Source organism: Streptomyces sp. CA-181903 (genome assembly GCF_050937075.1).
Classification (GTDB): Bacteria; Actinomycetota; Actinomycetes; order Streptomycetales; family Streptomycetaceae; genus Streptomyces.
Window position 1 is genome coordinate 6,582,209 of the sequence record NZ_JBNJLY010000001.1, and the last position, 875,742, is coordinate 7,457,950.

Consider the following 875,742-nt stretch of genomic DNA (forward strand, 5'->3'; position numbering starts at 1 on the left):
GTGGTACGTGCACGTCAGGTGGCAGCCGTCGACCTCACCGCCGGACAGCCTCAGCTGCCGGTGCGCGCAGCGGTCCTCCAGCGCGTGCAGGCTGCCGTCCGTCCCGCGGTAGACCACGATCGGGTGGCCCCAGAACCGGGTGGCCAGGGTCCGGCCGCGGGGCAGTTCGCCCTCGTACGCGACGGCGTACCAGTAGTCGGGGTCCATGCCGGCCGCCCGCACCCTGGCGCGCTTGCCGCGGGCCTCGGCGAACGACGGGGGCCCGCACGGCACCGGACGGGCGGGCGCGCCGCGCCGGGCGTCGCCGGTCACGACGGCCCCGCGGAGCGCTTGCGGTACCGGACGGTGCAGGGAGCCGCCGGGGCGGGGACGAAGGTCGAGTAGTCGGGGGCGTGGACGTCCTGGGCGGGCCACAGGTCCAGCTCGCGCAGCAGGACGCTCCACACCGTCTTGACCTGGAGGTAGGCGAAGGCGAGCCCGATGCAGCGGTGCCTGCCCCCGCCGAAGCCGATGAGGGCGTGGGGACGACGGTGCTCGGCGCGCCCTTCCGCGTAGCGGGAGGGGTCGAAGCGGTCGGGGTCGCGGAACACCTCGGGCATGCGGTGCGCCACCGCCGGGGAGATCATCACCAGTGACCCGGCCGGTACGCGGCGGCCCTGGATCACCGTGTCGCGCAGGGCCTTGCGCATGAGGAGGATCAGGGGCGGGTGCAGGCGCTCGGCTTCGCGTACGCACTGCTCCAGGAGCTCGGCACGGCGCAGGATCCGGGTGTCGAGCGGGCTGCCCGGCGGCCACAGCCCCGCCTGTTCGGCGCGCAGCAGCGGCACGTACTCGGGGTGGCGCGTGAGCAGGACGCCGGTCCAGGCGGCGAGGACGGCGCTCGTGTGCTGGCCTGCGAAGATCAGACCGGTGAGGATGCCCGTCACGATGCGGTCGGGCAGCGGCCGGCCGTCCTCCGTGCGGGCCGAGAGCAGCACGGCGAGCAGGTCCCCCTCGGGCGGGGACGCGGCGGGCCCGGCCTCCGGGCGCCGCGCGCGGCGTTCCGCGATGACCTCCCCCATGGCCCCGGTGATGGCCTCGCGGGCGCGGTCGCGGCGGCGGAAGGCGGGGAGGGGGACCCTGGGGCTGAGCATGCCGGCGAGCCGAATGCCGCTCTCCAACTCGTGGTACAGCCGGGGCAGTTCCGGGCCCATGCGGCGGTGGAACTCCTCGCCGACGAGGCAGCGCGTGGCGATGGCCACCGTCGTCCGGTTCAGCTCGTCGAGCAGGTCGAGTTCGCCCTCCGGCGGCAGGCCGGCCAGCCGTGTCCGTACCTCCGCCTCCATGACGCGGGCGTACGCGTCGAGGTTGCGGGAGCCGAGGGCCGCCCGGACGGGGGCGATCTGCGCGTCCATCTCCTCCGGCGACGCGGCGTCGTACCCGATGCCGCGGCCGAAGACCGGTGCCATGAAGCGGTACGCCTCACGCGCGCTCAGGACCGACTCGTCGGCCTCGAACACCTCGGCGTGCGCCTCGGGCCCGCAGACGAAGACCACGTCCTGGCCCAGCAGCGGGAAGGCGAAGGCGTCGCCGACCCGCTCCCGTGCCGCGCGCAGCAGGGCGACGGGATCGCGGCGGAACGCCGGCAGCGGCCCCAGCCACGGCAGGTGACGGCCCGGCAGGCGGGGCACGGGGACGCCGCTCCGGCTGCCCGTCCCGGAGGTCCCGGCCGTCATCGCGGCCCCGGCTCCGCGACCCGGCCGGGCCGCCCGGCGTACGGCCTCGCCCCGCGCCGCTCCACGAGCCCGCGGTCCACGAAGCAGCGGTACGCCTGCTCGACGGCGGTGGCGATGCCGGTGGGCCGGTACCCCAGGACCTCCCGGGCGAGGGAGCAGTCCGCCCGCCGCTCCGAGCGCAGGAAGCGGACGGCGGCGGGGGTGAAACGCGCCTCCCGGTGCGGCGCCAGCACCGCCCGCGGCCCCTCGGCGAGCCGGGCCAGCGCCTCCATGAGGGGCGCGGGCAGCCGCAGGGGCGGCTTGCGGCGCCCGGTGACCCGCGCGTAGAGGTCCATCATCTGGTCGACCGTGCGGAACCCGGTGGACAGCAGGTACTTGTGCCCCGGCACACCGCGCTCCATGGCCAGCAGATGGCCCTGGACGATGTCCTGTGCGGAGACGAACTCGAAACCGCCGGGGAGGCAGGCGCGCAGCCGTCCGTGCGCGAAGTCGAGCAGCGCGCGCCCCATCCGGGACGGGACGTAGTCGTGCGGGCCGACGATCGCCGTCGACACCGCGACCACCACCTCCAGCCCCTGGGCCGCCGCCTTGCAGCACTCGTGCTCGACCAGCACCTTGCTGCGCGTGTACGGGGTGTGGGCGCCGAAAGGGTAGTGCAGGTCGCGCTCGGTGGCGGGCCGGCCCGGCTCCCAGCCCGTGGCGCTGAACGAACCGGTCACCACGATCCGTCGCACGCCGCACCGCCGTGCCGCGTCCAGGACGTTGCGCGTGCCCAGCACGTTCACCGCGTGGACGCCGCGGTGCCCGCGAGCCGTCGTCGAGACGCGCGCGGCGCAGTGGTGGACGCTCTCGCAGCCGTCGACGGCGGCCGCGACCGCCGCCGGGTCGCGCACGTCGCCGACCACCCGGCGGACGGGGAGCCCGGCCAGCGCTTCGACGACCGTCTCCCGGGGGCGTACGAGCGCCCTCACCTCGTGCCCGTCGGCGAGCAGACGCCGCACCAGGTTCGCCCCGAGATGGCCACTCGCGCCGGTCACAAGAATCACGGATCTCCCCCCGCCGATTTCTCACCGATTGCAGGGCCGCCGAAAAGGACATGGCGGCGGGCAGTGCGCGCGGGTGATGCAAGGGAAAGCTGCCCGGTTCACCGGAGGGAAACCTCGCGCGTCGGGTCGCGCGGAAACCCGGACGCGGCGCGCGGAATCACCTGCGCTCCCCTCCCGGCCCGGTCCCGGACGGCCGGAGCCGGGCGGCGACCAGCGGCGGCCAACGACGGCCAACGGTACGGAAAAGCGGGAAGGCGACCCATACTGTAGGACCATCGGATTTCCGGCTCCATGGCGAGTCCCCGTTTTTCCTCCCTCCCCGGATTGCCGATCAGAATCCGCAGGCAGAATTCCTCGTAGCCGCTCGACTCCCCGCGGATCCGAAAGGGATGACGGCCCATGGCGACGCCCGGCACCGTCACCGGCGGCCCGGCGGCTTTTCCGCCGGCGCCCGGCGCGCACCGCGCCTACGAGGCCGCCCGCGCGCGCCTGCTCGCCCTCCAGGGGCAGGACGGCGCGTGGGAGGGCGAGATGGAGTGGAGCACCGTGATCCTCTCCCAGTACGTCATCGTCCTGCACATCCTGGAACGCCCGCCGGACGAGACGGAACGGCGGTCGATCCTCCGGTGCTACCGCACGACCCGTACGCCTGACGGGGGTTGGGGCATGCACCCGCAGGCGCCGCCCTCGGCGTACGCCACGACGCTCGCCTACGTGGCCCTCCGCCTGCTCGGCACGGAACCCGACGATCCGCTCGCCGCCGCCGCACGGCAGTGGCTCCACGGGCAGCCGGGCGGCGTCCGCGCCGTCCCCCGGTGGGGGTTCTTCTGGCTCGCGCTCCTCGGCCTGGCGCCCTACCGGCACGTGGCGCCGATGCCGCCGGAGATGATGCTCCTCCCCAGGTGGGCGCCCCTGCACCCCGAACGGCTGCTGGGCTGGACCAGAATGCTCTACCAGGCCATGTCCTACCTGTACGGAGCGAGATTCCGCGCCGAACCGGGCCCGCTCACCCACGCGTTGCGCCGCGAGCTGTTCGCCGGCCCGGGGGCCGTGGGCGGCGGCCCGGCGGCGCCCGCCGGCCGGAGCCCGGACGTCCACGTCACCGGCGGCCGCGCGCTGCGCGTGGCGCAGCGGTGCCTGCGCGGGTGGGAGCGGGTGCACGGCCGCCGGCTGCGCCGCCTCGCGCTGGAGCGCTGTCACCGTGCCGTCGTCGACGAGCAGCACGCCTCGCCGCACCACGGCCTGTCCTCGGTGAACGCCCTGGTGGAGTGCCTGGTGCTGTTCGCGAGGGACCGGCACCACCCGTTGCTGGACGACGCCGTCGCCCGGCTGCGCTACTGGTGCTGGGAGGACGACGACCGCGGTCTGCGCGTGTGCGGGGACCGGTCCACCGTGTGGGACACCTCCTTCGCCGTGCAAGCGCTTTCGGCGGGGGACGCGCACCGGGCGGCGGACCCGGCCGTCGGCCGGGCCCACGCCTTCCTGCGCGCGGCGCAGATCACCACGTACACCGGACGCGTACCACCCCTGCGCACCGTCCGCCACGGCTGGGCGTTCTCCGACGGCCACAGCGGCTGGCCCGTCGGCGACTGCACGGCCGAGGCCGTGCACGCCCTGCTGCGGGCGGAGGAGGCCAACGGCCCCGGCGGCCGCGGGATTCCGGCGGCCGACCGCCTCGACCGGCACGCCCTGCACGGCGCGCTGGACGCCATGCTGGACCGGCAGAACCCCGACGGCGGCTTCGGCACCCTCGACCGCAGGCGCACCGGGACGTGGCCGGAGGCGCTCAACCCGACGGAGATGTTCGCCGGTTGCATGGTCGACACGTCCTCCGTCGAATGCACCGGATCGGTCCTCACGGCACTGAGCCGCATGCGGCCGCTGCTGGCACCGGAGGCCCGGCGCCGTGCCGGAAGGGCGACGGCACGGGGCGTCGCCTACCTCCGCGCCCGCCAGCACCCCGACGGGTCCTTCAGCGGAACCTGGGGCATCAACCGCACCTACGCCGCCTTCCACGCCGCCCGCGGGCTGCGCGCCGCGGGCGTCCCGGCCGACGACCCGGTGCCGGCCGCGCTGGGCCGGTGGCTGGCGGAGACCCGCCTCCCGGACGGCGGTTGGGGCGAGGACTGGCGGAGCTGCCTCGAAGACCGCTACCTCCCGCTGGAGCGCGGCCTGCCCGAGATGACCGCCTGGGCGGTCCTCGCCGGCCTCGACACGCTCGGCCCCCGGCACCCGGCCGTCGAGGACGGCGTCCGCTGGCTGTGCGCCCACCAGCGGGCGGACGGCTCCTGGCCCGGCGGCCACGTCAACGGCGTCTTCTTCGCCACGATGATGCTCGTCTACCGCCTCTACCCGGTGTACTTCCCGGCCCTGGCCCTCGGCCGCTACCTGCGGGCCGTCGGGCCACCCGCCTCCGCCGGCCCGGTCGCGCCCGCGGGGGTCGCGGACCCCGGAGGGGCGGCATGACCACCCGACTGCCCTCCCACCGCGTGCCGGAGGCGTTCCGCGATCCGGACGTCTTCGACCCCGACCTCCCGGGCCGCGTGGAGCACTGTTCCTCGCCCTGTGCCCCGATCGGTTTCGGCGGAGGCCGGCACCCCTGCCCGGGGCCGGCCTCCGCCCAGCAGAGGATCAAGGGCATCCGGAGCGTCCTCCGGCGCGCCTTCGACCTCGGACTCGCCTCCCCGCGGATCCGCGAGGACCGCGCCACCGTGACGCACCCGCCCCGGCAGCCCCGCGCCGTCCGCCACCGCCGCGGGAAACGCTGAGCGCCGATGAGGCCGCCACCCGACGTCGCCGTCATCGGCGCGGGCCCGGCCGGCTGTGTCGCGGCGCTCGCGCACGCCCGCGCCGGCCACCGCGTCCTGCTCCTGGAGGCGTCGCACCGGCCGCCCACCCGGCTGGCCGGCGAGTGGCTCCACCCGGGCGGCGTCGCGGTGCTGCGCGGACTCGGGGCCGTGGCGCCCACGTTCCCGTTCCTCCCCGCCCTGGGCTTCGTCCTGCACCCGGAGGACGGCAGCCCGCCGATCGCGCTGGCCTGCCCGCGCGGCGACCGGGCCGCCACCGTACGGCACCGCGAACTCGTCGCCGCCCTCCGGGCCGCCGCCGCGGACCATCCCGCCGTCACCCTCGCCCTCGGCGCGCGCGTCACCTCCGTCCGGCACTCCACCGTCACCTACACACGGGACGGCGGCCCCGAACGGCAGGCCCGCGTATGGCGCGTGGTCGGCGGCGACGGGCAGTCCTCCGTCGTACGGCGTACGCTCCGCCCCGCCGCGCCGGCCACGACCGTCTCCCGCACGGCCGGCGTGCTGCTGCGCGGCCTCGCGCTCCCCGCGGAGGGGTACGGTCACGTCTTCGTGGGCGGCCCCGGCCCCGTCCTGGCCTACCGGCTGGACGACGACACCGTCCGGGTGACCGTCGACGTCCCCCTGCCGCGCCCGCGCGCCGCGGACCTTCCGGACACCGTGCGGCGCCGCTACGTCCCGTTCCTCCCCGCCGCCCTGGCCGGGCCGCTGTGCGCGGCCCTGGAGGGCAACGGCGTGCAGTGGGCCGCCAACCGGGTGCGGCCGCGCGCCTTCCACGGCCGGGGGCCCTACGGCCTGGTCGGCGACGCGGTCGGCACCTGCCACCCGCTCACCGCCTCGGGGCTGACGATCGGCCTGCGCGACGCCGAGTGCCTGGCCCGCGCCGAGGACGTCGCCGCCCACGGCCGGCGCCGCCGGGCCGCCGTCCGGGCCCACGAACACCTCGCCGTCGCCCTGCACCGGATGTTCTGCGGCCGCGACCGGCCCACCACCGGCCTGCGCCGCGGCATGTACGCCGTCATGCGTGCCGACGCCGCCGAACGCGAGCGCATGATGCGACTGTTGTGCGCCGAGGACCTGGGTCCCCTTCCGCTGGCGGGCGCCGTCCTGCACGTCGCCGGGCACGCGCTGCGGGACGAGTTCCCGGCGCGCCGGTGCCGTACGACGCCGTGGCGCGCGTCCGTGCGGATGTGCGGGGACTACCTCGGCTGGCTGCGCTGGATGTGCCGCCCCCGGGGAGCGGGCCGGGCGGGTGAGGGAACGGCGGTCCGCGGGCGTCAGTAGACGAAGGGGAACATCCGGAACGGCGCGCGGCGGCAGTACTCGTCCCACAGCGGCCCGTACTTGGCGCGGCAGCGGCGGTCGTCGCGGTGCGCCCGGTGGACGAAGAGGACCAGCAGGAAGAGGGGGAGCAGGTACGGCAGGACGGACGCCGTGCCGCACAGCAGGGTCCAGGCGAGGTACACCAGCAGCTCGCCGGTGTAGTTGAGCTTCCTGCCGATGCCCCAGAACCCCGAGACCAGGAGCCTGCCGTCCAGCGTCTCCGCCGGGCGGCCCCAGACGGTGACCGTTCCGCCGCTCCTGAAGCGGTGCTTCTGGCCGTTCGCCCCGCGGAAGAGCCAGAAGCCGAAGACGAACACCGCGCAGCACACCGCGCCCTGCCACGGGGGAAGGGGGGTCCGGACGTCGACGAGCACGCGTCCGGCGATGCCGTAGAAGAACGGCACGAGCACGTAGTCGCCCCACACCAGCCCCCACCCGAAGCGCTCGGCGACGAGGTCCCAGGTGTGGATCATGCCGCCCTCGAACTGGAAGTAGTTGGCCAGGTAGACGAAGAAGAAGATCTGGTAGAGCAGCATCCGGCCGCTCAACGATCCCTGCTCCGCCACCTGGGCCGCGGCGGCCGAAGCGTTGAAAACGAAGAGCCCGATGAGGGAAGGCCGGTAGGAGAAGAACTTCAGGTCGACACCCGCCCATTCGGGGTTGAGCTCGACGCCGCGGAAGTAGTCCGCGACACCGCGCCGCCACCCGGACGCGCGGGACGCCTCCGGCGCGCGGCGCCGGCCGGAGCGGAACAGCAGGAAGGCCAGCGCGAAGGCGAACACATTGGCGACGACGAGGAGTTCGGCCCAGTGCCGGTGCGGCCAGACGAGCACGCGCGGTGCCAGGAATCGGCAACTCACAACGGCGCACACGCTCAGCGTGAAAAGCCGGCCACCATTGAGACGATAGGTCCGCCGCTCACCCGTGCCGTCCGTCACCGCTGCCGGTACCGACCGCCCGGGAATCCACCGGGAACCCGCGAACAGGACCAGGACGAAGGCCGGCAAGGCGAGAGCGGCCATGGACGCGACTCTTTTCTGTGGTGGGCCACGGACTACCCGGCGGGGGTGCGGGAAAACCGCCACCGCGGGCCGTTCCACCGAAAGCGGTACGTTCCGACTCGACTCACCGGTTTTCGGGTAGCCCATGGGCGCGGCTCAGGGGGGATGCGTCCGTGTGGCGACGGCAGGGTGTCCAGGGGAGAACGACGGCCCGGAGGGGCCGCCGCCTTCTCTGGGCGGCCGTCCGGTGGCGGCCCTGGCTCACCGCCCGCCTGACACTGCTCGTCTGCGTCATCGGCACCGTGGCCCTGGGCCTGTTCGGCGTGGGCGGCCTGGACCGGCTCACCAACTTCGACGCGGAGCCGTCCGGTTCCCCGGCCGTCCGGGACGCCGTGGCGCTCCGGGAGCGCTACGGCTTCTCCACACCCGACCTGGTGCTCCTGCTGCGCGCCACGTCGGACGTCCGCTCGCCGGAGGCAGCGGCGGCGGGCCGCGCGGTGGAGGAGGACCTCCGGCGGTCACCGGGCGTCGGGACCGTCACCTCGTATCAAGGCGCCGCCGATCCCGCCCTGGTCTCCCGGGACGGGCACTCCGCGCTCGTCACCGCCGACCTGGCCGGCGACGCGTCGCGCCGGGCCGAGACCGCGGAACGGACCGTCGCCGCCCTCGGCGGACACCGCGGGCCGGTGACGATCACGCCCACCGGAACGGCGTGGACCACCGCCGAGACCCTGGAGGACAACCGGGCCGACCTGCTCAGGGCCGAGCTGGTCTCCGCGCCGGCCTGCGCCCTCGTCCTCCTCCTCGTCTTCCGCTCCCTCGTCGCGGCGCTGCTGCCGGTCGTCGGCGCGCTGACCGCCACAGCGGGCTCCCTGGCCTTCCTGCGGATACTGGCCTCCTTCACGGCCGTCTCCGCGTACGCCTCGAACATCGCCGCGGCCCTGGGCCTCGGCCTGGCCGTGGACTACGGGATCCTGGTCGTCTTCCGCTTCCGCGAGGAGACGGCGGCCGGCGCGACCGCGCGGGAGGCCGTCGACCGCTGCGTCCGCAGGGCGGGCCGCGCGGTGGTCGCCTCGGCGGCCATCGTGCTGGCGTCCGTCTCCGCGCTGCTGGTCTTCCCCTTCGTGTTCCTGCGCTCGGCCGCCTGGGCCGCCATGGCGGTGGTGGTGTTCTCGGCGGCCGCTGCCGTGATCACCGTCCCGGCCCTGCTGGCCCTCCTCGGGACGCGCCTCGACCGGTTCGACCCGTTCGCCCGCCTCCGCGGCCCCGCCGCCCCCGACGGGGGAAGCCCGGCCTGGCACCGCGTGGCCGTGGCCGTCACCCGGCGGCCCGCCGTGGCGGCCCTCGCCGCCACCGGCGTACTCGCCGTGCTGTCCCTGCCCGCGTGGCACGTCGCCCTCGGGCCGGCCACCGTCGACAATCTTCCGCGCGACAGCCGGGCCCGCACGGCCGCCGTGCTCATCCGCCGGGACTTCCCCTCGGCACCGGACCGGGAACTGGCCGTCGGGCTGCCGAAGGGCACGCCCCGCACGGAGGCGGAGGCCCGCGCCCGCGCCGTGTCGGCGCTGCCGCAGACGGCCGCCGTCCGCGACCTCACCGGCCGGTACCGCGGGCCGGTGCTGACCGTCACGTCGCGCTTCCCCTCCGGCACCGGGGAATCGGCGTCGCTCGTACGGCGGTTGCGCGCCCTGCCCGCCCACGGACACGTCCTGGTCGCCGGGGAGGCGGCCGAGGCGGTGGACTCCCGGGCGGCCGTCCACCGGGCCCTGCCCGGGTGCTGCGCCCTGGCGGCGGCCGCGACGTTCGCGCTCCTGGCGCTGTTCACCCGCAGCCTGCTGGTGCCGCTCAAGGCCGTGGCCGTGGCGGTCGCGAGCCTGGGCGCCACCCTGGGCTGCCTGGTGTACGTGTTCCAGGACGGGCACCTGCGGAACGTCCTGGGCGGCTTCCACGCCCCCGGGTACCTCTTCGACAACACGACCGTCTTCCTCCTGGCGACCGCCTACGCGCTGTCGGTGGACTACGAGGTGTTCATCGTCGCCCGCGTCAGGGAGGAGTTCCTGGTCTCCGGGGACAACACCGCGGCCGTCGTCACCGGGATGCGGCGGACGGGCCGGCTGGTCACGGCGGCCTCCCTCGTCTTCGCCCTCGCCATGGCGGGCCCCGCCGCCTCCGGCGTCACCTCGCTCAAGATGACCGGAACGGGACTGGCGCTGGCGGTCCTCGTGGACGCCGTGGTGGTGCGGGGGGTGCTGGTGCCCGGCCTGATGACGCTGGCCGGCAGGGCCAACTGGTGGCTGCCGGGCGCGCGGAGACGGCGCTGAGCCGACCGAACGCGCGGGGGGACGAGCCCGTACGCCCCCCCAGTCCACGACAGGATGGCCGGAACCCACCGTCGGGGTGATTGAAAGGCCCCTCCGGCCGCCGGGACCATGGAGGGTGACCGGTGAGGACGGGCGGCGGGAGCCCGGGGAGCCGGGCGGGAGGCAAGGTCCGTGGCACTGCGTATCCATTTCGGCAGCGACGACGTCGTCCGCACCCGGCTGGCGCAGACGCCCGACCCGATGTGGGAGGTGCTGCTGAGCCTGCACATGCTCCAGACCACCGACGGGCCGCTGGTGTTCGACCGGTGGCGCCGCGAGGTCCGGGGCCGGCTCGACCCGGGCGCCCGCCGCCTGCTGGCGCTGGCCCCGCCGCGCGGCTACTCGCCCGACTTCCTCACGCCGGCGGCCGGCGGCGGCGGCCTCGACCTGGGCGTCAGCGCCCTGATGTCCACCCCGCGCGGCCGGCTCCGCGACGACCTCACCCAGTTCGCCGTCTCCCAGGGGCACACCGCGTCCTGGATGCGCGGACTCGCCGAGGGTGACCTCGACGCGCTCAAGGGCCTCGGCGAGGCCGTCCGCTCGTACTACCGGGTGGCCCTCGCACCCCACTGGTCCCGCGTACGTGCGGAGGTCACTGCCGACATCGCCGCCCGCCGCCGGATGACGCGCACCGTCGCCGACCTGCCGTCCGGCGCCTTCGACCACCTGCTGCGCACCCTCCACCCCACCCTGGAGTGGTCCCCGCCGGTCCTGATCATGCACGGCCCGCACGTCGAGGGAGACCTGCACCTCGACGGACGCGGGCTGCTCCTGCTCCCGTCCTTCTTCTGCTGGCGCAAACCCACCGTGCTGCGCAACCACGACCTGCCGCCCGTCGTCGTCTACCCGATCGAGCACAGCCCGTCCCAACTCCTCACCGGACGCGAGGCGTCCGGGCGCGGACAGGCGCTCGTCGCCCTGCTCGGGCGGACCCGGGCGACCCTGCTGGAGGCCGTCGCCGACGGCGGCACCACCACCGAACTGGCCCGCACCGCCGACATCGCCGCCGCCACCGCCAGCCACCACGTGTCCGTCCTCCGCGAGGCGGGCCTGCTGGTCACCCGCCGGGTGGGCGGCGCCGCCCACCACACCCTGACCCCGCTCGGCGCCCAGCTCCTCAACGGCCGCCGGGTGGCGTGACGTCGCCTGAACTTCGTACGACGTTGGTGTGCCCATGGCGACCGGCTGACCTGGCGGTTTAGACCCCCTTCGAATGCGGTGGCCGGTCCGTCCGCCCTGCCGGAAACTGGTCACCAGGGGGATGCGGGGGAGAGACGGGGGACCCGACGTGACAGGACGTGAGCCGTTCGACACCGGAGGGGCGTGCGCACGATGAGTGGGACACGCACCGACGGTCCGCGGGTGCCGACGGGGGTGAGCGCGGGAGTCGTCGTGTACGACCGCGACTCGGGCACCTGCGCCGAACGGCTCGACCCGGACGCGCGGTTCCGGTCGGCGTCAGTGGTGAAGCTGCTGATCGCGCTCGACCATCTGTGGGACCGCGGCCCGGCCGACGCCCTGCCGCCGGAGGACCGCTCCCGGCTGGACGCGATGCTCGCGCGCAGCGACGACGACGCGGCCGGCCACTTCTGGGAGCGGAACGGGGGAACCGGCGTGATCACACGCATGGTCTCCCGTCTCGGACTCACGCACACCGCCGGACCACCGGCCGGATACCCCGGCCACTGGGGATATTCGGCCATCACGGCGGCCGACACCGTCCGCGTCTACCGCTACCTGCTGGACGCGGCGCCGCCGCCCGTCCGCACGGCCGTGCTGGGGCCGTTGCGGCGGGCGACCCGGCTCGGCGCCGACGGATTCGACCAGTCCTTCGGCATACCGACGGCCTTCCCCCGCCCGTGGGCCGTGAAGCAGGGCTGGTCCGGCTACCCGCCGGCCGACCCGGGACGAGGCGAGGTCGAGGGGGTGGACCTCGGCCGTCCCGCCCTGCACACCACGGGGCTGGTGGGCCCGGACGACCGCTGGATCGTCGCCGTCCTCACCCTGCACCCGGCCGGCACGCCCTCCGCGGCGGCGGGGGAGACGGTGACGGGGATCGTGCGGTCGCTGGGGGTGCGCTGAGCGGCTCCCACCGGCCGGCGCCTGCTCCGCCACGACGCGAACCCGCCACCGCGCCCGGCCACCCCGGTCGGCCCCCGCGCGACGGCGGCCGGCCGGGGGCCACTCCTCTCGCTTCAGCTCTGTTCCTCGCGACGGTCACCACCCGAGTGCTGGCATCTCGCCGCCAGGTTCCGAGCGAGTCCGTGCTCAGGACTGCCCCACAGCTCCGAGTCCACGGGAAATCCCGCCGCCTCGATCAGGGCGGTGGTGCGTCCGAGGACCTCCGGGGTGTAGCGGCCGACGTCCGGGTGTTCCGGTGCGTGGTGGACGAACGTTCCCAACTCCGCGCAGAGATCGCGGTAGGCGCGGGTATGGAGGATCAGCGCGTGCCAGCCTTCGTCCACGATCCGGGACGGCACGATGGACCGTTCGGGGAACCGCGCCGCCGTGACGACGAACTTGAGGGCCTCGTCCACGATGCGACCGCACGTCTTGTGCGAGATATCCGGGTTGTTGTCCGCGACAGTGGCGCGAACGCTGTGGAACGCGGCGCCGAGAAGGGTCCGGACGTCGGGTACCGATTCCGCTCCGGAAAGGGGCGTGGGAAACGCGGGTGGGGTCATGATGCTCCTCTTCGACTGCGCGAGAGTGCGGTTTCGGGCGAGGGAACGGTGCCGGCCGTCTCGCTCGCCAAGGGGTTGCGTTCAGGCGGGGAGTCGGTGCCGAAAGCGCATGACGCCCTGAACGATGGTCACCGGACCATGTGGTTCCGGTCCGAAATCAGGGGGTTCGACCGCCGGGCCGAGTGCCGTGTAGTCCTCGATACGACGGACCCCGCAGCCGTCGCAGGTCAGCACACCCCCGTTGGTCGTCCAACCGTCCGCCGGGTGCCGGCACGGGACCCTCATGGGCGGGGTGGTGCGCCGCGGTTCGCCGTGTGCGGGGTCCGTGCGTCGCTGTCGGGCATGGGGCTCCTGTCGGTCGGCGACTGTGCGACAACCACCGTCCGGCACCGTGCCGTTGCAGCCCAGGGACAGCGTGGGCGAGCCGGCGAGCCCGCTGGGACGCGGTGTCCTACTCGGCCTCGGGGCTATCCCTCGACCTGCAAACGGATGGCCAGGTCCCTGATCGGGGAACCGCGCCGGAGCTCGCGTTCCCGCAGTTCGGCGACGAGGTGCCGGGCCGTGGCGTGGTACCGCATCCACTCGGGCGCCGTGCGCTCGGCGGCGAGCAGGGCCCTCGTCGCCGCGGCGTCCTGGCGCATCTCGGCGTGGGCCAGGGCACGGTCCACACAGTGCCGGGCGAGCCAGGTCGGCGGGAGGCCGGACAGATGGGGGATGCGTTGCGCGTGCCGGAGGGCTGTGTCCGGTTTTCCCAGGTCGACGTAGGCGTTCACCGTCGCCACTCCGGCATTCGTCGGCCCGAAGGGCGTGGCGTAGTCGAGCCGGTCCCTCCCGATCCGGGCGGCAGCGGCGGCGGCCAGGGAGAGCAAGTCCTCGGCGGTGTCGGCACGTTCACCCCGGATCGCGGCGCTGGCGCCGCGCAGCAGCAGGATTCCCCACAGGGAAAGGTCCACGGGCTCCGATCGGAACCCGGGCTCGATACGTTCCGCCGTCCGCACGGCCACCTGCTCGGCGTCCGCCACGCGCCCCTGCTTGGAGAAGATCCAGGACAGCGTGGAGATGCCGATGATCTCCAGCCGGGGGTCGTCGGACTGCCGTGCGGCAGCCATGGACCGCTCAAGTGCCGTATAGGCGGCGTCCTCCTTGCCGAATGCCGTCAGTGTCGTGGCGGCGACCTGGTACGCCTCGGCGAGCACGGCGTAGGAGGCCGCGCGGTCCTCCCCGGTGTACGCGCGGACGGCGGCACGCGCGTCCGCCAGTAGCGTCGGCAACAGTGCCGTGATCTTCGTGAGCTCGCCCAGGCGCCGGATCCGTTCGGTGCTTCGGATACCGTCCTTGAGCTGGTTCACTGTCGGCGGCTCCGCGTCCTCGGAGTCGCTGCCGAGCCCCGGGAACTCCTGCACTGGAGTCACTGATTGGCGGAGGGCCAGGAGGCTGGCGGGCTCGGACCCGTCGGAGGGCTCCAGGACTGTCGGCGCGCCCAGGAGGGCGGAGGTCTCGACGTCCAGCGCCCGCGCGAGTTTGTGGAGCGTGGCCATGCGGGCTGTCAGCCGCTGGTTCTGCTCCAGTTTCCGTACTGTGTCCGCACTGAGCAACGCGGCTTCCGCGAGGGCTTCCTGAGTCAGCCCCCGCCTTGCCCGCAGCTCCCGCAGCCGGTCACCGAGTGTCGTCGTCATGCTCCAACCCGTCCGAAGAGCGGCGCTTCAACGACCACTACGGTACGCCGACGGCGGGGCCCATACCGACGCGTGCCGGTCCCTCCGGGACCCGCCGTCGCGGGAACGCCGGTCCGGCGAACCGGCACTGTCGCACACTGAGAAGTGCGCGCGCATTCTCACCACACACGGCAAGGGAGGGGAGAGTGAGGGAAAAAGCCGATCTGTACTCCACGGACATCTCAACGCTCCGCTGGCAGAAGAGCAGCCTCACCATGGACAATGAGCCTTTTCAGAGCGGCCACCAATCCGGTGACGGCTGCGCTGTCGGTGTGAGGGCATGACGAACGAGGCCCCCCGGCGGTTGAGAGGGATGTCTGAAGTCGCAACTGTTCCGCCAGGGAGCTTCATTGGTCACCTATCCTGCCGCACTGGACCTGCCGCACGCCCTCGTCGAGTGGGTCACCATGCTCAGCGTCACCTGGGAGGGTGACCGCCGGTGCAAGCTCCGGCCCTCGCAACAGGCGATCCTCGCGCTGGTCTATCTGCGCAAGCACGACACCCTCGCGCAGATCGCTGCCCAACACGGACTTGGTGAGCATCCGGCTCTGGATCCCAACCGTCACGCTTCCGCTCTGGCTGGTACTGGCCGTCACGCTGCTGGTCGGCGGCGCCATCGGCTGGCTGGTCGCCCGCTGGCGGGCGAAGGGGGAGCCCCCGTCGTCAGCGACGGAAGTCCGCCCGGTGCTCCTGCAGGAAGGCGTGCAGTGTACGGGGCGGGCGGCCCAAGAGGTCCGCGACCGTGCCGGTGGGACGTTCGGGGCGGGCCTTGGCCAGTTGCTGGATCTCGGTCACGTGGTCGGCGAGCCAGTCGGGCATCCCGGCGTGGCGGACCAGGCTCTCGCGCAGCTCCTGCGCGGGCAGGTCGATGTACCGGACCCGAGTACCGGTCAGCGCGGTCAGGCGGTTTGCGAGTTCGGGGTGGCTAACGGCTTCGGGGCCGGTCAGGGTGTATGTGCCGCCGGCGAGCTCGGCCCTGGTCAGCGCCGCGGCGGCGACGTCGCCGACGTCGCGGCAGTCGACGTAGTTGCAGGGCGCGTCACCCATGGCGCCGAGGAACGCGGACCGGGCCACCGCGGCCGGGGCCAGGCGCAGCAGGTTCTGCATGAAGGCGTAGGGCCGCAGGACCGTGTGGGCGGGGCCGGCGGCGCGCAGGTGCTCCTCGACGGCGTGGTGCCCGCGGGAGACGGCGACGGGCGAGTCGGGTTCGGCGGCCGGGGCGGAGATCTTGACGATGTGGCCGATGCCGGTGGCTGCGGCGATGTCGACGGCCCGGGTTTCGAGTTCGACCTGCGCGGGGCCGTTGGCCATCGCGAGGAAGAGCTGGGTGGCCCCCTCGAAGGCGGCGTGCAGCGACCCGGGGTCGGTGGCGTCGGCGTACCGGACCTCGACGAGCGGGTCGCAGGCGCCGTCGCGTATCTGCTGCGGGGTGCGGGTCAGCGCGCGGGCGGGCACGCCGAGCGTGCGCAGGCTCTGGAGCAGTGCCCTGCCGGTGGCTCCGGTGGCTCCCATGACGGTGATCATTGTGCGTCCTTTCCTCGGGTGTCGGTGGGGTGTCGGTCCAGGTCAGACGCGTCAACGGCCGATGGCGGCCCGCCAGCGCAGGGTGACGATGGTGGTGGCGAGGGCGGCGGAGATCGGCAGGTCCAGGCGGAGCCGGTCCAGCCACTTCCCCGTCGGAACGGCGGTGTGGGCGGGCAGCCAGCCCGCGGCGAACCAGCCCAGCAGGGCGGCCGCGGCGGTCGTTGCGGCGGCCAGCAGCCCCGTCAGCACCGGGCGCGGCAGGGTGGTGGTCCAGCGCCGCGGGCGCCCGCCGTGCCGCAGCCAGGCACCGAGTAGGTACGCCACCACGGCGGAGGTGCCGGCGATGGAGGTGAGCGCCGCCAGGACCAGTCCGCTCTGGCCAGTGGCGAATCCGGCCGCACCGGCCATCAGTGCCGGGGCGGCGTAGGCGGTCAGGACTTCGCGCCACAGCGTGAACGGACGGGCGTCCGCACGGCCGGGGAGAACGGCTTCCTTCGCTGACGTCATGTGGGCTTCTCTCTCGACCGGGGGCGGGGATACGAACTCACCTGGGCTAAGCTAATTAGGCAGCTAACTACTGGGCCGGAAAACAGGCCCCGCCGAGATGCGGAGCCAGGACGGATGCGGGCCGGGCTACTCGCCGGTCAGGGCGGAACTGCCCCGCGCCACGCGCGCGAGCAGATCCAGGAAGACCGCGCGCTCCTCGACACTGAGGCCGCCCACCATCTCCTCCAGCCGCCCGAAGTGCTCGGGCGCCATCTCGCGCAGGCGCTGCGCACCACGGGCGGTGAGCACGACCACCGCGCCGCGCCCGTCCTCGGCGGACGCACGGCGGGCGACCAGACCGTCCCGCTCCAGGCCGTCCACCAGGCCGGTGACCGTGGCCCGGGAGACATCGAGGTCGGCCGCCAGCCGGGACGGGGACTTCTCCCCGCCGCAGTCCTCCAGATCGGCGAGCAATCGGTAACGCCCGGTCGACAGGCCGAACCGGGAGAAGTGCGCCTCGGCCGCCCGGCCGACCCGCGCACCGGCGGAGATCAACCGCACCGCGACCAGTACCGCCTGCGGATCGACGTCGAGACCGTAACGCCCGACCTGCTGCCTGGCCTGCTCCAGCGTGGGCGCCTCGCGATCCATCCCGCCATTCGTCATGCAACTAATATGGCGGCTAACTACCTGAACCGTCAAGGCGCCGCAGTAGGCAGCGGCGGGGCGCCTGTTCAGAGCGGCCACCAATCCGGTGACGGCTGCGCTGCCGGTGTGAGGGCATGACGAACGAGGCCCCCCGGCGGTTGAGAGAGATGTCTGAAGTCGCAACTGTTCCGCCAGGGAGCCCCATTGGTCACCTATCCTGCCGCACTGGACCTGCCGCACGCCCTCGTCGAGTGGGTCACCATGCTCAGCGTCACCTGGGAGAGTGACCGCCGGTGCAAGCTCTAGCCCTCGCAACAGGCGATCCTCGAGCTGGTCTATCTGCGCAAGCACGACACCCTCGTGCAGATCGCTGCCGGCTTCCGGATCAGCCCGGCACCGCCCATGCCTACGTCCACGCGGTCACCGACCTTCTCGCCCGGAAAGCACCCGGCCTGACCCGCGCCCTTCGCGAAGCCGACCCCGAGTGCGTCCTGGTCGACGGCACACTCGCCGAGTGCGATCGCGTCGGCGACGGCCGTGCCGACTACTCGGGAAGCACCGCCGTCACGGAGCGAACCTCCAGGTCATCACCAGTCCGGCAGGAAAACTCCTGTGGGTCTCTCGCGCGCTGCCAGGGCGCACCCACGACCTGACCGCGGCCCGGACCCACCGCATCGTGAAGACCTGCGTCAGACTCCGCGTTCCCGCCCTGGCCGACCTGGCCTACACCGGCGCCGGCGGAACGTTCGCCGTCCCCGTCAGACGCAAGCTGGCAAGGACCTCACCGCTGGCCAGAGGTCGCTGAACCGCGCCCACGCCCGGTTCCGGTACCCCGTCGAACGAGGAGTGGCGACACTCAAGCGATGGCGAACCTTCCGCCACGCCCGCTGCAGCCCGATCTGGCTTACCAGCTGCCAAAGCTGTCCTCAGACCGCGGTCGAAGCGCCCGGCCGGCCGGGTCGGCGTGCGGCGGTCGGCGCGGCTGTGGGTGGGTGAAACCGTCCGGCACTTCCGCCCGGACGGCTGCCCGGTTCCCGCTCAGCTCTTGCGTTCGCCCAGGACGCAGAATTCGTTGCCCTCCGGGTCGAGGAGGGTCACCCAATGCTGATGGTCCTGCGCGGTGTCGGCGCGCCGGGCGCCGAGGGAGAGGAGCCGGGTGACCTCGGCTTCCTGGTCGTCGGGGCGGAAGTCGGGGTGGAGCCGGTTCTTCGACGCCTTGCCCTCGGGGACGGGTACGAAGAGCAGCCCCGGCATCCGGTCCGGCTCGGGCCGGATCTCGATGATCTCGTCGGACTCGTCGACCACTACCCAGCCGAGAGCCTCGGCCCACCAGCGCCCGAGGACGATGGGGTCGGTGGAGTCGACGATGATCTGTTCCCATTCCAGTGCCATGGGCGCGAGCATAAACAGGGGCGGCCGGCTGCCAGGGCTGGGGGACTGCCGGTGACCGCCGGTCCGGTGTGCGGGTCGTGTCCCGCGGAGCGGTGAGTAGTGCGATGGGGTACCGGCACGTCGCGAGAAGTGATCGCTGCTGCACCGGTTCGGCCGCGATCACCTCGACGTCGTGGACCCGCCTGTCGTCGGCGCCGATTCCGATCGCCGAACGCTTCGGCGCGCCCGTCGGACTGCGCGAGGCCGGACTCGTCCGTCACCCGGGCCGGCCTGTCCGGCGATCCGCCCCCGACGTCTCGCCGAGGCCGGAGCACCGCGCCGGTGGGCTGCGGCGGTGACTTGAGGATTCCGTCATCGGTGCGGCATGGGTACGCCTGCGGAACGGAGTCTGGCCTCGGTGAGCGCGGTCAGCCGGGCCGCGATCGGTGCCTGGTCCTCGCGGTGGTTGTTGATCAGCTTGTACTGGGCCGAAGCCTTGGACCATGCCTGACGGCTGGCGTGGTCCCCCAGCAGCGCGGGGTTGGCGAGGTAGCGGTCGGCCATGGCGGTCGCGAGTTCTTCGATCCGCGCGTCGTCCGGTTCCCAGGTCTCGGCTTCCTGGCCGAGCTTGGTCAGGGCGACGTACTCGGGGTCGTCCAGCCCGTGTTCGAGCTGGGTCAGGAAGCCGTCGAAGCCCTCCGGCACCAGCGCCCGGGCCAGGACCAGGGCCTCGCGTTGCGCGGCCACGTAGTCGGGGCCGAAGCCGAGGCCGGGCATCCGGTCCAGGATCGCGCAGGCGCGGTCGGGCAGCAGGGCCCGGTCGCCGTCGGCGAGCCGGCGCAGGGTGTCGCGGCGGGCGGCCAGCTCGTCGATGCGTTCGGTGAGCTGCCGCTCGACGTCGGCGAGCGCGGCGCCGAACCCCACGGCGTCGGCGTCGAGCATGGGCCCGATGTCGGCCAGCGGCACACCCGCGGCGGCCAACGTCCGTACCTGCACCAGCCGCAGCAGCTCGCCGGATCCGTACCGCCGATAGCCGGAGCCGTCACGTTCCGGCTCCTCGACCAGGCCGAGCTTGTGGTAGTGCCGCACCGTCTTCACCGTGACGCCGACGAACGCCGCCGCCTGCCCGATCGTGACTCCGTGTCTCATCGGCCCAGCTTGCCGCAGAACACCTCGTCGACGAAACGCTGCTGGGCGGTGCCGAATGCCGGCGCTATCGACAGGTCGGCGTCGTCCACCCAGGTCAGCCCGGCGGTCAGGGTCTTGCCGCCGTCGCGGGAGCTGTACATGAGCGCCGCCGAGCCCATGGTGGCGCCGTTGTGGTGGAAGACGGTGCCGTCCTCCGTTTCCTGTGCGAACACCCCCAGGCCGTAGCCGACGGTCGCCTCCGGCGTGCGCATCTCGGCCAGCAGCCCGGCCGGCAGCAGCCTGCCGGCCATCAGCGCGGAGAAGTACGTGTGCAGGTCCCGGGTGGTCGAGATCATGTCACCGCCGGCCCCGACCCAGGACGGGTTCTGCCGGGTGACGTCGACCGTCCGCTCCTGCCCGGCGTCCTCGTAGCGGTAGTACCCGTGGTTGTGCGGCTCGGGGATCTCCGGCGAGGCGCCCGGCGCCACGGTGTCGGTCATTCCCAGCGGTCCCAGGATCAGCCGCCGCAACTCCTCGGCGAACGAACGGCCGGTGACCTTCTCGACGACCAGCCGGGCCAGCACGTAGTTGGTGTTCGCGTAGCTCCAGCCCGTACCCGGCGCGAACCGTGCCGGCTTGGACAATGCGAGCCGTACCAGCTCTTCGGGCAGGTAGGTCTTGAACCGGTTGTCCACCCACTTCTTGCCCTGCCAGGGGACCCCCAGCACGATCGTCCCGTCCTCGTAGAGCTCACCGGTGTGATTGAAGATGCCGCTGGTGTGCTGGAGCAGCATCCGCACAGTGATCCGCCGGTCGAGACCGAACTCGGGCAGGTAGTCGTCGGCCGGGGAATCCAGGCCGATCCTGCCCTCGGCCACCAGCAGGAGCACCGAGGTGGCGACGAAGTTCTTGGTGCTGCTGCCGATGCGGAAGTGCCCGTTCGTCAGCGGCTCGGCGCTCCGCCCCAGCTCACGCACACCGGCGCTGCCGACCCACTCGCCCTGCTCGTCGTTCACCCGGAGCTGGACCCCGAGGAAACCGGACTCCGCCAGCTCCTCGATCGCCTTCTGCAACTCCGGACGGTCCTGCCCCTGAACGGAAAGGCTGGTGGACATGTCGCTCCTTCACATCGCTGGTGCCCGGCTCGGCGCCGTGCCGCTGCGATGAGCCTCCACCCTGCCCCGAGGTCAACCTCAACTGTGTGCCGGCCCACACGTGCGCCGCCGGCTGCCGGCAGGGGGGGCGGCGCGTGGCCGCCGGTGTCACCGGGGGAACGGGCGGTGCTCCGGTTCCGGCCCCGCGCCCTCTCATCGGAGTGGGGGCGCGAGGCCGTCATCGACTGGCTCGCTCACACGACGTTGATGGTCGTGGACGGTGACGTGCGGCCGCCGATGGAGAATTCCGCGCTGGTGGGGCCCAAGGGGGAGTCGTCGGACGCGCTCACGCCCACCCAGAGGACCGACAGCGAACCGGCGTCGGGGATCGTCAGGTCGACGTCGGAGAAGGTCAGCGTCCGCCCGTCGCCGGAGAGGACGCCCGGGTATACGAGGCTGGTGTCCGCGACCGGATCCCAGACGGTCAACTGGTGGTCGGGGGCGGCCGCTGTCCCGAAGCGGAGGCCGACCGGAAGGGACACGGTGACGCTCTGCGGAGGGATGTCGTGGGTCCCCTTGTTGCGTACCTCCACACCGGGATAAACCACTGGCCCGCCGCGTTGCGCGGTCGCGGGGGTGGCGCCCGGGGACACGGTGAAGCCGGGCTTGACGACGATCGGTGTGGAGGGGGAAGGCTCGCCTCCCACGGTGAAAGTGAGGTCGGTGGAGCCGAGTGGGGCGTCGTGGCCGGCGCTCACGGCGACCCACATCGTCGTCGACCCGGGCAGTTCCAGGTCCACGTCCGTGAAGACGAGCGTCCTGCCATCGGCCAGGAGGGTTCCCGTGTAAGGGGTCAGCTGCCCGGCGGTGTTCTGAACGGTGAGCTGCTGGTCGGGGAGCGTCCGCGTGCCGTAGAAAAGGTCGCGTCCGGTGGGCAGGGCCACGGTGACGGGTACCGTTTTGAACGCCACATCGGATTCAACCCGTACCCCGGGTATCCGGTGTCCCCGCCCTGGAGCAGTTCCACGTCGGGTGGGCCACCGGGCGCCACCGTGAACTCGTTCCATTGCAGCACCACTTGTCCGGCGTTGCCCGCATCGCCGACGGGCGACTGGTACAGGGGGTCGGCCTTGCCCGCGGCGTTTTGCCCCGAGCCCCCGTACGTCACGCCTCCCGCCACACCCGGCCCGGAGGCGAAACCGGAACCCCCGCCCCCGCCACCGCCACCACCGCCCTTGGTACTTCCGCCTCCGCCGCCCCCGGCGTAGCCGGCGCCTCCGCCCCCGCCACGGCCCCAGGCGCCTCCGCCTCCGCCACCGCCGAGGCCCGGGACCGGAACCACACCGCCCTGCCCGTCGTAGCCATTGCCGCCGGCGGCACCGAGGTTTCCGCCTGTGCCGCCGTCGAGACCGGTGCCTCCGATCCCGCCGGTTCCTCCTGTCGCTTGGTTTCCGCCGTGTCCTCCGTTCGAGAAGGACCCGCCGCCTGCGTGGCCCCAGAACCCGGACGGGCCACCGCCTGCCCCGCCGGAGCCACTTGAGTTGCAGCCGCTTCCACCGCCGCCCGCGACGAGGAGTGGCTAGGCCAGCCGGGCGCTCCACAGGCCGCTCAGCCCTCCGCCGGCCGCTCCCAAGTTGTTGTGCCCGCCACCGCCGAAGCTGGTGCTGCCCACCACTACCGTCAGGACTTCCCCCGGAACCACAGCCACGTCGCCTGCCGCGTACCCTCCTCCACCCCCAGGCGAAGACTTGGTAGAGCCACCGCTGCCCCACAAGCGGGCATTGATCGCGGTGACTCCGGCGGGCACGGTGAAATACTGGAGGGCATTGTTGGCTTCGAACCGCATGCATCGCTGATATCCGGGTGTGGGCGTGCATGTTTTCTGCGCACTCTGGGGCACGGCGTACCGCCCTTTCGCTTCCGGTCGGCAGGATCGGCCGGAGTTCGCGCATGGCTCCGCCGCGCGGTCGGCAGCGAGTCAGCGGCGGATGATTCGACTCCGGCCCGTGACCATTGAGCCCGGAAACGCGCACACAGAGCTAGTAGTTGAGGGCTGAAACCACCTTTATGTGCCCTGCTGAGGCATCGCAAGAACGAATGGGTCGCAGGTGCTCGCGCCCGCGCCGCTCGGATCCGGTGCGTGAACCGGGACGTGCGGGAGCGAGGCCTGCTGAGGTATGCGACGTGGCGGGGTTAATGAGCGCCGAATAGGCCCTGATGGAGGGCGAGTTCGTCGAGCAGTCCGGCGAGCTCCGTGGGGGCCTCCAGGTGCGCCATGTGGCCCTGGCCGGGAAGCACGTGCACGTCGGCGTCGGGGACGCGCTTCCGCACGTCGTCGAAGGCCGTCCCGTAGGGGGCCGTTCCGTGGTTGTGCTCGCCGACTATCAGGTCGGTCCGAGCCGTCCGCCGTCCCCATGCGTCCGGTGGGAGCTCGGTGTTCAGCGCGGCGAGTTCGGCGTATGCCGGTTCGCTCAGGCGGCGCAGGGTCGCCCAGGTCTCGCGGTCCGCCCGCAGGGACTCGATGCGCGCCGTGTCGAGGCCGGCGATCCGACGGTTGACCGTCTCGGCGACGGCGTCCCAGTCCGCCGCCTCTGTGGCGGTCTTCAGTTCCGGCAGGAGGTGGCTGCCGAACGGCCGTATCACGGGCTCGTAGGCGATCACCTGCGGCAGCGGGCGTTCTCCGGCGGCCACCAGGGCGATCAGGCCGCCGTAGCTCCAGCCGAACAGTGCGCGCGTGCGCGGGAATTCGTCGAGGACCGCGCCGAGGTCCTCGGTCTCCGTCCGCAGTGAGTAGGAGTCGGTCAGCGGGCCCGAAGGGGTGCGGCCGCGGCGGTTGACGACCGTCACCGACGGCCAGGCGCCGACGGCGGATGCGACGTGGCGCCACGCGTGCGCGTCGCTGAACGCGCCCGGGACGACGACGAGGCCCGGGGCGTACGGCTCGCCGTACACGTCGACCGTCACCCAACTCGCTCCGCCGCCGACCGGCAGGTTTTTCTGGATCGTTTGCTCCATAAGTCGATTATGGAGCAAACGATCTACAATGCAAGGGTGTCTTCAGCGACCCGTGGCCGACCACGATCCTTCGACCGTGACCTCGCGATCCTGGAAGCCGCCCGCCTCTTCTGGCGCTGCGGCTACTCCGGGACGTCCACCCGCGCCCTCACCGCGGCGCTCGGTCTCTCCACCTCCAGCCTCTACGCGGCGTTCGGCAGCAAGGCCGGGCTGTTCGAGGAGGCGGTGCGGACGTACGCCGAGCGGTACCGGGAGATCTACCGGCGGGCCGTCGAGGAACGGGACCTCCGGGTCGTCGTCGAACGCGTCCTCGTCGACTCCGTCCACGAGTTCACCCAGCCCGAAGACGCCCACCCGGGCTGCCTGCTCAGCAGCGCGGCGATGACCGACAGTACGAGCACCCTCGACACCAGCGCCTACTACACCGAGCTGCACGCCTGGAACGAACAGGCCCTTCGCGTGCGCGTCGAGCAGGCCGTCCGGGACGGTGAGATCGCCGCCGCGACCGACGCGGCGGCCCTCGCCGGCCTCGTCCAGTCCGTCGTGCACGGCCTGTCGGTGCGCGCCCGCCTCGGTGCGGACCGCGAGGATCTGCTGGCCACGGCGGGGCTGGCCCGGAAGGTGATCTGCGCGCCGCTCGCATCGCTCGGGCGCTGATGCGCGGGGGGCGACGACGTCACGCCGAGCCGTTGTCGCACCAAGTCGGGCGTCGCATCGAGCCGGTGCCACCCAAGCTCGTCGCCCCAAGCCCGATGCCACATCAAGCCGATGCCGCACCACATCCGACGCCACCTCCTCAAGCCGGTGTCACGTCAAGCCGCCGTAAACGCCGACCGGCGTCATCTCACGTGGCCGTCCTTCCAACTCGCCGTCACACCAAGCGATGCCCGCCGTCGACATGCAGCACCGTCCCGGTGACGAACCCGTTGCGCAGCACCGACAGGAACGCCTGGGCGATGTCGTCGGTCGTACCGATCCGCCGGGCCGGGAGGCGTTCCGCCAGGTCGGCGAAGGCGGTCCGCTTGTCCATGCCGAGCTGATCCCATACGGGTGTGTCGACCCAGCCGGGCGACACCACGTTCACCCGCACAGGGGCCAGTTCCACCGCGAGGCCGGACGCGAGTGAGGCGAGCGCGCCGTTGGCCGCGGCCACGATCGTGTTTGAACCGTTGGGCCGGTAGGCGTTGATGCCCGATGTGTAGGTGAGGGAGCCGGTGACCCGCCCGGCCGCGTACTTGCCGACGAGCCAGGCGCCGAGCAGCTTGACGTCGAGGACGTTGCGGGCGGCCGAGGCGGTGATGTCGGCGCTCCGGCCGTACGCCCCCGTCACGTCCGCCGCCGTGACCACCACGTGCTCCACGGGCCCCACCCGGTCGAAGAGTTCGGCCACGTCGTCCTCCCTTCCGATGTCAGCCCGTACCGTGCGGATCCGCCCGGCGGCGGCCGGTTCGAGTGTGGCGCGGGCCGCCGCGAGCCGGTCGGCGGACCGGCCGGCGATGGTCACGTCCAGGTGCTCGGCGAGCAGGGTGCGGGCGAGGGCCAGGCCCATTCCGGAGCCGCCTCCGATGATCAGTGCGTCAGTCATGGCCCCGAGCCTGCGCCGCCGTCCGGGGCGCGGGAAGGCCGGGCGGATCCCGGGGACCGGACCCTGGGTGCCGGGTGCCGGTCTCCCGGCCCTGGGTGTCGGATCCTGGGCGTCGGGTTCTGGGCTCCTGGCCCTGGGTGTCGGATCCTGGGTGCCGGGTTCCGGACTCCTGGCCCTGGGTGCCGGATCCTGGGTGTGACACGGCCACCCGGAAGATCGCCCTCCGGTGGCAGACTCGGCGGGATGAACGCGATGGGGGAATTCCTGCGGATCCGGCGCGGGCGGATCGGCCCGGCCGACGTCGGCTTGCCCACCGGCCCGGGCGCCCGGCGCGCCCCCGGCCTGCGCCGGGAGGAACTGGCCGCCCTGGCCGGGGTGAGCGCCGACTACTACGCCCGTATCGAACAGGGCAGGGAGACGGCGCCCAGCGACGCCGTCCTGGACGCGCTCGCCCGGGTGCTGCGGCTCACCGACGACGAGCACGCCCACCTGTTCGCCCTCGCCGACCGGGCCGCCGGACGGTCGCCGCGCCGCCGGCCCGCCGCCGAGCGATCGGTCGGTCACGGGCTGCGGCTCCTGCTGGAATCGGTGCGGCCGAGCCCGGCGTACGTACTGGACGAGACCAACGACGTACTGGCCGCCAACCCGGAGGGGTACGCCCTGATGCCCGGCCTCGACGACCGGCCGCCGGGCCGGCGGAACACCGTCCGGTACACGTTCCTGCACCCGGCCGCGCGCACGCTCTTCGCCGACTGGCCGCGGGTGGCCCGCAACTGCGTCGCCCACCTGCGTACCGTCGAGCCGTCCGCCCCGGCGGCCACCGCCGCCCTGGTCGCCGAACTCGCCTCCGCCGACGCGGAGTTCGCCGCCCTGTGGGACCGGCACGAAGTGCTGGTCAAACGCGGTGGCGTCACGGACTTCGACCATCCGGTGATCGGCCGTGTCACCCTCGCCAACGAGGTCCTCACCACCGCCCACCCGGGCCATCGCCTCCTCCTCTACCAGGCCGCCCCGGGCACACCCGAACGCGACGCGCTGGTCCTGCTGGCCATGGCGGTGGAGGGGTCGAAAGGGGCGGAAGGGGCGAAAGGGTTGGAAGGATCGGAAGGGATGGAGGGGGCGGAGGGGACGGCCACGCGCCGGGCGGACGGCCGCGCGTAAGACGCGCCGGGCCGGGGCAGCGCCTGGAATGCTCGGAGGGAGACGACGAGGAGCGTGTGTCCGGATGAGCCATGACAGCGTGAGCCATGACAGCGTGAGCGCCACCCTGACCGTCGCCGCGCCCGCCGCGACGGTGTTCGCCGTCCTGGCCGACCCGACGGCGCACGCCGCGATCGACGGCACCGGCTGGGTGCGGGAAGCGGTCGACCGGGGGCCGCTGACCGAGGTGGGGCAGGTCTTCCGGATGGACATGTACCACCCCGACCACCCGGACGGCGGCTACCGCGTGGTCAACAAGGTCCATGTGTACGATCCGCCGCGCGCCATCGGCTGGCTGACCGGGCAGGACGAGGGCGGTGGGCGGCTGGAGTTCGGCGGGTGGTTCTGGCGGTACGACCTGGTGCCGTCGGAGCCGTCCTCGACCGGGGTCACGCTCACCTACGACTGGTCGGCGGTGCCCCGGTCCATCCGGGAGTACCTGCGTTTCCCGCCGTTCGGCCCGGAGCACCTTCCCGCATCGCTGCGGCACCTGGCCGGGATCCTCGGCGGCGAACGGCCCGGGTCCGGGCCCGCCTAGGGTCCGTTGTGGAAGTGCTGGTCACAGCCGTTCGTTGAGGACTGCGACCGGCACGTCAGCCGAAGCAAGGCCCGGTGGGCGGCGGCAGACGAGGGGCGGCGGGGCGTGTTCCCCGCCGCCGTCTCGTCGGGTGGGGCTAGCCGGCCGCCGCGGCCGGTGTCCGGGGAGCCCGGATCAGGGCGGAGAGCGGGTTGCCCTGCTTCTTGGTGGCCGCCGGCGGGGCCGCGCCGCTGCCTTTCATCCCGGGTCGCGATGCGATCACGCAGTTGGATTTGCCGGATTCGGCGTCGCCGTTGACGGCGGTGACACAGAATTCGTAGTTCCAGACGCCGGGGACCAGGTAGGCGATGCCCCGGCTGGTCTCGTTGGTGACGTACTCGTCGGCCTTGGACGGGCTGCCGTCGTTGACGTTGCGGACCCAGACGCGGTAGCCGGCGGCCTGGGCGGACCCGGACCAGGTCAACTGCACGGTGGTGGCGTCGGTGGAGGTGACCGCCAAGCCGCTGGGGGCCGGTGGTGTCCCGGCGCCGACGGTGACGGAACGGGCGACGCCCGGCATTCCGCCCCCGGCCGCGTTCCACGTGGCCACCGCGACGAGGTAGTGGTGGCCCGGCTTCAACCCGTCGACGTGCGCCGAATTCCCCTTGATGCCGACGCTGTTGACGAACGCTCCGGGGGTGTCCCTGTCCCAGGTGATGACCTCGTACCGGTCGATCGTGTCGGTGTTCGGGCCGGTCGACGCGTCCCAGGACACGTCCACGCCGGTGGCGGTGGCGTGGGTGACGATCCCCTTGGGCGCCGCGGCGGTCTTCGGATGCGCGGTGGCGGTGAACGTCTCGGACCACCCGGACTTCCCGTCGCCGGCGTTGTCGGTGCGGACCTGGTATTCCCACTCCCAGCCGTCGAGGGTCCAGGTGGTGTCGAAGCGGGCCGCTCTGACCGGCGTCTCGGTCCAGGTGCCGGATCCCTTGATCCGGTGCCGGACGGTGTAACCGCGGGCGCCGTAGACCGGTTTCCATTCCAGGGTGATTCCGCTCGGTCCGGAGTCGATCCAGATCGTGCCCGGCGCGAGCGTCGGCCGGTCCGGGATGTGCGCGGGGATGTCGATGAGCTCGCTGCCGAGACCGTAGCTGTTGTGCAGGGTGCGCACGAATGCCTGGGCGATCTGGTACTCGCCTATGGCGTTGGGGTGCAGCCCGTCGTAGCCGACGGGACAGCTGCTCCTGTCGCAGCTGTAGTTGCCGGCCCAGTCGACCAGGGCGACGGGGGACTTGTCGGTGCTCCACTTCGGGATGGCGTCCGCGAGCATACCGTTGTACTTCGTGGTGTTGACGGGCAGGTCGTCCCGGCCGCCGATGAACGTCCGCTGCGGAACGTTGGCCAGGGCGAACTTGAGGTCCGGCTTGACGGCGCGGGCCCGGTCGACCAGCGCCCGCATGCTGTCCAAAGTGCCTTCCGGGCCACTGACGAACCAGCCCATGTCGTTGAACCCGAGCCCCACCAGCAGCAGGTCGGGCTGGTACTTCGCCACCTGTTCGGCGATCAGTTTCTGGTCCTGCGCGGCCTGCCGGCCCCAGACCGCGAAGTGGTCGGTGTCGAAGTCCGGCGCGACCCCTGCGGCGTACCCGCCCGAGGTGACGGGAGCGCTCTCAGCCGGTTGCGCGGCCTGCCCCTGCAGTGGCGGCACGGGAGGGGACTTGGGGGACTCCTGCGGCCGAGTTCCCTCGTACGGGCCGACGAAATCGACGTCGATGCGCTCCTTCTTGAACCATTCCCACAGGCGGTAGCGCCAGGTCCAGTCACCTTCGTAGCCCTGAGACATCGAATCGCCCACCACCATGACCTTCAGCGGCACCTTGGACTGGCCGACACCGCGGGAAAGCCTCTGCAGGGTCTCGAACAGCTTCGGCCCCATACCGTGGAGGCTGTCGGCCATGAATCCGAGGACATTGCCCATGTTCCCCAGCTTCGTCGCGAAGCCGCGCAAGCTCGTCTGGGCATCCGCTATCAGGGAGGAGGTGCCCGCGGCAGCCCATTTCAGCAACTGACCGCCGAGACCGCCGCCGACGGCGCCCCACATCGCGACGGCCAGCGCCTCCTTCCACACCTCGGCGTCGCCCAGCGAACGGTCGTCGTAGTAGGCGTTCATCAGCTCACCGACGAGTGAGCCCATCGCCCCGCTGACCGCTCCGCATATCGGGCCCGCCGCCGGAGCCCCCACGTTGAACACGAGCAGGCACACGGCTCCGGAGACGATGGTGACGCCGAGGGCGACACCACTGGCTATCCACTTCTGCCAGTAGTTCGCCGTGGTGCCGACCTTGTCCTTGGCGACCACGAACACGAGGCTGTCCCCGACGGAGACCACGCGCCCGTCGAGATCGGCGGTGCTGCTCCAGTCCTTCGGGGGTAGATCCCCACGCTGTGCTGCTGGAGCCGCTTGGCCACCGACTCGCCCACGGTCATGCCCGCGTCCTGGTCGGCACGTATCGAGCCGGCCCAGCTCGACTTGACCTGGTCCAACTGATCCTGACGCTCGGGGGAAACGTGGAAATCGAGGGCGATGATCAAGTCGTCATCGCTCTTCCCCAACGTCCCGAGCGTCCCGGCGTCACGGGCGCAGCCCATACGGAGCGACACGGGCGCGTTCTGCTCGACGGTGAAGGACGTGGCGTGCGCGCCGCACGCCACACCAGGTCCCTTGGTGGGTCCCTGCGCCATGGCGGGTCCCGCGGACCCGACCATCAGCAACGCCATCGTCACGGCGAACGTGACGAGGAAATCGCCGCGCAGGCGTCTGTGCCGTCCGCGCCCGCCGGGACGTGTTCTCACTGTTCCTAAACCGCGCATGCCGCCCATCACTCCTCGACTCACTCGCTCGACGGCGAAGAATCCCCGGACGGACGTGAAGTCACCTGGCCGGGGCGGTGTTTCGGGCACTCCGCCCGTCTGAGGGGTGAAGAGCACCAATCGGGCGATCATGACGTACCCGCAGAGTGCCTACAAGGGGTGAATAGCCAGCTTGTCCTTCAGTTTGTCATTCATCCGGTTCGACGCGGTTTCCTGCCGACTCTTGGTGAGCGGGACTGCTGTCCGTGGTGAGCGGGACGACTGAACGCCCCGCCGGTGGTGAATACTCCGCCCACGCCGTGCCGGGCGGCCGGGCGCGGCAATTCTTCGAGCCCGGCGGCCTGCCTTGACCGGTCCGGGCAGGCCGCCGGGCCGTTATCCGCCTGCTGAGTCGGCCCGTCAGACGACCTTCTTCTCCTCGGTGACCATCACGGCCACCGAGTTTATGTCGATGAAGCGTGCCTCATCGGGGTTGACCAGCGTCCGGTAGTTGTCGGAGGCGAAGAAGGCGTCGTGGTCCTCCCAGTCGTCGAACCAGATCTCCGTCAGGCCGTCGTAGGCCCGGGGCGGGTAGCTCGCGGCGGGGACCGGGTGGGACACGGTGTACCCGCGCACGTAGCGCTCCGCCTCCGGGATGGAGGTGAACGGGGCGCGTGCCGGTCCCGATGGTGCTCGACGAAGCGCTCGTACGACATGCCCTCGGCGCGGTTGATCATGAAGATGAGCTTCAGCATGGAGTTAACCTAGGAGCTCACATCAATGTCAGGGGCAAGTGAGCCGGCGGAATCGAGGGGTTCGGCATGCGGATCGGTGAACTGTCCGCCCGGACGGGAGCCAGCCGCCGGTCGCTGCGCTACTACGAGGAGCAGGGCCTGCTCGTCAGCTCCCGCTCGCCCAGCGGACAGCGCCACTACGGGGACGAGCACGTTCAGCGGGTGCGCCTCGTGCAGGCGTTCCTGGCGGCGGGCATGTCCAGCGGAACCATCGCCGAGATGGTGCCCTGTATGTCCGAGCCGAACGAGGACAGGGCGCGGCAGGCGCTGGAAATCATGGGCCGCGAACGGGCCCGGCTGACCGAGGCCATGGACGGCCTCGCCGCCGCGAGGGCCGCGCTGGACCGCCTCATCAAGGACAACCACGCGTACCTGGCACGGTCGGCGGACGGCCATCCGTGAAGTCGAGCAACGATCGTCGCCCTCAAGGGCTTTCGGGCCGTGGCTACCCGCTTTGACGGGCGCGCGTACGTCTTTCACGGCACCGTGACCGTGGCCGCCGTGTGTCTGTGGCTCCGCTCGTGCCTCGCCGGAGGGTTCCTAGAGCTTGTCGACGGTCTGGCTGCCCACGGTCAGCGCGTTCTCACCCGTGTTGTTCACGACGCTCAGGGTGTCCTCGACGAGGTTGTTCGCGGTGGCCACCACTCCGCCCGGCGCGCCGGTGCCATCGTCGGCCGCGTGGCACGGGGCCGCCAGGGCGCCCAGGAGCACGGTCGTTCCGAGGGCGGTAAGGACGGTACGGCGCATGTGATCCCTTTCCAGGCAGGGTAGTTGGGGCAGTTCTCCGCAGTGCTGCCCCGCCGGTCGCGGGGCCATGCGGAGCATCACCCGAACGGGGACCGGGCTGGCCGAACCCCGTGCCGGAACCGTGTGGGCACCCCGCTCTGCCCCGGGCCCGGCCGCCCGACCGTCGCCGCCGGGGCGAGCCGGCCCGCCACCGCCGTGAACTGGGACGTGGGGGGGCTTCCGCCCCGGCCCGACTGCTTGGGCATCGACGAGAAGCTCACCCTCTACGCCGCGGAGTGGGGGAGGCCGCCGACAGCTGAGGGAATTTCCTTGCCATAGGGGAACGGGGAAGCAGGGAAGCAGTCCATGGATTTTCTTGATCCATCACCCCTGAAGGGTAAAGTGATTTCCAAAGATCATTCCCGGGGGAGAGTCATCCGACCTCTTCTTTTCCCTTTCGTTGATCACTCGGTTCCCCGGAGCCCGACGCGTGTCCGCACTCCCCTCCGTCGGCGCCGTACGCCGGGCCCCACGCGCCCCTGACGGGCCGGAGCGGGCGAGGAGTTGGCCGGTTCTCGCCCCTGTCGCGTGTCCGGTTCGATGGCGAACGTGCTGCTCGCGGTCGACTCGCGCAACGAATTAATGATCCTTTTCCGGTTGCCGGAATCGCGTATGCGGAAAATCCGCCAAAGTCAAAGTAGGGTCATGGACCGTGGTGAAACCACGGGGTACGCTGATGCGCGCCGGGCTGACGGGATTCCTGAACTGCGGGGGGCTTAGGTGGCATCCGAGTTACGGGTCAGTATTATCGGTATCGGTTCCCGGGGTTGCGGCATTCTGGAGCGGATCGTCACCCTGGTCCGGAATTCCGGTGCGCTGCCGAGACCGCTGCGGGTGGACGTCATCGACCCCGCGCCCCGGGCCAGGGGCTGCACGCCACCGACCAGCCGGACTACCTCCTCCTCAACACCCTCTGCGGCGAGATATCCATGTTCCCCGGGCCCGAGTCCGTCGGGGAGCACACCGGCGAGGACGGTCCCGGGCTCCTCGCCTGGGTCACGGAACGCGGGCTGCGGCTGGGCGAGGACGGCCGGACGGTCGGGCGGAGCGGGCGTGCCATCGCGCCGGACGACTTCCTGCCCCGGCGGGTCCTCGGCGAGTACCTCCAGTGGTTCTTCGAGCGGATCCGCGGGCGCGTTCCCGAGGGGATGACCCTGCGGGTCCACCGGGCGGCCGCCGTGGACCTGGAGTCCGACCCGGCGTCCGGCGTGCGGATCACCCTGGCCGACGGCACGGTGCTCGGCGCGGACTACGCCTTCCTCACCCTCGGCCACGTGGGCACCCGGCGTGAGCCCGCCGCCCGGGAGATCGCCGACCCGTACCCGTTGCCGGAGCGGGTCGCGGTCGTGGAGCCGGGGCAGACGGTGGCCGTCGGCGGATTCGGGCTCTCCGCGATGGACGTGGTCGCGGCGCTGACCGTCGGCCGCGGTGGGCGCTTCACACGGGACGGGAGCACCGTCCGCTACCTGCCCGGCGGTGACGAGCCCCGGGTACTGCTCTACTCCCGGTCCGGGATGCCGTTCCGGGTCCGGCCCGAACGCGCCAGGCTCGACAACCCGTTCCGGCCCCTCGCCCTCACCCGGGACGCCGTGGCGTCGCTCCGGGCGTCCGGCCCGCTGGACTTCGACGCGCAGCTCATGCCGCTCCTGCTGAGCGAGATGCGCATCGCCCACCACCGGTGCCGCGCGCTCGTGGACGACGGGCCCGCCGCCGAGGAGCGGACGGCGAGGGAACTCGCCGGCGCCGCCCGCGACGGCACGCTCGCGGCCACGCTCGACCGGCTGGACGCGGCGCACGGCCGCTTCGACCCCCTGGCCCTGTGGGACCCGTCGCCCGGCATGGACCTGCGGGACAGCGCGTCCTACCGGCGGTGGCTGACCGCGGCGGTGCGCGACGACCTCGCCGAGGCGGCGAAGGGCGTGACCGGCAGCCCGGTCAAGGCGGCCCTGGAAGCCGTCCGCGAGGTCCGTGACATCCTCCGCGACGCCGTCAACTTCCGTGGCCTGAACGGCCCGTCGCTCGACGCCTTCATGGGGCGCACGGTGCCGCTGATGAACCGGGCGGTGGTCGGCCCCCAGAAGGAACGGTACGCCGAACTCCTCGCGCTGGCCGACGCCGGCATCGTCCGTTTCCCCTTCGGGCCCGCCCCGCGCGTCACCGCGGAGGACGAGGGCGGCGTCCGCCGCTGGAGCATCGCCTCCACCCGGCTGGCGGTCCCGCACCGCGAACACGCGGACTGGCTGTGCGCCGGCAACGCCCCCTGGCCCGGGCTGTCCTCCTCGGCGAGTCCGCTGGTGCGCTCGCTGCTCGGGCGCGGCCTGCTCACCCCCACCTGCCCGGCGGCCACCACGTGGGCGCCGCCGACGTGGACGCGTCCCTCCACCCCGTCGGAGCCGACGGGACGAGCGACCGGCGGCTCTGGCTGATCGGCCCGCTCTGCGAAGGCGCCACGTTCTACAACCACCTGATCCCGACGCCGGGATACTCCCGGGCCTTCGTCGACGCCCACCGCTGCGTGACGGAGATGTTCGAGCACCACGCCCGGGAACGCCGAGCGGAGCCGGCCGCACGGCCGGTGCCGAAGGAGACGTCCTGCCTGTGACGCCCTGCTTGTGACGCCCTGCCTGTGACCCCTTGCCCGTGCGTCCCGCCCGTGACGCCCCGCTGGTGACGTCCTGTCCGTGACGCCCTGCTTGTGAAGCCCGCCCGTGACGCCCCGCCCGTGACGCCCCGCCTGTGAAGCTGGAGAAGCCCGTGACATCGGTGAACCCTGTGAAGCCCATGACGAACGAAGAAGCGGACACCGCACCGGACGAAGTGGCCAAGGGCCAGTGGAACGACGCCTACCGGCTCGACGGACACGCCAACCTCTGGGGCGACCCGCCCGTCCCGTACGTGGTGAACGCCGCCAAGCTCTTCGCCGACCACTCCGCCTTCGTCGTCCTCGACCTGCCCTGCGGGGACGGCCGCAACCTCCCGCCGCTGGCCCAGGCCGCCACCGTCGTGCTCGGCGGCGACACCTCGCGCAACGCCATGGACATCGCCCGCACGGTGGTGGCCAAGGCCAAGGCCGACAACGTGGTCTTCCACGAGACCGACGTCTTCGCCACCGGGCTGCCCGACGACTCCCTCGACGGGATCTTCTGCTGGGACCTCCTCGGCCACCTCACCGAGCCGGAGAAGGCGCTCCGGGAGCTGTACCGGGTCTGCCGCCCCGGCGGCCACATCGTCGCCAACATGTGGACGATGGAGGACTGCCAGGTCGCCGACCCCGGCATGGTGAAGACCGGCCCCAAGGAGTACCTGGACCACGCCGGCTTCTACTGCAAGTTCTACGACCGCCCCGACCTGGACGCCTACCTCGCCGCCTGCGGACTGGCCGACGAGGTGCGCGACGTCGAACTCCTCCGCTGGACGGAGCCCCCGCACGCCGGGTACCGGCCCTACTTCCACGAGCACGAGAGCCTCGCCTTCACCCTCCGCAAGAAGGGCCGGTAGACCGTTGGCCGCGCCGCTGAGCGGAAGGATCTCCTCCGGCCCCCACGCGCTGCTCCACGAGGAGGTGCTCGCCCCGCAGTTCGCCTTCGAGGCGGAGTACCTCCTGCCGTGGTACGCGGCGATCGAGAAGGTCCTCGCCGTCGAGTACCGCCGGATGGGGCTGGTCACCGCCGACCAGGCCCGGCGGATCGGCGAGGCGCTGCACGGCATCACCCCCGCCGCGCTCACCGCCGACCCCGAGCACAACATGTCGGACATCGCGTTCGCGATCGAGCGTCATGTGGAGTCCCGCCTGGACTCCCCGGTCCCCGCCTGGCACGTCGACCGCAGCCGCAACGACCTCCAGGCCTGCGCCCAGCTCATGTACGCGCGCCGCCAACTGGAGTTGACGGGACGGGCGCTGCTCGACTTCGGCCGGACCGTGCACCGCACCGCGTCCCGGCACGCCGCCACTCCGATGCCCGGCTACACCCACGGCCAGGCGGCGCAGATCATCACCGTCGGCTACTACCTCGCGGCGCTCTCCGACGAGGTGACCGACGCCGTCCACCGCCTGCTGGCCACCTACGACGACATCGACCGGTGCCCCTGGGTGCCGGGGCGATGGCCGGGCAGGAACTGGAGTGGGACCGCGACGCCGCCGCCCGGCTGCTCGGCTTCCCCCGGCCGCGCGCGCACGCGCTCACGGCGGTGGCCTCACGCGGCTGGGCCCTGAAGATCACCGGCGAGCTGTCGCTGTTCGGCACGGTGCTCAGCCGGTTCACCACCGACCTGATCACCTGGGGCGGCAGCGAGTACGGCTTCATCGACCTGCCCGACGCCTACGCGGGCATCTCGTCGGCGATGCCGCAGAAGAAGAACTTCCCGCTGCTGGAACGGATCCGCGGCCGGACCGCCCACCTGACGGCGTTCCACCTCGACGCCCTGGCCGGACAGCGCAACACCGCCTACGCGAACTCCGTCGAGGTCTCCAAGGAGGCGGGCACCCATGTGCTGTCCGCGTTCCTGGCCGCGCGCTCCACCCTGGCGCTGGCCGGCGCCGTCCTGGAGAACGTGGAGTTCCGCACCGACCGGATGGCCGCCGCCTGCGCCCGCGAGTTCTTCGGCGGCTTCACCCTCGCCAACCGGCTGACCCTGGACGAGGGCCTCCCGTGGCGGACGGCCCAAGTGATCGCCGGCGCCTACGTCCTGGCCGCCCTGGAAGAGGGTGCGGCCCCCCAGGACGTCCGCCCCGACCTGTTGCGCCGTGCCGCCGAGCGGCACGGCCACCCGCTCACGGCACCCGAGAAGGCGCTCGCCGGCGCCTTCGACGTCGAGGGCGGCGTCCAGCGGAAACTCTCCGCGGGCTCGACCCGGCCCTCTGAGGTCCGCGCGCTGCTCGCCGCGCAGGCCGAGCGCATGGACGAGGCCGCGGCGGCCTGGGAGGCGCGCGGCAGGCGGGTGCGCGAGGCCCTCGCGGAGACGGACCACCTGCTGGGCATCGGTTGAACAGCGGGCAGACGCACGGGAGGGCACGGCTGTGGCCGAGGACACCGGATTCGGAGCCGCCAACGGAACCTTCGGGGAACTCCTCCAGGGAATGCTGCCGGACGCCCGGCACTTCCTGGTGACCTTCCCCCTCGACCTCTGGTCCACCGCCACCTTCCGGCTGACCGACGGGGACACCGTGACGGTGTCCCCGGCCGGGAAGTCGAAGTCGCGGCTGCTGGCCACCCGGATGCTCCGCGCCCACGGCCACTCCGGCGGGGGCGTGCTGCGGCTGGACGGCGGTCCGCCCGAGGGCAAGGGCCTCGCCAGTTCCTCGGCGGACCTGGTCGCCACCGCCCGCGCCGTGGCGGACGCCCTGGACGTCCCGCTGGACGAGGAGGCGACAGAAACGTTTCTGCGCGACATCGAACCGTCCGACGGCGTCATGTACGCCGGCATCGTCAGCTACTACCACCGCGAAGTGCGGCTCAAGGAGCGGCTGGGCACCCTGCCGCCGCTGACCATCGTGGCCCACGACACCGGAGGCATGGTGGACACCGTCCGCTACAACCACGCCGCCCGCGCGCCCGGCCACCGCGCCCGCCGCGAGTACGCCACCCTGCTCGGCACCCTCTCCGACGCCGTCCGCGGCGGCGACCTCGCCGCGGTGGGACGAGTCGCCACCCGCAGCGCCGAACTCCACCTGGGCCAGGACCCGGACCTCCGCTTCACCCGGATGCGCGCCGTCTGCCGGGAGGTCGGCGGACTCGGCCTGGTGATCGCGCACAGCGGTACCTACCTCGGGATCCTGCTCGGCGAACACCGCGACGACGACCCGGAACGGATCGAGCGGGTCCGCGCCCGGTGCGCCGACCTGCCCGGCGCCGTCTCCGTCTTCCGCTCACTGGGCGCGGACGCCTGCGCCGACTCCCCTTCCGCCATCCACCACGCAGGCCCCGTCGGAGGCGACTATGCTCTTTGAAAGCGTCACAGCGGCGATAGGACACACTCCGCTGGTCCGTGTCCCCCTCGGGGCGGCGGACGGCGTGGAGGTGCATCTCAAGCTGGAATTCCAGAACTTGTACGGAATGAAGGACCGCGTGGCCCGCAACATCATCACGGAGGCGCGCAGACGCGGCACCCTCGCCGAGGGCGCCCCCATCATCGAGAGCTCCTCCGGCACCATGGCGCTCGGAGTCGCCCTGGTCGGCACCTCGTTGGGACACCACGTCCACATCGTCACCGACCCCCGCATCGACCGCGTCACCCTGGCCAAACTCCGCGCGCTCGGCTGCGACGTGCACATCGTGCCGGCCATGACCTCCGGCGGCTGGCAGAGCGCCCGCCTGGAACTCCTGCACCGACTGCGGGCCGAACTCCCCGGCGCCTTCTGGCCCGACCAGTACGAGAACCCCGACAACCCCGCCGCGTACCGGACGCTCGCCGCCGAACTGACCGCGGACCTCGGCGCCTTCGACATCCTCGTCGGCTCGGTGGGCAGCGGCGGCTCCCTCTGCGGCACGGCCCGCGCCCTCAAGGAGACCCTGCCCAACCTGACCGTCATCGGCGTGGACAGCGTCGGCAGCGTCCTCTTCGGCCAGCCCGACCGCCCCGGACGCCGGCAGAGCGGACTGGGCAACAGCCTCCTGCCGGGCAACCTCGACCGCCGTGTCATCGACGAGGTGCACTGGCTCAACGACCGCGAGGCCCTCGCCGCCACCCGTGAACTCGCCCGCGAACAGCAGCTCTTCGCCGGCAACACCTCCGGGTCCGTGTACCAGATCGTCAAGCACGTCGCCGCCGCGGCCCGCCCGGGCACCCGCATCGTGGGCATCCTCCCGGACCGCGGCGACCGCTACGTCGACACCATCTACGACGACGACTACTGGGCCGCCCAGGAACTCGACGCGCTGCCCCGCTCGTCCGCGCCCGTCACCATCGCGCCGCGCGCCGGAGACGTCGCCGAGAGCTGGTCGCGCGCCGCCGACATCGAGCGGTCGGAGGACGGGCAGCGCCTGCTCTTCGTCGAGTCCAACACCACCGGGACCGGCATGCTCGCCCTCGACCTCACCCGGGAGTTCGGGCTGCGCCCCGTCCTGCTCACCCACGACCCCGACCGCTACCGGGGCTGGCGGAGACCGGCGCCGAGATCGTCACCTGCGACACCAACACCGAGGCGGAGCTGCGACGGGCGATCCTGGGCGCGTACCGCCGTGAGCAGATCGCCGGCATTACCACCACCAGCGACTTCTACCTCTCCACCACCGCCCGGCTCGCCGCCTGGCTGGGACTGCCCGGCAGCCCGGTCGAGGCCGTGGAGCGCTGCCGCGACAAGTCCCGCACCCGGGAGTGCCTGGCCGGATCGGGCGTCCGACAGCCCCGGTTCGCCGTCGTGACGGCCGGCGAGGACGACGCGGAGACGGACGCCCGCACCGCCGCCGCGGTGGCCCGCACCGGCCTGCCCTGCGTCGTCAAGCCCGTCGACGACAGCGGCTCCCACCACGTCATGCTCTGCGCCACCTCCGAGGAGGCCGCCGCCCAGGTCCGGCTGGTCCTGGCCGAGGAGACGAACGTCCGGGGCCAGCGCACGGCCGGCGCCGCGCTGGTCGAAGAGCACCTGACCGGGCCCGAGTTCAGCGTCGAGACGGTCAACCACCGCGGCCGGACGCACGTCCTCGGCATCGTGGAGAAACACCTCACCGCGGCGCCGTACTTCGTCGAGCACCGCCACGTCTTCCCCGCCCCGCTGTCCGCCGGCACCGCGGACCGGATCGTCGACACGGTCCGGCGCTCGCTGGACGCCGTCGGCCTCAGCGACGGTGCCGCGCACACCGAGGTCCGGCTCACCCCCGACGGGCCCGCCGTGATCGAGATCAACGGCCGCCCGGCCGGCGGCATGATCCCCGAACTCGTCCGTCTGACGACCGGAGTTCGGATGCAGGAACAGCAGTTGCGGATCGCGCTGGGCCGCGCGCCGCTGCCGATGCCGGCCCCTGGCGGCTTCGCGGCCATCCAGTTCCTCCTCGCCGGCCGGACCGGGACCCTCTCCCGGGTGGACGGCGTGGAGGCGGCGCGGGCCGTCGAGGGCGTCCGGCAGGTGACGGTGACGGCCGTTCCGGGGCAGCTAGTGCAACCCGCGCGCGACGCATATCATCGGCTCGGCTACGTGATCGCCTGCGGCGGGTCCGCCGAGGAGGCCACCGTCGCCTGCGCCAAGGCGCACGCGGAACTGAACGTCATGATCGAGGAACCCTCGTGACAGGCGGGTCTCACGGCCGAGGACGCCCCGTCGCCGAGGACGAGAGCTCAGGGCGGGACGAGAACACGTGATGAACCGGCCCGGAACCAAGGCCAAGGCCAGCCCCGCCATCGACGGCGGTGACGCCGACTGGCCCCGGCAGAAGGCGGCGCTGCTGCGCGACTCGGTCGGGGTCGGAGTGGCCGTCGGGGCCCTGGGCCTCTCCTTCGGCGCCCTCGCCGTGCTGGCCGGCTTCAGCGTCGCCCAGAGCTGTGTGCTGTCCCTGCTGATGTTCTCCGGGGCGTCGCAGTTCGCCGTCATCGGCGTCCTGGGCGCCGGGGGCAGCCCCTTCGCCGGCGCCGCCACCGCCGGGCTCCTCGGCGTCCGCAACAGCCTGTACGGACTGGCGCTCTCCCGGGTGCTCCGGGTCCGCGGGGCGCGCCGGGCGCTCGCCGCCCATCTGGTGCTCGACGAGAGTTCGGGCATGGCCATGGGGCGGCCGACCGAGCGCGCGTCCCGGCTGGCGTTCTGGGCCACCGGCACGGCGGTCTTCGTCTTCTGGAATGCGGCCACGTTCGCCGGGGCCGTCGGGGCGGAGGCGCTGCCCGACCCGGCCGCCCTGGGGCTGGACGTGGCCTCGCCCGCGGCCTTCACCGCCCTCTTGATGCCCCGGCTGCGGGGGCCGCGGCTGTGGGTGCTGGCCGGGGCGGCCGCCGTGACGGCGCTCGCGACGACCCTCGTCCTGCCCGCCGGGGTGCCCGTGCTGGTCGCGGGCTTCGTCGCGTGTTCGGCCGGTCTGCTGACGCGCCGCCGGCGCGGCGGCGGGGACGTTCCCGGGGACGCGGGCGACGACGCGGTCCGGCACGCGGCGCAGGAGCGGAGCGGGACGCCCGAGAAGGTCGAGGCGGCCGGGACGGTCGAGACCGTCGAGGCGGTCAAGGCGGTCGGGGAACGGGACGCGGAACGGGACGTGGAACGCGGGACGGCCCGGAAGCGGGACGCGGAGAGGCACGGGGACACCTGATGTGGACGGCGATCATCCTGGGCACGGCCAGCGTGTACCTGCTCAAACTCGCCGGGCTCTGCGTGCCGGCCTCGCTGCTGGAGAAGCGGCAGGTCCAAACGGTGTCCGCGCTGCTCCCCGTCGCCCTGCTCGCCGCGCTGGTCGCGGTCCAGACCTTCACCACCGGCCACCGGCTGGTCCTGGACGCCCGGGCCCTCGGCTTCGGCGTGGCCCTGGTCGCCGCCCTGCTGCGGGCGCCCTTCCTGCTGGTGGTCGCGCTGGGCGCGGCGAGCGCGGCCCTGGCCCGCCTGTGGTGGTGAGCGGGCGGCCCGCGCGGCGTAACCAAGCCGGGGTGCCCCTCGGTATGCAGCACACGCGATCCACCGCACGCACTGAGGAGAGGAGAGGGGGGCGGGCCCGGCCGGGCTCCGCGCCCAACCGCTGATGGGAATCGGACATCACGGCCGTACACACCGCCTGGACTGGGAAGACCCCACGCTCCGGGAATGGGACTGCACCGTCCTCTGGTCGGATCCCGCCGACCCGGAGGCCGGCATCGTCCTCGACCGCTCCGCGTTCTACCCCGGGGGAGGGGGCCAGCCACCGGACCACGGGATCCTGATCTGGCTGGGCGTCCGGACGCGCATCGTCGGGACGCGCAAGGGCGACGAACACTATCTGCTGCCCGCTCCGGGTGACCCGGTGCCGCCCGCGGGCACCAAGGTCAGCGGCGCGATCGACGACGCGCGCAGGTCCGCGCTGATGCGCACCCACTCCGGGCTGCACGTGCTGTGCGGGACGGTCTTCCGGGACTTCGGGGCCCTGGTGACGGGCGGCAACATGGAGCCGGGGGAGGCCCGTATGGACTTCAACCTCCCCGAGGTGCCGCCCGGTTTCAAACAGAGCCTGGAGGACGCGGTCAACGCCGAGATCGAGGCCGACCGCCGGATCGTCGTGCGGATCCTGCCCAAGGAGGAGGCCCAGTCGATCCCGGACCTCGTCCGCACCCAGTTCAAGGCCCCGCCGGACCTGCCCGAAGTCCGGGTGGTCGACGTGGTCGGTCTGGATGTGCAGGCCGACGGCGGCACCCATGTGGCCTCCACCCGACAGGTCGGCCGGGTGACCGTCACCAAGGTGGAGAGCAAGGGCCGGCAGAACCGCAGGGTAAGGATCCGGCTCGATTCCTGACGGTGGCGAGGGTTTTCGGGCCTGGGGGCCCCGGCGGCCCGGCGCGGCATCACGCGAGCGGTGGGCCGCGATCGCCCCCGGTTCGCCCGGCCGTGTCGCGGCCGTCGGCTACGACCGCGAGAGGCCCGACCGGTCCTTGAGTACCGTGGTGGCTGCTGCTTGAGCCGATGCGCCCAGCGACGCATCTACCGAGAGGCCGACGCCATGCCCACCGCCAGGTTCTTCTTCGACGCCGGATCAGGGGTGGCCCTGTGGGCGGCCTCGGAGGACCAGGGGGAGTGGGGGTACGCGATCGAGGTGGACCGGCTGCCGGTCAGCCGCGACCTCCGCGACGTCCTGAACGGGCTGATAGCCCGCTACGACACGTCGTTGAATTGGAACTACCCTCCGGATCCCGGGCCGTGGCGCGAAGCGGAGTGCCAGGACTTCAACGAGGCTGTGAGCCGGGCGCTTGACCGGCTCCGCGCCGAACTGGGCCCGGAGTGGCGCGTCTTCGACGAGTTCTACCCACTTCACGAGGACCCGGACCTCGACCGCTACCTGGCCGACCCGGCCGGATTCGTCCGCGCCTGACGTCGCCGGACGCGTTCGTCACCCGCTGCGCCGCCGGCGTCGTACGCCGGCGGCCCCGGTGTCAGGCGGCGGCCGGCGTCACGCACCGCGCCCCGAAGCAGCGTCCCTCGCCCGCCTGCCCGTCCACCCCCGCCCGTTCGCCCGCCCGGTGGCCGCTTCCCGACCCCTCGGTGCGCCCATCCGGTCGTCCGTGGTTGGCAGGCATCCCGCGGGTGCGCATACTCGTAGGGCCCTGCCCGACGGCGCGACCGGTGACCCGTAGGCGGCCCGTCCGTCGGCACCTTCGGTGGAGAGGGAGTCGGTCGGCGTGACGGAGGAGACGCTCCTCGTCCTGGGCTGCACCGCCCTGACGCCTTGGGCCCGCGACCAGTTGCGGCGGCTGTGCGAGCAGGCCCGGCGTCGCGGGCTCGCCCTGATCGGCGCCGACACGCCGGGCAACCTGCGGACGGCAGCGCCGGACGAGCTTGCCCGCTATGACACGGTGCTGCCGCTGGAGGTCCACGACGCCGACGCCTGCCGGGCCTGGGCAGCCGGCCGGCCCGCCGTGTCCGCGGTGGTCACGATCCGGGAACTGTCCGTCCTCCCCGCCGCGGTGATCGCCCGGGAGCTGGGCGTGGCGGGCAACGATCCCGAGGCCGTGCGCCGGGTCCGCAACAAGGACCTGTGCCGGGAGCGGCTGCGCGCGGCGGGCTTCGCCCAGCCCCGTACCGCGCTCTGCGCGGACCGCGCCGACGCCGAGCGGTTCCTGCGGGCGAACCCTCCCGGCCCGTGGATCGTCAAGCCGCGCGACGGCCTGGCCGGCATCGGCGTGTCCCGGATCGACCGGCCGGAGCAACTGCCGGAGGCGATGCGGAAGTTCGGGGCGCCGCCGGCGGCCATGGGGGCGCTGCCCGTGGCCGCCGGCTTCCTCGTCGAGACGTTCGTCGAGGGGGCCGAGTACTCCGCCGAGGGCGTCCTCGTCGGCGGCGTCCCCCGCGTCCTCGCCCTCACCCGCAAGGGGACGGGGGAGGGGTTCGTGGAAACCAGTCAGCGGGTGCCCGCGGGGCTGGACGCGGCGACGGCCGGGGAGGCGGCCGACGCGGTGGCCCGCGCGCTCACGGCCGCCGGAGTCACCCGGGGATCTTCCACGTCGAGTTCTGGGTGACCCCGGACGGCGTCGTCCTGGGCGAGCTGCACGACCGCGGCGGCGGCGACTACATCCACGCGCTGGTCGAACACACCCGCCCCGGGCTGGAGTTGTACGGCACCCTCCTCGACGACCTGCTCGGCCGCGCCCCGGCGCCCATACCCGCCGCGTCGGGCGCGGCCCGCGCCGAGTTCCCGCTCGCGCCGCCCGGACGGCTGCGCGCCGTCCACGGCTGGGACGAGGTCCGCCGGCACCCGGCCGTGCTGGCGGCCCACCTCCACGTCGCGCCCGGCGATGTCGTCGGGCCCGCCCGGGACTCGTACTCCCGGCCCGCGGTCTTCGTCGCCGCCGCCCCGGACGCGGACGCCCTCGACGCCCTGGTGGCCGGGCTGGCGGCGCGCATCACCTTCGACACCGAGCCAGGCGGCACCGCCGTGTGAGAGGCACCGCCGTGTGAGAGGCAGTGATGGACCCTCTGCTGAGCAACCTGCTCTACGACCACCCGGAGCTGTACGAGGAGATGTACCCGGGGACGGAGAAGGACATCCCCCGGTTCTGCGCACGGCTGTTCGCCGCGCACGCCCCCGGCGGCATCAGGACGCTGCTCGACGCCGGCTGCGGCACCGGCCGGCACGTCGAGTTCTTCACCGAGGCGGGGGTGGACTGCGTCGGCTTCGACTGCCAGGAAGGCATGCTCGCCTTCGCCCGCGAGCGCCGGCCCGGCCCCGACTACCGCGTCGGCGACATGCGGAGCCTGCGCCTGGGCCGCACCTTCGACGCCGTCACCTGCTTCGGGTGGGCGCTGTCCAACCTGCACGCCAACGCGGACGTGTCCGGCGCGGTGGAGACCTTCGCCGTCCACTGCCGGCCCGGCGCCCTGCTGTTCATCCATGTGCCCAACCCGCTCGCCGACCCCGAGGACGCCGCGTTCCAGCGCCACTTCACCCTCGCCGCGCCCTCGTTCACCGCCACCGCCGAGGCCACGTACACCCTCGACCGCCGTCGGCAGCTCCTCACCCGCAGGCGGCTGTGGCGCGTCCCCGGGCGGGCGCCGCTGACGGACCACGTGCGCTTCCGGCTGCTGTATCCGATGGAGTTGGAGCACCACCTGTCCGAGCACGGGTTCCGGGTGCTCGGCATGTACGACGACACGGATGCCCCGGGGGCCGTGGGCGCCTCGGACCCCACGGACACCTCCGGTGCCGTAGAGGCTGCGGAGACCGGGGAGACCGCGGAGGTTCCGGGCGCCCCGGACGGCGATCTGTCCGGGCCCGCCCTGTACGTCCTGGCCCGCTTCACGGGCGCCTGATGCCCGCCCACGACCGGAAGCCGTCCTTCTCCCGCCCGCCCTCAACCGGAAGCCATCCTTCTCCCGTCCGCCCCGACTGCCGCATCGGTTTTCGGGGAATCCGGTGTCGGCGAACCACACGGCCTTGACGGATCAGGGGGGTACTGCGCTTTCAAGGGTTCCGGGAGGCGCGTTCGAGTGAACTTGGGGCGCGCGTGACGGAAGTTTTGCGCCCTTGCGCCCCCTGCGGGTCAGTGATCCCCGCCCGTGACCGTGGCACACGCCGGTATGAATTGTTGACGTGCCCCGAGCAAGTCGCACAACGGGGGAAACGGGAAGGGTGGGACGGGATCCGTGATTCGAGTTCTCCTGGTGCACGACACGTCGCTGCTGCGCACCGCCCTCATGGAACTGATCGGAAGAGAGCCGGAGTTCGAGGTGCATGCCGCGCCGTGGCGCCGGGCGGTCCTCACCGCGCGGACGGTGCGGCCGCGCGTCTGCGTCGTCGACATGGACAGCCCCCACGCGGCCGGACCGGGCCTGCGCGAGCTGTCCGGCGGATGCGCCGAGGGGAGCGCGCGCCCCGCCCTGCTGGCGCTGGCCACCGCGGAGCGGCCGGGGCCGCTGCGCCGGGCGTACGAGGAGGGCGCCTTGGGGTACCTGAGCAAAAACGCTTCACCGGACCGGCTGGTCGAGGGCATCCGGCACGTCGCCAAAGGCGAACGCTACATCGACGAGTCCCTCGGCTTCGGCTTCCTGGAGGCGTCCGAGATCCCGCTCACCCGCCGTGAGCTGACCGTCCTCTCACTCGCCGCCGAGGGCGCCGGTGTCGGGGAGATCGCCCGCAGCCTGCACCTGTCGCACGGCACCGTGCGCAACTACATGTGCGCCATCACCCGGAAGACCGGCGCGCGCAACCGGGTCGATGCCATAAGAGTCGCCCAGGGGGCCGGCTGGGTCTGACGGGCCCCCGGCCGCCGCCTCCGCCATCAGGCCGCGGTACAGCGGGGACGCGCGGAGCAGCTCCGCGTGGTCCCCGCACACCGTGTGCGGCCCGTCCATCACCAGCACCCGGTCCGCGCGGAGCGCCGACGCGGCCCGGTGGGCGACGACGACCAGGGTGCCGCCCGGCCGCCGGGCGAACGCGTCCTCGGCGCGGGCCTCGGCGGCCGGGTCCAGGTGGCAGGTCGCCTCGTCCAGCAGCGCCAGGGGCGCCGGCGACAGGTACGCCCGCGCGAGCGCGATCCACTGCCGCTCGCCCGCGGAGAGCCCGGCGGGCGCCACGACCGCCCCCAACCCGCCCAGCCGCTCGGCCAGTCCGGCCATGCCGACGGCTCGGACCGCCGCCCACAGCTCGTCCTCGGGCACCGGATCCGGCCGGAAATAGCCGAGGTTCTCGGCCAAAGTCCCCGAGAACACATACGCCTCCTGCGGAATCAGCACCCGCCCGGCCCGCGCCGCCGCGTCCCGCGCGGGCAGCCCCCCGACGGTGACCTCACCGCGGACGGGCACCAGCAGCCCGGCCGCCAGCCCGGTCAGCGTCGACTTTCCGATCCCGCTCGGCCCCACGACGGCGAGCCGGGCCCCCGGCGGGACGCTCAGGTCCAGCGCGTGGACGACGGGGGCGGCGTGGGGGCCGTAGGCGAAGGTGACGCCGCGCAGTTCGAGGGCGGGGGAGGCGGTGGCGGACGGCGTCCGGGGCGCGGGTCGGGCGGGGCGGTCGGGCGGGTGCGGCGCGTCCGGCGCCGGCGCGGGCGGCGTGGCCGCCGTGGTGCCGTCGGCCCGCGGGAGGCGGGCCGGGGTGCGCTGGGCCGTCTCCGCCTCCGCCGTCAGCCTCCCTGCCGGCGGCCGTTCCACGACGCCGTCCCCCGCATCCGCCCCCGTCCCCGCCGTCAACCGCCGTATGACCACCGCGAGTCGCGCCCCGCTCGCGCCCAGGCCGTGCACGAGTTCCTGGACCGCCGGGAGGAGGGACTGCGTCACATAGGCCAGCGCGCCGACGAAGGCGCCGGGGGTGGTGCCGTGGTCCAGGAGCCAGGGGGCCAGGACCAGGAGCAGGATCACCGGGAGGCGGCCCGCGAGGGTCAGGGCGGCGACGCGGACGAGGGACCAGCGGGCCAGGGCGCGGGCCGCGTCGCGTTCGGCGTCGACGAGGGCGCCGGTCGCGGCGGCGACGCGCCGCTCCGCGCCGCCCGCCGTGATGTCGCGCAGCCCGCGCGCCACTTCGTCGAGGGAGCGTGCGAGTGCCTCGTCCGCCACCAGCACGGCTTCCTGGCGGCGGGCCAGAACCCGTAGCGTCACCAGGAACAGCAGCAGCCCCAGCAGCAGCGGCGGCACCACGGCCAGTAGCAGGGCGGGCGCCAGGGCGCACAGCCCGGCCAGTGCGCCGCCGGCCGTGAAGACGAAGGAGCGGGAGACCATCACGAGCCCCGCGAACGTGTCGCGGGCGATCTCCACCTGGTGGGTGAGGCGGGAGACCGCCGCGCCGTCGCCGTCCACGAGGGCCCGGCCGACCACCCGCCGGACGAGGCCGTCGCGCAGCGGTTCCACCAGGTCGGCGGTGGCGCGGTAGGTGCGCCCGGTGCCGTACGCGCCGGCGAGGACGGCGAGCGCGGCCAGGCCGAGCCAGCCGAGGCCGGTGGCCGCCCGGCCGGCGAGGAACCCCCGGTCCAGGGCCCGGGCCAGCGCGTAGCCCAGGGCGAAGGTGTGCCCCGCCTCCAGCACCGACCAGCCGGCGAGCCGGGCCAGGGCGCCCCGCCGGGCGGCGAGGAACCGCAGTCCCTGCCGGGCGGTCGACGGCGTACGGCCGGGCTCAGGCACCGAACACCGCCCGGTACTCGGGCAGCCGCCACAGCTCCGTATGCGGCCCGGCGGCCCGCACCCGGCCGTCGTCGAGCCAGACGACGCGGTCCGCGCGGGCGGCCGTCGACGCGCGGTGGGCGACGATCAGCCGGGTGCGGGCGGCGACGTCGTGCAGCAGCGCACGGCCGACCTCGCGTTCGGTGGGGGAGTCCAGGCTGGACGTGGCGTCGTCGAGCACGAGGACGCGCTCCGCGTGGGCGAACGCCCGAGCCAGGCCAAGGCGTTGGGCCTCGCCGCCGGACAGGGGCGCCGCCGCGCACGGCGTCGCGTACCCCTCCGGCAGCCGGCGGACGAAGCCGTCCGCGCAGGCCGCGCGCGCGGCGGCGGTCACCGCCGGGTGCCCCGGGTCGGCCGCGCCGAAGGCGATCGTGCCGCCGATCGTGCCGCCGAGGAGGGCGGGCCGTTCGAAGGCGTAGCCGACGGAGTGCCGCAGCGCGTCGTGGCTCAGCTCCGGCAACGGGACGCCGTCCAGCGCGACCGTTCCCGCGTCCGGGTCGGCGAGCCGCCCGGCGAGCGCGGCCAGCACCGACTTGCCGGTGCCGGACCGGCCGACGACGGCCACCGAGGTGCCGCCCGGAACGGTGAGGTCGACGTCGCGCAGGACGGTCCGGCCGCCGCGTACGGCGGTGACGCCGCGCAGTTCGAGGGTGCCGTCGCCGGGCGGCGCCGGCCGGGTCCCGTACGCCGGGGCGGGGACGGCGAGCACTTCGGCCAGCCGGCCTGCGGCGGCCCGGGCGCGTACCAGACCGCTCAACTGCCCGACCAGCATGCCCACTCCGGTGGCCAGCACCGCGTACCGGGAGGCGGCCAGGACGTCGCCGACGCTGATCCGCCCCTGGGACAGCCGCAGGCCGGCGACGGCGAGGACGGCGATCTGGAGCAGCGGTACGAGGGTGACGGCGCGCGCGGCGGCCCGGCCCTGGACGCGCCAGACCCGGTGCCCCTGCCGCGACAGGCCGCTCAACGGCCGCAGGATCCGGGCGCGTTCGCGGTCGGCCGTGCCCGCGGCGGCGATGGTCCTCGCTCCGGTCAGCGCCTCGGCCAGCCGCCCCGCGATGTCGCCCTGGAGCCGTTGGTAGCGGGCGGCGCAGTCGGTGGAGGCGCGGGCGAACGCGCGGAGGAGGAGGACGAGCAGGGGCGCGCCCGCGAGGAACGCGACGGCGAGCCAGGGGTCGATGAGGGCGAGCGCGACGACGCCGCCCAGCGGGCCGGCCACCGACGCGACGGTGGCGGCGAGGGTGCCCGGCGCGGCGCCGGCGTCCGCCGTGTTCCCGACGAGGCGGGTGACCAGGTCGCCGGGCGGGGCGTCGGCGGTGGCGCGCGGGCCGGCGGCCAGCATGTGCCGGAGCAGTCGGTGGCGCAGCCAGGCGGTGGAGCGGGCGGTGGTGGTGCCGGTGAGGAGGTCGGCTACGGCGTCGAGGGCGGCGGGGACCGCGAGCAGTGCGGCGCACAGTGCCACCCAGCGGGTGGCTGCGCCGTCGCGGGCCAGCAGGAGGTCCACGGCGTGGCCGAGGGTCGCGGGGAGGAGGAGGGCTGTGCCGGCCGAGGTGAGGCTGAGTGCGGTCAGGGCGGTGGCTCGGGTCGCGCTGTGGCGTGTGGTGGTCAGGAGGAGTCGGTCGCCGGGCGTCATGGGGTCACCGCCTTGGGGTCGAGGTGGGGTGGGTGTGCCCCGGCCCCGCCCTTTCACCGTTTCCTGGGGCTGCGCCCCGGACCCCCTTTTCGCGGCTTCGCCGCTTGTCCTCAAACGCCGGACGGGCTGGTTTTCCAGCCCGTTGGGGGTGCCCCCTCTGGGGGAGTTTGAGGACAACCGCGCGGAGCGCGGTTTCGGGGTGCGGGGGCTTGCCCCCGCAAGAAACGGTGAAAGGGCGGGGCCGGGGCAATCCCACCGCTTACGGCCGGACCCCGGCCGGCCCCCGCGGGGGAGAGCCGGCCAGGGCCTCAAACCAGACGTCGCGTCACAGACAGAGGAGCACGCTCGCGGTGCTGACGCAGGAGAGCAGGCTCGCGGTGCTCGCGCCGCCGCCGCCGTGCAGCTCGTCGGACTCCAGGCTCTGCAGGTCGAGAAGCGCCATGATGGTTTCCTTTCTCGGGGACTGTCGGTGCTGTGCTACGGCCCCGCCGAACGGCGGTGCCGGGTTCAGGGGCCCGCGAGTGGCGCGGGCGGGAGGGGCGGGAGGAACGGCAGGCGGGCCGGGCGGTCGCCGGCCGCGGCGGCCAGGGCCAGCAGGCAGCCGGCCGTTCCGGTGGCGAGGTCCATGGAGAGCCGCATCATCTGGTGGCCGGGGAAGGCGAGTTCGCCCCGGTAGCCCATGGCGTACCAGTCGAGGGCGTCGACCTGCGCGGCCAGCTGCCCCGGGGTGGCGCCGGGGGCGGTGGTGCGGGCGAGGTGCAGGACCATGCCCGCGCGGCCCTGGAACAGGCCCGGCTGGGCGTAGAAGCGGGCCCGGGCCGCGGCCAGGATGCCGTCGCGGGCGGCGGACAGGGCCGGATCGGGTTCCCCGCCGGCCGCCGCGAGGAAGTCGTCGAGGACCATTCCGATGCCCACGCTGCCCTCTCCCACGTACGGCATGGTCCGCCAGCCCTCGTCGACCTCCAGCGTCCCGTTGCCGGTGGTGACGCAGCGGGCCAGGTCCGCGCGGAGTGCCCGGCCGGCCAGCTCCAGCAGGTCGGGGGCGCCCGTCCGGTCGTACAGCCGGAGGAAGAGGAGGGCGGATCCGGTCGCGCCGCGCAGCAGCCCGGCGCGGCGGCCGGACGCCGGTCCGGCGGGGTCACCGGACCCTCCGGAGCCGTCGGAGTCGGCGGCCAGGCGGTCGGCGAGGATCTGGGCGGCCCGCAGGGCGTGGTCGCGCAGGGTGGAGTCGCCGGTGGAGCCGGCGAGGTGGTCGAGGAGGAGCCCGAGGCCGGACAGGCCGCCGTTCAGATCGGCCGAGAGCTGTGGCCAGTTCTCGCGCAGGATCGCCTCGGTGAGGTCGAGGGCGCGTCCGGTGTGGCCGAGCCGGTCGAGGACGAACGCGGCTCCGGCGACGCCGTCGTAGAGGCCGAGCGGGGTGCCGGGCGGCAGCGGGTCGGTGTGGTCGAGCAGCCACTGCTCGCCCGCCTCGTAGCGGGGCGCGCCCGCTTCCTCCAGGGCGTACAGCACTCCGGCCGCGCCGTGCGCCAGGCCGAGCCCGCCGCCGTCGCCGAACTGGGCGATGTCGCCCGGGAAGAGGCGGTCGTCGCGTTCGGGCGTGGCGGAGGCGAGGAGGGCGCGGACCATGGAGTCGCGGCTCGCCGGCCAGTCGCCGGGCCGGGGCGGCCGGGCGGCCGGGCGCGTCCCGGGGCCGGACCCGGGTACGGTCCCCGCCTCGCGGGTGATCTCGGCGACCGCCTCGTCCAGGAACTCCCGGGGGACGCCCGGGAATTGCGCGGCGATCACCTCGGCGAGGTGCGCGGCGTGCTCCCGGTCGATGACGAAGAGGGTGGTGATCGGCAGGAACAGGGCCAGCCGCAGACAGGCCAGCGCGTACCGGTCCACGTCCCGGCCCCGGCGGTCCGGCGGGGCGAAGAAGCCGGGGTGGGCGACGACCTGCCGGCCGTGCTCGCTCGCCGGTGCGGCGGCCTCGAAGTCGATGAGGGTGACCGACCGTTCGTCGGGCGCCACCATGATGTTGAACATGTGCAGGTCGTTGAAGACCAGCCCGCGCGAATGGAGCGCCTCGACGGCCTCCTCCACCGCCCGGTGGATCCGCAGCGCCCACGCGGTGTACGCGGCGACGGCGGCCGGGTCGGGCTCGGCGGCGAGCAGCGGATGGCGTTCGGCGAAGAAGGAGTTGAGCGGTCTGCCCTCGACGAAGTCCATCACCAGGAAGCTGTGCTCGCCGAGCGTGAACCAGTCGCGCAGCCCGGGCGCGGCGTCGAGTCCCGCGAGGCGTTCCAGCGCGTCGCGTTCGCGCTCCAGCCGGGCGACGGCGTCCGCCCCGTCGTTGGCGAGCCCGGCGTGCGGCCGGCCCTCCTTGAGGACGACCTTCCGCCCGTCGCGGGTGTCGGTGCCGCGGTAGACGCCGCCGCCGTTGGAGAAGTGCAGCGCCTTCTCGATGCGGTAGGGCAGGTCGGCCACCGTGGTCGCGTTGCGGGCCGCCAGGTGCGGTTCGAGGAACGCGGGGAGGGTCACCCAGGACGGCACCCGGAACGCCGGGTCCCGCGGGTCAGGGACGAGCCGGCCGGTGCCGTCCTCGATCGCCGGGACGAGCGTGCCGCGCTCGTCGACGCAGAAGCGGCGGGCGAAGGCGCCGTACCGGACGTAGAGCGGGCCCGCGTTCCAGCGGAGGTCGGTGAGGATGTACGGTCCGGGCCGGCCGCCGAGGAGCGCGTCCAGTTCCTCCAGCGTCGTGCGCAACTGCTCCTCGTCCGCCGGGTAGACGGTGACGAACTTGCCGCTGTGGTCGCGGCCCGCGTACTTGGTGTTGCGCAGGTGCAGCAGGTGCGGCCCGGGCACGAACTTGAACGGGATGCCCCGGGGTACGCAGTAGTCCCAGACGTCGGCCGCCGTCTTGTCCGCCGTGCCGGCGGTCGAGGAGACGTGGATCTTCCAGCCCTGGAGCGGCTGCCCGGGGAGCGGCCCGCCGTCCGGGCCCGCCGGGAAGAGGTTCAGCCAGTCGCCGCTGCGGGCGGTGGCCCAGCCGTCCGGCACCGGCCGCCGGGCGGTCTCGAACAGCCCGTCCTCCGTGCTGGTGCCGGCGAGGGTGGGCAGACGGTCCGGGGTCTCGTAGAAGTGCCGGTCGGCCAGGCTGTAGACCTCGTACCGCTTGTCCATGCGATCCCCCTCGGCACCTCGGCTGCGATGCGTCGAGATTTCCACGCCGGGGGGAGCGGGACCAGTCACACGTGTCACCAACGGGCCGTGCGAAACGCATGGTGGAGGATGTCATTCCAGGGGTCCGCCCCCGGGGGACACCCGGGGTTCACTCCAGGGCCACCGTCACGGTCTTGGGCCGCTGGTACTCGGCGAGCGCCAGCACGCTCAGATCGGTGCCCTGACCGGACTGCCGCCGCCCGCCGTGCGGGAGTTCGGCCGTCTGCTCCAGGTGGCAGTTGACCCACACCTCGCCCGCGTCCAGCGCGCCCGCCAGCCGCAGGACGGCGGGCACGGCCGAGCCCCACACGCTCGCGGCGAGCGCGTGCGGCATGCCGTTTGCGGCCCGGACCAGCGCCTCCTCCGCCTCCGCGTCCGGTACGGCCTGGACGGTGAGCACCGGACCGAACACCTCCTCGCACACGGCCGGATCGTCGTCCGGCAGGTCCGCGAGGAGCGTCGCCGGCCGCCAGTAGCCGTCCCGCTCGTCCTCGGCGGGCGCGACGGGCGCCACGTGCCGGACGCCGGCCCGGCTCGCCGCCAGCAGCCCGTCGAACCGCTTGAGCTGCTCGGGGTTGTTCAGCGGCCCGAAGTCCGCTCCCGCCCGCCGGGCGGCCAGCACGCCGGCCAGCCCGGTCACCGTCCGCTCGTAGCACGAGCGCGGGGTGAGCACCCGGGCCGGGGCGGCGCAGGACTGGCCCGCGTTGTACACACAGGCGGCGGCGAGCCGCTCCCAGGTGTACTCGGGGGCGTCCGGCAGCACCAACGCCGGGCAGTTTCCGCCCAGTTCGAGGCTCACCCGGCGCACCCCCGCGCGGGCCGCCACGTCCAGCCCGCCCGCCCGGCTGCCGGTGAACGCGACGGCGTCGACGCCCTCGTGGCCCACGAGCCGCCGGCCGGTCTCCCGGCCGCCGGGCAGCGCGGTCAGTACGCCGGGGCCCAGCTCCTCGTGCGCGTGCCGGGCGGCCAGCACGGCGCTGTCCGGCGTCGTCTCCGCCGGCTTGACGACGACCGTGTTGCCCGCCGCCAGTGCCGGGGCGAACCGCCAGACCGCCATCAGCAGCGGGTAGTTCCACGGCACCACCGCCGCGACCACGCCCAGCGGCTCCCAGCGGACCCAGCTCTCCCTGCCCGGCAGCCGGTGGCCTCCGGACGGGGCGAGGTCCGTGCGGGCCGCGCCGGCGTAGAAGCGGATGAGGTCGGCGCACTGCGCCACTTCGGCGGCGGCGTCGGCGAACGGCTTGCCGGTGCCCGCTCGTTCGGCCGCCGCGTACTCGCCGGCCGTGTCCTCCAGCGTGGCCGCGAAGCGCAGGAGGCGGCGGGCTCGCTCGCGGGCCGTCAGGCCGGACCAGGCGGGGAGGGCTCGGCGGGCAGCGGCCACGGCGGTGTCGGGGGACTCGGCCGTGCCCGGGCCGCCGGACGCGGCCGGGTGGGGGCGGGGGTGGCCGGTGCGGGGGTCGGTGAGCACTCGGGTCTCCTTGTCTGTGCGGGCCGGGGCTGCCGCAGGGACCGTTGGAGTTGCCCCCGGCCCGCCCTTTCACCGTTTCTGCGGGGGCTGCGCCCCCGCACCCCCGAAACCGCGCTCCGCGCGGTTGTCCTCAGACGCCGGACGGGCTGACGGGCGCTGCCCTCAAACGCCGGACGGGCCGGCGGGACACCCCGCCACGATCGCGTCGGTGATCGCCGTCCACAGGTCGGCCCGCGCGTGCAGTGCCGAACGCACCGCTTCCGCGCACCGCTTCCACTTCCCGGCGTCGTCCCCGCACACGTCCACGAGCATGTGCATCGCCATCGGCGTGTGTTCGTCCGCGTCGACCTCGATGTGCCGCTCCAGGTAGTCCCGGAACAGGGCCAGCCGGCCGTCCGCGTCCTCGATGCGTACCACCTGCTCGAACATCTCCGGGATGAGGTCCTCGCGGCCGAACGCGAAGACCGCCGCCTGGCAGTGCACGGGAGCCGTCTCCAGCACCGTCCAGGTGGCCTCGACGAACCGAGCCGACGGCTCCGGCACCCGGGCCGTGCGCAGTGCCTCGGACACGGGCGTGCCGGACCGCAGCTCCCGGACGAACGCGTCGACGGGCCCGGTGTCCGCCCCCACGTCGTCCATCGCGGCCCGGTAGAGCTCGAAGTGGCTGATGAAACCGTCGTCGTAGGCGTCGCTCTCCTCCACGAGCGTGATCTCGTTGACGAGCCGACGGCTGGCCACCGGGCCGCGCGGCACCCAGGGCACCTCCACACAGGTCAACTGCCGTTGCAGACTGGTGAGGAGGGACATGAAGTCCCAGACGGCGAACACGTGGTGCTCCATGAAAATCCGCGCCGCCTCCGGGGTGGTGACGCTGTGGTACATCGGGTGGGTGAGGACGCCCTTGCGGGCGGGTTCGATCTCCGCCCTGAGCGCGGTCAGTCCCGGGTGGGTGACCTGGGTGTGGTAACGAGAGGTGGCCATGACGGCTCCTGGGGGCCGGGAGAAGTATCGGGTGGACCGGTCAGCGCCGGGTCGGGTCCGGGACCGCGCAGTCGTGGCAGGGACAGTGCGGGCACCCCACGTCGTGCAGGTACGCCGGCAACTGGGATTTAATGTCGCAGATGAGACAGTGCAGGTTGCCGATCTCGCTCAGCACCTCCTCGTAGACCACGACCTCCATCCGCCGCTCGGACTCCACCGGCATGTGCGGGGCGCCGATGGCCAGCAGGACGTGGTCGGAGATCGCGCCGACGGCGTGTGACACGGCCCCCTCGACCAGGTAGATCTGGCCCGCCTCGGTGGGGTGAACGCGTCCGTTGTAGGTGATCGTGCCGAGACCGCCCAGGACCACCAGGACGTGGTGGCCGGGGTGGGTGTGCGGCGGGAAACCGGCCCCGGCCGGCAGCCGGATGACGTCCGCCCCGATCGCGCCGTTGCTCACCAGCCCGACACCGGTGGCGTCCGCGCCGTGCATGTGCACCGGCCGCTCGCCGTGCGGGACGTGCAGCGAGGTGGCCGCGTCGCCGATCCGGGCGTTGGCCCAGCGGATGATGGACAGGTCGTCGGCATCGGATCGCGCCGTCATCACGCCTCCGCCCGCTCGGTGAAGTAGTCGGCGTTGACGGCCGTGAAGTGCACCCACTCCTCCGGCAGTTCCTCCTCGCGGAATATCGCGTCCACCGGACAGACGGTGGCGCACAGGTCGCAGTCGACGCAGCGGGCGGGGTCGATGTAGAACTGCGGCGCCTCCGCCTCCGCGCCCTCGATGCAGTCGACGGGACAGACGTCCACACAGGCGCCGTCCTTGACGTCGATACACGGCTCGGTGATCACGTATGTCATGTGCTTCCCTCCTCCGGATCCGCCGTGCCGTCCGCCGGTACGGGCCGGACGGCCAGGTCGGCGCAGTGCGGACCGCGCACCCGGTGGCCGGTGCGCAGGTCGAAGGTGGCCCCGTGCCAGGGGCACTCCAGGAACGTGCCGGTCACCAGCGCGGCCGCGAGCGGCGCGCCGCGGTGCGGGCAGCGCGCCGGGACGCGGACCGTCCGGTCGCCCAGCCGCACCACGCAGCCCTCGCCGCCGGGCAGCGCCTCGACCACCGCCCCGGGCGCCTCGGCCCGGGTTGCCGACGCCTCGCCCATCACCCGTTCCGCCCTCACAGGTCGAGGTCCTTGACCTTGTCGGTCCACTTGTCGTCGAAGCTGAGGCCCCTGCGGTACGCCGCGTCGGCCAGCCCCTTCGCCCACTGCGTGTAGCGGTGGCCGAGCACCATGTCCCGCGGCCGGAACCGGTTCTCCCGGCTGTACGCCGAACGGTTCAGCCGGACGTCCGCCAGCCCGTTCCAGTCGCGGTCGCGGTACCGGACGGTGATGGGGAGCCGGCAGGCCAGCCGGATGCCCGCCGCGGCGTGCCCGCCGTGGAACGCGTCCTCCGCGACGGCGATGTCCGGCAGGTTGAACCCCTGCGGGGCGAACCGCATGACCGGCGCGTAGTTCTGCGCCTTCTTCACCGCGTTGTAGCGCATCCGCTGGGCGATCACGTTGTACATCAGCAGCCGGCCGTTGGCGATGCCGAACTCCTCCGGGCGGAAGCCGGTGCGGAAGCCCGTGTAGCAGAACAGGTCCGTGAACTCCATCGTCCACGGCTCGTCCAGCTTCCGGCCCACCGGAACCGTGAACACCGCCAGGTCCACCGGCAGGTCCTCGGCGTCCGCCGCCCAGTGCGCCACCGCCTGCAGCGCCCGCGTCGGCGAACTCCCCGCCTCCAGCACCCGTTCCAGGAAGACGTCCCACTCCTCGGCCGAGCCCGTGCGGCCGGTGAACTCCGCGCCCGTCTCGGCGTACAGCCGCTCCGGCAGCCCGTCGGGGACGCGCGCGCTGCGCCGGTACACGGACAGCGGCAGCAGGAACTCGCGGCGCTCCCAGTTGCTCCCGTCGAAGTGCAGGCACCGCTCGTACCGCTCCTCGACGCGGGCGCGCAGGCCGCCCAGCCCGCGGGCCGCCGCCAGGACGTCGGGGGCGGTCGCCTCCGGCGGCTCGGCCTCGCCCAGCAGCCGGGCGTAGCCGCGGGACTTGCGCAGCAGGAACAGGGAGAGGGAGGCGAACGACAGCAGCGACTGGTTGAGCTCCTGGAGCACGAACCCGGCCTCCTGCCAGCAGCGCAGCAGCGTCGCCAGCACCAGCCGCGTACCGCTCCACTCGGCCGGCGGGAGGGCGCGGCAGGCGGCGATCTCGGCGGCGACGGCCCGGTTGTCGAGTTCCGTCTCGCCTGCGTGCAGCCGGACCCGCTCGACGGAGGTGATCCGCCGTTCGAAGCCGGCCAGCAGCTCCTCCCGCTCCTCCGCGGGCAGGGCCTCCCAGTCCCGGCGGGCCCGCTCCGGCAGGCCGTCCAGGGCGGGGGCGGGCCGAGCCACAGGGCGGCCCGCCCGCCCGCCGGTACGGGACCGAGCTCCGGGTCGGCGGTGACCACCCGGCGGCCCAGCGTCCGCCCGGCCGCCGCGGCCGCCCGTACGTCGTCCACCGCGAGCAGCGGCGCGTCCAGCCGGACGGCCGCCGTGAGGGCCCGCAGCCCGCCCGTCTCGTCCGCCGTGACGACGACCGTCTCCCCGGGGAGCCCGGTCGCGACGCCGGCCCGCGCGAGGGCGTCGGGGAGGGCGCCGTGCAGCGGGGCGAGCCAACCCGTCATCAGCTCCAGCGCCTCGTCCACGGCGGCGCCGCGCCCCAGGGCCAGGCAGAACAGGTGCCACCAGACCAGCGACGCCCGCGCGTACGGCACCTTGAAGTGGTACCAGAGCCGCTGGAAACGCGAGAATTCCGCGGCCGGAATTCCGTGCGCGGCGAGATCGAGCGGCCGCCCGGCCCCGGACCGGTCGCCGACGATTTTCTCCAGGACGGCCGCGTCCACGACGCGCGCGGCCACCAGGCCGGCCACCACGACGAGATCGCCGTCGTCGCCCAGCATGTCCAGGCGTTCGGCCAGATCCATTTCGATTTCCGCCAGCACGGACAGGTCCGCGCCGGTGAAATCCGGGTGGGAGAGCAGGGGATCCGGTGCCATACGGGCGCCTCCAGAGCGGGAATCCACGGAGCGGACGGCATTGCGGGAGGGCGTTGCGGAGAGAGGCACGGCAGTCGGCCGTTCCGCCGCGTCCGGAGGTTTTCCGGAAAGCGCGGGAACGGCCGGTGTGAAGGCCGCTGCGAGAGGCGCGCGCCTTCGGGAAGCATGACGCCGATGACGTTAGGGAGGGCCGTTCCGGCTGTCAATCGGCCTGGTCTGGCCGGAAGGCGTTCCCCGCCATGGGACGGCTGGGACGGGCCGTCACCAGCGCCGCGCGGTGGACGGAGAAAACCTTCGCCCGGCCCTTGCGGAACCCATTGCGGAGTGACCCCTGAAATGCGCGCACACGGTCTCACGAAGAGTGATTGCATGGTGAATATGCAAATGGCATGGGAGTGCTGCGGCGTTCGGCGGCCAGTCCGCCGGGTGCCTTTTCCCGACCCTGGCCGAAATAATGTCGGCCGTGCCCGGCGGTGGTTCGCGCGCCGCCCGCCGGTACGACACCCGTCCGGCCACCCTTCCCGAACCACGGCGAACCGCTACGCTTCGTCAGGAATCCCTGCAATCCGATCAGTCGACCGATCCGTCGTCAGAGGAAGTGAGCCGGTCGTATGGCAGATGTGACGCTCCTCGTCATGGGAAACACCGGAATGCCGGCCTGGGGCCAGGACCAGATCCGGCGGCTGAGCGAACAGGCCCGGCGGCGCGGCGTCACCCTGGTGGGCGCCGACACCCCCGAGAACCTGCGGTCCGCGACCGCCCGGGACCTCGACCACGTCGACGAGGTGGTCGCCCTCGACGTCCACCACCCCGAGGCGTGCCGGGCCTGGGCCGCCACCCGCCCGCCCATCGACGCGGTGCTGACCGTCCGCGAACTGTCCGTGCTGCCGACCGCCGTCATCGCCCGGGAACTCGGCCTCGCGGGCAACGACCCCGACGCGGTGCGGTGCGTCCGCACCAAGGACCTGTGCCGGCAGCGGCTCCGCGAGGCGGGGTTCCCGCAGCCCCGCACCGCCGTCTGCGCCGGCGTCGCCGAAGCGGAGCGCTTCCTGGAGGAGACCGGCCCCGGCCCCTGGGTCGTCAAACCGCGCGACGGCCTCGCCAGCATCGGTGTGTCGCTCATCGACGGCCCGGAGCAACTGCCGGAGGCGGTAAGGAAGTTCCGGCTCCCGTCGGAGGCCATGAGTCCGCTGCCGGCCTCCCCCTACTTCCTCGTCGAGACCTTCGTCGCCGGCGACGAGTACTCGGCCGAGGGCATCGTGCTCGGCGGCGAGCCGCAGGTGCTCGCCCTCACCCGGAAGGCCGTCACCGACGGCTTCATCTCCACCAGCCAGCAGCAGCCCGCCGGCCTCGACGAGGCGACGGACCGGCTCGCCCGCGACGCGGTGGCCCGCGGCCTCAAGGCCGTAGGCATCACCCGCGGCGTCTTCCACATCGAGCTGTGGGTGACGGCCACCGGCGTCGTCCTCGGCGAGTTCCACTGCCGCGGCGGCGGCGACTTCATCCACGCCCTCGTCGAACACACCCGCCCCGGCCTGGAGCTCTACGGCACCCTCGTCGACGACCTGCTCGGCCGGACGCCCCCGCCGCTGCCCGAACCGGGCCGGGCCGCCCGCGTCGACTTCCTCTTCGCCCCGCCCGGCCGGCTCCGCGCCGTACGCGGCTGGGACGAACTCGCCGCACACCCCGCCGTCCTCGCCGCCGACCTCCGGGTCCGCCCCGGCGACGTCATCCCCCCGGAGAAGGACTCCTTCACCCGCTCCGGGGTCTTCGTCACCGGCGCCGACACGCCTGCCGAACGGGACGAGATCGCGACGGGGCTGGCCGGACGGGTCGTCTTCGACACGGAGGCGGATGCGGAGGGGGCACTGGCGCTGGCGACGGACGGGTGAACGGCACCTGGGAGCTGGGCTGTTGACGCGGAGGCGCCGACCCGTCGCGCTGGTCCGGCTGTCGCCGTCGTGCGGGTGGTTCCCGCCGGGGCGGCGCCCCTGCCGAGGGATGGGTCGTCAACGCCCGGGCGGGCCTCCGGTCCGGGGCAAGTCGCCACCGGCGGTGGGATGGTGGCCCGCCGTCTGGGCGGTCGTTCCCGCCGGGGCAAGCAGTTTGCGGCGTGAGGGCGGTGGCCCCGCCGCGTGGGCGGTCGTTCCCGCCGGGGCAAGCAGCCCCCGGCGTGAAGGCGGTGACCCCGCCGTGCGGGTGGCCCTTCCCGCCGTGCGGGTGGTCGTCCTCACTGGGACGGCCCCCGCGCGCCCGTTCGCCGCCGCCCTCCGGCGGCCGAGGCGTCAGGCCAGGCGCCGGACCGGCTCGCCCGCCAGGAAGGCGGTGATGTCCTCCACGGCCTGGGTGAAGTACGCCGTGTAGTTGCGCCCCGTGACGTAGCCCAGGTGCGGGGTGGCCAGCAGGCGGGGGAGGGTGCGGAAGGGGTGGTCGGCGGGGAGGGGCTCCTCGTCGAAGACGTCGACTCCCGCCCCGGCGATCCGGCCGTCGCGCAGCGCGCGGGCCAGCGCGTCCTGGTCCACGATGGCCGCCCGCGAGGTGTTGACGAGGTAGGCCGTCGGCCGCATCAGCCGGAGCTCCGCCTCGCCGACCAGCCCGCGGGTCCGCTCGCCCAGCACCAGGTGGACGGAGACGAAGTCGCTCTCCGAGAAGAGCTCCTCCCTGCCGACCCGGACGGCGTCCGCGGCGGCGGCCCGCTCGTCGGTGAGGTTGGGGCTCCAGGCCGCCACCTCCATGCCGAACGCCCGCCCGATCCGCGCCATCCGGCCACCGGTCTTGCCGAGCCCCAGCAGCCCCAGCCGCCGTCCGTGCAGGTCCGCCCCGACGGTGCTCTGCCAGGGGCCGCCGTCGCGCAGTGCCGCGTTCTCCGCGACCAGGCCGCGGGCCAGCCCCAGGAGCAGCGCCCAGGTCAGCTCGACGGGCGGCTCGGGGTTGCTGTCCGTCCCGCAGACGGTGACGCCGTGCCGGGCCGCCGCGTCGAGGTCGACGGACGCGTTCCGCATGCCGGAGGTGATCAGCAGCCGCAGCTTCGGCAGCCGGGCGAACAACTCGGCGGGGAACGGGGTGCGTTCCCGCATGATGACGACGATCTCGCTGTCGGCCAGCTCCTCCGCCAGCCGGTCGTGTCCCGCCACGTGCTCGCGCAGGACCCGTACGTCGACGGCGTCGCCGAGGGCCGACCAGTCGGCCATGGAGAGGGCGACGCCCTGGTAGTCGTCGAGCACGGTGCAGCGGAGCGTCATCATGTCGTCCTTCGGAGCGGTGAACGGCTGAAACGGCCGGTATTCGCCGACACTCTGCCAGGGGGCTGCGCGGCGCCCGTCGGGGCCCCTCCCGTACGGGCCGTGTTCAGGCCCCGGTCGGCCACGGTCCGGCAGGGCGCGCGGCGAACCGCCGCCGGTGTACGCGGCGGTGGCGGCGCGCGGCCGCTCCGCCTCGGCCGCCCGGTGGGCGCGCGTCCCGAAGCGGCGCGGGCTCCGGCCGCGCGGCGCGGCAGCGCACCTCGGGCTCCGGCGTCGCCTCCTCCAGCCGGACCGACAGCCGCTCCGGGCGTCGCCGGAGCCCTAGCCAACCCCCGTAGGGCTCCCTATCATTCGAACGCTCCTCGTCCCAGCGGGCCGTGAAGATTGTCATGGGCATGCCTTGTCGCGCTCGTGACCTGCCCTTCTCCCGGTCCGGCACGTCATTCCGCCGGAGGCCGGAAACCGGAGGCCACGGGCCGCGGCGTCCGCGGAATGGTCCCCCCGTCCCCTCGGGCCGCCCGCGCCGCCCGAAGGCAACCGATTGGAGCACCATGCCCGCAGGTCTGGTCACCGCCGGCGCGCTCGCCGCGCTGTTCGCCTCGGCGTTCGGCACCCAGCAGCCCTCGGTCATCACCAACCCGCCGCCGGACAAGATCGTCATCGAGATCGCGACGGTCAACGGCTCGGGCTGTCCGGCCGGTACGGCCGCCATCGCGGTGTCGCCCGACAACACCGCCTTCACCGTCACGTACAGCGACTACCTGGCCCAGGTCGGCCTGGGCTCCAAGCCGACCGACTTCCGCAAGAACTGCCAGCTCAACCTGATCGTGCACGTACCGCAGGGCTTCACCTACGCCATCGCCAGCGCCGACTACCGCGGCTACGCCAAGCTGGAGCCCGGGGCGACCGGCACCGAGAAGGCGTCGTACTACTTCCAGGGCTCCTCGCAGACGACGCCCAGCTCCCACACCTTCAGAGGCGCCTACGGCGACAACTGGCAGGCCACCGACTCCGTTCCGGTGGGCTCACTGGTGTGGGCGCCCTGCGGCGAGCGGCGCAACTTCAACATCAACACGGAACTCCGCGTCAACGCCGGCACGTCCGACCCCTCCAAGACCAACAGCTTCATGACCATGGACTCGACGGACGGCAGCATCAACACGATCTACCACCTGGCGTGGAAGGAGTGCCCGAGCAGGTAGCGGAAACGGCGGCCGGGACGGGGGCGCGCGGACGGAGGCCGCGCCCCGCCCGGCCCCGGCCGCCACCGCCCCGCTCGCCCGGCCGGCCGTGGGGAGTGCGGACCACACCCCGTGTTTACCATGACTTTAGGTACCGTTAAGCGCCCGTCACCTGCGAACATAGCGCTCCGCAGGCCCATCGTGACCCAGAGGGTATAGACCTCTGGCGGAAATCACGCCAGTGTGGGCAAGACCACCGCGAAGCCCGCGGCCCCCCACGGTCCCGCCTTCGCGTCCCCCCTCGATCGCACAGAGCCTCATGTCTGCTTCCAGCCGTGACACCCTGAGCCCCGCGTCCCCGGCGGACGCCTTCCCGGGCACCCCGGACGCGGTCGTCCCCCGCCGGCCGGCCCGTGGCGCGGCCCCTGGGGCCCCTGCGCCCCGGGAGCACCGTCCGGCGCCGCCGACCCGCGCCCCCGGGCCGCCGTCCCGTACCGTCCGGCCCACGCGATCTCACTCCCCGCCTCCCCCCGTTCCGTCGCCGCCGCCCGCGCCTTCTCCCGGCGCCTGCTGGCCGAATGGGGACTGGACGCGCTCACGGACGACGCCGCCCTCCTGCTCTCCGAACTGGTCACCAACGCGATCGTGCACGTCCCCGAGGGCACCGGCGACGTCGAGCTGTCCCTCTCCCGCACCCCCGGCCACCTGGTCGCCCGCGTCACCGACCGCGGCGGCGCCCTGCCGCGCTGCTCGCTCGCCGCGAAGGACAGCGAGAACGGGCGCGGCATGTGGCTCGTCGAGCAGATCGCCGACCGATGGGGGCACCACACCTCCCCGGCGGGCAAGACCGTGTGGTTCGCCCTGCCGCTCCCGGACGGCCCCCGCGCCCCCGGCGGCCCGTCCGCCGTCCCCGCCCCGGCGGGCCCGGCCGACGTCTGACCCTCCCGTCCACGCCCGGCTGCGCGCCGCGCGGGATCCGAGGGACGATGGAGAGCGCGGCGCGGCGGACGGCGGCGCGAGCGGCGGGACCGGGCCCGGCGCGGCTCCCGTGGGAACCGGCGCGGCCGGGCACCGGCCCCCGGGGCCGCCCCCACCGCGCGCGGGCGCAAGGAGGACCTCGCATGGGCACCACCGACGGATTCCGGACCGGCCCCGGCCGGACCCGGCCCGCCTGGGACGAGGCGGGCGGCCTCCTCGACGTGCTCAGCGTGGCCGCCGTGGTCCTCGACCGCGAGGGCCGGATCATCCTGTGGAGCCCGCAGGCGCAGGAGCTGTTCGGCTGGACCCCGGCCGAGGCGCTCGGCCAGTACGCCGCCCGGCTGCTGGTCGCCGAGGAGGACCTGGCCGTCGTCCTCGACCTGTTCGACCGGGTGATGGGCGAGGGCGAGAGCTGGGCCGGCGTCTTCCCCGTCCGGCACAAGGACGGCGGCCCCCGCCTGGTCGAGCTGCGCAACGTCCGGCTGGAGGGCCGGCACGGCGCCATGTACGCCCTCGGCATCGCCACGGACCGGGAGGTGCTGCGCGACCTCGAACGCGATCTGGCGCTCTCGCTGCGCCTGGTGGCCCAGTCCCCGATCGGCCTCGCCGTCCTCGACACCGAGCTGCGCTACGTGATGGTCAACCCCGCCCTGGAGCGCATCCACGGCTTCTCCGCCGAGGAGCACCTCGGGCGCCGGATCGGCGAGGTGCTGCCGTTCGTCGACATCGAGGAGAGCGAGGCCACCATGCGCCGGGTGCTGGCCACCGGCGAGCCGGAGCTGGACCGGTTCGTGGCGGGCGGCATCGGCGGGGGCGAGGACGACCGGGCCCGGCTGGTCTCCTACTACCGGCTGGAGGACGCGGGCGGGCACATCCTCGGCGTCGCCGCGTCCGTCGTGGACGTCACCGACCGCTACCGGGCCGACCTGGCCGCCGCCGAGGCCCGGCGCCGGCTCGCCCTGATCGCCGACGCCTCCGTCCTCATCGGCACCACCCTCGACCTCGACCAGACCGCCCACGAGCTGGCCGGGGTCGTCGTCCCGGCGTTGGCCGACGTCGCCGCCGTGGACGTGCTCGACGCCGCCCTGGAGGGCAACCGCGCGCCCGCGGGCCGGGCGACCGCGATCCGGGCGCTGGCCGTCGCCTCGGCCGGCACGGCGGGCGCCGTCGACGCGGCCCGGGCCGCCGACCCGACCGGCGAACTCGCCCACTACCCGGCCGACCGGCTGGTCGCCGAGTGCGTGGCCACCGGCCGGCCGGTCCACCTGCCCCGCGTCGGCACCCGCGACCTGCCGCGCATCGCCCGCGACCGGACCGCCGCGGCCGTCCTGGCCCGGGCCGGCCTCCACTCGTACATCGCCGTGCCGCTGATCGCCCGCGGCGAGGTGCTCGGCGCCCTGGACCTCAAGCGCACCGACAACCCCGTCCCGTTCACCGAGGACGACGTGGTGCTGGCGGGCGAGCTGGCCGCCCGCGCCGCCGTCTGCATCGACAACGCCCGCTGGTACCAGCGGGAGCGCGCCGCCGTGCTCAGCCTCCAGCGCACCCTGCTGCCGCAGCGCCCGCCCAGCCCGCCGGGCCTGGAGGTCGCGTACCGCTACCAGCCGGCCGGCACGGCGGGGCAGGTGGGCGGCGACTGGTTCGACGTCGTCCCGCAGGACGGCGGCAAGAGTGCCCTGGTCGTCGGGGACGTCATGGGCAGCGGCATCACGGCGGCCGCCGCCATGGGCCAGCTGCGCACCGCCGCCCGGACCCTCTCCGGCCTCGCCCTCGACCCGGCCCAGGTGCTCCGGCACCTGGACCGCGCCGCCACCGGTCTGGACCAGCAGATCGCCACCTGCGTCTACGCCGTGTACGACCCCGAGGGCGGCCGGTGCTGCGTGGCCAACGCCGGGCACCTCCCGCCCGTCCTGCTGCGGGACGGCGGCCCGCCCGTCCTGCTCGACCTGCCCACCGGCGCCCCGCTCGGCGTGGGCGGCGTGCCCTTCGAGAGCGTGGCCGTGGACCTCGCCCCCGGCGACCGGCTCGTCCTGTACACGGACGGCCTGGTGGAGACCCGCGACGAGGCCCTGGACGTCCGCCTCGCCGAGCTCGTCCGCGTCCTCGACGGGCCCAGGACCGGCCTGGAGGAGACCTGCGACCTGCTGCTGTCGGTGTTCCGGCGGGGGAGCGACGACGATGTGGCGCTGCTGATCGCGGAGGTCGGGGGCTGAGCGGACGCCGTCCGGCGGGAGGTCAGCCGGACCCGCCGGCGTTCTCCCCGGCGGGCAGGTCCCGTAAGGCGCACCGGGCCCGCGTGGCGGTGTCGAGGATGTCGTTCAGCAGGCGGGACAGCTGGTCCACGCGCACCGGCGGGGCCTCCGACCCGGGCCCGCCGCCCGCGAGTTCGCTGTTGACCTGCCGGAAGACCTGCTCGTCGAGGAAGTAGGCGGGCCGCGGGATGCCCAGGCTGTCGCTCACCTTGAGCAGGGTCTCCAGGGTGAGGTTGGAGCCGTCCGCCGACTCGGCCTGGGAGAGCGTCCGTTTGGAGACCCCGGCGCGTTCCGCCAGCCCGGCGAGGGTGAACGGGCCGTCGGGGTGGTGGTGGCGCACGTACCGCAGGCGCCGGGCGACGTCCGCCTTGGCGGCGGTGATCCGCGCCTCCAGGGACGGGCGTTCCCCGCCCGCCGCGGGCGCTGCCCCCTGCTGCATCGTCCACCCTCTCGCGCACGCTCCGACCCGAGGACTCTAACCGGACGGGGAGCGGCCCAGCCATGGAAGTACCCCGCGGGCGAAGCTGCGTTCTGTTGACGATTGCCGGATTTGTCGAGAGTGGAGACGGAGGTAAGACGGATATGGACCGACTTTGGGCGCAATACATTGCGACTTGGGGCAGCAAGTTGCCATGGCCGGATGCGGATGACTAACGTCCGCGATGACACGGACGGCGACCGCTCAAAGCCACGGGGGTGCTTTGAGGGCGGACGCCGTCCGTGTCGCTCACTCGTCCCTCAGATACGGCACCGTCCAGCCCTCGGCGTCGTACTCGGACAGGCACCGGTCCACGAAGCCGCACAGCTCGTCCCGGAGCCCGGTGCGGTCCGCGAACCGGTAGGTCTCGAACCGCGTGACCTCCGGATTGGCCGCGTGCAGGCTCTCGTACAGCTCGTGCCTGCTCGCGAACTCGCTGCCCACGCCGTCCCACACCAGCTTCATCAGCTTGGCGCGCTCCTCGGCGCCGCCCCCGTCCGCGCCCCGCAAGTAGACGTCCAGGAACGGCCGCAGACCGGGGGCGCGGAAGTCGGCGGGGTGCGACACCGTGCCGATGAGGGGGCCGGCGACCAGCCGCTGGATGAGCTGCCGGACCGTCCGGTACGCCGTCGGGGCCAGCACCCGGTAGGCGAGGCAGGGCGCCAGCGGAGGGTGGACGCGGCCGCGCGCCCACGGCTCGGACCGCTCGGTCATGGCCGTCACCAGCGCGTGCACCGTGTGCCGCCACGCCAGCGCCTCGCCCACCCCCGACTGCACGCCCGGGTGGACGTCGCTGCCGTTGCTGCGGACGGCCTTCAGCAGCAGCCCGCACAGGAAGTCCAGCTTCACCGACATCCGGACGGCGCTGTGGAACAGGAACCGCGGCAGGAACCCGCTCCCGTGCGCGAACGCCCCGGCCCGCTCGACGTCGCGGTGGATCAGCACGTTCGACCAGGGCACCACCGCGCGGTCGAAGACCAGCAGGGCGTCGTTCTCGTCGAACCGGCTGGACAGCGGATGGTCGAACGGGCTGTCCGACCGGCCGTCCCGGAGCTCGTACCCCGCCCGGCAGACGACCTTGAGGCCCGGGGTGTGCAGTGGCGCGACGAACGACACCGCGTGCGCCGGGTCGTCCGGCCGCGGACCGGTGTGGCTCACGAACGCGTACTGGGTCAGGGCCGCTCCGGTGGCGACCCCCTTCGCCCCGCTCACCACGATCCCGTCGTCCGTCTCCGCCACCACCCGGACGCGGATCCCCGCGCCCGCCCCGTCCGCCGCGTGCCGGCTCACGGAAGGGTCGACGAGGGCGTGGCTGAGGAACAGCACCCGGTTCTGCGCCCGCGCGTACCAGGCGGAGGCGTTGGCCGCGAACGGGCCGTAGAAGCCCGGGTCGGCGCCCAGCGTGGCCATGAACGACGCCTTGTAGTCCGGCGTCCGCCCCATCCAGCCGTACGTCATCCGCTGCCACACCGCGATGGCGTCCCGCGCGGCCCGCAGGTCCGCGATCCCGCGCGGCGCCCGGAAGAACGGGTGGGTGACCGTGCCGCCCGCGTCGCTCTCCGTGGTGAGGACACCCCGCAGCGCCGGGTCGTGGAGGGCGTCGTAGAGCCGGGCGAGCGTCCGTGCGCTGTTGCGGAACGCCGGGTGGGCGGTGACGTCCGCGACGCGCTCCCCGTAGATCCACACCTCGCGGCCGTCCCGCAGGCTCTCCAGGTACTCCGCCCCGGTGGGCGGCCGTTCGACCGCGTGGCGGTCCTCGGGGCGCGGTGGGGCGGGGGAGCCGACGTGCTGGTCGGGCATGGGCGGTGCCTCCTGCCGGTTGTCTGCCGGTCGTTGTCGTGCCCGCGTCTCCGGGCCTCCGCGTACCCGGGTTCCGTCGCCCCCGAGCCCCGAACGGGCGTGCGGCGCCCGGCGGGAGGGCACCGGACGGCGGTGCCCCGGTCGTCCGCGCGGTCCCGGCCGCGCCCCGCTCAGCCCGCCATCGCGCTGACACCCCCGTCGACGACGACGTCCGCGCCGTTGACGTACGCCGCCGCGTCCGACGCCAGGAACGCCGCCAGCGCGGCCACCTCCTCCGGCCGGCCCACCCGCCCGGCCGGGATCCGCCGCAGCAGACCGGGCACCCCGCCGCCCGGGTCGTCGATGTGCGGGGCCGTCGCACGGGTCCGGATCAGCCCGGGGCTGATGGAGTTGACCCGGATCCCGTGCGCCGCGCCCGCGCCGCACAGGTGCCGGGTCAGCGCGAGCACACCCCCTTCGCCGCGCCGTGCGCCGCCTGCTCGACGAACAGGGCGCCGCGCGAACCGGAGATCGACGCGATGTTGAGGACGACCCCGCCGCCCCGCGCGACCAGATGCGGCCACGCGGCCCGGGTGCACAGGTAGACGAGGTCGAGCTCGTTGCGGACGGTGTGCTCCCAGTCGTCCGGGCCCAACTGGTCGAACGGCGCGTTCCGCAGCGACGACGCGTTGTTGCACAGGACGTCGAACGGGCCGAAGGCGTCGAGGGCGAAGCCGATCCACGCCTCGGCGCCCTCCCGCGTCGACAGGTCGACCGGCGCGAGCGACACCATCTCCCCGCCCGCCTCCTTCACCAGCCGGACGGTCTCGTCCGCCCGCCGGGGATCGCGCCCGCACCCGACGACGCGGGCGCCCTCCCGGGCGAACTCCACGGCCGCCGCCCGGCCGATCCCCGAACTGGTCCCGCTGATCAGGACGGTCTTGTCGTCAAGCCGGCCCATGGCGACGTCCTCCGTTCGCTCGGCGCTCCGGAAGCCGGCGCCGCGGACCGCCCGCGGACACCGGAGAGGAAGGCGGCGGTCCGCTCGGGGGTGGCGATGCTGTGCCACATGGCCGGCGGATCGTCGAAGTTGGCGGCGAAGGCCGCGGCCACCGCCGGATCCGCGGCCGCCGCCCGGAACAGCTCCAGCAGCTGCGGGGTGGGCGGCCGCACGAACGCGGCGGTCCACTGCGCCACGCTCTCCGCGTACGGCCGCATCCGCTCCTCGGCGGCCCGGCAGAACGCCTCGTCGAACGGCGGCCCGGCGGCCACCTCCTCGGCGAACTCCAGGGCGCAGTGCGAGGCCAGGTTGGCGCCCTGCGCGGTGATGGGGTCGTTGACGCACCAGGCGTCCCCGAGCGCGAACGCCCAGGTGCCGTCGGCCAGCGCCCGCCACGCCCGGCGCACCACCGGCACCACCCCGCCCTGGACGAGGTCGCCCGGCCCGTTCAGCCGGAACTCCCGCTCGTCGATCCGCTCGCGCAGCTCGGGCACATGGCGGCGGAGCGCGTCGAGCACGGCGGCGTGGAAGCGGGCCGGGTCCTCGGCGTACGGGGTGCGGCAGACGGGTTCGAGCGGGCCGCCGGGGATGGCCTCCAGACCGAGGACGTCGACGCGGCCGTCCGCGCACACGAACGGCATCCGCAGCACCTCGCCCACCCCGGGCACGGTATGGAACTCGATGCTCCGGGGGACGGCCTCCGCGACGCCCCGGTACAGCCCGCCGCACAGCACTCGCTGCGGGGCGTCGAACGGGGAGCGCCGGGGATCCCGGGGGAACAGCTCGCCGGCCGCCCGGCCGCCCGCGACGACGACCAGGTCGTGGCCGTCGGCGAGCCCGCGGACGGTCCGCGCGGTGAGCTCGGTGACGACGTGCCGGCCGCCCCGCGCCACGTACTCCTCGACCAGCGCGGGCAGGTAGAGCCGGAAGTCGACCATGCTGTAGGCGGGATGGGGGTCGGCGCGGAAGGACAGCGGCTCCGGGCCGTGGACGGTGACCGTCCGGGTCTCGGCGAGGGTATCCGGCGCGGTCCAGAAGTCGACGCCCAGCAGGGCCTCGCGGCGGCGGGTGCTCCCCGAACGGGCCACGAAGTTCAGCGCCCGGCCGCGCCGTACGTCCTCCGGGGACCGCGCCCCGAACAGCGTCGCGTCGACGCCCAGTTGGCGCAGCCGCAGGGCGAGGTGGAGGCCGGCGACGCCGTCCCCGGCGATGGCGATCCTCATGGGCCCACCGCCCGCCGGGCGGCCGGACCCCGGAGCTTGCCGGTGGCGCCGCGGTCGATGCGGTCCACGATGGTGATCCGCCCGACGGTGACGCCGAGTTCGCGCAGCACCTCCGTCGTCCGCCGGGGGACCAGGCACGGTTCGCCGGGGGCGGCGACGAGCAGTTCGACGTGCTCGCCGCGGAGCGGGTCGGCGACGGGCACGCAGGCGAGGTCGGCGCAGGACAGCGCGGCGCGCAGCCGCTCCTCCAGCACGTCGAGGTCGATCCGGCGGCCGTTGACCTTGATCAGCCGGGCGCGGCGGCCGTGGAACCGGAAGGTGCGGCCGTCCAGCCGCCGGACGTGGTCGTCGGTGGTCCACCGGGGCAGCGGCCGCCCGTCGGGGCCGAGGGCGAGCCGGGGGCCCGCGACGGTGAGCCGGCCGGCGGGCCCGGGGGCGAAGCGGACGTCGTCCATCAGCGTCCAGGGCTCCGGCGCCCGCGACGCCGGCGCGCGGAGCGACGGGCCGGTCCGCTGCCGGTGGGCGATGGCACCGGTCTCCGTCGACCCGAACACCTCGACCAGCCGCGTCCGCCCGGGGCCGTTCGCCGCGGCGAACTCCCCGGCCGTCACCGGCAGCGTCGCCGTGCTGTGCAGGACGGTGACGTGCTCGCGGCGGCCCAGCACCGACGGGTCGCGGAGCAGGACGGGGAAGGCCCACGGGATGGCGACCACCAGCCACCGGCCCGCGTCCAGGGCGGGGACCGGCAGCCCGTACCGGGGCCAGTAGCAGACCGGGACGCCGAGCGCGGCGGGCAGCAGCACCGTGGCGACCAGGCCGTAGAGGTGGGTCGGGGGAGCGAAGGACAGCACCGCCCGGGGGCGGTCGGCCCGGACCAGCCCGGCCAGCAGGTGCGCCTCCGTCCACAGCTGCCATCTGCTGTGCCGCCAGCGGACGGCGGGGCCCGTGCTGCCGGAGGTGCACACCTCGACGAGGTCCGGCACCACCTCCGCCACCAGCCGCGCGGCCGCCCCCGCCCCCAGCCCGTCCCAGCGGACGACCGACGGGCCCGGCGGCCGCTCCGGGGCGGCCAGCACCTCGGTGAGGAACTCGCGCGGCGACGGCTCCGGATACGCCTCCATCACCGCTCCCCACCGGCCGGGCCGACCGCCGCGGCCGCGTACGTGCCACCCCAGGAGACGGCGGTCACCAGGGCGCGGCGCGGGCCGTCCGCCCGTGCGTCCGAGAGGAACGCGCGGGCGCCGGGCAGCGGATCGGGCGGCTCCGTCGCGTACGGCAGCCGGCCGCCATCGCAGCCGTCGAGCGCGGCGACGAGGGACAGCAGCGGGCCGGCCGCCTGGCAGTGCCCGACCGCCCCCGCGAGGGCGGTCAGCCGGGTGCCGGACGGCTTCAGACAGGCGGCGACGGCGGCGAGTTCGGCCTCGTCCAGGGCCGGTACGCCGTGGGCGCACCCGTAGACGTCCACGTCCTCCGTGCCGCGCGCGCGGGCCCGGTGCGGGGCGGAGCCGTGCAGGGCGGTGTCCAGTGCCCGGGACCAGCTCTCGGCGCACAGTGGCGCGTCGGCCGCCCGGCCGGGACCCGACGTCACCGCGTGCCCGAGCAGCGCGCCGAGCGCGTCCGCACCCCGGGCCCGGGCGTGGCCGGCCGCCTCCAGCACCACGGCCGCCGCCGCCGGCGCGAGCGGACCGGGGGCCGGCGTCCGCGCGTACGGCCGGGACGGGCCGGGGCCGCGCAGCCCGTAGGCGCCGAACGCCCGCGCGAGCGTGTCGGTGACCTCGTCGGCCGCCACGACGACGACGGCGTCGGCCTGGCCCGCGCGGATCAGGTCGGCCGCGTGGCCCAGGGCGACCAGCCCCGAGGCGTCACCGGTCGAGACGGCCGCGAGCGGGCCGCCGAGGCCCAGCTCCAGGGTGGCGTAGCCGGCCGTCACGCTGGTGACGATGTTCGGCGCGTGCACGGCGCTCACGTACTCCGGGCCCTCGCGGCGGACGGTCTCGTTGAGCCGCTCCACGGTCCCGATCGGCCCGGCGGCGGTCGCCAGGACGACGCCGACCCGCGCGCCGTCCCGCAGCCCCGCCTCGTCCCAGGCCATGCGCGCGGCGGCCACCGTCAGCGCGCCCAGGGCGTCGACCCGCGACCGGTGGCCCGGGGCGAGGTAGCCGGCCGGGTCCTCCGGTACGAAGGGCGCGCCGTCCGGGGCGGGGCCGCGCAGGGCGGCGAGGAACGCGCGCCGCCCCAGGCCCAGCGGGGAGACGACCCCGGCGCCGGTGAACACCAGGTCCGCGTCGGGCGGTCGCGGGTTCTCACCGCCGTCCCGGGCCAGGACGAGCGAGCAGCAGGCGCCGCCGAACGCGATCGAGTTGGAGAGCGCGACCCGGATGCCGGCCCGTCGCGCGGTGCGGGGTACGACGTCCCAGGCGGGTGCCGGGCTCGTGCCCGCGTCCGTGTCCGCGCCCGCGCCCGCGTCGGCGTTGGCGTTGGCGGTCGGCGGGAGGAGCCCGTCCCGCAGCGCCAGCGTGGTCAGCACCGCCTCGACGGCACCGCAGGCCCCCAGCGTGTGCCCGACCTGCGGCTTGGAACTGCTCATCGGCGGCGGGTGCGGCCCGGTGAACACCGCCCGCATCGCGGCGAGTTCGGCCGTGTCGTTGGCCGGCGTCCCGGTGCCGTGACCGTTGACGTACCCGACCGCGTCCGGGCCGAGACCCGCCCGGCCCAGGGCGCCGAGCATCGCGTTCCGCAGCCCGGCGCCGTCCGGCGGCGGCGCGGTGATGTGGTGGGCGTCGCTGGTCAGCCCGTACCCGCGCAGGTAGGCGAGGACGGGCACCCCGCGCGCCCGCGCCGACCCCTCCGACTCCAGCACCAGGAACGCCACCGCCTCCCCGAGGCTCAGGCCGCCGCTGCGGGCGTAGGGCGCGCAGGGCGCGGAGTCGATCGACTTCCAGCTGGCGAACGTGGCGACGGTGGTGACGTTCAGCGCCTCGTACCCGCCCGCGAGCATGACCGTGGCCCGCCCGGCGGCGACGGCGTCGTACGCGTACCCGACGGCGTTGGCGCCGGCGACGCACCCGGTGGCGAAGACCGCCTTGGGCCCCCGGGCGCCGACGGCCGCGCCGAGGTCGTCGGCGCAGGTGTGCGCCGGGTGCGGGGCGGGACCGGTGGCCGCCCGGTAGCGCTTCCAGAGCTCCTCGGAGCCGGCGTTGGTCCCGAGGGCGAGGCCGGTCTCGTAGGGGTCGAGGGCATCGGGGCCGAGCGCGGCGTGCCGCAGGGCGCCGAGGCCGGCCCGGCGGATGAGGAGGGCGGCGTCGGTGGGGCCGGTGTGTTCCGGGAGGCGTGCCGCCACCACGTCCGCCAGGTCCGAGCAGCGCACGAGAGCCGAGTCGCCGGCGCACACGGCCCGCCAGACCTCGTCCGTCCCGACGCCCAGTCCGGTGGCCAGGTACACCCCGGTGACGGCGACGCGCGGCGGTGCGGCGGGGCTCATACGGCACCGCCCCCCGGCGTCCGCCGCGCCTCCGCCGGGGCACGCGCGGTCGCGGGGCTGCCGGCGGGCCCGTCGGCGGGCTCCGTGACCAGGGCCACGATGGCGCGGATGGTCCGCAGCCGATCCGGCTCGACGGGCCGGGGCGGGAGGCCGAGTGTCCGCTCCACCCGGGTGAGCACCTCCAGTTGGGCCAGGCTGTCGTAGATCGCGTCCGGCAGTTCGTCCAGCGGGCGGTCGGGGGGCCACTCGGCCGCCGACGCGCCGAGGACGGCCCCGACCGCGGCGCGGACGACGGGTTCGGCGGCGCGTGGTGCGGCGTCGCGCGGTGCGGTCGGGCGCGGTTCAGCGGACATGGGACCTCCCCAGCTGTGCGGGCGGCCCGTCGGCCGCCTCGGCGTCGGGTGCCGTGAGCGGCGCGGTGAGCCGCCCGGACCGGATCAGGCCGACGAGCCCGGCGAGATCGGTGTCGAGCCGCCGGTCCCGGTCGACGAACGGGCTCACCGTGCGCACCAGGTCGCGGGCGGCCCGCGTGGCGGGGGCCATCCGTTCGCAGCCCCGCAGGTCCACCGCCTGGCACAGCGCGGCCAGGGCGATCGCGGCGATGTTCTCGACCAGTTCGACGGTCCGCCGGGCGTCGCGGGCGGCGATGGAGGCCATGCTCACCTTGTCCTGGTTGTGGGACTCGGTCGAGCGGGAGAACGCCGTCGCCGGGGCGCTGTTCTTCAGCGCTTCCGCGGCCAGGGAGGAGCAGGCGATCTGCGCGGCCTTGAAGCCGTGGTGGACGCCGGCGTCGGCGTCGGTGTCGTCCGTCGGGCGGACCAGGTTCGCGGTCAGGCCCTGGTTGCTCTTCTCGTCGACCACCAGCGCCACCTGCCGGTCCAGCAGGTCGCCGACACTGGCGACGGCCAGCTTGAGGGCGTCCATCGCCTGCCCGACGTGACCGCCGTAGAAGTTGCCGCCGTGGTGGACCTCCCCGGCCACCGGGTCGAACAGGGGGTTGTCGTTAGTGGAGTTGATCTCGGTGTCGAGCCAGTCGGTGACCCAGTCCAGCGTGTCGTTGAGCACCCCCGTCACATGCGGCGCACAGCGTACGGAGTAACGATCCTGCAGTCCGGTGCGCAGTCTCTGGTAACCGGCGCCGTCGAGCCGGGGGTTGGCACCGACCCGCTCCTGGTGCTCGACGGTCAGCTTGGAGCCCGCCAGCAGGCGGCGGATCCGCGCCGCGCTGGCCAGCTGCCCCGGATGCGGCTTGTGCGTGTGCAGGAACGGTTCGAACGGGCCGCTGCTGGCCTGGACGGCCTCCGCCGTCAACGCCGTGCACAGGTCCGCGACGACGGCCAGCTCGCGCGCCGCCCGGACGGCCGCGACCGCGTAACCGCTCATGAACGACGTGCCGTTGATCAGCGCCAGCCCCTCCTTCGGCGCCAGCTCCACCGGCGTGAGACCGGCCCGGCGCAGCGCCGCCGCGGCGGACCGGGGCTCGCCCCGGTGCAGCACCCGGCCGTTGCCGGTCAGCATGTCGGCCAGGTACGCCAGCGGGACGAGGTCACCGCTCGCCCCCACCGAACCGCGCTCGGGGATCAGCGGCAGGATGTCCTCGCGCAGGCAGTCCGCCAGCAGCTCCACCAGCGCGACCCGCACCCCGGAGTAGCCGCGGGCCAGGCAGTTGGCCCGGATCAGCATGGTCGCCCGGGTCACGTCGGGCGGCGCCGGGTCGCCGCTCCCGGCCAAGTGGCCGGAGATGAGGTTGCGTTGGAGGGCGGCGGCCTTCGCCGGCCCGATGTGCCGCCCGCAGCTGTCGCCGAAGCCCGTGGTCACCCCGTACACGGGCTGTCCGGAGGCGACGAGCCCGTCCTTGACCCGCTGGGCGGCGGTCATCCGCGCCCCGGCGGCGGGGTCGAGGCGGATCTCCCGCCCCTCGGGGCGCCGTGCGAAGTCCGCGACCTCGTCGGCGCGCAGTGCGTCGGATCCCAATACCAGGGCCGCGCCGGTCGTTCCGGTCCGCGGCGGATTCTGTGTAGGCGTCAACGGCATTACGGCGACCCCCTTGATCCTGGTTTCCTTTCGGATCGTAGGCGGATCCCGCCGCCGCGGGTCAGGGGCCGGGAACAAGGAGAACCCGAACGTGGCATCCGTACGCCAATACGATGACGGATTCCCGCCGGAATCGCGGCGCCATTCGACCGGAATACCGCGCGCCCTGTGATAAGTAATTCCGGAATTCATGGGATGACCGCCGATCGCGCACCGGCCGCCGGCCGCATCGCGCACCGCCGGTGTCCCGCGCCCCCGCCGGACGGCCCCACCGCACCCCGCGGCCGGCCCGTACCGCCGGACGACCCGAGGGAGCACGGCAGATGTCACAGGGTCCCCCCGCCCCCTTGGGGCCGCTCCGGTCCGCCCGGCGGCACGTCCTCGGTCTCGGCGCGGCGCTGGGCGGGGTCTTCGTCCTCCGCGACGCGGGGGTCACGGGGTCCGGCCACCACCCGCGAACGCCCTCTCCGGCCACCCTCACCGTGCGCACCGGCGACACCGTCCTCCTCACCCGGACCACCCGCCTCCGTCGCCTCACCATCGAACCCGACGGCGTCCTCACCGCCCCCGAGGGCGGGGACCTGACCCTCACCGTCGACGGGGTCGAGACCGGTACCGTCCTCACGGCCGACGACCGGACCCGGATCGCCCCGGGGACGTACCGCGGGGACGTGGCCGTCACTCTGACCGAGCGGTGCACCGTCCGCCACCACGGCCTCACGTTCCCCTTCCGGCAGGCGCTGTACGTCGGTGCCGACGGCCCGGACCCCGCCCGTTCGGTGTCCGCCGCGCGGCGCGGCGGCCGGACCGGCCGGTCGGCGGCCGAGGGCCTGACCGTCGTCTCCACCGGCGAGGTCTTCAACGCCGTCCACGTCACCGGCGGTTCGTACCTGCTGCGCGCCCCGCGCGTCGACCTCACCGGCGACGGCCGTTGCGACTTCGTCGGCTACGGCGCCGCCCTCACGGCCACCGGCCCCGGAACCCGCCTGGTGGTGGACGGAGCCCGGATCACCTGCCACGGCGTGGCGCGCGCCGCGCTGGTCGCCACCGGCGGCGCCACGGTCGTCGTGAAGGACTCCGGGCTGCGCACGCGCGACGGCACGCTGCCCGACGGCTACCGGCCCACCGTCGACCCCCGCCACATGAGAGCCGCACCCTGGCTCCTCGGCATCACCGGCAACGCCCGTACCACCAACCTCAGCGGCACGGGTACCACCGTCGCCTACCTCGCCTCCGCCCTCACCTCGGAAGGCTGGGGCGTGCTGTCCTCCGAGGCCGGCAGCGCGGGCTGCCGACTCGCGGCGGTCAACAGCCGGGTGACGGCGACCCGCAGCGGCTACGGGTCCTACGTCTGCGGCGTCTCCCAGCACCTCCTGGGCTGCGACCTGGACGTCGCCGACTACGCCGCCATCATCCGCGACGGCTCCCTGCACTACGGCGACAGCACCCGGGAAGCGGTACGGAAACTGGCCGCCGACTGGCGACTGGGCCTGACGGAGCGGGAGTTGGCCACCCACGTCCCGCGCGTCACCACCATCCGCTCGCGCCGCTTCGGCGTGCTGTGGCACGGCCCCGCCCGCCTCCGCATCGACGGCGGCACCGTGCTCCACACCGCCGGCCCGGTACTCCTCGGCAAGGGGCAGCCCGCGCGGATCACCGTCGACGGCTCCCGTGGCGCGCGCCTGCGGTCCGCCGACGGCGTCCTGATGCAGCTCATGGACGACGACGACCCGGGCCCGCACGGCCCCGACGCGTCGCTGGAGATCGCCGACCGCGTGTACCGCGACCCGTCCGGCCCGCCGGTCCGCGCCGAGGGCTTCGACACCGCCGCCCCACATCCCACCGACGTCACGGCCGAGTTCACCGACGCCGACCTGACCGGCGACCTCCTCAACGGCACGCGCGGCGGAACCCGGCGGCTCCCCGGCCTCAACCTGCACCTCACCCTCACCCGTACCCGGCTCACGGGCGTCGTCTCCGCCACCACCGCCCGGCACCGGACCGCGGCCGTCGACGCGCCCCACCTCCGGGAACTGGGCGTCGTCACCAACACGGCGGCTCCGGTGGTCAACAACGGAGTGGTCCTCACCCTCGGCCCGGGCAGCCGGTGGACCCCCACGGGCACCTGCCACCTGTCGGCCCTCCGCCTGGACCGCACGGCCCGGCTGGCCGCGCCGCCCGGCGGGAGGCTGGAGGTCAGCGTGGACGGCCGCGCGGTCGTCCCGGCGCCCGGCGGCGGCTGGACCGGCGCCGTCGCCGTCCGCGTCCGTCCGGCCGGGCCGCGCCGCGAGGCCGACGGCCGGCGGAGCGGAACCGGCGGCTCACAACCGGCGCCGCACCCGCAGCGGCCCCCCGGCACTCCATGACCGTACGACGGACCCCCGCTCGGTGGCGCGCACCGTGGCCACCTCCGTGATGTCGAGCCGCAGCAGCTCCGGCCCGGGGCCGGGCGGGAGGGCCGCGCGGGCCCGCAGCGCCCGCAGGAAGCCGGCCGCGACCGCCGGATCGGTGACGGCCACCGCCCGCCCGCTGATCTTGGCGTCGTCCGCCGACACTCCGGCCGTCCCGGCCGGGTTGTGCCGGCCGCACCGGCGCTCGCTGGTGGCGCTGTGCAGGGCACAGCGCGGATCGTGGCGCAGATCGGCGGACTTGACCGAGCCCGGCATGACGAAGAGCCAGAGGTCAGCGGCGTGGAAGACCGGCTCCACGCCGCTGATCCGGGGCGCGCCGTCCCGCCGCAGGGTGGCGAGCAGGGCGTGCCGGTCGGCGTCGAAGGCGGCCTTCACGGTTGCCGCGAACGCCGGTTCGGCGGCGGTGAAGGCGCTCCACGCGACCATCAGTCCGCTCTCCTCAGGGACGGAACGGCCCGGTCCGCGCGGCTCCGCCCTGCGCCGGCACCTCGTCGGCCGGAGCGCCACCGATCCGGTGGAACCGGCCCAGGTAGCTGAGCAGCGGACGCGCCGACGGCTTGACCTTGCTCGCGGTCACCCATCCGATCGTGAGGAGATGGTCGCCGTTCGGCACCTGCCCCTCCGTACGGCACTCGAACACGCAGGCGGCGTCGGCCAGGATCGGATGGCCCCCGTTCGGCGCGGGGTGCCAGCCGATCCCGCGGAACTCGTCGCCCGTACCGAAGCGTTCGGACGAGGCGAACCAGCGGGCGACCGCCGCCTGGTGCTCCTGGAGCAGGTTGACGACGAACCCGCCCGAGTCGGCGATCGCGCCGGTGAGCCGGCTGCCCCGGCGCAGGCACACCGACAGCAGCTCGGGATCCATCGAAACGGAAGTGACCGATCCGGCGGTCATCCCGGCCGGCCCGGCCCGCGTGAGCACCGTCAGCACCGCGACAGCCGTCGGCAGGTGCCGCATCGCCGCCCGGAAATCCCGCTCCGCCAGTCCGGTACCCGCCGTGTGTTCCATCGTCCCCGTCCCTACTCCGGCCCGCGCGGGTGTGGCCCCGGGCGGGCGGGTCAACAGGCGAACAGCACACGTCGACCATACGCCAGGACGTTACGACGATTATCGCCGTCGGAGGGAATCCCTTCCAACGAGGTATAGGGACACGGGAAATCGGTCGGACGATCCGGTTATGAGGTCTGCGGACCATGGGATTTAGCGTGACTTCACCCGCTCGGAAGGGCGGCTCGTTTACGCTGGAAAGCGGCGGCGAATTCCGCGCCGACCGCTCACTCCGTGTTTTCTCTTCGCCATGCGGACCGGCTTTCTGTCGAGTCTTCGGTCGGTCCGGGTCCTCGGTCGATCCGGATCATCGGCCGGTCCGGATCGTCGGTTCATCCGGTACGCCGGTACGCCGGTCCGTGCGCATCGTCGGCCCGTTCGGACCGTCGGCCCGTACGGATCGTCGGTCCGCGAGGACGGCGCACAGCGTCCGGCCCGTGTGTCCGGCCGGACCGTCCGGTCCGCGTACGCCCGCCCGCGCCCCCGGGAGAGACCACCGCCATGCCACCCCCGCACCGCACCACTTCCGCGCCGCGCCGCCGCTGGTGGATCCTGGGCGTCCTGAGCACGGCCCAGCTGCTGGTGGTCCTCGACGGCACCGTCATGAACATCGCGCTGCCCTCGGCCCAGGCCGACCTGGGCTTCTCCGACGGCGGCCGGCAGTGGATCGTCACCGCCTACGCGCTCGCCTTCGGCAGTCTCCTGCTGCTCGGCGGCCGGGTCGCCGACCTGTTCGGCCGGCGGGCCGCCTTCCTCGCCGGACTGGCCGGCTTCGCCGGAACCTCCGCCCTCGCGGGCGTGGCCGGCGGCTTCGGCGTCCTCGTCGCGGCCCGCGCCGGACAGGGCCTCTCCAGCGCCCTGCTGGCCCCCGCCGCCCTCTCGCTCGTCAACATCACCTTTACCGACCCGGGGAGCGCGCGACGGCGTTCGGCGTCTGGGGCGCGGCGGCGGGCGCGGGCGGCGCGGTGGGCATGCCGCTCGGCGGCGTCCTCACGCAGTACCTGGGCTGGCGCTCGGCCATGTACGCCAACACCGTCGTCGCCGGCCTGGCCCTGGCCGCCGGGGCGCTGCTCCTCGACCGCGCCCGGCACCCCCGCACCTCCCGGCTCGACGTCCCCGGCACCCTGCTCGTCGGAACCGGCCTGTTCTGCCTGGTCTACGGCTTCGCAGCGGCCGGGAACCACCCGTGGTCCGCCGTCGCCACCTGGGGGTTCCTCGCCGCCGCCGGCGCCCTGCTCACCGCCTTCGCCTGGTGGCAGACCCGGGCGCGGCACCCGCTGCTGCCGCCGCGCGTCGTCCTCGACCGCGACCGGGCCGCCTCCCTGATCGCCCTCCTCCAGACCAGTTCGGCGGTCTTCGGCATCTTCCTCTTCGGCACCTACTACCTCCAGCGCTCCCTGGGGTACGGCCCGGCGACGACCGGGCTCGCCTACCTCCCGATGATCGCCGCGCTCATCGCGACGTCGCCCCTGGCCACCCGCGTCCTCCTGCCGCGCCTCGGGCCCCGGACGGTGATCGCGGCCGGCGCGGCCCTGGCCGCCTCCGGCCTGCTCCTGCTGGGCACCCTCGGCCCCGACAGCCCGTATCCCGCCGCCGTCCTCCCGGCGCTCGTCCTCGCCGGCGCCGGACTCGGCACGATCATCACGGGCACCACCAGCCTGGCCACCCTGGGGGTGGCGCCGGCCGATTCGGGAGTGGCCTCGGCGACGGTCAACGCCATGCAGTACGTGGGCGGTTCGATCGGCGTCGCCCTGCTCACCACCGTCTCCACGGCCACCGCCGCCGCCCGCCTTGCCGGGCGCGCCGCCCCGGACGCGGCCGCCCGCGCCCAGGCGGAACTGGCCGGTTACCACGCCGCCTTCCGCTGCCTGGCCGCCGCCTTCGCCGTCTGCCTCCTCGTCGCCGTCCCGCTCTACCGCCGCTCACCGGCGACCCGGCGCACGGACGCGGCGACGGAACGGGCGGGGTGATCACAACGGGCGGGTCGACGGGACGGGCGCGCCGAAGGGAGGGGCCGGCGGAACGGGCGCGACGGGGGCACCGCCTACGCGGGCGGCCAGGGCCGTCCGACGCTCCCGGCCGCCCGTCCCCGCGCAGGGGGCAGGATCGTCCCGCCCACCCCCGGACGTCCGCCCCTCCCGCGCAAGCGATCAGCCCGTCCGGCCCGCCCCCGGCCGTCGGTCCCGCGAAGGTGATCAACCCCGGTCCGGCCCTTCCCCGCCGTCCGCCCGCAGGAGATCAGGCCGGGACGCGCACCCGATCGCCGCGTCCGCCGCCCCCGACGGCCACGATCAGCCGCCGCGGGCCGTCACCCCGCCCCGCCGCACGCGGCCGGAGCCGGAGGATGCGGGAGACGCCGAGTGCCTGGACGACGAACACCGACGAGAAGGCGATCCGGTAGTCGTCGCCGGTGGCGTCCAGCAGGAGGCCGATGGCCAGCAGTGTCGTGATCGAGGCGATGAAACCGCCCATGTTGACGATGCCCGAGGCGGTGCCCTGCCGCTCCGGCGGGTTCGCGGGGCGGGCGCAGTCGAAGCCGATCACCGACGCCGGGCCGCACGCGCCGAGCACCAGGCACAGCGCCGTCAGCAGCCACATCGGCGCGTGCGCCCCCGGCCAGCCGAGCACGGCCGCCCACACCAGGGCGGTCGTGGCCACCGTGCCGAGCGCCAGCGCGGTACGGGCCGCGGGACGGCGGGAGATCACCTGCCCGTACACCGGTCCGACCGCCATGGCGGACACCGCGGACAGGGCGAGCAGCCCGCCGGCCGCCTCCCGGGTCAGGCCCTGCGCCTGGACGAGGAAGGGGAGCCCCCACAACAGCATGAAGACCGTCGCCGGGAACTGGGCCGTGAAGTGCACCCACATGCCCAGCCGGGTGCCCGGCTCCCGCCAAGCGGCGGCGATCTGCCGCCGGATGTACTCCACACCCGCGGCCGGCGCGGGCGGCGGTGTGTGCCCCTCCGGGTGGTCCTTGAGGAACAGCAGGGTCAGGACGAGCACCAGGGCGCCGGCCACCGAGCTGCCCGCGAACGTCGCGGTCCAGCCGAGGCCGTGCAGCGCCCGGGGGATGACGAGCGTGGAGACGAGGCTGCCGACCGTTCCGATCAGGGCCGCCACCTGCGAGATCACCGGCGCCCGGTGGGCGGGGAACCAGCGCGAGCCCAGCCGCAGCACGCTGATGAACGTCATGGCGTCCCCGCAGCCGAGCAGCGCGCGCGACACCAGCGCGGTGCCGTAGGTGGGGCTCAGCGCGAAGCCGAGCTGGCCGGCGGTGAACAGCAGGGCGCCGAGGGCGAGGACCCGCCTGGTGCCGAGCCGGTCGATCATCAGCCCGACGGGGATCTGCATCCCCGCGTAGATCAGCAGCTGGAGGATCGAGAACGTCGAGAGGGCGGACGCGTTGATGTGGAAGCGGTCCGCGGCGTCGAGCCCCGCGACCCCGAGGCTGGTCCGGAAGACGATCGCGACGAGGTACACGCCCACGCCGACGCCCCACACCAGCATGGCCCGCCGCCCGCCCGGGGGCGCCTCCGGCAGGGACGGGGACGGGGAAGGGGAGAGGGAGGGGGACCGGAAGCGGGCAGGGGTGGGCAGGGCGAGGGCTGAGGCGGGGGCATCCGTACAGCTTAAGTGCGCCAATAAGAGGAAAAGTCCGTTTTGGGCGGTGAATTCGCTCACGTGGCGACGGTCACGCGCCCCTCCGGTTCGCGTCCGCGCGTGATGGGTTTGGGCGGTTAACGTCAAATAGCGACAAAAACGCGTGGCGGGACCCCCGGGCAGGGCAGACTGTTGCGGGGGCTCGGAGCCGTGGACCCGTCGTCGGGGCTCCGGAGCATGTGGGCTCGCGCGCTGAGGGCGGTGCGCCGGCGAGCAGGGGGACGGATGACGCAGTCGATTCCGCGGTGGCCGCACGCCGCGGGCAAGAACGCTTCGGCCAAGCAAGCTTCGGCCAAGGAGGCTTCGCCTGGCGGCGCTTCGGCCGACGACGCCTCGGCCAAGGAGGCTTCGGCCGACGACGCTCCGACCGAGGGCGCTTCGGTCGAGGGCGCTTCGGCCGGACGCGCCTCGACCCGGGGCCCGGCCGGCCGCCGCGACCGTACCGTGGTGGTGATCGGCGCTGGGCCGTACGGCCTGTCGGTCGCGGCGCACCTCCGTGAACGCGGCCTCCCTGTACGGGTGTTCGGCGAGGTGATGGGCAGCTGGCGGCACGCGATGGCGACCGGCATGTACCTGAAATCCACGCCCGCGGCCACCGATCTGTCGACGCCCCGGGCGGACGGCCGGCTGGCCGACTTCCGGCGCGAGCGCCGGGAACCGGAGCTGACCGAACTCACCCCCATCCCCTGCGAGGTCTTCGTCGCCTACGGGATGTGGTTCGCCGCGCGCTTCGTCGACGACGTCGACCCGCGGCGGGTGACGTCCGTCGAGCGCGACCCGGGCGGCTTCACCGTCCGGCTCGACGACGGGGAGCCGCTGCCGGCCTCGGCGGTGGTCGTCGCCACCGGCCTGGGGGCGCTGGCCCATGTCCCGTACGAGCTGCGGCCGTTGGCGCCGCAGGGCCCGGGCCCCGACGCGCTGCTGTCCCACACCAGCCACCACACCGACCTCTCCCGGTACGCCGGGATGCGGGTCGCCGTGGTCGGCGGCGGGCAGTCGGCGCTGGAGAGCGCCGCGCTGCTGTACGAAGCCGGTGCCCGGCCGTCCGTCCTGGTCCGCGCCCCACGGGTGCGGTGGGGCGACACCCCGGTCCTCGAACGGCCGCTCCTCGACCGGCTCGCCCGGCCGGCCTCGCCGCTCGGCACCGGCTGGGTCCTGGCCGGACTGTGCGCCGCGCCCCAGGCGGTCGGCCGACTTCCCTCACCCGCACGCCTGTTGATCCACCGCCGCGCCCTGGGCCCCTCGGGCGGCTGGTGGCTGCGCGACCGCGTCGAGGGCGTCGTCCCCGTCCACACCGGATGCCGCGTCGAGCGCGCCGACCCCGAGGGGGAGCGGGCGCGCATGACGCTGACGGGCCCGGGAGACGCCCCCCGCGAGTTCGTCGCCGACCATGTGCTGGCCGCCACCGGCTACCGCGTCGACCTCGCCGCCCTCTCCTTCCTGCCCCCGCCCCTGCGGCAGGCGGTGGCCCGCGTGCCGGGCTCGGGGGCCCCGCGCCTGACCGGAGCCTTCCGGTCGTCCGTCCCCGGCCTGTACTTCACCGGCGCCCTCGCCGCGCCCACGTTCGGACCGATGCTCCGCTTCGTCGCCGGCACCGAGTTCGCCGCCCAGCGCATCACCCGCCACCTCGCCCGGCACGCACCCCGCCCCTGACCGCGGACGCCCGCTCACGCCACGCCCGTGAGCGGGACGTCAGTCCCTCGGATCCGGCGACCGCAGCCGTACGCCGACCACACACGTGTCGTCGTCGGTGTCCGAACTGCTGTGGGTGAGCAGCCGGTCCAGCCGCTGCTCCAGGGTGGCGCCGCCCCGAGTGGCGGTCGCCACCAGCTGCTCCAGGCTGTCCTCCAGGGAGCGGTCCTTCCGCTCGATCAGACCGTCCGTGTACAGCAGCAGCACATCGTCCTGCTGGAGCTGGATCTCGCCCTCCTCGTACTCCGTCTCCCCGATGGCGCCGAGCAGTATCCCCCGCACCAGCGGGACCGTCTCCGCACGCCCGCCGCGGATCAGCACCGGCGGCAGATGGCCCGCGCGGGCCCACCGCAGCACCCGGGTCTCCGTGTCGTACAGCGCGCAGATGGCCGTGGCGGTCACCTGGTCGGTGAGGTGGTGGGCGACGAGGTTGAGCCAGCCCAGCAGCTGGGCCGGGCCGGCGCCGGTGGTCGCCAGGCCGCGCAGCGCGTTGCGCAGCGCCACCATGCCCGTGGCCGCCTCGATGCCGTGCCCGGCCACGTCCCCCACCGACAGCAACACCCGCTTCGACGGCAGCACGATCGCGTCGTACCAGTCGCCGCCGACGAGGCTGTCGTCCTCGGCCGGACGGTAGCGCACCGCGATGTCCAGGTCCGGGGCGTCGATCGGGCCGTGCGCGGGCGGCATGATGGCCTGCTGGAGCTGCCGGGCCAGCCGGTTGCGCTCCGCCGTCCGCTGCTCGCTGTACGCCAGTTGGTCGCGGGTGGCCGCCAGCGCCACCTCCGTCCAGTGCTGCGCCGAGATGTCCTGGAACGCGCCGCGCACCGCGACCAGCCGCCCGTCGGCGTCGAGAACCGGCTCGGCGACGACGCGGATGTGCCGCGTGATGCCGTCCGGCCGCTGCAGCCGGAAGGCCGTGGACGCGGGCCTGCGGTGGTGCAAGAGGGTCCGCAGGAACCGGCCGATGGCCGCCGTATCGTCCGGATGGGCCAGGCTGGCCAACTGCTCCAGCGGGACCGTGGGCGCGGCCGCGGGCAGCCCGTGCAGCGAGAACAGCTGCTCGCTCCAGATGATCCGCCCGGTGGTGAGGTCCTCCTCGAACCCGCCGATCCGGCCCAGCCGCTGGGCGTGCCGCAGCAGATGGGCGAGGCGGGCCGTCTCCCCGGCCAGCCGCCAGATCAGCAGCACCTCCCGGCCGTGCCGGCTGATGCTGACGTCCGCCGTGGTGGGCACCGGCACCTGCCCGACGATCGCCGTGAACGGCATGCCCTCGGCGCGGAACGGCTCACCCGTGGCGTGGACGTGCTCCACCTTGGCGAACAGCCCGTTCTCCTCCGCCGCCAGCGGATACGCCTCCAGCAGCAGGGCGCCGGCGACCGCGCCGCGCGGCCGGCCGCCCGGATCGGTGAACCGCGGATTGGCGTGCCGGATCCGGAAGTCGACCAGGCGGCCCCGCTCGTCCGACTCGGCGCGCAGCACCAGCGCCGGGTCGTACAGGCTGTCGGCCAGCTCGACGAGTCCGGGGCCCGGATCGGCCGGCGCCGGCTCGGGACGGGCGGCGGGCAGCGTCTCCAGGGTGTGCGCGACGAGCTCGGCGAGCGCGTCGAACTGCCGCCGCACGGCGGGCATGCGCTGCGTCGGCGCGCCCGGCCAGCAGATCTCCAGCACGCCGAGGATCCGCCCCTGCGTCTCCACCGGCACCACGACCCGGCCGCCGGCCGGCAGCAGCCGGTGGGCCACGGACGGCAGCCCGGTGGCGGACAGGTCGTCGAACCACAGCTGTTCGCGGGCGGCCAGCGCCCGGCGGGCGGGCGTGGCCACCCCCGGCGGTACGTAGTGCCAGCGCACGGCCTCGTCCGCCGGTATGCCCGCGTACCCGGCCAGGCGCAGGGAACCGCCGGAGCCGGACGCCCAGATGGCGACGGCGGCGGCGCCGAGCGGCGACAGGGCGTGCTCCAGCAGCGCGCGGGCGACGGCCTGGGTGTCCCCGGCGGCGAGCGCGCCGCTCTCGGCGGTCCGCAGCCGCACGCTGACCGATGACCCGTCGGCCGCCGGGTCCTCGGCCGCGTCGCGCACCCGGGCGAGGAAGTCCCGCGCCGCGTCGGAGAGCCGGTCCCGCGCCGCCTGGTTGACGATGTCGGCGGCGAGCTCCAGCGGGGGACGCCGGCGGCCTCGGCCAGCTCGTCCAACTGCCGGGCGGCCTGCACCGGACTCAGCCGCAGCCGTTCCATCAGCACGCCCTTGGCCATCTCCAGCAGCGCCCGCCCGTCCGCGGCGGCGTGCGCGCGCAGCACCTCCTCGCGCAGCCGCGCCACGGTGGCGGCGAGCCGGCCGAGACCGGAGGCGGGCGGATCGTCGCCCTCGCCGGACGCGCCCCGGCCACCGGGTCCGCCCGCGGGCGCGCCGGGGAGGCCGGGAGCGGCCGGGCCGTCACCGGCGACCGGAGGGCCGTCCGCGCCGGAGCGCGGCGCCGGTACCGGGCCGGCCGGAGCGACGCCCACGGGTGGCGAGGGGACGCCTCCCGAGAAGCCGGCCGACGAGCCGCCGGCCGGGTGACCGCTGCCCACGGAACCGCCGTCCGCATGACCGTCGTCCGACGAGGCGGCACCCGCCGAGCCGCCGTACGCCGAGCCGGCGTCGGGGGAACCGCTGTCCAAGGAGGCGTCCCGCCGTCCCTCTTCCACTTACGACGCTCCTCGGTGACGGCACGGGCGGTGGACGGCGGACGCCGGACCGGCGGTCACGGTGCCAGCCTGCGGCGGATGCGACCGATCAGGTCGTCGGCGTCGACCGGTTTCGTGACGTAGTCGCTCGCCCCCGACGCCATGGTCTTCTCCTCGTCGCCCGGCATCGCCTTGGCCGTCACCGCGATGATCGGCAGGTCGGCGTACGCGGGCATGGCCCGGATGGCCGCCGTGGCCGTGTACCCGTCCATCTCCGGCATCATCACGTCCATCAGCACGATGTCGACCTCGGGATGCCCGGTGAGCGTCTCGATGCCGGCCCGCCCGTTCTCGGCGTGCAGCACGGTCATCCCCTGGAGTTCGAGCATGCCGGTGAGCGCGTAGAGGTTGCGGGCGTCGTCGTCGACGACCAGGGCCGTGCGCCCGGTCAGCACCGGATCCCGCCCCGGCGCTCTCGTGGGGGCCGGGCGCGCCTCCCGGGCCGCGGGCAGCGCCGGCGGGACGTCGCCGGGCCGGTCCGCCGACAGGTGCAGCGTGATCCGCTGCCGCAGCTCGTCGAGGCTGGAGAGCAGGTCGAGCGGCCGGCCGGCGAACCGCTCCCGGATCTCCCGCTCGCGCGGGGTGCCGACGCTCCGGCTGTTGTGGGCCAGTACGGGCATGGTGCGCAGCGCCGGGTCGGCGCCCATGGCCTCGACGAAGCGCAGCACCTCGTCGTCGGGCATGTCGAGGTCGAGGACGACGCAGTGGCAGACCTCGGTGGCCAGCACGGTCGCCGCCTCCTGCGCGCCGACGGCGCTGATGATGTCGACCGTGTCCGGCGCCGTCGCGCCGGGGGTGGGGGTGAGGCCGGCGCGGGCGCTCTCGGCGACCATCGACAGCAGCCCGCGCGGCTGCTGTTCGATGACGAGCAGGCGCCGCTGCCGCGGTACGGCCGGCGCGGACCGCCGGTCGGCCTCGGTGCCCTCGGCCTGGAGCCGAGGCTCGGCCTCGGGGGAGGAGGGCGTCTGCTCGTGGAAGTCCGGCCGGGCGACCGGCAGGTAGAGGGTGAACGTGCTGCCCTCGCCCAGTGCGCTGTGGGCGGTGATCGACCCGCCGAGCAGATAAGCGATCTCCCGGCTGATCGACAGGCCGAGCCCCGTCCCGCCGTACTTGCGGCTGGTGGTGCCGTCCGCCTGCTGGAACGCGCCGAAAATGGCCTCCAGTTGGTGCTCGGCGATGCCGATGCCGGTGTCCCGCACCCGGAAGGCGAGCGCCGCGCCGTGCCGCTGAACGGCGGGCGGCAGCTCGGCGCCGGTGACCGGCTCGATGCTCAGCTCGACGTGCCCGGTCTCGGTGAACTTCACCGCGTTGGACAGCAGGTTGCGCAGCACCTGGCGGAGGCGCGAGTCGTCGGTGAGCAGGGCGACGGGCACGCCCGGCTCGGTCACCACGTCGAAGCCGAGCCCCTTCTGGCCGGTCATCGGCCGGAACGTCGACTCCACGTAGGCGAGCAGCCGGTCCAGCGGCACCCACTCGGGGGAGATGTCCATCTTCCCCGCCTCGACCTTCGACAGGTCGAGGATGTCGTTGATGAGCTGGAGCAGGTCGGAGCCGGCCGAGTGGATGATCTCCGCGTACTCGACCTGCTTGCCCGTGAGGTTGCCGCTCGGGTTCTGGGACAGCAACTGCGCCAGGATCAGCAGGCTGTTGAGCGGGGTGCGCAGCTCGTGGCTCATGTTGGCCAGGAACTCCGACTTGTACTTGGAGGCCAGCGCGAGCTCCTGCGCGCGGGTCTCCAGCTCCTGGCGGGCCTGTTCGATCTCCAGGTTCTTCGTCTCGATGTCGCGGTTCTGCCGGGCGAGCAGCGCCGCCTTCTCCTCCAGTTCGGCGTTGGAGCGCCGCAGCTCCTCCTGGCCGACCTGGAGCTCCTCGGAGCGGGTCTGCAACTCCGCGGTCAGCCGCTGCGACTCGTCCAGCAGCTCATCCGTACGAGCGTTGGCGATGATGGTGTTGACGTTGACGCCGATGGTCTCGCGCAGCTGCTCCAGGAAGTCCCGCTGCACGGGCGTGAAGCGGTGGACGGAGGCCAGCTCGATCACGCCGAGCACCTGGTCCTCGACCACGATCGGCAGGACCACCAGGTGCGAGGGCTCGATGAACCCGAACCCGGAGGACACGGTGACCGACGCGGCGGGCAGGTCGTCCACCGCGATCGTCCGGCGCCCGGCGGCCGCCTGCCCGACGAGCGACTGCCCGAACGAGAAGCGCGGCGCCTCGGCCCCGTCGCCGCCCTCGGGACGCCCGTACGAGCCGATCATGCGCAGCGACGGGCCGTCCTCCGCCTCCTCGGCGAGGTAGAAGCCGCCGTACTGGGCGCCGACGAGCGGGGTCAGCTCCTCCATGATCAGCCGGGCGACGAGGGCGAGGTCGCGGTGGCCCTGCATCATCCCGGAGGTGCGGGCCAGGTTGGACTTCAGCCAGTCCTGCTCCTGGTTGGCTCGGGTGGTCTCGCGCAGGGAGCGGACCATCGCGTTGATGTTGTCCTTCAGGTCGGCGACCTCGCCGGATGCCTCGACGGTGATCGACCGGGTCAGGTCGCCCTCCGCGACGGCGCTGGTGACCTCGGCGATCGCCCGCACCTGCCGGGTGAGGTTCCCGGCCAGCTCGTTGACGTTCTCCGTGAGCCGCTTCCAGGTGCCCGAGACGCCCTCGACCTCGGCCTGCCCGCCGAGCCGGCCCTCGCTGCCGACCTCGCGGGCGACGCGGGTGACCTCGGCGGCGAACGACGAGAGCTGGTCGACCATCGTGTTGATGGTGGTCTTCAGTTCGAGGATCTCGCCGCGGGCGTCCACGTCGATCTTGCGGGTCAGGTCGCCGTTGGCGACGGCCGTGGTGACCTGCGCGATGTTGCGGACCTGCCCGGTGAGGTTGTTCGCCATCGAGTTGACGTTGTCGGTCAGGTCCTTCCAGGTGCCCGCGACGTTGGGCACCCGCGCCTGGCCGCCGAGCATCCCCTCGGTGCCGACCTCGCGGGCCACCCGGGTGACCTCGTCGGCGAAGGCGGACAGCGTGTCGACCATCCGGTTGATCACGTCGGCGAGCGCGGCGACCTCGCCCTTCGCCTCCACGGTGATCTTCTGCGACAGGTCGCCGCGCGCCACCGCCGCCGCCACCTGGGCGATCGAGCGGACCTGCCCGGTGAGGTTGGACGCCATCACGTTGACGTTGTCGGTCAGGTCCTTCCACGTGCCCGAGACCCCGCGCACGGTCGCCTGGCCGCCGAGGTTCCCCTCGGTGCCCACCTCGCGGGCGACGCGGGTCACCTCGTCGGCGAACGAGGAGAGCTGGTCGACCATCGTGTTGATGGTCTCCTTCAGCTCCTGGATCTCGCCGCGCGCCCCGACGTTGATCTTCTGTGAGAGGTCGCCCTTGGCCACCGCCGTGGTGACCTGCGCGATCGACCGCACCTGCGCCGTGAGGTTGTCGGCCATCACGTTGACCGACTCGGTCAGGTTCTTCCAGGTCCCCGAGATGCCCTCGACGTCGGCCTGACCTCCGAGCCGCCCCTCGGTGCCGACCTCGCGGGCGACGCGGGTGACCTCGTCGGCGAAGGCGGACAGCTGGTCGACCATGGCGTTGATGGTGTTCTTGAGGGCGAGGATCTCGCCACGCGCGTCCACCGTGATCTTCTGCGACAGATCACCCTTGGCCACGGCCGTCGTGACCTGGGCGATGTTGCGGACCTGGGCGGTGAGGTTGCCGGCCATGAAGTTGACCGAGTCGGTCAGGTCCCGCCACACCCCGCCCACACCGGGCACCTGCGCCTGACCGCCGAGCCGTCCCTCGCTGCCGACCTCGCGGGCGACGCGGGTCACCTCGTCGGCGAAGGCGGACAGCTGGTCGACCATCGTGTTGACGGTGTTCTTCAGCTCCAGGATCTCGCCCTGCGCCGCCACGTCGATCTTCTGCGACAGGTCGCCCTTGGCCACCGCGGTGGCCACCTGCGCGATGTCGCGGACCTGCGTGGTGAGGTTGCCCGCCATCGCGTTCACCGAGTCGGTGAGGTCCTTCCAGGTGCCGGAGACCCCCGGCACCCGCGCCTGGCCGCCGAGCCGGCCCTCACTGCCCACCTCGCGGGCGACCCGGGTCACCTCGGAGGTGAACTGGGAGAGCTGGTCCGTCATGCCGTTGAAGACGGTCGCTATTTCGCCGAGCAGCCCGTCGGCGTCCTCCGGCAGCCGGATGCCGAAGTCGCCGTCGCGCACGGCCGTCAGCCCGGCCAGCAGCTGCCGCAGCTCCGCCTCGCCCACGTCGGGACCCTCGCCGTCGCCCTGCCTGCAGCCCGGTACCGCGGTCGCCGCCGCGCCGGCCGTGGACTCGCCCATCTCGCCTCTCCCACCCGCCGACGCGGCAAGGGGCGGCACACGGGACATGGTCTCCCGTGCCGCCCGTTGTCCGCCGTTCACCCGTCGCCCGGCTCGTCGATCCGCTTCATCACTCCGTACAGCGGCTGTACGGCCGTGGGGAAGGATACTCGGACCGCGTCAAGCGTGGTCGGTCCGCGGCTCTTCCTGTGGATGACCCGGCGGTTCCGCCTGTGGACGAGCGGGGCCCCGCTACCGCCGCCCCCCGGACGGAGCGGCGCCGAGGACCGCCCGCACCAGGCGCGCGCCCCACGTGCCGCGAGGCGGCGGGCCCACCGGAACGGCGGGTGCGCCCCGGTCCGCGCGCACCCGCCCGCCGAGATCCCGCAGCACGTCCGGCGGGCACCCGGCCCGCAGCCGGGGGAACAGCCGCTGCTCCTCCTCCAGGACGTGCAGGCTCACCTGCTCGACCAGGGCCACCAGCGAACGGGTGAACAGCGGGTCCTCCGGGCCCCGGCCCGCCACCTCCCGCAGGATGCCGTCGATCCGGCCGTGGTCCGCGAGCTCCCGCTCCACCCACGCCGAGCCGCCGGGCACGTACCGGCGCACCGCGGGGTGGAGGTGCCGCGCCTCGGCCTTCGCGTGCCGCGCGAGCCGTGCGGTGACGTCGTCGGCGAGGCCCTTGCGCTCGGGGCTGCCGGGCGCCGCCGCCCGGATGCCGTCGAACAGCGCGTCGATCGCCCGGTGTTCGGCCGTCAGTTCGCCGATGAGGTCGGGACGTTCCGGCACCTTGCTCCCTCCGGAGGGCGGATGATCCGCCGTTCTCCTTCCCGGCCGCGGGCCCGCCCGATCGGACGGCGCGCCCCAAGGGCCCACTTGGGCCAGCGCACCCGGCCGCGCACCGGCTTGCGGCATACGGAGGGCCCTGCCCCGCCCGGCCGTGTCGCCCGCCGCGTTCGGGCGGCCGGCCGTCCATGCTCCGGGTACCCGGGCGGACGAACGAGGAGCGGCGTGTGCTGGTGCGGAAGCGGAAGGCGAGGATCGAGGCACGGGCGCGCGAGGCGGCCGTCCTGGGCTACACGGCACTCGACCGCCGGGCCCCGGTCTCGGAGGCAGGCCGGCAGCTGCTGCGCAAGGCGTTCCCGGACCACTGGTCCTTCCTCCTCGGAGAGCTCGCGCTGTACTCCTTCGTGGTCCTGGTGCTCACGGGCAGCTACCTGACGCTGTTCTTCAGCCCGAGCATGACCGAAGGCGTGTACGACGGCTCGTACGGCCCGCTGCGCGGCCTCCGGGTGTCCGACGCCTACGCCTCGACGCTGCACATCAGCTTCGACGTGCGCGGCGGCCTGCTGATCCGCCAGATGCACCACTGGGCGGCCCTGGTCTTCGTCGCCGCCCTCGGGACGCACCTGCTGCGCGTCTTCTTCACCGGCGCGTTCCGCCGCCCCCGGGAGCTCAACTGGGTCGTCGGCGTCACCCTGTTCCTGCTGGCCCTGCTGGAGGGCTTCTGCGGGTACTCGCTGCCGGACGACCTGCTGTCGGGGACCGGGATGCGGACCGCGTACACGATCGTGACCTCGATCCCCGTCGCCGGGACCTACCTCGGCTTCCTCCTGTGGGGCGGCTCCTACCCCGGGCACTCGATCATCCACCGGCTGTACGCCGTGCACGTCTACTTCGTCCCGCTGGCCCTGATGGCGCTGGTCGGGCTGCACCTGGTGATGGTGGTCTACCTCAAGCACACCCAGTGGGCCGGGCGCGGCAGGACCAACCGGAACGTCGTCGGGCAGCCGATGGTGCCGCAGTTCGCCACCAAGTCCGCCGGGCTGTGCCTGATGGTGTCCGGGGTGCTCGCCGTGCTCGGCGGCGTCGCCCAGATCAACCCGGTGTGGGACTTCGGCCCCTACCGCACGGACCAGGTCTCGACCGACGCCCAGCCGGACTGGTACGTCGGCTTCCTGGAGGGCGCGCTGCGGCTGATGCCGCCGTGGGAGAACGCGGTGGCCGGGCACACGATCATGTGGAACGTCCTCGTCCCGGCCGTGCTGCTGCCCGCCCTGCTGTTCCTCGTGCTCTACCTGTACCCCTTCTTCGAACGGTGGATCACCGGCGACCTGAGGGAACACCACGTGTGCGACCGGCCCCGCGACCGCCCGGTGCGGACCGCCCTGGGCGTGGCCGCCCTCGTCTGCTACGCGGTGCTGCTGGCCGCGGGCGGCAACGACGTGACCGCGTCCGTCTTCCGGGTCTCGGTGGAGACCCTGACCTGGATCTTCCGGGTGGCGCTGGTGGCCGGCCCGGTGCTCGCCTTCATGGTGACCAAGCGGGTCTGCCTGGCGCTGCAGGCCCACGACCGGCTGCTGCTGGAGGAGGGCGAGGAGTCCGGCATCGTCGGCCAGAGCGCGTCCGGCGGCCTCACCGAGCGGCACCGGCCGCTCGACGCCGCGCACCGCTACGAGCTGCTGGTACGGGACGTGCCGCTGCCGTCGGCCCGCCCGGGGGAGGGGGCACCCCGGCGGGAGCGGCTGCGGGCGGCGCTGAGCGCCTGGTTCTACCGGGACCGGGTCGACATGCCGGCGACGGACGAACAGCGCCTGCAGATCACCGGGCGGACCGCGGGGCCCCTGCCGGAGTCGGAGGAGTGACCCCGGCGCTGTTCACACCTCCACGTCGGTGAACTGGAACACCATCCCGAACACGCCCGCCAGCATCACCCCGCAGCCGATGAGGAACAGCCACAGCCCGAAGACGACCCCCACGCCCATCAGCGCCATGCCGACGGCCGTGACCGGCGGGTAGGCGCTGTGCGGCGGGAAGAAGTCGAGGGTGCCGGCCCGCTCCCGCACCTCCGCCCCGGGCACGTCCTCCGGACGCCGGCCCTTGCGCCGGTAGTTCATCGCGCAGAAGAACGCGATGACACCCGACATCACCAGGGCCACGGTCAGCGCGGCGGTACCCGCGGGCTCCCGCGCCCACCAGGTGTAGAGGGCGTCGGTGAAGAGGAAGAACACCGCGACACCCGCGAAGAGGATCGCCTCGGACTTCATCAGCGCTGCTCTCCCAGCGGATCGGGGGTCGGTTCCACGGCCTCGCCCGCCCCGCGGCGGAGCTCGCGCGCCTCCGGGTGGTGCAGGTCGAAGGCGGGCGAGTCGGAGCGGATGCGGGGCAGCGCGTCGAAGTTGTGGCGCGGCGGCGGACAGGAGGTCGCCCACTCCAGGGACCGGCCGTACCCCCAGGGATCGTCGGTCTCCACCCGCTCCCCGTACCGGGCCGTCTTCCAGACGTTGTAGAGGAACGGCAGCGTCGACCCGCCCAGCAGGAACGCGCCGATGGACGAGACGGTGTTGAGCGTGGTGAAGCCGTCGGCGGCCAGGTAGTCGGCGTAGCGGCGGGGCATGCCCGCCTCGCCCAGCCAGTGCTGCACCAGGAACGTGAGCTGGAAGCCGACGAACAGGGTCCAGAAGTGCACCTTCCCCAGCCGCTCGTCCAGCATCCGGCCCGTCAACTTGGGCCACCAGAAGTAGAAACCGCCGAACATGGCGAAGACGATCGTCCCGAACAGGACGTAGTGCAGATGGGCGACGACGAAGTACGAGTCGGTGAGGTGGAAGTCGAGCGGCGGCGAGGCCACCATCACCCCGCTCAGCCCGCCCAGCAGGAAGGTGACGAGGAAGCCGATCGCCCACACCATCGGCGTCTCGAAGGAGATGCTGCCGCGCCACATGGTGCCGATCCAGTTGAAGAACTTGATGCCCGTCGGCACCGCGATCAGGAACGACATCAGCGAGAAGAACGGCAGCAGGACCGCGCCCGTGGCGAACATGTGGTGCGCCCACACGACGGCCGAGAGCATCGTGATGGAGATCGTCGCGCCGACCATCCCGACGTAGCCGAAGACGGGCTTCCGGCTGAACACCGGGATGATCTCGGTCACCACGCCGAAGAACGGCAGGGCGACGATGTAGACCTCCGGATGGCCGAAGAACCAGAACAGGTGCTGCCACAGCAGCGAACCGCCGGTGGCCGGGTCGTAGACGCGCGCCCCGAACTTCCGGTCCGCCTCCAGGGCGAGCAGTGCCGCCGTCAGCACGGGGAACGCCAGCAGCACCAGGATGGAGGTGAAGAGGACGTTCCAGGTGAAGATCGGCATCCGGAACATCGTCAGCCCCGGCGCCCGCAGGCAGACGATCGTGGCGATGAAGTTGACGGCCCCCAGGGTCGTGCTCAGCCCCGACAGCACCAGCCCCATGGCCCACAGGTCGCCGCCCGCCCCGGGGGAGTGGACCGCACGGCTCAGCGGCGTGTACGCGAACCAGCCGAAGGACGCCGCCCCGCCCGGCACCACCAGCCCGGACACCACGATGAGCCCGCCGAACAGGAACAGCCAGTACGTCAGGGCGTTGAGCCGGGGGAACGCCACGTCCGGGGCGCCGATCTGCAGCGGCATGACGGCGTTGGCGAAACCCGTGAACGTCGGCGTCGCGAAGAGCAGCATCATGACGGTGCCGTGGATCGTGAACAGCTGGTTGTACTGCGTGGTGCTGACGATCTGCAGCCCCGGGCGCGCCAGCTCCGCGCGCATCAGCATGGCCAGCACCCCGCCCAGCAGGAAGAAGCCGAACGAGGTGACCAGATACATGTTGCCGATCGTCTTGTGATCGGTCGTGGTCACGTAGTCCCTGACGCGTCCTCCGGTCCGGACGCGGGGGTTCTCGGAGACCGGCACCGGCCGGCCGAACCGCTGATCGTCCACGTGCGTCATGTGGCCTCCGGGACACGGGGGAAATACGCGAGCCGGGCGGAAACCGGCGCCTGCGGTGTAGCCGGGGCGAACGCGTCCGAAACCTCGTCGGTGGCATCCGGCGCTCCCCACCGCCCGACGGCCCGCCCCGGTTTGCGCCACCCGCCCGGCGGTTAGGCAATCACCGGCGCTCCGTGCGGCGCCGCACGGCCCGGCGGGCCACCGCGGCCCCACGGGCGGGGGAGTACGACGGCCGAGAGCGACGATGACCGCAACCACACCAGAGAACACCCCCGACGGGGGGAACCTCGCACCCCAGCCGCTGCGCCAGTACGCGCTGCTGGCCGACGGCGAGCGCGGCGTCATCGTGGGACCCCGCGGCGAGTACGCCTGGATGTGCGCCCCCCGCTGGGACTCGGACGCGGTCTTCTCCACCCTCGTCGGCGGCACGGGCGTCTACCTGGTCACCCCCGTGGGGCGGTGCGTGTGGGGCGGCTACTACGAGGAGGGGACACTCATCTGGCGCAGCCGCTGGGTCACCGACGACGGCATCCTCGAGTGCCGGGAGGCCCTCGCCTTCCCCGGCGACCCCCACCACGCCGTCCTCCTCCGGCGGATCATGCCCTGCCGGCACCCCGCCCGGCTGACCGTCGCCCTCGAACCGTGCGCCGCCTTCGGCCGGTACCCGCTGCGGGGCTTCTCCCGCCGGGCCCCCGGTGTCTGGGCCGGACACGCCGGCGACCTCTCGGTGCGCTGGTCCGGCCGCTTCCCCGACCCGCGGCCGGCCGACGCCGGGGGACGGCGGCTGGTCTCGGAGCCGACGGTGGAGGCCGGGGAGTGCCTCGACCTCGTCCTGGAGATCGGCGACCGGCCGCTGCCCGACCGGCCACCGGACCCCGACACCCTGTGGCGGGCCACCGAGGACGCCTGGCACGCCGCCGTCCCGCCGCTCGACGGCACCGTCGCCCGCACCGACGCCCGCCGCGCCTACACCGTCCTGCGCGGACTGACCGGCTCGTCCGGCGGCATGGTGGCATCGGCCACCACCAGCCTCCCCGAACGCGCCGAGGAAGGCCGCAACTACGACTACCGGTACGTGTGGATCCGCGACCAGTGCTACGCCGGACAGGCCGTCGCCGCCGCCGGGGACACGGCCCTGCTCGACGACGCCGTCCGCTTCGTCACCGCCCGCCTGCACGACGACGGCCCCCGCATGGCCCCCGCCTACACCATGGACGGGCACGTCATCCCCGACGAACGCGAACTCGACCTGCCCGGCTACCCCGGCGGCTTCGACCGCGTAGGCAACAAGGTCAGCGGACAGTTCCAGCTCGACGCCTTCGGCGAGGCCCTGCTCCTGCTGGGCACCGCCGCACGGCACGACCGGCTGGACGCCGACGGCTGGCGGGCCGCCGAGATCGCCGCCGACACCATCGCCCGCCGCGGCCACGAACCGGACGCCGGCGTATGGGAATTGCGCCCCCGCCGCTGGGCGCACAGCCGGCTGTCCTGCGCGGCCGGCCTGCGGTGCGCCGCCGGCGTCGCCCCCGGCAGGCAAGCCGCCGCGTGGAGCGCCCTCGCCGACCGCCTGGTGGCGGACACCGCCGCCCACTGCCTCCACCCGTCCGGCCGCTGGCAGCGCTCGCCCGAGGACCCCGGCCTGGACGGCGCCCTGCTGCTGCCGCCACTGCGCGGCGCCGTCCCCGCCGACGACCCGCGCACCCGCGCCACGCTCCGCGCCTACGTCGCCGAACTCACCGAGGACCACTACGCCTACCGCTTCCGCCACGGCGAGCAGCCGTTGGAGAAGGCCGAAGGAGCCTTCCTCCTCTGCGGTTTCATCACCGCCCTGGCCGAACACCAGCAGGGCCGCGAGGTGTCCGCCTTCCGCTGGTTCGAACGCAACCGCGCCGCCTGCGGCCCCGCCGGCCTCTACTCGGAGGAGTACGACGTCGCCCAGCACCAGCTGCGGGGCAACCTGCCGCAGGCGTTCGTCCACGCGCTGATGCTGGAGTGCGCGGCGCGGCTGGCGGGGCCTTGGGCGGACGGCTGACAGCTGGAAAGTGACGAGCGTCACGCGCTGTTCGGGGCCGGGTGGGGGCAAATGGCGTATGCGCCGGGGGTGATGGGGCTGCTAACCAGGGGGAAGGGGCGTGTCACTTCCTGCCTGGGGGCCAGGAAGTGTGCTGAAGCAATTTGCTATTTTTTGCATGTGCATGTGCAGCCGAGGACTGGTAAGCGGGGAAAAATTCACCCTGACGAGTGAATTCGGTTGCGGGGTGCGCGTTGTCCGGAGGGCCGGGCGACTCTTCCCAGGTTTGCACCGCCCCCTTCTTTGATCGCTTTGGCTCATATGTCGGTCGGCTGATGCGCAGCGGGTTGATCGAGTTCGCACAGTACCGATCAATCCCTGTAGGCGGCTTGACGAAGGGAAGTTGGCGTCCACCGTCTTTTTCCCGCGATTTTTTTGCATGAGCAGGTCGCTGGCCGTCCGAGTGGCCGCGATCGTGAATGTCCGCCGCTAAGCTGATGTCGCGGCGGTGACAGCACCTGCCAAAAAGTATGAGGCGACTGCGGGGTGATAGCCCGCAGCCGCCGAACATGAACCAACGTCCCCTGCTTGAAAGGTCGATTGGACATGCCTGAATGCCGACAGCGCGAAGAGGCGCCCTCGACGTCCGACTCCATTATGCCCGCCCCGAGTGCGGGGGGAACGTGCCCGCGGGCAGGTGAAATAAGGGTGCCCGTCAGGCGGCTGATCCTTCCGGTCTTGGTCGTGGCGGCCTTCCTGGCCGGCTGCCTCCCCCTTGAGAGCGTCTTTCACCTGCTGGGGAACGCCTCGACTCACGCCCGTGAGTTGGTGGTCGTCCTCCGCTGGGGGCGCCACTGAGTGAGCGCGGTGGGCGGCGGAGTGCCGCCGCCCACCATCACTCGTATTGCTGACGCGATCCACCCGCGTCCCTGTCGGCCCCCCGATCGGGGTCTGTCACGCACTGCCAAGCCGCCCTACGATGGGCGGCTTCTTGTCGTGGCCGGACCGCAACCGAAGGGGGCAACGTGGTCCGCAGAGAGAAAGAGCCAATTTCCGACATCGACCCAAACGTACCGAGCGTGGCTCGCATGTACGACTGGTTATTAGGAGGAATCGAAAACTACCAATCGGATCGCGCAGCCTGCTCCGAACTACTCAAAATCGCACCAAGCTCCCGCGAAATCGCCCTCCACAACCGGGCCTTCCTCCGCCGCGTCGTCGGCATCCTGGTCCGTGAGTACGGAGTCGAGCAGTTCCTCGACCACGGATCGGGTCTCCCCACCCAGGACAACGTGCACCAGGTGGCCCAGCGGATCGACCCCGACTGCCGCGTCGTCTACGTCGACAACGACCCGATCGTCCTGGCCCACGGCCGCACCACGCTGGACGAGAACCGCAACACGGCGGTCGTCTCCGCCGATATGCGGGAGACGGACGAGATCTTCGAGCATCAGGCCGTCCGCGACCTCATCAAGCCCGGCCGCCGCACAGCGGCGCTCTTCGTCTCCGTTCTGCACTGCCTGCCCGACACCGATGACGCACGGGATCCCCGTGCGGTCGTCCGCCGCACCGCGGAACGTCTGAGGGAACTCGGGCCCGGCAACCTCATGGTGATCTGCCAGCTCGTCAGCGATGATCCCGCCATCCGCCGCCAGGTCACCGAGCTCATGGCGCGCAGCACCGGCGACAGGTGGGGCAGGGTGCGGGAAAAGGACGAAGTCCGCGCCTACTTCGACGGCCTCGACGTCCTGGAGCCGGGGTTGGTCGACGTCATCGACTGGCGGGCCGACCCGGCGGCACCACTCCCGGCCAAACGCCCCGAGGAATGGGTCGAGTGGGGCGGAGTGGCGCGCCTTCGCGACTAGCGCTGCCTAGCCGAACTCGGCGATCGCCTTCTCCAGAAGGCGTTCGCTCTCCTTCCGGCCGGCGGCGCAGCTGCTCAGCCGGTTCAGGACGTGCCGGTACTGGTCGATCTCCCTCGGGCGGGTCAGATACTGGGCGCTGTTGAGGTGCTCCAGGTAGACCAGCTCGGGGGGCCGCCGTCGTCGAAGTAGAGATGGGTGACCGATGACAACGGCACGGCGTCGGCACCCTTCAGGAACGGGATCACCCGGATGTTGACGCCGCCCTGCCGGCCGATGTCGACCAGGTACTGGAGCTGTTCCCGCATCACTTCGGGGCTGCCCACGAGCCGGCGCAGAACCGCTTCCTCCAGCAGCGCGACCACCCTGGGGCGACCCGCGCTGAACGCCGCCCGTCGGCTTTGGCGAAACCGCACCCGGCGCTCGATGGCCTCCTCGCTCGCTCCGTGCAGAGCGGCACTGATCAGCACCCGGGTGTAGGCCGGCGTCTGGAGGAGGCCGGGGACGACGTGGGTCTCGTATGTGTAGATCTTCTCCGCCTGGCCTTCCAGGCTGATGAGCCGGCGCAGAAAGGCGGGGGTGACATCCGTGTACTGCTGCCACCACTCCTCGCTGCGCGTCTGCCGCAGCAACTCCTCGATCATGTGCAGCCGTTCCGCCGGTACCCGGTAGAAATGGACGAGGTCCCAGACGTCCCGTTCCTTCGGCGGGCTCTCGCCGCGCTCCAGCCGGCTGACCTTGGAGACCGACCCCCGGATCACCGGCGCGACGTCCTTCAGGCCCAGACCGCGTTCCTGGCGCATCCTGCGGAGTTCGTCGCCGAGGAGGCGGGTGGAGCCCGACCGCTTCTGGTCGCCTCGCCGGCCGGTGACGGGACCGGTGAGGGAAACAGCCTGCTCTGGCTGAGGCTTGGGAACGGCAGACATCCACTCTCCCCTGCGCGACCGACACGTGCCGGACCCAGCATGGAGGTTGGATGCCCGCCGTTCTACCTATGGCCTACGGTTTCGGCCTCAGTCGACCAGGCCGTCGAACTCGCAGCGCTTGGCGCCCCGGAGGAAGGCGACCATTTCCTCCCGGGTGTAGACGAGGGCCGCCCCGTCGGGGAAGCGGGAGTTGCGCACCGCCACCTCCCCGCCCGGCAGTTGGGCCAGCTCCACGCAGTTGCCCTCGCCGATGCTGTCGCTGCTCTTGACCCACTGCGCGTCCGCGAAGGCGCTCGCCGGCGTGCCGTTGCTGAAGATCATGTGAATGACCTCTCCCTTGCGCTTCTGACCTGCGGGTTTACTTTGGACAAGATCACCATTTCCCATATGCAATTGCATGGGAAGGGGTGATGAGAATGCTAGGCAGTGCGGAGCGCCCAGTGGTGTCCCCCGAAAGTGTGTGGTTGAAAAACGCGTGACAAGTGCTGTGCCGCCGTTCGTCTGGGCTGCCTGATGGGGCCACCGGGCAGCCGGGTGCCACCGTCACCGGCACACGCCACAGCACGCCTTTTCGGGTGAATCCGGCTGGGGAATTCTTTGCCGCCCGCGTCCCACGGCAACGTCTGAGATGCGCTCGTGCGGCACCATGAGACGCGCTTCACGCCGCCGTTCCCGCTGGAGGACACCAGGCGTACACGATGGCCTGCGACGACATGATCGTCTTCGCCTTCCGGGGCACCGAACCGGCGCAGATCAAGGACTGGCTTTCCGACGCCACCACCCGCCCTGGCCCGGCCCGGCGAAGACCGGCTACGTCCACTACGGCTTCGCCGAGGCGCTGGAGTCCGTCTACCCGGACGTGCGTCAACAACAACGACATCGTGCCGCAGCTGCCACCCGAGCCGGCGTACACCCACGTCGAGACCCTGCGGTACATCGACGCCGACGGCAGGGTCCGCGAGTCCATGTCGTTCTTCGGCGGCCTCGCCGACAGGGCGAAGGGCCTGACCGCGGACGCCTTCGCCCCGGCGAGCGACGGCATCCGCGACCACTCGATCCACCGGTACATCGCCGCGCTGGAGAAGAACCTGCGCTGACCCCTGGCGACCAGGGACATCCGTCCCGGGAAACCGGGGACGCGACGCCCTGGGAGCCGCCGCCGGATCCGGCCAGGGTGGGAGGGTGACAGTTCCTCCACAGGCCGGGACGACCCTACGGCCTCCCTCCGAGCGGGTCAGCCGTCGCGCGCCCTTGTTCTGGACGGTCCGGGCGGGCGCCGGCTGGGCCGCCCTCCTCGTCGCCGAGACGGTCCTTCTCTTCGGCACGCCCCTGCACCACACAGCCCCCGGCCGACCGGTATGGCCGGCGGTCACGGTGACGATCGCCGCCGCGCACCTGGTGGTGATGCCGCGGTGGCGCCACCGCGTCCACCGCTGGGAGGCGGCGCCGCTCGCCGTCTACGCGCAGAACGGGTGGTTCCACCAGGAACGGCGGATCGTCCCGGTCTCCCGCATCCAGACCGTGGACGTCCGCCGCGGCCCGCTGCACTCGCTGTTCGGCCTGGCCGACGTCACCGTCACCACGGCCTCCGCCCGCGGCCCGGTCCACCTCCACGCGCTGGACCACGAGGTCGCGGACCGCCTCGTCGAGGACCTCTCCCGCCGGATCCGCGAGACCACGGGGGATGCCACATGAGCCCGTCGGCCCTGAGCGAGCCCCGGACCGGGCGACAGGCCGACGACGGGCAGGACCCGGGGGATTGGCGGCGGCTGAGCCCGCGCATGCTCCTGGTGCACCCGCTCCGCGAGGCCGTCCGGCTGCTGCCGCCCCTGGCGGTGGTCGTGCTCCTCGGCCGCAACCCACCCCAACTGTGGGGCCTGATCGGCCTGGTGGCCGCCGTCGGCGTCGGTGCGGCCCGCTGGCTCGCCACGTCCTACCGGCTGACGGACGACCAAGTCCTGCTCCGCCGCGGCCTGCTGCGGCGCGAGCTGCTGACCGTCCCGCGCGACCGCGTCCGCTCGGTGGACGCCGTCTCCGGGCCGTACCAGCGGATCCTCGGCCTGCGGCGGCTGGTCGTCGGCACCGGCCGGTCCGGACGGCACGGGGACGAACTGGTCCTGGACGCGCTCGACGCGACGGTGGCCGAGCGGCTGCGCGACGAGCTGCTGCGCCGGGCGCCGGCCGGGCCTTCGGCGGTCCCCGCGCGCCGGCTTCCGGCGCGGAACGGGGTGATCGCCGCGTTCCGGCCCGGCTGGATACGTTTCGGCGCCGTCACCCTGATGGGTCCGGCCGGCGCCGGCGTGCTGCTGATGTCGTTCACCACCTTCCTCAACGAGGAGAAACTCGGCCCTGACCGGATCCCCGGGCTGAGCGCGCTCGGCCGCCGCCTCGGCGACCTCCCGGCCGGTCTCTCGGCGGCCGTGATCGTCACCCTGGCGCTGCTCGCGGCGTCCGCGCTGTCCGCCGTCCGCTACGCCTTCTCCTTCCGGAACTTCCGGCTCACCCGCGCCGCCGACGGCACCCTCCGGACACGTCACGGGCTCACCACCGTGCGCTCGGTCACCCTGGAGGAACGCCGGATCGGCGGGGTGGAGATCAGCGAGACCCTGCCGCTGCGGCTGCTCGGCGGCGCGCGCTGCACGGCCGTCACCACCGGCCCGCGGGCCGGGCGGACCGGTGGGCCCGGCGGCGCCCTGCTGCTGCCGCCCGCGCCGCTGGCCGAGGCCCGCCGGGTCGCGGCGGCGGTGTCGGGCGTGCCCTCGGCCGTGGACTGCCCGCTGACGGCGCACGGCCCCCGTGCCGCGCGCCGTCTGCTCCGCCGCGCGCGGGCCGGCGCGGCGGCCGTCGTCATCCTCGTCTGGACGGCGACCGCGTGGACCGACGGGCCCTGGTGGACGGAACTGCCCCACGGGAGCCGGGCGGCCGTGCTGCTCCTGCCGCCGGCGGCCGAACTGCTGGCCCGGGACCGCTACCGCAACCTCGGGCACGCACGACATGCCGGCCGGCTGGTCATCGGGCGGGGTTCACTGGTACGCCGCCGCCAGGTGCTGCGCGAGGACGCGGTGACCGGCTGGATCTTCCACGCCTCCTTCTTCCAGCGGCGAGCCGGCCTGACCACGCTCACCGCGGCGACCGCCGCCGGGCGGCAGTACTACAACCTGCCGGACGTCCCGGTGGAGGCGGCGGTCGCCCTGGCGGACGCGGCCGGGCCGGAGTGGCTGGAACCCTTCCTGGTGCCCGGCTCCCCGGCGTACCGCCCGTAGCGTCACAGCCAGCCGCGCTCACGCGCGTGGTGCGCCGCCTCGAAGCGGTTGGCGCAGCCGGTCTTGCCGATGGCGGCGGACAAATAGTTGCGCACGGTCTTCTCGGAGAGGTGTACGCGCTTCGCGACGGCCGCGACCGGCGATCCGTCGAGGGCGGCGGCGAGGACCTCCCGTTCCCGGGGGGTGAGCGGGCTGGGCGCGGTGCGCAGGGCGCCGGCGGCGAGGGCCGGCTCGAGCACGGTCTCGCCGGCCATCACCCGCCGGACCGCCACCGCGAGTTCCTCCGCCGGCCGGTTCTTGCCGATGAAGCCGCTCGCCCCCGCCGCCATGGCACGTCGCACATGGCCCGGGCGGTCGAACACCGTGAAGATCAGCACCTTGGTCCCGGGCAGCTCGGCCAGCAGCGCCTCCATCGCGTCCAACCCGCTGCACCCGGGCATCTCGATATCCAGCAGACACACGTCCGGGCGGACGCGCAGCGCGGTGGGCAGCACCTCGGCGCCGTCGCCCACCTCGCCGGCCACCTCGATGTCGGGCTCCAGCCCGAGCAGCGTCGCGAGGGCGGTACGCACCATCTCCTGGTCCTCGGCCAGCAGCAGGCGGATCATCGCGCGCCCTCCAGGGGGACGGTCGCCCGCACCCGGAAGCCGCCGCCCGGCGCGGCGCCCGCGTGCAGCCGGCCGCCCAGTGCCGTCACCCGTTCCGTGAGCCCGGTCAGCCCGTTGCCGGCGCGAGTCGGACGGCCGCGCCCCGGGCCGTCGTCGCTCACGTCCAGCACCGCCCGGCGGTCCGTGACCCGCAGCGTGACCGTGCAACGGTCCGCGCCGGCGTGCTTGACCACATTGCTGAGCGACTCGCGGACGACCCAGCCCAGGACCGTCTCGACCTCCTCGGGCAGCTCGGCCGCCTCGGCGTCGAAGGCGAGCGTCACCCCCGCGTCGGCGAGCGTCGGCCGCGCCTCCTCGACCACTGTGGACATGTGCAGCCGCCGGTAGCCGCCGACGGCCTCGCGCACCCGCTCCAGCGCCTGCCGCCCCAGATCCTCGATCTTCCGGAGCTCCGCCTCCACGTCGGTCTCGCCGGCGCGGTACAGCCGACGGGTCACCTCGGTGTGCAGGATGAGCCGGAGCAGGCTGTGGCCCAGCATGTCGTGCGCGTCCCGGGCGAACCGCAGCCGCTCCTCGGCCACCGCGGAACGGGCCAACTCGCGCCGGGTGCGCCGCAGTTCGGCGTTCAGGTCCAGGATCCGCCGGTACGTCGCCATGGCCAAGCCGACCCCCGCGGTCAGCACCACGGTGGGAACGGAGCCGGCGGGGTCGACCCGGCCGGCCACGGCGTACGCCAGACCGACCGTGCCCGCCAGGGCCGGCACGCACAGCCTCGGCGGCACCGCGACGGCCACGCTCGACGCCAGGTAGGGCAGCAGCAGGGTCCACTCCCGGCCCAGCCACAGCGGCAGGACCAGGGCCGCCGCCACGAGCGGCAGCAGCAGCCACGAACGGAACCCCGCCCCGAACCGGGCCGTCCGGTACGACCACCCGACGGCCACCTGGACCGCCCCGAACAGCGCCAGCGCGGCCGCGGCCGCGAGCAGCCGTCCCGGCCGGTCGGCCGCCCCGGACGGCGGCGTCAGCAGCCCGAGCAGCGGCAGCAGCCCGACCGCGGCCCCGACCAGCGCCGCCTTGGACCCCACCGCCTCCCCGACGGCCCCCACTCCGCCCACCCGAACAGCGAACGCCCTGCTCATGACCCCCTCACCTCGTCCGGACAACCGGCGTGACCTTACCCGCCCGGCTTCTCCACCCCGCTTTCCGGGGGCGCGCGGGCCGATGCGGGACGGACGACGCGGGCCGGTGCGGGAGACGGCGGTGCGGGCCGTCCCCTGCACCGCCGGTGGGGGCCTGTGCGCGGGCCGAGGCGGGTGTCAGAGGGCGAAGAGGCGACGGGCCCGGGGCGTCTGGAGTGCGTCTGGAACGGGAACGCGGTAGTCCCTTTGACGGCCGGTCAATCCGGGGACCCGGGACCGGGAGCCCGGACCCGGCCGGCCAGGCGGTGGCCTGTTACGCGCGCCGATCAGGCCCGGCCGGTCGACCTCACCACCGGTGCCCCTGCTCGGTGCCGACGACCCGCCGGGCGAGGGCCGGCGGGTCGTCGCCGTGGAGTCCGTCGACCGGTTCGTCGACGCAGGCCGGCGGCAGGCCGGCAGTAGGCCGAGGTCAGGGCCGGTCCGGGACGGGCCGGGCCCGCGGAGGCCCCGGAGGGGGCGTCAGACTCCGGTCAGGGCGTACGTACCCGTACCGTCCTGCCTGCCGCTGGAGTACTGGCGGATCAACTCCCCGTCCGCATAGCGGTCGTGACCCAACATGGAGCCGGTGTACTTGTTCTGCACACCGATCCTCGAGCTGCCGGGTACGTCGCGGTAGATGTAGAACCGCTGGAGGTCGTCCTCCCCGCAGGTGGCCGTCGTCAGGTACGCCTGCTCCTGGTTGGCGATGTCCGCCGGGATGGTCGCGCACCCGCCGTTGCCCCAGTTCCACAGGGACGCCTCGATGATCCCGTTGCGCTCCGTCACGTTGCACAGCCGCCAGTTGTCCAGGTGGGCGCTGGTCCAGTTCGATTCGCGCAGGCGGATGCCGTCGTTGGCCAGGAGCGGTGCGCTCCAGTTCAGGGGCTTGCCGGGGACGTCGATCCGGTAGACGGCGGATTGGCAGTTCAGGGCGGCCCGCGTGGCGGGGGCCGGGCTCCTGGTGGCCTTCACGCTCTTCCGGGCCTTGGCGGTGTGCTCCGCCTTGGCAGCCGTCTCCGCCTCGGCGGCCTTCTCGGCTTCGCGCCTGGCCTCGTCGGCCTTCGCCGAGGGGACCGGCCCGGCCGGGTGCTTCGCGGTGGCGGTGGCGGAGCCGCAGTCGAGGAGGGCCTGCGCCTTGCGCATGATGCTGTTGGCGGGAACCTTGTCCTCGCAGCGCACCGCGCCTTCTTCGAGGGTCGTGTAGGTGGTGTAGCTGCCGCTGTCGGGACCTTCGGCCCACTTGAGGCCGTAGGCGCCGCCGCCCAGGTCCACCCGGTTGCAGTTGAGGCTGCCGTACTGGCCTGTGACCTTCTTCGTGCCCTCGTAGAGGCCGTAGTAGCCGGGGCGGCGGAAGTCCCAGGAGATCGTCTTGGACTGGCTGCTGGTGGTGGAGGAGGACATCTGCACGTTGAGGCCCAGGGTTCCGCCCACCTGGCCGAGCACGCCGATCTGGAAGCTGCCCTGGATGTTGGCGGAGAGGCCGACCTGGACCGTGACCACGGTCTGTGTGCTGGTCTCGACCGTCTGGGAGCCCGTCGACCCTTCGGTGACGTACCAGCCTTTGAAGTGGGTGATGGTCGGCTGGACTTGGGCGCTCTTGATGAACGGGTACCGCTTGCCGAGGTCGGCGGAGGTACAGGCGTCACCGACCTTCGGCTGGTCGGCGGTGGTGGCGGGCTTCGGGTGCCCTGCCGCGGTGGCGGGGCCGGCCGTGATCTGGAGGGCGGCGAGCGCCGAGGTGGCGGCCACGGCAAGGACGGCCAGCCTTCTGGCCCGGCGACCGGAGGATCTCAGATGATTCACGATGCCCTTTCCCTGGCCGGGTGACCTGCGTCCCCAGGCCGGAGCCCTGCCAGTGATGTGGTGGGGGAGCGGTGATCGAGCGAGCCGAACGTAGCATCGGCGGCGGCGGGTTGATGACGACGGAATCGGCCGGTCCGGGGTGGGACGCCTGGCCCGTCATGGGCTGTTCGGCGGCTTTTCCCCGCCCTGGCGCGGCGGAACTCCCCGGTGCGTGGCGACGATCGGCCGCCGTCATCGTGCGGACGCGCCGCCCGGGCAGATCCGCTGCCGCCCTTTCCCAGTGCACCGACTGCCGGAACGGTCCCCGGCGTCCGCCGGCGCGGCCGACCGCCGTCGAGCGGTCGCGGCGTCTGGCCGACTTGGGCCTTCCCAAACCGTGTTGGGTCGGCGCTCCGTGACGCCCTGGGTACGCACTGCCGTCCGAACCCGTCCGTGGACGACGGGGACACGCCGTCGCCGGGCAGGCGCCGCGCGGGGGATCCGGCGAAGGCGGTGCCTGCCTTCCGGCGACTCCGTTCGAGCCGGAAGCGGGCATTTCGATTGAGGAGATCATGTCAAGAACGGGTGAGTGAGCCCCCGCCCGCGCTATCACTGGTGCCGCACCTCGTGTCAGGAACACCGCCCTCCCGAGGAGAGGCAGGCCCTCCATGGCCTCGTCCGGTCGGCACGGAGCGATCTCTCGTGACCACGCTCGGAGGCGTTCTCCGGACCGGGCGCGGGTGCGAGTACCAGGGCCGCCTGCCGTCGTTCCGGCGGACCGGACGCGTAGCCGCCCGGTGTGACCGCCTCACCCGCCTCACCCACCGGGCCCTGAGCCATCCCGCGGTTGAGGTCCGACCCCGCCCGACGGCACCCGCGGCCGCATGAGGCCCGAGCCCACCCGGGGACGGGCACGGGACGCCACCAACCGGAAGACAGGAAGAGGGGACGAGCATGTCCATACCTGGTTTACGCCGCCATCAGGGAGGGCCGGGCCGGAAGCCCAACCGGCTGCGCCGTGCCCTGTCCAGTGCGACGGTGGCCGCGACGGTGGCGGCCGTCGCCTTCGGCGGCACAGCGACGGCCGCCACCCCGCCCGCACCGGCCGCCGACCGCTCGGGCGCCGTCACGAAGGGCCCGGCGGAACGTACCATCACGACCCCCATGACCACGGTGCGGGTGACCGGCCTGGTCAACGGGACCCCGGACCGCGCGGGCAAGGTCACCGTGCGGCTGGCCGACGGGAAGACCCTCGCCATCCCGGCGGCCACCAAGGACCTCGTGCTGCGGCGCGCCGCCCAGCAGGCCAAGGCCCCCCTCAAGGAGGGCGGCGAGAGACCGTGCGGCGTCTCCTGGGTCAGGCTCAAGGAGAAGGCCAACCACCATCCGGTCGCCATGGAGACCGGGTTCGACCTGAACTCGCCGGCCACCGGCTACGAGTGGCTCGTCACCACCACGGGGCCGAACGACTACACACAGAAGTACAGCCGGCACGGCAACCTCGCCTTGCGCGAGAGCTGGCAGGGCGGTGACGAGAGCGAGAAGGACCAGGCCGACGGCTTGTACTCGGCCGCCGTCGACCCGGAGGTGTCGTACGTCCGGCTCCTGTCCGGCGAGTTGTGCCACGAGATGGGAGCGCACACCACCAAGCGCCTCTCCGGGCCGAAGGCCGCGTGCCTGAAGATCTCGACGGCCAACTCCGGTGCCGGCTGGATCCTGAACAGCACCCAACCGGTCCCGCACCGCAACCGGACGGACCCGAGCAGCCCGGCCGGCACCCGGGCGACCGGGGCGCAGGCTTGCCTGCGGCGCCCGCTCGGCACGGGCAGCCCGGCTTCGGGGGACATCACCGGCTGGCAGGACGCGCAGCAGTTCGTCGCCACACACCCGCCCGCGGCCTCGATCGCCCGGTGCCACCTGATCGCCAACATCCTCGGCGGGAAGGGGCAGATCCTGGACGGCGGACAGGCCAACCTCGTCCCCTGCTGGCAGGTGGGGATGAACACCGGAACGCCCAGCATGCGGACCTACGAGAAGCAGGTGCAGGACCAGGTCGCGGACCCCGGCATGGGGTCGGATGACGCGGTCTTCTACCAGGTGACGCCCCTCTACCAGGACGGCGCCAGCACCATCCCCACGGGGGTCGTCATGAGCGCCAAGGTCCAGCGCGCGAACGGAACGGAGAGTTTGATGTTCACCACCAGCGTCCCCAACACCCAGGCCACCAGCGGACTCAACCTCGGAAACTGATCGGATCCGCTGCTCCGGCCGGATTCCGACCTCACGATCCGACTCGACGCGCACCCCAGGGAGCCGGAATGACCGGAACGAGCCGAACCACCCCGCCGCGACCGGTCGACGTCACGGCCGTCCTTCCTCACCTGGCTCCGCTGGCGCGCACGGCGACCCGGCTGCACCCACGACCCGGGTCGCCTTCACCACACGACAGCTCGGTCGGCGGGCCGCCGCTGTGGCCCGCCGGCGAACCGTGGCCGCACTGCGCCGGCCCACACGTGCCGGACGGGAACCCGGCCACATCGCCGCAGGACGTGCGGCTGGGCCGGCGCGTCCGAGCGGCGGCGGAGAGCAGAGCGCCGGGCCACCCTCGCTTCACGCCCGAGGAGACGGCGATCCTCGAACGGTTCCGCGCCGGCCACCCATGGCCCGAGGGCCCGGTCGCCATGCTGCCCGTGGCCCAACTGTACGTACGTGACGTCCCCGCCCTGCGCCCGCCCGGGCGGGCCGACCTGCTCCAGGTGCTGTGGTGCCCGTTCGACCACCCGCCGGAACCCAAGCCCAGGACCGCGCTGTTCTGGCGGACGGCCGCCACCGTCACCGACGTCCTCACCACACCTCCGGAGCCGGCCGTGGTCCAGCTGGACGGCTACGTGCCGCGACTGTGCCTGCTCGACCCAGAGCAGGTCACCGAATACCCCGACCTCATGGAACTGGACGGGGAGTCGCGGGCACGGCTGGGGAACTGGAGCACGTGGCAGGAGGGCGCCGCTCCGGACAGTCATTACGAGCCCGCCCCGGAGGAGTTCTACCGGAACGAGCTGTCCGTCGCTCCCGGCTGGAAGGCCGGCGGCTGGACGCGCTGGGGACTCACCGACCCCGTCCCCCGCGTCTGCCCCGCCTGCGGCGTCGGGATGGCTCCACTGCTGACCATGGCCTCGACCGAATGGGACGACGGCACCCGCGGCTGGAGCCCGCACGAGGAGCCGGCCCACTCCACACCGCCCACCGCCCGCCCGCACACCGCGACCCCGACCATGGTCCAACTCGCGGGAGGCTACGACCTGCAGCTCTACGCCTGCCCGGCAGCACCGGACCACCCGCATATCGACCTGATCCAATGAGGACCGCCGCACCCCCGGCCGTCGCTGGTCGCGCTCTCGCGGGAGGGTCGCGAAGCCCGGTTCGCCCTGCCAGGGCGGACGTTCGCCGCCGTCGGCCGACGGCCGTACCGCCCTGGGTGCCGTCGGGTGGGACGTGGCCGGCTCAGGTGGACCGGGCCGGCCAGGGCACGCGGCTGCGGCAGGAGCGCGCAGCGGTGGTCATCCTGGCCCGTGACGATGAACCTGGTCCCCCTCGCGACCGCCACATGCGGCGGACCGAGTGCGCATGCGACTCGTTGTAAAGTAGTGAAACAGCCCTTGACCTGCGAAAACGCAGGCAGGGAGCCTAGCTCAGGGAGTACCTCCATGTACCGCACCATGATGAAGTCCAAGATCCACCGCGCCACCGTCACCCAGGCCGACCTGCATTACGTGGGATCCGTGACCGTGGACGCCGATCTGATGGACGCCGCCGATCTGCTGCCCGGGGAGAAGGTGGACATCGTCGATATCGACAACGGTGCGCGGCTGTCCACCTATGTGATCGAGGGGCCGCGTGGGTCGGGTGTGATCGGGATCAACGGGGCCGCGGCCCGGCTGGTCAGTCCCGGGGATCTGGTGATCCTCATCGCCTACGGGGTGATGGAGGACGCCGAGGCCAAGGCGTTCGAGCCGCGGGTGGTGTTCGTGGACGAGCGGAACGCCGTGGTGGACCTCGGGGCCGACCCGGCGGCGGTGCCGGAGGGGGCGGGGCTGGTGCGCGGGGACCGGGTCGCGGGCGCCTAGCGGGCGCCCGGGAGGGAAACGCCGGCCGCCTCCGTCAGGGCCCGTATGGACAACCGGCCCTGGGCGCGCACCCGTTCGTCGTCCGACGGGCGGCAGCGGCCGGTCGACGGGTCGAATTCGGCCATGATCACGCCCGCGTGGTCCGCCGCGGGCTCGTCCAGCCGGGCCGGCCAGCCGCGGCCGGTGAGCGCGGCCAGCGCCTCGCGGGAGTGTTCCGGCCCCATCAGGGTGTCCTCGGTCCCGTGCACCAGCCGGACGGGCACCGGGGCGGCCGGCCGTCCGGCAGTGGAGTCGGCAAGGTCGGCCAGCGGCGGCGTCCCGGTCGTCCGCGCCGGCAGGTCGTAGCGCGACGCCAGGCCCACGACGGCCGCCGGGCGCCAGCCGTCGACGGCGTCCGGGCGGAGCGCGACGCCGAGGGCCGCCGAGGCCCCCGCGGACCAGCCCGCCAGCACGATCCGGTCCGGATCGCCGCCGTACGCCGCCGCGTTCGCCCGGCACCAGGCCAGCGAGCCGAGCAGCGCGGTCCGTCCGGCGTCGGGCGCGTCGGCCCGCCAGTCCGGTACGGCCACGACCGCGCCCCGCGCGGCGACCTCCCGCGCGAGGGGAGCGAGCACCCCCCGGTCGTCGGGGCTCGTACCGTGCCACAGCAGCACCACCGGCAGCCCCGCGCCCGGCCCTTCGGGGCGGTGGACGTCGACGTCCTTGCCCTGCGGTGTCCGGGCGGCGTGCGACTGCGGCGCGGGGAACGGGGACATGGCGGCCTTTCCGGAGAAGGGTGCGGCTGGCGTGATTCCTGTGACGCTCGCGGACGTTACCAGCCGGTTCGCGGACCGGGGCGGGCTCCCGGGCGCCCATGCCGCCGCCCGCACTTGGAGCCCGCACCCCCTGCCCGCACCCCACGCCCGTACCGCAGGCCCACCCCGCCACCCCGCGACCGCCACCGCCATCCCGCCACCGCGGCCTCGCTGTCCGTGACCGGGTGGCTGCGTCGAGTCGCGCATCCCGGAGGGCCGGGTCATGCTGAAACCGCCGGCAGCACTCCGTGGCGTACGAGCGAGGGCGGTGACCATGACTGAGACAGCTCTCCGACGGCGTACGCGCCAGAGCCCCGCGACGGCCGGGCTGTTCGCACGGCTCGCGGCACTGCCCGACGGGCCCGAGCGGACCCGGCTGCGGCAGGAACTGATCGCCGCGTGGCTCCCCATGGCCGAGCGCATCAGCCTGCGCTACCGGTCCAGCGGAGAGAGCCCGGCCGATCTGCGGCAGGTGGCGGCGCTGGCGCTGGTCCGCGCCGTCGACCGGTTCGACCCGGACCGGGGCTTCGCCTTCGAGTCCTTCGCCGTCCCCACCATCAACGGCGAGCTCAAGCGGCACGTACGCGACCACGTGTGGTCGCTGCACATCCCCCGGCGCGACCAGGAGCTGCGGGCCGCGGTCCGCGCCGCGCGGTCGCGGCTGGAGCAGAAGGGCGCCGGGACGCGCGTCACCGAGGCCGCCCTGGCCGAGGAGGCCGGGCTCACCGAGGCCGAGGTCCGGCGCGGCATCGACGCGGACGGGGTGCACCACACCCTCTCCCTGGACCACCCCATCGACGGCGCGGGAGAACTGCCGCTGGCCGACACCCTGGGCCGGGTGGACCGCGCGCTGGACCTGGTCGTCGACAGGCAGTCGCTCAGGCCGCTGCTCGACGCGCTCCCCGAACGCGAGAAGTCGGTCCTGTACTGGCACTTCTTCGGCAACCTCACCCAGCAGCAGATCGGTGCCCGACTGGGCGTGTCGCAGATGCAGATCTCGCGGATCCTCAGCCGCACCTGCGCCCACCTGCGGCGGCAACTGCTGGCGCCCGTCTGATCCGGGCGGTCCCGGGGCACACGTACGTCATCGAACGGTATTCGACGCCTTCAACGGCACTCAACGGCATTGAACGAGGTTCACCACCATGACGTCACAGCACACGCACCTGACCCCCGACCTGCCGCCCGTCGTCGAGGTGCCGGACCTCCCCGGCGCGTCGGGCCCGCGCCCGTCCGGCGCGTCCCGGCGGCGCGGGGAGCGGGGTGACACGGGGGACGACGGGGGGAGTGCCGCTTCCCGGCCGTCCCGGCCCGCCGAGCGGGACCGGGAACGGAGCGGGAACGAGCGTGGCGCCCATCACGAGGGTGATGGGCGCCACGGGTGCGCGGGAGAGGGTTCCGGCGGCTGACTGTGACCCGCCCCCGCGCGGTATGCGGTCCGGTGTACCGCAGTCCGGGGGGAAATCAGTCGGCGACGCAGGTGTTGCCGAAGGTGGGGTTCAGCAGGGCGATGATGTCGATCGAGTTCCCGCACAGGTTGATCGGCAGGTGGATCGGCACCTGGATGGTGTTGCCGGAGATCACGCCGGGGGAACCCACGGCCGCCCCATTGGCGTTGGAGTCGGCTACTGCGACGCCCGAGGCGCCGGAGACGACGGCGCCGGCGGCGGCGGTCATGAGGACTGCCTTGGCGATACGCGACATGGCTGAAGCCTTTCTAAGGGGTGTTGAGCGTCAATTGTGACCGGGGTTTCCAGTGGGGATGCACCAAAATGGGCCACTGAAGCCTCAATTAACCCATTGAGGGCAATAAGTCAGATGTAATGCACGGAAATTGAGGGGGCGCCCGATACGTGGGAACATGGCGGGCCGTCGTGGACGGCCCGCCTTCGCGTGCGCCCTCCGGCGCGCAGGTCCGGCGTGGTGGCGCCTTGCGTTCGCCGGGGCGGGTTTGGTAATGGAGCCGGGCTTCCGTACAGTTTCCCGGAAGCCTCAATCGAACGTATGGACTGGAAACAACAGCGGCTATGACGGTCACAGAAGAGAGCCGCGGCGACGCCCGGGGCACCGCCGAAGGGGCGGGCATCGCCCCCGAGCGCCTGGCGATCTGCCTGGACGTGCTCAAGGAGCTCGACGAGCTGCCGATCGACCACCCGGACGCGATCACCGTCCGCCGGGCCACCTCGGGCATCTACCGCACGGTCAAGCAGCGCCGCCGCCAGGAGCGCCGGGCCGCCAAGACCGCCCACGACCGCCAGGTCACCGAGGCCACGGCCACCGGCTCCGCCGACCGCATCGACGACGAGACGCAGGGCCTCCTGCCCAGCTCCACCGCCCTCGGCGAGATAGCGGGCATCCTGGAGCGCCCCCGCTCCTGCTACACCTGCAAGACCCGCTACGTCGAGGTCGACGCGTTCTACCACCAGCTCTGCCGCCCCTGCGCCGCCGAGAACCGCGCCCGGCGGGACGCCCGGACCGACCTCACCGGCCGCCGTGCGCTGCTCACCGGCGGACGCGCCAAGATCGGCATGTACATCGCGCTGCGGCTGCTGCGCGACGGCGCGCACACCACCATCACCACCCGGTTCCCGAACGACGCCATCCGCCGCTTCAAGGCGATGCCGGACAGCGACGAGTGGATCCACCGGCTGAAGATCGTCGGCATCGACCTCCGCGACCCCGCGCAGGTCGTGGCGCTCGCCGACAGCGTGGCCGCCGAGGGCCCGCTCGACATCCTGATCAACAACGCGGCCCAGACCGTACGCCGGTCGCCGCGCGCCTACAGCGAGCTGGTCGCCGCCGAGTCGGCGCCGCTCCCCGCCGGCGCCCTGCCGGCGGCCGAGGTGATCGGCGCGTTCGGCAGCGGCGCCGTGGACGCCGTCGCCGCCCTCCCCACCGGGAACGGCGAGGGCCTGACCGCCCAGGACGTCACCGACCTGGCCCTGGTGTCCGGCTCCGCCTCGCTCGCCCGCATCGAGGCCGGCACGGCGATCGACGCCGGCGGACTGGTCCCGGACCTGGACTCCACCAACAGCTGGATCCAGACCGTCTCCGAGGTCGACCCCGTGGAGCTGCTGGAAGTCCAGCTCTGCAACTCCACCGCGCCGTTCATCCTCATCAGCCGGCTGCGCCCGGCGATGGCCGCCTCCACGGCCCGCCGGAAGTACGTCGTCAACGTCTCCGCCATGGAGGGCGTCTTCAGCCGCGGCTACAAGGGCGCCGGCCACCCGCACACCAACATGGCCAAGGCCGCGCTCAACATGCTCACCCGCACCAGCGCCGACGAGATGCTGGAGACCGACGGCATCCTGATGACCGCCGTCGACACGGGCTGGATCACGGACGAGCGCCCGCACCCCGACAAGGTGCGGCTGGCCGAGGCGGGCTTCCACGCCCCGCTCGACCTGATCGACGGCGCCGCCCGCGTCTACGACCCGATCGTGCGCGGCGAGGAGGGGGAGGACCTGTACGGGTGCTTCCTCAAGGACTACCGGCGCGCCGACTGGTAGGCCGGGCCGGGACGCAGGGAGTGGACGGACGGGCCGGTGCGCGGGGAGCGCTCGGCCCGTCCGGCGTTCGCGGGGTGAAGTGCTCCCGCCCCGCACCACCCCCGCCCCACAGCGCCGCGCACGACAGCGCGCCCCAGCCCACCGACACCGCCACCGCGCCGGCCCGGCGCGCGGGTCCCGGCAGGGAGCGGCCCAGGAGCACCGCGTCGCCGAAGTCCGCGGCAATCCGCAGCAGCGTCGCCGTGCGCAGGGCCGCGCCCTGCGGCGCGAGGAGCATGGCCAGTCCGCAGGCCGCGTCGCGCCAGGCCAGCGGGGCCAGCGAGACGCGGACGGCGGCCGTGTCGGGGAGGCCCGAGGGGGCGCCGAGGAGCCGTGGGCGGCGGGTCACCGCCAGGCCGTAGACGGCGGTCGTCGCGCCGATCGCGCGCAGCAGTCCGGTCCGCATGCCGCCAGTCTTCCCCGGCGGCCGCCGTCCGGCACCCGGGCGCGGCGGATCAGGCGGCGCGGGCGGTCCTGGCGACGGGGTGCAGGGTCGCGTACTCCAGGGGCGCCGACGGGTCGATGGAGACGTCCAGCGGGGCGGGCTCGGCGCCCGCGCGGACCAGCAGGTCGCCGACGGCCGCGATCATCGCGCCGTTGTCGGTGCACAGCCGCAGCGGCGGGACGCGCAGGCGCACGCCCGCCGCGGCGCAGCGCTCCTCGGCCAGGGCGCGCACCCGGGAGTTGGCGGCCACGCCGCCGACCACCACCAGCGTGCCGACGCCGTGTTCGACGCAGGCGGCGACGGCCTTGCGGGTGAGGACGTCGGCGATGGCCTCCTGGAGGGAGGCGGCGCCGTCCGCGACGGGCAGCGGCCGGCCGGCCGCGCGGTGCCGCTCGGCCCAGCGGGCGGCGGCGGTCTTCAGGCCGGAGAACGAGAACGCCCACGGGTCGTCGCGGGGCCCGGTCATCGGGCGGGGGAAGGCGACGGCGCGCGGGTCGCCGTCCCGGGCCGCCCGGTCCACGGCGGGACCGCCCGGGTAGGGCAGGCCGAAGACGCGCGCGACCTTGTCGAAGCACTCGCCGGCCGCGTCGTCGAGGGTGTCGCCCAGGTGGACGATCGGGTCCCGGGCCAGGTCCCGGACCAGCAGCAGCGAGGTGTGGCCGCCGGAGACGATCAGCACCACGCACGGGTCCGGCAGCGGCCCGTGCTCCAGGGTGTCGGCCGCGACGTGCCCGGCCAGGTGGTGGACCCCGTACAGCGGGACGCCCAGCGAGTAGGCCAGTCCCTTCGCCGCGGCCACGCCGACCTGCAGCGCCCCGGACAGTCCGGGCCCGGTCGTCACCGCGACCGCCCCGATGTCCGCCATCGTGAGGCCGGCGTCGGCCAGCGCCTCGCGGACCACCGGCGTGGCGGAGTGCACATGGGCGCGGGCGGCGATCTCCGGGACCACGCCGCCGTACCGGGCGTGCTCGTCCATGCTGGACGCCACCGCGTGCCCCAGTAGCTGCCCGTCCCGGACCAGGCCGGCGCCGGTCTCGTCGCAGGACGATTCGATGCCCAGCACCACCGGTGAACGTCCCACGCTTCTTCCTCCTGCCGACTGATGGGTAGTTGCACATCGTACGCAAGAGGGGCGGCCGGGTGCGCTGCCGGCGGGTGCCGTCCGCGTAACCCCCGTTCCGTATGGGGACGTTCGGTCAAAAGGGAGGCCGGCGGTGTGCCGTGGGGCTACCTTGCACTTCCGTAGCGGACGCACGGCGAGGGGACACGCGCATGGGCATCGGGAGCGGGAACGGCGGCGGGCGGGACGGGGAGTGGCTGGACCTGGCCGACGCGATAGCGCTGCTGCGGCGGCAGGTCGCCGAGGCGCGGGCGAGGGTTGCCGAGGGCGAGGAGGTGCGCTTCGGGCTGGGGGAGATCACCCTGGAGCTCGGCCTGGAGCTGACCCGCACGCGGGGCGCGGACGGCGGGCTGCGGTTCGCCGTCGCGGAGCTCGGCGGCCGGACGGAGAGCGCCCGGAAGGCGACGCACACCGTCACCGTACGGCTCGCGCCGCAGTCCGCCGCCGGTGAGCCGCTGCTCGTCAGCGGCCGGGAGTAGGCGCCCGTGGAACCGGACCGGCGGGTGCAGATCCGCCTGTACGACGCGGGACACGCCGCACCGCGCTTCGGCTCCGGCTACCTCGTCGGCCCGCGCCTCGCGCTGACCGCGGCGCACGTCCTGGGCGACGACGGGTCCGGGCCGGTCCCCGGCGGGGTGACGGTCTGCCGGCCGGACGCCGGGACCGGGCAGTACACCGGCCGGGTGCGCTGGTACCGCAGGGCGGGCGACATCGACGCCGCGCTGGTCGAGGTGGACGAGGGGCAGGGCTGGACCCCGCCCGCGTCGCTCGCCGACATCACCCGCCGGCCGCCGCAGCGCTGGGGCCGGCTCATCGGCACCCGCCGGCACGAGGTCTCCGTGGTCGGCTTCCCGCACATGCAGAAGGACCCGGTGACCGGGGACCGCGACGACCGGCAGGTGGACGGCGCCGTCCACCCCGGCACCGGGTCCCTGACCGGGCACTACGAGGTGAGCAGCCAGGACCCGGTCGTGCTGTCGTCCGGCAGCCCCTGGGCGGGACTCTCCGGAGCCGCCGTGATCGCCGAGGACGACTTCGTCCTCGGCGTCGTCGAGGCGGACCGCCGGGCGACCGGCGGCATCCTGCTGCGGGCCACGCGGACGACCGAGCTCCTGGCGGACGACGACTTCCGGCGGCTGGTCGAGAAGCACTCCGAATGGGAGCCGGTCCTGGAGCCGGTCGAGCCGCACCGACTGCTCGCGCCGGTGGCCCGCGAACGGGTCGCGGACTCGCCCGCCACGCTGCTGCGGGCGGACGCCGAGACCGTGCGCTTCCGGGGACGGGACGGGGAACTGCGGGACCTGCGGGACTGGTGCCGCACCGACCCCCGGCCCTTCTCGGTACGCGTGCTCACCGGGGAGGGCGGCCAGGGCAAGACCCGCCTCGCCCGCCGGCTGGCCGACGCACTCCGCGCCGACGGCTGGATCGCGGGGCACCTGCGGACGCCGCTGGCCGACGACGAGGTGACGCGGACGGAACTGCGCACCCTCGACACCGCGCTCCCGCTGCTCCTCGTCGTCGACTACGCGGACACGCGCCCCCAGCAGGTCCGCCGTCTCGTCGAGCACCTGCGCACCACCCGCCACCGGGCGCGGGTCCTGCTCCTCGCCCGCGCCGACGGCGGCTGGCGCCGCGACGGCCTCGCGGAACCGTACGCGGACGAGCTCCTCGCCCGCGCCGAGGTGACCGCGCTCGCCCCGCTGGCCCCCGCCGACGGACCGCCCGAGGAGCGCGCGGCGGTGTTCACCGACGCCGTCACCGACTTCGCCGACGCCTTGGACGCGCTCCCCGGCATCCCCGGCAGGCCGCCGGCCGGCTGGGCCCCGCTCGCCGCCACCCTGGCGCCGCCGCCCGGCTTCGCCCACGACGAGGACGCCTCCGTGCTCGGCGTGCAGATGACCGCGCTGACGACGCTGCTGCAACACGGGACCGCGCCGGTCCCGGCCGCGGCCGGGGGCTCCGGCGATCCGGCGGCCGTGCTCCTCCACCACGAGCAGCGGTACTGGGGGCGGCGGGCCCTCCGACTCGACGGGCTCGCGGACTCGACCCCGAAGGCCGCGGTGGCCGTCGCCACCCTGTGCGGCGCGGCCGACCGGGAGGAGGCGGTGGCCGCCCTCCGCGACGGCCTCGGTGTCCCCGCCCACCGGGCGGGCGACGTCGCCGCCTGGGTCCGCTCCCTCTACCCGCCCGGCCCCGGTCGCTACTGGGGTGCCCTCGAACCCGACCGCGTGGGCGAACTCCACGTCTGCGCCCTCCTCTTCGACGACGCCGACCCCCTCCCGGTGCCCGCCCTGCTCGCCGAAGGCTCACCCGGCCAGCAGTCCCGGCTCCTCACCGTGCTCGTCCGCGCCGCCACCGCCCAAGGGGAGACGGGCCGGCCCGAGTGGACCCGGCACATCGAGCGGGAACTCCTGGCGGCGCTGGACCGGGCCATCCCCCACTACACGGCGCTGATGACGCTCGACCTGGTCCTTCCCCACGACGGCAAGGGACTGGGAGCCCTGGCCCTGCGGATCTCCGAGGAACGGGTGACGGCGGCCGAACGCCGGCTGAAGGAGGACGGTTCGGCCCACGCCCTGGTGACCTACGCGGTGGCGCTGGAGCACCTCGGCGGCCGGCTCGGCCTTGAGGAGCGGCACGCGGAGGCGGTCCGCCTGCAGGAACGGGCCGTGGGGTTGCTGCGCGAGGCGGCCGAGCGGGAGGACACGTACCACTACCGCTCCCTGTACGCCGGCGCGCTCCCCGGCCTCCACGACGCCCTGCGGGCGGTGGGCCGCGACGACGCGGCGCGCGCGGTGCTGGACGAGGCGACGGCCGCCGCGGAGCGGCTCGCGGACGCGGCCGGCGACGCCCCCGATGACCGGGAGGACGCCGCCTGGCGGCTGTACTACCTACAGCCCCGGTTGTGGGACGCCGGCCACCGCGAGGCGGCGATCCGGGTGCTGAGCCGGCAGGTGGACCTCCGCCGCCGGGCCGGGAAACCGCCGGGGGACGACATCCTCCTGGCCAACTCCCTCCAGACGCTCGGCGTCCACCTGATGACCTGCGGGCGGCTCCAGGAGGCCCTGGACGTCACCGAGGAGTCCGTCGAGCACATGCGCCACCTGGCCCGCGCCAATCCGGCCGGCTTCGAACCCTGGCTGATCTCCGCCCTGATGAACCAGAGCAGCCTCCTCGGGGCGACGGGCCGCACGGCCGAGGCCGTCGAGCCGCTGCGGCAGGCGGTCGCCATGGCCCGGCACCGGGTGCGCATCGGTCTCGCCGACCCGTCCGAGGAACACCGCGCCGCCGTCCTCGGGACCCGACTGGGCATCCTGCAGAGGGAAGCGGGGCAGGTGGCGGAAGGGGTGGAGAGCCTCGTCGCCGCGCGGAACCTCTGGCGGCGGCTGGCCGCCGCCGACCCCGAGGAGCACGGGCCCGGCCACGCCCGCTCCCAACTCCGCCTCGGGCAGCTCCTCGTCGAGGCGGGACGGACCGAGGAGGCGGTGGAGGCCACCGGGGAGGCGGTCGTCCGCTGGCACACCCTGCGCCGGGACCACCCCGGCGCCCACGGCCCCGAGCTCGCCGCCGTGCTGACCGTTCACGCCTCGCTCCGATGGCTGGCGGGCGACCTCGACGGCGCGCTGGAGGCGACGGGAGAGGCGGTGGAGATCTACCGGGGGCTCACGGGCGTCCTACCGGACGTGGTGGACCGGCTGCACCCCGTCCTGGAACTCCAGGCGCAGGTGCTCCTCCAGCATGGCCGGGACCGGGAGGCGGAGGCGGTGGTGCGCTGGCTGGAGGCGCATCCCGCCGGGGGTGGGGGCGGGGCGTTCTGACGGGGCCGGGGTGGTCGCCGTGATCCGGTGGCTCGGGGGCGTCCCGCTCGGCGGTGCGGGGGATGGGGGATGTTCCGACGCGGCCGGAGAGCCCGTCGGAAGCCGGTGCGGAGGGCGTCGTGGGGCCGGGGTCGGGGACGGGCCGGGGGCGGACGTGGTGGTGCGGTGGCTCAGAGGGTGTCCCGCCGCCGGTGTGGACGGCGGGGGTGGGGCGTCCCGACCCGGCCGGGACGGGCGCCGCCGGACGGGCGCGCTGCCACCGCCGACAGCGCCGCCACGGCCGCGACACAGCCGCCGAGCGTCATCAGCGCGGCCGGGGACGTGCGGTCCAGCACCCCGCCCCCGGCGAACGCCCCCAACGAGAACGTCGCCTGGAACGCCGCGGTGAACAGGACCGACGCGGCCTCCGGGGCGTCCGGCGCCGCCCGGACGAACAGCGCCTGCGAGGCCACCGGCACCGCGCCGTACGCCACGCCCCACACGGCCAGCAGGACCAGCGCCCCGGCCGGGCCGCCGCCCAGCACCGGCAGCAGCAGTGTCGCGGCCGCGAGCAGGCCGGCCGCCGCCCCGAAGACGTACCGCGGGTGCCGGGTGGCCCGGGCGCCGCCGAGGAAGTTGCCGAGGACGCCCGCGGCGCCGTACGCCAGCAGGAACGCGGTGACCGGCCCGTCGCCCAGGCCGGTCACCTGCTCCAGGAACGGGGTCACGTAGGTGTACGTCCCGAAGTGGGCGAGGACGACGAGGAACGTCAGGAGCGCCGCCGCGCGGGTGCCGGGGCGCCGCAGCACCTCCCCGAGGACGGCCGGGCGCGTCGCCACGAGCGGCGGGAGCGGCGGGACGGTCAGGAGCAGCGCGGCCAGGACACCGGCCGCCAGGACGGCCAGGGCGACGAAGGCCGTCCGCCACCCGGCGAGGTCCCCGGTCAGGGTGCCGGCCGGCACCCCCAGGACGGACCCGAGCGGGACCGCCAAGAAGATCACCGCGGTGGCCCGGCCGGCCGCCGCCGGCGGCACCAGCCGCTCGGCCAGCCCGGCCCCGACCGACCAGAAACCGCCGATCGTCACCCCCACCAGGATCCGCGAGACGAGGAGCAGCGGAAGCCCGGGTGCCGCGGCGGCGACCACGTCGGCCAGCGTCAGCACGAGCATGAGCACGCAGAGCACCAGCCGCCGGTCGGCGCCGGCCGTGGCCACGGTGACCAGGGGAGCGGACACCGCCGCCAGCAGGCCCGGGACCGCCATCGTCAGCCCGGCCGCCCCGTCCGAGACGGTGAAGTCCGCGCCGATCGAGGTCAGCAGGCCGATCGGCAGGATCTCGGTGGTGACGATCGCGAAGAGGCCCAGCGTCACGGCGAAGACGGCGGGCCAACCGGCCGCCGGCGGCCGGACGGCCTCGGCCGGGCCGCCGGGCCGCGTGGAGGGGAGTGCGGGCATGGAAGTACCGTCCTGTGCGGGGAGGTTGGGTTCGGTGATTCGGTGATTCGGGATTGGGTGATTGGGTGATCACTCCAGCAGTCCGCCCGGGGGCGTGGCTGGCGGATCCGCGACGCGGACGTCGTCGGCGTACGGTGATGTCGCGATTCCGCGAACGGGGCGGCCGGCGGAGGAGGGTGGCGAGACGCCGTTCCCTTGACCCGCGACCGCGGACGCGGACGCGACGGCGAGGGTGTGCCGCAGGCCGCTTCATGCGGCGGATCACGCGTGCCGGGCGTCCGGGGGCCGCCGCACCGCCGAACGGGAGGGGGCCGAGGTGTCGATGCCGACGGCGGAGCGGTCGACGGCCCCGCCGTCGGCCGGGGGAGGCGCGTCCGCGGCTTCGCCGGGAGGACGGCGCCCGATGCCGCGGTCGCGAGTTCGCCGGCCGGCTGGAAGCGGCCGAGGCCGCCGGCCTGGTGCACCGGCGAGACGGCGTCTGGGCCGTGAGGGTCGGGCCCCGGGCTGGCGGCCGCTGTGTGCGGCGGGCCGCACGTGGCGAGCCGTGCCCGCGTGCGCGGCGTCCGCCCAGCCGCCTGCCCCGCGGCGCGGACGGTGCGCCCAGGTGCCGGGTGTACCGGAGTCCTCGCAGGTCAGTAGAGTTCCGGTACCGCCCGTCCGTCGACCGCCCGAGGTGTCCGTCCGTGCCCGCCGCGCCCGCTGTGCCGTCCGTGCCCCCAGGGGCTGCCGAGCCCCGCATCCCCGTCACCGTCGTGGGGATCGGCGCCGACGGCTGGGACGGGCTCGCGCCCGGGCCCGGGAGGCGCTGCGGGCCGCCGAGGTGATCGTGGGCGGGGCTCGGCAGCTCGGGCTGGTGCCGCGGGAGTGCCCGGGGGAGCGGGTGGCGTGGCCGTCGCCGCTGCGGCCCGCCGTGCCGCGGCTGCTCGCGGAGCACGCCGGGCGCCGGGTGGCCGTCCTGGCCAGCGGCGACCCCATGTTCTTCGGCATCGGCAGGACCCTCGCCGACGAGCTGGGCCCCGGGCTGCTGCGGGTGCTGCCGCACCCGTCCTCCGCCTCGTACGCCTGCGCCCGGCTGGGCTGGCCGCTGGACGGCACCGAGGTGCTCAGCCTCGTCGGCCGGCCGCTCGACGCGCTCGCCGCCGCCCTCCAGCCGGGCCGCCGGCTGCTGCTGCTGAGCGCCGGTGCCGGCACCCCGGCCGAGGTCGCCGCGCTGCTCCGCGAACGCGGCTTCGGGCCGAGCGCGATGACGGTCCTGGAGCAGCTCGGCGGCGACCGTGAGGCCCGCCGCGAGGGCACGGCGGACGCGTGGGAGCACCCGGCCGGCGACCCGCTGAACGTCGTCGCCGTCGTCTGCCGCCCCGCGCCCGACACCCTCCGGCTGCCGCTCGTCCCCGGCCTGCCGGACGAAGCCTTCGACCACGACGGGCAGTTGACGAAGCGTCATGTCCGCGCCGCGACCCTCGCCGCCCTCGGGCCCGCCCCCGGCGAACTGCTCTGGGACATCGGCGGGGGCTCCGGCTCCATCGGCATCGAGTGGATGCGCGCCCACCGCTCCTGCCGTGCGGTCACCGTCGAGCGCGACCCCGTCCGGGCCGGGCGCATCGCCCGCAACGCCGCCGCCCTGGGCGTCCCGGGCCTGCGCGTCGTCTCCGGCGCCGCGCCGGCCGCGCTCGACGGACTGCCCGTCCCCGACGCCGTGTTCGTCGGCGGCGGACTCACCGCTCCCGGCCTGCTCGACGCCTGCTGGGCGGCGCTGCCCGAGGGCGGGCGACTGGTCGCCAACACCGTCACCCTGGAGTCCGAGGCGCTGCTCGCCGACCGCTACCGGCGGTTCGGCGGCGAGCTGGTCCGGCTGGCCGTGGCGCACGCCGTGCCCGTCGGGGGTTTCACCGGGTGGCGGCAGGCGATGCCGGTGACGCAGTGGTCGGTCGTGAAGCGCGCCGCGGGGGCGCCGGGGGCCGGCCGGCAGGCGGCGGCCGTACCGGCGCAGCACCCCGCTCGGGCGGCGGAGGAAGCCGCGGCGGCGTCAGCAGCCGCAGGAGCCGTCAAGCCGCAGCAGCGGCAGGAGCCGTGAAGCCGCAGCAGTGGCAGGAGCCGTGAAGCCGCAGCAGCGGCAGAAGCCGTGAAGTCGCAGCGGCCGTGAAGCCGTGAAGCCGTAGAAGGAGCCCACCCTCATGACCGTCCACTTCATCGGCGCAGGCCCCGGCGCCGCCGACCTCATCACGGTGCGCGGCGCCCGCGTCCTCGCCCGGTGCGGCGTCTGCCTCTACGCCGGGAGCCTCGTCCCCCGCGAACTCCTCGCCGACTGCCCGCCCGGGGCCCGGCTCGTCGACACCGCCAAGCTGGACCTGGACGAGATCACCGCCGAGTTCGTCCGCGCCCACGAGGCCGGCCAGGACGTCGCCCGGCTGCACTCCGGCGACCCGTCCGTCTTCAGCGCCGTCGCCGAGCAGATGCGCCGGCTGGACGCGCACGGCATCCCGTACGAGATCGTGCCCGGCGTCCCCGCCTTCGCCGCCGCCGCGGCCTCCCTCGGCCGCGAACTGACCGTCCCGACCGTCGGCCAGACCGTCGTGCTCACCCGTGTCGCCGAGCGGGCCACGCCCATGCCGCCCGGCGAGGACCTGGCCACCCTCGGCCGCAGCGGCGCGCTCCTCGTGCTGCACCTCGCCGCCCGGCACGCGGACCGCGTGGTCGCCGAACTGCTGCCGCACTACGGCCCGGACTGCCCCGCCGCCGTCGTCGCCATGGCCAGCCGGCCCGACGAGATCGTGCTGCGCGGCCCGCTGGCAGGCATCGCCGACCAGGTCAGGGAGGCGGGCGTGGTCCGCACGGCGGTCATCCTGGTCGGTCGGACGCTCGGGGCCGAGCAGTTCCCCGACAGCCACCTGTACTCGACGGAGCGGTGCCGCGACACGGCGGGACGCTCGGTGTTCTAAGCCGCCGCGTTCTAAGCCGCGGCCTCCGCCCGCAGGTCGGCCGCCTCGTGGCCGCCCTTCGCGGCGAGCTGCTCGGCGAGGTCCACGAGCGCTCGGGCGCCCGCCAGCTCCTCGCCCACCCGGGCCTCGCCCGGGTCGGCCGGGTGCCGGGCCGCCTTGCCGCGCGCCCGCACCTCGGTGCCGTCCCGCAGCCGCAGCAGGGCGGCGGCCCGGACGTGCCGTTCGTCCTCGTCGAACTCGACTTCCACATGCCAGCCCGCGACGTGCTGCACCGTCCTCACCTCCGCACTCGGCACCGGGCCCGCGATGGGAAGGGGTCCCGCCGGCGGGCCCTCGTCCCACCCAGGCTACGGCGGGCCCCGGACCGCCGCACCCGCGCGGCCGCGCCGTTGACCCTCACACCGTGTCAGCCGCTTTCCTGAGGGACGTCATGTTCAACATCGGAGATTTCGCCCGGTACGGACGCGTGTCCGTCCGCATGCTGCGCCACTACGACGCGACGGGGCTGCTGCGCCCCGCCCGCGTCGACGCCGTCACCGGCTACCGCTACTACGAGGCGGGCCAACTCGCCCGTCTCAACCGCGTCATCGCCCTCAAGGAGCTGGGGTTCACCCTCCAGCAGGTGCGGACGATCGTGGACGAGGAGGTCGGCACGGAGGAACTGCGCGGCATGCTGCGGCTGCGCCGCGCCGAACTGGAGGCCGCCGCCACCGCGGCGGCGGCCCGGCTGGTGCGGGTCGAGGCGAGACTCCGCGGTCTGGAGAGCGAGGGAATCATGAGTACCTACGATGTGGTGATCAAGAGCGTCCCGGCGGTACGGGTGGCCGAGCTGAGCGCCGTCGCGGCCGGCTACGCGCCCGAGGAGATCGGCCCGGTCGTCAGCCCGCTGTTCGCCGAGCTGTGCCGGCGGCTGGACGAGGCCGGGGTGACCCCGGCGGGCCCGGCCGTCGCCTACTACGAGGACGACCCCGCCGGTTCCGGCGGCATCCTCGCCCACGCGGCCTTCCCGGTCGCTTCCGGGGTCACGGCCGCGGGTTTCGCGGTCGTCGACCTCCCCGGCATCGAGACGGCCGCGACCGTCGTCCACCACGGCTCCATGGACGACGTCCTCCCGACGGCCCAGGCCCTCGCCCGCTGGATCGACGCCAACGGGTACCGGTCGGCGGGGTACGCGCGGGAACTGTATCTGGAGTGCCCGGAGGACCGTTCCGGCTGGGTGACGGAGCTTCAGGAGCCGTTGGCCCAGGGCTGAGCGACGGTCTCAGGAAACACGGCTCCGGGCGCGGCCGCCGCTCATCGGCGGCGGCCGTCGGTGCAGGCTCGGCCCGGGGCGGGATCACCCCCGCCCCGGCCCCCTGGGCTCCGCCCGCCCCACGATCGTCCCCGCGCGGTCGATGCACAGGACGTCGACGGCGACGGGCGCGCCGCGCAGGACGGTCAGGGCCTCGTCGCGGGCCGTCGACGCGACGAGGTCGCCGAGGGGGACGCCGCGTGCGGCGCAGCGTTGGAGGGCGTCCAGGCCGGTGTTGGCGGAGGCGACCTGGGCCGCCAGGGTCTCGTCGGCGCCGGCTTGGCGGGCGAGGTCGGCCAGGAAGCCCTTGTCCACCTGGGAGCGGGACGAGTGCAGGTCCAGGTGGCCGGCGGCCAGTTTGGAGAGCTTGGCGAAGCCGCCCGCGATGGTCAGCCGGTCCACCGGGTGCCGGCGGATGTACTTGAGCACCGCGCCCGCGAAGTCGCCCATGTCGAGCAGCGCGTCCTCGGGCAGCCCGTGCACGGCCACCGCGACCTTCTCGGACGTCGAGCCCGTACAGCCGGCCACGTGCCGGCGGCCCGCCGCGCGGGCCACGTCGACGCCGCGGCGGATGCTGTCGATCCAGGCGGAGCAGGAGTAGGGGACGACGACGCCGGTGGTGCCGAGGATGGACAGGCCGCCGAGGATGCCCAGCCGGGGGTTCCAGGTGGAGCGGGCGATCTCCTCGCCGTGGTCGACCGAGACCTCGATCTCCACGTCGCCCGTCCCGCCGTGCCGGGCCGCGACCTCCGCCACGTGCTCGGTCATCAGCCGGCGCGGCACCGGGTTGATCGCCGGTTCTCCCACCGGCAGCGGCAGTCCCGGCCGGGTGACCGTGCCCACGCCGGGCCCCGCCCGGAAGACGACCCCGGAGCCGGGCGGCAGGAGCCGTACGGTGGCGCGGACCAGGGCGCCGTGGGTGACGTCCGGGTCGTCCCCCGCGTCCTTGACGATCGCGGCCATCGCGTGCCCGGCGGCCAGGTCTTCGGCCGCCAGCGCGAAGGCCGGTGTCTGCCCCTTGGGCAGGGTGATCGTCACCGGGTCGGGGAAGTCCCCGGTGAGCAGGGCGGTGTACGCGGCGGTGGTGGCGGCCGTCGCGCAGGCACCCGTTGTCCAGCCGTGCCGCAGCCCGGTGTGCGCGAGCTGTGCGGCGCGGCCGCCCTTGGCCGTCTCGCCGGGGGGCCCGGCCGCCGTGGTGTCGGTCATGCCGGCCACCCGCCGTAGGCTGGGCTTTTCCGTCCCGGCAGGGGGGCGGCAGCGCGAACGGAAAGGCGGCGGGTGAGCGTGAGCGCCGAGCGCCACATCCTGATCCTGGGCGGCACGACGGAGGCCCGCCGGCTCGCCGCCGAGCTGGCCGGCGAGCCGGCCCTGCGGGTCACCAGCTCGCTCGCCGGCCGCGTCGCCGCGCCGCGGCTGCCCGCGGGGCAGGTGCGGATCGGCGGTTTCGGCGGCCCGGAGGGGCTGGCCCGGTGGCTGCGCGAGCAGCACGTCGACGTGCTCATCGACGCCACGCATCCTTTCGCCGACACGATCAGTTCCAACGCGGCGAAGGCCGCCGCGGAGGTGCAGGTTCCGCTGCTGGCCGTCCGCCGGCCCGGCTGGACGGCGGGCCCGGGGGACGACTGGCGTCCGGTCGGGTCGCTGGCCGAAGCGGCGGAGGCGCTGCCCGGCCTGGGGAACCGGGTCTTCCTGACCACGGGCAGGATGGGTCTCGCCGCCTTCGCGCACCTAGAGAATATGTGGTTCCTCGTGCGCTCGGTCGACGCCCCCTCGCCCCCCATGCCGCCCCGGACCGAGATCCTGCTGGCCCGCGGGCCCTTCACGGTCGACGGCGAGCGCGAACTGCTGCGCCGGCACCGCGTCGACGTCCTGGTGACCAAGGACAGCGGCGCCACGGCCACGGCCGCCAAACTGGCCGCCGCCCGCGAGGCCGGGATCCCCGTCGTCGTGGTCCGGCGCCCGCCGCTCCCCGCGGGCGTCCCGGCGGTCGCCGCCCCGGAGGAGGCGGTGGCGTGGCTGCGGCGGACGGTGCCGGTCTGACGCGGGTACGCCGCTGAACGGGACGGGCGGGCGGGCGGACGGGGGTGCGGTGGGGCGTGGCGGGGTGGCAGTGAGCGGTTCTCTCCCTCAACGAGCCGTCCCTGTGCGTGAGTTGAGTGAGTGCGGTGATGCGTGGTGCCGCTGTTGCGCCCCGGGCGCGCGGACCCCGTCGCCCCCGTCGCCCCCCGCCCGCGTTCAACTGCGCATCCCGCGCCCCCGTCCCGGTGCGGCAGGCTGTGCGCGCATAGCGTTCCGAGTACGTCCCGCAAGCGCTCCGGGGCCGGCCCCCAGGGCCCGGCCCAGGGAGTGTCGCGACGGTGCCCACGGATCTCGCCGAATTCCACCGCTGGTTCGAGGAACGCCGCGCCGCGCACGCCTACCGCGTCACCCGGGTGCCCCTCGCGAAGCTCGACGGCTGGAACGCGGACCCGGAGACCGGCGACCTCGTCCACCGCAGCGGCCGCTTCTTCGGCGTGCACGGCCTGGACGTCCGGGTGCCCGGGCGCGCGGTGGAGGAGTGGCGGCAGCCCGTCATCAGCCAGCCGGAACACGGCGTTCTCGGCATCCTCGTCCGGGACTTCGACGGCGTCCCGCACTGCCTGCTCCAGGCGAAGATGGAGCCCGGCAACGTCAACGCCCTCCAACTGTCGCCCACCGTGCAGGCCACCCGCAGCAACTACACCCGGGTCCACCGGGGCCGAGCGGTGCCGTACCTCGACCTGTTCACCACCCTGGGCCGCGGCCGGCCGCTCGCGGACGCGCTGCAGAGCGAGCAGGGCGCCTGGTTCCTCGCCAAGCGCAACCGCAACATCGTCGTCCGGACCGTCCGGACCGACGAGGACATACCGGTCCTCGACGACTTCCGCTGGCTGAGCATGGACGAGATCGGCCGGCTGCTCGCGGTGGACGACCTCGTCAACATGGACACCCGGACCGTCCTCTCGCACCTCGCCGGCAGCGCCGGGCCCGCCGCCACCCGCTTCCACGGCCGCCCGCTGCACTCCCTCCCCGAACTGCTCAACTGGCTCACCCACCACAGGACGGCCGAACCGACCGTCCGCCGCCGCATACCGCTGCGCGAGACCACCGGCTGGCAGGTGACCGACGACGAGGTGCGCCACGTGGAGGGCCGCTACTTCCGGATCATCGGCGTCGACGTCCGGGCGGGCAGCCGGGAGGTGAGCGCGTGGTCGCAGCCACTGCTCGCCCCTGCGGCCAGGGCGTCGTCGCCTTCCTGGTGCGCGACATCGGCGGGACCCCGCACGTCCTGGTACGGGCCCGGGCGGAGGCCGGCACCCTGGACACCGCCGAGATCGGCCCCACCGTGCAGTGCGTCCCCGCCAACTACGCCCACCTGCCGGCCGACCGGCACCCGCGCCACCTCGGCACCGTGCTGGCCGCCGCCTCGGGGCCGGCGCCCGGCCGCGTCCTGTTCGACGTGGTGCAGTCCGAGGAGGGCGGCCGTTTCCACCACGCGCGCAACCGCTATCTGGCCGTCCGCGTCGACGACGACGTCCCGCTCGACCAAGGCGACGGCTTCCGCTGGGCGACCTGCGGGCAGCTCGCCGCGCTCAACCAGTACGGGGGCCTCCTCAACGTGGAGGCCCGCACGCTGCTCGCCTGCATGGGGTTCATCCCGTAGGAAGTGGACGGCTGGCCTTCCGAAACGCTTACCACCTGTTTATCGTCCGGCTGGCCCCTTGAGGGAGGACGGTGTCACACAACGAAACCCGGTATCGTCGTCGCTCATCTCCGCTGCGGCGTCGTTGAAGGCCGCGGGGGCCGCCCGACCGAAGGGACTGGTGAACGCGCTCCCCTTGAGCTCGTGACGTCCTGGTGCCGAACTCGTGGCGCACCACTCCCACACGTTGCCGCAGAGGTCGTAGACCCCGAAGGGACTGGCCCCGCTGCGGTATCGGCTTACGGGGGTTGTGCGCAGGATGTTGGAGTCGCGCACGTTGCACTTCGCGGCGGTGGCGTTGTCTCCCCAGGGGTAAGCCCGTCCCTCCGTGCCGCGTGCGGCTTTCTCCCACTGCTCGCTGGTGGGTAATGACTTGCCTGCCCACTCCGCGTACGCCGCCGCGTCGTGCCATGTGACCCAGACGACGGGGTGGTCGAATTGAGGCTCTGGGTAACCTTTATCGGCATTCCAGTGCTTGGGGCGGCGGTATCCGGTCGCTTCTACAAAGCGAGCGTAGTCGGCGTTCGTCGTCGGGAAGACGTCGATATGGAAGTCGGGCAGCCAAGTGGGGGAGCGCAACTCACCTGCCAGATAGATGCCTTCCGGTACTAGGACCATGAGTTTGCCGTCGACAGGGTGACGGCGATACTGGAGGGGGTCGGGTGACAGCAGCTTCTCGGTACGTGGGTCTCCACTCACGGCGGCCTGCTCGGTCATGAGTAAGGCGAACCGCTCTTGGGCCTCGGGTCCGGAGCGGCTGAGCAAGGTATCGAGTGCTGCCTGGTTCGATGGACGAGGGGCGATTCTCTCACCTCTCGACTCCCACAGGGACACCATTCTGTCGCTCACGCCGATTGCGACAGCGAATTCCCGGACCGTCAGCCGCTTCGCAAGGCGAAGCAGCCGTGTTTCCTTACCGGTCCAACGCATGACCCCCATAGACGCTTTCCCCTACACCGTCTCGCCGGGAAGGGCGAAGTACGCCTCGCGAAGTGCGGCCAAGGTGGCATGCTCTGTGGGCAGCTTGGTTTCATTGATGGCGCTGATCGTGCGGACACCGATCGACGTGTTCGTTGCGAATGCCGCCTGCATGCCGCGGGCCGCGTCGAGGGTTACGGGTGCGACGGTGTGCTCGTGGATCTGTTGGAGTAGGGCCATGGTGACGCCGGGCAATACGTCGGCCCGGGGCCAGACGATGGTTCCCGCCTCGTCGATAAAGGCCACGTTCCAGGTCCCGCCTTCTGAGACGTTGTCGTCCGGACCGACGAACAGCGCGTCGTCGAAGCCGGCGACCTGAGCAGCACGGCGAGCCCGAAGGGTGCCGAACAAGCCGCAGTGCTTCACCGCCGGCGTGTCACGGACGTACGGCACGGACTTGACGCGCAGCGGCGGCAGGGACGTTGAGCTGCCGGCGGGCCGACGCGTGACGAGGACCCTGGGGTTCTTCGCGTCGAGAGGGTGCCCGAGATCGGTGTCAGGGTCGAAGATCGTCACCCGCACGACGAAGGAGCCTTCGGTTCCCTCCACGGCGCGGCGGACATAGCTCCGGATCTCTTCCGGGTCGAGGTCGGTGTCGAAGACGGCTCGGCAGTCCCGGACCAGCCGTTCAAGGTGCATGCCCAGCCCCCGAATGCGCTGCTCATCGACCCGCATCGAGGTGAAGTGACCGAAGTTCGTGAGGGCGAGGACCTTCAGGGCGTCGAGGTCGGCCGACTGGCCGTTCAGCTCCATCATGCTGGGCATTCTCGCGCATCACACGTTCACGCCGCCCCTCGAACTAGCGTGTGGCGGTTGGTAACTTCAGCAGCATTTCCTTCCTTCGGGCGTCTCGCCGCCGTTGGCTATGCACAGCCGCTACCCAATGTTGTCGAGAGGCCGGAATGACCACTGAGTGGAGAGACGCCCTGCGCGGGCGGCCCAACGGCGAGGAATCCCACACGTACGCACGGGACGACGTGGGCTACCGGACTCTCGGCGGCGCGACCCTGGACGTTGGGGAGCACCTGCCCGACCCGCCGACGGGGCGTACGAACCACGGCATCGGAATCGGCGTGCTCGCTCATCGGCGGCGAAGCCCGGCAACTCAGGACGGAAGGAGAGGGCGGGAGCCACGTGTGTCCCTCACACACGCACAGGCTCCTGCCGAAGGCGGTCGGCAACCGCGGCAGCGGTGCGGCCGTGACGAGGAGGAGGGTTCTATGGCGCAACGCTCCGGAAGTGTCTTACGACGCCGGTACGACGGGTGGTTCGCTCGGAAACCGCAGACCGTTGTGGTCCAGCCGACGAGCTTCTGCAACATGGGCTGCTCCTACTGCTATCTGCGGGATCGGGGCCTGAGGAACGACATGCTGCCCGAGACGGCCGCGGCCTTGGCACAGTCCCTTGCCGACCTCGCCGGAATCGGTCATCCGCTGGGTCTCGTCTGGCACGGCGGTGAGCCCCTGACCCTCGGGACGGCGAAGCTCTCCACCTTGCTCGCTCCCTTTGAAGACCTGCGCCTGGACGGCCGCCTTCACCACTACATGCAGACGAACGCCACCCTGGTCTCGCCCGCTTGGTGTGACCTGCTGCAGGAGTTCGAGTTCCGAGTGGGCGTGAGCATCGATGGCCCGGCTGCCCTGAACACCCAACGCGTCGACCTCCGGGGCAGGCCGGCCTTCGAACGGATCATGCGTGGGATCGATCGGCTTCGGGAGCGTGACATCCCGTTCTCGGTGATCGCGGTGGTCGGCCGGGAGGGCATCAACCACCCGGAGGAACTGCTGGACTTCCTCGCCACATTGGGCTGCCACTCCATCGGCTTCAACATCGAAGAGGCCGAGGGCGTCAACACCGAGCGCACCCCACCCACCCGTGATCAGGCCGTGGAGTTCTGGCGGCGCGTGCTGTCATGGTCACGCAGTCAGAGCGGCCCGGTGGTACGGGAGCTGGAGCGGATCTCCGAATACCTCAGCCTGTCCCGGAGCGGGCGGAAGAGCGACTGGGACAGCCGTCTCCTCGACCCCATTCCCACCGTGACCTGGGACGGCAACGTCGTGTTGCTATCACCGGAACTGGCGGACACCAGCGACCCCGCCTATGGCGACTTCCTCGCCGGAAACGTACGGGAGAAGGCCATCGCGGACATGCTCAGGGAAGCCGCCCACCTGCGCTACGTCCGCGAATTCCTGACCGGCCTGGAGCGCTGCCAGGCCGAATGCGAGTTCTTCGACTTCTGCCGGGGAGCCCAGGCCGGCAACCGCTACTTCGAGAACGGCAGCCTGGACACCACCGAGACGAACTACTGCCGCGTCTCCCGGCAAGCCCTGGTCATGGCCCTGTCCACCACCGCGAAAAAGGAGCAGACCGCATGACGCTACTGGAACAGCTCGCGGCCACCGACGCCCCCGTGGTGCGCGAGCTGGTCGCCGCGTACGACCGACCGCAGAGCGGACCGATCCACGCCAAGTTCGACAACCGCCCCACCTGGGACAACTGGGCGAAGGAGCCGCCGGTGACCTTCGACAACCAGCCGACCTGGGACAACTGGAACAAGAAGAAGTAGACCCATCCCCGGTGGCACGCCCGCGGACGTGCGGGCATGCCACCGCCCGCACCCAGAAGGAAGAGCGCATGGAACCGCGCAAGGTGCGCCGCGTCAGCGTGAGCCTGCCCGCCCTCGACGAACCGGGCCTGTACCTGTCGAACGTCCAGTCCCTCGAAAGCGGCCGGGGCCGAGTCGCCGAATTCCAGTACGCCGACATCGACCTCCGCGAACTGGACCTCGCCGACACCCACCTCCTAGACGGCCGAATCCAGCGCATGAGGACCCAGCGCGCCAAACTCCACGAGGTGCGCGTCGACTCCGTGCAGTTCACGGACTGCGACCTCTCCGCCCTGAAATGGTCCGACAGCAAACTCAGCCGGGTCACCTTCAGCAACTGCAAGCTGATGGGAGCGCTCCTCGAAGAGGTAACCCTGGACAACGTCCTCTTCGAGAACTGCAAGTTCGACTACGCCACCCTCGACCGCGTCCGCGCCACCGGCCCGGTGATCTTCGCCAAGTGCACCCTGCGGGAGACCACCCTCCGGGCGTGTGACCTCACCTCGGTCGCCTTCGCATCGTGCGACCTGCGGCTCACCGAGGTCGAAGGCGGCAAGTACCGCGACTGCGACCTGCGCGGCAACGACCTGAGCACGCTACGCGGGGCAGCAGCGCTCAAGAAAATCATCATCGACCGTGCCCAGGTCGCCCAACTGGCCGAGGCCCTGGCGACCGAGCTGGAGATCACGTACGGCGATGACCTCGACGACGAATGACTGCCGTACGGGACGAGAGGGCGAGCTATGGCAGCGAGCTCGGCATTCGACTGGCGCGGACGTCTCCGGGAGCTGTGCTAGATCGTTTCTCTCCGGTTGAGCCGCGGTGAGGCGTCCCTGCACGGCCCACCCCTCACGCATGGCCGGGAATAGGGCGGGGTGGCCGACTCTTCCACTGCGCCGCCGCAAGCAGTGGTGGGAGAAGCGGTACATCAAGGACTACAGGGAGGCCCTGACATCAGCCAGACCCGCATGGCGCTCGACTCCGACGCCAAGGGCAACATGGACATCAAGATCTTTGACGTGACGAGCCCCTGCCGACAGGGGCGGATTGGGTACCGAGGCGGGGGCGGCGGCCAACCGCCGCCCCTACCGACAGGTCACCGCTCCGGATACCGCCGCGGTGTCCAGACGACGTCCGTCCCCTCGCCGGGGCCGCGCCGCACCGCCCGTGTCTGCGTCGAGCCGACGATCAGCAGGGTGCGCATGTCGACCTCCTCGGGGACGAGTTCCCCGAGCCGGACCACGCGGACGCTCTCCTCCGGGCCGCCGACGTCCCGCCCGAGCACCACCGGGGTGTCCGGCGAGCGGTGCTCCAGCAGCAGGTCGCGGGCCTTGCCGACCTGCCAGACGCGGCTGCGGGAACCGGGGTTGTACAGGGCGAGCACCAGGTCGGCCGCGGCGGCGGCGCGCAGCCGCTCCGCGATGACCTCCCACGGCTTGAGCCGGTCGGAGAGCGACACCACCGCGTAGTCGTGCCCGAGCGGCGCGCCCGCCCGGGCCGCCGCCGCGTGCGCGGCCGTCATGCCCGGCACGATCCGCACCGGGATGTCCCGGTACGGGCCCTCCGACGCGACCTCCAGGACGGCGCTGGCCATCGCGAAGACGCCCGGGTCACCCGAGGAGACGACGGCCACCCGGCGCCCCTGCCGGGCCAGGTCCAGGGCGAACTCGGCGCGCTCCGACTCCACCTTGTTGTCGGACGCGTGCCGGCGCTGCCCGGGGCGGACGGGCACCCGGTCCACGTAGGTGGTGTAACCGACGAGGTCCTGGGCGGCGGCCAGTTCGCCGCGCGCCTCCGGCGTCAGCCACCGCGGCCCGGCCGGGCCGAGGCCGACGACGACGACCTCGCCGGCCTCCCCGGCCTCGCCGATGTCCGCCGCCGCGGGCTCCTCCGCCGCCGCGGGCTCCTCCGCCGCGGCGGGGCCGGTGGCGACGGCCACCCGGCTGGGCAGCACGGCCACGGAGAAGTACGGGACGGACTCCGGGTCCACCTCCGCCACCCGCCCGGTGCGCTCGCCGGCCATCGTGGCCCGCTCCACGTACCGGGCCTCCGGCAGCCGGCCGGAGCGCTCCAGCGCGCCCCGCACGGCCGGGAAGGTGCGCCCGAGCTTCATCACCACGGCGGAGTCGGTCGACGCGAGCCGCGCGGCGAGCTCCTCCTCGGGCAGCGTGCCCGGCAGGACGGTCAGCACCTCCTCGCCCTCGACCAGCGGCTCGCCGAGCCGGGCCGCGGCGGCGCTGACGGACGTGACGCCGGGGACGACCTCGGTCGGGTAGCGGTGGGACAGCCGCTTGTGCATGTGCATGTAGGAGCTGTAGAAGAGCGGGTCGCCCTCCGCGAGCACCGCCACCGAGCGCCCGGCGTCCAGGTGCGCGGCCAGCCGTGCCGCGGCCTCCTCGTAGAACTCCTCCATCGCGCCCTTGTAGCCGCCCGGGTGGTCCGTGGTCTCCGTGGTGACCGGGTAGACCAGCGGCTCCTCGATGTGGTCGGCGCGCAGGTGCCGTTCGGCGATGGAACGCGCGATGCTTCGGCCGTGGCGGGCGCTGTGGTACGCGACGACGTCGGCCGCGGCGATGCACTCCACCGCCCGCAGGGTCATCAGCGACGGGTCGCCGGGGCCCAGCCCCACCCCGTAGAGGCGGCCGGTGGCCGGGGACTGCTGCTCGCTCACTCTTCCTCGCTCGCCATCGCGTTGATCGCGGCGGCGGCCATGGCGCTGCCGCCGCGCCGCCCGCGCACCACCAGGTACTCCAGCCCCAGCGCGTTCTCCGCCAGGGCGTCCTTCGACTCGGCCGCGCCGATGAACCCGACGGGTATGCCGAGCACCGCCGCCGGGCGCGGCGCGCCCTCGGCCACCATCTCCAGCAGCCGGAACAGCGCGGTGGGCGCGTTGCCGACGGCCACCACGGCCCCGTCCAGCCGGTCCCGCCACAACTCCAGGGCGGCGGCGCTGCGCGTCGTGCCCATCCGGGCGGCGAGCCCGGGCACGGCCGGGTCGGTGAGGGTGCACAGCACCTCGTTGCCGGCCGGCAGCCGCTTGCGGGTGACGCCGCTGGCGACCATGTTGGCGTCGCAGAGGATCGGCGCGCCCGCGAGCAGCGCCTTGCGCGCCGCGGTCACGACGTCCGGGGAGTACGCGAGGTCGCGCACCAGGTCCGTCATCCCACAGGCGTGGATCATGCGGACCGCCACCCGGGACACGTCCGGCGGCAGACCGCCGAGGTCCGCCTCGGCGCGGATGGTGGCGAAGGACTGGCGGTAGATGGACGCGCCGTCCTTGTCGTAGTCGAACACTGTGCTGCCTCTGCCTCGCTCGCTGGGCTTGCTGGCCGCGCTCACGCGCGGGTTGCGCTCACGCGCTGGTCGCGTTCACGCGCTCGGGGGACCGGCCGGCCGGGTCCGGGGGTGCGCCGGGCGGTAGGTGCCCCCGGGGGCGCGGCGGCGTGGCCGTCCTCGTCGTCATGGTCGGTACATCCATACGGTCGGTACATCTATACATCGGCCGTGCTCCGGCGGTACGCGGCCCCCGTCCTTCGTCCGCCGGACCGTCACATCGTCCCGTCGCCGTCCGGACCGGAGCGGGCGGCGGCCACCGCACCGGGCAGGCCGGACGTGGCGACGGCGACGGAGTGAACGCCGCCCTCCGCCTCCGCGCCCCCGGTCCGTACCGCCACCCGGTAGCCGTCGTCGACCGCCAGGACGTCGACCCACCGCCCGCCGGGATGTCCGCAGCGCCGCTCGCACCCCGACCAGTAGACCGGCAGGCCACCGGTGCCGCCAGGGCGCGTGCCGGTGAGTGCGGCGGTCGCGTCGGCGCGCACGTCGGCGCGCGACTTGGCGCACCCCGGGCGCCCGGCGCAGGCGCCCGCGCCGTACCAGGGGGAGGCGGCGGAGACCACCAGGCCCGCGTCCGCGAGCCCGGCGAGCCGGGCGGCGGCCGCGTCCGCGTCGGCGAGGCCGGGGACGACGACGCCCCGCCAGGGCGTCACCCGCAGTTCACCGTCGCCGGCTTCGGCGGCGGCGATCAGCAGCCGCCACTGACCGGCGGTCAGCCGGCCCAGGGGAGCGGCGACGGAGAGGGCGGTACGGCCGTGGGGTCCGGACACCGGTCCCGGTGCCGGCGCGGCGGAACGGGTCGCGGGAACGGCGGTGGGGACGGCGGTCACTCCGGCGTGGGCGAGGACGGCCGCCAGGGCGGTGACGTCCGGGCGTCGTCCGGCGGGGAGTTCCGTCACCCGCCATGCGGTGCCGTCGCGTCCGGCTTCGGTGCCGGTGAGGAAGTGCCGGGCCGCGAGCACCGCCGCCCGCGGCGCGTCGGCGGCCGGGACGCGCAGGCCCGGGCCCTCGGCGGCGTAACAGAGCACGGCCGTCCGCCCGTCCGGCTCTGCGATCAATGTCACATCGGGGATGAGCGCGGCGATGTCACCGCGGCCGTCGTCGAGGCCGAAGAGGAAACGGCCCGAGAGGGCGGTCACTTCGTCGTCCGCGCAGAGCAGGACGTCCAGTTCGCGGGACCAGGCGCCGACGTCCGCGTGCCCGGTGCCGTCCAGGCCGTGCAGGGGGGACGCGGCGATGTTCCGTACGCGCTCGTGGCGGTCGGAGGGGAGGAGGCCGGCGGCGCGGAGCCGGTCGCCGAGCTCGCCTCCGGAGCCGGCGGGCAGGGCGCGGAGCTGGATGTTGCCGCGGGAGGTGATGCCGAGGTTGCCGTCGCCCAACTCCTCGGCCAGTGCGGCGAGTTCCGCCGCCTGACGGATCGTCAGCAGCCCGGCCGGGAGGCGGACGCGGGCCAGTGCGCCGTCGTCGGCGGCGTGCAGGCGGAGGGCGCCGGGGCACGCGTCGCCGCGGGCGCGGGTCCGGTCGCGGCCGGGGGTGTGGGGGTGACGGGCATGGCGGCGAGCATACCGACGGGGTCGGGGGGTGGGTTTGCCCCGGTCCCGCCCCTTCGCCGATTCCTGGGGGCAAGCCCCCAGACCCCCTTTGTCCTCAAACGCCGGACGGGCTGACTAATCAGCCCGTCCGGCGTTTGAGGACAACCGCGCGGAGCGCGGTTTCGGGGGTGCGGGGCGCAGCCCCCCGCAGAAACGGTGAAAGGGAGGGACCGGGGCGAAACTCCCCCCTCGGCCCCGAAGCCGCAGGTCGCTACTATGGCTGATCGGCGGAGCCATCCGCCGGACGCCAGCGACGGCGCCAGGGGAGGAAGCCGGTGGAACTCCGGCACGGTCCCGCCACTGTGAGCACGGCAGCAACACCACGCACCACGCGGCCGAGCGAGTCAGGAACTCCCGCCGTCCTCCAACCGCCCGGGGCGCGGACCCCGAGGAAGGCCAGCCGCAGCATGCGCATGTTCCGGTCCCGCGCACCCCGGGCGACCCTCGACGTACTCGGGAGCGCCGCGTGATCCTTCTTCTGTCGACCTCCGACACCGACCTGCTCAGCGCCCGCGCTGCCGCCGCCCAGGGCAGCCCGGTCCCGTACCGGCTCGCCAACCCCGCCCGGCTCGCCCTCGACGAGCTGCCGGAGCTGCTGGACGGCGTCGACCTCGTCGTCGTGCGGCTCCTCGGTGGCGTCCGCGCCTGGCAGGAAGGGCTCGACCGGCTCCTGGCGGCGGAGAAGCCCGTCGTCGTCCTCACCGGCGAACAGGCCCCCGACGCGCAGCTGATGGAGCACTCCACCGTGCCCATCGGCATCGCCGCCGAGGCGCACGCCTACCTCGCCCACGGCGGGCCCGCCAACCTCGAACAGCTCGCGCGCTTCCTCTCCGACACCGTGCTGCTCACCGGCCACGGCTTCGAGCCCCCGGCCGCCGCCCCCACCTGGGGCCCGCTGGAGCGCACGCCCAAGCCCGGAGCGAGCGGCCCGACGGTCGCCGTGCTCTACTACCGCGCCCACCACATGAGCGGCAACACCGCCTTCGTGGAGGCCCTCTGCGGCGCGATCGAGGACGCCGGGGGCCGCGCGCTGCCGCTGTTCGTCGCCTCGCTGCGCGCCCCCGAGCCCGAGCTCGTCGAGGCGCTGGGCGCGGCCGACGCCGTCGTCACCACCGTCCTCGCGGCCGGCGGCACCAAGCCCGCCGCCGCGTCCGCCGGCGGCGACGACGAGTCGTGGGACGCCGGCGCGCTGGCCGCCCTCGACGTGCCCGTCCTCCAGGCGCTCTGCCTGACCGGGCCGCGCAGCGCCTGGGAGGAGAACGACGAGGGGCTCTCGCCGCTGGACGCCGCCACCCAGGTCGCCGTCCCGGAGTTCGACGGCCGCATCATCACCGTCCCGTTCTCCTTCAAGGAGGTGGACGAGGACGGTCTCCCGGCATACGTCGCCGACCTGGAGCGCGCCGCCCGCGTCGCCGGGATCGCCGTCAAGCACGCCCGGCTGCGGCACGTCCCCGCCGCCGAGAAGCGGATCGCGCTCGTCCTCTCCGCGTACCCCACCAAGCACTCCCGCATCGGCAACGCCGTCGGCCTCGACACCCCCGCCAGCGCCGTCGCCCTGCTGCGCCGGCTCCGCGAGGAGGGCTACGACTTCGGCGACGAGCCCGTGCCCGGGCTGGAGTCCGGCGACGGCGACGAGCTGATCTACGCCCTCATCGAGGCCGGCGGCCACGACCAGGAGTGGCTCACCGAGGAGCAGCTCGCCCGCAACCCCGTCCGCATCCCGGCCGCCGACTACAAGCGCTGGTACGACCGACTCCCGGCCGAGCTGCGCGAAGCCGTCGAGGAGCACTGGGGTCCCGCCCCCGGCGAGATGTTCCTGGACCGCAGCCGCAACCCCGAGGGCGACATCGTCCTCGCCGCCCTGCGCCGCGGCAACCTGCTGATCCTCATCCAGCCGCCGCGCGGCTTCGGCGAGAACCCCATCGCCATCTACCACGACCCCGACCTGCCGCCGTCGCACCACTACCTCGCCGCCTACCGATGGATCGCCGCCGCCCGCGAGGACGGCGGCTTCGGCGCGGACGCCATGGTCCACCTCGGCAAGCACGGCAACCTGGAGTGGCTGCCCGGCAAGAACGCCGGCCTGTCCGCCGCCTGCGGCCCCGACGCGGCCCTCGGCGACCTCCCGCTCGTCTACCCCTTCCTCGTCAACGACCCGGGCGAGGGCACCCAGGCCAAGCGCCGCGCCCACGCCACGCTCGTCGACCACCTCGTGCCGCCGATGGCCCGCGCCGAGTCGTACGGCGACATCACACGCCTGGAGCAGCTCCTCGACGAGTACGCGCAGATCTCCGCCATGGACCCGGCCAAGCTCCCGGCGATCCGCGCCCAGATCTGGACCCTCATCCAGGCCGCCAAGCTCGACCACGACCTCGGCCTGGAGGACCGGCCCGACGACGACGGGTTCGACGACTTCCTGCTGCACGTCGACGGCTGGCTGTGCGAGGTCAAGGACGCCCAGATCCGCGACGGCCTGCACGTCCTCGGCGGTGCCCCCACCGGCCCCGAGCGCGTCAACCTCGTCCTGTCCATCCTGCGCGCCCGGCAGATCTGGGGCGGCACCTCCGCCCTGCCCGGCCTCCGCGAGGCCCTCGGCCTGGACGAGTCCGCCGCCACCCGCACCACCGCCGACGAGGCCGAGGCGCGCGCCCGCGCCCTCGTCGAGGCCATGGAGGACGCGGACTGGGACCCCGAGGCCGTGGCCGGCGTCTGCGCCGGACTGCCCGAGGGGCAGCGCGACGGCGTCGCCGCCGTCCTCGCCTTCGCCGCCCGCGAGGTCGTCCCCCGCCTCGCCGGCACCACCGACGAGCTCGACCACGCGGTGCACGCCCTCGCCGGCGGCTTCGTCCCGGCCGGCCCGTCCGGCTCGCCGCTCCGCGGCCTCGTCAACGTCCTCCCGACCGGCCGCAACTTCTACTCGGTCGACCCCAAGGCCGTCCCCAGCCGGCTCGCCTGGGAGACGGGCCAGGCCCTGGCCGACTCCCTCCTGGAGCGCTACCGCGCCGACAACGGCGAGTGGCCCACGTCCGTCGGCCTCTCCCTGTGGGGCACGAGCGCGATGCGCACGGCGGGCGACGACGTCGCGGAGGCGCTGGCGCTGCTGGGCGTCCGGCCGGTGTGGGACGAGGCGTCCAGGCGAGTAACGGGACTCGAACCCGTGACCCTTGAGGAGCTGGGCCGGCCGCGCATCGACGTCACCCTGCGCATCAGCGGCTTCTTCCGCGACGCCTTCCCGCACGTCATCGGCCTGATGGACGACGCGGTACGGCTCGTGGCGTCCCTCGACGAGCCCGCCGAGCTCAACTTCGTCCGCGCCCATGCCCAGGCCGACCTGGCCGAGCACGGCGACGAACGCCGCGCCACCACCCGTATCTTCGGCTCCCGCCCCGGCACCTACGGCGCCGGCCTGCTCCAGCTCATCGACAGCCGCGACTGGCGCACGGACGCCGACCTCGCCGAGGTCTACACCGTGTGGGGCGGCTACGCCTACGGCCGCGGCCTGGAGGGCCGGCCGGCCCGCGCGGACATGGAGAGCGCCTACAAGCGGATCGCCGTCGCCGCGAAGAACACCGACACCCGCGAGCACGACATCGCCGACTCGGACGACTACTTCCAGTACCACGGCGGCATGGTGGCCACGGTGAAGGCGCTGCGGGGCAAGGCGCCGGAGGCGTACATCGGCGACTCCACGCGGCCGGAGACCATCCGCACCCGCACCCTCGTCGAGGAGACCTCGCGCGTCTTCCGCGCCCGGGTCGTCAACCCCCGCTGGATCGAGGCGATGCGCCGCCACGGCTACAAGGGCGCCTTCGAACTCGCCGCCACCGTCGACTACCTGTTCGGCTACGACGCCACCACCGGGGTCGTCCCCGACTGGATGTACGACAAGCTCACCCAGGCGTACGTCCTCGACCCCGAGAACCGCGCCTTCCTCCAGGAGGCCAACCCCTGGGCGCTGCACGGCATCGCCGAGCGGCTGCTGGAGGCCGAGAGCCGCGGCATGTGGGCCAAGCCCGACGCCGAGACGCTGGCCGCCCTGCGCCAGGTGTTCCTGGAGACGGAAGGCGAGCTGGAGGGCGGCGCGGACGAGGAGTAGTCCCGACGTCCGCGAAGGTCGCCGGGGTGAACGGTCGCCCCGGGACCTTCGCGGACGGGCTCCCTCATCTCGCGCCCCTGTGACGTCCGTTACATCTAAAGTCCTGTCATGGACGGAAAGAGGGAGCGGCACGACCCGGCGCTGGGCATCACCTTCACCCGGCTGGCCGGCGAGCCGTTATGGAAGCGGCTGCTCGACGAGGGGCGGACGCGCCGGCACCGGGCCGGCGAGACCCTGCTGCGCCAGGGCGACACGGGTACGCACGTGCTCGCCCTGGTCGAAGGGGTGGTCAAGGTGAGCCGGGTGGAACGGGACGGCCGGATACGGGTGTTGGCGTTCCGGGGCGCCGGCGACGTGGTCGGCGAGGCCGCGGTGCTGGAGGAGAGCGAACGGCGGCTGGCGTCCGTGTCGGCCATAGGGGACGTCACGGTCGTCGTGGTGGAAGGCCGGCGGTTCCGGTGCTTCGTCGAGCGGCACGATCTGTCGCCGGTCCTCACCCGGCACGCCCTGACCCGGCTGCGGCAGTCCGACCGCGCCCGCGGGGGCTGCTGTTCGCGGGAGCGGGTCGCCCAGGCGCTGCTCGCCCTGGCCGAGGCGGCGTACGGCGGACGGACCGGCCCCGGCACGTACTTGTCGGTCACCCGCGCCGAACTGGCCCAGTACCTCGGGGTGTCCCGCAACACCGTCAGCGCGGCCCTGCGCGGGATCGGCGACCGGGTGGTCGGCGCCGAGCGCGGCGGTGTCGTCGTCCACGACCTCGACGCCCTGCGGGCCGCGGCCGCCGTGACGGAAGGGCCGTACGCGGACGCGTGACGCTCGTCACGTTTCCTGTGCACTCATGGTGCACACCGAACGACGCGACTCCAGAAGGATCCGAGGCGAGCCCGGCACCCCTGTTCGGGGGGAACGGGGTGCCGGGTGCCACCCCAGCGGATCGTTCCGCACCGCCTCACCACCGAGGAGTCGCCCCTATGTCCGTCACGGACGCCCGCGCCACCGGCCCCGCCCCTGGAGCGTCAGCCGCGACCTGCCGCCCTACCGGGGAATCCTCGCCGTGGACGCGAAGGACTTCACCGGCCGGCCCGCCGCCGAGCACGCCTCCCTCACCACCGTCATCCCGCAGCTCCTCGGCCAGGCGTTCGTCCGCTCCGGCCTCGAACAGCTCTGGCTGGAGCGGAAGTTCGCCAACAACACCGGCGACGGCTTCGCGATGGGCTTCGACCCCGTGGCCCTGCCCAGGGTCATCCACCCCTTCCTGCACGAACTCCAGGAAGTCCTCACCGACTACAACATCCACGCCACCGCGACCGGCCGCGTCCGGCTCCGGGCCAGCCTCCACGTCGGACCGCTGCCCGACTCCGGCGCCCCCGGCGACGGCAACGGCACCCCGCGCAACGACACCCACCGGCTGCTCGACTCCCGGCCCGTCCGCGCCATCCTCGCGGCGTCCAGCGAGAGCATCACCCAGGTCGCCGCGATCCTCTCGCAGCGCGTCTTCGAGGACGCGGTCCTCTCCGGCTACACCCGCCGCCACCCGGACCAGTTCATCGAGGTGCCGGCCACCGTCGCCGGCAAGAACTTCCAGCAGCTCGCCTGGCTGTACGTGCCCGCGCCCTCCGGCAACCTCTACGACCGGCGGATCCTCGGCGAACGGCCGGAGGAAGGGGAGGAGCCGGCCGCGGCACCCCCGAACCGGGACCGGGACCGGGACCGGGCCGCGCCCGCGCCCGCGCCCGCCGCACCCCGCGACACCACCACCATCCACAGCCAGGGCAACCGCGGCTTCCTCAACAACGGCTCGGTACAAGGCGGTCAGCACGCCACCTTCGGCGCCGACCCGCGGGACGACGCACGGGGAGCGGGCCGGTGAGCGCGCCCCTCCTCGCCGACGAGTCGGAGGCTCCCGCCCCCGACGCGGCACCGCCGGAAGGCGGTCCCGCCCCCGCTCCCGATCCCGGCCCCGACCTCGGCGAACAGGCGGCCGAGGAGTTCGGCCGCCGCTTCCAGGTCGTCAACATCTGGGACAACCGCGGCTTCCTGAACATCTCCGACCTGGTCCGCGGCGGCCAGCACTACGACACCGCCGGCGACGGCGAGCCGGCCGCCCCGCGCGGCGACGGCGTCGAGCCGCGCGAGGGCGACATCCCCGCCGAGCGGACCGCCCTCGCCCTGGAGGGCTTCGCCGAACCCGCCTGGTTCCCGGACGCCCTCGCCCGGCTGCGCGCCGACCGCCTCCTCTTCCTCGCCGGACAGGACGGCACCGGCCGCCGCACCGCCGCCCTCAACCTCCTCCACCGGCAGACGGGTTGCTTCGCGCTCCGGGCCCTCGACTCCGACACCGACCTCACCACCTGGACCCCCGGCACCGCCCCGGCCCGCGGCTACCTCGCCGACGGACTCCTCGAACCGCGGCTCACCGCGCTCGACACCATCGCCCTGGACGGACTCCGCGCCCGCCTCGAACGGGCCGACGCCCGCATGGTCGTCGTCACCCCCTGCGCCCCGGCCGTCCTGGCGCACCTCGGCGACACCCTGCACACCCCGCCGGTCCGGGCCCTGCCGCCGGAGCCGCGCGCCGTCCTCGACGCCCGGCTGGCCGCCGTCCTCGGCGGGCCGGCCGACGTCGCCCCCGCGCTGGCCGCCCTGCCGCCCGGGCTGCTCGACGAGACCCTGCAACCCGGCCTGCGCCCCGCCCAGGTCGTCGAGATCGCCGCCGAGATCGTCCGGGTGGTCCGGCGGGGCGCGGACCCGGAGAGCGTCCGCGAGCACCTGAGCTTCCACGCGGCCGACCGGGCACCCCGGTTGCTCGACGCGCTGCGCGACAGCCCCGAGGACCTCGCCCTGCTGCTGGCCGCCGGCGTCTTCGAGCACTTCGACCAGACGCTGGTCGAGGAGGAGGCCGGGCGCCTGCTGCGGATCGCCGACGGGCGGCTCGGCGGCACCGTCCCCGACGCCGGCGAGGAGGCGCCGCGAGCCGTCTTCCGCCGGTCCCGCACCGAACGGCTGGAGGCGATCGGCGCGTACGTGGCCCCCGCCGAGGTGCACACCACCTCCGCCTACAGCTACCTCACCCGGCCCGTGGCGTTCACCCGGCACCTCCAGGGCCGCGCGGTCCTGGAACACGTCTGGCGCGAACACCCCGAAGCGGCCGAGCTGTTGGTGGAGTGGCTCGGCACCACGCCGTCGGAGCACGGGCGCGGCGACCGCGCCGGGTTCGTCCTCGGCCGGTGCGCCCAGTGGAGCTCCGGCCGCCGCGCGCTCGGCCCGGTCGAGGAACTGGCCGCGTCCTCCCGGCCCGCCGACTGGCGGCTGGCCGCCCGCGCCCTGGGCGCCGCCTCCACCGACCCCGTGCTCGCCACCGCCGTCAAGGCCCGGCTGCGCGGCTGGAGCCGGCAGGCGTCGGTCTCCCGGCGCTGCACCGTCGCGCTCGCCTGCGCCACCGAGTTCGGGCTGGCCCGGCCCGGGACCGCGCTCACCCTGCTGCGGACCGTCTGCGACGGGCCGCGCGACGGGACGGGCGCCGTCGCCTCGGCCGTCCGCCGGGCGCTGCTCTCGCTGTTCGCCGAACCGGCGGGCCGGGCCGCCCTGCTCGACGGGCTCGTGCCCTGGTGCCGCGCCGGCGACGCCACCCGGCAGGCCGCCTGCACCGCCACCGCCCACCTGCTGCGCGCCGCCGCCGCGGCCCGCGAACCCGCCGAGTGGTGGACCCGGCACCTGCTCGGCACCCGGGACGGCAGCCGCCCCGGCGAGGACCCGCCCGGCCTGGAACTGATCCGGTGCGCGCTCGCCGAGCCCGACACCTTCCCCGCCGTGCGCGCCGCGCTCCTGGAGTGGCAGCGCCGCGCGGCCGACGACCCCCGCCGCGCCCCCTTCGTCGAACACCTCGCCGACCGGCTGGGCGCCGCGCCGCGCGGCGGCGCGCTGCGGCTGCTCAGCGCGTTCGAGGCGGCCCGGCCGGCCCCCGGCGGCCGGCGCGCGGCCGAGGCCCTGGCCGCCTGGCGCCGGGCACTCTAGCCGCCCGATCCCGTACGACTCCGGAACACCAGCAGGAGAGAGACCGGCATGACCCTCACCCCGTACCCGGCCGCCGTGACGGACGTCCCGCCGTGGCGCCGGGGGACCCGCAGCCCCCTGCAGGAGCTCCTCCGCTTCCGCCTCGCACAGCCCGGGCAGCAGGCCCTGGTGCTGCTGGACGGCGAGGGCGGGACCGTCTGCGAGCCCGGCGGCCGCGGCTCGTTCGTCCGCGCCGCGTTCGGCGGCTACCGCGAGACGTACCTCGTCGACACCGCGCCCCGCACCGGCACCTGGGCGCTGCCGCCGGGCTGCGCGCCCGCGGCCCTCCAGGTCGCCTGGTGGGTCGCCGACCCGGCCCGCGCGGTCCTCGGCGGCGGCCCGCCGGAAGGCTGCTGGGCGGCCGTCGTCGGCCATTTGGACCGTCGCTTCCAGGCCCTGGCCGCCCGCGCCGAGACCGCCGTCGAGCAGGCGTCGGCCCAGCACCTCCTCGAACTGCTCGCCCAGCCGCAGCCGGTGGACGCCACCGGGCTGGCCTGCTGCCTCGCCGCCGCCCAGCCGGCGGCCGAGCCCCCGCGCCCGGCGGACAAGGGCGCGCCACCGCTGCTGTGGTCGCCGCAGCGCCGCGAGGAGTACGAGTTCTACCTCCAGGCCGTCCGCACCGGCCCCGACGCGCTGGCCGCGCTGTGGCTGCTGCACCGCCCGGAGGACGTGCGGCAGGTGCTGGAGTGGGTGACCGCGCACCCGCCGTCCGGCGACCGGCCCGGCGCGGACGGACGGGACGTCACCCTCGCGCTCCTCGACGGCCTCTCCGCCGAGGAGCGCGAGCAGCTCGCCAAGGCCGTCACCGAGCGCGTGCACGCCATGGCCGCCCCGGAGCCGCCGCCGTGGCAGCCCGGCGCGTGAACCGGTTGTCGGTGCCGGGCCGTAAGGTGAGGGCCTTCGACAGCGCATCCAGAGAAAGCGTGAGTGGCACCGAATGAAGCTCAAGCACGGCATCGCCATGACCGCCGTCGGCATGGCGGCGGTCCTGGGACTGTCCGCCTGCGGCAGCGACGGCAAGGACGACAAGGGGGACAAGAAGCCCGCCGGTTCCGCGCCCGCCAAGGCCGCCGAGTCCGCGCCCGCCAAGGACACGGCGTCCGGCAACGGCGTGGAGAAGCTGTCCGGCAAGGAGATATCCGACAAGGCCAAGAAGGAGCTCCAGGGCGCCACCGCGGTCCGCTTCAAGATGACGGGGACGGAGGACGGCGAGCGGATGGACGTCGACCTCGCCCTGGACAAGCAGGGCAACTGCGCGGGCACGGTCAAGACGGCCGGCACCGGCACCATCGAGGTCATCAAGCTCGGCGACCGGGTGTGGATGAAGGCCGACGAGAAGCTGTGGCGGACGAAGGCCAACCCGCAGGCGGCCGAGCTGTTCAAGGGCCGCTACGTCACCGGACCCACCAGCGAGCCCAGCCTCGGAGGCATGACCAAGGGGTGCGAGCTGACGGCGCTGCAGGCCAAGGTCGGCCAGGACGACGACGGCTCGGAGACGATCACCAAGGGAGCGCCGACCACCGTGGACGGGCAGCAGGCCGTCCCGATCAGCGCCAAGGGCACCACCATCAGCGTCGCCACCACCGGCCGCCCTTACCCGCTGAGGATCGAGGACTCCAAGGACAAGAGCGCCGTGACGCTGACGGACTGGAACAAGCCGGTCCCGGCGAAGGCGCCGCCGGCCGACCAGACCATCGACATCACCAAGCTGAAGAACCCCGGACAGCAGGGGCTGTGACCGCCGCCGGCTTAACCCGGCCCCGCCCCCGGCGGGACGGACCGAGGGCACCGGGACGCGCTCCCGGTGCCCTCCACGCGCTCCCTGACGCCCCCGCGGTGCTCCCCGCTCCCGCAACTCCCGTTTTGAGTCGGCCGCCTGTGGGTCACTAGGATCTTCGGATGATCATCACAAGACGGCTGGCGGCGGGCGCCTGCGCTCTGCTCGCCGCACTGGCCGGAGGTGTCGTGCCGGCGCAGGCCGCCGACGGGCCCTCCAAGGATTCCCCGAAGGTCGAGCTCGTACTCGACGTCAGCGGTTCGATGCGGGCCCGCGACATCGACGGCCAGTCCCGGATGGCCGCCGCCCAGCAGGCGTTCAACGAGGTCATCGACGCCACTCCGGAGAGCGTGCGGCTCGGCATCCGTACGCTGGGCGCCCACTACCCCGGGGACGACAAGGCGATCGGCTGCAAGGACAGCAAGCAGGAGTACCCCGTCGGCCGGCTGGACCGGACCGAGGCCAAGGCGGCCGTCGCCACCCTGCGCCCCACCGGCTGGACGCCCATCGGCTACGCCCTGCGCGGCGCCGACCAGGACCTCGGCGAGGACGGCGGCACCCGCCGCATCGTCCTCATCACCGATGGCGAGGACTCCTGCGGCCAGCCCGACCCGTGTGACGTGGCGCGCGAACTCGCCGCCAAGGGCACGCACTTGACCATCGACACGCTCGGCCTGGCGCACGACGACAAGACCCGCGAGCAGCTCACCTGCATCGCCGAGGCCACCGGCGGCACGTACACCACCGTGCGGCACACCAACGAGCTCTCGGGCCGCATCAAGCAGCTCGTCCGCCGCTCCGAGACACCCGCCGACGACACGCCCAAGCCCACGAAGGGCGCGGACGCCTGCTCCGCGGCGCCCGAGATCGGCGCCGGCGTGTGGACCGACCGCGAGACCTTCGGCGAGCACCGCTGGTACAAGGTCAAGGTCAAGCCCGGCCAGGAACTGCGCGCCGCCGCGAGCGTCGGCGCCGACCGGCCCGTCGACCGCGACTACGGCATCCTCGTCAGAGCCGTCGGCGACGGCGGCCAGGAGCTCGTCCGCGGCTCCGACGCCGGCAACGGGCGCACCGACGTGATGTCCTCCGGCCTGCGCTACCCCGTGAGCAAGGGCAAGAAGTCCGACAAGGACGCCGAGGGGCGCACGGTCTGCCTGGAGGTCTCGCACTCCTTCTCCGCCCCGGCCTCCGTCAAGCGCGACCCCGGCCTGCCCGTCGAGCTCGCCGTCGATCTGGTGAAATCCCCGGACAAGCCCTCCGACATGGCCGCCTTCGGCCTCGGGCGCGGCTGGGTGCTGCTCGTCGTCCTCGTCGTCACCGGCCTGGTCGCCGGTCTGCTGTGGGGCTGGCTGGCCCGCTGGCGCGTCGCGATCTGGAGAGCCAACTGATGCGTATCGCACGGACCCTGACCGCCGGGCTGCTCGCGGCCGGCGCGCTGTTCACCGTCTCCGGCGCGGCGGCGGCCGACGCCCCCGCCGGGACCAAGGGCCAGAACGGCGACCCGACCGAGGCGGGTACGTCGTTCCGTACCGCCACGGCCGTCAAGCAGGACCAGAAGGCCACCGCCAACGGTACGACCGGTGACTACCTCTACTGGCAGTTCCCGGCCGGAGCCGGACAGCGGCCGACCGCCAAGGCGACGGTCAAGCTGCCTGAGGCGAGCGCCCGGCACGGCGCCGCCACCTGGCAGCTGGACGTCTTCGACGGCCTGCGACGCCGCCAGGCGTGCGCCGAGGGCGAGCAGACGAAGCGGGTGTCCCAGCAGGACGCCACCGTCACCCTCAGCTGCACCCTGCGCGCCGTCCGCCCGTACGCCGAGCGCTGGTCGAACGACCCGCTGCCCGGCGCGTACTACATCCGCCTCACCGTCGCCGACGGGCCCGACCAGGACATGGGCCTGCCCGTGCACGCCGAGGTCGAGGCGACCGCCGAGGACGCCGGCGGCAAGTACGCCGAGGGCGGCGGGCTCGGCGCGCCGCTGCACGCCGGTGCCGTCGCGGAGCCGGAGGACGGCTGGAACGGCAGCTGGTGGTCGGACCGCTGGCTGTGGACCGTCGGCGGCGCCGTGCTCGGCGCGCTCGCGGCCATCGGCGGCTACACGCTGACGCGGCACCCGCGCCGCGCCTGACCCGCGCGCCGTGCACGTGAAGAGGCCCCCGGGGATCCGTCCCCGGGGGCCTCTCCGCGTCCTCAGCCCGCCGGCGGTTCGCCGTGCACCGCGTCGACGTACAGGTCGAGCAGGTCCTCGGTGAAGTAGGAGCTGTAGGAGATGTCCGGGGTGTCACCACCCGTGTGGTAGCCGCCGATCACGCCGATCAGCGTGTACCCGCCCGCCGCGCCGCGGATCAGGAACGGCCCGCCCGAGGTGCCGCCGACGTACCCGGCGCAGGCGATCTCCAGGAAGTCGCCGGGGGCCTTGGGGTCCGTACTCGTGTAACGGCGGGTGCCGGAGCGGCAGTCGAGGGGCTTGGGGTACTTGGCGTCGCTGTTGCCCGGGTAGCCGATCAGCCGGACGTCGGAGTGCCGGTAACCGGGGTGGAAGGCGAGGTCGAAGCCGCCCGTCACGCGCTCCACCGGGGTGCCGTCCGCGCGGTCGCCCAGCCGGACGACGGTGTAGTCCCAGCGGGCGCCGCCGTCCGTCCCCAGGTCGTAGTAGCGCTGGTCGATGTAGATCGCCTCGACCGGGAAGACGCCGTGCGGCTTGAGCCCGTCGTGGTACTGCGGCACGAACGACAGCCGCCGCTTGGGGTCCGGCCGGCGCAGGCAGTGCGCCGCGCTCACCACCAGGTTGCGGTACGGGCTGCGGACCACCGTCCCGCCGCAGAACCGGCCCTGGCCCTGGCCGTCGGTCCAGAAGAAGGTGCCCACCTGGGGCAGTCCGTCGAAGGGGTGGCTCGGGGGGACGGGCGCCCTGCGGGCGTCGGGGGCTTCGGGGGTGCCGGGAGCGGTCGCCGCGCGGCGCGCGGCCTCGGCGGGGAGAGCGGAGGCCATCCGGTCGACGGTCCAGTAGGCGTCGGCCGCGGCGGCCAGGGCGCGTTGTCCGGGGTCGGCGGCGGCGCGGCCGCCGGGGGAGAGGGCCGTGAGGCCGAGGAGGAGTGCTGCGAGAGCGGTTGCGGCGAGGGGTCTGCGCATGGGCGGGTTCCTCTCCGGTGCGCGGGGGCACATACGAGGTGAGCGTGTCATCCTCCACCCGGCGGGAGGGGTGTGGCGAGGGGCGGACGCGACAGGATTCACCAGGACGCCGGAGCGGGCTCCCTTGGGCTCCGTCGCCCGAACGCGCCTTTCTGACCTGCCATCAACCGGCGGTTAAGTCCGTCACCCGCTCGTAATCCGGAACGGACTAGTGCTTCGCGTCCGCGCGTGACAGGATGCCCATCGCGACCCCACAGGGCTTAACCGGCCGTGAGGCGGCCGTGCGAAACCAGGCACCTGGAACGGGGGGGACACATGGCGGTCAGGGGGGACAGAGCGGCAGGAGACACGGGCAGCCCACTGGCGGGGCGGCTCAACTACCTGTTCGCCAACATGCACCCGCCGGGTGCGCCGTACACCAACGCCCATGTCGCGGAGGAGATCAGCCGCGGCACGGAGGAGTACGGCGGGGTCACGCTCACCGAGCAGTACCTGTCGATGCTGCGCAACGGGAAGCGCGCCAACCCCAGCCCGGACGTGCTGCGGGCGCTGGCGAAGTTCTTCGCCGTGCCGGTCGGCTACCTGATGGGCGACCTGTCCGCGCCGCAGACCGCCCGGGTGGAGGAGGAGGTCCGCTTCCTCGTCGCCATGCGGGACCAGCGGGTACGGGCCATCGCCCTGCGCTCGGTGGGCCTGCCGCCCGAGGTCCAGGACAGCCTGACCACCATCATCTCCCAGTTCCGGCAGCAGATGAACCTGCCGTCGGACCCGCCGGGGGCGGGGGTGAGGAGCGCCCGTGACCGTGGTGGCGGACGACCGGCTCTTCACCCACTGGCGGCGTACCGAGGACGAGGACGGTGCAGTCATGCGGGTGGGGCGGATTCGCCGGAGGTGCAAGCAGCTCATCGCCGAGCTGGCGCTGCCGGCCTCCACCGATCTCCGCGGCCTGTGCGACGTCGTCGCCCGCCGCGTGGGACGGCCGATCCATCTGGTGCCGATGAGCCTCGACGGCGTCGTCTCCGGCATGACCGCCACCACCGACGACGGCTACTGGGTCGTCTACGAGCTCAAGACCTCGCCCTGGCACCAGGTCCACATCGTGCTGCACGAGATCGGGCACCTGCTGCTCGGCCACGACCAGGACCCGACCGTCACCGAGGACGCCCTCAAGGTGTGGACGCCGTCCGTCGACGTCGCCACCGCCATGCGCCGGATGGGGCTCACCATGGGCCTGGCCCGGCACCACTGCTACGACAACCTCACCGAGCGCGAGACCGAGGTCCTCGGCACCCTCCTCATGGAGAAGGTCGTACCGCCCCCGCCCGGCCAGGAACAGCCGCTGGAGGGCCCGGCCGCCGAACTCGCCGCCTCCCTCGGCCCCGCGCTCCAGCACGTGCGCCGGGCCCGGGACGACGGCGGCGGGGGAGCGGACGGAGGCGGTGCCGGTGTTTGACGCCCTCTACCTCACCTTCTCCGCCGTCACCTGGGTCATCGTCGCCTACAAGGCCCGCGCCTGGTTCCGCGACCGCGGCAACACCGACCTGGGCCTGACCGCGCTGATGACCGCCGGCGTGCCCGTCGTCTTCCTGTTCTCCGCGCCGAGCGTCTACCGCGCCTTCGACCGGCTCACCGGCGTCGCCAACCTGGCGATGGTCTTCCTCTACTCGGCCGTCGTGCTGTTCGCTTCCGGCGCCACCGTGCTGCTGCTCCGCTGGACCAGCCGCGGCGACGCCTCGGCGCACGCCCGCGCGGTGGCCCGGTCCCGGTTCGCGGTGGCCGCGGTGGCGACGGCCTGGACGGCGGCGATCGTCTGCTTCGCCGTCGGCCGCCCGGACGCCGTCGAGCACCCCCGCGACTTCAGCACCGCCTACGCCGACGCCCCCGGCGTGGTCGCCTTCCTGGCGCTGTACCTGGCCATCTTCGGCACCAGCCTCGCCGGACTCGGCGTCCTGTGCCCCCGCTACGCCGCCACCCTCGGCCCGTCCTGGCTGTCCAAGGGGCTGCGGACGCTCGCCGCGGGCTGCTGGCTGGGACTGCTCTACTGCGCCTGCAAGCTCGTCGGGTTCGTCCTCACCTGGGCCGGCCTCGACGTGTACTGGCTGTCCAACGGCGTGGCCCCGATGAGCGCCTCCGTGGCGGCCCTGCTCGTCCTCCTCGGCTTCTCGCTGCCCGCCGTCGGCCCCCGCGCCACCGCCTGGCGCCGGCTGCGCCGCCTCCACCCGCTCTGGGAGGAGGTCACCGCGCACGTCCCCGAGGTGACCATCGGCACCTCCCGCTGGGCGTCCCGCTGGCCGCTGGCCGACCTGGAGTGGCGGGCCAACCGGCAGATGGCCGAGATCCGCGACATCCAGCGCGGCGTCCGCCGCCATGTCGAGCCCGCCGCCCTGGAGATCGCCCACCGCAGGGCGGACGCCGCCGCGCTGGACGAGCGCCGGCTCGCCGCCGTGGTGGAGGCCGCGGCCTTCCGCCGGGGCCTGGCCAACCAGGCGACCGGCCACGTCCCGGTCCCGCACGCCGACAGCGTGGTGGTGACCGTCAGTTCCGACCCGGCGGCCGAGCACGAGCACCTGGCGCTCGTCGCCGACGTCTTCCACGACCAGCTGGTCGACGCCGTGCTCAAGGAGTTACGGGAGACCAGCGCGGAGCGCCGTCCCCACTGAGGACGCGCGACCCACAGACGTGGCGGCCATGGACGGGGGTCACGGCCGCCCGCGGCGCGGGCCGGCGCCGGTGCCCGTTACTCACGGGACCGATGCCGGCCCGCGCCGAACTCCTGCCCGGGACAAGGGTGAAACGTCCGGGCCGGGGCGTTCCCCTCCCGTCCGCCCGCCTAGGGTCGGAGCCATGCGACCCATCGACACACGCCCCCTCATCGACGATCCGCACGGCACCCTCGCCGCCCTCCGGGAGGCCGGCCCGGTCCACCGCGTCCAGGGCGCGGACGGGAACCCCGCCTGGCTGGTGACCCGTTACGAGGACGTCCGCCGGGCGCTCGCCGACCCGAGGCTCTCCCTCGACAAGCGCAACGCCAAGCCCGGCAACTACGCCGGCCTCGCCCTGCCCCCGGCCCTCGACGCCAACCTGCTCAACATGGATCCGCCGGACCACACCCGCGTCCGCCGCCTGGTGGTCAAGGCGTTCACCCCCGGCCGGGTGGAGAAGCTGCGCGAACCGGTGCGCCGCCGCGCCGACGGGCTGCTCGACGCCGTCGAACCGGCGGGCGCCGCCGACCTGCTGGCCGCCTACGCCGGCCCGCTGCCCATCATGGTCATGTGCGACCTGCTGGGCATCCCGCAGGAGCGGAGGCTGGACTTCCGGGCCTGGACGGACGCCCTGATCACCCCCGACCCGGCCCGCCCGGAGGCGGCCCGCGAGGCGGTCGGCAGCATGATCCGCTTCTTCGCCGGTCTGCTCGCCGCCAAGCGCGCCGAGCCCGCCGACGACCTGCTGTCCGACCTGATCGCCGTCCGCGACGGCAGCGACCGGCTCTCCGAGGACGAACTGACCTCGCTCGCCTTCCTCCTCCTGTTCGCCGGCTACGAGAACACCGTCCACCTGATCGCCAACTCGGTGCTGGCCCTGCTGGACCACCCCGAGGAGCTCCGTGCCCTGCGAAAGAATCCGGACGGACTCGCGGCGGCCGTGGAGGAGCTGAACCGGTGGGACGGCCCCGGCCCCCTGGCCATCCGCCGCTTCCCGCTGGAGGACGTCGAGATCGGCGGCATCACCGTCCCGGCCGGCGAAACCGTCCTCCTCTCCCTGGCCTCCGCCAACCGCGACCCCGCCCGCTTCCCCGATCCCGACCGCCTTGACCTGCGGCGCAACACCACCGGTTCGCTGGCCCTGGGCCACGGCATCCACTACTGCCTGGGCGCCGCGCTCGGCCGCATGGAGACCGAGACCGCCCTGGCGGCCCTGCTCGACCGCTTCGAAAAACTGGAACTCGCCGTTCCGAGGGAGGAACTGAAGTGGCGTCCGTCCATCCGCGCACGTGGCCTGATTTCGCTCCCCGTGCGCTGGTCGGCCACAAGGCGAACACGTTTTTGATGCATAACCCATCCTTGATGAGGTAGAACTGTCTTCGAGCCCGCCCGGTGTGCATCCCCCGTCGCACCGGGCGGGCCTTCGCGTGCCCGGGGCCGGGCGCACGACGAACCGGCCCGTCGCGGTGACGGGCCGGCAGGGTGGGGAGGCGCTCCGCGGGACGCCGGAGCGCCGGATCCGCCGCGGTCGGCGGCCGCTCAGCCGCTGCCCGGTGGGAACTTCAGCAGGGCCACCGCCGCCAGCATCTGGATGCTCACCGCCGCGACCGCCTTGTGGGTCGGGAGGTGGTGCTGACCGCGGATCAGGAGGGTGGCCAGGGCGCAGCCGAAGACGGCGGAGGCCGCGGCGGTGGCGCGGACGGGGATCGAGGCGCTCGGGAGGCAGGAGTCCAGGGCCAGCCGGGGGAGGTCGGTGGTCCAGAAGACGAGGACGAACAGGCTCGCCGTCGGCCCGGGCCGGCCGTTGCCGCCGAGCCGGCGGGCGATGGCGTGGGTGACGAGGCCCAGAAGCACGCTGGCGAGCAGGATGACGCCCGAGCCGATGGCCATGGCCTCCAGGGCGAGCGCGGGGCTCACGTCCCACTGGGCCCAGAACGAGTCCTTGGCCATGGTCCCCAGCGCCCCGCAGAGCAGGCACAGGAACATGGCGGCGCCCCAGACGCTCCGGTCCCGGGCCTCGTCGAGCACTTCGACGGGCCGGTACCAGAGCCCGAATATGAGCCGGTGCCAGAGCAGCTTGCGCCGTCCGGAGTCCGGGGGGCGGGGGGACGTCGTGGTGGTCAGGGGCATGGGGGCGATTCTCTCACCGCCCTGGGAGGTGATCCCGGGGCGGGCGCGGCGGGCCGGCCGGGCGCCGGGCTCCGACGGGGCGTCAGGTGAGCGTCGGGCGGGCGTCAGGCGGGCGTGGGCTCCACCGGACCGGTGCCGGAGTCCGGTTCCGGAGCGGCGTCCGCGTCCGCGTCCCCTCCGGCGGCCGGCAGGTACTCCTCGCTGATCTCCCGCGGCCCGAACGGCCACACCCGCTCCATCCGCGCCCACAGCAGGAAGGCCACGCAACCCGCGGCGAACCAGGCGAGCGACCACTCGATGGGGTGCCGTCCGGGCGAATTGCGGTCCGCGTAGCCGTAGATGACGAGCCACCCGACCAGCGCCACGAGGCTCGGCAGCGGATAGAGCCACATCCGGTACGGGCGCGGCAGCGTCGGCTGGCGTCGGCGGAGGACGGTCACGGCCGCGATCTGGCCCAGCGCCTGGACGAGCACCATCACCGTCGTCAGCAGCTGGATCAGCGTCGCCAGGTCCGTGTGACGGCCGATCAGGAACCCGACGCAGCCGATCGCCCCCATGCTCAGCAGGCCGAGGACGGGGAAGCGGTGGCGCGGGTGCAGGGTGCCGAACGCGCGGAAGAACACCTTCTCCCGGGCCGCGTTGTAGGGGATCCGGGAGGCGCCCAGGAGGCCGGTGAAGACCGACGCCACGGCGGTGATCAGGACGAGCACGGTGACGGTGTCGGCGGCCCCCGCCCCCAGGTGCGTTCCAGCACGGCGGAGGCCACGGAGGACGAGGCGACGTTGTCCGCGTCGAGCATGTCCCGCCAGTCCACGACGCCCAGGGTGCCGATCTGGAGCAGCAGATAGATGCCCATGATGCCGAGGATGGAGTAGATGATGGAGCGTGGGATGGTGCGTCCGGGGTCCTTGATCTCGGCGCCCATGTAGGCGGTCGTCCAGTAACCGCCGTAGTCGTAGATGCCGATGGTCAGGCCCGCCGCGAAGCCGATCCAGAAGTGATTGCTCGTCAGCTCGAAGGCGTGCGACGGGTAGGTGAACGCCCGGTCCGGGCTGAAGTGGGTGAACGCGGCGGTGATCACCAGCAGCACGGCCGCGATCATCACGCCCCAGAGCACCGTGGTGATCCGGGCCATGTTCTCCACCCGCCCCCACAGCAGCGCCACGACGGCCACGATGAGCGCGAGGCCCGTCAGGTCCCCCTGCGTCGGGGTCATGCCCGGCCAGAGGTACCCCAGGTACTGCACGAAGCCCATCACGCCGCTCGCCATCGCCAGCGGCACGTAGAGCATGGCGGTCCAGACGAACAGGAACGGCATGAGCCGGCCCGTCCGGTACTGGAACGCCTGCCGCAGGTAGACGTAACTGCCGCCCGCGCCCGGCAGGGACGCGCCGAGTTCGGCCCACACCAGGCCGTCCGCGAGGGCGAGCAGCGCCCCCGCGAGGAAGCCGACGACGGCCTGCGGGCCGCCGAAGGCCGCGACCATCAGCGGAATGGTGACGAACGGGCCGATCCCGCACATCTGGCTCATGTTGATGGCGGTGGCCTGGAACGGCCCGACGCGGCGGACGAATCCGCCCTGCCCGTCCGGCGTGCCGGCTCTCTCTCCCGTTCCGTCCGCCATGGCGGCCACCCTTCCCGTCGGCGCGATACCTGCACTCGTACACCGGCCCGCCCGGCCCGTCCATCACCCCGGACGGGGCGTGCCGGACCGGGACGCGGCCACCGCCCGAACAGCGCACGGGAGTTGGGACCCACGGGCCGGACGGGATGCTGGGTGACTCTCGCCGGGCGCTCCGCGCCGAGTCAAGACCCGGGGCGTACGGGACCGGAGCGCGGCACGGGACGGAAGCCGGTGGCGCGACCGGAGCGCCCCCTGAGGCAGGACATGACAATCGCCACTCTCGGTGCGTCCGCACTGGCAGGGGCGTTACAGTGACCCGGCCGTGGTGTTCGGGAAGACCGGTGCAGGATGCTCCCAGGGGGATCCGATTCCGGAGCGGCCCTCGCCACTGTGATCGGGGAGTGACCGTCCCGTTCCGCGCGGCCCACCGGGCGCGTGGAGCCACTGGCCGCAGCCGGCTGCCGGGAAGGCGGGGACGGACGCGAACGAACCCGTAAGCCAGGAGACCGGCCACGGCATCTCAGTGAACCGATCCACGAGGTGCTGGAGCGTGAACCCCCGATGACCCTGCCCACCGACGCGTCCACCGGTGCGCCCCCCGAGGCGGCCGCCGGACCGTCCGCCGCCTTCCGCTGGCGCCGCGAGGACACGATGCGGACCGCCGGCCTGCTCGCCGTCATAGCCGCCCTGCACGTCGTCGCCTTCGGCGTGCTCTTCCTGCTCGTCGTCCCGAACGACTACCACGTGGGCTCCAAGGTGTACGGCGTCGGCCTCGGCGTCACCGCCTACACCCTCGGCATGCGGCACGCCTTCGACGCCGACCACATCGCCGCCATCGACAACACCACCCGCAAGCTGATGGCCGACGGCAAGCGCCCGGTGTCCGTCGGCTTCTGGTTCGCCCTCGGCCACTCCAGCGTGGTCGTCGTCATGGCCGCGCTGGTCGCCGGCGGCACGCACATGGCGAGCACGCTGATGGACGAGGACTCGTCCACCCACCAGACCCTCGGCATCGTCGGCACGTCCGTCTCCGGCGGCTTCCTCTACCTCATCGCCGCCCTCAACCTCGTCGCCCTCGCCGGCATCCTGCGCATCTTCCGCGCCATGCGCGAGGGCCGCTACGACGAGGCCGAACTGGAGAAGCAGCTCGACTCGCGCGGCTTCATGAACCGCGTCCTCGGCCGGTTCACCCGCTCCATCAGCCGCCCCGGGCAGATGTACCCGCTGGGCTTCCTCTTCGGCCTGGGCTTCGACACCGCCACCGAGGTCACCCTGATGGTGATGGCCGGCAGCGGCGCCGCCGCCGGACTGCCCTGGTACGCGATCCTCTGCCTGCCGCTGCTGTTCGCCGCCGGCATGAGCCTCTTCGACACGCTCGACGGCACGTTCATGAACTTCGCCTACCAGTGGGCGTTCTCCAACCCGGTCCGCAAGGTCTACTACAACCTCACCATCACCGGCCTGTCGATCGCCGTCGCCTTCCTCATCGGCACCATCGAACTGGTCGGCGTGCTGCACGAGAAGCTGGACCTGGACGACGGGGTCACCGGCTGGATCGCCGGGCTCAACCTCGACAACGTCGGCTTCGTCATCGTCGGCCTGTTCGTGGTGGTCTGGGCCGCGGCCCTGGCGTACTGGCGCCTCGCCAAGGTCGAGCAGCGCTGGGCCGCGCGCGGCGCGACGGCCCCGGCGGCGGAGGGCTGACGCGGGGCCGGGAGCCGATGCATGGCGGGCGGGCCGGCGTCCTGCCCGGGCGGGCGCGGCCCGCCCGCCCGCCGCACGCCGGCCCACCGTCCCCGCCTGGCCGGGCTCTCCCGGGCCGGGACGGAAGGACACCACCGGGGCTACCGTGAGGACGGCGGCAGCCGCCCTTCGGCCGGGAGGACGACAGCGACCGCCCTTCCGTCAGGAGGCCCATGGACCGCGAGAAGATCACCCTCACCGGGGTCCCGGAAACCCTCCTCGCCACCCTCTACGCCCGCGCCCTCGACAGCCGCTCCCGCCACTCCCTCCTGCACGACCGGACGGCCCTCGACACCGTCCGGCGCCTCGACTACGACTTCCGAGGCATGGGCATGACCTCCGTGAACGCGGCCGGCGTCGCCCTGCGCGCCCACTGCCTGGACGGCTGGACGGCCGACTACCTCGCCCGGCGCCCCCGGGCCACCGTGCTCCACCTGGCCTGCGGGCTCGACACCCGGGCGCACCGCCTCGCCCGGTTCCCGGAGACCCGCTGGATCGACGCCGACCTCCCCGAGGTCATCGCCCTCCGCGACCGCGTCCTCCCGGCCCCCGGCGGCGACTACCGCACCGTCGCGACCTCGGTGACCGCCGACGGCTGGCTGGAGGAACTCCCCGCCGACCGGCCCGTGGTGGCGGTCTTCGAGGGGCTCTCCATGTACCTGCGGCCGGACGAGGGCGAGCGCCTCATCCGGCGGATCACCGCCCACTTCCCGGGCGGACAACTCCTGTTCGACTGTTTCAACGGCCTGGGCATCCGCATCCAGGGGCTGGTGCCCTGCCTCCGCAAGACCGGCGCGCGGGTGCACTGGGGCATCGACGACCCCCGCGCCCTGGAACGCCTGCACCCCGGCCTGACCTGCCTCGACGCCATCCGCGGCTGTGACCTCCCCGACGTCCGCCGGATCGCGCCGCTCGCCCGCCTGGAGGCGCGTCTGACGAGCCGTGTCCCCAGGCTGCGGGACGTCTTGCGGATGACGCGGTTCGAGTTCCCGGAGACGGCGGGCTGACCGCCGGCCCGCCTGCCCGGCCGTGGGCTCCGCCTCCTACGCCTCCGCCGCCCCGATGTGCCGGCGGTAGGAAGCACTCAGCTCACCCACGTTCACCGACGCGTGCACCACCCCCTCCGCCCCTGCCGTGTGCTCCCGTACCAGTGCCAGCACGGCCTCGCTCAGCGCGGCCTTCGCCTCCTCCGTCCGTCCGGGCAGCACCGCCACCTCGACGTGCACCAGCGACTGCCCCGCGAGCCCGTCCGCCACCACGACCTCCGCGCAGCGGCGGAACCGCGTCTTGCAGTTGGTCACGGCGGTGTCCAGGACCCGGGCGGTCAGCGGGTGGAGGGCCAGGGCGAAGGCACGCGGGTCGAAGGCGTCGCCCAGGGACTCGGAGTAGTCGACGGCGAAGTGCGGCATGGGAGGCTCCCGGTGTTCAAGATGCGCAAGCGGATACGGCCGAACGAGTGATCATCCTCTCGTACGCCCCGCCCGCCCCGACTTGCCCGTCCCGTCGCCCCCGTCACACTGGAACCATGCCCGAACTGCCGGAAGTCGAGGCGCTCGCGGCCTTCCTGGGCGAGCGGCTGGTCGGCCGTACGGTCGAGAAGGTGCTGCCGGTCGCGGTGAGCGTGCTCAAGACGTACGACCCGCCGCTCACCGCCCTGGCGGGCCGGCCGGTGGCCGGGGTCGGCCGGCACGGGAAGTTCCTGGACATCGCCACCGAGGGCGGCCCCCACCTCGTCCTCCACCTCGCCCGGGCCGGCTGGCTGCGCTGGCAGGACGCCCTGCCGGCCGCCCCGCCGCGCCCCGGCAAGGGGCCGCTGGCCCTGCGCGTCCGGCTGGCCGGCGGCGCCGGCTTCGACGTGACCGAGGCGGGCACCCAGAAGCGCCTGGCCGCCTACTGCGTGCGGGACCCGTCCGACGTGCCGGGGATCGCCCGGCTCGGGCCCGACCCGCTGGCCGACGCGTTCACGCTCGACGCGTTCACCCGCCTCCTGCACGGCGAACGCCGGCAGGTCAAGGGCTTCCTTCGCGACCAGAGCGTGATCGCCGGCATCGGCAACGCCTACTCCGACGAGATCCTGCACACGGCCCGGATGTCCCCGTTCAAGCCGACGTCGGGCATGGCGGACGACGAGGCCGCCGCCCTCTACGAGGCGCTGCGGACCACCCTCCGGGACGCCGTCGAGCGCTCGCGCGGGCAGGCGGCGGCAGGGCTGAAGGGCGAGAAGAAGAGCGGCCTGCGGGTGCACGGCCGCACCGGCGAGCCCTGCCCGGTCTGCGGCGACACCATCCGCGAGGTGTCGTTCAGCGACTCGTCCCTCCAGTACTGCCCCACCTGCCAGACGGGCGGGAAGCCGCTCGCCGACCGGCGGCTGTCCCGGCTGCTGAAGTAGCGGTCAGTCCCGGGGCACCCCGCGCGCGTCCGCGTGCGCCAGCTCCGAGTGCCGGTACGAGTAGGAGAAGTACACCGCGAGCCCGATCACGAACCACACCGCGAACCGCACCCACGTCTGCCAGGCCAGATAGGTGATCAGCCAGATCGAGGCGGCCACCCCGACGCCCGGCACCACCGGCACGCCCGGGCAGCGGAAGCCGCGGGGCAGTTCCGGCCGCTTGTGGCGGAGGACGATCACGGCGGTGCAGACCACCGCGAAGGCCAGCAGGATGCCGATGTTGGTGAGTTCCGCGGCCTCCCCGATCGGCACGAACCCCGCGATGAGCGCCGAGGCGACGCCCACGATCCAGGTGACCCGGGTCGGCACGTGCCGCGTCGGGTGGGTGTGCGCGAACCACTTGGGCAGCAGCCCGTCGCGGCTCATCGCGAACCACACCCGGGTCACCCCCAGCATGAACGTGAACATCACCGTGAGGATGCCGATGATCGCCCCGACCGCGACGACGTCCGCGATGCCGCCCAGCCCCACCGACTTGAAGGCGGTGGCGAAGCCGCTCTCCTTGTCGATGTCCTTGTAGTTCTGCATCCCCGTCAGCACCAGGCACGCCAGCACGTACAGCACCATCGAGATGCCCAGCGAGTACATGATCGCCCGGGGCATGTGCCGCTGCGCGTCCTTGGACTCCTCGGCGGCCGTGGACATCGCGTCGTAACCGAACACGGCGAAGAACACCGTGGCGGCCCCGGTGAACGCGCCGCTCACCCCGAACGGGAAGAAGGGGTGGTAATTGCCGCTCTTCACATGGAAGAAGCCGACGATCACCACCAGCAGCACCACCACGATCTTCAGTCCCACGACGATCGTCTCGAAGCGGGCCGCGCTCTTGATGCCCAGGGTGAGCAGATAGGCGATCAGCAGGCAGAGCACGGCGGCGAACAGGTCCACCCGGTGGCCGTCCCCGGTACCGGGCGCGCCCAGCATCCAGTGGGGGAGGTTCGCCCCCGACTCCGTCACCAGGAAATTGACGTAGCCGGAGATGCCGATGGCGACGACCGAGACGATGGCCGTGTACTCCAGCAACAGGTCCCAGCCGATGAACCAGCCGCCGATCTCACCGAGCACCGCGTAACCGTAGGTGTAGGCGGACCCGGCCCGCGGGATGAGGCCCGCGAACTCCGCGTACGAGAACGCCGCCGCCGCGCTCGCCACGCCCGCGATGAGGAACGAGACGAGCACCGCGGGCCCGGCCGTGCCGTTGGCGATCGTGCCGGCGAGGCTGAAGATGCCGGCGCCGATGATGCCGCCGACGCCGATGGCCGTGAGCTGCCACAGGCCGAGGGTGCGGGACAGGTGCTCGCCGTGCGCCTCCGCCGTCTCCGCCTCTTCGATGGTCTCGATGGGTTTGCGGCGCAGCATGCCGTGCCCGGCCCGGAGCCCTGCCATGTCGTGTCCTCTCGTCGCCCTGTCCTCGTGTCGGCGGGACGCTGACGGCGGCTCATGATGGTGCACCGGCAGCGGCGACGGAAGCCGCCGCTCCGGCTCCGTCCGGTCTTCAGCCGATCTGTCTCAGCCGATCCGTCTGCTGCGCTTTCGCTCTCGTCGTATCGGTCCTCAGCCGGTCAGCCGTCTGCTGCGGATCCGTCCTCGACGGGTTCGTGGTGGACGGATCCGCCCTCAGCCGAACCACCGGCCGCCGATGGCGGGCACCGCCGCCGACCGCCCGGTGCCCCAGCGGCCCGGCTTCGGTCCGACGGTCAGCTCCAGGCGCTCCCCGCGCCGGAGCGCCGCCGTCGTCAAATACGTCCGGTCGAAGGCGGTGCCGTCCAGCCGGGCGGTCTGGATGTAGCGGTCGGTGGCGGAGGTGCCGGGCGCGGTCACGGTGAACCGGCCCTGCGGGTACCAGCGGCGGTCCAGCCGCAGTTCGACGCGGTCGAAGACCGGGGTGCTCAGCCCCCACACGTCCGTCCCGGGCCGCACCGGGTAGACGCCGATGGCCGAGAGGACCATCCAGGACGACATCGTGCCCAGGTCGTCGTTGCCGGTCATGCCGTCGGGAGCGTCCGTGAACAGGGTCAGCGCGGCGTGCACGACGTCCGTGGTCTTCCAGGGCCGGCCGGTGGCGAGGTAGGTGTAGGGGGCGAGGAGGTCGGGCTCGTTCTGCGGGTTGTACTTGTCGGCGTTGTAGTAGTCGTACGGGCCGTGCACCCACACCTCGCGGGCGGTGCGGGCCGGGTCGGCGAGCAGCTTGTCGTAGGCGAAGAAGGAGTCCAGCCGCTTCTCCGCCGCCTCCCGGCCGCCGATCAGCTCGATCATCCCGGGCAGGTCCTGGGGGACCAGCCACTGGTACTGCCAGGCGGTGCCCTCGTGGAAGCCGGGGCTCTTCGCCGGGTCCGCGGAGCCCGTGAACGCGCCCTTGGCGTCGCGCGGCCGGAAGAAGCCCGTCGCCGGGTCCAGCAGTTTCCGGTAGTTGCGCGAGCGGTCCGCGTACCGCCGGGCGTCGTCGTGGTGGCCGAGCGCCTCCGCCATCTCCGACAGCACACCGTCGGCCAGCGCGTACTCCAGGGTGGCGGAGGCGCCCTGCTGGAAGTCGGAGTCACCGGGCTTGTGCCGGGACAGCTCGGGCGCCAGCGGAACGTAACCGTCCGTGAGGTAGCGCGGGTTGGCCTCCCGGCCCATGTACGGGGAGTCGGCGGGCGGCACCCCGTCCGCGTTCCGCTTCAGCGCCCGGTACGCCTCCTCCTCGTGCCCCGCGAGCAGCCCCTGGCGGTAGGCGTTGGTGAGGTACGGGGTGACGGGGTCACCGGTCATGATGTTGGTCTCCACCGGCCCGTACCCCCACTTGGGCAGCCACCCGCCCTCGGCGTCGATCCGCAGCACGGACAGTGCCATGTCGCGGGCCTCGGCCGGTGCCAGCAGGGACAGGAGCTGCGCCTGGGTGCGGTAGGTGTCCCACAGCGACCAGTTCTGGTAGTACGTGAACCCCTTGGCCTCGTGCGGTTTGCCGTCCCAGCCCAGGTAGCGGCCGTCGGTGTCGCTGCCGGTGTTGGGGGAGAGGAGCGACCGGTAGAGCGCCGAGTAGAAGGTGCGGCGCAGCGTCCGGTTCCCGCCCTGGACGGCGACGTCGCCCAGCCGCTTCTCCCACGCGGCGCGCGCCGCCTCCGCCGTCCGGTCGAAGCCCGCCTCCTCGGCGGCCAGGTTGCGCCCGGCGCCGTCCGCGTCCACGTAGCTGACGGCGGTCGTCGCCTCGACCCGCTGCTCCTTGGCGGTGTCGAAGCGCACCCAGGCCCCGTTCCGCCCGGTCCCGGAGGACGCCCGGGAACCGCTGGTCACCCGCTCGCCCTCCCAGGTGCCGTAGGCGGTGAACGGCCGGTCGAAGCGGGTCAGGGTGTGGACGGTGTACGGCCGGGTGTCCTGGCAGAAGCCCCGCCCGGTGACCGTCGCCCGCACGGTGCGGTCGTCGACGATCTCCACCTTGGTGGAGACGCCCCGGTGCAGCGACTGACCCGCGTTGATGAGGACGTTGGCCTTGCCGGTGGCGGGAAAGGTGAAGCGCTGACGCCCGGTGTGCGTGGTGGCGGTGAGCTCGGCGGTGACGCCCGAGCCGAACTTGACGCGGTAGTAGCCGGGCCGGGCGGTCTCGTCGGCGTGCGAGAACGCGACGGCGTACTTGGCGTTGTCGGTTTCGGTCACCTCCCCCGTGGTCGGCAGGACGGGCAGGTCCCCGCCGATCCGGCAGCCGACCCCGGAGAGGTGGACGGCCGAGAAGCCGCGGATGCGCGTGTCCTTGTAGCTGTAGCCCATGGCGTGGCCGGTGTCGGGGGAGAGCTGCACCATGCCGAACGGGACGGCGGCACCGGGGAAGGTGTTGCCCTCGTTCTTGGTGCCGATGAAGGGGTTGACGAGGTCGGTGAGGCGCTCGGGGGTGGGGTCTTGGGCGGTGGGAGCGTTGGTGGAAGCAGCGGGGGCGGCGGGGGCCGGTGGTGCGTCGGCGGAAACGGCGGGCGCCGGTGGCGCGTCGGCGGGGGCTGGTGGCGTATCGGTGGAGGTGGTGGAGGCCGGTGGCGCGTCAGCCGAGACGGCGGGCGCCGGTGGAGTGTCGGCGGGGGCCGGTGGCGCGAGAGCGGCCGTACCGCCCAGGGCCGCCGCCAGGGCGAGGAGGGCGACCTTGGTGCGCAGCCGCGGATGTCCGGTCCGTCTCCGTCTCATCGTCCACGTCCCTCGCGTGCCGGCGGCAGGGTGTCGGCGCGCTCCCGGCGCCCACGCATCACTCTCAGGGGAGGCTCGCCGCCGAGGGGCGGTGAGTCAAGGATGCGCCGCGTGGTGGGCGTGGTGTTCCGGCCGCCCGGCGGGCGACACCGCGACGGGCGGTGACCGGCGGGCGTGGGGGAGGCGCGGGACACGCGAACTGCCGGTGTACGGCGGGGAATGCCGGTGCCTTGGGAGGTGGGGCCGGTGTACAGTACGGGCGTTCGTATCGAACGATTGACGGAGCGTCGGCTCCGCGCGGAGACGATGTCCTCCGCACGGGAACGGCGTCCTCGTCCGATGACAACCGAATGAGTGGCGCACTCGGGGAAAGCCGGTGGAAGACCGGCGCTGACCTGCAACCGTGAGCGGAGCCCGGCCGGGCGGCGATTTTCGAAGGCCGGCGGACCCGCGAGCCGGACCGCCCGGTGCGCCGCGGAACCGCTTCCCACTGTCACGGTCTGCAGCGTGGAGCCCTGAGCCCTCGATCCTCCGGCTTCCGGCCCGGGTCCGGTCTCGTCCGGACCACCGGCGGAGCGCCGCGCGGGCCCGGGGGCCCGGGCGCGGGCCACCAACGAAGGGCGTTTGATGGCCGGTCGGATACGCGCGTCGGTGGCCGCTCTGGCGCTCGCCGCCGCCTCCGTTGCCTCCGGGCTCGCCACCGCGGGCGACGCCGCCGCCGTGGACACCGGCCGCGGCCGGCCCGGCTTCTGCCCCGATGGCAACGGGGTCACCGTCGTCGTCGACTTCCAGGGACTCGGCGGCAGCACGATCGTCCGGTGCGCGCCCGGCGGCCAGTTCACCGGCCTGACCGCCCTGAAGAACGCCGGATTCCGGATCGCCGGGACCCTGCGGTGGGGCGAGGGCTTCGTCTGCCGCATCGAGAACAAGCCCGAGCCGCGCCAGGAGTCCTGCGCGGACACGCCCCCGGCCAGCGCGTACTGGTCCTACTGGCACGCGCCGAACGACGGCCGCTGGACGTACAGCCAGTGGGGCGTCGCCAACCGCACGCCGCCCGCGGGGAGTTTCGAGGGCTGGTCGTTCTCGCTGGACAAGGACGCGGGCGGAGCGCCCGCACCCCGGGTGGCGCCCCGGCGCCCGGGAACGCCCGTACCGCCGCAAGGGGAGCCCCAGCAGCCTCAGCAGCAACCGCAACCCCAGCCGGGCGGTGGTGACCCGGGACGCCCGGCGGCCGGTGGGGGAGGCGGCGCTTCGAGTAACGGCGGTACGGGTGGGCGGCCCGCCGGAAATGGTGGTTCCGCCGGAAGCGGCGGTTCCGGCGGAAGTGGCAGTTCTGCAGGCGTTGGCGGGGCGGCGGGTGGGAGCAGCGGCCCCAGCGACCGCCGGAACCAGAGCCGGGAGCAGGCCCCCGGCCGTCCGTCCTCACCCGGAAGCGGTTCCACCGGCTCGGCGGGCTCCGCACCGTCCGGCCCGGCCACGCCCGGCACGACCGACGAGCGCACGCCGGGCCCTCAGGACACGCCCACCCAGGCCGCCGACTGGACCGGCGGCGAGGATGCCGGCAAGCGCGCGTCCGCCGACAGCCCGCGGACCGTCGCGCACGGCTCGGACGCAGGCGGCGGGGTGCCCGTCGGCACGATCCTGGTGGCCGCCGCGGCGGCCGGACTCGCCGGTTCCGCGTCCGTCACCGCCTGGCGCCGCAAGCGGGCCGCACGAGGTGACAGCGCACCGTGATGTCCGTACGCCCGCACGGCGTCCGCCGCGCTCCGCTGGTCCTGCCACGCGCCCTGCACCCGGGCGCGTGGTGGCTGTGGGCCCTGGGCCTGGCCACCGCCGCCGGACGCACCTCCAACCCGCTGCTGCTGGTGCTCCTCGTCGCGGCGGCGGGCTGCGTCGTCGTCCGCCGGCGCGGGGACAACCCGTGGGCGCTCGCCTTCCCCATGTACCTGACCCTCGGCGCGTTCATCGTGGTCTCGCGCGTCGTCTTCCGCGTGGTCTTCGGCGGCGGCCAGGGAGAGCACGTCCTGTTCACCCTGCCGGAGGTGCCGCTGCCGCAGTGGGCCGCCGGGATCCGGCTGTTCGGCCCGGTGGCCGCCGAACAGGTGCTGGGCGGCGTCTACGACGGGCTCCGGCTGGCCGCCATGGTCATCTGCGTCGGTGCCGCCAACGCCCTCGCCAACCCGAAACGGATGCTCAAGGCGCTGCCAGGCGCCCTGTACGAGATCGGCACGGCCGTGGTCGTGGCCCTGACCGTGGCGCCCCAACTCGTCGAGAGCGTGCAGCGCGTCCGCCGCGCCCGGGCCCTGCGGGGCGGTCGGCAGCGCGGTCTGCGCGCCCTGCGCGGCATCGTTATCCCGGTCCTTGAAGACGCCCTCAACCGCTCCCTGGCCCTGGCCGCCGCCATGGCCTCCCACGGTTATGGCAACACCGGCCGGGCGAGCCGCTCCGCACCGGGGGCGCGCCGGCTGACCGGGGCCCTCGTCATCACCGGACTCCTCGGCGTCTGCGCGGGGCTCTACGGCGTTCTCGGCTCCGACACCCCGGGCCGGCTGGGCGCGCCGCTGCTGCTCGGCGGACTGGCGGTCGCCGTCCTGGGCTTCGTACTCGGCGGGCTGCGGGCGGGGCGCAGCCGCTACCGGCCCGATCGCTGGCGGACCGCCGAATTCCTCGTCGCCGGCTCCGGCATCGCCACCGGCGCCCTGCTGTACCTGGCCTCCCGCGCGGACGCGACCGACCTCTACCCGTCGCTCTCCCCGCTCACCTGGCCCGAGGCGGGCCCGCTGCCCGTCGCCGCGATCCTCGTCGGCGCCCTCCCGGCATGGCTGGCACCGGCGGCGCCGAGCGCCGTCCCGCGTGAACCGGGGCCGGAGTCCGCTCCGGTGCCGGGCGCCGGCGAGCGGACGAGCGGCCCGGATGCGTCCGAGGGCCGGAGGGTGGCCGAGGGTGAGGAGGCGGAGGGAACAGCGCTCGGCCGGGGCCGGACCGCGGGGGAACCCGTCAGGCGTGAGACGTCGGACGTGAGGAACCGTGCCGGCCGGCCGAACGTCGCGAACCCCCGCCGGGGGCCTGCCGCAGATGCCGCGCTCGGTGCGGCGCACCAGGACGACCGGTCGGCGACCGCAGGCGTTTCCGGCGCAGACCTCCGTGTGACGACTGTTCACGAGGCGGACACGGGGAAGACCACCACCGGGAAGACCGTCGCCGGGATGATCACCACCGACAAGGCGTCGGACGCGCACGAGGCCACCGGCCCGCATCACACGTTCGCCGGGCGAGCCGTCCCCGGCAGCGGGCCGGCCGAGCGGGAGGCCCTCGCGTGATCACCTTCGACGACGTCACCGTCACCTACGCCGGGGCCGACCGGCCCACGCTGCGCGAGGTCCGACTGCACCTGCCCGAAGGGGAGCTCTGCCTGGTCACCGGCCGTACGGGCGCCGGCAAGTCCACCCTCCTCGGCGCCGTCAACGGCCTCGTCCCGCACTTCACCGGCGGGCACCTGAGCGGTGCGGTGACCGTCGCGGGCGTCTCCACACGGGAAGCGCCGCCGCAGGAGCTCGCGCACCTCGTCGGCGTCGTCGGCCAGGACCCGCTCGCCGGGTTCGTCACCGACACCGTCGAGGAGGAACTCGCCTACGGCATGGAACAGTTGGGCACCCCGGCCGACGTCATGCGCAAACGCGTCGAGGAGACCCTCGACCTGCTCGGCATCGCCCCGCTGCGCCACCGGGCCCTCCGCACGCTCTCGGGCGGCCAGCAGCAACGGGTCGCCATCGGTTCCGTCCTCACCCGGCACCCGCGCGTCCTCGTCCTCGACGAGCCGACGTCGGCACTCGATCCCACCGCGGCGGAGGAGGCCCTGGCCGCGATCACCCGGCTCGTCCACGACCTCGGCACCACCGTGCTGATCGCCGAGCACCGGCTGGAGCGCGTCCTGCAGTACGCCGACCGGGTCGTCCACCTGCCCGGCGACGGCCGGGTGACCGTCGGCACCCCGGCCGAGGCCGTCCGCGACGCCGACGTGGCCCCACCGGTGGTCCGCCTCGGCCGTCTCGCCGGCTGGGACCCGTTGCCCCTGTCCGTCCGCGACGCCCGCCGCCTGGCCGGGCCGCTGCGGGAGCGCCTGGCCGGGCGGACGCCGGGGGCGGGCGAGCCGAGGGGCGCCGGGGAAGACGACGAAGCGCGGGGGACCGCCCTCGAGGCCCGGGACGTCGTCGTCGGCTACGGGTCCGTGCAGGCGGTCAGAGGGATGTCCCTGGACCTGGCGGCCGGCGAGGTCGTCGCGCTGATGGGCCGCAACGGATCGGGCAAGTCCTCGCTGCTGTGGGCCCTGCAGGGGTCCGGCCCCCGCCGCTCCGGCCGGGTCGGGGTGGACGGTACGGACCCGGGCCGCGTCCCGGCGCGGAAGGCACGCCGCCTGGTCGGGCTGGTGCCGCAGACGGCGAGCGACCTGCTGTACCTGGAGAGCGTGGACGCGGAATGCGCCCAGGCCGACAAGGAGTCCGGCGCCGCCCCGGGCACCGCGCGCGCCCTCCTCGACGACCTGGCCCCCGGCGTCCCCGGCGCCCGGCACCCCCGCGACCTGTCCGAGGGACAGCGGCTCGCCCTCGTCCTCGCCGTCCAACTCGCCGCCGCGCCGCGCGTGGTGCTGCTGGACGAGCCGACGCGGGGGCTCGACCTGCCCGCGAAGGAACGTTTCACGGCTCTGGTGCGGCGCCTCGCCGGCGAGGGCCGCGCGGTGGTCGTCGCCACGCACGACGTCGAGTTCGCGGCCCGTGCGGCGGACCGTGTCGTGATCACGGCCGAGGGCGGGATCGTCGCCGACGGGCCGACGGCCGACGTGATCGTCGCCTCCCCGGCGTTCGCGCCGCAGGTGGCCAAGGTGCTGGCGCCACAGGCGTGGTTGACGGTCAATCAGGTGGCGGAGGCTCTGGCGCCCGCCGGACGGCCGCCGGTGGCGGGGGTGGGGGCATGAACGGGGAGGACGTGTTCCACGAGGCGGCCGGTACGGGTGCGTTCGCCGGTGGGAGCGGCGGCCGGGACACTCGGCGCGGGGAGTCCGGCCGGTCCGGAGAGCGTCGGGTCGGCCCCCATGCCCGGACGCCAGAACGCCGGAGGCCGGCCGGCGCCGAGCCGTACGGAGGGATGGTCTCCGCAGGCACGGGAGACACGGGAGACGGCACGACAGCCACCGTACCCGTGGCAGGTGGCATTCCAGCCGGTGCGTGGGCCGCGGACGGCACCACCGTGGGCACGGACGCGCGGGGCGGCGGAACCGCACCGGCGACCGCCGAGCCGTCCGCCGCCACCGGCGGGCCGGTGCCGACCGGCCCGCCAGGCTCCGCGCGAAAGGACATCGCGGACGACGGACCCGTCCGTCCTGCCGCGCCAGGACGGCGGCCTGCCGCCGTCGCGATGGCCGGGCGGGACTCGGTTGCCGTCGACCCGGACACGACCGGCGGCCCGCGTGCCGCCGCCCGTCCCGCCCGCCGCGTACCCGTCATCCGCATCCGGTTCCGCAGCGGCCTCGTCCTGGCCCTGGCGAGCCTCGCCGGACTCGCCATGTTCTTCTGGCCGTTGTTCGGCTCGGCGGAACCGCGCACCGGCGGCATGGCACACACCGTCGACGCACCGCTGATCTTCGTCATCGCGATGCCGGTGCTGCTCGCCGTCGTCCTGGCGGAAATGGCCTCCGGGGGCATCGACACCAAGGCGCTCGCGATGCTCGGCGTCCTGTCGGCGGTCAACGCGGGGCTGCGCCCGCTGGGCGCGGGGACGGCGGGCATCGAGACGGTGTTCTTCCTGCTCGTGCTCGCCGGGCGGGTCTTCGGACCCGGCTTCGGCTTCGTCCTCGGCGCCACGTCGCTCTTCGCGTCGGCGCTGCTCACCGCGGGCGTCGGGCCATGGCTGCCGTTCCAGATGATCGCCTCCGCTTGGATCGGACTCGGCGCCGGGCTGCTGCCCAAGCGGGTCACCGGACGGGCGGAGATCGCGATGCTCGTCGGGTACGGGATCGTCGTCGCCTACGGGTTCGGCTTCCTCATGAACATGTGGTTCTGGCCGTTCACCGCCGGGCCCGACACCCAGCTGTCGTTCCAGCCGGGCGCCCCGCTCCTGGACAACCTGCACCGCTTCGCGGCCTTCACGCTCGTCACGTCCACCTTCGGCTGGGACACCGGCCGAGCCGTCACCAACACCGTCGCCATCCTGCTCACCGGTCCCGCCGTCCTCACCGTGCTGCGCCGCGCGGCCCGCCGGGCGGCGTTCGACGCACCGGTCACTTTCGCTCCGGCGTCCCGCCGATGAATTCCCGAGGAGAGAACCGCATGACACAGTCCGTACGTTCGGGCAGAGGCACCGCCCTGCCGCTGGCGCTGGTCGGAGCGGCGTTGCTGTCCGCCGGTACGGCGGGGCTCGCTTTCGCCGGCGAGGCGCCGGCAGAGGGGCAGAAGGGGGCTCAGGCGCCCCTGCCCGTCGCGGCCGAGGCCGCCGCCGCCTGGGCGGCACAGCAGTTGGACGCGCGCTCCAACGCCCAGTGGGACCACGGCTTGACCGCCGACATCGTCATGGGGCTGGCCTCCACCGGTACGGCTGGACAGATGGCAGAGCGGGCGACCGTCTTTCTGGAAGAAACTGCCGGGCAGTACATCCACGTCGCGGGCAAGGACAAGGTGAACGCCGGGGGAACGGCCAAGCTGGCGCTGGTCGCGGAGATCATGCACCGTAACGTCAAGGACTTCGGTGGGTACGACCTGCCGGCCCTGCTGCAGGGTTCCCTGCGGAACGGCCGGTTCAAAGGCCATGACGGCGACTATTCCAACCAATTCACCCAGTCCCTGGGCGTTATCGCCTTGCAGCGCGCCGGTGGCGCGCCCAAGGAGGCAGTCGACGTCATCGCGGCCAGCAAGTGCGAGAAGGGCGGCTTTCCACTCGCTCTCAAGAACAAGCCTGATCCCAAGGCTTGCACCCCGCACACGGATGCCACGGGCATGGCAGTGCAGGCTCTGCTGGCGGCGGGGCGGACGGCCGAGGCCGAAGAGGGCCTGAAGTGGCTCGTCGAGAAGCAGCAGTTGTCCAACGGCGGATTCGCCGACCCCAGCCTGACGCCGGGCAGGCCGAAGGAGGAGTGGGAAGCCAACGCCAACTCCACCGCGCTGGCCGTACAGGCGCTGGTGGCCGGAAGGCGCACCACCGAGGCCGACCGGGGCATCGACTGGCTGCGCAGTGTCCAGGTGGCCTGTGAAGCCAAGAACCCCGACGACCGCGGAGCGGTCGGGTGGAAGCAACGCGTCGTCGACGGGAGCACCCTGCGCGCCACCGCCCAGGCCATCCCCGCACTGGCGCGGCAGCCCCTGGCCAACATCAACGGCGGGCACATGAAGGCCGACACGGTCCCGATGACCTGCGCAGGAGACACCGGCGACACCGGTGCCAACGGTGGACACACGAAGTCGCCCAGCCCCTCCCGGTCCACCACGACGGGCAACAGCCCGTCCCCCGAGCCGTCGACCGCCGCTCCGACCGGGACGGCCACCGCCACGGCCACGCCCACGGCGACCGTGACGTCCACGTCGGACACCACGACCGGAGGCGGCTCCGGCGGTACCGGCGGGTCCTCGTCCGACACCGGCGCGTCGTCCGGTACCGGCACAAGCAGCGGCAGCGGCACCGGCGCCGGAACCGACAACGCCAGCGGCAGCCTCGCGCGCACCGGTGCCGGCAAGGCGTTCCCCGTGGCCATCGGCGCGGGCGCGCTGCTGCTGGCCGGGTCGGCCGCCGTCGTCGTGTCGCGGCGCCGCCGCCGGGACGACGCGGTCTGAGCGCAGGCAGTCCTTCCCCACCACCATCACGAAGATCGCGAAAGGTCCGTTCCATGCTCGCTCCGCTCACCCGCAGGACCCTCGTCGCCGCGGCCGCCCTCGGCCTGGCACTCGCCGCGCCCGCCACCAGCGCGACGGCCGCCACCTCCAAGGCCGCCGCCCCGGCGCCCATCACCGTCAACCTCACGGTGAAGGGCTCCAGCGGTGTCCTCTTCAGCGGTGACATCAAGACCACCGGCCACGACGTCACCACCGCCACCGGCGGCACCCACAAGTGCGACGGCACCAACAACAAGGCGAACCCGACCCCGGGCGCCACGCCCACCGCCGCCCTCGACGACGCCTCCAAGAAGAAGGGCTTCACCTGGGACGGCACTTGGTACGCGTCGTTCGACGACTACTTCGTCAACCGCATAGCCAAGGACACCGGGAACGACGAGTACTACTGGAACATCGCCGTCAACGGCACCTCGACCAGCGTCGGCGGCTGCCAGTACAAGCTCAAGCAGGGTGACAAGGTGGCCTTCACCTGGACCGCCCTCTGATCCGCCGGTAATCCGTCCCGATCCGCACCCCCTGAGGACCGTACGCCCTATGCACCTCACCGAACTCGCCTCCGTAGGCCCCTTCTTCGCGCTCCGTACGGATGACGACGAGCTCGGCGGTCCCGGGCCCGGCGGCTACCTGCCGTTGGGGGAGGAGGCCGTGCGGCTGCGGGTGGAGACGGTGGGGCGGCGGTTGGGGACGGGGGAGGGGCGGGTCGCGGCGTCCGTGGCGTTCCAGGGGATCGCCGGGCGGCTGCTGTCGGTGGCGCTTGGTGCCGCCGTGCTCCTCGGGCGGGTGCCGGACCTCGGCGGTGACGGGCTCCGGTGGCACCCGCTGCTGACGGCGCCCGACGACCTGTGGCTGCCGGACGTGCCGTTCCTGCCGTCCGGCACGGATCCGGTGGCCGGGATCGTCGCCACCGTCGTCGAGGGGCGTCTCGCGCCGTTGCACGATCTGTTCCGGGACGTCGTCCCCGTCTCTTCGCGGGTGCTCCGGGGCAACGTGGCTTCGGCGCTCGGCGGGGCCCTGCGGGTGCTGCATGCCTGGTGTGTGGAGCGGGGGCGGGACGAGGAGGCCGCGCGGGCGGTCGGTTACGCCGAGGCGCTGCTGGAACATCCGCTGCCGGCGGGCACCGGCCGGCTGACCGCCACGGCCGCCGGGCCGGAGTTCGTCCGCTCCACCTGCTGCCTGTACTACCGCGTGCCCTCCGGCGGCATGTGCGGCGACTGCGTCCTGCGTCACCCGCCCCGGGCCGCCGCCGGGCCCGCCCTCAGCTGACGCCCCGGGCCCCCGTCAGTCACGAGCGGCCCCGGCGCGGGCGCGCGGCTTGGCGCGTACGTGCATCCGCTCGCCCTGCCGCCCGAAGATGCTGAGCATCTCGACCGGCCCCTCCCCGGTGGTCCCGAACCAGTGCGGCAGCCGGGTGTCGAACTCGGCCGCCTCGCCCGGGCCGAGGACCAGGTCGTGGTCGGCCAGCACCAGGCGCAGCCGGCCCGAGAGGACGTAGAGCCACTCGTACCCCTCGTGCGTGCAGAGCTCCGGCGTCTTCCTGCTCGCGGGCAGGACGGACTTGAAGGTCTGGAGGGGGCCCGGCTGTCGCGTGAGGGGGACGACGACCTGCCCGTTCGCGCGCCGGGGCGTCATCCGGACGCGGGGGTCGCCGACCTCCGGCGCGCCGACCAGCTCGTCCAGCGGCACCTGGTGCGCCTGCGCGATGGGCAGCAGCAGTTCCAGGCTGGGCCGGCGCCGGCCGGACTCCAGGCGCGACAGGGTGCTCTTGGAGATGCCGGTGGCCTCCGACAGCGCCGACAGGGTCACCCCGCGCTCGGTGCGCAGGCGCTTGAGGCGCGGGCCGACCTCGGACAGGGCGCGGGCGATGGCTGGTGAGTGGTCCACGCCCTCATTGCTACTCGGTCGTCCCGGGAATGGCAACAGGTGTTGCCATAGGCGGAAGCCTGATCATGACGGCGGTCTCGGCTACTTCCCGTTCTTTCCGCAGAGCGCCGTGCCGAGGAAGCGGAAGGCGTCGGCGCCCGCCTTGTCGTTCTTGGTGATGTCCGGGTCGCTGCCGAGGGCGAGCGTCACCTGCCGCCGGCCGTCCGCCGTACCGAAGCTGAAGGTGGCGTACCCCGGCACGCTGCCCGTGTGGCCGAGCATGAGGGCGCCGTCCGCGCAGATGCCGGTGTTGCCCTCCAGGCCCAGCCCGTAGAACCGGCCCTTGCGGTCCCCGCCGTCCGGGGTCAGCGTGCGCATCTCCTTGTTCAGCCCGGCGGGCAGCAGCCGGCCGTCACCGAGGGCGCGGTAGAAGGTGTTGAGGTCGTGGGCGTCGGAGACGATGTTGCCCGGGCCCCGGAAGACGTCCGCGTCGTACTCGGTGATGTCGGTGTACGGCGCGGTCGGCCGGGGGAACCGCTCGTAGCCGTGCAGGTGGTGGCCGGCCAGCCGCGTGCCGGACGGGACGTAGGTGTTCTTCAGGTGCAGCGGCCGGACGACGCGCCGGTCGATCTCCTGGCCGAGCGAGTGGCCGGTGAGGCGTTCGACCAGCAGTCCCAGCACCACGTAATTGGTGTTGGAGTACTCCCACCTGCCCTTTTCGCCGGGCTCGAAGGGGGACTTCTCGGTGAGGGCCAGCGCGATCAGCTCGCGCGGGGTCCAGTGGCGGGTCCGCAGCGCGCCGAGGTCGCCCCCGATGCTCTTGAGCAGGGCGTTGGTGTAGTCGGGCAGGCCGCTGGTGTGGTGGAGGAGCTGGCGTACGGTGATCTGCTTGCCGTGGCGCCCGGCCGGGATGACGCCCGGCAGGCTCCGGTCCACCGGGTCGTCCAGGCCGACGCGCTTCTCGGCCACCAGCTGCAGCACCACCGTGGCGACCAGGCTCTTGGTGACGCTGCCGGCGCGGAACCGGTCGTCGGCGGACGGCTGTCGTCCGGTGCGGAGGTCCTCCACCCCGGCCGTGCCCCGCCAGACGCCGTGCTCGTCGCGGACCTCGGCGACCGCTCCGGGTATGCCGTCGGCCACCACCGCCCGCAGCGCCCGCCGGAGTTCGGCCCGGTCGGTGCCGCCGTGCCCGCCCGTCGCGGCCGGGGCGGCGAGCGCGGGCGCCGTCGAGGCCAGCAGGGCGGTGGCGAGGAGGGCGGTGAGGGTGCCGGTGCGGCGGCGGTGCTGGACGGTCATGGAGGCGCCGGGCCTTTCGGAGGGTGCGGGCGGTGGCCACCACGGAACCGGCGGCCACCGCTGGGATGCGCGTCTGTGCGCGATCACCAAGCTTGGCGCCTGCCCCCGCCTTCTTGATCATGCCCGGGGAGGACGCCGTCCCCCAGGGACCCCTAGGGGACCCCTAGGAGGGCCCTAGGAGGACTCGCTCCCAAACAGCCCGTCCAGGTGCCGGTCGACGGCGGCGAGCGCCGCCTCGGGTGTGACCACGCGCAGTTCGAGGAGGGTGGTGAACCCGGTGAGGGCGAGGAGCAGGTCCGTCTCGACCGCCGGATCGCGGTCGGGGGCGATGTGGCCGTCGGCGATGGCCTGGCGCACCAGCCGTTCCACCACCTCCCGCCCTTGGAGGAGGCCGCCGCGCGCCCGCGCGTGGACGCCCTCGTCGTGCAGCGCCTCCAGGACGTAGGCGGCGCTCATCCGGCTGTTCGCGCGGGCGTCGGGGTGCAGGGGGAGGGTCTCGGTGAGCATCACCCGGAGGACGTCGCGGGGGTGCGGGGGGTCGCCCAGTTCCGCCAGGCGGCGGCCGACGCGCAGCGCGGTCTGCTCGGACGCGAAGTCCATGGCGAACGAGAGCATCGCCTCCCGCGAGGCGAAGTAGTGCTGGAGCGATCCGTGGGAGAGTCCCGCCTCGCGCGCGACCTCGCGGAGGGTCGCCTGGGCGACGCCCTGCCGCTCCACCACCCGCCAGAGGGCCCGGGCGATCGTCTCGCGGCGTTCGCGGTGGTCCACCTGCTTCGGCATGTCGGCTGTCTCCCGGTTCTCGTTTTCTTACGGTTGACATAATACAACTGGCCGATAACGCTGGGAAGCACGGTGCGGCAAGCGATCGAAGGGGAGGCGTCATGACGGATCAGCCGAAGGTGCGTACGGCGGAGGGCCTGTTGGAGGGCCGGTGGCGGCAGGGATTCGCGGAGTTCCGTGGTGTGTCCTACGCCGAACCGCCGGTGGGGGCGCTCCGGTTCGCCGCGCCGGTCCCGGTGCGCGGATGGGAAGGGACGCGGCGGGCGGTCGAGTTCGGCCCGGCGGCGCCGCAGTCCGGCCCGGCCCGGACCCGGAACGGCGGCGGTACGGACTGGCTGACGCTCAACGTCAGCACCCCCGACCCGGGCGCGGCGGGACTGCCGGTGCTGGTGTGGATCCCCGGCGGGGGGTATCTGACGGCGGACGCGAGCGACCCCATGTACGACCCGGCCGCCTTGGTCGCGGAGGGGATGGTGGTGGTGGGCGTCGACTATCGGGTGGGTGCCGAGGGTTTCGCGCTGCTGGACGGCGTCCCGGCCAACCGCGGGTTCCTCGACCAGATCGCCGCACTGCGCTGGGTCCGGCGGAACATAGCCGCCTTCGGCGGGGACCCCGGGCGGGTCACCGTCGCCGGCCAGTCCGCGGGCGCCGGGTCGGTCGCCGCCCTGCTGACGACGGAACGGGCACGGGGCCTGTTCCGGCGGGCCATCGCCCACTCGGTGCCCGGCGTCCACTGCACCCGCGCGCTCGCCGGGCGCGTCACGCGGGCGCTCGCGGACCGGCTCGGCAAGGCGCCCACCGCCGCCGCCCTCGCCACCGTCGAACCGTGGCGCCTGGCCGAGGAGCTCACCGCGCTCGGCGCCGAACTCCCCGGGCCGTACGGGGAGTGGGGACGGCTCGCCCGCCTCGGGGTGGCCATGGGCCCCGTCGTCGACGGTGACGTGCTCCCCGAGTCCCCCTGGGCGGCGCTCGCCGGAGGCCGCGCGCCCGGTGTCGAGCTGCTCGTCGGCCACACTCGCGACGAGTTCCGCCTCTTCAGCGTCATGAGCGGACGGGCGGGCACCTTCACGGACGAGGAGGCGCGGACCGCCCTGGACCTGTTCGCCCCACGTCCGGGCGGAGCCGACGCCTACCGCGCCGCCCTCCCCGGCGCCACCCCGGAGGAACTGCTGGAGACGGTCTACTCGGACGCCCTCTTCCGGATGCCGTCCCTCTGCCTGGCCCGGGCGAACGAGGCGGCCGGCGGCACCTCGTTCCTCTTCGAACTGGCGCTCACGGCAACGGCCTTCGGCGCCTGCCACAGCCTCGACGTCCCCCTGGCGTTCGGCACCCTGGACAGCCCGAACGGCGTCGGGCTCCTCGGCGAGCACCCCACCGCCGCCGCCCGCGCGGTGTCGCACGAACTCGTACACGCCTGGACGGGTTTCGTCACCTCCGGCGACCCCGGCTGGCCGGCCGCCCCCCCCGACGCGTGGACGACCCGCGTCCTGGACGCCGATTCCCGGACGCTTCCCTATCCCGAGGAGGCGTCGGCCCGCATCTGGGAGCGGCACCGGCCCACGCCCTTCGACCTCGGCGAGTGACCCGGACGCGGAACACCGCCCGTCGTCGCCTGTGACAGGCTGTGTCGATCACGTACCGACAACACCTCACCCCTGGAGGACGGATGGACAGCCTGCGGACGATCCACGACGTACCGGTTTGGATGTGCGCCGCCGACGGCGCGGCGGTCGGCACCGAGGCCGACGTCCTGGACCTCATAGGAGACGCCGGCTATCACGGCGCCCAGTGGGTCGCCCTCCCCGTCGAGCGGCTGGACGAGGCGTTCTTCCGGCTCCGTACGCGCTTCGCGGGCGACGTGGTGCAGAAGTTCGCGAACTACCGGCTCGGCCTCGCCGTCGTCGGCGACATCTCCCGGTATACGGCGGAAAGTTCCGCCCTGCGCGACTTCGTCCGCGAGTGCGACCGCGGTCGGCAGACGTGGTTCCCCGCCGACCTCGGGGAGTTCGAGGAGCGGCTGAAGGACTGACGGGGGCGGGAGGGGGACGGTCGAGAAATGCCCGGCCTGGAGGCGTTCGGCCGGGGGAGGCGCCCGGGCGGGGGCGGCGTCCACGCCGGAGGGCGCGCGGTGCACGCCGGAGCGCACGCCACCGGAGCGCACGCACCGCGCCGTTCCGCCCAGGGTGAAGTCCCGTCCGCTCCACCTCAGCCGTCACTACAGTCACATCCCATGACGTCGATCACAACTCGCACGGTGGATTATCCCGCTGACGGCTTGACCATGATCGGACACTTGGCACTCCCCGCGGGAACAGGCCGCCGGCCCGCGGTCCTGCTCGGGCCGGAAGGGACGGGCCTGGACGACGTCCAGCGCCGCCGGGCCGACGCCCTCGCCGAGCTGGGGTACGTGGCCCTGGCCTTCGACCTGCACGGCGGGCACTGGTTCACCGACCCCCAGGAGATGCTGGCGCGCATCACCCCGCTGCTCGCCGACCCCGACCGGATGCGCGAGATCGGCCACGCCGCACTCGACGTGCTGCTCGCCGAACCGCGGACCGACCCGGACCGGATCGCCGCCATCGGCTACGGGACCGGAGGCGCGATCGGTCTGGAACTCGGTCGCGCCGGCGTCGACTTCCGGGTGATCGGAACGATCAACGCGGTGACCACGGGCCGGCCGGGCGAGGCGGCGCGCATCCGCTGCCCCGTGTGGGCCGGGGTCGGATCGGAGGACCCGATCATGCCCGCCGCGCAACGGGACGCCTTCGCCGCCGAGATGCAGGCCGCGGGCGTCGACTGGCGCCTGGTGGTCTACGGCGGCGCCCTCCACGCCTTCCACCACCCGATCGACCGGTCCGACCAGACCCTGCTCCCCGGCGTCGGCCACCACCCGCTGCACGCACAGCGGGCCTGGCGCGACCTCGTCGGCCTGCTCGACGAGTGCCTGCCCGTGACGGAATGACGCGACGGACCGACGTGACGGGATGACGTACGGACGGGACGGCGCCGGACGAAACGAGCGGAAGCGCCGCCCGCCCACCGACGCCCCGGCCCGCCCGCGCGACCCTCGGACGGACGCGGGCCCGCGCGGCCCCGGCGTGGTCGGCCGGCTAGTCGCCGTCCTCCAGGCGGAAGCCGACCTTCAGCCCCACCTGGTAGTGGCCGACGCCGCCGCCCTCCGCGAAGTGGCCCCTGACCTGCACCACTTCGAACCAGTCGAGGTTGCGTAGCGTCTGGGACGCGCGGGCCAGGCCGTTGCGGATGGCCTGGTCCACCCCCTCGGGGGACGAGCCGACGATCTCGGTCACGCGGTACGTGTGGTTCGTCATGGGTGGCGGTCCTCCCGGCGGGGCGCGTGCTGCTGACCCCACCACCGTCCGCCACACCGCGTCCTCGCGCGAGGCGGGCGCCGCCGTTGGCGTGGTCGGGGGCCCGGCGGGCGGTGTGGTGGTGGCCGGTGGGTCACATCCGGTGGAGGTGCGCCGTCCGCTGCCGCGTGCCGGGCGGGCACGGCCGGCGGGGCGGGGCCGCGGCGCAGGAATTCCGGTGCGGCCGTGGTCGTGGCCGACGTCCGTCATCCCGAGGAGGGGCGGTCCGTACGGGGGCTCGGACGTGGTGGCATTGCTCCCCGGGCGGTGCCGGCCGTGCCGGAGGGGCGCCTACGGCACCACCGTCACCGGCCACCGTCCCGCCTTCACCAGACGGACCGCGACAGAGCCCACGATGCGGTGGCCCGCCTGTTCCGACGCGCCGACGACGACCGCGTCGGCCTTGAGGTCGTCGGCCGCCTGCACCAGGCCCGAGTACGGGTCGCCGCGGAAGGTGTGGAACTCCCAGCGCATGGCGTACGGGTAGAGCCCGCGCAGCCGCTCCGTGGTGGCCCGGATCTCCGCGAGCAGTTCCTCGGCGACCTCCTCCGTCACTTCGGCCACCGGAGCCCCGAACGCCGCGCCGCCCACCAGGACGGGCTGCACGTAGACGATGGCGAGCAGCGCGTTCTGCCGACGGGCCAGCCCGGCGGCGTAGGCGGCGGCGCGCCAGGAGGACTCGGAGCCGTCCACCCCGACGACGATGACTTTGGGGCCGTCGGTGCCGCGTTCGAAGCTTCCGGGGAGGCTTTCGTGTTCGGGGGTGGGCTGCTCTTGGTTCACGGGTTCAGGTTACCCGGGGTGGGTTTGTGCCCCGGCCCCTCCCCCAGAGGGGGCACCCCCATTCACCGTTTCTTGCGGGGGCGTGCCCCCGCCCCCCGGACGGGCCGGCTGTCCAGCCCGTCCGGGGGGTGAGGACGAGCGGCGAAGCCGCGACAAGGGGGTCTGGGGGCTTGCCCCCAGGAATCGGCGGAGGTGGGGGCACCCCCCTCTGGGGGAGGGTCCGGGGCACAGCCCGCCGCAGGCGCTCCTACGGCACCGCCAGCGACAGCGCGAACCGCCCCGCCTCGTCCGTCCACCACCGCCGCAACTCCAGCCCGGCGGCAGCCAGTTCCGACCGCACCCCCTCCCGCCGGAACTTCGCCGAGATCTCCGTGCGCAACTCCTCGCCGGCGGCGAAGTGCACCGCCAGGTCCAGGGCCGGGATCTTGGCCAGGACGGCCCGCCGGGCCCGCAGCCGCATCTCGATCCACTCGTGCCGGGCGTCCCACAGGGCGACGTGCGCGAAGTCGGCGGGGTCGAAGTCGGCGCCCAGCTCCCGGTTGACGACCGCGAGGACGTTCTTGTTGAAGGCCGCCGTCACGCCCCGCGAGTCGTCGTACGCGGCGACCAGCACCCCCTCGTCCTTGACCAGGTCCGTGCCGAGCAGCAGGGCGTCGCCCGGGGCCATGCCGGCCCGCAGGCCGGCCAGGAACTCGGCCCGTTCCGCGGGCAGCAGGTTGCCGATGGTGCCGCCGAGGAACGCGAGCAGCCGCGGCCCGGGGGTGTCCGGCAGGGTCAGGCCGTACTGGAAGTCGGCGACGAGGGCGTGCACCCGCAGTCCGGGGTGTTCGTCGAGCAGCGTCGCGGCGGCCCCGGACAGCGCGCTCTCGCTGACGTCCACCGGCACGTAGTGGTCGAGCAGGGGCAGCGCCCGGATGAGGTGACGGGTCTTCTCCGAGGAGCCGGAGCCGAGTTCGACGAGCGTCCGGGCGCCGGTGGCGGCGGCGATGGCGGCCGCCCGGGTGCGCAGGATCTCGCGCTCGGCACGCGTCGGGTAGTACTCGGGCAGCAGCGTGATCTCGTCGAAGAGCGCGCTGCCCCGCGCGTCGTAGAACCACTTCGGCGGGAGCTCCTTGGGCGACCGGGTCAGCCCCTCGGCGACGTCGGCGCGCAGGGCGGCGGCGGTCGCGTCGGACGGGAGGGTGCGGGAGAGGACGAACTGGCTCACGGGCAGGGCTCCTTGCGCGTGCGGCGGGGCAGGGGGAAGGAAGGCGAAGCTCGACTGGGCTCGGTACGAGAGGTGTTGCGGGGATGTCTCGGTAGGAAAGGTGCTACAGGGATGTGAGGGCGACCCGGGTGCGGTCCGCCGACAGCAGCGTGCCGTCGGGCACCTCGGTCCAGCGCGGATCGTCGTCGTACGGCTCCGACGCCACCGCGATCCGCTCGCCGGGACCGGCCAGGTACCACAGGGAGTCCCCGTACGCGGTGGCCGTGACCGAAGCGCCGTCGGTGAGCAGCAGGTTCAGCCGGGAGCCGGGCGCGGCCTCCGCCAGGGCGGTGACGGCGCCCGCGAGCGCCCGGCCCGGCGGATCGCCCTCGTCCAGCAGCCGGTGCGCCACCAGCGCCCAGACGAACGCCGAGTCGCAGCGCGCCTCCAGCCGCAGCAGGGCCGCGGCGGGCAGCAGCGGGACGAGGGGCGCGGTCGAGCCGGGCCAGCCGGTGAGGGCGCCGTTGTGGCTGAACAGCCACGGGCCCGCGGCGAAGGGGGCCGCGGCGGCCTCGCCGTCGGCGCTCGGCCCGGTCGCGTCCCGCACCGCCGCCAGCAGCGCCCGGGCGCGTACCACCCGGACCAGGTCGGCGAAGGACGGGTCCGCCCACACCGGCCCGGCCCGCCGGTAGCGGGCGGGCCGCGGGTCGTCGTCCGCGTACCAGCCGATGCCGAACCCGTCCGCGTTCACCGTCCCGTACCGCTGCCGGCGCGGCGCCCACGACTGCCGGACGAGGGAGTGCGGCGGGTCGGCGACGGACGCGCCGAGCGGGGCCCCGGGGCCCAGGACGGCCAGGTGCCGGCACATCAGCACGGCTCCGGGTCGCGGGCCGTGCGGAAGCCGGCGAGGATCTGCCGGCGCACCGGCAGGTCCCAGTTGCGGAACGTGCCCCGGCAGGCGACCGGGTCCACCCCGAACGAGCCGCCGCGCAGCACCTTGTACGCGCTGCCGAAGAAGACCTCCGAGTACTCGCGGTACGGGAACGCCCGGAAGCCCGGGTACGGCAGGAAGTCGCTCGCCGTCCACTCCCACACGTCGCCGATCAGCTGCCGGACGCCCAGCGGCGACGCGCCGCGCGGGTAGGCGCCTACGGGGGCGGGGCGCAGATGGCGCTGGCCGAGGTTGGCGTGCTCGGGCGTGGGGTCCTCGTCGCCCCACGGGTAGCGGCGGGAGCGGCCGGACGCCGGGTCGTACCGGGCGGCCTTCTCCCACTCGGCCTCGGTGGGCAGCCGCCGCCCGGCCCAGGCCGCGTACGCGGCGGCCTCGTACCAGCTCACGTGCAGCACCGGCTCGTCCGGCGGCACCGGCTCCACCACGCCGAAGCGGCGCCGCAGCCAGCCGCCCGGCACCCCGCCGTCGCGCCGCCAGAACAGCGGCGCCGTCAGCTGGTGCCGCCGCACCCGCGCCCAGCCCTCGGGGTGCCACCAGCGGGGGTCGCGGTAGCCGCCGTCCTCGACGAAGTGCCCGTACGCCCGGTTGCTCACCGGCAGGGTGTCGATGAAGAACGGCGCCAGCACCCGCTCGTGCGCGGGCCGCTCGTTGTCCAGCGCCCAGGGCTCGGTCGAGGTGCCCATGGTGAACGGACCGCCCTCGACGAGGACTTCGACGGGCAGCCCGTCCGTGTCCGGGGCGGCGGGCGGCGGCTCCGGCGCGGTGAGCGCGGCCGGGCCGGCCCGCAGCTGATGGGTGATCAGCATGGTCTCGTCGTGCTGCTGCTCGTGCTGCGCGATCATCCCGAAGGCGAACGCCGCCCGGACCAGGGGACCGCCGCCCTCGACCGGCGCCCGGTCGAGGACGTCCAGCGCCCGGCCGCGGACGTCCGCCACATAGCGGCGGGCCTCGTCCGGGGACAGCAGCGGGAGCGAGGGGCGTTCGGCGCGCGGATGCTCGAACGCGTCGTATACGGAGTCCAGTTCCGGCCGCAGCGCCGCGTGCCCGCCCACGGCACGCAGCAGCCACAGCTCCTCCTGGTTGCCGATGTGCGCCAGGTCCCACACCAGCGGTGACATCAACGGCGAGTGCTGCGCGCTGAGTTCGGGGTCCGGTACGCAGCCCGTGAGCGCCGCCGTGCGCTCACGGGCCGCCAGCAGGACGTCCACGGCGCGCCGCCGGAGCGCGCCGGGGTCCGTACCGTCGTGCTCTCGCGCATGGGCCGCGCCCTCCCGTCCGGGGGCGGTCACGGCCCGTACTCCGCGCCCTCGGCCCGGTCCGCGACCAGGTCCAGCAGGTCGTCGGCGGGACAGCGGCCCCGGTCCACGTACCGGGCGGTGAACTCGTCCACCGCCTCCAGGACCCGGGGCGAGGCCCCGAGCCGGGGGAGCGCCTCGCGCGCCGCCGCGAAACAGCCCGCCGCCGCGGCGTGCAGCTCCGGATCGGACAGGCCGTGCCGGGCGGCCCGGCGCCACAGCGGGTTGCGCGGGGTGGGCTCCCCGCCCGCCGCGTCGGCCAGCGGCTTCACCGCGCGGTACGCGGTCTCGGCGGCCGTCGGGTCGTCGAACAGCGCCGCCGTCACCGCGAGCGGCACCAGCCAGCCGTCCTCGCCCGGCTGCGCGTCGATCATGCGCATCTCCAGGTGGCCGCGCGGCCGGACGGGCGGGAACAGCGTGGTCAGGTGGTAGAGCACATCGCCCGCGGTGACCGGCCGCGGCTCGCCCGTGCGCAGCCACTCCCGCAGTGGCAGGCCCTGTACGGGCTGCCACGGTCCTTCCTCGCGCCGGATGAACATCACCTCCGCGTCCAGCGCGTACTCGGCCCAGGCCGCCCGCGGCTCCAGGTGCTCGGCGGGGGCGAGGGTGCGGCCCGGGTCCATCCGGGCGTAGGTCGCCTGGCGGGTGGAACGCCAGCCGGTGGGCCGCCCCAGGTGCAGCGGCGAGTTGGCGAACGCGGCGGCCAGCACCGCGCCCAGCAGGTGCGCGTACCGCCAGCGGCGGTCGAACCCGAGCGGGCCCGGGCCGTCGTGGCCGGCGTCGACACAGACCTGGACGGACGCCGTCCGGCACATGACCGTGCGGCCGGCCCCGTTCCAGCGGTCGTAGTAGACCTCCATCGCGCTGTAGCGGCGGGTCTCCACCACCCGGTCCGGATGGGTCCAGGGTTCCTTGCCGTAGCCGGCGAGGAAGAGCCCGATGTCCTTCAACTCGGCCCGGGCCAGGTCGAGATCGGCTGCCACCTCGTCCACGCAGGCGGTGAGGGAGGCGGCGGGCTGCGAGCTGAACTCGATCTGGCCGCCGGGCTCGATGGTGAGCAGCGAGCGCAGCGGAAGCTTGCGGAGCCGGTCGGCGGCGGCGTTCAGCCGGGCCGCTTCGACCGGGCGGGTCGGTTCGCGCAGGTCGTGGACGAGCCATTCCAGCTCGACGCCGAGGAGGCGGGGCGGGCCGGTCTTGAAGCAGATGCCGCGGACCAGTGCCGCCGCCTCGTCCATGTCGACCGTCCGGGTCGCGCCTTCGCCGTAGGCGATGCTCTCGTCGGTCACTCCGGGTGCCCTCCTGTCGGTCAGCCCCCTTGCCCTGTACCCCCAAACGGAGGGCGAAACGCGCGGGCCGGCGCCGGGAACCGGTCATGCCTGGAGGCCGTGCGGAGAGCCGCCCGGGAAAGGCGTAGACCATTGGGGCGGGGGCGACGGGCCCGCGCCGACCCGTCGACCATGGCCCGCGGGCCGCCGCCGCCCTCGTGTCGTGGGAGCGGGTACGCGGCCGGGCGCTGGGACGTCGCGGACGCGGACGCCGCGCCGCCCCCGCCCGGCGTCGTCGCGGACGGCGGGGGCGGGGGCGGCGGTGGAGGTGTGAGCGACAGCCTGCGGAATCTGGCCGGAACCGAGCGGCCCGCCCGGCCCGCCCGTCAGACGGCGAACAGATTGGTGAGCGCGTCGGTGGCGTCGCCGACGTCGTGTCCGAAGGGGGAGTCGAAGTCCCAGATGAGGAAGAGGAGGAAGGCGATCAGCGCGCTGTAGAGCCCGGCGAGGAGCAGTTCGCGTGGCGACCGCCGGATCTGCAGGGTGTAGATCAGGCCCACGGCCACCAGCGCCCCGCCGATCAGACCGAACCACACCACCCCCGGCATGGTGTCCCCGGCACTCAGCGCCCGGGCGTTGCGCGCCGCGTCCGCCGCCCCGGCCTGGTCCAGCAGCGGCTGGTACGACTGCGTCTCCCGGTCGTTCCTCGGCTCGTAGGAGGTGATGTCCGTCCGGACCTTGTCGAGCAGCTCTTTCCCCTTGTCGGTGAGCTGCCCGTCGTCCAGCATGCCCGGCCACTCCTTGTGGACGACGTACCGCACGTAGGTGTCCACGTCCGCCCGCACCTGGTCACGGGCCGCCGGCGCGAACGCCTGCACCCGCTCCTGGATCTCGTGCAGCGCCTGCGCCTCGGCCTGCACCGTCGCCTGCGCGGAGTTCCGCGCCTCCCAGACGCCGGCGATGGCCAGGCCGAGGACGATGGCGTAGACCACACCGATCATCATGGTCATGTACTCGATGACGTCGGGCGTCTCGGAGGGGTCCTCGTTGGCGATCCGCCGCCCGCGCAGCAGGACCACGGACACGACGACCACGATCACCGCGATCATCGCGAGGACCAGCACCACCCACTCGTCCACGGCATCCTCCGGATTCGCCCACAACGGCGCGAGGGCGCGCGCCATGGAGATACTGCGGCGTGTGTCACCCGTTCAGCCGGGATGCGGGGCGGTTTCCTCCGATGGGATGAGGACGTTCGAGGAGGCGAAGCGGATGTTCGGACGGGCCGGTCGGGGCCGGTCGGGCGGCGGCCGCCGGAGCGGCGGCGGGCGCTCCCCGGGCTTCCGCCGGGCCCGCCGTGACGGCCGAACCGTGGTGGGGAGGGGGGTGGGGCTCGCGGGTGCGCGGGCTTTACCCCGCGTCCTTGCCCGCCGCCCGTTCCAGCACGCCGTCCAGGTCCGATCCCGGTGGGAGGGTGCCGAAGGCGCCGCCCCAGTCGCCGGCCAGGCGGGAGGCGCAGAAGGTGTCGGCCATGGCGGGGGTGGAGTGGCGGACGAGGAGGCTGCCCTGGAGGACGAGGGTGAGCTGTTCGGCGAGGCGGCGGGCGGTGAGTTGGGCGTGGTGGGGGTCGTCGAGGGTGGTGAGGAGGGTGCGCAGGCGGGTGGTGGCGGCGTCGAGGCGGGGGTCCGCGCCGGCGGCCGCGTCGACCTCGGCGAAGTAGGCGTCCAGTGCCCCGCGTTCGCGGGTGAGCGCGCGGAGGACGTCCAGGGCGGCGACGTTGCCGGAGCCCTCCCAGATGGAGAGGAGCGGCGCCTCGCGGTAGAGGCGGGGCATGCCCGACTCCTCGACGTAGCCGTTGCCGCCCAGGCACTCCAGCGCCTCCGCCGCGTGTGCGCTGCCGCGTTTGCACACCCAGTACTTGCCGGCCGCCAGCGCGAGCCGCCGCAGGGCGCGTTCCGCCGTGTCCCCGGCTTCCGACCGGTCCAGGGCCGCCGCCAGGCGCATCGCCAGGGCCGTGGCCGCCTCCGACTCGACGGCGAGGTCCGCGAGGACGTTGCGCATCAGCGGCTGGTCGATCAGCTCGGCGCCGAAGGCGCGGCGGTACGTGGTGTGGTGCAGGGCCTGCCGCAGTCCGGCGCGCATGCCGGCGGCCGAGCCGATGACGCAGTCGAGGCGGGTCATGTTGACCATCTCGACGATCGTGCGCACCCCGCGTCCCGGCTCGCCCACCGGCCAGGCGACGGCCTGCTCGTACTCGATCTCGGACGAGGCGTTGGAGCGGTTGCCGAGCTTGTCCTTCAGCCGTTGCAGCCGCATCGCGTTGCGGGTGCCGTCGGGCAGGACGCGCGGCATGAGGAAGCAGGTCAGGCCCTGCTCGGTCTGGGCCAGGACCAGGAAGACGTCGCTCATCGGGGCGGAGGTGAACCACTTGTGCCCGGTGATCAGGTAGGTGCCGTCGCCCGCCGGGACGGCCGTGGTGGTGTTGGCCCGGACGTCCGAGCCGCCCTGCTTCTCCGTCATCGACATGCCGGCGATCAGGCCGCGCTTGCCCAGCGGCGGCCGCAGCCCGTAGTCGTACACCGGCGACGCCAGCAGCGGTTCGTAGGCGGCGGCGAGGTCGGGCTGGGCGCGGAGGGCGGGGACGGCGGCGTTGGTCATGGAGATCGGACAGCCGTGGCCGGGCTCGGCCTGCGCCCAGACGTAGAACTTGGCGGCGCGGATCAGGTGTGCCCCCGGCCGGCCGTCCGCCCAGGGCGCCGCGTGCTGGCCGCTCTCCACGGCCGCCGCCATGAGGTGGTGCCAGGCCGGGTGGAAGTCGACCTCGTCCACCCGGTGGCCGTAGCGGTCGTGGGTGCGCAGCACCGGCGGGTACGCCTCGGCCTGCCGTGCCCACTCCCGCACCTCCTCCGAGCCGGCCCGCGCCCCCAGGGCCCTGACCTCCTCCTCGCCCCGGCCGCCGCCGTCCCGGCGGAGGGCCTCCAGCAGCGCGGGGTCGTCGGCGGTGGTGAAGCCGGTCAGGGGCGGGGCCTGGTTGAGGACCTCGTGCGTGCTCATGGCGACCTCCGGATCGCTGATGATCGTGCATGTCGAGGGGCGTTGGTGGGCCGGGCTTGATGGCGTACGGACAATCGGCTGGTCATTATCCCGCCCCGGGCCGTCACGGTGGGGCCTCTCCGTGAAGAAAGTGGGGCGTGAGATGCCACAGGGGCTTGAGGGGCGAATATGAGCAATCGGTGACAGTTCCCCGGACGGGGTCCCATCCGGCGCGTTGGTGTGATGATCGGATCGATACTGTCCTTATGTCACGCGTGCTTCTGATCGAGGACGACCGAGCGGTACGGGAGGGGGTCACCCTCACCCTGCGCCGCCGCGGCCACGAGGTCGAGGCCGCGGCGACCGGTGAGGCCGGCCTCGCCGCGCTCGGCGCCTTCCGGCCGGACCTCGTCCTCCTCGACCTGATGCTCCCCGACGTCAGCGGCTTCGAGGTGTGCCGCCGGATCCGCGCCACCCAGCAGCTCCCGATCATCATGCTCACCGCCCGCGGCGACGACATCGACGTCGTCCTCGGCCTGGAGGCGGGCGCCGACGACTACATCGTCAAGCCGGCCCGCGGCGAGGTCCTGGAGGCCCGCATCCGCGCGGTCCTCCGCCGCGCCGCCCCCGCCGACGGTGGCGGCCCCGAGGCCGCCGCCCGGCCCGCCGAGGTCCACGGCGACCTGGTCGTCGACCGCGCCGGCCTGGTCGTCACCAAGCACGGCAAGGACCTCGCGCTCGCCCCCTCCGAGATGAAGCTGCTGCTCCACCTCTCCGCCACCCCCGGCCGCGTCCACAGTCGCCAACAGCTCCTGGAGCACGTCTGGGAGCACAGCTACCACGGTGACGCCCGGCTGGTGGACGCCTGTGTGATGCGGCTGCGCACGAAGATCGAGGACTCGACGCGCTCGCCCCGCTACATCCAGACCGTGCGCGGGTTCGGCTACCGGTTCGGCCCGTTGTGAGACGCTTCGGCGCGCGCCGCCCGGCCGATACGCGCCGCCCCGCCGGTTGGCACCGTCCCGCCGCCGGTTGGCGTCGCTCCGACGGGGCGCGCAAGCCCGCCCTGCGCACCCTCGCACGCGGCCTGCGCGCCCGGCTCGTGGTCGCGTTCCTGCTCGTCGCCGCGTTGAGCGCGCTGGCCACCGCGGCGCTCACCTTCCGCGAGGCGCGCACCGCGATCCTCCAGCGCACCCAGGACACCGCCGTCGACGCCCTGCGCGGCCAGGTCAACTCCCAGGCCCCGGACCTGCGTTACCCGCCCGACACGGCAGGTCTCGCCAAGTTCGCGGCGAACCTCAACCGGGCCGGCGAGGCGGCCCAGCACTGGGTCGTGCACGCCCGTTACGGCGACGGGCCCATGGTCCCGTCCCTCCGCCCCGGCGAGGACGCCGCCATCGGCACCGGCCTGCGCCAGAAGGTGCAGGCCGGGATCCCGGCCGTGCAGCGCGTCGAGACCGACGGCCGCCCCTGGCTCGTCATCGGCCTCCCCGTCACCTTCAGCAACGACCAGCGGAAACCGTCCGGCGTGGAGGTCTTCGCCCGGGTCCCGCTGCGGGAGGACGAGGCCAACGTCCAGGCGCTCGTCGACGCCGCCCAGAGCGGTGCGCTGCCCGCCGTCGCCCTCGCCGTGGTGCCCGCCCTGATCGCCGCCGGCGGCGTCCTCCGGCCCGTACGCGAACTGCGCCGCGGCGCCCAGCGGATCACCGAAGGCGCGCTCGACACCCGCCTGAAGGTCACCGGCCGCGACGAACTCGCCGAACTCTCCCGGACGTTCAACGGCATGGCCGCCGCCCTGGAGGAGAACGTCGCCGAACTCCGCCGCATGGAGGCCAACGCACGCCGCTTCGCCGCCGACGTCTCGCACGAGCTCCGCACCCCGCTCGCCGCCATGACGGCCGTCGTCGACGTCCTGGACGAGGACGCCGCCACCCTGGATCCGGACACCGCCCACGCCGTCCGGCTGATCAGCGAGGAGACCGGCAAACTCGCCCGCATGGTCGAGGACCTGATGGAGATCTCCCGCTTCGACGCGGGCGCCGCCGCCCTCCACCTCGACGAGGTCGACGTCGCCGAGACCGTCCGCAAGACCCTCCAGGCCCGCAACTGGCAGGACGAGGTGGCCGCCGACCTCCCGGACGGCGTCCGCGCCCGGCTCGACACCCGGCGCATCGACGTCGTGGTGGCCAACCTCGTCGGCAACGCCCTGCGGCACGGCGGCGCGCCCGTCCACGTGACGGTCCGCGCGACGGAAGGCGACGACGCGGCCGGGCGGCTGCTCATCGAGGTCGCCGACCAGGGACCGGGCATCGACCCCGAGGTGCTGCCGCACGTCTTCGACCGCTTCTACAAGGCCGACGCCGCCCGGGTCCGCTCCGAGGGCAGCGGCCTCGGCCTCGCCATCACGCTGGAGAACGTCCGGCTGCACCACGGAACCATCCGGGCCGCCAACCGGCCCGGCGGAGGCGCGGTGTTCACCGTCGACCTCCCCTGCGCACAGGAGGTGACGAGGAGTGAGGGCACGACGCGCGTCGGCCGCGGTGCTCCTGCTGGGCACGCTCGCCGGCTGCGGCATCGAGCCGACGGAGGTCATCGAGTTCGGCCAGCCCGCCACCGGCGTCCAGCAGCCGGGCGTGCCCGGCTGGCACGCCCGGCTGTACTTCGCCGTGGTGACCGGCGTCATCGGCACCCCGCGCCCGGCGGACGGGCCGGTGACCGCGGAGGACGCGGTACGGCTGATGCTGAAGGGACCCAACGAGGCGGAACGCACGCGCGGCTTCTACAGCGACATCGGCATCCGGCCCGAAGCGGGCGTGCGCGTCACGGCGGAGTCCGGCCGGGTCGAGATCGTGCTGCCGCTCGACGTCAGCCGCATCACGCGGACCGCCCGCACCCAGCTGGTCTGCACCGCCGCCCACAACCAGGTGCCCGGCGGGCTGCCGTGGAACCGGGTGAAGGTGACGCTGTCCGGCGGCGGGAAGCGGCTGGACGGGCTGGAGTGCGATCGCATCTAGTGCCGGTGCCGGTGCCGGTGCCGGTGCCGGTGCGGGCCCGGGCGCTGGGCCGACTTGGCTCGGGTCGGGTCGGGCGCTGGGTGGCGCGGGCGGCGACGGGCAGGGGCGGGCAGGGGCGGGCAGGGGCGGGGCCAGTTCGGTGCCCGGGGCTCAGGGCCGGACGAGGCTCTGGACTCAGGTCCGGCTGAGATTCGGGGTCGGACGAGACCCTGGGCGGCGGAGGCTCGGGTCCGGCGGTGGCTCGGGTCCGGCGGTGGCTCGGGTCCGGACGAGGCTCGGGTCCGTACGAGACTCGGGTCCGGACGAGGCTCAGGGCCGGGGGAGCGTCTGGGACGTCCCGCCGGGTACGACGACGACGGTCTTCGGAGCGTCGCCGTCCGCCGGCCGGCCGTGCGGGGACCCGGCGGCCGGGCCGGTGCCCGCGTCGGCCTCCGCCGTCAGGCCCGCCGCCGCGCTGCGGCCGACCGCCTCGGCGGTGACCGCGGCGGTCAGAGTGCCCGCGAAGCCGAAGACCGTGACGGCGACCAGCGCCGTAATCCTGTTCCTGTGCAGCTGGGGCAGCGCCATGGCGTCGTACCCTCCCTGTGCTCTCGTGTCGTGCTCTGGCGTGTCGTGTTCTGGTCTGTCACCAGGAGAGACGCGCCGGGTGGTGCGGGGGATCCCGCTGTTACGGATTCATCACGAGCCCGACACCGCGCGGTCGCCGGGCGGACGGTGATCGTCCGCCCGGCGACCGCGCGGTGTCGGCCGGGGCGCGCCCTCACTCGGCGGCGCGGAAGCTCCGGAGCCGCAGGCTGTTGCCGACGACGAAGACCGAGGAGAAGGCCATCGCCGCGCCCGCGATCATCGGGTTGAGCAGTCCGGCCGCGGCCAGCGGGAGCGCGGCCACGTTGTAGGCGAAGGCCCAGAACAGGTTGGACCGGATCGTGCCCAGCGTCCGCCGCGAGAGCCGGATCGCGTCCGCCGCGGCCCGCAGGTCGCCCCGGACGAGGGTGAGGTCGCCGGCCTCGATGGCCGCGTCGGTGCCCGTGCCCATCGCCAGCCCGAGGTCCGCCTGCGCCAGCGCCGCCGCGTCGTTGACGCCGTCGCCGACCATGGCCACCGACCGGCCCTCGGCCTGCAGCCGCTTCACCACGGCCACCTTGTCCTCGGGCAGCACCTCGGCGATCACCTCGTCGATGCCCACCTCGGCGGCCACGGCCTCGGCCACCGCCGTGTTGTCGCCGGTCAGCAGGATCGGGGTCAGGCCCAGCCCCCGCAGCCGCCGCACGGCCTCCGCGCTGGTGTCCTTCACCGCGTCGGCCACCTCCAGGACCCCGCGCGGCGCGCCGTCCCAGGCCACCAGGACCGCCGTCCGGCCGGCCGCCTCGGCGGCGTCCCGCGCGGCCGCCAGCTCCTCCGGCAGGCTCATCGCCCACTCCACCAGCAGCTTCTCCCGGCCGACGAGCACCGCGTGCCCGTCCACGACCCCCTGCACCCCGAGCCCGGGGACGTTGGCGAAGTCCTCCGGCACCGGCAGCGTGCCCACCCGCTCGGCCGCGCCCGCCGCCACGGCCCGCGCGATCGGGTGTTCCGAGGCGTGCTCCAGCGCTCCGGCCAGCCGCAGCACCTCGTCCTCCGCCGTGCCCGCCGCCGCGGTGACGGCCAGCAGGGTCATCCGGCCGGTGGTGACGGTGCCCGTCTTGTCCAGCACGATCGTGTCCACGCCCCGCGTGGTCTCCAGCACCTCCGGGCCCTTGATCAGGATGCCCAGCTGGGCGCCGCGTCCGGTGCCGACCATCAGCGCGGTCGGGGTGGCCAGCCCGAGGGCGCACGGGCAGGCGATGATCAGGACGGCCACGGCGGCGGTGAACGCGGCCGTCAGCCCGGCGCCGCTCAGCAGCCAGAAGGCGAGCGTGCCAAGGGCCAGCGCGATGACGACGGGGACGAAGACGGCGGAGATCCGGTCCGCGAGCCGCTGCGCCGCGGCCTTGCCGTTCTGGGCGTCCTCCACCAGCCGGGCCATCCGCGCGAGTTGGGTGTCGGCGCCGACCCGGGTGGCCTCGACCACCAGCCGGCCGCCCGCGTTGATCGTGGCGCCGGTGACCGCGTCGCCCACGCCCACCTCGACCGGCACCGACTCGCCGGTCAGCATCGACGCGTCCACGGCCGAACCGCCCTCGACGACCGTGCCGTCCGTCGCGATCTTCTCCCCGGGGCGGACGACGAAGCGGTCGCCCACGGCCAGCTCCTCGGTGCGGATCAGCACCTCGCGGCCGTTCCGGAGGACGGTCACCTCCTTGGCGCCCAGCTCCAGCAGCGCCCGGAGCGCGGCGCCCGCCCGGCGCTTGGACCGGGCCTCGAAGTAGCGGCCGGCCAGGATGAAGGCGGTGACGCCCGCCGCCGCCTCCAGGTAGATGTTCTCGGCGCCGTCGCCCCGCGCGATCGTCAGCTCGAAGGAGTGCGTCATGCCGGGCATGCCCGCGTGCCCGAGGAACAGCGCCCACAGCGACCACAGGAACGCCGCCGACGTGCCGAGTGAGATCAGCGTGTCCATGGTGGCCGCGCCGTGCCGGGCGTTGGTGAACGCGGCCCGGTGGAACGGCCAGGCCGCGTAGGTGACGACCGGCGCGGTCAGCGTCAGGCACAGCCACTGCCAGTACTCGAACTGCAGGGCCGGGACCATCGACAGCACCACCACCGGCACCGCCAGCACCACGGCGGTGATCAGCCGCTCGCGGAGCGGGCGGAGCTCGTCGTCGGCCGCCCTCTCGCCCCCCTCGTCCTCGTCCCGCCGGTCGGCGGAGCGGGCGGGGGCGGGCGGCCGCGCCGTGTACCCCGTCGCCTCGACCGTGGCGACCAGGTCGGCCACCGTGACGCCGGCGTCATAGGTGACCTGCGCCTTCTCGGTGGCGTAGTTGACGGTGGCCACCACCCCGTCCATGCGGTTGAGCTTCTTCTCGACGCGGGCCGCGCACGACGCGCACGTCATGCCGCCGATGGCGAGTTCGACGCGGTCCGTACCGGGGGTGCCGGCGGTCCCGGTGGTGGTGCTGGGCATCGCTGCTGCTCCTGTGTCTGGAGGTGTGTCCGGGCCTCGCGGGCGGGGCGGGCCCCGGCGGGGGCGGGGCGGAGGGGTCAGACGCGGCCGACGAGCTCGTACCCGGCGTCGTCCACGGCCCCGGCGACCGCCGCGTCGTCCGGCTCGCCGTCCGTGGTGACGGTGACCCGCCCGGCGGCCACGTCGACCGTCACGCCCCGCACGGCGCCGAGGGTACCGACCGCCTTGGCGACGGCGGACTCGCAGTGACCGCAGCTCATGCCGGTGACGGCGTAGGTGGTGGTGACGGTGGGGGTGGTGGTGCTGGACGTCGACATGCGGTGCCTCCTGGGATGCGGCTCGGTCTCTGCGGGGATCTTATACCCCTGGGGGGTATCCCTCGAACGTCTCTATGTATACCCCAGGGTGTATGAGCGGCCAAGGGGTCGGGTCGCGGAAATTTTTACCCCTGGGGGGTATGTGTCACCCGGTGACGTCCGGCGGTGCGCGGTATGACCGGCGGGCCTTGCGGGCGGTGTGATCGACCCGGCGGGATCCAGGGGCGCGGGGCCGCGAGGCGGGCGCGTCCGACGTCCGGTATCCACTGCTGCGGGGGCCGTGCGGCACCTGGCCGTCCGCGACGTGCTGACGCGCACGCCGTACGTCTGAGCGCGGGCCCGGCCTGTGCCGCCACCTTGGCCGCCCGCGCCCGGCCCCCCGGCCCTCGGCGTCGACCACCAGCCGACGCCGCACGCCGCGTCCCGGTCTGCCTCTGGACGGTGGCCACGGCCGTGGCCTACGGCTGTACGGCCACCCGGCGCACGGCCGCCCTCGGCGGCCACCCGGCGCACGGTCACCCGGCGCACGGCCTCCAGGCGTACGGCCGGTGCGCCGACCGGGGGCCGTCCTCGCCGGGGGCGCTCACCACCCCGCGACCCCCACCACCTCCCGGGCGATCTCCCGCACCTGCCGCCCGTCCGTGGCCACCCGCACCGTGCCGGCCGGTGTCTCGGCGTCCAGGCGCCGGGCGGCCGCGTGGCTGCGGCGGATGTGGGCGGTGAGCTGGGTGCCGGATTCGCGGCGGGCCAGGCGGGCGGCCGCGGTCTCGTCCGACGCCGTGAGGAGGACGCGGACGAGACGGAGTGAACCGCCGCCCAGGGCGCGGCGGAACAGGCCGCCCTCCAGCACGCTCACCGTGTTGGTGTAGATCAGCCGACGCTGGCCGAGCGCCGCGAAGTTCGCCCATACCGCCGCCAGGTTCCGCTCGGTGACGGCCGTCCGGTGCGGGTCGTCCGGCGGGGCCGGGTACACATGGCCCAGATAGTCGCCGTCCAGGACGCAGTGGGGGACACCCGCCTCCTCCAACAGCACGGAGACCTCCCACCCCACCGTCGACTTGCCGACGCCGGAGCGCCCTCCGATCAGCAGTGCCTCGTAGTCCGTCATGACGTGATCGTGACGTCGCGGGCCGGCCCGCCGCACATGGATTTTCCGTCGGTGCGTCCGCTCAGCGCGCCGCCGGGTCCGGCATCGGCAGGCCGATCGGGTTCGGGAAGCGGAGCGTCTCCGCGCACGCGCGGGACAGGGGGTGAGGGCGTCCGTCAACTCCCGGAGTTCCATGGGTTCGACGGTCCGCCACGGGCGGGACGCCGCCCGGTCCGTCGCCGCCTCGACGGACGCGTACAGCAGGCGGCCCTCGTCGCTGGCGGTGCCGTCCGGGGCGAGGAGGCCGCGGGCGGCGAGGCGGTGTGCGGCAGCGTCCCACTCCTCGTCCGTCCAGCCGCGGTACGGCTGGAGTTCGGAGCGCGGGATGTCGAGCCCGGCCCGCAGCACGAGGGACTCGCAGCCGTCCAGGCCCGCCGCGACCAGTGCCGCCACATGGCCGTCGCCGCGGTGCTCGCGCAGCAGGGTCGCCGCGTGCCACAGCCGGTCGAGGGGGTCGACGGGGAAGCCGAGCGCCATGTTGGCGGCGCTGAGCACCCGTCCGCCGCAGTCCAGTTCGCGGACGCGGTCCGCGAGGAGGCCGGCGGCTCTGCCCACCTCCTCGTCGCGGCCGGCGAGCAGCCGGCGCAGCGCGTTCCGGGCGCCCGCGCGCCGCAGTTCGAGGGCGCGGCCGGGGGAGACGATCTCCCAGACGGACGGCAGCGCGCCGGCGACCTTGACCGGGGCGAAGCCGAAGAAGGAAGCCGCCACGGGCTCGGGGCCCACCGGGCCGAAGGGGGCGGCACGGCCCGCGAAGTAGCCGCGCCACCAGCCGTGCAGCCCCGCCTCCTCGTAGGCCGCCCGTGCCTCGGGGGTGAAGTAGGTGACGGCGTGCACCGGTTCGGCCAGCCGCCAGAGGGCGCGGGCCACGGTCTCCGGCGGGGTGGCTGCTGCTTCGTCCATGGGGAACCTCCGTACGAAGGGGGAAACTCACGCGGGCGCGGCCGGCCTGGCACAACGCCCGGCCGGGCCCGTCGCCAGGAGCCTCTACCCCGATCGGTCCGCCAGGAGACCACGTCCGTCAGGAGATCACATGCGTCAAGAGGTCACGTCCGCGTCGGGGGACAAGACGCCGCGCCCGCGTCGGGGGATCGCCTGCGTCAAGACACCGCGCCCGTCAGGCGATCACATCCGCCGGGGAGACGCGATTCGTCGCAAAACCGCGTCCGCCAGGACACCGCGTGCGTCAGGAGACCGAGCCCGTCAGGAGACCACGTCCTTCGCCCGGAAGTGCCGGAACGCCAGCGCGAACAGCACCAGCGCGTACGCCACCGACACCGCCGTCCCCTTGATCATGCCGCCCCACTCGGCGTGCGGCTGGAGGGCGTCCGCCCAGGCGTACTGCCAGTGCGCGGGCAGCAGGTCGCGCCAGTGGCCGAGCGCGGTCACCGCGTCGAGGACGTTGCCGAGCACGGTCAGGCCCATCGCCCCGCCGACCGCGCCGAGCGGCGCGTCCGTCACCGTCGACAGCCAGAACGCCAGTCCCGCCGTGACCAGTTGGCTGACGAAGACGTAGAGGACGACGGCCGCCAGCCGGGCCACCGCCGTGTCCGCCGGGAGCGTCCCGCCGGTGGGGATCCGCAGCGGCCCCCAGCCGTACGCGGCCGAGCCCGCCGCCAGCGCCACCAGCGGCAGCAGCAGGATCGCCGCCGCACTGAACCCCAGCGCCACCGCCAGCTTGCTCACCAGCAGCCGCGTCCGGGGCACGGGCGCCGCCAGCAGGTAGCGCAGCGACGACCAGCCCGCCTCCGACGCCACCGTGTCGCCGCAGAACAGCGCCACCGGTACCACCAGCAGGAACCCGGCCGAGACGAAGAGCGCCGTGGCCGCGAAGTTCACCCCGGAGGCGGTGGCGGTGTCCATCAGCGTCACCCGACCGTCCCGGCCGCCCGGCCGCCCGCCGATCGCGAACGCCGCGATCAGGACGAACGGCAGGACCGCCAGCACGCCCCCGACCACCAGCGTGCGCCGCCGCCGCAACTGCCGCGCCGCCTCGACCCGCAGGGGCAGGGTGCGCCCCGCGCGGTAGCCGGGCGCGGTCGCCGGGGGCGTGCTCGTGCCTGCGGTCATGCCTGGCCTCCGATCAGGGTCAGGAACGCGTCCTCCAGCCGCCGGTGCGGGCCCACACCCGTCACCGGAACCTCCAGCCGGACCAGTTCCACCAGCAGTTCCGGGGTGCTCGCGCCGTCGAGGCGGACCAGCAGCCCGCTCTCCGCGCGGACGGCCGACGCCACGCCGGGCAGCGCGCCGACCTTCTCGGCGACGGCCTCGGTCACCTCGCCGTCCACCCCCACCAGCAGCGTCTCGCCCGAGCCGGTGATCTCCGCGACCGGGCCCGCCGTCACCAGCCGGCCCCGGTCCATGACCACGAGGTGGGTGCAGCTCTGCTCGACCTCGGCCAGCAGATGGCTGGACACGATCACCGTGCGCCCGGCCGCCGCGTACCGGATCATCACCTCGCGCATCTCGCGGATCTGCGGCGGGTCGAGGCCGTTCGTCGGCTCGTCCAGGATCAGCAGGTCGGGCAGGCCCAGCATGGCCTGGGCGATGGCCAGCCGCTGCCGCATGCCCTGCGAGTACGTGCGGACGGCCCGGTCCAGCGCGGAGCCCAGCCCGGCGATCTCCAGGGCCTCCTGGACGTGCGCGTCCTCGGCCGGGCGGCCGGTGGCCCGCCAGTACAGGTCCAGGTTGGCCCGGCCGGACAGGTGCGGCAGGAAGCCCGCGCCCTCCACGAACGCCCCGACCCGCGACAGCACGGGCGCGCCGGGCCGGATCGCGTGCCCGAAGACGCGCACCTGGCCGCCGTCCGGCCGGATCAGGCCCATCAGCATCCGCAGCGTCGTGGTCTTGCCCGCGCCGTTCGGCCCGAGCAGGCCGAGCACCTGGCCGCGCTCCACCCGGAACGACAGGTCGCGGACGGCGTACCGGTCCGCCGACTTGGCGTACCGCTTGCTCAGCCCGTCGATGACCAGCGGGACGTCCGCGAGCGCGGGGTCCGGCGCGGGGACGGGACCGCGTCGCCGGCCCGTCAGCAGCAGCGCGACGGCGACCACCAGCCCGCCGGCCGGCAGCCCCCACGTCCACCAGGGCAGCGCGGCCGAACCGGTGCGGACGCCGGGCGCGGTGGGCACGCTCAGCTCGCGGTCCGCGAGGGAGACGGTGTACGCGGCCGGGGCCGTCGGCGAGGCGTAGCCGAGGTCCGTCGAGGAGAGGACCAGCCGCATCCGGTGCCCGGCCTCGAAGACGTGGTCGACGGCGGGCAGCCGCACCTCCACCGTCCGGCCGCCCTTGGCGTCCGTCACCCGCAGCGGCGTCACCAGCTGGCCGGGCAGCTGCTGCCGCCCGTCCGGGCCCACGTCGTACACCTTCGCGAACAGCACGGCCTCGCCGCTGTCCGACGCCACCCGGACCCGCGCGACCGGTGTGCCGGTGGCGCGCACGCTCTCGGTGAGCTTCGGGGAGTCGAAACGGGCGTACTGGCCCGGGAAGTCGAGGGACACCCCGACGCCCAGGCCGGAGAGGCGGGAGAGCCCGCCGAGCCCCGGCACGGCGGACACCGCGGGCGGCGAACCGCCCGCCGGGTTGCCGAAGCGCTGCTCGCGGCCGGTCAGCGGCACCGGCCGGGGGTCGTCGCGCAGGCCGGGGTAGCGGTCGGCGGTCGCGCCGCGCAGCCGCGCGGTGCCGTCGGTGGTGTCCAGGCCGCCGGTCCGGCTGATCCTGAACGCCGGGCCGGTGCCGGTGCTTTCGTCTTCCTTCAGGTAGCGGTCGAACCAGGCGCGGGTCCGGCCGGCGACGCGGTCCTCCTCGTCGGAACCGCCGGTGTCATGGCCGCCCGCGATCCAGTCGACGGCCACGGGCGCGCCGTTGCGGGCCAGGGCCTCGGCGGCCCGGTCCGACTCCGTGAGCGGGAAGAGGGAGTCGCTCTGGCCCTGGACCAGCAGCGTGGGCACCTTGACGGCGCGGGCCACGGCCGACGGGCTGCGGCGCTCCAGCAGCGCGCGGGCGTCCACGTCCGGCCGCCCGGCGACGGCGACCCGCTCGTACATCGCGCACAGCTCCGGCTCGAACCGGCCGCAGCCGCCGCCCGAGCCCTTCGCGCCGGAGGCGGTGGAGGTGGAACCGGTGGTGAAGAAGACGCCCGCCCAGAGCTTCTTGAACACGTCGTTCGGGAAGAGGGCGCTGTTCAGGTCCCAGTAGGTGATCTGCGGGGCGATCGCGTCGACGCGCTTGTCGTGCCCGGCCGCCAGGAGGGCGACGGCGCCGCCGTACGAGGCGCCCGCGATCCCGACCCGCGGGTCGCCCGCGCGGTCGAGCCGCACCTCGGGGCGCTTGGCCAGCCAGTCGATCAGGCGGCTGACGTCGGCGACCTCGCGGTCCGGGTCGTTGAGGCCGATCCGGCCGGTGGAGTCGCCGAAGCCGCGGGCGGACCAGGTGAGGACCGCGTAGCCGTCGCGGGCCAGCTTCTCGGCCTGGCCGCGTACGTCGTCCTTGTCGCCGCCGAAGCCGTGCGCCAGGAGGACGGCGGGTCTGCGGCCGTCGCCGCCCGCGGTGAAGAACGACGTGTCGATGCGGACCGACGCCTCGGCGCCGCCGGTTCCGGACTCCGGCATCGTCAGGAAGCGGTCCTCGCGGTGCACCGGGGGGTCGCCGCCGGTGGCCTCCGCCGCTGTCCAGGTGCCGGCGCCGACGAGGACGCCGAACGCGGCCAGGGCGGCGGCCAGGCGGCCTCGCCGGGGGCGGGGCAAACGCAGCTTCATGTCGCGAATGGTATGCGGCGCGCTGCGCGGGCCGGGCGGACGGGGTGAGCCCCGGCCCCGCCCTTTCTCCCCCAGCTACCGCTGGGAGGTGCCCCAGTTTCTCGCGGGGGCAAGCCCCCACACCCCCGAAACCGCGCTCCGCGCGGTTGTCCTCAGACGCCGGACGGGCTGAGTGGAAACCCCGTGTACGTCACGCCGCCCCTCTGTTAGCGTGACCGGCATGCAGCGCGCCAACCAGCACTCCACGACGACGCCGGATCCGTCCCGGCGCGCTGACAGCTGACATTGTCCGAAGCCCCGGGGCGAGTGCCCCGGGGCTTCGTGCTGCCGCGGTCACTCGCCTCACCACTCCTGAGGAGACCGCCGTGCACGATCACCGCCGACTCGGCCGCGAGCTGGACCTGTTCGACACCGACCCGCTGATGGGCGCGGGACTTCCGTACTGGCTGCCCGACGGCGCCGCCGTGCGGCACGCGCTGGAGGAGTACATCCGGGAGGTCGAACGCCGGGCCGGGTACCGGCACGTGTACTCGCCCGTGCTCGGGAAACGGGAGCTCTACGAGATCTCCGGGCACTGGGCGCACTACGACGACGACATGTTCCCGCCGATGGACCTCGGCGGCGAACAGGTCGTGCTGCGGCCCAGCATGTGCCCGCACCACGCGCTCATCTACCGCTCACGCTCCCACAGCTACCGCGAACTGCCGCTGCGCGTCGCCGAGCTGGGCGGCATGTACCGTTCCGAACTGTCGGGCGTCCTCGGCGGACTGACCCGGGTGCGGTCGATCCAGCTCAACGACGGACACATCTTCTGCACCCTCGACCAGGCGGCCGAAGAGGCCGCCGGCGCGCTGGAGTTGATCCGCCGGGCGTACGAGGCGCTGGGCATCGTCCCCGCCCGCTACCGGCTGTCCCTGCCCGGGCCGGGCGGCAAGTACGTGGCCGCGCCGGAGCTGTGGGAGCGGTCCGTCGCCCTGCTCACCGACGTCCTCGACCGGTCCGGGCTGCCGTACGAGGCGGCCGAGGGGGAAGCCGCGTTCTACGGGCCGAAGATCGACGTGCAGATCGCGGACGCGGCCGGCCGTGAGGCGACCCTGTCCACCGTCCAGATCGACTTCCACCAGCCCGAACGGTTCGACCTGCACTACATCGGCGCGGACGGCGCCCGGCACCGCCCGGTGATGGTCCACCGCGCGGTCATCGGCAGCGTCGAGCGGGCGGTGGCCCACCTCATCGAGGTGCACGGCGGCGCCTTCCCCGCCTGGCTGGCGCCCGTCCAGCTCGTTCTCCTCCCCGTCTCCGAGGCGGAGCTGCCCGCCGCCGAGGCGCTCGTCCGGCGCTGTCTCGGACTCGGCCTCCGCGCCGAGGCCGCCGCGCCGGACCGCGGCACCCTCGGCGCCCGGATCCGGGAGGCCCGGCTCGTCCCGTACCAGGCCGTCCTGGGCCCCCGGGAGGCGGCCGCCGGGCAGCTCGCCGTCCGGCTGCGCGACGGCCGCAGGCTCGCGCCGCTGCCCGCCGACGCGTTCCTGTCCCGGGTCCGGGGCCTGGTCGAGGCGTACCGCACCGACCTGTGGGACGAGCCGGCGCACGTGTGACGGTCAGGGGGCGTACGGGTGCAGGGCCCCGGCCGTACGGACGCGTGCCCGGAGACGGTCGTCGCGGGGGATGCGGACGGCGGCGCGCACGCGCCGATCATGCCGGACGCCGTGCCGGCACCCGCCGCGCGGGGGAGCGGTGTTCCGCCGCGCGGCGGAGGGGGTCGGCCCCGGGGACGAGGTGCCGCCCGTGCCGGCGGCGGCAGAGTGGTGTCCGGCCGGGGGAGACCCCGGCGGACCGTCTCACCACCCGTCTCACCGCCCGTCAGGAGAACCCGTATGCCCCGCGCCCGCCGCCCCCTCACCGTCGTCGCCACCGCCCTCGCCGGCGTCGCGGCGCTGGCCCTCACCACCGGTGCCGCGAGCCCGGCCACGGCCGACGGCTCCGGCCGGAGCGCCGCCGCCCGGACCGCCGACGAGCCGTCGCTCACCGGCACCGGCAAGCTCGCGCGGAAGCCCGGCGACGACGTCCACTTCACCATCGACGCCCATGGCTTCCTCGACAAGGCGCACGGCACCTTCCAGGTGAGCCACCGCTACGGCCCGAAGTGGAGCGCCGCCTTCAAGGGCCGTATCGACTGCCTCGTCACCGGCGGCCCGGTCGCCGTCGCCACGGGCGTCGTCACCGAGTCGCACGTCACCGACGCGCCCGGCATGCCGAAGATCGGCGACCTCAAGGGCAAGCGGTTCGGCTTCACCGTCCTCGACCAGGGTCGCAAGGACCGGCTCGGCTACAGCTGGGCCCTGGACGGGCTGCCGCGGAACAGCGTGCCGAAGTGCTTGGGCAGCGCGCCCTTCGAGACGTTGGAGAAGGGCAACTACAAGGTGCACCACTGGATGCCCCCGCGCTGACCCCCGGCCGGGGCGATCCCGACGCGCTCGCGCTCGCGCCCGCGCGCCGGTGCACCGGGCACGCGCCGGTGCACCGGCACGGGAGCCGCGCCCCGGCCCCGCCCGGTTTTCCCGCCGGGGGCAAGCCCCCGCGCCCCCGCGGCACGCGTCCTCAAGCGCCGGACGGGCTGGTGCGGCGTGCCCGTAGCGTCACGATCTCGAACGGCCGCAGTGTCAGCCGGACCGTTCCGTCCGTCGGCTCCACCGCCTCCAGCGGGCGTTCCAGCAGGTCGCAGCGGTGTACGGAAGCCGTCGGGAAGGAGAACGCGAGGCCCGCCCCGGCCCGGCCGCCCAGGGACTCGTAGACGCGGACCACGACGTCGCCGCTCCCGTCGTCCGCCAGCTTCACCGCCGACACCACCACCGCCTCGTTGTCCACGTGCACCAGGGACGGTGTCCCCCGGTCGCCCGGGACCCGGCGTTCCGGGATGGCGACGCGGTGGCCCTCGCACACGGCGTCGTCGATGCGGGCGCCCGGCACCAGGGCATAGCGGAAGCGGTGGGTGCCCTGGTCGGTGCGGGGGTCGGGGAAGCGCGGGGCGCGCAGGAGGGACAGGCGGAGGGTGGTGGTCGTTCCGGGGACGGACGTTTCCGGGGCGCGGGTGGTGCGCGTCACGTCGTAGCCGTACGTCGAGTCGTTCACCAGCGCGACGCCCCAGCCGTGCTCCTCCACGTGGACGAAGCGGTGGGCGCACGCCTCGAACTTGGCCGCGTCCCAGCTGGTGTTGGTGTGTGCCGGACGGTAGAGGTGACCGAACTGGGTCTCGGCGGCGACCCGGTCCGCGTGCACGTCCAGCGGGAAGGCGGCCTTGAGGAACTTCTCCGTCTCGTGCCAGTCGACCTCCGTGGTGAAGTCGACCCGCCGCAGCCCGTCCGGCAGCGAGATGCGCTGCTCGACCCGGGACGCGCCGAACGCGCGGACCACCCGCACCGCGCCCCCGTCCGTGAGCTCCATCGACTCCACGTCCGTGAGGTCGGTGACGGTGTTCCGGTAGAACCGGTCGACGTCCCAGGCGTCCCACATGTTCGGGAAGTCCTGGTGGAGCTGGAGGAGGTTGGCCGCCGCGTCCGGGGGACCGTCTCCCGGCCGGTCTCCTTGTCGACGACGGAGACGACGAGGCCGCGGGCGTCGACCTCCACCCTCAGCAGGCCGTTCTCCAGGACGTACCCGCTGCCCTCGCGTGCCATGGCCGTCGCCGGTACCGGGCGCGGCAGTTCGTCCGCCGGCCTGGCGGACCGGGCCGCGACGCAGGCGCGGCCGTGCGGCGCGGCGTTGAAGACGACCGTGCCGCCCGCCGAGGCGCCCCCGGCGAGCGCCGTCAGCGCGTCCGCGACCAGCGACTCCAGCTCGGCGGCGACCGCCGCGTAGGTGGCCGCGGCCTCCCGGTGCACCCAGGCGATCGACGTGCCGGGCAGGATGTCGTGGAACTGGTGCAGCAGCACGGTCTTCCAGAGCCGGTCCAACCGCTCGTACGGGTACGGGAAGCCGGTGCGCACGGCCGCCGTCGCCGACCACAGCTCCGCCTCGTACAGCAGCCGCTCGGCCCGGCGGTTGCCCTGCTTGGTGCGGGCCTGGCTGGTGAGCGTGGCCCGGTGCAGCTCCAGGTACAGTTCGCCGGCCCACACCGGCGCGTCCGCCGCGTACTCGGCGTGCGCCTTCTCGAAGAACGCCGACGGCCGTTCGAACACCACCCGCGCCGATCCCTCCAGGTCCGCGAGCCGCCGGGACCGCGCCAGCATCTCGCGCGTGGTGCCGCCGCCCCCGTCGCCCCAGCCGGTCGGGGCGAGGGAGCGGGTGGCGCCGCCCTTCTCCCGGAAGTTGCGGACGGCGTGCGCCAGTTCCTCGCCGGAGAGCTGCGCGTTGTAGGTGTCGATGGGCGGGAAGTGGGTGAAGACGCGGGTGCCGTCCAAGCCCTCCCACCAGAACGTGTGGTGGGGAAACTTGTTGGTCTTGCTCCAGGAGATCTTCTGCGTCAGGAACCACTTCGACCCCGACAGCCGCACGAGTTGCGGGAGTGCGGCCGAGTAGCCGAACGAGTCCGGCAGCCACACCTCCTCCGTCTCGATCCCGAACTCCTCCAGGAAGAACCGCTTCCCGTGCGTGAACTGCCGGGCCAGCGCCTCCGACCCCGGCATGTTGGTGTCCGACTCCACCCACATCCCGCCGACCGGCACGAACCGCCCGTCCGCCACCGCCTTCTTCACCCGCGCCCAGACCTCCGGCCGGTGCTCCTTGATCCAGGCGAACTGCTGCGCCTGCGACATCGCGTAGACGAAGTCCGGCTCCTCGTCCAGCAGCGCCGTCATGTTGGACGTGGTCCGGGCCACCTTGCGCACCGTCTCGCGCAGCGGCCACAGCCACGCGGAGTCGATGTGGGCGTGTCCGACGGCGCTGAGCCGGTGCGCCGACGCCTGCGCAGGCGCGGCCAGGACGTCGGCGAGCAGTTCGCGGGCGCGGGCGGCCGTGCCGCCGACGTCCTGGAGGTCCACGGCGTCCAGCGCACGTTCCACCGCCCGCAGCACCTCCCAGCGGCGCGGCGACTCCTCGGGCAGGCCGGTCATCAGCCCGTCCAGCACCTCCAGGTCGTGCACCAGCTCCCACACGGCGGCGTCGAACACGGCCAGGTCCATGCGGCCCAGCCGGTAGTGGGGGCGGCGGTCGGCCGTCGCGAGGTCGCCGAGCTCGGTCGGGCGGAACGGCTCGTAGTCGAGGATCACCGGGTTGGCGGCGGCCTCGATGTGCAGCCGCACCTCCTCGCCCCCGGCCGCCGGGGCGCCGATCCGCACCCACTGGTTGCGCGGGTTGAGGCCCTTCACCGGCGAGCCGTCCGCCCGGTAGACCAGTCCCTCGCACTGGAATCCGGTCAGGTTCGGGTCGAACCCCAGGTCCAGCAGGGCCTCCACGGTCCGCCCCGCCCACGCGGCGGGCACCGTGCCCGTCACCGTGAACCAGCTCGTCCCCCAGGCCGGACCCCAGGCGTCCCCCGGCCCGATGGGCTCGCGCGGCGCCGCCAGGCCCTCCGCGACGGGCACGGGCTCGCCGGGCGCGTGCCACACGCCGACGGTCAGCGGCACCGACTCGGGGTACACGGCCGGGCGGATGCGCTCCTCCAGCACCCGCCGCAGGCGGTCTTCGGTGGTCGTGCGGTCGTTGTGCATCGAGTGTCCTTACCGATCGGGTTACCGGGGGTTCGTTGCCGAGGCTTCGTTACCGGGAGTTCGGGTCCCGCCAGCGGAACCGGATGACGGCGGGGGCCGAGGAGGCGTACAACTCGTCCACCGCGCGCACCTCCACGCGCGTGACCGCCTCACCGGCCGTACGGCGCAGGTCCGGAACGTAGGAGGCATGCCCACAGGTGCCGCCGAGGAAGCGGAGGCCGCCGCCCGGCAGGCACTGGCGCAGTTCGTAATGGCGGACCGGGCCGGGGGACGGGCGCCAGGCCAGGCGGAGGGCCGCGGTGCCGTCGGGCCGGACCGCCGCCGCCGTGACCTTCGGCCGGCCCGGCCGGGCGGGCGGCCTCGGGACGCCGTCCCGTACGGCCAGCCGGCCCAGCCGCCAGCGCACCGGCCCGCCGCCCGGCGCGGTGAGGCGCACGCCCAGGGTGCGGAGCGTGCCCCGGGCGCGGCCCCGCAGCAGCGCGCCCGCGCGGACGGTCACCGTGGTCCACGCCGGGCCGGCCCGCCCGGCGGCCAGGACGCCGGTGCGTCCGTCCCCCGCGTCCGCGACGAACTCCACCCGCACCGGCGCGCTCCCCGCGTCCGCGCGGTACGTCAGCTCGACGACCGTGGACGGTGTCAGCGGCAGCCGGGCCGCGTACAGCTCCACCGTCGCGGGCTCCGGCAGCGGACCGGCGACCAGCAGGCTGCCGCCGCCGTGCCAGGCGTCGGCGAAGTCGTAGCCCACCGAAGGCGCCGGGTCCGGGCCGGCGATCACCCGGCGGCGGCCGGGCAGCCGGTCCTGGAGGCCCAGGTGGTGCCAGGGACCGGACGGGACGGGCCGCCCCCGCTCGTACCAGCCGAGCCCGTGGCCGGTGTTGAACACGGTCGCGAACGGGAGGGCGGTGAGCGTCGAGCGGTCGGCGACGGACGCGGCGGGGGCACGCCAGGTGCCGGTGGTGCCGCCCGTGCCGGACCAGAAGCGGTCGTCGCGGGCGTGGAAGGCGGCGGGGGAACGGTCGGCCGCCTGCTTCCAGGTCCACTCGGGGCGGTACAGGCCCAGCGAGGTGACGTGCGGGCGGTCGGGCGGGAGGACGGCGTCCCAGTCGACGGGCGTGTCCCAGCCGCGCGCCTCCACGTCGACGCCGGCCCACAGCGCGTACCGGTCCCGGCCCATGGCCTCGGCCCGCTCCCCGGACGACCGCAGGCCCGCGCGCGTCCAGCCGAAGTTGACGAACATCGTGCCGGCCGCGCGGAAGAAGGCGTCGTTGCGGTCGTTCAGCTCGTTCTGCCACGCGACGTCACCGGAGATCGCCAGCGCGTCGTACCAGGTGACGCGCAGCCCGTCGCCCCGGCGGCGGAGGTGGGCGACGAAGTCGCGCATGTCCGCGCCCAGCCGCGCGTCGCCGCCCTCCGTCTCGGCGTTGAGGAACCAGCCGTCGAAGCGGTGCGCGCGGGCCACCGCGATCAGCCGGTCGGCCAGCGGGAAGCCACCGTCCGGCCCCCGGCGCAGCAGCTCCCGCGTCCACTCCAGCCGGCCGCCGAAGGCCGCCGGGGGCAGGAACACCGTGCCCAGGACGGGCACGCCGTGCCGGTGGGCGGCGTCCACGACGGGCGCGGTGGGCGCGAGGATCAGGCCCTCGCCCGAGGAGCCGCCCCAGAACACCAGCTCGTCGAGGTGGGCCCAGTGGGTGAACGCGTAGTGGTCGGCGGTCGGCCCGCCCTGGGCGGGGTGCCCGGAAGTGGGGGCGAAGGAGACCAGGGCGCTGATCTTCGCCTGTCCGGTGCGGGCGCCGTCGTGGGGTGGGGGAGTGAAACGCGGGGCGAGCGGGACGGAAGCGCGGTTGAAGGGGAGGTCGGGGTCGTCCTCGGGTCTCCACCGGGCGAGGCTCCGCCACACGACGCCGGGCGGGGGCGCTCCGGGAGGCGGGGTGTCGGGGAACCAGTAGGCGGCGTAGGGCTGGAGGTCCGGGGGGCCGTCCGGGGCGGGAGTACGGGCGGCCGGCGCGGCGGGCGGCGCGCCGGGGGAGCGGACCGGCGCGCCGGGGTAGCGGACCGGCGCGGCTGCCGCCGCCGACGGCAGCGCGGGCGGCAGGACGACGGCTGCCGCGAGCCCGGCGGCGAGGACGTTCCGGCGGGCGGGCCGGCCGGGAACCGACCGGTGGGCAGGCCCGTCGGGAGCGGATCGGCGGGTGGAACCGCCGGGGTCGGAACCGGGGGAGCGGATCGGTGGGTGGAACCGCCGGGGTCGGAACGGTCGGGACCGGATCGGTGGGTGGAACCCCCGTGCTCGGAACCGTCAGGGCCGGCTCGGCGGGGGGAACCTCCGTGGTCGGAACCGCCGGGAACGGATCGGTGGGTGGGTCCGTGCATGATGCGCCTCCGAGGGGATATGCGGAGGGACAGCCCCGGCCCCGGGGATCGCGCCCTCCTCGTTCGGCTCCGGGGCCCGTGGGCGGACCGGGCCCGCGGCGGTGTCCGGCGGTGGTCAGGGGAGCCGGTCGACGGCGACCGTCTCCTCGACGCCCCGGCCCGCCAAGTGGCCCGGTTCACCTATCCGCTGGGCGAGCACCACGGCCGGCCTGACCCCGTCCGCGGCGTTCCGCATCCACGCCTCGAAGAAGGCGCCGCCCGGCGCGCACAGCGGCCGCAGCGGGGCGCTCTCCACGTCGCCCGCGTCCAGGATCAGCGCCGTACGCCGGGGCGCGGGTTCGCCGTACGCGCCCGCCGCGTACTCCCGTACGACCCGGGCCAGCGCCTCGCCCGCCGGTTTGAGCCGGCGGTCGTTGGTGAACAGCCCGAGGTCGTACTCCAGCGCCGGGAAGTCGGCCAGGGCCCGGTCCACGTCGTGCGAGCACCACCAGGTGACGCCCCACAGCCCGGGGCAGTCCAGCGCGTTGCGGACCGTGGTGCGGGTGAACTCGGCCGCCCGCGTGGCCGGTACGTGCGGCGCGGGCGCCCCGACCTCCTGCAGCCAGACCGGGCGCGCCGGATCGTCGGCCCACGCCTTGGACAGCTCGATCAGGTACGCGGCGTGCAGCCCGGTCGCCGCGCCGTCCGGGCCGTGCCGCTGGGCGGTGCCGTTGAACACCCAGGAGTGCACGGCGGTCATGGCGCCGATCCGGGCCGCGTGCGCGGGCGTGAACGGGTGCGTGCCGTCGTACCAGGCGGCGTCGTACGCGGCGTGCAGATGTGTCCGGCCAGGCGCGGCCCGTTCGCACGCCTCGGTCATCCGGCGCAGCCAGTGGCCGGCCTCGGCGGTGGTGACCCGGTCCGGGTCGGGGTGCGGGTCGCCGGCGAACTGGTTGGTCTCGTTGCCGACCGTCATGCCGAGGAAGTTGGCCCGCCCGGCGAGCGCCCCCGCCAGCTCGGCGAGGTAGCGGGCCTGGGCGTCCACGACGTCCGGATCGGTGAACAGGTTGCGGCGGTGCCAGGTGGTCACCCACGACGGCAGGAAGTCGAAGCTCGACAGGTGTCCCTGCAGCCCGTCCACGGCGACGTCGAGCCCGCGCTCCCCGGCCGCGTCCACCAGCCGGACCAGCTGCTCGACGGCGCGCGGCCGGATCAGCGTCCGGTTGGGCTGGAACAGCGGCCAGAGCGGGAAGACGCGGACGTGGTCCAGGCCGAGGGACGCGACGCAGTCCAGGTCGGCGCGGACGTCGTCGAGGTCGAAGTCCAGCCAGTGGTGGAACCAGCCGGGGCTCGGGGTGTAGCTGACGCCGAAACGCACGCTCATGGAGCTCCTCTCCGGATCGGATGCGGCCTTCTCCAGGGCGTTCAGCCCTTGACGGCGCCCTCGCCGGTCCCGCGGAAGAAGTACCGCTGGAGGCAGGCGAACAGCACCACGAGCGGGGCCACCGCGATGACGGTCCCGGCGGCGACGAGCCGGGGGTCCTGCTGGAAGGTGCCGTGCAGGAAGTTCAGGCCGACGGTCAGGGTGTAGCGGTCGGAGTCCGAGAGGACGATCAGCGGCCAGAGGAAGTCGTCCCAGGCGCCCATGAACGCGAAGATCGCGACGACGGCCAGGGTGCCGCGCACCGACGGCAGCGCGATGCGGGTGAACCGCTGCCAGGTGTTCGCGCCGTCGACGACGGCCGCCTCCTCGATCTCGCGCGGGATGCCGGCGAACGCGTTCCGCATCAGCAGCACGTTCAGCGCGCCGACGGCCCCGGGCAGCACCACGGCAGTGAGGGTGTTGTTGAGGTGCAGGTCGCGCATCATGGTGAACTGCGCGATGACCAGGGATTCCGCCGGAACCAGCAGCGCCGCGACGAAGGCCAGGCCCGCGATCCCGCGGCCCCGGAAGCGGAGCCGGGCCAGCGCGTAGCCCGCCGTCGACGCCCCCACCAGGTTGGTGAGCACACTGGCCACCGCCACCGTCAGCGAGTTCAGGGCGTAGTCCCAGACGGGGACGATGTCGGCGACCTCGGCGTAGTTGTGCGCGGTCGGGTGCTCGGGCAGGAAGCGCGGCGGCGAGGTGTAGACGTCCTCGGTGGTGCTCTTGAACGAGGTGGACAGCTGCCAGAGGAACGGGCCGACGGTCAGCGCCAGCACCGCGAGCAGCAGCACGTAGCGGAACACCTTCTCCGCCCACGACGTCCTGGTCACCGGCGCTCCCCGCGGTCCGCCGCGTCGCCGCCCCGCCCGGCGCGCAGCACCAGCAGCATCAGCAGCAGCGCGATCACGAAGACGACGAGGGAGAGGGTCGAGGCGTAGCCCACTCGACCGTCGAGCCCGGTGCCCGTCCGCTGCACCAGCATGACGAGCGTGGTGTCCTCCCCGGCCGGCCCGCCGGTGGGCCCCGCCAGCAGGAACACCTCGGAGAAGACCTTGAACGCGGACACCGACGACAGGGCGCCGACCAGCACCATCGTGGAGCGGACGGCCGGCACGGTGACGCTGGCGAAGCGGCGCAGCGGGCCGGCGCCGTCGACCGCCGCGGCCTCGTGCAGCTCGCGCGGGACGTTGGCCAGCGCGGCGAGGTAGATGACCATGTAGTAGCCGAGGCCCTTCCACACGGTCAGCGCCATCGCGCTGAACAGCAGCAGCCAGGAGTCGCCGAGGAACGACACCGGCCCGGCGCCCAGGACCTTGAGGATGCCGTTGACCAGCCCCCGGTCGTCCAGCATCCAGGACCAGATCAGCGCCACCGCCACCACCGAGGCCACCACCGGGGTGTAGAACGCGGAGCGGAAGAAGCCCATCCCCGGCAGCCGCTTGTGCACCAGCAGCGCCAGCAGCAGCGGCAGCAGCACGGTGAACGGGACGACGAGGACGACGTACAGCGCGCTGTTCCGCAGGGCCACCCGGAACTGCTCGTCGTGCAGCATGTCCCGGAAGTTCCGCAGCCCGACCCAGTGCCCCGGGACGAGCGTCCGGGCGTCGGTGAACGCGTCGCGGACGGTCGTCAGGAACGGGAACAGGCTGAACGCGGCGAGGACGCCGAGGCCGGGCAGCAGGAGCAGCCAGGGGGTGGCGGGGTGGTGGAGGCGGACGCCTCTGCGGGCCACGCCTCTGCGTGTCATGTCTCCGCGGGCCATGGCCGGATCACTTCCGCCGCAGCAGCCGGTCGCTCTGCGCCACCGCGTCGTCGAGCGCCTCCTTCGGCGACTTCTTTCCCTGGAGGGCCTTGGCGACCTCGTTCCGCAGAACCGTCTTCATTTCGTCGCTCATCACCACGGGCGTGTAATTCACGGCGCCTTTCAGCGCTTTCGCGGAGGCGACCCGCACCCGGCCCTCGTCCGTTCCGTCGTCCTTCGTCCAGTACGGGTCGTCCAGCGAGCCCTTCGTGCTCGGGAAGACGACCACCCGGTGCGCGAACGCCTCCTGGTTCCGCCGGTCGGTCACGAAATGGGCGAAGGCGATGGCCGCGGCCTTGTGCCTGCTGTTCCGGTTGACCGCGAGCCCCATGACGTACATGTTCGGCTTCCCGGTGTTGTTCGGGGCGTCGGTGATGCCGAGATTCCGGTACAGGCTCGGCGCGTTCTTCCGGAAGTTCGCCAAGTCGTTGGCGCCGCCCGGATTCATGGCGACCTTCTGCTCCAGGAATTTCCGGCCCGCCTGTTCCGGGGTGCTCGTCAGCGCCTGCGGGTCGAGCCCGCCGTCGTCGTGCAGCCGCTTGTAGCGGGTCAGCAGCTCGACGCCCTTGGGCTCGTTGTACGTGAACCGGCCGGCGTCGTCGTCCATCAGCCGCACGCCGTACCGGCCGAAGTCCTCGATCGCCGGGGTGCCCGCCAGGGTGGCCGTGCGGCCGCCCGACCGGCGGGACATCTCCGCGGCCGCGGTGAACAGTTCGTCGTAGGTCCGCGGTGGTTTCTCCGGGTCCAGGCCGGCTTCCCGGAAGAGGGACTTGTTGTAGAAGAGCGGGCCGGTGGTGAGGTACCAGGGGAACGCGTAGGACCCGTCCAGCCCCGGCAACGTGTTCCCCCGCCACGCCTCCGCGGTGTACTCGTCCCGGAACTTCGCGGCCACCGGCTCCTTGTCGAGATTCAGCAGAACGCCCGCCTTGGCCAGCGGATAGGAGAGGTCGGGGGAGACGTTCACGACATCGGGCAGGGTGCCGGCGGCGGCGTCCGCGCCGAGTTTGTCCGCGTAGTGCTCGGCGGGCTGGTCCAGCCATCTCACCGTGACATCGGGATGCTGTTTCTCGAATTCCTTGGCCAGGGACTCGAAGTAGTCCTTGTAACCGGCCCGGAGGTTCCAGGTCTGGAACGAGATCCGGCCCTCGATCCGCCCGTCCGCCGCCGAACCGCCGCCCCCTCCGTCATCCGAGCCGCAGGCGCTCAGCGCCAGTGCGAGGGCGAGCAGCGGAACGGCCGGCCGGACGGTTCTCCGGACGACTCCACGGGACGGGTGCATGGCCGGGCTCCTTCGGTCGGGCCGGAAGGTGGCGGTCCAAAAGGTGCACCCGGAAAGGGAGTCACGTCAATACTTCCGTCAACGACTAATGCGCTTTAGTGTGTTGGGGCCCGGGCCGGTGCCGGGCCCGCTCCGGACGCCCGAGGAGACCCCATGCGCCGCCTGCCGGCCCGCCGCCCGACCATCCGCGACATCGCCCGCCGCGCCGGGGTCTCCGAGAGCGCGGTGTCCTTCGCGCTCAACGGCCGCCCGGGCGTCTCGGAGGGCACCCGCGAGCGCGTCCGGCGCGTCGCCGAGCAGCTGGGCTGGCAGCCCAGCACGGCCGCCCGCGCGCTGTCCGGCGAGGGCTCCGCCACCGTCGGCCTCGTCCTCGCCCGGCCCGCCCGGACCCTCGGCGTCGAGTCGTTCTTCCTCCGGCTCGTCTCCGGCGTCCAGGAGGCCCTCGCCGTGCGCGGGCTCGGCCTGCTCTTCCAGGTGGTCGAGGACGTGACCGCCGAGTGCGCGGTGCACCGCCGCTGGTGGGCCGAACACCGCGTCGACGGCCTCCTCGTCGTCGACCCGCGCGCCGACGACCCCCGGCCCGCCCTGCTCGCCGGCCTCGGCCTGCCCACCGTGGTGATCGGCGCGATGGACGACCCCGCCTGGGAGCCGGCCCCGGACGGCGCGCTCTCCAACCTCTGGGCCGACGACGCCGAGGCCATGGACTCCGTCGTCGCCCGGCTGGACGCCCTCGGCCACCGCCGCGTCGCCCACGTCGCGGGCCTCGGGGAACTCGCCCACACCCGGCGCCGCGCCGCCGCCCTGCGCCGGGCCGCCGAGCGCCACGGCCTGCACGTCACCTCCGTGACCACGGACTACTCCGACGTCCAGGGCGCCGAGGCCACCCACCGGCTGCTCGCCGCCCCCGAGCCGCCCACCGCCGTCGTCTACGACAACGACGTGATGGCCGTCGCCGGCCTCGCCGCCGCCGCCCGCCGCGGCCTGGCCGTCCCCTCCGACCTCTCGATCGTCGCCTGGGACGACTCCGTCCTCTGCCGCAGCACCCACCCGCCGCTCACCGCCCTCGCCCGCGACACCACCGCCTTCGGCCGGCGCGCCGCCGAGGAACTCATCGCCCTCCTCGACGGCGGCCCGGCCCGCCGCACCCGGGACGCCACGCCCCGGCTGGTGGAACGGGGCTCGACGGGACGCGCCGGGGGCCGGCGGCCCGCGCCGTCCGGCACCGCCCTCCCACCTCGAGCATGACCACCCCGCGCCGTGCGATTTAATTGCGAGGTATTCGCAACAGCAATCGAGAAGTGAACTGGGGTGGAGGGCATGACGGCCCGGTCCATACGGGTGACGGCCGCCATGGTCGCGGCGGGCATGCTGGCCACGGGCGCCGCCGCCTGCGGCAAGCCCGGCGGCGGGAAGGGCTCCGGCGGGGTCAGGGACTCGCTCGTCGTCGGCCTCGCGAACGAACCGGAGACCCTCAGCCCCCTGCTCGGCTACGGCAAGGACGGCAACTCCAAGATCTTCGACGGCCTGCTGCGCCGCGACGCGGACATGAAGCTCCGCCCCGCCCTCGCCGCGTCCCTCCCGAAGATCACCGACGACGGCCGCACCTACACCTTCCCGCTCCGGCACGGCGTGAAGTTCAGCGACGGCAAGCCCTTCACCGCCGAGGACGTCGTCTTCACCTACCGGACGATCCTCGACGAGAAGACCAACAACGCCGACAAGGGCGAGCTCGCCGCCGTCGACAAGGTCACCGCCCGCGGCGACGACACCGTCGTCTTCTCCCTCAAGTACCCCTACGCCCCCTTCGCCGAGCGCACCGTCCTGCCGATCGTCCCCGAGCACGCGGCCAAGGGGCAGGACGTCAACACCGGCCCGTTCAACACCAAGCCCATCGGCACCGGACCGTACGTCCTCACCGGCTGGAGCAAGGGCGAGAAGCTGACCTTCAAGGCCAACCCCGACTACTGGGGCGGCGAGCCGAAGGTCAAGAAGCTCACCATGGCCATCATCAAGGACGACGACGTCCGGGCCACCCGGCTGCGCAGCGGCGACCTCGACGGCGCCATCCTGCCGCCCAACCTCGTCAAGGGCTTCAAGGGCGACGACTCCAAGACGACGATCACCGCGAAGACCACCGACTTCCGCGCCGTGACCCTGCCCACCGCCAACAAGGTCACCGGCGACACCGCCGTCCGCCGCGCCCTCGACCTCGCCGTCGACCGCGACGCCATGGTCAGGAGCCTGCTGGAGGGCGCCGGCCGGGCCGGCTACGGGCCCGTCCCCACGAACAGCGAGTGGTTCGCCAAGGGCACCGAGCGCCCGTACGACCCGGAGAAGGCGAAGAAGCTGCTGGACGACGCGGGCTGGAAGCCCGGCGGCGACGGCGTCCGGGAGAAGGACGGCGAGCGCGCCGAGTTCACCCTCTGGTTCCCCGCCGGCGACAAGCTCCGCCAGGAGCACGCCCTCGCCTTCGCCTCCGACGCCAAGAAGATCGGCATCCGGGCCAAGGTGCAGAGCGGCACCTGGGAGGTCATCCAGCCGCGCATGAAGGACGACGCGGTCCTCGCCGGCGGCGGCAACCCGGCCGACCCCGACTTCGACCTCTACAACCTCCTGCACTCCTCCCTCGCCCTCGACGGCTTCAACAACATGGCCGCCTACAAGAACCTTGAGGTCGACAAGGCCCTGGAGGAGGGCCGCCGCGGCGGCGACAAGACCGCCCGCAAGGCCGCGTACGACAAGATCCAGCACGCCCTCGCCGACGACCCCGGCTACGTCTTCCTCACCCACGTCGACCACCTCTACGTGGTGAAGAACGACTGGAAGGACCTCACCACCCAGGTCGAGCCGCACGACCACGGCCTCGGCGCCGGCCCCTGGTGGAACGTCGAGGACTGGCAGCCCAAGCGGTGAGCACCCGCAGCACCCGCGGGACGGCCCTGCCCTGGGGGCCGATGGCCCGCATGGCGGGACGGCGGCTGCTCGCCGCCGTCCCCGTCCTGCTCGTCGTGACCTTCGCCGTCTTCGCCGTCGCCGCCGCCTCCCCGTTCGACCCCGCCCGGGCCTACGCGGGCGGCGGCGGCCCCGGCACCGGCCAGGACGTCCTCGACCAGCTCCGGCACAACCTCGGCGCCGACCGCCCGTTCGCCGCCCGCTGGTGGGACTGGCTGACCTCCGCCCTCACCGGCGACCTCGGCGTCTCCACCACCCTGCGGCAGCCCGTCGCCCAAGCCATCGGCGAACGCATCGGCTGGTCCGTGCTGCTCTGCGGCACCGCCTTCGCCGCCGCCGTCCTCGCCGGCACCGCCCTCGGCGTGCTCGCCGCCCGGCGCCGCGGCGGCCTCCTCGACCGGGCCGTCACCTCCCTGGCGTACGTCCTGGAGGCGGCACCTCCGTTCTGGCTCGGCCTGCTGGCCGTCTGGTTCTTCGCCCTCAAGACCGGCGCGCTGCCCGCCGGCGGCCTCACCGACACCGGCAGCGACACCGTCACCGCCGGCCAGGTCGCCTCCCACCTGGTGCTGCCCGCGGCCGTCCTCGCCGTCACCCAGCTCCCGTGGTTCGTGCTGTACGTCCGGCAGGGCGTCGGCGACGCGCTCGACGAGGACCCCGTACGCGGCGCCCGCGCCCGCGGCCTCTCCGAACGCACCGTCCTGCTGGGCCACGCCCTCCGCTCCGGACTGCTGCCGGTCCTCACCCTGATCGGCTCCCGCGTCCCCGAACTGATCACCGGAGCCCTGCTCGTGGAGACCGTCTTCAGCTGGCCGGGCATCGCCTCCGCCACCGTCGACGCGGCGACCGGCGTCGACTTCCCGCTGCTCGCCGCGCTCACCGTGCTGGCCACGGCGGCCGTGCTGATCGGCAACCTGCTGTCCGACGTGCTGTACGGGCTGGCCGACCCGAGGGTGGGTTTCGATGGCTGACACCGCCGTACGCCTCGGGTGGCGCCTCCCCAAGGGCGCGGTGAGCGCCGCGCTCGTCGCCGCCACGGTCCTGACCGTCGTCCTCGTCCCCCTCTTCGTCCCCCTGGACGAGCAGGCCGTCGACCTCGGCTCCAAGCTCCGGGCGCCCAGCGCCGCCCACCCCTTCGGCACCGACGAGGTCGGCCGCGACCTGCTGCTGCGTTCCGTCTACGGCCTACGGGTCTCGCTCCTCGTCGGCGCGGTCGCCGCGCTCGTCGCCACCGTCGTGGGCACGGCGGTGGGCGCCCTGGCCGGGGCGCTCGGCGGCTGGGCCGACCGCGTCGTCATGCGCGTCGTCGACCTCTTCTCCTCCGTGCCGCACCTGCTGCTCGGCATCTTCGTGGTGGCCATGTTCCGCCCCGGCGTCGGCCCGGTCATCGCGTCCATCGCCGTCACCCACTGGCTGTCCACCGCCCGCATCGTCCGCGCCGAGGTGCTGTCGCTGCGCTCCCGCCCGTTCGTCGACGCGGCCGTCTCCGGCGGCTCGTCACGGCTGCGGATCGCCGTACGGCACCTGCTGCCGGGCGTCCTGCCGCAGGCCGGGCTGGCCGCCGTGCTGATGATCCCGCACGCGATCTGGCACGAGTCGGCCCTGTCGTTCCTGGGCCTGGGCCTGCCCACCCACCAGGCCAGCCTGGGCAACATGGTGCAGGCGGCGCGGGGGTCGCTGCTGGCCGGCGACTGGTGGCCGACGCTCTTCCCCGGCCTGTTCATCATCGTCCCCACCCTGGCCGTCGCGGGCCTGGCGGCCGCCTGGCGCGAACGCCTCTCGCCTCGGCGGCGATCGGAGCTGACGCTGTGATGGTCCCCACCCCGCCCCGACCCGATTCCCGCGGGGGAGAACCCCCGCGCGCGCCCCGGACGACCGGGGCGCCGCCCCCCGCCCCCGCAACCGCGCTCCGCGCGGTCGGCCTCAAACGCCGACCGGGCTGAGCCGGCCGACCCGGCGCCCGGGGCCGAGCCGATCGACCAGCGCGGGCGGGCCATGCCGGCCCGGCCGGTGCCTGAGGCCGAGCGACAGACGCACGAGCGGGGCATATCAGCCCGGCCGGCGTTTGAGGCCGAGCGGCGCAGCCGCGACGAGGCGGGGGTGCGCGGGGGCGGAGCCCCTGCGGAGGGCCGGAGCGTGGTTTCGCGGGAAACCCCCTTCCTGGAGTCAGCCCGGCCGGCGCTTGAGGCCGAGCGGCGGACCCGCGACGAAGCGGGGGCACGCGGGGGCGCAGCCCTTGCGGGAAACGGGAAGGGGAGGGACCGGGGCACAGCTCCGCAGGACACCACCCCCCTCCTGGAGGTCCAGAACCTATCCGTCCGCTTCCGCATGCGCGGCGCCCGCGAAATCGCCGCCGTCACCGACGCCACCTTCCGCCTCCACCGAGGCGAATGCCTCGCCCTCATCGGCGAGAGCGGCTGCGGCAAGTCCGTCCTCGCCTCCGCCCTCCTCGGCCTGCTGCCGGGCAACGCCCGCACGGAAGGCCACGCCTGGCTGAGCGGCGGACGTGCGGGTGACGAGCGGCTCGGCGGTGGCCGGGCAGGCGAAGAACGGCCCGACGGCGGCCGGGCCGACCGCGGCGGCGACCGCCTGGACCTCCTCGCCGCCGACGAGCGTACGCTCGCCCGCACCGTCAGAGGCCGCCGCATCGGCCTCGTCCCCCAGAGCCCCGCCGCCCACCTCACCCCCGTCCGCACCGTCCGCTCCCAGCTCCGCGAGACCCTCCGCGAGCTGACCGGCCGGCGTGACGGCGAGGAGGCCGCCGCCGCACGCGCCGCGTTCCCCGCCGACCACCTCGACCGGCACCCGCACCAGCTCTCCGGTGGCCTGGCCCAGCGCGCCGCCACCGCCCTCGCCCTCGTCGGCGACGCCCCGCTGCTGCTCGCCGACGAGCCGACGACCGGACTCGACCGCGCGCTCGTGGACCGCACGGTGGACGAACTGCGCGCCCAGGTGGACCGGGGCCACACGCTCCTGATGATCACGCACGACCTGGCGGCGGCCGAGCGGATCGCCGACCGCGTCGCCGTGATGTACGCCGGCCGCATCGTCGAACTCGCCGACGCCGAAGCCTTCTTCGGTGATCCCGGCCCCCGGCACCCCTACGCCCGCGGCCTGCTCGACGCCCTGCCCGAACGGGCCTTCACTCCCATCCCCGGCATGCCCCCGGAACTCGGCGACCTCCCCGCCGGCTGCGCCTTCGCCCCCCGCTGCCCCCGCGCCGCGGACGCCTGCGCCGCCGTCCCGCCGCTCACGGACGGCGTCGCCTGCCACCACCCGAGGAGCGACCGTGCTTGAACTGCGCGGCATCACCGCCGGCTACGAGCCGCGCCGGCCCGTCGTCCGTGACGCCTCCCTCACCGTGGCCGCGGGCGAGGCGGTCGGGCTGCTCGGCCCCAGCGGCTGCGGCAAGTCCACGCTGGCGCGGGTCGCGGCGCTGCTGCACCGCCCCGACGCCGGCACGGTGGTCCTGGACGGCGAACCCGCGCGCGGCTGGCGGCACCGTGCGCCCCGCGAGCAGCGCACCGCGTTCGGCGTGGTCTTCCAGCAGCCGAGGATGTCCGCCGACCCCCGGCTGCGGCTCCACGACCTGATCGCCGAACCGCTCCGGGCGACCGGCCGCTGCGCGGAGGCCCCCGGCCGCGTCCGCGAACTCGCCGCCGCCACCGGCCTCACCGCCGACCTGCTCACCCGCCGCCCGCACGAGGTCAGCGACGGCCAGCTGCAACGCGCCTGCCTGGCCCGCGCCCTGGTGCTCCGGCCGCGCTGGCTGGTCTGCGACGAGATGACGGCGATGCTCGACGCCTCGACGACGGCCGCCCTGGTCGCCGTCGTCGAGGACTACCGCAGGGAGACGGGCGCCGGCCTGCTGGCCGTGGGCCACGACCCGGTCCTCCTCGACCGCTGGTGCGACCGGACGGTCCGCTGGCAGGAGGTGGCGACCGTGCCGCCCGACGACCGCCCGGGCCGGGAGGCGACCGAGGCCGGGAGGCCGTCGCCGGCGGTCTCGGCCCGCCCCGCGGAAGCGGCCGCGCCTCCGGGCGCGCGAACGGGCGACGGCTCCCGAACCCCGGCGTCCGCCCCTGACTGACGGCTGTGTTCGGTCCCCGGGGACGAGCCCGGGTGGCCGTCGCCCGTGCTGCCGACCCGGCCGCCGGAAGCCGGCCCCCCGGGTGCGACGATGGCCGACGGCTCCCGTCCCCACGTGCGTCTCCGGCCGACGGCCGCCCCGCTCCGCCTCCCTACCACCGAGGACCCCATGACCGCCTCCGCGAGGAAACGCCCCCGCCGCACCGGCACCGCCGCCCCCGCGGCGGACCGTTGCACCGTCACCGTCTGCCGAGGCTGCTGCTGCGGCACCCCCAAGGTGCCCGGCGTGGACCACGCGGCCCAACTGCGCGCGCTGCGCGAGGCGCTGGACGGTACGGCCGCCGTGCGCGTCACCGACTGTCTGGACGCCTGCGAACAGGCCAACGTCATCGTCGTCCAGCCGTCCCGGGCCGGCCGCGAGGCCGGTGGGCGGCCCGTCTGGCTGGGGCTGTGCAACGATCCGGACGTCCCCGCCGACATCGCGGCCTGGACGGAGGCCGGCGGGCCCGGGCTCGCCGACCCGCCGGGCGTCCTCGACCTCTACGTCTTCACACCGTCCCGGCGCGTCCGCGAGAACGTCAAGGACTGACCGCCGAACGGGCGGGCGCGCTCACCGATGCCGCACCAGCGGGAACGGCAGCGTCTCCCGGATCGACAGCCCCGTCAGGAACATCACCAGCCGGTCCACCCCGATCCCCAGCCCGCCCGTCGGCGGCATCGCGTACTCCAGGGCGCGCAGGAAGTCCTCGTCCAGTTCCATCGCCTCCGGGTCGCCGCCCGCCGCCAGCAGCGACTGGGCGGTCAGCCGGTTCCGCTGCTCGACCGGGTCCGTCAACTCCGAGTAGGCCGTGCCCAGTTCGGTGCCGAACGCGACCAGGTCCCAGCGCTCGGCGAGGCGCGGGTCCGCGCGGTGCGGGCGGGTGAGGGGGGAGACGTCGGTGGGGAAGTCCTTGTAGAACACCGGCAGCGTGGTCCGCTCCTCGACCAGCCGCTCGTACATCTCCAGGACGACGTCCCCGCGCCCCTGCTCCGGCCGGTGCGGCACCCCCGCCGCGTCGCAGTGCCGCCGCAGCTCCGCCTCCGGGGTGTCCGCGGACACCTCCTCGCCGAGCGCCTCCGAGATCGCGCCGTACACCGTCCGCACCGGCCACACCCCGGAGATGTCGTGCTCGACGGTCTTCCCCGACTCCTCCGTGCGCACCGCCACCGCCGTGCCGTGCGCCGCGACCGCCGCCTCCTGGATCAACTCCCGCGTCAGGTGCAGCATCACGTCGTAGTCGGCGAACGCCTGGTACGCCTCCAGCATGGTGAACTCGGGATTGTGCTTGTAGGAGACGCCCTCGTTGCGGAAGGTGCGGCCCAGCTCGAAGACCTTCTCCAGGCCGCCCACGCACAGCCGCTTCAGATACAGCTCGGGGGCGATACGGAGGTACAGGTCAAGGTCGTAGGCGTTGATGTGGGTGGTGAACGGGCGGGCGTTCGCGCCGCCGTGCACCTGCTGGAGCATGGGCGTCTCCACCTCCAGGTAGCCCCGTTCCAGCAGCCCAGAGCGCAGCGCCTGCACGGCCGCGCTGCGCGCCCGTACCGTGCGCCGGGCGTCCGGCGAGACGGCGAGGTCCACGTACCGCATCCGCACCCGCGCCTCGGGGTCGCTGAGGCCGCGCCGCTTGTCGGGCAGCGGGCGCAGGCACTTGGCGATCAGCCGGGCCCGGGTGACGAAGAGGGTGAGCTCGCCGCGGTCGGTGGTGCCGATCTCGCCCTCCGCCTCGATGTGGTCGCCGAGGTCGAGCCGGGTGAAGCGGCGCAGCAGCTCGGGACCCGAGCCGTCCCGGGTGACGGTCAGCTGGAGGTCGCCCGACCAGTCGCGGAGCACGGCGAAGGCGATCCCGCCGTGGTTGCGCAGCAGCAGCACGCGGCCCGCCACGGCCGCCCGCTCCCCGGTGCGCGCGCCGGGCGCGAGCCCCGCGTGCGCCGCGTGGACGGCGGCGGCCGTGTGCGTCCGGTGGGCGTCCGGCGGGTACGGGTCGACGCCCTCCCGGCGGAGCCGCTCCAGCTTGCGGCGGCGCACCCGCACCTGCTCGGGCAGCCGCTCCAGCTCGTCCCGGACCAGGTCGCCCCCGGCCTCCGGGCCGAGGCCCAGCTCCGACAGCGGCGGCAGGCCGGCCGTCGACGCCGGGCTGGCCATGCCGCGCGCCCGTCCCCGGCCCCACAGCTGCCCCAGGCTGGGCACCGAGACGAAGCCCTCGGCGATGCCCGAGGCCAGCCCGATGCGGGCGAGGGCGCCGGCGTCCGCGTAGCAGAGGAAGCGCGGATGCCACTCGGGGTTGTACTTGACGTTCGACCGGTAGAGCGCTTCGAGCTGCCACCACTTGGAGAAGATCAGCAGCAGCCTGCGCCACAGCCGCAGTACCGGTCCCGCGCCGATCCGGGCGCCCTCCTCGAACGCCGAGCGGAACACGGCGAAGTTGAGGGAGATCCGCTTGATCCCGAACCGGCCGGCCTGTGCGCACAGCCGCGCCACCATGAACTCCATGACGCCGTTGGGCGCCGCCCGGTCGCGCCGCATCACGTCGAGGGAGACCCCGTCCCGCCCCCAGGGCACGAAGGACAGCAGGGCGATCATCCGGCCCTCGCTGTCGAACGCCTCGACCAGCAGGCAGTCCCCGTCCGCCGGGTCGCCCAGCCGCCCGAGCGCCATCGAGAAGCCGCGCTCGGTCTCGGTGTCCCGCCAGGCGTCCGCACGTCGGATGACCTCGCGCATCTCCTCGTCGGAGAGCGCGGCGTGCCGCCGCACGCGGACGGACGCGCCGGTGCGCTCCACCCGGTTGACGGCCTGCCGGGTCACCCGCATCTCCCGGCCCTCCAGGTCGAACGAGGCCACCTGGAGGATCGCCTCGTCACCGAGCTGGAGCGCGCCCAGCCCCGAGCGGGCGTACGCGCGGGCACCCTCCTCCCCGGCGCCCATCACCGCCGGCTGCCACCCGTACCGTCCGGCCAGCTCCAGCCAGGCGTCGATGGCCGGCGTCCACGCCTCCGGGTCGCCCAGCGGGTCGCCGGAGGCCAGGCAGACGCCCGCCTCCACCCGGTAGGTGACGGCGGCCTTGCCGCTGGGGGAGAAGACCACGGCCTTGTCCCGGCGCGTCGCGAAGTAGCCGAGCGAGTCCCGGCCGCCGTAGCGGGCGAGCAGGGCGCGGATGCGCGGCTCCTCGTCGCCGTGCAGCGCGGCCTCCAGACGCTGCGAGCGGAACAGCGTCGTCGTCGCGTTGAGCAGCGCCAGCGCGCCGAACAGGCCGAGCAGGAAGTACACCGGGTGCGGCGGGTGTCCGGTGAAGTGCCGGTTGCTGACCAGTCCGCCGCACACCTTGTTGGCCACGAACAGCAGCCGGTTCCCGCCGCCGCGCTCCAGCGACCCGGGGAACAGCTCCACCAGCCCCCAGCCCACCAGCGTGCCCACCACGAGACCGGCCACCAGCACCAGCAGGGCCCGGACGAACGCGCCCCGCCGCACCTGCGCGTAGAACTCGCGGCGCGCCAGGAAGAGCAGGGCCATCGCTGCCAGCGACAGGACCAGCGACGGGATCGTGTCCCAGTAGCCGACGGCGAGCAGCAGCACGTCCGCCAGCACCAGCAGCGTCAGGTAGGCGAGGACGAACCAGAGCGCGGGCCGCTTGCGGGCGGCCGTCGCGGTGGCGAGCAGCAGCAGGAAGACCGCGTACGCCAGGTTGGGCGCCGTGGGGACGGTGAGGGTGTCGAGGGCGTTCGTCAGCGGGTGCGCCGCGCGCCGCAGCGGGGGGATCAGCGAGGTGAGCGCGCAGAACACGCCGAGCAGGCCGAAGAAGAGGGCGAAGCCGCCCGGCACCCGGCGCAGCGGGCGGCCGGGTGCCGGTCCGGCTTCCTCCGCGCCCTCGGCGTCGCGCGCCGGCCCCTGCTCCACCGCGGTGCGCCCGCGCTCCCGGACTGTGCGGCTCATTCCGTCAGCCTAGGCAGGCCCGGAGCCCCACGCCCGTCGAACACCCCGGGAACGTAGGCACGGGACGTCACCCGTCCCGCGGCGTGGCTCGGCCCGTCCACTGACCCGATCGGGAGTTTGTCACCCGAAGGGAGGACATGTGCCATGCCGGGGCACCTGGCGCGATACGCGAGACTTGCGGACGACCGAAGCTCCGCCGAGGAGGCAACCATGGCCGTTTCCATCTCCGTGATCCTGCTTCTCGTGATTCTGGCCGTGGTGTTCCTGCGCAACGGGGGCCTGCGGGCGTCCCACGCGCTGGTGTGCGTCCTGCTCGGGTTCATGCTGGCCAGTACCAGCATCGCCCCGACCATCTCGCACGGCATCACCGCGACCGCCGACCTGGTCGCCAGCGTGCGGCCCTGACCCCAGGGCGGGGCGTCGTCGCATCGGCGGTGCACCGCGGTACCGAGGCGCCGTCCCGTGCGGACGGCGCCTCACCGCTGCCCGGGGGTCCTATCGGACGAAGATCCCGATCCCGTTCGGCACCGCCCGCTCCGTCCCGCCCGACGGGTGGTTGCGCACCGCCGCGCGCCCCCCGGAGCCCCGGGTGACCAGCGTGCTCGACCCGCCGCCGTCCAGGTTGAACGCGTCGACCGCGCCCAGCTTCCGCAGGGCGGCCGCCAGTTCGGCCAGGGTCAGCCCGGCGCGGTACTCGGCCCGGCCGTCCAGGGCCAGCAGATAGAGGCGCCGGCCGTGATCGGCCACCCCCGCCGCGGTGCGCACCGCGGCCCTCGTGGCGTCCAGCCCGCCGAGCGCGCGGCCGTCCCGCAGGATCGGGAAGCCGCCCAGCGCGAAGCGCACCGGCCCGGACTCCCGGGAGCGCAGTCGGTTCGACACCTCCACCCGGTCGCCGACCTCCAGCCGGCCCAGGTCGCGGGCCCCGCCGTCCCGGCCCAGCAGCACCACGGACCCCCGGGGATCGCGCCCTTGCCGGGCTTGTGGGAGACCGCCGCCACCCGGCCGTTCCGGACCGTGACCTCCAGCGTCGTCCGGCTGCACGGCGCGCCGCGGTCGGTGTCGGTGCCGCAGGTGGCGCGCAGCCGGGACGCCGTGCCCCAGTCCGGGGTGTACGCCCCGACGCCGCCGACCGGCAGCGCGTACTGGTTGAAGCCGCTCAGCTCCAGCTCGTCGCCCCCCGACCGGACCACGCCCTCGAACCGCAACCGGTCCAGGCGCGCCACCCGGTCGCCGCCCACGGCGAGGACGTCCTCGGTGGCGACCCCGCGCGGCATCGCCGGGCCGAAGCGCTGGCCGTCCGGCACCGCGGACTTCAGCGCCCGGCCGCCGGCCACGGCCGGGCCCACCGGGGCGCCGGTCGCGTCGACCCCGGGGTGCTGCTCCTCCGCGATGTTGAAGAAGTCACCGTTCACCCCGCCGACGGCACCCCGCCGGTCCGCCAGCCGGGAGACGCTCTCCCGCGCCCCGACCACCCCCGGGTAGAGCAGATCGACGGAGACCCGCTTCTCCCGCAGGTCCACGGTCAGCAGGTGGCCGTGCGCGGGCCCGTGACCGCCCCTCAGCGAGAACTCCCGGTAGCCCACCCCGGGCGCCACCGCGGCCGGAGCGCCCAGCGACAGCGCGCCCGGCGCGCCGCTCCCGACGTCCGGCCCGGCCCACGCGGTGGCCCCGCCGGCCCCCGCCACCAGGGACACCCACGCCACCAGCCCCGTCAGCACCGCGCGCACGCGGCATCCGCGTCTCATCACCGTCACCCCTGAAGACCCGTCGACTGCACCACACCACAAGGGGCCCTATCCCTGCCCCGGAAGAACGGCGGCGAAAGCACCGGCGTCGATCCCGGCAACTCTCGGCACGTCCCTGCCGAACAGCCTTTCGGGCCCCGATACTTCACTGACAGCAACACGCGCAGCACAGGCGTATCCCGCGCACGGTCCGCGTGCGCGTCCCCCGAACACCCGCTCCCCTGGAGGGACCGTGACCCCGTCCGTCTCCGGCCGCCCCGGACCGTCGCGCCACACCCGCCGCGCCGTCGTCGTCACCCTGGGCGCCGCCCTCGCGGGCACCGTCGCCCCGCCCGCCCTCGCCGGCACCGCGCGCGGCAGACACACCCCGCCGCCCCTGCGCCGCGCGCACGCCCACAACGACTACGAGCACCCGCACCCGCTCACCGACGCCCTCTCCCACGGCTTCGGCAGCGTCGAGGCGGACATCTGGCTCGTCGGCGACAAGCTCCTCGTCGCCCACGACCCCGCCGGCCTCGACCCGCGGCGCACCCTCGCCGCGCTCTACCTCGACCCGCTGCTGCGCCGCGTCCGGGCCAACGGCGGCCGGGTGTACCGGGGTTACGACAGCTCCCTGCAACTGCTGATCGACGTCAAGTCCGCGGGCGACGCCACGTACCGCGCCCTGTCGCGGGAACTGCGCCGCTACCGCGAGATGCTCACCGGCTGCGCGGACGGCCGGGTCAGGACCGGCGCGGTGACGGCCGTGGTCTCCGGCGACCGCGCGGCCCGCGGGCCGATGGAGGCGGAACGGGTGCGGTACGCCTTCTACGACGGGCGGTTGACGGACCTCGGTACCGCGGCGCCCGCCTCGTTCCTCCCGCTCGTCAGCGACAACTGGGGGCAGAACTTCCGCTGGCAGGGCGTGGGGCCGATGCCCGCCGGGGAACGGGCGGCGCTGCGGCGGATCGTCCGACGGGCGCACGCCGAGCACCGGCGGGTGCGGTTCTGGGCGACACCCGACCTGCCGGGACCGGCGCGGGAGGCGGTGTGGCGGGAGCTGCTGGCGGCCGGCGTCGACCACCTCAACACGGACGATCTGGCGGGTCTTGAGGCGTTCCTCCGCGCAGCTCGCTGAGCACGTGGCGGAACGCGTCCTCCGGGACCCGGGGCAGCAGCAGGGCCACGGCGTGGAGGAGCTTGCCAAGCAGGAACGTGGTGTCGGGCGTGGTCCGCACCAGCTCGCGGACCGCGTCCGGGTCCTCCCGCCACACCGATTCCAGCAGCAAGGCGACATCGGGCGCGGCCTCCTCGTCCGTCCGGACCCAGCCGAGCTCGTCCGGCGACCGTCCGGCGAGGTGCCGCAGCACCCGGTCGGCGACGCCGGGCCGGTACACCTTGCGGACCGCCTCGTTGGCGATCCAGACGAGGGCCGCGACGAGGTACCGGGCCTCGTCCGCCGCCATGTCTCCGGGCAGGCCGTCGTCGAAGGCGCGCTGGTTGCCGTGCCGGAAGGCCAGCAGGAGGCAGGCGGCCCGCGCCTTCGCCGCGGTGACATTCTGGTGCATATCGACCGTCACTCGGAAAATCGTACGGTCGGATCGTCGGTACGGTGGGCTCCGCCACGCGGGCCTGTGCCGGGCGCCGCATGACGGAATGTCATGCTCCCGCGCGGACCGTGTGACGGTCCTGTCGGCCCCGGGTGGCGGTGGCGCCCGGGGGAGGACGCTGGACGCATGGCCACCCCGCCCCAGCCGCCCCGCGACCGCCCGCCCGGCCCGCCTCCCGGCGCGTTCGGCCCCGCACCCCCGGGTTGGCCGCCGCCACCGCCGCCGGACGGGGGCGAAGGCGGCGGTCGGCGCCGGCGGTGGCTCGTCATCGGCGCGCTCGTCGTGCTGCTGGCGTGCGGCGTCGGACTCGCCGTCGCCCTGGTCGCGAAGGACGACCGCGGCCGCCCCGCACCGGACACCACGCCGACGGCCCGCGCCTCCGCGACCCCCTCGTTGCCCCGAGACCTTCCGACGGCCCTCCCCAGCGGGCTGCCCACCAGCCTCCCGTCCGGTCTCCTGCCCTCGGGGTTCCCCACGGAACTCCCCTCCGCATTCCCCACGGCCTTCCCGACCCGGCTCCCCCGGCTCCCGACCGCGTTCCCGACGGCCCTGCCGTCCGGTCTGCCCGGCGGGGTGTCGGCGGTGGGAGCACGGTGAGCGGGGCGGAACGGCGGGCGGGGGCAGGGGCCGGCGCGTAGGGGATCATCCGCGGGGCGGGCGGGTGCTCCTGCCGCCTCCGGCCTTCAAGGGCGCGGTGCCCGCAGGGTCACCAGATCCGTCAGCTCCGCGTCGGTCAGTTCGGTCAGCGGCGTCATCCCGCCGTCCCCCGCCGTCAGGACGGCGTCGGCCAGGGCCTGCTTGCGGCGCAGGAGTTCCGCGACACGGTCCTCGACGGTGCCCTCGGTGACCAGCCGGTGCACGTGCACGCGACGGGTCTGGCCGATGCGGTGGGCGCGGTCGGTGGCCTGGGCCTCCACGGCGGGGTTCCACCAGCGGTCGAAGTGCACGACGTGCTCGGCACGGGTGAGGTTCAGGCCCGTGCCCGCGGCTCGCAACGACAGCAGAAGAACCGGAAGTTCACCGCTCTGGAAGCGCCGGACCAGCTCTTCCCGGCCGGCCACGGGAGTGCCGCCGTGCAGCAGGCGCGCGGGCACACCGCGGTCGGCGAGGTGTCGTTCCAGGAGGCGGGCCATCCGTACGTACTGGGTGAAGACGAGCACACCGGCACCGTCGGCGAGGGCGGTGTCGAGCAGCCCGTCCAGCAGCTCCAGCTTGCCCGAGCGGCCCGCGAGACGCGGTGCCGTGTCCTCCTTGAGGAACTGCGCCGGATGGTTGCAGATCTGCTTCAGGCTCGTCAGCAGCCTGACGACCAGTCCGCGCCGCCGTGGGCCGTCCGCCTCGGTGATCTCGGTGAGCCGTTCGCGCACCACCGCCTCGTACAGCCCGGCCTGTTCGGCCGTGAGCGCGGCGACGCGGTCGGTCTCCGCCTTGGGCGGGAGCTCGGGAGCGATGCCCGGGTCGGACTTGCGGCGGCGCAGCAGGAACGGGCGGATCAGCGCGGCGAGGCGCCGGGCCGCGTCCGGGTCGGTGCCGGACTCGACGGCCCGGGCGTGGCGCCGGCGGAACGCGTCCAGCGGGCCGAGGAGGCCGGGCGTCGTCCAGTCGAGGATGGCCCAGAGCTCGGTGAGGTCGTTCTCCACGGGGGTGCCGGTGAGCGCGACGCGGGTCTGCCCGGGGATGGCGCGCAGCCGACGGGCGGTGGCGGAGTGCGGGTTCTTGACGTGCTGGGCCTCGTCGGCGACGACCAGGCCCCACCCGGCGCCCTCGAGGTCGGCGGCGGCCCGCCGCATCGTGCCGTACGTCGTGAGGACGAACTCGTCGGCCGACAGCCCGGCCAGGGAGCGGGACGTGCCGTGGAAGCGGCGGACGGGGACGCCGGGGGCGAAACGTTCGATCTCCCGCTGCCAGTTGCCCAGGACGGAGGCGGGGCAGACGACGAGTGTCGGGCCCGCCGCCCCGGGCCGGGCGCGGCGGCGCAGGTGCAGGGCGATGAGGGTGACGGTCTTGCCCAGCCCCATGTCGTCGGCCAGGCAGCAGCCGAGCCCGAGCGAGGTCATGCGGTCCAGCCAGGCCAGGCCGTGGAGTTGGTGGTCGCGCAGGGTGGCGGCGAGACCGGCCGGGTGGGGTACCGGCTCCGGGGCGGCGCCGGGGTCCGCGATCAGGTCCCGGAGGGCCGCCAGCCGGCCGACCGGGCGGACCTCCACCGTCTCGTCGGGGCCCTCCCCGGTCGCGGCCCGGCCGGTGAGGGCGATGCCCAGGGCCTCGACCGGGGCGACCGCGCGGGGGCGCCGCGCGCGGGCGCGGCGGACGGCGGCCGGGTCGACCAGCACCCACCTGTCCCGCAGCCGCACCACCGGGCGGCGCGCCTCGGCGAGCCGGTCGAGGTCGGCGCGGCTCAGCTCCACGCCGCCGAGGGCGTGGCGCCAGCGGAACTCCAGCAGGGCGCCGGACGGGAAGGCGGGCGGGCCGGCCGGGCGCCGGTCCGGGCGCGCCGGCTCGCCGTCGCCCTCCGGCGGGCCGACGACGGCGTGCGCGGTGAGGGTGCGGACGAGCTCGCGCGGCCAGTGCACCTCGACGCCGGCGGCGTCCAGCGCCGCGCCGGCGGGACCGAGCAGCTCGACGGTCTCCGCGTCGGTCAGGTCGAGGGCGTCGGGGGCGGCGGCCGGCAGCAGCGGCTTCAGGGCGGGCCAGGCACGGGCGGCGCGGCGCAGGGCGAGCCGGGCGCCGGCCCGGGCGCCCGGGCCGCGGAGGGACGCGGCCGGGGAGGCGCCGGACCACACGTCGGCGGCGTCGGCGACCAGCGCCGGGTCGGCGAGGTCGTGCACCTGGAGGACGGCCCGGACGCGCGGGCCGGAGTCGCGGTCGCCGGTCGCCGTCAGGCCGTGGGCCTCGACACGGAGGGAGAGCCGGACGGCCGTGGCGGCGGCTTCCGGTGCGGGTTCCGGTACGGGATCCGGCCCCGGATTCGGGCTCGACGGGCCGGTGGCCGGCCGGTGACGAGGTGGGGGTACGGCGCCGGGGGAGCGGGGCAGGCCGTCGGCGACGGCGTCGAGGAAGGCGAGGACCAGCCGCTCCGGTTCGGGCGCGGGGAGCGGGCTCGCGCCGGGCGGCATGGTGCCGGCCAGGTCGCGGACGCGCCGGAGGTCCTCGGGGGCGAGGGGCACGGTGTCGCCCGGCCCCGGGAACAGGCGCCCGCGCGCGGCCAGTTGCAGACCGAGGACGGCGGCCGTGCCCCAGAAGGCGGTGGTCCCGCCGGCGCCGGCCGCGCGGGCGCGGGTGAGGGCGGGCAGGGCGGCGCGCACGGGCAGGACCAGGGCGCTCACCTCCGCCGGGGCCGCGCCGGAGCCGACTGCGATCGCTTCCACGGGCCCGCGCACGTCGGGAGTCGTCCCGTCCGGCCGCCAGAAGGCCACGCGGCCCGCGCCGGGCGGCTCGGCCGGCAGGAAGACGGCGGAGCAGCGGGCGAGCAGGGCGGCCTCGGCGGCGGTCGGGGTGGGCGGCGGGGTCACGGAGCGGTGCGTTCCTCGGGGCTGGGCGCGCGGCGCGGCGGTGGTGCGGACGGGGGCCGCCGAGGGTACAGGGCGCGCGGCGGGGGCCGTCGGGGAGGGCGCCGGCCGAACGCTCCGGGAGCGCGGCCGGATCCTCGCTCCGAGAGCTCACCGTTTGGGGAGCACCGCTGGTTCACCGCTGCGGTGGCGCGGCCGGATCCCCGCTCCGGGAGCACACTGGAGGCGGGAACCGGGCGCGGACGCCGGGCGTTGTCCGGGCGGCGTGGAAACCGGTCGGAGCGCGGAGTCGGAGCGCGCATCGCAGCACGTATCGGAGCACGTATCGGAGCGCGAGGAGGCACGGAGATGAGCGGCAGGGCGAAGGTCGCCGCCGGTGGCGTGGCGGTGGGAGCGCTCCTCCTGCTGGTGCTGCCCTTCTGGCCGGCGGTGCTGGTGATGGTGGGCGTGCCCGTCGGCGCGTACCTCCTGCTCGACCCCGCGCAGCGCAAGCGGCTGCGCCGGGTGTCGCGGAAGGAACTGGGGCGTTAGCCGGGGGCCGTCCGGCGGGTTCGGGTGGATCGGCGAGCCGTGTCCGGCGGATGCGGATCGCGAGCGGAAGGCCGCCCACGCATCAAGGCATCGGGCGTATCCGGCTGATCCCGGCATGGTGGCGAGCGGGCCTGCCTGACGCGCGTCGGAAGCCCACGGCGATCCGCCGGACAGGTGCTGGAGCCCGGCCGATCCGGTGGCTCGCGGGCCGCCTGCCAGGGCGCGGGCGTTCACGCGCGTCTCGGCGGGCGGTGACAGGCCCCGTCAGCCGGGCTGCTGCCGGCGTACATCGCTGTCCTGCCGCAGCCGGTCCGTGTGCCGGGTGACCGCGTCCACGCGCGCGGCGAGATCGGGGTGGTCCGCGCGCAGATGCGGATGGGTGTCGGCCAGGGGGCCGACGAGGTGGGCCGCGTCGTCCTGGGCGAGGGCGCGGGACAGGTGGCCGATGGGGGTGGCGGCCTCGGCGGGGAGGCCGGGCAGGGACGTGATCTGGCCGGCGAGCCGCCGCAGGTCGGCCGCGTTGTCACGGGCCCAGGCGGTGACGGTGCGCTCGGCCGCGCGGCGGTCGCGGGTGGCCTTCACCCGCTCCTCGCCGGTGGCCCCCGTGACGTCGGGGCGGAGCCGCAGGTAGCGGCGCTCGGCCGCCTGGCGGCTGGTCACGCCCAGCGGACGGGCGAGCTCGGCCCAGCTGGCGCCCGCCTCCCGGGCCGCCTCGATGAGGCCGGGCTCCCATTCGGCGAGCTGGTGGCGCACCTCGCGCAGCAGCAGGAGCGTGGCCAGGGCCTGTTCGACACGGGTCGGCCCGGTGCTCGGGTCGACCCCGCCCCCGTCCTCCCGCGCCGCCGTCCCGGCGCCGCGCACGGCCCGGTCGATGGTGCTGAGAGCCGCGGCGGCGGCCAGGAGCGAGGCCGGCCCGGGGGCCGGGGACGCTTCGGGGCGGTCGGCTGGTTCGGACACTGGGTCTCCCTCCCGGATGTCACCCTCGTGATGACATCTCGGTTGTCATCGTTCCGACGACATGCTACAACAGGAACAGGTGAAGCGCATTGGCAAGTGCCAGGACCAGTGGAGGTGTTTCCCGATGTTGATGCGCACCGACCCGTTCCGCGAGCTCGACCGGCTCACCCAGCAGCTCCTGGGGACGACCGGTACGTGGTCGAGGCCGTCCCCGATGCCGATGGACGCCTACCGCGAGGGCGACGAGTACGTGATCGCGCTGGACCTGCCCGGCGTCTCCACGGACGCCATCGACATCGACGTCGAGCGGAACATGCTGACCGTCAAGGCCGAACGCCGGCCGGCCGTGAAGGCGGACTCCGTGCAGATGGAGCTTTCCGAACGGCCGCTGGGCGTCTTCTCCCGCCAGCTGATGCTGGCCGACACCCTCGACACCGAGCACATCAAGGCCGACTACGAGGCGGGTGTGCTGACCCTGCGCATCCCGATCGCCGAGCGCGCCAAGCCCCGCAAGATCACCATCTCCGGCGGGGAGCAGCCCAAGCAGATCAGCGGCTGAACGCCGATCAGCGGCTGACCGGAAGCACCGCGTACAGCGCGCGGCGGGCGGGGCCCGACCCGCCCGCCGCCGGGCGCACACCCGAGGAGGCGGCGGTGACGCACATGAGGAACGACGCGTTCCTGGAAGCGGTCCGGGAACGGGGCGCGTACGCGTCGCGGCAGGAGGCGGACCGGGCGGCCCGGGTCGTCCTCGCGCTGCTCGGCGCGCACCTCGTGGGGGAGGAACGGAACCGGCTGGCCGCGCGGCTGCCCGAGACCTACTCCCTGATCCTCCTCAACCCGCTGCCCGCCGCGGAACCGCTCAGCGCGGAGCGGTTCGTCCGCGCGGCGGCGGCCTGGATCGAGGGAGCGACGGAGGAGACGGCCCTGTGGGACACCGGCGCCGTGCTCAGCGTGGTGGCCGAGGCCGTCGACAGGGATCTGATGCGCCGTGTCCTGCTCCAGCTCCCGCCGGGATACGACCTCCTCTTCGGCCGCCCCGGCGAGGCGTGACCGCCCCACCGCCCCGGCCGGCGCCGCGCCCGGGAGCCCCGATCGTGAACAGGGCCGTGAGCAAGACCGTGAACAGGACCGCGGACAGGCCCGCGAACAGGAAGGAATCGGAACGCATGACCTGGCACGACCTCGTGCGGCGGATACGCGCCGCGGGCCGGTACACCACCGACGGGGAGGCGGAGGACGTCCTGCGGGCCGTCCTGGCCGTCCTGGGCGGACACGTCACCGGTGAGGAACGCTGCGAACTCGCGGCGCTCCTGCCTCCCGAGGCCGGCGCGGTCCTGGCGGGCAGCATCCCGCTCACCCAGCCGCTGACCGCCTCCGAGTTCGTCGAGGCCGTCGCCGCCGCCCTGGACACCGCCCCGCCGTCCGCCCGGTGGGCCACCGGCACCGTCCTCACCGAGCTCGCCGGAACGGCCGGGGAGGAGCTCACCGGCCGGATCCTGGCCCAACTGCCCCGGGGCTACGCCCTCCTCTTCGGCCGCATCGAACTGGCGCCCGCGGCCTGAGCGTCGTCCGGACGGCGCGCCCGCGTCGGCGTCACCCGCGCGACGCCGGCGTGAACACCGGAGCGAGGGCCGCCTCCAGCAGCGTCCGCGGCCGTCCGGACCCGTCGGCCGGCACCGTCCACAGGTCGGAGCCGTAGTCACCGGGCAGCGAGTACACGAGGGTGTGCCCGTCCTGCCAGACGGCCTGATCGTCGATGTTCCGCCGTTCCGCCGTCGCGGTCTCCCGCAGGGTGCCCAGATCGAGTACGTACAGCCGCCAGGGGGCGTCGGACGACGCCCCCGCGACGCGCTTCTTGTAGGCGACGCGGGTGCCGTCGGGGGAGAGCGACGGGCACTCCACGTTGGTGTGCAGCGAGCGCAGGGTCCTCGCCGAGCGGTCGCCGCGGACGAGGTGGGTCCGGCCGCCGGTGGCGACCGTGGCGTAGAAGTGGTCGTCGTCGGCGAAGGTGACGCCCCAGACGTTGAGGTCGGCGGCCCTGTGCTCCTTGCCGTCCAGGAAGAAGCGGTACGTCTCCAGGCTGCGGTCCAGGCTTCCCGACCGGAGGTCGAGCATGGACGTGCGGGTGGAGAAGGAACTGCCCGCGTACGAGTCGCCGCTGACGAAGACCGTCCACGCCGCGACCCGACCACCGGGCGCCACCCGGGTCCGGCTCGGGATGCCCGCCAGGGCGTACCGCCGGACCTCCCGCAGGCGCGCGTCCAGCACGACGGCGCGGTAGCTGTCCCGGAGCGCCCCGTGCACCGCCTGGAGGCAGACGCCGGTGCCCGCGTCGGAGTGGAACCGCAGGCACCGCACGCCCGAGGCGGTGCGCGGACCGGACGGGTCCGCCTCGGCCACCGAGGTGAGTTCGTCCCGGTGCGGCCCCCACGCCATATTGCGGAAGACCGCGCGGCCCGGCGTCCCGAGGACCACCTCGCCGGAGCGCACCTCGGGGCCGCCGGCCTGGACGCGGTCCTTCTCCGCCGCGCGGTCCGCCGCGTGCAGGGTCGCCCCGAGGGCCACACCGCCCAGGACGAGGACCGCGACGAGCAGCACGATGATCCGGTGCGCGCGTCTCAACGGGCCACCTCGCTCTCCCCGTGGATGCCCTCCGGCGTCGCGGGACGCAGCAGACGCGCGCTGGCCAGCGCCGAGACGGCCAGTCCGACGGCCGCCAGCCCCAGCGCCGTACGGTCGCCCCAGGCCGTCCAGGCCGCGCCGAACGCGATCGAGCAGACGAACCGGGTCCCCGCCTGGCCGGTCTGCACCACGGCCAGACCGCTGCCGCGCACCGCCTCGGGCACCGCGTCGGCCGTCGCCGCCGCGAGGACGCCGTCCGTGGCCGCGTAGAAGGAGCCGTGCAGCAGGAGCACCGCCCCGGCGAGCGTGGGGGAGTCCCCGAGGGGCGCGACGAGGAGCACGTACGCCCCCAGCAGCGCCAGATGGCCGCAGACGAAGCACAGCCGGCGGCCGAACCGGTCGGCCAGGACGCCGACCGGCACCGCCAGCAGCAGGAAGGCCGCCGCCGTGCCCAGCGGCAGCAGCGGGAACCAGGACTCCGACAGGTCCAGGCGGCGTTGCAGCGTCAGGTAGAGGAACGAGTCGCTGACCGTCGTCAGCCCCAACAGCGCCGCGCACACGGCCAGTCGGCGGACCGCGGGCCGGCGCAGCAGCGCGCGCACCGGCGTGCGGGGCGCGTTCTGCGCCGTACGGCCGGCGGCTTGCTCCGGCGTACCGGAGCGCCCGGGGACGAACAGCAGCAGGACGAGCACCCCGAGCGCCGCCGTGCACCCGCTCACGGTGAACACCGCGTCGTAACCACCGGCGGCGACGCGGAGGATGAGGAACGCGGCCACCGGGCCGAGCAGGGCGCCGGCGGTGTCCATCGCCCGGTGCGTCCCGAACGCACGCCCCCGCTCGGCCGGTTCGCAGGCCAGCGAGATCATGGCGTCGCGCGGCGCCGTGCGCAGCCCCTTGCCCGTACGGTCGGCGGCCAGGACCGCGCCGATCAGCGGCACGGTGTGCACGGCGAGCAGCAGCGGCTTGCAGAGCGCCGACAGGCCGTAGCCGGCGGCGGCCACGGCCTTGGGCCCCGCGCCGCGGTCGGCGAGCCCGCCGCCGAGGAGCCGGACGAGGGCGCTGACCCCGTTGTAGACGCCGTCCAGGAGGCCGAAGCCGAGCGGGGAGAGGCCCAGTCCGGCCACGAGATAGAGCGGCAGGACGGCGGTGACCATCTCCGAGGACACGTCGGTGACCAGGCTGACGGTCCCCAGGACGAGCACCGTGCCGGGGACGGCGGCGTACCGCCGGCCGGACCGTCGGGTCCGGCCGGCGGGCGCGGTGGGCGCCGGGGACGTACGGCTGTCCGCGAGGTACACGGTCAGCTGTTCCAGACGCCGGTGATGTCCTTGCCGCGCGCCGCGTTGCCGGCGTGCGCGGTGCCGTACATGTCCTCGATCGTGCGCAGCACGTCGTAGTGGTTGTACGTGGTCGAGGAGGTGGCGCCGGACTTGACCGGCTGGCCGTAGAGGACGGTCGGGATCCGGTTGCCGCTCAGCCGGTTGTCCTCGTCGAAGGTGACCAGCAGCAGGCTGTTGTGGGTCTTCGCCCAGTCCGCGTAGCCCTGGAGGTTCTTCTTGAGCCAGGTGTCACCGGTGGACACCGAGCAGTCGTGCATGTCGCTGCACATGTTCGGGACCACGAAGGACACCGTCGGCAGCTTGGAGTAGTCCTTGGGGAAGGCGTCGAAGGTGTGCGCGGTGTCGGTCGGCACATTGCCGAAGCCGAACCACGGGTTGTGCTTCTGCCGGTACCGGCCGCTGGAGCAGGTGGTGGAGCCCTCGGCGGGCAGGGACTCGTTGTAACTGGCCCAGGATCCGCCCTTGTCGGCGAGTTCGGTGGCCAGGTTGGGCGTGTCGCTGAAGCCGACGTCCACACAGCTGTCGTCGGTGACGCCCTGGGTGTCCCCGGAGAAGAGGGCGTAGTAGTTGGGCTGGCTGGGGTGGGTCTCGGCGTAGGAGGCGGTGAGGCTGGCGCCGCCCGCCGCCAGGGAGTTGAGGTAGGGGGCGGAGGAGGAGCCGATGACCTGGTCGTACGCGTGGTTCTCGAACACCACGACCACGACGTGGTCCGGTGTGGGCACCGCCGTCGTGGGCGACGCCGAGGAGGTGGCCGACCAGAGGCCGAGGGAGCCGGCGGCCAGCCCGAGGGCGGCGGCGAGCGCGCCGAGGTGACGTCTGCGGGGGAGTGGGGAGAGGGGCACGGGGGCCTCCGGGGTGGGGGTGAGGGGCGCTGTGATGCCGACGCGCGCGGGATGGGGTGCGGGGTGCGTCGGCAGCGTAGAGCCCGGCCGTGGCATGTACACGTCTTCCGGCTGACGCTCCGGGGAACGGTCGCCGGGGCGGGGGTGGACGGCCTGCGGGCTGCCGGGGATGCCGAGCCGAGGCCGCCCAAGGCCGTCGTGAACGGACGGAAGCCGACTGAGCCGTTCGGAGGACGACCGATCCGTTCGGAAGTCGACTGAGTCGTTCGGAAATCGACTGAGCCGTTCGGAAATCGCCGGGCCTTGAGCGTCGGGGTCAGGCGGCCGGAAGGCCGAGCAGGCTCCGCGCCACGTGCTGCGGCGACGTGCCGCGCTCCCGCGCGAGCGCGACGAGGGCGCGGCAGGCCAGCTCGTTCACCCCGAAGCTGAGCGCCTCGGGGGAGACCCAGCGCGCGGCCTCGGCGCTCCGGTCGGGATCGTTCTCGGCACAGGCCGCGATGTAGACGGCCGCGGCCTCGAACAGGTTGTGCTGCCGCTCCGGCGGGCGCGGCGGAGACGCGCCCCCGTCCTGTCCTGCCGGCCGTAAGTGCCTGCGAAGCCTTTCGAGCACGCGGATCACCTGCCCCCATGAGCGGCTCTTCCTGCGGTTGTGCAAGTGTGCCCGGTTCACGGGGTGTTGAACCCGTGGGCAGGGGAGGAGGGGCCGTGCAGACGGAGGGTGAGGGCCTTTCGTCGCCCTTGCCCTCTGCCCCCGGGGCATAAGACGGATGCGAGATAGGTCGAAACGATCTATTCTCTCGGTCGTCACCGCCGAGCGGTGGCCACGGGACGACGGCGAGGGAAGTGTGACGGGCATGACGATGCGGGAGACGGAGTTCACCTCCGGCGGGGCGCGGATCCGGTGGACCGAGGCACGGGGGGACGGCGCGCCACTGGTGTACGTCCACGGACTCGGTGCCGCCTCCGCTGTCCATCACGCCCATATCGCCGCGCATCCGGCCCTCGGCGGCCGCCGTTCCCTCTTCGTCGACCTGCCCGGGCACGGGACGAGTGACCGGCCCGCCGACTTCGGTTACACCCTGGAGGAGCACGCCGACGCGCTCGGTGCCGTCCTGGACGCGGCGGGGGCCGGAGGTGCCGAACTCGTCGCCCACAGCATGGGCGGAGCGGTCGCCGTCGTCCTCGCCCACCGCCGGCCCGGCCTGGTCTCGCGCCTCGTTCTCGCCGAGGCCAACCTCGACCCGAACCCGCCCGCGGCCGCGGGGAGCAGCGGCATCGCGCGCTACAGCGAGGAGACGTTTGTGCGGGGCGGCGGTTTCGAGGAGACGCTGGGCCGGGTCGGGGGCGCGTGGGCGGCGACGATGCGCTTGACCGACCCGACGGCACTGCACCGCAGCGCCACCTGGCTGGTCCGCGGCACGCGGCCGACGATGCGGGCGATGCTGACCGGTCTGCGTATCCCGCGGATGTATCTGCAGGGCGAGTTGAGCGGCGAACTCGCGGGGCGGGAGGGGCTGGAGGAAGCCGGTGTGGTGGTTCGGACCGTTCCGGAAGCCGGTCACATGATGATGTTCGACAACCCGGACGCCTTCGTGGCGGCGGTCGCCGGGGTTCCCGAGACCGGATGGGGGGAGGGCGGGGGCCGGCCCGAGGCCGGACGCGAGGAGGGTGCGGGCCGGTCCCAGATGCTCGCGGGCGGTCGCTGAACGCCGCTCCGGCCGAACGTGCGCGGCCTCCGGCCGTCAAGGTCCGCCCCGCATCGCGTGCTTGCCGACCGCCGACGGGTGAGCGAGGCTTGCACGACACTGCCGGGGAACGCGGAGCGGGAGGCGGCGCATGGGGCTCGGCAAAGGGTTCGGCAAGGAGTTCGAAGCGATACTCGACGACCTGACGCGGCGGGCCGAGGGCGTACGGCATGCCCTCGTGCTGTCCAACGACGGCCTGGTGACGGGCGCCAGCGAAGGGCTGACCAGGGAGGACGCCGAACATCTGGCCGCCGTCGCCTCGGGGTTGCACAGCCTGGCCCAGGGTACGGGCCGGCAGTTCCGGGCGGGCCGGGTACGGCAGACGATGATCGAGTTCGATGGCGGCGTCCTCTTCGTGACGGCCGCCGGGGACGAGAACTGCCTGTGTGTGCTGGGGAGCGGTACGGCGGACGTCGGGAGCATCGCCTACGAGATGACCGTGCTGGCCGACCGGGTGGCGGCGTGGGCCGCCGGGTCGGGCGGGGCGGTTGAGGGGGCCGGTGTGGCTGAGGGGGCCGGTGTGGGGACCGGTCCGGAGTCGGGTGTGGGACCCGGTCCGGAGCCGGGCATGGGGACTGGGCCGGAGCCTGGTGTGGGGTCCGATCCGGACGGTCCGTGGCGGGGCCCTGGGGAGTGTCACGGTCGGCAGGGGTGACGGGGGAGTGCCGGCCGGGAGTGAGCGTGCGGGGGCGAACCGGCCCGCCGCGTGCGGAGTGAGCCGGCCGTCGTGAGAGCGCGATGCCGTGACGGGAGCGACGCCTGAGGCGTTGTCAGACCCCTCCTCTACAGTCGTCACTGAGAGTAGTCGACGAGTGGCGGGAGAGTGTCATGGCGGATCGGTGCATGTCCGGGAGCGCGGCGGAGGGCGGCGTCCCCTTCGGGCGCGCGGCGCGGGAACTGGGTTTGAAGATCGGGGAATTGGACCTCGCCGTGCAGGTGGGGGAGGTGCGGACGGTCATGTCCGGGCCGGAGGGGCCGCGGCGGATCCGCGGAGAGGACATCGAGCGGCACCGGTCGGCCGAAGGGTTCCCCGACGCCCTCTGGTCCCGGCTGCGGACGGTCGGCACGGCGGAGGGCGCCGAGCTCGCGGGCATCGCTCCGGCGCGCTTCACCCGGCTGGCCCGGGGCGGCCTCCTCGTCCCCGCGCGGTTCTGGATCAACCGCTACGGGGCGGTCGTCTGGCGGTACCTCGCGTCGGATGTCGTCGAGTTCGCCGAACGCCGGCCGGACCTGCTGACCGGCAGACTCCCGGCCGACCTCCGCGCGGCGGCGGACGACGGCGGAGACCGACGGGGCGTGCGCTGGCGCGGTCTGCGCGTGGAACAGCTGACGACCCAGGCCGGGGACCCCTGGCAGCGGGCGGCCGCCGCCGCGGCCGTCCTCTCTCCCGTCCAACTGGTTCCCGCCGTCCCCGACCCGGCCGAACGCGCCTGGATCAGCGCCCTCCGCCCGGCGCTGACCTCCGTGCGCCCGTCGGCGCCCGCCGGGCGCGCGGCGGTGGAGGGGCTGGTGTTCGCCGACGGACCCGACGAGGTCGCGCACTACCAGGCGCGCGTGCGGGCGGCCCTGACCGTCGAGGCGCGGGGATACCGAGCGCTGCCGGAGTCGGTGGACATCGGGTCGGTAGGCGCTGGGGTGGTAGGTGCTGGGCCGGAGAGCGTCGCGGGTGACGGGGTGGTGACGGCCGTCGGTGGCGGGGGCCGCCCGCTCGTGCCGTCACCGGATGTGTCCCGGGGCGCTGAAGCCTCGGACGGGGTAACCGCGGGTGAGGAGAGCCTGGTCGGGGTAACCGCGGGCGGGGAAAGCCCGGTTGGGGTAACCGCAGGCGGAGAAAGCCCGGGTGGGGAAGCAGCCGGCGCCGCCTCGGGCGATCGGACGCCACCGTCCGTGCGCCCCTCGGCCGGCGAGCCGGGCGTGGTCGAAGGGCGACGGGCGGCCGAGCCCTTGGCAGCCGAGCCCCCGGCGTCCCAACTCCCGGCATGCGAACTCCCGGCGGCCGACGCCGCGGCGTCGCATCCGCCACCGTCGAGCGACTCCCACGTCCCCTGCTCGGGAAGCGACGCCCTGGGCGCCGACGTCCCCGCTCAGCCGACTGCCCCCGGTGGCACGCACTCCGTATGGCGGGTCCTCGACCGGCTCCTCGCGCGGAGCGGACGGCCGGGGACGGCAGGCCGCCGGGAGCGTTCCGCCGGGTGGCTGCGGACCGTGCCGGGACGCGCCGGGCGACGGAGCGCCGGCCGGCCGGCCCGGCGGCATCCCGCGGACGCGGGCGCGCGGAGGCGGTCTCCGTCGGAACGGATCAGCGGACGACCTTGATGCCGAAAGGGGTGCCGAAGCCGAGGGCGAAGCCGATGGCCGAGTGCATGTGGGCGTACATCTCCATGCCGCGGGCGGAGACCAGCGGGCCCAGGTCGAGGACGTCCGTCCAGCCGTAGGCCCTCAGCAGGTCGGTGACGGCCGCCTTGGCGTCGGCGTGGTCCCCCGCGATGAACATGGTGTGGTCGCCCCCGCCGACGGCCTCGGGGTCGACGACGGTGTCCTGCTCCTGCGTGACGAACGCCTTGACGACCTTCGTCCGCGGCAGCGCGCGCTGGATCCGCTCGGCGAGGCTGTCGGTGTGGCACGGGTCGAGCTTCGGCATCGTGCCCCAGGGCGTGGGCCAGGGGTGGTCGACGTCGGGGTTGTAGACGTACGGGACGGCGTAGTCGGCGAGCGTCTTGCCCGCCAGTTGCTCCTCGGCCGCGGACAGGGCGGCGACGGCGTTGCGGCCGTCGATGCCGTTGACGACCAGCTCGGGGGCCCGCTCCGCGGCGTCGGCGAACGTGTGCAGTTCGACGCCCGGGTGGTCGGCGAGCCAGGTGCCGAACGGCGGGGCGCCCATCATGTCGGGTTCGGTGCGGGCGAGCGTGGCCTCCGGGTCGCGCGTGCCGACGTGCACCTCGTGCCCGAGTCCGGCGAGCCGCGCGATATGGGCCCGCGCGCCGCCACCGGTACCGAGAACAGCGATCTTCATGGGGGAATCCTCCCGTTTTGTTCCTTCGGGTGGTTCCCACGGTAGGAAGGAAGTAGGACAGTGGGTGTCCTTTGCGGCAAGCAGAGTGAAGATCATCGCAAGCGGCGCGACCGCCCGCCCCCCCGCTCCCGTATGCCGGCGCTGCCCGGATCCGGCCCGCTACAGGGCCGAATCCGGACAGCGGCGGGGGCAGGTGTCAGAGCTGGCCCACGTCCATGACGCGGATCACCGCACGGCCCTCCTCGTCCGACGCCGCCAGGTCCACCTCGGCCGAGATGCCCCAGTCGTGGTCGCCGTTCGGGTCGGCGAAGGTCTGGCGGACGCGCCAGAGACCGTCCTCCGGCTTCTCCTCGATGCGCAGCAGCTTGGGGCCGCGCGCGTCGGGGCCCGTGCCCAGCTCCTCGTACTCGTCCCAGTAGGCGTCCATCGCGGCGCCCCACCGCTCCTCGTCCCAGCCGGACTCGGCGTCCATCTCGCCGAGTTCGCCGACCCGGTCGAGCGCGGCCAGCTCGACGCGGCGGAACAGCGCGTTGCGGACCAGCACCCGGAAGGCCCGGGCGTTCGCCGTGACCGGCTTGACCTGGTCGGCGCGCTCCTGCGCCTCCTCGGCCGTCTCCACCTCCGGGTTCGCGAGCTGCTCCCACTCGTCCAGCAGGCTGGAGTCGACCTGCCGCACCATCTCGCCCAGCCAGGCGATCAGGTCCTCGAAGTCGTCCGACTTCAGGTCGTCCGGCACGGTGTGGTCCAGCGCCTTGTACGCGCTCGCCAGGTAACGCAGCACGATGCCCTCGGTGCGCGCCAGGTCGTAGTGGGAGGTGAACTCCGTGAAGGTCATCGCCCGCTCGTACATGTCGCGGATGACGGACTTCGGCGACAGCGGGTGGTCGCCCACCCACGGGTGGCTCTTGCGGTAGACGTCGTAGGCGTGCGTCAGCAGTTCCTCCAGCGGCTTGGGGTAGCCGACGTCCATCAGCCGCTCCATCCGCTCCTCGTACTCGACGCCCTCGGCCTTCATCTCCGCGACCGCCTCGCCGCGCGCCTTGTTCTGCTGCGCGGCGAGGATCTGCCGCGGGTCGTCCAGCGTCGACTCCACGACCGACACCATGTCCAGCGCGTAGGACGGCGACTCCGGGTCCAGCAGCTCGAACGAGGCCAGGGCGAAGGTGGACAGCGGCTGGTTGAGGGCGAAGTCCGACTGGAGGTCCACCGTCAGCCGGACGACGCGGCCCTCGGCGTCGGGCTCGTCGAGCCGCTCGACCACACCGCCGTCCAGCAGCGAGCGGTAGATGGCGATGGCCCGGCGGATGTGCCGCAGCTGGTTCCTCCGCGGCTCGTGGTTGTCCTCCAGGAGCCGGCGCATCGCCTCGAAGGCGTTGCCCGGCCGGGCGATGACCGCCAGCAGCATCGCGTGGGTGACCCGGAACCGGGAGGTGAGCTGCTCGGGCTCGGAGGCGATGAGCTTCTCGAAGGTGTTCTCGGTCCAGCCGACGAAGCCCTCCGGCGCCTTCTTGCGGACCACCTTGCGGCGCTTCTTGGGGTCGTCGCCCGCCTTCGCCAGCGCCTTCTCGTTCTCGATGACGTGGTCCGGGGCCTGGGCCACGACAAAGCCCGCGGTATCGAAGCCGGCCCGCCCGGCGCGGCCCGCGATCTGGTGGAACTCCCGAGCCCGCAGCGTGCGCACCCGCTGCCCGTCGTACTTGGTGAGGGCGGTGAACAGCACCGTGCGGATGGGCACGTTGACGCCCACGCCCAGGGTGTCCGTACCGCAGATCACCTTCAGCAGCCCGGCCTGCGCCAGCCGCTCCACCAGCCGCCGGTACTTCGGCAGCATGCCCGCGTGGTGCACCCCGATGCCGTGCTTGACGAACCGGGAAAGGTTCCGGCCGAACTTGGTAGTGAACCGGAAGTTGCCGATCAGCTTGGCGATCTCGTCCTTCTCCTCGCGCGAGCACATGTTGATGCTCATCAGCGCCTGCGCCCGTTCGACGGCCGCCGCCTGCGTGAAGTGGACGATGTAGACCGGCGCCTGCCGGGTCTGGAGGAGCTCGGTCAGCGTCTCCGTCAGCGGCGTCGTGCGGTACTCGTACGACAGGGGGACGGGCCGGGTCGCCGAGCGCACCACCGCGGTGGGCCGGCCGGTGCGGCGGGTCAGGTCCTCCTCGAACCGGGAGACGTCACCCAGCGTCGCCGACATCAGGACGAACTGGGCCTGGGGGAGCTCGAGCAGCGGGATCTGCCACGCCCAGCCGCGGTCGGGCTCCGCGTAGAAGTGGAACTCGTCCATCACGACCTGGCCGATGTCGGCGTCCTTGCCGTCCCGCAGGGCGATGGAGGCCAGCACCTCGGCCGTGCAGCAGATCACCGGGGCGTCGGCGTTGACCGAGGCGTCACCGGTGAGCATGCCGACGTTCTCGGTGCCGAAGATCTTGCAGAGGTCGAAGAACTTCTCCGACACCAGCGCCTTGATCGGCGCGGTGTAGAAGGTCACCTGATCATTGGCGAGCGCCGTGAAGTGGGCCCCGGCCGCCACCAGGCTCTTCCCCGAGCCGGTCGGTGTGGAGAGGATCACGTTCGCCCCGGAGACCACCTCGATCAGCGCCTCCTCCTGGGCGGGGTACAGCGTGATGCCCCGCTCCTGGGCCCAGGTCGAGAAGGCCTCGAAGAGGGCATCGGGGTCGGCATGGCTCGGCATCTGATCGATAAGGGTCACACCCCCATACTGCCTGGCCCCGCCCGGATCCGGGAACCGGCCGGTCGAACGATGATCATCCGGGCATTACGCTGAGTCGCCGACACGGCGTCAGGAAGAGAAAGGCGCCGGTGGTGAAGGGGCGGAAAGAACATGATGGGACCGGCGCACTCGCTCTCCGGGGCCGCGGCCTGGCTGGGGGTGGGAGCCGCCGCCGCGGGCGCCGGACATCCGATGCCCTGGCCGGTGCTCACCGTCGGCGCCCTGATCTGCGCCGGAGCCGCCCTCGCCCCGGACCTCGATCACAAGTCGGCGACGATATCGCGCTCCTTCGGCCCGATATCGCGGACCCTCTGCGGCGTCATCGACGCCCTCTCCCACAGCGTCTACAAGGCCACCCGCGGCAAGGGCGACCCACGGCGCAACGGAGGCCACCGCACCCTCACCCACACCGCGGTCTGGGCGCTGCTCATCGGCGCCGGCACCTCCCTGCTGGCCGTGGAAGGCGGCCGCTGGGCCGTGCTCGGCATCCTCTTCGTCCACCTGGTGCTGGCCGTCGAAGGACTGCTCTGGCGGATGGCCCGGACCTCCAGCGATGTCCTGGTCTGGCTGCTCGGCGCCACCAGCGCCTGGATCCTGGCCGGGGTGCTCGACCGGCCCGGCCACGGATCCGACTGGCTGTTCGCCGACCACCCCTACCTGTGGCTCGGCCTGCCCATCGTGCTCGGTGCCCTCGTGCACGACATCGGGGACGCCCTGACCGTCTCCGGCTGCCCGATCCTCTGGCCGCTCCCCATCGCCCGCAAGCGCTGGTACCCGGTCGGACCGCCGAAGTCGATGCGGTTCCGGGCCGGCAGCCGGGTGGAGGTCAAGGTGCTGATGCCGCTGTTCATGGTGGCCGGCGGGATAGGGGGAATCGGCGCGCTGGACCTGCTCTGAGCCTCCGGAGGGGCGGCCCTCGAGCCGCCCCCCGGCACCGCGCAAGGAGCTTGACGCCCCGTCGGACGGTCCCCCTACGGTGGCCGCATGCCTGCCACCTCGCCGATCCCCTCGCTGCTGTACTACGCGAACTCCTACGGCCTGTTGAAGGAAGTCGCCACCCGGCTGCGCCTGACCACCGGCCCCGCGACGCGCTCCCCGAGGGATTGTGGGAGAAGAACCGCGCGGTACGCCGGCATGCCCGGGAGGCGGCCGAGGACGAGAAACGCACCGAGCGGCGCCGCGCGTCATTCGAGGGACTGCTGCACGACCCCGACCAGCAGTGGGCCCGCGCGACCTCCGGCTTCCGCCCCGGCTCCCTGTCCGGTTTCTTCGCCCACGCCGACCTGCCGCCCTTCCTGGCGGCCTGGCGCGACGGCGAGGCCGCCTGGCCCTTCGCCGGTGCCCCCTTCCCCCGCGACTTCCTCCTCTCCTCCCACCCGCTGCTGCGGCTGCGCGCCCTCCTGCCCGACTGGCCCGAACCGGGCTACGGACGCGACCGCGTCCACCTGGACGCCGAGGAGCAGACGGCGGCCGGACTGCTGCTGGCCCGCGCCGACCGGTACGACCTGCTCGGGCAGGTCGTGGCCGCGGGCGACCGCGCACTCCTCGACAAGGTCCGCCCCGCCTTCGAGACGTCCCTGCGCGAGCGGAGCCCACGGGCGCTGCGCACGGCCCTGGCCGCCGAACGGCGCCGCCGCGACCGCCTCTTCCGCAGTTTCGCCGCGGAGGCGGACCCGGAGCCCGACGAGCGGTGGATCGCGGTCGACTGGGACGCCGTACGGCAGGCCGTGGACGCCGACGGCCCGCTCCTGCGCGAGCGTGCCCCCGAGATCGTGGCCCACCCCGAGTGCCCGATGGAGCTGCGCGTCCTGGTGGCCACCCGGGGAGCGGACCAGTTCGTGTGGTCCCGGCTCCTGTCCGACCGCCCCACGGGCCTGCACCTGCTGCGCACCCTGCCGATGCGGCCGGACCGCTCCCTGGCGGTGCCCTTCTCGTACACGGGCGAGGCCGGCGTCGGCGTCGACGACCTCCTCGATCTCGCGCACCCCGCCGACCTGCTGCTGCGGGACGCTGCGGGGCTGCCCGGGATCGCCCGGTGGCACCCGATGAAGTGCGTGATCACGGAGCACGACGAGCGGGGGCCGAGGCGGCTGCTCCGGGGCATCACGGAGGCGGCCGACCGCCGGCTCGGCGACGACCCCGGCGCCTGGACCATCGGCTGCCGCCTCGTGGCGGGCCGCCGCTTCACCGGCTCGGTGAACGAATTGTTCGAAAGGGCGACGGCGGGCCGGCCCCGCCCGGGGACCGGCCGCGACGACGGCCGCCTGTCGACGGCGGGAGGCGCCTGACACCGGACGGCCACCGGCCACCGGGCGGCTCACCACCGGCGCGCGGACCTCGCGGCCGGTGGGAGCGCGCCGCCCGGCGGCGACGCCCACCGCCGCGCCCTCGCCGCGATCAACGGGCCGGTGCCCGCCTGACGACGGCCCGGCGCGGGGTCGTGCCTACCGCTGCCAGGACCGCCACAGCGCCGCGTACGTCCCGTCCGCCGCCACCAGTTCGTCGTGGCTGCCCAGTTCGCTGATCCGGCCGTCCTCCGCGACCGCGATCACGTCGGCGTCGTGGGCCGTGTGCAGCCGGTGGGCGATGGCCACGACCGTCCGGCCGTCCAGCACCCTGGACAGGGAGCTCTCCAGCCGCCGGGCCGCCCGCGGGTCCAGCAGGGACGTCGCCTCGTCCAGCACCAGGGTGTGCGGGTCGGCCAGGACCAGCCGCGCCAGCGCGATCTGCTGGGCCTGGGCCGGGGTGAGGGCGAGGCCGCCCGAGCCCACCTCGGTGTCCAGCCCGTTCTCCAGCGCCCGCGACCACTCCTCGGCGTCCACCACCTTCAGCGCCGCCCACAGCTCCTCGTCGCCGGCGCCGGACCGGGCCAGCAGCAGGTTGTCCCGCAGCGAGCCGACGAAGACGTGGTGCTCCTGGTTGACCAGCGCCACATGCCGCCGCACCCGCTCGGTCGGCATCCGGGACAGTTCCGCGCCGCCCAAGGTCACGGTGCCGGAGCCGGGTGCGTAGATCCCCGCCAGCAGCCGGCCCAGCGTCGACTTGCCCGCGCCGGACGGACCGACCAGCGCCACCCGCGTACCGGGCGGCACGGCCAAGGACACGTCGTGCAGCACGTCGTTCCCCGGTGCGTAGCCGAAGCGGACGCTGTCCGCCCGCACCTCCCGGCCCTCGGGCCGGACCGCCTCGTCGCCCCCGGCGGGTTCGATCTCGCGGACGCCCACCAGCCGGGCCAGCGACACCTGGGCGACCTGGAGTTCGTCGTACCAGCGCAGCACGATGCCGACCGGCTCGTTCAGCATCTGGGCGAACAGCGCGCCGGTCGTCAACTGGCCCACGGAGATCCACCCCTGGAGGACGAAGACTCCGCCGAGGAGCAGCACCGAGCCCGCCACCAGCGCGTGCGTCATGTTGACCACGGGGTAGAGCACCGTGCGCAGCCAGAGCGTGTAGCGCTCCCAGCGCGTCCACTCGAGAACCCGCCGGTCCGAGAGCGCCACCCGGCGCGCACCCAGCCGGTGCGCCTCGATCGTGTGCCCCGCGTCCACCGTCTCGGCCAGCGACGCGGCCACCGCGGCGTAACCCGCCGCCTCCGACCGGTAGGCGCGCGGGGCGCGCGGGAAGTACCAGCGGCAGCCGGCGATGAGCAGGGGCAGCGCCACCAGCACGGCCAGGGCCAGCGGCGGTGCCGTCACCGTCAGCGCGCCCAGCAGCAGCGCGCCCCACACGACCCCGATGGCCAGCTCGGGGACCGCCTCCCGCATGGCGTTCGCCAGGCGGTCGACGTCGGTGGTGATCCGGGACAGCAGGTCGCCGGTACCCGCGCGTTCGAGGACGCCGGGCGGCAGCCGTACCGAGCGGACGAGGAAGTCCTCGCGCAGGTCGGCGAGCATCTCCTCGCCGAGCATCGCGCCGCGCACCCGGGTCATGCGGGTGAACAGCGTCTGCACGGCCAGGGCCACCGCGAACAGGGAGATCACCGGACCCAGCCGGACGGCCGCGTCCTCCGACAGGTCCTCGACGAGGCCGCCGAGCAGGTACGGGCCCACCATCGAGGCCGTCACCGCGACGGAGTTGACCGCCACCAGCAGGACCAGGGCCCGCCGGTGCCGGCGCGCCAGCTCCCGTACGCAGCGGCGGACGGTCGCCGGCCCGCCGACCGGCAGGGTGGTCGCCGACTCCGGCGCCGCCGGGTCGTAGGAGGGCGGTGCCACACCGATCATGCCGAGTCCCCGATCCGTCCGTTCGCCGACGTGCTCACCGCTTCCGTGGGCACGGTGTCCGGGCCGCCGTCCGTCTCGCGGGTGACCGCGGCGCGGTAGGTCCGGTGGGTGCGCAGGAGTTCGTCGTCCCGTCCCTCGGCCACCACCCGTCCGTCCAGCACCATCACCACGCGGTCCGCGCGGTCGAGCAGCAGCGGACTGGAGGTGAACACCACCGTCGTGCGCCCCTCGCGCAGGGCGCGCACGCCCTCGCCGACTAGGGCCTCGGTGTACGCGTCCACGGCCGACGTCGGCTCGTCCAGCACCAGCACCTCCGGGTCGGCCACCAGTGACCGGGCGAGCGCCAGCCGCTGCCGCTGGCCGCCCGACAACGACCTTCCCCGCTCGGTGATATGGGCGCCCATGGCCCCTGCCGTCGGATCGGCCGAGGAGCGCTCCAACGAGTCCAGGACGTCGTCACAGCGCGCCGCCGCCAAGGCGGCCTCGGGCGCCACCCGCCCCGACGACGGCACGTCCAGCAGCTCCGCGAGGGTGCCGGAGAGCAGCACCGGATCCTTGTCCTGCACGAGCACCGCCTCCCGTGCGGCCGCCAACGGCACCTCGTCCAGGGCCGCTCCGCCGAGCAGCACCGACGGCGTCCCCGCCGCGGCCCTGGGCGCGTGGCCGCCGAGCCGCTCGGCGAGCAGGCCGGCGGCGTCCGGGTCGCCGCACACCACCGCCGTCAACTCCCCGCCCCGCGCCCGCAGTCCCGTCACCGGGTCGTGGAGGTCACCGCCGAGCGCGCGTCCGGCGTCCGCGCCGGCCGGCTCCGCCGTGCGCCGCAGCGCCAGCAGCCGGGCCGCCCGCTCGGCCGAGGGCCGGGAGAAGGAGTAGGCCATGGCCGCCTCCTCGAACTGCCGCAGCGGGAAGAGGAGGAACGTGACCACGCCGTACACGGTCACCAGCTCGCCGACTCCGACCCGGCCGTCGCGGACCAGCCCCACCCCGATCCACACCACCGCGATCATCAGCAGTCCCGGAAGCAACACCTGAACCGCCGCGATCAGCGCCCACATCCGCGCGCTGCGCACGGCGGCCCCCCGCACCTCCTGCGACGCCCGGCGGTACCGGGCGAGGAACAGCTCCTCGCCGCCGATGCCGCGCAGCACCCGCAGCCCCGCCACGGTGTCCGACGCCAGCTCCGTGGCGTGGCCCGCCAACTCCCGCTGCTCGTCCGCCCGGCGCGTCGCCGGCGGCAGCAACGGCAGGATGGCCAGCACCAGCAGCGGCACCCCGACCGCCACCACCGTGCCGAGGACCGGCTGGTAGAGCACCAGGCCCGCGCAGACGGCGAGCGTGGTGACCGCCGCCGAGAGGAACCGCGACTCGGTCTCCACGAACCAGCCGATGTGCTCCACGTCCGCCGTCGAGACCGTGACGATCTCACCCGCGGCGACACGCCGCGTCAGCGCGGAGCCCAGCTCGGCCGCCTTCCGGGCCAGCAACTGCTGCAAACGGGCGGCCGCGGTGATCCAGTTGACGGCGGACACCCGGTGGAGCATGGTTTCGCCGAGCGCCGTGAACACGCCCAGCAGCAGCATCAGGCCGCCCGCCACCGCCAGCCGGGACCCCGAGCGGTCGACCGCGGCCTGCACCGCCATGCCCAGGGGCAACGGGAACAGGGCCACGGCGGCCATGTGCAGCACGCCCCACCCCAGAGCCGCCGACTGCCCGCCCAACTGGCGGCGGCTCAGCCACAACAGAAGGCGGGGGCCGGACCGGGCGTCCGGCACTCCGGGGTCGGCATAGGGAAGATCGCGAATACGCATGACATCCCAAGGGAGCGAAGGGGGAGGGAAGAAGGGGATCCGTGACAGCGTCGCCCTCCCGGAGCGCCGAATTCAACCGAATTTCCGGCACCAGGTGCCCGGGCCCCCACGTTCCGCGAGCATCAGGCCAAAGCGCTACTGGTGCGGCGCGCGACAACGCGCTTCACTCCTGCCGCATGAGACGACTGTTGCGCGCACTGTGCGCCGGGGCCGCCGCCCTGGCCCTCGGTGCCGGCCCCGCCCTGGCCGCGGGCTCGCCGGAACCGCCCACCGAGTTCGGCACCGACTGGCACGACCCCGTCACCGCCGCGCCCCCGGTGTCCGTACCCGACACCACCTCCTGCACCGTCACCCTCGCGGACACCGAATTCCGCGACTACACGCCCTACAAGAGCACCTATACGCCCCCCAAGAACTGCGGAACCCGCTGGAACAAGGTCGTCCTGCGCCTCGACGGCTCGGTCGCCGGACGCCAGTACGACCGCCTCGGCTACCTGCGCGTCGGCGGCGTCGAGGTGCTGCGCACCTCCACCCCGAGCCGTCCCCGAAAGGGATAGCGTGGAAGGTCGAGAAGGACGTCACGCGGTACGCCGCCACCCTGCGCTCGTCGCAGCCCGTCGAGATGCTCATCGGCAACCTCGTCAACGAGACGTACACCGGCGTCATCAAGGTCAAGGCGACGCTGACGTTCTACGCGGCCGACGGCCGCGCTCGCCCGGCCGCCGGCCCCGACCGGGTGCTCACGCTGGACGGCGCCCACGAGGCGGGCACGGCGTACGAGGGCACGGTGACCACGCCCCGCAACAGCGAACGGATCGTCGCCGAGGTCTACGCGACCGGATCCGGCGGCGGCTGCGAGGAGTTCTGGTACCTCACGGTGCCGGACACGGCGCCCTACTCCTGCAAGGCCGGCGACGGCCCGTACCGCGAGGTGCGGGTGTCCGTCGACGGCAGGCTCGCGGGCATCGCCGCACCCCACCCGACCATCTGGACCGGCGGATGGTCCAACCCCTTCCTCTGGTACGTGATCCCGGCCCCGCGCGCCTTCGACGTGCGCCCGCTGGAGTACGACCTCACCCCGTTCGCCGGACTGCTGAACGACGGCCGGCCGCACCGGATCACCGTCTCCGTCGCCGGTGTCCCCGCCGGGCAGAGCGGCTGGAGCACCCCCACCAACATCCTCGTCTGGCAGGACGCCAAGGCGTCCCGCGTCACCGGCGCGCTCACCGCGCACACCGAGGGCACGCCGAAAAACTCCACGGCGTACACACCCGGCGCGACCCACCGGTTCACCGCGGAGGGCGGCCACTCGCTGACCGTCTCCGGCTACCTCGACACCTCGCACGGCAGGGTGGCGACCACCGTGCGCCGCACGGTCGCCGCCTCCTCCGCGCACCACTGGACCGAGGGCGAGGCGACGGACGGGCTGCGCGCGCGGTGGACCGACGACGAGACGGTCACCGTACGCGGCCGCGGCCCCGCCGCGACCACCCGCACCCAGCGCGCGTACACCCTGGACGGCGAGATCACCGGAGCCGCCGGGCCGCGCCTGCGGACGGTGCTGACGACGGGCGACCGCGCGGAGACCGTCACCCTGCGCGGCGGAGTACGGACCGGCTGGTCGCGGCTGGACGACACGTACACCGGCGACGCCGCGTACAACCAGAACGTGCCGCGCGATCAGCGGCACGCGACCGGCGTCTCGCGCGAGCGCTACCGCCTGACCGGACCCGGCCTCTGCCATGACCGGACGATCGCCACCGCCCAGGGCACGCTCACCGAGGACCGGGACCGCTGCTGACGCGGGTCAGCGCGGCGGACGGCGGGGAATCTGCCCCCGCATGAGCTCGCCCAGCAGGCCGCCGAGCAGATCACGCTGCTCGGCGGTCAGCGGGGACAGGATCTCCTCCACCGCCGCGCGCCGCGCCTCGCGCATCGCGCGCAGGGTCTCGCGGCCCTGCTCGGTGAGCTCGATCCTTATCACCCGGCGGTTGGAGGGATCGGGGACGCGGCGCACCGCTCCGTTCGCCTCCAGGGCGTCGACGAGGGTGGTGACCGCCCGGGGCACCACCTCCAGCCGCTCGGCCAGGTCGGCCATGCGCGGCGGCTCCTCGCAGTGCGCGACGGACCGCAGCAGACGGGACTGGGCGGGCGTGATGCCGACCGGGTCCAGATAGCGCTTCTGGGCGCGGTTGAGCCTTCGGGTCAGCCGCAGGAGCTGCTCGGGGAGCTGTCCGGACGTGTCGGGGACGGTCATCGGGCCAGATTATCAAGAGCAAGTGCATTGTGAGTATAGGTAACAGTGAGCTATGCTCTCTACGAGGATCGGCGACCGCCCTCACCGGATCGCCACGCGTCGAAGGAGCCCATTGCGTCCCCACGAACCCGAATGGAACCCACCGCCCCCCGACCCCGAACAGCCCGCCCAAGTCCGGCGTATCCTGCGCCTGTTCCGTCCCTATCGCGGCCGCCTCGCCTTCGTGGGGCTGCTCGTCGCCGCGTCCTCCCTGGTCACCGTGGCCTCGCCTTTTCTGCTGCGGGAGATCCTGGACGTCGCCATCCCGCGGGGCCGCACCGGACTGCTCACCCTGCTCGCCCTCGGCATGATCGCGGCCGCGGTCGTCACCAGCGTCTTCGGTGTGCTCCAGACCCTGGTGTCCACCACGGTGGGCCAGCGGGTCATGCACGACCTGCGGACGGCCGTCTACGCCCGGCTGCAGAGCATGCCCCTCGCCTTCTTCACCCGGACCCGCAGCGGTGAGGTGCAGTCGCGGATCGCCAACGACATCGGCGGCATGCAGGCCACGGTGACCTCCACCGCCACCTCGCTGGTCTCCAACCTCACCAGCGTGGTCGCCTCGGTCGCCGCCATGCTGGCCCTCGACTGGCGGCTGACCGTCGTCTCGCTGCTCCTGCTCCCCGTATTCGTATGGATCAGCCACCGCGTCGGCCGGGAGCGCAAGAAGGTCACCTCGCAGCGGCAGAAGCAGATGGCCGCCATGGCCGCCATGGTCACCGAGTCGCTCTCCGTCAGCGGCATCCTCCTGGGCCGGACCATGGGCCGGGCCGACTCGCTCACCGCCGCCTTCGGCAAGGAGTCGGAACGGCTGGTCGACCTGGAGGTCCGGGCCAACATGGCGGGCCGGTGGCGGATGTCCACCATCGGCATCGTCATGGCGGCCATGCCCGCCCTCCTCTACTGGGCGGCCGGCATATCCCTCGAAACCGGCGGCCCCGCCCTGTCGATCGGCACGCTCGTGGCCTTCGTCTCCCTCCAGCAGGGCCTGCTGCGCCCGACCGTCTCGCTGCTGTCCACGGGCGTCCAGGTCCAGACCTCGCTCGCCCTCTTCCAGCGCATCTTCGAGTACCTCGACCTCCCGGTGGAGATCACCGAACCCGAGCACCCGGTACGCCTGGAGAAGATCCGCGGGGAGGTCCGCTTCGAGGACGTCGACTTCTCCTACGACGGGCCGGGCGCCGCGCGGTCCACCCTCACCGGCATCGACCTCGTCGTCCCCGCGGGCGGCAGCCTGGCCGTCGTCGGCCCGACCGGCTCCGGCAAGAGCACCCTCGGCCATCTGGTGCCCCGGCTCTACGACGTCACCGGCGGCCGGGTGCTCATCGACGGAGTGGACGTCCGCGACCTCGACTTCGACACCCTCAGCCGCGCCGTGGGCATCGTCTCCCAGGAGACGTACCTGTTCCACGCCTCCGTCGCCGACAACCTGCGGTTCGCCAAGCCGGACGCCGACGACGACGAGATCCGCGCCGCCGCCGAGGCCGCCCAGATCCACGACCACATCGCCTCCCTGCCCGACGGCTACGACACCCTCGTCGGCGAACGCGGCCACCGCTTCTCCGGCGGCGAGCAGCAGCGGCTGGCCATCGCCCGCACCATCCTGCGCGACCCTCCCGTCCTCATCCTGGACGAGGCCACGTCCGCCCTGGACACCCGCACCGAACAGGCCGTGCAGAAGGCCATCGACGCGCTGTCAGAAGGCCGTACCACCATCACCATCGCCCACCGCCTCTCCACCGTCCGCGACGCGGACCAGATCGTGGTCCTGGACGGCGGGCGCATAGCCGAGCGGGGGACGCACCGCGAACTCCTCGCCGCCGACGGCCGGTACGCGGCGCTGGTGCGCGGCGACGCCCGCCTCGCGGTGCCGGTCTGAGCGAGCCGGTCCGAACGTACGGCCCGAGTGGCCCGAGTGGCCCGAGTGGCACGGGCGGTCCGGGCGGCCGGGTCGAGTGGTCGTCCACGAACTCCTCGATGCTGCCCTCGGGTCCGAGCGCAGCCCGTGGAGCCGGTGTCGGTCGATCGTCCATATCCATAGACTATGAATATAAAATTGCTATGCTTCGAGCATGAGTCGTCCACACACCGCTCCTGGTGCGTCCGCCGCCATCGGGGCAGCCCTCTACGGCCTGGCCACCAGGGCCGCGAGGCGCCTGCCCCGGGACATGAGCCTGACGTCCGCCGCCACCCTGGCCACCCTGGAGCGGACCGGCCCGCGGCGCATCACCGATCTGGCCGCGGTCGAGGGCGTCACCCAGCCCGCGATGACCGCCCTGGTCCGGGTGATGGAGGAGTCCGGCCTCGTCGAGCGGCGGGGTGACGCGTCCGACAAGCGGGTCACGCTGGTGTGCCTGACCGAGGCCGGCGCCTCCTACGTCCGGACGCGGCGCCAGGCCGGCGTCCAGGCGTTCGAGCGGTTGATCGGCGAGCTCACCGGCGACGAGGTCGAGTCGCTGCTGGCGGCCCTTCCGGCGCTGAAGCATCTGGCGGAGCTCGAAAGCCAGGACCGCGAAGGGCCGAAGCGGTGACCGGGCAGCCGGCCGGCGGGGGCGCGGTGAAGGCGTCGCCGGTGGCGCGTTCCGAGGCGCGGCTGCTGGTCCCCGCCCTGATGTTCATCGCTCTGGTCGTGGCGGCCGTCGGCAGCCTCGGGACGCCGCTCATCACCAGCGTGGCGACCTCGTTCCACGTCTCGCTCGGCAGCGCGCAGTGGACGCTGACCGTCGCGCTGCTCAGCGGCGCGGTCGCCACGCCGGTCCTGGGCCGGCTCGGAGCCGGCCCGCACCGGCGGGCCACGATCCTCGTCACGCTGGCGGTCGCCGTCGCCGGCAGCGCGCTCACCGTGCTGCCGCTGCCGTTCGCGTGGCTGCTGGCCGGCAGGGCGGCCCAGGGCGTCGGGCTCGGGCTGACGGCGCTGATGATGGGCGTGGCCCGGGACCACCTCCCCGAGGAGCGCGGCGCGGCCGTGATCGCCCTGATTTCGGTGGTCTCGATCATCGGGGCCGGCGTCGGCTACCCGCTGGCCGCACTGCTCGCCGAGCTCGGCGGGGTACGCGCCGCCTACGGCCTCGGCCTGGCCGTCACGGCCGCCGCCCTCCTGACCGCCTGGCGCTCCATACCCGCGACCCCCGAAGGCCGTTCCGCCCACGTGGACGTGGCAGGCGCGGTCGTCCTGGCCGCCGCGCTGCTCCTGGTGCTGTTCCTCGCCGGCGAACGGAATCTGTGGATCCGGCACCTCGCCGTGGCGGCGGGCCTCGCCGTCGCCGCGGTGGTGCTGCTCTGTGTCTGGGTCGTCATCGAGCTGCGCGGCACGACGCCCCTGGTCGATGTGCGGGCGGTGCGGCACCCGGCGGTCGCCGGGGCGAATCTCGCCATGTTCGCCGGCGGGATCGGCATGTACCTTCTGCTCACGCTCATCACCCGGTACGCGCAGACGCCGCACGGCGCCGGCTACGGCTTCGGGCTGACGACCTTCGTCGCCGGGCTGGTCCTCATCCCGTTCTCGGCGCTGGGGTTCGCCGCGGGCAAGCTCACGCCGCGGGTCCGGACGCGGATCGCCGACCCCCTGCTCCTGGCCGGCAGCGCCGTCGTGGTCGGCGGCGGGTTCGCCCTCTTCGCGGCGGCCCGGTCGAACCTGGCCGAACTGTTCGCGGCGATGGGCGTGCTCGGCTTCGGCGTCGGCGGCTTTTCGGCCGCGATGCCCGGCGTCATCCTGGCCGTCACCCCCAAGAGCGAGACGTCGAGCGCCATGAGCCTCAACTACGTCGTCCGCAGCGTCGGATACTCCCTGGGCAGCGCCATCGGCGGCCTGATACTCGCCGCGGGCACCGGCCCCGGCCGCCTCTTCCCCGACGACGGCGCCTACACCACCGCGGCCCTGGCCGGCGTCGGCGTCATGGCGATCACGACGCTGACGAGCCTCGCTCTCGCCCGCCGCCGCCCGTCCGAGACCAACCCGTAAGCCGGATGCACTCATCCCCACACCGGAGGTTCCATGCCCAAGGGCTACTGGGTCAGCGTCTACCGCAGCGTTTCAGACCCTGAGAGGCTGGCTGCCTACGACAGGCTGGCCGGTCCGGCCGTCCGGGCCGGGGGCGGGCGGCTCCTCGCCCGTGACGGCCGGGTCGCGGCCTACGACGCCGGAATCGCCGGGCGCACCATCCTGATCGAGTTCGACAGCTTCGAGCAGGCCGTCGCGGCCCGCGAGAGCGCGGCCTACCAGGAGGCGCTGGCCGCCCTCGCCGACGGCGTCGAACGCGACTTCCGCATCGTCGAAGGCATCGACTGACCGAGGTCCGGTCGGATTTCCGCTGAAAGACCCGGTCGGGGATTCCGAGGACGGGCAGCCGACGAACGTGGCGTGGCGTCGGGCTCGTGGGCGGCCCCGCCCGCCGACGTCCCACGAAGCCCCGGACGCGCCGTCAGAGCGCGGACAGGTCCACCGCCTCGGCCATCACCCGGTACCCCGCGTCGTCCGGGTGCTTGCGGTCGCCCGAGTCGTAGGCGGGCGACAGGACTTCCGGATCCTCGGCCGAGGCCAGGACGGCGGCGAAGTCCGCCACCGCGTCGAACGCGCCCGAGGTGCGGATCCACTCGTTGACGGCCACTCGCTTCGCCTCCGCCCGGGCTGTGTGGTACTCGGAGCCCTTGAAGGGAAGGATGGTTCCACCGATCACTTTCAGACCGCGGTCACGCGCCCGCCCGATCAACTCCCGGTACCCGGCGATCAGCTCCCCGGCCGACACCTCGACCGACGGCTTGTACATCGGCAGGTCGACCTCGCTGAAACCGATGTCGTTGAGGCCGGCGTGCACGATGACCGCGCGCACTCCGGGCTTGTCGAGCACGTCCCGCTCCAGCCGCGCGGAAGGCCGCTCGCCGAACCACGGGGAGCCGTGGAGCAACAGGTTGCCGCCGATCCCGGAGTTGAGGACGGCCCACGGCAGGCCCGCCGCCGCCAGCCGCTCGGCGAGGGCGTCCGGATAGCGCCCGTTCGCGCCCACGGAGGAGCCGAAGCCGTCCGTGATCGAGTCGCCCAGGGCCACCACCGCGCCCTCGGCGGCGCCCTCCCCGGCCAGTTCGATGTCGGACAGCAGGTACCAGGAGTGCGTGACCTCGTCGAATCCGGCGCCGGAGGCGTCCTGCGCGCGGTCGCCGGTGGCCCGGTAGCTGTCGGCCCACGCCTGTGAGTGGAAGGTCACGGCCCCCGTCGGCCCGTCGAAGTACAGCGTCAGCGCCAGTGAGTCGAAGGCCGTCACCCGCAGTTCCACCGGATCGCTCACCACCTCCCCACCCGCCGGTATCCGCACGGCCGGCGCGCCGCCGAAGGTGAGGGGCCGCCGCGACTCCGGCCGGACCGCGGCCCCGCCCGCGCTCAGCGCCAGGACCGCCCCGTCGACGGTGAGCGGCCCGGTGCCGTAGCGGTGGGACAGCCGGACGCGGACCGACGTACCCCCGCCCGTCACCCGGACCACCTGGCGTACGGACTGCCGGTCGAACCCCGACTCGGACCAGTTCTCCCCGAAGCCGGCGCTCGGCCGCTGCACCGCCGCCGACCACCCGGCCGCCCAAGCGGTCCGCGCGTCACCGCCGGCGGCCGCCGCCGTCCCCGGGTGCTCCGCTTCCCGAACCGTCATGACCTTCCTCCTCGTTCGCATGATCTCCGCTGACGAGGAAGAGCCTGCCGTTCCGGCGGCGGACCACCCAGCCCCCGCCGCTTCGTACGCGGGCCGTGCGTACCACCGCCAGGGTCACCCTCGCGGTGGCCCCCCGGCAGGGCCGTGGTCCCCGGCGACCAGCACGACGTCCAGTACGCGCGGCCCGTGGACGCCCTCCACCCGGTCCAGCTCGATGTCGCTCGTCGCCGACGGGCCCGAGATCCACGTCAACGGCCGCAGCGGATCGAGCCGTTCGAGGGCCTGCGGGACGGAGTCCACGAGCTGGTCCGCCGTCCGCACCACGCACACATGATGGTCGGGGACCAGCGTGACGCGCCGCCGCCCCTGACCGGGGCCCCCGTCGAGGACGACCGTCCCGGTCTCCGCGATCGCCAGCGCGCACCCCGTGACGACGCTGTCCACGGCGTCCAGCTCACGGACCGTCAGCCCGGGGGAGTCGACGACCACCTCCACGTCCGCCCCGGCCAGCCAGCCCTCCGGCGGCCCGGCCGGGACGACCACCCGGCGGGCGCCCCGGTCGGCCAGCACCTCCCGGAGCAGGGCCGGCAGCCCGTCCGCGCCGGTGCGGTGCACCGTGGCGCGGTAGTCGGCCAGATGCGCGGCCAGCAGCGCCGCCGACTCGGCGGGCGTCCGCCGGCCGTGGACCCGCAGGTAGTCACGGGGGACGGGATGGTCGCGCGGCCGCTCGTACGCCGGGACGTCGGCGAGGGCGCGCCGCACCCGCCCGAGGATCCGCGCCCGGCTCGCGTCACCGTTCATGAGGCGCCTCCGCTCGGGGTCTCCTGTGTTCGCGTCCGCGCCCACCAGTCGCGGAACGACTCCTCGGGGATCTCGGGCAGGGCCCGGCCGTCCGTCCACGCCCGGCCCGGACCCGGCAGCCGCCGCGGCGCGAACCGGGCCGCCCGGCCCACCAGCCGCCGGCCGCGGCGGAGCAGCTCGGGCCGGTCCAGGGCCCAGGCCGCGCCCGCCACCACCCGCCGTTCCAGGGCGTGCCGCCGGGCCGGACGCACCACCGCCCGCGTGCCCCGGACGGTCGCCTCGCCGCCCTCGGCCACCCGTTCCCGCAGGTGGACCAGGACCTCCGGGATGTCGATCGCCACCGGACACACCTCGTAGCAGGCGCCGCACAGGGAGGACGCGAAGGGCAGCGACTCCTCCAGCGGGGAGGCGGTGCCGCGCAGTTGCGGGGCGAGGATCGCCCCGATGGGGCCGGAGTAGGGGGAGCCGTAGGCGTGTCCGCCGGCCCGCTCGTACACCGGGCAGACGTTGAGGCAGGCCGAGCAGCGGATGCAGCGCAGCGCCTGGCGGCCGACGGTGTCGGCGAGCGTGTCGGTCCGGCCGTTGTCGAGCAGCACCAGGTGGAAGGCGCGCGGCCCGTCGCCGTCCGTGGTGCCCGTCCACATCGACGTGTAGGGGTTCATCCGCTCGGCGGTGGAGGAGCGGGGGAGCAGCTGGAGGTAGATCTCCAGGTCCCGCCAGGTGGGCACCACCTTCTCGATGCCCACGACGGAGATCAGCGTCTCCGGCAGGGTCAGGCACATCCGCCCGTTGCCCTCGGACTCGACGACCACCATCGTCCCGGTCTCCGCGACCATGAAGTTGGCGCCGCTCACGGCGACCTTCGCGCGCAGGAACTTCTCCCGCAGGTGCAGCCGGGCCGCCTCGGCGAGATCGGCCGGACGGTCCGTCAGCCCCTCGGGCGCCGGCCGCCCCCAGTCGGCCATCCGCTTCCGGAAGATCTCCCGGATCTCGCCCCGGCTCCGGTGGATGGCCGGGACGAGGAGGTGGGACGGCAGGTCGTCCCCCAACTGCACGATGAGTTCCGCGAGATCGGTTTCGTACGCCCGGACGCCGGCCGCCGCGAGGGCCTCGTTGAGGCCGATCTCCTGCGTGACCATGGACTTGACCTTGACGACCTCCCGTTCGCCGGTGGCCCGTACGAGCTCGGTGACGATCCGGTTCGCCTCCGCCGCGTCGGCCGCCCAGTGCACCGTCCCGCCGGCGGCGGTGACGCGCTCCTCCAGGCGTACGAGGTAGTGGTCGAGGTGGCGGAGGGTGCGGTCCTTGACGGCCGCGGCGGCGGCGCGCAGCTGCCGCCAGTCGTCGAGTTCGGCCACGGCCGCCGCGCGCCGGGCCCTGATGGTGCCGGTGGCGTGCCGCAGGTTGGCGCGCAGCCGCGAGTCCCGGGTGGAGACGGCGGCGGCGCGGGGGAAGGAGGGCATGCCGAGGGGGACGGGGCGGGTCATCGGTCGGTTCCTTCCGGTCCGGGCTCCGGCGACGGGGGTCCGGGCCTCGGGGACGACGCCCCCGGCTCCGTCGAGGCCAGGATCTCCGCGATGTGCACCGGCCGTACCCCCGCTCCCCGCCGGGTGAGGATGCCCCCGATGTGCGCCAGGCACGAGTTGTCCGCCGCGCAGAGGGCCCGCGCGCCCGTCGCGACGACGGCGCGGGCCTTGTCGGTGCCCATCGCGACCGAGACGGCGGCGTTCTTGACCGCGAACGTCCCGCCGAAGCCGCAGCACTCCTCCGCGCCCGCCAACTCCCGCAGCTCCAGCCCCTTCACCCGTTCCAGCAGCCGCCGCGGCCGGTCGCCCAGGCCGAGCGCGCGCAGTCCGTGACAGGTGGGGTGGTAGGTGACGGTGTGGGGGTAGTAGGCACCGACGTCCGTCACCCCCAGGACGTCCACCAGGTACTCCGTCAGTTCGTAGGTACGGGGCACGGCCTCGGTCACCGCCGCCGCCAGCCCGTCGTCCCGTCCCTCGGCCGCCGCCCGGGCCGCGATCCGCGGGTACTGCTCCCGGACCATGGTCGCGCAGGAGGCGGACGGCGTGACGATGTGGTCGTACCCGCGGAAGGCGGCCGCGTAGCGGCGGACCAGCGGTTCCGTCGCCCGCCGGTAGCCGGTGTTGAAGAACGGCTGGCCGCAGCAGCTCTGCTCCATCGGGAAGTCGACGCGCACCCCCAGCCGCTCCAGCAGCGTGACCACGGCCCGCCCGGTGTCCGGATAGACCATGTCGTTGACGCAGGTCAGGAAGAGGCCGACCACCGGCGCTCCCGGCTCTCCGGGGGAATCCGGCGAGCGGCCAGGAGCGCGAGAACCACGGGAGCGTCGCAGCATGAGACGCATGCTACGGACCGGACCGCGAAACGGGCACGGCCCGCGGCACCTTTCCGCTCCGACGGGCCGGGCCGCCGGTGACGGAGGAGGCACCGCCTCAGCCCACCGCGGCGACCATCCGCGCGGACACCCCGTCCGCCCCGGCGAGCAGCTCCCGTACCTCCCGTACCGCGCTCCGCCCCGCCCGGTTGGCGCCGATGGTGCTCGCCGACGGCCCGTACCCGACGAGGTGGACGCGCGGGTCGCGGACCACCCGCGTCCCGTCGACGCGGATGCCGCCGCCGGGCTCCCGCAGCCGCAGCGGCGCCAGGTGGTCGAGCGCGGCCCGGAACCCGGTGGCCCACAGGATGACGTCGGCGGAAACGGTCCTGCCGTCCGCCCAGGCGACGCCGTCGGGGGTGACGCGGTCGAACATCGGCAGCCGGTCGAGGACGCCCGCCTCCCTCGCCCGTTCCATGGCGGCCGTCATCGGCAGCCCGGTGACCGACACCACGCTGCGCGGCGGCAGCCCCCGGCGGACGCGCTCCTCCACCAGCGCGACGGCGTCGCGGCCGCGTGCCTCGTCGAACGGCCCCTCCCGGAACAGCGGCGGGCGCCGCGTGACCCACGTCGTGGCGGACGCCACCTCGGCGATCTCCAGCAGGTGCTGGACGGCGGACGTGCCGCCCCCGACGACCACCACCCGCAGGCCCGCGAACGCGTCGGGGCCCGGGTAGCGGGCGGTGTGCAACTGGCGGCCCTCGAACAGCTCCTGGCCGGGGTAGCGCGGCAGGAACGGCCGCTTCCAGGTGCCGGTCGCGTTGATCAGCGCCCGCGCCGACCACACCCCCTCCGACGTCTCGACGAGCAGCCGCCCGGCGCCGCCGTCGCGTACGGCGCGCACGGTGACGGGCCGCCGCACCCGCAGCCCGAACTCCGCCTCGTACGCCGCGAAGTAGCCGCCGATCACCTCGGACGACGGCCGGGCGTCGTCCGCGCCCGTCAACGGCATTCCCGGCAGCGCGTGCATCCCGTGGACCTTGCCGTACGTCAGCGTGGGCCACCGGTGCTGCCAGGCGCCCCCGGGCCGCGGCGCGTGGTCCAGCACGACGAAGTCCCGGTCCGGCTCGTGGCCGGCGCGTCGCAGGTGGTAGGCGGCGGAGAGGCCCGCCTGCCCGGCGCCCACGACCACGACGTCCACCGTCCGCACCACCGCCATGTCGTTCATGCTTCTACCAACGGGCCGGCCGGCGGATCTCTTCCCCGCGGGGCGTCAGGGCCGGGCGGCCAGCGCCGCCAGATAGTCGTCCAGCAGCTCGGTCTGGCGCTCGGGCGGGAACGCCACCGGGTCGAACAGGGCCTGCACCACCAGACCGAGCGCGAACCCCTGGGCGCCGGCCGCGATCCGGTCCGGGTCCCCCGGAGGGAGCTCACCGAGCTCCTGGGCCGCCGCGACGAGCTCGCTCAGCCGGTCGCGGCCGCGCGCGTACCGCTCCGCGTGGCCCTCGCGCAGCGCGGGGTCGGCGAGCGCGGTGTCCCAGGAGGACACCCAGATGCGGTTGCTGTCCGTGGCGGCCGGGGTCAGCGGCAGGATGTCGAGCAGCGCGGCCCGCACGGCGGGCAGGCCGCGCGGTGCCACGCGCCGCGGCCGGGCGGCGCTCCGCCGGTCGAGCAGGTCGAGGGCGTGTGCCAGCAGGTCCCGCTTGGCGGGGAAGTAGTGGGTGAGCAGGCCGGTGGTGGCGCCCAGCTCGGCGGCGACCGCGCGCAGGGTCAGCCCGTCGAAGCCGTGGGCGGCCAGTACCCGCCAGACAGCCTCCGAGACGTCGCGGCGCCGGGCTTCGTGATCACCCTTGGTTCGTGGCATGCTGCCACCGTACATAACCGTAACGCTTGTTGTGTGAATGGGGTCACCATGTTCTCCCTCCCGCTGCGGGACGACGCCCTCCTCCGCCCGCTGGAGATATGGCACGCCGAGGAGTTCGCCTCCCACCTGGACCGGGCCCGCGAGCACATCCGGCCGTGGGTCGGGCCCGCCTTCGTCACCGACGACCTCGACGGCGCCCGCGCCACCCTGCGCCGCTACGCCGAACGCCGGGCCGCGGACCAGGCCGGCCTCTTCGGCATCTGGCGGGACGGCACCCTGGTCGGCGGCGTGATGTTCGTCGACTTCAACACGGCCCTGGGCTCCTGCGAGATCGGCTGCTGGCTGGAGCCGGCGGGCGAGGGCCACGGCCTGATCACCGCGGCCTGCACCACGCTGTTGGACTGGGCCCTCACCACCCGCGGCCTGCACCGCGCGGAGTGGCGCTGCCGCGCCGACAACGCCCGCAGCTCCGCTGTGGCCGAGCGGCTCGGCATGACCCTGGAGGGTGTCCAGCGCGAGTACTGGCCCTACGACGGCGTCCGCTACGACAAGCAGTACTGGGCGATCCTCGCGCCTGAATGGCGGGCCCGCCGCGCGTGACCGCACGACACGGCGTACGGCGGCGGCCCGGCTTGCCGATCTCCGCCCGGTGCGGGTAAGGGGTGGGTCATGACCGATACCTTCACCACCCGCACGGTGGACATCACGACCGGCTCGACCGAGACCGTCTACGACCTCACGGACCACTGCGCCCGCTTCCTGCGGGAGGCCGCGGCCGGGCGGGACGGGCTGCTGAACGTCTTCACGCCACACGCCACCGCCGGCCTCGCGGTGATCGAGACGGGTTCGGGCAGCGACGACGACCTGCTGGCCGCGCTCCGCGACCTGCTGCCGAAGGACGACCGCTGGGGGCACCGGCACGGCAGCCCCGGGCACGGCCGCGACCACGTCCTGCCCGCCTTCGTCCCGCCGCACGCCACGCTGCCGGTGGTGGGCGGGGAACTGGAGCTGGGGACGTGGCAGAGCATCGTCCTCGTCGACACGAATGTCGACAATCCGCACCGCAAGGTGCGGCTCTCGTTCCTCGGCTGAACCGGCTGACCCTGTCGGCCCGGCTGAACCAGTCGAACCGGTCGAACCGGCTGGATCGGCTGAGCTGTCGGAATCGACCGAATCGGACAGAGCCGAAACGCTGACCCCAGGGCCCCGGCCCCGGGCCCGCGGCCGGGGCGGCTCGCGGTGGCGGCCCGCCGTGGACCGCCGTGCGCGAACCGGCCGGCCGGGGGCGGTGGCTCAGTCCTGCTGGGCCAGGCTGGGCAGCTGACGCAGCTTCACCTTCGAGGTCGTGTCGAACGACCAGTCCAGCATCTTCACGGCGTCGGGGTAGCGGTTGGTCGGGTCGTTGAGGATCACGCCCACGACCGTCCGGCTGCCGCGCTGCGCGGCGAACACCAGGCACGGACCGGCGGCCGTGCCGGTGCCGGTCTTGATGCCGATGGCGCCCTTATAGGACCCCAGCAGCTTGTTGGTGTTGTACCAGGTGTACGTGCGGTTGACGTTCACCGCCTTCTGGCGGGTGCTGGCCGCCTTGACGACCGTGGTGAACGTGCTGTTGCCCATCGCGTGCCGGGCGAGCTTGGCGATGTCGCGCGGCGTGGAGTGGTTCGTCCCCGCCTGCGATATGCCGTCGAACGAGTCGTACTTGGTGTTCTTCATGCCGAGCGCCGCGGCCTTCTTGTTCATCTGGGTGATGAACGACTTGGTGCGCGCGGCCTCGGTCTTGCCGGTGCCGAAGTTGTCGGCGAGCGCGTACGCCGCGTCGCACCCGGAGGGCAGCATCAGGCCGTAGAGGAGCTGTCGGACCGTCAGCTTGTCACCGGCGCGCAGGTCGGCGGTGCTGGCGCCGTTCTTCACGACGTAGTCCCGGTACGACTTCTTTATGGTGATCTGCTTGTTCAGGTTGACGCCCCGGGTGTCCAGGACCACCGCGGCTGTCATGATCTTGGTGGTGCTGGCCATCTGGCGCGGGGTGTCGGCATCCTTGGCCCACAGCTGCTTGTTGGGGCCGCTGTCGAGCAGGAACGCGCCCTTGGCGGCGATGCCCGCCGGGCCGGTCGCCGCCTCGGCCGTGGCCGCGGGTACGGCGACCGCGAACGCGGCGGTCGACGCGGTGACCGCGGCTCCCCACCGACGGGCCCGTCTTCCCCCAGATTGCTGCATATTACGTCTCATTCCTCACGAGTTGTCCCGGTTATCTCATGGCCGGGTGGAACCACCAGATCCTCCCACCCTTCCACGGCACGGACGAAACCCGGGCGACACATGCGCGGTGGACGGCCTGACGGACGCGGGAAGCGGTGCCCCCGGCGGGACATGAGGGACGGTCAGACGGCCGGGGACGGCGCGGGCCTCATGCTCCTCCGTCGGCCACCGGAGCGGTGGAACGGCTCCGGGAGCGGCCCTTGTCCTTCCGCCGGACGTCCTGCTCCACGGCGCGCAGCAACCCCGTCATCCGGTAGGGGACGCGTTCCCGCAGCGCCATCTCGGTGCGGGTGCGCACCACGCCGGGGAACTGCACCAGCCGCTGGATGACGTCCTCGAGATGAGCGGCGTCCCGGGCGACGACCCGCGCCATCAGATCGCCGCCGCCGGTGATGGAGAACGCCTCTATGATCTCCGGCACCTCCGCCAGCGCGTCCGACACCGGATCGAGGTGGCCCTGGGTGACCTCGATGTGCACGAAGGCCAGGACGGGATGGCCGAGCGCGGCGGGGGAGAGCCGGGGGCCGGTCCCCGTGATCACGCCGTCCCGCTCCAGCCGGTCGAGGCGGGCCTGGAGGGTGCCGCGCGCGATGCCCAGCAGGCGCGCGTACTCCCGCGCACTGGTCCGCGGCTGCTCCAGCAGGAGGCGCAGGATCCTGGTGTCCAGGGCGTCTACAGCCATCGGCTGACACTCCCTCGTACTCGGGTGCCGGGCCGTCACTGTACCAATGGCCCAGTCGGCGCCGGTGGGCCGCCCGTCGGACGGGTACGCGGAGCGGTCACTCGGCCCGGTGGGACGCGCCCGACGACGTCCCCGCGGCGGGCGGGCACCCCACCGGGACGCGGTGGGCGGGTACCCCACCGGGACGCCGGGGGCGGGCGCCAGACCGCGACGCGGTGGGCGTCCGTAGACGCCGCGTCCGCTTCCCCCTCGGGCGGCCCGGCACCGGGGACCGCCGGGCTCAGCCCTCCGGCAGCGGTGACCGCGGGCTGCTCAGGACGGGACCGGCGAGGTTCGCGACCGCCCGCTCCAGGTCGTGCAGATGGGCCAGGGCCCGCTCCGCGCCCGGATGGTGCTGCGGAGCCGCGAGGCCCAGCTCGGCGGCCGACGCCGGCGCCTCCGTCGCGGGCAGCAGGGCGCGCAGGGCCGCCTCGACGCGCTGGCAGGCGGCGGTCAGCCGGGCGTCGTGCGAGGCGTCCGGATCGGCGGCCACCTCGGCCAGGCCGCGGGCCAGCCGCACGCAGTCGTCCAGATGAGCCGTCACCTGCCGGGCGCGCTCCTTGCGCGCCCGCAGCGGGCTGAGCGGATGCAGCAGCGGGGCGAGCGAGACCCGCACCCGGGCGAGGAGGAGCTCCAGCTCGGCGACGGACGGCGCCGGATCGGCGGACGCCTCCCCGGCCAGCCGCCGCGCCGACTCGGCGGTGCAGTGCCGGACGGCCAGCATCGCCCGGCGGATCCAGGCGTCGGTGGCGGCGTGCGTCGTGACGGGCAGCACCAGCGCGACCGCGAGGGCCGAGGCCGCCGCGCCCACGAGCGTCTGCTCGAAGCGCAGGAGCAGCAGCCCCGGGTGCAGCACGCCCAGCAGCCCGTACAGCAGGGACGCCATGACGGTCACGAAGAACATCATCCAGCTGTAGGAGGGGGCGGCGGTGTAGAAGATGCCGAAGACGCAGAGCGCGACGAGGACGGCGGTCGGGGCGGGCGCGCCGTGCAGCGGCACCGCGACGACCAGGCCGACCGCGATGCCCGCCACCGTGCCCACCACGCGGCGGAAGCCCCGGACCAGCGTCTCCCCGCGCGAGGCGGTGTTCACGAAGATCCACCACGCGGTGCCGACGGCCCAGTACCAGCGCTGGTCCGAGACCAGGTGGCCGACGCCCAGGGCCAGGGCGCACGCGAACGTGTTCTGGAACGCCTGCCGGGTCGTCGGACGCTCCAGTCCGCGCGCCGCGAAGGGCGCGGGCGCGAGCACCGGCGGCAGCCGCCGCTCCCAGCACCACAGCCCGAACCGGACCAGCGACGACGCGGCGAGAGCCAGCGCCATGGCCGTGTACAGCTCCGGCAGCCCGTCCGGGACGGCGTGCAGGAACTGCGCCATGAAGAACATCATGAAGCCGAAGATGCCCAGGGACTGACCCCGGGCGCCCCAGCGCCGCGCGTACACCCCGGCGAAGACGACGCCGAGGAACGCCGCGTCCCGCGCCAGGGGAAGGCCGTGCAGCACCGTCGCGAGCGCCAGCACCGGGACGCCCACGGCCGGCAGCGACGCCGTCGTGACCGCCTGGTCACGGACCCGGGCGTCGGTGACGGTGAAGAGGGCCAGCAGCGCGGTGAGGCCACCGGCGATCGTGGCGCCCATCGAACCGGTTACCAGGTGCGAGACCGCCACCGCGAGCCCCACGCCCAGGACGGCCCGTGCCGCGTTCCGCAGCCGGACACGGCCCGGATCCGGAGCCGCGAACATCTTCTTCAGCTTCACCGACCCTCTTCCGATCGCGCGCACAAAAGAGGCGCCGCGGAATCCCGCAGCGCCATTGACGGGTTCATCAAAACATCCGGAGGCCAGATGGCTCAAGAGAAGTCCGAAAAGATGAGCCAATGGATCGCATTTACCACGCGGTAACCCGCGGTGAGCAGGGCCAACGGACCAGCCGGGCGCCGCCCCGGCCCGGACGGCACCGGGCATTGTCAGTGCCGGCCTGTAGCGTCTGGACCATCGACGTGACGGGGACGTGAAGGGGAGGGACGCGATGGCGGCCAGCGGACGGCGCGAACGGCGCGCCTACATCGGCTCGTTCACCAAGGCGGGGGGCCGCGGGATCACCGTGGCGCGGGTGGACGCCGGGACCGGCGCGCTGACCCCCGTCCACTCCACCGTCGTCGCGGCAGACCCCTCGTTCCTGGCCCTCTCGGACGACGGAAACGTGCTGTACGCGGTGGGGGAGACGGAACCGGGCACGGCCACGGCGTTCTCGCTCGCCGACCCGGACCGGCCGGTACCGCTCGGCCCCGCCGTGCCCGTCGAAGGCGACGCGCCCACCCACCTCGCGCTCGCCGGGTCCTGGCTGTGCACCGCCAACTACGGCTCCGGAAGCGTCAGCGCCCTGCCCGTCGCCGGGGACGGCACCCTCGGCAAGCCCCCGGTGGTCCTGCGGCACCGGGGCGCCGGTCCCGTGACCGCACGGCAGGAGGGCCCGCACGCCCACGCCGTGGCGCCCGACCCCACGGGCCGCTGGCTGCTCGCCGCGGACCTCGGCACCGATTCCGTGTACGTCTCCGCGCTCGACCCCGGCACGGGCGAGCCGGTTCCCCACGGCGAGACGCGCCTCCGGCCCGGCAGCGGTCCCCGGACGCTCGTCTTCCACCCGGACGGCCGCCGGGTGTACGTCCTCAACGAGCTCGACGCGACGGTGACCGTCTGCCGCTGGGACGCCGCCTCGGGTGTGCTGGAGCCGCTGGAGACGGCGCCCGTGGTGACCGCCGGGGCGGTCGACCCCACCTACCCCTCGACGCCCGTGCTCTCACCCGACGGCCGGTTCCTGTGGGCGGCCAACCGCGGCGACGACACCCTCGCCACCCTCACCCTCGAACCCTCCGGGGACGCGCCCCGGCTGCGCTCCACCGTGAGCTGCGGCGGGCACTGGCCGCGCCACCTCGCCGCGCACACGGACGGGGGGCTGCTGTACGCGGCGAACGAGCGGTCGGGCGACGTCACCTGGTTCACGGTCGACCCCGGCACGGGCATACCCGTCCGGGCCGGGTCGGTCGCGGCACCGGCCGCCTCGTGCGTGGTCTTCCGCTGAGCCCCGCGGTACCTCGGGGGCCGCGCGGGCGGGGCGCCCGGGCGTGAAACGCGGGAAGGGCCTCGTCAAGAGGCCCTTCCCGGCGGTCACTCGGTCGTGCGGTGCTGCGGCCGTGCGCTGGTCCTCAGCGCATCGGCACGGGCTGCGCGGCGATGCCCAGCAGCTCCGTGTACTTGGCGAGGACGAGCTTGCCGACCGCCGGGTAGGCGCCCAGCGGCTCCGCCGCCGCGCAGCCCGCCTCCTTCGCGGCCATGGAGGGCAGCGCCTCGTCGGCCTCCGGTCCGATCAGGCACGGCGCGAGGGCCAGGTTGCGCGAGCCGGAGGAGCGGAGCTCGTCGGCGGCGCGGGCGACGGCGCCCTCCTCGTCCAGACCGGCGGCCAGTACCGGCACGGCCAGGCGCGCCGACAGGAGCATGCCGGTGATGCCGGCCGCCTGCACGGCCTCGGGGCCGCCGACCGTGGCCAGGACGATCCCGTCGGCCGCGGTTGCGACGGTGAACAGCCGGGCGCGGTCGGCACGGGCCAGGCCCGCCTCCGAGAGGCGCACGTGCAGGGCCTCGGCGAGCAGCGGGTGCGGGCCGAGCGTGTCCGTCAGCTCGAAGGCCGAGCCGCTGCTGACGACCGACTGGCGTATGCGGCGCAGCACGGCCGTGTCCGGGCCCGCCAGCAGCGGCACCACGACGGCGGCGGGCCCGCGGGCCCAGGCGGCGGCCTCCTCGTCCGAGGCGCCCTGCGCTTCGCTCGTGCGAGCGGTGTGCTGGGCGGCGGCGTAGCCGAGGACGGAGTCCAGGGCGGGGAACCCTCCGGCGTCGCCCTCGGCGTCCACGTAGCCGATGCGCGCGTCGAGACCGGGCAGCTCGGAACGGGCGATGCTCAGGGTCTCCTCGGCCAGTCGGCGCGCGGCCGGGCCGGGGGCGCCGGGCACCGCGAGCACGAGCGGGGGCGCGGCCGCCGGCGCGGTCACGGGCTCCGGCCTCCGGTGCCGTCCGGGCTGGCGGGGTCGGGGCATTCGTACAGGCAGGCCGGACGTGGGCCCTGTGGGGGAGCTCATGGCGCCGCATGTTATCCGGTCGGGAACGGCCCTGTTTGGGCGGGGGGCGTTTGAACCGCCTCTGTCCTGATTTATTCGGTGGCTGATCGGATCACCCGAAGGTGTGTCCGGGTGACGCGGCGGACGGCGCGCCGGACGCGACGTCCAGCAGCGATCCGTCCACGGGCAGCAGCGGACGGTCCGTCACCAGGGCGGCGGCGATACGGGACGCGCCGTCCAGGGGCGATCCCGCCGCGGCCACCTGACGGACAGCCGGAAGTTGCTTTCGCAACTCCTGACGAAGCGGCAGCAGGAGCGGGGGGCCGATTTCCGCCAGCCCCCCGGTGAGCGCCACGACGGGGGCGCGCCGCCATGGCTCGTCCGCCCGTTGGCGGCGGCTTTCCGGGGCGGGGGAGACGTCCGCCTCGGCCGCCTCGACTTCCGTCTCCGCCGTCCCTGCTTCCCCGGGGTCCGCACGCCCGTCCCCGTCCCAGCCCCCGTCCTCGTACGCCGGGGGGCAGGCCGCGGCCGCGGCCTCGGCGATGTGCCGGGCCGCCGTCCGCAGGATGTCCGCCGCCACCGGGCAGGCCGCCGCGCACCGGCCGACCTCCGGGGCGAAGGAGGCCAGCACGGCCGCCCGGTCGGGCCGGGGGTGGAGCATCCCCGGCAGGTCCGGCGCCGGACCGAACACGGCCTTCAGCCGGCCGAGCAGCGCCGCCGACCCGCCGGCCCGCCCGTCGTAGGCCCGGAGCGCCGCCTCCAGCCCGGCCCGGCCGATCCAGGCGCCGCCCCCGCAGTCGCCCAGCAGGTGTCCCCAGCCGTCGGAGCGCCGCCAGCCGCCGCCGGGGGTGAGCCCGGTGCCGAGCGCGACCAGCCCCGTCCCGGCGGCGACGACCACCCCCGGACGCCGGCCGAGGGCCCCGGCGTACGCCGTCACGGAGTCGGAGGCCAGCGCGAGCCGCCGTACCCCGAGTTCGGCGCGGAGCGCACCCGGCAGGACGGCCCGCAGGTCGGTGCCGAGCGTCACCATGCCCGCCGCGCCCACACAGCCGGCCGCGAAGCGTTCGGCGCCGGCCCGGCAGAGCAACTCCCGGGCGGGCGGCAGGATCCGGTCGAGCAGGACGCGCGCGTCGATCCCCCGGTCGCCGACGGGCACCGGCTCGGGGGAGGACCAGGTGAGCACCGGCCCGTCGCCGTGGGCGGGGGAAACGGCGATCCGGACGCCCGAGCCCCCGGAGTCGACCGCCAGCACAGGGACGGTGCCCCGCACCGGGCGCCGGTGCGACGTCAGTTCCATGGCGCCGCGCGGACGATCGCGTCAACCGTCATGCCCGGCACCCTACTCCCGGGAAGCGCCCCCCGGTCAGGCCCCCGGCTCCCGGCCGGCGCCCCTGGCCAGGTTCGAGGGCCGCGCACGGGGCCCGGCGCGGGGGAGCGCACCAGGTCAGGGCAGCCGCCAGTCCACCGGCGCCGAACCCTGCCCGGCCAGCAGGTCGTTGGCCCTGCTGAAGGGCCGCGAACCGAAGAAGCCCCGGTCCGCCGACATGGGCGACGGATGCGCCGACTCCACGCACGGTACGCCGCCCAGCAGCGGGCGCAGATTGCGCGCGTCCCGCCCCCAGAGGATCGCCACCAGCGGCCGGCCACGCGCGACCAGCGCGCGGATCGCCTGTTCCGTGACCTCCTCCCAGCCCTTGCCCCGGTGGGCGGCGGGCTTCCGCGGCGCGGTCGTCAGGGCCCTGTTGAGCAGCAGGACGCCCTGTCGCGTCCACGGCGTCAGATCGCCGTTGGACGGCCTGGGCAGCCCGAGGTCCTGGTGGAGCTCGCGGTATATGTTCTCCAGGCTGCCGGGCAGCGGACGCACGTCGGGCGCGACGGAGAAGCTGAGGCCGACGGCGTGGCCGGGGGTCGGGTACGGGTCCTGGCCGACGATGAGGACCCGAACGTCGTCGAAGGGCTGCTGGAAGGCGCGCAACACGTTCGCGCCGGACGGCAGATAGGTGCGGCCGGCCGCGATCTCGGCGCGCAGGAAGTCGCCCATCGCGGCGATTCGGCCGGCCACCGGTTCCAGTGCCTTGGCCCAGCCGGGTTCGACGATCTCGTGCAAGGGACGTGCAGCCACGGCCGCGACCCCTCCCTGTCCATGGAGTTGCGAGTGGAACGGAGTGCTACGCGACGGGCCCGGGCGCGGCCGGAGTGCGGAGCACGGTCCGGTCCGCCGTCGGGTCCCGCGTAGGGGAGCGATCGTACGCGAGCGGCGGCGGCCGCCCGCACCCCAGGGTGGCCGGGGGAGTACCTCCAGTGACGGTCGGGGGTCTGGAGGCGGTGACGGTCAGGCGACGCAGATGAGCCTGAAGAGGGTGAGCAGGCATGGGGGTCGGCCCGGTCCGGACGGGGCGGTGGCGGGGCGGGCGTGTGCGTGCAGTCCGTCGAGACCGGGCACGCCGGTGGCCCGTACGGGTGTGGCGAGCAGGGCGGCGGTCGCGGCGAGCCCGAGGAGGACGGCGGTGGCGCGGCGCATGAACGGCCCTTTCGCGGAGGGCGGTCGCGGGTACGCCGAAGGTTCCCGGGCCGCTCGTCGCCATGCCCGTCTTCACCCGTACGGGGCGGAGGGGAACGCGCGTCCGACGGCGGGTGGCGGGTGCCGTCGGAGCGGTTCAGCCGGCGGGCTTCCGCACCGGCTCGGCGCCGGTCTCCGCGAGGAAGTCGAGGAGCGCGCGGGCGAGCTTCTCGGGCTGGTCCTCGGGGATCAGGGTGGACGAGTCCTCGATTTCGACCAGCCGTCCTCGCGGGTAGAGCTCCGCCAGCCGCGGGCCGTGTTCGCGTGGCATCAGCCGGTCCTCGGTGGCCCAGACGACCAGCACCGGCCGGTCGAACGTGCGGAGCCGCTCGCTCCAGCGGAGGAGGGTGGCGCGGTCGGGCGCCGAGGTGGCGAACTTGGCGAAGTCCCGGCGGATCGCCCTGCTCCGGGACGCGGGCCCGAACCACTCGGCGACGAGGTCCGGCGGGAGCCCGCGCCGGCTCATCCCGCCGTACCCCCTGGGATGGTCGCGGAGGGCCGGGACGCTCATCAGCCGGGTCAGCAGCCGGACGCCTCCCGGGAGGCGGCAGACCGTCGACAGCGCCTTGGCCGGCCCCGGCGGGAAGTTGTCGAACGCCTCGCAGGCCACCAGCACCATGCGTGCCAAGCGGTCCGCCCGCCCCTCGGAGACCATGAACTGGGCGCCGCCCCAGTCGTTGACCACCAGCGTCACGTCGTCCAGGCCCAGCCGTTCCATGAACTCGTCCAGGAGCCGGGCGATTCCGGTGTGCGACAGGTCGGCGTCCGGGCGCATCGGTCTGCGGTGCCCCCCGAGGGGCAGCGTGGGAAGGACGCAGCGGTAGCCGTCCAGCAGCGGTACCACCTTGCGCCACTGCTTGCCGTTCATCGGCAGCCCGTGCGTGAACACCAGCACCGGCCCCTCACCGCCGGTGTCCTCGTAGTCGATCGTCCCGGACGAGAGTTCGATCTCCAACGTCCCACCCCCACAAGGTGATTGGCCTTCAGTCAGTCAAGCACATGCCGCCGGTGGGGTGTCGGCCGGCCGCCGGCACCACCGTGCGCCGCCGCCAACAGGCCCTCCCAGTCCGGGATCTTCACCGTGCCCCGGCCCAAGTCCCGGCCGAGGGCGGTCTCCGCGGCCTCGATGTCCAGCCAGCCGGGCCACTCCACCGGTTCGGCACCCGCCGCGCGCAGCGCCGCGCGCGGATCGTCGACGGCCCTCCTGGCCGCGAGTAGCGCGGGGGCGTCGGCGAGCAGGGAGGCCACGGTCTCCTTGGCGCACGGGCGGTTGGTGCCGATCACACCGGTCGGGCCGCGCTTGATCCAGCCCGCGACGTACTCCCCGGGCGACGGGACGCCATCCCGCAGCACGCGGCCCGCCTCGTGCGGCACGGTGCCGTTCCCGTCGTCGAACGGCAGCCCGCCGACCGGCACTCCTCGGTACCCCACCGACCGCAACACCAACTGCGCCTCGACGTCCTCGAACTCGCCCGTCCCCGCCACCCCGCCGGAGCCGTCGGGGGCGGTGCGCTCGAAGCGCACCGCGCGGACGGCGTCGTCGCCGAGGAGGGCGACGGGCCGCAGGAAGAAGCGCAGGTGGATGCGGCGGCCGTGGGCGGGGGCCGGCTGCCTCGACCACTCCCGCAGCACCTCCACGTTGCGGCGGCCCGCCGCCGGCAGCCCGGACGGGTCCTCCCACGCCGGGTCGAGCGCCGCCTCGTCGGCCCGTACCAGCGTCCGCACCCCGTCCAGCCCGCCGAGCTCCCGCAGCTCCTTGGTGGTGAACTTGGCCTGCGCCGGGCCGCGTCGGCCCACCATGTGGACGTCCGTCACCCGGCTCGCGGCCAGCGCCGCCAGGGCGGCGTGCGGCACGTCGGTCGCCCGGAACTCGTCCGCTCCCCGGGCCAGCACCCGGGCCACGTCGACGGCCACATTGCCGACCCCGATGACCACGGCGGACCGGGCGGGCAGCGAGAACCCGTCCGGCGGCGCGTCCGGATGGGCGCTGTACCAGGAGACGAACTCGGTGGCCGACCAGCTCCCCGGCAGGTCCTCGCCGGGGATCCCCAGCCGGCGGGCTGACGCGGCCCCCACGCAGTAGACCACCGCGTGGTACAGCTCGCGCAGCCGTCGCGGCGGGATCTCGCCCGGGCCCTCGCCCGCCCGGACGTTGCCGAGGAAGGAGATCCGCGGATGCTCCAGGGCCGTGCGGAGGGTGCGCTGCAGCGACTTGATCTTCTCGTGGTCCGGGGCGACCCCGTACCGCACCAGCCCGTACGGACAGGGCAGCCGGTCCAGCACGTCGACCGTCACCCCGGGCACGGCCTCCTGCTGCACCAGGGTCTGGGCGGTGAAGACCCCGCTCGGCCCGGAACCGACGACTGCGACGCGAAGCACGGAGGTTCTCCTTCCGGCGGCTGCGTCCAGCATCCCACCGGGGGCCGCGCGCGGCAGCCCCTTGAGCGCCGCCCGGGCACTGCTCGACGCTCCGGGCACGGGGCACGCGCCGCTTGCGCTTCAGGAAGCCGGTCACGCGCCGCTCGCGCGTGCGGGTGCCGTCACGCACCGGTACCGGTCCGGGCGCGCCGGTCATGCGCCGGTTGCGGTACAGGTGCGCCGGTCGTGCGCCGGATGCGATCCGGGTGCGCCGGTCATGCGCCCGGCGTGCGTGGGAAGCCGTCACCCCCCCGGGCGTACGTGGGGAGCCGCCACCCCGGGCGTACGCGGGAAGCCGTCGCCCCCCGGGCGTACGTGGGAAGTCGTCCCCCCGGTCGTGCGTGGCGTGACGGTCACACGCCGGGCGGGGGCGGCTGCGCGCCGGGTGGGCGGCCGAGTCGCCAGTCCAGCCCGTACCGCTGGAACAGCTCCGACCTGAGCCGCTCCACCGGCATCGGCACCCCCGGCAGCAGGATCGCCACCACCGCGCCCATCATCAGGGCCCGCAGCAGCCGGTAATCGGTCTCCGGGTCGGTGGACCCGTACCGCTCGACGGTGTCGCGGAGCAGGGCCGCGAGCCGCTGCTGCTCCGGGCACTGGATGAAGCCCTCCGCCTGGAGGATGCCCGCCATGTGCGTACGCATCAGCCGCGGCCGGTCCCGGGCCAGGCCCAGGACCGCGTCGATGGCGCGCGCCAGCCGCTCCCGCCCGTCCGGGCTCACCGGCTCGCGCTCCAGGGCCGCCGCGAGCTCCATGTGCATCAGCCGGTGCACCGCCGACTGCAGCAACTGCCGTTTACCGGGGAAGTAATACGAGACGAGCCCCCGCGCGGCGCCGGCCCGGCAGGCGATGTCCGCGAGGGTCGTCGCCTCGTAGCCGCGTTCGTCTATCAGCTCGACGGTTGCCTGGAGGAGCCGCTCGCGAGACCTGCGGCGCAACTCCTCATTGACCGACGCACTGCGGGGCGACATGCTGTAACTCCTGCGTTGACTGGCTCCGAGCCAATATACTCAGGAGCATACCGGTCCGTTCGCCCGCTGAGCAGGGAGAACCCGGTATGACCGCTGATTCGGGCGACGCGGGGGATCGTCCGAATCAGCGGCTCCCGCACGCCTCGCCGCGCTCTCGCGCGGGGCCCGGGGGCGAGCGGTACGGGCGACGGGCGGGCCGCCGCCCGCGAGCCCGCCGCGCCGGCGCGGTCGGGCGAGCGCCGGGCCACCAGACGGCTTGTCCGGCGCGTATCCGGCGTCGGCGGTGTCCGGAGCGGGGCTTCAGACCGCGGGACGCGCCAGCCGGCCGAGCAGCTTCACGGCGTCGTCGTGCGGCACCGACTGGAAGAAGCGTGCGTCGACGTCCTCGACGGCGGCGATCGCGCGGGGCGCCAGGTCGGCGCCCGCGCTGGTGACACGCAGCCGTTTGGCACGGGTGTCGGCGGGGTCGACCTCGCGCGTGACCAGCCCCTTGGCCTCCAGGGCGCGCAGGACCTGGGAGGTCATCTTGACGTCCGTGCCGGCCTGGCGGGCGAGGGTCAGCTGGTTGGGATGTTCGCCCTGCGTGTTCAGCCACCAGGTGCAGGCCAGCAGGACGAACTGGACGTGGGTCAGATCCAGGGGGCCGAGCGCGGCGGTGATGGCGCGTTGCCAGCGCAGCGTGGCGTGCCAGAGCAGGAAACCGGGGCTGTCGCCGGGGCCGAGGGTCATGCGTCCTGCGCCAGCTTGACCAGGGCGGTCATGGTTTGCGGCCAGTCCGCGGTGACGGCCGGACCGATCCGCGGGCCGAGGTCGTCGGCTCCGGTGCCGGTGATCTCCATCCGGTAGGTCACCCGCGTGCGGTCCCGCTCGCCGGGGGTCAGCCGGTGGATGGTGCGCAGGAGCAGCCCGTCGAACCGGGCTTCGTCCACGAACAGTTCGTTGACGGTCGCCTCGGCGACGAGCAGGTGCACCGGATCGTCCCCGGCCGGGGTCATCACGATCTCGGAGCCCGCCTCGAACGGGCCGTCGATCCGGATGCGCGCGATGTCGGCGTTCCAGTCCGCCCAGTGCTCGACGTCGGCCCACAGGCCCCAAATCGCCTCCGGCGCCGCATTGGTCTCAACGCTGTGCTCATACGTCCACATGGAAATGGCCTCCCGACCGAGAAGATTATCTGCGAAGAGATTATCTCTACGGAGACTATCTCCGCTACCCCCTCTTTCGGTCCGGTGCCAACCGGCCGGTCGTCAAGCCGACGGATCGGAGGGCGCCGAACCGGAAGCCGCTGCGGCGTGGGGCGGAACGTCGGACGGCGGTCGGCCGGGACCGGACCGCGCCCGGTTCGACGACGACCGGTTCGACGACGACCGGTCGGGGGACGGCCGGTGGCCGGCCGACGCCCGGTGGCCGACCGGCGGCCGTACGGGCGGGGTGCCGTCCGCCGCCCGTACGGCGACGGCCACGCCGCCGCCCCCGCCGATCACGCGCGGCGCGAGCGCGGCGGCGAGGGTCGCGGCCGCCGAGGTGCCGAGCACCGTCGCCCAGGCCACCGGGCCCAGCGGGGAGCAGCCGAAGAAGTGGCTGACGCCCGGGGTCTGCACCACGCCGACCAGGGCCAGCGCGGACAGTCCGGCGGTCGTCAGGACGAGCGGACTGCGCCAGTCCGTCGTCAGGGTCTGGCCGAGCTGGGTCAGGACGAGGGCGGAGAGGCCCATGGTGCTCGCGCGTCCGGCCCGGCCGGTGGCGCGCCCGCACTGCCACGCCGCGGCGGCGCCGAGCGCGGTGGCCGTGCCCCGGACGGCCAGGGCGCGCGCCAACTCGCGGCCCAGCGGCGCGGGCACCGGGCCCGCCGCCAACTCGTCGTCCTCCGCCGCACTGGTACGGGCGACGGCGATGGCCAGCGCGGGCAGCATGTCGGTGAGCAGGTTGACCAGCAGGAACTGCCGGGTGCCCAGAGGCGCCCGGCCCGACACGGCGGTGCCGAGCACGGTGAACGCGACCTCGCCCGCGTTGCCCCCGACCAGCACGGCGACCGCGTCCCGGACGCTCCGCCAGAGCGCCCGGCCCTCCAGCAGGGCGGCGACGATGAGGCGCGGGTCGGGCTCGGCGAGGACGAGGTCCGCGGCGGCCCGGGCGGACGTGGACCCGTGCGCGGACAGCCCGATGCCCACGTCGGCGAGCCGGATGGCGGCGGCGTCGTTGATCCCGTCCCCGGTCATGGCGACCACACGGCCGGCGGAACGGAGGGCGTGCACGATGCCGGCCTTCTGCTCGGGTGAGACACGTGCGAACACGGTGGCCCCGGCGACGCGGGCCGTGCGCTCGGGCTCGGGGAGGGCATCGAGCTGGGGGCCGGTGACCACCTCCGCGGCGGACACGCCGAGTTCACGGGCCACGGCGGCGGCCGTGGCCGGGTGGTCGCCGGTGATCATGACGACGCGGGTACCGGCCTCCGTGAGCCGCCGGACGGCCTCGGCGGCGCCGGGGCGAGAGGTGTCGGCGAGCGCCAGAAAACCGAGCAGTGTCAGATCCCGGACGAGTTCCGGGAGTTCGGGCCCGCTACGGCCGTCACCGGCGCGGTCGAGTCCCGCCTCGTCGCCCGGGCCGCCGGCGGCCGGCGTGGCGTCGGCGCGTCGGGCTTCGCTGCTCACGACGGCGGTGGCGGGCCGGCTCGCGGAAGCCGCGGCGACGACGGCGGGCCGGGCCTCGCCACCTGGGCCGGCGGTGGGCCGAACCTTGGCACCCGTACCGGCGGTGGCGGGCCGGCCGTCGCGGTGCGCGACGGCCGGCCGGCACTGGCGGACTCCGTCACCGTCGGCGCCCCCGTTGTCGGTGGTGGCGGAGGCAGGCCGGCCCTCCTCGCCCGCGGCGGCGACGCCGGGTCGGACCTCGCCCTCCGCGCTCCCACCGGCATGCCGGTCCTCGTCCCCCGCGCCGCCGGTGCCACGTCGGTCCCCCGCGCCGACACTGCCACGCCGGCACCCCGGATCCGTAGTGGCGGCCCAAGGTGCCGTCGGCACAGCGGCGGGGCGAGCCCCGTCACCCGCCCCGGCTGACGGAGTCCGGCCCCCCGCACCCCCGGCGGTACCCGTCGGCCGGGACTCCACGACCGCGAGTACCCGCAGGCCGTCGCGGGCCAGTCTCTGGACCAAATCGTGGGCGGCCCGCAGCCGTTCCGGGTCGAGGGGAGCCGTGGCGCCGTCGCCGGTCGTCACCGTCGTGCAGCGGGCGAGCACCGTCTCCGGGGCTCCCTTGACGGCGAGGAGGGGGGTGCCGGCGTCCGTGCCGAGGGAGGCGGAGTAGCCGCGGGCGGTTTCGAAGGGGAGTTCGGCCGTCAGGTGCCAGGCGGGGTCCGCGGTGCCGTGTGCGGCGGCGGCTTCCAGGACGGCTCGGTCGGTGGCGTGGGGCGGTGGGCGGTCGGGTACGGGCGGTGGGCAGGCGCGGGCCGCCGTCCGCAGGAGGCGGCGGGCGGCCGGGCTGCCGAGGGGCGGCGGGTCCTGGCCCGGGACGGCCACGCGGGTGACGGACAGCCGGCCGCGGGTGAGGGTGCCGGTCTTGTCGAAGCACACCGTGTCCACGCGCCCCAGCGCCTCCAGGGCCCGCGCCGAGCGGGTGAGGACGCCGTGCCGCGACAGCCGTCGGGCGGCGGCCGACTGGGCGACGGTCGCGACGAGCGGCAGTCCTTCCGGCACGGCCGCCACCGCGATGGCGACGCCGGAGGCGACCGCCTGCCGCAGCGGCACCCCGCGCACCAGCCCCAGGAGCGTCACCGCGCCGCCGCCGACGCCCACGGCGGGCAGCGCGGCCCGGGTCAGGGCCGCCAGGTGGGCCTCGATGCCGGGGGCGGCGGTGGCCTCGCCGACGAGGTCGGCGGCCCGGCCCGCCTCCGTCTGGGCGCCGGTGGCCGTCACCACCGCGTACCCGGAACCGGCCAGCACCGTGCAGCCCTGGTAGACCATGCAGGACCGGTCGGCGAGGTCGGCCCCGGGGGTGGCCCGGGTGTCCTTGGGGACGGGCGCGGACTCGCCGGTGAGCGGGGACTCGTCGAGTTCGAGCCGGTCGGCGGCCAGCAGCCGGGCGTCGGCGGGGACGACGTCGGTGGGGCCCAGCACGACGACGTCCCCGGCGCGCAGTTCGTCGGCCTGGACCGTCCGGACGGGTGCCGCGGCCATCGACGAGAGGAGCCCGTCCGGCGCCGTGCCCGGCGCGCCGGGGGACCAGGACAACCGGCGGGCGGTGGGGCGTTCGGCGAGCAGCAGCCCGCTCAGCGCCCGTTCGGCGCGCAGCCGCTGCACCCCGCTGATCAGGGCGTTGCCGGTCATCACCCCGCCGACGAGCGCGGAGTCGACGGTGGAGCCGACGGCGACGGAGGCGGCGGCGCCGAGGGTGAGGACGGGGGTCAGCGGGTCGCGGAGCTCCTCCCGGACGGCGCCCAGCAGCCGGCGTGGCCCCCGGACGGCGGCCGCGAGCGGTGCGGGACGCCGGGCGGGACGCGGCGGCGACGGCCGTTCGAGTGGGGTCCGCCGTCCGGGACCGGCGGACGCGCGCAGCAGGGACAGCGTCTCCCAGGGCCCGAGCGCGTGCCAGGTCCCCCGGACGCGGCCGGGCGGCAGCGGACGCGCGGCCACCCGGCGGGCGGCCAGCATCCCGCCCGCCATGGCCAGCAGGGCGGCGCCGTGCACCGGCGAGGTGGCGAGCCCGGCCCGCCCGCTCCGCGCCCCGCCCGTGGCGATCAGCGCGCCGAGCAGCGACCCGCCGAGGGAGAGCCGGGCGGAGGCGGCGCTGACCTCGCGGGCCGGTTCCAGTGCCGCCAGGGTGCGCCAGACCAGCGCCGTCCCGGGGCCGCAGACGAGGTCGGCGGACCAGCACGGCCGGCCCGGGGCGCCAGGGCGCGGCGGCACCGTGACGGCCACGTCGGCGGCGGCCAGGGCCCGGTCCCCGGCCGCGTCGCCTTGGGCGACGAGCAGCACCACCTCCCCGTCGCGCTGGAGCCGCCGCACCTCCTCGCACAGTGAGACCCCGGCGGGGACCGTGCGGTGGGCGCGTGGCAACAGCTCGGCGGCGCTGGCGTGTTCGGTGATCAGCACCCGGCGGGTGGGGCCGCGGGCGACCGCGAGGAGGGCGTCGGCCAAGGGGTCCAGCGCGCAGCCGACCAGGATCCGGCCCGCCCGCGTCCCGTCCGGGCCCCACAGGTCCAGGGCCAGGCCCCCGGCGGCGTCCGGCCGTCCCAGCGGGGCGTCGCGGGCGCGTGCCAGCCGCCAGTCGCTGGCCGTCCAGGGGCCGGGCCCGCACAGCTCGCCGACGGCGAACCGGGCCAGGACGCGGTGGGCGGCGCTCCACAGGGCCGCCTCGTCGAGTCGCCCGGTGGCGGCCGCCGACAGCAGCCGGGGCCGTGGCGCGCACAGGACCGGCGCGTCGATCAGCACCGTCGTGACCCGGTCGAGGCGGCGCAGCGCGCCGGGGTCCAGGGGCAGCGCGCCCGCCCGGGCCAGGTCCCGGCCCAGCCGGGCGGCGAACGCCTCGCGGCCCGCCTCGGCGGCCTTGGGCGCGGTGGCCACGACCGTGCGGGCGGCCCGCTCCGGGTCGCGGGTCCAGGCGAGCAGCCCGCCCGCGCCGGACAGGGCGGTCAGCGCGGTGCGCCGGCCGCAGGACTCGACCGGGCCCTCCGGCAGCGGCACCGGCCGGTCGGTACGTTCGGGGGCCCGCCGCGGCAGATCCCCGCCACCGCCCACCAGTTCGGGCTCCCGCAGGGCCCAGACGTCGTGCCGGGCCCGGATCTCGGCGAGCTGCCAGACGCGGTGCACCAGGTCCAGGGCGAGCGGGCCGGCCCCTCGGGTCAGCGCGTGCGCCGCCGCGTTGGAGGCGGCGAACAGGACGTCGGCGTGCTCGTGGCCGAGCCGGTCCTCCAGGAGGCGGCGCAGCCGCGGCTGGGTCTCGGCCAGCACGACGGGCAGCCGCAGAGCGGGCGGCAGGGCCGGGAGCGGCGACAGCCGGCGGGCGGTCGCGCACACCAGCCCCACGCAGTCCGCGGCGAGCGCCACCTTCGCCAGCGTCGCGGGCACGGTGTCGAACGGCGGACGGGGGGCGTCGGCGTCGAACGCCCCGGCGGCGAGGTGCTCGTCTTCGAGCCGTTCCACCAGGTCCAGCACGTCCGCCGGGTCGACGCGGTCCTCGTCGGCGTCGATCACCAGGTGCCCCAGGACGGCGTTGACCTCGGCCCAGTTCACCCCCTCCAGGCGGTGCAGCGCCTCGCAGAGGGCGGCGGCGAGGCGGTCGTGCCGCTCCCCGCCGCTCAGACCCCGCACCTCCAGGTGCGTCCGGCCGCCGCTGGTCCACATCCGGCGGCGGGTACGGTCCCGGCCGCCCTCCGCGAGCGCGGCGCCGGCTTCGGCGAGGCCGGAGGTCACGGCGGTGGTCAGGGAGGAGAGCGCTGCACCGGCCGTCCGCCGCCCCCAGCCGAGGGCGCCGGCCGCGGTGTCCCACGCCCGGACCGGGCCTTCCCGCAGGGCCGCGCCGACGAGGGCGGGCACCAGCGCGCTCCACGACCCCACCGGCACCTCCCGTACGTCGGACCGCACTTCACGGGGCCGCGCCCGCCGGCCGGGGACGGGAGGCGCGCACACCGAAAATGAACATAATGGGAAAAGTGCATGAATGCCGGTATTCCCGGCAGGGCCATTGGAGGGACGTCCGTGAGCCACCACACCAAGCACGCCCACAAGCACTCCACCCGGCAGCGGCACGCCGCGGAACACCGCGGGGCCGCCGACGAGCGGCAGTCGGACCACCGCCCCGAGGACGGCACGGAGGAACGCGGGCCCACCGCGGGCGTCGTCCACCGGGACGGCGGGCGGACGGTCACCGTCACCATCCCGGTCGACACCCTCGCAGGGGCCGCCGTCGAGGCCGTCAAACTTCCCATCACCGCGGCGCAGCGGATCCTCCCCGCCAAGGGCGGGCTGCCCCTCTACCTCGGCGTCGGCGCCCTGGGCGTGGCGGGCGTCCTGGACTGGCCGGTGGCCGCCGGGATCGGCATCGGCTACGCGGTCCTCCGCAAGGGCGGCGACCTCAAGCCGCCGCCGCGCCGGGCCGTCAACGGCGGCTGACCGGCCCCCGGTCGGCATGCCGCCCGGCGGCCCGGGTACTCGGGTGGTCCACGCAGAGCGTCGCGGAAGGGGCAGCAGATGAGCGACACCACACCGTCGCAGGCCGAGGGGGAGCGGGACGACGAGCCCGCGGAGCAGGTGCACCCCGACACGCCGCACACCACGCCGTCCCAGGCGGAGGGCGAACGGGATGACGACGACGAGGAGCCCCAGGGCCGCTGACGGACGGATCCGCCGGCCCGTCGGACGGGAACGTCAGGAAGGCCGCTGCCCGCCCGCCGCGAGCGCACGGCCCCGGCGACGCCAGGCCACCAGCACCGCCGCCAGGCCGGTGATCGCGATGAACGCCACGGCGGCGACGAACGCGGGGGACCCGGGTGACGCGGCGTGGCTGCCCGCGATGACGTACGCCGTGGTGCTCGGCGCGCTGCCCAGCGCGGTCGCCAGCAGGAACGGCCCCCAGCCGACGCGCGAGACCGCCGCACAATAGTTGGCGGCGGCGAATGGAACCCCCGGGAAGAGGCGCACCGCCAGCATCGAGCGGAAGCCGTGCCGGCTGAGCTGCCGGTCGGCCGACCGCAGCCAGCGGGCGCGCAGCAGCGGGCGCAGCGCGCGCTGCCCGAGCAGCCGCGCGAGACCGAACGAGGCCGCCGAGCCGAGCACCGTCCCCAGCAGCGCCGCCACCGCGCCGGTCTGGGTGCCGAAGAGGGTGCCGGCCGCGACGCTCAGCACCGGCCGGGGGACGAACGCCGCCGTGCACAGCCCGTACGCACCCGCGAACAGGACGAACGCCAGACCGTACGGCATCCCCGGCGGGAGGCCCTCACTCAGCAGCCGTTCGGGGTGGCAGGCCAGCACGGTGACCACCGAGCCGACGACGATCAGCACCAGCAGGGTCAGGTGGGACCAGGGGGAGGCGAGGGCACGCACGAGGCGCCGCTCGGCGGGGCCGGGGACGGGCGCGGCAGATTCGTGCACCGAAGGAGCGTAACCGACACGGCCGCACCCGCGGTGTGATCGGCGGATGAAGTGAGGGGCGCGTCGGAGCGCGGGTCCGCCGGAACCGGGGGCGGGGGCAGGCCCGGGTCAGGCTTCGGCGGGCTGGTGGGGGCCTGCCCCGGGCGGGTCGGTGGGATCGGTGGGTTTGGCAATCGGGTGTCGGTGGGCGGGGCGGGCGATCGACACCGACGGGTCGGCGGGTCGGCGGGCCGTCGGGTGCCGGATCGGAGGTGCCGCGGGGGACGTCAGACACTGGGTGGCCCGGTGGCCCGGTGGCCCGGTGGCGCGTGGCGCGGTGGCCCAGTGGCCCAGTGGCCGGTGGGGTGTCAGGTGCCGGAGTGGGTGTTCAGGTGCCCCCGCGGGTCGCCGCCGGGCCGCGGGCCAGGCCCGTGTAGTGCTCGGCGAAGTCCGTCGCGGCGGCGCGGGAGCCGACCAGGTGCCGCAGCCGGGCCCGGCGCAGCCGCGCCTCCATCGCGTCCTCGCCCGGATGCGGGTGGAACAGCCGGGTCAGCCGGGCCGAGAACTCCTGGGCCTGCCAGACGTGGGCCAGACAGGTCCGCGTGTACCCGTCCAGCGGCTCCCGGTCGCCCCGGCCGTACCAGGCGGCCAGCGCCCGGGCGAGGACGGCGGCGTCCGCCACCGCCAGGTTGAGGCCCTTGGCGGCGGTCGGCGGGACGATGTGGGCGGCGTCGCCGGCGAGGAAGAGCCGCCCGTACTGCATCGGTTCGGCGACGAAGCCGCGCATGGACGTGATCCCGTGGCGGCTGAGCGGCCCCTCGTGCAGCGGCTCGCCGGCCGGGCAGAGCCGGGTGCGCAGCTCGGTCCGGATCCGGTCGTCGGGCCAGCGGGACAGGTCCTCGTCGGGCGCCACCTGGAGGTAGAGCCGGCTGACCGTGGGGGAGCGCATGCTGTGCAGGGCGAAGCCCCGGTCGTGGACGGCGTAGATCAGCTCCTTCCCGGCCGGTGGCGCGGCGGACAGGACGCCCAGCCACGCGAACGGGTACGTCCGCTCGTAGCGGACCAGGTGCCCGGCGGGGAGGCTGCGGCGGGTGACGCCGTGGAAGCCGTCGCAGCCGGCGATGAAGTCGGCGCGGACGACGGTGGGTTCGCCGTCGAGGGTGCACCGCAAGGTGGCGGCGTCGCCGGTGAGGTCGCCCGGCACGATGTCGTCCACTCCGAAGTACGGGGGCGCGCCCGCCTCCGTACGGGCGCGGATCAGATCCTTCACCACCTCCTGCTGCCCGTACATCGTCACCGTCCGGCCGCACAGCTCCGCGGTGGACAGCCGGTGCCGCTCCCCGTCGAAGCGGAGCTCGAACCCCTCGTGCACCTGGCCCTCGCGGTCCATCCGCCGTCCCACGCCGGTGTCGCGCAGGAGGTCCGCCGTCCCCTGCTCCAGCAGTCCGGCCCGCACCCGACCCTCGACGTACCGGCGGTCGCGCCGTTCCAGGACGACCGAGCGCACGCCGTCGAGGTGCAGCAGATGGGCCAGGACGAGGCCGGCCGGGCCCGCGCCGACGATCGCGACCGGGGTGCGCAGCGTGCGCGTCACGTTTCCCTCCCTCTCCTCCGGTGGCGGCCCGTCAGCCGGTGACGGCGGGGCGGCGGCCGGGGAACGCGGCGCCCAGCAGCCGCAGCAGCGGGGTGGCCTTGACGGCGGTCTCCTCGAACTCGGCGATGGGGTCCGACAGTGCCACGATCGCCCCGCCGACGCCGTACGTCACCCGGCCGGGGGCGGCGACGGCCGTGCGGATGACGATGCTCAGGTCGGCGGCGCCGGACAAGGACAAATAGCCGACGGCGCCGGAGTACACGCCGCGCGGCCCGGCCTCCAGTTCGTCGATGAGACGCATGGTGCGGATCTTCGGCGCGCCGGTCATCGAGCCGCCGGGGAACGCGGCCCGGACGCAGTCCACCGCCGAACGGCCGGGGCGCAGCCGGGCCCGGACGGTGGAGACCAGCTGGTGGACGGTGGCGTAGGTCTCGACGGCGAACAGCTCGGGCACGTGGACCGAGCCGACCTCCGCGCACCGGCCGAGGTCGTTGCGGACCAGGTCGACGATCATCAGGTTCTCCGCGCGGTCCTTCTCGCTGGTGCGCAGGTCCTCGCGGAGCAGCGCGTCCTCGGCGACGGTGCCGCCGCGCGGGCGGGTGCCCTTGATGGGCTTGGACTCCATCAGCCCGTTCGCGGAGACCCGGAGGAAGCGCTCCGGGGAGGTGCTGAGCACCGAGAGGGAGTCCAGGAGCAGCAGCGCGCCGAACGGCGCGGGGCTGGTGCGGCGCAGGAAGCGGTAGGCGTCCCAGGGGACGAGGGTGCCTTCGGCGCGCATCATGTTTGTCAGGCACACCTCGTACGTCTCGCCGCGGCCGATCGCGTCCTGGCAGGTGTCGATGGCGGCGAGGTAGGCGTCGCGGTCGTGCCGCAGCCGTGGCGCGGAGAGGCGGCGCTGCGGCGCGGGGGCGGGGTCGGGGCGGCGGCCGGCGAGCCGGGCCAGTTCGGCCCGGGTGCGGTCCAGCCAGGCGCGGGCCGGGCGTTCGTCGCCGGGCGCGGCGAGGGCGAGGAGGTGGGTGGTCGAGGTCAGGTGGTCGAAGACCACGGCCCGGTCCGCGTAGATCATGACCGCGTCGGGTTCGGGGGAGCGGTGGACGCGGTCTCCGCCGCACTCGGCCTTGAGCTCGTACCCCAGGTAGCCGACCCAGCCCAGTGTGAACTCGAACGGCAGCTCGGGCACGTCGACTTGGCGGGCGGCCAGGTCGCGGTCCAGCCAGTCGAAGAACGGGCCGCCGACGATCTCCGTCCCGTTGGCGGAGGTGACGGTCACCGTGCCGTGCCAGACGTCGGCCGAGACCACACGGGCCAGCGGCCCCTCGGCGTCACCCATGGCGGAGAACCGGCCGAGGGAGGCGTCCGTGGCGCTGCTGTCCAGCCAGAACGCGTGCCGGGAGGGACGGAAGAGGCGGTCGAAGACCACCTCGTCGGGGACGCGGGTCGGTATTCGCTCGGCGAGCACGCGCCAGCGGGGGCTGCCGGCGGCCGGGCCGGGGGTGTGTGCGGCGGGGGACGGCGGCGGGGTGATGGGGGTGGTGAGCGGGGTGGTGCCCGAGGGGACGCCTGGGGCGGCGCCTGGGGTGGCTCCCGCCGTGGTGGGCGGGGTGGTGAGTGTGCTTCGGGGCGCCGGGTGTGGGCGGCCTGCGCGCCGGTGCCAGTCCGCGGTCAGGTCGCGGAAGTTGCGCAGCAGCCGGTGGCCGTGCTCCGTGCACACCGACTCCGGGTGGAACTGCACGCCCCACAGCGGCCGGTCCCGGTGGCGTACGCCCATCAGCACGCCGTCCGGCGTCGCCGCTAGGGCCTCCAGCTCCGGCGGGAGGTCGGTGACGGCCAGGGAGTGGTAGCGGACGGCGCCGAAGGGGGACGGCAGCCCGGCGAACACGTCCGTCCCGGAGTGCAGGACGGGCGACACCCGGCCGTGGCGGACCTCCGGGGCCCGGCGGACGGTGGACCCGGCCAGGTGGCAGATCCCCTGGTGGCCGAGGCAGACGCCGAGGAGGGGCAGCCCGCCGTGCTCGATGATCTCCCCGCACATGCCGAAGTCGCCGGGGAGTTCGGGAGTTCCCGGGCCCGGGGAGATCACCACGTTGTCGAAATCCCGCAGTTCGCCGGCCGTCGGGCAGGGATCGTCATTGCGGAGCACCACCGGCTCCGTGCCGTTCACTTCGGCCAGGTAGTGGAAGAGGTTGTAGGTGAACGAGTCGTAGTTGTCGACGAGTAGCGTACGCACCGTTGTTTCCCCCGTATTCCGGCGGGCCGCGGCGTGCGCCCTCCGGTGAAAAGCGCGGCGTGCGGCCCGGCGCCTCGCGCTCCACGGATTCCCGCGGTATTCCCCGGCATTCGCGCTTTCCGGGGGCCCGGCGGTTTCCGTGGCGGCGAAATGAGTGCGCGGGCCGCTGCCGCGATGGTGATCGCGCGTGGAAAGTGTGCAGGTTCAGCGCTCCGCGGCGCGCGGCGCGAACGGGCCGGGGCGGCGCGGCCGGCCGCCGGCCCGGGCCGCGGCCCGGACATCCCTCATGGCAGTCCCCCCGTGGGCCGCTGCTCGGGCGGGCTCCGCACCACGCGCCCTCGGATGCTCAGCGGCCTGTCAAATGACAGGATGTGGGTGCCAATGACCCCATGTCAAGGGCGTTCAGAACGCCCTATCCGTATTTCTTTTCGAAAAGAAGCCGACCGTGAAGTCGATCAATTCAGGGGGTGCACCGTGCCGGTGGCGAAGGGCGCGCGTCCGGGTAAGGCGTGCGCAGTCGAACAGCCTTGACGCCGCGTGGGCGTTCCTGCTCTGCTGAAGAAGGCCGGCTCGCGCGAACCGGCTTTTGTGGCACATTCTGACGCCACATCAGACGAACGGGGGAGCGCCGCCGATGGAGGCCGGAATCAATTTCTTCCCGGATGTACACCACCGCGACAAGGCGGCGGACCGGTATTTCGCCGAGTGCCTGGAGCTGGTGGAGCTCGCGGACGGGCTCGGATACCACCACATACGCATCGTGGAGCACTACTTCCACCAGTACGGCGGCTACTCGCCCAACCCGATCGTGTTCCTCGCCGCCGCCGCGGCCCGGAGCCGTAACCTGAGGCTGATCACCGGCGCGGTGCTGCCGGCGTTCAACCACCCACTGAAACTGGCCGGGGAGATCGGAATGCTCGACGCCATCTCCGGAGGACGGCTGGAGGTGGGCTTCGCCCGGGCGTTCCTCCCGCACGAGTTCCAGCGGTTCGGGGTGGACATGGACACCAGCCGGGCCCGCTTCGACGAGGGCGTGGACGCGGTACGGCGGCTGCTGACCGAGGAGGACACCGCCTTCGACGGCCGCTTCCACTCCTTCCCGTCCACCACCTCCCTCCCCAGGCCGACCCAGCGGCCGCACCCGCCGCTCTGGGTGGCCGCCCTCTCCAGCGAACAGAGCTTCCGGCGGGCCGGCGAACTCGGCTGCGGCGTCATGGCCAACCCGCTGGCCGCCGACACCCTGCGGAAGTACCTGGAGATCTACCGCGCGGCGTGGCAGGCCGCCGGACACCCGGGGCGCGGCCGGGTGATGCTCGCCTTCCACATGCACTGTGCCCCCGACCGGCGGACCGCCGAGGCCCGCGCCGAAGGGCCCGTCAACGCCTATCTGCGCAGCCTGACGGCCGCCGCCTCGGACTGGACCAGCGGGGCGTCGAGCACCGACTACCCCGGCTACCGGCAGATGATCGAGAAGCTGGCGGCCGACGACTTCCACTCCGTCCGCGCCCGCTCGGCGGCCCTCGTGGGCACGCCGGACGACGTCGTGGACCGGCTGTGGGAGGTCCACGACCGCTGCGGCGGCTTCGAAGTGGCCAGCCTCCAGGTCAACTTCTCCACCCTGGACCCGGCCCTCGCCGCGGAGTCGGTCGCCCTGTTCGGCGAGCGGGCGCTGCCCCGGCTCCGGGCGGAGCGCGGGCCCGGCCCGCGGGCGGCGTGACGGCCGAGCGCCCTTCCCCGGGCGCGTCCCCCGCCACGCCTTCTCCCGCCACGCCTTCCCCTGCCATGCCTTCCTCGGTCGCGTCCCCCTCCACGTCTTCCCCAGCCAAGTCGCCCCGGTCACCCCTTCCACCACCTCCCCGGTCAGCGACTACCGGAACTCGCTGCGCCGCAGCCGCGAGAGCCGCGACCGCCGCGACCGGCCGGCCGAGTTCCCGCTCGCGGGCCGCGACTGGACGCTGCTCCACGACGTCTTCCCGCCCGTCTACTCGCCGTCCACCGGCACGTTCCTCGACCTCCTCGCCCTCCTCGGCCCCCGGGGCTTCCCGCGCGGCGGATCGCTGCTGGAGATCGGCTGCGGCGCCGGGGTGATCGCCGTCAGCGCCGCCCTCGCCGGCTGCGCGCACGTGGTCGCCACGGACGTCAACCCGCACGCCGTACGCAACACCGCGCTCAACGCGGCCCGGCACGGGGTGGCCGGCCGGGTGCGGTGCCGGGAGAGCGACATGTTCACCGCGCTCGCCCCGGACGAGACCTTCGACCTCGTCTTCTGGCACGCGAACTTCGTCCTCGCCCCCGAGGACCTGCCCCGGCCGAGCCTCCACGACCTCGCCTACGTCGACCCCGGCTACCGGGCCCACCGGGCGTTCCTGAACGAGGCCCCGGACCGGATCCGCCCCGGCGGCAGCGCGCTCCTGGGGTTCGGCAGCAGGGGCGACGCGGAGGCGCTGCGCCGGCTGGCAGGCGAGGCGGGCGTCACGCTGACGAGCGTGGCCGCGCGGGAGGTACGCGAGGGGGACGACGTGGTGGAGTACCGGCTGCTGCGGCTGGACCGGGGCGGCCCGGCGGCGGGGGAGCGGCCGGGTGAACGGACCGGTGCCGGAGCCGCGCGCCGGCAGGAGCGCGGTGCTCGCGGTGTGCGTCCTGCTGGTCGGGGAGTTCCTGGCCATCTTCGACGTCTCCGTCGTCAACGTGCTGCTGCCCGTGATCCAGCGGGAGTTGGGCGCGGGCGACGCGGAGACCTACCTGGTCGTCGCCTGCTACGGACTGGCGTACGCCGGCCTGCTGGTGACCGGCGGGCGGCTGGGCGACCGGTACGGGATCCGGCCGCTCTTCCTCATCGGTACGGGCCTGTTCGGCGTCGCCTCCGTCGCCTGCGGACTGGCCCCCTCGATCGGGGTGCTGGTCGCGGCGCGGGCGGCCCAGGGCGCCGGCGCGGCGCTGCTGTTCCCCCAGGTCCTCGCCGGCATCCAGACCGTCCTGCCGCCCGCCCGCCGGGGCACGGCGGTGGGGGCGTTCGGCGCGGTCCTGGGCGCGGGCTCCACGCTCGGCCAGCTCGGCGGCGGGGTGCTGACCCGGCTCGACCTCGCCGGGAGCGGCTGGCGGTCGGCGTTCCTGGTCAACGTGCCGGTCTGCGCGGCCGTGCTGGTCGCCGGCCGCGCGCTCCTGCCCGGTCACCGGCCGCGGGCCGGCACCGGACCGCCGGACCTGCCGGGGGCCGCGCTGCTGGCCGTCACCGTGGCGGCGGCGGTGCTCCCCTGGTCGCTGCCGGGGAGCGGGCCGGGCCGTACCGTCCCCGCGCTCCTGGTGGTGGCCGTCGCGGGCACCGCCTTCGTCCGCTGGGAGCGCCGCCTCACCCGCGCGGGCGGCGCCCCGCTGCTGCACACCGCGCTGTTCCGGAGGTGGACGTTCGGCGTGGGGCTGGTGCTGTGCCTGGTGTTCTTCGGTACGCAGGTGCCGTTCTACGTGGTGCTGTCGCAGACGGCCCAGGACGGCGCCGGGCTGAGCCCCCTGGCGTCGGCCGGGCTCTACGCGGGCCTGGGCACGGCGTTCCTCGCGGCCTCGGTCGCCGCGGGCCGGGCGGACCCGCGCCGCGCGGTCGTGCTGACCACCTGCGGCCCGGCCCTGATGGCCGTCGGCTACCTGGGCCTGTCCACCCTGCGGGCCGACCAGCTCCACCCCGCCGGCGTACCGGCCACGGTGTTCCTGGTCCTCAACGGCCTGGGCGCGGGCGCCGTGGCGCCCACCCTGATCCGCTTCGTCCTCACCGGCGTCGACGCCCCCCTCTCCGGCGTCGCCTCCGGGCTCCTCGCCACCGCCCAGCAGATCGCCAACTCCGTGGGCGTGATGGTCGCCGGCGCCCTCTTCCGCGCCACCCGCGGCCCCGACGTCCTCTCCGGCTTCCACGGCGCGCTCTGGTACTTCACGGCGCTGGCGGCCGTGACGGTGGCGCTGGCCGTCGTGGTGGCGCGGGGGCAGGAGGGGGAACGGGCGCGACGCGAGGCGGTGGAGACGGCGGAGGCCGTGGGGGCGGTGGGGCCGCCGGAGCGGTGAGGGGGCCCGGAGCCGTGTGGGGTGTCGCGGGGTGGGGGCCGTGACGTCGGCGGGGGGCCGGGCGCGGGGGCCGGGCGCCGGGCGTCGGGCGTCGGACCTCGGACGTCGGACGTCGGACGTCGGACGTCGAGTGTCGGCGAAGTCGTGGGTCCGTGGCGATGCCGTGGCGTCCATGCCATGGCGCAGGGCTGCGGGCATGGGGGTCGGTGGGTGTCCGGGGTGGTGGCGCCGCACGCGCACGCGCACGCCCACGGGTGTCGGGGACGACGGGCACCGGTGCGTCACCGCCGCGCCCGCGCCGTGTGGCCGCCGCAAGCCGGGCCGGTGGGACGGCACGGCGGAGGGAACCAGGCCGCCGGAGCCTGGAACGGTGACGGGACGCGGCCAGTGGCGTGACGTGGGCGGGCCCCCGGTTCCGTAACGCTACGGAACTCGTGCCGTGACGGCGGCCGTTCCCGGTCGGTGGCGGGGGAGCAGCCGCACCCCGTCTCGTACCGCCGGACGCACGGGCCGCCGACGCGGAACAGGCCGTCGAGGCGGAGCGGTTGCACCGCCGGTCCCGTGCGGCTCGTGAGATCCGGGCGGCGAACCGGCGTGGACGCCGGACCCGGCCGGCATCCGGCGGGGCGACGGTGGTGGCGTCCCGTGCCGACGACCCAGCCGTCGCGGAGCCCGCCCCAGCACGGACGGTCCGCCGGGCCGGTGCGGCAGGGGCGACCCGGCCCGGCGGCCCTCCACCACGCGCGCCTGCTGCCGGGCGGGACCGCGGGAAAACCATTCGACGCCCCACACGGCGTGAGCGAGCATCAGAAGCATGCTCCGGCCCGCCCCTTGCGCGAAGACACCCGCCCCTGCGGGCGCGCTCGGGGCCGACCGGTCCGGCGGCCCGCTGCCCGCGCTCGGAACCGACCAGTCCGGTGACCCGGTGCCCGCGCCCGTGCCCTCCGGCATGCCCATGCCTCCCGGCGCGCCCGTCGGCACTCCCGTCCCGACGCGACGCTGACCCTTCCCGGATCGTCCCCGGCGGCCCCGTACGGGGAGGGTCGGCCAGGCCGCGGGGCCCACGACGATCCAGTCCGGCGCAGCACCGGAGAACCGGAGTCCGCACCATGTCCCAGCAGGCGTCCACCCGTACCAAGCCGCACCTCAACATCGGCACCATCGGCCACCTCGGCCACGGCAAGACCACCCTCGCCTCGGCCATCACCAAGGTGCTCGCGGGCCGCGGCACCGGGACGTTCGTCCCGGTCGCCGGACTCGACCGCGCGCCGGAGGGACCGGCGCGCGGCGGCACCGTACGCGCCGCGCACCTGGAGTACGAGACCGACTTCCGGCACTACGCCCACACGGACCTGCCCGGCCACGCCGGACGCGTCACCCGGGTGGTCGCCGGACTGGCCCGGCTGGACGGGGCCGTCCTGGTCGTCTCGGCCCTCGACGGCGTCGAGCCGCAGACCGTCGAACACGTCCTGCTGGCACGGCGGATGGGCGTCGCCCACCTCGTCGTGGCGCTCAGCAAGACCGACGCCGCCCAGCCGGAACTGACCGAACTCGTCGAACTCCGGGTCCGCGAGCTGCTCTCCGCGCACGGCTACCCGGCGGAGCTCACGCCGGTCGTCCGGGTCTCCGCCCTCGGCGCCCTGGCCGGCGACCCGCGCGCGACCGCCGGCGTCGAGGCGCTGCTCGACGCCGTCGACACCTGTCTCCCCGATCCGCCACGCTGCGACGACGCGCCCTTCCTGCTGCCGGTGGACCGGATGCTGATCCTGCGCGGGGTCGGCGCCGCCGTCACCGGCACCGTCGAACGCGGCAGCGTACGCGTCCGGGACCTGGTGGAGGTGCCGGAGGCACTGGAACCCACGGTCGTGACCGGTCTGGAGACCTTCGGCCGCCCGCTGGAGACCGCCCGGGCGGGCGACCGGGTCGCCCTGCTGCTCCGAGGGGCGCAGGGGCACGAAGTCCGGCGCGGGGACGTGGTGGTCGCGCCGGGCAGTGTCACCGTCCACCGGCGCTTCACGGCGCGCCTGCGGGTGCTCAGTCAGACGGAAGGCGGTCGCCGCACCGCCCTCACCACCGGCTGCCGGGCCACGTTCCACTTCCGCACGGCGGCCCTGACCGGCCGGCTCGACCTCGGCCCGCGCGGCCTCGCCCGCCCGGGCGAGACGGCCGGCCTGACCGCCGTCCTCGACCGCCGGACCCCGCTCGAACCGGGACTCGCCTTCGCCCTCCGCGAGGGCGGACGCACCGTCGGCACGGGCACGGTGACCGCCGTGGAGGAGTGACCGCCCCCGTCCGAGCGCGGTCTGGACCGGGCAGCCCCCGGCGCTCGGCACAATGGGCGCGTGGACGAACAGATACCCGTGACCCGCGTCGTGGCCGGCGGCGCCGCCAAGCTGCTGCCCGACGTCGACCGCGAGCGCGCCTGGCTGCTGACGGTCGACGGCGCGCCCCAGTCGTACGTCGACCTCGGGGACCCCGAGCACCTGGAGTTCGAGTACGCGCGGCGGATCGGGCACGTCCTCGACACCGCCGCGGAGCCGGGCCGCCCGCTCGACGTACTGCACCTCGGCGGCGGCGCCCTCACCCTGCCGCGCTACACCGCGGCCACCCGGCCCGGCTCCCGGCAGCTGGTGGTGGAGGCCGACCGCGGGATCGTCGAGCTCGTCGCCGAACACCTGCCGCTGCCGGCCGGCTCGGGGGTCACCGTCCGCGCCGAGGACGCGCGGGCGGTTCTGGAGGAGGCCCCGGACGCCTCGGCGGACGTGATCGTCGCCGACGTCTTCGGCGGCTCGCGGGTGCCCGCGCACCTCACCTCCGTCGAGTACGCCCGCGCGGCCGCCCGGGTGCTCCGCCCCGGCGGCCGGTACGCGGCCAACCTGGCCGACGGGGCGCCGTTCGACTTCCTGCGCTCCCAGGTCGCGACGTTCGCGGCGGTCTTTCCCCGGCTGTGCCTGATCGCGGAGGCGTCGGTGCTGCGGGGCCGCCGGTTCGGCAACGCGATCCTCGTCGCCTCCGCCGCGGAACTGCCGCTGGACGCGCTGGCCCGGCGCGCCGCCGCGGACGCCTTCCCGGCGCGGGTCACCCACGGGGACGCCCTGCTCCGCTTCGCGGCGGGGGCGGCCCCGGTGGGCGACCGGGACGCGGTCGGCTCGCCGGAGCCGCCGGGCGGGGCGTTCGGGATCGGGTGACGCGGCCGGTCCGCCGGGGGCCTCGGGGCGCGTCAGGAGGCGGTCGGCAGCGGGCGCAGCGAGCTCATGATCTTCTTGACGTCGTCGTCCGGCAGCTCGTCCTTGACGCCCTTGGCGGCGTAGAGCACCCAGGTGACCAGGTCGTTCTCCTTGTTCTTGAACGTCAGGGTGAACGCCTTGCCGTCCGTCGCGCAGGCGTCGGACTTCGCGACCCCGGTCACCGTGGCCGACGAGGTGTAGCCGCTGACGCCGTGGTCACTGGTGAAGGGCTTGGCCTTGGTGCCCTCGAAACGGCCGGTCTTCTTCTGGTCGAAGGCGGCCCACACCCAGCTCAGCGCCTCGGTCTCGGCGGCGTCGGCCTCGCTCTTCGCACCCTGCGCGCCCTTGGTCCCGGCGCCGCCCAGGCTGTTGTCGGGCTTGCACACCCCGGACTTGTAGCTGGCGACGGAGCTCATGCTGATCACGGACTTGCCCTTGTCGTCCAGGAAGCCGGACGACATCCCGGGCTCGACCTTCCAGTCCGGCGGGACGTCGAAGACCGCCAGCCGCTTGGTGCTGACGACCGGCTTCCAGCCGCTGATCACCGGCTTGACCCCGTCGTCGTCCCCGCGGCCGCCGCCCGATGGGTCCGGGGCCGACGAGCCGCCGGGGGACGCGCTCGGCGAACCGGAGGCGGACGCGGGCGCCGAGGCCGGCGGCTTGGGGTCGTCCTGCGCGGAGGTCTTCTCGCCGTCGTCCTTCAGGACGACGAAGCCGGTGACCGCCGCGGCCGCCACCACGGCCAGGGCCGCCGCGACGGCGATGACGGTGGTGCGCCGGCTGCCTCCGCCTCCGCCTCCGCCCGAGGGCGGCATCGGGGGGCCGGGCGGGGTCTGGGGAGGCTGAGGCGCCTGAAAACTCTGAGGTGTTTGAGGGTTCTGAGGATTCTGAAGGGTCTGAGGAGTCTGCCACTGCGGCCCGCCGGGCTGCCCGGCTCCGGATCCCGCGCCGACCGGCTGGGCGTAGGGGTTGTGCTGCGGGGAGCCCGGCCCCGGCTGCTGGTACGGGTTGGGCTGCTGGTACCCCGGTTGCTGGTACGGGTTCGGCTGCTGCGGGTTCTGCTCGCCCCCGTTGGCGGGCTGCTGTCCTGGCCACATGGCCGACAACGATAAGGGGCCGGGGGGACCGGTATGGCCGTCGGCCCTTTCCGCCCACCGCTACCGACTGGTAACTTCGCCGCATGTCTGACACGACCCAGCCCTCGATCGGCGATCTGCTCTCGGCCACCGTCCCCATGGTCCGCACCCTCAACCTCGTCTACGAGGTGACGACCCCCGAGCGCGCGGTGCTGCGCCTGCCGGACCAGCCGGAGTACCGGAACCACGTGGGCGGTCCGCACGCCGGCGCCATGTTCACCCTGGCCGAGTCGGCGAGCGGGGCGATCGTCCTGGCGGCCTTCGGCGACCACCTGTCGCGGATGACGCCGCTGCCCGTCCGGGCCGAGGTCGCCTACAAGAAGATCGCCAGGGGCGAGGTCACCGCCACCGCCGTGCTCGGCCGGCCCGCTGACGAGGTGCTCGCCGAACTGGACGCCGGCGGGCGCCCCGAGTTCCCGGTGCGGATCACCCTCACCCGTGAGGAAGACGGGGCCGAGACGGGCGAGATGTCCGTGGTGTGGACGCTGCGCCCCAACGCGTAGCCGGTGACCCCGGAGGCGGCCGAGGGGCCGCCTCCGCGGGGCGCGTGAGGCCCCTCGGACGCCTGCGCCTGTGTGACGGGAGGGATGTGGCCGGCCGGCGGTAGGTGCCTGGCCGGCCGCGTGCGTCTCCCGGGGCCGAAGCGGTTGTTCGACGGAGGCGAGGCGTCCGGCGGCGGAAGCGAGGCGGCCGGCGATGGAGGCGAGACGATCGCCGCTTGCCCACCCGCGTACCAGTGCGAACGCTTCAGGTCGACCAGTGATCGACGGCGCAGTGGCCGGAAAGGGAATGGCGCTGTGTGCCCGGCCGCGTACACGCTGTGCACGGTAAGCGAGCCCTTCCAGCAAAGGAGCGAGCCCGTGGCGGATGCCGAGCTGAACTTTCTCGGACTGGCCAATACCGCGGTGCGCCTGGTGCGGGAGAAGTTCCCGGAGGCGGAACTCCTCGAGGGTGACGGTGTCTCACCCGACGGACCCACCGACGACGTGCGCAAGGTGAACCAATGGCGCTTCGTCTTCCGGGCCGAGGAAGGCACCGTCATCATCAAGTCCCGCACCTGGGGCGAGTTCGACCAACCCGAGCTCATCCCGCAGCCGTGGCTTCAGGACCGGGTGATCCCCTGGCCCGTCCCGATGGACATCACGGCGGCGGACAAGAAGCTCAAGGAGTCGGGGTACACCGGCCGGTACCGCACGGTGACGCTGCGCTGGCCCCTGTTCCCGGGGATGAACCAGCCTTACTACATCTTCGGGACCGAACTGGGCCACTACTTCGTCGGCGTCTACGACGGCAAGGTCAAGCACACCGCGCTGTGATCCGGCGGCGACACCCGTTCCGGGCGGCGGGCACCCACGCGGTGCCCGCCGCCTGTCGCGTTCGGCCGGTGCGGGGCCTTCGAGGGTGTGGCGAGGGGCCCGGAGGCCCGTCACCGGGATATCCAAGCGGAACAAACCGAACAAACGGCCGTCCCCCTCAACCATTCGGCCCCGAGGCGAGTCCTTGACTCCAGTAGGCTTCCGGCGTGCGCCGTCTCGGCGCACGCCGGGAACAGGTCGTCAACCGGGGAGGAACCGGCGTTGCACATCCAGGAGTGGCTCGAATCCGTACCGGCGGTCGCCGTCTACCTGCTGGTGGGCGGGGTCATCGGGCTGGAGAGCCTGGGCATCCCGCTCCCCGGCGAGATCGTCCTCGTGAGCGCCACGCTGATGGCCGCCACCCAGGACCACATCAACCCCTACATCCTCGGGGCCTGCGCCGTCGCCGGCGCCATCGTCGGCGACTCGATCGGCTACCTGATCGGCCGCAAGGGCGGCAAGCCGCTGCTGGACTGGCTCGGCCGCAAGTTCCCCAAGCACTTCGGCCCGCACCACGTCGCCACCGCCGAGCGCTCCTTCCACAAGTGGGGCATGTGGGCCGTCTTCGTCGGCCGCTTCATCGCCCTGCTGCGCATCTTCGCCGGCCCGCTCGCGGGCGTGCTGAAGATGCCGTACTGGAAGTTCCTCATCGCCAACGTCCTCGGCGGCGTCGTCTGGGCCGGCGGCACGGTCGCCCTCATCTACACGGTGGGCAAGGCGGCCGAGGAGTGGATCGGCAAGTTCTCCTGGGTGGGCCTGCTGGCCGCCGTGCTCTTCGGCGTGGGCTCCTTCGTCGTGATGCGGATCAAGGCCAAGAAGGCCAACGCCGAGAGCGAGGCGGCCGAGGCCGCCGAGCGGCCGGAGGCGGTCCCGGCGGGCGACTGACCGCCCCCGTCACTCCTGTGATCTTCACCCCATCCGGCCCCGACGCCTCCGCGCGTCGGGGCCGTCGGTCTACCGTGCCGGAAACGAGGGCGACTCCCTGGCGGGGGGCTCCCCGACGAGAGACTCCCCGACGAGGGCGACTCTCCGACGAAGGCCAAGAGGAGCGGACCATGACGACCGAACGGGCGCTGATCACCGGCGTGGGCGGCAAGGAACCGACGGTCGACCCGGCGGCGTTCACGGCCCCACGTCCGTCGTCCTCGGCGACGTCACCCTCGCCCCCGGCTCCGGCGTCTGGTACCACGCCGTCCTGCGCGCCGACTGCGGCCCCATCACCCTGGGCGCCGACAGCAACATCCAGGACAACTGCACCGTCCACGTGGACCCCGGCTTCCCCGTCGCCATCGGCGAGCGCGTGACCGTCGGCCACAACGCCGTTCTGCACGGCTGCACCGTCGAGGACGACGTCCTCATCGGCATGGGCGCCACCGTCCTCAACGGCGCCCACATCGGCGCCGGCTCCCTCGTCGCCGCCCAGGCCCTCGTCCCCCAGGGCATGCGCGTCCCCCGGGCTCCCTGGTGGCCGGAGTCCCGGCGAAGGTCCGGCGCGAACTGACCACCGAGGAACGCGAACACGTCCGCGTCAACGCCGCCCTCTACGTGGAACTGGCCAAGACCCACCGCGAGGCACTGGGCGGCTGACGGTTCCGGCGGGAGCCGTCGGGATTCGCTCCGGTGCGTCGCGTCCACCTACGGGCTGAAGCGTCGTGTTATCGTCCCAACCGACTTCTCACCGTTGGGCATTCCGCCTCGCCGATCAGCTTCCCCGGGTCCCGATGGCACGGGGAAGGTGGAGGTCGCTCATCACACCCTGAAAAAGGGTGCTCTGTGATGGTGGCGACGTGCGTGAGCCCTTCCGGTTTCCGAGGCCCCGGGAATCCGCCGGGACCCCTCGTTCCGGCTTGAGCACTGGACATGCGTCAACGGTTCCGTCCGCGTGCTACCAGCAGAGCCGGTTCCTCAGGGAGGTTTCCGGAGTGCCGGAAATCGAATCCGTCCGCCATCCGGCCACGCGGCGTCCGTGGCTGGTACTCGCGATCATGTGCATCGGCTTCTTCATGTCGTTGCTCGACGGTTCCATCGTCAATGTCGCCATTCCGACGTTGATTCGCGGCATGGGCGCTTCCTACGACCAGGTGCTGTGGGTCATCGACGGCTACATGCTCGTCTTCTCGGTACTGCTGATCAGCACCGGGCGGCTGGGGGACATCTTCGGATACCGCCGGCTGTACGTAGCGGGCGTCATCGCCTTCACCGCCGCCTCGGCGCTGTGCGGACTGGCCGATTCGCCGGTCGGGTTGCTGACCGCCCGGGCGTTGCAGGGGCTCGGTGGGGCGCTGCTGTTCCCGCAGGTCATCTCGTCGATTCTGACCGTCTTCCCGCCACGTCTGCGGGGTAGAGCGTTCGGCCTGTTCGGCGCGATCGTCGGTCTCGCTCCGATCGCCGGCCCAGTCGTCGGCGGTTTCCTCCTCACCCGCCTCAGCTGGCGCTGGATCTTCTTCGTCAACATCCCGATCGGGATCGTCACCGCCGTACTGGCACTGGCCTTTGTGCCGCCGATGCGATCGGGCAGCACCCACCGGCTCGACCTGGTCGGCGTCGTCCTGGCCACCGCCGGGCTGGGCGGCATCGTGTTCGGCCTGATCGAGGGAGAGCGCTACCGCTGGGGCGGCATCGCCGGGCCCATCAGCGTCACCTCGCTCATCGTCTCTGGCGTCGTACTGCTGGCGGTGTTCATGGTCTGGCAGTACCGGCAGCGGGGCGAGCCCCTGATGCCGCCGGCTCTGTTCCGCGTGCGCAACTTCGTGGTCGGCAACGGGGTCGGGTTCGTCTTCCAGCTCGGCATGATCGGCATCATGTTCGTGGTGACGCTGTACCTGCAGATGGCACGTGGGTACACGGCGCTGGAAACGGGCCTGGTCGTCCTGCCGAACGCCGTGCTCACGGCGGTCGGTTCCGCGTACGCCGGGCGGCTGTCGGACCGGTTCGGCGGCAAGTACGTCCTTGTGGCCGGGCTGACGCTGCTGGCCGCGGGCCTGCTGGTGCTCGTCGGCATGGCCGATCCCGCCGGCAGCGCATGGAACCTGCTGCCGGGTCTGGTCATCATCGGGATCGCCGGCGGCGCCACGTTCGCACCGCTGCAGCAGGCCACCATGGACGGGATGGATCCGCGGCTGGCCGGGGCGGCCTCCGGCGTCTCCGGCACCACCCGGCAGATCGGCGGCGTCCTGGGCACCGCCGTCCTGGGCGCCCTGCTGTCGGCACGGCTCTCCTCGACCCTCCGCGGCGCGGCCGGGAAGCACGCCGGTCGGCTACCGGAGAATCTGCGCGCCCGATTCATCGGCGACAGCGTCGCGTCCGCGAGACACTACGGTCCCCCTGCGCCGCCCAGCGGCCTGGACCCGGCCACGGCCGGGCTGTACGAGCGCGTCACCGCCGACACGTTCGCCGTTGGTTTCGCCGGCGCGATGCAGACGGTCCTCGTGGCGTGTGCCCTGGGCCTGGTGGCCGCCGCGGCATTGTGCTTCCTGTTCAGTCCTCACCGGAAGCCGGCGGCCGAGCGGGCCCGGGACAAGCGAGCCGAAACCACACCGCAGGACTGAGCCCGCGGCCGGCCGCCGCCGTTGGGGGCAAGATCACAGGGTGGAGGCCGGTCGGTGTGGGGTGGGCTGAGTACGGTGGGCGGGTGCCGAAGTATCGAAACACGTTCTCGTCCGGCGCCGCTTCGGCCTTCGGGGCCTGGCGGCGCCGTGCCGTCTCGCGGGCGGTCCACCGGGGCTGGCGCTGGGTGCAGGACCGCGGCGCGGTGACGGCCGAGCGCCCGGGGCCGTACCGCTTCGGGCGGATCGGGGCGCACACGCGCCTCGCGTTCCCCTTGGGCACCGTGTTCGGGGAGCGGTGGATCGAGATCGGGGACCACTGCATCGTCGGCGAACAGGTCACGCTGACTGTCGGCATGGTGCCCGGCATGGACCTCGGGCCTGATCCGCTGCTGCGGCTGGGCAACGGGGTGGTGCTCGGCCGGGGCAGCCATGTGATCGCCTCGTGCGAGGTGACGATCGGGGACGACGTCTTCTGCGGCCCGTACGTCTATGTGACGAGTGACAACCACTCGTACGAGGACCCCACGCAGCCCATAGGCCGGCAGTGGCCGCGCAGCGCGCCCGTCGTGATCGGTTCCGGCAGCTGGCTGGGCGCGGGGGCGGTGATCCTGCCCGGGGCACGGCTCGGGCGGAACGTCGTGGTGGCGGCCGGGGCGGTGGTCCGGGGCGAGGTCCCGGACCACGCGGTGGTCGCCGGCGTGCCGGCCAAGGTCGTCCGGCGGTGGGACGAGGAACGGGGCTGGACGCCGCCGTTGCGGCCGGCGTCGGAGCCAGTGACGGGGCCGGTGACGGAGCCGGTTCCGGTGCCGGAACGGGAGACGCCGGAGGCGTGAGGGCGTGAGGCGTCCTCCGGCGCGGGCCTCGGGGCCCTCGGCCCACCAAGGCGGCGTCTTCGGGCCCCCAAGCCTGCATCCTCGGTCCACCTGAGCGTCCTCCCCGGCCGCCTCTGAGCGACATGCTCGGCTGCCTCGCCGACTGGGCGCCCTCGACCGGCGCCCTTGCCGCCCCCGAGCGGCGCCCTCAGCCCGTCGCGAGCAGCACTGTTCCGACCAGCGCCAGCCCCGCGCCCGACGCCTGCACCGAGCGCAGTCGCTCGTTCAGCACGCCGCGCGCGGTCAGCGCCGTCACCACCGGGTAGAGCGACGCGAGGACGGCCGCGACGGTGACCGGGCCGCTGTGGGCGGCCAGGTTGTAGGTGCCGTTGGCGGCCACGTCTGCCAGTCCGACGAAGGCCAGTGCGGGCAGGGCGGGGAGGAGGGCGTTCCGGCCGCCTTCCGGCAGCACCGCGCCACCGCGCCGGGCGGAGACGAGCAGGGTGCCGCCGCCGACGAGCACGTTGCACAGCCGCTGTACGAACAGCGCCAGGAACAGGCCGGTCAGGGTGTGGGACGCCTCGGCGATCAGGGCCATCACCGTGCCGAAGCCGAACGCCGCGACGAGCGTCAGCAGCAGGGTCTGCCGTCGCACCGCGCCGCCGCCCGGCCCGCTCGCGAGGACCACGCCGGCCACCGCGACCACGATGCCCGCGACCTGGAGCACCCCGGGCCGCTCGCCGGCCGCCAGGCCGACGCCGAGCGGTACGAGGACGCCGCCGAGCGCGGCGACCGGCGCGACGACGCCCATCGGGCCCTGCGCCAGCGCCCGGTAGAAGAAGAGCATCGCCACCGGGCCGATCACGCCCGCGGCCACCGCGAACCACAGTCGCGGGCCGGCCTCCGACCAGCCGCCGGTGGCGACGACGATCGTGCCCAGCGCGGTCAGGGCCAATATCTGCGAGACCACGACCACCGTCAGAGCCGGGATACGGCGGGTCAGGAGGCCGCCGCCGAAGTCGGCCAGCCCCCACAGGAGGCTGGTGGCCAGGGCGAAGATCGGTGTCATGGGGTGAACCTCGCAGTGCAGTACAGTGAATGACGCGAACGGGCACACTGTAGTTCACTGCACTGAACCGCGTCATCGAAGATATTGGATGGAACGTGACGGACCTCGACCAGCTCACGCAGTCGCTCGCCCGGAACCTCAAGCACTGGCGCGCCGAGCGGAACTTCACGCTCGACGCCCTCGCCGCCCGCTCCGGCGTGAGCCGCGGAATGATCATCCAGATCGAACAGGCGCGGACCAACCCCAGCGTCGGCACCACCGTCAAGCTCGCCGACGCCCTCGGCATCAGCATCACCACGCTCCTCGACTACGAACACGGGCCGCGCGTCCGGCTCGTCCCGGAGGGCGAGGCCGTGCAGATGTGGTCCACCGGGGCCGGCAGCCACACGTCCCTGCTGATCGGCGCCGAGGGCCCCGGGCCGCTGGAGCTGTGGGACTGGCGGGTCGAGCCCGGCGACGAGAGCGCCTCCGACCCGCACCCCGCCGGCACCGTCGAACTGCTCCGCGTGACGGCCGGGGTGCTCACGCTCGTCGTCGACGGGGAGGAGCACACCGTTCCCGCCGGAACGGCGGCGGCGTTCGAGGCCGACGTCCGGCACACGTACCGCAACGACGGGACGGAGCCCGTCACGATGACGATGGTGGTCGCGGTGCCGCCGGTGGCCCGGAACGACGCGCACCGCGACCCCGACCGCCATACCGGCGGCGGCTGTTAACGTGCCCGCATGATCGCTCAACGGACACCCATGGAAGCGTTCGACGACGTCCGGCCCGCGTCGGAGCGGATGGACCTGCTGGTGCCGCCCGTCGCCGCCGCCCTCCGCGCCTGGCCCGGGCCCGGCACCGCCGACCAGGTGCTGCACGTGGACACGGCGCCCGAAGTCGCCGACACGGCCGTGCTGGTGGAGCACTACGGGCCCTGGCTGCTGGAGCAGTCCGCCAACTGCGTCGTCGTCGCGGCGAAACGCGGCGGGGAGACCAACTTCGCCGCCTGCGTCGTCCTCGGGCACACGCGCGTGGACGTCAACGGCACCGTCCGGCGGCATCTCGGGGCGCGCAAGGCGTCCTTCGCGCCCATGGACGCCGCCCTGGAGGCCACGGGGATGGAGTACGGCGGCATCACGCCGATCGGACTGCCCGCCGACTGGCCGCTGTTGATCGACGCGGCGGTCGTCGCCGGCCCGTACGTCCTCGTCGGCAGCGGAAGCCGCCGCGGCAAGCTCATCGTCCCCGGCGCGGCCCTCGCCGGCCTCCCGGGCGCGACGGTACTGGACGGACTGGCGGCGCCGGCCGGCTGATCCGCTCTCAGCGACCGGAAGGGGGGAGGAGCGGGCGCGAGACGTCGAGGGAGAGCGCCGTCGAGTGCTCGGCGAACCCCAGGGACCGGTACAGCCGTTCGGCGTCCGCCGTCGCGTGCAGGTCCACCCGCGTGACGCCCTGCGCGGCGAACCAGCCGAGCAGTGCCTCCGTCGTCGCCCGCCCGAATCCGCGCCCCCGGTACCGGTCGTCCGTGCAGACCGAGAAGACGAACCCGAACCGCCCGGTGGGATGCCCGGGCGCCGGCAGCCGCTGCTCGACCGTCCCGACCGCACACGCGGCGAGGTGCGACGCGCCGCGTGTGCCGCCGGCCGGATCCCCGTCCACGACGAACGCCCCCAGCCGCGGCGACGGGCTCGCCAACTGCTCCCGCACGATCCCCTCGGCGGTGGCCTCCCACGCGCCGGGGGAGTCCCGCCCGTCCATGGCGGCGAACATCAGGCGGCGCAGCCGCACTATCTCGGCCGCGTCCTCGGGACGGGCGGCGCGTGTCGTCCGGATCATGAAACGACGTTAGCGGAGACCGCCGCCGGCGGAGAGCCGGGGGATCTCGATCGCCGGAGGGCGGTGGGTTAACTCCCTAGGTGCCCTCTGGCGTGCGAAGACGTCGCGCACGGCAGAGGCTGAGAAACATGAGACGCGAAGACTCGGGGGCTCTCAAGGCCCTGGGCTTCTCCGAGGAAGAACTGGCCGCCCTGGGGTTGGACCGCCCTGCTGAGGGTGCTCCGGCCGACCTCGTCGACGTATACATCCGCCGTTCCAAGAAGCGGGAAGATCTGGCCACGCTCCGGGCCCACCTGCGGGACGTGGTGCGCTGGGCCCGGTCCGAAGGGCTGGGCATTCGGCATGTGTGGTTCGAGCAGCGCAGCGCGAGCAAGGCGCATGTCCGCCGGGACGAGTTCGAGAAGGCCAAGGAAGCGGTTCTGGCGGGCCTCTCCAAAACGCTCGCCGTGTGGAAGACGGACCGGCTCGACCGGCGGGGCATGGGCGCGGTCGGCTCCCTCCTGGACGAGCTGGAGAAACGGCGCGCCCGCCTTGTCTCGGTGATCGAGTCATTGGACTCCAGCAAGGGAGGGCGCATGATCTTCGCGTTCCTCTCCGAGAGGGCCCGGGACGAAGCGAAGGACATCGCGCTGCGTGTCCAGACAGGGCTGGACGAGCATCGCATCATCGGGCGTGCTCCGGGCGGCAGGCCCCCTTACGGCGTGATGCACGTTGGAGACGGCAAGGTCGGCCCGAATCCGGACGAGTACCCGACCGCCCGGCGGATCGCCGAGGCGCTGTTGCGGGGCGAGGCGAGTACGAGGATCGCCCATGTTCTGACCGCAGACGGGGCGACCACCCGTACAGGTCGGCACTGGTCCGCGAACGCGATCTCCCGCATGGCCCAGTCACCGCTGTGGGCGGGCCTGGTGCCACACCGCGAACGGCACACGGACGAGTACGGCAACCCGATCGACAAGTGGGGCTGGAAGGCGGACCCGTTGATCGGAGCCGACGGGCATCCCGTCCACTGCGGCACTGGCGTGGTCTCCCTCGGCGAGTGGTACGCGATCCGCGCGCAGTTCGCGTCACGGACAGTGCGAGGCATCAAGGGAAGCCATGGAGCCAAGCAGCCCGGCAAGATGCTGACCGGCATCATGCTGTGCCCGCACTGCAAGGTGGGCCTGGTCTCGGGCGGCGAGTCGTACCGTTGTCGGACGCGCATGGAAGGCGGAGCGGCGGCCTGCGCCGGGGTACGCACAAAGGCCGGCCGAGTGGACGAGGCGGTATCCGGAATCTGGGTGGCCCGGGTGTCGGCCATGGAACACGACGACCCGGTCCTGCACGAGATCGCCCGTCGATGGCTGGAATACCAGGATCCGGAGCTGGACGCGCGGCGGCGAGAGGTCTCCGCCGCTCTGGACGACGCCGAGCGGCGGTCGTCGGAACTGGACGATGCGTACTACGTGCACGGGCGCATGAAGCCCGCACGATACGAGCAACTGTCGGCGGCCCTCAACGACCAGATCAGCGCCATGCGCGCCGAGCTGGCAGAACTGCACCGCCAGACGGATCTCGGTCCGCTGCTGGACGGCGAACTGCTGGCCGAGATGTTCGACGGCGCGACTCTCGTCGACAAGCGCATGTTGCTGCGATGCGCACTCAACCGCGTGACGCTCAAGCCCTCGAAGGGGCAGGGGGACAAGACACCGATCCGCGATCGGCTGATCTTCGATTGGGTCGAGACGCCGACTCAGGGGCTCCCTGTGGCCGCCTGAGACGGCGGCCGAACGCGCTGCCGCTGATTCCCGCTCGTGTACCCCACCCGAACTTAATCAGTACAGAAGGCCCCGCCTTTAGTCCGCGCCCTCTCTTCTTGGGCGGAATGAGACAAGGCGGGGTTTTTCTTTGGTCGGGCGACTGCCTTCTGACATATCGAGAGGAACCCTGCATGTACGACCCCGTCAAGGCTCGCGCACGACGGATCAAGCTGGGGCTGACCGTTCCGCAGCTCGCTGATCGAATGGGCGTCGACAGTGCTCGTGTCTACCGTTGGGAGAACGGCGAGCGTCTCCCTTCTCTCACATCGTTCGTGGGCCTGGCGCACGCCCTCCGCATCCCCTTCGAATCCCTTCTGCGTTACGCGGACGACGAGAGCCGCCCCGCTTTGATTACTGCCGAGATTCGCCGGGCCGAGCTGCCTGGGGAGCGCGAAACGATCAGGTTCCGTAGGGATGCTGCGATCGAGATCGTGACTGATCGAGTCCGCGCCCGCACGACGAACAACCACTGAAAGAGCTTAACTAGTTGAGCATGACTGACGGCGGCAACAAGATTGCCGTCACCGATAAGATCGCTGCCGTTGCGCTGGCGGGACTCCGTGCGGAAATCATCCTCCCCGTTCTGGTGTATCGCGATGTCGAACGCGATTTTGTAGCCGGTGTGGGTCACACCGTAAATGTGCGCAAGCCGTCGAAGTTCACGGCCAGCAACAAGGCCCGGGGCGTTGACCTGGTGCCGGAGAACCTGGATGAGAAGGTAGTTCCGGTGAAGATCGACACCCATGCGACGCACGGCGTGAACGTCGACACCCAGGACTCCACTCTCAACATCGAGTCCTACATGGCCCAGGTCACCATCCCGCAGGCCCAGGCCATCGCGGACTCCGTGGAAGAACGGGTCGCCCGTGAGCTGAACACCGTCATCAACGCGGACGGCAAGACCACGCTGGACGCCGAGGGCAAGGTGATCCCTGCGGCGGTGGAACATAAGGCCAAGACCTCGTTCCGCGACACCCTCGTCAAGGTCGACGAAATCATGAACGGACGGGACATCCCCCTTGAGGGACGATACCTCGTGGTCAACCCCAAGCTCCGTGCCGAGCTGCTGATGACCGATCTGTTCGTCAAGGCGAGCGAGTCCGGTGACCCGAATGTCGTCCGCAGCGCTCGGCGCTCGGACGCGGACGCCCGTGTCGTGCAGAACTTCATGGGCAAGTTCCTCGGTTTCTCCGTGTTCCTCTCCAACAAGATCGAGGGTGCGGTTGCCTTCACCCGCGAAGCCTTCGCCCTTGCTGTGTCGGCCCCTAACCCTTCGTCCGCGGCCGGTTCGTCCGCGCGCTGGTCTGAGAAGGGCTACGCGATGCGTCTCGCGACCGACTGGAGCGGCAAGTCCCTGGCCGAGCTGCACACTGCGGACACTCTGGCCGGCGCGTGCATCCTTGATGGCCAGCGCGCCGTAGGTATCAAGCTCACGGCCTGAGATGCAGAAATTCGAAGAGTTGCCTGACCTCCGGGGCTGCATGGCTGACGCGGTCGCAGAACACCTTGACCCGGGAGGCGTCGATCCAGCGCGCCGGTGTTGGGCTGAGGCTGTTGTGTTCGACGACTGGTCGCCGACCCGGGAAGCGATGTTTCATCAAGAGCCGGTCGGATTCAGCCCTGATGCCCTCGCCGCCACTATCCGGAGGCGGGAGGGCCTCCCTCTCGTGGGAACTACGATGACGCGCCCGTAGTGAGTAGAGCCAGCCCATGCCTTCGGGGTGGTCTCGCTGCGTTTTGACGCAGAAGCAGACTGTGAGCTCGATGGCAGCTCGCGACTGTCCGATGACGTACGGTGTCAGAAGACAGCGAGAAATGTGCTGCACGTACCTTCTTTTCTTATGTGCGCATAAGGGAAGAAGGGAAATCCAGCAGTTTTTCTGCTGCCATCGCTTCTGGCGCTGAGCCAAGGGCAGCGTAGAAGACGGAGCGACGCCCCGTAGCGCGGCCCTGCGCCCCGCCCCGCCTGGCGCGGTCCCGTGGTAAATCTCCTCCCGCGGTCGACCCCGGGCGGGGCACTGCACTCTCCGCCGTCTCGTTTGAGCAGCTCAGTAGGCTGTCTGCCGCCCCGGCACACACGGTGTGGCGGGTGCCGGGGCGGGCGAGGGTCAGCTGAAGATGACCGAGCGGAACTTGAGACGGTCGCCCAGGATTTTGCCCGGGTTCATGACGTAGAAGACGTCGCCGCTGCAGTCGAAGTCGAGGAACACCGTCGCCGTCGCGTTGGTGAGGTTCTTGGGTGAGTGCGCGGGGTCCTCTTCGGTCGCGCCGGGAGCGTCGTAGCACCGCCCGGACACGGGGTTGAGCACCGCGCCGGGGAGGCCGACTCCGGGGCCGTACGTGTATTCGAACGTCCCGGTGGCGGCGTCGGCGGACGTGGGCATGGTGACGAGGAGCGCGAGGGCGCCGAGAGCGGCCGCGATGCTGTGACGAAGTCTCATGGGAGTCCCTTCGTTCAGGGGGTGTTGTTCGGTGGTTAAACACCCCGGACAGATACCGTGCCCCAGTGGCGTGAACCTGACTATGTCGGTGTCTTCGTACACGGTGGTGACCAGGGGCGCGCGGAAGCATCGTCACGCACGTGGGGCGCGTTTACGCGCTCGGCTATTTGAGTCCACTCACCGCTAAAGGTGGTCAGTATCCCCACAGTGGCCTCTCGCAACCAGCCGCACTTGTATGAATAGATGAAAATTAGATGGGCTATTACTGTCCTTGGGGGATAATTGAGCGGCAACTGGTCCACTAGCACCCGCCGTGCCCACCTCCCGCGCCACTGGCCTCGCATCCGCGCCGCCGTCCTGCGGCGGGACGCACACCTGTGCCGGTGGGTTCGCTACGACACGGGTCTCCCGTGCTTCGAGGAGGCCACCGAGGTGGACCATCGTTTCGACCCACACGACCACCGGCCCGAGGCACTGTGGTCGCTGTGCCACTGGCATCACGCCCGTAAGACGGCGCAGGAAGCGGCAGTCGGCCGGAGGCGGGCCCGCGAGGCCCGAGAGGTGTCCCGCGGCCGCAGGCCCCACCCTGGGGCGCTGTGAGTCCCCCTCTGCCCGCGCGGCAACACCCCGGGTGGTTCCCGACCAGATCCCCGTCCGCACCCCTGGGGCGGATCGGAGGATGGCCCGCGCGGAGCGCGTGGCCGGTGGGCGTGGAGGGCAGGACCGGTGCTGTCGCTGTGCTGTTCGTCGTGCTGTCAAACCTGCGCGGCGTGCGGTCAGCCAGGGGTACTGCTGGACCTGGTGCCCGCTGAGGCGTGCCCTCGGTGGACGGGGCCGAGGTGCTGCCGCTCCTCGTGCTGCGGCTCACCGCGTTCGCTGCTGCTTCAACATCGTTGATCACTTCTCGCGCGTGAACTGTGATGAGTCGATGTCGAGTCGTCGCGATCGTGGCTGACCCAGGGGGGTGGCTCCCCGATCATGATTCTCCCTGACCGGGGCGTGACAGCAGCTCGGTTTCTGTGCGATCCGAAGACCCCCTTCTTTTGTCGCCTCGACCCTTGCCGCTACTGGGTAACCTGCACTTTTGCCTCGTACTGGACACGGTCTCTCGCGCACTCCCGACGAGGCACCCTTGACGCCAGTCTGCCTGAGGGTGAAAGTCGCGGAAGGTTGTAGAACTCGCCGCTCATGGGAGGCAATCATGGGGCTACGGTTCATCTCGAAGGATCCTGAGACGGATGGGGCGAACTGTCCCACGGTGTGGGTGGACGAGGAGACCCGGCAACTCGTGTTCCAAGGCCGGGAGGCCGACGAGAAGACGCGGGACGAGTGCCTGAAGTCCGGCCCCATCCCTGATTACGAGGCGGTCATCCGGGTGCCGTTCAGCATGGTGGCCGCGATTCGGGAGGCATGTGATGTGGCGGAGCGCGCCGCCGTTCGATGAGTTGCTGGCCGGCTGCAAGCGGTCAGCGGTTCACCTTGAGATGCGGGACTTCTACGACGACCCTGACGAGGCCCCGCGCGTCGCGGCGTGGAGGGCCGGTCACCGGCACGACCCGGAGGACCGCGCGTCCTGGTGGCGGCCTTGGCTCGACATGGTGTCGGCTGCCGTGGACAGAGGCGTCGTGATCCGTCGTGCCCGGGTCGTCTCGGAGCCGGTGAGCGAGTACACGAAGTACCTATACGACGGCACCTTCACCAACGTCGCGGCCGGGGAGTCGATCCGTTGGCTCCCTCGCCGGAAGGCGTCGGACCTCGCGCTGCCGGGTAACGACTTCTGGGTCTTCGACGAGCGGTTGGTCCGCTTCGGATACTTCTCGGGCGAGGGCGTCTATCTCGACGACGAGGTGACCGACGAACCGAACGTCGCGAAGCTCTGCACGGACGCCTTCGAAGCCGTGTGGGAGAGGGCGACACCCCACGAGGACTACCGGATCTGACGACCCCAGCGCACATGCCCGTTTCTCCCTCTTCAAGCGTCGAGGCCGCACGCAAAGCCGTCGCCGACCGTCTGCGCGAGATCCGCCGGGATGCCGGGCTGTACGCCAAGGACGTCGCGGAGCGGACGGGGTGGTACGCGTCCAAGGTCTCGCGCCTTGAGAACGCGACCACCCCGCCCAGTGACGAAGACATCCGCGCCTGGTGCCGGGCCTGTGGCGCGGAGGATCAAGCCGCGGACATCATCGCCGCATCACGTAACGCGGACAACGCCTACGTCGAATGGCGGCGCTTGCAGCGCACCGGGCTGCGCAGGCTCCAGGAGTCCTACGTCCCGCTCTTCGAGCGCACCCAGGTGTTCCGGATCTACTGTTCCAACGTCGTCCCCGGACTGCTTCAGACGGAGGCGTACGCCCGCGCGCTGCTGTCGTCCATCACCGAGTTCCGCGAGACACCGGACGACGTCTCCGAAGCCGTGGCCGCCCGTCTGGCGCGCTCCCACGTGATACGCGAGGGGAATCACCGCTTCGCGCTTCTCGTCGAGGAGGCGGTGCTGCGGCACCGCGTGGGCGACGCAGCGACGATGGCCGGGCAACTCGGCTACCTGCTGTCCGTGATGGCGTTCCCGTCCGTCTCGCTGGGAGTGATTCCCTTCTCCGCCGAGCGGCGGATGTGGATGATCGAGACGTTCAGCGTGTACGACGAGGAGCAGGCCCAAGTCGAACTCCTGACGGCTCAGGTGAATGTCACCGCTCCCTCTGAGGTGCGCCAGTACCTGAAGGCGTTCGGGGAGTACGCCCGGCTCGCCGTCCACGGGGCGGAAGCACGGTCGCTGATCACTGCCGCGATTGACGCGTTGGGATGATCGGCATGGAATTTCGTAGAACTTCGTTGAGGCCGAGCTCCCGCCGCATCTAGCGTCGCTCCACGAACAGGGCGACGCGTAAGCGGCGACGAGGGGTCGGCATGGTCACGCAGCACAGCAAGAGAGTCTCGGTGAACCGGCGGCAGACGCGGGAAGAGCGGGCCGCCGAGGCGTTCGCCTCCTTGCGGTCCGCTCTCGACCGGGCGGGGATTGTGATTCCGTCCCTCCGCCGAGACGCCGCCATGCCCGAGCTGACCCACCTCGGCAGGGTGAACCCGGAGACCGCGGAGCGCTTGGCCGCCGTGATCCTCGCCGGATGCGAAGCGCCCGTAGGCGGAGTGGTTCGGTGAGCGCGCCTGAAGTGGGCTCGCTCGTCCTGGACATCAAGCGGGACCGAGTGGGCACGGTCATGGGACAACTCGCCGGGCGGATCTTCCTGAGACCGCCGCGTGGTGGCAGGGAATGGGAAGCGGCCCCGAGCGACGTTCGGCCCGCCGGCACCTTGGAGGAGTTGCGGGCGAAGACGCAGGAGCTGAACAAGCACCGGCGGTGGCTGCCGTGAGGACGAGAACGACGTACCGTCATGTGGTCCACAAGATCATCGAGCACCCTGACACCGACGTGACCCACGGGGCCGAGTGCCTGCATTGCGGCTGGTCCGCCACATCGTCCACTGACTCCAAGGTCGTCGACGTGGCGTGCATGGAGCACACAGGCCGCAGCAACCACAAAGGCTTCCGCCGCATCCGGACCAGTTTCGAGATGGTCGTGCGCGCGGAGTGAAGCCCCGCCCCGGACGTGGCCGAGAGCGGTTACGCCCGGGGCGGGTCGGCAAGTGCAGCAACCTTCCCGAGCAGGAGGAGACCGCACTATGAGCACAGCAGTCCGGACGCGAACCCGTGATCCGCGCCTCATCCTCAACCAGGTGGGGGAGCGCGTGCCCCGACTCGTCACGGACGTCGGTGTGCCCGACCTGTGGGAACGAGAGGTACGGCTCCTGCTTCGCGACAGCGTCGCCGTTCGCAGTCTGGCGGAACGCATCCTCGGCCAGGGCGTCGCCTATCTGATCACCGCCATGGAAAACCCCGGCACCGACATGGGCGTCGGCTACACCGTGGACATCGGCGTTCACCAGCTCATCCTCGACACCCCGCTGTACTTCGCCCTGTGCGAGGAGTACAACGGCGGCGTCTACAAGCACCACGCTCCCCTGATCGAGCGCCGCCGCGACGGCACCGTCATGCGCACGGCCGAAATCATCCGACGCAACGGCTTCGCCGTCGACGAGGAACTGTGGTCGGTGGACGCCTCCGACTGCTCTCCGTGCGACGACAAGGTTCCCGACAGTCACTGATCCGGTACTAGAGTGCCTGCCCCTGCCCTCGCTCTCCGGAGGGCAGGGGCAATGGCGCATCAACTCCCACCACAGAGGAAGCCAGTTGCCCGCACGACACGACATCGACGCAGAGCGCGAGCTGTGGGACACCTACGCTCGTAGCACCAAGGGGGACGTGTCCGACTCCGAGCCCGTTTTTCGCTGGACGCAATACACCGATCACGGACCGGGTCCCGAACTGCTTGGTGGTCCGGAATCCGTCCTGGAGATCGGATGCGGCACGGGGCGCGCCCTGGCCTACCTCGCCCAGCAGGGCGTTAAGGCGACCGGCGTCGATCTCTCGCCGGTCATGGTCGCGCAGACTACGGAACGCTGGGGACCGCTGGGAGCGCGGTTCGTCTGCGCCGAGGTACTGGAGCATCTGAGCACGAGTACGGAGACCTATGACGCCGTCTACTCGATCTTCGGAGCCGTCTGGTTCACCGACCCGGCCAAGCTGTTCCCGCTGATCGCCGAGCGGCTGAATCCCGGGGCGTACTCGTCTTCTCCCAGCCGCCGGCCATCCCGGGCGCCTACGGCCCTCAGGGGATGTACAAGGGCGGGTTCGCCGGGAAGGCCATGTACACCTACCGGTACAGCTACACGCCCCGGAAGTGGCAGAACCTCGCGCTGAACGCGGGCTTCGCGGAGGTCGAAGCAAAGATCATCGAGGCCCCTAAGCCCGGCCACATCGGCACGCTGATCGTGCGCGCAGTGGCGGAGTGAGCGTCGTCATCCCGCCCTGGCGCTCACCTGCCATAGCGCGCGGGCGGGGCATGTCGTGCTCAACAGCCCGGAGGCCCGCGCCTCCGGGCGTCGGGCTAGCGATAACCTAGGGACTTAAGTTCAATCGCCGGGCACCGGTCCATGACCATGTCGAGCCCGGCTGCGCGCGTCCGCTCGTACGCCTCCTCGTCGACGACGCCGAGCTGGAACCAGACCGCCTTGGCGCCGACCGCCACGGCCTCGTCCGCGACGGCGCCCGCGAGCTCCGACCGTACGAACACGTCCACGACGTCCACGGGGAACGGCACGTCGGCCAGCGACGCGTACCCCTGCTCTCCGCCCACGGCCTCCCCCTTGGGGTGCACGGGCACCACCCGCTTGCCGTACCGCCGCAGCACTTCGGCTACGCCGTAGGCGGCGCGCTGCTTGTTGTTCGAGAGGCCGACCACCGCCCAGGTGTCGCCGGTCTCTTGGAGGATCTTCTTGATGGTGCCGGGTTCCGCGTACATGTCCGGACAACGGTGGGTGGAAGGCGAGCATTCCCGGGAGCGCCGAGTGGGGCGGGAGCCGCGTCTCGTGTGCGAGCCGGCGGTCGGTCATCCGCTCCGCCAGTGTGTTCCCATCAGTCACACTCAACACCCGCGTCGCAGGGGCCCGTTGGTATGCGGTGTCTACCGCAGAGCAGGACGCGCTCCACGGAGCGGTGGTTTCGCCAGTCCCGTGGGGCACTCCCGGCCCTTGCGCTTCACGTCCGCTCGCCGGAGCGGTCGGCGGGGGGCTCGTATAGCCTGTTTCGGCAGGCCGGAGCAGTCGGCCGGGGAAGGGCAGGATGCAGGACGCTTACCGAACCGTGGCCCGTGAAGGTGTGCACGAGATCGAGATCAGCAAGTCGCGCTTCATCTGCGCGCTCGGGCCCGCCGCCACGGAGGAGGAGGCGCAGGCGTTCGTCGCGCGCGTCCGCAAGGAGCATCCGACGGCGCGGCACAACTGCTTCGCGTACGTCCTCGGGGCCGACGGGTCGGTGCAGAAGGCCAGTGACGACGGGGAGCCCGGGGGCACGGCCGGTGTGCCGATGCTGCAGATGCTGGTGCGCCGGGAGATGCGGTACGTCGTCGCGGTCGTCACGCGGTACTTCGGCGGGATCAAGCTCGGGGCGGGCGGGCTGATCCGCGCCTACGGGGGAGTGGTCGGCGAGGCGCTCGACGCGCTGGGGACGGTGACGCGCAGGCGGTATCGGCTCGCCACCGTCACCGTCGACCACCAGCGCGCCGGCAAGCTGGAGAACGAGCTGCGGGCGTCCGGGCGCACGGTGCGCGAGGTGTCGTACGGGGCCGGCGTGACGATCGGGATCGGGCTGCCGGACTCCGAGGTGGACGCCTTCCGGGCCTGGCTCGCCGACGCCACGGCCGGGACGGCGGTGCTGGAGCTCGGCGAGGAGGCGTACGGGGAGGCGTAGCCGTCCTCGGGGCGGGCCGCTTACGCCCGCCGTCCCCGGCTCGTCACGTCGGCCTTAACTGATCGTTTCAGAATGCCGGCCGAAACCGCCGGAGGTGGATCGCTTCCCAGGAGTTTGGGCAGGCAGGGTCTCCACCGCCCAACAACCCCTCGGTCACGCTGGACGTAGGATGTGTGCCATGGATTCGCACGTGCTTGTCGTTGCCGATGTGTCATGCAGTCCGGAGAATGCTGTTGAGTTTGGCCAAATCCTCCACGAGTTCGCCGCTGCCTGTCGCGAGGAACCGGGCTGTCTCTCCTACGAGGTGTTTCGTTCCGAGGACTCACCCGAGCGGTACGTGAGCATCGAGAAGTACGTTGACAGTGCTGCCTTTGCAGCTCACCGCGACTCTGACCACTTCCGCGAGATTGGCCTCGCCCGGCTGATGTCGCTGGCAACTGCGCGCGACGTGCGGCTGTATGGCCAGCCGAGTGAGATTGCGCCTGCGGCAGGTTAGCCGTGTCCGACTCGCCGATCGCTTCACAAGGCCGTTCGGAGTCGTCGGAGGCAGATGATGCTGCAGGCGAGCTGAAGCAGGGCAAGGTGGAGGTTGGCGCGTATCTCGTAGCGGATCCGCAGGCGCTTGAACTGGTGGAGCCAGGCGAAGGTCCGCTCGACCACCCAGCGGGTCTTGCCGAGTCCGGAGCCGTGGGCAACGCCGCGACGGGCGATCCTCGGGGTGATGCCGCGGCGGCGGAGGCGGCGGTACTTGTCGTAGTCGTAACCGCGGTCAGCGAACAGCCGACGTGGCCGTCGGCGGGGCCTCCCGCGCAGGCCCCGGACCGGTGGGATCGCGTTCAGCAGCGGCAGCAACTGCGTGACGTCGTGTCGGTTCCCGCCGGTCAATGTGACGGCGAGCGGAGTGCCGTGCCGATCAACGATCAGGTGGTGCTTGCTGCCCGTCCTGCCCCGGTCGACCGGCGAAGGTCCGGTGTGCGCCCCCCTTGAGCGCCCAGACGTGCGAGCCGTCGATCGCCGCCTCGCCCATCTCCAGCAGCCCCACCGCCCGCAGTTCGGCGAGCAGCACCTCGTGCAAGCGCGGCCACACGCCGGCCTCGGTCCAGTCCCGCAGTCGCCGCCAGGCCGTGATCCCGCTGCACCCGGTCCGTTCCGCAGGCATGTCCCACCAGCTCACGCCCTTGCGTAGCACGTACACGATGCCGCGCAGCGCGGCCCGGTCGTCGGCGGGCAGCCGTCCCGGATGGCGATAACGCCTCGGAGGGCGAGACGGCAGCAGCGGCGCCACCCTCGCCCACAGATCGTCCGACACAAGATCATCAGGCACGGACAGGACTCTGCTGCCCCGACACCTCAACTGCCAGGCTTTCGAACCGAACTCATTTTGAAACGATCAGTAAGGCCGTCGCCGCGCCCACGCCCGTTCGTCACGTCAGAGCAGCCGCCGCGCCCACCCCCGCCGTGCCGGCCGCCGCGCACACGAGGGACCAGCGCACACAGACATGTTTGCGCCAGGCGATCCGGCTCATGACGACCAGCTCGCGGCTGAGCGCGGGCAGCGGATCCGCCTCCCGGAGGCGGTACTCCAGCGCGCCGGGCTCCCAGTCGCGCAGGTGGCCGAAGTAGACGAAGCGCTCCTCCGCCGGGCCCGGTACGTCCGCCCGCAGGCTCGGGGCGACCGCGAGGACCGCGCAGGCCAGGCCCACGACGAGGGCCGCGACCCCCGCCCACAGCAGCACCGCCGCCAACCCTCGCGCGTGTCCGAAACCCCGGCCCGCGCCCGCCGCCAGCCCCAGCAGGACCGCCGACTGCACGGTGAGGGCGAACGACGCCTTCGCGTCCGCCTTGCCCGTCCAGTCGGACAGCGCGGCGTGCAGTCTCCAGGCGGTGTCCTGGGGGATTCCGGCACGGGCACCTCGCTCCTCTCGGCGACCCGACGATCGTCCCCGGCATTGGACGTTCCACGGGAGCCCCACGGGAAGCTGACCGAAAGGCCGCGCAGACCGGCGGCTTTTCGCCTGTGCGACCCCTGGCGCCGCGACCACTGGCGCCGGCCGGCGCGGTGACGTCCGGGGGAGCGGTGAGGGATGCGGAGTGCGAGCGGCCGGCGGCCGTCAGGCAGTCGGAGCAGCCGTGAGAGCCGTGAGAGCCGGGGCAGCCGTGGGAGCCGAAACTGTTCGGACCGGCCAAGCCGTTCGGCCCCCCTGCGGCGCCCGCTCGCCGGGGAGTGTGTTCCTGACCGCCAGGTCAGCGGGTGCCCGGCCCCGCTCCAGGAGATCACCGTCCCCCGGAGCCGCCGCCGGATGCGAGACTGTGGGGCGGCCCGGGCCCCCGGGGCGGCTGCGCCGGACGGCGGCTGCCCGCGCCGTCGGGGCCCGAGTGAGGAACAGGGAGCCGAGGAGAGCATGGGGACGGGAGCCGACGCGTGAGACTGCTGCATACGTCCGACTGGCATCTGGGCCGCTTCTTCCACCGGGTCGGCCTCCTCGACGCCCAGCGCGCGTTCCTCGCGCACCTCGTCGACACCGTGCGCGAGCACGCCGTGGACGTGGTGCTGGTCGCCGGCGACGTCTACGACCGGGCCGTGCCGCCGCTCTCCGCCGTCGAGCTGTTCGACGAGGCACTGCACCGGCTCGCCGACACCGGCGTGCCGGTCGTCATGATCTCCGGCAACCACGACTCCGCCCGCCGGCTCGGTGTCGGCGCCGGGCTCCTCGGCCGGGCCGGCGTCCACCTCCGCACCGACCCCGCCGGCTGCGGCACCCCCGTCGTCCTCGCCGACGCCCACGGTGACGTCGCCTTCTACGGCCTGCCCTACCTCGAACCCGCGCTCGTCCGCACCGTCCTCGACGCCCGGGGCGCCGGGCACGCCGCCGTGCTGGAGGCGGCGATGGACCGGGTGCGCGCCGACCTCGCCGGCCGGCCGCCCGGGACGCGGTCCGTCGTCCTCGCGCACGCCTTCGTCGCGGGCGGCGCCGCCAGCGACAGTGAACGCGACATCACCGTCGGCGGGGTCGCCGCCGTACCGCCCGAGATCTTCCACGGCGTGGACTACGCGGCGCTCGGCCACCTCCACGGCTGCCAGACGATCACCGACCGCGTCCGCTACTCCGGCTCGCCGCTCGCCTACTCCTTCTCCGAGGCGACCCACCGCAAGACCATGTGGCTGATCGACCTCGCCGCCGACGGCACGGTGACCGGCGAGCGGATCGACTGCCCGGTGCCCCGCCCGCTCGCCCGGATCCGCGGCCGGCTGGACGAGCTGCTCGACGACCCCGCCCTCGACCGGCACGAGGACGCCTGGGTCGAGGCCACCCTCACCGACCCCGTCCGCCCCAAGGACCCCATGGCCCGGCTGGCCGCCCGCTTCCCGCACGTCCTCAGCCTTGTCCTGGACCCCGATCGCGCCCCCGAGGACCCCCTCGCCTCCTACGCCCGCCGGCTGCGCGGCCGGACCGATCGGCAGATCGCCGAGGACTTCGTCGCCCACGTCCGGGGCGAGGGCCCCGACGCCGCCGAGCGCGCCCTGCTGACCGACGCCCTCGACACCGTCCGGGTCGCCGCCGCCGAGGGGGAGCGATGAGCCCGCGCGGCCCCGAGCCCGTGATCGCCGGGCGGTACGCCGCTGCCGGCGCCCGCGCAGCCGTCCCCGGCGCCCGCACCATCGTCCCCGGCGCCCGCGCCGCCTCCTGCCACCGCGCCGCCCCCGGCCACCGCGCCGCTGCCGGGCACTTCACCGCCGGCCACCGCGCCGCTGCCGGCCACCCCGCTCCGGGCGACCCCACCCCGCCGACCACCCCGCCGCCGAGGGGAAGCGATGAGACTGCACCGCCTGGAGATCACCGCGTTCGGCCCCTTCGCCGACACCCAGCGCGTCGACTTCGACGACCTCTCCGCCGCCGGGCTGTTCCTGCTGCACGGCCCCACCGGCGCCGGCAAGACGTCCGTCCTCGACGCCGTCTGCTACGCGCTCTACAACGGCGTCCCCGGCGCCCGCCAGAGCAGCGGCCCCGGGTTGCGCAGCGATCACGCCGCGCCGGACACCCTCACCGAGGTCGTCCTCGAACTCACCGTCGGCGGACGCCGGTTGGAGCTCACCCGGCGGCCCGAGCAGCCGCGCCCCAAGAAGCGGGGCAGCGGCTACACCCGGGAGAAGGCGTACAGCGCCCTGCGCGAACTGCGCGACGGGCAGTGGCACGGCCTCAGCCGCTCCCACCAGGAGATCGGCGAGGAGATCAAACAGCTCCTCGGGCTGGACAGGGAGCAGTTCTGCCAGGTCGTCCTGCTCCCGCAGGGCGACTTCGCCCGCTTCCTGCGCGCCGACGACACCGCCCGCGCCGGGCTGCTGGGCCGGCTCTTCGACACCGGCCGGTTCGGCGCCGCCGAGAGGCACCTCGCCGAGCTGCGCAAGGCCGCCGAGACCCGGGTGCGCACCGGCGACGAGCGGCTGCTCGCGCTCGGCCACCGGATGCGGCAGGCCGCCGACGACCCGTCGCTGCCCGAGGTCGGCACCCCTTCGCCCGCCACTGCCACCGCGGCCCCGGCCCGCGTCCGGGCCGGTGTCCCCGCGCCCCGGCCCGCCGAGCCGCCGCTCGCCGCCGGTGCCCCGGGCTCGCCGCCGCCGTCCTGGAGTGGGCGGCCCTCGCCCGTACCACCGCCCGCGAGCGCCGGGCCGTCGCCGCGTCCGCCGTCCGGGCCGCCGAGGACCTCCACGCGCGCGCGGCAGGGCGCGCCGCCGAGGTCCGCGAACGGGCGCGGCTCCAGCGGCGGTTCGCCGAGGCGCGCCGCCGCGCCGACGAGCTGGCGGAGCGGCGTCCCGAACGCGACGCGCTCCGCGACCGGTTGGACCGGGCCCGTGAGGCGGCCGCCGTCGCCCCCGCGCTGGAGCTCCGCGCCGAGGCCGAGCGCCGGCACCGCGCGGCGGCCGAAGCCGAGCGCCGCGCCCGCGCCCGGCTGCCCGAGGAGCACCGGGAGGCAGGCGCCGACCGGCTCGCCGCCCTCGACCACGCCCACCGCGAGGAGCTCGGCTCGCTCACCGCGGCCCGCCGCGCCGAGGCCCGTGCCGCCGAGGTCGCCGCCGAGATCGCCGCCCTCGAACGGCAGGCCCGCGCCGACGAGGAGGCCCTCACCGACGACGCCGACTGGCTGGCCGGCTGGCCCGTTCTGCGCGAGCGGCACCAGCGCCGCCTCGACGCCGCCCACGAGGCCACCGCCCGGGCCGAACAGCTCGGCGCGCGCGTCGCCCCCGCCGAGGAGCGCCTCGCCGCCGCCCGCCGCCGCGACGAACTGTCCCTCCGGGCAGCGGCGGCGGAACAGGCGGAGGCCGACGCCCGCGACGAGGCCGCCCGCGCCCGCGAGCACTGGCTCGACACCAAGGAACGCCGGCTGCGCGGCATCGCCGCCGAACTGGCCGCAGGACTCGTCCCCGGCGACCCCTGCACCGTCTGCGGCGCCACCGCGCACCCCGCCCCCGCCCGCGCCGCCGACGGCCACGTGGACCGCGCCGCCGAGCAGACCGCCGAGGCCGCCTACCGGCGCGCCGAGGCCGCCCGCGAGGAGGCCGTCCGCCGGCACGGCCCGCTCCGCGAGGCCCTGGCCGCGGCCCGCGCCGCCGCCGGCGAGGCGGCCACCGCCGAGCTCGCCGCCCTCGCCGACGCCGCCCGGCGCGCGTACGCCGAGGCGCGGACGGCCGCCGCCGACGCGCCCGCCGCCCGGGGCGCCCTCGCCGAGGCCGAGCACGAGTACGAGCGACGTCGGGACGCCCAGCAGCAGGCCCGGCTGCGGATCGCCGCCCGCACCTCCCACCGCGACGACTTGGAACGCGAACTGGTGTCCCTCCAGGAGGAGTTGACGCGGGCGCGCGGCGGCGAGGAGTCCGTCGCGCGGCGCGCCGCGGCACTGGAGGAGCGGGCCGGGCTGTTCGCCGCCGCCGCCGGGGCCGCCCGCGCCGCCGAGGACGCGGCGACCGCCCTCAAGGCCGCCGACGACCGGCTCGCCGACGCGGCGTACCGCGCCGGCTTCGCCACCCCGCCCAGGCGGCCGACGCCCTCCTCGGCGCCGCCGAACTCCGTGCGGCACAGGACCGGTTGGACGCCTGGCGGCAGGAGGAGGCCGCCGTCGCGGCGGCCCTGGCCGACGAGGAGACGGTCGCCGCCGCCGGCCTCCAGCCCGCCGACCCGGAAGCCGCGGACGCAGAACTCGCCTCCGCCGTAAGCCGGTTGCGGGCCGCCTCCGACCGCGACGCCGAGGCCCGGCGCCGCTGCGACGCCCTCGACCGGCTCTCCGCCGAGGCCGCGAACGACGTCCGGCGGCTCGCCCCGCTGCGCGAGGAGTACCATCGCGTCGCCGGCCTCGCCGCGCTCGCCGCCGGCACCTCCGCCGACAACGAGCTGAAGATGAGCCTGGAGTCGTACGTCCTCGCCGCCCGGCTGGAGCAGGTCGCCGCCGCCGCGACCGTACGGCTCCGGCGGATGTCCGCCGGCCGCTACACGCTCGTCCACTCCGACGCCCGCGGCACCGGACGCGGCCGGTCCGGCCTGGGGCTGCACGTCGTCGACGCCTGGACGGGCAACGAGCGCGACACCGCCACCCTGTCCGGCGGCGAGACCTTCTTCGCCTCGCTCGCCCTGGCCCTCGGCCTCGCGGACGTCGTCACGGAGGAGGCGGGCGGCACCCGCCTGGACACCCTCTTCATCGACGAGGGCTTCGGCAGCCTGGACGAGCAGACCCTCGACGAGGTCCTCGACGTCCTCGACTCGCTCCGCGAACGCGACCGCGCGGTGGGCATCGTCAGCCACGTCGCCGACCTGCGGCAGCGCGTCCCGGCGCAGCTCCAGGTCGTCAAGGACCGCTCGGGTTCGGCGATACGGCACCGGACGGCCCGTCGGGACGGGGCCGCTCCTGCCGCGGTTCATCGGGCCGGGGGGCCTCCGGCCGGCTGAACGCCCGGCGCTCCAGCGGCGACGAGTACACCACGCTCGTCGTCACCGACCCCAGCGCCCCGATCCGTCCGGCCACCTCCTCCAGGTGCCGCATGGACCGGGCGGCGACCTTGATGACGAAGCAGTCGTCCCCGGTGACGTGGTGCGCCTCCAGCGCCTCGGGGGTGGTGTCGAGGAGGTCGTGGAACGGCTTGTAGTTCCCGTTCGGATAGCGCAGCCGCACGAACGCGAGCACCGGCATCCCCAGCCGCTCGGGCCGGACGACGGCCGTGTACCCCTCGATCACCCCCGCCTCCTCCAGCCGCCGGACGCGCTCGGTCACCGCGCTGGAGGACATGTTCACGATCCGCGCCAGCTCGGCGTATCCGACGCGTCCGTTCCGCTGGAGGGCGTCGAGTATGCGCCAGTCGGTGGCGTCCGGGGAATGATCGGTCATGGGCGGTGTCTAGCAGGGGAATGCCCGGTCGATCAAGGTTTTCGTCGGGAATCACAGGGTGCGCCGGGCCGCTCCCGGCCGATGCGGCAAACCCCCGGCCCCACGGGCCGAACGCCGGGGATTCCCCGGCAGAACGGCCGGTGAGCCGGGGCAACGCTGTTCACCGCCGGGCCGGGCCGCCGTAGATTTCCGGCCATGACAGTGACGAACGCTTCCGTCTCCCGCGTCCTCTCCGTACCACCGGCCCAACCCGCCGCGGCCGCCGCCCACTTCGCCGCCCGCCTCGCCTTCCACACCGACGTCGCCGACGTGCACGCCGCGCTCGCCGCCGGCGCCGCGGACTTCACCGTCGTCGACCCGCGCTCCACGGCGGCGTGGGACCAGGGGCACGTACCCGGAGCCGTCCACCTGCCGACGGCCCAAATACCCCTACGGGCTGCCGAGTTGATCGATCCGGCGCGTCCCGTCGTCGTGTACTGCTGGGGGCCCGGCTGCGACGGTGCCGCCCGGGCGGCGCTCGCCCTGGCGACGCTCGGGTACCGGGTCAAGGAGATGCTCGGCGGCATCGAGTACTGGATCCGCGAGGGCTACGAGGTCGGGACCCGGGAGGGGACGCGCCGGTCGGCGCCGGACCCGCTGACCGCGCCGGTGGACGGCGCGGACTGCGGCTGCTGACGGCGGGCCCGGCGGGCGTCGCCTCCCGGCCGGTCGCCGCTTCAGCGCGGGCCGTTGACCTCGCGGTCGACGTCCAGGGTGAGCCGGAGGGCGTCGAGCACGCTGTCGGGGGCGATCCGGTTCTCGGCCTCGCCGCGGAGGACGTCCAGGACGTGGCCGATCATCGCGGTGTACTGGTCGGCGGGCGGCAGCGGCAGCTCGCGGGCGCCGTCGGCGGTGCAGGCGGTCACCGTGCCGGTCGGCTTGCCGTCGAAGCCCATCGTGGAGGCCGCGTCCAGTACGCCGCCTTCGAAGGTGGCGGTGTAGCCGCCGCGGGCGCCCCAGGGCTTCGGCATCAGTGAGGAGACCGAGGAGCGGGCGATGGCGCCGTCGAAGGCGAACGTGGCCTCGACGGCGGCGGAGTCCCCGTCGCGCGCGACCGTGGTGACCGTGACGTCCCTCGGCAGGCCGAGGGTGCGGGTGATCAGGTCCATGTCGCTGTGCATGGCCTCCAAGGGCAGTACCTTCAGCCCGAGCGAGGCGCCCGGCCACAGGTGGGCGGTGAGGTTCCACAGGGTCAGCTGTTCCAGCCGCCCGTAGGTGCCCTGGTCCACGGCGTCCAGGAGGACCTGGTTGGCGGGGATGAATCGCTCGAACATATCGACGAACACATGTCGGTCGCCACGCGCGGCGGCCTCCGTGACGCGCCGGGCGGCGGCGAGGTCACCGGCCAGCGGCAGCTCGACCAGCACGTGCTTGCCCGCCTCCAGGGCCCGCAGCGCGAACGGCGCGTGCAGGCCGATGGGCAGGCAGATGTCGACCAGGTCGAACGAGTCGTCCTCGAACGCGGCCTCCACGTCGGTGCCGGAGGCGAAGCCGAACCGGCCGGCCGCCTTCGCGGTCTTGTCCGGGTCGCGGCCGAACATCACCACCTCGACGTCGTCACGGGCGGCGTAGACGGCGGCGTGCGCCTGTCCGAATCCGGTTCCCAGCAGTGCGATCTTCACGTCTTTCTCCTTTTGCGTGGTCGAACGTCGTCGGGCGGCGGCCTTGCGGCCTGCGGTGCCCGGCCCCGGGGAGCGGCGGTCAGCCGGCCGACGGCCCGGCGGGCCGGGAGAGCAGGCCGAAGCGGTTGCCGCGCGGGTCGACGAGGCGGGAGCGGACCAGGCCGCCGGGGAGGGGCCGCGGCCCCTGCTCGACCCGGGCACCGGCCCGCTGCGCGGCGGCACAGGTGGCGGCCACGTCGGTGACCAGGAAGCACGGCATGGCGTAGTCGACGGTTTCGCCCGCGTTGTCGCCACCGAGGTCCAGCAGGCCGCCGGACGGCCATGCGGCGCCGGGACCGAAGACGGCCGAGTACGGCGTACCGCCGGCCGTCTCGGCCTCTTCGAACCGCCAGCTGAAGGCGGCGCCGTAGAAGCCGGTGGTGCCCTCCGGGTCGGTGGTGCCGATCTCGAAGCCGGCCATCGACCCGGGCCGCGGCACGGCCGCGGCCTGTCGCATGTGCTCCTCGGTGCCGGCGATCCGCTCGGCGAACCGCTGTGAGGTCGACTGCGAGAACAGGGAGAACAGATTGCCGCGCGGATCCTTCAGGCGGGCGAAGACCGTCACGTCCCCCACCCGCGTGGCCGGAACCACGACCGTCGCACCCAGCCCGGTCAGCCTGTCGACGTCGGCGTGGACGTCGGCGGACAGGATGGACAGGTTGACGGCCTCCTCGCCGATGCCGCCCTGCTGGACCGCGCCCATCGGCCACGGCGCGCCGGGTGCGAGGACGCGGGTGTAGGTGCGGCCGTCGACGGAGGAGTCCGGGTCGACCTCGAAGGTCCAGCCGAGCAGCGGGCCGTAGAAGCCGGTGACGGCCTGCGGATCGGCGGTGCCGATCTCGAACCAGACCACCTGGCCGGGAGACATGAAAGACATCAGGGTCATCTCCTGCGTGAACGAATCGATCTGCGCGGGGGCGGGGCCGGGCCGAGCCCGGATCATGGCCGCTCCGGTCGTACGGACCGGCAGGCGGCGCCCTGGCCACCCCCGCGGAATGGACGACTCCACGCTAGGAGCCTTTTAGGACACCTCCTGTCCTCGAACGACGGCAGTCTGGGGACATGACGACCGACCTGCCCGCCCGCATGCTCCGCCTGCTGTCCCTGCTGCAGACCCGCCGCGAATGGTCCGGCGCCGAACTCGCCGGACGCCTCGGCGTGACCACCCGCACGATCCGCCGCGACATCGACCGGCTGCGCGAGCTCGGCTATCCCGTCGAGGGCACCACCGGCCACGCCGGCGGCTACCGGCTGGCCTCCGGCACCGCCATGCCCCCGCTGATCCTCGACGACGACGAAGCGATCGCGATCGCCGTCGCCCTGCGCACCGCCGCGGGCCATCTGACCGGCATGGAGGAGACCTCCCTGCGCGCGCTCGCCAAGCTCGAACAGGTCCTCCCGGTCCGGCTGCGCACCCAGGTCGCGGCCCTGCACCAGGCGACCGCCACCATCGGCTGGGAGCGGCGCGGGCCCCGCGTCGACCCGGCCACGCTCTCCGCGCTCGCCGCCGCCTGCCGCGACCACGAGACCGTCGCCTTCGACTACACCACCCGGCACGGCACCACCGCCTCACGCCGCGTGGAACCCCACCACCTGGTGGCCTCCTCCGGCCTGTGGTACCTCCTGGCCCGCGACACCGAGCGCGACGACTGGCGCGTCTTCCGTCTCGACCGCGTCACCGACCCCACCCCCACCCGGCGCCGCTTCGTCCCCGGCGCGGTCCCCGGCCAGGACCCGGCCGCCTACGTCGCACGGAAGATCGCCACCGCCCCCGTCCGCCACCGCGCCCTCGTCACCGTCCACGCGCCCGCCGACACCGTCCGCCGCCGCACCGGCGCCCTGGCCGATCGCGTCCGCCCCCTCGACGACACCACCTGTGCCGTCGACTGCTCCGGTGACTCCCTTTCCCGCATCGCCCAGACCCTTGCCGCCGTGGACGCGGACTACACGCTCGACGCGGATCCCGAGGTCACCGACCACCTGCACCGGACCGCCGAGCGCACCCGACGGGCCCTGCACACCGCCGTCCGGACCGGCGGCGGCCCGCCCAAGGCCCCGGCGGATCACGGTCCCCACGGGTGACCGCGAAGGAGCGGGCGCCGTCGGCCCAGGCACTGCCGGGTGCTCAGAGAGCGTCTTCTCGCTCCCGCGAGACAGGGAGCGACCGTCCGTGGCTCCCCGCGAGGGCCGCGAGCAGCGGACCGGGATCGCAGCCGCCCGGCAGATCGCTCACCTGGCCGTCGCCTCCACCACCCGCCACACCCCGTCTTCCCGGAGCGCCATGTCCGTGGTGACGAACCGGCAGCCGAGCGCGGCGGCGCACGGCGCCACGGTGTCGAGTGCGGGGCCGGGAGCCGGTCCGGGGTGTCCGGGTGGGCGGTCGTCAGGGCCGGGCGGCCGTCCACCCCACACCCGGGCCTCGCCCGCCGCCGTGAAGCGCTCGAAGGACCGGAGGACGACACCGCCCGCCAGGAACTCCCCCTGGAGCTCGGCGAATCGGCCCACGACCGCCGCCGGCCGGTCCGTGCCGGCGAGGCCGGGGACGTAACACGCCTCGTCCCACTCGTGTTTGCGCGACTTCACGTAGTCCTTGACCACCAACAGCGGGTCGCGGCAGACGAGGAGCAGCGGAGTCATGCCCGGAACCCCTACGCAGGGCCCGGGCCGGCCTCCCGGCCGTCAGAGCGCCGACAGCTCGTCCACCAGGTCGTCCAGGCCCAGCGAGCCCTGCGACAGCGCCGCCATGTGCCACGCCTTCGCGTCGAACGCGTCGCCGTGCCGCTTCCGCGCCGCCTCGCGGCCCAGCAGCCAGGCGCGCTCGCCGAGCTTGTAGCCGATGGCCTGGCCCGGCATGCCCAGGTAGCGGACGAGTTCGCTCTCCACGAAGTCCGCCGGGCGGCTGCTGTGCAGGCCGAAGAACTCCTGGGCCAGCTCCGGCGTCCAGCGCTCGCCGGGGTGGTACGGGGAGTCGGCCGGGATCTCCAGCTCCAGGTGCATGCCGATGTCGACGATGACGCGGGCGGCGCGCATCATCTGGGCGTCCAGGTAGCCCAGCCGCCGCTCCGCGTCGGTGAGGAAGCCCAGTTCGTCCATCAGCCGCTCCGCGTACAGCGCCCAGCCCTCGGCGTTGGCGCTGACCTGGCCCAGGGTCACCTGGTAGCGGGAGAGGCGGTCGGCCACGTGCGTCCACTGGGCGAGCTGGAGGTGGTGGCCCGGCACGCCCTCGTGGTACCAGGTGGACACCAGGTCGTACACCGGGAAGCGGGTCAGGCCCATGGTAGGCAGCCAGGTCCGGCCGGGGCGGGAGAAGTCCTCCGACGGGGCCGTGTAGTACGGGGCCGCCGCGCCGCCGGGCGGGGCGATCCGCGACTCGACGCGCTTGACCCGCTCGGCCAGGTCGAAGTGGGTGCCGTCCAGCGCCTCGATGGCCTCGTCCATCAGGCCCTGGAGCCACTCCCTGACCTCCTCGACGCCCTCGATGTGGGTGCCGTGCTCGTCGAGGTGGGCCAGCGCCTCCCAGGGCGTCCGCGCGCCCGGCAGGATCTTCTCGGCCTCGGTCCGCATCTCCGCCAGCAGGCGGTGGAATTCGGACCAGCCGTAGGCGTACGCCTCCTCCAGGTCCAGGTCGGTGCCGTTCCAGTAGCGCGACCACCGGGCGTAGCGCTCGCGGCCCACCACGTCCGGGGCGCCCTCGACGGCGGGGGCGTAGACGTCCCGCAGCCAGTCGCGGATCCCGGCGAGGGCGCCCGTGGCGGCCTCCGCCGCGCCGTCCAGCTCCGCCCGCAGCTCCTCGGGGCCGGGTGCCGTGAAGTCGCCGAACCAGCCCTTGCCGTCCGTGCCGATCCACTCGGCCAGCTGCTCCAGCACCGTGGCCACCTGCCGCGGACCGCCCGGCAGCCCGCGCTTCAACCCCTCGGCCAGGGACGCCCGGTAGCCCTCCAGCGCGGCCGGCACGGTCCACAGCCGGGCGGCGACCGCCGACCAGTCCTCGGCGCTGTCCACCGGCATCAGCGTGAAGACCTCGCGCACCGAGTGCAGCGGCGAGTGGATGTTGCTGACGGCGCGCAGCGGTTCACCCGCGTCGTGCACCGCGAGTTCGGCCGTCAGCCGCTCGCGCAGCAGCCGGGCGCAGCGCCGCTCGGCGTCGTCGTCCGCGCCGGGCAGCCGCTCGGCCTCCGCCAGCCGGGCCAGCGTCTCCCGCGCCAGAGCGGCCACCGCCTCCTGCCCCTCGGGCGAGAAGTCGGGCAGCCGGCGGGCGCTGGACGCCACGCCGAGGTAGGTACCGGTGATCGGGTCGAGCTCGATGTACGCGTCGACGTAGGCGTCGGCGACCTGGCGGGGCAGCTGGGTGCTGGTGGTGTTCGGCATGCGCCCATCCTCGTACGGCGGGGGCCGCCGCGTCACGCCGGATTCGCCGTCACCGGGACGCGCGGCCGTCGACCGGCTTTGACGGCCGTCCGGCGGCCAGGCGCGGGACGGCGGCCGGCGTGACGCGGGCGGTGATCACCAGCGTGCCCTCCTCGACCTGGTAGTCCAGCGGCAGGCCCAGCCCGCGCATCGCCGCCACCATGCCGGTGTTGGACGCCCGGGTGACCGCGTAGACGCTCTCGCAGCCCGCCTCGGCCGCCATCACCACCAGCCGGCGCAGCAGTTCGGCGCCGACACCGCGCCGCTGCCAGGCGTCCTCGACGAGCAGCGCCACCTCGGTCTCCTCGCCGTCCCACAGCAGATGGCCGAGCGCGACCAGCCGGCCGGACGGCGCGTACGCGGCGAGCGTCCGGCCGAACCGCGGGCCGAGCAGGTGGCCGAGGTAGCGGTCGGCGGCGGCGACGTCCCGGACCGGACCGTGGTAGCGCAGCGCGAGCGTCGCGGGGGAGCAGCGCTCGTGCATCGCCTTGGCCGCCGCCAGGTCGCCGGTGTCCGCCCGGCGGACCGTCACCTCGTCCCCGGCGGGCAGCGTCAGCACGTCGTCGCGGCGCGGGAACCGCGGGCCCAGCCGCGCGTCCAGCTCGACGAGCGCCCGGGCGCGGGCGAACTCCGCCGGGGTGAACGGGAGATGGGGACGCTCGATGGTGATCGTGCCGCCGGAGGGGTCGCGCAGCCGCAGCACGGTCTCCCGCCACTCGCCTTCGGCCGGGACCTCCGCCGCGCCCGCGGGCGCCGAGCGGATCGCGCACCGGCCGAGCAGCCGGCGCAGCGCGAGCGGCAGTTCGGCGGAGTCCAGGGCGGTGCGGGTGGCGAGGTCCAGCACCCGGGTGGGGGCGTCCACCAGGTCGTGGGCGTCCGCCCGCTCCAGCCAGGTCGCGCGGCCCCCGCCCGCCTCGGCGGCCCGGGTCAGCGCGTCGGCCGTGAGCCCGCCCGGCGCGCGCAGCAGCAGCTCGTCGACCGTCCCCTCGGCCAGCGGGTGCGTCTGGAGGGCGAGGATGTCGACGCCCCGGCCGGCCAGGGCCAGGCAGAGGGCCGCCAGGCTGCCCGGCTCGTCGCGGACGGTCGTGCGCATCCGCCACAGCACGCTGCCGACGGCCTCTTCGGGGAGGCGGGGGGCGGGTGCCTCGGACCGAGCCCGGCGCCGCCGGTGCCACCAGGTGTGGAACCCGGCCGTGGCCAGCAGCGCGGCGGCCGACCCGGCCAGCAGGACCGGCCCGTCGGGACCGTGCACCACGGTGTCGGCCACGCAGTCGGCGGCGGCCACGGCGGTGAACAGGGCGGCGAGCTCCGCCAGGTCACGCCGCCAGTGGTGCGCGCGGCCGGGGGCGCCCGTGGGGGTCGCGTCGGTGTCGGTCATGGTGTCCACCCTGACGAAGCGGTGTTGCCCGATCACGAACACCTCGTGTCCTCCCGGTAAAAGACACCCGCGGCACGTTACGGACGGGGTCGCTCCATCGGCCCCCGGCGGCCGCTCCGACCTGCGGTGACGGCGCCCGCCCGGGGGCCGTCCCGGGTCGGCGGCCGGGCGCCGCGACGTGGATACTGGCGGGCATGCGCGTTGACATCGACATCGAAACCGCCGGCCGGGCCGCCGTCTACCGGCTCCTCACCTCCGTGGTCGTGCCCCGGCCGATCGCCTGGGTGTCCACGGTCGCCGAGGACGGGACGACGGCCAACCTCGCCCCGCACTCGTTCTTCACCATCGCCTGCGTGGAGCCGCCGATCGTGCAGTTCACCTCGGTGGGCCGCAAGGACACCCTGCGCAACGTCGAGGCGACCGGTGAGTTCGTCGTCAACCTGGCCCCCGAGGGGCTCGAACGGCAGATCAACGAGACCGGCGCCGACTTCCCGCCCGGCGTCGACGAGTTCGACGCCGTCGGCCTCGCCAAGGAGCCCTCGCTGGCAGTGAAGGCACCCCGGGTCGCGGACTCGCCCGTCGCCCTCGAATGCCGGCTGCACGGCACGCTGCGCCTCGGCGACTCCACGATCGTCCTCGGCCGGGTCGTCCACGCCGCGGTCGGCGCGTCCTTCCTGGACGGCGAGCACCCGGAGATCAGCCGGATGCGCCCGCTCAGCCGCCTCGGGAGGGACGAGTGGGGGACGGTCGGCGGGGTCCGCTCCACCCCGCGCGTCGCCTACGCGGACTGGAAGCCGGCGACCTGAACCGACACGGGCCCGGGGAGCCGCCCATGCCGTGAGGCGCGCCCGGGCCCACGCGCCCGGGCCCACGCGTCCGGGCCGGGGCGTGCGCCCGGGGCGCACGCCCCGGCCCGCTACCCTCCCGACACCAGGTCCCGCAGCGCGTCCTCCACCCCCCGGTGGAAGGTCGGATACGCGTAGATCATGTGCCGCAGCGTCTCCACCGGCACCTCCGCCCGGACCGCCACGGCCACCCCGTACAGCATCTCGCCACCCGCCGGGCCGGCCGTCGTGGCCCCGACCAGGACGCCGCGGTCCGCGTCCTCGACCAGCTTGATCAGGCCCTGGTTGCCCGCCTTGTGGATCCAGCCGCGCGCCGAGGACGGCACCCGGGCCAGGCCGGTGCGCACCCGGAGCCCGCGTTCGCGGGCCTGACGCTCCGTCAGCCCGACGGCGCCGATCTCCGGGTCGGTGAAGGTGACGCGCGGCAGCGCCCGGTAGTCGGCCCCGGGCCCCGGTTCGCCCAGCAGCTCGCGGGCGACGATCTCCGCCTCGTACATGGCCACGTGCGTGAACGCGCCGTGGCCGGTCACGTCGCCCGCCGCCCACAGCCCGTCCGCGGCCCGCATCCGGCCGTCCGTGGGCACCGAGCGGGCCTCCGGGTCCAGGCCGACGGTCTCCAGCCCGAGGTCCCGCAGGTCCGCCCGGCGGCCGGTCGCCACCAGCAGCCGGTCGGCCGTCAACTCCTCGCCGCCGTCCAGGACCAGGGTGAACGCGGTGCCGTCGTGGCGGCCCGCGGCCGCCCTGGCGCCCGTCCGGACGGTCAGCCCCTCGGCCGCCAGCACCTCGGCGAGCAGGACGGCGGCCTCCGGCTCCTCCGCCGGGACGAGGGTGTCCGTCGCCTCCACCACGGTGACGCGGGTCCCGAACCGGGCGTAGACCTGGGCGAGTTCGACGCCGATCGAGCCACCGCCCAGCACCAGCAGCGACCCCGGGGGCTCGGTGGCCGCGATGGCGTCCCGGTTCGTCCAGTACGGGACGGCGTCCAGCCCGGGCACCGGCGGGATCTGCGGCTTCGTCCCGGTGGCGAGCACCACCCCGCGCGCGGCCTCGAAGACGCCGCCCTCCGGACCGTCCACGGTCACGGTCCGGGGGCCGGTGAGCCGGCCCCGGCCGCGCGCCAGCCGGCCGCCCTTGCCGCGGAACCGGTCGGCGGCCACCTGGTCGTCCCAGTCGTCGGTGGCCTCGTCGCGGATCCGCGCCGCGACCGGCGACCAGTCCGGCTCCACCCGCGCCGCGCCCGCCATCCCGGGGATCCGGCGGGCCTCGGCCAGCAGTCCGCCGGCCCGGATCATCATCTTGCTGGGCACACAGCCCCAGTACGGGCACTCGCCGCCGACGAGTTCCGCCTCCACCCCCACCACCCGCAGACCGGCCTCCGCCAGCCGCCCCGCGACGTGCTCGCCGCCCGGGCCCATTCCGATGACGACGACGTCCACCTGCTCGGCCATGCCACCGCGCTCCGCTCCGTTGTGGGCTTCCCCGGACCGTTCACCCTGCCAGCACCGGGGGCCGCCGGTCACGGCCGACGCGCGCCCGGGGACGAGCCGGCAGACGGTGGGCGCTTGTCCGGTTCTGCCCTTGGGGGTTTTGTGAAGGACGTGCAGAATTCCCCACCGTACCGCCATGCGTCTCGCGTCACGTCGGTTCACGCCTGTGAGGAGAAGTCATGCGTTCGGTGAAAACGGTGCTCGCCCTCGGTGCCGCGGCCCTCGCCGCGGCCGGTGCGCTCACGACCCCCGCCGCGGCGGCCCCGCCCGCCCCCGACTCCAACGGCAAGGCCATGACCTGGACCCTGCTCGCCGACGGGCCCGGCGGCACGGTCCAGGTCGGCGGCGGCCCCCTGAGCAACCCCTACCAGGGCGACACCGCCACGACCACGGCACTGCCGCTGCTCTGCCTCAAGGTCGACGGCCGCCCCGTCCCCGCGGGCATCACCCCCGGCTTCTACGCCGGCTGGGCGCGCGGCGCGGTCGCGGCCACCGCCCCGATCCGCGGCAACCGCCTGACCGGCCGCGCCGTCGCCGACGGCGTCTGCGCCAACAACTTCGGGGCCGGCTGGCGGATGGCCGAGTTCCACGACGGCAGATACGGGACCAACCTGGAGAGCTCGGGCGGCTGGAGCTTCTGGGCCGAAGGCGACGTGCCCGCCGGCACCCGTTTCTGGACGGCGATCAACGACCAGCCGGCCAACCCCTGGAACTGACCGGCCCGAGGACGGCCGCGCCCGCCCCGGGACGCCGAACGCGACGGACCACCTTCCCCTCGCGCCTCTTCCTCACACCGGTGACTGTCACCCCGCCGGGTTCAGCGCGCGGTGTCCAGGATCACCCGGGCGACCAGGGCCGGATCGTCGTTCATCGGAACGTGCCCGCAGCCCGGCAGCCGGACCAGCCGCGCGCCGGGGATCACCTGCGCGGCGCGGATCCCCTGCCGGCGCGGCAGCACCCGGTCGCGGGTGCCCCAGGCGATGGTGACCGGCAGGTCCGGCAGTTCGTGCGCGAACAGCACCGAGCGCCCGGCGGCGAGCGTGGCCTCGAAGCCCACGGCGTCCCGCAGCGCGACGGCCTCCGCGACCACCGCGTCGACCGGGCGCCGGCCGGGGCGGGCGTAGACCAGACTGACCAGCGCGGCCCGGCCGGCGGGGGTGGCGGCCAGCCGGGTCAGCCGCTCGGGCGGCAGCCGGCGGGCGCCGTTGCGCAGTCCGCGGAGGACGGTGAAGGCGTACCGGCGCTCGGACTCCGTCCAGAACCCCGCGGGGGAGAGGGCGGTGACGGTCCGTACGAGTTTCTCGTGGCCCAGTTGCAGGGCGATCAGTCCGCCCAGGGAGTTGCCGGCCACGTGCGGCCGGTCCAGGCCGAGTTCCTCGAAGAACGCGCGGAGGACCGCGGCCGTGCCCGGCAGGTCGTACGGCACGGCCGTCGGCAGGGCGGGGGAGCGGCCGAAGCCGGGCAGGTCCACGGCGACGACGTCGTGGTCCGCGGCGAGTATCTCGAACACCGGCTCCCACGCCTGGAGATGGTGGCCGATGCCGTGCAGCAGGACGAGCGGGTCGCCTTCGCCGGCCCGGCGGTAGACCACCTCGGCCGGGTGCGGCCCGGAGGGGGTGTCGAGGGAGAACGTCGCGGTCTGCAAGGTGTCACCCATGAGTCGGCTCCTGGTGATCCTCGGGGGTCTTGTAGACAGGATGTCAGCAATGGTTACCGCCGGGTAGACCTGTGACGTGACCCTTTGTCCGAGGCTCCCGGGGCTCGCCCGGCCCGGCGCTCGCGGCTCCCGGCGCGCGCCTCCGCGCGCCGCTCACTCCGCTTCTTCCGTGGCGCCGGCGACGGTTGGTGACCGTGCTCCCGGGCGCGAGGGGGCGGGCGCTCGCCGACGGTCACCGAGGGTGCCGAAAGGTCCGTACCACCTCAAGGGGTGCCGCGCATTGGTCTTGACCAAGTGCGCACACCGTCCTATGGTCACAGGCATACTGCAACAACCTTTAATAAAGAAGCGCGCGAAAAGCCTTTGCGGAGGATGAGGGTGGGGACGACGCAGCTGGAGACGGCGCCCGAGCCGAAGTACTGGCACCTGAAAACGGTGTTGAGCGACGCGCTCGACTCGGAGTTCGCGGTGGGGGAGATCCTGCCCAACGAGCGTGAACTCGCCGCCCGTTTCGGGGTCGCGCGCGCCACGCTCCGCCAGGCGCTCGAACAACTGGAGCTGGAAGGACGCCTCCAGCGCCGCCGGGGCGTCGGCACCACGGTGGCCCCGCCGCGCGTGGGCGTCGCCGTCGCCGACGCCGAACACGCCTGGCCCGGCACCACCGAGGACGACTGGCAGCCCGTGGACAGCGCCGAGGCCGTGCCGCCCGCCGCCGTCGCGCTGCTCCTCGGCACCGGACGCGACGACGTCGCCCACACCGTCCGCCGCACCCGCAGCAGCCACGGCCGGCCCGTCGCCACCGAACTGCTCTACGTGCCCGCGTCCGGCCTCCCCGGCCTCGACATCCCCGAGACCGCCCCCGGCCCGGCCCGCGCCCGCGCCGTCCTCCGGGCGCTGCACCGGCTCCCGTTGGAGGGGCAGGACCGTGCGGTGGAGCTGGGTTCCGCCCGAGCGGACGACGCGAAGCAGCTCGACCGGCTGCCCGGGGCGCCTGTCCTCCTCGTCACCACCCGGTACTTCGCGGAGGGCCGCACGGCGGCGGTGGCGGTCGCCACTTACCGGGCTGATACGTGCCGGCTCACGTTCGGGGACGGTGACCCGGTGGGGCTGCTGGCGAGCTGACTGCCGATGCTCGGTTGGGTGCCCCAGACCCGCCCTTTCGCCGTTTCTTGCGGGGGCTGCGCCCCAGACCCCCTTGTCCTCAATCGCCGGACGGGCTGAAATCAGCCCGTCCGGCGATTGAGGACAGCGCCCGCAGGGCGCTTCGGGGGTGCGGGGGCTTGCCCCGCAAGAAACGGCGAAAGGGCGGGACCGGGGCACCTCACCCCGCCGTAACCGGCCGCTCCACCGCGAAAAGCTCGCCCTCCACATGGTCCAGCGCCAGCCGAAGCGCCCCCGTCGCCACCGCCGAGTCGCCCAGCAGCGACATCGCCACCCGTGGCGGCCGCAGGCAGTAACGGGCCAGTTCGGTGCGGAGGGGGTCCAGGATGCCGCCGATGCCCGCGGCCCAGCCGCCCACCACCACCAGCTCCGGGTCGAGGGCCAGCACCAGCGCGGCCACGTCGTGGACCAGGCGGCGCAGATAGCGGTCCACGGCGGCCCGGGCCCGTTCGTCGCCCTCTCTGGCCAGGGCGAACACCCGGACCACCTGGGCCTCGTCCAGCGGGTGGAGCGGTTCGTCCGTCGGTGACAGGACCTCCTCCGGCGTCGCCTCGCGGCCCAGCAGGTGCAGGGCGCCGATCTCGCCGGCCGCGCCCCCGAAACCGCGGTGCAGCCGCCCGCCGATCAGCGAGCCGGCGCCGGGGCTCAGACCCGCCAGGACGAAGACGACGTCGTCGATGCCGCGCGCCGCGCCCTTCCAGTGCTCGGCGACGGCCGCGGCGTTGGCGTCGTTCTCGACGAGGACCGGGCAGCGGAACGACCGCCGCAGCCGCTCCCCGAGCGGCAGTCCCGTCCACTCCGGCAGCGCCGTGCCCAGCCGGACCGTTCCGTCGGCCTCCACGATGCCCGGGCTGGCCACGCCCACCGCCCGGAGCGCGCCGCGCGGCACGTCCGCGCGGCGCAGCAGGTCGGCGACGGTCGTCCGGACGCGGTCCAGCCGTTCGTCCGCCGACGCGGTCTCCGTCACCTCGGCCGCCGCCGAGCCGGTCACCCGGCCGCTCAGGTCGGAGAGCAGCGCCGCCACCCGGTGCGGCCCGATCTCCACGCCGAGCAGGTGCCCGGCCTCCGCCCGGAAGCGGAACCGCCGCGCGGGCCGCCCCTGGCGGCGCGCCGCGCCCTCCTCGGCGAGCGCCTCCGCGACCAGCCCGGAGTCGATCAGCCCCTCGACCACGCCCTCGACGGTCGGCCGGGACAGCCCGGTGGCCTTGACCAGGTCGGTGAGGGTGGGGGGCGAGGACGGCGCGGCGGCCCGGAGCGCGTGCAGGACCACGGCCGAATTGATCCGCCGCAGCAGGGACGGGTCCCCACCGGTGAGCCGCCCCAACGTCGCCGCCTCCCTGCCCTCGAGTCTTCCGCGTCCGCGCCTTTTGCGTCCTCTTTGCCGCCACCGGATCGTAGCCGGTGCGCCCGGGGGCGGCGAGGGCCGGTGCGCCCGGCCGTGCTCCACCCGAGCAGCTTTGACGGCGGTTCACGGTGGCGTGCGCCCGGCGGCCCCGGACCGCGCCCGCACAGTGGAGGCACCTCGGGACCTCGGCGTCCCCAGGACCAGCGACCGGGCACAGGAGGACAAGCGCGTGAGCGATGTGCTGCGAGAGAAGTACGAACACCGGTTCCACGAGCTCGACGTGGACGGCGACGGGTTCGTCAGCCAGGACGACGTCCGGGGCCGGGCCCGGCAGCTGGCCGACGCGCTCGGCGTCCCGGCGCACGACCCGCTGACCCGGGCCGCCGAGGACGCGGCCGACGTCTACTGGAAGGGCGTCGTCTCGCACACGCCCGACGGCGGCGCCCGCCGGGTGGACCTCCCGGCGTTCGTCGCCGCGCTGGAGGCCGCGCGGGAGGACGGGACGCTGCGCTCGATGGTGAAACCGACGGTCCGCGCGCACCTGGCCGTCGCCGACCAGGACGGCGACGGCGTCGTCGACACCGCGGAGTTCGTCGCCGCCCAGCAGGCGCTGGGCATTCCCGAGGACCGGGCGCTCGCCGCGTTCACCGCGCTGGACGCGGACGGCGACGGGCGGCTGACCCTGGCCGAGTGGGAGAACGCCGTCTGGGACTTCTACACGGGTACGGACCCCGACGGCCCCGGGGCCCGGGTCCTCGGGCACACCTGAGACCCGGTCAGGGGCTCTCGTCGAAGGCCGCCTCCCGCAGCCGTCCGAACTCCTCCGCCATCGTCGCGAGCGACCAGTGGGCGTTGAGGCCGCTGGGGTTGGGCAGCGCCCAGATGCGAGTGGTGCCTATGGTGCGGTCCTGTGGGCCTATCCGGGCCTTCTTGTCGCCGAAGGCCGTCCGGTAGGCCGTCACCCCGGCGACCGCCAGCCAGCGCGGCCGCAGCCGCTCGACCTTCTCGACGAGCAGCCGGCCGCCCTCGCGGAACTCCTCGTCGCCGATCTCGTCCGCCCGGGCCGTGGCCCGCGCCACGACATTGGTGATGCCCAGCCCGTACTGCGGCAGCAGGTGCTGCTCGGACGGGTGGAGCCGGCGCGGGGTGAAGCCGGAGGCGTAGAGCACCGGCCAGAACCGGTTGCCCGGCCGGGCGAAGTGGTGGCCGGTGGCGGCGGACATCAGCCCGGGGTTGATGCCGCAGAACAGCACGTGGAGGCCGTCCGCGACCACGTCGGGGACGAGGCGGTCGCGGGCGGCTTCGAGTTCCTCAGGAGTGGGTCGGGCCATGCGTCACAGGATGGCACCCGGCGCGTACGCGGCGGCCTCCGGGCGGGCCTTGACGATCTCCTCGACGCGGGCGGCCACGGAGGCGACCTGGTCGGCGGCGGCGCCGGAGAAGGAGAGCTTGTCCGCCATCAGCGCGTCCAGCGCGGCCCGGTCCAGCGGGATCCGCTCGTCGGCCGCCAGCTTGTCCAGCAGCTCGTTGCGCTCGGCGCCCCGCTCGCGCATGGCCAGCGCGGAGGCGACGGCGTGCTCCTTGATGGCCTCGTGCGCGACCTCGCGCCCGACACCGGCCCGGACCGCGCCCATCAGCACCTTGGTGGTGGCCAGGAACGGCAGGTAGCGGTCCAGCTCGCGGGCGACGACGGCCGGGAAGGCGCCGAACTCGTCGAGGACGGTGAGGAAGGTCTCCAGCAGGCCGTCCAGCGCGAAGAACGCGTCCGGCAGCGCGACGCGGCGCACGACCGAGCAGGAGACGTCGCCCTCGTTCCACTGGTCGCCCGCCAGCTCGCCGGTCATCGAGGCGTAGCCGCGCAGGATGACCATCAGGCCGTTGACGCGCTCGCAGGAGCGGGTGTTCATCTTGTGCGGCATGGCGGACGAGCCGACCTGGCCGGGCTTGAAGCCCTCGGTGACCAGCTCGTGCCCGGCCATCAGCCGGACCGTCTTGGCGAGCGAGGACGGCGCGGCGGCCAGCTGCACCAGCGCGGTGACCACGTCGTAGTCCAGCGACCGCGGGTAGACCTGGCCGACGGAGGTGAGGGCGTGCCCGAAGCCCAGGTGGGCGGCGATCCGCCGCTCCAGCTCGGCCAGCTTGCCCGCGTCGCCGCCGAGCAGGTCCAGCATGTCCTGCGCGGTGCCGACCGGGCCCTTGATCCCGCGCAGCGGGTAGCGGGCCAGCAGCTCCTCGACCCGGCCGTACGCGACGAGCAGCTCGTCGGCGGTGGTCGCGAAGCGCTTGCCGAGGGTGGTGGCCTGGGCGGCGACGTTGTGCGAGCGGCCCGCCATGACCAGCTCGGCGTGGTCGGCGGCCAGCTTCGCCAGCCGGGCCAGGACGGCGACCGTGCGGTCGCGCACCAGCTCCAGCGAGAGCCGGATCTGCAACTGCTCGACGTTCTCGGTGAGGTCGCGCGAGGTCATGCCCTTGTGGACGTGCTCGTGGCCGGCGAGGGCGTTGAACTCCTCGATGCGGGCCTTGACGTCGTGCCGGGTGACCTTCTCGCGCTCGGCGATCGACGCGAGGTCGACCTGCTCCAGAACCCGCTCGTAGTCGGCGAGCGCGGCGTCCGGCACCTCGATCCCCAGGTCCTTCTGGGCGCGGAGCACGGCCAGCCACAGCCGGCGCTCCAGGGTCACCTTGTACTCGGGGGACCACAGGACGGCGAGCTCGGCGGAGGCGTAGCGGCCGGCCAGCACGTTGGGGATGCGGGGCTTGGAAGATGCGGGAGCAGTCACGTGACCGAAGTCTACTGGCGGAACGCGCCAAGCCGTACGGCGGCCCGGATGGTGCGTTCCTACGAGGACCGGCCGGGACCGGCGGTTCCGTCCGCCCAGCGCCGCCAGCCGGTGACGCAGCCCGGCGGCTCGGCCGCCGGCGTCACGAAGTACGCCTCCCCGAGCGCGGTGCTGAAGTGCGCGCCCGCCCGGCCGTCGCCCGAGGACCGCCCGGTGAGCCGGCGGCCTATCCACGGGCCCAGGTGCTCACGGGCGAAGCGGAGGTCGGAGCTCCGTCGGGTGGCCCAGCCGGGGCGGACGGCCGGCGGCAGGGGGCGCCGCCAGTCGGACTCCGCGGGCAGGCCGAGCGCCTGCCAGACCGCCTCGGCGACCCGGCGGTGCCCCTCGGCGTTCAGATGCAGCCGGTCCTCGGCCCACAGCCGGGAGTCGCCCAGCACCTCGGCGCCGAACAGGTCGACGACGAGGGCGCCGTGCCGCCCGGCGAGCTCGTCGATGAAGCCGAACAGCCGCTCCATCCGGGGGCGGAACCGCTCCAGGACCGGGCCGCGCCGGCCCGGGCTGCGCATCAGGACCAGCTGCCGGCAGCCCGGGGCCAGCCGTTCCACGGCCTCGGCCAGACGGTCGCAGACCAGGCCGACGTCGCACTTGGGCCGCAGCACGTCGTTGAGCCCGCCGACCAGCGTCACCAGGTCGGCGCCCAGCGCCGCGGCGGGCGCCGCCTGCTCGTCGGCGATCTGCCCGATGAGCTTGCCGCGCACCGCCAGGTTCGCGTACCGGAAGCCGGGGGTCCGGGCGGCGAGGCGGGTGGCGAGCAGGTCGGCCCAGCCGCGGTAGGAGCCGTCCGGCAGCAGGTCGGACATGCCCTCGGTGAAGGAGTCGCCGACCGCGACGAAGCTGGTGAACACGGGCGCCTCGGCCTGCTGGGCCGGCGGGGCGTTCTCGGGGTTCCCGGTGGGGGAGGCATTCATCCGCATGGCGCGGCGATCCTACTCCCGTCCCTTCCCGTGCCCCTTCGGCCCCTCCCGCCCCACCGTCCCGCCTGGTTTACCCCTTCCGTCCGACGAGTCTCACACCTTCCGTCCGACGAGCTGCCGGAGGACGTCCTCCAGCGTGACCATCCCGGCCAGCCGGTCGTCGGCGCCGAGCACCGCCGCGAGGTGGGCGCCGGTGCCGCTCATCGCGGTGATGACGTCGTCCAGCGGGGTGTCGGCCCGCACCTGCGCGATGGTGCGTATCCGGCGCAGCGGGAACGGGACGTCGCGCGGCGTCGCGTCCAGGGCGTCCTTGACGTGCAGATAGCCCAGGATCCGGCCGCGGTCGTCGATCACCGGGAAGCGGGAGTAGCCCGACCGGGCGGACAGCGCCTCCAACTGCTCGGGGGTGACGCCGAAGCGGGCCGCGACCACCCTCTCGACGGGCAGCACCACATCGGCCACCGGACGTTTGCCCAGCTGCAGGGCGTCCCGCAGCCGTGCCGTCGACCGCTCGTCCAGCAGCCCCGCGGCGCTGGCGTCCGCCACCATGCGGGCCAGCTGGTCGTCCGAGAAGACCGCCGCCACCTCGTCCTTCGGCTCCACCCGCAGCAGCTTCAGGGCGCCGTTGGCGAGCTGGTTGATGGCGAACACCACCGGGCGCAGCCCGCGCGAGAGGGTCACCAGCGGCGGGCCGAGGAACAGGGCGGTGCGCACCGGCTCGGCGAGCGCGATGTTCTTGGGCACCATCTCGCCGAAGAGCATGTGCAGATAGGTCGACACGGCCAGGGCGATGGCGAACGACACCGCGTGGATGCCCCCGGGCGGCAGTCCCGCCGCGTGGAGCACGGGCTCCAGCAGGGTGGCGATGGCCGGTTCGGCCACCACACCGAGCACCAGGGTGCAGAGCGTGATGCCGAGCTGCGCCGCCGCCATCAGGGCCGAGATGTGCTCCAGGCCCCACAGGACCCGGCGGGCCCGCCGGTCGCCCTGGTCGGCGTACGGCTCGACCTGGCTGCGGCGCACGGAGATCAGCGCGAACTCGGCGCCGACGAAGAAGGCGTTGGCGACCAGCGTCGCCAGTCCGATCAGCAGTTGCACGGCGGTCATCGGCCGGCCTCCCCGAGGCCGTCCGCGCCGTCACCGTCACCGTCGGCGTCGGGGCCGCGGTCGGGGGCCGTGAGCCGGACGCGGGCGGCGCGCCGGCCCGACGCGTCCGTCACCTCGATCCGCCAGCCGGCCACCTCCAGGGTGTCCCCGGCGGCCGGGATCCGGCCGAGGTCGGTGGCGATCAGGCCGGCCAGCGTCTCGTACGGGCCCTCGGGCACCCGCAGGCCGATGGCGTCGAGCTGGTCGGTGCGGGTGGCGCCGTCGGCGTCGTACCGCTGCCGGCCCTCGGGGCCGGTGCCGACGGGGGCCAGGTCGGGCCGTTCGACGGGGTCGTGCTCGTCGCGGACCTCGCCCACGACCTCCTCGACGATGTCCTCCAGCGTCACCACCCCGGCCGTACCGCCGTATTCGTCGATGACGACGGCCATGCTGCGCTTGGCCGAGAGCCGGTCCAGCAGCCGGTCGACGGTCAGCGACGCGGGGACGAGCAGCGGCTCGCGGAGCAGGGTGGTCACCGGGCGCAGGTGGCGCTGGTCGGCGGGGACGGCGAGGACGTCCTTGATGTGGGCGACGCCGACGACGGAGTCGAGGCTGCCCCGGTAGACGGGGAAGCGGGACAGGCCGGTCGCGCGGGTGGCGTTGGCCACGTCCTCGACGGTGGCCCGCTCGTCCAGCGCGGTGACCTGCACGCGGGGTGTCATCACGTTCTCCGCGGACAGCTCCGCGAGGTTGAGGGTGCGGACGAACAGCTCGGCGGTGTCCGGCTCCAGCGCGCCCTCGCGGGCCGAGTGCCGGGCCAGGGCGGCCAGTTCGCGGGGGCCGCGCGCGGTGGCCAGCTCCTCGGCGGGCTCCACGCCCATCCGGTGCAGGACGCGGTTGGCGGAGTTGTTGAGATGCCGGATCAGCGGCCGGAAGAAGGTGGAGAAGGCGCGCTGCGGCCCGGCCACGGTCCGGGCCACGGGCAGCGGGCGGGAGATCGCCCAGTTCTTGGGGATCAGCTCGCCGACGACCATCAGCACCACGGTCGACAGCACGGTCCCGAGCGCCAGCGCCACCGACGACGCCACCGCCCGGGACAGCCCGAGGGCCTGCACCGGGCCGGTCAGCAGGGTGGCCAGGGACGGCTTGGAGAGCATGCCGATGACCAGGCCGGTGACGGTGATGCCGAGCTGGGCGCCGGAGAGCTGGAAGGTGAGGCCGCGGACGGCCCGCAGCGCGCCCTGCGCGCGCCGGTCGCCGGCCTCCGCGGACCGCTCCAGCTCGCCGCGCTCCACGGTGGTGAGCGAGAATTCGGCGGCGACGAAGAGGGCGCACGCGAGCGTCAGCACCAGGGTGAGCACCAGCAGGAGCACTTCGGTCATCGGGTCACCTCCGTCCCATGATCGGGCACGGGCGGGAGGGGCGCGCGATGTCGGACGCCGGGACTGCTGGGAGGTTCGCCCATGGGAGGACGCTCACACCTTTCGTTCGCACAGGAGGTCGGTTCTCGGGACTCACAGGGAGACGGATGCCCCGGGAACCGTGATCACCCATGGTAAAGGAAAGATAAAGCGGCCGTGGGGCGGGTCAGCCCAGCCGGGGCGGCGTCCACCTGGCGTGGCGCAGGACCGCCTGGACCGCCATGCCGGACGGGGCCAGCCGGAACGCCGTGTTCCGGAGGGCGATCGCGAGTGGCCGGTCCAACTGCGGGCCCATCCGCCCGGCCTGCCGGGCCGCGCGGGCGACCGCCTGGCTCCGGGGGCGCCGCTCCGCGTCGTAACGGGCCAGCCCCGACGCGATCGACGGCTCGGCGGCCAGCGCGGCGGCCAGGGTGACCGCGTCCTCCAGCGCCTGGCAGGCGCCCTGGCCCAGGAACGGGGTCATCGCGTGGGCGGCGTCGCCGAGGACGGCCACGCGGCCGGCGACGAACGAGGGCAGCGGGGTCACGAGCTCGTGGATGTCGTGGTGCAGGACGTCCTCCGGGCGAGTGGCCGCCAGCAGCTCCGGGATCGGGGCGTGCCAGCCGCCGAAGCGGCGGCGGAGCGCGGCCAGGGGATCGGCCGGGCGGAGCCCGAGCGGCGCGTTGAGGACCGCGTGCCACTCGGCGCGGCCGTCGGCGAACGCGAGGTGCCCGAACTCCGCGCCCCGCCCCCAGGTCAGTTCGAAGTCGGTACGCAGGTCCACCGGGCGCTCGGTGATCGCCCGCAGCACCGTCGAGCCGCTGTACACGGGGCCCGGGTGGGAGGGGAACAGCGCGCGGCGCAGCCGGCTGCCGACGCCGTCGGCGGCCACGACGACGTCCGCCGTACGGACCTCGTCACCCCACCGGACCCGGGCGCCGGACGGGGCCGTGTGGTCGGTGTGGTCCACCTCCGTCACCTCCGCCCCGGTCACCAGCGCCCCCGGCGGGAGCGCGGCGCGCAGGATCCCGTGCAGCGTGGACCGGGGGATGCCGACGATCGGCGTGCCCAGTTCCCGCTCCAGGGCCGCGCCGTCCATCCGGGCCAGCCAGCGGCCGTCGGGGGTGCGCGTCCCGCCCGTGTACTGGAAGCGGGACGCGGCGCGGAGCGCCTCCCCGACGCCGAGTTCGTCCAGGGCGCGGACGCCGTTGGCCCCCAGGGAGATGCCCGCGCCCGCGTCACCGAGGACGGGGGCGCGTTCGACGACCGTCACGTCCCAGCCGATCCGGCGCAGTCCCAGGGCGGCCGCCAGCCCCCCGATGCCCCCGCCGACGATCACCGCGCTGCTGCCCATGCCAGGCCCCTTCCCACGTCGCGCTCACACCGGATCTTCTACATCTGTAGAAAATCCTTGTGGCGGGATCATAGGCCAGAACCTCACCTGCGGTAGAAAGGGGGGTGTGGCCACCGAACGACGCACCCTCATCGCCGACGCGGCCCTCGACGTCCTGGCCGACGAGGGCATGCGCGGCCTCACCCACCGCGCCGTCGACCGGGCGGCGGACCTGCCGCCCGGCACCACCTCCGCGTACTTCCGCACCCGCCGGTCCCTGCTGGACGCCCTCGTCCGGCGGCTCGTCGACGTCGACCAGACCGAGCTGCGGACGCTCGGCGCCGCCCTGCCGGTACCCCGGAACGCCGACGAACTGACCGCCGGCCTGGCCGCGTTCACCGAACTCCGCCTCACCGGCCCCGGCCGCCGGCGCACCCTGGCCCGCTACGCCTGCGCCGTCGAAAGCGTGCGCGACCCCGCACTGCGGGAGGTCCTCGTACCGCGGGAGAACCCGGCCCGGGACGCCGTCCGGGACTTCCTGGCGGCCCACGGCGTCCCGGACCCCGAGGAACGCACCGTCACCCTGCTCGCCTGCGTCGACGGCCTGGTCTTCGACCGCCTGGTGGCGGGCGGCGAGGTGCCGCGCGCACACGTCAGGGGGCTGGTGGAGACGGCGCTGCGCGGCTCCGGCGGCGGCTGACGGCCGCTCAGTCCGGGCGGACCGCGACCCCCGTGACGCACGGGGACGACGGCAGCCGCAAGCCCGTCTCGGGCACCCGCACCCGCCGCCAGGAGCGGACGGCGAACCCGGCCGCGGCGAGGGCGCGCAGCGGATCCCGGCTCGTCCGGCAGCCGCCGAACAGCCGGGGCCAGAACGTACGGTCGGCCACCCGCTGGACGGCGGCGAACGTCCGCTCCTCCGCGCGTCCGTGCTCGAAGAAGCGGACCTCGGCACCCGGGCGCAGCACCCGCCGCAGCTCACCGAGCGCCCTTGGCACGTCCCGCACCGAGCACAGCACCAGGCACACCACGGCCGCGTCGAACGCCTCACTCTTCACCGGCAGCGCCTCCGCCGTCGCCGGGACGACGTCCACCGGCACCCCGGCCCGCACCGCCGCCTCCACCGCCGCCCGCCGCAACCGCTGCTCCGGCTCGACCGCCACCACCTCGGACACGCCGTCCGGATAGTAGGGAAAGTTCAGCCCCGGCCCGGCCCCGATCTCGATCACCCGCCCGGCCAGCCCGTCCGCCAACTCCCGCCGGTACCCGGCCATTCCGCTCCGCGCTTCCAGCGCGGGGGCGGTGCGCGCGTAGAAACGGGCGAAGAGGGGGTGGTGGACGGGGCCGGGGTCACGCGGTGGCCTGGAACGGCTGTGAAGCGGCGGCATGGCACACCCCTTTCCGGGGACGTCGGCTACCGCGATTGTTCCCCGTGCGGGGGTGGTGAGCCCCGGCCCCTCCCTTTCACCGTTTCCTGGGGCTGTGCCCCAGCCCCCCTTTTCGCGGCTGCGCGCGCTGCGGGGGTGCGGGGGCTTGCCCCCGCAAGAAACTGGGGGCACCTCCCAGCGGTAGCTGGGGGAGAAAGGGAGGGACCGGGGCCACCTCACCCCAGCGCCGCCGGCGACCACGTCCCGGAAAGCTCCGGCCCCAGCCAACCCCCCGCGCCCGCGCGGAAGTCGGCCGGCGGCAGGGCGCCCACCCCGGCGGGCAGGGCGCCCACCAGAGGGGCGCCCGCCGACTCCGGGAAGTCGGACAGATTGCACCGCATCGCCAGATCCGGCTCCGCCGGCCAGCTGCCGATGACGACGCCCGCGCAGGTCAGGCCGCGCGAGCGCAGCGCCTCCGCCGTCAGCGCGGTGACGTTCAGCGTGCCGAGGCCCGCCGCCGCCACCACCAGGACGGGGGCCCGGAGCAGCCGGGCCGCGTCGGCGAGGGTGCCGGCCTCGTCGTCCAGGCGGACGAGCAGGCCGCCCGCGCCCTCGACGAGGACCATGTCGTGGTCGGCGGCGAGCTTTTCCGCCGCCGTGGCGACGTCCTGCGGGCGGACGGGCGGCAGGCCGGCGCGGCGGGCCGCCGTCGCGGGGGCCAACGGCTCGGGGTAGCGCGCCAGTTCCAGGCCGGTGACCGGGCCGGCGAGGCGGCGGACCTCCGCCACGTCCCCCGGTTCGCCGGCCGAGACGCCCGTCTGGGCGGGCTTGAGGACGGCCACCGAGCGGCCCTCCGCCAGCGCGACCGCGGCGATGGCCGCCGTCGTCATGGTCTTGCCCAGCTCGGTGCCCGTGCCCGAGACGATCAGTATCGTCATGCCCGCTTCCCTTCAACCGCGGCCGCCGTCGCCGCCGCGCGTACCGCCCGGCAGACGCGTGCCAGGTCCTCGTCGTCGGTGACGAACGGCGGCATCGTGTAGACGAGGTCGCCGAACGGCCGCAGCCAGACGCCCTCGCGCACTGCCGCCTCCGTCGCCGCCGCCATCCCCGCCGCGTCGAGCGGCGCGTCCAGCTGGACGACGCCGATGGCGCCCAGGACGCGGACGTCCCGTACCCCCGGCACCTCGGCGGCCTCGGCCAGGCCGTTCCGCAGGCCGGTCTCGATGCGTTTGACCTCCGCCTGCCAGTCCTGGCCCAGCAGCAGGTCCACCGACGCGCAGGCGACGGCCGCCGCCAGCGGGTTGCCCATGAACGTGGGGCCGTGCGCGAGCACCGGCACCTCGCCCCGCGAGATCCCGTCGGCCACCCGCGGGGTGCACAGCGCCGCCGCCATCGTCAGGTAGCCGCCCGTCAGCGCCTTGCCGAGGCAGAGGACGTCGGGGGTGACGCCCGCGTGGTCCGCCGCGAACAGCGCGCCCGTGCGGCCGAAACCGGTGGCGATCTCGTCGAAGACCAGCAGCACGTCGTGCTCGTCGCAGAGCCGGCGCAGCAGCCGCAGGTAGCCGGGGGAGTGGAAGCGCATCCCGCCCGCGTTCTGCACGACCGGCTCGACGATCACCGCGGCCACCTCGTGCGCGTGCCGTTCCACCAGCTCCCGCAGGTGCGCCTCGTACGCCGGGTCGGGTTCGGCGTCGAAGCCGGGTGGCGGCGCGTCCGCGAACACCTGCTCCGGCAGCACGCCGGACCAGAGGCTGTGCATCCCGCCGTCCGGGTCGCAGACGGACATCGGCGTCCAGGTGTCGCCGTGGTAGCCGCCGCGCCAGGTGAGCAGCCGCCGCTTCTCCGGCCGGCCGGACGAACGCCAGTACTGGAGGCACATCTTGACGGCCACCTCGACCGACACCGAACCGGAGTCGGCGAGGAAGACGTGCTCCAGGCCCTCCGGGGTGATCTCCACCAGCCGGGCGGCCAGCCGGACGGCAGGCTCGTGGGTGAGCCCGCCGAACATCACATGGCTCATCCGGTCCAACTGCGCCCGGGCCGCCTCGTTGAGCACCGGGTGGTTGTAGCCGTGCAGCGCCGACCACCAGGACGACATGCCGTCCACCAGCTCGGACGCGCCGTGCGCCGGCTCCGCCAGCCGCAGCCGGACGCCCGACGCCGACGCGACGACCAGCGGCTCGCGGCGGCCGGGCATCGGGGCGTACGGGTGCCAGACGTGCTGCCGGTCCAGTTCCAGGAGGCGGCGCGGGGTGAGGGGTTCCCCCGGGGGTGGAGGAGCGGGTCAGGCATTGGGCGGCAGGTCCGTTCCGGCGCCCCGGCGGCGTACCGCGACCAGGTCCGTACGGGCCGCGCCCGGCTCGTCGGCCGCGGGCCCGGCCGACTCGGCGGCCTCCGCGGCCCCGGTGGCCCCCCGTCCCCGCACGGCCCGCACGTCCCGCCTCCGCACCCCTCCGAGCGCGCCCGGTGCGCGGGCAGCGTCGTCGTGTCCATGCCCTCCACCTCGAAGCCCGCGTCCGCGATCATGTCGAGGTCGGCCTTGCCCTCCTGGCCCTCACTCGTCAGGTAGTCGCCCAGGAAGATGGAGTTGACCAGGTGCAGGGCGAGCGGCTGGAGGCTGCGCAGGTGGATCTCGCGGCCGCCGGCCAGCCGCACCTCCGCGTCCGGGTGGACGAAACGCACCATCGCCAGGATGCGCAGCGCCCGCTGCGGCGTGAGGTTCCACTGCTCGGCCAGCGGGGTGCCCTCGAACGGGATGAGGAAGTTGACCGGCACCGAGTCGACGTCCATCGCGCGCAGCGCGAACACGACGTCCACCAGGTCCCCGTCGCTCTCGCCCATGCCCGCGATCAGCCCCGAGCAGGCCGACAGACCGGCGCCCTGCGCCAGCCGCACGGTCTCCTCGCGGTCCGCGTAGGTGTGGGTGGTGGTGATGTCGCCGTACGTGGCCTCGGAGGTGTTGAGGTTGTGGTTGTAGGCGTCGACGCCCGCCGCGCGGAGCCGCTCCGCCTGGCCCTCGGAGAGCAGTCCGAGGCAGGCGCACACCTCGACCCGCTCGTTCTCCTCCTTGATCGCCTCGATGGTCCGGGAGACCCGGTCGATGTCCCGGTCCGTCGGGCCGCGCCCGCTGGCCACCAGGCAGACGCGCTTGGCGCCGCCCGCCACGCCGGCCGACGCCGCCTTCGACGCCTCCTCGGGCTTCAGCCAGGTGTACTTGAGGATCCCGGCCTCCGAGCCCAGCCGCTGGGAGCAGTACGAGCAGTCCTCGGGGCACAGCCCGGACTTCAGGTTGACGAGGTAGTTGAGCTTCACCCGCCTCCCGAACCACTTCCGGCGCACCCGGCCCGCTCCGGCCACCACGTCCAGCAACTCGTCGTCGGAGGTCGCCAGCACGGCCAGCGCCTCGTCCCGGGTCGGCGACTCGCGCCGCAGCCCCTTCTCCACCAAGGTGTCGATCAGGTCCATGGCCAATGATCCTGTCCCACCGGAGCGCTCCCGGCCAAGGTAGGGATCTCACAACACCGCGTGTCCAAGCTGGGTGGATCACGACATGCTGATCATGCGCGGGAAAGGCTAGTTTGAGGGTCGGCCGTACTGGGCCCGGGTCATGGACTCCGCGGGGATTTATGTGAATCCCACAGATTCCCACGGAATCCCCGAGAGTCCCACAGACGGCCCCGGACCGGCGCGGTGCGCACACCCGTAGCAGACACCCCACTCAGGGACCGCACAGGAGCCGGGACGGCCGATGCCCCACGACAGCGCCCACAGCCTCGACAGCGTCTTCGACTGGATCGACGAGCAGCACCGGGCGCGCCGCGACGCCGGCCTCGTCCGCACCCTGCGCCCCCGGCCCGCCCACCCCACGGGCGACACCTCCACCACCGACCTCGCCGGCAACGACTACCTGGGCCTGTGCCGCCACCCGCGCGTCACCCGGGCCGCCGCCGCGGCGGCCCACCGCTGGGGCGCCGGCGCCACCGGCTCCCGCCTGGTCAGCGGCAGCACCGAGCTGCACGCCGAACTCGAAAGCGAACTGGCCCGGTTCTGCGGCTTCGAGGCCGCCCTCGTCCTCTCCTCCGGCTACGCCGCCAACCTGGCCGCCGTCACCGCCCTCGCCGCGCCCCCGGATCCGGCGGGCACCCCGTCGCTGCTGGTCTCCGACGAGGGCAACCACGCCTCGCTGATCGACGGCTGCCGGCTCGCCCGCGCCCGGAAGGCCGTCGTCCGGCACGCCGACCCGGCCGCCGTCCGCAAGGCCCTGACCGCCCACCAGGGCCGCGCCCTCGTCGTCACCGACTCCGTGTTCTCCGTGGACGGCGACGCCGCCCCGCTCGCCGGCCTCGCACGGGTGTGCCGGGAGTACGGCGCGGGGCTGCTGGTGGACGACGCGCACGGGCTCGGCGTCCTGGGGGAGGGGGGCCGCGGCGCGCCGTACGCCGCCGGGCTGGCCGGGGCCGCGGACGTGGTGGCCACCGTCACCCTCTCCAAGTCGCTGGGCGCCCAGGGCGGCGCGGTGCTCGGCCCCGCGCGCGTCATCACCCACCTCGTCAACACCGCCCGCACCTTCGTCTTCGACACCGGCCTCGCGCCCGCCGCCGCCGGGGCGGCCCTGGCGGCCCTGGACGTCCTGCGCCGGGAACCGGACCGGGTGGCCCGGGTCCGCGCGGTGGCCGGCGGGCTGCACCGGCGGCTGACGGACGCCGGGTTCACCGCCGTACGCCCCGACGCGGCCGTCGTCTCGGTCCGCGCCCCCTCGCCGGAGGCGGCCGTACGCTGGCAGGCCGCCTGCCGGGCGGAGGGGCTCGCGGTGGGCTGCTTCCGCCCGCCGTCCGTGCCGGACGGCGTCTCCCGGCTGCGGCTGACCGCCCGCGCCGACCTCTCGGACCGCGAGGTCGAACGGGCGGTCGCGACGATCGTCCGGACCGCCCCGGCAGCGGCTCGCGGACTCCGGCCGGAACGGGGTCTCCAGCGGGGTCTCCAACGGGGTCTCCAACAGGGTCTCTAACGGGAGCGGCAGGGGAGGGACGGGCCGGGGCGCGCCCCGCCCGCCGGCGCGCGCAGCAGTGTGACGAACGGCCTCCAGGCGGCCGGCCCCACCACCACCCACGGGCCCGCCGGCCGCTTGGAGTCGCGTACGGCGAGGCCGCCGCCGGCCAAGACGGCGGCCTCGACGCAGTTGTTCATCCCGGTGCTGTGGCTGCTGCGCCGCCACTCGGCCGCACACTCGGCCGCACGCGGAACCGGACGAGAAGGTACGTACCGCTGTGGTGCGGACATGGCGCCTCCCTGCGCGTCCTCGTGTGGTCGGGCATCCCCGTGGGGTCCGGGGCGGATCATCGCGTGCGGTCGTGGCCCGCCGCGACCCGGGCGATGTACTCCAGGGACTCTTCGTGCGAAAGGGCGTGCGCCCGGAGCGTGGTGAACGCGGCGCCGTACGCCCTGAGGTCTTCTTTCCGCTCCAGATAGAGGCTACTCGTCAAATGGTCGAGAACCACCACGTCCAGATCGGCGATGCGCGGAAAGGAGAAGATGACGAAAGGCCCGGTGATACCGATGTGGTTGCCCCGGGTGAACGGGAGCACGTGCAGCCGCACATGAGGCAGGCGTCCCGTGTCCAGCAGATGCCCCAACTGCCCCGCCATCACCTCGCGTCCGCCCACCTCGTGCCGCAGCACCGCCTCGTCCAGGATCGCGCACAGCTCCAGCGGCCGGGGCCGGCGCAGCACCGACTGCCGTGCCATGCGCACCCGGACGAGCTCCTCGACCTGCCGCTCGGGCGGGTCGCCCAGCGCGGCACGGGTCACTGCCCGGGCATACGCCGGGGTCTGGAGCAGGCCGGGCACCACCGTGGTCTCCAGGGTGCGCGAGCGCGACGCCTCCGACTCCAGACTGATGAAGTCCAGGTAGGCGGAGGGGAGCAGATCGCGGTACGCGTACCACCAGCCGCGCCGTGATCCGGACCCGCCGTCGTCCGGGCCGGTGGAGTCCGCGCCGCACAAGGCGCCGAGCAGGGCGCGGAGTTCGGGGTCGGACACCCGGTAGGCGTCCAGCAGCCGGGTGACGTCGGCGGGCTTGGCGCCGCTGCTGCCGGTCTCGATCCGGCTCACCTTCGATTGGTGCCAGCCGACCGCGTCCGCGGCCTGCCGGCTGGTCATCCCGGTCAGTTCGCGCTGGCGGCGCAGTTCGGCGCCGAGCTTGCGACGGCGTACCGCCGGTCCGTACCGCAACGGCCGTCCCTCCCCTCGTGCGTCGTACAGGCGGGCGTGCCGTACGTCCTCGCGTGCGCGTGCCGCCTCTGGGGCCGGCCCGTGTCCCTGAGTCGGGCCGTACCCTGCGTCGGCCCGTACCCCTGAGTCCGTACGTACCTCTGAGCCCTTACGTACCTCTGAGCCCGTGCGTACCCCTGAGGCAACGCGTACCTCTGAGTCAATAGACCATCGATCCACTCACATGCGGTCTGCCGTCGCAGAGTTCACCGCTTCGAGCGACAGATATATGCACATCTCGGTGGATCGCACCCATCACGGGCGTTATCAGTGGCACTCTGACGTGAAGGGCCGCCCGTGGGCCTCTCCCGACCGGTCCTGTCATCCCCGCGTGCCCGCACGCACCGCTCCGGGAACCCGCCTCGGCGGGACCGGACGGAACCGGATGGAACCCGGCGGAAAGGGCCAGTGACATGGCAGATCTCCAGGAAGCGTCCGTCACTCTGCCGAGCGCCCCCGCCTCGGTGTCCACGGCCCGCCGCTATGTCGCGTCCGTCCTGGCGGGGTGGGGTCTGCCGGACGGTACGGAGGCCGCCGAGACGGTACGGCTGATCGTCTCCGAACTGGCCACCAACGCCGTGCAGCACACCCGCGGCCAGTCCCCACCTTCACCGTGGATGTGCTGCTCGAACGGGACGAGGAGCTGCATATCGGGGTCACCGACAGCCATCCCCGTCACCCCCGCCGGCTGCCGGCCGCGGTCCAGCAGGACAACGGGCGGGGGTTGGTGATCGTCCGCTGGCTCGCCGCCGAGCGCGGCGGCCGGTTCTGTGTCACGCCGACCGCCGAGGGCGGCAAGACGGTGTGGATCCGCCTTCCGTGGACCGTGCCGGTGCGGTGACGGCGAGGGTCCCTCGCCCGGCCGACGGCATCAGGTCGCTTGGCACGGTTCGCTCGGCTCGGTTCGCTGGGTGGTCGGGCTCGGCGGGCTCGGACCGTTCGGCTCACGCCGCTCCGCTCTGCTCGCGCCGATCGTTCACGCCGGCCGGCTCGGATCGTCCGGCTCAGGTCACCCGGCCGTACCAGACGTTGTTCGTCCAGATCCGCTCCAGGCGGACGACGGAACCGGTCTTGGGGGCGTGCCACATCTTGCCGCCCCCGGCGTATATGCCGACGTGGTAGACGCCCCGCCCGGAGTGGAAGAACACCAGATCGCCCTCTTCACGGGCGGAGCGGGGGATGTGGTGGGTGCGGTTGTACTGGGCCGCGGCGGTGCGGGGCAGCTGCTTGCCGGCCCGCTTGAAGGAGTAGAGAGTCAGCCCCGAGCAGTCGAAGCGGTACGGGCCCGTGGCGCCCCACTGGTAGGGCGAGCCCTGCTTGGATGCGGCGATCTGCAGTGCCCTGACCGAGACGGATGCCGCCTCCGCCTTGGTGGTGCCGCCCGGCGTCAGCACCGTGACGCCGACGGCGGCGAGGGTCAGGGCCGATGCGGCCTTGGCTTTGGACAGCCTTGCGGGACGTTTGTGCGCGCCCATGCGCATACCCTTCGTCAGCCGCCTGTGAAGGATTGCCTGTCGGGTTCGGGCAGGCGAAGAATGCCCGGCCGCCTGGGCGGCTTCACCCCAAGGGGCGGCTCCGTGGGGCCGCCCCGCCGTGCTCGGGTCCTCCATCCCTGCCGATGCACTCCTCGTCGACCCGCCCCGGCGGCGGCAGGGTTCGGCGTCCGCCGGGACCGCCCCGCCGTGTGGCGGGGGCTTGTCGTCCCGAGGATCTTGACGCAGTCGCGGTCGGCTTTCCGAGCGGAACCCCGGTTATGTGAGCCTCGTCACCTGTGGGCAATTCAGGTGGACGCAGGGCGGTTTGACCCTCATGGGAAGGCCGTGCTGAGGCCGCCACCTGCGCCGGTTACGGATCACCCGAGCGCGGAGTGCGCGCGCCGCTGAGAGTGATCACCGCAGCACGTCTACGATCGCGTCCGCTGTCTGGAGGAATCCTGTTGAAAAGCGTTTCCGCTTCTCAACTCGCGGATGGCGGCGGCAACATCACCCGGCGCGCACGGCGCTCTCCGTCGAGGGCGCGCAACGCACGTGTCATTGTCCCCGTGTACACCTCCCGTTCACCCCGTTCGAACATGACCGTGAGGGCGTCCCGCAGCCCGGTGCTCGCGACCACCAGAGCCTGCGCGGCTCGTAGCCCTCCGTACGTGCCCTGTACCCGCGCGGGATTGATCCTGCCGAGGAGATCCAGTACTTCGAGGTACCGGTCCACCACCTCGCCCTCGGCGCGGGTCAGGGCGGGCAGCGGCGGCCAGTCGGGCCACATGCCGCGCGCCCCGTCCGTCCCGTCGGCTCCCTCTTCCATCCCCGTCACCGCCCGGCCGCCGGCTGCGTGGGCCAGGCGGCGCGGTTCTCGACGACCCGGTCGGCCAGGCCGTAGGCCACCGCCGCCGGGGCGTCGAAGACGGTGTCCCGGTCGGTGTCGGCCAGGATCCGCTCCACATCCCGCCCGGTGTAGCGGGCCAGCAACTCCGCCTGCGCGGACCGCCGGCGCAGCAACTCCTCTGCGTGGATCACCAGGTCGGAGGGGGTGCCCCGGACCGGCTCCGGCAGGGACGGCGGCCCGATGAGCACCCGGGCGTGCGGCAGCACCGCCCGCTTGCCCCGGGTGCCGGCGGCGAGCAGCAGGGCGGCGGCCGGACCGGCCTGGCCCAGGCACACGGTCTCGATGTCGCAGGCGATGTAGCGCAGGGTGTCGTGCACGGCGCACAGCGCGGCGAAGGAGCCGCCGGGGGAGTTGATGTAGAGCGCGACGTCCCGGTCGGGCGCCGCGTGCTCCAGATGCATCAACTGGGCGATCACGTCCGTGGCGGCGGTGTCGTCGATCTCCGTCCCCACCATGACGATCCGTTCCGACAGGAGCTTGGAGTAGGGGTCGAGGGTGCGGCGGCCGTCGGTGGTGCGCTCGGTGAACTCCGGCAGGACGTAGCGGGACGTGTACGGGATCGCGGACGCGTACGGAATCACGGCTGGCCTCCAGGTGCGGCGGATGCGGACGTGCTGCGGGCGGACGACCCGCCGGACGTGATCGCGGAGCCGTCTGTAAAAAATGTACAGGACGTACGTGTCGATGGAATGGGACCGGACCTAGTGATCGCATCAAAACGGAAGTGCGAGAGTGAGGCATCGTTCGGCCCACGTGCCGTACCCGGTGATGCGCAGGGTCTCGACGCCGGGCAGGTCGGCATGCGGTATCTCGCCTTCGCCAGGCTCATCGTGGTCGGTGTATGCCGCGCGGATCCGGTAGTCGAGTTCCGCCGAGCCCGGATCCAAGTGGAAGGTGACGTTGCACTGTCCGCAGGGCGTGTGTCGAAGTGATTCACGTGAACTGATGGTTTGGGGCGTCTATCTCCGATTTCGATCACTGTGCGGGTAGGGCTGGGACGGCGACGCCGACCGGAGGGTGAACCGGCTGCCGGAAGGCGAGGCAATCTCGTGCGGACCGCGGGTAGTTCGCGCATGCGTCCGGCGACGCGGATCAACACTCTGCGAGGCGACAGTGAGGAGACATGGATGCCGGTCACCAGGGTGTCCAGTAGTACTCGCCGTGGCTGGGACGTCAGCCTGCGAGGAGGCCGAAGACGGCCTGCTGGTGGACGGCGTACACCGTGGAAATGCGGCGAGGTGAGCGCGTTCGTCGATGCCGTGCAGCCCCTCGTAGGGCACGCCGAACCCGGCCGTGGCCGCGGTGCCTTCCCCGGCGAGGAGGCTGCCGATGTTCGGCGGCCCACGCGGTCTTCGTCCGCACGGTGAGCCCTACCGCGGCGGCGGCGCCGAGGAGGGCGGCGGCGGGCCGACCACCTTCGCCCTCTGCGACTCGGCCGGCCTGCCTCGTCGTACGCGGACAGCACGGCCCCGATCCGCTCCCGCAGCCGCGCAGGGCCGCCCAGCGGCGGTGGGTTTCGGGCCGGCTGAGCAGTCTCGGCTTCCCGTTTCGTCGGCGAAAGACGGATGCTCAGCGGCGGGCGTGGATACGCTTCTCTTATGGGTAGCCAGCCACAACTGGACTCTGCGGCCCACCTGTTCGAACTGGTGTCATGGTGAGCGGAGGGGATCCCACCGGCGCCGCGGCCGGCTCTCCTGTGCGCGTGTCCGTCGTCTCCGGCCGCCGGGCGGTCACCGCCTTCCTGCGTTTTCCCTACGACGTCTACCGGGACAACGCGTGCTGGGTGCCACCGTTGGAATGGGAACGCCGGCGCTTCCTCAGCCCGCGGACCAACCCGTTCTTCCGTTACGGGCAGGTGCGGCTCTTCCTCGCCCACCGCGGGCCACGCATCACCGGGCGCATAGCCGCGGTGCGCAACCCGCGGTACGAGAGGTTCCATCGGTCCCGGCACGGATTCTTTGGTCTCTTCGAGTGCGCCGACGACCCGGAATCGGCGCGGGCCCTGGTCGGCGCGGTGACCGAGTGGCTCAGGACGTTCGGCTTGGACACCGTGTTCGGCCCGGTGAACTTTTCCCTCAACGACGAGTGCGGAATGCTGCTGTCGGGGTTCGACAGCCCGCCGGCCGTCATGATGCCGTACAACCCCCCGTATTACCCCCGGCTGATGTCTTCCTGCGGTTTCACCAAGGCCAAGGACCTGTGGGCATGGCGGTTCGAAGGTGATGCCGTACCACCGGAGTTCCTGGACGCCCGGAGCGAAGAGACGTCGGTCTCGGAGAACGTCGTCGTCCGCACGGTGGACCTGCGAGTGCTCCACCGTGAACTGCCCGTCATCGCGGACGTCTACAACGCCGCGTGGCAGGAGAACTGGGGCATGGTTCCTCTGACGGCCGAGGAACTCGATTTCCAAGCGGCACAGTTGAAGCACGTGGCGCGCTCGGAACTCATTCTCGTCGCCGAGGTCGGGGGCATCCCGGCCGGTTTCCTGCTGGCGGTGCCCAACGTCAATGAGGCCCTGGCGGCGGCCGGCGGCCGGCTGACCGTGAACGGCGTACCCGTCGGACTCGTCCGTCTCCTCCGCGCCGCGCGGCACATCCAGGGCGTCCGCGTCATCGGCTTCGGAGTGCGGCCGGAATACCGGCGGCTGGGCCTGGACGCCGCGCTTCTGCTGCGCTTCTGGCGCACCGCTTCCGGCATGGGCTACCGATGGGCAGAGTGTTCCTGGACGCTGGAGGACAACGCCCGCGTGAACCAGCTCTGTTCCGCCCTGGGGGGCGAGCGGTACAAGACCTACCGGATCTATCAGCGCCCGCTGACCGCCGGGCCTCCGGGGCCGGTGCGGGAAGGGCGGTGGTGATGCGTCTGACCGTCACCGGAGCCAACGGCTTCATCGGAACGCGCCTGGTGGCCCGGGCGGCGGCCCGGGGGGACGCGGTGACCGCGGTGGTGCGCTCCTCCGCGCGTTTTCCCGGGCCGGTTCCCCCGGGGTCCATGTGCGCACGGTGGACTGGCCCAGTGGGGCGGGGCTGGCCCGGGCCGTGGCGGGGGCGGACTGCGTCGTCCACGTGGCCGGTGCGACGGCCGCCCGGGACGACCAGGGCTACCTCGACGGCAATGCCGGAGTGACGGAACGGCTGGTGGGCGCCGTGACGGCGCTTCCGGTGCCGCCCCGGCTGGTGTACTGCTCGTCGTTGGCGGCCGCCGGGCCCTCCGAGCCCGGGCGGCCGCGTCGGGAGGACGAACCGCCTCGGCCCGTCTCGCGCTACGGCCGGGCCAAGCTCGCTGCGGAGGCCGCCGTACGCGCCTATGGCGAGCGGCGCTTCGCCGTCATCCTCCGTCCGCCGGCCGTCTACGGCCCGGGGGACCGGGAGCTGGTGCCGCGGCTGCTCGCCATGGTCCGCCGGGGAGTGGTGCTGACGACGGAGCCGGGGCTGCGGGAGTGCTCCCTGCTGCACGTCGACGATCTGGTGGACGCCCTGCTGAGCGCCGCCGTCCGGGGCGAGCGGGTGTGCGGCTCCGACCGTGACGGCGACCGCGCGCGAGGGGTGTACCACGTCTCGGACGGCCGGGTGTACTCGTGGCGGGACGTCGGTGACGCTATGGCGCGGGTTCTCGGCCGGCCGGCTCCGAAGGTGCTGGCCGTGCCCTGGCCCGTGGTGTTCGCCGCGGCATGGGGGAGTGAAACGTGGCACCGTGCGCGCGGTGGCGTCTCGGTGCTGAACCGGGACAAGGCCGCGGAACTGCGTTGCGCGGCGTGGACCTGCTCGCCCCGCGCCGCCGAGCGTGACCTCGGTTTCTCCGCCCGGTTCCCGCTGGCCGAGGGACTGGCCCACGCGATCGGGCGGACCGGCTGAGAGGGCCGCGCCCGTGCGGGCGCCGGTCAGGGAGCGGTGGTCCCGGCCGGTGGCCTCCTCCCGCGGCGCCGACGCCATGGCGGGGTGGGGAGCCACCAGTTGGCGCGGCCCGCCAGGCACATGAGCGAGGGCACCAGCACCCCGCGCACCACGGTCGCGTCGGCCAGTACGGCCAGGGCGAGCCCCACGCCGACCACCTTGAGCAGCACCAGGCCCGAGGTCGCCAGCGCCGCCATGACCAGCGCGAACACCAGAGCCGCGGTGGTGAACACCCCGGCGGTGTGTTCGAGTCCCAGGGCCACCGCCTGCCGGGTGTCGTGCGTGCGGCGGTGTTCTTCGACGATGCGGGAGAGCAGGAAGATCTCGTAGTCCATGGAGAGGCCGAACGCGATGCAGAACATCAGGCTGGGGATCACGGCGTCGGTGATCCCGGTGGCGGTGAACTCGCCCACCAGCCACCGCAGGTGACCTTGCTGGAAGACGAAGACGATGGCGCCGAACATGACCGCCAGACTCAGGGAGTTGAGCACGAGGGCCTTGAGCGGGATGAGGACGCTGCGGGTGAGGAGCAGCAGGACCAGGAAGATGGTCGTTCCCATCATCGCCAGTACCAGGGGCAGCCGTTGGTTGATCGCCTGTGTGGTGTCGGCCAGCCGGGCGCCGGATCCGGCGATCTCCGCCGGTACGGGAGCCGGGAGGCGACGGAGGCGTTCCGCCAGTCGGCTGCCGTCCTCGGACAGGGGCTCCACGGAGGGGACGACGGCCATCCAGGTGCCGTGGGGCGAGACGAACGAGGCCGGGCGCAGCCCTGGAGGCGGTGCGGCCGGGTGGCCGTGGCGGTAGGAGCCGGTGGCGGCGTCCACGCGTCGTACGCCGGGCAGTCGTGACGCCCGCCGGGCGTAGTCGGCCAGCGGCGCGGGCGCCGTCTTCGCGTCGAAGCCGCGCAGGAGGACGGCGGCGGGCAGCCGTTCGGCGGGGTCGAAGTCCTGCCGCAGGCGGGCCGAGGCCTGTCCGACGGGGGAGGACGGGGGAAGGATGCGGTCGTCGTACTGGCCGAACCGCACGTCGAGGAAGGGGACGGCCAGCAGCGCGAGGACGGCTAGGACGGGCAGGGCCGTGGCGACCGGTCGCCGCATGACGACGCGGGCCAGGCGGTGCCACAGCCGGCCGCCCGGCGGGCGGTGGCCGGCAGGGTGCCGGCGCAGGCGGCGCAGGGGGTCCCAGCGGTCGATCCGGTCCCCCAGGGCGGCGAGTGCGGCGGGCAGCAGGAGGAGGGTGGCGCCCGCCGCCAGCAGCGTGACGAGGATGCCCCCGTAGGCCAGGGACCGGAGCATGGGCAGGGGGACGAGGAGCAGGGCGGCCAGGGAGAGGCAGACGGTGAGGGAGGACACCGCGACCGTGTGCCCGGCGGTGGCCAGGGCCGTTCCGATCGCCCGCTGGGCCGAGCCGCCGGCCGCTCTCTCTTCGCGGTAGCGGGAGACCAGCAGCAGGCTGTAGTCGACGGCCAGGGCGAAGCCCAGAGCCGTGGTGATGTTCAACGCGAAGAGCGAGACGTGCGTCAGCGACGTCAGCAGCCGCAGTCCGGCCATGGCGCCCACCACCGCCGTGGCACCGACGAGCAGGGGCAGCAGCGCGGCGGTGAGGCTGCGGAAGGCGAGGAGGAGCACGGCGAAGGCCAAGGGCGCCGCCACGAGTTCGGCGGTCCGCAGGTCGCGGTCGCCCAGCCGCTCGGTCTCCGCCACGACGGCGCTCTCTCCGGAGGCCGCGATCCGCAGGGGCCCCCGCCGTCCCGTCACCGCGCGTACCGCGCGGGCGCCGGCGGCGCGCACGGTGGGCTCGTCGCCGTCGAAGCGCACCAGCACGACTGCGGAGCGGCCGTGCACGGACCGCAGCTGTGCCCCGTCCGGCGTCCACGGGGAGGAGACGTAGGCTACGTGACGGGCCTTCTTCAGCTCGTCCACCAGGGCCGTGCCGTACGCGGCGACCGAGGGGCTGTCGACCGGCGCGTCCGCCGTGACGAGCAGCGCCAGTTGTTCCGCGTTCCGGCCGAAGTCCGCGGCCAGATCCCGCTCGGCGCGGGCCGCCGGCCCGTCGGACGGGAACCAGCCGCCGTGGGACAGGCGATGGCTCACCCCGGAACCCAGAACGGCGCACGCCGCGACGAACAGCACCGCGGCGACCGCGATCCACGAGCCGTGAGCGGCGCTCCGGCAGGCCCACCACTGCCCGGCTCGCTCCCGTGGTCCGGCAGCCCGCGGCTCCGAAGCCATCCCCACCCCCGGCCCCCGTCATGGCGACTTCCTTCCTTGACTGCACCCAGGAAGGCCAAATAAACCCGAAAAACGGTATTTCACTCCTACGGGTACTACGGCAGATGTTCCCTTTTCATCCCGGAGCGGGTTTCGGAACATGGCCACGGTGAAGGTGTCCGGGGCGCCTCCCCGGGTGGTGACAGACCTGCGTACTGCCGATCCGCCCAGGAGGGGCCGATGGACCGTCACATGCCGTATGGCGTCGCCGTCGTCGGTTTCGCGTGCCGCCTGCCCGGCGGCATCGACTCTCCCGATGCCCTGTGGTCGGCCCTGCGCACCGGTCGGCAGGTGATCGCCGAAGCTCCCGCCGACCGTTTCGACGCCGCGTCGTTCCACGACCCCGACGTCGGCAGGCCCGGCAGGAGTTACACCTTCGCCGGCGGTTTCCTCACGGACGTCGCGGGCTTCGACGCGGACTTCTTCGGCATCTCGCCGCGGGAGGCGAGCCGGATGGATCCTCAGCAGCGGCTGCTGCTGGAGACCGCCGTCGAGGCACTGGAGGACGCGGGCATCCCCCTCGGCGGGGTGGCCGGCACCGACACGGCGGTCTTCACCGGTACGGTGGGCACGGCCTACGGCGAACTGCAGGACCGCGACCCGGAGTCGATCACCGCCTACACCATGGCGGGCAGGTCGCCGGGGAACACCGCCAACCGCGTCTCCCACGTCCTCGACCTCCACGGGCCCAGCATGGCGGTGGACACCGCCTGCTCCTCCTCGTTGGTCGCCGTGCACCAGGCGTGCCAGGCCCTGCGGACGGGCACCAGCCCGCTCGCCCTGGCCGGCGCCTTCAACTTCCTGCTCGGTCCGCACCCTTACATCGGCTTCTCCAAGGCGTCGATGCTCTCGCCCACGGGCCGGTGCCACACGTTCTCCGCCGATGCCGACGGCTATGTACGGGCCGAGGGCGGCGCCATGGTGGTGCTGAAACCGCTCGACCAGGCCCTGCGGGACCACGACCGCGTCCACGGCGTCATCCTGGCCAGCGCCGTCAACGCCGACGGATGGACCAACGGGCTGTCCCTGCCCAACCCACGGGCTCAGGCCGCCCTGCTCCGGCAGGCGTACGACCGCGCGGGCGTGGACCCTGACGACGTCGTCTACCTGGAGGCCCACGGTACGGGCACCCCGGCCGGTGACCCCGCCGAGTGCGCGGCGATCGGGGAGGCCCTCGGCCGCCTGCGCCAGGACGGCAATCCGCTGCCCATCGGTTCGGTGAAGACGAACCTCGGTCACCTGGAGCCGGCCTCCGGACTCGCGGGGCTCTGCAAGGCCCTCCTCGTCCTGCGCGAGCGCGTCATCCCGCCCGACCTCCCCACCGGACCCCCTCATCCGGCCATCGACTTCGACCGCTGGGGGCTTCTCCACGTCCGTACGCCTCAACCGCTTCCGGAGCGGGGCCGGGCCGTCATCGGGGTGAACTCCTTCGGCTTCGGCGGCGCCAACGCCCACGTCGTCCTCGCCGACCCCCCGCCGCCACCGCCCCGTGAGACGCCCCCGAACGGCCGGCCGCTGCCGGTCGTCGTCACGGCCAAGACCGCCACCGCCCTCGCCGAAGCCGCCCGGCGGATGAGCGATCTGCTGACCGGCCGACCCGGTCACCGCTTCCACGACATCGCCTACACCGCGTGCCGCCGCCGCACCCCGCACCCGTACCGGGCGGCGGTCCTCGCCGAGTCCCCCGCCCGGGCGGCCGAGCGCCTGGCGGCCCTCGCCGAGGGCACCCGCGCACCGAGGGGCGCCACGGGCAAGGCGGTGGCCGACGGCCGGGTCGTCTTCGCGTTCTCCGGCAACGGCTCGGTCTGGGCCGGCATGGGGGCGGACCTGCTGCGTGAGGACCAGGTCTTCCAGCGCGCGGTGGCGGAGTGCGACGCGCTGTTGTCGCCCCACCTCGGCTGGTCGGTGCGGGAGCGGCTCGGCGCGCCTGCCACGGCGGCCGAGCTGAGGCGGACGGAGATCGCGCAACCGCTGCTGTTCACTGTCCAGATCGCGGCGACGGCCGCGCTACGGCACCGCGGGGTCGTGCCGGCGGCGGTCCTCGGCCACAGCGTGGGCGAGGTCGCGGCGGCCCATACGGCCGGAATCCTCGATCTGCCGGCGGCGGCCCGGCTGATCGCCGCCCGCAGTCGCATCCAGGCGCCCACCGCCGACAGCGGCGGCATGGCGGCGGTGGGTCTGCCGGAGCCGCGGGCCAGGGAGGAACTGGCCCGCTACGACGGGCTCTTGGAGCTTGCCGCCGTCAATAGTGAGCACGATGTCACCGTTTCCGGCGACGGGAAGGCCCTGGGCGACCTCGAACGCGTGCTGACCGCCCGGCACACCCCCGTCACCCGGCTGCCGCTGGCCTACGCCTTCCACAGCCGCCGCATGGACCCCTTGGAGGCGCCCCTGGTGGCCGCTCTCGACGGACTGGGGACCAACCCCGCCTCCGTGGCAATGATCTCCACCGTCACCGGCCGGCCCGTCGGACCCGACGACCGGCTGGATGCGCACTACTGGTGGCACAACATCCGCCGGCCGGTCCTGTGGGACCAGGCCGTCCGCGTGCTGAGCGACCAGGGACACGACATTTTCCTTGAAGTCGGTCCCCACCCCGTGCTGTGCGGCTACCTCCGACGCATCACCGCCTCCTCCGGCCGCCCCTCGGCTGTCGTTCCCACCCTGGCGCGGGACGCCGACGGTCCGGCCGCCCTCGACACCGCCGTGTGCGCCCTCCTCGCCCACGGCGCGGAACACGACTGGTCGACGCACTTCCCCCACCCCGGGAACGTCGTCAGCCTCCCGGCCTATCCCTGGCAGCGCGAGCGCCACTGGAACGGCGCCCCCGAGTGGTGGACGCCCGCCAAGTCCCGCGGCCACGGCAGCGGCCGCGCGGAACACCCGCTCCTCGGCACGCGGATCTCGGCGGCCGAAGCGCGCTGGGAAACCACCGTGGACCCGTCCGTGCTCTCCTGGCTCGACGACCATCAGGTCGACGGCATCACGGTACTGCCGGGGACGGCCTACGTGGAGATGGCCCGTGCCGCCGGCCGACGCGCCCTGGGAGCAGCCGCCGAAGTGCACGACCTGGAGATCGTGCACGCCCTCACCCTGCCCACAGCGACTTCCGGCCCGAGCCTGCTGACGACGGTCGACGACGAGGACGGCCTCGTCCGCGTCACCAGCCGCGGCCCCGCGGATCAGAGCGCGCGGGTACACGCAAGGGGCCGCGCCAGGCGGCTGCTGGCCCCGCCGCCGGCCCCGCTGGACATCGACGCCGTGCGCGCGCGCACCCGCCACACCATCGACGGTCCCACGCTGTACGAGCACGCCGCCCGCCATCGGCTCACCTACGGACCGGCGTTCCGGGTGATCGAGGAAGCCCATGTGGGCGACGGCGAGGTGCTCGCCGCCTACCACCACCCGCACCCGGACACCGGCTACGAGACCCACCCGGCCCTTCTGGACGGCGCCCTCCAGGCGGGCATGGCCCTACTGCCCCTGGACACGACCACGGGGACCCGGCTGCCCGCTCTGATCGAGAACGTGCGCGCCTGGCACACCCCGCCGCCGCGCGGGTACGTCCACGTCCGCGCCCGCGTGCTCGTCACACGCGACGCCTGCTGGGACTTCACCGTCACCGGACCCGACGGCCGCGTAGCCGTCGAGGCGCGCGGGGTCTGGCTCCGCCGCTACGGCGGCGACCAGTCCGCGGCACACCATCCCTGCACCACCGTTCTCCGTGCGGCCCCGCACGAGGGCGCGCCGCCGCCACCCGGCCGCCCACCGCATCCCCGGCACCTGCTCACGGCGGCCGAAGCGGACCTCGCGCGGATCGGCATGCGGTGGCGCGATCACCCGTTCCAGGCGTCCCGGAGGGCCTTCCTCACCCTCTCCGCCCACTTCACCGCAGCGGCGGTCCGCGAGCTGCTCCCGGACGCCACGGCGTTCTCGGCCGCCGACCTCCTCGCCGCGGGAGTGCGCCCGCAGTACACCCGGCTGCTGGACGTCCTCCTGGACACGGCGGTGGACCGCGGCGTCCTGGCACGGTCGCAGGACGACCGTTACCGGCCGGCCGCCTCTCCCGACCCCGCGCGCTGGGCACAGGCCATCGCCCGTGACCACCCCGGCGAAACGACGATCCTCACGCTGTACGTCACCTGCGGTCAGGCCCTCGGCGACGTCTTGCGCGGTCGGCGCGCCGCACCCGAGATCCTCTTCGACGAACGCCAGCGTCACCTCGTCGACCAGTTCTACGACATCTATCCGGTCATGCGGTCCCACGCGGAACCCGTCCGGTGCCTCGTCGGGGCACTGGCACGCGCGTGGCCGGAGGGGCGCCCGCTGCGTGTTCTCGAAGTCGGCGCCGGCAGCGGCAGCCTCAGTTCCATGCTGCTGCCGCACCTGCCGCCGGAACGGGCCGTCTACACCTTCACCGACGTCTCCACGTCGTTCTTTCCCCGGGCCCGACAACGGCTTTCCGCCTACGACTTCGTCGACTACCGGCGTCTGGACATGGAGACGGATCCGCTGGAGCAGGGCTTCGACGGGGCGAGCTACGACCTCGTCACGGCTTCGGCATCGCTCCACGTCACCTCCGACGTACGCCGGACGCTGCGCCATCTGGCCCGGCTCCTCACCGATGACGGCATCCTGCTCGCCCTGGAGCCGACCGACACGGCGTTCCTCGCCCCGTGCTTCGGCCTCCTGGAAAGTTTCTGGGGCTACACCGATACCGACACACGCGTGTCCTCCCCCTGCTGGACCGCCGGCGGTGGACGGAACTCCTGAACGCCGAGGGATACCGCGCCGTCCCCGCCGTCAACCTGGTCGGACAGGAGGGACTCCACAACGCCGGGGCCCTGCTGCTGGCCCGCCGTACCGCCCGCACCGCTCACTCCGCCCCCTGGCGGCCTCCCGCTCCGGCCGCCGGGCAGGCCCACCGGTGGATCGTCGCCGCCGGCTGCCGGGACGACGACCGGGCCACCGCCCTGGCCGAGAGCCTTGGCGCGGCGGGCTACGCCGATGTGACCACCACGGCCCCGCTCGACGACGCCGACCAGTGGACGCTCACGTTGCCCGGCGGCGGTCACTGCGACATCGTTCTCCTGCTCGGGAGCCGGCACACCGAGAACGGACGGCGACCCCGGCCGACATCGTGGACGACGCGGTGAACCACGCGGCGGTCCTGCGCGCCGTGGCGACGGCCTCGCAGCGGCTGCCCGCCGCCGTCTCGTGCACCCTGTGGCTGGTCGCCCGTCCCAGCGGAGCCCTGCCCGGCGGCAGCGGCGCATTGTCCCTCGCCGACGCCTCGACTTGGGGGACCGCCCGCACGCTGGCGAACGAGAACCCTCGGCTGCGCGTCCGGCGTCTCGCGCTCGAACGCTCCCCGGACCCCGTGGCGGATGCCCGGCGGCTCGTCGGTGAACTGCTCGCCCCAGGTGCGGACGACGAGGTGCTGCTGGCGGCGGACGGCCGCTTCGTCCCCCGTGTCCTGCCCGGACGACACATCGTCCCGCAGCCGCCGGACACCGCGGACCGCGCCTACCGCCTGCGACTGACGGATCCGGGCTCCGCTTACCGGCTTTCCTGGATCCGGAGCTCCGTTCCCGAACCGGGGCACGGCCAGGTGCTCATCGAGGTCCGGGCCGTCGCGCTCAACTACGCGGACGTCATGGCGGCCACCGGCATGATGCCCGTCGGCGCCACCTTGGACAGTGCGGGCGAGTCGGCCCTGGGCATGGACTGTGCCGGGGTGATCGCCGCGGTGGGGGCCGATGTCGAGGGGTTCGCCCCCGGCGACCGCGTCGTCGCCCTCGCGAGCGGCGCGTTCGCCTCCCATGTGGCCGTCGACGCGGGCGCCGTTGCCGCCATGCCGCCCGGCATGAGCTTCACCGGCGCCGCGACCCTTCCCATCGTCTTCGGCACCGTCACCCACGCCCTGGGCACTCTGGCTCGCCTCGGCCCCGGCGAGAGCGTTCTGATCCACGCGGGAGCGGGCGGGGTCGGGCTCGCCGCCCTGCGGTACGCCCGCTCGTGCGGGGCCGAGGTCCTCGCCACCGCGGGCTCCCCCGCCAAACGGGACCTCCTGCGCTCACTGGGAGTCGAGCACGTCCTCGACTCCCGCTCCCTCGACTTCGCCGACCAGGTCATGCGGTTGACCCGGGGGCGGGGCGTGGACGTCGTGCTGAACTCCCTGGCGGGTGAGGCCGCTACGCGCAGCATGGAACTCCTGCGCCCGTACGGCCGGTTCGTCGAACTCGGCAAGAGGGACATCCACGCCAACCGCCGCATGCTCCTGCGGCCGTTCCGGGCGAACCTGAGCTACTTCGCCGTGGACATTCACGCCATGGCCCTCCAACGGGACTCGGCAGCCCGGCTCACGGGACGACTGAACGAGCAGTTGCGTACCGGCCAGTGCCGGCCGCTGCCCTACCTCGCCCACTCGGCACACCAGGTGGACGAGGCATTCAGGAGCCTGCACCGTTCCCAGCACATCGGCAAGATCGTGGTTTCCCTCGAAGAGCAGCCCGCCGTCGTACCGGCGCCCACCCCCTTCGTCCCGGACCCCCGTGCCACCTACCTGATCACCGGTGGGCTGAGCGGACTCGGCGCCACCACGGCCCGGTGGCTCGCCCGGCGCGGAGCCCGCCACCTCACGCTGGTCTCCCGGCGCGGGCCGGCGGCCCCCGAGGCGGACAAGCTGGTGGACGAACTCCGTCAGGAGGGCGCGGAAGCTGTCGTTCACGCGGCGGACGCGACGCACGAGGACGCCGTCGCGGAAGTCCTCACCGATATCGATCGCCGAGGCCGACGGCTCGGCGGCGTGATCCACGCGGCCATGGTCCTGGACGACGCGCCGCTGACGGCGCTCGACGACGACCGCTTCCGCGCGGTGCTGGCCCCCAAAGCACAAGCCGGACTCCTCCTCGACCGGCTCACGCGAGGCCGCGACCTCGACATCTTCGTCGTCTACTCCTCGTTGTCGGCCCTGGTGGGCCATCTCGGCCAGTCCGCCTACGTGGGCGGCAACCTGCTCCTGGAAGCACTGGTACGGGAGCGGCGCCGTGACGGACTGCCCGCCCTGGCTGTCGCCTGGCCCGCCCTCACCGACACCGGATACGTCGCCCGCAACGACCTCGTCGCCACGATGGAACGCCTCGGCATGGGAACGCTGACCTCGGACCAAGCCATGATCACGCTCGACCACCTGCTCGCCCACGGCTGTGACGTGGCCGTGCTCGTCGACGACTTCGGGTTCCACGGTCCCGTACGGGACTTCCCCACGATGGTCACCCCCCGCATGGCCGCACTCGTCTCCGGCGACGCCAAGGCGGACGGTCCGCACGGCACGGAGCTGCGCGACATTCTGGCCGAGCCCGACACCGCCAAGGCCGCCCGGCTCGCCGAAACCCTGCTGACCGGACTCGTGGCCGAAGTCCTCCAGACCACCCCCGACCGGATCAACCGGAACTCCCCACTGGATCACATGGGGCTGGACTCGCTCATGGGTACCGAACTCACCGCGGCGATCCGCCGCCGCCTCCGCTGCGACCTTCCGCTGCTGGAGGTGGTCAACAGCCGGAGCATCGCCGACCTCGCCCAGCGGGTCGTCCGACGCGTCAAGCCGGACACCCGATGAGGGGACCGGCGCCCGGGCGGGCGGTCAGCATCCAGGGACAGACGCGGCCGCGATGTCACCGAGCGTCCGGCCGAACACCCGCAGCGCCTGGTCGACGTCCTCGTCCGGGTGCGCGGCGGAGCAACTCAGCCGGAGCCGCGGCGCCCCCGCAGGCGGGATGATCGGGTTGGTGTAGACGCCGCCGTCCAGGAGCGCACGCCACGCGGTGAACACCTGCCGCTCGTCGCTCAGGCGCACCGGCACGATCGGCGAGCACCCGTCGCCGGCGTGATACCCCATGCCGGTGAGCCCCCGGGCCAGCCGCCGGGCCTGGGCGATCGCCCGTTCACCGCGCCAGGGTTCGGCACGGGCGATCCGCAGGGCCGTGAGCGCGGCCGCCGCGTCGGCGGGCGTCTGGGCCGCGCTGAAGATCTGCGCCCTGGCGTGATGCCGAATGTACTCGATCACCTCGGTGTCCCCCAGTACCGCGCCCCCCACGGAGGCGAGAGACTTGCTGAACGTCACGGTGATCAGACCCACGTCCGCGCCGGCCTCCTGATCGGCGCAGGTGCCCCGCCCGCCGGGTCCGAGAACGCCGAAACCGTGCGCGTCGTCGACCAGCACGGCGGCCCCGTGACAGCGGGCCGCGGACACGATCTCCGCAAGCGCGGCGACATCCCCTTCCATGCTGTACACGCCGTCGACGACGACCAGGAGGTCGCCGCTCTGGAGGGAGCGTTCGTCCTGAAGGGTGCGTGCGAGGTCCTGCGGGTCGTTGTGCCGGAACGACCGGAACCGCGCCCCTGACAGCCGGGCGCCGTCGAGCAGGGAAGCGTGCACGTACTCGTCGACGATCACGGCGTCACGGGGGCCGCACATGCTGCTCAGCGCGCCGACGTTGGCCTGGTAACCGGTAGGGAAGACGACGGCGGCCGGCTTGCCCACGAAGGCGGCCACCTCGCGCTCCAGAGCGGCGTGCAGAGGCAGGCTATGGAGCATCCTGCTGCCCGTCAGAGACGCGCCGAACTCCCGAAGGGCTACGGCCGCGGCCTCCACGACCCGCGGATCGCGGGCCAGGCCCAGGTAGTTGTTGCCCCCCAGCATGATCCGGGGCTCCCCCTCGACAAGGACCTGCTCGCCGACATAACCCTCCACGGTGACGGCGTAGGGGTAAAGTTCCGAGTGCCGGAGGTCTCTCAGTGCCGCGGCGTACGTCCGACACTTGTCGTACAGACCCATCGGCTCTCCCCACCTCAAGCCATGCGCTGACGTCTCCGGTCATGGCTACCCAATGGCACTGGTGGCCATGGCCGGGGGAAGCCGACGATTCGGTGGGTGCAGAATGGCCTTCCACTGACGGGGCTTGTGGGAAACCTTGTCGAAAACCCAGTGGCTGGGGGGCCGAGCCGGCTGCTCAAACCCGCAGAACGAGCGGTACGCCGCTGTCGGCCGCCCCCGCGCCGGGCTGTCACCAGCACCAGCCCTGGCGGCGGACCCCCCTGCGCGGTGCACCTGTTCGCAGATCTCCGGCCGCACGCCACCGCAGGCCGATTCCCCTCCCGCCGAGTGGCGCCCTGGCGTTCCGCGCTGCGAGCCCTCCGCGCCTGATGGCTCCTCGTCCGAGATCGAGTGGTGCACACCTTCCACCCCGGTGACGAGCCGTCGGGCGCAGACGCCGGTCCGCGGGAGGGATCGGAAGCCCGGTGATCGGTGCGCGCCGCCCGTCGTTCCCTCGACCCGGCGCCGAGCGCGCCCGGCTACCGGTACGTGGCAGCGCGGTCGGGAGCGTCGCGAGGTAGTCGAGGGTGTGGCGCGGGGCCGGGGGTGGTGACTGCTGTCCCGTGAGGGAGCGGCACCGCACGGACAGGTGGTGATCGCCCGGTTCAGCGCGTCTCCGACATGCGTCCGCCTGCCCGCCCCCTGCTGACGCGCGGCGGCACCTTCCGCTTTCCTCTCCTCAGCGGCGTAGGCATCCGCACGGATTTCCTTCTCTCGGCGGGAGGGGACAGCCCGGCGGCCGTCTGTCCCGCTGTTCCCCTGCCCCTCTCTCCTCGCGTGACGTCACAACGGTCCGCCATCGCTCCTTTCGTGGGCTCGCTGCACCCCCGAATCCTGCCGGGATTCGTCAAGTTGAACCTGTGAACCGCGATTAGCCCATGTGGGGTAAAGCGGACGAGCGTATGGATATCACCTTTCGGGCATGGAATGCCCACGGGCGTATCCCATTGCTGCCGGGAGGGCGCAAGTGGCGGAGAACGACGCACGGTTTTCCCTGTCCGACAACGCAATCGCCGTCGTGGGCGCCGCTTGCCGGCTGCCGGGCGGTGTCGACGGGCCGGCCGGTCTGTGGGACGCGCTGATCGAGGGGCGGGATCTGATCAGTCCGCTGCCGCCGGAAGGGCGCTTCGACCCGCGGCGGTTGTGGGATCCGGACCCCGAACGGCTCGGCCGGAGCTACACGTTCGCCGGCGGTTACCTCACGGACATCGCGGGATTCGACCCGGCGTACTTCCGGATCTCGCCCAGTGAGGCGAAGCGGATGGACCCGCAGCAGCGGCTGCTGCTGGAGCTGACCGCGGAAGCCTTCGACGACGCGGCCGTCGACCCGGCCGTGCTCGCCGGCTCCGACACGGCGGTGTTCGTCGGGGTGTCGGACATGTCCTACGGCAGCATGCAGATGACGCATCCGGAGCAGATCAGCGGGCACACGATGAGCGGCAGCGCGCTGTCGCTCACCGCCAACCGCGTCTCCCTCGTCTTCGACCTGCGGGGCCCGAGCATGGCGGTGGACACCGCCTGTTCCTCGTCGCTGGTGGCGGTGCACCAGGCGTGCGAGACCCTGCGGTCCGGATGCTGCCGGGCGGCGCTCGCGGGCGGGGTGAACGTGCTCGTCAACCCGCTGGCGTTCGTGGGGTTCTCGCGGGCGACCATGCTCTCGCCGAAGGGCCGGTGCGCGTCGTTCTCCGCGGGGCGGACGGCTACGTGCGCTCCGAGGGCGGGGGGATGGTGCTGCTCAAGCGGCTGTCCGACGCCCTGGCGGACGGGGACCGAGTGCACGCGGTGATCGCCGCCAGCGGTGTCAACAGCGACGGCGGGACGGCGGGGCTCGCGGCGCCCAGCGTGGAGATGCAGCGGCGTCTGCTGGAGGAGGTGTACGGGCGGGCCGGCATCGACGCGGACGCGCTGTGGTACTTCGAGGCCCATGGCACGGGCACGCCGCTCGGTGACCCGGCGGAGTGCGAGGCGGTGGGCCGGGCACTGGGCATGCGGCGCACCCGAGGGCCCCTGCCGATCGGATCGGTGAAGTCCAACCTCGGCCACAGCGAGCCGGCGTCCGGAGTGACGGGCCTGATCAAGAGCATGCTGGTGCTGCGACACGGCCGGATCCCGGCCTCGCTGCACGCCACGCCGGCCAACCCCGACATCGACTTCGAGGAGCTCAACCTCACCTGCGTCACCGAGCCGCGCCCCGTGGACGGCCGGTCGCCCGGTTTTGTCGGGGTCAACAGCTTCGGCTTCGGCGGCGCGAACGCCCACGTCGTCCTGGCTCCACCGCCCGTACGCACCGACGACCCCGAACGCACGGGCAACCCCGATCCCACCCGGAATGGTGAACGCCCGTACGGCCCCCTGCCGTTGGTGGTCTCCGCGCGGACGCGGCAGGCTGTGGGCGCGGCGGCCGCGGCCATGGCCGAGCGGCTGGGCCGGGCGGCGGACGACGAGTTCTACGACCTGTGCTGGACGGCCACCCGACGACGCGGCCGACACCCGCACCGCCTCGCCGTCCTCGCCGACACCCGCGAAGAAGCCGCCCGCCGGCTGGCCGCCGAGAGCGTGCTCGACGACGCGGTCGAGGCCGGTGACGGGGGCGGGGTGGTCTTCGTCTTCTGCGGCAACGGCAGCCAGTGGGACGGCATGGCGGCCGACCTGATGGCGGCCGAGCCCGCGTTCCGGAAAGGCGTCGAAGAGGCGGACTCCCACCTGCGGCCCCTGCTCGGCTGGTCCGTCGCCGAACTCCTCACCCGCTCCCGTCCCGCCGAGGGCGAGCCGGTGGTACGGCCGATGGCCGACACTCTCTACGCCCAGCCCGCACTCTTCGCCCTCCAGGCCGGACTGGTCACGCTGCTGGACTCCTACGGGGTTCGTCCGGGGGCCGTGGTCGGTCACAGTGTGGGGGAGCTGGCCGCCGCCTACGTCTGCGGGGCGCTGGACGGCGCTTCGGCCGCCCGGGCGGTCGTCGAGCGCAGCCGTGTGCAGGCCGCGACGGCCGGCAGCGGCCGGATGGCGGTCGCCGCCCTGAGCCCCGACGAGGCGCGGGAGGCCATCGCCCCCTATGACGGCCTGGTGGAGATCGCCGCCGTCAACAGCGCCCGTGACGTCACCCTCTCCGGAGACGCGGCCGCGCTGGCCGTGCTGGGCAGCGTGCTGGCCACGCGGGAGGTGGCCTTCCGCGAACTGCCGGGCCCCTACGCCTTCCACACCGCCGCCATGGACGGCGTCGAACAACAGCTGCGCACCGCCCTGCGGGACCTCAAGCCCGGAACACCGCACCTCCCCATGTACTCCACCGTCACCGGGAAGAAGGTGGAATCGGGAGAGCTCGACGCCGACTACTGGTGGCGCAACATGCGCCGCACCGTCCGCTTCGCACAGGCCGTTCGCGAACTGGCACCGATCGGCGTGGCGGCAGCCGTCGAGATCGGCCCGCGGCCCACCCTGCGCGGCGCGCTGACCCGCCTCGCGGCCGAGCAGCCGCGGCCCGGCTTCACCACGGTGGCCGCCATGGACGAGGACACTCCCGGCTCCGAGGCCGTGCGCCGGGCCGCGGCCCGCGTCCTGGCCTGCGCCACCCGCGACACCGCCCCGGACAAGCTGCTGCCCGCCCCCGGACGGATCACGGACCTGCCCGCCTACCCCTGGCAGCACGAGCCGCACTGGCACGGAACACCCGGGGACTGGACCCGCGTCAGCGGCGACGGTGTGCTCGTCCACCCGCTCCTCGGCGAACGCCTGCCGTCCATGGAACCCGCCTGGTACGCCACCGTCGAGCGCACGCGCACCGCGTGGCTGGGCGACCACAACGTCGGGGGTGCCGTCATCATGCCGGCCACCGGCTACGTGGAGATGGCGCTGGCCGCCGGCCGGGAACTCTACGGCGGACCGACCGAGCTCGACGGCATCGACATCCCCCGCGGGCTGCCCCTGCCGTGGGACGCCACCATGGACGTACGCCTGCAGACCACTCTCTCCGACGAGGACGGCATCTGGCGCATCGCCAGCCGCACCGGCGAGGACGGCCCCTGGCGCCCGCACGCCCGCGGCCGCGCCCGCCGCCTGGCCACCCCCACACCACCACCCGGAATCGACCCGGCGGCACTGCGCGCCCGCACGTCCGACACCTGGGACGCCGACCGGCTCTACACCCTCCTGAGCAAGGGCGAACTCCGCTACGGCCCCGCCTTCCGTCTCCTCCGCGAGATCCACGTGGGAGACGGCGAAGTCCTCGCCTCCTACGCCTGCACACCACCCGATGACGGCTACGGCGGCTACCTGGCGTACCCGCCCCTGTTCGACGCCGCCTGGCACGCCTGCGCACCCCTACTGGCCGATCTGCGGACGGGCTACCTGCCGGCGGCGATCGGCCGGGTCCGGATCTGGGGCGAACTCCCCGCCACCGGATGGACCCATGTGCGCCAACGGGCATGCACACCCCGCGAAGTGGCCTTCGACATCACGATCACCGACGGTAAGGGCTCCGTGGTGGCGGCCATGGACGACTGCCGGGCGCGCGCCATGCCGGCCAACGCGGCCGACGACGCCGTCCAGTACGCCACGGTCCTGAGGGCGGCCCCCCTGCCCGGCTCCACCACCGGGCCCGCGCCCGCGCCCGGCCCGGATGCCGTCCTGGCCTCGGCGCGGGAGGAGATCGAGGCTGTTCGAGCGGACTGGTCCGATGCCCGCTACGCTCGCCTGTTCGACGGTTACGAGCGGGCGATGGTGGAGAGGGCCGTCGAGAATCTGAGGACAGTGCTTCCGGGGCAGGACGTATTCACGCTCGAAGAGGTGCACCGGGCGGGTGTGCTGCCGCGCCACGAGCGCTACCTGCGCACCCTGTTCGAATTGGCGGTGCGTCGCGGATGGGCCGTCGAGGAGGCGGACGGCTGGCGCTTCCGCCCGTCTCGTACCGAGACGCCCGCCATCGGCACCGAGCTGGTCGAACACCCGGACCAGCTCTCGCTGAGCGTGCTCAGCGCCCGCCTGGCGCCCTACTCGCTCGAAGTGCTCCGAGGGACGCGTGACCACCGCGAGCTGCTGTTCGAGGGTGTCGACCTGCTGCAACAGTTCTACGACCTCCTCCCGCTGAACAAACTGCACAACCGCCTCGCCCGTGCCCTGCTCCGGCAGGTGGTCGCGGCATGGCCCGAGGACCGGCCGCTGCGCATCCTGGAGGTGGGGGCCGGCACCGGAGGGCTCACCTCATGGCTCCTGCCCGTGCTGCCCGCGGAACGGACCCACTACGTCTACACCGACGTCTCCCCGGTGTACTTCCCCTCCGCCCAATCCCGCTTCGCGGATTACGACTTCGTCGAGTACCGCACCCTCGACCTCGACGCCGACCCGCTCGCCCAGGGCTACCCGCCGGAGAGCTTCGACCTCGTCGTCGCCGCCTACTCCCTGCACGCGGCCAAGGACCTGGCCGCCGGCCTGCGGCGCATCGCGTCCCTGCTGACGGAGAACGGCCTCCTGCTCGCCACCGAGGTCCACGACCCGGTCCCCCTGGCCGTGATCTTCGGTCCGCTGGAGGAGTTCTGGTCGCCCGAGGACGAACACCTGCGCCCGCGCTCGCTGCTGCTCCCCCGAGAGCAGTGGCCGCCCCTCCTTCGAGACAGCGGATTCGACGACGTCGTGCGCACCGGTGCCACCGGCCCGCCCGCCCGGGAGCAGGTCTCCGTCCTGCTGGCCCGCCGAACCGACGACCTTCCCGCCCGCCCTCACGCCGAAGAGCCGCACCTACCCGCACAGACGGCACCTTCCTCCGAGACCGCCCCGACCCCCATGGACACGCCGCTGTCCTGGCTGCTGATCACCGAGGACGATTCGGAGCGGGAACTGCACCAGGCCCTCGCCCGCCGCCTCACCGCCGCGGGATGCCCGGAGGCACGCATTCTGAGGGCAGCCGGCGTCAGGGACGGCGAGACGCCTCCGCCGCTCGCCGGCGCGGGCGACCTGGGGATCGTGTACCTGCTCAGCGCCGCGCAGGACCGGGAACACGGCGAAACGCCCGAGGACACCGTGGAATTGGCCGTCACCAGGGTGTCCACCCTGCGCGCCCTCGCCCGGGCCTGTGCCGACGGGGCCCTGCCGGGGCTGCGCCGCCTGGTGCTCGTCAGCCATCCCACCGGCGCTCTGCCCGCCCCCGAGCGCCCGTGCGTGCCCGGCCAGGCCGCCGTCTGGGGAGCCGCGCGGGTCCTCGCCAACGAACTGCCCTCGGTGCCCGTCGTCCGCGTGTCACTGGAGCGGGGCGAGGGTGAGAGCGACGACGCCGACGCCCGTCGGCTGGTGGCCGAGCTGCTGCCCGAACTCCACCCCTCCGTGGGCGCCGACGGCGCCGGCCGGTCCGGGGGCCCCGACGACTCCGAGAGCTCCGGCAGCACGGACATCTCCGACGGCAAGGACGGCAAGAGCGAGGACGAGGTCCTCCTCACCCGCGCCGGCCGCTTCGTCCCCCGCGTGATCCACGCGCCCCACCCCACCCGGCCCAGTACCCACGTGGCCAACCACCGGTTGGCGGTGGACCGCGTCGGCCTGGGCTACCGGCTCGCCTGGGACGAGGCGCCCCTCCCTCAACCGGGCCCCGGCGAAGTGACCGTCGCCGTCCGGGCGGCCGCCCTCAACTACCGCGATGTCATGGTCGTCACCGGCCTGCTCCCCCGATCGCCGAGGAGGGGCTGGTCTCCGAGGACTACCTCTGCATGGAAGGCGCGGGCGTGGTCACCGCCGTCGGCCCGCGCGTCACCGATCTCGCCGTCGGGGACCGCGTCTACGGACTCATGCACTCCGGTGCCGCCTACACCTGCGTCCCGGCGGACGTCCTCCGGCCGATTCCCGAGCCCATGACGTTCGCCGAGGCCGCCACCCTGCCCGTCGCGTTCTTCACCGTCCACCACAGCCTGGAGACGCTGGCCCAGCTGCGGCCGGGGGAAACCCTTCTCGTCCACGGCGGCGCCGGTGGCGTCGGCCTGGCCGCCCTGCAGTACGCGCGGCACATCGGCGCGAGTGTGATCGCCACCGCCGGCACGCCCGTCAAACGCGACCTGCTGACCCAGCTCGGCGCCGCGCACGCCCTGGACTCCCGCGACCTGCGCTTCGCCGACCAGGTCCGGGAACTCACCGGCGGCCGGGGCGTGGACGTGGTCCTCAACTCCCTGGCCGGCGAGGCGATGGCCCGCGGCATGGAGGTCCTCGCCCCCGGCGGGCACTTCGTCGAGCTCGGCAAACGCGACGTGTACGCCAACAGCCGCATGCTCCTCCGGCCGCTGGCCCACAACGCCTCCCTGCACGTCGTCGACCTCGCCCGCCTGCTCCTCACCGCCACCCAAGGTGAACTGCTGGAGCTGACGAGCGTCCCCGAACGCGTACGCGAGGGGATCTACCGCCCGCTGCTCCACCAGGCTTTCCCCGCCGCACGCATCCAAGAGGCGTTCCGCCTGCTCCAGCACTCCCAGCACATCGGCAAGGTCGTCGTCACCTTCGACGACCCCGTTCCCGTCCGCACCTCCCCCACGCCACCACCGCCCGACCCCCACGGCAGCTATTTGATCGTGGGCGGGCTCAGCGGCCTCGGCGCGCGCACCGCCCTGCACCTCGCCCGCCGCGGCGCCCGCCACCTGGCCCTGGTCGGCCGCCGGGGCGCGGACAGCCCCGAAGCCCCCGGCCTCCTCGCCCGGCTCGACGCCCTCGGCGCCACCGTGGACGTGCACGCCGTGGACGTCACCGACGCGGCGGCCATGCGTGAGGTCGCCCGGCGGACCGACACCCGCGAGCATCCGCTCCGCGGGATCGTCCACTCCGTCCTGCACCTGGAGGACGACGTCCTGACCGGCCTGGACGACGAACGCCTCCGTGCCGTCCTCGCACCGAAGATGGCCGGCGCCCTGATCCTGAGCGGCTTCGCCCGGGAGAGGGACGTCGCCCTGACCGTGTACTCCTCGCTGAACGCCTGGATCGGCAACGTCCGCCAGGCCAACTACGCGGCCGCCAACCTCTTCACCGAAGCCCTCGTCCGCCAACGCCGCCACGAGGGGCGAGCGGGCCTGGCCGCCGCCTGGGGACCCATCGGGGAGACCGGCTACGTGGCCCGCGCGGGGCTGGCCGAACTGCTGGACAAGAGTGGGATGGCTCCGCTCACCCCGGACGACGCCTGCGCCGCCCTGGACCGCTTCCACGCCCAGGCCCTGGACGTCACCTGCTACGCCCGCTGCGACTGGTCGGCCCTGGCGTTCCTGGGACCCACCGTGACCGGCCCCCGCTTCTCACCCGTCGTCCCACCGCCGGTCGCCGGAACCGGCTACCGCCTCGAGGAATTCATCGCCCATCTCAAGGAAGTGCCCCTCCAAGAGGCCCAGGCCCTGCTCGAGGAGAGCTTCGCGTCCGTCGTCGCCGAGATCCTCCAGATGCCCGCCGAACAGATCGACCCGACGGTCCCTCTGAAGGAGTACGGCATGGACTCCCTGATGGCCCTGGAAGTCATGGCCAAGCTACGCCGGAGCTTCCAGTACGAAGCCCCCGTCATGGAAGTCCTCCACAGCGACGGCTCCCTCCGCGGCATCGCCGAAATCATGCTCCCCAAAATCCTGGCAGGCCACTACTCGACCGAGATCGCCGGAAAGAGCACCGCACCTCCCGCCTGAGCCAGGCGCAGAACCGGCGCGGTGAAGGCCCGGCCGAGCGCGCACGGGAACGGGGCGTCCGGACCTTCGGCTGTCAAGGACCGAACCAGGGCGAACGCCTCCCGCTCGGCGCGCTCCGGGCCCTCGAACCCTGCGCCCCCGGCCGGCCCCGCCCCCCATGCCACCGGTTCCGACGGGTGCCGCATCCCATGGAACCGGGGCCGGAGAGGGGGGCCGCCCACCGCCCACAGCCCGGCAGTCCGAGCCCGACGGGTTCGGGCAGGAGGGCTCCGCCGACGGCAGCCGTTCGTCCAGCAGGGGCTGGTCCAGCTTCCCCGATCCGCTGCTGAACGAGAGTCCCTGACCTGCATTCGCTGTCGCCACCGACCGCGGCGGACCAGGTGGACATTGCATAGGCTGGGTTCATGGCCTACGAGATTCCTGTGACGCAAGCCCGAGCCGAGCTGGCGGAGCTGATCAACCGCGTCGTCTACGGCGGCGAGCGGGTCGTCGTGACGCGCCACGGGAAGCCCCTGGTCGCCCTGGTCTCCGCCGCCGACCTGGAGCGACTCGAACGGCTTGAGGCGGAGGCGGGGGAGCGGGCCGAGGACGAGCCGGTGATCAGCACCGTCTCGACGGTGCGGCACCTTCCGTCCGCTCCCGGCGAACCCGGCCGCTTCGGCATCGCGGCCGAGTACCGCGACCCGGGGAACGACTCCCGGCGCTGATGCGCGGCCCGGCGCCCCGGAGGCGGCTGCCCTCGGATCAGCCGAAGACCGCGCCGGCGAGCAGCACGTGCACGAGGGTGCCGCTGAGGACGGACAGCGGGATGTTCCGTCGCCAGAGGTGCAGCGTCAGGGTGAAGGCCAGGGCCGCCGCGGTCGGCCAGGCGCGGTCGGGGACATGCGGGTCGAAGTCCCGCTGGGTGTGGACGGCGAGGACGACCATCACCCCGGCCGGCAACGCCTTCTTGAGGTAGACGGCCAGCGGGCTCGACCGCAGTGGGGCCAGGGCCGCGAAGGGCAGCGCGCGCAGCGCCCAGGTGGCGGCGACGGCGGTGGCGACCGCGGCGATCAGGTAACCGGTGTCAGGCACAGGGCCGTTGCCTCCGTACCCAGTGGTAGCGGGCCAGCAGTCCGGCAGTGAACAGGGAGAACCCGGCGAGCAGCAACTGTCCGGGAAACACGAACCGCGCCACGAGAGCGCAGGCGAGGGCGAGCAGCGGGGTGGGAACGTCGCGGTGGGCGCGGAAGGCGTCGATGGCCAGGACGGTGAAGAGGGCGGTCACCGCGAAGTCCAGGCCCTTGATCCCGTCGGGTATCACCGGGCCGAGCAGGGTGCCGGCCGTCGCCCCGCCGGCCCAGTAGCAGTGGCGGTCCCGGCACGTCCGTTCGCCATGGCGACGCAAAGCGGTGGTTAACACGGTGGAAAAGCTTGCGCAGTAAGTTGCAATCACCGGCCCCCGGGCGGGTCCGCGCCCGTCGGCACCGTGCTGAACTGGGGTAACGTCCCGCTGCGTTCGGACGACAGTGAGGTGGGACCTGTGCGACTGACCCCGCACGAGCAGGAGCGGCTGCTGATCCATGTGGCCGCCGACGTCGCAGAGAAGCGTCGGGCCCGCGGACTGCTCCTCAACCACCCAGAAGCCGTCGCCCTCATCACCGCGCACGTCCTGGAGGGCGCCCGCGACGGCCGGACGGTGGCCGAACTCATGGCGTCCGGGAGGAAGGTGCTCACCCGCGACGAGGTCATGCCCGGCATCCCCGAGATGATCCCCGACGTCCAGGTCGAGGCCACCTTCCCGGACGGGACCAAGCTCGTCACCGTCCACGAGCCCATAGCCTGACGAGGGGGAACCCATGACCGTCGACGCCCTGATACCGGGTCAGGTCTTCCATGCGGACGAACCCGTCCGCCTCAACGAGGGCCTGCACCGCACCCGGATCACCGTGCTCAACGCCGCCGACCGGCCCGTTCAGGTGGGCTCGCACTACCATTTCGCCGAGGCCAACCCGGGCCTGGACTTCGACCGGGCCGCCGCCCACGGCAAGCGGCTCGACATCCCGGCCGGGACCGCCGTCCGCTTCGAACCGGGCATCCCGGTGGAGGTGGACCTCGTCCCGCTGGCCGGCAAGCGGATCGTCCCGGGGCTGCGGGGGGCCTGCGGGGGCCAGCTCGATGGCTGATGTGAACTTCCCCGGGCCGCCCCGGCTCGACCGGGCCGCGTACGCCGCCCTCTACGGTCCCACCACCGGGGACCGCATCCGCCTCGCCGACACCAGCCTCCTGATCGAGGTGGAGGAGGACCGCTGCGGCGGGCCCGGGCGGGCGGGCGACGAGGCGGTGTTCGGCGGCGGCAAGGTCATCCGCGAGTCGATGGGCCAGTCCCGGGCCACCCGGGCCGAGGGCGCCCCCGACACCGTCATCACCGGAGCGGTGGTCCTCGACCACTGGGGCGTCGTCAAGGCCGACGTGGGCATCCGCGACGGACGGATCACCGGCGTCGGCAAGGCGGGCAACCCCGACACCATGGACGGCGTCCACCCCGACCTGGTGATCGGCCCCGAGACCGAGATCATCTCCGGCAACGGGCGCATCCTCACCGCCGGAGCCGTCGACGCCCACGTCCACTTCATCTGCCCGCAGGCCGCCGAGACCGCCCTCGCCACCGGGATCACCACCCTCGTCGGCGGCGGCACCGGACCGGCGGAGGGCAGCAAGGCCACCACCGTCACCCCCGGCGCCTGGCACCTCGCCCGGATGTTCGAGGCGATGGAGGCGTACCCCGTCAACGTCGGGCTGCTCGGCAAGGGCAACACCGTCTCGTACGACGCCATGCGCGCCCAACTGCGCGCCGGAGCCGTCGGATTCAAGATCCACGAGGACTGGGGGGCGACACCCGCCGTCATCGACGCCTGCCTCTCCGTCTGCGCGGAGAGCGGCGCCCAGCTCGCCATCCACACCGACACCCTCAACGAGGCCGGGTTCGTCGGCGACACCCTCGCCGCCATCGCCGGGCGCTCCATCCACGCCTACCACACGGAGGGCGCGGGCGGCGGGCACGCGCCGGACATCATCACCGTCGTCTCCGAACCCAACGTCCTGCCCAGCTCCACCAACCCCACCCGACCGCACACCGTCAACACCGTCGAGGAACACCTCGACATGCTGATGGTCTGCCACCACCTCAACCCCGCCGTCCCCGAGGACCTGGCCTTCGCCGAGTCCCGCATCCGCCCCGGCACCATCGCCGCCGAGGACGTCCTCCACGACCTCGGCGCCATCTCCATCGTCTCCTCCGACTCCCAGGCCATGGGCCGCATCGGGGAGACCGTGCTGCGCACCTGGCAGACGGCGCACGTGATGAAGGCCCGGCGCGGACCGCTGCCCGGCGACGGACCGGCCGACAACCGGCGGGCCCGCCGCTACGTCGCCAAGTACACGATCAACCCGGCCGTGGCGCAGGGGCTCGACCACGAGATCGGCTCGGTCGAGGAGGGCAAACTCGCCGACCTGGTGCTGTGGGAACCGGCGTTCTTCGGCGTCCGGCCGCTGCTCGTCCTCAAGGGCGGGCAGATCGCCTGGGCGCAGATGGGCGACGCCAACGCCTCCATCCCGACGCCGCAACCGGTGCTGCCCCGGCCGATGTTCGGGGCGGTGGGCCGCGCCCCCGCCGCCACCTCCCTCAACTTCGTCACCCAGTGGGCCCTCGACGACGGCCTCCCCGAACGCCTCGGCCTCGGCAAGCGCTTCGTGCCCATCCGCGACACCCGGGGCGTCACCAAGGCCGACATGCGCGAGAACGACGCCCGGCCGCACGTCGAGGTCGACCCGGACACCTTCACCGTCACCATCGACGGCGATCCTGTGGAACCGAGCCCGGTGGCGGAACTGCCCATGGCCCAGCGCTACTTCCTCTTCTGATGACGGCCGTCGACAGCGCTGCCCTAGCCCCCCTGCTCGTCCTCGCCGACGGGCGGTTCCCCGCCGGCGGCCACGCACACTCCGGCGGCGCGGAGGCGGCCGTCGCGGCGGGCCGCATCCGGGACGCGGCCGACCTGGAGGAGTTCTGCCGCGGGCGGCTGCACACCGCCGGGCTGACCGCCGCCGCGCTCGCCGCGGCGGCCGCCGCCGGCGCGGACCCGCTCGGACTCGACGACGCCGCCGACGCGCGGACGCCGTCCCCCGCCCTGCGCGCCGCCGCCCGCCGCCTCGGCCGGCAACTCATGCGCGCCGCACGGGCGGCCTGGCCCTCACCGGACCTCGACGCCCTCGCCGCGGCCCGGCCACGCGGCGCCCACCAGCCCGTCGTCCTCGGCCTCACCGCCCGCTCGGCCGGCCTCGGCCCGGCGGCCGCGGCGTACGCCGCCTGCTACGAGGCGATCGGCGGGCCCGCCACGGCTGTTGTCCGGCTCCTCGGTCTCGATCCGTTCGACGCTACGGGGGTGCTGGCGCGGCTGGCGCCGGAGCTGGACGCGGTGGCGGCGGGGGCCGCGGAGGCAGGGGTGCGTTGCGTTTCGGAGGGGACGGATGTGTTGCCGGCTGCTTCGGCGCCGCTGCTGGATGTGATGGCGGAGGTGCATGCGGGGTGGCCGGTGCGGCTGTTCGCTTCGTAGGGGGGTGTGCCCCGGTCCCGCCCTTTCGCCGTTTCCTGGGGCTGCGCCCCAGACCCCGCTTGTCGCGGCTTCGCCGCTCGTCCTCAAGCGCCGGACGGGCTGGATAGTGCGGCCCGGGCGCGCACTTCAGCCCGTCCGGCGTTTGAGGACGAACGCGGCGCAGCCGCGTTGCCGGGGTGCGGGCCCTCCCGCAAGAAACGGCGAAGGGGCGGGACCGGGGCACCCCCAAAAAAGACCGCAACCACCCACTAAGGGAGACCCGAACATGCACCTCGACCACCCGAACACCCCTACCCCCACCGCCACACCTACTCAGCCACCCCAGCCCTCCGCGCGAACGGCCAGCGCCGAGCGCTCCGCATCGGCCTCGGCGGCCCCGTAGGCACCGGCAAAACCGCCACCGTAGCCGCCCTCTGCCGAGCCCTCCGCGACGAGTTCTCGATCGCGGTCGTCACCAACGACATCTACACCCGCGAGGACGCCGAGTTCCTCCTCCGCAACGCCGTCCTGCCGCCGGAGCGCATCACGGCCGTGGAGACGGGCGCCTGCCCCCACACCGCGATCCGGGACGACATCTCGGCCAACCTCGAAGCGATCGAGGACCTCGAAGACACCGTCGGCCCCCTCGACCTGGTCCTCGTCGAGTCGGGCGGCGACAATCTCACCGCCACCTTCTCCAAGGGCCTCGTCGACGCCCAGATCTTCGTGATCGACGTGGCGGGCGGCGACGACATCCCCCGCAAGGGCGGCCCGGGCATCACCGGCGCGGACCTGCTGGTCGTCAACAAGACGGACCTCGCGCCGTACGTCGGCGTCGACCTCGACGGCATGGCGCGCGACGCCAAGGCCCAACGCGGCGACCTGCCCGTGGCGTTCACGTCGCTCGCCGCCGAGGGCGGCGTCGCGCCCGTACGGGACTGGGTGCGCGAGCGGCTCGCGGCATGGCGCCAGGCATGACCACCGCCCAACTCACCGAGCCGCGCGAGCCGGCGGCGCCGCCGCGGGAGCCGGCCGCCGCCGTCCGGGCCGCCGCCCGCCTCGTCGCGGCCCCGGACGGCCGCGGCGGCACGGCGCTCCCCGTCCTGTCCGGCGAGGCGCCGTTCGCGCTCCGCAGGACCGGGCTCCGTGGCCCGGTGGCGCACGTCACGCTGGTCGGCGCGATGAGCGCGCCGCTCGGCGGCGACCGGCTGACGCTGGCCGCGGCCGTCGAGCCCGGCGCCGCGCTCCGCTTCACCACCACGGCCGCCACCCTCGCCCTGCCCGGCCGGACCGGCGCCCCGGCCGCGTACGATATCCGGATCATCGTCGGGGACGGCGCGACGCTGCACTGGCTCCCCGAGCCGCTGATCTCCGCCGCGGGCAGCGACCTGCGCACCACCACCCGTATCGAACTCGCCCCCACCGCCCGGCTGTTGTTCCGCGAGGAACAGGTGCTCGGCCGCGCGGGCGAGCCGGCCGGGCGGCTCACCGCCCGGCTCACCGTCCACCGGGCCGGCCGTCCGCTCTACGACCAGGAGCTGGCCTACGGGCCGGGGGCGCCCGGCTGGGACGGCGGCGCCGTCCTCGGCGGCCACCGGGCCGTGGGGCAGCTCCTGGCCGTCGATCCGGCCTTCGGCGACAATCCGCCCGTGCCGCCGCCGCACACGGCCGAGGGAGCCGTGTCCGCCGCCATGCCGCTCGCCGGCCCCGCCGTCGTGGTGAGCGCCGTGGCGTCCGACGCCCTCCGGCTGCGCACGCTGCTGCGCACGGCGGAAAGGGCGCTGACGCACGAGGGGGACGAAGGACGCCTCAGGAGGCATCCGGCATGACGTCATCCTTACGGATTAGTAAAGATTCACCCGAACAACCTGTCCATCTTGGTACTGGAGACGGAATCATCCCTGGTGCAGCTCTGTGATCATCGCCGTCCCGATCCGAGGGCGGCGTTCCCAGCAGGGGGATTCCCACGTGAGACCTAAAGCGATACTCGGCGCGGCCACCGGCACCGTGATGACCGGCGCCCTCGTCGCGGGCTTCCTGGCCGCTCCGTCGGCCAGTGCCACCGAGCGCGTGCCCGGCGGCGCCGCCGAGGCCAAGGGCGTGCAGGCCGCCGCCGCGAAGGCGGCGAAGACGGGCGTCAAGTGGCAGGACTGTCCCGCCACCTGGGGCCTGGAGAAGCCCATCCAGTGCGGTTGGGTGACCGTCCCGCTCGACTACGCCAAGCCGAACGGCCCGACGATCAAGATCGCGGTGGACCGCGTCCACTCCACCGGCACCGCCAAGGAGCGCCAGGGCTCGCTGGTCTACAACCCGGGCGGCCCGGGCGGCTCCGGCCTGAAGTTCCCGCGCAAGGTCACGACGAAGAACCCCATCTACACCAAGGTCGCCAAGGCCTACGACTTCGTCGGCTTCGACCCGCGCGGTGTGGGCAAGTCCGCCCCGATCTCCTGCGTCGACCCCAAGCAGTTCGTCGCCGCCCCGAAGGCCGACCCGGTGCCGGGCAGCGAGGCGGACAAGCTGGCGCAGCGCAAGCTCGCCAAGCAGTACGCGGACGGCTGCGCCAAGCGCAGCGGCAAGATGCTGCCGTACATGACGACGATGAACACCGCCCGCGACCTCGACGTCGTGCGCGCCGCCCTGGGCGAGAAGAAGCTCAACTACCTGGGCGTCTCCTACGGCACCTACCTCGGCGCCGTCTACGGCACGCTGTTCCCGGGCCACGTCCGCCGCATGATCGTGGACAGCGTCGTCAACCCGGCCACCAGCAACATCTGGTACGACGCCAACCTCGAGCAGGACGTCGCCTTCGAGAGCCGCTTCAAGGACTGGGAGCAGTGGGTCGCCAAGTACGACTCCGTCTTCCACATCGGCAACAGCCAGGCCAAGGTGCACGCCCAGTGGCTGAAGCTGCGCGCCGAGGCGAAGAAGAAGCCGATCGGCGGTGTCGTCGGCCCGGCCGAGCTCATCAACTTCTTCCAGAGCGCCGCGTACTACGACTCCTCCTGGATTCCGGTCGCCGACGCCTGGGCCAAGTACCGCTCCGGTGACACCAAGGCCCTCGTCGAGGCCGCCGGCCCCGACCTGGCCGGTGCCGTCTCCGCCGAGAACGGCAACGCCGTCTACACGGCCGTCGAGTGCGCCGACGCCAAGTGGCCCACCAGCTGGAAGAAGTGGGACCGCGACAACACCCGCATCCACCGTCAGGCCCCCTTCATGACCTGGGCCAACGCCTGGATGAACCTCCCCTGCGCCACCTGGAAGGGCCCGCAGGGCACGCCCCTCGAGGTCAAGACCTACAAGGGCCTGCCGCAGACCCTCATCGTGCAGTCCACCCGCGACGCCGCAACCCCCTACGCCGGCGCGGTCGAGCTGCACAAGCGCTTCCAGGGCTCCCGCCTGATCACCGAGAAGGGCGCCGGCTCGCACGGCGTCACCGGCCTCGTCAACCCCTGCATCAACAACCGGGTCGACACCTACCTGCTCACCGGCAAGGTCGACGCCAAGGACGTCACGTGCACCCCGCACGCCGTCCCGGTGCCGAAGGCCGCCAAGTAACAGGCCGACGGGCACACCACCACCGCCGCACCCCGGGCCGGACCACGGCCCGGGGTGCGGTCTTTTCCGAGCCCGCGGAAAGCGGGCGGGAAGCAGACAGGAACAGGCACCCATGACAGCCTCCATGCCGGCCCCCGTGACAACAACAGCCACAGTCGTCGCACTGGCGTCGTACCCGGTCAAGGGCTGCGCCGGGACCGCGCTCGGGCAGGCGGTCCTGACGCCCGCGGGGCTCGCCCACGACCGGGCGTTCATGGTCGTCGACGACGAGGGGGTGTTCCGCAGCCAGCGCAAGGACCCGCTCCTCGCCACGATCCGGCCCGCAGTCGGCGCCGACGGCGCGCTGCTCACCCTGCGGGCGCCCGGCGCCGGCGAGGTCGTCGTCGAGGTGGACACCACCGGGCCCCGGCGCGGCGTCGAGATGTTCGGCCTGCCTTACCGGGCCGTCGACCAGGGGCCGGAGGCCGCCGCCTGGCTGAGCGAGGTGCTCGGCGCGCCCAGCAGGCTGGTACGGGTGCCGCCGGAGCACGACCGCGTCACCGACGGGCTCACCCCCGGCACCTCCGGCTGGGCCGACAGCTCGGCCGTCCACCTGCTGTCCCGCTCCAGCCTCGCCCTGCTCGACGCGAAACTGGCCGAACGCGGCGCGGAGCCGCTCCCCGTGAACCGCTTCCGCCCCAACGTCCTCGTCGACGGCTGGGACGAGCCGCACACCGAGGACCGGCTGCGCCGCTTCGCCATCGGCGACGCCGAACTGGCCTACGCCAAGCTCGCCGTGCGCTGCGCGGTCACCATGGTCGCCCAGGAGAGCGGGACGAAGGCCGGCCCGGAACCCCTGCGCACCCTCGCCTCCTACCGGCGGGCCGCGGCGGGCGGCGTCGTGTTCGGCGCCAAGTTCTCCGTCCTGCGGCCCGGCAAGCTGTCCGTCGGCGACGAGCTGAGCGTCGGGGAGTGGGGCGAGCCGGAGGGGTGAGGGCCGGGGGGTGAGGGCCGGGGGTGAGGGCCCGTACCCGCCTTACGCGGTCCGGCAGGTGCATCCCGCGCCCGCGCAGGACGACGGGACCAGGGCGCAGCGGGCCACCGCTGCCGTCCGCGCGATGATCGCGCTGTCGCCCGTCTCCGTGCTGCCGAGACGCGTCGTGTAGACCGCGACGACCAGCGGGGCGCGGCCGGGCGGCCGGACGACGGCGATGTCGTTGGCGGCCCCCCGCTCGCCCGTTCCGGTCTTGTCCCCGACCCGCCAGCCGGCCGGCATGGCCTTGCGGATGCGTTCGCCTCCGGTCCGGCACCCCTCCAGCCAGCGGTTCAGCTGCTCCCGGTCGGGCGCCGCGAGGGCCGTGCCCACGGTGAGGGCGTACACGTCACGGGCCATGGCCGCGGGCGTCGTGGAGTCCCGGGGTCACCGGGGAGGTTGGTGTTGAGCGTGGGTTCGGTGCGGTCCAGCCGCGTACGGCCGTCACCGAGCGTCCGGGCGAACGCGCCGATCGCCCGCGGGCCGCCCAACTGCTCCAACAGCAGGTTGCCCGCCGTGTTGTCGCTCACGGCGATGGCCGCGTCGCAGAGTTCGCGTACGGTCATGAAACCCCTGGACAGGTTGTCCTTCGTCACCGGGGAACCGTCGATGACCTCGGAGTAGTGCACGGGCCGGTCCAGGAGCCCCGGGTCGTCCCGGCGCGCCTTGTCCAGGATCGCGGCGGCGGCCAGGAACTTGAACGTCGAGCAGAGCGCGAAGCGTTCGTGCGCCCGGTACGTCACCGACCGGCCGGATCCGGTGTCGAACGCCGCCAGGCCGATACGGCCGTGGTACGCCTCCTCCATGCCGCGCAGCCGTTCCGCCACCTCGCTGTCGGCGGCGTGCGCGGCCGGCCCGGGGCTGTCGGCGGCGTGCGCGGCCGGGCCGGGCAGGGCGGCCGCCAGCGGTACGGCGGCCGTCGCGGTCAGCAGTCCTCTGCGGGATATCCCTGTTCGCATGGTCGGCAGACTAGCCGCGCGCCCCGAACACGGCGGAGAACGCGGCGCGTGTCGGCGAGTCCGCCCTCCGGTCCAGCACCGCGAAGACCACGCGCCCGAAGTGCCCGGCGAACCGGCCCGTACCGGTGAGGTGGGCGGCGAACGCGGCGGCCACGTGCGCCGGTTCGTTGCGGAAGACGCCGCATCCCCAGGCGCCGAGCACCAGTTGCCCGTACCCGTGCGCCGCCGCCACCTCCAGCACCCGCCCGGCGCGCGAGACCAGCGCGGCGGGGATCCGGACGGCCAGGTCCGGCGTCCGCTGCGTGATCACGCCCGCGTTGGGGGCCGGAGAGGTCAGGAAGCCCACGCGGAACGGGGTTTCGAGCAGTGCGGCCCGGTCGTCGCGGAAGACCGGCACGCCGGGGGAGTGGATGACCCGGTCGCTGTAGAACGGGCTGGGGTCGGCCCGGTGTTCCGCGTAGAACCCGGGCACCTCGCGCAGGCAGGTGTACAGCGCGGAGGCGCGGCACACCGCCTCCTCCTGCGCCTGCGCGCCGTTGAGGTAACCGCCGCCCGGATTGCGGGCGGAGGCGAAGTTCAGCACCGCGACCTCGCCGGCGGCCCCGTCCGCCGCCAGCCGGCGGGCCGCCGCCAGGCTGTCCTCCCCGGTCACCTCGAAGACCGTGGCCGCCCCGGCGGCGTCCCGTTCGGGGACGGCCACCGGCCCCGGCCCGTACAACCGCGTCCCCGCACGGGCCGCCGCGACCGCGCCGGCGATGTCCACCACCCGCCCGCCGGGCGCCGTGTACCGCCCCTCGGCGACGATCCGTTCCGTCTCCTGCGCGATCGCGCGCAGTCGTGCGCTCATATGTCACTCCTTGTCACGCCGGTGACCCTAGGTGCGTGCGGGTCCGGGTGACCACGGGTTTTCCGACCTTCAGGACCAGACGGGGCGTCAGCCACCGACCGCGGTGGCCGACGATCACCGGACCGAAATCCCGGTGCGCGCTCGCCTGCCCCTTGGTACCGTCGCGGGCATGTGCTTCCCCGCCGTCCAGAGCTGGTTCGCCAGGCCCCGCAGCGCCGCCTAGCGGCAAGCTGCGACCAGCGCGTCACGTCAGCTTCGCCGCACCCCGGTTCCCCGCCGGTGCGGTGCTTCACGCTGCCCGGCTCCGACGTCGATGACGAGTACTGCGGAGCACATCCCATGAACGATCAACACCACGACCACGACACCAGCGACCTGCGCGAACTCCTGCCCGCCGCCGAGCCGACACTGACGGCCGCCCCGGCCGAACTCGTGCGCTGGGTGGCCGCGAACGCCGCCCGGCCGGCGCCGCTCGGCCCGGACGCGGACCCGGACGGCCCGCTCGGCGACCTGGAGCCGCTTCGCGAACTCGTCGGCGACGCCCGCGTCGTCGCCCTGGGCGAGAACTCGCACCAGATCCGGGAGTTCGCCCTCCAGCGCCACCGCATCCTGCGGTTCCTCGTCGAGGAACTCGGCTTCACCGCCCACGCGATGGAGTACGGCGCGGCCGAGGGCCGCGCCGTGGACGCCTGGGTCCAGGGCGGCCCCGGCGGCCTCGACGATCTCCTGGCCCCCGGCGGCACGGCGTCCGGCGTCCACCGCCTGGGACTCCCGGCCGAGGTCAGGGACACCCTCCGGTGGCAGCGCCGGCACAACGCCGGGGCCGCGCGGCCGGTTCGCTTCCTCGGCTGCGACATCCCCATGGCGGGCGGCTCGCTCGCGCCCGTCCTCGACCCCGTCGCCGCGTATCTCGCCGACGCCGACCCCGGCGCGCTGCGCTTCCTGGACGCCGCGCGGGAGATCGCGGAACCCCTCGCCGGCGGGACGGTGATGGTGCCCGCCTACGCCCGCCTCGCCCTGGACACGGCGCGGCAGGACCGCCTCACCACCGCCCTCTCCCGGCTGCTCGGCCGCTTCACCGATCTGCGGGAGCTCTACTCCGAGCACTCCGGCCGCGCGGCGTACGAGACCGCGCTGTCGGACGTCCGCGCGGCGGTCGCCACCGACCGGGCCCAGCGGGCGATGGCCGAGGCGCTCGCGGGCGAGCCCGACCTCGCCGGGTTCGCCGCCCGGGAACGGTATCTGGCCGACGCCCTGCTGGAGTTCCTGGACCGGTCCGAGCCCGGCACGCGCGTCGTCCTCGTCGGGCACAACGCCCACATCCAGCGCTCCGCCGACGGGATCGGCGGTCCGACGGCGGTGACCACCATGGGTCACCTCCTCGCCCGGGCCCTCGGCTCGGACTACGTGCCGATCGCCCTGACCGGCAACGGCGGCGAGACGGTCGAGAACGTGCCCGACCGTGACCACCCGGCCGGTATGCGCTGGGGCCGGGCCGCCGTCCCGGACGCCGTCCCGGACAGTGTCGAGGCGCTGTTCGCCGACGTCCGGGACCGGCCCGCGCTGGTGGACGCGCGGGCGCTGCGCGCGTACGCCCGCCGCCGCGGGCTGCCCGAGCCGGTCCGCACCCGGCTGGACACCGCCTTCCTGGAGACGCCCGTGCTGGAGGCGTTCGACGGGATTCTCTGCGTGCCGGACACCACCCTCAGCGCCGATCTCCTGGAGTGACCGGCAGTCGATCCCGCTTTGCCCCGAAAGAGGGGTGAAAGTGGCGATCCGGGCGGTGGGTGTGCGAGCATCCGGGCCCCACGCTCCTCGGAAGGCACAGCGATGTCCGCCATCAGACCCCTCGCCGCCGCGGCGGCCGTCGTCGCGCTCGCACTGTCGGCCGCCCCGGCGTCCGCCGGCGAACCCGGCCCCGAGCGGGGCGAGTTGCTCCTCACCCTCTCCGGCGCCGACCACACCTGGATCCGCGGTGTCCGGCTGACCTGCCCGGACGCCGGCGGCCGGCATCCGCACGCGGCCGAGGCGTGCGCGCGCCTCGCCGAGGCGCACGGCCGGCCGAACGCCCTCCGGCGCGAGGACCGGCCGTGCGGTGCCGAGCGGGAGCCCGTCACCGCGACGGCCGACGGCCGCTGGGGAACGGCCGACCTGCACTGGAAGGGCACCTACTCCGGCCCGTGCGCCCTCGACGCGGCGACCGGGCCGGTGTTCCGCTTCTGAGCGGCGGGGGCGCGGCCTGCCGCCGGTACCCTCCGGCCGTCCCGGCTCCCGCCGCCGGCCGGCGGTTCCTCGCGTCCCCCGCGCGGCCGCCGGCCGGCGGCCCTTCACGTCTTCCGCGCCACCGCCGGCCGGCGGCCCTTCACGTCTTCCGCGCCACCGCCGGCCGGCGGTCCCTCACGTCCCCCGCCACCGCCGACCGGCGGTATCTCACGTCCCCCGCGCCACCAGCGCCCCTATCGTCGTCAGCCCCAGCACGACCCAGGCGAACCAGAGCCAGCCGTTGCCCCCCAACGTCACCGTGTAAGCGGTCACGGCCACCAGGCCGCCCACGGTGAGCCAAGCCATCGTCTTCGTCGATCCGGGCACCCCGCACCTCCTCACGGCGGCCCCGCGCACATATGAGGCGCACATATGCGCGAGCCGCGGCCGGAGACCATCGTCTCCGGCCGCGGCCGTCAATGCCACAGCGCTGAAGGTGCTCGTCGCCCAGCGGTGCCCGAGCCGGTGGGTCAGCGCCCGAGCCGGTTCATCTGCCGCGCGCCTGGAGCGAGGCGAGGTACGCGTTGTAGTCCGCCAGCTCCTTGTCGCCGTCCCGGTCCGCCTGCCGGTCGCTGCGGCGGGCCTGCCGCTGCTCGGAGCGGTACCACTGGAAGGCCAGCGCCAAGAGCACCACCACCGACGGGATCTCGCTGAAGGCCCAGGCGATGCCGCCGCCCGCGTGCTGGTCGTCGAGGGCGTCGATGCCCAGCGAGGCCATCGGGTGCTTGTACGTCCCGATCATGGGTTCGGACGACATCATCAGCGCGATGCCGAAGAACGCGTGGAACGGCATGCCCGCGAACAGCTCCAGCATCCGCATCACATAGCCCGGCCGGTGCGGGCCCGGGTCCACGCCCATGATCGGCCAGAAGAACACCAGGCCGACCGCCAGGAAGTGGATCATCATGGCGATGTGGCCGGTCCGGCTCTCCATGAGGAAGTCGAAGAGCGGGGTGAAGTAGAGGCCGTAGAGGCTCGCGATGAACATGGGGATCGTGAACGCCGGGTGCGTGATGATCCGCATATAGCGGCTGTGCAGCAGCATCACGAGCCACTCGCGCGGGCCCTTGCGTCCCCGGCCCGCCGGCGGCAGCGCGCGCAGGGTGAGGGACACGGGCGCGCCCAGCAGGATCAGGATGGGGGAGAGCATGCTGATCACCATGTGCTGGACCATGTGCACGCTGAACATGACCATGCCGTAGTCGTTCAGCTTGGTGCACATCACCAGCGCCACCGAGAGGACGCCGAGGGTGAACCACACGGTCCGGTTCACCGGCCACTTGTCGCCCCGGCGCCACAGCCGCACGACGGCATAGCCGTACAGGGCCAGGCCGACGGCGCAGGCGGTGGTGAAGAACGGATCACCGCTCCACTCCAGACCCCGTCCGAGGGTGAACGGTGGCATGTCCATCATGTCCATGCCGTGCCCGCTGTGATCCATCCGCTCTCTCCCGATTAGGACCGATGCGCCGGATCCAGAGTAGAGGCGGCCCCCGTGTGACCTGCGCCCGGGGGCGCCGGTCGGACGCGGCGGTCAGAGGACGGAGTCGACCTCGCCGTACCGGTCCTCCGGCACGGTCTTCAGCGACTCCACCGCCTCCGCCAGCGGCACCAGCGCGATCTCCGTGCCCCGCAGCGCGGTCATCATCCCGAAGTCGCCGCGGTGCGCGGCCTCGACCGCGTGCCAGCCGAAGCGGGTGGCGAGGACGCGGTCGTACGCGGTCGGGGTGCCCCCGCGCTGGACGTGGCCGAGGATCACCGGCCGGGCCTCCTTGCCGAGCCGCCGCTCCAGCTCGACGGCGAGCTGCCGGGCCACCCCGGCGAACCGCTCGTGCCCGTAGACGTCCGTGCCGCCGGTCTCGAACGGCATCGAGCCCTCGCGCGGCTTGGCGCCCTCCGCGACCACCACGATCGCGAACCGCTTGCCGGCCTCGAAGCGCTTGCCGACCAGCGCGGTGAGCTCGTCGATGTCGAAGGGCCGCTCCGGGACCACGATCGCGTGGGCGCCGGCGGCCATGCCCGAGTGCAGGGCAATCCAGCCGGTGTGCCGGCCCATCACCTCGACGATCAGTACCCGCTGGTGCGACTCGGCGGTCGTCTTCAGCCGGTCCAGGGCCTCCGTGGCGACGCCCACGGCCGTGTCGAAGCCAAAGGTCACATCGGTGACCGCGATGTCGTTGTCGATCGTCTTGGGCACCCCGACGATCGGGATCCCGCCGTCCGACAGCAGCCGGGCCGCCTTGAGCGTGCCCTCGCCGCCGATCGGGATCACCGCGTCCAGACCCAGCGCCGCGACGTGCTCCTTCGCCCGCTCCACGCCGTCCCGCAACTGCTCGGGGCGGACCCGGGAGGAGCCGAGGATCGTGCCGCCGGAGGCCAGGATGCCGGCCACCGCGTCCAGGTCGAGCGGCCGGTGGTCGCCTTCCAGCAGACCGCGCCAGCCGTCGTGGAAGCCGATCACCTCGTCGCCGTGGTCGGCGACCGCGCGGTGCACGACGGAACGTATGACGGCGTTGAGACCGGGGCAGTCGCCGCCGGAGGTGAGCACACCGATGCGCATGGTGGAAACCTTTGTGACAGGGCCGACGACCGGACCCCGTCGTCCGGTGGAATCCCCGTCACCCTACCCAGGGCGGATGACGGGGAACACCGGCGTCCGTCATCCAGACGGCCGGACGGTTACGCGGGCTGCGTCGCCGCCGCGATCCGCTCGTTGCGCAGCGCGTCGTACCAGCGGTCGTCCACCGGCGGCAGCGCGTTGACGTCCAGCGCCAGCTTCAGCAGCAGATCCGCGATGTGCGGGTTCCGCGCCATGACCGGGCCGTGCATGTACGTACCGAAGACCGTCTCGTTGAACGCGCCCTCGGTGCCGTCGCCCGTGCCGTTGCCGTTGCCGAAGCGGACCCGGGCGAACGGGCGCGCGGACGGGCCGAGGTGGGTGACGCCCTGGTGGTTCTCGAAGCCGGTCAGCGGCGGCAGGCCGAGCTGCGGGTCGATGTCGCCGAGCACGTCGCCGACGCAGCGCTCGCCCTCGCCGCGGGTGCTGTAGACGTCCAGCAGGCCGAGGCCCTGCTCGCGCTGGCCCAGGTCGTTGATGAACTCGTGGCCCAGGATCTGGTAGCCGGCGCAGACCGAGAAGACGATCGCGCCGTTGGCGACCGCCCGGTTGAGGCCGCCGTCGCGGCGCAGCCGCTCGGCCGCCAGCCGCTGCGGCCGGTCCTCGCCGCCGCCGATCAGGTAGATGTCGCCCGAGGTGGGGATCTGCTGGTCGGAACGGACGTCCAGGCGCTGGACGTCCAGCCGGCGCTGGTGGGCGCGGCGCTCCAGGACCAGGACGTTGCCCTGGTCCCCGTAGGTGCTGAGCAGGTCGGGGTAGACCCACACCACACGCAGACTGTTCTGGCTCATGCTCATGGTCCTTTGCGGGTCAGTTGCCGACGCGGCGGCGGAGGTCCTGGAACGCGGTGTAGTTGGCGATGACCTCGATCCGGCCGGGCGGGGCCGACTGCACGGCCTCGTCCACGTTCTCGCAGACCCGGAAGTCCAGGCCGGCGACCTCCAGACGCACCGCCAGGTCGAGCTTGCGGTCGCCGACCACGAAGATCGGGTGCCCCGCGAGCCGCGTGTAGTCCACGTCCCACAGCCACGAGGTGTCCGTACCGTCCGCGCCGCGCGCGTTCACCGACAGCAGCACCGGCGCCGGCGGGCCGTCGATCAGCGAGAACGTCTCCAGCCAGCCGGCCGGGTTCTTCGCCAGCAGCAGCCGCAGCTCGCGGTTCATGAACGTCACCACGTCGTACCGGCCGGCCACCGCCTGCACCTGGTACATCCGCTCCAGCGCCACCTGCGGCGGCACCCCGAAGGTCGCGGCCACGGCGGCGGAGGTGGTGGCGTTCGCCTTGTTGGCCCGGCCCGGCAGCTGGAGGTGGATCGGCCACGCCGAACCGTGCGGGTCCAGCACGTAGTCACCCGACAGCGCCCAGCTCGGCGTCGGCCGGCGGAAGCCGCACTCGCCGCAGAACCAGTCGTCGCCCGGGCGCTGCATCACACCGCCGCAGGACGGGCAGGACCAGGCGTCGTCCTTCCACTCCTGGCCGGCCGCCACCCACACCACGTTCGGTGAGGACGACGCGGCCCACACGATCAGCGGGTCGTCGGCGTTGGCGATGATCACCGCCTTGGAGCCGGCCAGGCCCTCCCGCCACTTCTCGGCCAGCATGCGGGTCTCCGCGGCGCGGTCGAGCTGGTCGCGGGAGAGGTTGAGCAGCGCTATGGCCTTGGGCGAGACGTCCCGGGCGACCATCGCCAGGTACTTCTCGTCCACCTCGATCACGCCGAAGCGCGCGTCCGAGCCGCCGGCGAGGGCGGAGGTGATGCCCGCGGGCATGTTGGCGCCCAGCGCGTTCGACACCACCGGGCCGCTGGCCCGCAGCGCCTCGGCGATCAGCCGGGTCGTGGTCGTCTTGCCGTTCGTGGCCGAGACGAGGACCACGTCGAGGTGGGTCGCCAGCCGGGCGAGCAGGTCAGGGTCGAGCTTGAGCGCGACCTTGCCGCCGATCACCGATCCGCTGCCGCGCCCCGCGGCCCGCGACACCGCCGCCGCGGCCTTGCCCGCTGTCACGGCCAGCTTGGCGCGTGCGGACAGCGGCCCCGAGTTGCCTGCCATCGTCCTAGATCCTCCTTGTTCGGCGCCGTCGCCTGTTCCCTGGTCCGCCGGTGGAACGCCCCCTCCGCGCCGAATCGTCAGCCAGGAGGCTTCGGTCGGGGATCAGCCTATCGAGATCCGCCCGTGGGCCCGAAACCGTCGTCCGCGGGCCCGTAGGCTGGACCCATGCGAAGACGTGCCATTCCAGGAAGTTCCGGACGCGTGCGGCCCGTGCGGCTGCTCGGCGACCCGGTGCTCGCCGCCCCCTGCACCGAGGTCGAGGACTTCACGGCGCCCGTCGAGGCCGACGGGGAGCGCATTGACCTGGCCGGACTCGTGGAGTCGCTGTTCGCGACGATGTACGCCTTCGACGGCGTCGGCCTCGCCGCCAACCAGATCGGCGTCCCGCTGCGCGTCTTCGTCTACGACTGCCCCGACGACGAGGACGTCCGTCACCTCGGCCACCTCGTCAACCCCCGCCTGGTGTCGACCGGCGGGGTGGAGGTGCGCGGCCCCGAGGGCTGCCTGTCGCTGCCCGGCCTCGAGGCGCCGACGCCGCGCGCCGACGAGGCGGTGGTCGAGGGCTTCACCCTCGACGGCGCCCGGGTACGGGTGACGGGCACCGGTTTCTTCGCCCGCTGCCTCCAGCACGAGTGCGCCCACCTCGACGGCGGCCTCTACCTCGACCACCTCACCGGCTCCGCCCACCGCCGCACCCTCCGCGCCGCACGCCGGGCGCCTTGGGCGGGGACGGGGGTGCGGGCGGTGCCGTAGGCAGGCGGACGCAGGGGTGTCCGGGGCGGGGTGCGAGCGCGCGGGCGGTCCCGGGCGCCGCTTCGTGGCGGTGGGCGCGGGTTGTACGCGGCCCGCGCGGGTGCGCCCGGTAGTCATGTGGCGGCGGCCCGTCCCGTCCGCCGGGCCCCTGCGACCGGACCGGCCGTGGGGGCCATGAGGAACCGGCCCACGAGGAGCCGGCCCGGGGGATCAGAAGCCCGGGCCGTCCGCCCGGTCGCCCGCCGTGGCCAGCCGGCCCCACAGGAGGTCGGCGAGGTGGCTGACCAGGCGCTCGCGGGGGAAGGGGCGCTCGCGGAGCCACCAGTCGCCGGCCGCGTGCATCATGCCGACGATGCCGTGCCCCCAGGCGCGCGCGAGTTCGGTCCCCTCCGGACCCAGCTCCACGCGCTCGGCTATCACCACGGCCAGCTCCTCGCCCATCCGCCGCAGAAGGGGCGCGGAGTGCCGGCCCACGTCGAAGCCGCGGTCCGAGGGGCCGGCGTCCTCGGCCGGGTGCATCAGGAACCGGTAGACCTGCGGCCGCGCCTCTATGGCGGCGAGGTAGGTGTCGAGGGTCGACTCCACGCGCCGCCGCCGCTCGGCCGGCGCGTCGAGCGCGGCCCGCAGCCCCTCCAGCAGCGCCTCGGTGTGCCGGGCCGCGAGCGCCCGGTAGAGGCCGCCCTTGTCGCCGAAATGCCGGTAGAGGATCGGTTTGGTGATCCCCGCCTCGGCCGCGATGGCGTTCATCGACGCCCCCGGCCCGTCCCTGAGCACCACCCGGTCCGCGGCCTCCAGCAGTTCCCTGCGCCGCCGTTCCGTCGTGCGCTGCTGGTCTTCCCGCTGACTGGTCGTCATGGCTGTGCCTCCCGCCCCCGTGTCTTCTCACATGCCTGCGCAACGTAACACCCGCGGCACCCAGCGGATCCGGGGGGAGAGGGGAGTTGACAGGTCCTACTGACCGGTAACAGACTCCTGTTACCGCAGGTAAGCAACGCTCGGGAGGGGCCATGGCGGGTTTCGGACTGGAACTCGACGACGAACAGAAGGCCGTACGCGACTGGGTCCACGGCTTCGCCGCCGACGTGATGCGGCCCGCCGCCGCCGAGTGGGACGAACGCGAGGAGTTCCCCTGGCCCGTCGTCCAGGAAGCGGCGAAAATCGGCCTGTATTCGCTCGACTTCTACGCGAAGCAGTTCTTCGACCCCACCGGCCTCGGCATCCCCGTGGCCATCGAGGAGCTCTTCTGGGGCGACGCCGGCCTGGGCCTCGCCATCACCGGCACCGGCCTGGCGGCCGTCGGCGTCCTGACCAACGGCACCGACGAGCAGATCGGCACCTGGATCCCGCAGATGTACGGCGACCCGGACGACGTGAAGGTCGCCGCCTTCTGCTCCTCCGAACCCGACGCCGGCTCCGACGTCTCCGCGATGCGCACCCGCGCCGTCTACGACGAGGCCAAGGACGAGTGGGTGCTCAACGGCACCAAGACCTGGGCGACCAACGGCGGCATCGCCAACGTCCACGTCGTCGTCGCCGTCGTCGAACCCGGCCTGGGCGCCCGCGGCCACGCCTCCTTCATCATCCCGCCGGGCACCGAAGGGCTGTCCCAAGGGCAGAAGTTCAAGAAGCACGGCATCCGCGCGTCGCACACCGCCGAGGTCGTCCTCGACGGCGTCCGCGTCCCCGGCCACTGCCTGCTCGGCGGCAAGGAGAAGCTCGACGAACGCCTGGCGCGGGCCCGCGAGGGCAAGAAAAAGGGCGGCCCGCGCGGCGGCAACGCGGCGATGGCCACCTTCGAGGCGTCCCGGCCCGCCGTGGCCGCCCAGGCCGTCGGCATCGCCCGCGCCGCCTACGAGGTCGCCCTCGACTACGCCACCACGCGCGTCCAGTTCGGCCGCCCCATCATCGACAACCAGGGCGTCGCCTTCCAGCTCGCCGACATGCGCACCCGCATAGACGCCGCCCGCCTCCTCGTCTGGCGCGCCTCGGCGATGGCCGCCACCGGCAAGCCGTTCACCTCGGCCGAGGGCTCCATGAGCAAGCTCTACGCCGGCGAGACCGCCAAGACCGTCACCGCCCAGGCGATGCAGATCCTCGGCGGCAACGGTTACACCCGCGAGTACCCCGTGGAGCGCATGCACCGGGACGCCGCCATCTACACGATCTTCGAGGGCACCAGCGAGATCCAGCGGTTGGTGATCGCCCGGGCGGTCTCCGGGGTGCAGGTGCGCTGAGGCGCGGGCCGCGCCGACGCGTGGATGGAGGGGACGTGCCGGTGCGCCGGGCGCGCTGAGGTGTCGTCTGCGCTTGTGCGTTGACGTGCCGGGCGCGCACCGGCAGGGCGCGCGCCCCCGCATCTCAGGGCACGCCGCACCCGTACCCCTGGCGACCGGTCATGTGCCGGGCCACCCGGACCACTGCGTCGTGCCACACTTGCGGCACCGGCTGGCGCCGCTCCACAGGACCCACTCGTGGTCGCACTCGTCACTCATCCCGCTCTCCCCTTCTCCTGAAGTCTCCCGAGGTGACCGCGAACCCCACGCCACCCACCAGTACCACCAGCCTGCACCAGCACGGCCCCGGTCGTGGCCGGGCGGGATCGCCCTCACCCGCCCTCACCCGCCGTATGCCCTCACCCGCACTGACTCCCCGCAGGCCGTGGGGGTTTACCGCCGGCGCGGGAACTCCGTCGCGTCCCGGGACACGGGGGAGGGGCTACGGGCACAGATGCGCGAGGAACCCGTCCGCCACGGGGTACGGGCGCTCCTCCGGCAGCAGCCGCTCGGCGCCCTTCAGATCACCCTCGCGCACCCGCGCGTGCACGGCGCGGGCCAGCGGCGTGACGTCCGTGATGCCCACCGTCCACTCGTCCGCGTACCGGCGGGCCGCCTCGCCGGACAGCCCGAGCTGCAGCGACCGGTAAGGCAGCGGCCGCAGCCGCGGATCCCGCTCCGGATCCCACTGCACCCGCGCCGGCGCCCGGCGCAACTCCCGGCGCCAGGCGCCCCGATCCTCGTGCACACCCGGGTCGTAGTGCGACAGGCACGCGTTCCGCAGCGCCCACTCGAACCCCTCCCGGTCGATCTCCACGGCCAGCACCGTCCGCTGCCCCTCCTTGGTGCCCCAGCCGCAGCGGTACATCATCCAGAGGAAGGACGGCTTGATCCAGTCAAGCGGCGTTCACCGTCTTGTTCCCAAGGTTCACGGGAACGAGCGTACGCAGCGATGGACGGTACCGCGACGGAGTTCCTACCCGTCCAGGGGCCCTCGGCTGTCTCCCTTTGTTCTGCTGCCCCTCGTGGTGGGTACGGTCGAGGATGCCCGGCGCGTGTGCGTGTCGGCGGCGCGTGCCTCGACCTGCCTTCCGTCGGTGCGCAAGAAGGCGGTCGTGGCGCGCCGGCTGCCCGGGCTCTGACTCCGCCGGCCGGGCTCGATCTGCCGTCGGCGCTACCCAACCACCACGACCATGACCGCGCCGGCGGCCGGCCGCGCCTCTATGGACGCCGGGCTGTGGGGGACGACAGCTGACGCCCACGCCCGCCCGGACGCGGGCTGATGCCGACTCCGCAAACCCTCCATCGCGCGCTCAGCGGCGCCCGGCGCCGGTTCGCCTGGCTCATGGTGTCGCGCTGACCATGATTCCTCGCCTTGCATGGAAGCGCTCGAATACGTGCATGGGCAGCGAGGCGGAGTCCGCGTTGTGGGAGTAGCCCGACGGATTATGGAACCGCACCGTCCCGCCATGGACCTCGTGAACCAACACGAGATGCCCTCCCTGCCTCGGTCTGTAGGTGCTTGGGTCACGAATCTCAGGCGATACCGAAGCGATCAGGGCTTGCCCGGGGCGCACCGCTCGGGCGGATTCCCGGATCGGCGTGTTCTCGACCAGTCGGCATTCGAATCCGAATTGTGAGCCGACCCAGGCCATGAACGGCCTGTAGATCAGTCCCCGGACCTCGCCTTGGGGCCCCACCACGTAGCAGCCCCGGTCGAGGGACAGCGAAAGGAGTTCACGCATCGGCAGTCGGATGTCCGTCCAGCCGAGGAGCAGGGACTGCAGGCACGCCAAGCCGCAGACTTTGCGGGACCAGAAGAGGTAATCCTCGCGCGAGTGATATCCATCGGAGGCCCAGGCGTGCATCTGCGATGGATCGGCGCTTCTCAGGAAGACGTCGAGCCCGGATGAGGCGGCACGCCGCATGACGACTTCGTCGTTCCGGTCCAGGCTTCCCCATTGGGAGACATAAGGGAGGATCGCATCATGCGATGGGAAAGTCGAAATAGACATCTGGATAAGGCTCGCTTCTCAGCGTGTAGTGCCACCACTCACAGGCGTAGCGAGCAAAACCGCATTTCTCCATGATGGAGCAAAGGTGCTCGCGGTTTTTCGCTTCGGTGGGCGTTATTCCTCTTGCCCCATGATGCGAGATCGGGTCCATGAGGTCGTAGCCGCCGCCCATGCGGGCGTTTTCCCCAGTGGCGAGGCTGTAGAGCGTCAGGTCGACGGTACTGCCGCGACTGTGGCCTGACTTGGCGGCCACGTATCCCTTGTCGAAGAGCTCGGTTCTGTCGATATTGGGGTAGTGGCGCTGTTTTGTCCGGCCGTCCTCCGGTTGTTCTGACCAGCGCCGGAAGCAGTCGACGGCGCGTTGCGGACGGTAACCGTCCCAGACGAGCAGGCCGAAGCCGAGGGACGCGGCTTCTTCTTCTGCGCGTCCCAGGGCCGTACACAAAGATTTTGTGCCGACTATTCGATTTGCCAGATATCCGTCTACGGGCTTTCCGGTGAAGTTGTCCGGGGTGGCGTACTTGGCATCCCACCGGATTCCGGGCACCAACTCGTCCAGGTACGCGAAATCCTCGTTCATCGCTTTTTTCGGTGCAGTGTCGTGGACGCCAGCAGGTCGATCACATCGGAAAGTGGCAGGCCCGCGGCGGCCATCATGCGGGGGTAGCGACTGTAGGAGGTCATGCCGGGAAGGGTGTTGACTTCGTTGAGCACCACCCGGCCGTCGTCCCGGAGAAACATGTCCACGCGGGCGAGCCCCTGGCAGCCCAGCGCACGGTAGACGGTCTTGGCGCTCTCCTGGACGAGCCGGCGCGATTCTTCGGAGATGTCGGCGGGCACGATGAACGCCGAGTTCTCCGAACCGGTCTCGGGTGAGACCTCCTGGTGAATCCTGAAAAACCCGTGTGAGAGGGCTACGCGGTCCACCTCGCCCGTGATTGGGGCGGATGGATCTCCCAGGATCGCGCAACCGACCTCGCTCCCGGCCACGGCCTCTTCGATCAGGACCTTCGAGTCGTACTGACGTGCGGCCTCCAGGGCACTCGGCAAGTCCTCTTCTCCGGCAACTTGGCTGACACCGAAAGATGAGCCCGAACGGGCCGGCTTCACGAAGACGGGATAGGGAAGCCGACCGGCGTCGACCTTCTCGTCCGCCGCGACCACCCAGAAATTCGGCGTGGCGATTCCCGCGCTCCTGGCGATGGCGTAGGTCAGGGATTTGTCCATGCACACGGCGGAGCTCTGGATGTCGCAGCCGGCATAGGGGATGCCAGAGAGCTCCAACAGCCCCTGGATCGCACCGTCTTCGCCGAGCGTGCCGTGCAGAACGGGCAGCACGAGGTCCAGACGGATCACATCGAATCGTCCCTGTTCCAGGATGAGCAGTCCGTGGACGCTTCGGTCGGGTGACAGGATGGCCGGGCGGGCGCCGCCGTTCTCCCAGTTTGTGCCAGGAGAGTCGCAGAGTTGCCAGGCGCCGGACTGGGTGATGCCGATCCAATACGGTTCATATGTACCGGCATCGAGGTTCTTCGCGACCTCCCGGGCGGACTTGACGGAGACGAAGTGTTCTTCGGAAGAGCCCCCGAAGATGACTCCGATCTTCAACCTGCCCATGTTTTCCCGCTTTCGAAGTCGAGGCAGTTGACGAGAGTGTTTCTGACGGTGTCGCTCAGCGCATGGTCGGTGTAATAGGCCGTGTGCGGGCTGATGAACACATTCGGCAGGTCCTGGAGTCGCAACAGCGAGCGGTTCCCGATGGGCTTGTTACGGCGGTCGGTGTAGAAAATTCCCTCCTCGCCGTCGAGGACATCGAGCGCCGCGCCGCCCAATCTGCCGCTTTCCAATGCCGATAGAAGGGCTTCCGTATCAATGAGCGGCCCGCGTGCGGTGTTGACGATGAACGCGCCGTGCTTCATCCGCTCGATACGCCGACGATCGACGAGGTGGCGGGTGCCTGCGGTGAGTGGGGTGTGGAGCGTGACAATGTCGCTGCGCTGAAGCAGCTCGTCGATCGGCGTGTGATCGGCGACGGTGTCGGGGCGACTGTCGTAGGTCAGCACGCGGCAGCCGAAGCCCCGTAGCCGGTCGATGACCGCTGTGCCGATACGCCCCGTGCCGATCACTCCGACAGTCAGGTCGCGCAGCTCTTTGCCGCGTATCTCACTCAGCCGGTAGTCATGGGCATCGGTGCGGCGAACGGTGGCCTTCGCGTGGCGCACGGCCACCAGCATGAGCATCAGCGTGTAGTCGGCAACGCTGTCGGGAGAGTACGTCACGTTTCCGACGGAGATACCGACGCTCATCGCGTGGTTCACGTCGATGTGGTTGCATCCGATGCTTCGTGTGGAGAGATACTCCACACCGGCCCGGCTCAGTGCGGTGAGCGTGGCACGGGTGACGTGCGTCCTGTGGCTGACGCTGATGCATCGGTTCCCGGCTGCCAGGTCGATAGTGGCTTCGGATACCGCTTCCTTCGTGATGGTTGGCGCCACGCCAAAGCGAGGTGCCATTTCTCGGAAGAGCAGGGCCTCATCCTGCTCGCATCCGTAGAACGTGATTCCCGTTGTCGAGACGGTCCGCGAGGATGACACCGGTGCTCGGGTGCGGCGCACCTCTGCTCGTGTAGGTCCGCTGGAACTCATGTCTTCCAGTCAAGAGAGCGTGATGTTGCCGACGCGTATGCGTTTTTTGATATGGCGACGATATGTCGGCCACTGCGAGCGCGTGACGATGCTTGTCTTGAGGCCGGCGCCGGCCTGCAACATATCGTCGGCATATCAAAAACCGCGTACGCTCCGGCAACATCACGCTCTCTTGACTGGAGGGCATGAGTACCCGCGAGCCGGCTTCTGCCCTCCTCCACCTCACCAACCCGCCTCCGCTCGCCGTCCTGGCGAGCGGCCGCGTCTCGATGTGTTTCGCTAATCCTTGCGCGGTCTTGGCGTGATCCCGCTCAGCCTCGGTGAGATCGCCGCGGTGGTCGGCGGGAGGGTCAAGGGCGACGACGCCGTGACGGTGACCGCGCCGGCCGTGCTCGACGGCCGGCAGGCCGAGCCGGGCGGCCTCTTCGTCGCAGTGGTCGGCGAACACGTCGACGGCCACGACTACGCCGTCCAGGCCGGCGGGGCCGGTGCGGTGGCTGTGCTCGGCTCCCGGCCCACGGCACTGCCGACCGTCGTTGTCGAGGACGCCGAAGCCGCGTTGCAGGCACTCGCAGCCCACGTCGTGGCACGGCTGCGCGACGGGCTGACCGTGGTCGGGGTGACCGGATCCCGCGGCAAGACCAGCACCAAAGACCTGCTGGCGGCCGTGCTGTCGAGCGCCGCGCCGACGATCGCCACGACCGGCTCGCTCAACAACGAGCTCGGCGTGCCGCTCACCATGCTGCGTGCCGGCGCGGCCACCCGCTTCCTCGTCCTCGAGATGGGAGTGCGCCGCATCGGCGATATCGCCAAACTCACCAACTTGGTCGCGCCCGACGTCGGGGTTGTCCTCAACGTCGGCCAGGCCCACCTCGGCTGTCTCGGGTCTCGCGAGGCGATCGCCCAGGCCAAGGGAGAGCTGGTGCGGGGTCTGGCGTCCGGCGGCACCGCGGTCTTGGGCGCCGACGATCCCCGGGTGATCGCGATGCGCTCGCTCACCGACGGCCCGGTGCTGACCTTCGGCCGGGCGGAACACGCCGACGTACGCGTACTCGACGTGGTGCCGGACCGGCTCGCCCGGCCGTCCTTCACCCTGCGGACCGCCGGCGGATGGGCTCCGGTGAGGCTGCCGCTCGTCGGCACGCACCAGTCGCTCAACGCGGCGGCTGCCACGGCGGTGGGGCTGGCGGCCGGCATCTCCCTCGAAGCGGCGGCAGCGGCGTTGCCCGCGGTCTCGCTGTCGAAGTGGCGCTTGGAGCTGCGTGACCTCGCCTGCGGCGCAACGCTGCTCGATGACTCCTTCAACGCCGACCCCGACTCGACCCGCGCCGCCCTGGACGCGTTGGAGGCGATCCAGGGCAGGCGGCGCATCGCCGTCCTCGGCGAGATGCTCGAACTCGGCGACGGAAGCGAGGTCGCCCACCGCGCCATCGGGGGGTACGCCGCATGCCGGGCCGACGTGGTGGTCGCGGTCGGCGTCCGGCCGCTGGCCGACGGCGCCGGAGAGCGGGCGGTGGCGCTGACCGACAACGTCGCGGCCGTTGAGTGGCTGCGCGGTCGGCTCTCGGCCGGCGATGTGGTGCTCCTCAAGGCCTCCCGCGGGGCGCGCCTTGACGAGGTCGCCGCCGCGCTCATGTCCGGATCCCCCGATGTGCTGGCGGATCGACCAAGGAACGACAGGTAGGAGCGGCTGTGGCTTATCGGGTACGGGTCATCACGGCGAGCGATCACGCCGCGTTCAACGCGGCCCAGCCTGCGGTGAGTTTCCTGCAGACCCCGGCCTGGGCGTCAGTGAAGAGCGAGTGGGAGTCGCAGTCGCTGGGCTGGATCGACGACCGCGATCGACTTGTCGGCGCGGGCCTGGTCCTGTATCGGCGGCTGCCCGGGTTCAAGAGGTCGCTGGCGTACCTGCCCGAAGGGCCGGTGATCGACTGGGCCTCGGATGATCTGGCCTGCTGGCTCGGCCCGTTGGCGGAGCACCTCAAGCGCTCTGGCGCCTTCGCCATACGCATCGGGACGACGGCGGTGGCCCGTACCTGGAGTGCTGAGACGATCAAGGCCGCGATCGCCGACCCGAAGATCACCAGGCTCAGCGACGTGCCGCCGGACACCGTCCACGACGCCGCCGCTCGGGCACGCATCCAGCTGCGGGATCTGGGCTGGCGTCCGCCGAAGGAAGAGGAAGGATTCTCCGCCGGGCAGCCGCGCTGGGTTTTCCAGGTCCCGCTGGCCGGCAAGGACGAAGACCAGCTTTTGAAGGGGATGAGCCAGCTCTGGCGGCGCAACATCAAGAAGGCCGGAAAGGCGGGCGTCGTCGTGACCCAGGGCGGTGTCGAGGACCTGCCCGACTTCTACCGGGTCTACCTCGAGACCGCGAAACGTGATCACTTCATCCCGCGGCCGTTCAGCTACTTCCCGACCATGTTCGAGGCCCTGCTTGCCGAGGACAAGGACCGGATCCGGCTCTACCTCGCCCACCACGAAGGCGACCTCGTCGCCGCCACCATCTGGATCCGGGTCGGCGCACACGCCTGGTACAGCTACGGCGCCTCCACCACGGCCAAACGGGAGGTACGCGGGTCGAACGCCGTGCAGTGGAAGATGACCACTGACGCTCTGGCTGCCGGATGCACGGTCTACAACCTGCGAGGCATCACCAACACCGTGGACAAGGATTCCCCGCACCTGGGCCTGATCCAGTTCAAGGTCGGCACCGGTGGCGAAGCCGTGGAGTATCTCGGCGAATGGGACCTGCCGCTGAGTCGCCTGCTCTACAAGGCATTCGACGTCTATATGTCCCGTCGAGGCTGAGGCAGCCCGCCGATGGCGCGACTCGGTGCGGGCCTTCGCGGGAGAACTGCCCCCAGCGATAAGACCGCCCACCGACCGGGCCCGCCCGGCCCGGGCCCCGGTCGAACGCGGCGCCGCCCGCTTGGCGTCCTGGCGGGCGCTTCGCAGGCCCTGTGGCAGTCGCACCGCATGACGCCATCGCCACAGCCGTCCTCACTGCGAAGCGGCACCACCGAAGAAGCTCATCGAGGGTCGCCTGGGAGACCCTGACGTTGGTCAACCTGATCGTCGTCTGTTCGGGTGTGCGCCGGCGCGGCGGGCAGTCGCACCGTGACGTGCAGGCCGCCGGCAGGGCGGGGGGCGAGGGTGAGGGCTCCGTCGTGTGCCTGGGCGATGCTTTTGACGATGGCCAAGCCGAGGCCGACACCTGCGTGGCCCGTGTGCAAGCGTTCGGTGCCGCGCCGGAACGGCTCGGTGAGTGTCGAGACCAGCTGAGGGGTGAGCCTCTCGCCGGTGTTCTCGATGGAGAGCACGACACTGTGGGGGTGGACGCTGGTATTCATCCACACCATGCCCTGGTCAGGCAGGTTGTGGCCGATCGCGTTGTGCAGAAGGTTCGTGGTCATCTGCAACAGGAGCGCCTGTGAGCCGATGGTGATGCTCGTCTCGCCGGAGGTTTCGATGGTGACGCCGTGCCTTTCCGCCAAAGGCAGGAGCGTTTCCGTGGCTTCTTCCGCCATGAGGGACAAGTCGATGTGTTCTCTGGCGAAGGACCGCTGGTTGGCGCGGCTGAGCAGGAGCAATGCCTCAGTGAGGTCGATGGCCCGGGTGTTGACCACTCTCAGGCGCTCGACAAGCTCGCAGATGTCGCGGTCCGGGTCGTTGCGGGCCACGTCGAGAAGCGCCTGCGTGACCGCCAGCGGAGTGCGCAGTTCATGAGAGGCATTGGCCGCGAATCGCTGTTGTTCGGCGACGTGGGCTTCGAACTGCCCGAGCATCACGTCGAAGGAGTCGGCGAGTTCGCGGAACTCATCGTGGCGGCCCGGCAGGCGTATCCGGTAGGAAAGCGTTCCGTTCGCCACCCTGCGGGTGGCGTCCGTGATGTGAATCAGCGGGGTGAGCATCCGGCCGGCCAGAACCCACCCGCCCAGGAGGCCGAACACCAGCAAGAACGCCAGCACCAGGATCCCCGCCGGGACGAAGACGACCGGGCCGAAATTGCTCGGGTCGAAGACGCGCACGAAGTCGGACCGATCGGGAACGTGAAGACTGTTCGACCTTCCCCGCAGAAGGAACACCCACACGGCGGCAAGCAGCAAGACGCCCGCCACCAGGAGGAACCCGGCGTAGCTGAGGGTGAGCTTGAGGCGGACGCTCAGCCCCTGACGCCTATCCACGGGCGGTCCGGCCATCGGCGTCCGCCCCTGTGCCGATGCGGTAACCGACCCCGGGCACGGTGGCGATCAGCCAGGGCTCGCCGAGGCGTTTACGCAGGGCCGAGACCGTGATGCGCACGGCGTTGGTGAACGGATCCGCGTTCTCATCCCACGCTCGCTCCAGCAACTCCTCTGCACTGACGACACCGCCTTCGGCGGCGACCAGGACTTCGAGCACAGCGAACTGTTTCCTGGTGAGCGCGATGTAGCGGCCCTCGCGGTAGACCTCGCGGCGGAAGGGATCCACACGTAGAGCTGCGATCTCTCGCACAGGTGGCCTGTTGTGGGCGCGCCTGCGGTCGAGTGCTCTGAGCCTGAGCACGAGTTCTCGCATTTCGAAGGGCTTGGTGAGGTAGTCGTCGGCGCCGAGCTCGAACCCGGTGGCCTTGTCGTCGAGCCGGTCGGCAGCGGTCAGCATGAGGATCGGCATGCCGCTGCCGGAGGCGACGATGTGCTTGGCGATCTCGTCACCGGTAGGTCCGGGGATGTCCCGGTCGAGGACGGCGATGGCGTAGGCGTTGGTGCTCAGCAGTTCCAGAGCGGTGTCACCGTCACCGGCGATGTCGGCCGCGATCGCTTCCAGGCGCAGCCCATCGCGGATGGCCTCTGCCATGTAGGGCTCGTCCTCAACGACCAACACGCGCATAGCCTCATGCTACGAAGCGGTGCCATATCGTCGGCGTATCAAAAACCGGACACGGTTCGACAACACCATGACTCCTCGACGGGAAGCGTGAACGAATCACATTCCATCCCCACCAAGCTCTCCTACCGGTTGTTTGCCGTACTCGCGGTGGTCCCCGCCGTGCTCCCGCTCCCCGTGCGTTCGTCCGCCATCCCCGCCGCGTCCGCGAACTGGCCTGGGCGCTGGGGATCCGGCCTCCGAAGACGACGGCGGTTCGACGACGCACGCCCGGGCGACCGCCGCACGCTGTGCCTCGCCGACCGACACCTCCCCGGGCCACCGGCAGCCCCGTTGGGCCAGGCCGACCTCACCGAGCATCTCCCGTGCCCGGACCCGCGGCGCGGCCTTAGCGTCGACCGGGCGCGACAGTCAAGCGGAATGGGGAAATCAAGGACTGTCCCGGTGCAACTCACTTACCTCTCCGGCAACTTCTGTTTGCATGCGTCCGGGGCCCCGACGTTCGTTCCCATTCGGTGGGCTCCGGAGAGGTGAGGTCTGTTCATGTCGATTCAGCACCATCAGTACCAACCGTCCCGGCGTCGGGTGCTCGGTGGCGGGCTCGCGCTGGGGGCGGTGGTTCTTGGCGGGGAGGCTTTGGGCGGGGGTCTCGGGCCGTCGCCGCCGCGGAGGCCGGGGAGGCGGCGCGGGACGGGGCGTTCGTTCCCGCCGTCGTCGTCGGGACCGGGTACGGGGCCGCCGTCACCGCGTTACGGCTCGCCGAGGCGGGGGAGCGGGTGCTGATGCTGGAGATGGGGCGGGCGTGGGACCGGCCGGGGGCGGACGGGCGGGTGTTCTGCGGGATGCTCGACCCGGACCGGCGGTCCAGCTGGTTCCGGACCCGGACCGCCGCGCCGCTCGGCTCGTTCCTCTGGCTCGACGTCGTCGACCGGAAGGTCGAGCCGTACGCCGGCGTGCTGGACCGGGTCGACTTCGGGTCCATGGCCGTCTACGCGGGCCGCGGCGTCGGCGGCGGCTCGCTGGTCAACGGGGGGATGGCCGTGGCGCCCCGTCGGGACTACCTGCGGCGGGTGCTTCCGAAGGTGGACGCGGGGGAGATGTACCGCCGCTACTTTCCGCGCGCCCGCGCCATGCTCCGCGTCAACGGCGTCGACCGGACCTGGTTCGAGGGGACGGAGTGGTACCGGTACTCGCGTGTGGCGCGTGAGCAGGCGGCGCGGGCCGGGCTGCGATCGGTGTTCCTCGACAACGTCTATGACTTCGGGCATATGCGGAGGGAAGCGGACGGTACGGCACCGCGTTCCGCGCTCGCCGGGGAGCTGATCTACGGAAACAACCACGGCCGGATGTCCCTCGACAAGACCTATCTGGCCGCCGCCCTGCGCACCGGGCGGGTCACCATCGCCACACTGCACCGTGCCAGGTCCATCCGCCCTCGCCGGACCGGGGGTTACGTCCTGACCGTCGAGCGGTCGGACGAGGCCGGGCGCCGGATCGCCGTCAAGGAGATCGGCTGCCGGCGGCTGTTCCTCGGGGCCGGGAGCCTCGGGACCACCGAACTGCTGCTGCGCGCCCGGGAGACCGGCGCGCTGCCCGACCTCGGCCCCGAGATCGGCCGCGGCTGGGGGCCCAACGGGAACGTGATGGCCGCGCGCGCCAACCACGGCGGCGATCCCACCGGTTGCCACCAGTCCACCGTTCCCGCCCTCGGCCTCGACGCCTGGGACGACCCGCGGCACCCGGTCTTCGCCGAGATCACCCCGGTGCCGGCCGGCACCGAGACCTGGATCAGCCTCTACATCGCGATCACCCGCAACCCCGAACGCGGCACGTTCGTCTACGACCGCGCCACGGACCGGATGGGCCTGCGGTGGACCCGGGACCAGAACCGGCCCGCCGTCGACGCCGCCCGCTCCTTCTTCGACCGCGTCAACCGCGCCAACCGCACCGACTACCGCTACGACCTCTTCGGCCCCCGCGCCAAGGCGTTCGCCGACGACTTCACCTACCACCCCCTCGGCGGCTGCGTGCTCGGCCGCGCCACCGACCCGTACGGCCGGGTCCCCGGACACCCCGGCCTCTACGTCACCGACGGCGCGCTGATCCCGGGCTCGCTCGGCGTCAACCCGTTCCTCACCATCACCGCGCTGGCGGAGCGGAACATCGAACGGATCGTCCGCCAGGACGTCCGGCCCACGGCGGGCCGCCGAACGTGACGCCCGCCGCATCACGTGTGCGGCGCCGCCTTCCGGGGCACGTCTGACCTGGCCCTACCCGGCCGGCCGGTGGGGGACCCGGACCTGTCATCGTGGTCTCCACCGGTCCGCGGCACCGCCCGGCAGCAGCCCTGGAAGGAAGACCCGTCCCGTGAACGACGTCCGTGGCATCACCGAGGAGAACACCCAGTGGATACGCAGGTTCGCGCCGCGCCCGGACGCTGACGTCCGGCTGGTCTGCCTGCCGCACGCCGGCGGCTCGGCGAGCTTCTACTACCCGATGGCGCGGGCCGTGCCCGACTTCGCCGACGTCCTCTGCGTCCAGTACCCGGGCCGCCAGGACCGCCGGGACGAGCCGCTCGTCGACAACATCCCCGACCTCGCGGACCGGGTCTTCTCGGTGCTGCTGCCCTGGGCCGACCGACCGCTGGCCTTCTTCGGGCACAGCATGGGCGCCTCCCTCGCCTTCGAGGTCGCCCGGCGGTTCGAGCGGGAGAAGGGCGTCGTCGCGTCCGCCCTGTTCGCGTCCGCCCGCCGCGCCCCGTCGATCCACCGGGAGGAGACCGTCCACCTCCGGGACGACGACGGGATCCTCGCCGAGACGCGCCGGCTCAGCGGCACCGACGCCCAGGTGCTGGCGGACGACGAGCTCGTCCGCATGATCCTGCCGGTGCTGCGGTCGGACTACCGCGCCGCCGAGACCTACCGCTACGAGCCGGGGCTGCCGCTGCGCTGCCCCGTGGTCGCGCTGACCGGCGACGCCGACCCCAAGGTGTCCGTGGACGACGCGGCGGCCTGGGCCGGCCACACCGAGTCCTCCTTCGACCTGCGCGTCTTCACCGGCGGCCACTTCTATCTGACGGAGCATCAGGACGCGGTGGTGCGCGAGATCGCGGAACGGCTGCGGCCCGCCGCCTGAACCGCGGCGAAGCACGAGGGCGCGCCACGTCGAATCGCGCCCAAACGCGAGGGCCGCGTCCTACCGCGAGGGCCGCGTGCTACCGCGAGGGCCGCGCCGCCCGTCCCCGTCCCCGGGACCGGCGGCGCGGCCCTCGCACCGAAAACGCCCCTACACCGACCAGACCGGCTACACCGGCTACACCGGCTACACCGACGTGCCGCCCTGCGACCGCCCGTCCTGCCCGGTCCAGGCCGTGAACGGGTACTTGCCCGACGTCTGCGTCCGGGTGCTGCTCAGCTTGCCGTCCATGCCCAGCACCACGACGGTCGTCCGGCCCCGCGCGTCCTGGGCGGTGCCCGGCGTGGCGCGGTACGTCACGCCGCCGCCCTGCCAGGGGCCGGGGCGCCCCGAGCCCTTCGACAGCCGCACCCGGCCCCGGGAGTCCCGGGCGGCGAGGACCACGTTCCGGCCGTCCTGGGCCAGCGCCACCCGGCCGTAACCGCCGATGGGCGGCAGGTCGGCGGTCATCCGCCAGGGGCCGTTCGCCGGGCGCTCGGCGACCATGACCCGCGCGGTGGAGGGCTGCCGGGTGACCAGCCGCATGCCGCCGCCCGAGAAGGCGGCCAGCGACAGCGGGCCGCTCGCGGTGGGCAGCCGGGTCGCCCCGGTCGGCTGCGGCGGCTCGCCCTCGTTCTCGGACATCCAGTGGTGGACGGTCTTGCTGTCGGCGGCGACCACATGGATCCGGCCCTTGTCGTCCAGGGCGGCGTCCAGCCCGTCGAGGACCACCGGCGGCTGGTCCCCGTCCGTCTCCAGGTGCTCCCAGTCCGTCCAGTCCGTGCCGTGCGGGCCGGTGCGGTACATCAGGCCGCCGGACCAGTCGCGGACGAAGAGGAAGACCTTGCCGTCCTTGGCGGCGACGGTCACCGGGTAGCCGACCTCCATCGACCGCTCCGGGTCGGCCTCGGGCGAGCCGAGGGACTCCCAGTCGCCGAAGGACGGGACGGCCCCGGGGCGGGGCTTGCCGTTCTGCCGGGCGGTGACGATCTCCCGGTGGTGGGGGGTGCCGCGGGTCGGCAGGACCGTGCGGACGGAGAACAGCTGGAGCGTGCCGTCCGCGTGCCGCAGGACCTCCACCTGCCCCTCCAGCATCGACCCGCCGATCTTGGCGGGACCGGACCAGGCGCCGGTCCCGGGCTTGGTCTCGGTCCAGCAGTGCACGGCGCCGTCGAGGAGGGCGAAGGCGGCGAGCCGGCCGTCGGGCAGCGGCTGCACCCAGCGCTGGGTGCCCGGCGCCCGGTAGCGGAGGTTGTTGGACCAGCGGACGTCCTTGGAGCGGGCGCCGACCTTGCGGTCGCCGCAGCCGGCGGGGTCACCGCAGTCCTTGCCGTCGGCCCAGCCGTAGATGTCGAGGAGCTTCACCTTGTGCCGGGTGGTCGCCGCGTCGAGGTTGGACGGCAGGAGGGAGACCTCGTAGCCGACGTAGTTCTCGACCGCCGTGGGACGGCTGTGCCGGCGTCCCCAGTACTCGGCCAGCGCCGCCTGGGCGAAATGAGCGGAGGTGGTGTGGTCCTGGTGGTCGTAGTGGGATATGCCCTCCAGCTCGTGCGCCACCCCCGGGAACTGCTGCTGGATCGCCCGGTGCGTGGGGTTGGGGTCCAGGGTGCGGACGACCGTCGGCCGGTACCGGTCCAGCACCGCCACCAGCGAGTCGACGACGTGCTTGCGCTCGTACAGGTACGTGCGCTTGACCGGGCTGTGCGCCGGGACGAGCGTCGTCAGCTTCGGCGTGACCCCCAGCCACAGTCCGCGCAGGCTCTCCTTGCGCGGCACCCGGATGAACCGGGCCTCCACCAGCTCCAGGAAGATCAGTTGGACCTGGGGGGCGGCCTTCAGCGTGTGCAGCTCCGCCAGGAAGCCGGGGATCAGCTGCGTCGTCTCCACCCGCCAGGGGCTGAGCCAGTCGCCGGTGGCCATCTGGGCGGTCGCCTCGCGCAGGCCGTTGATGCGCGCGCGGACGAACTCCGGCCGCTTCATGGGCAGCTTCGGGTACCCGGGCGTCTGCGAAAGGGCGTTGCGGCCGTCCGACTCACCGCCGGTGAGGCACACGGTGACGGTGGGGGCGCCGCTCCGGATGGACTGCTCCAGCTCCGGGTTCATGAAGTACAGCGAGTCGTCGGGGTGCGCGATGATGTGGACGAACGACTCGGTCGTCACCACCTTCGCCGGCTGCACGGGGAACTCGTCCTCGTGCCCGCTGCCCTGCGCCGAACCGGGGGCCAGCCACTGCCAGGCCCCGACCGTGCCCGTTCCGACGACCAGACCCGCACCACCGACCTGGAGGACCCGGCGGCGGGACAGTCGTGATATTCGCCCCGGCACAGGGGTCTCCCATCTCCTGCGCCCAAAGCGCGGTTGAGCAAACGCGGACATGTCGGACAAAGTCGAATCAACCCCCCTTAGTTGACCGTAAGATCTTACGACTCATGGGGCGCGGTTTTCCGACTGTCGTGTAACAGCCGTGCTTCGGCGAACCATAGATTGCGATGCAATCGTGCGTCGTGAGTGCCGTGAGCACGGGGAATGGCTGTGAGACGGCTGAAAAGCCGTGGGGTCGGTGGGCTGTCAGCGCGGCTCGCGGTCGTGCAGGATCCTCTGAAAGAGGTAGTGGTCACGCCAGGCGCCGTCGATGCGCAGATAGTTCCGGGCGGTGCCGATCCGCTCGAAACCGCACTTCGCCAGGACGCGCTGGGAGGCGGTGTTGGCGATCACCGTGCCCGCTTCCACCCGGTGCATCCCGAGTTCGTCCGCCGCCGTCCGGCACACGGCCGTCACCGCGGCGGTGGCCAGCCCCCGGCCGGCCCGCCGGGCGGCGACCCAGTAACCGAGCGAGCCGCTCTGGAAGGCGCCCCGCACGATATTGCTCAGGTTGACGATGCCGACGATGCCCTCCCGCTCGTCATCGAGCACCCAGGGCACCATCCGCCCCTCCCGCCGCAGCTCCGTCAGCTCGCCCAGCCGGGCCGTCTGGCCCTCGGCGGTGAAGAACTCCGGGGCCCGGTGCGGCTCCCAGGGGCGCAGGTGGTCGCGGTTCTCGGAGTAGGCCCGGGCCAGACCGCCCGCGTCGTCGAGGGTCGCGAGGCGGAGGACGACGCCGGGCGCGACGGTGCGGGGTTCGATGATCATCCCCGTAGCGTAGGGCGGTCCGGCGCGGGACGGCGAACGGGCGTCCGCCGCGCCGCGTACAGTCCGCCGCCGCTCCCGCCGCTCCCGCCGCTTCGTGCCGCTAACGGTTCGCCCCCCACCCCTCCGTGCCGCCGAACGGTCCGCCCCCGCCGCTCCCTGCCGCGCACCGTGCGCCACCCCCTACCCCGGTATCACTCCCGAGTTGGCCCCGGAGTGTGACGTCCGCCTGGATGCCGCCTCCTTACCTTCTCCTCGCACCGCACGGAACGAGGGAGAACGCACCGATATGCACCGTTTCAAGCGCACCCTGGCCGCCGTCGCGCTCACGACGACCGTGGTCGCGGGAACGGCGGGCTGGGCCGCCGCCCACCGGGAGGCCGCGGTCACCGGACCGCCGCCCGGCACCGCCGCCTGGCGCACGGACCACTCCCTCCACCGCGCCCTGCCCGACCCGGCCACCGCCTCGCCCGCCGAGGTGGCCCGCTTCTTCGCCGCCCTTCCCGAGGACGCCCGGCAGCGGCTCGCGGACCGTCACCCCATGGTCGTCGGCAACCTGGACGGCGCCCCGCCGGCCCTGCGGTACGCGGCCAACCGCCGCGCCCTCGCCGCCGAGCGTGCCGACCGGCTCCGGCAGGCGGCCGACACCTCCCTCCCGGAGTACGAGCGCGCGGACGCCCGCGCCCTCGCCGACCGCTACCGGGAACTCCTCGCCCCCGGGCGGTGGATCCTCGCCTTCGACCCGCGCGGCCGCGGCCAGCTCGCCGAGGTGTACGGCGACCTGGCCGCCGCCCGGCGGACGGCCGTCGTCGTCCCCGGCTCCGACATCGACCTGTCCTCCTTCGACCGGCGCGCCGACCCCTACGGCACCCCGGCCGGCATGGCCAGGTCCCTGCACGCCGAACTGGCCCGGCAGGCCCCCGGCACCCCCACCGCCGTCATCGCCTGGGCCGGCTACACCACCCCCGTCGGCATCGGCCCCGACGCCGCCACCGGCCGGCTCGCCGAAGCCGGCGCGCCCCGGCTCGACCGCTTCCTCGCCGGACTGGCCGCCGCCGGGGCCGCCGCGCCCGCCGTCTTCTGCCACAGCTACGGCTCGGTGGTCTGCGGCCTCGCCGCCCACGCCATCGGCCGCGGCGACGCGACCGACCTCGTCGTCCTCGGCAGCCCGGGCGTCCGCGCCGGCTCCGCCGCCGGCCTGCGCACCACCGTCCGGGTCTGGGCCGTCCGCCGCAACGCCGACGACTGGATCGGCAACGTCCCCAACGTCGAGCTGTTCGGCCTCGGTCACGGCACCGACCCCACGTCCGCGGCCTTCGGCGCCCGTCCCGTCTCCTCGACCGGCGCCCACGGCCACACCGGCTACTTCGCGCCCGGCACGGAGTCACTGCGCCACTGCGCCGAGATCACGCTGGGCGCCTACGACGCGGTCCGCTGAAAGACAGCGGGAACAACTGCCAACAGTTCTTCGCAAAAACCTCTTCGCGAAGAACTGTTGGCGGTCTAGAGTGCCGACTCATGGCAGCTGAAGACGAACTCGCCAGCGCAGCAACGGGGTTGGTGCCCGACCCCGAGACGGACGCGGTCCTGGACGCCAAGGGCCTGCGCGCGCTCGCCCACCCCCTCCGCGTCCGGCTGGTCGGCCTGCTGCGCACCCACGGGCCGTCCACCGCCACCCGCCTCGCCCAGGACCTGGGCGTCGGATCGGGTGTCACCAGCTACCACCTCCGTCAGCTCGCCGCCGCCGGGTTCGTGGCCGAGGACGGCGAGCGCGGCAACGCGCGGGAACGCTGGTGGCGTGCGGCGCACGAGAGGACGTGGCTCCGCGACAAGAGCCTCTACGACACGGAGCCGGAGGCCGCGGCCGCGTTCCGCGGCTCCCTCGCCGGCATGCACGCGCTGCACACCCAAGTCGCCCTCGGCCGGGCGCCGTCCATGCCCCGGCCCTGGCGCGACGTGCTGGAGACGAGCGACTGGCTGCTGCGGCTCACGCCCGGGGAAGCCGCCGAACTGTCGGCGGAACTGCGGGCCGTGCTGGCCCGCTACCGCCGCTTCACGCCGGCCGTGGAAGGCGGGGAAGGCACGGAGAGCACGGATGGCGCCGCGCCCGCGGGCGCCGAGCAGGTGAAGGTCGTCCTGCACATCCTGCCCGACCCCCGGCAGGACACCGGGCCGGGGACGACGGGGGCGGGGCGGTCGTGACGGGCGTCCCCGCGGCCCGTATACGACGGGGCACGGGCCGTCGCCGGCCGGAGCGCGCCGGCGGTGTGCGCCCCTTCGTCGGGGTGCTGGCGTCCACGGCCGTCGCCCTCACCGCCACCCGGGTCTCCGCCATCGCCCTGCCCTGGTTCGTGCTGGTCACCACCGGCAGCGCCACCCGCACCGGGCTCGTCGCCTGCTGTGAACTGGCCCCTTACGTCGTGGTGAAGGCGCTCACCGGACCGCTCGTGGACCGCGTCGGCCCCCGCGTCGTCTGCTGGACGGCCGACTCCCTGAGCGCGACCGCCGCCGCCCTGATCCCGCTCTGCCACGCCCTCGGGGCGCTGCGGTTCTGGCTGCTGCTCGTCCTCGTCGCCATGATCGGCGCCGTCCGCGGGCCGGGGGACCTGGCGCGGGACGTCATGGTCCCCGAGGCCGCCGACCGCGGCGGGCTCCGGCTGGAACGGGCCACCGGACTCGCGGGCGTCGTCGAACAGCTCGCCGCGACCGTCGGACCCGCGGCCGGCGGCGCCCTCGTGGCCCTGACCGGCCCGCTGCCGGCGCTGCTCGCCACCGCCGCCTGCTTCGCCCTGGGGTCGGTGATCATCGCGCTGGTGCTGCCGCCCGGCATGGGACGCCCGGTCGGGTCCGGGAGCGCCGACGCGCCGACGGAACCCGGCGGTTACGGGCAGCGGCTGCGCGAGGGGTTCGCCTTCCTGCGCGGCGATCCCCTCCTCCTGGCCGTCTGCGGCGTCGTCGGCGTCGGCAACTTCCTCGGCGCCGCCTTCGCGCAGGTCCTCGTCCCCGTCTGGGCCCGCGAGTCAGGGTTCGGACCGGCCGCCATCGGACTCGTCAACGGCCTGTTCGGCGTCACCGCCGTCCTCGGCGGCCTCACCGCGGCGGCCGTCGCCCACCGGCTCCGCCGCCGCCTGGTCTTCTTCACCGGTTACCTGCTCAGCGACACCCCCCGCTACCTCGTCCTCGCCCTCGACGCGCCGCTGTGGCTGGTGGCCGTCGTCTTCGCGACCGGCGGCCTCGGCGCGGGCTTCCTCAACCCCATCCTGAGCGCCGTCTCGTACGAGCGCGTCCCCCGCCACCTCATCGGCCGGGTCCGCGCGCTGAGCGCCGCCCTCGCCTGGGCGGGCATCCCCTTCGGCGGCCTGGCGGCCGGCGCCCTGATCGCCGCCGCCGGCCTGACCCCGACGCTGCTGGCGGCGGGGGCCACCCACGTCACCGCGGTGGTCACGGGCGGTGCGCGACGGGAGTGGAAGGAGATGGGGAGAGGGACTCCACCGGAAGGGCCGCCGCTCGGCCGGCCGGGACCCGTACGCCGGGGACGGCGCCGGACGCGGGGACCGGCAGGCCGATGACCTCGCCGGTGCCGCCCTCGGCCCGCCCCGGCGCACGGCCCGGCACCCTGGCCGGGGCCGCCGCAGATCGGTCCCGGCGCAGCCGCGTGCGGGGTCACGCCGCCGAGCGCGGCGGTCAGGTGGCCGCCGCGACGAGCGCCGAACCGGGAGACGCCGCCCGCCTCATGCCTGCGCCTCCTGAAACCCCGTCGACGTCCCTAGTGTCTGTGGCGACCGTCGTGACTGTAAGGGTGGTGCGTTTCCGTCGCGGTACCTGCGTCCGGCCCCGTGAGAAGATCCCCGCGCCCGGTGGCGCACGTCCACGCGGGTCCCCGTACGTCTCGTACGTCCTCGTACATCCTCGACGGAAGGTGACGATGTTCGCGATATCCCTGGGCGCCGACGGCGCCGAGCTCGGGCCGCTCGAACCGTGGCAGGCCGAGGAGTTCCTGGCCCACATCGACCGGGGGCGGGAGTTCATCGGCCGGCACAACGGGCTGCCCGACGCCGTCACGGACCTGGAGTCCAGCAGGGCGTTCCTGCGGACGTACGCGGAACGGGCCGCCGCCGACGAGGGGCGCATCCTCGGCATCCGGACGGAGGGCGGCCGGCTCGTCGGCGCCGTCATATTCCGCGCCTTCGACGTACGGCAGGGCACCGCGGAGGCCGGATGCTGGCTCGAACCGGCCGCGGTGGGCCGGGGGTTGGTGACCCGCGCCGTGCGCGCCCTCATCGACTGGGCCGTCGAGGAGCGCGGCATCCACCGCGTGGAGTGGTGGGTCTCGGCCGGCAACGCGCCGAGCATCGCCGTGGCCCGGCGGCTCGGGATGGCGCGGGAGGCCGTGCTGCGGCAGAGCTTCGCCTACCGGGGGAGCGGCACGACGAGGAGATCTGGTCGGTGCTGGCGCCGGAGTGGCGGGCGGCCAAGGAGGCGTCCCGGGCGGAGGGCTGAGGCGGGGCCGCCCACCGCCGCCCGTTTTCGTCGGCCCGCCTTCGCCCTGTGCCGGCGCGCGACCACCCTGCGCCCGCCTGCCTCCGCCGTTTGTCTTTATCAGCCCGCCTCTGCCGCCCCCGCCGGTCCCGCCGCGAAGATGCGCTCCAGGTGGTAGTCGATCGTGCGCCGCACGTCGGCCACGCTCCGGCGCCCGTGCAGGACGTCGATGGCCAGCCCGACGACACCGGAGACCAACAGGTCCGCCTCGCGCCGGGGATCGACCGGCGGCGGGCCCGCGGAACCGGCGGGGAGCCGGGCGAGGAGCGAGGCGACCAGGTCCTCCAGGGGCTGGGCGTCGTGCAGGAAGACCTCGGCGAGCGCCGGGTCGGTGAGGCTGCGCGCGTAATACGCGGCGTGGACGCGCAGGGCGACGCGGCGCCACTCGTCCAGCGGCAGGAACTCGTCGAGGACGGCCCGCAGCACCGCCCGCGGGTCGGATGGCCGGCGCAGGGCCCGGACCCGGGCGTCGGCCTGCCGCGCGCTCTCCTCGTGCAGCATGCGCAGCGCGGCCACGAGCAGGTCGTGCTTGCTGTCGAAGTGGTACTGGACGACGCGCAGGGACACCCCGGCCTCCGCGGCGATCTCCCGCATGCTCGCCGCGTGCAGCCCGCGCTCGGCGGCGACGCGCCACACCGCCTCGGCGATCTGCCGCCGCCGCCCGGACGGAACGGCCGGCGGCGGGGCCTCCGGCGCGGGCGGGGGTGGATCCTTCCGGCGCCGGTAGGCCCGGGCCTGGCAGCCCCGCGAACAGTAGACGGGCGGCCGGCCCCGGCCGGCCGGCGCCAGCGGGGCGCGGCACACGCGGCAGACGGAGACCCGCTTTTCGTCACGCATACCTTCAGAGTAGCCGCGAGAAAGTGTGATGTTACGCGGGAACGGCCTGTGGAATCCGCTCTTTTTCGTTCTGAGTGTGGTTACGCTCGTAACGTCCCTGTGGAAGAAACGCGACACGGCAGGAGCGACGATGGACGAGGCCGGGTACCGACTGGGCATGGTGGTGGCGTTCACCCTCGGCTTCTGGGAAGGGGTGATCGCGATCGTCTACCGCGCGTTCACCGACAAGGAGGCCGGGGTGATGACCGCGGTCAACTACCTTCCGAGCCCGTGGTGTTACGTGGCCGGCGCGGTGGTCGTCGTGGCCGCCGCCGTCATCGTCGAAGCACTCGACCGGGGCCGCAAGCGGCTGCCGGTGCGGCAGGACTCCCCGGGCGGCTGACCCGGCGGCAAGGGTCGGGGGCGCTGTCCGGGCCGTCCGGGTGGCGTCCGGGTGGCGTCCCGTCCCACGCGTCGGCCGGGCGGGAGACGCCACCCGTAGCCCCCGGGGGTCAGCGCAGGCGCCGGACGCGCAGCACGTGGTCCACGCGGAACCCCGCCTCGCCGTCCGGCCCGGTCGCCTCCGTCCGCAGCGACTCCCGGACCTCGACGCGCCAGTCCGGCGACGGCAGACCCATCGCCGCGAGGAGTTCATCCGCGGTGGGGAAGCGGACGTCCGCATGGGCCTGCCGCTTCCAGGACGGGCTCTGGGCATGCCCCACGAAGAGGAGGACGCCGCCGGGCGCCACCGCCGCCGCGGCGGACCGGATGATCCGCTCGACCGGCAACTCCAGCGGGGAGTGCAGGAACTGGAGGGAGACGAGACCGTAACCGCTCTCGGGGCTGGCGGGGCTCCCGGGGCTCCCGGGTCTCGAGGGCTCCGGGCGCGCTCGGGGAACGACTCGCCCAGGTCGTGCCGTCGCCAGTCGATCCGGTCCGCGACCCCCGCCTCGGCGGCGTGCGCGGCGCCCCGCGCCAGCGCGGTCGCCGAGACGTCGACGGCGGTGACCTCCCAGCCCCGCGCGGCGAGCCAGATCGCGTCGGCCCCCTCGCCGCATCCGAGGTCCAGGGCGGTGCCCGGCGCGAGCCCGGCCGCCTCCCGGACCAGCAGCGGGTTGGGCCGCCCGCTCCACACACGGTCGTCGCGCGCGTAGAACTCCTCCCAGAAGACCTCGGGGGCGGGCTTCGGCCGGGTGTCCGTCATGCGGGGCTTCCTCACTCTGCACTCTGCTCGCCGCGTCACCGCGGTGCCGGCGCCTCGGTGGCGCCCGTGTGCCGCCACGTTCGGCACCGCCCGCCCGCCGCGCAAACCTTGTTGCGGAAACGGCAAACCCCCCGGATCTCTCCGTGCGCCACGGCGGCCCTCCACCCACGCCGCGTTCCGCCCCCGGCCGCCGCGTCACGCCCTGCGAACAGGCTCCCGGCCCCAGGGACCGGCCCGCCGTCGCCCCCTCCCCAACGATGACGTGCGGGCAGGCCCCGGCGCCCAGGGGCCGGGGCCGACGCACCGCATTGCGAGGGCGGCGACATCGGCCGCGGCCACCTGCCGGGCAGCGGCGACGCCTGGTAACTTCTGGGAAGTTGATCATCCGCATCGCGTTCGAGCACCGTTCACGCGTGCGGATGTCGACCGTTCAGTTCCCTACGGATCCCGACTCCCCAGTCCGAAGGACGCAGCCTTGCTCCGCCGTTTACACCGCCTCACCCGCCGCGCGACGGTCTCCGCCGTCCTCCTCGCCCTCCTGCCGGCAGCTCCGGCGCTCGCCGCCGGTGACGCGCCCGGCGCCCCGCACCTCGACGCCGTCGAGCGGACCCTGCGCCAGGTGTCCCCCGGCCTGGAGGGCGACGTCTGGCAGCGCACCGAGGGCAACAAGCTCGACGCCTCCGCCGCCGACCCCTCCGACTGGCTGCTGCAGACCCCCGGCTGCTGGGGTGACGCCGGCTGCGCGGAGCGCCCCGGCACCAAGCGGCTGCTCGCCAAGATGACCGAGAACATCTCCCGGGCGCGGCGCACGGTCGACATCTCCACCCTCGCGCCGTTCCCCGACGGCGCCTTCCAGGACGCCATCGCGGCCGGCCTCAAGGCGTCGGTGGCCGCGGGGAACAAGCCCCGCGTCCGCGTCCTCGTCGGCGCCGCGCCCCTGTACCACATCAACGTACGGCCCTCGGCCTACCTGGACGACCTCCGCGCGCGGCTCGGCACCGCGGCCGACGCCGTCACGCTGAACGTGGCCTCGATGACCACCTCCAAGACCGCCTTCTCCTGGAACCACTCCAAACTCCTGGTCGTGGACGGCGAGTCGGCGATCACCGGCGGCATCAACGACTGGAAGAACGACTACGTCGACACCACCCACCCGGTCACCGACGTCGACCTGGCGCTGACCGGCCCCGCGGCTTCCACCGCCGGCCGCTACCTGGACACCCTGTGGGGCTGGACCTGCGGCAACAAGGGCAATGTCGCCAGTGTCTGGTACGCCGCCTCCGCCGGCGCGTCCTGCATGGCCGACCTGGAGAAGGAGGCCAACCCGCGGCCCGCGGGCCCCACCGGCAACGTCCCGGTGATCGCCGTGGGCGGCCTGGGCGTCGGCATCAAGGACCGGGACGCCTCCTCCGCCTACCGGCCCGAGCTGCCGTCCGCCTCCGACACCAAGTGCGTCGTCGGCCTGCACGACAACACCAACGCCGACCGCGACTACGACACGGTCAACCCGGAGGAGAGCGCCCTGCGCGCGCTGGTGGGCAGCGCGGAGAAGCACGTCGAGATCTCCCAGCAGGACCTCAACGCCACCTGCCCGCCCATCGCCAAGTACGACATCCGGCTCTACGACGCCCTCGCGAAGAAGATCGCGTCCGGTGTGAAGGTCCGCATCGTCGTCAGCGACCCCGCCAACCGCGGCACCATCGGCAGCGGCGGCTACTCGCAGATCAAGTCCCTGACGGAGATCAGCGACGTCCTCCGCAACCGGCTCACCCTCGTCACCGGCGGCCAGGACCAGGCGAAGAACGCCCTGTGTTCCAACGTCCAGCTCGCGAGCTTCCGGAGCGCGAAGAGCGCCAAGTGGGCCGACGGGCACGCCTACCCGCTGCACCACAAGCTGGTGTCCGTGGACGGCTCGGCGTTCTACATCGGGTCGAAGAACCTCTACCCCTCCTGGCTCCAGGACTTCGGCTACATCGTCGAGGACCGGACGGCCGCCGGGCAGCTCGACGAGAAGCTGCTGGCGCCCGAGTGGGAGTACGCGCGGGACACCGCGACCGTCGACTACCAGCGCGGCGTCTGCTCGCTCTGACGCCCGAGCCGTGAACGACGAGGGGCCCCGGTCTCGTACCGGGGCCCCTCGTCGTGCAACTCACCCGGCAGGAACGCCAGTTCGGTACGCGAACGGCGGGCCGTACCCACCCCTCACCCGTTCGTGGCGCGATTTCCCGTCGCACGCGGCGGAGTGCGACCATGCGCTCCTCCCGAACCGAATCAGTGAGCAATCCTGGAGTTTTCATGCCACGACATGGGGGAAGCGCGGCCCGCCGCCGGGCAGCGGTGCCGGCCGTCGCCCTCTCGGCCGGTGCGATCCTGGCCGTCGCACTCCCGACCGCGTCCCACGCCGCCGACGGCCCGACGGGCATCGGCGCCAAGGGCGCGTTCCTGCTCGACAGCGGTGCCGGAAAGGCGCTGTGGGGCAAGTCGGCCGACGTCCGGCGGCCGATCGCCAGCACCACCAAGATCATGACGGCGGTGGTGGCCCTCGACGGGCACCCCGCCGACCTCGACAAGCAGGTCACCGTCAAGCAGTCCTACCGCGACTACGTCACCCACCACGGAGCCAGCACCGCCGACCTGCGGACCGGCGACAAGCTGACCGTGCGGCAGCTCCTCTACGCCCTGATGCTGCCCTCCGGCTGCGACGCCGCCTACGCCCTGGCGGACACCCTCGGCAGCGGGCCCGACGAGGCCGCGCGGACCAGGTCGTTCGTCGCCGCGATGAACGCCAAGGCCACCGCGCTGGGCCTGCGGAACACGAAGTTCGACTCGTTCGACGGGATCACCGCGGGCGGCGGCTACTCCACCCCCCGCGACCTCGCCGCACTCGCCCGGCACGCCCTCCGGAACAGCACGTTCACCACGGTCACCAAGGCGGTCAGCACCCAGCAGAAGGCACTCAACGTCAACCGCCGGTACACCTGGTACAACACCAACAAGCTGCTCGGCTCGTACGAGGGCGTGTTCGGCGTCAAGACCGGCTCCACCCGGGCGTCGGGCCCCTGCCTGGTCTTCTCGGCCCGGCGGGACGGCCGGACGGTCGTCGGGGTCGTCCTCGACGACCCGGCGAGCCGCTACCCGGACGCCGCGAAGATGCTGGACTACGCGTACCACACGCACACCCCGCTGACGCTGCGCCGGCTCCCCCCGGCGGCGCACGAGGACTGAGCGCGCCCGGAACGGCGAGCGGGCCGGCGTCCCCCCTCGGGGACGCCGGCCCGCTTCTCAGTACTCCCCGCCGGTGCGTGGCGCGGGCAGCGGGGCCCGCGCCACCCCGGCGCGGCCCCGCACCCCGAGGTGTTCCACCGGATGGCAGTAGTCCAGACCGGTCAGCGGCTCCCCGCCGAAGAAGCGGAGCAGCAGGTCGACGATCTCGGAGGGACGCTCCAGGTGGACGAGGTGGTCCGCGTCCTTGAGCGCGGTGAACCGGGCGTCGGCGCACCGGGCGGACACCTCGCGGCTGAGCGCCGGCGTGGTCAGCGGGTCGTGCTCGCCCGTCGTCACCAGCACCGGGATCTCCACCGCCGGGCCGCCGGGCAGCTCGGCGTGGTCCAGCAACCGCCGCGAGTTCTCCCGGTACTTGTCCACTCCCTCGGTGGTCAGCTTGTTCAGGGCCTGGGTGAGGCAGCGGATCACGACCGGCCGGCGCGCGACCGTGATCCGGGGGTCCCGGCAGACCATGGTGCCGATGACCTGGTCCACGAACTCGGCGTGACTGCCCCGCTCCAGCATCCGGATGGTGAGCTCCACCTTGGCCCGTACGTGGTCCGTCAGCTGGGCCATCGTGCCGACCAGGGCCAGCCGCTCGGCCCGCCCCGGGTTCCGGCGCACCCATTCGTGGGCCACCGCGCTCCCGTAGGAGGCGCCGACGACGTTGACCGGATAGGGGGCGATCCTCGAGAGGAACAGGTCGAGGGCGCCGGCGAGGAAGTCGATCCCGTGATGGGCCGGGAGGCGGTCGGAGGTGCCCCAGCCCGGCAGGTCCACGGTGATGACGCTGGCGGACTCCAGGAGCATCCGCTCCAGCCTCCCCCAGCCGCCCTGGTGCTGGAAGGCGCCGCCGACCAGGACGATGGGCGCGATCCTCGGCTCCGGGTGGTGGACGATCCGGCCGCTGTACCCGAAACCGCCGTATGTAAGCGGAATGACCTCTTCCGAGAGTGCGGTAGGCGTCATCAGAGCCGGTCTCCGTTTCACGATCGTCGCCGCGCGGTGGGGGAGCGTTCCCGCGGTCCGCGCGGCCGGGATCTCGTGGGGTGCCATCACCAGTGGAATGGGTGCCTTCACCAGAGGAACGAGAGCCGATGGGAGGACGTTACTCCTGACGGGCGTCCCGTGGCCGGTGCGACCCGGCCGGTCACCGGCCCAGCGCGAGGATCTCCTCGCGCAGCAGGGCGGCGAGCCGGTCGGCGAGCGCGCGCCGGCCATGATCGGTGATCACGGCGAGCGTCGCGCCCGTCGTGTCCCGCGTCATGGTCAGCGCCAGCGGGTGCCCCGGGCTCAGCGGCGGCAGCAGCGACAGCCCGGTCAGCCGGGCCGCGCCCAGCGCCAGCGGCCCGGTGCGCTCCGCCAGGCTGCTGCACAGCACCGAGGCGTACAGCGGGGAGTCCACGTAGCGGCCCAGCGCGTCGGTGACGGGCCCGTGCCGCCGGGACGACGCCGCCACCGCGAGCGCCTGCGCCCGGGCCCGTTCCCGCGTCGCCGCCCGCCGGGTGAAGCCGTCCACCACGGCCAGCCGCTGCCCCGGACCGCCGCCCGCCGGCAGCGGGACGCGGACCGTCGCGTAGTGGTTGCCGAGCACCGCCGCCTCCCCGACCGGACGCACGTCCACGGGCACCATCGCGCAGACACCCGGCAGGAACGGCAGCCGCCCGGTCGCCTCCGCCGTCCGCAGCGCCCCGGCCGCGCCCGCCAGGAACACGGCGTTGGCGGACGCGCGCCCCGACGGCAGCGCGTCCCGGGCCGCGTCCAGCTCGGCGCCGGTCACGCGGCGCCAGGCGACCGCCCGGCGGGCGTCCACCGGACCGTGGAACGGCAGCGGCCGCGCCCGGGGCAGCAGGTCGGACAGGGCGTGCAGCGGCCGCCGTCGCGGCGCCGGGAGGATCGCACGGGCCTGTCCGGGGACGGCCGGCGGGCCGTCGAGCAGGTCCCGGACGAGCGCCAGCAGCGACCGGCCGTCGAGCAGCGCGTGATGCGCGCGGAGCAGCAGCGCGAACCCGTCCTCGCCGGCTCCGCCCGGCAGCAGGTGCAGCCGCCACGGCGGCCGCTCCGGGCCGAGCGGCCGGGCCAGCAGCCGGGCGACGTGCTCCTCCGGCGGCCCGTCCGGCGCGACGATGACGTGCCGGACGGGGTCCGGCCACGCCCCGGACGTCCACCTCGGCCACTCCGGACGCTCCGCGCCACCGACGACGAGCCGCAGCCGGCCATACCCCGACCAGCGCTTCTCGACGAGCGACCGCAGGCCGTCCGGTTCGGGCGCGGGCCCCGTGAAGCGGGCGAGCAGCGCCACGGTCATGCAGACGGCGCCGCTGCTCTGGTGCCGGTGCAGCCAGGCGTCGAGCGGGGGCATCGGGGTGCCCGCCGCGGCCTCCCGCCCTCTCACGGCGCCATCGCCGCCACCGCCCGCGCCACCGCGCCCGCGCCGTCCTCCCGGGCCAGCCGCTCCGCCAGCTCCGACGCCCGCGCGGCGAACCGGGGTTCGCGGGTCGCGCGGGAGAGCGCGTCGGCCAGCCGCCCGGCCGTCAAGGTGGACGGCGGCAGCGCCCCCGGGCTCACGCCCAGGCGCACCAGGCGCGACGCCCACCAGGGCTGGTCGGTCAGGTGCGGCACCGGGACGGCCGGCACCCCGGCCCGCAGCCCGGCCGCCGTCGTCCCGGCCCCGGCGTGGTGCACCACGGCGGCCGTCCGGGGGAGCAGCCAGCCGTGCGGCAGCGGCCCGACCGTGATCACGTCGTCGTCGGTCACCGAGAGCCCGGCCCAGCCCGCCTGCACGATGCCGCGCAGCCCGGCCCGGCGCAGCGCGCGGGCCGTGACGTCCCCGAGCCGCTCCGGATCGCCGGGCATCATGCTGCCGAACCCGACGAACACCGGCGGCGGCCCGGCCGCCAGGAAGTCCGTGACCAGGGACGGGGGTTGCCAGGACGGGCACTCGTGCGGCCACCAGTAGCCGGCCACCCGCAGCCCCGGACGCCAGTCCGGCGGCCGGGGGACGACCGTGCGGCTGTATCCGTGCCAGATCGGCCAGCGGCTCTTCTCCCGTTCCCTGCGCAGCAGATGGACGCTCCGGCAGGACAGGCCGAGCCGCGCGTGCAGCCGCCGGTTGGCCGCGGCGTAGAGCGCGTCGGTCACGGCGTTGACGGCCCGCGCCCGCAGCCGGTTGGCGTACCCGGGCGGCTGCCAGGGGAGGACGCAGGGCGGGAACGCCGAGGTGGGGGCGTCGGGTTGGAGGAACACGCCCATGCTGCGCACCTTGTGGTAGCGGGCCACCACCCGGCCGATGGGCGCGGCGAGGGTGGACAGCAGGACGAGGTCGGCCTTGGGGTCGACGGCCGTGAGCATCCCGTCCACCAGCCGTACGGCGGCCCGTTCCGTGGCGCGCGCGAGGTCGTGCAGGGCGCGCGGCGAACGGCGGGCGTCCTGGAAGGTGTTGTGCGCGGCGAGCAGTCCTTCGAACGGGTCCGGCTCCAGGGGCCGTGTCCGCAGCCCGCAACAGGTCACGGCGCCCGCGAATTTCGCGTGGGTGACGAGCTCCACCTCGTGTCCCTCGGCGACGAGCCGGTGCCCGAGGCCGGTGTACGGGACGACGGACCCCGTCGTGCCCGCGGTGATGATGTCGATGCGCAATGTTCCGGCCTTCCCTGCTCCCGGGCTTCCCCGGCCGCCGGGACGGTCCGGCGTGTCACGAGGCGTGTGCCTGCCGGAACAACGACGCGGCCCCCGGGCGGATACGGCACGGGTGCCACCCTGGGCGCAGATGTGCGGTTTCCGTGCGCCGGGGCGGCGGGCCGACGTCCGTCCGCGTCCGCGGACCCGGCACGCCATGGACGGGGCGCCGCGGGCCGCGGGCCCGCCCGCGTCACCCCCGCCGGCCGCACACCTCTCGGCCGCCCAGCACTCCGTCGAGCAGCCGGGACAGCGCCCAGGCGAAGTCGGCGCGGGGGTCGTCGCCTTGGTGGTGTGCTGGGCTGGTGTGGCCGATGGGGTGGGAGTTGAGGAGGTGGCCGAGGAGGAGGTTCCAGAGGGCACGGTAGGCGCGGGCGGCCTCGTCCGGCGGGAGCCCCGCCTCGGCGAGGGCGGCGAGGGCACCTTCGGCGAACGGCGCGGCCGCGTCGACGGTCCGCTCCCCGTCGGCGATGATCCGGGCGGCCCAGGGGTGCCGGGCCAGATGGCCGTGGGCCGCCAGCCAGTGCTCCCGGAGGCGCTCGCGGGGGCCACCGGTGCCCGTACCGCGCGGCAGCCGGACGGCCACGTCCTCGGCCAGCAGGGACAGCAGCTGGCCCCGGTCGGTGATGTGCCGGTAAAGAGACGCCTGGCCGGTGCCGAGACGCCGGGCGACCTGACGCACCGTCAGGGCGCCGAGGCCGTCCTCGTCGGCGATGCGGCGCGCGGTGGCGACGATCAGAGCCCGGGAGAGCGGACGCCGGCGGCCGGGGACTGGTGATGTCACACCGTCACCTTACACAGCGGAGCGTGATGACCCCGGGGGTCCGGAACCGCTCGCGGGCGTTGCCGAGCCCGGTCCCACCTGGCGCGAACGGCGTTCGCGCACGCCCCTTTCCCTCTCTTGAGGTCTCCGCGGTCACCTCGCGGCGGCAGCCGGGACGCTCAGCGCGCGGGCGGAGAGCCCGCCCTCCCCAGCCCGTACACCCGCCGCGCGTTCCCCGCGCCCACCAGTTCCGCGACCCGCGCGGCGTCCGTCGCCGACCAGGCTCCGTCGCCGACCCAGGTGGCCAGCAGCCGGTCCAGGCCGCGCCGGAAGAGGGCGGCGCCCACCACGTACAGCTCCGGGAGGCCGTACGCGTCGGTCGAGAACATCAGCTTGCCGAAGGGCGCCAGCTCCAGGGCCTCCGCCAGTACCGCCTCGGCCCGTGCCCCGCTGTACGACAGGGCAAGACCGATGTCGGCGTACACGTGCGGGAAGGCGTGGGCCAGGTAGGCGGCGCCGCGGTGGTACGGGTAGCAGTGCAGCAGCACCAGCGCCGAGCCGGTGGGGCGGACCGCGCGGGCGAAGTCGGTGAGCAGCGCCGGGTCGCAGCGGTGCAGCCGCAGGTCGGGGTCGCCGAAGCCGGTGTGCAGCTGGATCGGCAGGCCCGTCTCGGCCGCGGACCACAGCAGGTGGCGCAGCAGCACCGGGTCGGTCAGCCGGTCGCCCGGGGTCCGGTGGGCCAGCCACCGGTCGGCCGCCAGCCGTACCTCCGTCCGGCCGGGCGGGTTGGGCTCGAAGTCCAGTCCGTAGCGGTACGCGGCCACCGACTTGAAGGCGACGGCCCGTTCGGCGGCCGTCTCCACCGCGTCCGCGAGACGGGCGAGGAAGCGCGCCGGGCCGTCCGCCGTGTCGGCGACGCGCTCGGCCAGCCGCTCCAGCCGGACCACCTCGTGCCAGGCGGCCCCGCCCATCCGGCCCAGCTCCTGGGGGGACGTCAGGTCGCCGGGGATGCCGGTGTCCACCAGGTAGTCGGTGATGCCGGTGGCGCCGAGCAGCCGCCGTGCCGTCTCGGCCGGGCCCAGCTCGCGGCGGCGCTCCAGGTACTCGGCGGGCATGCAGTGCGGGTCGAGGCCGAGCAGCGGCGGGCACCAGCGGCGGACGGCGTAGCCGAGCTGGCTGTCGAAGAAGCTGGTGCCGGGTGCGGCGGGGGCGTCCGACTCGCTGAGGAAGGAGGCGAACGCGTCCGGGCCGAGGTCGGACCGGGCCACGCCGTGGCAGTGGTGGTCGACCAGGGCGGGCAGGGCGGGGGACGGGACGGCCGTGCTCACCTCAGTACCGCCCCTTCGTCGCGTCGGCGAGCTCCTCCGCCGTCGCCCCTCCGTACCGCTCGATCTCGCCGCGCCGGACGGCGGCGACCGCCGAGAAGAGGGGGTCGCCGAGCGCCTCGCGGAGCACTTCGGAGCGGGTGAAGCGGTCCAGGGCGGCGGGCGGCGAGTCCGGCAGCCGCCGGTGCCCGTCGCCGTGTGCGGGGTCGCCGGCGACGGGCGGCGGGAGCTCCGCGCCGGTCTCGATCCCGGCCAGCCCGGCGGCGAGCACCGCGCCGGTCACCAGATACGGGTTGGCGGTGCCGTCGAAGCACTTCACCTCGGCGTTGGCCTGGTCCTCGGCGTCCGGCGGCCCGGGGATGAACCGGAGGGCGGCCTCCCGGTTCTCCGGCCCCCAGCAGGCGTACGCCCCGGCCCACCGCGAAGGGCGCAGCCGCAGGTGGCTGGCGGGGGAGGGGGCGCCGAGGGCCAGCAGGGCGGGGAGCTCGCGGAGCACGCCGGCGAGGAACGCGGCGCACTCCGCCGTCATCCCGCAGGGGCCGTCGCCGCCCCGGCACAGGTTCCGCTCCCCGCGCAGCAGGCTCAGGTGCAGATGGGCGCCGTTGCCGACGGTGTCCGGGGCGACGACGGGCCCGAACAGGGCGTCGAGGCCGTGCGCGTGGGAGACCGCGCGGACCGTCTCCCGGACGAGCACGGCCAGATCGGCCGCGCCGACCGGGTCGGCGGGGGCCACCGACACCTCGAACTGGCCGGGCGTGTACTCCGGATGGAGTTGCAGTACCTCCACGCGCTGGGCGGTGAGGGCGTCGAGCACGTCCCCGAGGTAGCCGGACAGCTCGACCAGCCGGGCCATGCCGTAGGCCGGCCCCGCGCCGGGCGGCGGCCCGCCCGGCCCGGACCCGTCGCGGCGGGCGACCACCCACTCGGTCTCGAACCCCATCCGCGGCCGCAGCCCCCGTTCGGCCGCCCGCGCGGCCATCCGGCGGGCGAACCGCCGCTGGCAGCCGGTGTACGGGCGCCCGTCCTGCTCGAACCGGTCGGCGGGCGCCCAGGCCCAGCCGCGCTGGGCGGCCAGCACGGTCAGCCGGCCGAGGTCGGGGAAGAGGCGCAGGTCGCCGTCGGGACCGCCGGTGTACGGGCTGGTGACGCTGGAGTCGTCGGTGAGGTAGACGTCGAAGACCGGCGACATCCCGACGCCCCACCGCGCCGCGTGCGCGAGCCGGGCGGTGGGGACGGCCTTGACGCGGGTGATGCCGGCGTTGTCCACCCAGGTGAGCGCGACGGCCCGCACCCCGAGCGCGGTGAGCTGCGCGGCCTCCTGCCGGGCGGCCGACTCCGCGCGTTCCCGTTCCGGCCTCTGCATGCTGGGCTCCTCCGCCGGGGTGCTCAAAGGGGGACAGGGACGACGGCATCCGGTGAGGGCCCGCCGCCTGGATCCTCGGCCGGATTCTTCCGTATTTCACCTCGGCGGGGGGCCGTTCGGGGGAAGCGGCCGCGGTGTGGCGGCCGGTCCGCCACCCGGCGCTCGACCTGCGCACCGGCCTCGGTCGGCAAGGGGCAGCGGGCGTCGTCCACGGTCGGTATCGGACGTCGCCGGTGCGGCGGCCGATCGGAACCGGTCATCACGTCCGGCCGCCCCCAGCCGCCCCGGCCGTGCAGGAAAGCCGCATGCCGAGAATCGATCGGACCGGACGAGCGCCGCCGCTTCGTCACCGAGGCCGTGCTCCGCCTCGTCGCCCGCGGCGGGCCGGAGAGCGCGTCGCTGTGCGACGTGGCCGCGCTGGTCGTCGGATCGTCCGGCACTGCTTCGCGTGCGCGCCGTCCTCCGTCGGCGTCTCTCGACTCGCCGCGCGCCGCCCGGACCTGAGGCCGCGACGGCTGCCGCGCCCGGGCGCGGTCCGGACGGCGGACCCATCGGTTGCGGGAGCGGATACCTGCCCTGAGGCTGGAGCCAAGATCACCGATCCAGCTCGGGTGCTCGTCCCGGAGCGGTGCCTCTCCGCGCCCACCGGCACCGGGCGTGAGGTGCCGGACCGGCCGCCCGCCGCCGGTCCGCACCGTTGAGGAGTCAGCATGTCGGAAATCCGTGGCGTCCTCCGGCGCGGCCGCGGACGCCACCGGCGCCGCAAACGGGTGCCGTTGAAGACGGCCGCCGCCGCGGCCGTACTGGTGGCCGGCTCGGCCTTCGCGATGAACGCGGTGGACGACCGCCCGGAGTGCGAGCCCCAGGCCCGGCCGGGCGGCGCGCACGACGACCACCGGCACGGCACGGCCATGGGCACCTGCGGCACCCGTCCCACCGCCGCCCACGACCACCGGCCCGAGGGCCACGGCGCCCCCGAGGGCGCCGGCCACCCCCGGCCGGTGGCCGGCAGGCACCGGCCCTGGTCCCCGAGCCGGCCGCCGGCTACGACCGGGAGCGCTGCGGCAACACCTCCGGCCGGGTGCTGCTCTCCCTGGACGACTGGGCCTACAGCGACCCCGAACGCGCCACCCGCATCGGTGCCCAGCTCCAGGCCCAGGGCGTCCGCGCCGCGTTCTTCCTCATCAACAAGTACGCCTCCCAATACCCGCAGATCACCGCGACGCTCCGGCAGCAGGGCCACTGGGTCGGCAGCCACACCTGGTCCCACCGCCAGCTCACCCGGCTGACGGACCAGGAGCTCCAGGACGAGCTGCGCAACGGACTGCCCGGCAACTTCCTGCGCCCGCCCTACGGCGACGTCGGCCCGCGCGAGACGGAGGTCGCCGCGAGCATCGGGCAGCGCGTGTGCAACTGGACGATCGACACCCTCGACTGGCAGCAGACCGACGGCGCCTTCCGCGACGCCGAGGCGATCCGGACCGCCGTCCGCGAGGCCACCCCGAGGAGAAGAACAACGGGGTGATCCTCGGCCACCTCTTCAGCAACTTCCCCGACGCCCTCTCCGGCATCATCACCGACCTGCGTGAACAGGGCTACCAGATGTGCCGCAACACCGGCCCGACCACCGACCAGGTCCCGTACCCCCTCCAGTGCTGACCCCTCCACCACCCGCCCCGGCCGTCACACGGACGGTCGCACGGACGACAGCAGGAGGCCGCGCAACGGTCCCTTGCGCGCCCGCGCCACCCAGGGCGCGCCCCGCGCGGCCGACACGGTGAGCGGCGCGGCCAGGACGACGCCGAGCAGCGCGCCCGCCGCCACGTCGTGCGGATAGTGGGCGCCCACCCAGACCCGGGAGGCGGCCATCATCACGGCGGCCGGGACGGCGCCCGCCGCCAGCACCCGGTCCACCACCCAGAGCGCCGCCGCCGCGGCGAAGGCGACGGCCGCGTGGTTGCTGGGGAACGACCAGTCGCCCGGCGGGGGACACGCCTCCAGCGTGAACCGCCCGGGCAGCGACCGGCACGGCCGGTCCTCCCGCACCAGCTCCTTGAGCGCCACGTTCACGCCGTACGCCAGGGCCACGATCAGCGGCACGGCCAGCGCCCGCGCCATCACCGGGGCGTCCGCCCGGCGCGCCCGCCACCAGGCGGCCGTCATCAGCGCGGCGAACGCGGTGAGCCCGAGCGCCGACCAGGCGGACGCGGTGTCGTTGAGCAGCCAGGGAGCGTCCCGCGCCGCCCGGGTGACCTCCGTGTAGAGGCCGCCGTCCAGGCCCGATCCGTCGAAGGCCAGCGGAGTGGCCGTCATGTCCCCTCCCTCGTGTCCCTCATGGCCGCCGCCGTGCCCGTCCGCCGCTCCTACCCACGCCCGCCGCGCGTACCGGCCCCCGCCCGGCGGCGGGCGCGCAGCAGTTCCACGGCGAACGGCAGCAGCGAGAGCGCCACCACCGCCGCGACCAGCGGCAGCAGATACCGGTCGACGTCCGGGACGACGGACCCCAGGGCGTACCCCGCCAGCACCAGCCCGGCCGTCCACACCAGCCCGCCGGCCACCTGCCACACCAGGAAGACGCGCCCCGACACCGCCAGCGCCCCGGCCAGCGGGTTGAGCACCGTCCGCACCACGGGCACGAACCGGGCGAGCACCACCGCGCGGGCGTGCCCGTACCGGCCGAGCAGCTCCTCGGCCCGCGCCGCGCCGTCCAGCAGCCGCCGGTTGCGCGAGCGGGCGAGCAGCGTCCGGCCGCCGCGCCGCCCGATCAGATAGCCGCACTGCGCGCCGGCCAGCGCCCCGGCCGCCGCGCACACCAGCACCTCGGCGAGGTCCAGGCGCGGCCCGCCGTGCGCGCCGGGCCGGCACAGCAGGCCGGCGGTGAAGAGCAGGGAGTCCCCGGGCAGGAAGAAGCCGATGAGCAGACCGGTCTCGGCGAACAGGACGACCGCCACCCCCACCGCACCGAAGGAGGTCAGCAGCGAGGAGGCGTCGAGGAGGTCGACGGCGAGGGCGGCGGGCGGAGCGGGCGCGAACGACACGGCTGAGCGGCCTCCGGCGGTCGAGGGCGGTGGCCCGCCCGTCGCGACGGTACGGGCCGGACGTCTACACGGCGGTGGACGGTCTACGCGACTGTAGACGATCCGGGGCGGCCGACGGGCGCCTTGACCGACTCCATACGGGGCCCGGCCGCGTCCGCGCGCGGGGGCGCGCACCACCCGGCCGGGGCGCCTTCCGGACCCGTCCGGGTGACGCGCGCCCCCGCCGGGGGAACGGCTCGGGGCCCGCCGGCCGTCCGGCGGGCCCCGCGTACCGGACGGCGTGTCAGCCGAGCGTGATGTCGTCCGCGAGGACGGCCCCCTGCCCGAACCAGCCGTGCACATAGACCGTCACCCGGCCGGTGGAGTCGGTCGTGAAGGGCACGGACAGCCGGGTCCAGTCACCGCCGGACGCCCAGCGGCTCGCGTTCGCCCCGCCCGAGACGCCGAGGAACGCGTAGTCCCCCCGCACCCAGCCGGTGAGCGTGTACGAGGTGGCGGGGGAGAGGGTGAGGGTCTGCCGGCACTCGCCGGTCCCGCCGCTCGTCGGCACGGTCCGCAGCGCGTAAGTGCCGCCGTGCACCGGGCTCTTGACCACCGACGCGCCGTCGTCGCACGTCCACGGCCCGATGGAGCCGGACTCGAAGTCGCCGTTGACCACCCGGCCGGGCGTGCCGGAGCCGGTGACGGTCAGGGTGAACGACGCCGAGTGGCTCCCCGACGGCGCGGTGCCGGTGACGGTCACCGGGTACGCGCCGGGCGCCGCGTCCTTGGCGACGGTGAACGTGAGCCGCGCCGACTCGCCCGCGGTCACCGACGCCGGGCTGAACTCCGCGGTCACCCCCTTCGGCAGACCGCTCGCCGAGAGCCGCACGGTCTGTGCCGGACCGGACACCGCGCGCGTGGCGACGGTCGCCGTGGCGGTGCCGCCCGGCGGCGCGGAGGCCGCGCCGGGGGAGACGGACAGGGAGAAGTCCTGCTGCGTGGAGCCGCCGCCGGTGAAGGGCGCGAAGGTGTGGGTGAAGTACCAGGTGTCCTGGGCGATCCCCGAGCAGGTGTCGGACCCCTTGGTGCCGGGGCAGCCGCCGTTGTCGCGCTGGAGGGCCCAGAACGAGAGGGTGTTGATGCCCTTGCCGACGGCCCAGTCGTAGACCTTGACCGCGTCCTGGGTGGTGAAGGTCTCGGCGGGCCCGTAGTCGTCGATGCCCGGCATCTCGGTGACGCCGACCATCGCCCACCGCTGCGCGTCGCTCCTGTCCGGGTAGAGCTGGGCGAGTTGGCCGTGCAGGCCCTCGGCGGCGGTGATGGTGTCGGCGGCCATGTCGTGCTGCGCGCCGTCGTAGTAGTCGAACGTCATGATGTTGACGACGTCCACCCGGGCGCCGTTGTCGACGGCGTTGCGCAGGACGGCGAGCCCGCTGTCCGCCAGGCCGTGGGTGGTGGTCGGCAGGGTGTAGGCGAACTGCACGGTGCGCCCGTTGGCGGCGGCCCAGTCCTGGACCTTCTTGATCGCCTTGTTGCGGCGGTCGATCCCGGCGGTGTTGGTCAGCGAGTTGTCCTCGATGTCCAGGTCGAGCCGGGTGACGTCGTAGGTGGTGATGACCTTCTCGAACGCCTCGGCTATCCGGTCGACGTCGGTGCAGCTGTCGGCGAGTTCGGTGCCGCCGTTGTCGGCCGCGTACCCGCCGAAGGACGGGATGACGTCCCGCCCCGGGCGCGGATGGCCGCGATGTCGGAGCCGAGGACGGAGGTATCCACCGGCTTGCCGGTGTCGCCGTTCCAGTAGGGGGTGCAGGAGCCCTTGGCCTCGGTCTGGAGGAAGGCCAGGGTGAGGTGCTTCGCGCCCGACTTCTCGGCGAGCGCTGCCGGGCTGTCGGAGCCGTAGGTCTCGAAGTAGGGCGCGAAGACCCGTGGGGGTAAGGGGGTGGCCGCGGTGGCGGCGGTACCGGCGGTCGCCGTGCCGGCGCCGCCGAGGGCGAGTCCCGCGCCGGCCCATGCGGTGGCCAGCGCGGCCACCACGGCGCGGACGGACAAGCGTCGTCTCAACGGATGCTCCCGGTGACTGAGGTGTTCACGAGGTGGGGGCGGTTGCGCGCTGAACATCGTTGGACTGGACCAGAGTTGCGTCAAGGGGCCAGGAACCGGCAATTCCCGACGGCCCGGAGAGGGGAATCCCCGTCCGGGCCGGAAATCCGCGAGGCCCCGGCAGGCGGGTGAGGAAAGCCGTCACCGCCGAGCGGACGTGAAAAAAGAATCCCCCGATTCCGGCACGGATGCCGGAACCGGGGGATTCCCCTGGAACCGCGGTGCTACGTCAGCCGTTGGCGGAGCCGTTGCCCGACAGGATCGGCAGATCGTCGAGGATGTGCGACAGCGGGTCGTCACCGTCGTTGATCGTCGAGTTGTCGGTGCACTGCTGCTCCTGCTCCGACGAGAGGATCGGGATGTCCTGCAGGCCGACGTTGACCAGAGCGACGATGTTCTGGATGTTGGCCCGGCCGAGGCCGATGCAGAGCTTGTTGAGCGAGCCCTGGACCAGGCTCATCTGCGGGCTTTCCTTGCCGCCGGTCTTGGTGTTGCCGTAGCCGGTCTTGGCGCCGTTCCCGTTGACGGCGTCCTGCTCGTCGCCGGCCCATGCCATCGCGGGAGTGGCCATGGCGCCGATTGCGGAAGCCGTCACCGCGGCCGTGGCGATTGCCTTCTTGAGCACGTCTATGCCTTTCGATCGAAGAGGTTTTTTCCCGCTGGGAAGCGAACTGAGTAACTGTGACCGTTTTGGGAAGTTCCGGGATTTCACTCATTCGCCCCATCGCCGCTCGTCGGGGCAGGTGCGCGGAGCCGCCGCGGCCTTCCGGCCCGTCTCGCCGCGGTGGTCGCCGGTGGGGGACGGTCACCGGGGGTGCCTGTGAGTGACGCTGTCCGGACGCTGTGCGTCCGGCTGGTAGCGTGCGGTGCGCGGCGGGGTCTCCCGGCCGTCGGCCCGCCCGGACGGCGCCCCCACGCGACGCGCCGGGCGGGCCTGCCGCGGCTCGCTCCGGCCTCCTCCCGCTCCCGTCCCGGCCGCCTGTCGGCTGGCGGATGGTCTCCGGCCGGCCCTTGTCCGGCGCGGCCTTCACCCAGGTCAATGGGTGTGACGAGGGGGACACCGACAATCGCTCGGCGGTCGTATACGCTCTTTCGTGTGAATCTGCTTGTAAAGCGACGCCACGTGGACTTCCTGCGCGTCACGAGCATGTCCTGTCGCCTCTCCGGCTGACCCGCGCCTGCCGCCGCCCGTCCTTTCCGACCGGGCCGGGGCGCTCCCCGCGCTGACCCCGCGCGCTCTCCCGCGCTCCTTCTCAGCGTTTTTCCGCGCTGTTTCCCAGCGCTTTCGCACCGCTCGCACTTCGCACCGGGCACCCACCCGTTCCGACTCCGCGCGCCCCGCTCCGCCCTGCCCGTATCCGGGCGGCGGTGCGGGACGCGCGGGGAGCACGGGTGTACCCGGGCCCTCACGCTGTGGACATCTCATGAACGACAAGCTCCCCGTCATCGACCTCTCCGCCGCCTCCGGCACCCCCGAGGACCGCGCCCGCCTCCACGAGGCGCTGCACGCCGCCGCCCGGGACGTCGGCTTCCTCCACCTGACGGGCCACGGCATCACCGACGACGAGACCGCCGCCCTGATGCGCACCATGCGCGCCTTCTTCGCCCTGCCGGAAGCCGACCGGCTCGCCATCAGCAACCTCAACTCCCCCCACTTCCGCGGCTACACGCGCATCGGCGACGAGCGCACCGGCGGCAGCCGCGACTGGCGGGACCAGCTCGACATCGGGGCCGAACGCGAGCCCCACGCGCCCGCCGTCGACGAGCCCGGCTACTGGTGGCTGGACGGCCCCAACCAGTGGCCCGCCGCCCTCCCCGAGCTGCGCACCGCCGCCCTGCACTGGATCGACCGCCTCAGCTCCGTGGCCGAGCGGCTGCTCCACGAACTCCTCGCCTCCATCGGCGCCCCGGCCGACTTCTACGACGACGCCTTCGCCGACCGCCCCCACCTGCACCTCAAGCTCGTCCGCTACCCCGGCAGCGCCCCCGACGGCTCCGGTCAGGGCGTCGGCGCGCACAAGGACTACGGCTTCCTGACCCTGCTCCTCCAGGACGAGGTCGGCGGCCTCCAAGTGGAGGGCCCCGACGGGCGGTTCATCGACGTCCCCCCGCTGCCGGGCGCCTTCGTCGTCAACCTCGGCGAGCTCCTCGAAGTGGCCACCAACGGCTACCTCAAGGCCACCAACCACCGCGTCGTCAGCCCGCCCGGCGCCCGCGAGCGCTACTCCGTCCCCTTCTTCTACAACCCGCGGCTGGACGCCCGTATCGAGCCCGTCCCCTTCCCGCACGCGCACCGCGCCCCCGGCGTGACCCAGGACGCGGCGAACCCGCTGTTCGCCGAGTACGGCCGCAACGAGATCAAGGGCTGGCTGCGGGCCCACCCGGGCGTGGCCCGGCGCCACCACCCCGACCTGCTGGCCGCCCCCGTGGGGTGACCTGGATCACTCCACGGCCCTGTCCCGTTTCCCCCGGGGATTTATATGGTGAGCGGGCGGAATCACCCGGGGTCCCCAAGGCCCCGGGGGCCTTGGGGTGGGGATCATGAATGTCTCGGGGACGCTGGGGACGGGGATCGGCTGGCGGCCGGAGATCGCGGACGACATCGCGGCGCTGCCGGGCGTCGACTGGGTCGAGGTGGTGGCCGAAAACCTGTGCCCCGGCCGCCTGCCCGAGCCGCTGCGCCGGCTGCGCGCCCGCGGTCTGCCCGTCGTGCCGCACGGCGTCTCGCTCGGGCTGGGCGGCGCCGAGCGGCCCGACCTCGCCCGGCTCGCCGCCCTCGCCGACCTCGCGGAGGCCCTCGGCTCCCCGCTGGTCAGCGAGCACATCGCCTTCGTGCGGTCCGGCGGCAGGCTGCTGCCGTCCCACCGCCTGGAGGCCGGGCACCTGCTGCCCGTCCCGCGGACCCGGGACGCCCTCGACGTCCTCTGCGCCAACGTCCGGCTGGCCCAGGAGGCTCTGCCGGTACCGCTCGCGCTGGAGAACATCGCCGGCTACCTGGCCTGGCCCGACGAGGACTTCACCGAAGGCGCGTTCCTCGCCGAACTCGTCGAACGGACCGGCGTACGGCTCCTCGTCGACGTCGCCAACCTGCACACCAACCACGTCAACCGCGGCGAGGACCCGTCCCGCGCGCTCGACGAGCTCCCGGTGGAGGCCATCGCCTACGTCCACGTGGCCGGCGGCCACGAGCACGACGGCGTGTGGCACGACACCCACGCCCATCCCGTCGGCCCGCCCGTCCTCGACGTCCTCGCCGACCTGTGCTCCCGCGTCACCCCGCCCGGTGTCCTGCTGGAACGGGACGACGACTTCCCCTCGGCGGACGGGCTGGCCGCCGAACTCGACGCCGTCCGCGCCGTGACCGCCCGGACGTACGGCCCGGCCGGCCGTGTCGGCTGACCTCGACGCCGCCCGCCGGCGGCTCGCCCGCGCCCAGCACGGCCTGCTCTCCGCCCTCGTCGAGGACACCCCGCCGCCGGCCGGCTTCGACCCGGCCCGGCTGGCGGTGCAGCGCGACGTGCTGCTGACCAAGCGGCTCCGCGTCGTCGCCAAGGTCGCCCCGGAACTCGCCGGCATCCTCGGCGACCGGTACCGGCCGCTGTTCCTCGCCTACGCCGCCGGCCGGCCCATGGAGCACGGCTACCGGCGCGACGCCCGGGACTTCGCCCGCCACCTGCTGCGCACCGCCGCGGTCTCCGGCGAGCCGGCCCGGCGGCTGACGGAGTGGACTGCCGCGCCGGAGGAGACCACCCGGCCCGGCCCGCTCCGCCGCCTCGCGGCGGCCCTGTCCGCCCGGCCCGCGACGCGCCGACCGAAAGGCAGCGACCGATGATCCTTCTGCTTGTGCTGACCGTGCTGACCGTCGTCGCGCCCACGGTCTGGGTGCTGCGGCTGTGGTACCTGGGCCAGGGCGACGTGCTGCCCGGGGCCGGGCTCGACCGGCTCGACCTCGCCTATCTGACCGGCGGCGCGGGCCGCGTCGCGGACACCGTGATCACCGCGATGCACCAGGACGGGCGCGTCACCGTGGACGGCGGCCGGGTCACGGTCGTCAGCCCCGCCTCGCGCGACGCCCTGGAACGCGCGCTGCTGCGCCACTGCGGCAACGACTGGGCCCGTTCGCTGCGGAAGCTCCGCCGCGACCTGCGCGAGGACCCGGCCGTAGGGGACCTGCACCGCTCGCTGGTCCAACGGGGGGTGCTGCTGCGGCCGGACGTCCAGCGCTGGTGGCCCCGGGCCTCGTGGATCCAGCCGCTCGGGCTGCTGCTGACGGGCGTCGTCGCCCTGGTGACGTTCCGGCCCGCCTCGATCGCGGCCCTCGCCCTGGTCGGGTGCGGCATCACGGTGCGGCTGCTGTGTCGGCGGCGGAAGACGCTGATGCCCTTCACCTCGGAGGGCCGCCTGGCGGCGCGGGAGCGGATCGGCGCGGCCCCCTGGAACGAGCCCGACCCGGCCCGCCACCCGGAGGGCGCCGCGGGCGTGGTCGCGGTGGGCGGCACGGGCGCGCTGCCCGACGGCCGGCTGCGCCGGGAGTTCGAACGCGTCGCCGCACAGGGGCCGGCGCCCTCCCGGCGGTCGCGGAACGGCCGGAGCCACCGGAGCCCCTCGGACGCCGGCACCGCCGCGTCCTCGTCGTCCTCGTCGTCCTCCTCGTGGTCCTGTGGCGCGGTGCTCGTCGTCGGTGCCTCCTGCGGCGGCGGCACCACGCGCGACTCCGGTAGCTCGGCCGGGCACACCGGCGGTCTGCTCTGCTCGTCCTGTTCCGGCTGTTCCTCGTCCGACTCCTCATCGGGGTCGAGCTGTTCCTCGGGATCGAGCTGTTCGTCGAGCAGCTGCTCGTCGTCGAGTTGCAGCAGCAGCAGCAGCTGCTCCTGAAGGCCGGGAGGCGACGGGGCGGCGGCCGCCGTCACAGCACCCGGTACTCCTCGTCGCGGACGTCCGTGACGAGCATGTGCCCGGGGGCGTGGGTGATCGCGAAGGGCGGCGCGGAGGCCGCCAGGGCGGCCTGCGGGGTGACGCCGCAGGCCCAGAAGACGGGCACGTCCCCCTCCCGGGCGGCGCACGGGTCGCCGAAGTCCGGCCGGGCCAGGTCCGCGATGCCGAGTTCCGCCGGGTCGCCGGCGTGCACGGGCGCGCCGTGCACGGCGGGCATCAGCGCGGTCAGCCGGTGCGCGGTCGCGACCAGGCCGGCGGGGATCGGGCGCATGGACACCACGAGCGGCCCGCGGAGCCGGCCCGCCGGGCGGCACTGACGGTTCGTCACGTACATGGAGACGTTGCGGCCCTGCTCCACGTGGCGCAGCGGTACGCCCGCCGTGCGCAGGGCGCCCTCGAAGGTGAAGCTGCACCCGATGAGGAACGCGACGAGGTCGTCCCGCCAGACGTCGCCGACGTCGGTGGGCTCGGCCACCGGCCGCCCGTCGCGCCAGACGCGGTACTTGGGCAGGTCGGTCCGCAGGTCGGCGCCCGGGGCGAGCGGGGTGGTGACGCCGCCCGGCTCGGTGACGTCGAGGACCGGGCAGGGCCGCGGGTTGCGCTGGGCGAAGAGGAGCATGTCGTACGCCCAGTCGGCCGGAACGGCGATCAGGTTGGCCTGGGTGTGGCCGTCCGCCCAGCCCGCGGTGGGCTCGGCGCGGCCGGAGCGGAACGCGGCCCGGGCGGCGGCGGGGGTGGTGGCGTGCGGGGGTGTGCGCATGGACACCTCGCCGGTGTGAAAGGGGCGGTGGTGTCAGACGACGATAGGGATTGTTGAACAACGGGGCAAGGGGTCGTGCCCGCGCGGGAGTTGGGCTACCGATGGATCATCTGCGTCGCCTGTTCGTCCACTCCGGCCGCCGCCGGGGCCGGGTCCGGCCGGCGGGCCGCATCGCTGATTTTGAGAAGGAGGCCGACGAGCACCCAGGTGGCGACCTGGGACGAGCCGCCCGAGGCGAGGAACGGCAGGGCCTTGCCGGTCAGCGGGATCAGGCCGGTGACCCCGCCGGCGACCACGAACACCTGGAGCGCGAGGGCCCCTGACAGCCCGGTGGCGAGCAGGGTGCCGAACGCGTCGCGCGCGCCCAGGGCCGTACGGAAGCCGCGCTCGACGAGGAGGGCGTAGAGCAGCAGGACGGCCATCAGGCCGGCCAGGCCCAGCTCCTCGCCGACGGTGGTGAGGATGAAGTCGCTGCGGCCGGCGAAGCCGATGAGGTCGGAGTGGCCGCTGCCGAGCCCGGTGCCCAGGACGCCGCCGCTGCCGAAACTGAAGAGCGCCTGGGCGGACTGGTCGGAGACGATGCCCGGCGGCCGGGGCGTGTCCCAGTAGGACATCGGGTGCAGCCAGGCGGAGACGCGGCCCTTCACGTGCGGTTCGAGGCTGCCGACCACCGCGGCGCCCACGGCGAACATCAGCAGGCCCGACACCACCCAGCCGCCGCGCTCGGTGGCCGCGTACAGCATGATCACGAACAGTCCGAAGAAGATGAGCGACGTGCCCAGGTCCCGTTCGAAGATGAGGACCAGCAGGCTCAGCAGCCACACGGCGGCGATCGGCCCGAACTGGCGTCCCCGCGGCAGCGGGAAGCCCAGGACGCGGCGGCCGGTCAGGGCCAGGGCGTCCTTGTACTGGGTCAGGTAGCCGGCGAAGAAGACGGCGATGCCGATCTTGACGAACTCGCCCGGCTGGAAGGAGAGGGCGCCCAGCCGGATCCAGCGTTTGGCGCCGTAGGCGTCCGCCCCGAAGAACGCCGGGGCCATCAGCAGCACCAGGGCGCCGAACACCATCACGTACGTGTACCGCCGCAGGTGGCGGTGGTCCTTGAGCAGCGCGGGCACGGCCAGGCAGACGGCCAGTCCGATGACGCTCCACAGCCGCTGGTTCCCCTCGCTCGGGGTGGCGTGGAACCGGATGGCGTACGAGAGGTCGAGGCGCTGCAGCAGGACCAGTCCCAGCCCGCTCAGGGCCACGGCCAGCGGCAGGATCAACGGGTCGGCGTACGGCGCGAACCGGCGGACCATCAGGTGCCCGGCGCCCGCGGCGGCCGACAGCCCGGCCGCGTACTCGAACAGGTCGTCCGGCAGCCGGTCCGCCGTGGCCAGCCCCACGCAGGCGTGGCCGAACAGGGTGAGCAGCACCGCGAAGCCCAGCATCAGCAGTTCCGCCCGGCGCGCCGGTGGCGCCTCCGGCCTCGCCCGCCTCGTGGTCCTTCCGCCTACCCCGCCCATGCGTCCCTCGGTTTCCGTGTGACCGTCGTCGCGGGACGCGGCGGTGCCGCGCCCTCCGGAGAAGAGTCCGTAGGCGGCCGAAGGGTTGCCGGGCGGGCGGCGGGAGATTTCGGTGTCCGTCATGTCACGGGTGGCTGAAGGGGCGGCCATTTACGGCCGTTGTGCGCGGGGGCCGGGGACGTGCCGGTGGTCCGTGCCGGTGGCCGTTGCCCGGCCGGGCGGCGGCCGTGACCTCTGGGAGGGTGGGCGGCGGCCCGGGGCGGGGGTGCCGTTCCGGGGTGCGGGACGGCCGGGGGAGGCGTCGCGGGGTGACCGGTTTCCCGTGTGTCCCAAGGGAGTCGGCGGGTGCCGTCCCTTGTAGACGGACGGGCGCGGTTCGATACTCGGCTCACGTTTGGCATGGACGCGACGATCGGCTTCCCCGTGCGGGTGGCATAACGTCGCAGCCGGCCCTTCGCCTACCTCCGGGCCCACCGCACCACGGCGGGCACACCCCCCTCACAGGAGGTCCAGTTGACTACACGACGCACACGCGCGCGCCACGCCGCCCTGGCCGCGGCCGCGGCGGCGGTCATGACGGCGACCGCCCTCGGCGCCCAGGGCGCGGGCGCGGCCCCCGCGCCGGACCCCGCTCCGCTGACCGACACCCAGGCCGGCGGGCTCGCCCACCGGATCACCCACGACCTAGGCGACCGGACCGCCGGCGCCTACTACGACGCCGCGGCCCGGAAACTGGTCGTCAACGTCGTCGACGCCAAGACCGCCGCCGCCGTGCGGGCGGCGGGCGCCGAACCACGCATGGTCGCCCGGTCGGCCGCACGGCTCGCCGCGGCGAGAAAAACCCTGGACGCCCAGGCCCGGATCCCCGGCACCGCCTGGGCGGTCGACCCGCGCACCAACCGGATCGTCGTCAAGGCCGACAGCACCGTGCGCGGCGAGCGGCTCGCCCGGCTCCACAAGGCCGTCGCCTCCCTCGGCGACGCCGCGACCCTCCGGCGGGTGCCGGGCGCCTTCCGGCCGACCCTCGCCGGCGGCGACGCCATCTGGGCCCCGAGCGCCCGCTGCTCCCTCGGCTTCAACGTCACCAAGAACGGGCAGGCGTACTTCCTCACCGCCGGGCACTGCGGCAACATCTCGTCCACCTGGTCCGACCGGCAGAGCGGCGCCGCCATCGGCAGGACGGTGACGTCCGTCTTCCCCGGCCACGACTACGCCCTCGTCAGATACACGGCGAACATCGACCACCCCAGCGCCGTCGACCTCTACGACGGCGGACAGCAGCCCATCTCCGGCGCCGCGGAGGCCGCCGTGGGCCAGTCGGTGCAGCGCAGCGGCAGCACCACCGGGGTGTACGGCGGCCAGGTCACCGGGCTCGACGCCACCGTCAACTACCAGGAGGGCTCCGTCACCGGAATGATCGACACCACCGTCTGCGCCGAGCCGGGCGACAGCGGTGGCGCCCTGTTCTCCGACTCGTCCGCCGTCGGCATCACCTCCGGCGGCAGCGGCGACTGCTCGTCCGGAGGCGAGACGTTCTTCCAGCCCGTCACCGACGCGCTGAGCGCCCTCGGCGCCCAGCTGCCCTGACGGGTACGGGACGGCCCCGGGCGCGCCCTTCCTGCGCCCGGGGCCGTGCTCGCGGTGCGTCCGGCGTCAGATGGTGGCCGTGTCGATGACGAACCGGAAGCGGACGTCGCCGGCCAGCACCCGCTCGTACGCCTCGTTGACCCGCGCGGCCTCGATCACCTCGACCTCGGCGGCGATGCCGTGCTCGGCGCAGAAGTCCAGCGTCTCCTGCGTCTCGGGGATGCCGCCGATCATCGAGCCGGCGAGCGACTTGCGGTGGGTGATCAGGGCGAACGCCGAGAGGGCCAGCGGCTTCTCCGGACCGCCGAGCTGGACCATGGTGCCGCCCGGGCGCAGCAGGCCCAGGTAGGCGTCCAGGTCCAGGTCGGCCGAGACGGTGTTGACGATCAGGTCGAAGGTGCCGGCCAGCTCCTCGAAGGTGGCCGGGTCGGAGGTGGCGCGGTAGTGGTCGGCGCCGAGCCGCAGGCCGTCCTCCTTCTTGCGCAGCGACTGGCTGAGGACGGTGACCTCGGCGCCCATCGCGTCCGCGATCCGCACCCCGAGGTGGCCGAGGCCGCCCAGGCCGACGATCGCGACCTTCTTGCCGGGGCCGGCCTGCCAGTGGGCGAGCGGGGAGTACAGCGTCACACCCGCGCAGAGCAGCGGGGCGGCGGCGTCCAGCGGGATGGCGTCCGGGATCCGGAGGACGTACTCCTCGTCCACGACGACGTGGGTCGAGTAGCCGCCCTGCGTCTGCTCGCCGTCCCGGCCGGTGGCGGCGTAGGTGCCGATCATGCCCGACTCGCCCGTGCAGTACTGCTGGAGTCCGGCCCGGCAGTTGTCGCAGGTGCGGCAGGAGTCCACGAAGCAGCCCACGCCGACCCGGTCGCCGACGGCGTACCGGGTGACCTCGGCGCCGACCGCGGCGACCTCGCCGGCGATCTCGTGGCCGGGGACGATCGGGTAGACGCGGTCGCCCCAGTCGCCCTGGACGGTGTGGATGTCGGAATGGCAGATGCCCGCGTACTTGATGTCGATGAGGATGTCGTGCGCCCCCAGGGCGCGTCGGGTGATGGTGGTCTTCCGCAGCGGGGCCTTCGGGGCCGGGGCGGCGTACGCGGCGACGGTCATGCTGTTCATGCCCCCGATCATGCGAGCCCGCGCGGCGCCCAGCCAGAACCCCGTTCAACGTAGGCTCGCGGTGCCTACCACTGACAGGACCACCCTCGCGGCGCGGGCCGTTCCGCGTGCTGGGGGACACTGGGGGGATGGACCAGCGCACAGAGCTCAGCGAGTTCCTCCGCTCCCGCCGCGCCCGGCTGCGGCCGGAGGACGTGGGGCTGACGCCCTTCGGCGGGCGGCGGCGGGTGCCGGGGCTGCGGCGCGAGGAACTGGCCCAGGTCGCGGGGGTCAGCGTCGCCTACTACACCCGGCTCGAACAGGGCCGGGGACAGAACGTGTCGACGTCGGTGCTGGACGCCATCGCCGACGCGCTCCGGCTGGACACGGCCGAACGGCACCACCTGCACAAACTCGCCCGCCCCGAGAACCGCCCGCGCCGCCCCGCCGACCGGCCGCAGCGCGTCCGGCCCGCCGTGCGGCACCTGCTGGACTCCATGGAGAACGTGCCCGCGCACGTGCTCGGCCGCCGACTGGACATCCTCGCCTGGAACCGGATGAACACCGCGCTGCTGGGCGACTTCGGCGCCCTGCCCCCGCAGCGGCGCAACATGGCCTGGATGGTCTTCCTCGACCCGGCGACCAGGGACCTCTACGCGGACTGGAACGGCAAGGCGTCCGACATCGTCGCGCTGCTGCGGTCGCACGCCGGCTGCTACCCCGACGACCCCGCCCTCGCCTCGCTGATCGGCGAGCTGTCCATGAAGAGCCCCGAGTTCCGGAAGCTGTGGGCCGCGCACGACGTCCGCGACAAGTGCTTCGGGATCAAGGAGCTGCGCCACCCCGTCGTCGGCCCGCTGACCCTCGCCTGCGAGACGCTGGTGCTGCCCGTGGACCAGGACCAGCGGGTGGTGACGTACCACGCGGAGCCGGGCTCGGCGTCCGCCGAGTCGCTGCGGCTGCTGGCGAGCTGGACCCTGGAGGCGGCCGGCGGCGGTGGGACGGCGGCACCCGCCGAGGGGAGCGACGCGGTGGCGGGCGAGCGCTGAACGGAGTGGGGTGGGCGTTGAGCGGTGTGTGGCGGTGCCGGCCGGTGTGTGGTGGGAGTTGAGCGGTGTGTGGCGGGTGCCGGCCGGTGTGCGGTAGGCGCCGGCCGGTGCGTGGCGGGTCCCGGTCCGTCAGCCGGCCCACTTGCCGGAGGTGAAGACCAGGGTGAGCACGGTCGCCAGGGGGCCGCCACCGTCAGGTAGGCGGCGCGGACCCACGGCCGCCGCACGCTCGCCACGGCCAGGGCGACCCAGAGCGGCCACCACAGCAGGGTGGCCCGGGGGACCGACATGTACCAGTACGAGGTGCCCAGCGCCCACAGACTCAGTCCGATGTACACCGCCTCCGGCCACTGCCGCCGCCACAGCAACAGGGCCAGCAGCAGCACCCCGACCACCATGGCGAGCAGCTCCGCCTGGAACATCGCGGCATAGGCGGTGGGGTTGGTGTGCGAGAAGGCGCCGTCCCAGGTGTGCTGCCACGCCTCCCACGGCGTGTGGAACTGCCGGTACCAGCCGCGCTCCTGCGCGTGCTTCCAGGCCATCCAGTCGCCGGTACGCGCCCGGAGGTACCAGCCGTAGACCAGGGCGGGCAGCACGGGGAGCGCGAGCCAGCCGGCCGAGCGCCACCGCCGGTGCCCCCGTCCGGACTCCCGCGCGGCGAGCAGGAACCGGACGACGAGCGCCGCCGCCAGGAACAGACCGCTGATCCGTACCGTCGTGGCCAGGGCACCCAGGACGGCGGCGAGCGCCCAGCGGTTCCGCTCGGCGGCCAGCCAGGCCGGCAGGGCGAAGGCGAGGAACAGGGCCTCCGTGTAGCCGACGGCCAGGAACACCGCGCACGGCGACACCAGCAGGAACAGCGCGGCCCGCGGCCCCGCCCGCTCCCCGGCCTCCGCCGGGAGGCGCAGCCGCGCGATGCGGGCGAGCGCCACGGCGGCCACCGCGCCGGCCGCGAAGGAGACCAGCAGCCCGGCCAGCGGCCAGCTCGGCACCACCGTGTGCACGGCCCGCAGGACCATCGGCAGGCCGGGGAAGAACGCCTCCCGGTTGTCCGGGTGGGCGGAGCCGGGTGCGCCGGGTTCGGCGAAGTAGCCGTGCTCCGCGATCCGCCGGAAGAAGTCCCAGTCCCAGCGCGCCCACAGCGACAGGAACGAGGGCGCCTGCCGGGCCTCGGGGTCCGGGGCGAACAGCCACGCGCCGCAGTACCCGGTGATCAGGACGGCGACCCTGGTGAGCGCGTAGAACCCGAGCACGGCCCGGTCGGCGGCGTCGAGCCGGCCGAGCCGCGGCAACCGGCCGGCGCCGGCCGGAAGCCCGCGGAGGCGGCCCGGGCCGCGCCCCCCGGGAGGCCCTTCCGCCGCCTCCTCCTCCACTGGGCACCGCGTTCCGGGCGGTGCCTTGGGTATCGGTATCCGGGCCATGCTGGGGCGCCTCCTGGCGAGCGGGATCGAGCAAACGGAACGCCACAGCACATCACAGACGCCACACCCCTCCCAAGCCGCAGCCCGGCCGACTACCCCGCCCCGGCCTCCCGCAGCACCCCCAGCCCGTCCAGCAGCAGGGCCAGCCCGAACTCGAAACGGCTGTCCATGTCAGGACCGGTGAGCTCCCCGGCCAGCGCGACGAGATGCGGATACCGCTCAGCGGACAAGGCGGCCAGCCGCTCCCGCGCCTCTTCGACGGCCTCGGCGGGCGACGCCCCGCGCTCCTCGACGGCCGACATGGGGACGGCCTCGTGCAGCGTCCTGGGCCTGTCGCCCACCGAGAAGGGCTGGACCATGGCGGCCTGCACGCCGTCCACCGCCGCCTCGGTCGCCGCCGGGCGGCTGGACGATAGCGGACGGGTCGTCAACACTGCCAGCCGCCGGGCTGCACCTCGCCGCGTTCGTTTCCGCCGGGGTGCCGGCCGGGGTCGCGGTGGTCGTCTTGGTGGTGATGCGGGGGCCTCGGGGTGACATCGGGGGTGAGCGGCCGGGGCGCTGGTGCGCCGGTCCTGACGGCCCGCTAGTGTTCCCCGAACGGAAGCCGGAACCACACGCGTTCACCCCTTCTCGGGCCGCGGGAGAGAACGAGTGGGTCCGGACGCGGCGGAGGGAGCCCCCAGCGGGGGTACGCCCTCTCCCCAACCGGAATCGTGCAGAGGTGGACACAACCCGAATGCGGGGACAGTTGATGACAGAGAGAGTCGCACAGCGGCGGTCGTCGGGCGTGCGGAAGGCGGCCGGGAAGGCGGCGGTGGTGCTGGCGGCCGGGGTCGTGGTCGCGGGCACCGCGTGGCCGGCCGCGGCAGCTTCGCCGGCGCGGACCGCGTCGGCGAAACCCGACTGCGGCGGTTTCCGCGCGTCCGCCGCGCCGGCGGCGCCCGCCGCCGACCAGGCCCAGACGCCGGAGGTGCCGCCGACCCTGGCGGGCAAGGGCGCGCTCTCCTACTCCGTCGCCTCCGCCCAGGCCCCCATCGGCCTGTGGTCCAAGGCCGGGCTGACCCTGCGCACCCCCGTCGCGAAGGGCACCGCCCGCCTCGACGTCAGCAGCCGCGGGTTCAGCACCGACTCGGTGACGGTCCAGCGCTACGAGCCCGCCAAGCACGCCTGGGTGGACCTCGACACCCGCTCCGGCGGCGGCAGCTGGCCGCACCACGGCACGTTCACCTTCCCGGTCTCCGCCCCCAAGGCGAGCGCCAAGCACCCGTACGCCGTGGCCCTGCGGTTCCAGGACCTCGACAGCCCGGGCACCCTCACCGTCAACGCGTCCGTCGCCGACGGCCGGGGCCACACCTACCGGGCGCCGGCCCGCACGGTGACCGCCACCCGGCCGCAGGTCTCCGTCGCCGGCTGGACGAACGGCACCGCCAAGCTGACGCGCGGCGGCGCGGCGCAGCCCTTCACCATCACCGTGCGCAACACCACCAACCGCGCCTACCCGGCGCTGAACGTCAACTACTTCGCCTACGGCGCCGGCAAGCGGCACGCGCTGACCCCGAAGGACCTGGTCCTCCAGCAGTACCGGCCGGGCCACGGCTGGGAGAAGGTCGCCCTGACGGCCGGCGGCTGCGACCCGGGCATGGGCGCCGCGCTGCTCCCGAACCGGACCACCCTCGCCCCCGGCGCCAAGGCCGTCTACCGGCTGCGGCTGGCCGTGGCCGGGTCCGCGCCCAAGGACGTGGTCACGGCGGACAGCGGGTTCTCGGTGAGCAACGGCGACCAGTCGTTCGCGAACAAGCGGCTGCCCTTCGCGATCCGCGCCGGCAAGTAGCGCGCGCGACGGCGGCAGGGCGGAGCCGCCCGGGGTTTCCCGGGCGGCTCCGCCGGTTTTCGGCGGGCAAAAGGTAGCGTTCGAGACGTCATATCCGAAATGTCCGAACCTCGGGAACCGGTCATGCTCAAGGGATTCAAGAACTTCGTCATGCGCGGCGACATCGTCGTCGTCGCGGTCGGCCTGATCATCGCGCTGGCGCTGAGCACCCTCATCAAGGCGTTCACGGACTTCGTGATCAACCCGATCATCGCCAGCCTGCAGGGCGGCCGCTCGCTCGGCCTCGGCTGGCAGCTCGGCCGGGCCGGGAACAAGGCCACCTACCTCGACCTCGGCGCCTTCATCTCCGCGGCCATCTACTTCCTCATCTTCATGGCCGTCGTCTACTTCTTCATCGTCCTCCCGTACCGGCACGTCCAGGCCCGCCGCGGCGCCGTCGTCTTCGACGAGCCGGGACCCCTGCGGACCTGCCCGTCCTGTCTCTCCGAGGACCTCCCGGCGGCCGCCACCCGGTGCCGCCACTGCTGCGCAGACCTCCCCGCGACGGGCGGACGGGCACACCCCTGAGACCGTCCGGGCGACACGGGGGAGAGGCGGCGCACGGGGCGTGGAACGTCCGGGGCTCCCATTCCCCCGACCGCCCGGAAATGGCGGACCCGTCATTTCCGGACGACGGACGCGGGAATTCCGTGCGGAAGTCCCCGATTTCCGCACGGCGCGGATTCCCGCGGCCGGAGCGGCCCCCGGCCCGCCCCCAGCCCCTGTTCGGGAGCCGTGCCCCGGGCGCCGCGCCCCGCCGATCGGCCGAGCGGAATTCCCGGAAACCGGCGGTCGCCGCGCACGGACGCTTAACCGCCGCGGCACGCGGGAACAATCAGTCCGGCCTCGATTCGTGCGGATCGCGAGAACCGCCGAACCGCACCGAGCAACGGGATGAATCCGTATGGACACGAACGCCGCACCGGACGCTCCCGGCCCGCCGCCGGAGGACGCGGCCGACCTGGGGCGGTGGGCGCTGGCCCAGTTCCCCATCGGGATCGCCGTCTACGACCGGGACAACCGGCTGGTGACCGCCAACGACGAGATGATCCGGCTGAGCGGCCTGGACCGCGACGGCCTCACCGGCCGCCGCCTCGACGAGCTGCTCCCCGGGGCGCCCTTCGAGGAGTTCGCCCGCATCGGCGACGAGGTTCTCCGCACCGGCCGGGCGGTCCGCGCCGACAACTACTTCGTGTCCCCGGGCGACGGCCGGGAGCGCGCCTGGGCCAGCTTCTTCACGCCCATCAAGGACGCCGACGGCCGCACCCGCGGGCTCTCCCTCGCCGCCCTGGACGTCACCGCCGAGTACCGCGCCCGGCAGCGGCTCGCCCTCGTCAACGACGCCGGCGCCCGGATCGGCACCACGCTGGACATGGACCGCACCGCCGCCGAGCTCGCCGAGTCCACCGTCGGCCGGTTCGCCGACTTCGTCGCGGTCGACCTGCTCCCCGACGGCGCCGGCGCGGACGCGGGGCGGCCCGGCACCGGCGAGAGCGTGGAGCTGCGCCGCACCGCCCGGCGCTGGGCCGTCCCCGAGGACCCGTCCGGCCCCGACCCCTTCCCCTCCTCCAGCGGCACCTACCGCTGTCCGCCGCACTCGGCGCCCGCACTCGCCCTCGCCACCGGCAAACCCGCCCGCCACCGCGGCGACGAACCGGCGGTCCGCTTCTGGACCGGGGGCACGCCCGCGCTGCCGCCCGCCGTGCGCGCCCGCGGCGTCGGCTCCCTCCTCGTCGTACCGCTCGCCGCGCACGACACCGTCTCCGGGCTCGCCCTGTTCGTCCGGCACCCGGACACCGAGCCGTTCGACGACCACGACCTGCTGCTCGCCGAGGAGATCACCGCCCGCGCCGCCGTGTGCGTCGAGAACGCCCGGCGGTACGCGCGCGAACGCGCCGTCGCCCTGACACTCCAGCGCAGCCTGCTGCCCGCGCGGCTGCCCGGTCACGCGGCCGTCGAGGTCACCTCCCGGTACCTGCCCGCCACCGCGCAGACCGGCATCGGCGGCGACTGGTACGACGTGATCCCGCTCTCCGGGGCCCGGGTCGCGCTCGTCGTCGGCGACGTCGTCGGCCACGGCCTCCAGGCGTCCGCCACCATGGGCCGGCTCCGCGCGGCCGTCCGCACGCTGGCCGACATCGACCTGCCGCCCGACGAGCTCCTGACCCACCTCGACGACCTCGTCGTCCAGCTCGCCCAGGACCGCGCGGCACAGGCGCGGGACGGCGACGCCGGCGACGAGGCGGGGGAGACGGACGCGTCGTGCCTCTACGCGGTGTACGACCCGGTCTCCCGCCGGCTCGTCGCCGCGAGCGCCGACCACCCGCCGCCCGTCCTGGTGACCCCGACGGCACCGCCCGCTTCCTGGAACTGCCTCCCGGGCCGGCGCTGGGCGTCGGCGGGCTGCCGTTCGAGTCGCTGGAGGTGGAGGTGCCGGAGGGCAGTCTGCTCGCGCTGTACACCGACGGGCTGGTGGAGGGGTGGGGAGCCGGTTCCGGTTCCGTGACCGGCCTCGGTTCGGGAACCGGCAGCGGTTCCGCTTCCGGCTCCGCGCCCGGTTCCGGTTCCGACGCGGAGGGGAGCCGGCTGCTGCGGCGGACCCTGGCCCGGCCCGTCACCGCCGGGCTGGAACGCGTCTGCGACGACGTCCTCGCCGCCCTCCTCCCGGAGCGTCCCGCCGACGACGTCGCCCTGCTGCTCGCCCGCACCAGGGCGCTGGAAGCCGACCGGGTGAGCACCTGGGAGCTGACGGACCACCCCGCGTCGGTGGCCGACGCCCGCAAGCGCGTGGCCGGCCAACTCGCCGCGTGGGGGCTGGAGGACCTCGCCTTCACCACGGAGCTCGTCGTCAGCGAACTGGTCACCAACGCCATCCGGCACGCCGCCCCGCCCATCCGGCTCCGCCTGATCCGGGACGGCGCGCTGATCTGCGAGGTGTCCGACGGCAGCAGCACGTCGCCGCGGATGCGCCGGGCCCGGGCCTTCGACGAGGGCGGCCGGGGGCTGCTGCTGGTCGCCCAGCTCTGCCGGCGGTGGGGCACCCGGTTCACGGCCGGCGGCAAGACGATCTGGGCGGAGCAGCCGCTGTCGGCGGCTGCCTGACGGGCCGGTCCGGGCGGCGCCGTCCGGTTCCGGTGGGACGGGGGTGGGGCGAGGGACCGCGCCCCGGGCGGTGAGGCGCGGCCGTGCCCGCCGTGCCCTCTCACCCGCTCTCGGGCGAACGGACCGGTCAGTGCCGGACCACGCGGTAACTGAGCGCCGGGTACGGGAAGTTCCCCAGTGCAGGCTGCCGAGCGCGTCGTAGAGGTCGCTCGGATGCCCGGGCCGCCCGGTGCGGCAGTCGCGGTCGAAGTAGACCTGGATGTCGGCGGTGGTCAAGTTGACGGCCGACAGCGCCGGTTCGGCGAGGTTCCGGCACGTCGGATCCGTGATGTCGACCGGTGCCCGTCCGCCGGTCAGGTCGGTCCCGGAGGCGAAGTACGCCACCGGGGCGTGCGGCAGGTCGACCGCGGCCGCCGGCTGTGCGAGGCCCGCGCCCAGCAGCGCGGCACCGGAGAGGGCGGCGGCGCCACCGGTCAGCAGTCTCTTCCGGAACGTGGTCATGGGTGCACTCCGTTTCGGGCAGGTCCCGGCGCCGTCACGACTCGGTGGAACGGTCCACCCGCGGCGGGACGCCAATGTTCATTGCATCTTCAATAGTCCGGCCGGGAGCGTCAACCGGCATCCGGCCGACGGCCGTTCGACGCGCGTGATCCGGCCAGAATGGACCCGCGCGCCCGGCACTCGCCGAGGCCGCGGCGACCCGCCGGCCCGCGGCGGGCGAGGAGGGAGAGCACGTGCCGACGTACGAGACCCGGCAGCGCCCCGCGGCGGTCCCGCCCGGACGGCGGACCGTGGTGGCCGCCGCCCTGCTGGCCGCCGTCGTCGGACCGGCGGCGCGGGCCGCGGCGGCGGTCCCCGGCCGGCCGAAGGCGGACCCGGTGCCGCTCCGGCTGCCCGCGCCCACCGGCCCGCACGCGATCGGTACGGCCGCGCTGCACCTGACCGACACCGCCCGGCCGGACCCGTGGCGACCCGGCAAGGCGCGCGAGTTGATGGTGAGCTTCTGGTACCCGGCCGTCGCCGGCCCGGGCGGCGCGGAGCCGGCGCCGCACATGGAACCCGCGGCGGCCGTCCACTTCGGTGGGGAGGACGGCATGGCCGCCCTCAACTACCATGTGCCACCCGGCAGTACGGACTGGCGGGAGACGCGGAGCCACGCCCGCCCCGGCGCCCGGGTGCTGCCCGGCGGACCCCGGCCGGTGGTGCTCTGGTCGTCCGGGATCGGCGATCCGCGCACCTGGGGCACCGGCCTCGTCGAGGAACTGGCCTCGCGCGGCTACGTCGTCGTCACCGTCGACCACACCTACGAGGCGTCCGAGGTCCTGTTCCCGGACGGGACGCTCGCGGCGTCCGTCCTCCCCGCGCTGATGAAGGACAAGCCGGACTTCGCGGCCCTCACCCGGCAGTGCATGAAGGTCAGGCTGGGCGACGTCACGTTCGTACTGGACCGGCTGCACGCGCTCCGGCACGGCGGCCGTACGGCGGTGGGGCACGCGCTGCCGCGCGGGCTGGCCGAGGCCCTGGACCTGTCGCGCACCGGCATGGCCGGGCACTCCGGGGGCGGTTTCACGGCGGCCCAGGCCATGTGCCACGACACGCGGCTCGTCACCGGGATCAACCTCGACGGCCAGATGCACTTCCCGACCAAGGCCGACGGCACGGGCGTCGAGCTGGGCGAGGTGGCGGAGAAGGGACTCGGCCGTCCGTTCCTGCTGATCGGTTCGGCCGCGGACGTGGCCGACAACCGGCCGTCGTGGGACGCGCTCGTCCGGCACAGCCGGGGCCACGTCCGGCGGCTGATCGTCCACGACACCGCCCACGGCGCGTTCACCGACGCCGCCGCGCTGCTGCCGCGGCTGGCCGAACGGGGCACCGTCTCCCGGGAGACGGTGACGGGCGTCCTCGGGGCGCTGCCGGCGGACCGGTCGGTCGCGATCACCCGGGGGCTCGTCACCGCCTTCCTCGACCGGCGGCTGCGCGACCGGGACACCCGGCCGGGGGACGTGCCGACGGGATGGTTCCCGGAGGTGGAGCGGGCAGGATGAGCACGCGGGCCCCCGGCCGGTCCGGCCGGGGGCCCGCGGTCCTCGTCAGTGCTGGGCGGACGGGGTGTTGGCCTCGGTCACGTTGACCGCGGCCCAGGCGCGGTCGACGGCCTGGTACTCGGCGCTGCCGGCGCCGTGGATGTCCGCGGCGGCCTGGAGGGTGGCCTTGCGAGCATCGTGGAAGTCGGACGTCGAGACCATGTACCGGGTGAGCGCCCGGTAGAAGATCTGCTCCGCCTTGTCCCGGCCGATGCCCGTCACCGACCGGCCGTCGTAGGTGGGGGAGTCGTAGGAGAACTTCCCGATCGTCTTCTTGCCGCTGCCCTCGGCGAGCAGGTAGAAGGCGTGCGAGGAGACGCCCGAACCGGCGTGCACCTCACGGTCGTAGGAGTCGGCGTCCCAGTAGTCGACCGTGCCCTCCAGCTTGTCCAGCGAGGGCTTGTCGAGGCGGCGCAGGAACTGCTGGTCCAGGCCGAGCTTCTCGCCGAGCAGGTAGTTCGGGGGGTTGGCCGCGTTGTTGGTGCGGAACTCCATGCCGGTGCCGAAGATGTCCGCGAACGACTCGTTGAGCGAGCCGGCCTCGCCGAACTGGTTGCCCTGCGCGTCCACCCGGGTCGGCTGGAAGTCGGCCGTGGCCGAGATGACGCCGTGGGTGAGCTCGTGGCCGGTGACGTCCAGGGCCACCAGGGGCTGCTTGAACGTTTCGCCGTCGCCGTCGCCGTAGAGCATGCACCAGCAGTCGGGGGACCAGAAGGCGTTGCCCACCTTGTTGCCGAAGTGCACCAGGGCGCGCGGGCCGACGCCGTCGTTCTTGATGCCGTTGCGGCCGAACGTGCCCTTGTAGTAGTCGAAGGTGCTGGTGACGCCGAACTGGGCGTCCACGGCGGCGGTGGTGGGGTCGGAGGCGGTGCCGTTGCCCCAGCGGTTGGTGCTGTTGGTGAACGCCTTGCCCTGGGTGAAGGTCTCGAGCTCCTGGCCGCCCGCGGTCCGGGTCTCGGCGCTGCCGCGGCTGAGGTCCTTGAGCGTGAAGGTGCTGCGTGCGGTCTGCGTGGTGATCAGCGGGACGGTGCCGACGAAGATCGAGGCGCCGTTGCCGTTCGCCTGCGCGGGGTAGGTGGCCGCGGCGCCGGAACCGGCGGTCCGCGGCGTGGCCGCCGCGCCGAGGCGCGGGGCGGCGGTGCGGCCCTTGGCGCGCAGGGTGTCCTTGAGCTTGGGGGAGATGAACGCGTCGGTGAGCGGGGTGGTGGCGAGGACCTTCCCCGAGACGGCGTCCACGGTCACCGCGCGCAGGGCGCCCTTCTCGGCCGCGTGCCCGCCGGTGACGGTCACCCGGTAGGCGAGGACGGACGTGCCGCCGGTGGCGTCCACCACCAGCTCGGTCCGGCCCGCCGTGCCCTTGACCGCCTCGGCGGCCTTCGCGGCTGCCTGACGCTCCGTCAGTTCCGGCTTGACGGACTTCAGGGCCACCTGATGCCGCGCGGCCCGGGTCGCGCCCGCGTAGCGGCCCTTGGCGTCGAGGTGGACGACGAGGTCGCCGCCGACCACCGGAACGCCCTTGTAGGCGCGCTCGAACCGGACGTGGCGCTTGCCCTCCGGGTCGACCAGGGAGTCCTTGACGGTCAGCGTCTCCTGCGGGCCGACGCCGGTGTCCTTGGCGTGGGCGACGGCGGCGGAGCGGGCCGCCCGCAGCACGTCGGCGCCGGCCACCTGTGAGGCCGCGGAGCCGGGTCTCGCCGTGGCCGCGGTGTTCGTCGTGGTCGCCGTGCTCCGTGCCATGCCCGTCGCCGGGGCGGCGACGGCGCCTCCGGCCATGGCCGCTGCCGCGGCCACCGCGACGGCGACAGTCAGTATTCGGCCGGGAGTTGTGGGGGATGTACGCACTGTTCAGCGCCCTTTGCGTCATGACGGTCCGGGGTGGCCGGGCCGCTGGCGGGGGGCGGTGCTGTCACTCGTGCACCGCGGAACCCTGTGGTCCCGGGCAGACTGTGCAGCGCTTGGCATGCTCATGAGAAGACTGTTTACACGGTGTTCACATCAATTGATCAACATTTGACATGAGATCAACGGAGGGTGAACAGCGGGCAACAGGGCGTCCGTTCGAACTGCAAGACCGGTCAAAGGGGCGACGGGTTGCGCGAGTTCGGCGGCCGCTCAGCATGTGGGACGGTCGGTGACGCGGTGCGTGTCCGTGGTGACGCGAGGGGCTTGGTGTGCCCGTTCTCGGTATGACCGTTGCGGTGCGGGCTCATTGGGGCGCGCTTGTTGTGATGCGCCTGTTTTGGGATGCGCTTGCTTCGTCGTGCGTCGGTCGTGACGCGCCGGCCACCATGTGTTCGTCACGCTGCGCCGACCGCCGTCGGACGCCGGACACGCGCCCGCCGTCATGCGCCGGCCGTCACGCGCGCCGACTGCCGCACGCCCGCCGTCAAGCGCGGTGCGGCCAGTCGCCACCGGGGACGCGGACGCCTTCCGCGCGCAGGCGGCGGGCGATACGCTCGCCGGCCAGGTACACCCACGCGCGTACGGTCGCGCCCCGCTCGGTGCGCACCTCGCGTACCACCCGGTCGTAGAGGCTGCCGGGGTCCCCCGGGCGGTGGCCCTCCAGTTCGTCGAGGGCGGCGAGCACGGCCGCGTGGCCGGCCGGGGCGAGCGTCATCAGCTCGCCGCGGACCTCACCGGCCGGCGCGGTCACCGCGAACGGATAGCCCGGCCCCTCGTACAGCACCGCCCCCGCCAGCCGGGCCGGGACCTCGTCGGCCGTCCGGCCGCGCAGGAACGCGGCGTAGTTGACGCCGCCGCGGCGCAGCGTGCCGTAGACGAAGACCGGCAGCGGCGCCTCGCCCCCCGCCATCCCCACCTCCTTTTCCGGTCGCGTCTCCCCTGCCGCGCGCCCGGTCAGCCTAACCGGCTATCCGGCACCGCCCCGCGGCCGCCGGACGCGGGCGAGCGCCTCGGCGAGTGCCCCCGCCCCTGCCCCCGCGACCAGGCCCCACAGCGCTCCCCAGCCCAGCAGCAGCGGCAGCCGGGGGTGCAGCCGGACCTCCCCGCCGAAGGCGTCGAGGTCGCCCATGCCGAACAGCGACAGCCCGTAACGCGCCGAGATCCGGGTCAGCAGGCCGACGGCCACCAGGGCCACGGCCAGGGTGGGGGCCAGCCGGAGGGCCTGCCGCCACCACGGCGCGGGGAAGCGGCGGGCCATCAGGAACGCGGCCGCCGCCAGCGCGAGGGCCGCCACCAGGGCCAGGATCCACGCCCGGTCGTCGTACCGGCCCAGCGAGGCCAGGTCCACCGTCGCCGTGCCGCCGCCCGGCTCGCGCAGTACCGCGGCGAGCGCGTACGGCACCGGCAGCCCGATCGCGTCGGGCACGTTTCCCTCCCAGGCGCCGCCGAGGCCCGTGCCGAGTGCGAGCCAGGAGAGGTTGGGCAGCCCCAGCAGCAGGGTGGCGGCGGTCTCCGCCGGGTGCCCCCGGGTGCACAGCGTCACCAGGCCCACCACCAGCCCCAGGACGACGTAGCCCAGCAGCAGCCCCAGCACCGCCCGGACCGGCGGGCGGGCCGCGTCCTGGAGGCGGCGCAGCGGGGGAGGGAGCGGGGTGCGGCGCGCGGCGAGGGCGATGATCACGTACAGCACCAGCAGCCACAGCAGCCCCCGGCCCAGGGTGGCCGCCACGTCCGCGCGGAACCCCACCTCCGGCCGTACGTCCAGCGCGTCCCCGATCTCGTCCAGCAGTCCGCCGCCCAGCCCGATCCGGAAGGTGTGGCGTGCGGTCAGCGCCGGGACCAGCAGCGCCGGGATCCAGAGCACCGCCACCCGGGCCGCGCGGGCCGCCAGTTCCCGGCCGTCCGGCGGCGGACCGTGGCGCACCGGACCCAGCGGCCGCAGCAGACCCGCCGCCAGGGCGAGCGCCCCGGCCAGCGACACCGACAGCGGAACCACCGTGAGGGTGGCACCCGTACGGCCGAAGAACCCGGCGCCGCCGGTCAGTTCCACCGTCCCGCCCACGGCGGCCACCACGGTCGCCGCCAGCACGGCCGGGAACGCGCCGGACGGCAGGCCGCCGGCCCCGGCCGCCCACAGGCCCAGGGCGGCGGTGGCGACCATGGCGGCCACGGCGGCGGCCACCGCGCCGAACGCCTCCGCCCACGCCCGGACGGCCTCTCCGGAACGGGACCCCGACACCTGACCCACGCGTGCTCCTGCCTCGGACGGACGGCGGCTGACCTCCCCATATGGCTCGAACCGTACGCCCCGGAACCGATTGCCACCCCTCTGCGGGGGCACTCGGGGGAAGCGGACGTCCCGTTTGCGGTGAGCGAGGTCCCGGTACACACAATGAAGATCTGGGGTGGCGCGAAGATGACCGACGGCACTGACAGCAGTTGCCTCGACCACGGGAGGCAGGCCCTGTACGAACGGCCCTCCTCCGGCCCACGACGGACCGCGCTCGCGCCCGCCGGGTCCCGGCCCGCCCCGCCACCCGCACCGCCGAGGCACCGCCTCTTCACCCGTACGGTCGTGGCCCCCGCCCTGCTGCTCACGGCGGCCGTCGTCTACAACGACTGGCTGCTGGAGTTCCCGCTGCCCACCGGACTCGACCCGCGGCACTCCTACGTCAGCGAGCTCTACGCCGCCGACCAGCGCTTCCACCTCCTCTTCGGCGCCGCGGAACTCCTCGCCGCCGCCTTGGTCGTGGCCGGCGCGCTGCTCGCCAGGGACCGCCGGGCGGGGCCGGTGGCCGAGGCCGGCTGGTGGTGCCTGGTCGCCTTCGGGATCTGCTCGGTGGCCGACGTGATCGTCCCGATGCGCTGCGCCCCCTCGGTGGAGGCCGGCTGCGAGGCCGTCAACCCCTGGCACACCGCCACCAGTGCCCTGGTGCACGCGGCCCTCTTCGGCTCGATGTTCCTGTTCACCGTCGCCGCGGCCCGGGCCCGGTGGCCCGTCCTGTCCCGCTGGACGCCCTGGCTCCCGGCCGCCGCCCTCGCCACGGCCGTCTCCACGGTGGGCGCCCTCTTCGGCCACCCGGGCTGGCACGGCGTCCCCCAACGGGCGCACCTGGTCCTCGTCGGCGTGTGGTTCGTCCTGCTGGCGGCGGAACTGCGGGGGCCGGTGGGGGAGCGGGGCGGGGCACCCGGGCCGCGCGTCGGGGACGCCGTGCCGAAGACACCACGGCGCCGGTAGACCCCGGACCGCGCCGCGCCCGTCCCCTCCCACCGGCTCCGGCCCCGCGTGCCCCGGACCTCGCCCGGGACGCTCGTCACCGGACCTGCCGTGGTGCTGTCCGTCCGATGGACCCCGGCGCTTCCCGGCTGAGTGACGTGGTCTTTTGAGACGCGGTGGCCGAAGAGCGGTCTCGTCCTTGAGATGCCCGCCGACTATGTTGGCAGCGCGGTGACGCGCTCCGGCATGTGCGTGCGGCAACGTCGTGATCTCCCGCGCCGTCGGCGGCTGTCGGGCGGCAGGGGTGCCGTCCCGCGGGCGGGCTCCGCCGTGCCGCGCCGACGGCTGGCGGCCGGGCCCCGCTGCTCCCGTCCCGTTCGGCTCTTCTCCGTGCGGAGGATCCCGATGCGTACACCAGCACGCGCGCGACGGCGGCGGTCCGAGCCGTCGGGTGACGACGAACGCGTACTCGAGGAGCTCGGCTACACGCAGCAACTGCACCGGCGCGTGGGCGCCTTCGGGAACTTCGCCGCTTCCCTGTCGACCATCTCGATCATGTCCGGGACGCTGCTGCTCCTCGGCTACGGACTGAACAGCGGTGGTCCCGCGGTGGTGGTGTGGGGGTGGCTCGCCGTGGGGCCGCCGGTGCTGTGCCTGGCGGCGGCGCTCGCGGAGATCACCTCGCGGTACCCCACCAGCGGCGGGCTGTACTACATGGCCCGCCGGCTCGGCGGCGAGCGGTGGAGCTGGTACACCGGCTGGCTCAACCTGCTGGGGCTGCTCGGCGGGATCGCCGCCCAGGACTACGGCATCGCGACCTTCGCCGACGCCTGGGCGAACCTGCAGTTCGGGTACGTGCCGACGCCGCGATCCTCGCTGGCCCTGTGCGCGGTGATCCTCGCGCTGCACGCCGTCCTGAACCTCTTCGGCGCCCGGCTGATGAACGTCCTGGCGTCGCTCAGCGCGTGGTGGCACCTCGCCGGGGCCGTCGTCATCGTCGGCGCCCTGGCGCTCGTCCCCTCCCACCACCAGCCGGCCGGCTTCGTGTTCTCCGGGTTCACGAACAACACCGGCTGGTCCAGCCCCGTGTACGTGGTCCTGCTGGGCATGCTGCTGCCGTGCTTCGCGCTGGCCGGATACGACACCTCGGCGCATCTGAGCGAGGAGACCGGCGGCGCCTCCGTGGCCGCGGCGCGCGGGATCGTCCGGTCGGTGGCGGTGTCCTGGATCGCCGGCGGTGTGCTGCTGGTCGCCCTGCTGTTCGCCGTCCAGGACTACGCCGGGACGCTGGGCGGCGAGACCGGGGTGCCGGTGGCGCAGATCCTCCTGGACGCGCTGGGCGTGGCGACGGCGAAGGCGCTGCTGCTGGTGATCATCGGTGCGCAGTTCCTGTGCGGCTACACGGTGACCGCCTCCGCCAGCCGCATGATCTACGCCTTCGCCCGGGACGGCGCCCTGCCCGGCTCGGCGCGCTGGCGGAAGGTCAGCCGCCGGACGGCGGTCCCGGTCGCCGCCGTCGGGCTCGCGGTCGCCGTCGCCTTCGTCCTGGCCCTGCCGTCCCTGTACTCCGCCACGGCGTTCTCGGCGGTGACCGCCATCTCCGTCGTGGGCTTCACCCCGGCCTACGCCATCCCGGTGCTGCTGCGCCTGCGCCACCGGGACCGGTTCACCCGGGGGCCCTGGCACCTGGGCCGGTGGAGCCGGCCGGTCGGCTGGGTGGGCGTGTCCTGGGCGGCCGGGGTGACGGTGCTGTTCCTGCTGCCGCAGTCCCGCCCGGTCACCGTCCAGACCTTCAACTACACGCCCGTCGCCCTGCTGGTGGCCCTCGCCCTGGCCGCCCTGTGGTGGCGCTTCGGACGCCGCGCCTACGGAGTGCCGGACTCCGGCGCGGCGGACGCACACGACCGGATCGAAGAGGCCGAGAACACCGTCTGACGCGACAGGGAGGCACCATGACCGTTCCCGCGGAGTCCGCCGAATCGGTACGGCAACTCACCACCGCCTGGCGGACCCTGGTGCTCGACCGTGAGGCGGACGCGGACGTGCGCGACCTCCCGGGCATCGCCGTCCGCTGGGCCGACAGCCGGTTCGGGTTCTGGAACTGCGTCACCCTGACCGAGCCGGAAGCGGGAGCGGAAAGCGTCGGGCACCGGCTGGACCAGGCGGCGGACATCATGCGGGCGAAGAAGCACCCGGGGTTCCTGTGGCTCTTCGAGGACCTCCTCGACGACGAGGCCCGCTCCGCGCTGGAGGCGGCCGCCGATCGGGCCGGCCTCCGATTCGCCTTCCCCGGTACGGGCATGGCCGCCGACCTGCCCCGGCTCCCCGAACCGGCCCACGCGGACCTGACGTTCACCCGCGTACGCACCGAGGAGCATCTGCGGGCCTACGCCGACCTCCAATCGCGTGCCTATGGACTGCCGTTGGAAGAGTGCCGCGACGGTCTGGCCGGATCCGCGCTGTGGAAGAACGGGATCCACGCCTACCTGGCCGTGCGGGGCGGCGAGGCGGTGGCCTGTGCCGCCACCCTCGCGGCGCGGGGCCGCCTGCACGTCGTGTTCGTCGCCACCGATCCGCGGTGGCAGCGCAAGGGATACGGCGAGGCGGTCACGCGCAAGGCGCTGCACGAGGGCGCGCGGGCCACCGGACTGACCCGCGCCACCCTGCACGCCACCGCCGCCGGAGCCCCCGTGTACCCGCGCATCGGGTTCGAGCCGAACACACCGATCCGTTTCTACGGCCTGCAAGGTACGGCCTGAAGGGTACGGTCTGAAGGTGCGCCGCACTATGGAACGGCCTGAACGACGCGGCTTGAAGAAGCGTCCTGAAAGGCCGATCCGGCCGGGTGAGACTCGGCTCACAGTCCGGGGGATGTCACGACCCGGGGGCCCGTGCCCCTCTCAGGAGTGAGCACCACGGAAGGGCGCCCCGGGAGCGGTGCCCGCCCGAGACCGCACGGTCCCTGCCGACGTGACGGATCCGCCTTCGATCCCGGTCGGCGGCGGCCGTGCGGCCCCGCCCGTCGCCCGTGCGCCGGGAATTCCCCCGTCACCCGGTGCGGTGCGACGGGCGGGGTGCTCCGCGTTTCTTTCACTTCATTTCCCATTCGGCGGACGAAGGGAATGAACCGTGGAAGTGTGAAGGGACCGCGGAGGGATGTGGAGGGATCAGTTTTCCTCGCCAGGGGAAGGGGTGGGGCCGATCGCCACGGCGTTCATGATTTCCGTGAGGTCGTAGAGAGCGCGGCGGGTGCTTCCATAGCGCGTGATCTTTCCCCGGCTCGACCATTTGCGAATGGTCGCGGGGAGACCCCGGCGGCGAGGGCCGCGAGTTCGGTGGTGACGAGCCGGGGCTCCCCGCCGGCGTGCCCGGCGAGGGCGGGACTCATGCGACGCCCTCGGTGGAGCGGCCGAGGCCCCGCTCCCGCCGGAGGTTCCGCATCAGCGCCAGCCACTGGTGCGGCAGCCAGGTGTGCCCCGCGGCGCACCGCACCTGGCCCACACTCTTCGTCCCGGACACCGGGGCGGGCGAGAGCGGCTGCGCGCAGCCCGGGTGGACGCAGCTGCCGAGGTTCGCGGCCAGGGACGGCTTGACGTAGGCCGAACGCCGGGCGGTCTCGGCGGCGTCGAGCAGTTCCTCGACGAAGTCGCCGGCCGCGGCGTGGCACAGCAGCCAGTCCAGGTGGACGAGGAGGAACGCGGCCAGTTCGGCGGGGCGCCGCCGTGGCGCGCCCACCCCGCGCTCGTCCGCGACCAGCGCCGCCCAGGACGACAGGGTGCCCAGGATCCGCGACCGGGTCGCCATCGCGCCCTCGTCGAGCGGCGGCCCGGAGTGGCGCCGGGCGCCGCCGACCGGACGGAGCGGCGGCCCCTGCCGGCGGGGGAGCAGGGCGGCCTCGCAGTCGGCGTAGATGTCCGGCAGTTCGCCGAGGCAGGACCGCATCGCGCGGCCGCACGCGGCGCACGGCCGGGGCCCGGGGTCCGGTGTGCCGGGGCGGCGGCGCGGGAGGCCGGTGTGCCGTCCCGTGCTGCATCGCGAGGAGCGCGACCCGGAAGGGCGCGGCCTTGACGCGGGTGATTCCGCGGAACTCGATTCCGGTGAACTCATTTCCTTCTCCCGAGGCTCGTGGTGAGGTGCCGGCGTGGAAGCGCGCACCGGGAGCGCCGTGTCCAGGAGTGGGGTGGGATCCCTGGAACGGAGGGGTGGCGGCATCGGTGAACGGGCTCGGGACCGCGTCCCGGACCGTTCGCGGAACGGCCGCGGCGGATTCCGGTTCCGTCGGTCCGCCGACTGGTGGGTCCCGCGTTCCGGAAAACCCCGGCCGGGAAAGGTAATGAGCGTACGACGTGCCGTGCCAGATTTCCGATCATGAAATCTGGAACCCCCGTTTCTGGCCCCCGTGGCATCGCGCCCGGGTGACCGGGCGGAACGGTTCCCCTCATTCCGGCCCTGGGGCGGACGGGGTGCGTTCCATGCGATGCAGGGTCGGACCCTACAAGCCCGCGAGGGTGTTGTCTACATGTATTCGGGCGGAAAAGCGGATTCCGAGCGGTGCCCGCCGGGCGGGTGCCGGAAGTGGTCCGGCCGGGCTCCGGAAGGGAAATAGCAGAGGCCGTTCCGCCGCCCGGAGAAGGGAATCACGCGGAATCACGGCCGAGTAATTCCCGGCTGAGCTGCGGGGTTTGACACCGGCTCGGCCGCGCTGTCACGCTATGGGGCAGCGGCAGATCTGTGTCCGCTTCCGGGGCACGGGAGACGTCTCCTCCCGTGCGTCCCCTCCCTCTTCTCTCCCGCAGGGCCGGCCGCGGCCTGCCGGCGCGACCGCGCCGCCCCCGGCCCCGCCCTTCCGTTCGCCAACTCCCCTGCCGCGGCCGGGTCCGTCCGCCGTGCCGCGCCCGGGGCGAGGAGACAGCATGGATGTTCCGGTGATCGTCGTCGGGGCCGGCCCCACCGGGTTGTTCCTGGCCGCCGAACTGCGCCTCGGCGGCGTCGACGTCCTCGTCCTCGACCGACTCGACCGGCCCACCGGCCAGTCCCGCGGGCTCGGCTTCACCGCCCGCGCGACCGAACTCTTCGACCAGCGCGGCCTGTTGTCCCGCTTCGGTGCCGTGGAGACCGACACCCGAGGGCACTTCGGCGGCATACCGCTCGACTACGGCGTCCTCGACGGCGGCCACTTCGGCGCCCGCGGGATCCCCCAGGCGCGCACCGAGGCCGTCCTCGCCGACCGGGCCGCGGAGCTCGGCGCGGAGATCCGGCGCGGCTGGACGGCCGTCGGGCTCGTCAACGGACCCGACGGGGCCGAGGTCGAGGCCGAGACGCCCGCCGGGCGGCGCCGGCTGCGCTGCCGCTTCCTCGTCGGATGCGACGGCGGGCACAGCTTCGTGCGCGGCGCGGCCGGGATCGCCTTCCCCGGCAGCGCCGCCACCCGCGAGATGTTCCTCGCCGACGTGGCCGGTGCCGACGGCGGGGGCATCCGGCCGCGGCCCATCGGCGAACGGCTGCCCGGCGGCATGGTGATGTCCGCCCCGCTCGCCGACGGCGTGGACCGCGTCATCGTCTGCGAGCGCGGCACCCCGCCCCGGCGCGGCGACCGGCCGGTAACGTTCGGCGAAGTGGCCTCGGCCTGGCGGAGATTGACCGGCGAGGACATCGGCGGCCGCACCGCGCACTGGGTCAGCTCCTTCGGCGACGCCACCCACCAGGCCGCCGCGTACCGGAAGGACTCGGTGCTGCTGGCCGGCGACGCCGCCCACACCCATCTGCCCGCCGGCGGCCAGGGGCTCAGCGTCGGCGTCCAAGACGCCGCCAACCTCGGCTGGAAGCTCGCCGCGACCCTCCACGGCTGGGCGCCGCCCGGCCTGCTCGACACGTACCACGCCGAGCGGCACCCCGTCGGCGCCCGGCTGCTGGCCAACACCCGGGCCCAGGGCCTGCTGTACCTCGGCGGGGAGGAGGTGCTGCCGCTGCGCGCGGTGTTCGCGGAGCTGATGGAACTCCCGGACGCCGGGCGCCACTTGGCCGGCCGGGTCAGCGGGCTCGACATCCGCTACGAGACCGGCCCCGGCGGGCACCCGCTCCTCGGCCGGCGGCTGCCCCCGGCGGACCTCACCGGCGAGGACGGCCCCACCACCACCTTCGAACAGCTCCACGCCGGCCGCGGGGTCCTCCTCGACCTCGCCGCCGACCCGGACGTCCGGCGCGCGGCCCGGCCCTGGGCGGACCGGGTGCGCGTCGTCACCGCGGCCCCGCGCGAGGCACCCGGCGGCCCGCTCGACGGGACCGCCGCGCTGCTCGTCCGGCCCGACGGGTACGTCGCCTGGGCCGCGCCCGGCGACCCGCCTGACACGCCGTCCGCCACCCTGCCCGCCGCCCTGCGGCGCTGGTTCGGCCCGGCCGCCCGCTGAGCCCGCACCACCCCGCACCGGAGATCCTTCCGACAACGGAGGCACCATGCACAGCACCCTCATCGTGGCCCGGATGGACCCGGCCTCGCTCGGCGAAGTGTCCCGGATCTTCCGGGAATTCGACGCGACGGAGCTGCCGGACGCCATGGGCACCCGGCGCCGCCAGCTCTTCCACTACCGGGGGCTCTACTTCCACCTCCAGGACTTCGACGCCGACCACGGCGGCGCCGCCATCGAGCGGGCGCGCGAGCACCCGCTCTTCGTCAAGGTCAGCGAGGACCTCAAGCCGTACATCACGGCCTACGACCCGGCCACCTGGCGCTCGCCCGCCGACGCCATGGCCACCCGCTTCTACCACTGGGGCGGCACGCAGGGGAGCGACAGGTGAACGGCCCGGCGGCACGGCGCGGCACCCGCGGGGGGCGCCGCGCCGTCATCACCGGGATCGGGGTCGTGGCGCCCGGCGCCGTCGGCACCAAGGAGTACTGGAACCTGCTGAGCGCCGGCCGGACCGCCACCCGCGGCATCACCCTCTTCGATCCCGCCGGCTTCCGCTCCCGGGTGGCGGCCGAGGTCGACTTCCGCCCCGAGGACCACGGGCTCGGCCCCCAGGACGTCCGCCGGATGGACCGGGCCGTGCAGTTCGCGGTCACCGCCGCGGCCGAGGCCCTGGCCGACGCCGGCCTGGCCCCCGGCGAGGCGGACCCGCACCGCACCGGCGTGACCATCGGCAGCGGCGTGGGCGCGACCATGGCGCTCGACCGCGAGTACCGCGTCGTCAGCGACGGCGGCCGGCTGGAGGCCGTCGACCACACCTACGCCGTCCCACACCTCTACGACTACTTCGTCCCCAGCTCCTTCGCCGCCGAGGTGGCCTGGTCGGTGGGGGCCGAGGGCCCGACGACGGTCGTCTCCACCGGCTGCACCTCCGGGCTCGACTCGGTGGGGTACGCCACCGGCCTGATCCGGGAGGGCGCCGCCGACGTCATGGTCGCCGGGGCCGCCGCCGCGCCCATCTCGCCGATCACCGTCGCCTGCTTCGACGCGATCCGCGCCACCACGGCCCGCAACGACGACCCGGAGCACGCCTCCCGGCCGTTCGACCGCACCCGCGACGGCTTCGTGCTCGGCGAGGGCGCGGCGATCTTCGTCGTCGAGGAGTACGAGCGGGCGCGCCGCAGAGGCGCCGTCCCGCGCGCCGAGATCGCCGGGTTCGCCACCCGCAGCAACGCCTACCACATGACCGGACTCCGCGCCGACGGCCGGGAGATGGCCGAGGCCATCACCCGCGCCCTCGACGAGGCGCGGATCGCCCCGGAGGCCGTCGACTACGTCAACGCGCACGGCTCCGGCACCCGCCAGAACGACCGGCACGAGACGGCCGCGTTCAAACGCGCTCTGGGCGCGCACGCGTACCGGACGCCGGTCAGCTCGGTGAAGTCGATGATCGGCCACTCGCTGGGGGCGATCGGCTCCCTGGAGATCGCCGCGTCCGTCCTCGCCATCGCGCACGACGTCGTCCCGCCCACCGCCAACCTCCATGAGGCCGACCCGGAGTGCGACCTCGACTACGTACCCCTGGAGGCGCGCGAGCACCGGACCGACACCGTGCTCACCGTCGGCAGCGGCTTCGGCGGCTTCCAGAGCGCCATGGTCCTGCGGAGCGCCGCATGACCGCCGCCGTCGTCACCGGGGTCGCCGTCGCCGCCCCCAACGGGCTCGGCACGGAGGCGTATTGGCGTGCGACACGGGCCGGTACCGGGGGCATCCGCGCGATCCGCAAGTTCGACACCTCCGGCTATCCGGTGACGCTCGCCGGCGAGGTACCGGACTTCCGCCCGGAGGACCATCTGCCGAGCCGCCTCCTGCCGCAAACCGACCACATGACCCGGCTGGCGCTCGTCGCCGCCGACCAGGCGCTCGCCGACGCCGGCGTCGACCCCGCCGCGCGGGACCCCTTCACCATGGGCGTGGTGACGGCCGGCTCCTCCGGCGGCTTCGAGTTCGGCGAACGCGAGCTGCGCAACCTGTGGAGCAAGGGCGGCCAGTACGTCAGCGCCTACCAGTCGTTCGCCTGGTTCTACGCCGTCAACACCGGCCAGATCTCCATCCGCAACGGCATGCGCGGCCCGTGCGGCGTCGTCGTCTCCGACCAGGCCGGCGGGCTCGACGCGCTCGCGCAGGCCCGGCGGCTGATCCGCGGCGGCACCCCGCTGGTGGTCTCCGGCGGCGTCGACGGATCGATCTGCTCCTGGGGGCTGGTCGCCCAGATGGCCGGCGGCCGGCTGTCCACCGCCACCGACCCGGACCGCGCCTACCTGCCCTTCGACGCCGCCGCGGCCGGGCACGTGCCCGGCGAGGGCGGGGCCCTCCTCGTCCTGGAGGACGCCGCGTCCGCCCGCGACCGCGGCGCCCGGACCTACGGCGAGATCGCCGGGTACGCCGCCACCTTCGACCCGAAACCCGGCACCGGCCGCGAACCCGGCCTGCGCCGCGCCATCCTGCTGGCCCTGGACGACGCGGGCTGCACCGTCGCCGACGTCGACCTCGTGTTCGCCGACGCGGCGGCCGTACCGGAGCTGGACCGGATCGAGGCGGACGCCCTCGCGGCCGTGTTCGGCCCCGGCGGCGTACCGGTCACCGCGCCCAAGACCATGACCGGGCGGCTGCTCTCCGGCGCCGGCCCCTCGACGTCGTCACCGCGCTGCTCGCGCTCGCGGACGGCCTCGTCCCGCCCACCGTCAACGTCACCCCGCTGCCCGGGTACGGCCTCGACCTCGTCGTCGGCGCGCCGCGGCCCGCGCGGCCGGAGACGGCACTTGTCCTCGCCCGGGGACACGGTGGCTTCAACTCCGCCCTGGTCGTCCGGCGCGCGGGGGCGTAACGGACGGCCGCGACACACAGCACCGCGGACGCAACGGAGGAACGCATGACCACGCACGAGCACGCCCGGTTCACCCTGAACGACCTGAAACGGATCCTGCGCGAGGCGGCCGGCGAACAGGAGGGCACCGGCCTCGCCGGCGACATCCGCGCCTTCACCTTCGAGCAGCTCGGCTACGACTCGCTCGCCCGGCTGGAGGCCGGCGGCCGCATCGAGCGCGCCTACGAGGTCGCCCTCGACGAGGAGTGCCTCAACGACACCACGACCCTCGGCGAACTGCTCGCCACCGTCAACCGGCGGATCGACGAGGCGCGGCCCGCCCCCACCGGTACGGCCCGCCCGTGAACACCGGCCACTCCCACGACCCTTCGAGGAGCACCATGGCACAGGACAGGCGCGTCGCCCTCGTCACCGGGGCCACCTCCGGCATCGGCCTGGCGGTGGCCCGCCGGCTGGCGGCGCGGGACCACCGCGTGTTCGTCTGCGCCCGCTCGGCCGACGCCGTGCGCACCACGGCCGAGAAGCTGCGGGCCGAGGGCCTGGACGTCGACGGCACCGCGTGCGACGTCCGCTCGGCCGACGACGTCCGGGCCTGGGTCGGGGCCGCCGTCGACCGGTACGGGACGGTGGACGTCCTCGTCAACAACGCCGGACGCAGCGGCGGCGGCATCACCGCCGACATCGACGACGACCTCTGGCAGGACGTCATCGACACCAACCTCACCAGCGTCTTCCGCGTCACCCGCGAGGTGCTGAACCGGTCCGGGATGCGGGACCGCGGCTGGGGCCGGATCGTCAACATCGCCTCCACCGCCGGGAAGCAGGGCGTGGTGCTCGGCGCGCCCTACTCGGCGTCCAAGCACGGGGTCGTCGGCTTCACCAAGGCCCTCGGCAACGAACTCGCGCCCACCGGCATCACCGTCAACGCCGTCTGCCCCGGCTACGTCGAGACCCCGATGGCCCAGCGCGTCCGGCAGGGCTACGCGGCCGCGTACGGCACCACCGAGGACGCCGTCCTGGAGCGGTTCACTGCCAAGATCCCGCTCGGCCGCTACTCCACCCCGGAGGAGGTCGCCGGCCTCGTCGGCTACCTGGCCTCCGACACCGCCGCCTCCATCACCGCACAGGCCCTCAACGTCTGCGGCGGCCTCGGCAACTTCTGAGCCCGCCCGGCCCTTCCGGAAGGAGACACCGATGACGGAGCCGGAGACCCGCGAGGCGGAGCACGGCATCACCGTGGCGGCACCCGCCGCCGACGTCTACGCGCTGCTCGCGAACGTGGAGAACTGGCCGCTGCTGTTCCCGCCCACCGTGCACGCCGAACGGACCGAACGCGTCGGCGCGTCGGAGCGGATCCGCATCTGGGCCACCGCCAACGGCACGGCCAAGACCTGGACCTCCCTGCGCCTGCTCGACCCCGTACGGCGGCGGATCGAGTTCCGCCAGGAGGTGCCGGCGCCGCCCGTGGCGGCCATGGGCGGCACCTGGCTGGCCGACCCGCTGTCGCCCGCCACCACCCGCGTCACCCTGCGCCACCACTACCGGGCCGCGGACGGCGACCCGGACGGCCTCGCCTGGATCGAGGCGGCCGTCGACCGCAACAGCCGGGCCGAACTGGCGGCCCTCAAGGCCCACGCCGAGTCCGCCACCGGGACGCCGGACGGGCGCGTCCTGGACTTCGAGGACACCGTCCGGATCGACGGCGAGGCCAAGGACGTCTACGAGTTCCTGGACCGCGCCGACCGGTGGGCGGAACGCCTCCCACACGTCGCCGCCGCCACCGTGGCGGAGGACACCCCCGGACTCCAGCGGCTCCGCATGGACACCCGCGCCCCGGACGGCACCACGCACACCACCGAGTCGGTGCGGGTCTGCTTCCCGCACCACCTCATCGTCTACAAACAGACCACGCTGCCCGCCCTGATGAGCCTGCACACCGGCCGCTGGCGGCTGGTGCGGGACGCGGACGGCACCCTCGCCACCTCGCGGCACACCGTCGTCCTCGCCACGGAGAACATCCCCCGCGTCCTGGGGGACGACGCCGGCGTCCCGGAGGCCGCGGCGTACGTCAGGGAGGCCCTGAGCGCCAACAGCAGGGCCACCCTGGGCCGCGCCAAGGAGTACGCGGAAGGCCGGCGGTGACGTGGACGTCCGAAAGACCGATGTCCTCGTCGTGGGCGCCGGGCCGGTCGGCCTGGCGCTCGCCGTCGAACTGCGCCTGGGCGGCGCCCGCGTCACCGTCCTGGAACGGCTGCCCGCGCCGGCCGGGGAGTCCCGGGCCTCCACCCTGCACGCCCGCACCATGGAACTCCTGGACCAACGCGGCCTGTTGCAACCCCTGGGCACCCCGCCGCACCAGCCCACCGGCCACTACGCGGGGCTGCCGCTCGACCTGAGCGGCCAGCCCTCGCCGTACGCCGGCCAGTGGAAAGTGCCGCAGACGCGCCTGGAGGCCCTGCTCGCCGAACGGGCCACCGCCCTCGGCGCCGACCTGCGGCGCGGCCACGAGGTGCGCGGACTGCGCGAGGCGGGCGACCGCGTCGAGGCCGAGGCGGTGGCCGGCGGACGGACGGTCCGGTGGACGGCCGCGTACGCCGTCGGCTGCGACGGCGAGCGGAGCACCGTGGCCGGCCTGGCCGGCTTCCGCTTCACCGGCCGTGAGGCCGGGCGCGAACTGCTGCGCTGCGACCTCACCGGCGTCACCGTCCCCGACCGCCGCTTCGAGCGGCTGCCCGGCGGGTTCGCCGTCGCCGCCACCCGCGACGGCGTCACCCGGATCATGGTCCACGAACACGGCCGCGCGCCCGCCGCCCGGCCCGGCGCGCCGGAGTTCGCCGAAGTCGCCGCCGCCTGGCGGCGGGTGACCGGCGAGGACGTCACGGGCGGCACCCCGCTCTGGGTGAACGCCTTCGGCGACGCCTCCCTCCAGGCCGACCAGTACCGGCGCGGCCGGATCCTGCTGGCGGGCGACGCCGCCCACCGGCAGCTCCCGGTCGGCGGGCAGGCCCTCAACCTCGGCCTCCAGGACGCCGCCAACCTCGGCTGGAAACTGGCCGCCGCGATCCGCGGGCACGCCCCCGCCGGGCTCCTGGACACCTACCACGACGAGCGCCACCCCGTGGGCCGTACGGCGCTCGACCACATCGCCGCCCAGGCGCTGCTGCTCCTCGGCGGCCCCGAGGTGGACGCCGTCCGCGAGATCCTCGCCGAACTCCTCGGCCACCGCGCCGTCCGCGACCGGCTGGCCGCCCGGGCCGGCGGCCTCGACGTCCGGTACGGGCCCGACGTCCGGTACGGATCCGATGTCCGGTACGGATCCGGTGCCCGCTGTGGCCCCGACGACGGCCACCCGCTCACCGGTACCCGGCTCACCCCCGCCGACCTGACCCGCGCCACCGGCACCCCGGAGGCCGCGGCCCTGTTGCGGCGCGCCCGGGGCGTCCTCCTCGACCTCTCCGGCGACCCGCGCCGAAGGGAGGAGCTGGCGGCCCTGACGGGCGGCCGGGTGGGGCTCGTCACCGGGGGGACCTCCGTCGGCGCGGAGACCGTACTGCTGCGCCCGGACGGCCATGTGGCCTGGGCGGGGGACCGGACGGCGGACCCGCGCCCGGCGCTGGAGCGGTGGTTCGGCGGGGCCGCGAGCGCGGCGATGGGCGGCGGACCGGCGGCGTCCCCGAGCCCGACCGCCACCGGAAGCTCGGCCGCCGCTCAAAGCCCGGGCACCGTCGGAAGCCCGACCGCCGCTCAAAGTCCGGCCACCGCCCCAAGCCCGGCCACCGCGGAACCGAACAGCCACCACGACAAGAGAGGCGGGCCCATGCCCAGCAAGCTCAAGGAACCCGGCCGGCCGGCACCCTCCGGCCCGCCGCAGCCGTGCGACGTCCTGATCCTCGGGTCCGGCCTCGCGGGCACGGTCAGCGCGGCGATCCTCGCCCGCCAGGGTGCCCGGGTGGTGCTGGTCGACGCGGCCCAGCACCCCCGGTTCGCCATCGGCGAGTCGATGACGCCGCAGCTGGTCGAGTGGCTGCACATCCTGAAGTCCCGCTTCGACGTGCCCGAACTGGGCCACCTGCTGGACACCCGGGCGGTGCACCGGCACATCGGCCCGCGGCACGGCCGCAAGCAGAGCTTCGGGTTCATCCGGCACGAGCCGGGAGCGGAGCCGGACCCGGAGGAGGCGACGATGTTCGTCATCCCCCGGATCCTCACCCAGGCCAGCCACCTCTACCGGCAGGACACCGACCAGCACTTCTTCAACATCGCCGCCCGCTACGGCTGCGTCACCCGGCAGAACTGGCGCGCCCGGGACCTGGACTTCGACGACGACGGGGTCACCGTCATCGGCCAGAACGGCGAGGTGTTCCGCGCCCGGTACCTCATCGACGCCAGCGGCTTCCGCTCGCCCCTCGCGGAGAAGTTCGACCTCCGCGAGGACCCCTGCCGGTTCAAGCACCACTCGCGGTCCCTCTTCACCCACTACATCGGCGTCAAGCCGTTCGACGACGTCTCCCACCACCCGCGCAGCCTGCGCCCGCCGGCGCCTTGGCACGCCGGCACGCTGCACCACATGATCGAGCGCGGCTGGTTCTGGATCATTCCCTTCGACAACGTCAAGGGTTCGCGCAATCCGCTGTGCAGCGTGGGTCTCACCATCGACCCCCGGCGCTACCCCAAGCCCAGGGACCTGACGCCAGAGCAGGAGTTCGACTCCTTCCTGGACCGCTACCCGGCGGTCCGGCGCCAGTTCGCGGGCGCCCGGCGGGTGCGCGAGTGGGTGTCGACCGAGCGGCTGCAGTACTCGTCGAAGCGGTCGATCGGCCACCGCTGGTGTCTGATGTCGCACGCGGCCGGCTTCATCGACCCGCTGTTCTCCCGCGGCCTGTCCAACACCTTCGAGGTCGTCTACTCGCTCTGCACCCGCATCGTCGCCGCCCTGGGCGATGACGACTGGTCGGAGGAGCGCTTCGGCTACGTCGAGGAGCTGGAGCGCGGGCTGCTGCGGCGCAACGACGAACTGGTCAACAGCTCCTTCATCGCCTTCGAGCACTTCCGCCTCTGGAACGCGGTCTTCCGGGTGTGGGCCGGCTGGCTCACCCCGGGCGCGATGCGGCTGTACGACGCCCGCGCCCGCTACGAGGCCGACGGCGACGAGCGGCACCTGACCCGTCTGGAGACGGTCGACCATCCCGGACTGTGGTGGCCCGAGCCGGAGTTCAAGAACGTCCTCGAACTCACCGCCGAGGTCTGCGAGAAGTACGAGTCCGGGACCATGACCGGCGACGAGGCCGCCGACACCGTCTTCGCCGCGCTCCACCGGAGCGAGGGCCTCAACCCGGTGTTCGGCTTCAAGGACGACGAGTCCACCCGCTTCGTCTACCCGAGCACGGCGACGGTGGCCCGCTTCGTCCACTGGGCCGCCCGCACCTGCACCGACACAGAACTGCGCACCGTCAGCCGCTCGTTGGCCGCCGGCGCCGCGCGCTCCCTGCTCAAGGGCAGGAAGCCGCTGTAGCGCCGGGGAGAGGAAGCAGCCCCATGCCCGTGAACATTTCCGAAAGCACTCCCGACCACCTGCCCGGAACCATGCCCGAGAGAGCGCCCGGGAAGCTCGCGCCCTGGTCGCGCGGCACGGCGCGGATCGAGGGCGCCAACATCTTCGTCCGGTCGTTCACCCGCCTGAACGTCCACCTCTACTCCAAGCCGCAGTCGAAGACCGCGAAACGGATCAACCGGGCGTTCCTCATCCTCAACATCCGCCTCTACCGGGCGTCCCAGGGCCGGGTCCTCGGCCGCTTCGGCCGCCTCGACGCCATGCTGATCACCACCACCGGCCGCCGGACGGGCCGGTCGCGCACCACCCCGGTGGGCTACGTCTACGACCGCGGCCGTTACTACGTCTGCGCCGCGCCCGGCCACTTCGACATCCCGGGCGGGCCCCAAGCCAGTCAGCCGGCCTGGTACCTCAACCTGCGGTCCGGTCCCCGGGCGACGGCCGACATCGGTCCGGAGCGGGTGGCGGTGACCGCGCGGTTCCTGGAGGGGGAGGAGCGGGACCGGATGTGGGACCGCTTCGTCGCGGTCTTCCCCTTCATCGCGGAGTTCCAGAAGCGGGTGCGGCACCGGCTGCCCGTCGTGGAACTGACCCCGGACGACCTCGCGCCCCAGCCGCTGTGACCACCGAGAAGGGAAGAACCCCGTGCGACTCCAGGACCAGGACCCCACCACCCCGTTCCCCGTCCAGCTCAAGGCGCGGACCGGGCCGATCACGCTGGTCAACACCTTCGTCGTGCCGGAGGAGCACGCGGAGCGGTTCGAACGGACGTGGCGCGAGGACGCCGGCTTCATGAAGGCGCAGCCCGGGTTCATCTCCACCCAGCTGCACCGGGGCACCTGCGGCAGCCGGCTGTGGCTGAACATCGCCGTCTGGGAATCGACCGAGGCACTCCACGCGGCCTTCTCCCGACCGGAGTTCCAGCGGGCGAAGTCCGCGTACCCGGACGGAATCACCGCCTCCCCGCACATCTACACCAAGGTCGCCGTCGAAGGGATCTGCGTGTCCTGACACGATGGCTGTGCTCCGGGCCGTCCGCTGGCTACCGTCGTCAACTCCCGCGCTCCACCGGGGAGTCGGCGGGACCAACGGAGGAGATGGGACATGGCGGTCCAGAGGGCGGCACTGGTCACCGGAAGCTCGCGCGGCATCGGCCGGGCGGTGGCCGAACGGCTGGCCGCCGACGGCGCCGGCGTGATCGTCAACTACCGCGCCGACGAGGAGGCCGCCGCGCGGACCGTCGACGGCATCGAGCGGAACGGGGGCCGGGCCGTCGCGGTCCGGGCGGACGCCACCGAGGCCGCGGGGGTCCGCGCGCTGTTCGAGGCCGCCGAACGGCACTTCGGCGGCCTCGACGTCTTCGTCGGCAACGTCGGCGTCAGCCGCTTCGGCCCGCTGGCCCGGGCCACCGAAGAGGACTTCGACCTGCACTTCACCGTCAACACGCGGGCGACGTTCCTGGGGTTGCGCGAGGCGGCCAACCGGCTGCGGGACGGCGGCCGGATCGTCGTGGTCTCCACCGGCATCACCCGCACCCACCGCCCGGGCGCGGGCGTCTACGCCGCGAGCAAGGCGGCGTGCGAGGCCATGACGCTGGTCCTCGCCGAGGAGCTCGGCCGCCGGGGGATCACGGCCAACTGCGTGCTGCCGGGCCTGACCCGGGACACCGGCGCCCCGCTGCCCCCCGAGGTGGCGGAGGAGAACGTGGCGCGGACCCCGCTGGGGCGGCTGGGGGAGCCCGCCGACGTCGCGGACGTCGTCGGGTTCCTGGCCTCCGACGCGGCCCGCTGGGTGACCGGGCAGGTGATCGGGGCGGGCGGCGGCCGGTTCTGACCGGCGCGTCCGCCGCGGCCCGCCCGGGATGTCACACCCGCGCCCCCCTCACCACTCCTGGGATCGAACGACCACATCTCATGTTGAAGGGGAAGGCTTGTGTTCCGGAAGTGGAAAGGCAATCCGTGGGCGATCCTGACGGTCCTGTGCCTCGGGTTCTTCATGACCCTGCTCGACCTCACCATCGTCAACGTCGCGATCCCGGACATCACCGATGACCTGGACACGTCCCTCGACGTGATGCTGTGGATCCTCAACGCCTACACGCTGGTGCTCGCCACGCTGATCATCACCGCGGGGCGCCTGGGCGACCTGCGCGGCAAGGGGAACCTGTTCCTCGCGGGCGTGGCCCTGTTCACCGCCGCCAGCCTCGCCTGCGGCCTGTCCCAGGACGCGGCGCAGCTCATCGCCTTCCGCGCGGTCCAGGGCGCGGGCGCGGCCCTGCTCATCCCGCAGACCCTGTCGATCATCGCCGAGGTCTTCCCCCGGGAGAAGCGCGGCAAGGCGCTCGGCATCTGGGGGACGGTCGCCGGTGTCTCCGGCGCCGCCGGGCCGGGGCTGGGCGGGGTGATGGTCACCCACCTCGACTGGCGGTGGGTCTTCTACATCAACCTGCCCATCGGTGTGTTCGTGCTGCTCATGGGTGCCTCGGTGATGCCGAAGGCCGGGCGCGTGGTGCGGCACCCCTTCGACCTGCCGGGCGTCGTCCTCGCCTCCGCCGCCCTGTTCGGCCTCACCTACGGCCTCACCGAGGGCGAACGGTACGACTGGAACGGCTGGATCTGGAGCCTGCTCGCCGCCTCCGCCGTTCTCCTGCTGGCCTTCCTCGGCTACGAGCGGGGCCGCCAGGACGCGGAACCGCTGCTGCCGTTCTCCCTCTTCCGCGACCGCAACTTCTCCGTCGTCAACTTCATCGGCGTCGCCGTCTCGTTCGGCGTCATCGCGATCCTGCTGCCCACCACCATCTACCTCCAGTCCGTCCTGGGCTACAGCGCCCAGAAGACCGGCCTGGTCATCATCCCGCTGGCCCTCGGCTCCATGATCACCGCAGGACCGGCCGGCATCCTGTCGGAGAAGTTCGGCGGGAAGTACGTCCTGACGGCCGGGCTCACCCTGTTCGGCGCCGGGGTCACCTGGATCCTGCTCGCCGCCGACCCGGACGGCGGCTGGGGGCCGATCGCCGGCGCCCAGTTCCTCGCCGGGCTCGGCGCGGGCTGCACCTTCGCCCCCATGGGCTCCGAGGTCGTCCGCAACGTCCCCGCGCACCTCACGGGCGCCGCGTCCGGCGTCAACAACGCGCTGCGGCAGGTCGGTTCGGCCCTGGCGGCGACCGTCGTCGGCGCCGTCCTCCAGGCCCAGCTCGTCACCGCCCTCCGCGACCAGGCCGCCCGGCACGCGGCCGAACTGCCCGAGCAGTACCGCGACGGCTTCGTCCGGAGCTTCGCCAAGGCCGGCGAACAGGGCCTGAACGTGGGCACCCAGCAGACCACGCAGGTGCCGTCCGGCGTCCCCGACGACGTCGCCCACCGCATCGGCGAGCTCTCCGGCAAGGTCTTCGGCAACGGCTTCGTCGACGCCCTGCACCCCACGCTCTGGGTCTCGGCCGGCGTCCTGTTCCTCGGCGCCCTGACCTGCCTCCTGCTCAAGGGCGGACCCGCGCCCGCCGGCAGCGCGCACGGCCTGCCCGCGGACGAGGAGGAGACCCCCGGCCCGCAGAGCGCGGTCGTCCACGGCTGACCGGCACCACCGCGACCGGCGACACACCGAGAGGACCCTGATCCGATGATCGGCCGAAGAGCGGTGCTGGGCGCCGCGACCGCCGTCCCCGCGGCCCTCGCGCTGCCCGCCGCCCGGGCGGGTGCCCGCGACACCACCCCCTGGGAGCGCCTCCGCCGCCTGCTGCGCGGCGACCTCGTGCTCCCCGGCGACGCGGGCTACGCCACGGCCCGGCAACTGGACCTCGCCCAGTTCGACGGCATCGCCCCGCGAGCCGTCGCCTACTGCGCCGGGCCCGAGGACGCGGCGCTGTGCCTCGCGTTCACCCAGGACCACCGGCTGCCGCTCGCCGTGCGCAGCGGCGGGCACAGCGCCGGCGGCTACTCCACGACCACGGGACTCGTCCTCGACGTGTCCCGGCTGAACCGAATCGCCCTCGACGGCCGCACCGTCACCCTGGGGGCCGGCGCGCAGAACGTCGACGTCCTCACCGCGCTGGCCCCGCACGGGCTCGCGGTCGTCGGCGGCGCCTGCCCGACCGTGGCGGCCGGCGGCTTCCTCCAGGGCGGCGGCCTCGGCTTCCTCACCCCGCGCCTCGGCATGGCCTGCGACGCCCTGGAGTCCGCCGAGCTCGTCCTCGCCGACGGGCGGACCGTCACGGCCTCGGCGGCCGAACACCCCGACCTGTACTGGGCGCTGCGCGGCGGCGGGGGCGGCAACTTCGGCGTCGTCACCTCCTTCACCGTCCGGCCGTCCGCCCTGTCCCAGGTGTCCACGGCCCGCCTCGGCTACGCGTACGGGGACGCGCTCGACATGCTCGACGGGTACGCGCGCTGGCTCGCCGACGCGCCCCGCGACATCGGCGGCGCCGCGGTCGTCGGCCTCGCCGACGCGGCGCCCGGCACCCCGCCCGTCCCCTGGATCCTCCTGGTGTCGACCGGAGGGCCCGCGCGACTGGCCGCGGAGACGGACCGGTTGGCGTCGCTCACCGGCGCGCCCGCCTCCCGCGACCTCGCCACGCTGCCGTACCGGGACCTGATGCTGGGCGTCTACGGCTGCGCCGCCGGGCCCGTCGAGCAGTGCCACCGGACCGGCACCTCACCGCAGGGCCGGCTGCCCAGGACCGCCTACGCGGTGGAGCGCAGCCGGCTGTTCCGCGACCCGATGCCGCGCGACGGCTGGGCCCGGCTGCTGGCCCTGTTCGAGACCGGGCGGGCGGCCGGGCAGAGCCACCAGTTGCAGGTGCTGCCGCTCGGCGGGGCGGTCGGGGACCTGGGCCGCGGCGACACCGCGTTCGTCCACCGCGACAGCCGGTTCACCGTCAACGTCCAGGCGTTCGCGAGCCGGGGGCCCGTCACCCGGGAGCAGGAGGACGGCATGCGCCGGTGGGCCGACGCCGGCTTCTCCGTCCTCGACCCGCACTCCGCGCGGGAGACGTACCAGAACTTCGTCGACCCCGCGCTGCGCGACTGGCGGCGGTCCTACTACGCGGAGAACCTGCCGCGGCTCGTACGTGTCAAGCGGGGCTACGACCCGCACCGGGTCTTCACGTTCGCCCAGGGCATCGCCTGAGACCCGTCCGGGGCATCGCCTGAGACCCGTCCGGGACTCGCCTGAGATCCAGCCCGGGGCATGGCCTGACCCGCCCCGGGCACCGCCTGAAAGGGGACCGTCATGACGGAGCAGCCGGACGAATGGGCGCCGCGGGAGAAAGTCGTCCGCCGGGAGGACGTGGAGCCGATCACCTGGGGCGGCGCGGAGTCCGCGCGGATCCTGCTGGGCGCCCGGGACACCGGGGGGCTCTACTCGTACTACGAGGTCTCCGTACCGCCCGGGCAGAGCTCGGTGTACCACCTGCACCACCACATGGACGAGTGCTTCCACGTCGTGGAGGGCACGTTCGAGATCACGGTCGGCGACCGGGTCCACCGGGCGCCGGCCGGGACCGTGGTGTTCGGCCCCCGCGGGGTGGCGCACGCCTTCCGCAACACCGGCGCGGACACGGGCCGGATGCTGTGCACCGCGACGCCCGGGGGCATCGAGGCGTTCTTCGAGGACCTGCGGGACCTCGTGGCCTCCTACCCGCCGCCGCGGTGGGCCAACATGCGGCAGCTCGCCGCCGTGCACGGGATCGTCGCCCACGCGCCCGAGGGCGCCCCGCTCGCCGACGACGTCCTCTGACCCTTCCCCGTCCGCACCACCTGTGAGGAGTTCCCATGCCACCTCCGGAGAACCCGGCGATCACCCGTACGGATCCGGTCGACGCGCGGATGCTGCGGACCGTCTGCGGCCTCTTCGTCACGGGCGTCACCGTGATCACCAGCGGCCGGGACGGCACCGCCGGCGGCACCACCGTCAATTCCTTCACCTCCGTCTCCCTCGACCCGCCGCTCGTGCTGTTCTGCCTGCACAAGCGGTCGCGGCTGCGGCCCGTGGTCGAGGAGAGCGGGGCGTACGTCGTCAACTTCCTCGCGGGCCGGCACGCATCGCTGGCCCGCTCCTTCGCGTCCCGCGACGCCGCGGTGATCCGGAGCGTGTCCAGCCACCCGTCCGTCACCGGGGTGCCCGTGCTGAGCGAGGCGCCGGCCTTCCTCTCCTGCGAGCTGGCCGACACCTTCGACGGCGGGGACCATGCCATCTTCCTCGGCCGGGTCGTCCAGCTGGGCGTGGACCGCGAGAACCAGGACCCGCTCGTTTTCTTCCGCGGCACGCTGGGCGCGCTGGAGGAGGAGGCCGCGGGGCTGCACCCGATCTTCGACGGATGACGGGCTCCGACGGACGACGGCCCGCCTTCGCGCGCATCACGAACCCCACAGGAAAAGGAGCTCCCATGGCCCCCACGACGTCCGCCCCCACCGCCCGGCGGCGGCTCGCCCGGTTCAACCGCGCCCTCGCCAACCGCGTGGTCGCGCCCGTCCTGACCCGGCTGCCGGGCTTCGGCACCGTCCTGCACCGGGGCCGGAAGTCGGGGCGCCCCTACGGCACCCCGGTCAAGGTCTTCCGCGCCGGGGACGCGTACGTCATCTCCCTGCCGTACGGGCCGCGTTCGGACTGGGTCAGGAACGTGCTCGCCGCCGGCGGGTGCGAGCTGGTCACCCGGGGCCACCGGGTGCGCCTCACCGAACCCCGGCTGTACCAGGACCGGGTCCAGGCCGGGATCCCGGCCCCGATCCGCGCCGTGCTGAAGCGGCTCGGCTGCCACGACTTCGTCGAGCTGCGCCCCGCGTCCGGGCGGCGCCGGCCCCGGGGGTGATTCCGGCGGCGCCGACCCGGGAGGTCAGTCCGCCCGGCCGCCCTCCGCCTCCGGCTCGGTCCCGTCCCCGTCCTCGGCGCGCGGGATCCGGGTCAGCTTGTCGGGGTTGGTGACGGCGTAGATGCCGCGCACCTGGTCGCCCCGGGTGTTGAGGTCGAGGACGAGGACGACGTAGGGGGAGTCCTCGGAGAACACCACGGCCGCGGGGTCGCCGTTGACCGCCCGGTAGCGGACGTCCAGTTCGCCGGGGCGGCGGCCGGCGTAACCGGCGAGGAGCCGGACGACCTTGTCGCGCCCGGTGACCGGTCGCAGTCCCGCGGCCCGCACCTTGCCCCCGCCGTCCGTCCACATGGTGACGTCCGGCGCCAGGATCTCCATCAGGTCCGAGAGGTCCTCGCCGAGCGCCGCCGCCAGGAACCGCTCGGTGACCTGCCGCTGCACCCGCGGATCGGCCTGGAAGCGGGGCCGCCGGGCGTGCACGTGCTCCCGCGCCCGGTGCGCCAGCTGCCGGACGGCCGCCGGCGAGCGGTCCAGGATGGCCGCGATCTCGGTGTGGGCGTACCCGAACACCTCGTGCAGCACGAAGACGGCCCGCTCCAGCGGGCTGAGCGTCTCCAGGATCACCAGCAGCGCCATGGACACGGACTCGGTCCGCAGCGCCCGGTCGGCGGCGTCCGCGGTCTCCGTCGTCTCCGGCGCGTGGGTGAGCAGCGGCTCCGGCAGCCACGAACCGACGTACGTCTCCCGGCGGTCGGTGAGCGTCGCCTGCCGGGCCAGCGCCTGGTTCACCGCGATGCGCACCAGGTAGGCGCGGGGGTTGTCGATCGGCTCGGCGTCCTGCCGGCGGCTGCGCCGCTCCCACGCCAGCCAGGTCTCCTGGAGGACGTCCTCGGTGTCGGAGACGCTGCCGAGCATGTTGTAGACGATCGAGAACAGCAGTTCCCGGTAGCCGACGAAGACCTCCGTGGTCTCGTCGTCCGCCGGGGCGCCGAAACCGGCGGCCCCGGACGTCGGCCTGTCGGACATGCGCGGACCTCCCGTGTGACGCGTTCACCGACTGGGATGCCGTCCGCCGCCCCGGGTGTGACACCGATCCGCGCGATTCCGCGAAATGTGGCGTGTGTCACAACCGTGCGCGGCCGTGTCACATCCGGCCGCGCCCGAAGCCTCCTCCCCATGACGGCCCCCTCCGGACCCCATGAAGAACGCGCTACGAAAGGCACACCACACCATGGCAGTTGAGCGGAAGACGCCGCTGGACTTCACCAACATGTACGCGACGCACGACGCGTTCCGGCGCGACCTCGACCGGCTCGTCACGGCGGTGGGGGAGGGGCGGACCGGCTCCGCCGGTGTGCGCGCGGGCTGGGAGAACTTCAAGAAGCAGCTCCACATCCACCACACCGTCGAGGACGCCGAACTGTGGCCCCGCGTCAAACGCGCGGTCGCCGGACGACCCAAGGACCTCGCCCTGATGGCCGAGATGGAGGCCGAGCACGCCGAACTGGACCCGCGGCTCGACGCGGTGGACGACGCGCTGGCCCGCGGCCGCGCGGAGGGGCTCGCCGAGCTCGTCGGCACCCTCTCCACCGTCCTCCGCGACCATATGGAGCACGAGGAGAAGAGCGCCCTGCCCCTCATCCAGGAGGTGCTGACGGCGAAGGACTGGGACGCCTTCCGCGGCGGCATGGCCCGCGCCCAGGGGCCGCGCGGCGCGGCCGTCTACGTCCCCTGGGTCTGCGACGGCGCGCCGGACGAGGAGCGGGACCGGTTCCTGGCCGGCATGCCCGCCCCCGTGCGGATGCTCAACCGTGCCTTCTGGGAGGCCGGTTACCGCAAGAAGGGCTTCTGGAAGGGCTGAGCGGTCCGGCGGGCGGTGGCGGCCGGTTCCCCCCGCCGCCACCGCGTCCCCCTCTGGTCCGCTGGAAGCCGACGGCGTACCGTGCGGCGGAAGGGAGGCGGGCACCCCCGTGGTCCGTCCCCCGCCCGTACCCGATCGGGTACGACGCCGGCCCGCCCCCAGCATGGGGCGGGAGCGGCGCGGCGGTATTGGACGGATGCGCACTTCCGGGGCGCCCGTCGTCCACGAGGTCTGGGGGGATGGCGCTGAGCACACGGCGGTACGCGCAGCCGTGGGGCAGGATCCTGGTCGCCTCGCGGCGGCCGCACCCCGCCCTCCGCGGCACGGTGGTCGAATACCGGGCCTTCACCATCGACCCGGCGCGGCGGCTGGCCTGGCTGGAGACGCCGATGGCGCTGCCCGCCATCTACCTGAGCATCGGGGAGACCGGCCGGCGGTACGACCCGCCGGGGTGCCCGACCGCCGTCTACGCCGCCCGGACCAGCGCGCTCCGGTTCGTCCCGCCCGGACCGTGGGAGGGCGCCCAGGTCATGCTGACGCTCGACGGCGCCACCCGGCTCCTCGGGCCGCGCTTATGGGAGTTCGCCGACGTGCTCCCGGACGCCCGGGACGTGCTCGGCCGGCGCCTGCGCGACGTCCCCGAACGGCTCGCCCTCGCCACCTCCTGGGACGCCCGGTTCGCCGTCCTCGACGAGGTGTTCCTCGGCCTCGACGCGTCGTACGAGGGCCGGGTGCCCGCCCCGCTGGCCTGGGCGTGGGAGCGGCTGCTGCACGACGGCGACGGCACCCGGATCGCCGACCTCGCCCGGGAGACGGGCTGGAGCCGGCGCCGGCTCCAGCAGGCGTTCCAGCGCCACGTGGGCGTCGCGCCCCGGGACGTCGCCTCGATGACGCGCTTCCGCCGCACCCTCGAAACGCTGGCCCGGGCGCCGGCCGGACTGCCGCACGCCGCCCTCGCCGCGCACTGCGGCTACTACGACCAGTCGCACCTGATCCGGGAGTTCAAGGCCGTCACCGGCCTCACCCCCGGCGCCCTGCGCGGCGCGCCCATCCTGGTGCACCCGGCCGTCGGCGGCGCCGCGTACCGGCACGCCTCGGTCGTCGTCGGCGATCCCGAGGGGCCGCCGGCCTCCGGCGGAGCGGCCGCGCGGGTCCCGGACGCTCCCGGGGCCCCCGCGGCCCCGCCGCCCGCCGGCCTGCCGCGCTAGGCCGCGCAGGCGGTGCGTCGGGCCCGTTCGCGCGGTCGAGGCCGTGTCGCACGCGGTCTACGTGTCGGCGGCCTTGCCGGACAGCGGCCGCCCGGCCCCCGCGCCGCCGGACGTGCGCTGCGCGGGCGGGCGCGGACGCCCGCGGTCCCGCCGGTCGATGAGCGACAGCAGCGGTCCGGTCATGGCCGTGGTCGCCAGGGCCATGACGACCATCAGCGAGTACAACGGCCCGTCCAGCAGCCCCAGTTCCATCCCCACGCCGAGGATGACGAGCTCGGTCAGCCCCCGGGTGTTCATCAGGGCGGCCAGGCTCGCCGCCGGACCGCCGGCCAGCCCCTGCGACCGGGCCCCGGCGTAGGTGCCGCAGAACTTGCCGCCTATCGCCACGGCCAGGATGGCCAGAAGCTCGACGGCCCCCCGCGCCCCGACGCCCCGCAGATCGACCTTGAGGCCGGCCACCACGAAGTAGACCGGCAGCAGCAGGGCGGTCAACTGCTCGGTGCGGACCGCCAGTTCCTCCCGTACGCGGTCGCTGCCCTCGCGGGGCAGCGCGGCGCCGAACAGGAACGCCCCGAAGATGTAGTGCATGCCCATAGCCTCGGTCGCCGCGGACGACAGGAGCGCTCCGGTCACGGCGACGGCGAACGCGCGGGAGGTCGGCGCGCCGTCCGGCCCGGCGGGACCGAGCGCCCGGCGCAGCACGGGCCGCAGCAGCACCAGGGCCGCGACGAACGGCAGCAGCAGCACCGCCCGCCAGTGCCCCTGCCCGCCCGGTCCGCCGACGGCCGCCTGCACGGCTGCCAGCGCCGACCAGGCGACGACGTCCACGACGGCAGCCGTCGTCAGGGCCAGCCCGCCGGCCTCGGTCCGGGCCAGCCCGCGGTCGGTGAGGATCCGCGCCAGCACCGGGAAGGCCGTCACCGACACCGAGAGGCCCACGAACACCACGAACGCGGCCCGCTGGTCGGTGGGATGACCCCGCAGCAGGTAGAAGGCGAGCCCTAACCCCAGGACGAAGGGCACCAGCGTCGACCCGAGCGCGGCACCGGCCGTGACCCGGGTGCGCCCGCGCAGGACCCGGTGCTCCAGCTCCAGCCCGACGGTGAACATGAACAGCGCGACGCCGATGTTCGCGAGCGCCGACAGGAACGGCCGTACGTCCGCGGGAAACAGCCGTGCGGCCGGGGCCGCGCCCAGCAGGCTCGGCCCGAGGAGCACCCCGGCGAGGATCTCGCCGACGACGGGCGGCTGACCGACCCGCGCGGCGACGGCGCCCAGGGCGCGGGCCAGGACGAAGATCAGGGCGAGATCGAGGAATAGCCATTGGATGTTCTGACTCGTCATGCACGTTCCCCCGTAGTGATTCCGTGCGGTGAGTGGCTCGCGGGTCAGGCTACCGGCAGCGGGTGGCGCCGAGAATGCCTGTCGCACGACAACGGGGAAATTCCGGGGTGGCGGGGGAGGGGGAATTCCGGGTGGCATCGGGGTTTTGGTTCGATGGCGCCCAGAATGGACGGTTCCCGGGTGGCGGGCGTCGGCACGGCCGCGGAAAAGTGAAATACCGCCGGAATGCGGACGGCGTGAACAGGCTCGGAGTGACCGCCTCGGCAAAGGACCGAGCGAGGAAACGGAATTCGCCGGGCAATACCCTCGCGGGGGATAGTGGAATGAGTCGGCACACTACTCCCGACGCGGCCCCCCGCAAGGCCGGTCGCCGTCTCCGACGAAAAAGGGAAGACCCCGCTCCCCCTTGTTTCCCGGCCGGTAACGGAGGCGTCGGCGGTACTCCGGCCACCGCGCCGGGGGCGCGGTGCGGTGCCTACGCTGGACGGGAGCGGAAGGGAGGTTTCCGCCGCCCCCGCCCGGACAGGCGTACCGGCCAAGCGATCACTCGACAGGGGAGGCCCGATGACCAAGAACCCCCAGCAGAGTGCCCTGCGACGCAGCGGCAAGGGCGCCACCAGCCAGGACTCCGCCGCCGCCAAGGCGGATGTCGACCGCAAGGTGGGCCCCGGCGGCCCGGAGCGGGCCCACGGCACCGACAAGGGCGCCAAGGGCGGCGGCCGCGGCGGCGGCGTCCCGCCCGGCCAGCGGCCCGACCATCCCTGAGCCCCCGACACCGAAGCCCCCACCGGAACCGGAGGAAGGAACGCCACGGTCATGCAGCGGCAGAGCGACAAGCACAGCCCCAAGAAGGACGACCAGCTCAAGAAGGAACTGCGGGCCCAGACCCGCACCGGCCGCCCCACCCGCTCGGAGGAGTGGCGCGAGCCCGAGGCCCTGACCCGCGACGAGGAGACCGCCCCGGAGCGGCGCCCCGGCCGCGACACCTGACCCCCACCCGAACCGTGGCGGCCGGGCCCGGGGAACCCTCCCCGCCCGGCCGCCGCACGCCCGCGCCACCGGCCGCCCACCCGGAACGGCCCCTCACCCGGACGGCGTGCAGCGCGCGCGACGCGCCGCGGGCCGGGGTCCGATGAGGGCATGCCGCACCCGGGACCCCCGCCGCCCCTCGCCCCGACCCCCGTCCGCCCGCCCTCCGGCGCGCCGCCGAGGCTGTGGGCGCGCTGCCTCGGCGGCGGACTGGCCCTGTGGGTGCTGGCCGTCCTCGTCACCTGCGCCACCCAGAACACCAACCTGCTCCCCACCCTGATCCTCCTCGGCAGCTTCCTCGTCCCCGGCTGCTTCGCGTTGTGGGCCTGCGAGCGGTACGGGCGTGAGCTCGGGACCGGACTGCTGCTCGGCTGCTTCGTCGTGGGCGGGGTCCTCGGCGTCCTCGGTGCCTCCGTCCTGGAGTACTACCTGCTGTACCCCTCCGTCCCCCTCTTCCTCGGCGTCGGCCTGATCGAGGAGGCCGTCAAGGGGCTGGCGCTGGTCCTGCTCGTACGGCGGCACCGCGCGGTCCGGGGGACGCGGGCGGGCCTGGTGCTCGGCGCGGCGGTCGGCTTCGGCTTCGCCGCCTTCGAAAGCTCCGGTTACGCGTTCAACGCCCTGTTCACCGTGCGCGGCACCATCTCCCTGCGCGGCCTGGTCGAGACGGAGGTGCTGCGCGGGCTCCTCGCACCGTTCGGGCACGGCCTCTGGACGGCGATCCTGGGCGGCGCGCTGCTCGGCGCCCGCCGCGCCGACGGGCGGTTCCGCCTCACCGGCGGAGTCGTGGCGACCTACCTGGGGGTCGCGGTGCTGCACGCGCTGTGGGACGCGGTCAACGGGATCGCCGTCTGGCTCGTCTACCGGCTCACGGCCACCGGCGCCGAGCGCGCCCTCTTCGAGTTCGGCTACCTGCCGCGCCCCACCGACCGGCAGAAGCACCTCTACACCCTGTTCTCCGACGGCGGCCTGCTGCTGGTGGCGCTCGCCGGGGTGGCCTGGCTGCTGTCCCGGACCCGCGCGGCCCGCCGCGCCCCCTGAGCCGCCCCCTCGAACATTCGCCTTTCGGCGACGTGACCGGCGACTTTCGGCGAACGCGCCGGGCGCGCGCCCCCGCCTAGGCTCTCGGCATGCGTGTGATCAGCAAGGCCCGTGACGTATGGGCGAGGTTCGTCGGACCGGGGCAGTGGACGTGGCGGCGGGTGGTGGGGGAGTCCTTGCTGGCCGCCCTCATGGCGCTGCTCGCGGGCGCCCTGGAGTACGACACCGGGCAGGGCTGGCTCCTCACCGTCCTCTTCGCGGTCGTCACGGCCGCGCTCTCGCTGGCCCGGCGGGTCCTGCCCGCCACGTCCCTGATCGGCGTCGCCGCCCTCACCGGGGCGAACGAGGCCGGGCTGCTGCCGCTGCTCGCCGTGGTCGCCTGGTCCGCCGGCCGCAGGATCGAAGGGGCCCTCCGGGCGCTCGCCGTCTGGGCGGCCGCCCTCGCCGCGTTCGAGTCGCTCGTGCTGTGGGACCAGTCGCCGCTGTCGCTGGTCGGCCTCTTCCTCATCCTGCTGTTCCTGTTCACCACCCTCGTCCCCGGCCTGGCCGGCCGCTACTCGTCCCAGCGGCGCGCCCTGCTCGACACCCTCCGGGAACGCAACGCCCAACTGCTGCGCGAGCGGCGGATGGTCGTGGGACAGGCGCGGATGCGGGAGCGCCAGCGCATCGCCCAGGACATGCACGACAGCCTCGGCCACCAACTGGCCCTCATCGCCGTCCAGACCGGCGCCCTGGAGGTCTCCCACGGACTGAGCGACCAGCAGCGCGAGGCCGTCGGCGTACTGCGCCAGGCGTCCGTCGCCGCCATGCACGAACTCCGGGCCGTCGTCGGCGTCCTCAAGGACGGCACGCCCGAGGACGAGCGCCCCGGCGGCGTGGCCGGCATCGACGGACTGGTGGAGGCCGCCGAGGCCGCGGGGACCCCGGTGCGGCTGGTCCGGTCCGGGGATCCCCGCCCGCTGGGCGCCGCGGCCGACCACGCGGCCTACCGGGTCGTCCAGGAGGGGCTGACCAACGCGTTCAAGCACGCCCCGGGCGCCGAGCTCACCGTCGGACTGCACTACGAAGCCGACTCGCTGGTGGCCGAGGTCGTCAACGGGCCCCCGCCCGAGGGCGCCGCCCGCCGGCCCGCCGCCGTCAGCGGCGGACAGGGCCTCACCGGCCTCCGCGAACGCGCCCGGCTCGCCGGCGGCATGGTGTACGCCGGACCTCTGGAGGACGGCGGCTTCCGGCTCGCCGGACTGCTCCCGTACCATCCGGCCCCCGACGGCGCCGGAACCGAGGCGTCCGACGACGCCTGGCCGCCGGCCGATGACCTCGCGGGGGACGGCCTGCCCGGCGCCCCCTGGGCCGACCCGCGCGAGGAGCTCAAGACCCTCGTCGGGATGCGCCGCAGCAGGGGCTGCCTGGCCGGCTGCGGCGTCGGCCTGCTGGTCCTGCTCGGCCTCGGCGTGCTGGTCGCCGTCGGCGTCGTGGCCCTCCTCGAGGCACTGGACAAGTCGCAGGTCGAGCCGGGTACCTACCGGGACATCAGGGTGGGCAGCTCCGAGACCGAGGTCCGCGACCGGCTGCCCTCCGGACGGTCCTTCCTGACCTCCGGCCTGGACGGCAAGGGCCCCGCCGCGCCCGCCGGCGCCCGGTGCCTGTCGCTGCTGTCCACCGACTCCCCGAAGGACATGGACAAGGACCGTGTGTACCGCTTCTGCTTCCGGGACGGGAGACTGATCGAAAAGCGCGAGTTCGTCGTCAGAAACGACTAGTGAGCGTGCATGTGGTGACCCTCCGACCGACCTGCTGGAGACTTGCGTGATCCGCGTCCTCATCGCCGACGACGAGCCGCTCATCCGGGCCGGCATCAGGATGATCCTCACCTCGGCCGACGACATCGAGGTCGTGGCCGAGGCGCCCGACGGCAGGGAGGCCGTCGAACTGGCCCGCCGGCACCGGGTGGACGTCGCGCTGGTCGACATCCAGATGCCCGTCATGGACGGCCTCACCGCCCTGGCCGAACTGGGCCGGACCGCGCCGGAGGTCCGGGTCCTCGTCCTCACCACGTTCGGCCAGCGTGAGAACGTGCTGCGGGCACTGCGCGACGGCGGGGCCGGCTTCCTGCTGAAGGACTCGGCCCCCGGCGAGCTCATCGGCGCCGTCCGCGCCGCCGCCGCGGGCAACGCCTACCTGTCACCCGCCGCCACCCGGCACGTCGTCGACTCGTTCGCGTCCGCCCCGGCCGAGGAGCGCGGCGAGGAGGCCAGGGCCCGCGTCGCGGCCCTCGGCGAACGCGAACGCGCGGTGCTCGCCCTGCTCGGCGAGGGACTGTCCAACGCGGACGCGGGCCGGCGGCTCCACATGAGCGAGGCCACGGTCAAGACCTACGTGAGCAGGATCCTGGCCAAACTGGGGTGCGGCAACCGGGTGCAGGCGGCCCTCATCGCGCGCGACGCCGGCCTGGGACGGTAGGTCGGCCGCTCCAGGGCCGGGCGCGGCCCGCTCACGCCACTCCGCTCGGCCGGAACTGCACGCTGATCCGGGGCCCGACCGCCCGGGCGGTCTTCGGTATCGCGTGGTCCCAGGTGCGCTGGCAGCTGCCGCCCATCACCAGCAGGTCGCCGTGGCCCAGCGCCCGCCGGACGCGGGCCGGGCCGCCGCCGCGCGGCCGGAGCAGCAGCGGGCGCGGCGCGCCCAGGGACAGGATCGCCACCATCGTGTCCTCCGCCGAGCCGCGGCCGTGGCGGTCGCCGTGCCAGGCGACGCTGTCCCGGCCGTCCCGGTAGAGGCACAGGCCGAGCGTCCGGAACGGCTCCCGCAGCTCGGCCGCGTAGTGCGCGTCCAGCGCGTTCCGGGCCGCCGCCAGGGCGGGGTGCGGCGGCTCGTCGCCCTCGCCGAAATAGGCGAGCAGCCGGGGGACGGCCACCTCGGCGTCGTACATGTGCCGCCGCTCGGCGCGCCACGGCGCGCCGGTCAGCAGCGCCTCGAACAGCGGGTCGGAGCCGCTCAGCCAGCCGGGGAGCACGTCGATCCAGGCCCCGGACCCCAGCTCCGTACGGCACGCCTCGGCGAGCGGACGTCCGAGGCGGATCTCGTCCGCCGTGTCGAAGAGCGAGCCCTGGAGGGCGACGGCGGGTACGGAAGGTGCGGCCATCCCTCCACCGTACGTCGCGAAGTCGACATATCGCTTTTTCCGGGGTCAGTGGTGAGTGAAGCGGACATACCGCATACGTGAGGGCGCGCAAAGTGGCTCGAATTCGCCGCCTTGCAAAGGATCTCTTTACCTATACTTCACTCGCCCATGATCATTCCGACGTCACTCCCACCGGGGTGACGGGACGGCGAGGATGTGCAATGCCGAAGCTCTCACTCCGGATACGTGGCAAGGCCCTCGGGTTCACCGCCGCACTGGCGGTCGGGGCCGCCGCCCTGACGGGACCCGCGACCGCCCAGCCCGTCACCGAGACCAAGGGGTCGCACCAGCAGACGCAGCAGGCCCTGAACGCCCTCCAGGCCGCCGGGATGCCGGGCGTCGCGGCCGGGACCCTGGGCCCGGAGGGGGAGTGGTTCGGCTCCGCCGGCTACGCCGACACCTCCACCCAGCGCAAGCGCACCGCCCAGGACCACATCCGCGCCGGCAGTATCACCAAGACCTTCGTCACCACCGTCATCCTCCAGCTGGAGGCCGAGGGCAAGCTGCGCCTCGACGACTCCGTCGAGCGCTGGCTCCCGGGCCTCCTCCAGGGCAACGGCTACGACGGCAACAAGATCACCATCCGGCAGCTCCTCAACCACACCAGCGGCGTCCACGACATGGTCGAGACCCCGGAGTGGCGCGCGTACATGAACGGCCCCGGCTTCCTCGAGCACCGCTACGAGTACCGCTCGCCCGAGCAGATCGTCGCCATGGGCCTCAAGTACCCGCCCTACTGGGCGCCGGGCGGCGGCTGGCACTACTCCAACACCGGCTTCGTCATCGCCGGCATGATCATCGAGAAGGCCACCGGCAACCCCTGGGCCCGCGAGGCCGAGCGGCGCATCGTCAAGCCCCTGGGGCTGCGCGAGACGACGTTCCCCGGCACCGACCCGAAGATGCCCGCCCCGCACGCCGTCGGCTACTCCAAGCTCTACGCCGAGAAGCCCGGCCCGGAGGTCTACGACGCCACCGAGTACAACCCGGCATGGTCCGGCGCCACCGGCGAGGTCATCAGCACCACCGGCGACCTCAACCGCTTCTACAGCGCCCTGCTGCGCGGAAAGCTCTTCCCCAAGAAGCAGCTCGACGCCATGCTCACCACCGTCAAGACCGGACAGCCCTTCGAGTACGGCCTCGGCATGATCGTCCGTTCGCTGTCCTGCGGTGTGAAGGTGTACGGCCACGACGGCATCGTCTGGGGATCGCTCACCAGCACCGCCGTCACCCGGGACGGCAAGCACGCGCTCACCTTCCAGCTGAACGGCGACTGGCTGGAGGACGGCAAGCCGTACGACGACATGTTCCCGGCCGAGTTCTGCGCCAAGAACTGAGCCCGTGCCCAGGGGGACGAGAGTTACGCGGGGTCCCGCCGGTCGCCCGCCAGCAGCAGCTGGGGCACCTGCGTGAACCGCCACCCCGTCCCCTCCCGGGTGAACACCCACACCAGGTCGTAGCGGTCCCCGGGCCACTCGCGCGGCGGGGCCGGACGCACCCGGCCCAGGCCCGCGACGATCCGCGTGATCCGGCGGTGCTCCCACGACACCAGCGTCGCGCCGTGCCGCGCGGCGAGCTCCCTCGCCAGCGCGGCCTCCTGGCCCTGCCCGTACGAACCGTCGACCGGCTTCCCCAGCCGGGCCGCGAGCGGCGCCACCGTCTCGGCCGGACGCAGCCCCTTGCCGGAGCCGTGCGCGTCCGCCGCGTAGACGGCGTCCGGGCGGCGCAGCCCCGGCCGGACCGGCGCACCGCCCTCCGGGGCGAACAACGGGACCAGCGCGCCGGCCCGCTGCCAGCCGCGCACCAGCAGGGCGTGCGCGTTCCGCACCCCGTCCTCCGTGACACCGAACGGCGGCTTCCCGCCGCCGTCGCCTTCGTCCGGCTTCTCCGCATGGCGGATGATCATGACGGTGTCGGCGCCGGCCGCCGTCCGGGGCGCCGCCTCCGGGGCGGGCGCCGCGTCGCCCCCGCCGCACGCGGCCACCACCGCGGTACAGACCACCACCGCGACACAGACCGCTACCGCGGCGCAGACCGTCGCTGCTGGCCGCCGGCGGCCGGCCCACCGTAATCCGTGCTCGGACATGCGCCCCTTATACCCGGCCGGGGGACGGCCGGGCCAGAGTGCGGCGCCCGCCCGGCACCGGGGACGTCACACCGCGCGCCCCAGCCGTGCCAGCAGCCGCGTCCAGTCGTCCGCGCCGGGCGGCGCCGGGACCGGGGCGCCGAACAGGCCGGTCGGCGACATGTCGTCCCCGTACGAACCGAACACCTGCCCGGCCGCCGCCACCAACGGCTCCGGCGGGCGCTCCGCCGCGCCGATGGCCCGCGACAGGTCCCAGGAGTGCACGACGGCGTCCGCCGTCATCTCCGCGCAGTAGTCCTCCACGGACGTCTCCCCGTACGACAGCCGCACCGTGCGCTGGAGCGCACCCCGGGCGCCGAACGCCGCGACGGCGGCCTCGGCCGCCGCGTCCCAGACGGCCGACGGATCGTCCCCGAGGACGTCGCCGTCCAGCTCGTCGCTGACGTCCTCGGCCGAAGCGCCGTCCAACAGGCGCGGCACCCACAGCTGTTCAGCCGTGAGGTGGTTCACCAGGTCGCGCACCGTCCACTCCGAGCACGGCGTCGGCGCGTCCCACTGGCGCGGCCGGACGGCGTGTACCCGCTCACCGAACAGGGCCAGCGCCTCCCGGTGCCGGGCCCGCAGCGTGCTCCGTGAGTCCTTGGTCATGCCTCCATGCTCGGCGCGGCCGCCGCGCACCGCGAGCGCGGCGGGGCGCCGGCCACGCCGGCCGGTGTTTGCGCGGGGGCGGGCCCCCGCGCCCCTGAAGCGCCCTGCGGGCGCTGTCCTCAAGCGCCGGACGGGCTGGTCGGCCTGCCGGGCCGTCCGGGTTTCGTCATCGGTGCTCGGTGTTTCGCCGGCCGGCCCCGGCGTGCGCCCGCTCGCGGCCGGCCGCGGGCTGTTCCTGCGCCGGGCGGGCGGGCCGGTGCTTCTGCGGGGCTTCCGCGCCCCTGAAGCGCCCTGCGGGCGCTGTCCTCAAGCGCCGGACGGGCTGATTGGCCTGCCCGGGCCGCCCGGGGTCCGTCATCGGCGCGGTCCTTCGCCGGCTGCCTCGCCGTGCCTCGTTTGTCGTCGGCCGCGGGCCGCCTGGTCCCGTCGGACGCCCGCGCGAGCCACCGGTCGTCGCCGGTCCGCCGGGCGGCCGGGCCCGTCGGCCCGCGCCGCTCGGGGGTCAGCAGGCCGTGCGGCGCGGCACCTCTCCAGCGGCCCCGGCGGCCCCCGGCCGCCCCCGCGTCGGCCGAACGGACCAGTCGCCGTTCGCGGCCCTTGCCCGGTGGTGCGAGGGTGGCGAGAGGGCGGCGTGGGGGTGAGGAGGTGGGTGGTGATGGAACTTCCGCTGGTCGTGGGCGTCGACGGGTCCGCCGGCAGTCTGCGGGCCCTCGACTGGGCCGTGGACGAGGCGGCCCGGCACGACGCGCGGCTGCACGTCGTCTACGCCTCGCTGTGGGAGCGCTACGAAGGGCGCCTCCCGCCCCCGGACGGGCCCTCCGACGAGACCCGGGCCGAGGAGACCGTCGCCCCCGCCGCCGCGCGGCACGCGCGGGAACGCGACCCGTCCGTGCGCGTCCACGCCGAGACCGTGCCCGAGGAGGCCGTGAACGCCCTCGTCGAGGCGAGCCGGCACGCCGCCGCGGTGATCACCGGCCCGTCCGGCCGGGGCACCTTCACCGGCGTGCTGCTCGGCTCGGTCAGCCTCTCGGTGGCGGCCCGCGCCCACTGCCCGGTGATCGCCGTCCGCGGCTCGGAGGACGGTCTGCGCGGCTCCCGCGGCCGGGTGCTGGTCGGCGTCGGCGACAGCGCGGAGGCGCCCGCCGCCGTCCGCTTCGCGTTCCGGGAGGCCGCCGCCCGCGGCTGCGAGCTGTACGCCGTCCGGTCCTGGCGGCTTCCCGCCCGGCAGTCGGTGCTGCACTACCCGCTGCCCAGCGACGAGACCCTCGGCCAGGAGGAGCGGGCCGGCCGCGAGCTGCACGAGGCGCTGCGCGCCGCCGAGGCCGAGTACCCGGGGGTGACCGTGCGCGCGGTCACCGTCGAGGGCCCGGCGCACCGGACCCTCATCGCCGCCTCGGACGAGGCCGACCTGCTGGTGGTCGGTGCCGTCCGCCGGCAGCACGGGGGCGGCCTCCAGCTCGGCCGGGTCAGCCACACCGCCCTGCACCGGGCGGACTGCCCGGTCGCCGTGGTCCCGGCCGACTGACGCCCAGGCGGCCTCGGCGGACTGACGTCCGCGCGGCCGCGGTGGACCGACCGCCGCGCAGCGCCGGCGGACCGACGTTGCGCGGCCCCCCGGCGGACTGATCTCCGCGCAGCCGCGGTGGACCGACCGCCACGCAGCTCCGGCGGACCGACCTCGCGCAGCCCCCGGCGGACCGACCCCCGCGCAGCCCCGGTGGATCGACCGCCGCGCAGCCCCGATGGACCGACCTCGCGCAGCCCCCGGCGGACCGACTCCCGCGCGGCCCCCGGCCTCAGTCCGTCGGGCCCCAGTCCAGCCGGAGGATCGCCAGGTCGTCGGCGTGCCGTTCGGCGTTCAGGGCGCGGACGGTCCGGATGAGCCGGTCGAGCTGGCGGTCCGGCGGCTCCTGCGACGGCACCCGGTTCACCAGGTCGACGAGGCCCTCCGCGCCCAGCCGGTGCGACCCCGGGCCGTCGTGGCCCTCGATCAGCCCGTCCGTGTACAGCGTCAGCGCCCCGGACCGCGGCACCGCGAGCCGGGTGGCCGGCCAGTGGCACAGGCCCGGCGCTATGCCCAGGGCCACCCCGTGCTCCGCCGTGACCGGCCGGGTCGTCCCCTCCGCCGTGAGCAGCGGCTCGTGGTGCCCGGCCAGGTGCAGGACGGCGGTGGACTCCCGCAGGTCCAGGGTGAGGAGCGAGCAGGTGGCGAACATCTCGTGCCGGGTGCGCTCGGCCACCAGCATGCGTTCCAGCAGGTCCAGCAGCCGCTCGCCGCGGTGTCCGGCCAGGGTCAGGGCCCGCCAGGTGATGCGCAGGGCGACGCCCAGCGCGGCCTCGTCCGGGCCGTGCCCGCTCACGTCGCCGATGAGGGCGTGCACGACGTGGTCGTCGGTCTGGACGACGTCGAGGAAGTCCCCGGCCAGCAGGGCGCTCTCCCGGCCCGGCAAGTAGCGGGTGGTGGCGGTCACGGCGGGGGACTCCAGCAGCGGCGTCGGCAGCAGGCCGCGCTCCAGCCGGGTGTTCTCCTGCGCCCGCAGCTGGGTGGCCTGGAGCTCCGCCTTGGCCCGCTCGGCCTGCTTGCGGTGCACCGCGTAGTGCACGGCGCGCTGCAGCAGCTCCGGTTCGACCTGCCCCTTGACGAGGTAGTCCTGGGCGCCGGCGGTGACCGCCCGCACCCCGGCCTGCGACTCGGCCAGGCCGGTGAGCACGATGACCGCCACGTGCGGGTCGGCCTGCTGGACCGCGGAGACCGCGGCCGTGCCGGAGGCGTCCGGCAGGTGCAGGTCCAGCAGGACGCAGTGGGCGCCGTCCGCGACCAGCTCCGTGCGCGCCTCGGCCAGCGTCTTGCGCCAGATCAGGGTGTGGTCCAGCCCGGTGTCGGCCAGCAGCTCCTCCACCAGGAGGGCGTCCCCCGCGTCGTCCTCGACGAGCAGGACGCGGTAGTGCGGCGGGGCGGCGGACTCGGGACCGGGGAGCGCGCCGCCGGTCAGCCGCTCCGGGGCGTCGGACGTCTGCGCGGTCACGAGGCGGGCCGTCCGGTCCCGGCGGGCACCGCCGCCCCGGCCTCGTCCGCGTCCTGCGGCTCCGTGGCCGGCAGGGTGAAGACGACGCGGGCGCCGCCCTCCTGCTCCGGATCGACGGCGATCGTGCCCCCGTGGAACTCGACGATCTTGCGGCACATCGCCAGGCCGATACCGGTCCCCGGGTACGCCTCCCGGGTGTGCAGCCGCTGGAAGAGGGCGAACACCTTCTCCGTGTACTCCGGTCCGATCCCGATGCCGTTGTCGGTGACGGCGAACCGCCAGGCGTCGCCGTCCCGCTCGGCCGACACGTGGATGGCCGGGCGGCGGTCCGGGGAGCGGAACTTCACCGCGTTCGAGACCAGGTTCTGCCACAGCATGCCCAGCTGCGTCCGGTCGCCGACCACCGTGGGCAGCGGGTCGTGGGTGATCACCGCACCCGACTCCTCGACCGGCACGCTCAGCGCGTCCAGCGTCGTCTCCAGAACGGCCTCCAGGTCCACGGTGTCATGGTCGTTGTGCACCCGGCCGACGCGCGAGAAGGCCAGCAGGTCGTTGATGAGCACCTGCATGCGGTTGGCGCCGTCCACCGCGAAGGCGATGTACTGGTGCGCCCGCTCGTCCAGGCCGTCGCCGTACCGGCGTTGCAGCAGCTGGCAGAAGCTCGCCACCTTGCGCAGCGGCTCCTGGAGGTCGTGCGAGGCCACGTAGGCGAACTGCTCCAGCTCGGCGTTGGAGCGGCGCAGTTCGGCGGCCTGTTCGTCGAGCTGTGTGCGGGCCTTCTCGGTGAACTCCAGCTGGCCCACCATCCGCCGCCGCATCGCCTCCACGTCGCCGCTCAGCCGGCGCAGGTCGGCCGGGCCGGTGGCCGCGATGGAGTGCCCGAAGTGGCCCTGGGCCACCAGCCGGGCGTCCGAACCGAGCCGCTCCAGCGGGCCGGTGACTCCGCGTCGCAGCCCCTCGAAGATCAGGACGGCCACCAGGACGATCACCGCGGCGATGGCCGCGAAGACGCCGTTGCGCAGCCGGCGGGTGTCGGCGAGGTCGTCGCCGGTGTCGGCCCGTTCCTCGGCCAGGTGCCGCTGCTGCTCCTGGAGGGAGACGCGGACGGCGTCGAAGGGGCTCTTGCCGCCGCGGGCCTGTTCGAGGACCCGTGCGGCCTCGGGGCCCGGGGCCGCCGCGACCGGCCGGGCGACTTGGGCCTGCCACGCCTCGGCCCGGTCCAGCACCCGGTCCAGGTCCTCCCGGGCCGCCGGCTCGTCGCCGACCAGCCGGCGCAGCCGTGCGGTGGCCGCCTTCTCGTCGGCCAAACCCTGGGTGTACGGCTCCAGGAAGTCCCGCCGGCCCGTGAGGCCGTAACCCCGTACGCCCGTCTCCTGGTTCACCAGCGCGTTCTCCAGGCGCACGGCCTCGACCAGCGCCGGGGAGCGGACGTCCACCAGGTGGTCACTGATCGACGCCGTCCGGACCAGTGCCCAGGTCCCCACGGCGCCGAGCACCGTGAGCACCACCAGCGTCGAGCTCACACCGACGCGCAGCCACCGCCGCGTCGTCCAGCCCGGCCGGCCGGCCGGTGCCGGCGTACCGCCGGACCCGCCGTCGCCGGTGGGTCTCTCCGCCGGGGATTCCGGGGAACCGCCCTGTTGAGGAGCAGTTTCGACCGCCACGTTGTCCGCCTTCCGTCTCCGTTCCCCCGGGCTGCTTCCCCGGCACCTGGGCAGTCACACCGTATCGGTACGTGACAACAGTAGTTGTCGGGAGGGTGGTGCAGGACCTAGGGTGAGCGCCATGCCCGGCACCCACTTCTCCCCGCGCCTCGCCGAAAGCGAGATCTCCGCGATGGTGGAAGGAGCGCTCGCGGGCCTGGCCCACCGCCTGGCCCACCGGTCGTTCCGTCTGCTGCCCGCCGCCGACGGGCCCGCGGACCCCGACGGTGCCCGGGCGGAGGCCCTGGCCTACCTCCACATGCTGGTCCACCTGCAACGGGCGGTGCAGCGCCTCACGGACCGTGCGGCCGAGGAGGCCGCGCGCACCGGGGCCGGCTACCCCCAGATCGGGCGGGCCTGCGAGATGAGCCGTCAGGGGGCCCGCAACCGCTGGCCCGGCATCGTGCACGGCACCACCCACCAACCCCCGAAGCACACCGAGCGGAGCCGATGATGATGGCCGCCCCCGCGCGCCCCTACGACGTCCTTCTGGTGGAGGACGATCCGGCGGACGCGATGCTCATCAAGGAGGCGCTCCTCGAACACGGAGCCGCCCGCAACCTCACCCAGGTCCAGGACGGCATCGCCGCGCTGGACCACCTGCGCGACCCCGAGCGGCCCCGGCCGGACCTGATCGTGCTCGACCTGAACATGCCGCGGATGAACGGCCGGGAGCTGCTGGCCGTCCTCAAGGGGGACGAGGAGCTGCGCACCATCCCGGTCGTCGTCCTGACCACGTCCGCCGCCCCGGACGACGTGACCGACGCCTACCGGCGGTACGCGAACGCGTACGTCACCAAGCCCGTCAACCTCGACGACTTCACCCGCGCGGTGCGCAGCATCGACGCCTTCTACCTGGACACGGCCACCAAACTGCCGCGGCGGTAAGGCCGTTCCGGGCGGTGGCACCCTCCGGGCTCCCGGAGCCGGTGCCGCCGCTCCGCCGTTTCCGGGGGCGGGAACCGGAGGCGGCGCGGGGCGGCCGCGGCCGCCCGTACGCGCGCGGGCCGGGGCCGTCCGCGCGTACGCGGACCGCCCGTTCGTCCGCGCGCAGGTGGACCGCCGGTTCGCCCCCGCGTACGCGGATCCGGATCGTCCGCACACATACGGACCGGGATCGTCCGCACGATTCCCGCACAAATATCGTTTTTCCCAGGAACCGCTGCGGCGCCCAGCTCATCTGTACAGGTGAGGCGGGGGGTTGTCGTACTTTTTGGCTTTCTCGGACCGGCAGCGGAGCCGGGCCCGCCGCGGTCCCGCTGTCTTGGAGGTTTTCACGTGCACGTCGGGAAGGGCCGTCGCCCCGTCCTGCTGATATCCGCCCTCATGGGCTCGTTGGCGCTGTCCGCCTGTTCCGGGGGGTCCGGCGGTGGCTCCTCGGACGACGCGGGTCCCGCGGCCAAGGTGACCGTGAGCCCGGCGGCCGGCACCAAGGAGGTCAAGCTCGGCTCGCCGATCTCGGTCAAGGCCGACGGCGGCAAGCTGACCTCGGTGGAGGTGAAGGACGACAAGGGGGAGAACGTCGAGGGGAAGCTGTCCGGTGACGGCGTCACCTGGCAGTCGGCCGGCAAGGTCAAGCCGCAGACCACCTACACGGTGAAGACCGTGGCGGAGTCGGCCAAGGGCAAGAAGTCCGACGCGACCGCGACCTTCAGCACCCAGCAGGCGCCGAAGGTCAACAAGCTGACCAATACCCCGCAGAACGGGCAGACCGTCGGCACGGGCATGCCGGTCTCGATCCTCTTCGACCACAAGGTGGACAAGGACAAGCGGGCCGAGATCGAGAAGAACTTCAAGGTCACCTCCACCCCGCAGGTGGAGGGCGCCTGGGGTTGGGTGACCGACTACTCCGGCCAGGACCGCCTCGACTGGCGGCCCAAGACGTACTGGCCCAGCGGCACCAAGGTCAACGTCAAGGGCGCGCTCGCCGGCATCGACAGCGGTGAGGGCGGCTGGTTCGCCCGCGACTACGCCTACGGCTTCACCATAGGGGCCGACCACAAGGCCGTCATCGACGTCCCCGGCCACACGCTGACCATGTACGAGAACGGCAAGCCGGTCGGCAGCGTCAAGGGCTCCGCGGGCTCCCCGGAGGCCCCGACCCGCGGCGGCATCCACACGGTCCGCAGCAAGAACGCGGACGAGACCATGGACTCGTCCACCATCGGCTACGGCAACCAGTGGATGCTGGACGCCAAGTGGGTCACCCACATGACCGCCTCCGGCACCTTCCTGCACTCGGCGCCCTGGAACAACCAGATCGGCGTGGTCAACAACAGCCACGGCTGCTTCGGCATGACCACCGAGGACGCCAAGCGGACCTACGACTTCCTGCCCATCGGCTCCACCGTGGAGGTCAAGGGCACCACCAACACCGAGAAGACCGACGTGGGCAACGGCCTGGAGGTCTGGCAGGAGACGTGGGAGCAGTGGCAGAAGCGCAGCGCGCTGAAGGGCTGACGCGCTCCGCGCGCACGGCGCGTTGAGGAACCGGCGCGGCGACGCGCTCCGGTCCGCGTCCGACGGGGCGGCCGGGAGGGAGACCTCCGGGCCGCCCCGCCGGCGTTCCGGGACCGTCCGCTGTGGGCCGCCGACGGCCCCCCGCCTCAAGGAATTTGACCCAGCACCCCGCCCTCCCGCAGGGCGTGGACCGCGCGCGGCGACAGCGGGCGGAGCGCCTCACGCAGGGTGTAGCCGTCGCGGTAGCGGTCGATGGCGTCGGCGACCCGCAAGGAGACGTACGAGCAGGTGCCCGTCCGGAGGTTGACGGCCAGGGCGCGGTCGGCGCGGGCGCTGCGCCGGCCGACGACGACGTCGGGGTCCAGGCCGCGTACGGAGTCCGGGTGCGGCCCCGGGGGCGGGAGGTAGGCGCCGGCGACGCGGCCGGGGGCGAGCCGGCCGGCCCGGGCCAGCGGACGGCCGAGCGTCGCGGCGAGGGCGGTCAGTTCCTCGGCGGACGGGAGGACCGGATCGAGCACGGGACGCCGCCGGGCCAGGTCGGGACCGGCGTCCCCCGGCGTCACCGGCGTCGAGGCCCAGAACGGATCGGACCAGTCGGCCGGCCAGTCGAAACGGCGGAGTCCGATCACCCGGTCCACGATGTCCTCCAGCCGGACCAGCGCCTCCTCCGCCGCCCCGGGCGGGATTCCGGGCGCGCCCAGCCAGAGTTCGGCGACGACGGTCGCGCCCCGGTCGCGGGCCGCGCCGACGGCGGAGGCCAGCCGGTCCCAGGACAGCTCGGTGCCGCCGCGGCCCACCGCGCGGTCGGCGGCGGCGCAGACGCCGATGACGGCGAGCCGGGGAGGCCGGGCACGACCGGGGCGGCCGGCTGTTCCGGTCGCGCCCGGCACCACCCCGCCCACCAACTCCCGCAGCCCCACCCGGCCCGCCCAGAGGCCGGGCGGCACCGGGTCGGCCGCGCGCTCGCGCCAGCGCAGGCCGTCGTCGGGAGCCGGACCGAACGGGTCCGCGAGCTCCCAGGCCATCCCCCGGGGCGCGGGCGTCAACCGGGCGCCGGCGAACGGCGGCAGATGCCCGAGCGCCGGGGCGTGGGCGGTCGCCCAGCGGCCCGTGAGCTCCAGCCGCCGCGCGCGGGGGAGTAGCGCCCGGGCGAGGGTCACGGCGGCGGGCACCTGCTGCTCGCGTTCGACGACCAGCCGTACGACGGTCCCGCGCGGCACGTCCGCGCACGCCCCCGCCAGGGCGCCGTCGTACGGGGCCGGGGCCGCCGCGACGCGCAGGACGTCGGCGGCGGACTCCAGGCTGCCGTCGGCCGGTTCGAGGTCGTCGAGGCAAAGCCGCACGCCGTGCCCCGGCTCGTGGAGCGCGCCCAGCACCGCGCCGAGCCCGCGCAGCCGGTGCAGCCTGGGCCGGGAGGCGTCGCCCAGGGCGCGGGTGCCGGCCGTCGCCATGAGCCGGTCACCGGGCGACCGCGACCGGGTGCGCAGCGCGCCGCGCGCCGCCTGGCGGGTCAACTCCGCGACGAAGCGGCGTCCGACGTCGACGACCGTGGCGCCGTCGGGGACTTCGGCGAGCCGCAGGGTGGGGTCGGCGCCGGGCGGCACGATGAGGATCATGCTTCTCCCGCTGTCGCGTGTGGTGGGCTGCCGTGAACTGCCGTGGTCCAGCTTCGAATTGACGCGACTTACACCAGACAGCTCCACCATATCAGGGTGAAGTGGGACGTTGGCCCCTGTCCCGACCTTTCCCCGTTTCTCGCGGAGTCAGGCCGGAACCGGCCTGCCCGGCGTTCGAGGGCAAGCGCGCGGAGCGCGGTCCCAGGGGGTCAGGTTGCCCCGGGAATCGGCGAAGGGGCGGGAGAGGGGCGCCTTCGAGACCCCGTCGACCGCCTGCCGGCGGACGCCGCGAACGCCGGAGGGGGCGCGGAACGGCACCGGCCGTCCCGCGCCCCCTCCCCGTACCCGCTCCTGGCGTCAGCCGCCCAGCGGCAGCAGGTACTCGACGGCCCGCCGGTCCGTCGGGACGAAGCCGACGGCGGTCAGCGCCGCGCCGAGGATGTCGTCGTCGGGCGCCGCGTACGCCTCGGCCGCGCCGACGGCCGGGTGCGCCTCGCGCAGCCGGCGCACCACCGCCGCGACCAGGGCCGTCAGCTCGTCGGGGACGTGCTCCTCCTCCCGGTCGTGGACCAGGATCGCGGTGTCGTCCTCGATCTCCACGTCGAACAGCGCGTCCTCCAGGCCGAGCCGGAAGACCGCGTCCTCGCCCGCCGGCCGCTCCTCCACCGGCCCGGCCGCGCCGGCCTCGGTGCGGGCGGCGGACAGCTCCAGCCGCCACCAGCGGTAGACGTCGCCGTCCTCGGTGGCGCCGAGCTCCTCCGAGACGGAGGGCGGCATCTCGTCGGACTCGGCGATCCAGCGCAGCGCGGTGCCGCCCGCCGCGCCGACCAGCGCGGCCGCCTCGCGCAGCATGGGGACGAGCGCCTCGAAGGCCCCTTCGGGCACGGCGGCGAAGCGGAGGGCCGGGTCGTCGGCCCCCAGGTCGAGGACGACGACCGAACCGATGACCTCGCCGTCCTCGCGCGCCAGGACGACCGCCGTGGTGCGCTCGTCCGCCCAGTGGCCGGCGGGTCCGGTGGCGTCGGTGCGCTCGCGGCAAACCTCAAGAGAAACAGACATACCCTGATCATCCCCTATTCCGGCGCGGAGGGGGCAGCCCACGCCACGCGCGTTACGATCATGGCTTTCACCGGGCGGCTTCATCGGCATCTTCAGCGGCGTCCTCACCGGCGCGCACGGGGGCAGGCAGGCATGGAAGGCACGTACCGCATCCGCAACGTCCACAGCGGCCTGCTGCTGCGCGTCGCCGGCGGGAGGGCGGGCGGCGGCGCCCCCGTCGTACAGGGCGCCGGTGACGGCACGCCCGCCGAACTCTGGCGCGTCTCGCCCGTGCACGAGGGCAGCGGCCTGCACCACGTGGTGAACGCCGGCAGCGGCAAGCGGCTGGACGTGGCCAACGCGTCGGTCGAGAACGGCGCCGCCGTCCAGCAGTGGAAGGCCAACGGCTACGGCGCCCAGGAGTGGCTGCTGGAGGAACTGGTCGAGGAGCCGGGGACCGTCGTCCTCGTCGCCCACATCAGCGGCCTCCTGCTGGAGGTCGCCGACGCGGCCACCGACGAGGGGGCGCGCGTACGGCAGTGGGAGGACCGCGACAGCCCCGCCCAGTGGTGGCGCCTGGAGGCCGCCGCCGGCTGACTCCGGCCCGGGGCCGTTCACCGGGGCGCCCGGGAGGCCGGAGTCCCGGCCCCGCTACTCCGCGGCCTCCGCCGCCACGATGTCCAGCAGCCCGGGGAACCGCCGCTCGATGTCGGCCCGGCGCAGCCGGGCCATCCTGCTGTTGCCCCGGTCCACCTGCCGGACCAGACCCGCTTCGCGCAGCGCGCGGAAGTGGTGGGTGACGGTCGCCTTCGAGACCGGCAGCGCGAACGAACTGCACGTCCGCGCCGTCCCCTCGGGCGCCCGCGCCAGCTCGCGCACCACCCGGCGGCGCAGCGGGTCGGCGAGCGCGGCGAGCACCGCGCCGAGTTCGATCTCCTCGACGGCAGGGTGGCCTTCGTCGTCGGGCACCGTGTGTCTCCCTCCCGGCCGGGTCCCGTAGGTATGGCTTGCATCGTACCTAACGTGTCGTCTAGCGTGCCAGGCCATAGGTACGAGATCAGTCGTACCTACCGTTCCCGTCACCCGAGGAGACAAGCCCATGTCCCAGCCGTTCACGCTCGTCGGCATCGCCCGCCCCAAGCCCGAACGGGCCGCGGAGCTCAAGGAGTTGCTGCTGTCCTTCGTCGAACCCACCCGGCGGGAACCGGGATGCCTGGAGTACCACTTCCACGAGGACCGCGACGAGCCGGGCGTCTTCGTCTTCTACGAGGCGTGGCGCTCCCGCGCCGACCTCGACGCCCACCTGGCGCTGCCGCACATCCGGGACTTCCAGGAGCGCCGCATGGACTACCTGGCCTCCGACCTGGAGGTCCGCTTCCTCGCCATGCACAGCCCCTACCGCCCGGACGCCGCGGCCGCCTGACGCCCCGCCCGGTGGTCAGACCCCGGCCCGGGCGCCGAACCCCGCGATCAGCGCCTCCACGGCGCAGGCGAACCGCTCCGCGTCGTCGGTGCCCGCACCCGTCCGGGCGGCCTCGCCGGTCAGCGGGTACCGGTCGGGGTCCAGGGCGGCGAGGACCGCGGTCGAGCCCGGGCCGTCGGGGGGCGCTACCTGGCCCATGACGTCATCGACCACAACAAGATCATCGCGGGGGAGCCGGACGAGCCGGGCGCGGCCTTCGAGGGGATCCGGCGGCAGCTCGCCGCGTTCGGGGAGTTCGCCGTCCGGACGGACGGGCTCGTCGCCGAGGGCGGCACAGTCGTGGCCCGGCTCACCGTCAGCGGCCGGCACACCGGCGAGCACCCCCGCATGCCCCGCCCGACCGGACGGACCTTCGAGGTGGAGCAGATCTGGGTGTTCACGGTGGCGGACGGCCGGATCACCGAGATCCGCGCCGTCAGCGACCGGCTGGGCATGTTCCTCCAGCTCGGCTGGGACTGGCCGGAGGCGGCCTGACCCGCTGCCGGAGCCTCAGCCGACCGGCGTCTCCCGCGCCCGGTCGACGTCGGGGCTCCGGTACCACCGCTCCGGAATGCTCGCCAGCCGCGAGCCGTGCACCCGCGGCCCCAGCCCGTACAGCTGCTGGAAGCTCATCACCAGCGGGCGCCAGGCGTCGGGGTCCACGTGGTCGTCCGTGCCCGGCAGCCGGATCCCGTCGTGGACGAACACCCGCCGCACCCGCACCTCGAACGCCACGATCGAGCCGCGCTGCCGCTCGTCGTCCTCGCCGATCGGATGCACCGCCTCCAGCACCGCCTCCATGGCGACCGGACACTCCGCCACCCGCGGCGCGGCCACCGTCTCGGACGGTACGGGGGTGAGCCCGGCCCTGCCGAACTTGTCCGGGACGTACCGGTATCCGCGCTCCGCCTTGCGCGGCGGCACCGGGTTCCGCCCGGTGGTGAGCGCGAGCCGGTCCACGTGGGCGGCGAGGGCGTCGGACGGCAGGTTGAGGACGCACTCCCGGGTGCGTGTCAGGTTCAGGCTGGTCTGCGCCCGGGCGGACAGCCCGAGCACGGCCCGCCAGCCGAGCCAGAACACCGACGACATGGGGGCGAGGTTGGGCGTGCCGTCCTCGTTCTCGGTCGAGAGCAGCACCACCGGGGTGCCGAAGTAGAGGATGTTCGGTTCGATGCGCGTGTGCGTGGGGTCGATCGTGGTCACGGACGCAAGCCTGGTCCGGGCGGGCGGCGTTGTCCGGCGGGGATCGGACGCCGTGTTCGCCGGCGGCGGGACCGGCGGCTCACGGCAGGACGGTGAACACGGCGTACCGCGCCGGCTCCGGCCCCGGGCAGCGGAAACGCGACCGGCCCCAGAGCCGGAAACGCAGGCAGTCGCCCGCCCGCAGGACGTGCGCGCCACCGGCCGCCGCCACCTCCACCACCCCTCCAGGACCCACACGTGCTGCTCCACCCCGGGCGCCCGCGGCGCCTCGCACACCACCTCCGCCCCCGGCCGCAGGATGTTCTCGGCGATCTCGCCGCGCAGCCCGGGCCCCGGCGGCGAGACCGACCGCCGTACCGCACCGGCCTCGTCGTCGCGCCGCACCGTCTGCCGTCCCGCCCGCACCGGCCGCGGCGGACCGTCCTCCACCTCGGCGAGCACCTGGGCCGCCGTCCGCCCGAACGCCGCGCACACCCGCGCCAGTTGGACGGCGGTCGGACTGATCTCGGCCCGTTCCAGCCGCGACAGCGTCGAACGGCTGACACCCGACCGGCGCGCGAGCTCGTCCAGCGGCCAGTCGCGCTCCGCCCGGAGCGCCGCCAGCCGGTGCGCCAGCCGTAGCCGTGCCTCCTGATCGTCTCTCATCCCCGGGACCGTATCCCAGTACCGGGAGACACCTCCCGGCGAGGCCGACGGACGTGGCAGCGTGGGCCCTTCGGCACGGGAGGATCACCATGGACCACGATGAACTCACCCGGCGCTTCTCCGCGCTGACCACCGCGCACGTCGCCGACGCCTGCGTACGCGCCGCACTCCCGGTGCGCGCCGCGCCGCCGGACGTCCGCCCCCTCGCCCCCGGCAGCCGCCTGGCCGGCCGGGCGTGCCCGGCGCGGCACGTCGGCAGCGTGGACGTCTTCCTGGAGGCGTACGGCGCGGCGGCCCCCGGCGACGTGCTCGTCGTCGACAACGACGGGCGGCTCGACGAGGCGTGCGTCGGCGACCTCGCCGTCCTGGAGGCCCGGCAGGCCGGGCTGAGCGGCGTGGTGGTCTGGGGCCTGCACCGCGACACGGCGGACCTGCGGGCCATCGGCCTGCCCGTCTTCAGCCTGGGCGCCACCCCGCCCGGACCCCGCCGCCTCGACCCCCGGCCCCGGAGGCACTGCGCTCCGCCGTCGTGGGGGAGTGGACGGTGGACCGGACGGACCTCGTCCTCGGCGACGACGACGGCGTCCTCTTCGTCCCCGCCGCCCGCGTCGACGAACTCCTCACCCTCGCCGCCACGATCCGCGACACCGAGCGCGACCAGTCCGAACGGATGCGCTCCGGCGTCTCGTTGCGCGAACAGGTCCGCTTCGACACGTACCTCGCCCGACGGCGGGAGAACCCCGGGCTGACCTTCCGCGACCACTTGCGGACGGTGGGCGGGGCCATCGAGGAGTGAGGCGCGGGCCGGTCGCACGGGGGTGGGCCGGGGCTCGCGCGCCGGCCCGCGGCACGCGGTCAGGGCAGCGTCGGGAGGCAGCCCGGCGGCGTACGGGACGGGCCCGCCTGCTCGAAGGCGTACGCGCAGCCGAGCACCAGCGCGTCCTCGCCCCGCGCCCCGACGAACGAGACGCCCAGCGGCAGCACCCCGCGCCCGTACCCGGCCGGCACGGTGACGTGCGGGTTCCCGGCCACCGCGGCGTCCCGGGTGACGGCGGCGAACGGGCCGTCCCCCGTCGTCCCGGCCAGGAGCGGCGCCGGGCCGGCGGTGGGGGTGACGAGCACGTCCAGCCGGTGCCGGACCAGCGTGCCGTCGAGCGCCCGCCGCGCCAGCCGGACCGCGTCGGCCCGGTGCCGCCGGTAGACCGGATCGCGGAGATCGCCGCCGGTCCGCTCCGCCCGTTCGAGGACGTCCTGGCCGAAAAGGGCCAACTCCGTCGCGGCGTGCCGGACGTTGTACGCGATGACGCCGGCCAGGTCCTTCGGGTGCGACCCGGGTGTGGCGGCGAGCCAGGCGCCGACGTCGTGCTTGAACTCCGTCAACAGGGCGGGTTCCAGGTGCCGTTCCGCCTCCTCGTCCGTGTCCGGCAGGTCCAGGCCCTCCACGATGACGGCGCCCAGGCCGCGGATCCGCTCGACGGCGTCGTCGAACACCCGCTCCGTCCACGGGTCGAGGCCCTCCGGGCGCCGTACGCCGACGCGCCGGCCGCGCAGCGCGCCGCGGTCGAGCACCGCGCCGGGGCCGGCGGGCAGGGCGCCGGCGGCGCGGGCGGTGACCGGGTCGGCGGGGTCGGGGCCGTGGATCGCCCACAACACCAGCGCCGCGTCGGCGACCGTACGGGCGAGGGGCCCGGCGGTGTCCTGGCGGGAGGAGAGCGGCACGATGCCGCCCCGGCTCACCAGCCCGCGCGTGGGCTTGAACCCGACCGTGGAGGTGACGCTCGCCGGCAGGACGATCGAACCGTCGGTCTCGGTGCCGATCGCCGCCACGGCCAGCCCGGCCGCCACGGCCACCGCCGAACCGCTGGACGACCCCGAGGGGCTGCGGTCGAGCACGTACGGGTTGCGCGTCTGGCCCCCGGTCGCGCTCCAGCCCGCCACGGAGTGCTCGGACCGGAAGTCGGCCCACTCCGTCATGTTCGCCTTCCCCAGCACCACGGCCCCCGCCGCCCGCAACCGCCGCACCAGGAACGCGTCCTCGGCGGGCCGCGCCCCCGACAGGGCCGCCGCACCGGCGGTGGTCGGCTGCCGGTCCGCGGTGCCGACGCTGTCCTTGAGGAGGACCGGGATCCCCTCCAGCGGCCCGCGCGCCCCGCCGGCGCGGCGGAGCGCGTCACTCCGGCGCGAGAGGGCCACGGCATCGGGATTGACGGTCGTCACCGCGCCCAGCAGCGGGTTCAGCCGCTCGATCCGTTCGAGGAGGGCGAGGGTGAGGCGCTCGGAGGTCAACGCGCCCTCTGCCATGTCCTGTTGCAGACCGGCGATCGTGCAGCGGTCAGGGTCGAGGGCGGGATCCGGGCCGACGGGCGCGCTCGCTCCCACCGCCGAGCCGGGTATCGATGCTCCTCCGGACGGGCACACGTGATTCTCCTCCACGCCGCGGTCCACGATTCCGTGACTCCGGCCGGACCGGCGCGGACCTCACCCGGCCCACGGCCTTCCCCTCGACCCGCGCCTGGCCGCGGCGGGTCCGCGCCGACCTTACGCGCCGCCGTGCCGACCCGCGCACCCACCCCGTCATGTCCGCCGGGCCTGCCGGGCAGGCCCGGAACCTCGACCCGTCGGACACACCTTGGGCCTCAGCAGCCCTTGATCGCGACCGAATACGTGCCCTAGGAAGCGAGCCCCAGCGCCCTGTTCTCCACCTGCAGCCGTACGGCCAGCAGCACCGCGTTGGCGGTGGTGAAGAGGAGAGCGGTCAGCCAGGCGTTGTAGACCAGGGGCAGGGCCAGGCCCTCGGTCACGACGATGACGTAGTTCGGGTGCCGGAGCCAGCGGTAGGGGCCGCGGGTCTCCAGGGGCATGCCCGGGACGACGATCACGCGCGTGTTCCAGCGTGGGCCGAGCGACCGCACGCACCACCACCGGGCCACCTGGACCAGGGAGGTGGCGGCCAGGGCCGGCCAGCCGACCGCCGGTACGAACTGCCGGTGGGCCGCCCCGACCTCGACCAGGATGCCGACGAGCAGGCCGGCGTGGAGGGCGACCATGGCCGGATAGTGCCGGCGGCCGTACTCCACCCCGCCGTTGGCGGCGGCCCAGCGCGCGTGCCGCTGCGCCACGAGGAGTTCGAGGCCGCGCTCCACAGCGATCAAGGCGATGAGCGCCAGCAACCCGGCGGGGAGCTGGCCCGAGCCCAGGACCGTCACGATGCCATTCCTTTCGATTCTTTCGATTCCTTGCGTCGGGAGGGGGCGGGGCGGTCGCGGTTCACCAGCGGACCAGGGCGAGTTCGATGGCGAACCCCGGACCCATGGCCGCGACGAGCCCCGGCGTACCGGGCCGTGGAGGTGTCCGCATCGTCGTGTGCAGGACGTCCAGGACGGAGACGGAGGAGAGGTTGCCCCGTTCCGAGAGGGACCGGCGCGTGGGCTCCAGAGCCGCGGGCGGCAGGTCGAAGGACCTCTCCACGGCGGTGAGGACCTTGGGGCCGCCACCGTGGACGATCCAGCTCCCGACCTGGCCCGGCAGCAGATCGTAGGCGCCGAGGAAGTCATGGACGGCCTTGGGCAGATGCTCCTCGGTGAGCGTGGGCACCTCGGGGGCGAGCAGGATCCTGAAGCCGTGGGATCCGATGTCCCAGCCGAGCACTTCCTCGCTGTCGGGGACCAGCCGGCTGCGGGAATCCACGAGCTGGGGGCCCGCCGCCGCGGCTTCGGCGCCCCGGTGTCCGCCGACGGCCACGACCGCGGCCGCGCCGTCCCCGAAGAGGCTGCCGGCGACGATGTTCGCCATCGAGGTGTCCTGCATCTGATACGCCAGCGAGCACAGTTCCACCGCCAGGAGGACGGCCACATGGTCCGGGTGGGCCCGGAGGTAGTCGTTCAGCCGGGCGAGTCCGGCGGCCCCTCCCGCGCAGCCGTACCCGAACAGGGGGATGCGTGTGACGTCCGGCCGCAGGCCCACCCGGTGGGCCAGGCGGGCCTCCAGCGAAGGCACGGCGAGGCCCGTCACGGTGGTGCTGATCACCGCGTCGACCTCGCCCGGCGCCACTCCCGCCGCCCGCAGGGCCCCGGTGAGCGCGCGTTCCCCGAGCTCCAGGGCGGCGTCGTGCCACAAGCGGTTGTTCTCGGTGAAGTCGTCGAGCTCGATGAGCCGCTCCAGCGGGAGGGCGAAGTGCCGTGTGGCCACCCCGGCGTTGGCCTGGATCTTGCGCAGCATCAGGATCCCCGTCTGGGATTCCATCAGTGTGGTGCGCGCCAGGGCGGCCATGATGTCCTCCTGGCGGTACCGATGGGGTGGTACGGCCGTCTCGATCGCGGTCACCCGGGGCAAGGGTTCGTCCGGCCCCCAGGCGAAGCCCTCCGTGAACCGACTCATTGACTCAGCCTTCTCCTTCCTTCGCGTGTGCGGTCATCCCGCGTACGGCCGTCCGCCGTGTGATCCGACTGCCGTGTGGTGTCCACCAGTTGGCCGGTCCCAGGGCCGCCATGACGGCGGGGACCAGGACACCGCGTACCAGTACGGCGTCCACGAGGGCACCGAGGGCGATACCGATGCCGATGAGCTTGAGGAGGGCGACATCGGACATGCCCATGGCGGCGGTCGAGACCGCGACGGCCGCGGCTGCCGAGGTCATCAGCCGGCCGGTGCGCGCGATGCCGTCGACGATCGAGCCGCGGTTGTCGTGGCTGCGTTCGTACTCCTCGCGGATGCGGCCGAGCAGGAAGACCTCGTAGTCCACCGACAGGGCGAGCGTGATGAAGAGGACGAACAGCAACGTGGAGGCGTCCAGCGCGCCCGGTGCGGTGAAATCGCCGAGCACGGCACGGCCGTGGCCGTCCTGGAAGAGGAGGACCATCGCCCCCAGACCGGCCCCGAGGCTGACGGCCGCCACGGCCACGGCCTTGAGGGGGGCGACGGGGGAGCGGGTGAACAGCCCGAGGAGCACCATGAGTCCCACCGCCAGGAGCAGCCCGCACGTCGGCAGGGCGCCGCGCACCGCGGTCGAGCTGTCCGCGATCTCCGCGGCCCGTCCGCCGACCGCCACGGCTCCCGGCGCGGGTTCCTCCCGCACCCTCCGCACCAGCGTCTCCGCCTCGGAGGTGCCGGGTGGCGCGGCGGAGGCGACCAACAGCACGGCGGCCTCCTCCCTTCCTGCCGCGGCGGACCGGACGGTGCGTTCCACGCGTACGCCCGCCACGCCCGGAAGACCGTTGAGGCGTGCGGCGTAGGCCGGCGCGGCGTCCCGCGTCCGGGGGCCGGTCACCACCACGGACAGGACGCGCTCGGGCGGGACGGCGAACTCGTGGCCCACGCGGGCGGCGGCGGAGGCCGCCGACGCGGACGGGGGCAGGGTGCGTTCGTCCACGAGGCCCAGCCTGGCGTGGGTGAACGGGACCGCCATCAGGACCAGGGCGAGGACCGCGAGGCCGCCGGCGAGGAGAGGCCGCGCGGTGACCGCCCGTGTCGTCCTCCGCCAGAAGCGGCTGTCGTCCCCGGTGTCCGTACGCCGCCACCGTGCCAGCGGATCCCACGCCTCGACGCGCGGGCCGAGCAGCCGAAGGCAAGACGGCAGCACCAACAGGGCGACGAGCGCGGACAGCACGGTGACGACCATGCCCGCCAGGGAGAGTCCGCGCAGCAGGGGAACGGGAACCACCATGGCGGTGGCCAGACAGGTGGTGACGGCGGCCGCGGAGAAGGCGACCGAACGGCCGCTGGAGCGGAGAGCGGCGGTCAGCGCCGTTTCCCGGTCCATGCCCCGTGCCATCTCCTCGCGTACCCGGGCCAGCAGGAAGAGGCTGTAGTCGACGGCCATGCCGAGCCCGACGGCGGAGGCGGCGCTCACCGCGACCCGTGACACATCGGTCCATTGGGCCAGCACACCGAGGACCGGAAGCGTGCAGCCGACGGCCGTCACGGCCACGAGGACCGGCAGCAAGGCGGCGACGACCGATCCATAGGCGAGGACCAGGAGGAGGAAGAGCACCGGCGCCGCGATCAACTCGGCGCGGCGCAGGTCGTGTTCGATCGTCTCGTCGATCTCCCGGTTGGTCCAGACCTCGCCGCTCGGCTCCACGCGGGCCCCCGAAGCGGCGGACCGTGCGGCGGCCACGACGCCGGGGGCCGCGGTCTTGCGTTCCTTGTCCGTCCCTCTCAGCCGCACGCCGATGAGCAGGGACCGGCCGTCCTTCGACCGCAGCCAGGTGTCGCCGGTCGTCCGGGCGGACCACACCGCCCGTACGGCCGGATGCCGGGAGAGGGTCTTCACCACGGCCCCGGCGTCTTCCCCGACCGTCCCCGTCCCGCCTCCCTCGCCGGGCCGGTCCACGGTGAGCAGCAGATCGGGCGAGGGCACGCCCAGCCGCTCGGCCTGCCGCCCGGCTCGCCCGGCCTCGGTTCCCGTGGCGACCGCGCCGCCTGTGCCCAGCGCCGAAAGCGCGACCGGGGCCAGTGCCCAGGCGCACACCGCGGCGAGCACGGCGCACACCACCACGAGCCACGCCCGCCGCCGTACCGCTTCCACCCGTGTATCCCTCCCGCCCGCTGGGCCGTACCGTCGTCGGATCCGTACCGTCGTGGGACCCGTACCGTCGTCGGATCCGCTCAGGGAGCCGTGAAGAGCAGGACCGCGTTCTGGCCGCCGAATCCGAAGGAGCAGCTGATTCCGGCCTCCGCGGCCGTCGCGCGAGGGTGCCCGGCCACGATGTCGAGCTTGTGGTCCCCCTCCTGGTGCGCGAAGTTCGCCACCGGCGGGACGGCTCCGTGCCGCAGCGCGAGGACCGTGTAGGCCGCCTGGACCGCCCCGGCCGCCCCGAGGGTGTGGCCGATGACGCCTTTGGACGCGGTCACCGGTGGTGCGTCGGCTCCGAAGACACGCGTCAGGGCCGCCGCCTCGGAGGCGTCACTGAGGACGGTGGCGGTGCCGTGCGCGTTGACCAGCCCGATGTCCCGGGGGCCGCACCCCGCGTCCGCCAAGGCGGCGGAAATGGCCCGGGCCGCCCCTTCCCCTCCGGGGTGGGGGGCCACGGGATGGTACGCGTCGGATCCGGCGCCGTAGCCGCGCAGCAGGGCGAGGACCCGTGCCCGGCGGGCGCGCGCGGTGGCGGGCCGCTCCAGGACGAGAACGGCGGCGCCCTCGCCCAGGACCATTCCGTCCCGTTCGGCGTCGAACGGACGACAGGCGAGAGCCGGCTGCTCGCGCCGCCGGGAGAGGGCCCGCATCCGGGTGAAGCACGTCGTCGCCATGCGGGAGCGGGCCGACTCGCTGCCGCCCGCGAGGACGATATCGCAGGTCCCCGAGCGCAGCAGGTCGCGTGCGACCCCGATGGCGGTCGCGCCTGAGGCGCAGGCACTGGAGGTGGTGAAGTTGGGGCCGCGGACACCGAGATCGATCGCGACCTCGCTCGCGGCCATGTTGGGCACGCTGCGCGGCAGGGCGAGCGGCGAGACACGCTCCGGCTTTCCGGCGCCGAGACGGCAGAACTCCTCGACATAGGAACTCAGGCTGTTCGACCCGACGCCGAGGATCACTCCGATCCGCTCTCCCCGCCAGGACGACGGATCGAGCCCGGCGTCGGCGACGGCCCGGCGCGCGGCGATCAGGGCGAACTGGATGAAACGGTCCGTTCGGCGGGCACGGGGCCGGCCGAGCTCCCCGTCGACGTCCAGGTCGCGGACCCGACAGGAGAAGTCGACGGGAAGGCCCGCCAGTTCGGGGTCGGTCGCGGCGAGCGAACGGCCCCGGCACAGGGCCTCCCAGTTCGCCGACGCCGTGTGCCCCGCGGGGGTCACCAGGCCGAGGCCGGTGACGGCTACCTCAGACCGCACGCGCGTTCCGGAAGGCGCGAGCCGCTTCGGCGAGGGTCGAGGAGGGAGCGAGGTCCAGTGCGTCCTCGGGCAGCACGACGGCGAACTTCTCCTCCGCGGCGACCACGAGTTCCATCAGTGACAGCGAATCCATGCCGAGGCTTTCGAACGTCATCCCGGCGGAGAGGTCCTCGGGATGCGCGTGCACGCCCAGGTGGTCGGTCAGCAGGGCCAGCAGGTTCTCGGGGAGCTCCGACCGCTCCGACCGCTCCGCCTGGTCCGACCGCTCCGCCTGGTCCGGTGACTGTGTCATGCCGGGATCTCCTGTTCTTCCGTTGCCGGGCCGGACGCCCTGCATGCGTTGAGGCGGACGTAGATGTCACGCGCGCGGGATGCCTGCGCCTGGAGCTGTTCCAGCTGTCGGCCGATGTCCTCCTGCGCCTTCCGCCCGGCCGGCCCCAGCCCGGTCACGGTCATCACCCCGAGCGCCCGCACCAGCGGCTGGAGCACGTACTCGAGATGGACGTCCAGGTTGAAGATGCCCGCCGCGGCCACGCGCGCGGCGCGCGCCCGGAAGCCGGGGATCTCGGTGCCGGGCATCCGGAAGTCGCGGATCACGTCGGCGAGGGCGACGAGGGCGTCGTCGGGGAACGCCCGGATCGCGTCCTCGTACAGGCCCCGGTAGAAGAGCATGTGCAGGTTCTCGTCGGCCGAGATCCTGGCCATGAGCGCCTCACCGACGGGGTCCCCGCACGCCGCGCCGGTGTTGCGGTGCGCCTGCCGGGTCGCCAGTTCCTGCACCGTGACGTAGGCCAGGAGGTGCAGCGGAGTCGGCAGGTCGTTGCGGTATCCGTTGCCCACGTGCCGCATCCGCAGGTCTTCGAGGGCGACCGGGTCAACACCCCGCCGGGCGTGGAGGTAGGCGCGCAGGACGGACGAGTGTCTGTCCTCTTCCGCCGTCCACCGGTGGACCCACGTGCCCCAGGCACCGTCACGGCCGAGCCGTGAGGCGATCTCGAAGTGGTAGCTGGGCAGGTTGTCCTCGGTCAGCAGATTGATGACCAGGGCGTCCTGGACCGCGTGCGGCAGCGCCGACTGCCCCGGATCCCAGCCCGAGCCTTCCAGCGGCCCGTCGAAGTCCCTCGCCGCACTCCACGGCACGTACTGGTGGGGCAACCAGTCACGTGCAACCGCCAGATGCTGATTCAGCAGCCGCTCGACAGATGGTTCCAACTCCCGCAGGACGCTTTCCGCCGTGCCAGGGGACACCCTTCACCTCTGCTGCCTCGATCGATCGCGTACACCTACTGGTTGAACGCACCTCCGCGAGAGAGGCCACGGTGATCCACGCGATCGAGGGAAGATGATTGGCTTGTCTGACAGTTGGGGAGCGGTGAGGTAGTCCGGAGGGCCGATGGCCTCCGCGCGAGGGAGTCGGCACTGTGCCACGAAACCTGGCTTGCCCCGGGGCACATTTGACTGGCCGTCAGGCAGGCTGGCGACCTCGTCCGGCCTCTCGGTGGGCGCGCCGCGCGCGGACAGGCCGGCCGGCCCCGGCGGCCCCCGCGCCCACTTTCCGTGAGGGCAACCGACGTTCATTCAGGAGCCCTGGCCGGGTTCGAACAGTGGCGCACCACGGTATGGGGTTCGGAGGCGGTCCGTTCGCTGGGCGCCCGGTTCCTTCCGGTCCCGGCCGAGCAAGACCTGCGGGTCGACGCCGGCCAGGTGCGGGCGTTCAGGCGTGAGTGCGCCGTCCTGCGGGAGAACCCGGAGGAGGTCCTCGCCGGTCTCCGGCCCCCGAGGACGGTCGACGAACTCAGGGGCCGACTCTCCGCCAGGCCGGCGCACATCGAGGACGCCGCCCGGCGGGCGGAAGGGGTGGGCGGCGGCGTCCTCATCCGGTGACGCGCGCCCGCGTCCCGTCCTCGGCCACGGGCCCCGGGGCCCCGCCCCTACCTCTCCTCACCCGCCGGCGGCAGTTCGTCCACCGTCGGGTACGACGGCTGCGCCCCCGGCTTCGTCACCGCCGCCGCGCCGACCCGTACCGCGAACCGGACCGCGTCCACCAGCGGCGCGCCGGCGGCCAGCCGGGCGGCCAGGGCGCCGGTGAAGGCGTCGCCGGCGCCCGTCGTGTCCACCGGGCGGACGGGGACGCCCGGGACGGTCACCGGGTCGGCGGCATCGGCGTCCAGCGCCAGGGCGCCGGCGCCGCCCAGGGTGACGACGACGGAACGGGCGCCCCGGTCGCGCAGGGCCCGGGCCCATCCGGCCGGGTCGTCCTGGTCCGGAACCCCGGAAAGGTGCCGGGCCTCATGCTCGTTGACGACCAGCGGATCGGCCGCCGCGAGCAGGTCGCGGTCGAGCTCCGGCGGCACGGGGGAGGGGTTGAGGACGACCCGCGTCCCGGTGCGGACCGCCAGGGCGGCGGCGGCCCGGACGGTCTCCGCCGGGATCTCCCACTGGAGCGAGACCACCGACGCGGCGGCGACGAGCGGCCGGGCCACCGCCACGTCGGCCGGCGAGAGCCGGGAGTTGGCGCCGGGGGAGACGATGATGGTGTTGTCGCCGTCCGGGCCGACGACGATCATCGCCGTGCCCGTCCTGGTCTCCGGGAGGACGCGCACGTGCGCGGTGTCGGCGCCGGCCGCCCGCTGGGCGTCCAGCAGCAGTTCGCCGTACGCGTCGTCGCCGATCGCCGCCAGCAGGGCCGTCCGGGCGCCGAGACGGGCGGCCGCCGCGGCCTGGTTGGCGCCCTTGCCGCCGGCCGACTCCACCAGGTCCGTGCCGAGCACGGTCTCGCCGGGGCCCGGACGGCGGTCCACCCGGACCGTCAGGTCGGCGTTGGCCGAACCGATCACCAGGACGTCGTACGCCCGGTCGTCACCGTCGCCGTGGCCGTTGGCGTCGCTGTCGTTCCTCATCACGTCTCCGGTTTCCGATCCTTCGTGTTCTCTTGTGCCGGCACGCCCGGGGCGGGTGCCGGACGCCTCCATGATCACGCGTTTCCTCGCGGGGCGGCCGGCCCGTGGCATGACTGCCCCTTCCCACCGCGCGCGGCCTCAGCCGCCGAACTCCGCCGCGTTCTTCCGCGTCACCGGCACCACCGGCACCTTCATCGTGCCCGGCAGCCGCTCGCCCCGCGCCGCGCGCAGCGCCCGGTCCACCGCCTGCCGGCCCAGCAGCTCGGGCTGCTGGGCGACGGTCGCCGTCAGGACGCCGTCGCGCACGGCCGCGATCCCGTCGGGCGTGCCGTCGAACCCGACGACCTTCACCTTCCCGCCCGCCGCCGAGCCCAGCGCCTTGGCCGCGCCGAGCGCCATCTCGTCGTTGGCGGCGAAGACGCCGGTCACTCCCCGGTGCGCCTGGAGGAGGTTGGTCATGACGTCCATGCCCTTCGCGCGGTCGAAGTCGGCGGGTTGCCGGGCGACGACCTCGATGCCCGGGAACGCCCGGATGCCCTCCTCGAACCCCTTCCCGCGCTCGCGGGCGGCGGAGGTGCCGGGCTGCCCCTCCAGGACGACGACCCGGCCCCGGCCGCCCAGCGCCGCGGCCAGCGACCGCGCCGCCTGCCGGCCGCCCTCGACGTTGTCGGAGGCGATCGTGGTGGCCAGCCGGCCGCCGTTCACCCCGCGGTCGATGGAGACCACCGGGACGTCGGCCCGGTTGGCGACGCCCACGGCGGGCACGGCGGCGTCGGAGTCCACCGGGTTGATGATGGCGGCCTTGACGTTCTGGCTGGTGAACGTCTCGATCTGGTTGATCTGCTGGGTCGGGTCGTTCTGCGCGTCCGTGATGTTGATCTTCAGTCCGCGGGCCTTCGCCTCCGCCTGGGCACCCTTCTTGATGCCGACGAAGAACGGATTGTTCAGGGTCGACAGCGCCAGGCCGAGATCGGTGTTCCCGCCCCGGTCGCAGCCGGTGGTGCCCAGGCCCAGTGCCGTCAGCAGCAGGACGGCCGCCGCTCCCCGCCCCCGCCGCCTCACCGTGCGCTCCGCCGGCGCAGCGTGTCCAGCAGCACGGCCACCGCGATGACCAGGCCCGTGGCCACCTGCTGCCAGAACGCGGACACACTCAGCAGGTTGAGGCCGTTCCGCAGCACCGCCAGGATCAGGGCGCCGATCAGCGTCCCGGACGCCTTGCCCGAGCCGCCCGACAGGCTCGCGCCGCCGATCACGACGGCGGCGATGGCGTCGAGCTCGTACCCCGTCGCCGCCTGCGGCTGCGCGGATGTCAGCCGGGCGGCCAGCACGATCCCGGCGACCGCCGCGAACAGGCCGGACAGCGCGTAGACGACGAGCTTGCGGCGCTTGACGCCGATGCCCGACAGCCGTGCCGCCTCCTCGTTGCCGCCGATCGCGAACATCGCCCGGCCCGTGTACGTCCGCGCCAGCACCAGCGCCGCCAGCAGCCCCATCGCCGCCATGACCAGCACCGGGACCGGAAGCCAACCGGCGCGCGTGTCCCCGAGGTGGTTCACCGCGGACGGGAAGGCGATCGGCGAACCGCCCGATATCACCAGCGACAGCCCGCGGGCGACCGACAGCATCGCCAGCGTCGCGATGAACGCCGGCAGCCGCCCGTACGCCACCAGCGCGCCCGACACCAGACCCGCCGCGACGCCGACGGCCAGGCCCAGCAGCAGCGCCACCGGCACGGGGAGCCCCTTCGAGGTGGCCGCCCAGGCGGTCACCGTCGCGGACAGCGCCGCCACCGAGCCGACCGACAGGTCGATGCCCGCCGACACGATCACGAACGTCACGCCGAAGGCGAGGATCGCCGTCACCGACGCCTGCACGCCCACGTTGAGCAGGTTCCGCCCGTGCAGGAAGTCCCGGGACAGCACCGCCATCACCGCCACCAGGGCGACCAGCCCGCCCAACGGGCCGTTGCGCAGCACCGCCCTGGTGAACCACTCCGCCGGGGCCGCCCCCGGCGCCCGTACCGCCTCAGCCGACATCGGAGCCCTCCATCGCGCTCTCGTTCCCTGTTCCCACGCCGGTTCCCGGGCCGGTCTCCGAGCCGGATGCCGTGCCCGTTCCCCCGCCGTCCGCGTGCCGGACGGCCAGCTCCATCACCGCGTCCTGCGCCGCCGGCCCCTGGTCGCCGCCCGGCACCTCGCCGGCCACCCGGCCCCGCGCCATCACCAGCACCCGGTCGCTCATCCCGAGCACCTCGGGCAGGTCACTGGAGATCATCAGCACCCCGCAGCCCGCCGCCGTCAGCTCGTTGACGAGCCGGTAGATCTCCACCTTCGCGCCGACGTCGACGCCGCGCGTCGGCTCGTCCAGGATCAGCAGCCGCACCCCGGCCAGCAGCCACTTGCCGATGACGATCTTCTGCTGGTTGCCGCCGGACAGCGTCCGCGCCGACTGCTCCAGCCCGCTCATCCGCACCTTCAGCCGGCCGGCCATGTCCGCCGCCTCCCGGCGCTGCGCCCGCCGGTCCACGAACCCGGCCCGGGTGTCCCGGTCCAGCCGGGCCAGCGTCAGGTTGTCGTGCAGCGGCGCGTCCAGCAGCAGGCCCTGCGCCTTGCGGTCCTCGGGGACGAGGCCGACGCCCGCCCGCATAGCGGCCCGCACGTCGCCCGGGCGCAGCACCCGGCCGTCCACCTCCACCGACCCCGCCGTGTACCGGTCGACGCCGAACACCGCCCGCGCCACCTCCGTGCGGCCCGCGCCCACCAGCCCGGCCAGGCCGACGACCTCCCCGGCGCGCACCTCGACGTCCACGTCCTCGAAGCCCGGCGCGCCGTCCGCGCCCCGCCGGGTGAGCCCGCGGACGCGCAGCAGGGGCGCGCCGGGCGGGGTGCGGCGGCGCGGGTACTGCTCGGTGATGTCCCGGCCGACCATCAGCCGGATCAGCTCGTCCTCCGGCGTGGACGCCGGCACCTCCGCGACGCTCCGGCCGTCCCGGAGGACGGTCACCCGGTCGCCGAGGGCCGCGATCTCCTCCAGGTGGTGGGTGATGAACACGACGCCGACGCCGCTGTCGCGCAGTTCGCGGACGATGCCGAAGAGGGTCGCCACCTCCTCGGAGGTGAGCACCGCGGTCGGCTCGTCCATGATCAGCACCCGGGCGTCCAGGCTGAGCGCCTTGGCGATCTCCACCATCTGGAGCGCGGCGATGCCCAGCCCGGCGACGGGCGCGGTCGGCGGGACGCGCAGCCGCACCCGGTCGAGGAGGCGGGCGGCACGCTCGTTCATCGTCCGCCGGTCCACCAGGCCGAGGCGGGTGCGCGGCTGCCGGCCCAGGAAGACGTTCTCGGCGACGGTCAGGCCGGGGACCAGGTTGAACTCCTGGTGGATGGTGGCGATCCCGAGCCGCTCGGCCTCCTGCGCCGAACGGATCGCCACCTCGCGGCCGTCGACGAGGACGCGGCCGGCGTCGGGGCGGTGGGCACCGGCGAGCATCTTGATCAGCGTGCTCTTGCCGGCCCCGTTCTCCCCGAGCAGGACGTGCACCTCGCCGGCGAGGAGCCGCAGGTCCACACCGTCCAGCGCCTTCACACCGGGGAACGCCTTGGTCACCCCCTCCACGCGGAGCAACTCCGTGCGCCTGAGCGGTACTTCGCGGCTGTCCCGCACTTCGTGGCCGTTCCGTGCCTCGTGGCCGTCCCGCGCTTCGTGGCCGTTCCGCGCGTCGTCGTTGACGCCGGTCATACGCCTCTCCTCGTCGTTCGGTGGGGGTGTCGCGTCCTCGTCGTTGGGTGGGAACGGCGCACTCGGTCGTTGGGTGGGAATGGCGCACTCGGACGGCAGTGCGCGGTCGGAGCGCGCCGTCGGTCACGCCGGTTCGCCGCAGGAACGGCGCACCACCAGCCGGGCCGGCAGCAGCACCGACTCGGCTGGGCGGCCCTCGACGCGCTCCAGCAGGCTGTGCACCGCCGCCCGTCCGAGCTCCCGCGTCGGCTGGGCGACGGCCGTCAGCGGCGGGTCGGTGTGCGCGAACCAGGCCACGTCGTCGAACGACACCAGCGCCACGTCGTCCGGGATCCGCAGCCCGCGCGCCCGGACCTCGTCCAGCGCGCCGAGCGCCATCAGGTTGTCGGCGGCCAGCACGGCGTCCGGCGGCTCCGGCAGGTCGAGCAGGTCCCGCATCACGCGGCGGCCCCCGGCCGGCGTCATGTCCGGCGATCCGACGGCGCGTTCCGGCGGCAGCGCGACGCCGTGCGCGGCGAGCGCCGCACGGAAGCACTCCAGCCGCTCGTCCCCGACGGGCGTACCGGCCGGCGCGACGATCACGGCGGGGCGACGACGCCCCAACGCGGCGAGGTGCGCGGCGAGTTCGGTGAGCGCGGCCCGCCCCTCGGCGCGGACGCAGGGCGCCGCCACGCCGGGCACCGACCGGTCCAGCAGGACGAGCGGCGTGTCGGAGGCGACGATCTCGCGCAGCACCTCCGAACCGGTGCCGGCGGAGCTGACCATCAGCCCGTCGATACGGCGGTCGAGGAGGGTGCGGAGCTGGTCGTCCTGCTGTTCCGGGCTCTCCCCGGCGTTGCCGATGATCAGGCTGTAGCCGAGCCGGCGGGCCTCCTGCTCGACGGCGTCGGCCAGTTCGGTGAAGAAGGGGTTCCGCAGGTCGCTGATGACCAGCCCCAACGTCCTCGTCCGCGCCGTCCGCAGCGCCCGCGCCACCACGTTGGGCCGGTACCCGAGCTCGGCGACGGCGGCGAGGACGCGGTCCCGGGTCGCGGCCACGGGGGACCGGCCGTTGAGCACCCGCGACACGGTGGCCACGGACACACCGGCCCGGCCGGCCACGTCCTTGATGGTCGCCATGGGCGGGGCCTCCGTCGTGTAATCGTTTTCGTGGGGTGGGTGAGCTCAGGTAATCGATTACATGAGGGTCGCGTCAAGGCGGCGGGGGAGTGGGCCGGGTCACATCGGGGCGGGGCGGGTCGGGCGCGGGGGGACGCACAAGCCCCATGCCGATCTCAGGGCTCATCCCCTCTGCTCACCCACGCACGACATCCGTCTCGTGCCGGTGATGACTGGTGCACGATCCGGCCGGATCGTGTCGACGCGGGGTACGGGCGGTGATCGTCAACAGTAGAGCTGTTGACAGGGCGAGCGCGCCTGCCGCGACGAGTTGCCCCCGGTAGTCGACGGCCGCGACCATGGCCGTGCCCGCGAGGAGGGCGAGACCGGTCGGGGCGAAGACCAGCGTGTTCGCCGTGGCCGCCACCCGGCCGAGGAGTTCATCCGGCGTTTTCTTCTGCACTGTGGTCAGTGCGCTGATGAGCGGCCAGGGCAGGCCCAGGCCGATGAGCAGGCTGCCGCCCAGGACGACGGGGACGAGAGTGGTGAGCCGGGCCAGGGCGCCGATGGCGAAAAGGGCGATCCCGATGGCAGACAGGGCGCGTGCCGGAACGCGGCGCAGAAGCGCGCCGGCCGCCAGGCCGCTGACGATCGATCCCAGCCCCTGGACGGAGTTGAGGACGCCGGCGAATGCCGCGGGCTGATGCAGTCCGGTGTCGATGAGGGCGTATGTGGCCGTGTTGCTGAGGCTGGATGCCGCCATGGCGCAGCCGGCCGCGAGAACCAGGGAGCGCAGCATCGGATGCCCCCGCAGGAAGCGGACCCCTGCCGCGGCGTCGGCGGTCCAGTTCCGCCGTGGCCGGTGGGCGGGCTTGGGTTCACGCACGTGGATCAAGCTGAATGCTGCGGCGCCCAGGAGGAAGGACAGTGCGTCGAGCAGAGCGACGGCGGGCCCGCCGAGAACGGTGAAAAGGGCCGCGCCGATCAGGGGAGCGAGGAGTTTGCTGCTCTCGATCGCGGTGCGGACCAGGCCGTTGAAGTCTCCGCGTAGTTCACCGGGAACGGCTGATGCGACCAGCGCCGTCTCGGCGGCGTCCATGAGCACGGTTCCCGTGCCCACCATGGTCAGCACGGTGAAGAGCAACCAGATGTCTTGCGAGGAGCGCACGGCGAGCGGTGCCGTCATCACCACGGCCAGGACAAGGTTCGTGGTGATCAAGAGGGTGCGGCGGCGCATTCGGTCTGCCAGGGTGCCGATGAACGGTCCGGCCAGGGCCGGTGCCCAGGAGCAGAAGGTCACAAGGGCGGCGAGGCTGCTGGAACCGGTGAGTTCCTTCACCCAGACCCCGGCGGCCAGGAGCATGGCCGAGTCCCCGAAGCCGGAGATGATCACTCCCGTCAGGTAGAGACGGGCATTGCGTTCTCGCAGCACCGTGAACAGGCCCGCGGACATAGCCAGCCCCCTCGTCAAGCCCCGTCGGACTTCGGCACACTACCCCCAACGATTTCGTTGGGGGTAGTGGTCGTCGTAACCGCATGCGCTTTACTGGCTGGTGTGACCGACGCAGACCCCGTCTTGGACGCAGACCCCGTCCTGAGAGCACTCGCCCATCCCGTGCGGTTGCGGATGCTCACGCTCATGTGGCCCGGACCGATGTCCGCCGCCGAGCTCTCCCGCGAACTGGGCATCTCCCACGCCCTGGCCAGTCGGCATCTCCGGAACCTGGACGCAGTCGGGCTGGTCGAACTGGCCGAGGAACGCACCCGCCGCGGAGGCCGGGAACGCCGCTACCGCACCGTCCACGGATCACCGCTGTCCGACCGGAACGACGGGGCCCACTTGCTGGGAACGGCCTTGGCGCGCGCACTCAAGGAGCGCTCCGCGCGCCGACATCCGGAAGGCAGGGGGTGACGGTCGACGCGGAACTGTGGATGGAGCCGAAGGCATGGGAACAGGCCCGGCAGAAGCTCGCCGACATCGCGATGGAACTGCATGATGCCGCCCGCCCGCCGCGCGCGCCCGGAACGGCGCCCGTGAGCGTGACCCTGATGGCCTTCCCCATGCAGGAGACACCGTAGCCAACCGGGTGTCGCCCGATGGCCTTTTGACGAGGCCGCGGAGCCGGACAGACGGCGGCGGTGGTGGCGGTGGCCGGGGCGCCGGGGGCCATAGCCGCCTCCGCCGGGGCGCAGCCACCGGCCGCGTCTCTCCGCCACCCACGCGGCGCGCACGCCGAGGCCGTGGCGGACCAGGGCTTCTTCGTAGCCGGTCCGCATGCGCACCGCACGGCCCGGCTGCCGGCAGGCTGGGCGACAGGCCACCCGGCTCGTCTCCGGACCGAGTCGGCCCGACGAGACCGATGCCGTCACCGCGGGCCAACCTCACCGTTGGCGAAGAAGGAGGGCGGGGACATGGCGACATGGGGGCCGATCGTCGAATCGACTGTGGGAACGGGGGACCGCAAGCACGCCGAGGCGCGCGTGTCGGCGCAGGTGAGGGGGGAGCGGGCGGACGCGCTGGCGCGGCTGGAGAAGATTGCCCGGGAGTACCGGCCGGATCACCCACTCAGCCACAAGCGCCGGCGCCTTTTCCGTAATGCCGACGGCTTCCTGCTGGTCATCGACGGTTCGTGGCAGTCCCATGCCACTCGGTTCACGGTCGCGGAACTGCTGGAGGACAGCGCCGCCCCGGCGGAGCCGACCACCCCGGAGCCCGAGCCGGAAGCGAAGACCCGACCCGGGCTCGCGCCGGACGAGCCCGCCGTGGACGCGGATGGCGTACCGGTACGGCCGGCCTGGCTGCGGCGGAAGGGCCCGGCCTGACAGCCGGGGCGCGTCGGCGGGTCGCGGTGCTACGCCCTCGGGCAGCGGACCGACGCACCGCAGATGTCACTCACTGAGCATCGACTCCTGTTCAATAGCGGCATCTTGGGCTTTCGGCCGCGGTTCCCGAGCCCGGAGAAGCTGTGCGCCGGGAAACCTGCGACGAATAGGGGGCGCTGCCCCATTCCGACTTCTCCTGTGTCATCCCAAGGCTCAACTCCGCCCGGATTTACGCCCGGCCGGGCCGCTACAGCTTCCGCGCCTCGAACCCGGCCGACCGGCGGTTCGCGGCCACTGCGCGACTCAGGGGCGGTGGTCTCGGCGAAGACGAGGGCGCGGATTCGATGGGGCCCGTTTTTCCGGACCCTGGGACGCGCTGATCCGGGTGAAGCCCGCCCCCACCGTTTGTGGAACCGGCCCACGCTGCTCGGCGTCCTTTCACGAACCGCAAGATCGACTTCACTGAAGGATGCGCCCATGCCCGGTATGGCTGCTCGCTACCTCTATCTCACTCGCCACGCCGAGGCGTCGTCGGACGAGAGCCAACTGACGGATGCGGGCCGCCACCAGGCCGCCTTGCTGGGAGAGCGGCTCCGTGGGGTTCCGCTGGCAACAATCCACCACGGGCCTCTGGCCCGTGCTGAACAGACCGCCCGGCTGGTCGGTGAACGGCTCGGCGACATTCCTCGCCGTCGTTCCGAAAGGGCCGGCGACTACCTCCCCTACCTGCCGACTCGCGAAGAGCTGCCCCCGGAGGCGCCCGACGCCTGGCTCAGGTTCCTGGACCGGTTCACGGCTGAGGAACGCGAGCAGGGCCCCGGGCTCGCGGCGGCGGCGCTCGCGGAATTCACCGGACCTGTCGTCGGCGACGGACCGCGCCACGAGCTTGTGGTCACCCACAACTTCCTTGCGGGCTGGCTCGTTCGAGCCGCCTTCGACGCGCCCAAGTGGCGATGGCTGGGCGTCAATCACGCCCACGCCGCTCTGACCGTCATCCGCTACATACCCGACGGCCCCCCAGCGGTCCTCCTCTTCAACGACACCGGCCACCTCCCCGCCGAGCTCCGATGGACCGGATTCCCGCCGGAGCTCCACGTCTGAGGTCCGTGGGTGCATCGGTGCCGCCGCCCCGGACGCGATCAGATACGCCAGTGGCGGATCCGCTCAGCGCAGGTGAACACGTCTGCTTGGCCGACTTGAACAACGGCGTGGGCGAGGCCGATGAAGCCGCCGTAGGGCGAGAGTCCGAGCCACTGCGCAAGGAGCATGGACCGCTCGATCAGCTCGCTCTCCCGGCGGTGCACCCGCGCGACGTCGTCGCCGCGTCCTCGGCGAACGTGGCGCGCATCCGGGTCCGCAGCGGCCGGAGTTCCTCCGGCACTGCCGCGTAAGCATCCGTGACCTCCGCTTCGCCTCCACCTCCACGAGGACGCGGGCAGGCTGGTGGCGAACGATGTGCTCGGCGATGGCCGCCCGGCGCTCGTATCCGGCGGACACGCGGCGGCAGTCGGCGATCGGTGTCCCGTACGGGCGATCGCCGCGGGCGTCGTCGGCGTGGGCGCCGGCCATATTCGTTCGACGGACCCACCGCGCGCCGAGCACGGTGCGGGCGGCACGCTCGTCCTCGTCAGGACGGTCTCGAAGGAACACCACCAAGTCCGCGGTCATCGTCGCACTCCCTTCCCATGACGTGACGACGGCCGCTGCGGCCATGCGGCACTCGCCCGGCCGACGGAGCACTCCCACAAGTGCCCGGCGATCACCGTAGGTTCGGTTCCGGTCGCTTTCGCCGCCTTGCCGAGGTCTTCGCCGTGCTGGTCAGCGGCGCCACCGGCGCCATCTGGGCGGGGGCGACGGGATGGCCACCTGCTGGGTGGTCAGGTACCAAGGGCCCCCGTGGATGACCAGGAAGCCGGGGCGGGGCAGCCGCAGGGTACGGCGCCCTTCGCCCGAGCCGGACACTGCACCGTCCCCGGGAGTGTTCACGGGCCATGTGGGTGAGCGGCAACCGCAGCCGTACCAGGGTTGCAGGCACTGGCATACGTAGTCGACGCTCCAGTAGGCATCAGTCTGGATCTGGACGATGGCCAACGCCGGGCCGCCGTTGTAGCGGAGCACCTCGTCACCGTGGCCGCGGTGTTCGGTGGCAAGCACCGTCGCGGCCGACAACGGGAGGACCCGAGTCGACCAACGGTGGTTGCGGCGGCTGTTGTCGGTGGTGACGCGCAGGTGGGTGACGTCCGCGGGCAGGTAATAACGGCCGCGGTACTCACCGGAGGTCCAGATCAGGGACTGGCCGGTGCGGACCAGTTCCTCGGTGCGCGTCACGGTCTTCAATTCGAAGTTGCCGCCGCCGGTCACATCGACCTCGACCAGGGCAGGACGGCCGGGCTCAGGGCGGTCGATGAGCACCTCCGTTCTCCCGCCGCCGGAACCGGTCGCCACATGGCGTTCGCCGGTGCCGGTGAGCACTCGCGGACGGCCGGGGACGGGGGCCGGCGGGAGAGCGTCGATCGGGACCGGCCGGCCCTCGCGTCGGGCGTCGAGACGGATCACGGCGGCGCGGCCATCGCGCAGGGCGGTCAGCGCATCGGATTCCGTGCGCGCCGCACTGGCCCGGCCGTAGGCCTCCAGCGCCGCCTGGTACTCCTTCAGGACAACCGCGGAGACGTCCGTATCATCGGCTTCGATCTCCAGAGCGGCCACCTCCTCCCCGAAGGCGGTCACCGACTCCTGCACCGCGACGGGCGGTCGCACCGCGCCGGTCCGGCGACGGCGCAGTACCGGGCCCAGCCCGCCCAGCCCCAGGCCGAGCAGAAAGCTCACCACATAACCGGTCACGCCCGGCATCCTCGCACAGGAGTCCACCGCTCAACTGCCCCTCCGGCCGCTCCCCTCACCGCCCCGACACACCCCCGGTCACGGCCCCCGCGGCCGGGCAGCACGCCGCGCAGTGGCCTTGCCGCCTCTGCTCGGCCCTGTGGCGTGCACTCCGGGCACGTACGGATCGTCCTGCTCGGCATCGAACGCGGTAGCCAGGTCTCCATGCCGCAGGCACACAAGCGCCCGCAGAGGTCACGCCGCCGCGCGTTCCGCCGGTGCTGTCGGCAGCTGCCTCTGCGAGCCGTGGTGCGCGAGCCCAGCCCCGACGCGGCCCGGTACCCGGTGCACGAGCGGGACACCGCTGTCAGGCAGTTGATGCTGCGCGCCACGGATGACGACCCATATCGGCTCGTCGTGCATGTGACGGCCTGGAGGGAGGCTTCGGGCGTTCTGGGCGGGTGCCGCGGGACAGGGGAGTGATCCGGCCACGGATGGCGTGAGCCAGGCCACGGGAATCTTATGTTCCGGGATCGTGTCCTCTGCCCGACTTGCCGGCTTCCCGCGTTGGCGATCTCCATTACGCTCCGCGTCGTCGACCACCGTGGGTAACCGGCGGGGGTCGGCTTTCCTGTCCCTCGGAGGCCACGGATCCCCCACGAAGGGGCCCGGACCGGAAGTTGGAGAAACACATGCGCCGACGCATAGCCGCGCTCGCCGTGAGCGCCCTCATGGCCGGTGGCACGGTCGCCATGACCCTGCCCGCCCAGACGGCCACCGCGGCCACCATCACCTGCCACCCCGCGCAGATGCGGCAGCAGATCGCCCAGCTGAAGCAGAAGGCGGCCGAGCAGAAGCGCCGCGGACAGCGCGAGGCCGCCCGGCACACCCTGGCCCAGGCGGACGCCCTGTCGAAGAAGCTCCACTGGTGCATGAAGGCGGACGAGGACGCGTCCAAGCCCTTCCCGCGCTAGGGACGCCGGCCGGAAGGACTCGGGGCCCGGCCGGGGCGCGCGTGGAAATGCGCGCGCCGGGCCGGGCCCGTGTGCGGTCCCGGCCGGTCCGGTAGCGCCGGGTGAACGCGCCGTTCGCTTCCCGACGCACGCCCCCCGACGCACCGTGCGCCGGGCGCGGCGCCGCTCCCGTGCTGCGGAAACCCCGAAGCGCCGACGCCGCCCGGGTCTGACCGGGGGCCCGACGGGGTAGCGCACCGGTCGGCCGGGTATCGCGGCCGGGTACCGCGACCGGTCGACGGCCGGTGACGTGCGGGGCGGAACCGCGCTCCGCGATCGGTGAGGCGGGTCTCCCGCCGGGGAAGAGGGAGGAACATGATCTCCGCATCCGCAGTGGCCGCTGCCGCCGCCCTCCTGGCGGTGGTACCCGCCGCCGGCCTCGGCTCCGATCCCGCCAACGGCTACGGCCCCGGGCGCGACGCCGTCACCGTCGCCGAGACCTTCCGTACGCGATCGGGCGGCGCCGCCGTCACCTACGCGCCCGACGCCGTGCCCGGGGGCGCGCGGGTCCGGGTGGCGGAGCGTCCGGCGCACGGCGGGGGCACCCGGTTCGTCCTGCGCCTCCAGGGGTTGCCCGCCGGGCGGACGTTCGGGGCCCATGTGCACCGCCAGGCGTGCGGGCCGAAGCCCGACGACGCGGGGCCGCACTACCAGAACGTCAAGGATCCGGTGCAGCCCTCGGTCGATCCCGCCTACGCCAACCCCCGCAACGAGGTCTGGCTCGACGTCACCACCGACGCCCACGGCGCCGCCCGCGCCGAGACGGCCGTCGCCTGGCGGGTCCGCCCGGGTGAGGCCCGTTCGGTGGTCCTCCACGAACACGCCACCGACACCCGCGCCGGCCACGCCGGGACGGCGGGGGCGCGGCTGGCCTGCGTCACGGTGCCGTTCGGGGCGAAGGGCTGAGCCTTGCCGCCGACGGTTCCCGGGCGCCGGGCGCGGCGCGGTCCGGAGCCGGCCCGGCCGGACGGCGGAAATGCCGGACGGGCCCCGGACCGCGTGTCACGCCGCGTGCCGGCGATGCCGGCCGACGCGCTCCCCGGGGGCGCCGGACGAGCCGGGCGCCTCGGAGGGGAGGTCCCGCACGACGCTGAGGTGACGTTTCGCGGGCGCGAGACGGGGCGTACCCGCATCGGGCGCACCCGCGTCGGGCGTTCGCGCCTCACCCAGCATCCGATCCTCGTATCCCGAGAGGGCGAAGATGAGGCCGAGGAGCAGGGGAGGGATGAGCAGGGCGGTGAAAACCACGGGGGACTCCTTCCCGGAAGGCCGTCCCTGCCCGTGTTGCCGTCCTCGGCGGTCGGAAACCCCACACCGCCCGTCCCGCGCACACACCGATTCCCCTGAACGAGGTAGCGCAGGACATAGGCAATGACCGGTATCGCCCGAACGGCTGAACCACTTCTGGTCATCCACTCCAACGACGGCCCCCGGTCATCCACCCGGACGACGCCCGCCGGTCGGCCCACGGCCGCCGACGCGCCGCCACACCGTCCGCTCGGACCAGCCGCGCGTCCGGTGGGTTCCGGTGGGTTCCGGTGCGTTCCGGAGAGTAGGGACAACCCCCCTCGCCACACACCGGCCGACCCGATGGCACCCCTCCCGCCCGCCTCCCTAAGGTCGTTGCCCACCTCCCTTCCCCTCACCACCTGGAGCACCATGCGCGGCCTCCCCCTGCTCGCCGCCGGCCTCGGCCTGACCGGCCTCCTCGGCGGCGCGATACCCGTCAGCACCGCCATACCCACCACACCGGACACACCCGCCACACCCGCAGCGGCCCGGCCCGCGGCTGCCCCACCTCCACTCGCCTGGCACCCCTGTCCGCCGGAACGGAAAGACCTGGCCGCCGCCGGAGCGGAGTGCGCCTCGCTCCCCGTCCCCCTCGACCACGCCGACCCCGGCGGCCGGACGATCCGGATCGCGCTCTCCCGGGTGAGGGCCAAGGACCCGGCGCACCGGCGGGGCGTCCTGCTGTCCAACCCCGGCGGCCCCGGCGGAACGGGCCTGGCCACCACCCTGGAACTGCGGAAGACCCTGAAGGGCGTGGCCGACCGCTACGACCTGATCGGCTTCGACCCCCGGTTCCTCGGCGACAGCACCCCGCTCCACTGCGCCCCGGCCGGTCCCGCCGGTCCGCCCCGGCCCGTCACCTCGCCCCGCGCCGACTTCGAGGACGGCCTGCGGCGCTCCCGGTCGACCGCAGAACGCTGCGCCCGCCCCACGGGCAACACCGCGCTGCTCCCGTACGCCTCCACCCGAGACGTCGCCCGCGACATGGACGCGATCCGCGCCGCGCTCGGCGAGCCGGAACTGTCGTACTACGGCGTCTCCTACGGCGCCGACCTGGGCGCCGTCTACACCCAGTTGTTCCCGCGCCGGGTGGACCGCCTCGTCATCGACTCCTCCAGCGATCCCGGCGCCACCCAGTACGAGCTGTTCCGCCGCTCGGGCGAGCCGCTGGAACGCGGGCTCGACGAATGGGCCGCCGGGACCGCCCAGCACGCGGACACCTACCGGCTCGGCCGCACCGGCCCCGAGGTGCGCGCCACCGTGGAGCGGCTGCTCGACGGCGCCGAGCGGCGGCCCGTGCCCGTCGGCCGCGCCCGGCTCGGCGCGCCCCTGCTGCGCCTGATCCTGCGGCAGTTCGTCCAGCACCAGGAGAACGACCCGGTGCTCGCCCGTACCGTCCGCACCCTCGTCGACGCGGCGGCGGGACGGCCGGTCGAGCCCGGCCCGGAACTCGCCGGACTGCTCGCCTTCCTCGAAACACCGGAAGCGCGGGACGGGTTGAACGGCGGCGCCCTCTTCATGTGCGGCGACGGGGGCTGGCCCGCGGGCGGCTGGCCCGCCGACCCGGAGGCGTACTGGCGGAACATCGTCCGCGGCCGGGCCGCCCAGCCCGTCTTCGGCCCGCTGGTCAACGACATGACGGCCCCCTGCGCCTTCTGGAAGACCCGCCCCCGGGAGCCCGGCACCCGGATCGCCAACGACGTGCCCGTCCTGATGCTCCAGGCCCGCCGGGACGGCAACGTCCCCTACGACGGCGCCCTCGCGCTGCACCGCAGGCTCACCGGCTCGCGTCTGGTGACGGCGGACATCCGGTCCCACGGCGTCTACGGGCGCGGCGCGGAGGGCCGGACGGCCGTCCCCTGCGCCGACCGGATCGTCAACGCCTATCTGGACGGAGGGCAGCTCCCGGCGGCGGACGTCACCTGCCCGGTCCCCGCGCCGCTCCGCTGACGGGCCGGATCAGGACGCCGACAGCGACCCCGCCACCTCGCCCAGCGCCTCCAGCACCGGACGGATCAGCGGATGCCGTTCCGCGCCCCGGCGGACGGCGGCGAAGACGCGGCGGGTCGGCGTGACGCCCTCGACGGGACGCACCACGACATCTTTGAGGTTCATGCCCGACAGCGCGGAGCGGGGCACGAGAGCCACCCCGGCGCCCGCCCCGGCGAGTGCCGCGACCGCCCGGAAGTCGTCCGAGGAGTGCGCCAACCGCGGCTGGAAACCGGCCAGTTCACAGGCGAGGACCGTCATGTCGTGGCACGGGTTGCCGGGGTAGGGGGCGATCCAGTCGCTGTCGGCGAGCTCGTCGAGACGGACGTGCGGCTCGCCGGCCAGCGGATGGGAGGTGTGCAGCACCGCGTCGAACGGCTCGGCGTAGAGCGGGACGCGGACCAGCCGCAGGTCGTCCTCGCGCGGCGCGCCCCGGTACTCGACGGCCAGGGCGACGTCCGCGACCCCGTCCATGACCAGCGGCAGGCTCTCGTCGCCCTCGGCGTCTCGGACCCGGAGCCGGATGCCGGGGTGGCGCCCGGAGAGGAGGGCGATCACCGGCGCCAGCACCTCCGCGATGCCGGTGGCGAAGGCGGCCACCGTGAGCTCGCCCGCCGTACCGTCGGCGTAGGCGGCGAGCTCGGCCTCGGCCCGTTCGAGCTGGGCCACCACCCGGTGGGCGTGGCCGAGCAGGATCTCCCCCGCGGGAGTGAGCCGCACGCCCCGGCCGCTGCGGGTCAGCAGCACGTGGCCGGTCTCCTGCTCCAGGGCGGCGAGCTGCTGGGAGACGGCGGACGGGGTGAGGTACAGCGCCGCGGCCGCGGCGGTCACCGTACGGTGGTCCGCCACGGCCCGCAGGACGCGCAGTCGCCGGGGTCGATCACCCGGCCAATTTTGCCAGGGTCCGGCCGGTCCCCGAGCCCGGCCGGACATCGGGACGGGTCAGCCCTTGAGCGCCGCCCGCGCGTCGACGAACGCGGCCACGGCCCGCTCGACGTCGGCGGTCGAGTGCGCGGCCGACAGCTGCACGCGGATCCGGGCGGCGCCCATCGGGACCACCGGGTACGAGAAGCCGATCACGTACACGCCGCGCTCCAGCAACAGTTCGGCCATCCGGCCCGCCTGGGCCGCGTCGCCGATCATCACCGGGGCGATCGCGTGGTCGCCGGGCAGGATCTCGAAGCCCTCCTCCGTCATCCGGCGGCGGAACAGCGCCGTGTTGGCGTTCAGCTGGTCCCGCAGGTCGCCGGCGGACTCCAGCAGGTCGAGGACCTTGAGGGAGGCGGCGGCGATGACCGGGGCGAGGGAGTTCGAGAACAGGTACGGGCGCGAACGCTGCCGCAGCAGCGCCACGATCTCGGCGCGGGCCGCGACGTAGCCGCCGGACGCGCCGCCGAGGGCCTTGCCGAGGGTGCCGGTGATGATGTCCACCCGGTCCATGACGCCGTGCAGCTCGGGCGTGCCGCGGCCGCCGGAACCGACGAAGCCGACGGCGTGCGAGTCGTCCACCATGACCATGGCGTCGTAGCGGTCGGCCAGGTCGCAGATCTCGCGGAGCGGGGCGACGTAGCCGTCCATGGAGAACACGCCGTCGGTGACGATCAGACGGCGGCGGGCGTCCCGCGTGTCCTGGAGCTGCTTCTCCAGGTCGGCCAGGTCGCGGTTGGCGTAGCGGTGGCGGCGGGCCTTGGAGAGGCGGATGCCGTCGATGATGCTGGCGTGGTTGAGGGCGTCGGAGATGACGGCGTCCTCGGGGCCGAGCAGCGTCTCGAAGACGCCGCCGTTGGCGTCGAAGCAGGAGGAGTAGAGGATCGTGTCCTCCTGGCCGAGGAACGCCGACAGGCGTGCCTCCAGCTCCTTGTGGACGTCCTGCGTGCCGCAGATGAAGCGGACCGACGCCATGCCGTAGCCCCAGCGGTCGAGGGCGTCCTTGGCGGCGGCGACGACCTCGGGGTGGTCGGCGAGGCCCAGGTAGTTGTTGGCGCAGAAGTTGAGGACGTCGCCCGGGGCGCCGCCGGCGGTGACGCTGACGGAGGCGCTCTGCGGCGTGCCGATCACACGCTCCGGCTTGAAGAGGCCGGCTTCGCGGATCTCTTCGAGCGTGGCGCGGAGGTCGTCGCGGACGGAGTCGAACATCGGGGACAGGCTCCTTGAAGGGTTGGGGCGAGGCGGGACGGAGGGCGCCGGAGGTGGTCAGGCGGTCCAGTCGAGGATGATCTTGCCACTGCGTGCGGTGGCGGCCTCGTCGAAGGCCGCGTCGAAGTCCCGGTACCCGTACCGGCCGGTGATCACCGGGCTGAGGTCCAGACCGGCCTCCAGCAGCACGGTCATCGCGTACCACGTCTCGAACATCTCACGGCCGTAGATGCCCTTGATGGTGATCATGGACGTGACGAGCTTCGCCCAGTCGACGGGGAACTCCTGCGCGGGCAGGCCCAGCATGGCGATCCGGCCGCCGTGCGTCATGTTGGCGATCATGTCCTGGAGCGCCTCGGGCCGGCCGGACATCTCCAGGCCGACGTCGAAGCCCTCGCGCAGGCCCAGCGTGCGCTGCGCGTCGGCGATCGAGGATTCGGCCACGTTGCAGGCCAGGGTGGCACCGGCCTTGCGGGCCAGGTCCAGGCGCGGCTCGCTGACGTCGGTGATCACCACGTTGCGGGCGCCGGCGTGCTTCGCCACGGCCGCGGCCATGATGCCGATCGGGCCCGCGCCCGTGATCAGGACGTCCTCGCCGACCAGCGGGAAGGACAGCGCGGTGTGCACGGCGTTGCCGAACGGGTCGAAGATCGCGGCGACGTCCAGGTCGACCTCGGTCCGGTGCACCCAGACGTTGGAGGCCGGCAGCGCGACGTACTCGGCGAAGGCACCGTCCCGGCCGACGCCGAGGCCGACCGTGCTGCGGCACAGGTGGCGGCGGCCGGCCAGGCAGTTGCGGCACTTGCCGCAGACGAGGTGGCCCTCGCCGCTCACCCGGTCGCCGACCGCGATGTCCCGGACGCCCGCGCCGACCTCGGCCACCTCGCCGACGAACTCGTGCCCGAGCACCAGCGGCGTCTTGACGGCACCCTGGGCCCACCCGTCCCAGGAGCGGATGTGCAGGTCCGTCCCGCAGATGCCGGTGCGCAGCACCCGGATCAGGACGTCACCGGCACCGATCTCCGGCTCGGGAACGTCCATGAGCCACAGACCCGGCTCGGCCTTGTGCTTGACGAGTGCCTTCATGGACGGTGGCTCCTAGGGGGGTCGGCACCGGGCCGGCGGCGGCCGTGGTGGTTCTGTGCGCACCGATGGGTTCGCGCGCACCAATGTGCCCAGTGATGCCCCTGGCGTCCATCGAGGATTTCTTAAGCGGGCCAACAGAAGAACTACATGCCGGGGCCGTACGGGCCGCCACCCCCGGCCGTTCCGCCCCCGGAAGCCCCCGCTCACCTCCCGGTCGCCCGGACGTCACCCACGAGCGCTTCGCTGTGCCGCGACGCACCCCACGTCGCGCTCAGCCCCCACCAGCTCAGGAGACCCCGTGCAGCTCCCCGGCCCCACCCGTGCGGCGACCACCCTCGCCGCCGCCCTGCTGACCGCCGCCGCCCTCGCGCACCCGGCGGGCGCCGTCGGCACGGCCGCGCCCGACCCTGCCGTGCCGGGGCTGAAGGTGCTCACCTACAACACCTTCCTCATGAGCACGAACCTCTACCCGAACTGGGGACAGCGGCACCGGGCCGAGGCGATCCCCGCCGCGGGCTTCTTCCAGGGACAGGACGTCGTCGTCCTCCAGGAGGCGTTCGACAACGACGCCTCCGACGCGCTCAAGGCCCGCGCCGCCGACCGCTACCCGTACCAGACGCCCGTCGTCGGCCGCTCCAAGGACGGCTGGGACGCCACCGGCGGCGCCTACTCGGCGCTCACCCCGAGGACGGCGGGGTGACCGTGCTCAGCAAGTGGCCCATCGTCCGCAAGGAACAGGTCGTCTACAAGGACGCCTGCGGCTCCGACAAGTGGTCCAACAAGGGCTTCGCGTACGTCGTCCTGAACGTCGGCGGCACCCGGGTGCACGTCGTCGGCACCCACACGCAGTCCACGGACGGCGGCTGCGCGGCGGGGGAGGCCGCGGCGGACCGCGCCCGGCAGTTCCGGCAGATCGACGCCTTCCTCGACGCCAAGCACATCCCGGCGAGCGAGCAGGTCATCGTCGCCGGAGACCTCAACGTCGACTCCCGCAGCGCCGAGTTCACCTCCCTGCTCGCCGACGCGGACCTCGACCCGGCGGAGGCGCGCACCGGCCACCCGTACTCCTTCGACACCCGCGAGAACTCCATCGCCGCGTACCGGTACCCCAACGACGCCCGGGAGGACCTGGACCACGTCCTGCACCGCAAGGGCCACGCCCGGCCCGCCGGGTGGACGAACACGGTGGTCCAGGAGCGGTCCGCGCCCTGGACCGTGTCGAGCTGGGGCAAGGAGTACACCTACACCGACCTCTCCGACCACTACCCGGTCGTCGCCGGCGGGCGCTGAGCCCCGGAGGGCACGGCCGCCGCGTCCCGGAAGGCGGGCGGGCAGGCGCTGTTGACGGCGGAGCGGCGGCTCTGTGAGGGTTGCGGATCACGTGCGGGCGGCGAGCGGCCGCGGTGATCCGGCCCGGCGCAGGAGGTGCCATGAGCAGTGCCGAGAGCAGTGACGAAAGAAGTCCCGTGAACGGAGCCGGGAAGAGGGTGGACGGCGGCCCCCGGCGGCCCTATGACGTCGTCCTCTTCGGCGCGACCGGCTTCGTCGGCGAACTCACCGCCGCGTACCTCCTGGCCCACGCGCCACAAGGCTGCCGCCTGGCCCTGGCCGGGCGGAACCGGGCGAAGCTGGAACGGCTGCGGGAGCGGCTGGCCGACGGGTCCGGCTCCGCGCCCGCCCTGCTCACCGCCGCCGCCGACGACCCGGCCGCGCTGCGCGCCCTCGCCGAGTCCGCCCACGTCGTCGCCACCGCCGTGGGCCCGTACGTCCACCACGGCGAGGCGCTGGTCGCCGCGTGCGCGGCGGCGGGCACCGACTACCTGGACCTCACCGGCGAGGCCGAGTTCGTCGACTCCATGTACCTGCGGCACGACGCGCGGGCCCGCGAGACGGGCGCGCGGATCGTGCACAGCTGCGGCTTCGACTCGGTCCCGTACGACCTCGGCGTGTACTACACCGTCCGCCACCTGCCGGAGGGCGTACCGCTGCGCGTCGACGGCTTCGTCCGGGCCCGGGGCGCGTTCTCCGGCGGCACGCTGGCCTCCTCCCTGACCGTCGCGGGACGCGGCCGGCAGACGCTGGCCGCCGCGCGGGAGCGGCGGCGGTACGAGCCGCGGCCCGCGTCCGGCCGCCGGGTCAGGGTGCCGCTGGGCGGGCCGCGGTTCAGCCGGGAGACGGGCGCCTGGGCGCTGCCGCTGCCGACCATCGACCCCCAGGTCGTACGGCGTTCGGCCGCCGCGCTGGAGCGGTACGGGCCCGACTTCCGCTACCGGCACTACGCGGCGGTGCGGACGCTGCCGGTCGCGCTGGCCGCCCCGGTGGGGATCGCCGGCTTCGTCGCCGCCGCCCAAGTCCCGGCGTTCCGGGGCTGGGTGGCGGACCGCTACCCGGCCGGGCGGGGGCCGGACGCCGAGCGGCGGGCCCGGAGCTGGTTCCGGGTCCGGTTCGTCGGCGAGGGCGGCGGGCGCCGGGTGCTGACCGAGGTCGCGGGCGGCGACCCGGGGTACGGGGAGACCGCCGTGATGTTCGCTGAGGCGGCGCTGTGCCTCGCGCACGACGAACTCCCCGCGACCGCAGGGCAGGTGACGACCGCCGTGGCGATGGGCGACGCCCTGACGGAGCGGCTCACCGCCGCGGGGATCCGCTTCCGCGTCGCGGCGGCCGACTGAACCGCCGCGCGGCCGTGGCCGGCGGGGCCGACGGCGGCGCCGGGGTACGCGACCGTGCCGGCGCACCGGCGCCTGCTTCCGGGCGCCGCCTGCTTCTGGCTGGTGCCCGCTTCTGGCAGCCGCCCGCTTCCAGCCGGCGGCGATGCCCGGCCCGGGGAGCTGGGCGGCACCCGGCCCCGCGCACGCCCGGCACCCGGCCCCGCGCACGCCCGGCACCCGGCCCCGCACACGTCCGGCACCCGGCCCCCGGGGCGTCCGTCCCCCGACGGCGCCCGGCCCCCGACGGCGCCCGGCCCCCGGAACGCGGCCGCGTCGACGCCGCCTCCCGGCTCATGCCGTACCCCGTGAACACCCGCACGACCGGAGGGAAGACAGCATGCGCATGCGCTCGACCATGGTGGTGGCCGGCCTGCTGGCCGCGCTGACGGCCGGAGGGACCGGGGCGGCCACGGCCGCGCCCGGCACGCTCGCCGGCGCGGCCTCGCCGTCCTGCGGGCAGCGGGCCCGCGTCGAGGTGTTCCGCGAGGGCGGCGTCCCGCTGCTCGACTGGCGGGAGAACCTCGAATTCGACGGCCGGGGCACCCTCTGGGTCTCGAACCTGACCAAGCACCGGGTCGAGGGGTACGCCCCCGACGGCACCCCGCGCGGCGGCTTCCGGCTGGCCGGGCCGGGCGGCATCCGGCGCGGCCCGGACGGCATGATGTATGTCAACTACGGGGTGAACCCGCTGACTCCGCGCGGCGGAGTCGTCCGCTTCGACCCGGCCGCCGCCGAGCCGAGACCACAGCGGGTGGTGGAGGGGATATACGGCATCAACGGGCTCGCCGTCGACTCCGCCGGCAATCTCTACCTCAGCCGCGAACTGTCCACCGGGATCCTCAAGATACGCCCGGACGGCACCCGGGACGAGGCGTGGACCAAGGCGGCGTCCGTCTTCGGCAGCAACGGTCTGGACATCGTCGGGGACCAGCTCTACGTCAGCGTCCTCACCGACCCGACGTCCAGGATCGTACGCGTACCGCTCGACGACCCCGGCCGGTACACCACGGTCGCCCGGCTCACCCCCAATCCCCTGCACGACAAGTTCCTGGACGACCTGACGCACTTCCGCGGCGATCTGGTGGTGGCGGGCTTCCGCAGCGGTGAACTGATCCGCGTCGACCCGGCCACCGGCCGGTCCTGCGTCCTGGCGACCGGCCTGCGCATGCCCACCAGCGTCCGCGCCGCCCAGGGCTTCGGCGGCCTCGACCCCGAGCACCACCTGTTCGCCGTCGAGGCGTCCGGCCGCATCGTCAAGGTGACCGTGGACTGACGCGCATGGGTGCGAACCGGCGCGGACGGCCCGGAAACCAGGACGGGGACCGGAGGGCCGCCCGGACACCGGGCGGCCCCCGCCGCCGTCAGGCCCCGGCCACCAGCTCCTCCAGCCGGCCCACGACCTCCGCCGGGGCCGGCATCGACCGGATCTCCTCGCGGACCTCCGCCGCGGCCGCCCGCAGGCCCTCGTCCGCCAGCACCGACTCCAGCAGCTCCGGCCCGATCTCCTCCGGCCGTACCGCCCGGCCCACCCCGCGGTCGGCGACGAGCCGGGCGACGGCCGGCCGGCCCAGGCCCTTGAAGACCGGCATGATCTGCGGCAGGCCGTGGGCCATCGCACCGAGCGCGGTGCCCGGTCCCGCGTGGTGGACGACCGCCGAACAGCGGGCCAGCAGCGCGCTGTACGGCACCCAGTCGAAGGCGTGCACATTGTCCGGGAGCGCGCCGAACGGCTCCAGGTCGACGCGCGGCAGGACGACCACGAACTCGGCGTCCGTCTTGGGTGCCGTCGCCAGGATCCGCTCCATGACCTGCGCCGCCTCCCCGGGCACCGGCCCGCTGCCCAGCGAGACGGCGATCCGCGGCCTCTCGGGCACCCGGTTGAGGAGGTCGAACAGCGGCTTCGGCAGCGGGCCGCTGCCGTTGTAGGGCACGTACCGCAGCGGCCACGCGCCCGGCTCGGTGGGCACGACGCTCGGCGGGGTGATGTCGACGACGGCCCGGACCTCGGGGAGGTCCACCCCGTGCTCCTCGAACAGGTCGGCGTGCAGCTCGCGCATCAGCTCGGCGGACGGGTTGAGGAAGCCGAAGCCGTGCTGTACCGCGGGCACCCCCAGCCTGGCCGCCGCCACCATGCCGGGTGTCAGCAGCGGGGAGTGCACCACCACGTCCGGCCGCCACTCCTCGGCCGTCCGGATCACCGCGGCGGTCATCTCCGGCTGGAGCCGCAGCGCCGCCGCGACCGCGCCGCCGACCACCTCCAGGTAGCCGGCGCCGTCCGCCTCCTGGAGCAGCTTCCCGGCCACCTCGGGGTGGCGCTGGGCGAGCAGGCCGACCATCTTCTCCAGGGACAGGCCGGGCGCGACGTCCACGGTGCGCGCGCCCGCCTCGCCCAGGGCCAGGCCGGGACCGCAGGAGGCGACCAGGACCTCGTGACCGGCCGTCTGGAGCGCCCAGGAGAGCGCCACCAGCGGATAGGTGTGGCCGGTGCCCGGGGTGGTCGTGATCAGTACGCGCATTGCCGTGGGTTCTCCGTTCGCGAGGGGACTTGCGGCGGGTGGGACGTGTGGTGTCGCTCAGCGGAGTGCCGCGGCCGGGTGCTCGGGGCGCAGCCCGATCGCCATCGCACGGGCCGGGCCGCCCTGGAGCGGGGGCAGCCGCCGCAGGACGCGCAGCACCCGGGGGGTGGTGGACTTCCCCTGCCCGTTGATCCACGGTTCCAGGAAGCCGGTCTGCAGGGCCCGTTGGATGCGCTGGGTGACCACCGTCGGCGGCATGCGGCGGCGCTGGACCTGTTCCAGGTGCTCGGTCCCCAGCGTCCCGTCGCGCAGCGGCCGCGCCAGGATGTTCGCGGCGGCGACGGCGTCCTGGACGGCGAGGTTGATGCCGACGCCCATGATGGGCGACATGGTGTGCGCCGCGTCCCCGATGCACAGCAGCCCCGGCCGCCACCACCGTTGCAGCCGGTCGATCTGTACGTCGAGCACCTTGACGTCGTCCCAGGTGCGCACCTCGTGCACCCGGTCGGCGAGGAACGGCTTGAGCGTGGCCAGCGACTCCCGGAACGCCTCCAGGCCCTCGGCGCGCAACTGCTCGTAGCCGCCCTTGCGGACGGCGAGGGCGGCCTGCCAGTGGCCCTGCCGCTCGATGCGGACCAGCAGTTTGCCGTCGGCGGAAAGCCGGCCGACCATGCCGCCCGGGTCCTCGTCGCGCTTGGACAGCCGGAACCACAGGATGTCCATGCCCGAGCCGAACGCCCGGTGCCGCAGCCCGGACGCGGCGCGGACCGCCGAGCGCCGGCCGTCGGCGGCGACCGTGAGGTCCGCGTGCAGCTCGTGCTCCCGCCCCTGGGCGTCGCGGTAGCGGACGCCGGTGACCCGGTTGCCGGACCGCAGGATCCCGGTGACCTCGCTCTCGCGCAGCAGCCGGAAGTTGGGGAACCGGTCGGCCTCCTCCACGAGGAAGTCGAGGAAGTCCCACTGCGGCAGGAAGGTGATGTAGGGGAACTCGCCCGGCAGCCTGCGGAAGTCGGCCAGGGTGTAGGCGCCGTCGTCGGTGACGACCTGGAGGCGGTGGATCCGGTGGTGGGGGAGCTTGCGGAAGCGGTCCCCCAAACCGAGTTCGCCCATGAGGCGGTGGGTGGAGGCGTGCACCGTGTCACCCCGGAAGTCACGCAGGAAGTCGGCGTGCTTCTCCAGTACCACGGTCTCCACACCGGCCCTGGCGAGCAGCATGCCGAGCATCATTCCGGCGGGTCCCGCACCGGCGATGGCACACGTCGTACGACTCATCCCCTGCCCTTCCTCGGTCGGTCGTGTCATGCCGTCGTGCCCCGGCCCACCGGGAGACGGCCGGTTCACCATGTGACGGGCAGCGCCTCCGGCGCCCGCGCGATCAGTCCCGGTTTCCACGGGACCTGCTCCGGCGGCACGGCCAGCCGGAGGGTGGGGAACCGGCTGGTGATCCCCTCCAGCGCCACCTTGAGCTCGGCGCGGGCCAGGCTGGCGCCGAGGCAGTAGTGCTGCCCGTGGCCGAAGCCGAGGTGCGGGTTGTGCTCCCGGTCGAAGCGGATGGTGTCCGGGTCCTCGAAGACGCGCTCGTCCCGGTCTCCGGCGGCCCGCTGGAAGATCACGGTGTCGCCCTTGCGGATCGGCACCCCGCCGATCTCCACGTCCTCGGCGGCACGGCGCGGGAAACTGCCCACCGAGCGCAGCGGGATGACGCGCAGCATCTCCTCGATCGCCGGGTCCAGCAGCGACCGGTCCGCGCAGAGCCGCTCGTAGAGCTCGCGCTGGGCGAGCAGCAGGAAGGAGACGTTGGAGATCATGCTGAGGGACGTCTCGTGGCCGGCCATGAGGATGCCGATGCCCGTCCGCACCGCCTCGACCTCGGACAGCCTGCCGTCGTCCAGCGCTTCTATGAGCACGGATATGAGGTCGTCGGAACGGCTGTCCCGGCGCTGCTTGATCAGCCGGCGCAGGAACGCCTCCAGGCCGTCGCGGGCCTCGTCTATCTCCTCCTTGGTGTGCGCGGAGGTGGCCACGAAGACGTCGGAGAACCTGCGGAACTGCGCCCGGTCCTCGTACGGGACGCCGAACAGCTCGACGATCATCCGGACGGGGAGCGGGATCGCCAGCCGCTGTACGAGGTCGCCGGGCGGGCCGGCCGCCTCCATGGCGTCCAGCTCGCTGGTGACGAGGTCGCGCATGCGGTCGGCGAGCTGCGACACGATGCGCGGCCGGAAGGCGTGCGCGACGACCTTGCGGATCCGGCCGTGGTCCGGCGGGTCCATGCTGAGCAGGTTGCCCGGGCGCAGCGGCAGGGGCGTCACCCGCGCGGTGTCGGGGGCCGTCGCCGCGAACGAGCTGAAGCGGGTGTCGGCGAGGAACTGTTTGATCTCGTGGTAGCCGGTGACGAGCCAGGCGTCACCGCCGTAGGGCAGCCGCACCTTGGCGACCGGCTCGTTGCGGCACAGTTCCAGGTAGCGGGGGTGCAGGTCGAGACGGACCACCGGGCCGAAGGGGTAGGCCGGTGGCCCGGACGTGTCTGTGGCAGACATGGGCGCCACCTTCTGCGAGTCGTCCGGCGCACGGAGGATCCGTCGCACGGTGATGGAGAACCGGGCGGTCCTTGCTCGGCCGCTGGCGGCCCGCGAGGTCCGACGTCGCCCTGTGATGTTCCGGCGACCGGTGTCGAGAGGACGGGAGAGAGAGCTGAGCTGAAAGCCGAGAGCACTGAAGAGGACCGCACGGGACGGTGAACGGAACCTCTGCGGGCGAAGCCGGTCGTGACGGCGGTGGCGCCTGGCGTCCGTCGGCCCGATCCGGCCTGGGAATCCTCCCACAACGGCTCCTCGGGGAAGGCGTGTTCGACACCCGGCCCGCCGACCGGTGTGACGAACGGGGCCGGACGGGCGTGAGGGGCCAGCGAAGACCGGTGGGGCAGGGGTGTCGCGCCGGGGCGGCGGCGGACGGCGGGCGGGGCCGCCGGGACGGCGAACGGACGCGGTGCGGCGCACGCGCACCGGGACGGCCGGACGGGCGGGTGCGGTGCACCGGCGCGGCGACGGACGGGGTGCGGGGCTTCCGACATGCCGAACGCCCGCGTGACCGGACGGCGTTGAAGCCATCCGGTCACGCGGGCGCGTGGTGTCCTGGGCAGGGCGCCGGGCGGCGCCCTCGGCGGGCGGAGAAGGGCGGTGCCCGGCCGGCGAGAGGGAGGGGAGAGTCCGCCCGTGGTCGGGTCAGGCCCGCGGCCGGGACCGTCCCCCGGCCGGCTCGGCAGCCTGGCCGGCCTCCCCGGCCTGCGCCTCCCGTTCCACCTGCTCGGCGAAGCGGGCCCACACGTCGGCGCACTCCCGTGCCAGCTGGGTGATCCCGTCCGCGCAGTGCGGCGGGATGGTGGCGGCGAGCTTCGCCCACACCGTGGCGTCGAGGTCGTGCACGGCGAAGCCGCGCAGCAGGAAGCGGCCGGACTGGGAGAGCCGCAGCGCCGGGTCCTTGCGGAGCCGGTCCAGCCGGTCACGCGCGTCCCGCAGGGACGGCGCCTCGGCGATGCGGGTCTCCGGACGCGGCTCGGACCGCGGCTCACGGGCGCGTTCGACGGCGGCGCCGGAGCCCTGGGGCACCGGGTCCATGCCGAGGAGCAGGCGCTTCTTCACGTCGTGCGCGGTGCCGAGCGAGATCCCGGCGAGCCGGGCGATCTCGCGCAGACTCGCCTCGGGGCGCTGCCGTATCACCTCGACCGCGCGCAGCCGGCCGCTGGCGACGCTCGCCACGTCCGCGCGGCGGCGCTTGCCGTCCAGTCCGATCCGGGTGTTCAAGTGGGCAACGTCGACGCTTGAACGCCGTACCCGCGAGACGGTCCTGGGCGACAGGGCGGTGACGGACGCGACGTACCGGTCCGAGAGCGCCGGGCTCTCCCGGAGGATCCGGGCGGCGGCGGCCAGCCGGTCGTCATGGCTGAGCGGTTTGCCGTGGGTGATGTTCAAGCTCACCGCGGTGGCGAACACGTTCCGCTCGGGCATGTCCAGCAGGTAGGCGCTGATGGTGCGGTCGCCCCGGACGCGGGCGGCGGCGAGCCGGTGCATCCCGTCGATCACCCGCCCGGTGGGCCGGTGCACGACGATCGGCGGAAGCTCGTCCTCAAGCGCGACCAGCGTGTCGATGTACGCCCGGTCCAGGCCGTTGGTGCGCGGCGAGTCGGCGGACAGTAAGGAGTCGACCGGCACGTCGGCGCGCGTCGTCGCACTCAGGACCGGTGTCAGAAAAGGCATGGAGCCGCCATCGTCACTCATCAGATCCCCCGCGTTCCCCCGCATGACTGATGGTGCTGCGTCTTTACGCTAACCATGCGCTTCCGATCCAGGCAAGAGGTTAACGGAGGGTATAACCGGCTGCCGGGCGGAAGATCGAACTCCCTTGTCGGGCAGCAGACTTGGAAGCGGAACCGGTATAAGGGGATCCGGTCTTCTGCCGCGGTTTTCCGCCGGTGGACGCGCGGGGACGAAGGTACGCTTCCGTCGCGCCGCCGGCCGGAAACGGAAGCGCCCCACCGGCCCCGCACGGCGTCCCGCCGCTCCGGCGGCCGGCGCCGGGAGCCATCGGCGGAGTCCAACGCTCCAGCTCGGGCCGCCCGTTCAGGTCGCGCACACGCATGGACGGAGCCGCCGGCGCCGCGTACCGTCAGGGCGTCGATTCCGAGCCAGGCGCGGAACAACGGGGCGGTGCGCGGCCCGTTCGGCGATCGACGGCCTCCTACGGTCCCGCCCCCGATGCGCGCGCCCTGCCGCGCTGCCACCGGGCGGACGGCCCCCACCGGGCCCCCGAGCCGCCTTCCTCCACCCTCCGGTCCCTCGGACATTCGGCACCCACCTGTTCAGTGAGCGAACCCACCTGTTCAGCGAACGAAAGGTCAGCACCGTGCGGGAGTACTACGACGTCGTGATCATGGGTGGCGGGCCGGCCGGCTCCACCCTCGGTGCCCTGCTCGCCCAGCGCAGCGACCTGCGGACGGCGATCTTCGACAAGGAAGTGTTCCCGCGCGAGCACATCGGCGAGTCGTTCGCCCACCCCGTGGTCCCCGCGCTCCAGGAGAGCGGGGCCCTCGCCAAGGTCCTCGCCAGCCCGTGCTGGGTGAAGAAGTACGGCGGCGTGTACGCCTGGGACCCGGACCGGCCGAGCGTCGCCCTCTTCGACCGGGCGCTGTTCGAGAAGGACGGCGTGCTGCGCTGGACGATGCACGTCAACCGGGCCGAGTTCGACCACATCCTGCTGGACCACGCCGCCGACGTGGGCGTCGACGTCTTCCAGGGCACCGCCGTCACCGCCTACGAACCCGACGCGAACGGCGGGGTGGTCCGCCTCGCCGACGGAACGTCGGTCCGCGCCGGGTACTTCGTCGACGCCTCGGGACGCCAGAGCAGCGTCTCCGCCGCCCGCAACAAGCGCGGCTGGCTCTCGAACTTCAAGAACATCGCCATCTGGCAGCACTTCACCGGCGGCGGGCACACCCAGAACCTGCCCGCCGACTGGAACGTGTTCACCTCGGACAACTTCTCGCCCATCGGCTGCTTCGCCTTCCGGGACGGGTGGTGCTGGTACATCCCCGTACCGAAGATCATCGACGGCCGGCGCGTCCTCACCCACTCCGTCGGCATCGTCACCAACCCGGCCGTCCTCAAGGAGCCCGGCCGCGACTACACCGACCAGGCGACGTTCCTCGCCGCCGTGCGCGAGGTCCCGTACCTCAAGGACCTCATCACCGACGTCGTCCCGGTCGCGGACGGCATGATCACCGCCACCAACTACTCGCGCGTCGCGGAGGAGTTCGGCGACTACGACGAGCGGCACCTGCTCGTCGGCGACGCGGCCTTCTTCGTCGACCCCCTCTTCTCCTCCGGCGTCGCGGTCGCCCTCACCCAGGCCCAGGCCGCCGCGCTGCTGCTGCTGAAGACCACCGACGGCAGCCTGGCCGAGGACGACCGGCGGCAGCTCTGGCGCGACTACAACGACAAGTGGCACGGCACCGCCGAGACGTTCGCCCTGATGATCGACCAGTGGTACCACGCCATCGCCAAGAACAACCCGGACAGCGTCTACTGGAACACCCGGGGCACCGGCGCCGACCTCGGCATCCGCGAGCAGACCTTCGACGCCCTGCTCAACACGGCGTTCCAGCCCGCCCTGCTGGACGTCATGACGCACAACAGCCGCCGGGTGGAAGACCTGGACGCGGCGGGCCCCTACCTGTCCGCCACCGCCCTGGCCGAACCGGCCGGACTCACCCCCGACGCCGTCCTCACCCTGGCCCCCACCACCGCCCTCCGCGACAGCGTCACCATGCTGGTCCCGGGCTTCAAGGCCACCAACCCGCCCGCCAACGTCCAGCTCCCGCCCGCCGTCCTGGACGGCATGGCGGAGTACTGGCGCAACCCGCTGACCCACCACGCCGCGGTACCGGCGCCGCTGCGCGACACCGTGCCCTGCAAACGCATCCACTCCACCGACGACCCGCACGGCCCGTCCATCGACGCGGACGCCCGCCGGGACGGCGTGGACGAACTGTGGGAACTGCTGAGCGCCGGCCCGGTGAAGTACGGCGAGATCGCCGGGCGCCTCACGCCCGCGCAGATCCGGCTGGTGAAGCGGATGTGCGTGGGCGGCTTCCTCACCGTCGCCCCCGCCGCCTGACGGGCGGCCGCCCCTCCCGCGTCCGGTCGCCGCCCGGCCCGCACCGGCTCAGCCGCCCCTGACCCGCGCCGCCGTGATCATCGGCAGCCGGTGCGGGCTCAGGACGAGGCGGGGCGCCGGGCGGACCCGGCGGCCGTCGGCCGGGCGCAGCTCCCAGTCCGCGACGACGGTCGCCAGCGCCAGGGCCGCCTCGGTGAGGGCGAAGACGTCGCCGATGCACTTGCGGGGCCCGCTGCCGAACGGCAGGAACGCCGTGCGCGGGGGAGCGGGGGCGCCCGGCGCGGCGAGCCAGCGGTCCGGGTCGAAGCGCTCGGGGTCGGGGAACAGGTCCGGCCGCCGGTGGAGGAGGTAGGCGCTGTAGATCACGGTCGTACCGGAGGGAAGGACGTGCCCGCCGATGCTGGTGTCGCCGGTGGTGGTACGGGTGAGCAGCCAGGCCGGCGGGTACAGCCGCAGCGCCTCGTTGACCACCGCCGCCGTGAGCCGCAGGTCCGGCAGGTGGGCGAGGGTCGCGGCGGGGGCGGTGCCCAGCACCGCGTCCACCTCCGCGCGGAGCCGGCGGGCCACCTCGGGGTGGCCGCCCAGCAGGTGCAGGGACCAGGCCAGGGCGCTGCCGCTGGTCTCGGTGCCGGCGGCGAAGAAGGTGACGAGCTGGTCGGTGATCTCGGACTCGGACAGCGCCCGGCCGTCCGGCCCGTCCCGGCCGGCGGCCAGCAGCAGGGACAGCAGGTCGTCGTCGCCGTCCGGGCCGGTACGACCGCCGGAGGCCCCGTCCGAGGCGCCGGGGTGACCGGCGACCACCCGCCCGATCGCCGCCCGCAGCCGGGAACGCGCCCGCTCATAGCGGCGGTTGCCCGGCATCGGCAGCCGGTCGGCCGCCCGGACGAGGGCACGCCGCGGGATGCCCGCCACCACGGTGGTGAAGTCGTCCAGGAGCGGCGCGAGCCGCGCGTCGTCCGCCTCCGCGCCGAACATCGCCGAAACGGTGATCCGCGCGCTGAGCGCGAGCATCTCGTCGGCGGCGTCGATCGTCCCGCCGTCGCGCCACGCCCCGGTCGTCACCCGCGCCTGCCGGGACATCACCTCGGCGTACGCCGCCATCCGGGCGGAGTGGAACGCCGGTTGCAGCAGCCGCCGCTGCGCGCGGTGGTCCCGGTGCGGGCAGCTCGCCAGCCCGTTCCCGGTCACCTCCCGGATCCGTTCGTAGAGCGGGCCGCCCTTGTCGAAGGTTTGGTCGTCCCGCAGCACCCGGCGGGTCAGTTCGGGATCGCAGACCACCACCGCCCGGAGCGGACCGACCCGGACCTGGACCAGGTCGCCGCGGCCGGGCAGCGCGTCGAGGAAGGCGAGGGGGTCGCGGACGAGGGGCAGGGCGTGGCCGAGGAGCGGCAGCGCCCCCGGGGCGACACCGTAAGTGCAGCGAGCGTTCACGAGCGCTCCGAGGGTTCGTACCGACGTGGGCGGCGGTCCGGCGCGGTGGCGTGACGGCCGGAGCGGCCGTCGGGCACGGGCTGAACCCCGCGTTCCGGGCCGCCGAGGTTCCCCGTGCCCGGGGCGGACCGCCACAATCCCCGGCGTTCGGGGAGCACGGGGGTGAAAGGCGGACGAACGCCCGTGAAGGGCTCCCTGCCGCGCGCCTGGGCTCGGCCGGTGACCGGCGCCGGAGCACAGGGGGCGGCGCGCGGCCGCCCCTCCGCGCCGTGCGCGCGGCGTGCTAACGCTCCCAGTGCTCCGGCCGGTCCAGCCCCTCGGGCAGCCGGGTCCGCGCGTCGCCCTTGGCCGCGTTCACCTGGAGCTGGGTGAGGAAGAAGGCGCCCGTCAGATCCGCCCCCGCGAGGTTCGCGTCGCGCAAATCGGCGCCGATCAGATCGGCCGAGCGGAGGTCGGCCCCCGAGAGGTCGGCGGCGATCAGGTACGCGCCGCGCAGGTTCGCCGCCCGCAGGTCCGCGCCCCGGAGGCGGGCGCCCATCAGATCGGCACCGCGCCGGTTCTTCCCCTTGCCGCTCCCCTCCCGGCCGCGCACCAGCTCGCTCGCGCGCAGCAGCAGGACGTTCACCTCCTGCCGGAGCGCGGGGACGTCCAGCCCGAGGAGCACCCCGGCGTGCGACCGGGTCAGCGCCTCGACCTCGCCGAGCATCCGGCGGGCGTCACGGTGGACCGGCCGGGCCTTCGGCAGCGCCAGTACCTCGGCCAGGTACCGCAGCAGCTCGTGCAACTGCCGCATCACCGGGAACACGTCGAACATCGCCTTGGCCGTCTCCGGCGCCTCCCGCCAGCTGGTCCCGCCGAAGGTGACCCGCGAGACCTTCTGCCCGGCGCCGAAGCAGTCGTACACCGTGCACCCGGAGAAACCTTTCTCCCTGAGCGTGGTGTGCGTGCCGCAGCGGAAGTCCTCCCGCAGGTTCGGGCACGGCTTCCCGGCCTCTTTGTCCATCGCGAAGTCGGCCGACACCGCGAACGGCAGAGCCACGCAGCAGAGCGCGAAACAGCTGCCGCAGTCGGCCCGCAGGTCCAGGGGGTCGATGTCGGGGACGTCGCGTATGTCGGGCACGGTGCGCGCGGTTCCTCTGGGCGTGGCCACGGCGGAGCGGCGACTCCTGCCGGGCGGGGGCGGGGTTCCGGGCCGGACCGGCGGGCACGGCGCGGGATGACCCGCCCAGTCTAGGCCGCCCCGCGGCCCGGGCCGCCGTCCCGGCCCTGGTCAGCCGCGCCGCCGCCCCTCGTCCAGGAAACGCCTCAGCTTCTGCGGCGGCCATGTGTTGACGACGTCGTCGGCGGTGAGCCAGCCGCGCCGGGCCGTCCCGACCCCGAACCGCAGGTACGGCAGGTGCGTCACCGAGTGCGCGTCCGTGTTCACCGCGAACTTCACGCCGTGCCGGCGCGCCCGCAGGATGTCCTCGTCGCAGAGGTCCAGCCGCTCCGGATGAGAGTTGATCTCCAGGGCGGTGCCGGTGCGGGCACAGGCCCTGAAGACCTCGTCGAAGTCCGCGTCGATGCCCGACCGCTTGCCGATCCGCCGGGTGGTGGGGTGGCCGAGGACGGAGACGTGGGGGTTCTCGCAGGCCCGGACCAGCCGGCGGGTCAGTTCCTCGCGGGTCTGGTGGAAGTGGGAGTGCACGGACGCCACGCACAGGTCGAAGCCGGCGAGGAAGTCGTCCGGCCAGTCCAGCTCGCCGTCCGGACCGATGTTCAGCTCGGTGCCGTGCAGGAGGCGCATCTTCCGGTGCTTCCCGTCCAGCGCCCGCACCCGCTCCCGCTGGGCCAGGATCTTCTCGTCCGTCATCCGCTGCATGTACAGGTTCGGGGCGTGATCGGTGACGGCGTAGTACGCGTAGCCGCGCTCCGCCGCCGCGGCCACCATGTCCTCCAGGGACGAGACGCCGTCCGTGAGGTCGGTGTGGGTGTGGAGGTCGCCGCGCACGTCGTCCTCGGTGATCAGGTCCGGGAGGTCGCCCCGCAGCGCGGCGGCGATCTCGCCGCGGTCCTCGCGCAGGGCCGGCGGGATCCACGGCAGCCCGAGCCGGGCGTAGACCTCCTCCTCCGTGCGCGAGGCGACCTTCCGGCCGGTCCTGACGCGGAACAGGCCGTACTCGGAGAGCTTCAGCTCCTTGCGGACGGCGATCTCGCGGATCCGGATGTTGTGCGCCTTGGAGCCGGTGAAGTAGAGCAGGCCCGCGCCCCACGCGTCCGGCGGCAGGACGCGGAGGTCCACCTGAAGCCCCGTCGACGTGCGGATCGAGGTCTTCTTCCGGCCGCCGGCGATGACCTCCGCGGTGTCCGGGAGGGCGCGGAACGCCTCCATGAACGGCTCTGGGTCGTCGGCCGCGACCAGGACGTCGATGTCGCCGATGGTCTCCCGCATGCGCCGCAGCGACCCCGCGTACGCGCAGTCGGCGCAGCCGGGGACGCGCGACAGCTCGGCGACGACCTTCTCCGCCGCCTCCAGGGCCGCCGAGAGCAGGATCCGCCCGCCGGCCTTCTGCATGAGTTCGATGCCGTGCAGGATGTTCCGCTCGGTCTTCTCCCCGAACCCCTTGAGGTCGCGCAGCCGTTCCGCGCGGACGGCGTCGAGCAGTTCCGCGACGGAGGAGACGCGGAGCTCCTCGTAGAGGGCGAGCGCCTTCTTGGGCCCGAGGGTGGGGATGGTGAGCAGCTCCCGCACCCCCGCCGGGACGGACGCGCGGGTCTCCTCGAAGGCCGCGACCCGCCCGGTCCTCAGATACTCCACGACCTTCTCGGCGATCGACTTCCCGACGTTGGGGATGTCGCGCAGCGCCTTGACGTCCATGCCCGAGACGTCGTCCGGGAACCCGCCGACCGCGCGGGCCGCCTTCTCGTAGGCGCGCGCCTTGAACGCGTCGCCGCCGGTGATGGCGACGAGGTCGGCGTACTCCTGGAGCAGCGCCTCGACCTCTTCGTTGGGCCGGGCCATGGGTTCAGCGTGCCACCGGGCCGCGCCGCCCGCACGTCTCGGCGGCGCGGCCCGGCCGGGGCCCGTTGTCAGACCCCGGTGCGACACTGCGAACGTGAGATGGGCACTGGTGGGCGCCGCGGGCGCGGGGGACGAGAGCGTACGGCTGTGCCCGGTCGACGTCGACGGACGGGCGGCCGGGCCCGCCGTCGTGGAGCGCAGCCTGGCCGACGCCGTCCGGGCCCGGCCGGACGCGACGCGGTGGATCTGGCGGTCGACGGCGGAGCTGTACGGGCGGGCGGCTGCGGCCGGGGTGCGCGTCGAGCGGTGCTACGACGTGGAGGCGGCGGAGGCGCTGCTCATGGGGTACGCGGAGGGCCAGTCCGGGCAGCCGCGGTCGCTGGCCGCCGCGTGGGCGCGGCTGCGCGGGCTGCCCGTCCCCGCCGACCCGCCCGCCCGCGCGCCGGACGGCCAGCCGTCGCTGTTCGAGCCGGGCCCGGTCCCGCTGCCGCCGGGCACCGATCCGCTGGACGCCCTCCTCGCCGTCCACGCGGACCAGCAGGCCCGGGTGAAGGACACCGAACACCCCGGGCGGACGCGGCTGCTGATCGCGGCCGAGTCGGCGGGCACCCTCGTCGCCGCCGAGATGTCCCGCGCGGGGGTGCCCTGGCGCGCCGACGTCCACCGGGCGCTGCTGACGGAGCTGCTGGGGGAGCGGTACCCGGGCGGGCAGGAGACCCGGCGGCTGGCCGAGCTCGCGGACGAGGTGTCGCGCGCGTTCGGCGGCGTCCGGGTCCGGCCCGACCTGCCCGCCGACATCGTCCGCGCCTTCGCCCGCGAGGGCGTCGCCCTCTCCTCGACCCGCGCCTGGGAGCTGCGCGGCATCGACCACCCGGCCGTCAGGCCGCTGCTGGAGTACAAGAAGCTCTACCGGCTGCACACCGCGCACGGCTGGCAGTGGCTCCAGACGTGGGTCCGCGACGGCCGGTTCCGCCCCGAGTACGTGCCGGGCGGCACGGTGACCGGCCGGTGGACGACCAACGGGGGCGGCGCCCTGCAGATCCCCAAGGTGATCCGGCGGGCCGTGGTCGCCGACCCCGGCCGGCGCCTCGTCGTCGCCGACGCCGACCAGATCGAACCCCGGGTGCTGGCCGCCGTCTCCCGCGACCCCGGGCTGATGGAGGTCGCGGGAACCGGCCGCGACCTCTACGCCGACCTGGCCGAGCGGGCGTTCTCCGGCGACCGGGACCGGGCCAAGCTCGCCATGCTGGGCGCCGTCTACGGGCAGACCTCGGGGGACGGCCTCAAACACCTGGCGGACCTGCGCCGCCGCTTCCCCCGGGCCGTGGCCCACGTCGACGACGCGGCACGGGCGGGGGAGGACGGACGGCTGGTGCGGACGTGGCTCGGGCGCACCTGCCCGCCCGCCTCGACCGCCGTGCCCGACGAGCCGGGCCTGCCGCAGGACGAGCCGGCCGGGTCCTCCGGCGCGGCGCGCGCCCGCGGCCGGTTCACGCGGAACTTCGTCGTCCAGGGCAGCGCGGCCGACTGGGCCCTGATCGTGCTCGCCCTGGTCCGGCAGGCACTGGCCGGGTTCCGGGCCGAGCTGGTCTTCTTCCAGCACGACGAGCTGATCGTGCACTGCCCGGAGGAGGAGGCCGCGGGGGTGGCGGACGTCATCCGGTGGGCCGGGGACGAGGCGGGGCGCCTCGCGTTCGGGGAGACGCCCACCCGCTTCCCGTTCACGGTCGCCGTGGCGGAGTGCTATGCGGACGCCAAGGACTGACGGGGGCCGGCGGGGGTGGCAGGGGCTGACGGGCGGGCGCCGGCTCGGGGCTCGCGGCCCGGGTGTCGTCGGCTGGGGTTCGCGGTTCCGGACTGCGCCGTCCGTGTGCGCGGCTCCCGCCCCCCGGCCGGATCCCCGCCGCCCCCGGGCAGTCCCCGCCCCCCGGGGGCGGTCAGCGCCCCCTGCGGCGGTATTCGCGCAGCAGCACCGCCGACGCGCCCGGCAGCGGCGGCCGGACGGGCCGGCGCAGCACCGCCGGCCCGGCGGCCAGGGCGGCGTCGGCGGTCAGCGTCTCCAGGGCGATCACCGCCCGGGTGAAGGCGCGGTGCCCGGGCGGGGTGAAGGCCACCAGCCGCCGGGCCGCGAGCAGGTCGCGGCGGGCCTGGAGGAGCTGGTCGCGCAGCAGGTCGCGGACGCCGGGCGCGTCCCGGCCGCGTGCCAGCGCGGCCCGGGTGACGCCGTACCGCGCCAGCGCCTCCTCGGAGAGGCCGAGCCGGCCGTCCCGCAGGTCCTCGGACAGGTCGTTGACGAAGTCGAGGCGCTGGCTGCCGTCGATGTAGGCGCGGCAGACCTCGCCGGAGGCGTCCGCGTCGGCCTCCGGCGCGAGCAGCAGCCCGGCGATCGTCATGAACGCGGGGAGCGCGTAGACGTCGACGTACTTCTGGTAGTCGGCCTCGGTGGCGAACCCGGTGGTGTCCCGCTCCAGGGGCGCGCCGGCGAGGAAGTCCTCGACGTGGCCGCGCAGTCGGGGATGCGCGGCGACCGTGCGCAGCAGCGGCGCGAGGACGGGGTGGCCGTCCGCGGCCTTCTCCCCGGCCAGCCCGGCCCGGACCCGGGCCTCCCAGTCGGGCCAGGCGCCGGCCGCGCGGGGCCCCGGTCGAGGAGGTTGTCGGTGTGGTGCATGAACGCCGTGGTGGCGATGGCGTGCGGGACGAGCGCGGGCGGCAGCAGCAGCCGTACCGCCAAGTAGGCGTGTCTGCGGTAGCCGGCGACCACGGCGCGCTGCCGAGTGTAGGCGGCGCGCAGCCGGGGGTCGTCGATGTCGGCGGCGGTCAGCGCCCGCTCCCACGAGCGGCCGCCGGGGGCCCACGCCTGCATGCCTGTCCGTCTCCCTGTACGTGGTGACCACCGGCCGGATGGGGTGATCGTCGTGACCGTCCGGGCGAGCCTACCGGCCCGGCCGGGACCGCCTCACCGGTAGCAGGCGATCAGCCGGGCCAGGTGGCGGCCGGCCGTGTGCAGGGGTTCCTCGCTGCGCGACACCTGGGCGGCCAGCTCCGCGCCCTCCAGGGTGCTGATCACCGTGTGCGCGAGGTCGCGGGCGTCGTCCTCGGGAAGTCCCGCGGCGGTCAGCTTGGCGTGGACGAGCCCGCGCCAGCGGGCGAACGCCTCGGCGGCCGCCCGCTGGATGTCGGGGGCGCGGCCCACCGTGCCCAGCGCGGTGGCGGTGACCGGGCAGCCGTCCGTCCAGTCGGACGCGCGCAGGATCTCCGCGAGCGTGCCGGTGCAGGCGACGAGCGCGTCGCCCGGGTCCTCCGCGCTCTCCAGCGCGCCGCGCAGGATGTCGGCGAACTCCTCGTCGCCGTGGCGGATCGCCGCGACCGCCAACTCCTGCTTGCCGCCCGGGAAGAAGTGGTAGAGGGAGCCGAGCGTGGCCTCCGCCTCCTGGGAGATCTGTTTGATCCCGGTGCCGTCGTACCCCTGGCGCTGCATCAGCCGGGAGGCCGCGCGGACGATCCGTTCGCGGGTGTCGAGGACGGCGCCCGCACCGGCGCTCTTCCCTGTGGTCGTCTTCATCCTCGCAGCCTACCTGGGTAGAGCGTTCGCCCTAGCGGACGGAGCGATCCCCGGGAGGCGTGCCGCGGCGATCGCCCGCCGACCCCCGTCCCGGCCCGCCGGCCCGCTCCTACGCGGGCCCCACGGTCAGGTGGTGGTCGACGCTCACCACACCGTCCACGCTGCCGCACAGCCGGACGAGGACCGGGACCAGGCCCTCGTCCCGTACCGAACCGCTCAGCCGCACCTGCCCGTTGGTCACCTCGACGCCGATGCCGGACGGCGGCTCGTGCAGGGTGCGGACCAGCACGTCCTCGATGATCTCCTGCCGGATGGCGCGGTCGTCGCGCAGGAAGACCCGCAGCAGGTCGCTCCGGCTCACCAGGCCCACCAGCCGGCCCTCGGCGTCCACCACCGGCAGCCGCTTGACGTGCCGTTCCTCCATCGTCCGGGCCGCCTCCACGACGCTCCAGTCCGGGCGGGCGCACACCGCCGGACTGGTCATCAGGCCCTCGGCCGTCGTCGCCTCGTGCTTGGCGCGCACCGCCGCCGGGAGCGACGGGTCCACCCGCCGGGCCGCCTTCGCCAGCAGGTCGGCCTCCGAGACCACTCCCACCGGGCGGTCCTCCGCGTCCACCACCGGAACCGCCGTGATGTCGTGCTCGTGCAGCACGTGCACGATCTCCGTGAACAGAGTGCCGCGCTGCACCCGTACCACCGAGTGCGTCATCAGATCGCCGACGGTTCTGTGCTGCAACATGTCCCAGTCCCTTTCCGGTACGCACCCGGCGGCGGCCGGGCGCGCGGCCGGGTCGACCGCCGGGAACGCCTCCAGCCTCGCACACGCGCCGGAGCACCGGAGCGGCACCTCCCGCCGTCACACCGGCGGGTGAGTACGGGGTCCGACGGTGACCCGCCACCGGGCCGGTCCGGGCTTCCGGGCGCGGGCCGCGTCCGGGGGGCGGGCGGGGAGGGGATCGCCCCCGGCCCCGCCCTTCCACCCCCGTTCCCGGGGCTCGCCCCGGACCCGGGCCCTCCTCAGCCGCCGGACGGGCTCTCGCGGGTCGCGTACGCGAGGATGTTCTCCGCCTCGGCCCGCCGCGCCGGGGCCACGCCCTCCGACGCGTCGCCGTACTCCGCGAGCACCGCCCGCGCCCGGACGGCGGCGGCCGCGTCCCGGCCCAGGTCGAGCTCCAGCCAGGCGGCCGCCAGTTCGGCGGCCGTCCGCGGATCGCGCAGCGCGGGACCGGATTCCGTGTAGACGGCCACCGCCCGCTCGAGGTGCGTCAGCCCCTCCTCGTACGCCTCCCGGGCCGCGTCCCCCTCGTCCCCGTCCTCGTCGTCCCCCGGCGCGCCCTCGCAGCAGCGGACGATCAGCTCGCCGGTCTGCCGGTGGGTGCCCGCGAGCTCGCCGCGCAGCAACTGCCGCGCCTCGTCGTCCCCGGCCGCCGCCAGCGCGGCCACGCACTCGCGCCCGGCCTCGGCCATCAGCTCGCGGGCGCGGGCCGGACCGTCGTCCTCCCGGCGCGCGGCGAGCCACGCGCGGGCGCGCAGCACCCGCACGTACGCCTCCGGCCGGTCCAGGTCGCGCCACAGCGCCTCGGCCCGCCGGTAGGCCCGCTCGGCCTCGTCGTCCCGGCCCGCGCGGTCCAGGCAGTCGGCGGCCATGTTGGCGAGGACGGCGTGGTCCCACTGCTCCTCCCAGTGCTGGGCGACCGAGGCGGCGCGCAGGAACTGTCCGGCCGCCTCGCGGTGGTCGCCCAGCGCGGCCAGGCACTCGCCGAGCCACCAGCGCGCCTGCACCACCTGGCCCTCGCCGTGGCCCTCTTCGAGGTCCGGGAGCGCCGTCTCCAGGACGGCCGCGGCCTCGTCCGCGCGGCCCAGCCGGTGCAGCGCGCCGCCGAGGGTGAGCCGGGCCCAGGCGCCGAGGGTCGCGCTCTCGCCCGCCTGGTCCGCCCGGTGCGCCGCCTCCAGGGCGTGTTCCACCGCCGGCTCGTGGCGGCCGGTGGCGGTGAGGGCCTCGGACAGCAGGACGTGCACCTGCGCCGCATGCGCCTCCTCCATCGTCCCGGCGCCGTGCTCCAGAGCGGAACGCGCCGCCCCGACCGCCGTCTCCGGATCACCGCAGGCCATCGCGGCCCGGGCCAGGCCGACCCGCGCCTCCGGCGCGTACCAGGTCAGGCCGGCCTCGTCCGTCAGCTCCACCGCGCGGCCGAACCAGCCGGCCGCCCGGGCCGGATCGCCCGCCCCCAGGGCCAGTTCGCCCCGCAGGTGGAGGACGTCGGCCAGCCGGCCGGACACCATCCGGCCCGCCGCGCGGTGCTCCTCGCCGAAAGCGGCCGCCTCGTCGAGCGCGGCCTCCAGGGCGGCCACGGCCTCGCCGGCGTCCTCCGGGCCGCCGTCGAGGCCGTCGCGGAGGACGCGGCACCGGTAGAGCAGGGCCGTGACCACCGAACGGGGCTCCGCCCGGCCCCCCGCGTGCAGCCCGCGCAGCAGCGCGCACTCGGCGTCGACCGCCGCCACGGCCTCCGCCGCGCGCCCGGCGAACGACAGCGCCAGCGCCGCCCGCGCCCGGGCGAGGGCGGCCTGGGCGGGGTGCCCGGCGTCCTCGTACAGCAGGGCGGCCGAGCGGAAGCCCTCGACGCACTTCTCCGGCTCCGCGACCGGCTCCATCGCCTCGTGGTCGGCGAGTTCGGCGCGGCCGAGCGGGTCGAGCTCGTCCTCGCGGCCGTGCGCGGCCCGCGCGAACGCCTCCCACGCGGCCCGGACGCCGGGCGCCGGGTCCTCCGTCAGCCGGCGGGCCGTGGCCAGCAGCTCCCGGACGTCCTCCGGGGACGCCGGGACCGGCGGCGCGGCGGGCGCGGGCCGGGGGACGGTCAGCCGCTCGGCCCGTACGCCCAGCGGCAGCCGCCCGGCCAGCGGCGCGGCGTCCATCCGCGCGCGGACGCGGTCGCCGGCGACCGTACTGCCGTTGCGCCGGTCGAACCGGCCGGCCAGCTCAAGGGCCTCCGCGCGGGCGTGCGCGGACAGCTCGGCGGCCGTCCACTCCCGCCCGGCCGGGCCGGGCACCCGCCGCTCGCCGAGACCCGACTCCGTCAGCCGGCGGGCGAGCAGCGCGACGGGCGCGAGGAAGTCGAGCAGGGACAGCGGGTCCCCGGAGGGGGCGAAGTGGCCCGTGTGCTCGGCGAGGATCTCCAGGGCCCGCGCCTCGTTGCCGGTGAGCGCGCAGAACTCGATGTGGTCGCCGACGGTGGCCCGCATCGACTCCATGTCCCGGATCATCCGGTAGCCGCGCAGGTGGTGGGCGCGGGCCTCGTCGGTCCGGCCCAGCCGCACCAGCGGAAGCAGCGAGGCGGCGAGGACCACGTGCGGCTCGTGCGCGCACGTGTGCTCGCCGGTCAGGACCGGGCGCCAGGTCTCCAGGGCCTCCTCCGGCCGTCCCAGCCGGTTCAGCCAGTCGCCCTGAACGTGGAGTTCGCAGGCGTGGCAGTCGCTCATCCGGTCCCGGTCGGCGGCGAGCCAGGCGGCGAAGGCCCGTTCGGCCCGCGCGGTGTCACCGGTCTCCCACGCGATGCGGAACTCGCTCTGCCGGACGGCCCGTTCGCTGTGGCCCGCGACCCGGTAGCGGTGCTCCATCTCCGCGTGCCACTTCTCCACCGACGCCAGCGGGATGTCCGGCTGGTCCAGCATCCCGCCGGCCACCCACTTGAACATCCAGTGCAGCCGGTGCTCGGCGTACTGGTCGAAGTCCTCCGGTCGCTCGTCCCACATGCGCAGCACGCGGGCGAAGGGGACGAACATCTTCTCGGACTCGGAGCTGAAGTTGTAGGCGGACAGCACGTTGAACAGGGTGTCGAGCAGCAGCCCGGTGTCGCCGGCCTGCCCGGCCTCGTCCACCAGCCGCTCGGCGACGGCGTTGCGCGCCGGGCCCTCCGGCTCGTTCATGTTGTCCTGGAGCGCCTGGCGGAGGGCGGAGACGGTGCGGTTCACCGGCCCTCCTCCGACTGCTCGGACGGCGCGGTGGGGTGGGCCGCCCACTCCAGGAGGCCCAGGAAGGCACGGTTCAGCAGCGCCGAGTCGGCCGGCCGCAGCGGGCGCTGGGCCATCAGCAGGGCCTGGCCGTAGAGCGCCTCGGCGGCGGTGCCCGCCAGGTCGCGGTCGCGGTCGGCGAGCGCGCCGACGCGCCGGACCAGGGGGCTGAGGTGGTTGAGGACGAGCCGGGCGCGCGGGGCCTCGTCCCGCAGCGACCCCAGGATGGACGACCACAGGTCGTCGGCCTTCGACTCCTCCTCGGCACGCGCCCGTTCGTGCCGGGCCGCGCGGTCGTCCAGGTGCAGCGCGGGCACGGTGACCGGCAGGAAGGACCGGAGCACCACGTCGCACCCGAGCGCGTCCAGCCGCGCCCGCGCCGCCGCCAGGAAGTCGGCCAGCGCCAGCTCGTCGCCCGGCTCCACGTGGTCCAGGTGCGCGGTGACCGTCTCCGCGTCCAGCTCGGCGACCGTGGTGCCCGGACGCACCCGCGGCAGCATCTCCACCAGCTCGCCGTCGAAGGTGTAGCCGCCGTTGACCACACCGACGCCCTGGGCCGCGGCGATCGGCGCGACCTGCCGGAACTCCTCGACGGTACGCGTGAAATGGACCGTCCGGTGCCGCTGCGCGAACTCCTCCAGCGACAACTGCCCGTCACTGGTCTCGAACGGCAGCCACGGCAGCATCGTGCGCAACATGTCCGCGTCGTGCCGCGCCAGCGACTTGACGCCCACGTGATGGACGGACAGGAACTGCCGCAGCCGCTCCTGGTCGCCCGCCGCCAGCTCGGCGAGCCAGTCGCGGATCCGCTCCCCGAGGGCCTCCCGGACCGCCGCCAGCCGGTCGTCGTCGTACAGGCTCTCGCGCGACGCGGTGGGCCGCAGGCTGTCGGTGTCCACGACGCAGCGGACGAAGAACGCCCACTCCGGCAGGAGTTCGTCGGCGCGGTCGGTGAGCAGCATGCCCTTCAGGTGCACGCGGTGCCCGCCGCGCCGCCCCGGGCTGACCGCCTGCGGCAGCACGTACGCGACACCGCGCACCCCGGCCACCGGCACGTCGAGGTCGATGGCGTCCAACGGCGAGAAGCCGAACAGCTCGTGGCAGTGCCGGGCGAGCGCCGCCCGCCGGGCGGACGGGCTCGGGTGCGCCCGCTCCCAGACGGGCGGCCGGTCGGTCACCGGGGTGTCGCCCACCCGCACGTCGTGGGGGAGGAGCGAACCGAAGTCCCGGGCGAGGGCGAGCACCCGCTCCTCGGCGAGCCAGTCCTCCGAACCGCGGCGCGCGGCCAGGTACACCGTCGTGCCCGGCTCGGGGCGCGCGTCGTCGGCGAGCGTACGGACGGTGTACGAACCGTCGTCGCGCGCCGTCCACTCGACGGGCGGCGCGCCGGGCGTCCGGGCGGAACGGCTGACGACCCGGATCTCCTCGGCGACGACGAAACAGGCGAGCAGCCCGATGCCGAACTGGCCGAGGAATTCCGAGCGCGCCGACTCCAGTCCGTCGCGCTTGGAGCTGCGGCCTATGGTGGCCAGCAGATCGTGGACGTCGGCCTCCGTCAGGCCGATGCCGCTGTCCTCCACCCGCAGCCGGCCCCCGTCGGCGAACAGGCGCACCGTGGCGGGCGCCGTCGGCTCCTCCGCGCGGCGCGCCGTGATGGCGTCCACGGCGTTCTGCAGCAGTTCGCGGAGGTACACCTTGGGGCTGGAGTACAGGTGGTGGGACAGCAGGTCCACCAGGCCGCGCAGGTCGACCTGGAAAGTGTGCGGTATCTGGTCGTCAGTCATCGTCGCAGCAGCGTACTGGGTGGGTCGGACACCCGGCCGGGCATTATCCGTCGCCGCCCGGGGGCAGAAGGGGCGGGGACTCAGCGGTACTCGGCGAACCGGGGCCGCAGCCCCGCCCCGACGAGGAGCACCGCGCCGCCCAGCACGCCCGCCGGCACCGCGGGCCAGCCGGTCAGCCGGTCGCGGGCGGACGCCGTCCGTTCCGTGAGGACGTCCAAGTGGCGCGCGGACAGGGCGTCGAGCGAGCCCGCGAACTCCCAGAAGTCGAACGGGATCCGCCCGCGCCCGAGTTCGGTGAGCGTCAGCACGGCCGCGTCCGTCCGCCCGGTGGCGTGCTCCTCCCGCATCCGGCGGTCGTCGTCGCGGAACCGCGCGTACCGGTCGAGGACGGCCCGGTGGGCGGCGCGCCCGGGGGCATAGGTGTAACCGTCCGGCGCGAGGAGGGAGTCGAGGCGCGCGGTCAGGCCCTCGAACCTGCTCACGGCGGCGGATCCGGGGCGGGTGTCGTACACGAACCAGCGGCCCTCGGTGGCCGCCGCCTCGGCGGCGACCGCCCGGGCCTCGGCCAGCCGGGCCCACGGGCGCAGACCGTCCCGCGCCGCGCCCCGGACGCCGTCCGCCGCCGACAGGAACGCCCCGGTGCCCAGGACGGTGACGACGGCGGCGGCGACCGTCGCGGCGCACAGCGCCGGGTTGAACACCCGCCGGTAGCGGCGGGCCAGCCGCCACTGGCACCAGCCGAGGACGGCCAGGGCGGCGGCGCCCGTTCCGGCCGTGGCCCACGCGGCGGTCACGGCCGCGTCGTGCGCGCGGTCCGCCAGCCCGTCCGCCCGCCGCGCGTACCCGGACGCCAGGGCGTCCGCCGCGGGCAGCAGTTCGCGGTGCATCACCTCGCCCGCGTCGACGGACAGGGTGACGGCACCGGCGGGCGGCCGGCCGGCGGGCCGGTCCGGCGCCGTCTCGTCGACGGCGGACGACCGCGCGGTCAGCTCGTCGTACCGGCCCAGGCCGTCCAGCAGCGCCCGCACCCGGACGCTCTGGGCCGGGTCCCCGCCCAGCCGCCGCAACAGATCGCTGACCTCGGCGCGCCGCTGCCGGGCGGTGAGCAGGGCCAGGACGCGGTTGCCGACCTGGAAGTCGTCCGCCGACCGGCCCGCGGGCAGGACGGCGGGCCGGTCGGCGGAGTGCCCGGGCACCAGCGCGTTCGCGTGCTGCGCGTCGAGGTCGGCCAGGGCGAAGCGCAGCCCGGCCGCCGTCGCCGCCCGCTCGGTGACGGTCTCCCGCAGCCGGTCCGTGTCGGCCCGCACCACGACGGCACCGGCCACGGCCGCCGTGCACAGCGCCGCCAGGGCGGCCACCATCAGCAGCGCCTGCGCCCCCAGCCGGCGCACCGGCGCGGCCGGACCGCGCCGCCGCCGTGGCCGGGCCCCCGTCCCGCCGCCCCCGGTGGCCGGGGGCGCCGGCGGCGGACCCTCCGGCTCCGGCACGGCCCCGGCCGCGACGGCCGGCGCCGGGGCGGCCGGGGCCGGAGCGACCTGCTGGATCGTCATACGACGACGCTACGGACGGGCCGGAACCGCCGGATGACGGGCGGGGGAACGGGCGACGGCCGGGCGGTTGCGGCGCGGGGGGCCGGCGTCCGGGCCGCTCATGGGACCGGACGCCGGTGCGGTCAGCGGCGGGCGGCGCGGGCCGCGGGCGCCTCGGCGTGGATCAGCGACCTGACCATCCGGCAGGTCGCGTTCGACGGCGGGCGCACGCCGATCCGGTCGGCGACCCGGCGTATCCTGCGGTTGCTCGCCTGCTCCGGCCGGTAGGCGCCGCTGTGGAGCAGCGCTATGGCGAGGCGCATGGCCTTCAGCCGGCGGTTGTGGGACTCGTACCACTCACGCGGATGCCCGGCGGGCAGCCGCTTCCTCGGCAACGTCGCGAGGGTGCACGGGTCGGTGAGCGGTGCTGCTGCTGCGGCCATCGGCGTCCTCCTGACGAAGGGGTCGGGCGACCTCTTCACTACCCCTCCATTCTACTGCCGGGCACTGACAATCGCCCCAGCTCAGGCGGGATTTGACGGGGTGAGGGCGGTACCCTGTGCGGCATGGAGATCTGGATCAACCCCGCCTGCTCGAAGTGCCGCTCGGCCGTCAAGCTGCTCGACGAGGAAGGCGCCGAGTACACCGTCCGCCGCTACCTGGACGACGTCCCCGACGAGAGTGAGATCCGCGCCGTGCTCGACCGGCTCGGACTGGAGCCGTGGGACATCACCCGCACCGGGGAGGACGAGGCCAAGGAGCTCGGCCTGAAGGACTGGCCGCGCGACGCCGCCGCGCGCGACCGCTGGATCGGCGCCCTCGCCGGGCACCCCAAGCTGATCCAGCGGCCCATCATCACGGCGGACGACGGCACCGCCGTGGTGGGCCGGACCGACGAGGCGGTACGGGAGGCGCTGTCCCGGTCGGCCGGCTGACGGCCGGAGCCCGCCGCTCCGTATCTCTCCCCCGGTCAACGGGGTGTCAGCGACGGGCGGGCGTTGAGGACGGCGGGATCGCCCCCGCTCGCCCGCCGGTAGACGTCCGTGATGCGGGCGAAGTGCTCCCCGCTCCGCCCGCCGTCGTCCGGAACCACGCGCCCCGCCTCGTTCATGGCCCGGTTGGCGCGGACCACGGCGGCCGTCGCCTCCCGCCGCTCGTCCGCGTAACGCGCCAGCGCGGCCGGCACGTCGTCGCTCCCCGCCAGCGCGTGGGCGAGCACCCGGGCGTCCACGACGGCCTGGGACGCGCCGTTGGCCCCCACCGGGTACATCGGGTGCGCGGCGTCGCCGAGCAGGGTGACCCGGCCCCGCCCCCAGGACGGCAGCGGCTCCCGGTCGACCATCGGGTACTCCAGGATCCGCTCGGCTCCGGTCAGCAGGCCCGGGACGTCCAGGAAGCCGAGTGACCAGTGCGCGTAGTGGGGGAGGAGGTCGGCGAGCCGGCCCGGGCGGTTCCAGCCCGCCTCCTCGCCGAGGGGCCCCGGCGGCGCCTCCCGGACCAGACAGACCCAGTTGATCCGGTCGCGCCCGATCGGATAGGCGATGAACTCGGCGTCCCCGTCCCGGACCAGGACCGCCGACCGCCCGGTGAGGAAGGGCTTCCCCTCCGTCACCCCGCGCCACATCCGCACCCCCGACCACAACAGGGGCCCGCCGTCCGGGTGCAGCAGGCCGCGGACGGCCGAGTGCAGCCCGTCCGCCCCGACCAGCGCCCCGGCCTCCACGGTCCGCTGCCCGCCGGTCGCCCGGTCGAGGAGCCGGACCCGGACGGCCGGCCCGGTGTCGGTGAAACCGGCCAGCCGCGTCCCCGTGCGGACGGCGTCCGGGCCCAGCCGGTCGCGGACCGCGGCGAGCAGCATCAGCTGCAGCTCGCCGCGGTGGACCGAGTACTGCGGCCAGCGGTAGCCCTGGGCGACGCCACGCGGTTCGGAGAACAGGACCGTGCCGTCACGGTCGCAGTACACGTTCTCGGCGGTCGGCACGCCGATGGCGGCGAGGCCGTCGCCGAGCCCCAGCTCGGTGAGTTCGCGGACGGCGTGCGGCAGGAGGTTGACGCCCACGCCGAGCGGGCGGATGTCCCGGACGCTCTCCACGACGGTCGCTTCGATCCCCGCGGCATGCAGGCTGAGGGCGGTGGTCAGGCCGCCGATGCCCGCCCCGGCGACGAGCACGCTCACCGGCCGGCCTTCGACTCGGGCCGGTCGATGATCCGCAGCCAGGTGCCGTCGGGCTCGCGCCGGACGACCTGCACCCTGCCACCCGTGTCGTCGGCGGACCGGGTCGACGTGAGGGCGAGGTCGGCCCCGTAACGGACCGTCGGCAGCGGCGGTTCGAGCGTGAACGGCAGCTCCGCGTGGAGCAGGAGCCGCTCGCAGACGGCGCGGATCGCCTCCCGGCCGACCGTCGCGCTGCCGGGCGGGAAGGCGAGGACGGCGTCGGGCGCGTAGAGCGCGGCCATCCCCTCGGCGTCGCGGGCGTTGGCACGCTCGACGAACAGGCGGGTCAAGTCCTCGGGAGTGGTGGCGCCTTCACGGACGTCGATCATGGTGGTGCTCCTTCGGTGCGGTGTCGCTGCCTTCTGGTAACCAGCCTCCTCCGGGGCGCATCAGAAGTCCAAGACATGGAAAGTCTGACTGCTAGCATCGCTGGTTATGGAACTTCGCCAGCTCGAGTACTTCGTGACGGTGGTGGAGGAACGGAACTTCACCCGGGCCGCCGAGCGGGTGCGCGTCGCCCAGCCCGGGGTCAGCGCGCAGATCCGCAAGCTGGAACGGGAGCTCGGGCACGAGTTGCTGGACCGCTCGGGGCGGTCCGTGACACTCACCGAGGTCGGCGCGGCCTTCCTGCCGCACGCGCGCGCCGCCCTCGCCGCCGTCGAGCGGGCCCGGCTCGTCGTCGACGAGATGGCCGGACTGCTCCGGGGGCGCGTCGCCGTCGGCACCGTCACCTCGCACAACGCCGACCTGCCCGGACTGCTCGCCGGCTTCCACCAGGAGCACCCGGCGGTCGAGATCACCCTCGCCGAGGACACCACGGACCACCTGGTCGACGGCCTCCGCGGCGGGCGCTTCGACGCGGCGATCATCAGCGTCGGGCGAGAGGGCCCGGCCGGTGTCTCCCTGCACGTGCTGGAGGACCAGGCGATCGTCGCCGCGGTCGCCCCCGGCCATGAACTCGCCGTCCACCCGGTCGTCTCCCTCGACACCCTGCGTGACCGGCCGCTGATCAGCCTGCCGCGCGGCACCGGCCTCCGCGCCCGGCTCGACGAGGCGTGCGCCGCGGCCGGATTCCGGCCGCGCATCGCCCTGGAGGCCGGTGATCCCGGCACCCTCGCCGAACTCGCCGCGCACGGGCTCGGGGCGGCGATCCTGCCGGGGGAGTACGCGGCTTCCCGCGCGCCGGAGCTGGTCTCCGTGGCCATCGACCCGCCGGCCTTGCGTGGCCGGCTGGCCTTCGCCTGGCGCACGGATGGTCCGACCGGTCCGGCGGGGCGGGCGTTCATCGCGCGGGCGCGGCGGGTGCTCGCGGGGCCGGGCCGGTGAGGGTGCCCCGGTCCCTCCCTTTCACCGTTTCTTCCAGGGCTGCGCCCCGGCCCCCGGCATCGCGGCTTCGCCGCGAGGTCCTCAAACGCCGGACTAGTTGGTTGTCGCGCCCGGACGCGGAATTCAGCCCGTCCGGCGCTTGAGGACAACCGCGCGGAGCGCGGTTTCGGGGTCTGGGGCGTCAGCCCCAGGAAACCGGGGGCACCTCCCAGCGTAGCCGGGGGAGAAAGGGAGGGACCGGGGCCCCCTCACAACCCCGACCGCTCCGGCCATATCTCCACCACCCGCCGCGCCGCCTCCCCGAGGCCACTCGTGTCCAGCGCGGCCGCGGTCTCCGCTATACCCTCGTCCGGCCACTCCAGCGTCAACGTCAAGGGCCCGTCGTCCGGCACCTCGGACAGCAGGAGCCGCACCGGCCGGTGGAACGCCCCGCCGGGATCCGTGCCGTACTCCCGGAGCGTGAGGGGGCGTTCACCGCTCTCGTCGAGCGTGGTCACGCGGCGGCCGTCCGCCAGACGCAGGCTCACCCGCAACGCCCCCGCGCCGGGCCGGGCGTACCAGGCGTCCCCGTAGACCTCGTCCGTCCGCCGGCGCCGCCAGAAGATCTGCAGACACAGCGTCACCTCCTCGGGCCACACCTCCCAGCCCGTGAACACCACCCGCACCCGAGGCCCCTCGGCCACCTGAGCGACCCGGGGGAGGACCGTCGGCAGGTACCGGTCGGCCGGTGGCCCGTCGTCCCCGTGGCCCGACCCCGCCGGCCCCAGGTCGACGAACTCCGGACGGTCCGGCTCATGTTCGGCCGGCACGGCCCGGCCGTCGAAGAATCCCATGGCTGTCCTCCCCGCACCCGCCCTCACGGGTACTCCCACGAACGATCGTGACAGAGGGGTCTGACAATCCCCCTCGGGCCTCCGGGCTTCCGGGCTTCCGGGCGTCTGAGCGTCCGGGCGTCTGGGCGTCCGGGCGAACGGCGTCCGGGCGGACGGCCGCGCCGGATTCTGTCTCTCCGATCACGATCCGAGCCGGATATCGGAGCCGGATGAGGAGTGCGGCGGCGGTGACGGTGCCGAGGAGGACGCATCCGCGCTTGACGTAGCGGGCGGCGACGGCCCTGAACCGCTTGAGCTTGTGGACTGCCCGTTCGACGGTGTCGCGCTTCTTGTAGCGGGCTTTGTCGAAGCCCGGGGCCGTCCGCCATGTGATCCCCGGCGACGGCGGCCGACCGCCTGCTCGGTCTGCTCCGTTCCTCGCCCCGCACCCAGCCACGTGCCGAGCGGCAGCGGCACCCGCTCGGCCCGGCGATGCCGGCGCTTCGTATGATCGCAGTGCGGGGTACCGGAAGTTGACCAGCTTCGGAGGCGAACGGCCATGTCGGAACAGCGTGTTGTCCTGGTGACGGGCGGGGGAACGGGAATCGGGGCCGCCACCGCCCGGCTGCTGCGCACCGCCGGGCACCAGGTCGTGATCTCCGGGCGGCGGCCCGAGCCGCTGCACCGGGTGGCCGAGGAGACCGGAGCGCTGGCACACCCTTCCGACGCCGCCGACCCCGAGGCCGTGCGCGAGCTCGTCGAGAAGACGGTGACGGCCTACGGGAGACTCGACGGTGTGGTGCTCAACGCCGGAATCGGGCGGCCCGGCGCGGTCGGCGACATCGCGGTGGAGGACTGGGAAGAGCTGATACGGACCAACCTCACCGGCCCGTTCCTGCTGCTGCGTGCCGCGCTGCCGCATCTGCTGGCGGCCCGCGGGGCGGTGGTCGCGGTCGCCTCGGTCGCCGCGCTCCGCAACAGCGTCGCCAACGCCGGCTACGCGACGTCCAAGGCGGGTCTGCTCCACCTCTGCCGCTCCCTCGCCGTCGACTACGGGCCGCAGGGGCTGCGGGCCAACGCGGTGTGCCCGGGCTGGGTGCGCACGGAGATGGCCGACCGGCGGATGGCGCGGTTCGCGGCGGAGGCGGGGCTGGCGGGCGGCGCCGAGGCGGGGTACGAGGAGGCGACCCGGCTGTCTCCCGCCATGCGGCCGGGTGAGCCGGAGGAGGTCGCCGAGGCGATCGGCTGGCTGTTGTCGCCCGCCGCGTCCTACGTCAATGGAGCCGTCCTGACCGTCGACGGCGGGGTGACCACCTCCAGCGTCAGCGGTGTCGCCTTCGACTACCGGATCGAGGCGCGCACCCCGGGCCTGTGACGGACTCCGGGCAGGCCCGTTCCACAGGGCCGGCGGGCCGGCCCTCCTCGCGCCGACGCCGGAACGCGACGGCCGCCACATGCTCGCGCGTCGTCCGGTCCAGTAGCACCACCGAGGCCGCCTCCGGCACCGGACCCCCGCCGGGCCCGCCGGCGCCGGGCGCCGCGAGCGCGTCCAGCAACCGCCGCAGCCCGCGCCGGTGCCGGTCGAAGACGCGGGGGCGGGTCCACCGGCCGCGTGCCTCCTGGCCCGCCAGGGCGTCGGCCGCCGTCACGTCCAGGAGCACCAGGTGCAGTTCGCGGCCCCGGCGCCCGGCCTCCCGGGCGAGCAGCCGCCGCGGCCACGCCCGGCTGCCGCAGTCGTGCACCAGCAGCGGCCCGCCCGCCCGGACCGCGTTCCACAGCCGGCGGGCGTGCACCAGGCGCGCCCACGGCCGGTACACCGCGTACGGCAGCCACGCCGGCATCACCGCCGCGCAGTCCTCGTGCGCGTCCCTCGGGTCGACCACCGGCGCGGCCCCCGACCAGCGGCGGATCAGGGTGCTCTTGCCGCCGCCGGGCAGCCCCGACACGACCAGCACGGCGTCGGCGGGGTACACCAGCAGCGCGGGGGCCCGTTCGCGTCCCCGCAGGTCCACCAAACCCCTCGGACGCGGCGCCGGTTCCGGCCGTCCGGCCGACGCCTCCCGTACGGCGGTCGCGGCCGGCCTGCGTATGTCGTCCACTGCTCCCACGGTCCCTTCGGTCACGAGCCCTGTCGCCCGGCGCGGTCACCGCCGGAGTCCCGCACAAGACGCCGGGGGAGCGCGGAGGGTTGAGTGCCGCGCCCGCGGGGCCCGGCGCCCCGGTCCGGACGTGACCCGCGCCGCGGACGGGTCGTTGGCCGACTGTGATCGACGACATGCCCCGGGGCGGCCCCGGCGCCGCGTGGTGGGACCGGCTGTACGAGACCGACCGCCCCGAGTACCTCGACCGCGCCGACGCGGAGGGCCGGCGCCGCCGGGTGCTGCGCGGACTGGCCCGGCTGGAGCGGCTCACCCTCGCCCACCGGACGTTCGGCGCCCTCGTCCTGGACGGGCTCGGGGACGTGCCCCGGCCGCGCGTCCTCGAACTCGGCGCCGGGGACGGCGGACTCGCCCGCTGGGTCCTCGACCGGCACCCGGCCGCCCGGGCCACCGTCAGCGACGTCGCCCCGGACCTCGTCGAGGCGCTGCGGGCGGGACCGCTCGGCCGCCACGCGCGGGCCACCGTCGAACGGCTCGACGCCACCGCGATCGACGCGCCCGACGGCTCCTACGACCTCGCCGTGTTCAGCCAGTCCCTGCACCACCTGCCGCCCCGGGCCGCCGCGGACGTGCTGCGCGAGGGCACCCGCGTCGCCCGGCGGCTCCTGATCATCGACCTGTGGCGCCACCCCGCGTGTCTGGCGGCCGTCCCTCCGGCCTTCCTCTGCGGCGGCCCCGCCCAGGCGCACGACGCCGTCGTCAGCCTGCGCAAGGCGTACAGCCCGGCGGCGCTGCGGCACTTGGCGGACGCCTGCGGCGCGCCCGTCGCCCTGCGCACGCGGTTCCTGCCGCCCCTCCACCTGGCGGCCGTCGCCACCAGGCGGGCGTGAGGCGCGCGCCGCTTCACGGCCGTCCCCGGTCTCCCTCGGCCGCTTCCGCATGGCGGAAGACCTTGTCGAGCAACGTGTGCAGCCGTTCCCGCTCCTGCCCGGTCAGCGGGGCGAGGAGCTCGTCCTGCGCGGCGAGCACCTCGTCCGTGAGCCGGGCGAGTTCCCGGGCGCCCGCGGGGTTGAGGGCGACGGTCAGGCGGCGGCGGTCGCGGGGGTCGCGGGTGCGCTCGACGTGGCCGAGGGCGGCCAGGTCGTCCACCACCTTCGTCATGTCGCTGGGGTCGATCGACAGGCGCCCGGCGAGCTCCCGTTGGGCGTGCGGGCCGAAGTCGGCGAGGGCGGCGAGCACGGCCATGTGCCACATCCGCAGGTCGCGGCCGGCCAGCCGGGCCGCGACCCGGCCGCGGGCGTTCTTGCCGACGCGGGAGAGGAGGTAGGGCGTCAGGGCGGTGAGGGTGGGGGGCGTCTCGGGCACGCGAGTATTGTAGGTGTCCACCCATCATTGGTCAGAACCCACGATCCAGGGGGCGTCATGGATGCACTGCATCCCCGGCTGCTCGTCGGCCGGTTCGCCGAGACCTTCCGCTTCTACGCCGCCGTCCTCCCCGAACTCACCGGCGCCCACCTGGTCCACGGTACGGAGGAGGGGCCCTATGCCCACTGGGACCTGGCCGGCGAGGGCGTCCTGATGCTGCTCGACCGCAGGGCCATGGACGACATCACCGGGGCGCCGGCGGAGGCGGAACCGGCCCCCGCCGACCGGACGGTACTCGTCAGCCGGGTGCCGGACGTCGACGCCGGGTACGCCCTCTGCCTGCGGCACGGCGCCACGGCGGTCGCGGCGCCCGCCGGGCGGCCGGAGTGGGGGCCGACCCTGCGCACGGCCCACGTCCGCGACCCCGAGGGCAACCTCGTCGAGTTGCAGTCCTACGACGGCTGACGGCCGCCAACGACGTTACTTCCGGATCTCCACGCACTTCGTGCCGAGCGGCTTCAGTTTGCCCCCGGTCTGCTCCCAGCCCTCGGCGCAGATCTTCGTGTGGTCCGGCACGCCCCGGCCCCAGGCCACCGTGTACCGCAGCCCCTCGTGCCAATGCTGCGACGCGCTCTTGTTGTCGACGCCGCCGCCGTACAGCCGGTAGTGGCCGAAGAACTTCGCGCCGGGGGCCGGAGTGACCGTCGCCCGTGCCACGTAGAGACCGCTCCGCTCGACCACCAGGCAGGTCTGTCCGACACAGTCGCCACCGCCCGCCGAGGCCGGTGGCGCCACGGCGGCGCAGAGTGCCAGGGTCCCCACCGCGGCCATGGCCGTGCGTACGGCCCACCGCGTTTTCGCAACGACGCGCTTCATCCGTCCCGTTCCTTCCCGTCGGCCCGGTGCCTCACCGGCGCCCGCCCACGCTCGCCGTTCCGGGCGGCCGCGCGCAATCGAACTCCGCCGGATTCACCCGCACGACGGGTGGTTCAGGGCGCCGGGACGCGGGAGAGGAGGCAGCGTGTCGTGGTGCCTCCGGGCCCGGTGTGGGTACGGACGAGGTCGCTGAGGGTGTGGACGAGCAGCAGCCCCCGGCCGCCGGGCCGGTCCGGCGCGGGTGGCAGGCGGCCGGCCAGCGGATCGCCGACGTGCCCGCGGTCCTGCACCTCCCACACCACGTGACCGCCCTCGGCCCAGATCCGCACCGTCCCCGTCCCGCCGCCGTGCACCACGCTGTTGGTGGTCAGCTCGGCGACGGCCAGTGCCAGGTCGTCCCGGCGCTCGGGCGCCAGCCCCAGCGCCACCGCACGCTCCACCACGGCGTGCCGCGCCTCCGGCAGCAGCTCGTCGTCGAAGTCGAAGGAGAGGACGGACCCGGCACGCGGCGGCGGCAGCGGCTGGTTGTAGGCGGCGATGATGTGGTCCGGCGCGTACGAGCCGCTGGGGCCGTTGCGGTCGCCGTCGATGATCACCGGGTGGGTCGCGTACGCGTCGGCCACCGCCCGCGGATCCAGCCGCGCCGTGTCGTAGGGGCAGACTATGGTGACCCTGCGGCCCGCGAACGCGTGGTTGATCAGGGCCTCGTGCTGGACGCACGCCGGGTACTCCGTGGCGGAGCGGCTCGCCCAGATCGGCTCGCCGACGATGCGGACGTGCCGGTCCGGATGGGCGTCGGCGAAGGCCCGCAGCACTCGCGGAATGATCCGCCCCGGATTGCGGCCCGCCTCCTCCATGTCGACGAACCGGACGCCGGACCCGTCCGCGCCCAGCGCGTCCCGCAGCAGCTCCAGCCGGGCGCGGGGCACGGCGATCGCCACCGGGTCGCCGTGGGCCAGTCCCTCGCGGACGAACGCCGTGAGCGCGGCGACGTATTCTCCCCCGTCCCGGTAGAACAACGCCGGGTGGACGAACGGCCCGGCCGGGGCCGTCGTGTCGGTCACAGCGTCACCTCGATCACTGGCGGGTCGGGACCGTACGCCCGTCGCGGGTCCGCTCACCGTCCCCGCGGGACGCGCGGGGGCACACGGTGGACCCGGAACGCCCCGCCCCGCCGGGAGCTCCGCCACCGTACTAGGAAGAGGTACCCACACGGCGCCTTCCCGTCCCCCGGCGGAGCTCACGCCTGTCCCCTTCGCTCGTTCCACCCCACACTCCGTACTCCTGCCGGGTCTCCAAAGCCCAACGCAGACATTCTTCCCTCACCGGGCAGCGGGCACAGACCGATTTGGCCCCTTCGGTCTGCGCCAGCGCGGAAACCCCCGTGCCGATGGGAAAGAACAGGTCGGGATCCTCGTCCGTGCAGGCGGCGTACTGTCGCCAGTCCACGTCGGTACCTCCGTTCCGGCCGTTCCGGGATCGTCCCTCTCCCCACGCCTCGCCCGGAAGTCCGGAAATAACCCTGGAAGAAGTCCTTCCGAAGTGCTTCCGCGCGCACGACGGCGCCCCTCGGCGGCCGGAGGGCCGTGAGGGGCGATGTCGTGCGGGGTGGGACCGGCCGCCGGAGGGCGGTGGTCACTGCTGGGCGAGCATCTTCTTGCGCAGCCGGGCGAGCGTACGGCTGAGCAGCCGGGAGACGTGCATCTGGGAGATGCCGAGCTCGGCGCCGATCTGCGACTGGGTCATCTCCTGCCCGAAGCGCAGCTCCAGCATCAGCCGTTCCCGCTCGTCCAGTTCCGCCAGCAGCGGCTTGAGGACGTGCAGCGCCTCGACCTTCTCCAGGTTCTCGTCCACGGTGCCGATCCGCTCCGACCACGAGCGCGAGGAGTCGTGGCCCCGCGGCCCGGGCTCGGCGGGGGTGTCGATGGAGTGGGCGGAGTAGCCGTTACTGGCGACCTGGGCCTCGATGACCTCGTCCTCGGAGAGGTCGAGCACCTCGGCCAGCTCCTTGACCGTCGGGGAGCGGCCGAGCCGGCTGGAGAGTTCCTCCGTCGCCTTGACGAGCTCCACCCGCAGCTCCTGGAGCCGGCGGGGGACGTGGACGGCCCAACTGGTGTCACGGAAGAAGCGCTTGATCTCGCCGGTGATGTAGGGGATGGCGAGGGTGGTGAACTCGACCTCCCGGGTCAGATCGAACCGGTCGATCGCCTTGATCAGACCGATCGTGCCCACCTGGACGATGTCCTCCATCTGGTCGGCGCGGCCGCGGAAGCGGCCGGCGACGTAACGCACCAGGGAGAGGTTCATCTCGATGAGGGTGTTCCGGACGTACTGGTACTCGTGCGTACCCTCCTCCAGGACCGCCAGCCGGTCCAGGAAGAGCCTGTTCAGAGCCCGGGCGTCGCGCGGGTCGATGCCTCCCGCGTCCTCCACCTGTGGCAGATCCACACCGAGAGGCCCACCCACCGCAGTGCTGCTCCGCTCGGCCTCGACCGTCTGCGTCACGCTCGTGCTGGTCACGTGCGCCCTCCTTCAACTGTGCTTGACAGTTCGGCTCCTGCCCCGGGTTTGCCGGGACATGCATGCAGGCAGGGCGATTTTCGGCCGGACTTCCGAAAGAATCCGGCCGGACAGCATCGGGGCCCGGCGGGGATCAGGTCCCGCCGGGCCCTGAGGACGGGGCCGTGATGGCTGTGATGTCAGCGGGTCACCATCGGTACCAGCGGCTGCGGCCGCCACCGGAGTCGACGGAGCGCACCAGGAAGCCGAGCAGCCAGATGACGAGCACCGCCACCGCGACCCACCACAGAATCTTCACGGCGAATCCGGCACCGAAAAGGATCAGAGCGAGGAGCAGGACGAGGAGAAGGGGAACCATGTAAATCAACCTCCGACGTGTCGTCTTCCCGATGCTTTCGCTTTTATCCTGGCTTCCTTTCTTCATGCCAGGCCGATACAGATTCGAGACCGAACCCGCCCGGCGCGCGTACGACTCGGGTGCGCCGGTGACCGATGGGTTTACGGGGAGCCGGTCCGGGCACCCGACCGGATGAAATCGGCACGGACCGCCATCGACACCGAGGAGATTTCGAGATGAGCGCTCAGGAAAAGGCCAAGGCCAAGGCGGAGCAGGCCAAGGGCAAGCTCAAGGAGCAGGCCGGCCGGGCCGTCGGCAACGAGAGCAAGGAGGCCGAGGGCCGGGCCGACCAGGCCAAGGGCGACCTGCGGGGCGCCAAGGAGAAGGCGAAGGACGCGTTCCGCGACTGACGTCCTTCCGGCAGGTACCCCGAGGGGGCCGCGGTCCTCGGACCGCGGCCCCCTCGCCGTGCCATAACGCGGAACGCGGAACGCTCCGGGATCCGGGATTCCGGATCCCGGAGCGTTCGCGGGCTCACACCCGGCCGCGCCACCGGCCCGTCTCCAGGCCGCGCGACTCGATGAACGTCTTGAACCGCTCCAGATCGCCCTTGGCCTGCCGACGGATGAACCCGAGCTTGTCGCCCACGGTGTCCACCAGGCCCTCCGGCGTATGGTCGAACTGGAGCATCACCTTGGTGCGGGCCGCGTCCAGCCGGTGGAACGTGACCACGCCGGCCTGCCGGACGTCACCGTCGACCGTGGTCCACGCGACCCTTTCGTCCGGGATCTGCTCGGTGATCACCGCGTCGAACTCGCGCCGGACGCCGTCCGTCTTGGTCACCCAGTGCGTCAGCGTCGGCGAACGCTGCTCGATCCGCTCCACGCCCTCCATGAATTGCGGGAACTCCTCGAACTGCGTCCACTGGTTGTACGCGGTGGTGACCGGAACGGCCACCTCGACGGATTCCTCGATCTGCGACATGGTGCCTCCTTGCGCGCTGCGTACGCGCTGCATGTGAGAGGAAAGGCGGACACCTGGCGGATGCCCGGGAATCCGGTGGGCAGACGTTCCCTTTCGGCTGATACGGAGGAACACATTCGTCGCCGGAGAACCACAGGTCCCGGTGACGAGGCCGGAAACACCCCCATTGCCTGCGCCCTTTTCCGCGCCGGTACGCGCCCCGCAGAATGGGCGCCCGGGCGTCACCGGAAGGAACGCGCGGAAACCATGACGAAGGGGGCGCGAGCGGATGAACACCCCCGGCAGGGACCATCCGGGTTTCGTCACCCTCTCGGCCCGGCTGACCGGACGGGACGAGGACGAACTGCGGGCGACCGGGCTCGTCCGGCTGTACCACGACGCCACCCTGGAGCGGGTCGGCCGGGAGGCCGTCGGGCGGTTCCTCGACGACCTCGACGCGGCCGCCGGCGACCCCGACGCCCTGGTGGACCCGGAGTCGCGCGACATCGCCCGGGCCATCGTGCACCTGTGGCGGACGGGCGTCTGGCCGCCCTGACCCGGGGTGGGGGAGCGGCCGGACGCCCGGACGGGGACTCAGCGGGTGGCGATGGCCGGGTCGCTCACCCCGGAGGCGCCCGTCTCCACGTGCCCGGCGAAGCGTCTCAGGAAGGTGCCGTCCTCGTGCGACACCACCGACACGTCGTACCACCGCTTGCCCGCCCGGGTCCGCACCGTGTGCCGCACGGTGGCGCCCGGCCGGACGGTGACGGTCTCGGCCGGGCCGCCGTAGGCGTCGGTGACGGTCAGGTGACAGTCGGCCGTGCCCTGCTGGGTCAGCGTGAGGTCGAGGTCGCCGGTGGCCGCGTTGTGACGGGCGGTGATCTCGGGGCCCGCGATGCCGCCGGGGCCTCTGAAGCTCCGGAGGAAGCCGTTCGGGCCGTGCACCGTGAGGTCGTAGACACCCTTGGAGTAGGCCGTGTTCCAGGTGTCGGCGATCTTCTTTCCGGCCTCCGTGGTGTACGTCCACGGGCCGTCCGTGCGGTTGGGCGAGGTGACGAGGAACTGGGCGCCCGCCGCCTCGCCGCCGTCGAACGTCAGGGTGAACCGGCCGGTCGTCGGCGCCGCCGTCCCGTCGGTGAACGGCGCGTAGGGCAGTGGCCGGGTGGGGCGGGAACCCGGCTCCTGGCGGGGGAGGGTACCGGTCGCGGGCGGCTTGGGGACGTAGTCGGGGTGGCGCAGCCGGTCCGGGGGCCGGTAGCCGTCCGTGGACGGCAGCGCGGCGGCCCCGGTGCTCGCCCGGCTGAAGTCGAAGGCCGAGGTGAGGTCGCCGCAGACCGCCCGCCGCCACGGCGAGATGTTGGGCTCGCGCACCCCGAAGCGGCTCTCCATGAACCGGATGACCGAGGTGTGGTCGAAGACCTCGGAGCACACGAAGCCGCCGGTGCTCCACGGCGAGACGACCAGCATCGGGACGCGCTGCCCCAGCCCGTACGGCCCGGCCGTCCTGCCGATGCTCCCCTTGTAGAGGTCGGGGCCCGGGTCGACGGTGGACAGGCCCTGGGCGGCGGACGCGGGCGGGAACGGCGGGACGACGTGGTCGAAGAAGCCGTCGTTCTCGTCGTAGGTGATGAACAGCGCGGTGCGGCTCCACACCTCCGGGTCGGCGGTGAGCGCGTCGAGCACCTGCGCGATGTACCAGGCGCCGTAGTTCGCGGGCCAGTTGGGGTGCTCGCTGTACGCCTCCGGCGCGGCGATCCAGGAGATCTGCGGCAGCCTGCCGGCCTTCACGTCCGTCTTGAGGACGTCGAAGAGGCCGTCGCCCTTGCGGGCGTCGGTCCCGGTGCGGGCCTTCTCGTACAGCGGATCGCCCGGCTTGGCGTTGCGGTACGCGTTGAAGTAGAGGAGTGAGTTGTCCCCGTAGTTGCCGCGGTAGGCGTCACCGGTCCAGCCCCACTTGCCCTTGGCGTCCAGGCCGTCGCCGACGTCCTGGTAGACCTTCCACGAGACCCCGGCCTTCTCCAGCCGCTCGGGGTAGGTGGTCCAGCCGTACCCCGCCTCCTCGTTCCCGAGGACCGGACCGCCGCCCTTGCCGTCGTTGCCGGTGTACCCGCTCCACAGGTAGTAGCGGTTGGGGTCGGTGGACCCGATGAACGAGCAGTGGTACGCGTCGCAGAGGGTGAACGCGTCGGCGAGGGCGTAGTGGAACGGTATGTCCTCGCGGGTGAGGTACGCCATGGTGGTCGCCGTCTTGGCCGGCACCCACTGGTCGTAGCGGCCCTTGTTGAACGCCCGCTGCCCGCCCGCCCAGTCGTGGTTGAGGTCCTGGAGGAACTGCATGCCCAGGTGGTCGGCCTCGGGACGGAACGGCAGGATGTCGCGCTTGCCGTCCGACTGGTGCCAGACGGACTTCCCGCTGGGCAGGGTCACGGGCCGCGGGTCACCGAAGCCGCGGACACCCCGCAGGGACCCGAAGTAGTGATCGAAGGAACGGTTCTCCTGCATCAGGACGACGATGTGCTCGACATCCCGGATGCTGCCGGTGCTCCGCCGGGCCGGAATGGCGGCGGCGCGGGCGATGCTGCCGGACAGCGCGGTGAACGCGGCGGTGCCGCCGGACAACTGCAGGAACCGCCGGCGGTCGATCTCTCCCATGGGCAAGGTGACCTCTGAGGGTGTGTGGGGGAAGGGGGACGAAGCGCTCCAAGGACAGCGAGGCGGGTGGACGGGGCGATGGCGACACTGTGACGCCGGGGAGTACGGGAGGGGAACAGGGTGTCGCGCCAACCCGGGGCAGCGGGAGGTCTCGGGGCTCCGGGAGGTCCTGAAACCCCGGGAGGTTTCGGGACTCCGCGAGGTCCCGGGGCCGGGGGGAACCCGGAGTCTTGGAAGATCCCGGTACCTCGGGAGTTCCAGGAACCCCAGGAGACCCCGGAGCCTCCGGCCCCCGGAGCGTTCCGGTCAGCCGACGTCCAGGATGTGCCGCTGCCCCTGCCGCCAGCGTTCCCGGTCCAGCGCCCGGGCCGCGGCGAACTCCGGCGCCTCGTACCCCCGGAAGGTCCGTACCTCCGAGCGGTCGCCCCCGCCCGTACCGCCCGCCGCGGCGAGGATCGCCCCGGCGGCCCGGCGGCCGGCCTCGTTCGCCGTCTCCATCGAGGCGAAGTCGATGTTGCTGTACGTCCGGACGTGATCGGCGGCCAGGAACAGGTTCCCTACGGCGGTGGTCGCCTCGGGCCGCAGGTCCCAGGAGCCGGCGGTGTTCATCAGGAACGGATCGTCGTCGCGCAGGCCGCCGCTCCCGTCCTCGGTGATCGCCTCGTCCAGGTACCAGGTCTCCAGCAGGGCGTCGTCCAGCGGCGCGTGGTCGGCGAGGTGCGCCTTCATCTGCGCCCACACCTCGCGGGCGACCTCGGCCCGGGTGCAGCGCCGGGCGGGCTTGCCGTAGAGGATGCCCGGCGTCTCCCACTCGGAGATCACCACGGACAGCGACTCCCGCACCCGCCCGTCGCCCCAGGTCCGGGCGAAGGGCGCCGACCACACCCGGGACTGGGCGATGGACGCCAGCTTCCAGGGGGAGTCGACGTGGACGACGTGGCCCCGGATGCCGGGGGCCTGTTCGCGGAGGTAGTACTGGATGCCGCTGCACCAGGTGTGCCGCAGCCCGTCCATGGCCGCCAGCCGGGGGTCGGCCGACCGGAGGGCGGGGTTCCAGAGGCGGACGGCCCGGTCGGCGGGGAGGGCGACCACGAACCAGTCGGCGTCGATCCGTTCCGTCGCGCCGTGCACGGTCCGGGCCGTGGCCGAGGCGATCCGGCCGTCGCGCAGGTCGAGCCGCTCCACGGAGCGGCCGAAGGCGAACCGCACACCGAGCGAACGGAGGTGGGCCGCCCAGGGGTCGAGCCACGCCTCGCTGGTCGGCGCGTCGAAGACGCGGTCGAACGGGCCGCCGGCGTCACTGCCGCGGCCCTCCAGGTCGTAGAGGATGGACTCCATGCCCTGGCCGCAGGTCCGGGTGCTGGCGACGGGCGCCCGGAGCGCCTGCAGCAGCTGGACGCCGCCGCCCAGGTACTTCTGGTAGTCCTCGGACATCCCGTCCGCCCGGATGAAGTCCCACCAGCGCACGTACTCCCACTGTCCGAACCGGCGTTCCGTACAGCTGGTCAGGAGCATCACCGCCTGTTTGGCGAAGAACAGCGCCTCCCACGGCGGCAGGCGCACGCCTTCCTGGAGGAGGCCGGCGAGCGAGGTGATCAGCAGGTTCGTGTCGGAGAGCGAGGAGGGGACCCACCGGTCGACGGGCACGGGGATGTCCGGCCGCCCCGGGACGCGGGCGAACTCCACCCACCGCACGGGGGTGAGACGCGAGTGGACGCTCCGGCCGCCGGGCAATGGGATGCGGCGGAGGGTGTCGGGAAGGTTGTGGTAGAAGCCGAACACCCCGCGGTGGCCGTGCTCGCCGGGCAGGTCCCGGCGGCCCCCGGTGCCGGTGTGCGGGACGTACAGGGAGCGGGCCTTGCCACCGGGGACCCCGCGGCGCTCGTACACCGTCACCGTGAAACCGCGCTCCGCGAGCTCGTGCGCGACGGTGAGGCCGCCGACCCCGGCACCGATCACGGCGACGCGGCGGCCGTCGGCCGACCGCGCCGTCCGCCGGGACGCGGACCGCGCGGTGCCCGGCGCCAGGCCGGACGCGGCACCGGCCGCCGCTCCGAGGAGCACGGCGCGGCGGCGGGGGACCGCGGACGGTCCGGTGGCAGCGGGCAGTTCGGGCATGGAGCGCACCCCTTCCTCCGGAGCCCGGGCCGGAGGGACCCGGGTGCTCACGGCGGACGCTACGGGCCGGGCGCGCGCGGGGTGCGGAAAACGCCGCCGGGTCCGCCGAACGGGTTGTGGCACCTCTCGTGGCTGCCGCCGCCCCACCCGTCGGTACGACCATGGGATCATCGGCCGATGAGGAAGCGGGAGCGGGAGTGCGAGCTCTGCGGGCGGCTCGGCCGGAGGCGCCGGCGGAGGTGCCGGGGGTGCCGGACCGGGGGGTTCGAGGCGGGGGACGCCGTGGCCGACATCGCCGAGGCGGCGGTGGAGGTGGGGGCGTTGCGGGCGGCGGCGCGTGGGGTGAGCGCCCTGCTGAGGGCGTTCGACGTGTGACGCGGGCGGGCCGCTCGCCGGTGCGGTGGTCTTGCGGGGGCGAGCGGCCCGTCCGTCACCGGCGTCCCAGCAGCGATCCCAGGGGGCCGAGGTCCAGGTCGAGTTCCTCGGGGTCCAGGCCGTACTGCCGGCAGAGGCCGTCCATGCGGTCGGCGAGCAGCATCAGGGTCATGCCGATCCGCTCCTCCTGCTCCTCGGTGAGATCGCCCTGGTCGACGCGGCGCAGGGCCTGACGCTCCATCAGTTCCCGGAGGAGTTCGAGGATGGTCAGGATGATTTTCATCAGGTCGCGTTCGACCGTGTCCTGGTCCAGCTCCACGCGGCGGTTCGCGGCTGCGCTCATGTCTCCGTCCCTCCCTCCAGCGCTCGTTCGCCGGCCTCGGCCGGGTCAGGCCGGTCCTCCCAGGGCGAGGGCACACGGGCGTCCACGGAGCTGATCAGGGCCCGCAGGTCGATCCGGACGAGGTCGACGTCCGCGATCCGCAGGGTGAGGTCGCCGGTGAGCACCACCCCGCCGGCGAGCAGCCGGTCGAGGAGGTCCACCAGGGACAGCCGCTCCGCCGGGAGCCCGTCGGCGTTCACGGGGCGTCCGGTACGCAGGGGTCGTGGGTGACGAAGGAGTAGGGGGCCCACGGTCCCGTCAGCCGGACCCGGAATCCGTCGGGGGCCCGGTCCGTCAGCCCGGACACCGTCCTCGTGAACTCCTCCGCGCGGTCCCGGGGGACCAGGTAGGCGGCGTTGAGGAGGTTGCGGCCCGGGTGCGCGGCGAGGGGGGAGTTCTGCGGCGGGTACAGCCGGACCGCCTCGGCCAGGGCGGCGAGCGTCTCGTGGACCGCCTCCGCCTCCCGGGCCTCCTGCCGCGCTCCCGCCTCGGCGGCCCGGCGCTCGGCACCGCGCCGTCGCAGGTAGTCGCGGCCGGACGGGGGCCGGCCGGCTTCGGCGGTGCCTCGGCCGGCGCCGAGGTGGCGTAGACCGTGACGCCCCACTCCACGCGGCCCTCCAGCCGGTCGAGCGCGGTACCGAACGCCTCCCGGCCCGCCGTCAGCATCCGCCGCAGCCCGGCCTCGTCGTGGTAGACGGTCGCCAGGCGCAGCGGCAGTGCGCAGGGGAAGAGGGAGACGGCGGCGTCGACCACCCGCTGGTGGCCGCGGGCCACCCGCTCCAGCCACGCGAGGTCCTCCAGCCGCTCGCGCAGCGCGTCCTCCTCGAACTCGGCCGCGGGCACCCGGCCCACCAGGGCCGCGAACCCTTCGTGACACACCTCGCGCACCGGCTCGCCGGCCACGCCCGTCACCGTGTCCGGCACGTCGTGGTCCGCGCCGGTGTCCCGGGCGACCGCGTAGGCGTACAGCAGCTCGCCCCCGGCCGCCGGCTTCTCCTCGGTCGCCAACTCCCCTGCCGGCACCGGCTTCCCTTCGGTCACCGCTCCTCACCTCCCGTTCCGTCCGCCGCCCCGCCGTCCGCCGGTCGGTCCCGGACGGCCTCCGCCTCCCGGTCCGGCAGGGCCGGCCGTTCCTCCTCCAGCGCGGCGAGGCGCGCCCGCAACCGCTCGTTCTCCTCGCGCAGTTCGCGGGAGCGCGCGCCCGAGGACAGCGAGGGGTCGCTCTCCCACCAGTCGATGCCCATTTCCTTCGCCCGGTCGACCGAGGCGACCACCAGACGGAGTTTGATCGTCAGCAGTTCGATGTCGAGCAGATTGATGCGGATGTCGCCCGCGATCACCACGCCCTTGTCGAGCACCCGCTCCAGGATGTCGGCGAGGTTGGCCCCCGAACCCTCCGCGGGGGAGCGGGCGTCGGGCAGTCGGCTCGGGAAACTCATGGATCTCGGGGCTCCTCTGCGTCGTCGTCGGCCCTGCGGGTCGTGCGCTGTGCGCCGTCGTCCGCTCCGCGCCGTCGGCGTGGCGGGGCGTCGTCCGGACGGCCCGCGCCGGAGGGTCAGCCCGGCGGCGCGGGCGAGCGCCGCCGGGCCTCCTCCAGTCGGTCCAGCAGGGCGTCCTCCAGCCGGTCGAACTCTTCCTCGTCCAGCTGCCCGGCCTCCAACTCCTGTTCCAGCGAGCGGAGTTCGCCCTGAATGACGGCCGGGTCGTAGTACAGCCGCTCGGCCTCGGCGAGGACGCGGCGGAGGACCCAGCCGACGAACATCACGAGTCGACGAAGCTGTACGGCGGCAGCGGGCCGTTCACCTTCAGGTCCAGCTGGGGGTGGGCCCGGCGCAGCCGGTCGGCGGTGGTCAGCAGCCGCTCGGCGGACGACTCCGGCACCAGGAGCGAGAGGTTGAGGAACCAGCCGCCGCTCTCCGGCCCCGGCCGGCACCCCTCGGCCAGCGGCTCCAGCGTGTCGCGCACCAGGTCGGCGTCCCACGCCTCCCGGGAGCGGACCGCCTCGGCCACCTGCTCCCCGAACCGCAGCCGGTCCTCGTACGTGCCGCCGCCGGCCTTCCGGTTGGCTTCGGCGAGGGCCCGCAGCTCGGCGTTCTCGGCGAGGACGAGGTGCAGCACCACGTCCTCGTGGTGCACAACCTTGACGTTGTACTCGACGCGGCCGGTCAGCTGCTCCAGCTTCGACCGGTAGTGCTCGGCGTGCTCCGTCAGTACCCGGTGCACGTCGTCGTCGCTCTCGCAGACGCTGCCGAACCGCATGGGCAGGACGGAGGACTTGCGGCCGGCCTCGGACAGGACCTGCTGGTGGGCCAGCAGGTCGCGGCGCTTGGGCCGCAGTTCCTCGGGACAGTCGCTGACCACCGCCGCCAGCCCGGCTTCCGTCACCAGGCGCACGGGGCGCGGTGGCTGGCCGATGCCGGTGAGTCCTTCGGGCAGTTGCGCGCGCTCACCGCTGGTGATGCCGTAGACGTAGGTGCTCACTCGCTCTCCTCCTTCTTGCTCCGCGAGGAGCTCCGGCGGGTCCCGCTCGACTCGCCTTCCCCGCGCGCCTGCTGGAAGGCGTCGGTGATGGACTGGGCGGCGCCGGAGAGCACGCCCTTGCTCTTGCCGCGGGCGCCGCTCTCGGTGACCTCGCCCACCAGGTCCGGCAGCCCGGCGCTCCGGTGCGGGCCGGCCTCCAGGTCGAGGCGGTTACAGGCTTCGGCGAACCGCAGGTACGTGTCCACGCTGGCGACGACGACACGTACGTCGATCTTCAGGATCTCGATGCCGACCAGGGAGACGCGGACGAACGCGTCGATGACCAGGCCGCGGTCGAGTACGAGCTCCAGGACGTCGTACAGACCGCTGGTGCCACCGGCACCCCCGGACTGCTGCGCCGGGACAACACTCATGTCGGGAACTTCCTCTCGTGGCCGACGGGCCGGCGGCTGCGGGCGGTCCCGCGCGCCGGCGGACGGCGTCCGTCGGGAGTGGGTACGGCGGTGTCCGTCGTGGACGGCGTCCGTCGCGGACCGCTTCCCTCGCGGACGTTGTCCGTCGTGGACGGTTTCCCTCGGGGACGCTGTCCGTTGCGGACGTTTCCAGCGCGGACGGTGTGCGTCAGGAATCGGTCCTGCCGCGTTCGTAGCGCCGCGCGCGGCGGTAACCGGTGAGGTTGCCCTCGGGGTCGAGGGTCACCAGGTAGAGCCCCATCACGCTCATCGTCTCGGGGACGCGGGGGATCTCCTCCACCTCGATCTCCACCGTCCAGCCGTCGGGGGTCCGTTCGAAGCCGGACACTCCCTCGGGCCGCAGCCCCGCCAGTTCGGTGAGCTGCTCGCGGGCCGCCCGCAGGATCCGGGTCACCGGCACGGCGCCGGAACCGCCGTCTTCTTTGTGGTCTTGCCTGTCGTCTTTCCTGGCGTCTGTGGTGGCTTTGTTGTCTTTCTCGTCTTTGTCGTCTTTGCCGTCGGACTGGGACTTGGCTGTCATGTGGGGGCCTCTGGGTCGTCTTCAAGGACCTCGTCAGTGCGCGTACCGCGTGAAGCCATGGCCAAACCCCCTTGGGTGTGCCGGTCGTTGTCCGGTCGTTGTACGGCCGTCGTCCGTTCGGGGGCGACGGGACGGAAGCGGGTCGTAGTCCGTCCGCCCTCGGCCGCAGGCCGTAGTCGTGAGGGTCCCGGGACGGAAGAGACGGAAGTGACGCGTGTGTGACAGTGTCGCCATGACACACACCTGGCCCGAACATCTGGCCGTGGGCGCCGTGCGGTTCGCCCGGCCCACGGCCCGCTACGACGACGTGCTGGCCTTCTACGCGGACGACCTCGGCCTCCCGGTCCTCGCCCGGTGGCGCGACCACGACGGCTACGACGGCGTCGTCCTCGGACTGCCCGGCACCCCCGTGCACATGGAGATCACCCAGCACGGCACACCGCCCCGCATCCCCGCGCCGCACCCGGAGAACCAGCTGGTGCTGTACCTGCGCGGCCCCGAGGCCCGGGACGCGGCCGTGCGCCGGCTGGAGGAACGGGGCCACCGGCCGGTGGCGCCGGCCAACCCGTACTGGGACCGGCACGGCGCGGTGCTGTTCGAGGACCCGGACGGGTGGCTGGTCGTGCTGGCGCCCTGGGTGTTCGGCAGCGACCCGCAGCCCGGCGACGCGCGGACGGACGGCGCCTGACGGCCGGGAACCCTGCTCAGGCCCCGGTGATGCCTGCGGACCCCGCCGGATCCGGAACCCCGGCCGCCGGGCGGTTGCCGATGCCCCGGTAGCGCAACGGCAGCCGGGCCAACTGCCAGGGCCGCAGGCAGTTCTTGCCGTCCACCACGACCCGCGGGCGGGCGAGCCGCGCCCCGAGGTCCGTCCAGTCGGCCTCGACGACCTCCGGCCACTCGGTCAGGATGACGGCGGCGTGCGCGTCCCGGACGGCCGTCCGCAGGTCCGCGACGGGCTCCGCGCCGGGGAAGAGGGCCGCCAGCCCGTCCCGGCCGAGCGCCGGGTCCCAGACCCGCACCCGCGCGGTTTCCCTGATCAACGCGGGGACCAGCGACAGGCTGGGCGCCGCCCGCATGTCGTCGCTCCACGGCTCGTAGCGGGCGCCGAGCACGGCGATCACCGACCGGCGGAAGTCCTGGCCCAGTTCACGGCGGAGGATCTCGCGGACGACGCCGGGCTGGGTGGCGTTCACCTCGATGACCGCGTTCAGCAGCGGGGTGCGCACACCCAGCCCGTCGGCCCAACGGGCCAGCGCCAGCGTGTCCTTGGGCAGGCAGGAGTCGCCGAAGCCCAGCCCCGGCTGGAGGAACGCGTGCCCGATGCGCGGGTCGTAGCCCACCGCCTGCATCACGTCGTCCACGTCGAAGCCCGGCGCGGAGCACAGCCGCGCGATCTCGTTGGCGAAGCTGATCTTCGCGGCGAGGAAGGTGTTGCTCGCGTACTTGGCCATCTCCGCGCTGGCCGGGGTGGTCACCACCCAGGGGCAGATGACCCCGTCGTACAGGCTGCGGAGCAGCGGGAGCACGCGGCGCGACCAGACGCCGACGACCAGCCGCGAGGGCGCCGTCCAGTCCTCCATGGCACTGCCCTGGTTGAGGAACTCGGGATTGCTGGCGAAGCGGTCCCGCAGGTCCGGCCGGGCCGCGAGCAGCCGGTCGCTGGTGCCCGGCGGCACCGTCGACTTCAGCACCACGCACGTCGGCGGGGACAGCGCGGCCGCCTCGTCGACGGCGGCGGTCACCTGCCGGAGATCGGCCGTCCCGTCCGGCGCGGGCGGCGTGCCCACCGTGATCAGCACGGCGTCGAACGGCTGCTCGGCGTGGGCCGGCGACAGCGCGCCGGCGAAGGAGAGCCGGCCGGAGGCGAGCGCGAGGGAGAGCTGGTCCTGCAACCCCGGCTCGACGACCGGCGCCCGGCCCAGCGACAGGGCCTCCAGCCGGCCCCGGTCCTGCTCGATCCCGGTGACGAGATGCCCGGCCTGGGCGAGCGCCACCGCCCCGGTCACCCCGACGTACCCCTGTCCCACGACGGCTATGCGCATGACGACTCCCCGGTGCCGGATGGTGGTGGTGCCCCCGAAGAGCTGGGCGGCACGACGCCGCCCCGCCGCTCCAGCGTGCGGGCTCCGGCGGCCGGGGGCGAACGGATGTGGCGAACGGGTGACAAGGGGCGGGCGCCGGCCGCCTTCCTTGGGGCCGGGCCGGCCTTCGCGGGCCCGGCCCCCGGGCGCGGTCGCCTCGCGGGCTCAGCCGGTGCGTGCGACGGCGATCAGGGCCACGTCGTCGTCCAGCGCCCCGCCCGCGTGTACCAGCAGATCCGCGTGGACGCGGTCCACCAGCCGTCGCGGATCGCCCTCCCGCCAGGCCGCCACCCGCTCGGCGAGCGGGTAGAAGCGGCCCTCGGCGTCCCGCGCCTCCACCGCGCCGTCGGTGTAGAGCAGGAGCACGTCGCCGGGGCCGTACCCGAAGGACTCGGCCGCGTAGTCGTCCTCCGACACGTCCCCGCCCAGGCCCAGCGGGAGCGCCGGGTCCCGGACGGTCAGCGGGACGGCCCGGCCCCCGCGCAGCAGCAGCGGCGGCGGATGGCCGCAGCTGATGACCCGGACGACGGGTTCGGCGTCGGGGATCTCCAGGATCGCGGCGGTCACGAAGGTCTCGGACGCGGTCCCGCCGTCCGCCGGCTCCACGGTGTCCCAGTAGACGGTGTTCTGCAGGTGGGCGACGAGCCGGGGGAGCGGCGGGTCGCGGTGCGCGACGGCACGGAAGGCGCCGAGCAGCAGGGCGGCGTCCCCGACCGCGTCCAGCCCCTTGCCCCGTACGTCCCCGATCAGCACCCGCGTCCCCTCCCGGCTGCGGACGGCGGCGTACAGATCCCCGCCGATCTTCGCCTCGGCGGCGGCCGCCCCGTACACCGCGGCCATCCGCAGCGGCCCGCTGCGCGCCGGCAGCGGCCGGAGCAGTACCGACTGGGCGACGTCGGCCACCAGCCGGACCTGCGCCAGCTCCCGTTCGTGCCGCTCGTGCGCGTACCGGAAGACCACCACGACGGCGGAGATCAGCAGCAGGCCGATGATCTGCGCCTCGTGGTTGAAGGTCGTCAGCCCGCCGTGGAAGATCCCGATCACCACCTGCGCGGCGACGGCCAGGGCCCCGACCGCGCCGGTGACCAGCGGCCCGGCGAAGGCGGCCGTGATCGCCGGGGCGACCACCAGCAGCGGGCCGAGGTGGACGTCCGGACCGGACAGCAGGTCCATCACCACGATGACGGCGATGAGCCCCAGCGGCACGGCCAGCAGTGTGTGCCGGCGGTGCCGGGCCGGCCCGGCACCGGACGGTCCGTGCGAGCGGCGCATGTCTCCTGCTTACACTCCCCGGCGCCCGGGCGCCCGCCGTGCGGGGGCGTACGGTGCCGGGCCCCGCCCGAGGGCGGGGGGAAACGGATGCCGCCGCGCCGTCCCGCCTCACTATCGTGCACGCATGAGCGTCCTGACCTTCGACCGCCACCGCGCCGAAATCACCGGGCAGGCCAGGCGGTTGCTCTCCCACGTCGAGGGGGTCCCGCCGGCGGCGCCCGTCCCGTCGTGCCCCGGCTGGACCCTCGCCCACCTCCTCCGGCATGTCACCGGCGCCCTGACCTGGGCCGGGACGGTCGTCGTGAGCCGGGCGACGGAGCCCGTACCCCACGACATCGTCGACGACGTCGAGCCCCGCCCCGGAGACGACCGGTCCACGCTGACCACCGGGCTCTCCCGGGCCGCCGAGCGGCTGGCGGAGGCACTGGGCGAGGCGGGCCCCGACACGGCCGTGTGGTCCCCGGGCCCCCTCGCGACCACGGGCTTCTGGGCCCGCCGGATGGCCCACGAGACGGCCGTGCACCGGGCGGACGCGGCCTTGGCGGCCGGCGTCCGCTACACCCTCGACGACGCGGTGGCCCTCGACGCGCTGGACGAGTGGACCGGTTTCGCGGCGCTCCCGGAGGCGTACGGGCCCCGGTCCGGCGCCCCGGACCTGCTCGGCCCCGGCCGGACCCTCCGCTTCGAGGTCACCGGCACGGCGGCGGACCCGCTGGGGGAGTGGCTGATCGACCTCACCGGCGACGCCCCCGTCCGGCGCCGCGCCGCGGAACGGGCCGCGGCCACCGTGCGCGGCACGCCGGGCGACCTCCTGCTGGCCGTCTACCGCCGGCCCGTCCCGGAGGGAGCCGTCGAAGTCGTCGGCGACGCGGCCCTGCTTGACCTGTGGCGCACCCGCGCCGGATTCTGGCTGGAGGAATGAGCACAGTGCCGCTGTGCGGAAGGATCCCGTCCGTCCGGGACGTCCTGGTGACGGGCGGGGCCGGCGGCGACTTCGGCCGGCTGACGGGCCGTCCGGTGGAGGAGCGCGTCCGGTACGGGGCGTGAGCCACGGTGCGGACGGGCGTTCCTCGACGCGGCGGAGCCGCGGAGGCGGCGGGTGGCGCCCGACGGGATGAGCAGGCCGACCGATGGGCTCTCGTATTATTCGCACATGCGATTGATACGTTCCACCGCTTTGCTCCTCGGCGTCGGCGCACTGCTGTCCACCGCCGCGTGCTCCTCGTCCTCCGGGGACGGGAAGGGCGACGGCGCGCCGGCCGAACTGGCCGCCGCGGACCTGCAGAACCGCTGGTGGGACTGGACGGAGGCGGACCCGCAGGGCGCCAACCCGATCGACGACCGGGACGGGCGGCTCTGCGGCAAGAACCAGGCGACCGACGTCTGGTTCCTGGCGGGCACCCACGGCGGCCCGGCCAAGCGCTCCTGCCGAGTGCCCACGGACGTCCCGATCGCGTTCCCGCTTGTGAACCAGATCGCTTCCAAGAGCGGTTGCGACGCCTTCCTGGCCACCGCGAAGGGCACCGCCACCCTCGACGGCAAGGCCCTGGAACCGGAGCGCCTCACGGGCACCCCGGTGAAGGGGAGGGGCCCCGGCTCCCTCTCCTGCGGCCTCTGGATCCGGACCGGACCCCTGTCGCCCGGCACCCACACCCTCCACTTCGAGGGCTCCGCGGGCTCCTTCTCCACTGCCGTCGACTACCGCCTGGAGGCCGCGGCCCGCTGACGAACGGTCGGACCGTCCTACGGTCGCCCGGGCCGTCACTCCACGAGCGAGGCGCGCAGCCGGTCGACGGCCCGCAGGATCTCGTCGCGGTTCTTCCCCGCTTGATCCAGGCGGGCAGCCGGCCGATGTACGTCATCTTCCGGTGGTGCTCGTACCACGGGGGCCGCTCGCGCAGCGTCGCGCCCACGAACCGCCGGAGCAGGTCGAGCTGTTCGAGGTTGTACGCCCACAGCGGGCCGTGCCGGGTCTCCGTCCGCAGCCACAGGGGCAGCCGGAAGTACGGGTCCGTGGTCTCGCACCACCGGTAGACGGTCTCGCCTTCATACCGGCGTGCCAGACCGCAGGCACGGCAGACCAGTCGCCGCTCCGGCAGCCCGGGGGACCGCGACGCGCGGGGCTCCGCGTCGTCGGGGAGCTCCGGGGCCGGGATGACGCGGGCGCCCCTGTCGCACCGGGGGCAGCGCACGAGGACCAGGCAGGCGAACCCGTACTTGGTGGACTGAGGGTCCCGGAACCGGGGCGGCGGGAGCGGCGGAGACATGCGCTCAGTATCGGGGGCGGGCGCCCCGGGTCCCGGCTCGGGCCCCTGGCCCGGGAGTGCCCGGCGGTGCTGAGGGCCGGCTCCCGGCCGGCGCCGCGGAGGCCGGCCCGTGGCCCATCCGTCCGGCCCGGACGCGCCCCGGTTCAGCCGCCGGCCGCCACCAGCCCCGGCAGATCCTCCAGCACCTCCGCGATCCGCCGTGCCGGCAGCCCGCCGCCCTGGGCCAGGTCCGGGGAGCCGCCGCCGCGCCCGGCGAGGAGGCGCTTGACGAGGTCGGAGGCCGAGTGACCCGCGTCCCGGGCGGCGCGGTTGACGGCCACGACGACGATCCCGCCGCCGCCCGCCGTACCGCCGACCGCGACCACGGCGGGCCGGTTCGCGGCCAGCCGGTCCCGGACGGCGACGGCCAGGGACCGGGCCGCGTCCGCGCCGCCGTCGGCGGTGGCCGTCACCACGGCCGTCCCCTCGACGTCCACGGTGGTGCCCGCCAGCCCGGCGGCGCGGGCGGCCGTCGCCTCGTCGCGCAGCCGCTGGTTCTCCCGCTCGGTGGCCTTCATCCGGTCCAGCAACGCGGCGATCCGCTCCGGCAGTTCGGCGCGCGGCGCCTGGAGCTGCTCGGCGATCCGGCCCACCAGATCCCGCTCCCGGGCCAGGTGGTCGAACGCCTCGATGCCCACCGCCGCCTCCAGCCGGCGCATGCCCGCGCCGACCGAGGACTCCGAGGTCAGCGAGAGGACGCCGACCTGCGCCGACCGCTCCACATGCGTACCGCCGCACAGCTCCCGCGACCACGCCCCGCCGATCTCGACGACGCGCACCCGCTCCCCGTACGTCTCGTCGAACAGGGCGAGCGCGCCCAGCTCCTTGGCCTCCGGCAGGGTCATCCAGCGGACGTCCACGGGCAGATCGCGGCGGAGCGCCCGGTTGGCGGCCTCCTCGACGTCCCCGCGCACGGCGGGGCCGAGCGCGCCGCGCCACGGGAAGTCCAGCCGCAGGTAGCCGGGGCGGTTGTACGAACCGGACTGCAGCGCCGTCGGGCCCAAGACCTGCCGCAGCGCGGCGTGCAGCACATGGGTGCCCGAGTGGGCCTGACGGGCGCCGAGCCGCCACTCGGGGTCCACCGCCGCGCGCACGGCCTCGCCCGGCGTCAACTCACCGGCGGTGACCCGCACTTGGTGCACCACCAGCCCCGGCAGGGGCCGCTGTACGTCGAGGACGTCGGCCTCCACCGACGCCCCGGACAGCCGGCCCGCGTCGCTGTCCTGGCCGCCGGACTCGGCGTAGAACGGCGTCCGGTCCAGGACGGCGGTCACCACGTCACCGGTGCGCGCCACCGGCACCGGGCCGGACGGGCCGAGGAGGGCGAGGACGCGCGCGTCGGTCTCCAGGGTCTCCCACGCCCGCCAGTCCGTCGGCCCGTGCTCGGCCAGGACCGCACGCAGCGCGGCCGTGTCGGCGGCACCGGACTTGCGGGCCCGGGCGTCGGCGCGGGCCCGTTCCCGCTGGGCGTTCATCAGTGCGGTGAAGCCCTCGCGGTCGACCTCCACACCCTGCTCGGCGGCCATCTCCAGCGTCAGGTCGATCGGGAACCCGTAGGTGTCGTGCAGCAGGAACGCCTGACGGCCCGGCAGCGACCGGCCGCCCGCCGCCTTCACCTCGGCGACCGCCGTGTCCAGGACGGTCGTCCCCTGCTTGAGGGTGTCCCGGAAGGTGTCCTCCTCGCCGTACGCCTGGTCCGCGATGCGCGCGAACCCGTCGGCCACCTCGGGATAGCCGACGGCCATGAGGTCCCGGGCCACCGGCAGGAGCTCCGGCAGCGCCCGGTCCTGGTGGCCGAGCTGCCGCATGGAGCGGACCGCGCGGCGCAGGATCCGGCGCAGTACGTAGCCGCGGCCCTCGTTGCCGGGCGCCGTGCCGTCGGCGAGCAGCATCAGCGCCGTGCGGACGTGGTCGGCGACGACGCGCAGCCGGACGTCCGCCTCGGCGTCGGCGCCGTAGCGGACGCCCGCCAGCTCGGCGGCGCGGTCCAGGACCGGGCGGGTCTCGTCCGTCTCGTAGAGGTTGTCGACGCCCTGGAGCAGGGTCGCCATGCGCTCCAGACCCATGCCGGTGTCGATGTTGCGGCGGGGCAGCTCGCCGACGATCGGGTAACCGGACTTGCCGGGGCCCTCGCCCCGCTCGTACTGCATGAAGACGAGGTTCCAGAACTCCATGTACCGGTCCTCGTCCACCGCCGGGCCGCCCTCGGGGCCCAGCGCCGGACCCCGGTCGTAATACAGCTCGGAGCAGGGCCCGCAGGGGCCGGGGACGCCCATGGACCAGAAGTTGTCCTCGTCGCCCCGGGCCACGATCCGCTCGTCGGGCAGGCCCGCCACCCGGCGCCAGATGCCCCGCGCCTCGCCGTCCGAGTGGTGCACCGTCACCCAGATCCGCGCCGGGTCGAGACCGAAGCCGCCGTCCGCGACGGGCGCGGTCGACAGCTCCCAGGCGAAGCCGATGGCCTCCTCCTTGAAGTAGTCGCCGAAGGAGAAGTTCCCGTTCATCTGGAAGAAGGAGCCGTGCCGGGTGGTGCGGCCCACCTCCTCGATGTCGAGTGTGCGCACACACTTCTGCACGCTCGTCGCCCGCTGCCAGGGGGCGGGCGATTCACCGGTCAGATACGGCTTGAAGGGCACCATGCCCGCGTTGACGAAGAGGAGCGTCGGGTCGGGGGTGGGGAGCGGGGCGCTCGGGACGACGGTGTGGCCGCGCGCGGCGAAGAAGTCCAGGAAACGGGTACGGATGTCGGCGGTACGCACGGTCTCGCTCACGGGTCCCTTCGTCGTGCCGGCCTCGGCGGAGCTGCGGTGATCTTGCTGTTCGTTCATCGTAGGTGCACATGATGTGCATCAGGGGGACGCGGACCGGTCTTCCGGGACCGTTCCGGGTCCACCCCTGACGAAGGTCATGGGTCCACCCCGACCTTCGGGCCGGGTGCCCGCCGCCCGGGCTCCCTAACGTCCGGCGGTATGGAACGCACCACACGACACCACCGCCCCGGCGGCACCGCCCGGCCATTCGGCGCCCTCGCCGTCCTGGCCGCCGCGGCCGGGGCCCTGACCTGGGCCGCGCCCGGCGGACCCGGACCGGACGGCCGGACCGAGGTCACCGGCGGGCCCTCCGCCTCCCTCTACCGGTCCGTCGCCGGCGCGGCGGGGGACGCGCCCGGAGCGGTGGGCACCCTGCTCTCCCTCGCCACCGAAGGAACCCTGGTCGTCCTGGGACTGCTCCTGCTGTGGACGGGCTGGACCGCCCTGCGCCGCCGCGACGTCCCGGCGCTCGCCGCCGTCCTGCTCGCCGGCGCGGCCACGGTCGCCGCCTACGCGGTCAGCGAGCTGCTGAAGGAGGCCGTCGACGAGGAGCGCCCGTGCCGGGCCCTGCGCGGCGTCGGCACCGTCGACGCCTGCCCGCCGCCCGGCGACTGGTCCTTCCCCAGCAACCACTCCACGCTCGCCGCGGCACTGGCCGTGGGCGTCGCCGCGGCCCGGCCGCGGCTCGCCGCCGTGGCGCTGCCGGTGGGCGCCCTCGCCGCCGCGCTGCGGGTGGCCGTCGGTGCGCACTATCCGCACGACGTCCTGGCGGGAGCGGTACTGGGCGCGGCGGTCGCGGCCGCGGCCCACCTCGCGCTGCGGCCCCTCGCCGTCCGGCTGCTCTGCCGGCCGGGGGTGCCGGGGTCGCGGTTGTGGCTGCCCGTCCCGGCGCCCGAACAGCCGGATGGGGAACGGGACTTCTCCGGGTTCCGGACGCGGCATCCCGACGGAGGACCCGGAGGGCCGCGCTTCACCGGCTCCGGGCCGCGTCATCCCGTCCCGAGGACGCGGCACACCGGCCCGGAACCGGAGCGTCCGGGCGCCGGACCACAGGGCTCCGGCTCCGGGCCGGGATTCCGTGACCCCGAGCCGCGGCGCACCGGCTCAGACCCGGGATCCCCCCAGCCCGCCCCGCGACTCCCCGTCCACGACGCTCATCCCCGCCTCATGGGCGACGACGGCCGCGGCCGCCCGGTTGTCCACCCCCAGCCGGGCCAGGATGGAGCTGACATGCGCCTTGACGGTGCCTTCCACCACGCGCAGCCGCCGGGCGATCTGCCCGTTGGACAGCCCGGCACCCAGGTGGGCCAGCACGTCCCGTTCCCGGGCGGTCAGGGCGGCCACCCGTTCCCGGGCGGCGGCGCGCCGGCCGGCGGCGGCCCCGGCGCCGCCGCCGGCGAGATGGGCGACCACCCGGGCGGCCACCTTCGGTGACAGATAGGCGGCGCCCTCGGCCACCGCGCGCACCCCCGCGATCAGTTCCTCGGGCGGACCGGACTTGACCAGGAAGCCGGTGGCGCCGCCGGACAGCGCCCGCAGGATGTAGTCGTCCTCGCCGAACGTCGTCAGCATCACGACCCCGGTGCCGGGCACGGCCTCGCGGATCAGGGCGGCCGCCTCGATGCCGCCCGTGCCGGGCATCCGGATGTCGAGGACGGCCACGTCGGGGCGGTGCCGGCGGACCAGCTCCACCGCCTCGCGCCCGTCCGCCGCCTCGGCGACGACGTCGAGCCCGGGGTCGGTGGAGAGGACGGCCCGGACTCCGTAACGGATCATCGGTTCGTCATCGGCGATCAGTACACGGATGGTTTCGTTCATCCCGCGCTCACCCCCGGAGCACCGCGAAGGTCGCCAGCCGGCCGTCGCGGAAGCAGAGTTGGTACGAGTCGCCCGAGGCGTCCACGAAACGGTCGGCCGTCACCGCGTAGTACTCGCACTCGATCCCCGGTCCCTTGGGCTCGGCCGCCCGTGGCCGGTAGGGCAGCTGACGCTTCGGCAGCAGCGCCGCCACATCGGAACGATTCTGTCCCACGCGCAACGCCGCGTAGGCGCCGGGGTCGAGCACCGAGTCCGTGACCGTCAGCGAGCTCCACGCCGTCAGGCCGCCGCCCAGCACGACCAGGGCCAGCACCGGCACGGTGACCGCGGCGGCCAGGGTGCGGCCCGCCCGGCGGCGGGCCCGCCGGTGCTCCGGAGGCAGCGGGGCCGGCGCCGGAGGCTCCGCCGCCGGCTGCGGCGGCGCCGCGTGCGGCAGCCGGGCCGACACGGAGAATCCGCCCGCGCCGTCCGGGCCGTGGCGGAGTTCGCCACCCGTCAGCCGGACCCGCTCGTCCAGCCCGATGAGCCCCCGGCCCCCGGCGGAAAGTCCCTCCGGGGCCGCCGCCGGCGCGGTGTTCCGCACCGACACCACCGTCTCGCCCGGCCCGTGCGTCACCCGCACCTCCGCCGCCGCGCCCGGCGCGTGCTTCACCACGTTCGTCAGCGCCTCCTGGACGACCCGGTGTGCCGCCCGCACGACCGGGCCCGGCACTGCGTCCTCCCGCCCCTCGACCCGTGCGGTCACCGCGAGCCCCGAGGCGGCGGCGTTCGCCACCAGCCGCTCGACGCCGTAGTCCGCGGGCCCGGTGGGGGCCGGGTCCGCGTCCTCCCGCAGGATGCCGATGACCTCGCCCAGCCGCTCCACGGCGGCCGCCGCCCGGGCCCGGACGTCCTCGGCCGCCGTCCGGTGCGCCTCCGCCAGGCCGGGCGGCAGCTTCAGCGCCCCCGCCGACAGGGCGACGAGACTGAGGTCGTGGCCCAGCGCGTCGTGCATGTCCTGCGCGATCCGGGCCCGTTCCCGCAGCCGGGCCTGCTCGGCGACCAGCCGCCGCTCGCGCGCCAGTTGCTCCGCCCGCGACCAGCCCGCCCGGGCCAGCTCCTGATACTGGCGCCACACACGCCCCGCGAACCACGGCAGCAGCGCCGCTCCCACCACCAGCGTGACGAACACGCTCCCCAGCGGGAACAGGGCCGGTACCGCCAGCACCGCCACGGCCCCCGCCGCCACCAGCCCGCCGAGCGCGGCGGCCATCGGCCACGTCCGCCCCGAACGGTGCCCCGCCAGAAAGGCGCCTACCGCGCCCGGCAGCGCCCACCACAAGGAGTCGACCCCCATCCCGGCCGCCAGCACGGCGGCCGGAGCGAGCACCGTTCCCGGGTCGCGGAGCAGCGGGGGCTTGTCGATCGTCGTCGTTCCGTACACCCGACGCACCGTACGCGGCGCGTGGAGCACGCCGGAACTGCCGAAAGTCGCATGGACAGGCGCGCTTGGGGAGGCTGTGGGGGTGGACAGGGCGGGGGCGGGCCGGCCGCGCCGTCGGGCCCGGAGCCGGCGAGTGGCGCCCTCACTCCGCCGGGTACCGCGTCGGCAGCGGCAAGGGGACCACCCGTCAGGGCGTCAGGACCAGTCGTCCGCGCAGCCCGCCCTCGGCCAGCCGGTGATGGGCCCGCGCCGCCTCGGCGAGCGGGAGGACGCCGGCGACGCGGGGGGTGAGCCGGCCGGTGTCGGCGAGGGCGGACAGCCGGGCGAGGCCGGTGGCGTCGGCCGCGACCCACAGCTCGGTGACGGTGATGCCGCGCAGCGGGGTCGGCGCCGCGCCGCCGACGACGGACACGAAGGCGCCGCGGTTGCGGACCGCCCCCAGGGCGGCCATGCCGAGCACGGCGGCGTCGAGGACGGCGTCCGCGCCGCCGGGGACGAGGTCGCGGACCGCCTCCGCCGGGTCGGCCGAGCGCGGGACGAACCACTCGGCGCCCACCGAGCGGACGAACGCCTCGTCCTCCTCCCCGGCGGAGGCCACCACGCGCAGCCCGCGCCCGGCCGCCAGTTCCACGGCGTAGCCGCCCACCGCGCCGGCCGCCCCGGTGACCAGCAGGGTGGCCCCCGCCGCCAGACCGAGGGCGTCCAGGGCCTGGTCGGCCGTCAGGCCGTTCAGCGGCAGGGTGGCCGCCTCGGCGGCCGAGAGGCGGGCGGGGGCCGGCGCGACGGCGGCCGCGTCCAGGACGACCTGGTCGGCGTAGGTGCCGAGCGGGAGGTCGAGCCGGTCCCGCAGGCCGATCACCCGGTCGCCCGGAGCGAACTCCGTGACGTCCGGGCCGACTTCGTCCACGCGCCCGGCGACGTCCCATCCGATGCCGGTGACCTCTCGCGGTGCCACCAGCCCCGCCGCCGCCAGGGTCCCGGCGCGGGTCAGCGCGTCCACCGGGTTGACCGCGGCGGCCTCGACCCGCACCCGCACCTGCCTGGCACCCGGCCGCGGCACCGGCACCTCGACCAGCTCCAGGGCCTCCGGTCCACCCGCCGTCCGTACGACGATCGCCCGCATCCTCGAACACCTTCCGTTCCGTTCTCGCGTTCGACTGAACGGTCACGACCCTAGGGAGAGTTACTCTCTCTGAGGAAGAAGGCACTTCACAGTGGCCACCGCACCCGAAGGAGAGCCATGGGGACCACGACCAAGACCACGGACGCGGCCGCCGATGCGCGGGCCGCGTACGACGCCTACCTGGCCGAGTGCCCAGCCCGGCAGCTGCTGGACCGCATCGGGGACAAGTGGGTCAGCCTGGTCGTCAACGCGCTCGCCGAAGGCCCGCAGCGCTACTCCGACCTCGCCCGCCGCCTGGTGAGCGTCAGTCAGAAGATGCTGACGCAGACCCTGCGGAACCTCGAACGGGACGGCCTGCTCACCCGGACGGTCACCCCGGCGGTGCCGGTCCGGGTCGACTACGCCCTGACGCCGCTCGGCGAGACCCTGGTGCCGCTGATGCGGGCCATCAAAGCGTGGGCCGAGAGCAACATGGACGACGTCCTGGCGGCGCGCGCCCGTTTCGACGGGACGGCGGACTGACGCGGGGGCACGCCGGCCGGGATCGGGACCGGCGGGGCCGTCCGCTTCGCGGCCGTGCGGGGAGAGGGGCGGACGGCCGGGCGGGTCACCCCTCCCCGGCCGCCGCCTCCAGCTTCGCCACGTCGATCTTCGTCATCTCCAGCATCGCCCGCATCACCCGGCTCGCCCGCTCGGCGTCCGCATCGCTCAGCAGGTCGGTCAGCCGGCGCGGAATGATCTGCCAGGAGAGGCCGTAACGGTCCTTCAGCCAGCCGCACGGCCCTTCCTCGCCACCCTCGGCCAGCTTGGCCCACAGCTCGTCGACCTCCTCCTGCGAGGTGCAGTCGACGTAGAGGGAGACGGCCTCGTTGAAGGTGAAGCGCGGGCCGCCGTTCAGGGCGATGAACTGCTGTCCGGCCAGTTCGAAGGTCACCGTCATCACCGAACCGGGCTCCCCGGGTCCCGCCTCGCCGTAGCGCTGGACGTGCACGATCCGGGAGTCGTCGAAGACGGACGTGTAGTGCGCGGCCGCCTCCTCCGCCTGGTCGTCGAACCACAGGAACGACGTGATCTTCTGCATGGCGCTCTCCTGACCGCTTCGCGAACACGGTGTTCTCCGGGCACATCGGTCATGGCCCGGCGCTACTCTGCCGTGCGCCCCAGGGCGCCCACAATGCGTACGTCACCCGAACGGCCGCGCGGCCCGGCCTGACGGTGCGTCAGGGAACCTGCCGAAGCGCGTTGGTGGCGCAGTGCACCTCGCCGCCGCCGAGGTGCGCCCAGGAGAAGTCCTCCACCCAGTGCACCCGTACGCCCTGAGCGCGCAGCCGCCGTTCGGCCTCGTCCCGGAACAGGTCCCGGCCGCCGACCCGGGGGCCGTGCGGGGCCGGCGGGGCGAAGTCCCGCGCGGTGAGGGAGAGTCCGTTGGCCAGGGCAGGGGAGAAGGCGAGGTGGCGGCGCGCCCCGCCGCCCGCGTCCTCCTTGGCGTACAGCACGGGCAGCGGCACCAGTTCGTCCCGGCGCAGCCCGGTGGCGCGCAGCAGCACCGACAGCTGTCCGTCGATCCGCCGCGCGGCGTCCGCGTTGTCGCCGGTCCGCCGCTCGTGGTCGAGCACCTGGTCGACGGTCGGCTTGCTCCGGGCGTCCGTGCCGGCGAACAGCCGCTGTCCGCCCTCCCCGGCGCGGTGCGCGCGGCGCAGCAGGTCCAGCGCCAGCCGGGGGTCGGAGTAGGCGAGCGTCCAGCCGCGCGCGTTGTCGGACCGGACGACGTGGACGGTCTCGTCGACGTGGCCGACCAGCAGCCAGGACGTGTCGAGGGTCAGCGGCTCCTGTGCCCCCTGGGACCGCAGCATGGTCACGAACGACGGGTCGGGGTGGCGCTCGGGGGTGCTGCCGTAGAGGATCCGGCCCTGCGGATGGCCGGGGTATGGCGGCAGGGACTCGATGTTGCCGGTGAAGTTCAGCAGCTCGTCCACGCCCGCGTCGCGCCGGGTGGTGTACTGCTGGACGATTCCCACGCCGGGCCCGCGCAGGTCGCGGTAGAGCAGCCGGCCGGCCCGGCGGAGGCTCGCGGCGCGGCCGTCGGGGGACGTCCAGTGGTTGGGGGAGCGCAGCAGGATCCGCATGGTCCTGCGGCCCTCGGGGGTTCGTTTGGTGACGTAGCCGGGCTCGGCGACGTCCTGCCGCCACACGTCCCGCCACCACTCGGCGGTCCCGGGCTGGAAGTTCAGGGCGCCGGCGGGCAGGCCCGAGTCCCGGGCGGCCTTGCGGAGCGAGCCGGCGAAGGCGTCCCAGCCGCCCGGGCGCCGGCTGGAGACCGGCACCTCGGCGGGCTGACCGGTGCCGGGCCCGGGGGCGGCGGCGAAGACGTGCCGGGCCGGCTGGAGGTCGTGCTGAAGGAGGACGGGCACCACGCGCAGCCGGACCGTCGTGTCGCGGGTGGCGCCCCGGTCGGTGACCGACAGGGTGACGTCGACGCGGCCGTCCCAGCGGGCCCGGTCCCGGACGACGTCGCGGCCCTCGACGGCCAGCCGGACGCCGCGCCGCAGCTCGTCGGCCCGGAGCGGGCCGCCGGCGCCCAGCGAGACGTACCGTCCGCCGCGCTCGACGAAGATCCGGGCGTAGCGGGCCTGCGCGGCCGGGACGGACACCCGGGCGCGCGCCCCGGCGCCCGCGGCCGTCGGCGGCACCCGCAGCGGGGTGAGGTCCTCCAGGTCGGCCGCGCCGTTCACGACCTCGTCGGCGGCGTCGTTGCAGCCGGCGAGGCGCTCGTCGACGGCCACGTCCAGCCGGTCCAGGTCGCCGGGGCGCAGGGTGCAGCGGCGGGCGTCGTCGTCGAGGTTCGGCAGCAGCTCGGTGCCCTCGGGCGCCAGCAGCCGGGGCGGGGCGGCGGCGGGCGCGGCCTGGGCGCCGGCGGCGGGGACGAGGGCGGCGAGCACCGCCGCGCAGGCCAGCGGGGAGACGAGGGACACCCTCGTGACGGGTCGGTGTGTCATGGACGACACTCTTCCGGCGAGGGATCGGCCCGGCATCGTCCGGCGGGGCGATCGGCCGCTGCATCCTTCGGACCGCTCCCGGCAGGAATCCGTCCTCTTCCCGGAGGAGGCCGGGAAAACGACGGCGGAAGCGCCTTACCGCCGGAAACGTTGCGCAGTGTAGTCGAACGTCTCTCGCGCCCTGCTCGTGACCTGCGATCTTGCTGTTCGCGGGTTACTTAGCGTGAGTTTTCAAAAATGTCAATTCTCCGCAAACTCTTGACGGCACCTTCACGCGCCTCACACCATTCCCGCATGGACTCGTCAGACATCCAGGAGATCGCCACGGCGTACCCGCGCCGGCAGCACGGCGTCCTCCGACATCGCCCCGCGGGGCGACGGCACCCCTCGGGGCGCTGACGTCCGACGTCCGGCGGGAGGAGTCCACCCCCACTTCCGTATGTCCCGGACTCCCTGCATCCCATCCCGCTCACACCTTCCGCATCACCAGGACCGGCGTCGCCAGCCGGAGCCCGGGCGGTGTCCCCTGCCGGGACGCCCTCCGGTCCTGCCCCCACGAACGAAGGCGAAGACATACATGAGCGACCGCACTCTCACTGCGGCCGGCACGCCCACCGGTGTGTCCGCCCCGGTCACGACGTCCGCGCACGTGGACGCCGGTGACGCGGGCTACAGCAAGGACCTCAAGTCCCGCCACATCAACATGATCGCGATCGGCGGGGCCATCGGCACCGGCCTCTTCCTGGGCGCCGGCGGCCGGCTCGCGAACGCGGGACCCTCCCTGTTCATCGCGTACGCGATCTGCGGCGTCTTCGCCTTCTTCGTCGTCCGGGCCCTCGGCGAGCTCGTCCTCTACCGCCCGTCCTCCGGTGCGTTCGTCTCGTACGCCCGCGAGTTCATGGGGGAGAAGGGCGCCTTCGCCGCCGGCTGGCTGTACTTCCTCAACTGGGCCACCACCGGCATCGCCGACATCACGGCCGTCGCCACGTACACCCATTACTGGCACCTGTTCAGCGACATCCCGCAGTGGGTGCTCGCGCTGATCGCCCTCGCGGTCGTCCTCACCGTGAACCTCATCTCCGTGAAGTACTTCGGCGAGATGGAGTTCTGGTTCGCGATCATCAAGGTCGGCGCCCTCGTCGTCTTCATGGCCATCGGCATCTTCCTGCTCGCCAGTCAGCACGAGGTCGGCGGGCACACGCCCGGCCTGTCCAACATGCTCGGCCACGGCGGCCTCTTCCCGTCCGGCCTGATGCCAATGCTGCTGGTCATCCAGGGCGTCGTCTTCGCCTACGCCTCGGTCGAACTGTGCGGCGTCGCCGCGGGCGAGACCAAGAACCCCGAGAAGATCATGCCCAAGGCGATCAACTCGATCATGTGGCGTGTCGGCCTGTTCTACGTCGGCTCGGTCGTGCTCCTCACGCTGCTGCTGCCGTACAACGCCTTCACCGGCGGCGAGAGCCCGTTCGTCACCGTGCTGTCCAAGATCGGCGTGCCGTACGCGGCCGGCGTGATGAACCTGGTGGTCCTCACCGCCGCGCTGTCCAGCCTCAACTCCGGCCTCTACTCCACCGGCCGCATCCTCCGCTCGATGGCCATGTCGGGCTCCGCCCCGAAGTTCACCGGCCGCATGAACAAGGGGCAGGTCCCCTACGGCGGCATCCTGCTCACCGCGTTCTTCTGCGTCCTCGGCGTCGGACTGAACTTCGTCGTCCCGGACAACGCCTTCGAGATCGTGCTGAACTTCGCCGCGATCGGCATCATCGGCACCTGGGGCATGATCATGCTCTGCTCGCTGCTGTTCTGGCGGCGCGCCAAGGCGGGCCTGGTCTCCCGCCCCGCCTACCGGCTGCCCTGGGCGCCCTACACCCAGATCGTCACGCTGGTCTTCCTGGCCGGTGTCCTGGGCCTGATGGCGGCCGACAAGGGCGCCAGCCGCGACACCATCTTCTGCCTGCCGCTGATCGCGGCGGCCCTGGTCGGCGGCTGGTTCCTGGTCCGCGGCCGGGTCGCCCGGACCAAGCGCGAGGCGGAGCTCCGCGAGGCGGCGACGCCGAAGGCGTAGCGCCGACGGAACGACACCACCGGGCCGCGTCCCCTTCCGGGGCGCGGCCCGGTCGCGTTCCCGGCCGCGCACGGTGGCGGGACGTCGACGGGGAGCGGCGGTGGCTGTGAGCCCGCGCATAGGGCCCCGGTCACATACGGGTTTCTTTAGTGCTGTGCGTTCCCGAATTCCCGGGGATTCGGCGGTACTTCGTGGGTGCGTGAACGATGCGGGGGAGTAGGTCACAGTGCTTGTCGGGGTTTTCGAGCGCCGCTAAGAATGGTGGGACCGCACGGCGCCGTCCGACCGAGAACGGCGCTTTTCTTTGCGCCGGTCCAGGCCCGTCGCGGTTTCCCGATCCGAAAGGTTCACCTCTCCATGCGTTCCACTCACTCCGGCTATACCCGTCTGACCAAGGCCCACAAGTTCTCCGCCGCGGCTCTGACCGCCGCCGGTGCCGCCGCCGTGGCGTTCGGTGCCGCCTCGCACGCGGTGGCGGCCCCGGCGCCGGTCAAGCCGGTCGCGATGAACATGGAGGCTTTCGGTCAGGCGCAGGCCGCCGAGCGGGCGGACGCCGCCGACAAGGCGGCCGAGCAGGCCCGGACCGAGGCTGCCGCGGCCAAGCGCGCCGCCACGGGCAAGGCCGATGCCAAGGTCAAGGCTGACGCCAAGGCCAAGGCGGATGCCGACGCCAAGGCGAAGGCTGAGGCCAAGGCGAAGGCCGAGGCGGACAAGGAGCGGGCCGGGAAGCAGGCCGCGAACCGTTCCACCACCCGCGAGCCGGTCCAGAAGCCGGCCGCCGCGGCGCCGAAGGCGTACGGGGACAATCTGGAGGGCTGGATCTCCCAGGCCCTGGACATCATGAAGGCCAAGGGCATCCCGGCCTCCTACGACGGCGTCAAGCGCAACATCATGCGCGAGTCGACCGGTAACCCGCATGCGATCAACGACTGGGACGTCAACGCCGTCAACGGTGTGCCGTCGAAGGGTCTGCTGCAGATCATCGACCCCACGTTCAAGGCGTACCACGTCGAGGGCACGTCCTGGGACATCTACGACCCGGTCGCCAACATCGTCGCGTCCTGCAACTACGCGGCCGACAAGTACGGCTCGATGGACAACGTGAACTCCGCCTACTGACGGAGAGCGCGAAACAAAACGCCGGAGGGCGGCGGCACCGGAAACCGGATACCGCCGCCCTCCGGCGTTCTCCCGCTCACCCCGGCCGCGTCAGGTCCGGCCGCAGCCGGTGCCAGATGGGGTGGCGCAGGTGCCCGGCCGGGGTCCAGCCGGTGAGGGTGATCTCGGCGACCAGCCGCGGCTCCACCCAGTGGACGCCGGTCGCGTCCACCGGCCCCGCGAACGGCGAACTGTCCCGGGCCATCGCGTCCAGGTAGCGGGTCAGGTCGCGGCGCTCCTGTCCGGAGAGGCCCGAGCCGACGGAACCGACGTACCGCAGGCCGGACGGCTCCTCCACGCCGGCCAGTACGGCCCCGGGCAGCCCCGAGAGCACGCCCCGGCCCTCGGTCCAGCCGCCGATGACCACGTCGAGCGTGAGCAGGTGCTTCACCTTCCGCCAGTCGGGTGACCGCACCCCCGGCAGGTAGAGGGAGGCCAGCCGCTTGGCGATGACGCCCTCGTAGCCGTGCCGCAGCGTGGCGTCCCAGGCCCGCCGCGCGTGCCCCTCCAGGTGGGTGGGGACGGACCAGCTGCGGCCGGTCAGGCCCATGCCGTAGAGGATGGCGCGGCGCTCCCCGTAGGTGGCTCCGAGCAGGGAGCGGCCGCTCAGGTGCATGACGTCGAAGATCATGAGGTGGACGGGGTACTCCATCGCCAGGTGCGCCGCGCGGCGCGGGTTGGCGATGCCCATCCGGCGCTGGAGCAGCCCGAAGTCCGGCCGGCCCCGCTCGTCCAGCGCCACCAGTTCCCCGTCGAGCACCGCGGACCGGCCCTGGAGCTGCGCCCCCAGTTCGAGCAGCTCCGGGTAGGTGGCCGTGACGTCGTTCCCGGCCCGGCTCATCAGCCGGACGGTCCCGTCGCCCGAGGTGCTGACCACGCAGCGCACCCCGTCCCACTTCACCTCGAATCCCCAGCCCGCGTCCTCGCCGTCGGCCGGCAGCGGGCCGGGCACGGTCAGCATGGGCCGGATCTCGGGGAGCCGGGCGACGGGCAGTGCCATATCTCCGATGATCAGGGCAATGGCGGCTTTTCGCAGGCCATTCACCCGTGCGGGGCAGCGGCCGCGCGCCCGTCGCCGTCAGGCCGGGGCCCCGGTGTCCGAGGGGCCCGATAACCTCACACGGTCAGTGACGCACTGTGTCCGCGCCGTGGGCGTGCCGGAGAAGGATGAGGTCGTACGAGGTGCTGTGCTCCATATGTCAGAGAACGCCGGCCGTGGGAGCGACCGGGTGCTGCTCCGCCTGCGCGGTCCCCGGTGCCCCGCCGCCCGGCGGGCCGGGGTACGGCGGCGGGCCTGACGCCGCGCCGGGGCCCGGCCCGCTCCGCGCCGGGCCGCCGCCGCCCCCGTACCCCGGGCCCCGGCCCGGCCCTCTCCCGCGCCTCGCGTCCCCGGTCGGGCTCGGCCGGGCGGTCGCCGCGCTGCTGGTGCTCGTCGTCCTGACCGACGTGTTCGCGCTCTTCGCCGAGACCACGATGTACGGGGTGGCGGACAAGGCGATCGACGGGGGCGTCGGCGCGCTCTCCCGACACGAGGCCGACCGGGCCGACAGCCTCCAGTTCGTCTCCGGGATCGTGCAGACGGTCGCGCTGCTGGCCTGCGCCGTCCTGTTCCTCGTCTGGTTCCACCGAGTGCGCTCCAACGCGGAGGTCTTCCGGTCCGACGGGCACCGCCTGCGCCGCGGCTGGAGCATCTGGGGCTGGATGGTGCCGGTGGTCAACCTGTGGTTCCCGAAGCAGATCGCCGACGACGTCTGGGCCGCGAGTCTGCCGTACCGGCCCGACGGCTCGCCGGTCCACGCCCCGCGCACGGTCGTGAACTGGTGGTGGGGCCTCTGGATCGCCACCCTCCTCCTGGGGCGCGGGAGCGGCCGGATGTACGACCGTGCCGAGACCTTCGAGGAGATCCGCCTCGCCACCGGTGTGCTGATGGTCGCCGACGTCGTCGACATCGCGGCGGCCGTCCTCGCGCTCCTCTTCGTCCGCCGGCTCACCGCACTCCAGGACGCGAAGGCCCACCAAGGGCCCGTCCCCCCGGTCGCCGTCACCGTGTGACGCGCCCGCCGGACGTGCGGGGCCCCGCGCCTGCCCACACGCGGGACCGCCGGGGCGCGTCAGGGCGGGAGGGCACCCCGCCCCCGCCGACGTCACACCCACCGGCCCCCGCCCGCCACCTCCGGCAACCCCGGCGACCGGGCAGCGCCCCCGTCCGACCTGGGGAAAACCCCACCACCCGAGCCCGGCTGTCTCCATGGCCCGCCCGCGTCCCCGTTCCATAGCGTCGAAGGCGCACACAGCACCGGCGGAGAAAGGGACACCATGGCGTTGCGCCGCGACCGCACACCCACCCAGGAGCCCCGGGGCACGGCCCCGGCGGTCGAGCTACGGGCCGTGCGGCGCCGGTACGGGCGGGGTGAGGGGGCCGTCGAGGCGCTGCGCGGGGTGGACCTCGCCCTGCCCGGCGGGAGCTTCACCGCGGTGATGGGGCCCTCCGGCTCCGGCAAGAGCACCTTTCTGCAGTGCGCCGCGGGGCTGGACCGGCCCAGCTCCGGCGAGGTGCTGCTCGGCGGTGAGGCGATCACCGGGCTGAGCGAGGACCGGCTGACGAAGCTGCGGCGCAGCCGCGTCGGCTTCGTCTTCCAGTCGTTCAACCTGCTGCCCTCGCTCAGCGTGGAGCAGAACGTCCTCCTCCCGCAGCGCCTGGCCGGCGAGCGCCAGGACCGCCGGCGCGCCCAGGAGCTGCTGGCCGAGGTGGGCCTGGACCGGCACGGCCGGCGCCGCCCCGGGCAGCTCTCCGGCGGCCAGCAGCAGCGGGTCGCCATCGCGCGAGCCCTGATCACCCGGCCCGAGGTGGTGTTCGCCGACGAACCGACCGGCGCCCTCGACACCCGGTCCGCCCACGAGGTCCTGGGCCTGCTCCGGCGGGCGGTCGACGCGCTCGGCGCCACGGTCGTCATGGTCACCCACGACCCGGTGGCCGCCGCCCACGCCGACCGGGTGCTCTTCCTCGCCGACGGCCTGCTCGCCGGCGAGCTGACCCGCCCGGACCCGCAGGCGGTCGCCGACCGCATGCTCGCCCTGACCGCCGCCGCCGACCGGCGCCCGGTCCGGACGGCGGCCCCGCTCCCGACGGCGACGGTGTGAGCCGCATGCCGAACGGACTCGCGCGGGCCTCCGTCCGCTTCAGGCCCGCGTCCTTCGCGGGCAGCCTCGTCGCGCTGCTGTTCGCCTCGGCGATCATCACCGCCTGCGGGGTGCTCCTCCAGACGGGCGTCACCGCCCACGTCGTACCCCAGCGCTACGCCCACACCCCGGTCGTCGTCACCGCCGACCCCTACGTCCGCATCACCACCGGCCACGGCGACGACCGGTCGACCAGCGAGTCCGCGCTGCCCGGCCGCGGCCGGGTGCCCGCGGCACTCGCCGCGCGGATCGCGGCCCGGCCGGGCGTGGCCGCCGCCGTCCCCGAGCAGGCGTTCCCGGTACGGGCCGGGGGCGCGGCGCTCGCCGACCTCACCGGACGGCCCTACGGAAGCGCCGGCGTCGCCCTCGTCCCCGGCGCCGGCCCGCTGTCCGACGGCCGCGCGCCGCGCTCCGGCGAGGTGGTCCTGGACGCCGCCTCGGCGCGCGCCGCCCGCCTGGCGACCGGCGACCGGGTCACGCTGACCGGCCCCGGCGGCACGGCGGCGTACCGGATTGCCGGCCTGGCCCGGGCGGGCGCGGGCCGGGCGACCGCCTGGTTCGCGGACGCCACCGCCGACCGGCTCTCCGGCCACCCCGGCGCCGTGGACGCCATCGCCGTACGGCCCCGGCCGGGCACCGCCACGCCCGACCTCGCCCGCCAGGTCCGGCAGGCCGTCGGCGACGGGCCCAAGGTGCTGACCGGCGACGCGCGCGGCGCGGCCGAGGAGCCCGGGCTGACCGACGCCCGGGAGCTGTTCACCGGCATCGGCGGCTCCTTCGGCGGCATCGCGGCCTTCACCGCCGTCTTCGTCGTCATCGGCACCGTGGCTCTCGCCACGGGACAGCGCGCCCGCGAGTTCGCCCTGCTGCGCGCGATCGGCGCCACCCCGCGGCAGATCCGCCGCACCATCGCCACCGAGGCCGTCATCATCGCGCCGGTCGCCGGGGCCCTGGGCATCCTGCCCGGACTCGCCCTCGCCCACTGGTGGTTCGGCGAACTCGACGAGCGCGGAGCCGTCCCCGACGGCGTGCGCCTGGACGTCGGCTTCATACCGATGACGGTCGCGGTCGGCGCCACCCTGCTGTCCGCGCTCGTCGCCGGGTACGCGGCCGCCCGCCGCTCCGCCCGGCTGCGGCCGAGCCAGGCCCTCGGCGAGGCGTCCGCCGAACGCGTCCGGCCCGGCTGGGTCCGCACCCCGCTCGGCCTGGCCGCCCTCGTCGGCGGCGCGTTCCTCGCCGGACTCGCCGCCGACCAGAACGGCGAGTCCGCGGCCAACACCGCCCTCGGCGTCGTCATGTGCTTCCTGCTGGCCATCGCCCTGCTCGGCCCGCTGGTGGCCCGGCTCTGCGCCACCCTGCTCGGACTGCCCCTGCGCGCCCGCGCCGCGGGCGCCGCCGGATCGCTGGCGGCCGACAACTCCCGCGCCCAGGCCCACCGCCTCGCCTCCGCGATCACCCCCATCGTGATGGTCACCGCCTTCTGCGGAACCCTCCTCTTCCTCCAGGGCACCATCCGGCACGTCGCCGACCGGAACGTCCGCGACGGCGTCGTGGCCGACCGCGTCCTCACCACCACCGGCCCCGGCCTGCCCGCCGCCACCGCCGAGCGCGCCGCCCGCGTCCCCGGCGTCGCCACCGCCGTCGGCGTCCTGCGCACCGGGACCCTCCACAAGGTCGGGGACGGGCTGTCGTCCTCGACCGCACTCGGCGTCTCCGGCGACCCGGCCCGGCTCTCCGCCGTCCTCGACCTCGGCGTCCGGACCGGCTCCCTGGCCGGGCTCGGCACCTCGCCCGACACGGTCGCGGTCGCCACCACCCTGGCCGACAGCCTGCACGTCAAACCCGGTGACCGGGTCCCGCTCTGGCTCGCCGACGGCACCCGGGTCCGCCCTCGGCTCGTCGCCACCTACGAGCGGGGGCTCGGCCTCGGCGAGGTGCTGCTGCCCCGGGCCGCCGTCGCCGCCCACGCGGCCACCGCCCTCGACAGCCACGTCCTGGTCAAGGAGGCCCCCGGCGCGGACCGGGCGGCCGTCGCCCGGCGGCTCGCCGAACTGGGCCCGTCCGGGACCACCGTCACCGACGCGGCCGGTTTCGCGGCCGCGGCCGACCGCGACCAGGAGCTCAACGCCTGGGCCAACACCGTGATGGCGGCCGTGCTCGGCGGCTTCGCGGCCGTCGCCGCCGCCAACACCCTGGTCATGACCGTCCTCGACCGCCGCCGCGAGGTCGCCCTGCTCCGCCTGACCGGCACCACCCGCCGCCAGGTACGCGACATGATGCGCTGGGAGGCCCTGCTGGTGGCCGCCAGCGGCCTGGGCCTGGGCGCCGCCATCGTGTGGATCACCTTGGTCCCCATCGCCCGAGGCGTCACCGGCTCCGCCCCGTACGTCTCACCCGTCACCGTCCTCACCCTGACGGCCGGCGCCACCCTCCTCACCGTCACCGCCACCGCCCTCCCCACCCGCGCCCTCCTGCGCCGGGGGCCGCTGGCGACGGGGGCGGAACGGGGCTGAGGCGGGCGGGCCGTGGCGGCGGACCCCACCGTCGCCGGAGTCGGGCAGGCCCCGCCCCCGACGGCCCGCCCCCGACGCCCCGGCGCCTGTGGACCCGTTAGGGTGATCAGGGAATTCGGGGGCGGGAAATGGACACCGGCAGAGACGCACACCAGGTACGCCAGGGCGGGAGCGGCGCTCGGCCCGCCGCCGGGCAGGCGAGGGAGGACGCGGGCGCGCCGGCCCCGGACACGTCCGCGCGGAAGCGTCCGCTCACGCCCGGCACACTGCTCGCCGCACTGTCGGTGCCGGTCATGACCGTTCTCGGGGTGGCCAGTGCCCTGCACTCGGAGGACATTGAAAACGACTGGTCCTATCGGCAGCAGAGCGCGTGCCGGCACATGCCGTTCCCGGCGACGGAGTACCTCGCCGCCTGGGGCGGGGTGGCCCTCGGCGTGACAGCGGTGGTCGTCGGCGCCCTGACGGTGACGCGGCTCCGCCGACGGCGCGGCACCCGGCTCGGGGACCGGTGGCCGGCGCTGCTGGTCTCCGTCGGAGTGCAGCTCTTCATGTGGCTCCACGTGTTGGCGATTCCGGTGGAGTCGATCACCCTCTACGAGACGTACTCGCACGCCGGAACGCCGGTGGTCCTGGGCGACTGCGCATAACCTCCCGCCGGTACGGACCGCCGCCGATGCTGAACGGCATGGCAGAACATCGGATCATCGCTCTGCCGAGCCTCGTCCTCTGCCTGGGCACGGCCGCCGCCACGCCCCCGCCACGCCATGTGCCATGCCATGACGCGCCCGGCGCCCACCCGCACTCCCTCGCGCCCGGGAACGCAACGACTCCCCACCCACGGGTGGTTTGAAGGCATCCGGCCCGACGCGCGCCGCCCCGCGCGCAAGACTGGCCGGAGGACGACCCGATGATCCGATCGGGATCCGGGCGGACCGTGGGCAAGGGGGACGAGATGGCCGTCGGCACCGTGCTGTTCGCGCTCGACCAGGACCCGCGGGAGCAGGGCGCGCGAGGCGAGCAGCTCCGCAGGATCCGCGCCGCGCTGGAAACCGACGGGCTGGAGGTGCGCTGGGCCGGCACCGCGGCCGACGCCCGCGCCGTGCTGCGCACCGAGGCGGGCCTCGCCGCCGCCGTGGTGGCCTGGGACCTGGACGCGGGCGGCCACGGCGGGGACGAGCCGGGCGGCGCGTCCGTCCTCCGCGGCGTCGGACGGCGGTTCAAGGACCTGCCCGTCTTCCTCGTCCTCACGGACGAGGCCGACGAGGACCTCGACCGGCTCCCGCTGTGGGTCGCGGAGAACGTCGTCGGCTACGTCTGGCCGCTGGAGGACACCCCCGGGTTCATCGCCGGCCGGATCTCCGGCGCCGCCCGCGCCTACCGGGAGGCGGTACTTCCGCCCTTCTTCAAGGCATTGCGCCGCTTCGACGACGCGCACGAGTACTCCTGGCACACCCCGGCGCACGCCGGCGGCGTCGCCTTCCTCAAGTCACCGGTCGGACGCGCCTTCTTCGACCACTACGGGGAACGGCTGCTCCGCAGCGACCTCTCCATCTCCGTCGAGGAACTCGGCTCCCTCTTCGAGCACACGGGCCCCATCGGCGACGCCGAACGCAACGCCGCCCGCGTCTTCGGCGCCGACCGCACCTACTTCGTCCTGCACGGCAACTCCACGGCCGACCGCATGGTCGGCCACTTCTGCGTCTCCCGCGACGAGATCGCCCTCGTCGACCGCAACTGCCACAAGTCCGTCCTCCACGGACTCGTCCTCTCCGGCGCCCGCCCCGTCTACCTCGTCCCCACCCGCAACGGCTACGGACTCGCCGGCCCGGTGCCCCCGGCCGAGACCGCGGCGGACGCGGTGGCCGCCCGCGTCGCCCGCAACCCGCTGGCCGCCGACGCCGCGCACCCCCGCCCCGAGTACGCCGTCATCACCAACTCCACCTATGACGGCCTCTGTTACGACGTCGTCCGGGTCGCCCGGCAACTCGCGCCCAGCACACCCCGCGTCCACTTCGACGAGGCGTGGTTCGCCTACGCCCGCTTCCACCCGCTCTACGCCGGCCGCTACGCCATGTCCGTCGACGCCGACACGTTCCCCGGGCCCGACCGCCCCACGGTCTTCTCCACCCAGTCCACGCACAAACTCCTCGCCGCGCTGTCGCAGAGCGCGATGGTCCACGTCAGGGACGCGCCCCGGGCCCCCGTGGACCACGAGCTGTTCAACGAGGCGTTCATGATGCACGGCACCACCTCGCCCCTCTACCCGGCGCTCGCCTCCCTCGACGTCGCCGCCGGGATGATGGACGGCCCCCAGGGCCGCTGGCTCATCGACGAGGGGATCACCGAGGCCGTCCGGTTCCGGCAGGCCGTCGTCCGCACCGGACGGCGCATCACCGCCGCGGGCGACCGGCCCGACTGGTTCTTCGGCGTCTGGCAGCCCGACACCGTCACCGACCCGAGCACCGGAGCGCGCCACGACTTCGCCGACGCCCCGCCCGACCTGCTCCGCACCGACCCCTCCTGCTGGGAGCTCGAACCCGGCGCCGACTGGCACGGCTTCCCCGGCCTCACCAAGGGCCACTGCATGCTGGACCCCGTCAAGGTCACCCTGACCTGCCCCGGCATCGACGCCACCGGCCGCTGGGCCGACACCGGCATCCCCGCCCGCGTCCTGACCGCCTACCTCGCCACCCGGGGCATCGTCGTCGAGAAGACCGACAGCTACACCACCCTCGTCCTGTTCTCCATGGGCATCACCAAGGGCAAATGGGGCACGCTCCTCGACGCCCTGATGGACTTCAAGGCGCTGTACGACGCCGACGCACCCCTCGACCGTGTCCTGCCCGGCGTCGTCGACCGCCACCCCCGCCGCTACGCCGGCACCACCCTCTCCGAGCTGTGCCGGTCCATGCACGGGCACCTACGCGACACCGACCTCGTCACCCTGCTGGACACGGCCTTCCAGGAACTCCCCGAGCCCGTCGCGCCACCGCAGCACTGCTACCAGCGGCTGATCCGCGGCGGCACGGAACGCGTACGCCTCGCCGACGCCGCGGGCCGCGTCGCGGCCGCCATGGTCACCGTCACCCCGCCCGGCATCCCCGTCCTGATGCCCGGCGAGTCGACCGGCGCCCCCGACGGCCCGCTGCTGCGCTACCTGCGCGCCCTGGAGTCCTTCGACCGGGCCTTCCCCGGCTTCCGGAGCGAGACCCACGGCGTCACGGTGGACGACGAGACGGGCGACTACGGCATCGCCTGCCTGCGGGTCGACGAGCGGGCCGACGAGGAGGACCGGAACCAGGCGTCGGCGCCCGGCCGGCCGGTCACCAGGTGACGGGGAGCTCCTCGACGCCGTAGACCGTCGAGCCCCGACGGAAGCGGAGGGCGGTCCCGGGGACGGCGCGCCGCATGTCGGCGAAGGCGGCGGCCAGGGGCCGCGGGGACGCCTGGCGGTACGGTCGGCGTATGGATCTCGTAGCCCATTTCCGCCGCGAGACGCGGGCGTTCGAGGACGCCGTCCGGCGCGCGGCCCGCGCCGGGGACGCGCCGCCGGTCCCCTCCTGCCCCGGCTGGACGGTCACCGACCTGACCGGGCATCTGGGCTGGGTGCAGCGGTTCGTGGCCCGGATCGTCCGCGACCGCCTCCACGACGCTCCCGAACGCGTGGACACCACCTTCCTCGATCTGCCGGCCGACCGCGCCGGCTGGCCCGACCCCGCCCACCCGCCGACCCACGGGCCGGTACCGGCCTCCCTCGTCGACTGGTTCGCGGACGGCGCCGCCGCGCTCGCGTCCCTCTTCGCCGAACGGGACCCCGCCGACCCCGTGTGGACCTGGTCGGCGGACCGCACCACCGGCTTCTGGCTGTGGGCGCAGACCTTCGAAGCGGCCGTGCACCGCTGGGACGCGGAGAGCGCCCTCGGCGCGCCGGGGCCGTTCGACGCGGAGCTCGCGGCGGGCGGTGTCGGGTGGTTCCTCGGCACGGTCGTCCCGGCCTGGCGGGCCGGCGGCCGGGCGGTGCCCGGCGCCGGCGAGAGGTTCGCCTTCCGGCGCACCGACGGCGAGGGCCACTGGACCGTCCACTTCGACGGCGACACCGTCCGCTACGCGCCGGGCCCCGGCCCCGGCGACGTCGAACTGTCCGGCAGCGCTTCGGATCTGACCCTCTTCCTCTGGCGCCGCGTTCCCGCGGAGCGCCTGGCGGGGGTGGAGGGGACCGGGGTGTCCTGGAGCGGTGGGCCGCGCTGGTGCCGACGGTCTGACGGTCGTGGGGGCTCCTCCTCAGAGGGGCACCCCATGTGGACGAAGACCGCGGGCCCGTCGAACACCGGCAACCTCCTCGCCGGGGAAGGCATCGCGGTCCACCGTCGGCTTCGGGGTGCGCTACGAAGAGCTGCGCGGCATCGACGAACGCGCCCGCCTCGCCGAGCGCGCCCGTAAGAAGCGAGCCCGCCGCAAGAAGAACGCCGACCACGGCCGCAAGACCTGCACCTGACCTCAGGCGGCCCCCAGCCGAACCGGCCGACGAGCGCGTACCACGAGGCGGGCGGCGTACCGCCGTTCCGAAGCGGTGGCGGCGGCCCCGGCTGACGCCCGGTCGTCACGGGCCCGGCGCGGGCTCCGTGACGGCCGGGCGGGGTGTCATATCAGGCGGTGCGCCCGGAGATCGGTCACGTACTTGGTGATCAGGTCCGGTGACAGGCGGGGGATGTCGTTCTCGTCGTCGAGGGTCGCGGCCCGGACCGCCGCGCGGAACCGGTCCGCCGGGAGGGCGGAGCCGGCGAGCGGCTGTGCCGGCTCGGCGAAGGCGTGCAGCAGCGGGAGGAGCGAATGCCGCTTCAGGCGGTCGGGCAGGCCGCGCAGGGCGGTCTCGAAGCGTTCGGTCCACTCGGTGTGGTCCTGGACGCGTGTCAGGGGATGTCCGGCTGCCGTCAGCCAGTCCACGACCGTGTCGAGTGAGATGCCGTCCTCGTGTGGGTTGACCACGTTGTAGGTCCGGTGGCCCGCTCGCGCGTCGTCGCCGAGCGCGGTGACGGCCCGCGCGGTGAAGTCCACCGGGAGCGCGTCGAAGTGCGCACGGCGGGTGCCGGTGCCCCGGGCGTAGAAGCTGCCGGGTGCGATGCCCGTCGCGAGCAGGCTCAGCACGAGGCGGGTGAAGACGTCCGGGAGGTTGAGCTGACCGCGGTAGCGCGGGTGCGCGAGGATCAGGTTCGAGCGGAAGACGGCGACCGGCAGGCCGAAGGCCTCGTGGGCCTCGCGCAGCAGCACCTCGCCCGCCCATTTGCCGGCCGCGTAGCCGTCGGCGTAGTCACCGCCGAGGTCGCGTGCCGGGCAGGCGGCGCGGATGTCCGCCGACTCGTCGGCGGCCGCCGCGTTCCCGGAGACGACGGCGACCGTCGACAGGTAGGTGAACTGCTTGATCCGGGAGGTGGCCGCGAGCCTGATCAGTTCGGCCGTGCCCAGCACGTTCGGGCCGAACAACTGGCCGTAGGGCAGGACATGGTTGACCAGTGCCGCCGGGTGGACGATCAGGTCCACGGTGTCGGCCAGCCACTGCCAGGTCCGCTCGTCGAGTCCGAGACGCGGCTCCCCGATGTCGCCGGCGACCACCCGGAGATGCCGGGCGGCGAACTCACGGTAGCGCTCCAGGAGTTCCGGGTCGCCGCTGTCGAAGGCCGCGTCGAGCCGCGCCCGGGCCTCCTCGGCGGAGGAGCCGCGGACCACGCAGACCAGCAGGCCGCCGCGCTGCGCCGCGCGTTCCAGCCACTCGAGGCACAGGAATCGGCCCAGGTAGCCGTTGGCGCCGGTCAGCAGGACGGTCCGGGCCTCGGGCAGCGGGCCGGCCGGCCGTCGCCTCGCGGCCTGCTCGACGGTCCGCGTGCCGAGGAACGCGTCCAGCCGCAGCTGGGCCGCGTCGAGTCGCGTCGCGTCCGGGCCGTGCACGCTGTCGGCGGTGGGACGGCGGTGTTCCGCCGCGAGCGCCCGCTCGATGTGATCGGCCACCCGCCGCAGCGAGCCGACCGGGCTGATGATCACGTCGACGGGGACGTCCACGTGAAAGATGTCCTTCATCAGCCGGGAGAACGACAGTGCCGTGAGGCTGTCACCGCCGAGGTCGAGGAAGCGCGTGGCAGGCTCCACGGTCGCATCCTCGTCCCACCCGAGAAGCGCCCGCGCGGCGCGGAGCACGGTCGCCGTCACCGGCCGGCCGGCGGGGGACCGGCGCAGCGCCCTGACCTCTTCGGCCTCACGGTCGGCCAACTCGGCGTACAGCGCTTCCAGACGCTCGCCGTAACGCTTCGTCAGCGCCGGCCGCAACGGCTTGCGCATCCCGGAGAGCAGCCCGTTCCCCTGGGTGAACGGCTCGGTCTCGACGAGGAGATCCCGTGGGATCTCGTAGGACTGGAGCCCCGCCTCGGCGGCGAGCTTGCGCAGGGACTCCCGCAGGACCGGCCGGAGGCGCCGGGCGTCTCCGTCGACGCGGTCCAGGGCCTCCCGCGTCGGCACGACGACCGCGAGCAGGTAGGCGCGGGCGCCGCTGCCGTACAGGAAGATCTGCCGGACGGCCGGACTGCCGGTGAAGAGCGCCTCCAGGCGGGAGACGGCGACGAACTCGCCCTGTGACAGCTTGAGGACGCTGGAGCGGCGTTCGACGTACCTGAGTTCGTCGGGGCCGACGCGGGCCATGATGTCGCCCGTGCGGTAGAAGCCGTCCTCGTCGAAGGCCTCGGCGGTGGCGTCCGGACGCCGGAAGTACCCGGGGACGAGCCGGTCGGACCTGATCAGCAGTTCGCCCCTGGGGTGCGGCACGTCGGTGCCGAGGTACCCCAGCTCGGGTACGTCGGCCAGCTTGTGGGCGGTCACCGGCGGGCGCTGTACCCGGCCGTCGAGGGAGACGACCCCGCCTTCCGTCGACCCGTAGCCGTCGAGCAGCCTGACGTGGAAGCAGTCCTCGACGAACGCCGTCGTCTCGGCGCTCGGCGGGGCCGAGGCGCTGACGGCCCACAGCAGGCGGCCGCCCATGACCTTCTCCCGCAGCTCCTCTCGCAGCTCCTCCCGCACGTGCTCGGCCGCGTCGCCGGCCGTCCCGGTCCGGCGGGACAGCTCCGCCCGGTAGTGCCGGAAGAGCATGTCGGAGATGCGGGGAACCATGACGAACTCGGTGGGGCGGACCAGGGAGAGGTCCTCGAAGAGCGTTGACAGGTCGCCGGAGGCCGCGAAACAGGCGAGTCCGCCTTTGGCGAGCGTCCCGAACAGCACGCCCCTTCCCATCATGTGGCTCAGCGGCAGATAGGTGAGCACGATGGCCGGCCGCACCGGCTGCCCGGGTACGAAGTCGATCCACAACTGGCGGGCCACACGCTCGGTGTACATGGCCCCCTTGGGAGTGCCGGTACTTCCCGAGGTGTAGATCAGCGCGCTCAGCGCGTCGGCCGCCGACCCGTCGGGAACCCGGGGGAGCGCCGGCAGTGCCCTTCCCCGCTCGACGACCGACGCCAGCGTGTCCAGGGCCGCTCCCCGGCCCCGCGCCGCGAGCCGGGCGCGCGCGGACTCCAGCTTCTCCTGGTGGGCGGTGACCTCGGGCCGGTGGCCGACGACGACGATCCTGCCCAGCCAGGGGGCGTTCGCCGCGAGTTCGAGCGCGACGTCCAGCTGGTCGACGTCCGCCACGAGAAGGCGCGGCCCGGTCTGCTCGACGACGGGGGCCAGGTGTGCCGCCGGTGCGCCCGACTGCAAGGGGACGGATACCGCGCCGGAGCGGACGCAGGCCAGGTCCGCCACGGTGTACTCGGCACTCGGGGGCCCGAGGAGGGCGACGAAGTCGCCGGGGGACAGGGGGTGTTCGGGGTGGTGCCGCCACTCGGAGGCCACCGCGTCCACCCGTTCCCGGAGTTCGCCGTAGGTGAGCGTGTCGAACCGCCGCAGGAGGCGCAGCGTGGTCCGGCCGGTCTCCGGGTCGGTGACCGGCTCGGTGGCACGCTCGCCCAGGGCGGGGCGGTCGGCGTACGCCTCCATCACGGTGGTCATCAGCTCGGCGAGCGGCAGGCCGGGGCGCCGGACCGCCTCGGTGACGGAATCCAGGGGCGCGGTGACACGGAACTGGGCGTCAGTCGCGTATAAGCGGGCGCTTCGGCCCTCGGTACGTGCGTCGAGTTCGTCGGCTGGGAGGCGGGGTCGGGACACGAGTGGTCTCCTTCGGGGCCGGAGCGGCCTGTTCGGGCGGGCGGTGTCGCCGTTCGGGCGGGGTGACCGGATCAGTGGGAGGGCCGACGTGGACGACGGTCCCGGCCCATGCCGTCGGTGGCCGGCTTCTCGGTGGTCTCGTGGTCGTGGGTGAGCCGGACGATCGCGGCCGCGGCCGCGCGGGCGCCGCCCGCGTCCCGGGCCTCGATCGCGTCGACGAGCCGCCGGTGCAGGCCCGCGTGCTCCTCGGCGTGGGCGGCGTCCCAGGACAGGCCCCCCAGGTGCGAGCTGAGGGCCGTGCCGAGGTGGTCGTACATCTCGATCAGCAGGTCGTTGCCGCTCGCCCGGACGACGGACCGGTGGAAGAGCGCGTCGACGCCCGTGGCCGCGGACGCGTCCGCGCCGGCGGCGGCCGCTTCGCCGTCGGCCAGCAGCTCTCGCAACCGCCGCACCTGCTCCTCGCTGCGGCGCAGGGCCGCGGCACCCGCGGCGTACTCCTCCAGAACGGTCCGCAGCTCCAGCACGTCGTCCCGCTTCGCGGAGCCCGCCCGCCGCACCATGACCGACTGGAGCTCGCTGGACGAGCGGACGTAGGTGCCGTCACCGGCCCTGGGCTCCAGCAGGCCGAGGTGCACGAGGGCACCGATCGCCTCCCGCAACGTGCTGCGTCCGACCCCGAGCTCCTCGATGAGGGCCTGCTCCGGCGGGATCCGCGTCCCGACCGGCCAGCCCCCCGCCTGGATGTGCGAGCGGAGGCTCTCCACGAGCTGGGCGGACAGGCTGGCCGTCCGCCGCGGTGCGCTGATGCGTTTCATGGAGGGACCATATCCAAACATCAGACGTTTGAACATCGTCTCTTCGGTGGGCGTTCCCGCCGCGGCGCAGCCGTTCGGGGAAGGTGTACAGCAGGTACGCGGCGCGGTGCAGACCGACCGCCGTCTTGCCGCTTCCGGGGGCGCCCTGGACGCAGACCGAGCCGGCGAGGCCGCCGCGGACCAAGTCGTCCTGTTCCGGCTGGATGGTCGCCGCGATGTCGCGCATCGGTCCGAGCCGGGGCCGTTCGATCTCCGCGGTGAGCAGGCCGGCCGCGGCGGCCGTCGCGGTGGCCCGCGCGGGGTCCAGGTGTTCGTCCTCCAGCGCGGTCAGGCCGTCGGGGGCGCCGTCGCCGCCGGGCGCCCAGCCGAACCGGCGGCGGACGGCGACGCCTTGGGGGTCGCGGGCGCTCGCCTGGTAGTAGACGCGGGCGACCGGCGCCCGCCAGTCGATCACCAGGGGCGGCGCGGCCGGGTGGACCGAGACGCGGCGCCGGCCGACGTGGTACCGCTGCCCCCGGTGGTCGCCGGCGGCGGGCCCGTCCTCGAAGTCGAGCCGTCCGAAGAACGGCGGGCCGTCGGGTTCCTCCGCCAGCCGGCGGGCGCGGGTCCGCAGGTACCGGCCGAGCGCCTCCGCGCTCGCGCCGTCGCCCGAGACGTCCTCGCCCTCGGTGACCTGCTCCCCGGCGTCGGTCGCCTGGCGGCGCGCGGCCTCGCGGCACGCCGCCGCGTACTCCCGCTCCTCGGCGAGCGCGGCACCTGGGCCGCCGGTGGCCGGCCGGCGTTCCTCGGACTCCTGGATGTGGGGCGGCATGGTGGGCGCTTCCTCTCCACGGTGGAAGGTGACGCGCCCAGGATAAGTTAACTTGGTTAAGAATGTGTCTGGGTTTTTATTTGGGGCCCGGGGCGGGCTCGTCCACCATGAGCGCCGCGCGTGGCGTCGGCGCGCCCTGGGGGCCGTACCCCAGGCGGAAGAGGAACTGCGGGCAGCTCGGCTCACCGCTGAGGGCCCGGCGGAGGTCGGGCCACTCCAGGGCCTGGTGCAGCGGGCAGGTGCGCAGGCCGCGGGCGGTGGCCAGCAGCAGCGCGCGCTGCAGCGCCTGGCCGGCCCGCAGCCAGTCCGCCGGGCGGTCCCGGCCCGTAACCACCAGGGCCAGCTGCGTGTGGCGTTCGAAGGGCACCGCCGGGGCCCGCCGGGCGCGGCCCGCCGCGGTGAAGTCGCGCACCGGCATCCGGCCCGTCGCGTCCACCGGCCCCAACGCGGCGGCCGGGATCCCGTAGGGGAAGGCCCCGGCGTGCACCCAGGCGCGGCTCTCCCGGACCCGCGTCGAGTCCCGGCGGTTGCGCCGCTCCGCCTCGGCGGTCAGGGCCAGCATCCGGCGGGTGGCGACGACGCCGGGCAGGTACAGCCGGGCGCCCTCGCTCAGCACGGCCGACGCCAGCTCGTTCAGCGTCCGGCCGGGGACCGGCCGTCCCGTGAACGGCGCCCGGCTCGTACGGCGCAGGGCGATGGCCTCGTAGAGGTCCGGCTGCCGGGAGGGGTCCGGCGGGAGGCCGGTGAGGTCCACGACGGCCGCCAGCCCCGGGTCCCCGGTGTCGGGCAGCAGCCGCACCCGCGGCCGGCGGCCCAAGTGCCCCGCCGCCACCCGTAGGTTGAACAGGGCCGCGCCGATGGACAGCAGCCGCGCCCGCCCCGTCGGGTCGGCGGCCGGCAGCCACCGGTCCGCGGCCGAACGCACCTCCAGCCGGAACGCGCCCGGGACCGGACGGAACTCCCACGGCTGGGAGTTGTGGATCGACGGGGCCGCCGCGGCCGCCGTCAGCAGCGTCTCCAGGTCGGTGGTGCCGAGTCGCGCCGCGCCCATCGCCATCAGTCCCTCCGCAGATCAAGGGTGGTTCCGCCGCCCACGCTGCGCGGCCCGGCGGCGGCCCGCCAGGGGCCGACGGGCCCCGCCGGACGGGAAATCCGGCCCCTGTTCCGTCCCCGCCGCCGGCTCCCGTACGGTCGTATGAACCGGCCGGTATCCTGGCCGCGCCGCGTCCGGGGAGGTCCCGGCCGCCGCAGCCGCCCGGCCCGCGCGCCCCGCGCGCCGGAGCCGGGGGAACGGGGAGACGTGGACGAGGTGTTCGAGGAGCAGCGGTCCCTGCTGCTGGGGATCGCCTACCGGATGCTGGGCAGCATGTGGGACGCCGAGGACGTGGTCCAGGAGGCGTACCTGCGCTGGGCCCGCACCGGCCGGGAGACCGTCCGCGACCCGCGCGCCTTCCTCGCGACGGTCGTCTCCCGCCTCGCCCTGGACCAGCTCCGCTCCGCCCGCGTCACCCGCGAGGCGTACCGGGGTGAGTGGCTGCCCGAGCCCGTCGCCACGGACGCGGCCGGGCCGTTGGACACGGCCGAACTGCGCGACAGCCTCTCCTACGCCACCCTCCACATGATGGAACGGCTCACTCCGCCGGAGCGCGCGGTGTTCGTGCTGCGCGACGCGTTCGAGATGCCGTACGAGCAGATCGCCGAGGTCGTCGGCGCCTCCGCGGCGACCTGCCGGCAGATCCACCGGCGCGCCCTCGGCCACCTCACGGCCGCCCGGCCCAGGCCGCGGCCGTCGCGCGAGGAGCACGAGCGGCTGCTCACCCGGTTCCTGGAGGCGGCGGCCGGCGGCGACCTGGCCGGGTTGAAGGACCTGCTGAGCGCCGACGTGACGGTATGGAGCGACGGCGGCGGCAAGGTCAGCGCGGCGCTGCGGCCGGTCCTCGGCCGGGACAAGGCGGCGGCGTTCGTGCTGGGGCTGGCGACCAAGTACGAGATCACCGCCCAGCGGTTCATCGAGGTCAACGGCGAGCCCGCGCTCCGGCTCACCGCGCGCGGCAGCGACCAGGTCGTCCTGATCGACGTGCGCGACGGCCGGATCCACGCCGTCTTCGCCGTACTGAATCCGGACAAGCTCCGACACGCGGAGTGAGGGGTGGAACGGGCGTCAGGCGGCGTTCGTGTCGTTTGTCCCCGGTGGCTCGTTGGCACGGCATGAACAACCGCATCATGTCGCGCATCGCCGCCGGGTCGCTGCTCCTCCTTTCCGGCGGCCTCGCCACCGCGACCACCACCGCGTACGCCGCCGAAGGCCCGACGGCCGCCCCCGCTCCCGCCGCCTCGGGCGTCACCCAGCGGCTCTCCCACCTCGCCGCCACCGGTGACGCCACGGCGGGGCGGGCCGCATCCTGGGTGGAGGACACCGTGCCGGAGGAGGTGAGCGGCCGGGTGTCCCTCAAGACACCGCTGTCCCGCGACTGAGGGACCGTACGCCGTGGGAGGCGCCGCATGCCCGAGGGCGACACCGTCTGGCGGACCGCGCGGCGCCTCCACCGCGCTCTGGCGGGCACCACGCTGACCCGCAGCGACCTGCGCGTCCCCGCCCTGGCGACGGCCGACCTCGCCGGCCGGGACGTCGTCGAGGCGGTGTCGCGGGGCAAGCACCTGCTCCTGCGGGTGGACGGTGGACTCACCCTCCACTCGCACCTCGGCATGGAGGGCTCCTGGCGCGTCCACGCCGCCGGCGAACGCCGGCCCGGCGGTCCCGAGCACCGGATCCGCGCCGTCCTCGCCAACGACCGCCACGTCGCGGTCGGTTACCGCCTCCCCGTACTCGAACTCCTGCGCACCGGCGACGAGTCCACCGTCGTCGGCCACCTCGGGCCGGACCTCCTCGGCCCGGACTGGGACGCGGCGGAGGCGCTCCGCCGTCTGCTCGCCGACCCGGAACGGGCCGTCGGCGAAGCGCTGCTCGACCAGCGCAACCTCGCCGGCGTCGGCAACGTCTACAAGTCCGAGATCTGCTTCATGCTGCGGATCTCGCCGTGGCTGCCCATGGAACGGGTGCCGTCGCCGGCCCGGCTGCCGGCCCTGGCCCGGAAGCTCCTCGACGTCAACAAGGACCGCTCCGCCCGGATCACCACCGCCGACCCCCACCCCGACCGCCGGCTCTGGGTCTACGGCCGGGCCGGCCGCCCCTGCCGCCGCTGCGGCGGGCCGGTCCGCCTCGCGGACCAGGGCGAGCCCGGCAGGGAACGGCCGACGTACTGGTGCCCGCGCTGTCAGGGCGGGGCGGAGGGCGCGTGAATCAGGCGGTTCAGGTGAGTTCGTCCGCGAGCAGGTCCATGAGCAGGGCGTCCTGCCAGGCCCCCGAGCGGTGGTCGCGCTGGTAGGCGCGCAGGATTCCGACCGGCCGGAAACCGAGCCTGGTGTAGCAGCGGACGGCGGCCGTGTTGGCGGCCAGCGGGTCGATGGTGAGCCGGTGGTGTCCGCGCTCGCCGATCAGCCACCGGGCGAGCGTGCGGAGGGCGTCGGTGCCGAGGCCCTCGCCGTGGTGAGCCGTCGTCAGGAAGATGTCCATGCCGGCGCTCCGGAACTCCGGATCGGTCTCCTCGTCGTACCGGATCGCCCCGACGACCTCGCCTCCGGGGGTGCCGAGGGTGACGGCGAGCATGTCCGTGTAGTCATCCGGCGGCGACCACCAGCGTGCGACGGCCGGCTCCCGGACGATCCTGTCGAGGATCACGGCGTCCCCGTTCCCGGCGGGTCGCAGCACGACCCTCTCCCCGCGCAGCTCCATGGGCGCCATTGTCGGCGGCGACGGGCGGGTCCGGGAAATGGATTACCGGGTCACATTATGGACTTGGTCAGTTGAGTTCCCTGGTAACGTGCGTGCTAGGGTGGCCGCATGGACGGATCGACGGGCCTGCGGGAGCGCAAGAAGCAGCGGACGCGGGCGGCCATCTCCGACACGGCGATCAGACTGTTCCTCCGGCACGGCTTCGACGGGGTCTCGGTGGCGGACATCGCGGCGGAGGCCGAGGTCTCCAAGCCGACGCTGTTCCGGTACTTCCCGACCAAGGAGGACCTGGTCGTCCACCGGTTCGCCGACCACCAGACCGAGGCGGCCGACATCGTCCGCGGCCGCGGCCCCGGCACCTCCGTTCTGGACGCCCTGCACCGCGACTTCCGCGCCCGCCTGGACGCCCGCGACCCCATCACCGGCCTCAACGACGCCGCGGAGGTCCTCGCCTTCCACGGCCTCATCCGCTCGACGCCGACCCTGGTGGCCCGGATGGGCGAGTACCTGGCCCGCGAGGAGGAGGCCCTGGCGGAGGCCCTCCGCGAGACGCTGGACACCGAACGGCCGGAGATCACCGCCCGGTTGCTGGCCGGCCAGCTGGTCGCCACCCGGCGCACCCTCGCCCTGGCCAACTGGGAACGCATCGTCACGGGCCGCTCGGCCGACGAGGTCCACCCCGAGGCCGTCGCCGACGCCGACCACGCCTTTTCCCTGCTGCGCGACGGCTTCCGCGAGAGCTGACGCGCGCCGCCACCCGCCCCGCGGGAAAACCGCTTGCCCCGCGCCCGCCGGCCGACAACCATGACCCGCATGCCGGGTTGACGCTGGAGACGACACCACCGCACCCCTCGGCCGCGCGCCCCGCCGGCCCTTCCGCTCCCACGTGCCCCCAGCCCGTACGGAACGGAAGGAACGACCATGGAGATCAGGCGGATCCACGAAGACGAAGGCGGCGCGGTCGGCGCGCTGTGGGACAGGATGTGCCGGGAGACCGAGGGCGGCGGCCCGCTCGCCGCGCCCGCCCGCCGGAACCTGGCCCGCATGCTGGCGGTGTCCGCGTGGCACCGCGACGCCTTCTGCCTGGTGGCGGTGGAGGACGGCCGGATCGCCGGCTTCGTGAACGGCCGTATCGACGCCGGAGACGGGCTGCTCCCCGGCATCGTCGGCGAGATCGACGCGCTGTACGTCATGCCCGGGCAGCGTGACCGCGGTGTCGAACGAGCCCTCGCGGAGGCCGCGGTCGACCTGCTCCGGGCCCGGGACGCCGGAACCGTCCGCTTCCTGTCGCCCGTCGGCGACCGTGCCGGGCAGCGGCTCTGGCGGGAGCTGGGCTTCGAGCCCGACCTGGTGTGCCTGAGCCGCCACCTGTGACGCCCCGCCACGGCGGGGCGCCCGCCCGGCCGGGGCCGCCCCGCGCGTCGGGCATATGATCGACGGCCGGTCCGGGCCGTCCGCCCGGGTCGACGCCGTCGGAAGAGGAGACATGCGCAAGACAGTCATGGCCGTCGTCACGGTCGCGACCGCCGCACTGCTGGCCGGTTGCGGTGGTGGGGGCAAGAGCGACGACAAGGGCGACAAGGGCGCGTCCGCGTCACAGGGGGCGAAGGCCGAGCCCCAGGAGGGCGCCGACAAGGGGGCGTCCCACCAGGTGACCCTGGAGGTGCGGGGCAAGGGCACGACGCAGATCTACTACAACCTCGACGGCAATGGCGCGCAGCAGGTGACCCTGCCCTGGAAGAGGACCGCCACCATCGCGCCGGAGGGCGCGGAGCGCAAGGTCGGCCGGCTGGTGAGCGTGGTCCCCGGATCGTCGCAGGCCGAGAACGGGATGCTGCGCGCCGCGTCGTGCACCATCCTCGTCGACGGGAAGAAGGTCGCGGACAACCAGGACGGCAAGAGCAACAAGCCGTGTGAGTACAAGCTGAAGTAGGCGACCCGTCGCCACCGGCTCACCCGCCACCGGCTCACCCGCCGCCCGCGAACGCCCGGAAGCGGAATCTTCCCTTTCCGGCGCTGACCTGGGCCTCGTCGAAGCCCGCCGCCCTGAGCCGGGACGCCAGCGTGTCCGGTGGCACCGGGACGCAGGTGTCGCCCCGGTGCAGGAGACGGAAGACGGTTCCGTCCAGCGCGTCGCAGCCCGCGAAGACACCGCCCGGCCGCAGCACCCGGCGGGCCTCCGCGAACAGCCGGTCCTGCCGTTCGGGCGAAGGCACGTGGTGGAGCATCGTGAAGCAGGTGACCGCGTGGAACCGACCGTCCGGCAGGGGCAGTTCGGCGCCGTCCGCGTGGACGACGTCGACCCGTCCGCCGTAGCGGCGGCGCAGCCGCCCGACGGCGGACGGATCGACCTCGGCGAGCGTCAGGCGGTCCACCCGGTGCAGCAGCCCGTCCGTCGTGACGCCGTACCCCGGGCCGATCTCCAGGGCGTCGGAACCGAGCGGCACACCGTTCAGCGCCCAGGGCAGCAGCCGTTCCTCGACGGTCCGGGCCCAGCGCCGGGACCGGCAGTAGAAGCGGTGGTAGCGGTTCATCGCCATACGGCGAGGCTAGGACGCGCCGCGGGCGCCGCCTACGGGGCGGGGCGCGCCCCCGGTCCGAACCCGCCACCGCCACGGCCCGGTTCGCCCCGGATCATCCGCCGTGCGCCGGCGTCCGACGACGTCGGCGGGCGGGGAAAACCGGCCGGAGTCCGGCCGTCAGGAGCAGCTCGCGTCCGCGCACAGCCGCCACGGCCCCCAGGCCAGGAAGGGTTCCCGCTCGGTGACCGTCCAGAAGCGGTCGCGGTTCCACTCCCGGGCGACCAGCCGCAGCCGGCCGTCGGGAAGCTGGGTGACGGACGAGGGCGCGCTCAGCCCCACGCTGCTCTCCGGCACCGGGCCCGTGGCACGCACCCCGCCCCACCGGTCGTCGGCGGTCGCGTACTGGCTGCGCACCTCCATGGCCGCGCCGGTGGACCGGCTCGCGGCGAAGGCGTGCAGCCGGCCGTCACGGTCCTTGAAGAGGGTCAGACCGCCGTGGTACGGAGGCGGTGCCAGCTCGAAGCTCTCCGCCGGGGGCCATGCGTCGTCAGGCGTGCGCAGCACGGTGTGGCAGAAGCCGCCGTAGGAGGCGAAGAACACCTCCAGCCCGCCGGCGGAGTTCTCCACCGCGTCCACCTCGTACAGCTTGGGCCCGACGGGCGTCGCGCTCACCCGCTCCCAGTCGCCGTACGCGCCGCCCGGCTCGTCCTGCGACCGGTGCCAGACGAAGGGCAGTCCGCCCATCGTCGAGGTGTCGTAGAACTGCTGGAACTGCTCGGTCCTGCCGTCGGCGCGGACGGCCGACACCAGTGACCCGGCGACGGGCCGGTCGGGCCGGCCGAGGGCCGTGGTGTCCGTGCCGCACGCCTGCGCCACGGTCCCGGCGTTCGCGGGCGACGCCGCGGCGACGCCGCCCGCGAACGCGGGCAGCAGCGCCAGGACGCCGCACAGCAGGGCGCGGACCAAGCGGCCACGCGGGGCCGTTCTTCGGTGCATGTCGGAACCTCCGGTCGTGGAAAGGGACTTCAGGAGACCACGTCCCGCGGCGGCTTGCCCTCGAAGTGCTCCAGAACGTTCTGCACGGCGGCGAGCGCGATGCGCACCAGCGTCTCCCGGGTGACGCCCGCGACGTGCGGGGAGAGGACCACGTTGGGGGCGCGCAGCAGCCGCAGCGACGCCGGGGGAGGCTCGGGCTCGAAGACGTCCAGCCCGGCGCCGGCCAGCGTGCCCGCCTCCAGCGCGTCGGCGAGCGCCTCCTGGTCGATCAGGGCGCCGCGGGCCGTGTTCACCACGAACGCCGTGGGCTTGAGCAGGGCCAGCCGCCCGGCGTCCAGCAGGTGCCGGGTGGCGTCGGTGAGCGGCGCGTGCAGCGTGACGTAGTCGGAGGTGCGGAGCAACTCGTCCAGGTCGACGCGGCGGGCACCGAGCCGGGCCTCGGTCTCCGGCGGGGCCGCCTCCGGCCCGCTGTAGACGATCCGCATGTCGAACGCGGCCGCCCGGCGGGCCACTTCGGTGCCGATCGTGCCGAGTCCCACGATGCCCAGCGTCTTGCCGGACAGCTCGGTGACGGACGACTGGAGGCGCGGCAGCGCCCAGTCCCCCTCGGCGAGCGCGGTGTGCGCCGGGACCAACTGCTTGGCGAGGGCCAGCATCAGGGCGAAGGTCTGCTCGGCCACGTTCTGCCGCTCCGCCGTGCTGGAACCGATGGTGCAGACCGGGATCGAGCGCGCCCGGGCCGCCTCCAGGTCCACGTAGTCGTAGCCGTGGCTGGCGCACTGGACGAGCTCCAGGGCGGGCGCGGCGGCGAAGTGCGCGGCCGTCACCGGCCCCAGACCGGTGATGACGACGTGCGCCTCGCGCAGCGCGGCCGGGTCCTCGTCGGCCGCCTCCACGACGGTCACCCGCGCCCGGCCCGGGAACAGGCCGGCGAGCGCGGCGCCGGCCGCCCGCCCGCCGACGTGCGGGGAGACCACGGCCAGGACGTTCCTCAGCTCGCTCACAGCGCCTCCCGCACCAGATCGGCCGGGCCCGGCGAGGCCGGACCCGCGTGCCCGGACAGGGCCAGGGTCAGGTCCAACTCGGCGAGCAGGCACCGGATGACGTGGTCCACGCCGGCCTGCCCGTCCAGGGCCAGCCCGTACACGTACGGCCGGCCCAGCAGCACCGCCCGCGCCCCCAGCGCGAGCGCCTTGAACACGTCGTCGCCCGTGCGCACCCCGCTGTCGAACAGCACGGTCAGCCGGTCGCCGGCCGCCGCCACCACGCCGGGCAGCGCGTCGGCGGCGGCCACCGCGCCCGCCACCTGCCGGCCGCCGTGATTGGAGACCACGACGCCGTCCACGCCCGCGTCGGCGGCGGCCCGCGCGTCGTCCGGGTGCAGCACGCCCTTGAGGACGATCGGGCCGTCCCAGTGCTCCCGCAGGAACGCCAGGTCGGGCCAGGTCTTCCCGGCGTCGGAGAACATCCCGAGGAAGTGCCGGACCGCCGCCTCGCGGTCCTCCTCCACCGGCTTGGCCAGCCCGGCCCGGAACGCCGGGTCGCTGAAGTAGTTGGCGGTGCCCACCCCGTGCAGGAACGGCAGGTACGCCTGGTCCAGGTCGCGGGGGCGCCAGGACAGCAGCGGGGTGTCGAGGGTGACGAACAGGGCCGTGTAGCCCGCCGCCCGGGCCCGGGCCAGGAAACTCCGGGCCACCTCGCGGTCCTTCGGCCAGTACAGCTGGAACCACCGCTCGGCGTCGCCCATCGCCTCGGCGACCCGCTCCATCGGCGTGCTGGACGCCGACGACAGGATGTACGGGACGCCGCGCGCGGCGGCGGCGCGGGCCGCGGCCGGCTCCGCGTCCGGATGCGCGATCGACAGGATGCCGACCGGCGCCAGCGCCAGTGGCACCGGCAGCCGGCGGCCGAACAGCTCGACGGAAAGGTCGCGTTCGGCCACGTCCCGCAGCATCCGCGGCACGATCCGCCACCGGTCGAGGGCGGCGCGGTTGGCGCGGGCGGTGCTCCCGCTGCCCGCGGCGCCGATCACGTACCCCGCCGGGCCGGCGCCGAGCCGCCGTTCGACCAGCTCCTCCAGCCGGCTCGGGTCGGCCGGCAGCCGGGGCACCGCCCCCGACAGGCCGTTCAGGTAGATCTCGTACTGGTAGTCCGCCCAGCGCGGCGTGGTCGCCATGGGTCCGTCCCGCCTCCCGTCCGTGGAACCGCTGCGTTCCGGCAGCGATCCTCACGGCGGCGACGTGCCCCGTCCACGGTGGTGCGCACGGGGTGAGTACTGCGACCATCACGGGGTGACGAACGAACGCGAGCGGATCCGCCGGGAGCTGGTCGCCGACCCCCGCGTCGTCGAGGCCGTCGTCGACGCGGTGCACGAACGGGTCCCCGCCTACGCGGACCTGGACGACGGGCGCCGCGGGGAGGTCCGGGCCATAGCCGCCTGGGCGCTGGAGCGCTTCCTGCACCTGTGGACCGTCGACGGCGACATCGGCCCCGCCGACCTGCGCCGCTTCCGCGGCATCGCGGCCGCCCGGGCCGCCGACGGCCGCCCGCTGCCGGCCGTGCTGCGGGCCTACCGGGTCGCCGCCACCGTGCTGGTGGACGAGATCGCGGCCCGCGCCGCCCCCTCCGCCGCCGCCGACGCGTTCGCCCTCACCCGGCGGCTCCTCACCACCCTCGACACCCTGTGCGAGGTGATGGCCGGTTCCTACACCGCCACCAGCGAACGGCTCGCGGGCGACCGCGCGCAGGCGCTGCGCCTGCTGCTGGACGACCTGATCGCCGGCCGGCACGCGTCCGTCGGCGCGGTGACCGACCGGGCCGCCCGCCTCGGCGTCGAACTGCCGTACCCCTACTGCCTGCTGGTCGTCGTGCCGCGCGAGGACGAGGACCCGGCCGACCCGGCGGAGCTGCTCGCCGTGCTCACCGGCCCGGCCGCCGGCACCCCATTGGCCACCGCGCAGGGCTCCCGAACCGTGCTGCTGCTCCCCGCGGACGCCGCCCCGGCGGCCCCGGGGTGCTGCGGGAACGCGGTCTGCGCGGCTGCGCGATCACCGGCGAGGGCCTGGACCGCATCGCCGTCGCCCACCGCCTCGCCGCCGGCGCCCTCGCCACCGCGCCGGAGCACGCCCACCGTTCCGGGCGGATCCTCACCGACGCCGACGCGCACGTGCTGGCGCTGCTCGCCGGGCACCCGGCCACGGACGCGGAGCACATCGGCCGCCTGGTCCTCGGCCCGCTCGCCCGGCCCGCCCAGCGGCACCTGCTGGAGGCGCTGACCGCGTACCTCGACACGGGCTCCGCCACCGCCGCCGCCCGCGGCCTGCGGCTGCACCCGCAGTCCCTGCGCTACCGGCTGCGCCGGATCCGCGAACTGACCGGCCGCGACCCGCGCGATCCCTGGCAGCGGCTCACCCTCGACATCGCGCGGACGGTGGCGGGCCCGCCGCCCGGGTAGGGGCGACGGGCCCGGGGGAGGGGCGTTCCGGGTCAGCAGCCCTTGAGGACCGCCGCCAGCTTGTTCTTCTCGGCGCTGTCCACCGTCAGCTTGTAGTCGTGCTTGACGGTGACCCACATGCGCACGTACGTACAGGCGTAGTCGGCGCGCGGGGGCATCCACTTCGCCGGATCCTTGTCGCCCTTCGCCTGGTTGACGCGGTCGGTCACGGCGATGAGCTGGGGGCGCGTCAGGTCGTTGGCGAACTTCTGCCGGTCGGCCTTGGTCCACGTGTTCGCCCCGGAGCGCCACGCCTCGGCGAGCGGGACGACGTGGTCGATGTCGACGTCGGAGGCGTCGTGCCAGGTGGCGCCGTCGTAGGGGAGTACCAGGTGCCCTCGACGGCGGCGCAGCGGTCGTCCTGCTCGACGTCCTGGCCGTCGCGCTGGAGGACGACCTCGCGGGTGTTGCACTCCCCGTGCTGGGTGATCCAGTGCGGGAACTGGGCCCGGCTGTAACCGTCGAGGGTGCCCTCGGGGCGGACGGTCAGCGCGTCCACGTAGGAACGCGCGGTGGCGGCGTCCACCGGGGCGGGCGGCGCGGCCTGGGCGCTCGGCCCGTTGAGGACGATCGCGCCGGCCAGGGCGGCGAGGCCGGCGGTGACGGATATTCGACGCGCGTAGAGACGCATGCGGGACGCTCCCGGGAGGTGGGTGGAGGGGAAACGCGGATCAGGCTGGTGGCACGGGGTGTCCGGGGGGTGAGTGCCGGGCAACACAATGGCGGCGTGCGCATGTCAAAACAAGTGTTCTGAAAGTGATCTGACTCTCGAAAACCGGGTGCGTCAGGAGCCGGACGGGTGCGAAGGCAAACCGAAGGCCCGCACGCGGTGGTGTGCGTGCGGGCCTGGCCTCAGCGCCCGGCCGGGGTCAAGCGGCCGTGACGGGGCGTCAGGGAGTGCCGGTCGGGGCGCCCGTGTCCGGGGTCGCGGCCGTGAGCGGGGTGGCGATGTCCTCCAGCGAACGGCGTTCGGCGGGCAGGGCGAGGAAGCCCGCCACCACGCCCGCGACCGTCATCAGCGCCGCGCCGATCTGAAACGCCAGCACGGTGTCGCCGACCACCCCGGAGCCGGTCAGCTTGGCGAACAGCAGCGGGCCGGTGATGCCGCCGGCGGCCGTGCCGACCGCGTAGAAGAACGCGATGGCCAGCGCGCGCGTCTCCATCGGGAAGATCTCGCTCACCGTCAGGTAGGCGCTGCTGGCCCCCGCCGAGGCGAAGAACAGCACCACGCACCAGCACGCCGTCATCGTGGCCGCCGTCAGCGAACCCCGGCCGAACAGCCAGGCGGTGCCGAACAGCAGCAGACCGCTCAGCACATAGGTGCCCGTGATCATCGGCCGCCGGCCGACGGTGTCGAAGAGGCGCCCCAGCAGCAGCGGGCCGAGGAAATTCACAAAGGCGATGACCGCGAAGTAATAGCCCGTGTGACCGGAGGGCACCGAGAAGAAGTCGGTGAGGATCGAGCCGAAGCCGAACGTGATCGCGTTGTAGAGGAACGCCTGGCCGATGAAGAGGGCCAGGCCCAGCGCGGACCTGCGGGGATAGTCACGGAAGACAGTCCGCGCGATGGTCAGGAAGCCGACGCTGCCGCGCCGGTGGATGGTGATCTTCCGGTCGACCGGCTCGCAGGGGCGGCCCGTGTCGGCGGCGACCTGTCGCTCGATGGAGCCGACCAGTTCCTCCGCCTCCTCGCCGCGGCCGTGGATGAACAGCCAGCGGGGCGACTCGGGGACGTTCCGCCGGACCAGCAGGATCACCAGGCCCAGGACCACGCCGAGACCGAAGGTGAGCCGCCAGCCGAGCCAGGCCGGGAAGAGAGCGGTGTCGAGCATGAGGACCGAAAGCAGCGACCCGCCCACGGCGCCGATCCAGAAGCTGCCGTTGATGATGAGGTCGACGCGCCCCCGGTAGGGGGCCGGTATCAGCTCGTCCACCGCGGAGTTGATGGCCGCGTACTCACCGCCGATGCCGCAGCCGGTGAGGAAGCGGAAGAGGAAGAACCACCAGGAGTGGAAGGACAGTCCGGTCATCGCGGTCGCGGCCAGGTACACCGCGAGCGTCAGCATGAAGAGTTTTTTGCGGCCCAGCCGGTCGGTCAGCCAGCCGAAGAAAAGGGCGCCCACACAGGCGCCCGCCACGTACAGCGCGGCGGCGAGGCCGGTCACCTGGGCGGAGGAGATGTCGAGGCCGCTGCCGTGCTCGGACAGCCGGGAGGCGATGTTGCCGACGACGGTCACCTCAAGGCCGTCGAGTATCCACACCGTGCCGAGGCCGATGACCACCATCCAGTGCCACCGCGACCACGGCAGCCGGTCCAGCCGTGCCGGGACGGACGTGGTCACCGTCCCCGAGTCACCCCCCGCGCCGTCGGAACGTTGTTCGACCGTTGCCATGACGCACCTCCCGGACAGCTCGGCCGGAAGCCCCGCGCTCCCGGCCGGACGTCCCGGCGTCTGCCCCGGTGGTCGGCGGCACACCCGGTGACCTGGGTCGCGTGAGGCTCACGGGACGCGCGCGGCGAGCGCCGCGCGAGCGGGTGAGGCAAGGAACGTGCGTGGTGTTGTCAGGGGCCGGCCCGGGGGCACGACGCGTGCCCCGGACCCCGGTCCTAACGGAGCCGGTCCTTCCAGTTTCCCTCGGATCCGGCCGCCGGCCCACCCGGGCGCGGGGGAGCGGCGTACGACGGGGGCCCGCCGGGGTCAGCGGACGGCCAGGTCCCCGTCCGGCACGTCACCGAGGTCACCGGACGGTCCCTCCGGCACCTCTGCCGGGGTCAGCGGACGGCCAGGTCCCCGTCCGGCACGTCACCGAGGTCACCGGACGGTCCCCTCCGGCACCTCTGCCGAGGTCACCGGACGAGCAGGTCCCCGTCCGGCACGTCCGCCACCGCGACCACGGCACGCGGCTGCCCCAGCCCCCGGGCCACGGCCCGCGCCACGCCCTCGGCGTCGGGGCCCGAGGGCACCGGGACCCGCTCGTCCGGGCCGTACGCCTCGACGGCCTTGGTCAGATAGCCCGGGTGCCAGGCGCCGAGCGCCCCCTTGACCTCCACGGACCGCACCGGCCGGTGGCCGATCCGGGCCCGTAGGGCGGGCAGGATCGCGTCCGAGCGCAGCTCGCCGGGCACCTGGAACAGACTGGCGTGGGCGCCCACCAGGCCGCCGCCCGCGAGCCGCACGGTCACCGTCAGACAGCTGGTGACGCTCGGGTACAGCAGCGGTGTGCCGGGGGCGGCCTCGCGCACCTGGCCCTCGGTGATCCGGACGGCCTCCCCGGGCACGGCGCGCACGGCCGCGGTCGGCGCCCCCGCGCCCGGCCGGGCCTCGGCGGCGGTCGCGGTCGCGGCCGGCAGGGCCAGGACGAGGAGGGCGGCGGTCACGGCGGCGGGTGCGAGGCGCACGGGGGTCCTTTCACGGGTACGGAGGGAACATCGAGCACAATAGTTCGAGTGCGGGTGCCGCCGGGCCCGTACCCCGGGCATGAGCGAGAGAGCACAGCGCATGGGCATCACGGTCGAATACGTTGCGTACCAGGACGACACGGATGTCGACGTCCGCCTGTACGGGGAGCTCTACGCCGGGCTGCCGATGCCCGTCCCCGACCTGGGTCGCGATGCCGCCGACCGCCCGGCGTGGGCCGTCGTCGCCCGCCGCCCCGACGGTCGCCTGCTGGGCTGGGCCGAGGTCCACCCGCCGGCCGCCGGGGGCGACGCCGCCGACGTCCAGTGGCTGCTGGTCTCCCGGGAGCGCGAACGCCTCACCACCGGCGTCCACGGCCGGCGCGCCGCCACCGCCGAGGAGCGGGAGACGGCCGGCCGGCTGCTGCGCGGCGCGGCCCGCAGGGCGGCGGCCGGCGGGCTCACGGCCCTGGAGTGGACCGGCACGGACGGGGACGGCGTCGCGGCGGAGCTGGGCGCCGAAGCGAAGGAGGAGCCGGGCGGCCGCTGGACGACCCCCGCCCCCCTGGCCGACTGGCAACGGCCCCCCGGACTCCCGCAGGTGACGGTCCGTCAGGTCACCGTCCCGGCCGCCGCCGGCCTGCTCGCGGAGCACGCCCGCCTCTACTCCGAGGTCACCGGACGCCCCTACACCCCGCGCGACGCCGCCGAGGTGCTGCGCGACCTCCCGCCGCTCCCGCACCTCACCCTGGACCTCCTCACCCCCGCCGGCCGCACGGCCGCCCAGGCCACCGCCGTGATCGCCGGCACGGAGGCGCTGGTCGACATCGTCTTCCGGGGCGCCGCGGCCGACGGCCCCTCCGTCGCCTGCCTGATCGCGGAACTCGTCGCCCGGCTCCGCCGCGACCATCCGCGAACCGCCCTGCTGGAGGTCCAGGAGCACGGCGACCCGGTCACCGCCGAGGCCCTGGCCGCGGCGGGCCTGCGGCCGGCCGAGCGGTGGTACCGCTACCGGCTGGAGCTCTGAGCCGGCCGCTCGGCGTCGGCCGCCCGCTCCGCCGGGCGGGTGCAGCCCGTTCGACGCGCCCGCCGGGCGCTTGCCAGCGTCCACCGCACTCCGGAGCATGCGGCGCATGGCAGAGTGCGAAGTTTGCGGCAACGACTACGACATGGCGTTCTTCGTCGAGACCCAGGACGGCTCCCGGCACGCCTTCGACTCCTTCTCCTGCGCCATCCACCGCATGGCCCCGATCTGCGAGCACTGCCGCGTCCGGGTCATCGGGCACGGCGTGGAGGCCGACGGGCAGTGGTACTGCTGCGCCCACTGCGCGCGGGAGGCCGGGAAGGCGGGCATCGTGGACCGGGTGTGAACCGTCGGCGGGGGCGGGACGGCGCCGCCGGCCGCCCCCGCCGCCGGTCAGCGGGAAGCCCCCCAGGGGACGGCGGGCAGGAACGCGGACGGCTCAGGCACCGGAAGGTAACGGAAGTTCCGCTCCAGATCCTCCTGGCGGTACCTCCGGCACCCGCGGTGCCAGTTGAGGATCCCCGCCAGCCAGTTCTCCAGCTCCTTCACATACCCCTCCAGCGCCTCCCGCGCCTCCGGCCCCAGCCCGGCGTCCGCGTACAGCACCGGCAGCTCGTGCGTGGCCACGTGCCGGAACTGGTTCATCCGGCCGCGCATCAGATCGTCGACGATGGCGAGGGCCGCCCGCCGGTCGCAGCCGAAGAACGTCTGCACCACCAGGACGGCGTTGTGCACCTCGCCCTCGTACTCGATCTCCTTCTGGTACGAGAACACGTCGTTGAGCAGCGTCGCGTAGTCGATCGCCGCGTTCTCCAGGGAGCGGACCGTGCCACTGCGGTAGACGTCGTCCGGCACGGCGCGCCCGTGCCCGACGCGGCACAGCGCGATGGTGAGGTCGGAGCCGAAGGTGGCGCGGCGCATCTCGATGTAGTCGACGGGCTCGGGGACGCGGTGCTCGGCCTGGTTCTGCAGCTCCCACAGCCAGCTCTCGCACATCACTTCGACGGCGTCCCGCAGTTGGGAGCGGCCCGCGGCGTCCATCGACCCGGCGGTGCGCCCCCAGAGGTCGGCGAGGCCGCGCTCCAGGGCGGTCAGCGGTACGGGCGCACCCGCCAGGTCAAGGGGCATCAGGGCGAGGAGACGGGCGTGGGTCAGCTTGGCGCCGGTCATGTCGCGGGGGCGGCCGTAGACCACGGGATAGTAGTCGTCGCCGTAGGTGCCCCAGGTCAGCCACTGCGAGGCCAGGTCGAGCTCCTCGGGGGTGGCGTCCGGGTGGAGGCCCGCGGCGCACAGCGGAAAGTCGTACCCGTACAGCTTGCGTTCGTCCCAGATGTACGACGCGGGCACCCCCGGCTGCGGGGCGAGCATGCCCATCTCCCGGGCCCACTCGACGGCGTTCGGCCGGGCGCGGTCCAGGTGCGGGCTCAGCCGTAGGGTGCACGGCACGTCGAAGTCCGGCAGTTCGGACGGGCCGACGTGCTGGTGGGGGACGTGGGTGAGGGAGCGGAGGCGCCGGGTGCCCGTCGCCGCGAACAGGTGCTTGAGGTCGAGGCCGGACGTACCGGGACCGGTCGGCCCGGGCAGCCCGTTCGGGGCCGCCTCCTGGTTCATGTAACGACTGGAGCGCATGTGCCACTCATGACCGCCGGACTGCCAGTCCTGGAGGCCCTTGGCGTAGGCGAGCACCGCCCGGCAGCCGTCGGGGCCGAGCGCGTAATCGGCGAAGAGCTGCGGCAGTTCGGTGACGACCGTGTGCTCGAACTGCTGCATCCGCGATGTCAGCAGGTCGTTGACGGACTCGGCGGCCTCCTGCGTCCCGCAGCCGAGGAACGTCTCCAACACCAGGACGCCGTTGGAGAGTTCGCCTTCGTCTTCGACCTCGCGCTGGTACGAGAACAGGTCGTTGCGCAGGTGCACCGCGTCGGCGAACGTGTCCGACAGCACCCGCATCGGGCGGGTGCCGGCCACCGACGCCGGCACCTCGGCGCCGGCCGCGTACTCCACCAGCCCGGCCGACCAGGGCGCGCCGCCCACCTTGCGGCGCATCTCGATGTACTCGACGGGGTTGGCGATCCGCCCCTCGTTGATGTTGGACAGCTCCCAGAGCGACTCGTCGAGCAGGTTCCGGGTGCTCTCCGCGAACCGGGCACGCCAGTCGGCGGACATGTGCGGGACCGTGCGCGCCCACAGGTCCGCCAGGCCCGCCTCCACCGGATGCGTCGGCTCCGGCACGGCGGCGGCCGGGTCCATGGGCATGAACGCCGGGAGCCGGTCCAGGTAGGCGCGGCCGCCCTCGCGGTCCTGCGTCCGCTTGAACAGTTCAAGGAAGTGGTCGTCGAAGAAGAACACCCACACGTACCAGTCGGTGACCAGCGACAGCGCCGGGCTGTCGCAGTCGGGGTGCGTGTAGGCGCAGAGCAGGGCGTAGTCGTGCGCGTCGAGGTCCGCCTGGTCCCACACGCCCGACCCCTCCAGCATGCCCATCCCGCGGGCCCACTCCCGTGCGTGGGCGCGTGCCTCCTCCAGGTGGGGGTTGAGCCGGGCGGGGTGGTTCAGGTAGAAGGCGGGCAGGGTGAAGGGCTGGGTCACTGCGAGACTCCTCGTCCGGTCCGCGCCGTGGCGGCGGCCGGCACGTTCCTGTTGCCGACGGGCCGGGCGGCCGTCGGCGGCTCCTCGGCCGTGGCGGCGGCCGGACCGGCGGCGGGCGGCCCGGCGCGGCGCGGCGGCGGCACGTCACCGGGCGGGGCCCGGGGGCTCCCGCCGGCCCCGGACCCCCGTCGGGGCCGGGACCGGGGCCGGGTCGGTCAGCGCCACCGGCCGATCTCGACGTTCTCCAGCACCCCGAGCGCGTCCGGCACCAGCACGGCCGCCGAGTAGTACGCCGTCACCAGGTACGACATGACCGCCTGCTCGTTGATGCCCATGAACCGCACCGACAGGCTCGGCTCGATCTCGTCCGGGATGCCGGCCTGCCGCAGCCCGATGACGCCCTGCTCGGCCTCGCCGGTACGCATGCAGATGATCGACGTCGTCCGCGCCTCGGTGACCGGGATCTTGTTGCAAGGGAAGATCGGCACCCCGCGCCAGGTCGGGATGCGGTGGCCGCCCATGTCGATCGTCTCGGGCACCAGCCCGCGCTTGTTGAACTCCCGCCCGATCGCCGCGATGGCCCGCGGGTGCGCCAGGAACAGCTTCGAACCCCGGCGGCGGCTGAGCAGTTCGTCCAGGTCGTCCGGGCTGGGGACGCCGTCGTGCGGCTGGAGCCGCTGGTCGTACTCGCAGTTGTTGAGGAGGCCGAACTCCCGGTTGTTGATGAGCTCGTGCTCCTGGCGCTCCTTGAGCGCCTCGACGGTCAGCCGGAGCTGCTGCTCCATCTGGTTCATCGGGTGGTTGTACAGGTCGGCGACGCGGGTGTGGACGCGCAGGACGGTCTGCGCCACGCTCAGCTCGTACTCGCGGGGGTGCTCCTCGTAGTCGACGAACGTCGCCGGGATGTCGGCCTCGCCGCGGTGGCCGGCGCGGAGTTCGATCTCCTTCTCGCCGTACTTGTTGGTCCGCTGGGCCGGCAGCGAGCGCACCCGCTCCACGTGCCCGCGGAGCGACTCCGAGCGCTCCACCGCCTGGTCGAAGGCCAGCTTCGGCAGCACCAGGACCGTACAGGCCGTCGCGGCGCGGGCCGTGTACTCCCAGGTGCCGTCCGAGGCGAGCAGGGCGTCCCCGCCGAAGTGATCGCCGTCCGCGAGCACGCCGAGCACCGCGTCGTCCCCGTACGGGCCCTCGCCGACCTTCTCCACGCGGCCGTGCGCGAGCAGCACGACCCCGTCGATGGGCTGGCCCTTCGTCGCCAGGATGTCGCCCGGCCCGTACTCGCGCTGCTCGCAGCGGCGGGCGAGCTCGTTGAGCACCTCGGCGTCCTCGTACCCGTGCAGCGCCGCCAGCTCGCCGAGTTCGGCGGGGATGACCTCGACGCGGTCTCCCGTCTTGATGAACGTGACCCGGCCGTCGCCGACCGTGTAGGCGAGCCGCCGGTTCACCCGGTAGGTACCGCCCTGGATGTGGCTCCACGGCAGCATCTTCAGGAGCCACCGGGAGGTGATCTCCTGCATCTGGGGTTCGGACTTGGTGGTCGTCGCCAGATTCCGCGCCGCGGCCGTTCCGAGGCTCTGCTGCGGACGGTCTTCTTCGGTGCGGTTCTCTTCGGCTACGGACATGTGCGTGCCTTCCCGGGTTGCCTGGCGGTGTGCGATGTCGGCATGGGTGTGCCTCGGGAAGACTTACCAACGCGGAGCGTGGTCGTATCCTCACACAAGTGAGTGAGATTACGGTGAGGGTTTCGAGGGGGGTGTTCGAGGTTACGGTGTGTGGTCGGGGAGTTGGGCCCCGGTCCCGCCCCTTCGCCGCTTCCCGGGGGCAAGTCCCCGGACCCCCTTTTCGCGGCTTCGCCGCTCGTCCTCAAGCGCCGGACAGGCTGACAAGTCAGCCTGTCCGGCGCTTGAGGACAACCGCGCGGAGCGCGGTTTCGGGGGCCCGGGGGCCGGCCCCCGGGAATCGGCGAAGGGGTGGGACTGGGGCGCCCTCCACGCGTCAGCCCCGCAGCATTGCGCCGAGTACCTCCCGCCAGCCCTCTCCGGCCCGCGGCACGAGCAACTCCGCCAACGCCTCCGCGCGATACCGGTGCCGGTGACGCAGCCCGGGTGCGGACGTGTCCGCGGGAACGACGGGCCCCGAGGTGCCCAGGAGCCGGACGAGCTCCTCGGCGAACGAGGCCCAGGCCACATGCCCGCCGATCGCGTTGACGACCCCGTCCACAGGCCGCTCGACACAGTGCGTCAACACCCGTGCCAGGGCAGCCGCGTGGATCCACGGTGCCCCCGCCCAGGAATCACCCGAGGGAGGGACGGCCCCGGCGGCCGGCAGGACGACCGGGCCGCCCGCCCGTGCCGCCTGGTAGAGATCACCGGTCGCACCCCAGCGCAACTGGTCGCGCAACCGCGGATGATCGCCCCAGACGATGGGCGCCCGCACCACGCTCGCCCCGCCCCCGGCACCGGCCGCCTCCAGCAGCAGGCGTTCGCAGTCCAGCTTGCCCCGCCCGTACGCGCTCACCGGCTCCTCGGAGGGCGCGCCCTCCGGAACCTCCGCCACCGACGGCGAGCCGTAGGCGTCGACGCTGCTGACGAAGACGAACGGTCCGGGACGCCGCTCCGCGAGGAGTGCCCGCATCGCGGCCACGTCCACCTCGGGGGAGGTGAAGGTGCAGGCGGAGTGGATGACGGCGTCCACCCCGCGTACGGCGGCGCGGAGGCTGTCCGGGTCGGTCAGGTCGCCCTCGGCGATCTCGACGTCGGGACCGTCCGGCACCAGATGCGTGGACTCGGGCCGGACGAGCGCCCGCACCGGGCGCCCCCGCGCGGCGAGTTCGCGCAGGACGAACGCGCCCACGCCGCCCGTGCCGCCGGTGACCAGGACCGTACCGGCCCGGGCGGACGTACGCCGCCCGGCGGCCGGGCGGGCCGCCGCGCGCCGGGCCGTCCGCTCGTCGAGCAGCGCGGCGAGCGCCCGCGGCGTGCGGTGCTCCAGCACGTCGAGGCCGGTGAGCGGCGCGTGGAAGCGCTCCCGCAGCCGTTCGGCGACCCGTACCGCGAGCAGCGAGTGGCCGCCGAGCAGGAAGAAGTCGCCGTCGGGGCCCGGCCGTTCGCCGAGCAGGTCGGCGAAGACCGCCTCGACCTCGGGCGTCGGACCGGGCAGGTGCTCCGCCGACGGCGCCGGCGCGTCCTCCGGCACGGCCTGGGGGGCGGTGGCCGGCCGGCGCAGCGCGGCGTTCCCGGCCGCCGCCACGCCCGTCAGCAGGCCCGCGAAGCCGTCCAGCAGGGCCCGCGCGGCCCCGCCGTCCAGCCGCCGGGCGTCGTACTGCACCACGCACCGGGCGGGACGCCCGTCCACGGCCTCCTCCAGGAAGAAGCCGAGGCCGAACTTGGCCGTGCCCAGCGGGACGTCGACCGGGGTGCACTCCGCGTCCGGCAACCGCAGTCCGACGGGTCCGGACACGACGTCCGCCGTGACACCGACCAGGGCGCCGCCGTCCGTGTCCCGGGCGGACGGGTCCAGCCGCCGCACGATTGTGTCGAACGGCACGTGCCGGTACCGCTGCGCCCGCAGCAGCTCGTCCCGGACCCGGTCCAGCAGGCCGGCGAAGTCCTCGGTGCCGGAGAGGTCGGGGCGGACGGGGAGGGTGTTGACGCAGAGGCCGACCAGGTTCCGGTCGGCGGCCCGGTCGCGGTGGCCGCTCGCGCAGCCGACGACCAGGTCCTCCCGGCCGGTCGCCTCCAGCAGAGCGCCGAAGGCGGCCGCGAGGACGACGGTGAACAGCGTGGCCCGGTGCGCGCGGCCGGCCTCGCGCAGGCCCTCGACGCTGCCGGTCGGGAGGAGGGCGGTGAGGAGGCGCCCCTCGCCGCGGGAGCCCCCGGTGGCGGCGGTGCCGTCCGCCGGACCCGGCAGCGCGGGCGGGCGGGCCCCCGCGAGCCGCCGGGTCCAGTAGGCGGTGCCCTCCTCGTCCTCCGGCGCCGACCGCTCCCGCCGCGCGAAGTCGGTGTAGCGCGGCGCCGGGTCCTCGGGACCGTCCGGGCGGCCCTCCACGACCGCCCGGTACCGGTCGCCGAGCTCCCGCGCGACGATCTCCAACCCGCCGCCGTCCACCGCGATGTGATGCAGCGTCAGAAGGACGGTGTGGTCGTCCGGCGCGTGCCGGAGCAGCAGGGCCCGGAGGACCGGGCCCTCGGCGAGGTCGAACGGGCGCTCCGCCTCCGCCCGCAGCAGCGGACCGGCCGCGTCGGCGGCGGCCTCCACCACCGGCACCGGTACCGGCGCGGGCGGCAGCACCTCCTGGTACGGCTCGCCGCCGGCCTGCCGGTAGCGGGTACGCAGCACCTCGTGCCGGCGCACCAGCCAGTCCAGCGCCCGGCCGAACGCCTCGCGGTCGAAGGGGCCGCGGACGCGGGTGGCGAAGGGCACGTTGTACAGCGCGCCCGTGTGCCCCAGGCGCTCCATCAGCCACATGCGGTGCTGGGCGTGCGAGAGGGGGGCCGGGCCGGCGTCCTCCCGCGCGGGGGCGGGAGCCGTACGGGCGCCCGCGGCGCGGCGGCGGGCCCTGCGCAGCAGTTCCTCCTGCCGCGCGACGTCCTGGGCGGCGGTCATCGGCCGGCCTCCGTCTCGTCCGGGCCGAACGCGGCGGCCAGTTCCCGCTCCACCAGCTCGGCCTGGCCCGCCACCGTGGGGGCGGCGAAGAACGCGGCGAGCGACAGCTCCACGCCCAGGTCCTCGCGGAGGTCGTCCACGATGCCCAGCGCGAGCAGCGAGTGGCCGCCCAGCGCCAGGAAGTCGGCGTCCGGGTCGGTGACCTCGCGGTCCAGGGCACGGGCCCAGGCCGCCGCCACCGCCTGCTGGAGCGGCGTGAGTTCACGGGCCGGAGTGCCGGACGTGTGCGGCGCGGCCAGGGGCAGGCCGGCGAGCGCCGCCCGGTCGACCTTGCCGTTGGCCGTCACCGGCAGCCGGTCCGTCAGCGACCAGGCCGACGGCAGCATGTGTGCGGGCAGCAGCCCGGTCAGGTGCTCGCGGAGCGCCGCCGGCGACGGACGCGCACCCTCCGCGGGGACGACGAAGGCGGCGAGCCGCGCGTCCACCGTGCCCGCGCCGTCGGACGCGTCCGGCCGCAGGACCGTCACCGCCGCGTCCGCGACCCCGGCGTGCGAGCGCAGCGCGTGCTCGATCTCGCCCGGCTCGATGCGGTAGCCGCGCACCTTCACCTGGTCGTCCAGCCGCCCGTGGAACTCCAGTGTGCCGTCGGGGCGGGCCGAGACCAGGTCGCCGGTGCGGTAGAGCCGGCCGTGCGCGGAATCCTCGACGAACGCGTCGGCGGTGCGTTCCGGCTGCCCCAGGTAGCCCAGGGCCAGCCGGGAGCCGCCGATCCACAGCTCGCCCCGGCCACCGGCGGGCACCGGCGCGCCGTGCTCGTCCCGGACGTGCGCCGTCGCACCGGCGATCGGCCGGCCGATGGGCGGCGGATCCTCGCCGTCCGCCGGGAGCACCCGGTGGGCGGTGGCGAAGCTGGTGGCCTCGGTGGGCCCGTAGCCGTTGACCAGTTCCAGCCAGGGGTGGCGGCGCAGCACGGCGTGGGCGAGCCGGCCGGACAGCGCCTCGCCGCCGACGATCACGCTCCGGAGCACGCCGAAGACCGCCGAGCCGCGGGCCGCGAGGTGGTGGAAGAGGGCCGTGGTGAACAGGGCCACCGTGGCCCCGAGCCGCTCCACGTCCCGGGCCAGGTTCTCCAGCGACTCCCGGTCCGCGGTGGACACCACGGCCGCGGCGCCGTTGGCCAGCGCCGTCCACAGCTCGAACGGCGAGGCGTCGAAGGCGAGCGGGGAGTGGAAGAGGACCCGGTCGCGCGGGGTGACCGTGAGGAACTCCGGCTCCGTCACCAGCTCCGCCACGGCCCGGTGCGGGATCGCGACCGCCTTGGGCCGGCCCGTCGAGCCGGAGGTGAACATGGTGTACGCGACGGCGTCCGCGTCGTACGCGCACGGCTCCGGCAGCTCCCGTTCCCCGAGCGGCGCGCCCTCGTCGGACGTACCGCCCGCCGCCGAGACGGCCAGCGCGCGGCCGGCCGGCACCCCGGCCGCCTCCAGCAGGTCCTTGCCGCCCACCGTGAGGACCACCCCGGCGTCCTCCAGCATGGCGGCGATCCGGGCGCGCGGGTACGCCGCGTCCAGTGGCACGTAGTGGCCGCCCGCCCACCAGACGGCGAGCTGGGCCACGACGACGCCGGTCGAGTGCGGCAGCAGGACGCCGACCGCGTCCCCCGGCCGACACCCCGGGCCCGCAGCACGCCCGCCAACCGACGGGCGGCGTCGGTCAGTTCGGCGTAGGTGAGGGTGTCGCCGGCGTCCCGCACGGCGAGGGCGTCGGGGGTGGCGGCGGCGTGGGCGAGCACGCGCCCGAGGACGCCGGCGGGGCGGGACGCCGTCTCGAACGGGGAACTCGCGGCTCCGGCCGGGCGGTCCGCTCCCTCGGCCGGGAAGCCCGCGGCTCCGGCCGGGTGGTTCGTCGCTCCGGCCTGGCGGTTCGCCGTTTGAGCCGGGCGGCCCGCGGCGACCGCCGTACCGTCGGCCGCGGACGCGGCCACCGGCCCCCGCCGCGCGTCCAGCAGCGCGGCCAGTGCCCGCAGGTCCGGCTGGCGCAGGACCTCCGGTGCGCGCAGGCGGACGCCGGAGTGCTCCTCCAGGGCGGTCAGCAGACGGGCGGCGGACAGGGAATCGCCGCCGGAGCCGAGGAAGTTGGCGTCCGCGCCGAGGTCGGGACGGCCCAGCAGCTCCCGGCACAGGCCGACGACCAGGTCTTCAGTGGAAGGGTTCGCCTTCCCACCCGGGTCGTCCGCCGCCGGTTCCGTGCCCGGAGCCGCCGGTGCGGCCACCGGCCCCCGTCGCGCGTCCAGCAGCGCGGCCAGTGCCCGCAGGTCCGGCTGGCGCAGGACCTCCGGTGCGCGCAGGCGGACGCCGGAGTGCTCCTCCAGGGCCGTCAGCAGTCGGGCCGCCGACAACGAATCGCCGCCGGAGCCGAGGAAGTTGGCGTCCGCGCCGAGGTCGGGACGGCCCAGCAGCTCCCGGCACAGGCCGACGACCAGGTCCTCGGTGGGGGGCGACGCCTGAGCGGCCGTGGCTCCCTCGGGCCGGTCGGCGAGCGGGGCCGTGGTCTCGGTGGTCCGGGCGGCCCGCGGCGCCGCGGCGTCCTCGCGCCGTCCGGCGAGCAGCGCCTCGCGGTCCACCTTGCCGTTCGCGTCCACCGGGAAGGCGTCCACGAGGCGGACCACCGCCGGCACCGCCTGCTCCGGCAGCCAGCCGCGTACCGCGGCCAGCAGTTCGTCCGTCAAGGGAGCCGCCACGCCGGGCGCCGGCCGGACGAACGCGACGAGCCGGACGCCGCCCCCGGCGGCGGTGTCCGCCGCGACGACCGTGCGCAGCACGCGCGGGTCCCGCTCGAACGCGGCCTCGACCTCGGCCGGTTCGACGCGTACACCGCGCACCTTCAGCTGGGCGTCCAGCCGGCCCAGGAACTCCAGCACGCCGTCCCGGCGCATCCGCACCCGGTCGCCGGTGCGGTACACCCGGTCGGTGCCCGTCACCCCGGCGGGCGGCGGGACGAAGCGCCGGGTGGTCAGTTCGGGGTCCAGGTAGCCGATCGCGAGACCGTCGCCGCCGACCCGCAGTTCGCCCGGTTCGCCGTGCGGCACCAGCCGCCCGTCGGCGTCGGTCACGCAGGCGACGACGCCGGGCAGCGGCGTGCCGATGGGCGGCGGCGTGGACGCGTCGGCGCCGTTCAGGGCGTGGGCCGTCACCAGGACGGTCGCCTCGGCCGGGCCGTAGTTGTTGTCCACGCGCGCGGTGACGTCCGGGCCGGGGACGCGGCGCAGCCGGTCGCCGCCGGTGCTCAGGTGGCGCAGCGGCAGGTCGCGCGGCCAGGGGCGTTCGAGGACGAGCTCGGCCAGCGGGGTGGGCAGGATCGACACCGTCACGCCGGCGCGGCGCCACCAGTCGGTGAGCGCCTGCGGGTCCCAGCGGACGTCGTCGGGCGCGACGCTCAGCGCGGCCCCGGACGTCAGGCCCGCCCACAGCTCCATCAGGTGCGGGTCGAAGGCCACGCCGATCAGCAGGTTGTGCCGGTCGCCCGGCCCGCAGCCGGTGCGTTCGGTGTACCAGTCCAGCCGGGCGGCCAGCGCCGCGGAGCTCACCGCGACGGCCTTCGGCACGCCGGTGGTGCCGGAGGTGAGGACGGCGTACAGGGTGCCCTCCGGCGCGCCGCGCCGGTTCCCCGCCGAGGTGGCGGGGAACGCCGCGACGGGCTCCCCGGTGACGTTGGCCCCGGCCGCCGGGAGCGGCAGGGGGAGGACGCCGGTCGCCCGGGCGGCCTCCGGGAGCGCGTCGGCGGAGCCGATCAGGCAGGTCACCCGGAGGACGTCCGCGACGGCCGCGAGGCGCCGCTCGCCGGGGCGCGGCCCCAGCGGCAGGTAGACGGCGCCGAGCCGGGCCAGCGCGACGGCGGTCGCGGCCAGGGCGGCGGAGCGGTCCAGGCAGACGCCGACCAGGTCGCCGGGCCGCACCCGGTCGCGCAGCGCGTCGGCGGTGCGGTCGGCCAAGGCGTCGAGTTCGGCGTAGGTCCAGGTCAGGTCGCCGTCCTCGACGGCGGGGGCGGACGGGTCGCGCAGGACCCGGTCCGCGAAGCGGGCCAGGACGTCGTCCGGCCCGCGCTCGGCGCGCTCGGCGCCGTACGCGACAGATGCAGTGGTCATGATGTCCTCGGTTGGCGCGAAGAGTTCGGCACGAAGAGTCGGGTGGGGAGGCCGGATCGCACGGTCAGCCCAGCCCCATGGCCCGGGCGACGATCACCTTCTGGATCTCCGAGGTCCCCTCGATGATCGTCATCATCCGGACGTACCGGTACAGGAACTCCAGCGGATGCCCGCGCACCCAGCCCGTGGCCCCGTGCACCCGCAGCGCGCGGTCGACCACGCGGACGGCCGTCTCGGAGGCGGTGAGCTTGGCCAGCGCCGCGTTCTCCGGGGCCTCCACGCCGTCGTCGACCAGCCGGGCGCAGGCCAGCGTCAGCAGCTTGGCCGCCTCGACCTCGGCGCGACTGCTCACCAGGTGCTCCTGGACGTGCTGGTAGGCGCCGATGCGCTCGCCGAACGCCCGCCGCTCGCGGGCGTATTCGACGCCGAGCCGCAGCGCGTACTCGGCGATGCCGTTGCACATCGCGGCCACCACCAGCCGGCCCCGGGACAGGCTGTCGATGCCGTGGCCCATGGCCGCGCCGATCCCGGGCTCGCCGCCGACGACCGCGTCGGCCGGCAACTCCACGCCGTCCAGGATCAGTTCGTACAGCTCCTCGCCGGACATGCCCGCGTAGCACTGGCCGATGCGGAGCCGCGGGTGGTCCATCGGGACGACGAACGCGGTCGCGCCCGCCTCCGCCTGGGCCACGACGATCGCGAAGTCGGCGTGCCCGGCGTTGCTGACGAACGTCTTGCGGCCGGACAGCACCCAGCCCCCGTCGTCCCGCCGGGTGGCCGTGCTGGTCAGCCGGAAGGCGTCGGACCCGGCGTTGGGCTCGGTGAGCGCCAGGCAGCGCGTCGCCTCGCCGCGCACCAGCGGCATCAGGTAGCGCTCGATCTGCTCGGGCGTGCCCTGCCGCAGCAGCGGGCTGGGCCCGTCCGAGCCGGCCAGCGCGTAGGGCGCCAGCGGGCAGCCGCTGCTCCCGGCCGCGTGGTGCAGCTGGACGACGGCGGTGAACGGCATGCCGGAGCCGCCCAGTTCCTCCGGGTGGTCGGCGGCGTAGAAGCCCAGCTTCGCCGACCGCTGCCGGACGTACGCCCGCAGGTCGGCCGGGGGCAGGTCGCCGCCCTCCGGCAGTTCGGCGGCCAGCGGCACCAGCTCGCGGCGGACGAACGAGGCGAACGAGTCGACGATCTCGCGGTGGTCGGCCTCCAGGACCGACGACGGGGAGGTGCTCATCGGACCGCCTCCGCCACCGCGTGGGCCTGCTCGGACAGGACGGGGTTCTGGAACAGGACCCGCAGCGGCGGGCGTCCGCCCAGCCGCGGCTCCAGCCAGGCGGCGAGCTGCGCGGCCAGCAGCGAGTGGCCGCCGACCTGGAAGAAGTGGGACGCCGGGGTGAACCGGTCGTGGCCCAGCACCTCCCGCCAGCCCTCGGCGAGCAGTTCGACGGCCGGGACGGCCGCGGTCTCCGGCGCCTCCGGGGCCGCCTCCTCGGCGGTCTCGGCGAGGTGGGCCAGGGCCGTACGGTCCGGCTTGCCGCCGGACAGCAGCGGCATCGACTCCAGCCGGATCCAGCGGGACGGGACCAGCGCGGCCGGCAGCCGCCCGGACAGCGCCCGGTGCAGCGCCACCTGGTCCGGCTCGGCGCCGCCGTCGAGGAACCCTACGAGGCAGGGGCCGGCCGCCGAGCGGCCGAGCACCACCGCGCAGGACCGGCCGCCGAGCTCGGCCGAGGCCGCGGCCTCGATCTCCTCCAGCTCGATGCGGTAGCCGCGCAGCTTGATCTGGTTGTCGTGCCGGCCGAGGAACCGCACCAGCCCGTCCCGGCCGGTGAAGCCCAGGTCACCGGTGAGGTACACGCGTTCGCCACCGAGGGCGGGCACGCGGACGAACCGGGCCTCGGTCGCCTCCTTGTTGCCCAGGTAGCCCTCGGCCAGGCAGGCGCCGGACACGGCCAGCTGGCCGACCGCCCCCGCGGGCAGCGGACGCAGCCCCGCGCCCAGCACGTGCACCCCGACGCCCGGCAGCGCGGCGCCCAGCGGCACCTCCGCCGCGTCATCGAAGCCCTCGCGGACCACCTCGTGCACGGTGGACGTGATCGTCGCCTCGGTCACCCCGTAGGCGTTGAGCACCGTCGCGTCCGTCGCGTCCAGCACCTCGCGCAGCGCCGCCGCCGGCAGCCGCTCGCCGCCGGCCACCAGCAGCCGCGGCGCCCACATGCCGTCGCGCAGCGCCTCCGTCAACTCGGCGCGGGTGGCCAGGAGATAGCTCGTCGGCAGGTTCGCCACCGTGACCCGCCGCGAGGCGAGGACGGCGACCAGCTCCGCCGCCGTCGGCACCTCGCGCTGCGGCAGCACCAGGCAGCAGCCCGCCAGCAGCGACGGCAGCACCTCCTCCAGCGCCACGTCGAACGACGGCTGGGCGAACACCAGCACCCGGTCCTCCGGCGACAGCGCGTACCGCTCCACCGTCACCCGCGCGTGGTGCGCCAGCGCGGCCCGGCCGACCACCACGGCCTTCGGCAGGCCCGTCGAGCCCGACGTGTGGATGACGTACGCCGCGTCCGCCAGCGGCTCGGCCGGCTCGGCGGCCGGGAAGTCCGGGCCGTCCAGCAGCGCGAGCGGCAGGCCCTCGGCCGGGAGCGACAGGGCGCTCTCCCGGTCGGCCAGCACCAGCGCCGGACGCAGCCGGCGCAGCAGCGTCTCCAGCCGGTCCGCCGGGTCGTTGGGGGAGAGCGGGCAGTACACCGCGCCCATGCGCAGGCACGCCAGCAGCGTCACCACGCTGTGGACGCCGCGCGGCAGGACCACCGCCACTGGCTGCCCGCGCCGCACCCCGGCGGCCGTCAGCCGGCCCGCCAACTCGTCGGCCATGCTGTGGAGTTCACCGTAGGTGAGCTTGCGGGCGCCGCTCAACAGGGCGACGCGGCCGGCGCCGTGCCGGGCGAGCGGGTCCAGGACGTCGTCGGTGTCGTCCGCGGGGACGGCCACGGCCCCGGGCGCCGGCTCCGGGTCGAGGGCGGCGGCCGGCGCCGACGGCGCGTCCAGGTAGGCGCGGATCAGGCGCAGGAAGCGGTCGGCGAGGAGCCGGGCGGTCTCCTCGTCGAACAGGTCCCGGTCGTAGTCCCACACCAGCGTCATCCCGCCGGCCCCCGTGCGCGGGCCGACCATGCGCCGGTCGTCCGGGATCAGCACCAGGTCCAGGTCGAAGCGGGTCGTGCCGGTGTTGAAGCCCTCGAACAGCGAGACGTCGAGACCCGGCACCTCGGTCTCCGGCAGCACCGCGTCGTGCGCGCTGAACATCACGTCGAACAGCGGGTTGTCCGCGCCCGACGTGTGCAGGCCCAGCTCCCGCGTCAGCACCTGCACCGGCACGTCCTGGTGCGGCAGCGCCCGGATCAGCCCGTCGGTCACGTCGTCGACGAGGGCGTCGGCGCCCGCCTCCGGGTCCAGCCGCAGCCGCAGCGGGATCGTGTTCACGAACATGCCGACGGTCTCCTCGAAGCCCGCCGGACGGTTGCCGACCGCCGTGCCGACCACCAGGTCCGTCCGCCCCGCGTATCGCCGCAGCAGCTCCGCGAAGAGAGCCAGCAGCGTGGAGAACGGGGTGTGGCCCTGGGACCTGCTGTGCTCCCGCAGCCGCTCGGCGAGTTCGGGCTCGACGGTCTGCCGCAGCTGCGCCCCCGCGTGCCGGCGGCGGGCGCCCGGCCGGGTCAGGCCGGGCAGCGGCAGGTCGAAGGCGGCACCGTCCAGCTCGCGCCGCCAGTGCGCCAGCCCGGCCGCCCGCCGCTCCTCGCGGCCCGGCCCGGTGGCCGCCGCGATGTGCTCGGCGTACGAGGGGGCCTCGGGCAGGTCGACGGTCTCGCCCGTCAGGTGCGCCCGGTAGACGGTGAACAGGTCGCGGAGCAGGATCGCGAACGAGTGCCCGTCGTGGACGAGGTGGTGCTCGACGTGGACGAGGCGGTGGTGACCGTCACCCAGCCGGGCCAGCGTCCAGCGCAGCAGCGGCGCCTCGTGCACGTCCAGCGGCGTCTCCGCCTCGGTGCGCAGCAGCCGGGCGAACGCGGCCTCGGGATCGTCCTCGCCGCTCAGATCGACGGTCCTCAGGCGTGGCGGACAGCTCTCGCGGATCCGCTGCCCGGGCAGGCCCCCGGACGTCTCCACGAGTTCGAGCCTGAGCCCGGGGTGCCGGTCCAGGACGGCGGCGAGGCCGGCCCGCAGGGCGTCCTCGTCGAGGTCGCCGCGCAGGTCGAGGGTGGCGGTGAAGTTGTAGGCGCGGCTGCCGGGGAGCATCTGCTCGTGCAGCCACACGATCTCCTGCGAGGTGGAGAGCGGGAACACGTTCTGCCTTTCCGTAGGGGTGGGGGATGAGGCGGGATGTGCGGGGTGCCGGCGCGGTCCCGTCGGGTGGGACGGGGGAGCGCCGGGACGGCGGCCGGCCGGTGGGCCGGGGCGCCGGTGTAGGTGGGGGAGCGGGGTGGGGTCAGGCGGTGGCGAGGACGGAGACGAGCGCCGCGAAGGCGTCCTCGGCCCGGTCGTCGTCGACGTCCGAACGCCGCCACGCCATGCGGACGAGCAGGTCGTCGCCGTACGAGACGGACACCGCGAACGGCGCCTGGAGCGGCCGGTCGTCGAGGTGCGTCTCGCGCCCGGTGGCGCCGCCCAGCCGCAGCGGCGGGCGGCGGGCGAGGTCCTCGAAGGTCAGCAGCCCGTCGAACCGCCCGGACCAGGCGACACCGGCGCCGCGGACCGCGTGGACCACCTCGTCGAAGGGGGCGTCGGCGTGGTCCAAGTCGTCCCACCAGGCGGCGGTGCGCGCCTCCGGGTCCCCGGCGTCGGCCGGGTGGGCGACGGTGTTGAGGAAGCAGCCCAGCACCGGCTCGGCGGCGGCCGGTCTGCCGCCCCACGGGTAGCCGAGCGCCGGGACGTGCTCCGCGCCGTACAGCGCGCGGGCGGCGCGGGCACAGGCGTCGAGCGCGGCGGGGAAGGCCGCCGCCCGGCCATCGCCGGCCGGGAGCGGAAGCCGCAGCCGGGTGCTGCCGGTGCCGGCCGCTTCCGGGCGCTCCGGGAGCGGGGGCGGCGGGCGCAGGCCGGCCAGCCGGCGGGCCCAGTAGGCGCGGGCGGCGGGCGCGGACGAACGCTCCTCGGCGGCGAGTTGGAGCTCCACGGCCTCGCGGTAGGCGGCCGCCCCTTCCGCCGCCCGCGTTTCCGGGACGTCGCCGGGGCCGAGGCCCTCGGCGTAGGCGCGGGTGAGGCCGTCGGTGATGCCGCCGAGCGACTGCTCGTCGCAGACGGCGTGGTCGAGGACGAGGGCCAGGACGTCCTCGTCCTCTCCCGTCGCGAGGAAGAAGCGCAGCGGCGGCCCCTCCGGCGGCCAGTCGGCCAGGGCCCGCGGCAGCACCTCGGCCGCCGTCGCCCCGGGCGGCACCGGGACCTCGCGGACCCACCCCTCGGGGGCGCCGATCCGCTGCACGGGCACGCCCCGGCTCACCTCCGGGCGCACCCGCAACGCCGGGTGCAGCGCGGCCAGATGGCCGGCGGCGGCGCGCAGCCGCGCCACGTCCACGGCGCCGGACGGGAAGGCGAAGAACAGGGGGACGAGCGCGGGCCGCCCGGCCGGGTCCAGCCGGCGGGCCAGGAGGAACCTCCGCTGGGCCCCGGTGACGGGCAGCGGGGCGCCGGCGCCCTCGGAGCCGGTGAGCCGGCGGTAGCGGTCGAGGTAGGCGGAAGTGATGCTGGGGGACTGCACGGTGACCTCCCGCGCGCCGGAAGCGGCGCGGCGGTTCGAAGGACGAGAGGGGGAGCGCTCAGCCCGCGACGGGGACGGCCGGCAGGTCGCGCAGCCGCCGCAGGGGCGAGAGCAGGAGGGGCAGCGGCACCAGCAGGAAGCCCGCGGCGCACAGCCAGACGGCGGCACGGGCGCCGTACGCGCTCGCGACGGCCCCGCCGACCAGGGCGCCGAAGGGCATCGTGCCCCACACGACGAAGCGCAGGGTGGCGTTCATCCGGCCCAGCAGCCCGTCGGGGCAGAGGAGTTGGCGGAAGCTGACCTGGGCGACGTTGTAGACCACGGCGCCGAAGAAGACCACGGCCTCGCCGACGGCGAACCAGGCCGCCGCGGCGCCGCGCCCGGCCAGCGGCCAGAGCAGGGCGAACGGCCCGGTGAGGAGCGGGGCGAGCCAGATGACGCGGGCTCTGCCGACGGCCCGGCCGAGGACGTCCGCGCAGAGCGCTCCGCACAGTCCGCCGACGGCCGCCGCCGACAGCATCAGCCCGACGGCGCTCGCCGGCAGGTCCAGCACCCGGACCAGGAACACCGTCTGCACGGCCGTCAGCATGGCGGCGAAGAAGTTCGCGACCGCCGTCGAGCAGGCGATCATGCGCAGGGCGGGGTTGCGGAAGACGAAGGCGAGCCCTTCCATCACCTGGGCGCGCAGCGGCTCGCCGTTGGAGGGGGCGGGCGGGGGCTCGGGGGTGCGGATGCCGCGCAGGCAGAGGGCGGAGAGGAGGTAGCCGACCGCGTTCGCCAGCAGGGCGAAGGGCGCTCCGGCGAGCTGCACCAGGACGCCGCCCACCCCCGGCCCCGCCATCTGGGCGGACGAACGGACCGTCTCCAGGGCGCCGTTCCCCGCGACCAGCCTCTCGCGGGGGAGCAGGGACGGCAGGTAGCTCTGGTGCGCGATGTCGAAGAAGACCGTGGCGACGCCGGTGATCAGGGCGACCACGTAGAGCTGGGTCATCGTCAGGACGCCGGCCCAGGCGGCCAGGGGCAGTGCCGCCATGGCCAGGGCGCGGACGAGGTCCGCGCGGATCAGCACCGGGAGTCGGCGCATCCGGTCCACCCAGGCCCCCGCCGGCAGGCCCACCAGCAGGAACGCGGCGGTCTCGGCGGCGGTCAGGACCCCGGTCTGCAGCGGCGAGGCGTCGAGCTCCACCACGGCGACCAGCGGCAGGGCCACGAGGGTCACCTGCGCACCCAACTGCCCCGCCGCGGCACCGGACAGCAGCAGCCGGAAGTCCCGGAAGTCCCTGCCGCGTAAGAGGCCGCCGCCACTCTCGGACGTCATTGACAACATTTGACAGAGATTTGGCTACGTCGACGCGTTCAGTCAAAAACTGCGGCTATTTCCGGTCAGTTGTGTTCGGATTGCGGACGGTGACGACAGGCCGATCGGGGCGGGACCGATGAACGACTTCGGACCGTCAGGCGAACGACACATGACGTGACGCCTGGTGCGCTGCGTGACCAGCGAGGGGGACGGTCGGGAGTGGGCCGAAAAGGGACGGGTCGCGCGGATGTCCGGAATTCGGTGTCGCGCCGGGCAGCTTCCGCGTCACCTCAGCCGCCCTGCACCTCGTGCGCCCAGGCCGTGAGTCCGGCGACGAACCCGGCGCGCTCCGCCGGGTCGAGCGTGGCCAGCGCGCGCAGCAGCGGCCCGCCGCGCCGGACCATGAACGTCTCCAGCGGGGCCCGGTACGCCTCGGCCAGGGAGACCAGGACACGGCGGCGGTTGGCCGGGTCCTCGGTGCGCTCCACGAGGGCCGCCCGGTGCAGCCCGCCGACGAGTTCGCTCGCCGTGGGCAGCGAGACGTGCAGCCGCCGCGCGATCTCGCCGACGCTCAGCGGCCCGGCGGTCAGCAGCTGCGGCAGGACGGCGCCGTGACGAGCCGTCAGGCCGTGCGTCTCCATGGCGTCGCGCAGCGGTGCCGGCATGAGGTCGCGTACCGCGCCGGCGCGGAAGTAGGGCTCCAGCAGCGGGATGAGGCCGACGACGGCGGTGTCGTCGGGGTGGCGGGGCGCGGGGGCCGGGTGTGGGGGAGTTTCCGCTTGCGGCATACTGTCGAGTGTAAACGGTTCGGATTCACAAACTATTCGGAACTCCGAAGGGTTGGTGTCCCACGTGTCGCCGGTCACCTATCACGACGCCGTCAACGACGCCCTCGAACGGCTCGACGATCTCGGTTACGAACGAGGCAAGGGCGTCGACCTCGCCAATCACGGGCCGATGGGGGCGGAGGCGCTCGCCCTGCTGGGCCACGAGGACGAAGTGGCCCGCTGGGTCGGCCGGTACCGGCGGGTGATGGAGCACCACGAACCGCCGTCCGAGCGCTTCCCCCTGTCGCCGGACGAGGGCTCGTGGCGCCCCGCGCTCGGCGACTTCCGCCGGGCCGGTGACTGGGAGGGCCTCTTCGTCCGCGAACTCGCCGAGGCGCACTGGCGGGACGTCCTCGCCCGGTGGTGGCCCCGGTTGCTGCCCGGACTGTTCGCCGGCCTGACCCACGGCCTCATCCGCACCGCGCACGCCGTACGCGGCCTGTCCGCCGCGGGCGACCGGCCCACGCCGTACCAGCACCGCGAACTCGCCCGCGGCCTCGCCTACTGGGCCGCCCGCTACACCGAACTCCCCGGCACCCCGCGCCTCGGCGGGACGTACACCGTCCCCACCGCCGTCGCCGCCCTGCCGCGGACGGCCGAGGACCGCCCGTTCGACCCCGGGATCGTCGCCGGCCGGTTCGCGGCCCTCGGGAGGCTCCCGGCGTACGGGGACGCGCTGGAGTGGCTGGCCCCCGAGGAGGCGGTACACCTGCTCGGCGAGATGACCTGCCAGTTCGCCGACGTCTACCTCGGTCACCCCGAGGTGTTCCCGGTACCGCTCGTACACGGCGTCACCGCCCCGGCCGCCGTCCGCCTCGTGCTGCCGCACCTCCCGCACGCACTGCACGGCCCGACGGCGGCCCGGCTCTGGCAGGTGCAGTCCGCCTTCCTGCTGGCGCTCACCACCGACCGGCGCGGCGAGGGCACGGAGGCGTGGCGGGAAGAGGTCCCGGAGCCGCCGTCGACCCGCGAACTGGCCGCGCGGGCGGCCGAACACGGCGACGAGCACGTGATCAAGCTGACCGAGGCGTGCCTGCGCGAGTACACGCTGCGGCCCGACCTCCGCTACCTCGCCGCCGCGGCGGCCGCCCAGCGGCGCATTCCCCGCCTGGACGCGGGGGGCGCCGCCGCTCGGGTACGGCCTGGGATGGCTTGACGGGGTTGAAGGGGCCGGCGGGGCCTGAAGAACTGGCAGGTCTAATGGGCCTGATGGGCTTGATGGACCTGACGGGGCCGCGGGGCAGCCCTCAACCCGTGACGGCGGACGACGTACGGGCCCGGATCTCCTCGGGCGTCAGATAAGCGTCCGTGTACTCGAAGTCCCGCAAGGTGGCCGGCCGCCGGCTCTGGAAGCCCGTGCGGACGTAGTCGTCACCGGCCGCCGCGTTCAGCAGCCAGTTGGTGACCGTCCGCACCTTGGCGACGTTGGTGCGCAGGGCCAGCAGGTGGTAGCCGCGGGCCACGGCCTGCGCCGGCAGGCCCGTCAACTGCACGCCCATCGGCTTCGAGACGGCGTCCTTGCCGCCGAGGTCCACGACCAGGCCCAGGTCCTTGTGGACGTACGGACGCAGCGGCTCGCCACGAAGCGACGCCACCACGTTGTCGGCCACCGCCTTCCCCTGGCGCTGGGCGTGCTGGGCCGTGGGCGGGCACACCGCGCCGTCGCCCTTGGCGCGGTCCGGCACGGCCGCGGCGTCGCCGAGGGCGAAGACGCCGTCGAAGCCCGGCAGCGTCATCCGGTCGGTGACCGCCAGCCGGCCCTTGACGGTCTCGGCGCCCAGCGTGCCGACCAGCGGGCTGGCGGCCACCCCCGCCGTCCAGATCAGGGTCCGGCACGGCAGCTCCCGGCCGTCCGTCAGCGTCACCCGGTCCGCCTCGGCCTTCGCCACCGAGACGCCCAGCGACACCTCGATCCCGCGCCGCCGCAGCGTACGCGCCGCCTCGGCACCCAGCCGGTCGCCCAGCTCCGGCATCAACTTGGGCGCCACGTCGAGGATGTGCCAGTGGACGTCCCGCGGATCGATCCGCGGATAGCGCTCGCAGGCCGCCGTGGTGATCCGCTGCAGGCACGCCGCCGTCTCCGTACCGGCGTACCCGCCGCCCACCACGACGAAGCGCAGCCGCGCCTCACGCTCGGCGGCGTCGGTGGCGGCGTCCGCCAGATCCAGCTGGGCGATGACGTGATCCCGCAGGTACGCCGCCTCGGCCAGCGTCTTCATGCCGCGGGCGTGGTCGGTCAGGCCGGGGATGTCGAACGTGCGGGTGATGCTGCCGGGGGCCAGCACGATGACGTCGTACGGCTCGTTCACCACCTCGTCGGTGATCTTCCGTACGACGCACACCTTGGCCGCCGCGTCCACCCCGATGGCACCGCCCGGCAGCACCCGCGTCCGGCGCAGCCCACGGCGGAGCGAGACCGCCACCGACTGCGGAGTGAGGACTCCGGACGCCACTTGGGGCAGCAGGGGCAGATAGAGCTGGTAGTCGAAGGGCGTGACCAGAGTGATCAGCGCTTCCTGCGGCTTGAGTCGGCGTTCCAGCCGCCGGGCACACTCCACACCGGCGAACCCACCGCCGACGATCAGAATCCGCGGCCGACCCGCCGTCCGGGCCGCCTCCGTGGTGGTCTTATGCGTCGTCATGGTGTGACGTGTGCTCGCTCGGCGGCGATTCAGTACAGATTGGCGTCGGAGGCCGCCGTCCAGCCGGGCCGGGGGGCGCTTGCCGTCGCGGTGGAAGTGGGTCCCGCGCATATTCGATGGAACGGTTGACCGGTGTGCCGCTGGAGTGCGCCCCTGTCCGCCCCGGCCCCCGTTCAGGGACGCAGCGCCGGAGTCGGCAGCCGGGCGCAGAGGCGGCTGGCTCGGGCGGGGCCCGCGGTGACGGCGTGGGAGGCGGCGGTGAGGAGGGTGGCCAGGGTGGTGAGGGGCCAGTGGTCGGTGAGGGGCATGGTGGAGGCGAGGACCAGGGTGCACAGGGCCATGGACGCGGTGACCGCCGTGCTCGTCCAAGCCACCGTGCGGGGGAGCCGGGACGGGGTCGGTATCCAGCGGGCCAGGGTGCCGGTCAGGGCGATCACCGCGAAGGCCAGGAACGCGGCCAGGGCGGTGAAGGTGGTGATCCGGGTGGCCAGGAAGTGCGCCGTGTGGGTGAGGTGCCAGGCGCCGGAGGGGGCGTTGGTGTGGAGGAGGTACCAGGCGGCGAGGAGGAGGGGGGTGGCCGCCGCGGTGGCGCGGGCGGTCTGCCGGACCTGGGCGATGGTCAGCTCGTGCTGACAGGCGGGGAGGAGCTCGTCCACGGATCCGCAGTCGCGGACGGCGAGTTCCGCGGCCGGGCCCCGGTTCATGCCCGCGTGGACATGGGCCGCCACGGCGTCCTGCAGGCCGCCGCGCAGCTCCTCCAGCAGGCGCGCCTTCGCCGCGGGCGGGCCGTGGAGCGCCGCGCCGAGGGCGGCGAGGTGGTCCTCGACGGGGTCGCCGGCGGTGAGGACGTCGCCCTGGGGGGCTTGCGGGGCATCGGGGACGCCGTCGGAGGCTCCTTTGGGGATCATGAGGCGAGGCCGGGGCGCGCGGCCGGGTTGAGGACGGAGCCGATCGCCGTGGTGAACTCGCGCCAGGCGGTCCGCTCGGCGGCGAGGGTGTGCCGGCCGGCGTCCGTCAGCTCGTAACGGCGGCGCCGCCGCTCGCCGTCGGCCTCCCAGGTGCTCCGCAGGAAACCCAGCCGCTCCAGGCGGTTGAGCGCCGGGTAGATGGTGCCGGTGCGGAGCTCCAGCATGCCGTTGCTGCGCTGCTGGACCGCCGTGATGATCGCGTACCCGTGGAGCGGGCCGGTCTCCAGCACGGCGAGCAGCAGCCCGTCGAGATGTCCCCGTACAGCGTTCTGCCTCATAAGTAGACAGGCTACTCAGGAGAGTTGTCGGTGTGCTATGTATTTCCAGCCAACATATTGACAGGATGGGGGTGTAGGGTGCGGGAAGCGCCGGAACCGCGTAACGCCCCTGCGTCCTCGGTGTTTTGGTACGCACCCACCCCTTGATTCACCGGCCGGGGGCGGGCAGGTTGGGCGGGCCGGTTCCTCGGCCGGCCGTGCCCAAAGGACCGGCCATGCCGGAAGGATGGGGATGGGCCTGCGCGGAGCGAGGGAGTCCGGACGGTTTCCGCATACGGAAGGGGGGTGGCCGCAATGGCGCCGAGCAGCGGTGCGGCGGTCGAAGTAGCGGGATTGGTCAAGGTGTTCGGGGGCGGGGTACGAGCCGTGGACGGCGTCGACCTCGTCGTGCCCACCGGGGGCGTCTACGGGGTGCTGGGACCCAACGGGGCCGGCAAGACCACGTTCGTGAGAATCCTCGCGACACTGCTCCGGCCGGACGGCGGCCGGGTACGGGTGTTCGGGCGCGATGTGGTGGAGGACGCCGAGGGGGTACGCGCCCGGGTCGCGCTGACCGGCCAGTTCGCCTCGCTCGACGACGATCTGACCGGCGCGGAGAACCTCGTGCTGCTGGGCAAGCTGCTCGGCTACGGAGCACGCGGCGCCCGGCAGCGGGCGGCGGCGCTGCTGGAGGGCTTCGGCCTGAGCGAGGCGGGCGGCCGGCAGGTCAAGGGCTACTCGGGCGGCATGCGGCGCCGGCTCGACATCGCCGCGTCCCTGGTCAGCCGGCCCGACCTGCTGTTCCTCGACGAGCCCACCACCGGACTCGACCCCCGCAGCCGCAACCACGTCTGGGAGATGGTCCGCGCGGTCGTGGCGCAGGGCACCACCGTGCTGCTGACCACCCAGTACCTGGACGAGGCCGACCGGCTGGCGTCGCGGATCGCGGTGATCGACCGCGGACGCGTCATCGCCGAGGGGACGAAGGCGGAGCTCAAGGCGTCCGTCGGCGCCGGCTCGGTGCACGTCCGCCTGGAGGACGCCGGGTGCCGGGAGCGGGCCGCGGAAGTCCTGGACGCCTGCCTCACGGGCGTGACACAGCGGGAGGACGACCCGGTGGCCCTCACCGTCCGGCTGGGCGGCGGTGGCGCGGCCGCGGCCGGACAGGCGTCCAGGGCCCTGGCCGAACTGGCCCGGGCGGGCATCGGCGTGGAGTCCTTCGCCCTCGGCCAGCCCAGCCTGGACGAGGTGTTCCTGGCGCTGACGGACGACGGATCCGGCGCCGGCCGGGTGGCGGGGAAGGTGGGGGTATGACCACGGTGACGGGCCCCGGGACGGGGTCGGAATCCGGCGCGGGCGCGGAGCAGCCGAGGGCGGCCGACGCGCTGATCGGCGCACTGGTCGCGGGCGAACGCCCGCCCCGCCCCGGCGCGTTGACGACCTCGCTGGCCTTCGGCTGGCGCGCGGTGCTCCGCATCAAACACGTACCCGAGCAGCTCTTCGACGTCACGGCGTTCCCCGTGATGCTCGTGCTGATGTACACGTACCTGTTCGGCGGCGCGCTGGCCGGCTCGACCGACGCGTACCTCCAGTACCTGCTGCCCGGCATCATGGTGACGTCCGTCGTGATGATCACCATGTACACCGGGATGGCCGTCAACACCGACATCGCCAAGGGCGTCCTGGACCGCTTCCGCAGTCTGCCCGTCTGGCGCCCCTCCGTCATGGTGGGCTACCTGCTCGGCGACATGCTGCGGTACGTCCTGGCCTCGGTGATGATGCTGGCGATCGGCCTGGTGATGGGCTACCGGCCGCACGGCGGGGCCGGCGGCGTGATCGGGGGAGTGGCGCTGCTGCTCCTCTTCAGCTTCTGCTTCTCGTGGCTGTGGACGATGTTCGGCCTGCTGCTCCGCACGGAGAAGGCGGTGATCGCCGTCTCGATGGCGGTGATCTTCCCGCTGACCTTCCTGAGCAACGTCTTCGTCGAGCCGCGCACCATGCCGGGCTGGCTCCAGGCGTTCGTCAACAACAGTCCGCTGACGCACCTGTGCAGCGCGGTGCGCGGCCTGACGGAGGGTGCCACGCCGTCGGCGCACATCGCCTGGACGCTGGGCTGGTCGGCCCTGTTCGTCCTGGTCTTCGGCCCGGTCACGATGCGGCTCTACGCCCGCAAGTAGCGGCGGGCGCACGGGCCTCGCGGAGAGGGGCGCGCGGGACGCCCGCCCCTCTCCCGGCACCGCTCGGGCGGCCGCGTGTTACGCCTGCGTCGACATCGGCAGGTCGGTCCGGTAGTGGGTCACCCGGCCGTTCTCCCGTACGGGCTCGCCCAGTTCGGCGGCCCGGGTGTGGTGGACCAGCTGGAATCCGTCGGGGTGCTTCAGCAGGGTGGCGTGCCAGGGGGTGGTCCAGGGGTTGTTGGTGTCGAGGAACTTGATGCCGTACTTGGCCTCGTTCCGGTTCTGCGGGTGGATGGACAGCCGGACGGTGTCCTGGTGGTAGTCCGCGATCAGGCTGGCCCAGGCCCGGCTGCGCGCGATGACGTGGTAGGCCCGCTGCCGGGACTGGCGCTGGAGGGCGGCCTTGCTGCCCGTCCAGTCCGGGGTGTCCTCTACGAGGAAGCGGGTGATGCCGCGGTACATCCGCAGGGTGGACTCGTCGGTCTTCACCTCGGCGCGCAGCTGCTCGACGGTGGGCGCGTACCGGTCGGCCGTCATCCGGCGCTTCTCGTCGTAGTCCAGGTCGGGCCCGTACACGTCGCGCAGGTCGAAGGTGCCCAGGTGGTCGAGGCCCTCCTCCTGGATCATCGTGCGCAGGGTGTCGCCGTAGGCGTCGATGTGCTCGTCCGGCACGCCGATGACGTCACCGAAGATGTGGCCGTCCGAGCAGATGAGGACCCGCGCGCCGGGCGAATAGATCTTTTCGATACCGGTGCAGAGGTCCTGCAGGAAGTGCAGGGCGAGCCGCTCGCCCTCGTCGGGCAGGTGGCTGATGACCTTCGCGGTGTTGGGCGACTTGCAGGGGAAGCCGGGCAGGGAGAACAGGATGGGCTGCCGGCGTTCCAGGTGGTGGGATATCTGGCGTATCTGATGCGGGAAGTCGTGGGTGGTGTCGTTCTCCGGGTCCGCCTCGATCGTCCGCCGGTGCGGCAGCAGTTGGGACAGGACGGCATGGGCGGTCTCGGTGAGGGACTCGGTCGCCGACGGGGTGGTGGCGGGCATGGGTGGTCTCGCTTCCTGGTGAAAGAAGGGCCCGGGGCGGGGTCGCCGTCTCGGGCCTCGGGTGGGTCGTTCGGTGCTGCGGGTGGTGGTACGGGTGGTGGTCAGTGGCGGAAGGGGCAGCGCGGAGCGGCGTCCTGTCCGTCTTCGGGGCCGCCTTCCGGGGTGTAGCTGAGCGGCAGCCGGTTGACGCCGCGGGCCAGGACGGCGTGGACCCAGGGCAGTTCGCCGGGTCCGGCCTCCAGCCGGAGGCCGGGGAGGCGGGTGAGCAGCGTCCGCAGCGCGGTCTGCAGCTCGATGCGGGCGAGGGCCGCGCCGGGGCAGAAGTGGATGCCGTGGCCGAAGGCGAGGTGCGGGTTGGGCTGCCGGTCGAGGTCCAGGGTGTCCGGGGCCGCGAACCGCTTCGGGTCCCGGTTGGCCGCGCTGAGGGAGACGATGACGGAGTCCCCGGCGGGCACGGTCTCGCCGTGGAACGCGGTGTCCTCGGCGAAGAAGCGCCAGGTGGTCAGCTCGAAGGCGCTGTCGTAGCGCAGCAGTTCCTCGACGGCGCGGGCGAGGAGGGCGGGGTCGCCGTCCTCGTCGGTGAGGGACTTCCGCAGCCGCTCCAGCTGGTCCGGGTGGCGGAGGAGGGCCACCAGGGCGGTGGTGATCTGGTTGGTGACCGGCTCCTGCCCGGCGACCAGCAGCTGGAAGACGATCGAGTCGGTCTCCTCGGTGGTCAGCGAGCCCGCGTCGTGCGCGGCCACCAGGGTGGTGAGCAGGTCGTCGCCGGGCTCGCGGCGCTTGGCGTCCGTGACGCGCGCGATGTACGTCTGCAGGGCGCGCAGCCGCCCCTCGTACGCCGGGCGCTGCGGGTCGCTCGGGCCCACGGGCTGGACGACCTTGCCCCAGTCGCGGTCGAAGTCCCCGGCCAGTTCTTCGGGGAGGCCGATGACCTCGGCCAGGACGCGGAAGGGGAAGTGCGCGGCGAAGCCCTCGACGGCGTCGAAGGAGGCCCGTCCGCCGGCGTCCGCCGGGCCGTCGCGGAGCGCGGCGTCGAGGAGCTCGTCGGCGATCTCCTGGATGCGCGGGCGGAGGCGTTCGACGGCGCGGGGCGTGAAGGCGTCGGTGACCATGCGCCGCATGTGGGTGTGCTTCGGCGGGTCCTGGTGCAGCAGGTGCACCTGGAGCTGGGAGTGCTGCGGCTCCGGCATGATGGCGGCCTTGGACCGCCAGGCGTCGTTCCCGAGGTCGTGGTTCTTGCCGAACCGGTCGTCGGTGAGCGCCTGTTGGGCCGCGTCGTAGCCGGTGACCAGCCAGGCGTGGACGCCGCTGGGGAAGTGCACCCGGTGCAGGGGGCCCTTGTCGCGGAGGCGCGTGTACAGCGGATAGGGGTCGGTCTTGTAGTCCTCGCCGTACAGCGGTACGGGGTCGGGCAGCGGCTCCCGCTCCTGCCGCGTCCGCTCCTCGGCGGAGCCGGAGCCGGAGCCGGACGGGCCGGAGGAACCGGCGGGGACGGCCGGGTCCGTGGGGAGCTGCGTGGTGCCGTGGGCGTCGGGCTGTGCCATGGGTGTGTTCCTTCGGGGATGGGACGGGTCGGGCGGGACGGAGGACGGTGCGGGACGGGTCGGTGGTGGTCCGGGGACCACGTCCGGGCCGCCGGCGCCGACGCCCGCGGAAGCGTGTCGGCTTCCGGGACGAGGAGCGGGGCACCGGCGGTTCACGGCCGCCGGACGGACGGGAACCGTCCGCCGGGGGAGGGGTGGCGGGCGCGTGCCAGGGGGCCCGCGCTCCGGTGGTGGGCGCGTGCCAGGGGCCCGCGGTCCGCCGGAGGGCGCGCCGGAGCCGCCCCCGACGCGCGCGTGGTCGCCGGGAGTTCGGCCGGGACGGACCGGCCGTCAGGCCGCGACCTCCACCCCCGCGTGGTCGCCGATCACCAGCCGGTGGTGCCGGTCGCCGTGGTCCGCGGCGCTGACGGTGGCCCCCCGGCCGATCACCGAACCCTCGATGCCGCGCATCCCGGTGACCGTCGCGCCGTCCAGCACGATGCTGTTGCCCAAGTGCGTGCGGCGCAGGGCGCAGCCGCCGCCGACGGAGGTGTACGGCGCGACCTGGCTGTCCTCCAGGACCGTGCCGGCACCGATGACGGCCGGGCCCTGGACCCGCGAGCGGACCAGCCGGACCCCGGGGCCGAGGACGACCGGACCGATCAGCTCGCTCGCCGCGTCCACGAACGCCGCCGGGTGCCGCTCGGCCCGCAGGCCGTCGAGGACGGCGCGGTTGCAGTCCAGGACGTCCGCGACCTCCCCGGTGTCCTTCCAGTAGCCGTCGTACTCGACGGCGCGCACCGGGGCACCGCGGGTCACCAGCTCCTGGATGGCGTCGGTGATCTCCAACTCCCCGCGCGCGCTGGGCCGGATGGCCGCGATCGCGTCGTGGACGGCCGGCGTGAAGAAGTACACGCCGATCAGCGCCAGGTCGCTGCGCGGCTCCCGCGGCTTCTCCACCAGCCGCAGCACCCGCCCGTCGGGCGCGGTCTCCGCGACGCCGAAGGCCCGCGGGTCGGACACCTTGTGCACCAGCACCTGGGCGGCCGGGCGGCCCGCCCGGAAGCCGGCGGCGGCGTCCGTGATGCCCGCGGGCAGCATGTTGTCCCCGAGGTACATCACGAAGTCGTCCTCGGCGAGGAAGGCGCGGGCGGTGGCCACGGCATGGGCCAGCCCTCTGGGGGCGTCCTGGGGGAGGTACGTGAGCCGCAACCCCAGCCGCGAACCGTCCTGGAGGGCGGCGGCGATCTGGTCCCCGCGGTCGCCGGTGACGATCCCGATGTCCCGCACTCCGGTCGCGCGGATGTTCTCCAGGACGTACTCGAGCACGGGCTTGTTAGCGATGGGCATGAGCTGCTTGGGCATCGAGTGACTGAACGGCCTCAGACGGGTTCCCGACCCGCCCGAGAGGACCAGTGCCTTCATAGAGCCTCTCCTCGCAACCGTTCCCGCCGCGCGGGCGGGAACCGCCAGTGGATCGCCGAAAGGACGTCGGTCGAACGGGACGATGGAACGACGGTGCGACGGCACGGCGGAACGCCCGGTGCCGATGGCGCGTCAGGGGCGGCCGCCCGGGCGCGCCGGGCGCCGCACGGGACGGGCGGGACCGGTACGGGAGAGGCCGTGGAGATCGGCTTGCGGGCCAGGAGGCCGAACGCGGCGGGTCCCCGCGGGGGATGACCCTGCCGCAGGGCGCAAAGAACCGATGATGAGAAAGTATTCTTGGCGCGTGGTGAGGCTGTCAAGGAACTTGTCGGGGAGCCCCGGAGGTTGCCGTCCGCGGTGGCGCGTCACGGTCGATTGTCTGTCCGAAATTCTCTCCTGACCGCGACATTCATCCCGTACAGTGATCAGCCATGATGGCCTCACGGGGGAGTGCTGTCCGGTTCGGCGTACTGGGCACACTTGAGGTATGGGACGGGGACGACCGCCTGCGGGTAGGCGGTCCGCGCGCGCGTGCCGTGCTGGCGGCGCTGCTGCTGGAAGCCAACCGGGTCGTGTCCTTAGCGCGACTGGTCGACGCCGTATGGGAGGACGCCCCTCCGGCGACGGCCGAACACCAGGTGCGCAAGGCCGTGGCGGAGCTGCGGGCCCGCATCCCGGACGGCCGGCTGCTGCTGCTCACCGACGGTCCCGGCTACCGGATCGTGGTCGACGGCGGCCAACTCGACCTGCTGCGCTTCGAGAAGGCCCTCGCCCGGGCCCGCGCGGCCCAGGACATCGATGAGGAGGCCGCCGCCCTGGAGAGCGCCTTGGCCCTCTACCGGGGCCGGGCCCTGCCGGAGGGCCGCAGTCCGCTCCTGGCCGCCGCGGCGACGATGCTGGAGGACCGCCAACTCGGCGCCCGCGAACGCCTGCTGGAGCTGCGCCTGGAACAGGGCCGCACCGAGGAGGCGGTCGCCGGACTGCGCTCCCTGGTCGCGGAGCACCCGCTGCGCGAATCGCCGGCCGCCCTGCTGATGGTGGCCCTGTGCCGGACGGGCCGCCAGGCCGACGCCCTGCGCGTCTACCACCAGCTCCGCCACCTGCTCGCCGAACAGCTCGGCATCGACCCCGGTCCCGAGGCCACGCTGCGCTACGAGCAGATCCTGCGCAACGAGCCCGCCCTGCACGGGGGTACGGCTCGGGGCGGGCGGCCCGGTGCCGGCCCGGAGGCTGCCGGCCTGGGGCCCGCCGCCCCGGAACCCGCCGGTCCGGAATCTGCCAGTCCGGGATTCACGGGCAGTCCGGGACTCACCGCTCCGGAAGCCGCCGCTCCGGAAGCCGCCGCTCCGGAAGCCACTGGTCCGGTAGGCGCCGGTCCGGCAGTCATCGGTCTGGCAGGCACCGGTCCGGAACTCATCGGTCCGGATGTCCGCCCCACGCCGCCGGGCCCGGCCGCACCGGGCCCGGCCCTCCCCGAGGAGCCCCACCGGGCCCTCGGCCAGGGCGAGTTCCCCGGCACGGAGGACGGCGTGGAGGACGGAACGGAGGACGGAGACGCCGTCACGCCGTACGACGGGACGGGCCGCGCGCCCGTCCCGCACCCGGGCCCGTACCCCACGTCGCTCCCGCACCCGGCCGCGTACCCCCCGCGCATGCCGAACCCCCGCGCATGCCACACCCGGCCCCCCACCCCGCGACCGTCCTCCCACGCTCCCTGCCGCACGAACTGCCCGATTTCACCGGCCGGGAAGAGGAGGTGCGCCGGCTGCTCGCCCACGCCACCCGCCAACCGGACCGGCCGACGCCGGTTCTGGCGGTGGACGGCATGGCCGGTGTCGGCAAGACGGCGCTGGCCGTGCACGTCGCGCACCGCCTCGCCCCGCACTACCCGGACGGACAGGTCTTCCTCGATCTGCACGGTTTCACCGCGGACCGTACCCCGCTGACCTCCCACACCGCCCTGGGCGTCCTGCTGCGGGCGGTCGGCGTGCCCGACCGGCGGCTGCCCCAGGGCCGCACGGACCGGGAGCAGTTGTGGCGGGCCGTCACCGCCGGGCGCCGCCTGCTGCTGCTGATCGACAACGCCGCCGCCTCCGAACAGGTCCGGCCCCTCATCCCCGGCACCCCCGGCTGCCTGGTGCTCGTCACCAGCCGCCCGCGCCTCTCGGCCCTGGACGGCGCGGTCCACCTCAGCCTCCAACTGCCGCCGCCCGGTGACGCCCTGCGCCTGCTGGGCGCCGTCCTCGGCCCCGACCGGCTGCGCGCCGAACCCGAGGCGGCGGCCGACCTCGTGTCCCTGTGCGGGCGCCTCCCGCTGGCCCTCCGCGTCGCCGCCGGCCGGCTCCGCAACCGCCCCCAGTGGACGATCGCCGCCCTCGACGACCGGCTCCGCGACGAGTCCACCCGCCTCGCCGGGCTGGTGACCGAGCACCGCGCGGTCGCCACCGCCCTGGACCTGTCCCGTACCGCCCTGCCCATACCCCACCAGCGCTTCTTCCACCTGCTCGGCCTGCACCCCGGGCCCGACTTCGACGCCGGGGCCGCCGCCGTCCTCACCGGCTCGTCCCCCTCCACCGCCGAGGAGCTGCTCGAAGACCTCCTCGACGCCCACCTGCTCACCCAGCACACCCCCGGCCGCTACGCCTTCCACGAACTGGTGCGCCTCCTCGCCCGCCACCACCCCGCCGCGCCGTCACCCGCGACCGCCCACCGGGCGGTGCACCGGCTCCTCGACCACTACCTGCGCACCGCGACCCGGGCCGCCGAACTGATCGACGCCCCCGCCCGGCCCGCCGCACCCGCCGTCACCCCGGCCGGCGAGCCGCTCGCCGACGAACCCGCCGCCCTGGCCTGGTTCCAGGCCGAGCGGCCCGGCCTGCTGTCCGCCCTTGACCTCGCCGACGAGCGGGGCCTCGACCGGCACGCCGTCCGGCTGGCCCTCGCGCTGGCCCCCTGCCTCCGGCTGCGCGGCCACACCGAGGACGAACGCCGGGTGCTCGGCGTCGCCGCGGCCGCCGCCCGCCGCCTGGGCGACCACGAGCGGCGGCTGACCGCCCTGACCGACCTGGCCGCCGCGTGCTGGCACCTCGGCCGCGTCGCCGAAGGGCTGGAGAGCGCCCAGGAGGCCCTGGCCCTCGCCGAGGAACTGGACGACGGGCCGGGCACCGCCCTGTGCCTCAGCCGGATCAGCATGTTCTCCACCACCCTCGGCCGGTACGAGGAGGCCATCGACTTCCTGCACCGCGCCCTCGCGCTGCTCAGCGGCACCGGTTCCGGCGGCGAGGAGGGCACCGCCCTCGCCTGCCTCGGCACCGCGCAGAGCGCCCTGGGCCGGCACGCCGAGGCCCTGCAGACCAGCCGCCTGGTCACGCTCGGGAGCAGGACGGCGGGCGACGCGCACGGCGAGATCACCGGCCTGACCGGCGAGGCCGCCGCGCACGCGGCGGCCGGCGCCTTCGACACGGCGCTGCGCCGGCTGGCGGAGGCGTCCGCGCTGGCCCACCGCATCGTCACCCCGCACGGCCAGGCGGTCGTCCTCGCCCGCTACGCCGACGTCTACCGCCGCCAGGGCCGGCACGCCGAGGCCCTGCGCGCCGGGCACGCCGCCCTCGGGCTGCTGCGCACCGTGCGCCGCCCCGCCCTCGCCGCCACCGTGCACAACGTCCTGGGCGCGGTGCACCGCGCCCGCGGCGACCTCGACCTGGCCCGCCGCCACCACCAGCAGGCCCGCCGGCTGGCCCGGTACACCGGCCTGCGCAGCGAACTGGTACTGGCCCTGGACGGCATCGCCAAGTCCCGCGCTCCCCGCGCCGGTCACCGGCCGGGGAGCACCCGCACCGCCCCCTTCGCCCCCTCTCCCAACTGACGCCCCGCGCTGTCCACCGGAGACAGCGCGCCTCTCACCGCAGACAGCGCGCCTCCGCGTACTCCTTGGCGTACCGCAGCGTCAGCCGGCTGTCCGCGCCCAGCACACCGCGGACGACGTCCTTGGCCTGCGCCACGCAGGCACCCTCGCCGAGCACCGCGCCGACGGCCGCCGGGTCGACCGCGACGGTGTGCCGGGCGGTGGCCGTCACCGCGTCGCCGTCCGGCGTGAACTGCCAACTGCCCGTGTGCAGACTGAGCAGCGCGGGCAGCCGCGTCTGCTTGAAGACGATGCGACGCGGCGGGAAGCACACCCGGACCGTGCCGTTCCGCCCCGGGTCCCGGCCGACGCCGCCCGCCCGGCCCCGGCCGCACGGCCTCCGCCCCCACGCCCCCGCGGCCAGCACCGCCGCCGCGCCGCCGGCCGACGGCAGCCGTTCCGACCACAGCTGGGCCTCGCGGACGAAGGCGTAGACGTCGTCGGCCGAACCGGCGATGCGGACGCTGTCCTCGAAGGACAGCAGCGACTCGGGCTCCCGCACGCCCAGTTCGGCACTGCGGCGCAGCGCCTCCAGCTCGGCCCGGGCCCGGCGCACCACCGTCCGGCCGATCCGGGCCAGCTGCCGCGGATCGTCGTCGACGGCCCGGTACTCCTGCCACAGCCGCACCCGGCACTCCCGGGCGGAGACCGGTTCGAACTCCCACCGGCCGCCGAGGAAGGCCAGCGGCGGCGCGGGGACCTCCTGCCGGAACCCGATGCACCGCCGGTCCGGTGCCAGGACGCGGCGCGAGACGCAGCCGCGCGGCTCGCCGTCCGCGACCGCCCACACCCGGATCACGTCCCGGCGGCCGGTCCGTTCGAGGCAGTCGACGTGCACCAGCGGCGGGAAGACCCGCGGCCAGTCCTCGGCCGCGGCCACCAGCCCGTAGACCCGGTCGACGGGAGCCCGCACGGTCATGGTGTGCTCGGCTCCCCGCCGGTCCTCTCCTGCCATCGTCGTCAGTCTCCTTCGAGTCCGTGGACGGCCCGCGCCCGGCCCGGCCCGCGCCGGGGGTCCGGGCGGGACGGGCCGGTGGCGGCCGCCGGGGTGCCCGCCCGTGCGGCCGGCGGGCGCGCGGGCACGACGGCTCGCGGCGCGGCCGGGGCGCGGGCGCCGCCGAGGGCGGGGGCGGTACGGGAGCGGTGCCCGGTGTGAACGGGGTACGGGCGCGGTCTCCGGGCCGGTGCACGGGCGGCGGAGCCGGCCCGGCACGTCCGCCCCGCGCCACCCGGTGGAAGGGCGCGGCCGGGGTGGGAGGTGTCGGTCCGTCCTCGTCCCGGTGCGGAGGGTGCAGGGGCACCAGTGTGGTGGGCATCGTCTTGGCTCATGGGCCCGGTGTCAAGACCGCCCGGGCGCGGAGGCATTGCTTCCGAGGGGCGGCGCCACCGGCGGCGGAACGGGCGCGGGAACGGCCGCGGGACCCTGCGGGAACAGGGCCGGGAACGGCAGCGGGAACAGGTCCGGGAACGCCGGGAACGGGACGGGAACGGACCGGTACCCGCCCGGTAACCGGCTCCGGCAGGCTCGGGCCAGCCGCACCACCCACCCACACCACCCCCATGGAGTCCGCGATGCCGCACGCCCCGATGACCCACGCCCCGATGCCCCGCGCCTTGGCCCCGGCCGACCCCGCCCCGGCCCGTCGCCTGCTCAAGGACCTGGCCGTCCTGAGGTGGCTGTACGACGAACTGGCCGGCGCCCTCACCCGTCCCCGCAGAGTCGTGGAAAAGGTCAGCGAGCGCGGCTCGCCCGGCATCCCGCTCGACATCCGGGTCCTGGACGCCAGGTCCGAGATCCGGTCGGTGCTGACCGGGTGGGCGGCGTTGGTCCGCGAGCAGCGCGGCGTCGCCGCCCCGGCCCGCGACACCGCCGCGCTGACCGCCTTCCTCGCCCGGCACGCCGACTGGCTGGCGGCGCACCCGGCCGCCGCCGACCTCGCCGCCGAGACCGGCGAGCTGATCCGGGCCGCCTGGTCCGCGCTGTCGGGCCACCGCGACCGGCACGTCGTCGTCGGCACCTGCGTCCGGCCGGGGTGCTCCGGCCGGCTGGCCGCCCGGCTGGGCACCCGCGCGCCCGGTGAGGCCGCCATCGTCTGCTCCGCCGACCCCGGCCACACCTGGTCGCCGGAGACGTGGCACACCCTGGGCCCGCGCGGCGAACGCCCCGGCCCGGTCGCGGGCTTCACCGCCCAGGAGATCTCCGTCCGCTGGCGCGTCGCCTCGGGCACCGTCTACTGGCTGGCCAGCACCCACGCCTGGGGCCGGCGCAAGGAGGGGCGGCGCGTCCTGTACGACCGCGACGACGTCATCGCCACCATGCGGGCCCGCGTGACCGACCAGGCCCTGGCCGGCTAGCGCCGGGGACGCGGGTTCCCTCCGAATGGCCGCCTCTCTTCGAACGGAACGGCCGGGCGAAGCGTTTCCCCGCCCGGCCGGGCTCGTTGAGCGGTGACGGGTCACCCCCTGTTCAGGCTGTTCAGGAAGACGAAAAGCGGAGGAATGCCTGTGTACCGGATGAGTGTCGTATCGGCCGCGGTCGTCGTGATCGGAGCCCTGTCCCTGCCGGCCGTCGCCCAGGCCCGGACGATGGCCGGCCCGGCCGCTCCGGCCGGACCGGTCGTCCACGCCGTACCGGCCGACCAGCCCCCCTTCCCCTACGCCGACTGCATCAGCGCCGCCAAGAAGAAGGGCGAGTCCGCCTCATACGCCAAATGGCACTGCGACGAGCTTGTGAAGAAGGGCTGGGTCAAGCCGCCCAAGCGCTGACAGCGAGCCGTCACGCGCCCTCCCGCCGCTCCGGCACGGGAGGGCGCGCGGCGTACCGGGCGGCTGCCGCCTATCAGGGCGCCGGTACGGCGCGTTCGGCCAGTTCGACGACGGCGTGCGCGACCGAGACGAGGGTGGCGTGGCGGTGCCAGCCGGCGAACGACCGGCCGACGAAGTCGCGGATGCCCACCCGCTCGGCCCGGCGCATGCCCGCGGTCTCCACCCCGCGCCCCAGGCACACCAGCCGCAGCAGGGCGGCCTGGTCGGCGGTGGACAGGTCGGTGAGCCACAGCTCGGCCGGCCACTGGGCGCCGGCGGGACCGGTGCAGAAGAGGACGAAGTCCCCGATGCCGCGCGGGCGTCCCGACGCGTCGGGCAGCGCGGGCAGCCGCACCCGGACGGTGGCCACGAGCTCGGCCACGTCCGGGGCCCCGGTGGTCACCAGGGTCATGCCGTGCCGTCCGATCCGCGTCAGCCGGGCGATCCGGCGGGCCGGCAGCGGGGTGTCCGCCCAGCCGGGCAGCGCGGGATCGGCCGGCAGCAGCCAGGTGTCCTGGCGGATCCGCGAGATCTGCGTCGCCCCCGCCGCGCGCAGCCTCGCCGCCACCGCGATGCCGTCGAGCCGTTCGCCGTTGAGCACCACCGGCCCCGGGGGCAGCCGGTGACGCGCGACGGTGTCCCGGTACGCCCGGACCACCGAGTGCTCCGGCGTCTCCCGGAGCGGCCCCTCCCCGTACGGTGCCGCCTCTCCGCCCTCACCCGGCCGGCAGGGCGGCAGGTGCAGCCGCCAGTTCACCGGTACGGTCCCGGCCGCGGACGCCGTCCACACCCCGACCACCTGCTGGGCGGTCACGGCCTTGCCGCTCTCCCACGAGTACGTCCGGCCCACCCCGACGGAGTGGGTGCCGGACTTCGGTATCGTCATCGGCTGCAGCACGCACGCCTGCGGCGCCGCGTGCCGCGCCAGACAGCGACCCAGGGCCTCGCGCATCGGCTCCCACGCCCACGTGGAGTCGTTGACGAAGTGGTGCAGCCCCTGGTCGTTGACCTGTTCCCCGAGGAACGCCGCGATGTTGCGCACCGACTTCCTTCCCGGCGCCCCCAGCAGCCCCCGCAGGTACATCACTCCTTTGCGGCGCTGGTCCGCCCGGGGCAGCGAGGCGAAGACCGCGGAGGACAGCTCGGCCAGGAGGCGGTCGCGGGCGACCTTTCCGGCGGCATCCGGAAAAGGGTCGTTCCGGACGGCATTCCGTAAATCCGTACAGTGCGGCTCACCCGTCGCGAGAGTCATCGACGCTCCTTCCTGTCGGGTCACGCGGTCCGCCGCCCGGGGAATCGGCGGCGAGCGGCAGTGCCTGGGCCGTGCCGTGCCATGCCGTACCGTGCCGGCAAGATCTCCGTGTTCCTTCCCGGCGGAAGCGGGAAGCGGCCGGCGGCGGAAACCGGCGGGCAACTCCGGCCGTACGCCGGGAAATCGGCCGGCCGCCACGGTCCGGCACCGCGGACGGAATTCATGGTGGGCGGCCGGACCGGTCCTGACAAGGGAATGCCCGGCGCCCCCGGCCGGGGTGGCGGGAATCTGGCAGGAGCGCCTGCCATCCCGCGCCGACCGGAAAGCGCCTGCCATTCCCCCGCGCACGGCGAACGGCCGGCAGCCCGGACGGGGACCCGCGCCCGTACCGGTTCAGGAGATCCCGTACGGCATCCGGGTCCACAGCTCCCTGCGGTTGGCGACGCCCAGGGCCTCGTACACGCGCCGTATCCGGCGGTACATCGACCGCTCGGAGCAGTAGAAGCGGCGGGCCATCTCGCCGACCGGGACCCGTTCGCGGAGCATGCCCAGCAGCGCCCGGTCCTCGTCGGAGAGCGCGCTCACCGGCGCGTCCGCGCCGGGCCCGGCGGCACCCGGCACGGGCCGGGCGGCGGCCGGGACGCCGACGGCCGCGGCGTGCTGGAGCAGCAGCCCCCGCAGGACCCGGAAGGACTCGGAGGGCTGCACCAGGAGGTTGAGCACCCAGTTGGCGCCGCTCTGGATCGCCAGATGGGTCTGGGTGCCCACCGCGTCCGCCACGACGCCCACGATCCCGGCGACGGGGTCCGCCGCGGAGAGCCGGGCCAGCACCGCCGCGTGCTGCGGGGTGAACGCCGGCAGCGCCGCGAACACGCCCTCACGGCCCCGGACCGCGGCGCCGACGTCGTCCACGTACCGCCAGCACAGGGAGGCGTCGGTCGTCCGCCCGCCGTACCCCTCCAGCGGTCGCCGCAGGGAGCGGTGGGCGACGATCACCGCTCCGCCCCTCCGGGCCACGGCAGTGTCCTGATTCCTCATGAGATCCCCCGTGTGCGCCATCGAGCACGAATCGTCTCCCGGACGGCGGGCGGTGGCCGGGCCGCCGCGGACGCGTCACCGCGCGCGTGCCGTGCCCGCGGCCGGCCTCACCGCCGCCCTCGGCGGAGGAACGCGCGGACCGGCGTGCGGGTCGGCCGCCGGTCCAGGGGCCGCGCGGCGCCGGCCCGGCGGGGGAGTGGTGCGACGAGCAGATCCGCAGCACATGCCGGTTTCCTTCGTCGGCCGACAGCGGGCGCCCGCTCCGCGCACGCCGCCGGAAGCGCGGCGGCCGGACCGACCCGGGAGCCCTATTCCGTCCGGCGCATACCAAAACAAGCGCCATCGAGTCCAATATGCTGTCACTGCATGGCAGTTGAAGGCAAGTGGCCGTCGCGGCCGCCGGGGGCGCGCGTCCCATGGCGCCCCGATCTCGGGAGACCGGTGCGCGTCAAGCCCGGATGCCGGCCATATTCGGCATTTTTTCCCGTGCGGTTTCCGTGTTTCTCCAGGCGGCCCGGTTTCCGGCCGGGCGGCGCCCCGGCGGAAAATCCGCCCGTAATTCACGCGCGTTCCCGCCGGGTGGCGCGCCCGGGCCGGGTGGCGCGGACGGGCCGGCCGTCAGGGCCACTATGCCCCCCGCCGCGCCCCCATGCCGTCGAGCAGGTACTCCAGGCCCACCGCGAAGTTCCCGTCCCAGTCGTCGTCGGTGATGTAGCTGTGGGCGGCGACGGTCGGGTACCGCTCCCGCCGGCCGTCGAGGTAGTCCCGTCCGGCCCGCGCCTCCTCGGCGGAGAGCCGCAGGCTCGACTGGGCGGCGGTGGCGCCCATCACGTGGTTGTACAGCGCCCAGGTGGCGGCGTTCAGCCGCTCCTCGCCCAGCCCGGCCCGGAGCAGCGCCGACTGCAGGAACTCCATCCACGCCAGGAAGTTCGGCCCCAGCAACGGCCGTCGGCGCGACGGCAGTTCGGCCGACCACGGGTGACGCAGCACGGCCCGCCGCCAGTCGTGCAGCAGCCGGGCGATGTCGTCCCGGGGCCGGTCGGTGTGCCGCTCGGGGACGGGTGTCTCGCCGAAGATGGCGTCGACGGCCAGGTCGACGACGTCGTCCTTGGTCGTCACGTGCCAGTAGAGCGTGGTCGCCCCCGCCCCGAGCCGCTCGGCCAGCCGGCGCATCGTCAGCCGCTCGAGGCCCTCCTCGTCCAGCAGCGCCACGGCCGCCCCGACGATCCGCTCCCGGGTGAGCGGCGCCTCCCCGCCGCGGCCGGCCCGGGCGGGCCGCAGCCAGACGCTTCCCACCCCGCGGTGGGCCCGGCCGCCCGGCGTGTGTTCGCTCTCGGTGATGGCCTCCACCTCCCCCTGTACGTGACCAACCGTTGGTGATCACCCCGAAAAACGCGCACAACGTATCACCCGGCGCGGCGCGTCCGGCCACCGCCGCCGGGCTCCCCGCGCGCGGCCGCGCCCCGTTCCACCAAGCCGCGGCACGACGGGTGCGGCCCCAGGCTCCGGGAGCCTCCGCGTCCGCTCCGACCAGGGCCGACGCCCTCCCGAGCGGCCTCGCGCACCCCCGCCGCCCGCCCGGCAACTCGCCTTCCGCGCACGGGATTTCGTTCTTGTCCGCCCGATCGGCGGTGTAGTACGCTCCCCGCCGACTGGACCAGTGTTCCAGTAACTCGACCAATGTACGAGGTGACGCATGGTTCTGCCCGAAGCCCCGGCGCCCATGGCCGATTCGAAGCGCTGGTGGGCCCTGCCGGTGGTGAGTCTCGCCCAGCTGATGGTCGTGCTGGACGCGACGATCGTGAACATCGCCCTGCCGTCCGCACAGCACGACCTGGGCATGTCCGACAGCGACCGGCAGTGGGTGATCACGGCGTACGCCCTCGCCTTCGGCGGACTCCTGCTGGTCGGCGGCCGGATCTGCGGCGCCCTCGGCCGCCGCCGCGCCTTCCTCACCGGTCTGGTGGGATTCGCCGCGGCCTCCGCCCTCGGCGGGGCCGCCGGCGACGCCGGCACGCTCTACGCGGCCCGCGCCCTCCAGGGCCTGTGCGCCACCCTCCTCGCCCCCGCGGCCCTCTCCCTGCTCGCCCTGACCTTCACCGACGCCCGCGAACGCGGCCGCGCCTTCGGGGTGTTCGCCGGCGTCGGCGCCGGCGGTGCCGCCCTCGGCGTGGTCGCCGGCGGCCTGCTCACCCAGTACGCGGACTGGCGCTGGTGCCTCTACATCAACGTCCCCATGGCCGCCCTCGCCCTCGCCGGCACCCCGTTCCTCCTCCGCGACCGGCCCGACCGCGACCTGCCGCGCCCCGACGTGCCCGGCGCGGTGCTCAGCGCCGCTGGCCTGCTCGCCCTCGTCTACGCCTTCGCCCAGGCCGAACCGCGCGGCTGGACCGACCCCTTGGTCCTCGCGCTGCTGACCGGGGGTGTCCTGCTCCTCGCCCTCTTCACCGCCGTCCAGGCCAGGACACCCCACCCGCTGCTGCCACCACGCGTCCTGCTGCACCGCGCCCGCGCCACCGCCTTCTCGTCGGTCTTCCTCATGTTCGTCGCGATGTTCGGGTTCTTCCTGTTCGTCAGCTACTACACCCAGACGATCCTGGGCTACTCCGCCGTCCGGGCGGGCATGGTCCTGCTGGTCAACGCCGTCGGCGGGATCGTCGGCTCGATGGGTGTCGCGGGCCGGCTGCACCGGCGCACCGCCCCCCACGTCCTGATCGTCGCGAGCCTGCTCTCCGCCGCCGCCGGGATGCTCGTCCTCACCCAGCTGACCGCCACCAGCTCCCACGTCTTCCTCGTCTACCTGCTGCCCGCCCAGATCCTCACCGGCCTCGGCCTCGGCTGCCTCCTGGCCACCGCGACCAACCTGGTGACCGCCGACATGGGCCCGGCCGACGCCGGCATCGCCTCCGCCGCGTACAACGCCGTCCAGCAACTGGGCGCCGCCCTCGGCACCGCCCTGCTCAACTCCATCGCCACCGGCGTCACCGCCGGCTACCTGGACCGCCACGGACACGGCCGCGACGCCGTCGACGCCGGGACCGTGCACGGCTACACCGTGGCCCTCTGGGTCGCCTTCGCCGTCCTCGTCTGCGGCGCGCTCGCCGCCGGCGCGCTCTCCCGGCGCGGACCGGCCGGCGCCGGCGCCCGCGCCACCGAACCGGTTTCCTGAACTCCCGCTACAGGAGGGCCGCATGACCATGGACCACGCCCCCGACCGCTTCGTCCCGGTCGTCGACCTGTCGGAGGGACACACCCCGCACGGCCGCGCCGCCGTCGCCGCCGCGATCGGCCGGGCCTGCGAGCGGTCCGGGTTCTACGTCGTCGTCGGCCACGGCGTCCCCCAGGACCTCGTCCGGCGCATGCACGAGGTGACCCGCGCCTTCTTCGCACTCCCGGACGCCGAGAAGGACCGGGTCGCCCACCGCCCCGGCGTCTCCGGCTACCGGCGGCTCGGCGGCACGACCGCGCACAGCATCGACCGCCCCTCCCCGCCCGACCTCTGCGAGGCGTTCGCCGTCCACGTCACCGGCGACCTGGACGCGGCCGAACGCGCCCGGCTGGGCGACCGGTGGGCCACCTGGACCCTGGCCAACGTCTGGCCGGAACGACCGCCCGGCTTCCGGGAGACCTGGCAGGCGTACCTGGCCGCCGTCCGCGAACTGGCCGCCGACCTGATGCGGCTGTCCGCCCTCGCCCTGGGCCTGGACGAGGAGTTCTTCGCCGACAAGTTCGACCACGACGGGTCCTCGCTCGCCGCCAACCACTACTACCCCCAGCCGCGGCCCCCCTTGCCCGGGCAGCTGCGCCGCGGGCCGCACACCGACTTCGGCGCGCTGACCGTCCTCCACCAGGAGGACGGCCGCGGCGGGCTGCAGGTGGCGGACCGGGACGGCCGGTGGCGGGACGTGGCCGCCGTCCCGGGCGGCTTCGTCGTCAACATCGGCGATCTGATGGCCCTGTGGACCGGCGGACGCTGGGTCTCCACCATGCACCGGGTGGTCAACCCGCCGCCCGGGGATGCCTCGTCCCGCCTGTCGATCCCCTTCTTCTACCTCCCCAACCACGACGCCGTCGTCGAACCCCCGCACAGCCTCGGCACGGCCGGCACGGGCCGGCCGGCCGCGAGCGTGACGGCCGGGCCGTGGATGTCCGGCAAGCTCCGGAAGCTGTTCGCCGCGAGCTGACGAGGAGTTGACAGATCCCGCGAACCCGCCGTGGCCGCCCCGCGCGGGCCGCGACTACCGTCGTCCGGGGGCGCCGCCGCCCCCGAGACGCCCGGCGGCCCACCAGGACCGCACCCACACCGACGGATCCCGTACTGTCCGGCAGAAGGGCGAGGAACCATGCGGAAATCGGCGCACCACGACAGGATCAGCGCGCAGTACCAGTCCGTGAGCAGCCGCTACGACACGGTGAAGAACCTCCCCTACGCGTTCGCCGAACGGGAGACCCTCTGCGCGGCGCTCCCCGACCTCACCGGCAGGTCCGTCCTGGACGTCGCCTGCGGCACCGGCTACTACTCCCGCCTCTTCAAACGCCTGGGCGCCGACCGCGTGGTGGGCGTCGACATCGAGCGGAGCATGGTCGACTGCGCCCGCGAGATCGAGGAGGAGGACCCACTCGGCATCACCTACGAGGTGCACGACGCCGCCGGGCTGCCCGTCCTGGGCGAGTTCGACGTCATCGCCCCCATCTGGGCGTTCGTGCACGCCAAGGACGCCGACGAGTACGACGCGATGGTCGCCCGGTGCGCGCGCAACCTCGCCCCCGGCGGCACCATGGTCGCCCTGGTCTCCAACCCCGACATCGACCTGGAGCGGATGACGGCCTACCCGCGCTACGGACTCTCGATCACCCCCAAGGAGAAGCACGGCGACCGCCAAGTGATCGCCATCGGGATGGACGTCGACCCGCCCGTCTCCTTCGACGGGTTCTTCTGGCCCGCCGGCATCACCGAAGCGGCCATGGCCAAGGCCGGCCTGACCGGCATCAGGCGCCGCCCGAACCTGGCCCCCGGGCACGTGGACGGGGTCAACCCCAAGGGCTACTGGACCGAGTTCGTCGAGAACCCGCCGTTCGCCCTCTACACCGCCGAGCGGCCCTGACCGGGCCGCGGACCGCTTCGAGACGGAGACCCCAGCTTCGGGACGGAGAGCCCATGAAGATCGCTGTATTCGGCGCCAACAGCGCGACCGGCCGGCACCTCACCCGGCAGGCCCTCGCCGAAGGCCACACCGTGACCGCCGCCGTACGGCGTCCCGACGGATTCCCCCTGGCCGGCCCCAGGCTGCACGTGCGCGGCACGGACGTCTTCGACCGGGACGGCGTCGACGCGACGGTCACCGGTCAGGACGCGGTCGTCTCCATCCTCGGCGTCCCCTACGGGCGGCAGCCCGTCACCGTGCTCTCCCGGGGCATCACCCACATCACCGACGCGATGGCCGCCCACGGCGTCAAACGCCTCGTCTGCGTCTCCTCCCGGCTGCTCGCCGTGCGCGCCCCGGCCGGTTCGGGGGAGCGGCCCCCCAAGGAGCGCTTCACCTACCGCAGGATCCTCTACCCGGCCCTGCGCACCCTCGGCCGGCAGCTCTACACCGACATGATCCGCATGGAGCGCACGGTCCGCGCCACCGACCTCGACTGGACGATCGTGCGGCCGTCGGCCCTCTACGACACGGACACCCGCACCGACTACCACTTCGCCACCCCGGAGGCACCCGGCCTCTACACGTCGCGCATCGACCTCGCCGACGCCCTCCTGCGGCTGGCGGCCGAGGACCTCCATGTGCGCACGGTCATCGGCGTGTTCACCACCGAGGGTGTGCCGTCCTTCCGGGACGTGCTGCTGAAGGAGGTCCTGCGCGTGGGCTCCTGGGGAAGCGGCGGGTAGCCGTCGGCACTCAGGTACTTCGGTACGCCGGTACTTCGGTACCGCGTACGCCGGACGGACCGGCACCGCGGCGGGCGGCGCCCGGCCCGTCCGTCCGGCCGGTTGCTCAGGGGAGTTCCAGGTAACCGGCCAGAGTGTACGTCCCGGAGGGGCCGGCGGTGTCGTCTCCGCCGGCTTCTCCGGCTCCTCCGGGCGTGCTTCCTCCGTCGGCGGCCGGCGCGGCCGGGAGGAAGCCGCCCAGGGTGTACGTCCCCCGCCGGTACCGGCCGCCCCGCCGCTGCCGGCCTCCGGGCCGTGCAGCCAGGACACGTAGTCGTACAGGTCGGACGCCGACATGGCGGCCAGGGCCGCGTTGCGCACGTCGGCCGCCGCCCCCGCCGCGTGCCACAGGGCGACGCTGTCCCGCGCCAGCCGGTGCACCCGCGCCGTGCGGTCGCGGCGGGCCGCGGCGTACTCGGCCAGCCCCGCCGCGAACCCGCCGGCGGGACGGTCCAGCGCCGTGCCGAGGGCCACCGCGTCCTCCAGGGCCTGGCAGGCGCCCTGCGCCGCGTAGTGCAGCGTCGGGTGCGCCGCGTCGCCGAGCAGGGCCACGCGCCCGTCGGTCCACCGCCGTACCGGTTCCCGGTCGACCAGCACCCAGGACTTCCAGCCGGTGCCCAGTTCCAGCAGCCGCCGGGCCGCCTCGCACAGCCCGGTGAACTCCTCCAGCACCGACGCGGCGGTGACGGGCCGTCCGGAGAACGGCTCGGGCGGCGCGTTCTCCGCGCTGGGCGCCAGGTTGAGGTACCGGCCGCCGGCGATCGGGTAGTGCACGAAGTGCCGGCCGGGACCGGCCCACCAGGTCACCGCCCGCCGCCGCAGCCGGGCGGGCACCCGCTCCATGGGGACGACCGTCCGGTAGACCGTGATGCCCGCGCTACGCGGCGGGCCGTCGCCGAGCATCCGCTCGCGCACGGCGGAACGCAGCCCGTCGGCGCCCACCAGGGCGTCCGCCACCAGATGCCGGGCTCCCCGCAGCAGTACCCGCACCCCGGCATCCGTGTGCTCGTAGCCGGCGACCGGGTGCGAGGCGCGCAGCTCCACCCGCCGCTCGGCGCGGCAGGCCGTGAGCAGCGCCCGGTGCAGCTCGCCGCGGTGCACCACCACGTACGGGGCGCCGAACCGGGCCCGGTAGCGCTCGTCCAGGGGCATGCTCACCACGTGCTCGCCGGTGACGCCGTCCATGAACCGCAGCTCCGGCACCGGCACGGCGAGCCGCGCGACGGCCTCCGCCAGCCCCAGCCGGGCCAGGGCGCGCAGGCCGTTGGGGGCGAGCTGGACGCCCGCGCCGAGCTCGGAGAAGGCGGCCTCCCGCTCGCAGACCACCACGTGGTGGCCCCGGCGGGCGACGGCGAGCGCCGCGGCCAGCCCGCCGATGCCGCCGCCCGCGACCACCACCACGGCCGTCATGCCCGCTCCCCGTCCCGGCCCGCGCCCGGGCCGTCGTCGCCGTCCTCGCCGCTCCCGTCCGTCAACCGGGCGGCCAGCTCCAGGCGTTTGACCTTCGTGGTCGCCGTCCTGGGCAGGTCCGCCTGCGACCACCGGACGGGAGCGGCCATCGGCGGCAGCCCGGCCGCCGCCGCCCGCCACGCCGCCTCGTCGAGCGGCCGGTCCCCGTGCGTGCACACCACCGGCAGCGGCGGCCCCCCGGCCAGCGGGAGGATCACCACCTCGGCCAGCTCGGGCAGCCGGGACAGCAGCCGGTCCTCCACCGTCAGCGTGCTGCCGAAGCCCGGTATCTCGTCCACCTCCCGGTCCGTCAGGTGCAGACAGCCCCAGCGGGTGCGGTAGCCGAGGTCGCCCATCCGCCACCACCCGTCGTCGCTCTGCCGCGTGAACCGCTCCGGCTCGCCCAGATAGGTGCGGATCCGCCCGTCGCTGCTGACCTCGATCCAGCCGGGCGAGGACGCGGTGGGCCGCCGCCCGTCCCGGCTCACCACGCGCACCCCGGTCATGCCCGGGAACGGGACGCCCACGCAGCGCCCGTCCGCGTCGGGGGAGCGGCGCCTGCCGTAGGCGCGGGCGACGGTCGGGCCGACCTCGCTCTGCCCGTAGATCTGGCCGAAGCGCGGGAACCGGCGGCCGGACGCGCCGACGAGCGTCCGCACCGTGCGCGGGTGCAGCGCGTCGAACGTGCTGCTGAACAGCTTGACGTTGGCCAGCGGCCGCCGCGGGTCGCCGGCCAGCCGCTCCCAGCTCAGATACGTGTTCGGGTGCGCTTCGAGGACGGCCGGGCGCAGCCGGGCGAAGAGGCCGGCCACCCGCTCCGGGTCGGCGTCCGCCAGGACGGCCACCGGGAAGCCGCGCAGCAGCGCCAGGGCCAGGGCGGTGACCAGCCGCGAGTGGACGAACGAGACATGGATCGCCACCGGCTCCCGCCGCCGCATCAGCGCCGTGGCCGCGGCCTGCGGCCGGTAACGGGCCTGCAGGCTGTGGCCGGTGTGCACGGCCAGCTTGGGCGCACCGGTGGTGCCCGAGGTGTGGGTGACCAGCGCGGGCCGGTCCGGGGGCACCGGCACCTCCGGCACCCGCGGCGCGCCCGCCCACTCGGCGAGCGACGGCGCGCGGGCGTCCCGGCCCGCGGCCAGCAGCACCCGGGAGGTGAGCCCGAACACCGCGTCGGGCAGCACCCCGGTCAGCGTGGCGGCGTCCGTGACCAGCACCGGACGGTCGACCCGGCGCAGCAGCGCCGCCACCGTCGGGCCGTCCAGCCCGGGGGAGAGCAGGACCGGCACCCCGCCGATCCGCGCCACGGCGACGGCCAGCAGGAAGATGTCGAACGCGTCGCTCTTGCGGACCACCACGTGGTCCTCCGGCCGCACCCCCGCCCGCCACAGCCGGGCCGCGAAGTCGTCGACCAGGTCGGCGACTTCGGGCAGGGGCAGGGTCCGTCCCCGCTCCGGGGCGATGTCGAGGTCGTGGTCGAGGAGCAGGACGTTCGACGGGTACCGGGCGGCGGCCCGCTCGAACAGCGAGCCCAGCCGGATGCCCCGGTTCCCTATGCGCTGCAGCAGCATGGCGTCGGCCTCGATTCCGATTCCGGAGATGTCCGCGGAGGTGCCGGTCAGCGGGGTTCCAGGGCGCGCTTCAGCCGCGCCGCCGTCGCGGCCATGTCCCGCTCCAGCTTGGCCCCCCACTCGGTGAAGAACCGCTTCCGGTCCGCCTCGTCCATGCCGGCGGTGATCCCGCGGATGCCTTCCGTGGGCGCCCCCATCCGGAAGTGGTGGGTGAGCCGGGTGGCGCCGCCCGGGGCGGGCGCGAGGGTGTAGCCCCAGACGCTGTCCTGGACCCGGCCGGCGCTGTCCAGCATCGCCCACGCGAACCGGCGGCCCGGCTCGGCCACCACCACCTCGGCCCGCGTCGTCCACTCGCCGCGCACCACCGGCGCCCAGGCCACCACGTCGGCCGCGCGCCGGTTGCGGCCGGCGAACACCGTGCCCACCGCGCCGGCCGGCCCGCCCTCCCACTCCCCGCCCACGCACTCCGCGCTCCACCGGTGGCAGCCGGGGAGATCGCTGACCGCCGCGTACACGGCCTCCGGGGGCGCCGGGACGAGAACGCCGGTGCTGATCTCGAAGAGGGGAGCGGTGCCGTCGTCCGCGGTCGCGCGGTTCCCTGCCGTCATACCGGACAGCCTCGGGGCGCCCGGGAGCCCGCGGCAACGCACCCGCACGGGGATTCGTCAGGTGTCCGCCCGCCCCGGCCCGGGGCGGGCGGGGAGGTGACAGACTCCCGCCGCCGCCCGTCGACGGCCCACGGCGGCGGACCGTACGGTCGCTGCGACGTGCCGAGCCGTCGAAGCGAAGGATCCGCCATGGGGACGAGCACGCCGGGCACCGCCGGAACGCCGTGGTCCGGCGCCATCGACGTCCACCACCACACCCTCCCCGCCTGGTACGCCCGGGAGTTGGCGCGACTCGGCTCCTCCACCGTCCTGCCGGGCGTCGACCCGCCGGCCTGGACCGTCGACACCGCCCTGGAGACCATGGACCGGCAGGGCGTCCGGGCGGCCGTCCTCAACGTCTGGCCGGGCGTCCCCGCCGTCGACACCGCCACCGGCGCCCGGCTCGCCCGCCGCGTCAACGAACACCTCGCCGGCCTCGTCGCCGGCCACCCCGACCGGTTCGGCGCCTTCGCCGTGCTGCCGCTGCCCGACGTCGACGCCGCCCTCACGGAAATGGCGTACGCGCTGGACGTCCTGCGCCTCGACGGCGTCTCCCTCGTCACCCACTACGCCGGCGTGTACGTCGGCGACCCCCGCCTGGACGCCTTCCACGCCGAGGCCGCCCGGCGCGGCACCCCCCTGTTCGTCCACCCGACCGCGCCCCCGGCCCGCGGGCAGCCCACCTTCGGACTGCCGCTCTCCCTCTGCGAGTTCACGTTCGAGACCGTACGGCTGGCCGCCCAACTCCTCTACCACCGCACCCCGGAACGCCACCCCGGCCTGCGGATCATCCTCTCGCACGGCGGCGGCGGTCTCGCCTACCACGCCACCCGGCTCACCCTCGGCCCCCTCGTCAGCGCCGATCTCGGGCCGCGGCTGCCCGCCGACCCGATCGGTCTGCTCCAAAGCCTCTACGTGGACACCGCCATGGTCGGCGACCGGCACGCCTTCCCGGCGGTACGCGCCTTCGCGCGCCCCGACCGGATGCTGGTCGGCACCGACTTCCCGTTCATGCCCGCGTCGTTCGGCGAGGGCAACGGCCGCCACATCGTGGAACACGGCGGCCTCGACGCCGACGAGCTGGCACTGCTCGAACACGGCAACGCCGCCGCCCTCTTCCCGCGCCTGGCCGGGGAGGCGGGCGCGGCGCAAGGGGCCGGCGCTCGCGCGGCGCAGCCGGCGGGCGCCCGTTCCGACGACCGGACAGCAGACCAGAAAGGGGACCGTCAGCGTGCTCGATGACACCACGGTGACCGCGTACCTGGACCGCATCTCCGCCCCGCGCCCGCCCGGCGCCACCCTCGACGCCCTTCGCCGGCTCCAGGAACGCCACCTGCTCTCGGTACCGTTCGAGAACCTCGGCTACCACCTGGGCGAGGACATCCACATGGACGAACGGGTCGTCGACAAGATCGTCGGCCGGCGCCGCGGCGGCGGCTGCTACGAGGTCAACCCGGCGCTGGCGCTGCTGCTGCGGAGCCTCGGCTACGAAGTCTCGATCATGCCGGGCCGCGTCTGGATCAAGGGCGAACTCACCCCGCCCCTCTGCCACCTGACCCTCAAGGTGCGCGCCGAGGGCCACGACGTCCTCGTCGACGTCGGCTTCGGCCGCAACAGCCGGTACCCGCTGTCCCTGGAGACCGACGCCGAACAGGCCGACCCGCACGGCACCTACCGCGTCCGGAGCGCCGACGACGGCGGCATCGACGTCCTCCTCGACGGCACGGCCCTCTACCGCGTCTACGACACCCCGTGCACGGTCGCCGACTTCGGGCCGACGCTGTGGTGGTACCGCACCGCGCCCGACTCCCCGTTCCTCCAGAACCTGTTCTGCTCCATGCCGACCGAGACCGGACGGGTCACCCTCAAAGAGGACCGGTTCACGCTGGTCGACGGGGACCGGCGCGAGAAGCGGCAGGTGACCGATGCCCGGGAGCTGCTGGAGACCTACGAGAAGTGGTTCGGCATCAAGCTGGACCGGCTCCCCGTGAAGGCCGCCCCCACCACCTCGGCCCCGATGTCCTTCGACTGAGGCGGTGGCGGGGGCGCGGGGACGCCCGGTGCCGGGCGCGGCCGTCAGTCCGTACCCGACGGGTTCGAGATCAGATACCGCCAGCGCCCGTCCGGACCCCGCCGCGCCACGTCGGTGGCCGTGCCCTCGACGCGGACGTGTCCGCCGTCCGGGCCCGGCCCTTCGTGCACATAGTCGTTGATCAGCAGGGCGGTGTCGCCGGCCACGTAGACCTGCCGCAGCGACACGGCGATCGGGATCCGCCGCCGCACCACCTCCGGCAGCGCGGCGCGCCGCCGCGCGCCCGCCACCGCCTCCCCGGGCCGGCGCACATGCAGGGCCTCCGGCTCGAACAGCGCGTCGAGCGCGGTGGTGTCCCGCGCGTTGAAGGCCGCCGCGAACACCCGCGGAAGGTCGGCCGGCGAGACGGGGGGACGGGCGTCGTCGTGAGGACCGGTCATGCCGCCGAGTACAGCAGCGCCCGGCCTGCGCCGGACAGCCGCCGGCCGCGATGTCTGTCAGCTCCGCGCCGCCACGGCCGTCCGCCGACCTGACAGATCGGGCGGCCGGGCGGTGGGCGGCGGCACCGCCCGGGCGGCACGATGGATTCCGCGCCGTCCGCGGCCCGCTCCCACCGGGGTCCCACCGGGCGGCCCCACACCGCCGTCACGGCGCCGGTCCACGAGGAGCGAACCTCTTGACCACCATCACCATCCTCTTCCACTCCCGCAGCGGGAACACCTATCAGCTCGTCGAAAAGGCCGCGGAGACCGCGGCCTCGGCGGGCGCCGACGTGCGCGTCCGCAAGGTCGCCGAACTCCCCGACCCCATGATCCTCGACAGGAAGGCCTACCAGGAGCTGGCCGAGGCCACCGCCGACGTCCCCGAGGCGACCCTCGACGACCTCCTCTGGGCCGACGCCATCATGATCGGCACCCCGGTCCACTACGGCCTGCCCGCCCCGCAGATCCTCCACTTCATCGACCACACGGGGCCCGTCGCCATCCCCGGCCGGCTGATGGACAAGGCCGTCTCCGCCTTCGCCTCCGGATCCATGCCGCACGCCGGCCAGCAGGCGGCCATCCTCGCCCTGCACAACGCGATCTGCCACTGGGGCGCCGTCATCGTGCCCAACGGCTCGGCCGCCGCCGTCCTCCACCGCCCCGGCAACGGCGCCCCCTACGGCACCGGCACCATCTCCCGCCACGAGCCGCGCAACGTCACCGACGACAACCTCGGCGCCATCGAGTACCAGACCCTGCGCACCCTCCAGATCGCCGGGGCCCTGCGCCGCGGCCTGGAACCGGAACCGCGCATCACCATGGTCAGCGACGAACGCCTCCGGACCTTCGGCCTCGACATCTGAACCTGATCGCCGCCCTGACGCGCCCGGCGCGGGCGGGACCACGAGGAGCCGGCATGACACCGCGCGACACGCCCTGGCCGCACGGGACGCCGTGCTGGGTGGAGATCCGCGTCGACGACCCCGTCGCAACCGCCGCGTTCTACCGGGGGCTGTTCGGCTGGGAACTCCACGACCAGGGCGCGGAGTTCGACCACTACCTCACCGCCGCCCTCGACGGCCGGCCGGTCGCCGACATCGGCCCCCGCCGCACCGCCGCTCCCGGCAACCCCGACGGCTGGCTGGTCTGCCTCGCCGCCCGCGACGCCGACACCGCGGCCCGGCGGGTCACCCGGCACGGCGGCACCCTGCCGGTGCCCGTCCAAGTGATCGGCTCGCACGGCAGGTTCGCCGTCGCCGCCGACCCCACCGGCGCGGCCTTCGGGATCTGGGAGGAAGGCGACTACTTCGGGGCCCGGATCGGCGGCGTGCCCGGGGCGGCGGTGTGGCACCAGTGCGTCACCCCGGAACCGTCCACCGCCACCGCCTTCCACACCGCGGTCTTCGGCCGCCCCTGGACCCGGGACGGCGACGGCGTCCACCGCACGCTCCTCGACCCCGACGGCCACGCGGTGGCCGGCGCCGGACCGGCCGAGGACGCGTTCCCGGAGCCCGGCCCGGCGCACTGGGAGGTCACGTTCGGCGTCACCACGCTGGACGGCGCGCTCGCCCGCGTCAGCGAACTGGGCGGGTCCGTCGTCGCCGGGCCCTCCGCCGCGGCGCGAGGAGCGACCGCCCTGGTGGCCGACCCGCTGGGGAACCGGTTCCGCGTGGCGGAGGTCCCGAGGGGCTGACTCGGTGGCTGAACTGTCGCGCTGGTCGCGCATGTCGGGATGCCGGGATGGCGGCGCGCCGCCGCCGGACGTCCTCCGCCGAGCCGGTCAGCGCCGCCGGCCGGTCCGGAATGCTTCGCCCGCCGGGCCGGCCCGGACGGGCCGTCTGCCGGCCGGACGGAACCGCCGGCCGGCCCGAACGCGTCGCCGCCGGCCCGGATGTGCCGCCCGCCCGCCGGTCCGGACACGCCGCCGGTCCGGGCCGCCGCCCGGCGGGGCCCTACCGCCCGGCGCGGCCCCGCCGCCCGCGGCAGGCGATCCGGCCCCGACCGGCAGCTGACAGACTCCGCCCGACCTGACGAACCGGCCCCGCCGCCGCTGGGTGCGCCCCCACGGCCGGTCCAGGCTGGAGAGGTGCATCCCTTCCCTCCACCCGCCCCGCCGCCCACGAACCGGCCGGCCCGACCGACGGAGCCGGCGTGACCGGTGAACCACTGCTCTCCCTGCCCCTGGACACCGCCCGCCAGCAGCCGCGGTGGGACGACCCCGACCAGGTCCGGCGCGTCCGCGAGACCCTGGCCGGACGGCCGGGGCTGGTCGCCGAGGACGGCGTGCGCGCCCTCCACGCCCGGCTGGCGCGCGTCGCCGCCGGCGAGGCCGAGGTGGTCCAGGCGGGCGACTGCGCCGAGGACCCCGACGAGTGCACGGCCGCCCACGTGGCCCGCAAGACCGCCGTCCTCGACCTGCTCGCCGGAGCCGTGAAACTGGCCGGCGGCCGGCCGGTCCTGCGCGTGGGCCGCATCGCGGGCCAGTTCGCCAAGCCGCGCTCCCGGCCGACCGAACGCGTCGGCGGGCTCGTCCTGCCCGTCTACCGCGGCCACATCGTCAACGGCCCGGCCCCCACCCCCGAGGAACGCCGCCCCGACCCCCTGCGCCTGGTCACCGCCTACATGGCGGCCGTCGACATCACGAGTCACCTCGGCCACCCCGGCCGGGACGACCCCACCAGGATCGAACAGCCCGTGTTCACCAGCCACGAGGCGCTGCTGCTCGACTACGAACTGCCCTTGCTGCGCCGGACCGGGGACGGCGGACTGCTGCTGTCCTCGACGCACTGGCCCTGGATCGGGGAGCGCACCCGGCAGGCGGACGGCCCGCACATACGGCTGCTGGCCGAGGTGGTCAACCCGGTGGCGGTCAAGATCGGTCCGGACATCGGCACCGGCGAACTCCTCGCGCTCTGCCGGGCGTTGGACCCCGAGCGCCGGCCCGGGCGGCTGACGCTGATCGTACGGATGGGTGCCGAGCTCGTGGCCGGGCGGCTGCCCGCCCTGGTCCGCGCGGTCCGCGCCGCCGGCCACCCGGTCGTCTGGCTCACCGACCCCATGCACGGCAACACCGTGATCACCCCGCGGGGGCACAAGACCCGGTACGTCCGTACGCTCCAGCGCGAGATCCGCGCCTTCCGGGCCGTACTGGCCGAGGCCGGTGCCTTCCCGGGCGGCGTCCACCTGGAGACCACCCCCGACCGCGTCACCGAGTGCGTACGCGACGCGCGGGAGGCCGACCGCGCCGGCGAGGTCTCCACCACCCTCTGCGACCCCCGGCTCACACCGGAACAGGCGCTGGAGGTCCTGACCGCCTGGGGCGAACCGGCCCCGTCCGTCCCGCCGGCGAGGGCGGCCGGAGCGGCACCGCCGCACCCGGCGGTGGAAGGGCGGCCGTCATGACGGACGGCGCCGCGCTCCTCGACCGCGTCCTGGCCCCCGACCCGCCGCCCTTCGCCCTCCTCTACCGCCCCGCCACCACCGGCGGAGACCGGATCGACGTCCTGACCGGCACCCTCACCACCCCCGGCGCGTCGCCGACCTCCCGCTGCCCGCCACCGCCCACGGCCCGGCCGGCGCCGACGTCCTCGCCGTCCTGCCCTACCGGCAACTGGCCGAACGCGGCCTGGCCGCCCCCGACGACGGCACGCCCCTGCTCGCCCTCACCGTGCGCGAACAGGCCGCCATCGGACGCCGCGCCCTCCTCGCCCGCGTCCCGGACGCACCACCGCGCCTGACGGGCGGGCACTTCGACCTCGACGACGACGCCTACGCGCGGCTCGTCCGCACCCTCGTGAACGAGGAGATCGCCGCCGGCGCCGGCGCCAACTTCGTCCTCAAACGCCGCTTCCTCGCCGACGTCACCGACTGGTCCCCGGCCACCGCCACCGCCTTCTTCCGCCGCCTGCTGGTCTGCGAGTCGGGCGTCCACTGGACGTTCCTCGTCCACACGCCCGGCCGCACCCTGGTCGGCGCCAGCCCCGAACGCCACGTCACCCTGCACGCCGGGACCGCCGTGATGAACCCCATCAGCGGCACCTACCGCCACCCCGGCACCGGACCCACTCTCGCCGGCGTCCTGGACTTCCTGGCCGACCCCAAGGAGACCTACGAGCTGTTCATGGTCCTCGACGAGGAACTGAAGATGATGGCGGCCGTCTGCGACCGCGGGATCCGGGTCCGCGGCCCCTTCCTGAAGGAGATGGCCCGCCTCGCCCACACCGAATACCTCATCGAGGGCCGCACCGACCGCGACGTCCGCGACATCCTGCGCGCCACCCTGTTCGCCCCCACCGTCACCGGCAGCCCGCTGGAGAGCGCCGCCCGCGTCATCAGCCGCCACGAACCGCACGGCCGCGGCTACTACAGCGGCGTGATCGCCCTCATCGGCCGCGACGGCCACGGCGGCCGCACCCTGGACTCGGCCATCCTCATCCGCACCGCCGACGTCGACCCGCGCGGCCGACTGGCCATCGGCGTGGGCGCCACCGTCGTCCGCGACTCCGACCCGGCGGCCGAGGCCGCCGAGACCCGGGCCAAGGCCCGCGGCCTGCTCGCGGCCCCACCGCCCGGCGACGCGACCACCCTGGCCCGGCACCCCGCCGTCCGCTCCGCCCTCCGCGCCCGGAACGCCGGCCTCGCCCGCTTCTGGCTCCACGGCCCCGGCCAAGTCCCCCGGGACGGCGGCTTCCTGGCGGGCCGCCGGATCCTGGTGATCGACGCCGAGGACGGCTTCACCGCGATGATCGCGCACCAACTGCGCGCCGAGGGCGCCCTGGTGACCGTCCGCCGCCACGACCACCCGGCCCGTCTCCCGGACCTCACCGGTCACGACCTCGTCGTCACCGGACCCGGCCCCGGCGACCCCCGCGACCTCGCCGACGCCCGGATCGCCCGCCTCCACCGGCTGACCGGCCGCCTCCTCGCGGCCCGCCGGCCCTTCCTGGCCGTCTGCCTCAGCCACCAGATCCTCGGCCACCGCCTGGGACTCGTCCCGCGCCGCCGCCCCGCGCCGCACCAAGGCGTACGGAAGGAGATCGACCTCTTCGGCCGCCGCGAGCACGTCGGCTTCTACAACAGCTACGCCCTCCACAGCCCCGCCGGCCGGCTGGACCTCCCGGGCACCGGCCGGGTGGACGTCTGCCGGGACCCCGCCACGGGCGAGGTACACGCCCTGCGCGGCCCGCACTTCGCCGGCGTACAGTTCCACGCCGAGTCCGTCCTCACCCCGGGCGGCCTGCGCGTCCTCCGACCACTGCTCACCCGCCTGTTCGAGGCGCCACGGCACTCCCTCCGCCCGTGAGAGGGCTCGTACCTCACCGGGCGTTCGGAACCACTCGCACACCACTGGACGTTCAGCGTTTCCGGCACCGTGCTGGACGTTGAACGCCACCGGCTCCTCACCGGACGTTCAGCACCACCGGCACCACGCTGGACGTTCAGCACCACCGGCACCGCATTGGACGTTCAGCACGACCGGCACCTCACCGGGCGCCCAGCACCACCGGCACCTCACCGGGCGCCCAGCACCACCGGCACCTCACCCGACGTCCAGCACCACCCGGCGGCCGCGCAGCCGGCCCGACTCCAGCATCCGGTGCGCCTCGGCGGTCGCGCTCAACGGCATCCCGACGACCTCCCGGGGGCGCAACCGGCCGGCGGACAGCACGGCGTTCACACACTCGGCCGCCGCCGCGAGTTCGGCCACCGTGGCGTTGGTGATGGCGAAGCCCACGACCGAGCGGTCCGCCACGTAGAGCGGCCCGACGGGCAGCACCGGCCGGCTCGCCAGACCCGCCAGCAACACCAGCCGGCCGCGCGGCGCCAGCGTCTCCACCGCGGCGGGCACGTCGTTGGCCCCCGCCGCGTCGGCGTACACGTCGACGCCGCCGGGGCACGCCCGCGCCAGCCCGCCGGCCGCCGCCTCCGCCCGGTCCAGCACCACTTCGGCGCCCAGCGCGCGGCAGCGGGCCGCGTCGGCGGCCCGGGCGACGGCCACGACCCGCGCCCCCGTCGCGGCGGCCACGGCCACCATCGCCGACCCGACGTTGCCCGCCGCGCCCACCACCGCCACCGTCCGTCCCGGCCGCAGCCCGCCGTGCGTGACCAGGCCCAGGTAGGCTGTGGCCACCGGATGCAGCAGCGTCACCGCGAGCCGCGGGTCCACCCCGGGCGGCAGCTGGTGGAGCCGCTCGGCGGGCACCGCCGCCAGCTCCGCCGCCGCGCCCTGCCGGCCGCCGTGGCCCATGCTGTCGCACCACACCGGGGTGCCCGCCGGGAACCGGGCGGTGCCCGGGCCCGCCACCCGGCCGACCAGGTCGCGGCCGACCACGAAGGGGAACTCCACCGGCGTGCGCACGGCGCCGGAGCGGACGAAGGTGTCCACATGGTTGGCGGTCGTCGCCGTCACCTCCACCAGCACCTCGCCCGGGCGGGGGCGCGGCGCGGGCAGCTCTCCGAAGCGGATGGCCTCCGCCGGCCCGAACTCCTCGATGTACGCGGCGTCCATGCGGCCATTCTGGCCGTCCCGGCCCGGCCCTGTCCCTTCTCCGGTCAAGCCGTCCGCAGGCGGGCCGCGGTGATCAGGGTGTGGAGCACCGCCTGGGCGGTGGGGAGGCGGTTGGCGGCCTGCTGCCAGGCCAGGCAGCGCGGGCCGTCCAGGACGTCCGAGGTGATCTCCTCGCCGCGGACGGCGGGCAGGCAGTGCAGCACCACCGCGTCGCCGGGCGCGTGGGCCAGGAGCCGGTCGTCCACCCGGTAGCGGGCCAGGCGCCGGCGGCGCTCGTCGGCCTCGTCGCGCCGGTCCATGGGCACCCACACCTCGGCGTAGACGGCGTGCGCGCCCCGGACGGCGTCCTCCGGGTCCTCGGTCACGGAGACGGACCCGCCCGTGCGCCGCATCGTCTCGCGAGCCTCGGCCAGCAGGGCGGGGTCCGTCCCGTACGCGGCGGGACGGGCGATGGTCAGGTGCATGCCGGTGGCGGCGCAGGCGGAGAGGAAGGAGTTGCAGGTGTTGCTCCCGCCGTCGCCGACAAAGGCGGCCCGCAGCCCCTTCAGCGTCCCGAAGTGCTCCCGCAGGGCGAGCAGGTCGGCGAGGGACTGACACGGGTGGTGGCTGTTGCTCAGCGCGTTGACGACCGGCACCACGGACACCTCGGCCATCCGCTCCACCACGCGGTGCTCGAAGGTGCGCACGGCGACGGCGTCGAGGTACGACGAGAGGACCCGGGCCGTGTCGGCGACGGTCTCGCCGTGGCCGAGCTGGAGCTCGTCCCGGTTCAGCACGACGGCGGCCATGCCGAGCCGCTGGGCGGCGGCGACCAGCGACACCCGCGTCCGCGTGGACGGCTTCTCGAAGACGCACCCGACGGCCCCGCCCCGCAGGCTGTCCGCCCACCCCAGCGGCTCCCGCTTCATGGCCTCCGCCCGGTCCAGCAGGGTCCGCAGGACGCCCGGGTCCAGGTCGCCGACCCGCAGCAGGTGGTCCGGGACCCGGCTGTCCGGCGTGGAAGCTTCTCGGCGGGCCGCCGGGGACGGTCGGGTCATCGCACGCCTCCGGGTCGGGGTCCGCCGACGGGGGTCGGCCGCCGGGCTCTGCCCCGAGTCTCGCCCGGGGGCGGGGGACCGGCACCCCGCCCGTGCCGCGCGGGTGAACCTTCGGGGGCGCCTCGGACGCGGGCCCTTTCGGACGGGCCTTTCCGGACGGGCCCTTTCGGTCGGGGCCTTTCGGACGGAGGCGGTCAGCGGCCCCCGCGCCGCCGGCCGCCGGCGGAACGCTGCGCTCCACCCTTACCGGCGCCCTTGGCGGTGTTCTTCCCGACGCCCTTCTTGTTGCCCTGTCCGGTGGTCTTCTTGCCGCCCTGCCCGGTGGCCTTCCGGGGCGCGCCGCCGCCCTTCCGGCCGGCGGCCCCCGCCCCGGCCGTCCGGCGCTCCTGGGCCGCGGGGAGCTTGGGCCCGCGCGTGCTGTTGGCGGTACGGCCGCGGACGACGCCGATGAAGTGCTCGACGAGCTCCGTGGTCCGCTCCTCGGGCCACGACAGGGCTACCCGCGACTGCGGGGCGTCGGTCAGCGGCCGGTAGGTGAGGTCCTTGCGGTGGTGCAGCCGGGCGAGGGACTGCGGGACGACGAGGACGCCGATGCCGGCCGCGACCAGCTCGACGGCGTCCGCGGTCGTGGCGGGCCGCTCCAGCGCGGGCCGCCCCGGGAGCCGCTCCCAGCCCAGGGCGTCGTCCAGCGGGTGCAGGACGATGTCGTCGGCGAGGTCGGCGACCGTCGCCTCGTCCACCGCCGTCAGGAGGTGGTCCTTGGGGACGATCACCACGGTGGTCTCGGTGTACAGCGGGATGGCGCTGAGGTCCGTCCCGTCCACCGGGAGCCGGAGCAGCGCGGCGTCGGCGCCGCCGGCGCGGAGCACGCCGGGCGCCTCGTGCGGGGGCACCGACAGCAGGGTCAGCGGCACCTCGGGCAGGCGGTCGTTCCAGATACGCACCCATTTGTCGGGTGTCACTCCCGGGACGTAGGCGAGCCGGAACGTGGGGGAGTCTTGCGAGCCTGTCACCCGCCCAGGTTACCGGTCACGGAGCGTGCCGATCGCCCCGTACCCTTGGTCGCATGACCACGCACAAAACCGCCCAGACGATGAAGCCCGCGACCGCGGCGAAGAAGCTGGGGGTGTACCTGGAAGCCACCCCCGCCTCGTTCCGGGAGGGTGTGGTCTCCCGCCAGGAGCTGAACGCGCTCCAGGCCGACCCGCCGGAGTGGCTGCGGGACCTGCGGCGCGACGGGCCGCACCCCCGGCCGGTGGTCGCCGCGAAGCTCGGCGTCTCCATCGCGGGCCTCGCCCGGGGCGGCGTCACCGAGGCGCTCACCACGGAGCAGATCGAGGCGCTGAAGCAGGAGCGGCCCGAGTGGCTGGAGCGCGAGCGCGCCACGCAGGCCGAGGTCCGCAAGGAGGCGCAGCGGATCAAGGAGCGGGACGCCCAGCGGGCCGCCGCCGAGTCCGCCGGCTCCTGACCTCTTCCTCCTCTCCGCACTTCCGCAGGCCCGGCCCGGGACCCCTCCCGGGCCGGGCCCGCCGTCTTTCGGGCCGCCTTCCGGCCCGCCCTTCCGGAATCCGGCCGAATCGGCGCGTCCGGTTTGATGGCTTGTCGTCGGCTATGCCCTGACGGCCGGTCAGGACCTGTCCCGGCCGTGGTGCAGGATGGCGTTTTGTGCCGGGTCGTGTCTGTGTCCTGGCGCTTTGGCGATCGTTTCGGACAGGTAGGTAGGACGAAGTGACGGTTGGCTGTGGCGGACTGCCGGTGGCGCGGGGCGCCGCCGGCGCATGGTCCGGGAACCGCGGAGGGCACCGGTGACCGGGGATCTGACGTTGCACGACGCGATCACCGCGGGCATCGCGGTGGTCGCCGGGCTGCTGGCGGCCGGGCTGCTGCGGGTGATCCTGCGGTGGCTCGGCGAACGGGCCCTGCGGACGCGCTGGATCGGTGACGACATCATCGTCGACATCCTGCGCACCCTCGCCCCCTGCGCGGCGGTGGCCGCCGGTGTGGCGGCGGGCGCCGCGGCCCTGCCGCTGAACCACCAGGTGGGACACACCGTCAACCAGACGCTGGTGGCGGTGGTGATGCTCAGCGCCACCTTCACCGCGGCGCGGGTGATCAGCGGCCTGGTCCGGACGGTGACGCAGTCCCGCTCCGGAGTGGCCGGCCAGGCCACGATATTCGTCAACATCACGCGCATCACGGTCCTGGCGATGGGCTTCCTGGTCGTCCTGGAGACCCTCGGCATCTCGATAGCACCGCTGCTCACCGCCCTCGGCGTCGGCGGTCTGGCCATCGCCCTGGCCATGCGGGACACGCTGGCCAACCTCTTCGCCGGTGTGCACATCCTGGTCTCCAAGACGGTCCAGCCCGGCGACTACATCCGGCTCAGCAGCGGTGAGGAGGGCTATGTCGTCGACATCAACTGGCGCAACACCGTCGTCGAGCAGCTCTCCAACAACCTGGTCATCATCCCCAACGCCCGCCTGGCCGGGACCAACATGACCAACTTCAGCCGGCCCGAGCAGCCGCTGACCGTCACCGTGCAGGTGGGCGTCGGCTACGACAGCGACCTGGAGCACGTGGAAAAGGTCACCAAGGAGGTCGTCGCGAGCGTGATGCGGGACGTCGACGGGGCCGTGCCCGACCACGAACCGGCCGTCCGCTTCCACACCTTCGGCGACACCCGGATCGGTTTCACCGTGATCCTGGGGGTCGGCGAGTACAGCGACAAGTACCGCATCAAGCACGAGTTCATCAAGCGCCTGCACCAGCGCTACCGCGCCGAGGGCATCCGCATCCCGGCGCCCGCGCGCACGGTCACCCTCCAGGGAGGCGAGAGCGATCCGCTGATCCCGCACCCGCGCACCTCGTCCGAGGGCGTGGCGGGCCGGACGGCGTCCCGGCCCTAGCCGCCTTCTTGTCGAGCCCTGTCGGCGCTGTACACGGTCACGACGCGGCCGGCGTCGTGTTGCGCGCCGCGTCCGACGGCTCGGGGCCACCGAGGGGCGCGCGTCGCGCTGGGGAGCCGCCGGGCACGCGGTCCCGACGGCGGAACCACAGGATCGACCACAGGATTCGGCGCCTGGGGCTTGCGGGCGGCGGCCGAACGCCCCCCGGCGGTGGGGCGACGCGCCGGGGGACGGGATCAGCGGTATCGGCGACGGGGCGAGCTACGACGCCTGGGTCAGCAGGCGCCGAGGTCCTGCCAGACGCCCCACTCGCCGGTGGTGCCGGGCTCGTCGCCCTGCGTCCACCACTTGGCCTTCCAGGAATGCGTCTTCCAGGAGACGGTCGCACCGCCGTTGTAGACCGCTCCCTTGTCCCACGTCGGCGCGGTGCAGGTGCCGCCCGTCGGGGTCGCGGTCGGGCTCGGGCCGCCGGTGGGGCCGCCGGTGGGCGTGGCCGTCGGGCTGGTTGTCGGGGTGGGGGAGGGGCCGCCCGGGTCGGTGACGGTCGTGCCGCGCGTCAGGTCGCCGGCCAGGGCCCAGGTCTTCCCGCCGAAGCTCACGGTCCAGTTGGACGGCGTGGACGTCGGCAGGTAGTAGACGAGGTCGAGCACGGCGGTGCCGCCGGGCGCGAGCGGCTGCGAGGCCGGGAGCTTCACGGACGCCCGGTTGTAGTCACCCTTGAGGCCGCCGATGTTGTTGGGGGCCGTGTGGTCGCTGCGGATGACGTTCAGCCCCCACCCGGACTGGTCCCGGGCGTTCCCCGGCGCCGAGTTGGCGTAGTCGAATTGGAACTCCGTGCCGCCCGGGAGCGTGGTCTTCGTCCGGTTGGTGATGCGGACCTTGGGGTTGATGGGGTAGTTGCTGTCGCCGAGGGGGAAGTCGGTGAAGGCGACGTCGACGTCGAGGGCCTGGTCGGGCAGGGCGGTCGTCGCGCGCCGGGCGCCGTACGCGGGGGCGGACTTGAACGCGTCGTTCATGACGGTCGTCAGGGTGTCGCCCGGCTCGTACTGGCCCTTGGCGGCGTTCCACCCGTAGTCGCCCGCCAGCTCCCAGATCATGGTGCCGCCGAGGCCCTTGTCCACCACGTACTGCGCCTTGGCCTTGACGGACTGCTCGTCCTCCGTGGAGAGGAACACCTTCTTGTCGGCGTTCCACAGCCAGGGCGCGGTCAGGGTCGCGTCGTACTTGCGGGCGTAGGTGCCGGTGGGCTTGGTGCCGGCCGGGAAGCCGTACTTCGTCAGGTAGTCCCCGGCGATGCCCTTCTCCAGGTTCTTGGCGTGCCACATGGGGTTGGAGCCGGCCGGCGACTCCTTGCCGTCGTCGTCCTTGTCGTGCCACAGGTTGTCGATGCCGACGGCGCCGTCACCGCAGGAGGTGAGCCCCGAACCCGCCGGGCAGGTCGTCGCCTTGGCCGTGCCCCACAGGCCGTCGGTGCCGCCCGTGACGTTCTTCCAGCCACGCGTGTAGTACGGCAGCCCGAGGTTGATCCGGCCGGGCGGCAGCGCGCCGCGGAAGTAGTGGTACGCCCAGTCGGCGTTGAGGTAGCCGATGCCGCCGTACTGCGGGGTGGTGTAGACGCCCCACTTGGCGAGTTCGGCGTCCTTGCCGTCGTCGTACAGCGCGGCGTTGGGGCCGACGAACTCGTTCCAGGCGCCGTGCAGGTCGTAGGACATGATGTTGACGTAGTCCAGGTACTTGGTGCTCTGGTACGTCTCCATGCCGCGCAGCAGGTAGCCGGAGGAGGGAGCGGCGACGGAGAGCAGGTAGTGCCGGCCGTCGGCCGTCCCGGCCCGGTCGAGGCGCTCGCGGAGGGTCTTCATCAGCGCCGCGTAGCCCTTGTTGAGGCCGCCGCGCCGGGCGTTGGCCAGAGGCCAGTCCTTGGGATGTCCGGCGTCCTTCATGGACGTCGGGTACTCGTAGTCGATGTCGACGCCGTTGAAGCCGTACTTCCGGACGAACGCGACCGCGGAGTCGGCGAAGGTGTCGATGCCCTGCTGGTTGACCGAGCCGTCCGCGTTGGTCGCCGTCTTGTAGAAGCCGCCCGAGTCGACCCGCTTGCCGTTCTCGTCGATGTACCCGCCGGTCTCGGCCCAGCCGCCGACGGATATCAGGGTCTTCACCTGCGGGTGCTGCTTCTTGAACTTGTTCAGCAGGTTGAAGTGGCCCTTGTAGGGGAGGTCCGGGTCCATCTCCGCGCCCTTGACGCCCGGCCAGGTCATTCCGGTGGCCGGGTTGTCGGCGCCGTCCGCCCCGACGGAGATCCGGTCGTCCGGGCCGACGTGCGCGAAGGCGTAGTTGAGGTGGGTGACCTTGTCCCAGGGGATGTCGGAGGCCAGGTAGGCGGGGGTGCCGTCCTTGCCGGTGCGCCAGCCGGTGAAGTAGCCGATGACGCGGCGCTGGTGGTCCGGGCCCAACTTCTCGCGGCCCGCGGTGTCGTAGACGGTGCAATAGGGGACGTCGACGCCCGGCGTCGTGTACAGGCCGTCGGGGCGGCAGGCTGCGTGGTCCTCGGCGGCGGAGGAGGATCCCGTCTGCACCGTGGCGGCCAGCAGTCCGGCCAGGGCCGCGCCCGCGGCCGCGACGGCGGCACCGCGGCGCGCGCGGGTGCCGGTAGGGGATCCGCCCCGGGGTCTGCCCAGGGATTTTCCCATGGGGAGCAGGTCTCGGAACAACACGATCGGTCCTCCAGTGGGGGGCTCGTGGAGCGGGTGGGGGTGCCGTGCCGTGGCCCGGGGTGTGCGCGCACCGGCAGGCCGTACTCCTCGGAGGTGTGGCAGAGGCTAAGAGGACTAGACCAGTGCGTCAATAGGTTCGGACCAACGCATCGGCGGGGGGCCGAACGAGGACGGCCTCTTGTGCCGTTGCGCGCCCGATGTCCGTACGCGCCCGATGTCCGTACGCGCCCGATGCCCGTACGCACCCGGCGCCGATGTGCGGGCGGCGCCGGTGCGTCCGGGGACGTCGCCGCGCCGGGCGCGGGAGGCGGCCCCTTCGGACCGGAGAACTCGGGTCTCCGCAGGAGAAACGAGTCGGGTTGCGTCGGAGTCCGGCTGCGCGTTCCGTTGAGAGATGGGACCGGCTGTGCCGACGACTCGGCAGGCGAACAGTGTTTGCGGGCGAATCGGCAGGTTAAGCGCCATGCAGCACCGACCAAGGAGGGACACATCATGGGAATTCTCGCGTGGGTCGTCATCGGTCTGCTGGCCGGAGCCATCGCCAAGGCCCTGATGCCGGGCAAGGATCCCGGCGGTGTGCTGGTGACCATGCTGATCGGTGTCGTCGGCGGCCTGCTGGGCGGCTTCCTCGGCAAGGTGATCTTCGGCGTGGAGTCGATCAACGGCTTCTTCCACCTGTCCACGTGGATCGCCGCGATCGTCGGTTCCGTCATCATCCTGGCGCTGTACCGAGTCTTCGCCGGCCGCAGCGGGCATGGGCACGGCCGCCACTCGCACGCTTGACCCGAGCGTGAACCCGGGGGTGCCCGGGACGCCGTGGGGCCAGGCGCGTGAGTGAGTGCGCGAGTGCGTGCGACTGCCGCGCGACGGCCCGGCGGATCCTGTCGGACGCTGTCGGATGAGGTCCGCGTGCCCTGACGGATGAGGTCCCCGTGAGGCTCGGACTGCGAGGTCCGGCGTGAGGGACCGGCGTGCGAGACCCGGCCCCCGGCCGGGCCGGCAGCCGACGATCGGCGTCGGCCCGGCCCGGCCCCACGCTCCGGGCCGGGTCCCGGGACACCGGCGGACCGGGTCCGTACGGCACCCCGCCGGCGGCGCCCGAAACGCGGCCGAAGCGGGGCCCGATGCCCCCGGCACCACCGACATCCGACACCGAGATCCGACAGCGACATCCGGACGAGGGAGGCGCTCCGTCCGCCGGCCACCGAGGCCGGGCGGGCGGGGCGCCTCCCTCTGTCGTGCGCCCGACGGCGGGTGCCTGACTGGCGGCCCCCGACGGGCGCGGGGATGCTGGGACGGAGCGACAGCACGAGGAAAGCGGACATCAGGCAGAGCAGACATCAGGCGAAGCCGGCACGACGCGAAGCAGGCACGACGCAGGGCAGACACGACGCAGGGCAGGCACGAGCGGGAGCAGGCGGGTGAGGGCACCGAACGCGCGGCGCGGCACGACCGCCGGACGCGGGCGCCCCGTACGCCCGCCGTTCCTGCCGCTGCTGCCGCTCCTGCTGCTCGTCGCCGGCGCCCTCCTCGACTACGTGACGTCCCCGTACTTCAGCGCGGAGGCCTTCTACACCGCCGCGCCCATGACGGCCGCCGCGCTGCTGTCCCTGCGCGCCACCCTCCTCGCCGGGCTGGGCGCGTGCCTGGCCGACGCGGCGCTGCTGCACCACTTCGGCTTCCTGGGGGACTCGGGCGGCCGCAGTGAGCTGGCGGCGGTCGCCACCGTCTCGGCCCTCGCCGTCCTCGTCAACCGCCTGATGTACCTCAGCGACGTTCGCCTCGCCTCGGCGCGCCGCATCGCCCTCGCCGTCCAGCGGGCCGTGCTTCCGCAGCTCCCGCCTTCGATCGGCTGCCTGCGCATCGCGGTGTGCTACCGGTCGGCGGTGGGGGACGCCGAGATCGGCGGCGACCTGTACGGCGTGCAGGACTCGCCGTACGGGGTGCGGTGTGTGATCGGCGACGTGCGCGGCAAGGGCCTGGAGGCGGTCAAGGCGGTGGACGTGGCGCTCGGCGCCTTCCGCGAAGGCGCCGAGGACGCCCCCGACCTGCCAGGTCTCGCGGCCCGGCTGGAACGCGCCCTGCGCCGCGAGGCGAACGGCCGCAGCGGACCGGAGCGGGCCGAGGGGTTCGTCACCGGCGTACTGGCCGAGTTTCCGCCCGAACGCGCCGAACTGCGCCTCGTCAACCGGGGCCACCCGCCCCCGCTCCTGCTGTCCGGCGGCACGGTACGGGCCCTGGAACCGTGCGAACCGGCCCTCCCGCTGGCCCTGGCCGACCTCGGCGCCGGCCCGGACCGCGTCGACACGGTGCCGTTTCCGCCGGGCGCGACCCTGCTCCTGTACACCGACGGCCTCACCGAGGCGCGCGACCGGGACGGCGTCTTCTACGACCCTGAACCCGCCCTGGCGGGGCGTCACTTCGCGGGACCCGACGCGCTGCTGGAGGCGGTACTCGCCGACGTGACCCGGCACACCTGCGGCCGCATCACCGACGACATGGCCCTGCTCGCCCTCACCCGGGACGGGAACGGCCCCGAGGCGTGAGGGCCACCCCGCGCACCGAACCGGCCCCCTCAGCCGTCCTCCGTACCTCCCCTCAGCCGTCGTCCTCCGTACCTCCCAACCGGACCGTTGCGACGACGACGACCTCGTCCCGCTCGGCCCACCGCCGTGAGGTCTCCTTGTGCGGGTTGATCCACACCCCGTAGCGCGGGCCGTGGGCGGCGCCGGCGTGGTCGCGGTAGCCGATGGCGCACTCGCCGTGCCGCCGGGCGGCCTCGACCACCGTGGCGTAGGAGGCCGTGCCGCCGGCCCGAACATAGCGGGAGGCCGGGCGGAGAAGGATCTCGCTGCCGCCGGCGGAGAACAACTCGTGAAAGACGGCGACCAGATGGCGGTTCTGCGAGATCTGGGACATCAGCAGCCCGATGAGCTTGCCGCTGACGATGAAGTCGGCCCCCGGGCTGACCGGGGCCAGGGCCCGGTTGCGGTCGTCGGTCATCTCGGTGACCACCGGCAGCTCCCGCCCGGACGCCGCCTCCAGCGCGCGCAGCAACAGCAGCGTCACCAGCGTGCGGTCGTCCGGCTCCTCCGCGGCGCCGCCCGGGCCGGGCACGGGGTCGGAGCCGAGGACGATCACGCTGTCGTACGACGCGGCGTCCACCGCGTCGACCGTCTCCCGGTCGGCGGGGTCGCCGGGCCGCAGGACGACGGACAGGGCGGTCCCGGCGTCGCCGTCGGCGGCGCGCACGGCGGCGGCCGTCGCGGGCGCCGCCTCGGCGACGACGTCCACGACGGAACCCGGGGCCGTGTACCGGCGCAGCCGGCCCACGATGAGCGGGGCCCGCCGGTTCCAGCCCAGCAGGAGCACCCGTTCCGGGCGCCGCCGTTCCCGCGGGACGTCCGCGACGATCACCGCCTCGTCGACGGCCGGCGGCCGGTCCGCCAGGACGGCGGTGTCGTCGTCCTCGGTGACGACCACGATCCGGTCCGCCACGCCGATCACCGTTTCCGACGGCGGGTTGAGCGCGAGGGCGCCGTCGGCGTGGACCAGGCCCACGGCGGACGACGTCGCGTACGCCAGGAGCGCCTCTCCGAAGGTCCGTCCCGCCAGGGCCGGTTCGCGGACGGTGTAGAACTCGTCGCCCGCGAAGTCCAGGAGCTCCTGGTAGACGAGGGACAGACCGGGCCGGCGGGCGGACTGGACGATGAGCCGGGCGGTGATGTCGTCGGTCTCCAGGACCACGCCGCCGTCCCCGGCGGCCAGGGAGGCGGCGAGCCGGTACCGGGCGTCGCGCACGGCCGCCACGACCCAGGCGCCCGTCCCGTGCGCATCGCCGCCGCCGCTCTCCGCCGCGTAGCCGCCGCCGCCGCTCTCCGCCGCGCCGCCGACCCCTCCGCCGTCCGCCGCGTTGCCGTCCCCGCCGTCCCCGCCATCCTCCGGGCCCGGGTGGGCTCCCGTCCCGGTGCCGTCCGGCCCGTACGTGGTGCGGGCCGCCGCCCGCAGCGCCAGCAGGGTCTTGACCACCTCGGCATCCCCCGAGGGCCCGTCCCGCGGCAGGACGAGGACTGCGCGGGCGGTGTGCGGGCTCACCCGGGGCAAGACGGCCGGATCGGTGGTGGAGCCGCTGCGGCAGATGAGCCGGGTGCCGCCGGTCGGGCCGACCTTGGTGTGCAGCGCCTCCTCCATGGCCGTCTTGTCCCGGTCGGCCAGGACGGCGACGGCCGCCCGCCGCTGGTTGGCGTTGGCGGTGACCAGCTCCGCCACCACGGTGAACACCTGCTCGGACCAGCCGAGCACCACCACATGGCCGTCCTCCAGCACCGTCGAGCGGCCCCGGCGCAGGGCCGCCATCCGCTCGTTGACCCCGGCGGTGATCAGACCCACGAGGGCGGAGACGTAGATCAGGGCGACCAGGGCCAGGATCACCGACAGCAGCACCTGCGCCGGCGGCCCCACCAGCCCGCCCAGCCGCAGGGTGTCGCCCGCCTGGTGCCAGACCCGGGCCAGCTTCCCCGGGAGGGACGCGGGAGCGTCCCGCGCCGTCCACACCATCAGCGCGCTGACCGGGACGACCACGGCCAGACAGACGAGGACGAGCCAGCCGATGAGGGCGGAGGCCCCCCGCGCCAACGTGTTGTCGAACCAGTAACCCGCCCGTTTCACCCACCGCAAGCGCCGCCGCGCCATGACCGCCCCCTCGCTGCCCGGCCGTCGCCCGCCCGGCCCGGCCTCCCCCACGCACACCGCCGCCCCGGGCTCGCTGAAGCCCGATCACGTGATTACAGCGTGACAGGGTTAGGCCAGAAGAACGGACGTGCGCATGCTTTTTCACTCCTTCGGGGGGGCGCGTCCGCGGCCCGCCCCGCCGCCCGCGGAAGCGCCCCCGCCGCCCGCCGGAACACCCGCCCGCCGGAACACCCGCCCGCCGGAACACCCGCGCGGCGGACGGGCGCCGCGGCCCCCTTGCGCCCGCCCGCGGACATGCAGTGCGCTGGCCCCCATGAAGAGAAGCGAGTGGAACACGAGACGAACGGGGCGACGTTCGGCCACCGCCCTGGTCACCGTCCTGGCCACGGCTGCCCTGACGGCCGGAGAGGCGTACCCGGCCGCCGGGCCCCCGGCACCCTCTCCGGCCCCCGCCCACCGCCCGTCGGCGCCGGCACCCCGGCCGGAACCGTCCGGACCGCCGGGCATCGACCTCGACACCGCCACCATCCCCCGGCTGCAGGCCCGCATGGCCGACGGCTCCCTGACCTCGTCCGCGCTGACCCGCGCCTACCTGCGGCGGATCGCCGCCGTCGACCCCAGGATCAACGCGGTGCTGCGCACCGACCCGACCGCCTTACGCCAGGCGGAGGCCAGCGACGCCAGGCACCGGCGCGGCGCCCAGCGCGGCCCCCTGGACGGGATCCCCGTCCTGCTCAAGGACAACATCGACACCCGCGACCTGCCGACCACGGCCGGATCGGCCGCCCTCGCCGGGAAGCCGCCCCGGGCCGACGCCCCGCTGGTGACCCGGCTGCGGGCGGCGGGCGCCGTGATCCTGGGCAAGACGAACCTCTCCGAGTGGGCCAACTTCCGCGCCGACAAACCGACGTCGGGCTGGTCGGCGGTGGGCGGCCAGACGCACAATCCCTACGTCCTGGACCGCAACCCGTGCGGCTCGTCCTCCGGTTCGGCCGCCGCGCTCGCCGCCTCGCTGGCCCAGGTGGCGATCGGCACCGAGACGGACGGCTCCATCGTCTGCCCGGCCGGGATGAACGGAGTGGTCGGCCACAAGCCCAGCCTGGGCCTGGTCGACCAGGCCGGCGTGGTCCCCATCTCCGCCGAGCAGGACACCGCGGGGCCCCTGGCGCGCAACGTCACCGACGCCGCGCTCACCCTCTCCGTCCTCACCGGTGCCCCGACGTCCCCCGCGGAGAGCCGTCCCGCGACCCTGCGCGGCAAGCGCATCGGTCTGTGGCGCCTGCCCGGGCTCGGCATCGGCGTGGACGCCCTGATGACCCGCACGGCCCGGACCCTGCGGGCCGCCGGCGCCGACGTCGTCGAGGTGACGCCGCCGTACCAGCGACGCCTCGCGGAACTCGAATACCCCGCGCTGCTCAGCGAGTTCCACCGGGACATCGACGCCTACCTCGCCACCCGCGACGGCCCCCGCGACCTCGCCGCGCTGAACGAGTTCACCCGGACCCACCCCGCCGAGCTGACCTGCTTCACCGGCCGCGAACTCTTCGAACGCGCCCTCACCGCCCCCGCCGCGGGCAGCCCCGAGCACCGGGCGGTCCGCGCCGAGCTCAAGGACCTCGCCCGCCGGTCCATCGACGAGACCCTGGCCGCCCACCGGCTGGACGCCCTCGCCGCCCCGGCCAACCCGCCCGCCTGGACGACGGACTGCGCCCGCGGCGACAACGACGTCATCCCCTCCTCCACCCCCGCCGCCGTGGCCGGCTACCCCTCCCTGGCGCTGCCGGCCGGATTCGTCGGCGAACTCCCCGTCGGCCTCCTGCTGACGGCCGGCGACCGCCAGGACGCCCGCCTGCTGTCCCTGGGCGCCGCCGTCGAACACCGGCTGCCCGCCCGGCGCGCGCCGCGCTACCTCCCGACGACGGGTTCCCCGTAAGTCCCGGCGCCGCACCGCCCGTTACGATCACCGGATGCGCAGCGATCCCGCGGACCGGAACGACCCCGACCTCGTCGCGGCGGTCCGGTCCGCCGCCGGCCGGCTGGTCGCGATCGACGCCGCGCGGGGCGCCATGGCCGCGCTGCCCGCGCTGCGCACGGCGGCGCGGCGCTTCCCCGACCCCTTCGCCGGGAGCGCCGCGCACCGGTGGGACGGGGACCGGCTCGCGGCCCTGGCCGAGCTGTACGAGGTGATGGGCTGGGTCCTCTTCGACGCCGGCCGCCCCCGGCATGCGTGGCGGGCCAACCGCCGGGCGCTGGCCCTCGCGCGCCTCTCCGGCGACCGGTGGACGGAACGGCTGGTGCTGCTGAACGACAGCATGCTGATGAGCCACCTGGGACGGCCGCGCGCCGCCCTGGAGGACGCCGCCCGGGTGCCCGGCGCGCGGCGGCTGCCCGCCCTGGTCGACAGCCTCGTCCTGATCCGCCGGGCGCACGCGGTCGCCGCGCTGGGCGGGGAGCGCGAGGCGGTCCGGCTGGTCTCCCGCGCGGAAAGCCGCTTCCTGGACGGCGCCTCGGCGTACGACCCGCCGTGGGCCTGGTGGATCGACCACGACGAAGTGCTGGGCCACCGCGGCTGGGTCATGGCCCGGCTCGGCCGCTGGGACGAGGCGCTCCCCCTCCTGCACCGGGCCTCCACCGCCCCCGGCCCGTCCTACCGGCGGCTGTTCACGGCACACCTGCTGGCGGCCCTCGTCCGGGCCGGCGCGTGGCGCGAGGCGGAACGGCTCGCCGACGACCTCGCGCCCCGCGCCGCCGGGATCGGCTCGGCCCGGACGCTCGGCACCCTCCGCGCCACCGCTACGGCCCTGCTGCGCGGGGACGGCAAGCCCCGGCCGCACTGCGCGAGGCGGCCGGCCGGCTGCGGGAGGCGCTGCCCGCGGCCGTCGTACGAACTCCCGGCGGGCCGTAGCGAAGAGCGGGCCCGCAGCGCGGAGCCGGCCGTAGCGCAGTGCGGGCCGTAACGCGGAGCAGCCGTACCGCGGAGCGGTCCGTAGCGTACGGAGGCGCGCTACCGCTCCTCGTCGTCCTCGCGCAGGACCAGGGCGAGCAGCCCGGGGAAGCGGGCGTCGAACTCCGGGCGGCGCAGCCGGTTGAGCCGCTTCGGCCCGGCGTCCCGCTGCTCCAGCAGCCCCGCCTCGCGCAGCACGGTGAAGTGCCGGCTCAGCGTCGCCTTCGTCACCGGCACGTCGAAGCTGCCGCAGGGGCGCACCCAGTCCCCGGCCGCCGCCAACTCCCGTACCAGCGTGCGTCGTACGGGGTCGGCGAGCGCGAGGAGCGCCGCCTCCAGCGAGACCTCCGCCGGGTCGGTGTGGACGGGCGCGGCGCGGTGGTGCGCCGCCCGTGCCCCTTCGGACTCCCGTGTCCCTTCGGGCTCCCGCGTCCGTTCCGACTCCGGTGCCCGCGATGGCGTCTCTGCCGACATGATCCGTTCTCCGTTCTCCTGTATGCCTCAGCGGATTGCGGAGTGTTCGACGTTGTGCGTACACTCCTGATTGTTCGCCTCTCGACGAACACTCTAGCCGGGGCGCCGCATTCCGTGGCCCCCACCCAGCTCCGCCGCTTGTTCCGAGGCAAGGAGAAGACCATGACACCCACCCAGCCCGCGTCCGGCAGCCGACCGGACCGTCCCGCACTCACGCTCCTCGCCGCCTGCCTGGGCTTCGTCGTCGTCATCCTCGACGTCAGCATCGTCAACGTGGCCACGAAGGCGCTCGCCGGCGACTTCGGCGGCAGCATCTCCGGCCTCGAATGGGTGATCAACGGCTACACCCTCACCTTCGCCGCCTTCCTCCTCACCGCCGGCGCCATGGGCGACCGCTTCCACCCCGGCCGGATCTTCGTGGGCGGCTTCGGTCTCTTCGCCGCCGCCTCGCTGGCCTGCGGCGCCGCCCCCTCGCTCGGGGTGCTGATCGCGGCCAGGATCGTGCAGGGCGTGGGCGCCGCGATGATCGTGCCGTCCTCCCTGTCCCTCGTGAACGCCGGCTTCCCCGACCCCACCCGGCGCGCCCGCGCCATCAGCCTGTGGGCCGCCGCCGGCGGCCTCGCCCTCGCGCTCGGCCCGGTGATCGGCGGCCTGCTGGTGGACGCGCTCGGCTGGCGGTCCGTCTTCTACGTCAACGTGCCCCTCGCCGCCGTCGGCATCCTCCTCGCCCGGGCCGACGCCCGCCCCGCCCCCGCCCGCACCACGGCCCGGCGCTCCCTCGACCTGCCCGGCCAGGTGCTCGCCGTCGTCAGCCTGGGCGCCCTCACCGCCGCCACCGTGGAGGCCAACTCCCGCGGCTGGGCCTCGACGGCCGTGCTCGGCTGCGCCGCGGTCTTCGTCGTCGCGCTGGCCGCCTTCGTCACGGTGGAGCGGCGCGGCACCGACCCGATGCTGCCGCCGCGGCTGTTCGGGAACCGGACGTTCACCGCCACCACGCTCGTCGGCGCCCTGCTCAACTTCGCCTTCTACGGCCTCATCTTCGTCTTCAGCATCTTCTTCCAGGAGGCGTGGGGATACTCGCCCAGCGTCGCCGGCCTGGCCTTCCTGCCCATGACCGCCGCCATCATGGCCGCCAACCTGGCCTCCGGCCCGCTGGTCCGACGCCTCGGCGCCCGCGTGGTGCTGGTCCTGGGCAGCGCCCTCGCCGCCCTCGGTTACCTGACCGCCGCCCCCGCCGTCGGCTCGCACTCCTACGCCGCCGTCGTCGCCCAGTTCCTCGTCGCCGGTCTCGGCCTCGGCCTGGCCGTGCCGGCCATGACCAACGCGATGCTCGGCGCGGCCGACCCGGCCCACGCGGGCATCGCCTCCGGGGTGCTCAACGCCTCCCGCCAGATCGGGGGACTGCTCGGCGTGGCCGTGATGGGCCTGCTCGTCGGCGACGGCACCTCCGGGCAGCTCGTCCCCGGACTGCGCGCCGCGCTGCTCTGGGCCGGGGGAGCCCTCGCCGTCGCGGCGCTCCTCAGCGCGGTGGGCGTCCGCGCCACCGCCCGGGCCGCGACCCCGGCCGCCGCCCCCGCCGACACACACCGCGCGCCGGCCCCGTCCCCCGTCCGCTGACGCCCGCCGGCCCACGGCGGCCGGTACACCGATGCCACGCACCGCCCCGAGCCACGGCTCGCGGGCGGTGCGGCGTTTGACGCGGCGGCCGGTTCCGTTCGGGGAGCCCGGACCGTCCGGCTCAGAGACGCGTGTCGTCCACGACCGGCACCCGGGGCGCGGCCGGCCGCTCCCGGCCCCCGGGGCCGTTCGCGCGCGGCGCCACGCCGGTCTTCCCGGCAGGCTTCGCGGGCCCGCAGAAGGCGGGTTCGAGGGTGTTCATCAACCCCTGCGTCACCGCGCCGTTGTTGGACGCGTTGGCGAAGACCACGACCGTCCGCCGGCCGTCGCGGGTGGCGAAGGACTGCGTCTGGTACCCCTGCACGATGCCGCCGTGCCCGTACACCTTGCCGCAGGACAGGGCGATCTCCCGCAGCCCCAGCCCGTAGCCGGTCCCGGCCGTCGTGGTGGGCAGCGCGCTCGTCATCAGCCGCACCGACGCGTCGGAGACCAGGCCGCCGGAGTCGCCGGCCAGGACGGCCGTCAGGAAGCGGTCCATGTCGTGCGCGGAGGAGACGACCGCGCCCGCGCTCCAGATCCACGAACCGTTCTGCTCGGTCGAGTCCAGCAGCGGCCGGGAGCGGTCGTCGTTGGTCAGGTAGCCCGTGATGTGCGGCCCGGCGATGCCCTTCTCCGGCACGACGAACGAGGTGCGGCTCAGCCCCAGCGGCTCGATGACCTGCTCGCGCAGCGACTCCGCGTACGGCCGGCCGGTCACGTGCTCCACCGCCATGCCCAGCAGCACGTAATCGGTGTTGGAGTACGCGTACCGGCTCCCCGGCGGGTACTGCACACCGTGCCGGACCGACATCGCCACCAGGTCGGCCGGCCGGTAGACGGTGTCGCGGATCCGCTTCTCGAATGCCTCCGTCGTCTCCTCGCCCGGCTGTTCCAGCAGGTCGTTGGTGTGGTCGTAGATGCCCGCCCGGTGCTGCATGACCTGCCGGACGGTCATGTCCCATCCCTCCGGCAGCGTGCCGGACGGCAGGTAGTCGCGCAGCCGCCCGTCCAGGTCGACGCGGCCCTGCTCCACCAGGCGCATCAACAGGACGGAGGTGAACATCTTGGTGTTGCTGCCGACCCGGAAACGCCAGTCGGCGTTCATCGGGGTGCCGTCCAGGTCCGCCTTGCCGACCGCGACGGAGCTGTCGCCTCCGTTGCCACCGCGCTCGTGGATCACCGCGAACGCGCCGGGTGCGCCCGCGCCGAGGGTGCGCTCCAGCGCGGCCCGCACCCCCGCGATGTCCGGCCCCGCGGGCGCCGGCGGGGCGGCGACCGCGCCGGTCGCGTCGAGCGCCGCCAGCACGGCGGCGCTCAACGCCACCGCCGCCGCGCGCCGCAATCCCGCCCGCGTCGCTCCGGCTGTCTTCGTCGTGGTTCTCGCCATACGGAATTCCCCTGCCCCGCTTGCTTCGTACCCCACCCGGACCGCCGAACGGCCCGGGTCGGGACGGACGTCATCTGGCGCTGATCGTAACCACGGCCCCGGCGCCGGACGTCGTGACCAGCGCGGACGCACCCCGTCATCCGGGAGGTGCGGGCCCGGCCGGCGCCGCCCGGGACATACCAGGCCCCGCCGTCCGCCTCAAGTGAGCTGACGGTCATGAAGGTCCGCATCGTGCCGGACGCCGCCGCGCGCAGCGGCGTCGACGTGGGCGCGGACACCGGCGCGGCCGCCGGCTTCCACTCCGCCGCCGAACTCGGCCGGTGCTCCGTGCCGTTGCTCCCTTCGCACGCGGGAGGGCGGTGAGCGGAGCGCGGTCGCCGGCCGCCTTCCCCGCGGCCCTTCGCGCGGCGGCCGGAGCCGCCATCGTGGACGCGGCCCCGTGGGCGGATGGCCGAATACCACGCCCACCCCTGCTCGCGCATGTGTTCGAGTGGGGTGACGTACTTCTCACATCGCCGTCGGACCTGATGACATTCCCGCCCCGCTCCGGTGTCCTTACGGCCGACGACAGCCCTGATATGGGCATGACGAGGGGATCGGTGGGAAATGGACAGGCAATTCCGGCCATGGTGGAGCCTGCGGCGTCTCGCTTCCAGGACGCCGGCAGCCGACCGGACGACCGTGCGCGGCAGGATCGCCGCCGCCGTGGCCGCGGTCGCGCTGCTCGTGGCCGGCCTCACCGGCGTGACGGCGGGCGAGGCCGCCGCCAGGGACGGCAGATGGTCCTGCTCCGGGGCCCCCGTCCCGGACGGCTGGGTCATCACCGGCTACGACCGCAACGGCTGCCAGGGCCAGGGCGCCTGGTACCAGCAGCCCGTCAAGGACGGCATCTGGACGTGCTCGGGCTCGCCGATCGTCTCCGGCTACGTCATCACCAACTACGACCGCAACGGCTGCACCGGCATCGGCGCCTGGTACCACCAGCTCGCCCAGAACGGCCGCTGGACCTGCGCCGGATCCCCGATCCCGGGCGGCTACGTCACCACGAACTACAACCGCACCGGCTGCAACGGCATCGGATCCTGGTACCAGGAACAGATCCACAACCGCATGTGGGCCTGCTCCGGCTCCCCCATCCCGCCGGGATACCGCAACACCACCTTCTCCTCGACCGGTTGCAACGGCGTCGGGGCGTGGTTCATGGTGCGCACCTGAGTGCCCGCCACCCGACAGGCGCGTGTCTGAGCGACCTCCGACAGGCACACGCCTGAGAGGAGCCCGACAGGCGCACGCCTGAGTGACACCCGACAGGCGCGCACCACACCGGAACGCGCCCTGGGCCGGCTCATCCCGAACGGGGGCGGGCCGGCCCTTCTCGCGAGTGGCGGGTAATTCCCTGGCGGCCGCCGCCCGGCGGACGATACGGTCACCGCGATGACGACTTACTCCTCTCACAGATCGGGGGTCCCGTCCGCGCAAGGTGAGTGCTGATGAACACTCACATCGCGAACGGGGATTCCCGCTTCTCCTTCTGGCCGCGCGTGCGCGAGTTCGCCGTGCCGCCCTCCATGATCGAAACCGCCACCGCCCGCCGGCACGCGGGGGACTGGGCGGGAGCGTGCGCCGCCGCCGGATTCGACGTGGACCTGGACCTCCGGGCCACGGCCCGCGCCCACGGCCGGGAGCTCGCCGCCCGGATCCGGACCGACCTCCGCCACCTGGCGCCCGACCTGCTGCGCTGGCACCTGCCGAGAATCGCCCCCGACGGGCTGTTGCGCCCCGGCCTCACCCTCACGCTGGCCCGCCACACCAGTCGGACCGGCCGTCCCGTGCACCTGGTGGTCCGGACCGCGCCCGCGTGGGCGGACGCCGGACAGCGCGTCAGCCTCGCGCTGTGGGACGGCGACGGTTCCGGGCCCGGTGGGCGGTCCCACCCCCACCCGCACCCGAACCGTCGGTTCCGCCTCGACCTGCACCGGCACCTGTGGGACGCCCGGAACTCCGGTGAGCTGCGGCCGCGGTCCGGGGCCGGCCTGCCCTCCGGCGGCCACCACCCCGTACCGGAAGCGCCGGGCGAGCCGCCGCACGGGCTGCTCCGGCCCGCCGTCGACCGGTGGGCCGAGGAGGCGGCGATCCTGCTCCGCGCCGAAGGCCGGTCCGCCGGGCCCGTCCTCGTCCGGTGCGGGCACCGGCGCCGGCTGCTCCTCGACGTGGACGCGGACGGCGACGGGCCGCCCTCGGCGCGAGTCGCTCCCGCATCGGCCCGCGCCGACGTCACCGCGCTGCCGGTGCTGCCCGACGCGGCGACCTGGGTGCCGCCCGACCTCGAACTGCTCCGCGCCGGTGCCGTCGAGGCCCACCGGCTGCATCCGCTGGTCGCCGCCGCCCTGGCACCGGGCCACGCGCCCGCCGACGCGCCCCGGGAGCCGGAGGCGGCCGGCCGGCTCCACCTCGTCGAGTGCCGGGACGACGGGGGAGGCGGCCGTACGACGCACCGGATCGGCCTCGTCGACGGGGTGCTCGTCCCGCTCGACCACGACCCGGACACCCTCCGGCGGGAGGAACTGCTCGCCGCCCTGACCGGCACCCCGCTGCCCTGCCTCCAGGCCGTCGACGAGGCACACCGCCGTCCCGACTGCCTCACCGGTGTCCGCGAACGCCTCGACCACGGGGACGTCGCGGGCGCGCTGGCCGTCGTCGAAGGTCTGCTGGGAGCCGGCGCGTCGTTGCGCGACGGCGCCCTGCGCGACGCCCTGGAGACGGCCGCGCGCCGACGGATCACGCACGGGATGTACCGGGCGGGCCTGACCGGCGCCGGACCCGCGCCCGTCCGCGCCGGCGCCTACGCCCCGCCCCGCGCCCGCCGCGCCCACCCGCGGCACGCGACCTCCAACTGACCCCAGGCAACGCCCCCTTCACCCATCGGCCCCTCCGGCCCCGCACCCACAGGTGAACCACATGCCCAGCCCTACCGCCGTTCTCTCTGGTCCCTCTGATCCCTCCGACGCCTCCCGGCTCGACGTCGCCGGCGCCCTGCTCTCCCTGCTGCGCGAGACCACCACCGAACCGCGCCCCGACCTCCGACTGGAGGCCCTGACCCTCGCCGTCGCCGCCGACCTCCCCGTCCTGCTGTGGGGCGAGCCGGGGATCGGCAAGACCGCGGCCCTGACCCAGCTCGCGGCGGCCCTCGACCTCCCGCTCACCACCGTCATCGCCAGCGTCCACGAACCGTCCGACTTCTCCGGCCTGCCCGTGATCGGGGACGACCCCGCCGAACAGGGCGTGCCGATGGCCCCGCCGGACTGGGCGGTACGCCTGGTCCGCGCGGGCCGCGGGCTGCTGTTCCTGGACGAACTCTCCACCGCCCCGCCGGCCGTCCAGGCCGCCCTGCTCCGGCTCGTCCTCGAACGCCGGATCGGCGCCCTGCGGCTGCCGCCCGCCGTCCGCATCGTGGCCGCCGCCAACCCGCGGGCCTCGGCCGCCGACGGCTGGGAGCTGAGCCCGCCGCTGGCCAACCGGTTCGTCCACCTCCAGTGGACCCACGACCCCGAGACCGTCGTCCGGGGCCTCGGCGGAATCTGGCCCCGGGCCGTCCTGCCCCGGCTCGATCCCGGCAGGCTGCCGGAGGCCGTGGCCCTCGCGCGCCGGGCGGTGTGCGGGCTCCTCGCCGCACGGCCCGCGCTCGTCCACCGGCTGCCCAGCGGCGAGACCCGACGCGGCGGCCCCTGGCCGTCACCCCGCAGCTGGGAGGCGGCGCTGCGGCTGACCGCCTTCGCGACGGCCGCCGGGTCCTCCCGCGACGTGCTGTCCTCGCTGGTCCGGGGCACGGTCGGCGACGGCCCCGGGCTCGAACTGCTGGCCTTCCTCGACCGGATGGACCTGCCGGACCCCGAGACCCTCCTCGCCGACCCCGCCGGCGCCGTCCTTCCCGAGCGGGGCGACCGGCGGCAGGCCGCGCTCGACGCCGTGGTGGCGGCGGTCCGCGAACGGCCCGAGCGGTCCCGCTGGGACGCGGCCTGGACCCTCCTGTCCCGGGCCGCCGAGACCGGCGCCCCCGATCTCGTGGTCGTTCCCGCCACCACCCTCGCCGCCCTGCGCCGGGCGGACTGGGATGTTCCGGCAGCCATCGAGGGGCTCGCCGGGGTCGTGGGCCTCTCCCGGCGGGCCGACCGGGCGGCGCACCGCGCGGCGGAACGCGCGGGGTCCGGCGCGCGGGGCGGGCGATGACCGGGGAGGGCGGGCGGACGACGCCGAACGCCTCCCGCACGCGGCCCGCGCGGCACGCCGGCCCCGCGGCCCGGCCGGCCCGCCCCGGGGCGCGAGCCACCGCGGCGGGAGGCGGGAGAGCCCCGGGCGCCCGGCAAACCCCGGACGCCTCCGACGCCTTGGACACCGACAAGCTGTTCGCCGCCCGGCTGCACGCCGCCCGCGTGCGGCCGTACCTGGCGACGGCCCTGTTCGCGCTGCGCACCGTCGCCTCGTGGCGGGTGCCGACCATGGCCGTCGACCGGTACTGGCGGTGCTACGTCTCACCGGCGTTCGTCACCGGCACGCCGGTCGAGGAACTGGCCGGCGTCTGGGTGCACGAGGTGTCCCACCTGCTGCGCGACCACCACGGGCGCGGCGAGCGGATCGCCCGGGAGCGCGGACTGACCGGCCGCGCCGACCGGTTGCGGATGAACATCGCCGCGGACTGCGAGATCAACGACGACATGTTCGGCGACGGCCTGGTCCGGCCCGAAGGCGCGCTCGTCCCCGCGGCCCTGGGGATGCCCCACGGCGAGTTGATGGAGGACTACCTGAGCCGCTTCGGCCTCGGGTGTTACGACCGCGACCTGGCCTGGCTCGACTGCGGCAGCGGCGCCGACGGGCTGGAACGGGAATGGGACCTGGGGCCGGAGGGCGCGGACGCGCTCAGTGAACAGGAGCGGGACGCGGTCCGGTTCCGGGTGGCCCAGGGGATCACCGCCCGCCCGGGGGACTCCCCGCGCGGCTGGCGGCGGTGGGCCGAGGAGGTGTGCCACCCGCCGCAGCCGTGGCGGGAGTTGCTCGGTGCGGCGGTCCGCTCGGCCACCGCCGGTTCCGGCGCGGGCGAGGACTACTCGTACGGGCGGCCGGCGCGCCGTTCGGCCGGAGTGCCCGGGGCGGTACTGCCGAGTCTGCGGCGCCGGCCGCCCCGGGTGGCGGTGGTCGTCGACACGTCGGGTTCCGTCAGCGACACCGAACTGGGCAGCGCGCTGCTGGAAGTGGCCGCGATCTCCCGCGCGGTCGGCGGCCGCCGCGACCTGGTCACCGTCGTCCCCTGCGACGCGGCGGCGCAGTGCGTGCACTCCCTCTGCCGCGCCGAGGGGATTCCGCTGACGGGCGGTGGCGGCACCGACCTGCGGGCCGGGTTCGCGAGGGCGCTCGGGGCCCCGCGGCGCCCTGACGTCGTCGTGGCCCTGACGGACGGTCAGACGCCGTGGCCGGAGGTCCGGCCGCCGTGCCGGACGGTGGTCGGCTTGTTCCGGCGGCCGGACAAGGGCCCGTCGTGGGACGAGGACGACCCCGGCTACATCCCGGACGCGCCGCCCGCGTGGGCGCGGGTCGTGGAGATCGGGTAGCGGCCCGCGCGGACGGGCCGGCGGCGGCCGGAACGTAAGGTGGCTTCGTGACGATTCTCCGCTCCCGCGCCGCAATCGCCGTCATGGCCCTGTCCACGGTCCTTGTCACGGCTTGTTCCGCCACCGGATCCGACGAGGACACCGGTTCCCCTGCGTCCGCGCACGCCGACGCCACGGAGAAGGCACGGATACCGGAGAAGGTCCGGATACCGGACGCGAACACCGCCTTCGACTACCAGCTGGGCGGCGCCTATCCGCCGCCCGGCGGCGTACGGGCCGTGTCCCGCGACCGGTCGGCCAGGCCCGCCGCCGGGATGTACAACATCTGCTACGTCAACGCCTTCCAGACGCAGCCCGGTGACGCCGTCGACTGGTGGAAGAAGCGCCACCCGGACCTGCTCCTGAAGAACGACGACGGGGACCTGGTCGTCGACGAGGACTGGCACGAGCCCCTGCTGGACATCTCCACCCCGGCCAAGCGCGACGCCCTGATGAAGATCGTCGGTCCCTGGATCGACGGCTGCGCGGACGCCGGCTTCGACGCGGTGGAACCCGACAACCTCGACTCTTACGAGCGCTCCGACGGAAAGCTCACCCCCGAGCACGCGGCGGCCTTCGCCCGCCTCCTGACCGCCCGCGCCCACCGCAAGCACCTCGCGGTGGCCCAGAAGAACACCGCCGACCTGCTGCCCCGGCGCACCCGCATCGGCTTCGACTTCGCCGTCGTCGAGGAGTGCGGGCGGTACAAGGAGTGCCCCGACTACAGCGAGGCGTACGGCGGCCGGATCTTCGACATCGAGTACGTGGAGAAGGACTTCACCGCCGCCTGCCGCGCCTGGGGCGGAAAACTGTCCATCACCCTCCGCGACCACGACGTCCGCCCCGCCGGCTCCCGGGGATACGTCCGCGCGTCCTGCTGAGACCGCCCGTCGTTCCGGCGCGCGGAGCCGCTGCCCCGGACGGGTGCTCCCGTATCGCCGCCCCGAACGTCCCGGTGTGGGATGAGAGGACGGCAACCGGAGCGGAGGCGTTTATGCGACAGGGCCGACTGTACGGCGCGGACGAGGGAAGGCGGAGGGCGGCGCGGCGGTCCCTGGTGGCGGGGATCGCGCTGCTGTCCGTGCTGTTCACGGCGGGGGCCGCGCGGCCCGACGCCCATCACACGCGGCGGATCCAGCCCTCGCTCACCCGGGAGTCCGACTGGCGGGACGTGGCGACGGTGCTGGGGCACAAGGGCGTGCTCGTCGACCGCCGGGCCTACGGGATCGGGTTCCCCCGGGCCGATCTCGACGTGGTCAGCAAGGGGTACCACGTCAAGGCCATCGGGTCGTTCGTCTCGTTCATCCGCTACCCCGACCAGCAGACCATGATGATGGGCGAACTGGCGGTCACCGAGCGGGAAGTGCGGAAGGTGCTCGACGTCCTGAACGCCCACGGCATCTCGCAGACGTCCCTGCACAAGCATCTGCCCACCCACAGCCCGGCGCTCTGGTGGGTGCACTTCCACGCCATGGGCACCAAGCCGCTGAACATGGCCCGGGGGCTGCGGGCGGCGCTGGACGCCACCGGCACCCCCGCCGTCTCGGGCACCCCGAGGAAGGTCGCGCTGGGCCTGGACCAGCCGGCCGTCGACAAGGCGCTCGGCGCCAGAGGACGCGCACAGGGGCGGGTCTACAAGGTCACCTTCGCCCGCAGGGAGACCGTCGCCGACCACGGCCGGGTCCTGCCCCGGATGACCGGCGCCACCACCGCGTTGATCTTCCAGCCCGTCGGCGACGGCAAGGTGCTGCTCAACGGGGACATCGCCGTCGTCGCGAAGGAGGCCCCGGCCACCATGAAGGCGCTCCGGCACGGCGGCGTGGACATCATCAGCTTCCACAGCCACATGCTCACCGACGAGCCCAGGCTGTTCTTCCTGCACCTGTGGGCGGTCGGCGACCCGGTCCGGATCGCCAAGAACCTCCGAAGCGCCATCCGTCACACCAACGCCGCGGCCACCGCGACGACGTCCTGACGGAAGAAGACGACACGACGTCCCGACGGGGGAAGGGGACATCCCGCCGGGCGAAGAAGCGTCACGCACGCCGGGGCAGCGCGTGCAGCCGTACGCCGGTGAGCCGGCCCCCGTCGACGCGGGCCGTCATATAGGTGCAGTGCGGCTGCCGGCGCCGGTCCGTGGGGGAGCCGGGGTTGAGCAGCCGCAGCCCGCCGTCGGCCGTGGAGTCCCAGGGGATGTGGCTGTGGCCGAACACCAGCACGTCCAGATCGGGGAAGCGCTCCGCGCAGCGCCGTTCGCGGCCCTGCGCCGCGCCGGTCTCGTGCACGACGCCGAACCGCAGCCCGCCGAACTCCGCGTACGCCACCTCCGGCAGCCGGCACCGCAGTTCGGGGCCGTCGTTGTTGCCGTACACGGCGAGCAGCCGCCGCGACCGCGCCTCCAGCAGGTCCAGCGTGGCGGCGTCCACCCAGTCGCCCGCGTGGATCACCACATCGGCCCGCGGTACGAGGTCGAGGAGCTCCGGCGGCAGGGCCTTGGCCCGTTTCGGCAGATGAGTGTCGGACATCAGCAGCAGTTCCACCCGGCCGACGGTAGCCCGGCCACCGCCCCGCCGCCGGGAGCCGACCGGCCGTGTTCCCGGTGGAGACGAGAGGCCGGGGACACACACGGACGCGGGGGACGCGAGCGCTCGGAGTGCCGCGCACCGGCCCGCGTCCGCCCGCGGGCTCAGCAGTACAGGTCGCCGCCCGGCGCGACGCCGAGGATCTGGGCGAACTTCCGGTAGCTGTCCACCCGGTGCTGCACCTGGGCCGGGTTCCGGCCGTCGCACTCGACGGACCCGTTGATGCTGCGGATCGTCTGGCCGAAACCGCGGCCGTTGACCATGGCGTCGTGCGGCGTCATGCTGCCCGGGCCGCGCTGGGTGTTCCAGTACCAGAGCGCCGTCTTCCAGGCGACGGACGCGTCGTTCTGTACCAGCCACGGGTTCTTCAGCAGGTCCAGACCGAGTGCGTCCCCGGCCGCCTTGTAGTTGAAGTTCCAGCTGATCTGGAGGGGCCCGCGCCCGTAGTAGGCGGCCTGCCCGGCCGGACAGCCGTAGGGCTGTTTCCAGTCGCAGTACGTGGGGTAGTTGGCGGTGTTCTGCTCCACGATGTGCACCAGGCCGCCGGTCTCGTGGTCGACGTTGGCGAGGAACGCCGCCGCCTCCTGCCGGCGGACCGTGTCGCTGCCCGTGTGGGCGAAGCCCGGATACGCCTTCAAGGCCGCCACCAGGCCGCTGTACGTGTAGAAGTTGTTCCGGTTCGGGAACATCTGCCGGAACTGGGCCTCGCTCACCACGAAACCGCCCGGCTGCGGGTTGCCGCCGGAGCAGGTGTACGGGTCCCAGTACCAGGTGCTGATCAGCGGGTCGTAGCCCGGGTTGTCGTGCTCCGCGACGTAGTACTTGCCGTCCGTGTAGCGGACGACCGTTCCGGCGGGATACCAGGTGCCCGCCGCCCAGTTGGGCGCGTTGTCGCAGCTGCCCGCGGCACGCGCGGTGGGCGCGGCTGGGGCGGCGGAGGCCGTGGGGCCTACGACGGCCAGACCCGTCGTGGCGACGACGGCCGTCAGCAGGGCGGCCAAGCGGTGTCTCACGATCACGAGAACTCCTGGGGTCGGAGGGGCGGATGACTCGGGTGCGGCGGATACGGCGGGTGCGGCGGACGCGGTCGGGGCGCACGGCGGTCGAGCGGCGGGGCGTCCGGGACGGGCGCGGGAGGAGCACCGTCCGCGGAAGCCGCCGGGGGAGGGGTGCCGTGACACGGAAACGGCGTCACACGCATGCGTTTCCGTCCCACCGCATGACCGGCTGCTCGCATCGGGCAGTGAACAACCTTCGTTGAAAAGTTGTCAACGAGCTGTCAGATTCGGTTGCGAAATCAGGCCACAACGGAAACAGACCGCACTATCGGGCGGAGGGCATGTCACCGTTCTTTTCCGGCCGTTCACCCGGACGGGCGTCATGCCAGAAGGAGCGCCCGGTCCCACCCCGGTGCGGCGTCCGTCGCCGCGCCCAGGAGGGCGAGCGTCACCCCCGCGGCGCCGTCGAGGAAGCCGGGGCCGCCGCCGGACGGGAGGGGGCCGGCCGCGAGGCGGGCGGCGGCGGTGGTGAGTCCGGGGTCGCCCGTGTCGTGGGCGAAGCGTGAGGTGATGTGCAGGAGTCCCGTCACGCCGTGGCAGAGGCCGGGGTCGCCGTCGACGCGCCGCCGCTCGGGAGGGCGCCGCAGGGCGGCCCGCAACGCCCGTACCGCGAGACCGCGCAGCTCGGCGTCGTCCAGCGCCGTACCCGCCAGCCACAGGGCGCGGGCGATTCCCGGGCCGCCCCGGCACCACGAGGCGCGCAGCGGGCGGCCGGTGGCCGGGGCGGGCCAGTCCGGGCCCCAGGCGTCGTCGGCGCGGCCTGCGGCGAGTGCCGCGGCCAGCCGGACGGCCGCCTCCCGCTGGCCCGGAACGGTTGCTTCCGCTGCGAGGGCCAGCGCGAGGAGGGCGAGCGGACCGGCGGTCCCGTGCGCCATCCCGGGGTCGGGCCGGTCGGGAAATCGGGTCCGGGTGAGGGCGGTGAGCACCGTCCGCAGCGCTTCGGCCGCCGCCGGATCGTCGCGGCGGCAGAGCAGGTACGCGCCCGCGCCCGTCAGACCCGCGACGACGTCGACGGCCCGGGACGAGTACGGGCCGTCGGCGGCCCGCCGGGCCCGCGCGGTCACCTCGTCGACGACGTGGCGGTGCAGCGCCGCCTCGTCGTGGGACAGCGACCAGACGGCGAAGGCCAGCCCCGCCGCCCCGCCGAAGAGCCCCGGGGAAGCGCCGAGCCGGGCGTAACCCCGCAGCGCCGCGGCCAGGTAGCCCTCGGCGAGGGCGCCGTACCCCCGCCCGGGCAGGGCCCGGTCGAGCCAGTGGTAGGCGAGGGCCAGACCGGCGCCGCCGCCGGCCAGGTCGGGCCGGACGCTGTGGGGCACGCGGTGCGGTCGCGCGCTGGCGGCGAGGCGGTCGAGGACGGCGGCGCGCTCGCGGGCGGGCAGGACGGGAGCCCATGCCGCGTCGGTCACCTGGGAACTCCGTTCCGGACGTGGCAGGTCGGGGTCGGACGCGGCGCCCTCCGCCCCGGCCCGGCGGCGGCCGGGGTCCCGCGCGGGCGGTCCGGGTGACGGAGGCGCCCGCGCGGAACCGGCGTCCGGCTTACGGCCGACAGCGCGGCGGGTCCGTGCACTGGCCACTCGTGTGGTCCGTGTCGCAGCACATGACCGGTTCCAGCGCCTGCTCATCCGTCTCGGGCAGTTCCTGGAGCTCCAGAACGGCGTCCTCCATCCTTCTCACCTCCTCTCACCGCGGCCCACGGGCACTCGGGAGAGCGGACAGCGCGGCGGATCCGTGACGTCCCGGCTCGTCCCGGCGGTGTCGCAGCACATCCACGGCTCCCGTACCCGGCCCTCCGCCTCGGGCGGTTCCCGCGGCGCGAGGACGCTCTCGTGCATGTCCCCCCTCCTCCGGCACGGCGCGCACTTCCGGCAGTGGGATGCGGCGCCGTGCGGCGGCCGGTGTCACGGCGGCGGGTCGTCGGACCGGCCTGGCGGCGCAGGGCCGGCGCCGGCCGCCGGCGGTCCGTCTCCGGCGGTTCCTGCGACCGGAGGACCATCGCCGCCATGTCCGTCGCCTCCTCTGGCTCCGCCACGTCCGTCGCCTCGTCGGGCTCCGCCACGTCGGTCGCCTCCCCGGGGCCCGTCGACCATCCACGGGCGCCCGCCCCCGTGCGCCAGCCGCAGCAGCAGGTCCAGGGGTCCGGCCAGGCCGACTTGGTAGCTCGCGCAGAACTCGCGGAGCGTGTCGTCGGGGACGAGCAGCCGTCCGTCCCGCCGCGCCGCCCGCGCGGACAGGCAGAAGGCGGCCTCCCCGGCCCGGACCCGGTAGCCGGCGTCGCCGGTCAGGTCGGCGACGTCCAGCAGGAACTGGGCGTTTCCGGCCACGCCGTGGCACGCCCCGGTGCCGACCCGCCAGCGGTCCGCGTACACCGCGCGGGCCGCCCGCTCGGCGTACTCCCGGAACAGCGGCTCACCGGTCGCCCGCCACAGCCGGACCAGCGTCGTACCGATGCCGGAGGCGCCGTTGCACCAGAAGTCGAGGCCCGTCCGCTCCGTACGGCCCGGCCCCTTGGGCCACAGGGCGATGTCGCCCCGGCACTCGGCCACCGCGCACAGGGCGTACCCGCCGCCGGCCGCGATGTCGACGAGTTCCGGACGGCCGAGGTCGCGGCCCGCCGCCAGCAGGAACGCGGCGTGGCCGGCGACCCCGTGGGCGAAGCCGTACAGGGCGGAGCCCGCGAGCTCCCGGCGGCGCTCCGGGCCGAGCGGCCAGTCCACCCCGCCGTCGGCCGCCGCCGTGCGGCGGAGCACGCCGTCCGCGCACCGGGACGCCCGCTCGGCGAAGCGCGGGTCGCCGGTGGCGTGCCACAGGTGCAGCTGGGCCAGCCCGGCGCCGGCGAGACCGTGGCAGACGTCCGGGTTGTCCCACTCCAGCGGGATGCGCAGGGCGAACGCGCGTGCCGACTCCGCGAGTTCGGGGTCGTCGAGGGTCAGCGCCGCGTCGTGCAGCGCCCACGCCGTGCCCGAGCGGCCGAAGTAGAGCCCGGGCAGGACGCGGCCGGGGAGCGCGAGCCGGGCGGCGATCCAGTCGGCCGCCGTGCGCAGCAGCGGTACGAGCCCGGGCGCCCGGCCGGTGCGCACCGCCCGGTCGAGGACGGCCAGGACGCCCGCCGCGCCCTGCTGGACGTTGCACGGGTCGCCCTCCGGCAGCGAACGGGGGCGGGGCCAGAGGTGTGACGAGGCGGGCGTGACCGTCGCGGCGATGTGGGCCAGCCCGTCGTCCAGCAGCCGGTCGAGCGCCGTTCCCTCCAGGACGGGACCGGACGTGTCCGGCGCCCCCTCGGCCCTCTCGGCGTCGAGGAACGCGGCGGCCCACCCCAGCGTCCGGCGGCCGGCCGCCTCGGCGGTGAGGCCGAGGACGAGCGGGGCGAGGGCGCGCAGCGCGGGGCGGTCCGCGGCCGCCGCCCGGATCATCACGGCGAGCCGTTCACCGGCGGGCCGGGCGGGCGCGGTGTCCGGCGCGAGCAGCGGGTTGATGCCGGTGACGGCGTGCAGCAGGGTGGTGCCGAGACCGAAGCAGTCCACCTCCGGACCGGGCACGGGCACGGTCCCGGTGAGGGAGAGGTACTCGGGGGCGGTGAACCCCTGGGTGCCCGCGACATGCGCCGTGCCTCCCGAGCGGACCGCGCACTCCAGGTCGACGAGGACGGGCGTGCCGTCCGGCCGAACCACGACGTTGGTCGGTTTGAGGTCGCGGAGGACGAAGCCGGCCGCGTGCGCGGCACCGACCAGGCGGGTCAGGCCGCGGGCGAGGCGCCACGCCGTCACGGCCGGCAGCCGGCCGCCGTTCCGCGACGCCTCGTCCGCCGCCCACCGGTGCAGGTTCTCGCCGTCGATCAGCTCCTCGGCCAGGAACACATGGCCGCCGGCCGTGAAGACGCCCCGGGGCGCGGGGGTGATGCCGAGCGGCGCCAGCCGCGCCAGCACCTCGGCCTCGTAGCGCAGCCAGTCGCGCGCGTCCGTGCCGCCGGGCCGGGCGCCGACGTGGGCGCGGGCCTCCTTCAGCAGGACGTCCTCGCCGGTGCGCCGGTCGAGGGCGCGGTAGACGCCGCCGCGGTTGGAGTGCCGGACCGCCTCGCGGACGAGGTAGCGGCCGGCGAGGAGCACGGGGTCGCCGCGCCGGCGCGAGCCGGCCGGCCGCGCGGGCGGGTCGAACGGCGGGCGGGCCCAAGGGGGCGGCGAGAACCACGCGTTGCGTTCGTCGGGGACCAGGCTGCCGTCCGGGGCCAGCAGCCGCCCCCGGTAGAAGCCCTCGTCGTCGAGTTCGCGCGGCGGCGCGAAACAGCCGAACCGGTAGTGGACCAGGCTGTCCGGCCGGTACCGCCGGTCGGACAGGATCGCCGGCCCGGCCAGCCCGAGCGTGGCCCGGTGCAGCTCCTCGGCGAGCGCGCGCGACTGCCCGTCGTCGGCCGGGTAGGCGGTGAGGAACTTGCCGGAGTGTTCGCGCGGCGCCCGTACGGAGGTGAGGTCGGCGGTGACGCGCGGCGACACCGCGAACTTGAACGCGCACCCGTGCGCCACCAGGACGCCCGCCGCCGCCTCCAGGACGCGGGGGGCGGACTCGACGGTCGCCGGCAGGTGCAGCTTCCAGCCCTGCCGCCGCGACCGGTGCCCCACCGGCCGCACCATGCACCACGTCTCACCGTCCCGCAGCGTCCACCGGGACCGCCCGGTCCCCAGGACCCGCAGGACGACGGCCTGATAGCTCGCCTGGAGGCTCACCGTCACACGGCGAGCGTGGCACGGCCGCCCCGCGCGGTCGAGGGCTTCGCCGGAACGGTCTTGCGGGGAGGTGCCCGCCTGATTGCGCGGCGGCTCGGGGAAGTGCGGCGCCCGCCTGCGAGCGGCTAGTTGGCCGAAAACAGTCGAACGATGGTGTTTCCGCGCGCTTTACGCGCACTTAAGCGGATCGGCCCTTGTGGCGGAAGTGACGAAAGCGCTTCAATGCGACCTGGCCGACCGGAAACGCCGTACACCGGCTCTTACGGCCACCTTCTGACGACTCATCAGGAACGGAGATCCGTATGCCGCGGCTGCCGCAGCGCACGACGAAGAAGTTCCCCCTCACGGCCCTCGCGGGTGTGACCCTGGCCCTGCCCGCCCTCGTCCTCGGCGGGACGCCGGCCGCCTCCGCCGCCTCCGCGGCCCCCGCCCCCGCGTCGTCCCTCCGCACACCGGCGGCCTCCGCGGCCGGGCTGGAGGACCCGCACAAGAAGGACATCGCCATGCGGCTCGTCTGCAGCGCGGAGAACTCCTCGCTCGAGTGGCGCCGCTACTTCGACTACATCGAGCCCTACGACGACGGCCGCGGCTACACCGGCGGCATCATCGGCTTCACCTCGGGCACCGGCGACATGCTGCGGCTGGTCGAGGAGTACACCAAGAAGAAGCCCGGCAACCCGCTCGCGCCCTTCCTGCCCGCCCTGCGCAAGGCCGACGGGTCCGACACCCACGCCGGCCTCGGCAAGCCCTTCGAGGAGGCGTGGCACAAGGCCGCCCGGGACAAGGCGTTCCAGGACGCGCAGGAGGACCTGCGCGACCGCATGTACTTCGACCCGGCCGTCAAGCAGGCGAAGGAGGACGGGCTGCGCACCCTCGGGCAGTTCGTCTACTACGACGCGATGGTGATGCACGGCCCCGGTGACAGCAAGGACAGCTTCGGCGGCATCCGCAAGGCCGCCCTCAAGAAGGCCAGGCCGCCGGCGTGGGGCGGGGACGAGAAGGCGTACCTCGACGCGTTCCTCGACGCCCGCAAGAAGGTGATGAAGGCCGAGAAGGCGCACAGCGACACCAGCCGGATCGACACGGCCCAGCGCGTCTTCCTGAACGACGGCAACCTCGACCTGGAGCCGCCGCTCAAGTGGAAGGTGTACGGCGACTCGTACCGCATCGACAAGTAGCGCGGCCGCGGGGTTCCGGGGCCCGGACCCCGGGCGCGGAACCCCGCTCCCACGCGCCGCCGTCGCTCAACGGCGGTAGTACAGGTGCCAGGTGTAGTCGTAGTCGTCGTGGTGCCGCTTCTCCTTCTTGCAGCGGTAATCGTGCCATGTGTGCTGCTGTTCCCCCTTCTTGCCGGCGTCCTTGCACTCGTGCTCGCTGTCGTACCAGCCGTCCGGCTTCCAGGAGGACATCAGCTCCTCCGTGTCCGTGCCGCCGTTCGCGGCGTCACCGCCCGGCGCGCCGCCGGACTCGTCGCCCGCCGCGCCGCTCGACGCGCTCGGAGGATCGTCCGGCGGGGCGGCGAAGGCCGTTCCGGCCGTGCCGGCGAGCAGCAGCCCCGCGGTGACCACCGCCGCCGGGACGCGGAGGAAATTCCTCGACTTCACGGGCTTCCCCTTCTTCGGGAGCTTCTCTTCGGATTCTTCGGAAGCTTCTCTCCGGGAGTTTCCGGCTGTTCCGGTTCTCGTTCCGGGTTCCTGACCCTCATGGTGGGCTCGGGCCGGACACTCCAGGAAGCGGCCGCCGCGGGCGCGTTGGGGTGGGGTCTCCCTCGCGCACCGCGCGGGCGGGCCCGAGTCCCACGCGGCGTGAGGAGGGGGAGGCCGCCATATGACGGCCTCCGCTTCCACCGCTCCGGCGCGCGCCGCCGCCGTCCGGCGGGTCACCCGTCGCGGCCGGCCCGGGGCCCGTGGGCCGCGCCGGCCACCGCCTCGGCCCACGGCGTGTGGGCCGCCGCGGCCAACAGCAGCCGCTCGCGCGGCGGTTCGGGACCGACCGGGCGCCAGACGAGGTCCGGGTCGCCGAGGGAACCGGCTCGCGTGCGCAGGGCGACCAGCCCGTGGTCGCCGATCAGGCGGTGCCGGAAGAGGGAGTGGCCGCCGTCCGCGTCGTCCCGCGTCTCCGGCGTCCAGCCGCGCGCGCCCACGTGCGCGAGGACTTCCGCCGCGTAACCCGGCGCCCGCTCGGACGGGAACCACAGCAGACGCTGACCCGCCAGCTCGGACCAGGTCAGCTCCGGCCGCTCCGCCAGCGGGTGCCGGATGTGCAGCAGGACGCCGAGCGGTTCGTCGGCGAGCGTGCGCACGGCCAGGCCGGAGGTGTCGACGGGCGCGCGCAGGATGCCGAACGCCAGGGTGCCGTTGCGCAGCAGCTCGCCCTGCCGCCCGGAATCGGCCTGCCGGTAGGCGAGCCGCAGGGGCCGGCCGCGCGTCATGACGTCTTCCGCGGCGGCGATGACGGCCTGCGCCACGCCCCGGCACACCCCGACGGTCGTCGGGTGCGGGACGGCGCGGGCGGCGGCGACGGAGGACCGCAGTTCGCCGAAGGCCCGCCCGGCGCCTTCCAGCAGCAGCCGCCCCGCCTCGGTCGGCACCATGCCGTGCGGCAGCCGCCGGAACAGCGGTGTGCCGACGCGGCGTTCCAGCCGGCGGATCTGCTGGCTGAGGCTGGGCTGCGCGATCCGCAGCCGCCGCGCCGCCTCCGTGACGGTCCCGGCCTCGGCGACCGCGGTGAAGTACCGCAGATGCCGCAACTCGATCCCCGCCAGCTCGCCCTCGTCCGGCCCCACCATCGCGACACCCCTCCCGACCAGCCACTATAGGCCGCATCCTATGCCCCACCCTTGGCGATCGGTCTTGGCGCGGAGAGGGGACGACGGCGCTTACTGGAGGCATGTACGTGATCGTGTTTCGTTACCGCGCCCCGCTGGAGAGGATCGACGAACTGAAGGAGGCCCACTACACGAACCCCGACGGCGTGTTCGCCAAGGGCCTGGCCCGGCTGGCCGGTCCGCTGGAGCCGCGCACGGGCGGGCTGGTCCTGGCCGACGGGGAACGGTCCGAGATCGAGGCCGCCGTGGCCTCCGACCCCTTCGTCACCAGCGGCGCCGCCACCGCGGAGATCCTCCGCTTCCGGCCCGTGTGGACGGGGGAGGAGTGACGGCTGAGGGGTGACGGGTGAGGGATGACGGGTGAGGGACGGGTGAGGGATGACGGGTGAGGGGGCCCGGCGAACGACCGCCGGGCCCCCTCACCGCCGTATCCGCGCGGGGCGGAACGCCCGGGTCAGCGACCGCAGAACGGCGGGATGATGTTCTTGTGCGCGACCCAGCCGCGAGTGCCCTTGGCCAGGCCGCCCTTGCTCTTCGACTTCAGCTGCACGTAGTCCCAGCCGCCGGACTTGCGCAGGATCCGGATCGGGTCCCCGAAGTAGAGCTGGCCCTTGACCGCCCCCGACGTGCTCGCCTTGTCGCGCAGGCGGGTGCCGTCGGTGTAGATCATGGCGTTGTCCTCGTGGCACTCCTTGGCCGCCGCGGTGGCGGCCCGCGGAGCGGCGGCCGGGGCGGCGGCCTGCGCCGGGACGGCCAGGGCGCCGGCGGCGCCGATCAGGGCGGCCGTGGTGAGTGCGAGGGATATAGGACGCACGGATCCTCCGGAAGTGGTGCTCGTTCGATGCGGCGGACGCCGCGCGGACACCCTAAGAGACGAGAGGATCCGTTCCGCTTACGATCTTGTCACGTCCCTGCCACAAGTCGGACGCCTCGCGGGGGCGGCCGGAGACTACGGCAGGATCTCCAGCTGGACCGAACTCCTCGTGCCCCGGAGGCCGGTGCCGAGGCAGTCCGTGGGGAGCTGGGCGGACGTCGCGGTCACCGTGCGGCGGACCGGGTGGCCCTCGCCGCGGCCCGCCACCACGCGGCCCGACTGCTCGGAGGTCAGGGCGCCCGCGGTACGGACGACCGTGGCGCTGTCGATGCTGATCCGTGAACGGGTGCCGTCGGCGTAGCGGACCGTCTCGATGCCGCTCGCGAAGGTGACGGAGAGGCAGGACGCCGAGGGCGACGACGAGGGGAAGTGGCTCGTGGCGGGGATGGTGTGGCCGGGACGGATGGTGCAGTGGTAGCGGACCTCCGCCTCGTTGCGGGTCGGCTGGGGCTGGAGGGTGAGCGGTGGGTCGTAGCGGCTGGTGGCGTCACCGGTGCAGGTGACGGATCCGTCGCCGGACACCTCGCCGGACACTTCGCCGGCCCGGCCCGCCGGGGCCACCACGCATGACGAGACCACCAGCACCAGAGATCCCAGTGCGACCGCCGCACCGCGCCCACTACCGAACACGCGTCCTCCCGAAAGTCCCGTTCCGCTGCAGGAGTTCCACCTACCCGCCGTCGCAACCCTCGCCCCGGGCGCTCCGGTGCGCGGGACCGCGCCCACCGGTCCCGGCGCGCCACCGCACGCGCCCCTCCTCCCGGCGGACGCCCGGCGCCCCGGCCGCGTCGGGTAGTCCGGGCCGCGCCGGGTAGGAAGTGCCGGACGGACGACCGGTGTTCGGCAGGAGGAGACCTCTGTGACGCGTATGACGGCGACCATCACCCCCGCCGCGACGGCCGCGCGGGAGCGCGTGTTCGCCATGATGGACGCCGACGGCGACCGGGTCGTCACGCGGCACGACTACCTCTCCCGCATCGACCGGACCGTACGGGCCACGGGCCGCACGGAGGACGACCCGCTCGTCGTCGCCGCCCGCGCGGAGGGCGCCCGGGCGTGGGGCGCGATGGACGCCGACGGCGACGGACGGCTGACGTTCGACGAGTACGCGGCGTGGGTGGACGCCGAGAAGTTCGACACCATCTGCCGGTTCGCCCTCGGGGCGCTCTTCGACCTCGCCGACGCGGACGCGGACGGGGCCCTGGACGCGGGGGAGTTCACGGCCCTGCGCACCGCGCTGAACAATTCCTCCGAGAACGCCGCCGCCGCGTTCGACGCGCTGGACACCGACCGCGACGGCCGCGTCTCCCGCACGGCGTACCTGGCCGCGATCCGCGCCTATGTCGTCGGCGAGAGCTCCCCGATGGGTGAGGTCCTGTACTAGAAATCTGTATGTAGAGACCCTGTACTGGCGGTCCCGCGGCAGAGGCCCTGCGCCACGCGGTGACCGCCGGGCGGTCCGCGGCCCACGGCCGGACGCCGCCGAATGCCCGCCGGTAGAAGCGGCGAGGGCGTGCCGGTCGCGCGGCTCCGCGAGGCGCCGCCGGGTCGGGGCGCCGTGGAGCGGCAGCGCGAGGTGCCTCGCGGACGCCGCCGACGACGTGCCGGTCCGCCCGGCGCGGTAAGACGCCGAACGCCGCGAACGGGCCGTGCGCATCCGGCCCTTGGCCCGGCGGATGGGCGCGGAGCTCCGTCATCCGGCCGGCGTCGAGGCCCTGGCCCGCCACGCGACGCCGCGCCCGCTCGGCGAGGACGACCGGTACGCGCGGGTCGCCCGGCCGCACGGCGCCCGCGACTCCGCCCTGCCGCGGGCCGACTGCGAGCGGCGGGGCTCAGCCGTCCGCGTCCCGGCCCTCGCCCGCGCTCTCGCCGTCTCCGCCGCCGGCCAGGCGCAGGGCCAAGGCGCGGTCGCGGGCGTCGAGGGCGTCGACGAGGGCGGTCCGGCGGTCGAGGCGGGTGCGCAGGGTCCCGGAGTCGGCGGCGGCGTCGGCGCGTTCGGCGAGCGGCAGCAGCCCCTCGTACAGCGAGCGCAGCAGGGTCCCCGGGCCGAGTGCGGCGAGGCGGGAGCGCAGCCGCCGGTCGGCGCGGGCGAAGGCGGCCGGGTCGGCGGCGCCGGCCGCCTCGGCCAGCGGTGCCAGGAGGCGCCGCAACCCGGCGACGTCGGCGGGGGAGGCGTGCCACAGGGCGTCGGCGACGAGCAGCGGGTCGAGGGCGTCGCGGACGCGCAGGGCCTCGTCGGGCCGCTGCCCGTGCAGGGCCTCGGTCCAGGCGTCCCGCCGGGGCCCGGCCGGGGGCGGCTGGGCGGCGAAGAGGCCGCCGCCGGGGCCCGGCCGCACGGTGACCAGGCCGCGGGTCAGCAGCAGGCGCAGCGCCTCGTTGAAGGTGCCGACGGAGACCCCGCACTCGGCGCGCAACTCCTCCTTGGTGCCGAGCCGGGCGCCGGGCCGGCTGCGGGCGACCCGGTCGGCGACGCGGTCGGCGGCCGTCTCGGCACGGGAGGGGGCGGACGCGCGCTCCCAGTCGGCGCGGCACAGGGCCGGGAGGTCGGCGCCGTCCCGCGCGTCGTGCCCGTCCTGCCCGTCCGTGCGGTGGTCGGTGGTTCCCACGTGTCTCCTCGGCGCCGACTGAAATGATTATGGCGAATAGCCTCGCACCCCTTGACGTCTTTCGTAAACCACATGCATGATCACCATAATCATCATGATGGTTTGAGGGGGGCTGGTGGGAGGGCAGGGCTTCCGTGACGCGATGGCCGGTGTCTGCGCGCCGGTGACGATCGTGACGGCCGCCGAGCACAGCACCCCCTGCGGGGTCACGGTGAGCGCCTTCGCCTCCCTCTCCCTCCGCCCCGCGAGGGTGTCCGTGGCGCTGAACCGGTCGTCCGACGTGCTCCGGCGCATCCCCGCGACCGGCCGGTTCGGGGTGAACGTCCCGGGCAGCGACCAGGACGAACCGGCCAGGACCTTTCGCCCGTCGGCCGCCCGACCGCTTCGCCGCGTCCGGCGCGCCCTGGACCCACGACCACGGCCTGCCGCGGCTCACCGACGCGCCGGGGCGGCTCGTGTGCGGCCTCCGCTCGGCGGTCGAGGGCGGCGACCGCCTGCTGCTCCTCGGCGACGTCACCCATGTCCGCACGTCCCGGGCCGCACCCCTCGTCCACGGCCACCGCACCTTCGGCACCCACTCCGCGTTCGCGCGCTGAATCCAGCCAGGAGACCCCTGTGACCACCACGCCTTCCCGGTCCGTACCGCCCGCCGCTCCCTCCGCCCCGACCGGCGCCGAGCTCGTCGAACGGGCGGAGGCGCTGCGGCCCCTGCTGCGGGAGCACGCCCCCCGGATCGACGCGGACCGGCGGCTGACCGACGAAGTGATCGACGAGCTGACGCGGGCCGGGCTGTTCCGGCTGACCGTGCCGCGGCGCTTCGGCGGATACGAGACCGACGTCCGCACCCTGCTCGACGTGACGGCCGCGCTGGCCGAGGGCGACGGCTCCACGGGCTGGGTGGTCGCCGTCGTCAACACCTGCAACTGGCTCGCCTCCCTCTTCCCCGAGCAGGCGCAGGAGGACGTCTTCGGCGCCGACCCCGACGCCCGGGTCACCGGCGTCTTCAGCCCCACCGCCACCAGCACCAGGGTCGACGGCGGCTGGCGGGTGTCCGGCCGCTGGTACTACAACTCCGGTGCCCCGCACTCCTCCTGGGCCGTCGTCGGCATACCGCTCACCGACGCCGACGGTGTCGTCACCGACCAGGCCATGGCCCTGATCCCGCGGACCGGGCTGCGCTGTGAGGACACCTGGTTCGTCGCCGGGATGCGCGGCACCGCCAGCAACTGCCTGATCGCCGAGGACGTGTTCGTCCCCGAGCACCGGGTGATGTCCGTGCCGGCCGCCATCGAGGGCGACACCCCGGCCGACCACGGCCCCACCGGGCTCTACCGCGTCGCGTTCGCCCCCTTCCTGGCCGTCGGCCTGACGGGCCCCCAGCTCGGCCTCGGCCGGGCCGCGCTGAAGCTGGTCACCGACAAGGCCGCGACCAAACCGATCGCCTACACCTACTACGGCACCCAGGCGGAGTCGGTCGGGGTGCAGACCCGGATCGCCGAGGCCGCCATGAAGATCGACACCGCCCATCTGCACGCCCACCGGGCCGTCGCGGACCTCGACACGGCAGCGGCCCGGGGCGCCCGCCTCGACCTCCTGACCAGGGCCCGGGTCCGCGCCGACGCCGGACACGCCGTCGACAACCTGATGTCCGCCCTCAACACCCTGGTCGACGTGCACGGCGCGGGATCCTTCGCGGACGCCAACCCGCTGCAGCGGATCTGGCGTGACGCGAGTGTGGCCGCCCGGCACGCGGCCTCCACCCCGGTGGTGGGCATGGAGATCTACGGCAAGCTGCTGCTCGGCGTCGACGAGCGGATCACGCCGTTCATCTGACCCGCGCGCACGCCCCGGAGCGCCGCGCGTACGCCACGCGGACCAACGCGCCGCGCTCGCGCGCCGTTCCGGGGTAGCCGTGACGAGGTGAGAGCACTCGTCGTCAACTGCACCCTCAAGAAATCCCCCGAGCCGTCCAACACCGAGGCGCTGGCCCAGGTCGTCGCCGGGCGGCTCACCGAACTCGAAGTCCGGGTCGACCACGTACGCGCGGTCGACCTCGACATCCGGCCCGGCGTCGCCTCCGACATGGGCGAGGGCGACGCCTGGCCCGCCGTCCGGGAGAAGATCCTCGCCGCCGAGATCCTCGTCATGGCCTCCCCGACCTGGCTCGGCCGACCCTCGTCCGTCGCCCAACGGGTGCTCGAACGCATGGACGCCATGCTGAGCGAGACCGACGAGGAGGGGCGCCCGGTGGCGTACAACCGCGTCGCCGGTGTCGTCGTCACCGGCAACGAGGACGGCGCCCATCACGTCATCAGCGAGATCAACGGCGCCCTCGCCGACATCGGATACACCATTCCGGGCCAGGCGTGGACGTATTGGCACCTGGGCCCCGGTCCCGGGCCCGACTACCTGGACGAGTCCCGGGGGCACGAGTGGTCGCACAAGACCGCGCGCGCCATGGCCGCCAACCTTCAGGGCGTCGCCGCGGCGCTGGCCGCCCGGCCGCTGGGCGCGCCGGGCTGAGCCGGGCGCCCCTGTCATCCCGTCAGCCCGCCCTCGGCGAACAGCAGCGCCACGTCCGCCCCCGCCACCAGCACCGCCGCCGCGAACGGGGCCCCGGGGCGGCGGGCGGCGAGCGCGGACCCGGCGAGGGCGGTGACGGCCGCCCCGGCGAGGGCGGCCGTGCCGGGAGCGGAGGGCGGGCCCGGCGGGCCGAGTACCAGGACGGCGGTGGCCGCCACGAGGACGGCCGGCAGGATCCGCCGCACGGCTGCCGCGCCCAGCCGGTGCGGCAGCCCGCGCACACCGGTCGCCAGGTCGCCGGCGATGTCCGGGAGTGTGTCGGCCAGATGGGCGCCCGCCCCCAGCAGCGTCGCCGCCAGGACGATCCACCAGGCGGGCCACGGCCGCCCGGGCAGACCGAGGGCGACGAACGCGGGCAGGGAGGCGAAGCCCAGGGCGTACGGGAGCCAGGACCAGACCGTCGCCTTCCACCCGAGGTCGTACGCCCACGCCGCCGCCACCCCGGCCAGGTGCACGGTCCCGGCGAGCGGCCCGACGGCCAGCGACAGCGGCACGCACAGCGCGAGCGCGGTCCACGCGGCCGTCCACACCGTGCGGGGGAGGACCACCCCCGCCGCGACGGGCTTGCCGCGACGGCCCAGGGCGGCGTCCCGGGCGGCGTCGAACGCGTCGTTGCACCAGCCGACGGACAGCTGACCGGTCAGCACCGCACCCGCCACCAGGGCGGATCCGCCCGGGGAGTGCCCGGCGGCCACGGCCAGCGCCGTCACCAGCACCGTGACCGCCGCCGCCGGGCCCGGGTGGCAGGACGCCGCCAGGACCGCGGCCGGGCCGCCCCCGCGCGCCCGGTCCGGGCTCACCGCATCCGTCGACTCCACCCCGCGATCGTAGAGCGGGCCCCTGCCCGGACGCCGGTCCCGCACTCGTCCGGACGGGCGGTCCGCGCCGCCGGAAGCTCACCGGAGGAGGCACCGGGGAACACACGGGGAACACACGGGGAAACGGACGAACGGGCGTTCCCGGGCGTTCGGCTCCCCTTCGCCCGCGACAACCCGTGACACCCGCTGCACCCGCTACACCCGTGCCACCCCCGCCCCAGGAGACGTATGACGACCCGGATCGCCGCCGTCCACGGCCTGCGTGCCCCGCACCGCTACCCCCAGCAGGCCATCACCGACCTGATCGCCGGAGCGTTCCAGCGCAACGGCGGCGACCGACGGTTGCTGGAGACCCTGCACCGCAGCACCCGCGTGCGCAGCCGCCACCTCACGCTCCCCCTGGAGAAGTACGCGGAGCTGACGGGTTTTCAGGACGCCAACGACGTCTTCATCCGGCAGGCCACCTCCCTGGGGGCCCGGGCGGTCGACGGCGCCCTGCGCGCCGCCGGACTGCGGCCCGCCGACGTGGACCTGCTGATGTTCACCTCCGTCACCGGGCTCGCCACCCCCTCGGTCGACGCCCGCCTCGTCCAGCGGCTCGGGCTCCGCCCCGACGTCAAACGCCTCCCGGTCTTCGGCCTGGGCTGCGTCGCCGGGGCCGCGGGCATCGCCCGGCTCCACGACTACCTGTTCGGCCGGCCCGAGCACGTCGCCGTGCTGCTCTCCGTCGAACTCTGCTCGCTCACCTTCCAGATCACCGACACCTCGCCCGCCAACATGATCGCCAGCGGGCTGTTCGGCGACGGCGCCGCCGCCGTCGTCGCCTGCGGGGAGCGGCGCGCTCCGGCGGCCGCGGGCCCGGCGGTCGTCGCCACCCGCAGCCGGATGTACCCGGACACGGAAGGCGCCATGGGCTGGGAGATCGGCGACTTCGGGCTCCGCGTGGTGCTCGACCGGTCCGTCCCCGACATCGTCCGCCACCATCTGGCCGACGACGTCCGCGCCTTCCTCGGCGACCACGGCCTCAAGCCGGACGACGTGACGGCGTGGGTGTGCCACCCCGGCGGCCCCAAGATCCTGGACACGGTGACCGAGGTCCTCGGCCTCGCCCCCGACGCCCTCGACCTCACCTGGCGCCACCTGGCCGAGGCCGGCAACCTCTCCTCGTCCTCCGTCCTCCACGTGCTCCGCGACACCCTCGCCGAACGCCGCCCGCCACCCGGCTCGCCCGGCCTGCTGCTGGCCATGGGCCCCGGCTTCTGCTGCGAACTCGTCCTCCTGCGCTGGTAGGCCACCGTGTCCGTGCTCTGGTACGCCCTCCTCCTCGCCGCCATCGCCGTCGAACGCGGCGTCGAACTCGTCCTCGCCCGCCGCAATGCCCGGTGGAGCCGGGAGCGCGGCGGGCTGCCCGTCGACGGCGGCCACTACCCGTGGATGGTCGCCCTGCACACCGCGCTGCTGCCGGCCTGCCTCCTCGAAGTGCTCGCCGGCGACCGGCCGTTCCGGCCCGCGCCCGGCTGGGCGATGCTCGGCGTCGTCATCGCCGCCCAGGGCCTGCGCTGGTGGTGCGTCCGCACCCTGGGACGCCGGTGGAACACCCGTGTGATCGTCGTCCCCGGCCTCCCGGCGGTGGCCGCCGGCCCCTACCGGCTGCTGCGGCACCCCAACTACGCGGCCGTCGTCGCCGAGGGCGCGGCGCTGCCGCTGGTGCACGGCGCGTGGGCCACGGCCGCCGGCTTCACGCTGCTGAACGCCTGGCTGCTCACCGTCCGCGTCCGGTGCGAGGAGGCGGCGCTCGCCCCGTCCCGCGCCCCCTTCACCGCATGATCGACGTCCTGGTGGCGGGCGGCGGACCGGCCGGGCTGGCGACCGCCGTCCACGCGGCGCTCGCCGGCCTGGAGACGGTGGTCGTCGAACCGCGCGCCACGCCCGTGGACAAGGCGTGCGGGGAAGGCGTCATGCCCAGCGGCGTGACCGCGCTCCGGGCGCTCGGCGTCGACGTGGCCGGACATCCGCTGCGCGGCATCCGGTACGTCGCCGGACCGCGCCGCGTGGCGGCGGACTTTCGCGGCGGCACCGGGCTGGGTGTCCGGCGGACCGTGCTGCACGCCGCCCTGCACCGGCGGGCGACGGAAGCCGGCGTGCGGTTCGTGCCCGGCCGGGTGGGCACGGTCGTCCAGGACGCGGACGGCGTGACGGCGGGGGAGTGGCGGGCCCGCTGGCTCGTCGCCGCCGACGGACTGCACTCCCCGCTCCGCCGTGCCCTGGGCCTCGATCTGCCCGCGCGTCACATCGTCCGCTACGGCCTCCGCCGCCACTTCCACATCAGCCCGTGGAGCGAGCACGTCGAGGTGCACTGGTCCCCGCACGGCGAGGCGTATGTCACGCCGGTGGGCGAGGGGCTGGTGGGCGTCGCGGTGCTCAGCCGGGAACGGCGGGGCTACGACGCGCATCTGGCGGCGCATCCGGCACTGGCGTTCCTGTCCCGCGCCGCTCCCGCGAGCGCCGTGCGCGGCGCCGGCCCGCTGCTCCAGCGCACCCGAGCCCGGACGGCCGGGCGCGTCCTGCTCGTCGGCGACGCGGCCGGGTACGTCGACGCCCTGACGGGCGAGGGCGTCGCCCTGGCGCTGGCCACGGCGGAGGCCGCCGTGCGCTGTCTGGCGGCCGGGCGGCCGGAGGCGTACGAGACGGCCTGGCGACGGCTGACCCGGCGGCACCGCCTCCTCACCCACGCCCTGGTCCGGGCCTGCCGGCATCCGGCCGGCAGCGGCCTCGTCGTCCCCGCCGCCCGCGCCCTGCCGCGGGCGTTCGCGGGCGTGGTGCACGCGCTCCAGTAGGGTCTCCGGGGCCTCGCGGGGCCGGGCTTGGCGTTGTCGATCAAAAGAGGCATGATGGATGCCCCAGGCAATCATCTGAGCCCGGGCGCCTACCTCGGAGGAGCAGAAATGTCGCACGCCGCGCCGAAGTTACCGATGTACGTGGAGGACATCCTCGACGGCATGGGTGACGACCCCGGGCGCGAGGCGCTGGTCCACGAGGGACGGCGCGTCACCGTGGGGGAGTTCCGCGCGCTCGTCCACCGGATGGCGCGGGCGCTGCACGCCGAGGGGCTCGGCCGCGGGCACACCGTCACCCTCCTGAGCGGGAACCTGCCCGAGATCGTCGCCGCCCGGTACGCGGCGAACCTGCTCGGCTGCCGGGTCAACCACCTCTACAACAAGCTCTCGGCCGAGGTGCAGGCCGGCATCGTCGGCGACGTCGAGACGCGCGCGCTCATCGTCGACCCGCGCCTGGCGGAACGCGCCGAAGAGGTGACGCGGCTCGCCCCCGTCGAGAGCGTCCTGGCACTCGGCCCCGCCAAGACCGGCAAGGACCTGCTGGAACTCGCCGCCGCCCAGTCCGGCGAGCCGTTCCCGAGCCTGGCCGAACCCGAGGACATCGCCTCCATACGGCACACCGGCGGCACCACGGGCCACCCCAAGGGCATCTGCACCACCTTCGCGCAGGCCGGGCGCGGCTACCGCGAGCACGCGGAGTACACGCCCCGGCAGCTGGTCTGCACCACCATCGCCCACGCCGCCGGACACCTGGCGGACAGCACCCTGCGCCGCGGCGGCGTCCTCGTCCTGCTGGAGGACTTCGACCCGGCCGCCGTGCTCGCCGCGATCGAACGCGAGCGCGTCACCGACGTGTTCCTCCTCCCGCCGCTGCTCTACGCGCTCCTGGACCACCCGGACCTCGCCCGCACCGACACCTCCGGCCTGCGCTGCGTGCTGTACGGCGGCTGCCCGGCGTCCCCCGTGCGGATCGCCGACGCGATACGCCGCCTCGGGCCCGTCCTCGTCCAGTTCTACGGGCAGAGCGAGGCCGGCGGCATCAGCTTCCTGGAGCCCGAGGACCTCGACCCCGCGCGGCCCGAACGGCTGCGCAGCGTCGGCCGGGTGCTGCCCGGCGTCGAGGTCGCCGTCCGCGACCCCGCGACCGGCCGGGACCTGCCGCTCGGCACGCACGGCGAGATATGCGTGCGCTCCGAACAGGTCATGCGCGGCTACTGGAAGCGGCCGGACCTGACGGCGGAGGTGCTGAAGGACGGCTGGCTGCACACCGGTGACATCGGCTTCCTGGACGACGAGGGCTTCCTGACCGTCGTCGACCGCATCAAGGACATGATCATCGTGGTGGGCGGGCACGTCTACACGACCGAGCTGGAGGACGTCCTCAACGCGCACCCCGGCGTACGGCAGAGCGCCGTGTTCGGTGTCCGGGACGCCGACGACATGGAGCGGGTGCACGCCGCCGTGATGCCGGCCCCCGGCGCGGACGTCCGGGCGGACGCGCTGCGGGAGTTCGTCCGCGAGCGGTGCGGCGCGATGTACGAGCCGCACCGGATCGACTTCGTCGCGGAACTGCCGCTGACGGACGCCGGGAAGCCGGACAAGAAGGCCCTGCGGCGGGCGGTCGAGTCGCAGGCCGGCTGACGCGAGCCGGCTTCCCGGCCGGACGTGGCCGTCATCGAACGGGGGAGGCCCCGTGCGGTGACGGCCATGTCGCGCTCGGCGCGCGGCCGGATCGCACCGGGCGGAGCCGGGCCAGGACGCCCTGCCGGCCCGCGCGCGGTCGCCGGGGGCGTCGTCCTCCGTCCGGTGCGCCCGCCCGCCCTTCGCCTCGCCGGCTCCTCAGTCCGTCAGGGAAGCGATGTGCTCCCGGATCACCGAGATGACCTCGGGCGCGCGGGAGTTGAGGTAGAAGTGGCCGCCGGGGAAGGTGCGGAGGGTGAACGCCGCGGAGATGCACCCGGCCCACGCCTCCGTCTCCTCGACCGTGGCCATCGGGTCGCCGTCCCCCAGCAGCGCCAGGACCGGGCAGGGCAGCGGAGGCCCGGGCCGGTGGCGGTAGGTCTCCACCGCCTCGTAGTCGGCGCGGATCACCGGCAGGAACAGCGCCCGCAGCTCGGGGTCGTGGAACATCCGCAGGTCACTGCCGCCGAGGCGTTCCATCTCGGCCACGATGCCGTCGTCGTCCCGCAGGTGGACGTCCTCCCGCCGGACGGTCGTGGGGCCGCGGCGGCCGGAGACGACGACGGACAGCGGCGCCGCGCCCTTGTCGGTGAGCCGCCGCGCCACCTCGTAGGCGACCATCGCGCCCATGCTGTGGCCGAACAGCGTCACCGGGCGGTCGCACCACGGCAGCAGTTCCTCGGCGGCCCGGTCCGCCAGCTCCTCGACGGACCGCAGGGGCGGCACCGCACGGTGGTCCTGGCGGCCCGGGTACTGCACCGCCAGCACGTCGAGCGCGGGGGACAGGGCGGCGGAGACGCCGTGGAAGTAGCTGGCCGAGCCGCCCGCGTAGGGGAAGCACACCAGGCGGTTCGCGGCGTCCGGGGACGGGTGGAAGCGCTGGATCCACTTGCTTTTCTCCCGCACGCCGCCGACGGCCCCGCTCGACTCGCTCACGTCACTCGCTCCTCGCATGTCCGCCTCCGGCGCCCGCCGTGGCTTGTCTCGGTCCGTCCCGGTCCCGGTCCGTCTGGGTCGGTTCCGGTCGGTCCCGGTCCGTCTGGGTCGGTTCCGGTCGGTCCCGGTCCGTCCCGCGCATGATCCCATCGCGTCCGAACGGCGGCCAACCCCTAACCGCCCGGCCGCCGTTCGCGATAGGGGTCGCGCCCGACCCCCTATCGCGCGCGCCGGGCGGGGAAAGCAAGGGGTCCCACCGCTCGGCAGAGCGGTGGGACCCGGGCCGGAAGTACGACGGGGGATGGACTACCGGCCCCTCATGGTGGCTTTGTGCGCGCCGCGGCCGTACGCCGGCCGCGGCGCCGTCGTCAGGCGGCGGAGCCGGCCGCCTCCACCGGGCGGAACCGGGTGGCCCGCCAGGTGGGCAGGAGCGTCGCGACGAAGGTGACGACCGCCGCCCCGGCCACGACCGCCCAGTAGATCCACACCGGCACGGACGGCACGACGCGGTCCAGCTTGGCGACGCTGTACGGGAAGAGGGTGACCGCGGCGGCGACCGAGCCGAGGATGATCCCGGTCACGGCGGTCAGCACGCTCTCCACCGCCATCATGGTCATGACCTGCCGCCGGGTGAAGCCGGTGAGCTGCTGGAGGCCGAACTCCCGGCGCCGCCGGCCGGTGGCCGAGACCAGGGTGTTGATCACCGAGATCGCGGTGTATCCGACGATCATGCCGACGACCAGGTAGTTGATGGTGGCGAGCTGCTGCTGGCCGGCGGTGCGACCGGCGGTGAGCGCGTCGCTGCCGGACACCTCGACCCCCGGCTGGTCCTTGACCGCCGCGCTCAGCGCCGCGGCCACCGCGCCCGGGTCGGCCCCGGCGGCCCGCCGCACCACGATCTGCGCGGGCGTCCCGTCCGTGGTGTGTGCCGCCAGCAGTCCGGCGGGCAGCAGCAGCGACGTCGTCAGGCCCTCCGGCCGGTAGGTGGCGACCACCTTCACCTTGACCGGGGTGCCGTCGCCAAGCCGCAGGGTGATGGTGTCGCCGACCTTGCGGCCCAGCGACTTGGCGTGCTCCACCGGCAGGGCCACGCTGTTGCCGCGCAGCGCGGCGAGCGAACCCGCGGCGGCGTTCACCGAGAGGTTCCCGTCGCCGGTGACGCCCTGGAGCGTCCACCCGTCGTCGGTCTGCTTGGAGTCCTTGGGCTCCTGCACGAAGCCGGTGCTCGTCACGTACTCCGAGGCCGCGGCGACGCCCGGGACGCCGCGGACCTTCTCCAGCGTGCCGGGGGCGAGACCGCCGGTGCGCGAGGTCAGGACGTCGTCCGCCCGCAGGACGCCGGTGTGCGCGACGCGGTTGGAGGCGTCCTCGATCTGCTGCATGTACAGCGTGCCGGTGGCGATGCCGGTCAGCAGGACGATGGGGGTGATGGTGGCCGCCATCCGCTGCGCGTGCGTCCGGGAGTTGAGGACCGCGAGCATGCCCGACAGCCCCGACGCCGCCCGCAGCGGCACCTTCAGGACCGCCACGACGCCCTTCGCGAAACCGGGGGCCAGCAGCGCCAGGCCGATCGCCCAGAAGATGCAGGCGGGGGCGGCGACGCCGGCCGTGGTGTCGTCCACCGGCATCGTCATCGTCGTCGCCGCCATCGCGACACCGCCGACGAGGAACACGATCGACCAGACGAGACGGGCGCGGGTCAGCCAGCGCCCCTCCATCGCGCTCTCGGCGAGCGCCTCGGTGGCCCGGGTCTTGGCGATCTTGCGGGCGGTGAGGTACGCGGCGCCCACGCCGGCCAGCAGCGAGGCGGCGACCGCCACCGCGCCCGGCAGCACGCCGAGCCGGAACTCGACGGCCCCGGAGACGATCCCGGCCGAGACCAGCTTGTCGAAGAGGAGCCGGCTGAACAGCGCGCCGGGCAGGCAGCCCAGCACGGACGCCACCAGGGAGACGGCCAGCGTCTCGCCCAGGATCATGCGGCGCAGCTGCGCCGGGGTGGTGCCGATCGCCTTCATCAGCGCCATCTCGCGGTGCCGCTGACGGATCGTCAGACCCAGGGTGGACGACGCCCCGAACATGGCCACCAGGACCGCCCAGCCGCCGAAGATGGAGGCCAGCATCAGCAGGTTGCGTTGGCTCGCGGCGGCCTTGGGGAACTCCGCCAGGCCCCGCTGGTCGCCGGTCAGCGCGACGGCCCCGCCGCCGAGCTCCTTCTCGATCCGGTCGCCGAGCGCGGCCGGGTCGGTACCGGCCTTGGGCAGGACGCCGATCGCGTCCACCGCCCGCGGGTGACCGCTGAGGGCGCGGGCCTGCGCGTCGGTGAAGAACACGGCGGGCTGGAACGCGTCCCGGCCGCCGGCCTGCCGGACCACGCCGGTGAGCCGGAACTCCCGCGGCTCGCCCTGGACCGTGACGAGGACCCGGTCGCCGAGGGAGGCACCGGCCTCCCCGGCCAGCCCGGCGTCCAGCACGACGTCCCCGGCGGCGGCCGGCGCGGCCCCCTTGGCGAGGCGGTAGGGCGCCAGCCGGGAGGACTCCCAGCCGTGGCCCAGCGGACGGTGGTCGGCGCGGGTGACGCTGTCCGACAGGTCGGTCACCGGGCGGCCGTCGCGTACCACCGCGACGGGGAAGGAGACGTCGGGGACCGCCTCGCGGACGCCCGGCACGCCGGCGACCCTGCGGACCGCGTCGGCGTCCAGCCGGACCCGCTCGGCCAGGCGCGAGGACTCGTACGACTGGTCGCCGGTCACCACCACGGGCGCCGCGGCGAACCGCTGGGAGGGGAGGACGTCGCGGACGCCGCTCTCCATCAGCCCGCCGCAGGCCATGATGAGGGCCGCGCCGAAGAACATGGCCACGAACGTGGCGACGAAACCACCCTTGCGGTAGCGCAGGGTGCTCAGGGCGAGGGACAGCATCAGTACGCGCCCCCCGTCGCGGTGCGCGCCTGCGGGTCGTACGCGGACTCCTCGTCCGCCCAGGCACCCAGGCGCGTCATCCGCTCGGCGACCACCTCGGCGGTCGGGTTGTACAGGTCGCCCACGAACCGGCCGTCGGCGAGGAACACCACGCGGTCCGCGTACGAGGCCGCCACCGGGTCGTGCGTGACCATCACGATGGTCTGCCCGAGGGTCCGCACCGACTCACGCATCAGCCGCAGCACCTCACGGGCGGTACGGGTGTCCAGCGCGCCGGTCGGCTCGTCGGCGAACACCACGGCCGGACCCGTGACCAGGGCCCGCGCGATCGCCACCCGCTGCTGCTGGCCGCCGGACAGCTCGGCGGGACGGTGCCCGGTCCGGGAGTCCAGACCCACCCGGTGCACCACCTCGTCGATCTGCGCCCGGTTGGCCTTCCGGCCGGCCAGCTTCAGCGGCAGCGTGATGTTCTGCATCACCGTCAGCGCCGGCAGCAGGTTGAACGACTGGAAGACGAAGCCGATCCGCTCGCGCCGCATCTTCGTCAGCGCCGTCTCGTCGTACCCGCCGAGATCCTCGCCGTCCAGCAGGACCGTGCCCGAGGTGGGCCGGTCCAGCCCCGCCGCGCAGTGCAGGAAGGTGCTCTTGCCCGAACCCGACGGCCCCATCACGGCGGTGAAGCTGCCGCGCTGGAAGGACAGGCTCACGCCGTCGAGTGCGGTCACCGCGTTGGCGCCCTCGCCGTAGACCTTGCGAACCGCGTTCAGCCGGACTGCGTCGGCGACTGCGATGGTGTCCATTCAAAGCTCCCTGTACCTGTCGCGTGGGGGACGCGATCACACCGTCAACGCTACGGACGGGCCGCCGCGCGGCCGATGGGTCTACGACCACAAAGGGGGTGGAGAAAACTCCACCCCGCCCGAAGGCCCTCCTCCACTGCCCCTGACCCGGCCGGCGGCGATGCTGGGAGGCGCGGGCGGGCGGACCGGCCGATCTTGCCGCCCGCGCGTACTGCATGATGAGGCTCGTGGGGCGGAGCGCCCCCGAGTCAGGGGAGGACGGAGCCAGGTGTGCGAGGCGTGGACCTCAAGGCCGGCGGGCGGGTTACGCGGTGCGGCGAGGGCCGGGACGACCGGGCTGACCGGGACGACCGGAGCGGTCAGGCGGCGGGCGGTGACGGCCCCGTGGTGACCGAAGCCCGACCGGTGCGGAAGGACGGCGGTGCCGGACGGCTGCGCTGGTGCGTACGCGGCCTGGTGGTCGCGGTGCTCTCCCAGATAGGCAGCGTCGCCCTGTTCACCGTCACCGTACTGGCCCTGTTCTCCCTGGTCGTCGGCGTGGGCGTGCTCATCCTGCCGGTCGTCCTGGCCGCGGTCCGCGGACTGGCCGGCTACCACCGGCGGACGGTCGGCGAATGGACCGGCACCCCCGTCGACACCCCCTACCGCCATCCCGTGGAAGCGTCACCCCACGACGTGGCCGCCTCCTTCCGGCAGTGCCGGCTACTGCTGGCCGACCCGGCCACCTGGCGCGACGTGCTGTGGCTGTTCCTCGACGGGCCCGTCGGCCTGGTCCTCGGCCTGCTGCCCGCCTCCCTCGTCGCCTACGGCCTCAACGGCCTCTTCGTCACCCCCTTCCTCTGGGAACACATGGGCCCGCACTGGGGCTTCGGGGTGATCTGGCCCATCGCCGACCAGACCGACGCCTACCTCGCCATGCCTCAGGGCGCCCTGCTCGTGGCCCTCGGCCTGCTGACCGCCCGGCCGCTGGTACGGGCGCACGGCGGGTTCAGCCGGCTGCTGCTCGCCCCCACCCGCGGCGCCCGGCTCGCCCTGCGCGTCGAGCGGCTGACCGAGACCCGCTCCGAGACCGTCGAGTCCCAGGCCGCCGAACTCCGCCGCATCGAACGGGACCTGCACGACGGCGCCCAGGCCCGCCTGGTCTCCCTCGGCATGAAGCTCGGCCTCGCCGACACCATGCTGGACGAGGACCCCGAAATGGTGCGCCGGCTCCTCGCCGACGCCATGGAGTCCAGCAGCCAGGCCCTCACCGAACTGCGCGACCTCGTCCGCGGCATCCACCCGCCCGTCCTCGCCGAACGCGGACTCGACGGGGCCGTACGGGCGTTGGCGGTCGGCCTGCCGCTCCCCGTCGAGCTGGCCATCGACCTGCCCTCCCGCCCGCAGCCGCCCGTCGAGTCGGCCGCCTACTTCGTGATCGCCGAGACGCTCGCCAACGTCACCAAGCACAGCGGCGCCACCCGCGTCGACGTACGCCTCTGGTACGCCGACGGCGCCCTCCGCGCCCGCGTCACCGACGACGGCCGCGGCGGCGCCGACCCCGAGGGCGGCAGCGGCCTGCGCGGGCTGCAACGCCGCCTCGCCGCCTTCGACGGAGTACTGGAAGTCGACAGTCCGCAGGGCGGACCGACCGTGGTGACGATGGAGCTGCCGTGCGCGTTGTGATCGCCGAAGACCTGGCCCTGCTGCGGGAGGGCCTGGTACAACTGCTGACCGCCCACAAATTCGAGGTGATCGAGGCGGTGGACAACGGGCCCGCCATGCTGCGCGCCCTGCTCACCCACCGCCCGGACGTGGCCATCGTCGACGTGCGCCTGCCCCCGACCTTCACCGACGAGGGCCTCCAGGCCGCGGTCGAGGCCCGCAGGCAGGTCCCGGGACTGCCCATCCTGGTGCTGTCCCAGCACGTGGAGCAGATGTACGCCCGCGAGCTGCTGTCCGACCAGAACGGCGGCGTCGGCTACCTCCTCAAGGACCGCGTCTTCGACGTCCGCCGCTTCGTCGACATGCTCCGGCAGGTCGCGGACGGCGGCACGGTCATGGACCCCAAGGTGGTGTCGGAACTCATGGTCAAACACGAGAAGGCGACCAGCCCCGTGCAGTCCCTCACCGAACGGGAACGCGAGGTGCTCGCCCTGATGGCCGAGGGCCGCTCCAACGCGGCCGTCGCCGCCAAGCTGTTCGTCTCGGAGAAGGCCGTCAGCAAACACACCAACAGCATCTTCACCAAGCTGGGACTCGCGGCCTCCGGAGACGACAACCGGCGCGTCCTGGCAGTACTCGCCTACCTCAACGCGTAGGCGCCGACCAGCGGAGCGGGAGCGACGACGTCATGCGCGACACCGGAGCGGTACCGATACGAACGTCGAGGCAGAGCGGAGGGTCCGGGGCGCCGGGGAAGCCTGGGCCATCGGGGAAAACCGGGTCATCGGGGCGGGCCGGATCGTCGGGGAAGGCCGGACGGAAGGAATGGACCGGGCTGGCCGTCCTCATCCTCCCCGTCCTCCTGGTCTCCCTCGACATGCAGGTGCTCTCCTACGCCCTGCCCTTCATCAGCGCCGAACTGGCGCCCAGCGGCTCCCAGCTCCTCTGGATCGTCGACATCTACCCCTTCGTCCTCGCCGGACTGCTGCTCACCATGGGGTCACTCGGCGACCGGATCGGCCGCCGGCGGCTGCTGATGCTCGGCGCCGTCGTCTTCGGGCTGGCCTCGGTGACCGCCTCCCTCGCCACCGACCCCGTCCTGCTCATCGCCACCCGCGCCCTCCTCGGCCTCGGCGGCGCCACCCTGATGCCGTCCACCCTCTCCCTCATCCGCACCATGTTCACCGACGACGGGCAGCGCCGCGCCGCCATCGCCGTATGGACCGGCGCCTTCGCCGCCGGCGCCGTCCTCGGACCGCTGCTCGGCGGCATCCTGCTGGAACACTTCTGGTGGGGCTCCGTCTTCCTCGTCAACCTGCCCGTCATGGCGCTGCTGCTGCTCCTCGCCCCGGCGCTGCTCCCGGAGTCCCGGGCGACCGGGCCCGGCCGGTTCGACCTGCTCAGCGCCGCGCTGTCGCTGGCCGCCGTACTGCCCGCCGTCTACGGCATCCAGAAGACCGCCGAGGACGGCCCGCACGTCATACCGTCCGCCGCCTTCGCCGTCGGACTGGCCGTCGGCTGGTACTTCCTGCGCCGCCAGCGGCGTCTGGACGAACCCATGCTGGACGTCCGGCTGTTCCGCGACCGGGCGTTCAGCGCCTCCGTCGCCACCAGCGTGCTCGCCATCTTCTCCCTCGTCGGCTCGGGGCTGTTCACCACCCAGTACCTCCAAATGGTGCTCGGCTACGGCCCGTTGCGGGCGGGTCTGTGGGCGCTGCCTGCGGCCGGCGCCGCCATGGCCAGCTCGGCGCTGGGCCCCTCCTGGCGCGCGCCGTCCGGCCCGTGGCCGTGGTCGCCGGCGGGCTGGTCGTCGCGGCCTGCGGGTACGGGGTGCTCACCCGCCTCGACGCGGACTCCGGCGTCGCGGTGATCGTCACCGGCACCGTCGTCATGGCGGCCGGCATCACCCTCGTCATGACCACCACCTCCGACCTGGTCATCGCCACCGCCCCCGCCGACCGGGCCGGCTCGGTCTCCGGACTCTCCCAGACTGCCACCGAGTTCGGCGGCGCCTTCGGCATCGCCGTCCTCGGCAGCATCGGCACCGCCGTCTACCGGCACGACATGGCCCGCGACCTCCCCGACGGCCTCCCGCCCGGCGCGGCCACCGCGGCCCGGGACACCCTCGGCGGCGCCGTCGACACGGCCCGCCACCTCCCGACGGAAACCGGCGCCGACCTCCTCGCCACGGCCCGCGATGCCTTCGCCCACGGCCTGCGGGTCGCCTCGTGGACGACGGCGGGGCTGCTGCTGACGATGGCGGTGGTCTCGCTGCTCCTGCTGCGACACACGGTGCGCGGCGGGGACGCGGACGGGGGCGGGGCCCCGGGGAGGGGACCGGAGACGGGACGGCCGAACGGGCGGCCGGGCAGCAAGCGTAGACGGGGGCCGGGGAAGCGGGCGGTCCGACGGCCGTGCGGGAGGCGGGCGGTGAGGCCGCAACCGGGCCGGGCGCGGCTGTCCGAAACGGGCGGGCCGCCCCGCGTCGGCGTGGGGCGGCCCTGAGCGTCGCGGTGGCCTACCGGCCGATGTCGCCGCGGTGACCCGTCGCCGCCGGTCCTGCGAGGGTGCCGCCGGGTTTCTTGCCGGAACGGCATGATTTCTTGTCCGTCGTGAGGCGCCGGGCGAAGGTGCCGGTATGACGGAGAACGCAGAGAACCTCGACTACGTGGATGTGGTGGTCGTCGGCGGCGGAGCCGCCGGCCTGTCCGGTGCGGTGACGCTCGCCCGGGCCCGACGGTCCGTGGTGGTCGTCGATTCCGGCGAACCCCGCAACGGCCCCGCCTCCGGTGTGCACGGTCTGCTGTCCCGGGACGGCATCGCCCCCGGCGAACTGCTCAGGGCGGGCCGGGAGGAGGCCGCCGCGTACGGCGGCCGGGTGATCGCCGACCGGGTGGTGTCCGCCGGACGGGACGGCGACGGATTCGCGGTGGCGACGGCGGGCGGGCGCCGCTTCCGGGCCCGCCGGCTGCTGGTCGCCACCGGGCTCGTCGACCGGCTCCCCGACCTCGACGGGCTGCGCGAGCGGTGGGGACGGGACGTGCTCCACTGCCCGTACTGCCACGGATGGGAGGTGCGGGACCGGCCGATCGGGGTCCTGGCCACCGGCCCGGCCGCCGTCCACCAGGCGCTGCTCTTCCGGCAGTTGTCCGACCGGGTCACCCTGTTCCGGCACACGGGCGGCGACCTGGACGAGGAGGAGTGGGAGCGGCTGGCGGCCCGTGGGATCTCCGTGGTGGACGGGGAGGTCGCCGGCCTGGAGATCGAGGACGACCGCCTGGTGGGCGTACGCCTGGCGTCGGGACCACGGGTGCCGGTCGCCGCGCTGGCCGTGGCTCCTCGGCTGGAGGCCCGCGATGAGGCGCTCACGGGGCTCGGGCTGACCGTGGTGGAGCACCCGTCCGCCATCGGGGACCAGGTCGGCGCGGACGCCTCGGGGCGCACGGCTGTGCCGGGGGTGTGGGTCGCGGGCAATGTGGCGGACGTGACGGACGGGGTGGTGGGCGCAGCCGCGGCAGGGGTACGGGCCGCGGCCGCCATCAACGCCGACCTGGTGGCCGCCGACACCGACGCCGCCCTCGCCCGCCGCCGGGCCGGGCACTCCGCGACGGCCTTCACGCCGGAGGCGGAAGCGGCCCTCTGCGGACGGGTGATGGGCGATCGCCGTCACGGTCTCGATGGCGTGCCGGCCTTGGGCGCGCCTCGGCAGGGGTGATGCCTGGCCGGTCGAGCGATGTCCCTCGGCGCGTCGTCAGGTCGTGCGGGCCCGGAGGTGCGCGCGCTCGCCCTGGCTGCCGAACAGGATCAGGAGTTCGACCGGCCGGTCGTCGGCCGACCCCAGCCAGTGCGGCACGTGGGTGTCGAACTCGGCCGCCTCGCCGGGGGCGAGGACGAGGTCCCGGTCGCCGAGGATCAGACGCAGCCGGCCCTCCAGCACGTAGAGCCACTCGTAGCCCTCGTGCGTCCGCGTCTCCGGCTCGGTCCCGTGCGGCCGCGGCGGGATGACCAGCTTGTGGGCCTGCATGCCGCCGGCCCGGCGGGTCAGCGGAACGTACGTCAGGCCCGGGCGGTGGACCGGACGCAGATGGATGCGGGGATCACCGGTCTGCGGGGCACCCACCAGTTCGTCCAGCGGCACGCCGTACGCGCGGGCCAGCGGAAGGACCAGTTCGAGCGTCGGTCTGCGCTCACCGCCCTCCAGGCGCGACAGCGTGCTCTCCGAGATCCCCGTCGTGCGCGACAGCGCCGCCAGCGTCACCCCGCGCCGCCGCCGCAGCTCCCGCAGCCGGGGGCCGACGGCGGCGAGGGTCTCCTTCAGTTCGTCCCGTTCCTCCATGCGCGCAACCTTGCCGAAACGGCATGACTTCTTGCAACCGATCGCCCGGCTGTCTGCCGGGCTTCGACACCGCAACTTCGACACGACCCTTCGACACGACAACAGGGAGCAACCCCATGACGAACAGGATTGCCGACACCGACCCGGCCCCCGAAGAGGCCGCACGCTTCTGGGAGCGCGTCTACGCCGACCGGGAAGAGCCCGTCTGGTCGGGCCGGCCCAACCCGCTGCTCGCCGAGACCGCGCGGGCCATGACCCCCGGAACCGCGCTCGACCTGGGCAGCGGCGAGGGCGGGGACGCGGTGTGGCTGGCTTCCCAGGGCTGGAACGTCACCGCCGTCGACATCGCGCCGACCGCCCTGGCCCGTACCACCGCCCGGGCCGTCGCCGCCGGCACCGCCGTCGCACAGCGGCTGACCACCGAACGGCACGACCTCGCCCGCACCTTCCCCGCCGGCGCCTATGACCTGATCAACGCGCAGTATCTGGAGACCCCCTTCGCCCTGCCGCGGGCCCGGGTCTTCCAGCGGGCCGCGCGAGCGCTGGCCGCCGGCGGGCTCCTCCTCATCGTCGACCACGGTTCCTTCCGGCCCTGGGCCTGGAACCCCGACCCCGACATCCGCTTCCCCGCGCCGGAGGAGATCTACGGCGCACTCGGCCTGGACCCGGACGTGTGGCGGCCCGAACGCCTCGACCGCCCCGGCGCGAGGCCACCGGCCCGGACGGCAGGACCGCCACCGTCACGGACACGGTCGTCGTGGTACGCCGCCTGACGGTCTGACCGTTCTTCACCGAGCGGCCGCCGCCCGCTTCGAGAAGAGATCTCGTTCGCGGTTCGGCAGCCGAGGGGGCGATCGGCCAGGGACGCCGCCCGGCCGGAGCGCAGCCGTGGTCCCGAGCGCAGCCGTGGTCCCGTGCGGCCGTGCCTCGCGGCGTACCCGGCGGGACAGGCGGCGGCAAGGCCAGCGCTCCCGCGGCCGGCGACGCCACGCCGGTGCCGCGCGGAAGACGACCGCCGGGAGAGCGCCGAAAAGGCGCGGGCCGGCCGCCGCTGGAGTGCGGTGGCCGGCCCGCGCCGTGCCCGGGGCCGCCCTGGGCGGCCCCGGCGGGCGTCAGCTCGCGTCCAACTCGCCGTCCAGGATGTCGAACAGCTCGTCGGCCGTGGCCGATTCCAGTGCCGCCCGGTCGTCCTCCGGCGTCTGCTCGCCGGCCGGGTGGAGCGCCGCGCCCCAGCGGGCCGCCAGCGAGCGCAGCCGTGCCGCGATCCGGGCGTGCTCGTCCGGGTCCGGCGCGGCGCCGGTCATCGCGGCTTCCAGTGCGGCGAGTTCCGCCTCCAGGGACGGACCCGCCGGGGCCGCCGCGACGACCAGCTCGGCGCGCAGGTGGCGGGCGGCGGCCAGCGGCGTCGGGTGGTCGTAGATCAGCGTGGACGGCAGCCGGACCCCGGTGGCGCCGCCGAGCCGGTTGCGCAGTTCGAGGGCCGTCAGGGAGTCGAAGCCCGACTCGACGAAGCCGCGCAGCGGATCGACGTCCTGGGCCCGGGCGTAGCCGAGCACCTCGGCGGTGTGGCTACGGACGAGGTTCAGCAGGGTGCGTTCCTGCTCCTCCTCCGACAGGGCCGCCAGCCGTTCGGCGAGGGCCGCGCCCGGAGCCTCCGTCCCGGCGCCGGCGGCCGCCGCGGCCCGACGGGCCGGGGCGCGGACCAGCGAACGCAGCATCGCCGGCACCTCGTCGGCACCGCTCCCGGACCGGACGCGGGCGGTGTCCAGCGCCATCGGCAGCAGGGCCGGCGGCCCGGCCGTCAGCGCGGCGTCGAACAGGGCCAGGCCCTCGTCGGGCGACAGCGCCCGCACGCCCGAACGGGCCATGCGCCGCAGGTCGGCCTCGGAGAGCCGGTCACCCATGCCGGACCCCGCTTCCCACAGCCCCCAGGCCAGCGACAGCCCGGGAAGCCCCTGGGCCCTGCGGTGCCGGGCGAGCGCGTCCAGGAAGGCGTTCGCCGCCGCGTAGTTGCCCTGCCCCGCCGCGCCCAGCGTGCCCGCGGCGGACGAGAACAGGACGAACGCCGACAGCCCGGCGTCCGCCGTCAGCCGGTGCAGGGTGAGCGCCGCGTCCACCTTCGGGCGGAGCACGCTCTCGAACCGGTCGGGCGTCAGGGACGCCAGCGTCGCGTCGTCCAGTACACCGGCGGCGTGGACGACGCCGGACAGCGGACGGTCCGCCGGAATCCGCGCGAGGGCGGCCGCCAGTTCGTCCGGGTCCGCCACGTCACAGGCGACGACGTCGGCGGTCGCGCCCGACTCGGCGAGTTCGGCGAGCAGTTCGCCGACACCCTCGGCCGCCGAGCCCCGGCGGCTGAGCAGCAGCAGGTGGCGCACCCCGTGGGACGCCGCCAGGTGCCGGGCGAGCACACTGCCCAGCCCGCCCGTGCCACCGGTCACGAGCACCGTGCCGGTGCGGCCGCCGAACGGACCGTCCGGCGCGTCGCCTTCCGCATCGTTCGGGGACACCCGGACGAGCCGGGGGACGAGGACCGCCCCGCCGCGCAAGGCCGCCTCGGGCTCACCGCCCGCCAGGACGGACGGCAGCGCGTCCTCCGACTCCGGCGTGCCGTCCACGTCCACCAGCGCCACCCGGCCCGGATGCTCCTCGCGCACCGCGCGCGCCAGGCCCCAGACGGCCGAACCCGCCAGGTCCGGCACGTCCCCGGCCGCCCCGCCGGGCCGGGCGGCCGCGACGGCACCCCGGGTGACCAGCGTGATCCGGGATCCCGCGAACCGCTCGTCCGCCAGCCAGCGCCGCAGCACCGCCACGACCCGCCCGGTGCCGGTCCGCACGGCGGCGGACAGCTCCTCCGGGGCGTCGACGGACGGGGCGGGGTCCGCGTCGCAGCGGACGACCACATGGGCCGGGAGCACCGCCGGCAGCAGCGCCTCGGCGCGGTCCGCCCACGCGTCCGCACCGGGCGCGCCGCCGCCGGGACGGACCGTCAGCACGTCCGCCGGGCCGCTTCCCGACTCGATCCGGTCGGCGGGCGTCCACTCGACGGCGAACAGCGGCCGCTGCCCGGCCGCCGCCCGCAACCGCTCACCGGTGAGCGCCCGGAGGACGAGGGACCGGACGGTGACCACCGGCGCCCCCTGCCCGTCGGCCGCGACGACGGACAGCGTGTGCGCCGCCGTCCGCGTGATCCGCACGCGCAGGCGCGTCGCACCCGTCGCGTGCAGCGTCACCCCCTGCCAGGCGAACGGCAGGAGCGTGCCGGAGCCGTGCCGGGACGGTTCTTCGTCGCGGCCCGCGTCGATGGCGTGCAGGGCGGCGTCGAGGAGGGCGGGGTGGATGCCGAACGCGCCGACGTCGCCGTGTGCTTCCTCGGGCAGCGCGACCTCGGCGTAGACGTCGTCCCCGTGCCGCCACGCGGCTTCCAGCCCCTGGAAGACGGGACCGTAGTGGTAGCCCTGGGACGCGAGTTCCGCGTAGGCGCCGTCCACCGGGACCGGCTGGGCCCCGGCGGGCGGCCACGTCCCAGTCGGCTCAGCAAGGGAACCGTTCGCGGGAAGGTGCCCGACGAGCGTGCCCTGAGCGTGCTGGGTCCACGGCTCGTCCGCGAGGGCCTCGGCGGCGTGAGGGCGCGAGTGGACGGTGACGGGCCGGGCCCCGGAACCGTCGGGCGCGCCCACCGCCACCTGGAGGTCCAGGGACTGCTCCGGGAGCAGCACCAGCGGCTCCTGGAGGGTCAGTTCCTCGACGTGCGGTGCGCCGGCGTGCTCGCCGGCACGCAGGGCCAGTTCGGTGAGCGCGGTACCGGGTACCAGCACGGTGTCGCCGATGGCGTGATCCGCCAGCCACGGGTGCGTCCGCAGCGAGACGCGCCCGGTGAGGATGGTCTCGTCGGAGCCCGCACGTTGGAGGACGGCCCCGAGCAGCGGGTGACCCGCCGCGGCCTGGCCCACGGTGGCCACGTCGCCCGCCTCGGGCGCGGGGTCGATCCAGTAGCGGCGGCGTTGGAAGGGGTAGGTGGGGAGGTCGACGAGTCCGGCTCGGCCGGTGGGGTGGAGCTGTGTCCAGTCGACGGGGTGGCCCTGGGCCCAGAGGCGGGCGAGGGCGGTGAGGGCTTCGGGCTCCTCCGGGCGGTTGCGGCGCAGGAGCGGGACGCAGGTGGCCGTGGTGTCGTCGGGGAGCGCGGTGGTGGTCATGGCGGTCAGGACGGCGTCGGGTCCGATTTCGAGGAAGGTGGTGATGCCGTCGGTGGTGAGGGTGGTGAGGGCGTCGGCGAAGCGGACCGGGCGGCGCACGTGCTCCACCCAGTAGTCGACGCTGGTCAACTCCTCAGCAGTGGCGGTCTGTCCGGTGACGGTGGAGACGAGCGGGATGCGGGGTTCGGTGAAGGACAGGCCCGCGATGACCGTGCGGAAGTCTTCCAGCATGGGGTCCATGTGGGGGGAGTGGAAGGCGTGGGAGACCTTCAGCAGTGAGGTCTTGCGGCCTTCTTCCTTCAGCTTCGCCGCGATCGTGGTGACGGTTTCACGGGCGCCGGAGACGACGACGGCGCGCGGGCCGTTGATGGCGGCTATGGCTGCGTCCTGCGCCTTGCCGAGCAGGGCGAGGGCTTCGTCTTCGGTGGCTTGGAGGGCGGCCATGACGCCGCCGTCGGGCAGGGCCTGCATCAGCCGGCCCCGCGCCGCCACCAGCGTGCACGCATCCGCCAGGGACAGCACCCCGGCTATGTGGGCCGCCGCGATCTCCCCGATCGAGTGCCCGGCCAGGGCTTCCGGGCGTACACCCCAGGATTCCGTCAGTCGGAACAACGCCGTCTCGACGGCGAAGAGGGCGGGCTGCGCGTACTCCGTACGGTTCAGCACCTCGTCGTCCTCGCCGAAGAGGACGTTCTTGAGCGGCTGTTGGAGGTGTGCGTCGAGGTGCGCGCACACCTCGTCCAATGCCCGCGCGAACACCGGGAAGCTTTCGTACAGCTCCCGGCCCATCCCGATCCGCTGCGCACCCTGCCCCGTGAAGAGGAAGGCGGTTTTGCCGGTGGTGCGGGCCGTGCCCTGGGTGAGGCCGGGGACAGGGGTGCCGTCGGCGAGGGCGGTCAGGGCCGTGGCGAGGTCGGTGCGGGTGCGGCCGGTGACGACGGCGCGGTGGTCGAAGTGGGCGCGGGTGGTGGCCAGGGCGAAGCCGGTCGGGGCGAGGCCGTCGTCGTCCGGGAGTACGTCCAGGAGGCGGCGGGCCTGCGCGCGCAGGGCCTGCGGGCTGGTGGCGGAGAGCGGCCAGAGCACCGGGCCCGTGGGAGCCTCCGGAGCCGGAGCCGGAGCCGGGGCCAGGGCAGGGGCCTCCTGGGGCGCTTCCTCCAGGATGACGTGCGCGTTCGTCCCGCTGATCCCGAAGGACGAGACCCCCGCCCGTCGGGGAGCGGTCTCATCGGCCCACGGGGTCGCCTCGGTGAGCAGCCGTACGTGTCCGGCGGTCCAGTCGACGTGCGGTGTCGGTTCGTCGACGTGCAGGGTCTTGGGCAGGACGCCGTTGCGCATGGCCAGGACCATCTTGATGACGCCGGCGACGCCCGCCGCGGCCTGGGTGTGTCCGAGGTTGGACTTCACCGAGCCCAGCCACAACGGCCGCTCGGCCGCACGGTCCTTGCCGTACGTCGCCAGCAGTGCCTGCGCCTCGATCGGGTCGCCCAGCTTCGTCCCCGTGCCGTGGGCTTCGACGGCCTGGACGTCAGTGGGGGCGAGGCCGGCGTTGTCGAGGGCCTGGCGGATGACGCGTTGCTGGGAGGGGCCGTTGGGGGCGGTGAGGCCGTTGCTGGCGCCGTCCTGGTTGACCGCCGAGCCACGGACGACCGCCAGAACGCGGTGGCCGTTCCGCTGTGCGTCCGACAGGCGTTCCACCAGCAGCATGCCCACGCCCTCGGAAAGGCTGGTGCCGTTGGCCGCTCCGGCGAACGCCTTCGTCCGGCCGTCCGGGGCGAGGTTGCGCTGCCTGCTGAAGTCGATGAACGTCTCGGGGGTGAACATCACCGACACACCGCCCGCGAGAGCGAGTGCGCATTCGCCGTTGCGGAGGGCCTGGATGGCGAGGTGGAGTGCGACGAGGGAGGAGGAGCAGGCGGTGTCGATGCTGACGGCGGGGCCTTCGAGGCCGAGGGTGTAGGAGATGCGGCCGCTGGCGATGCTGCCGAGGCTGCCGTTGCCGAGGTAGGTGTCGACGCCTTCGGGGAGGGGGGTGTGGGTGAGGCGTGAGGCGTAGTCGTGGTACATGATGCCGGTGAAGACGCCGGTTTTGCTGCCGCGCAGGGTGTGGGGGTTGATGCCGGCGCGTTCGAGGGCTTCCCAGGAGGCTTCGAGGAGCAGGCGCTGTTGCGGGTCGGTGCCGAGGGCTTCGCGGGGGGAGATGCCGAAGAACTCGGCGTCGAACTCCGCCGCGTCGTAAAGGAAACCGCCCGTGTCGGCGTGGCTGGTGTTCGGCCGCATGCCGCTCGTGTCGCAGAGGGTCTCCAGGTCCCAGCCCCGGTCCTCGGGGAACGAGGTGATGCCGTCCCGGCCCTCCGCCAGCAGCCGCCACAGTTCCTCGGGCGTGGTGACGCCGCCGGGGAAGCGGCAGCTCATGCCGACGATGGCGATCGGCTCGTCCGCTGCTCGCGGGCCGGAGGCCGGCTGCGCGTCCCGCGGTTCCGCCTCCCCACCGGTCAGTTCGGCCCCCAGGTACGCCGCCAGGGCGGCCGGGGTGGGGTGGTCGAAGACCAGCGTGACCGGCAGGCGGACGCCGGCCGCCGCGCCGAGGCGGTTGCGCAGGGCCACGGACGTGAGGGAGTCGAAGCCCAGGTCCTTGAAGGCGCGGTCCGGCTCGACCGCGTCACCGCTCTCGTGCCCCAGGATGCCCGCGACCTGAGTACGCACCAGGTCCAGGAGGAGGCGCTCGCGCTCGGGCGCCGCCATCCGCTGCACCTGGTGGGCCAGCGTGCCGCCGTCACCGGTGGCGGCGGACGCGGTGGCGCGCCGGACCGCCGGCCGCACCAGGCGGCTGAGCAGCGGCGGCGGGCCGCCGGGGCGGTCGCGCAGCGCGGCCGGGTCCAGCCGGACCGGCAGCAGGACGGGCGTCCCGTCGGCCACGGCCGTGTCGAACAGGGCCAGCCCTTCCGCCGCCGACAGCCCCCGCACGCCCGAACGCGCCATCTGGTCGACGTCCGCCGAGGACAGGTGGGAGGTCATCCCGGTGTCCTGGGTCCACAGTCCCCAGGCGAGGGATTGTGCGGGGAGGTGGTGGGTGTGGCGGTGGTGGGCGAGGGCGTCGAGGAAGGCGTTGGCTGCGGCGTAGTTGGCTTGTCCGGCGCCGTCGAGGGTGGCGGCTGCGCTGGAGTAGAGGATGAAGTGGGTGAGGGGGAGGTTGAGGTGTTGGGTGGTGTGGTGGAGGTGCCAGGCGGCGTCGGCTTTGGGGGTGAGGGTGGTGTGGAGGTGGTGGGGGGTTTGGTTGGTGAGGGTGGCGTCGTTGAGGGTGCCTGCGGTGTGGATGATGGCTTTGAGGTGGGGGATGCCGGTGAGGAGTTCGGTGACTTGGGTGGGGTCGCTGACGTCGCAGGCGGTGAGGGTGATGTTTCCGCCGAGTTCGGTGAGGCGGTTCAGCAGTTCGGTGGCGTGAGGGTGCTCGGGTCCCTGGCGGCTGGCGAGGGTGATGTGGGTGACGTGGTGTCGGGTGATGAGGTGTTCGGCGAGGAGGGTGGCGAGCCCGCCGGTACCGCCGGTGATCAGGACGGCGTCCTGGGAGTCCCAGTCCTCGAAACCGGTCAACACCGGCTCGTGCGACGCCGATCGGGGTGTGGCCCGAACGAGGCGGGGGACGAGCATCTCGCCGCCGCGCAGCGCCAGTTCCGGCTCACCGCTCGTCAGAGCCGCCGCCGCGAGCCGCCGCGCCGACTCCGGTGTGCCGTCCGTGTCGACCAGGACGAAGCAGTCGGGCGTCTCGGCCTGCGCCGCGCGCACCAGGCCCCACACCGCCGCGCCGATCGGGTCGACCGGTGTCCCCTCCGGTCCGGCGGCGCCCTGAGTGACCACGGCCAGCCGGGAGGAGGCCGACCGGCCCTCCGCCGACCAGCGCTGCAGTGCCGCCAGCACCGTGCCCAGGACCTCGCGCAGCCGCCGTGGCACGGCTTCGACGTCGTCGGCATCCGTGTCGGCGTCCGTGAAGAAGCCGCTGGGAGGGCACGCGAGGAGCAGCAGGTCCGGCTCCGGCCCGTCCGCCGCTCCGCCGGACGGCAGCAGGCCCGCGTACGCGCCGGTGCCGGCGCTCCCGTCCAGCAGCGCCCACGGCGCCGGCCGTTCCGCCGCCTCCGCCCCGGCCGCGGCCTGCCACTCGACGGCCTGCCACTCGACGCGGAACAGCGCGTCCCGGTGCGGTGTCGCGGCGGCCGACAGGGCGCCCGCCGCGACAGGGCGCAGCAGCAGCGCGTCCACCGACGCGACCGGTGCCCCCGCCGCGTCGGCCAGCCGCAGCGCCACCGCGTCGTCGCCGGCGGGCGAGACCCGCACCCGCAGCGCCTGCGCGCCGACGGCCCGCAGGCTCACGCCCGTCCAGCTGAACGGCAGGCGGACGCCGCCGCCCGCGTCGGACGCGGCGGTGTCGAACGGGCCGAGCCCGGCGGCGTGCAGCGCCGCGTCCAGCAGCGCGGGGTGCAGGCCGAACCGCGCCGCGTCGGCGCGGGCCTCCTCGGGCAGGGCGACCTCGGCGAACACCTCGTCACCGCGCTGCCACGCGGCCCGCAGCCCCTGGAAGGACGGGCCGTAGCCGTATCCCTGGCCGACGAGCCGCTCGTACAGGTCCGACACGTCCAGCGCGGTGGCGCCCGCCGGCGGCCACACGTCCGGCTCGTCCGCCGCCCAAGCGGCCTCCGGCTCCGGGGCGGGCTCGGCGACGAGGAAGCCCTCCGCGTGGGCGGTCCACTCCGGGTCGGCGCCGTCCGCCGCGGCTCCGGTCAGCGGACGCGCGTGCACGCTCACCGGCCGCCGGCCGTCCCCGCCGGGCACGCCGACGCGGACCTGGAGCTGGACGCCGCCCTTCTCGGGCAGCAACAGCGGCTCGGTCAGGGTGAGTTCGTCGATCCGGCCGCAGCCCACCTGGTCGCCCGCGCGCACGGCGAGCTCCACCAGCGCCGTACCCGGCAGCAGCACCGCGCCGCCGGCCGCGTGGTCCGCCAGCCACGGGTGGGTGTCCAGGCCGATCCGGCCGGTCAGCAGCGCCCCGTCCGCACCGGCCAGGCCCACCACGGCACCCAGCAGCGGATGGTCGGCGGAGTCGAGCCCGGCCGACACGACGTCCGCGCCGGACGCGTCCGGCCGCGGCCAGTAGTGACGGCGCTGGAACGGATAGGTGGGCAGCTCCACCCACGACGGCGCGTACGGCGCGAGCGGCACCGACCAGTCCACCGCGACGCCCTGCGCCCAGACCTCGCCCAGGGACAGCAGGAAGCGCCGCGTCCCGCCGTCCTGACGGCGCAGCGAACCCACCGCCGCCACCGTCCGCCCCGCCGCGTCCGCGGTCTCCTGGACGCCCATCGACAGCACGGGGTGCGGGCTGGACTCGACGAAGACGCCGTGGCCGTCGGCCAGCAGGGCCCGGGTGGTCTCCTCGAAGCGCACGGTCTGCCGCAGGTTGCGGTACCAGTACGCCGCGTCGAGACCGCTGGTGTCGATCCGCGACGCGGTCACGGTCGAGTAGAACGGGATCCGCGACGCCTGCGGCCTGATGTCCGCCAGCGCCTCCAGCAACTCGGCCTCGATGGACTCCACATGGGCGGAGTGCGAGGCGTAGTCGACCGGGATCCGGCGCGCCCAGACGTCCTCGGCCCGCAGCTCGGTAAGGAGTTCGTCCAGCGCGTCGGAGTCGCCGGACACCGCCACCGACCCCGGACCGTTGACCGCGGCGACGGACAGCCGGCCGTCCCAGCGCAGCAGCCGCTCCGCGACCCGGTCGGCGGGGGACGACACCGACATCATGCCGCCGGGGCCCGCCAGCCGGCGGGCGATGGCCTGGCTGCGCAGAGTCACCACGCGGGCCGCGTCCTCCAGGGACAGCGCGCCCGCCACACAGGCCGCCGCGATCTCACCCTGGGAGTGGCCCACCACCGCGGCGGGCTTCACCCCGTGCGCCCGCCACAGTTCGGCGAGGGAGACGAGGACGGCGAACAGCGCCGGCTGGACGACGTCCACCCGCTCCAGGTCCGGCGCCCCGGGCTCGCCGCGCAGGACGGCGAGCAGGTCCCAGTCGACGAACCGGCCGACGGCCTCCGCGCACTGCCGGATCCGCTCGGCGAACGCGGGGGAGGAGTCGAGGAGTTCACGGGCCATGCCGGCCCACTGGGAGCCCTGCCCGGGGAAGACGAAGGCGACCTTGGACCGGCCACCGGCGGCCGTGCCGCGTACCAGGTCGTCCGGGGCCTCCCCGGCGGCCGCCGCCCGCAGTCCGGCCAGCAGATCCTCTGTGCCGTCGGCGACCAGCACGGCCCGGTGCTCCAGCGCGGCGCGGGTCGTCAGCAGCGAGTGCGCGACGTCCGCGGGGCGCAGGCCGGGGTCGGCCGCGAGGCGGTCGGCCAGCCGGGCGGCCTGGGCACGCAGCGCGGCGTCGCCGCGGGCGGAGAGGAGGAAGGGGACCGGCGCGGCCGCTTGCTCGTCGTCGGCTTCTCCGGCCGGCGCGGGATCCGCCGCGGGGGCCTCCTCCAGGATCACATGGGCGTTGGTGCCGCTGAGGCCGAACGACGACACGCCCGCGCGGCGGGGACCGTCACCCTGCCACGGCACCGGCTCGGTGAGCAGCGCCACCGTCCCGTCCTCCCAGTCCACCTTGGACGACGGGGAGTCCACGTGCAGCGTCCTGGGCAGCACACCGTGCCGCATCGCCATCACGGCCTTGATCACCCCGGCCACCCCCGCGGCGGCCTGGGTGTGCCCGATGTTCGACTTCACCGAACCCAGCCACAGCGGCCGTCCGTCCGGCCGCTCCTTCCCGTACGTCGCCATCAGCGCCTGGGCCTCGATGGGGTCACCGAGGACGGTGCCCGTGCCGTGGGCCTCCACGACGTCCACGTCCGCCGGGCCCAACTGCGCGTCGGCCAGCGCCTGACGGATGACGCGCTGCTGGGAGGGTCCGTTGGGAGCGGTGAGACCGTTGCTGGCACCGTCCTGGTTCAGCGCGGAACCCCGCACCACCGCCAGGATCCGGCGGCCGTTGCGGCGCGCGTCCGACAGCCGCTCCAGGACGAGCATCCCGGCGCCCTCGCCCCAGCCCGTCCCCGCGGCGGCGTCGGCGAACGCGCGGCAGCGGCCGTCCAGGGCCAGCCCGCGCTGCCGGCTGAACTCGACGAACGTGCGCGGCGTGGACATCACCGTGACACCGCCGGCCAGCGCCAGCGAGCACTCGCCCTTGCGGAGCGCCTGCACCGCAAGGTGGAGTGCGACGAGGGAGGAGGAGCAGGCGGTGTCGATGGAGACGGCGGGGCCTTCGAGGCCGAGGGTGTAGGAAATCCGGCCGGACACGATGCTGCCGTCCGTGCCGGTGACCATGAAGCCCTCGGCGCCGTCGGGGACCGTGCCCACCCGCACCGGGTAGTCGGTGGCCATCACCCCGCGTACACACCGGTCCGGCTGCCCGCCAGGCTCTGCGGATCGATACCGGACCGCTCGAACGCCTCCCAGGCGACCTCCAGCAGCAGGCGCTGCTGCGGATCGGTCGCGGTCGCCTCGTGGGGGCTCATCCCGAAGAACGCCGCGTCGAACTCCGGCGCCCGGTGCAGGAACCCGCCCTGGCCGGTGTAACTGGTGTGCGGACGCCGCCCCTCCGGGTCGTACACCGCGTCCAGGTCCCAGTTGCGGTCGCCGGGGAACGCGGTGATCGCGTCGGTGCCCGCGTCGACGAGCGACCACAGGTCCTCCGGGGACTCCACGTCCCCGGGGAAACGGCAGCTCATGCCCACGATCGCCACGGGCTCCGCGGCGGCGGCGGTCGCCGCCGCGGCCTCGTCGTAGCGCCGGCGCAGCCGCTCGTTCTCCAGCAGCGACGCCCGCAGGGCCTCGGCGATCTTCTGGACAGGTGTATCCACGGTCGTCACTCGCATTCCTCGGTCACTCATGTCACTGGGCTCGCTCCGCCCGGCCGGGTGCCGGTCCGCGCCACGCGGGACCGGTACCCGGCCGGAACGGTCACTCGGGCTGCTGCTCGGAGTCGCTGCGCTCCAACGCCTCACGGACGAGGGCGTCGATGTCCATCGCCAGGATCGCGTCGCTCTGGTCCGCGGCGCTCGACTCGGGGCCGGTGGTGTCGGCGGGGGCCGCGGTGACCACCGGGGCCGGGGCCGATGCCGGGGCCAGCGCCAACAGGGCGTCCAGCAGGCCGGCTTCCCTGATCCGGGCGAGGGGCACGGACTCCAGCAGCCTGCGCACCTCGTCGTCGTCCGCCTCGGGGACCCGCAGCAGTGCCGCGCACTCCTCGACCTCCGGCAGCAGTTCCTCCAGCAGGTGCTTGGCCATGGTATGCGGGGTCGGGTAGTCGAAGACCAGGGTGGCCGACAGCCGCTGACCGGTCGCCGTCTTCAGCCGGTTGCGCAGCTCCACCGCCGTGAGCGAGTCGAAACCCGCGTCCTGGAACGAGCGGGCCGGGTCGAGCGCCGAGCCGTCCGCGTGCCCGAGCACTCGGGCCACCTCGGCGCAGATCACGTCCTCCAGGAGCCGGAGCCGCTCCTCGGTGTCGAGCGGCGCGAGCCGCTCCGCGAGGGGCGTGTCGTCCTGGGCGGCCGCGGTGGCTGCCGTGGCGGTGGTGTGCGCGGTGGGACGGGCGGGCGCCGGCGCCTGGAGGGTGCGGAGCAGCGGGTGGGTGGGCGTGTGGCGGGGGTTGGGGTGGATGGGGAGGAGGGCGGGGTGGGGGTGGTGAGGGCGGTGTCGAAGAGGGTGAGGTTCTGGTGGGTGGTGAGGGGGAGGAGGGGCCCGTTGTTCATGCGCTGTACGTCGGCGGCGGTGAGCCGGCCGGCCATGCCGTGTTCGGTGTCCCAGAGTCCCCAGGCGAGGGATTGTGCGGGGAGGTGGTGGGTGTGGCGGTGGTGGGCGAGGGCGTCGAGGAAGGCGTTGGCTGCGGCGTAGTTGGCTTGTCCGGCGCCGTCGAGGGTGGCGGCTGCGCTGGAGTAGAGGATGAAGTGGGTGAGGGGGAGGTTGAGGTGTTGGGTGGTGTGGTGGAGGTGCCAGGCGGCGTCGGCTTTGGGGGTGAGGGTGGTGTGGAGGTGGTGGGGGTTTGGTTGGTGAGGGTGGCGTCGTTGAGGGTGCCTGCGGTGTGGATGATGGCTTTGAGGTGGGGGATGCCGGTGAGGAGTTCGGTGACTTGGGTGGGGTCGCTGACGTCGCAGGCGGTGAGGGTGATGTTTCCGCCGAGTTCGGTGAGGCGGTTCAGCAGTTCGGTGGCGTGAGGGTGCTCGGGCCCTTGGCGGCTGGCGAGGGTGATGTGGGTGACGTGGTGTCGGGTGATGAGGTGTTCGGCGAGGAGGGTGGCGAGCCCGCCGGTACCGCCGGTGATCAGGACGGCGTCCTGGGAGTCCCAGTCCTCGAAACCGCTGAGCTGGGAGGTCGCTTCCTCTCGCGCGACGCGACCCAGCCGGGCCACGTGCACCCCGTCGGCCCGGACCCACACCTGCGGCTCGGCGGCGGCGAGGGCCGCCGGGAAGAACCGCACCGAGGCGTCGTCCCCGTCCCAGCGCGCCAGGACGAAGCTCTCCGGGTGCTCGGCCTGGGCCGAGCGGACCAGGCCCTCGACCGCGGCGTTGACCAGCCCGCCGGGACCGTCCGCGTCCCGGGTGACGACCACCAGCCGCGAGGACGCCGGCCGCTCGTCCGCCACCCACTCCTGCAGCCTGCCGAGCACCTCGCCCAGCACCTCGCGCAGCCGTTCGGGCAGCACGGTGGCGTCGTCACCGTCCGTCAACTCCGGTACGGGGCACGGCAGCAGCACCACACTGGGCGCTGCCTCCTCCAGCGCGGCGAGGTCGGCGTAGGCCGAAACTCCCGTCCACGCCCAGTCCGCGGGCCGCGGGCCGAGCACCGCCCAACCGTCGGGGCCGGCCGGGACCCGCACAACAGCCTCACCCTCCGGGAGCGGAGTCCATTCGACCCGGTAGAGCGGAAGCGCGCCGTCACCCGCCTTCGCGATCTGGTCGGCCGACACCGGCCGGGCGACCAGCGAACGTACGGAGGCCACCGGCGAACCGGCCGCGTCGGCCAGTTCCAGCGACGTCGCATCCGCCGCGCCCTCGACCGCCGCGACCCTGACCCGCAGGGAAGTCGCACCCGAGGCGTACAGGGACACGTCGCTCCAAGCGAACGGAAGCGCGGCGCCCTGCCCCGGCCGCCGGCCGCCGTCCCCGAGCAACTCGGTAGCGTGCAGGGCGGCGTCGAAGAGGGCGGGGTGAAGACCGTAGGCGCCGGCGTCGCCGTGGGCCTCCTCGGGGAGGGCCACCTCGGCGAAGACCTCGCCGTCGCGGCGCCACGCGGCACGCAGGCCCCGGAAGACCGGGCCGTACTCCAGACCGTCCGCGGCCAGGGCCGGGTAGAGCGCGTCCACGTCCACGGGCTCGGCGCCCTCCGGCGGCCAGACGCTCAGACCGGCCTCCTTACGTACCTCCGGCGTGCCCTGCACCAGGAAGCCGCCCGCGTGCCGGACCCACGGCTCGTCCGCCGGGGCGTCCTGCGCCCGCGAGTACACGCCGACCGGCTGGCGGCCGGACCCGTCCGGCTCGCCCACGGACACCCGCAGATCCCGGGCGCCACGCGACGGCAGGACCAGCGGCACCTCCAGGGTCAGTTCCTCCAAAACCCCGCATCCCACCTGGTCGCCCGCCCGCAGGGCGAGTTCGACACACGCGGTACCGGGCAGCAGCGTGCTGCCCATGACCGTGTGATCGGCCAGCCAGGCGTGGGAGCGCAGACCGATGCGGCCCGTCAGCACCACCGTGCTCGACTCCGGCACGGTGAGCGCCGCGCCGAGCAGCGGATGCCCGGCGGGGTCCAGACCGGCGGAGGCCACGTCCGCCTGCTCGGCCACCGCGTCGATCCAGTAGCGGCGGCGTTGGAAGGGGTAGGTGGGGAGGTCGACGAGTTCGTTTCGGCTGGTGGGGTGGAGTTGTGTCCAGGTGATGGGGTGGCCGTGAGTCCAGAGGTGGGCGAGGGCGGTGAGCGTTTCGGTGGCTTCCGGGCGGTTGCGGCGCTGGAGGGGCAGGCAGGTGGCGGTGGTGTGGTCGGCCGCCATGGCGGTCAGGACGGCGTCGGGGCCGATCTCCAGGAGGGTGGTGATGCCGTCGGTGGTGAGGGTGGTGAGGGCGTCGGCGAAGCGGACCGGGCGGCGCACGTGCTCCACCCAGTAGTCGACGCTGGTCAACTCCTCAGCAGTGGCGGCCTGTCCGGTGACGGTGGAGACGATCGGGATCCGGGGCTCGGCGAAGGACAAGCCCGCAACGATCGTGCGGAAGTCCTCCAGCATCGGTTCCATGAGGGGCGAGTGGAAGGCGTGGGAGACCTTCAGCAGTGAGGTCTTGCGGCCCTCTTCCTTCAGCTTCTCCACGATCGCGGTGACCGTTGCTTCCGCACCGGACACCACGACGGCGCGCGGGCCGTTGACGGCGGCGACGGAAGCATCCTGCGCCTCGCCGAGCAGGGCGAGGGCTTCCTCTTCGGTGGCCTGGAGGGCGGCCATGACGCCGCCGTCGGGCAGGGCCTGCATCAGCCGGCCCCGTGCCGCCACCAGCGTGCACGCATCCGCCAGAGACAGCACCCCGGCGACATGCGCCGCCGCGATCTCCCCGATCGAGTGCCCGGCCAGGGCTTCCGGGCGTATGCCCCAGGATTCCGTCAGTCGGAACAGTGCCGTCTCGATGGCGAACAGGGCGGGCTGCGCGTACTCCGTACGGTTCAGCAGCTCGTCGTCCTCGCCGAAGAGGACGTCCTTGAGCGGTTGTTGGAGGTGTGCGTCGAGGTGCGCGCACACCTCGTCCAGCGCCTGGGCGAACACCGGGAAGCTCTCGTACAGTTCCCGGCCCATGCCGATCCGCTGTGCGCCCTGTCCGGTGAACAGGAACGCCAGCCGGCCCTCGCTCGCCGTGCCGCGCACCAGGCCCGGCGTGTCCTGTCCGGCCGCGAGTGCGGCGAGGGCGGCGGTGAGGTCGGCGCGGTTGGTGCCGGTGAGGACCGCGCGGTGTTCCAGTTGCGCGCGCGTCGTCGCCAGCGCCACCGCCACCTCCCCCAGCCCCGGAGCGTCCTCACGCTCCAGCACGCTCAGCATGCGCGCCGCCTGGGCTTTGAGTGCGTCGGCGGAACGGGCGCTGAGCAGCCACGGCAGAGCCGGCCCGGCCGGCTCCGGCGCCGCTCCCTCCTCCTGCGCTTCGACGGGCGGGGCTTCTTCGAGGATGACGTGGGCGTTGGTGCCACTGATACCGAACGAGGAGATGCCCGCCCGGCGCGGCCGGTCGCTCTCCCACGCACGGGCCTCGGTGAGGAGCTCCACCGCACCCGCCGTCCAGTCCACCTTCGACGACGGCGCATCCACGTGCAGCGTCCTCGGCAGCACACCATGACGCATCGCCATCACCATCTTGATGATGCCTGCCACACCCGCAGCCGCCTGGGTGTGGCCCAGGTTGGACTTGATGGATCCGAGCCAGAGGGGTTGGTCGGTGGGGCGCTGTTGGCCGTAGGTCGCCAGCAGTGCCTGTGCTTCGATCGGGTCACCGAGCGTCGTTCCCGTGCCGTGTGCCTCCACCGCGTCCACCTCGGACGGTCGCAGGCCGGCGTTGTCGAGGGCCTGGCGGATGACGCGTTGCTGGGAGGGGCCGTTGGGGGCGGTGAGGCCGTTGCTGGCGCCGTCCTGGTTGACCGCCGAACCGCGCACGACGGCCAGCACCTTGTGTCCGTTGCGGCGCGCGTCCGACAGGCGTTCCACCAGCAGCATGCCGACGCCTTCGCCCCAGCCGGTGCCGTCGGCGGAGTCGGCGAACGACCTGATGCGGCCGTCCTTGGCGAGACCCCGCTGCCTGCTGAAGTCGATGAACGTGTCCGGAGTGGACATCACCGTCGCGCCGCCGGCCAGGGCGAGTGCGCATTCGCCGTTGCGGAGGGCCTGGATGGCGAGGTGGAGTGCGACGAGGGAGGAGGAGCAGGCGGTGTCGATGCTGACGGCGGGGCCTTCGAGGCCCAGAGTGTAGGAGATGCGGCCGCTGGCGATGCTGCCGAGGCTGCCGTTGCCGAGGTAGGTGTCGACGCCTTCGGGGAGGGGGGTGTGGGTGAGGCGTGAGGCGTAGTCGTGGTACATGATGCCGGTGAAGACGCCGGTTTTGCTGCCGCGCAGGGTGTGGGGGTTGATGCCGGCGCGTTCGAGGGCTTCCCAGGACGCTTCGAGGAGCAGGCGTTGTTGGGGGTCGGTGCCGAGGGCTTCGCGGGGGGAGATGCCGAAGAACTCGGCGTCGAACTCCGCCGCGTCGTGCAGGAATCCACCCTCGCGCGAGTACGTCTTGCCGGGCGCGCCCGGTTCCGGGTCGTAGATGTCCTCGACGTTCCAGCCGCGGTCTTCGGGGAACAGGGTGACGCCGTCGCGCCCTTCGGCGAGGAGTTCCCACAGTTCCTCGGGCGTGGTGACACCGCCGGGGAAGCGGCAGCTCATGCCGACGATGGCGATCGTCTCGTCCGGAGCCGCGTCCGAGGCGGCGGCCGGGACGGCGGGGGCATCGGCCGCGGGTCCGGCGTCGAACAGCTTGTCGCCCAGGTGCTCCGCCAGTGCCGCCGGGGTCGGGTAGTCGAAGACCAGGGTGGCGGGCAGCCGCAGGGCGGTCGCCTTGTTCAGCCGGTTGCGCAGTTCCACGGCCGAGAGCGAGTCGAAACCGATCTCGGTGAACGCCCGCCGGCCGTCGATGGCGCTCGCGCTCTCGTGGTGCAGCACCTCCGCGACATGGGTCCGCACCAGGTCCAACAGCGCCCGCTCGCGCTCCACCGCGTCCAGCTTGCCCAGCCGGGCCACGGCCTCGGGATGCGTGCTCACGGCAGTCGTGGTGGCGGTGTGCGCGGTGGGACGGGTGGGCGTGGGCGGGCGGAGGGTGTGCAGGAGCGGCGGAGCCGGAGTGTGGTGGGGGTTGAGGCGGACCGGGAGGAGAGCGGGACGGGGGGTGGTGAGGGCGGTGTCGAACAGAGCGAGGTTCTGCTTGGTGGTGAGGGAGAGCAGGGGCCCGTTGTTCATGCGCTCCACGTCGGCCGCGCTGAGCCGGCCGTTCATGCCGTGCTCCGTGTCCCACAGCCCCCATGCCAGTGATTGTGCGGGGAGGTGGTGGGTGTGGCGGTGGTGGGCGAGGGCGTCGAGGAAGGCGTTGGCGGCGGCGTAGTTGGCTTGTCCGGCGCCGTCGAGGGTGGCGGCTGCGCTGGAGTAGAGGATGAAGTGGGTGAGGGGGAGGTTGAGCTGCTGGGTGGTGTGGTGGAGGTGCCAGGCGGCATCGGCCTTGGACGCGAGGGTGGTGTGGAGGTGCTGCGGAGTCTGGTTGGTGAGGGTGGCGTCGTTCACGGCACCTGCGGTGTGGATGATCGCTTTGAGGTGCGGGATGCCGGCGAGGAGGTCGGTGACCTGGGTGGGGTCGCTGACGTCACACGCGGTGAGGGTGATGTTCCCGCCGAGCTCGGTGAGGTGTTCCGTCAACTCCGCGGCCCCGGGTGCTCGGGTCCCTGACGGCTGGCGAGGGTGATGTTGGTGACGCTGTGCCGGGTGATCAGGTGTTCGGCCAGGAGGCTGCCCAGCCCGCCCGTACCGCCGGTGATCAGAACGGCGTCCTGGGGGTCCCAGCCCTCGAAACCGCTCGACCGGCCGTCTGCCGCCTGGTGTTGACCCGTGACCCGGGCCAGCCGGGGAACGGTGAACTCGCCACCCCGTAGCGCCAGTTCCGGTTCGTCGCTCGCCAGGGCGGCGGTCAGCCGGGGGAGCGGGGCCGGCGTCCCGTCCCAGTCCAGCAGCGTGAAGCGGTCCGGGTGCTCGGCCTGTGCGGCGCGCACCAGCCCCCACACCGCGGCGCCCGCCAGGTCCGCGTCGTCGTTCCGCTCACCGCGCGGCCCGACGGCCCCACGCGTCACGACCACCAGTCGTGACTCGGCGTACCGCTCGTCGTCCAGCCAGTCCTGGAGCGCGCCGAGCACGGAGCGGGTGGCTTCGCGCACCTTTCGCGGCACGTCCGCGCCGTCGCTGCCGTCGCTGCCGTCGCTGCCGTCGCTGCCGTCGCTGCCGTCGCTGTCGACACCGGCGCCGCCGTCGCCGTCCCGCCCCTCCGGGCAGGTCAGGACGACGACGTCGGGCATGTCGGAACCGATCAGGTCGTCCAACTCGGCGTACGCCGTGGCGCCCGCCCACTCCCACTGTCCGGCCTGCGGGCCGAGCGCCGCCCAAGTGCGGCCGGTGCCGCCGTCCGCCGTCTGCTCGGCGACCGGCAGGGCGGTCCACTCCACGACGTGGAGGGAGGTGTCGGCGCCCTCGCGGGCCGCCGCCATCTGATCGGCCGTCACCGGGCGCATGGCCAGCTCGCCCACCGTGGCGACCGGCCGGCCCGCCGGGTCGGCGAGCCGGAGCCGCAACCCGTCGTTGTCCGTGGTGGTGACGGCGACGCGCAGTGCGGTCGCCCCCGTCGCGTGCACGGTGACGCCGGTCCACGCGAACGGGAGGGCGGTCTGCCCCCCGCTGCCGTCGTTGTCGTCGTCCCGGCCGAGGTCGGTGGCGTGCAGCGCCGCGTCGAGGAGCGCGGGGTGCACGAGGTAGGAGGCGGCGTCCTGGTGGGCGTCCTCCGGCAGGGCGACCTCCGCGAACACCTCGTCGCCGCGCCGCCAGGCGGCCCGCAGCCCCTGGAACACGGGCCCGTAGAGGTAGCCGTCGGCCGCGAGCCGCTCGTAGACGCCGTCGAGGGCGATCGGCCGGGCGCCGGGCGGCGGCCACGCGCCGGGGTCCGGGTCGGAGACGGCCGGGGCGGGCGCGTCCGGCGTGAGCGTCGCGGTGGCGTGCGAGGTCCACGGCACGGTGTGCGCGGCGCCGTGCGGACGGCTGTGGACGGTCAGGGTGCGGCGGCCCGTGGCGTCCGGGGCGTTGACCTCCACCCGCAGATCGGTGTGCGCGTCCGGCGAGAGCGCCAGCGGCGCCTGAAGGGTCAGCTCCTCGACGTGCGGCGTGCCGGTGAGGTCGCCCGCGTGCAGGGCGAGTTCGAGGAGGGCGGTGCCGGGGAGGAGAGTGGTGCCGAGGACGACGTGGTCGGCCAGCCAGGCGTGCGTCCGGGGGCCGATGCGGCCGGTGAGCACGGTGGCGTCGCTGCCGGGGACGGTGACCGCCGCGCCGAGCAGCGGGTGGCCCGCGGGGGCCTGGCCGAGCGTCGTGACGTCGCCCGTGTCGGGGGCGGCCTCCAGCCAGAACCGGCGGCGCTGGAACGGGTACGTGGGCAGGTCGACGTGGCGGGCGGGCGCGCCGGTGTGGAGCGCGGGCCAGTCGACGGCGTGCCCCCGGGCCCACAGCCGGGCGAGCGCCGTGCGGGTCTCGGGCCGCTCGGGGCGGTTGCGGCGCAGCAGCGGCACGCAGACGGCGGCGGTGTCGTCGGGGAGCGCGGCGCCGGCCATGGCGGTGAGGACGGCGTCCGGGCCGATCTCCAGGAAGGCCGTCGCCCCGTCGTCGGCGAGGGTGCGGACGCCGTCGGCGAAGCGGACCGCCTCGCGGACGTGGGTCACCCAGTACTCGGGCGCGGTGAGTTCGCCCGGTCCTGCGGTGCGGCCGGTGACGGTGGAGACGAGCGGGACGCGCGGCTCGGCGTAGTCGAGGATCTCCGCGAGCTGCCGGAACTCGGCCAGCATCGGTTCCATCAGCGGGGAGTGGAAGGCGTGCGAGACCTTGAGCAGCGAGGTCTTGCGGCCCTGCTCGCGCAGCTTCTCCACGATCGGGGCGACCGTCGCCCGGGCGCCGGAGACGACGACCGCGCGCGGGCCGTTGACGGCGGCGACGGCCGCGTCCCCGGCGCCGTCGAGCAGGGCGAGGGCCTCCTCCTCGGTGCACTGGAGGGCGGCCATCACCCCGCCCTCCGGCAGCTCCTGCATCAGCCGGCCGCGCGCCGCGACCAGCGCGCAGGCGTCCTCCAGCGTGAACACCCCGGCGGCGTGCGCCGCCGCGATCTCCCCGATCGAGTGCCCGGCCACCACGTCCGGGCGCACGCCCCAGGACTCCACCAGCCGGAACAGCGCCGTCTCGACGGCGAACAGGGCGGGCTGCGCGTACTCGGTGCGGTCCAGCAGCGCGGCCGCGTCCGAGCCCTCCGGGGCGAACAGCACGTCCAGCAGCGGGCGTTCGAGCTGGAGGTCCAGGTATCCGCAGGCTTCGTCCAGCGCCCGCGCGAACACCGGGAACGCCTCGTACAGCTCCCGGCCCATGCCGGCCCGCTGGGCGCCCTGCCCGGTGAACAGGAACGCGAGCCGTCCGCCGGCGACCGTGTCGAGGACGACGTCGGCCGCCTCGCCGGCACCTTCCGCGACGGCCCGCAGCCCGGCCGTCCCGCCGTCCATGACCACGGCGCGGTGCTCCAGCTCCGCGCGAGTGGTGGCCAGGGCGTACGCCACGTCCGCCGGGTCCGGGGCGTCCGCACCGTCCAGCAGCGCGAGCACCCCGGCGGCCTGGGCGCCGAGCGCCTCCGGCGACCGGGCGCTGAGCAGCAGCGGGAGCCCCGGCTGCCCCTGCCCGGTGACGTCGGCGGCCGGTCCCTCCGCATCGGCGGCCGGTCCCGACTCGTCGGCGGCCGGTCCCGACTCCTCCTCGGCCGGCGGCTCCTCGATGATCACGTGCGCGTTGGTGCCGCTGATCCCGAACGCCGAGATGCCGGCGCGCCGCGGCCGGTCGTCCGGGGTGTCCCACGGCAGCGCCTCGGTGAGCAGTTCCACGTCGCCGGCCGTCCAGTCGACGTGCGAGGACGGCGCGTCCACGTGCAGCGTCCTCGGGAGGACGCCGTGCCGCATCGCCAGCACCATCTTGATGACGCTCGCGGCACCGCCGGCGGCCTGCGTGTGCCCGAGGTTGGATTTGGCCGAGCCCAGCCGCAGCGGCCGGCCGTCGGGGCGCTCCTGCCCGTACGTGGCGAGGATGGCCTGCGCCTCGATGGGGTCGCCGAGCTTGGTGCCGGTGCCGTGCGCGTCCACGGCGTCCACGTCGGCCGGGCGCAGCCCCGCGTTGGCCAGGGCCTGGAGGATGAGCCGCTGCTGGGAGGGGCCGTTGGGGGCGGTGAGGCCGTTGCTGGCGCCGTCCTGGTTGATCGCGGAGCCCCGGACGACCGCGAGGACGCGGTGCCCGTTGCGGCGCGCGTCGGACAGCCGCTCGACGACGAACACGCCGACGCCCTCGGAGAACCCGGTCCCGTCGGCGGCCTCGGCGAACGCCTTGCAGCGGCCGTCGGGCGCCAGGCCGCGCTGCCGGCTGAAGGCGGTGAACATGCCGGGGCTGCCCATCACGGCGACGCCGCCGACGAGCGCCAGCGAGCACTCGCCGTCCCGCAGCGACTGCGCGGCCAGGTGCAGGGAGACCAGCGAGCCGGAGCAGGCGGTGTCCACCGTGACGGCCGGGCCCTCCAGGCCCAGCGTGTAGGAGACGCGCCCGGACGCGACGCTGGGGGCGTTGCCGGTCATCAGGTAGCCGTCGAGGCCCAGCGGCGCCTGGTGGACGCGGGTGCCGTACTCGTGCACCTCGGCGCCGAAGAAGACGCCGGTGCGGCTGCCGCGCAGCGAGGCCGGGTTGACGCCGGAGCGCTCCAGCGCCTCCCAGGAGGTCTCCAGGATCAGCCGCTGCTGCGGGTCCATGGCCAGCGCCTCACGCGGGCTGATCTTGAAGAAGTCGGCGTCGAACTCGGCGGCCCGGTCCAGGAAGCCGCCCTTGTCGACGTAGGACTTGCCGGGCCGGTCCGGGTCCGGGTCGAACATGCCGGGGACGTCCCAGCCGCGGTCGGTGGGGAAGTCCGAGAGCACCTCGCGGCCCTCGGCCAGCAGCGTCCAGAACTCCTCGGGGGAGTCCACCCCGCCGGGGTAGTGGCAGGCCATGCCGATAATGGCCACCGGATCGTCGTCGTCGCCCGCGGCCTCCCGGGCCGGCACCGCGACCGGCTCGGGCGCCAGGCCCAGCGCCCGGGTGCGGACGAGGCGGCCGAGCGCCGCCGGGGTGGGGTGGTCGTAGACCGCGGTGACGGGCAGTTCCAGGCCGGTGGCCGCGGTCAGCCGGGCGTGCAGGTCCACGGCGGCCAGCGAGTCGAACCCCAGCTCCAGGAAGGGCCGTTCGGTGTCCACCGGACCCTTGGTGTCCGGGCGGGCGCGGCGCAGCGCGGCGACGGTGTGCTCGTGCACCAGCTCCAGCACCACGCGCTCCTGCTCGGCGGCGGTGCGTCCGGTGAGCCGCTCCACCAGGAGGGCCCGCGCCCGCGGCCCGGTCTCCGGGGCGCCCCCGGGCTCGCCCGCGGTCCCGGCCGACGCGGCGCCGGACGGGGTGGGAACGTTCTCGGACTCAGTCATTCGGTGCTCTCCAAAAGAATTCCGCGGGCGGAACGGGGCGGGCGGGGTGGTTCAGGGCGTGGCGGGACGTACCGGGCGCCGGCGGCCGGTCGTCAGGGCAGCGGCCGGCCGTCCTCGGGCGGGCCGGCGGACTCGGCCGCGACGGGCCGGGGCTCGTCCCGCTCGTCCGGCCAGAACGGTTCGTCGTAGCTGCGCTGCACGTACGACAGCGCCTCCAGCAGGTCGGACGAGGTGACGGGACGCGACCGGCGGCCGTCCACCAGGCCCGCGATGGGCAGCGAGCCGGTGTCGGCCCAGCGCAGCCAGCCGCGGTCGTCGATGTAGCTGCGGCTGCGCCCGGCGTTGTCCGGGTGCACGCAGTAAGGGACGTCCAGGTAGCCGCGTTTGAAGGCCAGCAGCAGCGCGTGCCCGACGTCCGGGTGGCTGTTGAGGACGGCGTCCACGAGCGTGCGCGCCTCGGCGTACGTCTGGGTGTCCCCGGGCTCGGGGTCCCCGGCCGGCGGGCCGGGGGCCGACCGCGCCACCCGCGCGGCGTGCTCCAGGGCCGCGACGTTCTCCGCCACGGTGGGGATCCGCCGGGACTCGGCGACGGTCTTGACGATCAGGCGCTCCGAGCCCGTGCCGACCGCGAGTTCCGCGGCCTCCCCGAGCAGCCGGTAGCAGCCCTCGGGGGTGTACGGGTACACGCCCATGTAGGCGTAGATCACCACGTGCCAGTCGGCGTCCGGCAGCAGCTCCGCGCAAAGCCGGCGCAGCGCGGCGACCGCCTCCCGGTCCTGCTCGCGGTTGGTCTGCTGGGCGTAGCTGACGGACAGGTCGCGGATGCCCAGCCGGTGGAAGAACACCGCCTCCAGGACACTGACCGCCACCAGCATGCTCGGCGGGCACAACTGCCCCAGCAGACAGCCGCCGAACGTCTCGATGTGCGGACTGGCCCCCCACTCGCGGAGCTGCGCGAACAGCGTGCTGCCGCGCTCCCAGTTCCGCATCGACTCGTCGAGCGGCGTACGGCCGTAGGGCAGGCAGTACGAGACCGGGCCGCCCTCGGTGGCGCTCAGCCCGGCCCGCGTCAGCGCGACGAAGATGTCGAACGGCGCCGCCGAGCCGTGCCGGACCTGCACCGGGAAGTCGTCGCCGTGCAGGCCGTGGAGGACCGCCCGGGTCGTCTCCACCGGGTAGCTGACGATCGGGAAGCCGTTGAGGCCCGACCCCTCCCGCAGCGCCGTCTCGATCGCGGCGAGGTCCCCGACCCGGGTGTAGCTGTCCAGGGTCAGGGTGCCGACGGTGGTCGCGTCGGCGTGCCGGGTGGCGTACAGGCCCGCGCGCATGGCGGCCGGGTCGCCGAAGCCCATGCGCGGCTGCACCACCAGGCGTCCGGCCCGGTGCGCCCGGCGGACGAACGCGCCGAAGTCGCCGACGGGGCGCGGCGCGGGCTCGTCGGCCGGGAGGGCGGCGGGGGCGGCGTCCGGCCGCACGGCCCCGCCGGGCACGGGGACGGCGTCCGGCCGCCGGTGCCGCGGGCCGCCCTCCGGTGCCTCGCCGAAGCGTCCGTTCACGACAGCGCGGCCCGTCGCGGTATGCCGCCGATGAAGCGCCGGAACGAGGCGATCTCCTGCGCGCCGTCCTCGAAGACGCTGTCGAAACCCGCCTCCATCAGCTCCGCGACATGGTCGGTACCCTCGCCGCCGGTGATGCCCAGCTTGCCGCCGATGACCGCGGGCAGCTCCGCCAGCCCCGGTTCGGCGCGCAGCTTCCTGATGACCCGCACGCCGTCCTGGTGGCCGTGGCCGTTGACGCTGCTCACCACGAGCAGCGCGGGGGTGCGCTCCCGGCACTCCCGCACCAGGAGTTCGTCCGGGACGCACGGGCCCAGGTTCACCACGTCGTACCCCAGCTCCTCGATCAGCAGCTGGAGGAAGACCAGGTTCCAGGTGTGCGAGTCGGAGGCGAGGCCGCTGACCAGGACCGTCTGCCGGCGCCCGGCCGGGGCGCGACCGGCGTCCACCGGCAGGATGCCCGCCGGCGTCGGTACCGCCGGTGCCACGGGAGCCGCCGGCCCGGCCGGGTCGCGCGGCGGCGGGGTCATGCCGCCCCTCCGCCGCCCGGTACCGCGTCCGCGGCGCCCTCCGGCCGCGGCGCCAGCGGGGCGCGGCGGTGTTCCAGCCGGGACGCCGAGACGACCTCGCCGCCGCGCACCAGCACCTCGGCGGGGGCCGGCCGGCCCAGGAACATCAGCAGGCTGGCCGTCGGACCGTACGCCCCGGCGTTGGGGATGGCCAGCACGTCCCCGACCTCCACCCGGGGCAGCTCGACCCGGCGGCCGAGGACGTCGCCCGGCGTGCACAGCGGCCCGACCAGGCTGGCGCTCAGCCCCTCGCCGTCCGCTGTCTCCGCGGCCTGCCCGGCGTCCGCCGGCTGCACGGCCACCGGCAGCAGCCGGCCCAGGCCCGACATCCCGCCGAAGGTGTTGATGCCGGCGTCCAGGATGACGAACGTCCGGCCGCGGCTCTCCTTGATGTTGACCACCCGGGTCAGCAGCACGCCGCTGTCGCCCACCAGGTAGCGGCCGGACTCGCAGGCGAGGTGCGGGGTGCCCTGCCGCCAGTCCGGGAACAGCTCGTCGAGGGTGTCCTCCAGCCGCTCGCGCAGCTTCTCGTACACCGGGCGCTCGCCGGGCACCGCGTAGGGGGCGGCGAAACCGCCGCCGATGTCCAGGAACCGCAGCGGCAGCCCGTGTTCACGCCCCAGCTCCGCGGCGAGGGCGAGGGTGTGCCGGAACTCCCCGACGAGGCTGTCCTCGTCCTTGGCGTTGCTCAGCGGGAAGAAGTGCGCCCCCACGATCTCCGTGCCGGGCACGGCACGCAGCTTCGGCAGGACGTCGCCCAGCGTCTCCGCGTCGACGCCGAACTGCGAAGGCGTGCCCGTCATCCGGATGCTGGTGGTGGCGCTCGCCGAGGCGCTGTTGACGCGCACCAGGCACTCGGCCACCACACCCTGCGCCCGGGCGGCGGCGCCCACGTGCTCCAGGTCCGTCAGGGACTCGACGGAGAACAGCCGCACCCCGGCGGCCAGCGCCGCGGACAGCTCGTCGTCGGTCTTGCCCGGCCCGGTGTACAGGCACTCCGCCGGGTCGAAGCCCGCCTCCAGGGCGGCGGCCAGCTCGCCCGTCGAGCTGATCTCGCCCCGGCACACCCGGTCGCCGCCGGTCGCCAGGGCCCGCAGCACTTCCGGGTGCGGGTTCGCCTTCACGGCGCTGAACAGGCTGAACGGCTCCGGCAGCGCGTCCAGCAGATCCGCGCGCGCGGCCTCCACCCGGTCCAGGTCGTAGACGTACAGCGGTGTGCCGTACCGCTCGGCCAGTTCGTCGTACCGGCTCACTGGTCGCTCCCGTCGAGCAGCTCCGCGAGCCGCCGCTTCTCGTTCTTGCCGTGCAGGGTCAGGGGCCACTCCGCGAGCACCCGGCAGACCGCCGGGACCTTCTGCTGCTCCAGCCGGCCCGCGAGCTCGCGCAGGACGACGTGCGGGGCCAGGTCGGACTCCACGAACAGCGCCAGGTCGTGCCGGTCCGACGGGGGCAGCACCGCCGCCGCCCGCACCCCCGGCACGTCCATGGCCGCCGCCTCGATCTCCAGCGTGCTCATCCGGATGCCCTTGCGCTTGAACATGTCGTCCCGGCGGCCCTGGAAGTACAGGTAGCCGTCCGCGTCCAGTGATCCGTAGTCGCCGGTGTGCAGCCGGAGTTCACCGGTCGGCCCGTGCCGGCGGAAGGTCCGCGCGGTCACCTCCGGGTTCCGCCAGTAGCCGGGCATCACATGCGGGCCCACGGCCACGATCTCGCCCGTCTCGCCGACGGGCACGGACGCGCCGTCCTCGTCCACGATCAGGACGCGCGTACCGGGCAGCGGCCGGCCGACCGAGTCGGGCCGCTCCCGGTCCTCCTCCGGCGGCATGATGGAGACCCGCTTGCACTCCGTCTGCCCGAACTGGCGCACCACCCGGGCCCCCGGGAACGCCGCGCGCAGCGTCTCGATCACCGGCTGCGGCAGCGCCGCGCCCGTGTTGGTGAACATCCGCACCCGCGGCGCCGGGTTCTCCTCCCGGCGCGCCAGCGTGGCGATCATCGCGGCCAGCGACGGGACGATCGGCACCACCGTCGCCCCGCTCTCCCGGACCGCCGTCAGCAGCCGCAGGTCCGACTCGCCGTCCGCCAGCACGATCTCGCTCCGGCCCGCGGCGCACATCAGGACCTTGTACAGGCCGTAGTCCCACGACATCGGGAACCGGCAGAACACCACGTCGTCCGGGCGGTAGCCGAGCACCTGCACCATCGAACGGGTGGCGAACACCATCTGCGCGTGCGGGCAGATCACCGCCTTGGGGGCGGCCGTGCTGCCCGAGGTGTAGACGAGGACGGCCGGGTCCTCCGGCGCGACGTCCACCGCCGCCTCCGGACGCGGGCCGCGGTCGGCGATCTTCTCGGTCTCGCTCCACACCCCGCCGAACTCGTGCACGGGCGCCCCGGTGACCGCCTCGAACGTGGCCCGGTCGCCCTCCGCGCAGACCACCAGCGCCGGCTCGGCGTTCTCCAGGACCGAGCGCAGGTGGTACGGCTTCATGTGCGGGTTCAGCGGCACGAAGACCGCGCCGCGCCGCGACGCCCCGTAGAACAGGGCGGTCAGCTCCCTGGTGGTGGGCAGCTGGACGACCAGCCGGTCACCCGGGCCGACCCCCCGCTCCGCCAGCCAGTCGGTGAAGGCGCGGCTGTACGCGTCGAGGTGGGCGTAGTCCCACCGCCCCTCGGCGTCGGCGACCGCCGCGGCCGAGGGCGAGAACGCCACGGCCTCGTCGAGCAGGGTGTGGACCAGGCTGTCGGGACGGTGGTCGCGCAAGGGGACCCCCCGCGCCGCACCCGTGGTGCCGTCCAAGCCGGGAGTGCTGTCCAACGCTGTTCTCCTGTCAGGTCGTCGGCGTGCTGGTGGTACGGGGGCCGGTCGTACGGAGGTCGGGGTTTTCGTTCAGGAGCTCGCGCGCGCGGGCCCGCAGCGCGCCGCGGTCGGTCTTGCGGTTGGAGTTGAGCGGGAACTCGTCCAGCCGCCAGAAGTGACGGGGCGTCATGCCCTGGGGCAGCACCGGGCGGAGCCGCCGGGCGAACACGGAAAGTGGCACGGCGGCACCGGTGTAGAAGACGGCCAGCTCGGTGCCCGCCTCCGTGGCCACGTCGACCGTGACGGCCTCCGTGACGCCCTCGCAGCCGCGCAGCGCGTGGTCCACCTCGGGCAGCTCCACCCGCCAGCCGGCGACCTGCACCTGCGCGTCCAGCCGCCCGAGGTAGGCGAGTTCGCCCGCCTCGTCCTCGCCGATCCGGCGCACCCGGTCGCCCGTGCGGTACCAGACGCGGCCGTCGTGGTCGAGGAAGCGGCCCGCGTCGTCGCCCGGGTCCAGATAACCGGCCGTCCGCTGCGGACCGGCCACGCACAGCTCGCCCTCCCGCTCGGCGGGCTTCCCGTCCTCGTCGAGGAGCAGGTGCTCGTGGCCGTCGTTGACCCGGCCGATCGGCACCACCCCGTTCACCGCGATCCGCTCCGAACGCTCCGGATCCCAGCGGTGTGCCGCGATGGTGATCGTCAGCTCCGTCGGGCCGTAGAGGTTCTCCAGCGCCGAACCGGGCGCCGCCGCCTGCCAGTCCGCCGCGTCCCGGCACGTCAGCGCCTCACCGGCGAAGAAGCTCCAGCGCAGCCCGGGCAGCGCCCCCGGCGCCAGCCCGCCGAGCCGGCGCACCAGCCCGATCGCGCTCGGCGTCGAGAACCACACCGTCATCCGGTGCTCCGCCAGGAACGCCGGCAGCTCCCGGTACGCACCCGGCGGCACCCACAGCGCCGTCGCCCCCGAACCCCAGGCGCAGAACAGGTCGAACATCGCGCAGTCGAAGTTCAGGTCGAACGTCTGCGAGAAGACGTCGTCCGGCGTGAAGTCGTAACGGGCGTCCTGGAGGCGGAAGTAGTGCGCGGCACTGCCGTGGCTGATCGGCACGCCCTTGGGGCGGCCCGTCGACCCGGACGTGAACAGCATGTACGCGGCGTCGTCCGGCCCGACCGGCCGCGGCGCCGCCAGCGCGCCGGACGGACGCGGCTCGATCCGCACGACACCCGGGAGCGCGCCCGCAGGACAGCCGGGCGCGAGCACCGGCAGCGCCGCGCCCGGGTCCTTCGCGGTGAACGCCCGCCCGTCGTCCGGGTCCGGCGCCAGCAGCTCCGGCAACTGCGCCCAGCCGGCCTCGTCCACGATGACGGCCGACACCCCGGCGGCCCGCATCATCCGCCGGGTGCGCGCCACAGGGAAGCCCGGCTGAAGGGGCACGACGGTGGCACCCGCGTACAGCGCCGCCAGGATGCCGACGTACGCGCGGACACCCTTCGCCGCCAGCACCGCCACCGCGCCCGGCGGCCCGTCCACCGCGGCCGACAGCGCGCCCGCCCACTCCAGGGCCCGCTCGTGCGCCTCCTCGTAGCCGATCGCGTCGTCGCCGACCCGCACCGCGTCATTGCGCGGTGCCAGTTCCACTCCGCGCAGGAAACGCCCGTGCAGCGCCGCGTCCAAGGTGCTGTCCGACGTGGCGTCCACCGCTGCTCCTCTGCTGCTCACTGGTTCGCTCCGGGACGTGCGGCGGCGCCGGTCAGGCGGCCTGGTCCGCGACCAGCCGGGACAGCGCCTTCCACAGCACGCCGGGCGTCGCGAACGTCTCCGGGCTGAGCGCGTCGTCGTGGAAGCGCACCTGGTACGCGTCCTCCAGCGCGGCGAGCAGCTCGACGATGCCCAGCGAGTCCAGGCCCAGGTCGCGCAGCCCGGTGTCCTGCGTGAGCTGCTCGTCGGCGCCCAGGAACGGCAGGAATCCACGCAGCAGTTCCTCGAACTTCTGGTCCCACATGGTGATGGCCTCTCGGTGAGTCGGTGTACGGAAAAGCGAGGGGAATGTCTTCGGGAGGGGTCAGGCGCCCACGGGGCGCGGACGCGGGCGCAGCGCCAGCCGCGGCGTCGCCGGCACCACCTCGAAGGCGTCCGTGGTGCGCCGCACCCGGCCGAACAGGCTGTCCTGGCCCGCCACGCACACGGTGCCGACCCCGGCCTCGCGCAGGGCGTCCACGACGGCCGGCCACCGCAACGGGCGCACACAGCTGTCCAGCATCATGGCGCGCACGCCCTCACCCGTGGTGACCAGCGCACCGTCCTGATCGGCGATCACCGGGACGGTCGGGTCGGCGAACTCCAGCGGGCCGAAGACCTCCTCCTCGGCCCGGTCGCGCAGCCCCTTGAACAGCGAGCAGTGCATCGGCGGACGCATGGTGTACAGCGACATGCCGCCCAGCGCGCGGAGCCGGGCCGGCAGCCACTCCAGGTTGTGCTCGCCCAGCGTCAGCATGGTGAAGTCGTCGTCGATGTAGCAGGAGATCTCGTACGTCTCCCCGCGCTCGTCCAGCTCCCCGAGCAGCCCGCGCAGCGTGTCCTGCGGCACGCGGACGAACGAGTGGGTGACGAGGTCCGTGTACTCCGTGGCGAAGTAGCCCTCCAGCAGCCGCGCGAACGCGGCGGTGGCCCGGACGGCGTCGGGGAAGTCCAGCGCCCCGGAGAACGCGGCGGCCGGCTTCTCGCCGAAACTGGGTCCCGTGCACAGGACGGGCTCGACGCCCAGCGTGTGCTGCGCCCACTGGGCCAGCGCCAGCGAGTTGACCATGAACGCGACCTGGGCGTACTCGCTGTAGTCGCCCTCGGTGCCGCGGTAGCGGTCGACGAGCGAGTAGCCGAGCACCCGGTCGGCCGCGGCGACCAGCTTGCGGGCGAAGGGGTTGACGACCATGAACTTCCCGACCTCCGCGAAGGGGGTGGGCCCCATACCGGGGAAGATCATCGCGGTACCGGTCCGGGACGCGGTGGTCATGTGCGCGGTCCTTCCGAGACGAGCGGACGTACGGGGGCCGGCCCCTCGTCGGCCGGCCACGCGGGCGCGCGTGGCGACGGACGGTGGTGGGGGCGGGCCATGGTGGGGGTGGGCGACGGGTGACGGACGGCGCGCGACCGGCGGTTCCGGCGGCCTGGGGGACAGGCCGCCGGAACCGGGGGTGACGGCCTGGGGAGACCGCCGGTCCGGGGGAGGGCTACTCCTCGGGCGCCAGCAGGGCGCCGCTGTCGGCGTCGCGCACTGCCAGCGCGGCCACCGGACAGGTCTCCGCGGCGTCCAGCACCGCGTCGTCGGGCTCGATCACGGCCGCCCGCGGCCGGGACTTGCCGTCCGCCAACTCGAAGTGCGCCGGCGCGTAGTTGGCGCACACCGAGGCGCCGATGCAGACGCCGCGGTCGACCTCGACCGACCAGCGGCTCACCAGGTCACCCGCAGCAGCTTCGGGCCGCGCACCAGCATGCCCTGCTTCCACACCACCCCGTCCGCGCCGTCGGCGAAGTCCAGGGTCGGGAAGCGGGTGACCAGGGTCGTCAGCACCGTCTGCAGCTCCATCCGGGCCAGCTGGGCGCCGAGGCAGTGGTGCGGACCGTGACCGAAGCCGATGTGCGGGTTGTGCTCGCGGGTGACGTCCAGCCGGTCCGGGTCCTCGAAGATCTCCGGGTCCCGGTTGGCCGAGGCCACCGAACCCACCACCGGCTCGCCGGCCTTCACCGTGACGTCGCCGAACTCGATGTCCTCCAGGGCGTACCGGGCGAACATCGCCGAGTAGTTCAGCGGGATCCAGCGCACCAGCTCCTCGACCGCGCGCGGAACCAGCGACGGGTCGGCGCACAGCAGCTCCCACTGGTCGCGGTGGCTGAGCAGCGCGTAGAGGAAGTTGGGCATCTGCGAGGCGGTCGTCTCGGTGCCGGTGATGAGCAGGCCACCGGTCACGTGCATGACCAGCTCCTCCTCGCTCAGCCGGTCGCCGTCCTCGTCCCGCGTCTTCACCAGCGCGCCGAGCAGGTCCTCGGTGGGGTTGCGGCGCCGCTCGGCGACCAGCGTCCCGATGTACGCGAACAGCTCCTTGGCGTTGCGCTCCATCTCCTCCCACGGCAGCGCCGTGGTGGAGACCATCGCCTCCGACCAGCCGCGCAGCCGCGGCCGGTCGGCCTCCGGCACCCCGAGCATCTCGGAGATCACGGTGACCGGCAGCGGGATGGCGAAGTTCTCCACCATGTCGAACGGGCCGCCCTGCTCGACCATGTTGTCGACCAGCCCGTCCACGATCCGCTGGGTGTCGTCGCGCATCAGCTCCACCCGGCGACCGGTGAACGCCCGAGCGACCAGCTTGCGCAGCCGCGCGTGGTCCGGCGCGTCCATGCCGACCAGACCGTCGTCCAGGTGCTCGTCGGGGTGGGTGCGCGGCTGGTCCCGGGTCTTGGCGACGGCCCGGCTGAACCGCGGGTCGGCCAGGACCGTGCGGACGTCGTGGTAGCGGGTGGCCAGCCAGGCCGGCTCGCCGAGCGGGAACTGCACCCGGCTCAGCGGCTCCTCCGCGCGCAGTTTGGCGTACATCGGATCGAGTTCGAGCCGGTCCGGTTCGCTGAACGGATATGCGCGAATCTCATGAGCGGTGGTCACCCGAGCGCCCCTTCCTTGGTTTCCGTGGATTCCCCGGACAGGGACGGAATCGCCGTCCCCGCGCCGGGTGTTGCTGTTCCTCCGGCTCCGTCGAGCTCCGCGAGGAACGCGGTGAGAACGGAGGTGAAACGCTCGGGTTCCTCAAGGTGCGGCACATGGCTCGATTCCTCGAGGATTTCCCAGCGGACATCCGGTATCAGGTCGTAGAAAGGCTGTACGGTCGCCGGCGTCGCCTCGTCGTGCCGCCCGCTGATCAGCAGCGTGGGGACGTCGATGTACGGAATCCGGTCCTCGACCGACCAGTCCTTGAGACTGCCGATGACGTGGAACTCGTTCGGCCCGTTCATGGCGTGGTAGACGGTCGGATCGTCGTTGATCTCCATGAACGTCGCCAGGTAGTCCCGCGGCCACGGCTGGACGCGGCACACGTGCCGGTCGTAGAACACCCGCATGGCCGCGAAGTACTCGGCGGTGTCCGTGGTGCCCGCCGCCTCGTGCCGCAGCAGCGTCTCCTGGACGTCGGCCGGCAGCCGCTCCCGCAGCACCTTCATCTCCCGCAGCCACAGGGGCATCGACGCGGGGGAGTTGGCGATCACCAGACCGCGCAGGCCGGCGGGCCGGTCGGCGGCGTGGTCCGCGGCCAGCATCCCGCCCCACGACTGCCCGAAGAGGATGTAGTCGTCGCCCACCCCGAGGTGCCGCAGGAGATTGTCCAGCTCCTCGCGGAACAGGTCCACGGTCCAGAAGTCCGTGCCGCGGTCCGGCAGCCGGGTGGAACCGCCGTTGCCGAGCTGGTCGTAGTGCACCACCGGCCGGCCGGCCTCCGCCAGGGACGCCAGGCTCAGCAGGTAGTCGTGCGTGCTCCCCGGGCCGCCGTGCAGGACGACGACGGGCGCACGCCCACTCCCCAGATCACCGGTGACGCGGTACCAGGTCCTGTGGTCGCCGAAAGGGGCGGTTCCTTTGACGATCGGTGTCGCGGGCATCTTCCTACCCCGAATCGGTGTTTCGCGGCTTGCTTGGTGTGGCTTCCGGGTTTCCCGGTTTCCGGGCGCCGGATTTCCGGGCTTCGTTGCCGGCCCGCCGGCCGCCCGGGACCGAGCGGCTTCGAGCGGCACGGAGCGGCGGTGGCTTCGAGCGGCAGCGGGTGATTTCGAGTGGCTTCGAATGACTTCGCATTGCTTCGGGTGAAGTGGCTTCCGAAGAAATCGTGCCGCCGGACGTTTCGCTGCGTCCGATGCCGAGAACGCTATAGCAGCACGGTGGCGGGACGGACCCCTATCAACCCCTAGGGGCCCTTAGCCGAACGGCACCCGCGGCTCCCGGAGAACCCCTCCCGGCAGCCGGACCGACCCCCGTCGGCCACACGGAATTCACCCGGACGTTTCCATTCCGCACCCCCTGATAGGGGTGCCTAGGGGCAGCTAAGGGTGGCTGCCCCCGAGCGGCCGCCCGTAGCGTTCCGGGAGACCGCCCGTCCCGGTACGCGCAGTTCGCGGACGGCCCGCCGAAGAGGCGAAGCAGCCGGCGAAGACCCGGCACGTCACGGCCGGGGCACGGGAGCACGGGGCGGAACGGCCGTACCAGCGGAGGCGGATACGGCCGTACCGCGGGAACCACCGGGCCCGGCCCGGGCGGTGCGGGCGGCGACCAATCAGCACGGGTACCGGGCGCGTTCCGGGTTCAGGGGGTTCTTGGGTGGAAGGCGAGAAGAAACTTCTCGATTACCTCAAGCGGGCGACGGCCGACCTTCGGGAGGCCCGCCGCCGGCTGCGCGAAGCCGAGCGCAGGGAGCACGAACCCATCGCCGTCATCGGGATGAGCTGCCGCTACCCGGGCGGCGTCACCTCCCCCGAGGAGCTCTGGCGGCTGCTGGACGAGGGCCGCGACGGCATCACCCCGTTCCCCGAGGACCGCGGCTGGGACACCGACGCCCTCTACGACCCCGACCCCGAGCGGCCCGGCACCACCTACGTCCGCGAAGGCGGATTCCTGCACGACGCCGCCGACTTCGACGCCGACTTCTTCGGCATCGGCCCGCGCGAGGCCCTGGCCATGGACCCCCAGCAGCGGCTGCTCCTCGAAGCGTCCTGGGAAGCCCTCGAACGCGCCGGCCTCGACCCCCACGCCCTGCGCGGCAGCAGGACCGGCGTCTTCGCCGGAGTGATGTACCACGACTACGCCGCCCGCCTCACCCACGTCCCCGACGAGGTCGACGGGTACGTCGGCAACGGCAACTCGGGCAGCGTCGTCTCCGGCCGCGTCTCCTACAGCCTCGGCCTGGAAGGCCCGGCGGTCACCGTGGACACCGCCTGCTCCTCCTCCCTCGTCGCCCTGCACTGGGCCGTCCGCGCGCTGCGCGCCGGCGAGTGCTCGCTGGCCCTGGCCGGCGGCGTCACCGTGATGGCGGCGCCCGACACCTTCACCGAGTTCAGCCGCCAGCGCGGCCTGGCGGCCGACGGCCGCTGCAAGGCGTTCGCCGAGGCGGCCGACGGCACGGGCTGGGGCGAGGGCGTCGGCGTACTGGTCGTCGAGCGGCTGTCGGACGCGCTGCGCAACGGGCACAAGGTGCTGGCGGTGGTGCGGGGTTCGGCGGTCAACCAGGACGGCGCCAGCAGCAGCCTGACGGCCCCCAACGGCCCCTCCCAGCAACGCGTCATCCGCCAGGCCCTGACCGAGGCCGGTCTGCGGCCGTCCGAGGTGGACGCGGTGGAGGCCCATGGCACGGGGACGACGCTCGGTGACCCGATCGAGGCGCAGGCGTTGCTGGCGACGTATGGGCAGGAGCGGCTGGACGGACGGCCGTTGTGGCTGGGGTCGGTGAAGTCGAATCTGGGGCATACGCAGGCGGCTGCGGGTGTGGCGGGCATCATCAAGATGGTGATGGCGATGCGGCATGGTGTGCTGCCGAGGACGCTGCATGTGGATGCGCCGTCGTCGAAGGTGGACTGGTCGGCGGGTGCGGTGGAGCTCCTCACCGAGGCCCGGGCGTGGGAGAGCGACCGGCCGCGCCGGGCAGGTGTCTCCTCGTTCGGTATCAGTGGTACCAACGCCCACGTCATCCTCGAAGAAGCCCCGCCCGTCGAGGCGCAGGAGGAGGCAGTGGCGCCGGAGTCGGCCGGGCCGGCTCTGCCGTGGCTGCTCAGCGCCCGTTCCGCCGACGCACTCAAGGCCCAGGCGGCGCGCATGCTGAGCGTGCTGGAGCGTGAGGATGCTCCGGGGTTGGGGGAGGTGGCGGTGGCGCTGGCGACGACGCGGGCGCAGCTGGAACACCGTGCGGTCCTCACCGGCACCAACCGCGCCGACCTCACCGCCGCCCTCGCCGCACTCGCGGCCGGACAGGACGCGCCGGGTCTGATACGCGGCACCGCTGCGGAAGGGCGGCTGGCGTTCCTGTTCACCGGGCAGGGTGCGCAGCGGGTCGGGATGGGCCGGGAGCTGTACGAGAGCTTCCCGGTGTTCGCCCAGGCGTTGGACGAGGTGTGCGCGCATCTCGACGCTCACCTTGAACGGCCGCTCAAGGACGTCCTCTTCGGCGAGGACGGGGAGGTGCTAAACCGTACGGAGTACGCGCAGCCGGCTCTCTTCGCCGTCGAGACGGCGTTGTTCCGGCTGGTGGAGTCGTGGGGTGTGCGGCCGGAGGTGCTGGCCGGGCACTCGATCGGGGAGATCGCGGCGGCGCATGTCGCCGGGGTGCTGTCCTTGGCGGATGCGTGTGCGCTGGTGGCGGCACGGGGCCGGCTGATGCAGGCCCTGCCCGACGGCGGCGTCATGGCCGCCCTCCAAGCCACCGAGGACGAGGCCCTCGCGCTGCTCGGCGAGGCGCAGGACGCAGCCGTCGCCGCCGTCAACGGCCCGCGCGCGGTCGTCATCTCCGGCGCTCGTGAAACCGTGATCGGGATCGTGGAGAAGCTGAAGGAAGAGGGCCGCAAGACCTCACTGCTGAAGGTCTCCCACGCCTTCCACTCGCCGCTCATGGAACCGATGCTGGAGGACTTCCGCACGGTCGTGGCGGGCTTGTCCTTCGCCGAGCCCCGGATCCCGATCGTCTCCACCGTCACCGGACAGATCGCCACCACCGAGGAACTGACTAGCGTCGACTACTGGGTGGAGCACGTCCGCCGCCCGGTCCGCTTCGCCGACGCCGTCGCCACCCTGACCGCCGACGGGGTGAGCGCGTTCCTGGAGATCGGCCCCGACGTCGTCCTGACCGCCATGGCGGCCGACCACACCACCGCCACCTGCCTCCCCCTCCAGCGCCGCAACCGCCCCGAAACCACCGAAGCCCTCACCACCCTCGCCCACCTCTGGACTCACGGCCACCCCATCACCTGGACACAACTCCACCCCACCAGCCGAACCGGACTCATCGACCTGCCCACCTACCCCTTCCAACGCCGCCGCTACTGGCTGGAGGACGGAGTGGGAGCCGGCGACCCGGAGGCTCTGGGCCAGGCGCCGGCGCGGCACCCGCTGCTGGGCGCGGCCGTCGCCGTGCCGGACACGGACACCGTCGTCCTGACCGGGCGGATCGGCACCCGTAGCCACCCCTGGCTGGCCGATCACACCATCCTGGGGACCACCCTGCTCCCCGGCACCGGCCTCCTCGAACTCGCGCTGCACGCGGGTGAGCAGGCCGGCACCCCGTACCTCGACGAACTGACGCTCCAGGCGCCGCTCGTCCTGCCCGGCGACCGGGCCGTCGACCTGCGGGTGACGGTGGGGCCGGCGGACGAGGCGGAGCGCCGTACCGTCACCGTCCATTCGCAGCCGGCGGGCTCTGCGGATCACGCGGAGTGGACGCTGCACGCCACCGGCGGGCTCGCCGCCGAGGAGCCCGCGGCCGGCGCCGGCGACGAGCTCGCCGCGTGGCCGCCCGCCGACGCCCACCCCATTCCGCTCGGCGCCGCCTACGAGCGGCTCGCCGACCAGGGGTACGACTACGGCCCTGTCTTCCAGGGCCTCCGGGCCGCCTGGCGGCAGGGCGACACCACCTACGCCGAGGTCACCCTCCCGCCGGAGGCGCAGCACGACGCCGCGTCCTTCCTGCTCCACCCCGCCCTCCTCGACTCGGCCCTGCACGCCAACCTCTTCCACGAGGCGGACGAGCAGGCCGGTGCGGAAGGGCCGCGGCTGCCGTTCGCGTGGAGCGGTGTCACGGTGCACGCGGCGGGGGCCGCCGCGCTGCGCGTCCGCGTGGCGTCGCACGGTCCGGACGAAGCGTCGGTGCTGGTGGCGGACGGGACCGGGGCGCCCGTGCTCACGATCCGGTCGCTCGCCGCGCGGGCCGTGGACGCCGACGCCGTGCGGCCGGCGGGGGAGGAGACGGAAGGTTCCGACGGCGCCGCCCTGTTGCGGCTGGTGTGGACGGAACGGACCGTTCCGCCGCTGCCGGGGGAGGAGGAGAAGGACGGCGGATGGGCCCTCGTCGGCACCGCTCCCGATCCGCTGCTCACCGCCGCTCTGGGCCCCGAGGCGCGCGTGTACGCAGACCTCGCCTCGCTCGCCGTCGCGCCCGGCGCCGTGCCCCGCACGGTGGTGCTGCCGTGCGGCGGCCCCGGGCCGGACGGCGGCGCCGACCTGCCTGACCGGGTGCGTACCACCGTCACCGGCGTCCTCGCGACCGTGCGGGAATGGCTGGCCGAACCGGCGTTCGCCGCCTCCCGGCTGGTCGTCCTCACCAGCGGCGCCGCCGGGCCCGACTCCGCGTCCGGTCCCGCCGTCGATCCGGTGTGCGCCCCTCTGTGGGGCCTGGTGCGCGCCGCGCAGGCCGAGCACCCCGGCAGGCTGCTGCTCCTCGACTGGGACGGCACCCCCGCCTCGGGACGCCGGCTGCCCGCAACCGCCGCCGCCACGGACGACGCCGAACTCGCCCTGCGCGCCGGCGCGGTGTGGGCCCCGCGACTCGTCCGGGAACGGCCCGCCGCCCCGTCCGCCGACGCCGTCCTCGGCGCCGGCTGGGATCCGGACGGTACCGTCCTGATCACCGGCGGAACCGGCGGCCTCGGCGCCGCCGTCGCCCGGCACCTGGTGGCCCGGTACGGTGCCCGCCGACTGCTCCTGGTCAGCCGGCGCGGTGAAGAGGCGCCGGGAGCGCGCGAGTTGTGCCGGGAACTGGGGGAGGCGGGCGCCGAGGCGCGGGTGGCGGCGTGTGACGTCGCGGACCGCTCCGCGCTGGAGAAGCTGCTCGCCGACATCCCGGCCCGCCACCCGCTGAACGCCGTCGTCCACACGGCCGGACTGGCCGAGAACGGCCTGATCGAAACGCAGACGGCGCATCACGTCGACACGGCGCTGCGTCCCAAAGCGGACGCCGCCTGGCACCTCCACGAGCTGACGGCCCATCAACCCCTGTCCGCCTTCGTGCTGTTCTCGTCCACCGCCGGCCTCTTCGTCGGCGCCGGACAGGCCGGTTACGCCGCCGCCAACGTGTTCCTCGACGCCCTCGCCCGCCACCGCGCGGAACAGGGCCTGCCCGCCCTCTCCCTCGCCTGGGGCCTGTGGGGCGGCGGACAGGGCATGGGTGGCCAGTTGGCCGACACGGACGTCGAGCGGCTGCGCCGCATGGGCATGCGACCGCTGCCGACCGCCCGGGCACTCGACCTGTTCGACGCGGCCCTGGCGGCGGACGGCCCGGTGCTGGTGCCCGTCGGCCTGGAGACCGCCGTCCTGAACGCCCGGGGCGCGACGGTGCCCGCCCTGCTGCGCACCCTCGTCCGTACCCCGCCGCGCCGCGCCGCACGGCCGGCGGCCGGGGCCCCGTCGACCGGGGCCGGCGCCGACGCGCTCGCCCACCGGCTCGCCGGCCTTCCGGAGCCCGAGCGCGACCTCGTCCTGCTCGACCTGGTCCGCAGCAACACGGCCGCCGTCCTCGGTCACGGCAGCGGTGAACTCGTCGATCCCGAACGGGCGTTCAAGGACGTCGGTTTCGACTCGATGGCGGCCGTCGACCTGCGCAACCTGCTGAACGCCGCCACCGGGCTGCGGCTCCCCGCCACCCTCGTCTTCGACTTCCCCACCCCTTCCGTCCTCGCCGCGCACCTCGCCGCCGAGCTGGTGCCCGACCAGGGGCCCGGACGTTCGCTGACCGACCGGATCGACGACCTGGAGGCCGCCCTGCTGGCCGCGGCCGGCGGCGACGGCGTCCCCGACCGGGAGCACGCCGACGTCGCGGCCCGGCTGGACTCGCTGCTGCGCCGGTGGCGGGACGAGCGCGGCGAGGAGCCGCGCGCCGACGCCCACACGGCGTTCGAGTCCGCCACCGACGACGAGCTGTTCGCCGCGCTGGACGGCGAGCTCGGAACGCCGTAGCGCGCCCTCCGCCGCACCACCGTCCGGCGGCGCACCACCCGTGCCCCCGGGCGGTGCGCCGCCGACGAAACCGCACGCCCGCCGCCGCCCGGCGGCCCACCACCCCGACGCCCCGGAAACACCGTCCGAGATTGGCTCACACTTCGATGGCGAACGACCAGAAACTGCGCGACTACCTTCGGCGCGCGACGGCCGACCTCCACGAGACCCGGCGCCGGCTGCGCGAGGTCGAGGACGGCCGGCACGAGCCGATCGCGATCGTGGGCATGGGCTGCCGCTACCCGGGCGGCGTCGCCGGCCCCGACGACCTGTGGCGGGTGGTGGACACGGGCGCCGACGTCGTCGGGCGGTTCCCCACCGACCGCGGCTGGGACATGGACACGCTGTACGACCCGGCACCCGGCCGGCCCGGGCGCAGCTATGTGCGCGAGGGCGGATTCCTGTACGACGCCGCCGACTTCGACCCGGTGTTCTTCGGGCTCAGCCCCCGGGAGGCGCCCGAGACCGACCCCCAGCAGCGGCTGCTGCTGGAGATCGCCTGGGAGGCGTTCGAGCGGGCCGGGATCGACCCCGGAACCCTCAAGGGCAGCCGCACCGGCGTGTTCGCCGGCCTGATGTACCACGACTATGCGGGCGGCAGCACGGCCGGCAGCCTGGTGTCCGGCCGCGTCGCCTACACCTTCGGCTTCGAGGGCCCGGCGCTCACGGTGGACACCGCGTGCTCGTCGTCGCTGGTGGCGCTGCACCTGGCCGCGCAGTCCCTGCGCAACGGCGAGTGCTCGCTCGCCCTGGCCGGCGGCGTCACCGTGATGGCCGGGCCGGAGATGTTCGTCGAGTTCAGCCGGCAGCGCGGCCTCGCCAAGGACGGCCGCTGCAAGTCCTTCGCGGGCGCGGCGGACGGCGCCGGCTGGTCGGAGGGCGCCGGGGTGCTGCTGGTGGAACGGCTGTCCGACGCGCGGCGCAACGGCCACCCGGTCCTCGCCGTCGTCCGGGGTTCGGCGGTCAACCAGGACGGCGCCAGCAACGGACTGACCGCACCCAACGGACCCGCGCAGCAGCGCGTCATCCGCCAGGCCCTCGACAACGCCGGCCTCACCCCCGCCGACGTCCAGGCCGTCGAGGCGCACGGCACCGGCACCGTCCTCGGCGACCCCATCGAGGCCCAGGCGCTCCTCGCCACCTACGGCCGCAACCGCCCCGACGACGAGCCCCTGTGGCTCGGCTCGATCAAGTCCAACATGGGGCACGCCCAGGCCGCCGCCGGCGTCGGCGGCATCATCAAGATGGTCGAGGCGATCCGGCACCGGACACTGCCCCGCACCCTGCACGTGGACGAGCCGACGCCCAAGGTCGACTGGTCGGCCGGGAGCGTCCGCCTGCTGACCGAGCCGGTGGAGTGGCACGGCGACACCCCGCGCCGCGCCGGCGTCTCCTCCTTCGGCCTCAGCGGCACCAACGCCCACGTCATCATCGAGGAGGCGCCGGCCGTCGACGCCCCGGGGACCGCCGCGGCTCCGGCATCGCCCGTCGGCGTCCCGGAGACCGCCACCGCGGCCATGCCCGCCGAGGCCCCCGCCCGCCCGCTGCCCTGGCTGCTGTCGGCACGCGACGACCGGGCGCTGCGCGACGCGGCGGCCCGGCTGCGCACCCACCTCACCGCGCCCGATCCCCACGGCGGCCCGGCGGGCGCCGCGGACGTCGCCTTCTCCCTCGCCACCACCCGCGCCGTCTTCGACCACCGGGCCGCCGTCGTCGCCGACGACCGCGACGGGCTGCTGCGCCGCCTCGACGCACTGGCTGCCGGTGACGACACTCCCGGGCTGGTGCGCGGCACCCCGCGGGGTGCCGGCGTCCGTACGGCCTTCATGTTCACCGGCCAGGGCGCCCAACGAGTCGGAATGGCACAGGAGTTGTACGCGTCCGAACCCGCCTTCGCGGCGGCCCTCGACACCGTCTGCGACGCCCTCGACCGGCGGCTCGACACGCCGGTGCGGGAGACGATGTGGGCCCACGGCGACGGTGCCGACGCGGCCCGGGCCGAGCGGCTCGACCGCACGGGCCACGCCCAGGCCGCCCTCTTCGCCGGCGAAGTCGCCCTGTTCCGGCTGCTGGAGGAGTGGGGCGTCCGCCCCGACCTGCTGATCGGCCACTCCATCGGCGAGATCGCCGCCGCCCACGCCGCCGGCGTCTTCACCCTGGACGACGCGTGCACCCTGGTCGCCGCCCGGGCCCGGCTGATGGAGGCGCTGCCCCCGGGCGGCGCGATGGCCGCCGTCGAGGCGTCCGAGGACGACGTACGGCCGTTCCTCGGCGACCGGCTCGCGGTCGCCGCCGTCAACGGGCCGACGTCCGTGACCCTCTCCGGAGACGAGGACGCCGTCCTGGACGCCGCCGACCGGCTCCGCGAGCAGGGACACAAGACGACGCGGTTGCGCGTCAGCCACGCCTTCCACTCGCCCCGCATGGACCCCATGCTCGCGGACTTCCGGAAGGCCGTCGACGGCCTCCCGACGTCTCCGCCCCGCATCCCCCTCGTCTCCAACCTCACCGGAAAGCTGTGCGCGGACGGCGAGTTGGCGTCCGCCGAGTACTGGGTGCGGCACGTCCGCGAGACCGTCCGGTTCGCCGACGGCATCGCCACGCTCCGCGAGCACGGCGCCGGCACCTTCGTGGAACTGGGCCCCGGGACCACCCTCACCGCCCTCGCCCGCCGCTGCGTCACGGACGACACCGGCGCCGACGCCCCGGTCTTCGTCCCACTGCTCCGCGCCGACCGCCCCGAACCGCGGACCCTGACCACCGCGCTGGCCGAACTCCACGTACACGGCACCACCGTCGACTGGCCCGCGGTCGCCGTGAGTTGGGGCGGCCGACGGGTGGAGCTGCCCACCTACCCGTTCCAGCGGCAGCGCTACTGGTGGGAGGACGACGCCGCAAGTACCCCGCGCCCGGCCGCCCAGACCGGAGCCGACACCGCCTTTTGGGACGCGGTGCGCCGCACCGACACCGGCGCCCTCGCCGGAGCCCTGGGCGCCGGGACCGGCGCCGAGCGGGACGCCCTCGACACGGTGCTGCCCCTGCTCGCCACCTGGCACACCCGCCGGGTCACCGAGGAGACGGCCGACGCCTGGAGCTACCGCATCGACTGGCAGCCCCTCACCCCGCCTGCCCCCGACGCGGCCTCGGTCTCCGGCACCTGGCTCGTCGTCTCCCCGGACGGCCCGGCCGCCCGGCCGTGGACCGAACGGCTCGACGCGGCCCTGACCGGCCACGGCGCCGACGTCCGGCACATCGGCCCGGACGCGGCCGACGCGGCCGGACCGTCCGCCGCGGCCCTCGCCGACCGGCTGCGGTCCGCGCTCGACGGAGCCGGCTCCGTACGCGGCGTCGTCTCCCTCCTCGCACTCGACGAGCGCGACGCCACCGGCGGCGGCCTGAACGCCACGGTCGTTTTGGCCCAGGCCCTGGGCGAGGCGGCCGTCGACGCCCCCCTGTGGTGCGTGACCAGCGGCGCCGTCGCGGTCGGCGGAGCCGAGGAACTGCCGCACCCGGAGCAGGCGTTGGTGTGGGGCCTCGGCCGGGTCGCCGCCCTGGAGCAGCCCCGCCGCTGGGGCGGGCTCGTCGACGTCCCGCCGGCACCCGACGACCGCGCCGCCGACCGGCTCACCGCCGTCCTGGCGGGCGCGCCCGCCGCCCCGGACACCGCGACGGAGGACCAGGTCGCCGTCCGCGCCTCGGGAACCTACGGCCGCCGCCTCGTCCGGGTACCGGCCGACACGGGGCTCGGTACGACGGCCGGTGCCACGGCCGGTGGCAGTACGCCGGACGGCACTCCGAGCAGCGGCACCGCGGCAGGTGGCACCACGGCCACGGACGGGAACGCGACGCCCCTCACCGCAGGGCTTGTCACCAGCACCGCGGCAACCGACCCCGCAGCCGGCGGAACCGGTGCGGGTGCCGTGAACGGGGACACCACCCCCCGCCCCTGGCCCCCGCGGGCACCGTCCTCATCACCGGCGGCACCGGCGCGCTCGGCGCGCACGTCGCCCGTTCGCTCGCCCGGGACGGCGCCGAACACCTCGTCCTGACCAGCCGCCGCGGCCCGGACGCCCCGGGCGCCGCCGACCTCGCGGCCGAACTCACCGCACTGGGCGCCCGGGTCACCGTGGCCGCCTGCGACGCCGCCGACCGCACGGCCCTCGCCGGGCTCCTCGACGGGCTCCCGGAGGACCGGCCGCTGACCGCGGTCGTGCACACCGCCGGCGTCCTGGACGACGGCGTCCTGGACTCCCTGACCCCCGACCGGCTCGCCGGCGTCCTGCGCCCCAAGGTGACGGCCGCCCGCAACCTCCACGAGCTCACCCGGGACCGCGACCTGACGGCGTTCGTCACCTTCTCCTCGATCGCCGGCCTGCTCGGCAGCGCGGGGCAGGGCGCCTACGCCGCGGCCAACGCCTACCTGGACGCCCTGGCCGAGCACCGCAGGGCCCTCGGCCTCTCCGCCACCTCCGTCGCCTGGGGCCCGTGGGACGGCGGCGGAATGGCCGGTGAGGAGGCGTCCCAGGACCGTTCCTGGTGGCGCGGCCTGGCCCCGATGGACGCCGACGTGTGCCTGACCGCCCTCCGGCGGGCCCTGGACCGCCCGACGGCCTGCGTCGGTGTCTTCGACGCCGACTGGCCCCTGCTCGCGCCGTCGTTCACCGCGACCCGCCCCAGCCCGCTGCTGTCCGCGCTGCCCGAGGTGCGGGCCGCCGCCACCGCACCCGCCGGCGACCCGGCGGCGGCCGCCGAGGCCCCGTCGGACCTGGTCGGCCGGCTCACGGCGCTCCCGGAGAGCGAGCAGCGCCGTGAGGTGCTGAACCTCGTCCGCGCCCAGGTGGCGCTCGTCCTCGCCTACGAGAACAGCGCCGCCGTGCAGTCCGGCCGGGCCTTCAACGAACTCGGCTTCGACTCGCTCACCGCCGTCGAGTTCCGCAACCGGCTGAGCACCGTCACCGGCCTGACCCTGCCGGCCACCCTCCTCTTCGACTACGCCAACCCCGACGCCCTCGCCGCGCACCTGCACGGCGAACTGTGCGCGGGCGGCGCGGCACCCGCCGTACCGGTCCTCGCCGAGCTCGAACGCATCGAGTCCGTGGCGGACTCCCTCTCGGCGGAGGAGATCGAACGCACCCGGATCGGCCACCGGCTCCGGGAACTCGCCGACCGCCTCACCGCCCGGCTCACCGAGCAGGACGGCGCGAGCGGCACAGCCGGCGCGGCAGGCGCGGCACCGGCGGACGGACCGTCCGTCGCCGACCGCCTCGACTCCGCGACGGCCGAGGACGTCTTCGACTTCCTCGACAAGGAACTCGGGCTCTCCTGACCCGTCGACCCGTCCCCGTCCCCCTACCTTCCACCCCACTTCCCGACCCTCCCGCACACGCAGTCCACGGGAAACGAGACACGGCGAGGCCCTGATGGCGAACGTGAACGAAGCGAAGCTGCTCGACTACCTCAAGCGGACCACCGCGGACCTGCATGCGACCAAGCAGCGGCTCCGGGACATCGAGAACGCCGGACAGGAGCCCGTCGCCATCGTCGCGATGAGCTGCCGCCTCCCCGGCGGCGTGCGCTCACCCGAGGACCTGTGGCGGCTCGTCGCCGACGGCGCCGACGCCATCGGCGGCTTCCCCGAGGACCGCGGCTGGGACACCGGGGACGCCCCCGACGCGCCGGCCGCCGGGACCGGCGAGGACGGCGACGGAACGGACTACCCGCGCAAGGGCGGCTTCCTCTACGACGCGGCCGAGTTCGACCCCGCGTTCTTCGGCATCTCCCCGCGCGAGGCCCTCGCCATGGACCCGCAGCAGCGGCTGCTGCTGGAGACCGCCTGGGAGGCGTTCGAACGCGGCGGCATCGCCCCCGACACCCTGCGCGGGGAGCGCGTCGGCGTCTTCGTCGGCACCAACGGCCAGACGTACTTCGACCTGAAGCTGCCGGAGGAGTCCGAGGCGTACATGGCCACGGGCAGCAACGCGGCCGTCCTGTCCGGCCGCATCTCCTACGTCCTGGGCCTGGAGGGCCCGGCGGTGACGGTCGACACCGCCTGCTCGTCCTCCCTGGTGGCGCTGCACCTCGCCGTGCAGGCGCTGCGCAAGGGCGAGTGCACCCTCGCCCTCGCCGGCGGCGCGACCGTCATGGCCACACCCGGCCCCTTCGTCGCCTTCAGCCGCCAGCGCGGCCTGGCCGCCGACGGCCGCTGCAAGGCGTTCTCCGAGGCGGCGGACGGCACCGGCTGGTCCGAGGGCGTCGGCGTACTGCTCGTGGAGCGGCTGTCGGACGCGCGCCGCAACGGCCACCGCGTCCTCGCGGTCGTCCGCGGCTCGGCCGTCAACCAGGACGGCGCCAGCAACGGCCTCACCGCCCCCAACGGCCCGTCGCAGCAGCGCGTCATCTGGGACGCCCTGGCCAACGCCCGCCTCTCCTCCGACCAGGTCGACGCGGTCGAGGCCCACGGCACGGGCACCAAGCTCGGCGACCCGATCGAGGCACAGGCACTCCTCGCGACGTACGGCCGCGACCGCGCCCCCGAACGGCCCCTGTGGCTCGGGTCGGTGAAGTCCAACCTCGGGCACACCCAGGCGGCGGCGGGCGTCGCCGGCATCATCAAGATGGTCATGGCGATGCGCAACGGCGTCCTGCCGAGGACGCTGCACGTCGACGCGCCGTCGACCAAGGTCGACTGGTCGGCCGGACTGGTACGGCTGCTGACCGAGGACGTGCGGTGGGACGGCGCCGCGCCGCGCCGGGCCGGCGTCTCCTCGTTCGGCATCAGCGGCACCAACGCCCACATCATCCTCGAAGAGGCCCCGGCCGCCGACCCCGCCGAGCAGCCGGACCCCCGGCCCACGACGACGCCCGCGGCCCGGTCCTCTGGCCGGTGTCCGGCGCCACCCCCGAGGCCCTGCGCGCCCAGGCGGCGGGGCTCCTCGACGCCCTGGAGCGCGAGGACGCCCCGGAGGCGCGGGACGTGGCGGCGACACTGGCGACGGCACGGGCGCAGCTGGAACACCGCGCGGTCCTCACCGGCACCGACCGCGCCGACCTGACCGCCGGGCTCGCCGCGCTGGCGGCCGGGCAGGACGCGCCGGGTCTGGTGCGCGGGACGGCGAGCGAGGGCCGGTTGGCGTTCCTGTTCACGGGGCAGGGTGCGCAGCGGGTGGGGATGGGCCGGGAGTTGTACGAGAGGTTCCCGGTGTTCGCGCGGGTGTTGGACGAGGTGTGCGGGCATTTCGACGCACACCTTGAACGGCCGCTCAAGGACGTCCTGTTCGGCGAGGACGGGGAGGTGCTGAACCGTACGGAGTACGCGCAGCCCGCCCTGTTCGCCGTCGAGACGGCGCTGTTCCGGCTGGTGGAGTCGTGGGGTGTGCGGCCGGAGGCGCTGGCGGGGCACTCGATCGGGGAGATCGCGGCGGCCCACATCGCCGGGGTGCTGTCCTTGGCGGACGCGTGCACGCTGGTGGCGGCGCGGGGCCGGCTGATGCAGGCCCTGCCCGAGGGCGGTGTCATGGCTGCCCTCCAGTGCACTGAAGAGGAAGCTCTCGCGCTGCTGGGCGAGGCGCAGGACGCTTCCGTCGCCGCGGTCAACGGTCCGCGCGCGGTCGTGGTCTCCGGCGCTCGTGAAACCGTGACCGGGATCGTGGAGAAGCTGCGGAAGCAGGGTCGCAAGACCTCGCTGCTGAAGGTCTCGCACGCCTTCCACTCGCCGCTCATGGAACCGATGCTGGAGGACTTCCGCACGGTCGTTGCGGGCTTGTCCTTCGCCGAGCCCCGGATCCCGATCGTCTCCACCGTCACCGGACAGACCGCCACTGCTGAGGAGTTGACCAGCGTCGACTACTGGGTGGAGCACGTGCGCCACCCGGTCCGCTTCGCCGACGCCGTCGCCACCCTGACCGCCGACGGGGTGAGCGCGTTTCTGGAGATCGGACCCGACGCCGTCCTGACCGCCATGGCGGCCGACCACACCACCGCCACCTGCGTCCCCCTCCAGCGTCGCAACCGCCCGGAAGCCACCGAAACGCTCACCGCCCTCGCCCGGCTGTGGGTCCAGGGCCACCGCGTCGACTGGACGGCGCTCCACCCCGCGGGCCCGGCCGGGCTCGTGGACCTGCCCACCTACCCCTTCCAGCGCGAGCACTACTGGATCAAGACCACGTCGGCCGTGGGCAACGTCGCCTCGATCGGCCTCGACGCGGCCGACCACCCGCTGCTGGGCGCCGCCATGATGCTCGCCGACTCCGACGGCGCGCTGTTCACCGGCCGCCTCTCCGTCGGCGGCCACGCCTGGCTCGCCGATCGCGCCGCCGCCGGCTCCGTCGTGTTCCCCGAGACCGGCTTCGTGGAGCTGGCCATCCGTGCGGGCGATCAGGTCGGCTGCGGCGTGCTCGACGAACTGACGCTGGAGACGCCGCTGGTCCTGCCGGCACGTGGCGGTGTGCAGGTGCAGGTGGCCGTGGGCGCGCCCGACGCGTCCGGCACGCGGACGGTGCGGGTGTTCTCGCGTGCCGAGGGCGCGGTGGGCGACGCGTCCTGGACGCGGCACGCCACGGGCCTGCTCGGCGCGGCGGCACGGGCCGGGACGGACGACGCGGGCCTCGCCGTATGGCCTCCGGCGGGAGCGGTACGGGTGCCGGTCGAGGACCTGTACGAGCGGTTCTCCGGGGCCGGCCTGGCGTACGGGCCCGCCTTCCGGGCGCTGCGCGCCGTCTGGCGCGACGGTGACACGCTGTACGCCGAGGTCGCACTGTCCGGGCAGGCCGCCAAGGACGCCGAGCGTTTCGGCCTGCACCCGGTGGCCCTGGACGCCGCCGTCCAGGCCCTCGCGCTGCCGGGCGCCGACGGGGACGGCGAACAGGCCCTGGAACTGCGGTGGAACGCGGAGTGGCACGGTGTGGCGCTGCACGCCACCGGCGCGTCCGCCCTCCGTGTGCGCCTCTCGCCGCTGGGTGCGGACAGCGTGTCCGTGCACATCGCCGACGCCGCCGGGGAGCCGGTCGCCTCGGTCGAGACCCTGACCGTCCGCCCCGCCCGGGCCGCCGAACTGGCCGACGGCGGCGAGACGGCGTACCCCGAGTCGCTGTACCGCGTGGACTGGGTGCCGGCGCCGGCTGTGGCGGCGATGCCCGAGTCGGCCGCCGTCGTCGTGAATTTCGAGGACTTGGCGGATGCGTCCGGGAAGCCGGACGTCGTGGTGCTGCGGGCGTTCGGCGGCGGGTCGCCGGATGTGGCCGGCGATGTGAGCGCGACCCTGGAGCGCGTACTGCTCGCCGTGCAGGAGTGGCTGGCGGGGGAGCGGTTCGCCGACTCGACGCTCGTCGTGGTGACCCGGGGTGCGGTGTCGGCGGACAGCGCCGAGGTCACGGACCTCGCGGGCGCCGCCGTGAGCGGTCTGGTGCGGTCGGCGCAGGCCGAGCACCCGGACCGGATCGTGCTGCTGGATCTGGACGGGGACGGTGCTGAGCTGCCGTCGGAGCTGCTGCACCGCGTCCTCGCCTCGCGCGAGCCGCAATTGGCGTTGCGCGAGGGCTCGTTGTACGTTCCGCGTCTGGTGCGTGCCGGTGTGCCCGCCGCTGTCGCCGAGACGCTGGGGTCGGTTGACGGCACGGTGTTGGTGACGGGTGGTTTGAGTGGTCTGGGTGCGGTGGTGGCCCGGTGGTTGGTGGTGGAGCGTGGGGTGCGGCGTTTGGTGCTGACGTCACGTCGTGGTGGTGAGACCGAGGGCGCTCAGGAGTTGGTGGCTTCGCTGCTGGAAGCGGGCGCGGTGTCGGTTGACGTGGCGGCCTGTGATGTGGCGGACCGTGAGGCGTTGGCTGGGGTGCTGGCGGCGATCGGTGAGGAGTTTCCGCTGTGTGCGGTGGTGCATGCGGCGGGTGTGCTGGATGACGGCTTGGTGGGCTCGCTGTCGGTGGAGCGGTTGGCCGGTGTGCTGCGTCCGAAGGTGCTCGGTGGCTGGAACCTGCATGAGCTGACGGCCGGGTTGTCGTTGGATGCGTTCGTGGTGTTCTCGTCGGCTGCGGGTGTACTGGGTGCGCCGGGGCAGGGCAACTACGCGGCGGCGAACGCTTTCCTGGACGCTCTGGTGGAGTCGCGGGTGGCCTCCGGCCTGCCGGGTGCCGCGATGGCCTGGGGTTTGTGGGGCGAGGTGGGCGGCATGGGCGGCGGCCTGTCGGAAGGCGACCGTGCTCGTATGGCCCGTGGTGGTGTGCTGCCGCTGGCGACGGACGAGGGGCTGCGGCTGCTCGGTGTCGGGGCACGCGCGGACGCGGCGCTGGTGCCGGTGCGTCTGGACGTGGAGGCGTTGCGGGCGCAAGGCCCGTCCCTCCCCACCCTCTACCACCACCTCACCGGCCGCCCGGCCCGTCGGCAGGTCACCGCGCGGTCCTCGGCCGCGAGCGTCGGCACGCTCGGCGAACGGCTCGCCTCGCTCCCCGAGCCGGAGCGGCACGAAGCCGTACTGGACCTGGTGCGCGGGCAGGTGGCCGCGGTGCTCGGACACGCGACCCCGGCGGCCATCGCGCCGGACCGGGCCTTCAGCGACCTGGGCTTCGACTCGCTCACCGCCGTTGAACTGCGCAACAGCCTCAACGCCACCACCGGCCTGCGGCTCCCGGCCACGCTCGTCTTCGACTACCCGACCGCCGGCGACCTCGCGGACCACCTGCTGTCCGAGGTGTCCGGCGAGGTGGCCGCGGCCACCGTCCTGCCGTCCACCGTCCTCCGCACCGACGACCCGATCGTCATCGTCGGCATGGCCTGCCGCTTCCCGGGCGGCATCGCGTCGCCCGAGGACCTGTGGCGCCTCGTCGCCGACGGCGGCGACGCGATCACCGACTTCCCGGAGAACCGCGGCTGGAACACCGACCGGCTCTACGACCCCACCGGGAACCGCCCGGACACCACCTACGTCAACCAGGGCGGCTTCCTGCACGACGCCGCCGACTTCGACGCCGACTTCTTCGGCATCAGCCCCAACGAGGCGCTGATCACCGACCCGCAGCAGCGGCTGCTGCTGGAGACGTCCTGGGAGGCCCTGGAACGGGCGGGCATCGACCCCGCCACTCTCAAGGGCAGCCCCACCGGCGTCTTCGCCGGCGTCGTCTACCACGACTACACCGGCAGCGCCAGCTCCGGCAGCATCGTCTCCGGCCGCATCGCCTACACCTACGGCCTGGAGGGCCCGGCGGTGACGGTCGACACGGCCTGCTCGTCCTCCCTCGTCGCCCTGCACCTGGCCGGCCAGGCGCTGCGCAACGGCGAGTGCGACCTCGCCCTCGCGGGCGGTGTGACGGTCATGGCGTCGCCCGCCGCCTTCGTCGAGTTCAGCCGCCAGCGCGGCCTCTCCCGCGACGGCCGCTGCAAGGCGTTCGCGGCCGGCGCCGACGGCACGGGCTGGGGCGAGGGCGTCGGCATCCTGGTCGTCGAGCGGCTCTCGGACGCCCTCCGCAACGGACACCGGGTGCTCGCCCACGTCCGCGGGTCCGCGGTCAACCAGGACGGCGCCAGCAACGGCCTCACCGCCCCCAACGGCCCCTCCCAGCAGCGCGTCATCCGCCAGGCGCTCGCCAACGCCGGACTGACGCCCGCCGACGTGGACGCCGTCGAGGCCCACGGCACCGGCACGGTCCTCGGCGACCCCATCGAGGCACAGGCCCTGCTCGCCACCTACGGCCAGGACCGTCCCGAGGACAGCCCGCTCTGGCTGGGATCGGTGAAGTCCAACATCGGGCACACCCAGGGCGCCGCCGGCGTCGCCGGGATCATCAAGATGGTCATGGCGATGCGCAACGGCGTCCTGCCCAGGACCCTGCACGTGGACGCGCCCTCGGCGCACATCGACTGGGCGGCCGGCGCCATGCGCCTGCTCACCGAAGAGGTCGCCTGGGACGCCGGCCGGCCGCGTCGTGCCGGTGTCTCCTCCTTCGGCATCAGCGGCACCAACGCCCACGTGATCATCGAGCAGGCGGAGCCCGTCGAGCAGGCGGAGCCCGTGGCACCGGCCCCGGCGGCCGCCGGGGCCCTCGTGCCGTGGCCGCTCTCCGGCCGCGACGAGGACGGCCTGCGCGCCCAGGCGGCCCGCCTCGCCGCGTACGTCGAGAAGCACGGCGAGGAACACGGCGAACCGCTGCGCCCCCAGGACGTCGGCTGGTCCCTGGCGACGACACGCGGCGCCCTCGACCGGCGCGCGACCGTCCTCGGCACCGACACCACCGAACTGCTGGCCGGCCTACGCGCCTTGGCGGACGGCGGCACCGCGCCCGAACCCGTCCGGACCGGCGGGAAGACCGCGTTCCTGTTCACCGGGCAGGGCGCGCAGCGCGCCGGCATGGGACGCGAGCTGTACGCGGCGTACCCCGCCTTCGCCCGCGCGCTGGACGAGGTCTGCGAGCAGCTCGACGGGCTGCTGCCCCGCCCCCTGAAGGACGTGCTCTTCGCAGCCGAAGGGACGGACGAAGGGACGGCCGAAGGGACGAGCGCGGGAACGGCCGAGGGGACGGCCGACGGAGCGGCCGAAGCGAACCCGCTGGACCGCACCGAATACGCCCAGCCCGCGCTGTTCGCGATCGAAGTGGCCCTCTACCGCCTCCTGGAGACCTGGGGCGTGCGCCCGGACGTGGTGATGGGCCACTCCATCGGGGAGATCGCCGCCGCGCACGCCGCCGGGGTGCTCACCCTCGCCGACGCCTGCCGACTGGTCGCCGCCCGCGGCCGGTTGATGCAGGCGCTCCCGGCCGGCGGCGCCATGATCGCGGTCGAGGCCACGGAGGACGAGGTCCTGCCGCTGCTCGCGGAGGCCGACCGGACCGGCCTGGCCGCCGTCAACGGCCCCCGGTCCGTCGTCCTCTCCGGCCCCGAGGCCGAAGTGGAGCGCATCGCGGAGCGACTGCGCGGCCAGGGGCGCAAGACGTCCCGGCTCAAGGTGTCGCACGCCTTCCACTCGCCGCTGATGGAACCGATGCTGGACGACTTCCGGCAGGTCCTGGAGCAGCTGACCTTCGCCGAGCCCCGCCTGACGGTCGTCTCCAACGTCACCGGCGACGTGGCCGGCCCGCAGGAGCTGTGCTCCGCCGACTACTGGCTGCGGCACGTCAGCGAGGCCGTGCGCTTCGACGCCGGCGTCCGCTGCGCGGCCGACCGCGGGGCGACGCGCTTCGTCGAGATCGGCCCCGACGGCATCCTGACCGGCCTCGCGCAGACGAGCCTCGCGGCGGACGACGCGGAGCGGGCGGACCGCGCGGTGTGCTGCGTGCCGCTGCTGCGCAAGGGACGGCCCGAGGCACGGTCGCTGCTGACCGGTCTCGGCCGGCTGTACGCGGCCGGCGGTGACGTCGACTGGTCCGCCCTGTTCGAGGGCAGTGACGCCCGGCGCGTCGATCTCCCCACCTACGCCTTCCAGCGCCGCCGCTTCTGGTCCCAGGCCCCGGCCGACCAAGGCGACCCGGCCGCCATCGGCCTCGGCGCCACCGACCACCCGCTGCTCGGCGCGGCCGTCGCCCTCGCCGACTCGGCGGGCTTCCTCTTCACCGGCCGCCTCTCCGTCCACACCCACCCCTGGCTGGCCGACCACGTCGTCGGCGGCTCCGTCTTCTTCCCCGGCACCGGCTTCGTGGAACTGGCCATCCGTGCGGGCGATCAGGTCGGCTGCGCGGTCCTGGAGGACCTGACGCTGGAGGCGCCGCTGGTCTTGCCGGCGCGCGGCGGCGTGCAGGTGCAGGTGGTGGTGGGCGCGCCCGAGAGCACGGGGGGCCGCTCGGTACGCGTGTACTCCCGTGGGGAGGACGGGGCCGGCGACGGTGTGTGGGTGCGGCACGCGAGCGGTGTCCTGGGTGCGGTGAGCCGTGGTGAGGGTTCCGCTCTCGGCGTGTGGCCCCGGAGGGCTCGGAGCCGGTGCCGCTGGACGGCGTGTACGAGCGGTACGCCGAGGGTGGGTTGGCGTACGGGCCGGTGTTCCAGGGATTGCGGGCTGCTTGGCGGTCGGGTGACGAGGTGTTCGCCGAGGTGGCGTTGCCGGACGGCGTGAGCGTCGACGGATTTGGCGTGCACCCGGCCGTGCTGGACGCGGCGTTGCACGCGGTGGGTCTGACGGGGGTGGGGGAGCGGGCCGGTCTGCCGTTCGCCTGGTCCGGTGTGGAGCTGTACGCGACGGGCGCGTCGGCGTTGCGGGTGCGGGTGTCGCCGCGGGGCGAGGGCGCCGTGGCGCTGGAGGTGGCGGACGCCACCGGACGGCCGGTGGCATCGGTGGAGCGGCTGGACGTACGGCCGATCTCCGAGGAGCAACTCGCCCAGGCCCGCGCCGAATACCCCGAGTCGCTGTACCGCGTGGACTGGGTGCCTGCGGTGATGCCGGCCGCGGCGCCCGAATCGGGCGCTGCCGTCGTGGACTTCGAGGATCTGGCGGGTGAGCCCGGAGAACCGGATGTGGTGGTGGTGCGGGCGTTCGGCGGCGCGGTACCGGATGTTCCCGGCGACGTGAGCGCGTTGCTGGAACGCGTGCTGTCGGCCGTACAGGCGTGGCTGGAGGACGAGCGGTGCGCGCGGTCGCGGCTTGTGGTCGTGACGCGCGGCGCGGTGTCGGCCGGCGGCTCGGACGTGGTGGACCTGGCGGGCGCGGCAGTAGGCGGCCTGATGCGGTCGGCACAGGCCGAGCACCCGGACCGGATCGTGCTGCTGGACCTGGACGAGGACGGGACTGAGCTGCCGTCGGACCTGCTGCACCGCGCCCTCGCGGCGGGCGAACAGCAACTTGCCTTCCGGGGCGGAGCGTTGTTCGCACCGCGCCTGGTGCGTGCGGGTGTGCCCGCCGCTGCCGCCGACAGCCTGGGGTTGGCTGACGGCACGGTGTTGGTGACGGGTGGTTTGAGCGGCCTTGGTGCGCTGGTGGCCCGGTGGCTGGTCGCGGAGCACGGGGTGCGGCGCTTGGTGCTGACGTCGCGCCGTGGCGGTCAGACGGGCGGCGCTCAGGAGTTGGTGGCTTCGTTGCTGGAAGCGGGTGCGGTGTCGGTTGACGTGGCGGCCTGTGATGTGGCGGACCGTGAGGCGTTGGCTGGGGTGCTGGCGGCGATCGGTGAGGAGTTCCCGCTGTGCGCGGTGGTGCATGCGGCGGGTGTGCTGGATGACGGCCTGGTGGGCTCGCTGTCGGTGGAGCGGTTGGCCGGTGTGCTGCGTCCGAAGGTGCTCGGTGGCTGGAATTTGCATGAGCTGACGGCCGGGTTGTCGTTGGATGCGTTTGTGGTGTTCTCGTCGGCTGCGGGTGTGCTGGGTGCGCCGGGGCAGGGCAACTACGCGGCGGCGAACGCCTTCCTGGACGCTCTGGTGGAGTCGCGGGTGGCCTCCGGCCTGCCGGGTGCCGCGATGGCGTGGGGTTTGTGGGGCGAGGTGGGCGGCATGGGAGGCGGTCTGTCGGAGGGCGACCGTGCTCGTATGGCTCGTGGTGGTGTGCTGCCGTTGGCGACGGACGAGGGGCTGCGGCTGCTCGGGGTCGGGGCACGCGCTGACGCGGCGCTGGTGCCGGTGCGTTTGGACGTGGAGGCGTTGCGGGCGCAAGGCCCGTCCCTCCCCACTCTCTACCACCACCTCGTCCCCGCAGTCCGGCGCACCGCCGCCGTCAGCGACGGCGGCACCGCCGACACCCTGCACCGGCAGTTGTCCGCCCTGCCGCCGGCCGAGCGGGAACGCGCCCTCCTCGCCGTCGTGCGCGGGCAGGTGGCCGCGGTCCTGGGGCACGCCAACCCGGCCTCGATCGCGCCGGACCGGGCCTTCAACGACCTGGGCTTCGACTCGCTCACCGCCGTCGAACTGCGCAACAGCCTCAACACCGCGACCGGTCTGCGGCTCCCGGCCACCCTCGTCTTCGACTACCCGACCGCCGGCGACCTCGCGCGCCACCTCCACGACGAACTCCTCGGCACGCTCGACACGCCCACCAGCACCCCGGCCGTCCAGGAGAACGCCCACGGTGACGACCCGATCGTGATCGTCGGCATGGCCTGCCGCTACCCGGGCGGCATCGCGTCCCCCGAGGACCTGTGGCGCCTGGTCGCCGACGGCCGCGACTCCGTCTCCACGTTCCCCGACGACCGTGGCTGGGACATCGACGCGCTCTTCGACCCGGATGCCGAACGCCCGGACACCACCTACGTCGACAAGGGCGGTTTCCTGCACGACGCCGCCGACTTCGACGCGGACTTCTTCCGGATCAGCCCCAACGAGGCACTGAGCACCGACCCGCAGCAGCGGCTGCTGCTGGAGGTCTCCTGGGAGGCGTTCGAGCGGGCCGGGATCGACCCGGCGACGGTCAAGGGCAGCAGGACCGGCGTCTTCGCCGGCGTCATGTACCACGACTACCCCACCAGCCACAGCGCGGGAAGCATCGTCTCCGGCCGCATCGCCTACACCTACGGCCTGGAGGGCCCGGCGGTGACGGTCGACACGGCCTGCTCCTCCTCCCTCGTCGCCCTGCACCTGGCCGGCCAGGCCCTGCGCAACGGTGACTGCTCGCTGGCCCTGGTCGGCGGCGTGACCGTGATGTCCACCCCGGCCACCTTCATCGAGTTCAGCCGCCAGCGCGGCCTGGCGCGCGACGGCCGGTGCAAGTCCTTCGCCGACGCGGCGGACGGCACCGGCTGGTCCGAGGGCGTCGGCGTGCTCGTGGTCGAGCGGCTGTCGGACGCGCGACGCAACGGCCACCGCGTGCTCGCGGTCGTCCGCGGCTCGGCGGTCAACCAGGACGGCGCCAGCAACGGGCTGACGGCGCCCAACGGCCCGTCGCAGCAGCGAGTGATCCGGGCAGCCCTGGCCAACGCGCGGCTGTCGGCGGACGAGGTCGACGCGGTGGAGGCGCACGGTACCGGCACGGTCCTCGGCGACCCGATCGAGGCCCAGGCGCTGCTGGCGACGTACGGCCGCGACCGCGCCCCGGAACGGCCGCTCTGGCTCGGCTCCATCAAGTCCAACCTGGGCCACACCCAGGCGGCGGCGGGTGTCGCCGGCATCATCAAGATGGTCATGGCGATGCGCAACGGTGTGCTGCCGCAAACCCTCCACGTGGACGCGCCGTCGTCGAAGGTGGACTGGACGGCGGGCGCGGTGGAACTCCTCACCGAGGCCCGCCCGTGGGAGTCCCGGGGCGTCAGGCGCGCGGCGGTGTCGTCCTTCGGCATCAGCGGCACCAACGCGCACGTCATCATCGAACAGGCCGCCCCCGAGCCGGCCCCCGCGGACCAGGAAGCGGACACCTTCCCGACGCCGCTCTGGCCCGTGTCCGGCGCGACCGCCGACGCCCTGAAGGCCCAGGCGGCACAACTGCTGGACCTGCTGGAGCGTGAGGATGCTCCGGGGCTGGGGGAGGTGGCGGTGGCGCTGGCGACGACGCGGGCGCAGCTGGAACACCGCGCGGTCCTCACCGGCACCAACCGCGCCGACCTCACCGCCGCCCTCGCCGCACTCGCGGCCGGACAGGACGCGCCGGGCCTGGTGCGCGGCACGGCGAGCGAGGGCCGGCTGGCGTTCCTGTTCACCGGGCAGGGTGCGCAGCGGGTCGGGATGGGCCGGGAGCTGTACGAGAGGTTCCCGGTGTTCGCCCAGGCGCTGGACGAGGTGTGCGGGCATCTCGACGCACACCTCCAACGGCCGCTCAAGGACGTCCTCTTCGGCGAGGACGGGGAGCTGCTGAACCGAACGGAGTACGCGCAGCCGGCTCTCTTCGCCATCGAGACGGCACTGTTCCGGCTGGTGGAGTCCTGGGGTGTACGCCCGGAAGCCCTGGCCGGGCACTCGATCGGGGAGATCGCGGCAGCACATGTTGCCGGGGTGCTGTCCCTGGCGGATGCGTGCACGCTGGTGGCGGCACGCGGCCGGCTGATGCAGGCCCTGCCCGAGGGCGGTGTCATGGCTGCCCTCCAGTGCACTGAAGAGGAAGCTCTCGCGCTGCTGGGCGAGGCGCAGGACGCAGCCGTCGCCGCCGTCAACGGCCCGCGCGCGGTCGTCATCTCCGGCGCCCGTGAAACCGTCACCACGATCGCGGCGAAGCTGAAGGAAGAGGGCCGCAAAACCTCACTGCTGAAGGTCTCCCACGCCTTCCACTCCCCCCTCATGGACCCCATGCTGGAAGACTTCCGCACCATCGTCACCGGCCTGTCCTTCACCGAACCCCGCATCCCGATCGTCTCCACCGTCACCGGACAGACCGCCACCACCGCGGAGTTGACCAGCGCCGACTACTGGGTGGAGCACGTGCGCCGCCCGGTCCGCTTCGCCGACGCCCTCACCACCCTCACCACCGACGGCATCACCACCTTCCTCGAAATCGGACCCGACGCCGTCCTCACCGCCATGACCACCACCGCGCTCCCCGACGACACCACGGTCACCTGCGTCCCGCTCCTGCGCCGCAACCGCCCGGAGGAGACCGAAGCCCTCACCGCCCTCGCCCGCCTCTGGGTCCAGGGTCACCCCGTCGACTGGACACAGCTCCACCCCACCGGCCGAGCCGGACTCGTCGACCTCCCCACCTACCCCTTCCAGCGCCGCCGCTACTGGATCGACGGCTACTCCCCGTTCGGCGCGGCCTCCGGTGCCGGCGGTCACCCGCTGCTGGGGAAGCCGGTGTCGCTGGCGGGTTCGGACGGGCTGCTGTTCTCCGGCCGGCTCTCCCTCCGCACGCATCCCTGGCTCGCCGACCACGCGGTCGGGGACACCGTCCTCTTCCCCGGCACGGGCTTCGTGGACCTGGCGATCGCAGCCGGTGACCAGGTGGGATGCGCGGTCCTGTCGGACATGACCCTGGAAGCGCCGCTGGTCCTCCCCGAGCACGGGGACGTGCACACCCAGCTCGTGGTCGACGCTCCCGACGCCTCCGGAGACCGCACCTTCAGCATTCACTCCCGCTCCGAGGACACGCTGGGCGACGGTGTGTGGGTGCGGCACGCGAGCGGCGTCCTGGGTGCGGTGAGCCGTGGTGAAGGTTCCGCTTTCGCCGTGTGGCCTCCGGCGGGCGCGGAGCCGCTGCCGGTCGATGGACTGTACGAGCGGTACGCCGACGGTGGGTTGGCGTACGGCCCCGTGTTCCAGGGGTTGCGGGCTGCTTGGCGGTCGGGTGACGAGGTGTTTGCCGAGGTGGCGTTGCCGGACGGCGTGAGCGTCGACGGATTTGGCGTGCACCCGGCCGTGCTGGACTCCGCCCTGCACGCGGTGGGTCTCACCGCGGTGGGGGAGCGGGCCGGCCTGCCGTTCGCCTGGTCCGGTGTGGAGCTGTACGCGACAGGGGCCTCGGCGCTCCGGGTGCGCGTGTCGCCGCGGGGCGAGGGCGCCGTGGCGCTGGAGGTGGCGGACGCCTCCGGCCGGCCGGTCGCGTCCGTGGAGCGGCTGGACGTACGGCCGATCTCCGAGGAGCAACTCGCGCAGGCCCGCGCCGAGTACCACGACTCCCTCTACCGCGTCGACTGGACCCCGGTCGCGTCACCCGCCCGCGTCCCCGCCGGGACGTGGACGGTGGTCGGCCCGGACGCGCCCACCTGGTCGCGGGTGCTGGCCGCGGCCGGACAGGTGACGAGCGCAGAAGCGGCCCCCGGACTGACGGAGGCCGGCACGACGGACGTCGTCGTGCTGCCGGCCGTGGCCGAGGGCACGAGCGACGACGAGGCCGGTGCGGCACGTGAGCGCACCCACGGGATGCTGGCCGACCTGCAGTCCTGGCTGGCGGACGAGCGGTTCGCCGCCTCGACGCTCGTCGTGGTCACCCGGGGCGCGGCTCCGGCGGGCACCGCCGGGGTCACCGACCTCGCGGGCGCCGCGGTGGGCGGGCTGGTGCGGTCGGCCCAGGCGGAGAACCCGGGCCGGATCGTGCTCGTCGACACCGACGGCACCGACGCCTCGCTCGCCGCCCTGCCTCGTGCGCTGGCCACCGGCGAGGAGTACCTCGCCGTCCGGGAAGGCGAGTTGTCCGCGCCCCGGCTGGCCCGGGTCCCCGCGACCGTACGCGCCGCCGACCCCGACTCCGCCGAGGACCGCGAGGAGCACGGCACGATCCTCGTCACGGGTGCCACCGGCGCCCTGGGCGTACTGGTCGCCCGCCACCTGGCGGCCGAACACGGAGCCCGGCACCTCCTGCTGGCCAGCCGTCGGGGAGCGGACGCCCCGGGCGCCGCGGAACTGGCGGCCGAACTGGCGGAAGCGGGCGCGGAGGTGACGTTCGCCGCCTGCGACATCGCCGACCGCGACCGGCTGGCGGCGCTCCTGGACTCCGTACCCGCCGAGCACCCGCTGACCGCCGTGGTGCACATCGCCGGCGCGCTGGACGACGGCGTCATCGGCTCGCTGACCCCCGGCCGCATGGACACCGTGCTCCGGCCCAAGGCCGACGCGGCCTGGAACCTGCACGAGCTGACGCGCGGCCTGGACCTGTCCGCGTTCGTCCTCTTCTCCTCCATCGCCGGCGCCCTGGGCGTACCCGGACAGGGCAACTACGCGGCCGCCAACGCCTTCCTGGACGTCCTGGCACACCGCCGCCGGGCGGCAGGGCTGCCGGCGACGTCGCTGGCCTGGGGCATGTGGGCGGACGACACCGGGATGGCCGGCGGGCTGAGCGACGCGGACGTACGGCGCATGGCACGCTCCGGCGCCGGCGCGCTCTCCGCCAAGGAGGGCCTGGCGCTGTTCGACGCGGCGTTCACCGGCACCGGGCGGTTCGCGCCCCCGGACGAGGCACTGCTCGTCCCGGTCGCGCTCGACCTGCGCCTCCTGGCCCAGGGCGAGCCCGGCGAACTGCCGCCCCTCTTCCGCGGCCTGGTCCGGACGACCGCACGGCGAACCGCGCGGTCGGCCCAGGAGCCGTCCGCCGGCACCGGGAACCTGCTGGCCCGCCTGGCGGAGACGCCCGCGGCGGAACGCCGGGACCTGCTGACGGAGGTGGTCCGGGCGCAGGTCGTGGCGGTGCTCGGGCACACCGACGCGGAGGGTGTCGACGCCGACCGGTCGTTCAACGCCCTGGGCTTCGACTCGCTGACCGCCGTCGAGTTCCGCAACCGCCTCAACGCCGCCACCGGCCTCCGGCTCCCCGCCGCGCTCACCTTCGACCACCCGAGCAGCCGGGCCGTCGCCGACCACCTGTGGGAGGAGCTCGCGCCCCGGCTGGAGGAGGAGCCGGCGGCGGACGGAAGCGGTTCCGGTTCGGCCGAGGACCGCGTCCGCGCGGCGCTCGCCGCCATCCCGCTCTCCCGCCTGCGGGAAGCCGGTCTGATGGACAGCCTCCTGGAGCTCGCGGGACTCGACGCCGGCGTCCTCGCCGCGGACGAGGAGACGGGCGCCGCCGCGTACTCCATCGACGCGATGGACACCGACGCCCTGATCAGCATGGCCCTCGCCGACACGGGCGCGACGCGGGACGGCGACGGAGCCGATGCGGCGGACGGAGCGTACGGCGTGGACGGAGCGTACGGCGCGGAGGACGACCACGAGTACGACGCCTACGACGCCCACGACGTCTTCGGGGGAGACCCGGAGGGGGACGGCGGATCGGGCCACCAGGACGTCGACGTCCTCGACGTCACTGACATGACGCGGGAGAAGTGACATCACCATGACCCAGCCCAGTCAGCCGAGCCGGACCGGCCGGCCCGACCCCGCACCCCGGCAGGCCGCCGCCCCGGAGGCGAAGCTCGTCGACGCCCTCCGGACCTCGCTCAAGGAGACCGAGCGGCTGCGCGAACAGAACCGCAGGCTGTCCGGCGCCCTGCGCGAACCGCTGGCCATCGTCGGCATGGCCTGCCGTTACCCGGGCGGCGTCCGTTCCCCGGAGGACCTGTGGCGGCTGGTCAGCGAGGAGATCGACGCCGTAGCGGAGTTCCCCGAGGACCGGGGCTGGGACGTCGACGCCCTGTACGACCCCGACCCCGACCCCGAGCCCGACTCCGGCAATGAGAACGACGGCACCTCCCTCACCCGCCACGGCGGATTCCTCTACGACGCCGCCCATTTCGACGCCCCCTTCTTCGGCGTGGCACCCCGCGACGCCCACGCCCTCGACCCGCAGCAGCGGCTGCTGCTGGAGACGTCGTGGGAGGCGCTGGAACACGCCCGGATGGACCCGCGCGCCCTTCGGGGCAGCAAGACGGGTGTGTTCGCCGGCGTCATGTACCACGACTACGTCAACAGCTACGGCAGCGGCAGCGTCGTGTCGGGCCGCGTCGCCTACACGCTCGGGCTGGAGGGCCCGGCGGTGTCGGTGGACACGGCGTGCTCGTCGTCGCTGGTCGCCCTGCACCTGGCCGGGCAGGCGCTGCGCAACGGCGAGTGCTCGCTCGCCCTGGCGGCCGGCGTCACCGTCATGGCCACCCCGGGCACGTACGTCGACTTCAGCCGCCAGCGCGGGCTGTCCCCCGACGGACGGTGCAAGTCCTTCGCCGAGGCGGCGGACGGAACCGGGTTCTCGGAAGGCGTGGGCGTGCTCGTGGTCGAGCGGCTGTCGGACGCGCGGCGCAACGGGCACCGCGTGCTGGCGGTCGTGCGGGGCTCGGCGGTCAACCAGGACGGCGCCAGCAACGGACTGACGGCGCCGAACGGCCCGTCGCAGCAGCGCGTCATCCGGGCAGCCCTGGCCAACGCGCGGCTGTCGGCCGAGCAGGTGGACGCGGTGGAGGCCCACGGCACGGGGACGACGCTGGGCGACCCGATCGAGGCGCAGGCGCTGCTGGCGACGTACGGCAAGGACCGTGCGGCGGAGCGTCCGTTGTGGCTGGGCTCGGTGAAGTCCAACCTCGGACACACGCAGGCGGCTGCGGGTGTGGCGGGCATCATCAAGATGGTGATGGCGATGCGTCATGGTGTGCTGCCGAGGACGCTGCATGTGGACGCGCCGTCGTCGAAGGTGGACTGGACGGCGGGCGCGGTGGAACTCCTCACCGAAGCCCGCCCGTGGATCTCGGACAGGGCACGCCGTGCGGCGGTGTCGTCCTTCGGGATCAGCGGGACGAACGCGCACGTCATCCTGGAGGAAGCACCCCAGGAGCCCCCCGCCCCCGCCCCGGAGGCACCCACGGGCCCGGTGCTCTGGCCGCTCTCCGCCACCAGCCCGCAGGCCCTGCGCGCGCAGGCCCGCCGCCTCCTGGACGTACTCCCGGACGACGACGGCCTCGCCCCGACCGGCTTCGCCCTGGCCACCACCCGCGCCCACTTCGACCACCGCGCCGTCGTCACCGGCCGCACCCGCACCGACCTCGCCACGGCCCTGACCGCCCTCGCCGACGGCACCCCCGCCCCCGGCCTCACCCAGGGCACGGCCCGCACCACCGGCAAAACCGCCTTCCTCTTCACGGGGCAGGGCGCGCAGCGGATCGGGATGGGCCGGGAGCTGTACGAGACGTTCCCGGTGTTCGCGCGGGCGTTGGACGAGGTGTGCGGGCATCTCGACGCACACCTTGAACGGCCGCTCAAGGACGTCCTGTTCGGCGAGGACGGGGAGGTGCTGAACCGTACGGAGTGCGCGCAGCCGGCTCTGTTCGCCGTCGAGACGGCGTTGTTCCGGCTGGTGGAGGCGTGGGGTGTGCGGCCGGAGGTGCTGGCGGGGCACTCGATCGGGGAGATCGCGGCGGCGCATGTCGCCGGGGTGCTGTCCCTGGCGGACGCGTGCACGCTGGTGGCGGCGCGGGGCCGGCTGATGCAGGCCCTGCCCGACGGCGGCGTCATGGCCGCCCTCCAAGCCACCGAAGACGAAGCCCTCGCCCTGCTCGGCAAGGCGCAGGACGCAGCCATCGCCGCCGTCAACGGCCCGCGCGCGGTCGTCATCTCCGGCGCTCGCGAAACCGTGACCGCGATCGTGGAGAAGCTGAAGGAGCAGGGCCGCAAGACCTCACTGCTGAAGGTCTCCCACGCCTTCCACTCCCCCCTCATGGACCCCATGCTGGAAGACTTCCGCACGGTCGTCGCCGGCCTGTCCTTCACCGAACCCCGCATCCCGATCGTCTCCACCGTCACCGGACAGATCGCCACCACCGGGGAGTTGACGAGCGCCGACTACTGGGTGGAGCACGTCCGCCGCCCCGTCCGCTTCGCCGACGCCGTGCGGGCCGCCGTGGCGCGTGGTGCCGTCAGGTTCGTGGAGGTCGGTCCCGACGCGGTGCTGTCGGGCATGGTGGACGCGTGCCTGGAGCCGGACGAGGCCGAGCGGGCGGCGGTCGTGCCGCTGCTGCGCAAGGGGCGGGACGAGGCTCCGGCGGTGGCGGCGGGTGTGGGACGCCTGCACACCGCCGGTGTCCCCGTGGACTGGGCGGCGTTCTACGAGGGCAGCGGCGCGCGCGTGGTGGACCTGCCGACGTACGCGTTCCAGCACCGCCGCTACTGGATCGACTCGCCCGCCCTGTTCGGCGGCTCCGCCTCCGGCTTCGGCACCGCCGGACAGGACACGTCCGAGACCACGGGACCGCGGCACGACCCGGCCGCTCCCGAGCGGCTCCGCGCCCGGCTGGCCGAACTCCCGGACGTGGAACGGGAGAAGCTGCTCACCGAGGTGGTCGTGGAACACGTCGCCCTGGTGCTGGGGTACGAGTCCGTGGCCGAGGTGGACCCGGAGCGCGGGTTCCTGGAGGCGGGTGTCGATTCGCTGTCCGCCGCCGAGCTGCGCCGGGCCCTGGGCCGGGCGACCGGGCTGGACATCGACCCCGCCGCCGTGTTCGACCTCGGCAGCCCGGCCCGGCTCGCCGCACACCTGCGTACCGCGCTGGACACCGCGCCCGCGCTCCCCGACGTCGCCGTCGGTTCCGGGCGGGACGCGGCCGGCGTACCGCGGCCGGCGGAGACGCTGAGCGGGCTGTTCCGGGCGGCGGTCCGGGAAGGGAAGATGGCGGCGGGCACCGCCCTGCTGAACGCCGCGGCCGACCTGCGCCCCTCCTTCCGTACCGCCGCCGAGGCGCGGGGCGTGCGCGAGCCGGTGACCCTGGCCCGCGGTTCCCGGGGGCCCGCCCTGATCTGCTTCCCGTCGCCGATGGCCCTCGCCGGGCCCCAGCAGTACGCGCGGCTCGCAGCGCACTTCCGCGGGGTGCGGGACGTGCACGTGGTGACCTCGCCCGGCTTCGCGGCCGGCGAGCCGCTGCCCGCCTCCGTGGACGCCGCCGTCGACCACTTCGCGCACAGCGTGCGGGAGTTGGCGGGCGACGAGCCGTTCGTCCTGGTGGGCTACTCGTCGGGCGGGCAGTTCGCGCACGCCACGGCGGGCCGGCTGGAGGCCGAGGGTATGCGACCCGCCGCGGTCGTCCTGCTGGACACCTATCTGCCCACTGGCGAGGAGGCAAACGACGCCGGGGGAAGCGGCGACGGGGGTAACGGCGACGGCGACGCGCTGTGGGCGCGGATGCTGGACGGCATGCTGGAACGCGAGGACGCCTTCGGGACGTTCACCGCCGACCGGCTCTCCGCCATGGGCCGCTACAGCCTCTTCATCACCCGGTGCGCCCCCGGGCCCATGACGGCGCCCGTGCTGTTCGTCCGGCCGACGGAGCCCTTCCCCGGGCAGGCGGAGGCCGGGAGTGGCGAGGCCGACTGGCGTTCCTCCTGGCCCGCCGCGCACACCCTGCGCGAGGTCCCCGGCAACCACTTCACCCTCCTCGAAGGCGCGTCGCAGACGACGGCCGAGGCCGTGGAGGCGTGGGTGGCGGCACTCGACGAGCACCGCGGCGGGCGCTGAACACCGCTGTGGCCTGCGGGCCCCCGGCCCCGGCAGTGCCCGACCGGCACGCCGGGGCCTCCCCGCATCACCATTTCCGATAAACCGTCACCTCCGCCACCTCTATCACTTCCATCATCTGTATCACCTGCGTCACCTCCATCACCTCTCATCCCTGTTTGTGACCCACGCCACGATTGCCGGACCCCGCCGCCGGAAAGTCAGTCACGGGGGGTACATCCACAGACGCTTTCGCGAAAGGTTCGAAGAACCGGGCGCGGGTCTTTCCCCTGTACAAGCGATATTCGTCGCGCATTCGACCGCCACCGGACCGGCCGGGAATGCTCGGCCGCCCGGGGGCGCGCCGTCGGATGCGTCCGCACCGCGCCGCACGCGTGCTACGCTCCGGCGCCAGGCCAAGGATGCGATCTCATCAGCGAGTTGATACCGGGGCACACGATCCCCGTGAAGATTCGTCCGGGTACCGCGCGGGCCGGTGGGAGGGGCCTCGGACACGTGCCGCGAGGGGGCGTCGCGCTCATGGAGAAGGAGCCCCCCAAGCGCTGCTACACCATCGCCGTGATCAGCGCGCCGGACGAGGCCCACACCCGGCCGATGCTGCCCATCGTGCGCGAACTGCGCCGCAGGGACCACCGGATCACCTACATCACCACCATGGAGTTCGCCGAGCGGGCCGCCACCGCCGGCGTGGACGTCCTGGTGCCGGAGTCCCGGCCCGAGTACGGGCCGTACGGCGAGGCGCGGGACCCGGCCGCGGCGCTCGACCTCTCCAGCGTCGAGAAGACCCTCGACTGCGCGGAGGAGATCCACGCCGAGTTCGCCGACGACATCCCCGACCTCGTGCTGTACGAGTCCTCCACCCGCGTCGTCGCCCGCCTGCTCACCTGCCGCTGGAACCGGCCCGGCGTACAGGTCTACCCCTCGTTCGCCTGGGACGACGCCCGCGGTGCCGACCCGCCGGTGCCCGAGGGGCGGTCGTCCGAGGAGTGCCTGGCGCGCCTCCCCGACGGGCTGCGAAGACGGCTGGCCCGGTTCCTGGCCTACGCCGAGCACGCCGGCGCGCCGCCGCAGGACTTCTACACCCGGGCCGAGCCGCTGTCCATCGCCCTGATGCCCAGGGCGTTCCAGAGCGACGGGGACCTGTTCGACGGCCGGGTGGCGTTCGTCGGGCCGTGCATCCCCGAGCGCCGCATCGACGAGCGCTGGATGCCGGCGGCGAACGGGCTGCCCGTGGTGCTCCTCGCCCTGGACCCCGCGCTGCTCCACCGGGAGCCGGGCTACCTCCGGGAGTGCGCGGCGGCGCTGGCGCGCCTGCCGCTGCACCTGGTCGTCACCACCGGAGGCGCGGACGACCGCGGCCGGGAGCGGGGCGCCTTACCGCCGAACGTGGAGGTGCACGCCCGGGTGCCGCGCTCGGTGGTGCTGCGCCGGGCCTCCGCGTACATCTGCCATCCGGACGCCGGCAGCGTCATGGAAGCCCTCTACTTCAACACCCCGCTGGTCGCCGTGCCGACGACCGCGTCGGAACGGGAGGTGGCGGACCGCGTGGCCGAACTCGGCCTCGGCGTACGGCTGCCTCCGGAGGCAGCCGCTCCGGAACGGCTCGCCGAAGCGGTCCGCACCCTCCTCGACGACGCCGACACCCTGCACCGGGTGCGCGGGCTCCAGCGCGAGGCGCGCCGGGCGGGCGGCGCGCGCCGGGCCGCGGACGAGATCGAACGCTATCTGGAGTGGATCTACGAGCCGTAGCGGCGGACCGTCGGCGGGCGCGCGGGCAGGGCCGGCGCACCGGGGCCCGGGACCGCTCAGGCGGACTCGGCGTCCGGTGCGCCCAGGCCCAGCCGGGCGGCCAGGTCCCTCCGCCGGCTGACGTCCAGCTTGCGGTAGACCCGGGTGAGGTGCTGCTCGACGGTGCTGACGGTGATGAACAGCTTCCGGCCGATCGCCCGGTTGGTCACGCCCGCCGCGGCGAGTTCGGCGACGCGCCGCTCGGCGTCGCTCAGCACCTCGGCGGCGGACGGTCTCGCGGCCTCCGGCGGACCGGACGGCGGCTCGGCCGAGCGTGGCGCCATGCCCGGTGCCGTACCCGACGGTGCGGCCGGCGCGGCCGGCGCGGCCGGAACCGGCCGGAGGACGCCGCCGGGGCGCGCCCGTTCCGCGGGCACTTGGCAGGACGCCATCATCTCGGCGGCCCGCCGCCCCGCCTCCTCGGCTGCCTCGCGTTCCCCCAGCGCCTCGTGGGCGTCCCGGAGATCGGCCAGCGCGCGGGCGAGTTCGAAGCGGCCGGTGTCCGGCCGCAGCAGGTCCACGGCCTGGCGCAGGAGCCCCGGCCGGTCCTCCGGCGCCCCGGTCGCGGCCAGCAGCCGCAGGGTCGTGCCCCGGGTGCGGGGCTGCCGGGTGCCGGGCCGCGTCAGCTGCTCCTCGACGAGCGCCCGGGCCCGGGTCTTGAGCCCCAGGGCCAGCGCGGCCTCGGCGGCGCCGCCGCGCCAGGGGATCAGGGCGGGCAGGTCGAGTCTCCAGGCGGTCGCGAGCCGGCCGCAGCTCTCGAAGTCGGTGAGCGCCGCCGCCGGCCGGCCCGTCGCGAGGTGGAAGTGGCCGCGCGCGTTGAGGTAGTGCAGGCCGTAGCGGGCCTCGAACATGGTGTCCGGCACGGGCTGCCGGATGTAGCGCACCGCCTCGTCGTGCCGTCCCATCATGGTCGTGGCGAGGATCAGCACGGCGAGCGGGCTGCCGATGGCGACGCCCCAGGCGGACGCCGGGAGCCGGGCGAGCGCGGCCTCGCCGTGCCGCACGGCGGTGGCCATGTCGCCCTGCCGGAACGCCGCGTCCGCGCGCATCGTGGCGAACACCGCCTGCCACATCGGCGCCTCGTGCTGCTCGGCCTCCTTCAGCAGCTCGTCGCTCCAGGCGGCGACCTTGTCGGGATGGTCGGCGCAGAGCAGGGTCAGCAGCGCGGCGTGCAGCGACTCCAGGGTGGCGCCGCCCAGGACGACGCTGTGCAGGATGGCCTCGGCACGGGCCGCGGCCGCCTCGCCGGCGCCGTCCGCGAGCAGCCGGTAGAGGACGCTGACGGCGTGCCGGCCGAACGGGCGTGCCGCGTCCGGGCCGGTTCGCGGCGCGGTGACCACGGCCGCGCCGGGAACCGCCAGCAGCGAGGGGTGCGAGTACGCCATCCAGGTCGTGAGGGCCGCCAGTTCCTCCGACTCGGCGGGGTCGGCCGCGGCGCCGTACGCCTTCCACAGCGCGAGCGCCTCCCGGGCCTCCCGGTACCTGCCGTGCCAGAGCAGGCCGCGGGTCAGCAGCCCGGCGTCATGGCCGTTCAGGCGCCCGGCCCGCAGCGCCTCCCACAGCAGTTCCACGTGCCGCATGGCCTTGAGCGGCGACTTCCGCCACTCGACGCGCATCCGGTCCGCGGTGAGGGCGGCGAGCTGCCGGCGGTCCGCGCAGTCCTTCAGGGCCAGGTCGAGGTAGGCGCAGGCGGTCGCTCTCCGGCCGGCGGCGAGCGCGCCGCGGGCGGCCTCCCGCAACACGTTGGTCATCCACGCCTCGGGGGCCCGCTCCGCCGCACGCAGCTGCTCGGCGACGGGACCCGGTGGCGCCCCGGCGTGGTGCAGCGCGGCCGCCACCCGCAGGTGCAGGTCGTGCCGGGTGTCGGGCGGCGTCTCCGCCAGGACGGCCGTGCGCGCCGCGGGATGGCGGAAGTCCTCCGGACCGAGCAGCCCGGTGGCGGCCAGTGAGGCGAGGGCGTGCTCCACCGTCGACGTGTTCATGTCGAGGGCGTGGCCGATCAGGGCCGGCGAACCGGCCGTGCCCAGCGCGGCCACCGCCCGCGCGACCGAGAGCGCCGACGGCTCCGCGAGGTAGAGGCAGTCGGTCAGCGCGGTGCGGAAGGCCGCGTCGGACGCGGCCGGTTCGGGGACGGCCGGATCGGGGACGGCCGGTTCGCCGCCTGGGCGGTGGGCGGCCTCGTGGTCGTCCAGCAGGGCGGTCAGGAACAGCGGGCTGCCGCCGGAGGCCGTGTGGTACGCCTCGGTGAGCTCCCGTGCCTTCGCCGGACCGAGCCTGGACTCGATCAGCGCGTGGACGCCCGAGCGGCTCAGCAGGTCCAGGCGTATCTTGCGGCAGTTCGGCTGGCGGAACAGCTCGGCGTGGAAGACGGGGTGGGGCGAGCGCACCGTGGACAGCTCCGCGAGCAGGAGCAGCACACGGGAGGTCTTCATCCGGCGCTGGAGAAACAGCAGCATCTGCAGTGACGGGCCGTCGGCGTACTGGAGGTCGTCGATGCCCACCACGACCGGGCCGCGGTCGCTCAGCTCCAGCAGGATCGACCGCAGCCCGTTGGCCACCTCGACGCTCGGCTGGTTCATCGTCTCCGGGCCGGCGTCCGGCCCCGGGAGCCGGACGGTTCGCCGGCCAGCAGCGCGGTCGCCCGGCGCCGGAGCTCCGCCGGGAGCGTCTCACACCGGAACAGCTGGTCCATCACGCCCAGCGGCAGTCCGGACTCGGCGCGGGACGCCGCGGCGGTCAACAAGAGAGCGCCGGCCCTCTCCGCCTCTTTGCAGAACGTCTGCAGGAGATGGGTCTTCCCGCTGCCCGCCGGTCCGCTCACCAGCGCGACGCTTCCGCGCCCCGCCCCTGCTTCCGTGAGTAACCCCCCGAGCGCGGCCAACTCCTTCTTACGTTCGGCATAATCCGGACTGCGCAGCACATCCATATTCCCCCCAGCGCGCGACCATACCTGGGCCATGAACCGTAAACATAGCAACCCAGTTCGGTTGATTGCGGTCACCCTGGGTGTGGCGCAACGGAACGTGCCATTCCGCCCCCTGAACACGCAACAACCTTATGGAAGTGTTCAGTTGACAGCCGCCCGGTTGGCTGAAATCGAGCGGCGGGAGGCCGGGAAACCTTTCGTCCACGCGGCCGGGCGCTGCCGATCCTTCGGCAGGGGACGTTGTGCGCGTTGTGCTCATCACCGGGCAGGTCGCTCATGCGATGACTTCCGGCCATTTCGATCACTGTGCGCTCCGGGACACGAGGGGCATCGTGGGACCGGAGGGAATGACGAGGTGTCACCTAAGGTTGAGTGATCGTTCACCCGCACCGGCGGGACGCCTCGGACAGGGAGAGCACGTGCCAGCGGATCACGACGCCGCAGCGGACACCGCCGTCGTCGAGGCGGCCGTGCAGGAGGGCAGGCTCCGGCGGGACCTCGGCTTCCGGGCGCTCACCGCCATCGGCTTCTCCAACATCGTCGGTTCCGGCTGGCTCTTCGCGGCGATGTACGCGGCCCGCACCGCCGGGCCCGCCTCCCTGCTGACCTGGGTGGGCGCCGGTGTGCTGTGCGGACTCGTCGCCCTGGTGATGATCGAGCTCGGCGCGTCACGGCCCGAGGGCGGCGGCACGGTCCGCTGGCCGCTGTACGCCGGAGGGCGGCTCGTCGGGACGCTGATCGGCTGGTCCGTCCTGCTGTCGGTGGGCGGCACCGCCGCCGAGATCAGCGCCATCATGCAGTACGCCGACCACTACTTGCCGGACCTCTACCACGGCCATGTGCTCACCCCCACCGGCCTGGCGCTCGCCGTCGGCCTGAGCGTGCTGCTGACCGCGCTGAACTGGTTCGCGGTCCGCCTGTTCGCACGGCTGAACAACCTCGTCTCCATCTTCAAGATCGCCGTGCCGCTCGTCACCGTCGTCGCCCTGTTCGCCTCCGGCTGGCACTCGGGACGCCTCACCGACCACGGCGGTTTCGCCCCCTACGGCTACGCCGCCTGCCTCTCCGCCCTCGCCGGCGGCGGCATCGTCTACTCGGTCAACGGCTTCCAGGCCGCCCTCGACTTCTCCGGCGAGGCACGCGACCCCCGCCGCACCATCCCCGCCTCCGTCCTCACCGGCATCGGCTTGGCGCTGCTGATGTACCTGGCCCTCCAGTTCGCCTTCCTCTTCACCGTCCCCGAGAGCCTCCTGGGCCACGGCTGGAAGGGCGTCGACCTGGAGTCGCCCTTTGGCCAGCTGGCCCTGATCCTCAACCTGCACTGGCTCTCCAGCCTGCTCTACGCCGACGCGGTGCTCTCGCCCGGCGGCTCGGCGTACGTCGGCGTGGCCCTCAACGCCCGTCACACCTACGCCCTCGCCAAGAACCGCACCCTGCCCCGGACGTTCATGCGGGTGGACCGCCGGTCCGGCATCCCGCACCGGGCCCTCGCCCTGAACCTCGTGGTGATCGTCGTCTTCCTGCTGCCCTTCGGGGAGTGGCAGCGGATCGTCAGCATCATGGGCGACATGTACCTGCTGATCTACGCGGCCTCGGCCGTGGCGGTCGCCGTCTTCCGCGCCGACCCCGGCACCCGGACGGCCGGCTGGGTGCCGGGCCTGCGCTGGATCGCGCCCGTCAGCTTCGTCGTGGCCACCGAGTTCGTGTACTGGTCGGGCTGGCACGACCTGCGGCTGGCGCTGCCCGTCGTCCTGGCCGGACTCGTGATCTTCCTCGCCATGCGGCGCTCCGCCGCCGACGGCCCGCTCGCCGCCGAACTGCGCGAGGGCGCCTGGCTGGTGTGCTACCTGGCGGTGCTGACGCTGCTGTCCTGGCTGGGCACCTTCAAGGGCTCGGGCCGCCTGCCCGCCCCCTACGACTCCCTCGCCGTCGCCCTCTTCGCGCTGGGCGTCTTCCGCTGGGCCGTACGCTCGGGCGTCCGGCACCGGGCGACGGCGCGGGAGGAGACTCCGTAACGGGCCCGGGTGCCCGGCTGCCGTCCTGTCGGCGGGGCCGCCGTCCCACGACCGTGCGGCTCACCGCGACGGGCGGCCCCGCCGGGCCGGGTGCGGACGAGTCGCGTGTCGACGAGTCGGCGGGTCGGCGGCCGAGGAGCGGCGCCGGCGGCCCGGCTTGGCGGAACACGGCGCAGGACGCGGCCCCGCCCCGGCCGGCGAGGCCGTCGGAGTCACCTCGGCACGCCGCGCCTCGGGCGCGATCCCGCCCGAGCCCCTCCCCGCGACCGGTAGACCACATAAGGCCGCACCACATAACCCACCGGCGCCGCGAAGGCGTGCACCAGGCGGCTGAAGGGCCACAGGGCGAACAGCGCCATGGCCAGCAGCGCGTGCACCCGGTACGCCATCGGCGCGTGCGCCATGGCGCCGACGTCCGGGTCGAGGGTGAAGAGGCTGCGGAACCAGACGGACACCCCCGCCGGTAGTCGTACGGATGCGCGCCCGCGTCGCCGGCCGTGGCGGTGAGCCCGGCCAGGATCACCGCCGCGAGCAACGGCAGCACCAGGCGGTCGCTCGGCCTGGTCGTCCGCCGCACGGCGGGCACCCGCAGCCGCCGCCAGATCAGCAGCCCGAGCCCGGCCGCCGTGGCGAGCCCGGCCGCGCCGCCCAGGACCAGGGCGTTGAGGTGGTAGAGCCGCTCGCTGACGTGGAGCCGTTCCGTCCAGGACTCCGGGACGAGCAGCCCGGCGACGTGCCCGCCGATGACGAGCAGCAGCCCGTAGTGGAACAGCGGCCCCGCCACGGACAGCAGCCGCGACTCGTGCAACTGGGTGGAGCGGGTCGTGAACCCGAACCGGTCGTAGCGGTAGCGCCAGACGGAACCGGCGACGCACAGCGTCAGTACCACGTACGGCAGGACGCCCCACAGCACGATGTCCGCGTACCTCATCGCGGCCCGCCTTCCGGAGCGGCGTACGGGGCCAGCCCGACGGTCTCCACGGGCGGCCCCTCCCGCGCCACCCGCCGGGCCCGCCGCCGGTCGGCGGCGGAGGGCGCGGGCAGGGTCAGGCACACCGCCAGGACCACCCGCGCGTACGGGCTGCCGTGCTTCTCCAGCGCGGCGTGCAGCAGGTCCAGCGCGGGCCGGTGCCCGGCCAGCAGGGCGCCGCCTTCCCGGGGGCGGCGGGCCGCGAACTCCAGCAACGACGGCAGGTAGTCCGGCAGTTCGCCGTCCGGCGGCTGCCAGCCGCCCGCCCGCAGCGCCGCCTTGAGGCGGACGAGCGAGGCGCCGCGCCGCCGGGTGTCGCCGTCCGCGTAGTACGTCAGGTGCAGGGTGCGCCGGCGGCTGCGGTCGAAGGTGGTGACGTAACGGGCCGCCAGGTCGAGGACGGGCACGCCGGCCACCTCGTCGCAGAACGCGGTGAGCAGGGCGGGGCCCGCGCCGGGCAGGCCGGACAGCGCCTCCCGGACGGCCCGGAGGCGGTCCGGCCAGTCGGCGTCCGGATAGGCGAGCAGCAGGGACGCGCCCTGCCGGACGGCGTTCGCGGTCATCGCCCGCCCCCCTCGCGCCGGGGGAACAGGCCGGCCGGGGTGCCGCGCCCGTTCCAGTTGAGCAGGTTGAGGCGGCCCGCCGGCACGCGCCCGCCCGGTGTGTCCGCGCCGCCCGGGGCCGGGACGGCGGGCGGGGCGTGGAAGGCGTCCGCGCCGCCCTCGTACATGCCGGGCCCGCCGGCCCCGTCCAGGCTGCACCCCGGCAGGTCCTGCGGAACGGGCGGCCCGCCCTCGTACGCGGTGGGGATGACGTAGCGCTCGTCGTACTTGGCGAGGGCCAGCAGCCGGTACATCTCCGCCATGCCGTGCTCGTCCAGCCCGACGCTCGCCGCGATGGCGGGGTCCTGGGGCTCGCCCAGGTTCACCCGCCGCATGTGGGCGCGCATCGCCGCGAGGCGGCAGAGCGCGGCCTCGACCGGCCCCGGGTCGCCGGCCGTGAACAGCTCGGCCAGGTACGCCAGCGGGATGCGCAGCGCGTCGACGGCGGCGAACAGGTTGGCCGGGTCCTCGCCGTCGTGCCCGCTGCCGCTCAGCGCGTCGACGACGGGCGACAGCGGGGGCACGTACCAGACCATGGGCAGCGTCCGGTACTCCGGGTGCAGCGGCAGCGCCAGCCGGTAGGTGGAGATCAGCGCGCGGACGGGGGAGCGGCGGGCGGCCGTGATCCAGTCGTGCGGGATGCCGGACGCCTCGGCGGCGCGGACGACGTCCGGGTCGTGCGGATCGAGGAAGCAGCCGAGCTGGGCCTCGTAGAGGTCCTTCTCGTCCGGGACGGCCGCCGCCGCGCCCACCCGGTCGGCGTCGTAGAGCATCACCCCGAGGTAGCGCAGCCGGCCCACGCAGGTCTCCGAGCACACCGTGGGCTCCCCGGCCTCGATGCGCGGGTAGCAGAAGGTGCACTTCTCGGCCTTGCCGGTGTGGTGGTTGAAGTACACCTTCTTGTACGGGCAGCCGGAGACGCACATCCGCCAGCCGCGGCAGCGGTCCTGGTCGACCAGGACGATGCCGTCCTCGACGCGCTTGTACAGCGCCCCGGACGGGCAGACGGCGACGCAGGACGGGTTGAGGCAGTGCTCGCAGATGCGCGGCAGGTAGAACATGAACGCCTGCTCGTAGGCGAGCCGCACCTCCTCGTTCATCTTCCGCAGCACCGGGTCCCCGGCCAGGTGCTCGGGGCCGCCGCCGAGGTCGTCGTCCCAGTTCGGCCCCCAGGTGACGGCGGTGGGGCGGCCGTCGGTCAGGGAGCGCGGCCGGGCGGTGGGCACGTCGTCGCCGAGCGGCGCGTTGATCAGGGTGTCGTAGTCGTAGGTCCAGGGCTGGTAGTAGTCGTCCAGGGTGGGCAGTTCGGGGTTGGCGAACAGCCGGGCGAGGCGGCGGGCGCGCCCGCCGGAGCGGGGCACGAGCCGGCCGCGCTTCAGCCGCCAGCCGCCCTTCCAGCGGTCCTGGTCCTCGTGGCCGCGCGGGTAGCCCTGGCCGGGCCGGGTCTCCACGTTGTTGAACCACGCGTATTCGGTGCCGGCCCGGTTGGTCCACGTCTGCTTGCAGGTGACCGAACAGGTGTGGCAGCCGATGCACTTGTCGAGATTCATCACCATCGCGACCTGGGCCATCACACGTCCGACGGCCGGTGCGCCGCCGGTAGGGGGTTTGCCATGGCGCACGTCAGTACTCCACGTTCTGCGGGCGCCGCCGGATGGTGGTGACGGCGTCCCGCTGGTTGCCGGTGGGTCCGTAGTAGTTGGGCGCGAACGCCAACTGGCCGTAACCGCCGATGAGATGGGTGGGCTTGATCAGCAGCTTGGTGAGCGCGTTGTGCACGCCCCCGCGGCGGCCGGTCGCCGCGGACTTCGGGACGTTCACCAGGCGCTCCTGCACGTGGTACATGAACACGGTGCCGGGTGGCATGCGGTGCGAGACCACGGCCCGGGCGACGACGACGCCGTTGGCGTTGACCGCCTCGACCCAGTCGTTGTCCGCCGCCCCGATCGCCTCGGCGTCCGGCACGCTCATCCAGATCACCGGGCCGCCCCGGGCCAGGGTCTGCATCAGCGGGTTCTCCTGGTACTCGGAGTGGATCGACCACTTCGAATGCGGGGTGACGTACCGGACGGTGACCGCCCGGCCGTCCCCGGCGTCCGGGCCCGGCCCGTACTCCCCGAGCGCCGCCAGATCCAACGGCGGGCGGTAGACGGGGAGTTGCTCGCCGAGCTCGGCGATCCAGTCGTGGTCGAGGTAGAAGTGCTGGCGGCCGGTGAGGGTGTGCCAGGGCTTGCGGTGCTCGATGTTGACGGTGAACGGCGCGTAGCGGCGGTCCGGCGCCTCCTTGCCGGACCACTCGAAGCTGGCCCCCACCTGCACCGGCCGGTCCTGGGCGTCGGAGAACACCACCCGCCGTTCGGCCACCGCCTCGCCGAGACCGGCGAGCCCGCTCCCCGGCCCGCACCGCCGGGCCAGCTCGCCGAAGCCCTCGGCGGCGATCCGGCCGTTGGTGGTGCCCGACAGCGCGAGGATCGCCTCGCAGAACTTCACGTCCGTGTCCAGCAGCGGCCGGCCCGCCGCCACGCCCCCGACGGCCGTCCCGCAGCGGGCGGCCAGCCAGCGACTCTCCGGCTCGGGACGTACGGTGACGCCCTTGACCTGGACGCCGTTCCGTTCGGACAGCGGCCCGAAGGCGGCCAGCTTCTCGGCGACGGCCGTGTAGTCGCGCTCGACCAGGGCGAAGCCGGGCAGGTTGTGACCGGGTGCGGCGGGCACGCCGGCCTCCCGCCAGTCGGGCACGTGCCCGCCGGGCTGGGCGGTCTCGCCGGGCGTGTCGTGCTGGAGCGCCGTCGCCACCAGGTCGTACGCCGTGTCCAGCCGCCCGCGGGCCAGCTCGGCGACCTTCGCCGCCAGCCCCTGGAAGATCTCGAAGTCCGTGCGCGCCTCCCAGGGCGGGTCGATCGCGGGGGAGAAGGCGTGCACATAGGGGTGCATGTCCGTGCTGGACAGGTCGTGCTTCTCGTACCAGGTGGCGGCGGGCAGCACGAGGTCGGCGAAGAGCGTCGTCGACGTCATCCGGAAGTCCAGCGCCAGCAGCAGGTCGAGCTTGCCGCGTGGCGCCTCCTCCCGCCACAGCACATCGCGCGGGCGGTCCTCCGGCGGCGCCTCGGGCGCGCTCGCGTTGTCGTCGGCGCCCAGCAGGTGGCGGAGGAAGTACTCGTTGCCCTTCGCCGAGGAACCGATGAGGTTGGCGCGCCAGACCGTCAGCACCCGCGGCCAGTTGGCGGGCGCGTCGGGGTCCTCACAGGCGAACCGCAGCTTCCCGGCGGTCAGTTGGCGCGCCACCCACGCGCCGGGGTCCGCCCCCTCGGCCCGGACGGCCGCGCCCAGGTCCAGCGGGTTGGCCGAGAACGTCGGATAGGAGGGCATCCAGCCGAGCCGGGCGGACTGCGCGACCAGGTCGGCCGTGTGCCGGCCGGCGAAGAGGCCGCGGCCGGTCGCCGCCGCCAGCGCGTCGGCGCCGTACCGCTCGTAGCGCCACTGGCCGGTGTGCAGGTACCAGTACGGCGTGCCCGCCATCTGCCGGGACGGACGGCACCAGTCGGCCGCGGTCGAGAGCTGCTGCCAGCCCGCGTACGGCCGCACCTTCTCCTGCCCGACGTAGTGCGCCCAGCCGCCGCCGTTGACGCCCTGACAGCCGGTGAGCAGCAACAGGGACAGGAACGAGCGGTAGATGGTGTCCGAGTGGAACCAGTGGTTGGTGCCCGCGCCCATGACGATCATCGCCCGGCCCCGGGACGCCTCGGCGGTCCGAGCGAACTCGCGGGCGACGCGCGCCGCCCGCGCGGCCGGCACGGAGGTGACCGCCTCCTGCCAGGCGGGGGTGCACGGTTCGGAGGCGTCGTCGTAACCGGCCGGCCAGCGGCCCGGCAGCCCCGGCCGCCGCACCCCGTACCCGGCGAGCAGCAGGTCGAACACGGTGGTGACCGGCCGGCCGCCGACCTCCCGCACCGGGACGCCGCGCCGCAGCGTGCCGCCCGGCTCGTCGAAGCGCGGCAGCAGTACCTCGACGGACGGGCCATCCGGCCGGTGGAAGCTCAACTCCGGCCGGATGGCGCCGAGATCGAGGTTCCAGCGGCCCTCGCCGTCCGCGCCCCAGCGGTCGCCCAAGGTGCCGCCGGGTACGGAGGGGCGGCCGGTGGCGGCGTCGAACAGCACCGGTTTCCACGGGGAGCCGCCCTCCACGTCGACGGCGGTCAGGAACTTCCCCGGGGTGTACGTCCCGTCCTCGTGCGCGTCGAGGGCGACGAGGAACGGCAGGTCGGTGAAGCGCGTGACGTAGTCCGTGAAGTAGGGGACCTGCCGCTCGACGAAGAACTCGGTGAGGACGACGTGCCCCATCGCCATGGCGAGCGCCCCGTCCGTCCCCGGATGCGGGTGCAGCCACTCGTCGGCGAACTTGGTGGCGTCCGCGTAGTCCGGCGACACCACGACCACCTTCTGGCCGCGGTACCGCGCCTCGGCCATCCAGTGCGCGTCCGGGGTCCGGGTGACCGGCACGTTCGAACCCCACAGCATCAGGTACGCGGCGTCCCACCAGTCGCCGGACTCCGGCACGTCCGTCTGGTCCCCGAACACCTGCGGGGACGCGATCGGCAGATCGGCGTACCAGTCGTAGAACGACAGCATCGGCGCGCCGATCAGCGCCATGAAACGCGCCCCCACCGCGTGCGACGCCATCGACATCGCGGGGATCGGCGAGAACCCGGCGACGCGGTCGGGGCCGTGCGCGGCGATGGTGTGCACGTGCGCGGCGGCGGCGATCTCCAGCGCCTCCTCCCAGCCGACGCGCACCAGCCCGCCCTTGCCCCGCGCCTTCTGGTAGCGGCGCCGCCGCCGCGGATCGGCGGTGACCTCCGCCCAGGCGGCCACCGGATCGCCCAGCCGCTCCCGCGCCTCCCGGTACATCTCCAGCAGGACGCCGCGGACGTGGGGGTGGCGCACCCGCGTCGGCGAGTACGTGTACCAGGAGAACGACGCGCCCCGCGGGCAGCCGCGCGGCTCGTACTCCGGCCGGTCCGGGCCCACCGACGGGTAGTCCGTCTGCTGCGTCTCCCAGGTGATCAGGCCGTCCTTGACGTACACCTTCCAGGAGCAGGACCCGGTGCAGTTCACCCCGTGGGTGGAGCGCACCACCTTGTCGTGCGCCCAGCGCTCCCGGTACGGGCTGTCGTTGACGTCCTGGTCCGTCCGGAACACGGCCCGCAGATCGGGCGTCGTGTCCACCGGCCGCAGCGAACGGCCCAGCCGCAGCAGCCGCTCCTCGGCGGCCGCTGCCGCCGCCTCCGCCCTGTCACGGGCCCGACGAAGAGCCACGCACCTCACCCCTTCGCGTGACGGATCCGAGCCTCCGCCGGACTGCGGCGCGCTCCGTTCCGCATCCACGATGCTGCCCAACCCCGCTCGTTCAGCAGGGCTTGGCGGGAGTTGAGGAGGGCTATAGGAAGTTTTCCTTGTGCTTTGCACTAGTTGCGAATTACATGTGTGTAGCCGGGGCGGGGCGCGTCAGACCACCCAGTAGTGCCCCTCCTCCAGGTCCGCGAGGAGGCCCGGACGGACGGGACGCCAGCCCAGCCGCTCCCGTGTCAGGGTGGCCGAGGCGGGGGAGTCCAGGCCGGCGAACGGGGTGAGCCACCCGAAGTGGGCGGCGGCCTCGTCACCGGAGAGGCCCCGCACCGGAAGCCCCAGCCGGCGGCCGACGAGGGACGCGATGTCGCGGAACGGCACCCCCTCCTCCGCGACGCCGTGCAGGCGGCTGCCGGCCGGCGCGGACTCCAGGGCCAGCCGGAACAGGACGGCCGCGTCGAGCAGATGCACGGCGGGCCAGCGGTTCGCGCCGTCCCCGACGTACGCCGACACACCGCGGGCACGGGCGCGGCCGATCACCTCCGGGAGGAACGCACGGTCGCCGCGGCCGTGCACGGTCGGGGGGAGGCGGACGGCGGACGAGCGGACGCCGCGCCCGGCCAGGGCGAGCACCGCGTTCTCCGCCGGCGTCCGGTGGGTGCCCGGCGCAGCCGGGTCCTCCTCCGTCGCGACCGGGCCCGACGCCTGCACGATCATGGAACCGGAGGCCGAGACCAGCGGCTTGCCGGAACCCTCCAGCGCCGCGCCGAGGGCCTCCACGGCCCGCAGGTCGATCTCGCCTGCGGTGGTGAGGTCCCCGGTGTCCAGCAGGTCGTGGCGGTAGGCGAGGTGGACGACGCCGTCCGAGGCGGCGGCCGGACCTTGCAGGCCCTCCGGGTCGCCGAGGTCGCCCCGGCACACCTCGGCACCGGCTTCCACGAGGGCGGCGGCGCTCCGGTCGGAACGGGCGAGACTGAGGACCCGGTGCCCGGCGCCGAGCAGTTCCCGGACCACGGCGGAACCGATGAAGCCGGAGGCGCCGGTGACGAAGACACGCATGGTGAACTCCTGAGAAGAGGAAAGGGGGCGCCCCGCCCGGTGACCGGTCGGTGGCGGAGGCGATGGACCCATCCTCCGGACGGAGAGCGCGACGGGCCAGGTCCCATTCCGCATACGGCCATGCGATACAGGCATCACCACAGCTCATAGTTGGTGATGGGGAACTCCCGGACATCCGGCGGGAGTACGCTTCCGGCATGCCCGAACCAGCAGGCCCCGCGCCGGATCTCGACCTGCGGCTGGTGCGCTACTTCACCGCCGTCGCCGAGCACCGGCACTTCGGCCGCGCCGCCGAGGCCCTGCGTATCGCCCAGCCGTCGCTCAGCCGGCAGATCCGGAGCCTGGAGCGGCGGCTGGGCGCCCGGCTGCTGGACCGCACCCCGCGCGGCACCCGGCTCACCGAGGCCGGAGAGGTCTTCCTGCCGCTCGCCAAGGCGCTCCTGCGATCCGCCGCGCAAGCGGCCTCCCGTACCCGCGCCGCGGCCCGGCCCGACCGCCTCACCATCGGCGTCCTCCCACCCCTGATCATCACGCCCGCGGTGCGCGAGCTGCGCCGCCTGCACCCGGAAGCGGAGGCGGCGACCGTGCACCTGCGGTGGGACGACGTGAGCGCGGCCCTCCTCGACCACCGCGCGGACGCCGTGGTGGCCCGCCTGCCCTTCCCCGCCGAGGGACTCCACGTGACGCTCCTGTACTCCGAGCCACGGGTCCTCGTCGTCCCCCGCGACCACCGGCTGGCCGGCAGGAGCCGCGCGACCCTGGACGACATCGCCGACGAACCCCTGCCCCGCGTACGCGACCCCGACCCCGTCTGGGACGCCTACTGGCGTATCGACCCCCGACCGGACGGCCGCCCGGCACCCGGCGGCCCGCTGATCGAGTCCATGGAGGACAAGCTGGAGCACGTGGCGGCGGGCGAGGCCGTCGCCATCATGGCCGCCGGCGCGACAGCCGGCCTCCGCCCGGACCTGACCGTGATCCCCCTGGAAGGCGTCGAGCCGAGCCACGTGGTCCTGGCGACCCGGGCGGGCGACCGGAGCCGACTGGTGACGGCCTTCGCCGCGTGCGCCGGGGAGCTGCTGACGGGAGCGGGGCCGGGACCGGGGGCGGCGGGGGAACCCGGGCCCGCGCGCGGAGTGACCCATGCGCCCGCGTCGGGCGGCACACCGGGCTCCGCGGCGGGCGCGGATGCCGCGCCTGGGCGGGGGGTGGTGCCTGCCCCTGGGCCGGGCATGGAACCCGGTTCCGTGCGGGACGCGCCCGCTCCCGAGCGGGGCGCCGCGCCCGGCTCCGCGTAGGGCGTCGGGTCCGGTCGCGGGCGGGGTGTGGTTTCCGTGTCTGTGGGGGGCGCGTACGGCTCTGTGCCGGGTGTGGTGACCGACCTGTGCCGGGTGCGAACCCCGACCTCCGAGCGCGGCTGGGGTTCGATCGCGGCGGGGCGTGGCTTCCGTGCCTGTGCCGGGCGCGTCCGGTTCTGTGTCGGGTGCGGCTCCGGCTCCGCGTGGAGTGGGGGACCGCCCAGCCGCGAAGGGTGCGGAGCCCGGTCCCGAGCGGGACGCGGGGTCCGACGCCGGGCGCGGCGTGGCTCCTGTCCCTGCGCCCGGCCCGGCGTCCGGCATCCGGCGGCCCTGCGCCGGATGGGGTGCTCGCCCGGCGTCGGGCGACCGAACACGGACCGGCTCCGGCCCCGGAATCCGGCTTCGCCGCGTAGCGCCCGGCCGACGCCACGTGAGCCGGAGGGGCGCTGGGTGTGTGCCCGCCCATGAGACCCGCGTCACCTACGGCGCCGGGCCGTATCCGGCCGTCGCGCCGCCGCCCGGACGCGCCCGGGAGCGCCTCCGTCCGTACCGTCCCGACCTCGAAAGAGGGCCGTAGACACGGTCGTTGCCAGGGGTTTTGGCCGCCGCTAAGAATGGTGGGACCGCACGGCGCCGTCCGACCGAGAACGGCGCTTTTCTTTGCGCCGGTCCAGGCCCGTGGCGGTTTCCCGATCCGAAAGGTTCACCCTCCTCATGCGTTCCACTCACTCCGGCTATACCCGTCTGACCAAGGCCCACAAGTTCTCCGCCGCGGCTCTGACCGCCGCCGGTGCCGCCGCTGTCGCGTTCGGTGCCGCCTCGCACGCGGTGGCGGCCCCGGCGCCGGTCAAGCCGGTCGCGATGAACATGGAGGCTTTCGGTCAGGCGCAGGCCGCCGAGCGGGCGGACGCCGCCGACAAGGCGGCCGAGCAGGCCCGGACCGAGGCTGCCGCGGCCAAGCACGCCGCCAAGGCCAAGGCCGACGCCGACGCCAAGGCCAAGGCGGACGCCAAGGCCAAGGCCGAGGCGGACAAGGACCGTGCGGAGAAGCAGGCCGCGAACCGCTCCACCGCCCGCAAGCCGATCCAGAAGCCGGCTGCCCCCGCCGCTCCCGCCGCTCCGGCGCCGAAGGCGTACGGCAACGACCTGGAGGGCTGGATCTCCCAGGCTCTGGACATCATGAAGGCCAAGGGCATCCCGGCCTCCTACGAGGGTGTGAAGCGGAACATCATGCGGGAGTCGACCGGTAACCCGCACGCGATCAACGACTGGGACGTCAACGCCGTCAACGGTGTGCCGTCCAAGGGTCTGCTGCAGATCATCGACCCGACGTTCAAGGCGTACCACGTCGAGGGCACGTCCTGGGACATCTGGGACCCGGTCGCCAACATCGTGGCGTCCTGCAACTACGCGGCCGACAAGTACGGCTCCATGGACCACGTGAACTCCGCCTACTGACCGGCGGAAACCACACGACAGCCGTGGGCGGCGTCCCCTCCGGACGCCGCCCACGGCTGTCGTCGTACCCCGGCCGCCGTCCCGGCCGGTCCCGCCGGTCAGTCCCGCAGGGCGGCGAACACGCCGGGCTCGTACGAGCCGCCCGGCCGGCGCAGGATCACGCCGAACCGGTTGGCCGCGTTGATCATGGCGACGAGCCCGACCAGCGCCGCGACCTGGTCGTCGTCGTAGTGCTCGCGCACCCGCGCCCAGGTCTCGTCGGACACGCCCTGGTGGGCGTCGGCGAGCCGGGTGCCCTCCTCCGCGAGCGCCAGCGCGGCCCGTTCGGCGTCCGTGAACACGGTGGACTCGCGCCAGGTGGCGACCAGGCCGAGCCGGAGCGCGGACTCGCCCGAGGCCGCGGCCTCCTTGGTGTGGACGTCGGCGCAGAAGCCGCAGCCGTTGATCTGGCTGGCGCGCAGGCAGACCAGTTCCCGGAGGGGCTTGGGCAGGGCCGGCTCGATCACCGCGCTGACCGCGGCGGTCCGCTTGCCGATCCTCGTGCCGGTCTCGGTGGCGAACAGGTCGAAACGGGGTTCCATCAGAGCGTCCTCCTCGTGAGTCGGGTACCGCGCACGGTGTCGGCGCGGCCTCCTTGCGCCCACCAGACGCCGCCCGCCGGAAACGTGTGACGGCGCGGCGATGTGACGGGCGCCACCGCCCGCGGACGTCACACGGCGGCCGGGCCCGGCGTCCTGTGCGCGTGAACGGCCGAGAACGGCGACCACAGACAGACAGGACCCCCCATGCGCGAGCCCAGCCGCCCCACCCCCGACCCCGCCACCGAGACGTTCCTCGCCCACCGCAACCTGCTGTTCACCGTCGCCTACGAGATGCTCGGCTCCGCCGCCGACGCCGAGGACGTCCTGCAGGAGACCTGGCTGCGCTGGGCGGACGTCGACCTCGACACCGTGCGCGAGCGGCGCGCGTACCTCGTGCGGATCACCACCCGCCAGGCGCTGACCCGGCTCCGGACGCTGCGCCGGCGCCGGGAGTCCTACGTCGGCCCCTGGCTGCCCGAGCCGCTGCTCACCACGCCGGACGTGGCCGAGGACGTCGAGCTCGCCGACAGCGTCTCGACGGCGATGCTGCTGGTCCTGGAGACGCTCACGCCGACGGAGCGGGCGGTGTTCGTGCTGCGCGAGGTGTTCGGCCTGGCGTACGACGAGATCGCGGCGGCCGTCGACAAGAGCCCGGGCACGGCCCGCCAGATCGCGCACCGGGCCCGCGCGCACGTCGCGGCGCGCCGCCCGCGCGGCGCCGTCTCCCCGGCCGAGACCCGGGACGCCCTCGCGGCGTTCCGGCGGGCCGTCGAGACCGGCGACCTGAACGCGCTGCTCGACGTCCTCGCCCCCGACGTCGTCCTGCTGACGGACGGCGGCGGTGTCGTGCGGGCCGCGACGGCCCCCGTCGTCGGGGCCGGCACGGTGGCCCGGGTGCTCGCCCGGATCCCCGCCGCCGCGGCGTCGCTGCGCCCGGTGTGGGCCAACGGTTTCCCGGCCCTGGTCGTCCGGCTCGACGGCGCGGTCGACACCGTTCTGACGGTGCGGATCGACGACGGCCTCGTCACCGGCCTCTACGCCGTGCGCAACCCCGAGAAGCTGTCCCGCCTCGAACGGGAGACCGCCGTCACCCGCTGAGCCCGGCCGCCGTGCCGGACCGCCGGTTTCCGGCCGCCGCCCCGGGCGCAGTAATCGAGAAGGGGAGCAGAGGAGCAGGGGTACAGCGGAGGGGGACGACGCATGACCGTGATCGCCGGGCTCGTACACAACGGGCGGGTGCACCTGGGCGGGGATTCGGCCGGGGTCGCCGGCCTCCGGATCACCGTCCGCCGGGATCCGAAGATCTTCCGGAACGGCCCGTACGTCATGGGCTTCACCACCAGTTTCCGCATGGGCCAATTGCTGCACCACGCGTTCCGCGCCCCCAAACCCGCTGGCGATCTGGACCGCTTCATGACGACCGTCTTCGTCGACAAGCTCCGCAAGTGCCTGAAGGAAGGCGGCTGGGCGCGCAAGGACGCCGAACAGGAATCCGCCGGCACATTCCTCGTCGGCATAAACGGCCGTCTGTTCGCCGTCTACGGCGACTATCAGATAGCCGAACCCGCCGACGGATACGCCGCCGTGGGCTGCGGCGAGGGATTCGCGCTGGGCGCCCTGCACGCCACGGCGGACCTCGAACTGAAGCCGCGGAAACGCCTGGAACTGGCCCTTTCGGCGGCCGACCACCACAGCGCCGGTGTCTCGGCGCCTTTCGCCTATGTGGCCACGCGTAGGCAACCCGTCTGACCGGCGGCGCCCCCGGAACGACCGTCCCGCACACCCGCCCGTACCGCCGCCCCGGCCACGCCCTCTGTTCACCGCGCGCCCGCGACGGCAGATTGGGGACGGTCGGAACGATCAGCCCCCAAGGTTCAGGCCCAAGGTTCAGCCCCCAAGGTGAGGTGAGCGGAGTGCGGCGACACGACGAGGCGACGCGGCGCTACTACGAGACGCGGGACGTGGACGTCTTCTACGACGCCGTCTGGGGCGGCGAGGACATCCACACCGGCAGCTACGCACGCGAGGGGGAGCCCGTCGCGGACGCGTCGCGGCGGACCGTGGAGCGGATGGCGGCGTACCTCGCCGACCGGCTGGGGCCCGGGCGGCGGGCCCTGGATCTCGGCTCCGGGTACGGGGGCACCGCCCGCTACCTGGCCGGGCGGTTCGGGTGCCGGGTCGTCGCCCTCAACCTCAGCGAGGCACAGAACGAACGGCACCGCGAGACCAACACCGAGCGCGGCCTGGACGGCCTCGTCGAGGTCGTCACCGGCTCGTTCCACGACGTGCCCTACGGCGACGGCGAGTTCGACGCCGTCTGCTCGCTGGAGGCGCTCTGCCACAGCGACGACCGCGCCCGCGCGCTGGCCGAGGCGGCACGCGTCCTGGCGCCGGGCGGCGCCCTGGCGTTCACCGACATCATGGCCGCCGAGGGCACCCCCGACGACGCCCTGCGGCCCGTCCTCGCCCGGCTCGGCGTCGACGCGCTGGCCACGCCGGCGTTCTACCGGGAACGGCTGACGGCACTCGGCCTGGAGGACGTCGGCTTCGACGACCACAGCGAACAACTGGTGCGCCACTACGTCCGGCTGACCGAGGAGACCGAATCCCGGAAGGACACCCTCCGGGACCTCATCAGCCCCGACTACCTCCAGGGCCTCCTGCTCAACCTGCCGCTGTGGGTGGACGCGGCCCGGAGCGGACGCCTGCGCTGGGGCATCTTCCACGCGCGGCGCTCGACGGCGTGACCGATACCGCCGCCCGGTGCGCTGGACGCCCCCGGCGCGCCTCCGCCAGGATGCCGCCGGGGCCGGGCACCACCGCGGCACCCCGGACACGTACGAAGGGGGTTCGAATCCGATGCGAAGAGTTCTCCGCGGCCTGGTCGCCGGGACGGCCGCCGCCCTCGCGGTGACGGCCGTGCCCGCCACCGCCCCGGCCGCGGCACGGGAACGCCGTGAGCCCACGGCGCCACCGGAGTTCGTCGCCCTCCGGGACGTCGACCCGACCATCCGGCAGGAAATGCGCTACCGCACCCGCCACAACTTCACCGGCGAGCGGATCGACGGCTACCGGCAGCCCCTGTGCGTCGTGACGCGTGACACGGCCACCGCACTGCGCCGGGCGCAGCGGACGTTCCTCCGGCAGGGCTACTCCCTCAAGGTCTACGACTGCTACCGGCCGCAGCGCGCCGTCGACCACTTCGTCCGCTGGGCCGAGGACCTCGGCGACCAGCGGATGAAGGCGGAGTTCTACCCGCGCGTCGACAAGACGCGGCTGTTCGAGGACGGCTACATCGCGGCCAAGTCAGGCCACAGCAAAGGCAGTACGGTCGACCTGACCCTCGTCCGGCTGCCCGCGCTCCCCACCCGCCCGTACCGCCCCGGCGAACCGCTGAAGCCGTGCTACGGGCCGCAGCGCGACCGCTTCCCCGACAACTCCCTGGACATGGGCACCGGGTTCGACTGCTTCGACACCCTGTCGCACACCCTCGACCCGCGCGTCGTCGGCACCCAGCGCGCCAACCGACTCCTGCTCAAATCCGGCCTGGAGAAGGCCGGTTTCCGGAACCTCCCGGAAGAATGGTGGCACTACACGTACCAGCCGGAGACGTTCCCGGACACGTACCTCGACTTCCCGGTCACCCGGCACTCACTCCGGCCGGTCGGCCCGGTAGGGGTTCCGGCGGACGCGTCCGTCAGTCCTCCAGCCCGCACAGCGCCTCGTAGGACGCCTGGACGAAGCCGGACGCCGGGGTCGGCCCGGCGTCGGCCAGCGCCACGAGGGCCGCTCCCGACCCCGGCAGGAAGCCCGCGAAGGCGGTGAACCCCCGCGTCGCCCCGGAGTGGTGGAGCAGCGGACGGCCCCCGCGCGGGTTCAGGTTCCAGACCAGGCACAACCGCTTGCCCGTGCGCGGCAGGACCAGCCGCGGGCGCCGGACGTCGGCCAGCGCCGCGCGCAGACTCGGCGGACCGGCGGCGCACGCGGGCTCCAGGAGTGCCCGGACGACGGTGAGCAGGTCCCGCGCGCTGGAGCGCAGCGCACCGGCGGCCGGCAGCCCCGGAATCAGCCAGGCGGGGCGCGGCCGGCCGCGCCACCGGCCCGTCAGCTGGGGGCGCCCCGCGTCGCAGTCGGTGTCCGTCAGGCCCAGGGGCCGCAGGACGCGCTCGGCGAGCAGCGCCGGGTACGGGGTGCCGGCGGCGTGGGCGAGGACGTGACCGAGCAGCCCTACACCGAAGTTGGAGTAGCGCACGCGTGTGCCGGGAGGGTGGCGCAGCCGGGTACGCGGCAGCACGGCCTCCACCAGGCCGGCAGGGTAGCCCGCGTACGGGTTGCGGAACCAGCCGTGCCGGACGGCCCGCGGCAGCAGCCCCGGTGGCAGGTGCGGCAGGCCGGAGGTGTGCGTGGCCAGGTGGAGCAGGGTGATCGGGCCGGGTGCGCCGTGGGGCAGGTAGCGGGCGACGGGGTCGTCGTACCGCACCTCGCCGCGGGCGGCGAGTTCCGCGAGGAGCAGGGCGGTGAAGGTCTTCGTCAGGGAGCCGACCTCGAAGCGCGAGTCCGGCCGGGCCGACCCCCGGCACAGCACGACGTGCTCGCCGCGGCGCACGGCCGCGACGGCCACGGCGTCCGCGCCCCGGGCCGGCAGTGGCGGGAGCCGGTCCCGGAGCGGGGCGCCCGTCACGCCGCCCGCGCGAGGGCGACGACACCGGCGATCACGGTGACGGCCACTGTGTGCCGGTGGTCTTCGAAGCGCCTCCGCGCGTCGCCCGCCACGGGCTCGCCGTCGCGCGGTACCAGACCGTCGTCGTTCTGGAGCGCGGCGACCGTCTCCCAGTCGGCCGGCGAGCAGTAGGGCTCGTCCAGGCAGACGCCGGTGAGCATCAGCTCGGCCACCAGGTCCCACGCGCGCACTTCGCGCCAGACATCGATCCACACGGGCAGCCACGTCCGCACATAGCGGGCGAGATCGGGCGGCAGCCCGTGGGGGAGCCCGCCCCAGTCGGTGAGGTGGAAGACCGTGTGGGTCAGCACGTAGGCGGTGAACCAGTCGATGGCCCACGGTTCGGGAGCGGCGGCGAGCCAGGTGGCGCGGGCGAGCCCGGCCCAGTCCTCGTCCGGGCCGAGACCGGCGACACGATGGGCGTTGGCGACGGCGAGCCGGCGGTTGGGCAACAGCTCGACGCCGCGCGCCGACCGCAGCCCGGCGCGGTGGGCGAGCAGCCGGTCGAGGTCCGTGTGCCGGAGGCCGCAGCGGGCGAAGTGCGCGTAGATCTCCAGGGGATCGGTCACCAGCGGGTGGCGCAACTGGCGTGCGTAGAGCAGGTCGCCGTCCCGGAACTGCGCCCAGGCGAACTCCAGCAGTTCCCGGGCGGCCTCGCGCCGCGCGGGGCCGAGGACACCGGGGGAGCGCAGCACGAGGGACGCGGCGAGGGCGGTCTCGCCCAGGGGTTGGCAGACGCTGTCGGGACCGGCGAGTCCCCCGGTGGCGCCGGGCGGGAACGCGCCGAGGGCGCGGTGGGTGTGCAGCCAGGTCAGGGCGCGGTCGGCCATGCTCCGGGCGGCCGTCACTACGGGCGCGGGCAGCGTCATACGGCGACCGCTTCCGGGCCGCCCGAGGCCGGCAGCCGGCCCGCGACAGCCGCGTCCAGCGCGGTCCGCGGGCTCCGGCCGGCCAGCAGCGCCACATGCTCCAGAGCGGGCGCGGGGTCCAGGGGCAGGGTAACGCCGTCGTGGCGGAGCAACGCCAGCCAACGGACCAGCCGCGCGGCCGTCGGGAGGTCACGACGCAGCAGCGAGCGGGTCAGCCCCCGGCTCAGTGCGACCGCCCCGCCGCGCGCCGCCACGCGCACCGGCCCGTCGAGATGGGGCGTGGCCAGCGGGGACAGCCGGGCCATGCGGAGGGACCACTCCCGCCAGCGCGCAGGGTCGCCCGGCACGCCGTCGTCCGCAGGCGGCGGGGCCGCCACCCGGTGGGCGCCGTCGGCGCCGAGGCGGACGAGGAGGCGGGCGGTCGCCCAGTCACGCCAGGCGGCGGACGCCGAGCGCGACGCCTGCCCGCCCGGCGGCACCGGGAAGGCGGTGAAGGAACGGATCACCGCGTCGGCGTCTTCCGCGCGCAGGGGAGCGCCGGCCAGGAGACAGGGGACGAAGACGTCCGCACCGACGACCCGGACGGCGGCGAGCGCCGCGAGAGGGTCGGGATGGCCGTCCACGTACCGGGCGATCAGGCCCGCACCGTCCGTCCCCCGGCACAACGCGTCCAGGACGCGGTCCGCGAGCCCGTCGGCCGCCGCCGCGTAGGCGGGCCGGACGCTCACTTGCGCCTGGGCTCCTTGGGCTCCCTGGGGGAGAGCAGGAGGACTCCGAGAAGGCCGTCGAGCCCGGCGGTCACTTCGAGCGGTGCGCCGCTGACCGGGGACTCCGGTTCCGCCATCAGTGCCTCGACCGCGGCGGCTTCGGCAGGGGCCGCGACGGGCGCGACGGGACGGCTGATCTCCTGCACGGGCATGAGCGGGCCTCCTCACGGGTCGGCAGGGGGCCGGACGAACGGCAAGCCCCGCATCCCGAGTCTAGGGAGCGTGAACGGGCTGCCCCGGCCACCGGGAGGGGGCGCGAAAGGGTGAGTGGCGTCGTGTCGGACGCACACGGGGGCGCGACCGGCACGACTCCGGCGCGGCCCCAAGTGCCTTGACCTCAAGCGTTATCGAGGTTCTAGCCTTCACCCGTCCCACCTTCCTCACGACAGACAGGGGTCACATCGTCATGGAGTACAGGGGTCACATCGTCATGGAGTACTCGCACAGCGACGCCGACCTTCTCCGGCAGCCCGTGGGCCAGTGACCGTCCGCCCGACTGCGTACGCCCCCTGACGCCGCGTCGGCGGGCCGGCGCCGGGTGGGGGAGGCCCCACCCGCCGTTCGGGGGTCTTCACCAGTGAGGCGGGTCACGCGGGTGCCTAGCGTGAGGCGTGGTGCGGCCGTCGCGTCGAGGCCGGCCGCTGCCGGAACGCCCCGCTCATGGTGAAGGAGACGCGATGACACCCTTGCGCAGAGCCGCCGCCGCGCTGACGGCCGCCGCCTGCCTGGCCGCACTGCCCGCCGTCGCGGAGGCCGGCACGGGCACGGGCGCCGGGGACGGCTCCGGTACGTCCGCCGGCGAAGGTCCCGGCACGTCCGCCGGGCTCGCCCGCTACCAGCACCAGCGGCCGGACTGGAAGAGCTGCCTCCAGGGACCCGACGACGAGACCGGCCGCGCCCTGGACCGCGCCGGCGCCCGCTGCGCCACGATCACCGTGCCCCTGGACTACTCCGACCCCGGCGGCCGTACCCTCACCCTCGCCGTCTCCCGCGTCAAGGCCACCGACACCGCCCGCCGGGCCGGTGCGCTCCTCGTCAACAACGGCGGACCCGGCGGCCCGTCGCTCGGCCTCGCCGCGGAGATCCGCGCGGCCATGAAGGACGTCGGTGAGCGCTACGACGTCATCGGCATGGACCCGCGCTTCGTCGGCCGCAGCACCCCGCTGGACTGCCACTGGCCCACCGGCACCTGGCTCCGCTCCGCCGGCTCCGGCCGGGAGACCTTCGAGCGGCAGGCCGCCTTCCAGCGCGACCTGGCCGAGCGCTGCGGCCGGGCGGCGGGCGACGTCCTGCCGTACATCACCACCCGCGACACCGCCCGGGACATGGACGTCGTCCGCGCCGTCCTCGGCGAACGCCGCATCTCCTACCTGGGCTACTCCTACGGCACCTACCTCGGCACCGTGTACACCCAGATGTTCCCCGGCCGCACCGACCGGGTCGTCCTCGACGGCGCCCTCGACCCCCGCGCGTACAGCCCCCGGCTGCTGGCCACGGCGATCGACGCCAACGAACGCGCCCTGGAGCACTGGGCCGACTGGACGGCGCGCCGCGACGCCCGGTACGGGCTCGGCCGCACCCGCGCACAGGTGCTCGCCACCGTCGACGGCATCGTCCGCACGGCCGCCCGGCGCCCGCTCGCCCTGCGTGCCGGGGAGCGGACGTACGAGGTCGACGACACCGTCGTCCCGTCCCTCCTCTTCAGCGCCCTGGCCGACGACCGGGACCCCAACCGCGCCGCCCTCGCCGGCGCGGTCGCCGCGCTCCACCGGGCCGCCCGCGACGGTGACACCGTCGAGGCCCCCGAACAGCTGGCCGACATCCTCGCCGCCACCCTGAGCGAGGCCGCGTCCGCGGCGGGCAGCGTCCAGGCGGCGATCCTGTGCGGCGACGTCGCCGCACCGCGCGACGCCGAGACGTACCGGCGCGCCGTCGAGGACTCCCGCGCCGCGCACCCCGTCTTCGGCCCGCTCGCGCACAACACCAATCCCTGCGCGTTCTGGCCCCGGCCGCCGCGCGAACAACCCACCGAGGTCCGCACCGACGCCCGCGCCCTGATCGTCGCCGCCACCGGCGACCCGCGCACCCCGTACGCCGGCAGCCGGGCCCTGCACGGCCTGCTGCCGTCCTCCCGTCTCCTCACCGTCGAAGGAGCGGAGCACCACGGCCTCTACGCCGAGTACGGCAACGCGTGCGTGGACGGGCGGGTGAACGCCTACCTCGCCACCGGCCGCCTTCCGGAGGCCGACGCGACCTGCCCGAAGTAGCGCCGGGCCGCCGCTCGTACGCCGCGCCATTGCGGGCGGCCCGCTCCGCACGGCACCCTGGGGGACCCATGGAGACAGGTACGCTCACCGTTCCCGGCGCCGCGATCCACTACGAGGTACGCGGAGCGGGCCCGCCCCTCCTCCTGATCAACGGCGGCGACGGCGACGCCGCCATGTTCGGCCCGCTGGCCCACCTGCTGGCCGAAGACCACACCGTCATCACCTACGACCCGCGCGGCAACTCCCGCAGCCGCCTCACGGCCCCGCCCCGGGAGCAGACGATCGAAGAGCGCGGCCACGACGCCCGCTTGCTGCTCGACACGGTCGCCCCCGGGCGGCCGGCGTACGTCTTCGGCACCAGCTACGGCGGCATGACCGGCATGGACCTCCTGGCCCGCCACCCCGGCCGGGTGCGGGCACTGGTCGCCCACGACCCGTTCGTCGTCGACCTGCTGCCCGACGCCGACCGCTGGCACGCCCTCTTCCGGGACATCCACGCCCTCCACCGGCGGGAGGGACCGCGCCCGGCGATGCGGCGGCTCTGCGAGGAGATCGGCCTCGACGATGTACCCGAGCCGGACGAGGCGCTGCCCGCGCCCGCGCGCGCGATGCTGAGCCGTGTCGAGGCCAACGGCGCGTTCTGCCTGGAGTACGAACTCCGCTCCTTCACCCGCTTCCGCCCGGACATCGAGGCCCTCCGGGCGGGCCGGTGCACGCTGGTGACCGGCGAGGGACCGCCCCACGCGCTCACCTACCGCACGACGACGACACTGGCCGAGCGATTGGGCGTCGAGGTCACGGAGTTCCCGGGCGGGCACGTGGGTTACCTGACGCACGCGGCCGAGTTCGCCGCCGCGCTGCGGGCCGTCTTCGCCCGCTGACGGCTCGTCATGAGAGCGTGGCCGGGCCGGCCTTACGGTACGAGGCGCCCCCGCCTTGCCGCCACCCCGGCGATGCGGCACCCTGGCGGCCCACGCCCCGCCCCCCACACCGGGACCGTCCCCGGGGAAGGACGCCGGCATGGCCCCCACGCCCAGGACGCACCCCCGTCCGCCGACCCCGTACCGCTGCACCGGCTCGCCGTCCCGGCCGCCTGCCCACCGCCCTTCGCGATGGGCTCCTTCGACGCCCTCGGCCCGGAGTCCCGCGCCGGATACCCCCACCGGCACACCTTCTACGAGATCGCCTACGTCACCGCCGGCACCGGCACCCACGTCGTCGACGTCGTACGCCACCCCCTGCGGCCGCCCCACCTGTGCGTCATACTCCCCGGCCAGGTGCACTACTGGGAGGGCGCCGCCGGCCTCGGCGGCGTCCTCCTGCTGTTCACCGAGGACTTCCTGCTGTCCCGCCCCGACGACCGGCACCTCCTGCGCGCCCTGGGGGAGCGGCGGGTGCCGCGCCTGCCCACCGGTCCGGACGGCGGCGACACGGCCGGGATCGGCGCCCTGATACGGGCGATGGAACGGGAGTTCACGGCCCGCGCCGACGGCTACGCCTCCGTCCTGGAGGCATACCTGCACATCCTGCTCGTCCGCGCCCTGCGGCTGCCGGGGGAGCGAAGACCCGAGGCGGACGCGGGCCGTTCCGCCGAGGTCGCCAGGGAGTTCGGCGCGCTGCTCACCGAGACCGCGGGCGCCGAGGGCGCGGTCCGCGCCTACGCCGACCGGCTCGGCGTCTCCGTCGGCTACCTCATCGAGGCCGTCAAACAGGCCACCGGCCGGACGCCCGGCGAACTGGTGCGGGCCGCCCGCGCTTTGGAGGCGAAACGGCTGCTCACCGGCTCCGGCCTGACCGTCGCCCAGATCGCCCGGCGCGTGGGGTTCGGCGACCCCGCCTACTTCTGCCGTTTCTTCCGGCGCGAGGCCGGTGTCAGCCCCGGCGACTTCCGCCGGGCCGCGGGCGGGTGCCCGGCGGAGGGAACGTCGGAGAGGACGCGCGAGAGGACGCCGGAGAGGACGCGCGAGAGGACGTCGGAGAGTACGCGCGACAGGACGTCGGAGAGTACGCCGGTGAGGATGCGCGACAGGACCCGCGACAGGACGCCGGAGGGGGCACCGAAGAGAGCATCGGAGAGAACACAGGAGAAAGCACCCGGGAAATCACCGGAGTAAACACCACGTTCACCGAACGGAGTGCATCGATCCGCCCCGCTCGTCGCCCTAGGTTCCTCAGCGCACAGGAGAAGTCCTGCAGCGCGCGCCCCCATCCCCACCCCCAGGAGGCGGAACCATGGCGGACGAGACCCTGCCCACCGGCGGGACGGCCGGCGGCCACGACCGCGACGGCGGCCCCGGCACCGGCGAGGACGCGAAGGAACGGCGGCACATCAGCCGCAAGACCGTGCTCAAGGCGGCCCTCCTCGCCGTGCCCCTGCCCGCCCTGCTGGGCAGCGGCGTGGCCCTGGCCCGCGACCACCGGCCCACGGGCGCGCCCCTGCCCCACACCCCGTACTGCGACGACGGCGACGAGCCCACCCCACCCCAGATAGAAGGCCCCTACTTCAAACCGAGCTCACCGGAACGCGCCTCCCTGCTCGAACCGGGCATGCGCGGTACCCGCCTCACGGTCACGGGCTACGTCTTCGGCCCGACCTGCCAACCCGTCGCGCAAGCCCTGCTGGACTTCTGGCAGGCCGACAACGCCGGTGTCTACGACAACCGCGGCTTCCGGCTGCGGGGCCACCAATACACCGACGGCAGAGGAGCGTTCACCCTCACGACCATCGTCCCCGGCCTCTATCCCGGCCGCACCCGCCACATCCACGTCAAGGTCCAGGCGCCGGGCGGTCCGGTCCTCACGACACAGCTGTACTTCCCCGGCGAACCCCGGAACGAGACCGACTCCCTCTTCGACCTGCGGCTGCTCATGACGGTCCGTCAGGCGGGACCGGCGAAGGAGGCGGCCTTCGACTTCGTCGTCAACCCCGGCGTGCCCGGCGCGGCGCGGAGACGCTGACCGCGGCACCCACGGCCGGCGGGAGCGCGCCGTACATCGGCGGCGGCGCGCCCCGCCGGCTCGCCCCGCGCCGGGTGCGCGGTGCGCGACTCCAGGGTGCGAAACGGGCCGCGTCGGGGTTGTGGCGGGCGGAAAACGACGAGCGGCGTGCGGTGCCCGTCCGGCACGATGGCCCGGAGCCGGCGGATCCGTCCCCTCGGGCGGAGACCGGGGCGCGTATCGGAGGCAACCTCCGGTACGGTGTCGGTCAAACGATCACCGAGGGGGCTCCCGATGACGAACCAGGCCGACCGGTCTCTCCGCTTCGCCGTCAACATGTTCAGTACGGGCACGGGCGCCGAATGGCGCGCGAAGTGCCGCCGGGCCGAGGAGCTCGGCTACGACGTGATCCTGGTGGCCGACCACCTGGGCATGCCGGCCCCGTTCCCGTTCCTGGTGGCCGCCGCGGAGGTCACCGAGCGGCCCCGGCTGGGCACGTACGTGCTCAACGCCGGCTTCTGGAACCCGGCCCTCCTCGCCCGCGAGGTGGCCACCACCGACCAACTGACCGGCGGCCGGCTGGAACTGGGCCTCGGCGCCGGCTACGTGCGGGCCGAGCACGAGAGCGCCGGGCTGCCCTTCGGCTCGCCGCGCGAGCGGGTGGACCACCTGGCCCGCACCGTGACCGAGGTCGGCCGGCTGCTCGCGGACCCGGCACACGTCCCCGCGGCCGCCCAGCCCCGCGTCCCGGTGGTGATCGGCGGAAGCGGCGACCGGCTCCTGCGCACGGCCGCCCGGCACGCCACCACCATGGCGTTCACCGGAGGCGGCACCGGCCCGGACGGAGCACCGCGGCTGCTGGGCCCCGCTGCCCTGGAGGAGCGCGTCGCGGCCTACCGCCGCTTCGAGGCCGAGCGGCCGGCCGAACTGGCCCCCGCCGAGCTGAACTTCCTGGTCCAGATCGTCACCGTCGACGGCGACCCCCTCGCGAAGAAGGGCGAGCTGATCGGGGACGTCTCCCACCTCACGGACGAGGAACTGCTCTCCCACCCGGCCCTCTTGTCCGGCTCGGCCGCGAACATCGCCGCCCGCCTCCACGCCCACCGCGCACGCTACGGCTTCGGCTACTTCACCATCCTGGAGCCGTACATGGAGGAGTTCGCCCCGGTGCTGGAACACCTGCGCGCCTGACCGGGGGACCCCTCGCGCGGGTGATGACAAACCTCACTTCCGCTCGCGCGTGCGCCACGTGAGGCTCATGAAGAGCAGCGGCCCGGGCGGCGTTCGGCCCGGTCACCACGCGTCGCCGCGATGGCGCGCGGCCCGCACCTCGTCTCTCCGGACCGGCTGGTCCTGCGCACGGGCTGCTTCGGCAGCCTGACGGTGGCCGGAGCGTCGGTCGTGTCCGTCACGCGTGCCCCACGGACCGTCGCCGGCCTCGGCATACGCCGGGTCCCCGGCGAGCCGCGGGCCGTGGCGTGCTCGGCGGGCGGCGCGGTGGACCTGTGCCTCCGGCTCGACCCGCCGGCCACCCTCGACCTCGGCAAGACGGGGTGGCGACGGAGGTGGACACCGTCCACGTCTCGGCGGACGCTCCGGACGCCTTCGCCCGGGCCGTACGGGAGGCCGCCGCGCTCCGGTGCTGAACGGGTCCGGCGTCAGGGGGCGGCCCGCGAGCTCACCCGCATACGGATGTCGTCCGCCGCCCAGAGCACGAAGCGTTCGACGGGGACGACCTCGTGCCCGGGCTCGGGACGGAAGCGGAAGCGCTTCAGCAGCACGGCGAGGATCAGTTCGGCCTCCATCATGGCAAGTTGGGCGCCCTCGCAGCCGCGCGGCCCGAGCCCGAAGGGGATGTAGGCCAGCCGCGCCCGTCCGGCGACCGCCTCCGGGGTGAACCGCTCGGGGACGAACTCCTCCGGATCGGGCCAGTGTTCGGGGTTCAGATGCACGGCCCAGAACGGGTAGAAGACCGTCGTCCCCGCGGGAATCACGTAGTCGCCCAGGGTGAGGGACTCCGTCGTCTCCCGGGCGCCGTACGGGCCGGGCGGGTAGAGCCGCATCGCCTCCTTGAGGACCATGGTCAGGTAGGGGAGCCGCCGCAGGTCGCCGTAGGCGGGAGCCGGTCGGCCGCCGAGTACGCGGTCGAGTTCGGCGGCGACGCGCTCCGCGGCCTCGGGGTGGCGGCCCAGCAGGTGCAGGGTCCACGACACGGCCACCCCGGTCGTGTGGTGGGCGGCCAGCAGCGTCATCATGACGGTGTCGCGGATCCGGGCCGGGCTCTCGCCGGCGTCGACGAGCGCTCCGATCAGGTCGCTCCGGCCGCCGGCGCCGCCGCGGCGGTGGGCCGCGACGACCCGGTCGACCGATGCCCGCAGGTGACCGAGCGCCTCACGGGCTCGTTCGGCACCCCCTCGCTCCCGCCCCGGGACCCCGTAGAGACGGCTCAGCTGCTCGGTCAGCACGTCCTCGAACGCGGCGACGGCGCGTTCCGGATCGACGACGTCGTCCCCCAGCGCGTACGCGCAGATCATCCGCAGCGACAGCGTGGTGAGGTCCTTCTGCAACCCGACGGCCACGCCGTCGGCCCGCTCCGCCCACCGGTCGGCGAGCTCCGTGACCAGCTCGGCGAACCGGGGGAAGTGCCGCTCGTGGGACGGGCGTCCGGCCAGGACCGAGAGCATCAGCCGCCGCCACGGTCCGTGTTCGCCGGCCGGCATCACCTGGATGTTGCCCGCCTCGAAGAACGGGTCGAGGAACGAGAACAGCCCCTCCGGACGTCTGTCGAGGTGAGCCATCGCCTCCAGCAGCACCGGATCGGCGACGGAGACGGCACTCTCCGCCCCCGGCAGCTGGAACCGCACGACGGGCCCGTACTCGGCGTGCAGCCGCAACTGGTAGACGTGCAGCCCGCCCGCCGCCGCGACGGCGCCCGCGCCACCGCCCGCACACGGCTCCGGTCCGGGGATCTCCACCACCGGCACCCCTCCTCACTCGCGGCCCCGCCAGTATCGGCGCCCGCGGCGCCGGCGGCCAGAGGGCCCGTGGGCCGCGGCCGCGGCGGGCGGCCGGGCCGTGCGCGGGCCACCGTCCCGGCGGAAGCGGTCAGTTCGGGCCGCGGGAGGACGAGGCCGGGCCGGGCGGCCGTCGCGACGCGCTGTGGAAGGCCCGGCGGTAGGCGCTGGGAGTGGTGCCCAGGGCGCTGAGGAAGCGCCTGCGGAGATTGGTCGCGGAGGACAGCCCGGTACGGCGGGCGACGGCGTCCACCGCCAGGTCGGAGGTCTCCAGCAGCTCGCGGGCCGCGGCGATCCGCCGGGCGAGCAGCCACTGCCCCGGGCTGGTGCCGAGCTGCTCGGTGAAGCGACGGGCGAGGGTGCGCGTGGAGCAGCCGGCCCGGGCCGCCAGCCGGGCGAGCGTCAACGGCTCGTGGAGCCGGCCGGCGGCCCAGTCCAGCAACGGCGCCAGCGAGCTGTCGATCTGCGCGGGACGGGGCGGGGCGGCGTACTGCAACTGCCCGCCCTCCCGGTGCGGCGGCATCACCAGGTTCCGGGCGACCTGCGCGGCGTAACCGGCGCCGTGGTCGGCGCGCACCAGGTGCAGGCACAGGTCGATCCCTGCGCCGGAGCCCGCGCTGGTGGCGATGTCGCCGTGGTCCACGTACAGCACGTCCGGTTCGAGCCGCACGGCCGGGAACCGCGCGGCGAACTCCTCGGCCCGCGCCCAATGGGTGGTCGCCGAGCGGCCGTCCAGGAGCCCCGCGTACGCCAGGGTGAAGGCGCCGGAACAGATGCTGACCACCCGCGCGCCTCGCGCGTGCGCCTGGCGCAGGGCCCCCGCCACGGCCTCCGAAGGGGCTCGGCGACGGGCAGCCGGCCGGGGACCACCACGGTGTCGGCCCGGTCGAGGGCGTCCAGCCCGTCGGTGACGACCATGTCGTACCCGGCGAGCGTGGCCACGGGACCGGGCCGCTCGGCGCACACGCCGAAGCGGTACCGGGCGGGCAGGCCGGGCCGCGCGACGCCGAACACATCGGCCGCGCAGGCGAGTTCGAAGGTCGACTGAGGCGCGTGGACGAGTGCCACTACTCGGTGCATGGCAGGAAAGTACCCCAGGACGTCAAACGAGACACTGGGCGGGACGCCGGTGAGCGGCGAGGCTTGCCCCATGACGAACACGACACCGCAGACCACGGCCATCACGGACACCGCGGCCGTCACGGACAGCGCGGCCGTCACGGACAGCGCGGCCGTCACGGACAGCGCGGCGCCGACAGGCGGGCAGGTGCCCGGCTACGCATGGGTCGCCATGCGGGACGTCCCGGCCCGCACCCTCTTCCCCGGCATCCGGCTGCGCTCGCTGTGGAGCGGCGAGAGCGGCGCGACGGCACACGTCGTGGAACTGGACCCCGGCGCGTGCTGGGAGGGCCTCGACGTCCACGAACCGGGCCCGGAGGAGGTGTTCGTGGTCTCCGGCGTCTTCAACGACGGCGAACGCGACTACCCCGCGGGCACCTTCCTCCACGCCCCCGCCGGCTCCTCCCACGTCCCGCAGACGACGACGGGCTGCACCCTCTTCGTCTTCTACCCGGAAGGCTAGGCTGTGGCCGCAATGGCCCACCGTGATCGGAAGGCGGCTCGCGGGACGAGCGCACGTGAAACGGCTGGTATTACTGGGGCATGCAGGAAGAGATTGCACGCTCCGCGATCGACACGTTCATCTCCGCGTTCAACGCCTCGGACGACAGCCATGTGACCGCCCTGCTCTCCCAGGCCCTGACCTCGGACGTGGTCTTCTGGGGACCGTTGGGCCGCAGCGAAGGAATCGCGGCGGTCGAGCGGTTCGTGCTGGACATCCGGCGTCACCCGGCGGGGGCCGGCACGATGGTGCGCTGCTCGGCGGTGGACATGCCTGACGAGTGGGCCCGGTACCGGTGGGTCTTCACCACGCCGGACGGAGGCCCCCGCCTGGCGGGAACGGACGTCGTCCATCTGCGGCGGAGCCTCATCGACCAGGTCATCGTCTTCGCGGGGGAGATCGCGGAGGAGACCGAGGGGGAGATCGAGCCGTTCGCCTCCTGAGCCGTCCTTCTGCCGCTGTCCTTCTTCCGAACCGCGCCCCCCCGAGCCGCGTTCGGGGGCTGCGGTTCGCGGTTGACCGGGCTGCGGTGTCGAGGGGGCGTCCGCCCTAGCGGATGCCCTCCTCGCCGCGGACGCGGTCACAGCACTGGGCGGGCCCGGATGTCTTCCCCGCGGTGGGGGCCTCCGGTCAGGAGTCCCCGCCCTCGGTCTCCGGATGGATCGCGCCCCGCAACTCCTGTGACAGATCGAGCAGTTCACCCGCGAACAGGTCCACGGCATTGTTCCGGAACTCCTCCGGCGTCAGCCGCACCGGCACGTCCCCGCCGACCCGGCCGACGATGACCCCGGCCGGCGACTCCGCCTTCGCCTCGTCCTCCGCGTCCGTGCCGTCGAGAGAGCGCGCGACGGCGCCGGCGACCGAGGACCGGGCCGACTTGGCCACGCTCAGGTCGTCCAGGGCGAAGCCGATGTAGGCGGCGATCAGAGTGCCGGACTCGTCGACGACGCGGATGCCCTTCGGGATCGCGTTGCCGCCGCGCGCCGTGAGCGTGGCGACGCCCGACGCGTCCCCGGACAGCGACAACTCGGCGCGTGTCATCCGCGGGTTGGCGAACCGGTCGTCGGGTTCCTTCCCGGCGAGGCGCTCCGCCTCCAGCCGGCCCTCGGCCGAGCCCTCGGCCCGTCGCCGTTCCTCCTCCGCGTCGTGTCCTCCGGCAGATCCTCCGGCAGACCGCTCGTTCACCGCCATGGCGACCCCTCCCCACCCCTCGCCGGTGCGTCCTCCCTCCGTCTTCCCCGGCACCGGCCGGCGATGCGTACGGGCCGGGGGCCGGACGCCGCCGACCGCCGTCATGGGCCGCCGGCGCATGCCGGTAGCCTCACGCGATGAACGGCGGGCGCACGGGCACCCGCACGACGATCCACCCCAGGAGGACCAGCGATGGCGCTCGAGCACGACCGGGCCGCCCAGCGCGGCGAGGAGATCCTCGCCGTCTTCGACACCGCGTTCGCACAGCTGCTGGCGGCCGACCCGGCCGCCTTCCGGGTCAAGTTCCGGAAAATGGCCGCCTCCGCCTTCGCCTTCTACCGGGGCACGGCCTGCCTCTTCTACCATGACCTGGCCCACGAGCGGGACGCCGGCCCCTTCCTGGACGACCGCACGTCCCGGGTGTGGATCCACGGCGACCTGCACGCCGAGAACTTCGGGACCTACATGGACGCGGGCGGCCGACTGGTCTTCAACGTCAACGACTTCGACGAGGCGTACGTCGGCCCCTTCCTCTGGGACCTCAAGCGCTTCGCCGCCTCCGTGGCCCTGCTCGGCCATGCCAAGGCGCTCAGCGACGACACCATCACCGAGCTGGTACGGACCTACGCCGCCGCCTACCGTGAGCGCGTCCACGCCCTCGCCACGGGCGCGAAGGACGACGAAGTCCCGCCCTTCACCCTCGAGACCGCGCAGGGCCCGCTCCTCGACGCCCTGCGCGAGGCCCGCGCCCGTACCCGCTTCGGCCTCCTCTCCACCATGACGGAGATCCGCGGGCACGACCGGCGCTTCCTCGACGGCGGCGGTTCCATACCGCTGGACGCCGCCACGCGCGCCGAGGTCCTGGAAGCCTTCGACGGCTACCTGGAGACCCTGCCCGACAGCAGCCGCGTCCGCCCCGACTCCCACCGCGTCAAGGACGTCGTCGGCCGCCGCGGCATCGGCATCGGCAGCGCCGGCCTGCCCTCGTACAACATCCTCCTGGAGGGCAACAGCGACGCCCTGGAGAACGACGTCGTCATCTACATGAAGCAGGCGCAGACCCCCGCGGTCTCCCGGCACGTCACCGACCCGGCCGTGCGCGCCTACTTCGCGCACGAGGGCCACCGCACGGTGATCTCCCAGCGCGCCCTCCAGGCGCACGCCGACCCGTGGCTGGGCTGGACCGAACTCGACGGCGCCGGGCAACTGGTCGCGGAGGTCTCGCCGTACGCCGTCGACCTCGACTGGTCCGACATCGACGACCCCGAACAGATCGCCGCCGTCGTCGCCGACCTCGGCCGTGCCACCGCCGCCATGCACGCCGCCGCCGACGACACCAGCGGGCACTCCCTGGTGCCGTTCTCCACCGAGCACGCCATCGACGCCGCGATCGCCGCCGACGAGGCCGGCCTCGCCGAACTGCTCACCGACTTCGCCCACACCTACGGCGCCCGGGCCCGCGAGGACCACCGGATCTTCGTCGACCTCTTCCGCAACGGCCGCATCCCGGGCCTCTAGCCGAAACGCCGACACAGGAGGACTGCCGCGCGGCGGGACCCGGGCCCGGCGGGACCCGGGGTCCGGGGCGGCCCGGAGGCGATCGACGGCGCATGCCGTCGCGCCGACTCCCGTGCCGTCACGCCCGGTTGGCGGGTTCCCGCCCGTCGGTGATCGGTGTCGTTGACCGCTCGGGTCACCGCCGGTTGGCTCTCCCTGGCCGAAGGGGCGGCTGCGGAGACGGGCCGGCCCGACCACAGGGGAGGACGGATCGCCATGAGACGGACCGACAGTGGCAAGGCGAGACGGTCGCGGGCGCGCGGGGGCTTGGTCCTCGCCGCCGCGGCGCTGATGGCGGGGGCGGCGCTGCCGTCCCACGCGGAACCGCGAGGCGACGGCCTCGTCCAGGTGGACCTCGGACTCGACGGCGCGCAGCCCGACAACTGGTCGGAAGCCCGCGGGCTGAGCGCCGACGGCCGGTACGCCGTCTTCACCTCCATGGCGTCGAACCTCGTCCAGGGCGACACCAACCGCCTCTACGACGTCTTCGTCCGAGACCTGCGCGCCGGGCGGACCGAGCGGGTCAGCCTCGCCGACGACGGCACGCAACTGAACGGCTCCACCAGCCAGGCGGCCATCAGCGGCGACGGCCGGTACGTGGCGTTCGCGTCCGACGCGGCCGACGTCCTGCCGGGGCTGCCGGCGAACGGCGGCTACAGGGTCTTCGTCCGGGACCGCCGGACCGGGCACACCGAACCCGTCAGCGTCGACGGGAACGCCACGAGCCCCACCATCAGCGCGGACGGCCGGTACGTTGCGTACGTCCTCGACGGACGCGACATCCACGTCACCGACCGCCGGAAGGGGACCACCCGGCCGGTCACGGCCGGCGCGGACGGCTCCCGGGCCGACGACGGCTCCGCCGACCCGGTGATCAGCGCGGACGGCGCGGCCATCGGCTTCCGCTCCCGGGCCACCAACCTGCTGCCCCGCGACCGGGCCGCCACCGCTTCCAGGCCGCCACGGCCGCGCCCCACGTTCCCGTTCTACGTGTACGACGCGCGCACCGGCCGGATCCAGGGCGCCTCCGTCGACCCGGCGGGCGTGCCGCGCGACGCGCACCCGTACGCCGGCCTGAGCCCCGACGGGCGGTACGCCCTGTTCCGTGCCTTCGAGGCCAACGGGACGGACGAGGAGGGCTCGCACGTCGAGCTCTACGTCCGCGACCTGTGGCACGGCACGACCACGAAGGCCGCCCTCCCGCTCCCGGGCACCCGGACCGTGCACGACGCCTACCGCGGCAGCGTGACGGCCGACGGCCGGTGGCTGCTCTTCGCCTCGGGCGCCGACAACCTGGTGCCCGGCGACACCGACCAGTCCGTGAACATCTTCCGGCGCGACCTGCGGACCGGCCGGATCGACCGGATCAGCGCGGCCGGCGGCGGCGCGGACATCTCCTGGTCGCCCAACTCCCTCTCCGTGGACGGCCCCGGCGCCACCGCCCTCTTCGACGGCGGCGGCAAGGTGTACGCGCGCCGGCTCCCGCCCGCCTGACCGGGCGCGACGCGTACGACTACGGCCGGGGCAGCGCTTCTCCCGCCTCGGCCGGCCCGTTCGCTCCAGCGCCCGCGCCGCGCCCTGCGAGTTCCAGGAGGCGCCGGGCGCGGCGCCGAAACCGACGTCTTTCCGCAGGCGACTCGCAGGCGGCGCGGACGCGATCGTCGACGGCGCGCCGGGGGCCCGGTGCCGAACCGGGCGTCCGGGCCGACGACCGGCCGCACGGAAGGCGGGGACGGGCGCCGCTTCCCGGCCTCGCCGTCCACGGAGTCGAGGCCGACGAGGGCCGCTCGACCCGCTGTCCCGGTCCGGCATCGCCGGGCCGCGCCGCACGGCCGCCACTCCGACCGCCGCCGCCACCGCGCCCCCGCGCGGGAGCGAGCCCCCGTCGATATGGCGTCACCACACGCCGCCGGGGTCTGCTTTCGGCCCCCTGAGCGCCAAGCGGCGCCGATCGCCAGGGCCTGACGCTTCCGCCTGATCAACCGCCGGTAACACCCGGCCCAGCCCCCTCCTCACCCACCGTTCCTGCCTTCGCCGCCGCCCCGCAAGACGGCTCAAAACATCAGTTTGTAGGGCAATGGGCACGGGGAGTTATGCGTTCGCTTCCAAGATCCTTCACGGGGGAGCCGCCCGTGAAACGGCGGTTTCCCGCCCACACCGAAGAGGAGCCACAATGCTGCCCGCCATGCCGCACGACGACCGTGAACGATTCCTCGCAGCTCCGCGCATCGGCGTCCTGGGCGTCACCGACCCCGGGGCGGTGACCGGGCACCGCTGGTGGTGCCCGTCTGGTACGCGTACGAGCCGGGCGGCGAGGTCGTCGTCGAGACGGGCCGGGAGACGGTCAAGGCCCGGCTGCTGCACGCCGCCGGGCGGTTCAGCCTCTGCGTGCAGGACGAGCGGCGGCCGTACCGCTACGTCAGCGTCGAAGGGCCGGTCACCGGGGTCGAGGACCCCGTCGACCCGGCCGTGCGCGAGGCCCTCGCCCACCGCTACCTCGACCCCGACGAGGCCCGCGACTACCTGGCTGCCACGGTGGCGCAGCTGAAGGACGACATCGTCTTCCGCATGCGCCCGCAGCGCTGGCGCACCGCCGACTTCGCCGCTTTCGCGGCAGACTTCGCCGGCACCGCGACGGACGGGCCGGCCGCCGCCGGCTGACCACCGCCGCGGACGTGGAACGCCGCGCCCGCGGGACCGCGCGCCAGGAGCACGAGCACCGAACCGCGCGCCCAAGGGCACGAGCACCGAACCGCGAACACCGTGTCCTTCACGTGCCACCGCCCGGAGGCGCCACACCGCATCGCGTCGAGAACGCGCCGCACCGCGCCGAGAACGCGCCGCAGCGCACCGCATCGCGCCACACCAGCCCACCGCGCCACCGCCCGAACCGGAAGGAAACCCCGCCCGCACATGACCGACACCACCGACGTCTCCTTACGCCCCGAGTCCGCGACGGCCACCCCGCCCGCGCCCGGCTATCCGCGGGACCGGCTCATAGCCGAGCTGTTCGCGGCGCAGGCGGCCGCCCGGCCGGACGCCCTCGCGGCCCGGCACGGGGAGCGCACCCTGACCTACGGCCGGCTCGACGCCCGCTCCGACGCCCTGGCGGCGCGCCTGCGCTCGCGCGGCGTCGAACCGGGCGACCTGGTGGGCGTGTGCGGCAGCCGTTCCCTCGAAGCGCTGGTGGCGCTGCTCGGCATCCTCAAGGCCGGCTGCGCGTACGTTCCGCTGGACGAGGACCTGCCGCCGGCCCGGCTGCGGGCCATGGCGGAGGACGCGGGCCTGCGCGCCGCGGTCACCCTGCCCGGCGGCGAACGCCCGGTGCGCGGATTACGCGTGAGCATCGGCCTCGACGACGAGGAGGAGACGACCGCGGCCACCCCGGAAAGCCCCACCCGTGCCGCGTCCCCGACCGACCCCGCCTACGTGGCCTTCACCTCCGGCACCACCGGCCGCCCCAAACCGGTGGCCATACCGCACCGGGGCGTCGTCCGCCTCGTGCTCTCCGACCCCGAACTGCATCCCCCGGGACCGGACGACCGGGTCCTGCACGCCTACGGGCTGTCCTCCGACGCCTCGACGATCGAGATCTGGAGCGCGCTGCTCACCGGGGCGTGCCTGGTCATCGCCGACCGCGCCGAACTCCTCTCGCCCGCCGCCCTGGAAGACCTGCTGCGCACCCGGCGGGTCACGGTCGCGTATCTGACGACGAGCGTGTTCCACCTCCTCGCCCGGACCCGGCCCGAGGCCCTGTCGGGGCTGCGGTTCGTGTCGGCCGGCGGCGAAGCGATGGACCCGCGCCTGGCCAACGCCGTCCTGGCGGCCTGCCCCGGCACCACCGTCGTCAACTTCTACGGGCCGACCGAGAACGCGGTCGTCTCCACCGCCCATGTGCTGAGCCCGCTGCCCGACGACGCCGGGCACGTGCCCCTCGGCCGCCCCTTCGGCGCCTCCACCTGCCATGTCCTGCGCCCGGACGGCACGCCCGCGGCGCCCGGCGAGGAGGGCGAGCTGTACGTGGGCGGGGACGGGCTGGCCCTCGGCTACCTCGGCGACGCGGCGCTGACCGCCGAACGGTTCGTCACCCTGCCCGCCGTCGAGCCGGACGGGCCGCTGTACCGGACCGGCGACCGGGCGATCCTGACGGCCGACGGCCTGCTGGAGTACCACGGCCGGCTGGACCGGCAGGTGAAGCTGCGCGGCGTACGCGTCGAACTGGACGAGATCGAGGCCCGATTGCGGGCCCACCCGGCCGTCGGCGAGGCCGCCGTCGAGGCCGACGGGGGCGCGCTGACCGCGTACGTCACCCCCGCCGAGGCCGGACACCCCGTGCCCGTGCCGGACCTGCGCGCGTACTGCGCCCGGTGGCTGCCCGCGCAGGCCGTCCCGGCGCTCGTGCCGATGGACCGGTTCCCGGTGACCAGCGGCGGCAAGGTCGACCGCGCCCGGCTGAAGTCCGCGGCCCCCGCCGCGGAGCCGGCGGGGGAGGAGCCCCCGGCGGAGGACGGCCTGCTCGGCGTCCTCGCGGAGGTGTGGCAGCAGGTCCTGCGCGTCCGGCCCGCCCCCCAGGACCGGTTCTTCGACCTCGGCGGCGACTCCCTGCTCGCCTCCGAGACCGTGACCCGCACCCTCGCCGTCCTGGGCCTGGACGCGGCCCACGGTTCCGGCCTCGTCAGGGCGCTGCTGGCCGCCCCCACCCTGGAGGGCTTCGCCGCGGCCGTCCGCGAAGCGCGCCACGGCACCGCCGGAACGGCCGGGCCGGCCGTCGACTTCGTCAAGGAGGCCGAGCTCGGCTTCGACCTCCCGCCGGCCGCAGGCCCCGCCCCGCGCCCGCACGACCCGCGGCACGTGCTGCTCACCGGCGCCTCCGGGTACGTCGGCGCGTTCCTCCTCGACCGGCTGCTGCGCTCCACCCGGGCACGCGTCCACTGCCCGGTGCGGGCGTCGGACCGCACGCACGCCGAACGGCGGGTGCGCACCGCGCTCGCCCGCTACGGCCTGCACCCGGACGAGGCCGCGTGGCGGCGGGTGGAGTGCTTCCCCGGCGACCTGACCGAGCCCGCCCTCGGCCTGCCGGAGACGCACACGGCCGAACTCTCCCGCACCCTGGACCTCGTCATCCACAATGGCGCCCACGTCAACTTCCTGTACCCGTACGAGGAGTTGCGCGCGGCCAACGTCGACGGCACCCGGGAGGTCGTCCGCATCGCCGCGCCCCGCCGCGTCCCCGTGCACTTCGTCTCCACCGTCGCCGTCGTCGCCGGCTTCGGCGCGGCCGGGGTGCGCGAGGTGGACGAGGACCTGCCGCCGGACCACGCCGACGCCCTGACCATGGGCTACGCGGAGAGCAAATGGGTCGCCGAGGGCGTACTGCGGCAGGCCGCCGAACAGGGCCTCCCAGTGGCCGTCCACCGGCCGTACGAGGTCACGGGCGACACGGCGCGCGGCGTGTGCAACACCGAGACGGCCATCTGCTCGCTGCTGAAGATGATCGCCGACACGGGGCTGGCCCCGGACATCGCGCTGCCCATGGACTTCGTCCCGGTGGACCACCTCGCCGCGGCCCTCGTCCACATCGCCACCCACGAGCCGGCCGACGGACGCACCTACCACCTCACCAACCCGCGCCCGGCGATGCTCTCGGACGTCCTCGACCGGATGCGCGCCGCCGGCCACACCCTGCGGACGCTGCCGTACGACGAGTGGGTCGCCGCCCTCGTACGCCATGTCGCCGCGCACCCGACGGCCGCCACGGCCCCGTTCGTGTCGCTGTGCGTCGACCGCAGCCGCGGCGCGGACATGTCCGTCAAGGAGATGTACCTCCAGGACACCTTCCCCGTGCTGGGGCGGCGCAACGCCGAGGCGGCCCTGGCCGGCAGCGGGCTCGACTGCCCGCCGGTCGACGCCGCCCTGCTCGACCGCTACTTGGAGTACTTCCACACCTCCGGCTACCTCACCCGCCCAGCGACCGGCCCTTCGGAGAGGACCGCATGAGCGACACCGAAGCCGTGGACACCGTCGACACCCTCGTCGAGGTCCCCGCCCCCGAAGCCGGCAGCGCCGGATCGCCCTGCGCCTACGCCCGGCTGCGTGCCGAACAGCCCGTCGCCAAGGCGAAGTTGCCGAACGGCGAGACGGGCTGGCTGCTCAGCCGCTACGAGGACGTGCGCGCCGCCTTCGCCGACCCCCGGCTCGTCCGGCCGCTGCTGTCGGCCTGGCCGCCCCGCGAGGGCGCCGACGCGCCGCCGCCGTGCCTGCCCACCTTCCTGGAGATGACCGGCGAGCACCACGAGCGCGTCCGCCGCACCGTCCTCCCGCTGTTCGGCCGCCGCAGGCTGGAGTTCATGGTGCCGCGCGTCCGGGCCATCGCCGGGGAGCTCCTCGACGCGATGGTGGCCGGGGCGCCGGACGGCACGGCCGACCTCGTCCCCGCGTACGTCGAACCGCTCCCGCTGCGGGTGCTGTGCGAGACCGTCGGACTGCCGTACGAGGACCGCGACGTCTACCTGCCGCACACCCTCGCCCTGCTCGGCGCCTCCGGGCTGACCATGGAGGAGGTGCTGGCCGCGCTGTACGCCCTCCAGGACTACGCGTCCGAGCTCATCGCCCGCAAGGAGCGGGAGGACGCGGGGGAGGGGCAGGAGGGGGACTACATCCGCCTGCTGCTGGCGGAGAGCCGCAGGCCGGACGGCGGTCTGACGCGCGACGACGTCGTCAGCTTCGTCGTCACCATGCTCATGGCCGGCTACAAGACCAACATCCAGCACACCGGCAACGCCCTTCTCGTGCTGCTCAGCCGTCCCGACGAGCTGCGGAGGCTGCGGGAGGAGCCCGCGCGGATCCCCACCGCCGTGGAGGAACTGCTGCGCTACGTACCGCTGATGAACGCGATCAACATCCTCGTCGCCCGGGAGGACCTCACCCTGCACGGGCAGCGCATCCGGGCCGGCGACGCCGTCGTGCCCGTCCCGGCGTCGGCCAACCGCGACCCCGCGGCGTTCACCGACCCCGACCGCTTCGACCTCACGCGCACGCCCAACGCGCACGTGGCATTCGGGCACGGCCCGCACGCCTGCACCGGCGGCCACCTGACCCGTCTCCAACTCGCCACCGCCATCGAGGTGCTGTTGGAGCGGCTGCCCGGCATCGGACTGGCCGAGCCGGCCGCCTCGCTCCCCTGGGACGAGACGACCCCGCTGCGCGCGCCGGCCCGGCTGCCGGTGCGCTGGTGACGCCCGTACCCCCCGAACCGAGGAAAGAGGCCCGGACCCCGTGACCACACCGCACACCACCGCGACCGCCGGCGGCCCGCCCGAGGAGCCGCTGCCGCGCTACCCGTTCAGCACCAAGGGCGACCGCCTCGCCCCCGAGCTCACCGAGCTGCGCGGCCGCTGCCCGGTGGCCCGCGTCGGCACCAACTCCGGCGGCGAGGCGTGGCTCGTCACCGGCTACGACCTCACCCGCCACGTGCTGCGCGACCGGGCCTTCGCCCGCTCCGTACTCGGCGAGGCCGACAGCCCGGCACAGGACGCCCCCATCCTGGCGCCCGAACTGCTGGACGCCATGAACCACCTCCGCAAGGCCGGCCTGCGCGACGAGGTGCTCAAGGCCCTCGGCCGCGACCAGCCCGACCTGCCCGACGCGTGGGTCGCCGAGGCCACCCGCGAGGGCCTGGACGCCATGGTGGCCGACGGCGCGCCGGGCGACCTCCAGAAGCACTTCGCCGAACACGTCGCCGCCCGGTGCATGCTGCGCCTCCTCGGGCTGCCGTTCGAGGACCGGGAACGGCTCGCCCACCGCGCGGACGTCGACCTGACGATGGTCACGTACTCGGACGAGGAACTCGCCCGCAACTGGGAGGAGATCCGCCGCCACATGCACGCGCACATGGCGGCCCGCCGCCCGGGCGAGCCCCGCGGCCTGGCCGACCGTCTCGCCGACCTCAACGCCCGCCACCAGGGCCTGACGGACCGGCAGTTGTCGAACATCGTCGCCGTCCTCTTCGTCAGCGGCTACGAGGACTTCGCGAGCTTCCTCGGCGTGGCGGCGTTCAACCTCCTCCAAAGGCCCGAAGCGCTCAGGACACTGCGGGAGCGGCCGGAGACGACACCCCAGTGCGTGGAGGAACTGCTGCGCTACAGCGTCGTACTCGGCAACGCGATCCCGCGCTACGTCACCCAGGACACCGAACTCGGCACGGCGTCCCTGAAACAGGGCGACCTCGTCCTCCTCTCCCTGGACGCCGTCAACTTCGACCCGGCCGCCTTCACCGCCCCCGAGACCTTCGACCCGTCCCGCTCACCCAACCCCCACCTCCGCTTCGGCTACGGCCGCCACCACTGCCCCGGCGCCCACCTGGTCCGCCGCCACTCCGACACGGCGTTCCGCGTCCTCGCCGACCACCTCCCGGACCTCCACCCGGCGGTCCCGGCGGCCGAGGTCCCCTGGCACCCCCACCGCATGGCGATCATGCCGGCGGAGATCCGGGTCATCTGGTAGGGAGGGCCTCTCCCAAGGCCCGTCTCCTGCTCCCGAGGTACGACAGCCGAAACCGGATCGGGCCGGACGCGCGGGGCGTGACGTCCCGGCGCGTCCCAGGCCCGGGGCGCGGGCGGCGCTCGGGCCTCCGGCGGTTCGCTACGGACAGAGCGACTCCGCCACTTCCATGGGAGTCGAAAGTCGAAGCGGAGTGAGGGAAGTCCCCTGCGGGCGATGAGGGGGTATCCATCGAGCTGTTCAGGACCCCGCCAGCGTCGCCGCGCATTCCAGGGCCTCGGCGGGAGGGCGCGCGGCGGTGTAGACCGCAAGTTCGCGCAGCAGCCGCGGGAGCGGGTGTGCCACCGTCTCCGGCGCGGGGGAGGGGAGCGCGTCGGCGCACGCGAGGGTGAGCCCCACGCCCTGCCGCGCCAGTGCGACCGCCGCCTCGGCCTGCGGCACCTCCAGGACGATCCGCGGGCGGAAGCCGGCCGACCGGAACACCTCGGCGAAGGCCGGACCGGGCCCGAACCCCTGGTGGGCGATCCAGCACCGCTCGGACAGCTCCTCCAGGCGCGTGGTGCGTCCGCACAGGCCGTCGTCCTCGGGACAGACGACGACCAGTTCCTCGGTGCCCAGGACGAGCACCCGTCCGTCCCAGTCGACCGGCCACGGCCCCACCCCCACGTCCACCGCGCCCGCGGCGACGGAGTCCTGGAGCTGTGACCGGCTCTCATGGGGACGGACGACGATCGGGGCGGCGGGGTGGCCCCGAGTCCAGCGGCGCACGCCGGGCAGCAGCGCGGCGGGCAGCGCCGTGCGCACCGTGCCGACGCGCAGTGCCCGCACGCCGCCGAGCGCCGCGGCACGGGCCGCCGAGGCCGCCTCCCGCGCGCAGCGCAGGGCCGTGCGCGCGTAGGGCAGGAAGGCCGCGCCGGCCGTCGTGGGCCGCACGCCTTCAGGACGGCGCTCCACGAGAGGCGTACCGACCGTCCGCTCCAGGGCGCGCAGTTGCTGGGAGACCGTGGGTTCCGTCACGTGCAGCCGCTTGGCGGCCTTCGTCAGCCGTCCCTCGTGCACGACGGTCACGAGGTATTCCAGCTGCCGCAAAGACAGGTTGCCGACACACTCCATCACTTCCGCCTATCTCGTCATCGACGGTTTCTTCTTGCTCTCCGCACCGGCGCCGGGTTTCAGTGAACCGGTGGCCGATGGGCGGCTCCGCGATGCGTACGCGGGACCGGGTGGGGGCTCTGCCAGGCGGCCCCGCCCCGGAAGGAAGATCAGCATGAAGCACCCCCGCCCCCTCCTGCTGCTGCCCGCGCTGCTGGCCGGAGCCGTCATACCGCTGGCCGCGCTGCCGGCCGCCGCCGAGACGGGCGGTACCGGAGGCGGGCAGGCCCCGCCCGCCCTGTCGCTCGGCGGCGGCCCGTCCGACAAGCAGGCGGTGACCGCCGTCCGGCCGTCCACCGACGGGACGAACCGCCAAGTACCGGTGGGAGACGCCCGGCTGACCACGTACAGCCCGGGGCACGCCGTGCTGGCGCCGGGCGGGAACGGCGGCCTCAAGGGCAGTCCCACGGACCTCGCCGTGGGCGATGTGATCGCGGCCCCCGCCACTCCGGCCGCCCCGCAGGGCGCCCTGGTGAAGGTGACGGCCGTGCGTTCCCGGACCGGCGGCACGGTCTCCGTCGACACGACGCCCGCCACCCTGGCGGACGCGCTGGGCGACGGCAAGGCCGACGTCCGCGTGCCCCTGACCGCGGCCGACCTGAAGGTCCAGCCCCCGGCGAACGGCGGGAAGGCGACCGGTGGGCAGGGACTCCGGTTCGACGTGGACGTGCCGCTGCCGGAGGGCGTCAAGCCCACCGCGGGCCACTCCGCCGCGCTCACGGGCCACCTGGACCTCAAGCCCGAGATGCTGTTCTCCTACGAGCGCTCCCACTGGTACTCGCCCCAGCCGTCGAAGGCGGCGATCGGGGTGTCCGGCGATTACTCCTACGGCTTCGCCGCCCACGCCGAGGGCACCGCCTCCTATGACACCGGACACAAGCCGCTGCACATCCCGGCCGCAGAAGTGAACGTCGACAAAACCGTCTGGGTAGGCCCCGTGCCCATCGTGCTCACCCTCAAGGTGAACTACTTCTACGACATATCGGCCGACGGAAAGATCACCCTGGACGCCGAACAGAACACCAAGGGGCGACTGGAGGCCGGAGCCTCCTACGACGCCGGTCACGGCTGGAGCGCCCTGTCCGGACCCGAGCCCACCACGACGGGACGACCGGCCCGCGTAGCGGGATCGGGCACGCTGAAGGGCGGTGTGGGCACCCACGCCGAACTGGGCCTGTACGGCTCGATCGGTGTCACCGCCGACGCCGTGCCGTACCTGAAGGCCACGGCGCACGGCTCGGCCGGCGGGCCGCAGGGAGAGGGCACCGGCGGTGCCGACACGGCCCCAGCCCCGACGCCCACCGGCACACCCACGGGCGACTGGGCCCTGTACGGCGGGGGCGAGCTGACCGGATCCTTCTTCGCCAAGCTGAACGTCTTCGGCACCAAGGTGTTCGACAAGACCTGGGAGTTCCCGAAGGTCTCGTACGAGCACCGGCTGGCCGGCGGCCCGTCCTGACCGCCGACGGGGCCGGGCCTCCGCCCCGGCCCCCGCACGGCGGCGGGCAGGCGCGCGCCCCGGAACAGGCGGCCACCGGCGTGCGGAGGAGACGTCCGCACAGAGCCCGCGGGCGGCGAGCGTCCGTCCGTGCGTCCCGGGCATTCCGATCACCTCGGTCCCTGTCGCTTCCGCCGATCACGCTCCTCTCAGCGTGGCCATCGGCCGCCGCGCCCGGTGTCGGGCGGCCGGTGGATCCGGCGGCCACCCCTCCCCTCCCGGCCGAGCGGCTCGATCACCGATCGGGGGACACCTCACCCGCCCCGGCGTTCCCCCGGCCGCCCGACCCCGCCGGATGCCACGGCCCGCCCAGGATGGGGGAGTAGCCCTCCCCACCCGGAACAACCGGGCCGGGCTCGGAAAGGACGTGGACACCATGCGCCGTACCCTCTGCGCCGCCGCCACGGCGGCCGTCCTCGGCAGCGGCGCGGCCGCGGGCCCGGCCGCGCTCGCCGACCCGCCCCAGCCGCCCCCGCCCGCTCACCTCGTGGGCGCGGCGACGATCGACATCAGCCCCCACGAGACCCTGACCGGGCGGACCGTCTCGATCACCGGCGCCTGCGCCCCCTACCCCGGAGCGGGCGTCCGCTCCGTGTCCTCGGCCGCCGGACCGGTGGACCTCACCGACCTCGACCCGGCCCACATACGCGGCACCCTGCTGGTCACGGCCGGGGAGGGCACCTACCCCGTACGTCTGGTGTGCAGCAACGGCAGCGCCGAAACCCAGCTCAGGGTCGACGCCCCGGCACCCGGCCCCGCGCCCACACCGCATCCGGGGCCGCCGGCCCCTGCACAGCCCGGCGGGCACAGCGGTGCTCCCGCCCCGGCGAACCAGCGCGTCGGGTACACCGGGCCCGGTGGTCTCACCGAGCAGCGGGCACAAGGCGGCATGGCCTCGGCCATGAACTCCCGCCCCTCGTCCGGCGACGTCCCGCACGGCGCGAACCGCAACCGTGCCGCGGTCTCGCACGACGACCCCTTGGGCATGGAGGTACTGCTGGCCGGCGTGGGCGTCGCGGTCGCCACGGCCGCGGTCGTCACGGCCGTCCGCCGGCCGTCGCACCGGTCCGCTTCCGGCCCCCACGGTGACCGGGACTGAGAGTCGCGCAAACCACCTCCACCCCGAGCCCACCCGCGCTCCGCCGCCGTCACTCCTGGGATGTCTCCCGGCCGGCGATCCCGGGCGCCGGGGGAGAGGCGGACGGCTGTCGGCTCCGGTCGCCGTCGGCCAGGTGGTCGGCGAGGGTGCGGTGGAGGCCGTCGAGGAAGTCCTCGAACCGGCCCAGCACCTCGGTGGGGTAGCGGTCGAGGAACGTGCCGATGACGGCGGCGACGGGGGAGAAATACTCGTCGGCCAGCCTCTGTGCCTCCTGCCCGGTGCGCAGGGTGACGACGCGGCGGTCGGTGTGTTCGCGGGTGCGGGTGACGTGGCCGGCTTTCTCCAGACGGTTGATCAGGGCGCTGGTGGCGGCGGGGGAGAGCTGGATGCGGCGGCTGAGGCGGGCCGGGGTGAGGGGGTCGTCCCGGTGCTCGGCGTTGATGATCTCGACCAGGGCCGTGCCGTCGGTGGTGTGCAGACCCAGCCAGCCAGCGAAGCGCCGACCGTACTCGGCGTAGTCGGCCGCGTAGACCCCCAGGCGTTCCACCAGGCGTTCCTGCTGGGCGTTAAGGGTCTTCTCCGGCTGGCTCATCTGCTGTCCCCTCGTGCGGTCGGCGTCGGCCCCTCCGCGGGAGGGCCGGGTTTTGACATCCTGGCACGCCCACTTTAGATTCGATTATCGAAAGATTCCAAAATCGAATCTCATGGAGGCGGGCCCGGGCGGACCGGCCCGCCCGGGCCGGGCCCCGGCGGTCGCCGACAGCCGGCCCGCCCCCTCCCCGCACTGTTCGAAGGACTCCCCTCATGGCCGTACCCACCCCTGCCGCGCAGGCTCCTGCCGATCCCCGGCGCTGGAAGGCGCTGGTCTTCATCTGCCTGGCGCAGCTGATGGTCGTGCTCGACGGCACGATCGTGAACATCGCCCTGCCCTCGGCCCAGCACGATCTGGGCTTCTCCGACGCCGGCCGGCAATGGGTGGTGACCGCCTACTCGCTGGCCTTCGGCGGCCTGCTGCTGTTCGGCGGGCGCATCGCCGACCTGTGGGGCCGCAAGCGCGCCTTCATCACCGGCGTCATCGGCTTCGCCGCCGCCTCCGCCCTGGGCGGGGCCGCGGTGAACACCGGCATGCTGCTGGGCGCCCGCGCGCTGCAGGGCGTCTTCGGCGCCCTGCTCGCCCCCGCCGCCCTCTCGCTCCTGGCGGTGATGTTCACCGAGGCCAAGGAGCGTGCCAAGGCGTTCGGCGTCTACGGCGCCATCGCCGGCGGCGGCGCGGCGATCGGCCTGCTGCTGGGCGGGGTGCTCACCGAGTACCTCGACTGGCGCTGGACCCTGCTGGTCAACATCTTCTTCGCCGCCGCGGCCGCCGTCGGCGCCTCCCTGCTCGTCCACGACCCCCGCACGACCCGCCACGGCCACCGGCGCCTGGACGTGCCCGGCGTCCTGCTGGCCACCGGCGGCCTGATCACCCTGGTCTACGGCTTCACCCGCGCCGGAACCCACGGCTGGAGCGCCACCTCCACACTCGCCCTGATCGGCGCCGGCCTGGCCCTGCTGATCGTCTTCGTGGTGGTGGAACGGCGGGTGAAGGCACCGCTGCTGCCGCTGCGCGTCGTCCTCGACCGCAACCGGGGCGGCGCCTTCCTTTCCCTGGGCATCGCGGTCGTGGGCATGTTCGGCCTGTTCCTCTTCCTGACCTTCTACCTCCAGACCGTCCTGGACTTCGGCCCGCTGCTGTGCGGGGCGGCGTTCTTGCCGATGACGGCCGGCATGATGATCGGCGCCACCCAGATCGGCTCCCGCCTGGCCCCCGCGTCCCCGCCCGACGGCTGCTCGTCCCCGGCTTCCTCCTGGCCGCCGCGGGCCTGGTCATCCTCGCCCAGATCACCCCCGACAGTTCCTACACCGCCGTCGTCCTGCCCGGCATGTTCGTCATGGGCGTCGGCATGGGCACCGCGATGATGCCCGCCATGAGCCTGGCCACCCACAACATCGCTCCCCAGGACTCCGGCATCGCCTCCGCGATGGTCAACACCTCCCAGCAGATCGGCGGGGCCATCGGCACCGCCCTGCTCAACACCATCGCCGCCAGTGCCACCACCGCCTACGCCCACGCCCACACCCCCGCCGGGGCCGGACGCCTGCACCTTCAAGCGATGGTCCACGGCTACTCCACGGCCATCTGGTGGGCCGCCGGCCTGCTCACCCTCGCCGCGGCCATCGCCGCCCTCCTGATCGACCACGACCCCCGCACCACCGCCACGGCCGGCCAGGAGAACGACGACCGTCACCTGACCACCGTCGCCTGAACCCCCGGCGGCCCGGACCACCGGGGGCGACGGTCACGGGGCCGCCGGGGCCGTGCCCACTTGTTCGGCTGATCCCCCACCCGTCACGACGTCGAAGTCCTGTGACGGGCCGGGACTTGGTGGTCTACCAGGTGATGACGGCGTAGCCGGGGCGTCCGGGGTAGGCCCTGGTGGCGGTGCGGCCGTCTGCTCCCTTGTCGCCGGCGGCGCGGTCGCGGCCGTGGCCGCCGTGACCTCCGCTACCACCCTGGCCGCCGAGGCCGCCGATGGCGGTGCCCAGGGGGAGGGGCTGCCCGTCGGGGGTGGTCTGCTGCCCCGGTTTGCCGCCCAGCCCGGGCCAGGAGACGGTGCAGGGCTCGTTGCCGCTCCGGGCGGGCGCCACGCAGCGGGGCCGGTTGACACCGCCGCCGCCACCGCGTCCGGCATCTCGGTAGTGGCCGCCCATCTCGCCCCGGTCTCCGGGGTCGCCCGCGTTGCCCACGGGGCCGGGCGCCGTCATCTTCCGGACCCCTTGGCAGGAGCCGACCGGGGACGTGGTGCCGCGTGCTGCGCCCTTGCTTCCCTTGCCGCTGTATTCGGCACCGTTTCGCCCGCCTTGGCCGCCGGCACCGGGATGTCCGTGAAGACCGGGGGCGCCGCCGGGCGCCTTGACCAGCGGCGTGGCCGTTCCCGCCTTCCCGAACCGGGTGGGCTGACCACGGCGGCCGTCACCACCGCCCTTGCCCTGACCGCCCGTATCGCCGCTCTGGCCGTAGAAGGTGCGGGTGCCGGGGGCGCCGCCGCGGCCGCCGGTTCCGGGCGTGCCCGCCGGACCGCCGTCGCCGACGAGGACGGTGTACGCGCCGGAAGGCTTCAGCTTCAGGGTGCAGGCGAGGTAGGAGCCGGCACTGCCGCCGCTGCCCCCTGATCCCCCGCCACCACCCGCACCGGTGTCGCCCTTTCCTCCTCCGCTGCCGGGCAGACCGGTGTAGGGCGCGGCCTGGCCGCCGCCTCCGCCGCCGCCACCGGCTCCTCCACCGCCCCCTCCGCCGCCGCCCCACAGGTGGACGGTCACCTCGCTCACACCGGGTGGGGGCGTGAAGGGGTGCGAGCCGGGGGTGCTGAAGACCTCCTGCCCGTGGGGCTGGGCCTGGGCGAGGGGCGCGCTGGGCAGACCCAGCAACGGAGCGGCCAGGGCGAGCACGGCGGTCGCCGCCCGAAGGGTGACGCGAGCGCGTACCGCGCTGTGGCGTAGGGGGCTTGGGTGTTGCACGGGTACGTGTCCTTCTCTCGGTCGAACCATTCAGGATGTGAGCGGCTTCGAGGTCACCGGAGGGGCGACCTGGCAGAGTCGGCCCCGGCGGTTTCCCGGGGAACGCGGGTCACCGCGTCGGTCGTGCGGCGCGATGCGGAGCGGGCCGGTGTGCACCGGTGCCAGGCGGGCTGCCTGCCACGTCGGGTAACGAGGGGATCATCCGATGGTCGTGCCGCATCGCCCGGACGAGGCGGAGGCCGGACCGTGGTGGACGACCGTCACCCCCGGGAGAGGGCCTCGGCCTCGGGGCGGAGCCGGCCGGGCGTCCGCCAAGGCTCGCCGCGCCCCTGCCGCCACACGCTCTGAACAGGGCAGAGGGAGAGCTCGGATCGCCGATGGGCGGGGGCGGCTGCCTGATCGGCAGTTCTCGGCCGGGGTCCCGCGCGGGCAGAACCGCCGGAGGGCGGCGGAATGGGGTCCGTCGTCCGAGTGGCGAGGGCCCCGACGACAGTGAGTGGGGTCGTTCACCGCGCCACCTCCGGCGGCGCCTCCGCCGCCGGAGCCGCCCGGCCCCCACTCGGCGCTGTTCCGCATACGGAAGTACAACGGCAGCTTGAGCGCGCAGTGGGCCGCCACTCGGCTCGGCGAGGACGAGCACGGCGTGTGGTTGGGCACGGCGCAGGGCGTTCCCGTCAGTTCGGCCACGGGCGACCGGACGAGCCGGTTCGCGTACGTGACGCTGGTTTCGCGCGATGAGTGGTGGACAGCCACGTTCTGTGCGGACCCGGGCCCCGAGATGTACTGCGACGTGTGCACGGTGCCCGAGTGGAGCGCTGACGGGACGGTCCTTCACACAGTGGACCTCGATCTGGATGTCGTACGGCCGCGCGGAGGCGAAGCCCGCATTCAAGACGAGGACGAGTTCGACGAACACCGAGTGCGGTACGGCTACCCCGACCACGTCATCGACAGGGCCCGACAGACCTGTGAGTGGTTGATGGAAGCGGGCCGTCGCCATGGCGACGTCCTCGAACCCTTCGCCTCGGTGTACCGCCATTGGCTCGGTCTCATCGCGTAGCGAGGGCCAGCGCGCATGGCCCTCCCCTAGCAACACGCCACCAGTGCGGAAGCCGCACGACAATCTCAGCCCAGATCGAACACGTTGGGCCGCCCCGCCTCGTACCGGGCCAGGTCCTGACGGTGGAACGGCTCCAGCTCCGGAGGGCGGTAGAGCGGCCAGACGCGGCAGGGTGGCGCCGTGGAACCGTCCGCCTCCAGCAGGGCGTTGACCGCGCGGCGCGCCGACTCGTTCGCGCCCTCCATCGTCGCCAGATCGACGTCCGTGGCCACGTAGTCGCCGGCCAGGAAGAAGTTCGGCACCGCCGTCCGGCTCGGCGGACGGTCGAACCAGGTGCCCACCGGGTGGATGAAGAGCTGCTCGCGGTTGACCGGCGACGGGCCGCCCAGACCGGTGACGGCCGGATCGATGAACCAGGTGTGGACGTCCGCGTCGTCCAGCACCCGCCGACCGGTGTCGTTCAGCCCCGCCTTCAGCTGCGCCCACACCTCGCGCGCGACCTCCTCGCGCGTGCAGCGGATGGCCGGCTTCCCGTACAGGATCCCCGGTTTGCGCCACTCCGAGACGCACACGGACAGGCAGTCGGCCACCCGGCCGTCGCCGTAGTCGGCGCGGAAGTCGCGGCCGGGCCAGAACTGGGCCTGGCTGATGGTCGTGAGGGCCCAGGGCGAGTCGATGTGATCGGTGTGCCCGTGCACGATGGGCGTACGGGTGCGCAGGAAGTACTGCACACCGACCATCCAGTCCGTTTGCAGCCGGTCGCAGCGGGCGAGCCGCCCGTCCGCCGCGCGCAACTCCGGGCCCCAGGTGACCCGGGCGTGCTCGACGGGCAGCGCGCTGAGGTAGTGGTCGGCGGTGACGCGGCGCTCGGCCCCGCCGAGCGGGGAGCGCAGCCGGACACCGGTGACCCGCCCGCCCCCGTACAACACCTCCCGGACCTCGCCGCCCAGGACGAAACGGACCCCGAGGGAGCGCAGGTGGCGCACCCACGGGGTGATCCACGCCTCGTCGGTCGGGGCGTTGAGGACGCGGTCGGGCTCCCCGTCGTTGCCCCGGGACACGATGTTGTAGAGGAACGCCTGGATGATGCGGGCCACCGTACGGGTGCTGGCCACCTCGGCCTTGATGGCGACGAGGTTGCGGGTCATGCCGGTGCCGAGGAGATGGCGGTAGTCCCGCGACATCCGGTCGGCCCGGATGAAGTCCCACCAGGGCACCCGCTCCCACTGCCCGAAGCGGCGCCGCTCGCAGCTGGTGAGGTGCACCAGCAGCCGGTTGGCGAAGTAGGCGACCTCCGTGGGCGGCAGGTGCAGGACGGTGTCCAGCGACGCGGTCAGATTGCGCAGCAGGGCGTCCGGCAGCAGCGTCGCGGGATCCGGCGGGGCGAGGAGGGTACGGAAGGGGACCGTCAGATCGGGACGGCCTCCCGTGCGCACCACCAGGCCGTCGGTCGCGTTCATCAGGTTGTCGTGGACCGAACCGCCGCCGTCCGGGAGCGGGATGCGCCGCATGGTGTCGGGGAGGTTCCGGTAGAAGCCGGGGAAGAAGCGGAAACCGTGCTCGCCCGGCAGGGAACGGCGGCCTCCGGTGCCGCTCCCCGGTACGTACTTGCTGCGCGCCTTGCCGCCGAGCGCGGTCTCGCGTTCGTACACCGTGACCAGGTACCCGCGTTCCGCGAGTTCCTGCGCCGCGCTGAGCCCGGCGACGCCGCCGCCGAGGACGGCCACGCTACGGCCGGGGCCCGCCCGCCCGGCGGCCCCGGCCCGGCCCGCTCCCACGAGTACGGCCCCACCGGCCCCGGCCGCCGCGCCCAGGAACTCCCGCCGCGTCCGTCTCCCCGCTTCCACCGCATTCCTCATGTGCCCCACCGAACGCTCCCCACCGAATGGCTGCTCCCCGCCGAATGGCCCATGCCCGGGACAACGACGGGGCCGCCGGCAGGTCATGGGCTCGTGAGGACGACGGACGGGCTGTTGCGGGCATGTCTGCGGGATGAGCGTTTCTTCGTCCAGGGGACCAGGGGACCAGGGGACCAGGGGAGCCGGGGCAAGGGACAAGGGGCAAGGGGGAAGGCAGGACGGGGTACGCTCCCCGGCGCACCGCACAGCCATGACCGGATGTGACAGAAGCACGTCATTGCGGCCACAGCGCCGCGGCCCGGACGATAGGGGCATGCCCCAGACGCACCACCGCGTTGTGATCGCGGTCTTCCCCGACGTCGACCTCCTCGACGTCACCGGCCCGGCCGAGGTGTTCGCCCTGGCCAACCGGGAGAGCCGCGGCCGTGCCGGGTGTGACGGCCGTGCCGGGTACGACGGTCGCGCCGCGTACGAGGTACGGCTGGCCGGCCCCGGCCCGGCCGGGGAGGCCGTGGCGACGTCGGCGGGGGTGCGCCTGGTGACCGACCTGGGCATGGACGAGGTGGGGGCGGCGGTGGACACGCTGCTCGTCCCCGGAGCGGTCGACCCCGGGCCCGAGGGCCCGCGGGCCAGGATCGACGAC

General features: G+C 74.2%; 664 protein-coding genes, 66 pseudogenes and 2 riboswitches (1 of these 732 running past the window's edge). Of the genes and pseudogenes, 356 read left to right on the top strand and 374 right to left on the bottom strand.

What is annotated here, in order from left to right:
- The 3 genes in view from ACQEVS_RS29220 to ACQEVS_RS29230 are tightly spaced (each overlapping or abutting the next) and all read right to left on the bottom strand, a layout consistent with a single transcriptional unit that may run on beyond the window.
- Positions 1 to 312: the beginning of a Rieske 2Fe-2S domain-containing protein gene (locus ACQEVS_RS29220; protein ID WP_433025363.1), read on the bottom strand. 870 nt of this gene lie to the left of the window's left edge; only the first 312 of its 1,182 coding nucleotides appear in the window; it begins with the start codon at positions 310 to 312; its stop codon lies off the left edge, out of view.
- Positions 309 to 1,715, bottom strand: a complete 1,407-nt coding sequence (locus ACQEVS_RS29225) for a cytochrome P450 (RefSeq protein ID WP_433025366.1) — start codon at positions 1,713 to 1,715, stop codon at positions 309 to 311. The genes ACQEVS_RS29220 and ACQEVS_RS29225 overlap by 4 nt, the downstream gene beginning before the upstream one ends.
- Positions 1,712 to 2,761: an NAD-dependent epimerase/dehydratase family protein gene (locus ACQEVS_RS29230; RefSeq protein ID WP_433025369.1), complete on the bottom strand. Its 1,050-nt coding sequence runs from the start codon at positions 2,759 to 2,761 to the stop codon at positions 1,712 to 1,714. The genes ACQEVS_RS29225 and ACQEVS_RS29230 overlap by 4 nt, the downstream gene beginning before the upstream one ends.
- A 399-nt stretch (positions 2,762 to 3,160) precedes the next feature.
- Between ACQEVS_RS29230 and ACQEVS_RS29235 the strand changes: the two genes are divergently transcribed.
- From ACQEVS_RS29235 to ACQEVS_RS29245, 3 genes are read left to right on the top strand one after another with little or no spacing between them, the layout of a single operon-like run.
- Positions 3,161 to 5,227: a hypothetical protein gene (locus tag ACQEVS_RS29235; protein WP_433025372.1), complete on the top strand. Its 2,067-nt coding sequence runs from the start codon at positions 3,161 to 3,163 to the stop codon at positions 5,225 to 5,227.
- Entirely contained in the window at positions 5,224 to 5,529 is a 306-nt protein-coding gene (locus ACQEVS_RS29240) for a cytochrome P450 (RefSeq protein WP_433025375.1), read from the top strand. Before ACQEVS_RS29235 ends, ACQEVS_RS29240 begins: the two co-directional genes overlap by 4 nt.
- Before the next feature lie 6 nt (positions 5,530 to 5,535).
- Positions 5,536 to 6,852, top strand: coding sequence for an FAD-dependent oxidoreductase (locus ACQEVS_RS29245; RefSeq protein ID WP_433025378.1), 1,317 nt, complete (start codon positions 5,536 to 5,538; stop codon positions 6,850 to 6,852).
- Here the strand turns inward: ACQEVS_RS29245 and ACQEVS_RS29250 are convergent.
- On the bottom strand, positions 6,846 to 8,039 hold the full coding sequence (locus tag ACQEVS_RS29250; RefSeq protein ID WP_433025381.1) for a hypothetical protein: 1,194 nt from the start codon (positions 8,037 to 8,039) through the stop codon (positions 6,846 to 6,848). The genes ACQEVS_RS29245 and ACQEVS_RS29250 overlap by 7 nt on opposite strands.
- A 26-nt stretch (positions 8,040 to 8,065) precedes the next feature.
- Between ACQEVS_RS29250 and ACQEVS_RS29255 the strand changes: the two genes are divergently transcribed.
- The 3 genes from ACQEVS_RS29255 (at position 8,066) to ACQEVS_RS29265 (ending at position 12,334) form a co-directional block, all read left to right on the top strand.
- Positions 8,066 to 10,213 carry an MMPL family transporter gene (locus tag ACQEVS_RS29255; protein ID WP_433025384.1) on the top strand — a complete coding sequence of 716 codons (2,148 nt, stop codon included), beginning with the start codon at positions 8,066 to 8,068 and terminating at the stop codon, positions 10,211 to 10,213.
- Between the two features lie 171 nt (positions 10,214 to 10,384).
- On the top strand, positions 10,385 to 11,392 hold the full coding sequence (locus tag ACQEVS_RS29260; RefSeq protein WP_433025387.1) for an ArsR/SmtB family transcription factor: 1,008 nt from the start codon (positions 10,385 to 10,387) through the stop codon (positions 11,390 to 11,392).
- A 192-nt stretch (positions 11,393 to 11,584) separates the two neighbouring features.
- On the top strand, positions 11,585 to 12,334 hold the full coding sequence (locus ACQEVS_RS29265; RefSeq protein ID WP_433025390.1) for a hypothetical protein: 750 nt from the start codon (positions 11,585 to 11,587) through the stop codon (positions 12,332 to 12,334).
- A 113-nt stretch (positions 12,335 to 12,447) separates the two neighbouring features.
- Here the strand turns inward: ACQEVS_RS29265 and ACQEVS_RS29270 are convergent, their stop codons facing one another.
- The 3 genes from ACQEVS_RS29270 to ACQEVS_RS29280 form a co-directional block, all read right to left on the bottom strand.
- Positions 12,448 to 12,789, bottom strand: a complete 342-nt coding sequence (locus ACQEVS_RS29270; RefSeq protein ID WP_433025393.1) for a glycine-rich domain-containing protein — start codon at positions 12,787 to 12,789, stop codon at positions 12,448 to 12,450.
- A gap of 228 nt (positions 12,790 to 13,017) precedes the next feature.
- On the bottom strand, positions 13,018 to 13,221 hold the full coding sequence (locus tag ACQEVS_RS29275) for a DUF6255 family natural product biosynthesis protein (RefSeq protein WP_433025396.1): 204 nt from the start codon (positions 13,219 to 13,221) through the stop codon (positions 13,018 to 13,020).
- Between the two features lie 182 nt (positions 13,222 to 13,403).
- Complete coding sequence (locus ACQEVS_RS29280; RefSeq protein ID WP_433025399.1) at positions 13,404 to 14,612, bottom strand: helix-turn-helix domain-containing protein; 1,209 nt, start codon at positions 14,610 to 14,612, stop codon at positions 13,404 to 13,406.
- Between the two features lie 389 nt (positions 14,613 to 15,001).
- Between ACQEVS_RS29280 and ACQEVS_RS29285 the strand changes: the two are divergent.
- Positions 15,002 to 15,199: pseudogene (locus tag ACQEVS_RS29285) on the top strand (transposase family protein); the annotation flags it as partial.
- A pseudogene (locus ACQEVS_RS29290) lies at positions 15,186 to 15,236 on the top strand (DUF1049 domain-containing protein); the annotation flags it as partial. The pseudogenes ACQEVS_RS29285 and ACQEVS_RS29290, both read left to right, overlap by 14 nt.
- A 78-nt stretch (positions 15,237 to 15,314) precedes the next feature.
- Here the strand turns inward: ACQEVS_RS29290 and ACQEVS_RS29295 are convergent.
- The 3 genes from ACQEVS_RS29295 to ACQEVS_RS29305 form a co-directional block, all read right to left on the bottom strand.
- Positions 15,315 to 16,175, bottom strand: a complete 861-nt coding sequence (locus ACQEVS_RS29295) for an NmrA family NAD(P)-binding protein (RefSeq protein WP_433025402.1) — start codon at positions 16,173 to 16,175, stop codon at positions 15,315 to 15,317.
- A 51-nt stretch (positions 16,176 to 16,226) separates the two neighbouring features.
- Complete coding sequence (locus tag ACQEVS_RS29300) at positions 16,227 to 16,682, bottom strand: hypothetical protein (RefSeq protein ID WP_433025406.1); 456 nt, start codon at positions 16,680 to 16,682, stop codon at positions 16,227 to 16,229.
- A 126-nt stretch (positions 16,683 to 16,808) separates the two neighbouring features.
- Complete coding sequence (locus tag ACQEVS_RS29305) at positions 16,809 to 17,327, bottom strand: MarR family winged helix-turn-helix transcriptional regulator (RefSeq protein WP_433025409.1); 519 nt, start codon at positions 17,325 to 17,327, stop codon at positions 16,809 to 16,811.
- Positions 17,328 to 17,513: 186 nt separating this feature from the next.
- Between ACQEVS_RS29305 and ACQEVS_RS29310 the strand changes: the two are divergent.
- A pseudogene (locus ACQEVS_RS29310) lies at positions 17,514 to 18,218 on the top strand (transposase family protein); the annotation flags it as partial.
- Positions 18,219 to 18,347: 129 nt separating this feature from the next.
- Here the strand turns inward: ACQEVS_RS29310 and ACQEVS_RS29315 are convergent.
- The 5 genes from ACQEVS_RS29315 to ACQEVS_RS29335 form a co-directional block, all read right to left on the bottom strand.
- Positions 18,348 to 18,701, bottom strand: coding sequence for a VOC family protein (locus ACQEVS_RS29315; RefSeq protein ID WP_433025412.1), 354 nt, complete (start codon positions 18,699 to 18,701; stop codon positions 18,348 to 18,350).
- 351 nt (positions 18,702 to 19,052) lie between these two features.
- A complete protein-coding gene (locus tag ACQEVS_RS29320) occupies positions 19,053 to 19,829 on the bottom strand; it encodes a MerR family transcriptional regulator (RefSeq protein ID WP_433025415.1) in 777 nt (258 codons plus the stop codon).
- Complete coding sequence (locus ACQEVS_RS29325; protein ID WP_433025418.1) at positions 19,826 to 20,923, bottom strand: serine hydrolase domain-containing protein; 1,098 nt, start codon at positions 20,921 to 20,923, stop codon at positions 19,826 to 19,828. Before ACQEVS_RS29325 ends, ACQEVS_RS29320 begins: the two co-directional genes overlap by 4 nt.
- A gap of 233 nt (positions 20,924 to 21,156) precedes the next feature.
- Positions 21,157 to 21,846, bottom strand: coding sequence for a hypothetical protein (locus ACQEVS_RS29330; protein WP_433025421.1), 690 nt, complete (start codon positions 21,844 to 21,846; stop codon positions 21,157 to 21,159).
- Positions 21,847 to 23,095: 1,249 nt separating this feature from the next.
- Entirely contained in the window at positions 23,096 to 23,917 is an 822-nt protein-coding gene (locus ACQEVS_RS29335; RefSeq protein ID WP_433025424.1) for an alpha/beta fold hydrolase, read from the bottom strand.
- 36 nt (positions 23,918 to 23,953) lie between these two features.
- Here ACQEVS_RS29335 and ACQEVS_RS29340 point away from each other — a divergent pair, with 36 nt between their 5' ends.
- Positions 23,954 to 24,574 (top strand): TetR/AcrR family transcriptional regulator, encoded by a 621-nt coding sequence (locus ACQEVS_RS29340; RefSeq protein ID WP_433025427.1) that lies wholly within the window; start codon positions 23,954 to 23,956, stop codon positions 24,572 to 24,574.
- 214 nt (positions 24,575 to 24,788) lie between these two features.
- Here the strand turns inward: ACQEVS_RS29340 and ACQEVS_RS29345 are convergent, their stop codons facing one another.
- Positions 24,789 to 25,502: an SDR family oxidoreductase gene (locus ACQEVS_RS29345; protein WP_433025430.1), complete on the bottom strand. Its 714-nt coding sequence runs from the start codon at positions 25,500 to 25,502 to the stop codon at positions 24,789 to 24,791.
- 243 nt (positions 25,503 to 25,745) lie between these two features.
- Here ACQEVS_RS29345 and ACQEVS_RS29350 point away from each other — a divergent pair, with 243 nt between their 5' ends.
- Positions 25,746 to 26,663 (top strand): helix-turn-helix domain-containing protein, encoded by a 918-nt coding sequence (locus ACQEVS_RS29350; protein ID WP_433025433.1) that lies wholly within the window; start codon positions 25,746 to 25,748, stop codon positions 26,661 to 26,663.
- Positions 26,664 to 26,727: 64 nt separating this feature from the next.
- Entirely contained in the window at positions 26,728 to 27,240 is a 513-nt protein-coding gene (locus ACQEVS_RS29355; protein ID WP_433025436.1) for an SRPBCC family protein, read from the top strand.
- 136 nt (positions 27,241 to 27,376) lie between these two features.
- Here the strand turns inward: ACQEVS_RS29355 and ACQEVS_RS29360 are convergent, their stop codons facing one another.
- Both ACQEVS_RS29360 and ACQEVS_RS29365 read right to left on the bottom strand, forming a co-directional pair.
- A complete protein-coding gene (locus ACQEVS_RS29360) occupies positions 27,377 to 29,608 on the bottom strand; it encodes a fibronectin type III domain-containing protein (RefSeq protein WP_433025439.1) in 2,232 nt (743 codons plus the stop codon).
- A gap of 881 nt (positions 29,609 to 30,489) precedes the next feature.
- Positions 30,490 to 30,705 (bottom strand): EthD domain-containing protein, encoded by a 216-nt coding sequence (locus ACQEVS_RS29365; protein WP_433025442.1) that lies wholly within the window; start codon positions 30,703 to 30,705, stop codon positions 30,490 to 30,492.
- Between the two features lie 185 nt (positions 30,706 to 30,890).
- Here ACQEVS_RS29365 and ACQEVS_RS29370 point away from each other — a divergent pair, with 185 nt between their 5' ends.
- Both ACQEVS_RS29370 and ACQEVS_RS29375 read left to right on the top strand, forming a co-directional pair.
- Positions 30,891 to 31,265: a MerR family transcriptional regulator gene (locus ACQEVS_RS29370; protein WP_433025445.1), complete on the top strand. Its 375-nt coding sequence runs from the start codon at positions 30,891 to 30,893 to the stop codon at positions 31,263 to 31,265.
- A 9-nt stretch (positions 31,266 to 31,274) separates the two neighbouring features.
- A pseudogene (locus tag ACQEVS_RS29375) lies at positions 31,275 to 31,382 on the top strand (IS5/IS1182 family transposase); the annotation flags it as partial.
- Positions 31,383 to 31,403: 21 nt separating this feature from the next.
- Here ACQEVS_RS29375 and ACQEVS_RS29380 read toward each other — a convergent pair.
- On the bottom strand, positions 31,404 to 31,610 hold the full coding sequence (locus ACQEVS_RS29380; RefSeq protein ID WP_433025448.1) for a hypothetical protein: 207 nt from the start codon (positions 31,608 to 31,610) through the stop codon (positions 31,404 to 31,406).
- Between the two features lie 806 nt (positions 31,611 to 32,416).
- Between ACQEVS_RS29380 and ACQEVS_RS29385 the strand changes: the two genes are divergently transcribed.
- The 15 genes and pseudogenes from ACQEVS_RS29385 to ACQEVS_RS29455 all read left to right on the top strand — a co-directional run.
- Positions 32,417 to 34,075 carry an FAD/NAD(P)-binding protein gene (locus tag ACQEVS_RS29385; RefSeq protein ID WP_433025451.1) on the top strand — a complete coding sequence of 553 codons (1,659 nt, stop codon included), beginning with the start codon at positions 32,417 to 32,419 and terminating at the stop codon, positions 34,073 to 34,075.
- Positions 34,015 to 34,251 (top strand): hypothetical protein, encoded by a 237-nt coding sequence (locus ACQEVS_RS29390; protein WP_433025454.1) that lies wholly within the window; start codon positions 34,015 to 34,017, stop codon positions 34,249 to 34,251. Before ACQEVS_RS29385 ends, ACQEVS_RS29390 begins: the two co-directional genes overlap by 61 nt.
- 179 nt (positions 34,252 to 34,430) lie before the next feature.
- Complete coding sequence (locus tag ACQEVS_RS29395) at positions 34,431 to 35,147, top strand: methyltransferase domain-containing protein (RefSeq protein ID WP_433025457.1); 717 nt, start codon at positions 34,431 to 34,433, stop codon at positions 35,145 to 35,147.
- Positions 35,148 to 35,508: 361 nt separating this feature from the next.
- A pseudogene (locus ACQEVS_RS29400) lies at positions 35,509 to 36,635 on the top strand (lyase family protein).
- 31 nt (positions 36,636 to 36,666) lie between these two features.
- The gene (locus tag ACQEVS_RS29405; protein ID WP_433025460.1) at positions 36,667 to 37,596 is read left to right on the top strand and encodes a kinase; all 930 of its coding nucleotides are present in this window, start codon (positions 36,667 to 36,669) and stop codon (positions 37,594 to 37,596) included.
- On the top strand, positions 37,586 to 39,010 hold the full coding sequence (locus ACQEVS_RS29410) for a pyridoxal-phosphate dependent enzyme (protein WP_433025463.1): 1,425 nt from the start codon (positions 37,586 to 37,588) through the stop codon (positions 39,008 to 39,010). The genes ACQEVS_RS29405 and ACQEVS_RS29410 overlap by 11 nt, the downstream gene beginning before the upstream one ends.
- Entirely contained in the window at positions 38,929 to 39,873 is a 945-nt protein-coding gene (locus tag ACQEVS_RS29415; protein WP_433025466.1) for an ATP-grasp domain-containing protein, read from the top strand. Before ACQEVS_RS29410 ends, ACQEVS_RS29415 begins: the two co-directional genes overlap by 82 nt.
- A gap of 70 nt (positions 39,874 to 39,943) precedes the next feature.
- On the top strand, positions 39,944 to 40,876 hold the full coding sequence (locus ACQEVS_RS29420; protein WP_433025469.1) for an AzlC family ABC transporter permease: 933 nt from the start codon (positions 39,944 to 39,946) through the stop codon (positions 40,874 to 40,876).
- Complete coding sequence (locus tag ACQEVS_RS29425) at positions 40,876 to 41,175, top strand: AzlD domain-containing protein (protein ID WP_433025472.1); 300 nt, start codon at positions 40,876 to 40,878, stop codon at positions 41,173 to 41,175. The genes ACQEVS_RS29420 and ACQEVS_RS29425 overlap by 1 nt, the downstream gene beginning before the upstream one ends.
- A gap of 124 nt (positions 41,176 to 41,299) precedes the next feature.
- Positions 41,300 to 42,043, top strand: coding sequence for an alanyl-tRNA editing protein (locus ACQEVS_RS29430; protein ID WP_433025475.1), 744 nt, complete (start codon positions 41,300 to 41,302; stop codon positions 42,041 to 42,043).
- A 204-nt stretch (positions 42,044 to 42,247) separates the two neighbouring features.
- On the top strand, positions 42,248 to 42,616 hold the full coding sequence (locus ACQEVS_RS29435; RefSeq protein WP_433025478.1) for a hypothetical protein: 369 nt from the start codon (positions 42,248 to 42,250) through the stop codon (positions 42,614 to 42,616).
- Positions 42,617 to 42,923: 307 nt separating this feature from the next.
- Positions 42,924 to 43,760: an ATP-grasp domain-containing protein gene (locus ACQEVS_RS29440; protein WP_433025481.1), complete on the top strand. Its 837-nt coding sequence runs from the start codon at positions 42,924 to 42,926 to the stop codon at positions 43,758 to 43,760.
- Positions 43,757 to 44,182: a hypothetical protein gene (locus tag ACQEVS_RS29445; RefSeq protein WP_433025484.1), complete on the top strand. Its 426-nt coding sequence runs from the start codon at positions 43,757 to 43,759 to the stop codon at positions 44,180 to 44,182. The genes ACQEVS_RS29440 and ACQEVS_RS29445 overlap by 4 nt, the downstream gene beginning before the upstream one ends.
- A 26-nt stretch (positions 44,183 to 44,208) precedes the next feature.
- A complete protein-coding gene (locus tag ACQEVS_RS29450; protein WP_433025487.1) occupies positions 44,209 to 45,051 on the top strand; it encodes a class I SAM-dependent methyltransferase in 843 nt (280 codons plus the stop codon).
- Between the two features lie 489 nt (positions 45,052 to 45,540).
- Positions 45,541 to 45,912: pseudogene (locus tag ACQEVS_RS29455) on the top strand (LuxR C-terminal-related transcriptional regulator); the annotation flags it as partial.
- Here ACQEVS_RS29455 and ACQEVS_RS29460 read toward each other — a convergent pair.
- From ACQEVS_RS29460 to ACQEVS_RS29505, 10 genes are all read right to left on the bottom strand, one after another.
- Positions 45,835 to 47,850 carry an ATP-binding cassette domain-containing protein gene (locus ACQEVS_RS29460; RefSeq protein WP_433025490.1) on the bottom strand — a complete coding sequence of 672 codons (2,016 nt, stop codon included), beginning with the start codon at positions 47,848 to 47,850 and terminating at the stop codon, positions 45,835 to 45,837. The pseudogene ACQEVS_RS29455 and the gene ACQEVS_RS29460 sit on opposite strands and share 78 nt — an antisense overlap.
- The gene (locus tag ACQEVS_RS29465) at positions 47,843 to 49,522 is read right to left on the bottom strand and encodes an ABC transporter ATP-binding protein (protein WP_433025493.1); all 1,680 of its coding nucleotides are present in this window, start codon (positions 49,520 to 49,522) and stop codon (positions 47,843 to 47,845) included. Before ACQEVS_RS29465 ends, ACQEVS_RS29460 begins: the two co-directional genes overlap by 8 nt.
- Positions 49,523 to 49,847: 325 nt before the next feature.
- Positions 49,848 to 49,964: a SapB/AmfS family lanthipeptide gene (locus ACQEVS_RS29470; protein ID WP_433025496.1), complete on the bottom strand. Its 117-nt coding sequence runs from the start codon at positions 49,962 to 49,964 to the stop codon at positions 49,848 to 49,850.
- A 65-nt stretch (positions 49,965 to 50,029) separates the two neighbouring features.
- Positions 50,030 to 52,684 carry a class III lanthionine synthetase LanKC gene (gene lanKC / locus ACQEVS_RS29475; RefSeq protein ID WP_433025499.1) on the bottom strand — a complete coding sequence of 885 codons (2,655 nt, stop codon included), beginning with the start codon at positions 52,682 to 52,684 and terminating at the stop codon, positions 50,030 to 50,032.
- Positions 52,685 to 52,832: 148 nt separating this feature from the next.
- Positions 52,833 to 54,191: an aldehyde dehydrogenase family protein gene (locus ACQEVS_RS29480; protein WP_433025502.1), complete on the bottom strand. Its 1,359-nt coding sequence runs from the start codon at positions 54,189 to 54,191 to the stop codon at positions 52,833 to 52,835.
- A gap of 162 nt (positions 54,192 to 54,353) precedes the next feature.
- Positions 54,354 to 55,172 carry a DUF3050 domain-containing protein gene (locus ACQEVS_RS29485; RefSeq protein WP_433025505.1) on the bottom strand — a complete coding sequence of 273 codons (819 nt, stop codon included), beginning with the start codon at positions 55,170 to 55,172 and terminating at the stop codon, positions 54,354 to 54,356.
- A gap of 40 nt (positions 55,173 to 55,212) precedes the next feature.
- Positions 55,213 to 55,776 carry a cupin domain-containing protein gene (locus ACQEVS_RS29490; RefSeq protein ID WP_433025508.1) on the bottom strand — a complete coding sequence of 188 codons (564 nt, stop codon included), beginning with the start codon at positions 55,774 to 55,776 and terminating at the stop codon, positions 55,213 to 55,215.
- The gene (locus ACQEVS_RS29495; RefSeq protein WP_433025511.1) at positions 55,776 to 56,033 is read right to left on the bottom strand and encodes a 4Fe-4S dicluster domain-containing protein; all 258 of its coding nucleotides are present in this window, start codon (positions 56,031 to 56,033) and stop codon (positions 55,776 to 55,778) included. The genes ACQEVS_RS29490 and ACQEVS_RS29495 overlap by 1 nt, the downstream gene beginning before the upstream one ends.
- Positions 56,030 to 56,350, bottom strand: coding sequence for a Rieske (2Fe-2S) protein (locus tag ACQEVS_RS29500; protein WP_433025514.1), 321 nt, complete (start codon positions 56,348 to 56,350; stop codon positions 56,030 to 56,032). The genes ACQEVS_RS29495 and ACQEVS_RS29500 overlap by 4 nt, the downstream gene beginning before the upstream one ends.
- On the bottom strand, positions 56,347 to 57,603 hold the full coding sequence (locus tag ACQEVS_RS29505; protein ID WP_433025516.1) for a hypothetical protein: 1,257 nt from the start codon (positions 57,601 to 57,603) through the stop codon (positions 56,347 to 56,349). Before ACQEVS_RS29505 ends, ACQEVS_RS29500 begins: the two co-directional genes overlap by 4 nt.
- Positions 57,604 to 58,882: 1,279 nt before the next feature.
- Between ACQEVS_RS29505 and ACQEVS_RS29510 the strand changes: the two genes are divergently transcribed.
- Positions 58,883 to 60,139 carry an ATP-grasp domain-containing protein gene (locus ACQEVS_RS29510; protein WP_433025518.1) on the top strand — a complete coding sequence of 419 codons (1,257 nt, stop codon included), beginning with the start codon at positions 58,883 to 58,885 and terminating at the stop codon, positions 60,137 to 60,139.
- Positions 60,140 to 60,532: 393 nt separating this feature from the next.
- Here the strand turns inward: ACQEVS_RS29510 and ACQEVS_RS29515 are convergent, their stop codons facing one another.
- The gene (locus tag ACQEVS_RS29515) at positions 60,533 to 61,489 is read right to left on the bottom strand and encodes a D-2-hydroxyacid dehydrogenase family protein (RefSeq protein ID WP_433027997.1); all 957 of its coding nucleotides are present in this window, start codon (positions 61,487 to 61,489) and stop codon (positions 60,533 to 60,535) included.
- A gap of 551 nt (positions 61,490 to 62,040) precedes the next feature.
- Between ACQEVS_RS29515 and ACQEVS_RS29520 the strand changes: the two genes are divergently transcribed.
- From ACQEVS_RS29520 to ACQEVS_RS29530, 3 genes are all read left to right on the top strand, one after another.
- The gene (locus ACQEVS_RS29520; RefSeq protein WP_433025521.1) at positions 62,041 to 62,691 is read left to right on the top strand and encodes a DUF4360 domain-containing protein; all 651 of its coding nucleotides are present in this window, start codon (positions 62,041 to 62,043) and stop codon (positions 62,689 to 62,691) included.
- A 489-nt stretch (positions 62,692 to 63,180) separates the two neighbouring features.
- Entirely contained in the window at positions 63,181 to 63,609 is a 429-nt protein-coding gene (locus ACQEVS_RS29525; protein ID WP_433028000.1) for an ATP-binding protein, read from the top strand.
- A gap of 182 nt (positions 63,610 to 63,791) precedes the next feature.
- The gene (locus tag ACQEVS_RS29530) at positions 63,792 to 65,861 is read left to right on the top strand and encodes a SpoIIE family protein phosphatase (RefSeq protein ID WP_433025524.1); all 2,070 of its coding nucleotides are present in this window, start codon (positions 63,792 to 63,794) and stop codon (positions 65,859 to 65,861) included.
- Positions 65,862 to 65,883: 22 nt separating this feature from the next.
- Here ACQEVS_RS29530 and ACQEVS_RS29535 read toward each other — a convergent pair whose 3' ends face one another.
- From ACQEVS_RS29535 to ACQEVS_RS29570, 8 genes and pseudogenes are all read right to left on the bottom strand, one after another.
- Entirely contained in the window at positions 65,884 to 66,339 is a 456-nt protein-coding gene (locus ACQEVS_RS29535) for a helix-turn-helix domain-containing protein (protein ID WP_433025527.1), read from the bottom strand.
- A gap of 288 nt (positions 66,340 to 66,627) precedes the next feature.
- The gene (locus tag ACQEVS_RS29540) at positions 66,628 to 68,178 is read right to left on the bottom strand and encodes a 4-hydroxyphenylacetate 3-hydroxylase family protein (protein WP_433025530.1); all 1,551 of its coding nucleotides are present in this window, start codon (positions 68,176 to 68,178) and stop codon (positions 66,628 to 66,630) included.
- A gap of 170 nt (positions 68,179 to 68,348) precedes the next feature.
- Positions 68,349 to 69,118 (bottom strand): annotated as a pseudogene (locus tag ACQEVS_RS29545) (SDR family NAD(P)-dependent oxidoreductase).
- Entirely contained in the window at positions 69,088 to 70,380 is a 1,293-nt protein-coding gene (locus ACQEVS_RS29550; RefSeq protein WP_433025533.1) for a styrene monooxygenase/indole monooxygenase family protein, read from the bottom strand. Before ACQEVS_RS29550 ends, ACQEVS_RS29545 begins: the two are co-directional and overlap by 31 nt.
- Entirely contained in the window at positions 70,377 to 71,501 is a 1,125-nt protein-coding gene (locus ACQEVS_RS29555; protein WP_433025536.1) for a hypothetical protein, read from the bottom strand. The genes ACQEVS_RS29550 and ACQEVS_RS29555 overlap by 4 nt, the downstream gene beginning before the upstream one ends.
- Positions 71,501 to 73,861, bottom strand: coding sequence for a beta-ketoacyl synthase N-terminal-like domain-containing protein (locus ACQEVS_RS29560; RefSeq protein ID WP_433025539.1), 2,361 nt, complete (start codon positions 73,859 to 73,861; stop codon positions 71,501 to 71,503). The genes ACQEVS_RS29555 and ACQEVS_RS29560 overlap by 1 nt, the downstream gene beginning before the upstream one ends.
- Positions 73,858 to 74,214, bottom strand: coding sequence for an acyl carrier protein (locus ACQEVS_RS29565; RefSeq protein ID WP_433025542.1), 357 nt, complete (start codon positions 74,212 to 74,214; stop codon positions 73,858 to 73,860). The genes ACQEVS_RS29560 and ACQEVS_RS29565 overlap by 4 nt, the downstream gene beginning before the upstream one ends.
- Complete coding sequence (locus tag ACQEVS_RS29570; RefSeq protein ID WP_433025545.1) at positions 74,204 to 75,895, bottom strand: aromatic amino acid lyase; 1,692 nt, start codon at positions 75,893 to 75,895, stop codon at positions 74,204 to 74,206. Before ACQEVS_RS29570 ends, ACQEVS_RS29565 begins: the two co-directional genes overlap by 11 nt.
- A 323-nt stretch (positions 75,896 to 76,218) precedes the next feature.
- On the opposite strand from ACQEVS_RS29570, the gene ACQEVS_RS29575 reads away from it, so the two are divergent.
- A complete protein-coding gene (locus tag ACQEVS_RS29575; RefSeq protein WP_433025548.1) occupies positions 76,219 to 78,261 on the top strand; it encodes a hypothetical protein in 2,043 nt (680 codons plus the stop codon).
- Here ACQEVS_RS29575 and ACQEVS_RS29580 read toward each other — a convergent pair.
- Positions 78,217 to 78,732, bottom strand: coding sequence for a pyridoxamine 5'-phosphate oxidase family protein (locus ACQEVS_RS29580; RefSeq protein ID WP_433025551.1), 516 nt, complete (start codon positions 78,730 to 78,732; stop codon positions 78,217 to 78,219). The two genes, ACQEVS_RS29575 and ACQEVS_RS29580, sit on opposite strands and share 45 nt — an antisense overlap.
- A gap of 13 nt (positions 78,733 to 78,745) precedes the next feature.
- Positions 78,746 to 79,315 carry a flavin reductase family protein gene (locus ACQEVS_RS29585; protein ID WP_433025554.1) on the bottom strand — a complete coding sequence of 190 codons (570 nt, stop codon included), beginning with the start codon at positions 79,313 to 79,315 and terminating at the stop codon, positions 78,746 to 78,748.
- Between the two features lie 540 nt (positions 79,316 to 79,855).
- On the opposite strand from ACQEVS_RS29585, the pseudogene ACQEVS_RS29590 reads away from it, so the two are divergent.
- A pseudogene (locus tag ACQEVS_RS29590) lies at positions 79,856 to 81,324 on the top strand (MFS transporter).
- 268 nt (positions 81,325 to 81,592) lie between these two features.
- On the opposite strand, the gene ACQEVS_RS29595 reads toward ACQEVS_RS29590, so the two are convergent.
- Complete coding sequence (locus ACQEVS_RS29595) at positions 81,593 to 82,861, bottom strand: MFS transporter (protein WP_433025557.1); 1,269 nt, start codon at positions 82,859 to 82,861, stop codon at positions 81,593 to 81,595.
- Between the two features lie 378 nt (positions 82,862 to 83,239).
- Between ACQEVS_RS29595 and ACQEVS_RS29600 the strand changes: the two genes are divergently transcribed.
- Positions 83,240 to 84,667 carry an FAD-dependent oxidoreductase gene (locus tag ACQEVS_RS29600; protein ID WP_433025560.1) on the top strand — a complete coding sequence of 476 codons (1,428 nt, stop codon included), beginning with the start codon at positions 83,240 to 83,242 and terminating at the stop codon, positions 84,665 to 84,667.
- 39 nt (positions 84,668 to 84,706) lie between these two features.
- On the opposite strand, the pseudogene ACQEVS_RS29605 reads toward ACQEVS_RS29600, so the two are convergent.
- The 3 genes and pseudogenes from ACQEVS_RS29605 to ACQEVS_RS29615 all read right to left on the bottom strand — a co-directional run bounded on the left by ACQEVS_RS29605 (position 84,707) and on the right by ACQEVS_RS29615 (position 92,522).
- A pseudogene (locus tag ACQEVS_RS29605) lies at positions 84,707 to 87,207 on the bottom strand (SpoIIE family protein phosphatase).
- Positions 87,208 to 87,446: 239 nt separating this feature from the next.
- The gene (locus ACQEVS_RS29610; protein WP_433025563.1) at positions 87,447 to 91,754 is read right to left on the bottom strand and encodes a HAMP domain-containing protein; all 4,308 of its coding nucleotides are present in this window, start codon (positions 91,752 to 91,754) and stop codon (positions 87,447 to 87,449) included.
- Positions 91,755 to 91,985: 231 nt separating this feature from the next.
- On the bottom strand, positions 91,986 to 92,522 hold the full coding sequence (locus ACQEVS_RS29615) for a hemerythrin domain-containing protein (protein ID WP_433025567.1): 537 nt from the start codon (positions 92,520 to 92,522) through the stop codon (positions 91,986 to 91,988).
- Between the two features lie 224 nt (positions 92,523 to 92,746).
- Between ACQEVS_RS29615 and qcrB the strand changes: the two genes are divergently transcribed.
- The gene (gene qcrB, locus ACQEVS_RS29620; RefSeq protein ID WP_433025570.1) at positions 92,747 to 94,378 is read left to right on the top strand and encodes a cytochrome bc1 complex cytochrome b subunit; all 1,632 of its coding nucleotides are present in this window, start codon (positions 92,747 to 92,749) and stop codon (positions 94,376 to 94,378) included.
- Between the two features lie 12 nt (positions 94,379 to 94,390).
- On the opposite strand, the gene ctaF is transcribed toward qcrB, so the two are convergent.
- Both ctaF and ctaD read right to left on the bottom strand, forming a co-directional pair.
- Entirely contained in the window at positions 94,391 to 94,780 is a 390-nt protein-coding gene (gene ctaF / locus ACQEVS_RS29625) for an aa3-type cytochrome oxidase subunit IV (RefSeq protein WP_433025573.1), read from the bottom strand.
- On the bottom strand, positions 94,780 to 96,495 hold the full coding sequence (gene ctaD / locus ACQEVS_RS29630) for an aa3-type cytochrome oxidase subunit I (RefSeq protein WP_433025576.1): 1,716 nt from the start codon (positions 96,493 to 96,495) through the stop codon (positions 94,780 to 94,782). Before ctaD ends, ctaF begins: the two co-directional genes overlap by 1 nt.
- A gap of 244 nt (positions 96,496 to 96,739) precedes the next feature.
- Between ctaD and ACQEVS_RS29635 the strand changes: the two genes are divergently transcribed.
- Complete coding sequence (locus ACQEVS_RS29635; RefSeq protein WP_433025579.1) at positions 96,740 to 98,527, top strand: glycoside hydrolase family 15 protein; 1,788 nt, start codon at positions 96,740 to 96,742, stop codon at positions 98,525 to 98,527.
- 1,004 nt (positions 98,528 to 99,531) lie between these two features.
- Complete coding sequence (locus ACQEVS_RS29640; protein ID WP_433025582.1) at positions 99,532 to 100,371, top strand: SAM-dependent methyltransferase; 840 nt, start codon at positions 99,532 to 99,534, stop codon at positions 100,369 to 100,371.
- A 6-nt stretch (positions 100,372 to 100,377) separates the two neighbouring features.
- Here the strand turns inward: ACQEVS_RS29640 and ACQEVS_RS29645 are convergent, their stop codons facing one another.
- The 3 genes from ACQEVS_RS29645 to ACQEVS_RS29655 form a co-directional block, all read right to left on the bottom strand.
- Complete coding sequence (locus ACQEVS_RS29645; RefSeq protein ID WP_433028003.1) at positions 100,378 to 100,575, bottom strand: Scr1 family TA system antitoxin-like transcriptional regulator; 198 nt, start codon at positions 100,573 to 100,575, stop codon at positions 100,378 to 100,380.
- Positions 100,494 to 101,294, bottom strand: a complete 801-nt coding sequence (locus tag ACQEVS_RS29650; RefSeq protein WP_433025585.1) for a helix-turn-helix domain-containing protein — start codon at positions 101,292 to 101,294, stop codon at positions 100,494 to 100,496. The genes ACQEVS_RS29645 and ACQEVS_RS29650 overlap by 82 nt, the downstream gene beginning before the upstream one ends.
- Before the next feature lie 87 nt (positions 101,295 to 101,381).
- Entirely contained in the window at positions 101,382 to 101,615 is a 234-nt protein-coding gene (locus ACQEVS_RS29655) for a DUF397 domain-containing protein (protein WP_433025588.1), read from the bottom strand.
- 315 nt (positions 101,616 to 101,930) lie between these two features.
- Here ACQEVS_RS29655 and ACQEVS_RS29660 point away from each other — a divergent pair.
- From ACQEVS_RS29660 to ACQEVS_RS29670, 3 genes and pseudogenes are all read left to right on the top strand, one after another.
- Positions 101,931 to 102,391 (top strand): annotated as a pseudogene (locus tag ACQEVS_RS29660) (lipase family protein); the annotation flags it as partial.
- Between the two features lie 85 nt (positions 102,392 to 102,476).
- Positions 102,477 to 102,989, top strand: a complete 513-nt coding sequence (locus ACQEVS_RS29665) for a PH domain-containing protein (RefSeq protein WP_433025591.1) — start codon at positions 102,477 to 102,479, stop codon at positions 102,987 to 102,989.
- A complete protein-coding gene (locus ACQEVS_RS29670; RefSeq protein WP_433025594.1) occupies positions 102,986 to 104,557 on the top strand; it encodes a PH domain-containing protein in 1,572 nt (523 codons plus the stop codon). Before ACQEVS_RS29665 ends, ACQEVS_RS29670 begins: the two co-directional genes overlap by 4 nt.
- Positions 104,558 to 104,559: 2 nt before the next feature.
- Here ACQEVS_RS29670 and ACQEVS_RS29675 read toward each other — a convergent pair whose 3' ends face one another.
- The 3 genes from ACQEVS_RS29675 to ACQEVS_RS29685 form a co-directional block, all read right to left on the bottom strand.
- The gene (locus tag ACQEVS_RS29675; RefSeq protein WP_433025597.1) at positions 104,560 to 105,165 is read right to left on the bottom strand and encodes a response regulator transcription factor; all 606 of its coding nucleotides are present in this window, start codon (positions 105,163 to 105,165) and stop codon (positions 104,560 to 104,562) included.
- Positions 105,162 to 106,304 (bottom strand): sensor histidine kinase, encoded by a 1,143-nt coding sequence (locus tag ACQEVS_RS29680; protein ID WP_433025600.1) that lies wholly within the window; start codon positions 106,302 to 106,304, stop codon positions 105,162 to 105,164. The genes ACQEVS_RS29675 and ACQEVS_RS29680 overlap by 4 nt, the downstream gene beginning before the upstream one ends.
- A gap of 519 nt (positions 106,305 to 106,823) precedes the next feature.
- Positions 106,824 to 108,146, bottom strand: coding sequence for a hypothetical protein (locus tag ACQEVS_RS29685; protein ID WP_433025603.1), 1,323 nt, complete (start codon positions 108,144 to 108,146; stop codon positions 106,824 to 106,826).
- Between the two features lie 1,017 nt (positions 108,147 to 109,163).
- On the opposite strand from ACQEVS_RS29685, the gene ACQEVS_RS29690 reads away from it, so the two are divergent.
- The 3 genes from ACQEVS_RS29690 (at position 109,164) to panD (ending at position 112,249) form a co-directional block, all read left to right on the top strand.
- A complete protein-coding gene (locus ACQEVS_RS29690) occupies positions 109,164 to 110,375 on the top strand; it encodes a DNA/RNA non-specific endonuclease (RefSeq protein WP_433025606.1) in 1,212 nt (403 codons plus the stop codon).
- A gap of 68 nt (positions 110,376 to 110,443) precedes the next feature.
- Positions 110,444 to 111,484, top strand: coding sequence for a hypothetical protein (locus ACQEVS_RS29695; RefSeq protein ID WP_433025609.1), 1,041 nt, complete (start codon positions 110,444 to 110,446; stop codon positions 111,482 to 111,484).
- 345 nt (positions 111,485 to 111,829) lie between these two features.
- The gene (gene panD, locus ACQEVS_RS29700; protein WP_433025612.1) at positions 111,830 to 112,249 is read left to right on the top strand and encodes an aspartate 1-decarboxylase; all 420 of its coding nucleotides are present in this window, start codon (positions 111,830 to 111,832) and stop codon (positions 112,247 to 112,249) included.
- Here the strand turns inward: panD and ACQEVS_RS29705 are convergent.
- Positions 112,246 to 113,004 (bottom strand): alpha/beta hydrolase, encoded by a 759-nt coding sequence (locus ACQEVS_RS29705; protein WP_433025615.1) that lies wholly within the window; start codon positions 113,002 to 113,004, stop codon positions 112,246 to 112,248. The genes panD and ACQEVS_RS29705 overlap by 4 nt on opposite strands.
- 313 nt (positions 113,005 to 113,317) lie before the next feature.
- Here ACQEVS_RS29705 and ACQEVS_RS29710 point away from each other — a divergent pair, with 313 nt between their 5' ends.
- The gene (locus tag ACQEVS_RS29710; protein WP_433025618.1) at positions 113,318 to 114,100 is read left to right on the top strand and encodes a sigma-70 family RNA polymerase sigma factor; all 783 of its coding nucleotides are present in this window, start codon (positions 113,318 to 113,320) and stop codon (positions 114,098 to 114,100) included.
- A gap of 407 nt (positions 114,101 to 114,507) precedes the next feature.
- Here ACQEVS_RS29710 and ACQEVS_RS29715 read toward each other — a convergent pair whose 3' ends face one another.
- Positions 114,508 to 114,747, bottom strand: coding sequence for a chaplin (locus ACQEVS_RS29715; RefSeq protein ID WP_185942736.1), 240 nt, complete (start codon positions 114,745 to 114,747; stop codon positions 114,508 to 114,510).
- 323 nt (positions 114,748 to 115,070) lie between these two features.
- Between ACQEVS_RS29715 and ACQEVS_RS29720 the strand changes: the two genes are divergently transcribed.
- The gene (locus tag ACQEVS_RS29720; RefSeq protein ID WP_433025622.1) at positions 115,071 to 116,552 is read left to right on the top strand and encodes an SDR family NAD(P)-dependent oxidoreductase; all 1,482 of its coding nucleotides are present in this window, start codon (positions 115,071 to 115,073) and stop codon (positions 116,550 to 116,552) included.
- A 97-nt stretch (positions 116,553 to 116,649) separates the two neighbouring features.
- Here ACQEVS_RS29720 and ACQEVS_RS29725 read toward each other — a convergent pair.
- Together ACQEVS_RS29725 and tsaD are read right to left on the bottom strand one after the other, a co-directional pair.
- Positions 116,650 to 116,997: pseudogene (locus tag ACQEVS_RS29725) on the bottom strand (hypothetical protein); the annotation flags it as partial.
- Positions 116,998 to 117,046: 49 nt separating this feature from the next.
- Positions 117,047 to 118,102, bottom strand: a complete 1,056-nt coding sequence (tsaD, locus tag ACQEVS_RS29730) for a tRNA (adenosine(37)-N6)-threonylcarbamoyltransferase complex transferase subunit TsaD (RefSeq protein ID WP_433028006.1) — start codon at positions 118,100 to 118,102, stop codon at positions 117,047 to 117,049.
- Between the two features lie 206 nt (positions 118,103 to 118,308).
- Here tsaD and ACQEVS_RS29735 point away from each other — a divergent pair, with 206 nt between their 5' ends.
- Together ACQEVS_RS29735 and ACQEVS_RS29740 are read left to right on the top strand one after the other, a co-directional pair.
- The gene (locus ACQEVS_RS29735) at positions 118,309 to 118,635 is read left to right on the top strand and encodes a trypco2 family protein (protein ID WP_433025625.1); all 327 of its coding nucleotides are present in this window, start codon (positions 118,309 to 118,311) and stop codon (positions 118,633 to 118,635) included.
- 6 nt (positions 118,636 to 118,641) lie between these two features.
- On the top strand, positions 118,642 to 121,974 hold the full coding sequence (locus ACQEVS_RS29740; RefSeq protein ID WP_433025628.1) for a trypsin-like peptidase domain-containing protein: 3,333 nt from the start codon (positions 118,642 to 118,644) through the stop codon (positions 121,972 to 121,974).
- A 170-nt stretch (positions 121,975 to 122,144) separates the two neighbouring features.
- Here the strand turns inward: ACQEVS_RS29740 and ACQEVS_RS29745 are convergent, their stop codons facing one another.
- Positions 122,145 to 123,407, bottom strand: a complete 1,263-nt coding sequence (locus ACQEVS_RS29745; RefSeq protein WP_433025631.1) for an MFS transporter — start codon at positions 123,405 to 123,407, stop codon at positions 122,145 to 122,147.
- A gap of 683 nt (positions 123,408 to 124,090) precedes the next feature.
- On the opposite strand from ACQEVS_RS29745, the pseudogene cbiE reads away from it, so the two are divergent.
- Positions 124,091 to 125,481 (top strand): annotated as a pseudogene (gene cbiE / locus ACQEVS_RS29750) (precorrin-6y C5,15-methyltransferase (decarboxylating) subunit CbiE).
- Between the two features lie 100 nt (positions 125,482 to 125,581).
- Positions 125,582 to 126,346 carry a precorrin-4 C(11)-methyltransferase gene (gene cobM / locus ACQEVS_RS29755; protein WP_433025634.1) on the top strand — a complete coding sequence of 255 codons (765 nt, stop codon included), beginning with the start codon at positions 125,582 to 125,584 and terminating at the stop codon, positions 126,344 to 126,346.
- Positions 126,347 to 126,357: 11 nt separating this feature from the next.
- Here the strand turns inward: cobM and ACQEVS_RS29760 are convergent, their stop codons facing one another.
- The gene (locus tag ACQEVS_RS29760; RefSeq protein WP_433025637.1) at positions 126,358 to 126,618 is read right to left on the bottom strand and encodes a dsRBD fold-containing protein; all 261 of its coding nucleotides are present in this window, start codon (positions 126,616 to 126,618) and stop codon (positions 126,358 to 126,360) included.
- Between the two features lie 158 nt (positions 126,619 to 126,776).
- Between ACQEVS_RS29760 and ACQEVS_RS29765 the strand changes: the two genes are divergently transcribed.
- A complete protein-coding gene (locus ACQEVS_RS29765) occupies positions 126,777 to 127,598 on the top strand; it encodes a MerR family transcriptional regulator (protein ID WP_433028009.1) in 822 nt (273 codons plus the stop codon).
- An 84-nt stretch (positions 127,599 to 127,682) separates the two neighbouring features.
- Here ACQEVS_RS29765 and ACQEVS_RS29770 read toward each other — a convergent pair whose 3' ends face one another.
- Complete coding sequence (locus tag ACQEVS_RS29770; RefSeq protein ID WP_433025640.1) at positions 127,683 to 128,843, bottom strand: cobalt-precorrin-5B (C(1))-methyltransferase; 1,161 nt, start codon at positions 128,841 to 128,843, stop codon at positions 127,683 to 127,685.
- 72 nt (positions 128,844 to 128,915) lie between these two features.
- On the opposite strand from ACQEVS_RS29770, the gene ACQEVS_RS29775 reads away from it, so the two are divergent.
- Both ACQEVS_RS29775 and ACQEVS_RS29780 read left to right on the top strand, forming a co-directional pair.
- A complete protein-coding gene (locus tag ACQEVS_RS29775; RefSeq protein ID WP_433025643.1) occupies positions 128,916 to 129,677 on the top strand; it encodes a cobalt-precorrin-6A reductase in 762 nt (253 codons plus the stop codon).
- Between the two features lie 392 nt (positions 129,678 to 130,069).
- Positions 130,070 to 131,319, top strand: a pseudogene (locus tag ACQEVS_RS29780) (NDP-hexose 2,3-dehydratase family protein).
- Between the two features lie 39 nt (positions 131,320 to 131,358).
- Here the strand turns inward: ACQEVS_RS29780 and ACQEVS_RS29785 are convergent.
- Both ACQEVS_RS29785 and ACQEVS_RS29790 read right to left on the bottom strand, forming a co-directional pair.
- Complete coding sequence (locus ACQEVS_RS29785) at positions 131,359 to 132,075, bottom strand: formylglycine-generating enzyme family protein (RefSeq protein ID WP_433025646.1); 717 nt, start codon at positions 132,073 to 132,075, stop codon at positions 131,359 to 131,361.
- Positions 132,076 to 132,309: 234 nt separating this feature from the next.
- Positions 132,310 to 133,092, bottom strand: a complete 783-nt coding sequence (locus ACQEVS_RS29790; protein WP_433025649.1) for an aminotransferase class IV family protein — start codon at positions 133,090 to 133,092, stop codon at positions 132,310 to 132,312.
- Between the two features lie 464 nt (positions 133,093 to 133,556).
- On the opposite strand from ACQEVS_RS29790, the gene amcB reads away from it, so the two are divergent.
- The 3 genes from amcB (at position 133,557) to ACQEVS_RS29805 (ending at position 135,657) form a co-directional block, all read left to right on the top strand.
- Positions 133,557 to 134,711 carry a cyclophane-forming radical SAM peptide maturase AmcB gene (amcB, locus tag ACQEVS_RS29795; RefSeq protein WP_433025652.1) on the top strand — a complete coding sequence of 385 codons (1,155 nt, stop codon included), beginning with the start codon at positions 133,557 to 133,559 and terminating at the stop codon, positions 134,709 to 134,711.
- Positions 134,708 to 134,902: a multiple cyclophane-containing RiPP AmcA gene (gene amcA, locus ACQEVS_RS29800; protein WP_433025655.1), complete on the top strand. Its 195-nt coding sequence runs from the start codon at positions 134,708 to 134,710 to the stop codon at positions 134,900 to 134,902. Before amcB ends, amcA begins: the two co-directional genes overlap by 4 nt.
- A gap of 68 nt (positions 134,903 to 134,970) precedes the next feature.
- The gene (locus ACQEVS_RS29805; protein ID WP_433025658.1) at positions 134,971 to 135,657 is read left to right on the top strand and encodes a pentapeptide repeat-containing protein; all 687 of its coding nucleotides are present in this window, start codon (positions 134,971 to 134,973) and stop codon (positions 135,655 to 135,657) included.
- A gap of 380 nt (positions 135,658 to 136,037) precedes the next feature.
- Here the strand turns inward: ACQEVS_RS29805 and ACQEVS_RS29810 are convergent, their stop codons facing one another.
- The 3 genes from ACQEVS_RS29810 to ACQEVS_RS29820 form a co-directional block, all read right to left on the bottom strand.
- The gene (locus ACQEVS_RS29810) at positions 136,038 to 137,612 is read right to left on the bottom strand and encodes a precorrin-2 C(20)-methyltransferase (protein WP_433025661.1); all 1,575 of its coding nucleotides are present in this window, start codon (positions 137,610 to 137,612) and stop codon (positions 136,038 to 136,040) included.
- Positions 137,609 to 138,235, bottom strand: coding sequence for a precorrin-8X methylmutase (locus ACQEVS_RS29815; protein ID WP_433028012.1), 627 nt, complete (start codon positions 138,233 to 138,235; stop codon positions 137,609 to 137,611). The genes ACQEVS_RS29810 and ACQEVS_RS29815 overlap by 4 nt, the downstream gene beginning before the upstream one ends.
- A 254-nt stretch (positions 138,236 to 138,489) precedes the next feature.
- A complete protein-coding gene (locus tag ACQEVS_RS29820) occupies positions 138,490 to 139,911 on the bottom strand; it encodes a cobalamin biosynthesis protein CobG (RefSeq protein ID WP_433028015.1) in 1,422 nt (473 codons plus the stop codon).
- A 223-nt stretch (positions 139,912 to 140,134) separates the two neighbouring features.
- Positions 140,135 to 140,223, top strand: a riboswitch (cobalamin riboswitch).
- A gap of 112 nt (positions 140,224 to 140,335) precedes the next feature.
- Here ACQEVS_RS29820 and cobN point away from each other — a divergent pair.
- The 8 genes from cobN to ACQEVS_RS29860 all read left to right on the top strand — a co-directional run bounded on the left by cobN (position 140,336) and on the right by ACQEVS_RS29860 (position 151,923).
- Complete coding sequence (gene cobN / locus ACQEVS_RS29825; RefSeq protein ID WP_433025664.1) at positions 140,336 to 143,965, top strand: cobaltochelatase subunit CobN; 3,630 nt, start codon at positions 140,336 to 140,338, stop codon at positions 143,963 to 143,965.
- A 108-nt stretch (positions 143,966 to 144,073) separates the two neighbouring features.
- Positions 144,074 to 144,778 carry a Crp/Fnr family transcriptional regulator gene (locus tag ACQEVS_RS29830; protein WP_433025667.1) on the top strand — a complete coding sequence of 235 codons (705 nt, stop codon included), beginning with the start codon at positions 144,074 to 144,076 and terminating at the stop codon, positions 144,776 to 144,778.
- Positions 144,779 to 145,019: 241 nt separating this feature from the next.
- Positions 145,020 to 145,835, top strand: coding sequence for a hypothetical protein (locus ACQEVS_RS29835; RefSeq protein ID WP_433025670.1), 816 nt, complete (start codon positions 145,020 to 145,022; stop codon positions 145,833 to 145,835).
- Positions 145,832 to 147,979, top strand: coding sequence for a hypothetical protein (locus ACQEVS_RS29840; protein ID WP_433025673.1), 2,148 nt, complete (start codon positions 145,832 to 145,834; stop codon positions 147,977 to 147,979). The genes ACQEVS_RS29835 and ACQEVS_RS29840 overlap by 4 nt, the downstream gene beginning before the upstream one ends.
- 48 nt (positions 147,980 to 148,027) lie before the next feature.
- Complete coding sequence (locus ACQEVS_RS29845) at positions 148,028 to 148,882, top strand: hypothetical protein (RefSeq protein ID WP_433025676.1); 855 nt, start codon at positions 148,028 to 148,030, stop codon at positions 148,880 to 148,882.
- 73 nt (positions 148,883 to 148,955) lie between these two features.
- A complete protein-coding gene (locus tag ACQEVS_RS29850; protein WP_433025679.1) occupies positions 148,956 to 149,756 on the top strand; it encodes a hypothetical protein in 801 nt (266 codons plus the stop codon).
- Between the two features lie 161 nt (positions 149,757 to 149,917).
- Entirely contained in the window at positions 149,918 to 151,183 is a 1,266-nt protein-coding gene (locus ACQEVS_RS29855; RefSeq protein ID WP_433025682.1) for a VWA domain-containing protein, read from the top strand.
- Positions 151,183 to 151,923 carry a hypothetical protein gene (locus ACQEVS_RS29860; RefSeq protein ID WP_433025685.1) on the top strand — a complete coding sequence of 247 codons (741 nt, stop codon included), beginning with the start codon at positions 151,183 to 151,185 and terminating at the stop codon, positions 151,921 to 151,923. Before ACQEVS_RS29855 ends, ACQEVS_RS29860 begins: the two co-directional genes overlap by 1 nt.
- 62 nt (positions 151,924 to 151,985) lie before the next feature.
- Here the strand turns inward: ACQEVS_RS29860 and ACQEVS_RS29865 are convergent, their stop codons facing one another.
- Positions 151,986 to 152,927, bottom strand: coding sequence for a trypsin-like peptidase domain-containing protein (locus tag ACQEVS_RS29865; RefSeq protein WP_433025688.1), 942 nt, complete (start codon positions 152,925 to 152,927; stop codon positions 151,986 to 151,988).
- 796 nt (positions 152,928 to 153,723) lie between these two features.
- Here ACQEVS_RS29865 and ACQEVS_RS29870 point away from each other — a divergent pair.
- From ACQEVS_RS29870 to ACQEVS_RS29880, 3 genes are all read left to right on the top strand, one after another.
- Positions 153,724 to 154,380, top strand: coding sequence for a hypothetical protein (locus ACQEVS_RS29870; RefSeq protein ID WP_433025691.1), 657 nt, complete (start codon positions 153,724 to 153,726; stop codon positions 154,378 to 154,380).
- Positions 154,373 to 155,587, top strand: a complete 1,215-nt coding sequence (locus tag ACQEVS_RS29875; protein WP_433028018.1) for an MAB_1171c family putative transporter — start codon at positions 154,373 to 154,375, stop codon at positions 155,585 to 155,587. The genes ACQEVS_RS29870 and ACQEVS_RS29875 overlap by 8 nt, the downstream gene beginning before the upstream one ends.
- Positions 155,588 to 155,771: 184 nt before the next feature.
- On the top strand, positions 155,772 to 156,974 hold the full coding sequence (locus ACQEVS_RS29880; protein WP_433025694.1) for a cytochrome P450 family protein: 1,203 nt from the start codon (positions 155,772 to 155,774) through the stop codon (positions 156,972 to 156,974).
- Positions 156,975 to 157,168: 194 nt separating this feature from the next.
- Here the strand turns inward: ACQEVS_RS29880 and ACQEVS_RS29885 are convergent, their stop codons facing one another.
- Together ACQEVS_RS29885 and ACQEVS_RS29890 are read right to left on the bottom strand one after the other, a co-directional pair.
- Positions 157,169 to 157,759 carry a YIP1 family protein gene (locus ACQEVS_RS29885; RefSeq protein ID WP_433025697.1) on the bottom strand — a complete coding sequence of 197 codons (591 nt, stop codon included), beginning with the start codon at positions 157,757 to 157,759 and terminating at the stop codon, positions 157,169 to 157,171.
- A 104-nt stretch (positions 157,760 to 157,863) separates the two neighbouring features.
- Positions 157,864 to 159,383: pseudogene (locus tag ACQEVS_RS29890) on the bottom strand (APC family permease).
- Between the two features lie 306 nt (positions 159,384 to 159,689).
- Positions 159,690 to 159,912: riboswitch (cobalamin riboswitch) on the top strand.
- 32 nt (positions 159,913 to 159,944) lie between these two features.
- Between ACQEVS_RS29890 and ACQEVS_RS29895 the strand changes: the two are divergent.
- Positions 159,945 to 161,087: a HoxN/HupN/NixA family nickel/cobalt transporter gene (locus ACQEVS_RS29895; protein WP_433025700.1), complete on the top strand. Its 1,143-nt coding sequence runs from the start codon at positions 159,945 to 159,947 to the stop codon at positions 161,085 to 161,087.
- A 212-nt stretch (positions 161,088 to 161,299) separates the two neighbouring features.
- Complete coding sequence (locus ACQEVS_RS29900) at positions 161,300 to 162,133, top strand: class I SAM-dependent methyltransferase (protein ID WP_433025703.1); 834 nt, start codon at positions 161,300 to 161,302, stop codon at positions 162,131 to 162,133.
- A 36-nt stretch (positions 162,134 to 162,169) separates the two neighbouring features.
- Here ACQEVS_RS29900 and ACQEVS_RS29905 read toward each other — a convergent pair whose 3' ends face one another.
- On the bottom strand, positions 162,170 to 162,535 hold the full coding sequence (locus tag ACQEVS_RS29905) for a 5-carboxymethyl-2-hydroxymuconate Delta-isomerase (protein WP_433025706.1): 366 nt from the start codon (positions 162,533 to 162,535) through the stop codon (positions 162,170 to 162,172).
- Positions 162,536 to 162,651: 116 nt separating this feature from the next.
- Here ACQEVS_RS29905 and ACQEVS_RS29910 point away from each other — a divergent pair, with 116 nt between their 5' ends.
- Positions 162,652 to 163,515 carry an Fpg/Nei family DNA glycosylase gene (locus tag ACQEVS_RS29910; RefSeq protein WP_433025709.1) on the top strand — a complete coding sequence of 288 codons (864 nt, stop codon included), beginning with the start codon at positions 162,652 to 162,654 and terminating at the stop codon, positions 163,513 to 163,515.
- Positions 163,516 to 163,518: 3 nt separating this feature from the next.
- On the opposite strand, the gene ACQEVS_RS29915 is transcribed toward ACQEVS_RS29910, so the two are convergent.
- Entirely contained in the window at positions 163,519 to 164,961 is a 1,443-nt protein-coding gene (locus tag ACQEVS_RS29915; RefSeq protein WP_433025712.1) for an amino acid permease, read from the bottom strand.
- A gap of 231 nt (positions 164,962 to 165,192) precedes the next feature.
- The gene (locus tag ACQEVS_RS29920; protein WP_433025715.1) at positions 165,193 to 167,724 is read right to left on the bottom strand and encodes a GH92 family glycosyl hydrolase; all 2,532 of its coding nucleotides are present in this window, start codon (positions 167,722 to 167,724) and stop codon (positions 165,193 to 165,195) included.
- Positions 167,725 to 168,351: 627 nt separating this feature from the next.
- On the opposite strand from ACQEVS_RS29920, the gene ACQEVS_RS29925 reads away from it, so the two are divergent.
- From ACQEVS_RS29925 to ACQEVS_RS29955, 7 genes are all read left to right on the top strand, one after another.
- Positions 168,352 to 169,458: a hypothetical protein gene (locus ACQEVS_RS29925; protein WP_433025718.1), complete on the top strand. Its 1,107-nt coding sequence runs from the start codon at positions 168,352 to 168,354 to the stop codon at positions 169,456 to 169,458.
- Positions 169,458 to 171,044: a CbiQ family ECF transporter T component gene (locus ACQEVS_RS29930; protein WP_433028021.1), complete on the top strand. Its 1,587-nt coding sequence runs from the start codon at positions 169,458 to 169,460 to the stop codon at positions 171,042 to 171,044. Before ACQEVS_RS29925 ends, ACQEVS_RS29930 begins: the two co-directional genes overlap by 1 nt.
- The gene (locus ACQEVS_RS29935; protein WP_433025721.1) at positions 171,041 to 172,696 is read left to right on the top strand and encodes an ABC transporter ATP-binding protein; all 1,656 of its coding nucleotides are present in this window, start codon (positions 171,041 to 171,043) and stop codon (positions 172,694 to 172,696) included. The genes ACQEVS_RS29930 and ACQEVS_RS29935 overlap by 4 nt, the downstream gene beginning before the upstream one ends.
- 440 nt (positions 172,697 to 173,136) lie before the next feature.
- Positions 173,137 to 174,027 (top strand): ECF transporter S component, encoded by an 891-nt coding sequence (locus ACQEVS_RS29940; RefSeq protein WP_433028024.1) that lies wholly within the window; start codon positions 173,137 to 173,139, stop codon positions 174,025 to 174,027.
- Positions 174,028 to 174,047: 20 nt separating this feature from the next.
- A complete protein-coding gene (locus ACQEVS_RS29945) occupies positions 174,048 to 175,541 on the top strand; it encodes a prenyltransferase/squalene oxidase repeat-containing protein (protein ID WP_433025724.1) in 1,494 nt (497 codons plus the stop codon).
- A gap of 53 nt (positions 175,542 to 175,594) precedes the next feature.
- On the top strand, positions 175,595 to 176,086 hold the full coding sequence (locus ACQEVS_RS29950; RefSeq protein WP_433025727.1) for a DUF4430 domain-containing protein: 492 nt from the start codon (positions 175,595 to 175,597) through the stop codon (positions 176,084 to 176,086).
- A 49-nt stretch (positions 176,087 to 176,135) separates the two neighbouring features.
- Complete coding sequence (locus ACQEVS_RS29955) at positions 176,136 to 176,864, top strand: (2Fe-2S)-binding protein (protein WP_433025730.1); 729 nt, start codon at positions 176,136 to 176,138, stop codon at positions 176,862 to 176,864.
- Between the two features lie 15 nt (positions 176,865 to 176,879).
- Here ACQEVS_RS29955 and ACQEVS_RS29960 read toward each other — a convergent pair whose 3' ends face one another.
- From ACQEVS_RS29960 to ACQEVS_RS29970, 3 genes are all read right to left on the bottom strand, one after another.
- Positions 176,880 to 177,482, bottom strand: coding sequence for a helix-turn-helix domain-containing protein (locus ACQEVS_RS29960; protein WP_433025733.1), 603 nt, complete (start codon positions 177,480 to 177,482; stop codon positions 176,880 to 176,882).
- An 81-nt stretch (positions 177,483 to 177,563) separates the two neighbouring features.
- Complete coding sequence (locus tag ACQEVS_RS29965; RefSeq protein WP_433025736.1) at positions 177,564 to 178,757, bottom strand: serine hydrolase domain-containing protein; 1,194 nt, start codon at positions 178,755 to 178,757, stop codon at positions 177,564 to 177,566.
- A 174-nt stretch (positions 178,758 to 178,931) separates the two neighbouring features.
- Positions 178,932 to 179,537 carry a TetR/AcrR family transcriptional regulator gene (locus ACQEVS_RS29970; RefSeq protein ID WP_433025739.1) on the bottom strand — a complete coding sequence of 202 codons (606 nt, stop codon included), beginning with the start codon at positions 179,535 to 179,537 and terminating at the stop codon, positions 178,932 to 178,934.
- A gap of 101 nt (positions 179,538 to 179,638) precedes the next feature.
- Here ACQEVS_RS29970 and ACQEVS_RS29975 point away from each other — a divergent pair, with 101 nt between their 5' ends.
- From ACQEVS_RS29975 to ACQEVS_RS29985, 3 genes are all read left to right on the top strand, one after another.
- Positions 179,639 to 181,120, top strand: a complete 1,482-nt coding sequence (locus ACQEVS_RS29975) for a carboxylesterase/lipase family protein (protein WP_433025742.1) — start codon at positions 179,639 to 179,641, stop codon at positions 181,118 to 181,120.
- Between the two features lie 83 nt (positions 181,121 to 181,203).
- Positions 181,204 to 181,566, top strand: a complete 363-nt coding sequence (locus ACQEVS_RS29980; RefSeq protein WP_433025745.1) for a DUF4180 domain-containing protein — start codon at positions 181,204 to 181,206, stop codon at positions 181,564 to 181,566.
- 201 nt (positions 181,567 to 181,767) lie between these two features.
- On the top strand, positions 181,768 to 182,499 hold the full coding sequence (locus ACQEVS_RS29985; RefSeq protein ID WP_433025748.1) for a dienelactone hydrolase family protein: 732 nt from the start codon (positions 181,768 to 181,770) through the stop codon (positions 182,497 to 182,499).
- Between the two features lie 148 nt (positions 182,500 to 182,647).
- Here the strand turns inward: ACQEVS_RS29985 and ACQEVS_RS29990 are convergent, their stop codons facing one another.
- The 8 genes from ACQEVS_RS29990 to ACQEVS_RS30025 form a co-directional block, all read right to left on the bottom strand.
- Positions 182,648 to 182,866 (bottom strand): dodecin, encoded by a 219-nt coding sequence (locus ACQEVS_RS29990; RefSeq protein WP_433025751.1) that lies wholly within the window; start codon positions 182,864 to 182,866, stop codon positions 182,648 to 182,650.
- Positions 182,867 to 183,196: 330 nt separating this feature from the next.
- Positions 183,197 to 183,688: a universal stress protein gene (locus tag ACQEVS_RS29995; RefSeq protein ID WP_433025754.1), complete on the bottom strand. Its 492-nt coding sequence runs from the start codon at positions 183,686 to 183,688 to the stop codon at positions 183,197 to 183,199.
- Between the two features lie 247 nt (positions 183,689 to 183,935).
- The gene (egtD, locus tag ACQEVS_RS30000; protein ID WP_433025757.1) at positions 183,936 to 184,895 is read right to left on the bottom strand and encodes an L-histidine N(alpha)-methyltransferase; all 960 of its coding nucleotides are present in this window, start codon (positions 184,893 to 184,895) and stop codon (positions 183,936 to 183,938) included.
- A gap of 103 nt (positions 184,896 to 184,998) precedes the next feature.
- Positions 184,999 to 185,742 (bottom strand): ergothioneine biosynthesis protein EgtC, encoded by a 744-nt coding sequence (gene egtC / locus ACQEVS_RS30005; protein ID WP_433025760.1) that lies wholly within the window; start codon positions 185,740 to 185,742, stop codon positions 184,999 to 185,001.
- Entirely contained in the window at positions 185,742 to 187,115 is a 1,374-nt protein-coding gene (gene egtB, locus ACQEVS_RS30010) for an ergothioneine biosynthesis protein EgtB (protein ID WP_433025763.1), read from the bottom strand. The genes egtC and egtB overlap by 1 nt, the downstream gene beginning before the upstream one ends.
- The gene (egtA, locus tag ACQEVS_RS30015; RefSeq protein WP_433028027.1) at positions 187,112 to 188,356 is read right to left on the bottom strand and encodes an ergothioneine biosynthesis glutamate--cysteine ligase EgtA; all 1,245 of its coding nucleotides are present in this window, start codon (positions 188,354 to 188,356) and stop codon (positions 187,112 to 187,114) included. The genes egtB and egtA overlap by 4 nt, the downstream gene beginning before the upstream one ends.
- A 416-nt stretch (positions 188,357 to 188,772) precedes the next feature.
- On the bottom strand, positions 188,773 to 189,525 hold the full coding sequence (locus ACQEVS_RS30020) for a DUF4239 domain-containing protein (RefSeq protein ID WP_433028030.1): 753 nt from the start codon (positions 189,523 to 189,525) through the stop codon (positions 188,773 to 188,775).
- Between the two features lie 271 nt (positions 189,526 to 189,796).
- Positions 189,797 to 191,440, bottom strand: coding sequence for an acyl-CoA dehydrogenase family protein (locus ACQEVS_RS30025; protein ID WP_433025766.1), 1,644 nt, complete (start codon positions 191,438 to 191,440; stop codon positions 189,797 to 189,799).
- A gap of 245 nt (positions 191,441 to 191,685) precedes the next feature.
- Here ACQEVS_RS30025 and ACQEVS_RS30030 point away from each other — a divergent pair, with 245 nt between their 5' ends.
- Positions 191,686 to 192,384 carry a response regulator gene (locus tag ACQEVS_RS30030; protein WP_433025769.1) on the top strand — a complete coding sequence of 233 codons (699 nt, stop codon included), beginning with the start codon at positions 191,686 to 191,688 and terminating at the stop codon, positions 192,382 to 192,384.
- Between the two features lie 101 nt (positions 192,385 to 192,485).
- On the top strand, positions 192,486 to 194,621 hold the full coding sequence (locus tag ACQEVS_RS30035; protein ID WP_433028033.1) for an ATP-binding protein: 2,136 nt from the start codon (positions 192,486 to 192,488) through the stop codon (positions 194,619 to 194,621).
- A gap of 121 nt (positions 194,622 to 194,742) precedes the next feature.
- On the opposite strand, the gene ACQEVS_RS30040 is transcribed toward ACQEVS_RS30035, so the two are convergent.
- The 7 genes and pseudogenes from ACQEVS_RS30040 to ACQEVS_RS30070 form a co-directional block, all read right to left on the bottom strand.
- Positions 194,743 to 195,000, bottom strand: coding sequence for a hypothetical protein (locus ACQEVS_RS30040; RefSeq protein ID WP_433025772.1), 258 nt, complete (start codon positions 194,998 to 195,000; stop codon positions 194,743 to 194,745).
- A 193-nt stretch (positions 195,001 to 195,193) separates the two neighbouring features.
- Entirely contained in the window at positions 195,194 to 197,473 is a 2,280-nt protein-coding gene (locus ACQEVS_RS30045) for a heavy metal translocating P-type ATPase (RefSeq protein WP_433025775.1), read from the bottom strand.
- Positions 197,474 to 197,550: 77 nt separating this feature from the next.
- Positions 197,551 to 197,790, bottom strand: a complete 240-nt coding sequence (locus tag ACQEVS_RS30050) for a heavy-metal-associated domain-containing protein (protein WP_433025778.1) — start codon at positions 197,788 to 197,790, stop codon at positions 197,551 to 197,553.
- Between the two features lie 583 nt (positions 197,791 to 198,373).
- Entirely contained in the window at positions 198,374 to 198,898 is a 525-nt protein-coding gene (locus ACQEVS_RS30055) for a hypothetical protein (RefSeq protein WP_433025781.1), read from the bottom strand.
- A gap of 61 nt (positions 198,899 to 198,959) precedes the next feature.
- A pseudogene (locus tag ACQEVS_RS30060) lies at positions 198,960 to 199,837 on the bottom strand (SCO6745 family protein).
- Positions 199,838 to 200,137: 300 nt separating this feature from the next.
- Positions 200,138 to 201,004 (bottom strand): ABC transporter permease, encoded by an 867-nt coding sequence (locus ACQEVS_RS30065; protein ID WP_433025784.1) that lies wholly within the window; start codon positions 201,002 to 201,004, stop codon positions 200,138 to 200,140.
- Entirely contained in the window at positions 201,001 to 203,691 is a 2,691-nt protein-coding gene (locus ACQEVS_RS30070; protein ID WP_433025787.1) for an alpha/beta fold hydrolase, read from the bottom strand. The genes ACQEVS_RS30065 and ACQEVS_RS30070 overlap by 4 nt, the downstream gene beginning before the upstream one ends.
- 284 nt (positions 203,692 to 203,975) lie before the next feature.
- Between ACQEVS_RS30070 and thrS the strand changes: the two genes are divergently transcribed.
- Positions 203,976 to 205,286 (top strand): threonine--tRNA ligase, encoded by a 1,311-nt coding sequence (gene thrS, locus ACQEVS_RS30075; RefSeq protein ID WP_433028036.1) that lies wholly within the window; start codon positions 203,976 to 203,978, stop codon positions 205,284 to 205,286.
- Between the two features lie 279 nt (positions 205,287 to 205,565).
- Positions 205,566 to 206,138 carry a hypothetical protein gene (locus ACQEVS_RS30080; RefSeq protein ID WP_433025790.1) on the top strand — a complete coding sequence of 191 codons (573 nt, stop codon included), beginning with the start codon at positions 205,566 to 205,568 and terminating at the stop codon, positions 206,136 to 206,138.
- A 151-nt stretch (positions 206,139 to 206,289) separates the two neighbouring features.
- On the opposite strand, the pseudogene ACQEVS_RS30085 reads toward ACQEVS_RS30080, so the two are convergent.
- From ACQEVS_RS30085 to ACQEVS_RS30110, 6 genes and pseudogenes are all read right to left on the bottom strand, one after another.
- Positions 206,290 to 209,336: pseudogene (locus ACQEVS_RS30085) on the bottom strand (alpha-mannosidase).
- Between the two features lie 49 nt (positions 209,337 to 209,385).
- Positions 209,386 to 211,428, bottom strand: coding sequence for an endo-beta-N-acetylglucosaminidase (locus ACQEVS_RS30090; protein WP_433028039.1), 2,043 nt, complete (start codon positions 211,426 to 211,428; stop codon positions 209,386 to 209,388).
- Between the two features lie 393 nt (positions 211,429 to 211,821).
- Positions 211,822 to 213,069 (bottom strand): glycoside hydrolase 5 family protein, encoded by a 1,248-nt coding sequence (locus tag ACQEVS_RS30095; RefSeq protein ID WP_433025793.1) that lies wholly within the window; start codon positions 213,067 to 213,069, stop codon positions 211,822 to 211,824.
- A 41-nt stretch (positions 213,070 to 213,110) separates the two neighbouring features.
- Positions 213,111 to 213,941, bottom strand: coding sequence for a carbohydrate ABC transporter permease (locus ACQEVS_RS30100; RefSeq protein ID WP_433025796.1), 831 nt, complete (start codon positions 213,939 to 213,941; stop codon positions 213,111 to 213,113).
- Complete coding sequence (locus ACQEVS_RS30105; protein WP_433025799.1) at positions 213,938 to 214,858, bottom strand: carbohydrate ABC transporter permease; 921 nt, start codon at positions 214,856 to 214,858, stop codon at positions 213,938 to 213,940. The genes ACQEVS_RS30100 and ACQEVS_RS30105 overlap by 4 nt, the downstream gene beginning before the upstream one ends.
- 22 nt (positions 214,859 to 214,880) lie before the next feature.
- Positions 214,881 to 216,191, bottom strand: coding sequence for an ABC transporter substrate-binding protein (locus ACQEVS_RS30110; RefSeq protein WP_433025802.1), 1,311 nt, complete (start codon positions 216,189 to 216,191; stop codon positions 214,881 to 214,883).
- Between the two features lie 153 nt (positions 216,192 to 216,344).
- Here ACQEVS_RS30110 and ACQEVS_RS30115 point away from each other — a divergent pair, with 153 nt between their 5' ends.
- From ACQEVS_RS30115 to ACQEVS_RS30145, 7 genes and pseudogenes are all read left to right on the top strand, one after another.
- Positions 216,345 to 217,436 (top strand): LacI family DNA-binding transcriptional regulator, encoded by a 1,092-nt coding sequence (locus tag ACQEVS_RS30115; protein ID WP_433025805.1) that lies wholly within the window; start codon positions 216,345 to 216,347, stop codon positions 217,434 to 217,436.
- A gap of 72 nt (positions 217,437 to 217,508) precedes the next feature.
- Positions 217,509 to 219,104 (top strand): ABC transporter substrate-binding protein, encoded by a 1,596-nt coding sequence (locus ACQEVS_RS30120; protein WP_433025808.1) that lies wholly within the window; start codon positions 217,509 to 217,511, stop codon positions 219,102 to 219,104.
- A gap of 41 nt (positions 219,105 to 219,145) precedes the next feature.
- On the top strand, positions 219,146 to 220,111 hold the full coding sequence (locus ACQEVS_RS30125; RefSeq protein ID WP_433028042.1) for an ABC transporter permease: 966 nt from the start codon (positions 219,146 to 219,148) through the stop codon (positions 220,109 to 220,111).
- Positions 220,104 to 220,952: an ABC transporter permease gene (locus tag ACQEVS_RS30130; protein WP_433025811.1), complete on the top strand. Its 849-nt coding sequence runs from the start codon at positions 220,104 to 220,106 to the stop codon at positions 220,950 to 220,952. Before ACQEVS_RS30125 ends, ACQEVS_RS30130 begins: the two co-directional genes overlap by 8 nt.
- Positions 220,953 to 221,468: 516 nt before the next feature.
- Positions 221,469 to 222,437 carry an ABC transporter ATP-binding protein gene (locus ACQEVS_RS30135; RefSeq protein WP_433025814.1) on the top strand — a complete coding sequence of 323 codons (969 nt, stop codon included), beginning with the start codon at positions 221,469 to 221,471 and terminating at the stop codon, positions 222,435 to 222,437.
- Positions 222,430 to 223,083: pseudogene (locus ACQEVS_RS30140) on the top strand (ABC transporter ATP-binding protein); the annotation flags it as partial. The gene ACQEVS_RS30135 and the pseudogene ACQEVS_RS30140, both read left to right, overlap by 8 nt.
- A 315-nt stretch (positions 223,084 to 223,398) precedes the next feature.
- On the top strand, positions 223,399 to 223,818 hold the full coding sequence (locus ACQEVS_RS30145) for a (2Fe-2S) ferredoxin domain-containing protein (RefSeq protein ID WP_433025817.1): 420 nt from the start codon (positions 223,399 to 223,401) through the stop codon (positions 223,816 to 223,818).
- Between the two features lie 21 nt (positions 223,819 to 223,839).
- Here the strand turns inward: ACQEVS_RS30145 and lysX are convergent, their stop codons facing one another.
- Positions 223,840 to 227,199 (bottom strand): bifunctional lysylphosphatidylglycerol synthetase/lysine--tRNA ligase LysX, encoded by a 3,360-nt coding sequence (gene lysX, locus ACQEVS_RS30150; RefSeq protein ID WP_433025820.1) that lies wholly within the window; start codon positions 227,197 to 227,199, stop codon positions 223,840 to 223,842.
- 210 nt (positions 227,200 to 227,409) lie between these two features.
- Between lysX and ACQEVS_RS30155 the strand changes: the two genes are divergently transcribed.
- The gene (locus ACQEVS_RS30155; protein ID WP_004940230.1) at positions 227,410 to 227,604 is read left to right on the top strand and encodes a hypothetical protein; all 195 of its coding nucleotides are present in this window, start codon (positions 227,410 to 227,412) and stop codon (positions 227,602 to 227,604) included.
- A gap of 90 nt (positions 227,605 to 227,694) precedes the next feature.
- Here ACQEVS_RS30155 and ACQEVS_RS30160 read toward each other — a convergent pair.
- Positions 227,695 to 228,926 (bottom strand): annotated as a pseudogene (locus tag ACQEVS_RS30160) (phosphodiester glycosidase family protein).
- Between the two features lie 250 nt (positions 228,927 to 229,176).
- On the opposite strand from ACQEVS_RS30160, the gene ACQEVS_RS30165 reads away from it, so the two are divergent.
- Positions 229,177 to 230,061, top strand: coding sequence for a phosphatidylinositol-specific phospholipase C/glycerophosphodiester phosphodiesterase family protein (locus ACQEVS_RS30165; RefSeq protein WP_433025824.1), 885 nt, complete (start codon positions 229,177 to 229,179; stop codon positions 230,059 to 230,061).
- Here the strand turns inward: ACQEVS_RS30165 and ACQEVS_RS30170 are convergent.
- Entirely contained in the window at positions 230,009 to 230,503 is a 495-nt protein-coding gene (locus tag ACQEVS_RS30170) for a hypothetical protein (protein WP_433025827.1), read from the bottom strand. The genes ACQEVS_RS30165 and ACQEVS_RS30170 overlap by 53 nt on opposite strands.
- Positions 230,504 to 230,659: 156 nt before the next feature.
- Here ACQEVS_RS30170 and ACQEVS_RS30175 point away from each other — a divergent pair, with 156 nt between their 5' ends.
- The gene (locus ACQEVS_RS30175) at positions 230,660 to 231,130 is read left to right on the top strand and encodes a hypothetical protein (protein WP_433025830.1); all 471 of its coding nucleotides are present in this window, start codon (positions 230,660 to 230,662) and stop codon (positions 231,128 to 231,130) included.
- Positions 231,131 to 231,216: 86 nt separating this feature from the next.
- Here ACQEVS_RS30175 and ACQEVS_RS30180 read toward each other — a convergent pair whose 3' ends face one another.
- The gene (locus ACQEVS_RS30180) at positions 231,217 to 234,042 is read right to left on the bottom strand and encodes an SNF2-related protein (protein WP_433025833.1); all 2,826 of its coding nucleotides are present in this window, start codon (positions 234,040 to 234,042) and stop codon (positions 231,217 to 231,219) included.
- A gap of 345 nt (positions 234,043 to 234,387) precedes the next feature.
- Between ACQEVS_RS30180 and ACQEVS_RS30185 the strand changes: the two genes are divergently transcribed.
- Positions 234,388 to 234,570, top strand: coding sequence for a hypothetical protein (locus ACQEVS_RS30185; protein WP_185942829.1), 183 nt, complete (start codon positions 234,388 to 234,390; stop codon positions 234,568 to 234,570).
- Between the two features lie 264 nt (positions 234,571 to 234,834).
- On the opposite strand, the gene ACQEVS_RS30190 is transcribed toward ACQEVS_RS30185, so the two are convergent.
- Positions 234,835 to 235,527 carry a type III effector protein gene (locus ACQEVS_RS30190; RefSeq protein WP_433025836.1) on the bottom strand — a complete coding sequence of 231 codons (693 nt, stop codon included), beginning with the start codon at positions 235,525 to 235,527 and terminating at the stop codon, positions 234,835 to 234,837.
- A gap of 124 nt (positions 235,528 to 235,651) precedes the next feature.
- Between ACQEVS_RS30190 and ACQEVS_RS30195 the strand changes: the two genes are divergently transcribed.
- From ACQEVS_RS30195 to ACQEVS_RS30205, 3 genes are all read left to right on the top strand, one after another.
- Positions 235,652 to 236,086 carry an Hsp20/alpha crystallin family protein gene (locus tag ACQEVS_RS30195; RefSeq protein WP_433025839.1) on the top strand — a complete coding sequence of 145 codons (435 nt, stop codon included), beginning with the start codon at positions 235,652 to 235,654 and terminating at the stop codon, positions 236,084 to 236,086.
- Positions 236,087 to 236,190: 104 nt separating this feature from the next.
- Positions 236,191 to 236,580: a DUF2267 domain-containing protein gene (locus ACQEVS_RS30200; protein ID WP_433028045.1), complete on the top strand. Its 390-nt coding sequence runs from the start codon at positions 236,191 to 236,193 to the stop codon at positions 236,578 to 236,580.
- Between the two features lie 116 nt (positions 236,581 to 236,696).
- Positions 236,697 to 237,092 (top strand): DUF2267 domain-containing protein, encoded by a 396-nt coding sequence (locus tag ACQEVS_RS30205; RefSeq protein ID WP_433025842.1) that lies wholly within the window; start codon positions 236,697 to 236,699, stop codon positions 237,090 to 237,092.
- Between the two features lie 31 nt (positions 237,093 to 237,123).
- Here ACQEVS_RS30205 and ACQEVS_RS30210 read toward each other — a convergent pair whose 3' ends face one another.
- From ACQEVS_RS30210 to ACQEVS_RS30225, 4 genes are all read right to left on the bottom strand, one after another.
- Complete coding sequence (locus tag ACQEVS_RS30210; protein WP_433025845.1) at positions 237,124 to 238,152, bottom strand: TolB family protein; 1,029 nt, start codon at positions 238,150 to 238,152, stop codon at positions 237,124 to 237,126.
- Positions 238,149 to 239,450 carry an MFS transporter gene (locus tag ACQEVS_RS30215; RefSeq protein WP_433025848.1) on the bottom strand — a complete coding sequence of 434 codons (1,302 nt, stop codon included), beginning with the start codon at positions 239,448 to 239,450 and terminating at the stop codon, positions 238,149 to 238,151. The genes ACQEVS_RS30210 and ACQEVS_RS30215 overlap by 4 nt, the downstream gene beginning before the upstream one ends.
- A gap of 2 nt (positions 239,451 to 239,452) precedes the next feature.
- Complete coding sequence (locus ACQEVS_RS30220) at positions 239,453 to 240,334, bottom strand: alkaline phosphatase family protein (RefSeq protein WP_433025851.1); 882 nt, start codon at positions 240,332 to 240,334, stop codon at positions 239,453 to 239,455.
- Between the two features lie 316 nt (positions 240,335 to 240,650).
- Entirely contained in the window at positions 240,651 to 240,953 is a 303-nt protein-coding gene (locus ACQEVS_RS30225) for a hypothetical protein (RefSeq protein WP_433028048.1), read from the bottom strand.
- A 241-nt stretch (positions 240,954 to 241,194) separates the two neighbouring features.
- Here ACQEVS_RS30225 and ACQEVS_RS30230 point away from each other — a divergent pair, with 241 nt between their 5' ends.
- The 3 genes and pseudogenes from ACQEVS_RS30230 to ACQEVS_RS30240 all read left to right on the top strand — a co-directional run bounded on the left by ACQEVS_RS30230 (position 241,195) and on the right by ACQEVS_RS30240 (position 244,395).
- A complete protein-coding gene (locus tag ACQEVS_RS30230; RefSeq protein ID WP_433028051.1) occupies positions 241,195 to 242,040 on the top strand; it encodes an alpha/beta fold hydrolase in 846 nt (281 codons plus the stop codon).
- Positions 242,041 to 242,170: 130 nt separating this feature from the next.
- Positions 242,171 to 242,536: pseudogene (locus ACQEVS_RS30235) on the top strand (roadblock/LC7 domain-containing protein); the annotation flags it as partial.
- A gap of 371 nt (positions 242,537 to 242,907) precedes the next feature.
- Positions 242,908 to 244,395, top strand: coding sequence for a DUF6397 family protein (locus tag ACQEVS_RS30240; RefSeq protein ID WP_433025854.1), 1,488 nt, complete (start codon positions 242,908 to 242,910; stop codon positions 244,393 to 244,395).
- On the opposite strand, the gene ACQEVS_RS30245 is transcribed toward ACQEVS_RS30240, so the two are convergent.
- Positions 244,379 to 245,092: an NADPH-dependent F420 reductase gene (locus ACQEVS_RS30245; RefSeq protein WP_433025857.1), complete on the bottom strand. Its 714-nt coding sequence runs from the start codon at positions 245,090 to 245,092 to the stop codon at positions 244,379 to 244,381. The two genes, ACQEVS_RS30240 and ACQEVS_RS30245, sit on opposite strands and share 17 nt — an antisense overlap.
- 196 nt (positions 245,093 to 245,288) lie before the next feature.
- Positions 245,289 to 247,802, bottom strand: a complete 2,514-nt coding sequence (locus ACQEVS_RS30250; protein ID WP_433025860.1) for a DEAD/DEAH box helicase — start codon at positions 247,800 to 247,802, stop codon at positions 245,289 to 245,291.
- Between the two features lie 132 nt (positions 247,803 to 247,934).
- Between ACQEVS_RS30250 and ACQEVS_RS30255 the strand changes: the two genes are divergently transcribed.
- Together ACQEVS_RS30255 and ACQEVS_RS30260 are read left to right on the top strand one after the other, a co-directional pair.
- Positions 247,935 to 248,720 carry a metal-dependent hydrolase gene (locus ACQEVS_RS30255; protein ID WP_433025863.1) on the top strand — a complete coding sequence of 262 codons (786 nt, stop codon included), beginning with the start codon at positions 247,935 to 247,937 and terminating at the stop codon, positions 248,718 to 248,720.
- Between the two features lie 206 nt (positions 248,721 to 248,926).
- Complete coding sequence (locus ACQEVS_RS30260) at positions 248,927 to 250,111, top strand: hypothetical protein (RefSeq protein WP_433025866.1); 1,185 nt, start codon at positions 248,927 to 248,929, stop codon at positions 250,109 to 250,111.
- A gap of 156 nt (positions 250,112 to 250,267) precedes the next feature.
- Here ACQEVS_RS30260 and ACQEVS_RS30265 read toward each other — a convergent pair whose 3' ends face one another.
- Both ACQEVS_RS30265 and ACQEVS_RS30270 read right to left on the bottom strand, forming a co-directional pair.
- Positions 250,268 to 252,046, bottom strand: a complete 1,779-nt coding sequence (locus ACQEVS_RS30265) for an ABC transporter ATP-binding protein (protein ID WP_433025869.1) — start codon at positions 252,044 to 252,046, stop codon at positions 250,268 to 250,270.
- On the bottom strand, positions 252,043 to 253,854 hold the full coding sequence (locus ACQEVS_RS30270) for an ABC transporter transmembrane domain-containing protein (RefSeq protein ID WP_433025872.1): 1,812 nt from the start codon (positions 253,852 to 253,854) through the stop codon (positions 252,043 to 252,045). Before ACQEVS_RS30270 ends, ACQEVS_RS30265 begins: the two co-directional genes overlap by 4 nt.
- 176 nt (positions 253,855 to 254,030) lie before the next feature.
- Between ACQEVS_RS30270 and ACQEVS_RS30275 the strand changes: the two are divergent.
- A pseudogene (locus ACQEVS_RS30275) lies at positions 254,031 to 255,655 on the top strand (peptide-N4-asparagine amidase).
- Between the two features lie 6 nt (positions 255,656 to 255,661).
- Here the strand turns inward: ACQEVS_RS30275 and ACQEVS_RS30280 are convergent.
- On the bottom strand, positions 255,662 to 256,111 hold the full coding sequence (locus ACQEVS_RS30280; protein WP_433025875.1) for a MarR family transcriptional regulator: 450 nt from the start codon (positions 256,109 to 256,111) through the stop codon (positions 255,662 to 255,664).
- Positions 256,112 to 256,223: 112 nt separating this feature from the next.
- On the opposite strand from ACQEVS_RS30280, the gene ACQEVS_RS30285 reads away from it, so the two are divergent.
- The 4 genes from ACQEVS_RS30285 (at position 256,224) to ACQEVS_RS30300 (ending at position 260,438) form a co-directional block, all read left to right on the top strand.
- A complete protein-coding gene (locus ACQEVS_RS30285) occupies positions 256,224 to 258,029 on the top strand; it encodes an ABC transporter ATP-binding protein (protein ID WP_433025878.1) in 1,806 nt (601 codons plus the stop codon).
- 289 nt (positions 258,030 to 258,318) lie between these two features.
- Positions 258,319 to 258,681 carry a MarR family winged helix-turn-helix transcriptional regulator gene (locus tag ACQEVS_RS30290; protein ID WP_433028054.1) on the top strand — a complete coding sequence of 121 codons (363 nt, stop codon included), beginning with the start codon at positions 258,319 to 258,321 and terminating at the stop codon, positions 258,679 to 258,681.
- Entirely contained in the window at positions 258,678 to 260,111 is a 1,434-nt protein-coding gene (locus tag ACQEVS_RS30295; protein ID WP_433025881.1) for an MFS transporter, read from the top strand. Before ACQEVS_RS30290 ends, ACQEVS_RS30295 begins: the two co-directional genes overlap by 4 nt.
- Before the next feature lie 33 nt (positions 260,112 to 260,144).
- Complete coding sequence (locus ACQEVS_RS30300; RefSeq protein ID WP_433025884.1) at positions 260,145 to 260,438, top strand: DUF1330 domain-containing protein; 294 nt, start codon at positions 260,145 to 260,147, stop codon at positions 260,436 to 260,438.
- Positions 260,439 to 260,571: 133 nt separating this feature from the next.
- Here ACQEVS_RS30300 and ACQEVS_RS30305 read toward each other — a convergent pair whose 3' ends face one another.
- The 6 genes from ACQEVS_RS30305 to ACQEVS_RS30330 form a co-directional block, all read right to left on the bottom strand.
- Positions 260,572 to 261,786, bottom strand: coding sequence for an SGNH/GDSL hydrolase family protein (locus ACQEVS_RS30305; protein ID WP_433025887.1), 1,215 nt, complete (start codon positions 261,784 to 261,786; stop codon positions 260,572 to 260,574).
- 114 nt (positions 261,787 to 261,900) lie between these two features.
- Entirely contained in the window at positions 261,901 to 262,587 is a 687-nt protein-coding gene (locus tag ACQEVS_RS30310) for a LutC/YkgG family protein (RefSeq protein ID WP_433025890.1), read from the bottom strand.
- The gene (locus ACQEVS_RS30315) at positions 262,584 to 264,074 is read right to left on the bottom strand and encodes a lactate utilization protein B (protein WP_433025893.1); all 1,491 of its coding nucleotides are present in this window, start codon (positions 264,072 to 264,074) and stop codon (positions 262,584 to 262,586) included. Before ACQEVS_RS30315 ends, ACQEVS_RS30310 begins: the two co-directional genes overlap by 4 nt.
- Positions 264,071 to 264,874 (bottom strand): (Fe-S)-binding protein, encoded by an 804-nt coding sequence (locus ACQEVS_RS30320; RefSeq protein ID WP_433025896.1) that lies wholly within the window; start codon positions 264,872 to 264,874, stop codon positions 264,071 to 264,073. Before ACQEVS_RS30320 ends, ACQEVS_RS30315 begins: the two co-directional genes overlap by 4 nt.
- 169 nt (positions 264,875 to 265,043) lie before the next feature.
- Positions 265,044 to 266,153, bottom strand: a complete 1,110-nt coding sequence (locus tag ACQEVS_RS30325) for an FAD-dependent oxidoreductase (protein ID WP_433025899.1) — start codon at positions 266,151 to 266,153, stop codon at positions 265,044 to 265,046.
- A gap of 45 nt (positions 266,154 to 266,198) precedes the next feature.
- Positions 266,199 to 266,789 carry a TetR/AcrR family transcriptional regulator gene (locus tag ACQEVS_RS30330; protein ID WP_433025902.1) on the bottom strand — a complete coding sequence of 197 codons (591 nt, stop codon included), beginning with the start codon at positions 266,787 to 266,789 and terminating at the stop codon, positions 266,199 to 266,201.
- 48 nt (positions 266,790 to 266,837) lie between these two features.
- Here ACQEVS_RS30330 and ACQEVS_RS30335 point away from each other — a divergent pair, with 48 nt between their 5' ends.
- Together ACQEVS_RS30335 and ACQEVS_RS30340 are read left to right on the top strand one after the other, a co-directional pair.
- On the top strand, positions 266,838 to 267,389 hold the full coding sequence (locus ACQEVS_RS30335) for a GNAT family N-acetyltransferase (protein ID WP_433028057.1): 552 nt from the start codon (positions 266,838 to 266,840) through the stop codon (positions 267,387 to 267,389).
- Positions 267,390 to 267,458: 69 nt separating this feature from the next.
- Positions 267,459 to 267,881, top strand: coding sequence for a YjbQ family protein (locus tag ACQEVS_RS30340; RefSeq protein ID WP_433025905.1), 423 nt, complete (start codon positions 267,459 to 267,461; stop codon positions 267,879 to 267,881).
- Between the two features lie 201 nt (positions 267,882 to 268,082).
- On the opposite strand, the gene ACQEVS_RS30345 is transcribed toward ACQEVS_RS30340, so the two are convergent.
- From ACQEVS_RS30345 to ACQEVS_RS30355, 3 genes are all read right to left on the bottom strand, one after another.
- Positions 268,083 to 269,009, bottom strand: coding sequence for a D-alanyl-D-alanine carboxypeptidase family protein (locus ACQEVS_RS30345; protein ID WP_433025908.1), 927 nt, complete (start codon positions 269,007 to 269,009; stop codon positions 268,083 to 268,085).
- 190 nt (positions 269,010 to 269,199) lie between these two features.
- On the bottom strand, positions 269,200 to 269,733 hold the full coding sequence (locus ACQEVS_RS30350; protein ID WP_433025911.1) for an Lrp/AsnC family transcriptional regulator: 534 nt from the start codon (positions 269,731 to 269,733) through the stop codon (positions 269,200 to 269,202).
- A gap of 280 nt (positions 269,734 to 270,013) precedes the next feature.
- On the bottom strand, positions 270,014 to 271,516 hold the full coding sequence (locus ACQEVS_RS30355) for an FUSC family protein (protein WP_433028060.1): 1,503 nt from the start codon (positions 271,514 to 271,516) through the stop codon (positions 270,014 to 270,016).
- A gap of 286 nt (positions 271,517 to 271,802) precedes the next feature.
- Here ACQEVS_RS30355 and ACQEVS_RS30360 point away from each other — a divergent pair, with 286 nt between their 5' ends.
- Positions 271,803 to 272,855 (top strand): lactonase family protein, encoded by a 1,053-nt coding sequence (locus ACQEVS_RS30360; protein WP_433025914.1) that lies wholly within the window; start codon positions 271,803 to 271,805, stop codon positions 272,853 to 272,855.
- Positions 272,856 to 272,979: 124 nt separating this feature from the next.
- Here the strand turns inward: ACQEVS_RS30360 and ACQEVS_RS30365 are convergent, their stop codons facing one another.
- The 10 genes from ACQEVS_RS30365 to ACQEVS_RS30410 form a co-directional block, all read right to left on the bottom strand.
- A complete protein-coding gene (locus ACQEVS_RS30365; protein ID WP_433025917.1) occupies positions 272,980 to 273,906 on the bottom strand; it encodes a sirohydrochlorin chelatase in 927 nt (308 codons plus the stop codon).
- 91 nt (positions 273,907 to 273,997) lie between these two features.
- Positions 273,998 to 275,182 (bottom strand): BadF/BadG/BcrA/BcrD ATPase family protein, encoded by a 1,185-nt coding sequence (locus tag ACQEVS_RS30370; RefSeq protein ID WP_433025920.1) that lies wholly within the window; start codon positions 275,180 to 275,182, stop codon positions 273,998 to 274,000.
- 147 nt (positions 275,183 to 275,329) lie between these two features.
- Positions 275,330 to 276,007, bottom strand: a complete 678-nt coding sequence (locus tag ACQEVS_RS30375) for a uracil-DNA glycosylase (RefSeq protein WP_433025923.1) — start codon at positions 276,005 to 276,007, stop codon at positions 275,330 to 275,332.
- A gap of 210 nt (positions 276,008 to 276,217) precedes the next feature.
- A complete protein-coding gene (locus ACQEVS_RS30380; RefSeq protein WP_433025926.1) occupies positions 276,218 to 276,406 on the bottom strand; it encodes a hypothetical protein in 189 nt (62 codons plus the stop codon).
- 136 nt (positions 276,407 to 276,542) lie between these two features.
- On the bottom strand, positions 276,543 to 277,400 hold the full coding sequence (locus tag ACQEVS_RS30385) for an alpha/beta fold hydrolase (RefSeq protein ID WP_433025929.1): 858 nt from the start codon (positions 277,398 to 277,400) through the stop codon (positions 276,543 to 276,545).
- A gap of 32 nt (positions 277,401 to 277,432) precedes the next feature.
- A complete protein-coding gene (locus ACQEVS_RS30390; protein WP_433025932.1) occupies positions 277,433 to 278,824 on the bottom strand; it encodes an FAD-dependent oxidoreductase in 1,392 nt (463 codons plus the stop codon).
- Between the two features lie 392 nt (positions 278,825 to 279,216).
- The gene (locus tag ACQEVS_RS30395) at positions 279,217 to 279,834 is read right to left on the bottom strand and encodes a TetR/AcrR family transcriptional regulator (RefSeq protein WP_433025935.1); all 618 of its coding nucleotides are present in this window, start codon (positions 279,832 to 279,834) and stop codon (positions 279,217 to 279,219) included.
- A gap of 300 nt (positions 279,835 to 280,134) precedes the next feature.
- Positions 280,135 to 280,563, bottom strand: coding sequence for a MarR family winged helix-turn-helix transcriptional regulator (locus tag ACQEVS_RS30400; protein ID WP_433025938.1), 429 nt, complete (start codon positions 280,561 to 280,563; stop codon positions 280,135 to 280,137).
- Positions 280,560 to 280,979 (bottom strand): SRPBCC family protein, encoded by a 420-nt coding sequence (locus tag ACQEVS_RS30405; RefSeq protein WP_433025941.1) that lies wholly within the window; start codon positions 280,977 to 280,979, stop codon positions 280,560 to 280,562. Before ACQEVS_RS30405 ends, ACQEVS_RS30400 begins: the two co-directional genes overlap by 4 nt.
- Positions 280,980 to 281,081: 102 nt before the next feature.
- On the bottom strand, positions 281,082 to 286,385 hold the full coding sequence (locus ACQEVS_RS30410) for an HAD-IC family P-type ATPase (protein ID WP_433025944.1): 5,304 nt from the start codon (positions 286,383 to 286,385) through the stop codon (positions 281,082 to 281,084).
- A gap of 141 nt (positions 286,386 to 286,526) precedes the next feature.
- Here ACQEVS_RS30410 and ACQEVS_RS30415 point away from each other — a divergent pair, with 141 nt between their 5' ends.
- Together ACQEVS_RS30415 and ACQEVS_RS30420 are read left to right on the top strand one after the other, a co-directional pair.
- A complete protein-coding gene (locus ACQEVS_RS30415) occupies positions 286,527 to 286,940 on the top strand; it encodes a hypothetical protein (protein ID WP_433025947.1) in 414 nt (137 codons plus the stop codon).
- Between the two features lie 78 nt (positions 286,941 to 287,018).
- A complete protein-coding gene (locus ACQEVS_RS30420) occupies positions 287,019 to 287,162 on the top strand; it encodes a hypothetical protein (RefSeq protein WP_433025950.1) in 144 nt (47 codons plus the stop codon).
- A gap of 33 nt (positions 287,163 to 287,195) precedes the next feature.
- Here ACQEVS_RS30420 and ACQEVS_RS30425 read toward each other — a convergent pair whose 3' ends face one another.
- The 3 genes from ACQEVS_RS30425 to pabB all read right to left on the bottom strand — a co-directional run bounded on the left by ACQEVS_RS30425 (position 287,196) and on the right by pabB (position 291,718).
- Positions 287,196 to 287,918, bottom strand: coding sequence for a TVP38/TMEM64 family protein (locus tag ACQEVS_RS30425; RefSeq protein ID WP_433025953.1), 723 nt, complete (start codon positions 287,916 to 287,918; stop codon positions 287,196 to 287,198).
- A 367-nt stretch (positions 287,919 to 288,285) separates the two neighbouring features.
- Positions 288,286 to 289,479 (bottom strand): 4-hydroxybenzoate 3-monooxygenase, encoded by a 1,194-nt coding sequence (locus ACQEVS_RS30430; RefSeq protein WP_433028063.1) that lies wholly within the window; start codon positions 289,477 to 289,479, stop codon positions 288,286 to 288,288.
- Between the two features lie 43 nt (positions 289,480 to 289,522).
- Positions 289,523 to 291,718: an aminodeoxychorismate synthase component I gene (gene pabB, locus ACQEVS_RS30435; RefSeq protein ID WP_433025956.1), complete on the bottom strand. Its 2,196-nt coding sequence runs from the start codon at positions 291,716 to 291,718 to the stop codon at positions 289,523 to 289,525.
- A gap of 634 nt (positions 291,719 to 292,352) precedes the next feature.
- Here pabB and ACQEVS_RS30440 point away from each other — a divergent pair.
- The 5 genes and pseudogenes from ACQEVS_RS30440 (at position 292,353) to ACQEVS_RS30460 (ending at position 298,956) form a co-directional block, all read left to right on the top strand.
- Positions 292,353 to 293,435 (top strand): LLM class flavin-dependent oxidoreductase, encoded by a 1,083-nt coding sequence (locus ACQEVS_RS30440; protein WP_433025959.1) that lies wholly within the window; start codon positions 292,353 to 292,355, stop codon positions 293,433 to 293,435.
- A 340-nt stretch (positions 293,436 to 293,775) separates the two neighbouring features.
- Positions 293,776 to 294,009 (top strand): annotated as a pseudogene (locus ACQEVS_RS30445) (methyltransferase domain-containing protein); the annotation flags it as partial.
- A gap of 289 nt (positions 294,010 to 294,298) precedes the next feature.
- Positions 294,299 to 295,768, top strand: coding sequence for an MFS transporter (locus tag ACQEVS_RS30450; RefSeq protein WP_433025962.1), 1,470 nt, complete (start codon positions 294,299 to 294,301; stop codon positions 295,766 to 295,768).
- 1,109 nt (positions 295,769 to 296,877) lie between these two features.
- Positions 296,878 to 298,050 (top strand): GTP-binding protein, encoded by a 1,173-nt coding sequence (locus ACQEVS_RS30455; protein WP_433025965.1) that lies wholly within the window; start codon positions 296,878 to 296,880, stop codon positions 298,048 to 298,050.
- A gap of 60 nt (positions 298,051 to 298,110) precedes the next feature.
- Positions 298,111 to 298,956 (top strand): spermidine synthase, encoded by an 846-nt coding sequence (locus ACQEVS_RS30460; RefSeq protein ID WP_433025968.1) that lies wholly within the window; start codon positions 298,111 to 298,113, stop codon positions 298,954 to 298,956.
- A 32-nt stretch (positions 298,957 to 298,988) separates the two neighbouring features.
- Here the strand turns inward: ACQEVS_RS30460 and ACQEVS_RS30465 are convergent, their stop codons facing one another.
- Complete coding sequence (locus ACQEVS_RS30465) at positions 298,989 to 300,092, bottom strand: hypothetical protein (protein WP_433025971.1); 1,104 nt, start codon at positions 300,090 to 300,092, stop codon at positions 298,989 to 298,991.
- Between the two features lie 83 nt (positions 300,093 to 300,175).
- On the opposite strand from ACQEVS_RS30465, the gene ACQEVS_RS30470 reads away from it, so the two are divergent.
- The 6 genes and pseudogenes from ACQEVS_RS30470 to ACQEVS_RS30495 all read left to right on the top strand — a co-directional run bounded on the left by ACQEVS_RS30470 (position 300,176) and on the right by ACQEVS_RS30495 (position 305,867).
- The gene (locus ACQEVS_RS30470) at positions 300,176 to 300,634 is read left to right on the top strand and encodes a DUF4442 domain-containing protein (protein ID WP_433025974.1); all 459 of its coding nucleotides are present in this window, start codon (positions 300,176 to 300,178) and stop codon (positions 300,632 to 300,634) included.
- A gap of 357 nt (positions 300,635 to 300,991) precedes the next feature.
- Positions 300,992 to 301,447, top strand: a complete 456-nt coding sequence (locus tag ACQEVS_RS30475; protein WP_433025977.1) for a hypothetical protein — start codon at positions 300,992 to 300,994, stop codon at positions 301,445 to 301,447.
- A gap of 261 nt (positions 301,448 to 301,708) precedes the next feature.
- Positions 301,709 to 302,371, top strand: a complete 663-nt coding sequence (locus ACQEVS_RS30480; RefSeq protein WP_433025980.1) for a DedA family protein — start codon at positions 301,709 to 301,711, stop codon at positions 302,369 to 302,371.
- 170 nt (positions 302,372 to 302,541) lie between these two features.
- Positions 302,542 to 303,073, top strand: a pseudogene (locus ACQEVS_RS30485) (gamma carbonic anhydrase family protein).
- A 335-nt stretch (positions 303,074 to 303,408) separates the two neighbouring features.
- Positions 303,409 to 305,034: a DHA2 family efflux MFS transporter permease subunit gene (locus ACQEVS_RS30490; RefSeq protein WP_433025983.1), complete on the top strand. Its 1,626-nt coding sequence runs from the start codon at positions 303,409 to 303,411 to the stop codon at positions 305,032 to 305,034.
- Positions 305,035 to 305,117: 83 nt separating this feature from the next.
- Positions 305,118 to 305,867 carry an acyltransferase gene (locus tag ACQEVS_RS30495; protein WP_433025985.1) on the top strand — a complete coding sequence of 250 codons (750 nt, stop codon included), beginning with the start codon at positions 305,118 to 305,120 and terminating at the stop codon, positions 305,865 to 305,867.
- A 187-nt stretch (positions 305,868 to 306,054) separates the two neighbouring features.
- Here the strand turns inward: ACQEVS_RS30495 and ACQEVS_RS30500 are convergent, their stop codons facing one another.
- Positions 306,055 to 306,915, bottom strand: coding sequence for an EamA family transporter (locus tag ACQEVS_RS30500; RefSeq protein ID WP_433025986.1), 861 nt, complete (start codon positions 306,913 to 306,915; stop codon positions 306,055 to 306,057).
- Positions 306,916 to 307,010: 95 nt separating this feature from the next.
- Between ACQEVS_RS30500 and ACQEVS_RS30505 the strand changes: the two genes are divergently transcribed.
- Positions 307,011 to 307,631, top strand: coding sequence for a helix-turn-helix domain-containing protein (locus tag ACQEVS_RS30505; protein WP_433025988.1), 621 nt, complete (start codon positions 307,011 to 307,013; stop codon positions 307,629 to 307,631).
- A gap of 30 nt (positions 307,632 to 307,661) precedes the next feature.
- Complete coding sequence (locus tag ACQEVS_RS30510; RefSeq protein ID WP_433028066.1) at positions 307,662 to 308,213, top strand: YbaK/EbsC family protein; 552 nt, start codon at positions 307,662 to 307,664, stop codon at positions 308,211 to 308,213.
- A gap of 7 nt (positions 308,214 to 308,220) precedes the next feature.
- Here the strand turns inward: ACQEVS_RS30510 and ACQEVS_RS30515 are convergent, their stop codons facing one another.
- Positions 308,221 to 308,736, bottom strand: coding sequence for a GNAT family N-acetyltransferase (locus ACQEVS_RS30515; RefSeq protein ID WP_433025990.1), 516 nt, complete (start codon positions 308,734 to 308,736; stop codon positions 308,221 to 308,223).
- A gap of 128 nt (positions 308,737 to 308,864) precedes the next feature.
- Between ACQEVS_RS30515 and ACQEVS_RS30520 the strand changes: the two genes are divergently transcribed.
- The 3 genes from ACQEVS_RS30520 (at position 308,865) to ACQEVS_RS30530 (ending at position 311,976) form a co-directional block, all read left to right on the top strand.
- On the top strand, positions 308,865 to 310,493 hold the full coding sequence (locus ACQEVS_RS30520) for a recombinase family protein (RefSeq protein ID WP_433025993.1): 1,629 nt from the start codon (positions 308,865 to 308,867) through the stop codon (positions 310,491 to 310,493).
- A 173-nt stretch (positions 310,494 to 310,666) separates the two neighbouring features.
- Positions 310,667 to 311,008 carry a helix-turn-helix domain-containing protein gene (locus ACQEVS_RS30525; protein ID WP_433025996.1) on the top strand — a complete coding sequence of 114 codons (342 nt, stop codon included), beginning with the start codon at positions 310,667 to 310,669 and terminating at the stop codon, positions 311,006 to 311,008.
- A 20-nt stretch (positions 311,009 to 311,028) separates the two neighbouring features.
- Positions 311,029 to 311,976, top strand: a complete 948-nt coding sequence (locus ACQEVS_RS30530) for a P22 phage major capsid protein family protein (RefSeq protein ID WP_433025999.1) — start codon at positions 311,029 to 311,031, stop codon at positions 311,974 to 311,976.
- Positions 311,977 to 312,643: 667 nt separating this feature from the next.
- Here ACQEVS_RS30530 and ACQEVS_RS30535 read toward each other — a convergent pair.
- Positions 312,644 to 312,976: a hypothetical protein gene (locus ACQEVS_RS30535; protein WP_433026002.1), complete on the bottom strand. Its 333-nt coding sequence runs from the start codon at positions 312,974 to 312,976 to the stop codon at positions 312,644 to 312,646.
- Positions 312,977 to 314,240: 1,264 nt separating this feature from the next.
- On the opposite strand from ACQEVS_RS30535, the gene ACQEVS_RS30540 reads away from it, so the two are divergent.
- The 8 genes and pseudogenes from ACQEVS_RS30540 to ACQEVS_RS30575 all read left to right on the top strand — a co-directional run bounded on the left by ACQEVS_RS30540 (position 314,241) and on the right by ACQEVS_RS30575 (position 317,880).
- Entirely contained in the window at positions 314,241 to 314,420 is a 180-nt protein-coding gene (locus tag ACQEVS_RS30540) for a hypothetical protein (RefSeq protein ID WP_433026005.1), read from the top strand.
- Entirely contained in the window at positions 314,392 to 314,916 is a 525-nt protein-coding gene (locus ACQEVS_RS30545; RefSeq protein ID WP_433026008.1) for a DUF6879 family protein, read from the top strand. The genes ACQEVS_RS30540 and ACQEVS_RS30545 overlap by 29 nt, the downstream gene beginning before the upstream one ends.
- Positions 314,917 to 314,930: 14 nt before the next feature.
- Complete coding sequence (locus ACQEVS_RS30550) at positions 314,931 to 315,779, top strand: helix-turn-helix domain-containing protein (RefSeq protein ID WP_433026011.1); 849 nt, start codon at positions 314,931 to 314,933, stop codon at positions 315,777 to 315,779.
- Between the two features lie 101 nt (positions 315,780 to 315,880).
- Positions 315,881 to 316,129, top strand: coding sequence for a hypothetical protein (locus ACQEVS_RS30555; protein WP_433026014.1), 249 nt, complete (start codon positions 315,881 to 315,883; stop codon positions 316,127 to 316,129).
- Positions 316,126 to 316,341 carry a hypothetical protein gene (locus ACQEVS_RS30560; protein WP_433026017.1) on the top strand — a complete coding sequence of 72 codons (216 nt, stop codon included), beginning with the start codon at positions 316,126 to 316,128 and terminating at the stop codon, positions 316,339 to 316,341. Before ACQEVS_RS30555 ends, ACQEVS_RS30560 begins: the two co-directional genes overlap by 4 nt.
- Positions 316,338 to 316,562: a hypothetical protein gene (locus ACQEVS_RS30565; protein ID WP_433026020.1), complete on the top strand. Its 225-nt coding sequence runs from the start codon at positions 316,338 to 316,340 to the stop codon at positions 316,560 to 316,562. Before ACQEVS_RS30560 ends, ACQEVS_RS30565 begins: the two co-directional genes overlap by 4 nt.
- An 88-nt stretch (positions 316,563 to 316,650) precedes the next feature.
- Positions 316,651 to 317,133: a hypothetical protein gene (locus tag ACQEVS_RS30570; protein ID WP_433026023.1), complete on the top strand. Its 483-nt coding sequence runs from the start codon at positions 316,651 to 316,653 to the stop codon at positions 317,131 to 317,133.
- Positions 317,134 to 317,218: 85 nt separating this feature from the next.
- Positions 317,219 to 317,880 (top strand): annotated as a pseudogene (locus ACQEVS_RS30575) (class I SAM-dependent methyltransferase).
- Positions 317,881 to 317,975: 95 nt separating this feature from the next.
- Here ACQEVS_RS30575 and ACQEVS_RS30580 read toward each other — a convergent pair.
- Complete coding sequence (locus ACQEVS_RS30580) at positions 317,976 to 318,389, bottom strand: CoA-binding protein (protein ID WP_433026026.1); 414 nt, start codon at positions 318,387 to 318,389, stop codon at positions 317,976 to 317,978.
- Between the two features lie 320 nt (positions 318,390 to 318,709).
- On the opposite strand from ACQEVS_RS30580, the gene ACQEVS_RS30585 reads away from it, so the two are divergent.
- Both ACQEVS_RS30585 and ACQEVS_RS30590 read left to right on the top strand, forming a co-directional pair.
- Positions 318,710 to 319,336 (top strand): YigZ family protein, encoded by a 627-nt coding sequence (locus ACQEVS_RS30585; protein WP_433026029.1) that lies wholly within the window; start codon positions 318,710 to 318,712, stop codon positions 319,334 to 319,336.
- A gap of 178 nt (positions 319,337 to 319,514) precedes the next feature.
- Positions 319,515 to 319,832, top strand: a complete 318-nt coding sequence (locus tag ACQEVS_RS30590; protein WP_433026032.1) for a putative quinol monooxygenase — start codon at positions 319,515 to 319,517, stop codon at positions 319,830 to 319,832.
- Positions 319,833 to 319,855: 23 nt separating this feature from the next.
- Here the strand turns inward: ACQEVS_RS30590 and ACQEVS_RS30595 are convergent.
- Positions 319,856 to 320,660, bottom strand: a protein-coding gene (locus ACQEVS_RS30595) for an IS5 family transposase (protein WP_433026035.1) whose coding sequence is annotated in 2 segments (ribosomal slippage) — positions 319,856 to 320,321 and positions 320,320 to 320,660 — 807 coding nt in all. Because the reading frame shifts where the segments join, the coding sequence is not laid out codon by codon here.
- Between the two features lie 100 nt (positions 320,661 to 320,760).
- Entirely contained in the window at positions 320,761 to 321,309 is a 549-nt protein-coding gene (locus ACQEVS_RS30600; protein WP_433026038.1) for a Pycsar system effector family protein, read from the bottom strand.
- Between the two features lie 449 nt (positions 321,310 to 321,758).
- Here ACQEVS_RS30600 and ACQEVS_RS30605 point away from each other — a divergent pair, with 449 nt between their 5' ends.
- A complete protein-coding gene (locus ACQEVS_RS30605) occupies positions 321,759 to 322,916 on the top strand; it encodes an exonuclease SbcCD subunit D (RefSeq protein ID WP_433026041.1) in 1,158 nt (385 codons plus the stop codon).
- Between the two features lie 234 nt (positions 322,917 to 323,150).
- Positions 323,151 to 326,274, top strand: a pseudogene (locus ACQEVS_RS30610) (AAA family ATPase).
- Here the strand turns inward: ACQEVS_RS30610 and ACQEVS_RS30615 are convergent.
- Positions 326,267 to 326,710 (bottom strand): annotated as a pseudogene (locus ACQEVS_RS30615) (Lrp/AsnC family transcriptional regulator); the annotation flags it as partial. The pseudogenes ACQEVS_RS30610 and ACQEVS_RS30615 sit on opposite strands and share 8 nt — an antisense overlap.
- A 195-nt stretch (positions 326,711 to 326,905) precedes the next feature.
- Between ACQEVS_RS30615 and ACQEVS_RS30620 the strand changes: the two are divergent.
- Positions 326,906 to 327,385 carry a rhodanese-like domain-containing protein gene (locus ACQEVS_RS30620; protein WP_433026044.1) on the top strand — a complete coding sequence of 160 codons (480 nt, stop codon included), beginning with the start codon at positions 326,906 to 326,908 and terminating at the stop codon, positions 327,383 to 327,385.
- Positions 327,386 to 327,426: 41 nt separating this feature from the next.
- On the opposite strand, the gene ACQEVS_RS30625 is transcribed toward ACQEVS_RS30620, so the two are convergent.
- Together ACQEVS_RS30625 and ACQEVS_RS30630 are read right to left on the bottom strand one after the other, a co-directional pair.
- Positions 327,427 to 328,371 (bottom strand): Gfo/Idh/MocA family protein, encoded by a 945-nt coding sequence (locus ACQEVS_RS30625; RefSeq protein ID WP_433026047.1) that lies wholly within the window; start codon positions 328,369 to 328,371, stop codon positions 327,427 to 327,429.
- 79 nt (positions 328,372 to 328,450) lie between these two features.
- The gene (locus ACQEVS_RS30630) at positions 328,451 to 329,287 is read right to left on the bottom strand and encodes a VOC family protein (protein WP_433026050.1); all 837 of its coding nucleotides are present in this window, start codon (positions 329,285 to 329,287) and stop codon (positions 328,451 to 328,453) included.
- A gap of 185 nt (positions 329,288 to 329,472) precedes the next feature.
- On the opposite strand from ACQEVS_RS30630, the gene ACQEVS_RS30635 reads away from it, so the two are divergent.
- Positions 329,473 to 330,492: a helix-turn-helix transcriptional regulator gene (locus ACQEVS_RS30635; RefSeq protein ID WP_433026053.1), complete on the top strand. Its 1,020-nt coding sequence runs from the start codon at positions 329,473 to 329,475 to the stop codon at positions 330,490 to 330,492.
- A 147-nt stretch (positions 330,493 to 330,639) separates the two neighbouring features.
- On the opposite strand, the gene ACQEVS_RS30640 is transcribed toward ACQEVS_RS30635, so the two are convergent.
- Genes ACQEVS_RS30640 through ACQEVS_RS30650 form a run of 3 tightly spaced genes read right to left on the bottom strand, consistent with a single transcriptional unit; the run spans position 330,640 to position 334,195 of the window.
- On the bottom strand, positions 330,640 to 331,047 hold the full coding sequence (locus ACQEVS_RS30640) for an ATP-grasp domain-containing protein (protein ID WP_433026056.1): 408 nt from the start codon (positions 331,045 to 331,047) through the stop codon (positions 330,640 to 330,642).
- Between the two features lie 42 nt (positions 331,048 to 331,089).
- A complete protein-coding gene (locus tag ACQEVS_RS30645; RefSeq protein ID WP_433026059.1) occupies positions 331,090 to 332,778 on the bottom strand; it encodes a DUF885 domain-containing protein in 1,689 nt (562 codons plus the stop codon).
- Between the two features lie 49 nt (positions 332,779 to 332,827).
- Positions 332,828 to 334,195, bottom strand: a complete 1,368-nt coding sequence (locus tag ACQEVS_RS30650; protein ID WP_433026062.1) for an N-acetyltransferase family protein — start codon at positions 334,193 to 334,195, stop codon at positions 332,828 to 332,830.
- Between the two features lie 194 nt (positions 334,196 to 334,389).
- Between ACQEVS_RS30650 and ACQEVS_RS30655 the strand changes: the two genes are divergently transcribed.
- Positions 334,390 to 335,001: a flavin reductase family protein gene (locus ACQEVS_RS30655; protein WP_433026065.1), complete on the top strand. Its 612-nt coding sequence runs from the start codon at positions 334,390 to 334,392 to the stop codon at positions 334,999 to 335,001.
- A 110-nt stretch (positions 335,002 to 335,111) separates the two neighbouring features.
- On the opposite strand, the gene ACQEVS_RS30660 is transcribed toward ACQEVS_RS30655, so the two are convergent.
- The gene (locus ACQEVS_RS30660; RefSeq protein WP_433026068.1) at positions 335,112 to 336,488 is read right to left on the bottom strand and encodes a dihydrolipoyl dehydrogenase family protein; all 1,377 of its coding nucleotides are present in this window, start codon (positions 336,486 to 336,488) and stop codon (positions 335,112 to 335,114) included.
- 218 nt (positions 336,489 to 336,706) lie between these two features.
- Between ACQEVS_RS30660 and ACQEVS_RS30665 the strand changes: the two genes are divergently transcribed.
- Positions 336,707 to 337,243: a hypothetical protein gene (locus ACQEVS_RS30665; protein ID WP_433026071.1), complete on the top strand. Its 537-nt coding sequence runs from the start codon at positions 336,707 to 336,709 to the stop codon at positions 337,241 to 337,243.
- Between the two features lie 101 nt (positions 337,244 to 337,344).
- Here the strand turns inward: ACQEVS_RS30665 and ACQEVS_RS30670 are convergent, their stop codons facing one another.
- Entirely contained in the window at positions 337,345 to 338,184 is an 840-nt protein-coding gene (locus ACQEVS_RS30670; protein WP_433026074.1) for an alpha/beta fold hydrolase, read from the bottom strand.
- Positions 338,185 to 338,562: 378 nt separating this feature from the next.
- On the opposite strand from ACQEVS_RS30670, the gene ACQEVS_RS30675 reads away from it, so the two are divergent.
- Positions 338,563 to 339,306: a GntR family transcriptional regulator gene (locus ACQEVS_RS30675; RefSeq protein WP_433026077.1), complete on the top strand. Its 744-nt coding sequence runs from the start codon at positions 338,563 to 338,565 to the stop codon at positions 339,304 to 339,306.
- Positions 339,307 to 339,505: 199 nt separating this feature from the next.
- On the opposite strand, the gene ACQEVS_RS30680 is transcribed toward ACQEVS_RS30675, so the two are convergent.
- Positions 339,506 to 340,669: an ROK family protein gene (locus tag ACQEVS_RS30680; protein WP_433026080.1), complete on the bottom strand. Its 1,164-nt coding sequence runs from the start codon at positions 340,667 to 340,669 to the stop codon at positions 339,506 to 339,508.
- A 250-nt stretch (positions 340,670 to 340,919) separates the two neighbouring features.
- Here ACQEVS_RS30680 and ACQEVS_RS30685 point away from each other — a divergent pair, with 250 nt between their 5' ends.
- Positions 340,920 to 341,459: an EF-hand domain-containing protein gene (locus tag ACQEVS_RS30685; RefSeq protein ID WP_433026083.1), complete on the top strand. Its 540-nt coding sequence runs from the start codon at positions 340,920 to 340,922 to the stop codon at positions 341,457 to 341,459.
- Positions 341,460 to 341,466: 7 nt separating this feature from the next.
- Here the strand turns inward: ACQEVS_RS30685 and mug are convergent, their stop codons facing one another.
- The 6 genes from mug to ACQEVS_RS30715 form a co-directional block, all read right to left on the bottom strand.
- Positions 341,467 to 342,021, bottom strand: a complete 555-nt coding sequence (mug, locus tag ACQEVS_RS30690; RefSeq protein WP_433026086.1) for a G/U mismatch-specific DNA glycosylase — start codon at positions 342,019 to 342,021, stop codon at positions 341,467 to 341,469.
- A 3-nt stretch (positions 342,022 to 342,024) separates the two neighbouring features.
- On the bottom strand, positions 342,025 to 343,470 hold the full coding sequence (purB, locus tag ACQEVS_RS30695; RefSeq protein ID WP_433026089.1) for an adenylosuccinate lyase: 1,446 nt from the start codon (positions 343,468 to 343,470) through the stop codon (positions 342,025 to 342,027).
- Positions 343,471 to 343,529: 59 nt separating this feature from the next.
- Positions 343,530 to 344,438, bottom strand: a complete 909-nt coding sequence (locus tag ACQEVS_RS30700; protein WP_433028069.1) for an SGNH/GDSL hydrolase family protein — start codon at positions 344,436 to 344,438, stop codon at positions 343,530 to 343,532.
- 99 nt (positions 344,439 to 344,537) lie between these two features.
- The gene (locus tag ACQEVS_RS30705) at positions 344,538 to 345,551 is read right to left on the bottom strand and encodes a hemolysin family protein (RefSeq protein WP_433026092.1); all 1,014 of its coding nucleotides are present in this window, start codon (positions 345,549 to 345,551) and stop codon (positions 344,538 to 344,540) included.
- Positions 345,548 to 346,912: a hemolysin family protein gene (locus ACQEVS_RS30710; protein WP_433026095.1), complete on the bottom strand. Its 1,365-nt coding sequence runs from the start codon at positions 346,910 to 346,912 to the stop codon at positions 345,548 to 345,550. The genes ACQEVS_RS30705 and ACQEVS_RS30710 overlap by 4 nt, the downstream gene beginning before the upstream one ends.
- A 205-nt stretch (positions 346,913 to 347,117) precedes the next feature.
- Positions 347,118 to 348,284 (bottom strand): FAD-dependent monooxygenase, encoded by a 1,167-nt coding sequence (locus tag ACQEVS_RS30715; RefSeq protein WP_433026098.1) that lies wholly within the window; start codon positions 348,282 to 348,284, stop codon positions 347,118 to 347,120.
- 106 nt (positions 348,285 to 348,390) lie between these two features.
- Here ACQEVS_RS30715 and ACQEVS_RS30720 point away from each other — a divergent pair, with 106 nt between their 5' ends.
- On the top strand, positions 348,391 to 348,963 hold the full coding sequence (locus tag ACQEVS_RS30720) for a TetR/AcrR family transcriptional regulator (protein ID WP_433026101.1): 573 nt from the start codon (positions 348,391 to 348,393) through the stop codon (positions 348,961 to 348,963).
- Between the two features lie 7 nt (positions 348,964 to 348,970).
- Here ACQEVS_RS30720 and ACQEVS_RS30725 read toward each other — a convergent pair whose 3' ends face one another.
- The 4 genes and pseudogenes from ACQEVS_RS30725 to bioB all read right to left on the bottom strand — a co-directional run bounded on the left by ACQEVS_RS30725 (position 348,971) and on the right by bioB (position 353,095).
- On the bottom strand, positions 348,971 to 349,651 hold the full coding sequence (locus ACQEVS_RS30725; RefSeq protein ID WP_433026104.1) for a class I SAM-dependent methyltransferase: 681 nt from the start codon (positions 349,649 to 349,651) through the stop codon (positions 348,971 to 348,973).
- 215 nt (positions 349,652 to 349,866) lie between these two features.
- Positions 349,867 to 350,568, bottom strand: a complete 702-nt coding sequence (bioD, locus tag ACQEVS_RS30730; RefSeq protein ID WP_433026107.1) for a dethiobiotin synthase — start codon at positions 350,566 to 350,568, stop codon at positions 349,867 to 349,869.
- The gene (locus ACQEVS_RS30735) at positions 350,565 to 351,827 is read right to left on the bottom strand and encodes an adenosylmethionine--8-amino-7-oxononanoate transaminase (RefSeq protein ID WP_433026109.1); all 1,263 of its coding nucleotides are present in this window, start codon (positions 351,825 to 351,827) and stop codon (positions 350,565 to 350,567) included. The genes bioD and ACQEVS_RS30735 overlap by 4 nt, the downstream gene beginning before the upstream one ends.
- Before the next feature lie 87 nt (positions 351,828 to 351,914).
- A pseudogene (gene bioB / locus ACQEVS_RS30740) lies at positions 351,915 to 353,095 on the bottom strand (biotin synthase BioB).
- Between the two features lie 283 nt (positions 353,096 to 353,378).
- On the opposite strand from bioB, the gene ACQEVS_RS30745 reads away from it, so the two are divergent.
- Entirely contained in the window at positions 353,379 to 354,638 is a 1,260-nt protein-coding gene (locus ACQEVS_RS30745) for an 8-amino-7-oxononanoate synthase (RefSeq protein WP_433026112.1), read from the top strand.
- Here the strand turns inward: ACQEVS_RS30745 and ACQEVS_RS30750 are convergent.
- Positions 354,635 to 354,910 carry a DUF397 domain-containing protein gene (locus ACQEVS_RS30750; protein ID WP_433026115.1) on the bottom strand — a complete coding sequence of 92 codons (276 nt, stop codon included), beginning with the start codon at positions 354,908 to 354,910 and terminating at the stop codon, positions 354,635 to 354,637. The genes ACQEVS_RS30745 and ACQEVS_RS30750 overlap by 4 nt on opposite strands.
- A gap of 56 nt (positions 354,911 to 354,966) precedes the next feature.
- The gene (locus ACQEVS_RS30755; RefSeq protein ID WP_433026118.1) at positions 354,967 to 355,860 is read right to left on the bottom strand and encodes a helix-turn-helix domain-containing protein; all 894 of its coding nucleotides are present in this window, start codon (positions 355,858 to 355,860) and stop codon (positions 354,967 to 354,969) included.
- Between the two features lie 452 nt (positions 355,861 to 356,312).
- Here ACQEVS_RS30755 and ACQEVS_RS30760 point away from each other — a divergent pair.
- Positions 356,313 to 356,740 (top strand): annotated as a pseudogene (locus ACQEVS_RS30760) (ATP-binding protein).
- A gap of 163 nt (positions 356,741 to 356,903) precedes the next feature.
- Here ACQEVS_RS30760 and ACQEVS_RS30765 read toward each other — a convergent pair.
- From ACQEVS_RS30765 to ACQEVS_RS30775, 3 genes are all read right to left on the bottom strand, one after another.
- The gene (locus tag ACQEVS_RS30765) at positions 356,904 to 357,374 is read right to left on the bottom strand and encodes a C40 family peptidase (RefSeq protein ID WP_433026121.1); all 471 of its coding nucleotides are present in this window, start codon (positions 357,372 to 357,374) and stop codon (positions 356,904 to 356,906) included.
- A gap of 481 nt (positions 357,375 to 357,855) precedes the next feature.
- Positions 357,856 to 358,200 carry a hypothetical protein gene (locus tag ACQEVS_RS30770; protein ID WP_433026124.1) on the bottom strand — a complete coding sequence of 115 codons (345 nt, stop codon included), beginning with the start codon at positions 358,198 to 358,200 and terminating at the stop codon, positions 357,856 to 357,858.
- 5 nt (positions 358,201 to 358,205) lie between these two features.
- Complete coding sequence (locus ACQEVS_RS30775; RefSeq protein ID WP_433026127.1) at positions 358,206 to 358,862, bottom strand: ATP-dependent Clp protease proteolytic subunit; 657 nt, start codon at positions 358,860 to 358,862, stop codon at positions 358,206 to 358,208.
- Positions 358,863 to 359,983: 1,121 nt separating this feature from the next.
- Between ACQEVS_RS30775 and ACQEVS_RS30780 the strand changes: the two genes are divergently transcribed.
- On the top strand, positions 359,984 to 361,138 hold the full coding sequence (locus ACQEVS_RS30780) for an N-acetyltransferase family protein (RefSeq protein ID WP_433026130.1): 1,155 nt from the start codon (positions 359,984 to 359,986) through the stop codon (positions 361,136 to 361,138).
- A 79-nt stretch (positions 361,139 to 361,217) separates the two neighbouring features.
- Positions 361,218 to 362,135 (top strand): annotated as a pseudogene (locus ACQEVS_RS30785) (NAD-dependent epimerase/dehydratase family protein); the annotation flags it as partial.
- A gap of 26 nt (positions 362,136 to 362,161) precedes the next feature.
- On the opposite strand, the gene ACQEVS_RS30790 reads toward ACQEVS_RS30785, so the two are convergent.
- Positions 362,162 to 364,267: an MMPL family transporter gene (locus ACQEVS_RS30790; RefSeq protein WP_433026133.1), complete on the bottom strand. Its 2,106-nt coding sequence runs from the start codon at positions 364,265 to 364,267 to the stop codon at positions 362,162 to 362,164.
- A gap of 357 nt (positions 364,268 to 364,624) precedes the next feature.
- Here ACQEVS_RS30790 and ACQEVS_RS30795 point away from each other — a divergent pair, with 357 nt between their 5' ends.
- The 3 genes from ACQEVS_RS30795 to ACQEVS_RS30805 are packed head-to-tail and all read left to right on the top strand — an operon-like array spanning position 364,625 to position 372,068.
- Complete coding sequence (locus ACQEVS_RS30795) at positions 364,625 to 369,217, top strand: beta-ketoacyl synthase N-terminal-like domain-containing protein (RefSeq protein ID WP_433026136.1); 4,593 nt, start codon at positions 364,625 to 364,627, stop codon at positions 369,215 to 369,217.
- On the top strand, positions 369,121 to 369,600 hold the full coding sequence (locus ACQEVS_RS30800) for a hypothetical protein (RefSeq protein WP_433026139.1): 480 nt from the start codon (positions 369,121 to 369,123) through the stop codon (positions 369,598 to 369,600). The genes ACQEVS_RS30795 and ACQEVS_RS30800 overlap by 97 nt, the downstream gene beginning before the upstream one ends.
- The gene (locus ACQEVS_RS30805; protein ID WP_433026142.1) at positions 369,585 to 372,068 is read left to right on the top strand and encodes an SDR family NAD(P)-dependent oxidoreductase; all 2,484 of its coding nucleotides are present in this window, start codon (positions 369,585 to 369,587) and stop codon (positions 372,066 to 372,068) included. Before ACQEVS_RS30800 ends, ACQEVS_RS30805 begins: the two co-directional genes overlap by 16 nt.
- A gap of 24 nt (positions 372,069 to 372,092) precedes the next feature.
- Here the strand turns inward: ACQEVS_RS30805 and ACQEVS_RS30810 are convergent, their stop codons facing one another.
- Positions 372,093 to 373,286, bottom strand: a complete 1,194-nt coding sequence (locus ACQEVS_RS30810; protein WP_433026145.1) for an aminotransferase class I/II-fold pyridoxal phosphate-dependent enzyme — start codon at positions 373,284 to 373,286, stop codon at positions 372,093 to 372,095.
- A gap of 961 nt (positions 373,287 to 374,247) precedes the next feature.
- Between ACQEVS_RS30810 and ACQEVS_RS30815 the strand changes: the two are divergent.
- From ACQEVS_RS30815 to ACQEVS_RS30830, 4 genes and pseudogenes are all read left to right on the top strand, one after another.
- A pseudogene (locus ACQEVS_RS30815) lies at positions 374,248 to 375,020 on the top strand (polyketide synthase); the annotation flags it as partial.
- Positions 375,021 to 375,050: 30 nt separating this feature from the next.
- Complete coding sequence (locus ACQEVS_RS30820) at positions 375,051 to 380,165, top strand: acyltransferase domain-containing protein (protein ID WP_433028072.1); 5,115 nt, start codon at positions 375,051 to 375,053, stop codon at positions 380,163 to 380,165.
- Complete coding sequence (locus ACQEVS_RS30825) at positions 380,162 to 381,958, top strand: SDR family NAD(P)-dependent oxidoreductase (RefSeq protein ID WP_433028075.1); 1,797 nt, start codon at positions 380,162 to 380,164, stop codon at positions 381,956 to 381,958. Before ACQEVS_RS30820 ends, ACQEVS_RS30825 begins: the two co-directional genes overlap by 4 nt.
- A 404-nt stretch (positions 381,959 to 382,362) precedes the next feature.
- The gene (locus ACQEVS_RS30830) at positions 382,363 to 382,665 is read left to right on the top strand and encodes a type II toxin-antitoxin system Phd/YefM family antitoxin (RefSeq protein WP_433026148.1); all 303 of its coding nucleotides are present in this window, start codon (positions 382,363 to 382,365) and stop codon (positions 382,663 to 382,665) included.
- 37 nt (positions 382,666 to 382,702) lie between these two features.
- Here ACQEVS_RS30830 and ACQEVS_RS30835 read toward each other — a convergent pair whose 3' ends face one another.
- Together ACQEVS_RS30835 and ACQEVS_RS30840 are read right to left on the bottom strand one after the other, a co-directional pair.
- Complete coding sequence (locus ACQEVS_RS30835) at positions 382,703 to 383,032, bottom strand: branched-chain amino acid transporter permease (protein ID WP_433026151.1); 330 nt, start codon at positions 383,030 to 383,032, stop codon at positions 382,703 to 382,705.
- Positions 383,025 to 383,360, bottom strand: a complete 336-nt coding sequence (locus ACQEVS_RS30840) for a hypothetical protein (protein ID WP_433026154.1) — start codon at positions 383,358 to 383,360, stop codon at positions 383,025 to 383,027. The genes ACQEVS_RS30835 and ACQEVS_RS30840 overlap by 8 nt, the downstream gene beginning before the upstream one ends.
- 120 nt (positions 383,361 to 383,480) lie before the next feature.
- Here ACQEVS_RS30840 and ACQEVS_RS30845 point away from each other — a divergent pair, with 120 nt between their 5' ends.
- From ACQEVS_RS30845 to ACQEVS_RS30880, 8 genes and pseudogenes are all read left to right on the top strand, one after another.
- Entirely contained in the window at positions 383,481 to 383,783 is a 303-nt protein-coding gene (locus ACQEVS_RS30845) for an urease subunit gamma (RefSeq protein ID WP_004946319.1), read from the top strand.
- Between the two features lie 28 nt (positions 383,784 to 383,811).
- Positions 383,812 to 384,123 (top strand): urease subunit beta, encoded by a 312-nt coding sequence (locus tag ACQEVS_RS30850; RefSeq protein ID WP_185942993.1) that lies wholly within the window; start codon positions 383,812 to 383,814, stop codon positions 384,121 to 384,123.
- Positions 384,116 to 385,861 (top strand): urease subunit alpha, encoded by a 1,746-nt coding sequence (locus ACQEVS_RS30855; protein WP_433026158.1) that lies wholly within the window; start codon positions 384,116 to 384,118, stop codon positions 385,859 to 385,861. Before ACQEVS_RS30850 ends, ACQEVS_RS30855 begins: the two co-directional genes overlap by 8 nt.
- On the top strand, positions 385,861 to 386,553 hold the full coding sequence (locus ACQEVS_RS30860) for an urease accessory protein UreF (protein WP_433026161.1): 693 nt from the start codon (positions 385,861 to 385,863) through the stop codon (positions 386,551 to 386,553). The genes ACQEVS_RS30855 and ACQEVS_RS30860 overlap by 1 nt, the downstream gene beginning before the upstream one ends.
- A gap of 265 nt (positions 386,554 to 386,818) precedes the next feature.
- Positions 386,819 to 387,510 (top strand): annotated as a pseudogene (gene ureG, locus ACQEVS_RS30865) (urease accessory protein UreG).
- Positions 387,507 to 388,361 (top strand): urease accessory protein UreD, encoded by an 855-nt coding sequence (locus tag ACQEVS_RS30870; RefSeq protein WP_433026164.1) that lies wholly within the window; start codon positions 387,507 to 387,509, stop codon positions 388,359 to 388,361. Before ureG ends, ACQEVS_RS30870 begins: the two are co-directional and overlap by 4 nt.
- A gap of 181 nt (positions 388,362 to 388,542) precedes the next feature.
- Positions 388,543 to 390,087, top strand: coding sequence for an alpha/beta hydrolase (locus ACQEVS_RS30875; RefSeq protein ID WP_433028079.1), 1,545 nt, complete (start codon positions 388,543 to 388,545; stop codon positions 390,085 to 390,087).
- Between the two features lie 112 nt (positions 390,088 to 390,199).
- Entirely contained in the window at positions 390,200 to 391,060 is an 861-nt protein-coding gene (locus ACQEVS_RS30880) for an MOSC domain-containing protein (protein WP_433026167.1), read from the top strand.
- 42 nt (positions 391,061 to 391,102) lie between these two features.
- Here ACQEVS_RS30880 and bla read toward each other — a convergent pair.
- Positions 391,103 to 392,058: pseudogene (bla, locus tag ACQEVS_RS30885) on the bottom strand (class A beta-lactamase).
- A 10-nt stretch (positions 392,059 to 392,068) separates the two neighbouring features.
- Positions 392,069 to 392,905 carry a TIGR02452 family protein gene (locus ACQEVS_RS30890; RefSeq protein ID WP_433026170.1) on the bottom strand — a complete coding sequence of 279 codons (837 nt, stop codon included), beginning with the start codon at positions 392,903 to 392,905 and terminating at the stop codon, positions 392,069 to 392,071.
- A gap of 339 nt (positions 392,906 to 393,244) precedes the next feature.
- Between ACQEVS_RS30890 and ACQEVS_RS30895 the strand changes: the two genes are divergently transcribed.
- Both ACQEVS_RS30895 and ACQEVS_RS30900 read left to right on the top strand, forming a co-directional pair.
- Complete coding sequence (locus ACQEVS_RS30895) at positions 393,245 to 394,633, top strand: erythromycin esterase family protein (RefSeq protein WP_433026173.1); 1,389 nt, start codon at positions 393,245 to 393,247, stop codon at positions 394,631 to 394,633.
- Between the two features lie 102 nt (positions 394,634 to 394,735).
- The gene (locus ACQEVS_RS30900; RefSeq protein ID WP_433026177.1) at positions 394,736 to 395,128 is read left to right on the top strand and encodes an SSI family serine proteinase inhibitor; all 393 of its coding nucleotides are present in this window, start codon (positions 394,736 to 394,738) and stop codon (positions 395,126 to 395,128) included.
- Positions 395,129 to 395,335: 207 nt separating this feature from the next.
- Here ACQEVS_RS30900 and ACQEVS_RS30905 read toward each other — a convergent pair whose 3' ends face one another.
- From ACQEVS_RS30905 to ACQEVS_RS30925, 5 genes are all read right to left on the bottom strand, one after another.
- Positions 395,336 to 395,494: a hypothetical protein gene (locus tag ACQEVS_RS30905; RefSeq protein ID WP_004948753.1), complete on the bottom strand. Its 159-nt coding sequence runs from the start codon at positions 395,492 to 395,494 to the stop codon at positions 395,336 to 395,338.
- A 160-nt stretch (positions 395,495 to 395,654) separates the two neighbouring features.
- Positions 395,655 to 396,608 (bottom strand): cytochrome c oxidase assembly protein, encoded by a 954-nt coding sequence (locus tag ACQEVS_RS30910; RefSeq protein ID WP_433026180.1) that lies wholly within the window; start codon positions 396,606 to 396,608, stop codon positions 395,655 to 395,657.
- Between the two features lie 93 nt (positions 396,609 to 396,701).
- Complete coding sequence (locus tag ACQEVS_RS30915; protein ID WP_433026183.1) at positions 396,702 to 397,727, bottom strand: 6-phosphofructokinase; 1,026 nt, start codon at positions 397,725 to 397,727, stop codon at positions 396,702 to 396,704.
- Between the two features lie 119 nt (positions 397,728 to 397,846).
- Entirely contained in the window at positions 397,847 to 398,575 is a 729-nt protein-coding gene (locus ACQEVS_RS30920) for a type 1 glutamine amidotransferase (RefSeq protein WP_004948762.1), read from the bottom strand.
- Positions 398,576 to 398,594: 19 nt separating this feature from the next.
- Positions 398,595 to 399,833 (bottom strand): MurT ligase domain-containing protein, encoded by a 1,239-nt coding sequence (locus ACQEVS_RS30925; protein WP_433026186.1) that lies wholly within the window; start codon positions 399,831 to 399,833, stop codon positions 398,595 to 398,597.
- 165 nt (positions 399,834 to 399,998) lie between these two features.
- Between ACQEVS_RS30925 and def the strand changes: the two genes are divergently transcribed.
- Entirely contained in the window at positions 399,999 to 400,586 is a 588-nt protein-coding gene (gene def, locus ACQEVS_RS30930) for a peptide deformylase (RefSeq protein WP_433026189.1), read from the top strand.
- Between the two features lie 210 nt (positions 400,587 to 400,796).
- On the opposite strand, the gene ACQEVS_RS30935 is transcribed toward def, so the two are convergent.
- Positions 400,797 to 401,441 carry a TetR family transcriptional regulator gene (locus ACQEVS_RS30935; protein WP_433026192.1) on the bottom strand — a complete coding sequence of 215 codons (645 nt, stop codon included), beginning with the start codon at positions 401,439 to 401,441 and terminating at the stop codon, positions 400,797 to 400,799.
- A 152-nt stretch (positions 401,442 to 401,593) separates the two neighbouring features.
- Between ACQEVS_RS30935 and ACQEVS_RS30940 the strand changes: the two genes are divergently transcribed.
- Positions 401,594 to 402,820, top strand: a complete 1,227-nt coding sequence (locus tag ACQEVS_RS30940; RefSeq protein WP_433026195.1) for an acyl-CoA dehydrogenase family protein — start codon at positions 401,594 to 401,596, stop codon at positions 402,818 to 402,820.
- Positions 402,821 to 403,301: 481 nt separating this feature from the next.
- On the opposite strand, the pseudogene ACQEVS_RS30945 reads toward ACQEVS_RS30940, so the two are convergent.
- The 5 genes and pseudogenes from ACQEVS_RS30945 to ACQEVS_RS30965 form a co-directional block, all read right to left on the bottom strand.
- A pseudogene (locus ACQEVS_RS30945) lies at positions 403,302 to 403,760 on the bottom strand (DUF4291 domain-containing protein); the annotation flags it as partial.
- Positions 403,761 to 404,202: 442 nt separating this feature from the next.
- The gene (locus tag ACQEVS_RS30950) at positions 404,203 to 404,874 is read right to left on the bottom strand and encodes a hypothetical protein (protein ID WP_433026199.1); all 672 of its coding nucleotides are present in this window, start codon (positions 404,872 to 404,874) and stop codon (positions 404,203 to 404,205) included.
- Positions 404,846 to 405,454, bottom strand: coding sequence for a D-Ala-D-Ala dipeptidase VanX (vanX, locus tag ACQEVS_RS30955; protein ID WP_433026202.1), 609 nt, complete (start codon positions 405,452 to 405,454; stop codon positions 404,846 to 404,848). Before vanX ends, ACQEVS_RS30950 begins: the two co-directional genes overlap by 29 nt.
- Positions 405,451 to 406,491, bottom strand: coding sequence for a D-alanine--(R)-lactate ligase (gene vanA / locus ACQEVS_RS30960; RefSeq protein ID WP_433026205.1), 1,041 nt, complete (start codon positions 406,489 to 406,491; stop codon positions 405,451 to 405,453). Before vanA ends, vanX begins: the two co-directional genes overlap by 4 nt.
- Entirely contained in the window at positions 406,479 to 407,489 is a 1,011-nt protein-coding gene (locus ACQEVS_RS30965; protein WP_433026208.1) for a D-isomer specific 2-hydroxyacid dehydrogenase family protein, read from the bottom strand. The genes vanA and ACQEVS_RS30965 overlap by 13 nt, the downstream gene beginning before the upstream one ends.
- Positions 407,490 to 407,820: 331 nt before the next feature.
- On the opposite strand from ACQEVS_RS30965, the gene ACQEVS_RS30970 reads away from it, so the two are divergent.
- Both ACQEVS_RS30970 and ACQEVS_RS30975 read left to right on the top strand, forming a co-directional pair.
- The gene (locus tag ACQEVS_RS30970) at positions 407,821 to 409,203 is read left to right on the top strand and encodes a UDP-N-acetylmuramoyl-tripeptide--D-alanyl-D-alanine ligase (protein ID WP_433026211.1); all 1,383 of its coding nucleotides are present in this window, start codon (positions 407,821 to 407,823) and stop codon (positions 409,201 to 409,203) included.
- An 8-nt stretch (positions 409,204 to 409,211) separates the two neighbouring features.
- Entirely contained in the window at positions 409,212 to 410,330 is a 1,119-nt protein-coding gene (locus ACQEVS_RS30975; protein WP_433026214.1) for a lipid II:glycine glycyltransferase FemX, read from the top strand.
- A gap of 221 nt (positions 410,331 to 410,551) precedes the next feature.
- Here ACQEVS_RS30975 and ACQEVS_RS30980 read toward each other — a convergent pair whose 3' ends face one another.
- Together ACQEVS_RS30980 and ACQEVS_RS30985 are read right to left on the bottom strand one after the other, a co-directional pair.
- The gene (locus tag ACQEVS_RS30980) at positions 410,552 to 411,706 is read right to left on the bottom strand and encodes a sensor histidine kinase (RefSeq protein WP_433028082.1); all 1,155 of its coding nucleotides are present in this window, start codon (positions 411,704 to 411,706) and stop codon (positions 410,552 to 410,554) included.
- Positions 411,699 to 412,391, bottom strand: coding sequence for a response regulator transcription factor (locus ACQEVS_RS30985; RefSeq protein WP_433026217.1), 693 nt, complete (start codon positions 412,389 to 412,391; stop codon positions 411,699 to 411,701). Before ACQEVS_RS30985 ends, ACQEVS_RS30980 begins: the two co-directional genes overlap by 8 nt.
- Positions 412,392 to 413,170: 779 nt before the next feature.
- Between ACQEVS_RS30985 and ACQEVS_RS30990 the strand changes: the two genes are divergently transcribed.
- Complete coding sequence (locus ACQEVS_RS30990; RefSeq protein ID WP_433026220.1) at positions 413,171 to 414,604, top strand: GMC oxidoreductase; 1,434 nt, start codon at positions 413,171 to 413,173, stop codon at positions 414,602 to 414,604.
- A 151-nt stretch (positions 414,605 to 414,755) separates the two neighbouring features.
- The gene (locus tag ACQEVS_RS30995; protein WP_433026223.1) at positions 414,756 to 415,523 is read left to right on the top strand and encodes a thioesterase II family protein; all 768 of its coding nucleotides are present in this window, start codon (positions 414,756 to 414,758) and stop codon (positions 415,521 to 415,523) included.
- 186 nt (positions 415,524 to 415,709) lie between these two features.
- Here the strand turns inward: ACQEVS_RS30995 and ACQEVS_RS31000 are convergent, their stop codons facing one another.
- On the bottom strand, positions 415,710 to 417,887 hold the full coding sequence (locus ACQEVS_RS31000) for a PIG-L family deacetylase (RefSeq protein ID WP_433026226.1): 2,178 nt from the start codon (positions 417,885 to 417,887) through the stop codon (positions 415,710 to 415,712).
- A gap of 243 nt (positions 417,888 to 418,130) precedes the next feature.
- Positions 418,131 to 418,691, bottom strand: a complete 561-nt coding sequence (locus ACQEVS_RS31005; RefSeq protein ID WP_433026229.1) for a GNAT family N-acetyltransferase — start codon at positions 418,689 to 418,691, stop codon at positions 418,131 to 418,133.
- Between the two features lie 286 nt (positions 418,692 to 418,977).
- On the opposite strand from ACQEVS_RS31005, the gene ACQEVS_RS31010 reads away from it, so the two are divergent.
- The 4 genes and pseudogenes from ACQEVS_RS31010 to ACQEVS_RS31025 all read left to right on the top strand — a co-directional run bounded on the left by ACQEVS_RS31010 (position 418,978) and on the right by ACQEVS_RS31025 (position 423,188).
- Complete coding sequence (locus ACQEVS_RS31010) at positions 418,978 to 420,126, top strand: alpha/beta hydrolase (RefSeq protein WP_433026232.1); 1,149 nt, start codon at positions 418,978 to 418,980, stop codon at positions 420,124 to 420,126.
- Between the two features lie 80 nt (positions 420,127 to 420,206).
- Complete coding sequence (locus ACQEVS_RS31015) at positions 420,207 to 420,890, top strand: helix-turn-helix domain-containing protein (protein WP_433026234.1); 684 nt, start codon at positions 420,207 to 420,209, stop codon at positions 420,888 to 420,890.
- Positions 420,891 to 420,955: 65 nt separating this feature from the next.
- Entirely contained in the window at positions 420,956 to 422,257 is a 1,302-nt protein-coding gene (locus ACQEVS_RS31020) for an MFS transporter (protein ID WP_433026236.1), read from the top strand.
- A gap of 356 nt (positions 422,258 to 422,613) precedes the next feature.
- Positions 422,614 to 423,188, top strand: a pseudogene (locus ACQEVS_RS31025) (GNAT family N-acetyltransferase).
- 99 nt (positions 423,189 to 423,287) lie between these two features.
- Here the strand turns inward: ACQEVS_RS31025 and ACQEVS_RS31030 are convergent.
- Complete coding sequence (locus ACQEVS_RS31030) at positions 423,288 to 424,064, bottom strand: TetR/AcrR family transcriptional regulator (protein ID WP_433026239.1); 777 nt, start codon at positions 424,062 to 424,064, stop codon at positions 423,288 to 423,290.
- Between the two features lie 130 nt (positions 424,065 to 424,194).
- Between ACQEVS_RS31030 and ACQEVS_RS31035 the strand changes: the two genes are divergently transcribed.
- Positions 424,195 to 424,446 carry a hypothetical protein gene (locus tag ACQEVS_RS31035; protein WP_433026242.1) on the top strand — a complete coding sequence of 84 codons (252 nt, stop codon included), beginning with the start codon at positions 424,195 to 424,197 and terminating at the stop codon, positions 424,444 to 424,446.
- A gap of 109 nt (positions 424,447 to 424,555) precedes the next feature.
- Here the strand turns inward: ACQEVS_RS31035 and ACQEVS_RS31040 are convergent, their stop codons facing one another.
- Positions 424,556 to 424,831: a hypothetical protein gene (locus ACQEVS_RS31040; RefSeq protein WP_433026245.1), complete on the bottom strand. Its 276-nt coding sequence runs from the start codon at positions 424,829 to 424,831 to the stop codon at positions 424,556 to 424,558.
- A 161-nt stretch (positions 424,832 to 424,992) separates the two neighbouring features.
- A pseudogene (locus ACQEVS_RS31045) lies at positions 424,993 to 425,247 on the bottom strand (class I SAM-dependent methyltransferase); the annotation flags it as partial.
- A gap of 475 nt (positions 425,248 to 425,722) precedes the next feature.
- Here ACQEVS_RS31045 and ACQEVS_RS31050 point away from each other — a divergent pair.
- Together ACQEVS_RS31050 and ACQEVS_RS31055 are read left to right on the top strand one after the other, a co-directional pair.
- The gene (locus tag ACQEVS_RS31050) at positions 425,723 to 427,336 is read left to right on the top strand and encodes a phospholipase D-like domain-containing protein (RefSeq protein ID WP_433026249.1); all 1,614 of its coding nucleotides are present in this window, start codon (positions 425,723 to 425,725) and stop codon (positions 427,334 to 427,336) included.
- A 206-nt stretch (positions 427,337 to 427,542) separates the two neighbouring features.
- Entirely contained in the window at positions 427,543 to 428,472 is a 930-nt protein-coding gene (locus ACQEVS_RS31055; protein ID WP_433026252.1) for a D-alanyl-D-alanine carboxypeptidase family protein, read from the top strand.
- Positions 428,473 to 428,529: 57 nt separating this feature from the next.
- Here the strand turns inward: ACQEVS_RS31055 and ACQEVS_RS31060 are convergent, their stop codons facing one another.
- From ACQEVS_RS31060 to ACQEVS_RS31085, 6 genes are all read right to left on the bottom strand, one after another.
- Complete coding sequence (locus ACQEVS_RS31060; RefSeq protein ID WP_433026255.1) at positions 428,530 to 429,480, bottom strand: alpha/beta fold hydrolase; 951 nt, start codon at positions 429,478 to 429,480, stop codon at positions 428,530 to 428,532.
- A 181-nt stretch (positions 429,481 to 429,661) separates the two neighbouring features.
- Entirely contained in the window at positions 429,662 to 430,906 is a 1,245-nt protein-coding gene (locus tag ACQEVS_RS31065; protein WP_433026258.1) for a wax ester/triacylglycerol synthase domain-containing protein, read from the bottom strand.
- Complete coding sequence (locus ACQEVS_RS31070; protein ID WP_433026261.1) at positions 430,903 to 432,147, bottom strand: glycosyltransferase; 1,245 nt, start codon at positions 432,145 to 432,147, stop codon at positions 430,903 to 430,905. The genes ACQEVS_RS31065 and ACQEVS_RS31070 overlap by 4 nt, the downstream gene beginning before the upstream one ends.
- A 232-nt stretch (positions 432,148 to 432,379) precedes the next feature.
- Entirely contained in the window at positions 432,380 to 432,970 is a 591-nt protein-coding gene (locus tag ACQEVS_RS31075) for a TetR/AcrR family transcriptional regulator (protein ID WP_433026264.1), read from the bottom strand.
- Between the two features lie 158 nt (positions 432,971 to 433,128).
- Positions 433,129 to 434,277: an amidohydrolase family protein gene (locus ACQEVS_RS31080; protein WP_433026266.1), complete on the bottom strand. Its 1,149-nt coding sequence runs from the start codon at positions 434,275 to 434,277 to the stop codon at positions 433,129 to 433,131.
- A 1-nt stretch (position 434,278) separates the two neighbouring features.
- A complete protein-coding gene (locus ACQEVS_RS31085; protein ID WP_433026269.1) occupies positions 434,279 to 435,637 on the bottom strand; it encodes a glutamine synthetase in 1,359 nt (452 codons plus the stop codon).
- Positions 435,638 to 436,718: 1,081 nt separating this feature from the next.
- Here ACQEVS_RS31085 and ACQEVS_RS31090 point away from each other — a divergent pair.
- Entirely contained in the window at positions 436,719 to 437,162 is a 444-nt protein-coding gene (locus tag ACQEVS_RS31090; RefSeq protein ID WP_433026272.1) for a polysaccharide deacetylase family protein, read from the top strand.
- On the top strand, positions 437,159 to 437,296 hold the full coding sequence (locus ACQEVS_RS31095) for a hypothetical protein (protein ID WP_433026275.1): 138 nt from the start codon (positions 437,159 to 437,161) through the stop codon (positions 437,294 to 437,296). The genes ACQEVS_RS31090 and ACQEVS_RS31095 overlap by 4 nt, the downstream gene beginning before the upstream one ends.
- A gap of 24 nt (positions 437,297 to 437,320) precedes the next feature.
- Here ACQEVS_RS31095 and ACQEVS_RS31100 read toward each other — a convergent pair whose 3' ends face one another.
- The 4 genes and pseudogenes from ACQEVS_RS31100 to ACQEVS_RS31115 all read right to left on the bottom strand — a co-directional run bounded on the left by ACQEVS_RS31100 (position 437,321) and on the right by ACQEVS_RS31115 (position 441,382).
- Positions 437,321 to 437,950 carry a phosphatase PAP2 family protein gene (locus ACQEVS_RS31100; RefSeq protein WP_433026278.1) on the bottom strand — a complete coding sequence of 210 codons (630 nt, stop codon included), beginning with the start codon at positions 437,948 to 437,950 and terminating at the stop codon, positions 437,321 to 437,323.
- Between the two features lie 50 nt (positions 437,951 to 438,000).
- Positions 438,001 to 438,675 (bottom strand): DedA family protein, encoded by a 675-nt coding sequence (locus ACQEVS_RS31105; RefSeq protein ID WP_433026281.1) that lies wholly within the window; start codon positions 438,673 to 438,675, stop codon positions 438,001 to 438,003.
- A 283-nt stretch (positions 438,676 to 438,958) separates the two neighbouring features.
- Positions 438,959 to 440,718 (bottom strand): annotated as a pseudogene (locus ACQEVS_RS31110) (carbohydrate binding domain-containing protein).
- Between the two features lie 268 nt (positions 440,719 to 440,986).
- Positions 440,987 to 441,382 carry a rodlin gene (locus ACQEVS_RS31115; protein WP_433026284.1) on the bottom strand — a complete coding sequence of 132 codons (396 nt, stop codon included), beginning with the start codon at positions 441,380 to 441,382 and terminating at the stop codon, positions 440,987 to 440,989.
- Positions 441,383 to 442,181: 799 nt separating this feature from the next.
- Here ACQEVS_RS31115 and ACQEVS_RS31120 point away from each other — a divergent pair.
- The 3 genes and pseudogenes from ACQEVS_RS31120 to ACQEVS_RS31130 all read left to right on the top strand — a co-directional run bounded on the left by ACQEVS_RS31120 (position 442,182) and on the right by ACQEVS_RS31130 (position 445,632).
- Entirely contained in the window at positions 442,182 to 443,192 is a 1,011-nt protein-coding gene (locus ACQEVS_RS31120) for an isopenicillin N synthase family dioxygenase (RefSeq protein WP_433026287.1), read from the top strand.
- Between the two features lie 106 nt (positions 443,193 to 443,298).
- Positions 443,299 to 444,589: pseudogene (locus tag ACQEVS_RS31125) on the top strand (DUF692 domain-containing protein).
- A complete protein-coding gene (locus ACQEVS_RS31130; RefSeq protein ID WP_433026290.1) occupies positions 444,586 to 445,632 on the top strand; it encodes a TIGR04222 domain-containing membrane protein in 1,047 nt (348 codons plus the stop codon). Before ACQEVS_RS31125 ends, ACQEVS_RS31130 begins: the two are co-directional and overlap by 4 nt.
- Before the next feature lie 31 nt (positions 445,633 to 445,663).
- Here the strand turns inward: ACQEVS_RS31130 and ACQEVS_RS31135 are convergent, their stop codons facing one another.
- Positions 445,664 to 446,452 carry a putative hydro-lyase gene (locus ACQEVS_RS31135; RefSeq protein WP_433026293.1) on the bottom strand — a complete coding sequence of 263 codons (789 nt, stop codon included), beginning with the start codon at positions 446,450 to 446,452 and terminating at the stop codon, positions 445,664 to 445,666.
- A 95-nt stretch (positions 446,453 to 446,547) separates the two neighbouring features.
- Complete coding sequence (locus ACQEVS_RS31140) at positions 446,548 to 447,960, bottom strand: FtsW/RodA/SpoVE family cell cycle protein (protein ID WP_433028085.1); 1,413 nt, start codon at positions 447,958 to 447,960, stop codon at positions 446,548 to 446,550.
- 513 nt (positions 447,961 to 448,473) lie between these two features.
- Between ACQEVS_RS31140 and ACQEVS_RS31145 the strand changes: the two genes are divergently transcribed.
- Positions 448,474 to 449,547 carry a S1 family peptidase gene (locus tag ACQEVS_RS31145; RefSeq protein ID WP_433026296.1) on the top strand — a complete coding sequence of 358 codons (1,074 nt, stop codon included), beginning with the start codon at positions 448,474 to 448,476 and terminating at the stop codon, positions 449,545 to 449,547.
- 66 nt (positions 449,548 to 449,613) lie between these two features.
- Here ACQEVS_RS31145 and ACQEVS_RS31150 read toward each other — a convergent pair whose 3' ends face one another.
- The gene (locus ACQEVS_RS31150; protein ID WP_433026299.1) at positions 449,614 to 450,666 is read right to left on the bottom strand and encodes an NAD(P)-dependent alcohol dehydrogenase; all 1,053 of its coding nucleotides are present in this window, start codon (positions 450,664 to 450,666) and stop codon (positions 449,614 to 449,616) included.
- A gap of 128 nt (positions 450,667 to 450,794) precedes the next feature.
- Here ACQEVS_RS31150 and ACQEVS_RS31155 point away from each other — a divergent pair, with 128 nt between their 5' ends.
- The gene (locus ACQEVS_RS31155; protein WP_433026302.1) at positions 450,795 to 451,694 is read left to right on the top strand and encodes a helix-turn-helix domain-containing protein; all 900 of its coding nucleotides are present in this window, start codon (positions 450,795 to 450,797) and stop codon (positions 451,692 to 451,694) included.
- 129 nt (positions 451,695 to 451,823) lie between these two features.
- Here the strand turns inward: ACQEVS_RS31155 and ACQEVS_RS31160 are convergent.
- Both ACQEVS_RS31160 and ACQEVS_RS31165 read right to left on the bottom strand, forming a co-directional pair.
- Positions 451,824 to 453,115 (bottom strand): annotated as a pseudogene (locus ACQEVS_RS31160) (mannosyltransferase family protein).
- Positions 453,116 to 453,207: 92 nt separating this feature from the next.
- Positions 453,208 to 453,495, bottom strand: a complete 288-nt coding sequence (locus tag ACQEVS_RS31165; RefSeq protein WP_433026305.1) for a TetR/AcrR family transcriptional regulator C-terminal domain-containing protein — start codon at positions 453,493 to 453,495, stop codon at positions 453,208 to 453,210.
- A gap of 371 nt (positions 453,496 to 453,866) precedes the next feature.
- Between ACQEVS_RS31165 and ACQEVS_RS31170 the strand changes: the two genes are divergently transcribed.
- The 5 genes and pseudogenes from ACQEVS_RS31170 to ACQEVS_RS31190 all read left to right on the top strand — a co-directional run bounded on the left by ACQEVS_RS31170 (position 453,867) and on the right by ACQEVS_RS31190 (position 460,132).
- Positions 453,867 to 454,946: a hypothetical protein gene (locus ACQEVS_RS31170; RefSeq protein WP_433026308.1), complete on the top strand. Its 1,080-nt coding sequence runs from the start codon at positions 453,867 to 453,869 to the stop codon at positions 454,944 to 454,946.
- Between the two features lie 123 nt (positions 454,947 to 455,069).
- A complete protein-coding gene (locus ACQEVS_RS31175) occupies positions 455,070 to 455,513 on the top strand; it encodes an MscL family protein (RefSeq protein WP_433026311.1) in 444 nt (147 codons plus the stop codon).
- A 376-nt stretch (positions 455,514 to 455,889) separates the two neighbouring features.
- Positions 455,890 to 457,406: pseudogene (locus tag ACQEVS_RS31180) on the top strand (SpoIIE family protein phosphatase); the annotation flags it as partial.
- 9 nt (positions 457,407 to 457,415) lie between these two features.
- Complete coding sequence (locus ACQEVS_RS31185) at positions 457,416 to 458,087, top strand: ATP-binding protein (RefSeq protein WP_433028088.1); 672 nt, start codon at positions 457,416 to 457,418, stop codon at positions 458,085 to 458,087.
- Between the two features lie 734 nt (positions 458,088 to 458,821).
- Entirely contained in the window at positions 458,822 to 460,132 is a 1,311-nt protein-coding gene (locus ACQEVS_RS31190) for an alpha/beta hydrolase family protein (RefSeq protein WP_433026314.1), read from the top strand.
- Positions 460,133 to 460,177: 45 nt separating this feature from the next.
- Here ACQEVS_RS31190 and ACQEVS_RS31195 read toward each other — a convergent pair whose 3' ends face one another.
- From ACQEVS_RS31195 to ACQEVS_RS31205, 3 genes are all read right to left on the bottom strand, one after another.
- Entirely contained in the window at positions 460,178 to 461,944 is a 1,767-nt protein-coding gene (locus ACQEVS_RS31195) for a M4 family metallopeptidase (RefSeq protein WP_433028091.1), read from the bottom strand.
- A 613-nt stretch (positions 461,945 to 462,557) separates the two neighbouring features.
- Positions 462,558 to 462,983, bottom strand: a complete 426-nt coding sequence (locus ACQEVS_RS31200) for a gamma-glutamylcyclotransferase family protein (RefSeq protein WP_433026317.1) — start codon at positions 462,981 to 462,983, stop codon at positions 462,558 to 462,560.
- A 57-nt stretch (positions 462,984 to 463,040) separates the two neighbouring features.
- Positions 463,041 to 464,321 (bottom strand): streptophobe family protein, encoded by a 1,281-nt coding sequence (locus ACQEVS_RS31205; RefSeq protein WP_433026320.1) that lies wholly within the window; start codon positions 464,319 to 464,321, stop codon positions 463,041 to 463,043.
- A 168-nt stretch (positions 464,322 to 464,489) separates the two neighbouring features.
- Between ACQEVS_RS31205 and ACQEVS_RS31210 the strand changes: the two genes are divergently transcribed.
- From ACQEVS_RS31210 to ACQEVS_RS31220, 3 genes are all read left to right on the top strand, one after another.
- The gene (locus ACQEVS_RS31210) at positions 464,490 to 465,311 is read left to right on the top strand and encodes a DUF998 domain-containing protein (RefSeq protein WP_433026323.1); all 822 of its coding nucleotides are present in this window, start codon (positions 464,490 to 464,492) and stop codon (positions 465,309 to 465,311) included.
- Positions 465,312 to 465,695: 384 nt separating this feature from the next.
- Positions 465,696 to 467,225 (top strand): amino acid permease, encoded by a 1,530-nt coding sequence (locus tag ACQEVS_RS31215; RefSeq protein WP_433026326.1) that lies wholly within the window; start codon positions 465,696 to 465,698, stop codon positions 467,223 to 467,225.
- A 17-nt stretch (positions 467,226 to 467,242) separates the two neighbouring features.
- Positions 467,243 to 468,049, top strand: a complete 807-nt coding sequence (locus ACQEVS_RS31220) for a GNAT family N-acetyltransferase (RefSeq protein WP_433026329.1) — start codon at positions 467,243 to 467,245, stop codon at positions 468,047 to 468,049.
- Positions 468,050 to 468,674: 625 nt separating this feature from the next.
- On the opposite strand, the gene ACQEVS_RS31225 is transcribed toward ACQEVS_RS31220, so the two are convergent.
- Positions 468,675 to 469,232, bottom strand: coding sequence for a hypothetical protein (locus ACQEVS_RS31225; RefSeq protein WP_433026332.1), 558 nt, complete (start codon positions 469,230 to 469,232; stop codon positions 468,675 to 468,677).
- A 971-nt stretch (positions 469,233 to 470,203) separates the two neighbouring features.
- Between ACQEVS_RS31225 and ACQEVS_RS31230 the strand changes: the two genes are divergently transcribed.
- The 16 genes and pseudogenes from ACQEVS_RS31230 to ACQEVS_RS31305 all read left to right on the top strand — a co-directional run bounded on the left by ACQEVS_RS31230 (position 470,204) and on the right by ACQEVS_RS31305 (position 486,934).
- Complete coding sequence (locus tag ACQEVS_RS31230; protein ID WP_433026335.1) at positions 470,204 to 471,697, top strand: FAD-dependent monooxygenase; 1,494 nt, start codon at positions 470,204 to 470,206, stop codon at positions 471,695 to 471,697.
- 46 nt (positions 471,698 to 471,743) lie between these two features.
- Positions 471,744 to 472,085, top strand: coding sequence for a TcmI family type II polyketide cyclase (locus ACQEVS_RS31235; RefSeq protein WP_433026338.1), 342 nt, complete (start codon positions 471,744 to 471,746; stop codon positions 472,083 to 472,085).
- Entirely contained in the window at positions 472,082 to 473,371 is a 1,290-nt protein-coding gene (locus tag ACQEVS_RS31240; protein ID WP_433026341.1) for a beta-ketoacyl-[acyl-carrier-protein] synthase family protein, read from the top strand. Before ACQEVS_RS31235 ends, ACQEVS_RS31240 begins: the two co-directional genes overlap by 4 nt.
- Positions 473,368 to 474,581, top strand: a pseudogene (locus tag ACQEVS_RS31245) (ketosynthase chain-length factor). Before ACQEVS_RS31240 ends, ACQEVS_RS31245 begins: the two are co-directional and overlap by 4 nt.
- Positions 474,582 to 474,626: 45 nt before the next feature.
- Positions 474,627 to 474,926: an acyl carrier protein gene (locus ACQEVS_RS31250; RefSeq protein WP_433026344.1), complete on the top strand. Its 300-nt coding sequence runs from the start codon at positions 474,627 to 474,629 to the stop codon at positions 474,924 to 474,926.
- Between the two features lie 35 nt (positions 474,927 to 474,961).
- On the top strand, positions 474,962 to 475,744 hold the full coding sequence (fabG, locus tag ACQEVS_RS31255; RefSeq protein ID WP_433026347.1) for a 3-oxoacyl-ACP reductase FabG: 783 nt from the start codon (positions 474,962 to 474,964) through the stop codon (positions 475,742 to 475,744).
- A 31-nt stretch (positions 475,745 to 475,775) separates the two neighbouring features.
- Complete coding sequence (locus tag ACQEVS_RS31260) at positions 475,776 to 476,723, top strand: aromatase/cyclase (RefSeq protein ID WP_433026350.1); 948 nt, start codon at positions 475,776 to 475,778, stop codon at positions 476,721 to 476,723.
- A gap of 1 nt (position 476,724) precedes the next feature.
- Positions 476,725 to 480,093 (top strand): FAD-dependent oxidoreductase, encoded by a 3,369-nt coding sequence (locus tag ACQEVS_RS31265; protein ID WP_433026357.1) that lies wholly within the window; start codon positions 476,725 to 476,727, stop codon positions 480,091 to 480,093.
- Positions 480,094 to 480,116: 23 nt separating this feature from the next.
- Positions 480,117 to 480,755 carry a nitroreductase/quinone reductase family protein gene (locus tag ACQEVS_RS31270; protein WP_433026360.1) on the top strand — a complete coding sequence of 213 codons (639 nt, stop codon included), beginning with the start codon at positions 480,117 to 480,119 and terminating at the stop codon, positions 480,753 to 480,755.
- Positions 480,756 to 480,777: 22 nt separating this feature from the next.
- Positions 480,778 to 481,143, top strand: coding sequence for an antibiotic biosynthesis monooxygenase family protein (locus ACQEVS_RS31275; protein ID WP_433026363.1), 366 nt, complete (start codon positions 480,778 to 480,780; stop codon positions 481,141 to 481,143).
- Between the two features lie 93 nt (positions 481,144 to 481,236).
- Positions 481,237 to 481,965 carry an SDR family oxidoreductase gene (locus tag ACQEVS_RS31280; protein ID WP_433026366.1) on the top strand — a complete coding sequence of 243 codons (729 nt, stop codon included), beginning with the start codon at positions 481,237 to 481,239 and terminating at the stop codon, positions 481,963 to 481,965.
- Positions 481,966 to 482,064: 99 nt separating this feature from the next.
- Entirely contained in the window at positions 482,065 to 483,702 is a 1,638-nt protein-coding gene (locus ACQEVS_RS31285) for an MFS transporter (protein WP_433026369.1), read from the top strand.
- 45 nt (positions 483,703 to 483,747) lie between these two features.
- Positions 483,748 to 485,253 carry an FAD-binding oxidoreductase gene (locus ACQEVS_RS31290; RefSeq protein ID WP_433026372.1) on the top strand — a complete coding sequence of 502 codons (1,506 nt, stop codon included), beginning with the start codon at positions 483,748 to 483,750 and terminating at the stop codon, positions 485,251 to 485,253.
- 102 nt (positions 485,254 to 485,355) lie between these two features.
- Positions 485,356 to 485,862: a cupin domain-containing protein gene (locus tag ACQEVS_RS31295; RefSeq protein ID WP_433026375.1), complete on the top strand. Its 507-nt coding sequence runs from the start codon at positions 485,356 to 485,358 to the stop codon at positions 485,860 to 485,862.
- Between the two features lie 35 nt (positions 485,863 to 485,897).
- Complete coding sequence (locus ACQEVS_RS31300) at positions 485,898 to 486,446, top strand: flavin reductase family protein (protein WP_433026378.1); 549 nt, start codon at positions 485,898 to 485,900, stop codon at positions 486,444 to 486,446.
- Between the two features lie 65 nt (positions 486,447 to 486,511).
- The gene (locus ACQEVS_RS31305; protein ID WP_433026381.1) at positions 486,512 to 486,934 is read left to right on the top strand and encodes a nitroreductase family deazaflavin-dependent oxidoreductase; all 423 of its coding nucleotides are present in this window, start codon (positions 486,512 to 486,514) and stop codon (positions 486,932 to 486,934) included.
- 24 nt (positions 486,935 to 486,958) lie between these two features.
- Here ACQEVS_RS31305 and sigJ read toward each other — a convergent pair whose 3' ends face one another.
- A complete protein-coding gene (gene sigJ, locus ACQEVS_RS31310; RefSeq protein WP_433026384.1) occupies positions 486,959 to 487,960 on the bottom strand; it encodes an RNA polymerase sigma factor SigJ in 1,002 nt (333 codons plus the stop codon).
- Positions 487,961 to 488,165: 205 nt separating this feature from the next.
- On the opposite strand from sigJ, the gene ACQEVS_RS31315 reads away from it, so the two are divergent.
- Both ACQEVS_RS31315 and ACQEVS_RS31320 read left to right on the top strand, forming a co-directional pair.
- Complete coding sequence (locus tag ACQEVS_RS31315) at positions 488,166 to 488,795, top strand: hemerythrin domain-containing protein (RefSeq protein WP_433026387.1); 630 nt, start codon at positions 488,166 to 488,168, stop codon at positions 488,793 to 488,795.
- Between the two features lie 239 nt (positions 488,796 to 489,034).
- The gene (locus ACQEVS_RS31320; RefSeq protein ID WP_433026390.1) at positions 489,035 to 490,003 is read left to right on the top strand and encodes a helix-turn-helix domain-containing protein; all 969 of its coding nucleotides are present in this window, start codon (positions 489,035 to 489,037) and stop codon (positions 490,001 to 490,003) included.
- Positions 490,004 to 490,060: 57 nt separating this feature from the next.
- Here ACQEVS_RS31320 and ACQEVS_RS31325 read toward each other — a convergent pair whose 3' ends face one another.
- Positions 490,061 to 491,347, bottom strand: a complete 1,287-nt coding sequence (locus ACQEVS_RS31325) for a cation:proton antiporter (RefSeq protein WP_433026393.1) — start codon at positions 491,345 to 491,347, stop codon at positions 490,061 to 490,063.
- A 564-nt stretch (positions 491,348 to 491,911) separates the two neighbouring features.
- Here ACQEVS_RS31325 and ACQEVS_RS31330 point away from each other — a divergent pair.
- The 5 genes from ACQEVS_RS31330 (at position 491,912) to ACQEVS_RS31350 (ending at position 495,874) form a co-directional block, all read left to right on the top strand.
- Positions 491,912 to 492,112, top strand: a complete 201-nt coding sequence (locus ACQEVS_RS31330; protein ID WP_433026396.1) for a hypothetical protein — start codon at positions 491,912 to 491,914, stop codon at positions 492,110 to 492,112.
- A gap of 51 nt (positions 492,113 to 492,163) precedes the next feature.
- Positions 492,164 to 492,337, top strand: a complete 174-nt coding sequence (locus tag ACQEVS_RS31335; protein WP_433026399.1) for a hypothetical protein — start codon at positions 492,164 to 492,166, stop codon at positions 492,335 to 492,337.
- 150 nt (positions 492,338 to 492,487) lie between these two features.
- Entirely contained in the window at positions 492,488 to 493,414 is a 927-nt protein-coding gene (locus tag ACQEVS_RS31340; RefSeq protein WP_433026402.1) for a PrsW family intramembrane metalloprotease, read from the top strand.
- Between the two features lie 89 nt (positions 493,415 to 493,503).
- Positions 493,504 to 495,174, top strand: a complete 1,671-nt coding sequence (locus tag ACQEVS_RS31345; RefSeq protein ID WP_433026405.1) for a sensor histidine kinase — start codon at positions 493,504 to 493,506, stop codon at positions 495,172 to 495,174.
- A 46-nt stretch (positions 495,175 to 495,220) separates the two neighbouring features.
- Positions 495,221 to 495,874 carry a response regulator gene (locus ACQEVS_RS31350; protein ID WP_004941055.1) on the top strand — a complete coding sequence of 218 codons (654 nt, stop codon included), beginning with the start codon at positions 495,221 to 495,223 and terminating at the stop codon, positions 495,872 to 495,874.
- Between the two features lie 31 nt (positions 495,875 to 495,905).
- On the opposite strand, the gene ACQEVS_RS31355 is transcribed toward ACQEVS_RS31350, so the two are convergent.
- Entirely contained in the window at positions 495,906 to 496,556 is a 651-nt protein-coding gene (locus ACQEVS_RS31355; RefSeq protein ID WP_433026409.1) for an alpha-ketoglutarate-dependent dioxygenase AlkB, read from the bottom strand.
- A 200-nt stretch (positions 496,557 to 496,756) separates the two neighbouring features.
- Here ACQEVS_RS31355 and ACQEVS_RS31360 point away from each other — a divergent pair, with 200 nt between their 5' ends.
- On the top strand, positions 496,757 to 497,929 hold the full coding sequence (locus tag ACQEVS_RS31360) for a serine hydrolase domain-containing protein (RefSeq protein WP_433026412.1): 1,173 nt from the start codon (positions 496,757 to 496,759) through the stop codon (positions 497,927 to 497,929).
- Positions 497,930 to 497,952: 23 nt separating this feature from the next.
- Here the strand turns inward: ACQEVS_RS31360 and ACQEVS_RS31365 are convergent, their stop codons facing one another.
- Both ACQEVS_RS31365 and ACQEVS_RS31370 read right to left on the bottom strand, forming a co-directional pair.
- Positions 497,953 to 498,597 (bottom strand): hypothetical protein, encoded by a 645-nt coding sequence (locus tag ACQEVS_RS31365; protein WP_433026415.1) that lies wholly within the window; start codon positions 498,595 to 498,597, stop codon positions 497,953 to 497,955.
- A gap of 147 nt (positions 498,598 to 498,744) precedes the next feature.
- On the bottom strand, positions 498,745 to 499,326 hold the full coding sequence (locus ACQEVS_RS31370; protein WP_433026418.1) for a TIGR03086 family metal-binding protein: 582 nt from the start codon (positions 499,324 to 499,326) through the stop codon (positions 498,745 to 498,747).
- A 655-nt stretch (positions 499,327 to 499,981) separates the two neighbouring features.
- Here ACQEVS_RS31370 and ACQEVS_RS31375 point away from each other — a divergent pair.
- Positions 499,982 to 500,851, top strand: coding sequence for a universal stress protein (locus ACQEVS_RS31375; RefSeq protein ID WP_433026421.1), 870 nt, complete (start codon positions 499,982 to 499,984; stop codon positions 500,849 to 500,851).
- Between the two features lie 271 nt (positions 500,852 to 501,122).
- Here ACQEVS_RS31375 and ACQEVS_RS31380 read toward each other — a convergent pair whose 3' ends face one another.
- Positions 501,123 to 502,352, bottom strand: coding sequence for a PP2C family protein-serine/threonine phosphatase (locus tag ACQEVS_RS31380; protein ID WP_433026424.1), 1,230 nt, complete (start codon positions 502,350 to 502,352; stop codon positions 501,123 to 501,125).
- Positions 502,349 to 504,016 (bottom strand): sensor histidine kinase, encoded by a 1,668-nt coding sequence (locus ACQEVS_RS31385; RefSeq protein WP_433026427.1) that lies wholly within the window; start codon positions 504,014 to 504,016, stop codon positions 502,349 to 502,351. Before ACQEVS_RS31385 ends, ACQEVS_RS31380 begins: the two co-directional genes overlap by 4 nt.
- A gap of 121 nt (positions 504,017 to 504,137) precedes the next feature.
- Between ACQEVS_RS31385 and ACQEVS_RS31390 the strand changes: the two genes are divergently transcribed.
- The 3 genes from ACQEVS_RS31390 (at position 504,138) to ACQEVS_RS31400 (ending at position 506,515) form a co-directional block, all read left to right on the top strand.
- The gene (locus ACQEVS_RS31390; protein WP_433026430.1) at positions 504,138 to 504,509 is read left to right on the top strand and encodes a hypothetical protein; all 372 of its coding nucleotides are present in this window, start codon (positions 504,138 to 504,140) and stop codon (positions 504,507 to 504,509) included.
- Positions 504,509 to 504,943, top strand: a complete 435-nt coding sequence (locus ACQEVS_RS31395) for a response regulator (protein WP_433028094.1) — start codon at positions 504,509 to 504,511, stop codon at positions 504,941 to 504,943. The genes ACQEVS_RS31390 and ACQEVS_RS31395 overlap by 1 nt, the downstream gene beginning before the upstream one ends.
- Positions 504,944 to 505,333: 390 nt before the next feature.
- Positions 505,334 to 506,515, top strand: a complete 1,182-nt coding sequence (locus ACQEVS_RS31400; protein WP_433026433.1) for an Ig-like domain-containing protein — start codon at positions 505,334 to 505,336, stop codon at positions 506,513 to 506,515.
- A 146-nt stretch (positions 506,516 to 506,661) separates the two neighbouring features.
- On the opposite strand, the gene ACQEVS_RS31405 is transcribed toward ACQEVS_RS31400, so the two are convergent.
- Both ACQEVS_RS31405 and ACQEVS_RS31410 read right to left on the bottom strand, forming a co-directional pair.
- A complete protein-coding gene (locus ACQEVS_RS31405) occupies positions 506,662 to 508,131 on the bottom strand; it encodes a hypothetical protein (RefSeq protein ID WP_433026436.1) in 1,470 nt (489 codons plus the stop codon).
- A 357-nt stretch (positions 508,132 to 508,488) separates the two neighbouring features.
- Positions 508,489 to 509,190, bottom strand: a complete 702-nt coding sequence (locus ACQEVS_RS31410) for a hypothetical protein (RefSeq protein WP_433026439.1) — start codon at positions 509,188 to 509,190, stop codon at positions 508,489 to 508,491.
- Between the two features lie 132 nt (positions 509,191 to 509,322).
- On the opposite strand from ACQEVS_RS31410, the gene ACQEVS_RS31415 reads away from it, so the two are divergent.
- Positions 509,323 to 509,766 (top strand): RICIN domain-containing protein, encoded by a 444-nt coding sequence (locus ACQEVS_RS31415; protein WP_433026442.1) that lies wholly within the window; start codon positions 509,323 to 509,325, stop codon positions 509,764 to 509,766.
- A 54-nt stretch (positions 509,767 to 509,820) separates the two neighbouring features.
- Here ACQEVS_RS31415 and ACQEVS_RS31420 read toward each other — a convergent pair whose 3' ends face one another.
- Positions 509,821 to 510,138 (bottom strand): ArsR/SmtB family transcription factor, encoded by a 318-nt coding sequence (locus ACQEVS_RS31420; RefSeq protein ID WP_433026445.1) that lies wholly within the window; start codon positions 510,136 to 510,138, stop codon positions 509,821 to 509,823.
- A 130-nt stretch (positions 510,139 to 510,268) separates the two neighbouring features.
- Between ACQEVS_RS31420 and ACQEVS_RS31425 the strand changes: the two genes are divergently transcribed.
- Together ACQEVS_RS31425 and ACQEVS_RS31430 are read left to right on the top strand one after the other, a co-directional pair.
- Complete coding sequence (locus tag ACQEVS_RS31425; protein ID WP_433026448.1) at positions 510,269 to 510,592, top strand: putative quinol monooxygenase; 324 nt, start codon at positions 510,269 to 510,271, stop codon at positions 510,590 to 510,592.
- 222 nt (positions 510,593 to 510,814) lie between these two features.
- Positions 510,815 to 511,126, top strand: a complete 312-nt coding sequence (locus tag ACQEVS_RS31430) for an ester cyclase (protein ID WP_433028096.1) — start codon at positions 510,815 to 510,817, stop codon at positions 511,124 to 511,126.
- Positions 511,127 to 511,141: 15 nt separating this feature from the next.
- Here ACQEVS_RS31430 and ACQEVS_RS31435 read toward each other — a convergent pair whose 3' ends face one another.
- Both ACQEVS_RS31435 and ACQEVS_RS31440 read right to left on the bottom strand, forming a co-directional pair.
- Positions 511,142 to 511,834 carry a flavin reductase family protein gene (locus ACQEVS_RS31435; RefSeq protein WP_433026451.1) on the bottom strand — a complete coding sequence of 231 codons (693 nt, stop codon included), beginning with the start codon at positions 511,832 to 511,834 and terminating at the stop codon, positions 511,142 to 511,144.
- 79 nt (positions 511,835 to 511,913) lie between these two features.
- Positions 511,914 to 512,479, bottom strand: a pseudogene (locus ACQEVS_RS31440) (helix-turn-helix domain-containing protein).
- A gap of 89 nt (positions 512,480 to 512,568) precedes the next feature.
- Between ACQEVS_RS31440 and ACQEVS_RS31445 the strand changes: the two are divergent.
- Positions 512,569 to 512,910, top strand: a pseudogene (locus ACQEVS_RS31445) (RraA family protein); the annotation flags it as partial.
- Between the two features lie 113 nt (positions 512,911 to 513,023).
- Positions 513,024 to 513,275: a hypothetical protein gene (locus ACQEVS_RS31450; protein WP_433028205.1), complete on the top strand. Its 252-nt coding sequence runs from the start codon at positions 513,024 to 513,026 to the stop codon at positions 513,273 to 513,275.
- A gap of 59 nt (positions 513,276 to 513,334) precedes the next feature.
- Here ACQEVS_RS31450 and ACQEVS_RS31455 read toward each other — a convergent pair whose 3' ends face one another.
- The 7 genes from ACQEVS_RS31455 to ACQEVS_RS31485 form a co-directional block, all read right to left on the bottom strand.
- Complete coding sequence (locus ACQEVS_RS31455) at positions 513,335 to 514,912, bottom strand: amidase (RefSeq protein ID WP_433026454.1); 1,578 nt, start codon at positions 514,910 to 514,912, stop codon at positions 513,335 to 513,337.
- Between the two features lie 236 nt (positions 514,913 to 515,148).
- Positions 515,149 to 515,676 (bottom strand): isoprenylcysteine carboxyl methyltransferase family protein, encoded by a 528-nt coding sequence (locus ACQEVS_RS31460; protein ID WP_433028099.1) that lies wholly within the window; start codon positions 515,674 to 515,676, stop codon positions 515,149 to 515,151.
- A 70-nt stretch (positions 515,677 to 515,746) separates the two neighbouring features.
- Positions 515,747 to 516,811, bottom strand: a complete 1,065-nt coding sequence (locus ACQEVS_RS31465) for a type III polyketide synthase (RefSeq protein ID WP_433028102.1) — start codon at positions 516,809 to 516,811, stop codon at positions 515,747 to 515,749.
- A gap of 49 nt (positions 516,812 to 516,860) precedes the next feature.
- On the bottom strand, positions 516,861 to 519,005 hold the full coding sequence (locus tag ACQEVS_RS31470; RefSeq protein ID WP_433026457.1) for an MMPL family transporter: 2,145 nt from the start codon (positions 519,003 to 519,005) through the stop codon (positions 516,861 to 516,863).
- 80 nt (positions 519,006 to 519,085) lie between these two features.
- Positions 519,086 to 520,309 carry a beta-ketoacyl-[acyl-carrier-protein] synthase family protein gene (locus tag ACQEVS_RS31475; protein ID WP_433026460.1) on the bottom strand — a complete coding sequence of 408 codons (1,224 nt, stop codon included), beginning with the start codon at positions 520,307 to 520,309 and terminating at the stop codon, positions 519,086 to 519,088.
- The gene (locus ACQEVS_RS31480) at positions 520,299 to 520,601 is read right to left on the bottom strand and encodes an acyl carrier protein (RefSeq protein WP_433026463.1); all 303 of its coding nucleotides are present in this window, start codon (positions 520,599 to 520,601) and stop codon (positions 520,299 to 520,301) included. Before ACQEVS_RS31480 ends, ACQEVS_RS31475 begins: the two co-directional genes overlap by 11 nt.
- Positions 520,598 to 521,500: an acyl-ACP desaturase gene (locus ACQEVS_RS31485; protein WP_433028105.1), complete on the bottom strand. Its 903-nt coding sequence runs from the start codon at positions 521,498 to 521,500 to the stop codon at positions 520,598 to 520,600. The genes ACQEVS_RS31480 and ACQEVS_RS31485 overlap by 4 nt, the downstream gene beginning before the upstream one ends.
- 366 nt (positions 521,501 to 521,866) lie before the next feature.
- Here ACQEVS_RS31485 and ACQEVS_RS31490 point away from each other — a divergent pair, with 366 nt between their 5' ends.
- Complete coding sequence (locus ACQEVS_RS31490; protein ID WP_433026466.1) at positions 521,867 to 522,193, top strand: hypothetical protein; 327 nt, start codon at positions 521,867 to 521,869, stop codon at positions 522,191 to 522,193.
- 47 nt (positions 522,194 to 522,240) lie between these two features.
- Here the strand turns inward: ACQEVS_RS31490 and ACQEVS_RS31495 are convergent, their stop codons facing one another.
- From ACQEVS_RS31495 to ACQEVS_RS31515, 5 genes and pseudogenes are all read right to left on the bottom strand, one after another.
- The gene (locus tag ACQEVS_RS31495) at positions 522,241 to 523,209 is read right to left on the bottom strand and encodes a ribokinase (RefSeq protein WP_433026468.1); all 969 of its coding nucleotides are present in this window, start codon (positions 523,207 to 523,209) and stop codon (positions 522,241 to 522,243) included.
- Between the two features lie 138 nt (positions 523,210 to 523,347).
- Positions 523,348 to 525,245 (bottom strand): annotated as a pseudogene (locus ACQEVS_RS31500) (ABC transporter permease/substrate-binding protein).
- Positions 525,235 to 526,947, bottom strand: coding sequence for a sugar ABC transporter ATP-binding protein (locus ACQEVS_RS31505; protein ID WP_433026471.1), 1,713 nt, complete (start codon positions 526,945 to 526,947; stop codon positions 525,235 to 525,237). Before ACQEVS_RS31505 ends, ACQEVS_RS31500 begins: the two are co-directional and overlap by 11 nt.
- A gap of 123 nt (positions 526,948 to 527,070) precedes the next feature.
- Positions 527,071 to 528,066 (bottom strand): LacI family DNA-binding transcriptional regulator, encoded by a 996-nt coding sequence (locus ACQEVS_RS31510; protein ID WP_433026474.1) that lies wholly within the window; start codon positions 528,064 to 528,066, stop codon positions 527,071 to 527,073.
- Positions 528,067 to 528,241: 175 nt separating this feature from the next.
- Positions 528,242 to 529,498 (bottom strand): MFS transporter, encoded by a 1,257-nt coding sequence (locus ACQEVS_RS31515; RefSeq protein ID WP_433026477.1) that lies wholly within the window; start codon positions 529,496 to 529,498, stop codon positions 528,242 to 528,244.
- 102 nt (positions 529,499 to 529,600) lie between these two features.
- On the opposite strand from ACQEVS_RS31515, the gene ACQEVS_RS31520 reads away from it, so the two are divergent.
- From ACQEVS_RS31520 to ACQEVS_RS31535, 4 genes are all read left to right on the top strand, one after another.
- The gene (locus ACQEVS_RS31520) at positions 529,601 to 529,957 is read left to right on the top strand and encodes an ArsR/SmtB family transcription factor (RefSeq protein WP_433026480.1); all 357 of its coding nucleotides are present in this window, start codon (positions 529,601 to 529,603) and stop codon (positions 529,955 to 529,957) included.
- The gene (locus ACQEVS_RS31525; RefSeq protein ID WP_433026483.1) at positions 529,954 to 530,124 is read left to right on the top strand and encodes a hypothetical protein; all 171 of its coding nucleotides are present in this window, start codon (positions 529,954 to 529,956) and stop codon (positions 530,122 to 530,124) included. The genes ACQEVS_RS31520 and ACQEVS_RS31525 overlap by 4 nt, the downstream gene beginning before the upstream one ends.
- Before the next feature lie 333 nt (positions 530,125 to 530,457).
- Positions 530,458 to 530,868 carry a hypothetical protein gene (locus tag ACQEVS_RS31530; protein ID WP_433026486.1) on the top strand — a complete coding sequence of 137 codons (411 nt, stop codon included), beginning with the start codon at positions 530,458 to 530,460 and terminating at the stop codon, positions 530,866 to 530,868.
- Between the two features lie 477 nt (positions 530,869 to 531,345).
- Entirely contained in the window at positions 531,346 to 531,969 is a 624-nt protein-coding gene (locus ACQEVS_RS31535; RefSeq protein WP_433026489.1) for a histidine phosphatase family protein, read from the top strand.
- 63 nt (positions 531,970 to 532,032) lie between these two features.
- Here the strand turns inward: ACQEVS_RS31535 and ACQEVS_RS31540 are convergent, their stop codons facing one another.
- On the bottom strand, positions 532,033 to 532,581 hold the full coding sequence (locus tag ACQEVS_RS31540) for a DUF6221 family protein (protein ID WP_433026492.1): 549 nt from the start codon (positions 532,579 to 532,581) through the stop codon (positions 532,033 to 532,035).
- A 105-nt stretch (positions 532,582 to 532,686) separates the two neighbouring features.
- Positions 532,687 to 533,709, bottom strand: a complete 1,023-nt coding sequence (locus tag ACQEVS_RS31545) for a hypothetical protein (RefSeq protein ID WP_433026495.1) — start codon at positions 533,707 to 533,709, stop codon at positions 532,687 to 532,689.
- Between the two features lie 671 nt (positions 533,710 to 534,380).
- Between ACQEVS_RS31545 and ACQEVS_RS31550 the strand changes: the two genes are divergently transcribed.
- On the top strand, positions 534,381 to 534,662 hold the full coding sequence (locus ACQEVS_RS31550) for a hypothetical protein (protein WP_185945052.1): 282 nt from the start codon (positions 534,381 to 534,383) through the stop codon (positions 534,660 to 534,662).
- 354 nt (positions 534,663 to 535,016) lie between these two features.
- Positions 535,017 to 535,607 (top strand): superoxide dismutase family protein, encoded by a 591-nt coding sequence (locus ACQEVS_RS31555; protein WP_433026498.1) that lies wholly within the window; start codon positions 535,017 to 535,019, stop codon positions 535,605 to 535,607.
- Between the two features lie 96 nt (positions 535,608 to 535,703).
- Here ACQEVS_RS31555 and ACQEVS_RS31560 read toward each other — a convergent pair whose 3' ends face one another.
- Positions 535,704 to 535,949 (bottom strand): hypothetical protein, encoded by a 246-nt coding sequence (locus tag ACQEVS_RS31560; protein WP_433026501.1) that lies wholly within the window; start codon positions 535,947 to 535,949, stop codon positions 535,704 to 535,706.
- A gap of 411 nt (positions 535,950 to 536,360) precedes the next feature.
- On the opposite strand from ACQEVS_RS31560, the gene ACQEVS_RS31565 reads away from it, so the two are divergent.
- Positions 536,361 to 537,941, top strand: coding sequence for an alpha/beta hydrolase (locus ACQEVS_RS31565; RefSeq protein WP_433028108.1), 1,581 nt, complete (start codon positions 536,361 to 536,363; stop codon positions 537,939 to 537,941).
- A 9-nt stretch (positions 537,942 to 537,950) separates the two neighbouring features.
- Here ACQEVS_RS31565 and ACQEVS_RS31570 read toward each other — a convergent pair whose 3' ends face one another.
- The 3 genes from ACQEVS_RS31570 to tdh are packed head-to-tail and all read right to left on the bottom strand — an operon-like array spanning position 537,951 to position 541,202.
- A complete protein-coding gene (locus ACQEVS_RS31570) occupies positions 537,951 to 538,913 on the bottom strand; it encodes a LysR family transcriptional regulator (protein WP_433026504.1) in 963 nt (320 codons plus the stop codon).
- A gap of 9 nt (positions 538,914 to 538,922) precedes the next feature.
- Positions 538,923 to 540,116: a glycine C-acetyltransferase gene (locus tag ACQEVS_RS31575; protein WP_433026507.1), complete on the bottom strand. Its 1,194-nt coding sequence runs from the start codon at positions 540,114 to 540,116 to the stop codon at positions 538,923 to 538,925.
- Positions 540,117 to 540,173: 57 nt separating this feature from the next.
- A complete protein-coding gene (tdh, locus tag ACQEVS_RS31580) occupies positions 540,174 to 541,202 on the bottom strand; it encodes an L-threonine 3-dehydrogenase (RefSeq protein ID WP_433026510.1) in 1,029 nt (342 codons plus the stop codon).
- A 298-nt stretch (positions 541,203 to 541,500) separates the two neighbouring features.
- Between tdh and sph the strand changes: the two are divergent.
- The 3 genes and pseudogenes from sph (at position 541,501) to ACQEVS_RS31595 (ending at position 545,183) form a co-directional block, all read left to right on the top strand.
- Positions 541,501 to 542,492 (top strand): annotated as a pseudogene (sph, locus tag ACQEVS_RS31585) (sphingomyelin phosphodiesterase).
- Positions 542,493 to 542,632: 140 nt separating this feature from the next.
- Positions 542,633 to 543,871 (top strand): saccharopine dehydrogenase family protein, encoded by a 1,239-nt coding sequence (locus ACQEVS_RS31590; protein WP_433026513.1) that lies wholly within the window; start codon positions 542,633 to 542,635, stop codon positions 543,869 to 543,871.
- 376 nt (positions 543,872 to 544,247) lie between these two features.
- Complete coding sequence (locus ACQEVS_RS31595) at positions 544,248 to 545,183, top strand: SMP-30/gluconolactonase/LRE family protein (RefSeq protein ID WP_433026516.1); 936 nt, start codon at positions 544,248 to 544,250, stop codon at positions 545,181 to 545,183.
- Between the two features lie 88 nt (positions 545,184 to 545,271).
- On the opposite strand, the gene ACQEVS_RS31600 is transcribed toward ACQEVS_RS31595, so the two are convergent.
- The 4 genes from ACQEVS_RS31600 to ACQEVS_RS31615 all read right to left on the bottom strand — a co-directional run bounded on the left by ACQEVS_RS31600 (position 545,272) and on the right by ACQEVS_RS31615 (position 550,703).
- A complete protein-coding gene (locus ACQEVS_RS31600; protein WP_433026519.1) occupies positions 545,272 to 546,426 on the bottom strand; it encodes a nucleotide disphospho-sugar-binding domain-containing protein in 1,155 nt (384 codons plus the stop codon).
- Positions 546,427 to 546,483: 57 nt separating this feature from the next.
- A complete protein-coding gene (locus ACQEVS_RS31605; protein WP_433026522.1) occupies positions 546,484 to 547,698 on the bottom strand; it encodes an FAD-dependent oxidoreductase in 1,215 nt (404 codons plus the stop codon).
- A 65-nt stretch (positions 547,699 to 547,763) separates the two neighbouring features.
- A complete protein-coding gene (locus ACQEVS_RS31610) occupies positions 547,764 to 548,966 on the bottom strand; it encodes a cytochrome P450 (protein ID WP_433026525.1) in 1,203 nt (400 codons plus the stop codon).
- Positions 548,967 to 549,650: 684 nt separating this feature from the next.
- On the bottom strand, positions 549,651 to 550,703 hold the full coding sequence (locus tag ACQEVS_RS31615; protein ID WP_433026528.1) for a hypothetical protein: 1,053 nt from the start codon (positions 550,701 to 550,703) through the stop codon (positions 549,651 to 549,653).
- A 625-nt stretch (positions 550,704 to 551,328) separates the two neighbouring features.
- Between ACQEVS_RS31615 and ACQEVS_RS31620 the strand changes: the two genes are divergently transcribed.
- Positions 551,329 to 553,098 carry an NAD(P)/FAD-dependent oxidoreductase gene (locus tag ACQEVS_RS31620; protein WP_433026531.1) on the top strand — a complete coding sequence of 590 codons (1,770 nt, stop codon included), beginning with the start codon at positions 551,329 to 551,331 and terminating at the stop codon, positions 553,096 to 553,098.
- 48 nt (positions 553,099 to 553,146) lie between these two features.
- Here ACQEVS_RS31620 and ACQEVS_RS31625 read toward each other — a convergent pair whose 3' ends face one another.
- The 3 genes from ACQEVS_RS31625 to polX all read right to left on the bottom strand — a co-directional run bounded on the left by ACQEVS_RS31625 (position 553,147) and on the right by polX (position 557,530).
- The gene (locus ACQEVS_RS31625; protein WP_433026534.1) at positions 553,147 to 554,529 is read right to left on the bottom strand and encodes a cytochrome P450; all 1,383 of its coding nucleotides are present in this window, start codon (positions 554,527 to 554,529) and stop codon (positions 553,147 to 553,149) included.
- A gap of 283 nt (positions 554,530 to 554,812) precedes the next feature.
- A complete protein-coding gene (locus ACQEVS_RS31630; RefSeq protein ID WP_433026537.1) occupies positions 554,813 to 555,649 on the bottom strand; it encodes a pentapeptide repeat-containing protein in 837 nt (278 codons plus the stop codon).
- 150 nt (positions 555,650 to 555,799) lie between these two features.
- Complete coding sequence (gene polX, locus ACQEVS_RS31635) at positions 555,800 to 557,530, bottom strand: DNA polymerase/3'-5' exonuclease PolX (RefSeq protein ID WP_433026540.1); 1,731 nt, start codon at positions 557,528 to 557,530, stop codon at positions 555,800 to 555,802.
- 94 nt (positions 557,531 to 557,624) lie between these two features.
- Between polX and ACQEVS_RS31640 the strand changes: the two genes are divergently transcribed.
- Positions 557,625 to 559,295 (top strand): bifunctional 3'-5' exonuclease/DNA polymerase, encoded by a 1,671-nt coding sequence (locus ACQEVS_RS31640; RefSeq protein ID WP_433026543.1) that lies wholly within the window; start codon positions 557,625 to 557,627, stop codon positions 559,293 to 559,295.
- Positions 559,296 to 559,467: 172 nt separating this feature from the next.
- On the opposite strand, the gene ACQEVS_RS31645 is transcribed toward ACQEVS_RS31640, so the two are convergent.
- The 7 genes from ACQEVS_RS31645 to ACQEVS_RS31675 all read right to left on the bottom strand — a co-directional run bounded on the left by ACQEVS_RS31645 (position 559,468) and on the right by ACQEVS_RS31675 (position 568,856).
- Entirely contained in the window at positions 559,468 to 560,424 is a 957-nt protein-coding gene (locus ACQEVS_RS31645) for a squalene/phytoene synthase family protein (RefSeq protein WP_433026546.1), read from the bottom strand.
- Positions 560,425 to 560,486: 62 nt separating this feature from the next.
- Positions 560,487 to 561,092: a TetR/AcrR family transcriptional regulator gene (locus tag ACQEVS_RS31650; protein WP_433026549.1), complete on the bottom strand. Its 606-nt coding sequence runs from the start codon at positions 561,090 to 561,092 to the stop codon at positions 560,487 to 560,489.
- Positions 561,093 to 561,201: 109 nt separating this feature from the next.
- Positions 561,202 to 561,828 carry a CBS domain-containing protein gene (locus ACQEVS_RS31655; protein ID WP_433028111.1) on the bottom strand — a complete coding sequence of 209 codons (627 nt, stop codon included), beginning with the start codon at positions 561,826 to 561,828 and terminating at the stop codon, positions 561,202 to 561,204.
- 281 nt (positions 561,829 to 562,109) lie between these two features.
- A complete protein-coding gene (locus ACQEVS_RS31660) occupies positions 562,110 to 565,061 on the bottom strand; it encodes a tetratricopeptide repeat protein (protein ID WP_433026552.1) in 2,952 nt (983 codons plus the stop codon).
- Positions 565,058 to 566,884: an HSP90 family protein gene (locus ACQEVS_RS31665; RefSeq protein ID WP_433026555.1), complete on the bottom strand. Its 1,827-nt coding sequence runs from the start codon at positions 566,882 to 566,884 to the stop codon at positions 565,058 to 565,060. Before ACQEVS_RS31665 ends, ACQEVS_RS31660 begins: the two co-directional genes overlap by 4 nt.
- An 80-nt stretch (positions 566,885 to 566,964) precedes the next feature.
- Positions 566,965 to 568,434 (bottom strand): hypothetical protein, encoded by a 1,470-nt coding sequence (locus tag ACQEVS_RS31670; protein WP_433026558.1) that lies wholly within the window; start codon positions 568,432 to 568,434, stop codon positions 566,965 to 566,967.
- 122 nt (positions 568,435 to 568,556) lie between these two features.
- Positions 568,557 to 568,856, bottom strand: a complete 300-nt coding sequence (locus ACQEVS_RS31675; RefSeq protein WP_433026561.1) for a hypothetical protein — start codon at positions 568,854 to 568,856, stop codon at positions 568,557 to 568,559.
- A 123-nt stretch (positions 568,857 to 568,979) separates the two neighbouring features.
- On the opposite strand from ACQEVS_RS31675, the gene ACQEVS_RS31680 reads away from it, so the two are divergent.
- On the top strand, positions 568,980 to 569,348 hold the full coding sequence (locus ACQEVS_RS31680; protein WP_398273106.1) for an arsenate reductase family protein: 369 nt from the start codon (positions 568,980 to 568,982) through the stop codon (positions 569,346 to 569,348).
- 35 nt (positions 569,349 to 569,383) lie between these two features.
- Here ACQEVS_RS31680 and ACQEVS_RS31685 read toward each other — a convergent pair whose 3' ends face one another.
- Positions 569,384 to 570,589, bottom strand: a complete 1,206-nt coding sequence (locus tag ACQEVS_RS31685) for a flavin-dependent oxidoreductase (protein WP_433026565.1) — start codon at positions 570,587 to 570,589, stop codon at positions 569,384 to 569,386.
- Positions 570,586 to 570,957, bottom strand: a complete 372-nt coding sequence (locus ACQEVS_RS31690; RefSeq protein WP_433026568.1) for a YybH family protein — start codon at positions 570,955 to 570,957, stop codon at positions 570,586 to 570,588. Before ACQEVS_RS31690 ends, ACQEVS_RS31685 begins: the two co-directional genes overlap by 4 nt.
- A 106-nt stretch (positions 570,958 to 571,063) precedes the next feature.
- On the opposite strand from ACQEVS_RS31690, the gene ACQEVS_RS31695 reads away from it, so the two are divergent.
- On the top strand, positions 571,064 to 571,954 hold the full coding sequence (locus ACQEVS_RS31695) for a LysR family transcriptional regulator (protein ID WP_433026571.1): 891 nt from the start codon (positions 571,064 to 571,066) through the stop codon (positions 571,952 to 571,954).
- A 248-nt stretch (positions 571,955 to 572,202) separates the two neighbouring features.
- On the opposite strand, the gene ACQEVS_RS31700 is transcribed toward ACQEVS_RS31695, so the two are convergent.
- Positions 572,203 to 572,787, bottom strand: a complete 585-nt coding sequence (locus ACQEVS_RS31700) for a hypothetical protein (protein ID WP_433026574.1) — start codon at positions 572,785 to 572,787, stop codon at positions 572,203 to 572,205.
- A 538-nt stretch (positions 572,788 to 573,325) separates the two neighbouring features.
- On the opposite strand from ACQEVS_RS31700, the gene ACQEVS_RS31705 reads away from it, so the two are divergent.
- Positions 573,326 to 574,141, top strand: coding sequence for an SDR family NAD(P)-dependent oxidoreductase (locus ACQEVS_RS31705; protein WP_433026577.1), 816 nt, complete (start codon positions 573,326 to 573,328; stop codon positions 574,139 to 574,141).
- On the opposite strand, the gene ACQEVS_RS31710 is transcribed toward ACQEVS_RS31705, so the two are convergent.
- Entirely contained in the window at positions 574,089 to 574,865 is a 777-nt protein-coding gene (locus tag ACQEVS_RS31710; protein ID WP_433026580.1) for an ATP/GTP-binding protein, read from the bottom strand. The genes ACQEVS_RS31705 and ACQEVS_RS31710 overlap by 53 nt on opposite strands.
- Before the next feature lie 176 nt (positions 574,866 to 575,041).
- Here ACQEVS_RS31710 and ACQEVS_RS31715 point away from each other — a divergent pair, with 176 nt between their 5' ends.
- On the top strand, positions 575,042 to 575,755 hold the full coding sequence (locus ACQEVS_RS31715) for a class I SAM-dependent methyltransferase (protein WP_433026583.1): 714 nt from the start codon (positions 575,042 to 575,044) through the stop codon (positions 575,753 to 575,755).
- Between the two features lie 13 nt (positions 575,756 to 575,768).
- Here ACQEVS_RS31715 and ACQEVS_RS31720 read toward each other — a convergent pair whose 3' ends face one another.
- Complete coding sequence (locus tag ACQEVS_RS31720; RefSeq protein ID WP_433026586.1) at positions 575,769 to 576,230, bottom strand: MarR family winged helix-turn-helix transcriptional regulator; 462 nt, start codon at positions 576,228 to 576,230, stop codon at positions 575,769 to 575,771.
- Positions 576,231 to 576,287: 57 nt separating this feature from the next.
- Between ACQEVS_RS31720 and ACQEVS_RS31725 the strand changes: the two genes are divergently transcribed.
- Positions 576,288 to 576,695 (top strand): VOC family protein, encoded by a 408-nt coding sequence (locus ACQEVS_RS31725; protein WP_433026589.1) that lies wholly within the window; start codon positions 576,288 to 576,290, stop codon positions 576,693 to 576,695.
- A 15-nt stretch (positions 576,696 to 576,710) separates the two neighbouring features.
- Here ACQEVS_RS31725 and ACQEVS_RS31730 read toward each other — a convergent pair whose 3' ends face one another.
- From ACQEVS_RS31730 to ACQEVS_RS31750, 5 genes are all read right to left on the bottom strand, one after another.
- The gene (locus ACQEVS_RS31730; protein WP_433026592.1) at positions 576,711 to 577,106 is read right to left on the bottom strand and encodes a hypothetical protein; all 396 of its coding nucleotides are present in this window, start codon (positions 577,104 to 577,106) and stop codon (positions 576,711 to 576,713) included.
- A gap of 113 nt (positions 577,107 to 577,219) precedes the next feature.
- Positions 577,220 to 578,170 carry an anti-sigma factor RsbA family regulatory protein gene (locus tag ACQEVS_RS31735; protein WP_433026595.1) on the bottom strand — a complete coding sequence of 317 codons (951 nt, stop codon included), beginning with the start codon at positions 578,168 to 578,170 and terminating at the stop codon, positions 577,220 to 577,222.
- Between the two features lie 130 nt (positions 578,171 to 578,300).
- On the bottom strand, positions 578,301 to 578,555 hold the full coding sequence (locus ACQEVS_RS31740) for a WhiB family transcriptional regulator (protein ID WP_433026598.1): 255 nt from the start codon (positions 578,553 to 578,555) through the stop codon (positions 578,301 to 578,303).
- Between the two features lie 186 nt (positions 578,556 to 578,741).
- Positions 578,742 to 579,626, bottom strand: coding sequence for an RNA polymerase sigma factor SigF (locus ACQEVS_RS31745; RefSeq protein WP_433026601.1), 885 nt, complete (start codon positions 579,624 to 579,626; stop codon positions 578,742 to 578,744).
- Positions 579,627 to 579,813: 187 nt separating this feature from the next.
- A complete protein-coding gene (locus ACQEVS_RS31750; protein ID WP_004947742.1) occupies positions 579,814 to 579,984 on the bottom strand; it encodes a hypothetical protein in 171 nt (56 codons plus the stop codon).
- A 215-nt stretch (positions 579,985 to 580,199) separates the two neighbouring features.
- On the opposite strand from ACQEVS_RS31750, the gene ACQEVS_RS31755 reads away from it, so the two are divergent.
- Complete coding sequence (locus ACQEVS_RS31755; RefSeq protein ID WP_004947741.1) at positions 580,200 to 580,373, top strand: CsbD family protein; 174 nt, start codon at positions 580,200 to 580,202, stop codon at positions 580,371 to 580,373.
- 124 nt (positions 580,374 to 580,497) lie between these two features.
- On the opposite strand, the gene ACQEVS_RS31760 is transcribed toward ACQEVS_RS31755, so the two are convergent.
- On the bottom strand, positions 580,498 to 580,947 hold the full coding sequence (locus ACQEVS_RS31760) for an SRPBCC family protein (RefSeq protein WP_433026605.1): 450 nt from the start codon (positions 580,945 to 580,947) through the stop codon (positions 580,498 to 580,500).
- Between the two features lie 268 nt (positions 580,948 to 581,215).
- On the opposite strand from ACQEVS_RS31760, the gene ACQEVS_RS31765 reads away from it, so the two are divergent.
- Positions 581,216 to 581,482: a hypothetical protein gene (locus ACQEVS_RS31765; protein ID WP_433026608.1), complete on the top strand. Its 267-nt coding sequence runs from the start codon at positions 581,216 to 581,218 to the stop codon at positions 581,480 to 581,482.
- A 38-nt stretch (positions 581,483 to 581,520) separates the two neighbouring features.
- Here ACQEVS_RS31765 and ACQEVS_RS31770 read toward each other — a convergent pair whose 3' ends face one another.
- Both ACQEVS_RS31770 and ACQEVS_RS31775 read right to left on the bottom strand, forming a co-directional pair.
- On the bottom strand, positions 581,521 to 583,578 hold the full coding sequence (locus tag ACQEVS_RS31770; protein ID WP_433026611.1) for a phosphocholine-specific phospholipase C: 2,058 nt from the start codon (positions 583,576 to 583,578) through the stop codon (positions 581,521 to 581,523).
- 306 nt (positions 583,579 to 583,884) lie between these two features.
- Positions 583,885 to 585,696 (bottom strand): hydroxysqualene dehydroxylase, encoded by a 1,812-nt coding sequence (locus ACQEVS_RS31775; protein ID WP_433026614.1) that lies wholly within the window; start codon positions 585,694 to 585,696, stop codon positions 583,885 to 583,887.
- A 177-nt stretch (positions 585,697 to 585,873) separates the two neighbouring features.
- On the opposite strand from ACQEVS_RS31775, the gene ACQEVS_RS31780 reads away from it, so the two are divergent.
- Positions 585,874 to 586,071, top strand: coding sequence for a hypothetical protein (locus ACQEVS_RS31780; protein WP_433026617.1), 198 nt, complete (start codon positions 585,874 to 585,876; stop codon positions 586,069 to 586,071).
- 55 nt (positions 586,072 to 586,126) lie between these two features.
- Here ACQEVS_RS31780 and ACQEVS_RS31785 read toward each other — a convergent pair whose 3' ends face one another.
- From ACQEVS_RS31785 to gvpO, 9 genes and pseudogenes are all read right to left on the bottom strand, one after another.
- On the bottom strand, positions 586,127 to 586,414 hold the full coding sequence (locus tag ACQEVS_RS31785; protein ID WP_433026620.1) for a gas vesicle protein K: 288 nt from the start codon (positions 586,412 to 586,414) through the stop codon (positions 586,127 to 586,129).
- On the bottom strand, positions 586,411 to 586,653 hold the full coding sequence (locus ACQEVS_RS31790) for a gas vesicle protein (protein ID WP_433026623.1): 243 nt from the start codon (positions 586,651 to 586,653) through the stop codon (positions 586,411 to 586,413). The genes ACQEVS_RS31785 and ACQEVS_RS31790 overlap by 4 nt, the downstream gene beginning before the upstream one ends.
- Positions 586,650 to 587,057 (bottom strand): GvpL/GvpF family gas vesicle protein, encoded by a 408-nt coding sequence (locus ACQEVS_RS31795; protein WP_433028114.1) that lies wholly within the window; start codon positions 587,055 to 587,057, stop codon positions 586,650 to 586,652. The genes ACQEVS_RS31790 and ACQEVS_RS31795 overlap by 4 nt, the downstream gene beginning before the upstream one ends.
- Before the next feature lie 26 nt (positions 587,058 to 587,083).
- Positions 587,084 to 587,494 (bottom strand): annotated as a pseudogene (locus ACQEVS_RS31800) (GvpL/GvpF family gas vesicle protein); the annotation flags it as partial.
- The gene (locus ACQEVS_RS31805) at positions 587,491 to 587,892 is read right to left on the bottom strand and encodes a gas vesicle protein (protein ID WP_433026626.1); all 402 of its coding nucleotides are present in this window, start codon (positions 587,890 to 587,892) and stop codon (positions 587,491 to 587,493) included. The gene ACQEVS_RS31805 and the pseudogene ACQEVS_RS31800, both read right to left, overlap by 4 nt.
- Before the next feature lie 116 nt (positions 587,893 to 588,008).
- Positions 588,009 to 588,215, bottom strand: coding sequence for a gas vesicle protein GvpG (locus ACQEVS_RS31810; protein ID WP_433028117.1), 207 nt, complete (start codon positions 588,213 to 588,215; stop codon positions 588,009 to 588,011).
- A complete protein-coding gene (locus tag ACQEVS_RS31815) occupies positions 588,215 to 588,934 on the bottom strand; it encodes a GvpL/GvpF family gas vesicle protein (protein ID WP_433026629.1) in 720 nt (239 codons plus the stop codon). Before ACQEVS_RS31815 ends, ACQEVS_RS31810 begins: the two co-directional genes overlap by 1 nt.
- Entirely contained in the window at positions 588,931 to 589,347 is a 417-nt protein-coding gene (locus tag ACQEVS_RS31820; protein WP_433026632.1) for a gas vesicle structural protein GvpA, read from the bottom strand. The genes ACQEVS_RS31815 and ACQEVS_RS31820 overlap by 4 nt, the downstream gene beginning before the upstream one ends.
- Positions 589,348 to 589,555: 208 nt before the next feature.
- Positions 589,556 to 589,927, bottom strand: coding sequence for a gas vesicle protein GvpO (gene gvpO, locus ACQEVS_RS31825; RefSeq protein WP_433026635.1), 372 nt, complete (start codon positions 589,925 to 589,927; stop codon positions 589,556 to 589,558).
- 232 nt (positions 589,928 to 590,159) lie between these two features.
- Between gvpO and ACQEVS_RS31830 the strand changes: the two genes are divergently transcribed.
- Positions 590,160 to 590,615, top strand: a complete 456-nt coding sequence (locus ACQEVS_RS31830; RefSeq protein ID WP_433026638.1) for a VOC family protein — start codon at positions 590,160 to 590,162, stop codon at positions 590,613 to 590,615.
- A 16-nt stretch (positions 590,616 to 590,631) separates the two neighbouring features.
- Here the strand turns inward: ACQEVS_RS31830 and ACQEVS_RS31835 are convergent, their stop codons facing one another.
- Entirely contained in the window at positions 590,632 to 591,972 is a 1,341-nt protein-coding gene (locus tag ACQEVS_RS31835) for a UDP-glucose dehydrogenase family protein (RefSeq protein WP_433026641.1), read from the bottom strand.
- A 204-nt stretch (positions 591,973 to 592,176) separates the two neighbouring features.
- Entirely contained in the window at positions 592,177 to 593,283 is a 1,107-nt protein-coding gene (locus ACQEVS_RS31840; RefSeq protein WP_433026644.1) for a PP2C family protein-serine/threonine phosphatase, read from the bottom strand.
- Positions 593,284 to 593,407: 124 nt separating this feature from the next.
- Here ACQEVS_RS31840 and ACQEVS_RS31845 point away from each other — a divergent pair, with 124 nt between their 5' ends.
- The 3 genes from ACQEVS_RS31845 (at position 593,408) to ACQEVS_RS31855 (ending at position 595,009) form a co-directional block, all read left to right on the top strand.
- Complete coding sequence (locus ACQEVS_RS31845) at positions 593,408 to 594,205, top strand: maleylpyruvate isomerase family mycothiol-dependent enzyme (protein WP_433026647.1); 798 nt, start codon at positions 593,408 to 593,410, stop codon at positions 594,203 to 594,205.
- On the top strand, positions 594,202 to 594,330 hold the full coding sequence (locus ACQEVS_RS31850; protein WP_433026650.1) for a hypothetical protein: 129 nt from the start codon (positions 594,202 to 594,204) through the stop codon (positions 594,328 to 594,330). The genes ACQEVS_RS31845 and ACQEVS_RS31850 overlap by 4 nt, the downstream gene beginning before the upstream one ends.
- A 106-nt stretch (positions 594,331 to 594,436) precedes the next feature.
- The gene (locus tag ACQEVS_RS31855) at positions 594,437 to 595,009 is read left to right on the top strand and encodes a signal protein (RefSeq protein WP_433026653.1); all 573 of its coding nucleotides are present in this window, start codon (positions 594,437 to 594,439) and stop codon (positions 595,007 to 595,009) included.
- A 35-nt stretch (positions 595,010 to 595,044) separates the two neighbouring features.
- Here ACQEVS_RS31855 and ACQEVS_RS31860 read toward each other — a convergent pair.
- A pseudogene (locus ACQEVS_RS31860) lies at positions 595,045 to 595,550 on the bottom strand (hypothetical protein).
- Positions 595,551 to 595,693: 143 nt separating this feature from the next.
- Positions 595,694 to 598,348: an alanine--tRNA ligase gene (gene alaS / locus ACQEVS_RS31865; RefSeq protein WP_433028120.1), complete on the bottom strand. Its 2,655-nt coding sequence runs from the start codon at positions 598,346 to 598,348 to the stop codon at positions 595,694 to 595,696.
- A gap of 210 nt (positions 598,349 to 598,558) precedes the next feature.
- On the opposite strand from alaS, the pseudogene ACQEVS_RS31870 reads away from it, so the two are divergent.
- Positions 598,559 to 599,152: pseudogene (locus ACQEVS_RS31870) on the top strand (phosphatase PAP2 family protein); the annotation flags it as partial.
- Between the two features lie 351 nt (positions 599,153 to 599,503).
- Here the strand turns inward: ACQEVS_RS31870 and ACQEVS_RS31875 are convergent.
- The 3 genes from ACQEVS_RS31875 to ACQEVS_RS31885 all read right to left on the bottom strand — a co-directional run bounded on the left by ACQEVS_RS31875 (position 599,504) and on the right by ACQEVS_RS31885 (position 602,763).
- Complete coding sequence (locus ACQEVS_RS31875) at positions 599,504 to 600,217, bottom strand: response regulator (RefSeq protein WP_433026656.1); 714 nt, start codon at positions 600,215 to 600,217, stop codon at positions 599,504 to 599,506.
- Between the two features lie 7 nt (positions 600,218 to 600,224).
- Complete coding sequence (locus tag ACQEVS_RS31880; RefSeq protein ID WP_433026659.1) at positions 600,225 to 601,640, bottom strand: sensor histidine kinase; 1,416 nt, start codon at positions 601,638 to 601,640, stop codon at positions 600,225 to 600,227.
- A gap of 187 nt (positions 601,641 to 601,827) precedes the next feature.
- Complete coding sequence (locus ACQEVS_RS31885) at positions 601,828 to 602,763, bottom strand: NADP-dependent oxidoreductase (RefSeq protein ID WP_433026662.1); 936 nt, start codon at positions 602,761 to 602,763, stop codon at positions 601,828 to 601,830.
- A gap of 117 nt (positions 602,764 to 602,880) precedes the next feature.
- On the opposite strand from ACQEVS_RS31885, the gene ACQEVS_RS31890 reads away from it, so the two are divergent.
- Positions 602,881 to 603,285: a winged helix-turn-helix transcriptional regulator gene (locus ACQEVS_RS31890; RefSeq protein ID WP_433026665.1), complete on the top strand. Its 405-nt coding sequence runs from the start codon at positions 602,881 to 602,883 to the stop codon at positions 603,283 to 603,285.
- Positions 603,286 to 603,370: 85 nt separating this feature from the next.
- Here the strand turns inward: ACQEVS_RS31890 and ACQEVS_RS31895 are convergent, their stop codons facing one another.
- Together ACQEVS_RS31895 and ACQEVS_RS31900 are read right to left on the bottom strand one after the other, a co-directional pair.
- On the bottom strand, positions 603,371 to 603,844 hold the full coding sequence (locus tag ACQEVS_RS31895) for a VOC family protein (protein WP_433026668.1): 474 nt from the start codon (positions 603,842 to 603,844) through the stop codon (positions 603,371 to 603,373).
- A 139-nt stretch (positions 603,845 to 603,983) separates the two neighbouring features.
- Positions 603,984 to 605,759 (bottom strand): protein-arginine deiminase family protein, encoded by a 1,776-nt coding sequence (locus ACQEVS_RS31900; RefSeq protein WP_433026671.1) that lies wholly within the window; start codon positions 605,757 to 605,759, stop codon positions 603,984 to 603,986.
- Positions 605,760 to 606,336: 577 nt separating this feature from the next.
- On the opposite strand from ACQEVS_RS31900, the gene ACQEVS_RS31905 reads away from it, so the two are divergent.
- Both ACQEVS_RS31905 and ACQEVS_RS31910 read left to right on the top strand, forming a co-directional pair.
- The gene (locus ACQEVS_RS31905) at positions 606,337 to 607,824 is read left to right on the top strand and encodes an amino acid permease (RefSeq protein WP_433026674.1); all 1,488 of its coding nucleotides are present in this window, start codon (positions 606,337 to 606,339) and stop codon (positions 607,822 to 607,824) included.
- Between the two features lie 357 nt (positions 607,825 to 608,181).
- Entirely contained in the window at positions 608,182 to 608,943 is a 762-nt protein-coding gene (locus tag ACQEVS_RS31910; RefSeq protein WP_433026677.1) for a transglycosylase SLT domain-containing protein, read from the top strand.
- A gap of 76 nt (positions 608,944 to 609,019) precedes the next feature.
- Here the strand turns inward: ACQEVS_RS31910 and ligD are convergent, their stop codons facing one another.
- Positions 609,020 to 609,982: a non-homologous end-joining DNA ligase gene (gene ligD / locus ACQEVS_RS31915; protein WP_433026680.1), complete on the bottom strand. Its 963-nt coding sequence runs from the start codon at positions 609,980 to 609,982 to the stop codon at positions 609,020 to 609,022.
- 215 nt (positions 609,983 to 610,197) lie between these two features.
- Here ligD and ACQEVS_RS31920 point away from each other — a divergent pair, with 215 nt between their 5' ends.
- The 6 genes from ACQEVS_RS31920 to ACQEVS_RS31945 all read left to right on the top strand — a co-directional run bounded on the left by ACQEVS_RS31920 (position 610,198) and on the right by ACQEVS_RS31945 (position 619,115).
- Entirely contained in the window at positions 610,198 to 611,034 is an 837-nt protein-coding gene (locus tag ACQEVS_RS31920; RefSeq protein ID WP_433026683.1) for a DUF4328 domain-containing protein, read from the top strand.
- A 264-nt stretch (positions 611,035 to 611,298) separates the two neighbouring features.
- On the top strand, positions 611,299 to 612,123 hold the full coding sequence (locus ACQEVS_RS31925; protein WP_433026686.1) for an ABC transporter ATP-binding protein: 825 nt from the start codon (positions 611,299 to 611,301) through the stop codon (positions 612,121 to 612,123).
- Between the two features lie 5 nt (positions 612,124 to 612,128).
- Positions 612,129 to 614,675: an FtsX-like permease family protein gene (locus ACQEVS_RS31930; RefSeq protein WP_433026689.1), complete on the top strand. Its 2,547-nt coding sequence runs from the start codon at positions 612,129 to 612,131 to the stop codon at positions 614,673 to 614,675.
- Positions 614,676 to 614,803: 128 nt separating this feature from the next.
- Positions 614,804 to 615,322: a hypothetical protein gene (locus tag ACQEVS_RS31935; RefSeq protein ID WP_433026692.1), complete on the top strand. Its 519-nt coding sequence runs from the start codon at positions 614,804 to 614,806 to the stop codon at positions 615,320 to 615,322.
- 305 nt (positions 615,323 to 615,627) lie between these two features.
- On the top strand, positions 615,628 to 618,009 hold the full coding sequence (locus ACQEVS_RS31940) for an Orn/Lys/Arg decarboxylase N-terminal domain-containing protein (protein ID WP_433028123.1): 2,382 nt from the start codon (positions 615,628 to 615,630) through the stop codon (positions 618,007 to 618,009).
- 131 nt (positions 618,010 to 618,140) lie between these two features.
- Positions 618,141 to 619,115, top strand: a complete 975-nt coding sequence (locus tag ACQEVS_RS31945; protein WP_433026695.1) for a maleylpyruvate isomerase family mycothiol-dependent enzyme — start codon at positions 618,141 to 618,143, stop codon at positions 619,113 to 619,115.
- A gap of 201 nt (positions 619,116 to 619,316) precedes the next feature.
- On the opposite strand, the gene car is transcribed toward ACQEVS_RS31945, so the two are convergent.
- The 4 genes and pseudogenes from car to ACQEVS_RS31965 form a co-directional block, all read right to left on the bottom strand.
- Complete coding sequence (gene car / locus ACQEVS_RS31950) at positions 619,317 to 622,859, bottom strand: carboxylic acid reductase (protein ID WP_433026698.1); 3,543 nt, start codon at positions 622,857 to 622,859, stop codon at positions 619,317 to 619,319.
- Between the two features lie 71 nt (positions 622,860 to 622,930).
- Entirely contained in the window at positions 622,931 to 623,674 is a 744-nt protein-coding gene (locus ACQEVS_RS31955) for a FadR/GntR family transcriptional regulator (RefSeq protein WP_433026701.1), read from the bottom strand.
- Between the two features lie 55 nt (positions 623,675 to 623,729).
- A pseudogene (locus tag ACQEVS_RS31960) lies at positions 623,730 to 624,485 on the bottom strand (AAA family ATPase); the annotation flags it as partial.
- A 76-nt stretch (positions 624,486 to 624,561) separates the two neighbouring features.
- Positions 624,562 to 625,536 carry an Acg family FMN-binding oxidoreductase gene (locus ACQEVS_RS31965; RefSeq protein ID WP_433028126.1) on the bottom strand — a complete coding sequence of 325 codons (975 nt, stop codon included), beginning with the start codon at positions 625,534 to 625,536 and terminating at the stop codon, positions 624,562 to 624,564.
- A gap of 249 nt (positions 625,537 to 625,785) precedes the next feature.
- Here ACQEVS_RS31965 and ACQEVS_RS31970 point away from each other — a divergent pair, with 249 nt between their 5' ends.
- From ACQEVS_RS31970 to ACQEVS_RS31980, 3 genes are all read left to right on the top strand, one after another.
- Positions 625,786 to 626,631, top strand: coding sequence for an RNA polymerase sigma-70 factor (locus ACQEVS_RS31970; protein WP_433026704.1), 846 nt, complete (start codon positions 625,786 to 625,788; stop codon positions 626,629 to 626,631).
- A gap of 62 nt (positions 626,632 to 626,693) precedes the next feature.
- A complete protein-coding gene (locus tag ACQEVS_RS31975; protein WP_398273195.1) occupies positions 626,694 to 626,960 on the top strand; it encodes a hypothetical protein in 267 nt (88 codons plus the stop codon).
- A gap of 27 nt (positions 626,961 to 626,987) precedes the next feature.
- A complete protein-coding gene (locus ACQEVS_RS31980) occupies positions 626,988 to 627,785 on the top strand; it encodes a DNA-formamidopyrimidine glycosylase family protein (protein ID WP_433026708.1) in 798 nt (265 codons plus the stop codon).
- A 10-nt stretch (positions 627,786 to 627,795) separates the two neighbouring features.
- Here ACQEVS_RS31980 and aac(6') read toward each other — a convergent pair whose 3' ends face one another.
- Entirely contained in the window at positions 627,796 to 628,278 is a 483-nt protein-coding gene (gene aac(6'), locus ACQEVS_RS31985; RefSeq protein WP_433026711.1) for an aminoglycoside 6'-N-acetyltransferase, read from the bottom strand.
- A gap of 108 nt (positions 628,279 to 628,386) precedes the next feature.
- Between aac(6') and ACQEVS_RS31990 the strand changes: the two genes are divergently transcribed.
- From ACQEVS_RS31990 to ACQEVS_RS32000, 3 genes are all read left to right on the top strand, one after another.
- Positions 628,387 to 629,022 carry a TetR/AcrR family transcriptional regulator gene (locus tag ACQEVS_RS31990; RefSeq protein WP_433026713.1) on the top strand — a complete coding sequence of 212 codons (636 nt, stop codon included), beginning with the start codon at positions 628,387 to 628,389 and terminating at the stop codon, positions 629,020 to 629,022.
- A gap of 177 nt (positions 629,023 to 629,199) precedes the next feature.
- On the top strand, positions 629,200 to 629,652 hold the full coding sequence (locus ACQEVS_RS31995) for a GNAT family N-acetyltransferase (RefSeq protein WP_433026716.1): 453 nt from the start codon (positions 629,200 to 629,202) through the stop codon (positions 629,650 to 629,652).
- A 112-nt stretch (positions 629,653 to 629,764) separates the two neighbouring features.
- Positions 629,765 to 630,211, top strand: coding sequence for a hypothetical protein (locus ACQEVS_RS32000; protein WP_433026719.1), 447 nt, complete (start codon positions 629,765 to 629,767; stop codon positions 630,209 to 630,211).
- 34 nt (positions 630,212 to 630,245) lie between these two features.
- On the opposite strand, the gene ACQEVS_RS32005 is transcribed toward ACQEVS_RS32000, so the two are convergent.
- From ACQEVS_RS32005 to ACQEVS_RS32020, 4 genes are all read right to left on the bottom strand, one after another.
- Complete coding sequence (locus ACQEVS_RS32005; RefSeq protein WP_433026722.1) at positions 630,246 to 630,818, bottom strand: class I SAM-dependent methyltransferase; 573 nt, start codon at positions 630,816 to 630,818, stop codon at positions 630,246 to 630,248.
- A 159-nt stretch (positions 630,819 to 630,977) separates the two neighbouring features.
- Entirely contained in the window at positions 630,978 to 631,796 is an 819-nt protein-coding gene (locus ACQEVS_RS32010) for a hypothetical protein (protein ID WP_433026725.1), read from the bottom strand.
- A 29-nt stretch (positions 631,797 to 631,825) separates the two neighbouring features.
- Positions 631,826 to 632,800, bottom strand: coding sequence for a 2-hydroxyacid dehydrogenase (locus tag ACQEVS_RS32015; RefSeq protein WP_433026728.1), 975 nt, complete (start codon positions 632,798 to 632,800; stop codon positions 631,826 to 631,828).
- Positions 632,797 to 633,972 (bottom strand): lactate 2-monooxygenase, encoded by a 1,176-nt coding sequence (locus ACQEVS_RS32020; protein ID WP_433026731.1) that lies wholly within the window; start codon positions 633,970 to 633,972, stop codon positions 632,797 to 632,799. Before ACQEVS_RS32020 ends, ACQEVS_RS32015 begins: the two co-directional genes overlap by 4 nt.
- Positions 633,973 to 634,087: 115 nt before the next feature.
- Between ACQEVS_RS32020 and ACQEVS_RS32025 the strand changes: the two genes are divergently transcribed.
- A complete protein-coding gene (locus ACQEVS_RS32025; RefSeq protein WP_433026734.1) occupies positions 634,088 to 635,071 on the top strand; it encodes a hypothetical protein in 984 nt (327 codons plus the stop codon).
- Positions 634,963 to 635,250, top strand: coding sequence for a helix-turn-helix domain-containing protein (locus tag ACQEVS_RS32030; protein WP_433026737.1), 288 nt, complete (start codon positions 634,963 to 634,965; stop codon positions 635,248 to 635,250). Before ACQEVS_RS32025 ends, ACQEVS_RS32030 begins: the two co-directional genes overlap by 109 nt.
- A gap of 32 nt (positions 635,251 to 635,282) precedes the next feature.
- Here the strand turns inward: ACQEVS_RS32030 and ACQEVS_RS32035 are convergent.
- The 3 genes and pseudogenes from ACQEVS_RS32035 to ACQEVS_RS32045 form a co-directional block, all read right to left on the bottom strand.
- Positions 635,283 to 635,920 (bottom strand): annotated as a pseudogene (locus ACQEVS_RS32035) (HNH endonuclease family protein).
- Positions 635,921 to 636,179: 259 nt separating this feature from the next.
- Positions 636,180 to 637,682 carry an MFS transporter gene (locus ACQEVS_RS32040; protein WP_433026740.1) on the bottom strand — a complete coding sequence of 501 codons (1,503 nt, stop codon included), beginning with the start codon at positions 637,680 to 637,682 and terminating at the stop codon, positions 636,180 to 636,182.
- Between the two features lie 455 nt (positions 637,683 to 638,137).
- Positions 638,138 to 638,689, bottom strand: a complete 552-nt coding sequence (locus tag ACQEVS_RS32045) for a hypothetical protein (RefSeq protein WP_433026743.1) — start codon at positions 638,687 to 638,689, stop codon at positions 638,138 to 638,140.
- 79 nt (positions 638,690 to 638,768) lie between these two features.
- Between ACQEVS_RS32045 and ACQEVS_RS32050 the strand changes: the two genes are divergently transcribed.
- A complete protein-coding gene (locus ACQEVS_RS32050) occupies positions 638,769 to 639,713 on the top strand; it encodes a hypothetical protein (protein WP_433026746.1) in 945 nt (314 codons plus the stop codon).
- 106 nt (positions 639,714 to 639,819) lie between these two features.
- Positions 639,820 to 640,056, top strand: a complete 237-nt coding sequence (locus tag ACQEVS_RS32055) for a hypothetical protein (protein WP_185945181.1) — start codon at positions 639,820 to 639,822, stop codon at positions 640,054 to 640,056.
- A gap of 47 nt (positions 640,057 to 640,103) precedes the next feature.
- Here ACQEVS_RS32055 and ACQEVS_RS32060 read toward each other — a convergent pair whose 3' ends face one another.
- The 10 genes and pseudogenes from ACQEVS_RS32060 to ACQEVS_RS32105 all read right to left on the bottom strand — a co-directional run bounded on the left by ACQEVS_RS32060 (position 640,104) and on the right by ACQEVS_RS32105 (position 658,870).
- Positions 640,104 to 642,299, bottom strand: a complete 2,196-nt coding sequence (locus tag ACQEVS_RS32060; RefSeq protein ID WP_433026749.1) for a terpene synthase family protein — start codon at positions 642,297 to 642,299, stop codon at positions 640,104 to 640,106.
- Between the two features lie 215 nt (positions 642,300 to 642,514).
- A complete protein-coding gene (locus ACQEVS_RS32065) occupies positions 642,515 to 643,921 on the bottom strand; it encodes a family 2B encapsulin nanocompartment shell protein (RefSeq protein ID WP_433026752.1) in 1,407 nt (468 codons plus the stop codon).
- Between the two features lie 373 nt (positions 643,922 to 644,294).
- Positions 644,295 to 646,904, bottom strand: a complete 2,610-nt coding sequence (locus ACQEVS_RS32070; protein WP_433026755.1) for a condensation domain-containing protein — start codon at positions 646,902 to 646,904, stop codon at positions 644,295 to 644,297.
- The gene (locus ACQEVS_RS32075; RefSeq protein ID WP_433028129.1) at positions 646,901 to 647,251 is read right to left on the bottom strand and encodes a phosphopantetheine-binding protein; all 351 of its coding nucleotides are present in this window, start codon (positions 647,249 to 647,251) and stop codon (positions 646,901 to 646,903) included. The genes ACQEVS_RS32070 and ACQEVS_RS32075 overlap by 4 nt, the downstream gene beginning before the upstream one ends.
- Positions 647,252 to 647,268: 17 nt before the next feature.
- A pseudogene (locus tag ACQEVS_RS32080) lies at positions 647,269 to 651,048 on the bottom strand (amino acid adenylation domain-containing protein); the annotation flags it as partial.
- A gap of 64 nt (positions 651,049 to 651,112) precedes the next feature.
- On the bottom strand, positions 651,113 to 652,270 hold the full coding sequence (locus ACQEVS_RS32085) for an acyl-CoA dehydrogenase family protein (protein ID WP_433026758.1): 1,158 nt from the start codon (positions 652,268 to 652,270) through the stop codon (positions 651,113 to 651,115).
- Complete coding sequence (locus ACQEVS_RS32090; RefSeq protein ID WP_433026761.1) at positions 652,267 to 655,374, bottom strand: non-ribosomal peptide synthetase; 3,108 nt, start codon at positions 655,372 to 655,374, stop codon at positions 652,267 to 652,269. Before ACQEVS_RS32090 ends, ACQEVS_RS32085 begins: the two co-directional genes overlap by 4 nt.
- A 142-nt stretch (positions 655,375 to 655,516) precedes the next feature.
- Positions 655,517 to 656,782, bottom strand: a complete 1,266-nt coding sequence (locus tag ACQEVS_RS32095) for a non-ribosomal peptide synthetase (RefSeq protein WP_433026764.1) — start codon at positions 656,780 to 656,782, stop codon at positions 655,517 to 655,519.
- 58 nt (positions 656,783 to 656,840) lie between these two features.
- Complete coding sequence (locus ACQEVS_RS32100) at positions 656,841 to 658,100, bottom strand: MFS transporter (RefSeq protein ID WP_433026767.1); 1,260 nt, start codon at positions 658,098 to 658,100, stop codon at positions 656,841 to 656,843.
- 272 nt (positions 658,101 to 658,372) lie between these two features.
- A complete protein-coding gene (locus tag ACQEVS_RS32105; RefSeq protein WP_433026770.1) occupies positions 658,373 to 658,870 on the bottom strand; it encodes a MarR family winged helix-turn-helix transcriptional regulator in 498 nt (165 codons plus the stop codon).
- A gap of 55 nt (positions 658,871 to 658,925) precedes the next feature.
- Between ACQEVS_RS32105 and ACQEVS_RS32110 the strand changes: the two genes are divergently transcribed.
- Complete coding sequence (locus ACQEVS_RS32110) at positions 658,926 to 660,065, top strand: questin oxidase family protein (protein WP_433026773.1); 1,140 nt, start codon at positions 658,926 to 658,928, stop codon at positions 660,063 to 660,065.
- A 91-nt stretch (positions 660,066 to 660,156) separates the two neighbouring features.
- On the opposite strand, the gene ACQEVS_RS32115 is transcribed toward ACQEVS_RS32110, so the two are convergent.
- The 3 genes from ACQEVS_RS32115 to ACQEVS_RS32125 form a co-directional block, all read right to left on the bottom strand.
- The gene (locus ACQEVS_RS32115; RefSeq protein WP_433026776.1) at positions 660,157 to 661,551 is read right to left on the bottom strand and encodes an NAD(P)/FAD-dependent oxidoreductase; all 1,395 of its coding nucleotides are present in this window, start codon (positions 661,549 to 661,551) and stop codon (positions 660,157 to 660,159) included.
- Between the two features lie 173 nt (positions 661,552 to 661,724).
- Positions 661,725 to 662,459: a permease prefix domain 1-containing protein gene (locus ACQEVS_RS32120; protein WP_433026779.1), complete on the bottom strand. Its 735-nt coding sequence runs from the start codon at positions 662,457 to 662,459 to the stop codon at positions 661,725 to 661,727.
- Positions 662,456 to 662,797, bottom strand: coding sequence for a PadR family transcriptional regulator (locus ACQEVS_RS32125; protein WP_433026782.1), 342 nt, complete (start codon positions 662,795 to 662,797; stop codon positions 662,456 to 662,458). The genes ACQEVS_RS32120 and ACQEVS_RS32125 overlap by 4 nt, the downstream gene beginning before the upstream one ends.
- 294 nt (positions 662,798 to 663,091) lie before the next feature.
- On the opposite strand from ACQEVS_RS32125, the gene ACQEVS_RS32130 reads away from it, so the two are divergent.
- Together ACQEVS_RS32130 and ACQEVS_RS32135 are read left to right on the top strand one after the other, a co-directional pair.
- Entirely contained in the window at positions 663,092 to 664,090 is a 999-nt protein-coding gene (locus tag ACQEVS_RS32130; RefSeq protein ID WP_433026785.1) for an ATP-binding cassette domain-containing protein, read from the top strand.
- Complete coding sequence (locus tag ACQEVS_RS32135; RefSeq protein WP_433026788.1) at positions 664,087 to 664,953, top strand: ABC transporter permease; 867 nt, start codon at positions 664,087 to 664,089, stop codon at positions 664,951 to 664,953. Before ACQEVS_RS32130 ends, ACQEVS_RS32135 begins: the two co-directional genes overlap by 4 nt.
- A 78-nt stretch (positions 664,954 to 665,031) precedes the next feature.
- Here the strand turns inward: ACQEVS_RS32135 and ACQEVS_RS32140 are convergent, their stop codons facing one another.
- From ACQEVS_RS32140 to ACQEVS_RS32150, 3 genes are all read right to left on the bottom strand, one after another.
- Positions 665,032 to 665,994: an L-tyrosine/L-tryptophan isonitrile synthase family protein gene (locus tag ACQEVS_RS32140; RefSeq protein ID WP_433026791.1), complete on the bottom strand. Its 963-nt coding sequence runs from the start codon at positions 665,992 to 665,994 to the stop codon at positions 665,032 to 665,034.
- Between the two features lie 101 nt (positions 665,995 to 666,095).
- Positions 666,096 to 667,538, bottom strand: coding sequence for a cytochrome P450 family protein (locus ACQEVS_RS32145; RefSeq protein ID WP_433026794.1), 1,443 nt, complete (start codon positions 667,536 to 667,538; stop codon positions 666,096 to 666,098).
- 330 nt (positions 667,539 to 667,868) lie between these two features.
- Positions 667,869 to 668,942: a glucose-1-phosphate thymidylyltransferase gene (locus ACQEVS_RS32150; RefSeq protein WP_433026797.1), complete on the bottom strand. Its 1,074-nt coding sequence runs from the start codon at positions 668,940 to 668,942 to the stop codon at positions 667,869 to 667,871.
- A gap of 434 nt (positions 668,943 to 669,376) precedes the next feature.
- Here ACQEVS_RS32150 and ACQEVS_RS32155 point away from each other — a divergent pair.
- Positions 669,377 to 670,096: pseudogene (locus ACQEVS_RS32155) on the top strand (AfsR/SARP family transcriptional regulator); the annotation flags it as partial.
- A gap of 515 nt (positions 670,097 to 670,611) precedes the next feature.
- Positions 670,612 to 672,807, top strand: a complete 2,196-nt coding sequence (locus ACQEVS_RS32160; protein ID WP_433026800.1) for an ATP-binding protein — start codon at positions 670,612 to 670,614, stop codon at positions 672,805 to 672,807.
- 34 nt (positions 672,808 to 672,841) lie between these two features.
- On the opposite strand, the gene ACQEVS_RS32165 is transcribed toward ACQEVS_RS32160, so the two are convergent.
- Entirely contained in the window at positions 672,842 to 673,801 is a 960-nt protein-coding gene (locus ACQEVS_RS32165; protein ID WP_433026803.1) for an aromatase/cyclase, read from the bottom strand.
- Between the two features lie 605 nt (positions 673,802 to 674,406).
- Here ACQEVS_RS32165 and ACQEVS_RS32170 point away from each other — a divergent pair.
- Both ACQEVS_RS32170 and ACQEVS_RS32175 read left to right on the top strand, forming a co-directional pair.
- A complete protein-coding gene (locus ACQEVS_RS32170; RefSeq protein ID WP_433026806.1) occupies positions 674,407 to 675,201 on the top strand; it encodes a hypothetical protein in 795 nt (264 codons plus the stop codon).
- Between the two features lie 159 nt (positions 675,202 to 675,360).
- Complete coding sequence (locus ACQEVS_RS32175) at positions 675,361 to 675,612, top strand: hypothetical protein (protein ID WP_433026808.1); 252 nt, start codon at positions 675,361 to 675,363, stop codon at positions 675,610 to 675,612.
- A 73-nt stretch (positions 675,613 to 675,685) separates the two neighbouring features.
- Here ACQEVS_RS32175 and ACQEVS_RS32180 read toward each other — a convergent pair whose 3' ends face one another.
- The 3 genes from ACQEVS_RS32180 to ACQEVS_RS32190 form a co-directional block, all read right to left on the bottom strand.
- Positions 675,686 to 676,903, bottom strand: coding sequence for an IS701 family transposase (locus ACQEVS_RS32180; RefSeq protein WP_433026811.1), 1,218 nt, complete (start codon positions 676,901 to 676,903; stop codon positions 675,686 to 675,688).
- A gap of 393 nt (positions 676,904 to 677,296) precedes the next feature.
- Positions 677,297 to 677,941 carry a helix-turn-helix transcriptional regulator gene (locus ACQEVS_RS32185; protein ID WP_433026814.1) on the bottom strand — a complete coding sequence of 215 codons (645 nt, stop codon included), beginning with the start codon at positions 677,939 to 677,941 and terminating at the stop codon, positions 677,297 to 677,299.
- A gap of 627 nt (positions 677,942 to 678,568) precedes the next feature.
- A complete protein-coding gene (locus ACQEVS_RS32190) occupies positions 678,569 to 679,291 on the bottom strand; it encodes a TetR/AcrR family transcriptional regulator C-terminal domain-containing protein (RefSeq protein ID WP_433026817.1) in 723 nt (240 codons plus the stop codon).
- A gap of 346 nt (positions 679,292 to 679,637) precedes the next feature.
- Between ACQEVS_RS32190 and ACQEVS_RS32195 the strand changes: the two genes are divergently transcribed.
- The 4 genes from ACQEVS_RS32195 (at position 679,638) to ACQEVS_RS32210 (ending at position 683,831) form a co-directional block, all read left to right on the top strand.
- Positions 679,638 to 681,110: an MFS transporter gene (locus ACQEVS_RS32195; protein WP_433026820.1), complete on the top strand. Its 1,473-nt coding sequence runs from the start codon at positions 679,638 to 679,640 to the stop codon at positions 681,108 to 681,110.
- A 22-nt stretch (positions 681,111 to 681,132) separates the two neighbouring features.
- Positions 681,133 to 682,125, top strand: coding sequence for an isopenicillin N synthase family dioxygenase (locus tag ACQEVS_RS32200; RefSeq protein WP_433026823.1), 993 nt, complete (start codon positions 681,133 to 681,135; stop codon positions 682,123 to 682,125).
- A 159-nt stretch (positions 682,126 to 682,284) separates the two neighbouring features.
- The gene (locus tag ACQEVS_RS32205) at positions 682,285 to 683,046 is read left to right on the top strand and encodes a class I SAM-dependent methyltransferase (protein ID WP_433026826.1); all 762 of its coding nucleotides are present in this window, start codon (positions 682,285 to 682,287) and stop codon (positions 683,044 to 683,046) included.
- 53 nt (positions 683,047 to 683,099) lie between these two features.
- Positions 683,100 to 683,831 carry an NAD(P)-dependent oxidoreductase gene (locus ACQEVS_RS32210; RefSeq protein WP_433028132.1) on the top strand — a complete coding sequence of 244 codons (732 nt, stop codon included), beginning with the start codon at positions 683,100 to 683,102 and terminating at the stop codon, positions 683,829 to 683,831.
- Positions 683,832 to 684,254: 423 nt separating this feature from the next.
- On the opposite strand, the pseudogene ACQEVS_RS32215 reads toward ACQEVS_RS32210, so the two are convergent.
- The 3 genes and pseudogenes from ACQEVS_RS32215 to ACQEVS_RS32225 all read right to left on the bottom strand — a co-directional run.
- A pseudogene (locus tag ACQEVS_RS32215) lies at positions 684,255 to 685,280 on the bottom strand (FAD-dependent monooxygenase); the annotation flags it as partial.
- Positions 685,277 to 686,887 (bottom strand): class I adenylate-forming enzyme family protein, encoded by a 1,611-nt coding sequence (locus ACQEVS_RS32220; RefSeq protein ID WP_433026829.1) that lies wholly within the window; start codon positions 686,885 to 686,887, stop codon positions 685,277 to 685,279. The gene ACQEVS_RS32220 and the pseudogene ACQEVS_RS32215, both read right to left, overlap by 4 nt.
- Positions 686,888 to 686,934: 47 nt before the next feature.
- Positions 686,935 to 687,495 carry an SRPBCC family protein gene (locus tag ACQEVS_RS32225; protein ID WP_433026832.1) on the bottom strand — a complete coding sequence of 187 codons (561 nt, stop codon included), beginning with the start codon at positions 687,493 to 687,495 and terminating at the stop codon, positions 686,935 to 686,937.
- A gap of 189 nt (positions 687,496 to 687,684) precedes the next feature.
- Between ACQEVS_RS32225 and ACQEVS_RS32230 the strand changes: the two genes are divergently transcribed.
- Both ACQEVS_RS32230 and ACQEVS_RS32235 read left to right on the top strand, forming a co-directional pair.
- Positions 687,685 to 688,776: an amidohydrolase family protein gene (locus tag ACQEVS_RS32230; protein WP_433026835.1), complete on the top strand. Its 1,092-nt coding sequence runs from the start codon at positions 687,685 to 687,687 to the stop codon at positions 688,774 to 688,776.
- Complete coding sequence (locus ACQEVS_RS32235; RefSeq protein ID WP_433026838.1) at positions 688,766 to 689,566, top strand: arylamine N-acetyltransferase family protein; 801 nt, start codon at positions 688,766 to 688,768, stop codon at positions 689,564 to 689,566. The genes ACQEVS_RS32230 and ACQEVS_RS32235 overlap by 11 nt, the downstream gene beginning before the upstream one ends.
- A 44-nt stretch (positions 689,567 to 689,610) precedes the next feature.
- On the opposite strand, the gene ACQEVS_RS32240 is transcribed toward ACQEVS_RS32235, so the two are convergent.
- Positions 689,611 to 690,006 (bottom strand): YybH family protein, encoded by a 396-nt coding sequence (locus ACQEVS_RS32240; RefSeq protein WP_433026841.1) that lies wholly within the window; start codon positions 690,004 to 690,006, stop codon positions 689,611 to 689,613.
- A gap of 236 nt (positions 690,007 to 690,242) precedes the next feature.
- Here ACQEVS_RS32240 and ACQEVS_RS32245 point away from each other — a divergent pair, with 236 nt between their 5' ends.
- The 4 genes and pseudogenes from ACQEVS_RS32245 (at position 690,243) to ACQEVS_RS32260 (ending at position 695,350) form a co-directional block, all read left to right on the top strand.
- On the top strand, positions 690,243 to 690,911 hold the full coding sequence (locus ACQEVS_RS32245; RefSeq protein WP_433026844.1) for a flavodoxin family protein: 669 nt from the start codon (positions 690,243 to 690,245) through the stop codon (positions 690,909 to 690,911).
- 53 nt (positions 690,912 to 690,964) lie between these two features.
- Positions 690,965 to 691,741 (top strand): VOC family protein, encoded by a 777-nt coding sequence (locus ACQEVS_RS32250; protein WP_433026847.1) that lies wholly within the window; start codon positions 690,965 to 690,967, stop codon positions 691,739 to 691,741.
- 458 nt (positions 691,742 to 692,199) lie between these two features.
- Positions 692,200 to 693,450: a 3-deoxy-7-phosphoheptulonate synthase gene (locus ACQEVS_RS32255; protein WP_433026852.1), complete on the top strand. Its 1,251-nt coding sequence runs from the start codon at positions 692,200 to 692,202 to the stop codon at positions 693,448 to 693,450.
- Positions 693,447 to 695,350: pseudogene (locus ACQEVS_RS32260) on the top strand (anthranilate synthase family protein). Before ACQEVS_RS32255 ends, ACQEVS_RS32260 begins: the two are co-directional and overlap by 4 nt.
- 237 nt (positions 695,351 to 695,587) lie before the next feature.
- Here ACQEVS_RS32260 and ACQEVS_RS32265 read toward each other — a convergent pair.
- The 3 genes from ACQEVS_RS32265 to ACQEVS_RS32275 all read right to left on the bottom strand — a co-directional run bounded on the left by ACQEVS_RS32265 (position 695,588) and on the right by ACQEVS_RS32275 (position 698,606).
- Positions 695,588 to 696,556 (bottom strand): zinc-binding dehydrogenase, encoded by a 969-nt coding sequence (locus ACQEVS_RS32265; RefSeq protein WP_433026855.1) that lies wholly within the window; start codon positions 696,554 to 696,556, stop codon positions 695,588 to 695,590.
- 44 nt (positions 696,557 to 696,600) lie between these two features.
- Positions 696,601 to 697,593 carry an ornithine carbamoyltransferase gene (argF, locus tag ACQEVS_RS32270; RefSeq protein ID WP_433026858.1) on the bottom strand — a complete coding sequence of 331 codons (993 nt, stop codon included), beginning with the start codon at positions 697,591 to 697,593 and terminating at the stop codon, positions 696,601 to 696,603.
- Between the two features lie 194 nt (positions 697,594 to 697,787).
- Positions 697,788 to 698,606, bottom strand: coding sequence for a LysR family substrate-binding domain-containing protein (locus ACQEVS_RS32275; RefSeq protein ID WP_433026861.1), 819 nt, complete (start codon positions 698,604 to 698,606; stop codon positions 697,788 to 697,790).
- 53 nt (positions 698,607 to 698,659) lie between these two features.
- On the opposite strand from ACQEVS_RS32275, the gene ACQEVS_RS32280 reads away from it, so the two are divergent.
- On the top strand, positions 698,660 to 699,061 hold the full coding sequence (locus tag ACQEVS_RS32280) for a DUF5997 family protein (protein ID WP_433026863.1): 402 nt from the start codon (positions 698,660 to 698,662) through the stop codon (positions 699,059 to 699,061).
- 337 nt (positions 699,062 to 699,398) lie between these two features.
- Positions 699,399 to 700,499 (top strand): mechanosensitive ion channel family protein, encoded by a 1,101-nt coding sequence (locus ACQEVS_RS32285; RefSeq protein WP_433026866.1) that lies wholly within the window; start codon positions 699,399 to 699,401, stop codon positions 700,497 to 700,499.
- Between the two features lie 275 nt (positions 700,500 to 700,774).
- Here the strand turns inward: ACQEVS_RS32285 and ACQEVS_RS32290 are convergent, their stop codons facing one another.
- The gene (locus ACQEVS_RS32290; RefSeq protein ID WP_433028135.1) at positions 700,775 to 703,189 is read right to left on the bottom strand and encodes a chitinase C-terminal domain-containing protein; all 2,415 of its coding nucleotides are present in this window, start codon (positions 703,187 to 703,189) and stop codon (positions 700,775 to 700,777) included.
- A 516-nt stretch (positions 703,190 to 703,705) separates the two neighbouring features.
- Between ACQEVS_RS32290 and ACQEVS_RS32295 the strand changes: the two genes are divergently transcribed.
- A complete protein-coding gene (locus tag ACQEVS_RS32295; RefSeq protein ID WP_223771563.1) occupies positions 703,706 to 703,996 on the top strand; it encodes a GlsB/YeaQ/YmgE family stress response membrane protein in 291 nt (96 codons plus the stop codon).
- Positions 703,997 to 704,634: 638 nt separating this feature from the next.
- Complete coding sequence (locus ACQEVS_RS32300; RefSeq protein ID WP_433026870.1) at positions 704,635 to 705,759, top strand: PP2C family protein-serine/threonine phosphatase; 1,125 nt, start codon at positions 704,635 to 704,637, stop codon at positions 705,757 to 705,759.
- A 52-nt stretch (positions 705,760 to 705,811) separates the two neighbouring features.
- Here the strand turns inward: ACQEVS_RS32300 and ACQEVS_RS32305 are convergent, their stop codons facing one another.
- Positions 705,812 to 707,905, bottom strand: coding sequence for a CASTOR/POLLUX-related putative ion channel (locus tag ACQEVS_RS32305; protein ID WP_433026873.1), 2,094 nt, complete (start codon positions 707,903 to 707,905; stop codon positions 705,812 to 705,814).
- A gap of 313 nt (positions 707,906 to 708,218) precedes the next feature.
- On the opposite strand from ACQEVS_RS32305, the gene ACQEVS_RS32310 reads away from it, so the two are divergent.
- Both ACQEVS_RS32310 and ACQEVS_RS32315 read left to right on the top strand, forming a co-directional pair.
- The gene (locus tag ACQEVS_RS32310; protein ID WP_433026876.1) at positions 708,219 to 709,838 is read left to right on the top strand and encodes an amidase family protein; all 1,620 of its coding nucleotides are present in this window, start codon (positions 708,219 to 708,221) and stop codon (positions 709,836 to 709,838) included.
- A 34-nt stretch (positions 709,839 to 709,872) separates the two neighbouring features.
- Positions 709,873 to 710,862, top strand: a complete 990-nt coding sequence (locus ACQEVS_RS32315) for a DNA-binding protein (protein ID WP_433026879.1) — start codon at positions 709,873 to 709,875, stop codon at positions 710,860 to 710,862.
- Positions 710,863 to 710,909: 47 nt separating this feature from the next.
- Here ACQEVS_RS32315 and ACQEVS_RS32320 read toward each other — a convergent pair whose 3' ends face one another.
- Complete coding sequence (locus ACQEVS_RS32320) at positions 710,910 to 711,323, bottom strand: ArsR/SmtB family transcription factor (protein ID WP_433026882.1); 414 nt, start codon at positions 711,321 to 711,323, stop codon at positions 710,910 to 710,912.
- A 162-nt stretch (positions 711,324 to 711,485) separates the two neighbouring features.
- On the opposite strand from ACQEVS_RS32320, the gene ACQEVS_RS32325 reads away from it, so the two are divergent.
- Entirely contained in the window at positions 711,486 to 712,940 is a 1,455-nt protein-coding gene (locus ACQEVS_RS32325) for an MFS transporter (RefSeq protein ID WP_433026885.1), read from the top strand.
- A gap of 121 nt (positions 712,941 to 713,061) precedes the next feature.
- Here ACQEVS_RS32325 and ACQEVS_RS32330 read toward each other — a convergent pair whose 3' ends face one another.
- Positions 713,062 to 714,366: a serine hydrolase domain-containing protein gene (locus tag ACQEVS_RS32330; protein WP_433026888.1), complete on the bottom strand. Its 1,305-nt coding sequence runs from the start codon at positions 714,364 to 714,366 to the stop codon at positions 713,062 to 713,064.
- Between the two features lie 216 nt (positions 714,367 to 714,582).
- Between ACQEVS_RS32330 and ACQEVS_RS32335 the strand changes: the two genes are divergently transcribed.
- The 7 genes from ACQEVS_RS32335 (at position 714,583) to ACQEVS_RS32365 (ending at position 721,983) form a co-directional block, all read left to right on the top strand.
- A complete protein-coding gene (locus ACQEVS_RS32335) occupies positions 714,583 to 714,729 on the top strand; it encodes a hypothetical protein (protein WP_433026892.1) in 147 nt (48 codons plus the stop codon).
- 318 nt (positions 714,730 to 715,047) lie between these two features.
- Positions 715,048 to 715,581 carry a hypothetical protein gene (locus tag ACQEVS_RS32340; RefSeq protein ID WP_433026894.1) on the top strand — a complete coding sequence of 178 codons (534 nt, stop codon included), beginning with the start codon at positions 715,048 to 715,050 and terminating at the stop codon, positions 715,579 to 715,581.
- 275 nt (positions 715,582 to 715,856) lie between these two features.
- The gene (locus ACQEVS_RS32345; protein WP_433026897.1) at positions 715,857 to 717,263 is read left to right on the top strand and encodes a hypothetical protein; all 1,407 of its coding nucleotides are present in this window, start codon (positions 715,857 to 715,859) and stop codon (positions 717,261 to 717,263) included.
- 61 nt (positions 717,264 to 717,324) lie between these two features.
- Entirely contained in the window at positions 717,325 to 718,593 is a 1,269-nt protein-coding gene (locus ACQEVS_RS32350; protein ID WP_433026900.1) for an AAA family ATPase, read from the top strand.
- Complete coding sequence (locus ACQEVS_RS32355) at positions 718,590 to 719,969, top strand: vWA domain-containing protein (RefSeq protein WP_433026903.1); 1,380 nt, start codon at positions 718,590 to 718,592, stop codon at positions 719,967 to 719,969. Before ACQEVS_RS32350 ends, ACQEVS_RS32355 begins: the two co-directional genes overlap by 4 nt.
- A 47-nt stretch (positions 719,970 to 720,016) precedes the next feature.
- Positions 720,017 to 720,889, top strand: a complete 873-nt coding sequence (locus ACQEVS_RS32360; RefSeq protein ID WP_433026906.1) for an endo alpha-1,4 polygalactosaminidase — start codon at positions 720,017 to 720,019, stop codon at positions 720,887 to 720,889.
- A 113-nt stretch (positions 720,890 to 721,002) separates the two neighbouring features.
- Positions 721,003 to 721,983: a DUF1259 domain-containing protein gene (locus tag ACQEVS_RS32365; RefSeq protein ID WP_433026909.1), complete on the top strand. Its 981-nt coding sequence runs from the start codon at positions 721,003 to 721,005 to the stop codon at positions 721,981 to 721,983.
- A 61-nt stretch (positions 721,984 to 722,044) separates the two neighbouring features.
- On the opposite strand, the gene ACQEVS_RS32370 is transcribed toward ACQEVS_RS32365, so the two are convergent.
- The 6 genes from ACQEVS_RS32370 to lanL all read right to left on the bottom strand — a co-directional run bounded on the left by ACQEVS_RS32370 (position 722,045) and on the right by lanL (position 728,372).
- Positions 722,045 to 722,548 carry a metallophosphoesterase family protein gene (locus ACQEVS_RS32370; protein WP_433026912.1) on the bottom strand — a complete coding sequence of 168 codons (504 nt, stop codon included), beginning with the start codon at positions 722,546 to 722,548 and terminating at the stop codon, positions 722,045 to 722,047.
- Positions 722,549 to 722,694: 146 nt separating this feature from the next.
- A complete protein-coding gene (locus ACQEVS_RS32375; RefSeq protein ID WP_433028138.1) occupies positions 722,695 to 723,606 on the bottom strand; it encodes a glycoside hydrolase family 19 protein in 912 nt (303 codons plus the stop codon).
- Between the two features lie 362 nt (positions 723,607 to 723,968).
- A complete protein-coding gene (locus ACQEVS_RS32380) occupies positions 723,969 to 725,054 on the bottom strand; it encodes a lanthionine synthetase LanC family protein (protein WP_433026915.1) in 1,086 nt (361 codons plus the stop codon).
- A gap of 130 nt (positions 725,055 to 725,184) precedes the next feature.
- Positions 725,185 to 725,313 carry a hypothetical protein gene (locus ACQEVS_RS32385; protein WP_433026918.1) on the bottom strand — a complete coding sequence of 43 codons (129 nt, stop codon included), beginning with the start codon at positions 725,311 to 725,313 and terminating at the stop codon, positions 725,185 to 725,187.
- 5 nt (positions 725,314 to 725,318) lie between these two features.
- On the bottom strand, positions 725,319 to 725,480 hold the full coding sequence (locus ACQEVS_RS32390; RefSeq protein ID WP_433026921.1) for a hypothetical protein: 162 nt from the start codon (positions 725,478 to 725,480) through the stop codon (positions 725,319 to 725,321).
- Between the two features lie 66 nt (positions 725,481 to 725,546).
- Positions 725,547 to 728,372 carry a class IV lanthionine synthetase LanL gene (gene lanL / locus ACQEVS_RS32395; protein ID WP_433026924.1) on the bottom strand — a complete coding sequence of 942 codons (2,826 nt, stop codon included), beginning with the start codon at positions 728,370 to 728,372 and terminating at the stop codon, positions 725,547 to 725,549.
- Between the two features lie 296 nt (positions 728,373 to 728,668).
- Between lanL and ACQEVS_RS32400 the strand changes: the two genes are divergently transcribed.
- Positions 728,669 to 729,544, top strand: a complete 876-nt coding sequence (locus ACQEVS_RS32400) for a chitosanase (RefSeq protein ID WP_433026927.1) — start codon at positions 728,669 to 728,671, stop codon at positions 729,542 to 729,544.
- A 66-nt stretch (positions 729,545 to 729,610) separates the two neighbouring features.
- Here the strand turns inward: ACQEVS_RS32400 and ACQEVS_RS32405 are convergent, their stop codons facing one another.
- Complete coding sequence (locus tag ACQEVS_RS32405; RefSeq protein WP_433026930.1) at positions 729,611 to 729,970, bottom strand: hypothetical protein; 360 nt, start codon at positions 729,968 to 729,970, stop codon at positions 729,611 to 729,613.
- Positions 729,971 to 730,245: 275 nt separating this feature from the next.
- Positions 730,246 to 731,154 carry a LysR family transcriptional regulator gene (locus tag ACQEVS_RS32410; RefSeq protein ID WP_433026933.1) on the bottom strand — a complete coding sequence of 303 codons (909 nt, stop codon included), beginning with the start codon at positions 731,152 to 731,154 and terminating at the stop codon, positions 730,246 to 730,248.
- 101 nt (positions 731,155 to 731,255) lie between these two features.
- Here ACQEVS_RS32410 and ACQEVS_RS32415 point away from each other — a divergent pair, with 101 nt between their 5' ends.
- The gene (locus ACQEVS_RS32415) at positions 731,256 to 731,522 is read left to right on the top strand and encodes a YciI family protein (RefSeq protein WP_433026936.1); all 267 of its coding nucleotides are present in this window, start codon (positions 731,256 to 731,258) and stop codon (positions 731,520 to 731,522) included.
- A 125-nt stretch (positions 731,523 to 731,647) separates the two neighbouring features.
- On the opposite strand, the gene ACQEVS_RS32420 is transcribed toward ACQEVS_RS32415, so the two are convergent.
- Both ACQEVS_RS32420 and ACQEVS_RS32425 read right to left on the bottom strand, forming a co-directional pair.
- Positions 731,648 to 732,007 (bottom strand): SH3 domain-containing protein, encoded by a 360-nt coding sequence (locus ACQEVS_RS32420; protein ID WP_433026939.1) that lies wholly within the window; start codon positions 732,005 to 732,007, stop codon positions 731,648 to 731,650.
- A gap of 135 nt (positions 732,008 to 732,142) precedes the next feature.
- A complete protein-coding gene (locus tag ACQEVS_RS32425) occupies positions 732,143 to 732,697 on the bottom strand; it encodes a hypothetical protein (protein ID WP_433026942.1) in 555 nt (184 codons plus the stop codon).
- Positions 732,698 to 732,935: 238 nt separating this feature from the next.
- Here ACQEVS_RS32425 and ACQEVS_RS32430 point away from each other — a divergent pair, with 238 nt between their 5' ends.
- Positions 732,936 to 733,451, top strand: a complete 516-nt coding sequence (locus ACQEVS_RS32430; protein ID WP_433028141.1) for an EF-hand domain-containing protein — start codon at positions 732,936 to 732,938, stop codon at positions 733,449 to 733,451.
- 448 nt (positions 733,452 to 733,899) lie between these two features.
- Here the strand turns inward: ACQEVS_RS32430 and ACQEVS_RS32435 are convergent, their stop codons facing one another.
- Positions 733,900 to 734,673 (bottom strand): FadR/GntR family transcriptional regulator, encoded by a 774-nt coding sequence (locus ACQEVS_RS32435; RefSeq protein ID WP_433026944.1) that lies wholly within the window; start codon positions 734,671 to 734,673, stop codon positions 733,900 to 733,902.
- A gap of 142 nt (positions 734,674 to 734,815) precedes the next feature.
- Between ACQEVS_RS32435 and ACQEVS_RS32440 the strand changes: the two are divergent.
- The 4 genes and pseudogenes from ACQEVS_RS32440 to ACQEVS_RS32455 form a co-directional block, all read left to right on the top strand.
- A pseudogene (locus ACQEVS_RS32440) lies at positions 734,816 to 734,971 on the top strand (flavin reductase family protein); the annotation flags it as partial.
- 121 nt (positions 734,972 to 735,092) lie between these two features.
- Positions 735,093 to 735,269, top strand: a pseudogene (locus ACQEVS_RS32445) (flavin reductase); the annotation flags it as partial.
- Between the two features lie 19 nt (positions 735,270 to 735,288).
- Entirely contained in the window at positions 735,289 to 736,506 is a 1,218-nt protein-coding gene (locus tag ACQEVS_RS32450) for an acyl-CoA dehydrogenase family protein (protein WP_433026947.1), read from the top strand.
- Between the two features lie 87 nt (positions 736,507 to 736,593).
- Positions 736,594 to 737,196, top strand: a complete 603-nt coding sequence (locus tag ACQEVS_RS32455) for a flavodoxin family protein (RefSeq protein WP_433026950.1) — start codon at positions 736,594 to 736,596, stop codon at positions 737,194 to 737,196.
- A gap of 14 nt (positions 737,197 to 737,210) precedes the next feature.
- On the opposite strand, the gene ACQEVS_RS32460 is transcribed toward ACQEVS_RS32455, so the two are convergent.
- A complete protein-coding gene (locus ACQEVS_RS32460) occupies positions 737,211 to 738,074 on the bottom strand; it encodes a UbiA family prenyltransferase (RefSeq protein WP_433026953.1) in 864 nt (287 codons plus the stop codon).
- A 228-nt stretch (positions 738,075 to 738,302) separates the two neighbouring features.
- Here ACQEVS_RS32460 and ACQEVS_RS32465 point away from each other — a divergent pair, with 228 nt between their 5' ends.
- The 4 genes from ACQEVS_RS32465 to ACQEVS_RS32480 all read left to right on the top strand — a co-directional run bounded on the left by ACQEVS_RS32465 (position 738,303) and on the right by ACQEVS_RS32480 (position 742,552).
- Positions 738,303 to 739,364, top strand: a complete 1,062-nt coding sequence (locus ACQEVS_RS32465; RefSeq protein WP_433026956.1) for a type III polyketide synthase — start codon at positions 738,303 to 738,305, stop codon at positions 739,362 to 739,364.
- A gap of 12 nt (positions 739,365 to 739,376) precedes the next feature.
- On the top strand, positions 739,377 to 739,901 hold the full coding sequence (locus tag ACQEVS_RS32470; protein WP_433028144.1) for an isoprenylcysteine carboxyl methyltransferase family protein: 525 nt from the start codon (positions 739,377 to 739,379) through the stop codon (positions 739,899 to 739,901).
- The gene (locus ACQEVS_RS32475) at positions 739,898 to 740,911 is read left to right on the top strand and encodes an NAD(P)/FAD-dependent oxidoreductase (protein ID WP_433026959.1); all 1,014 of its coding nucleotides are present in this window, start codon (positions 739,898 to 739,900) and stop codon (positions 740,909 to 740,911) included. Before ACQEVS_RS32470 ends, ACQEVS_RS32475 begins: the two co-directional genes overlap by 4 nt.
- A 108-nt stretch (positions 740,912 to 741,019) precedes the next feature.
- Positions 741,020 to 742,552 (top strand): AMP-binding protein, encoded by a 1,533-nt coding sequence (locus ACQEVS_RS32480; RefSeq protein WP_433026962.1) that lies wholly within the window; start codon positions 741,020 to 741,022, stop codon positions 742,550 to 742,552.
- Positions 742,553 to 742,750: 198 nt separating this feature from the next.
- On the opposite strand, the gene ACQEVS_RS32485 is transcribed toward ACQEVS_RS32480, so the two are convergent.
- From ACQEVS_RS32485 to ACQEVS_RS32495, 3 genes are all read right to left on the bottom strand, one after another.
- Positions 742,751 to 743,527, bottom strand: coding sequence for a thioesterase II family protein (locus ACQEVS_RS32485; protein ID WP_433026965.1), 777 nt, complete (start codon positions 743,525 to 743,527; stop codon positions 742,751 to 742,753).
- A gap of 368 nt (positions 743,528 to 743,895) precedes the next feature.
- Positions 743,896 to 746,445: an ABC transporter permease gene (locus ACQEVS_RS32490; protein WP_433026968.1), complete on the bottom strand. Its 2,550-nt coding sequence runs from the start codon at positions 746,443 to 746,445 to the stop codon at positions 743,896 to 743,898.
- Complete coding sequence (locus ACQEVS_RS32495; protein ID WP_185946100.1) at positions 746,445 to 747,245, bottom strand: ABC transporter ATP-binding protein; 801 nt, start codon at positions 747,243 to 747,245, stop codon at positions 746,445 to 746,447. The genes ACQEVS_RS32490 and ACQEVS_RS32495 overlap by 1 nt, the downstream gene beginning before the upstream one ends.
- Before the next feature lie 387 nt (positions 747,246 to 747,632).
- On the opposite strand from ACQEVS_RS32495, the gene ACQEVS_RS32500 reads away from it, so the two are divergent.
- From ACQEVS_RS32500 to ACQEVS_RS32520, 5 genes are all read left to right on the top strand, one after another.
- Positions 747,633 to 748,910: a sensor histidine kinase gene (locus ACQEVS_RS32500; protein ID WP_433026972.1), complete on the top strand. Its 1,278-nt coding sequence runs from the start codon at positions 747,633 to 747,635 to the stop codon at positions 748,908 to 748,910.
- Complete coding sequence (locus ACQEVS_RS32505) at positions 748,898 to 749,545, top strand: response regulator (RefSeq protein WP_398273458.1); 648 nt, start codon at positions 748,898 to 748,900, stop codon at positions 749,543 to 749,545. The genes ACQEVS_RS32500 and ACQEVS_RS32505 overlap by 13 nt, the downstream gene beginning before the upstream one ends.
- Positions 749,546 to 749,766: 221 nt before the next feature.
- Entirely contained in the window at positions 749,767 to 750,759 is a 993-nt protein-coding gene (locus tag ACQEVS_RS32510) for an MFS transporter (RefSeq protein ID WP_433026975.1), read from the top strand.
- A complete protein-coding gene (locus ACQEVS_RS32515) occupies positions 750,672 to 751,394 on the top strand; it encodes a hypothetical protein (RefSeq protein WP_433026978.1) in 723 nt (240 codons plus the stop codon). Before ACQEVS_RS32510 ends, ACQEVS_RS32515 begins: the two co-directional genes overlap by 88 nt.
- Positions 751,395 to 751,527: 133 nt before the next feature.
- Positions 751,528 to 752,604 carry an NAD(P)/FAD-dependent oxidoreductase gene (locus tag ACQEVS_RS32520; RefSeq protein WP_433026981.1) on the top strand — a complete coding sequence of 359 codons (1,077 nt, stop codon included), beginning with the start codon at positions 751,528 to 751,530 and terminating at the stop codon, positions 752,602 to 752,604.
- Positions 752,605 to 752,640: 36 nt separating this feature from the next.
- On the opposite strand, the gene ACQEVS_RS32525 is transcribed toward ACQEVS_RS32520, so the two are convergent.
- The gene (locus ACQEVS_RS32525; protein ID WP_433026984.1) at positions 752,641 to 753,225 is read right to left on the bottom strand and encodes a helix-turn-helix domain-containing protein; all 585 of its coding nucleotides are present in this window, start codon (positions 753,223 to 753,225) and stop codon (positions 752,641 to 752,643) included.
- Positions 753,226 to 753,341: 116 nt separating this feature from the next.
- Between ACQEVS_RS32525 and ACQEVS_RS32530 the strand changes: the two genes are divergently transcribed.
- On the top strand, positions 753,342 to 753,998 hold the full coding sequence (locus tag ACQEVS_RS32530; protein WP_433026987.1) for a class I SAM-dependent methyltransferase: 657 nt from the start codon (positions 753,342 to 753,344) through the stop codon (positions 753,996 to 753,998).
- A gap of 339 nt (positions 753,999 to 754,337) precedes the next feature.
- Here ACQEVS_RS32530 and ACQEVS_RS32535 read toward each other — a convergent pair.
- The 15 genes and pseudogenes from ACQEVS_RS32535 to ACQEVS_RS32605 all read right to left on the bottom strand — a co-directional run bounded on the left by ACQEVS_RS32535 (position 754,338) and on the right by ACQEVS_RS32605 (position 787,346).
- Positions 754,338 to 765,313: pseudogene (locus ACQEVS_RS32535) on the bottom strand (type I polyketide synthase).
- Positions 765,314 to 765,413: 100 nt separating this feature from the next.
- Positions 765,414 to 765,902, bottom strand: coding sequence for an acyl carrier protein (locus tag ACQEVS_RS32540; RefSeq protein WP_433026990.1), 489 nt, complete (start codon positions 765,900 to 765,902; stop codon positions 765,414 to 765,416).
- 20 nt (positions 765,903 to 765,922) lie between these two features.
- Positions 765,923 to 766,929: pseudogene (locus tag ACQEVS_RS32545) on the bottom strand (beta-ketoacyl reductase).
- Positions 766,927 to 771,882: pseudogene (locus tag ACQEVS_RS32550) on the bottom strand (type I polyketide synthase); the annotation flags it as partial. The pseudogenes ACQEVS_RS32550 and ACQEVS_RS32545, both read right to left, overlap by 3 nt.
- A gap of 35 nt (positions 771,883 to 771,917) precedes the next feature.
- Entirely contained in the window at positions 771,918 to 776,678 is a 4,761-nt protein-coding gene (locus ACQEVS_RS32555; RefSeq protein ID WP_433028146.1) for a type I polyketide synthase, read from the bottom strand.
- Positions 776,679 to 776,875: 197 nt separating this feature from the next.
- Positions 776,876 to 778,258 (bottom strand): methylaspartate mutase, encoded by a 1,383-nt coding sequence (locus ACQEVS_RS32560; RefSeq protein WP_433028149.1) that lies wholly within the window; start codon positions 778,256 to 778,258, stop codon positions 776,876 to 776,878.
- 77 nt (positions 778,259 to 778,335) lie between these two features.
- Positions 778,336 to 778,869 (bottom strand): cobalamin B12-binding domain-containing protein, encoded by a 534-nt coding sequence (locus ACQEVS_RS32565; RefSeq protein ID WP_433026993.1) that lies wholly within the window; start codon positions 778,867 to 778,869, stop codon positions 778,336 to 778,338.
- The gene (locus ACQEVS_RS32570; protein ID WP_433026996.1) at positions 778,866 to 780,161 is read right to left on the bottom strand and encodes a type III PLP-dependent enzyme; all 1,296 of its coding nucleotides are present in this window, start codon (positions 780,159 to 780,161) and stop codon (positions 778,866 to 778,868) included. The genes ACQEVS_RS32565 and ACQEVS_RS32570 overlap by 4 nt, the downstream gene beginning before the upstream one ends.
- Positions 780,158 to 781,672: an AMP-binding protein gene (locus tag ACQEVS_RS32575; protein ID WP_433028152.1), complete on the bottom strand. Its 1,515-nt coding sequence runs from the start codon at positions 781,670 to 781,672 to the stop codon at positions 780,158 to 780,160. The genes ACQEVS_RS32570 and ACQEVS_RS32575 overlap by 4 nt, the downstream gene beginning before the upstream one ends.
- A 67-nt stretch (positions 781,673 to 781,739) precedes the next feature.
- Complete coding sequence (locus tag ACQEVS_RS32580; protein ID WP_433026999.1) at positions 781,740 to 783,404, bottom strand: AMP-binding protein; 1,665 nt, start codon at positions 783,402 to 783,404, stop codon at positions 781,740 to 781,742.
- Positions 783,405 to 783,456: 52 nt separating this feature from the next.
- Positions 783,457 to 783,708, bottom strand: coding sequence for an acyl carrier protein (locus ACQEVS_RS32585; RefSeq protein ID WP_433027002.1), 252 nt, complete (start codon positions 783,706 to 783,708; stop codon positions 783,457 to 783,459).
- Between the two features lie 60 nt (positions 783,709 to 783,768).
- A complete protein-coding gene (locus tag ACQEVS_RS32590) occupies positions 783,769 to 784,716 on the bottom strand; it encodes an ACP S-malonyltransferase (RefSeq protein ID WP_433027005.1) in 948 nt (315 codons plus the stop codon).
- A 217-nt stretch (positions 784,717 to 784,933) separates the two neighbouring features.
- A complete protein-coding gene (locus ACQEVS_RS32595; RefSeq protein ID WP_433027008.1) occupies positions 784,934 to 785,158 on the bottom strand; it encodes a ferredoxin in 225 nt (74 codons plus the stop codon).
- Complete coding sequence (locus ACQEVS_RS32600) at positions 785,155 to 786,360, bottom strand: cytochrome P450 (RefSeq protein WP_433027010.1); 1,206 nt, start codon at positions 786,358 to 786,360, stop codon at positions 785,155 to 785,157. The genes ACQEVS_RS32595 and ACQEVS_RS32600 overlap by 4 nt, the downstream gene beginning before the upstream one ends.
- Positions 786,357 to 787,346 (bottom strand): proline iminopeptidase-family hydrolase, encoded by a 990-nt coding sequence (locus ACQEVS_RS32605; protein WP_433027013.1) that lies wholly within the window; start codon positions 787,344 to 787,346, stop codon positions 786,357 to 786,359. Before ACQEVS_RS32605 ends, ACQEVS_RS32600 begins: the two co-directional genes overlap by 4 nt.
- A gap of 712 nt (positions 787,347 to 788,058) precedes the next feature.
- Here ACQEVS_RS32605 and ACQEVS_RS32610 point away from each other — a divergent pair.
- The 7 genes and pseudogenes from ACQEVS_RS32610 to ACQEVS_RS32640 all read left to right on the top strand — a co-directional run bounded on the left by ACQEVS_RS32610 (position 788,059) and on the right by ACQEVS_RS32640 (position 821,137).
- Positions 788,059 to 793,671 carry an SDR family NAD(P)-dependent oxidoreductase gene (locus tag ACQEVS_RS32610; protein ID WP_433027016.1) on the top strand — a complete coding sequence of 1,871 codons (5,613 nt, stop codon included), beginning with the start codon at positions 788,059 to 788,061 and terminating at the stop codon, positions 793,669 to 793,671.
- A gap of 146 nt (positions 793,672 to 793,817) precedes the next feature.
- Positions 793,818 to 798,202: pseudogene (locus ACQEVS_RS32615) on the top strand (type I polyketide synthase); the annotation flags it as partial.
- Between the two features lie 63 nt (positions 798,203 to 798,265).
- Positions 798,266 to 799,036 carry a beta-ketoacyl reductase gene (locus tag ACQEVS_RS32620; protein WP_433028154.1) on the top strand — a complete coding sequence of 257 codons (771 nt, stop codon included), beginning with the start codon at positions 798,266 to 798,268 and terminating at the stop codon, positions 799,034 to 799,036.
- Positions 799,037 to 799,130: 94 nt separating this feature from the next.
- Positions 799,131 to 807,496 (top strand): annotated as a pseudogene (locus ACQEVS_RS32625) (SDR family NAD(P)-dependent oxidoreductase); the annotation flags it as partial.
- An 83-nt stretch (positions 807,497 to 807,579) separates the two neighbouring features.
- Positions 807,580 to 815,283: an SDR family NAD(P)-dependent oxidoreductase gene (locus ACQEVS_RS32630; protein WP_433027019.1), complete on the top strand. Its 7,704-nt coding sequence runs from the start codon at positions 807,580 to 807,582 to the stop codon at positions 815,281 to 815,283.
- Positions 815,284 to 815,290: 7 nt separating this feature from the next.
- Entirely contained in the window at positions 815,291 to 819,388 is a 4,098-nt protein-coding gene (locus tag ACQEVS_RS32635; protein ID WP_433027022.1) for a type I polyketide synthase, read from the top strand.
- Between the two features lie 519 nt (positions 819,389 to 819,907).
- Positions 819,908 to 821,137 carry a macrolide family glycosyltransferase gene (locus ACQEVS_RS32640; protein WP_433027025.1) on the top strand — a complete coding sequence of 410 codons (1,230 nt, stop codon included), beginning with the start codon at positions 819,908 to 819,910 and terminating at the stop codon, positions 821,135 to 821,137.
- A gap of 56 nt (positions 821,138 to 821,193) precedes the next feature.
- Here ACQEVS_RS32640 and ACQEVS_RS32645 read toward each other — a convergent pair whose 3' ends face one another.
- Both ACQEVS_RS32645 and ACQEVS_RS32650 read right to left on the bottom strand, forming a co-directional pair.
- Positions 821,194 to 823,755, bottom strand: coding sequence for a LuxR C-terminal-related transcriptional regulator (locus ACQEVS_RS32645; protein WP_433027028.1), 2,562 nt, complete (start codon positions 823,753 to 823,755; stop codon positions 821,194 to 821,196).
- Positions 823,752 to 824,135: an ATP-binding protein gene (locus tag ACQEVS_RS32650; protein ID WP_433027031.1), complete on the bottom strand. Its 384-nt coding sequence runs from the start codon at positions 824,133 to 824,135 to the stop codon at positions 823,752 to 823,754. The genes ACQEVS_RS32645 and ACQEVS_RS32650 overlap by 4 nt, the downstream gene beginning before the upstream one ends.
- A 386-nt stretch (positions 824,136 to 824,521) precedes the next feature.
- On the opposite strand from ACQEVS_RS32650, the gene ACQEVS_RS32655 reads away from it, so the two are divergent.
- Positions 824,522 to 826,117, top strand: a complete 1,596-nt coding sequence (locus ACQEVS_RS32655) for an APC family permease (protein WP_433027034.1) — start codon at positions 824,522 to 824,524, stop codon at positions 826,115 to 826,117.
- A gap of 212 nt (positions 826,118 to 826,329) precedes the next feature.
- Here the strand turns inward: ACQEVS_RS32655 and ACQEVS_RS32660 are convergent, their stop codons facing one another.
- The 6 genes and pseudogenes from ACQEVS_RS32660 to ACQEVS_RS32685 form a co-directional block, all read right to left on the bottom strand.
- A complete protein-coding gene (locus ACQEVS_RS32660) occupies positions 826,330 to 826,572 on the bottom strand; it encodes a respiratory nitrate reductase subunit gamma (RefSeq protein WP_433027037.1) in 243 nt (80 codons plus the stop codon).
- A 68-nt stretch (positions 826,573 to 826,640) separates the two neighbouring features.
- A pseudogene (narI, locus tag ACQEVS_RS32665) lies at positions 826,641 to 827,048 on the bottom strand (respiratory nitrate reductase subunit gamma); the annotation flags it as partial.
- Positions 827,045 to 827,650, bottom strand: a complete 606-nt coding sequence (narJ, locus tag ACQEVS_RS32670) for a nitrate reductase molybdenum cofactor assembly chaperone (protein ID WP_433027040.1) — start codon at positions 827,648 to 827,650, stop codon at positions 827,045 to 827,047. The gene narJ and the pseudogene narI, both read right to left, overlap by 4 nt.
- A complete protein-coding gene (gene narH, locus ACQEVS_RS32675; protein WP_433027043.1) occupies positions 827,647 to 829,260 on the bottom strand; it encodes a nitrate reductase subunit beta in 1,614 nt (537 codons plus the stop codon). Before narH ends, narJ begins: the two co-directional genes overlap by 4 nt.
- Positions 829,261 to 829,312: 52 nt before the next feature.
- The gene (locus ACQEVS_RS32680) at positions 829,313 to 833,005 is read right to left on the bottom strand and encodes a nitrate reductase subunit alpha (protein ID WP_433027046.1); all 3,693 of its coding nucleotides are present in this window, start codon (positions 833,003 to 833,005) and stop codon (positions 829,313 to 829,315) included.
- Positions 833,006 to 833,194: 189 nt separating this feature from the next.
- Positions 833,195 to 834,094, bottom strand: a complete 900-nt coding sequence (locus tag ACQEVS_RS32685) for an SDR family oxidoreductase (RefSeq protein ID WP_433027048.1) — start codon at positions 834,092 to 834,094, stop codon at positions 833,195 to 833,197.
- 197 nt (positions 834,095 to 834,291) lie between these two features.
- On the opposite strand from ACQEVS_RS32685, the pseudogene ACQEVS_RS32690 reads away from it, so the two are divergent.
- Positions 834,292 to 835,188 (top strand): annotated as a pseudogene (locus ACQEVS_RS32690) (LysR family transcriptional regulator); the annotation flags it as partial.
- A gap of 918 nt (positions 835,189 to 836,106) precedes the next feature.
- Complete coding sequence (locus tag ACQEVS_RS32695) at positions 836,107 to 836,850, top strand: transglycosylase SLT domain-containing protein (protein ID WP_433027051.1); 744 nt, start codon at positions 836,107 to 836,109, stop codon at positions 836,848 to 836,850.
- A 98-nt stretch (positions 836,851 to 836,948) separates the two neighbouring features.
- Here ACQEVS_RS32695 and ACQEVS_RS32700 read toward each other — a convergent pair whose 3' ends face one another.
- Positions 836,949 to 837,431 carry a carboxymuconolactone decarboxylase family protein gene (locus ACQEVS_RS32700; RefSeq protein WP_433027054.1) on the bottom strand — a complete coding sequence of 161 codons (483 nt, stop codon included), beginning with the start codon at positions 837,429 to 837,431 and terminating at the stop codon, positions 836,949 to 836,951.
- Between the two features lie 204 nt (positions 837,432 to 837,635).
- On the opposite strand from ACQEVS_RS32700, the gene ACQEVS_RS32705 reads away from it, so the two are divergent.
- The 4 genes and pseudogenes from ACQEVS_RS32705 to ACQEVS_RS32720 all read left to right on the top strand — a co-directional run.
- Positions 837,636 to 838,529, top strand: coding sequence for an RNA polymerase sigma-70 factor (locus tag ACQEVS_RS32705; protein WP_433027056.1), 894 nt, complete (start codon positions 837,636 to 837,638; stop codon positions 838,527 to 838,529).
- Positions 838,530 to 838,631: 102 nt separating this feature from the next.
- Positions 838,632 to 839,180: a hypothetical protein gene (locus ACQEVS_RS32710; RefSeq protein WP_433027059.1), complete on the top strand. Its 549-nt coding sequence runs from the start codon at positions 838,632 to 838,634 to the stop codon at positions 839,178 to 839,180.
- Between the two features lie 164 nt (positions 839,181 to 839,344).
- Positions 839,345 to 840,178 (top strand): SAM-dependent methyltransferase, encoded by an 834-nt coding sequence (locus tag ACQEVS_RS32715; RefSeq protein ID WP_433027062.1) that lies wholly within the window; start codon positions 839,345 to 839,347, stop codon positions 840,176 to 840,178.
- A 112-nt stretch (positions 840,179 to 840,290) separates the two neighbouring features.
- Positions 840,291 to 841,088: pseudogene (locus ACQEVS_RS32720) on the top strand (M15 family metallopeptidase); the annotation flags it as partial.
- Between the two features lie 40 nt (positions 841,089 to 841,128).
- Here ACQEVS_RS32720 and ACQEVS_RS32725 read toward each other — a convergent pair.
- From ACQEVS_RS32725 to ACQEVS_RS32740, 4 genes are read right to left on the bottom strand one after another with little or no spacing between them, the layout of a single operon-like run.
- The gene (locus tag ACQEVS_RS32725) at positions 841,129 to 842,112 is read right to left on the bottom strand and encodes a serine hydrolase domain-containing protein (protein WP_433027065.1); all 984 of its coding nucleotides are present in this window, start codon (positions 842,110 to 842,112) and stop codon (positions 841,129 to 841,131) included.
- Positions 842,109 to 843,020: a DUF6895 family protein gene (locus ACQEVS_RS32730; protein WP_433027068.1), complete on the bottom strand. Its 912-nt coding sequence runs from the start codon at positions 843,018 to 843,020 to the stop codon at positions 842,109 to 842,111. The genes ACQEVS_RS32725 and ACQEVS_RS32730 overlap by 4 nt, the downstream gene beginning before the upstream one ends.
- Positions 843,017 to 843,748, bottom strand: coding sequence for a hypothetical protein (locus ACQEVS_RS32735; RefSeq protein ID WP_433027071.1), 732 nt, complete (start codon positions 843,746 to 843,748; stop codon positions 843,017 to 843,019). The genes ACQEVS_RS32730 and ACQEVS_RS32735 overlap by 4 nt, the downstream gene beginning before the upstream one ends.
- Complete coding sequence (locus ACQEVS_RS32740; RefSeq protein WP_433027074.1) at positions 843,745 to 843,939, bottom strand: hypothetical protein; 195 nt, start codon at positions 843,937 to 843,939, stop codon at positions 843,745 to 843,747. Before ACQEVS_RS32740 ends, ACQEVS_RS32735 begins: the two co-directional genes overlap by 4 nt.
- A gap of 525 nt (positions 843,940 to 844,464) precedes the next feature.
- Between ACQEVS_RS32740 and ACQEVS_RS32745 the strand changes: the two genes are divergently transcribed.
- From ACQEVS_RS32745 to ACQEVS_RS32765, 5 genes and pseudogenes are all read left to right on the top strand, one after another.
- Positions 844,465 to 846,054: an alpha/beta hydrolase gene (locus ACQEVS_RS32745; RefSeq protein ID WP_433027077.1), complete on the top strand. Its 1,590-nt coding sequence runs from the start codon at positions 844,465 to 844,467 to the stop codon at positions 846,052 to 846,054.
- Positions 846,055 to 846,122: 68 nt separating this feature from the next.
- Positions 846,123 to 846,935: an alpha/beta fold hydrolase gene (locus ACQEVS_RS32750; RefSeq protein WP_433027080.1), complete on the top strand. Its 813-nt coding sequence runs from the start codon at positions 846,123 to 846,125 to the stop codon at positions 846,933 to 846,935.
- A gap of 72 nt (positions 846,936 to 847,007) precedes the next feature.
- Positions 847,008 to 848,168: a helix-turn-helix domain-containing protein gene (locus ACQEVS_RS32755; protein ID WP_433027083.1), complete on the top strand. Its 1,161-nt coding sequence runs from the start codon at positions 847,008 to 847,010 to the stop codon at positions 848,166 to 848,168.
- Positions 848,169 to 848,286: 118 nt separating this feature from the next.
- Positions 848,287 to 848,994, top strand: a pseudogene (locus ACQEVS_RS32760) (dioxygenase); the annotation flags it as partial.
- A gap of 291 nt (positions 848,995 to 849,285) precedes the next feature.
- Entirely contained in the window at positions 849,286 to 850,182 is an 897-nt protein-coding gene (locus tag ACQEVS_RS32765; RefSeq protein WP_433027086.1) for a TIGR03621 family F420-dependent LLM class oxidoreductase, read from the top strand.
- A gap of 467 nt (positions 850,183 to 850,649) precedes the next feature.
- Here ACQEVS_RS32765 and ACQEVS_RS32770 read toward each other — a convergent pair whose 3' ends face one another.
- Together ACQEVS_RS32770 and ACQEVS_RS32775 are read right to left on the bottom strand one after the other, a co-directional pair.
- On the bottom strand, positions 850,650 to 851,966 hold the full coding sequence (locus ACQEVS_RS32770) for a cytochrome P450 (RefSeq protein WP_433028157.1): 1,317 nt from the start codon (positions 851,964 to 851,966) through the stop codon (positions 850,650 to 850,652).
- A 130-nt stretch (positions 851,967 to 852,096) separates the two neighbouring features.
- Positions 852,097 to 853,085, bottom strand: a pseudogene (locus ACQEVS_RS32775) (helix-turn-helix domain-containing protein).
- A gap of 211 nt (positions 853,086 to 853,296) precedes the next feature.
- Here ACQEVS_RS32775 and ACQEVS_RS32780 point away from each other — a divergent pair.
- Positions 853,297 to 853,587, top strand: coding sequence for a cupin domain-containing protein (locus tag ACQEVS_RS32780; RefSeq protein ID WP_433028160.1), 291 nt, complete (start codon positions 853,297 to 853,299; stop codon positions 853,585 to 853,587).
- Between the two features lie 80 nt (positions 853,588 to 853,667).
- Positions 853,668 to 854,069 carry a nuclear transport factor 2 family protein gene (locus tag ACQEVS_RS32785; protein WP_433027089.1) on the top strand — a complete coding sequence of 134 codons (402 nt, stop codon included), beginning with the start codon at positions 853,668 to 853,670 and terminating at the stop codon, positions 854,067 to 854,069.
- A gap of 187 nt (positions 854,070 to 854,256) precedes the next feature.
- Here ACQEVS_RS32785 and ACQEVS_RS32790 read toward each other — a convergent pair whose 3' ends face one another.
- Positions 854,257 to 854,817 carry a hypothetical protein gene (locus ACQEVS_RS32790; RefSeq protein WP_433027092.1) on the bottom strand — a complete coding sequence of 187 codons (561 nt, stop codon included), beginning with the start codon at positions 854,815 to 854,817 and terminating at the stop codon, positions 854,257 to 854,259.
- A 192-nt stretch (positions 854,818 to 855,009) separates the two neighbouring features.
- Between ACQEVS_RS32790 and ACQEVS_RS32795 the strand changes: the two genes are divergently transcribed.
- From ACQEVS_RS32795 to ACQEVS_RS32820, 6 genes are all read left to right on the top strand, one after another.
- A complete protein-coding gene (locus tag ACQEVS_RS32795; protein WP_433027095.1) occupies positions 855,010 to 856,335 on the top strand; it encodes a DUF2252 domain-containing protein in 1,326 nt (441 codons plus the stop codon).
- Between the two features lie 255 nt (positions 856,336 to 856,590).
- Positions 856,591 to 857,868 carry a hypothetical protein gene (locus tag ACQEVS_RS32800; protein WP_433027098.1) on the top strand — a complete coding sequence of 426 codons (1,278 nt, stop codon included), beginning with the start codon at positions 856,591 to 856,593 and terminating at the stop codon, positions 857,866 to 857,868.
- Positions 857,869 to 858,654: 786 nt separating this feature from the next.
- A complete protein-coding gene (locus ACQEVS_RS32805; protein ID WP_433027101.1) occupies positions 858,655 to 859,035 on the top strand; it encodes a pyridoxamine 5'-phosphate oxidase family protein in 381 nt (126 codons plus the stop codon).
- Positions 859,036 to 859,287: 252 nt separating this feature from the next.
- Positions 859,288 to 862,371, top strand: coding sequence for an amino acid adenylation domain-containing protein (locus ACQEVS_RS32810; RefSeq protein ID WP_433027104.1), 3,084 nt, complete (start codon positions 859,288 to 859,290; stop codon positions 862,369 to 862,371).
- A complete protein-coding gene (locus ACQEVS_RS32815) occupies positions 862,368 to 863,609 on the top strand; it encodes a cytochrome P450 family protein (protein WP_433027107.1) in 1,242 nt (413 codons plus the stop codon). The genes ACQEVS_RS32810 and ACQEVS_RS32815 overlap by 4 nt, the downstream gene beginning before the upstream one ends.
- 40 nt (positions 863,610 to 863,649) lie before the next feature.
- Positions 863,650 to 864,876 (top strand): cytochrome P450, encoded by a 1,227-nt coding sequence (locus ACQEVS_RS32820; RefSeq protein ID WP_433027110.1) that lies wholly within the window; start codon positions 863,650 to 863,652, stop codon positions 864,874 to 864,876.
- 237 nt (positions 864,877 to 865,113) lie between these two features.
- Here the strand turns inward: ACQEVS_RS32820 and ACQEVS_RS32825 are convergent, their stop codons facing one another.
- Positions 865,114 to 865,986, bottom strand: a complete 873-nt coding sequence (locus ACQEVS_RS32825) for a LysR family transcriptional regulator (protein ID WP_433027114.1) — start codon at positions 865,984 to 865,986, stop codon at positions 865,114 to 865,116.
- A 154-nt stretch (positions 865,987 to 866,140) separates the two neighbouring features.
- Between ACQEVS_RS32825 and ACQEVS_RS32830 the strand changes: the two genes are divergently transcribed.
- Positions 866,141 to 867,484: a hypothetical protein gene (locus tag ACQEVS_RS32830; RefSeq protein ID WP_433027117.1), complete on the top strand. Its 1,344-nt coding sequence runs from the start codon at positions 866,141 to 866,143 to the stop codon at positions 867,482 to 867,484.
- A gap of 415 nt (positions 867,485 to 867,899) precedes the next feature.
- Positions 867,900 to 868,622, top strand: coding sequence for a hypothetical protein (locus ACQEVS_RS32835; RefSeq protein ID WP_433027120.1), 723 nt, complete (start codon positions 867,900 to 867,902; stop codon positions 868,620 to 868,622).
- 49 nt (positions 868,623 to 868,671) lie between these two features.
- Here the strand turns inward: ACQEVS_RS32835 and ACQEVS_RS32840 are convergent, their stop codons facing one another.
- The gene (locus ACQEVS_RS32840; protein WP_433027123.1) at positions 868,672 to 869,214 is read right to left on the bottom strand and encodes a MarR family winged helix-turn-helix transcriptional regulator; all 543 of its coding nucleotides are present in this window, start codon (positions 869,212 to 869,214) and stop codon (positions 868,672 to 868,674) included.
- A gap of 212 nt (positions 869,215 to 869,426) precedes the next feature.
- Between ACQEVS_RS32840 and ACQEVS_RS32845 the strand changes: the two are divergent.
- Positions 869,427 to 870,928, top strand: a pseudogene (locus ACQEVS_RS32845) (MFS transporter).
- 124 nt (positions 870,929 to 871,052) lie between these two features.
- Here the strand turns inward: ACQEVS_RS32845 and ACQEVS_RS32850 are convergent.
- Positions 871,053 to 872,180 (bottom strand): hypothetical protein, encoded by a 1,128-nt coding sequence (locus ACQEVS_RS32850; protein WP_433027126.1) that lies wholly within the window; start codon positions 872,178 to 872,180, stop codon positions 871,053 to 871,055.
- A gap of 595 nt (positions 872,181 to 872,775) precedes the next feature.
- On the opposite strand from ACQEVS_RS32850, the gene ACQEVS_RS32855 reads away from it, so the two are divergent.
- Entirely contained in the window at positions 872,776 to 873,240 is a 465-nt protein-coding gene (locus ACQEVS_RS32855; protein WP_433027129.1) for a DUF402 domain-containing protein, read from the top strand.
- A 65-nt stretch (positions 873,241 to 873,305) separates the two neighbouring features.
- On the opposite strand, the gene ACQEVS_RS32860 is transcribed toward ACQEVS_RS32855, so the two are convergent.
- On the bottom strand, positions 873,306 to 875,099 hold the full coding sequence (locus ACQEVS_RS32860; RefSeq protein WP_433027132.1) for a hydroxysqualene dehydroxylase: 1,794 nt from the start codon (positions 875,097 to 875,099) through the stop codon (positions 873,306 to 873,308).
- A gap of 313 nt (positions 875,100 to 875,412) precedes the next feature.
- On the opposite strand from ACQEVS_RS32860, the pseudogene ACQEVS_RS32865 reads away from it, so the two are divergent.
- Positions 875,413 to 875,742, top strand: a pseudogene (locus ACQEVS_RS32865) (hypothetical protein); the annotation flags it as partial.

Bases quoted from the DNA above. Each gene is read 5' to 3' on its own strand.
- ACQEVS_RS29225 (WP_433025366.1), bottom strand. From the start codon at position 1,715: ATGACGGCCGGGACCTCCGGGACGGGCAGCCGGAGCGGCGTCCCCGTG.
- ACQEVS_RS29235 (WP_433025372.1), top strand. From the start codon at position 3,161: ATGGCGACGCCCGGCACCGTCACCGGCGGCCCGGCGGCTTTTCCGCCG.
- ACQEVS_RS29240 (WP_433025375.1), top strand. From the start codon at position 5,224: ATGACCACCCGACTGCCCTCCCACCGCGTGCCGGAGGCGTTCCGCGAT.
- ACQEVS_RS29245 (WP_433025378.1), top strand. From the start codon at position 5,536: ATGAGGCCGCCACCCGACGTCGCCGTCATCGGCGCGGGCCCGGCCGGC.
- ACQEVS_RS29250 (WP_433025381.1), bottom strand. From the start codon at position 8,039: ATGGGCTACCCGAAAACCGGTGAGTCGAGTCGGAACGTACCGCTTTCG.
- ACQEVS_RS29265 (WP_433025390.1), top strand. From the start codon at position 11,585: ATGAGTGGGACACGCACCGACGGTCCGCGGGTGCCGACGGGGGTGAGC.
- ACQEVS_RS29275 (WP_433025396.1), bottom strand. From the start codon at position 13,221: ATGAGGGTCCCGTGCCGGCACCCGGCGGACGGTTGGACGACCAACGGG.
- ACQEVS_RS29280 (WP_433025399.1), bottom strand. From the start codon at position 14,612: ATGACGACGACACTCGGTGACCGGCTGCGGGAGCTGCGGGCAAGGCGG.
- ACQEVS_RS29295 (WP_433025402.1), bottom strand. From the start codon at position 16,175: ATGATCACCGTCATGGGAGCCACCGGAGCCACCGGCAGGGCACTGCTC.
- ACQEVS_RS29300 (WP_433025406.1), bottom strand. From the start codon at position 16,682: ATGACGTCAGCGAAGGAAGCCGTTCTCCCCGGCCGTGCGGACGCCCGT.
- ACQEVS_RS29305 (WP_433025409.1), bottom strand. From the start codon at position 17,327: ATGACGAATGGCGGGATGGATCGCGAGGCGCCCACGCTGGAGCAGGCC.
- ACQEVS_RS29315 (WP_433025412.1), bottom strand. From the start codon at position 18,701: ATGGCACTGGAATGGGAACAGATCATCGTCGACTCCACCGACCCCATC.
- ACQEVS_RS29320 (WP_433025415.1), bottom strand. From the start codon at position 19,829: ATGAGACACGGAGTCACGATCGGGCAGGCGGCGGCGTTCGTCGGCGTC.
- ACQEVS_RS29325 (WP_433025418.1), bottom strand. From the start codon at position 20,923: ATGTCCACCAGCCTTTCCGTTCAGGGGCAGGACCGTCCGGAGTTGCAG.
- ACQEVS_RS29335 (WP_433025424.1), bottom strand. From the start codon at position 23,917: ATGGAGCAAACGATCCAGAAAAACCTGCCGGTCGGCGGCGGAGCGAGT.
- ACQEVS_RS29345 (WP_433025430.1), bottom strand. From the start codon at position 25,502: ATGACTGACGCACTGATCATCGGAGGCGGCTCCGGAATGGGCCTGGCC.
- ACQEVS_RS29350 (WP_433025433.1), top strand. From the start codon at position 25,746: ATGAACGCGATGGGGGAATTCCTGCGGATCCGGCGCGGGCGGATCGGC.
- ACQEVS_RS29355 (WP_433025436.1), top strand. From the start codon at position 26,728: ATGAGCCATGACAGCGTGAGCCATGACAGCGTGAGCGCCACCCTGACC.
- ACQEVS_RS29370 (WP_433025445.1), top strand. From the start codon at position 30,891: ATGCGGATCGGTGAACTGTCCGCCCGGACGGGAGCCAGCCGCCGGTCG.
- ACQEVS_RS29380 (WP_433025448.1), bottom strand. From the start codon at position 31,610: ATGCGCCGTACCGTCCTTACCGCCCTCGGAACGACCGTGCTCCTGGGC.
- ACQEVS_RS29395 (WP_433025457.1), top strand. From the start codon at position 34,431: ATGACGAACGAAGAAGCGGACACCGCACCGGACGAAGTGGCCAAGGGC.
- ACQEVS_RS29410 (WP_433025463.1), top strand. From the start codon at position 37,586: ATGCTCTTTGAAAGCGTCACAGCGGCGATAGGACACACTCCGCTGGTC.
- ACQEVS_RS29420 (WP_433025469.1), top strand. From the start codon at position 39,944: ATGAACCGGCCCGGAACCAAGGCCAAGGCCAGCCCCGCCATCGACGGC.
- ACQEVS_RS29425 (WP_433025472.1), top strand. From the start codon at position 40,876: ATGTGGACGGCGATCATCCTGGGCACGGCCAGCGTGTACCTGCTCAAA.
- ACQEVS_RS29430 (WP_433025475.1), top strand. From the start codon at position 41,300: ATGGGAATCGGACATCACGGCCGTACACACCGCCTGGACTGGGAAGAC.
- ACQEVS_RS29435 (WP_433025478.1), top strand. From the start codon at position 42,248: ATGCCCACCGCCAGGTTCTTCTTCGACGCCGGATCAGGGGTGGCCCTG.
- ACQEVS_RS29450 (WP_433025487.1), top strand. From the start codon at position 44,209: ATGGACCCTCTGCTGAGCAACCTGCTCTACGACCACCCGGAGCTGTAC.
- ACQEVS_RS29465 (WP_433025493.1), bottom strand. From the start codon at position 49,522: ATGACGCCCGGCGACCGACTCCTCCTGACCACCACACGCCACAGCGCG.
- ACQEVS_RS29470 (WP_433025496.1), bottom strand. From the start codon at position 49,964: ATGGCGCTTCTCGACCTGCAGAGCCTGGAGTCCGACGAGCTGCACGGC.
- lanKC (WP_433025499.1), bottom strand. From the start codon at position 52,684: ATGGACAAGCGGTACGAGGTCTACAGCCTGGCCGACCGGCACTTCTAC.
- ACQEVS_RS29485 (WP_433025505.1), bottom strand. From the start codon at position 55,172: ATGGCCACCTCTCGTTACCACACCCAGGTCACCCACCCGGGACTGACC.
- ACQEVS_RS29490 (WP_433025508.1), bottom strand. From the start codon at position 55,776: ATGACGGCGCGATCCGATGCCGACGACCTGTCCATCATCCGCTGGGCC.
- ACQEVS_RS29495 (WP_433025511.1), bottom strand. From the start codon at position 56,033: ATGACATACGTGATCACCGAGCCGTGTATCGACGTCAAGGACGGCGCC.
- ACQEVS_RS29510 (WP_433025518.1), top strand. From the start codon at position 58,883: ATGGGAAACACCGGAATGCCGGCCTGGGGCCAGGACCAGATCCGGCGG.
- ACQEVS_RS29515 (WP_433027997.1), bottom strand. From the start codon at position 61,489: ATGACGCTCCGCTGCACCGTGCTCGACGACTACCAGGGCGTCGCCCTC.
- ACQEVS_RS29520 (WP_433025521.1), top strand. From the start codon at position 62,041: ATGCCCGCAGGTCTGGTCACCGCCGGCGCGCTCGCCGCGCTGTTCGCC.
- ACQEVS_RS29530 (WP_433025524.1), top strand. From the start codon at position 63,792: ATGGGCACCACCGACGGATTCCGGACCGGCCCCGGCCGGACCCGGCCC.
- ACQEVS_RS29535 (WP_433025527.1), bottom strand. From the start codon at position 66,339: ATGCAGCAGGGGGCAGCGCCCGCGGCGGGCGGGGAACGCCCGTCCCTG.
- ACQEVS_RS29540 (WP_433025530.1), bottom strand. From the start codon at position 68,178: ATGCCCGACCAGCACGTCGGCTCCCCCGCCCCACCGCGCCCCGAGGAC.
- ACQEVS_RS29550 (WP_433025533.1), bottom strand. From the start codon at position 70,380: ATGAGGATCGCCATCGCCGGGGACGGCGTCGCCGGCCTCCACCTCGCC.
- ACQEVS_RS29555 (WP_433025536.1), bottom strand. From the start codon at position 71,501: ATGGAGGCGTATCCGGAGCCGTCGCCGCGCGAGTTCCTCACCGAGGTG.
- ACQEVS_RS29560 (WP_433025539.1), bottom strand. From the start codon at position 73,861: ATGAGCCCCGCCGCACCGCCGCGCGTCGCCGTCACCGGGGTGTACCTG.
- ACQEVS_RS29565 (WP_433025542.1), bottom strand. From the start codon at position 74,214: ATGTCCGCTGAACCGCGCCCGACCGCACCGCGCGACGCCGCACCACGC.
- ACQEVS_RS29570 (WP_433025545.1), bottom strand. From the start codon at position 75,895: ATGCCGTTGACGCCTACACAGAATCCGCCGCGGACCGGAACGACCGGC.
- ACQEVS_RS29575 (WP_433025548.1), top strand. From the start codon at position 76,219: ATGTCACAGGGTCCCCCCGCCCCCTTGGGGCCGCTCCGGTCCGCCCGG.
- ACQEVS_RS29580 (WP_433025551.1), bottom strand. From the start codon at position 78,732: ATGGTCGCGTGGAGCGCCTTCACCGCCGCCGAACCGGCGTTCGCGGCA.
- ACQEVS_RS29585 (WP_433025554.1), bottom strand. From the start codon at position 79,315: ATGGAACACACGGCGGGTACCGGACTGGCGGAGCGGGATTTCCGGGCG.
- ACQEVS_RS29595 (WP_433025557.1), bottom strand. From the start codon at position 82,861: ATGCTGGTGTGGGGCGTCGGCGTGGGCGTGTACCTCGTCGCGATCGTC.
- ACQEVS_RS29600 (WP_433025560.1), top strand. From the start codon at position 83,240: ATGACGCAGTCGATTCCGCGGTGGCCGCACGCCGCGGGCAAGAACGCT.
- ACQEVS_RS29610 (WP_433025563.1), bottom strand. From the start codon at position 91,754: ATGGGCGAGTCCACGGCCGGCGCGGCGGCGACCGCGGTACCGGGCTGC.
- ctaF (WP_433025573.1), bottom strand. From the start codon at position 94,780: ATGAAGTCCGAGGCGATCCTCTTCGCGGGTGTCGCGGTGTTCTTCCTC.
- ctaD (WP_433025576.1), bottom strand. From the start codon at position 96,495: ATGACGCACGTGGACGATCAGCGGTTCGGCCGGCCGGTGCCGGTCTCC.
- ACQEVS_RS29635 (WP_433025579.1), top strand. From the start codon at position 96,740: ATGACCGCAACCACACCAGAGAACACCCCCGACGGGGGGAACCTCGCA.
- ACQEVS_RS29650 (WP_433025585.1), bottom strand. From the start codon at position 101,294: ATGTCTGCCGTTCCCAAGCCTCAGCCAGAGCAGGCTGTTTCCCTCACC.
- ACQEVS_RS29655 (WP_433025588.1), bottom strand. From the start codon at position 101,615: ATGATCTTCAGCAACGGCACGCCGGCGAGCGCCTTCGCGGACGCGCAG.
- ACQEVS_RS29670 (WP_433025594.1), top strand. From the start codon at position 102,986: ATGAGCCCGTCGGCCCTGAGCGAGCCCCGGACCGGGCGACAGGCCGAC.
- ACQEVS_RS29675 (WP_433025597.1), bottom strand. From the start codon at position 105,165: ATGATCCGCCTGCTGCTGGCCGAGGACCAGGAGATGGTGCGTACCGCC.
- ACQEVS_RS29680 (WP_433025600.1), bottom strand. From the start codon at position 106,304: ATGAGCAGGGCGTTCGCTGTTCGGGTGGGCGGAGTGGGGGCCGTCGGG.
- ACQEVS_RS29695 (WP_433025609.1), top strand. From the start codon at position 110,444: ATGACCGGAACGAGCCGAACCACCCCGCCGCGACCGGTCGACGTCACG.
- panD (WP_433025612.1), top strand. From the start codon at position 111,830: ATGTACCGCACCATGATGAAGTCCAAGATCCACCGCGCCACCGTCACC.
- ACQEVS_RS29705 (WP_433025615.1), bottom strand. From the start codon at position 113,004: ATGTCCCCGTTCCCCGCGCCGCAGTCGCACGCCGCCCGGACACCGCAG.
- ACQEVS_RS29710 (WP_433025618.1), top strand. From the start codon at position 113,318: ATGACTGAGACAGCTCTCCGACGGCGTACGCGCCAGAGCCCCGCGACG.
- ACQEVS_RS29715 (WP_185942736.1), bottom strand. From the start codon at position 114,747: ATGTCGCGTATCGCCAAGGCAGTCCTCATGACCGCCGCCGCCGGCGCC.
- ACQEVS_RS29720 (WP_433025622.1), top strand. From the start codon at position 115,071: ATGACGGTCACAGAAGAGAGCCGCGGCGACGCCCGGGGCACCGCCGAA.
- ACQEVS_RS29735 (WP_433025625.1), top strand. From the start codon at position 118,309: ATGGGCATCGGGAGCGGGAACGGCGGCGGGCGGGACGGGGAGTGGCTG.
- ACQEVS_RS29745 (WP_433025631.1), bottom strand. From the start codon at position 123,407: ATGCCCGCACTCCCCTCCACGCGGCCCGGCGGCCCGGCCGAGGCCGTC.
- cobM (WP_433025634.1), top strand. From the start codon at position 125,582: ATGACCGTCCACTTCATCGGCGCAGGCCCCGGCGCCGCCGACCTCATC.
- ACQEVS_RS29765 (WP_433028009.1), top strand. From the start codon at position 126,777: ATGTTCAACATCGGAGATTTCGCCCGGTACGGACGCGTGTCCGTCCGC.
- ACQEVS_RS29770 (WP_433025640.1), bottom strand. From the start codon at position 128,843: ATGACCGACACCACGGCGGCCGGGCCCCCCGGCGAGACGGCCAAGGGC.
- ACQEVS_RS29785 (WP_433025646.1), bottom strand. From the start codon at position 132,075: ATGACCGAGCAGGCCGCCGTGAGTGGAGACCCACGTACCGAGAAGCTG.
- ACQEVS_RS29790 (WP_433025649.1), bottom strand. From the start codon at position 133,092: ATGATGGAGCTGAACGGCCAGTCGGCCGACCTCGACGCCCTGAAGGTC.
- amcB (WP_433025652.1), top strand. From the start codon at position 133,557: ATGGCGCAACGCTCCGGAAGTGTCTTACGACGCCGGTACGACGGGTGG.
- amcA (WP_433025655.1), top strand. From the start codon at position 134,708: ATGACGCTACTGGAACAGCTCGCGGCCACCGACGCCCCCGTGGTGCGC.
- ACQEVS_RS29805 (WP_433025658.1), top strand. From the start codon at position 134,971: ATGGAACCGCGCAAGGTGCGCCGCGTCAGCGTGAGCCTGCCCGCCCTC.
- ACQEVS_RS29830 (WP_433025667.1), top strand. From the start codon at position 144,074: ATGGACGGAAAGAGGGAGCGGCACGACCCGGCGCTGGGCATCACCTTC.
- ACQEVS_RS29845 (WP_433025676.1), top strand. From the start codon at position 148,028: ATGACCCTCACCCCGTACCCGGCCGCCGTGACGGACGTCCCGCCGTGG.
- ACQEVS_RS29850 (WP_433025679.1), top strand. From the start codon at position 148,956: ATGAAGCTCAAGCACGGCATCGCCATGACCGCCGTCGGCATGGCGGCG.
- ACQEVS_RS29855 (WP_433025682.1), top strand. From the start codon at position 149,918: ATGATCATCACAAGACGGCTGGCGGCGGGCGCCTGCGCTCTGCTCGCC.
- ACQEVS_RS29860 (WP_433025685.1), top strand. From the start codon at position 151,183: ATGCGTATCGCACGGACCCTGACCGCCGGGCTGCTCGCGGCCGGCGCG.
- ACQEVS_RS29865 (WP_433025688.1), bottom strand. From the start codon at position 152,927: ATGCGCAGACCCCTCGCCGCAACCGCTCTCGCAGCACTCCTCCTCGGC.
- ACQEVS_RS29880 (WP_433025694.1), top strand. From the start codon at position 155,772: ATGCGACCCATCGACACACGCCCCCTCATCGACGATCCGCACGGCACC.
- ACQEVS_RS29885 (WP_433025697.1), bottom strand. From the start codon at position 157,759: ATGCCCCTGACCACCACGACGTCCCCCCGCCCCCCGGACTCCGGACGG.
- ACQEVS_RS29895 (WP_433025700.1), top strand. From the start codon at position 159,945: ATGACCCTGCCCACCGACGCGTCCACCGGTGCGCCCCCCGAGGCGGCC.
- ACQEVS_RS29900 (WP_433025703.1), top strand. From the start codon at position 161,300: ATGGACCGCGAGAAGATCACCCTCACCGGGGTCCCGGAAACCCTCCTC.
- ACQEVS_RS29905 (WP_433025706.1), bottom strand. From the start codon at position 162,535: ATGCCGCACTTCGCCGTCGACTACTCCGAGTCCCTGGGCGACGCCTTC.
- ACQEVS_RS29910 (WP_433025709.1), top strand. From the start codon at position 162,652: ATGCCCGAACTGCCGGAAGTCGAGGCGCTCGCGGCCTTCCTGGGCGAG.
- ACQEVS_RS29915 (WP_433025712.1), bottom strand. From the start codon at position 164,961: ATGGCAGGGCTCCGGGCCGGGCACGGCATGCTGCGCCGCAAACCCATC.
- ACQEVS_RS29920 (WP_433025715.1), bottom strand. From the start codon at position 167,724: ATGAGACGGAGACGGACCGGACATCCGCGGCTGCGCACCAAGGTCGCC.
- ACQEVS_RS29925 (WP_433025718.1), top strand. From the start codon at position 168,352: ATGGCCGGTCGGATACGCGCGTCGGTGGCCGCTCTGGCGCTCGCCGCC.
- ACQEVS_RS29930 (WP_433028021.1), top strand. From the start codon at position 169,458: ATGTCCGTACGCCCGCACGGCGTCCGCCGCGCTCCGCTGGTCCTGCCA.
- ACQEVS_RS29940 (WP_433028024.1), top strand. From the start codon at position 173,137: ATGGCCGGGCGGGACTCGGTTGCCGTCGACCCGGACACGACCGGCGGC.
- ACQEVS_RS29945 (WP_433025724.1), top strand. From the start codon at position 174,048: ATGACACAGTCCGTACGTTCGGGCAGAGGCACCGCCCTGCCGCTGGCG.
- ACQEVS_RS29950 (WP_433025727.1), top strand. From the start codon at position 175,595: ATGCTCGCTCCGCTCACCCGCAGGACCCTCGTCGCCGCGGCCGCCCTC.
- ACQEVS_RS29955 (WP_433025730.1), top strand. From the start codon at position 176,136: ATGCACCTCACCGAACTCGCCTCCGTAGGCCCCTTCTTCGCGCTCCGT.
- ACQEVS_RS29965 (WP_433025736.1), bottom strand. From the start codon at position 178,757: ATGACCGTCCAGCACCGCCGCCGCACCGGCACCCTCACCGCCCTCCTC.
- ACQEVS_RS29970 (WP_433025739.1), bottom strand. From the start codon at position 179,537: ATGCCGAAGCAGGTGGACCACCGCGAACGCCGCGAGACGATCGCCCGG.
- ACQEVS_RS29975 (WP_433025742.1), top strand. From the start codon at position 179,639: ATGACGGATCAGCCGAAGGTGCGTACGGCGGAGGGCCTGTTGGAGGGC.
- ACQEVS_RS29980 (WP_433025745.1), top strand. From the start codon at position 181,204: ATGGACAGCCTGCGGACGATCCACGACGTACCGGTTTGGATGTGCGCC.
- ACQEVS_RS29985 (WP_433025748.1), top strand. From the start codon at position 181,768: ATGACGTCGATCACAACTCGCACGGTGGATTATCCCGCTGACGGCTTG.
- ACQEVS_RS29990 (WP_433025751.1), bottom strand. From the start codon at position 182,866: ATGACGAACCACACGTACCGCGTGACCGAGATCGTCGGCTCGTCCCCC.
- egtC (WP_433025760.1), bottom strand. From the start codon at position 185,742: ATGTGCCGGCACCTGGCCGTCCTGGGCCCCGGGGCCCCGCTCGGCGCG.
- egtA (WP_433028027.1), bottom strand. From the start codon at position 188,356: ATGGACGAGGCGGCGGCACTGGTCCGCGGCATCTGCTTCAAGACCGGC.
- ACQEVS_RS30025 (WP_433025766.1), bottom strand. From the start codon at position 191,440: ATGAGCACGCACGAGGTCCTCAACCAGGCCCCGCCCCTGACCGGCTTC.
- ACQEVS_RS30030 (WP_433025769.1), top strand. From the start codon at position 191,686: ATGTCACGCGTGCTTCTGATCGAGGACGACCGAGCGGTACGGGAGGGG.
- ACQEVS_RS30040 (WP_433025772.1), bottom strand. From the start codon at position 195,000: ATGGCGCTGCCCCAGCTGCACAGGAACAGGATTACGGCGCTGGTCGCC.
- ACQEVS_RS30045 (WP_433025775.1), bottom strand. From the start codon at position 197,473: ATGCCCAGCACCACCACCGGGACCGCCGGCACCCCCGGTACGGACCGC.
- ACQEVS_RS30050 (WP_433025778.1), bottom strand. From the start codon at position 197,790: ATGTCGACGTCCAGCACCACCACCCCCACCGTCACCACCACCTACGCC.
- ACQEVS_RS30055 (WP_433025781.1), bottom strand. From the start codon at position 198,898: ATGACGGACTACGAGGCACTGCTGATCGGAGGGCGCTCCGGCGTCGGC.
- ACQEVS_RS30065 (WP_433025784.1), bottom strand. From the start codon at position 201,004: ATGACCGCAGGCACGAGCACGCCCCCGGCGACCGCGCCCGGCTACCGC.
- ACQEVS_RS30070 (WP_433025787.1), bottom strand. From the start codon at position 203,691: ATGAAGCTGCGTTTGCCCCGCCCCCGGCGAGGCCGCCTGGCCGCCGCC.
- ACQEVS_RS30080 (WP_433025790.1), top strand. From the start codon at position 205,566: ATGCCCCGCGCCCGCCGCCCCCTCACCGTCGTCGCCACCGCCCTCGCC.
- ACQEVS_RS30095 (WP_433025793.1), bottom strand. From the start codon at position 213,069: ATGAGCGTGCGTTTCGGCGTCAGCTACACCCCGAGCCCCGGCTGGTTC.
- ACQEVS_RS30105 (WP_433025799.1), bottom strand. From the start codon at position 214,858: ATGACACGCAGAGGCGTGGCCCGCAGAGGCGTCCGCCTCCACCACCCC.
- ACQEVS_RS30110 (WP_433025802.1), bottom strand. From the start codon at position 216,191: ATGCACCCGTCCCGTGGAGTCGTCCGGAGAACCGTCCGGCCGGCCGTT.
- ACQEVS_RS30115 (WP_433025805.1), top strand. From the start codon at position 216,345: ATGCGCCGCCTGCCGGCCCGCCGCCCGACCATCCGCGACATCGCCCGC.
- ACQEVS_RS30120 (WP_433025808.1), top strand. From the start codon at position 217,509: ATGACGGCCCGGTCCATACGGGTGACGGCCGCCATGGTCGCGGCGGGC.
- ACQEVS_RS30125 (WP_433028042.1), top strand. From the start codon at position 219,146: ATGGCCCGCATGGCGGGACGGCGGCTGCTCGCCGCCGTCCCCGTCCTG.
- ACQEVS_RS30130 (WP_433025811.1), top strand. From the start codon at position 220,104: ATGGCTGACACCGCCGTACGCCTCGGGTGGCGCCTCCCCAAGGGCGCG.
- ACQEVS_RS30135 (WP_433025814.1), top strand. From the start codon at position 221,469: ATGCGCGGCGCCCGCGAAATCGCCGCCGTCACCGACGCCACCTTCCGC.
- ACQEVS_RS30145 (WP_433025817.1), top strand. From the start codon at position 223,399: ATGACCGCCTCCGCGAGGAAACGCCCCCGCCGCACCGGCACCGCCGCC.
- lysX (WP_433025820.1), bottom strand. From the start codon at position 227,199: ATGAGCCGCACAGTCCGGGAGCGCGGGCGCACCGCGGTGGAGCAGGGG.
- ACQEVS_RS30155 (WP_004940230.1), top strand. From the start codon at position 227,410: ATGGCCGTTTCCATCTCCGTGATCCTGCTTCTCGTGATTCTGGCCGTG.
- ACQEVS_RS30175 (WP_433025830.1), top strand. From the start codon at position 230,660: ATGGCCACCCCGCCCCAGCCGCCCCGCGACCGCCCGCCCGGCCCGCCT.
- ACQEVS_RS30185 (WP_185942829.1), top strand. From the start codon at position 234,388: ATGAGCGGCAGGGCGAAGGTCGCCGCCGGTGGCGTGGCGGTGGGAGCG.
- ACQEVS_RS30195 (WP_433025839.1), top strand. From the start codon at position 235,652: ATGTTGATGCGCACCGACCCGTTCCGCGAGCTCGACCGGCTCACCCAG.
- ACQEVS_RS30200 (WP_433028045.1), top strand. From the start codon at position 236,191: ATGAGGAACGACGCGTTCCTGGAAGCGGTCCGGGAACGGGGCGCGTAC.
- ACQEVS_RS30205 (WP_433025842.1), top strand. From the start codon at position 236,697: ATGACCTGGCACGACCTCGTGCGGCGGATACGCGCCGCGGGCCGGTAC.
- ACQEVS_RS30230 (WP_433028051.1), top strand. From the start codon at position 241,195: ATGCGGGAGACGGAGTTCACCTCCGGCGGGGCGCGGATCCGGTGGACC.
- ACQEVS_RS30240 (WP_433025854.1), top strand. From the start codon at position 242,908: ATGGCGGATCGGTGCATGTCCGGGAGCGCGGCGGAGGGCGGCGTCCCC.
- ACQEVS_RS30245 (WP_433025857.1), bottom strand. From the start codon at position 245,092: ATGAAGATCGCTGTTCTCGGTACCGGTGGCGGCGCGCGGGCCCATATC.
- ACQEVS_RS30255 (WP_433025863.1), top strand. From the start codon at position 247,935: ATGATGGGACCGGCGCACTCGCTCTCCGGGGCCGCGGCCTGGCTGGGG.
- ACQEVS_RS30265 (WP_433025869.1), bottom strand. From the start codon at position 252,046: ATGATCGGTGTGGCACCGCCCTCCTACGACCCGGCGGCGCCGGAGTCG.
- ACQEVS_RS30270 (WP_433025872.1), bottom strand. From the start codon at position 253,854: ATGCGTATTCGCGATCTTCCCTATGCCGACCCCGGAGTGCCGGACGCC.
- ACQEVS_RS30280 (WP_433025875.1), bottom strand. From the start codon at position 256,111: ATGACCGTCCCCGACACGTCCGGACAGCTCCCCGAGCAGCTCCTGCGG.
- ACQEVS_RS30290 (WP_433028054.1), top strand. From the start codon at position 258,319: ATGAGCCTGACGTCCGCCGCCACCCTGGCCACCCTGGAGCGGACCGGC.
- ACQEVS_RS30300 (WP_433025884.1), top strand. From the start codon at position 260,145: ATGCCCAAGGGCTACTGGGTCAGCGTCTACCGCAGCGTTTCAGACCCT.
- ACQEVS_RS30305 (WP_433025887.1), bottom strand. From the start codon at position 261,786: ATGACGGTTCGGGAAGCGGAGCACCCGGGGACGGCGGCGGCCGCCGGC.
- ACQEVS_RS30310 (WP_433025890.1), bottom strand. From the start codon at position 262,587: ATGAACGGTGACGCGAGCCGGGCGCGGATCCTCGGGCGGGTGCGGCGC.
- ACQEVS_RS30315 (WP_433025893.1), bottom strand. From the start codon at position 264,074: ATGACCCGCCCCGTCCCCCTCGGCATGCCCTCCTTCCCCCGCGCCGCC.
- ACQEVS_RS30325 (WP_433025899.1), bottom strand. From the start codon at position 266,153: ATGAACGACATGGCGGTGGTGCGGACGGTGGACGTCGTGGTCGTGGGC.
- ACQEVS_RS30330 (WP_433025902.1), bottom strand. From the start codon at position 266,789: ATGCCACGAACCAAGGGTGATCACGAAGCCCGGCGCCGCGACGTCTCG.
- ACQEVS_RS30335 (WP_433028057.1), top strand. From the start codon at position 266,838: ATGTTCTCCCTCCCGCTGCGGGACGACGCCCTCCTCCGCCCGCTGGAG.
- ACQEVS_RS30340 (WP_433025905.1), top strand. From the start codon at position 267,459: ATGACCGATACCTTCACCACCCGCACGGTGGACATCACGACCGGCTCG.
- ACQEVS_RS30345 (WP_433025908.1), bottom strand. From the start codon at position 269,009: ATGCAGCAATCTGGGGGAAGACGGGCCCGTCGGTGGGGAGCCGCGGTC.
- ACQEVS_RS30350 (WP_433025911.1), bottom strand. From the start codon at position 269,733: ATGGCTGTAGACGCCCTGGACACCAGGATCCTGCGCCTCCTGCTGGAG.
- ACQEVS_RS30355 (WP_433028060.1), bottom strand. From the start codon at position 271,516: ATGTTCGCGGCTCCGGATCCGGGCCGTGTCCGGCTGCGGAACGCGGCA.
- ACQEVS_RS30360 (WP_433025914.1), top strand. From the start codon at position 271,803: ATGGCGGCCAGCGGACGGCGCGAACGGCGCGCCTACATCGGCTCGTTC.
- ACQEVS_RS30365 (WP_433025917.1), bottom strand. From the start codon at position 273,906: ATGAGCTCCCCCACAGGGCCCACGTCCGGCCTGCCTGTACGAATGCCC.
- ACQEVS_RS30370 (WP_433025920.1), bottom strand. From the start codon at position 275,182: ATGGAACTGACGTCGCACCGGCGCCCGGTGCGGGGCACCGTCCCTGTG.
- ACQEVS_RS30380 (WP_433025926.1), bottom strand. From the start codon at position 276,406: ATGCGCCGCGCCACCGCCGTCCTCCTCGGGCTCGCCGCGACCGCCGCC.
- ACQEVS_RS30395 (WP_433025935.1), bottom strand. From the start codon at position 279,834: ATGTCGCCCCGCAGTGCGTCGGTCAATGAGGAGTTGCGCCGCAGGTCT.
- ACQEVS_RS30400 (WP_433025938.1), bottom strand. From the start codon at position 280,563: ATGACCCTCGGCCCCGGCGACAGCCCCGGTTTCCTGCTCTGGCACGCC.
- ACQEVS_RS30405 (WP_433025941.1), bottom strand. From the start codon at position 280,979: ATGTGGACGTATGAGCACAGCGTTGAGACCAATGCGGCGCCGGAGGCG.
- ACQEVS_RS30420 (WP_433025950.1), top strand. From the start codon at position 287,019: ATGAGCGACACCACACCGTCGCAGGCCGAGGGGGAGCGGGACGACGAG.
- ACQEVS_RS30440 (WP_433025959.1), top strand. From the start codon at position 292,353: ATGGAGGCCGGAATCAATTTCTTCCCGGATGTACACCACCGCGACAAG.
- ACQEVS_RS30455 (WP_433025965.1), top strand. From the start codon at position 296,878: ATGTCCCAGCAGGCGTCCACCCGTACCAAGCCGCACCTCAACATCGGC.
- ACQEVS_RS30465 (WP_433025971.1), bottom strand. From the start codon at position 300,092: ATGTGGCCAGGACAGCAGCCCGCCAACGGGGGCGAGCAGAACCCGCAG.
- ACQEVS_RS30470 (WP_433025974.1), top strand. From the start codon at position 300,176: ATGTCTGACACGACCCAGCCCTCGATCGGCGATCTGCTCTCGGCCACC.
- ACQEVS_RS30500 (WP_433025986.1), bottom strand. From the start codon at position 306,915: ATGACACCGATCTTCGCCCTGGCCACCAGCCTCCTGTGGGGGCTGGCC.
- ACQEVS_RS30510 (WP_433028066.1), top strand. From the start codon at position 307,662: ATGGAAGCGTTCGACGACGTCCGGCCCGCGTCGGAGCGGATGGACCTG.
- ACQEVS_RS30515 (WP_433025990.1), bottom strand. From the start codon at position 308,736: ATGATCCGGACGACACGCGCCGCCCGTCCCGAGGACGCGGCCGAGATA.
- ACQEVS_RS30520 (WP_433025993.1), top strand. From the start codon at position 308,865: ATGAGACGCGAAGACTCGGGGGCTCTCAAGGCCCTGGGCTTCTCCGAG.
- ACQEVS_RS30525 (WP_433025996.1), top strand. From the start codon at position 310,667: ATGTACGACCCCGTCAAGGCTCGCGCACGACGGATCAAGCTGGGGCTG.
- ACQEVS_RS30530 (WP_433025999.1), top strand. From the start codon at position 311,029: ATGACTGACGGCGGCAACAAGATTGCCGTCACCGATAAGATCGCTGCC.
- ACQEVS_RS30535 (WP_433026002.1), bottom strand. From the start codon at position 312,976: ATGAGACTTCGTCACAGCATCGCGGCCGCTCTCGGCGCCCTCGCGCTC.
- ACQEVS_RS30545 (WP_433026008.1), top strand. From the start codon at position 314,392: ATGTGGCGGAGCGCGCCGCCGTTCGATGAGTTGCTGGCCGGCTGCAAG.
- ACQEVS_RS30550 (WP_433026011.1), top strand. From the start codon at position 314,931: ATGCCCGTTTCTCCCTCTTCAAGCGTCGAGGCCGCACGCAAAGCCGTC.
- ACQEVS_RS30555 (WP_433026014.1), top strand. From the start codon at position 315,881: ATGGTCACGCAGCACAGCAAGAGAGTCTCGGTGAACCGGCGGCAGACG.
- ACQEVS_RS30570 (WP_433026023.1), top strand. From the start codon at position 316,651: ATGAGCACAGCAGTCCGGACGCGAACCCGTGATCCGCGCCTCATCCTC.
- ACQEVS_RS30580 (WP_433026026.1), bottom strand. From the start codon at position 318,389: ATGTACGCGGAACCCGGCACCATCAAGAAGATCCTCCAAGAGACCGGC.
- ACQEVS_RS30585 (WP_433026029.1), top strand. From the start codon at position 318,710: ATGCAGGACGCTTACCGAACCGTGGCCCGTGAAGGTGTGCACGAGATC.
- ACQEVS_RS30590 (WP_433026032.1), top strand. From the start codon at position 319,515: ATGGATTCGCACGTGCTTGTCGTTGCCGATGTGTCATGCAGTCCGGAG.
- ACQEVS_RS30620 (WP_433026044.1), top strand. From the start codon at position 326,906: ATGACAGTGACGAACGCTTCCGTCTCCCGCGTCCTCTCCGTACCACCG.
- ACQEVS_RS30630 (WP_433026050.1), bottom strand. From the start codon at position 329,287: ATGTCTTTCATGTCTCCCGGCCAGGTGGTCTGGTTCGAGATCGGCACC.
- ACQEVS_RS30635 (WP_433026053.1), top strand. From the start codon at position 329,473: ATGACGACCGACCTGCCCGCCCGCATGCTCCGCCTGCTGTCCCTGCTG.
- ACQEVS_RS30640 (WP_433026056.1), bottom strand. From the start codon at position 331,047: ATGACTCCGCTGCTCCTCGTCTGCCGCGACCCGCTGTTGGTGGTCAAG.
- ACQEVS_RS30645 (WP_433026059.1), bottom strand. From the start codon at position 332,778: ATGCCGAACACCACCAGCACCCAGCTGCCCCGCCAGGTCGCCGACGCC.
- ACQEVS_RS30650 (WP_433026062.1), bottom strand. From the start codon at position 334,195: ATGACCGACACCGACGCGACCCCCACGGGCGCCCCCGGCCGCGCGCAC.
- ACQEVS_RS30655 (WP_433026065.1), top strand. From the start codon at position 334,390: ATGCGCGTTGACATCGACATCGAAACCGCCGGCCGGGCCGCCGTCTAC.
- ACQEVS_RS30660 (WP_433026068.1), bottom strand. From the start codon at position 336,488: ATGGCCGAGCAGGTGGACGTCGTCGTCATCGGAATGGGCCCGGGCGGC.
- ACQEVS_RS30665 (WP_433026071.1), top strand. From the start codon at position 336,707: ATGCGTTCGGTGAAAACGGTGCTCGCCCTCGGTGCCGCGGCCCTCGCC.
- ACQEVS_RS30670 (WP_433026074.1), bottom strand. From the start codon at position 338,184: ATGGGTGACACCTTGCAGACCGCGACGTTCTCCCTCGACACCCCCTCC.
- mug (WP_433026086.1), bottom strand. From the start codon at position 342,021: ATGGCCCGACCCACTCCTGAGGAACTCGAAGCCGCCCGCGACCGCCTC.
- ACQEVS_RS30700 (WP_433028069.1), bottom strand. From the start codon at position 344,438: ATGAATGCCTCCCCCACCGGGAACCCCGAGAACGCCCCGCCGGCCCAG.
- ACQEVS_RS30705 (WP_433026092.1), bottom strand. From the start codon at position 345,551: ATGACCGCCGTGCAACTGCTGATCGGACTGGCGACGCTGGTCGCCAAC.
- ACQEVS_RS30710 (WP_433026095.1), bottom strand. From the start codon at position 346,912: ATGACCGAAGTGCTCCTGCTGGTGCTCACCCTGGTGCTGACGCTCGCG.
- ACQEVS_RS30715 (WP_433026098.1), bottom strand. From the start codon at position 348,284: ATGGGCAGCAGCGCGGTGATCGTCGGCGGGGGCATCGGGGGGCTGGCG.
- ACQEVS_RS30725 (WP_433026104.1), bottom strand. From the start codon at position 349,651: ATGCCGCCGCTTCACAGCCGTTCCAGGCCACCGCGTGACCCCGGCCCC.
- bioD (WP_433026107.1), bottom strand. From the start codon at position 350,568: ATGACGATACTGATCGTCTCGGGCACGGGCACCGAGCTGGGCAAGACC.
- ACQEVS_RS30735 (WP_433026109.1), bottom strand. From the start codon at position 351,827: ATGCCCGGCCGCCGCGAGCCGCTGGTCGTCGCGTCGGCGTCGGGCGTC.
- ACQEVS_RS30745 (WP_433026112.1), top strand. From the start codon at position 353,379: ATGCCCCACGACAGCGCCCACAGCCTCGACAGCGTCTTCGACTGGATC.
- ACQEVS_RS30750 (WP_433026115.1), bottom strand. From the start codon at position 354,910: ATGTCCGCACCACAGCGGTACGTACCTTCTCGTCCGGTTCCGCGTGCG.
- ACQEVS_RS30765 (WP_433026121.1), bottom strand. From the start codon at position 357,374: ATGGGCGCGCACAAACGTCCCGCAAGGCTGTCCAAAGCCAAGGCCGCA.
- ACQEVS_RS30770 (WP_433026124.1), bottom strand. From the start codon at position 358,200: ATGGAAGAGGGAGCCGACGGGACGGACGGGGCGCGCGGCATGTGGCCC.
- ACQEVS_RS30795 (WP_433026136.1), top strand. From the start codon at position 364,625: ATGGACCGTCACATGCCGTATGGCGTCGCCGTCGTCGGTTTCGCGTGC.
- ACQEVS_RS30810 (WP_433026145.1), bottom strand. From the start codon at position 373,286: ATGGGTCTGTACGACAAGTGTCGGACGTACGCCGCGGCACTGAGAGAC.
- ACQEVS_RS30820 (WP_433028072.1), top strand. From the start codon at position 375,051: ATGGTGCTGCTCAAGCGGCTGTCCGACGCCCTGGCGGACGGGGACCGA.
- ACQEVS_RS30825 (WP_433028075.1), top strand. From the start codon at position 380,162: ATGACGTTCGCCGAGGCCGCCACCCTGCCCGTCGCGTTCTTCACCGTC.
- ACQEVS_RS30830 (WP_433026148.1), top strand. From the start codon at position 382,363: ATGGCCTACGAGATTCCTGTGACGCAAGCCCGAGCCGAGCTGGCGGAG.
- ACQEVS_RS30855 (WP_433026158.1), top strand. From the start codon at position 384,116: ATGGCTGATGTGAACTTCCCCGGGCCGCCCCGGCTCGACCGGGCCGCG.
- ACQEVS_RS30860 (WP_433026161.1), top strand. From the start codon at position 385,861: ATGACGGCCGTCGACAGCGCTGCCCTAGCCCCCCTGCTCGTCCTCGCC.
- ACQEVS_RS30870 (WP_433026164.1), top strand. From the start codon at position 387,507: ATGACCACCGCCCAACTCACCGAGCCGCGCGAGCCGGCGGCGCCGCCG.
- ACQEVS_RS30875 (WP_433028079.1), top strand. From the start codon at position 388,543: ATGACCGGCGCCCTCGTCGCGGGCTTCCTGGCCGCTCCGTCGGCCAGT.
- ACQEVS_RS30880 (WP_433026167.1), top strand. From the start codon at position 390,200: ATGACAGCCTCCATGCCGGCCCCCGTGACAACAACAGCCACAGTCGTC.
- ACQEVS_RS30890 (WP_433026170.1), bottom strand. From the start codon at position 392,905: ATGAGCGCACGACTGCGCGCGATCGCGCAGGAGACGGAACGGATCGTC.
- ACQEVS_RS30895 (WP_433026173.1), top strand. From the start codon at position 393,245: ATGAACGATCAACACCACGACCACGACACCAGCGACCTGCGCGAACTC.
- ACQEVS_RS30900 (WP_433026177.1), top strand. From the start codon at position 394,736: ATGTCCGCCATCAGACCCCTCGCCGCCGCGGCGGCCGTCGTCGCGCTC.
- ACQEVS_RS30910 (WP_433026180.1), bottom strand. From the start codon at position 396,608: ATGGATCACAGCGGGCACGGCATGGACATGATGGACATGCCACCGTTC.
- ACQEVS_RS30915 (WP_433026183.1), bottom strand. From the start codon at position 397,727: ATGCGCATCGGTGTGCTCACCTCCGGCGGCGACTGCCCCGGTCTCAAC.
- ACQEVS_RS30920 (WP_004948762.1), bottom strand. From the start codon at position 398,575: ATGAGCCAGAACAGTCTGCGTGTGGTGTGGGTCTACCCCGACCTGCTC.
- ACQEVS_RS30925 (WP_433026186.1), bottom strand. From the start codon at position 399,833: ATGGCAGGCAACTCGGGGCCGCTGTCCGCACGCGCCAAGCTGGCCGTG.
- def (WP_433026189.1), top strand. From the start codon at position 399,999: ATGCGAAGACGTGCCATTCCAGGAAGTTCCGGACGCGTGCGGCCCGTG.
- ACQEVS_RS30935 (WP_433026192.1), bottom strand. From the start codon at position 401,441: ATGACGACCAGTCAGCGGGAAGACCAGCAGCGCACGACGGAACGGCGG.
- ACQEVS_RS30940 (WP_433026195.1), top strand. From the start codon at position 401,594: ATGGCGGGTTTCGGACTGGAACTCGACGACGAACAGAAGGCCGTACGC.
- ACQEVS_RS30950 (WP_433026199.1), bottom strand. From the start codon at position 404,874: ATGTCTATTTCGACTTTCCCATCGCATGATGCGATCCTCCCTTATGTC.
- vanX (WP_433026202.1), bottom strand. From the start codon at position 405,454: ATGAACGAGGATTTCGCGTACCTGGACGAGTTGGTGCCCGGAATCCGG.
- vanA (WP_433026205.1), bottom strand. From the start codon at position 406,491: ATGGGCAGGTTGAAGATCGGAGTCATCTTCGGGGGCTCTTCCGAAGAA.
- ACQEVS_RS30985 (WP_433026217.1), bottom strand. From the start codon at position 412,391: ATGCGCGTGTTGGTCGTTGAGGACGAGCCCTACATGGCAGAGGCCATC.
- ACQEVS_RS30990 (WP_433026220.1), top strand. From the start codon at position 413,171: ATGCTGGAGATGGGGCGGGCGTGGGACCGGCCGGGGGCGGACGGGCGG.
- ACQEVS_RS31005 (WP_433026229.1), bottom strand. From the start codon at position 418,691: ATGATCATCGAACCCCGCACCGTCGCGCCCGGCGTCGTCCTCCGCCTC.
- ACQEVS_RS31010 (WP_433026232.1), top strand. From the start codon at position 418,978: ATGCACCGTTTCAAGCGCACCCTGGCCGCCGTCGCGCTCACGACGACC.
- ACQEVS_RS31015 (WP_433026234.1), top strand. From the start codon at position 420,207: ATGGCAGCTGAAGACGAACTCGCCAGCGCAGCAACGGGGTTGGTGCCC.
- ACQEVS_RS31030 (WP_433026239.1), bottom strand. From the start codon at position 424,064: ATGCGTGACGAAAAGCGGGTCTCCGTCTGCCGCGTGTGCCGCGCCCCG.
- ACQEVS_RS31035 (WP_433026242.1), top strand. From the start codon at position 424,195: ATGGACGAGGCCGGGTACCGACTGGGCATGGTGGTGGCGTTCACCCTC.
- ACQEVS_RS31055 (WP_433026252.1), top strand. From the start codon at position 427,543: ATGCCACGACATGGGGGAAGCGCGGCCCGCCGCCGGGCAGCGGTGCCG.
- ACQEVS_RS31060 (WP_433026255.1), bottom strand. From the start codon at position 429,480: ATGACGCCTACCGCACTCTCGGAAGAGGTCATTCCGCTTACATACGGC.
- ACQEVS_RS31085 (WP_433026269.1), bottom strand. From the start codon at position 435,637: ATGCAGAGGCCGGAACGGGAACGCGCGGAGTCGGCCGCCCGGCAGGAG.
- ACQEVS_RS31100 (WP_433026278.1), bottom strand. From the start codon at position 437,950: ATGACGGCCACTCCGCTGGCCTTCGACGGATCGGGCCTGGACGGCGGC.
- ACQEVS_RS31120 (WP_433026287.1), top strand. From the start codon at position 442,182: ATGAACGACAAGCTCCCCGTCATCGACCTCTCCGCCGCCTCCGGCACC.
- ACQEVS_RS31130 (WP_433026290.1), top strand. From the start codon at position 444,586: ATGATCCTTCTGCTTGTGCTGACCGTGCTGACCGTCGTCGCGCCCACG.
- ACQEVS_RS31135 (WP_433026293.1), bottom strand. From the start codon at position 446,452: ATGCGCACACCCCCGCACGCCACCACCCCCGCCGCCGCCCGGGCCGCG.
- ACQEVS_RS31140 (WP_433028085.1), bottom strand. From the start codon at position 447,960: ATGGGCGGGGTAGGCGGAAGGACCACGAGGCGGGCGAGGCCGGAGGCG.
- ACQEVS_RS31150 (WP_433026299.1), bottom strand. From the start codon at position 450,666: ATGAACAGCATGACCGTCGCCGCGTACGCCGCCCCGGCCCCGAAGGCC.
- ACQEVS_RS31155 (WP_433026302.1), top strand. From the start codon at position 450,795: ATGGACCAGCGCACAGAGCTCAGCGAGTTCCTCCGCTCCCGCCGCGCC.
- ACQEVS_RS31170 (WP_433026308.1), top strand. From the start codon at position 453,867: ATGACAGAGAGAGTCGCACAGCGGCGGTCGTCGGGCGTGCGGAAGGCG.
- ACQEVS_RS31175 (WP_433026311.1), top strand. From the start codon at position 455,070: ATGCTCAAGGGATTCAAGAACTTCGTCATGCGCGGCGACATCGTCGTC.
- ACQEVS_RS31195 (WP_433028091.1), bottom strand. From the start codon at position 461,944: ATGGCCGGAGGCGCCGTCGCCGCCCCGGCGACGGGCATGGCACGGAGC.
- ACQEVS_RS31200 (WP_433026317.1), bottom strand. From the start codon at position 462,983: ATGGCGGGGGGCGAGGCGCCGCTGCCGGTCTTCGTCTACGGCACGCTG.
- ACQEVS_RS31210 (WP_433026323.1), top strand. From the start codon at position 464,490: ATGACCGACGGCACTGACAGCAGTTGCCTCGACCACGGGAGGCAGGCC.
- ACQEVS_RS31215 (WP_433026326.1), top strand. From the start codon at position 465,696: ATGCGTACACCAGCACGCGCGCGACGGCGGCGGTCCGAGCCGTCGGGT.
- ACQEVS_RS31220 (WP_433026329.1), top strand. From the start codon at position 467,243: ATGACCGTTCCCGCGGAGTCCGCCGAATCGGTACGGCAACTCACCACC.
- ACQEVS_RS31225 (WP_433026332.1), bottom strand. From the start codon at position 469,232: ATGCGGTCCTGCCTCGGCGAACTGCCGGACATCTACGCCGACTGCGAG.
- ACQEVS_RS31230 (WP_433026335.1), top strand. From the start codon at position 470,204: ATGGATGTTCCGGTGATCGTCGTCGGGGCCGGCCCCACCGGGTTGTTC.
- ACQEVS_RS31235 (WP_433026338.1), top strand. From the start codon at position 471,744: ATGCACAGCACCCTCATCGTGGCCCGGATGGACCCGGCCTCGCTCGGC.
- ACQEVS_RS31250 (WP_433026344.1), top strand. From the start codon at position 474,627: ATGACCACGCACGAGCACGCCCGGTTCACCCTGAACGACCTGAAACGG.
- fabG (WP_433026347.1), top strand. From the start codon at position 474,962: ATGGCACAGGACAGGCGCGTCGCCCTCGTCACCGGGGCCACCTCCGGC.
- ACQEVS_RS31260 (WP_433026350.1), top strand. From the start codon at position 475,776: ATGACGGAGCCGGAGACCCGCGAGGCGGAGCACGGCATCACCGTGGCG.
- ACQEVS_RS31270 (WP_433026360.1), top strand. From the start codon at position 480,117: ATGCCCGTGAACATTTCCGAAAGCACTCCCGACCACCTGCCCGGAACC.
- ACQEVS_RS31280 (WP_433026366.1), top strand. From the start codon at position 481,237: ATGGCGGTCCAGAGGGCGGCACTGGTCACCGGAAGCTCGCGCGGCATC.
- ACQEVS_RS31290 (WP_433026372.1), top strand. From the start codon at position 483,748: ATGATCGGCCGAAGAGCGGTGCTGGGCGCCGCGACCGCCGTCCCCGCG.
- ACQEVS_RS31295 (WP_433026375.1), top strand. From the start codon at position 485,356: ATGACGGAGCAGCCGGACGAATGGGCGCCGCGGGAGAAAGTCGTCCGC.
- ACQEVS_RS31300 (WP_433026378.1), top strand. From the start codon at position 485,898: ATGCCACCTCCGGAGAACCCGGCGATCACCCGTACGGATCCGGTCGAC.
- ACQEVS_RS31305 (WP_433026381.1), top strand. From the start codon at position 486,512: ATGGCCCCCACGACGTCCGCCCCCACCGCCCGGCGGCGGCTCGCCCGG.
- sigJ (WP_433026384.1), bottom strand. From the start codon at position 487,960: ATGTCCGACAGGCCGACGTCCGGGGCCGCCGGTTTCGGCGCCCCGGCG.
- ACQEVS_RS31315 (WP_433026387.1), top strand. From the start codon at position 488,166: ATGGCAGTTGAGCGGAAGACGCCGCTGGACTTCACCAACATGTACGCG.
- ACQEVS_RS31320 (WP_433026390.1), top strand. From the start codon at position 489,035: ATGGCGCTGAGCACACGGCGGTACGCGCAGCCGTGGGGCAGGATCCTG.
- ACQEVS_RS31325 (WP_433026393.1), bottom strand. From the start codon at position 491,347: ATGACGAGTCAGAACATCCAATGGCTATTCCTCGATCTCGCCCTGATC.
- ACQEVS_RS31330 (WP_433026396.1), top strand. From the start codon at position 491,912: ATGACCAAGAACCCCCAGCAGAGTGCCCTGCGACGCAGCGGCAAGGGC.
- ACQEVS_RS31335 (WP_433026399.1), top strand. From the start codon at position 492,164: ATGCAGCGGCAGAGCGACAAGCACAGCCCCAAGAAGGACGACCAGCTC.
- ACQEVS_RS31340 (WP_433026402.1), top strand. From the start codon at position 492,488: ATGCCGCACCCGGGACCCCCGCCGCCCCTCGCCCCGACCCCCGTCCGC.
- ACQEVS_RS31345 (WP_433026405.1), top strand. From the start codon at position 493,504: ATGCGTGTGATCAGCAAGGCCCGTGACGTATGGGCGAGGTTCGTCGGA.
- ACQEVS_RS31355 (WP_433026409.1), bottom strand. From the start codon at position 496,556: ATGGCCGCACCTTCCGTACCCGCCGTCGCCCTCCAGGGCTCGCTCTTC.
- ACQEVS_RS31360 (WP_433026412.1), top strand. From the start codon at position 496,757: ATGCCGAAGCTCTCACTCCGGATACGTGGCAAGGCCCTCGGGTTCACC.
- ACQEVS_RS31370 (WP_433026418.1), bottom strand. From the start codon at position 499,326: ATGACCAAGGACTCACGGAGCACGCTGCGGGCCCGGCACCGGGAGGCG.
- ACQEVS_RS31375 (WP_433026421.1), top strand. From the start codon at position 499,982: ATGGAACTTCCGCTGGTCGTGGGCGTCGACGGGTCCGCCGGCAGTCTG.
- ACQEVS_RS31390 (WP_433026430.1), top strand. From the start codon at position 504,138: ATGCCCGGCACCCACTTCTCCCCGCGCCTCGCCGAAAGCGAGATCTCC.
- ACQEVS_RS31395 (WP_433028094.1), top strand. From the start codon at position 504,509: ATGATGGCCGCCCCCGCGCGCCCCTACGACGTCCTTCTGGTGGAGGAC.
- ACQEVS_RS31405 (WP_433026436.1), bottom strand. From the start codon at position 508,131: ATGATCCTCATCGTGCCGCCCGGCGCCGACCCCACCCTGCGGCTCGCC.
- ACQEVS_RS31410 (WP_433026439.1), bottom strand. From the start codon at position 509,190: ATGTCTGTTTCTCTTGAGGTTTGCCGCGAGCGCACCGACGCCACCGGA.
- ACQEVS_RS31415 (WP_433026442.1), top strand. From the start codon at position 509,323: ATGGAAGGCACGTACCGCATCCGCAACGTCCACAGCGGCCTGCTGCTG.
- ACQEVS_RS31425 (WP_433026448.1), top strand. From the start codon at position 510,269: ATGTCCCAGCCGTTCACGCTCGTCGGCATCGCCCGCCCCAAGCCCGAA.
- ACQEVS_RS31480 (WP_433026463.1), bottom strand. From the start codon at position 520,601: ATGACACAGTCACCGGACCAGGCGGAGCGGTCGGACCAGGCGGAGCGG.
- ACQEVS_RS31495 (WP_433026468.1), bottom strand. From the start codon at position 523,209: ATGAGGAACGACAGCGACGCCAACGGCCACGGCGACGGTGACGACCGG.
- ACQEVS_RS31505 (WP_433026471.1), bottom strand. From the start codon at position 526,947: ATGACCGGCGTCAACGACGACGCGCGGAACGGCCACGAAGCGCGGGAC.
- ACQEVS_RS31510 (WP_433026474.1), bottom strand. From the start codon at position 528,066: ATGGCGACCATCAAGGACGTGGCCGGCCGGGCCGGTGTGTCCGTGGCC.
- ACQEVS_RS31515 (WP_433026477.1), bottom strand. From the start codon at position 529,498: ATGTCCGCGGGCCTGTTCACGGTGCTGCGAGAACGCAATGCCCGTCTC.
- ACQEVS_RS31530 (WP_433026486.1), top strand. From the start codon at position 530,458: ATGGCGACATGGGGGCCGATCGTCGAATCGACTGTGGGAACGGGGGAC.
- ACQEVS_RS31535 (WP_433026489.1), top strand. From the start codon at position 531,346: ATGCCCGGTATGGCTGCTCGCTACCTCTATCTCACTCGCCACGCCGAG.
- ACQEVS_RS31540 (WP_433026492.1), bottom strand. From the start codon at position 532,581: ATGGCCGCAGCGGCCGTCGTCACGTCATGGGAAGGGAGTGCGACGATG.
- ACQEVS_RS31550 (WP_185945052.1), top strand. From the start codon at position 534,381: ATGCGCCGACGCATAGCCGCGCTCGCCGTGAGCGCCCTCATGGCCGGT.
- ACQEVS_RS31555 (WP_433026498.1), top strand. From the start codon at position 535,017: ATGATCTCCGCATCCGCAGTGGCCGCTGCCGCCGCCCTCCTGGCGGTG.
- ACQEVS_RS31565 (WP_433028108.1), top strand. From the start codon at position 536,361: ATGCGCGGCCTCCCCCTGCTCGCCGCCGGCCTCGGCCTGACCGGCCTC.
- ACQEVS_RS31570 (WP_433026504.1), bottom strand. From the start codon at position 538,913: ATGTCCGGCCGGGCTCGGGGACCGGCCGGACCCTGGCAAAATTGGCCG.
- ACQEVS_RS31575 (WP_433026507.1), bottom strand. From the start codon at position 540,116: ATGTTCGACTCCGTCCGCGACGACCTCCGCGCCACGCTCGAAGAGATC.
- tdh (WP_433026510.1), bottom strand. From the start codon at position 541,202: ATGAAGGCACTCGTCAAGCACAAGGCCGAGCCGGGTCTGTGGCTCATG.
- ACQEVS_RS31590 (WP_433026513.1), top strand. From the start codon at position 542,633: ATGAGCAGTGCCGAGAGCAGTGACGAAAGAAGTCCCGTGAACGGAGCC.
- ACQEVS_RS31595 (WP_433026516.1), top strand. From the start codon at position 544,248: ATGCGCATGCGCTCGACCATGGTGGTGGCCGGCCTGCTGGCCGCGCTG.
- ACQEVS_RS31600 (WP_433026519.1), bottom strand. From the start codon at position 546,426: ATGCGCGTACTGATCACGACCACCCCGGGCACCGGCCACACCTATCCG.
- ACQEVS_RS31605 (WP_433026522.1), bottom strand. From the start codon at position 547,698: ATGAGTCGTACGACGTGTGCCATCGCCGGTGCGGGACCCGCCGGAATG.
- ACQEVS_RS31610 (WP_433026525.1), bottom strand. From the start codon at position 548,966: ATGTCTGCCACAGACACGTCCGGGCCACCGGCCTACCCCTTCGGCCCG.
- ACQEVS_RS31615 (WP_433026528.1), bottom strand. From the start codon at position 550,703: ATGAGTGACGATGGCGGCTCCATGCCTTTTCTGACACCGGTCCTGAGT.
- polX (WP_433026540.1), bottom strand. From the start codon at position 557,530: ATGGCCCGGCCCAACGAAGAGGTCGAGGCGCTGCTCCAGGAGTACGCC.
- ACQEVS_RS31650 (WP_433026549.1), bottom strand. From the start codon at position 561,092: ATGAAGACGACCACAGGGAAGAGCGCCGGTGCGGGCGCCGTCCTCGAC.
- ACQEVS_RS31665 (WP_433026555.1), bottom strand. From the start codon at position 566,884: ATGACTGACGACCAGATACCGCACACTTTCCAGGTCGACCTGCGCGGC.
- ACQEVS_RS31670 (WP_433026558.1), bottom strand. From the start codon at position 568,434: ATGACGATCCAGCAGGTCGCTCCGGCCCCGGCCGCCCCGGCGCCGGCC.
- ACQEVS_RS31675 (WP_433026561.1), bottom strand. From the start codon at position 568,856: ATGGCCGCAGCAGCAGCACCGCTCACCGACCCGTGCACCCTCGCGACG.
- ACQEVS_RS31680 (WP_398273106.1), top strand. From the start codon at position 568,980: ATGGAGATCTGGATCAACCCCGCCTGCTCGAAGTGCCGCTCGGCCGTC.
- ACQEVS_RS31690 (WP_433026568.1), bottom strand. From the start codon at position 570,957: ATGATCGACGTCCGTGAAGGCGCCACCACTCCCGAGGACTTGACCCGC.
- ACQEVS_RS31695 (WP_433026571.1), top strand. From the start codon at position 571,064: ATGGAACTTCGCCAGCTCGAGTACTTCGTGACGGTGGTGGAGGAACGG.
- ACQEVS_RS31700 (WP_433026574.1), bottom strand. From the start codon at position 572,787: ATGGGATTCTTCGACGGCCGGGCCGTGCCGGCCGAACATGAGCCGGAC.
- ACQEVS_RS31705 (WP_433026577.1), top strand. From the start codon at position 573,326: ATGTCGGAACAGCGTGTTGTCCTGGTGACGGGCGGGGGAACGGGAATC.
- ACQEVS_RS31715 (WP_433026583.1), top strand. From the start codon at position 575,042: ATGCCCCGGGGCGGCCCCGGCGCCGCGTGGTGGGACCGGCTGTACGAG.
- ACQEVS_RS31725 (WP_433026589.1), top strand. From the start codon at position 576,288: ATGGATGCACTGCATCCCCGGCTGCTCGTCGGCCGGTTCGCCGAGACC.
- ACQEVS_RS31730 (WP_433026592.1), bottom strand. From the start codon at position 577,106: ATGAAGCGCGTCGTTGCGAAAACGCGGTGGGCCGTACGCACGGCCATG.
- ACQEVS_RS31750 (WP_004947742.1), bottom strand. From the start codon at position 579,984: ATGGTTCCCCTTCTCCTCGTCCTGCTCCTCGCTCTGATCCTTTTCGGT.
- ACQEVS_RS31755 (WP_004947741.1), top strand. From the start codon at position 580,200: ATGAGCGCTCAGGAAAAGGCCAAGGCCAAGGCGGAGCAGGCCAAGGGC.
- ACQEVS_RS31760 (WP_433026605.1), bottom strand. From the start codon at position 580,947: ATGTCGCAGATCGAGGAATCCGTCGAGGTGGCCGTTCCGGTCACCACC.
- ACQEVS_RS31765 (WP_433026608.1), top strand. From the start codon at position 581,216: ATGAACACCCCCGGCAGGGACCATCCGGGTTTCGTCACCCTCTCGGCC.
- ACQEVS_RS31770 (WP_433026611.1), bottom strand. From the start codon at position 583,578: ATGGGAGAGATCGACCGCCGGCGGTTCCTGCAGTTGTCCGGCGGCACC.
- ACQEVS_RS31775 (WP_433026614.1), bottom strand. From the start codon at position 585,696: ATGCCCGAACTGCCCGCTGCCACCGGACCGTCCGCGGTCCCCCGCCGC.
- ACQEVS_RS31780 (WP_433026617.1), top strand. From the start codon at position 585,874: ATGAGGAAGCGGGAGCGGGAGTGCGAGCTCTGCGGGCGGCTCGGCCGG.
- ACQEVS_RS31785 (WP_433026620.1), bottom strand. From the start codon at position 586,414: ATGAGCGCAGCCGCGAACCGCCGCGTGGAGCTGGACCAGGACACGGTC.
- ACQEVS_RS31805 (WP_433026626.1), bottom strand. From the start codon at position 587,892: ATGAGTTTCCCGAGCCGACTGCCCGACGCCCGCTCCCCCGCGGAGGGT.
- ACQEVS_RS31810 (WP_433028117.1), bottom strand. From the start codon at position 588,215: ATGTTCGTCGGCTGGGTCCTCCGCCGCGTCCTCGCCGAGGCCGAGCGG.
- ACQEVS_RS31820 (WP_433026632.1), bottom strand. From the start codon at position 589,347: ATGAGTGTTGTCCCGGCGCAGCAGTCCGGGGGTGCCGGTGGCACCAGC.
- gvpO (WP_433026635.1), bottom strand. From the start codon at position 589,927: ATGACAGCCAAGTCCCAGTCCGACGGCAAAGACGACAAAGACGAGAAA.
- ACQEVS_RS31830 (WP_433026638.1), top strand. From the start codon at position 590,160: ATGACACACACCTGGCCCGAACATCTGGCCGTGGGCGCCGTGCGGTTC.
- ACQEVS_RS31835 (WP_433026641.1), bottom strand. From the start codon at position 591,972: ATGCGCATAGCCGTCGTGGGACAGGGGTACGTCGGGGTGACCGGGGCG.
- ACQEVS_RS31840 (WP_433026644.1), bottom strand. From the start codon at position 593,283: ATGCGCCGCTCGCACGGACCGTCCGGTGCCGGGCCGGCCCGGCACCGC.
- ACQEVS_RS31845 (WP_433026647.1), top strand. From the start codon at position 593,408: ATGAGCGTCCTGACCTTCGACCGCCACCGCGCCGAAATCACCGGGCAG.
- ACQEVS_RS31850 (WP_433026650.1), top strand. From the start codon at position 594,202: ATGAGCACAGTGCCGCTGTGCGGAAGGATCCCGTCCGTCCGGGACGTC.
- ACQEVS_RS31855 (WP_433026653.1), top strand. From the start codon at position 594,437: ATGCGATTGATACGTTCCACCGCTTTGCTCCTCGGCGTCGGCGCACTG.
- ACQEVS_RS31875 (WP_433026656.1), bottom strand. From the start codon at position 600,217: ATGAACGAAACCATCCGTGTACTGATCGCCGATGACGAACCGATGATC.
- ACQEVS_RS31885 (WP_433026662.1), bottom strand. From the start codon at position 602,763: ATGCGGGCGATCGTCGTACGGACGGCGGGTGGACCGGAGGCCCTGGAG.
- ACQEVS_RS31890 (WP_433026665.1), top strand. From the start codon at position 602,881: ATGGGGACCACGACCAAGACCACGGACGCGGCCGCCGATGCGCGGGCC.
- ACQEVS_RS31895 (WP_433026668.1), bottom strand. From the start codon at position 603,844: ATGCAGAAGATCACGTCGTTCCTGTGGTTCGACGACCAGGCGGAGGAG.
- ACQEVS_RS31900 (WP_433026671.1), bottom strand. From the start codon at position 605,759: ATGACACACCGACCCGTCACGAGGGTGTCCCTCGTCTCCCCGCTGGCC.
- ACQEVS_RS31905 (WP_433026674.1), top strand. From the start codon at position 606,337: ATGAGCGACCGCACTCTCACTGCGGCCGGCACGCCCACCGGTGTGTCC.
- ACQEVS_RS31910 (WP_433026677.1), top strand. From the start codon at position 608,182: ATGCGTTCCACTCACTCCGGCTATACCCGTCTGACCAAGGCCCACAAG.
- ligD (WP_433026680.1), bottom strand. From the start codon at position 609,982: ATGGCACTGCCCGTCGCCCGGCTCCCCGAGATCCGGCCCATGCTGACC.
- ACQEVS_RS31925 (WP_433026686.1), top strand. From the start codon at position 611,299: ATGGCGTTGCGCCGCGACCGCACACCCACCCAGGAGCCCCGGGGCACG.
- ACQEVS_RS31930 (WP_433026689.1), top strand. From the start codon at position 612,129: ATGCCGAACGGACTCGCGCGGGCCTCCGTCCGCTTCAGGCCCGCGTCC.
- ACQEVS_RS31935 (WP_433026692.1), top strand. From the start codon at position 614,804: ATGGACACCGGCAGAGACGCACACCAGGTACGCCAGGGCGGGAGCGGC.
- ACQEVS_RS31940 (WP_433028123.1), top strand. From the start codon at position 615,628: ATGGCCGTCGGCACCGTGCTGTTCGCGCTCGACCAGGACCCGCGGGAG.
- ACQEVS_RS31945 (WP_433026695.1), top strand. From the start codon at position 618,141: ATGGATCTCGTAGCCCATTTCCGCCGCGAGACGCGGGCGTTCGAGGAC.
- ACQEVS_RS31955 (WP_433026701.1), bottom strand. From the start codon at position 623,674: ATGAAACGCATCAGCGCACCGCGGCGGACGGCCAGCCTGTCCGCCCAG.
- ACQEVS_RS31965 (WP_433028126.1), bottom strand. From the start codon at position 625,536: ATGGGCGCGGCGCGACTCGGCACCACCGACCTGGAGACGCTGCTGACG.
- ACQEVS_RS31975 (WP_398273195.1), top strand. From the start codon at position 626,694: ATGAACAACCGCATCATGTCGCGCATCGCCGCCGGGTCGCTGCTCCTC.
- ACQEVS_RS31980 (WP_433026708.1), top strand. From the start codon at position 626,988: ATGCCCGAGGGCGACACCGTCTGGCGGACCGCGCGGCGCCTCCACCGC.
- ACQEVS_RS31990 (WP_433026713.1), top strand. From the start codon at position 628,387: ATGGACGGATCGACGGGCCTGCGGGAGCGCAAGAAGCAGCGGACGCGG.
- ACQEVS_RS31995 (WP_433026716.1), top strand. From the start codon at position 629,200: ATGGAGATCAGGCGGATCCACGAAGACGAAGGCGGCGCGGTCGGCGCG.
- ACQEVS_RS32000 (WP_433026719.1), top strand. From the start codon at position 629,765: ATGCGCAAGACAGTCATGGCCGTCGTCACGGTCGCGACCGCCGCACTG.
- ACQEVS_RS32005 (WP_433026722.1), bottom strand. From the start codon at position 630,818: ATGGCGATGAACCGCTACCACCGCTTCTACTGCCGGTCCCGGCGCTGG.
- ACQEVS_RS32010 (WP_433026725.1), bottom strand. From the start codon at position 631,796: ATGCACCGAAGAACGGCCCCGCGTGGCCGCTTGGTCCGCGCCCTGCTG.
- ACQEVS_RS32020 (WP_433026731.1), bottom strand. From the start codon at position 633,972: ATGGCGACCACGCCGCGCTGGGCGGACTACCAGTACGAGATCTACCTG.
- ACQEVS_RS32040 (WP_433026740.1), bottom strand. From the start codon at position 637,682: ATGGCAACGGTCGAACAACGTTCCGACGGCGCGGGGGGTGACTCGGGG.
- ACQEVS_RS32050 (WP_433026746.1), top strand. From the start codon at position 638,769: ATGAGCGAGAGAGCACAGCGCATGGGCATCACGGTCGAATACGTTGCG.
- ACQEVS_RS32055 (WP_185945181.1), top strand. From the start codon at position 639,820: ATGGCAGAGTGCGAAGTTTGCGGCAACGACTACGACATGGCGTTCTTC.
- ACQEVS_RS32065 (WP_433026752.1), bottom strand. From the start codon at position 643,921: ATGTCCGTAGCCGAAGAGAACCGCACCGAAGAAGACCGTCCGCAGCAG.
- ACQEVS_RS32070 (WP_433026755.1), bottom strand. From the start codon at position 646,904: ATGACCGCCGCCCAGGACGTCGCGCGGCAGGAGGAACTGCTGCGCAGG.
- ACQEVS_RS32085 (WP_433026758.1), bottom strand. From the start codon at position 652,270: ATGAGCACCTCCCCGTCGTCGGTCCTGGAGGCCGACCACCGCGAGATC.
- ACQEVS_RS32100 (WP_433026767.1), bottom strand. From the start codon at position 658,100: ATGACGTCCGAGAGTGGCGGCGGCCTCTTACGCGGCAGGGACTTCCGG.
- ACQEVS_RS32105 (WP_433026770.1), bottom strand. From the start codon at position 658,870: ATGCCGCAAGCGGAAACTCCCCCACACCCGGCCCCCGCGCCCCGCCAC.
- ACQEVS_RS32115 (WP_433026776.1), bottom strand. From the start codon at position 661,551: ATGACGACGCATAAGACCACCACGGAGGCGGCCCGGACGGCGGGTCGG.
- ACQEVS_RS32120 (WP_433026779.1), bottom strand. From the start codon at position 662,459: ATGATCCCCAAAGGAGCCTCCGACGGCGTCCCCGATGCCCCGCAAGCC.
- ACQEVS_RS32125 (WP_433026782.1), bottom strand. From the start codon at position 662,797: ATGAGGCAGAACGCTGTACGGGGACATCTCGACGGGCTGCTGCTCGCC.
- ACQEVS_RS32130 (WP_433026785.1), top strand. From the start codon at position 663,092: ATGGCGCCGAGCAGCGGTGCGGCGGTCGAAGTAGCGGGATTGGTCAAG.
- ACQEVS_RS32135 (WP_433026788.1), top strand. From the start codon at position 664,087: ATGACCACGGTGACGGGCCCCGGGACGGGGTCGGAATCCGGCGCGGGC.
- ACQEVS_RS32140 (WP_433026791.1), bottom strand. From the start codon at position 665,994: ATGCCCGCCACCACCCCGTCGGCGACCGAGTCCCTCACCGAGACCGCC.
- ACQEVS_RS32145 (WP_433026794.1), bottom strand. From the start codon at position 667,538: ATGGCACAGCCCGACGCCCACGGCACCACGCAGCTCCCCACGGACCCG.
- ACQEVS_RS32150 (WP_433026797.1), bottom strand. From the start codon at position 668,942: ATGAAGGCACTGGTCCTCTCGGGCGGGTCGGGAACCCGTCTGAGGCCG.
- ACQEVS_RS32160 (WP_433026800.1), top strand. From the start codon at position 670,612: ATGCCACACCCGGCCCCCCACCCCGCGACCGTCCTCCCACGCTCCCTG.
- ACQEVS_RS32165 (WP_433026803.1), bottom strand. From the start codon at position 673,801: ATGGCAGGAGAGGACCGGCGGGGAGCCGAGCACACCATGACCGTGCGG.
- ACQEVS_RS32170 (WP_433026806.1), top strand. From the start codon at position 674,407: ATGGAGTCCGCGATGCCGCACGCCCCGATGACCCACGCCCCGATGCCC.
- ACQEVS_RS32175 (WP_433026808.1), top strand. From the start codon at position 675,361: ATGAGTGTCGTATCGGCCGCGGTCGTCGTGATCGGAGCCCTGTCCCTG.
- ACQEVS_RS32180 (WP_433026811.1), bottom strand. From the start codon at position 676,903: ATGACTCTCGCGACGGGTGAGCCGCACTGTACGGATTTACGGAATGCC.
- ACQEVS_RS32185 (WP_433026814.1), bottom strand. From the start codon at position 677,941: ATGAGGAATCAGGACACTGCCGTGGCCCGGAGGGGCGGAGCGGTGATC.
- ACQEVS_RS32195 (WP_433026820.1), top strand. From the start codon at position 679,638: ATGGTTCTGCCCGAAGCCCCGGCGCCCATGGCCGATTCGAAGCGCTGG.
- ACQEVS_RS32200 (WP_433026823.1), top strand. From the start codon at position 681,133: ATGACCATGGACCACGCCCCCGACCGCTTCGTCCCGGTCGTCGACCTG.
- ACQEVS_RS32205 (WP_433026826.1), top strand. From the start codon at position 682,285: ATGCGGAAATCGGCGCACCACGACAGGATCAGCGCGCAGTACCAGTCC.
- ACQEVS_RS32210 (WP_433028132.1), top strand. From the start codon at position 683,100: ATGAAGATCGCTGTATTCGGCGCCAACAGCGCGACCGGCCGGCACCTC.
- ACQEVS_RS32220 (WP_433026829.1), bottom strand. From the start codon at position 686,887: ATGCTGCTGCAGCGCATAGGGAACCGGGGCATCCGGCTGGGCTCGCTG.
- ACQEVS_RS32225 (WP_433026832.1), bottom strand. From the start codon at position 687,495: ATGACGGCAGGGAACCGCGCGACCGCGGACGACGGCACCGCTCCCCTC.
- ACQEVS_RS32230 (WP_433026835.1), top strand. From the start codon at position 687,685: ATGGGGACGAGCACGCCGGGCACCGCCGGAACGCCGTGGTCCGGCGCC.
- ACQEVS_RS32240 (WP_433026841.1), bottom strand. From the start codon at position 690,006: ATGACCGGTCCTCACGACGACGCCCGTCCCCCCGTCTCGCCGGCCGAC.
- ACQEVS_RS32250 (WP_433026847.1), top strand. From the start codon at position 690,965: ATGACACCGCGCGACACGCCCTGGCCGCACGGGACGCCGTGCTGGGTG.
- ACQEVS_RS32265 (WP_433026855.1), bottom strand. From the start codon at position 696,556: ATGGACGCCGCGTACATCGAGGAGTTCGGGCCGGCGGAGGCCATCCGC.
- argF (WP_433026858.1), bottom strand. From the start codon at position 697,593: ATGACCCGACCGTCCCCGGCGGCCCGCCGAGAAGCTTCCACGCCGGAC.
- ACQEVS_RS32280 (WP_433026863.1), top strand. From the start codon at position 698,660: ATGACCACGCACAAAACCGCCCAGACGATGAAGCCCGCGACCGCGGCG.
- ACQEVS_RS32290 (WP_433028135.1), bottom strand. From the start codon at position 703,189: ATGGGAAAATCCCTGGGCAGACCCCGGGGCGGATCCCCTACCGGCACC.
- ACQEVS_RS32295 (WP_223771563.1), top strand. From the start codon at position 703,706: ATGGGAATTCTCGCGTGGGTCGTCATCGGTCTGCTGGCCGGAGCCATC.
- ACQEVS_RS32305 (WP_433026873.1), bottom strand. From the start codon at position 707,905: ATGGCGCGGCGGCGCTTGCGGTGGGTGAAACGGGCGGGTTACTGGTTC.
- ACQEVS_RS32310 (WP_433026876.1), top strand. From the start codon at position 708,219: ATGAAGAGAAGCGAGTGGAACACGAGACGAACGGGGCGACGTTCGGCC.
- ACQEVS_RS32315 (WP_433026879.1), top strand. From the start codon at position 709,873: ATGCGCAGCGATCCCGCGGACCGGAACGACCCCGACCTCGTCGCGGCG.
- ACQEVS_RS32320 (WP_433026882.1), bottom strand. From the start codon at position 711,323: ATGTCGGCAGAGACGCCATCGCGGGCACCGGAGTCGGAACGGACGCGG.
- ACQEVS_RS32325 (WP_433026885.1), top strand. From the start codon at position 711,486: ATGACACCCACCCAGCCCGCGTCCGGCAGCCGACCGGACCGTCCCGCA.
- ACQEVS_RS32330 (WP_433026888.1), bottom strand. From the start codon at position 714,366: ATGGCGAGAACCACGACGAAGACAGCCGGAGCGACGCGGGCGGGATTG.
- ACQEVS_RS32335 (WP_433026892.1), top strand. From the start codon at position 714,583: ATGAAGGTCCGCATCGTGCCGGACGCCGCCGCGCGCAGCGGCGTCGAC.
- ACQEVS_RS32345 (WP_433026897.1), top strand. From the start codon at position 715,857: ATGAACACTCACATCGCGAACGGGGATTCCCGCTTCTCCTTCTGGCCG.
- ACQEVS_RS32350 (WP_433026900.1), top strand. From the start codon at position 717,325: ATGCCCAGCCCTACCGCCGTTCTCTCTGGTCCCTCTGATCCCTCCGAC.
- ACQEVS_RS32355 (WP_433026903.1), top strand. From the start codon at position 718,590: ATGACCGGGGAGGGCGGGCGGACGACGCCGAACGCCTCCCGCACGCGG.
- ACQEVS_RS32365 (WP_433026909.1), top strand. From the start codon at position 721,003: ATGCGACAGGGCCGACTGTACGGCGCGGACGAGGGAAGGCGGAGGGCG.
- ACQEVS_RS32385 (WP_433026918.1), bottom strand. From the start codon at position 725,313: ATGGAGGACGCCGTTCTGGAGCTCCAGGAACTGCCCGAGACGGATGAG.
- ACQEVS_RS32390 (WP_433026921.1), bottom strand. From the start codon at position 725,480: ATGCACGAGAGCGTCCTCGCGCCGCGGGAACCGCCCGAGGCGGAGGGC.
- ACQEVS_RS32400 (WP_433026927.1), top strand. From the start codon at position 728,669: ATGCCGCGGCTGCCGCAGCGCACGACGAAGAAGTTCCCCCTCACGGCC.
- ACQEVS_RS32410 (WP_433026933.1), bottom strand. From the start codon at position 731,154: ATGGTGGGGCCGGACGAGGGCGAGCTGGCGGGGATCGAGTTGCGGCAT.
- ACQEVS_RS32415 (WP_433026936.1), top strand. From the start codon at position 731,256: ATGTACGTGATCGTGTTTCGTTACCGCGCCCCGCTGGAGAGGATCGAC.
- ACQEVS_RS32430 (WP_433028141.1), top strand. From the start codon at position 732,936: ATGACGGCGACCATCACCCCCGCCGCGACGGCCGCGCGGGAGCGCGTG.
- ACQEVS_RS32465 (WP_433026956.1), top strand. From the start codon at position 738,303: ATGACGACCCGGATCGCCGCCGTCCACGGCCTGCGTGCCCCGCACCGC.
- ACQEVS_RS32475 (WP_433026959.1), top strand. From the start codon at position 739,898: ATGATCGACGTCCTGGTGGCGGGCGGCGGACCGGCCGGGCTGGCGACC.
- ACQEVS_RS32480 (WP_433026962.1), top strand. From the start codon at position 741,020: ATGTCGCACGCCGCGCCGAAGTTACCGATGTACGTGGAGGACATCCTC.
- ACQEVS_RS32490 (WP_433026968.1), bottom strand. From the start codon at position 746,445: ATGCTGTCCCTCGCCCTGAGCACCCTGCGCTACCGCAAGGGTGGTTTC.
- ACQEVS_RS32495 (WP_185946100.1), bottom strand. From the start codon at position 747,245: ATGGACACCATCGCAGTCGCCGACGCAGTCCGGCTGAACGCGGTTCGC.
- ACQEVS_RS32510 (WP_433026975.1), top strand. From the start codon at position 749,767: ATGCAGGTGCTCTCCTACGCCCTGCCCTTCATCAGCGCCGAACTGGCG.
- ACQEVS_RS32520 (WP_433026981.1), top strand. From the start codon at position 751,528: ATGACGGAGAACGCAGAGAACCTCGACTACGTGGATGTGGTGGTCGTC.
- ACQEVS_RS32525 (WP_433026984.1), bottom strand. From the start codon at position 753,225: ATGGAGGAACGGGACGAACTGAAGGAGACCCTCGCCGCCGTCGGCCCC.
- ACQEVS_RS32530 (WP_433026987.1), top strand. From the start codon at position 753,342: ATGACGAACAGGATTGCCGACACCGACCCGGCCCCCGAAGAGGCCGCA.
- ACQEVS_RS32565 (WP_433026993.1), bottom strand. From the start codon at position 778,869: ATGACCCCGCCGCCGCGCGACCCGGCCGGGCCGGCGGCTCCCGTGGCA.
- ACQEVS_RS32585 (WP_433027002.1), bottom strand. From the start codon at position 783,708: ATGTGGGACCAGAAGTTCGAGGAACTGCTGCGTGGATTCCTGCCGTTC.
- ACQEVS_RS32590 (WP_433027005.1), bottom strand. From the start codon at position 784,716: ATGACCACCGCGTCCCGGACCGGTACCGCGATGATCTTCCCCGGTATG.
- ACQEVS_RS32605 (WP_433027013.1), bottom strand. From the start codon at position 787,346: ATGCCCGCGACACCGATCGTCAAAGGAACCGCCCCTTTCGGCGACCAC.
- ACQEVS_RS32620 (WP_433028154.1), top strand. From the start codon at position 798,266: ATGGACGCCGACGTGTGCCTGACCGCCCTCCGGCGGGCCCTGGACCGC.
- ACQEVS_RS32635 (WP_433027022.1), top strand. From the start codon at position 815,291: ATGACCCAGCCCAGTCAGCCGAGCCGGACCGGCCGGCCCGACCCCGCA.
- ACQEVS_RS32640 (WP_433027025.1), top strand. From the start codon at position 819,908: ATGGAGAAGGAGCCCCCCAAGCGCTGCTACACCATCGCCGTGATCAGC.
- ACQEVS_RS32645 (WP_433027028.1), bottom strand. From the start codon at position 823,755: ATGAACCAGCCGAGCGTCGAGGTGGCCAACGGGCTGCGGTCGATCCTG.
- ACQEVS_RS32650 (WP_433027031.1), bottom strand. From the start codon at position 824,135: ATGGCCCAGGTATGGTCGCGCGCTGGGGGGAATATGGATGTGCTGCGC.
- narJ (WP_433027040.1), bottom strand. From the start codon at position 827,650: ATGACCGCGAACGCCGTCCGGCAGGGCGCGTCCCTGCTGCTCGCCTAT.
- narH (WP_433027043.1), bottom strand. From the start codon at position 829,260: ATGGCCCAGGTCGCGATGGTGATGAATCTCGACAAGTGCATCGGCTGC.
- ACQEVS_RS32685 (WP_433027048.1), bottom strand. From the start codon at position 834,094: ATGCGTGTCTTCGTCACCGGCGCCTCCGGCTTCATCGGTTCCGCCGTG.
- ACQEVS_RS32695 (WP_433027051.1), top strand. From the start codon at position 836,107: ATGCGTTCCACTCACTCCGGCTATACCCGTCTGACCAAGGCCCACAAG.
- ACQEVS_RS32700 (WP_433027054.1), bottom strand. From the start codon at position 837,431: ATGGAACCCCGTTTCGACCTGTTCGCCACCGAGACCGGCACGAGGATC.
- ACQEVS_RS32705 (WP_433027056.1), top strand. From the start codon at position 837,636: ATGCGCGAGCCCAGCCGCCCCACCCCCGACCCCGCCACCGAGACGTTC.
- ACQEVS_RS32710 (WP_433027059.1), top strand. From the start codon at position 838,632: ATGACCGTGATCGCCGGGCTCGTACACAACGGGCGGGTGCACCTGGGC.
- ACQEVS_RS32730 (WP_433027068.1), bottom strand. From the start codon at position 843,020: ATGACGCTGCCCGCGCCCGTAGTGACGGCCGCCCGGAGCATGGCCGAC.
- ACQEVS_RS32740 (WP_433027074.1), bottom strand. From the start codon at position 843,939: ATGCCCGTGCAGGAGATCAGCCGTCCCGTCGCGCCCGTCGCGGCCCCT.
- ACQEVS_RS32745 (WP_433027077.1), top strand. From the start codon at position 844,465: ATGACACCCTTGCGCAGAGCCGCCGCCGCGCTGACGGCCGCCGCCTGC.
- ACQEVS_RS32750 (WP_433027080.1), top strand. From the start codon at position 846,123: ATGGAGACAGGTACGCTCACCGTTCCCGGCGCCGCGATCCACTACGAG.
- ACQEVS_RS32755 (WP_433027083.1), top strand. From the start codon at position 847,008: ATGCGGCACCCTGGCGGCCCACGCCCCGCCCCCCACACCGGGACCGTC.
- ACQEVS_RS32765 (WP_433027086.1), top strand. From the start codon at position 849,286: ATGACGAACCAGGCCGACCGGTCTCTCCGCTTCGCCGTCAACATGTTC.
- ACQEVS_RS32780 (WP_433028160.1), top strand. From the start codon at position 853,297: ATGCGGGACGTCCCGGCCCGCACCCTCTTCCCCGGCATCCGGCTGCGC.
- ACQEVS_RS32785 (WP_433027089.1), top strand. From the start codon at position 853,668: ATGCAGGAAGAGATTGCACGCTCCGCGATCGACACGTTCATCTCCGCG.
- ACQEVS_RS32790 (WP_433027092.1), bottom strand. From the start codon at position 854,817: ATGGCGGTGAACGAGCGGTCTGCCGGAGGATCTGCCGGAGGACACGAC.
- ACQEVS_RS32795 (WP_433027095.1), top strand. From the start codon at position 855,010: ATGGCGCTCGAGCACGACCGGGCCGCCCAGCGCGGCGAGGAGATCCTC.
- ACQEVS_RS32800 (WP_433027098.1), top strand. From the start codon at position 856,591: ATGAGACGGACCGACAGTGGCAAGGCGAGACGGTCGCGGGCGCGCGGG.
- ACQEVS_RS32810 (WP_433027104.1), top strand. From the start codon at position 859,288: ATGACCGACACCACCGACGTCTCCTTACGCCCCGAGTCCGCGACGGCC.
- ACQEVS_RS32815 (WP_433027107.1), top strand. From the start codon at position 862,368: ATGAGCGACACCGAAGCCGTGGACACCGTCGACACCCTCGTCGAGGTC.
- ACQEVS_RS32825 (WP_433027114.1), bottom strand. From the start codon at position 865,986: ATGGAGTGTGTCGGCAACCTGTCTTTGCGGCAGCTGGAATACCTCGTG.
- ACQEVS_RS32830 (WP_433027117.1), top strand. From the start codon at position 866,141: ATGAAGCACCCCCGCCCCCTCCTGCTGCTGCCCGCGCTGCTGGCCGGA.
- ACQEVS_RS32835 (WP_433027120.1), top strand. From the start codon at position 867,900: ATGCGCCGTACCCTCTGCGCCGCCGCCACGGCGGCCGTCCTCGGCAGC.
- ACQEVS_RS32840 (WP_433027123.1), bottom strand. From the start codon at position 869,214: ATGAGCCAGCCGGAGAAGACCCTTAACGCCCAGCAGGAACGCCTGGTG.
- ACQEVS_RS32860 (WP_433027132.1), bottom strand. From the start codon at position 875,099: ATGAGGAATGCGGTGGAAGCGGGGAGACGGACGCGGCGGGAGTTCCTG.